This window comes from Chitinophaga sp. W2I13 (assembly GCF_050434005.1).
Lineage (GTDB): Bacteria > Bacteroidota > Bacteroidia > Chitinophagales > Chitinophagaceae > Chitinophaga.
In genome coordinates, this window is the sequence record NZ_JBNPWD010000001.1 from 4,019,216 (window position 1) to 4,941,961 (window position 922,746).

At 47.0% G+C, this 922,746-nt stretch carries 727 protein-coding genes, 8 tRNA genes and 3 pseudogenes (2 of these 738 only partly in view); 433 read left to right on the forward strand and 305 right to left on the reverse strand.

Annotated features, from left to right (window positions below):
• Both QFZ48_RS16765 and QFZ48_RS16770 read left to right on the forward strand, forming a co-directional pair.
• Positions 1-468 carry the 3' portion of an anti-sigma factor gene (locus QFZ48_RS16765; protein WP_429063051.1) on the forward strand. 327 nt of this gene lie to the left of the window's left edge, so 468 of the gene's 795 nt are visible here — the last part of the coding sequence; its start codon lies off the left edge, out of view; its stop codon occupies positions 466-468.
• Between the two features lie 132 nt (positions 469-600).
• The gene (locus QFZ48_RS16770; RefSeq protein WP_429050930.1) at positions 601-1,551 is read left to right on the forward strand and encodes a hypothetical protein; all 951 of its coding nucleotides are present in this window, start codon (positions 601-603) and stop codon (positions 1,549-1,551) included.
• A 3-nt stretch (positions 1,552-1,554) separates the two neighbouring features.
• Here QFZ48_RS16770 and QFZ48_RS16775 read toward each other — a convergent pair whose 3' ends face one another.
• The gene (locus tag QFZ48_RS16775; RefSeq protein ID WP_429063052.1) at positions 1,555-3,183 is read right to left on the reverse strand and encodes a gliding motility-associated C-terminal domain-containing protein; all 1,629 of its coding nucleotides are present in this window, start codon (positions 3,181-3,183) and stop codon (positions 1,555-1,557) included.
• A gap of 165 nt (positions 3,184-3,348) precedes the next feature.
• On the reverse strand, positions 3,349-4,422 hold the full coding sequence (locus tag QFZ48_RS16780; protein WP_370912348.1) for an RluA family pseudouridine synthase: 1,074 nt from the start codon (positions 4,420-4,422) through the stop codon (positions 3,349-3,351).
• A gap of 58 nt (positions 4,423-4,480) precedes the next feature.
• On the opposite strand from QFZ48_RS16780, the gene lipB reads away from it, so the two are divergent.
• Entirely contained in the window at positions 4,481-5,245 is a 765-nt protein-coding gene (lipB, locus tag QFZ48_RS16785; RefSeq protein WP_429050926.1) for a lipoyl(octanoyl) transferase LipB, read from the forward strand.
• Here the strand turns inward: lipB and QFZ48_RS16790 are convergent, their stop codons facing one another.
• From QFZ48_RS16790 to QFZ48_RS16800, 3 genes are all read right to left on the reverse strand, one after another.
• A complete protein-coding gene (locus QFZ48_RS16790; RefSeq protein ID WP_429050924.1) occupies positions 5,246-5,977 on the reverse strand; it encodes a hypothetical protein in 732 nt (243 codons plus the stop codon).
• 67 nt (positions 5,978-6,044) lie between these two features.
• Positions 6,045-6,992 carry a 1-aminocyclopropane-1-carboxylate deaminase/D-cysteine desulfhydrase gene (locus QFZ48_RS16795; protein WP_429063053.1) on the reverse strand — a complete coding sequence of 316 codons (948 nt, stop codon included), beginning with the start codon at positions 6,990-6,992 and terminating at the stop codon, positions 6,045-6,047.
• Between the two features lie 29 nt (positions 6,993-7,021).
• On the reverse strand, positions 7,022-8,362 hold the full coding sequence (locus QFZ48_RS16800) for an alpha-L-fucosidase (protein WP_429050920.1): 1,341 nt from the start codon (positions 8,360-8,362) through the stop codon (positions 7,022-7,024).
• Positions 8,363-8,493: 131 nt separating this feature from the next.
• Here QFZ48_RS16800 and QFZ48_RS16805 point away from each other — a divergent pair, with 131 nt between their 5' ends.
• From QFZ48_RS16805 to ilvA, 8 genes are all read left to right on the forward strand, one after another.
• The gene (locus QFZ48_RS16805) at positions 8,494-9,396 is read left to right on the forward strand and encodes a sugar phosphate nucleotidyltransferase (protein WP_370912353.1); all 903 of its coding nucleotides are present in this window, start codon (positions 8,494-8,496) and stop codon (positions 9,394-9,396) included.
• A complete protein-coding gene (locus QFZ48_RS16810; RefSeq protein ID WP_429050918.1) occupies positions 9,387-10,484 on the forward strand; it encodes a phosphotransferase enzyme family protein in 1,098 nt (365 codons plus the stop codon). Before QFZ48_RS16805 ends, QFZ48_RS16810 begins: the two co-directional genes overlap by 10 nt.
• A gap of 710 nt (positions 10,485-11,194) precedes the next feature.
• Positions 11,195-12,097 (forward strand): branched-chain amino acid transaminase, encoded by a 903-nt coding sequence (locus tag QFZ48_RS16815; protein WP_370912355.1) that lies wholly within the window; start codon positions 11,195-11,197, stop codon positions 12,095-12,097.
• A 247-nt stretch (positions 12,098-12,344) separates the two neighbouring features.
• Entirely contained in the window at positions 12,345-14,024 is a 1,680-nt protein-coding gene (gene ilvD, locus QFZ48_RS16820; RefSeq protein ID WP_429050916.1) for a dihydroxy-acid dehydratase, read from the forward strand.
• On the forward strand, positions 13,990-15,738 hold the full coding sequence (ilvB, locus tag QFZ48_RS16825) for a biosynthetic-type acetolactate synthase large subunit (RefSeq protein WP_370912357.1): 1,749 nt from the start codon (positions 13,990-13,992) through the stop codon (positions 15,736-15,738). The genes ilvD and ilvB overlap by 35 nt, the downstream gene beginning before the upstream one ends.
• Positions 15,739-15,787: 49 nt before the next feature.
• On the forward strand, positions 15,788-16,324 hold the full coding sequence (gene ilvN, locus QFZ48_RS16830; protein WP_142686236.1) for an acetolactate synthase small subunit: 537 nt from the start codon (positions 15,788-15,790) through the stop codon (positions 16,322-16,324).
• Positions 16,325-16,452: 128 nt separating this feature from the next.
• Positions 16,453-17,499, forward strand: coding sequence for a ketol-acid reductoisomerase (gene ilvC / locus QFZ48_RS16835; protein ID WP_370912358.1), 1,047 nt, complete (start codon positions 16,453-16,455; stop codon positions 17,497-17,499).
• A 160-nt stretch (positions 17,500-17,659) separates the two neighbouring features.
• Positions 17,660-18,916, forward strand: a complete 1,257-nt coding sequence (gene ilvA / locus QFZ48_RS16840) for a threonine ammonia-lyase IlvA (RefSeq protein ID WP_429050913.1) — start codon at positions 17,660-17,662, stop codon at positions 18,914-18,916.
• 28 nt (positions 18,917-18,944) lie between these two features.
• Here ilvA and QFZ48_RS16845 read toward each other — a convergent pair whose 3' ends face one another.
• Positions 18,945-19,469 (reverse strand): OB-fold protein, encoded by a 525-nt coding sequence (locus QFZ48_RS16845; RefSeq protein ID WP_429050912.1) that lies wholly within the window; start codon positions 19,467-19,469, stop codon positions 18,945-18,947.
• A 136-nt stretch (positions 19,470-19,605) separates the two neighbouring features.
• Complete coding sequence (locus QFZ48_RS16850; protein ID WP_370912361.1) at positions 19,606-20,652, reverse strand: NAD(P)-dependent alcohol dehydrogenase; 1,047 nt, start codon at positions 20,650-20,652, stop codon at positions 19,606-19,608.
• 148 nt (positions 20,653-20,800) lie between these two features.
• Between QFZ48_RS16850 and QFZ48_RS16855 the strand changes: the two genes are divergently transcribed.
• The 9 genes from QFZ48_RS16855 to QFZ48_RS16895 all read left to right on the forward strand — a co-directional run bounded on the left by QFZ48_RS16855 (position 20,801) and on the right by QFZ48_RS16895 (position 30,018).
• On the forward strand, positions 20,801-21,601 hold the full coding sequence (locus tag QFZ48_RS16855) for an SDR family NAD(P)-dependent oxidoreductase (protein ID WP_429050910.1): 801 nt from the start codon (positions 20,801-20,803) through the stop codon (positions 21,599-21,601).
• Positions 21,602-21,610: 9 nt separating this feature from the next.
• Positions 21,611-22,750: an NAD(P)/FAD-dependent oxidoreductase gene (locus QFZ48_RS16860; protein ID WP_429063054.1), complete on the forward strand. Its 1,140-nt coding sequence runs from the start codon at positions 21,611-21,613 to the stop codon at positions 22,748-22,750.
• A gap of 406 nt (positions 22,751-23,156) precedes the next feature.
• Positions 23,157-24,842 carry a sodium/sugar symporter gene (locus tag QFZ48_RS16865; protein ID WP_429050906.1) on the forward strand — a complete coding sequence of 562 codons (1,686 nt, stop codon included), beginning with the start codon at positions 23,157-23,159 and terminating at the stop codon, positions 24,840-24,842.
• Positions 24,843-24,937: 95 nt separating this feature from the next.
• Positions 24,938-26,416, forward strand: a complete 1,479-nt coding sequence (locus QFZ48_RS16870) for a xylulokinase (RefSeq protein ID WP_429063055.1) — start codon at positions 24,938-24,940, stop codon at positions 26,414-26,416.
• A gap of 46 nt (positions 26,417-26,462) precedes the next feature.
• Positions 26,463-27,791, forward strand: coding sequence for a xylose isomerase (gene xylA, locus QFZ48_RS16875; protein WP_429050904.1), 1,329 nt, complete (start codon positions 26,463-26,465; stop codon positions 27,789-27,791).
• Positions 27,792-27,901: 110 nt separating this feature from the next.
• The gene (locus tag QFZ48_RS16880) at positions 27,902-28,855 is read left to right on the forward strand and encodes an aldose 1-epimerase (RefSeq protein ID WP_429063056.1); all 954 of its coding nucleotides are present in this window, start codon (positions 27,902-27,904) and stop codon (positions 28,853-28,855) included.
• Positions 28,856-28,933: 78 nt separating this feature from the next.
• Entirely contained in the window at positions 28,934-29,119 is a 186-nt protein-coding gene (locus QFZ48_RS16885) for a CsbD family protein (protein WP_429050900.1), read from the forward strand.
• Between the two features lie 181 nt (positions 29,120-29,300).
• Positions 29,301-29,810, forward strand: coding sequence for a carboxypeptidase-like regulatory domain-containing protein (locus tag QFZ48_RS16890; RefSeq protein ID WP_429063057.1), 510 nt, complete (start codon positions 29,301-29,303; stop codon positions 29,808-29,810).
• A gap of 16 nt (positions 29,811-29,826) precedes the next feature.
• Positions 29,827-30,018, forward strand: a complete 192-nt coding sequence (locus QFZ48_RS16895) for a hypothetical protein (RefSeq protein WP_429063058.1) — start codon at positions 29,827-29,829, stop codon at positions 30,016-30,018.
• 76 nt (positions 30,019-30,094) lie between these two features.
• Here the strand turns inward: QFZ48_RS16895 and QFZ48_RS16900 are convergent, their stop codons facing one another.
• Together QFZ48_RS16900 and QFZ48_RS16905 are read right to left on the reverse strand one after the other, a co-directional pair.
• Entirely contained in the window at positions 30,095-31,228 is a 1,134-nt protein-coding gene (locus tag QFZ48_RS16900; RefSeq protein ID WP_429050896.1) for a S1C family serine protease, read from the reverse strand.
• On the reverse strand, positions 31,203-31,778 hold the full coding sequence (locus QFZ48_RS16905) for an RNA polymerase sigma factor (protein ID WP_429050894.1): 576 nt from the start codon (positions 31,776-31,778) through the stop codon (positions 31,203-31,205). The genes QFZ48_RS16900 and QFZ48_RS16905 overlap by 26 nt, the downstream gene beginning before the upstream one ends.
• Before the next feature lie 131 nt (positions 31,779-31,909).
• Between QFZ48_RS16905 and QFZ48_RS16910 the strand changes: the two genes are divergently transcribed.
• The 8 genes from QFZ48_RS16910 to QFZ48_RS16945 all read left to right on the forward strand — a co-directional run bounded on the left by QFZ48_RS16910 (position 31,910) and on the right by QFZ48_RS16945 (position 40,119).
• Positions 31,910-32,143 (forward strand): hypothetical protein, encoded by a 234-nt coding sequence (locus tag QFZ48_RS16910; RefSeq protein WP_370912372.1) that lies wholly within the window; start codon positions 31,910-31,912, stop codon positions 32,141-32,143.
• Positions 32,144-32,718: 575 nt separating this feature from the next.
• The gene (locus QFZ48_RS16915; RefSeq protein ID WP_370912373.1) at positions 32,719-33,543 is read left to right on the forward strand and encodes a prephenate dehydratase; all 825 of its coding nucleotides are present in this window, start codon (positions 32,719-32,721) and stop codon (positions 33,541-33,543) included.
• An 8-nt stretch (positions 33,544-33,551) separates the two neighbouring features.
• Entirely contained in the window at positions 33,552-34,715 is a 1,164-nt protein-coding gene (locus QFZ48_RS16920) for a pyridoxal phosphate-dependent aminotransferase (protein WP_429063059.1), read from the forward strand.
• The gene (locus QFZ48_RS16925) at positions 34,712-35,554 is read left to right on the forward strand and encodes a prephenate dehydrogenase (protein ID WP_429063060.1); all 843 of its coding nucleotides are present in this window, start codon (positions 34,712-34,714) and stop codon (positions 35,552-35,554) included. Before QFZ48_RS16920 ends, QFZ48_RS16925 begins: the two co-directional genes overlap by 4 nt.
• Positions 35,555-35,587: 33 nt before the next feature.
• Positions 35,588-36,691, forward strand: coding sequence for a chorismate mutase (locus QFZ48_RS16930; protein ID WP_227024498.1), 1,104 nt, complete (start codon positions 35,588-35,590; stop codon positions 36,689-36,691).
• Between the two features lie 75 nt (positions 36,692-36,766).
• Positions 36,767-37,792: a 3-dehydroquinate synthase gene (aroB, locus tag QFZ48_RS16935; protein WP_429050887.1), complete on the forward strand. Its 1,026-nt coding sequence runs from the start codon at positions 36,767-36,769 to the stop codon at positions 37,790-37,792.
• Between the two features lie 40 nt (positions 37,793-37,832).
• Positions 37,833-39,095: a 3-phosphoshikimate 1-carboxyvinyltransferase gene (gene aroA / locus QFZ48_RS16940; RefSeq protein WP_370912377.1), complete on the forward strand. Its 1,263-nt coding sequence runs from the start codon at positions 37,833-37,835 to the stop codon at positions 39,093-39,095.
• Between the two features lie 22 nt (positions 39,096-39,117).
• Entirely contained in the window at positions 39,118-40,119 is a 1,002-nt protein-coding gene (locus QFZ48_RS16945) for a chorismate synthase (RefSeq protein WP_429063061.1), read from the forward strand.
• A gap of 407 nt (positions 40,120-40,526) precedes the next feature.
• Here QFZ48_RS16945 and QFZ48_RS16950 read toward each other — a convergent pair whose 3' ends face one another.
• Entirely contained in the window at positions 40,527-41,246 is a 720-nt protein-coding gene (locus QFZ48_RS16950) for an FKBP-type peptidyl-prolyl cis-trans isomerase (RefSeq protein ID WP_429050883.1), read from the reverse strand.
• Positions 41,247-41,382: 136 nt separating this feature from the next.
• Between QFZ48_RS16950 and QFZ48_RS16955 the strand changes: the two genes are divergently transcribed.
• On the forward strand, positions 41,383-42,567 hold the full coding sequence (locus tag QFZ48_RS16955) for an acyloxyacyl hydrolase (protein WP_429063062.1): 1,185 nt from the start codon (positions 41,383-41,385) through the stop codon (positions 42,565-42,567).
• 41 nt (positions 42,568-42,608) lie between these two features.
• Here the strand turns inward: QFZ48_RS16955 and QFZ48_RS16960 are convergent, their stop codons facing one another.
• From QFZ48_RS16960 to QFZ48_RS16980, 5 genes are all read right to left on the reverse strand, one after another.
• Positions 42,609-44,501: a CocE/NonD family hydrolase gene (locus tag QFZ48_RS16960; protein ID WP_429050879.1), complete on the reverse strand. Its 1,893-nt coding sequence runs from the start codon at positions 44,499-44,501 to the stop codon at positions 42,609-42,611.
• 79 nt (positions 44,502-44,580) lie between these two features.
• Positions 44,581-44,931, reverse strand: coding sequence for an MmcQ/YjbR family DNA-binding protein (locus QFZ48_RS16965; protein WP_429050877.1), 351 nt, complete (start codon positions 44,929-44,931; stop codon positions 44,581-44,583).
• A gap of 47 nt (positions 44,932-44,978) precedes the next feature.
• Positions 44,979-45,899 carry a hypothetical protein gene (locus QFZ48_RS16970; protein ID WP_429063063.1) on the reverse strand — a complete coding sequence of 307 codons (921 nt, stop codon included), beginning with the start codon at positions 45,897-45,899 and terminating at the stop codon, positions 44,979-44,981.
• Between the two features lie 14 nt (positions 45,900-45,913).
• A complete protein-coding gene (locus QFZ48_RS16975; RefSeq protein ID WP_429050873.1) occupies positions 45,914-46,837 on the reverse strand; it encodes a hypothetical protein in 924 nt (307 codons plus the stop codon).
• Positions 46,838-47,038: 201 nt separating this feature from the next.
• A complete protein-coding gene (locus tag QFZ48_RS16980; RefSeq protein WP_370912384.1) occupies positions 47,039-47,551 on the reverse strand; it encodes a hypothetical protein in 513 nt (170 codons plus the stop codon).
• A 315-nt stretch (positions 47,552-47,866) separates the two neighbouring features.
• Between QFZ48_RS16980 and QFZ48_RS16985 the strand changes: the two genes are divergently transcribed.
• Positions 47,867-49,117, forward strand: a complete 1,251-nt coding sequence (locus QFZ48_RS16985; RefSeq protein WP_429050871.1) for an ectonucleotide pyrophosphatase/phosphodiesterase — start codon at positions 47,867-47,869, stop codon at positions 49,115-49,117.
• A 79-nt stretch (positions 49,118-49,196) separates the two neighbouring features.
• Here the strand turns inward: QFZ48_RS16985 and gcvP are convergent, their stop codons facing one another.
• A complete protein-coding gene (gene gcvP / locus QFZ48_RS16990) occupies positions 49,197-52,064 on the reverse strand; it encodes an aminomethyl-transferring glycine dehydrogenase (RefSeq protein ID WP_429050869.1) in 2,868 nt (955 codons plus the stop codon).
• Positions 52,065-52,228: 164 nt separating this feature from the next.
• Between gcvP and QFZ48_RS16995 the strand changes: the two genes are divergently transcribed.
• The gene (locus QFZ48_RS16995; protein ID WP_079470457.1) at positions 52,229-52,723 is read left to right on the forward strand and encodes a YkgJ family cysteine cluster protein; all 495 of its coding nucleotides are present in this window, start codon (positions 52,229-52,231) and stop codon (positions 52,721-52,723) included.
• A gap of 47 nt (positions 52,724-52,770) precedes the next feature.
• Here QFZ48_RS16995 and QFZ48_RS17000 read toward each other — a convergent pair whose 3' ends face one another.
• Positions 52,771-54,027: an MFS transporter gene (locus QFZ48_RS17000; RefSeq protein WP_429050867.1), complete on the reverse strand. Its 1,257-nt coding sequence runs from the start codon at positions 54,025-54,027 to the stop codon at positions 52,771-52,773.
• A gap of 142 nt (positions 54,028-54,169) precedes the next feature.
• Here QFZ48_RS17000 and QFZ48_RS17005 point away from each other — a divergent pair, with 142 nt between their 5' ends.
• The gene (locus QFZ48_RS17005) at positions 54,170-55,399 is read left to right on the forward strand and encodes a PQQ-dependent sugar dehydrogenase (protein ID WP_429050865.1); all 1,230 of its coding nucleotides are present in this window, start codon (positions 54,170-54,172) and stop codon (positions 55,397-55,399) included.
• Between the two features lie 302 nt (positions 55,400-55,701).
• Positions 55,702-57,822, forward strand: coding sequence for a carboxy terminal-processing peptidase (locus tag QFZ48_RS17010; protein WP_429050864.1), 2,121 nt, complete (start codon positions 55,702-55,704; stop codon positions 57,820-57,822).
• 256 nt (positions 57,823-58,078) lie between these two features.
• Here QFZ48_RS17010 and QFZ48_RS17015 read toward each other — a convergent pair whose 3' ends face one another.
• Positions 58,079-59,695, reverse strand: coding sequence for a S41 family peptidase (locus QFZ48_RS17015; RefSeq protein WP_429050862.1), 1,617 nt, complete (start codon positions 59,693-59,695; stop codon positions 58,079-58,081).
• A 216-nt stretch (positions 59,696-59,911) separates the two neighbouring features.
• On the opposite strand from QFZ48_RS17015, the gene QFZ48_RS17020 reads away from it, so the two are divergent.
• From QFZ48_RS17020 to QFZ48_RS17055, 8 genes are all read left to right on the forward strand, one after another.
• Positions 59,912-60,760, forward strand: a complete 849-nt coding sequence (locus QFZ48_RS17020; RefSeq protein WP_429050860.1) for a BadF/BadG/BcrA/BcrD ATPase family protein — start codon at positions 59,912-59,914, stop codon at positions 60,758-60,760.
• Positions 60,761-60,779: 19 nt separating this feature from the next.
• The gene (gene murQ, locus QFZ48_RS17025; RefSeq protein WP_079470451.1) at positions 60,780-61,598 is read left to right on the forward strand and encodes an N-acetylmuramic acid 6-phosphate etherase; all 819 of its coding nucleotides are present in this window, start codon (positions 60,780-60,782) and stop codon (positions 61,596-61,598) included.
• A 31-nt stretch (positions 61,599-61,629) separates the two neighbouring features.
• Entirely contained in the window at positions 61,630-62,193 is a 564-nt protein-coding gene (locus QFZ48_RS17030; protein ID WP_370912394.1) for a hypothetical protein, read from the forward strand.
• Between the two features lie 187 nt (positions 62,194-62,380).
• Positions 62,381-63,064 carry a succinate dehydrogenase cytochrome b subunit gene (locus QFZ48_RS17035; protein WP_429050858.1) on the forward strand — a complete coding sequence of 228 codons (684 nt, stop codon included), beginning with the start codon at positions 62,381-62,383 and terminating at the stop codon, positions 63,062-63,064.
• Between the two features lie 19 nt (positions 63,065-63,083).
• Entirely contained in the window at positions 63,084-65,057 is a 1,974-nt protein-coding gene (locus QFZ48_RS17040) for a fumarate reductase/succinate dehydrogenase flavoprotein subunit (protein WP_370912396.1), read from the forward strand.
• Between the two features lie 63 nt (positions 65,058-65,120).
• Positions 65,121-65,885 (forward strand): succinate dehydrogenase/fumarate reductase iron-sulfur subunit, encoded by a 765-nt coding sequence (locus QFZ48_RS17045; RefSeq protein WP_370912397.1) that lies wholly within the window; start codon positions 65,121-65,123, stop codon positions 65,883-65,885.
• A 330-nt stretch (positions 65,886-66,215) separates the two neighbouring features.
• Positions 66,216-67,601, forward strand: coding sequence for a Gfo/Idh/MocA family protein (locus QFZ48_RS17050; protein WP_429050856.1), 1,386 nt, complete (start codon positions 66,216-66,218; stop codon positions 67,599-67,601).
• Positions 67,602-67,739: 138 nt separating this feature from the next.
• Entirely contained in the window at positions 67,740-69,788 is a 2,049-nt protein-coding gene (locus QFZ48_RS17055) for a S9 family peptidase (RefSeq protein ID WP_429050855.1), read from the forward strand.
• 54 nt (positions 69,789-69,842) lie between these two features.
• On the opposite strand, the gene murI is transcribed toward QFZ48_RS17055, so the two are convergent.
• Together murI and QFZ48_RS17065 are read right to left on the reverse strand one after the other, a co-directional pair.
• Positions 69,843-70,661, reverse strand: a complete 819-nt coding sequence (gene murI / locus QFZ48_RS17060; protein WP_370912400.1) for a glutamate racemase — start codon at positions 70,659-70,661, stop codon at positions 69,843-69,845.
• 2 nt (positions 70,662-70,663) lie between these two features.
• The gene (locus tag QFZ48_RS17065; protein ID WP_429050853.1) at positions 70,664-71,326 is read right to left on the reverse strand and encodes a carbonic anhydrase; all 663 of its coding nucleotides are present in this window, start codon (positions 71,324-71,326) and stop codon (positions 70,664-70,666) included.
• A 170-nt stretch (positions 71,327-71,496) separates the two neighbouring features.
• Here QFZ48_RS17065 and QFZ48_RS17070 point away from each other — a divergent pair, with 170 nt between their 5' ends.
• Positions 71,497-73,140, forward strand: a complete 1,644-nt coding sequence (locus tag QFZ48_RS17070; protein ID WP_429050851.1) for an ABC-F family ATP-binding cassette domain-containing protein — start codon at positions 71,497-71,499, stop codon at positions 73,138-73,140.
• Between the two features lie 76 nt (positions 73,141-73,216).
• On the opposite strand, the gene QFZ48_RS17075 is transcribed toward QFZ48_RS17070, so the two are convergent.
• From QFZ48_RS17075 to QFZ48_RS17085, 3 genes are all read right to left on the reverse strand, one after another.
• On the reverse strand, positions 73,217-73,612 hold the full coding sequence (locus QFZ48_RS17075; RefSeq protein ID WP_429050849.1) for a response regulator: 396 nt from the start codon (positions 73,610-73,612) through the stop codon (positions 73,217-73,219).
• Positions 73,613-73,967: 355 nt separating this feature from the next.
• Positions 73,968-74,279 (reverse strand): hypothetical protein, encoded by a 312-nt coding sequence (locus tag QFZ48_RS17080; RefSeq protein WP_429063064.1) that lies wholly within the window; start codon positions 74,277-74,279, stop codon positions 73,968-73,970.
• Complete coding sequence (locus QFZ48_RS17085; protein ID WP_429063065.1) at positions 74,242-74,931, reverse strand: hypothetical protein; 690 nt, start codon at positions 74,929-74,931, stop codon at positions 74,242-74,244. The genes QFZ48_RS17080 and QFZ48_RS17085 overlap by 38 nt, the downstream gene beginning before the upstream one ends.
• Positions 74,932-75,069: 138 nt before the next feature.
• Here QFZ48_RS17085 and QFZ48_RS17090 point away from each other — a divergent pair, with 138 nt between their 5' ends.
• The 3 genes from QFZ48_RS17090 (at position 75,070) to QFZ48_RS17100 (ending at position 77,064) form a co-directional block, all read left to right on the forward strand.
• A complete protein-coding gene (locus QFZ48_RS17090) occupies positions 75,070-75,762 on the forward strand; it encodes a ribonuclease H-like domain-containing protein (RefSeq protein WP_370912405.1) in 693 nt (230 codons plus the stop codon).
• An 18-nt stretch (positions 75,763-75,780) separates the two neighbouring features.
• Entirely contained in the window at positions 75,781-76,776 is a 996-nt protein-coding gene (gene holA, locus QFZ48_RS17095; RefSeq protein ID WP_429050847.1) for a DNA polymerase III subunit delta, read from the forward strand.
• Positions 76,777-76,881: 105 nt separating this feature from the next.
• Complete coding sequence (locus QFZ48_RS17100; RefSeq protein ID WP_429050845.1) at positions 76,882-77,064, forward strand: hypothetical protein; 183 nt, start codon at positions 76,882-76,884, stop codon at positions 77,062-77,064.
• Here QFZ48_RS17100 and QFZ48_RS17105 read toward each other — a convergent pair.
• Entirely contained in the window at positions 77,061-77,999 is a 939-nt protein-coding gene (locus tag QFZ48_RS17105; RefSeq protein ID WP_370912408.1) for a bifunctional riboflavin kinase/FAD synthetase, read from the reverse strand. The two genes, QFZ48_RS17100 and QFZ48_RS17105, sit on opposite strands and share 4 nt — an antisense overlap.
• Before the next feature lie 137 nt (positions 78,000-78,136).
• On the opposite strand from QFZ48_RS17105, the gene QFZ48_RS17110 reads away from it, so the two are divergent.
• Positions 78,137-79,312, forward strand: coding sequence for an AIR synthase related protein (locus QFZ48_RS17110; protein ID WP_429063066.1), 1,176 nt, complete (start codon positions 78,137-78,139; stop codon positions 79,310-79,312).
• Between the two features lie 217 nt (positions 79,313-79,529).
• Here the strand turns inward: QFZ48_RS17110 and QFZ48_RS17115 are convergent, their stop codons facing one another.
• Positions 79,530-81,197 carry a TonB family protein gene (locus QFZ48_RS17115; protein WP_429050841.1) on the reverse strand — a complete coding sequence of 556 codons (1,668 nt, stop codon included), beginning with the start codon at positions 81,195-81,197 and terminating at the stop codon, positions 79,530-79,532.
• A 2-nt stretch (positions 81,198-81,199) separates the two neighbouring features.
• Positions 81,200-81,565: a BlaI/MecI/CopY family transcriptional regulator gene (locus QFZ48_RS17120; RefSeq protein ID WP_079470433.1), complete on the reverse strand. Its 366-nt coding sequence runs from the start codon at positions 81,563-81,565 to the stop codon at positions 81,200-81,202.
• Between the two features lie 153 nt (positions 81,566-81,718).
• Here QFZ48_RS17120 and QFZ48_RS17125 point away from each other — a divergent pair, with 153 nt between their 5' ends.
• The 3 genes from QFZ48_RS17125 (at position 81,719) to QFZ48_RS17135 (ending at position 85,320) form a co-directional block, all read left to right on the forward strand.
• Positions 81,719-82,414 (forward strand): cell division ATP-binding protein FtsE, encoded by a 696-nt coding sequence (locus QFZ48_RS17125; RefSeq protein WP_370912411.1) that lies wholly within the window; start codon positions 81,719-81,721, stop codon positions 82,412-82,414.
• 148 nt (positions 82,415-82,562) lie between these two features.
• Positions 82,563-82,835 carry a 30S ribosomal protein S15 gene (gene rpsO / locus QFZ48_RS17130; protein WP_079470431.1) on the forward strand — a complete coding sequence of 91 codons (273 nt, stop codon included), beginning with the start codon at positions 82,563-82,565 and terminating at the stop codon, positions 82,833-82,835.
• Positions 82,836-82,959: 124 nt separating this feature from the next.
• Positions 82,960-85,320 carry a polyribonucleotide nucleotidyltransferase gene (locus QFZ48_RS17135; RefSeq protein ID WP_429063067.1) on the forward strand — a complete coding sequence of 787 codons (2,361 nt, stop codon included), beginning with the start codon at positions 82,960-82,962 and terminating at the stop codon, positions 85,318-85,320.
• A gap of 90 nt (positions 85,321-85,410) precedes the next feature.
• On the opposite strand, the gene QFZ48_RS17140 is transcribed toward QFZ48_RS17135, so the two are convergent.
• Positions 85,411-85,980 carry a hypothetical protein gene (locus QFZ48_RS17140; RefSeq protein ID WP_370912413.1) on the reverse strand — a complete coding sequence of 190 codons (570 nt, stop codon included), beginning with the start codon at positions 85,978-85,980 and terminating at the stop codon, positions 85,411-85,413.
• 121 nt (positions 85,981-86,101) lie between these two features.
• Between QFZ48_RS17140 and prmA the strand changes: the two genes are divergently transcribed.
• The 3 genes from prmA to QFZ48_RS17155 all read left to right on the forward strand — a co-directional run bounded on the left by prmA (position 86,102) and on the right by QFZ48_RS17155 (position 88,596).
• The gene (prmA, locus tag QFZ48_RS17145) at positions 86,102-86,929 is read left to right on the forward strand and encodes a 50S ribosomal protein L11 methyltransferase (RefSeq protein WP_429063068.1); all 828 of its coding nucleotides are present in this window, start codon (positions 86,102-86,104) and stop codon (positions 86,927-86,929) included.
• 115 nt (positions 86,930-87,044) lie between these two features.
• Positions 87,045-87,686 carry a glycerol-3-phosphate 1-O-acyltransferase PlsY gene (gene plsY / locus QFZ48_RS17150; protein ID WP_429050838.1) on the forward strand — a complete coding sequence of 214 codons (642 nt, stop codon included), beginning with the start codon at positions 87,045-87,047 and terminating at the stop codon, positions 87,684-87,686.
• Between the two features lie 106 nt (positions 87,687-87,792).
• On the forward strand, positions 87,793-88,596 hold the full coding sequence (locus QFZ48_RS17155) for a M48 family metallopeptidase (protein ID WP_429050837.1): 804 nt from the start codon (positions 87,793-87,795) through the stop codon (positions 88,594-88,596).
• Between the two features lie 63 nt (positions 88,597-88,659).
• On the opposite strand, the gene QFZ48_RS17160 is transcribed toward QFZ48_RS17155, so the two are convergent.
• Both QFZ48_RS17160 and QFZ48_RS17165 read right to left on the reverse strand, forming a co-directional pair.
• Positions 88,660-89,604: a LysR substrate-binding domain-containing protein gene (locus QFZ48_RS17160; RefSeq protein WP_429050836.1), complete on the reverse strand. Its 945-nt coding sequence runs from the start codon at positions 89,602-89,604 to the stop codon at positions 88,660-88,662.
• 125 nt (positions 89,605-89,729) lie between these two features.
• On the reverse strand, positions 89,730-91,034 hold the full coding sequence (locus tag QFZ48_RS17165) for a hypothetical protein (protein WP_429050835.1): 1,305 nt from the start codon (positions 91,032-91,034) through the stop codon (positions 89,730-89,732).
• A 211-nt stretch (positions 91,035-91,245) separates the two neighbouring features.
• On the opposite strand from QFZ48_RS17165, the gene QFZ48_RS17170 reads away from it, so the two are divergent.
• The 3 genes from QFZ48_RS17170 to QFZ48_RS17180 are packed head-to-tail and all read left to right on the forward strand — an operon-like array spanning position 91,246 to position 93,630.
• Positions 91,246-91,983, forward strand: coding sequence for a glycosyltransferase family 2 protein (locus QFZ48_RS17170; protein WP_370912419.1), 738 nt, complete (start codon positions 91,246-91,248; stop codon positions 91,981-91,983).
• A 14-nt stretch (positions 91,984-91,997) separates the two neighbouring features.
• A complete protein-coding gene (locus QFZ48_RS17175; protein ID WP_429050834.1) occupies positions 91,998-92,795 on the forward strand; it encodes an O-methyltransferase in 798 nt (265 codons plus the stop codon).
• A gap of 37 nt (positions 92,796-92,832) precedes the next feature.
• Positions 92,833-93,630 carry an alpha/beta hydrolase-fold protein gene (locus QFZ48_RS17180; RefSeq protein ID WP_429050833.1) on the forward strand — a complete coding sequence of 266 codons (798 nt, stop codon included), beginning with the start codon at positions 92,833-92,835 and terminating at the stop codon, positions 93,628-93,630.
• A 49-nt stretch (positions 93,631-93,679) separates the two neighbouring features.
• On the opposite strand, the gene QFZ48_RS17185 is transcribed toward QFZ48_RS17180, so the two are convergent.
• The 11 genes from QFZ48_RS17185 to hemA form a co-directional block, all read right to left on the reverse strand.
• On the reverse strand, positions 93,680-95,110 hold the full coding sequence (locus QFZ48_RS17185) for a TolC family protein (RefSeq protein WP_429063069.1): 1,431 nt from the start codon (positions 95,108-95,110) through the stop codon (positions 93,680-93,682).
• Positions 95,103-98,243 (reverse strand): efflux RND transporter permease subunit, encoded by a 3,141-nt coding sequence (locus QFZ48_RS17190; RefSeq protein ID WP_429063070.1) that lies wholly within the window; start codon positions 98,241-98,243, stop codon positions 95,103-95,105. Before QFZ48_RS17190 ends, QFZ48_RS17185 begins: the two co-directional genes overlap by 8 nt.
• 32 nt (positions 98,244-98,275) lie before the next feature.
• Positions 98,276-99,394, reverse strand: a complete 1,119-nt coding sequence (locus QFZ48_RS17195; RefSeq protein ID WP_429050830.1) for an efflux RND transporter periplasmic adaptor subunit — start codon at positions 99,392-99,394, stop codon at positions 98,276-98,278.
• A 138-nt stretch (positions 99,395-99,532) separates the two neighbouring features.
• Positions 99,533-99,955: a hypothetical protein gene (locus QFZ48_RS17200; RefSeq protein ID WP_429063071.1), complete on the reverse strand. Its 423-nt coding sequence runs from the start codon at positions 99,953-99,955 to the stop codon at positions 99,533-99,535.
• 154 nt (positions 99,956-100,109) lie between these two features.
• Positions 100,110-101,396, reverse strand: a complete 1,287-nt coding sequence (gene hemL, locus QFZ48_RS17205) for a glutamate-1-semialdehyde 2,1-aminomutase (protein ID WP_370912426.1) — start codon at positions 101,394-101,396, stop codon at positions 100,110-100,112.
• Positions 101,397-101,433: 37 nt separating this feature from the next.
• On the reverse strand, positions 101,434-102,405 hold the full coding sequence (gene hemB / locus QFZ48_RS17210) for a porphobilinogen synthase (RefSeq protein ID WP_429063072.1): 972 nt from the start codon (positions 102,403-102,405) through the stop codon (positions 101,434-101,436).
• Between the two features lie 42 nt (positions 102,406-102,447).
• A complete protein-coding gene (hemF, locus tag QFZ48_RS17215; protein WP_429050827.1) occupies positions 102,448-103,359 on the reverse strand; it encodes an oxygen-dependent coproporphyrinogen oxidase in 912 nt (303 codons plus the stop codon).
• 6 nt (positions 103,360-103,365) lie between these two features.
• Positions 103,366-104,394, reverse strand: a complete 1,029-nt coding sequence (gene hemE, locus QFZ48_RS17220; protein WP_079470414.1) for a uroporphyrinogen decarboxylase — start codon at positions 104,392-104,394, stop codon at positions 103,366-103,368.
• A complete protein-coding gene (locus QFZ48_RS17225) occupies positions 104,391-105,131 on the reverse strand; it encodes a uroporphyrinogen-III synthase (RefSeq protein WP_429063073.1) in 741 nt (246 codons plus the stop codon). Before QFZ48_RS17225 ends, hemE begins: the two co-directional genes overlap by 4 nt.
• Positions 105,121-106,041 (reverse strand): hydroxymethylbilane synthase, encoded by a 921-nt coding sequence (hemC, locus tag QFZ48_RS17230; RefSeq protein WP_429050824.1) that lies wholly within the window; start codon positions 106,039-106,041, stop codon positions 105,121-105,123. The genes QFZ48_RS17225 and hemC overlap by 11 nt, the downstream gene beginning before the upstream one ends.
• A 4-nt stretch (positions 106,042-106,045) precedes the next feature.
• A complete protein-coding gene (gene hemA / locus QFZ48_RS17235; RefSeq protein ID WP_429063074.1) occupies positions 106,046-107,299 on the reverse strand; it encodes a glutamyl-tRNA reductase in 1,254 nt (417 codons plus the stop codon).
• 228 nt (positions 107,300-107,527) lie between these two features.
• Between hemA and hemH the strand changes: the two genes are divergently transcribed.
• The 7 genes from hemH to QFZ48_RS17270 all read left to right on the forward strand — a co-directional run bounded on the left by hemH (position 107,528) and on the right by QFZ48_RS17270 (position 115,845).
• Positions 107,528-108,571 (forward strand): ferrochelatase, encoded by a 1,044-nt coding sequence (hemH, locus tag QFZ48_RS17240; RefSeq protein ID WP_429050822.1) that lies wholly within the window; start codon positions 107,528-107,530, stop codon positions 108,569-108,571.
• Positions 108,572-108,580: 9 nt separating this feature from the next.
• Positions 108,581-109,927: a protoporphyrinogen oxidase gene (gene hemG / locus QFZ48_RS17245; protein ID WP_429050821.1), complete on the forward strand. Its 1,347-nt coding sequence runs from the start codon at positions 108,581-108,583 to the stop codon at positions 109,925-109,927.
• A gap of 60 nt (positions 109,928-109,987) precedes the next feature.
• Positions 109,988-111,118 (forward strand): Re/Si-specific NAD(P)(+) transhydrogenase subunit alpha, encoded by a 1,131-nt coding sequence (locus tag QFZ48_RS17250; RefSeq protein WP_370912434.1) that lies wholly within the window; start codon positions 109,988-109,990, stop codon positions 111,116-111,118.
• 30 nt (positions 111,119-111,148) lie between these two features.
• Positions 111,149-111,460 carry an NAD(P) transhydrogenase subunit alpha gene (locus QFZ48_RS17255; RefSeq protein WP_079470407.1) on the forward strand — a complete coding sequence of 104 codons (312 nt, stop codon included), beginning with the start codon at positions 111,149-111,151 and terminating at the stop codon, positions 111,458-111,460.
• A 24-nt stretch (positions 111,461-111,484) separates the two neighbouring features.
• Positions 111,485-112,951: an NAD(P)(+) transhydrogenase (Re/Si-specific) subunit beta gene (locus tag QFZ48_RS17260; RefSeq protein ID WP_429050820.1), complete on the forward strand. Its 1,467-nt coding sequence runs from the start codon at positions 111,485-111,487 to the stop codon at positions 112,949-112,951.
• Between the two features lie 249 nt (positions 112,952-113,200).
• On the forward strand, positions 113,201-114,604 hold the full coding sequence (locus QFZ48_RS17265) for a methyltransferase RsmF C-terminal domain-like protein (RefSeq protein WP_429050819.1): 1,404 nt from the start codon (positions 113,201-113,203) through the stop codon (positions 114,602-114,604).
• A gap of 281 nt (positions 114,605-114,885) precedes the next feature.
• A complete protein-coding gene (locus tag QFZ48_RS17270; protein ID WP_429063075.1) occupies positions 114,886-115,845 on the forward strand; it encodes a LysM peptidoglycan-binding domain-containing protein in 960 nt (319 codons plus the stop codon).
• 229 nt (positions 115,846-116,074) lie between these two features.
• Here the strand turns inward: QFZ48_RS17270 and fmt are convergent, their stop codons facing one another.
• Positions 116,075-117,001: a methionyl-tRNA formyltransferase gene (gene fmt / locus QFZ48_RS17275; RefSeq protein ID WP_429063076.1), complete on the reverse strand. Its 927-nt coding sequence runs from the start codon at positions 116,999-117,001 to the stop codon at positions 116,075-116,077.
• A 69-nt stretch (positions 117,002-117,070) separates the two neighbouring features.
• Complete coding sequence (locus QFZ48_RS17280) at positions 117,071-118,237, reverse strand: exo-beta-N-acetylmuramidase NamZ family protein (protein WP_429050816.1); 1,167 nt, start codon at positions 118,235-118,237, stop codon at positions 117,071-117,073.
• A gap of 104 nt (positions 118,238-118,341) precedes the next feature.
• Between QFZ48_RS17280 and QFZ48_RS17285 the strand changes: the two genes are divergently transcribed.
• Positions 118,342-118,770 (forward strand): FKBP-type peptidyl-prolyl cis-trans isomerase, encoded by a 429-nt coding sequence (locus QFZ48_RS17285; protein WP_089904439.1) that lies wholly within the window; start codon positions 118,342-118,344, stop codon positions 118,768-118,770.
• Positions 118,771-118,906: 136 nt separating this feature from the next.
• On the opposite strand, the gene QFZ48_RS17290 is transcribed toward QFZ48_RS17285, so the two are convergent.
• A complete protein-coding gene (locus QFZ48_RS17290) occupies positions 118,907-119,113 on the reverse strand; it encodes a cysteine-rich CWC family protein (protein ID WP_429050815.1) in 207 nt (68 codons plus the stop codon).
• 80 nt (positions 119,114-119,193) lie between these two features.
• Positions 119,194-121,485 carry a 5-methyltetrahydropteroyltriglutamate--homocysteine S-methyltransferase gene (gene metE / locus QFZ48_RS17295; RefSeq protein ID WP_429063077.1) on the reverse strand — a complete coding sequence of 764 codons (2,292 nt, stop codon included), beginning with the start codon at positions 121,483-121,485 and terminating at the stop codon, positions 119,194-119,196.
• Positions 121,486-121,677: 192 nt separating this feature from the next.
• Here metE and pepT point away from each other — a divergent pair, with 192 nt between their 5' ends.
• The 3 genes from pepT to QFZ48_RS17310 all read left to right on the forward strand — a co-directional run bounded on the left by pepT (position 121,678) and on the right by QFZ48_RS17310 (position 124,135).
• Positions 121,678-122,823, forward strand: a complete 1,146-nt coding sequence (gene pepT, locus QFZ48_RS17300; RefSeq protein ID WP_429063078.1) for a peptidase T — start codon at positions 121,678-121,680, stop codon at positions 122,821-122,823.
• A 189-nt stretch (positions 122,824-123,012) separates the two neighbouring features.
• Entirely contained in the window at positions 123,013-123,729 is a 717-nt protein-coding gene (locus QFZ48_RS17305) for a MotA/TolQ/ExbB proton channel family protein (protein ID WP_079470399.1), read from the forward strand.
• 10 nt (positions 123,730-123,739) lie between these two features.
• A complete protein-coding gene (locus tag QFZ48_RS17310; protein ID WP_079470398.1) occupies positions 123,740-124,135 on the forward strand; it encodes an ExbD/TolR family protein in 396 nt (131 codons plus the stop codon).
• 57 nt (positions 124,136-124,192) lie between these two features.
• Here the strand turns inward: QFZ48_RS17310 and prmC are convergent, their stop codons facing one another.
• On the reverse strand, positions 124,193-125,047 hold the full coding sequence (prmC, locus tag QFZ48_RS17315; protein ID WP_429050812.1) for a peptide chain release factor N(5)-glutamine methyltransferase: 855 nt from the start codon (positions 125,045-125,047) through the stop codon (positions 124,193-124,195).
• Between the two features lie 108 nt (positions 125,048-125,155).
• Between prmC and ribD the strand changes: the two genes are divergently transcribed.
• From ribD to QFZ48_RS17345, 6 genes are all read left to right on the forward strand, one after another.
• Positions 125,156-126,205 (forward strand): bifunctional diaminohydroxyphosphoribosylaminopyrimidine deaminase/5-amino-6-(5-phosphoribosylamino)uracil reductase RibD, encoded by a 1,050-nt coding sequence (gene ribD / locus QFZ48_RS17320; protein WP_429063079.1) that lies wholly within the window; start codon positions 125,156-125,158, stop codon positions 126,203-126,205.
• 20 nt (positions 126,206-126,225) lie between these two features.
• Positions 126,226-126,828 (forward strand): IMPACT family protein, encoded by a 603-nt coding sequence (locus QFZ48_RS17325; protein WP_370908389.1) that lies wholly within the window; start codon positions 126,226-126,228, stop codon positions 126,826-126,828.
• A 288-nt stretch (positions 126,829-127,116) separates the two neighbouring features.
• Positions 127,117-128,925 carry a type VI secretion system Vgr family protein gene (locus QFZ48_RS17330; RefSeq protein WP_370908388.1) on the forward strand — a complete coding sequence of 603 codons (1,809 nt, stop codon included), beginning with the start codon at positions 127,117-127,119 and terminating at the stop codon, positions 128,923-128,925.
• Between the two features lie 16 nt (positions 128,926-128,941).
• Positions 128,942-130,312, forward strand: a complete 1,371-nt coding sequence (locus tag QFZ48_RS17335) for a hypothetical protein (protein ID WP_429063080.1) — start codon at positions 128,942-128,944, stop codon at positions 130,310-130,312.
• A gap of 35 nt (positions 130,313-130,347) precedes the next feature.
• On the forward strand, positions 130,348-134,679 hold the full coding sequence (locus QFZ48_RS17340) for a DUF6531 domain-containing protein (protein WP_429063081.1): 4,332 nt from the start codon (positions 130,348-130,350) through the stop codon (positions 134,677-134,679).
• Between the two features lie 15 nt (positions 134,680-134,694).
• Positions 134,695-135,306 carry an Imm25 family immunity protein gene (locus QFZ48_RS17345; RefSeq protein ID WP_429063082.1) on the forward strand — a complete coding sequence of 204 codons (612 nt, stop codon included), beginning with the start codon at positions 134,695-134,697 and terminating at the stop codon, positions 135,304-135,306.
• A gap of 97 nt (positions 135,307-135,403) precedes the next feature.
• On the opposite strand, the gene QFZ48_RS17350 is transcribed toward QFZ48_RS17345, so the two are convergent.
• Both QFZ48_RS17350 and QFZ48_RS17355 read right to left on the reverse strand, forming a co-directional pair.
• Positions 135,404-136,288: a 3-hydroxyacyl-CoA dehydrogenase family protein gene (locus tag QFZ48_RS17350; RefSeq protein WP_429063083.1), complete on the reverse strand. Its 885-nt coding sequence runs from the start codon at positions 136,286-136,288 to the stop codon at positions 135,404-135,406.
• 58 nt (positions 136,289-136,346) lie between these two features.
• Positions 136,347-136,952 carry a carboxypeptidase-like regulatory domain-containing protein gene (locus QFZ48_RS17355; RefSeq protein WP_429050806.1) on the reverse strand — a complete coding sequence of 202 codons (606 nt, stop codon included), beginning with the start codon at positions 136,950-136,952 and terminating at the stop codon, positions 136,347-136,349.
• Between the two features lie 189 nt (positions 136,953-137,141).
• Here QFZ48_RS17355 and QFZ48_RS17360 point away from each other — a divergent pair, with 189 nt between their 5' ends.
• From QFZ48_RS17360 to pyrF, 3 genes are all read left to right on the forward strand, one after another.
• Positions 137,142-138,239 carry an Mrp/NBP35 family ATP-binding protein gene (locus tag QFZ48_RS17360; RefSeq protein WP_370908382.1) on the forward strand — a complete coding sequence of 366 codons (1,098 nt, stop codon included), beginning with the start codon at positions 137,142-137,144 and terminating at the stop codon, positions 138,237-138,239.
• A gap of 70 nt (positions 138,240-138,309) precedes the next feature.
• The gene (locus tag QFZ48_RS17365; protein ID WP_429063084.1) at positions 138,310-138,936 is read left to right on the forward strand and encodes an FMN-binding negative transcriptional regulator; all 627 of its coding nucleotides are present in this window, start codon (positions 138,310-138,312) and stop codon (positions 138,934-138,936) included.
• A gap of 215 nt (positions 138,937-139,151) precedes the next feature.
• Complete coding sequence (gene pyrF, locus QFZ48_RS17370) at positions 139,152-139,973, forward strand: orotidine-5'-phosphate decarboxylase (protein WP_429050804.1); 822 nt, start codon at positions 139,152-139,154, stop codon at positions 139,971-139,973.
• Between the two features lie 73 nt (positions 139,974-140,046).
• Here pyrF and QFZ48_RS17375 read toward each other — a convergent pair whose 3' ends face one another.
• A complete protein-coding gene (locus QFZ48_RS17375) occupies positions 140,047-140,331 on the reverse strand; it encodes a YciI family protein (protein ID WP_370908379.1) in 285 nt (94 codons plus the stop codon).
• Positions 140,332-140,648: 317 nt separating this feature from the next.
• Between QFZ48_RS17375 and QFZ48_RS17380 the strand changes: the two genes are divergently transcribed.
• Both QFZ48_RS17380 and QFZ48_RS17385 read left to right on the forward strand, forming a co-directional pair.
• Positions 140,649-141,827 (forward strand): acyl-CoA dehydrogenase family protein, encoded by a 1,179-nt coding sequence (locus tag QFZ48_RS17380; RefSeq protein ID WP_429063085.1) that lies wholly within the window; start codon positions 140,649-140,651, stop codon positions 141,825-141,827.
• Positions 141,828-141,872: 45 nt separating this feature from the next.
• The gene (locus QFZ48_RS17385) at positions 141,873-142,889 is read left to right on the forward strand and encodes an FAD:protein FMN transferase (RefSeq protein ID WP_429050802.1); all 1,017 of its coding nucleotides are present in this window, start codon (positions 141,873-141,875) and stop codon (positions 142,887-142,889) included.
• Positions 142,890-142,967: 78 nt separating this feature from the next.
• Here the strand turns inward: QFZ48_RS17385 and QFZ48_RS17390 are convergent, their stop codons facing one another.
• The 9 genes from QFZ48_RS17390 to QFZ48_RS17430 form a co-directional block, all read right to left on the reverse strand.
• On the reverse strand, positions 142,968-143,588 hold the full coding sequence (locus QFZ48_RS17390; RefSeq protein WP_429050801.1) for an outer membrane beta-barrel protein: 621 nt from the start codon (positions 143,586-143,588) through the stop codon (positions 142,968-142,970).
• Positions 143,589-143,619: 31 nt separating this feature from the next.
• Complete coding sequence (locus QFZ48_RS17395; RefSeq protein WP_429050800.1) at positions 143,620-144,264, reverse strand: DUF4136 domain-containing protein; 645 nt, start codon at positions 144,262-144,264, stop codon at positions 143,620-143,622.
• A 203-nt stretch (positions 144,265-144,467) separates the two neighbouring features.
• On the reverse strand, positions 144,468-145,088 hold the full coding sequence (locus QFZ48_RS17400) for an HAD family hydrolase (RefSeq protein ID WP_370908374.1): 621 nt from the start codon (positions 145,086-145,088) through the stop codon (positions 144,468-144,470).
• Between the two features lie 10 nt (positions 145,089-145,098).
• Entirely contained in the window at positions 145,099-146,391 is a 1,293-nt protein-coding gene (locus QFZ48_RS17405) for a DUF2130 domain-containing protein (RefSeq protein ID WP_429050799.1), read from the reverse strand.
• Between the two features lie 380 nt (positions 146,392-146,771).
• Complete coding sequence (locus QFZ48_RS17410) at positions 146,772-147,359, reverse strand: SHOCT domain-containing protein (protein ID WP_429050798.1); 588 nt, start codon at positions 147,357-147,359, stop codon at positions 146,772-146,774.
• 303 nt (positions 147,360-147,662) lie between these two features.
• Positions 147,663-148,868 carry a DUF4998 domain-containing protein gene (locus QFZ48_RS17415; RefSeq protein WP_429050797.1) on the reverse strand — a complete coding sequence of 402 codons (1,206 nt, stop codon included), beginning with the start codon at positions 148,866-148,868 and terminating at the stop codon, positions 147,663-147,665.
• A gap of 29 nt (positions 148,869-148,897) precedes the next feature.
• A complete protein-coding gene (locus QFZ48_RS17420; protein WP_429050796.1) occupies positions 148,898-150,109 on the reverse strand; it encodes a DUF5000 domain-containing lipoprotein in 1,212 nt (403 codons plus the stop codon).
• Between the two features lie 42 nt (positions 150,110-150,151).
• Entirely contained in the window at positions 150,152-152,134 is a 1,983-nt protein-coding gene (locus QFZ48_RS17425) for a RagB/SusD family nutrient uptake outer membrane protein (protein WP_429063086.1), read from the reverse strand.
• 24 nt (positions 152,135-152,158) lie between these two features.
• A complete protein-coding gene (locus QFZ48_RS17430) occupies positions 152,159-155,641 on the reverse strand; it encodes a SusC/RagA family TonB-linked outer membrane protein (RefSeq protein ID WP_429063087.1) in 3,483 nt (1,160 codons plus the stop codon).
• 241 nt (positions 155,642-155,882) lie between these two features.
• On the opposite strand from QFZ48_RS17430, the gene QFZ48_RS17435 reads away from it, so the two are divergent.
• From QFZ48_RS17435 to QFZ48_RS17450, 4 genes are all read left to right on the forward strand, one after another.
• Positions 155,883-156,470, forward strand: a complete 588-nt coding sequence (locus QFZ48_RS17435; RefSeq protein WP_429050793.1) for a sigma-70 family RNA polymerase sigma factor — start codon at positions 155,883-155,885, stop codon at positions 156,468-156,470.
• 43 nt (positions 156,471-156,513) lie between these two features.
• Positions 156,514-157,668, forward strand: a complete 1,155-nt coding sequence (locus QFZ48_RS17440; RefSeq protein WP_429063088.1) for a FecR domain-containing protein — start codon at positions 156,514-156,516, stop codon at positions 157,666-157,668.
• A 195-nt stretch (positions 157,669-157,863) separates the two neighbouring features.
• Positions 157,864-159,783: an alpha/beta hydrolase-fold protein gene (locus QFZ48_RS17445; protein ID WP_429063089.1), complete on the forward strand. Its 1,920-nt coding sequence runs from the start codon at positions 157,864-157,866 to the stop codon at positions 159,781-159,783.
• Between the two features lie 273 nt (positions 159,784-160,056).
• Positions 160,057-160,611, forward strand: a complete 555-nt coding sequence (locus tag QFZ48_RS17450) for an RNA polymerase sigma factor (RefSeq protein WP_429050790.1) — start codon at positions 160,057-160,059, stop codon at positions 160,609-160,611.
• Positions 160,612-160,660: 49 nt separating this feature from the next.
• On the opposite strand, the gene QFZ48_RS17455 is transcribed toward QFZ48_RS17450, so the two are convergent.
• The 5 genes from QFZ48_RS17455 to QFZ48_RS17475 all read right to left on the reverse strand — a co-directional run bounded on the left by QFZ48_RS17455 (position 160,661) and on the right by QFZ48_RS17475 (position 169,068).
• Positions 160,661-162,535 (reverse strand): RagB/SusD family nutrient uptake outer membrane protein, encoded by a 1,875-nt coding sequence (locus QFZ48_RS17455; protein ID WP_429063090.1) that lies wholly within the window; start codon positions 162,533-162,535, stop codon positions 160,661-160,663.
• 54 nt (positions 162,536-162,589) lie between these two features.
• Positions 162,590-165,949, reverse strand: a complete 3,360-nt coding sequence (locus tag QFZ48_RS17460) for a TonB-dependent receptor (RefSeq protein ID WP_429050788.1) — start codon at positions 165,947-165,949, stop codon at positions 162,590-162,592.
• 229 nt (positions 165,950-166,178) lie between these two features.
• Positions 166,179-167,363, reverse strand: a complete 1,185-nt coding sequence (locus tag QFZ48_RS17465) for a FecR family protein (protein WP_429063091.1) — start codon at positions 167,361-167,363, stop codon at positions 166,179-166,181.
• Between the two features lie 391 nt (positions 167,364-167,754).
• A tRNA-Leu gene (locus QFZ48_RS17470) sits at positions 167,755-167,838 on the reverse strand.
• A gap of 81 nt (positions 167,839-167,919) precedes the next feature.
• Entirely contained in the window at positions 167,920-169,068 is a 1,149-nt protein-coding gene (locus tag QFZ48_RS17475) for a sensor histidine kinase (protein ID WP_429050786.1), read from the reverse strand.
• A 118-nt stretch (positions 169,069-169,186) separates the two neighbouring features.
• On the opposite strand from QFZ48_RS17475, the gene QFZ48_RS17480 reads away from it, so the two are divergent.
• The 5 genes from QFZ48_RS17480 to QFZ48_RS17500 all read left to right on the forward strand — a co-directional run bounded on the left by QFZ48_RS17480 (position 169,187) and on the right by QFZ48_RS17500 (position 172,306).
• Positions 169,187-170,206 carry a glycosyltransferase family 2 protein gene (locus QFZ48_RS17480; RefSeq protein WP_429050785.1) on the forward strand — a complete coding sequence of 340 codons (1,020 nt, stop codon included), beginning with the start codon at positions 169,187-169,189 and terminating at the stop codon, positions 170,204-170,206.
• 106 nt (positions 170,207-170,312) lie between these two features.
• Positions 170,313-170,513, forward strand: a complete 201-nt coding sequence (locus tag QFZ48_RS17485) for a hypothetical protein (protein ID WP_370908358.1) — start codon at positions 170,313-170,315, stop codon at positions 170,511-170,513.
• Positions 170,514-170,676: 163 nt separating this feature from the next.
• Positions 170,677-171,903 (forward strand): PepSY-associated TM helix domain-containing protein, encoded by a 1,227-nt coding sequence (locus QFZ48_RS17490; protein WP_429063092.1) that lies wholly within the window; start codon positions 170,677-170,679, stop codon positions 171,901-171,903.
• Between the two features lie 227 nt (positions 171,904-172,130).
• Positions 172,131-172,206 (forward strand) — tRNA-Gly (locus tag QFZ48_RS17495).
• Between the two features lie 27 nt (positions 172,207-172,233).
• Positions 172,234-172,306: transfer RNA gene (locus tag QFZ48_RS17500), tRNA-Gly, on the forward strand.
• A 66-nt stretch (positions 172,307-172,372) separates the two neighbouring features.
• Here QFZ48_RS17500 and QFZ48_RS17505 read toward each other — a convergent pair.
• Positions 172,373-173,542 (reverse strand): hypothetical protein, encoded by a 1,170-nt coding sequence (locus QFZ48_RS17505; RefSeq protein WP_429063093.1) that lies wholly within the window; start codon positions 173,540-173,542, stop codon positions 172,373-172,375.
• Positions 173,529-174,509: a DUF2157 domain-containing protein gene (locus QFZ48_RS17510; RefSeq protein WP_429063094.1), complete on the reverse strand. Its 981-nt coding sequence runs from the start codon at positions 174,507-174,509 to the stop codon at positions 173,529-173,531. Before QFZ48_RS17510 ends, QFZ48_RS17505 begins: the two co-directional genes overlap by 14 nt.
• A 132-nt stretch (positions 174,510-174,641) precedes the next feature.
• Here QFZ48_RS17510 and QFZ48_RS17515 point away from each other — a divergent pair, with 132 nt between their 5' ends.
• Positions 174,642-175,514, forward strand: a complete 873-nt coding sequence (locus tag QFZ48_RS17515; RefSeq protein ID WP_429063095.1) for an SMP-30/gluconolactonase/LRE family protein — start codon at positions 174,642-174,644, stop codon at positions 175,512-175,514.
• Between the two features lie 183 nt (positions 175,515-175,697).
• Positions 175,698-175,991, forward strand: a complete 294-nt coding sequence (locus QFZ48_RS17520) for a GNAT family N-acetyltransferase (protein ID WP_159454320.1) — start codon at positions 175,698-175,700, stop codon at positions 175,989-175,991.
• 136 nt (positions 175,992-176,127) lie between these two features.
• Here the strand turns inward: QFZ48_RS17520 and QFZ48_RS17525 are convergent, their stop codons facing one another.
• On the reverse strand, positions 176,128-176,628 hold the full coding sequence (locus QFZ48_RS17525; RefSeq protein ID WP_429050778.1) for an OmpH family outer membrane protein: 501 nt from the start codon (positions 176,626-176,628) through the stop codon (positions 176,128-176,130).
• A 362-nt stretch (positions 176,629-176,990) separates the two neighbouring features.
• Here QFZ48_RS17525 and QFZ48_RS17530 point away from each other — a divergent pair, with 362 nt between their 5' ends.
• The 4 genes from QFZ48_RS17530 (at position 176,991) to QFZ48_RS17545 (ending at position 181,588) form a co-directional block, all read left to right on the forward strand.
• Entirely contained in the window at positions 176,991-177,566 is a 576-nt protein-coding gene (locus QFZ48_RS17530; protein ID WP_370908352.1) for an RNA polymerase sigma-70 factor, read from the forward strand.
• 10 nt (positions 177,567-177,576) lie between these two features.
• The gene (locus QFZ48_RS17535; RefSeq protein ID WP_429050777.1) at positions 177,577-178,554 is read left to right on the forward strand and encodes a FecR family protein; all 978 of its coding nucleotides are present in this window, start codon (positions 177,577-177,579) and stop codon (positions 178,552-178,554) included.
• A gap of 15 nt (positions 178,555-178,569) precedes the next feature.
• Positions 178,570-180,378 carry an STN and carboxypeptidase regulatory-like domain-containing protein gene (locus QFZ48_RS17540; protein ID WP_429050776.1) on the forward strand — a complete coding sequence of 603 codons (1,809 nt, stop codon included), beginning with the start codon at positions 178,570-178,572 and terminating at the stop codon, positions 180,376-180,378.
• Positions 180,379-180,448: 70 nt separating this feature from the next.
• Positions 180,449-181,588 (forward strand): hypothetical protein, encoded by a 1,140-nt coding sequence (locus tag QFZ48_RS17545; RefSeq protein WP_429063096.1) that lies wholly within the window; start codon positions 180,449-180,451, stop codon positions 181,586-181,588.
• 46 nt (positions 181,589-181,634) lie between these two features.
• Here the strand turns inward: QFZ48_RS17545 and QFZ48_RS17550 are convergent, their stop codons facing one another.
• Together QFZ48_RS17550 and QFZ48_RS17555 are read right to left on the reverse strand one after the other, a co-directional pair.
• Entirely contained in the window at positions 181,635-182,504 is an 870-nt protein-coding gene (locus QFZ48_RS17550; protein WP_429063097.1) for a hypothetical protein, read from the reverse strand.
• Positions 182,505-182,564: 60 nt separating this feature from the next.
• Complete coding sequence (locus QFZ48_RS17555; protein ID WP_429063098.1) at positions 182,565-183,431, reverse strand: helix-turn-helix domain-containing protein; 867 nt, start codon at positions 183,429-183,431, stop codon at positions 182,565-182,567.
• Positions 183,432-183,509: 78 nt separating this feature from the next.
• Between QFZ48_RS17555 and QFZ48_RS17560 the strand changes: the two genes are divergently transcribed.
• Positions 183,510-183,929 (forward strand): hypothetical protein, encoded by a 420-nt coding sequence (locus QFZ48_RS17560; RefSeq protein ID WP_429050772.1) that lies wholly within the window; start codon positions 183,510-183,512, stop codon positions 183,927-183,929.
• Between the two features lie 192 nt (positions 183,930-184,121).
• The gene (locus QFZ48_RS17565) at positions 184,122-186,659 is read left to right on the forward strand and encodes a phosphocholine-specific phospholipase C (RefSeq protein WP_429050771.1); all 2,538 of its coding nucleotides are present in this window, start codon (positions 184,122-184,124) and stop codon (positions 186,657-186,659) included.
• Positions 186,660-186,702: 43 nt separating this feature from the next.
• Here the strand turns inward: QFZ48_RS17565 and QFZ48_RS17570 are convergent, their stop codons facing one another.
• The 6 genes from QFZ48_RS17570 to QFZ48_RS17595 all read right to left on the reverse strand — a co-directional run bounded on the left by QFZ48_RS17570 (position 186,703) and on the right by QFZ48_RS17595 (position 191,871).
• Entirely contained in the window at positions 186,703-187,398 is a 696-nt protein-coding gene (locus tag QFZ48_RS17570; RefSeq protein ID WP_429050770.1) for a hypothetical protein, read from the reverse strand.
• The gene (locus QFZ48_RS17575) at positions 187,395-188,393 is read right to left on the reverse strand and encodes a glycosyltransferase (protein WP_429063099.1); all 999 of its coding nucleotides are present in this window, start codon (positions 188,391-188,393) and stop codon (positions 187,395-187,397) included. The genes QFZ48_RS17570 and QFZ48_RS17575 overlap by 4 nt, the downstream gene beginning before the upstream one ends.
• A gap of 19 nt (positions 188,394-188,412) precedes the next feature.
• Positions 188,413-189,426 carry a glycosyltransferase gene (locus QFZ48_RS17580; RefSeq protein ID WP_429050767.1) on the reverse strand — a complete coding sequence of 338 codons (1,014 nt, stop codon included), beginning with the start codon at positions 189,424-189,426 and terminating at the stop codon, positions 188,413-188,415.
• A complete protein-coding gene (locus QFZ48_RS17585; protein WP_429050766.1) occupies positions 189,405-190,016 on the reverse strand; it encodes a class I SAM-dependent methyltransferase in 612 nt (203 codons plus the stop codon). The genes QFZ48_RS17580 and QFZ48_RS17585 overlap by 22 nt, the downstream gene beginning before the upstream one ends.
• Positions 190,017-190,039: 23 nt before the next feature.
• Positions 190,040-190,990, reverse strand: a complete 951-nt coding sequence (locus QFZ48_RS17590; RefSeq protein WP_429063100.1) for a hypothetical protein — start codon at positions 190,988-190,990, stop codon at positions 190,040-190,042.
• A 62-nt stretch (positions 190,991-191,052) separates the two neighbouring features.
• On the reverse strand, positions 191,053-191,871 hold the full coding sequence (locus tag QFZ48_RS17595) for a DUF5672 family protein (RefSeq protein WP_429063101.1): 819 nt from the start codon (positions 191,869-191,871) through the stop codon (positions 191,053-191,055).
• A 238-nt stretch (positions 191,872-192,109) separates the two neighbouring features.
• Between QFZ48_RS17595 and QFZ48_RS17600 the strand changes: the two genes are divergently transcribed.
• Positions 192,110-192,697, forward strand: coding sequence for a hypothetical protein (locus QFZ48_RS17600; protein WP_429050763.1), 588 nt, complete (start codon positions 192,110-192,112; stop codon positions 192,695-192,697).
• Between the two features lie 157 nt (positions 192,698-192,854).
• Positions 192,855-194,414 (forward strand): L,D-transpeptidase family protein, encoded by a 1,560-nt coding sequence (locus tag QFZ48_RS17605; protein ID WP_429063102.1) that lies wholly within the window; start codon positions 192,855-192,857, stop codon positions 194,412-194,414.
• 2 nt (positions 194,415-194,416) lie between these two features.
• Here the strand turns inward: QFZ48_RS17605 and QFZ48_RS17610 are convergent, their stop codons facing one another.
• The gene (locus tag QFZ48_RS17610; protein WP_429051608.1) at positions 194,417-195,175 is read right to left on the reverse strand and encodes a murein L,D-transpeptidase catalytic domain family protein; all 759 of its coding nucleotides are present in this window, start codon (positions 195,173-195,175) and stop codon (positions 194,417-194,419) included.
• A 324-nt stretch (positions 195,176-195,499) separates the two neighbouring features.
• Between QFZ48_RS17610 and QFZ48_RS17615 the strand changes: the two genes are divergently transcribed.
• Positions 195,500-196,279, forward strand: coding sequence for an Fpg/Nei family DNA glycosylase (locus QFZ48_RS17615; RefSeq protein ID WP_429063103.1), 780 nt, complete (start codon positions 195,500-195,502; stop codon positions 196,277-196,279).
• Here the strand turns inward: QFZ48_RS17615 and QFZ48_RS17620 are convergent.
• The 8 genes from QFZ48_RS17620 to QFZ48_RS17655 form a co-directional block, all read right to left on the reverse strand.
• A complete protein-coding gene (locus tag QFZ48_RS17620; protein WP_429063104.1) occupies positions 196,268-197,011 on the reverse strand; it encodes a DUF72 domain-containing protein in 744 nt (247 codons plus the stop codon). The two genes, QFZ48_RS17615 and QFZ48_RS17620, sit on opposite strands and share 12 nt — an antisense overlap.
• 91 nt (positions 197,012-197,102) lie before the next feature.
• Positions 197,103-197,915 (reverse strand): SDR family NAD(P)-dependent oxidoreductase, encoded by an 813-nt coding sequence (locus QFZ48_RS17625; RefSeq protein ID WP_429050758.1) that lies wholly within the window; start codon positions 197,913-197,915, stop codon positions 197,103-197,105.
• Positions 197,916-197,927: 12 nt separating this feature from the next.
• Positions 197,928-198,821, reverse strand: coding sequence for a phytanoyl-CoA dioxygenase family protein (locus tag QFZ48_RS17630; protein ID WP_429050757.1), 894 nt, complete (start codon positions 198,819-198,821; stop codon positions 197,928-197,930).
• Between the two features lie 379 nt (positions 198,822-199,200).
• Positions 199,201-199,794 (reverse strand): nucleotidyltransferase family protein, encoded by a 594-nt coding sequence (locus tag QFZ48_RS17635; RefSeq protein ID WP_429050756.1) that lies wholly within the window; start codon positions 199,792-199,794, stop codon positions 199,201-199,203.
• Positions 199,794-200,948 carry an XdhC family protein gene (locus tag QFZ48_RS17640; protein ID WP_429050755.1) on the reverse strand — a complete coding sequence of 385 codons (1,155 nt, stop codon included), beginning with the start codon at positions 200,946-200,948 and terminating at the stop codon, positions 199,794-199,796. The genes QFZ48_RS17635 and QFZ48_RS17640 overlap by 1 nt, the downstream gene beginning before the upstream one ends.
• On the reverse strand, positions 200,945-203,179 hold the full coding sequence (locus QFZ48_RS17645) for a xanthine dehydrogenase family protein molybdopterin-binding subunit (protein WP_429050754.1): 2,235 nt from the start codon (positions 203,177-203,179) through the stop codon (positions 200,945-200,947). Before QFZ48_RS17645 ends, QFZ48_RS17640 begins: the two co-directional genes overlap by 4 nt.
• Positions 203,176-204,156: an FAD binding domain-containing protein gene (locus QFZ48_RS17650; protein ID WP_429050753.1), complete on the reverse strand. Its 981-nt coding sequence runs from the start codon at positions 204,154-204,156 to the stop codon at positions 203,176-203,178. Before QFZ48_RS17650 ends, QFZ48_RS17645 begins: the two co-directional genes overlap by 4 nt.
• The gene (locus QFZ48_RS17655; RefSeq protein WP_429050752.1) at positions 204,153-204,788 is read right to left on the reverse strand and encodes a 2Fe-2S iron-sulfur cluster-binding protein; all 636 of its coding nucleotides are present in this window, start codon (positions 204,786-204,788) and stop codon (positions 204,153-204,155) included. The genes QFZ48_RS17650 and QFZ48_RS17655 overlap by 4 nt, the downstream gene beginning before the upstream one ends.
• A 187-nt stretch (positions 204,789-204,975) precedes the next feature.
• On the opposite strand from QFZ48_RS17655, the gene QFZ48_RS17660 reads away from it, so the two are divergent.
• Positions 204,976-205,644 carry an ankyrin repeat domain-containing protein gene (locus tag QFZ48_RS17660; protein ID WP_429050751.1) on the forward strand — a complete coding sequence of 223 codons (669 nt, stop codon included), beginning with the start codon at positions 204,976-204,978 and terminating at the stop codon, positions 205,642-205,644.
• Here the strand turns inward: QFZ48_RS17660 and QFZ48_RS17665 are convergent.
• The 3 genes from QFZ48_RS17665 to QFZ48_RS17675 all read right to left on the reverse strand — a co-directional run bounded on the left by QFZ48_RS17665 (position 205,641) and on the right by QFZ48_RS17675 (position 208,448).
• Entirely contained in the window at positions 205,641-205,901 is a 261-nt protein-coding gene (locus QFZ48_RS17665; RefSeq protein WP_429063105.1) for a phosphate-starvation-inducible PsiE family protein, read from the reverse strand. The genes QFZ48_RS17660 and QFZ48_RS17665 overlap by 4 nt on opposite strands.
• Positions 205,902-205,951: 50 nt before the next feature.
• Positions 205,952-207,169: a tetratricopeptide repeat protein gene (locus QFZ48_RS17670; protein WP_429063106.1), complete on the reverse strand. Its 1,218-nt coding sequence runs from the start codon at positions 207,167-207,169 to the stop codon at positions 205,952-205,954.
• 301 nt (positions 207,170-207,470) lie between these two features.
• Positions 207,471-208,448 (reverse strand): sugar phosphate isomerase/epimerase family protein, encoded by a 978-nt coding sequence (locus tag QFZ48_RS17675; protein WP_429050748.1) that lies wholly within the window; start codon positions 208,446-208,448, stop codon positions 207,471-207,473.
• Between the two features lie 346 nt (positions 208,449-208,794).
• On the opposite strand from QFZ48_RS17675, the gene lepB reads away from it, so the two are divergent.
• On the forward strand, positions 208,795-209,982 hold the full coding sequence (gene lepB, locus QFZ48_RS17680) for a signal peptidase I (protein ID WP_429063107.1): 1,188 nt from the start codon (positions 208,795-208,797) through the stop codon (positions 209,980-209,982).
• Between the two features lie 217 nt (positions 209,983-210,199).
• Here lepB and QFZ48_RS17685 read toward each other — a convergent pair whose 3' ends face one another.
• Positions 210,200-211,624 (reverse strand): amidohydrolase family protein, encoded by a 1,425-nt coding sequence (locus tag QFZ48_RS17685; protein ID WP_429063108.1) that lies wholly within the window; start codon positions 211,622-211,624, stop codon positions 210,200-210,202.
• 80 nt (positions 211,625-211,704) lie between these two features.
• Positions 211,705-212,526: a helix-turn-helix domain-containing protein gene (locus tag QFZ48_RS17690; RefSeq protein WP_429050745.1), complete on the reverse strand. Its 822-nt coding sequence runs from the start codon at positions 212,524-212,526 to the stop codon at positions 211,705-211,707.
• A gap of 46 nt (positions 212,527-212,572) precedes the next feature.
• On the opposite strand from QFZ48_RS17690, the gene QFZ48_RS17695 reads away from it, so the two are divergent.
• From QFZ48_RS17695 to QFZ48_RS17735, 9 genes are all read left to right on the forward strand, one after another.
• Positions 212,573-213,535, forward strand: a complete 963-nt coding sequence (locus QFZ48_RS17695; RefSeq protein WP_429050744.1) for a YheT family hydrolase — start codon at positions 212,573-212,575, stop codon at positions 213,533-213,535.
• A gap of 114 nt (positions 213,536-213,649) precedes the next feature.
• On the forward strand, positions 213,650-215,065 hold the full coding sequence (locus QFZ48_RS17700; RefSeq protein WP_429063109.1) for a glycoside hydrolase family 30 protein: 1,416 nt from the start codon (positions 213,650-213,652) through the stop codon (positions 215,063-215,065).
• 501 nt (positions 215,066-215,566) lie between these two features.
• Positions 215,567-218,215 carry a GH116 family glycosyl-hydrolase gene (locus tag QFZ48_RS17705; RefSeq protein ID WP_429063110.1) on the forward strand — a complete coding sequence of 883 codons (2,649 nt, stop codon included), beginning with the start codon at positions 215,567-215,569 and terminating at the stop codon, positions 218,213-218,215.
• 3 nt (positions 218,216-218,218) lie between these two features.
• The gene (locus tag QFZ48_RS17710; protein ID WP_429050737.1) at positions 218,219-218,764 is read left to right on the forward strand and encodes a hypothetical protein; all 546 of its coding nucleotides are present in this window, start codon (positions 218,219-218,221) and stop codon (positions 218,762-218,764) included.
• Between the two features lie 36 nt (positions 218,765-218,800).
• Positions 218,801-219,358 carry a DUF1543 domain-containing protein gene (locus QFZ48_RS17715; protein ID WP_429050736.1) on the forward strand — a complete coding sequence of 186 codons (558 nt, stop codon included), beginning with the start codon at positions 218,801-218,803 and terminating at the stop codon, positions 219,356-219,358.
• Positions 219,355-219,894, forward strand: a complete 540-nt coding sequence (locus QFZ48_RS17720; RefSeq protein WP_429050735.1) for a Crp/Fnr family transcriptional regulator — start codon at positions 219,355-219,357, stop codon at positions 219,892-219,894. Before QFZ48_RS17715 ends, QFZ48_RS17720 begins: the two co-directional genes overlap by 4 nt.
• Before the next feature lie 69 nt (positions 219,895-219,963).
• Entirely contained in the window at positions 219,964-220,914 is a 951-nt protein-coding gene (locus QFZ48_RS17725; RefSeq protein ID WP_429063111.1) for a quinone oxidoreductase family protein, read from the forward strand.
• Between the two features lie 102 nt (positions 220,915-221,016).
• Complete coding sequence (locus QFZ48_RS17730; RefSeq protein ID WP_429050733.1) at positions 221,017-222,162, forward strand: redoxin domain-containing protein; 1,146 nt, start codon at positions 221,017-221,019, stop codon at positions 222,160-222,162.
• A 196-nt stretch (positions 222,163-222,358) separates the two neighbouring features.
• The gene (locus QFZ48_RS17735; protein ID WP_429063112.1) at positions 222,359-225,376 is read left to right on the forward strand and encodes a PVC-type heme-binding CxxCH protein; all 3,018 of its coding nucleotides are present in this window, start codon (positions 222,359-222,361) and stop codon (positions 225,374-225,376) included.
• A 14-nt stretch (positions 225,377-225,390) separates the two neighbouring features.
• Here QFZ48_RS17735 and QFZ48_RS17740 read toward each other — a convergent pair whose 3' ends face one another.
• The 3 genes from QFZ48_RS17740 to QFZ48_RS17750 all read right to left on the reverse strand — a co-directional run bounded on the left by QFZ48_RS17740 (position 225,391) and on the right by QFZ48_RS17750 (position 230,206).
• The gene (locus QFZ48_RS17740) at positions 225,391-226,653 is read right to left on the reverse strand and encodes an acetyl-CoA C-acetyltransferase (RefSeq protein WP_429063113.1); all 1,263 of its coding nucleotides are present in this window, start codon (positions 226,651-226,653) and stop codon (positions 225,391-225,393) included.
• A gap of 63 nt (positions 226,654-226,716) precedes the next feature.
• Positions 226,717-227,694: a 2-hydroxyacid dehydrogenase gene (locus tag QFZ48_RS17745; protein WP_429050730.1), complete on the reverse strand. Its 978-nt coding sequence runs from the start codon at positions 227,692-227,694 to the stop codon at positions 226,717-226,719.
• A 4-nt stretch (positions 227,695-227,698) separates the two neighbouring features.
• On the reverse strand, positions 227,699-230,206 hold the full coding sequence (locus QFZ48_RS17750) for a cation-translocating P-type ATPase (RefSeq protein ID WP_429063114.1): 2,508 nt from the start codon (positions 230,204-230,206) through the stop codon (positions 227,699-227,701).
• 113 nt (positions 230,207-230,319) lie between these two features.
• On the opposite strand from QFZ48_RS17750, the gene QFZ48_RS17755 reads away from it, so the two are divergent.
• The 5 genes from QFZ48_RS17755 to QFZ48_RS17775 all read left to right on the forward strand — a co-directional run bounded on the left by QFZ48_RS17755 (position 230,320) and on the right by QFZ48_RS17775 (position 237,860).
• Entirely contained in the window at positions 230,320-232,395 is a 2,076-nt protein-coding gene (locus QFZ48_RS17755) for an alpha-N-acetylglucosaminidase (RefSeq protein ID WP_429063115.1), read from the forward strand.
• A 141-nt stretch (positions 232,396-232,536) separates the two neighbouring features.
• Positions 232,537-234,927, forward strand: coding sequence for an ABC transporter permease (locus QFZ48_RS17760; protein WP_429050727.1), 2,391 nt, complete (start codon positions 232,537-232,539; stop codon positions 234,925-234,927).
• 144 nt (positions 234,928-235,071) lie between these two features.
• On the forward strand, positions 235,072-236,595 hold the full coding sequence (locus QFZ48_RS17765) for an ArnT family glycosyltransferase (RefSeq protein ID WP_429063116.1): 1,524 nt from the start codon (positions 235,072-235,074) through the stop codon (positions 236,593-236,595).
• Between the two features lie 186 nt (positions 236,596-236,781).
• Positions 236,782-237,468: a hypothetical protein gene (locus tag QFZ48_RS17770; RefSeq protein WP_429063117.1), complete on the forward strand. Its 687-nt coding sequence runs from the start codon at positions 236,782-236,784 to the stop codon at positions 237,466-237,468.
• An 11-nt stretch (positions 237,469-237,479) separates the two neighbouring features.
• Positions 237,480-237,860: a hypothetical protein gene (locus QFZ48_RS17775; RefSeq protein WP_429063118.1), complete on the forward strand. Its 381-nt coding sequence runs from the start codon at positions 237,480-237,482 to the stop codon at positions 237,858-237,860.
• A 3-nt stretch (positions 237,861-237,863) separates the two neighbouring features.
• Here the strand turns inward: QFZ48_RS17775 and QFZ48_RS17780 are convergent, their stop codons facing one another.
• The 3 genes from QFZ48_RS17780 to QFZ48_RS17790 form a co-directional block, all read right to left on the reverse strand.
• Entirely contained in the window at positions 237,864-238,922 is a 1,059-nt protein-coding gene (locus QFZ48_RS17780) for a response regulator (RefSeq protein WP_429050723.1), read from the reverse strand.
• Between the two features lie 5 nt (positions 238,923-238,927).
• A complete protein-coding gene (locus QFZ48_RS17785) occupies positions 238,928-240,442 on the reverse strand; it encodes a PAS domain-containing sensor histidine kinase (RefSeq protein WP_429050722.1) in 1,515 nt (504 codons plus the stop codon).
• A gap of 140 nt (positions 240,443-240,582) precedes the next feature.
• Positions 240,583-241,296, reverse strand: a complete 714-nt coding sequence (locus QFZ48_RS17790; protein ID WP_429050721.1) for a pirin family protein — start codon at positions 241,294-241,296, stop codon at positions 240,583-240,585.
• Positions 241,297-241,464: 168 nt separating this feature from the next.
• Here QFZ48_RS17790 and QFZ48_RS17795 point away from each other — a divergent pair, with 168 nt between their 5' ends.
• From QFZ48_RS17795 to QFZ48_RS17840, 10 genes are all read left to right on the forward strand, one after another.
• Entirely contained in the window at positions 241,465-243,549 is a 2,085-nt protein-coding gene (locus QFZ48_RS17795) for a TonB-dependent receptor plug domain-containing protein (protein ID WP_429063119.1), read from the forward strand.
• 11 nt (positions 243,550-243,560) lie between these two features.
• Positions 243,561-244,145 (forward strand): HmuY family protein, encoded by a 585-nt coding sequence (locus tag QFZ48_RS17800; RefSeq protein ID WP_429063120.1) that lies wholly within the window; start codon positions 243,561-243,563, stop codon positions 244,143-244,145.
• Positions 244,146-244,163: 18 nt separating this feature from the next.
• A complete protein-coding gene (locus QFZ48_RS17805; RefSeq protein ID WP_429063121.1) occupies positions 244,164-245,111 on the forward strand; it encodes a DUF6607 family protein in 948 nt (315 codons plus the stop codon).
• A 103-nt stretch (positions 245,112-245,214) separates the two neighbouring features.
• The gene (locus QFZ48_RS17810; protein WP_429063122.1) at positions 245,215-245,796 is read left to right on the forward strand and encodes an RNA polymerase sigma factor; all 582 of its coding nucleotides are present in this window, start codon (positions 245,215-245,217) and stop codon (positions 245,794-245,796) included.
• Positions 245,797-245,907: 111 nt separating this feature from the next.
• Positions 245,908-246,957 (forward strand): FecR family protein, encoded by a 1,050-nt coding sequence (locus QFZ48_RS17815; protein WP_429063123.1) that lies wholly within the window; start codon positions 245,908-245,910, stop codon positions 246,955-246,957.
• Positions 246,958-247,182: 225 nt separating this feature from the next.
• Entirely contained in the window at positions 247,183-250,575 is a 3,393-nt protein-coding gene (locus tag QFZ48_RS17820; RefSeq protein WP_429063124.1) for a SusC/RagA family TonB-linked outer membrane protein, read from the forward strand.
• 18 nt (positions 250,576-250,593) lie between these two features.
• Positions 250,594-252,024: a RagB/SusD family nutrient uptake outer membrane protein gene (locus QFZ48_RS17825; RefSeq protein WP_429063125.1), complete on the forward strand. Its 1,431-nt coding sequence runs from the start codon at positions 250,594-250,596 to the stop codon at positions 252,022-252,024.
• Positions 252,025-252,054: 30 nt separating this feature from the next.
• A complete protein-coding gene (locus tag QFZ48_RS17830; RefSeq protein ID WP_429050713.1) occupies positions 252,055-252,753 on the forward strand; it encodes a DUF4843 domain-containing protein in 699 nt (232 codons plus the stop codon).
• Between the two features lie 36 nt (positions 252,754-252,789).
• Entirely contained in the window at positions 252,790-254,244 is a 1,455-nt protein-coding gene (locus QFZ48_RS17835; RefSeq protein WP_429063126.1) for a PKD-like family lipoprotein, read from the forward strand.
• 21 nt (positions 254,245-254,265) lie between these two features.
• Positions 254,266-255,366, forward strand: coding sequence for a redoxin family protein (locus QFZ48_RS17840; RefSeq protein ID WP_429063127.1), 1,101 nt, complete (start codon positions 254,266-254,268; stop codon positions 255,364-255,366).
• A gap of 55 nt (positions 255,367-255,421) precedes the next feature.
• On the opposite strand, the gene QFZ48_RS17845 is transcribed toward QFZ48_RS17840, so the two are convergent.
• Positions 255,422-256,372, reverse strand: a complete 951-nt coding sequence (locus QFZ48_RS17845) for a DUF3829 domain-containing protein (RefSeq protein ID WP_429050710.1) — start codon at positions 256,370-256,372, stop codon at positions 255,422-255,424.
• Between the two features lie 171 nt (positions 256,373-256,543).
• Between QFZ48_RS17845 and QFZ48_RS17850 the strand changes: the two genes are divergently transcribed.
• The gene (locus tag QFZ48_RS17850) at positions 256,544-257,644 is read left to right on the forward strand and encodes a gliding motility-associated C-terminal domain-containing protein (protein WP_429050709.1); all 1,101 of its coding nucleotides are present in this window, start codon (positions 256,544-256,546) and stop codon (positions 257,642-257,644) included.
• Here QFZ48_RS17850 and QFZ48_RS17855 read toward each other — a convergent pair.
• Complete coding sequence (locus QFZ48_RS17855) at positions 257,641-258,357, reverse strand: sensor histidine kinase (protein ID WP_370908290.1); 717 nt, start codon at positions 258,355-258,357, stop codon at positions 257,641-257,643. The two genes, QFZ48_RS17850 and QFZ48_RS17855, sit on opposite strands and share 4 nt — an antisense overlap.
• A 335-nt stretch (positions 258,358-258,692) precedes the next feature.
• On the opposite strand from QFZ48_RS17855, the gene QFZ48_RS17860 reads away from it, so the two are divergent.
• Positions 258,693-259,358: a response regulator gene (locus QFZ48_RS17860; protein WP_429050707.1), complete on the forward strand. Its 666-nt coding sequence runs from the start codon at positions 258,693-258,695 to the stop codon at positions 259,356-259,358.
• A gap of 86 nt (positions 259,359-259,444) precedes the next feature.
• Here QFZ48_RS17860 and QFZ48_RS17865 read toward each other — a convergent pair whose 3' ends face one another.
• On the reverse strand, positions 259,445-259,624 hold the full coding sequence (locus QFZ48_RS17865; protein WP_168771290.1) for a hypothetical protein: 180 nt from the start codon (positions 259,622-259,624) through the stop codon (positions 259,445-259,447).
• Here QFZ48_RS17865 and QFZ48_RS17870 point away from each other — a divergent pair.
• The 26 genes from QFZ48_RS17870 to QFZ48_RS17995 all read left to right on the forward strand — a co-directional run bounded on the left by QFZ48_RS17870 (position 259,614) and on the right by QFZ48_RS17995 (position 288,229).
• The gene (locus tag QFZ48_RS17870) at positions 259,614-260,348 is read left to right on the forward strand and encodes a polysaccharide biosynthesis/export family protein (protein ID WP_429050706.1); all 735 of its coding nucleotides are present in this window, start codon (positions 259,614-259,616) and stop codon (positions 260,346-260,348) included. The two genes, QFZ48_RS17865 and QFZ48_RS17870, sit on opposite strands and share 11 nt — an antisense overlap.
• Positions 260,349-260,351: 3 nt before the next feature.
• Entirely contained in the window at positions 260,352-261,260 is a 909-nt protein-coding gene (locus QFZ48_RS17875; protein WP_429063128.1) for a Wzz/FepE/Etk N-terminal domain-containing protein, read from the forward strand.
• Positions 261,238-262,704: a polysaccharide biosynthesis tyrosine autokinase gene (locus QFZ48_RS17880; RefSeq protein WP_429063129.1), complete on the forward strand. Its 1,467-nt coding sequence runs from the start codon at positions 261,238-261,240 to the stop codon at positions 262,702-262,704. Before QFZ48_RS17875 ends, QFZ48_RS17880 begins: the two co-directional genes overlap by 23 nt.
• A 106-nt stretch (positions 262,705-262,810) precedes the next feature.
• Positions 262,811-263,320: a transcription termination/antitermination NusG family protein gene (locus tag QFZ48_RS17885; protein ID WP_370908286.1), complete on the forward strand. Its 510-nt coding sequence runs from the start codon at positions 262,811-262,813 to the stop codon at positions 263,318-263,320.
• Positions 263,321-263,338: 18 nt separating this feature from the next.
• Positions 263,339-264,361 (forward strand): mannose-1-phosphate guanylyltransferase, encoded by a 1,023-nt coding sequence (locus tag QFZ48_RS17890; protein WP_429050704.1) that lies wholly within the window; start codon positions 263,339-263,341, stop codon positions 264,359-264,361.
• Positions 264,362-264,386: 25 nt separating this feature from the next.
• Complete coding sequence (fcl, locus tag QFZ48_RS17895; RefSeq protein ID WP_370908284.1) at positions 264,387-265,331, forward strand: GDP-L-fucose synthase; 945 nt, start codon at positions 264,387-264,389, stop codon at positions 265,329-265,331.
• A 10-nt stretch (positions 265,332-265,341) separates the two neighbouring features.
• Positions 265,342-266,688 carry a UDP-glucose dehydrogenase family protein gene (locus tag QFZ48_RS17900; protein WP_429050703.1) on the forward strand — a complete coding sequence of 449 codons (1,347 nt, stop codon included), beginning with the start codon at positions 265,342-265,344 and terminating at the stop codon, positions 266,686-266,688.
• 35 nt (positions 266,689-266,723) lie between these two features.
• Positions 266,724-267,821, forward strand: coding sequence for a GDP-mannose 4,6-dehydratase (gene gmd, locus QFZ48_RS17905; protein WP_429050702.1), 1,098 nt, complete (start codon positions 266,724-266,726; stop codon positions 267,819-267,821).
• Between the two features lie 10 nt (positions 267,822-267,831).
• Complete coding sequence (locus QFZ48_RS17910; protein ID WP_429063130.1) at positions 267,832-269,385, forward strand: lipopolysaccharide biosynthesis protein; 1,554 nt, start codon at positions 267,832-267,834, stop codon at positions 269,383-269,385.
• A gap of 3 nt (positions 269,386-269,388) precedes the next feature.
• Positions 269,389-270,543, forward strand: coding sequence for a glycosyltransferase family 4 protein (locus QFZ48_RS17915; protein WP_429050700.1), 1,155 nt, complete (start codon positions 269,389-269,391; stop codon positions 270,541-270,543).
• Positions 270,536-271,801: a hypothetical protein gene (locus QFZ48_RS17920; RefSeq protein ID WP_429050699.1), complete on the forward strand. Its 1,266-nt coding sequence runs from the start codon at positions 270,536-270,538 to the stop codon at positions 271,799-271,801. Before QFZ48_RS17915 ends, QFZ48_RS17920 begins: the two co-directional genes overlap by 8 nt.
• Before the next feature lie 20 nt (positions 271,802-271,821).
• Positions 271,822-272,967 carry a glycosyltransferase family 4 protein gene (locus QFZ48_RS17925; protein ID WP_429050698.1) on the forward strand — a complete coding sequence of 382 codons (1,146 nt, stop codon included), beginning with the start codon at positions 271,822-271,824 and terminating at the stop codon, positions 272,965-272,967.
• 11 nt (positions 272,968-272,978) lie between these two features.
• Positions 272,979-273,905 (forward strand): polysaccharide pyruvyl transferase family protein, encoded by a 927-nt coding sequence (locus tag QFZ48_RS17930; protein ID WP_429063131.1) that lies wholly within the window; start codon positions 272,979-272,981, stop codon positions 273,903-273,905.
• Between the two features lie 3 nt (positions 273,906-273,908).
• Entirely contained in the window at positions 273,909-275,267 is a 1,359-nt protein-coding gene (locus QFZ48_RS17935; protein WP_429050696.1) for a hypothetical protein, read from the forward strand.
• Positions 275,264-276,340 (forward strand): glycosyltransferase, encoded by a 1,077-nt coding sequence (locus QFZ48_RS17940; RefSeq protein ID WP_429063132.1) that lies wholly within the window; start codon positions 275,264-275,266, stop codon positions 276,338-276,340. Before QFZ48_RS17935 ends, QFZ48_RS17940 begins: the two co-directional genes overlap by 4 nt.
• Positions 276,341-276,349: 9 nt before the next feature.
• Positions 276,350-277,480 carry an XrtY-associated glycosyltransferase XYAG1 gene (locus tag QFZ48_RS17945; protein WP_429050694.1) on the forward strand — a complete coding sequence of 377 codons (1,131 nt, stop codon included), beginning with the start codon at positions 276,350-276,352 and terminating at the stop codon, positions 277,478-277,480.
• Positions 277,481-278,386, forward strand: coding sequence for a glycosyltransferase family 2 protein (locus tag QFZ48_RS17950; RefSeq protein ID WP_370908274.1), 906 nt, complete (start codon positions 277,481-277,483; stop codon positions 278,384-278,386).
• Between the two features lie 6 nt (positions 278,387-278,392).
• Positions 278,393-278,974, forward strand: coding sequence for a WcaF family extracellular polysaccharide biosynthesis acetyltransferase (locus QFZ48_RS17955; protein WP_429050693.1), 582 nt, complete (start codon positions 278,393-278,395; stop codon positions 278,972-278,974).
• The gene (locus tag QFZ48_RS17960; protein ID WP_429063133.1) at positions 278,971-280,404 is read left to right on the forward strand and encodes a capsule assembly Wzi family protein; all 1,434 of its coding nucleotides are present in this window, start codon (positions 278,971-278,973) and stop codon (positions 280,402-280,404) included. The genes QFZ48_RS17955 and QFZ48_RS17960 overlap by 4 nt, the downstream gene beginning before the upstream one ends.
• Before the next feature lie 18 nt (positions 280,405-280,422).
• Complete coding sequence (locus QFZ48_RS17965; protein ID WP_429050691.1) at positions 280,423-281,658, forward strand: WcaI family glycosyltransferase; 1,236 nt, start codon at positions 280,423-280,425, stop codon at positions 281,656-281,658.
• Positions 281,659-281,692: 34 nt separating this feature from the next.
• Positions 281,693-283,078, forward strand: a complete 1,386-nt coding sequence (locus tag QFZ48_RS17970; protein ID WP_370908270.1) for an undecaprenyl-phosphate glucose phosphotransferase — start codon at positions 281,693-281,695, stop codon at positions 283,076-283,078.
• A gap of 58 nt (positions 283,079-283,136) precedes the next feature.
• Positions 283,137-285,278: a catalase HPII gene (gene katE / locus QFZ48_RS17975; protein WP_429063134.1), complete on the forward strand. Its 2,142-nt coding sequence runs from the start codon at positions 283,137-283,139 to the stop codon at positions 285,276-285,278.
• A gap of 61 nt (positions 285,279-285,339) precedes the next feature.
• On the forward strand, positions 285,340-286,005 hold the full coding sequence (locus QFZ48_RS17980; protein WP_429063135.1) for an epimerase: 666 nt from the start codon (positions 285,340-285,342) through the stop codon (positions 286,003-286,005).
• Positions 286,006-286,249: 244 nt separating this feature from the next.
• The gene (locus QFZ48_RS17985; RefSeq protein WP_429063136.1) at positions 286,250-286,939 is read left to right on the forward strand and encodes an NUDIX hydrolase; all 690 of its coding nucleotides are present in this window, start codon (positions 286,250-286,252) and stop codon (positions 286,937-286,939) included.
• Positions 286,940-286,943: 4 nt separating this feature from the next.
• Positions 286,944-287,489 (forward strand): 2OG-Fe(II) oxygenase, encoded by a 546-nt coding sequence (locus QFZ48_RS17990; protein ID WP_429050688.1) that lies wholly within the window; start codon positions 286,944-286,946, stop codon positions 287,487-287,489.
• 8 nt (positions 287,490-287,497) lie between these two features.
• Positions 287,498-288,229, forward strand: a complete 732-nt coding sequence (locus tag QFZ48_RS17995) for a metallophosphoesterase family protein (protein ID WP_429050687.1) — start codon at positions 287,498-287,500, stop codon at positions 288,227-288,229.
• A gap of 56 nt (positions 288,230-288,285) precedes the next feature.
• Here the strand turns inward: QFZ48_RS17995 and QFZ48_RS18000 are convergent, their stop codons facing one another.
• The 5 genes from QFZ48_RS18000 to QFZ48_RS18020 form a co-directional block, all read right to left on the reverse strand.
• Positions 288,286-290,835, reverse strand: coding sequence for an outer membrane beta-barrel protein (locus QFZ48_RS18000; RefSeq protein WP_429063137.1), 2,550 nt, complete (start codon positions 290,833-290,835; stop codon positions 288,286-288,288).
• Between the two features lie 96 nt (positions 290,836-290,931).
• Entirely contained in the window at positions 290,932-291,642 is a 711-nt protein-coding gene (locus QFZ48_RS18005) for a LytR/AlgR family response regulator transcription factor (protein WP_429050685.1), read from the reverse strand.
• Entirely contained in the window at positions 291,642-292,682 is a 1,041-nt protein-coding gene (locus QFZ48_RS18010; protein WP_429050684.1) for a sensor histidine kinase, read from the reverse strand. Before QFZ48_RS18010 ends, QFZ48_RS18005 begins: the two co-directional genes overlap by 1 nt.
• Positions 292,683-292,798: 116 nt before the next feature.
• Positions 292,799-294,130 (reverse strand): ABC1 kinase family protein, encoded by a 1,332-nt coding sequence (locus QFZ48_RS18015; RefSeq protein ID WP_429050683.1) that lies wholly within the window; start codon positions 294,128-294,130, stop codon positions 292,799-292,801.
• Positions 294,131-294,135: 5 nt separating this feature from the next.
• Positions 294,136-294,762 carry a TetR/AcrR family transcriptional regulator gene (locus QFZ48_RS18020; protein ID WP_429050682.1) on the reverse strand — a complete coding sequence of 209 codons (627 nt, stop codon included), beginning with the start codon at positions 294,760-294,762 and terminating at the stop codon, positions 294,136-294,138.
• A gap of 543 nt (positions 294,763-295,305) precedes the next feature.
• Here QFZ48_RS18020 and QFZ48_RS18025 point away from each other — a divergent pair.
• Positions 295,306-296,706: an RtcB family protein gene (locus QFZ48_RS18025; protein ID WP_429063138.1), complete on the forward strand. Its 1,401-nt coding sequence runs from the start codon at positions 295,306-295,308 to the stop codon at positions 296,704-296,706.
• Between the two features lie 4 nt (positions 296,707-296,710).
• Complete coding sequence (gene prfH, locus QFZ48_RS18030) at positions 296,711-297,325, forward strand: peptide chain release factor H (protein WP_429063139.1); 615 nt, start codon at positions 296,711-296,713, stop codon at positions 297,323-297,325.
• A 34-nt stretch (positions 297,326-297,359) separates the two neighbouring features.
• On the opposite strand, the gene QFZ48_RS18035 is transcribed toward prfH, so the two are convergent.
• A complete protein-coding gene (locus QFZ48_RS18035; RefSeq protein ID WP_429050679.1) occupies positions 297,360-299,903 on the reverse strand; it encodes a hypothetical protein in 2,544 nt (847 codons plus the stop codon).
• 297 nt (positions 299,904-300,200) lie between these two features.
• Between QFZ48_RS18035 and QFZ48_RS18040 the strand changes: the two genes are divergently transcribed.
• The 18 genes from QFZ48_RS18040 to QFZ48_RS18125 all read left to right on the forward strand — a co-directional run bounded on the left by QFZ48_RS18040 (position 300,201) and on the right by QFZ48_RS18125 (position 327,976).
• Positions 300,201-303,404 (forward strand): SusC/RagA family TonB-linked outer membrane protein, encoded by a 3,204-nt coding sequence (locus QFZ48_RS18040; RefSeq protein ID WP_429050678.1) that lies wholly within the window; start codon positions 300,201-300,203, stop codon positions 303,402-303,404.
• Positions 303,405-303,423: 19 nt separating this feature from the next.
• Positions 303,424-305,229, forward strand: coding sequence for a RagB/SusD family nutrient uptake outer membrane protein (locus QFZ48_RS18045; RefSeq protein WP_429050677.1), 1,806 nt, complete (start codon positions 303,424-303,426; stop codon positions 305,227-305,229).
• 27 nt (positions 305,230-305,256) lie between these two features.
• A complete protein-coding gene (locus tag QFZ48_RS18050; protein WP_429063140.1) occupies positions 305,257-306,183 on the forward strand; it encodes an endonuclease/exonuclease/phosphatase family protein in 927 nt (308 codons plus the stop codon).
• Between the two features lie 61 nt (positions 306,184-306,244).
• On the forward strand, positions 306,245-306,760 hold the full coding sequence (locus tag QFZ48_RS18055; protein ID WP_429063141.1) for a hypothetical protein: 516 nt from the start codon (positions 306,245-306,247) through the stop codon (positions 306,758-306,760).
• 16 nt (positions 306,761-306,776) lie between these two features.
• Positions 306,777-308,420: a glycoside hydrolase family 92 protein gene (locus tag QFZ48_RS18060; protein WP_429063142.1), complete on the forward strand. Its 1,644-nt coding sequence runs from the start codon at positions 306,777-306,779 to the stop codon at positions 308,418-308,420.
• A gap of 285 nt (positions 308,421-308,705) precedes the next feature.
• Positions 308,706-309,266 (forward strand): RNA polymerase sigma factor, encoded by a 561-nt coding sequence (locus QFZ48_RS18065; protein ID WP_429050674.1) that lies wholly within the window; start codon positions 308,706-308,708, stop codon positions 309,264-309,266.
• Positions 309,267-309,320: 54 nt separating this feature from the next.
• Positions 309,321-310,445, forward strand: coding sequence for a FecR family protein (locus QFZ48_RS18070; RefSeq protein ID WP_429050673.1), 1,125 nt, complete (start codon positions 309,321-309,323; stop codon positions 310,443-310,445).
• A 205-nt stretch (positions 310,446-310,650) separates the two neighbouring features.
• A complete protein-coding gene (locus QFZ48_RS18075) occupies positions 310,651-313,884 on the forward strand; it encodes a TonB-dependent receptor (protein WP_429063143.1) in 3,234 nt (1,077 codons plus the stop codon).
• A 10-nt stretch (positions 313,885-313,894) separates the two neighbouring features.
• Complete coding sequence (locus QFZ48_RS18080; RefSeq protein ID WP_429050671.1) at positions 313,895-315,412, forward strand: RagB/SusD family nutrient uptake outer membrane protein; 1,518 nt, start codon at positions 313,895-313,897, stop codon at positions 315,410-315,412.
• A 12-nt stretch (positions 315,413-315,424) separates the two neighbouring features.
• Positions 315,425-316,294, forward strand: a complete 870-nt coding sequence (locus QFZ48_RS18085; protein ID WP_370908249.1) for a PKD domain-containing protein — start codon at positions 315,425-315,427, stop codon at positions 316,292-316,294.
• Positions 316,295-316,323: 29 nt separating this feature from the next.
• Positions 316,324-317,433: an acyltransferase family protein gene (locus tag QFZ48_RS18090; protein ID WP_429063144.1), complete on the forward strand. Its 1,110-nt coding sequence runs from the start codon at positions 316,324-316,326 to the stop codon at positions 317,431-317,433.
• A 288-nt stretch (positions 317,434-317,721) separates the two neighbouring features.
• Positions 317,722-318,264 carry an RNA polymerase sigma factor gene (locus tag QFZ48_RS18095; RefSeq protein ID WP_429063145.1) on the forward strand — a complete coding sequence of 181 codons (543 nt, stop codon included), beginning with the start codon at positions 317,722-317,724 and terminating at the stop codon, positions 318,262-318,264.
• A gap of 17 nt (positions 318,265-318,281) precedes the next feature.
• On the forward strand, positions 318,282-319,409 hold the full coding sequence (locus tag QFZ48_RS18100; protein ID WP_429063146.1) for a FecR family protein: 1,128 nt from the start codon (positions 318,282-318,284) through the stop codon (positions 319,407-319,409).
• Positions 319,410-319,539: 130 nt separating this feature from the next.
• Entirely contained in the window at positions 319,540-322,974 is a 3,435-nt protein-coding gene (locus QFZ48_RS18105; protein ID WP_429050667.1) for a TonB-dependent receptor, read from the forward strand.
• Positions 322,975-322,997: 23 nt separating this feature from the next.
• Positions 322,998-324,833 carry a RagB/SusD family nutrient uptake outer membrane protein gene (locus tag QFZ48_RS18110; RefSeq protein ID WP_429050666.1) on the forward strand — a complete coding sequence of 612 codons (1,836 nt, stop codon included), beginning with the start codon at positions 322,998-323,000 and terminating at the stop codon, positions 324,831-324,833.
• 32 nt (positions 324,834-324,865) lie between these two features.
• Positions 324,866-326,167, forward strand: a complete 1,302-nt coding sequence (locus tag QFZ48_RS18115) for an IPT/TIG domain-containing protein (RefSeq protein ID WP_429063147.1) — start codon at positions 324,866-324,868, stop codon at positions 326,165-326,167.
• A gap of 71 nt (positions 326,168-326,238) precedes the next feature.
• Entirely contained in the window at positions 326,239-327,759 is a 1,521-nt protein-coding gene (locus QFZ48_RS18120; protein WP_429050664.1) for a hypothetical protein, read from the forward strand.
• 73 nt (positions 327,760-327,832) lie between these two features.
• Entirely contained in the window at positions 327,833-327,976 is a 144-nt protein-coding gene (locus QFZ48_RS18125) for a hypothetical protein (RefSeq protein ID WP_370908241.1), read from the forward strand.
• A 150-nt stretch (positions 327,977-328,126) separates the two neighbouring features.
• On the opposite strand, the gene QFZ48_RS18130 is transcribed toward QFZ48_RS18125, so the two are convergent.
• Together QFZ48_RS18130 and QFZ48_RS18135 are read right to left on the reverse strand one after the other, a co-directional pair.
• Positions 328,127-329,224, reverse strand: a complete 1,098-nt coding sequence (locus QFZ48_RS18130; protein WP_429050663.1) for an alkene reductase — start codon at positions 329,222-329,224, stop codon at positions 328,127-328,129.
• A complete protein-coding gene (locus tag QFZ48_RS18135) occupies positions 329,211-330,332 on the reverse strand; it encodes an alkene reductase (RefSeq protein ID WP_429063148.1) in 1,122 nt (373 codons plus the stop codon). Before QFZ48_RS18135 ends, QFZ48_RS18130 begins: the two co-directional genes overlap by 14 nt.
• A gap of 93 nt (positions 330,333-330,425) precedes the next feature.
• Between QFZ48_RS18135 and QFZ48_RS18140 the strand changes: the two genes are divergently transcribed.
• Positions 330,426-331,364 carry a LysR family transcriptional regulator gene (locus QFZ48_RS18140; RefSeq protein WP_429050661.1) on the forward strand — a complete coding sequence of 313 codons (939 nt, stop codon included), beginning with the start codon at positions 330,426-330,428 and terminating at the stop codon, positions 331,362-331,364.
• On the opposite strand, the gene QFZ48_RS18145 is transcribed toward QFZ48_RS18140, so the two are convergent.
• From QFZ48_RS18145 to QFZ48_RS18155, 3 genes are read right to left on the reverse strand one after another with little or no spacing between them, the layout of a single operon-like run.
• On the reverse strand, positions 331,329-331,718 hold the full coding sequence (locus QFZ48_RS18145; protein WP_429063149.1) for a helix-turn-helix domain-containing protein: 390 nt from the start codon (positions 331,716-331,718) through the stop codon (positions 331,329-331,331). The genes QFZ48_RS18140 and QFZ48_RS18145 overlap by 36 nt on opposite strands.
• The gene (locus QFZ48_RS18150) at positions 331,702-332,439 is read right to left on the reverse strand and encodes a hypothetical protein (RefSeq protein WP_429063150.1); all 738 of its coding nucleotides are present in this window, start codon (positions 332,437-332,439) and stop codon (positions 331,702-331,704) included. Before QFZ48_RS18150 ends, QFZ48_RS18145 begins: the two co-directional genes overlap by 17 nt.
• A gap of 45 nt (positions 332,440-332,484) precedes the next feature.
• Entirely contained in the window at positions 332,485-332,646 is a 162-nt protein-coding gene (locus QFZ48_RS18155) for a hypothetical protein (RefSeq protein WP_429063151.1), read from the reverse strand.
• Between the two features lie 22 nt (positions 332,647-332,668).
• Here QFZ48_RS18155 and QFZ48_RS18160 point away from each other — a divergent pair, with 22 nt between their 5' ends.
• Complete coding sequence (locus QFZ48_RS18160; RefSeq protein WP_429063152.1) at positions 332,669-335,545, forward strand: TonB-dependent receptor; 2,877 nt, start codon at positions 332,669-332,671, stop codon at positions 335,543-335,545.
• Positions 335,546-335,577: 32 nt separating this feature from the next.
• The gene (locus QFZ48_RS18165; RefSeq protein WP_429050657.1) at positions 335,578-336,387 is read left to right on the forward strand and encodes a tyrosine-protein phosphatase; all 810 of its coding nucleotides are present in this window, start codon (positions 335,578-335,580) and stop codon (positions 336,385-336,387) included.
• 35 nt (positions 336,388-336,422) lie between these two features.
• On the opposite strand, the gene QFZ48_RS18170 is transcribed toward QFZ48_RS18165, so the two are convergent.
• The 3 genes from QFZ48_RS18170 to QFZ48_RS18180 form a co-directional block, all read right to left on the reverse strand.
• A complete protein-coding gene (locus tag QFZ48_RS18170; protein WP_370908234.1) occupies positions 336,423-337,577 on the reverse strand; it encodes an MFS transporter in 1,155 nt (384 codons plus the stop codon).
• Positions 337,578-337,670: 93 nt separating this feature from the next.
• On the reverse strand, positions 337,671-339,107 hold the full coding sequence (locus QFZ48_RS18175) for an AAA family ATPase (protein WP_429063153.1): 1,437 nt from the start codon (positions 339,105-339,107) through the stop codon (positions 337,671-337,673).
• A gap of 253 nt (positions 339,108-339,360) precedes the next feature.
• Positions 339,361-340,089, reverse strand: a complete 729-nt coding sequence (locus tag QFZ48_RS18180) for a porin family protein (protein WP_429063154.1) — start codon at positions 340,087-340,089, stop codon at positions 339,361-339,363.
• Positions 340,090-340,609: 520 nt separating this feature from the next.
• Between QFZ48_RS18180 and QFZ48_RS18185 the strand changes: the two genes are divergently transcribed.
• The 5 genes from QFZ48_RS18185 (at position 340,610) to QFZ48_RS18205 (ending at position 349,832) form a co-directional block, all read left to right on the forward strand.
• Entirely contained in the window at positions 340,610-343,699 is a 3,090-nt protein-coding gene (locus QFZ48_RS18185; protein ID WP_429063155.1) for a SusC/RagA family TonB-linked outer membrane protein, read from the forward strand.
• Between the two features lie 21 nt (positions 343,700-343,720).
• Positions 343,721-345,349, forward strand: a complete 1,629-nt coding sequence (locus QFZ48_RS18190) for a RagB/SusD family nutrient uptake outer membrane protein (protein ID WP_429063156.1) — start codon at positions 343,721-343,723, stop codon at positions 345,347-345,349.
• A 9-nt stretch (positions 345,350-345,358) separates the two neighbouring features.
• Positions 345,359-346,543: a glycoside hydrolase family 130 protein gene (locus QFZ48_RS18195; protein ID WP_429063157.1), complete on the forward strand. Its 1,185-nt coding sequence runs from the start codon at positions 345,359-345,361 to the stop codon at positions 346,541-346,543.
• A gap of 16 nt (positions 346,544-346,559) precedes the next feature.
• Positions 346,560-347,657 carry a glycoside hydrolase family 26 protein gene (locus QFZ48_RS18200; protein WP_429063158.1) on the forward strand — a complete coding sequence of 366 codons (1,098 nt, stop codon included), beginning with the start codon at positions 346,560-346,562 and terminating at the stop codon, positions 347,655-347,657.
• 99 nt (positions 347,658-347,756) lie between these two features.
• A complete protein-coding gene (locus QFZ48_RS18205) occupies positions 347,757-349,832 on the forward strand; it encodes a hypothetical protein (RefSeq protein ID WP_429063159.1) in 2,076 nt (691 codons plus the stop codon).
• Here QFZ48_RS18205 and QFZ48_RS18210 read toward each other — a convergent pair.
• From QFZ48_RS18210 to nirB, 6 genes and pseudogenes are all read right to left on the reverse strand, one after another.
• Positions 349,807-351,279 carry a rubredoxin gene (locus QFZ48_RS18210; protein ID WP_429063160.1) on the reverse strand — a complete coding sequence of 491 codons (1,473 nt, stop codon included), beginning with the start codon at positions 351,277-351,279 and terminating at the stop codon, positions 349,807-349,809. The genes QFZ48_RS18205 and QFZ48_RS18210 overlap by 26 nt on opposite strands.
• A gap of 2 nt (positions 351,280-351,281) precedes the next feature.
• Positions 351,282-354,779, reverse strand: coding sequence for a molybdopterin-dependent oxidoreductase (locus QFZ48_RS18215; RefSeq protein WP_429063161.1), 3,498 nt, complete (start codon positions 354,777-354,779; stop codon positions 351,282-351,284).
• A 20-nt stretch (positions 354,780-354,799) separates the two neighbouring features.
• Positions 354,800-356,090 (reverse strand): annotated as a pseudogene (locus tag QFZ48_RS18220) (MFS transporter).
• A gap of 18 nt (positions 356,091-356,108) precedes the next feature.
• Positions 356,109-357,431, reverse strand: coding sequence for an alginate export family protein (locus tag QFZ48_RS18225; protein ID WP_429050647.1), 1,323 nt, complete (start codon positions 357,429-357,431; stop codon positions 356,109-356,111).
• Positions 357,432-357,516: 85 nt separating this feature from the next.
• Positions 357,517-357,894 (reverse strand): nitrite reductase small subunit NirD, encoded by a 378-nt coding sequence (gene nirD / locus QFZ48_RS18230; protein WP_370908222.1) that lies wholly within the window; start codon positions 357,892-357,894, stop codon positions 357,517-357,519.
• A gap of 26 nt (positions 357,895-357,920) precedes the next feature.
• Positions 357,921-360,419, reverse strand: coding sequence for a nitrite reductase large subunit NirB (gene nirB / locus QFZ48_RS18235; protein WP_429063162.1), 2,499 nt, complete (start codon positions 360,417-360,419; stop codon positions 357,921-357,923).
• Between the two features lie 185 nt (positions 360,420-360,604).
• On the opposite strand from nirB, the gene cobA reads away from it, so the two are divergent.
• Genes cobA through QFZ48_RS18250 form a run of 3 tightly spaced genes read left to right on the forward strand, consistent with a single transcriptional unit; the run spans position 360,605 to position 362,074 of the window.
• Entirely contained in the window at positions 360,605-361,342 is a 738-nt protein-coding gene (gene cobA, locus QFZ48_RS18240) for a uroporphyrinogen-III C-methyltransferase (protein WP_429063163.1), read from the forward strand.
• 35 nt (positions 361,343-361,377) lie between these two features.
• Positions 361,378-361,737, forward strand: coding sequence for a Crp/Fnr family transcriptional regulator (locus QFZ48_RS18245; RefSeq protein WP_429063164.1), 360 nt, complete (start codon positions 361,378-361,380; stop codon positions 361,735-361,737).
• A gap of 28 nt (positions 361,738-361,765) precedes the next feature.
• Positions 361,766-362,074 carry a Crp/Fnr family transcriptional regulator gene (locus QFZ48_RS18250; protein WP_429063165.1) on the forward strand — a complete coding sequence of 103 codons (309 nt, stop codon included), beginning with the start codon at positions 361,766-361,768 and terminating at the stop codon, positions 362,072-362,074.
• Between the two features lie 67 nt (positions 362,075-362,141).
• On the opposite strand, the gene QFZ48_RS18255 is transcribed toward QFZ48_RS18250, so the two are convergent.
• On the reverse strand, positions 362,142-362,810 hold the full coding sequence (locus QFZ48_RS18255) for a Crp/Fnr family transcriptional regulator (RefSeq protein ID WP_370908218.1): 669 nt from the start codon (positions 362,808-362,810) through the stop codon (positions 362,142-362,144).
• A 146-nt stretch (positions 362,811-362,956) separates the two neighbouring features.
• Here QFZ48_RS18255 and QFZ48_RS18260 point away from each other — a divergent pair, with 146 nt between their 5' ends.
• Together QFZ48_RS18260 and QFZ48_RS18265 are read left to right on the forward strand one after the other, a co-directional pair.
• A complete protein-coding gene (locus tag QFZ48_RS18260; protein WP_429063166.1) occupies positions 362,957-364,720 on the forward strand; it encodes a chloride channel protein in 1,764 nt (587 codons plus the stop codon).
• A gap of 119 nt (positions 364,721-364,839) precedes the next feature.
• Positions 364,840-365,850 carry an MBL fold metallo-hydrolase gene (locus QFZ48_RS18265; RefSeq protein WP_429050643.1) on the forward strand — a complete coding sequence of 337 codons (1,011 nt, stop codon included), beginning with the start codon at positions 364,840-364,842 and terminating at the stop codon, positions 365,848-365,850.
• 3 nt (positions 365,851-365,853) lie between these two features.
• Here QFZ48_RS18265 and QFZ48_RS18270 read toward each other — a convergent pair whose 3' ends face one another.
• Complete coding sequence (locus QFZ48_RS18270; protein WP_429050642.1) at positions 365,854-366,690, reverse strand: class I SAM-dependent methyltransferase; 837 nt, start codon at positions 366,688-366,690, stop codon at positions 365,854-365,856.
• Positions 366,691-366,847: 157 nt separating this feature from the next.
• Here QFZ48_RS18270 and acnA point away from each other — a divergent pair, with 157 nt between their 5' ends.
• A complete protein-coding gene (acnA, locus tag QFZ48_RS18275) occupies positions 366,848-369,574 on the forward strand; it encodes an aconitate hydratase AcnA (RefSeq protein ID WP_429063167.1) in 2,727 nt (908 codons plus the stop codon).
• 21 nt (positions 369,575-369,595) lie between these two features.
• Here acnA and QFZ48_RS18280 read toward each other — a convergent pair whose 3' ends face one another.
• The 3 genes from QFZ48_RS18280 to QFZ48_RS18290 all read right to left on the reverse strand — a co-directional run bounded on the left by QFZ48_RS18280 (position 369,596) and on the right by QFZ48_RS18290 (position 375,910).
• Positions 369,596-371,836, reverse strand: coding sequence for a cation:proton antiporter (locus tag QFZ48_RS18280; protein ID WP_429050640.1), 2,241 nt, complete (start codon positions 371,834-371,836; stop codon positions 369,596-369,598).
• A gap of 145 nt (positions 371,837-371,981) precedes the next feature.
• A complete protein-coding gene (locus QFZ48_RS18285) occupies positions 371,982-372,761 on the reverse strand; it encodes a response regulator (RefSeq protein ID WP_429050639.1) in 780 nt (259 codons plus the stop codon).
• Positions 372,743-375,910 (reverse strand): ligand-binding sensor domain-containing protein, encoded by a 3,168-nt coding sequence (locus tag QFZ48_RS18290; protein WP_429063168.1) that lies wholly within the window; start codon positions 375,908-375,910, stop codon positions 372,743-372,745. The genes QFZ48_RS18285 and QFZ48_RS18290 overlap by 19 nt, the downstream gene beginning before the upstream one ends.
• Before the next feature lie 199 nt (positions 375,911-376,109).
• Between QFZ48_RS18290 and QFZ48_RS18295 the strand changes: the two genes are divergently transcribed.
• The 6 genes from QFZ48_RS18295 to QFZ48_RS18320 all read left to right on the forward strand — a co-directional run bounded on the left by QFZ48_RS18295 (position 376,110) and on the right by QFZ48_RS18320 (position 386,982).
• The gene (locus QFZ48_RS18295; RefSeq protein ID WP_429063169.1) at positions 376,110-377,135 is read left to right on the forward strand and encodes a glycoside hydrolase family 43 protein; all 1,026 of its coding nucleotides are present in this window, start codon (positions 376,110-376,112) and stop codon (positions 377,133-377,135) included.
• Positions 377,136-377,153: 18 nt separating this feature from the next.
• Entirely contained in the window at positions 377,154-379,001 is a 1,848-nt protein-coding gene (locus QFZ48_RS18300; RefSeq protein WP_429063170.1) for a glycoside hydrolase family 2 protein, read from the forward strand.
• 2 nt (positions 379,002-379,003) lie between these two features.
• Positions 379,004-381,058 carry a beta-L-arabinofuranosidase domain-containing protein gene (locus tag QFZ48_RS18305; protein WP_429063171.1) on the forward strand — a complete coding sequence of 685 codons (2,055 nt, stop codon included), beginning with the start codon at positions 379,004-379,006 and terminating at the stop codon, positions 381,056-381,058.
• 77 nt (positions 381,059-381,135) lie between these two features.
• Positions 381,136-384,297 carry a SusC/RagA family TonB-linked outer membrane protein gene (locus tag QFZ48_RS18310; RefSeq protein WP_429063172.1) on the forward strand — a complete coding sequence of 1,054 codons (3,162 nt, stop codon included), beginning with the start codon at positions 381,136-381,138 and terminating at the stop codon, positions 384,295-384,297.
• A gap of 19 nt (positions 384,298-384,316) precedes the next feature.
• The gene (locus tag QFZ48_RS18315) at positions 384,317-386,269 is read left to right on the forward strand and encodes a RagB/SusD family nutrient uptake outer membrane protein (protein ID WP_429063173.1); all 1,953 of its coding nucleotides are present in this window, start codon (positions 384,317-384,319) and stop codon (positions 386,267-386,269) included.
• An 11-nt stretch (positions 386,270-386,280) separates the two neighbouring features.
• Complete coding sequence (locus QFZ48_RS18320) at positions 386,281-386,982, forward strand: DUF3823 domain-containing protein (RefSeq protein WP_429050632.1); 702 nt, start codon at positions 386,281-386,283, stop codon at positions 386,980-386,982.
• A 49-nt stretch (positions 386,983-387,031) separates the two neighbouring features.
• Here QFZ48_RS18320 and QFZ48_RS18325 read toward each other — a convergent pair whose 3' ends face one another.
• Positions 387,032-387,883, reverse strand: a complete 852-nt coding sequence (locus QFZ48_RS18325) for a LysR substrate-binding domain-containing protein (RefSeq protein WP_429063174.1) — start codon at positions 387,881-387,883, stop codon at positions 387,032-387,034.
• 114 nt (positions 387,884-387,997) lie between these two features.
• On the opposite strand from QFZ48_RS18325, the gene QFZ48_RS18330 reads away from it, so the two are divergent.
• The 7 genes from QFZ48_RS18330 to rpiA all read left to right on the forward strand — a co-directional run bounded on the left by QFZ48_RS18330 (position 387,998) and on the right by rpiA (position 395,761).
• Positions 387,998-388,174 carry a hypothetical protein gene (locus tag QFZ48_RS18330; RefSeq protein WP_429050630.1) on the forward strand — a complete coding sequence of 59 codons (177 nt, stop codon included), beginning with the start codon at positions 387,998-388,000 and terminating at the stop codon, positions 388,172-388,174.
• A gap of 3 nt (positions 388,175-388,177) precedes the next feature.
• Complete coding sequence (locus QFZ48_RS18335; RefSeq protein WP_429050629.1) at positions 388,178-388,564, forward strand: tautomerase family protein; 387 nt, start codon at positions 388,178-388,180, stop codon at positions 388,562-388,564.
• 73 nt (positions 388,565-388,637) lie between these two features.
• The gene (locus QFZ48_RS18340) at positions 388,638-389,564 is read left to right on the forward strand and encodes a YihY/virulence factor BrkB family protein (protein ID WP_429050628.1); all 927 of its coding nucleotides are present in this window, start codon (positions 388,638-388,640) and stop codon (positions 389,562-389,564) included.
• 115 nt (positions 389,565-389,679) lie between these two features.
• Positions 389,680-391,059: an MFS transporter gene (locus QFZ48_RS18345; protein ID WP_429063175.1), complete on the forward strand. Its 1,380-nt coding sequence runs from the start codon at positions 389,680-389,682 to the stop codon at positions 391,057-391,059.
• Positions 391,059-392,267, forward strand: a complete 1,209-nt coding sequence (locus QFZ48_RS18350; protein ID WP_429063176.1) for an AGE family epimerase/isomerase — start codon at positions 391,059-391,061, stop codon at positions 392,265-392,267. The genes QFZ48_RS18345 and QFZ48_RS18350 overlap by 1 nt, the downstream gene beginning before the upstream one ends.
• Positions 392,268-392,536: 269 nt before the next feature.
• Entirely contained in the window at positions 392,537-394,981 is a 2,445-nt protein-coding gene (locus QFZ48_RS18355; RefSeq protein ID WP_429063177.1) for a glycosyl hydrolase family 95 catalytic domain-containing protein, read from the forward strand.
• 78 nt (positions 394,982-395,059) lie between these two features.
• The gene (gene rpiA / locus QFZ48_RS18360) at positions 395,060-395,761 is read left to right on the forward strand and encodes a ribose 5-phosphate isomerase A (RefSeq protein ID WP_429050624.1); all 702 of its coding nucleotides are present in this window, start codon (positions 395,060-395,062) and stop codon (positions 395,759-395,761) included.
• On the opposite strand, the gene QFZ48_RS18365 is transcribed toward rpiA, so the two are convergent.
• Positions 395,749-398,445 (reverse strand): family 78 glycoside hydrolase catalytic domain, encoded by a 2,697-nt coding sequence (locus QFZ48_RS18365; RefSeq protein WP_429063178.1) that lies wholly within the window; start codon positions 398,443-398,445, stop codon positions 395,749-395,751. The genes rpiA and QFZ48_RS18365 overlap by 13 nt on opposite strands.
• A 116-nt stretch (positions 398,446-398,561) precedes the next feature.
• On the opposite strand from QFZ48_RS18365, the gene QFZ48_RS18370 reads away from it, so the two are divergent.
• From QFZ48_RS18370 to QFZ48_RS18385, 4 genes are all read left to right on the forward strand, one after another.
• Complete coding sequence (locus QFZ48_RS18370) at positions 398,562-399,104, forward strand: TetR/AcrR family transcriptional regulator (protein ID WP_429050622.1); 543 nt, start codon at positions 398,562-398,564, stop codon at positions 399,102-399,104.
• A 126-nt stretch (positions 399,105-399,230) separates the two neighbouring features.
• A complete protein-coding gene (locus QFZ48_RS18375; RefSeq protein ID WP_370908195.1) occupies positions 399,231-399,671 on the forward strand; it encodes a DUF1348 family protein in 441 nt (146 codons plus the stop codon).
• A 79-nt stretch (positions 399,672-399,750) separates the two neighbouring features.
• Positions 399,751-400,653, forward strand: a complete 903-nt coding sequence (locus tag QFZ48_RS18380; RefSeq protein WP_429050621.1) for a helix-turn-helix domain-containing protein — start codon at positions 399,751-399,753, stop codon at positions 400,651-400,653.
• Between the two features lie 82 nt (positions 400,654-400,735).
• Complete coding sequence (locus QFZ48_RS18385; protein WP_429063179.1) at positions 400,736-401,572, forward strand: oxidoreductase; 837 nt, start codon at positions 400,736-400,738, stop codon at positions 401,570-401,572.
• A gap of 227 nt (positions 401,573-401,799) precedes the next feature.
• On the opposite strand, the gene QFZ48_RS18390 is transcribed toward QFZ48_RS18385, so the two are convergent.
• Positions 401,800-403,917 carry a DNA topoisomerase 3 gene (locus QFZ48_RS18390; protein WP_429050619.1) on the reverse strand — a complete coding sequence of 706 codons (2,118 nt, stop codon included), beginning with the start codon at positions 403,915-403,917 and terminating at the stop codon, positions 401,800-401,802.
• 161 nt (positions 403,918-404,078) lie between these two features.
• On the opposite strand from QFZ48_RS18390, the gene QFZ48_RS18395 reads away from it, so the two are divergent.
• Entirely contained in the window at positions 404,079-406,277 is a 2,199-nt protein-coding gene (locus QFZ48_RS18395) for a S41 family peptidase (RefSeq protein ID WP_429063180.1), read from the forward strand.
• Position 406,278: 1 nt separating this feature from the next.
• Here the strand turns inward: QFZ48_RS18395 and QFZ48_RS18400 are convergent, their stop codons facing one another.
• A complete protein-coding gene (locus tag QFZ48_RS18400; protein ID WP_429063181.1) occupies positions 406,279-409,980 on the reverse strand; it encodes a hypothetical protein in 3,702 nt (1,233 codons plus the stop codon).
• Positions 409,981-410,038: 58 nt separating this feature from the next.
• Positions 410,039-410,722, reverse strand: coding sequence for a VIT1/CCC1 transporter family protein (locus QFZ48_RS18405; RefSeq protein ID WP_370908189.1), 684 nt, complete (start codon positions 410,720-410,722; stop codon positions 410,039-410,041).
• Positions 410,723-410,826: 104 nt separating this feature from the next.
• On the opposite strand from QFZ48_RS18405, the gene QFZ48_RS18410 reads away from it, so the two are divergent.
• Positions 410,827-411,711, forward strand: coding sequence for a carbohydrate kinase family protein (locus tag QFZ48_RS18410; RefSeq protein ID WP_429050615.1), 885 nt, complete (start codon positions 410,827-410,829; stop codon positions 411,709-411,711).
• Positions 411,712-411,749: 38 nt separating this feature from the next.
• On the opposite strand, the gene QFZ48_RS18415 is transcribed toward QFZ48_RS18410, so the two are convergent.
• Positions 411,750-412,322, reverse strand: a complete 573-nt coding sequence (locus tag QFZ48_RS18415; protein ID WP_429050614.1) for a DUF1579 domain-containing protein — start codon at positions 412,320-412,322, stop codon at positions 411,750-411,752.
• Between the two features lie 154 nt (positions 412,323-412,476).
• Here QFZ48_RS18415 and QFZ48_RS18420 point away from each other — a divergent pair, with 154 nt between their 5' ends.
• From QFZ48_RS18420 to QFZ48_RS18440, 5 genes are all read left to right on the forward strand, one after another.
• Positions 412,477-414,813, forward strand: coding sequence for a GAF domain-containing protein (locus QFZ48_RS18420; protein ID WP_429063182.1), 2,337 nt, complete (start codon positions 412,477-412,479; stop codon positions 414,811-414,813).
• Positions 414,814-414,921: 108 nt separating this feature from the next.
• On the forward strand, positions 414,922-416,340 hold the full coding sequence (locus QFZ48_RS18425; protein WP_429050612.1) for a phytoene desaturase family protein: 1,419 nt from the start codon (positions 414,922-414,924) through the stop codon (positions 416,338-416,340).
• A gap of 25 nt (positions 416,341-416,365) precedes the next feature.
• Complete coding sequence (locus QFZ48_RS18430; RefSeq protein ID WP_429050611.1) at positions 416,366-417,619, forward strand: YeiH family protein; 1,254 nt, start codon at positions 416,366-416,368, stop codon at positions 417,617-417,619.
• A 36-nt stretch (positions 417,620-417,655) separates the two neighbouring features.
• Complete coding sequence (locus QFZ48_RS18435; protein ID WP_429063183.1) at positions 417,656-419,320, forward strand: hypothetical protein; 1,665 nt, start codon at positions 417,656-417,658, stop codon at positions 419,318-419,320.
• A 27-nt stretch (positions 419,321-419,347) separates the two neighbouring features.
• Complete coding sequence (locus tag QFZ48_RS18440) at positions 419,348-421,000, forward strand: hypothetical protein (protein WP_429063184.1); 1,653 nt, start codon at positions 419,348-419,350, stop codon at positions 420,998-421,000.
• On the opposite strand, the gene QFZ48_RS18445 is transcribed toward QFZ48_RS18440, so the two are convergent.
• The gene (locus QFZ48_RS18445; RefSeq protein ID WP_429050607.1) at positions 420,997-423,495 is read right to left on the reverse strand and encodes an Hsp70 family protein; all 2,499 of its coding nucleotides are present in this window, start codon (positions 423,493-423,495) and stop codon (positions 420,997-420,999) included. The genes QFZ48_RS18440 and QFZ48_RS18445 overlap by 4 nt on opposite strands.
• Positions 423,496-423,499: 4 nt before the next feature.
• Positions 423,500-423,823, reverse strand: coding sequence for a hypothetical protein (locus QFZ48_RS18450; RefSeq protein ID WP_370908180.1), 324 nt, complete (start codon positions 423,821-423,823; stop codon positions 423,500-423,502).
• 147 nt (positions 423,824-423,970) lie between these two features.
• Here QFZ48_RS18450 and glgX point away from each other — a divergent pair, with 147 nt between their 5' ends.
• Positions 423,971-426,094, forward strand: a complete 2,124-nt coding sequence (glgX, locus tag QFZ48_RS18455) for a glycogen debranching protein GlgX (protein ID WP_429063185.1) — start codon at positions 423,971-423,973, stop codon at positions 426,092-426,094.
• Here the strand turns inward: glgX and treY are convergent.
• Genes treY through QFZ48_RS18475 form a run of 4 tightly spaced genes read right to left on the reverse strand, consistent with a single transcriptional unit; the run spans position 426,086 to position 432,589 of the window.
• On the reverse strand, positions 426,086-428,740 hold the full coding sequence (gene treY, locus QFZ48_RS18460; protein ID WP_429063186.1) for a malto-oligosyltrehalose synthase: 2,655 nt from the start codon (positions 428,738-428,740) through the stop codon (positions 426,086-426,088). The genes glgX and treY overlap by 9 nt on opposite strands.
• Positions 428,730-430,544 (reverse strand): malto-oligosyltrehalose trehalohydrolase, encoded by a 1,815-nt coding sequence (gene treZ / locus QFZ48_RS18465; protein ID WP_429063187.1) that lies wholly within the window; start codon positions 430,542-430,544, stop codon positions 428,730-428,732. Before treZ ends, treY begins: the two co-directional genes overlap by 11 nt.
• Before the next feature lie 4 nt (positions 430,545-430,548).
• Positions 430,549-432,057, reverse strand: a complete 1,509-nt coding sequence (malQ, locus tag QFZ48_RS18470) for a 4-alpha-glucanotransferase (RefSeq protein WP_429050603.1) — start codon at positions 432,055-432,057, stop codon at positions 430,549-430,551.
• A gap of 22 nt (positions 432,058-432,079) precedes the next feature.
• Positions 432,080-432,589, reverse strand: a complete 510-nt coding sequence (locus tag QFZ48_RS18475; protein WP_429050602.1) for a hypothetical protein — start codon at positions 432,587-432,589, stop codon at positions 432,080-432,082.
• A 266-nt stretch (positions 432,590-432,855) separates the two neighbouring features.
• On the opposite strand from QFZ48_RS18475, the gene ligD reads away from it, so the two are divergent.
• The 6 genes from ligD (at position 432,856) to QFZ48_RS18505 (ending at position 441,414) form a co-directional block, all read left to right on the forward strand.
• Positions 432,856-434,925: a DNA ligase D gene (gene ligD, locus QFZ48_RS18480; RefSeq protein WP_429063188.1), complete on the forward strand. Its 2,070-nt coding sequence runs from the start codon at positions 432,856-432,858 to the stop codon at positions 434,923-434,925.
• 57 nt (positions 434,926-434,982) lie between these two features.
• Entirely contained in the window at positions 434,983-436,698 is a 1,716-nt protein-coding gene (locus tag QFZ48_RS18485; RefSeq protein ID WP_429063189.1) for a GMC oxidoreductase, read from the forward strand.
• Positions 436,699-436,763: 65 nt separating this feature from the next.
• Entirely contained in the window at positions 436,764-437,108 is a 345-nt protein-coding gene (locus QFZ48_RS18490) for a hypothetical protein (RefSeq protein ID WP_429050599.1), read from the forward strand.
• Positions 437,109-437,581: 473 nt separating this feature from the next.
• Complete coding sequence (locus QFZ48_RS18495; RefSeq protein ID WP_429063190.1) at positions 437,582-438,439, forward strand: sugar phosphate isomerase/epimerase family protein; 858 nt, start codon at positions 437,582-437,584, stop codon at positions 438,437-438,439.
• 28 nt (positions 438,440-438,467) lie between these two features.
• Positions 438,468-439,832 (forward strand): Gfo/Idh/MocA family protein, encoded by a 1,365-nt coding sequence (locus QFZ48_RS18500; protein ID WP_429050597.1) that lies wholly within the window; start codon positions 438,468-438,470, stop codon positions 439,830-439,832.
• Positions 439,833-439,977: 145 nt separating this feature from the next.
• On the forward strand, positions 439,978-441,414 hold the full coding sequence (locus tag QFZ48_RS18505; protein ID WP_429063191.1) for an arylsulfatase: 1,437 nt from the start codon (positions 439,978-439,980) through the stop codon (positions 441,412-441,414).
• Between the two features lie 212 nt (positions 441,415-441,626).
• Here the strand turns inward: QFZ48_RS18505 and QFZ48_RS18510 are convergent, their stop codons facing one another.
• Both QFZ48_RS18510 and QFZ48_RS18515 read right to left on the reverse strand, forming a co-directional pair.
• A complete protein-coding gene (locus QFZ48_RS18510; protein ID WP_429063192.1) occupies positions 441,627-442,250 on the reverse strand; it encodes an aldo/keto reductase in 624 nt (207 codons plus the stop codon).
• Complete coding sequence (locus QFZ48_RS18515; protein WP_429063193.1) at positions 442,150-442,617, reverse strand: aldo/keto reductase; 468 nt, start codon at positions 442,615-442,617, stop codon at positions 442,150-442,152. The genes QFZ48_RS18510 and QFZ48_RS18515 overlap by 101 nt, the downstream gene beginning before the upstream one ends.
• A gap of 149 nt (positions 442,618-442,766) precedes the next feature.
• On the opposite strand from QFZ48_RS18515, the gene QFZ48_RS18520 reads away from it, so the two are divergent.
• The 5 genes from QFZ48_RS18520 (at position 442,767) to QFZ48_RS18540 (ending at position 447,819) form a co-directional block, all read left to right on the forward strand.
• Positions 442,767-443,672 (forward strand): helix-turn-helix domain-containing protein, encoded by a 906-nt coding sequence (locus tag QFZ48_RS18520; RefSeq protein WP_429050594.1) that lies wholly within the window; start codon positions 442,767-442,769, stop codon positions 443,670-443,672.
• Between the two features lie 57 nt (positions 443,673-443,729).
• Entirely contained in the window at positions 443,730-444,158 is a 429-nt protein-coding gene (locus QFZ48_RS18525; protein ID WP_429050593.1) for an SRPBCC family protein, read from the forward strand.
• 282 nt (positions 444,159-444,440) lie between these two features.
• The gene (locus tag QFZ48_RS18530; protein ID WP_429050592.1) at positions 444,441-445,487 is read left to right on the forward strand and encodes a type II asparaginase; all 1,047 of its coding nucleotides are present in this window, start codon (positions 444,441-444,443) and stop codon (positions 445,485-445,487) included.
• 17 nt (positions 445,488-445,504) lie between these two features.
• Positions 445,505-447,148: an aspartate 4-decarboxylase gene (aspD, locus tag QFZ48_RS18535; RefSeq protein ID WP_429063194.1), complete on the forward strand. Its 1,644-nt coding sequence runs from the start codon at positions 445,505-445,507 to the stop codon at positions 447,146-447,148.
• Between the two features lie 104 nt (positions 447,149-447,252).
• Entirely contained in the window at positions 447,253-447,819 is a 567-nt protein-coding gene (locus QFZ48_RS18540) for a YceI family protein (protein WP_429063195.1), read from the forward strand.
• 50 nt (positions 447,820-447,869) lie between these two features.
• On the opposite strand, the gene QFZ48_RS18545 is transcribed toward QFZ48_RS18540, so the two are convergent.
• Together QFZ48_RS18545 and QFZ48_RS18550 are read right to left on the reverse strand one after the other, a co-directional pair.
• Positions 447,870-448,301, reverse strand: a complete 432-nt coding sequence (locus QFZ48_RS18545; protein WP_429050589.1) for a GNAT family N-acetyltransferase — start codon at positions 448,299-448,301, stop codon at positions 447,870-447,872.
• Positions 448,302-448,321: 20 nt separating this feature from the next.
• Positions 448,322-448,759: a carboxymuconolactone decarboxylase family protein gene (locus tag QFZ48_RS18550; RefSeq protein WP_429063196.1), complete on the reverse strand. Its 438-nt coding sequence runs from the start codon at positions 448,757-448,759 to the stop codon at positions 448,322-448,324.
• A 90-nt stretch (positions 448,760-448,849) separates the two neighbouring features.
• Between QFZ48_RS18550 and QFZ48_RS18555 the strand changes: the two genes are divergently transcribed.
• A complete protein-coding gene (locus QFZ48_RS18555) occupies positions 448,850-450,337 on the forward strand; it encodes a PLP-dependent aminotransferase family protein (protein ID WP_429063197.1) in 1,488 nt (495 codons plus the stop codon).
• Between the two features lie 180 nt (positions 450,338-450,517).
• Here the strand turns inward: QFZ48_RS18555 and QFZ48_RS18560 are convergent, their stop codons facing one another.
• From QFZ48_RS18560 to QFZ48_RS18585, 6 genes are all read right to left on the reverse strand, one after another.
• Positions 450,518-453,136 (reverse strand): putative LPS assembly protein LptD, encoded by a 2,619-nt coding sequence (locus QFZ48_RS18560; protein ID WP_429050587.1) that lies wholly within the window; start codon positions 453,134-453,136, stop codon positions 450,518-450,520.
• A gap of 422 nt (positions 453,137-453,558) precedes the next feature.
• Entirely contained in the window at positions 453,559-453,960 is a 402-nt protein-coding gene (locus QFZ48_RS18565) for a hypothetical protein (RefSeq protein WP_429050586.1), read from the reverse strand.
• Between the two features lie 23 nt (positions 453,961-453,983).
• Entirely contained in the window at positions 453,984-455,381 is a 1,398-nt protein-coding gene (locus QFZ48_RS18570) for a DUF4302 domain-containing protein (RefSeq protein WP_370908157.1), read from the reverse strand.
• A gap of 26 nt (positions 455,382-455,407) precedes the next feature.
• Positions 455,408-456,295, reverse strand: a complete 888-nt coding sequence (locus QFZ48_RS18575; RefSeq protein WP_429050585.1) for a substrate import-associated zinc metallohydrolase lipoprotein — start codon at positions 456,293-456,295, stop codon at positions 455,408-455,410.
• A gap of 33 nt (positions 456,296-456,328) precedes the next feature.
• Complete coding sequence (locus QFZ48_RS18580) at positions 456,329-457,756, reverse strand: RagB/SusD family nutrient uptake outer membrane protein (RefSeq protein ID WP_429050584.1); 1,428 nt, start codon at positions 457,754-457,756, stop codon at positions 456,329-456,331.
• 17 nt (positions 457,757-457,773) lie between these two features.
• The gene (locus QFZ48_RS18585; protein ID WP_429063198.1) at positions 457,774-461,136 is read right to left on the reverse strand and encodes a SusC/RagA family TonB-linked outer membrane protein; all 3,363 of its coding nucleotides are present in this window, start codon (positions 461,134-461,136) and stop codon (positions 457,774-457,776) included.
• A gap of 378 nt (positions 461,137-461,514) precedes the next feature.
• Here QFZ48_RS18585 and QFZ48_RS18590 point away from each other — a divergent pair, with 378 nt between their 5' ends.
• A complete protein-coding gene (locus tag QFZ48_RS18590) occupies positions 461,515-462,096 on the forward strand; it encodes an RNA polymerase sigma factor (RefSeq protein WP_370908153.1) in 582 nt (193 codons plus the stop codon).
• 57 nt (positions 462,097-462,153) lie between these two features.
• Here the strand turns inward: QFZ48_RS18590 and QFZ48_RS18595 are convergent, their stop codons facing one another.
• Positions 462,154-463,992, reverse strand: coding sequence for a hypothetical protein (locus tag QFZ48_RS18595; protein ID WP_429063199.1), 1,839 nt, complete (start codon positions 463,990-463,992; stop codon positions 462,154-462,156).
• A gap of 272 nt (positions 463,993-464,264) precedes the next feature.
• Between QFZ48_RS18595 and QFZ48_RS18600 the strand changes: the two genes are divergently transcribed.
• The 8 genes from QFZ48_RS18600 (at position 464,265) to QFZ48_RS18635 (ending at position 478,454) form a co-directional block, all read left to right on the forward strand.
• Positions 464,265-464,837, forward strand: a complete 573-nt coding sequence (locus QFZ48_RS18600) for a sigma-70 family RNA polymerase sigma factor (protein WP_370908150.1) — start codon at positions 464,265-464,267, stop codon at positions 464,835-464,837.
• Positions 464,838-464,904: 67 nt separating this feature from the next.
• Positions 464,905-465,945, forward strand: a complete 1,041-nt coding sequence (locus tag QFZ48_RS18605) for a FecR family protein (protein WP_429063200.1) — start codon at positions 464,905-464,907, stop codon at positions 465,943-465,945.
• Positions 465,946-466,122: 177 nt separating this feature from the next.
• Positions 466,123-469,296 carry a TonB-dependent receptor gene (locus QFZ48_RS18610; RefSeq protein WP_429063201.1) on the forward strand — a complete coding sequence of 1,058 codons (3,174 nt, stop codon included), beginning with the start codon at positions 466,123-466,125 and terminating at the stop codon, positions 469,294-469,296.
• Between the two features lie 24 nt (positions 469,297-469,320).
• Positions 469,321-470,721 carry a RagB/SusD family nutrient uptake outer membrane protein gene (locus QFZ48_RS18615; RefSeq protein ID WP_429063202.1) on the forward strand — a complete coding sequence of 467 codons (1,401 nt, stop codon included), beginning with the start codon at positions 469,321-469,323 and terminating at the stop codon, positions 470,719-470,721.
• A gap of 72 nt (positions 470,722-470,793) precedes the next feature.
• Positions 470,794-472,254: a glycoside hydrolase family 30 protein gene (locus tag QFZ48_RS18620; protein ID WP_429063203.1), complete on the forward strand. Its 1,461-nt coding sequence runs from the start codon at positions 470,794-470,796 to the stop codon at positions 472,252-472,254.
• Positions 472,255-472,481: 227 nt separating this feature from the next.
• On the forward strand, positions 472,482-472,940 hold the full coding sequence (locus QFZ48_RS18625) for a DUF6934 family protein (RefSeq protein ID WP_429063204.1): 459 nt from the start codon (positions 472,482-472,484) through the stop codon (positions 472,938-472,940).
• A gap of 392 nt (positions 472,941-473,332) precedes the next feature.
• Complete coding sequence (locus QFZ48_RS18630) at positions 473,333-475,711, forward strand: ABC transporter permease (protein ID WP_429063205.1); 2,379 nt, start codon at positions 473,333-473,335, stop codon at positions 475,709-475,711.
• Positions 475,712-475,982: 271 nt separating this feature from the next.
• A complete protein-coding gene (locus tag QFZ48_RS18635) occupies positions 475,983-478,454 on the forward strand; it encodes a glycoside hydrolase family 95 protein (protein ID WP_429050576.1) in 2,472 nt (823 codons plus the stop codon).
• 206 nt (positions 478,455-478,660) lie between these two features.
• Here QFZ48_RS18635 and QFZ48_RS18640 read toward each other — a convergent pair whose 3' ends face one another.
• The 4 genes from QFZ48_RS18640 to QFZ48_RS18655 all read right to left on the reverse strand — a co-directional run bounded on the left by QFZ48_RS18640 (position 478,661) and on the right by QFZ48_RS18655 (position 481,974).
• A complete protein-coding gene (locus QFZ48_RS18640) occupies positions 478,661-479,047 on the reverse strand; it encodes a DUF3037 domain-containing protein (RefSeq protein WP_429050575.1) in 387 nt (128 codons plus the stop codon).
• Positions 479,025-479,828: a HipA family kinase gene (locus QFZ48_RS18645; protein ID WP_429050574.1), complete on the reverse strand. Its 804-nt coding sequence runs from the start codon at positions 479,826-479,828 to the stop codon at positions 479,025-479,027. The genes QFZ48_RS18640 and QFZ48_RS18645 overlap by 23 nt, the downstream gene beginning before the upstream one ends.
• A gap of 83 nt (positions 479,829-479,911) precedes the next feature.
• Positions 479,912-480,979 carry a winged helix DNA-binding domain-containing protein gene (locus QFZ48_RS18650; RefSeq protein ID WP_429050573.1) on the reverse strand — a complete coding sequence of 356 codons (1,068 nt, stop codon included), beginning with the start codon at positions 480,977-480,979 and terminating at the stop codon, positions 479,912-479,914.
• A 53-nt stretch (positions 480,980-481,032) separates the two neighbouring features.
• Positions 481,033-481,974 (reverse strand): helix-turn-helix transcriptional regulator, encoded by a 942-nt coding sequence (locus QFZ48_RS18655; RefSeq protein WP_429050572.1) that lies wholly within the window; start codon positions 481,972-481,974, stop codon positions 481,033-481,035.
• A 106-nt stretch (positions 481,975-482,080) separates the two neighbouring features.
• On the opposite strand from QFZ48_RS18655, the gene QFZ48_RS18660 reads away from it, so the two are divergent.
• The gene (locus QFZ48_RS18660) at positions 482,081-483,034 is read left to right on the forward strand and encodes a hypothetical protein (protein WP_429063206.1); all 954 of its coding nucleotides are present in this window, start codon (positions 482,081-482,083) and stop codon (positions 483,032-483,034) included.
• Here QFZ48_RS18660 and QFZ48_RS18665 read toward each other — a convergent pair.
• The 12 genes from QFZ48_RS18665 to QFZ48_RS18720 form a co-directional block, all read right to left on the reverse strand.
• A complete protein-coding gene (locus QFZ48_RS18665; RefSeq protein ID WP_429050570.1) occupies positions 483,023-483,412 on the reverse strand; it encodes a winged helix-turn-helix transcriptional regulator in 390 nt (129 codons plus the stop codon). The two genes, QFZ48_RS18660 and QFZ48_RS18665, sit on opposite strands and share 12 nt — an antisense overlap.
• 365 nt (positions 483,413-483,777) lie before the next feature.
• Entirely contained in the window at positions 483,778-484,629 is an 852-nt protein-coding gene (locus QFZ48_RS18670; RefSeq protein WP_429063207.1) for an aldo/keto reductase, read from the reverse strand.
• A 103-nt stretch (positions 484,630-484,732) separates the two neighbouring features.
• Positions 484,733-485,230: a zeta toxin family protein gene (locus tag QFZ48_RS18675; RefSeq protein ID WP_429063208.1), complete on the reverse strand. Its 498-nt coding sequence runs from the start codon at positions 485,228-485,230 to the stop codon at positions 484,733-484,735.
• Complete coding sequence (locus tag QFZ48_RS18680) at positions 485,191-485,391, reverse strand: hypothetical protein (RefSeq protein WP_429063209.1); 201 nt, start codon at positions 485,389-485,391, stop codon at positions 485,191-485,193. Before QFZ48_RS18680 ends, QFZ48_RS18675 begins: the two co-directional genes overlap by 40 nt.
• On the reverse strand, positions 485,378-485,659 hold the full coding sequence (locus QFZ48_RS18685) for a hypothetical protein (RefSeq protein WP_429050566.1): 282 nt from the start codon (positions 485,657-485,659) through the stop codon (positions 485,378-485,380). Before QFZ48_RS18685 ends, QFZ48_RS18680 begins: the two co-directional genes overlap by 14 nt.
• A gap of 100 nt (positions 485,660-485,759) precedes the next feature.
• The gene (locus QFZ48_RS18690) at positions 485,760-487,577 is read right to left on the reverse strand and encodes a cytochrome-c peroxidase (RefSeq protein WP_429063210.1); all 1,818 of its coding nucleotides are present in this window, start codon (positions 487,575-487,577) and stop codon (positions 485,760-485,762) included.
• Complete coding sequence (locus QFZ48_RS18695; protein ID WP_429063211.1) at positions 487,564-489,132, reverse strand: purple acid phosphatase family protein; 1,569 nt, start codon at positions 489,130-489,132, stop codon at positions 487,564-487,566. The genes QFZ48_RS18690 and QFZ48_RS18695 overlap by 14 nt, the downstream gene beginning before the upstream one ends.
• A 10-nt stretch (positions 489,133-489,142) precedes the next feature.
• A complete protein-coding gene (locus tag QFZ48_RS18700) occupies positions 489,143-490,228 on the reverse strand; it encodes a phytase (protein WP_429050563.1) in 1,086 nt (361 codons plus the stop codon).
• 18 nt (positions 490,229-490,246) lie between these two features.
• Positions 490,247-490,660, reverse strand: a complete 414-nt coding sequence (locus QFZ48_RS18705; RefSeq protein ID WP_429063212.1) for a hypothetical protein — start codon at positions 490,658-490,660, stop codon at positions 490,247-490,249.
• A complete protein-coding gene (locus QFZ48_RS18710; RefSeq protein WP_429063213.1) occupies positions 490,644-491,513 on the reverse strand; it encodes a hypothetical protein in 870 nt (289 codons plus the stop codon). The genes QFZ48_RS18705 and QFZ48_RS18710 overlap by 17 nt, the downstream gene beginning before the upstream one ends.
• 23 nt (positions 491,514-491,536) lie before the next feature.
• The gene (locus tag QFZ48_RS18715; protein WP_429063214.1) at positions 491,537-494,299 is read right to left on the reverse strand and encodes a TonB-dependent receptor domain-containing protein; all 2,763 of its coding nucleotides are present in this window, start codon (positions 494,297-494,299) and stop codon (positions 491,537-491,539) included.
• A 239-nt stretch (positions 494,300-494,538) separates the two neighbouring features.
• Complete coding sequence (locus tag QFZ48_RS18720; RefSeq protein ID WP_429063215.1) at positions 494,539-496,116, reverse strand: tetratricopeptide repeat protein; 1,578 nt, start codon at positions 496,114-496,116, stop codon at positions 494,539-494,541.
• 187 nt (positions 496,117-496,303) lie between these two features.
• On the opposite strand from QFZ48_RS18720, the gene QFZ48_RS18725 reads away from it, so the two are divergent.
• The 11 genes from QFZ48_RS18725 (at position 496,304) to QFZ48_RS18775 (ending at position 512,096) form a co-directional block, all read left to right on the forward strand.
• On the forward strand, positions 496,304-497,080 hold the full coding sequence (locus QFZ48_RS18725; protein ID WP_370908123.1) for a 3-keto-disaccharide hydrolase: 777 nt from the start codon (positions 496,304-496,306) through the stop codon (positions 497,078-497,080).
• A gap of 130 nt (positions 497,081-497,210) precedes the next feature.
• The gene (locus QFZ48_RS18730) at positions 497,211-497,813 is read left to right on the forward strand and encodes an RNA polymerase sigma factor (RefSeq protein WP_429063216.1); all 603 of its coding nucleotides are present in this window, start codon (positions 497,211-497,213) and stop codon (positions 497,811-497,813) included.
• A gap of 85 nt (positions 497,814-497,898) precedes the next feature.
• Entirely contained in the window at positions 497,899-499,068 is a 1,170-nt protein-coding gene (locus QFZ48_RS18735; RefSeq protein WP_429050558.1) for a FecR family protein, read from the forward strand.
• Positions 499,069-499,388: 320 nt separating this feature from the next.
• The gene (locus QFZ48_RS18740) at positions 499,389-502,718 is read left to right on the forward strand and encodes a TonB-dependent receptor (RefSeq protein WP_429050557.1); all 3,330 of its coding nucleotides are present in this window, start codon (positions 499,389-499,391) and stop codon (positions 502,716-502,718) included.
• Between the two features lie 11 nt (positions 502,719-502,729).
• Entirely contained in the window at positions 502,730-504,418 is a 1,689-nt protein-coding gene (locus QFZ48_RS18745; protein WP_429063217.1) for a RagB/SusD family nutrient uptake outer membrane protein, read from the forward strand.
• An 8-nt stretch (positions 504,419-504,426) separates the two neighbouring features.
• The gene (locus tag QFZ48_RS18750; RefSeq protein WP_429063218.1) at positions 504,427-506,901 is read left to right on the forward strand and encodes a hypothetical protein; all 2,475 of its coding nucleotides are present in this window, start codon (positions 504,427-504,429) and stop codon (positions 506,899-506,901) included.
• Positions 506,902-506,909: 8 nt separating this feature from the next.
• Positions 506,910-508,064, forward strand: coding sequence for a hypothetical protein (locus tag QFZ48_RS18755; protein ID WP_429063219.1), 1,155 nt, complete (start codon positions 506,910-506,912; stop codon positions 508,062-508,064).
• On the forward strand, positions 508,027-509,835 hold the full coding sequence (locus QFZ48_RS18760) for an FAD-dependent oxidoreductase (RefSeq protein WP_429050553.1): 1,809 nt from the start codon (positions 508,027-508,029) through the stop codon (positions 509,833-509,835). Before QFZ48_RS18755 ends, QFZ48_RS18760 begins: the two co-directional genes overlap by 38 nt.
• 2 nt (positions 509,836-509,837) lie before the next feature.
• Positions 509,838-510,797, forward strand: coding sequence for an FAD:protein FMN transferase (locus QFZ48_RS18765; RefSeq protein WP_429063220.1), 960 nt, complete (start codon positions 509,838-509,840; stop codon positions 510,795-510,797).
• A gap of 381 nt (positions 510,798-511,178) precedes the next feature.
• The gene (locus QFZ48_RS18770; RefSeq protein WP_429063221.1) at positions 511,179-511,541 is read left to right on the forward strand and encodes a hypothetical protein; all 363 of its coding nucleotides are present in this window, start codon (positions 511,179-511,181) and stop codon (positions 511,539-511,541) included.
• A 45-nt stretch (positions 511,542-511,586) separates the two neighbouring features.
• On the forward strand, positions 511,587-512,096 hold the full coding sequence (locus QFZ48_RS18775) for a hypothetical protein (RefSeq protein WP_429050550.1): 510 nt from the start codon (positions 511,587-511,589) through the stop codon (positions 512,094-512,096).
• 97 nt (positions 512,097-512,193) lie between these two features.
• On the opposite strand, the gene QFZ48_RS18780 is transcribed toward QFZ48_RS18775, so the two are convergent.
• From QFZ48_RS18780 to QFZ48_RS18800, 5 genes are all read right to left on the reverse strand, one after another.
• The gene (locus QFZ48_RS18780) at positions 512,194-513,978 is read right to left on the reverse strand and encodes a RagB/SusD family nutrient uptake outer membrane protein (protein WP_429050549.1); all 1,785 of its coding nucleotides are present in this window, start codon (positions 513,976-513,978) and stop codon (positions 512,194-512,196) included.
• A 25-nt stretch (positions 513,979-514,003) separates the two neighbouring features.
• A complete protein-coding gene (locus QFZ48_RS18785; protein WP_429063222.1) occupies positions 514,004-515,212 on the reverse strand; it encodes a hypothetical protein in 1,209 nt (402 codons plus the stop codon).
• Entirely contained in the window at positions 515,196-517,415 is a 2,220-nt protein-coding gene (locus QFZ48_RS18790) for a SusC/RagA family TonB-linked outer membrane protein (protein WP_429063223.1), read from the reverse strand. Before QFZ48_RS18790 ends, QFZ48_RS18785 begins: the two co-directional genes overlap by 17 nt.
• Positions 517,416-517,510: 95 nt before the next feature.
• Positions 517,511-518,485, reverse strand: coding sequence for a FecR family protein (locus QFZ48_RS18795; RefSeq protein WP_429050546.1), 975 nt, complete (start codon positions 518,483-518,485; stop codon positions 517,511-517,513).
• A gap of 99 nt (positions 518,486-518,584) precedes the next feature.
• Positions 518,585-519,145 (reverse strand): RNA polymerase sigma-70 factor, encoded by a 561-nt coding sequence (locus tag QFZ48_RS18800; RefSeq protein ID WP_370908109.1) that lies wholly within the window; start codon positions 519,143-519,145, stop codon positions 518,585-518,587.
• A gap of 232 nt (positions 519,146-519,377) precedes the next feature.
• Between QFZ48_RS18800 and QFZ48_RS18805 the strand changes: the two genes are divergently transcribed.
• From QFZ48_RS18805 to QFZ48_RS18820, 4 genes are all read left to right on the forward strand, one after another.
• Positions 519,378-520,397, forward strand: a complete 1,020-nt coding sequence (locus QFZ48_RS18805; protein WP_429063224.1) for a zinc-binding alcohol dehydrogenase family protein — start codon at positions 519,378-519,380, stop codon at positions 520,395-520,397.
• A gap of 30 nt (positions 520,398-520,427) precedes the next feature.
• Complete coding sequence (locus QFZ48_RS18810; protein WP_429063225.1) at positions 520,428-523,220, forward strand: family 78 glycoside hydrolase catalytic domain; 2,793 nt, start codon at positions 520,428-520,430, stop codon at positions 523,218-523,220.
• A 456-nt stretch (positions 523,221-523,676) separates the two neighbouring features.
• Positions 523,677-526,493, forward strand: coding sequence for an SIR2 family protein (locus QFZ48_RS18815; protein WP_429063226.1), 2,817 nt, complete (start codon positions 523,677-523,679; stop codon positions 526,491-526,493).
• Positions 526,494-526,582: 89 nt separating this feature from the next.
• Positions 526,583-527,968 (forward strand): tetratricopeptide repeat protein, encoded by a 1,386-nt coding sequence (locus QFZ48_RS18820; protein ID WP_429063227.1) that lies wholly within the window; start codon positions 526,583-526,585, stop codon positions 527,966-527,968.
• Positions 527,969-528,012: 44 nt separating this feature from the next.
• Here the strand turns inward: QFZ48_RS18820 and QFZ48_RS18825 are convergent, their stop codons facing one another.
• From QFZ48_RS18825 to QFZ48_RS18845, 5 genes are all read right to left on the reverse strand, one after another.
• Positions 528,013-528,831 (reverse strand): SDR family oxidoreductase, encoded by an 819-nt coding sequence (locus QFZ48_RS18825; RefSeq protein ID WP_429050541.1) that lies wholly within the window; start codon positions 528,829-528,831, stop codon positions 528,013-528,015.
• Between the two features lie 141 nt (positions 528,832-528,972).
• Positions 528,973-529,980, reverse strand: a complete 1,008-nt coding sequence (locus QFZ48_RS18830; RefSeq protein WP_429050540.1) for a hypothetical protein — start codon at positions 529,978-529,980, stop codon at positions 528,973-528,975.
• Positions 529,981-530,293: 313 nt separating this feature from the next.
• The gene (locus tag QFZ48_RS18835) at positions 530,294-532,996 is read right to left on the reverse strand and encodes a sugar-binding domain-containing protein (RefSeq protein WP_429063228.1); all 2,703 of its coding nucleotides are present in this window, start codon (positions 532,994-532,996) and stop codon (positions 530,294-530,296) included.
• A 59-nt stretch (positions 532,997-533,055) separates the two neighbouring features.
• Positions 533,056-534,492, reverse strand: coding sequence for a RagB/SusD family nutrient uptake outer membrane protein (locus QFZ48_RS18840; protein WP_429063229.1), 1,437 nt, complete (start codon positions 534,490-534,492; stop codon positions 533,056-533,058).
• 27 nt (positions 534,493-534,519) lie between these two features.
• Positions 534,520-537,861: a SusC/RagA family TonB-linked outer membrane protein gene (locus tag QFZ48_RS18845; protein ID WP_429063230.1), complete on the reverse strand. Its 3,342-nt coding sequence runs from the start codon at positions 537,859-537,861 to the stop codon at positions 534,520-534,522.
• A gap of 386 nt (positions 537,862-538,247) precedes the next feature.
• Between QFZ48_RS18845 and QFZ48_RS18850 the strand changes: the two genes are divergently transcribed.
• Positions 538,248-540,893: a prolyl oligopeptidase family serine peptidase gene (locus tag QFZ48_RS18850; protein ID WP_429063231.1), complete on the forward strand. Its 2,646-nt coding sequence runs from the start codon at positions 538,248-538,250 to the stop codon at positions 540,891-540,893.
• Positions 540,894-541,413: 520 nt separating this feature from the next.
• Here the strand turns inward: QFZ48_RS18850 and QFZ48_RS18855 are convergent.
• From QFZ48_RS18855 to QFZ48_RS18870, 4 genes are all read right to left on the reverse strand, one after another.
• Positions 541,414-541,659: a hypothetical protein gene (locus tag QFZ48_RS18855; protein ID WP_429063232.1), complete on the reverse strand. Its 246-nt coding sequence runs from the start codon at positions 541,657-541,659 to the stop codon at positions 541,414-541,416.
• A 198-nt stretch (positions 541,660-541,857) separates the two neighbouring features.
• Entirely contained in the window at positions 541,858-542,109 is a 252-nt protein-coding gene (locus tag QFZ48_RS18860) for a hypothetical protein (RefSeq protein WP_429063233.1), read from the reverse strand.
• A gap of 146 nt (positions 542,110-542,255) precedes the next feature.
• A complete protein-coding gene (locus tag QFZ48_RS18865; RefSeq protein ID WP_429063234.1) occupies positions 542,256-542,813 on the reverse strand; it encodes a TlpA family protein disulfide reductase in 558 nt (185 codons plus the stop codon).
• Between the two features lie 64 nt (positions 542,814-542,877).
• Complete coding sequence (locus QFZ48_RS18870) at positions 542,878-544,467, reverse strand: hypothetical protein (protein WP_429063235.1); 1,590 nt, start codon at positions 544,465-544,467, stop codon at positions 542,878-542,880.
• Between the two features lie 335 nt (positions 544,468-544,802).
• Here QFZ48_RS18870 and QFZ48_RS18875 point away from each other — a divergent pair, with 335 nt between their 5' ends.
• The 4 genes from QFZ48_RS18875 to QFZ48_RS18890 all read left to right on the forward strand — a co-directional run bounded on the left by QFZ48_RS18875 (position 544,803) and on the right by QFZ48_RS18890 (position 551,100).
• A complete protein-coding gene (locus tag QFZ48_RS18875; protein ID WP_429063236.1) occupies positions 544,803-547,475 on the forward strand; it encodes an outer membrane beta-barrel protein in 2,673 nt (890 codons plus the stop codon).
• A gap of 101 nt (positions 547,476-547,576) precedes the next feature.
• Positions 547,577-550,237 (forward strand): alpha/beta hydrolase family protein, encoded by a 2,661-nt coding sequence (locus tag QFZ48_RS18880; protein WP_429063237.1) that lies wholly within the window; start codon positions 547,577-547,579, stop codon positions 550,235-550,237.
• Positions 550,238-550,843: 606 nt separating this feature from the next.
• On the forward strand, positions 550,844-550,981 hold the full coding sequence (locus QFZ48_RS18885) for a hypothetical protein (RefSeq protein WP_429063238.1): 138 nt from the start codon (positions 550,844-550,846) through the stop codon (positions 550,979-550,981).
• A 29-nt stretch (positions 550,982-551,010) separates the two neighbouring features.
• Positions 551,011-551,100 (forward strand): hypothetical protein, encoded by a 90-nt coding sequence (locus QFZ48_RS18890; RefSeq protein ID WP_429065509.1) that lies wholly within the window; start codon positions 551,011-551,013, stop codon positions 551,098-551,100.
• Positions 551,101-551,272: 172 nt separating this feature from the next.
• On the opposite strand, the gene QFZ48_RS18895 is transcribed toward QFZ48_RS18890, so the two are convergent.
• Positions 551,273-551,497: a hypothetical protein gene (locus QFZ48_RS18895; protein WP_429063239.1), complete on the reverse strand. Its 225-nt coding sequence runs from the start codon at positions 551,495-551,497 to the stop codon at positions 551,273-551,275.
• Between the two features lie 10 nt (positions 551,498-551,507).
• On the reverse strand, positions 551,508-552,326 hold the full coding sequence (locus QFZ48_RS18900; RefSeq protein WP_429063240.1) for a hypothetical protein: 819 nt from the start codon (positions 552,324-552,326) through the stop codon (positions 551,508-551,510).
• A gap of 581 nt (positions 552,327-552,907) precedes the next feature.
• Between QFZ48_RS18900 and QFZ48_RS18905 the strand changes: the two genes are divergently transcribed.
• From QFZ48_RS18905 to QFZ48_RS18955, 11 genes are all read left to right on the forward strand, one after another.
• On the forward strand, positions 552,908-553,468 hold the full coding sequence (locus QFZ48_RS18905) for an RNA polymerase sigma factor (protein WP_429063241.1): 561 nt from the start codon (positions 552,908-552,910) through the stop codon (positions 553,466-553,468).
• 71 nt (positions 553,469-553,539) lie between these two features.
• On the forward strand, positions 553,540-554,448 hold the full coding sequence (locus QFZ48_RS18910) for a FecR family protein (protein WP_429050524.1): 909 nt from the start codon (positions 553,540-553,542) through the stop codon (positions 554,446-554,448).
• Between the two features lie 79 nt (positions 554,449-554,527).
• Positions 554,528-557,971 carry a TonB-dependent receptor domain-containing protein gene (locus QFZ48_RS18915; RefSeq protein WP_429063242.1) on the forward strand — a complete coding sequence of 1,148 codons (3,444 nt, stop codon included), beginning with the start codon at positions 554,528-554,530 and terminating at the stop codon, positions 557,969-557,971.
• A gap of 16 nt (positions 557,972-557,987) precedes the next feature.
• The gene (locus QFZ48_RS18920; RefSeq protein ID WP_429063243.1) at positions 557,988-559,697 is read left to right on the forward strand and encodes a hypothetical protein; all 1,710 of its coding nucleotides are present in this window, start codon (positions 557,988-557,990) and stop codon (positions 559,695-559,697) included.
• Positions 559,698-559,704: 7 nt separating this feature from the next.
• The gene (locus QFZ48_RS18925) at positions 559,705-560,883 is read left to right on the forward strand and encodes a hypothetical protein (RefSeq protein ID WP_429050521.1); all 1,179 of its coding nucleotides are present in this window, start codon (positions 559,705-559,707) and stop codon (positions 560,881-560,883) included.
• 50 nt (positions 560,884-560,933) lie between these two features.
• Complete coding sequence (locus QFZ48_RS18930) at positions 560,934-561,995, forward strand: fasciclin domain-containing protein (protein ID WP_429063244.1); 1,062 nt, start codon at positions 560,934-560,936, stop codon at positions 561,993-561,995.
• Positions 561,996-562,005: 10 nt separating this feature from the next.
• Entirely contained in the window at positions 562,006-562,206 is a 201-nt protein-coding gene (locus QFZ48_RS18935; protein ID WP_429063245.1) for a hypothetical protein, read from the forward strand.
• On the forward strand, positions 562,191-563,198 hold the full coding sequence (locus QFZ48_RS18940) for a fasciclin domain-containing protein (protein WP_429063246.1): 1,008 nt from the start codon (positions 562,191-562,193) through the stop codon (positions 563,196-563,198). Before QFZ48_RS18935 ends, QFZ48_RS18940 begins: the two co-directional genes overlap by 16 nt.
• A 12-nt stretch (positions 563,199-563,210) precedes the next feature.
• On the forward strand, positions 563,211-564,188 hold the full coding sequence (locus QFZ48_RS18945) for a fasciclin domain-containing protein (protein WP_429063247.1): 978 nt from the start codon (positions 563,211-563,213) through the stop codon (positions 564,186-564,188).
• A gap of 2 nt (positions 564,189-564,190) precedes the next feature.
• Positions 564,191-567,427: a TonB-dependent receptor gene (locus tag QFZ48_RS18950; RefSeq protein WP_429063248.1), complete on the forward strand. Its 3,237-nt coding sequence runs from the start codon at positions 564,191-564,193 to the stop codon at positions 567,425-567,427.
• 20 nt (positions 567,428-567,447) lie between these two features.
• Positions 567,448-569,601 carry an IPT/TIG domain-containing protein gene (locus QFZ48_RS18955; RefSeq protein ID WP_429063249.1) on the forward strand — a complete coding sequence of 718 codons (2,154 nt, stop codon included), beginning with the start codon at positions 567,448-567,450 and terminating at the stop codon, positions 569,599-569,601.
• 75 nt (positions 569,602-569,676) lie between these two features.
• On the opposite strand, the gene QFZ48_RS18960 is transcribed toward QFZ48_RS18955, so the two are convergent.
• The 3 genes from QFZ48_RS18960 to QFZ48_RS18970 form a co-directional block, all read right to left on the reverse strand.
• Positions 569,677-571,155: a RagB/SusD family nutrient uptake outer membrane protein gene (locus QFZ48_RS18960; protein ID WP_429063250.1), complete on the reverse strand. Its 1,479-nt coding sequence runs from the start codon at positions 571,153-571,155 to the stop codon at positions 569,677-569,679.
• 26 nt (positions 571,156-571,181) lie between these two features.
• Positions 571,182-574,334 carry a SusC/RagA family TonB-linked outer membrane protein gene (locus tag QFZ48_RS18965; protein WP_429063251.1) on the reverse strand — a complete coding sequence of 1,051 codons (3,153 nt, stop codon included), beginning with the start codon at positions 574,332-574,334 and terminating at the stop codon, positions 571,182-571,184.
• 546 nt (positions 574,335-574,880) lie between these two features.
• Positions 574,881-575,177 carry a hypothetical protein gene (locus QFZ48_RS18970; RefSeq protein ID WP_429063252.1) on the reverse strand — a complete coding sequence of 99 codons (297 nt, stop codon included), beginning with the start codon at positions 575,175-575,177 and terminating at the stop codon, positions 574,881-574,883.
• A gap of 89 nt (positions 575,178-575,266) precedes the next feature.
• On the opposite strand from QFZ48_RS18970, the gene QFZ48_RS18975 reads away from it, so the two are divergent.
• The 3 genes from QFZ48_RS18975 to QFZ48_RS18985 are packed head-to-tail and all read left to right on the forward strand — an operon-like array spanning position 575,267 to position 578,399.
• On the forward strand, positions 575,267-576,244 hold the full coding sequence (locus tag QFZ48_RS18975) for an NRAMP family divalent metal transporter (protein ID WP_429063253.1): 978 nt from the start codon (positions 575,267-575,269) through the stop codon (positions 576,242-576,244).
• Positions 576,207-576,527, forward strand: coding sequence for a divalent metal cation transporter (locus QFZ48_RS18980; protein WP_429063254.1), 321 nt, complete (start codon positions 576,207-576,209; stop codon positions 576,525-576,527). The genes QFZ48_RS18975 and QFZ48_RS18980 overlap by 38 nt, the downstream gene beginning before the upstream one ends.
• Before the next feature lie 45 nt (positions 576,528-576,572).
• A complete protein-coding gene (locus QFZ48_RS18985) occupies positions 576,573-578,399 on the forward strand; it encodes an alpha-1,3-galactosidase-related protein (RefSeq protein WP_429063255.1) in 1,827 nt (608 codons plus the stop codon).
• On the opposite strand, the gene QFZ48_RS18990 is transcribed toward QFZ48_RS18985, so the two are convergent.
• The 3 genes from QFZ48_RS18990 to QFZ48_RS19000 all read right to left on the reverse strand — a co-directional run bounded on the left by QFZ48_RS18990 (position 578,400) and on the right by QFZ48_RS19000 (position 581,046).
• Entirely contained in the window at positions 578,400-579,218 is an 819-nt protein-coding gene (locus QFZ48_RS18990; RefSeq protein ID WP_429050508.1) for an SUMF1/EgtB/PvdO family nonheme iron enzyme, read from the reverse strand.
• Positions 579,196-579,939, reverse strand: a complete 744-nt coding sequence (locus tag QFZ48_RS18995; RefSeq protein WP_429063256.1) for a hypothetical protein — start codon at positions 579,937-579,939, stop codon at positions 579,196-579,198. The genes QFZ48_RS18990 and QFZ48_RS18995 overlap by 23 nt, the downstream gene beginning before the upstream one ends.
• A 273-nt stretch (positions 579,940-580,212) precedes the next feature.
• Positions 580,213-581,046 (reverse strand): phosphatase PAP2 family protein, encoded by an 834-nt coding sequence (locus QFZ48_RS19000; protein WP_429063257.1) that lies wholly within the window; start codon positions 581,044-581,046, stop codon positions 580,213-580,215.
• A 94-nt stretch (positions 581,047-581,140) separates the two neighbouring features.
• On the opposite strand from QFZ48_RS19000, the gene QFZ48_RS19005 reads away from it, so the two are divergent.
• The 12 genes from QFZ48_RS19005 (at position 581,141) to QFZ48_RS19060 (ending at position 597,865) form a co-directional block, all read left to right on the forward strand.
• On the forward strand, positions 581,141-581,896 hold the full coding sequence (locus QFZ48_RS19005; protein WP_429050505.1) for an MBL fold metallo-hydrolase: 756 nt from the start codon (positions 581,141-581,143) through the stop codon (positions 581,894-581,896).
• Positions 581,897-581,986: 90 nt separating this feature from the next.
• A complete protein-coding gene (locus QFZ48_RS19010; protein WP_370908070.1) occupies positions 581,987-582,475 on the forward strand; it encodes a DUF5946 family protein in 489 nt (162 codons plus the stop codon).
• Between the two features lie 41 nt (positions 582,476-582,516).
• A complete protein-coding gene (locus QFZ48_RS19015) occupies positions 582,517-583,233 on the forward strand; it encodes a DUF92 domain-containing protein (RefSeq protein ID WP_429063258.1) in 717 nt (238 codons plus the stop codon).
• Positions 583,234-583,580: 347 nt separating this feature from the next.
• Positions 583,581-584,186, forward strand: a complete 606-nt coding sequence (locus QFZ48_RS19020) for an RNA polymerase sigma factor (RefSeq protein ID WP_370908066.1) — start codon at positions 583,581-583,583, stop codon at positions 584,184-584,186.
• Between the two features lie 83 nt (positions 584,187-584,269).
• The gene (locus tag QFZ48_RS19025; RefSeq protein WP_429063259.1) at positions 584,270-585,445 is read left to right on the forward strand and encodes a FecR family protein; all 1,176 of its coding nucleotides are present in this window, start codon (positions 584,270-584,272) and stop codon (positions 585,443-585,445) included.
• Between the two features lie 187 nt (positions 585,446-585,632).
• On the forward strand, positions 585,633-588,743 hold the full coding sequence (locus tag QFZ48_RS19030; protein WP_429063260.1) for a SusC/RagA family TonB-linked outer membrane protein: 3,111 nt from the start codon (positions 585,633-585,635) through the stop codon (positions 588,741-588,743).
• Positions 588,712-589,092 carry a hypothetical protein gene (locus QFZ48_RS19035; RefSeq protein WP_429063261.1) on the forward strand — a complete coding sequence of 127 codons (381 nt, stop codon included), beginning with the start codon at positions 588,712-588,714 and terminating at the stop codon, positions 589,090-589,092. Before QFZ48_RS19030 ends, QFZ48_RS19035 begins: the two co-directional genes overlap by 32 nt.
• A gap of 18 nt (positions 589,093-589,110) precedes the next feature.
• A complete protein-coding gene (locus tag QFZ48_RS19040; RefSeq protein ID WP_429063262.1) occupies positions 589,111-590,739 on the forward strand; it encodes a SusD/RagB family nutrient-binding outer membrane lipoprotein in 1,629 nt (542 codons plus the stop codon).
• A gap of 28 nt (positions 590,740-590,767) precedes the next feature.
• A complete protein-coding gene (locus QFZ48_RS19045; protein WP_429063263.1) occupies positions 590,768-593,578 on the forward strand; it encodes a M16 family metallopeptidase in 2,811 nt (936 codons plus the stop codon).
• 6 nt (positions 593,579-593,584) lie between these two features.
• A complete protein-coding gene (locus tag QFZ48_RS19050; protein ID WP_429063264.1) occupies positions 593,585-596,080 on the forward strand; it encodes an outer membrane beta-barrel protein in 2,496 nt (831 codons plus the stop codon).
• A 64-nt stretch (positions 596,081-596,144) separates the two neighbouring features.
• Positions 596,145-596,723: a Crp/Fnr family transcriptional regulator gene (locus tag QFZ48_RS19055; RefSeq protein ID WP_429050497.1), complete on the forward strand. Its 579-nt coding sequence runs from the start codon at positions 596,145-596,147 to the stop codon at positions 596,721-596,723.
• 65 nt (positions 596,724-596,788) lie between these two features.
• A complete protein-coding gene (locus QFZ48_RS19060) occupies positions 596,789-597,865 on the forward strand; it encodes an NADH:flavin oxidoreductase (protein WP_429063265.1) in 1,077 nt (358 codons plus the stop codon).
• A 59-nt stretch (positions 597,866-597,924) separates the two neighbouring features.
• Here the strand turns inward: QFZ48_RS19060 and QFZ48_RS19065 are convergent, their stop codons facing one another.
• The 4 genes from QFZ48_RS19065 to QFZ48_RS19080 form a co-directional block, all read right to left on the reverse strand.
• A complete protein-coding gene (locus tag QFZ48_RS19065) occupies positions 597,925-598,194 on the reverse strand; it encodes a hypothetical protein (protein ID WP_429050495.1) in 270 nt (89 codons plus the stop codon).
• Positions 598,195-598,273: 79 nt separating this feature from the next.
• Positions 598,274-599,173, reverse strand: a complete 900-nt coding sequence (locus QFZ48_RS19070) for a LysR substrate-binding domain-containing protein (RefSeq protein WP_370908057.1) — start codon at positions 599,171-599,173, stop codon at positions 598,274-598,276.
• A 10-nt stretch (positions 599,174-599,183) separates the two neighbouring features.
• A complete protein-coding gene (locus QFZ48_RS19075) occupies positions 599,184-599,981 on the reverse strand; it encodes a hypothetical protein (RefSeq protein WP_429050493.1) in 798 nt (265 codons plus the stop codon).
• Positions 599,982-600,153: 172 nt separating this feature from the next.
• Entirely contained in the window at positions 600,154-601,272 is a 1,119-nt protein-coding gene (locus QFZ48_RS19080; RefSeq protein ID WP_429063266.1) for a hypothetical protein, read from the reverse strand.
• 138 nt (positions 601,273-601,410) lie between these two features.
• On the opposite strand from QFZ48_RS19080, the gene QFZ48_RS19085 reads away from it, so the two are divergent.
• Together QFZ48_RS19085 and QFZ48_RS19090 are read left to right on the forward strand one after the other, a co-directional pair.
• The gene (locus QFZ48_RS19085; protein ID WP_429050491.1) at positions 601,411-602,820 is read left to right on the forward strand and encodes a hypothetical protein; all 1,410 of its coding nucleotides are present in this window, start codon (positions 601,411-601,413) and stop codon (positions 602,818-602,820) included.
• An 88-nt stretch (positions 602,821-602,908) separates the two neighbouring features.
• Positions 602,909-604,279 (forward strand): glycoside hydrolase family 140 protein, encoded by a 1,371-nt coding sequence (locus QFZ48_RS19090; RefSeq protein ID WP_429050490.1) that lies wholly within the window; start codon positions 602,909-602,911, stop codon positions 604,277-604,279.
• A 43-nt stretch (positions 604,280-604,322) separates the two neighbouring features.
• On the opposite strand, the gene QFZ48_RS19095 is transcribed toward QFZ48_RS19090, so the two are convergent.
• The gene (locus tag QFZ48_RS19095) at positions 604,323-604,736 is read right to left on the reverse strand and encodes a VOC family protein (RefSeq protein ID WP_370908052.1); all 414 of its coding nucleotides are present in this window, start codon (positions 604,734-604,736) and stop codon (positions 604,323-604,325) included.
• A 153-nt stretch (positions 604,737-604,889) separates the two neighbouring features.
• Between QFZ48_RS19095 and QFZ48_RS19100 the strand changes: the two genes are divergently transcribed.
• Both QFZ48_RS19100 and QFZ48_RS19105 read left to right on the forward strand, forming a co-directional pair.
• On the forward strand, positions 604,890-605,327 hold the full coding sequence (locus QFZ48_RS19100) for a hypothetical protein (protein WP_429050489.1): 438 nt from the start codon (positions 604,890-604,892) through the stop codon (positions 605,325-605,327).
• A gap of 23 nt (positions 605,328-605,350) precedes the next feature.
• Positions 605,351-606,535, forward strand: coding sequence for a hypothetical protein (locus QFZ48_RS19105; protein WP_429050488.1), 1,185 nt, complete (start codon positions 605,351-605,353; stop codon positions 606,533-606,535).
• Between the two features lie 31 nt (positions 606,536-606,566).
• Here the strand turns inward: QFZ48_RS19105 and hxsC are convergent, their stop codons facing one another.
• The 5 genes from hxsC to QFZ48_RS19130 form a co-directional block, all read right to left on the reverse strand.
• A complete protein-coding gene (gene hxsC / locus QFZ48_RS19110; protein ID WP_429050487.1) occupies positions 606,567-607,691 on the reverse strand; it encodes a His-Xaa-Ser system radical SAM maturase HxsC in 1,125 nt (374 codons plus the stop codon).
• Positions 607,691-609,196 (reverse strand): His-Xaa-Ser system radical SAM maturase HxsB, encoded by a 1,506-nt coding sequence (gene hxsB, locus QFZ48_RS19115; RefSeq protein ID WP_429063267.1) that lies wholly within the window; start codon positions 609,194-609,196, stop codon positions 607,691-607,693. The genes hxsC and hxsB overlap by 1 nt, the downstream gene beginning before the upstream one ends.
• On the reverse strand, positions 609,193-609,567 hold the full coding sequence (hxsD, locus tag QFZ48_RS19120) for a His-Xaa-Ser system protein HxsD (RefSeq protein ID WP_429050485.1): 375 nt from the start codon (positions 609,565-609,567) through the stop codon (positions 609,193-609,195). Before hxsD ends, hxsB begins: the two co-directional genes overlap by 4 nt.
• Positions 609,548-610,309 carry a peptidoglycan-binding domain-containing protein gene (locus tag QFZ48_RS19125; RefSeq protein ID WP_429050484.1) on the reverse strand — a complete coding sequence of 254 codons (762 nt, stop codon included), beginning with the start codon at positions 610,307-610,309 and terminating at the stop codon, positions 609,548-609,550. Before QFZ48_RS19125 ends, hxsD begins: the two co-directional genes overlap by 20 nt.
• Before the next feature lie 217 nt (positions 610,310-610,526).
• Complete coding sequence (locus QFZ48_RS19130) at positions 610,527-611,948, reverse strand: amino acid permease (protein WP_429050483.1); 1,422 nt, start codon at positions 611,946-611,948, stop codon at positions 610,527-610,529.
• A 259-nt stretch (positions 611,949-612,207) separates the two neighbouring features.
• Between QFZ48_RS19130 and QFZ48_RS19135 the strand changes: the two genes are divergently transcribed.
• Both QFZ48_RS19135 and QFZ48_RS19140 read left to right on the forward strand, forming a co-directional pair.
• Positions 612,208-613,098: a glycoside hydrolase family 43 protein gene (locus QFZ48_RS19135; RefSeq protein WP_429050482.1), complete on the forward strand. Its 891-nt coding sequence runs from the start codon at positions 612,208-612,210 to the stop codon at positions 613,096-613,098.
• Between the two features lie 17 nt (positions 613,099-613,115).
• On the forward strand, positions 613,116-613,610 hold the full coding sequence (locus tag QFZ48_RS19140; protein WP_429050481.1) for a PPC domain-containing DNA-binding protein: 495 nt from the start codon (positions 613,116-613,118) through the stop codon (positions 613,608-613,610).
• Here the strand turns inward: QFZ48_RS19140 and QFZ48_RS19145 are convergent, their stop codons facing one another.
• Entirely contained in the window at positions 613,611-614,324 is a 714-nt protein-coding gene (locus QFZ48_RS19145) for a 3-keto-5-aminohexanoate cleavage protein (RefSeq protein WP_429063268.1), read from the reverse strand.
• Between the two features lie 237 nt (positions 614,325-614,561).
• Between QFZ48_RS19145 and QFZ48_RS19150 the strand changes: the two genes are divergently transcribed.
• Both QFZ48_RS19150 and QFZ48_RS19155 read left to right on the forward strand, forming a co-directional pair.
• A complete protein-coding gene (locus QFZ48_RS19150) occupies positions 614,562-615,422 on the forward strand; it encodes a helix-turn-helix domain-containing protein (RefSeq protein WP_429063269.1) in 861 nt (286 codons plus the stop codon).
• A gap of 70 nt (positions 615,423-615,492) precedes the next feature.
• A complete protein-coding gene (locus QFZ48_RS19155; RefSeq protein ID WP_429063270.1) occupies positions 615,493-616,362 on the forward strand; it encodes an SDR family NAD(P)-dependent oxidoreductase in 870 nt (289 codons plus the stop codon).
• A 54-nt stretch (positions 616,363-616,416) separates the two neighbouring features.
• Here QFZ48_RS19155 and QFZ48_RS19160 read toward each other — a convergent pair whose 3' ends face one another.
• On the reverse strand, positions 616,417-617,151 hold the full coding sequence (locus tag QFZ48_RS19160) for a M48 family metallopeptidase (RefSeq protein WP_429050477.1): 735 nt from the start codon (positions 617,149-617,151) through the stop codon (positions 616,417-616,419).
• Between the two features lie 402 nt (positions 617,152-617,553).
• On the opposite strand from QFZ48_RS19160, the gene QFZ48_RS19165 reads away from it, so the two are divergent.
• From QFZ48_RS19165 to QFZ48_RS19290, 26 genes are all read left to right on the forward strand, one after another.
• Positions 617,554-617,838, forward strand: coding sequence for a DUF3817 domain-containing protein (locus QFZ48_RS19165; protein ID WP_429050476.1), 285 nt, complete (start codon positions 617,554-617,556; stop codon positions 617,836-617,838).
• Between the two features lie 64 nt (positions 617,839-617,902).
• On the forward strand, positions 617,903-618,760 hold the full coding sequence (locus QFZ48_RS19170) for a helix-turn-helix domain-containing protein (RefSeq protein WP_429063271.1): 858 nt from the start codon (positions 617,903-617,905) through the stop codon (positions 618,758-618,760).
• A gap of 79 nt (positions 618,761-618,839) precedes the next feature.
• Positions 618,840-619,559, forward strand: coding sequence for an FAD-binding oxidoreductase (locus tag QFZ48_RS19175; protein WP_429063272.1), 720 nt, complete (start codon positions 618,840-618,842; stop codon positions 619,557-619,559).
• 116 nt (positions 619,560-619,675) lie between these two features.
• The gene (locus tag QFZ48_RS19180; RefSeq protein WP_429063273.1) at positions 619,676-621,964 is read left to right on the forward strand and encodes a GH92 family glycosyl hydrolase; all 2,289 of its coding nucleotides are present in this window, start codon (positions 619,676-619,678) and stop codon (positions 621,962-621,964) included.
• An 85-nt stretch (positions 621,965-622,049) separates the two neighbouring features.
• Positions 622,050-622,670, forward strand: coding sequence for an RNA polymerase sigma-70 factor (locus QFZ48_RS19185; protein ID WP_370908037.1), 621 nt, complete (start codon positions 622,050-622,052; stop codon positions 622,668-622,670).
• 49 nt (positions 622,671-622,719) lie between these two features.
• Positions 622,720-623,703, forward strand: a complete 984-nt coding sequence (locus QFZ48_RS19190; RefSeq protein WP_429063274.1) for a FecR family protein — start codon at positions 622,720-622,722, stop codon at positions 623,701-623,703.
• Between the two features lie 39 nt (positions 623,704-623,742).
• Positions 623,743-627,069, forward strand: coding sequence for a TonB-dependent receptor (locus QFZ48_RS19195; RefSeq protein ID WP_429063275.1), 3,327 nt, complete (start codon positions 623,743-623,745; stop codon positions 627,067-627,069).
• A gap of 16 nt (positions 627,070-627,085) precedes the next feature.
• On the forward strand, positions 627,086-628,570 hold the full coding sequence (locus QFZ48_RS19200) for a RagB/SusD family nutrient uptake outer membrane protein (RefSeq protein WP_429050470.1): 1,485 nt from the start codon (positions 627,086-627,088) through the stop codon (positions 628,568-628,570).
• A 7-nt stretch (positions 628,571-628,577) separates the two neighbouring features.
• Positions 628,578-631,034 (forward strand): glycoside hydrolase family 38 C-terminal domain-containing protein, encoded by a 2,457-nt coding sequence (locus tag QFZ48_RS19205; protein ID WP_429063276.1) that lies wholly within the window; start codon positions 628,578-628,580, stop codon positions 631,032-631,034.
• Between the two features lie 8 nt (positions 631,035-631,042).
• Positions 631,043-632,419 carry an SGNH/GDSL hydrolase family protein gene (locus QFZ48_RS19210; RefSeq protein ID WP_429063277.1) on the forward strand — a complete coding sequence of 459 codons (1,377 nt, stop codon included), beginning with the start codon at positions 631,043-631,045 and terminating at the stop codon, positions 632,417-632,419.
• 2 nt (positions 632,420-632,421) lie between these two features.
• Entirely contained in the window at positions 632,422-633,249 is an 828-nt protein-coding gene (locus QFZ48_RS19215) for a hypothetical protein (protein ID WP_429063278.1), read from the forward strand.
• The gene (locus QFZ48_RS19220; RefSeq protein WP_429063279.1) at positions 633,149-634,735 is read left to right on the forward strand and encodes a GH92 family glycosyl hydrolase; all 1,587 of its coding nucleotides are present in this window, start codon (positions 633,149-633,151) and stop codon (positions 634,733-634,735) included. The genes QFZ48_RS19215 and QFZ48_RS19220 overlap by 101 nt, the downstream gene beginning before the upstream one ends.
• A gap of 186 nt (positions 634,736-634,921) precedes the next feature.
• A complete protein-coding gene (locus QFZ48_RS19225; RefSeq protein WP_429063280.1) occupies positions 634,922-636,631 on the forward strand; it encodes a RagB/SusD family nutrient uptake outer membrane protein in 1,710 nt (569 codons plus the stop codon).
• An 11-nt stretch (positions 636,632-636,642) separates the two neighbouring features.
• The gene (locus QFZ48_RS19230) at positions 636,643-637,080 is read left to right on the forward strand and encodes a DUF5004 domain-containing protein (RefSeq protein ID WP_429063281.1); all 438 of its coding nucleotides are present in this window, start codon (positions 636,643-636,645) and stop codon (positions 637,078-637,080) included.
• A gap of 21 nt (positions 637,081-637,101) precedes the next feature.
• Positions 637,102-638,061, forward strand: a complete 960-nt coding sequence (locus QFZ48_RS19235; protein ID WP_429063282.1) for a DUF4961 domain-containing protein — start codon at positions 637,102-637,104, stop codon at positions 638,059-638,061.
• 2 nt (positions 638,062-638,063) lie between these two features.
• Positions 638,064-641,144: a SusC/RagA family TonB-linked outer membrane protein gene (locus tag QFZ48_RS19240; RefSeq protein ID WP_429063283.1), complete on the forward strand. Its 3,081-nt coding sequence runs from the start codon at positions 638,064-638,066 to the stop codon at positions 641,142-641,144.
• Between the two features lie 22 nt (positions 641,145-641,166).
• A complete protein-coding gene (locus tag QFZ48_RS19245; protein WP_429050462.1) occupies positions 641,167-642,873 on the forward strand; it encodes a RagB/SusD family nutrient uptake outer membrane protein in 1,707 nt (568 codons plus the stop codon).
• A 36-nt stretch (positions 642,874-642,909) separates the two neighbouring features.
• Positions 642,910-645,972: a SusC/RagA family TonB-linked outer membrane protein gene (locus QFZ48_RS19250; protein ID WP_429050461.1), complete on the forward strand. Its 3,063-nt coding sequence runs from the start codon at positions 642,910-642,912 to the stop codon at positions 645,970-645,972.
• A 6-nt stretch (positions 645,973-645,978) separates the two neighbouring features.
• On the forward strand, positions 645,979-647,379 hold the full coding sequence (locus QFZ48_RS19255; RefSeq protein ID WP_429063284.1) for a DUF5005 domain-containing protein: 1,401 nt from the start codon (positions 645,979-645,981) through the stop codon (positions 647,377-647,379).
• Positions 647,380-647,388: 9 nt separating this feature from the next.
• On the forward strand, positions 647,389-650,286 hold the full coding sequence (locus QFZ48_RS19260; RefSeq protein ID WP_429063285.1) for a discoidin domain-containing protein: 2,898 nt from the start codon (positions 647,389-647,391) through the stop codon (positions 650,284-650,286).
• A gap of 140 nt (positions 650,287-650,426) precedes the next feature.
• Positions 650,427-651,017, forward strand: coding sequence for an RNA polymerase sigma-70 factor (locus tag QFZ48_RS19265; protein WP_429050458.1), 591 nt, complete (start codon positions 650,427-650,429; stop codon positions 651,015-651,017).
• An 81-nt stretch (positions 651,018-651,098) separates the two neighbouring features.
• Positions 651,099-652,232, forward strand: a complete 1,134-nt coding sequence (locus QFZ48_RS19270; protein ID WP_429050457.1) for a FecR family protein — start codon at positions 651,099-651,101, stop codon at positions 652,230-652,232.
• Positions 652,233-652,353: 121 nt separating this feature from the next.
• Positions 652,354-655,686, forward strand: coding sequence for a TonB-dependent receptor (locus tag QFZ48_RS19275; protein WP_429063286.1), 3,333 nt, complete (start codon positions 652,354-652,356; stop codon positions 655,684-655,686).
• A 12-nt stretch (positions 655,687-655,698) separates the two neighbouring features.
• Positions 655,699-657,132: a RagB/SusD family nutrient uptake outer membrane protein gene (locus QFZ48_RS19280; protein ID WP_429063287.1), complete on the forward strand. Its 1,434-nt coding sequence runs from the start codon at positions 655,699-655,701 to the stop codon at positions 657,130-657,132.
• Positions 657,133-657,154: 22 nt separating this feature from the next.
• Positions 657,155-658,621 (forward strand): redoxin domain-containing protein, encoded by a 1,467-nt coding sequence (locus QFZ48_RS19285; RefSeq protein ID WP_429050454.1) that lies wholly within the window; start codon positions 657,155-657,157, stop codon positions 658,619-658,621.
• Between the two features lie 172 nt (positions 658,622-658,793).
• Complete coding sequence (locus QFZ48_RS19290) at positions 658,794-661,997, forward strand: TonB-dependent receptor (RefSeq protein ID WP_429050453.1); 3,204 nt, start codon at positions 658,794-658,796, stop codon at positions 661,995-661,997.
• A 145-nt stretch (positions 661,998-662,142) separates the two neighbouring features.
• On the opposite strand, the gene QFZ48_RS19295 is transcribed toward QFZ48_RS19290, so the two are convergent.
• Genes QFZ48_RS19295 through QFZ48_RS19305 form a run of 3 tightly spaced genes read right to left on the reverse strand, consistent with a single transcriptional unit; the run spans position 662,143 to position 663,540 of the window.
• Positions 662,143-662,751, reverse strand: coding sequence for an SIMPL domain-containing protein (locus QFZ48_RS19295; protein WP_429050452.1), 609 nt, complete (start codon positions 662,749-662,751; stop codon positions 662,143-662,145).
• Positions 662,752-662,785: 34 nt separating this feature from the next.
• On the reverse strand, positions 662,786-663,211 hold the full coding sequence (locus QFZ48_RS19300; RefSeq protein WP_370908015.1) for a hypothetical protein: 426 nt from the start codon (positions 663,209-663,211) through the stop codon (positions 662,786-662,788).
• A 5-nt stretch (positions 663,212-663,216) separates the two neighbouring features.
• On the reverse strand, positions 663,217-663,540 hold the full coding sequence (locus tag QFZ48_RS19305) for a zinc-ribbon domain-containing protein (RefSeq protein ID WP_429051607.1): 324 nt from the start codon (positions 663,538-663,540) through the stop codon (positions 663,217-663,219).
• On the opposite strand from QFZ48_RS19305, the gene QFZ48_RS19310 reads away from it, so the two are divergent.
• Positions 663,436-663,657, forward strand: a complete 222-nt coding sequence (locus tag QFZ48_RS19310) for a hypothetical protein (protein ID WP_429051614.1) — start codon at positions 663,436-663,438, stop codon at positions 663,655-663,657. The genes QFZ48_RS19305 and QFZ48_RS19310 overlap by 105 nt on opposite strands.
• On the opposite strand, the gene QFZ48_RS19315 is transcribed toward QFZ48_RS19310, so the two are convergent.
• The 7 genes from QFZ48_RS19315 to QFZ48_RS19345 all read right to left on the reverse strand — a co-directional run bounded on the left by QFZ48_RS19315 (position 663,646) and on the right by QFZ48_RS19345 (position 675,443).
• The gene (locus QFZ48_RS19315; RefSeq protein ID WP_370908014.1) at positions 663,646-664,287 is read right to left on the reverse strand and encodes a response regulator; all 642 of its coding nucleotides are present in this window, start codon (positions 664,285-664,287) and stop codon (positions 663,646-663,648) included. The two genes, QFZ48_RS19310 and QFZ48_RS19315, sit on opposite strands and share 12 nt — an antisense overlap.
• Positions 664,277-666,043 carry a tetratricopeptide repeat-containing sensor histidine kinase gene (locus QFZ48_RS19320; protein WP_429063288.1) on the reverse strand — a complete coding sequence of 589 codons (1,767 nt, stop codon included), beginning with the start codon at positions 666,041-666,043 and terminating at the stop codon, positions 664,277-664,279. Before QFZ48_RS19320 ends, QFZ48_RS19315 begins: the two co-directional genes overlap by 11 nt.
• Positions 666,044-666,269: 226 nt before the next feature.
• Positions 666,270-668,435 carry a redoxin domain-containing protein gene (locus QFZ48_RS19325; protein ID WP_429050450.1) on the reverse strand — a complete coding sequence of 722 codons (2,166 nt, stop codon included), beginning with the start codon at positions 668,433-668,435 and terminating at the stop codon, positions 666,270-666,272.
• Positions 668,436-668,456: 21 nt separating this feature from the next.
• Positions 668,457-669,860 (reverse strand): RagB/SusD family nutrient uptake outer membrane protein, encoded by a 1,404-nt coding sequence (locus tag QFZ48_RS19330; RefSeq protein WP_429063289.1) that lies wholly within the window; start codon positions 669,858-669,860, stop codon positions 668,457-668,459.
• 11 nt (positions 669,861-669,871) lie between these two features.
• Positions 669,872-673,180 (reverse strand): SusC/RagA family TonB-linked outer membrane protein, encoded by a 3,309-nt coding sequence (locus QFZ48_RS19335; protein WP_429063290.1) that lies wholly within the window; start codon positions 673,178-673,180, stop codon positions 669,872-669,874.
• Positions 673,181-673,523: 343 nt separating this feature from the next.
• On the reverse strand, positions 673,524-674,759 hold the full coding sequence (locus QFZ48_RS19340; protein ID WP_429050447.1) for a FecR family protein: 1,236 nt from the start codon (positions 674,757-674,759) through the stop codon (positions 673,524-673,526).
• Positions 674,760-674,843: 84 nt separating this feature from the next.
• The gene (locus QFZ48_RS19345; RefSeq protein ID WP_429050446.1) at positions 674,844-675,443 is read right to left on the reverse strand and encodes an RNA polymerase sigma factor; all 600 of its coding nucleotides are present in this window, start codon (positions 675,441-675,443) and stop codon (positions 674,844-674,846) included.
• Between the two features lie 323 nt (positions 675,444-675,766).
• Between QFZ48_RS19345 and QFZ48_RS19350 the strand changes: the two genes are divergently transcribed.
• The 4 genes from QFZ48_RS19350 to QFZ48_RS19365 all read left to right on the forward strand — a co-directional run bounded on the left by QFZ48_RS19350 (position 675,767) and on the right by QFZ48_RS19365 (position 679,160).
• The gene (locus QFZ48_RS19350) at positions 675,767-676,285 is read left to right on the forward strand and encodes a hypothetical protein (protein ID WP_429050445.1); all 519 of its coding nucleotides are present in this window, start codon (positions 675,767-675,769) and stop codon (positions 676,283-676,285) included.
• Positions 676,286-676,296: 11 nt separating this feature from the next.
• Complete coding sequence (locus tag QFZ48_RS19355) at positions 676,297-677,121, forward strand: hypothetical protein (RefSeq protein WP_429063291.1); 825 nt, start codon at positions 676,297-676,299, stop codon at positions 677,119-677,121.
• Positions 677,122-677,302: 181 nt separating this feature from the next.
• The gene (locus QFZ48_RS19360) at positions 677,303-678,124 is read left to right on the forward strand and encodes a sugar phosphate isomerase/epimerase family protein (protein WP_429050443.1); all 822 of its coding nucleotides are present in this window, start codon (positions 677,303-677,305) and stop codon (positions 678,122-678,124) included.
• 151 nt (positions 678,125-678,275) lie between these two features.
• Complete coding sequence (locus tag QFZ48_RS19365) at positions 678,276-679,160, forward strand: helix-turn-helix domain-containing protein (protein ID WP_429050442.1); 885 nt, start codon at positions 678,276-678,278, stop codon at positions 679,158-679,160.
• 32 nt (positions 679,161-679,192) lie between these two features.
• On the opposite strand, the gene QFZ48_RS19370 is transcribed toward QFZ48_RS19365, so the two are convergent.
• Entirely contained in the window at positions 679,193-680,086 is an 894-nt protein-coding gene (locus tag QFZ48_RS19370) for an AraC family transcriptional regulator (RefSeq protein ID WP_429063292.1), read from the reverse strand.
• Positions 680,087-680,478: 392 nt separating this feature from the next.
• Between QFZ48_RS19370 and QFZ48_RS19375 the strand changes: the two genes are divergently transcribed.
• The 4 genes from QFZ48_RS19375 (at position 680,479) to QFZ48_RS19390 (ending at position 689,460) form a co-directional block, all read left to right on the forward strand.
• Positions 680,479-683,616, forward strand: coding sequence for a SusC/RagA family TonB-linked outer membrane protein (locus QFZ48_RS19375; RefSeq protein WP_429063293.1), 3,138 nt, complete (start codon positions 680,479-680,481; stop codon positions 683,614-683,616).
• An 11-nt stretch (positions 683,617-683,627) separates the two neighbouring features.
• Entirely contained in the window at positions 683,628-685,406 is a 1,779-nt protein-coding gene (locus QFZ48_RS19380; RefSeq protein ID WP_429063294.1) for a RagB/SusD family nutrient uptake outer membrane protein, read from the forward strand.
• Between the two features lie 186 nt (positions 685,407-685,592).
• Entirely contained in the window at positions 685,593-688,571 is a 2,979-nt protein-coding gene (locus QFZ48_RS19385) for a glycosyl hydrolase (RefSeq protein ID WP_429063295.1), read from the forward strand.
• 64 nt (positions 688,572-688,635) lie between these two features.
• Positions 688,636-689,460 carry a phytanoyl-CoA dioxygenase family protein gene (locus tag QFZ48_RS19390; RefSeq protein WP_429050437.1) on the forward strand — a complete coding sequence of 275 codons (825 nt, stop codon included), beginning with the start codon at positions 688,636-688,638 and terminating at the stop codon, positions 689,458-689,460.
• A 115-nt stretch (positions 689,461-689,575) separates the two neighbouring features.
• Here QFZ48_RS19390 and QFZ48_RS19395 read toward each other — a convergent pair whose 3' ends face one another.
• Positions 689,576-692,065 (reverse strand): hypothetical protein, encoded by a 2,490-nt coding sequence (locus tag QFZ48_RS19395; protein ID WP_429063296.1) that lies wholly within the window; start codon positions 692,063-692,065, stop codon positions 689,576-689,578.
• A gap of 211 nt (positions 692,066-692,276) precedes the next feature.
• On the opposite strand from QFZ48_RS19395, the gene QFZ48_RS19400 reads away from it, so the two are divergent.
• Positions 692,277-692,576 (forward strand): hypothetical protein, encoded by a 300-nt coding sequence (locus QFZ48_RS19400; protein ID WP_429063297.1) that lies wholly within the window; start codon positions 692,277-692,279, stop codon positions 692,574-692,576.
• A 164-nt stretch (positions 692,577-692,740) separates the two neighbouring features.
• On the opposite strand, the gene QFZ48_RS19405 is transcribed toward QFZ48_RS19400, so the two are convergent.
• The 3 genes from QFZ48_RS19405 to QFZ48_RS19415 all read right to left on the reverse strand — a co-directional run bounded on the left by QFZ48_RS19405 (position 692,741) and on the right by QFZ48_RS19415 (position 693,866).
• Positions 692,741-692,826: transfer RNA gene (locus QFZ48_RS19405), tRNA-Leu, on the reverse strand.
• Positions 692,827-692,843: 17 nt separating this feature from the next.
• Positions 692,844-692,916 (reverse strand) — tRNA-Gly (locus QFZ48_RS19410).
• Between the two features lie 116 nt (positions 692,917-693,032).
• On the reverse strand, positions 693,033-693,866 hold the full coding sequence (locus QFZ48_RS19415) for an RHS repeat domain-containing protein (RefSeq protein ID WP_429050434.1): 834 nt from the start codon (positions 693,864-693,866) through the stop codon (positions 693,033-693,035).
• 143 nt (positions 693,867-694,009) lie between these two features.
• Between QFZ48_RS19415 and QFZ48_RS19420 the strand changes: the two genes are divergently transcribed.
• The 3 genes from QFZ48_RS19420 (at position 694,010) to QFZ48_RS19430 (ending at position 696,445) form a co-directional block, all read left to right on the forward strand.
• On the forward strand, positions 694,010-694,990 hold the full coding sequence (locus tag QFZ48_RS19420) for a DUF3667 domain-containing protein (RefSeq protein ID WP_429050433.1): 981 nt from the start codon (positions 694,010-694,012) through the stop codon (positions 694,988-694,990).
• 9 nt (positions 694,991-694,999) lie between these two features.
• Positions 695,000-695,779: an enoyl-CoA hydratase-related protein gene (locus tag QFZ48_RS19425; RefSeq protein WP_429050432.1), complete on the forward strand. Its 780-nt coding sequence runs from the start codon at positions 695,000-695,002 to the stop codon at positions 695,777-695,779.
• Positions 695,780-695,920: 141 nt separating this feature from the next.
• On the forward strand, positions 695,921-696,445 hold the full coding sequence (locus QFZ48_RS19430; RefSeq protein WP_370907999.1) for a hypothetical protein: 525 nt from the start codon (positions 695,921-695,923) through the stop codon (positions 696,443-696,445).
• A gap of 41 nt (positions 696,446-696,486) precedes the next feature.
• Here QFZ48_RS19430 and QFZ48_RS19435 read toward each other — a convergent pair whose 3' ends face one another.
• Entirely contained in the window at positions 696,487-698,772 is a 2,286-nt protein-coding gene (locus QFZ48_RS19435; RefSeq protein ID WP_429050431.1) for a Tex family protein, read from the reverse strand.
• Positions 698,773-699,023: 251 nt separating this feature from the next.
• Here QFZ48_RS19435 and mazG point away from each other — a divergent pair, with 251 nt between their 5' ends.
• Both mazG and QFZ48_RS19445 read left to right on the forward strand, forming a co-directional pair.
• Positions 699,024-699,794 carry a nucleoside triphosphate pyrophosphohydrolase gene (gene mazG, locus QFZ48_RS19440; RefSeq protein WP_429050430.1) on the forward strand — a complete coding sequence of 257 codons (771 nt, stop codon included), beginning with the start codon at positions 699,024-699,026 and terminating at the stop codon, positions 699,792-699,794.
• Between the two features lie 22 nt (positions 699,795-699,816).
• Positions 699,817-703,638 carry an ATP-binding protein gene (locus tag QFZ48_RS19445; RefSeq protein WP_429050429.1) on the forward strand — a complete coding sequence of 1,274 codons (3,822 nt, stop codon included), beginning with the start codon at positions 699,817-699,819 and terminating at the stop codon, positions 703,636-703,638.
• A gap of 378 nt (positions 703,639-704,016) precedes the next feature.
• On the opposite strand, the gene plsX is transcribed toward QFZ48_RS19445, so the two are convergent.
• Genes plsX through QFZ48_RS19460 form a run of 3 tightly spaced genes read right to left on the reverse strand, consistent with a single transcriptional unit; the run spans position 704,017 to position 705,781 of the window.
• Positions 704,017-704,979 carry a phosphate acyltransferase PlsX gene (gene plsX / locus QFZ48_RS19450; RefSeq protein WP_370907995.1) on the reverse strand — a complete coding sequence of 321 codons (963 nt, stop codon included), beginning with the start codon at positions 704,977-704,979 and terminating at the stop codon, positions 704,017-704,019.
• A gap of 52 nt (positions 704,980-705,031) precedes the next feature.
• Positions 705,032-705,226, reverse strand: a complete 195-nt coding sequence (rpmF, locus tag QFZ48_RS19455) for a 50S ribosomal protein L32 (protein WP_079473289.1) — start codon at positions 705,224-705,226, stop codon at positions 705,032-705,034.
• A gap of 12 nt (positions 705,227-705,238) precedes the next feature.
• Positions 705,239-705,781 (reverse strand): YceD family protein, encoded by a 543-nt coding sequence (locus tag QFZ48_RS19460; protein WP_370907994.1) that lies wholly within the window; start codon positions 705,779-705,781, stop codon positions 705,239-705,241.
• Between the two features lie 245 nt (positions 705,782-706,026).
• On the opposite strand from QFZ48_RS19460, the gene QFZ48_RS19465 reads away from it, so the two are divergent.
• Positions 706,027-708,441, forward strand: coding sequence for a PAS domain S-box protein (locus QFZ48_RS19465; protein ID WP_429063298.1), 2,415 nt, complete (start codon positions 706,027-706,029; stop codon positions 708,439-708,441).
• On the opposite strand, the gene QFZ48_RS19470 is transcribed toward QFZ48_RS19465, so the two are convergent.
• Entirely contained in the window at positions 708,442-709,320 is an 879-nt protein-coding gene (locus tag QFZ48_RS19470; RefSeq protein WP_429063299.1) for a fructosamine kinase family protein, read from the reverse strand. It lies immediately after the preceding gene.
• 15 nt (positions 709,321-709,335) lie between these two features.
• Here QFZ48_RS19470 and QFZ48_RS19475 point away from each other — a divergent pair, with 15 nt between their 5' ends.
• Entirely contained in the window at positions 709,336-710,418 is a 1,083-nt protein-coding gene (locus tag QFZ48_RS19475) for a DUF3810 domain-containing protein (RefSeq protein ID WP_429050426.1), read from the forward strand.
• A 6-nt stretch (positions 710,419-710,424) separates the two neighbouring features.
• Here QFZ48_RS19475 and QFZ48_RS19480 read toward each other — a convergent pair whose 3' ends face one another.
• Positions 710,425-711,372: an arginase gene (locus tag QFZ48_RS19480; RefSeq protein ID WP_079473296.1), complete on the reverse strand. Its 948-nt coding sequence runs from the start codon at positions 711,370-711,372 to the stop codon at positions 710,425-710,427.
• A 237-nt stretch (positions 711,373-711,609) separates the two neighbouring features.
• On the opposite strand from QFZ48_RS19480, the gene QFZ48_RS19485 reads away from it, so the two are divergent.
• The 4 genes from QFZ48_RS19485 to QFZ48_RS19500 all read left to right on the forward strand — a co-directional run bounded on the left by QFZ48_RS19485 (position 711,610) and on the right by QFZ48_RS19500 (position 715,869).
• Complete coding sequence (locus tag QFZ48_RS19485; RefSeq protein ID WP_370907990.1) at positions 711,610-712,749, forward strand: acyl-CoA dehydrogenase; 1,140 nt, start codon at positions 711,610-711,612, stop codon at positions 712,747-712,749.
• A 219-nt stretch (positions 712,750-712,968) separates the two neighbouring features.
• Positions 712,969-713,658, forward strand: coding sequence for a YggS family pyridoxal phosphate-dependent enzyme (locus QFZ48_RS19490; protein ID WP_429050425.1), 690 nt, complete (start codon positions 712,969-712,971; stop codon positions 713,656-713,658).
• A 4-nt stretch (positions 713,659-713,662) separates the two neighbouring features.
• The gene (locus QFZ48_RS19495; protein WP_429063300.1) at positions 713,663-714,919 is read left to right on the forward strand and encodes a TlpA disulfide reductase family protein; all 1,257 of its coding nucleotides are present in this window, start codon (positions 713,663-713,665) and stop codon (positions 714,917-714,919) included.
• A 647-nt stretch (positions 714,920-715,566) separates the two neighbouring features.
• Entirely contained in the window at positions 715,567-715,869 is a 303-nt protein-coding gene (locus QFZ48_RS19500) for a YtxH domain-containing protein (RefSeq protein WP_429050423.1), read from the forward strand.
• A 72-nt stretch (positions 715,870-715,941) separates the two neighbouring features.
• Here QFZ48_RS19500 and QFZ48_RS19505 read toward each other — a convergent pair whose 3' ends face one another.
• Together QFZ48_RS19505 and QFZ48_RS19510 are read right to left on the reverse strand one after the other, a co-directional pair.
• Positions 715,942-716,673, reverse strand: coding sequence for an SRPBCC family protein (locus QFZ48_RS19505; protein WP_370907986.1), 732 nt, complete (start codon positions 716,671-716,673; stop codon positions 715,942-715,944).
• Positions 716,674-716,840: 167 nt separating this feature from the next.
• A complete protein-coding gene (locus tag QFZ48_RS19510) occupies positions 716,841-717,479 on the reverse strand; it encodes a hypothetical protein (protein WP_429063301.1) in 639 nt (212 codons plus the stop codon).
• A 100-nt stretch (positions 717,480-717,579) separates the two neighbouring features.
• Between QFZ48_RS19510 and QFZ48_RS19515 the strand changes: the two genes are divergently transcribed.
• Together QFZ48_RS19515 and QFZ48_RS19520 are read left to right on the forward strand one after the other, a co-directional pair.
• Positions 717,580-718,434, forward strand: coding sequence for a 3-keto-disaccharide hydrolase (locus QFZ48_RS19515; RefSeq protein ID WP_370907984.1), 855 nt, complete (start codon positions 717,580-717,582; stop codon positions 718,432-718,434).
• A gap of 230 nt (positions 718,435-718,664) precedes the next feature.
• The gene (locus QFZ48_RS19520) at positions 718,665-719,885 is read left to right on the forward strand and encodes a DUF4272 domain-containing protein (protein WP_429050421.1); all 1,221 of its coding nucleotides are present in this window, start codon (positions 718,665-718,667) and stop codon (positions 719,883-719,885) included.
• A gap of 211 nt (positions 719,886-720,096) precedes the next feature.
• Here the strand turns inward: QFZ48_RS19520 and QFZ48_RS19525 are convergent, their stop codons facing one another.
• Positions 720,097-721,851 (reverse strand): DUF885 domain-containing protein, encoded by a 1,755-nt coding sequence (locus tag QFZ48_RS19525; protein WP_429063302.1) that lies wholly within the window; start codon positions 721,849-721,851, stop codon positions 720,097-720,099.
• A 199-nt stretch (positions 721,852-722,050) separates the two neighbouring features.
• On the opposite strand from QFZ48_RS19525, the gene QFZ48_RS19530 reads away from it, so the two are divergent.
• From QFZ48_RS19530 to QFZ48_RS19540, 3 genes are read left to right on the forward strand one after another with little or no spacing between them, the layout of a single operon-like run.
• Positions 722,051-722,761: an RNA ligase family protein gene (locus tag QFZ48_RS19530; RefSeq protein ID WP_429050419.1), complete on the forward strand. Its 711-nt coding sequence runs from the start codon at positions 722,051-722,053 to the stop codon at positions 722,759-722,761.
• Complete coding sequence (locus QFZ48_RS19535) at positions 722,730-723,311, forward strand: HD domain-containing protein (RefSeq protein ID WP_429063303.1); 582 nt, start codon at positions 722,730-722,732, stop codon at positions 723,309-723,311. The genes QFZ48_RS19530 and QFZ48_RS19535 overlap by 32 nt, the downstream gene beginning before the upstream one ends.
• 43 nt (positions 723,312-723,354) lie before the next feature.
• The gene (locus QFZ48_RS19540) at positions 723,355-723,855 is read left to right on the forward strand and encodes an AAA family ATPase (RefSeq protein WP_429063304.1); all 501 of its coding nucleotides are present in this window, start codon (positions 723,355-723,357) and stop codon (positions 723,853-723,855) included.
• 29 nt (positions 723,856-723,884) lie between these two features.
• Here QFZ48_RS19540 and dcd read toward each other — a convergent pair whose 3' ends face one another.
• Positions 723,885-724,421 carry a dCTP deaminase gene (gene dcd, locus QFZ48_RS19545; protein WP_370907979.1) on the reverse strand — a complete coding sequence of 179 codons (537 nt, stop codon included), beginning with the start codon at positions 724,419-724,421 and terminating at the stop codon, positions 723,885-723,887.
• A 124-nt stretch (positions 724,422-724,545) separates the two neighbouring features.
• On the opposite strand from dcd, the gene QFZ48_RS19550 reads away from it, so the two are divergent.
• From QFZ48_RS19550 to lpdA, 9 genes and pseudogenes are all read left to right on the forward strand, one after another.
• Complete coding sequence (locus QFZ48_RS19550; protein WP_429050417.1) at positions 724,546-725,166, forward strand: 4'-phosphopantetheinyl transferase family protein; 621 nt, start codon at positions 724,546-724,548, stop codon at positions 725,164-725,166.
• A 33-nt stretch (positions 725,167-725,199) separates the two neighbouring features.
• Complete coding sequence (locus QFZ48_RS19555; RefSeq protein ID WP_370907977.1) at positions 725,200-725,694, forward strand: shikimate kinase; 495 nt, start codon at positions 725,200-725,202, stop codon at positions 725,692-725,694.
• Position 725,695: 1 nt separating this feature from the next.
• Entirely contained in the window at positions 725,696-726,088 is a 393-nt protein-coding gene (locus QFZ48_RS19560) for a DUF423 domain-containing protein (RefSeq protein WP_429063305.1), read from the forward strand.
• Between the two features lie 13 nt (positions 726,089-726,101).
• Complete coding sequence (locus tag QFZ48_RS19565) at positions 726,102-727,526, forward strand: alpha/beta hydrolase family protein (RefSeq protein WP_429063306.1); 1,425 nt, start codon at positions 726,102-726,104, stop codon at positions 727,524-727,526.
• 21 nt (positions 727,527-727,547) lie between these two features.
• A pseudogene (locus tag QFZ48_RS19570) lies at positions 727,548-728,120 on the forward strand (DNA translocase FtsK 4TM domain-containing protein); the annotation flags it as partial.
• Between the two features lie 207 nt (positions 728,121-728,327).
• Positions 728,328-729,860: a DNA translocase FtsK gene (locus QFZ48_RS19575; RefSeq protein ID WP_429065512.1), complete on the forward strand. Its 1,533-nt coding sequence runs from the start codon at positions 728,328-728,330 to the stop codon at positions 729,858-729,860.
• Entirely contained in the window at positions 729,781-730,182 is a 402-nt protein-coding gene (locus tag QFZ48_RS19580; protein WP_429063307.1) for a DNA translocase FtsK, read from the forward strand. Before QFZ48_RS19575 ends, QFZ48_RS19580 begins: the two co-directional genes overlap by 80 nt.
• A 132-nt stretch (positions 730,183-730,314) precedes the next feature.
• The gene (locus QFZ48_RS19585) at positions 730,315-730,974 is read left to right on the forward strand and encodes a LolA family protein (protein WP_429050413.1); all 660 of its coding nucleotides are present in this window, start codon (positions 730,315-730,317) and stop codon (positions 730,972-730,974) included.
• A 158-nt stretch (positions 730,975-731,132) separates the two neighbouring features.
• Positions 731,133-732,539 carry a dihydrolipoyl dehydrogenase gene (gene lpdA, locus QFZ48_RS19590; RefSeq protein ID WP_370907972.1) on the forward strand — a complete coding sequence of 469 codons (1,407 nt, stop codon included), beginning with the start codon at positions 731,133-731,135 and terminating at the stop codon, positions 732,537-732,539.
• Between the two features lie 98 nt (positions 732,540-732,637).
• Here lpdA and QFZ48_RS19595 read toward each other — a convergent pair whose 3' ends face one another.
• A complete protein-coding gene (locus QFZ48_RS19595; RefSeq protein ID WP_429063308.1) occupies positions 732,638-735,415 on the reverse strand; it encodes a S8 family serine peptidase in 2,778 nt (925 codons plus the stop codon).
• A gap of 619 nt (positions 735,416-736,034) precedes the next feature.
• Here QFZ48_RS19595 and QFZ48_RS19600 point away from each other — a divergent pair.
• Entirely contained in the window at positions 736,035-736,859 is an 825-nt protein-coding gene (locus QFZ48_RS19600) for a M57 family metalloprotease (RefSeq protein WP_370907970.1), read from the forward strand.
• Between the two features lie 156 nt (positions 736,860-737,015).
• Entirely contained in the window at positions 737,016-737,600 is a 585-nt protein-coding gene (locus tag QFZ48_RS19605; protein WP_429063309.1) for an intradiol ring-cleavage dioxygenase, read from the forward strand.
• Here the strand turns inward: QFZ48_RS19605 and QFZ48_RS19610 are convergent.
• Entirely contained in the window at positions 737,557-737,700 is a 144-nt protein-coding gene (locus QFZ48_RS19610; protein ID WP_429050409.1) for a hypothetical protein, read from the reverse strand. The genes QFZ48_RS19605 and QFZ48_RS19610 overlap by 44 nt on opposite strands.
• Before the next feature lie 3 nt (positions 737,701-737,703).
• The gene (locus QFZ48_RS19615) at positions 737,704-738,879 is read right to left on the reverse strand and encodes a sensor histidine kinase (RefSeq protein WP_429063310.1); all 1,176 of its coding nucleotides are present in this window, start codon (positions 738,877-738,879) and stop codon (positions 737,704-737,706) included.
• A gap of 66 nt (positions 738,880-738,945) precedes the next feature.
• On the opposite strand from QFZ48_RS19615, the gene QFZ48_RS19620 reads away from it, so the two are divergent.
• On the forward strand, positions 738,946-741,108 hold the full coding sequence (locus tag QFZ48_RS19620; RefSeq protein WP_429063311.1) for a S46 family peptidase: 2,163 nt from the start codon (positions 738,946-738,948) through the stop codon (positions 741,106-741,108).
• A gap of 196 nt (positions 741,109-741,304) precedes the next feature.
• Here QFZ48_RS19620 and QFZ48_RS19625 read toward each other — a convergent pair whose 3' ends face one another.
• Both QFZ48_RS19625 and QFZ48_RS19630 read right to left on the reverse strand, forming a co-directional pair.
• The gene (locus tag QFZ48_RS19625) at positions 741,305-742,198 is read right to left on the reverse strand and encodes a class I SAM-dependent methyltransferase (protein WP_429050406.1); all 894 of its coding nucleotides are present in this window, start codon (positions 742,196-742,198) and stop codon (positions 741,305-741,307) included.
• Between the two features lie 25 nt (positions 742,199-742,223).
• Complete coding sequence (locus QFZ48_RS19630; protein WP_429050405.1) at positions 742,224-743,771, reverse strand: acyl-CoA mutase large subunit family protein; 1,548 nt, start codon at positions 743,769-743,771, stop codon at positions 742,224-742,226.
• Between the two features lie 22 nt (positions 743,772-743,793).
• Here QFZ48_RS19630 and QFZ48_RS19635 point away from each other — a divergent pair, with 22 nt between their 5' ends.
• Entirely contained in the window at positions 743,794-744,777 is a 984-nt protein-coding gene (locus QFZ48_RS19635; RefSeq protein ID WP_429063312.1) for a M23 family metallopeptidase, read from the forward strand.
• Here QFZ48_RS19635 and QFZ48_RS19640 read toward each other — a convergent pair whose 3' ends face one another.
• The 4 genes from QFZ48_RS19640 to QFZ48_RS19655 all read right to left on the reverse strand — a co-directional run bounded on the left by QFZ48_RS19640 (position 744,778) and on the right by QFZ48_RS19655 (position 748,768).
• Positions 744,778-745,314, reverse strand: coding sequence for a hypothetical protein (locus QFZ48_RS19640; RefSeq protein WP_429063313.1), 537 nt, complete (start codon positions 745,312-745,314; stop codon positions 744,778-744,780).
• A 138-nt stretch (positions 745,315-745,452) separates the two neighbouring features.
• Positions 745,453-746,646 carry a pyridoxal phosphate-dependent aminotransferase gene (locus QFZ48_RS19645; RefSeq protein WP_429050402.1) on the reverse strand — a complete coding sequence of 398 codons (1,194 nt, stop codon included), beginning with the start codon at positions 746,644-746,646 and terminating at the stop codon, positions 745,453-745,455.
• Positions 746,647-746,800: 154 nt separating this feature from the next.
• A complete protein-coding gene (locus QFZ48_RS19650) occupies positions 746,801-747,526 on the reverse strand; it encodes a DUF4397 domain-containing protein (protein WP_429050401.1) in 726 nt (241 codons plus the stop codon).
• A gap of 24 nt (positions 747,527-747,550) precedes the next feature.
• Complete coding sequence (locus QFZ48_RS19655; RefSeq protein WP_429063314.1) at positions 747,551-748,768, reverse strand: serine hydrolase; 1,218 nt, start codon at positions 748,766-748,768, stop codon at positions 747,551-747,553.
• 213 nt (positions 748,769-748,981) lie between these two features.
• Between QFZ48_RS19655 and secDF the strand changes: the two genes are divergently transcribed.
• A complete protein-coding gene (gene secDF / locus QFZ48_RS19660) occupies positions 748,982-752,131 on the forward strand; it encodes a protein translocase subunit SecDF (protein ID WP_429050399.1) in 3,150 nt (1,049 codons plus the stop codon).
• Between the two features lie 91 nt (positions 752,132-752,222).
• On the opposite strand, the gene QFZ48_RS19665 is transcribed toward secDF, so the two are convergent.
• The 5 genes from QFZ48_RS19665 to nusB form a co-directional block, all read right to left on the reverse strand.
• On the reverse strand, positions 752,223-752,525 hold the full coding sequence (locus QFZ48_RS19665; protein ID WP_429050398.1) for a HesB/IscA family protein: 303 nt from the start codon (positions 752,523-752,525) through the stop codon (positions 752,223-752,225).
• Between the two features lie 152 nt (positions 752,526-752,677).
• Positions 752,678-753,274, reverse strand: coding sequence for a dephospho-CoA kinase (coaE, locus tag QFZ48_RS19670; RefSeq protein ID WP_370907955.1), 597 nt, complete (start codon positions 753,272-753,274; stop codon positions 752,678-752,680).
• A 131-nt stretch (positions 753,275-753,405) separates the two neighbouring features.
• The gene (yajC, locus tag QFZ48_RS19675; RefSeq protein ID WP_079473333.1) at positions 753,406-753,750 is read right to left on the reverse strand and encodes a preprotein translocase subunit YajC; all 345 of its coding nucleotides are present in this window, start codon (positions 753,748-753,750) and stop codon (positions 753,406-753,408) included.
• 31 nt (positions 753,751-753,781) lie between these two features.
• On the reverse strand, positions 753,782-754,222 hold the full coding sequence (locus QFZ48_RS19680; protein ID WP_370907954.1) for a DUF1573 domain-containing protein: 441 nt from the start codon (positions 754,220-754,222) through the stop codon (positions 753,782-753,784).
• Positions 754,223-754,259: 37 nt separating this feature from the next.
• On the reverse strand, positions 754,260-755,189 hold the full coding sequence (gene nusB, locus QFZ48_RS19685; RefSeq protein ID WP_370907953.1) for a transcription antitermination factor NusB: 930 nt from the start codon (positions 755,187-755,189) through the stop codon (positions 754,260-754,262).
• Positions 755,190-755,667: 478 nt separating this feature from the next.
• Between nusB and QFZ48_RS19690 the strand changes: the two genes are divergently transcribed.
• The 6 genes from QFZ48_RS19690 to QFZ48_RS19715 all read left to right on the forward strand — a co-directional run bounded on the left by QFZ48_RS19690 (position 755,668) and on the right by QFZ48_RS19715 (position 763,258).
• Complete coding sequence (locus tag QFZ48_RS19690) at positions 755,668-755,949, forward strand: co-chaperone GroES (protein ID WP_079473337.1); 282 nt, start codon at positions 755,668-755,670, stop codon at positions 755,947-755,949.
• A 50-nt stretch (positions 755,950-755,999) separates the two neighbouring features.
• Complete coding sequence (groL, locus tag QFZ48_RS19695) at positions 756,000-757,637, forward strand: chaperonin GroEL (protein ID WP_370907952.1); 1,638 nt, start codon at positions 756,000-756,002, stop codon at positions 757,635-757,637.
• Positions 757,638-757,763: 126 nt separating this feature from the next.
• Entirely contained in the window at positions 757,764-758,243 is a 480-nt protein-coding gene (locus QFZ48_RS19700; RefSeq protein WP_429050395.1) for an FKBP-type peptidyl-prolyl cis-trans isomerase, read from the forward strand.
• A gap of 65 nt (positions 758,244-758,308) precedes the next feature.
• A complete protein-coding gene (locus QFZ48_RS19705) occupies positions 758,309-758,785 on the forward strand; it encodes an FKBP-type peptidyl-prolyl cis-trans isomerase (protein ID WP_370907950.1) in 477 nt (158 codons plus the stop codon).
• 104 nt (positions 758,786-758,889) lie between these two features.
• Positions 758,890-760,317: an L-serine ammonia-lyase gene (locus tag QFZ48_RS19710; RefSeq protein ID WP_429050394.1), complete on the forward strand. Its 1,428-nt coding sequence runs from the start codon at positions 758,890-758,892 to the stop codon at positions 760,315-760,317.
• Positions 760,318-760,447: 130 nt separating this feature from the next.
• Positions 760,448-763,258 carry a hypothetical protein gene (locus QFZ48_RS19715; protein ID WP_429063315.1) on the forward strand — a complete coding sequence of 937 codons (2,811 nt, stop codon included), beginning with the start codon at positions 760,448-760,450 and terminating at the stop codon, positions 763,256-763,258.
• A gap of 9 nt (positions 763,259-763,267) precedes the next feature.
• Here the strand turns inward: QFZ48_RS19715 and QFZ48_RS19720 are convergent, their stop codons facing one another.
• The 3 genes from QFZ48_RS19720 to QFZ48_RS19730 all read right to left on the reverse strand — a co-directional run bounded on the left by QFZ48_RS19720 (position 763,268) and on the right by QFZ48_RS19730 (position 767,546).
• On the reverse strand, positions 763,268-763,735 hold the full coding sequence (locus QFZ48_RS19720) for a hypothetical protein (RefSeq protein ID WP_429063316.1): 468 nt from the start codon (positions 763,733-763,735) through the stop codon (positions 763,268-763,270).
• Positions 763,736-763,794: 59 nt separating this feature from the next.
• Complete coding sequence (locus tag QFZ48_RS19725) at positions 763,795-766,446, reverse strand: valine--tRNA ligase (RefSeq protein WP_429063317.1); 2,652 nt, start codon at positions 766,444-766,446, stop codon at positions 763,795-763,797.
• Between the two features lie 83 nt (positions 766,447-766,529).
• Entirely contained in the window at positions 766,530-767,546 is a 1,017-nt protein-coding gene (locus tag QFZ48_RS19730) for a threonine aldolase family protein (protein ID WP_429063318.1), read from the reverse strand.
• A gap of 328 nt (positions 767,547-767,874) precedes the next feature.
• Here QFZ48_RS19730 and QFZ48_RS19735 point away from each other — a divergent pair, with 328 nt between their 5' ends.
• The 5 genes from QFZ48_RS19735 (at position 767,875) to QFZ48_RS19755 (ending at position 771,987) form a co-directional block, all read left to right on the forward strand.
• Complete coding sequence (locus QFZ48_RS19735; protein WP_012793808.1) at positions 767,875-768,732, forward strand: sigma-70 family RNA polymerase sigma factor; 858 nt, start codon at positions 767,875-767,877, stop codon at positions 768,730-768,732.
• Between the two features lie 135 nt (positions 768,733-768,867).
• The gene (locus tag QFZ48_RS19740; protein ID WP_429063319.1) at positions 768,868-769,743 is read left to right on the forward strand and encodes a DUF4249 domain-containing protein; all 876 of its coding nucleotides are present in this window, start codon (positions 768,868-768,870) and stop codon (positions 769,741-769,743) included.
• Positions 769,744-769,763: 20 nt separating this feature from the next.
• Positions 769,764-770,714, forward strand: a complete 951-nt coding sequence (gene trxB, locus QFZ48_RS19745) for a thioredoxin-disulfide reductase (RefSeq protein WP_429063320.1) — start codon at positions 769,764-769,766, stop codon at positions 770,712-770,714.
• Positions 770,715-770,792: 78 nt separating this feature from the next.
• Positions 770,793-771,143, forward strand: a complete 351-nt coding sequence (folB, locus tag QFZ48_RS19750) for a dihydroneopterin aldolase (RefSeq protein ID WP_079473347.1) — start codon at positions 770,793-770,795, stop codon at positions 771,141-771,143.
• 88 nt (positions 771,144-771,231) lie between these two features.
• Positions 771,232-771,987: a hypothetical protein gene (locus QFZ48_RS19755; RefSeq protein WP_429063321.1), complete on the forward strand. Its 756-nt coding sequence runs from the start codon at positions 771,232-771,234 to the stop codon at positions 771,985-771,987.
• An 89-nt stretch (positions 771,988-772,076) separates the two neighbouring features.
• Here the strand turns inward: QFZ48_RS19755 and QFZ48_RS19760 are convergent, their stop codons facing one another.
• A complete protein-coding gene (locus QFZ48_RS19760) occupies positions 772,077-773,408 on the reverse strand; it encodes an MATE family efflux transporter (RefSeq protein ID WP_429063322.1) in 1,332 nt (443 codons plus the stop codon).
• Positions 773,409-773,548: 140 nt separating this feature from the next.
• On the opposite strand from QFZ48_RS19760, the gene QFZ48_RS19765 reads away from it, so the two are divergent.
• From QFZ48_RS19765 to QFZ48_RS19780, 4 genes are read left to right on the forward strand one after another with little or no spacing between them, the layout of a single operon-like run.
• Positions 773,549-774,418: a DUF3822 family protein gene (locus QFZ48_RS19765; protein ID WP_429050386.1), complete on the forward strand. Its 870-nt coding sequence runs from the start codon at positions 773,549-773,551 to the stop codon at positions 774,416-774,418.
• A complete protein-coding gene (locus tag QFZ48_RS19770) occupies positions 774,409-774,963 on the forward strand; it encodes an RsmD family RNA methyltransferase (protein WP_429063323.1) in 555 nt (184 codons plus the stop codon). The genes QFZ48_RS19765 and QFZ48_RS19770 overlap by 10 nt, the downstream gene beginning before the upstream one ends.
• 29 nt (positions 774,964-774,992) lie before the next feature.
• On the forward strand, positions 774,993-775,469 hold the full coding sequence (gene coaD / locus QFZ48_RS19775) for a pantetheine-phosphate adenylyltransferase (RefSeq protein ID WP_370907938.1): 477 nt from the start codon (positions 774,993-774,995) through the stop codon (positions 775,467-775,469).
• An 18-nt stretch (positions 775,470-775,487) separates the two neighbouring features.
• Complete coding sequence (locus QFZ48_RS19780; RefSeq protein WP_370907937.1) at positions 775,488-775,919, forward strand: hotdog fold thioesterase; 432 nt, start codon at positions 775,488-775,490, stop codon at positions 775,917-775,919.
• A gap of 33 nt (positions 775,920-775,952) precedes the next feature.
• Here QFZ48_RS19780 and QFZ48_RS19785 read toward each other — a convergent pair whose 3' ends face one another.
• Complete coding sequence (locus tag QFZ48_RS19785) at positions 775,953-776,573, reverse strand: NUDIX hydrolase (protein ID WP_429050385.1); 621 nt, start codon at positions 776,571-776,573, stop codon at positions 775,953-775,955.
• Between the two features lie 135 nt (positions 776,574-776,708).
• On the opposite strand from QFZ48_RS19785, the gene pyrE reads away from it, so the two are divergent.
• Positions 776,709-777,344 (forward strand): orotate phosphoribosyltransferase, encoded by a 636-nt coding sequence (gene pyrE, locus QFZ48_RS19790; protein ID WP_429050384.1) that lies wholly within the window; start codon positions 776,709-776,711, stop codon positions 777,342-777,344.
• Between the two features lie 52 nt (positions 777,345-777,396).
• Positions 777,397-777,771, forward strand: coding sequence for a heavy-metal-associated domain-containing protein (locus tag QFZ48_RS19795; RefSeq protein ID WP_429063324.1), 375 nt, complete (start codon positions 777,397-777,399; stop codon positions 777,769-777,771).
• Between the two features lie 328 nt (positions 777,772-778,099).
• On the opposite strand, the gene QFZ48_RS19800 is transcribed toward QFZ48_RS19795, so the two are convergent.
• Positions 778,100-778,555 carry an LEA type 2 family protein gene (locus tag QFZ48_RS19800; protein ID WP_079473358.1) on the reverse strand — a complete coding sequence of 152 codons (456 nt, stop codon included), beginning with the start codon at positions 778,553-778,555 and terminating at the stop codon, positions 778,100-778,102.
• Positions 778,556-778,971: 416 nt separating this feature from the next.
• Here QFZ48_RS19800 and QFZ48_RS19805 point away from each other — a divergent pair, with 416 nt between their 5' ends.
• Positions 778,972-779,598 carry a WbqC family protein gene (locus QFZ48_RS19805; RefSeq protein WP_429063325.1) on the forward strand — a complete coding sequence of 209 codons (627 nt, stop codon included), beginning with the start codon at positions 778,972-778,974 and terminating at the stop codon, positions 779,596-779,598.
• Positions 779,599-779,859: 261 nt separating this feature from the next.
• Complete coding sequence (locus QFZ48_RS19810) at positions 779,860-781,260, forward strand: arginine decarboxylase (RefSeq protein WP_370907932.1); 1,401 nt, start codon at positions 779,860-779,862, stop codon at positions 781,258-781,260.
• 380 nt (positions 781,261-781,640) lie between these two features.
• On the opposite strand, the gene QFZ48_RS19815 is transcribed toward QFZ48_RS19810, so the two are convergent.
• Positions 781,641-782,474, reverse strand: coding sequence for a hypothetical protein (locus tag QFZ48_RS19815; RefSeq protein ID WP_429050380.1), 834 nt, complete (start codon positions 782,472-782,474; stop codon positions 781,641-781,643).
• A gap of 158 nt (positions 782,475-782,632) precedes the next feature.
• Positions 782,633-783,085, reverse strand: coding sequence for an Hsp20/alpha crystallin family protein (locus tag QFZ48_RS19820; protein WP_370907930.1), 453 nt, complete (start codon positions 783,083-783,085; stop codon positions 782,633-782,635).
• Between the two features lie 242 nt (positions 783,086-783,327).
• Here QFZ48_RS19820 and QFZ48_RS19825 point away from each other — a divergent pair, with 242 nt between their 5' ends.
• From QFZ48_RS19825 to QFZ48_RS19895, 15 genes are all read left to right on the forward strand, one after another.
• Complete coding sequence (locus QFZ48_RS19825; protein ID WP_370907929.1) at positions 783,328-783,741, forward strand: BrxA/BrxB family bacilliredoxin; 414 nt, start codon at positions 783,328-783,330, stop codon at positions 783,739-783,741.
• Positions 783,742-783,957: 216 nt separating this feature from the next.
• Positions 783,958-785,172: a prolipoprotein diacylglyceryl transferase family protein gene (locus QFZ48_RS19830; protein WP_370907928.1), complete on the forward strand. Its 1,215-nt coding sequence runs from the start codon at positions 783,958-783,960 to the stop codon at positions 785,170-785,172.
• Between the two features lie 9 nt (positions 785,173-785,181).
• On the forward strand, positions 785,182-785,613 hold the full coding sequence (locus QFZ48_RS19835) for a hemerythrin domain-containing protein (protein WP_429050379.1): 432 nt from the start codon (positions 785,182-785,184) through the stop codon (positions 785,611-785,613).
• Between the two features lie 171 nt (positions 785,614-785,784).
• A complete protein-coding gene (locus QFZ48_RS19840; RefSeq protein WP_429063326.1) occupies positions 785,785-786,720 on the forward strand; it encodes a DUF2167 domain-containing protein in 936 nt (311 codons plus the stop codon).
• A 423-nt stretch (positions 786,721-787,143) separates the two neighbouring features.
• Positions 787,144-789,588 (forward strand): TonB-dependent receptor domain-containing protein, encoded by a 2,445-nt coding sequence (locus QFZ48_RS19845; RefSeq protein ID WP_429050377.1) that lies wholly within the window; start codon positions 787,144-787,146, stop codon positions 789,586-789,588.
• A 337-nt stretch (positions 789,589-789,925) separates the two neighbouring features.
• Entirely contained in the window at positions 789,926-790,492 is a 567-nt protein-coding gene (locus QFZ48_RS19850; RefSeq protein ID WP_429050376.1) for an RNA polymerase sigma factor, read from the forward strand.
• A complete protein-coding gene (locus QFZ48_RS19855) occupies positions 790,492-791,049 on the forward strand; it encodes a hypothetical protein (RefSeq protein WP_370907923.1) in 558 nt (185 codons plus the stop codon). Before QFZ48_RS19850 ends, QFZ48_RS19855 begins: the two co-directional genes overlap by 1 nt.
• Positions 791,033-792,115 carry a hypothetical protein gene (locus QFZ48_RS19860; protein ID WP_429050375.1) on the forward strand — a complete coding sequence of 361 codons (1,083 nt, stop codon included), beginning with the start codon at positions 791,033-791,035 and terminating at the stop codon, positions 792,113-792,115. The genes QFZ48_RS19855 and QFZ48_RS19860 overlap by 17 nt, the downstream gene beginning before the upstream one ends.
• Positions 792,116-792,162: 47 nt before the next feature.
• On the forward strand, positions 792,163-792,897 hold the full coding sequence (locus QFZ48_RS19865) for a head GIN domain-containing protein (protein WP_429050374.1): 735 nt from the start codon (positions 792,163-792,165) through the stop codon (positions 792,895-792,897).
• Between the two features lie 93 nt (positions 792,898-792,990).
• Positions 792,991-793,482 carry a YajQ family cyclic di-GMP-binding protein gene (locus QFZ48_RS19870; protein WP_370907920.1) on the forward strand — a complete coding sequence of 164 codons (492 nt, stop codon included), beginning with the start codon at positions 792,991-792,993 and terminating at the stop codon, positions 793,480-793,482.
• A 74-nt stretch (positions 793,483-793,556) separates the two neighbouring features.
• Positions 793,557-793,808, forward strand: a complete 252-nt coding sequence (locus QFZ48_RS19875) for a type B 50S ribosomal protein L31 (RefSeq protein WP_079473370.1) — start codon at positions 793,557-793,559, stop codon at positions 793,806-793,808.
• A gap of 70 nt (positions 793,809-793,878) precedes the next feature.
• Complete coding sequence (locus QFZ48_RS19880) at positions 793,879-795,057, forward strand: putative sugar nucleotidyl transferase (RefSeq protein WP_429063327.1); 1,179 nt, start codon at positions 793,879-793,881, stop codon at positions 795,055-795,057.
• Between the two features lie 9 nt (positions 795,058-795,066).
• Positions 795,067-795,828 (forward strand): triose-phosphate isomerase, encoded by a 762-nt coding sequence (gene tpiA, locus QFZ48_RS19885; RefSeq protein WP_370907918.1) that lies wholly within the window; start codon positions 795,067-795,069, stop codon positions 795,826-795,828.
• Between the two features lie 131 nt (positions 795,829-795,959).
• Entirely contained in the window at positions 795,960-796,559 is a 600-nt protein-coding gene (locus QFZ48_RS19890; RefSeq protein ID WP_079473373.1) for a 2'-5' RNA ligase family protein, read from the forward strand.
• A gap of 449 nt (positions 796,560-797,008) precedes the next feature.
• Positions 797,009-797,296 (forward strand): acylphosphatase, encoded by a 288-nt coding sequence (locus QFZ48_RS19895; protein ID WP_370907917.1) that lies wholly within the window; start codon positions 797,009-797,011, stop codon positions 797,294-797,296.
• A 157-nt stretch (positions 797,297-797,453) separates the two neighbouring features.
• Here QFZ48_RS19895 and QFZ48_RS19900 read toward each other — a convergent pair whose 3' ends face one another.
• From QFZ48_RS19900 to QFZ48_RS19930, 7 genes are all read right to left on the reverse strand, one after another.
• Positions 797,454-798,584: a C1 family peptidase gene (locus tag QFZ48_RS19900; RefSeq protein ID WP_429063328.1), complete on the reverse strand. Its 1,131-nt coding sequence runs from the start codon at positions 798,582-798,584 to the stop codon at positions 797,454-797,456.
• Between the two features lie 991 nt (positions 798,585-799,575).
• Entirely contained in the window at positions 799,576-800,940 is a 1,365-nt protein-coding gene (locus tag QFZ48_RS19905) for a M56 family metallopeptidase (protein WP_429063329.1), read from the reverse strand.
• Positions 800,941-800,950: 10 nt separating this feature from the next.
• The gene (locus QFZ48_RS19910; RefSeq protein WP_370907914.1) at positions 800,951-801,340 is read right to left on the reverse strand and encodes a BlaI/MecI/CopY family transcriptional regulator; all 390 of its coding nucleotides are present in this window, start codon (positions 801,338-801,340) and stop codon (positions 800,951-800,953) included.
• A 309-nt stretch (positions 801,341-801,649) separates the two neighbouring features.
• Positions 801,650-802,513, reverse strand: a complete 864-nt coding sequence (locus QFZ48_RS19915; protein WP_429050370.1) for a sterol desaturase family protein — start codon at positions 802,511-802,513, stop codon at positions 801,650-801,652.
• 119 nt (positions 802,514-802,632) lie between these two features.
• Complete coding sequence (locus QFZ48_RS19920) at positions 802,633-803,496, reverse strand: DUF4249 domain-containing protein (protein ID WP_429050369.1); 864 nt, start codon at positions 803,494-803,496, stop codon at positions 802,633-802,635.
• A 21-nt stretch (positions 803,497-803,517) separates the two neighbouring features.
• Positions 803,518-805,899 (reverse strand): TonB-dependent receptor, encoded by a 2,382-nt coding sequence (locus QFZ48_RS19925; protein ID WP_429063330.1) that lies wholly within the window; start codon positions 805,897-805,899, stop codon positions 803,518-803,520.
• Positions 805,900-806,082: 183 nt separating this feature from the next.
• Positions 806,083-806,295 carry a hypothetical protein gene (locus QFZ48_RS19930; RefSeq protein WP_079473379.1) on the reverse strand — a complete coding sequence of 71 codons (213 nt, stop codon included), beginning with the start codon at positions 806,293-806,295 and terminating at the stop codon, positions 806,083-806,085.
• A 109-nt stretch (positions 806,296-806,404) separates the two neighbouring features.
• Here QFZ48_RS19930 and QFZ48_RS19935 point away from each other — a divergent pair, with 109 nt between their 5' ends.
• Complete coding sequence (locus tag QFZ48_RS19935; protein WP_429063331.1) at positions 806,405-807,403, forward strand: helix-turn-helix transcriptional regulator; 999 nt, start codon at positions 806,405-806,407, stop codon at positions 807,401-807,403.
• A gap of 49 nt (positions 807,404-807,452) precedes the next feature.
• On the opposite strand, the gene QFZ48_RS19940 is transcribed toward QFZ48_RS19935, so the two are convergent.
• From QFZ48_RS19940 to QFZ48_RS19975, 8 genes are all read right to left on the reverse strand, one after another.
• Entirely contained in the window at positions 807,453-808,082 is a 630-nt protein-coding gene (locus QFZ48_RS19940; RefSeq protein WP_429050366.1) for an NAD(P)-dependent oxidoreductase, read from the reverse strand.
• A 428-nt stretch (positions 808,083-808,510) separates the two neighbouring features.
• Positions 808,511-810,724, reverse strand: coding sequence for a sodium-translocating pyrophosphatase (locus QFZ48_RS19945; protein WP_429050365.1), 2,214 nt, complete (start codon positions 810,722-810,724; stop codon positions 808,511-808,513).
• A 180-nt stretch (positions 810,725-810,904) separates the two neighbouring features.
• Entirely contained in the window at positions 810,905-812,422 is a 1,518-nt protein-coding gene (locus QFZ48_RS19950) for an NAD(P)H-hydrate dehydratase (RefSeq protein ID WP_429063332.1), read from the reverse strand.
• 99 nt (positions 812,423-812,521) lie between these two features.
• Positions 812,522-813,049: a hypothetical protein gene (locus QFZ48_RS19955; RefSeq protein WP_370907906.1), complete on the reverse strand. Its 528-nt coding sequence runs from the start codon at positions 813,047-813,049 to the stop codon at positions 812,522-812,524.
• 84 nt (positions 813,050-813,133) lie between these two features.
• Positions 813,134-814,345: a Na+/H+ antiporter NhaA gene (gene nhaA, locus QFZ48_RS19960; protein ID WP_429063333.1), complete on the reverse strand. Its 1,212-nt coding sequence runs from the start codon at positions 814,343-814,345 to the stop codon at positions 813,134-813,136.
• A gap of 96 nt (positions 814,346-814,441) precedes the next feature.
• Positions 814,442-816,325: an OstA-like protein gene (locus QFZ48_RS19965; RefSeq protein WP_370907904.1), complete on the reverse strand. Its 1,884-nt coding sequence runs from the start codon at positions 816,323-816,325 to the stop codon at positions 814,442-814,444.
• Between the two features lie 9 nt (positions 816,326-816,334).
• Positions 816,335-817,333, reverse strand: coding sequence for an MlaD family protein (locus tag QFZ48_RS19970; protein ID WP_429050361.1), 999 nt, complete (start codon positions 817,331-817,333; stop codon positions 816,335-816,337).
• A gap of 125 nt (positions 817,334-817,458) precedes the next feature.
• The gene (locus tag QFZ48_RS19975) at positions 817,459-818,691 is read right to left on the reverse strand and encodes an N-acetylmuramoyl-L-alanine amidase family protein (RefSeq protein WP_429050360.1); all 1,233 of its coding nucleotides are present in this window, start codon (positions 818,689-818,691) and stop codon (positions 817,459-817,461) included.
• A 248-nt stretch (positions 818,692-818,939) separates the two neighbouring features.
• On the opposite strand from QFZ48_RS19975, the gene QFZ48_RS19980 reads away from it, so the two are divergent.
• A complete protein-coding gene (locus tag QFZ48_RS19980) occupies positions 818,940-821,648 on the forward strand; it encodes a putative LPS assembly protein LptD (RefSeq protein ID WP_370907901.1) in 2,709 nt (902 codons plus the stop codon).
• A gap of 42 nt (positions 821,649-821,690) precedes the next feature.
• Here QFZ48_RS19980 and QFZ48_RS19985 read toward each other — a convergent pair whose 3' ends face one another.
• Entirely contained in the window at positions 821,691-822,434 is a 744-nt protein-coding gene (locus QFZ48_RS19985) for a lysophospholipid acyltransferase family protein (RefSeq protein ID WP_429063334.1), read from the reverse strand.
• 11 nt (positions 822,435-822,445) lie between these two features.
• Positions 822,446-823,117 (reverse strand): uracil-DNA glycosylase, encoded by a 672-nt coding sequence (gene ung, locus QFZ48_RS19990; protein WP_370907899.1) that lies wholly within the window; start codon positions 823,115-823,117, stop codon positions 822,446-822,448.
• Between the two features lie 135 nt (positions 823,118-823,252).
• Between ung and QFZ48_RS19995 the strand changes: the two genes are divergently transcribed.
• Positions 823,253-823,326 (forward strand) — tRNA-Arg (locus QFZ48_RS19995).
• A 56-nt stretch (positions 823,327-823,382) separates the two neighbouring features.
• On the opposite strand, the gene QFZ48_RS20000 is transcribed toward QFZ48_RS19995, so the two are convergent.
• The 3 genes from QFZ48_RS20000 to QFZ48_RS20010 are packed head-to-tail and all read right to left on the reverse strand — an operon-like array spanning position 823,383 to position 826,652.
• Complete coding sequence (locus tag QFZ48_RS20000) at positions 823,383-824,456, reverse strand: hypothetical protein (protein WP_429063335.1); 1,074 nt, start codon at positions 824,454-824,456, stop codon at positions 823,383-823,385.
• 4 nt (positions 824,457-824,460) lie between these two features.
• A complete protein-coding gene (locus QFZ48_RS20005) occupies positions 824,461-825,558 on the reverse strand; it encodes a S8 family peptidase (protein WP_429063336.1) in 1,098 nt (365 codons plus the stop codon).
• Entirely contained in the window at positions 825,555-826,652 is a 1,098-nt protein-coding gene (locus tag QFZ48_RS20010) for a hypothetical protein (protein WP_429063337.1), read from the reverse strand. The genes QFZ48_RS20005 and QFZ48_RS20010 overlap by 4 nt, the downstream gene beginning before the upstream one ends.
• Positions 826,653-826,978: 326 nt before the next feature.
• Here QFZ48_RS20010 and QFZ48_RS20015 point away from each other — a divergent pair, with 326 nt between their 5' ends.
• On the forward strand, positions 826,979-831,610 hold the full coding sequence (locus QFZ48_RS20015) for a DUF3320 domain-containing protein (protein WP_429063338.1): 4,632 nt from the start codon (positions 826,979-826,981) through the stop codon (positions 831,608-831,610).
• A gap of 155 nt (positions 831,611-831,765) precedes the next feature.
• Positions 831,766-834,159: an ABC transporter permease gene (locus tag QFZ48_RS20020; protein WP_429063339.1), complete on the forward strand. Its 2,394-nt coding sequence runs from the start codon at positions 831,766-831,768 to the stop codon at positions 834,157-834,159.
• Between the two features lie 41 nt (positions 834,160-834,200).
• On the opposite strand, the gene ygiD is transcribed toward QFZ48_RS20020, so the two are convergent.
• From ygiD to msrA, 4 genes are all read right to left on the reverse strand, one after another.
• Complete coding sequence (ygiD, locus tag QFZ48_RS20025; RefSeq protein WP_429063340.1) at positions 834,201-835,022, reverse strand: 4,5-DOPA dioxygenase extradiol; 822 nt, start codon at positions 835,020-835,022, stop codon at positions 834,201-834,203.
• A gap of 41 nt (positions 835,023-835,063) precedes the next feature.
• Positions 835,064-835,474 (reverse strand): Rrf2 family transcriptional regulator, encoded by a 411-nt coding sequence (locus tag QFZ48_RS20030; RefSeq protein ID WP_429050347.1) that lies wholly within the window; start codon positions 835,472-835,474, stop codon positions 835,064-835,066.
• Positions 835,475-835,531: 57 nt separating this feature from the next.
• A complete protein-coding gene (locus QFZ48_RS20035; protein ID WP_370907891.1) occupies positions 835,532-835,951 on the reverse strand; it encodes a hypothetical protein in 420 nt (139 codons plus the stop codon).
• Positions 835,952-836,186: 235 nt separating this feature from the next.
• Entirely contained in the window at positions 836,187-836,834 is a 648-nt protein-coding gene (gene msrA, locus QFZ48_RS20040) for a peptide-methionine (S)-S-oxide reductase MsrA (RefSeq protein WP_370907890.1), read from the reverse strand.
• Between the two features lie 431 nt (positions 836,835-837,265).
• On the opposite strand from msrA, the gene QFZ48_RS20045 reads away from it, so the two are divergent.
• The 7 genes from QFZ48_RS20045 (at position 837,266) to QFZ48_RS20075 (ending at position 847,004) form a co-directional block, all read left to right on the forward strand.
• Positions 837,266-839,386, forward strand: a complete 2,121-nt coding sequence (locus tag QFZ48_RS20045; protein WP_429050344.1) for an endonuclease MutS2 — start codon at positions 837,266-837,268, stop codon at positions 839,384-839,386.
• 125 nt (positions 839,387-839,511) lie between these two features.
• A complete protein-coding gene (locus tag QFZ48_RS20050; RefSeq protein WP_370907888.1) occupies positions 839,512-840,396 on the forward strand; it encodes a helix-turn-helix domain-containing protein in 885 nt (294 codons plus the stop codon).
• 345 nt (positions 840,397-840,741) lie between these two features.
• On the forward strand, positions 840,742-841,935 hold the full coding sequence (locus tag QFZ48_RS20055; RefSeq protein ID WP_429050340.1) for an efflux RND transporter periplasmic adaptor subunit: 1,194 nt from the start codon (positions 840,742-840,744) through the stop codon (positions 841,933-841,935).
• Between the two features lie 137 nt (positions 841,936-842,072).
• Positions 842,073-845,237 (forward strand): efflux RND transporter permease subunit, encoded by a 3,165-nt coding sequence (locus QFZ48_RS20060; protein WP_429050338.1) that lies wholly within the window; start codon positions 842,073-842,075, stop codon positions 845,235-845,237.
• A gap of 42 nt (positions 845,238-845,279) precedes the next feature.
• Positions 845,280-846,227: a TolC family protein gene (locus QFZ48_RS20065; RefSeq protein ID WP_429063341.1), complete on the forward strand. Its 948-nt coding sequence runs from the start codon at positions 845,280-845,282 to the stop codon at positions 846,225-846,227.
• 1 nt (position 846,228) lies between these two features.
• A complete protein-coding gene (locus QFZ48_RS20070; protein WP_429063342.1) occupies positions 846,229-846,702 on the forward strand; it encodes a TolC family protein in 474 nt (157 codons plus the stop codon).
• A gap of 217 nt (positions 846,703-846,919) precedes the next feature.
• Positions 846,920-847,004, forward strand: a tRNA-Ser gene (locus QFZ48_RS20075).
• A 247-nt stretch (positions 847,005-847,251) separates the two neighbouring features.
• On the opposite strand, the gene QFZ48_RS20080 is transcribed toward QFZ48_RS20075, so the two are convergent.
• The 4 genes from QFZ48_RS20080 to QFZ48_RS20095 all read right to left on the reverse strand — a co-directional run bounded on the left by QFZ48_RS20080 (position 847,252) and on the right by QFZ48_RS20095 (position 849,233).
• Complete coding sequence (locus QFZ48_RS20080; RefSeq protein ID WP_429063343.1) at positions 847,252-847,707, reverse strand: DUF5605 domain-containing protein; 456 nt, start codon at positions 847,705-847,707, stop codon at positions 847,252-847,254.
• A 202-nt stretch (positions 847,708-847,909) separates the two neighbouring features.
• Positions 847,910-848,524: a DUF4038 domain-containing protein gene (locus QFZ48_RS20085; RefSeq protein ID WP_429063344.1), complete on the reverse strand. Its 615-nt coding sequence runs from the start codon at positions 848,522-848,524 to the stop codon at positions 847,910-847,912.
• The gene (locus QFZ48_RS20090) at positions 848,428-848,634 is read right to left on the reverse strand and encodes a DUF5060 domain-containing protein (RefSeq protein WP_429063345.1); all 207 of its coding nucleotides are present in this window, start codon (positions 848,632-848,634) and stop codon (positions 848,428-848,430) included. The genes QFZ48_RS20085 and QFZ48_RS20090 overlap by 97 nt, the downstream gene beginning before the upstream one ends.
• Before the next feature lie 146 nt (positions 848,635-848,780).
• Entirely contained in the window at positions 848,781-849,233 is a 453-nt protein-coding gene (locus tag QFZ48_RS20095; RefSeq protein WP_429063346.1) for a hypothetical protein, read from the reverse strand.
• A gap of 202 nt (positions 849,234-849,435) precedes the next feature.
• Here QFZ48_RS20095 and QFZ48_RS20100 point away from each other — a divergent pair, with 202 nt between their 5' ends.
• Together QFZ48_RS20100 and QFZ48_RS20105 are read left to right on the forward strand one after the other, a co-directional pair.
• The gene (locus QFZ48_RS20100) at positions 849,436-850,206 is read left to right on the forward strand and encodes an SDR family oxidoreductase (RefSeq protein ID WP_429050332.1); all 771 of its coding nucleotides are present in this window, start codon (positions 849,436-849,438) and stop codon (positions 850,204-850,206) included.
• Between the two features lie 19 nt (positions 850,207-850,225).
• On the forward strand, positions 850,226-851,131 hold the full coding sequence (locus QFZ48_RS20105) for a helix-turn-helix domain-containing protein (RefSeq protein WP_429050331.1): 906 nt from the start codon (positions 850,226-850,228) through the stop codon (positions 851,129-851,131).
• Positions 851,132-851,179: 48 nt separating this feature from the next.
• Here the strand turns inward: QFZ48_RS20105 and QFZ48_RS20110 are convergent, their stop codons facing one another.
• Positions 851,180-851,938 (reverse strand): SDR family NAD(P)-dependent oxidoreductase, encoded by a 759-nt coding sequence (locus QFZ48_RS20110; RefSeq protein ID WP_429050330.1) that lies wholly within the window; start codon positions 851,936-851,938, stop codon positions 851,180-851,182.
• 105 nt (positions 851,939-852,043) lie between these two features.
• Here QFZ48_RS20110 and QFZ48_RS20115 point away from each other — a divergent pair, with 105 nt between their 5' ends.
• A complete protein-coding gene (locus QFZ48_RS20115) occupies positions 852,044-852,400 on the forward strand; it encodes a winged helix-turn-helix transcriptional regulator (RefSeq protein ID WP_429050329.1) in 357 nt (118 codons plus the stop codon).
• 165 nt (positions 852,401-852,565) lie between these two features.
• Here the strand turns inward: QFZ48_RS20115 and QFZ48_RS20120 are convergent, their stop codons facing one another.
• The 9 genes from QFZ48_RS20120 to QFZ48_RS20160 all read right to left on the reverse strand — a co-directional run bounded on the left by QFZ48_RS20120 (position 852,566) and on the right by QFZ48_RS20160 (position 859,478).
• Positions 852,566-853,114, reverse strand: a complete 549-nt coding sequence (locus QFZ48_RS20120; protein ID WP_429050327.1) for a hypothetical protein — start codon at positions 853,112-853,114, stop codon at positions 852,566-852,568.
• A gap of 71 nt (positions 853,115-853,185) precedes the next feature.
• A complete protein-coding gene (locus QFZ48_RS20125; RefSeq protein ID WP_429050325.1) occupies positions 853,186-854,271 on the reverse strand; it encodes a type I restriction endonuclease in 1,086 nt (361 codons plus the stop codon).
• Positions 854,272-854,301: 30 nt separating this feature from the next.
• A complete protein-coding gene (locus QFZ48_RS20130) occupies positions 854,302-855,294 on the reverse strand; it encodes a DUF4407 domain-containing protein (protein ID WP_429050323.1) in 993 nt (330 codons plus the stop codon).
• Between the two features lie 11 nt (positions 855,295-855,305).
• A complete protein-coding gene (locus tag QFZ48_RS20135) occupies positions 855,306-855,869 on the reverse strand; it encodes a hypothetical protein (RefSeq protein WP_429050321.1) in 564 nt (187 codons plus the stop codon).
• Between the two features lie 8 nt (positions 855,870-855,877).
• Positions 855,878-856,279 carry an HNH endonuclease gene (locus QFZ48_RS20140; RefSeq protein WP_429063347.1) on the reverse strand — a complete coding sequence of 134 codons (402 nt, stop codon included), beginning with the start codon at positions 856,277-856,279 and terminating at the stop codon, positions 855,878-855,880.
• Positions 856,280-856,574: 295 nt separating this feature from the next.
• On the reverse strand, positions 856,575-856,784 hold the full coding sequence (locus QFZ48_RS20145; protein ID WP_429050319.1) for a hypothetical protein: 210 nt from the start codon (positions 856,782-856,784) through the stop codon (positions 856,575-856,577).
• A 103-nt stretch (positions 856,785-856,887) separates the two neighbouring features.
• A complete protein-coding gene (locus tag QFZ48_RS20150) occupies positions 856,888-857,553 on the reverse strand; it encodes a response regulator (protein ID WP_429063348.1) in 666 nt (221 codons plus the stop codon).
• A complete protein-coding gene (locus QFZ48_RS20155) occupies positions 857,550-859,226 on the reverse strand; it encodes a tetratricopeptide repeat protein (RefSeq protein WP_429063349.1) in 1,677 nt (558 codons plus the stop codon). The genes QFZ48_RS20150 and QFZ48_RS20155 overlap by 4 nt, the downstream gene beginning before the upstream one ends.
• A gap of 108 nt (positions 859,227-859,334) precedes the next feature.
• Positions 859,335-859,478, reverse strand: coding sequence for a hypothetical protein (locus tag QFZ48_RS20160; RefSeq protein ID WP_429050316.1), 144 nt, complete (start codon positions 859,476-859,478; stop codon positions 859,335-859,337).
• A gap of 450 nt (positions 859,479-859,928) precedes the next feature.
• Here QFZ48_RS20160 and QFZ48_RS20165 point away from each other — a divergent pair, with 450 nt between their 5' ends.
• The 3 genes from QFZ48_RS20165 to QFZ48_RS20175 all read left to right on the forward strand — a co-directional run bounded on the left by QFZ48_RS20165 (position 859,929) and on the right by QFZ48_RS20175 (position 862,182).
• Complete coding sequence (locus tag QFZ48_RS20165; RefSeq protein ID WP_429063350.1) at positions 859,929-860,828, forward strand: hypothetical protein; 900 nt, start codon at positions 859,929-859,931, stop codon at positions 860,826-860,828.
• An 82-nt stretch (positions 860,829-860,910) separates the two neighbouring features.
• Complete coding sequence (locus QFZ48_RS20170; protein WP_429063351.1) at positions 860,911-861,474, forward strand: T6SS immunity protein Tdi1 domain-containing protein; 564 nt, start codon at positions 860,911-860,913, stop codon at positions 861,472-861,474.
• Positions 861,475-861,633: 159 nt separating this feature from the next.
• Entirely contained in the window at positions 861,634-862,182 is a 549-nt protein-coding gene (locus tag QFZ48_RS20175; protein WP_429063352.1) for a dihydrofolate reductase family protein, read from the forward strand.
• Positions 862,183-862,240: 58 nt separating this feature from the next.
• Here QFZ48_RS20175 and QFZ48_RS20180 read toward each other — a convergent pair whose 3' ends face one another.
• From QFZ48_RS20180 to QFZ48_RS20190, 3 genes are read right to left on the reverse strand one after another with little or no spacing between them, the layout of a single operon-like run.
• The gene (locus tag QFZ48_RS20180) at positions 862,241-863,161 is read right to left on the reverse strand and encodes a helix-turn-helix domain-containing protein (protein WP_429050308.1); all 921 of its coding nucleotides are present in this window, start codon (positions 863,159-863,161) and stop codon (positions 862,241-862,243) included.
• Positions 863,162-863,178: 17 nt separating this feature from the next.
• On the reverse strand, positions 863,179-864,105 hold the full coding sequence (locus tag QFZ48_RS20185; protein ID WP_429063353.1) for an NAD(P)H-binding protein: 927 nt from the start codon (positions 864,103-864,105) through the stop codon (positions 863,179-863,181).
• Positions 864,106-864,111: 6 nt separating this feature from the next.
• Positions 864,112-865,062 carry an SDR family oxidoreductase gene (locus QFZ48_RS20190; RefSeq protein WP_429063354.1) on the reverse strand — a complete coding sequence of 317 codons (951 nt, stop codon included), beginning with the start codon at positions 865,060-865,062 and terminating at the stop codon, positions 864,112-864,114.
• Positions 865,063-865,182: 120 nt separating this feature from the next.
• Here QFZ48_RS20190 and QFZ48_RS20195 point away from each other — a divergent pair, with 120 nt between their 5' ends.
• Positions 865,183-865,917 carry a DUF6597 domain-containing transcriptional factor gene (locus tag QFZ48_RS20195; RefSeq protein WP_429063355.1) on the forward strand — a complete coding sequence of 245 codons (735 nt, stop codon included), beginning with the start codon at positions 865,183-865,185 and terminating at the stop codon, positions 865,915-865,917.
• A 65-nt stretch (positions 865,918-865,982) separates the two neighbouring features.
• Positions 865,983-866,528, forward strand: a complete 546-nt coding sequence (locus tag QFZ48_RS20200) for a dihydrofolate reductase family protein (RefSeq protein ID WP_429050302.1) — start codon at positions 865,983-865,985, stop codon at positions 866,526-866,528.
• 74 nt (positions 866,529-866,602) lie between these two features.
• On the opposite strand, the gene QFZ48_RS20205 is transcribed toward QFZ48_RS20200, so the two are convergent.
• The 3 genes from QFZ48_RS20205 to QFZ48_RS20215 all read right to left on the reverse strand — a co-directional run bounded on the left by QFZ48_RS20205 (position 866,603) and on the right by QFZ48_RS20215 (position 869,131).
• Positions 866,603-867,346, reverse strand: a complete 744-nt coding sequence (locus tag QFZ48_RS20205; protein WP_429063356.1) for a DUF2625 domain-containing protein — start codon at positions 867,344-867,346, stop codon at positions 866,603-866,605.
• Between the two features lie 775 nt (positions 867,347-868,121).
• Positions 868,122-868,520, reverse strand: a complete 399-nt coding sequence (locus QFZ48_RS20210; RefSeq protein ID WP_429063357.1) for a hypothetical protein — start codon at positions 868,518-868,520, stop codon at positions 868,122-868,124.
• Between the two features lie 161 nt (positions 868,521-868,681).
• On the reverse strand, positions 868,682-869,131 hold the full coding sequence (locus QFZ48_RS20215; protein WP_370907851.1) for an Hsp20/alpha crystallin family protein: 450 nt from the start codon (positions 869,129-869,131) through the stop codon (positions 868,682-868,684).
• 229 nt (positions 869,132-869,360) lie between these two features.
• On the opposite strand from QFZ48_RS20215, the gene QFZ48_RS20220 reads away from it, so the two are divergent.
• Entirely contained in the window at positions 869,361-869,924 is a 564-nt protein-coding gene (locus tag QFZ48_RS20220; protein WP_429063358.1) for a Crp/Fnr family transcriptional regulator, read from the forward strand.
• A 91-nt stretch (positions 869,925-870,015) separates the two neighbouring features.
• A complete protein-coding gene (locus QFZ48_RS20225) occupies positions 870,016-870,360 on the forward strand; it encodes a nuclear transport factor 2 family protein (RefSeq protein ID WP_429063359.1) in 345 nt (114 codons plus the stop codon).
• Between the two features lie 76 nt (positions 870,361-870,436).
• Here the strand turns inward: QFZ48_RS20225 and QFZ48_RS20230 are convergent, their stop codons facing one another.
• Both QFZ48_RS20230 and QFZ48_RS20235 read right to left on the reverse strand, forming a co-directional pair.
• Positions 870,437-871,024, reverse strand: coding sequence for a DUF4142 domain-containing protein (locus QFZ48_RS20230; protein ID WP_429063360.1), 588 nt, complete (start codon positions 871,022-871,024; stop codon positions 870,437-870,439).
• A 75-nt stretch (positions 871,025-871,099) separates the two neighbouring features.
• The gene (locus QFZ48_RS20235; protein ID WP_429063361.1) at positions 871,100-872,062 is read right to left on the reverse strand and encodes an MBL fold metallo-hydrolase; all 963 of its coding nucleotides are present in this window, start codon (positions 872,060-872,062) and stop codon (positions 871,100-871,102) included.
• Between the two features lie 127 nt (positions 872,063-872,189).
• Here QFZ48_RS20235 and QFZ48_RS20240 point away from each other — a divergent pair, with 127 nt between their 5' ends.
• The 3 genes from QFZ48_RS20240 to QFZ48_RS20250 all read left to right on the forward strand — a co-directional run bounded on the left by QFZ48_RS20240 (position 872,190) and on the right by QFZ48_RS20250 (position 876,159).
• Complete coding sequence (locus QFZ48_RS20240; RefSeq protein ID WP_429063362.1) at positions 872,190-874,247, forward strand: endonuclease/exonuclease/phosphatase family protein; 2,058 nt, start codon at positions 872,190-872,192, stop codon at positions 874,245-874,247.
• A gap of 243 nt (positions 874,248-874,490) precedes the next feature.
• Complete coding sequence (locus QFZ48_RS20245) at positions 874,491-875,486, forward strand: manganese catalase family protein (protein ID WP_429050291.1); 996 nt, start codon at positions 874,491-874,493, stop codon at positions 875,484-875,486.
• Positions 875,455-876,159, forward strand: coding sequence for a DsbA family protein (locus QFZ48_RS20250; RefSeq protein WP_429063363.1), 705 nt, complete (start codon positions 875,455-875,457; stop codon positions 876,157-876,159). Before QFZ48_RS20245 ends, QFZ48_RS20250 begins: the two co-directional genes overlap by 32 nt.
• Before the next feature lie 15 nt (positions 876,160-876,174).
• Here QFZ48_RS20250 and QFZ48_RS20255 read toward each other — a convergent pair whose 3' ends face one another.
• The gene (locus QFZ48_RS20255) at positions 876,175-876,564 is read right to left on the reverse strand and encodes a DUF6766 family protein (RefSeq protein WP_429050289.1); all 390 of its coding nucleotides are present in this window, start codon (positions 876,562-876,564) and stop codon (positions 876,175-876,177) included.
• A 393-nt stretch (positions 876,565-876,957) separates the two neighbouring features.
• Here QFZ48_RS20255 and QFZ48_RS20260 point away from each other — a divergent pair, with 393 nt between their 5' ends.
• Positions 876,958-877,197 carry a hypothetical protein gene (locus QFZ48_RS20260; RefSeq protein WP_429050288.1) on the forward strand — a complete coding sequence of 80 codons (240 nt, stop codon included), beginning with the start codon at positions 876,958-876,960 and terminating at the stop codon, positions 877,195-877,197.
• Between the two features lie 61 nt (positions 877,198-877,258).
• Here QFZ48_RS20260 and QFZ48_RS20265 read toward each other — a convergent pair whose 3' ends face one another.
• From QFZ48_RS20265 to QFZ48_RS20305, 9 genes are all read right to left on the reverse strand, one after another.
• Entirely contained in the window at positions 877,259-878,032 is a 774-nt protein-coding gene (locus tag QFZ48_RS20265; protein ID WP_429063364.1) for an SDR family oxidoreductase, read from the reverse strand.
• Between the two features lie 20 nt (positions 878,033-878,052).
• Positions 878,053-880,254: a hypothetical protein gene (locus QFZ48_RS20270; protein ID WP_429063365.1), complete on the reverse strand. Its 2,202-nt coding sequence runs from the start codon at positions 880,252-880,254 to the stop codon at positions 878,053-878,055.
• Positions 880,255-880,265: 11 nt separating this feature from the next.
• Positions 880,266-880,637, reverse strand: a complete 372-nt coding sequence (locus QFZ48_RS20275) for a hypothetical protein (RefSeq protein ID WP_429063366.1) — start codon at positions 880,635-880,637, stop codon at positions 880,266-880,268.
• A gap of 177 nt (positions 880,638-880,814) precedes the next feature.
• On the reverse strand, positions 880,815-882,104 hold the full coding sequence (locus tag QFZ48_RS20280) for an MFS transporter (protein WP_429063367.1): 1,290 nt from the start codon (positions 882,102-882,104) through the stop codon (positions 880,815-880,817).
• 2 nt (positions 882,105-882,106) lie between these two features.
• Positions 882,107-883,903: a class I mannose-6-phosphate isomerase gene (locus QFZ48_RS20285; RefSeq protein ID WP_429063368.1), complete on the reverse strand. Its 1,797-nt coding sequence runs from the start codon at positions 883,901-883,903 to the stop codon at positions 882,107-882,109.
• A gap of 4 nt (positions 883,904-883,907) precedes the next feature.
• Positions 883,908-886,871: a glycoside hydrolase family 38 C-terminal domain-containing protein gene (locus QFZ48_RS20290; RefSeq protein ID WP_429063369.1), complete on the reverse strand. Its 2,964-nt coding sequence runs from the start codon at positions 886,869-886,871 to the stop codon at positions 883,908-883,910.
• 102 nt (positions 886,872-886,973) lie between these two features.
• Positions 886,974-888,476, reverse strand: a complete 1,503-nt coding sequence (locus tag QFZ48_RS20295; RefSeq protein ID WP_429063370.1) for a RagB/SusD family nutrient uptake outer membrane protein — start codon at positions 888,474-888,476, stop codon at positions 886,974-886,976.
• A 56-nt stretch (positions 888,477-888,532) separates the two neighbouring features.
• Positions 888,533-891,601 (reverse strand): SusC/RagA family TonB-linked outer membrane protein, encoded by a 3,069-nt coding sequence (locus tag QFZ48_RS20300; RefSeq protein ID WP_429063371.1) that lies wholly within the window; start codon positions 891,599-891,601, stop codon positions 888,533-888,535.
• Between the two features lie 183 nt (positions 891,602-891,784).
• Positions 891,785-893,095: a hypothetical protein gene (locus tag QFZ48_RS20305; RefSeq protein WP_429063372.1), complete on the reverse strand. Its 1,311-nt coding sequence runs from the start codon at positions 893,093-893,095 to the stop codon at positions 891,785-891,787.
• A 246-nt stretch (positions 893,096-893,341) separates the two neighbouring features.
• Between QFZ48_RS20305 and QFZ48_RS20310 the strand changes: the two genes are divergently transcribed.
• Positions 893,342-894,073 carry a GntR family transcriptional regulator gene (locus QFZ48_RS20310; protein WP_079473525.1) on the forward strand — a complete coding sequence of 244 codons (732 nt, stop codon included), beginning with the start codon at positions 893,342-893,344 and terminating at the stop codon, positions 894,071-894,073.
• An 87-nt stretch (positions 894,074-894,160) separates the two neighbouring features.
• Here QFZ48_RS20310 and QFZ48_RS20315 read toward each other — a convergent pair whose 3' ends face one another.
• Complete coding sequence (locus tag QFZ48_RS20315) at positions 894,161-895,045, reverse strand: COG4315 family predicted lipoprotein (RefSeq protein ID WP_429050270.1); 885 nt, start codon at positions 895,043-895,045, stop codon at positions 894,161-894,163.
• 158 nt (positions 895,046-895,203) lie between these two features.
• Here QFZ48_RS20315 and QFZ48_RS20320 point away from each other — a divergent pair, with 158 nt between their 5' ends.
• Positions 895,204-899,229: a DEAD/DEAH box helicase gene (locus tag QFZ48_RS20320; RefSeq protein ID WP_429063373.1), complete on the forward strand. Its 4,026-nt coding sequence runs from the start codon at positions 895,204-895,206 to the stop codon at positions 899,227-899,229.
• A gap of 1 nt (position 899,230) precedes the next feature.
• On the opposite strand, the gene QFZ48_RS20325 is transcribed toward QFZ48_RS20320, so the two are convergent.
• A complete protein-coding gene (locus QFZ48_RS20325) occupies positions 899,231-899,989 on the reverse strand; it encodes an SDR family NAD(P)-dependent oxidoreductase (protein WP_429050266.1) in 759 nt (252 codons plus the stop codon).
• Between the two features lie 10 nt (positions 899,990-899,999).
• Positions 900,000-901,718: an IlvD/Edd family dehydratase gene (locus QFZ48_RS20330; protein WP_429050264.1), complete on the reverse strand. Its 1,719-nt coding sequence runs from the start codon at positions 901,716-901,718 to the stop codon at positions 900,000-900,002.
• 228 nt (positions 901,719-901,946) lie between these two features.
• On the opposite strand from QFZ48_RS20330, the gene QFZ48_RS20335 reads away from it, so the two are divergent.
• The 6 genes from QFZ48_RS20335 (at position 901,947) to QFZ48_RS20360 (ending at position 907,989) form a co-directional block, all read left to right on the forward strand.
• Complete coding sequence (locus tag QFZ48_RS20335) at positions 901,947-904,721, forward strand: outer membrane beta-barrel protein (protein ID WP_429050262.1); 2,775 nt, start codon at positions 901,947-901,949, stop codon at positions 904,719-904,721.
• Positions 904,722-904,725: 4 nt separating this feature from the next.
• Positions 904,726-905,502, forward strand: coding sequence for a GLPGLI family protein (locus QFZ48_RS20340; RefSeq protein ID WP_429063374.1), 777 nt, complete (start codon positions 904,726-904,728; stop codon positions 905,500-905,502).
• 104 nt (positions 905,503-905,606) lie between these two features.
• Complete coding sequence (locus QFZ48_RS20345; RefSeq protein ID WP_429063375.1) at positions 905,607-906,332, forward strand: AraC family transcriptional regulator; 726 nt, start codon at positions 905,607-905,609, stop codon at positions 906,330-906,332.
• Between the two features lie 69 nt (positions 906,333-906,401).
• Positions 906,402-906,851, forward strand: a complete 450-nt coding sequence (locus QFZ48_RS20350; protein WP_429063376.1) for a VOC family protein — start codon at positions 906,402-906,404, stop codon at positions 906,849-906,851.
• Positions 906,852-906,955: 104 nt separating this feature from the next.
• Positions 906,956-907,222 carry a hypothetical protein gene (locus QFZ48_RS20355; protein WP_370907821.1) on the forward strand — a complete coding sequence of 89 codons (267 nt, stop codon included), beginning with the start codon at positions 906,956-906,958 and terminating at the stop codon, positions 907,220-907,222.
• Between the two features lie 251 nt (positions 907,223-907,473).
• On the forward strand, positions 907,474-907,989 hold the full coding sequence (locus tag QFZ48_RS20360; protein ID WP_429050254.1) for a hypothetical protein: 516 nt from the start codon (positions 907,474-907,476) through the stop codon (positions 907,987-907,989).
• Positions 907,990-908,041: 52 nt separating this feature from the next.
• On the opposite strand, the gene QFZ48_RS20365 is transcribed toward QFZ48_RS20360, so the two are convergent.
• Entirely contained in the window at positions 908,042-908,476 is a 435-nt protein-coding gene (locus QFZ48_RS20365; protein WP_111579096.1) for an acyl-CoA thioesterase, read from the reverse strand.
• A 190-nt stretch (positions 908,477-908,666) separates the two neighbouring features.
• Here QFZ48_RS20365 and QFZ48_RS20370 point away from each other — a divergent pair.
• Positions 908,667-908,751 (forward strand) — tRNA-Ser (locus QFZ48_RS20370).
• A gap of 298 nt (positions 908,752-909,049) precedes the next feature.
• Here QFZ48_RS20370 and QFZ48_RS20375 read toward each other — a convergent pair.
• Complete coding sequence (locus tag QFZ48_RS20375; RefSeq protein WP_429063377.1) at positions 909,050-910,696, reverse strand: recombinase family protein; 1,647 nt, start codon at positions 910,694-910,696, stop codon at positions 909,050-909,052.
• A 116-nt stretch (positions 910,697-910,812) separates the two neighbouring features.
• Between QFZ48_RS20375 and QFZ48_RS20380 the strand changes: the two genes are divergently transcribed.
• From QFZ48_RS20380 to QFZ48_RS20405, 6 genes are all read left to right on the forward strand, one after another.
• The gene (locus tag QFZ48_RS20380; RefSeq protein WP_429063378.1) at positions 910,813-911,364 is read left to right on the forward strand and encodes a hypothetical protein; all 552 of its coding nucleotides are present in this window, start codon (positions 910,813-910,815) and stop codon (positions 911,362-911,364) included.
• Between the two features lie 186 nt (positions 911,365-911,550).
• Positions 911,551-911,817 (forward strand): hypothetical protein, encoded by a 267-nt coding sequence (locus tag QFZ48_RS20385; RefSeq protein ID WP_429063379.1) that lies wholly within the window; start codon positions 911,551-911,553, stop codon positions 911,815-911,817.
• Positions 911,818-912,155: 338 nt separating this feature from the next.
• Positions 912,156-914,168 carry a hypothetical protein gene (locus QFZ48_RS20390; RefSeq protein WP_429063380.1) on the forward strand — a complete coding sequence of 671 codons (2,013 nt, stop codon included), beginning with the start codon at positions 912,156-912,158 and terminating at the stop codon, positions 914,166-914,168.
• Positions 914,132-914,599 carry a hypothetical protein gene (locus tag QFZ48_RS20395; protein ID WP_429063381.1) on the forward strand — a complete coding sequence of 156 codons (468 nt, stop codon included), beginning with the start codon at positions 914,132-914,134 and terminating at the stop codon, positions 914,597-914,599. The genes QFZ48_RS20390 and QFZ48_RS20395 overlap by 37 nt, the downstream gene beginning before the upstream one ends.
• A gap of 86 nt (positions 914,600-914,685) precedes the next feature.
• Positions 914,686-915,846: a hypothetical protein gene (locus tag QFZ48_RS20400; RefSeq protein ID WP_429063382.1), complete on the forward strand. Its 1,161-nt coding sequence runs from the start codon at positions 914,686-914,688 to the stop codon at positions 915,844-915,846.
• 462 nt (positions 915,847-916,308) lie between these two features.
• On the forward strand, positions 916,309-916,581 hold the full coding sequence (locus QFZ48_RS20405) for a hypothetical protein (RefSeq protein ID WP_429063383.1): 273 nt from the start codon (positions 916,309-916,311) through the stop codon (positions 916,579-916,581).
• A gap of 312 nt (positions 916,582-916,893) precedes the next feature.
• Here QFZ48_RS20405 and QFZ48_RS20410 read toward each other — a convergent pair whose 3' ends face one another.
• Positions 916,894-917,496, reverse strand: coding sequence for a fibrobacter succinogenes major paralogous domain-containing protein (locus tag QFZ48_RS20410; protein WP_429063384.1), 603 nt, complete (start codon positions 917,494-917,496; stop codon positions 916,894-916,896).
• A gap of 93 nt (positions 917,497-917,589) precedes the next feature.
• Between QFZ48_RS20410 and QFZ48_RS20415 the strand changes: the two genes are divergently transcribed.
• Positions 917,590-917,922, forward strand: coding sequence for a winged helix-turn-helix transcriptional regulator (locus tag QFZ48_RS20415; RefSeq protein ID WP_429050251.1), 333 nt, complete (start codon positions 917,590-917,592; stop codon positions 917,920-917,922).
• A 12-nt stretch (positions 917,923-917,934) separates the two neighbouring features.
• Here QFZ48_RS20415 and QFZ48_RS20420 read toward each other — a convergent pair.
• Positions 917,935-918,102, reverse strand: a pseudogene (locus tag QFZ48_RS20420) (helix-turn-helix domain-containing protein); the annotation flags it as partial.
• A gap of 58 nt (positions 918,103-918,160) precedes the next feature.
• On the opposite strand from QFZ48_RS20420, the gene QFZ48_RS20425 reads away from it, so the two are divergent.
• The 3 genes from QFZ48_RS20425 to QFZ48_RS20435 all read left to right on the forward strand — a co-directional run bounded on the left by QFZ48_RS20425 (position 918,161) and on the right by QFZ48_RS20435 (position 920,593).
• The gene (locus QFZ48_RS20425; protein ID WP_429050250.1) at positions 918,161-918,541 is read left to right on the forward strand and encodes a hypothetical protein; all 381 of its coding nucleotides are present in this window, start codon (positions 918,161-918,163) and stop codon (positions 918,539-918,541) included.
• Positions 918,542-918,629: 88 nt separating this feature from the next.
• Positions 918,630-919,199, forward strand: coding sequence for a dihydrofolate reductase family protein (locus QFZ48_RS20430; protein ID WP_429050248.1), 570 nt, complete (start codon positions 918,630-918,632; stop codon positions 919,197-919,199).
• A gap of 236 nt (positions 919,200-919,435) precedes the next feature.
• Positions 919,436-920,593, forward strand: coding sequence for a serine hydrolase domain-containing protein (locus QFZ48_RS20435; protein ID WP_429063385.1), 1,158 nt, complete (start codon positions 919,436-919,438; stop codon positions 920,591-920,593).
• Positions 920,594-920,665: 72 nt separating this feature from the next.
• Here QFZ48_RS20435 and QFZ48_RS20440 read toward each other — a convergent pair whose 3' ends face one another.
• A complete protein-coding gene (locus QFZ48_RS20440) occupies positions 920,666-921,043 on the reverse strand; it encodes a winged helix-turn-helix transcriptional regulator (protein ID WP_370907815.1) in 378 nt (125 codons plus the stop codon).
• 188 nt (positions 921,044-921,231) lie between these two features.
• On the opposite strand from QFZ48_RS20440, the gene QFZ48_RS20445 reads away from it, so the two are divergent.
• Positions 921,232-921,834, forward strand: a complete 603-nt coding sequence (locus tag QFZ48_RS20445) for an FMN-dependent NADH-azoreductase (RefSeq protein ID WP_429050246.1) — start codon at positions 921,232-921,234, stop codon at positions 921,832-921,834.
• A 151-nt stretch (positions 921,835-921,985) separates the two neighbouring features.
• A protein-coding gene (locus QFZ48_RS20450) for an LLM class flavin-dependent oxidoreductase (protein ID WP_370907813.1) crosses the window boundary here: on the forward strand, positions 921,986-922,746 show its 5' portion. Its footprint extends 262 nt past the window's final position; 761 of the gene's 1,023 nt are visible here — the first part of the coding sequence; the start codon lies at positions 921,986-921,988; the stop codon falls past the right edge of the window.

The following is a 922,746-nucleotide window of genomic DNA, read 5'->3' on the forward strand; positions in this document are numbered from 1 at the left end:
AACCGGTACAAGGAATTCAAGGAGTACAAAGATAAATACCAATCTTTGCTCGTATCCCAGAACTCCATTTTGTCAAAGAGCAATCTTTACAAAACCCGCTTAGAACAAATGCAGGAATCTATGGAAATTATCCAGGATCCTAAAGTTCTGAAAGTGCCGATGCCAGGTACCAAAGCGTTCCCTGAAGCATTAGCTACTGTATTCTGGAACCCGCAAAGTCAGGAAGTGTATCTGAAAGTTAACAAACTGCCAGAACCAACTGCCGACAAACAGTATCAACTCTGGGCTATCGTAGATGGCAAACCGGTTGATATGGGCGTGTTCGAAATGGGTGATACAGCCAGCCTCCTCCAGAAAATGAAAGTAACCGGCAAAGCACAAATGTTTGCTGTTACCCTGGAGAAAAAAGGTGGTGCGCTGCAGCCTACTATGGAACAAATGTATGTGGCCGGAAAAATCCCCGGTTGATAAAAAGAGATAGTTCTTCTCTATCTCCTTTTAAAGAAAAACAGAAAGCTGTTGTAAGTGCTACTTACAACGGCTTTCTGTTTTTAGTATTTGCCTGGCACCCACTTTGCTCTTTTTTACTAAATTGCAGCTATGTCACATTTTTGGAAAAATATAGCCGGAACCATTGCCCTCAGCCTGTTACAATGTTTACAACTCAACGCTCAGGACACAGCCCGCTATAAAGGAATGACGGTTAACCTGGATGAAGTTATTGTAGCTGCAAAGCGTATAGGCTTCGACGTTAACAGCTTTATTAAAAGGGTGGAAGATGACACCACCTTTTACCGCGCATTCAAAAACCTGCATATCGTAGGTTTTGACGCCATCAACGATATCCAGGTACTTGGCAAAAATGCGCAGGTACAGGCCTCCCTTTATAATCAAACCCACCAGGAAATGAAAGGGAAGTGCCGCACCATGCAGGTTTCTAACGAAAAAGTAACCGGCGATTTCTATACCCGCAAAGGAAATTATAATTATTATACCGCTGAATTATACGCTAACCTCTTCTTTACCAAAGGCACCGTATGTACAGATGAATCAGGTGAAGATCCCGACCGCTCCAGCGGCAGCCTCGCCCGGCACAAGGCGCAGTTGAAACAGCTGATCTTTAACCCCGGGAAGCCTATCCGCGGCGTGCCCATCGTAGGGCCCAAAGTAGCCATCTTCAACAGTGAAGTAATGCGGTATTATGATTTTTCCATCACTGCTGCAAACTATGTGGATGGGACCTCCTGCTATGTGTTTACCGCCAAAACAAAGCCCGGCCTGAGCCGCATCGACAGGGCAGATGTGGTGATAGATGAGCTGATCACCTGGTTTAACAAAGATAATTTTGAGATCGTTGGCCGTAAATATGCTCTTTCCTACAAAACGATGTTGTTTGATTTTAATGTGAAGATGGATGTACAGATGACCAAATACAATGGCCTCCTGATCCCCGCCCTGGTTACCTATAACGGCACCTGGAACGTACCCTTCAAGAAAAGGGAAACAGCCGTGTTCGCAGCCAGGTTCCTGAATTTCACAGGGGCGCAGTGATAGCTAATTCACCAAAGTAATGGTACCGGTTTTATGCACAGCAAACCTGGTGATCACTTCTTTATAATCCACAATCCATACATAGGTGGCAATATCCGCTAAAATACCGTTTACACGCCCGTTCCAGCCAACCTGCGGATCTGTGGTAAAGAAGATCCGTTCTCCCCAGCGGTTATAGATGCTGAGTGTATAATCGTATATGGGACACCGGTATACCGGCCGGAAATAATCATTTCTTCCATCTCCGTTGGGGGAAAAGGCAGTAGGAAAATACAGCTGGCATTCGCAATCGTGGTATTTTACTTCTACCGAGTCAACGGATTGCCCGCAACTATTGGTAGCCACCATCGCATAAAACCCTGGCCGCGTAACGGTATACATGGGTGTGCTGGTACTGTCCTGCCATTTATAGGTACCCCCGCCGGCGCCGGTAGCGCGCAGCTGGTACACTTCATTTCTGCAAAGCAGTGTATCCGGACCAAGGTTTACCCGCAGGGTGTCTTCAAATTTTACAGAGATACTATCCATCGATTCGCAGCGGCCTATTTGTGCATGCACATAATAGAAGCCGGGCTTGGTCACATAATACGTGGCCTGATCGGAGCTGTCCTGCCAGAGATATTGCCCGTTTCCGAAATCGGCGGTAAGCACCAGGAAGTTTCCTTTGCAGATGCTGGTGTCGTTGCCCAGGTCCAGTTTTTTTAAACGGTTATAATTAATGAAGATGGTATCTACCACACTGCAGGTGTTGTTAATTTCCACCAGCGCCCACAGGTTAGTGGTATTGCTAATAGTCACCGCCGGCGTGGTGGCGCCGGTACTCCATTCCCACCGGGTGGCCTCGGGAATGGCAGGAGCTACGCGGATCGATTCTCCGGGGCAAAGCAGGGTATCCGGACCCAGTGAAAAGGGATAAGGGGCGCCGGTGAACGTAATGGTGATATCGTCCGACACGGTAGGGCAACCTTTCGGATATACGTCTACGTGATAAGTGCCTGAGGTGTAAACATCCTGCGTGGGCTCTGTATTCCCGGTACTCCAGAGATACGTACAGTTTTGCGCGGTAGCATCCAGCGCAATATGTTCGCCGGTGCATAGCACGAGGTCTTTGCCAAGCTCTATTTCCGGGATGGGTGTATAGAAAATATTGACGGAGTCGGGACTCGGACAGCCATTTATTTTTACTTTATAGGTAGCGGAAGTATCTACAAGAATGCTGCTGCCGGTGGAACTGTCCTGCCACAGGTAAGTAGCGCCGGGAATGATGGGCGCCTGCAATGTCATGGTGCCGCCTTCACACAGGGTAATGTCCTGGTCGCCGAGATCGAAGATCACAGGCGTAACAATGGTAACAGATTGAATGGTGGTATCCGGAAGGCCATTGCGCCAGGCGATGAGGGTATCGGTATAAGTGCCAACGCTGTTATAAATATGATACGCCTGCATGCTCCTGGAAGAATCTTTATCTCCCGAAGGGGGATCGTTAAAAAACCACTTCACAGAGTCAATGCCCGCGGGATTGATGATCAGGAAAAAAGAAGTATCGTTTACACAGGTAGAGGATACAGCAAAGGGGGTGTTCTGGGCGCCGGCCTTGTTGCCAAACAGGCAGCATACCAGCAAAACCGGCATAAGGAATAAGAATCGACAGAAAACAGATATTTGGTCTCTCATGTAATGACATGGGTAATTGCTGCTAAGATAACCTAAACATGTAGAATATTTATAATAATAAATATGAATTTTAGGAGAAGATGATTTTAGCGGAGACAGTTCCCCGCTAAAACCAGTTATAAGTTATACTTCGTCGTCTTTCAGCGGTCTGGCTGCAATATATCTTTTCCACTTTTCCAGTACGGAGGTAAAGTCGGAAGGTAGGTTGCTTTCAAAGTACATCTGCTCGCGGGTGCGGGGATGTATGAAGCCCAGCTGTTGCGCGTGCAAGGCGTGGCGTGGCATAATACTGAAGCAGTTTTCCACAAACTGTTTGTATTTCGTGTATACGGTTCCTTTCACAATGCGGTTACCGCCGTAGGTTTCATCGTTAAACAGCGAGTGGCCGATATGCTGCATGTGTACACGGATCTGGTGGGTGCGGCCGGTTTCAAGACGGCATTCAACCATGGTTACATAATTAAACCGTTCCAGTACGCGGTAGTGGGTGATGGCTTCCTTGCCATATTCGCCATCCGGATATGCATCCATAATCTTACGTAAGCGTTGATGGCGGCCTACGTGGGCCACCACGGTGCCTTCGTCTTCTTCAAAGTCGCCCCATACCAGCGCAATATAGCGGCGATGCACGGTGTGATCGAAGAATTGTTTGGCCAGGTCATTCATCGCTTTTTCGGATTTGGCGATGACCAGCAATCCGCTGGTATTTTTATCGATGCGGTGTACCAGCCCGAAGCGCGGGATTTCCGGCTCGGTAGCCTGGGTTTTATCGCCCAGGTACCACGACAGGCCATTCACCAGTGTACCATCGCGGTTGCCGCAGCCGGGATGTACTACCAGGCCGGCGGGTTTGTCGATGATCATAATATCGTCGTCTTCAAATACAATATTCAGCGGTAGCTCTTGTGGAATGATGTCGGTATTTTCCGGGTTCCGGTTGGAAAACACGACAATCCTGTCCAGTGGCCTGATCTTGTAATTGGCCTTAACGGGTTTGTCGTTCACCAACACCAGTTCACCATCCAGGGCCTGTTGGATCTTATTGCGGGTGGCGCCTTCTATGCGGTTAGTAAGGAATTTATCAATACGGATAGGGTCCTGTCCTTTGTCGACCACCATATTAATCTTTTCATATAGTTCCTCACTGCCATCCCCGTTTTCCAGCTCATCTTCCAGTTCCAGCAATTCTTCAGCCATTAATATAATTTTTTGCAAAGGTAAAGCTTAGTTGGCAGTTTAGCAGCCCTGTGGGCAAATGTTCCGTATCACAGCGAATTGGCGTACCTTTGCGCAGCTGAAAAAGACCAATATGATCATGGATAAAGTAAAGCAGAAGATTGTAGTAAGAGACCTCGGCGTAATAGACTACCAGGCTGCCTGGGATTACCAGGAGCAGTTGCTGAAGGAAAATGTGCAGTTGAAAACCAGGGTAGCCGATCAGTTGCCAAAAGCCACTACCAACTACCTGTTGTTTTGCGAACATCCTCCCGTGTATACCATTGGTAAAAGCGGTCATATGGAAAACCTCCTGATCTCCCAACAGGAGCTGCAGGAGCAGGGGATAGGCTTTGTGCCTACCAACCGTGGCGGAGATATTACGTTTCATGGTCCCGGCCAGGTGGTGGGTTATCCTATCCTGGATCTCGAAAATTTCTTTACAGATATTGGTAAATACCTGCGTTGCCTTGAAGAGGTGATTATCCGCACGCTGGCGGAATATGGCGTAACCGGCGACCGTTCTTCCGGAGAAACCGGCGTATGGCTGGATCCGCACGATAAAGCGAAAGCCCGTAAAATATGCGCTATGGGGGTTCGTTGCAGCCGTTGGGTAACCATGCACGGCTTTGCCCTGAATGTGAATACCCTGATGGACTACTTCAACAACATCATTGCATGTGGTATTGCCGACAAACAGGTAGCCTCACTAGATAAAGAAGTGGGTAAGCCGGTAAGCCTGGAAGAAGTGAAAGCTAAGCTGAGTAAACATTTCGGCGAAGTGTTTAACGCTGAAATGGTATAGTTACATTTTGTAGTTGAGCGGAATGAACAGGTTCCATTTCTCCTTTAATTTTCCCTCCTCGAATATTTCGAAGTTGAACCATCCTGCATGCATAAAAATAGCTTTCTCTAAAATGAGGGAAGGGCCTTTTACCTGGTCGATATCGAAAAGGAAAGTACCGTTGGATTCATAAAACTTAATGGAGTACTTCTTTTGCGGTGCATCCGGCAGCTTTATGTTGATATTGCCATCGGCAGTAGTGTAAATATAGTTGGAGGGGTGCCAGGATGCTCTTTCCGGCTCCCTGTTTTCCTGTTCCTTGCCTCTCAGGCCCCTTGAAGCATCCATGATGTCGGCATACTGCAATTTCTGATCGGCGCGGATAGTGCTGTCGGACAGGGCCAGTACCGTTTTGCTGTACATGAAACGTCCGTTGGTGAATAAAATAAAGAGACGGTAATAGTTACTGCCCGGTAACGGTTTATTATCAAGATAGGCGTTCCTTGTTTGAGTAGGGTAGCTGGCGTAACCAATGGTATTGAAGTTCAGTACGCTGTCGAGCGAGCGCTGAATACCTATTTCCTTTACCTGTGTGAAGCCGGAGATCCAGTCCAGTTGTATCCTACCGGTTTTAATAGAAGCGGTAAAATTAGGCAGCACAGGTGGCACAAACTCCTGTGCCTGAGCCTTTCCTGCAAATCCGGTCAATAAAAAAATTCCAATAACAAATGTTATACGCACAATCTGCTTCATACTGATTATTCCGTGAGCTCTTAAAGTTGGCAAAAATACACTACCGTTCAAATATAATGAACAGTTTTTAAAAGGAAAGAACGCCGGGAGGGAGGGAAAGATTGCCCTGGAGGCCTCCGGTGTGTACCAGCAATACGTTGCTGTTCGCCGGAAAGCAGCCCTGCTGGACCAGATCACGAAAGGCCATTACCAGTTTGCCGGTGTAAATAAAATCTGTGGGAATACCTGTTTCTTGATAGACAGTATTGATAAAATCTATAAGTGCAGGCGATTTTTTGGCATAGCCGCCACCGTGGTGTTCGTATAATAGCCGCCAGCGGTTGTTATTACCGGGATGCAGCAGGTCAGTAATTTCTTTTTCAAGGTACTGAGCGCCCTTTAATACGGGAATGCCAATTACCTGCTGATGCGGTGCAGCACTGTTGATCAGGCCCGCGAGTGTGGTGCCTGTGCCTGCGGCACAAAGGATATGTGTATAATTTGTTGTGGGGAAGATAGAAAGGATCTCTTCACAGCCCCGGGCGCCCAGGGCATTGTGACCGCCCTCCGGAACAACATGATAGCCGGGATATAAGGTGTTACCTGCTTTGTGATGGCGATAATCTTCCCGGCTAATAAAAACCAGCTTCATGCCATTGTCTGCTGCGGTTTGAAGCGTATGATTCAACTGGCCCTTATGCTCTTCTCCACGGATAATTCCTGCACAGGGCAAGGCTGCTTCCTTACAGGCCAGGGCGGTGGCTGCAATATGATTGGAGTAAGCGCCGCCATAGGTAAGGATGCCGTTGCGGTTATTAGTCCTAGCCGCTTCGATGTTGTATTTCAGCTTAAACCACTTATTCCCGGATACTTCCGGGTGAATTTTATCCAAACGCAGCATGGCAGCCTGGATATGCTCCGGCAGCCAGGAAGTTTGAAAGGATTCAAGGGTGATGTTATCGTAAGAAAGCATGTAGCGATTAAGTGATAAGGCAGTAAAAAGATCGGGGAGATGAAGGCATATTGCAGCATTCATCTCCCCAAATATAAAATCAAAATCGTTTATTAATCGTTGGTCAGGAAACCACCCTGGCCTCTGTACAGCTTCACGGCCTTATCCAGCTTCACTTTCAGCACAGTGATATATTTATCCTGTACATTTTCCGGTACGTTTATGAAAACCAGTCCGGGTACAGGACTCCAGGAAATTTTGCCGACTACTTTGTGGGTCAGCTGGCTGTTGTTGCCCAGTACGGTGATGCTTTCAATTTTATTGGAAAGTCCTTTCACCATTACCTGGCCACTGGTTTTAGCCGGCAGGAACAGGTAGAGGGTGCTGGAATCTTTTGAGAGGGTGGTGGGGCCGTAGAAGTGTCCCTGCGGAATACCACCGATGGTATTGAACACTGCTTCGCCATTGCGTTTGTTCCAGGCGCCGAGTTCTTTCAGCATGTGAACTTCTTCTTCCGGGATGCTGCCATCGGCTTTGGGGCCGATATCGAGCAGGAGGTTGCCGCCATTGCTTACGGCATCCACGAAGATGGTGATAATTTCAAAAGGTGTTTTCCAGTTGTTGTCCTGTGGCTGCCATCCCCAGTTGTTGTTGATGGTCATGCATAGTTCCCACCAGTGGTATTTCGGGCGTGACACGGGGAAGTTCTGTTCCGGCGTTTCATAGTCGCCGTATCCCTGCAGGCGTCCGTTGATAATGGTGTTGGGATTATGGGAGGTGAGCATTTGTCGCATTTTGGGGGCTTCCCATTCTTCGGCGGAGTGTTCCCAGTCGCCATCGAACCACCACAGGTCCGGGTTGAACTTCGTCATTACCTCGGCCATTTGTCCTTCATAATATTTCAGGAAGCGTTGCCATCTTTCGGGCTGGGCTTTGATATCATAGCGGTTGCTGTCTTTCAGGAACTGCGGATAATCGTTGTGGCTCCAGTCGATCAGGGAGAAATAGGCACCACATTTGATATTATCGCGCCGCAAAGCCGCGTAGAGAGGGGTGAGCACGTCTCTTTTCGCCGGTGTACTGTTGGCAACATCCAGTTTACTGTATTTGCTGTCCCACAGCGCTACGCCATCGTGGTGTTTGGTGGTCATCACTGCATAGCGGGCGCCGGATTCTTTGATCAGGTCGGCCCATACCTGCGGGTTGTAATTGTTTGCAGTAAAGCCTTTCAGCTGCTGCATATAATCGGGGTAGGATATTTTTTTGTTGTGGAATGACCAGGATTCATCGATTCCTTTGACAGAGTAGATGCCCCAGTGAATGAAAATGCCCAGTTTGGCATCGGAGAACCACTGCATTTTTTCTTTAATGTCATCCGGATTTGTTTTCTGTTGCGCATTGGCAGTAGTAAGAAGCTGCATGGCAACGGCTCCCAGCACTAATAATCTCTTCATTGTTCAGTTTAATTAATCTTTAAAAAAGGGCGTTACTACAAAAAGAAAGTGTGAAAATAGTTTTAATGATTAAATTTAGCGCCGATATTTTTAGGTAAATAGTTGACACTTATAAAACTAATATCAGAAAAATGCAACCGACTTTATTGATTTTGGCGGCCGGTATGGCCAGCCGATACGGCAGTTTAAAGCAAATCCAGCAATTTGGCCCCAGCGGTGAAACTATCGTTGACTACTCTATTTACGACGCTATCAGCGCCGGTTTTGGAAAAATAGTGTTCATCATCCGCGAGAATTTTGCGGCTGAGTTCAGGGAAATCTTTGAACCAAAGCTCAAAGGCCGCGTGGCTGTTGATTTTGTATACCAGGAAATGGATGCATTTTTAGGAGATCATACGGTTCCGGCCGACAGAACCAAGCCATGGGGTACTGCCCATGCGGTTCTTTGCGCCAAAAACGCTATCAATGAGCCATTTGCAGTGATCAATGCAGATGACTTTTATGGTACAGATGCTTTCGTTAAAATGGCTGCTTTCCTGAATAACGACTGTAAGCCCAACGTATACAGCGTAGTTGGCTATGAACTGGGCAAAACTATCAGTGAGCACGGTTCTGTTTCCCGCGGCGTATGCGAAGTAAGCGCAGACGGCAACCTGGCGGCTATCAACGAAAGGACCAAGATATATGCTGAAAACGACCAGATCGTTTATGAAGAAGCAGATGGCAGCAAACATCCGTTACCTGCCAACACGCCGGTATCCATGAACTTCTGGGGATTCCACCCGAGCGTATTTGAACTGAGCCAGGGCCTTTTCAGCGAATTTCTGGAGAAAAACAGCAGCAATCCTAAATCTGAATTCTTTATTACGATTGTAGCCGATGAATTTACCCGCCGTGGTATAGGCCAGGTAAAAGTAATTCCAACCAGTGCAAAATGGTTTGGCGTTACTTACAAAGAAGATGCACCGGGAGTGCAGGCCAGCTTGTCGGCGCTGGTTAAGAATGGAGAATATCCAGACAATTTATGGAAATAAAACCCAACAGCAGGATCCTTCAGGCTTTCGGACTTGAGCCTGAAGGATTAAATGTCCGAAAATTTGGATCAGGACACATCAACAACACTTTTTTGTTAGAAAAAAAGCAGGACGGCAGTAGCTACGTTTTACAAAAGATCAATGTAAACGTATTTAAGGAACCAGGAGTTATCGCCGCCAACCAGAGAATGGCAGCGGATTACCTGGCAGTTCATCATCCCCGCTATCTGTTTATTACGCCGATCCCCACGGTTAACGGGGAAGAGCTCTTTGTAATTGACAACGAATACTGGAGATTGATCCCTTTTATTGCGGATTCCGTAACGGTAGACCAGGCCGACAACCCAAAGCAGGCGTATGAAGCAGCCAGACAATTTGGCCGCCTCGCCAGTTACCTTTCGGGAATTGACCTGAAGCCGTTTAAAGCTTCGATTCCAAACTTTCACAACCTGACCCTTCGGTACAGCGCCTTCCAGGAGGCAATCCGAACGGCAAAGGAAGACCGGAAAGTTGCAGCAGAAGAGATGATTGAAGATTTCCTCCGCTATTCTGACATCGCAGTAACGTATGAACAACTGAAAACAAATCCTGAATTCAGGGACCATCTGATGCATCACGATACCAAAATCAATAATGTATTGCTCAACAAGGATACTTATGAAGGTATTTGTGTATGTGACCTGGATACCCTGATGCCCGGAAAAATCATCTCAGACCTCGGTGACATGGTACGCACTTATGTTTGCCCCGTGTCTGAAGAAGAAAGGGATTTCAGCCAGATCGTTATCCGCGAAGAATACTACGAAGCCCTTATGCAGGGGTATCTCGCAGAGATTGGCGGTACTTTGACAAAAGTAGAAAAAGAACAACTGTTCTTTGCCGGGAAGTTTATGATCTACATGCAGGGGATACGCTTCCTCACCGATTATCTGAACGGTGACGTATATTATCCCATCAAGTACCCGACACACAATTACGACCGCGCAAAAAATCAACTGGTTTTACTGCAGCGGCTCATGGAAAAAGAAACAGTACTGCAGGATATCATCGATAAATGCCTGCACGTCAATGTAACAAGTGAACAGTAAATGAAATCATTTTTAGAACGTGAACAGTAAAATGAAATCATTTTATCCCGGTGCAGGAAGCACCGGGATTTTTTTTGAGCGGATATTGTCTTGGCTCAGGATTACGCTGATTATACTGATTACCCGGATTTTTACTTTTGGATTTTTTTTAGATTTTTTAGATTTCCTTAAAATAATAATTAAGGGAGATAAAGCGGATACATCCGCTTTATCTCCCTTAATCCTTTATAAATCCAAAAAGTAAAAATCCGGGTAATCAGTATAATCAGCGTAATCAGCGGGAAAGACAAAATCCGCGTCTTTTGTACACAAAACCAGTAGATTAATTTATAACGATCCTGTGATTTGTTTAGAAAATAAGCAACTATTGCCTTGTTTTTTTAAATATTTTCAAAAACCCTTAATGTGATTAATTTTTTACTAAATATTGCCTGTATTGTTGTTTTTTATTTTTTTCACGAATACTTTTGTAGAAACGCTAAAGAAAATAAGCACCTCCATGTGGGTAAATAAAGACAATATAAAACTTAATCACATCGTGCCTCAGCTCAACTGGGCTATCACGAAGGTCGTGATTATCGTCGTTGTCATTATTAGCCACCAGTATGGAGGATAGGTAAACGTGCATATAATCACAAAATATAACGCCTTCCTCCGCAAAGAGGGAGGCTTTTTTTTGGACTGTATATTCCTGGTATAATTTCAATTTTATGTATAGCTATTACAACGACAACACTTTTCTTTACATCAACGGTGAGTACACCAAAGCAAATGCTGCTACAACTGACCTGTATGGTCAGTCGCTCCACTACGGTTATGCTGTTTTTGAAGGCATCCGCGCCTACAAAACCGCAAACGGCGAAGTGAAGATCTTTAAAGCAAAAGAACACTTCGACCGCCTGAAGCGCTCCTGCGAACTGATCCACATCCCCTACAAATTTGATAACGAAGAGCTGATCGCCGCTTGTTATAAAGTACTGGAGATGAATAACATGGAAGAAGCTTATATCAGGCCGCTGGTGTTCTGTCCGCCGAATATGACGCTGAAAGCCGCCGCAGAGTCGCACATCCTGATCTGCGCATGGGAATGGGGAGCTTACCTGGGAGAAAAGCTGTTGCGCGTAATGACTTCCTCCTACGAACGACCAAATCCCAAAGCCTTTAAAATAGAATCCAAGTCGGCCGGCCTTTATGTAAACTCAATACTGGCCTCGCAGGAAGCAAAAGAAAAAGGTTACGATGAAGCGCTGCTGCTGGATATGAATGGTTACGTTGCAGAAGGCCCCGGTGCTAACATCTTCTTTGAAAAAGACGGCAAAATATACACTCCTCCCGCCGGTAACATCCTCCCAGGCATCACCCGCGCCACTGTTATCGAACTTTGCCAGGAACTGAATATCCCACTGGAACAAAAATTATTTACCATCCCGGAATTAAAAGAAGCCGAAGCAGCATTCTTCTGCGGTACTGCAGCAGAAATCATCGGTATCGACTCCCTGGACGGTCAGTCTTTCAGCAAGCCCTGGGCACAGTCGCTCGGAAAAATACTCCAACAGGCCTACAAAGCTAAAGTGCTGGAAAAAGCATTCCAACGCGAAGCTCAACTGGCATAACCGTTGGCTGTTAGCTGTTAGCATTCGCTAAATGCTAACAGCTGACAGTTAAAATCCTTTGAAGGTTGTAAATCGAAAAACTTATAATCCTTTACAGTAAAGGGTTTTAAAGCTTAAAAGGCAGATTTGAAGACCGGTAAATTGGAATAAGTTGGTTTGAATTTGACGACGCCACCGGGTAATTTGTGGAGAGTTTTTAAAATAGGGTACCTATAAACACCTGTAATCGGGGTAATAACAAAAAGCAATGGAATTAAATAAATACAGCAAGACGATCACGCAAGACCCTACGCAACCAGCTGCGCAGGCACAATTGTATGGAATTGGTTTAACAGAAGAAGATCTGAAAAAAGCACAGGTGGGTATCGTTAGCATGGGCTACGATGGCAACACCTGCAATATGCACCTGAACGATCTGGCTAAAGATGTCAAAAAAGGCGTCTGGGCAAATGATCTGGTCGGACTCATTTTCCATACCATTGGCGTCAGCGATGGTATGAGCAATGGTACGCCGGGGATGCGTTATTCCCTTGTTAGCCGTGATCTGATTGCAGATTCCATTGAAACCGTTGCAGGAGCACAGTATTACGACGCCCTGATCACCGTACCAGGCTGCGATAAGAATATGCCCGGCTCCCTGATGGCGATGGGTCGCCTCAACCGCCCCTCTATCATGGTTTATGGTGGTACTATCGCACCCGGAAAATATAAAGGCCAGGATCTCAACATCATCTCTGCATTTGAAGCATTAGGTCAGAAAATGGCCGGTAAACTGGATGAAGGCGATTTCAAAGGCATTGTACAGAATTCCTGCCCCGGCGCAGGCGCCTGTGGCGGTATGTACACCGCTAATACCATGTCTTCCGCTATCGAAGCACTCGGTATGAGCCTCCCATACAGCTCATCCAACCCCGCATTGAGCCAGGACAAAAAAGATGAATGTATTGCTGCCGGTAAATACATCCGCCTGCTCCTTGAAAGAGATATTAAACCTAAGGACATCATGACCAAAGAGGCATTTGAAAATGCCCTCACCATCATCATGGCCCTGGGTGGCAGCACCAACGCCGTACTGCACTTTATCGCCATCGCGAAGTCAGTAGGCATTTCCATCAGGCTGGAAGATTTTCAGCGCATCAGCGACAAAACACCGCTGATCGCCGACCTGAAACCAAGTGGTAAATACCTCATGGAAGACCTCCACAATATCGGCGGTGTTCCTTTGGTAATGAAATACCTCCTGAAAAAAGGATATATCCACGGCCATTGTATGACGGTTACCGGTAAAACAATCGCCGAAAACCTGGAAAACGTGGCAGACATAGACTTCAGCACACAGGATATCATTGTGCCGCTGGAAAAACCACTGAAACCAACCGCCCACATCCAGATCCTTTACGGTAACCTCGCCACAGAAGGCTCCGTAGCGAAGATCACCGGTAAGGAAGGCGAACGCTTCAGAGGCCCCGCCCGTGTATTCGACGGCGAATTTGAACTGATCGCAGGTATCACCTCCGGTAAAGTAAAAGAAGGAGATGTAGTGGTGATCCGCCAGGTAGGCCCGAAAGGCGCACCAGGTATGCCGGAAATGCTGAAACCTACCAGCGCCATCATGGGCGTGGGATTAGGCAAAAGCGTAGCCCTCATTACCGATGGCCGCTTCTCCGGTGGTACCCACGGATTTGTGGTAGGCCATATCACCCCGGAAGCTTTTGAAGGGGGAAATATCGCACTTGTACAAGACAACGATATCATCGAAATAGACGCAACGAAGAACTTTATCAATGTGGAAATCAGTGACGAAGAACTGGCCGCACGCCGGGCAGCGTGGATACAACCCGCATTGAGAGTGACCAATGGAATCTTATTTAAGTACGCAAAACTTGTAAAAAATGCAACAGAAGGATGTGTTACCGATGAAGCCTGAGATAGCAGATAAACAGTTAGCTGCAAAGCCTGTGATTACAGGTTCCGAAGCAGTGATCCGCTCCCTGATCGAAGAAGGAGTGGACACCATTTTCGGATATCCCGGCGGGGCGATCATGCCTATTTATGATGCCCTTTACGATTTCCAGGATCAGGTCCATCACATACTCGTCCGGCACGAACAGGGTGCCACTCATGCTGCACAAGGTTATGCACGCAGTTCCGGTAAGGTAGGTGTAGCTTTTGCTACTTCCGGTCCGGGCGCCACCAACCTGGTTACAGGTTTGGCCGACGCTTATATGGACAGTACCCCAATGGTATGCGTAACCGGCCAGGTAGCTGCCGCCCTGTTAGGAACCGATGCATTTCAGGAAACAGATGTGATCGGCATTACCATGCCTATCACCAAGTGGAATATACAGGTGACCCGTCCGGAAGATATTCCGGGCGCAATGGCCAAAGCATTTTACATTGCCCGCAGCGGCCGTCCCGGCCCTGTACTGGTGGATATCACCAAAAACGCACAGTTCGGGGAATTTGAATACGAGTACAAGAAATGTGAATATATCCGCAGTTACCGTCCTATTCCTGAATTAAACCAGGATGCGGTAACAGCAGCAGCAGCGTTGATCAACGGTGCAAAGAAGCCATTCATCCTCTGTGGCCATGGCGTACTGTTATCAGGTGCCGAAAAAGAACTGATCGCGCTGGCGGAAAAAGCCGCCATTCCTATCGGATCTACTTTACTGGGCCTGTCTGCCGTACCGGTAGATCACCCGCTGTATGTAGGTATGCTGGGAATGCATGGTAACTATGGTCCTAACATGCTCACCGGCGAAGCCGATGTGGTGATCGCAGTGGGAATGCGCTTTGATGACCGTGTAACGGGCGATGTAGGCACCTATGTTCCCAACGCCAAAGTTATACACATCGAAATCGATGCAGCAGAGATCAATAAGATCATCAAAGCTGATGTAGCCGTTCACGCAGATGCAAAGCCAGCCCTGGCAGCATTGATCAAACAGGTAAACCCTGCTGAGCATGCCGCCTGGCTGGAAGAATTCCGCGCCGCTGATAAAAAAGAATATGATAAAGTACAGCATGCTGAACTGTATCCACAGGAAGGTGAGCTGAAAATGGCAGAAGTAATCCGCCTGATCTCAGAAAAAACCAAAGGCGAAGCAGTGCTGGTAACAGATGTCGGTCAGCACCAGATGGTAGCCTCCCGCTATTACCGCTTCAAAAATCCCAATACCAATGTCACCTCAGGTGGAATGGGTACGATGGGCTTTTCGCTGCCGGCAGCAATGGGCGCTAAAACCGGTACGCCCGAAAAAGAAGTAGTTGCTATTATCGGCGATGGTTGTTTCCAGATGACCTTACAGGAACTGGCCACTATTCACCAGTCACAGATTGGTGTGAAAATAGTGATCCTGAATAACAACTTCCTGGGAATGGTAAGACAATGGCAGCAGCTGTTTTTCGACAGGCGCTATTCCTCCACTGAAATGGTCAATCCCGACTTTGTACAGGTTGCCAAAGGATTTTATATCCCCGGCAAAAAAGTAACAGCAAGGGAAGATATATCCGCCGCTATTGATGAAATGCTGGCGCACAAGGGTGCTTATCTGCTGGAAGTGGTAGTGGAAAAAGAAGATAACGTATTCCCTATGGTGCCCGCAGGTGCTCCTGTTTCCAGCATCAGGCTGGAGTAGCAGCATCCCGGAGGATTCACATTGATCATTTGTAATTCACAACAGGTATATGCAAAAAGAGTATACAGTAACGGTATATACGGAAGACCGTATAGGTATAACCAACCGTATCACCATAATATTTACCCGCAGGGGTATTAATATCACCAGCTTAACCACCGCTGAAACAGAAATTCCCGGTGTGTATAAGTTTGTAATAACGGTGATGTCTACACGTGAGAAGCTGGATAAAGTAGTTGGACAGATAGAAAGGCTGATTGAAATTCACCGCGCTTTTGTGCATGAAGAAGATGAAGTGGTATACCAGGAGCTGGCGCTGTATAAAATTTCTACCCGGTCGTTACATACAGGTGATATTGAAAGACTGATACGTGAAAATAATGCGCGTATCCTGACGATCACCGCGGATTATTTTGTGATCGAGAAAACAGGTCACCAGCAGGAGCTGACCGACTTTATCAAGAAACTGGAGCCATATGGCCTGATAGAGTACACTAAGAGCGGAAGGGTAGCCATTGTAAAATGGAGCCGCCGTTTCCACGAGCACCTGAAAGAATTACACACACAGGAAGCTCCCGGCATTTAGCCGTGTGCTTTCAGCAAATAACTGGCTGCCGGCCAGCCGCCGGCAGCTGACATCTTAATCATTATTCATTCAAATCACACCTCAGCTAACAGCTAACAGCTAGTAGCTAAAAGCTAAAAAAACAACACATGGCAACCATCAATTTTGGAGGGGTACTCGAACAAGTAGTAACCAGAGAAGAATTCCCTATGGAAAAAGCAAGGGAAGTGCTGAAGAACGAAGTGATTGCAGTTATTGGTTATGGCGTACAAGGTCCTGGCCAGGCACTGAACCTGAAAGACAATGGCTTTAATGTTATTGTAGGTCAACGTAAAAATTCCAAAACCTGGGACAAAGCAGTTGCTGATGGCTGGGTTCCTGGTGAAACTTTATTCGATATCGAAGAAGCAGCTCAGAAAGGTACTATTCTTCAGTTCCTGCTGTCTGATGCCGGACAGATCACCCTGTGGCCTACTTTAAAGCAACACCTGACTCCTGGTAAAGCACTGTACTTCTCCCACGGTTTCGGTATCACCTATAAAGAACAAACCGGTATCATTCCTCCTGCTGATGTAGACGTAATCCTGGTAGCTCCAAAAGGTTCCGGTACTTCACTGCGCCGCCTGTTCCTGGCTGGTCAGGGTCTGAACTCCAGCTACGCTATTTTCCAGGACGCTACCGGCCGCGCTAAAGAACGCGTAGTAGCACTGGGTATCGGTGTTGGTTCCGGTTACCTGTTTGAAACAGATTTCAAAAAAGAAGTTTTCTCCGATCTTACCGGCGAACGCGGCTCTCTCATGGGTTGTATCCAGGGTATCTTCGCTGCTCAATACGAAACACTGCGTAAGAATGGTCACTCACCTTCTGAAGCTTTCAATGAAACAGTAGAAGAACTCACACAGTCGCTGATGCCACTGGTAGCAGAAAATGGTATGGACTGGATGTATGCCAACTGTTCTACTACTGCTCAGCGCGGTGCGCTCGACTGGTGGAAGAAGTTCAAAACTGCTACCCAGCCTGTATTTGATGAACTGTATGCCAGCGTTGCTGCAGGTAAAGAAGCTGCCCGTTCTATCGCTTCCAACAGCACTCCGGATTACCGTGAGAAACTGAACGAAGAACTGAAAGAACTCCGTGAAAGCGAAATGTGGCAGGCTGGTGCGGCCGTACGTAAGCTGCGCCCTAACAACGCGTAATAGCAAATATTATACATTACAATGGCAAAGCATTTTCGAATTATTGAAATTATTGGCGCTCGTATTTAGTACGGAAGAATACATCTTTCTGATACTGAATACAGGTTCCATGATTTCGATAATCCCGAAAATGCTTTGCCATTTGTATTAATTACATTTTATGTCTGAAGTAATGAGTAGTGTCAATTCCCTGAATATCCTGGACGCGGCTGTGAAACTGAAACCAATCGTTACCCGCACTCCGCTGATGTATAGCGCCAATCTTTCCCGGCGTTATAACTGCGACGTATATCTGAAAAGAGAGGATATGCAGATTGTACGCTCTTATAAACTGCGCGGCGCCTATAACCTGATCAGCAGCCTGCCTGCTGAACTATTGGCTAAAGGCGTTACCTGCGCCAGCGCCGGTAACCACGCCCAGGGCTTTGCTTATGCATGTAAAGCCATGAATATTAAAGGCGTGGTGTTTATGCCGGTGATCACACCAAAACAAAAAGTTAACCAGGTAAATATGTTTGGCGGCGATCATATACAAATCCGCCTCGTAGGGGATACCTTCGACGATTGCTCTGTGGAAGCCCAGGCTTTCACAAAAGCCAATAGTATGACCTTTATCCCGCCATTCGACAACCCGAAAATAATTGAAGGACAAGGAACCGTAGCCGTTGAAATCCTGGAAGACCAGTCCGCTATCGATTTTCTTTTTGTACCCGTTGGCGGCGGCGGTCTTGCTGCCGGCCTCGGCACTTATTTCAAAACATATAGCCCTAATACCCGTATCATCGGGGTGGAACCGGAAGGCGCACCCTCTATGCTCCGCGCACTGGAAAACGGCGGTCCCGTTACCCTCGATGAAATAGAGCGCTTTGTAGATGGCGCTGCTGTTAAAAGAGTAGGTACCCTCAACTACGAAATCTGCAAAGATGTGCTGGATAAAATGCACCTCGTGCCGGAAGGAAAAGTGTGCTCCACCATCCTCCGGTTATATAACGAAGATGCAATTGTGGTAGAACCCGCGGGCGCCTTGTCCATCGCAGCACTGGACGACCATGCCGCGGAAATCAAAGGGAAAAAAGTAGTATGTGTGATCAGCGGCAGTAACAACGACATCGACCGCATGCAGGAAATAAAGGAACGTTCACTCCTGTATGAAGGATTGAAACACTATTTTATTGTACGTTTTGCACAACGCCCGGGAGCCCTGAAACAATTTGTGAACGATATACTCGGCCCGGATGATGACATCACCCGGTTTGAATATATCCAGAAACATAATAAGGAGATAGGTCCCGCGCTGGTAGGGGTGGAACTGCGAAACCGCGAGGACTATGATAAACTGATTGCCAATTGTCAGAAATATAATTTCCAGATCACCGAACTCAATAAAGACGACAGCCTGTTCGGATATCTTGTATAGAGATGAGGCGCGCCCGTAAAAGGGCGCGCTATTTTTTTTGCGATGTTACAACCGGAAGATCCAGTAATTCACACTCCTCAATTTTGAGATCCCATATCTGCCCCCGGCAATAACCCTTCAGTAAAACGCGGCTCCCCTTCGTTAAATTAATATCTTCTTTGTTCTGTAGAAAACACTTAATGGAATGAGACCTGTCGCCACTTTTAAGGATCATGTAGGCAGTACCCATCGGGTTAATACCAGTACCAATGTAAACACCGTTTATATACACCGTTTCATTTGTATACTTTTCCACGGCTACCGGATCATTCGCCAGATATAGCTTTTGAAGCTCTAATGCAGTGATGGGATACTGCGCGCATTTTCCTACACTGGTATCTTCTTCCGGCATTACTGCCTGATGCAGGTTGGCGGCGATATCCGGTAAATCAGGCGTGTGCCGCTTAACAAAAAAGTACAGTAAAACGCCGGCAATGGCTATAACAACCGTGCTAATTATAGCTAAATGCAGGTGCCGGTACCTGTTGTGGTTCTTTGAGGTAGTACTCGACATAACGGGAAATTTAGGGATAGTGACTAATATACCAACAAAATCAAAGGACAATTTCTGCTTAACAACTGCATAACAAAAAAATACCCGTTCCGGTTTACCGGAACGGGTATAAATAAAGTGGCCACTCCGGCTACACTTATTTCAAACTGGCAATATCAATTACAAACCGGTACTTCACATCACCCTTCAGCATCCGCTCATAAGCGGTATTGATATCTTTAATATTAATTACTTCCACATCACTGGTAATATTATGCTCCGCACAGTAGTCCAGCATTTCCTGCGTTTCGCGGATGCCGCCGATCAATGATCCGGCAATGCTCCTGCGTCCCATGATCAGGTTGAAGGCCGGTACCACGGACGGTTCCGGTGGCACTCCCAGGCAAATCATCACACCATCCAGGTTCAGGAGGTTCAGGTAAGTCGTGTAATCGTGGGGGGCGGAAATAGTATTGATGATAAAATCGAATTGACTGTAGAGCTGCTTTACCTGCGCTTTATCTGTCATCAGCGCGAAATGATGGGCGCCCAGCCGGCGGGCATCCGCTTCCTTGGAGGGAGAGGTGCTTAGCATCGTTACCTCAGCCCCCATAGACGCCGCAAGCTTTACCGCCATGTGGCCCAGACCGCCCAAACCCACTACCGCTACTTTATGACCTTTGCCTACTTTCCAGTGGCGAAGCGGGGAATAAGTGGTGATGCCAGCGCATAACAGCGGCGCTACTCCCTCAAGCGGCAGCTTATCAGAAACCTTCAACGTATATTTTTCGTCTGTTACAATATGGGTGGAATATCCGCCATAGGTATGCGTTTTTCTATCCATTTCGTAACCATTATAGGTACTGGCGCCACCGGTGATGCAATATTGTTCCTCTCCGGATTTGCAGGGATCGCACACCCGGCACGAATCCACAAAGCAACCTATCCCCGCCAGATCGCCTACCTTGAATTTGGTGACATGATCACCCACTTTGGTGATCCGCCCCACTATTTCATGGCCGGGAACCATCGGGTAAATTGAATTGCCCCACTCATTCCGCACCTGGTGAATATCGGAATGACATACCCCGCAATAAAGGATTTCAATCTGCACATCATGCGGTCCCGGCTCTCTGCGTTCAAAATTCCAGGGACCCAAGGGTGATGCAGCATCCTGCACAGCATAAGCTTTTGTCGCAATCATGGTGTATAATTTTAGTCCCCCGAAGCTACATAATTTGTACTATCCGGAATCCTGCGGGGGTTAAACAGCTGCTTTTACTGTTTTTTCAATAACTTATACAGTAATAAACAGATACCCGGTTTTTATTTTTGGTCTAAAATATAAGATCATGGAGCTTAATTTAAAAGGAAAGGTAGCCATCGTTACCGGTGGCAGTAAAGGTATAGGCAAAGGGATCGCGGCGTCTTTGTTGCAGGAAGGCGCTACCGTAGTGATCACCGCCCGTAATGCCGATGAACTGGAAGATACAGCCGCTATGTTCCGCCTGCAGGGACTGGACGTGCTGGCGGTAGTAGCAGATATGACAAAAGAAGCGGACCTGCAGCAATTGGTCACTACCACGGTGCAGCAGCTCGGTCACATCGATATCCTCGTAAATAACGCCGGCGGTATAGACGCATTCGGTCCGTTGGACACCATCAGCATGCCGCAGTGGCGGCAGGTGTTTGAAGTCAATTTCTTCGGCTTGGTAGCGCTCACCCAGCTGGTAATTCCTCACATGAAAAAGCAGGGTGGCGGCAGGATCATCAACATCTCCTCCGAAAATGCGGAACAGCCGGACCCCAACATGGGCCATTACAATGCTACAAAGGCCGCATTGAATAACTATTCAAAAACGCTGTCGCAGAATTACGGAAAAGATAATATCCTGGTAAACACCGTTTCGCCGGCATTTATCAAAACACCACTGGTAGATGAAATGCTGGAAGGCATCTCAAAAGGAAAAAATATTTCTATCGCCGAAGCGGCCAAAGAATTCCTGAAAGAAAACCGTCCCTACCAGGTGTTGGGCCGCCCCGGCACCCCGGAAGAAACCGGCAGCATAGTGGCGTTCCTGGCTTCTGATCACGCCTCCTTCATCACAGGCGCGGTATTCCGGGTAGACGGCGGATCTGTAGGCACTGTATAAATATCAAGTATGTTAAGTTTCTGGGAGAAGGAAAGCTTGTTGCAATACGACTATATCATTATCGGCAGCGGTATCGTTGGTCTGTCGGCTGCCATCAGCCTGAAAGAAAGAGCGCCCGGCTGCCGGGTACTGGTGCTGGAACGGGACATTTTGCCCACCGGCGCCAGTACCAAAAATGCCGGCTTCGCCTGCATCGGAAGCCTCACCGAAATACTGACCGATCTGCAAACAATGCCCGCGGATGCGGTAAGGGACCTGGTCCTGCTGCGGCTGCAAGGCTTACGCCTGCTGCGCCGCCGCCTCGGCGATACCACCATCGGCTACCAGGAAAATGGCAGCCATGAACTGATTGGCCCCCGTGAAGAATGGGCCCTGCACCAGCTCCCGGAAGTAAATCACATCCTGGGTGAGCTCTTCAACGGAGAACCCGCATTCACGCTGGCAAACGACCGTCTTCCTGCTTTCGGTTTTGCCTCAGCGTATGTAAAAGCACTTATCCGCAATAATTTTGAGGGTGAACTGCATACCGGCAAAATGATGCGGGCGCTGATCGATACAGCTGTATTAAAAGGAGTGGAAATTAAAACCGGTTGCACCGTGAAAACAATAGACGATTTTCATACAGGTGTGAACGTTATCGTGCCGCATCATACCCTGGAAGAAGATATTGCCTTTTCATCCCGTAAGGTGCTCATCTGCACCAATGCCTTTACCCGCCGGCTGCTCCCGGAGGAAGAAGTAGTGCCCGGCAGGGGACAGGTGCTGATCACCACACCGGTAAAAGACCTGCCCTTTAAAGGCGTTTTCCACATGGAAGAAGGATATTATTATTTCAGGGAACTGGAAGGACGGGTACTGCTTGGCGGTGGCCGCCAGCTCGACTTCGCCGGGGAAACTTCCACCGACTTCCGGTTCAACGACCGGATCCAGCACGAACTGGAAGTATTGCTGCGCACCGTAATACTGCCCGGCAGAGAGGTAACCATAGCCGACAAGTGGACGGGTATCATGGCTTTTGGTAAAACAAAACAACCTATCGTAAAAGCACATACGAATAATGTGATCATGGGCGTACGCATGGGAGGAATGGGAGTGGCCATCGGTTCTGTAATCGGGGATAACATCGCTGTAATGGCACTGGAGTCCTGAAGGCGCCCGCGGGATTTGCCCCGACCTGCCCATTGATTAAAATGTTTTTTCCCGACGGAGCGGAAAAACTTGCTTCCCGGTTTTCTGTGCTCTATATTTATTTTTTATTTCCACGCTACCAGGCATTCAGTTGACAATTCCCCACCCCCATAAAGGAAAGGAAATCAACCTGGAAGATATTTTATTCCGTTCACAGGTACCTTTTGTGAAAGTAAAGGGTATCAATTGTTTCTTTTTACATAAATGCACTATGATGAGCAATTTAAATGTATAGTTTTAACACCCGGTAAACCGCGGCAGCCCTCGCGTTTTTTTATTTCACGCAAAAAAAACAATTGTAAGCGTATTTTTTACATTTATTATGTATATTGATCCGCTAAATTTTTTATAACCACGTTTGAACGTTATGCAAACAAAATCCTTACACATCTTTGATTACCTGGTATTCCTGGTATATTTTTTAATAGTGGCTGGTTATGGTTACTATATCTATCAGAAAAAGAAGAAGACCACAACGGATTCCAAAGACTTTTTCCTGGCAGAAGGTTCCCTTACCTGGTGGGCTATCGGCGCATCACTCATTGCTTCCAATATTTCTGCGGAGCAGTTTATCGGGATGTCCGGAAACGGATTCAGTATGGGGCTGGCCATATCCACTTACGAATGGATGGCGGCTGCTACGCTCATCGTGGTGGCAGTATTTTTCCTGCCGATTTACCTGAAAAATAAGATCTATACCATGCCCCAGTTCCTGGAACGCAGGTATAATCAAACGGTAAGTACCATCATGGCCGTTTTCTGGCTGTTATTGTATGTGGTGGTAAACCTTACTTCTATCCTGTACCTTGGCGCCCTCGCGGTGTCCACGATCTCTGGTATTAACTTCTATGTGTGTATGGTGGCGCTGGCCTTCTTCGCCATCCTCATTACACTGGGAGGGATGAAGGTGATCGGCTACACCGATGTGATACAGGTGTTTTTCCTTATCCTCGGCGGATTAGCCACTACCTACCTGGCATTACAGCTGGTGTCTGAGCACTTCGGCGAAAAAGGCGTATTAAGAGGCTTCTCCCTGATGACGCAACATGCCAGCGATCATTTCCATATGATCCTTCATAAAGAGAATCCCAAGTACCTCGATCTGCCCGGCCTGAGCGTGCTGATAGGGGGTATGTGGATCGTAAACCTGAACTACTGGGGATGTAACCAATATATTACGCAGCGTGCATTGGGTGCGGATCTGAAAACTGCCCGTCAGGGATTACTGTTTGCAGGCTTCCTGAAACTCCTGATGCCGGTGATCGTAGTATTACCTGGTATTGCGGCTTATGTACTGTATGCCCAGAATCACGGTGACTTTGCACAATCCATGATGAAAGGTGGTTCCCTGAACCCGGATAACGCTTACCCGGTATTGCTCAATCTCCTGCCTTCCGGTTTAAAAGGACTCGCGTTTGCTGCTTTAACAGCTGCAGTGGTGGCTTCCCTGGCAGGTAAAGCCAACAGTATTTCCACCATTTATTCCCTGGATATTTATAAGAAGATATATAACAAAGATGCCGATGAAAAGAAGATCGTAGGCGTAGGCCGTGCTGTGGTAATTATCACCATGATCATTGCAATCGTGATCTCCAACTTCCTTGGCATAGATAAAAAAGGTGGTTTCCAGTTTATCCAGGAATATACCGGCTTTGTTTCTCCGGGCGTATTCGCCATGTTTGCCCTCGGGTTTTTCTGGAAACGGACAACCTCCAGCGCAGCCATGTTTGCGATGATAGGTGGTTTACTCCTTTCCTTCTTCCTGAAGTTTATGCCGGCATGGGTGAACCTGGAACCTTTGCATCAGCTTGGCTTTGCCGCATTGAACCCGGACAGCGGGTTATACGAAATGGCTTTCATCGATCGTATGGGACTGGTGTTTGTAGTGTGCGTAGTAGGTATGATCATTATCACGTTGTCGGATAAACGCAGTGTGAACAATCCGAAAGGACTGGCTATCGATGCCAGCATGTTTAAACCCAACCTGGGCTTTACGGTGGGCGCCTTACTGATTGTAGGTATCCTTATCGCCTTGTATACTGTATTCTGGTAATAAGAACATTTTATTATTTTGGTATCCGGATATTTTAGGACATTTTCCTGTCGTAAAATATCCGGTCCTTTTTCAGATTGTTAATTTCTCACGTTATGTACTTTATAGGATACGATATTGGGTCATCATCTATCAAAGCAGCATTGCTTAACGCTGACACCGGCGCCTGCGTGGCCACCGCCACCTGCCCCGAAAAAGAGATGGCCATTGATGTACCACACGCCGACTGGGCAGAACAAGACCCCGAGAGCTGGTGGAAGGAAATTGTTCACGCTACGGAACTGCTGCTGAACCGTTTTACAGTGGATCCTGCACAGATCAAAGGAATAGGTATTGCCTACCAGATGCACGGATTGGTGTGTGTGGATAAACAACAGCAGGTGCTGCGCCCGGCCATTATCTGGTGCGACAGCCGCGCTGTAAATACCGGCAATACTGCCTTTAAAGCACTTGGCGAACAGTACTGTCTGGAGCACCTGCTGAACTCACCCGGTAATTTTACCGCCTCGAAGCTTCGCTGGATCCAGGAAAATGAACCGCATATTTATGAACGCATTCATAAAGTAATGTTGCCCGGCGATTTCATTGCCATGAAATTAACCGGCGAAGCCTGCACCACCATCTCGGGCTTATCAGAAGGTACCTTCTGGGATTTTGAGGAAAATGCAGTTTCCAAATCATTACTGAAATATTATAACATAGACGAACAACTGCTGTCTGCCATCGTACCTACGTTCGGCATCCAGGGCCAGCTTACAGCGGCTGCAGCTGCTACACTGAAACTGGCGCCCGGCACACCGGTTACCTACCGCGCCGGCGATCAGCCTAACAATGCTTTTTCTCTCAATGTGCTGCAACCCGGTGAAGCCGCCACCACGGCAGGAACCTCAGGCGTAGTATATGCCGTGCACGATAAAAACAGCTTCGACCAGCAAAGTCGCGTCAACACGTTTGTGCATGTGAATAACGACCACGCCCATACGAGAAACGGTGTGCTCATGTGCCTCAATGGTACCGGCATTGCCAACAGCTGGCTCAAAAACCTGGTAGGTGATATCACGTATCCCGAAATGAATACCCTGGCGCAACAGGCGCCGATAGGCGCCAACGGCCTGCAGGTATTTCCTTTTGGCAATGGTGCGGAACGTATCCTGGAAAACAGGAGCCTCGGCGCTACCCTCCGCAACCTTGAGTTCAACCGCCACAGCCGCGCGCACATTATGCGTGCCGTACAGGAAGGCATCGTGTTTGGTCTGAACTATGGCATGGATATCATGGCTGAAATGGACCTCAGCATCCATCGCGTAAGAGCCGGACATGCCAACATGTTCCTCAGCCCCTTATTCCGGGAAGCTTTTGCCAATACCGCCAATGTTGTGATAGAACTATATAATACAGATGGAGCACAGGGCGCAGCCCGCGGCGCAGCAATAGGCGCCGGTTATGTTAGCATGGCAGATGCTTTCCGTAGCATGGAATGCCTCGCAGTAATAGAACCGGATCCCGCCCTGCAATCACAATACCGGGATGTTTATGGCAACTGGCTGAACGGTCTCCGTACCCTGATGCATTAACGGAAACATATAAGTAGATCTGGCATTTTAAAAAACCATATTAGTTATGAGTATTACATTAGGAAACAACGAGTATTTCAAAGGGATTGGTAAAATACAGTTTGAAGGTCCACAGTCAGATAACCCGCTGGCGTATAAATGGTATGATGAAAACCGCCTCATCGCGGGTAAATCTATGAAAGAACTGTTCCGTTTTGCCGTGTCCTACTGGCATACCTTCTGCGGAACAGGTGGTGATCCTTTTGGTCCTGGTACCAAACAATTCCCCTGGCTCGCTTCCCCGGATGCGAATCAGAGTGCTAAAGACAAGATGGACGCAGCTTTTGAGTTCATTACCAAAATGGGGCTTCCTTACTACTGCTTTCATGACATAGACCTGGTAGACGAAGGCGCCAACATCGCAGAATATGAAAGCCGTATGCAGCAGATCGTTGCCTATGCTAAACAGAAACAACAAGCCAGCGGTGTAAAACTGTTATGGGGCACTGCCAATGTATTCAGCAACCCGCGCTATATGAACGGCGCTGCTACCAATCCTGATTTCGCCGTATTGGCCTATGCAGGTACCCAGGTGAAAAATTCACTGGATGCCACCATCGCACTGGGCGGCGAAAACTATGTATTCTGGGGCGGTCGTGAAGGATATATGACCCTGCTCAACACCAATATGAAACGCGAACAGGAACATCTGGGCCGTTTCCTGGGCATGGCCCGCGATTACGCACGGGCACAGGGCTTTAAAGGCACCTTCTTTATAGAGCCTAAACCCTGCGAGCCTACCAAGCACCAATACGATTATGATGCCGCCACAGTGATCGGCTTCCTGCGCCAGTTTGGTCTCGATAAAGATTTCAAACTGAACCTCGAAGTAAACCACGCTACGCTCGCAGGCCATACCTTCCAGCACGAACTGCAGGTGGCAGTAGATGCGGGGATGCTGGGCAGCATCGATGCTAACCGCGGGGATGCGCAAAATGGCTGGGATACCGATCAGTTTCCCACCAACCTCAACGACCTCATTGAAAGCATGCTGGTTATTCTCGAAGCTGGCGGATTTGCCGGCGGCGGCGTAAACTTCGACGCAAAAACCCGTCGTAACTCCACCGACCTGGAAGATATCTTCCACGCACACATAGGTGGCATCGATACTTTCGCAAGAGCTGCTATTGTTGCAGAAAAAGTATTGACCGCCACACCATATAAAAAATTCCGCCAGGACCGGTACGCTTCTTTCGACAGCGGTAAAGGACAGGAATTTGAAGCGGGTAAACTTACATTGGAAGACCTCCGCAATTTTGCAGTGGCAAACGGAGAGCCTAAACAAACCAGCGGCAAACAGGAATGGCTGGAAAACCTGATCAACGCAAGCATCTAATATACTATTGGGATTTTGCTTTGGATTACCGGTAGCAACAAATGGCTGTTACCAAATAATCCCAAAGTAAAATCCCAAAATGTTTTATTTTTCTTCCAAAATAATGAACAATGAAATTTGGCATCCATTCTTTTCAAGAGGCAGGATTTGACATCATTGCGCTCCAGGATCTCGAAGCAGGTACACAGGTGGAAATAATTCCTTCTTTCGGCGCACTGCTGCATGCTTTCAAAGTAAAGCATACAACAGGACCACTGAACCTGATAGATAGTTACAAAGATATCGCCGACCTGGAAGCAAATCTCCGCACCAGCTTCAAAAGCGTAAAACTTAGTCCCTATGCATGCCGCATGAAGGATGCACAATATACCTGGGAAGGCAAACCCTACACTATCCAGAAAACATTGGCACCCGGAAATGCCATCCACGGCTTATTATATGATGCGCCCTTTACCGTAACAGCGCAACAGGCAGATGACCAGCAGGCATCGGTAACCCTTACCCATCATTTTAAACAAACCGATGATGCAGGGTACCCCTTTGCATACGACTGCATCGCTACCTTTACCCTGCGGGCCGGCAACGACCTGCAGCTGAATACCACGCTCGTGAATAAGAGTGGCGTTGCCATTCCCGTGATGGATGGCTGGCATCCATACTTCAGCACAGGTACACCGGTAGATGAGCTGGTACTTACCTTCGCTTCCAAAGAAATAGTGGAGTTCAATGAAAAACTGCTGCCTACAGGAAACGTTTTGCCATATACCGAATTTGTTGAAGGAAAGGTGTTGAAAGGCGTGGAGCTGGATAATTCCTTTGTACTGGATCTCACAAAGCCACAACCGCTGGCCACGATCCACGATCCGAAGAAAAATATCAACATTGCCTTCTATCCCGAAAATAGCTATCCCATCCTGCAGATATATATTCCACCGCACCGTACCAGCATCGCTGTAGAAAACCTCAGCGGCGCGCCGGACGCCTTTAACAACGGACTCGGACTGGTTCAGCTGGCTGCCGGCGAAAGCAGGGTTTTCAGTACCCGCATCCAGGTATCTTTATAAAATAAGGGTGATGGCATATTCTTTGGCTCTTCATGTTCATAAGCAACCCGATTATATCACCATATAAATTGAAAGATTATGGACAAGTTACAGATCAAAGGAAAGTGGAACGAAATAAAAGGTACCCTGAAACAAAAGTATGCAGACCTGACCGACGATGACCTGTTGTACGAAGAAGGACAGGAAGATAAATTGATCGGAAAACTGCAGCAGAAATTGGGTAAAAGCCGGGACGAAGTGATCGATTTACTGAAGTCTGCCTGATTGGTACAACCTGAAATTTTAAATACAGCGATCCTTCCGCCCCCGGGGTGGAAGGATTTGTTTTTAAAACACCGTGGCATTTTCTTTAATTTGTACTTCATTAGGGTAGATGAACAATGTCTATACTGATCTGTTTGTAAAGAATGGAAGGGATTCGGCTGTAAAAATTATTATATTTTATATGAAGGTTTTCATGCGCATCATAGCACTAGGCTGTATATTCAGTATGGCATTTGCTCCAAAGGTACAGGCCCAGGTAACTGTTACCGGGATGATTTCAGACAGCAACAAGCTGGTGCTGCCCTATGCCACCGTCAGCAATCTCAACTCCGGGAAGCGGTCGCTTTCTGACCAGGGAGGGTATTACAGGATATCAGCCTCCCGCAACGACCGGCTCCTGGTTACTTTCGTAGGGTACAAGCCGGATACGATCATTGTTACCCAAACTTCCGGTACTCAAACCATTAACGTGGTGATGGAATCTGTCGGTAAGTTCCTGAAAGGAGTGGAAATCACCTCCCAGTACAGTCCTTACCAGATAGATTCAATGGAAAGACGTAACCAGTACGGCTATATCCTGGATAATCCAAACAAGCCATTGGCTGGCGGTAGTACGCCTGAAGGTGCTGGTATTGTGTTTAGTCCGATTACCCGTTTCTCCCAAAAAAGAAAAACAAAAACGGCAGTTTAAAGAGAATTATGAGAAGATGGAAAAGGAGAAGTTTATAGACTCCCGCTTTACACCGGTATTGGTAAGCCGGGTAACAGGGCTTAAAGGCGACTCACTCCAGTTGTTTATGAGGGATAATTATCCTGATTATAATACCATGCGTACCATTAATAACAACGATCTGTTGTACTGGATTACTGATAAATACAAATCCTGGTTGAAGAAATAACCAGGCTGGAACATAAAAAAGCGCGGGATATAACAATTGTTATATCCCGCGCTTTTTTATGTTAATAGGTGTTGGTTCAATTATACACCTTCACCATATATACAAAGTCCTCCAGCTTCTTAATCTGATCTACCCGGTTCATTCCTTCCAGGCGGCTCTTATGATTCCAATCCTTCCTGGTTTGTTTGTCTTTTGGCATCTCATCCAGCAGGTGTTTGAGGTGGGCAGATTTTACCGCAAAGGCGATACCATCGGAGGTAGTTTGTTTGCCGGTTACTATTCCTACTACATCTCCTTTGCTATCCAGCAGAGGAGCACCGCTGTTGCCCGGGTTCACCGGGATAGATACCTGGTAGGCAGTGGTATCCCCGTTAAAACCTGTTTTGGCGCTGATATAACCTTTGCCATAAACAATTTCATCGCGGGGGAATCCCATGGTGAATACTTCTTCGCCCAGTTTTACGCTCTGTGGTTTCAAAGCATAAGGCAGGGGCTGACTTTTAAAAGTAGAATCTGCAATCTTCAGTATTGCCAGATCACTGGAAATATCTTCAAATATGCTGATGGCTTTAAAAGCCTCTCCTTTATTATTCTGAACATATACGGAGTCGGCGCCGGCTACTACATGATAGTTGGTAACGATATAGCCATTACCGGATACCGCGAAACCAGTACCTCCATAAGTGCCGGGGTTTAACGGAGCCCGGCTCTTGCTGTTCATATCGTTGATGAGTGCATTCTGGGAACGCTGAATATTATTCAGTACCCTTCTTACATCTTCGTATTGTGCAGTTGATTTACTTTTAGATACATTCTGTATGATCGCAATGGTGGATAAAGAAGTAACCAGTGCTATACAGGCGGCGGCAGCCAGGTTCGTAATGGTTCTGCGGCGGATGGTTAATCTTCTTGCAGTCTGGTTTTCTTCCTGTGCCTGTTTGCGGAGGCTTGGCATATCCAGTTGTTGATGTATCTGGTTGAGCTTTGCCTGTAACTGTTGGCGTTTGCCGTAATTGCCCAGGTGCTGAAGGAACAGTTGATGTTCTTCTACCTGTTTGTTAATCAAGGGATTGGTATGACGTAAAGTTTCGAAAGCAGTTTTTTCCTGTTCGCTCATTTCCCCTTCCAGGTAACGCTCAATTTCACGTAATAAGATCATGTCTTCTTTCATGGCTGCTTTCTGCTTATAGTGGTGTTTTGTATTGATCAAAAAATAACTTCTTCAACCGCATCAGGCACTTATACTTCTGGTTCTTGGCGTTTTCAGCATTGGTGTATCCGAACTTTTCTGCTATTTCCTGCATAGATTTTTTATGCAGATAATAATCTTCCAGGATGGTTTGGCAGGGTTGACCAATATTGCTCATCGCGCCTTCCATGATCCTGAATTCCTGATCCCTTGCATCGTGCTCTTCCAGCTCTTCCGTAGCCGGAATCACTTCTTCCAGTTCGGGCGTTAAAGCATATAATCCGTAGGTACGGTGAACTTTTTTAAGCCAGAGATGGCGGCAAACCGAATAAAGAAAGGTTTTGAGCCTGCTGCTTAAAGTAAAATCACTGGTTTGTACCTTTTCATATAATACTATAATGGCCTCCTGGAACACATCTTTTGCGTCATCTTCGGAGCCATTATGCTGAAGGATCATTCGTAATACCACCGGAAAATTCTCAGAATAGATGATTTCCAATGACTTATCCTCGCCTTTTGCCAGTCCCAGCAATAATTCCCGGTCTCTTGTTATGTCTTGATTTTGCTTCACTCTTAATACAGTTATTAGGCATTTGGTAACCCAAAGTAGCGAAAAAAAATATTTTTAAAAGTTTGGGTTACCTTTTAGGTGATCCCGGTATAAAGGTTAAATCATTCAAAAACAACTTAAATAATTGTAACATGAAGAACGTAATCAAAATTGGTTTCTTAGCTCTGTCTTTCGGTCTGTTCGCAGTTGCTTGCGGTGGTGCAAAAACTGAAAATGGTACTGACTCTACTGCTAGCGCTGCTGGTGCTTCTATCGATTCAGCTGCTCAGGTAGCTACTTCAGCTGTTGACTCTGTAGCTGACGCTGCAAAAGCAACTGTTGATTCTACTGCTAAAACTGTTGATTCAGCTGCTGCTCATCACTAATCTGACTTTAGAATTTATAATTAACCGTTCCGGCTTAGCCTGAACGGTTTTTTTATGCCCTGTTTTTGGTTACGGAAATATGTTTCTTTGAAAGTTATTCAATAAACGACCTTTATTATTAAAAAAAGCATATTTTTTGATATTAGCCCTTGGATAATTAAAATCGTGCCGTATTTTTGTCCTACGCTCAAAACGAGTAACAAATAATAATATGACACAGCAAACCTCTTTCGGCTTTTTTAGCTTTTATTATTTCTGGTACCAGAAATAGGGAGGTCGTTTGTAAAAGATAAAAGAACTACAAAAAGGCCTTCCGGAACCGGAAGGCCTTTTTTAATACCATAAACCGGCAGTGGATGCCAACAAACAAATAAGTATATGTTACAGCCAGTTTCAGGCAAATACTTTTTTTATTACTTCTCTTACTTCTTTTATGCGAAGAAGCAGGGGACTCGTTTGCAATAACATACTTACATATAAAAGTACAGCGCAAAGGGTCCCGGATCGGGACCCTTTCTGTTTTAAATAGCTAGTTGCTGTAGCAACTATAACTGAATAAAATCAATCACATACACATGAAAATTGCCATACAGGGGTTTGAAGGGTCTTTTCACCAGGTTGCTGCCCAGGGGTATTTCGGTAAACAAACTGAAATAGAATGCTGTGCCTCCTTTGCAGAACTGGTTAAAAAAGCAAAACAACAAACCGATGTGGATGCAGGTATGATGGCCATCGAAAACTCAATTGCCGGTAGCATCTTACCAAACTACAGTCTCATTAAAAACTCCGGTCTGCATATCACCGGTGAAATTTATCTCCAGATCAATCAGCACCTCATGGTGTTGCCCGGGCAAACAATGGAAGATATCAGGGAGGTGCATTCTCACCCGATGGCCCTTTTGCAGTGTATGGATTTCCTGGAAAAATACCCGCATATCAAACTGGTGGAAACAGAAGATACCGCCCTCAGTGCCAAGCACGTAAGACAGAAGAAACTGAAAAGTACGGCTGCTATTGCAGGTAAGCTGGCCGCCGAAATCTTTGAACTGGATATCATAGCGCCTAATATCCACACCAATAAAAATAACTATACCCGCTTTCTGGCTGTATCCCGTACGCCCATCGCTACGCCGGAAGATGCCAACAAAGCATCTGTATACTTTCAAACAAGCCACGACAGGGGCAGTTTGGCTAAAGTACTTACCCAGATTGCAGTGGCCGGCATCAACCTGTCGAAGCTGCAATCCTTTCCGATCCCGGCAAAAGAATGGAATTATTACTTCCACGCCGACATGGAATTTGATAACGCCGCTCACTTCGAAAAAGCATTATCGAAAATAGAGCCACTCACAGAACACCTGAAAGTGCTGGGTATTTATAAAAAAGGAAAAACACATTAATCAGTTTTATGCAGATACAGGTTGCTAAAAGATTACAAGGCACAGAAGAATACTACTTCTCCAAAAAGCTCAGGGAAATTGAGGAAATGAACCAAACCGGCACAAGGGTGATCAACCTCGGTATCGGAAGCCCCGATCTGCCTCCTCATCCTTCAGTGGTGGCTGCATTGAACGAAAATGCCGCTTTGCCGAATACGCACAACTACCAGGGATACAAAGGTATTCCCGCCCTGCGTAAAGCAATGGCAGACTGGTATCAACGCTATTACAACGTAACCCTGAACCCCGATACGGAAGTATTGCCGCTGATAGGTTCCAAAGAAGGGATTATGCATATCTGCATGACTTACCTGCAGGAAGGTGATGAGGCCCTGATCCCTAACCCCGGTTATCCTACCTACCGCTCCGCAGTGAACCTCAGTGGCGCTACTGTTGTTGATTATGAGCTGACAGAAGAAAACAGCTGGCTGCCAGACCTGGATGCCCTGGCACAAAAAGACCTGAGCCGGGTGAAACTGATGTGGGTAAACTACCCGCATATGCCTACCGGCGCAAAAGTAAACAGGGAATTTGCCGCAAAGCTCATCGCTTTCGCCAAACAGCATAATATCCTCATTTGTCACGATAATCCGTACAGCTTCATCCTGAATGAACAACCCGAAAGCCTGCTGCAGTTTGAAGGGGCAAAAGATGTGGTGCTGGAGCTGAACTCCCTCAGCAAATCATCCAATATGGCCGGATGGCGTATCGGTATGCTGGTGGGCAAGGCAGAATGGATTGCACAGGTGCTGCGCTTCAAAAGCAATATGGATTCCGGTATGTTCCAGCCTATGCAGATGGCCGCTGTAAAAGCACTGCAGCTGGGAAAAGACTGGTACGACGACTTAAATAAAATTTACCGTGCACGCAGGGAAAAAGTATTCCAGTTACTGGATCTGCTGCATTGCACCTACGATAAAAACCAGGTGGGTATGTTCGTTTGGGCGAAGATACCATCCACTAACGAGAACGGATATACGCTCACTGATGAAATACTGCAGAAGGCACGTGTATTCATTACTCCGGGAGGAATATTCGGAAGTAACGGTAACGGCTATATCAGGGTGAGTTTATGCCAGGATGAAAAGGTTTTCCAGGAAGCGATAGAACGTATCAAAACCAACGTAAAATGATTGCAACAATAATAGGAACGGGTTTAATCGGCGGCTCGCTTGCCATCACGCTGAAGGAAAAAGGCGTGGCGGAGCGGATCATCGGGGTGGATCAGAACCAGGAGCACCTGCAACGGGCACTGGAGCTGAACATCATTGATGAAGGCGCGAGCCTGGAGGATGCCATGAATCGCTCCGGCCTGGTAATACTGGCCATCCCGGTGGATGCAGTGCTGCAAGCCCTGCCCGCCATCATGGATAAAGCGCGCCCCGGCCAGGTGATTATGGATGTAGGTTCTACCAAAGAAAAAATACTGCAACTCGTTGCCGGTCATCCCAACAGAGGACGCTTTGTAGCGGCTCACCCGATGGCCGGCACCGAGTATTCCGGCCCCGATGCTGCTGTACGCAATCTCTTCGTTAACAAAACGATGGTGCTCTGCGATGTGAAAAACAGCGATGAAGATGCACTTGAAGTAGTGGAAAACATGGTAGACCGGCTGCAGATGCGCACCGTATATATGAATGCGGAAGAACACGACCTGCACACGGCTTATGTATCCCACATTTCCCATATCACTTCTTTTGCACTGGCCTTAACCGTGCTGAAAAAAGAGAAAGAGTCAGGACGCATCTTCGAACTGGCGAGCGGTGGTTTTGAATCCACCGTGCGGTTGGCGAAAAGCTCCCCTGATATGTGGGTACCTATCTTCAAACACAACCGGAACAATGTGCTCGATGTACTGGAAGAACACATCAGCCAGTTACAGCAGATGAAAACATTGCTGGAAAACGAAGACTACGGCACCTTTTATAAATTGATTCAAAAATCCAATAAAATCAGGAAGATCCTGAAATAACTAAATTCTGATAATCTACTTAACTTCAATACTATGGTACAGACAATGGAACAGATATTATCTAAAACAAAATTCTCCGATCCGTCTTCCGATAAAAAGCCGTTGATCATTTCCGGACCCTGCAGTGCAGAAACCGAAGAGCAGGTATTAGCCACCGCACTGGCCCTGCAGAAAACAGGTAAAGTGGACGTTTTACGCGCTGGTATCTGGAAACCCCGTACCCGCCCCGGTTCTTTCGAAGGCATCGGTACAAAGGGATTGGCATGGCTGCAGAAAGCCCGTGAAATCACCGGCCTGCCACTGGCGGTGGAAGTAGCTACTGCCAAACAAGTGGAAGACGCGCTGCATTTCGGTGTGGATATTCTGTGGGTAGGCGCACGTACTACCGTAAACCCTTTCTCTGTACAGGAAGTAGCCGATGCACTGAGAGGTGTGGACACTACCGTTTTAATTAAGAATCCTATCAATCCTGACCTGGAACTGTGGATTGGCGCCGTGGAAAGAATCCAGAAAGCAGGTATCAATAAAGTTGGTTTAATTCACCGTGGCTTCTCCAGCTATGGCAACACACAATACCGTAATGCACCCATGTGGCACCTGGCTATTGAGCTGAAACGCCGTATGCCTGAACTGCCAATGATCTGCGATCCTTCGCATATCTCCGGCCGCCGCGATATCCTGCAGGAAGTTTCCCAGGAAGCAATCGACCTCGACTACGATGGTCTGATGCTGGAAACTCACGTAGATCCGGATAATGCTTGGAGCGATGCTAAACAACAGATCACGCCTGAAAAATTAGCAGACCTGCTGGATGGTATCACCTGGAGAAGAGAACATTCCGATAAAAAAGATTTCAACTCCGCACTGGAAAAACTGCGCGCGCAGATCAACCAGGTAGATGATGAAATTATGCTGTTGCTCGGCAACCGTATGAAAATTGCAGAAAAGATCGGTGTGTACAAGAAAGAAAATAACATCACCATCCTGCAGACAAACCGCTGGAATGAAATCCTGGATCGTGCAGTGTCCAAGGGTGAGAAACTGGGTCTGACCAAAGACTTCATCGTGAAATATTTCGATGCAGTTCACCTGGAATCCATCAACCGCCAGAACAAAGTAATGAACGAAGATAAGTAGATCCATCAGCCGCCGGCTGTTGGACAATCACAACAGCCGGCAGTAGTTTTTCTGACAGCTAAAGCTAATCGCTCCATGCTCATACAAACCCACCAGTTTCAACAACAGGAAACGACCTATTTTTTAGGAGCAAGCCTGATGGAGTTGGGCAATCATGTAAACCGTCACAGGGCCATACTGGTAATTGATGAAAATGTAGAATACTATCACGGTCATCATCTGCACAACTGGAACAAAATTGTGGTGCCCTCTGGGGAAGAATTAAAAAATATGGCTACGGTAGATAAGATCATCGATGGTCTTATTGCTTACGAAGCCGACCGCAAAACCACGCTGGTAGGAATTGGTGGCGGAATGCTCACCGATGTGGCAGGATTTGCCGCCAGCATATACATGCGCGGCATTCCCTTTGGCTTTGTACCTACCACCTTATTAGCGCAGGTAGATGCCTCCATTGGCGGAAAGAACGGGGTGAGTCATGGTAAACAGAAAAACCTGCTGGGCATTATCCGTCAGCCGGAGTTTATCCTCTTCGATTACACCCTGCCCCTCACCATGCCGGCAGAAGAATGGCACAACGGTTTTGCTGAAATTATCAAATACGCTTGTATCATGGATGCCACGCTGTTTGATTATCTCGAAAATAACAGAGAGAAAGCACTGGCCCGTGATGTGGAAGTACTGCAATACCTGGTGGAAAAATCGGTAGCAGCAAAAACGAAAGTAGTACTGGAAGATGAGCTGGAAATCGGTCCGCGCAGATGGCTCAACTTTGGTCATACCCTCGGGCATGCCGTGGAAAAACTCGAACATATAGCGCATGGTAAAGCGGTAGCGATAGGAATGGTAGCAGCTGCCCGCTTTTCGGAAAAGCTAATGAACCTGCCGCCAGATCAAACCATCCGCCTGATAAAACTGATCAGCGATTACCAGCTGCCCGTAGCTTTTAGTTCAGATAAAGACGCGGTGTTCGACATCTTTAAACTGGATAAAAAACGGGAGAAGGATGTAATACATTTTGTGTTGCTGGAACAGATCGGGAAAGCAACCACCATGCCCGTTCCCATTGCAGAACTGAAGTTGTTACTGCAGGAATTGTAAATTTTTTTTCTAATCAATTAAAGGCAGACGAAATATACATATGCAAGTTACTGTATCACCAGCCATCATTAAAGGCACGGTTACGGCCAATCCTTCCAAAAGCGCCATGCAACGCGCTGTGGCAGCAGCTTTGCTGGCAAAAGGGAAGAGTATTATCCGTAATCCCGGCCTGAGCAATGATTGCCTGGCAGCACTGGAAGTAGCCGAAAACCTGGGTGCTAAAATCAAACGGGAATACGACTATTTCGAAATCACCAGCAACGGTGTAGCACCGTTTTATGATGAAATCAACTGCGGCGAATCCGGTTTGGGTATCCGTATGTTTACACCCATCGCAGCGTTGTCGTCACTGCCCATCACCATAGAAGGCCACGGTAGTTTAACTACCCGCCCGATGGATTTCTTTGAAGAAGTATTACCACAACTGGATGTAAAGTGTTCCACGCAGGGCGGTAAATTACCGCTGCATATCGAGGGCCCGTTACATCCGAAAGATATTACGATTGATGGTTCTCTCAGCTCTCAGTTCCTCACCGGCCTGCTCATGGCCTACGGTGCTGCCGCAGAAAATGTAACGATCACCGTAACAGATCTGAAAAGCAAACCATACATTGCGTTAACCCTCCAACTGATGGCGCATTTTGGCGTTCAGGTGGAAGAAAAGAATTTTGAAACCTTTCATTTCGGAAAGAAACAGGCATATAACGCCTGCGACTATACGGTGGAAGGCGACTGGAGCGGCGCCGCATTCCTGCTGGTTGCTGCAGCAGTAGCCGGTAAAGCGGAAGTACAGCATCTCAACACTTCCTCTGCCCAGTCGGATAAAGCCATCCTGGAAGCATTGGAGAAAGCCGGGGCACATTTAATGTCCGGCGTATTCACCGTAAACATAGAAAAAGGCGGATTGAACGCATTTGAAATAGATGCCACCGACTGCCCCGATCTGTTCCCTCCGCTGGTAGCGCTGGCGGCTAACTGTAACGGTACTACGAAAATAAAAGGCGTTAGCCGTTTAGCCCATAAAGAAAGTGACCGTGGCTTAACACTACAGGCAGAATTTGGCAAGATGGGTATCAGCATTGACCTCGAAGGCGATATCATGCTGGTACATGGCGGCACCGGCATTAAAGGCGCACACGTACATTCACATAACGACCACCGTATTGCAATGGCCTGCGCGGTAGCTGCCCTCACAGCAGATGGCCCGGTGATCATCGACAATGCAGAAGCAATCAATAAATCCTACCCGGAATTTTATGACCACCTGGAATTGCTGGGTGGTAAGGTGGCAGTAACCGTATAATTTCACTTTAAATCATCAGCGTGTGAACAGTTTTGGCAGATTATTCAGGGTAAATGTTTTTGGAGAATCACATGGCGCCAGCGTTGGCGTAAATATAGATGGTATACCTGCCGGTATCCCGTTAAAGCAGGAAGATTTCCTGGCAGACCTGGAACGCCGTAAAGGCGGCTCCAGGGGCACTACGCCCCGCAAAGAGGAAGACCTGCCCTTTATCAAGTCAGGTGTTTTCAACGATTTCACCACCGGTGCACCGGTGACTATTCTTTTTGAAAATAACAATACCCGCAGTACTGATTACGAAAAGCTGCGGGAATTCCCACGTCCGGGGCATGCCGACTTTGTAGCTACCGAAAAGTTCGGCGGCTTTGAAGACTATCGCGGCGGCGGACATTTCAGCGGTAGGCTCACTCTCAACCTGGTAGCCGCCGGTGTAATCGCTAAAAAGATCCTGGGCGAAGAAATCCAGGTAAACGCTACTATCACGGAAGTAGGGGGCAACCCCGATCCGGAAGCCGGGCTGGAAGCAGCTATTGCAGCAAAAGATTCGGTAGGTGGTATCGTAGAGTGTGTGGTAAATGGCCTCCCCATTGGATTGGGCGAACCCTTCTTCGATTCGCTGGAATCCGCACTGGCGCATGCCGTTTTCGCGATCCCTGCTATCAAAGGCATTGAGTTTGGCGCCGGCTTTGCCGCCGCTAAAATGAAAGGACTGGAACATAACGATCCCATCATCGATACAACCGGTAAAACTGCCTCCAATCATGCCGGCGGCGTAGTGGGCGGTATCACCAATGGCAACCCGCTGGTATTCCGCATCGCTGTGAAACCTACATCCAGCACACCGAAAGAACAACAAACCCTCAACATAAAAAGCGGAGAAGTGGAAACTTTCAGCGTGAAGGGGCGTCACGACCTTTGCATCGCGCTGCGCGTACCAGTGGTACTGGAAGCGGTGACCGCTATGGTACTGGCCGACTTCTTCCTGCTGGAACAGCGCCGCCCGCGGGTGTTTAGAGCGGGGTAGCGCCTTCGGCGCTTTTAAATTGTCTTGGAGCAGGATTACGCTGATTATGCTGATTGAGATGATTTTCCCACCTTTTGTTGTTTGATATTTTGAGGGGAGATAAAAGTGGGTATTTGATTTTATTGATTTTTTGACTAAATATCTCGGGGAGATAACAGCAAAAACATTTGCTGCTATCTCCCCGAATTTTGTTAATCTGGTGGTTATAATAAAATCAAATATCCGCTTTCATCTCACCAAAATATTTTATTACAAAAAGGTAAAAAAATCAATAAAATCAAATATCCGCTTTTATCTCCCCTCAAAATATCAAACAACAAAAGGTGGGAAAATCATCTCAATCAGCATAATCAGCGTAATCCTGCTTCAAGACAATTTAAAAGCGCCGAAGGCGCCCACCCGCTGCATTACTGCTCTATCGCCAGCAGCTCCACATCGAATATCAACGCCGCTCCAGGGCCGATTTTCGGACCCGCACCACGGTCGCCGTACGCCAGCTCAGAAGGAATGAAAAGACGCCATTTGGAGCCCACAGGCATTAACTGGAGCGCTTCTGTCCAGCCTTTGATCACGCCGCCCACAGGAAAGGAGATAGGTTGTCCCCTGTCTACGGAGCTATCGAACACCGTACCATCGATTAAGGTACCGTGATAATGCGTTTTTACTTTATCGGCGGCTGTAGGTTTAGGGCCATTGCCTTCTTTCAGGATCTGGTACTGCAAACCATCAGGCAGTGTTACCACGCCTGGTTTTACTTTATTCTCCGCCAGGAATTTAAGTCCTGCTTCGCGGTTTTTGGCAGCTTTGTCTGCTTTCAGCTGCTGCAGATAATTACTTATGCTCATATCACATTGATCTTTTGACAGTGTTAATGGTTTATTCTTCAACACATCCTGTACCGCTTTGGACAGGAGGGCAGGATTCACATTTTCCAGTCCCTGGGCTTTGAGGTTTTCCGCAATACTCACCCCAATTCCGTAGCTCACGGAATCCAGTTTGTTTTTCAATACCGGCGACTTAACGGCTGTTTTGGCCACTGGCTTCTTAGGTGCAGGTTTAGCCTGACTGAAACCTTGTATGGATAAGCATCCCAGGGCTCCTATGAACAGGTATTTTTTGTACATCATAAATAATAGACAGAAATGTTAGTTAAAATAAGGCTTTTTAAAGATGCTGCAAGTTAATCAATATAATATTTCACAGGCAAGCCTTTTGCAGAGATGAACATTCGATTACGTTACCTTGTTTTCATCTGTTTTTATTATGTGGAAATTTACCCTGTTTGTTTTACTGTTATTTTACGGGAGATGCCTGCCGGCACAGGATACCACGGATTTGTGGGAAAAAGCCAGGTTGAATCCAAACCTGGGAAGACATAAGTTTATTGAACTGAAACTCCACGGGGGCACGCATCTTTATACCGGCGATGAGCTGAAAAACGCGCTGAACGACGGTTATAAGTCGATGGAACTAAGAATGGGGTGGCAGTCGACCGGGGAAAAAGAGTGGCAGCGGGTATTCAACTATCCCAGTTATGGCATTGGATTCTACACCGGCGATATCGGTAACCCTACCATTCTCGGCAACCCCAGCGGGGTATACGGTTTTTTTTATGCGCCCTTCCACCGCCGGAAAAGAAATCACTTTGAAGCGGGTCTGTCGCTCGGTATCACATACGACCTGAACCCTTACGACTCCACTACCAACCCGCTCAACGACGCCATCGGGTCTAAGCTGGATGCCTATGTTAATTTCAGCATCACCGGAGTGCTGAAAGTGTCGAATTCATTCGATTTTCTTTATGGCATTGATCTTACCCATTTTTCAAACGGGCGCACCCATACGCCCAACCTGGGGCTCAATATGGCGGGATTGAATATTGGCGTGCGTTATCATTATAATACCATCCGCAGTATCGTAAAGCAACAGATTGACCCCACATACGAAGCCGCACGCCGCCCTACATTCATTACAACGCCGGTGTCACCGCTGCAACGTTATCATGAAATCAGTTTATACGGCGCTTTTGGTGTAGTGCAGGCCTCCAGCGATGAAAAGCTGGAAGCCTTTTATGGCACCGCCTCCCTGATACTGGGTTATGATTACCGCTTCAGTCATAAAAGCAGCGTTGGCATTGGCCTGGATGGTTTCTACGACGGTTCCTTGGGTTGGACTTACCAGCAGCGCTACGGCGAAGTTCGCCCCAGCGATAAAATGCTGATGGGCACACACCTGGCCTATGTATTAAATATTAAGCGTTTCCAGGTAAGGGCAGAAGTGGGTACTTACGTGTGGAAAAGAGATAATGAAAAAGGCGATTATTTTATGCGGCTGGCTATCCGTTATAACATTGCTAAATACGGCTTTTTACAACTCGGACTTAAAACCGTAAACGGAGCAGCTTCCGACTGGATCGAATGGGGAGGGGGTGGAAAAGTACGGTGGTAATAATACCGGGATGATGCCATCGGCATCATCCCGGCAATTGATTATTTCACTACCGGCAGCACCACATTGGATGGATGCTGTGCATCGTGATAGATGCGGATAGTAGCCTTTTTAAAATCTTTATCTGTGGCCCTGTAAATATCCATGAACTGCTGCGGGTTCCGGTCTGTCAGCGGAAACCAGCTGCTTTGTACCTGGATCATAATGCGGTGTCCTTTCTGGAAGGTATGGGCTACATCCGGCATCGTGAATTTCACTTCAGCAGGTTGATTGGGAACAAATGCTTCCGGCTTTTCAAAGCTATTGCGGAATTTACCACGCATGATCTCTCCACGTACCAGCATCTGGTAGCCGCCCATCGGGTAAGTGGCAGAAGGCACCCGGCGATGTTCGGTAGGTGCGTCTTCTTCATATTTGAAATCGTCGGGGAATACGTCAATCACTTTTACAATGAAATCGGCATCTGTAGTGCTGGTGCTGGCAATCAGGTCTGCCACTACCGGGCCGGCCAGGGTGATATCTTTATCCAGTACTTCACTTTCAAATACAGCCACATCTGGTCTGCGGGCGGCAAAGCGTTGGTCGTCGGTCATATAGTTAATGGTACGTCCAAAATGCACATCTTCTGTATACGGAACAGGTTTGGCAGGATCGCTTACATATTCGCTGAAACTATTAGCAGCAGCGGGCTTGGTAAAAGAGAGCTTACTATCTTCCTGCAAATAAACCGGTGCATCTTCCATGTTAGCCGGAGGCCATTTAGGGAGTTGTTTCCATTTGTTTTCGCCGGTGAAGAAAATAGTGGCTTCTGCGATATCAGGTGCAGCGCCTTTGCCTTTGAGGTAATAGTTGAAAAAAGGAATTTCAACGTTTTGCGCATAATATTCGGCGGTGTTACTGCCAAAGCGCACATTCCCTAGGTGGGTACCATCATTGGATGCCCATTGTCCGTGGTACCACGGACCCATTACAATACGGTTATTGGTAGCCGGACTTTTAGTTTCAATTGCTTTATAGGTATTCCACGCGCCGAAGCAGTCTTCCGCATCAAACACGCCCCCTACAATCAGCATAGCCGGTTTTACATTTTGCAGGAAGTTGCGCACGTTGCGGGCTTTCCACCAGCTGTCGTAAGTAGGATGTGCATACATTTCATGCCAGAAGGTTACGCTGTCGCCGATGATTTTGGCGAAGTTGGGCAACGCGCCGGTTTCCAGGTAGTATTTGTAATTGTCGTGCGTATAGTAGTCGATACCTTTTGGTCCTTCCGTAGTGGGTTTGGGATGCGGATGGTCAAACACGGTATAAAAAGAAAAGGCATCTGCAATAAAGAAAGCACCGTTGTGATGAAAATCATCTCCCAAAAACCAATCCGTAACAGGCGCCTGCGGACTCACGGCTTTCAGGGCCGGGTGACCACTCAGCGCGCCCATTGTTGAGTAGAAGCCAGGATAGGAAATACCGAATATCCCAACATTACCATTGTTGCCACCGAGGTTTTTTACGAGCCAATCGATCGTATCATAAGTATCACTGGCTTCATCAATATCCTTCTTCCCTTTTTTAGCGGGATTGAAAGGTCTTACATTTACAAATTTACCTTCACTCATCCAGGTGCCTCTTACATCCTGTATGACCATGATGTAGCCTTCTTTCAGGTATTCCTTGTAATGATTTTTATACAACGGACGGAAGACATTTTCGCCATAAGGCGCGCAGGAATAGGGGGTGCGCGTCATCAGGATGGGATGCTTCTCCGATTGATCTTTTGGCAGGTAAATAGAGGTAAACAATTTAATACCGTCCCTCATGGTGATGTATACTTCCTTTTTTGTGTAGTGCTCATACATCCAGAGTGAATCCTGGTTAACGGCCTTACATGCCACCGGAATTACAAACAGCGCGGCACAGGCCAGCAGCAGCCATTTTCTCATAAACAGTTTATTTTAGATTTAGATTTCGGGCTAATGTAATAAAAAAACGGGGGATGATTGCCAGGTATATGGGGAACGGTTATTGGCCCAGTTTCTCTCTTTCTTTCTTTGGCAAACTCGCCACTACTAAGTTGTACGAGTTCCGGATCCATTCCAGCAGCAATTTATTGGGGATACCGGAATGTACATCCACAGTATTCCAGTGTTTCTTATTCATGTGATAGCCGGGGATCACGCCTTCATAGCGCTCCCGTAGTTCAACGGCTTCTTCCGGGTCGCACTTGAGATTAATGGATTCAAAATTTGAAAGGCCGCTGAGTGCAAATACTTTTCCGCAAACTTTATATACCAGGGTTTCATCTCCAAAAGGAAACTCTTCTGTAACGCCGGGTAATGAAAGGCAATATTCCTGAAATTGTGCAAGGTTCATGAGTAGCAATTATATCTGGTTACAAAAGTCAGGAAAATTTCCGGAAATTATGGAAGAAGCCTGTAATGATACTGCCACTGGGTAGTACTGGTAACGCCATTTTGTATAGTCACCTCCGTGGTGTAAATAATATGGCCGTTGAGATCATCGCGGGTATCCTGAAAGAGATGGGTGATTTCGGTCTGACTGCCGGGAGAGATATGCTTTCCCAAGTGCTTTTTTACATTGAAGCGGCCGGCAAATAAAGGATGGTCCGGTTTCATGATTAATCGCAGATAAGGATATTTTTTGCCGAGCGCATAGAAAAAGTTAGGTGTATTATCGTATTCAAACTGAAATTCACTGGTGATTTGCAGTTTATTTTCTTCTCCGCCTGGCAAGGTGGGTGATGCATAATAACCATAACCATTGCGTGTCAGGCCGCTGAGCTGATCGCCGGAATAATTATAGGTAGTGATGGCTATAAGCTGACGCAGATAATCCGTACCCTTCTCCGTTGTTAGTGTATCCGTGAGTTGAATTAGTCTGCCATTGTCGTCAAAACCAAATCGCATGGTATCCGGTATAGTGTCCTTTATTCCTGTGAATGGAGGATAGAGGCTCCCTGTTATCTTCAATTCTTTTTCGAATGATTGTATCGTATTTTTTTCTGCCAATTTAAAATTGGCTCCGTCCTTTCGATAGAGAACCGTTCCTGTCAGCTTCCCGTCCGCATCGGTTTTAAATTCCAGGCGCATATTGCCTGCACCACCAGTAGGCTCATAATGGTGGAAGGTAACCAATTGGTTGTTGTTATAGTCCAACTGCTCATAAAGAATATTATCCCTATAAATGCTTGTAAGCAGGCGGGTAATCTGTAAAGGCGCCGGTCCTGTCGGTCCTGCCGGTCCATTTGGCTGATCTTTTTTCCGGCATCCGGTGGTACTTAGTATTATAAGGACAATGGCGGGTAGAATAATATATTTCATGGTATAATCTGTTCTTACTCTGCTTTAATCACTTTATAAGTATAATCAATCGTTTTATTGATGCCTGCAATGCTTTGCGTTTGTGGATAATGCGTGGTATCGTACATTTTATAGGTTACAGGGCATATCTTCGAAGGTACATCATCTGCTTCATAGGTAAAAGCCCCGGCCAGGTGTTCACTCAACAGGTAAGGGTAATATTCGTTGGAAGAATAGGGGAAATTATCACCACCAATGGCGCGGAACAACAGTGGATTTTTTGATACCTGTGGAAACAAAGGGTTCCCAAATGGAAGATATGCCAAATCAAATTTGTTCATGAAGGAAGTGGGTTGCCCGTTAGCTACATGATACCAGTTCCAATCCAGGAATTGCGTGATGTCTTTCCCGTTATATTGGTATTGTTTGTATAATACAGCTACTCCTACACCAATAGGAATAGTGTCTTTAGTGCCTGCCAGGGTAAGTAGCCTTTGATTGTTAATATGTAAATAACCAAGCGTATCGTATCCGGAAATTTCATTACCGAGTTCCCTGTAAAAGGTGGTGTAAACGATAATCCTGTCTGTTGTCCATGCTACAGAGTCCTTCTGGCTAAGACTTTTGATGGTATTGTCATTTTCGTTATAATATCTGGCCATCGATACATACCCTTCCTGGTTGTACTGGTAAGCCACATAATTTTGCCAGATCCGGTAAGATGTATTGTAATCCCATCTCTCTGTAACCTGGTGCTGATCGTTATAAACGAGGCTGTCTTTCGGTACGTTATTTACACGGATGGAGGTAACGAGGTAAATGTCTTTTGGTGGTTCAGGCCGGGGTGGGGGAGTAACACTATTATCCTTTTTGCATTGACAGGCGGGCGCTATGATGAATAGCAACAGCGCAGTACAATACAGCAGGATTTTTATTGGATGTAGCAAAAGTAAACGCATTAACAACCTGGTTAAAAATACTGTTTTATAGATAGTTTCCGGTGAAAAACAACATCAAATTATCAAGCGCATCCCCCACGGGTACAGGGTTTATGATACAAACGCTTTTACCGGCTAAATGTTACATTTTGCAAATAATACAGCCCTGTACGTCAGCTATTAAGCTTACGCACAGGGCCGGCATTTCAAAACGGTGGTAAATTATTTCTTGTTGATACTGATAATTACGCGGGAATAACGGGCATAGGTGATTTCCACTTCCTGTCCGGCCCTGTATCCTTCCAATGCCCCACGCATCCAGTAAAACAGGCGTTTCTTTTTATTCTCCAGCAGGATCATAATATTGGTTTGCGTATCATTGTTTTCCAGGTATACCGCTTCCATCGGCGCCTGTAAAGTGCCTTTCTGCAAGGCCGACAAATCCTTTTTAATAGCCCAGTAGCGTATATCAGTTACTTTTATCAACGCAAATATCAACGCTATCACAAAGCATAACAGCCATACCCAGAACCAAAGGTTTTTGAACGACAGGAGCGAATCATCCGCATCACCCAGGTTGTTGTGAGTGTACAAATAAATTTGGGGTATTACAGCAGCAATCAATAATAGCCCAAAACCGATAAGGGTGAATTTTGTTAACTGTTGCTTGTTCCTCTTCAGCGCATCCTGTAATAAAAAATGTTCCTCAGTTGTAATAAAGGTGTAATCAGACATAGTTGTTAGATGGTTTTTCAGTAGGCTAATATATAGATAAACAATTAATTAATTAAAATTATATATATAATTTTTTATTTAGTGATTATCATTTTGCTGATATGTAGCTGTTTTGAGAAAATATGTGTTAAAATATTATTACATGTTTATGGGGATTTTAATAGTTGTGGTAACTCACAACTGTCTTTTTTTAACGGATATATAATTGCTGATCCCGTTTTGAATGGAAATAGTTTTCTAATTTGCCCCGCATTATAACCCATCATCTGTTATTCTTCCCCAATTATTACTATGCAATCATAAACATCGTAAATAGTGAAAAGGATTTTTTTATTAGCCGCCATCCTGTTATCGATCAGCTTTGCCGGCTATGCCCAGGATACTGCCCAACTGGTGGTGGAAGGAAGGAAGAACAGCGCAACACAGCAATCGAGGCCCTATGTGATCATGATTTCCATTGATGGCTTCCGGTATGATTACGCCGAAAAATACAATGCACAAAACCTGCTGCGTCTTTCAGGAGCGGGCGTTCGCGCTACCGCCATGCAGCCGGCATTTCCATCACTTACTTTTCCCAATCATTATTCCCTGGCTACCGGGCTTTACCCGGCTCATCACGGCCTGGTGGATAATCTTTTTTACGACCGTAAACGGGATGCCGTTTATAAAGTAGGCAACCGCGATGCCGTGGAGGATGGTACCTGGTACAATGGCGTGCCATTATGGGTGCTGGCAGAGAAACAGGAAATGCTCAGCGCCAGCTATTTCTGGGTTGGATCAGAAAGCGCCATTCAAAATATACGTCCTACTTACTATTTTAAGTACCAGGAAAAAACAGGTATCGATCAGCGCATCCAAACAGTAGTAAACTGGCTCCGCCTGCCGGAAGACCAACGGCCGCACTTCATTACCTTCTACTTCCCCGAAGTGGATCACATGGGGCATTCCTGGGGACCGGACGCCGACAGCCTACGCAGCGCCGTACAATTCGTGGATGCCGCCATCGGTAAAATGGTGACAGCTGTAGCACAGCTGAACCTGCCGGTAAATTTTATCGTGGTATCCGATCACGGCATGATGCAGGCAGACACCACTCACACCATCACCCTGCCCGATGTACCCGCTCTGCAACCCCTGAAAAGTATGCCGGGGAACGAAAAGGTAATGCTATACGGTAAAACCGATGAGGAAATCAAAACCGCTTACGATTATCTCAAACAACACGAAAATCATTATACCGCTTACCTGAAAAAGGAAACACCGGAAAGATGGCACTATGGCCAGGAAGATATTTACAACCGTATTGGTGATATTGTCCTGCTGGCAGAAGCCAACTATATATTTACACCGGCAAAAGAAGCACATCCCGGTCATCATGGTTATGATAATAACCTCACCAACATGAACGCTATATTCATGGCCTGGGGCCCGGCCTTTAAACCCCATACCCGTATTGCCACTTTTGAAAACGTACATGTGTACCCGTTAGTAGCAAGAATACTTGGCCTGGATATTACACAGCCTATCGACGGGCGCCTGGAAGTACTGGAGCCTGTCTTACAATAACTGTTATATATCTGCATAAAAAAGAGAAGGGGACAGACGCCATGTCTATCCCCTTCTCTTTTAATATTAAACCAACAGCTTATACTGCTGCTTCCTCATAGGCACTTGCAGGTTCGCAGGTACAGATCAGGTTCCTGTCGCCGAATGTATTGTTGATACGGCTTACAGAAGGCCAGAATTTATTTGCCTTAACATATTCCAGTGGGAATGCTGCCTGCTGGCGGCTGTATGGACGGGTCCATTCATCAGCAGTGATCACCTGTTGGGTATGCGGTGCATTTTTCAGTACGTTGTTTTGTTTATCGCTCTGACCCTGTTCTACCGCACGGATCTCTTCACGGATAGCCAGCATTGCATCGCAGAAACGATCCAGCTCACCTTTATCCTCACTTTCGGTAGGCTCAATCATGATCGTACCCGGAACCGGGAAGCTCATGGTAGGAGCGTGGAAACCGTAATCCATCAGGCGTTTGGCCACATCTTCCGCTTCAATACCGGCAGCTGCTTTAAACGGACGGAGATCTACAATGAATTCATGCGCACAGGTGCCGTTAACACCGGTATACAGGATGTCGTATGCTTTTTCCAGTCGTGCCTTCATGTAATTGGCATTCAGGATCGCAAATTCAGACGCCAGTTTAACGCCTTTAAATCCAAGCATGCGGATGTAAGCGTAAGAGATCAGCAGGATGCTGGCAGAACCAAACGGCGCTGCAGATACTGCGTTGGATGGTTTGCCGTCGTTCAGCGTAACGTGTCCTGGCAGGAATGGCGCCAGGTGTTTGGCTACGCAGATAGGGCCCATGCCGGGACCGCCGCCACCGTGAGGGATAGCGAAAGTTTTGTGCAGGTTCAGGTGACAAACGTCTGCGCCAATCAGTCCGGGTGCGGTTAAACCTACCTGGGCATTCATATTGGCGCCATCCATATACACCTGTCCGCCGTGTTCATGTATAGTTGCGCAGATATCTTTCACACTTTCTTCATATACGCCATAGGTAGATGGATAAGTGATCATGATACCGGCGAGGTCTTTACTGTTTGCTGCTGCTTTTGCTTTCAGATCGTCCACATCGATGTAGCCGTTTTCCAGCGCTTTTACAATGACTACCTTGTAGCCCGCCATTACTGCAGATGCAGGGTTGGTGCCGTGTGCGCTGATCGGGATCAGCATTACATTACGGTGGCCTTCACCTCTGCTCTTCTGGTATTCGCGGATCACCAGCAGGCCGGCGTATTCGCCCTGTGCACCACTGTTGGGTTGCAGGCTGCATGCGTCAAAGCCGGTAATTTTGCTGAGGTATTCTCCCAGTTCGTCCGCCATCTGTAAATAGCCGCCTACCTGGTTTTTAGGGGCAAACGGATGCATTTTGCTCCAGTGTGCCCAGCTCAGAGGAATCATCTCGGTAGCTGCATTCAGCTTCATCGTGCAGGAACCCAGGGAGATCATGGAAGTGTTCAGGGAAAGATCCTTGTTTTCCAGCATCTTCAGGTAACGCATCATCAGTGATTCGCTGTGATAGCTGTTAAATACCGGGTATTGCAGGTAGGGAGAGGTACGTTGCAGATCAGCAGGAACACCGGTGGTACCGTTGGAAACGGTTGCTGCATCTGTAGTACCTGCGCCAAATACGTGCAGGATATCATTTACATCAGCAATGGTAGTGGTTTCGTCGAGAGAGATACCTACATTGCCATTGGCGAAATAACGGAAGTTAATGCCCAATGCTTCTGCAGCATCTTTAACATCAGCGGCCGCGCCTTCCACTACAATAGTGTCGAAGAAGCTGTCTGACGCCAGTTTCAGCCCTTTCGCCTTCAGCTTACCGGCCAGTGTATTGGCCAGCAGCGAAATGCGGGTGGCAATATTTTTCAGTCCCTCCGGTCCATGATATACGGCATACATAGCGGCCATATTGGCCAGCAAAGCTTGTGCAGTACAGATATTGGAAGTTGCTTTTTCACGTTTGATGTGCTGTTCACGGGTTTGCAGTGCCATACGCAGCGCACGGCCGCCGTTGGCATCGATGCTCACGCCAATGATACGACCCGGGATAGAACGTTTAAAGTCGTCTTTTACTGCAAAGAAAGCAGCGTGCGGCCCACCAAAGCCTAATGGAACACCAAAGCGCTGTGCAGAACCAAAGGCCGCATCAGCGCCCATGTCGCCGGGAGAAGTAAGCAGGGTTAGTGCCAGCAGGTCTGTTGCCACACCAACAAATGCACCCACTGCATGTACCTGGTCAATGAAACTACGGTAGTCGGCCGCAGCACCCACGTTGTCGGGATACTGGATCAACGCACCAAAATATAATTCGTCGAAGGAAGCAGTTTTGTAATCGCCTACTACCACTTCAATCTGAAGCGGGGTAGCACGGGTATAAATTACATCCAGCGTTTGCGGGTATACGTTGTTATCTACAAAAAATTTAGGCCTGGTTACATGGTCATGATCCTTGTTCAGCGCATTGAAGAACATCGTCATGGCTTCTGCCGCTGCAGTGGCTTCATCCAGCAGGGAAGCGTTGGCAATTGGCAGCCCTGTCAGGTCACATACCATCGTCTGGTAGTTCAGCAGGCTTTCCAGGCGGCCCTGGGAAATTTCTGCCTGGTAGGGAGTATACTGGGTATACCATCCTGGATTCTCAAATACATTACGCAGGATAACACTCGGCGTAATCGTATCAAAATAACCCTGGCCAATGTAATTGCGGTAAACTTTGTTTTTCAGCGATATGTCCTTCAGATGACGGAGATAATCGCTTTCACCCATCGCTGCAGGAATAGCCAGTGGCTGTTGCATACGGATGGCGCCCGGAACGGTTTTGCTGATCAGCTGGTCCAGGTTGGAGGCCCCGATGGTTTCCAGCATCTGGTTGGTCTCTCTTTCATTCGGCCCTATGTGACGGTGCACGAATTCATTTTGTTGAATATCAAAAAGATTCATGATGTAAGCAGGTAATTTGAAATAGAATGCGCAAAGCTATGCAGATTTTAAGCAACGGCCAAACAATCAATACTGGCGGGGGAAAACAGTGATAAATGATACTTCAGGGATGGGCGTATATGTCATAATTTTGTCCACAGACTAATTACCTATCTTTGCACCAAATGAGCAAAATATTAGAAGACTGGGAACAGAAGGCCCAGGACAAGCAAAAAGCGAATAAACAGTTTCTCGCAAAACTGCAAACCCGCCGTGGAAAAGGAGTAGAGAAACTTTTACCGGACCTGCATGAGGAAGCATTCAGTAAAATTGACTGCCTCCAGTGCGGTAACTGCTGCAAAACCATCAGCCCCCGCTTTAAAGGACCCGATATCAGGCGCATCTCCAAACACCTGGGCATGAAGGAAGGCGATTTCATTGAAACCTACCTGCGGCTGGATAAGGATGAGGACTATGTGGTGAAGTTCACACCGTGCCCTTTCCTGGGCGCCGACAACTACTGCGGCATCTATGATGTACGTCCCGGCGATTGCGCCAACTATCCCTACACAGATAGTTACGACTTCTTTAAACGCCCGAAGATCACTTACGAAAACAGCACCGTTTGCCCGGCTGTTTATTATGTACTGGAAAAGTTAAAGGAAAAGATGGATTTATAAAGATAGGTGCCGGAAGCGGTTGGTGCTTCACAGCGCTGACCGCCCCACTACGGCTTCAGATCCAGCTTACGCATAGCCGGTGAAATAATATAAGTGGTGATCACCACACCCAATGTAACACACCCTCCAAATACCACCGACGGCACCAGTCCCATTGCCCTGGCCATAAAGCCGCTTTCGAACGCCCCCAGCTCATTGGAAGAACCTACAAACATCGAACTTACCGATGCCACCCGGCCACGCATGTCGTCCGGCGTTTTTAACTGCAAAATCGTTTGCCGTATGATCACGCTGATACCATCCAGCGCACCGCTGATCAGCAGCGCAAACATCGACAGGTAAAAGCTCGTGGAAAGACCAAACAATATAATGGTTAAACCAAAGCCGAATACCGCCGCCAGCAGCTTAATACCTGGTTTATTCACCAATGGCCGGTGCGCAAGTATAAACATGGTTACTAATGCGCCCACCGCAGGAGCAGAACGCAGCAACCCATATCCCAGGGAACCCACATGCAGCACATCCGTGGCAAATGCCGGTAACATCGCTACCGCGCCGCCAAATAATACTGCAAACATATCAAGTGCCATCGCATTTAAAACTACTTTGGTTTTCCATACAAACCGCATCCCTTCAGTAAGACCAGTCACAAAACTCTCACCCTTCGGTTTATAATAAACCGGCTTGGGCTTTATCTTCAGCAAGCTGTATAAAGGAGCCAGGAAAACGAATACCACCATCAACATCGACCAGTGCACGCCGAACCAGTGAATGAAAAGCCCGCCCAGCGCAGGCCCCAGCACACCGCCTATCTGCCAGGCGGAACTGCTCCAGGTAGAGGCATTGGCATACAACTCACGCGGTACCAGCAACGACATCAGGGTAAAGTTGGAAGGACTGGTATAGGCCCGCACAATGCCGCCCAGGAAAACCAGCAGGTAAATGAGGTTCAGCACCCAGTGCTTTGAAACACCGGCTACGGCACGGTCCCAGGTTAAGAGGAATAATCCCGAGCTGATAAACAAATAAGCAATCACACAATTGAGCAGCATGCCCCGCTTCTCCCGTTTGTCCACCATGTGACCGGCAAACGGCGCCAGCAACACGGCTGGAATTACTTCTGCCAAACCTATCAATCCCAGTGAGAAGGGATCTTTTGAAATTTCATATACTTTCCATTCTATAATGGCAAACTGCATAGCCAGCGCAAATACAAGCGCAAAGCGGATTACCAGGTAATAATTGAATTCCGGAAAGCGTAGCGAAGCGTATGGGTCGTTCTTTTTCGGTGCCGTAGTGTCCAACCTGATGAGTTTTTTGCGAAGGTACAAAAATCACAAACGGCGACAGCAGAATATCGGACAATCCGCTTTCACCGCCCACCACAATCACTTCTTCTTTTCCCATTTCTGGTTTATATTTATTCTGCATTAATACCGCAGTTCTATGGAAATACATACCCTCATTTTCCGGGCTTTATTGCCGGCGATATTCATACAGTTTGCCTGTGCCGGCAACAATTCCAACGATGATGGCCCGGAGCCTCCGGCTAATGCGCCCCGGAAAGCGAAGCTGCAGCTGGTAACAGACCAGTTCATATCTCCGGTAAATATGGCCGTGCCCGGGGATGGTACCGGCAGGTTATTTTTCTGTCAGAAAGAAGGGAAAGTATGGATCGTGCAGCAAAATAAACTCCTTCCCACCCCTTTCCTGGATGTAAGCAGCGATATGATCTCCGTAAATCCCGGGTATGATGAACGCGGCCTGCTGGGAATGGCCTTTCATCCCGATTTTAAATCGAACCATAAATTTTATGTGTATTACAGCTCGCCCACCAAAAAGTCCGGCTTCGACCACACCAGCCGCCTGGTAGAGTTTACCACTACAGCAGCAAATCCCAACCTGGCCAACCCGGCTTCCAAAAGGATTGTGCTGGAAGTGGATGAACCGGAATCCAATCATAACGGCGGCCAGCTGCAGTTTGGTCCCGATGGCTACCTGTATATAGGACTCGGCGATGGCGGTGGTGGCGGCGACAAACACGGCACTATCGGTAATGGTCAGAACCTCAATACTTTACTGGGTAAAATATTAAGAATAAATGTCAATGGAACACCCTATTCCATCCCGCCGGATAATCCTTTCGTTAACCGGCCCGACACCCGGCCTGAAATATGGGCCTACGGCCTTCGGAATCCCTGGCGCTTTTCTTTCGATAAAACCACCAGGATGCTCTTTGCGGGCGACGTTGGACAGAATAAGTATGAAGAAGTAGACATCATCACCAAGGGCGGTAACTACGGCTGGCGCATCCTGGAAGGCAACCACGATTATAATGTGCCTGCCGGTGCTGATAAGTCGGCATTGATTGCACCTATCCACGAATACAGCCACGATGTGGGGATAAGTATCACCGGCGGCTATGTATATCGCGGAAGCGCCATCCCGGCACTGAAAGGATTATATGTTTTCGGCGATTATAACGGGAAAACCTTTGTACTCAGGCCCAACGGGCAAAAATGGGACAGCGCTCCCCTGGAACTCACCGGCCGCCCTGCCGATAACCTCCAGATCCTCAGCTGGGGAGAGGATGAACAGGGCGAACTTTATATGCTTGCCAGCACTTCCGGCAGCAGTGGCTTTAAAGGAGCAGTATATAAGCTGGTAAAAGAATAAATTTTCAACATTCCGGCCACCACCTTAATCGTTTACGCTGGGTCCACCCTTCATAGGAGGATACTCCCGGGATACTCCCCGTATACTTAGGGTATACTCCGGTCATGGAGCCGTATTAAAGGACCGGCAACAACATCCTTACAGGTACTGTAGCGAGCGGGAAAAGCAACGCTTTTCAGCCATGTATCTCGCCTGGTGCCCGTTTGGCCCAATTTTTTGTTAAAAGGAAATAAATTGCACGACCGACGGGTGATTTTATTTTATATTTGATTTGACAACGTTTAAGTTCAATTGAGATACATATGAGACTGAAAGTGATTATACCGGTTGTGCTGCTTAGCATCTCCGCAGGCGTGTTGGCTTTTAATAAGCTCGGACATAATGACGATCCTCCCGGTCGTTACGAGGTGATCATGAACCTGGTAGGGCAGATGCTGAAAGAAGGGCATTATCAACCTAAAGCAATAGATGATAAATTCTCCACCGAAGTTTTTAATAAATACCTGCGTAGCCTGGATACGGAAAAGAAATTTTTCCTGAAAACAGATGTGGATAAGCTCATGCCGCTCGCCGTTCATATTGATGATGAACTGAAAGGCGCACCGATCGACTGTTTCCGCAGCATCAACACCCTGATCAAACAACGGGTGGCTGAAGCAGCAGCGATCTATCCCGAAATCCTGTCCAAACCTTTTGATTTCACCGTAGATGAAAAGGTAACACTGGATCCGGATAAAGTGGATTTCCCTGCAGACGAAAATGCCCGTAAAGAAGCCTGGCGCAAAGTACTGAAATACCGTACGCTGGAAAAATTGACGGACCTCCAGGAAATGAGGGAGAAAGATAAAGGAAAGGACAGTATTAAAACCAAAACCGATGTGGAACTGGAAGCAGAAGCCCGTGTAAAGGTAAAACAACTGTACGACCGCTATTTTGAACGTCTGAAAAACAGACAGAACGATAATGATCGCTTTAATCTTTATGTAAATGCGATCACCACTACCATGGATCCGCACACCGACTACTTCCCGCCGGATGAAAAACGCGCGTTCGAAGAACAGATGGCCGGTAAATTCTTTGGTATTGGCGCACAGCTGAAAGAAGAAGGCGACAAAATCCGCGTAATCAGCATCGTTACCGGAAGTCCAAGCTGGAAACAGGGACAACTGAAAGCCAACGATGTAATCCAGAAAGTAGCACAGGGAAATACCGAACCAGTGGATATTACCGGTTACCCCGTAGAAGATGCGGTGAAACTGATCCGTGGTAAAAAAGGTACCCCCGTTAAACTGACCGTGAGAAGCGTAGATGGTACCACCAAAGAAATAACCATCATCCGTGATGAAATTGTTACCGAAGAAACATTCGCCAAATCAGCGATCATCAACGGACAACATAAGATAGGCTATATCTACCTGCCGGAATTCTACGCCGACTTCAACGACCGTAACGGCGCCCGCAGCGCGGAAGACGTTGCCAAAGAAGTAGCTAAACTGAAAGCAGAAAACGTAGAAGGTATCATCCTCGATCTCCGCTTCAACGGCGGTGGCTCCCTCCAGGATGTAGTGCAAATGGCTGGCCTGTTTATTCCGGAAGGCCCCGTGGTACAGGTACGTTCCCGTGGTGGCGACGCGGTAGTGCTGCGCGATCGCGATAAGAATGTACAATACGAAGGACCACTGGCCATCATGGTGAATGAATACAGCGCCTCCGCCTCCGAAATTATGGCCGCAGCCATGCAGGATTACAAACGTGCCGTTATCATCGGCAGCACCCAAACATTCGGTAAAGGTACCGTACAGCGTCTCTTCAACCTGGATGATTTCTACCCCGTAAAAGACGGTGGCAGCCTCGGCGCCCTGAAACTTACGCAGCAGAAATTCTACCGTGCCGATGGCGGCTCTACCCAGCTGAAAGGTGTGGCTTCCGATATTGTACTGCCGGATCCATACTACGAAATAGCTGAACGCAAAGACTCTGACGCACTGGCATGGGATGAAATTCCGCGCGCAAGCTTCACCGCATGGTATAACCCGGTAAATGCAGAATCACTGAAAAAGAACAGCGAAAAAAGAATGGCCACCAGCCCAGCCTTTAAACTGCTCAATGAAAACCTGAACACTTTAAAGAAGCTGGAAAAACAGGAAACTTATTCCCTGAACCTGCAGACTTACAAAACAGAACAAAAAACAAACACCGCTGCACTCAAGAAATATGACGCAGTAAACGATAAAGTAAAAGAACTCAATATCGTAAACATCAAATCCGACATGGAGAAATTTGGCAGCGACTCTTCCAAGATAGCCCGTAACAAGGACTGGATCAGGATCAGAACCAAAGACATCTATCTCGATGAAGCCGTGAACGTAATGAACGACCTGATCGTTCAGTCATTGCCTAAGATGCAGCGTAAGAACCAGTAGAAGGATCGCTTTCATCGCCTTCAGCGATTTTAAATTGTCTTGGGCACTGATTATGCTGATTATACTGATTATACTGATTGGCTTGATTTTTATTCTTTTGATTTTATTAAGATTTTTTTATAAATAACTAAGGGAGATAAAAGTGAGTATTCACTTCTATCTCCCTTAAACTTTAAAATCAAATATGATCAAATCCGAACAATCAGTATAATCAGCGTAATCAGTGCCCAAGACAATTTAAAATCGCCGAAGGCGATTAGTCAGAGGCGCCTTTTTCCTTGCCCACCACTTCGAGTGCTTTCTTTACCATAGGGTCTTCGGCGTTAATGGCTTCGTAGAAACCCTCTGTTCTGTACAGTTGGCGGGCCAGCATGGCTTTGAGCCTTGTACGGATTTCTGTTTCGTCACGGGCAGTAAGATGATCCAGGCCAGGTACGCTGTCTTTTTGGGCGTACGCTTTAAAGTCACTGATCAGTTCTGGTGTGGTCTGGAAATTTTTGGTGAAAGCTTCTGCATTCTTATAGGACTTGAAGGTTTCCCGGTGCGTGGTATAATATTGATACGCAAAGTTACTGAACGTATTACGGGTATAAATGGCTGTTAAAGTAGGTGTAAAGCGGGAGGTATCAAACGGAATGAAAATATCCGGTGTAATACCGCCACCGCCGTAAACCGGGCGGCCTGCTGCTGTTTTATAAAGCACAGTATCTATTATTCTGATACTGTCTTTGTTTACCATTTCGCCATGGTGGTAACGTTCAATGATGTCGTCATCATAATCATCATGTCCTTTTCCGTAGGGTTTCTGAATACTTCTGCCGGAAGGAATGTAGTAGCGGGCTACGGTAAGACGGAGTGCGCCTCCGTTGTCCAGGTCATATTGTTCCTGCACCAGGCCTTTACCAAAGGTACGGCGGCCAATAACGGTGCCACGGTCCCAGTCCTGTATGGCGCCTGCAAGAATTTCGCTGGCGGATGCAGAGCCTTCATCAGTAAGTACCGCGAGGGCGCCTCTTTCAAAAAGGCCCGGCCGTTTCGTTTTATAATCCGTACGCGGGAAATCTTTGCCCTTCGTGTATACAATCAGCTTCTGGTCGTCGATAAGTTCATCGGCTATGCGGGTGGCTGCATCCAGGTAGCCGCCGGGGTTTTGCCTGAGGTCAATGACCAGTTTCTCCATGCCTTGTTTTTCCAGCTGACGGATAGCTTTCATAAACTCATCGTAGGTGGTAGCGGAGAATTTACTGATCTTGATATAGCCCACACCGGGAGCCGCCATGTAGCTGGCGTCTACACTATACAAAGGAATAACGCCTCTTTTGATGGGAATGGTAATTTTTTTATCCTGTCTCAATACGATGGTATTCACAGTAGAACCCGCGGGGCCTCTCAGCAGTTTGCGGATCTTTTCAGGAGTAATGCTGTTACCGGCTACGAGGCTGTCGTTCACCTTCAGGATCTTATCGCCGGTTTGCACGCCTGCGGTTTCAGACGGGCCGCCACTCAGCACACTCACCACGTTCACTGTATCTGCCGTGATATTGAATTCTACCCCGATCCCTTCAAAGTTACCTTCCATATCTTCATTCACCCGTTGCAGTTCGGAAGGAGGTATATATATGGAGTGGGGGTCCAGGTGGGTTAATAATCCTTCTATCGCTTCCTGCTGTAAATCGTCTGTATTGAGTGAATCTACATATTTCGCTTTGATCAGGTCCATTACTTCCTGTAACGGGCCCCTGTTGGGTTTGGTAAAAAATACAGTCGCCCCTCCGTTGTTCGATCCAGGCATTTTATGTCCGAGGAACATTCCCAGGGCTAATACAACTGCAAAGAGAAGAGGTAAAAAAACATTCAACTTCCTGTTAGACATAATCAGATTATTATCCCGCTAATTTATATGACCAATCTTTATATCCATGTAGCAAAAGCACCTGGCGGAAAGCAATCTGCTGCATACATGTATCATCATCATCTAAACTTAAAGGGGCCATTTGTTTTTATGAACCCCTTTTGTTTAAATTGTGACAAAAATAGCATAAATCGGGTGCAAACTTTTAGGATTCTTAAATTTCATAAATAACCGGATATGGGTGCTGGAATAAAGTTAATAGCAGACAGCGGATCTACGAAGACGGAATGGGGCTTGCTGGGCGCGGCGGAACCGCTGGTATTGAAAACGCAGGGTGTGAGCCCGTATTTTCAATCTGCGGAGCAGATCAGGGCCATCTTCGAAACGGAACTGGTTCCCCAATTACCTGCCGGCCAACCGGTAACAGAGGTATACTTTTATGGAACAGGCCTGTCGCAGCCTAAGAACCTGCAACTGGTATCCGATGCAATAAAGGCAGTATGGCCAGGTGCTGCATTTGATGTGCAGCACGACCTCATGGGCGCAGCCCGCGCACTTTGTGGCACACAGGGAGGCGTGGTAAGCATTTTAGGCACCGGCTCCAATTCCTGTTACTATGATGGTAGAGAAGTGGTGAAAAATAATCCGGGTCTGGGCTTTATCCTGGGCGATGAAGGCAGTGGCGCCTACCTCGGACGTAAGGTGCTGCAGTATTATCTCTACCATAGTTTTGATGACGACCTGCACGCCCGCTTCGAATATAAGTACCATACCAATAAAGACGAGATCCTGGAAAGCGTATACCGGAAGCCGTTAGCCAACCGTTACCTGGCAGGGTTTACAGAGTTCCTGTCGGAAAACCGTGAGCATTATATGATCCAGAACATCCTGGAAGACGGGCTGAACGACTTCTTCTTTAACCATATTTATAAATACCGGGAAAGCTGGACCACAGCACTGCATTTTACCGGTGGCGTTGCATGGCACTTCCGCGACATCATCAGCGAATTGTGTGAACTGTATGAATTGCCTATGGGCAAAGTGCTGCGCACGCCCATGGAAGGCTTGCTGGAATATCATCGTTAATCATTTTTAAGCATTCAATATGTCATTTGTAAAAGTAACGGAACAGGCCTCACACTATCGTCACCTTGAAAAGATGAGCGTGCAGGAACTGCTGACCAACATGAACAAAGAGGATCAGACCGTTCCGTTAGCCGTGGAAAAAGCCATCCCGCAAATAGAGAAACTGGTAACAGCCGTAGCCGATAAAATGCTGGCAGGCGGTCGCCTCTTTTATATGGGCGCTGGTACCAGCGGCCGTTTGGGCGTGGTAGATGCCTCTGAATGTCCGCCTACTTTTGGCGTGCCGCAAGGCCTGGTAGTAGGATTGATTGCCGGCGGCGATACGGCCATACGCAAAGCCGTGGAGTTTGCGGAAGACAGCCGCACACAGGGCTGGGAAGATCTGCAGGCATACAATATCACCGATAAAGATGTAGTAGTGGGCATCGCTGCCAGCGGTACCACGCCTTATGTAATAGGCGCGCTCAATGAATGCCGCAAGCATGGTATCGTTACGGGCAGTATCAGCTGTAACCCGGATACGCCGGTATCTGCGGCGGCCGACTTTCCCGTGGAGGTAGTGGTAGGCCCCGAGTTCGTAACGGGCAGCACACGCCTGAAAAGCGGCACTGCGCAGAAACTGGTGCTGAACATGCTGTCTACCGCCGTGATGATCCAGCTCGGCAGGGTAGAAGATAACAAAATGGTGAACATGCAGCTCAGCAACGAAAAACTGGTAGACCGCGGCGTGAAAATGCTCATGGAACAATTATCACTCACCGATTATGAACAGGCGCAACAACTGCTGTTAAAGGCCGGCAGCGTGAAAAAAGCGGTGGACGACTTCACCGGAAAATGATTTAAAAAACCTTTGCACCCATAAACCAGGTATGCACAACATAGAGCCATATTACAACTGGCGGCATTTGTACACCGCCGAAGAAGATGAGTACTCTCCCTTTTATGGAAGAGAATACAGTGAGTTTGAATATTCCAATTCGGTGTATAACTATTATATACACCCACAGTGGGATGAATTTGGCTCACGCAACCTGTACATGAAAATCCTCTTCATCGATTACCAGTTTAACTTCGCTATCATAGAATTACTGGGAGAATGGAATGATGCCATTGATAACGACATCATGACCATGAAGCGTAATATCATCGATACCCTTATCGCCCAGGGCATCACAAAATATATTCTCATCACGGAAAATGTGATGAACTTCCATTCCTCCGATGATTGTTATTATGAAGAATGGTGGGAAGATATCCGCGATGAAGGCGGCTGGATCGTAAGCCTGAACATGCCGGTACAAACCCGTGAAGAGTTTGAAAGAGCCCGCCTGCACTACTATGTTCACCTGCTCGATGATGATAAATGGCGGACATATCAACCATTACACCTGTTCAATATGGTGGATAATATCATGTTAAAACGGCTGGAATAATATTAATTTTCATTACAAAATGAAAGATATTATGCGTGTTTGTATGATTATGAATACATAGTGCATATGAATAATAATATATGCGTATAAAAACCTGATAAATATCATTTGGTTTTTATTTTTCCTGCGTTAAATTTGCCCGACATTTCAAACATCTTTTTATACTAGGAAGCTTAGAATTTTACTTATGAAGTGGTCACAGTTTTTTAATACCTCTATCGGTAAGAAGTTATTGGTAGGTGCTACCGGCTTGTTTCTTTGCAGTTTTGTTATTGTACACCTGGCAGGTAATTTCCAGCTGTTGTACAACGACGAAGGCAAGGCCTTTAACGCATATGCTGCGTTTATGGGACACAACAGCCTGATTCAGTTTATTGCCTGGGGGCTGAAAATTGTGATACTGCTGCACGCCATCATTGCGCTCCAGCTCACGTTCAGCAACAGAGCAGCCCGTCCGGTGAAATATACCATCAACCCGGGTAATCAGACATCTTCCTGGTTCAGTCGTCAGATGGCCATTATGGGAAGTATCCTTTTAATCTTCATTGTTATCCACCTGGTTAATTTCTGGGGACAATTCCACTACGCGGAAATGCCCACCCGTACTTATGAAGGCAGCATTGAACCGTTGAAAGACCTGTACGCTTTATCTTATGAAACCTTTAAGAATGGCTGGCTGGTTGCATTGTACGTGATCGGGATGATCGGTTTGTCTTTCCACCTGATCCACGGCTTTAAAAGCGCCTGTCAGACCTTTGGTTTAAATCATAAAAAATACAACGGCTTACTCAGCTTCATTGGCATATGGTTGTTTGGTATCGCAATTCCTATCGGTTTTGCCATCATCCCCGTTGTAATCTATTTCAAATAATTCTGTAAAGTAAGGATATATGTTTGACGCAAAAATTCCTGCCGGACCATTAAATTCCAAATGGGAAGACTATAAAGGACACTGTAAACTGGTGAACCCTGCCAATAAGCGCAACCTGGAAGTGATTATCATTGGTACTGGTTTGGCCGGCGCTTCAGCAGCGGCTTCATTAGGAGAGTTGGGATATAAAGTAAAAGCATTCTGCTTTCAGGATAGTCCGCGCCGCGCACACAGTATTGCTGCCCAGGGTGGTATCAATGCGGCCAAAAATTATCAGAATGACGGCGACTCTGTTTTCCGCTTGTTCTACGACACAGTAAAAGGTGGTGACTACCGCGCCCGCGAAGCTAACGTACACCGTTTGGCAGAAGTGAGCGGTAATATTATAGATCAGTGCGTGGCACAGGGTGTTCCCTTTGCACGTGAATACGGTGGCCTGTTAAGTAACCGCTCTTTCGGTGGTACACAGGTACAGCGTACTTTTTATGCCGCCGGTCAAACCGGTCAGCAGCTGCTCCTCGGCGCCTACTCCGCTCTGGAACGCCAGGTAGCACTCGGCAACGTGAAAATGTACAACCGCCACGAAATGCTCGACATCGTGAAAATCGATGGTAAAGCACGCGGTATCATTGCACGCGACCTGATCACCGGCGAACTGGAACGCCATTTCGGTCATGCCGTACTGATCTGTAGCGGTGGTTATGGCAACGTGTTCTACTTGTCTACCAACGCCATGGGCTCTAACGTAACCGCCGCCTGGAAAGCAACTAAAAACGGCGCTTACTTCGCTAACCCCTGCTTCACACAGATCCATCCTACCTGTATCCCGGTTTCCGGCGATCACCAGTCGAAACTGACCCTCATGTCAGAATCACTGCGTAATGACGGTCGTATCTGGGTGCCTAAAAAACAAAACGATACCCGCAAAGCCAGCGACATTCCTGAAGACGAAAGGGATTACTACCTGGAAAGAAGATATCCTGCATTCGGTAACCTCGTTCCCCGCGACGTGGCCTCCCGTGCAGCAAAAGAAAGATGCGATGCCGGTTATGGCGTAGGTACTTCCAAACAGGCAGTATACCTCGACTTTGCCGCAGCCATCGAACGTTATGGTAATATTGAAGTGGGTAAACGCCAGCTCTCCAATGTTTCCAAAGAAGAAGTGATTAAACTGGGTAAAGAAGTAGTAGCCGAGAAATATGGTAACCTGTTCGACATGTACGCCAAAATCACCGGTGAAAATCCTTACGAACTGCCTATGCGTATCTATCCTGCAGTACACTACACAATGGGTGGCCTCTGGGTGGATTATGAACTGGGTACCACCGTTCCGGGATTATATTCCCTGGGAGAAGCTAACTTCTCCGACCACGGCGCTAACCGCCTGGGTGCATCTGCACTGATGCAGGGCCTGGCCGACGGTTACTTCGTGATTCCTTACACAGTAGGTAACTACCTCGCAGATGAAATCCGCACAAAGGCAATCCCTACCGACCATCCCGCTTTCGTGGAAGCAGAAAATAAAGTAAGGGAAACCGTTAATAAGCTCATCAACATCAAAGGCACCAAATCAGTCGATTTCTTCCACAAGAAACTTGGTAAAATCATGTGGGACAAATGTGGTATGGCGCGTAATGAACAGGGCCTGAAAGAAGCGATCGAAGAAATCAAAGCGCTGCGCGCTGAGTTCTGGAGAGATGTGCGTGTTCCCGGTGAAGCCAATGAGTTCAACCCCGAACTGGAAAAAGCCGGTCGCGTGGCCGACTTCCTGGAACTGGGCGAATTAATGTGTATCGATGCACTGAACCGCCGCGAATCGTGTGGTGGCCACTTCCGCGAAGAATCACAAACAGAGGAAGGAGAAGCCAAACGTGACGACGAAAACTTCAGCTACGTATCTGCATGGGAATACAAAGGCGATGGCCAGTATGAACTGCACAAAGAACCGCTGGAATTCGTTGAATGTAAACCAACACAGCGTAGCTACAAATAATGGTTATTGGTAAACCGTTTAACGGTTAGCCAGGATTATAAATCAAATAATTGTCCAAGGTATATGGAACATTATAACATGAACCTCACATTAAAAGTGTGGAGGCAGAAAAACAAAAACGATCAGGGTAGATTTGAAACTTTACAGGCAAAAAACATTTCTTCTGAAATGTCTTTCCTGGAAATGTTTGACGTAGTGAATGAAGAGCTGATCAATGAAGGCAAAGAACCAATAGCATTTGACCACGATTGCCGCGAAGGTATCTGCGGTATGTGCTCCATGCATATCAACGGCCGCGCACACGGTCCGTGGGATGGTACTACTACCTGCCAGCTGCACATGCGCGCTTTCAAAGATGGCGATACCATTACGGTAGAACCCTGGAGAGCAGGCGCATTCCCGGTAATTAAAGATCTGACGGTAGACAGATCTGCTTTCGACCGCATCATCGAAGCAGGTGGTTATATTTCCGTAAACACAGGTAACGCACAGGATGCGAACTGTTTACCGGTAGATAAAAATAAAGCCGACCTGGCTTTCGCAGCTGCTGCCTGTATCGGTTGCGGCGCCTGCGTAGCCGCCTGTAAGAACTCTTCCGCCATGCTGTTCGTATCAGCCAAAGTATCCCAGCTGGCATTGCTGCCACAGGGTCAGCCTGAAAGAACAACCCGCGCCCTCAACATGGTAGCGCAAATGGATAAGGAAGGCTTTGGTAGCTGTACCAACACCGGCGCCTGCGAAGCAGAATGCCCGAAGGAAATTTCCCTCACCAATATCGCCCGCCTCAACAGGGAGTTCATTGGAGCAGGATTTTCTTCTGAGAAATAAGCGCGCGCGGAGTTTGTCTTGCTCAGGATTACACTGATTAGGCTGATTACCTTGATTTTTTTCTTTTAATATACTAAGGAGATAAGAATGGCTTGTTCATTCTTATCTCCTTTCTTTTTACATTCTTTCCCAAAAAACAAAAAATCCAAAACCCGCTGTCATCTCCTCAAATCCCTTAAAAATCCAAAAAATAAAATCCCCCAAATCAGCATAATCAGCGTAATCCTGAGAAAGACAACCTCCGCTCCCCCCGCTCATCCATCGAACTTTATCTTTCTAAATTTTTTTACTATCATGTGTTTTTTCCACGCAATGTAAAACAGAGAACATATGTCAGAACAATCACGCAGAAAGTTTATCAAACACATCGGCAGCACTGCCGCACTGCTCGGAATAGGCCAGCTGGCGGCCCTCGCAAATGAAAAGGAACATGTAGAAATCCTGCAGCCCGAAAAAAGGATCGCTCCCAGCGACAAAATCCGTATCGCATGTGTAGGAATGGGTATTATGGGATTCGGAGATGTGGAAACTGCTATCAAAGTGCCGGGAGTGGAATTTGTGGGCGCTGCCGACCTGTACACCGGTCACCTCGACAAAGTGAAGGAAGTGTTTGGCCCGCAGGTATATACTACCCGCGACTACCGCGAATTACTCAAACGAAAAGATATAGATGCCATTATTGTAGCTACACCCGATCACTGGCACGATACGATTGCCATCGCTGCAATGGAAGCCGGTAAAGCCGTGTACTGCGAAAAGCCGATGGTACAGCAGATAGAAGAAGGCCATAAAGTAATTGCCGCACAACAACGCACCAAAGCCGTTTTCCAGGTGGGTAGCCAGCGCGTTAGCAGCGTAGCGCTTGCGGAGGCGCGTAAACGTTACCAGGCCGGTGAAATAGGACGGCTGAACGTAGTGGAAGCCCGGATGGACCGCCACAGCGCACTCGGAGCCTGGCAATATTCCATCCCGCCTGATGCATCCCCTGCTACCGTGGATTTTGATACCTTCCTGAAAGATACCTCCAAGGTGCCTTTCGACCCGGTGCGTTTTTTCCGCTGGCGTAATTACCGTGCCTATGGAACCGGCATCCCCGGCGACCTGTTTGTACACCTGATTTCCGGCCTGCATTTTATTACCGGATCGCTTGGCCCCACATCTATTTATGCCAGCGGCAACCTGGTACAATGGAAAGATGGCCGCGATGTGCCGGATGTGGTAGTGGCCATTTTTGACTATCCCGAAACTAAAGAACATCCCGCCTTCCAGATGACACTCCGCGTGAATTTCGCCGACGGCAGCGGCGGTGGGGAATACACACGTTTTATTGGCACCGAAGGTGTATTGGAACTGGGCTGGAACGACTTTAAAATCAAGAAACACAAACTGCCCGAAGCGCCAGGCTACGGTGGCTGGGACACTTATAACACTTTCACCAAGGCCCAACAGGCGCAATATGTGAAAGAGTATAATGCCAAATACCCGGCAGATAAACGCAATGCCATCGAAACATCCAACTCCTACGCTCCCCCCAAAGGATACGACGACCGGCTGGAACATTTCACCAATTTCTTTGAATCCATGCGCTCCGGTAAACCCGTTGTGGAAGACGCCGTATTCGGTCTTCGCGCTGCAGGACCAGCCCTGGTTACAAATGAAAGTTACTTCAGCAAAAAACTGATCAACTGGGACCCGGTAAATATGAAAATAGTGTAGGGAGAATTCGTAATTTGTAATGCTTTTGAGTTAAAACCTTACTATTTAAATCTATCTCCTATGTTTAAAAACTTCCAGGGTAATTGTTGGTTGCTTTTGGGAACGGTGCTTTTGTCTTGTAATCAAAAGAAAAATACTATGAACGACCAGGCTGATATAAAACCTCCGGTAGCAGAAAAGATAGCTAAAGAACTCAGCATCCACGGCGACAAACGGATCGATAATTACTACTGGATGAATGATCGGGAAAATCCGAATGTACTGGCCTGGCTGAACGCAGAAAACGCTTATCTCGACACGATCTTGTCGCCCGAAAAAAAGCTCCGCGAAAAACTCTTTACCGAGATGAAATCCCGGATCAAGGAAACAGACATGAGTGTGCCCTATCTTAAAAACGGTTATTACTACTATACCCGTTACGAAGAAGGAAAGGAATACCCGGTGCATTGCCGTAAAAAAGGCAGCCTGGAAGCACCGGAAGAGGTAATGTTGAACGTGAATGAACTGGCTGCAGGTCATGCCTATTGCCACGTGGCCGGCCTGAGTGTAAGCCCCGATGCAAAATTACTCGCTTACGGGATAGATACGGTCAGCCGCAGACGTTATACCATCCGGATCAAAAACCTGGAAACAAACGAACTGCTCACAGACGAAATTCATGAAACCACCGCCGGCAGCACCTGGGCCAGTGATAACAAAACCCTGTTCTACTCCCGCAAAGATACCGTTACCCTCCGGGCCGATCGTATCATGCGACACTCACTGGGTATCGCAGCCGACAAAGAAGTGTATCACGAAGCAGATGAAACGTTTGATGTAGATGTATCTAAAACAAAATCCGGCAAGTATATTATCATCAACAGCGAAAGCACCTTATCATCTGAAAGCAGGATACTGGATGCGGCTAAACCCAACGAAGCATTCCGCATTTTCCAACCGCGTGAAAAAGATATGCTGTACCATGTGGATCACCGTGATGATAAATTCTACATCACCACCAACTGGAACGCACTCAACTTCCGCCTGATGGAAACCGCGCTGGATAAAACTTCCCGTGAAAACTGGAAAGAACTGATCCCTAACCGCAGCGATGTATTGCTGGAAGGAGTGGAGCTGTTTAAAGAGTTTACGGTATTAGAAGAAAGAAAGGGCGGTTTAACCCATATCCGGATCATCAATGATAAAACACACACGGAAAAGTATTTGCCATTTTCAGAAGCAGCGTATACTGCTTCCGTAAGCAGTAACCCGGAAATGGACAGCAAGGAACTGCGGTATAACTATACATCCATGATCACACCCAACTCGGTGTATGATTACAATATGGAAACGGGCGCCAATGAACTGAAGCGTCAGCAGGAAGTACTGGGCGGCTATGATCCGAAAGATTATGCAACAGAGCGGTTGTTTGCCACCGCCACAGACGGTACTAAAATTCCGGTGTCCATTGTATATAAGAAAACGTTTGAAAAAAATGGCAAGGGGCCGTTATTGCTGTATGGTTATGGTTCCTATGGCAACAGCATGGATGCCACTTTCAGTTCTACCCGGTTAAGTTTACTCGATCGTGGTTTTGCTTTTGCGATCGCGCATATCCGCGGTGGCCAGGAAATGGGACGGCAATGGTACGAAGATGGCAAGATGTTTAAAAAGAAAAACACCTTCACCGATTTCATTGCCTGCGCCAACTTCCTGATACAGCAACATTACACGGATACCGCGCATCTTTATGCGATGGGAGGCAGTGCAGGTGGCCTGCTGATGGGTGCTGTAGCTAATATGGAGCCTACCTTGTTCAATGGCATCGTGGCACAGGTACCTTTTGTGGACGTGGTTACCACCATGCTGGATGAAAGTATTCCGCTTACCACTGGTGAGTTTGATGAGTGGGGCAATCCAAAAAATAAAGACTCGTACGATTACATGAAATCCTATTCTCCTTACGATAACGTGGAGCATAAGGCTTATCCGAATATGCTGGTAACCACCGGGCTGCACGATTCACAGGTACAATACTGGGAGCCGGCAAAATGGGTGGCGAAATTAAGGGAAATGAAAACAGATCATCATTTACTGCTGTTGCATACCAATATGGAAGCTGGCCACGGTGGCGCCTCCGGAAGGTTTAAAGCACTGGAGGAAGTGGCGTTGGAGTATTCATTCCTGCTGAAGCTTGAAGGGAAGTAAGGAAGGAGATAAAAAATTAAAAGCCTGCCGGTACATGATGCCGGCAGGCTTTTTTTATTTGGTGAGCATCTTTGCAGATGTTACTGTTTGCCCATAAAAGATCTCCGCCATCTTATCAAAAATTCCGGGATCATCTGTTGTATAAAAACTACGCTGCTGTTGCTTACTCAGCCTGCTTTCCATTTCAGGATGACGTTTCAGGTAGTCTTTCAGGCTGTGCGCCACAATTTTACCCTGCGACAAAACAGTAATACCGCCGGGTAAAAACTGTTTGATCTTTTTCATCAGCAGGGGATAGTGGGTGCAACCGAGTACCAGGGTATCGATACCTGGTGAGCCCAATAATATCTTATCCAGGTACTCCTTTACAAAGTAGTCTGCTCCTTCGCTTTCGTGTTCGTTATTTTCAATCAGCGGTACCCACATCGGGCAGGCCAGCTGATGTGTTTTTACATGCGGGAAAAACTTATGGATTTCCAGCGGGTAAGACTCAGATGACACCGTACCATTGGTAGCCAGTATGCCTACTTCACCGGTTTGCGTGATGGTACCTACCATTTCTGAAGTAGGACGGATCACGCCCAGTACCCGGTTGTCGGGAGCTATATTGGGCAGATCTTTTTGCTGGATGGTGCGCAGCGCTTTAGCAGAGGCCGTGTTACAGGCCAGGATGACCAGCGGGCAACCCATCGCAAACAGTTTTTGTACACATTCCAGCGTATAAGCGTGAATGGTATCAAAGCCACGGTTGCCGTAAGGTGCGCGGGCGTTGTCGCCCAGGTAGATGTAATCGTACTGCGGGAGTTCCGCTACTATTTCCCTGAGTACGGTTAATCCGCCGTAGCCGGAGTCGAATATGCCGATCGGACCCATGATTATTCGGTATCTTTTTGCATCAGGCCGGAACCTGTTAAGTCATAGATCTTTTGAATTTCGTGCAGTACGCCTTCGAAATCAATTTGGAGGTCTTTCAGCAAGCCGTTTTTCAAGTCATACACCCAGCCGTGTACGGTAGGGAATCCTTTTCCTACGTACGACTTCTGTACCGCTGCGGTTTTGATTACGTTAATACATTGTTCCTGCGTATTGAGTTCAACGAGGCGGTTGTAGCGTGCATGTTCGTCGCCGATAGCGTTGAGTTCGTCCATGTGCAGCCGGTAAACATCACGGATGTTGCGTAACCATGGGTTCAGGATGCCAAGATCTTTCGCTTGCATGGCTGCCTTTACGCCGCCGCAGTTATAATGCCCGCATACGATGATGTGTTTTACTTCCAGGTGTACTACCGCATAATTGATGACGCCCATTACGTTGAGGTCGGTATTGGGAACAAGGTTGGCTATATTGCGGTGTACAAAAACTTCACCTGCTTCAAGCCCCATGATCTCGTTGGTGGGAACGCGGCTGTCGCTGCAACCAATATACAGATAGTCTGGTTTCTGGGAGTCGGCCATTTTTTCGAAAAACTCCTTGTCTGTGGCCGTTTTGGAAGCTATCCAACGTTTATTGTTCTCAAATATCTCGTTATATGCTGTCATGCGGTTCCATTTTTATGCGCTAAAGATACGCATAGAAAGATATATGCAGACAACCCTTTCATGATGAATGGGTTAACGAGTACTTTTTATTGATATGCCTGGCAGGACGCCTTCTTGGAAACCCCGCATAAAATCTGTACCTTCGCAGCTTCAAAATTTACATAGCCAGCATGATCAGTGTTAAAAACGTAACGCTCTCTTTTGGTAAGAGAGTATTGTTTGACGAAGTAAACCTCAATTTCACAAAAGGGAACTGTTATGGTGTGATTGGGGCCAATGGAGCAGGTAAGTCTACTTTTCTGAAGATATTGTCCGGTGAAATAGAACCGAATAAAGGTACTGTGGAAATCACCCCCGGTGAGCGCATGAGCGTGCTCACGCAGAACCACTTTGGGTTTGATGAGGTTACCGTACTGAATGCCGTATTGATGGGTAATAAGAAGCTTTGGGAAATAGCGCACGAAAGGGACACTATTTACGCCAAGGAAGATTTTACCGAAGAAGACGGTATGCGCGCAGGCGAATTGGAAGCTGAATATGGCGAAATGGGTGGTTATACCGCAGAAAGCGATGCAGGAGTACTGCTGAGCGATCTGGGTGTGAAGGAAGAAATGCATGGAGTGCTCATGAAAGACATTGCCGGCAGCCTTAAAGTGCGGGTACTGCTTGCACAGGCGCTGTTCGGTAATCCTGATATCCTGCTGCTGGATGAGCCTACGAATGACCTTGACGTGGAAACCATCGGCTGGCTGGAAAACTTCCTGGCCGATTATGAAAATATCGTGATCGTGGTATCCCACGATCGTCACTTCCTGGATGCCGTATGTACGCATGTGGCAGATGTGGACCGTGCAAAGATCCAGATCTTCAGTGGTAACTACACCTTCTGGTACGAATCATCCCAGCTGATGGCCCGCCAGATTGCAGATAAGAACAAGAAGATGGAAGATAAGCGTAAAGACCTCATGGACTTTATCGCCCGGTTTAGCGCCAACGCCTCCAAAAGCAAGCAGGCCACTTCCCGTAAGAAAGCCCTCGAAAAACTGGTGGTGGAAGATATCCAGCCTTCTAACCGTAAGTATCCGGGTATCATCTTCAAGCAACAGCGTGAAGTAGGTAACCAGATCCTGAACATAGAGAAACTGGAAAAACTGGTGGATGGCCGCAAACTCTTTACAGATGTTACTTTCTCCGTTAACAAGGGAGATAAGATCGCATTCCTGTCTAAAGATCACCTGGCCCTCACTACTTTCTTTGAAGTGATCAACAATGAAGCAAAAGCCGACGGTGGCAAGTTTGAATGGGGTACCACTGTTACCAGTGCCTACCTGCCAAACGACAACTCCGCGTTCTTTACCAATAAAGACCTGAACCTGATGGATTGGCTGCGTCAATACGTACCACCACATGTAACAGATGTGGATGAGCCTTTCCTGCGTGGATTCCTGGGTAAGATGTTATTCGGCGGAGATGAGATCATGAAGAAAACTTCGGTGCTGAGTGGTGGTGAAAAAGTACGTTGCATGATCAGCCGCATGATGCTGCAGGATCCCAATGTGCTGATACTTGATGAGCCTACCAACCACCTGGATCTGGAATCTATCCAGTCTTTCAACGAAAGTATGATCAACTACAAAGGCGTGGTGTTGTTCACCACCCATGACCATACCTTCATGCAATCAGTAGCCAACCGTATTATTGAGCTGACGCCTAAAGGCATTATCGACAGGCTGATGACCTTTGATGAGTACCTGGCAGATGAGCGTGTGAAAGCTCTGCGTGAAGAAATGTACGGCAGCGCGGTTTTAGCGTAAAAGTAAGATAACTGAAAATAATTGAAGCGAATGGTCTGCCGGTCATTCGCTTCTTTTTTTAATGGTGTTTTATATCTTACAGATACTCCTCTATTACCTTTAATTTATTTTTATCGAGCGGCTTTGTAATGTACGCCATCAGCTCCGGCGTATGCTGCACTTTTTGCATGTCACGTACATCCACAGAGGAAGAACACATTATAATCGGGATGGTATTTTTCAGAGAAGTTTTCAATCCTCTGTAGGCCTCAATAAAATCCCAGCCATTCATTCGCTGCATATTCATATCAAGAATGATAAGAGAGGGTAAGGTAGTTTGCGGGGTACTGGAAAGCTGCTCCAGGGCCTCTTCTGCACAGAGAAAAGAGGTAACTATCAGGTGATTGCTTTGGTGCCCCAACATTTTTTTGATGATAAAATGAAATATTTCATCATCATCTACAACGTACACTATTTTATTCATGTCTTCCATGCTTCGGTTTTAATTGGGCTTCTGATCTTATCCAATAATAACAAAAGGCGCACATAAGACGATGTTAAAGAATGAATCACGGGCTAAACCGGCATCATATGCCTGTCACATTCTTCTTCTTAAGCATTGGTCAGGGGAGTGCAGTGGCCTCCGGCTATCTTTAATTGTGCAGCAAAGAACGTTAATTTAATTTTATTTTTATATATATCTTTTTGTCAATAACTAATCATTAACAAATGAGATAAGCGAAAAAAATACCATGAATCCGCTATAAAACCGCCACAAAAGCGAATGGCCGGAGTGAAAGAATAATCTTTGCTCCGGCCATCGACTTTATCCTGAATGCTGATTGTTACTAAAACAAGCCGCCTTTTTTCAGTGTTACTTTACCTTGTCCTATTTTGAAACCGTTGTGATAGATTTCAACTGCATAATCGCCTACCTTGAAATCGGAGTTCTGTTTCCAGTCCATGCTTACGGTTTGTTTCTGACCAGTAGTATAAGCAACTGTTTTCTTGGCAGTATATAATTTTTCAGTACCATCTTCCAGTGTAAAACGGCCGGAACCCAGCGCTTCTACAGCCAGTGGCGCTCCATCCGGAGCAGTAATGGCCACAAAAATTTCTTTATCACCGGTTGGTGCAATACGGTTTGTCGTCCAGGTCAAAAGTAACCCGCATCATATCAGCGCGTTTTGCTTTGCTGGTTTCTACTTCTTTACCGTTATTCTTTACACGGATCGGTAACAGTTTAATGTTGGAAGCATGGAGTACGGAACCCAGGTCCACTTTTTTATTCAGACTGTCCTTTACCACAGACACAGAGTCGCGCTCTTTACGTGCATAATCTCTTTCACCAGCCAATACTATTTTTTCACCTTCCAGGCGTTCAATAGTTTCTGAATAACCTTCAATATTGGATTTCAGTTGCTCAATCAAACGACGGGCTTCCGCCAGTTGCGCCTGTGTAGCATTTTTGTTGTTCAGGATAGTAGAGATCCTGGCTTTCATATCCTGTATTTCCTTATCTTTTGTTTTAACCAGGCTATCCATCCGGGTGTTCTGTGAAACCAGATCATCCAGGCGGGCATTGGCCGCATTGTATTCCTGCTGCAGTGCGTCACGTGACGAAGAGATCGAATCTATCTGGGTGCTTTTTTGAACAATTTGCTCGTTGGATTTATTCTTATCATACAACATATATATCCAGGTACCGGCTAATGCTGCAATTAAAATACCGTAAATTAGACCGTTGCGGCTACGTGGTTTTTCTGGTCCGGGTGATCCCGGTGCAGGTGAATTAAAAGTGTTCTCCGTCATAGTTGTGAGTTTTATGTTTATTGTTATATGGTTAAAAATTGTTATTCAAAAGTACTTATAATATTCCTATTTTATAAATAGCTATAAAACTGTTTTTCAATCGTGCTTCCAAATATTGCGTTAGATCAATTATTACTGTTGGACATAGAAACAACACCCGCAGCTCCTGCTATAGAGCACTTATCCGAAGACATGCAACAGCTCTGGCGTGACAAAATTGCAAAAACTGCGCCAGTTTCCGGAAATGAAGATTCAGCATACGCTGACAGGGCTGGCATCTACGCCGAATTTGGGAAAATTGTGTGCATTTCGGCCGGCTTCTTTAGTCTTGAAAATAACAGGTACCAGCTAAGGCTGAAATCATTTTGTAATGATGATGAAGCAGTTGTGCTGTCAGGATTTTTAGAATTAATCAATAAATTCTATGCGAAATATCCCCGGTTCCAGTTTGCCGGGCATAACATCAAAGAATTTGATATTCCTTTTATTTGCAGGAGGTCTGTTATCCATCAATTATCTTTGCCACAGCCTTTACAGCTGCACGGATTTAAACCCTGGGAAATTCCCATGCTCGATACCCTGCATCTGTGGCGCTTCGGGGACTTTAAACATTATATTTCCCTGAAACTTCTAACGGCCGTTATGGGTATTGATACGCCCAAAGACGATATAGACGGCAGCATGGTAGGCAAGGTATACTGGGAGGAAAAAGATCTGGAACGTATTGCCGCCTATTGCCAGAAGGATGTACTGGCGGTAGCACAGCTGCTGCTGAAGTTCAAACGTTTACCGGCATTGACACAGGAAGATATTATTATCGTAAAAAAATAGACAAAAAGCATTCTAGTAATGGAGTACCAGGATATCATCAGGGATTGGAAGCAGCAAAAATTCAAATCATTATACTGGCTGGAAGGAGATGAGGACTTTTTTATTGACCAGGTGACCAGCTATGCAGAACATGAGCTGTTACCTGAATCAGAAAGAGGCTTTAACCTCACGGTCCTTTATGGAAAGGATACTGACTGGAGCCAGGTGATCAACGCCTGCCGCAGGTACCCGATGTTCGCTGAAAGACAGGTGGTACTGCTCAAAGAGGCGCAGGCCATGCGCGATCTGCTGAAACTGGAAACCTATATCGATAACCCGCTTACTTCTACGGTGTTTGTAGTGGCGCATAAACAGGGCAAAATAGATGGCAGGAGTAAAATGGCCAAGCTCATAAAGGAAAAAGGCGTACTCCTGTCTACCAAAAAATTATATGATAACCAGCTGCCCACGTGGGTTGAAAGCTATGTGAGCAGCCGCGGACTGGCCATCTCACAAAAAGCGGCTATCCTCCTGGTAGATCATATCGGTAACGACCTTTCCCGTATCTCCAATGAAATAGATAAGTTGCTGGTAAACCTTCCCGCCCAGAAAAAGATCGACGAAGCGGATATTGAAAAGTATGTGGGCATCAGTAAAGAGTACAATGTATTTGAACTACAAAACGCCCTGGGACAGAAGAATACGGCTAAAGTATTCCGGATCATCGCTTACTTTGCCGCCAATCCCAAAGCAGCGCCCATCCAGATGACATTGCCCGCACTCTATAATTTCTTCGCTAAAGTAAACCTCATTTTCAGCGTAAAAGGGGGCGAAAAAGAGGTGGCCACGGCGCTGGGTGTACATCCGTTTTTTGTAAAGGACTATATGAACGCTGCCCGTCAATACGGACCCGAAGGAACCGAGAAAGCTATTTTGCTGCTGCACCAGTATAACCTGCGGAGTATAGGCATTAACGATAGTGGCGTGGAAGACGGGGAACTGATGAAAGAACTGATGTATAAGGTGATGAATTAATTAATTATGCTGTTTTTTATGGCTATTGGGGTAAAGAAGATATTCAGATTGCTGTTTGGCCTGCTGTGTTTCGTTTTAAGTAGTTGCTGCGCTTTAATTGTGCTGATGAACATCATCACTCTTCATCGTGGAGCGATCGGGTTGGATCTTAGCATGAGCACCAACACGGCTATGATCATGTGTTTTTATGTAATCGCGTCTGCCTTTTTTCTATGGCGTGGGGTTCGTTTAATGAAGCCCCCTAAAAAGGACGAGCAAAAAACGGAACTCCTGGGAGAAGAATTCTAAATCTTCGCCAGTATCTCCTTTGCCTGCGCAGAATCCTTATCCATTTGTACTATCAGCGCATCTATATTGTCAAATTTCAGGTTGGAGCGGATGTATGCTACAAAATGAACCGTTAATTCCTGCCCGTAAATATCTTCATGAAAATCAAAGATGTGTACTTCCAGACGGAGATCGGTGCCATTAAAAGTAGGGCGGAAGCCGATGCTCATCACGGCAGGTAATAATTCGCTGCGGCCGCTGAGCTGGGCGTTTACGGCGTAAATACCTTCAGCCGGAATCAGCTTTCTTTCGTCGGTGAGGTGCAGATTAGCGGTGGGATAACCCAGTTGCCGGCCCATTTTATCGCCATGCACTACGGTGCCGGTTAAAAAATAGGTGTAATCCAGCAATTCATTGGCCAGCCGGATATCGCCTTCCTGCAGGCTTTTACGGATTTTGGTAGAACTCACCGTAAGATCATGTACTACCTGCTGCGGAATTTCGATCAGGGTAAAGCCATACTGCTGCTGCTCTGCTTCGAGCAGTTCCAGTCCGCCTTCCCGGTTGTGGCCAAACCGGTGGTCGTAGCCTATAATAATGGTGTGCGGCCTGAAGCGCGCTACCAGGAAGTCTTCCAGGTAACTGCGGGCGGGCATCTCAGAAAATTCTTTCGTAAAAGGCACTACTACCAGGTGATGAATGCCGGCACGCTCCAGCAAGGCAATTTTTTCAGGCAGGGTAGTCAGCAGCCGGATATTATTCGGTTTGGGTTGTAATACCTCCCGCGGATGCGGATCAAAGGTAATGATCACGGTTTCGCCGCCGCAGGTGTTGGCAGCCTGCTCCAATTGCTCAATAATGAAGCGGTGGCCTGCATGTACTCCGTCGAAAGTGCCTATCGTGATAACAGCATTACGGAATTCCGGTAAATGGTCTAAGTCCCTGTGAACCTGCATATAAATCAATAACTATCAAAATCGCCGTGCAAATCTAACACATTCGGCGGGCATTCTGCATGGAATCTGTTACTTTTGCAGCCTGAAGAGCATCTTTATTTAGTTTACTTTTTATTTACATATTTATTTATTTCCCGGTGGATAATAATATTTACGCCAAACGCGGTGTTTCAGCAGGCAAGGAAGATGTGCATAATGCCATTAAAAACATTGACAAGGGCCTTTTCCCGAAGGCATTCTGCAAAATTGTACCTGATATTTTAGGAGGCGATGAAGCTTATTGCAATATTATGCATGCAGACGGCGCCGGCACCAAATCTTCCCTGGCTTATATTTATTGGAAAGAAACCGGTGATCTGGGTGTATGGAAAGGCATCGCCCAGGACGCGATTATTATGAACATGGACGACCTGCTTTGCGTGGGTGCTACAGACAATATCCTTCTTTCTTCCACCATTGGCCGCAACAAACAATTGCTGCCGGGTGAAGTAATTGCTGCCATCATCAATGGCACAGAAGAAATCCTGGCAGAACTGCGGAACCACGGTATCAGCATTTACTCTACCGGTGGAGAAACCGCTGATGTAGGTGACCTTGTACGCACCATCATCGTGGATTCTACCGTTACCTGCCGCATGAAACGTGAAGACGTGATCTCCAACGACCGGATCCAGGCAGGCGATGTGGTGGTAGGGCTGGCATCCTACGGACAAGCCACTTACGAAACGGAATACAATGGCGGTATGGGCAGCAATGGCCTCACCAGCGCGCGTCATGATGTTTTCAGCAAAGCTATTGCGGAAAAATACCTCGAAAGCTTTGATCCCAATATTCCTTATGAACTGGTGTTCAGCGGTAAAAAATCGCTGACAGATAAAATAAATATTCCTGGCTTTGGCGCGGTGGATGCAGGTAAACTGGTATTATCGCCCACCCGTACCTATGCCCCTGTGATCAAGAAAGTGCTGGAGCAATTCCGGCCGCAGATTCACGGGATGGTACATTGCAGCGGCGGTGCTCAAACCAAAGTGCTGCACTTCATTGAGAAACTGCACGTGATCAAAGACAACCTGTTCCCGGTGCCTCCGTTGTTTAGTCTTATCCAGGAGCAGTCCGGTACTCCCTGGAAGGAAATGTACCAGGTGTTTAACATGGGACACAGAATGGAACTGTATGTGCCGGAAGCAATAGCAGCTGATATTATCAGCATTTCCAAAAGTTTTAATATCGATGCACAGATCATAGGCAGGGTAGAAGCCGCAGAAGAGAAGAAAGTAACCGTGAAAGCGCCGGCTGGAACCTTTGAATATTAGGTCATAGTGTATAGGGAGTGTATGGAGAGTGCATTGATAGTGCATGAGGAGTCCATCAGAAGTGCATGGAGAGTCCATGGATGATCCATGGTATACCCAGGTATGAGGCATTGGCGAAGTACCCCTGAAGTAATTCCAAGCTGAGGATGATGAATAGAATAAGGGCAGGCCACAGTGTAAAACCGTGGCCTGCCCTTATTGATCATTTATAGTTGTGTTAGTTTTGCAGACTAAACCTGATAGGAAGATTAAACTGCACCGCCACCTGGCGTTCATTTTGCACACCTGGTTCCCATTTCGGCATGGCTTTCACTACCCTTATCGCTTCATCTTCCAGGCCGTAACCTTTCTTTGCGCCTATTGTTCTCACATCATGGATGCTGCCATCTGCATCTACAATAAACTGCACAAAGGTGGTACCGCTTATATTCGCTGTTTGTGCCTGTTTGGGGTAACGGATATTTTTACTAAGATATAATCCAAGGGCATTTTCGCCGCCGGGGAATTTCGGTGGATGTTCCACAAAGGTGAATACTTCTTTATCGTTAGGTGGCGGGAAATTGACGGTATGATCACCGGTTTTCGGTGTCTGTTTGCCAGCATCCAGCATAAAGCGGATAGGCAGGTTAAACTGTACGGAAACAGCCCGGCCCTGATGCCTGCCGGGTATCCATTGCGGCATTCCTTTTACTACGCGCATCGCTTCTTCAGCAAGACCAAAGCCTGGGTTTTTTCCCACTGTACGAACGTCTGTAATATTACCTTCCTCATCCACCACATAACTTACAAACACAGTGCCTGTAATGTTTTTTTCCTGTGCAGCTTTAGGATACCGGGTGTTTTTGGAAAGATATTTTGCAAGCGCTTCTTCTCCGCCCTGGAAAGTGGGAGGCTGGTCTACCGAAGTATAAACGTTGTCTTTCCTGGTGGTTACCTTTTTAACCGGTGTGGTATCCACTGCGATGGTGGCCGAAGGAATAGCAGCAGCAGTGGTGGTAAGCGCCGGAATGGCGGACGGACGCTTATCGGCCACAAATGCAAGGGAGCAAAAAATGAAGGTAGCCAGCGGCAATACCATGATGCGTCGCAGGTAACTGAATCTGGGAGTGTGGAATTGTGTCAGCATAAGGATTCTTCTTTTTATTGGCGGATGAAAAAAGTCGTTTGTAATACTGAATTGTTTGCTTTGAAAGGCCATCTGGAGGATGGTTTGCGCGTAGCCGGCTATTTCTTCCCCGGCTGCTTTTTTGTCGGCCAGGAATTCATGTACCAGTGCCAGTTCCCTTTTTATCAGGTGAAAGAAGGGGTTGATCCAGCATACCGCGGTAACCAGTTCCATGAATAGTTTATCCGTACTGTGTTTCTCCTGCAGGTGTACCAGTTCATGTTTAAATATCTGTTGCCCTTCGGGAGAATTCAATGATGTTTGTTGATCCCAGAAAATATAGCGGAAGAAAGAAAAAGGCGCTTTGATGTCCTTGTTCTTTACAAACCGGTAGGGAGGAATTTCCTGCACCTGGCTGCGGCGGATGAGGTTCTTAATCCTGAAAAGACTGATCAGTGTTCGTGTCAGCAGCAACGCTATCACCGCGATGTACAGGGTGTTGAGCACCATGCCGGAACTGATCCCGGGGTTGGCCGGTATCACGGTTTCGCGGATATTAACAATGCGTGTTGTATAAGACAGCACCGTGGAAGTTTCGGCCGCCTGGCCTGGCAGTGGAATTTTCAGGAGGGGGGTGAGCAGGGAAACCAGGGTGATGAGCACCAGGTAGTACCGGTTCCATTGGTGGAAACGGTTATTACGCAGGGCGATATAGTAGTAGCCGTATAAAACGGCTGAACAGATGATCACTTTGGAGAGATAGGTGAGCAGAACTGTCATGGTTAAGGTTTTTGGGCTGCTTTAATTTTTTGTACCAGTTTCTCCAGTTCAGCGATGCTCAGTTCTTTTTCTTTCACAAAAAAAGAAACCATGTTGCTGAAGGAGCCGTCGAAATAGCCTTTCACGATATTGTTGACTGTTTTGTGGCTGTAAGCATCTTTGGTTACAAGGGCAAAATACTGGTGTGATTTACCGTAAGCTTTAAAGTCGACGAACCCTTTTTCAATCAGTATTTTCACAAGGGTGGACACCGTATTGTAATGCGGTTTGGGTTCGGGCATTACTTCTATGATATCTTTCACGAAGGCCGGGCCGGTTTCCCAGAGTGCCTGCATGATCTGTTCTTCTGCTTTGGTGAGTTGTTTCATATTTCTCGTTTGTAAAACCAAGTTATAACTAATAGTTTAGTTTGACAACTATTTTTTTAGTTTCAGAGAGATGGATATTTGACATATTATCACAACGAGTTATTTTTTAATTAGTTATTTTTGTCCGCACAGACCGTAAAAAACAGAAAGGACATGACGCCTGAACAACCTATCATACAATTAACAAACGCCAGTATATACCAGGGCCATTCATTGATATTAGCTGATGTGAATATCACGGTGAACAAGGGTGAATTTGTGTATCTCATTGGTAAAACCGGTACCGGGAAATCCAGTTTGTTAAAGACATTGTATGGAGATTTACCTTTAAATGATGGCACGGGACAGGTAGTTGGTTTTGATCTTAAGAAGATGGATTGGAAAAAAGTGCCGTATCTTCGCCGGAATCTGGGTGTGGTATTCCAGGATTTTCAGTTATTAACCGACCGCAACGTGCATGATAACCTGAAATTTGCGCTCCGGGCTACCGGTTGGCAGGATCCTAAGGAAATGGAGAATAAGATCAACGATGTACTGGAAAAGGTGGGATTGGGTACCAAAGGCTTTAAGATGCCGTACGAGTTATCGGGAGGGGAGCAGCAGCGTGTGGATATTGCCCGTGCTATGCTGAATTCGCCAAAACTAATCCTGGCGGATGAGCCCACTGGTAACCTGGATCCGGAAACTTCCGATGGTATTATGCAGCTGTTGTTCCGTATTTGCCGTGAAGGAACTGCCATAGTGATGGCCACACACGATTACATAGTATTACAGAAATTCCCGTCGAGAGTACTGCGTACAGAAAACGGGCACGTAACGGATAATGCAGCTGTGAATTTTTCTTCTTAGGAGTTGTTGAGAAAGAAAATATTACGGATGTACATTATCCTTCATTTATTATTAATTTCCCGTTAATTGGTAATTCCTATTTTTTAAATTACCTTTGCACCGGAAAAATAGCGACAAAAAACATTATTATTACTTATTATTTTTAAAGATGTCTTACTTAACTGTTGAAAAGAAAGCCAATATTTTTAAGGAATTTGGTGGAAGCGAAAAAAATACAGGCTCTGTGGAAGCACAAATCGCACTGCTGACTGAGCGTATCAACAGCATTTCCGGTCACCTGAAACAAAACAAAAAAGATTTTTCTACCCACCGTGGTTTGATGAAGATGGTTGGCCAGAGAAAGCGTTTGCTTTCCTATTTATCTAAAACCAACCTCACAGGCTACCGTGCCCTCATTGAGAAGTTAGGTATCAGGAAATAACCATGACTTAATTATAGCGCTATTCCCAACTTATATGGTTGGGAATAGTTTTTTTGTATGTATACCTTTTGTTATTCTTTAGCGATCAAAAAAGAATAATTTTATTTTTAATCCTCACTTTATTATGAATCTGACACCTATTTCAGTGAAATTCGATATAGGAGACGGTCGTATGGTGACCATCGAAACCGGCAAGTTGGCCCGTCAGGCTGACGGTGCCGTTACGGTGCGTTTAGGGAATTCAATATTGCTGGCCACCGTGGTAGCAAATAAAGAACCCAAACCAGGCCAGTCTTTCTTCCCCCTTACAGTTGATTACCAGGAAAAGTTTGCATCCGCCGGCCGTATCCCTGGTTCTTTTTTCAAGCGTGAAGGCCGGTTGTCTGATTCCGAGGTACTTATTTCCCGTTTGATTGACCGCGCTCTGCGTCCCCTGTTCCCCGATAATTATTTATGTGAAGTACAGGTACTGGTGTCCCTGATTTCATCTGATCCCGAAGTAATGCCCGATGCACTGGCCTGTCTGGCTGCATCTGCTGCATTGGCTGTATCCGACGTTCCCATCCAGGAAATTATTTCTGAATGCCGCGTAGCGCGCATCGATGGTAAATTCGTGATCAACCCTAACCGTACTGAACTGGCTAAAGCCGACATGGACTTCATCATCGGTGCTACCGATAAGAACATCATGATGGTGGAAGGTGAAAGTAAAGAGTGCCAGGAAGAAGACCTGATCCTCGCTATTGAAGCAGCACATGCTGCGATCAAAGTGCAGGTTAAAGCACAGGAAGAACTGCGTGACCTGAAAGGTGTAACCGGCAAACGTGAATACGCACAACCTCATCAGAACGAAGAACTGAAAGCAAAAATAGCAACTTTTGCAAAAGATAAAATTTACCAGGTAGCTAAGTCAGCTTCAGCCAAGCACGATCGCAGCGATGCGTTTGCTGCCATCGGTACCGAACTGAAAGAACGCCTGGGTGAATTACCGGAAGAAGACCAGCCACTGGTAAAAGAATATCTGCATGACCTGGAAAAAGAAGTGATCCGCAACATGATCCTGGATGAATCCGTTCGTCTGGATGGCCGTGCACTGGATCAGGTTCGTCCGCTGGCAATGGAAACAGATATCCTGCCTTCTCCTCACGGTTCCGCCCTGTTTACCCGTGGTGAAACACAGTCGCTGACTACCGTTACACTGGGTACTCCGGAAGATGAACTGCTGATCGAAAGCGCAGCCGTTTCCAACTATTCCAAATTTATCCTGCACTACAATTTCCCTCCATTCTCTACAGGTGAAGTGAAAATGATGCGCGGTCCCGGCCGCCGTGAAGTAGGACATGGTAACCTGGCCATGCGCTCCCTGAAGCAAATGATGCCAGGCAGCGACTACGCTTACACTGTAAGGGTGGTTTCTGATATCCTGGAATCAAATGGTTCTTCCTCCATGGCTACCGTATGTGCTGGTTCGCTGGCACTGATGGACGCTGGTGTGCCCCTGCCTAAACACGTTTCAGGTGTGGCAATGGGTCTTATCTCCCGCGCTTCCGATGGTAAATGGGCAGTATTAACCGACATCCTCGGTGATGAAGATCACCTGGGTGACATGGACTTTAAAGTAACCGGTACCCGCGATGGTATTGTGGGTATACAGATGGATATCAAAGTAGATGGTTTAAGCATGGATGTAATGCGCTCTGCACTGGCCCAGGCCAGGAAAGGCCGCCTGCATATCGTGGAAGCCATGTACGAAGTAATGCCGGCTGCACGTCCTGAACCAAAACCACATGCACCACGCATGGAGAAGATCATCATCGACCGTGAATTTATCGGCGCTGTTATCGGACCCGGTGGTAAAATTATACAGGAGATCCAACGCGAAACCGGTACTACCATCAACATCGAAGAAGTTGGTGAAACCGGTGAAGTAAGTATCTTCTCCGCTCAGAAAGAAAGTCTCGATAAAGCAGTTGCATGGGTGAAAGGAATCATTGCAATACCTGAAGTAGGTGAAGTATATGAATCCGTTGTAAAATCCATCATGCCTTACGGTGCTTTCGTGGAGTTCATGCCTGGTAAACAAGGCTTGCTCCACATCTCCGAAGTTTCCTGGAAACGCCTGGAAACAATGGAAGGTGTGCTGACAGAAGGCGAAAAAGTAAAAGTAAAACTGACTGGTACCGATCCTAAAACCGGTAAGTTTAAGCTGAGCCGCAAAGTGCTCATGCCTAAACCGGAAGGTTACGTAGAAAGACCAGAACGTGAAGAGCGTGGCGACAGAGGCGACTTCCGTGATCGTGGAGATCGTGGAGACCGCGGCGGTGATCGTGGCGACAGACGTGGTCCCCGTGACGACAGACGTGGCGGTGATGACAGACGCGGTGGCGGCGAGAGACGTGATTTCAACCGCGACGGTAACCGTGGTGGCGGAAATTACAACGCCGGTCCTGATAAACCTCAGGAGCCTACCTTTGATGCCGAATAGGCGCTGTTATAGCTAGCAGATAACTGGAATTAAATACAAAAGAAAGCAGTCACCCTGGTGGCTGCTTTCTTATTTTTATGACAAGGTGGTTTATCTCCTGGTCAGTTGCTCTACACGGAAAGTGCTTTCCCTGAAAATTTCGCGGCCGCTGTTCAGGCGAAACACCCGGTAATTATTGCCATCCACCGGTTCGGCAATCATCTTATAAGCAGGTTGCAGCGCTTTGGTACTCCTGTCTATCACCCGTACTTCCCCGCCAGCCAGCAGGTCCGGCATAATTTCTTCCACGTAGGGGAGCATAATACCGCCATCTTCTGCCCACAACATATTCATTTTACCGGTACTGTAGCTGAAGTCCTTGTTGGCAGTGTCTTCCAGGTAGCAATAAGCCTTGCGGAAATGATTGCCCATATCTATGGCATTCAGGTGTGCAAACTGCACGCTGTTAAATACCTTGTTACTGTATTTACTGTTGCGCAGGGTGGAATCCATACCCGTCATATATTCCGTGAGATGCTTCCGGTCAAAGATCAATGTTACATTTTCAGTCTGGTAAATGATGGAATCTGTGATAGGTTCAGGAGGCCGTACTTTAATTACCTGGGCCATTCCCGACAGGGACAACGCCACGCCGGTGAGCAGGAGGAACAATGCTTTCATAGGATATATGATATGATTTATTAATCAAATATAACAATTTTTAATATTGAGTGATGATTTTAGCTGCGGATGGGGTGTCAAAACGCTGAAAGCTAGCAGCTAATGGCTATATTTGCTGCCTATGTCTTACATTGCTATTACCATGCGGGCCGGCGCCGCACAAACAGACCTGCTGATTGCCCAATTATCTGAGCTGAAATATGAAGGGTTTGAGGAGCAGCCGGATACGCTGATTGCTTATATTCCTGCCACTGACTTTGACGAGGCCGTATTGCAGCAGCAATTGGCAGCCTACGGGGTAACCTATACAAAAGAAACGATTTTACCGGTGAACTGGAATGCCCTGTGGGAAAGCAATTTCCAACCGGTGCAGGTAGATAATTTTTGTGGTATCCGGGCGGAGTTTCATCCGCCATTTGATCCGCAGCCCGCATATGAAATTATTATTACGCCTAAGATGGCTTTTGGTACGGGGCATCATGCTACCACGGCCTCTATGATAAAGCTCATGGAGCCGCTGGATTTTAAGGGCAAAAAGGTATTTGATTTTGGCACCGGAACCGGTATCCTCGCCATCCTGGCGGAGATGATGGGGGCTGATACAGCGGATGCAATTGACTACGACGAATGGTCCGTAAATAATACGTTGGAGAACATTGCTGCCAACGGGATGAACAAGGTAAAAGTATGGCATGCGGACAACCTTGAGGCAATTACCGGAAAATATGATATATTGCTGGCAAATATCAACTATAACATTTTACTGAAATTTATGGGAGATATGGGGCATTTGTTAATGCCGGGGGGCAAATTACTATTGAGCGGCATCTTACCTACGGATGAAGAAAACATTGCAGCGGCCGCGGTTTCAAAAGGATTTATCATGGAGAAACGGATCGAAAAAGACAACTGGCTGGCGCTCCAATTTTCTGTACCGGACTCAAAATAGATTAAAACTTACATATAAACAGCGTTGATAATCCAACTTTTGTGTTATAATCTTTTCTAATATTCTCTCTATTTTAACACAGAATTTGTTATCTTAGCATTCCTAACTTGTAGTGATGATAGAAATTTTATTGCTTTTTTGTGCTTATCTGATAGGATCTGTTCCTACAGCTGTTTGGGTGAGTAAAGGCGTTTTTGGTATGGATATCCGGGAGTATGGCAGCGGCAATGCCGGCGCCACCAATACATTCCGGGTGCTGGGGCCTAAAGCGGGTACTTTTGTAATGGTAGTAGACATGCTGAAAGGTGTGTTAGCAGTACGTTTAGCTTATCTGGCTCCTTATTATCTTGATCCTGAACATCTTACTCAATTGGTGAACCTCCAGATCGGCCTGGGGCTCGCTGCAGTGGTAGGTCATATATTCCCTATCTGGGCAAACTTCAAGGGCGGTAAAGGAATTGCTACCCTGTTCGGGCTGGTGCTTGCCATACAGCCGTTGGTAGCTTTATGCTGTGTGGGTGTATTTTTAATGATCCTTTTTTTAACGAGATACGTTTCTCTCAGTTCTATTATTGCCAGTATCGCTTTCCCGATCCTGATCCTCTATATCTTCAATGAACCTGAAATCTTTTATCGCATATTTGCTATTGCTGTAGCTTTAATGGTGGTGTTAACCCATCAGAAGAATATCACGCGGCTGTTGAAAGGTGTAGAAAGTAAAGTGCCGTTATTCAAGAACAGAAAAGACAAGAACTAGTTACAGTTATATATTAAAGCAGGAAGCAAAAAGCGACAGCCATAAAAATGTGCATGCTTTTTGCTTTTTGCTTTTTGCGTTTTCGCATATTTAAATTGATGCTCCCATGAAAAAGTATGTTTTATTCTTTACTGCAAGCCTCGCATTGGCGGCCTGTTCTCGTGTACCCATCACCGGCCGTAGTCAGCTGAACCTCGTTCCTGAAAGCACGATGCAATCAATGGCTGTGCAACAATACCAATCATTTTTGTCTGAAAACAAAGTAGTGGCGCAAACTGCCAGTAAAGACGCTGAGATGGTGAAAAGAGTGGGGCAGCGCATTGCGTCGGCTGTTACCAGGTACATGAACCAGAATAATATGGGGGGTGAAATATCCAGCTATAAATGGGAATTTAACCTGGTAGATAACAAAGAAGTAAATGCCTGGTGTATGCCCGGCGGTAAAGTAGTGGTGTATACAGGTTTGCTGCCCGTAACCCAGAATGAAACTGCCCTGGCCTGTGTAATGGGACATGAAATAGCACATGCCATTGCACGTCATGGTAACGAACGTATGAGCCAGGGACTGGTAATGCAGGGTATCCAGGTAGCCGGCGCTGTAGCGCTGAACAAGAACCCTACCGCGGTAAACCTTTTTAACCAGGCATTTGGCGTAGGCGGCAACTTAGGTACACTCGCCTTCTCCCGTGGTAATGAGCTGGAAGCCGATCACCTGGGAGTAATATTCATGGCGATGGCCGGTTACAATCCGCAGGAATCAATTCCTTTCTGGCAACGCATGGCCAGTATGAGTAAAGGTCAGAAACCACCTGAACTCCTGAGCACACACCCCAGCGACGCTACCCGCGTACAAAAATTACAACAGCTGATGCCGGAAGCAATGAAGTATTATACACCGGCGAAAGCATAGGGTCTTTAAAAAGCAACGGGCTGGTAATGTAGTATTACCAGCCCGTTTTCTTTATATCTTCCCTTATTCCGTTATAATCTCAATTACCTTCTTATTTTTCTGCACCTTCATCTTCTCGGGCACATGTGCCAGGATTTCTTTTTTAAAGGCTTCTATCAGCGCCTGTTTAATAAAGTGACGATGGGTTACCAGGCTGATTTCCCTTACCGGTTCCGGCGCCTTGAAATAGCGGACCATGTTCAGTTGCCGGGAGGAGAGATCCTGTAACGACAGCTCCGGTAAAATTGTATAGCCTTCGTTGAGATCTACCATTCTTTTCAGCGTTTCCACACTGCCGGTATTGTATTCCAGGTTCTTGTTATCGCCCATGGTAAATTTATCCTTACAGATATTCAACACCTGGTTACGCATGCAATGCCCTTCATTGAGCAGCCACACATCTTTGATATCCAGCTCGTCTGTTTTTACGATTTTTTTCTCGTATAAAGGATTGCTTTTAGCAGTGTACACCACAAAGGACTCATAAAATAAAGGATGTTCTTCCAGGTGCGGGTTATGCAGGGGAGTGGCCAGCAAACCACAATCCAGCAGTTCCTGTTTCAGTTGCTGCATAATTTGCTCGGTAGGATATTCCCATATTTCCAGGCGCACCTTCGGATATTTTTTCATAAACCCGGTTAGGATACGGGGAAGCAGGTAAGGCGCCAATGTAGGAATGATGCCTACTTTCAGATTGCCTTGTACTTCCTTTTTCTGGTCTGCTATAATTTCACGGATGCGTGCATTTTCCTTAATGATGATCCTGGCCTGGGCAACCACGGATATACCTATTTCAGTAGGGACTACCGGTAATTTGCTGCGATCAAACAGTTTAATGCCTAACTCATCTTCCAGCTTCTGAATCTGCATGCTCAGCGTTGGCTGGGTTACAAAGCACTTCTCTGCTGCTACTACAAAACTTCTGTATGTATCTACCGCAACAATGTACTCCAATTGAACTGTCGTCATTTCCTGTAAGATTGTGCAGCAAAGGTATAAATAAAATCTATAGGAAGACGTTAAAACCTATAAAAGCAACAGGGGGTAGTGAAATCCTTCACTACCCCCTGTTGCTTTTATAGTAATATGTTTAACTAGAATATCCTGTAACGGTATTTGATTTTTTCTGTATTGCTATACAGTTCCCTGATATTGATAGACGCCTGGATTTCTCCTACTGCTTCTGTTTTCAGGTTCCTGAACTCCGCCTGTTTGGCATCGATGATGCTTTTATCAGCCAAGCCGTTGTCCTGGGCTATTTTCAGCGAGTTGTTTACTTTAGTATAGTAAGAATCCAACAGCGTGAAATATTCGTTATAAAGATTTTCAAATCGCTTGGTTTGTAAAACCAGGTCTTCCAGCTGGTTGTTTACTTCTTTCAGGGAAGAGTTTTCGCGCAGCAGGGATTCATAATCGATCCGTTTGCCTTTGGTATATTTCTCTTCCAGTTTCGCGAAGTAATCAACTACCTTTTCTTTCTTAAAATCAAAAAAGTATTCATTCATTGTTTGGCTCAAACCCTGATTCCCTTTCTGTGGAGCAGGGAATTTAAGGGAAGTGGCAGTAAACGAAAGATGATCAAACAGGTTATCCTGTAACAGGCTTAGCTGATCTTTATTAAAGTTCAGGCCATATTCAAATTTCTGGTTGGCATCATTCAATGCGGTGTAATACACTACATATTTGTTCAGCTCTTTTTCGAAATCCTGTAATGACTTCTGGTTAATCTGTTTGTTGTTCACACTCACACTGTGCAGAAAGTTCATTACTGAGTTGGCAATCGCCAGCGGAGGAGTGAGGGAGGTAAAGCTCTGGAAAATAGGACTGTTGATGATGGATTTGGTAGACTCTACAATTTTAGAATTCTTCTCTCCTTTATCTCCTTTATTTTTCAGGATGATCTTTTCCACCAGCTCTACAATACGGTCGCTCAAAGAAAAGCCCAGCGCTTTACTTTCCGGGTTATTCAGGGAGGTGATGAAAACATCGAGGTTATTGGTCGTAGTACGCGACTTCAGATCGATAATTTTCTTATTCAGCAGATAATACGTTTCACTGGCATTAATGATATTATTTTTTATCAGGTCGTACTTCGTGATATTATCTATTTCCTTTCCCTGTAACAGGGCCTGTATAGCGGTAGAGTTTTGTTTGTCATTGTCGGTGATCCGTTGTACATCTTCCAGCAGTTTGCGGATAGTGGTATCCTGGGTTTTGATAACAGGAGACGTGGTGCTTTTCAGTTCCGGGTCCTGTGCATAAGCTGTCTGGAAAGTAAAAAGTAAAACAAGAGGGGCTGGTAGCACTTTAATCCATCTGGTCGTCAGGAATTTTTGAGCCAGGTGTACTAACGGTAATGACTCATCGGGCTTGCTGGTCAAGCGTTTATCGTGCCTCATTTCCGTTGGTAGGTGTTTTAACATATTGTTTTTGCTTTTTGTTAACAAAAATTTAAGAAAATATGATGCCAAAAACATCATCAGGCAAAGATAAATAATTAATAACAGTTAAAATTAAATCATGATAGGTGGTGTCCGGAATGCATTTTCCGGATATATTTTGAATTATCAGCAGGTGAGTTACCTTTGCTGCCAAATTTGATCCACTTTCATGCTTAATAACAAAAAGATAGTGGTTGTATTACCGGCCTACAACGCAGCACTTACGCTGGAAAAAACATTCCGGGAAATCCCTTTTGACATAGTTGATGATGTAGTGCTGGTAGATGATGCCAGCAGAGACGATACCCTTGAAGTCGGCAAGCGGCTGGGGATTCAGCACCTGATACGCCACGACAACAACAAGGGTTATGGCGGTAATCAGAAGTCATGTTACAATAAAGCACTGGACCTGGGAGCTGATATTGTGGTGATGCTGCATCCCGATTATCAGTATACACCAAAGCTCATTACAGCGATGTGCAGTATTATTGCCAATGAGGTGTACCCGGTGGTTTTTGGGTCCAGGATTCTTGGAAAAGGCGCCCTGAAAGGGGGAATGCCGATGTACAAATACATATTTAATCGTTTCTTAACATTGACACAAAACATCCTGATTGGTCAGAAGCTGAGTGAATATCATACCGGCTACCGTACTTTTTCATCGGAAGTATTGCGTAATATCAACTACATGGCTGATAACGACGATTTTGTATTTGATAATGAAATGGTTTCGCAGATATTTATGAAAGGATACGATATTGCAGAAATTACCTGTCCTACCAAATACTTCGACGAGGCCTCCAGTATCAATTTCAAACGCAGCGCCATTTACGGGTTGGGTGTTTTGAGAGTATCACTGCAGCATCGTTTGCATATGTGGGGCATCGTAAAAGGAAAAATCTATTAAAAAATAATTTAGCAGTGGGGTTAGCGCAACAGTATAATTTAGCCGGAAAATACCTGAAGTATTATTTTACCTCAGGCAATCGTCACGACGTACATTCTCCCTTTGTATTTTCACTGATCGAGGATGTATTGCTGGATAAGAAACAGCAGCCGGCTTTCCGGGAAATAGAACAGTTGCGCAAACAGTTGCTGCAAAGTAATGAAACGCTCCAGGTAACCGACCTGGGCGCCGGGTCGCTGATATCGGCCGGCAATGAACGCCGCGTAAAGGATATTACCCGCTACGCAGCAAAACAGCCTAAATTCGGGCAATTCTTCTACCGGTTGATACAATACCTCCAGCCGGCCCGTATTCTTGAACTGGGTACTTCTATGGGGCTTTCTACAGCGTATATGGCAAAGGCCGCCCCCCATGCCCGCATTTATACCATTGAAGGCTGCCCGAATATAGCAGCCAGGGCCGCCAAGAATTTCGAAGCGCTTCATATCAAAAACATCACGCAGGTAACCGGAAATTTTGATACCGTGTTACCGGATGTGTTAAAACAAATGCAGTTGCCTGATTGGGTGTATATCGATGGCAACCACCGCAAGGAACCCACGCTGGCTTATTTTGAGCAATGCCTGCAGTTTGCAGATGAATACTCTGTTTTTATCTTCGACGATATCCACTGGACGCCTGATATGGAAGCCGCCTGGCATACGATACAGGAACATCCGCAGGTAACCATGACCATCGACCTCTTTTTTATCGGGTTGGTATTTTTCCGGAAAGATTTTAAAGTCAAGCAGCATTTCACCCTGAAATACTGACTTTGCCGTAGTATATTGGGAATAAAAATACCCCGTTATGCGTTACCTTAAATTATTCTTTCTGGCCTGCGCGCTCACCGGCAGCCTGGTGGCGGCTGCACAGGACGATCTTTCCCAGTACAGCAGGGAATCGTTTATCCGTAAGGGTGATACCCTCCGCTACCGTCTGCTGCTGCCCGCCAACTATAACCGTCACAAAAAATATCCGCTGATCGTTTTCCTGCATGGGTCCGGTGAAAGAGGCAGTGACAATAACGCGCAGCTGCTGCATGGCGGCGCCATGTTCCTGCGTGATACCATCCGCGCCAATTACCCGGCATTCGTTGTTTTCCCGCAATGCCCTGCCAATCAAACCTGGGCGCCCATGAAATTTGTGCGCGACAGCACCGGTAAGGTAATCCAGGCAGATTTTCCGCTGGAGGGCGATCCTACACCGCCCACCGCCTTACTCAACCAATTACTGGATAGTTTACTCGCCGGCGGAAAAGTGGATACCAAACGGGTGTACATCGGCGGTTTATCACTGGGTGGAATGGGCACCTTCTACGAAATCACCAAACGCCCCGATATATTTGCAGCTGCATTTCCTATCTGTGGCGCCGGCAACGTAGAGGCGGCGGACAGGTTTGCTAAAAAAGTGCCGGTGTGGATCTTTCATGGCGGCGATGATAAAGTAGTACCGGTAGAAGCCTCCAGGGCGTATGACGCCAAACTGAAAACGCTTGGTGCAGAAGAAAAATATACAGAATACCCCGGCGTGGGTCACAATAGCTGGGATAATATGTTTGTGGAACCAGGCGTAATGCCGTGGTTGTTTCAGCACCGTAAAAAATAAAATATACAGCGGATCGCCTCGTAAAGCGATCCGCTGTGTTTAAAAACAATTAGTTGCCTCCCAGCGCACGATATAGCGATACCATTCCCTGGTACACATTCCGGCGCGTAGTAACCAGCGCCAGCTCCGCTTCCAGTACACTCTTCTGTGCAGTAATCACTTCCAGGTAATTGGCATATCCGGTGGTAAAAAGAATGTTAGCGGTAGACACAGCCTCCTGCAATACCAGTACTTCCTTGCTTTTCAGCGCATAGGCTTCCTGCTGGTTTTCCACTTTATTTAAGGCGGAAGCTACTTCCTGGTAGCCATTTACAATTGCCTGCTGGTATTCGTAGAATGCCGTCCAGGCATTGGCGGTACTGATATTGTATTGTGCCTGTATCTGTTTTTTATTGAAGATGGGGGCGGTTAAATTGCCTACAGCGCCCCATGCGATAGACGCGGGTGACTGGAACAACAGTCCTGCTTTGAAAGCGTTAAAGCCCGCATACGGTGTGATGGTAAGTCCGGGTAAGAAGGCAGCACGCGCAGCTTTTACATCTGCTTTTGTAGCAGCCAGCTCCAGCTCTGCACGCTGTATATCCGGGCGTTGCAATAACAGGCTGGCGGGTATCCCTTTTTTAATCGCTTCCGGCAACGCCTGCGCGTCTTTTACCGTGCTGCGTACAATTGGCTGTGGCAGCCTCCCCAGCAGGGCGTTGAGCTGGTTTTCCAGGGAAGCGATTTCCTGTTTTACGCCATATTCCAATGCCTGTGTACTCAGCAACTGGGCGGTGAATTGTTGCACTGCCAGCTCGGTGGCGCGTCCGCCGGCTTTTTGAATATGCACGGTAGCTACCGCCGTTTCCTGCAATTTGATATTGCGTTGTATAATAGCCAGCTCGTTGTCCATCGCAGTGAGCTCGTAATACAGCCCGGTAACGCCTGCCACTATTTGCGTGGTGAGCAGGCGGCGTCCCTGTTCACTGCTGAGAAAGCGTGCATAAGTGGCCTGGCGCTGACTTTTCAGTTTCCCCCAGAGATCTATTTCCCAGCTGCTTCTCAGGCCGGCAAAATATTCAGGTGTGGGGCTGGGAATGCGTTGGTCTTTACTGATATTGGGCGACAGGTTGGTATCGAAATTACCAACGCCATTGAGCGTATAATCCGCATACTTATCCACACCGGCTGACAAGGCAAGGTTCAGCGATGGCAGCCAGGCATTTTTAGCCATCATCAGGTTAGCCTGTGCCGTAGCTACACGCTGTGCGGCGGAGAGCAGGTCGTAGTTGTTACGCAATGCGGTATCAATAAGGCTTCGCAAGTTCGGATCATTGAACACCTGTGCAAAATTGTGCAGCGAAATGGTATCACTGTTATTGCCTGATACAACGGGAACGCTTATACGTTCTGGCAGCGACAGTTCTTTTTGTGTGCTGCAGGCCACTGTTGCAGTGGCCATCGCCGCATATAAGGTGTATTGATATATTCGTTTATTCATTGGTGTAATCTTTTAGTTCAACGGTTTTTTTCCTGATCATGGAAGCAAACAGCACATATAATCCGGGTATGATCAGTACACCGAAAATGGTTCCGATGAGCATGCCACCGGCTGCGGCGGTACCAATGGAACGGTTACCCATGGCGCCTGCACCGGAGGCAATACACAAGGGTATTAACCCGGCAATGAAAGCGAAAGACGTCATGAGAATAGGGCGCAGCCTGGATACGGCGCCTTCTTTAGCTGCGGCCAGGATGGTAGCCCCGTGTTTGTTTTTCAGGATCGCAAATTCCACGATGAGGATGGCGTTTTTACCAAGTAACCCTATCAGCATTACCAATGCTACCTGTGCGTAGATATTGTTTTCCAGGCCCAGTAACTTCAGGGAAAGGAACGCGCCGAAAATACCGGCAGGTAATGATAGCAATACTGGCAGCGGCAGCAGGAAACTTTCGTATTGGGCGGCGAGCAAGAGGTATACAAACACCAGCACGATGATGAAAATGTAGAAGGCCTGGTTACCGGAAAGGATATGCTCTCTCGTCATACCACTCCATTCATAGCTGTATCCCCTGGGCAGCTCTTTGGCGGCTACTTCCTGTACGGCGGCAATGGCCTGGCTGCTGCTGAATCCTGGTTTGGCGTCGCCATTGATCATAGCGGCAGTGTACATGTTATAGCGTGTCAGTTGTTCCGGTCCGTATACACGTTCCAGTTTTACGAAGTCGGAGTAAGATACCATTTCGCCGCGGTCATTTTTTACATAGAGGCGCAGCAGGTCATCGGGTTTGGTGCGGTAGGAAGGATCCGCCTGCACCATTACCTTATACATTTGCCCGAAGCGGATGAAGTTGGATGCATAGAAACTGCCCATTAGTGTTTGAAGGTTGCTCATGGCATTTTCAATACTCACGCCTTTTTTCGCCGCCATCGCCTGGTCTACGTGGATCAGGTACTGGGGGAATTCCGCATCAAAACTGGTGAAGGCGCTGCCTATTTCCGGGCGTTTTTTCAGCGCGTCGATGAACTGGTTGGTGACCTGCGCCGTTTGCCGGAGATCGCCGGTGCCGCTGCGATCGAGCAGCCGCAGTTCAAACCCGCTGGAGTTACCGAATCCCGGAACGGTAGGCGGCGGGAAAAATTCTATGCTGGCATCTGCAATACCGGCTGTTTTCTTTTGTAATATTTCAATGATATCCTGAACAGATGCTTTGCGGTCGTCCCAGGGTTTCAGGTTCACCATGCCCATACCATAAGAGGCGCCGGCTACTTCGTTTACCAGGCTATATCCCGCAAGTGTGGATACAGATTCCACTTCTCCCAGTTCAGCGGCAATGGCCTGCACCTGGTCCAGTATGGCTTCGGTACGTTCCACGGTTGCGCCCGGGGGAGTAGTCACGTTTACATAGATCATGCCCTGGTCTTCCGTAGGAATAAACCCGGAAGGCAGGATGGCGCTAACACCCCAGGTAGCGGTGAAGAAAAACACCAGGCAGGCCAGCGTGATCAATCTCCTGCCGGCGATGAAGCTGATAAGCTTCGCATATTTATTTTCGGTAGCATTATAGCCTTTGTTGAAACCGTTAAAGAAGCGCTGCAGCAGGCTCTTTTTGCGGGGTTTGCCATGTGTATCTCTGAGCATGATGGCACAGAGTGCAGGCGTTAACGTTACTGCGTTGATACCTGAAATCACAATGGAAATGGCCAGTGTGAGAGAGAACTGCCGGTAGAATACACCCACCGGGCCGGACAAAAATGCTACCGGTATAAACACAGCGGACATAACGAGGGTAATTGCCACCAGCGCTCCGCTGATCTCTTTCATAGCGGCCAGCGTGGCTTCCATCGGAGGCAGGTGTTCCTCGCTCATTTTCACGTGAACGGCTTCCACCACCACAATGGCATTGTCTACCACGATACCGATAGCCAGCACCAATGCAAACAGCGTAAGCAGGTTAATGGAGAAGCCCATCATCTGCATAAACGCCAGCGTACCAATCAGCGCTACCGGTACTGCAAGCGCCGGGATGAGGGTGGAGCGGAAGTCCTGTAGGAAAATAAATACCACGATAAATACCAGCAGGAATGCTTCAAATAAAGTTCTCACCACTTCGTGGATAGAGGCGTCGAGGAAGCGGGATACATCGTAGTTGAAATTGAAGGTCATGCCCGGAGGAAAGGAGGAATTCTTCATTTCTTCCATTTTTGCCTTCACATTGTTAATTACTTCGCGCGCATTGGAGCCGGGGCGTTGTTTGAGCATGATGGAAGCAGAAGGCTTGCCATCTGTTTTGGAAACCATGCTGTAGGTAAGCGAGCCGAATTCCACATCGGCTACATCTTTGAGATGCAGCACGGAACCATCCTGGCCTGCCCGCAGCACAATTTGCTGGTACTGTTCCGGCTCAAAAAATTTACCGGTATAGCGTAATACATATTGCAGCATCATCGCGTTTTTATCAGAGCTTTCGCCGGTTTTACCGGGCGCCGCTTCAATATTCTGTTTGCGGATCGCCTGGATCACTTCATCCGCAGATACGTTGTAAGCCAGCATGCGATCGGGTTTCAGCCATACGCGCATGGCGTATTCCTTGGCGCCCATGATTTCCGCACGGCCTACACCGTCGATACGTTTTAATTCCTGTAGTACGTTGATGTCGGCAAAGTTGTAGATAAACTGTTCATCCAGGGTAGTGTCCTCGCTCATTACGTTGAGGTATAACAGCATGCTGTTCACTTCTTTTTCCGTGGTAACGCCGGCCTTGATTACTTCTTCCGGTAGTTCATCAATAATAGTGGCCACGCGGTTTTGCACGTTAACAGCGGCCTGATCGGGGTCGGTACCTACCTGGAAGAATACCTGTATCACGGTGATCCCGTCGTTACTGGATACAGACGACATATACGTCATACCCGGTACCCCGTTGATGGCCCTTTCCAGCGGTGTAGACACTGCCTTGGCAGATACTTCGGCGTTGGCACCGGTATATTTAGCCGTTACCGTTACCGAAGGCGGTACAATATCGGGGAACTGGGTGACCGGCAAGGTGAATAGCGCAAGCAGGCCTACCAGTGTGATAATAAGCGATATGACCAGTGATAGCACTGGTCTTTTTATAAAAGTTTCAAACATTGTTCCGTGATTTCAGCTCAAAAGCTGTGTGATTATAAACTGAGTAAACTATCCATGGCAACGCCGCGTGGTGAAATCCGGATACCATCGCGGATGTTGCGTACACCTTCGCACACAATACGTTCTCCGGGCTGAAGTCCGGACTGAACAATATAAAAATGTGCAAAGCGGGCCTGTGGAGTAAAGTTTCTCATTTTCACTTTGTTGCTGCCGTCTACCACGAACACATAGTTTTTGTCCTGCATTTCGAATACTGCTTTTTGCGGGATGATTACGGCGCTGTCTATTTCAGTGGTAAGACGAACTTTACCGCTGGCGCCATGTTTCAGCAGCTTGGAAGGATTGGGGAACCGGGCACGGAAGGCAATGGAGCCGGTATTTTCTTCAAATTCACCTTCTATGGTTTCTATTTTACCGGTATGGTGATAATCGGTGCCATCAGCCAGTACCAGCGCTACCTGGCGGTAGCTGTTGTCGCCTTTGGCCAGCGCTTTATTATACTGAAGGTATTCTGTTTCCGATACGTTGAAGTAAGCATAAATTTCGCGTGTATCCGATACCGTAGTAAGCAGGGTGCCTTCACTGATGAGGCTTCCTTTCTTTAAAGGGATACGGTCGATGATACCATCAAAAGGTGCGCGGATGCTGGTGTAAGACAGCCGCATTTCCGCATTGGCGGCGGCAGAGCGGGCTTCTTCTATTTTTGCCTGGGCTGCGGCGAGCTTTGCACTGGCTACTTCCAGTTCGGAGGGCGCTACTACTTTTTTCTCCACCAGTAATTTTACGCGGTCCAGTTCCAGTGCGGCGGCCTTGCTTTCTGCAACCACGCTGCTGAGAACGGCTTTTGCTTTGGCCAGTTCAGCCCGGTATTCCGCGTCATTGATCCCGAAAAGCAGTTGTCCTTTTTTTACTTCCTGTCCTTCGTCAATAAATATTTTATCAAGAAAGCCGTTGACACGAGCGCGTATTTCCACATTTTGTACTGCCTGAATATCTGTTACATAAGAACGGTGCAGTACTGTATCTTTTGTTACCAGTGTGGTAACCGGCAAAACTTTCAGATCCTCTTTGTTGGTGCTTTCTCCTTTGGTGGCGCAACCAGCCATGAAAAGAGCGATCAGCGATGTTAAAATCCCTGTATATTGACGCATAGCAATAAGATATTGATCCCGGCATAACCGGAATAGGTGAATACAACACATCAGGAGGCCATCCGCTATGATAGCAGAAAAGACAGGCATCTCCCTAAGAAAAATTAAAAATGATTACAATAGAAACTGTGTTGCTATTCAAAAGGGCGTGAACCGGAAGAGAAAGGAATAGTAGGCGGGCCGGAAAGATTTCTGGCTGCCATACTCACCGGTTTTATTTTCAGGAATAAGACTGTATGCAGTATTGTCCGCATCAAGATATACAATGCGGGTGGCAGTACTTACCTGTGGAGCCGCAGCAGAAAGGTACCACCGTGTTTTACGTCGATGCTTGGTGACGTGCCATATTTCAGCACTATCATCATCCGCTTCGAGGTGTACCGGGATTTTATTAACAAGACTTAATAACCGGTCCTGCTCTACCTGTTGTTTGTGAAGATCAGGCAACAGGAAATAATGACGATGTGCCGCAAACGAAGGCAGGACGGCTGTTGCCAGCTGTAAGCACAGCAGGAAGCAGACGAGGGTCCAACGTTTTAATATGTACGTACGATCATTCATTAAACCGCAAAATTAATAGTTTTTAGTTTATTTGAAGATTAGTTTATTGTAAAGGGATTATTTTTTGATAGATGGTAAGGTTGTTTTAAAAATAAAGGGCCGTCTCGTTTTATAGAGACAGCCCTTTCCACTCTGCACAGGATTGAATTGTTAACTATTTTATTGCCTGCATGGCAGATTTAGCGGCAGCAATGGTTTCATCCAGGTCTTCGGTAGTGAGTGCATTACTCATAAACCAGCTTTCGAAAGCGGAAGGCGGCAAATAAATACCACGTTCCAGCATGGCATGGAAGAAACGTTTGAATAATTCGTTGTTGGCGGCAGAGGCGGCGGTGAAATCCACAATTGGATACTCCGTGAAATGTGCACTCAGCATTGATCCCATCTGGTTGATGCTATGCACAATGCCGGCAGCGCCAAATGCTTCTTTTAATCCATTCACCAGGTAGCTGGCTTTATCTTCCAGTTGCTGGTAAATAACAGGATTATCGTTCAGCGTTTGCAATAAAGTATAACCGGCAATCATTGCAATCGGATTACCGCTTAATGTGCCTGCCTGGTATACTTTTCCGGCGGGGGCAAGATGTTCCATGATTTCTTTCGGACCGGCCACTGCACCTACCGGCATACCGGCGCCAATGATCTTACCAAAAGTTACGAGGTCGGCCCTGATGCCCAGTAATTCCTGTGCACCGCCACGGGCCAAACGGAAGCCTGTCATTACTTCATCAAAGATGAGCAGGATATTGTTGGCATCGCAAAGCTGGCGGAGCCCTTCCAGGAAGCCCGGCTGCGGAAGGATACAGCCCATGTTGCCGGCTACCGGTTCAATGATAACAGCGGCAATCTGGTTGATGTTATCGGCAATCAGTTGTTCTACTGCAGGTAAATTATTATACGGGGCAGTAAGCGTGTCTTCTGCTACTGCAGTGGTAACGCCTGGCACAGATTGAATGCCCAGGGTGGCTACGCCACTGCCGGCGCTTACCAGGAAGGCATCTGCGTGACCATGGTAGCAACCTTCAAACTTGATAAACTTATTACGGCCGGTATAACCCCTTGCCAGCCTGATGGCTGTCATGCAGGCTTCCGTACCGGAGTTTACCATGCGTATCATATCGATATTAGGCACCATGCCTGTAATCAGTTCTGCGATCTTTGTTTCCAGTTCTGTAGGCGCGCCGAAAGATGTGGAGTAGGTGGCATATTCCTGTATAGCCTTTACTACCGGCTCATATGCGTGGCCGAGGATCATTGGGCCCCAGGAATTGATGTAGTCGATATAACGGTTGCCATCTACATCGTACATATAGGCGCCCTTGGCACGTTCCATAAATACGGGCGTGCCGCCTACACTTTTAAATGCACGTACGGGAGAGTTAACACCGCCGGGAATTACCTGCTTTGCTTTCCCGAATAACATTTCACTTTTACTGTACATCTGTTTCGTGGTTTATTATTTTACGCAAGATAGGGAATTATGCATTCAGCAGTTTTACCGCATCCTTTGCAAAGTAGGTAGCGATCAGATCCGCGCCTGCGCGTTTCATACTGGTCATAGATTCCATGATGGCCTTGTTTTCATCCAGCCAGCCTCTTTCTGCAGCTGCTTTGATCATGGCGTATTCGCCGCTTACATGATAAGCACTAACTGGTACGGTTACACGATCTTTAATAATGCGCATAATGTCGAGGTAAGCCATAGCAGGTTTTACCATTACTATGTCGGCGCCTTCTTCAATATCCATCAGTGTTTCCCGGATCGCTTCGCGGGAATTAGCATAGTCCATCTGGTAGGTTTTCTTATCGCCGAAGCCCGGAGCAGAGTCGAGTGCATCACGGAAAGGACCGTAAAAGCAGGAAGCGTATTTAGCGCTGTAAGCCATGATGCCTGTTTTATCGAAGCCATTTTCTTCGAGGATGTTGCGGATGGCCAGGATGCGGCCGTCCATCATATCGCTGGGCGCTACAAAGTCGGCGCCTGCCTGTGCGTGGCTCAGGCTCATGCGTGCCAGTACTTCTACAGTAGGATCATTTACAATTTCTGTTCCTTCCACAATACCATCGTGGCCGTAGGAAGAATAGGGATCCAGGGCAACGTCGGTCATCACCACCATTTCGGGGATGGCGTTTTTAATGCCTCGGATGGCGCGCTGCATCAACCCGTTGGGGTTTACTGCTTCGGTGCCTTTATTATCTTTTACGCTGTCGGGCGCCTTTACAAACAGCAGTACACTTTTAATACCCAGGCCCCAGAGCTCCCTGGCTTCTTTAATAGTAAGGTCCAGGGAGTACCTGAAATAACCTGGCATAGAGCTGATCGCGTCCTTCACATTTTCTCCTTCGGTAACAAATAACGGCGCTATAAAATCGCTGGGTGTTAAAATTGTTTCCGCCACCATTGCACGAATAGCGGGAGATACTCTTAAAATTCTGTTTCTTCTGATCATCTTTATAAAAATTTTATTGTTTTTATATCGTCGCCTGCCTTGTTATTTTACCCATTCCCTGGGCTTCAGGAACTCTTCCAGCTGCGCTTCCGGGCTGCCGGGTGCAGGATGAAAGTCGTACTCCCAGCGGGCTACCGGTGGTAAGCTCATCAGGATGGATTCTGTGCGGCCGTTTGTTTTCAACCCAAACAAAGTTCCCCGGTCGTGAACAAGATTAAACTCTACATAACGTCCGCGCCTATACGCCTGCCAGTTTTTATGTGCATCGGTATAAGGCAGGTTTTTTGTTTTCTCTACCAGCGGAAGATATGCTTCGAGGAAGGCATTTCCATTTGCTTTTGAGAAATTCAGGAGTTCTTCTGCGGTTCTTTCCGCGTTGGGACGGAGGTAATCATAAAAGATACCGCCTATTCCACGCGCTTCGTTGTTACGGTGTTTATTGATAAAATATTCGTCGCAGTGTTTTTTATATGCCGGATACAATTCCTTTCCAAAGGGATCACAGGCATCTTTAAAGGTACGGTGGAAATGAATACCGTCTTCTTCCTCGAGGTAATAAGGCGTAAGATCTGCACCACCACCAAACCAGCTGTCTTTCAGTGTTCCATCCTGGTCATACAATTCAAAATAGCGGAAGTTCGCATGCACGGTGGGTACAAAAGGGTTCACCGGGTGAAGCACCAGCGAAATACCACATGCCATGAACTGGCTGTTGGTAACGCCGAACTGTTGTGCCATCGCTTCCGGCAATTCGCCATGCACGACCGAAGTATTTACACCGCCTTTTTCAAATACATTCCCGTTGGCAATTACCCGTGTTTTGCCACCGCCGCCGCCGGGACGCTCCCAGCGGTCTTCCAGAAAAGTAGCTTTGCCGTCTGTTTTTTCCAGCGCGGCACAGATTTCATCCTGCAAGCCGTGTATGAATGATATGAAATTATTTTTGATGCTCATGGTTAATTATCCGTGTGCTTTAACTGTTTCCACAAATGCTTTGGCATGATCAACCGGAACATTTGGTAAGATTCCATGCCCCAGGTTGGCAATGTAACGCTGTCTGCCAAAACCTTTCAGCATTTCCTTTACGGCCTTTTCAATTTCAGGGATGGGCGCCAGCAATTTAGCCGGGTCAAAATTTCCCTGCAGGGTGATGTTGCTGCCGGCAAACTGGCGGGCCAGTTCCGGTTTAATACACCAGTCGATGCCCAGTCCATGCGCGCCGGTAGCGGCCATATCTTCCAGGGCAAACCAGGCGCCTTTTGCAAATACGATAGTCGGACAAACATCCTTCATCGCGGCTACTATCTGGCGGATATATTGTAAAGAGAATACTTCGAAGTCCTGCGGGCTGAGTAATCCACCCCAGGAGTCAAATACCTGTACGGTATCGGCGCCTGCGGCCACCTGTGCTTTCAGGTAAGCGATGGTGGTATCGGTGATCATCTGCAACAGCTGGTGTGCTACAGCCGGTTGCTGATAACAGAATGCTTTTGCTTCATCAAACGTTTTGGACCCTTTGCCTTGCACCATGTAGCAGAGTAAGGTCCAGGGAGCGCCACCAAAGCCGATCAGCGGCACCCTGCCATCCAGTGTTTTTTTAGTGAGCTTCAGGGCATCAAATACATAGTGCAATCTTTCCTGTACATCGGGAACGCATAAACGCTGCAGGTCCTGCGCGGTTTTAATGGGAGCGGGCAGGAGTGGTCCTACTTTTTCCACCAGCTGTACTTCCATGCCCATTGCCTGTGGAACTACCAGGATATCGGAAAAGATAATAGCAGCATCAACGCCTACCTGGTCTACCGGCATCACCGTTATTTCCGTTGCCAGCTCCGGGTTTTCGCAGCGTTCAAAGAACGTATATTTATCACGCAGTTTGATATAATCCGGTAAATAGCGACCAGCCTGACGCATCATCCATACCGGTGTGCGGGAAACAGTTTCGCCTTTAAGGGCCTTCAGCAATAAGTCGTTCTTCAATGCGCTCATTCGTAGCAGTTAATGTTGTTAAAATAAAATATAGCAGTTTGCACCATGCTTTCTTCGCTGATATCGGTGCTGATAATAATTTTGTTATCGGTATGTTCCCGCAGTTCGGTGGCAGTTGTTCTGCCAATGGCGAAGCAAACGGTTTTACTGTTTAGCCGGTTGGCCGACAGGTAACTTTTTACCGCACTGGGACTGAAAAATAATATGCCGTCGTAATGGTCCGCTATTACGGCCGGACCGGGAATATTCTCGTAGATCACGAATTCTTTTACTTCAATACCGGCTTCCTGTAAGGTATCCGGTAATTCGTTTCTCCGGATACTGCCGCAGAAGAAGTTAACGGAAGTTATATCAAGTTGTATAATTATCCTGGCAAGTTCGCTGCCATAGGGCGATTCCGCTAAGATTTTACAATCAGTGAACACGTTTTCCACTGCTTTCCTCGTGCTGCCGGAGATACAGCAGATATTTGGCTCGCTGATCACATAAAACGTATCATCCTGGTGGAGATAGTATTTATCCAGTATTCTTGCTGCATTGGCACTGGTGAACACATGTACTGCTTCCGGCCGGAACACCTGCAGCAAACGCTCTTCGCCCAGCAGCATTTCATTTTTAAGCGGCTTTATCTGTATAAAATCCTGTACATCTATGTGAATACCACTTTCACCAGCAACAGCCACAGAGCTGTCTGTTAAATGCCTGGTGCTTAATATGCGGTATTTATCATTTTGCATTTCTGATCTGTGCTACAATTTCAGCGCCGCCCTGGGCCATAATATCTTCCGCAGCTTCCTGTCCGAGGTGTTTGGCTTGTTCCAGTGGCACTTCGCGTGAAACAGAGAAGAACCGGGCGCCATCCAGGCTACACAGTTCGCCGTTGAAATGTATGTGATTGTTTTGTATATATGCGTAAGCGCTGATAGGGGTGGTGCATCCGCCCATCAGCGTGCGTAAAAATTCGCGTTCAATATGTGTAGTGAGTGCGGTTTCTGCGTGGTTAAAAGCTGCGCAGGCATCCAGGCAAAATTGATCATCTTCCCTGCAAACTGCTACTACAGCACCTTGTGCAGGCGCCGGTAACATCCAGTCGAGATCAATGGAATTGGCAGGACGGACGTTAATTCTTTCCAGTCCGGCTACCGCGAAAATGGCGCCGTCCCAGTTTTCCTCCGCCAGTTTCTTCAGGCGGGTATTTACATTACCCCGCAGGTTATGCAGCTGGTGTTGTGGATATTTTCGCAGCCACTGGGCTTTACGGCGTACACTGCTGGTAGCGATGTTCGCTATATAACCGGGTTGTGAAAGGAAATTTGTATCGTTTTTGTATACCAGCAAATCTTTTACCGGCCCGCGTTGTAGGATAGCGGCATGCACAATTTGTTTCGGCAGTTGTGTGGGAACGTCTTTGAAGGAGTGAACGGCAATGTCTATACGGTTATTGAGCAATGCCAGATCGAGGCTTTTAGTGAAGATACCCTGTACGCCTATTTCATACAGGGGTGTTACCAGGTCTATATCTCCTTCGCTTTTGATAGGTACCAGTTCTGTACGGTAACCTTGTGCGGTGAGCAGATCATTTACCTGGTTTGCCTGCCACAAGGCCAGCTGACTTTCTCTTGTGCCTATCCTGATAACTTTATCCATTTGTTTATTCCTGGTTAACTCCGGTCTCAAAAATATCGTTGATCATGGCGATGTACTGGTCGCTTTTGTCTGTTTCCTTGCGTACTTTACCAGCCATGAGATTAATCATTTTTTGTATGATACGGGAAGATACGAGTTCGATATCCTCCATGTTGTAGTGTCCTCCGTTTTTCTGTTGCTGTATTTCGCGGGTATGTATTTCCTGCAGTTTATCTTTTACGGCTTTCAACACTACCGCGTGTTTGCGCATTTTATACCAGTAAAGGAATTCCTCCATATGTTCATCGATGATGGAGATCGCCTTTGGTACTTCTCCCAGCCTGTTTTGCAGGGTTTCGTCCTGTACTTTGGAGAGTTCATCCACATTCACCAGGGTGATATGCGGGAGTTCACCTACTGCAGCTTCTACATTGAAAGGAATGGATAAGTCGACGATGAGTTTGGGAGAAGTGTTGCCGAGGTGTTTTGCCAATACCGTTGGATGCGGGGCATTGGAAGCAACGAGGATCACATCTGCCTGCTGCATTTCGCTGACCATATCTTCGATAGGAGCGTATTTCAGCCCGTGCTGACCGGCGAATTCGGCGGCCACCTGCAGGGTGCGGTTAATAAGGGTTACTTCTTTTACGCCGAGGTATTCGATCATGTTCTTGCAGGTATTGCGGCCAATTTTGCCTACACCCAGCAATACAATCTTTTTATCTTTTATATCAGGACAAATGCGTTCCAGCATCCTTACGGTGGCAAAAGCCACTGATACCGTGCCTTTGCTGAGTCCTGTTTCAGTTTTGATGAGTTTGGAAACCTGTAAAACGCTGTTAACAAGCCTTTCCAGGAAGCTGCCGAGGCTGTGATGCGCTTTGGCAAATTTAGTGGCGTTACGTATCTGACCTATGATTTCGTAGTCGCCGAGGATCTGGGAGTCGAGGCCTGTACCTACCTGGTACAAATGCCTGATAGCTTCTTCTCCCGATTTGGTATAAGCTAATTCTTCCAACTGGCTTCTGTCGCCGTTTGATTCCCTGCAAAGCAAATCCAACAACTGCCCCGGGTTCGCTGCAAATCCGTATACTTCCGTTCTGTTGCATGTAGAGAGCACAAAAAGATCGTCTAATTGCACTACCCTGGCATGCTCCAGGAGTTGTTGATACTGAGCCGGATTGATGGCGTATAATCCCCTGATAGCAGCGTCTGTTTTCTTATAGTTGATGCCAACGATATGAAAATTTGCTATTTCTTTTGAATGACTGACCTGCATGATTTTGTATAAGCTTCCGGTTGCAAAAGTACTTTCATACGTCCCAAACAAAAGGGGTTAGCTGTCATTAGTGTGTCATTTCTACTACTGGTAATCATTACGACGAAAAAATGATTTTTATCAGGTTTTGCCTTTACAAAAGAATGACACTAATCGTGCAGGCTGCATGGCGACTATAATGCTTTTCGCTTTCGGCTTTTTGCTTACTTTTGCACCAATTTAAAAGAAATGGTATCTAAATCTGATGTTGGAATAGTATTAATGAACCTCGGATCGCCTGATTCTACCGCCGTGCCGGATGTTAAGCGTTATCTGAATGAGTTCCTGATGGACAAGCGTGTAATTGACTATCCGTGGTTGTTCCGCAAGATCTTAATTGAAGGTATCATTGTGCCTAAGCGTGCGGAGCAATCTGCCCGGGCTTATGAATCTATCTGGTGGGAAGAAGGATCACCATTGGTGGCTTTAACAAAGCAGCTGCAGATGGCGGTGCAGAACGACATGGAGATTCCGGTGGAAATAGCTATGCGCTATGGTAATCCGCATCCGCAGGTAGCCTACGACAACCTGCTCAAACAAAATCCTGACCTGAAAGAAGTAGTGCTGTTGCCGTTGTATCCGCATTATGCCATGTCTTCTTATGAAACAGCAGTGGAATACGCACAGGAAATCTACAAAAAGAAAAAATACAAATTCAAGCTATCGGTAGTGCCGCCGTTTTATGATGAACCGGACTATATCCATGCACTTACAGAAAGCATGCGCCCATATCTTCAGCAGGACTATGATTACGTATTATTCAGTTATCATGGGTTACCGGAAAGGCATATGCGCAAAGCTGATCCTACCGGCGCTCATTGCATGAAGGTAAACGACTGCTGTCATGTAAAATCGCCCGCACATGACTACTGCTACCGTCACCAGATTACAGTGACCACTGAGCTGGTAGCGGAAAAGCTGGGACTGCCGCGGGAAAAATGGGGCATCTCTTTCCAGTCGAGGCTGGGCCGTGAAGAGTGGCTGAAGCCCTACACCGCAGGTTTGCTGGAAACATTGCCCGCCGAAGGGAAAAAAAGACTGTTGATCGTGTGTCCTGCTTTTGTATCAGATTGCCTGGAAACACTGGAGGAGATTGCAGTAGAAGGGAAGCATTCTTTCCTGAACAGCGGTGGTGAATCCTTCACCATGATTCCGTGTTTGAATATTCACCCGTTGTGGGTAAAAGCAGTGGTTAAATATTGCACGCAGATAATCGCAACCGAAGCCGTTTAAATTTAACATATGTCCGATCAACCCGTATTGATTGTCGGCGCCGGCCTGTCCGGGCTGAGCATTGCATATGAATTGCAGAAACTGCAGGTGCCTTACCAGGTACTGGAGGTTTCCGATCATAGCGGGGGTGTAATCAAATCTATACGGGAAGATGGTTTTGAGCTGGATGCAGGCGCCAATACCATTGCAGCCTCTCCTGAATTGCTACAATACTTTACAGAACTGGGGCTTGACAAGGAAATCCTGACCGCTGCTGCCGCCAGCAAGAACCGCTTCCTGGTAAGAAGAAAACAACTGCATGCAGTTTCTCCCCACCCTTTTAAGATCATGGCTTCCCCGTATCTCAGCCGGAGCAGCAAGTGGCGGCTGTTTACAGAGCGCTTCCGTAAACCGGCAACCGTATCTGGAGAAGAAACAGTAAGTGATTTTGTAACAAGAAGATTTAATAAAGAGATTGCTGAATATGTTTTTGATCCGGTATTATCAGGCATTTATGCCGGTAATCCCGATCTGATGAGCGTAGCGGAAGTATTACCTGCACTTCCGCGATGGGAGCGGGAATACGGCAGCGTAACCAAAGGACTGATGAAAGACAAAGGGGCTATGGGCGGCCGGAAAATCATCAGCTTTAAAGGCGGAAACCAGCTGCTCACAAACCGTTTACAACAGTTACTCACTACTCCTGTACGCTTTAATTGCAACGTAACCGGCATCACAGCTGCCAATGGTGGGTACATTGTGAGTGCGGTAGAAAACGGTGTTTCGGAAAGTTATACTGCTTCAAAAGTTGTACTGACCACTCCCGCTTACAGCACCGCGGAAACCATCACCCAACTTGATGCGGCCACCGCAGCCTTATTAAACAACATTCATTATCCCCGCATGGGCGTGCTGCACCTGGGCTTCGACGCTGCTGCGCTGCCACAGCCGCTGGAAGGCTTCGGTTTCCTGGTGCCGAATGCAGAAAATATGCATTTCCTCGGTGCTATCTGCAACTCTGCTATCTTCCCGGATAAGGCGCCTGCAGGGAAAATCCTGTTTACGGTATTCCTGGGAGGAGCGAGGCAGGAACGCCTGTTTGACCAGATGGATCCGGAAACCCTGCAGCAGCAGGTAGTTTCGGAAGTACAGTCTTTACTGCACCTGTCGGCCCCGCCGGTGATGCAGCGGTTCAGTACCTGGAATAAGGCTATTCCACAGTTGAATGTTGGTCATGTTAAGTTGCGGAATGCTGTAACAGACTTTGAAAAAAAATATCCAGGTATTCACATTGCAGGAAACTACCTGCAAGGCGTAGCCATCCCGGCTTTACTGCAACATGCGGCTGCTTTGGCCGCTTCGCTGAAGAAAAATTAAACAGGAAAATAGTTCGTTGTTGCCGTTTTTTCTTTAAATTCCATTATAAATTTCCACCAGATGATTGCAGGAATTTTAAAAGAAAAAAACGGCGAAACCAGGGTGTCTCTTGTCCCTGAAGTAGTAAAGCAACTGCAGCAAATGTCGGTAACCGTGTGGGTGGAGCAGGGAGCCGGCGACAATGCCTTTTATAACGACGACGCCTATATGCAGGCGGGCGCGGAAATAAAAACAGCTGCGGACATCCTCACCGGGGCAGATATCATCTTTACCCTGCAGCCTCCGTCAAAAGAAATAACAGACCAGATCCCTTCCGGGAAAATTATCGCGGGTATTCTGCAACCGCTGTACCGGGTGAACGAGGTGGAGCACTGGGCGTCCCGTAATATCACCGCATTCAGCCTGGATACCATCCCGCGCACCACCCGTGCGCAGGTAATGGATGTGCTTAGTTCCCAGGCCAATATAGCCGGTTATAAGGCGGTATTGCTGGCTGCGTATAGCTATTCCCGTTACTTTCCTATGTTTATGACTGCAGCAGGCAGTATTGCTCCCGCCAAAGTATTGATATTAGGCGCCGGGGTAGCTGGTTTGCAGGCTATTGCCACTGCCCGCCGTTTGGGTGCTGTGGTGGAAGTATTTGACACCAGGCCTGCGGTAAAAGAAGAAGTGATGAGCCTGGGTGCCAAGTTTGTGGAAGTGGAAGGAGCGGCAGATGCTTCCTCCGCCGGCGGCTATGCGGTAGAACAAAGCGAAACCTATAAGCAGCAGCAACAACAACGTATTGCGGAGAGCATTGCGAAAGCAGATATTGTGATCACCACCGCGCAAATCCCGGGTAAAGCCGCACCGGTACTGGTAAGCAGCGATATGCTGGACCGCATGCGCGCCGGTTCCGTGATTGTAGATCTTGCCGCCGCTACGGGCGGTAACACCAGCGTTACAAAGAACAATGAAACCGTGCAGTACAAAGGAGTTACCATCATCGGGAATTCCAACCTGCCTGCCACTATGCCGGCGGATGCCAGCAAGTTATATGCAAAGAATCTATTCAATTTCCTGAAACTGATATTAACAAAAGAGGGAGCGCTGCACCTGAATTTTGAAGATGATATTGTGAAAGGCGCCTGTATTACGCACAACGGTGAAATTGTGAATGACCGTGTGAAAAACCTGATGCAGCCAGCTTAGTAGTCGAGATCGTAAAAATACCCGTCTGATATGGAATATATTTTAACTTTTCTTCACCAGCATATCGATCTTATCTACATCGTTATCCTGTCTGTTTTTTTAGGAATAGAAGTGATTTCGAGGGTGCCGTCTGTATTGCATACACCATTGATGAGCGGCGCCAACGCTATTCACGGCGTTGTAATTATCGGGGCCATCATTGTGATGGGGAAGGCCGAAGCGGATAATTATCCCGCGCTGATCATCGGCTTCCTGGCGGTGATCCTGGGTACGATCAATGTGGTAGGTGGTTTTGTAGTCACCGACCGTATGCTGGAAATGTTCAAAGGCAAAAAGAAATAGCTAACGGCTAAAAGCATAATACTTATGGGATCCAGCATTTTATCAATTATTTACCTGATCGGCTCTGTTACTTTTATCCTCGGACTGAAAATGTTAAGTAAACCGGATACTGCCCGAAAAGGCAATCTGGTGGCTGCCGCAGGAATGTCGCTGGCTATTCTCGGCACTATCTTTCTCTACCGGGTAAATGATGCCCCCCTGCATAATTATGGCTGGATATTCACCGGGCTGGTCATCGGTGGTGTAATAGGCGTGTTGTCCGCAAAGAAAGTGAAGATGACGGCGATGCCGGAAATGGTAAGTATGTTCAATGGGATGGGCGGTGCATGTGCGGCGCTTATTTCTATCGTGGAATTTGACCACCTGATCAAGTTGATAAAGAATTTATATGCACCTGTTTCTGACGATCATCTGGCACTTCAGTTACTGGAGTCGTCTGCATCCAAAGGCATGGTGATCATCATTTTGCTGAGCCTGATCATTGGCGCGGTATCCTGTGCAGGCAGTATTGTTGCCTGGGGAAAGCTCACCGGAAAGGTGAAGGATTTTTCTTTCAATGGACAGCACTTCCTCAACATGGGCGTATTGGCGCTGATAGTAGGGCTGTCTGTTTGGCTGGTGTGTATTTTTGGATTGTCGCCTGGAACAGGCATGGTTGTATTTTATGTTATTTTCCTGCTGGCATTGTTCTATGGGGTATTATTCGTGCTGCCGATTGGCGGGGCGGATATGCCGGTGGTGATTTCCCTGTTGAATTCATTTACAGGCGTAGCAGCGGCCTGTGGCGGGTTCCTGTACAGTAATCCAGTGATGCTCACCGGTGGTATCCTGGTAGGTTCAGCCGGAACTATCCTCACCATCCTCATGTGTAAGGCCATGAACCGTTCCTTGAAAAACGTGCTGATAGGCTCTTTCGGCGGTGGTGCGACCGGCGCTGCTGCCTCCGGAAAGGAGCAGGGCAACTATAAAGAAATTAGTTTGAATGATGCCGCCGTAGTACTGGCATATGCCAATAAAGTGATCATTGTACCGGGTTATGGTTTGGCGGTGGCGCAGGCCCAGCATGCTTGTCACGAGCTGGAGAAGCAGCTGGAGGAGAAAGGTGTGGAAGTAAAATATGCGATCCACCCGGTAGCAGGCCGTATGCCCGGGCATATGAATGTGCTGTTGGCCGAAGCAGATGTGCCCTATGAAAAGTTGTTGGAAATGGAGGATGCCAATGCCGAATTCCCCACAACAGATGCGGTATTAATCTTAGGCGCCAATGATGTGGTAAACCCGGCAGCGAAGAGCGATCCGGCCAGCCCTATTTATGGCATGCCTATCCTGGAAGTTGAAAACGCCAAAGTGGTAATCGTTAATAAACGCAGTATGAAACCTGGCTATGCCGGTATCGAAAACGACCTCTTTTTCCAACCCAAAACCTCCATGCTTTTCGGCGACGCCAAGAAGGTGTTGCAGGAGCTGCTTTCCGCTATCAAGGAGGTATAACGCGAATTTTGTCTTTCTCGCTGATTACGCTGATTATACTGATTTAGGGATTTGATCACTTTGGATTTTAAAGGATTTGAGTAGATATAAGCGGACATATTCGCTTTTATCTACCCAAATCTTTTTAAATCCTTTATAAAATCCAAAAAGTAAAAATCAAACTAATCAGTATAATCAGCGTAATCAGCGAGAAAGACAACCTACGCTCATATCTCCGCATTTTTGCTAAATTTGCGGAAAAAATTTCCTTTGTCCAGTCAATTACCAGCAGCGCTATTAGATTCGTTAGCGGGACTTCCGGGTTATAACCGGGAAACATTTGAGCAGGTGCATGCCGCCGCCGAAAAGATTACTTCACTGAGATTGAATCCCAATAAAATAAAAACGCCGGAACGGGCGGCAGCCGTGCTGCAATCCTTGTCTGTCACCGGTGCCACCCCAGTCCCCTGGAGCAGGGAGGGGTATTATTTACCGGAGCGGCCTTCCTTTACTTTTGATCCTTATTTTCATGCGGGCGCCTATTATGTGCAGGAGGCATCTTCTATGTTCCTGGAACAAATGGTGCGGGCAACAGTAGATCTTTCGCAACCACTGAAGGTGTTGGATCTTTGCGCTGCTCCGGGCGGAAAATCCACTTTACTGCAATCCCTGATCAGCCAGGATAGCCTGTTGGTGGCCAATGAGGTAATTAAGCCACGCGCTGCGCTGCTGTCAGACAATCTCACAAAATGGGGGGCTGCGAATGTAGTGGTGAGTAATAATGATCCGCGTGACTTTTCACGATTGCCTGGTTATTTCGACCTGGCAGTAGTGGATGCGCCTTGCTCCGGCTCCGGTTTATTCCGTCGCGATCCGGAACTGGTGGAGGAATGGTCGCCGGAAAATGTAACGCTGTGCAGCCAGCGGCAGCAAAGGATTATGGCAGATATGCTGCCAAGTGTAAAAGAAGGCGGCGTTGTCATTTATTCCACCTGTTCTTTTTCTGCAGAAGAAGATGAAGCGATCCTGGATTGGCTGGCGGATCATTTTGAACTGGAAAATATCCCGGTTACCCTGAACCCGGAATGGAGTATTGTTACAACGGTAACGCACAAACGAAATTGTGCCGGTTACCGGTTTTACCCGGACAAACTGAAGGGAGAAGGGTTTTTTATAGCTGCCTTCCGTAAGCGCAGCAGCGAAACTCCGCGTAAACCGAAGCAGCATAAATCAACAGCATTAACTGCCCGCCAGCAGGAAGTGATTACCCCCTGGATAAATATACCCGACAATTACCAGTATTTCATGCACCAGGAAGAAGTATTGATTTTACCACCTTTGGTGGCAACAGAAATACCATTGTTGCGGCAACAATTGTATATTCGCAAGGCGGGTGTAAAAGCGGGACATCCCAGTGCGAAGGAATTGATTCCCGATCATCAGCTGGCAGCCAGTACATTGGTATCTGATGAGCTGCCGGTGGTATCCCTGGATTTGCGCCAGGCATTACAATACCTGAGAAAGGAGGATCCGGGAGTGAATACAAGGGTGCGTGGCTGGGCACTGGTAAGATATGAGGACATGAACCTCGGCTGGGCGAAAATTTTACCCAACCGCATGAACAATTACTACCCCAAAGAATTGCGCATCCTGAAAGAAATTACCGGGGTGTAAAAACAGCCGGGCGCTATTTATCCGGGAATGATACCAACTTTGAAATACAGTGCCAACGGGGCGCCGTTTATACCGGTGGCCACAACAAAAAGGGATTTTCTCCGTTTGGTTTATTAAATAATTTTGTCAATTTTAACGCATATATTCGTTGCCCGAAATAGCAGATAAAAATTCAGGATCTGCTGCTGCTGTGATACCGGATTAATATGCTTTGCGGAACAGATGTTTCCGTAAAATGAAAGAGAGCAGTAGTCAGCATATCCATCATAAACAGAGTTAGTATGATAAAATCGATTCTATCAATCGTCTTGTTTGGTTTTAGTGCAGCGGCGGCGCAGGCGCAGGACACGCTGGAAGTACAAGGTACTTCCCCCGCTCTCTATATATCCCATGTTGTTAAAAAAGGAGAAAATTTTTATAGCCTTAGCCGCGCTTACGGATTACCACCGAAGGAAATTGCTGCGGCCAATAAAGTGAATATGGAACAGGGATTACAGCTTGGCCACAAGCTTCACATCCCGCTCACTACCGCCAATTTTTCACAAAAGGCGGATGCATCCGGCAAACCCGTATATCATAAAGTATCCGAAAAAGAAACTTTATACCGTGTAAGCGTAAACTACAATAAAGTGCCGCTGGATAATATCCGTCAATGGAATAATTTTTCCGGAGATGGACTCAAAAAAAACAGCTACATAGTTGTGGGCTTTATGAAAGCCGGCGGAGCTGCCGCAGAAGCAACTCCCCGTCCTGAAAAAGTAAAGGAGAAAGCCACACCGGCGCCTGAACCAGTGGTTACACAGGCACCACCACCCCCACCTCCGGTAGAAAAGGAAACAGCTAAGAAAGAACCTGAAACACGCCCCGTAGCAGAAGTAACAGAAACTCCTGCGCCTGCCCCGGTTAAAGCTGCACCTGTTAGCAGCAGCACTGATTTTGAACAATTGTATGAGCAGCAAACCAATAACGGCAAGAAAACTACTTCCGAAAAGGGCCCTGGTACCTGGTTTAAGAGCAATGCAGTAGGCAAATACTATGCGCTGCACAACACTGCACCACGCGGCACCATCATCAAAGTAACCAACCCTCTCAACGGCAAAGCGGTATACGCCAAAGTACTGGATGTAATACCACAGATGAAAGCCAATGCAGGCCTCATCATCAAGTTGAGCGACAGCGCCATGCAGGCACTCGGCAGCAACGAAACGAAGTTCTACTGCGAACTGAGCTACGAGGATTGATGATCGCGGATTTTGTCTTTCCCGCTGATTACGCTGATTATACTGATTAGTTTGATTTTTACATTTTGATTTTATAAAGGATAAGGGAGATAGAAGCGGATAGATTCGCTTTTATCTCCCTTAATTATTATTGTAAGAAAATCTAGAAATCTAAAAAAAAATCCAAAAGTAAAAATCCAGCTAATCAGTATAATCAGCGTAATCAGCGGGAAAGACAAGATCCGCGCGATTAGAAGCGATAACCCCGGAGGAAAGACTCCACATCCATTTTCTTCTTGCCTTCCAGCTGGATTTCATCCAGGTAGAGATAACCGTCCGGCGCTGCTATTTTTATATAGGTTTTTTGATCGGTGTCGAAGTCGCCCGGTGCTTTTGCGGGTGTAGTAAGTTCCTTATGGGCTTTGTATATCTTCAGCGTTTTGCCCTGGAAGGTAGTCCAGGCAGCGGGGTAGGGACTAAGGCCGCGTACCAGGTTGTAGATGTTATTTAATGGCTCCTGCCAGTTGATCTGGCAGGTTTCCTTGAAAATTTTTGGCGCATGTTTTATTGCTGCCGCAGGAATATTGGCCTGCGGTGTTTCCTTGATATCGCCGGCAGCAATGGCTTGTACAGTTCTCAGCAGTAAGCGGGCGCCTGTTTGCATGAGGGCATCATGCAGTTCACCGGCGGTTTCATCTTCACGGATGGCTACTTTGTCGCTAAACAGGATGTCGCCGGTATCTATTTCATGCTGTAGTTTGAAGGTGGTAACGCCGGACTCTTTTTCGCCGTTAATGATAGCCCAGTTGATAGGCGCGGCGCCGCGGTAGTTGGGCAGCAGCGAGGCGTGTACATTGATAGTGCCTTCCGGCGGCATATTCCATACTATTTCAGGCAACATGCGGAAGGCCACTACTACCTGCAGGTCAGCTTTCAGGTCTTTTAAGGCTGCAATAAAATCGGGATTTTTCAGTTTCTCCGGTTGTAAAACAGTAAGTCCTTTACTTACTGCGTATTGTTTCACTGCGCTTTCCTGCAGCTGTAAACCACGACCGGCGGGTTTATCGGGCGCTGTGATCACACCCACTACGTTAAATCCGTTCTCTACTAATATATCGAGGGAGGCCACTGCAAAATCAGGGGTACCCATAAAAACAATGCGAAGATCTTTACTCATAGGATGCAAAAATAACGACCTTTCGCGGATTTTAGCGAAGGGATAGCGGAAAGCTATCCCTTCTGCTTTTTAATACAACAGGTATTTTGCTCTTATAACCTTAAACTTCGCCAGTCCGGGTTCCCAGCTTTTGCGGATCTCTGCTTCAGACATCCCTTTCACGATCTGTTGCTGCAGTATGTTGTTACCGGCAAGTTTGCTGAAGAAAGGAATGAAAAATTTAGATTTATCAGGGAACATGCGATAGGCCTCCAGCAGCCATTTTAATTCAATTTTACGGCCGGTATGCGGCGTGGCTTCAGGCGCATTGCTCAGGTCGAAGCCGTAGCACAGCTGGTCTTTCAGCACAGGCGTTGGATTGATAGCGCTGGCGCGGGGCGTAAATGAGTAACCCTTTTTAGGAAAATCCGGTGAGCCATACACCTGGAAAGGCTTGTCGGTACCACGTCCCAGGCTAAGTGCGGTGCCTTCAAAAAAGCAGAGGGAGGAATACAGGTTGATAGCGGCCATATTGGGCAGGTTGGGTGAAGGTTTGATAGGTACCCGGTAAAATGTTTTATGGCTGTAGTTTTCGCAGGGAATAACTTTGATATCGCACTGCACGCTGTTGCGAAGCATGCGTTCGCCGTTCAGCATCCGGGCGTATTCGCCAACCGTCATGCCATGCACAATAGGAATGGGTTGCATGCCAATAAAGGAACGGTAGGCGGTATCGAGGATGGGACCGTCTACATAGTCGCCGTTGGGATTAGGGCGGTCCAGTATGATGAGTGTTTTTTTATTTTCCGCTGCGGACTCCATCAGTTCCTGCAGGGACGAAATGTAGGTGAAAAAGCGGGTACCCACATCCTGGATATCGAACAACAGGATATCCACATCTTTCAGATCAGCAGCGGTAGCTTTACGGTGTTGCCCGTAGAGCGATACAATGGGAATGCCGGTAGCGGAATCGATACTGTTGGCCACTTTTTCGCCATGACCGGCATTGCCGCGGAAGCCGTGCTCAGGACTAAAGATCTTCTGGATTTTTACATTCAGTTTCAACAGGGAATCTACCAGGTGCATTTTATCGATGGTGGCGGTTTGATTCACCATCATCGCTACCCGCTTGTTTTTCAGCAGCGGAAGGTAACGCGCTGTTTGCGTGGCGCCTGGCAATACATGGTCCGCATATTGCGCGGAGGTTTCATAAATACATCCTGCCAGGAAGATGCAAAGAAGGAGAATACGGTTCATACCGTTAAGATAATGCAAAGCTTTATTGACTGTATCAAAAAGCTCGGATTATGGCTGCTTTTTGTATCTTGCGCGTAATTATTAACACTAAACAATTAATTTTTATGCAAACTGTTAAAAACGGGGATACAGTGAAGGTGCATTACCATGGCCGTTTAACGAACGGAACTACTTTTGATTCTTCCGAAGGTAGAGCTCCGCTCGAATTCAAGGTAGGTGCCGGTATGGTTATCAAAGGTTTTGAGAATGGTGTGCTGGACATGAAAGTTGGCGACAAGAAAACCATTCATATCCCTGTTGATCAGGCATATGGTCCCAAAAGTGATGAAATGATCATGGATTTTCCAAAAGAAAATATCCCGGCTGATCTGAATCCTGAAGTAGGTATGGAATTGCAGATGAGCAATCCCCAGGGACAGGTTTTCCAGGTAAAAGTAGCCGCTATCGGCGACGAATTTATTACCCTGGATGCTAACCACGCGCTGGCTGGCGAAGACCTGGTATTTGACCTCGAACTGGTTGAAATCGCATAATATTCAGTTATTTTTTTGATTTACGGATGCAGGAACCGGTGGATAACACTACCCTTGCATCCGTAAATTTTTTTATGCTGCTGCCTGATTTTCAGGGAGATGGAACAACGGCGGAAACCCATTAAGGGAAACAGTTTCAGGACGATGTTTCCGGTTGCTGGTAAATCGTTTTCATATCACGTAAACAGTCTGCACAAAGACAACCACTGTATTTTTGCTGGATGAAATATCGCTCTTCTTCACTCAACACCACATCCTGGCACTGACAGCGCAGAATAGTGCCTACGCGGCATTCAAAGGTGCGTTCGCACCGCGGACAGGTTACGGTTTCATGACATGCCATCCCTAAAATTACGGATTTTACACAGCATTCAGTAAATGCAGCGCGGATGATTTTCGCTGCATTTACCAAAGCCACCGGCGCTAATTGCTCACCGCCTGCCGCACATTCTTTGCAGCAGTCACCATATTACGCAACGCCATCTCTGTTTCCGGCCACTTCCGCGTTTTCAATCCGCAGTCGGGGTTTACCCATATATTGCGCAGCGGCAGTAATGCGGCCGCCTTGTGCAGTAATGCCTCTATCTCCGCCACCGCCGGTACTCTTGGCGAGTGGATATCGTATACACCCGGACCTGTTTCATTCGGATATTTAAATCCTGCAAATGCTTCAAGCAGCTCCATCTGTGAGCGCGATGTTTCAATGGTAATCACATCGGCATCCATTGCGGCGATGTGCTCAATAATATCATTGAATTCCGCATAGCACATATGCGTGTGGATCTGCGTGGAATCATCCACCGTGCTTACGGCCAGGCGGAAAGCTTTCACAGCCTGTTCCAGATAGGCGGCGCGCTGTGCTTTACGCAGCGGCAGGCCCTCGCGCAGGGCTGGTTCATCTACCTGTATAATCGTAATGCCGGCGTCTTCCAGGTCTTTCACTTCATCACGGATAGCGAGTGCAATCTGCATAACGGTTTGCATGCGGGGCTGGTCATTTCTTACAAACGACCATTGCAGAATGGTGACGGGGCCGGTCAACATACCTTTCAGCGGCTTATTGGTCAGCGACTGCGCAAAACGGCTCCAGGCAACGGTCATGGGTTCCGGCCGTTGTACATCTCCAAAAATGACCGGTGGTTTTACACACCGCGTTCCGTAACTCTGTACCCAGCCGTTTTGGGTAAATACAAATCCGTCCAGCTGCTCGCCAAAATATTCCACCATATCATTCCGCTCAAACTCGCCATGCACCAGCACATCCAGTCCGAGGCTTTCCTGGCGGTAAATGGTTTCCGTAATGGCATGGCGGATATCGGCGTTATAAGTTTCCGGTGTGATGATCCCTTTTTTAAGATCGGCACGGAGTTGCCTTATTTCCGTGGTTTGCGGGAAAGAGCCGATCGTAGTGGTGGGGAACAGGGGAAGTTGTAATACCGATTGCTGTAATTTCTGGCGGTGCGGGAAGATGCTGTGCCGCTGTGTATCCGCTGTGGTAATACTTTCCAGCCTGGCTTTCACTTCCGGCCGGTGTATCCGGGAGGAAGTTTTGCGGCTGTTCATCACCGCTTCATTGTCCATGAGCAGGGAAGTATCGCCGGCTATAATGTGTTTCAGCGCTATTACCTCGGCTACTTTCTGTTTGGCAAAAGCCATCCATTGTTTTATTTCCGGGTCTAATGCGGTTTCATCTTCCAGATTATAGGGAACATGCAGGAGGGAGCAGGAAGTTCCCAGCAGTACCCGGTCTTCACCGATTTGTTGTATTGCTTTTTCAATCAGCGTAACGGAAGCGGCGTAATCATTTTTCCAGATATTGCGTCCGTCCACTACACCGAGTGACAACATTTTATCTGCAGGCAGGGCCGCCAGTACGGCGTCCAGCTGCTCCGGAGCCCTTACCAGGTCGATATGCACCGCCTGCACCGGCAGCTGCAAAGCCAGGGTGGTATTGTCTTCCAGCGCCCCAAAATAGGTGGTGAGCAGTATTTTGAGCGCAGGTAATGCCTGGCTGATAGCAGTATATGCGGCCTGGTAAAGGTCTCTGGTGGCGGGGTCCAGGTCGGTCACCAGGAAAGGCTCATCCAGCTGGATCCATGTAGCGCCCGCCTGTTGAAGGGATCTTAGCAATTCGATATAAACGGGCAGCAGTTTTTCCAGCAGCCGGGTGTGCGTAAGGTCATCTCCCTTAATTTTTCCGCATAAGAGAAAAGTAACAGGCCCGATGAGTACGGGTTTGGTGGTGATACCATGACTAAGCGCTTCTTTGAATTCTTCCACACACTTGGGCTGGTGAAGGGTATATTGCTGAGCGGATTCAAATTCAGGTACCAGGTAATGGTAGTTGGTATCAAACCATTTGGTCATTTCCAGGGCGGTGATATCGAAGTTATTTTTCTGGTAACCCCTTGCCATCGCGAAATACAGCTCGGGGCAACCGGGATTGGCAAATGTTTGCTGCAATGCTTTGAAACGCGAAGGAATTACGCCCAGGGTCATGCACATATCCAGTACCTGGTCGTACCAGGAGAAATCATTGGAAGGGATCAGGTCAACACCGGCTTCCTGTAACCCGCTCCAGTTTTCTTTTCGTAGCTGCCTTGACGTTAGCTCAAGACGTTCCAGTGAAATTTTTCCGGCCCAGTAATTTTCGCAGGCTTTTTTCAGCTCACGCTGGCTACCTATTCTCGGATAGCCTGGAATGTTGGTTAGCATATAGGATGTATTTTATTCTATACAAACCTATTATTATTAGGTGTTTGTCCGATCATTCCGGATAATTTTGGTTTTTTGTCTTAAAAAAGTAGCATTTTGAAGAATAATTTACTGTTGATGATATTGTGAGAGATGGTAAAACAGAATAATCTACGGCAGGAGTGTGAAGATGATTTTCCTTACGTTTGCAATATGTTTACAAATTACTCATATACAGTAGATAAACGCTTCATGCGTTACGCACAGATAGATACACAGTCGGACCCGATGAGCAACACTTTTCCTACCACGGAAAAACAGAAGGATCTTTCCCGGTTGCTGGTAAAGGAATTACAGGAAATGGGTATTACCGATGCAGCACTGGACGAACATGGTTATGTATACGCCACCATTCCGGCCAACACCGACAAAAAAGTGCCGGTGATCTGCTTTTGTTCACATGTGGATACTTCTTCAGACAGCAGCGGCACCGGCGTGAAGCCAATTGTGCATCGCCAGTACAATGGGGGCGATATTGTGTTGCCCGACGATGAAACAGTGGTGATCAGTGCAAAAGAACATCCTTACCTGGCCAGCAAAAAAGGCGACGATATTATTACTGCCAGTGGCACCACGCTCCTGGGAGCAGACGATAAGGCCGGCGTGGCCGAAATCATGGACGCCGCCAACTTCCTGATGACGCATCCGGAAGTGAAGCATGGCGCTATCCGCATCCTGTTTACGCCGGATGAGGAAGTGGGCCGCGGTGTGGAAAAAGTGGATATGAGGAAGTTGGCCGCAGATTTTGGTTATACCATGGACGGCGGTGAACTGGGCTCCCTGGAAGATGAAAACTTTTCGGCTGACGGCGCCAGGATCACAGTGTATGGCATCAGCGCCCACCCGGGTGCTGCAAAAGATAAACTGGTAAGCGCGATCAAAATAGCCGGTGAAATCGTAGATGCGTTACCGAAAGACGGTCTTTCCCCTGAAACCACCGACGACCGGGAGGGCTTTATTCACCCGGTTCGCATACAGGGCACTGTGGAAAAAACGGAGATCGATTTTATTATACGTGATTTTGAAACTGACCACCTTGAAGCACATGAAACTTTCCTGCGCCGGATCATGGATAAGGTGCTGGCAAAGCACCATGGCGCAAAGGCTACGCTGAAAGTAACAGAGCAATACCGCAATATGAAAGAGGTGCTGGTAAATCACCCCGAGGTAACGGCCAATGCGGCAGAAGCCATTCGCCGTGCAGGGTGTGCAGCCCCTGAGAATGAGCATCCGCGGTGGTACCGACGGTTCCCGCTTGTCGTTTATGGGCCTGCCGTGCCCCAATATTTTTACCGGTGAAATGGCGCTTCACAGCAAACATGAATACGTGAGCATACAGGATATGCAGAAAGCCGTGCAAACAATTGTGTATCTGGCACAGGTTTGGGAAGAGAAGGCGTAAAATATTGCCACGCACATTCGCAAATATTTTATTACTTTAACCGTTTATAGTAGTGTTCTACTTATGCACCCGTTAAAATATAGTTCATGTTGTTAGGTTTTATTACATTATTACAGGATTCTTTATCGTCTCTTCCGGCTGATTCAGCAGCCCTGGCAGCTGGTGCTGCCGGAGCCCCGGCGCCGGAAATCCATCTGATAGATATGCTGATGAAAGGCGGTGTGCTGATGATCCCCCTGGGAATACTTTCGCTGATAGCGGTATATGTATTCGTGGAAAGGGCCATCACCATCAGTAAAGCCGGCCGGTTGCCTGATAACTTTATGCCCATGATCCGTGATCAGATCACCACGGGTAACATGCAATCTGCCAGATCACTGGCAAAAAATACCTACGGACCAATCGCCCGTATGATCGAGAAAGGGATTCAGCGCATAGGCAAGCCTATTGAGAATATTGAAAAATCCATGGAGAATGTGGGTAAGCTGGAAATTTACCGGATGGAAAAGAACCTGGTGATCCTGTCTATCATTGCAGGCATTGCCCCTATGTTCGGCTTCCTCGGTACAATTGCAGGGATGATCCAAACCTTTTTTAATATCTCCATCACCTCTGATATCACACTGGGCACCATTGCCGGCGGTATCTATGTAAAAATGATTACTTCCGCCTCCGGTTTAATTATCGGTATCGTGGCCTTTATCGGCTACAGTTACCTGAACGCCCAGATAGACAAGGTAGTAAACAAGATGGAAGGCGCTTCTGCTGAATTCATCGATATTTTGCAGGAACCAACCCGCTAAAACCACCCTCATGAATTTACGCAGACGAAATAAGAGACAGGTGGAAATGCACAACTCAGCACTGAATGACATCCTGTTCATTCTGTTGTTGTTCTTCCTTATTGTTTCCACCCTGGCTAATCCGAATGTGATCAAACTGCTGCTGCCGAAAGCAAAGAGCAATACCAAGTCGAAACAAACGGTAGTAGTGAGTATTAACGATAAACGCGAGTTTTTTGTAGGCACCAATAAAGTAACCTTTGATCACCTGAAACAGGCGCTGGCGCCTTCTATCGGCAATGAAAAGATTGATCCCACCATTGTTATCAATGCGGAAAAATCTGTACCGGTGGAAGATGTAGTGAGCGTGATGGAAGTGGCCAGGGAGATGGGAGCCAAAGTAGTATTGGCCACCGCACATAAGTAATAATGCCTTTAATGTATAGCAGACCTGGTGGTGCGATACCACCAGGTCTTTTTTATTTTATGCCTTCTTTCCTTTTACCATCCTGTCTTTCCCGAACATATCCTGTTTCAGCGTTACTGCGGTAAACCCGATACTTTCCATCAGTGCCACTACTTCTTTTCCCAGCGCCTCGTTGATCTCAAAATAGAGGGCGCCGCCGGGAACCAGCCTGGAATGTGCCATTTCGGAGATATGTCGATAAAACAGCAGGGCATCATTATCGGGAACAAACAGGGCCAGTGATGGCTCGAAGCCCCAAACCAGCTGTTGCATGGAGGTTTGCTCACTCTGCGTGATATACGGGGGATTGCTCACAATCATGTCAAACTCCGGTAAACCGGCCATCTGTTCAGGGTTCAATGCATCAAGGTGCAGGAACTCTACTTCCAGCCGTTGGCGTGCTGCATTGCTGCGCGCTACTTCCAGCGCGCCTTCACTTACATCAATGGCAGATACCTGCGCATCCGGCAGTGATTTTTTCAGTGCCAGCGGAATACATCCGCTGCCGGTGCCTACGTCCAGCAAGTGAAGCCGGTGGCGGTGTGCCGCATCCTGCACCATCCATTCTACCAGTTCTTCTGTTTCGGGGCGGGGAATAAGTACATTTTTATTAACTATGAGTTCCATGCCGTAAAACCAGCTGGTGCCGGTGATATATTGTACCGGTTCATGGCGTTGCAGCGCTTCTATGGCTGCCTGGAGACGTTGCTTCTGATCGGGGGAAAGGATTTTTGTTTTGTGGACAATCCTGTCCAGTTTACTCATACCCGTTAGATATTCCATTATGATATGTGCGATGTTGGCGGCTTCCCGCTCATCATATAGTTCACTGATGGCGCCTGTAATATAGGTAAAGGCCGTTTGTATAGTCAATATAATCAGTTTAAGGCATGTGACAGGAAAAGTGCAAACCTGGGGGAGCGGCATTTTCCATTCGTTAAAAACGATACTTTTGCAAAAATATTACTTCGCGCGGTGATTATGAATAGCACGTTCAATGAATTTTATATGCAGCGTTGCCTTGAACTGGCTGCTATGGGAGCCGGTCAGGTGGCGCCTAATCCAATGGTGGGCGCCGTACTGGTACACCAGGGGCGTATCATCGGGGAGGGCTATCACCGGCAGTACGGGCAGGCCCACGCGGAAGTGAACTGTGTGAACAGTGTGGCCCCGGAAGAACGTTCGCTCATTCCGCTGGCTACCATGTATGTAAGCCTGGAACCCTGCGCGCATCACGGTAAAACGCCGCCCTGCGCAGATCTTATCGTATCACAGGGCATCCGGCAGGTGGTGATTGGCTGCGTGGATACCTTTTCAGCAGTAGCCGGAAAGGGTATTGAAAAACTGGAGACAGCCGGTGTACAGGTGCAAACAGGCGTGCTGGAAGCAGCCTGCCGGCAAATCAACCGCCGCTTTTTTACTTTTCATGAACAACAACGGCCTTATATTGTACTGAAGTGGGCGCAAACCAGCAATGGCCTGATCGCCGGCGCAGGCGGGGCGCCCGTGCGGATATCCAATCAATACAGCGACCGCCTGGTGCATAAATGGCGTAGCGAAGAAATGGGCATCCTGGCAGGTACCCGCACTGCCATAAATGATAACCCCCGGCTCAACAACCGGCTGTGGACCGGTAAAGACCCGGTACGCCTGATTATTGACCGGGATCTGAAAGTGCCGCGGTCCCATCATGTGTGGGATGGCAGCATTCCTACCATCTTTATCACTGCCGCATTGGCGGAAACCCACGGTCTTACCGAAACCCTGCCACTGGATTTCAATACCGCCCTGTTGCCGCAACTGATGCAGCAATTACACCGGCGGCAGATCCAGAGCATCCTGGTGGAAGGCGGCCAGGCGGTGCTGCAGCAATTCATTGCGGCCGGTTTGTGGGATGAGGCGCGTGTTATAACCGGTACGGGTACACTACCGGAAGGACTGGCAGCGCCGGTACTCACCAACGCATTGCTCACGCATACCCTGCAGGTAGCGGGCGATCGTATCGATTTTTATCATCCCGCGCAGCTTTAAGCGCGTATTAAATTATTTTGATGGAGGTTTATTTTACAATTGATAAAACAGCAGTCGCAGAGTTCAAAGACAGGGGCAGCAAATTTCTCGCATACGCATTTCCTGTTAAATCGCCGGAAGAAGTAAAAGAATGCCTTGCAGAGGTGAAAAAAGAACACCCAAAGGCCACCCATCACTGTTATGCTTACCGCCTTGGCACCGCGGGGCTCCAGTTCCGCGCCAGCGACGATGGAGAGCCTTCCGGCTCAGCAGGCAAGCCCATCCTGGGGCAAATAGACAGTAAACAGATTACGGATGTGCTCATTGTAGTAGTGCGTTATTTCGGCGGCAGCCTGCTCGGTGTACCGGGGCTTATCAACGCTTATAAGATGAGCGCCGCTATGGTGCTGCAACTGATCCCCGTGATCCAGAAAAACATAGAAGCAAAATACCACCTCAGCTTCGACTATACCATCATGAACGACGTGATGATGGTGGTAAAGCAAAATAACTGCACCGTTATCTCACAGGAACTTCAGTTGTTCTGCGAAATGGTGATAGGCGTTCCGAAATCAGGTGAAGAACTTTGTCTGCTGCGCTTAAAAGATATTTACGGATTGCAGGTGCAACCGCAAAAAAATTAATAAGAAGAATGGATGATCCTGGTAAGCGGGCGGATGTTACAACATGTAGATAGGAATCCGTACTTCAGGATCATCTTCCCCCAAAAAATAACCCTGAAAATATTTTCCCCATTTCCATAAAATGAGGGGGTTGTAATATAAATTTCCTTAAATTTAATTTTGTTAACTAGGATTTCCTTAACCCGTTTTTCAGGTATTTTTTGAGATGAGAGTTGCTTATACAGCAGCACCCATCCAGCTTTTTCAGATCAGATATAGGACCATATTAATTTAAAAGCCCCCCTGTATATGTTACATACCATAACAACCGTATCTATTGCTGACAAACAGTTTAAACAATTTCATTCCCTGCGCCTGGAACAACAGTTACAGGGACATCATCATTTTGAGCTAAAAATAGGCTACGACTGGCTGCAGGAACTGGGCCCCGGTATAGTGTCGGCTACCAAAGCATTTCTGGGAAAAGAAGTGAGCATTACCATACAGGCCTTTGAACAATTACAAACCTATGAACCGCTTATTTTCAATGGTATTGTGATGTCTGTGAGCTCGGGCAAAGAAAGTGACGGCACCCACGGCTTTTGCGTGATCCGCGGATACAGCCCCACTATTCTGCTGAGTAACGACCTGCATGTACAGACCTTTGAAAACCAGGACCTGGGCGCTATTGTAAACACAACGCTGAAAGCCTGCGGCCCATATGTGGCACGCCCGATGGTAGACCCCAATACCACATCGCCGCTGAAGTATATAGTACAATACAAAGAAACATCATTCGACTTCCTCCACCGGCTCTCCGAGCGGTTCGGGGAATGGTTTTTTTATAACGGGCAACAATTGGTTTTTGGAAAATATCAACCCCGCGAAGTATCGTTGGTTCACCTGGTTGACCTCATGAGCTTCGACCTCGAAATGAAGGTGCAACCCAACAATCAGCAGTTGAACGGATTTGACTACCGGAACAATAAAGTAGTGGAAAATACCACGGTGGCACAGCCCGCCGGAAAAGTCAATGACTATACCTCGCATGTACAGGGACTAAGCGAAAAATTATACAGCAATACATCCACCTATAAAATGACCCACGCCTTTACCAGCAATGCCAAAGCAGAACTGGATACGCTGGTAACCCGGCAGAAAAAAGGACGTATGGCCGCTATGGTGCAACTGAAAGGCAGCAGCAGGCATACTGCGCTCCGCGTAGGAGATCATATCTCTATCCAGGAGAACGTATATGCAAAAGATGATCATGGGAAATTCATGATCTGGGGCCTCACCCATCACGTAACCGGCAACGGCGACTATTACAACGAGTTTGAAGGTATCCCTGCAGATGCGGCCGCTCCGCCGGTGAACCTGGAAAATATGCCTTTCTGTGAGGCGCAGAGCGCCATTGTAGTAGACAATCATGATCCGAAGGACCTGGGAAGGGTAAGGGCCCGTTTCAAATGGCAGCAACAAGGCATGACCCCCTGGATGAGGGTGGTTGGCCCGCACGCTGGTGGCAGCAAAGGCATGTACATGGTACCGGAAAAAGGGGAAGAAGTGGTAGTGGATTTTGAAGGAGGGAACCCCGAACTTCCCTTCGTGCTGGGAACCACTTATAACGGGGAAGGTAAGTCGGGATTTGGTACTGCCAACAACGACATGAAAGCCATCCGTACCCGCACCGGCATCTCCATTTTGCTGAATGATGCCGATGGCAGCGTTACCGTTTCAGATAAAGCCGGTAACACCATCTTCATTGATGGCACAGATAAAATGTCCCTCTTCTCCAAAACAAAAATGTCCATATCTTCCAAAGAAGTTGAAATAACCTCAGAGAAATTCAGCATCGCAGCCTCCGAGCAGGGCTCTATCACAGCCAAGAAAGGAATCTACCTGGAAGGCACCGAAACGGTAACCGTAAACAGTAAAGACGCTATCGTGAAAGGAGGAGAGTCACTCACCTTGTTATCGAAAGACCTGCTGGCGTCCGGAAGCAAAAATGCCAACGTTACCGGCGCCTCCGTTTCGGTAAATGGTACAAAAGATGTTACCGTGACCGGGCATGGCGACGTAGTAGTTTCCGGCGGGCTGGTGAAAATAAATTCCTGATCCTTAAAGCTCACTTATGACAACCTCACCAACTATCGGGCAGGAGTTTTATAAAGTAAGGGAAACATGGGCTGCCGCCGACCGTGATCACCAATGGAAACTGGCTATCTGGCTGATACAGTATGCGGATGTGGAAATTATCGATAAATTCCTGGAAACCGAACGTACCGCCATTGGTGTTTTTAAAGAGATATTTTTCAGATTCGATTCCCCTTACCAGGAAGATCACGAGGCATATGAACAGTCGCTGTGGAATGAATTCCTGGAATGGTTTGAGCCCGTACCCCGCGAAGAATATGATGTTTACGGTGCCCTGAAAAAAGACGGGCTGCTGAAAACAGATTATCAGCCCGACCGCCACCTCGCACCAACAGTACAAAGCATCTGGAAAGAACTGCGGCGTTTTATGGGCTGTGTGCACGGACTGGAAGAAACCGGGTGCTGTATTTATTTTCCTCCCTTAAGACCCGAGCAGCCCGATGCAGGCGCCTGGTATGCTGATGTACTGAAAAAAGGACTGCCGGACGGTATCCGGCTTGTTACGATAGATATAGCGGCTAATTCCCGTATAACCATACCGAGAACATTTGCCCACCAGGTAAAGATATTACAGCCATCACTGCAAATGGTGGCCGCTATTAACCATGAAATGGATAAAGGCGGTGGCAATTCCGACACCATCAGTGTAGATGCACGTTTCCGTAAACAGATCCGTAAAGTGATGGATTGTACCACACAACCCGATTCACCCACGCTCGACCAGGAAATATCGGTGCTGCTTTCACTGAGCAAAAAAATGGGGGGCGAGCCTCATGAAGTAGCTGGTATGATGATAGCCGCACAGGCTTATTTCATGGCGCGTGAATCCGATAAGAGCGCAGGCTACGCCGATAAAGCCATCCGGTTGTCGAGGCAGCTGATGGACAGGAATGATCCCGCAGGGTATCCCACCTGGAAATCCTGTGTGATGATCCGCGCCGCCATACTGGCCGGTAAGAAGAAAAGAAAACAGGCCATTGCACTCTATGAAGCGCTGGCGCTGGAGGCCGTGAATAAAGGCGATGCTTTTATGATCATGGAAGGATACCGGCTTTGCGGTCACCTGCATTATGAACTGGGGCAAATGAATACGGCTTTTGAAAACCTGTTGCTGTCAATGACCGGCGGCAGTTACCTGGAACGGGAAGTAAGAAGACAATCCACTTTCCTGCATGCCGCAGCAATGGCTGTACACCTCTGTGAAAAGATCCGCGGGCCGGAAGATCTGGCAATACTGGAAAGCAACTTACAGGAATTATTGGGCGACGACTGGCATACATTGTTACAGGCAGATGGTATGGATAAAGCCACTGTAAGACGTAAATCAACCTTGTTTGAGTTTAACTAAGATCCTATCCCAAGAGGGAGTAAAGTAATCATATCATGGCTGTAGAAAACAAAGGCTTTGGGGCATTATTTGCAGAAAAGAAAAACTCACTGGACCATATCCAGAAAGGAATGGCCAGTATCCTACCTGCTTTCCCGGGAATGCCCGCTGCAAAATATTTTGACCTCGGCATAGGCATCGACTTTCACGATTCCGTATTTCCTCCTTCGCCGTTATTGCCGGTGCCGCACATCGGTATGGTGTTCGATATCATAGGCGCTATTATGGCTGCTATTGCCAGTGTAGTGCCACCACCGCCACCTCCTCCGCCAGTGGAGGAAGGGAAAGAACCCGCACCGGAACCATTCTCGCTGGCTGCCACCGCACAAATGCTGGTACATGCGCTCAGCCCTTCGGTAAAAGTTCATAACCAATGGGTAGCCAATGCAGGTACACCTATCCTGCATTTACCCGCCATCATTGCACACTTGCCCTTCCCGATCGTGAAGCCCAAAGCAGCTTCTGAAATGTGGATGGGTAGTTCTACCGTGCTGGCAGATGGCGGCCCTTTTTCTACGCAGTTCCATCCGGCATTGTCGTGTAACCTGGTAGGACTTCCTTCGCCGCCAAGGCTGAATAAAAAAAGTACGGCTATGGCGCTGATGGCGCCCACGTCCATGTTGCTGATCATGACATCCTCCGGAAAACCGGTATTGGTAGGCGGTCCGCCGACCATCGACCTGTTTCAGCTGATGTTTAAGCTGGGCCTGAAAGGAATGTCCAAAGCAGCAGGCGCGGTTTTGCAGAAAACCGTCAATAAAATGGAAAGCCGGTTTCCCAAACTGGCTGGTATGCTGCAGGACTTTAAATGTAAAAGATTTGGAGAACCAGTGGATGCCGTAACCGGCAGGGTGGTTTCCAACAATATAGATTTTGAATTGCCCGGACCTATCCCACTGGTATGGGAACGCACGTATTACAGCGACGCAGAAGTGCCAGGGCCATTAGGGTACAACTGGCACCATAGCTACAATCTCAGCCTGTATGACCTGCGTAACGGTTACTTCAGCATCCGCCTGGCAGACGGCCGCGAAACCGTGATGCCGGCAATACCGCCAAACAGCAGCTATTTCAACAGGGGAGAGCAGTTATGGTGGCGCCGTGACAGCAGTGGCTATTACCTGGAAGATAAAGAACAACTTCAATATCGCTTCAGCGCCCGGCCCGGGCCCGATGGCAGTTGTATGTTATCTGAAATCCGCAACCCCGCCGGGTTCCATATCCAGTTCCGGTATAACGGGCAAGGCTATCTGCAACGGATCGTGGATAGCAGCAACCGGCTGTTACAGGTAACCACCGATGACTATGGCCGCATTGAAGATATTTACACCCACAAAGGAGCAGAAGTTATTCACCTGGTACGTTATTCCTTTGATGAAGGCGGTAATCTTAGCAGCACTACCAATGCGCGGGATGTCAGCAAATACTTTTTTTATAAAGGACACTTATTGGTGCGGCTAACGAACCAGAGCGGAATGAATTTTTACTGGGAATATGAAGGTAAGGGAGATGATGCACGCTGTGTGCATACGTGGGGAGACGAAGGCGTACTGGAATACCATGCACGATATGAAAAAGGGAAAACCATTGTTACTAACGGTCTTGGGCACACGACAACTTACTATTACGACGAACGTCAGCTTATTTATAAATTCATTGATGGCAATGGCGGCGTTACCCTGCAGCATTACAACAGGTATGACGAACTGGAAGTAGTGGTAGATCCTGCCGGCAACACTGAGAAATACGAATACGACGCCTTTGGAAATAAAGTGAAAGAAACCAATGGTAACGGGGAATCCACCTTGTTTTATTTTGATGAAGAGCAGCGCTTAACAGGGCTTAAAACGCCCGGTGGCAAACGAATGGAATGGATGTTCAACGACGAAGGGCTGATAGTGAGGAAAAAGAACATGGAGGGAGTGGTAACGAAATACAGGTATACAGGCCCTTATCTTACCCATGTAACCTATAAAAATGGCCGCACCTTTGAGCTGGAATATGATGAGCAACATAACCTCAGCAAAATTACGTCACCTGAAAATGCACAGCGCCACTGGAAGTATGATGAATTGGGGCAGTTGATAAAAGAAACCACTGAAACGGGTTACTGGTACGCATATGAGTATGATGTTGCCGGTAATGTTATTCGCGTGGAAGAAGCCGATGGCAGTATTCATCTGTTTAGCTACGACGCCGCTGACAACATGATAAAGGCAGGAGACGGCCATCGGGAAGTAAGTTTTACTTATGGACCACTGGGCGTGTTAACGGGAAGAAGTCAGCATGGCGTAAATGTCCGGTTTAATTATGACAAGGAGTTGCAGTTACGCAGTATTGCCAATGAAGGAGGAGAGCTGTACCGGCAGGAGCCGGATGCAAACGGGAATATCATTAATGAATGGGGCTTCGATGGTGTGCATTACCACTACGAGCGGGATGCCGCAGGCCGTGTGAAAAAGATATTCCGGCCAGACAATCGCTGGACTGCCTGCGAATATGATGGTACCGGTTTACTGGTGCGGGAGGAGTACAGTGACGGCAGCGTAACGGCATATGGATATAACAAAGACGGGCAGCTGACAGGCGCCTTCAATGAAGACGGTGCAGTTACCATTCAACGCGATGCGTATGGCCACACTATCGGTGAAATACAAGGCGCTTACGCAGTAACCCGCGAATATAATGAATGGGGAGAATCGGTTTTTGTAGGAAGTACGTTGGGCGCGGCTATTCACCTGGAACACCATGCCGCAGGATATGTAGATGGAATGCAGGCAACTGATGGAACCGATAATTCCTGGCAGGCGCAGTGGAAACATAATGAAAGTGGATTGGAAGTATTGCGGATGTTATCCGGTGGAGTAACCGTGCAAACGCAGCGTGATAAGCAGGGAAAGGTGGTGAGGCAATCTATCGGGGTACATAAGGCAGAACAGAGCCGCATTCGTTATGAATGGGGAAGAAATACAAAGCTGCGGCGGATGGTGAATGAACTGAATGGTGCGCAGGCGCAGTTTTCCTACGATGAATTTGATAACCTGGTAAGTGCCACCTACGGTCAATCAAACGGTAACGCGGTCGACACCGTTTATCGCATACCCGATAAGCTGGGGCATCTTTTCAGAACTCCTGCACGAACTGATCGCGTGTATGGCAAAGGCGGACGCCTGCTGGAATGCCCGGATTACTTCTATTACTATGATGGAGAAGGAAATCTTATCTGCAAGGAATTCCGTCACAACCACCAGGTAGCGGAAGATAAGCAGGTATGGGCCAAAGCAAACAAAATAGTGTTGAAGGGAAGCCGTACCGGCTGGGTATATGAGTGGAAAGCAAACGGATGGCTGTGGAAAGTGATCACACCGGCGGGAGGAGAAATTGTATTCAGTTATGATCCGCTGGGAAGGCGTATTGCGAAGGTAAATAAGCGGAAGCAGGAGGTAACCCGCTGGTTATGGGATGGCAATGTGCCATTGCATGAATGGCAGTATACAGGTGATTATCCACCACACCTGGAAGCAGTAGCCGATGGGGCGTTGCAGATTGAACAGGAGCCGGTAGACAACCTGGTAACCTGGGTATTTGAAGAAAGTTCCCTGGTACCCTGCGCGAAGCTCACCGCAGCAGGATCTTACAGTATTGTTGCAGATCACCTTGGTACGCCGGTGCACGCATTTGATACATCAGGAAATAAAGTTTGGGAGCGCGAACTTGATTGCTACGGAAAAGTGAGACGCCTGCATGGTGATAAAACATTTTGTAATTATCTTTATCAGGGACAATATGAAGACGCCGAAACAGGGTTAAGTTATAACAGGTTCCGGTATTACGACTCCGGAAGCGGCATGTATATTTCCCAGGATCCAATTGGATTGCTGGGAGGTATGAAGTTTTACAGCTATGTGCATGATCCGAATAGCTGGGTAGATGTGTATGGATTGGCTGGTGGTGCAGGAGCGGGATCAGGCAGGGGCTGGCTCAACTGGGCCAAACAATGGCATGATAAACGTGCCGATGAGATATTTGGAACAGGTAATAAGGGACGGTCTATCAGCGGTCGTAATTATGATAAATATTATGACGGCAAGGATATTGAGTTCAAATCTGATAACTTCTCCAAAGGCCCGAGATCAAAAGAATCTTTAGCCAGGATGGATAAACAGATAGATAAAGATATTGCCAACAAAGTTGCCGGAAGAGCAGATCCGCACTGGCATTTTGATCATGATCCAGGTGTAGCGACAGAAATGAAGGCTTTACTGAAGAAAATGGATGATGCCGGCATAACGCGTACACATGGTAAAACATACCCTGGTCACCACTAAAATAAGAGATATAGTATGTCTGAATTTTTTAGCGTAGTCAATGAATTTGAAGATCTGATTAAGCAATTTGATTTTAAACAGCCGAAGAAATTATGGTATTCCCATTTGGTGGCATTGAGCAAGCATATCGAAGATATTTTCTATTGTTATGTCATCGCCAGGGTGTATAAGGAGGATGGTTCCCTGCAAACCACTTTGTGGGTTGGACCTATTGACAGGCCTGATGATGGGCTTAGTAGCCTTTCGGCTCACATTAAGGTGGATATTGGCTACACCCAAGTCCTTGATGAGAATTTTTTCCGGAATTGTGAAAAGAAGATCATCCGCCTGATCGAAGAAGGAGCTTTAACGTCATTATTGGCTACCTCAAAAAAAGAGTTGGCAGATCCGTCTGTCAATAACAGAAGACATGAGGTATATACCGCTTATCTGTTACCTTTTTTCAGGAAGATTTTAGCCGTAACAGACAGTGATGTAAAAGTGCTGAAGAGCAAAACGAAATGTGAAGCAGTGATTGAAAAAGAGTTTTCAAATCTGGAAGGTGAGATGAAAGCATTCTTTGATAAATTTGGACTGAAGGCTACTAAAGACAGCATTTGGGAGTTATGCTACATTTATTCTCTGTAGCATGCAGTATGATAGCTGATAAATTTCAACCTTTTATATAATCTCATTATACAAGGCCTTTAGCAATTGACAAAGTCAATCGCTAAAGGCCTTTTTATTAAAACCGCCCGCTTACAACAAGGTCTTTACTACCGGGCGTATATTTATAAAATCCTTCACCGCTTTTAACACCAAGATAACCCGCTGTAACCATGTTTACCAGCAGCGGGCAGGGTGCGTATTTTGGATTGCCAAAGCCGTCGTGCAGCACCTGCAGGATAGAGAGGCAAACATCCAGCCCGATGAAATCGGCCAGCTGCAGTGGTCCCATCGGATGGGCCATTCCCAGTTTCATGACCGTATCAATTTCCGCTACACCGGCTACACCTTCAAAGAGGGAGCAGATAGCTTCGTTGATCATGGGCATCAGGATGCGGTTGGCGATAAAGCCGGGATAATCATTTACTACGCAGGGAACTTTTTCCAGTTTTTCGGAAAGTGCCACGATCGTGTTGGTTACTTCTTTATCAGTTGCATAGCCATTGATGATTTCGACCAGTTTCATCACCGGTACGGGATTCATGAAGTGCATGCCTATTACTTTTGCCGGGCGTTTGGTAACTGCGGCAATTTTTGTAATAGAGATAGAAGAGGTGTTGGTAGCGAGAATGGCGTCAGCAGGAGCATGGAGGTCGAGGTCCTGGAATATTTTCAGTTTCAGCGCAATATTTTCTGTAGCGGCTTCCACTACCAGGGATACTTCTTTTACGCCGGTTGCCAGGTCGGTTTGCAGGGAAATATTACTGAGGGTATCAGTTTTTACGGCTTCGGTAATAGTGCCTTTTGCCACCTGGCGGTCCAGGTTTTTGGTAATGGTTTGCAGCGCCTTATCCAGTGCGGGGGCCGAAACATCTATCAGGTTTACGGCGTAGCCGTGTTGGGCAAATACATGCGCAATACCATTTCCCATAGTACCAGCGCCTATAACCGCAATTTTTTGCATGGTGTAGTGATTTGTCGGAATTGAATAAGGCGCTAATTTAAGGTATTACGCGTTACAGTTAGTAACTGCCATAACTATCGTCTTTCCTTTTAAAGTCGCCCTGTTTCCAGGCCTGGATAAACTGGGCCCATGCCAGTGGATTAAAGATATTTTGCGGAGGTGGCTGACCGGCATAATAAAGGCTTTGCGCCTGTTTCTTGAGGTATTGACTGGTGCCTTCCGTGCCGTCCATAGGTGTATAACGGGCCATGGCGCGAAGCCTGGCATTACTGGTATTTTTTCGTGCTACCTCATAGGCATCATCGGGAATGTCCATATTGGCAAAGGCCCTTTCAAATTCTTCCCTGGAAAGATAAGGTTTGATAATAGTTACAGGGAGATAGGTGGTATCTTCCACCATCAGTTGTATCAGAGAAAAGCTATTGCCTTTGATATCCGGAGGTATGCGGTAATTTTTATGCTTGAAACCTACTGCGGTGAACGACAGGGTATCGCCTTTGAATACAACGATAGAGAATATACCGGATCTGTTGGAGATAGTACCCCTGTTTTGCCCCTTTACCAGGATGCTCACCGCGGGGATGGCCCGCAGGCTGTCTGCCGTCATGGTAATACCCGAAATTTGTATAACGCTGTCTCTGAATTCCGCGATCTGAGCTTTCAAAAGGAAAGGAGATAAAACGAAAACAATTATGAGTGACAGTATGTAGGATCTTTTCTGATGCATGCCGGCCCTAAGATATAAAAATTTAATTACGTGTTTCCATGCAGTTGATCACCTGCTCAGAGAAATTGTAAATTAAATCCCAATTGGGTTAACTTTGCTGTCTGGATTCAAAATTAACAACAATTTATGATCACGAAAGAGCAGGTTTTAAAGGCCCTGAGCAACGTAGAAGAGCCGGATCTGGGCAAGGATCTCGTTACGCTGAACATGGTAAAAGATATAGAGATTGATGGCAATAAAGTGAAATTTACGGTCATTCTTACCACGCCCGCCTGTCCGTTAAAGGACCTGATCCGCAATGCCTGTGTGAACGCTATTCACATGCTGGTAAGCAAGGATGCCGAAGTGGAAGTTGTCATGACGGCCAATGTAAATACCAAAAGAGCAAACGGGCAGGGTGTCCTGTCTAATGTAAAAAATATCATTGTGGTGGCCTCCGGAAAGGGAGGAGTGGGTAAATCCACTGTGGCAGCCAACCTGGCGCTGGCTTTGGGCCGTGATGGCGCCAAAGTAGGGCTGATGGATGCGGATATCTATGGTCCTTCCGTTCCCATTATGTTCGGATTACGCGGCGAAAGGCCCCTGATGGTGAATGTAGATGGCAAAGGCATGATCCAGCCGATTGAAAAGTTTGGTATCAAGGTGATGTCCATCGGTTTGCTGATAGATGAAAGACAGGCGGTGGTATGGCGCGGACCTATGGCCAGCAGTGCTTTGAAGCAATTTATTACGGATGTATACTGGGATGAACTGGATTACCTCATTATCGATATGCCGCCCGGCACCGGTGATATTCACCTCACCCTGGTACAAACAGTGCCTGTTACCGGCGCTGTGATTGTAACCACGCCGCAGGATGTAGCCCTGGCAGATGCCAAAAAAGGCATTTCCATGTTCATGGGACAGCAGATTAATGTGCCAATTCTCGGATTAGTGGAAAATATGGCCTATTTCACCCCTGCTGAACTGCCGGAAAATAAATATTACATTTTTGGAAAAGAAGGTGGAAAACAACTGGCAGAAGAAATGGATATTCCGTTCCTTGGCCAGATTCCGCTGGTACAAAGCATCCGCGAAGGCGGTGATGCCGGTGTGCCCGCTATGGCCGGCGACGATAAAATAACCCGCAAGGCTTTCCTGGATGTTGCCGGCGCAGCTGCACGCAGCATCGCTATGCGCAACGCCAATGTTGCTCCTACCAGGATTGTAGAAATTATTGTATAAAAGAATCATCCGTTACGGATTACAGATAGGAATATCTGTGATCCGTAATTTTTTTCTCTAACAACTCCGTATGTATACACCAAAACTCACCCGGGAAACCAACTGGGATACTATTGCCAATTTTATCAGGGAGAATGGTTTTGGATTGCTGATCAATACAGATAATGCCGGAACCCCGCATGCTACGCATATTCCCATGACCTTGGTGGAAAAAACACCGGGAGAATTTGTTTTACACGGACATATCGCAAGGATCAATCCCCAGTGGGAATGGTTTGAGAAAAATGAAACGCTGGCGGTGTTTTCAGGACATCATGCGTATATTTCTTCCTCGTGGTATGAAAAGGAAAAGATACCTACCTGGAATTACATGGCCGTGCATATTCACGGTACCATCCGTATCCAGGAAGAAGCAGAAGTAGTACAGGCGCTGGGCGCGCTGGTGGATCACTACGAGGCGGCATCTGCCTGCCCGGTGCATATCAGCGATATTGATGATAAAACACTCAGCAACAATGTAAAAGCTATTGTGGGATTTGAAATGAGCATCCGCGAGGTAAATGCCAATTATAAGCTCAGCCAGAATAAAAAAGATGCGGATTATTTCAGCGTAATCGTTCATCTGCGGGCATTGGGCGATGAAAATTCATTACGTGTGGCTGCAGAAATGGAAGCCCGCCGGTCAACCCAAAAATAGACGGAAACATTTTATTTTTGTTGATGGTCGTAATCCCAAAAAGGAATATCTTTATTTTAATCTTCCGCGTTAAAAAAATATCCAACATTGTCGGTAAACCACAACTACCACAGTGAATAAATAGCGTTGTTTTTCAATTACAGGTAATCATAATATGTTTAAAGAAGCGTCAATGCTTAAGTTTTTCTTAACTTTGCGCCCCAAATTAACCGACTATGAATCGACAGGAATTGGTGAATCTGATTAAGGAAAAGCAGTCTTACCTGTGTGTAGGACTGGATACGGACATTCAAAAGATTCCAAAACACCTGCTTTCTCATGCAGATCCGGTGTTTGCCTTTAACAAGGCGATTATTGACGCTACCAAAGATCTTTGTGTGGCGTATAAAATTAATACAGCCTTTTACGAAAGTATGGGCATGCGCGGCTGGGAAAGTTTACAACGGACCATTGAGTATATCCCGGACGGGATATTTACTATTGCAGACGCCAAACGTGGTGATATCGGCAATACTTCCACCCAGTACGCCAAAACATTTTTCGAAACCTATAAGTTCGATTCAGTGACTGTTGCGCCTTACATGGGTAAAGACAGTGTAACGCCTTTTCTCCAGTTCTCTGAAAAATGGGCGATCCTGCTGGGATTAACCTCCAATGAAGGCAGCCAGGATTTCCAGATGCAACAGATCGGAGATGAGTTCCTTTTTGAAAAAGTGCTGAAAGCCGGCATGGAATGGGGCACTCCGGACAACCTCATGTTCGTGATTGGGGCTACCCAGTCTTCACAGCTGGGATATATCCGTAAACTGGTACCTGACCATTTCTTCCTGGTACCAGGTGTGGGCGCTCAGGGCGGAAGCCTCGAGGAAATTTCCACACAAGCCATGAATAAGGATTGCGGACTGCTGGTAAACGCCAGTCGCGCTATCATTTATGCAGGTAATGGAGACGATTTTGCTACAGACGCCCGTCGCATAGCAAAACAATACCAGGTGGAAATGGCCGGGTATCTCAACAAGATTGTAGCTACTGTGTAAATAACTTTTTAATACCGGTACCTGGCAGCTGCGGTTTGCAGCAGGCGCCAGGTACCGGCATCTCCCTGATCTTTTACTTGAAAATACAGTTCTTTACGGTCCACCACGGCTTTACCTCGAAATTCAGCCGGCCCGCTATTACAGCAGCATCCTTGTTCACCAGCGACACTACCTCCAGGCTGTCTTTACAATCCATAATTAAAATACCACGCAGTTCTTCATCATTTTCAAAAGGACCCGCTACCAGCAATTTGCCGGCAGTTGCCATTTTATTGATATTGTCCATGTGAGCCTGTTGGATTTTTGCCGCAAGGGCAGTATCCTGGTTCCGGACGGGACCTTTCTTTAGCAGAACCATCCAATACCTTTTTAATTCAGGTGGTGCGCCTGATTTGACTTTTGGGGGGAGCACTTTGCTTAGTGCAACAGATTGTAATGGTGTGGGGTGAAATGATAACATCACAATGACTAAAAATCCCAATAGCAAAAGCGCAGGTATAACTTTGCTTGCCATAGTTGTCGAATTTGATGGAAAGGTACAAACTTGTCATGAAAAAACGTGATTGTTGTGCAGGTATTTTGCAGAAAAAAAATATAGGTTCCATGGCTGAAATCTCCCCGTGGACGTGGTTCCTAACAGGTAATTTCTTATATTGGGTATTAAACCCGTAGTTAATGCAACAAGATCTGTTTCAGTCGCCTGATTATTTTGCCATTGATGATTTGCTGAAAGAAGAACACCTTTTGATCCGCGACGCCGTACGCCAATGGGTAAAGAAAGAAGTATCCCCCATTATTGAAGACTACTGCCAGCGCGCCGCTTTCCCATCACAGATTTTAGCAGGACTCGGAGAACTGGGTTGCTTCGGCCCTACCATCCCGGTGGAATACGGAGGTGGCGGAATGGATCATATTGCTTACGGACTGATGATGCAGGAACTGGAGCGGGGCGACAGCGGCATACGGTCTACTGCTTCGGTACAGGGTTCGCTGGTGATGTTCCCGATCTATACTTTTGGCAGCGAAGCACAGAAAAAGAAATACCTGCCTAAACTGGCTACGGGAGAAATGATGGGCTGTTTTGGCCTTACTGAACCGGACCACGGCTCCAACCCCGCCGGAATGCTTACCAATTTCCGGGAAGAAGGAGATCATGTGATCCTGAACGGCGCAAAAATGTGGATCTCCAATGCGCCATTTGCGGATATCGCTGTAGTGTGGGCGAAGGATGAAGGTAGTGTGATCCGTGGTATCATTGTGGAGCGAGGAATGGAAGGTTTTACCACGCCGGAAACAAAAGGGAAGTGGAGTTTGCGGGCCAGTGCTACAGGGGAACTGGTATTTGATAATGTAAAAGTACCTAAAGAAAATATTTTGCCGGAAGCCCGCGGGTTAAAAGGCCCGTTAACCTGCCTTTCTTCTGCGCGTTATGGTATTGCCTGGGGAGTGATGGGCGCGGCGATGGATTGCTACGATACGGCCCTCAGATACGCGAAAGAACGGATCCAGTTTGATCGCCCTATAGGCGGATTTCAGCTTACGCAGAAGAAACTGGCGGAGATGATCACTGAAATCACCAAAGCGCAGTTGCTCAACTGGCGGCTTGGCGTATTAAAAAATGAAGGGAAAGCCACGGCTGCCCAGATTTCAATGGCCAAGCGCAATTCCTGTGAAGTGGCTGCCAATATTGCCCGCAACGCCCGCAGTATTCTCGGCGGAATGGGCATTACCGGCGAATTCCCGGTAATGCGGCATATGATGAACCTGGAAAGCGTAATGACTTACGAAGGAACACACGAAATACATTTACTCATTACCGGTATGGATGTTACCGGGTTAGACGCATTTAAATAGCAGTATAAGTGTTTAGCCGCTTATACTCACTGCCAACAGCTGTACATGAAACGATTTTTTTTTCTGGCCATTCTCGGGTGGTCTGCCAACACCCGGGCGCAGCAGGCGCCTGCCCTGAAGCTGATCACCTGCGAAGGGAAAGCACAGGGCACTTATTATCTCGTGAAATATTTATCGGCCGATACTACGTCAATGGATAAACGCATTGATTCTTTATTTGGAGTAATCGATCAGTCGTTGTCCCTGTATAAACCCGGATCAGCCATCAACCGGTTTAATGAAACCGGCCATATCACGATGGATGAGCACATGAAAGCGGTTATCCGGAAAGCCTTGTTTACGAGTAAAGCCACCAATGGCCTCTTTGATATTACGGTAAAGCCGCTGGTATACCTCTGGGGATTTGGCGTTACCAAACCTTCTTTTAAAGGCGTGCCGCCACCGGACAGTATCAAGGCCGCTATGTCGTATATTGGTTACCGTTATCTCCGTGTAAAAGGCAACCAGCTGTATGCTGCAAAGAAAGGCGTGCAGATCGATTGCAATGGTATTGCCCAGGGATATACGGTAGATGTGATCGGGCATTTTTTATCGCAACAGGGAATCGATAATTACCTGGTGGATGTAGGAGGGGAGTTGTGTGCAAAAGGGCATAACCATCAGCATAAAGTATGGAGTGTAGGGATAGAAAGGCCATCGCCCGGCGATACTACCTATGAGCCGGTACAGGGGCTGGTACGGCTTCCTGGTAAAGGCATCGCTACCAGCGGGAATTACCGCCGCTTTTTTGACCAGGGGCGTACACGTTTTGCGCATACAATCCATCCGGGAACAGGGATAGCGCTGCATAATAATATTATCAGCGTAACGGTGATTGCAAAGGATTGTTTTACTGCCGATGCTTTTGATAACCCGCTTATCCTGATGGGTGTGGAAAAGGGGCTCGCCTATATTGCACAGCATCCGGAGTATGGACTGGAAGCTATTTATATTTATAAAGGCACAGATGGCGCCATTAAGGAAGCCTTTAGTAAAGGCTTTAAGGCGTATATGGAGTTCTGAAAAAAAATGTCCCGTTCGCTGGTTCACGGACGGGACTCACACTCACACTTTCTTCCTAGAATATGGACTCAAAAGGATTTAGTTCAATGAGAACTTCAATCCAATATTTCCCTGAACGGTATTGTAATTAGTGATATCGCCATACTTATAAGGCGCGTAGTTATACCGTACATTGGCATTGAACATCAACGGTGAAGCCTTGCCAAAAGGCACATTGATGCCTATTTCCGGGCTCACGAGGAATTGCCAGCTGTTATCTTTCTCTACAAATTCACCCCAGTATTTTTCATAATTCATATTAGCGGTACCTACACCTACGGTAGCATATGGAATAACGGCTGCAGCAGGTTTTGTGAATGCATAACTCACCGTTGCCTGGATCGGGATTACCTGCAATGTGCGTGACTGAACAGCAGATACATCGCCTTGTTTATCGGGATATACTGCACGCGGAAGCCGTTCGTAAAAGTCCTGGAACCCGGAACGTATTCCTACGGACCACTGGTTGTTCAATTGATATTGGAGCCCTGCACTCCAGCCACGGAAGCTGGTTTTATCGGAATAATCCTTTAATGAGCCAAGGGGCTGTGCAATGGAATAATTCACATCTACGGATAAAGGCGGACGAACCTGTGCGGATACTGCCTGGGCAGCAAAACATCCGGCAAAAATCAATATCCAGTTTCTTATCTTTTTCATTTCCTGTCAGTTTAAAAGTTCTCAATCAACATTAATTAGCGGTTTTACTCAGGTAAGGTGATTGGGCAAAAGATGCCTGCACCATTGAATCGATGTTACCGATACTCCATACGCCTGAGCCTCGCCATAATGAATTCCATACAGCTGTCAGCTTATTGTTCTTGGGGTTTTTGAGGTCAAACACATCGATGGCTACCTGTCTTTCGTTCACCTGGTAAACCGTGTAATAGGAAGGCCAGTACCAGCCGCCACCCGGATATCCCCAGTAACCAGGATCCCAGTAGCCGCCGCCGCCCCACCATCCCGGGTTCCAGGAGATGTTGGTATAGGAGTTGTCGATACGTGTGAGGTTGACAGCCAGATCAGGTTTGGCGGCTTTGCTCACAAGGGTGTAACCCCGTTGCTGCATAGCAGTGCTTACGGAGGCAATCAGTTTTTTGTCGTAGTCGGTCAGCTCTTTTTTAGCTGAATCGCTGCTACGTGTCAGCACGGCCACTGAATCTACTATGCTAAAAGTGGAATAAGAGGTGAAATTAGCGGTGCTGTCGTGGTTAGTGATGTAGATCCTCGACTCTTCATTAGTCATATCTTTCAGGGGATCTTTACGGCAGCTACTGAATGAAACCATCGCTACCAACGCGGCAGCGGCACTGAATAAAAACAAAGTTCTTTTCATGTCCTAGCGTATTAATTTAAAAAAATAAAATATACAGGCTAACGGTCATGAACCAAGCAGATTGGTATCCTGACATTCCGGTTTCCGTGTATGCTTCTTGAACGGATTAGATGGTTGATTGTTACAGAAAGTTTATCTGTGGAGTGTTAATGAAATCTTAAAGTGGACGAGGGGTTAACAAATACAATAAGTAATGTAGTGGATTAAATTAATATAGATCTGTTTTCTAATGCTGTTTTTAACTGTTCGGGATTTTCGAACAGGATGGTATCTATACCAAACTCACGCGCAGCTTTTACATTACGTAAATTATCATCGATAAACAATGACGTATATGCATCTGCGTTATAGCGGTCCAGCAGCAGCTGGAAGAAGGCGTGGTCGGGTTTGCGCATTTTTTCTTTGCCAGACACTACGATACCGTCGAACCAGTGGAGGGACGGATACATGGCCCAGGCAATGGGAAAAGTTTCATCCGACCAGTTGGTGAGCGCGTATAATTTGTATTGTCCGCTTTCCTTCAGTTGATGCAATATATTTTTTGTGCCTTCAATTTCCCCGCCAAGCATTTCACTCCATCTGCCGTAATAGGCGCGGATGTTTTCTTCATGGTGCGGAAAGGTTTTCACCAACAGCTCAGTGCCTTCCGCGAGGGTTCTGCCTTCGTCCTGTGTTTCGTTCCAGTCGGAGCTGCATACATCGCGGAGGAAGGTTTCCATTTCTTCTTCTGAAGAAAAAATTTTACGGTACAAATGACGGGGATTCCAGTCGATCAATACAGCTCCAAGGTCAAATATAATTGTGTTGATCTTTTTGTGTTGCATAGGTTAGTATTTATTCAGGAAGTTCATCGGCTGCATCTTCAAGTAGCTGCAGGTCTACCGAGTCGCTGCCGGCAATGCCTTCAATAGAGCCTTTGATATGCGCTGCGTTGAGCAATACTTTTTCGAGTTGTTTTTCGCGTGCTTTCCAGAGTTTTTCCATGGCATCGCGCTCGCGTTGGATGGATAATTTCATAGACATAAACCCTTCCCGGATAGCCTTCCATTGTTCTGCAAATTCGCCACCGGTAAGGTATTCGTAGAGCATATGCATTTTATCCCCTTTGTTTTCCTGTGAGCGGAGCTTACCCGAAATTTTGATGATACCATCTCTCAGCACATAAGCCAGCGCTTTCACTTCTGCGAAGGTGCAGATCCAGATGCCTTCTTTTTCGCCAAACCGTTCCATGTCTTTCGGCATGGTTTGGGTAACAAGGATAGCTACATCCACTCCCTGGCTGCGCATGTCGGCTTTCAGTTTTTCTACCCAGTCTTTGATGAATTCTTTCGTGCGTTTGCTTTCATAGATGATGCGCCCGCATTCCTGTCCGTATTGATTGCGGATCAGCTGTATACAATCTGCTCCGCGGATGCCTTTGCCCACCGATGTTATTTCATCAAACGGGAAATGAAGACGCAGCATTTCTTCCAGTACCAGTTCCTGTGCCTCCCCCTGCAGTTGCGTGGAGCCTTGTTCTGCCCGGCGTTTCATTTCTTCCGCCAGTTTGCGTTGGTCTTCCAGTTGCTTTTCCAGTTCACGGAGGCGCATCTGGTGTTCTGTATCTCTCAGGGAGTTACGTTCAGATTCTTCTTTTCGTATCTGGTCGGCCAGTTCCGACCGGGCTTCCAGTAATTTTTTCTGCAGATCAATTTCCAGTTCCTGTTCTTTGGTTTTCAGGTCCTGCTCCTTGCGGAGGAACTCCAGTTCCTGTTTGCGGGCTTCCCGGAGCTTTTCCTCCTGTTCCTGGTTGGCTTCCTTTAGTGCTGCCAGCTGGCTGCCGAAATCGGCGGTGATGGATTTACGCAGTTCCTGCTCCATGGCCTCCTGGAGCTGTTTTTTTTCTGCAAGTACGCGGCGGGTCACTTCTTCTTCCTGCTGCTGCTTTAACGTTTCTATCTGCCGGCGTTCGAGTGCCATCTTATTCCTTTCAGAAAGAAGTGTATCTTTTTCCTCCTGGAGAGATTTCAGGCGGCGGCGCCATTCATCTTCCATTTTTCCCCGCATTTCTTTTTCTATATCCGCTGCAAAAGCATCCTCCATGACAAACTGGTGCTTGCAACTGGGACAGGTAATTGATGTTCCCATAGTATCTCAGTAAAAAATTACGTAAAGATAGGGGTTTGGTGGCCGGAATAAAAAAAGGAAGGCGCTTGCTCTTCCTTCCTTCTGCATCAATAATGGCTAAAACAAACAACGTTAGTCGGGTTTTTCAATTGGATAGCATTTCCTGGCGGGGGTAACAGCGGCAAGATGGGAAATGATTGTTAGACGGAAGTTAAGTGTGGGTTAGGGAATTGTTAAGGATGTGTTCCGGATATATTCGCAATTACCGATATGTGAACCCTTCTATGGCTTATTTATGGCTTATCCGGTTTTGGAGGGTGCCTGTAGCGGAGATTGCCAATAGCGAAAAAAGCCTGTTCCGGTAAGGAACAGGCTTTTTTATATACATTTAGCCAATGTTGTTATTGTGCCAGTAGCTTTTTCTTTTGCGCGTTATATTCTTCCTGGGTAAGGGCGCCCGAATCTAAAAGTTCTTTTAGCTTTTTTAATTCATCGGCAATAGAGCCTCCTGTTGAAGTACCACCCTGCTCTTTTTTGGCATATGCAGCAGGTGGAATGAGTTCTCCGCCGTCAACGGCATTATCTATTTCGATCCAATAGTTAACCAGCTCTCCAAAGCCAACCCTTGCAACAATGGTGTACCCTGTTTTCTTATTTCCATAAGCAATCAATGATTTTACCTTTGTTGATTTACCGGCCATATTTGTACCCGCATATCGCTTATTGCTATAATTGTCTCCGGAAGTTTCTGTTGCAAATCCTGCGGGCGACTGATAAATGAACGAAAAAGTTTTATTGGGCATGGATCCCTTTCCTATCTTAAGTTCATCGCCCGGTTTAACAGTCCATCCGGAAGGAGTAGTATATCCTTTTTCCACCAGGGCCTGCGCAGCCATTTGTTTTGTTCCGGGTTCTATTACTGTTGGTGCGTTCTGGGAGAAAGCCGCTACGGGGAATAATGCTGCTAATGCAAATAGAAATCTTTTCATGGTGTTAATTTCAGAGGTTATTATTTTGTATTGTTTTGTACACTTGTTTTAAAACAGGCCGGGCATCAATAAGTTATGTCCTGGGGTTATGAAGTAAAGTATGGGTGAATTACTCTTTTCATCTGCTACAAATAATAGGTATATAAACCTAATTTACAAAAATCTTTATATAACTATCCTTATCAGGTAATTTTTACGGACGAATCAGGTCAAGACAAACCCTGCCGTGGATTGCCGCTGTAGTAAGTCTTAAAAAAAGCCTGTCCGTTACCGGAACAGGCTTTTAGGCATAGGTAAAAAGGATCAGTTTTTTATCAGTTTAACCGAAGGCACGCGCCAGTATTGGTTGCCGGAAGTCATAGTGGCCAGAAAGCCTAACGAAACGGTTTGTGGCTGGGCGAGGGTAAACTGGCACTGTGCGGTTCCGTTCACGAACCTGGTGGTGGTAAATGCGGTGTATCCTGCTGTAGTGGAGAGGTCACTGATGTCCGGCAGCGTATTGCCGGCGGCGGCTACCACGTATACCGGGTCAAGCGCTTCTGTGTAGTAGTTCACCAGGAAAATATAGTTGCCGGCAGGTAAAGTAACCGTTTGATAAATTTTACCATTGATGATATTAGCAGTTCCGCTCCATCCGGATTCCATTACCAGGCAACCGCCGGCATCTGCTGCGTAGCCACCAAAACCGGAGTGGTTCATTACGTTGGCGCTGGTGATCCAGGGCGCAGCCAGGGTGCCCCATCTGCCGCCGTCGTAGGTGGCCCTTGCAAAAGGACCGGTATTCTGAAGGTATTGGGCGGTTACATCGGCTTTTACGCTATGGTCCTGGAAGGCGACATAAAAGGTGTCAAACGCCGTTGTATTGGGCAGGTATGCCGTTTGGTAACTGATTGCATTGCCTGATTTAAAAGCGGGCAACGAAGTGGTGAAGGCGGTACTGCCGGACACGATCACGGTATCGTGCAGGTTACCGGCGTTATCTTCATACTTTATCCGCATGTTCACCACGCCGGCATCTGCATTCACATCTGCCCAGCTGATCAGGGCGGAGCCATCGGGCTGCATTTCCGCATTGGCGATACCCCGGTTAATGAGCGCGCTTTCGTATAGCTGTCCGTATACGTTAGCAGCAGTATTTACCGGGATAGAAACGTGACCGGCGGCATCGTAAGTCCGGATCTCGAAGTTCATCAGTCCTTCCGGCAAATTGGGGATAATTACCTTTGCGGTGTCCACACCGGCGGTTCTTTTAACGGCTACTTCAATAGAATCCTGGCGGCTGTTCCAGAATACTTTGTAACTGGCAATCTTGGGATCTGAGGTAAAAAGACCGGTAATCATCACCCTGCTTTTACCGGAAAACGCCACTACGGAGTCCATTTTTCCGGGATAGGTGATGGCTCCGCCGGTCATATATTTATCCCTGTAGTCGTCCATTTTAGAGCAGGCGCTTATAATTAACACCAGTGCCAGAATGATACAGGAAGCTGTAAGTTGATGCTGTTTCATTTGTTTTAAATTTCGTTGATTGATCATAACTAGTTACCCCACAATGTAAACTCCGCGATATTGATAAAGTAAGATCCCTGCCAGTTCGACAAGCTCCTTATCCTGATGTAGCGGTAAGGGGTTTGTCCTGCAGGAAAATCAAACTGCCAGCCGTTGTAAGCCAGTGTTTGGTCCGATGCGGTTTCAGTGGCATAAGGAGATCCGGATGGTTTTACAACATGACAGGTAGTTAGTTTGGTCCAGCTTTCATCCAGGTCGCCGCTCAGGCTGGGGGCGTTGGAAGCCCATATTTCAAAGTCTTTCACATTGCCTCTTACATAGTAGTTGTCGCCAACCTCTTTGTAGGGATTTACCTGCATACGGCTGAAGATGTGCGCCTTGCCAAGGTCCAGCGTTACTGTTTGCGGACTGCCGGCCTGTTCCACGGTAAACAGGCAACGTGGCCATCCCGGGTGTAAGTCGCCATCGAAGATGTACCGTACATCTGTTCTGCCACCGTTATTCAGGATCTCTGCATCTTTTGGCAATACGTAGTTGCTCCAATCTGATTTTGGTAACAGTTGTTCAAAAAATGGGGTGAGTGATACAAACAAGGTATCTGAAAAATTCATCCACCGGTCTCTTACCACAAAGGCGTAATTTCTTTTAACGGCAGGTTGTTCCCTCACTGCGCTTTTGATCACCGGGTCATTGCTGTATACATTGTCCATTCCCGATGTTTGTACCCATTTTCCGGTACCGGACGTATCCACCAGGGGAATGATCGCTAAATTTTCCAGCGTTGGATTATTACAGGTAAGATTGAATCCGCCGAACGTGGCCTCTATATCCAGAGATCTGTAAGCCAGGTTAATAGCAGGTGTCAGGGGATTCACCGTAACAGTTACGGCCGGGGAGGATATCTCGCTGGAGTTTACGCAATACAGTTTAATAGTGTGCGCCAGCGTATCACCGAAACCATCCACCGTCAGGTTATTTTCATAGTGCGAAGCTTTCACCTCTGCCGGATGACCGGGAGAAGTTTCATACACGGCTTTTACATAGGAAAGATCTGCATCGGGCGGCAGGGAATACGTGATCACTGACTTACCATTTGTGTTCGCTACTGTTATTCCAGTTACCACGCCGGGAGGATTGGTATTGGTAATAATGGCTTTATTGAGCTCATCTCTTTTACAACCTGATATCAGCATCAGGAAAAAGGCTGTATATAAGATTGTACCTGGTTTTATTGTTTTCACTTCTTAATGATTTAATGTTAATACATCCGCACGGTGTGCAGGTTACCAGTTAGGATTTTGCACCAGGTTGGGATTCGCCAGCAGGTCGCTTTCTTTTATCGGCCACAGGTAATCGCGGGGGGCTACGAAATGCCTGGAGAGAAAAGAAATTTCGCGGTAATACAGTTCTGCCGTTTGACCGCTTACTACCCAGCCGGTGATATTGCCGCTGAGTTCCTGTGCAGCAGTTTTCCAGCGTAGCAGATCCCAGTAGCGATGTCCTTCAAAACAAAGTTCAATAGCTCTTTCCCGTTGGATGATGGAGCGCATTCCTTCTTTAGTAGTGTATTTGGATGGGTTCCGGCTGTAACTTGCCCATGAGCTTTGCACGGTTTGCAAGCCAGCCCTGGCCCTTATCTTATTAACATAATCATATACATCTTCGGTAGGTCCCTGTGCTTCATTCAGCGCTTCCGCGTAGAGCAGATACAGATCTGCCAGGCGTATTTCGGGATAGGGATAAGATGGGTAGGTGACCGTGTTCCAGTCCATATGCCAGTTCACTACTTTCTTCATATAAAATCCTGCTATGGGCACCGGCGACGATTGGCTCAGTTCACTGCCGCGGGCCATCAGCCAGAAGGTATTCTCATCGCTTTTCGACGGGCTGTTGGCCATGTACCAGATGCCTCTGTCAAATCCCAGGTCGGCATAATATCTTGGTTCCCGGTCGAAATTTAAACGGGCAGTAGTTTCACCTTCCTTGATGTTAAATCTTTCGGCATGTGAACCTACCCGCAGTGCAGCGATATTTGAAAAGTCGAGTGTTTTATCTTCATCGATCGGAACGCCGTTTCGCGTGTAAAACATTTTAGCCATCTTGATAGTGGGCCCCAGTAAGGGATGTCCTCCCGTTTTTGATGCCACGGCATTTACAAAATCAAACTGCCCTATACCACAGCGTTGCAGGAAGGTGCAACCCCAGGTAACGCCGCTGGTAGAACCCCATACCAGTTCGCTGTTCCAGGGTTCGCTCATAGAGTTGCGGATGCTCATTTGCGTCATAGTGGTGTCGCTCAGCGGTATCGTTTGCGCGGGGAAAGTATACAAACGGATGCCTTGTGCAGTGCAGAGGTCTACTGCTTCTTTACAGGCGTCTGCCGCGCGTTGCCATTTTGAGGCGTTGAAAACAGTATTAAAAAGTTGTACCCCGTCTTTATTTTTAAAAGACCCGTAGTCGGAGTTGCCGTTGAATAACGGGCTGGCGGCAGTTACTAACAATTTGGCCTTTAAGCTTAATGCGGCGGGCTTTGTAACACGCCCTAATTCTGAAGAGACATTGGCGATACTTACCGGCAGGTTCACTGCTGCGGCGTCGAGCAAACCAGCGATATAATCTACTACCGAATCTACCGGCTGGCGTTTAACAAACATCTGCTCAAGAGAAGCGCTGATGGGTAAATTTTTGTCTATCAGCGGTATAGGACCATAAGCCCTGAACATAAGAAAATGATAGTAGGCTTTCAGGAAGGTGACTTCCGCCACCCACCTGTTCCTGGTGTCGATGTCGAGATCTACTACTTTACTTACATCGCTTACATTCTCCAGGAAAATATTACAATCCCTGATAGCCTTGTAGCAGCTCACTCCATCCCTGTCGCCGGTCATGTAGTTGGCGATAGGATTTGATGTATTCTGGTCCCCATAATCCAGCCTTAATACATTGGTCGACCTGATAGCATTGGTTGGATCCAGCACAAACACCTCATCACTGGCCGAAAGCCCTACGTTGTAAGTAGGATCGTAGTTTACAGGAATGTATGCATAACAGGAGAACAAATATTTTTCTGCTTCCGTTTTGGAAGTAAAAGCATTATCGATGGTGGCTACATTATCCGGCACTACATCCAGGAAAGGTTTTTTACAGGCCATTCCGGAAATGATCATAATGAGCAGGCAGATGATGGAAGCGGCAATACGATGCCCGGTGTTACTGTAAGCGGGTGTGCTTACCAGGCTGTTGCTATTAAACTTATTATCGTTCATATGATTAAATGCTTTATTTGAATGTTAGAAACCTACAACTACCCCAACGTTATATACCTTTTGAACAGGGTATCCCAATCCTGATGCGCCCATTTCCGGGTCCCATAGCTTAAAGGCGCTGATGCTGAATAAATTCAGGCCATTGGCATAAACGCGTCCACTGCTCAGGTGTAGTTTCTTCAAAAGCTGACCGGTAAGGTTATACCCGATTTCTGCTGATTTCATGCGTAAAAAGGAGCCATCCCTTAACCACCAGGTAGATGGTTGCGTATTATTTTCGGAGATGGTATTACTTAACCGCGGCCAGAAAGCATAGGAGTTGCGGTTATCTTCCGACCAGTGGCTGTCGGCAATAACTTGCAGCAAACCATTCTGGTAGCCGCCGTTCAGATAGAACGGAGTGGTATTGGCGGCGTTAATGATGAAAGACGACCTGGCGGAACCCTGGAAGAAAGTGCTCAGATCAAAATTTTTGTATCCAACAGAGAAACCGAAACCGTATATAATTTCCGGCGTGGTAGGATAGCCGATCGGTACATAGTCGGCATCGGTAATTTTTCCATCTCCGTTAATATCCCGGTATTTAATGTCCCCGCCCATAATACTGCCATATTGCAGAGGAGAGTTATTTACTTCCGCCTGGTCAATAAACAGTTTTTCTGCAATCAGGCCATAGATCTGGCCAAGCGAGTTGCCTACTTTCGACAGGTTCCGGTTATTTTCTGCGTACTGTGGTTCTTCATTTACCAGCAACTTACTTTTAGCATAGGTAAAGGTACCGCGTGCCTGTATCCAGAGGGAATTATTAAATGTTTTACGGTAATCGGCTGCCAGGTCTATTCCCCTGCTGTATGCCTTTCCTGCATTGGATGAAATATTTGCCTGTAATCCCATGGAACTGGGCACCGTGCCTCTTACCATGAGGATATTGGAACGGTTTTGTTCATAAGCATCTACTGTAATAGTGAAATCTTTGAACAGGGTGAGGTCCATCCCGATATTGGTTTGTTTCGACAACTCCCAGGTGATATCGCGGTTCTCGTAACGGTTGATGGCTACGGTAGGCCGGTTGTAGGTGAAGTTGGTACCGAAGTATCCTGTTGAAGCGCCGTTTAAATTAACATCCGAGAGATAAAAGAAACGGTCGGTGGCGCTGCCTATCTGGTCGTTACCCACCAGTCCGTACGTGAACCGGAACTTCAGCTGGTTAACGGTATTCGCCAGCGGCTGAAAGAATTTTTCGTTAGATACGATCCAGCCTCCTCCCACAGAAGGGAAAAATCCAAACCGGTGGTTGGCGGCAAATCTTTCAGAGCCGTTGTATCCGAAGTTAAATTCAAAGAGATAACGGCTGTCGTAGCCATAGGTGAACCTGCCGGATATACCCTGGTTGCGGGCCGGCAAAGAAAGCTGCAGGGTGGAGGCATTGCCGGTCAGGTAATTGCGGATGGTACCAATCACCATACCTCCTACGTTGTGTACCTTATCGAAGATCCTGGAATAGTTTACGGCTGCTTCGGCGTAGGTCGTAGTGTTTACATTTTTATCGCCTGGTGTATAGGTGAGGTACTCGGTGGGAGTTGTTCCAACGCTTCCCACGCTACCATCGTTGATCAGGTTTAAGCCGGTAAATTTTCCGTCCAGTGACCCTGCCTGGTAATAATAGGGGCTATACTGGCGGGAAACGGCAAAATTTGCGTACCGGCCGGTATATGCCATCATCCTAGCGGAAAGGCCGGGCGTAATGGCTGCGAGGTCCTGGCGCAAACTGAGCTGGGCTGTCAGTGTGCTGGTATTGGTGGCCTGGAATCCGGAAAGCGATTGGGCATAAGGGTTTACATATAACCCGCCGCCACCCGGTACCAGGGCATTTCCAAACAGGGGGTGTTTGGCATAGGGCATGAGGTCCGATGGGTATACTGCCGGAAATGCCACCGGGTTGCTCCAGATGGCATTATTAAAGGTAGCGGCGCCGCCGCCGATAGGGCCGTTATAGTCATCGAACTGCCCTTTCAGGCTCACCAGTGCTTCTGTTGTTTTGGTGAGATTTAAAGTAACGTTTGATAAGATGGAATAGGATCGGAGCTTGATGTTATTGTTGAAATTATTCAGTGCGTTTTCCTTGAGGATACCATTATCAATATTATAGGTCATGGCCAGGTAGTACTTTGCCTTGTCTGATCCCCCGCTGGCATTGATGTTAAAACGCTGGTTGGTGGTGCGGTCCTTGATCAGCTGTTGAATCCAGTTGTTGTTAGGATATAATAGCGGGTCGTCTCCTGCAGCGGTATGATCGATCTTATTTTGTGAGTATGGCAATACGCCCAACGGGTTCCTGGTTAGCACTGCCTCGTTGGCGAGCTTCATATAGGTGATATTATCGGACAGTTTAAAATTTTGTGTGTTGGCAGAGGTAGAATTTTCCATGCGGAAATTGAAACGCATTTTTCCCAGGTTCCCTGTTTTCGTAGTAACCAGTATCACGCCGTTGGCGCCCCTGGCTCCGTACAGCGAGGAAGCCGTCGCGTCTTTCAACACAGAAAAGCCGGCGATATCATCTGGTTGCAGCCGGGCAAGATCCCTGGAGGAGGATTCTATGTTGTCAATTAAAATAAGCGGGTCCACTTTTCCTGCACCAAAGGTACCCACGCCTCTTACAAAGAACTGTGCATTGTCGGCTCCGGGTTCGCCACTGCGCTGGTAGGAAATGACGCCCGGAATTCTGCCGGCGAGCATCGTGGTGAGGTTCCCGGTAGGTCCTTTCAGTTCTTTTGGGTCAATGGCGGTAATGGAACTGACCATACTGGATTTCTTCTGGGTGCCGTAAGCTACTACCACCACATCTTTAATGGTGTTGTCTTTCGGCGAGAGTAATATCTCGTAATCGCCCACGATATTTTTAACGGGTACCTCTCTCGGTACGTAGCCTACGTATTGCACCACCAGTATTCTGTTATCACCGGTGATTTTTAGTTTAAAACGGCCGTCCTGGTCTGTTTTAGCGCCGGTGGTGGTTCCTTTCAGCATCACTGTCGCCATGGGCAAAGGCGTCCGCGTATCTTCGGCAAGTACCAGGCCTGCTACCTGGCGGTCCTGCGCAGCGCCGGGATTCTTTTTTTCGGCCGGACTGGCATCGTCGGCAGCGGGTTTGGGTCCCCGTTTAATCAGCACCACGTTTTTCTTCAGCTCGTACAACAAACTGCGGCCTCTCAATATTTCGTTCAGCACGGTGGCCACTCTGGCATTCGTGTAGTCGATGGGACCACTGATTACCTCGTTTTTCAGCAGGTCGTCGCTGTAAAAAAAGGTAAGGTCTGTTTGTTTTTCAATCACCTGGAAAATGCCTTCCAGCGTCATATTACTTCCTTTGATAGTTACCGTGGAGGCAGGAATTTGCTGACTTCGTGCATTTAAGTGTAGAAAAAAGAGCAAAAAAATGGTGATACACACCCTGGACCCGGCAAAAAAACGCCGGCCAGTATTCAATAACGGGATACTTCTTTTCATTTTCCTTGTTTGGTTGACAATGACTGTAACGTGGTAACGATGGGTGCCTGCTTTTTGTGGTGCACTATACTAAGACGACGCATTTTAAAAACGGGTGAATGAAAAACGTTATCCCGCTTGCTTAAAAAAATTAATAATTGTCAAACTAACATTTTATCAGACAAACGACTTATATTTAATTTCTATGTCCCAAATGAATATTATCCGCGTTATCTGATCAACCAGCCTAAAAAGTATTTTTATGCCTGAATATCCGGGAGATGAAGTCATACTTGCGTTATTACAAACTGGAAATGCCGGTGATGCTTTTGAGTTTATTTTTAAGAAATATTACCGGTTAATGTGGGCAAAAGCCTATGTCGGCACCAGCGATCCGGTGGCGGCAGACGATCTTGTGCAGTTGGTATTAAGCGGTATGTGGGAAAAGAAATTGTACCGGAATATAAAAGGTTGTCTTAAAAATTACCTGCTCACAGCAGTCCGTAACCAGGTGAATGATTATCATAAGGTGAAGCAAAGGGCATTGAAGAAGATTGAGAAATATGCGGAAACGGTTGACCAGTCTTACCAGCACGAATCGAATATACTTAAAGAAAGGGATATGGAAGACCGTTGGAGCGCGCAGGAGCAGCTTCACCGGCAGTTGCATGAATTGCTGAGCGAGCTTCCGGCTCAACGTCAGCGGGCATTTACCCTGGTGTACATGCAACAAAAGAAGTATCATGAAGTGGCCGACAATATGGGCATCAGCATCAATTCACTGAAAACCCATCTTAAAATGGCTGTTAAAACACTGCGCACCAAACTGCATCCACCAGTGTCGGAATGAAATGTACTGCAAGCGTTCACCTATCTTCTTAAGTTTACTATCAATGACCTCTGATAAACAACATATTGATCAATTAATGCTGGAAAAGCTAACCGGGAGTATTTCCGGGGAAGATGACCATGCGCTGCAGCAGCTCATGGCAGCCGATCCGGCATTGAAAGATGCGTTCAGTTGTTTGCAACAGCAATTCAATGAGCCTGCTGCAAAACAATACCTCGATCAATTGGATGAATCGCAGTTGTGGGAAGAAAGAAAACACCTGTTTAAGAAGAATAATGCCCGCAACATGCGGGTACTGTATTGGGCTGCTGCCGGCATATTGTTGCTGCTTGTAAGTGCTTTGTACTTTCTTTTTCCCAGGGAACAGCCGCGGCAACCGGTTGCTGCTATAAAAAGCGCCGCGCCGGCTAACAGTGTTATCCTGCAGATGGCCAACGGACAAACCATTGTGCTTTCCGATACCACGCAGTCATCGTTGCTCAATATCGGCTCTGCGCAGATGCGGGTGTCGTCCAAAAGCCTGCAATACGAGGCCGCAGGTACCGACGCACCTACTGCGATGAACCTGTTGCAGGTGCCGGCAGGGAAAGACTATAAGCTTACGTTGCCAGACAGTACAGAAATATGGTTAAATGCGATGTCTGAAATCAGGTTCCCGGTATCGTTCAATGGCCGCACACGTGAAGTGTTTGTAAGCGGTGAAGCCTATTTTTCTGTCCGCAAAGATATTAACCGCCCTTTTATTGTACATACCGGGCAGTTTTCTGTTAACGTACTTGGTACTGCTTTTAATATCAACACCTACAGCAGCAACAGCCCCCGACTTTCGCTTTCTTCGGGTAAGGTTTCCCTGAAAAGTAAAACCGGTAATCAAAGCGTACAGTTGTCGCCGGGATATGAAGCCATTTACAATCCTCAACAAGGCAATGGTTTCAGGGTGGATGAATTCAATGCAAGGAATACGCTTGCCTGGATGGAAGGAAAATATTACTTCAGGAATACCAGCCTGAAAGAAATTGCAGTGGTGATCAGGCGTCTGTTTGACGTGAAGGTACAATTCACTGCGCCGGGTGCGGAAAACATCACGGTGAGTGGGGTGCTTACCAAAAAAGAAGGGCTGCCGGAATTTATGGATAACCTGTCGAAAACTACGGATATCAAATACCAGTTGACGGGCAGCGTGCTTCAGATCCTATGAGACGCCGCCCGCTTATGATGTACGCCGCACTAACCCTTTAATTGTTTCCTATGATGGAAATTATTGTCCATAAGACAATTATACTATCAATTTCAACAAATAAGCCATCGGTTAAAAGCGGGTCCCTGTATTTTTGTTTTATTAACAGGTGCTTTAACCCACTACGCGCATTTGTAACAGGAAAAATCATTCAACATGAAAAAGAAAGTATTTAATCTTGTCATTCTGCTATTGTTTACCCTCACTGCTTTTACGCAAGGCACTATTGAGCATGCACCGCCTGGTTTTGATACCCTGCATGCAGCTATACCGCATGGCCGGATCGATACCATCAGCTATAGCTCCGTAACCGTAGGCAATCCGCGCAAAGCGCTGATATACCTGCCGCCGGGATTTTCGAGGAAGCATAAATACCCTGTGTTATACCTGTTGCATGGCATTGGCGGCGACGAAAAAGAATGGCTGAACGGCGGCACGCCCCATGTAATACTCGATAACCTGTATGCCGAAGGGAAAATTGAGCCTATGATCGTTGTTATGCCTAACGGAAGGGCCATGAAAGATGACCGGGCTACGGGTAATATAATGGCTCCCGATAAGGTGCAGGCGTTTGCCACTTTTGAAAAAGATTTATTGAACGATCTTATTCCCTATATACAAAAGAAGTATCCTGTTTATACCGACAAGGATCACCGGGCCATCGCCGGGTTGTCGATGGGAGGAGGCCAGTCACTGAATTTCGGACTGGGTAACCTGGATACATTTGCATGGATCGGCGGTTTTTCGTCTGCTCCAAACACGAAAGCACCGGAGCAACTGGTACCGGATCCTGCCAGTGCCAGGCAGAAAATAAAACTACTCTGGATCTCCTGCGGCGCCAGCGACGGATTAATTTCTTTCAGCAAGCGTACACATGATTACCTGAAAAAAAACGATGTGCCGCATATCTATTACATTGAACCGGGAGTACATGACTTTAAAGTGTGGAAGAACGGGCTGTTTATGTTTTCGCAGCTGATCTTTAAACAGGTGGATACTACCACCTTCTCAAAGTACCCGGTGGTAGGCGCCCCTGCAGCAACCAATGTGCGCAATGCAAAGTATCCACAGGTAATGGCAGACCATCGCGTTGTTTTCCGCGTCAAAGCGCCGGAAGCCCGGAGAGTCCGGGTTGACCTGGGTCGCAAATATGACATGGTGAAAGACACCGGTGGTGTATGGACCGTAACAACAGATTCCATCGGCGAAGGATTTCATTACTATTCGCTGCTGATAGATGAAGTAGCCGTTGCGGACCCCGCCAGTGAAACCTTTTACGGCATGGGAAGAATGGCAAGCGGTATTGAAATACCGTTTGCCGGCGGTAACTATTATGCGTTAAGAGATGTGCCGCATGGAGATATCCGTATCAAAAAATATTTCTCAAAGGTTACCGGTTCATGGCGGCAGTTGTATATCTACGTTCCCCCTGGTTATGATGCAAATACAAACGGAAAATATCCCGTGCTCTATATTTTGCATGGCGGTGGCGAAGACGAAACCGGGTGGGCTACGCAGGGTAAAACGGATCTGATCCTGGATAACCTGATTGCTGCAAAGAAAGCCGAACCTATGCTGGTGGTGATGCCTGATGCCAATGTAGGTGGCACTGCTTTCGACGAATCCGCCTTGAAGACATTTGAATCGGAACTGAAGGAGGTAATTATTCCCCTGGTAGAAAAAAATTATCGTGTGGAAGCGACGGCAAAGAAAAGGGCATTAGCCGGATTGTCGATGGGCGGCATCCATACGCTCTATACAGGTATTAAAAACACGGATCTGTTTTCTTCCCTGGGTGTATTCAGTTCTGGCTGGATACAGTCGCGGCAGGCCGGTATTGCGGATGCGCAGTACGATTTTATGAAAGCCAATACCGCCACGATTAACAATAATTTGAAAACGCTGTGGATTGCAATGGGAGGAAAGGAAGATATCGCCTACAAGAATTGTCAATTGATGCTGGCAAAATTGGATGAGCTGAATATAAAGCATACCTATAGCGAATATCCAGGCGGCCACACCTGGCCGGTATGGCGGAATAACCTGTTCAACTTTGCGCAAGTGCTTTTTAAGTAGCGGGCCGGTTTTTGCCCAAAAACAAGAGGCAAAAAATGGTTACTTACCCAGGCGTATGGGAGCACCACCTATCTTACCGGCGTTTCACATGCAACAACGGGAATGGACAAGTAAGTATACCGGATTTTATTTATCTCCCCCAAATCCGCATTACCAAAAAACGCATGATGGAGCCATAATGCTCCCGGAATATACTATATTTGTGCTATAGCGAAGATCTCTTTAAAATCCAGATCAGTATATCTATTCGTGATTAAATAGGTTATTATATTTATGTCCACGTCTGAAGAATCACCTACTTTTTTAGCCAACGGTGATAGAGATTCATTTAACGACTTATACAAACGGTATTGGGAAAAATTATTCATTGTTGCCAATAAGCACCTGAAAGATGCAGTGGCAGCAGAAGACGTGGTACATGATGTATTCTTAAGTTTGTGGAACAACAGGAAGAAGGTGGAAATAGGCCAGTTCGAAAACTACCTGGTAACGGCAGTCAAATACCAGGTGCTCACCCAGATCAGGAAGAAGGCTTACGCCCGGAAATATACCAGGGATGCTGCTATGGACAACCATCCTGAATTAGTACCCGAAATCAGTGATGCCGTACATAACAGGAGGATACTGGAACTTGTATATAAGGAAATAGACCAGTTACCGGAAAAATGCAAGCTCATCTTTCAATACAGCCGGGAAGAAGGAATGAGCTCAAGGGAGATTGCCCAAACACTGAACATCAGCAAAAAAACAGTGGATAACCAGATCCATAAAGCTCTGGAACGTTTAAAGTTCCGGCTCAGGCATATGCTTTTTTCATTTTTAGGATAATAAAAAGCGCCGGTACCTTTGCAAAGGTACCGGCGCTTTTTATTTGTTTTTACCAGCCAAAATTTTGTACCAGTTTACCACCTCCCTTATCTATTTCTGTTTGAGGAATTGGCATAAGATAGTGCCGCTTTGTAAACACGCGTCGCTGTATGGTGGTGAGCTTGTAAAACACGGCGAGGCCTGCTTCCTCGCTACCCGGATCAAATCCGGTAGCCTGTAGTTCGCCTGAGGAGGGCCGGGCATTCATACCATGCACATCCCCGTTATCTACATTTTCAGCGATCAGCCAGCGGCGCACATCCCAAAAACGTTTTCCTTCAAAGGCAAACTCCACGCGCCATTCATTCTGGATTCGTTTTCGCATTCCCGCTTTTGTATTATCATTTGTGCCGCTCACCGGTAATGCCGGCATCGATACGCGGGCTCTTACTTTATTGATGGCGTCGTACATATCCTGGCTGGGAGCATCCAGGTATTCATTCATTGCTTCGGCATAAATAAGATAAATTTCGGCCAGTCGTATCACCGGGAAATTCCTGTTGCCATTTCCCCCTCCCCTCAGGTTTACACCAGGGTCACACCATTTTCTCCAGTTATACCCGCTCTCGCAATTGGTGCCTGATTTTGGCCATCCATCAGAAGCCCCGCCATTGTTGCCAAAGTAGGCATATTTTAACGGGCGCCTGTGGTTGGCGGAATCCCAGAAGGCATATTGAAAATTGATGCTGGCATAGAAACGCGGGTCCCTGTTTTTGTACATGTTGGAAATATTTTTTGCCTGCCGGTATGCTTTCCCGTCCCAGAGAGGGCCATCCCAGAAACCATCTTTAGTATAACCCGAATGGACGTCGGTAATTGGCAGCCCGTTGTTCATTTCGTAGGCATCTACCATTTCCTGGAATACGCTGAATTTACCATTTCCGCCGGCCGACTGTGCATCCTGCCCATTCGGCTGCATCGTCTGGTCCAAATCCCTGGTGGAGCCTATCAAATAGGGTAAAATGGTTTCCTTATACTCACGGGAGTAGAACAGGCGTGCATAGTTATCTATCGGGTTCGATGGATTGGGATTGTTCAACGCATATACATTCATATCCAATACTGCCTTTGCTGCATCGGCTGCCTTTTTCCATTTTTCCTTATCATAAGTTTGTGGAAAGAGTTGTGCACCGTCTGTATTTTTTATGCCGGCGTACATGGTATTCCCGTTAAACAAGGGGCTGGCAGCATATGCGAGCGTAATAGCTTTTAATGACATCGCGGCGCCACGGGTTATGCGCCCGGTTTCCCCTGGGTTATCGGTATAATCGATGGGCAACACCGGCGCTAACTGGTCCAGTTCTGTTACTATATAGTTTACCACCTCATCTACCGGCTTCCTGGTATTCAGTACATCAGGAATACCTTCGCTTACATCCGTAACATCGTCTCCCAGCAGCGGCACTGCACCATAGGATCTGAGCAGCTCAAAATATAATTTGGCCCTGAGAAAACGTACCTCTGCCTTATACTGGGGTATGCGGATGCTGTAGTAATCTGCCCGGTCTTGAGGAATCGGGGTGTTATCTATATTTTTCAGGAAAATATTGGCTCTTCTTATAAACTGGTAAGACCATCCCCAATTATCCAGCGAATTATCCGTAGGCCCCCAGGCGCCAGCGTTAAATTTCAACTCCGGCACATTTTCCCAGTGATTTTTGCATTCATCCGTACAGGCGCCCAACACTGTATTATAGTAGATGTTCGTGGTACTTGTATTTAACGACGTGTACATATTGGCCCAGGCCCGTTCCGCCGTATTTATATTATCGTAAATATCTTTTTCTGTAACAATTTCCTTGGGAACAACATCCAGATACTTCTTACAGGATATGGCTGTTACCCAGAGAAGCAGGAGTCCGTGGAATAATATTTTACGTGTCATTTGTTGTTGATTTTAATTTTATTCAGATAACAGGTGCCTGATCGCATTGATTTACTAAAATGAGAAGGTCAATCCTGTATTGATGACCCGCTGTTGCGGATAAGTGCCGGTACCGTCGCTGGCTATCTCCGGATCAAAAATTTTCAATTTATCCCAGGTAATGAGATTAATACCATTTACAAAAATCCTCGCATTACTGAATCCTATTTTATTAAGCCAGTAACGGGGAATATTATAGCCTATCTCTACTGTTTTTAAGCGCAGGTAATTGCTGGAGTAAATCCAGAACGTGGAATTTTGCTGGTTGTTGGTATTGTCCTGCGAAGAGAGGCGTGGATATTTATAATCGCCGTCAGGATTGGAAGCTACCCAGTGGTTGTCTTTCACATCTTCCAGCACACCTGCAAATCTTGAGAAAGGAAAGATACCAGACCCGTTCACCAGCAGGGAGCCGCCATAACCACCCTGGAATAATACACTTACATCAAAACCGGCGTAGTGGTAAGAAAAGCTTACGCCTAAAATAGAAGTGGGCTGGTTACGTTTACCCGGCAGGAAACCGGCATCGAGAGAGTTAATAATACCATCTCCATTAATATCCTTGTACTTGATATCGCCGGGCTGCACGGTTCCAAACACGGATTGTGAAGGGCTTTTCGCTATATCATCATTATTCTTAAAGAAACCGATGGCGGTATATCCATATATGGATCCCACTTCGCTGCCAGCCCTGGCCTGCCATTCCCTGCCTTTATAGTCCGGTTGCGCATAATAGGCTATCCTGTTTGTTGCGTACGAATAGTTAACACGAACGGCATAGCCCTGTTTCCTGAATTCGTGCCGGTGCTCAACAGACAGGTCGATTCCCTGTTTATTCACAATGGCGGCATTCAAAGCGGGTTGATTCAAAAGTCCCACGGTGGCCGGCACCAGTTCGGAGTTAATAAGAATGTCTTTACGTTTCTCCCTGAAATATTCTACGGTCATATTCAATCCTCCTTTCCATAATCCCACATCCAGTCCTACATCGGTTTTATAACCCTTTTCCCAGGTAAGGTTGGGGTTAGGAATCCGTTGCTCATAAGCACCGCCATAACCGGTACCATCACGGTTTACGCCAAACTGGTAGCCTGCATCATCAGGGTTCCACTGGCTTAGGTAAGAGAACCTTCCGGATGGTAAAGCATAAGTTCCGGTGATCCCGTAAGAGCCTCTTATCTTTACCTGGTCTACAAATGATAACCCCGGAGCGGAGCGGACAAATGATTCTTTGGCTATATCCCAGCCTGCAGAAACAGCAGGGAAAAACCCGAAGCGTTTACCGGACGGAAAGTTTTCCGCACCATTGTAAGCGCCGGAAAATTGCACTGTGTAGCGGTCATCATAGTTATACATCACCCTTCCTACAACGCCCTGGTTTTTATAGGGAAGCCCGGGAATAGCATTACTCACTCCGCCGCCAACGCCGTCAAAAAAGGAAGATTGGGTATAAAGCACCATGGCCTGTATGGTATGCCTGCCGAAAGTATTATCATAGTTCAGGTATGTTTCCAACGTGGTGCGCCTGGTGCCGTTGGCATTTACGTCATAGCCCAGGGTGCCATCCCCGTTTTCAATCACCTGGTAGGTGCCGCTTTTTGCGAGGTCGGTCACCGTATCGGCTACTACGCCTGGCAGTAACTTGTAGAGGAAAGTGCGCCTGGAAAGGCCCCGTTTCACGTTACGATAGCTGGTGTTGTCGAATGAGAGTCTTACTCTTGAGCTGAGTCCTTTCAGGAAATAATGCATATCCCATTTAAAGCCTGCGGTCGACTGAAGATTCGTTTCAAAGTTCCGTTGGTAGCCCGATTGGGTTAACTGCACATATGGAGAGGCCGGCACGGTATTAAATGCAGCGGGGCTGCCATCCGGGTTGGTAACCGGGTACCACCAGGCAGGCGCTGATTTAATGGCGTTAAAAATATCGCTTGCATTGGCGCCCGGGTAGTTCCTGTCGCGCACAATAGCGCCCAATCCCAGTTCCATGCTGAGATCTTTCGAGATCTGCAGATCAATATTGGAGCGGAAATTATACTTGTTGGTAATGGCCTGCATGTTGTATCCCTCGATCTGGTCTTCATACCGGTATAACCCGTTTTGTCTTAAATACCCCATGGATACAAAGTATTTGGCAAATTCATTACCTCCTGTAACGTTGATATTTCCCTGTTGCATGAGGGAGTAGGGCTTCAGCATGGCATCCATCCAATTTACATTGGGGTAGATATACTGGTAAGCGGGTTTGCTCCTGTTGCGGTAGTATTGCAATACGGAATCCGTGTACTGTATGGCCACCGGCAGCCCGTCATTGATTAGCCCTTCGCGGTACATGGTAAGCCCGTCGTAAGAGTCGGCATACTCCGGTAACCTGGTAGGGCTTTGCCATCCGTTTTGCAGCGTCACATTTATACGTGGCTTGGAAGTAGTACCTCTTTTGGTAGTAACCAGTATTACGCCGTTGGCGCCGTTGATACCATAAATGGCAGTAGAACCTGCATCTTTCAGGATACTGATGTCTGACACTTCGTTTGGATCGATATCACTGAAGGAGCGCTGAATACCGTCGACCAGGATAATGGGGCTATTGTTACCGGTGGTACTTAATCCCCTGATGAAGAGGTTGGATCCGTCAGCTCCAGGCTCTCCGCTGTTTTGCACCGTGATGAGGCCAGGTAACCTGCCGGCCAGCGCGTTGCTAATATTGGCTACGGGGCTTTGCCTTAGCTCCCTGGGTCCAATAGAAGCAATAGAGCCGGTAAGGTATTTCCGTTTTTGCGTACCGTATCCTACTACTACCACTTCTTCAATACTTTTTGCATTCAATTGCAGTACCACATCAATAGGAAAACGGGTAGTACTGAGCACACTGATCTCCTGGGAAATGTAAGTGGCATAGCTGATCACCAAAGTGGCCCCCGTATCGGGCACCTTTATAGTAAACTTGCCGGCATTGTTGGTGATGGTGGAGGTTTGTGTTCCTTTGATCACTACAGTAGCCCCCACCAGTGGTTCCCCTATGTTATTATAAGCGGTTCCCGTTGCTTCAATATACCGGCCCTGCCTGTATACAGGCTGAAGAGCAGGCTTTCCCCTGATCACAATTGTTTTGTATTTTAACTCATAACTAAATGGCTGGCTTTTGAAGATCTGCACCAGTATTTCTTCCAGCGGTTTATTCACCTCGTTAATAGTAACTGGTACCGCTTTTTTAAGCAGGTCGTCCTGGTATACAAAAGCATAACCGGTTTGTGTTTTGATCTTTTCAAAGATGGCTGGCAGCGACATGTTCGCTCCCTTTATTGTTACTGTTTGGGCCATAGTGGTGGCATTCACCTGGAAAGTGGCAACAAGAATAAAACAAGCAATTAACTTCATGGCTAGAAAGAACGAGGCATGGAAGGGCCGCAGACGTTTAAATCTGCCCCAAATGGAAATAAGATTCATTATCTTTATAATGTTTGGGTGATAAATGGTTGTAAAGTGATATTGTTACAGGCTGTTTGGACCCAAATGTTATCGTCCGGAAGTGTGACCGCACTTCCGGATTTATTTTTGGATCTGCATGTACGCGGAATTTTATGTACTATTCATTGGCATTAGATTCTTATTTGGTTGATACAATAACTTTATTTCCTTCCAGTTGATAATGCACTGTACCAGTAGCCTCCAAAATATCCAGCATCTGTTTTACGTCACTTTTCCTGGAAAAAACACCGGACAGGTTAATATTATCCATATTGCCCCTGTACTCTATTGAAACATCATACCAGCGTGCAATTTGCCGCATGATGCCTTTAATATCCATCCGGGTAAACCGGAATTCCCCGTTTTTCCAGGCAACCGCCCGCTCTATATCGGCTTTAGAAACTTTAAATTTCAGGTTGGTTTTTTCCAGTGTCGACTGTAAACCCGGCAATAGTGAGGCAGTGCCTGTGGAATAAGCGGTTTCCACTTTTCCCTCCAGTAATGTTGTTTCAATGGATGCTTCATCGTCGTAAGCCATCACGTTAAACTTTGTGCCGAGCACTTTTATCTTCATGGCATTGGGCAGCCCGGTGTTACGAACGGATACAATAAACGGAATTTTCCTGCCCTCTTCTGAAAGCACAGTGGCTACTTCAAAATATCCTTCTCCCGACAATTCCACTTCCCTGCTGTCTGCATTAAATGCTACCGGGTACCTGAGTGACGATGCCGCATTAAGCCAGGCTTTTGTTCCATCGGACAAGGTAACACAGTATTGTCCGCTTTTAGGGGTAATAATAGTGTTATAAGCCACCGATGACAACTGCACGTGTTCACGTGTTGGCACATAGGCTACCTTCCCATCTTCGGATTTAATGATCTGTATTCCGCTTTTGTTGTCGATAGGTCCATCTGCAGTACTATCCAGCTCAATTTGCCTCCCGTTTGCCAGGATCAGCGTTGCTTTGTTATTTCCGGCATCTCCCTTTTTTACTGTTGTTTTAGCGGCAAGCAGCGGTTTGTTGGAGAACACTCCCCTCTGGACCAGGAAATATGTTCCGATGCCCAGTATAACAGCCGCTGCTGCTGCGATTTTAAGCACTCCTGCGCGCTGTTTCTTCCGTTGCCTTATAGTGAGGTCTATACTTTTATCCAGGCGGTCATGTATCCTTTTTCCTATCTGCATTCTTAATGCTGCCAGTGCTTCATCTGCGGGAGCCTCTGCTGCGTCTGCCGAATAGAACCAATCGTTTACCAGCCGGGTTTCCTCCTCGTTGGCTTCCCCACGCAGGTATTTTTCTATAACGTGAATCGGTAAGTTCATAATAATAGAAGTATACTGAACGGGAGATGATACCCATGCGGAATAAAAAAAAGTGGGAAATATCCTGATTGTTTTAATTACGCCCGCTCCTGTTCCCTGTCTCAACAGGAGAAAAAATACTGGGTTTGATCATCAAGGGGTGCTCAATCAAAGACATCAGGAAGTGAACTGTATATTTCCGGGGATACGGTGAAAACACATCGCCGGAATAATATCCGGTTTTCAAAATGCAAATGCTCTACCATAAAGTATTTTAGTTAAAATCTATTGGAATTGCCATAAAGTGAGTAAGGAGTAGAGCTTTCAAGAAAATACGATGTTCCGGTGTGGGCTTAGGTTTCAGACAACAAAAATAAAAAAGGGTAATGCTTTAAAACATTACCCTTTCGTGTGCGAAGGAGGAGATTCGAACTCCCAAGCCCTTTCAGGCACTACCACCTCAAAGTAGCGCGTCTACCAATTTCGCCACCTTCGCATCTGGTAGAATGGGGTGCAAAAATAATGGCTTTTTTAAAATAAGCAAATTTATTTATTCATATTTTACTGAAAAGGGTCATTATTTCCGCAATAAGATCCGGAAAGTGGTGCCTTTATTTATTTCGGACGACTTCACATACAGCCGGCCGCGGTGATATTCTTCAATGATCCGTTTGGCCAGCGACAGCCCCAGGCCCCATCCCCGCTTTTTAGTGCTGAATCCGGGTTTGAACACTTTTTCGAAGCTCAGTTTAGGAATGCCTTTACCGGTATCGGCCACATCGATGGTGATAAAAGTAGGGTGGTTTTCTATGGTGATATCTATCTTTCCTTTTCCTTCCATCGCATCCAGGGCATTTTTTAATAAATTTTCCACTACCCAGTCGAAAAGCGGGGGTGAGAACATGGCGGGCAGCTCATCTTCTGCGCTGTGAACGGTGAGTATTACCTTCTGGGGCGCGCGTTTGCGGATGTAATTGGTCATATTTTCTATCTGTGCCACGATGTCTTTCTCTTCCAGTTTCGGTACGCTGCCTATTTTAGAAAAACGGTCGGTGATGAGTTTCAGCCGGTCTACATCTTTGGAAAGTTCTGTTACGATAGTGGCATTGGCTTCATTGTCGCGCAGGATTTCCAGCCAGGCTTCCATAGAGGAAAGGGGGGTACCCAGCTGATGGGCCGTTTCCTTGGCCAGTCCTACCCACACCTGGTTTTGGGTGGCGCGGTTGGTACTGGACAGGGCAAAGAGCACAATGGCAATGAAAAGGGTTACCACAATCAGCTGAATGTACGGGTAATAGCGGATCTGCCGGAGTATCAGCGAATCGCCGTAGTAGATGTAGTTATACAGTTTCTGTTTGGAATCCACTTCCATGATAAACGGCGGGTGTTGCTTTTTAAACGCCTGTAGTTCGTTGCTCAGGAAGTTGGGGTCCTGCATGATCCGCATGGAGTCGAGGTTACGGCTGTCCAGGATCTTACCGGTTTCATCGGTCAGTATCAGCGGGATGGTAGTGTTGTTGGTAACGATATCTACTGCCAGGTTAAGGTTGGCTTCGGAACTTGCCCGCAGGAGTTCGCGGTTGGCTTCCACCCAGGTAGCAACTTTTTTTCTTTCTTCTTCCTGAATGTTCCGGGATAAATTACTTACAAACCAGATAGTAGTGCCTATGATAAGCACTGCTATGGAGGCCAGTACAAACTTCCAACCGATATACTGTTTAAACATACTTCTAATTTAAGCCTTATTCGACTTACCTGAATCTGTAATGATTCGCAAATATTAGAATCCTTTGTTGCATATTTGCATCTCAAAAATAATTGTTCACGCATAAACGTAATTGCCGTTGTCCGTATTGCCATCAGTAGCAGTTGTTATTTTAAATTGGAATGGGAGATCTTTTCTGGAAAAGTTCCTGCCATCAGTTTGCCGTTCTACCTACGGCAATCTGCAGCTGGTGCTGGCCGATAATGCCTCTACGGACGACAGCGTGGCTTTTGTGGCGGAGCATTACCCGCAGATCCGGATTATTCAGAATCCCCGGAATGATGGGTTTGCCGGCGGGTACAATGATGCTTTGCAGCATGTGCAGGCCGACATTTACGTGCTGCTCAACCAGGATGTGGAGGTAGAACCAGGCTGGATAGAGCCCGTAGTGGCACTGATGCAGCAGGATACGAAGATTGCTGCCTGTCAGCCTAAAATGCGGGCTTACAAAGATCCCGATGAATTTGAATATGCAGGAGCAGCCGGTGGCTGGATGGATATCCTGGGCTATACGTTTTGCCGGGGACGCATCCTGTACACCACAGAGAAAGACAACGGACAGTATGATGATGTGAAGGATATTTTCTGGGCAACCGGGGCGGCATTGTTTATTCGTTCGGCCTGTTATCACCAGGTAGGAGGCTTCGACCGCGATTTTTTTGCACATATGGAAGAAGTAGACCTTTGCTGGCGGCTGCAAAGAGCGGGGTACCGCATTTGTTACTGCCCCGATTCCAGGGTGTTTCACGTAGGAGGAGGGAGCCTGCCCCAGGGCAATCCCCGCAAGCTGTACCTGAACTTCAGGAACAACCTCATGATGCTGTGGAAAAACCTGCATAGCGAAGACCGCTGGATAGTACTGGTACAACGTTTTTTCCTGGATATACTGGCAGGCGTTAAAAGCCTGGTAGCGGGAAAGCCAAAGGATATGGCGGCTATTTACCGGGCCTATAGGGATTATTATCGCTGGCGCAGGAACTATGTGAAGAAAGATAACCTGCCGGAAATGAAGCTGATGAAAATGAGTGGTGTGTTTCATGGTATTATGATCTGGCGCTATTATTTTCTTGGACACAAACATTTTTCTGAATTGATTTAGGCAGCGGCAGGCTTCGGGAAAAGTTGCTTATCTTACAAAATAACCCGGTATGAAAATTCGAAAATTTCAAAATATTATGTAGGTTTGCACCGGAAATAAACTGATTATGGAACAGAATACAATAGAAAATAAGTACGATATCACTATAGACAAGGTTTCCCGTTCCCGCTGGCTTTTCTACGTACAATTGTTTTGTATGGTAGCCTTTATCGTGGGAGTTAGCTACGGGCTTTACGCACACAGATACAAGGGCAAGCCAGAAGTAAAGGTGCAGGAAAGTTCGCTGTACAATCCGAAATATAAATAAGCTTCGGCTTCAACATAATTATCCAGCCTCCACCGGTTTTCCGGTGGAGGCTTTTTTATGCCTTTCCGTTTTGCGTAAATAAAATTCCCGATCCGATCCGTTTTTCTGACCATTTGAATCGACTTTTGTATCTCCGGAATGATATCTACCGGAGGGTGTTAGTATGTTTAAACGGACGGACAAGTTAAAGAAGAAGCAGCACAAGTCGCTGTTCAGGGTAGTTGTGGATAAGTTGCATCTCTGGCTGGGGCTGGGGGCTGGCATTATCGTGCTTATTGTAAGCATCACCGGCTGTTTATTCGTTTTTCAGAAAGAAATAAACGATTATTATTATCGTGAAATATTATATGTAACCCCGCAAAATACACCCTTCCGCCCGGTAAGCGAGCTGAAAAAGACGGCGCAGGTTGTCCTAGGGCCTGATAAACCGGCAATGACGATCACCACCTACACCAGGCCGGATATGGCCTGGGAGTTTATGTCCTATAAAGGCAACGATACGGCATTGACCTATTTTGGCACCCTGGAGCACTATGAATCGGTGCTGGTGAACCCTTACACGGGAAAGGTGACCGGGAAGATCGACTATAAATACAATTTCTTTTCGATTGTAAAAGGGATCCACTGGAGCCTGTTGCTGAACGATAAGTACGGACAAACCATTGTAGGCTGGAGCACTCTCATTTTTGTGGTCCTGATGATCACGGGGTTGATCATGTGGTGGCCAAAGAAGTGGAACAAAGCTAACCGTGATAAGAGTTTTAAAATAAAATGGAAAGCAGGCTTCAAAAGAGTGAACTACGACCTGCATAATGTACTGGGTTTTTATGCCATGCTCATTGCATTGGTGGTAGCTTTTACCGGCATGGTATGGGCGTTTACCTGGTTCCAGACAACAGTATATGTAGTGGCTTCCCGCAGCACTACGCCGCCTGATATAAAACAGTATCAATCTGCCAAAACGGCTGCACAGCTGAGCCAGGACCCGCTGGATATCGCTTACAGCAAAGCTCTGCCCATACTGAAAGATGCAAAGCGCCTGTTCATTTACCCGGCAGCAGGTGAAACCGGCGTGAACATCATCAGCGGAAATAAAAGAGCCGAAACCTACTACGGCTCGGATAACCTTACCTTCGACCAATACAGCGGTGCATTGCTTGGAAGAAGGAACGACTCGCATAAAAATGCCGGAGAGCGGTTAATAGATATGAATTACGATATCCATGTAGGCGCTATTGCAGGGCTGCCCGGTAAGATCCTGGCCTTCATTATCAGCCTGATCTGTGCATCGTTACCGGTAACGGGTTTTTATGTATGGTGGGGTAAGCGGAAGAAATCGAAAAAGAAGCCTGTGGTGATCCGTGCATCTGCGGTACCGAGCACAATGTAAATAAAAAGTATTACTTATTTTTCTGTTGAAATGCTTTTCCCTGTTGTGTTACAGGAAGTTGCTCTATACAGCGGCGTAAAAAATATTCGAAAAAGTTTCAAAAAAAATTTTGTGTTTTCAGTCCGTTTCCTATCTTTGCAATCCCAACGAAAACGCCACGGGGCAAAGCAAACGAAAGAATGCGGTTCAATGGGAGAGTTCTTAAAATAACAAAGTTTTTAATACCTGCGAAAGTAGCTCATTTGGTAGAGCACGACCTTGCCAAGGTCGGGGTGGCCGGTTCGAGCCCGGTCTTTCGCTCCAGTTTTTTATAAAGTTCTTAATACATCTGCGAAAGTAGCTCATTTGGTAGAGCACGACCTTGCCAAGGTCGGGGTGGCCGGTTCGAGCCCGGTCTTTCGCTCTAAAGCCTGACTGATCATTTCAGTCAGGCTTTTTTTATGCCCGGAGGGGAAAGACTGTTCCACTTTTAATATCCTCCGCTTGCCCCGCCACCACCACCGGTACCACCGCCAAACTGTACATCATTACCAGCAGGTTGCGCACCCGGCGCATAAGTTTGCGCAATGATCAGCGACTCCAGTCTTAGTTTATCTGCCAGCGAAGGATCTTCAGGTTCTGCATAGGTGAAGCCATGCTTCGGTTCTTTCAGGTAACGGATCAGCGCCCAGGCGCCCACCGTGAGTACAAGGCCGCCTATCACCATTGCAGTTTCCAGCGGAAGCACGCTATAATAATAACGGATGGTAAATACAATAGCCGCCAGCAATATCATACCCGTGCGCAGCAGCACGGCATCTTTTTTACGGATGCCCAGGTAAAGATATACTACCGGGATAACGGCTGTGTAGATCCAGAAGAAGATAGCGCCCGGAATACTTTCTCCGTCCTGCAGCTGCAGATCAAACATCGCATTACTCAGCTCCCTTACCACGAAATAGTTACCAGCCAGGTAAAGCGTGAGTAAAGACAATACAGATACCACCGTCAGGCAATGTTTATAATGCCTGCTACTATGATAGGCGGATATTTTCTTTGCTGCCACGTACGCCGTAATAGAGACGAACATGATAAGGAACGGCACAATGGTTTTGGCAACAGGCCCCAGTTTGATCGCCACGGCGAATATAAATCCTAAAAAAGCCAAATAAGCCACACCTGCCATCAGCATATCTGCAAAGCGTAAGACAGCCAGCACGGTAACAAAGCCAACCACGAAACAGATAGTAGAAGCAGAGATCCGGTCTACGATGACCATGCTGCTGCAAATAAGCATTACAGCGCCCCATAACAGGGCATCATCAACTCCCGCGCGGAATAACTTCTTCTCACGGATAAACATTTCCAGGATACCGTAACATACCAATCCGGCGAAAATACAAAGACCGGCAAACCCGTCTTCGTTACGCAGCAGATCCATTGCCATCAGCGATAGCAAGCCAAGCGAAAAAGAAATGATCACCACCGTAAGAATAAACAAACCGATTTTAATCACAGGGTTTGGTGTATAAAAATTTACCGGGTGCGCTGCTTCAATAGCCTGATAAGCAGGCACGGTGATACAGTTTTTCCGAAGCGCTTTTTCTGCTTCTTCTTTTATTTCAAGGTTGTCGAGTGTTTGGGAATTATACGCTAGCATGTTTAATTTTTTTGTTGAGACTGATCAATAATACAATGACCCCGATGGCAGAACCAATGAAGTACAATAACCCGAGATACAGGCCGCCGATATCGTTTGTTAATATAAGTAAACGCACCACGGCAATACTCACTGCGATATAGCCATATAAAACGGTGATCAGCACAAAGTAGAACGACCGCTCTTTGAATGCTTCTTTAAAAAGAAAGAAACCAATAACTGCCATGAATGCAAGCCAGGCGAGCCAGCTGGCGTCAAACACGCACATGCCAGCAATACAGGCAATGAAAATGATGTGCGCCCCGAAGTTCTGGTAGGTAAAGGCAAAGTGTTTTTTCAGATTTTTCCAGGCAGACAGGAATGCCAGCCCTAACAGGAGTCCGCCCAGTATCACGCCCGTATAAATAAGCTGTACACTGCCAAAGTCGTTGGCGGATAATAGCTGGAAGGGCGTTACTGCAATGCCCATCCAGGCGGCGAGGTTGGTGATCGCCATCGACAGCACTCCCAGGTGATCGAAGTAATAGGCACTCACGGTGAGCACGGCCAGTGGTATAAAAGTGGCCAGTCCATAGGCAGTACCAAATGCGGTGTATTGAAACTGGAGATAACCCACAAAGGTGACAAACGTGAGGCAACCTAACAGTAACGCATAATCGAAAAAAGCATTAGGCGAATTTACTTTACTCCATGAAAAAGGCGCTTTTTTCCGGATGCAGTAACTAAAGCAACCGGCGCAGATTACACCAATGATCATCAATATTACCTGGTGACCAATAGTGTCGATATTTTTATAGATCAGGATGCCAAGGCCACCGCTCAACAGCAGTACGCCCAGGTACAGTAGTGTTTTGATTTCCCAGTGGAGGGAGAATAGCTGCTGATCTTCCGCAGTTTTAACTGCTGTAAGCTCCGCATCATTTATCAGTTCTGCTGCGCGGAGTTTTTCAAATACTTTAATGTTCATAGATGGAGTTAAGGTAGTTGGAATTAACACTCGTTAACTCCTGCAATATACAATATCAGCGCACAAAACGATATATTGTGGTGTACGGAAATGAATAGCAATACTGCTTTTATTTAAATCAACAGCGCGAACATGAAAACATTCCAGGCCTCCATATTATCTGCATTAACTTGTGAACTAGGCGAAGGCGCTTGCTGGTGGCCGGAAAGGAATAGCTGGTGCTGGGTGGATATCCTTGGGTTTACAATTTATATACAGGACGTAAACGGTTACCAGCAGCAATTTTATGTTGGCGACTATGTAACCACGCTGGTGCCGGTTGCCGGCAGGAATGAGCTGGTGGTGGGTTTGAAAGATGGCATTGCCTTTTTTTCTCCGGAGCAGGGATTGGGTAAACGTATCGCTGTGCTGGAGGAACGCAGCCAGGTGCGCTGTAATGATGGTAAATGTGACCCTGCGGGCAGGTTGTGGATTGGCACCATGCAGATGCCGGCAGAAGAAGGAACGGGTAACCTGTATTGCATCAGCGGATCAGCAGCGCCTGTATTAAAATTGGGCGGTGTAACCATTTCCAATGGGTTGGTGTGGCAAGGAAATAAAATGTATTACAACGATACGCATACCCGTACGGTACAGGAATTTAGTTATGATGTTTCCACTGGTGCGATTGCCTTTACAAGAGTGGCCTTGCATATTCCGCCGGAAATGGGCTGGCCGGATGGCATGGCAACAGACAGTGAAGGGATGTTGTGGATAGCCCATTGGGGCGGTTACGGTGTATACTGCTGGAATCCTGAAACCGGTGAGTTGCTGGGAAAAGTGGAGGTACCGGCGCCACATGTGTCTTCTTGTGCTTTTGGCGGCCCGGATATGAATGAACTGTTGATTACAACCGCACGGGAGCACATGACAACCGGGCAGGTGGCTGAATTCCCCCTTAGTGGCAGTGTGTTTCACGTAAGGCTACCTGTTAAAGGCTTACCTGCCAACTACTTTAGGTATTAATTATTTTTACATATTATTGTTTCACGGTTTTCTGCTATATTATTAGTATATTTGCAGACGGAATCAGCTTTTTCAGGGTATTTTAATACCATTCGTACTATCTTATTTCAACTTCCCTTTGCATAAGATACTTCCCTTTAGTATGCTACCGCTAGAAACATCATGTAAAAAATAATTATGATCATGAAGGATTTTAAAATTATTGACAACAAAGAGGCCAGGCAGTTTGAGGCGCATATCGCCGGACAAATGGCTAAAGTTATTTACGAAAGAAACGGAAGCCGTATTTTCCTGACTGGTGCAGAAGTGCCTCCGGTATTGGAAAAGCAGGGTGTATTGCCAATGATGCTGGGAAAAGTTATGGAGGAAATTTCTGCACAGAATATCCGTATGGTGCCTTCCAGCAAAAAAGTGGCTGAATTCGTACGCAGCAATCCTCAGTGGAAAACGCTGCTGGCACATGGCTTACACATATAGCTCTTTATTTTACATTTGACATTTAGTTATTTAATTATTTGCGGGCCATCCACATTATCAGTATCAGAATGGCGGAAGATTCATCAGGCATTGAGACCAGTCAAATAACTAAATAACTAAATATTCAAATGCCCTTCTACCTGATTCCCATCTTCACCTTGACTGCTGACATCAGGTCATCGGCTTCTGCGGATACCAACACCGCGTCTCTGGAGTTATCAATCACCAGCGTATAGCCCTTTTCATTAGCTACCGCTTTTAAAATCTTTTTTGCTTTATCAAGAATAGGTGTCAGCAATTGCTGCTCCCTGGTATTCATTGCCTGTTCGGACATCTCTTTATATTTCTGGATATTGGCCTGCAGCGCTTTGATCTCAGATACTTTCACTTCCTTTATAGCCGGACTTAACGTATGCTGGGTACTGTCAAAATCAGTCACCTTCTTCGTGTACTCGGCCACCAGCTGCTGCCCGTCGGCATTCAGCTTTTCCTGTAAGATATTTAATGAATCTCCTGCCAGCTTACTTTCCGGCATCATACCAATCATTTGTTGAAAATTGATGTAGCCCGTTTTGGACTGGGCAAACAGAACAGTACTTCCTAACAGTAACAGGCAAAGTGTACAGATAAATTTCATCGGGATAATTTCCACAATAATAATCGTCCAGTTGTGAAATATTCTTTAACACGAATATAAAGTAATGTTAAAGTGACGCGCGAAGGTTGTCTTTCTCAGGATTTAACTGATTATGCGGATTACCTTGATTTTGTTTTTGCATGATTTTCAGATTACTTAATAACATGTTATAAAACATTGGTTTATATATTATATAATCATTATAAAATCAAAAAAATAAAATCAAGATAATCCGCATAATCAGTTAAATCCTGAGAAAGACAAACTCCGCGTAGGGGTAAGTGCTTAGAAAGGTGTCGTATAATAAATCAGTTCAATTGGCAGAAGGAATTATATTTGACGTTAGATATCAAACCCTAGGCATGGAATTTATAAATCCGGGTAACACTGCAGCACCGGTAATAGAAAACTCATTAACATTTGAACAGGTTTTTAAAACTCATTTTAAAGGCTTGCATGCTTATGCATGTACCTTATTAAAAGACGAAGTGATGGCGGAAGAGATGGTACAGAATGTCTTTTGTAAGCTGTGGGAAAAATCAGGTGATATAAAAATAAAGCAATCTGTTTCGGGGTACCTATACCGGGCAGTGTATCACGAGTGCATTAATTATCTGCGGCACCAGAAAGTGAAGGCTACCCACCAGGCACATACCAAATACCAGATGAGCAATGACCATGATACCGGTAACGCATCCGGCAAAGTAATGCTGCGGGAGCTGGAAGAGAAGCTGGACGCAGCTTTAATGGCACTACCTGAAAAATGTCGCACCGTTTTTCAGCTCAGCCGCTTCGAAGAACTGAAATACCAGGAAATAGCAGATCGCCTGGATATCTCTATAAAAACTGTGGAAAATCAGATGGGCAAAGCGTTGCGCTTATTACGACTCAACCTGGTAGATTTTCTGCCCTTGTTATTAATTTTGCTCCACCTGTAAAAGTGCATCCGTGAAAAAGACATCTACACATATAAACGACGACCTGCTGGTAAAACACCTGCTGGACATTACCACACCATCCGAAAAAGCAGCCGTAAACGCATGGCTGGCAGAGGATACGGAGCACCAGCGCTATTTTGAACACTTCCGCCTGATATGGGAGGAGAGCCGTAAACTGGCCGCAGTAAGCACTGTGAGTGAAAGTGATGCATGGTCGCGCTTCCAGCAACGGGTAGGCACCAACGAAAATACCACCCGCATCGTAAAACTGGATACCGGCATTGCCTGGCGACCTATACTCCGCATTGCCGCCATATTCATTGTCATGATAGGCGCTGCCGGCGCCTGGTTTATTTCGCAAAACCGGAATACCCCGCTGATCGTGAGCTCCGGGGAACAAATCAAACAGGACGTTTTGCCGGATGGCTCCCAGGTAACACTGAATAAAAAGTCTACTATTACCTATGCCGGCAACAGGAAACAACGCTCGGTAAAACTGGAAGGCGAAGCTTTTTTTAACGTGGCACAGGACCCCGGAAAACCATTCGTGATAAAGGTGAATGATGTAACAGTGACGGTATTAGGTACTTCTTTCAATGTTAAAAGTATACACGGTAAAACAGAAGTAATTGTGGAAAGCGGCGCCGTGGAAGTAACAAAAAACAATAACAGCGTACAACTGAAGCAACATGAAAAAGCGGTGGTAACAGACCAGGAGACCGCTCCCAGCAAACAAAGTAATACAGATGAATTGTATAACTACTACCGCACCCAAACATTTGTATGCAATAACACTCCTTTATGGAAACTGGTGGAGATCCTGAATGAAGCATATGGCGTAAACATTGTTATTGCAAATAACGATAAACGCAATCTGCAGATTAACTCTACCTTTACCAACAGTTCGCTGGATAGCACTTTAAAAGTAATCGGGCTTACTTACGAGATCACCGTGGAGAAACAGGGATCACAAATCACACTGAAATAATAGCCTTCGTACTGTATGTTACTACCTAAGCAATTGCTGACATTATTATTTGTTTGTTGTTTTTCACTTCCACTGGCGGCCCAGCAGCTACTGAACAAAACGGTTAGCATCGATGCGAAGCAGCGGCCACTTTCGGAAGTGCTTACCACCATCAGCAAGCAGGGCAACTTTTATTTCTCGTATCTCAGTACCATCCTCCCACAGGATAGCCTGGTAAGCATCTCCGAAAAAAATAAAACGGTAAAACAGGTACTCGATATTTTATTCAACGGTGATTATTTATATAAAGAATCGGGGAACTATATCATCCTGCTGAAAAAATCGTCGGGACAAGTATACTACCTGATCAGCGGGGTCGTCACGGACCGGAAAACAGGACAACGGCTACCCAATGCGAGTGTGTATGAACGACAGCAACTCATTTCTACGCTAACAAACAACGACGGTTTCTTCAGGCTGCGGTTAAAGGATAAATATCCTACCGCAGCCATTAGTGTTAGTAAGGACCTCTATGCAGATACTTCTCTTTTGCTTACTACTGGCTACGACCAGGAAATTACTGTAAGTATTGCTCCTGCTACTTATCAGCTGAAAGTGGTGGATATAACCGGGCACTCGCACGTGGAAAAAACCTGGTTCGGTAACATGTTTTTATCTTCCCGTCAGAAGCTGACCAGCTTGAATATTGGTGGCTTCCTGGCTGACAAGCCATACCAGGTGTCTCTCACGCCGGGTTTGGGAACCCATGGCAAAATGAGCGGACAGGTAGTGAATAAGTTTTCCATGAACATGCTTGGTGGCTATGCTGCCGGGGTAGATGGCGTGGAAATAGGTACTGTTTTCAATATTGTGAAAAACGATATGCAGCATGTGCAAATCGCCGGCATGGTGAATGTAGTTGGAGGAAAAACCAAAGGCGTGCAACTGGCAGGCTTTCACAATAATGTACTGGACTCCATGAAGGGCGTACAGGTGGCTGGTATCAGCAATATCACGGAAGGCAACATGGAAGGTGTGCAAATCACCGGCGGTATTGGCCAGGTATACGGAAATATGAATGGGGCATCTATACAAGGGATCGCGGGTGTGATACGAGGTAATACACGAGGCTGGCAGGTAGCCGGTGGAATTACTTATAACGGTAAAAATCTCGACGGGCTGCAACTGAGCGGCCTGGCCAATTATAACGCAAAAGACGTTTATGGTGCGCAGATTACAGGTGGCGGCAATATTAACCGTGGGGTGATGAAAGGCGTGCAGATTGCCGCTATTTTTAACTATGCGCGGCAAATGGATGGTGTGCAGATTGGGCTGGTAAATATTGCAGATACGGTAACGGGGTATAGTATCGGCATCATCAATATTGTGCGTAAAGGGTACAAAAAAGTGGTGTTATTCAGTACAGATGTGCTGCCTTTTAATATCGCCTGGAAAGCCGGTCGCAGTGAGCTATACAGCATCCTGCTGGGTGGCGGGGATTTTGGCGAAAACAATAAGGCATGGTCGCTGGGATATGGTATCGGTAAAATTATCCCGTTTAATAAAACGTTGTCGTTATCTACAGAAATTACCGCGCAGAATATTTTCCTGGGCAGCTGGGAGCGTAATACACAGATCTTCCGTTTACAGCCTTCTCTCCAGGTGAAACTATCCAAACGCATCAGCTTATTTGCAGGGCCCGCGATGGCGATTTATTTTGACGATAAAATAAGACCCATGCCCGGTTATAAGTCGGTCGATTTTGGTGCGCACTATCCCTCTTTTAATATAGGCAACTCAGTTACTTCCTGGCTGGGATGGCAGGCTGGTATCAGTCTTTTTTAAATTTCATTTTCCGCATAGGGGTATAAGTTCTTCAACGTGTCGTTATACAGTACGAAATAACTAACACACCATGAGAACATTTTACTTCAGCAGCCGGATCATTTGTTTTTTTGTTTCCGTTTTATTCTTTGTCACAGCGGCTTACGCGCAAACGCCGCTTACCAGTCCTGCGCATATTGGTTTTGTATACCCGTTGAGCAGCAATGGAAAAAATGCAGCAGCCTATACCAATCATTTTTCATTACATATTATTGCCGGCATGTCCAAAGCTGAAACAGGCGCGGCTATCGCGGGTATTTCCAATATCATCAAAGACAGCGCTACCGGTGTACAGGTAGCGGGGTTTTCCAATCACATTGGTAAAACGTTTCGCGCAGTTACGGTAGCAGGTTTTATGAACCAGGTGAAAACCAGCGCCAACGGCGTTATGGTGGCAAGTTTCCTGAACCTGTCCGGCAGTTTGCAAGGTTTCCAGATGGCAGGTTTCGCCAACCTCGTGCGCCAGGATGTAAAAGGTACGCAGATAGCAGGTTTTATGAATATGGGCGCTAATAATTCACAGGCGCAGGTAGCAGGATTTACAAATATTGTAAAGAAAGATGCCAACGTACAGATAGCCGGCTTTATGAATAAAGCGGAGAATGTGCATACACAGATAACCGGTTTCCTGAATATTGCCAAAAAGGTGAAAGGCGTGCAGATAGGTTTTATTAACATCGCGGACAGCAGCGAATGCCCGATTGGTGTGATCAACATCGTGAAAGGCGGGGAAAAGCAGGTGAGTGTAAGCATCGATGAAACTGCCACCACCATTGCCTCTTTCAAATCAGGCGGAAGAATATTGTACGGTATTCTCGGAGTGGGATATAACTTTAAAGATAATCCCAATCCGCTGTACGCCCTGCAGGCGGGTATTGGTGCGCATCTTCCATTGTTGTCACATTTCAGGATCAATGCAGAAGCCACCACGCTGGTGCTTTCCGATTTCAAAAAAGGATATTATCACCGTCAAACACTGGGCATATTTCCCGCCTACCGCTTCGGCAGCAGGGTAGAAGTATTTGCCGGGCCTACGCTTAATTTCGTGCAAACGGAACATGCTGTGGGAGCGGAGTTGAGCAACCATTATGTATGGTCCGAGCATAGGAACAACGACAAATTTCATGGTGGATATATTGGCGGAACCGCCGGTGTACAGGTAAGATTGTAAGCATTATTTTCAGTGGAGGAAGCGCACTTCCTCCACTGAAATATTTTTATTTTGAGATATTGTACCGTAACACGTTTCCCTCCAGCATAGCAGGTACAATCGCCGCACCGGTGGCATCCAGTGTAAAATCAGCCGGGCCGGCAATCAGTTCCTCATTCAGCGTGGTGATAAGGCCACTGGCCAGGTCCAGTTTAAGCAGTATTCCTTTCTTCTCAAAAGCTACCCAGTCGGATACGATCAGCTGTGTATTATGTGTTGCAAGTGCAATGCCATCATAATAACCCGGCCGGCTGGTGAGGGGTTTGAATACTTTCTCCGTTGCTGTCATATCTATATAACCAATTTGTCCATCTGGTTTATTATTGCCGCCAAAGCCGCACACATACAGCTTTTTACTGCGGGCGTCATATGTCACACCATTGGTACCTTTTATGGGCGTGGTGTATACCAGTTCCTCAACGCGCGGATTTTTACCGGGATACACCAGGAAGAGCTTATTTACATCAGTTGCAGAAACCACCAGGGTAGTGTCGTTGATGGCGGTGATATCATTCACGAAAACGGTGGCGGGTGCTAAGCTGATATTGTATAACTGTTTACCGGTGCTCAGGTCGTATCCCTTTACTTTATCGATATCTGCTACAAAGAGCGTGTGATGCAGGATAAAAGCGCCTTTAGGTGCATCCAGTCCTTTTGCGAAGACGGTGCCGTTGCCTTTTTTGTCCATACGGAAAATGATCCCGTTACCATCTTTTTTGGTGGGGTTGCCGCCTTCGCCAATGTCCGCAATATAATAGCTGTTGTTGTCTGTTGCTACGCTTTCCGGCGCGTGCATAAATGCGGAATTATTGAGTTTTTGTTGTGCAAAAGTATGACCGGCCATCAGGATGAAAGCCAATACGGATATACGTTTCATAGTTGATAATATTTTTATCAAAGGTATATCCGACGGAGATGGAGCAGTAGCAGGAATCGTTCAGAAAATAGCATTTTTAGCCCGTTGTGCATTTTTGGGTGTAGTGCCGTATAGCTGCCGGTATTGTTTTATAAAGTAAGATACATTTTCAAAGCCGCACTCGTAGGCGATTTCATTGACATTGTTGCGGGAATGCAGGAGGAGTTCACGGGCATGTTTCAGCCGTTCTTCATTGATCCATTTTTTTGGAGGAGCATCGTACAGGCGGGCAAATTCCCTTTTAAAGCTGCTAAGACTTAGCCCGCACATTTTCGCATATTCTTCCAGGGTAAAAGGTTGAAAAAGGTTATTGCGGATGATCAGGGAAATATTTTCCGCACTGTTGTCGAAAAGATGGGAAAGGAATGCCCGGACAGATTGCCGGTGTTCGCCGCAAAGCAACAGCAGCAGTACTTCCTGTATTTTCAGTTCCAGCAACCGGGTGGTATGGGTGTTGGGATGCTCCAGGTAATCCAGGATGCTGTTCCGCACTTGCAGCAGGTTATTTTTACAGGAGATGACTACCGGGGATCCCGCTTGTGTGGTAGGAGCGGATATGCCATCTTCACTGATAAAGGAACGGAGCAAGGTATCATCTACGCAGAGTAAAAGCGACTGGTAATCGGTGCCATCCGTAATAAAATCGGTCATCAGATACACGCCTCTTTTCAGCAGCACCAGGTCGCCGGCATGTGCAATAATATCACCTTCCGGGAAGTGCATATGCTTGGTGCCCCGTAGAATGAACACAAGGGAGTTTTCTGTAAGAAACCCCTGTTCTTCACCGGGTTCACTAGATTGCCTGAACCACGCCACCAGTGACTTCCCGGCATGTTGTTGCCGGACGGCCGGTATATGTTCAAAGGCCTTTGGGTATCGCAGTAACATACCATAAAAATACGGATTAGCGCGGAATTATATGTTTATGGCATTGTATTTGGTAAAATAAATTAAAAGCAACTCAATATGAAAACATGGTTTTACCTGCCGCTGCTGTTACTGGGTTTTATATTGCCCGGTTGCACAAAAACAACCAATGAAGTAGTCATCCCTAACCAAACGATTTTGTTTGAAATAAACCCGAACGACTGGGGATTTGATGCTGCTACCGGCGTTTACTTTTACTCCATTCCTGTATCGGAATTAAATAATGTAAACCAGTTGGATGGTGTGATCGTTTCTATGGCCAGATATGATGCCAGCAACCCAACAGTGGTACCACAGTCATTTGAATTATTGCCGCAGGTGTATAACAATCAGTCTTATTTCATTATTCACGATGATCAGGCAGTAGAAGTAGATATCAAAGGTGTAAACGGTGTTAACTCACAAAAACCGGCTACCAAAGTGAGAGTGAAAATTGTGTTGATACCTTCTGCGCAGTAAACCGGCTTTACCATTTCTCAACATATATAAAGGCTTCCGTGGAAACGGGCGCCTTTTTTATTTCCGTTAAACCGGAACCATAATAATAAAATAACAGCCATTCTTCATAGTAAGTTGCGTATAGCACAGGATTTTTACTATTTTCCATCTTTCGTAATCCCTTTACAGTGTACATGAAAAATTCAACGAATAATGGATAACAGAAGAGATTTTATTAAGAAGGCGGCGTTGCTATCCGGAGCTGCCGGCGTTTTCAGTGCCCTGCCGGCGTCTATCCAGCGGGCAATGGCCATTGATCCCAAGCCGGGTACCACGTTCCTGGATGCAGAACACATTGTAGTGCTGATGCAGGAAAACCGCTCCTTTGACCACTGTTATGGAACGCTCCGCGGAGTACGGGGCTACAATGATCCACGTGCTATCCAGCTGCCCAATAAAAACCTGGTGTGGTTGCAGAGCAATGCCAACAATGAAACGTATGCCCCTTTCCGGCTTAACCTGAAAGAAACAAAGGCTACGTGGATGAGCAGCCTGCCGCATTCATGGGGTAACCAGGTAGATGCCCGTAACAACGGCAAATACGATAAGTGGCTGCTGGTAAAAAAATCAGGCAATAAAGACTGGGCCCCGATGCCCCTCACACTGGGTTATTATAACCGGGAAGATATCCCGTTTTATTATTCCCTGGCAGATGCGTTTACCGTATGTGACCAGAATTTCTGCTCCTCATTAACCGGTACCACGCCCAACAGGCTTTATTTGTGGACGGGTACCCTGCGAGATGAGCAGAAGGCTGATTCCAAAGCTAACGTATGGAACGAAGATGTGGACTATGGCCGGGAAGCGCATTGGACCAGCTTCCCCGAACGCCTGGAAGACAACGGCGTTTCCTGGAAAATTTACCAGAATGAAATCAGCGCCGCGGGCCTGGAAGGGGAAAAGGACGGCATGCTGGCCAACTTTACCGATAACCCTATAGAGTGGTTCGCTGCCTATAATGTTCGTTTCGCAGCGGGGCATATCCAGTACCTGCAACGCAAAATCAAAGAACTGCCCGCTGAAATAAAAACACTGGCATCCAAACTGGCTGGCACTTCCGGGGAGGAAGCCACCAAGCTGCAAAAGCAACTGGATCAGCGTAAAGCGGAACTGGAAAGAGCAAAGTCTGATGCAGAAAAGTTTACAGCGGCTAATTTTGCAAAATTGCCGCAGCGCGCGCAAAATCTTCATAAAAAAGCATTTACCACCAATATTGGCGATCCTGATTACCATGAGCTGGAAACTCTCACCTACAAAGACGGAGACACGGAAAGAACTGTGCAGGTGCCAAAAGGAGATATCCTCCACCAGTTCAGAACAGATGTAAATGAGGGCAGGCTGCCAACTATTTCCTGGCTGGTGGCACCGGGCGAATTCTCCGATCACCCTGGATCGCCATGGTATGGCGCCTGGTACGTATCTGAGGTACTGGATATCCTTACCCGCCAGGAAGAGGTATGGAAAAAGACCATCTTCATTTTATGTTATGATGAGAATGATGGCTATTTCGACCACGTACCTCCGTTTACCGCACCGCATAAACCCGGTACCGGCAAAGTGTCTGCAGGAATTGATACCGGTATTGAATATGTAACACGTGCGGAAGAAGAAGCAAAGAAATATCTCAGCGCAGATGAAATCAGGGAAAGCCCTATCGGGCTTGGATACCGCGTACCATTGGTAATTGCATCACCCTGGAGCCGTGGTGGCTATGTAAATTCACAGGTATGCGACCATACTTCCATCCTGCAGTTAATGGAGCATTTCCTGGAGCATAAAACCGGTAAGCCAGTTAAAGAAACGAACATCTCTGCTTGGCGCCGTACGGTGTGCAGTGATCTTACTTCCGTATTCCGTCCTTTTAATGGGGAAAAAATATCAGTGCCATTTCCTGAAAGGAACGAGTTCATTGAAACGATCTACAATGCGAAGTTCAAGAAGCTGCCGGATGAATTTAAGTTGCTCACTGCGGAGGAAATTGCGAAGATCAACGCCAATCCCGCCACAGCAGAATGGATGCCACAACAGGAGAAAGGTATCCGTGTTGCCAACGCATTGCCTTATGAATTATACGTAGGCGGAAAACTGGGAGCGGATAGGCAATCGTTTGAGATCAGTTTTGAAGCGGCCAGCAAGGTATTTGGCGACCGGGCTGCCGGCGCTCCCTTCAATGTATATGCGCCCGGCAAATACCTGCAGGAAACCACGCAAACAATGGAACCGGTACGCACCTGGTCGTACGCTGTGAAGGCAGGAGACCAACTGAAAGATACCTGGCCGCTATCGTCTTTTGAAGACGCGCATTATCACCTGAGAGTATATGGCCCCAACGGGTTTTATCGCGAGTTTACCGGCGATGCCGGCGACCCGCAGGTGGAAATCCAGTGCAGCTATCAACGGACCCTTACCAACAGTAAGAAGCTGACCGGGAACGTAGAATTGAAACTGGTAAACCGCGGCACACAGCCGGCTACCTTTACCATCAGCGACCTGGGGTATAACAAAGGCGTGCTGAAGAAAACAGTAGCCGCACGAACAACCGCCACCTTAGTAATAGATCTGGCTAAAAGCCACGGCTGGTACGATTTCTCTGTAAAGACCACCGGCAGTGACGTGTTTGCACAGCGCTATGCCGGCAGGGTGGAAACCGGGAAAGAAAGCATGAGCGACCCGGTAATGGGAAGAGTATAATAATATTTACCTGAAGGCGTCTCTTTAACAGGAGACGCTTTTTTTATTGTCCTATGGGAGGAGATTGTTTTTTATCCGTGAGCTTCAAACGGAGTTTGGTAAATAACGGTAATATTGATTTACACTTCTTTATAAAGCGTTGCGATAAATCGTGACGCGACAGGAACGCATGATAAATGCGATCGTTGTAAGTAGTGCCGTATCCGAATTTATTATGTTCCGGATGATGCAGATACCATTGCTCGTCTTCGATATGGGTGGGCCACCAGTATTTTACATGGCCGCCCTGCCGGATAATTTCTTCTGTCAGGTTTTGCCCTGCATCCATATCTTCTGTCATATTCATATCCGGGTATCCCAGCTCTTTCAGATAAGCCGTGGAAATACCGAAGAAGAATGGCGAAACGTACAGGTTTTTTGCATCGCGCAGGTGATTAGCCGTTTGCGCGGCGCCGGCAATGGTACGGGGTTCGCGAAGATCTTCCAAAAGATCAGATAGCCACTCTTTACGCGTGGGCACGCAATCAATATCAAAAAAAATCAGGTAGTCGGTATCAGTAACGGTTCTGCATATATGATTCAGAAAATCGCCATGACTGAATTGTTCATCAATAATATGATGTACCGGTACTCCGAATTTACCAAACACCGCTTTTTGGTACCGGGGTACGCGGGGATTTACTTTATGATTATAAAAAGAGAATACCTTAAACTGCTTTCTTCTTTCTCTTGCCATCATTTATTATTTAAGAATTTTTTAATTGAGCTGGTTACTTCGTCCTGTTCGCGTGCAAATGGCGACAGGTAAAAGAGTACCTGTCTTTCTGTTGTCAGATCCCTTTTAGATAAACCTATTCTTGCCAGCAGTATCCGGAAGGGAGTTATTGCGAGTAAGCGCCACCTGTTTTTATGTTTGTTTTTGTTGTGCAAGAAGAGCGCCCTGTCGTACACGCTCAGCACTTTTGTGGCTTCGCGGATGCCGTCCATCAGGCGGTCCCTGTAATCTATTGTTAATCTTTCTGCCGGTATAAAATGTTTCAGCTTCAGATCTTTATCATAATATAAAGTAAACCCCCACAGGAGCAGGCGTTTGCAGTATTCGAAATCGTCGCCGGTGGTGAGTTTTTCCCCATTCCTGCCGTTCAGGAGGGAAGGGTACCTGTCGTCAAATACCTGCAGGAACAGCGCCCGGCGGGTAATCAGCCCGGCGCCGAGCACAAACCCGCGATGTGTTACATCGCCCGATTCTTCCGCGGGAATGCCAATGGCATATTTATCTTTATATTCTTCAAACCAGTCGGGATAAGCTGCCGAATTTGTTACCGGAACATTTTGTCCGCCTGCAGCTCCTATCTTTTTATCTTTCAACATCACCTGCCATGAAAGATAAACGTAGTTTTTATCCAGCAGGTTATCATCATCACAAAATATGAGGCATTCATAATTAGCTTCCCTGGCGCCTCTTTTCCGGGCATACATTTGCCCGCGTGTAAGCTCCTCCACTACCCGGCAGGTGGCGTTCGCCGGTTTATTTTCCTTCCACACCGTGCTGGTGTATTCAACGGTGTTATCTGTTGAGGCGTTGTTAACTAATATAATCTCCCAGGAAAAATCTTCCGGAACTACCTGTTCATTCAGATGCGCTAATGTTTGCGGCAGCCGGGAAGCGCTGTTATAGCAGCAAATAATAACTGAAACGCCTTTCATATTACTTTCCGGAATCTTCCACTTCATATTGATAATTATTTTTAAGCTACTCCACTTTTAGTATCCTTACTATCTGGTTTACCGGCAACGGTATTGGTTTATCCAGTGCGGTATAGGTGCCCGCATTGGTGGCAATGAATTCCACGAGGTCAAACAACTTGTGCGGATCTTTACTCCACCGGGCCCTGATGAATTTCTTCAGGGATTTCCGGGAGAATTTCCATCGCGGCATTATTTTTTGTTCGAGCGATCTTTTTTGTTCAGGGAATACCTGTAACAGGCAGGTTTCATAACAGATAAATGTGCCATACAGCAAGCGTTGAAGGTATTGGCTGTTGGCCCGGCTGCGGGGTATGATATGCGTAAGTTTCAGGGCGGGGGATACGCCTGCCTCGTATCCTTTGCTGATGCAGTGTAGTACCATTTGGGTATCTTCTCCGCTGCTGAGTTTATTCCCTTTTCTTCCCGAGGCGGTAAAGCGTCCCTGGCGGGCCAGCTGCACAAATTCTTTTAACAGGGAAGCGGTGGTGCAAAGACCGGTACCAAAAGGATAACAGGATTGCCATGAAGTTTCGCGTGCGGTTCTTACCGTTTGTTCTTCCCGTTGCTGAAAGGCCATGCTGGCAAAATGCATAATGGCAGCATCTACGCCGTCAATGAAATCCACCTTCACCTTGCCAGGGCCCCAGGCTGCCACGTTAGGGAATTGTTCGTTTAGTTTTTTTAGTTCCCGGAGGTAATCCCTTTCCGGTTCATTGTCGTAATCAAAGTATACGATAAAGTTGCCAGCGGCTTTTTCTATGGCCGCCATCCGTGCATAATTTACGCCCTGTTCAGGTACCAGGAGGAGGTGCATGCCGGGGATCTTTTCTTCAAACTCCTTTACATATGATTGCTGGTGGAGTGGGAGATCGCTGTTATTATCCACTAAAATAACTTCGGTGGAAATGCCGGTAGTGTCCAGGCGGTATACTGCTTCCAGGCAACGTTGCAGGATGCGTTCGTCCGGGTTAAAGGTGCATATGACCAGCGAATAATCTATCGTTTTTTTCCAATCCATAACGAGTCATATTGCCTGGAAAAATTAAAATGGTCGCCTGCCAGGTTCTGGATTACATAAGTAGGTCCCAGTTCATCCCGGTCCGGGTAGTAATCGTGGAAAGCGATGTAGCCGCCTCTTACCACTTTAGAGGCGTATAATTCAAAATCCGATCTGCATCCTGCGATGGAGTGGTCGCCATCGATAAAGAGGAAGTCGATCTTTTGAAAATCGTTGTGCATTTCATATGAGTAGCCTTTCTTCACGATGATTTTATCATGAACAGACAGGCGTTCCATATTTTCCGTAAAGCGGATCAAAAGATCGGTAGTGGCGCCTTTTTCTGCATATTCTTTCCGGCTTCCCTGGTCGAACCCTGCGTCTGCATTAAATGGATCAATCGCATAGATTTTTCCTGACCGGAGTCCTCTTGAAATGCAGTAAGTGCTTTTGCCCTGCCAGCTGCCAATTTCCACCACTACCGCATCGCGACGCAATTTGCGTGCGGTAAGGAACAGCCCCAGTGCTTCCCGTTCGGTTAGCCATCCATCTATTTCGTAATAGGGGTGGATCTTTTTCAGGGCAGATTTTTCTATCATTTTTTTAAACATACTGCTGGACGTTTGAGGATGATTTATTTAAAAAGACTTCTTACCCACCGTTTAAACCGTCTTCTCAGCAGTTGCTCTTTTTTTACTTTTTGCCATTTCTCTTCGAGCCTAAAGTCTTTGCTTAAAAAATAATAATCGGCGCGTTTTTCCGGCGTAAAATGCAAAGGATGCACCAAAGGTTTTTCCAGTTGTTCCGCCGGTAAATTGGCGTGATCTTCCGGGACATTATAAGTGTGGGTGGCATCCGGCCTGAACCCTAAGTTGCTGATCAGATTTACATTTGGTGTAATACATAGTCCATTCCGGAAAAAGTTAATCAGGTTAAACTGGTAGTCCCAGGAATCTATTTCTTTTCTTTTTAATTTTTGAAAGATTTCGATCCATCCATCGATCAGGAACTGATCACTAAAGATATTTTCCAGTACAGCAACGGCGTCTTTTTCGTTATAGTGTTCCAGGTCGATGTCGTATGCTTCCCATGCCCGCCGCCAGCTTGCCCATCCCCAGATGTGGCTGTATTGTGAGAAATAATAGCTGCCGTTTCCCCACTTTTTTCCCATCTGCAAATTGGTACCGGTGATATTTACCATACGGGTATCGTGCCGGTACCGGGGAAGCAGCTGATCGCAAAAGTAGAAGAAGTCGTTGGTGGGCAGGCAATCATCTTCCAGGATAATACCTTCCTCTTCCTGTTGAAAAAACCAGGTCACAGCTTCCGCTACAGCAACCTTGCAACCTTTATTTTCTTCACTGAATAGTTTGTGCACGCTGCAGTCCCAATCTACCTGGTCATAAATCATTCTTGTTTCCCGGCATAGCTGTGTATCTTTTTCTACACCGGCTCGTGGTCCGTCTGCAGCGATATACAACTTAGCGGGCCGGGCTTCTCTTACCCGTTCAAATATTTTTAAGGCAGTATCAGGTCGGTTGAAGGATAATAATAGGACAGGTGATTGCACATGATAATTGGCCATACCTGATAAATAGATGTATAGTAAATTTAATAAAATGATGCATGGTAAACAAGGATAACTGATCAGTGCACAGTTATCTTCTTTATATGTTCTTTCCAGAAAGGAAATCTGAACCAGGCATGGCATCCGAGTGGTAACCTGCCGTTATTTAATTCATACAGCCGTTCTGGATTTACTTCAAAACTGAATGCAGCGGCGGTTTCCGGCGGAGCTGTTTTGAATGAGGGATCCAGGAGTGGAACTACCTGCGTCCAGATCATATCTTCATTAAAATTTTTCCCGGTATAATATTTTTTAAGATGGATATTAAAAAAGATAGCGTCCTGATCCTGTTTTATTCTTTTCCGTAAAGCGGCGCAGTTGGCATAAATAAAATGGTAGAACTTCCATCTTAGCCTATATCTTCTAAGTAATTTCAGCACGCTAAGACATGACTGTATATTCCGGATAGAAAAACCGGAATTAAGCGCACCATGGAATGGTGCATCCGGTGTTGCATTCAGGTATCCCTCAAAAACAGGCGCTCCTATAAAATCGAAATCGAATCCATGATGCTCGTGTACTTTGGAACTGAAGATATAAGCATCCAGTTCGTAGGTCATCATAAATTCGTAGTCAGCAAATTGCTGGTAAAACGGAACAGATAATTTCATCCGGTTATAGTTTGCCAGAGAAGAAAGCCATGACGGAGCTACCGGTTTTGGGATGAGCCCGGGATGAATTGCGAGAAAGAGGTCGACGGGCAAGCCTTCCGGGAAAACAAGAAAACAGTCGAATGCTTTTAAATGCCTGTAGCAAGCGTGTAGCGATAACGTTTCCTCCTCGGACAACACGGACTTATGTACAGGTATTATTACACAGAGTTTGCGGTGCACGGTCATATTTTAACTATAGGTTATTAAAGAAATGGTTCAGATGATAAAAAGGGTCTATTGTATTTAAACCAACAAAGAGCGATTTTGTTTTAGCCAGGGGCAGGAAGTTATGGAGGGCTACCTGAACTAAATTATCGCATTTTTGTTGTTTGTTTTTTTGTATATTGACTAACGTGTTAAAGATCCCGTTGCCTTGCATCTCCACATATCATTAATTATATTAAATCATCCAAAATCTTCCTTTATGAAATTTTCTTCCCGTCACCTGCCCCTGATGTGCTTATTTGCTGTAATTCTGGCTTTTGCTGCCTGCTCCAAAGACGGAGCCCAGGGCCCTGCCGGAAATCCTGGCCCTGCTGGTCCAGGGGGCCCCGCCGGTCCTGCCGGCCCCGGTGGCCCCAAAGGTGATACCGGTGTGGCCAATGTGATCTACTCGGACTGGCTCAACGTTGCTTTTGATAGTATCCGGGATGAAAATGGCGTGCCAACCGGCGATGGCTTTATTGGCGCCATAGAAATTCCCAAACTGACCAAGGAGATACTATCCAAAGGCGTCATAAATGTTTATTTCAACATTGATTCGGCCGATGCACCTTATATCGTGCCTTTGCCTTACGTGGACCCCTACCTGTTTGTAAGTTTCCGCGCCTCCGAAGGAGGAATCGTTATCCTGGCCAGTCATGATCTCAGCTCGGGCAATTACCCCGGCGAAAAAGTGATCCAGCAGTTCCGTTATGTGCTGGTTCCTGGCGGCGTTGCTGCCCGTAGCGCCAGTGGAGTGGACTGGAAGAATTATAAGTCAGTACAGCAATACCTGGGACTAAAAAATTAACACAGATATTTTCGTGAGAAAGCCCTCCTGGTATCCTCGGGAGGGCTTTTTGTTGAGCTATATGCACAGTTTGTTCCGTCGCGGCTACGTCCGCTCTTCCTTTTGCCGCTGTAGCATGGCATCTGGCAACCGGCTTCTAATTTGATAGTAGACCAGTATGAAAAGGCTACTACTGATTACATTGTTTGCATACATACTCAATGGCTGTAACTCCCCGTCTGCGCCAGCCACGTCTGCTGAACACATTAGTCCCCGCAACGCCGGGATTACCCCTGAAAATGCCTATAACGACCTGTTCCTGGACAGTTCGGCGATAGCCGCATTCATCACTGCAGAAAAACTGAACGATACCATTGCTGACCGGTTACGCAGCTTTTATAATGCACGTAATTTCGAGTTTGCCTGGTTCGACAGTAAAGGGCCTGTAGAACAAGCCGCCGCCTTCCGGAGCCTGTACAATTACAGTAACGATAGTACCAGCAACCGGGCGCTTGATAAGCGGCTGAACGCCCTTATGGATGAAGACAGCCTGGTGGTGAGCGCCACAGACAAAGAATTCATTAAAACGGAATTGCAGCTTACCTGGCGGCTCATCAATTATTTCAGGGAAACCGGCGGCAGTATTGGTCAGCTTGAACATATGATACCAGCGCAGCGCTACACCGTGATGGAACTGGCTGACTCCATGCTTAAAACCAATGATAAAATGTTTCCGGCAGTTGCCCCCATGAAGGAACCGCTCAAAGCCTACCGGGAGTATGTAAAAAATGGTGGCTGGCAACCATTGCCCGTGATAAAGAAGGGGTTAAAAAAGGGGCAATCATCTCCCGAAATTATAGCCGTAAAAAAACGGTTGCAGATAACCGGGGAGCTGAAGCAAAATGACAGCACCGATGTATTTAATGATGAACTGGAAACTGCCATCAATACGTTCCGTAACAGCAATGGATATACGCAAAACGGTGTATTGAATGATACAGTGATCAATGCACTGAACGTTTCTGCGGAAGAGCGGATGCAGGCGCTGCTGCTGAATATGGAACGCATGAAATGGATGCCTGTTAAGCCGCAGGGGAAGCTGATCCTGGTGAATATACCGGCTTTCATGCTACATGTAACGGAGGGGGATAAACGTTTGTTCGATATGGATATTGTGGTGGGAAAAGAAGGACACAGTACGACTATGTTTTCAGGAATGTTGAACCAGGTGGTATTCAGCCCTTACTGGAATATACCCCGCAGCATTGTGCGAAAGGAAATTCTGCCAGCCATTCAGCGTAACAGGGGCTACCTGGCCTCGAAAGATATGGAAGTAACAGGGCAGGCGAACGGGTTGCCGGTGATCCGCCAGCGCCCCGGGCAACGTAATGCCCTTGGCCGCGTGAAGTTCCTGTTTCCGAACAGTTATAATATTTACTTTCATGATACGCCTGAGAAAAGTCTTTTTGACCGTGATAACCGGGCATATAGTCATGGTTGTATTCGACTGAAAGATCCGGTAAAAATGGCGCAGTTTGTTTTGGAGGACTCACCCCAATGGACCAACGAAAAAATTGACAGTGCAATGAACAGCGGAAAGGAAAAGTTTGTGGCGGTGAAAGATCCGGTGCCGGTGATTATTACCTATTTCACGGCATGGACAGAAGGAGGCAAATTATATTTTGCCTCCGATGTATATGGGCATGACGCCGTTTTTAAGGAAAAGCTGTTTAAATGAATTTAAGACGCGGTGCTGTCTTTTACAAGAATGCGGGTATGTGCAGAATAATATTTATCCGGGCTGTAAAGAAACAGGCAGGTACCATTCCTGATGCTGCTGATCACTTTACGGTGCACATTTTCGGGGATGGCGGGACATCCCAGGCTGCGCCCAATATAACCCTGTAATTTACCGAGGTTATCGTTCACATAATTTGCGCTATGCATCACAATACCCCTGCTGAGGGCATTATCGTTGATGCCGGCTTCTTCTCCCTCCAAACGGAGAGAATAACCATGTTCGCCGTTATAGGTATCGCCGGTAACATAAAAACCAAGACTGCTTTTAAAGCTGTTCATCTTGTTGGAAAAAGCATTGGCAATATCCTTACCGGAGTTCCGGCCATGAGAAACGAGCGTATTAAAAAGTAACAGCTTATTCTTCAAGTCTATCACAAACAAACGCTTTTTGGTGCTGGGCAGGGAGAAGTCGATAATAGACAACACATCCGGATTTTTGATCCTTCCGTTTTCCTGCAGATGCTCGTATCCTACCAGGGCATTGTCAAACGCCTCCCTGGAAAGACCGGTGGTATCCAGTCGCATCATGTCGTATAAACTTTCCCGTTGAACCGAGTCCGTTTTTACAGCGGTAGCTGGTTTAATAGCCGCGGTGGATGTTCCGGCAGTAGTAAGGTTTGTAAAATTTGTAAATAGGAATACGAAAAGACAAATGGTAATAATAAAAATCAACGGTTTAATCACTTTCTTCAATTTCATGTTCACACTCCGTGTTTTATTGGTTTAGAGAAAAGGCATAGACTGCAAATATACCGATTTTTAGGTTTAAAAAGTCCTGAAATCCGCGCCTGAGGCCGCTGAGCGGATATTTTAACAGGCCGTTCACATACATGAAAATTATGTATAAGTGGTTAATATTGGTTAAATGATGGACAATATCAGCAAAAGCTGATCTGCTATGATCCTTATCTTTAGTTTGTTGTTTCGTAAAAGGAAAAAACTGCCATAAAAATGGGCCGGTTATTGCTGCCGGCCCTTTATTATTTCCTCCATATTCGTTAACTTATCTTAAAAATATTCATTATGCCTGAGTTACCTGATCTGCAAGCCTTCCGGCATAACCTGGAAAAGGCGCTACTTCATAAAAAACTGAAGTCAATTACGCTAAAGAACGCGAAGAAATTACATACCAAAGAGGCAGACCTGCAGGCGGCCCTGGAAGGGCAGGTACTGGAACATATACAGCGGGTAGGAAAGGAGTTGCATTTTGTATTTAAAAACGGGCATGTGCTGGGGATGCATTTAATGCTGCACGGGAAATTGTATTTATTTGAAAAGAAGAATGAGCAGAAGCATACTATTGTAGAATTATTGTTTGCCGATGGCACCGGGCTGGCTTTGACGGATTTCCAGGCGGCTGCCAATATCACCCTCGATCCGGAAGAAAAAACGGCGCCGGATGCGATGTCGAAAGACTTCAATGAAAGTTACCTGACCGCCCAGCTGGCAAAGAAGAAAATAACCATCAAAAAATACTTGCTGGATCAGCACAATGTACTGGGCATTGGAAACGCCTATGCAGATGATATTTTATGGGATGCAAAGATCTCTCCTTTTTCTGTTGCCAATAAAATACCGGCGGCAAAGATCAAAGCGTTGTTGAAATCAGTTAAAAAAATACTCGAAGGAGCCGAAAAGAAAATCCTGAAAAGTAACCCTGATATTATTAATGGCGAGGTCCGCGATTTTATGCTGGTACATAACGCTAAATTAACGGAGAGTCCCGGTGGTGCTCCTATTAAGAAGGATACCGGCGGCGGCCGGAAAACTTATTATACGGATGAGCAGGAACTATTTGAGTAGTGCCATCACCTGTTCCGCATTTTGCAAAGCGTAGCCGTGCCCGTCGTTGTTAAAGAATGCCCAGACTGTATGTTTGTCCTGTTGCCATTCTTTGAATTTACCGGCATAGGTATCCATTGTTTTTTCAGGATATAGTTTATCGTATTTGCCGTCGGGTCCGTGGAAGCGGACGTAGATATGTTTTGCTGTTATGGCTTCTGCAAACGGCCACCGGCGCCCGGATAGTGCAATTACCCAGGCAATTTTGTATTGCCGCAATAACGTCATTGCTTCCTCAGAAAGCCAGCTTTCGTGTCGCGCTTCCAGTGCGAAATGATAATCGGGATAGTTTTCAGTCAGCACATTAAAGAAATGATCAGCTCTTTCTGCATCAAAAGCAGCCGTTGCGGGCAACTGGATGAGTACGGGTCCGAGGTGTTTGATGAAGGGATCGAAGATATCAAAGAACCTGGGCAGTGATTCTTCCGGATCCAGTAATCTTTTCACGTGAGTGATATATCTGCTGATCTTTGGGCAGAAGCGGAAACGCGCCGGCACTTTCTCTATCCAGGCGGCTACCGTTGCAGGTTTTGGGAGATGATAGAAGCTGGTATTTATTTCTGTTACCTTAAATTGTTTTGCATACCAGGGAAGATAGTCAACGGGTTTTAATCCTGTTGGATAGAATATTTCGCGCCAATGCTTATAGCTCCAGCCGGATGTGCCGATATGAATGCCTGCAGTTGCCATCATTTTTTAATAAGAGCGCTGCAAATGTTGTTCCCATATACATCAGAAAGCGGCACCAGGCGTGATGCCGCTTTCTGATGTATATGGGGTTGTATTATGCGGTGAGGGCTACTGTGCCGGCTTCTTTCTCTTTTGGTTCATAGATACCTGCTGCAATTTTCTCTACAAATAATTTCGGGAAGAATTTTGGCAGCCATGCGTTCAATTTATTGGTGAAGCCGGGAATGATCTCCGCTTTGCCTTTGAAGAGGCCGTCTATCGCAATTTTGGCGACTTTTTCCGGCGCCATATTGAAGCGGTTGGCAATGTTGCGGGTGTAGTCACCCATGCGTGCCCGGTTCACAAAGTCCGTGTCGGTGCTCCCGGGGCTCAGGGCACTCACTGATATGGGGGAATGCCTGAGTTCATACCGGAGCCCGCGTGTAAAAGAAAGCGCGAAGGCTTTTGTAGACGCATAAATATTGAGATAAGGCACCGTTTGATAGGCGGTAGTGCTGGCAAGATTGAGCAGGTATGCTTTAGAAAATTGCCGCAGTACCGGTATATAGGCGTACGATAAGCCTACCTGTGCCCTGATATTTACATCAATGATGTTGAACTGTTCCTGCAGCGTGAGTTGCTCAAACTGTCCGTTGATGCCATAGCCGGCGTTATTCACTACTACGGTCAGCGAATGATGCCAGGTGCAGCTCCAGTCTGTAACATTTGATAAAGCATCGGGGGCGGACAGATCCTGGTGTAACGTATGTACGTTCACGTGATATTGCGCCGCGAGTGTTTCCGCTGTTGCTGCCAGGCTTTTTTCATCTATATCTACCAGCAACAGGTGATAATTTCTTTCCGCGAGTTGTGCAGCAATGGCTTTTCCTATTCCTTTTGCTGCGCCGGTTATTAATGCGTATGACATCGGAATATATTTTTAAAGAGATGGCGTGTTTACTTCTGCGAGGCTTTCGGACCGGGCTTTTATATGTGCCCATTGTGGTTTGCCACCATACAGATGTTGTTTGAGATGTGCCAGTTTGTGATAAAACGGAGTAGGACTGCTGGCTGTTTTAGGCTGATAGGCGCCGGTGATGATAGGAATATACATCACTCTCCGGCGGCTTTTTTCGCCGGTGTAGGGCGACTGCTGTACGCGGTGCCAGAGGCGCCCATCGTGAACCGTGAGGTCACCCGCTTCAATTTCAAGGCCTACTTCTTTTTGATCAGGGTTATTATCGATGAAGTATTTCTTTCTGAATAATAACTTCAGTATTCCCTGTTCATGTGTGCCGGGTAATACTCTCAGGCCGCCATTGTCCAGCGGGCAATCGTCGAGATGAATGCCTACATTGAGCATTGGCAGGATGCGTGAGCCCAGGAACAGATCGCGCGGACTGTCGGTGTGCCAGCCCAGTTGTTTAAACTGGCTCTCCGTAGTGTTGACGTAGTGGTTTACCACCAGTCCGTCTTTTTCGTTTTCACCGATCCTGCCAGAGTAAGGACCCAGCAAAGCTGTGAGTGTTTGCAGTCTTTTATCTTTTAATAGCTCCCGCAGCACGTTGCTGTAGTGCGATGCGAAGGCGATGCGCTGGATCAGCGGGCTGCCGTCCACGTCTGTGCCAAATTTGAGCGGAATACCGTTTACTTTCTGGATGTTATTCCTGATCAATAATTCCTGTACACGTTCCACTTCTTCATGCACGGTTGCCAATGCACTTTTGTCGAGAAAGTTTTTGAACTGTATGATGCCATAGGTGCGGAACCAGGCAAGATGCGCTGCAGTGACTCCTCCGGCAAGGGAGAATACGGGTTGGTTGGTCGTTTTCATGACGAATTTTTTGTTAACAGTGTTAAATCAGTTGTTGAAATAGAAAATGGTGTCGCGGCAATTGGTGGGGTGGCCGCAGGGGGGAGTGGGAATTAACAACAACAATAAGACGCCGCTATTGCGGGGTGGTTGGTTGATGCGCTTATCTGGCGCAGCTTTAGATAATACTGATCTGTGTTCATGGCGGTATGTTTTTATTAGTCTACCAATCTTGTGGACAAATATAAGTATGTCATTTTATTTACCAAAAAATATTTTTTCAGAAAGGAGAAAGCGATACCCGGTCAGGCACCTGTAATACAGTACCATAAAGGTTCCTTCGGTTGGGTAACAGATAGAAGGGTGTATTCATACTGGAGTTGTACCCTGAAACAGCGGTTTATTTTGTACTGGTAAGCAGTTGTTCATAGTCGCCATTGGTATCTATATCTACTGCTCCCTGTGGAAAATCGACGGTAGCTACCTGCTCCCTGTGTTGGAGCAATATTTTTTTGGCGCCTTCCTGGCCATTGAGAGCCAGCAGTTGTGGAAAGAATGATTTGCCAAAAAGCGCCGGTGTGCCGGTAGCATCGCCATAGGTGCAAGCTACCATGGGTTTGCCGGTAGCATCTTTCAGTGCAAACATTTCTTCCAGCAGCGCAGTGGTAATGAAAGGCTGGTCGCACAGCAGCAGCAAAGCATTACTTACGTGAGGGGCTATACGTAGCAGGTGCTGCAATCCCGTATGGATAGAGCCGCCCATGCCGGCGGGCCAGTTGGGGTTTACCACGGTGTGTACTTTTTCTGACACAAGCTGTTCCCTGATCTGGGTGGCAAAGGCGCCAAGCACCACCACCGTGGGCATATCACACTGGCGGGCAACATGCACTACATTTTGCAACAGGCTTTTGTTCTGGAAGGGAAGTTGTTGTTTGGGTGTTCCCAGTCGTTTTGAGGCTCCGGCGGCCAGGATGATGATACCAGTTGTTTCCATTATAGTTGTTGTTGAAGGATGATCTGTTGTTCGCGGGAATGGATAGCAGTGCTTTTTTCCCGGAGTGATGTAGCGGCAGCGGCAGAGAGTACAGACTTTATTTCACTGATAACAGACAAGGCTATTTCTTCCGCTGTTTCTGCACCCAGGTCCAGTCCTGCTGGTCCGTATATACGTGCCCGTTGTTCCGCGGAAACGCAGATGCCGTTTTCAGCCAGTTCGTCGAACATGCGCTGCAGCTTTTTGGCGGGACCCAGTACTCCGGTGTAAGGCAGTTGCAGCGGAAGCAGTTGCGCCAGCAGGGCGAGATCATAGTTGTAGTTATGCGTCATCAGCACTGCCACGGTATAGTGATCTGTTTGTACCTGGGAGAGCACTTGTGCAGGCTTGGCGGTGATCAGCTGTGTGGCTTCCGGAAAACGCATAGTGGTAGCGTAACCGGGGCGGCCATCCACAACGATGGTGTGCCATCCGAGCAGCGCAGCTATTTTTACCAGCGGGATAACGTCGTTGCCGGCGCCGGCGATCAATAGTTGTGGCGCTGGCGGGATGTAAGCTATATGTGCCGTATAGTCGTTGCCGGTAGAGAGGTATGTTTTTGTAAAAGGCGTATGTGTTTGCAATGCGTGATGTGCATCTGCGGTGACGGCGTTTTGCAGGTCGCCGTCTGTTATGCAGTGCTGCATCTGGCCATTGGCGGTGAGTACCAGGCAGGTACCGGGTTGTGGCGCTTTGCGCTGGCGCAGGGTGAACAGGGTCACCAATACTGCCGATGCGCGATGGGATATTATTTCCTGCAACATGGCCACGGGATTGGTGGGATCTTCCGCGTTCACCGGTTCCAGCAATATATGAATGATACCGTTGCATCCGAGTCCTACGCCCAGTTTGGCATCATCTTCATCATTGGTATCATAGGTTACCAGCATGGGCTGTTGCTGCATCATTACCAGTTGCGCTTTCCGGAGGGCGTCTCCTTCGAGGCAGCCGCCGCTGATGGCGCCGGTGAGCACACCGGTTTCTGTAACCAGCATCCTTGCGCCGGGTTGCCGGTAAGCAGAGCCTTCTACGTGTACCACGGTGGCCAGCGCGGTTTTTATGCCCTGGCTGCAGGCAGCATAATATGATTTTACGATATCTTCCAGTTCTTTCATGAATTCATTTTATTTCTCGTTTCCAACTGGTATACTTTCTCATCAAGCACTTTATCGGGAGTGATAGGCAGGTCACGTATCCGCTTGCCGGTAGCGTGGTACACTGCATTGGAAACTGCGGCAGCAAAGCCTATCAGCGCTATTTCTCCCATGCCCTTTGAACCCATCGGATTAATGTAAGGATCTTTCTTGTTAATAAAATATACATCGGTGGGTGGTGTATCTGCATTTACAGGAACGTGGTAGTCTGCATAGTTATTGTTTACAAAACGTCCGAAACGGTGATCCATGACCGCTTCTTCGGTGAGCGCCATGCCTATGCCGCCTACCACGCCGCCAATCATCTGGCTGCGGGCTGTTTTAGCGTTTACAATAGTACCTGCATCTGCCACACTTACAATATGTTTTATACGAACCACGCCGGTAGCCGGGTGTACATGTACTTTGGTAAAGTGAACGGAGAAAGAATACATGGAATATTTTTTTCTTTCTTCCCCGCTTTGCGAAGTGGCGACTACATTTACTTCCGGCAGCAGTTGTTGTTGTAAGATCGTTTCGTAAGAAATTTTTTCAGATTGCCCGGCTCTCTGCAGTTGTCCATCTTCAAAAGTAATTGTTTCGGGGGCAGCATTTTTAAACGCCGGCACATGGTTGATGGCAAGGTCCGCCAGCTTTTGCTGCAGCGCCTTACAGGCATCTGTTACCGCGCTGCCTAAAGTAGATACGGTAGAAGAACCGCCCTGCTGTGGTGCGAATGGATAGGCAGATTCACCGAGCATGAACTTTATTTTCGCAGGGGCAATGCCGGTTACATCTGCTGCTATCTGTACCATTGCGGTAGCAGTACCCGGACCAATATCGGCAGCGGCGCTCTGGAGAATAAGCGCACCATCTGCTTTCAGTGTAGCCGACACCGTAGCTTTGCCGCGGAATGCACCAAAGGTACCGCTGCTCATGCCATAGCCAACCAGCATACCGTCTTCCTGCATGCTGCGGGGAGCGGCTTTGCGGTTCGACCAGCCAATTTTTTCAGCTCCCAGCTGATAAGCTTCCCGGAGATATTTACTGGAGAAAGGCAGGTTCTTTTCAGGATCGGTATCCGCGTGGTTCAGTATTCTGAGCTCCAGCGGATCCATATTGAGTTTATACGACAGTTCATCGATCGCCGATTCCAGCGCAAATGCGCCGGTAGCTTCGCCGGGGCCGCGCATCCAGATAGGCGTGCTGATATTAAGCGGTACCAGTTTATAGCGGGTATTTACGTTTGGGCAGGCGTACATGAATTTACTCATGGCTACAATGCCTTCGGTAAAATCCTCGTAAGGAGAGGTAACTGCCACCGCTTCATGGGTGATACCGGTGAGTTTACCATCCGCTGTGGCGCCCAGGCTTAATTGCTGTACGGCGGCGGGGCGGTAACCTACCAGTGTAAACATCTGATCACGCGTTATCACCAGCTTCACCGGTTTGCGCACTTTTTTTGCGGCCAGTATAGTGGCTATTTCAAGTGGCCAAACGCGGAGTGCCATACCAAAACCGCCGCCCACAAACTGTGAATGCACGGTGATATTCTGTTCGGGTAATTGGAATAATCTTTTGATGGTGTCCTGTACATTTTTTACTCCCTGGGTTTTGGCATACACTACCAGTGAATCCGGCGTATCCCAGTGGGCAATAATACCAGCCAGTTCCATGGGATTATGCACTTCCAGCGGAAGACTGTAGGTGGCATCAATGGTTACCGGCGCTTTTTTCCAGGCGTCTGCTTCCCCGCGTGTATAGTCTTTCATCCGGTTGTTCTGAAAGGCTTTGCCCATATTGGCATTCATATCGGTATAATGCGTTTCCTGGTTGTATTGTACTTCCACCAGGGAGGCGGCATATACGGCGCGTTCCATTGTATTGGCCATCACTATGGCTACGGGTTGCCCGTTGGAGTAGATGCGGTTGTCTTTGAATATTTTGAGACCGTCTTTCGCGTTGGGATCGGAATTCTTGTATCCCGGCACCGGCGGCGCGTTGAGGTGAGACACCACATCCTGCACGCCGGGGGCCTTGAGAGCTTTGGTAGTATTGATGCTCTTAATGGTGCCATTGCTGATAGGGCTGCATACCAGCGCGGCATACAGCAGATCCGGCAAGTGATGGTCGGCAAAATACTTTGCCCCGCCGGTTACTTTCAGGCGGCCATCTACACGGTCCATCGACTGTCCTGTTTGTTGCTTTTTCATACGCTGGCAGCTTTAAGTAAGGCGGTTTGGATACTGTTGACAGATAAACCGGTTTTAAACCGGTTATGCTGGTATGCTTTGGCAGATTGCAGGGCGATGTTGGCGGCATCGCGGAAATTTTCTTCCGTGGGCGCTTTACCGGCCAGTGCTTTCTCTGCCTCATATAGCCGCCAGGGCTTATGCGCTACGCCACCCATTGCCAGCCGGGCGCTCCTGATTACATTATTGCTGATATCCAGCGCTGCAGCTACCGATACCAAGGCAAATGCGTAAGAGGCGCGGTCACGAACTTTCAGGTAGTATACATTTTTCGTGTAGGCGTTAGCAGGAATTTCCACCGCTGTGATCAGTTCTCCCTTTGCCAGGTTATTGTCCAGCTGCGGGGTATTACCCGGCAGGCGGTGAAAATCTGTGAAAGGAATACGGCGGTTACCTTTTGGGCCGCTTACCAGTACGGTAGCATCCAGTGCGGCGAGGGCCACGCACATATCGCTGGGGTGTACGGCAATACAGCTTTCGCTGGCACCAAAGATGGCGTGCATACGGTTGATACCACCAATGGCGCCACAGCCGCTGTTGGGGCTGCGTTTATTACAAGGCATGGTAGTATCATAAAAGTAAGTGCAGCGGGTACGTTGCATCATATTGCCGCCTACGGTAGCCATATTACGGAGTTGCTGTGACGCACCTGCCAGTAATGCCTGCGACAGCAGCGGATGATGCGTGGTAACCAGCTCATGTGCGGCCAGTTCACTGTTAAGTGCCAGTGCGCCTATATGCAGGGTATTACCATTTAGCTGGATATCTTTTAACGGCAAACGGTTAATGTCTACCAGTTTTTCCGGGATCATTACACCGCTTTTCATCAGGTCCAGCAGGTTGGTACCACCGGCAATGAAGCGGGCCGTGTTATCTTTTGCCACCGCATCTATGGCTGCTTTCAGAGTGGCGGGGCGTACATAGGAGAACTGGTTCATACTGTTTTCCCTCCCTGTTTTACATCCATGATGGCATGAACGATATTGTCGTATGCGCCGCAGCGGCAAATATTCCCACTCATAAATTCTCTTATCTCTTCCGGGGAACCGGCATGGCCTTCGCGGATACAGGCTACCGCCGACATGATTTGCCCGGGCGTGCAATAGCCGCACTGGAAGCCATCGTGCTTAATAAAGGCTTCCTGTACCGGGTGGAGTTGTTCCCCGTTGGCGAGGCCTTCAATAGTAGTAATCTTTTTGCCTTCCTGCATAACGGCGAGCGTGAGACAGGAATTGATACGGTGGCCGTTTACATGCACCGTACAGGCGCCGCACTGACCGTGATCGCAGCCTTTTTTGGTACCGGTCAGATCCAGTTGTTCCCGGAGCAGGTCCAGCAATGTAACACGCGGCTCTACAGTAACCTGTACTTTTTTTCCGTTTATTTCCATGCTAACCGGCATCTTCTCAAAGATGCCGGCAATGGCTTCATCGTGTTGCGCTGCTTTCATTACCAGCGGCGGTGTGAGGGCCAGTGCCATCATCGCGGAGGATTGTTTCAGGAAGTCGCGGCGGGCTTCATGTTTTTCCTTTTTATGCGGATGGTTTTGTTGGTCGTTTTCCTGTGGCATTTTCTACCGGATTTAATCACTAATAAGTTAGCAAATAAATCCGGATTTTGGCTTTAAAATAGATGAACGGATATATCTTTTTAATGGACGGAAGAAGAACAGTAGTTTTAATTAGTCCTGTTTTATGCATGAATAGCACCAGTTATCAACACAGCATTGATTTATTTTCGTGTAACAATCCTCGACAATGCGACTAACCTTATTACTGGGCCTGCTCTGGGTTATGCATCCGGCCTGTGCACAAAAAGAAAAGGAGATGACTATGCGTGATATGATCATTTTTAAAGCGGCTGCGGCCAATGATACCGATGCTATCAAAACGGCGGTTGCCAGGGGCGAACAGGTGGAAGCAAAAGATGCGGAAGGGCGTACGCCGTTAATGGTGGCGACTTATCATCATCATACTGCTGCCGCAAAATTACTGCTCGCTGCCGGCGCTAATGTAAATACGCAGGATCACCTGCAGAACTCCCCTTTCCTGTATGCCGGTGCGGAGGGCTATACCGATCTGGTAAAACTATACCTGCCCGGTGCGGATTATAAAGTGTATAACCGCTATGGCGGCTCTGCGTTGATCCCTGCCTGCGAGCGCGCACATCTTGAAGTGATAGCCATTTTGCTGGCAGATAAAAATTTCCCGGTAGATCATATCAACCGCCTGGGCTGGACTGCCCTCCTGGAGGCAGTGATACTAGGCCAGGGTGGCGCCGCGCATCAGCAGGTGGTGAAGATGCTGATTGCCGCCGGCGCCCATGTGAATATAGCGGACAAAGACGGTGTAACGGCTTTGCAACATGCACAAAAAAGAGGCTATAAAAAGATCGTACAGCTGTTGCAACAGGCCGGGGCCCACTAGTTTTGTTCTTCAGATCTGACAGATGGCTTTTTATTGATCAGGTAATATCCACCGGAGAGCCCGACCATGAGCGCTGCCAGCACTATCTCCGACATAGGATTCCCTTCAAAAATATCGAGCATCAGGATCTTCCGGCTTACAGCAATCATACATATCATCAGGATAATCCTGATTTTTACTTCATGGCTTTTTTCAAACACCTTTACCGTTTCCAGTATCTCCAGGGCCAGCAGTATATTGAAGAACAGGAGGGTCATGCTCCGGCTGTATTCAGGTGCATATGTAAACCCAACATCCTGGAATCGTTTTATAAGCTTTTCAGATGTGAAAGCCACTGTTGTGCGAATTCATTGCCCGGTTCCAGTTGCAGCAGTTGTTCAAAAGAGGCAATGGCTTCAGGGATCTGTTCCATATGGTAAAAGAGTACCGCACGGTTCAGGTGCACATATGGATTTTCGGGTGCAATGGCGAGTGCTTCGTTGTAAACGGTGAGTGCCTGATCGTATTGTTCCAGCAGCATCAGTATGGAGCCTTTGTTCATGAGCAGTGGCGGCTGACCGGGTGATAGCTCCAGTCCTTTATTGGCGTACACTAATCCTTGTTGCAGGCGCTCATACACGCTTTGCTGTGTGGCTTCATTGGGGCCGCTGTCTTCCATGTGCGTGATGGCAGCATTGGCGTCCTGGAGGATCTGTACCACCTGTTGTTCGTACCAGGCAGCACTTTTATCTACCTGTTCTGTAAATGGTACGGCTTCGAGGTCTATTTCTTCTTCCACATCTTCCGGCGCGGTGGCGGGCATTTTATCTGCTGCGGGAGCGTACCACCACTTACAGAATTTCCCCAACTCACCGCCTACGGGCAGTTCATCTGCCGGCGGCAATCCTTCATCAGGAATGGCGTCGTTGGCTATTACCAGTTCCAGTATGGCTTCCAGTGCTTTGTAGTGAATGGGCTCACCTTCCTGTTCTGCCTCCATTACCATGTAAGGAAGGAGCTGGTACCAGAGGCCCAGCACATCTTTATCTTTTTGTTCGCCGGCTGCTTCCGCCACTTCATGCGCCAGCGGGAAGGTATCTATCTTTTCCGGCGCTGCGGCATCGTCGCCGGTAAGAGCGCCATGGGCTACCATAGCGGCCCAGAGAGAAGATCCCGCATCGCAATATAAAATATAGGATTGGGTGGCAAAATCGAAATTGGCGTAACCCGCTACAGGATTGGTTTCCTGATCCCATTCAGCAGTAGGCTCTTCATAAATAAAGCTGAATTTCTGACTGGCAGCCAGTGCATCAAACCAGGCCGCATGCGTGGCATAGGCCGGATGCGCAGTAACGGGAAAGGTATAAACGAAATGATGTTTGATTAATACATCCATTACCCGGAAATGGGTAAAGCCGGTGTCGTATTGCTGTTGTAATTTGTACAGATTAAAAAAGAGGCTCCTGCGATCAAGTCCTTCTTCCTGGCTTTTATCCAGGCAAAGAACAGACAGTTCCACCAATGTTTCAATTTCATGCATCGCCATAGGTTACTTGCTTTGGTGCAAAACTACGCGAATTTTGTCTTTCTCGCTGATTACGCTGATTATACTGATTAACCGGATTTTTACTTTGGGATTTTAAAAGATTTTGGGAGATATAAACAGATATTTGCTTATGTCTCCCCAATCCTTTATAAAATTAACAAAATCAGTATAAATACCGGTAAGTATAAGGGAGATAAGAGCGATGTATCCGCTTATATCTCCCCAAATCTTTTAAAATCAAAAGTGTTCAAATCCGGCTAATCAGTATAATCAGCGTAATCAGCGAGTAAGACAAAATTCGCTATTTCAACAAAACGTTCTTCACATATTTATAACTCTGCGTTACGCTGTCGAATGGTTCGATGGTGATTTTGTCCTGTTCTACAAAGAGGTGTTTTACACCGGCAAGTTTTGCCTGGGCAAATATTTTGGAGAAGTCGATGCTGCCGGTTCCTACTTCTGCAAAGGTAACGCCGGAGAGCAGTTCCATCGAGGTTTTGTTTTCTGTGCCTGCAGCGGTAAGACTGGCAGTATTGGCTTTGTCCATGTCTTTCACGTGCCAGGCGACAAATCTGCCTGGTGCTTCTTTAAACAGCGTAATGGGATCGTGCCCGGATTTTACGACCCAGAAAAGATCCAGTTCAAAGGCAACGAGTGCAGGATCTGTTTCTTTCAGCATAATCTCATAACCGGTGCCGGGGTTGTCTGCCAGTGGTTTGAACTCCCAATAATGGTTATGATAACCGATTTTCAGGTTGGCTTTTTTACATTGTTCGCCGGCTTTATTCAATTGTTCGGCCATGAACTTATAATCATCTACGCCCAGCTTTTTATCCCAGAGGGAGAGGGGCAGTACAGGAACGATAAAATATTGTTGTCCGAGCGCGGCGGCCAGGTCAATTTGTGGCTGCAGTGCATCTGCGTTGCCATTGCCTTTGGTGAGGTAGTCGTTAAGCTGGTAATGGCCACTGGGCGTACTGAGCTGGTGTTGTTTCAGCACGGCATTTAGTTCGGCGGGTTTCAGTCCCCAGAACTCAGCTTTGTCGCCCGCTCCCTGGTAGCCGTAAAACGTTTCCACTTCTTTGTAGCCGATGCCTGCTACTTTGGCCAGCGTGCCTTTGGGGTCTTTGGCCAGCTGGTCGCGGAGGGTATACAGCTGTAAACCTATTTTCTTTGGCAGCGCTTTGTTGCCGTTCATGGCGGCCAGCGCACCGGGTAACATCATACCTGCGGCTATCAGCCCGGTTTGTTGTATGAAAGAACGTCTCGACGTATGCATGGTAATTATGTTTGGAACGTGGGTAAATGTGCAACTACTGAAGTGGTTACGCAGAGCAATTTAATAAAACGATTTTATCTTGTTGAAATTTTTTAAAAAGGATAACGGGAGGTAATACTTTTTTGCGGAAACGGGTAGAATAGTACAACAGGATGTACTGGCTTCAATAACACAGATACCTCGCTGCAGCAACCCTTGTTTTCAGCTGTATGATACTGCTGTAAAGGTTTGTACGCCTTGCTTGCTGCGTCATTGCAGCAGCCTTTTTTGTTCCTGTAAATTTTGAAAAGATGTGGGTATAATTAATTAAATTGTTAGTAGTTACTTATCCAAAACCACGTGTAAAATGAATTTTTCTTTCAGCGATGTAAAGCAGCCGGAGGAAGGTACCCGGAAGAAATCGAAGGTGAGAGAATGGATAGAAGCTGCTCTTTTTGCTGTGGTTGCCGCTACCCTTATCCGTACCTTTATCTTTGAAGCTTTTGTTATCCCCAGCGCTTCTATGGAAAAAACGTTGCTGATCAACGATTTTATTTTTGTCAGCAAAATCAGTTACGGTCCGCGTATCCCCATCACACCACTGGCCTGGCCTTTTACCCATCACACCCTTCCGTTTACCAGAAACACCCCACCCTTTTCCACAGCTGTTCAATGGCCTTATACACGGTTACCGGGTTTCAGCAGTATTCAACGAAACGACGTGGTAGTATTTAATTATCCCTGCGGGGATACCGTACTGAAAACCATTACCGGCGATGATGAGGATTACTACACGAATATGCGGTCGCTTGGTGCGGAATACGTTCATAAAAATTATCCTCCTGCTATAACCCGGCCGGTCGACAAAAGAGAAAACTGGATCAAGCGATGCATTGCCATTCCCGGTGATACGCTGCAGATCATCGATGGCATCGTGTATATCAATCATATACCTACCGCTTCACCGGAACATTTTGAAGCGAGGTATTATGTTACCATGCCGGATAAGAAAGAACTCAGCGACTCTATGCGGGATGTGCTGGGAACAGACCATATCCAACGGGCTACCCGCGATTCAGGTATGTTTATTTACAACCTCACCACCGCCAATATAGATACCCTGAAGTCGATGGCCGCTACCGTAAAACGTTATGTATATGACGCCTTCGCGGATTCCAGGGTGTTTCCCTTTGCTACAAAACACTACGAGTGGAATGAAGATTGCTTTGGCCCTTTATATATCCCGCGGAAAGGTTCCACCGTAACGCTGGACACGCTTACACTGCCCTTTTACAGCCGCATTATAGATACCTATGAACATAACACGCTACGCGTAGTAAACGGAAAAATTTATATCAACAACCAGGAAACCAATACCTATACCTTCAAAATGGATTATTACTGGATGATGGGGGATAACCGCCGCGAGTCGATGGATTCGCGCTTCTGGGGCTATGTTCCCGAAGACCATGTAGTGGGCAAAGCCTGGATCATCTGGATGAGCATTCATCATAACCGTATTCGTTGGGGGCGGCTGTTCTCGGCGATAGAGTAGGGCGCCTTCGGCGCTTTTAAATTGTCTTGGCTCAGGATTACGCTGATTATACTGATTAGTTTGATTTTTACTTTTGGATTTTTAGATTTATAATTAAGGGAGATAAGAGCGAATATATTCGCTTCTATCTCCCTTAATCCTTTATAAAATCCAAAAGAATAAAATCCAGGTAATCAGTATAATCAGCGTAATCCTGAGCCAAGACAAAATCCGCGCTCTACTTCGTACGCGCGACGTTGGCTTTTACCTGCTCCAGCAGGCCGTCGAGCGCGGATCTGTTGAGGAATTTGCCTTTTACTACGAGGGCGTGGATTTTCTGTGTGTTGTGGATATCAGCTAACGGGTTGGCATCCAGCAGCAGGATGTCTGCTTTTTTGCCGGGAGCGATAGCGCCATAATTGGTTTTATGCAGGTAAGCGGGTGAGTTGATCACGGAGGCCTGTAGTGCCTGTAACGGAGTTAATCCGAACTTTACCATTAGTGCCAGTTCCTGGTGAAGACCGTTGCCCGGATAATCAAATGAGTTCAGGTAGCCAGCATCGGTGCCGGCCATAATGGTAACGCCGGCTTTCTGCAGCAGCGGCAGGATAGAAGATGATTTTTCATAGATCATCTTGCGCCAGGCAATGGCAGCGCTATCATCTGCTATTACGCGCTTCACGCGCATTTCATAAGTGCGTTGAATACCTTTGCCAATATATTGCAGGTAGGGATCGTGTGCGTGGTTATCCTGGTCAAAGTACGCCATTACATTTCCCAGTGTAAGCGTTGGCGTTATGAAGGTACCTTTTTCTGCCATGTGACGGTAGGTGCTCATAGCAGCGGCGGTATCAAAGTTGTTGAGGATATATTTATTGATATCTTTTCCTTTGATTTCACCATTGGCGATGGCACGCGCAAAAGCCGCATCATCTTTTACGCCGGCTTTCCAGGCATAGGTCAGGTGTTCTACGGAGCTGAGTCCTGCGTCTGTTACCTGTTGCATGGTGAGTACATAAGGTACGTGTCCGGAAATGAACATCCCTCTCTTCCTGGCTTCTTTTAATGCTTCGAGGTAGATCTCCGGCTTAATGGTATTCTCTGTAATTTTTACAAAGTCGACTTTCAGTTTCTGCAGGGAATCCAGCGCCTGTTGTAGTTCTGCGGAAGTACCTATTTCCAGGTCGCCGAGCCAAACGGATTTGTAACCTTCCAGCTTTGGACCGGAGGTGAAAATGGTAGGACCCTGTAACTGGCCGTTGTTGATGGCATCGCGCCATTTTAAAACGTCTGTGCTGATATCTGCGGCACAATCGCGGATGGTAGTAATACCGTGGGCGAGATATAGCGGCAGGAAGTTTTTATTTTCTTCGGCCAGTGTGTCGCCGCCACCAAAGTGCATATGCATATCCCATAAGCCGGGCATGGCATATTTACCCTGCCCATCTACCATTTGCGTGGCCTGGTATTGCGTGGCCTGTTTGTTATTTATCACAGCAATGATACTGTCGTTGCGCACCGCGATGGCCTGGTTGGCAGTGATTTTACCGGTTTTTACATCAATGATGCGTACAGACCTGATCAGCAGGTCGGCTTTTTTTTGCTGGCTGAATGCGGATATCCCGCAAAACAGTATCAGCGAAGAGAACAGTATTTTTTTCATACGAATGTTATGCTATAGCAGCAAAGGTATCCCCGTATGGAGGTGGAAAATGGTACTGGTTATAATATCACGGGTACATTTTATAACTGGCGCCGAAAATCCATGGGGGTAAGGAGCGTATATTTTCTGAAGAACCGGGAGAAGTAAGAAGTATCATTAAAGCCCAGCGTAAAGGCGATTTCTTTTATATCCATATCGGTGAGTGTGAGCATGCGTTTGGATTCCAGCAGCAGCCGTTCCCGGATGTAGGCGCCGGCGGTTTTGCCGGTTTCCTTCTTACATACCTGGTTCAGGTAACTGGCTGTAACATGCAGTTTGGCAGCATAGTAGGCCACTTCATGATATTGCGCATAATGTTTCTCCAGCAGCAGCAGGAAGCGGTTGACCAGGTGATTCCCCGCGGCAGCCACTTCTTCCGGGTGGATGGCGGCGTACCAGCGCTGCAGCAACAGCAGCACAATCTGCAGCCGGTGTTGCGTAATAATGGCGGCGGTTTCCTGCTCCATCAGCTGCAGTTCCCGGAAAAGCTGGTCGTACGGTGCGTTGTCCAGCTTTAATACCGGTTTGGACGATGGTGTGAAAAAAGGCCACAGGGGCCCTTTTTGTAACATGAACTCCGCAGAAAACATCACCTGGTAGCCGCTGGTATTCTTCGACAGCTGCCAGTGGTGCGCCTGGCCCGGTGCCAGGAAAAAAACGCTGCGGGCGCTCACTTTGTAGTCGTTGAAGTCGATGGTATGAACACCGCTTCCCTGGCTAATCACCAGCAGCATGAAAAAGTCATGTTTATGCGCTTCCGGTATCACCGTCATATTGATCGGTGCATGATATACTATTTTAAAATCTTCCTTTTTGTAAGGGAGATTAAATATTTTCTCTATACCAAAAACGGGAAGTGACATGCCGCGAAAATACGGATTAAGGTGTTTGAATCCGTAAATTTGCAGGATGCCCGTATTACATAACTCAGATTACCAGGCGCCTTTTTTATTGCAGAATCGCCATATGCTTACCATTTATCCCTCTTTATTCCGCAGCATCCGGCCGGCGGTTTACAGGAGGGAGAGGATTGCTACGCCAGATGCCGATTTCCTGGACCTGGATTTTAGTGAAAAGGGGAATGAGCGTATTGTAGTGATCCTGCATGGACTGGAAGGTAACGCCACCCGCAAGTATGTGCTGGGAATGGTGCATATCTTCAATGGTGCAGGGTTTGACACGGTATCCATGAATTTCAGGGGGTGTAGTGGCGAACCGAATAAAAATCTGCGTTTTTATCATAGCGGTGAAACGGAGGACCTGCATACCGTGATCCAATACCTGGTATCGCTGGAAAAATATAAGGCCATCCACCTTGTAGGCTTTTCCCTGGGAGGGAATGTAACATTAAAGTATCTGGGAGAAAGGGGCGCATCGCTGGACAGTGCTATAAAGTCGGCCGTGGCTATTTCTGTGCCGTGTGACCTGAAAAGCGGCTCTGCGGAGTTAGAGAAAAGACACAATATCATCTATATGCAGCGGTTCATCCGCGACCTGGGGGAAAAGCTGCGGTTGAAAGAGCTGCAGTTTCCGGGAAGCATCAGCCTCGACCGGTATGCGGACATCCGTTCTTTCCGGCAGTTCGACGACCGCTATACGGCGCCCATGCATGGGTTTAAAGACGCCCTTACCTATTGGGAACAATGCAGTTCCCGGCCGTTGCTGTCCTCTATCCGGATACCGGTATTGGTGATCAACGCCAAAGATGATCCGTTCCTGGGAAAGGAGTGTTACCCTTATGAGATAGCGGCCGATAGTCCCTACCTTTTCCTGGAAACTCCGCACCAGGGAGGCCATGTAGGCTTTGTGAAGTTTGGAGAAGATTTTTACTGGTCAGAAAAAAGGGCGCTGGCATTTATACTGGAAGTATAGACCGTACGCCTGAGCAATAAAATTCAGGTTGATATTTTCTAACGAAACAATTGCTCCAAATAAGAAAATCCGGAATTTCCTGAATACTTTTACCGATTAATAATTTGTTTTGCTATGATGAAGAGAACCGGACAACTCCTATGTTGCCTCGCCTTGCTGACAGGAAGTATACAGCCAGTAAAAAGTCAGCAGAAAAAAAATAAAGAGATCAGTTACTGGTTAACATCTCCCGACAAATCCATCGCGCTGCAGCAACAAACAACTACATTGCCTTTTACCGCGCAGGATAAAGGTATCGCCACCATTGAGGTAGATGCCGCAAAGAAATTCCAGTCGATAGACGGCTTCGGATTTACCCTCACCGGTGGTAGCGCCACGCTGATCAACCAGCTGCCTGCTGCGCAACAGGATGCGTTGTTGAAAGAACTGTTCCTCACAAAGGGAAATGGCATTGGCATCAGCTACCTGCGTCTCAGCATCGGCGCCTCCGACCTGAGCGCCTCTGTATTTACCTATGACGATATGCCCGAAGGACAAACAGACCCGGAACTGAAGCATTTCAATATCAACGAAGAGAAAAAAGACCTGATCCCTGTGCTGAAAAAAATTACCGCACTAAATCCGGGTATTAAAATCTTAGGCTCTCCCTGGACGCCGCCAGCCTGGATGAAAACAAACAACTCGTTTATTGGAGGCAGCCTGAAACCGCAATACTACGGCGCTTATGCCCAATATTTTGTAAAATATGTAAAGGCGATGAAAGCCGCTGGCATCACCATCGATGCCATCACCATCCAGAATGAACCTTTACATCCTAAAAATAATCCGAGCATGCTGATGCTGGCGGAAGACCAGGCCATCTTTATTAAAGATCACCTGGGCCCCGCTTTTAAAAAGGCCGGCGTCAAAACAAAAATTATCCTGTATGATCACAACTGTGATAAACCGGAATACCCGCTCACTATTCTGAGAGACAAAGCCGCTTATCCTTACGTGGATGGCTCTGCATTTCACCTGTATGGCGGCACTATTGATGCACTGAGTAAAGTACATGATGAGTTCCCGGAAAAGCACCTTTACTTCACAGAGCAATGGTCTGATGGAAAAGGCAGTTTTTCCGGCGAGTTGAAAAATAATGTCAGCAAACTGATTGTAGGCGCCACCCGTAACTGGAGCCGCAATGTATTGCAATGGAATCTCGCCGCTGATGCGCATTGGAATCCGCATACCGATCAGGGTGGATGCTCCCAATGCCTCGGTGGCATTACCATTGATGGACAGGCTATTTCACGCAACTCCTCCTACTACGTAATAGGCCATGCATCTAAATTTGTTCCTGCCGGTTCCATAAGAATCGCTTCCAATATTGCCGGTCCGCTTGATAACGTCGCCTTTTTAACGCCTGGCAGCAAAACCGTACTGATTGTGGTAAACACCGATGCGGCGGCGCAGGACTTCCAGATCAAAGCAAAAGGCAAAGTGGCGGCTGCATCCCTTCGCGGGGGAGAAGTGGCTACGTTTGTATGGTAGCGCGGATTTTGTCTTACTCAGGATTACGCTGATTTTGTTGATTACCAGGATTAGATTTTGTTCACGGGATTTATAAGGATTAGAGAAGATAGTAGCGAATATATCCGCTGTTATCTTCCCTGATATTTTACAAAAATCAAGATTAAAATCAGCAACAAAATCTAATCCTGGTAATCAACAAAATCAGTGTAATCCTGAGAAAGACAAAATTCGCGAAAGCGATCCCTGATGATTTCTTCACATTTCCTGACGCTACCTTAACATACGGTAGGATCCCTCCAGAAGGTTGTATATATTGCTTTACCACCGTTATGATTAATACCAGGCAGGAAGATATGACATTGAACAATGATAGTAATGCCCTTAGGGCGTTATGCCTGCGCGTGATGACCGGTCTTTCCAAAATTGCCAATTTCTGTAATGCCGGTATAGGTGACAATCGGCCCTCGATAAAAATAAAAACCTGGTACAAACAGCTGCCTGGAAATAAAACACTTTTTTATGGGTATTGAACGCAGGAAATTTCTAAGAAATATTGGTTTAACAATGGCTGGCGCATTAACGGTGCGCCTGCCGGTGTTAGGCAGCGCTATGGCAGAAAGTGGCCGCTTATTGTTCACCCGGCAACCGGATGCCGCCTGGATCGCTTCCCTGTATGAACGTGGCAACGCTACCACTTATCTTAAAAGCAAAAATGAACTGCAATACATCGGTATGCCGGTGGGAGGTATTATGTGTGGCACGGTGTACCTCGGCGGTGATGGCCGCCTGTGGCTCTGGGACATTTTTAATAAAAACCAGGAAGGAATAGAACCCAAAGTGGTTAACTATAGCGCCAATGTGTTGGATGGTGGCAAAAAAGTACGCTCCAGGGATGGCGCCTGCTATATTGAGCCATCGAAAAATATCCGGCCGCTCGACCAGGGATTTGCGTTGCAGCTTACCTGGGGCAAACAAACCATTATCCGCCGGTTCGATGAAGAAAGCTGGCCTGAAATCAGTTTTGAAGCCACTTACCCGATGGCCACTATCCGTTATACAGATCCCGCGCTGCCGGTTGTTGTAACGCTGGAAGCATTTTCACCTTTTATTCCTTTGAATGAAGATGATTCCGGGTTGCCTGTAACCATTCTATCTTATAAAATAGAGAACAAAGATACCGTACCTGTTACTGCAACCGTTCTCGGATGGCTGGAAAATAAGACGGCTATTTATTCTGTCGGGGATGCCCATGAACGCGTAAATACTACTGTGAAAGGAAAGAACTGGCAGGGCATTTATGAAACAGTACGTACTAAAAGCGGCAATGAGGAGGATTTTCAAAAACAGTACGACTATGGAAATTTTTGTATTGCTGCAGCAGGTAGTAAAGTAATGGTAAACCCGGCGATGCCCCCTGGTGAATTAACGGCCGCACATTTTTCCCTGATGTCTGCAAAGCAGGCAGTAAAAGGAGTTGGGGAGAAGCTGACCGGCACCGTTGCCACCAGGCATACGATACTACCGGGCAAGAGTATACGTACTGATTTTGCGATCTCCTGGTATGCGGCCAATCTGCATTTTAAAGATATCCAGGGTGAGGGACGTTATTATGCCAATAAATTTACCGATGCATCGGCAGTAATGAAATACGTACAGGAAAATTATACGCGCCTGGCCGGTGAAAGCCGCTTGTGGAAAGATACCTGGTACGATGCATCACTGCCATGGTGGTTTATGGAACGTACTTTTCTCAACATATCAACATTGGCAACCACCACGGCACACCGTTTCCGTTCCGGACGTTTTTATGCCTGGGAAGGCGTTGGCGCCTGCGAAGGTACCTGCACGCACGTATGGCAGTATGCGCAGGCTGTTGGACGTATCTTCCCGGCGCTGGAGCGCGACACGCGGCAACGGGTAGACCTCGGCATCGGCCAAATGCCTGATGGCGGCATCCTGTTCCGTGGAGAAGCAGAAAAGCGCCCGGCTATCGACGGACAAGCAGGCACCATATTGCGTATTTACCGCGAGCACCAGATGAGCAGGGATCATTCTTTCCTGAAACAAAACTGGCCGAATATAAAGAAGGCCACCCTGTTCCTGATCCGCCAGGACCGTAATAACGACGGCATGGAAGACACACCGATGGAGAATACACTGGATGCCGTTTGGGACGGGGAAATTGCCTGGATAGTAGGCCTGTGTATCGCCGCTGTTAAAGCCGCCGCACTCATGGCCGCAGAAGTAAATGACACCACCTTCGCTGCTATCTGCAACGACTATACGGAGAAAGGGAAACGGAACATGGAAACGCAGTTATTCAACGGCGAATATTTTATTCATCAGCCGGATAAGGTAAAGGGGAGGTCGGTGATCGGCTCTTACAATACCTGTCATATCGACCAGGTATATGGCCAGAGCTGGGCTTTCCAGGTAGGCATGGACCGGGTAATTGACCGTGAAAAAACATTGTCGGCTTTAAAGGCGCTGTATAAATATAATTTTAAGACAGACGTGGGACCTTATATCGCCGCTCATCCCGGAGGCCGGCCCTATGCCCTCGCAGGCGAAGGAGGTATGATCCTGAATACGAATCCCCGCAATGAAGAATTTCCATTCGGCGTAAAGAATGCCTGGCAGCTCGGTTACTTTAATGAATGCATGAGCGGCTTTGAACACCAGGTAGCGGCGCATATGATGGCGGAAGGGATGACAGATGAAGCGCTTACACTTACCCGCGCCGTACACGACCGGTACCATGCAGCAAAGCGTAATCCGTTTAACGAAATTGAATGCAGTGATCACTATGCGCGGGCGATGGCCAGCTATGGTACTTTTATTACTGCCAGCGGATTCCGCTATCATGGTCCTAAAGGTTTTATCGCCTTTGCACCTGCTATGAACAAGGAGCATTTCAAAGCGCCTTTTGTCACCGCCGAAGGCTGGGGAACTTATACACAACAGGGGAGCAGGCATACACTGCAGTTGAAGTATGGTCAACTGCAAATAAATACACTGTGCTTGCAGCATACCGGCGCGAAGCAGGTATTGCTGGGAGATAAGAAAATACCCGCCACTTTCAAAGAAGAAAACGGCGCTGTAACTATTCAACTGTCCGCACCACTGCAATTGAAGGCCGGCCAGCATTTTCATCTTACTATCGTATAATTTATGAAATCATATTTTCGTTTGGCCATAGCAGTTATATTGCTGTTTTCCTGTAAGATGGAAAACGGACCAGTAGCTGCTGTGGCAAAGCCATCGTGGCAACTGCAGCTGGATAGCCTGTTGCCGCTGCTGGGGCACCGTAACTGGATTATTATTGCCGATGAGGCGTTCCCGCTGCAGTCGTCGCCCGGAATGGTGTATATCAATACCGGTGCAGCGATGCCGGAAGTGGCACGTTATACGGTTCAAGGGCTGGATCGCAGTACTCATGTTCAGCCAACCCTTTACATGGATAAAGAGTTGTTATATGTACCGGGCGCCGCTGCTTACCGCGATACGCTGCAACAGATTTTTAAAGGACAGTCCGTACAAACCTTACTGCATGATTCCGTTTTTTCTAAGATGGATAAAACAGCGGGACTGTTTAAAGTGGTGGTGCTGAAAACAAACAGCACACTGGCCTATTCTTCCGTTTTTATGAGCCTTGATTGCAAATACTGGAGCGCAGACAAAGAAAAACAGCTCCGGGAAGCCATGAACAGGAACTAAAAATGCTGTACCTTTCTTACTGCAAACTGTAAAAAAATGGCAGAGTTAAAATTGTTCATGGTGGTGTTGGGATGTTCGCTGGAAGGGCGTCATACCGAACAACACGATGTTTTTTTTGGAATCGGTCATCACCTGCGTGACCTGATTCCTGATATGAAGGCCTTCTGGCCGGAGGCCAAAGATAAACTTCACATTGATGGGTACCGGGAAGTGAATATGGTGGATAACCACCGGATCAGGGTAGTGGAGAAAAAGGAGCCTCTGCGCCAGGAGATGCAATTATTTTTCCTGAACCTGGGCGGTTACAAGCCTGATGAAATGGAAGAATTTCATTACAAGATCCTCAGCGTGCAGAAAGACATCGGTGCATCAATACGGGCATCCAAACAAACGGCCTTTTACAAGCATACTTCATTTGGAGAAGCCACTTCACATGTGGATGATAAGTATGGCGTAGATGTGGATGATGTGCATACCGTAAAAGATATTTTACCGGCGCATCTCAAAGAAAGGTATACACTGGAGATCAGCCCGGCAAATGGTGTGGCAGCAGATCCCATTTATCTCGGATATTTTCAGCTGCAACACTTATGAATGGATCTGAATACATTGATTGGTCGCGGTACCAGCACCTCTATGAAGATATCCGCGTACCTGCTAAGTCTGTTTTGCTGGAGGAAGGCAAAATATCCCGGTATGCTTATTTCATCATAGAAGGAGCGGTGCGCGTGTGGTTTAACAATAAAGGGAAAGATACCACCTTCCAGTTTTTCTTTGAGGGAGAAGGGGTGTCTTCTATTGAAAGTTTTCGTACCGGCCAGCCAAGTATGTGTACAATAGAAACTATTACTGCCGCCCGGCTCTATAAGATCTCGAAAGAAAACATGGACCTGGTAATTGATAGTATGCCGGGTTTCAGGTCGAAGATGGAAGAAATTACTTTCCAGCGTTTGCTGCGTTACGCTAAAATGTTCATATCCCAGATCCGTGACACGCCACAGGAGCGCTATGAGGCGCTGATACGTGAGCAACCGCACATCCTGCAAAGGGTCCCCCTGCAATACATAGCTTCCTATCTTGGCATTACCCCTGTATCCCTTAGCCGGATCAGGAATAAACTCCAGCGGTAATTTCTTAACAAATGTAAAGTGATCCTGTTTTTTCGTCGTGCACCTTTGTAACATAAAAACGCAAAGAAGATGAATGCAGCAATTGTAACACCCGGTCAGGCTCCTCAATATGGATATTTCGCCGATCCTGCCGCCGGAGAAAAAGAACAAATCATACAGGTAAAGGCCGCGGCCATACATCATGTAGTAAAGTCTATTGCAGCGGGAAAGCATTATTCTGCGGGTGGCGATCAGCCCTTTATTCCTGGTGTGGATGGTATAGGGCTGCTGGCAGACGGCTCCCGGGTATATTTCGGCGCCGTACGTAAGCCTTATGGCACTTTCGCAGAATTAAGCATTACCACTCCCGGCTGGCATATCCCGGTGCCGGACAACCTTACTGATGCCACTGCCGCCGCTATTTTTAATCCCGCTATGTCGTCGTGGATGGCATTAACCTACCGGGCCCAGTTGCAACAAGGGGAAACGGTGTTGGTGCTAGGCGCTACCGGCACATCCGGTCAACTGGCAGTACAGGTGGCAAAATTGCTTGGGGCAGGCAAAGTAATTGCCGCCGGTCGCAATAAAGCCGTACTGGAAAAATTGCGCGGGCTTGGAGCAGATGAGTGCATCGCGTTGGATCAATCTCCCGAAAACCTGGTAAAAGCTTTTGCCACCCAGCCTTATGATGTGGTATTGGATTACCTGTGGGGCGAGCCGGTAATGGCGCTTATCACGGCACTAATGACTAAAAGTATGGCGAAGGAAACACCGCGTACACGCCTCATACAGGTGGGTGCTATGGCAGGAGATCCTATTTCGCTCCCTTCCGGCGCATTGCGCAGTTCGCGGCTGGAGATCCTGGGAAGTGGTATTGGCAGCGTATCTATAGAAGCCATCTTTAAAATGCTTCCCGAAATTATGAAGAATACCGCCGAAGGGAAACTGCAGATTAATACTATAGAGATGCCTCTCAGTGAAATATCCGCTGCCTGGACGCGGGAAGTACCCGGCGGCAGCAGGCTGGTACTCATTCCCTGAGTCACGCCGGTAAACATGGTTCATCGACCGCCTGTCATTAAGCATTTGAAGGGGCTGCCGCATTTTTATACTTTCGGGCAAAACCAACCAATCATTCATCGTATGAAAAAAATGATTCTCGGCTGCCTGGCAACAGTAGCCGTTTCAGGTGCATTTGCACAAAAGAAGTCTGTCATTACCGGTAAAATACCCGCGGCTTTTGACAAGGAGTACATCTACCTCTTCAATGTATCCGGTAACGGCTACAAAAAGCTGGATTCTGCCCTGATAGAAAAAGGCGCTTTCAAACTGCAGTATGAAGTAACCGATACTTTAGCGGCGATGTTAAGCGTAGCGACCAAAGCGGCAGATAAACCACTGCGTGGCAACCAGGCCCTGTACATTACGCCGAACGACAAGATGACCTTCACACTCAAAACGCTTGGTGAGACCAACGCATTGTCCGGTGCAGTGATCAAAGGTTCCGCCATTACCAAACAACAGCAGGAAATGGAGGCGGCGCTGGCGCCTGTTACAAAAGGTATGGATTCCCTTCGCGCTATCGGTCAGAAAATGATGACGCAGGCCGAGAGAGATACTACCGGTTATTATGCGCTGAGCATGGCTTTCAGAAAACTGGCAACAGAGAAAGATGCATTGCAGGAAAAGTTTATGCTCGCACACACCGATTATTATGTGAGCCTGGCGACCCTTTATGAAAACATGGGTGGCCGCGTGGAAGACGTGGAAGGTACGCAGCAACTGTTTAATAAATTTCCAGCGGCATTGCGGCAGTCAAGCCTCGGGCAAAAAGCAGCCGAACTGCTGAAAGCTTCTGCATTACTGGGAAAGAACCAGGTAGCTCCTGATTTTTCTGCTGCTACTCCTGATGGTAAAACGCTGAAGTTATCTGACCTGAGAGGTAAATATGTATTGCTTGATTTCTGGGCGAGCTGGTGTGGCCCCTGCCGCGCTGAAAATCCTAACGTGGTAAAAGCATACAATAAATTTAAAGATAAGAACTTTGATATCCTGGGCGTTTCACTCGACAGAACTGGTGATGAAGCAAAATGGACTGCTGCTATTGAAAAGGATGGTCTTGTATGGCATCATGTGAGCGATCTGAAATGGTGGAAAAGTGATATCGCGAAATTGTATATGATTCATTCCATTCCGCAGAATTTCCTGCTCGATCCGCAGGGGCGCATTATTGCTACTAATCTGAGGGGGGAAGCATTGGAAAAAGAACTGGAAAAAATACTGCACTAAGTTTTTAATCCTCATCTGTTTATTCATTTCCGGCATGGTATCTGCACTATACCTACAACGAATTATTTATTCGGTGAAATGGATGACAATGGACCACCCGTCCCGGTTTCCCGGGACGGGTTTTTTTATGAAAAAATGTGAATTATTTTATTACTTTTAATACGTGTTATATTGACATTTAATTATTTCCACGTATATGAAATACATTCACCGATTGTTATTTATGGTATCCGTTGCTATCAGCGCATGCCAATCCAATAAACCTGCGGCTATCCCGCCTGTACTAACGGAAGCGCAGCAACGCTTGCCTGAAAATGCCGTACACGGGCTGAAAACACTTTCCGGCCTGGAAACAACCCTGTTTGCCAGTGAACCCAACATCATGAATCCCACCAACATGGATATTGATGAAAAGGGGCGGGTATGGATCACCGAGGCCTATAATTACCGCAATGAATTAAATCCCGGTCATCCCTACAAGGCTGCCGGTGACCGTATTATGATCCTGGAAGATCTTAACGGCGATGGTAAGGCAGACACTGCCAAAGTGTTTTACCAGGATACCTGCATTAATGCAGCATTAGGTATTTGCGTGCTGGGAAATAAAGTGATTGTGTCTTGCAGCCCGAACGTTTTTATTTTTACAGATACCAACGGAGATGATAAAGCGGATAAGAAGGAATTGCTTTTCCGCGGTATTGGCGGCATACAGCATGATCATGCCATCCACTCATTTACTTTTGGTCCTGATGGAAAACTGTATTTTAATTTCGGTAATGCCGGCGACAGCATACTTGATAAAAATGGAAACGTTATCCGTGATGCAGAGGGTAACCTTATCGCCAACAAGGGAAAGCCTTACCGGCAGGGAATGATTTTCCGCTGTAATGAAGATGGCAGCAACCTGGAAGTAATGGCACATAATTTCCGCAACAACTACGAAGTGGCGGTGGATGCTTTTGGTAACATGTGGCAGAGTGATAACGACGACGATGGTAACAGGGGTGTTCGCATCAATTATATTCTTGAATACGGCAACTATGGTTATACGGATGAGATGACCGGCGCTGGCTGGTCATCCCGCCGTATGAATATGGAAGATTCTATTCCTTACCGGCACTGGCATCTCAATGATCCCGGTGTAGTGCCTAACCTGCTGCAAACCGGTTCAGGTTCACCTACCGGTATGGTGATCTATGAAGGCGACCTGTTGCCCGCTCCTTTCCGTAACCAGATGATCCACGGAGAGCCCGGCCATAATGTGGTAAGATCCTATCCTGTAAAAAAATACGGTGCCGGCTATACGGCCACCATTGAAAATATCCTGGAAAGCGGTTCCGATCAGTGGTTCCGGCCATCAGATGTATGTGTGGCACCGGATGGTTCCCTGTTTGTAGCCGATTGGTATGATCCCGGTGTTGGTGGTCACCAGGTAGGCGACCTGAACAGGGGACGGGTATTTCGTATAGCCCCTCCCGGTAGCCAGTATAAAGTAAAGCCACCGGTGCTCAACACCGCGGCCGATGCCATTACTGCATTGAAGAACCCTAATCTCAGTACCCGTTATCTTGCCTGGACGAAACTGTCCGGCATGGGTGCAGCCGCAGAAAAGGAGTTGCAGCAACTATATGCCAGTGATAACTCCCGCTACCGCGCCCGCGCCCTGTGGCTGCTCAGCAGGCTGCCTAACGGCAACGGGTATGTGCAAACAGCGCTGAAAGATAAAGATGAAGATATCCGCATTACCGCCATCCGCGCTGCCAAAGAAACCGGTGTATCCTATGGCAATCTGCTGGTGGCAGATACTTCTGCCGCTGTGCGCCGCCAGTTATTGCTGGCCATGCATCATAGCCGCGAAAAAGACATGCCGGCCAACTGGGCACTGCTCGCTGCACAATACAACGGGAAAGACCGGTGGTACCTGGAAGCACTGGGCATCGCGGCAGATGGCAACTGGGACGCCTGCTTCAACGAGTGGCGGAAATTGCCACCCAATACAAAAAATCCCGCAGCAGACCACGATATTATCTGGCGCGCCAGAACACCGGCAGCACTACCGTTGTTAGCGGTGCTGATCCTGGAACCGGGTACAGATCCCCTGCAAAACAAACGTTATTTCCGCGCATTCGATTTCTATCCCGCCGCAGAAAGCACACCGGTGCTGCTGGGATTACTGAAAGGCCAGCACCCGCAACAAGCCTATATCAATGCACTGGCATTTATACAACTGGATGCGAAAGCAGTGCCCAAAACACGGGATATTGAAGTCCTGCTCCGCAACAGCCTGAGTGCATTTAAAGGACATATGGAGTTCATCGACCTCGTGTTAAAGTATCATGTCCGTGATCAGAATGAAGCGCTTTTGCAGATGGTGCTGGAGTCAAAACGCGACGACATTCAAGGATACGCCATGAAAACCCTCCTGCAATGCGGCGGCCAGCCGCTGGTAATCAAAGCCATTTCAAAAAAGGATTCAGTATCCGGCGTTATATTGATAAACGCCATTGGCAAAGCGCAGGATCGCACTAACCGTGCGTTACTTGCTTCACTGATGCGTAACAACGTATACCCTTTAACGTTACGGCAGCAGGCGACCCGCAATCTCGGTCATGGATGGGACGGATTTGCAGATCTGTGGAATATGGTAGAAGGCAAATCACTTCCTGCCGACCTGGATACGGTGGCGAGGGCAGTACTCACCAACGCATGGCGGCAAGACATCAAGGCCAAAGCTGTAGCCTATTATGAGCCTGCAGCCGTACACCACGTGCTGCCGCCTGTAGATAAGCTGGTAGCCTTGCCGGGCAACATCTCCGGAGGAAAAAAAGTATTTAATAATTATTGTGCTACCTGTCACCTGGATGGAAACTCCGGTGTGAACTTTGGTCCTGCTTTAACAGAAATTGGCAGCAAGCTTACCAAAAGCGCTATCTACGACGCCATCATTGAACCGGATGCCGGCATCAGCTTTGGCTTTGAAGGCTATTTCTTTAAACTGAAAGATGGCTCACAGGTGTTGGGCTATGTTGCAGGGGAAACAAAAGACGAAGTGGATGTGCGTACGGCGGGTGGCCAGGGTGTAAAACTGCAGAAGAGCAGCATCGTATCGCGGAAAGCATATGAACACTCCCTGATGCCTACCGGCCTTGCTACGGCCATGCCGCAGCAGGAACTGGTGGACCTGGTTACCTACCTGGCATCGTTAAAAAAGTAAGGAGGAATTGATGCTTATCTTTCCAGGATAGCCGTTACGCCCATGCCGCCGGCGGTGCAGATAGAAATCAATGCCCGGCCACTGCCCCGTTGTTGCAATATCTTAGCGGTTTGGGCAACTATGCGGGCGCCGGTGGCTGCAAAGGGATGGCCAATAGCTACGCTGCCGCCTTTGGTATTTAATTTGTTTCGATCGATGCTTCCGAGCGGCGTATCCCATCCGAGTTTTTTGCAATAGGCGGCATCTTCCCATGCCTTCAGCGTGCAAAGTACCTGCCCGCTGAAGGCTTCATGGATTTCATAAACATCAAAATCCTGGAGCTTCAGGTGATTGCGTTTCAGCATGCGTGCCACAGCATAGGTGGGCGCCATTAGCAGGCCTTCACCGTTCACATAATCCACGGCGGCAGTTTCTGCATCCACGAGGTGCGCCAGTACCGGCCAGTTCTGCTGCTGGGCAAACTCTTCGGAGGCCATCAATAAAGCAGCCGCGCCATCGGTGTATAAAGTGCTGTTACCCGCTGTTAAGGAACCTTTGCCGCTGAAGTCGAAAGCCGGCTTCAGTGCAGCCAGTTTCTCCGGCGTGGTATCTGCCCGTACAATAGTGTCTCTCTTCACGCCTTTGTAAGGAATAATGAGGTCATTGAAGAAGCCTTCCTCATACGCCTTTGCGACATTCATATGGCTTTGGTAGGCCAACGCGTCCTGTTCTTCCCGTGTAATTCCCCATTCTTTCACCATCTTTTCAGTATGTTGGCCCATCGATAATCCCGTTCTGGGTTCTACGATGGAAGGGTATAATGGTTTCAGATCCTTGAAGCGGATGGAGGCGAATATTTTTAACCGTTGGGAAAAGGTTTTGGCAGCGCGCAGGTCAGCCAGCTTCCATGCGAGCTGTTGTTGAAACAGCAATGGGATATCACTGTTGGTATCGCTGCCGCCGCTGATGGCGGTATCTATTTGTCCGCAGCCAATACGGAGTCCCAGCTGTATAGTGGTATCCAGGCTGGTGCCACAGGCTCTTAGTACGCCATAGGCGGGCGTATGCGGGTCCAGGGAAGTGCCCAGTACACATTCCCTGGCGAAGTTCCAATCTGTGGAGCGGTTCAGTAATGCGCCCAGCGCCACTTCTCCAAGCCGTTTCCCGGAAAGCTGATATTTGTCCACCAATGCACTCAGTACCGTGGTCAACATTTCCTGGTTGCTGATATGGTTATACTCTTTAAAGGATCTTACGAAAGGGACACGTAATCCGCCAATGATAGCGACCTTTTTCATGCTGCTGTGCTTTAACTAAAGTTACTGAATTGTACCAGCCCAACAATCAACCGCGGTATTTGTTTACAGGTCATAAATATGATTCACCGGGTTCGGCACCGGCTGGCCGGTTAACGCAGCAATTACATTCTGTGCAGCGATCCTGGACATGGCGTTCCGGGTTTCCAGTGTGGCGGAGCCGATGTGCGGCAGTACTGCTACGGTAGGCATTTCCAGCAGTGGATTATCCGGTTGCATGGGTTCGGGATTGGTAACATCCAGTCCGGCGCCCCATATTTCTCCTTCGCGTAAAGCGGCAATGAGGTCTGTTTCATTGTGGATGCCTCCACGCGCCGCATTAATGAAAATGGCAGTGGACTTCATTTTGCGGAAGGCTTCCCGGTTAAATTTCTCTTTTGTTTCCGGTGTAAGAGAGGTATGTATGCTGATAACATCGCTTTGTTGCAACAGCTCATCAAAAGTTACAAAGGTGGCATCCAGTTCTTTTTCGGCGGCTTCATTGCGGTGCCGGTTACAGTAAATTATTTTCATGCCAAAAGCAGCCTTGCAGCGTTTAGCCATTACCGTGCCTATATTGCCCAGGCCCCATATGCCCAGTGTTTTCCCTTCTATGTCGGTACCGAGGTTGGCGGTAGGAGTAGAAAATCCCCATTCGCCTTTTAAAATTCTTTTATGCTGATAAAACGCTTTACGAGCCACGGAGAGCATCAGTAAAAAAGCGGTGTCGGCGGTGGCATTACTTAATACGCCGGGTGTGTTGGTGATCTGTAAGCCTAGCTCTGTAGCGGCTTTCAGATCTACGTTGTCGTACCCTACGGATAAAAGACTGATCACTTTCAGGTGCCGGCATTGTTCTAAAAATGCCCGGTCCAGTTTTTCGCCACCAGCGAAAAGCAAGGCGTCACTGTTTTTGCAATACTGCACTCTTTGCGCAGCTGTCATCTCCTTTTCTTCCGACCACTGTGTAACGGTAAAGCCCGCACGTTGCAGGAGTGATAATCCTTCTTCCGGAATAATCCTTGTTGTGAATACCTTCATCATATCATCAGTTTAAATTGCGCTGAAATTTTCTCTTCCCCAGTTTCCATATTTCAAACCATAGTACCGATGCTGCGCTGATAGCGGTGCATAGCAGCAGTTCATACAGTGAAAGACCGGTAATACTGAAGAACCTTGCCACCGGCGGAATATATAGCATTGCTGCCAGCAGCAGCAGGGTGATACCAATTACGGCAACCATCAGTTTGTTCCGGTTGCGCATGCTGTGTATAAAAGAATAATAGAACGAACGGTTAACTAAGGTAAGAAAAATATTTGCGAGCACCAGTGTGGTAAACACCATGCTGCGGGTGAGCAGTTCTCCCGCATCCTGCGCCACGCTCCACTGGTAGGCTGATAACACGCCTGCGGTAATGATCAGGCCCTGCAGGATGCTGATATTCATTTCCCGGAAAGAGAGAAAAGTTTGGGTAATGGGCCGGGGTGGTTGCAACATCGCGTTTTCCTCTATCGGTTCATTTTCATACACAATAGAACAGGTGGGGCCCATAATTACTTCCAGGAAGATGACATGCACAGGTGTAAATATATTGGGATAAATCCAGCCGAGGAACAGCGGGAGCGATACCGTGAGTATGATAGGAATATGAATAGAGATGATATACTGCACCGCCTTTTTTATATTGGTATAAATTCTCCGTCCCATTGCGATAGCATCCACCATGTTGCTGAGGTCGTCATTTACCAGGATGAGCGCTGCTGCCTGTTTGGCAATTTCTGTTCCCTTTTTGCCCATGGCAATACCGATGTGAGCGGCCTTCAGCGCAGGGCCGTCGTTTACGCCGTCGCCGGTCATGGCCACCACTTCATTATCTGCCTTTAAGGCATTGATAGCCGCCAGTTTTGCTTCCGGGAACATGCGGGTGAAAATGTTGACGGACTGCAATGTTTGCTGCATCTTTTTTTCATTCATCTGCATCAGGGTATCACCGTTCACGGCTTCATCTGACTGCTGCAGGCCGGCTTGCCTTGCAATGGCGCGGGTGGTAACGGCGTTATCACCGGTAATAATCTTCACCTTAATACCGGCCTGGTAAAACTGGCGGAACACCTCACTGATATTGCTTTTGGGAGGATCGTAGAAAGCCAGCAAACCGGTAAAAACAAACGGCAGCTCCTGTTGAGTGGCGGGGTAATTGTTGCCGGTAAAATCAGAAGTGGCTACTCCCAATACCCGGTAGCCTTTTGCCGCCAATATATTTACCTGGTCGAGGATCATTTGTTTTTCTTTTTCCGGGAGATGGGAAACCTGCAATATTGCTTCCGGCGCTCCTTTTGCTGCCACGAGGCGTTTGCCGGCAGCATTCTCAAAAATATGCGTCATCATAGGCGGCTTGCCTTCCAGCGGGTATTCATGTACCATGGTGTAATTGGTACGCTCATCCAGCGGCGTCATTTCTTCGTATAGCCGGTGCAGTGTTTTCTCCATCGGGTCAAAAGGTACGGGCTCACTGGCCCACATCGCCGTGCTGATCAGCACTGACGGAAAATGGCCTTTTTCATATAGCGTATAGTCGGCGCCGTTATATACCGCCTGCAAACTCATTTTGTTTTCAGTAATGGTACCTGTTTTATCGGTGCAGATAACGGTAGCACTGCCCAGCGCTTCTACCGTACGGATCTTTTTTACAATGATTCCCATCTGCATGAGTCGCCTGGAACCCAGTGCCATAAAGGTGGTGAATGCTACTGGTATTTCTTCCGGTAAAACCGACATAGCCAGGGTTAATCCTTTCAGCAAGCTGTCGGTAAGACTGCCACTGCGGATATAATTAAACAACCATACCGCCAGGAAAACGATGGCGCCGGCCACGGCCATCCATTTTACAAACTGCCGGATTTGTAATTGCAGTGGTGTTGTTTCTTCTTTGATATTAAGGATGGCTTCCCCCAGCTGGCCGATTTTTGTTTGCGCGCCTACTTCCTGTACTTCACAGATGGCCAGTCCGGATGCCACTACCGTGCCGCTGTACACTTTGTTATCTTCACTGTCGCTTTGCTTGAATACGGCGTAAGCCTCGCCGGTGAGCGCGGATTCGTTGACGGAAAAGTCATTGCTGTGTACAATCATACCATCGGCATTGATCGTATTACCTTCAGATACCAGCATCATATCTCCCTTTACAATTTCGCTGGTGGGTAAACTTTTCAATTCTCCGTTGCGGATAACCTTGCTGAGGGGCTCATTCATTTTCTCCAGCGCCTCCAGCGCTTTGCGGCTGCGGCTATCCTGGTAAAATGAAATGCCTGATACCAGCGCAATGGCCGCCAGCATAAAATAGGCTTCGCCAAGTTCACCCATCACAAAGTAGATAGCCGTTACTGCTATCAGCAATACCAGCATGGGTTCTTCCATGATTTCTTTTAATACGGCTTTCAACGGACTGGTAACAGGTTCCGGAGGATTATTACTGCCATATTGTTGTCTTGAAGCGGTAACGGCTGCTTCATCTAAACCTTTGATATGCTCCGGCAAATTGATCTGTCCAGCCATGCAGGGTTGTTTTGGTGAAAAGAGGTCTGTTAAATTTACGAATTATGAATTAAGGATCAGGAATTCATAATTTTTTACCATCTTTAAAGATTGATTGATCTAACAGTGAACCAATGAAAAATAAGCAACTGCTGGCAGCGCTGCTGCTATGCTTGTCTGCGTCTGTTTTTGCGCAGGATTATCCCGCTGTGAAACAACTGGCACAACGCCGAGTACCGTGGCTGGCTGATAAGCTGGTATTGAAAAGTATCCCCGCAGAAAACGGCAAAGATGTATTTGAAATCACCACCCCCGGCAAAGAAGTAAGAATCATGGCTTCCAGCCCCAGCGCCGCTGCAGCAGGCCTCAACTGGTACCTGAAGTATTATTGTCACCGTTCCATGTCGCACATGGGCGATAACCTGGCGCCGGTATCCCCGTTGCCCTCCATAAAGGACAAAGTACACATCAATACCTCCTACGATTACCGTTATGCGCTCAATTATTGCACCATCAGCTATACGATGAGCTTCTACAGCTGGAAGGACTGGGAACATGAACTGGACTGGATGGCGCTTAATGGCGTAAACGTAATGCTCGCTACCATGGGTACGGAAGCGGTGTGGCAGCATACGCTGGAGCGGCTAGGATACAGCAGCGACGAGGCCCGTAAGTTTGTGGCAGGTCCTGGATTCACTGCGTGGTGGCTCATGGGCAACCTCGAAGGATGGGGCGGGCCGGTTACCCAGCAAATGATCGATCAGCAAACAACATTGGAGAAGCAGGTGCTTGCCCATATGCAGGGACTCGGTATTGCCCCTGTGATGCAGGGCTTTTATGGAATGATCCCTGTAAGCCTGAAGGAGAAAATGAAGATCAGGGTAGTGGAACAAGGCAAATGGGCGGGTGGCTTCCAACGCCCGGATTTCCTGGTGCCCGGAGATAGTGCCTTTACCAAAATAGCCGGTATTTATTATGAAGAGATGAAAAAGCTCTACGGCAGCAATATCCGCTTCTTTGCCGGTGATCCCTTTCATGAAGGAGGGATCAGTAAAGGGGTAGATGTAACCGCCGCCGCCCGTACTATTCAGCAAACCATGTTACAGCATTTCCCGGGTAGCACCTGGGTGTTGCAGGGATGGCAGGCCAATCCCTCGGGCGCACTGCTAGCGGGACTTGATAAATCGAAAGTGCTGGTGCAGGAACTTTTTGGAGAAAATACGGCCAACTGGGAAACCCGCAAAGGATATGAAGGCACGCCCTTTATCTGGTGCAGTGTCACCAACTTTGGGGAAAAGTCCGGGCTCTATGGTAAGCTGCAGCGCTTTGCAGATGAAACATGGCGCGCGGCGCACAGTCCGTATGCTGCCAAGTTCAAAGGCATAGGTATTATGCCGGAAGGAATCCACAACAACCCGGTGATCTACGACCTAATGCTCGAACTGGCCTGGCATTCGGAGAAAACAGACATAAAGGAATGGATAAAATCATATGTACGTTACCGTTATGGCAGCGATAATGCGCAGTTGCAGGCTGCGTGGCAGGGATTGATTGCTACCGCTTACAGCAGCTTTCCGCAATACCAGGAAGGCCCCAATGAGTCGGTATTCTGTGCAAGGCCCACACTGGAAGATAAACCCGTGTCATCCTGGGGAACGCGCAAGCGGAACTATGATATCCGGCAATTTGCCGAAGCGGTAGCGGAGTTCATGAAGGCAGCGCCCAAAATGAAGGATAACGCTACCTATGAAATTGACGCCATTGATTTCCAGCGCCAGGTAACCGCCAACCAGGGCGAAGAGGTATTTGCCGGTATGGTGGCTGCCTACCGGAAAAAAGACCTGGCAGCATTTAAACAAACATCCAACGCTTTCTTCGCGCTCATAAAGCAGCAAGACCTGTTGCTGAGTGGCAGCCGTCATTTCAGGCTGGATACCTGGATAACCGCAGCGCAGAGTATGGGACAAACACCCGCTGAAAAAGCCCTGCTGGTAAAGAATGCCAAAACACAGATTACTTATTGGGGGCCGGACAACCCGGAAACAGATCTGCATGATTATGCCAACAAGGAATGGGGTGGTTTGATGCGGAATTTTTATCTCCCCCGCTGGAAAATGTATATTACTTATCTCACTGCGCAGTTAGAAGGGAAGCCGGCCACCGCGCCTGATTTCTTCCAGTGGGAAAAACAATGGACGATGCAGCCATAGCGTATTTGCCGGCGTTCGAAAATGAACATATTCCATACGAAAGTGAACATTGTCTATCGAGTGCTTAATTATAAGGAACTGATAACCAAAGGTGCCGGATTCCGGCACCTTTTTTATAAGTATGTTTCAAATCTCACCGCAATGTTCCGCAACTATTGTAAGATCGCTTTCAGAAGCCTGATGAAAAGCAAATTCACCTCATTTGTTAACATCGGTGGTTTGGCAATAAGCCTGGCAAGTTTTCTCATTATCTTACTATATCTTAACTATGAACTCAGTTATGATCGCTGGGATCCTTCCCTGAAACAGGTATACCGTGTGTCACGGCAAACGGAAAGTAATTTCGCCAACAATCCTGTGCCGGCTCCCCTGGCGCCTTTGCTGCAGGAACATATGAAGGAAGTGGAGGCATACACCCGTATAATACCCTCGGGTAAACATGAAATACTGATCAGTGTAGATGATCGCAAAATATATCAGCAAAACGTGGTGATGGCTGACAGCGGATTTTTGCAGGTATTTCCTTTGCAGCTACTGGCAGGAAATGCAGCTACGGCTTTCAATGCACCTGCTTCTGCATTGATTACAAAAGCGGTCAGCGAAAAATTGTTTGGTAAAGAAGATCCCATGGGGAAAGTGATAAAGGTGTATAACCGGATGGCTTTCACTGTATCCGGGGTTATTGCGGAACCGGCCACGCCTTCGCATATAAACGCTTCCATTATATTGAGAGACCCATATATGGCTGCTAATAGTGGCTGGGGTAATATTTCCTATATTTCGTATATCCGTTTAAGAGAGCCATTAACACCGGGAATATTGGAAGATAAAGTGAACCGTATTTTTTATGAGCATCGCCTGAAAACAGGTAATGAATCTTACGCAGCCTATATTAAAGCGGGACATGCGCCTTCGCTGTTTACGGAAGCCGTACCGGATATTCATAATTTCCCACGTTTGGGAAGCAGCCCTTTTAAAACAACCATGATTCTGTTCCTGCTGGCAGGTTTACTATTGCTGAGCGGCGCGCTGAATTCCAGCAACCTGTCACTGGTAAAAACGTTGAAACGCTCACGGGAAGTGGGAGTACGAAAAGTGATGGGTTCCAGCCGCTCCCAGATACTTGGACAGTTTATGATGGAAGTAACCATTCAATGCGGTATCAGCCTGTTACTGGCCATGTGCCTGTGTATTATCATGCTGCCTTTGTTTAACCAAACGTTTGGGTTGTCGTTGTCTTTCTCCGGTCAGCTGTATTCCTATAAAATGATCCTCCAGGGCGGTGCTGCTTTGTTGGCTATTATACTTATTTCGGGCTTGTACCCGGCGCTGGTATTTGCGCGCAGGAGCGTAGTACATGTGATGAAGGGTAATTTCAGCATGGGCAATACCGGCAAGCGTTTCAGCCATTCGCTGATCGTGGTGCAGTTTGCCGTATCTGTATTTTTTATGGTGAGTGTGTTGGTGATGGCGCACCAGATGAATTTTATGAAACACCGGGATATTGGTTTTAATCCTGAGCAGGTAGTACAGATAGAAGCGATGCAGCCAACCCGTGAAAAGAATTTTGAGCAAACAAGAGCAAAGCTGCTACGTATTCCCGGGGTGCAACTGGTATCCAAAACCACGGCGGTTCCCGGCGGCGATATAGATACTTCTTTCAGCACTTTCAATTATGCAGGCAGCAGCAGGGCACTCTCTTCCGTGCGGGTAAGTACCGATTTTTTTGCCACGCTCGGTATTGCAGTCCTGGCTGGCAGGATGTTTTCGGATGCACACCCGGAGGACCAGGACAACACGGCCATCATCAACGAATCGGCGGCCAAATCGCTTGGCGTGGTTGATCCTGTGGGTACACAGATCCGCTATGCCTCCTGCGACAGTGTGCCCTACCAGATAGTGGGGGTAGTGAAAGATTTCCAGGTGCAGGGTTTTGATAGTTATGTACGTCCCACCCTGTACAGTATTTCCAATGCACATTGCACTTATCAGTCGGGAGGAGCGCTCCTGGTGAAGGTGAATACGGCCAACCTGGATAAAACGCTGGCAGGTATCAGTGCCCTATGGGAAACGATAGAGCCGGGATTTCCGCTGCGCTATTCATTCCTGGATGATAATTTTCAACAGGTATTCAGCAGCTACACGCGGGTACAATATATCATTCATGTGTTCACCTTCATCTCCGTTTTCATTTCTGTAATGGGCTTGCTGGCGCTGACGGTATACATGACGGAGCAACGTACCCGGGAAATAGGCATCCGGAAAGTATTGGGAGCCAGTGTAGGTGGGATTGTAGCGTTGTTGTCAAAAGATTTCCTCAAACTGGTGATCTTTTCTGTATTGATTGCCACACCTGTAGCCTGGTATCTACTGGAACGCTGGCTGAGGGATTTTGCCTACCGGACAGGCATCAGCTGGTACCTGTTTGCGATAGCAGCAGCCGGCGCATTACTCATTGCTTTTGCTACCGTGGGACTGCAGTCGCTACGGGCAGCAAGGGCTAATCCTGTAAATAGTCTGAAGGCGGAATAATCCCTTATTGAAGCTGAACGAAGGGGTACAGTAATGTTAATTATAGTTAAGCAGCAGGTATGAAATTACCAAGCGGCACAGAGATTGTGGAAGGAGGGCATCTGACCACATCATCTGTTATAATTACAACTGTCAGCCTATCATATGCAGGATCTACCGGGGAGTAATCGTTTCATTGCTTATATCACAGCGCATAAATGGATGGCTATCGCCATCGGAATGATTGTGCTGCTAAGATTTTCGTTTATAGGTGTTATGGGTGCCATGCCCCAGGACGCCTATTATTATTTCTACGGACAACACTTCGCCCTGTCATATTTCGATCACCCACCGGCTATTGCCTGGATCCTGCGTGCTTTTACAGACTTATTTGGCCGGCATGTATTTGTGATCAAGCTGGCAGATACCCTGGTTACCATTGGTACGCTGCTGGCCTTTTACAGTTTATCGAGGTGCTTCCTGCCACTGGAGCGTGCCTGGAATAGCTTGTTGCTGCTGAGCGCTACGCTGATGGTCACTATCTTATCACTGGTATCCACACCCGATGTGCCGTTGCTATTGTTCTGGACTTTATCGCTGATAGCGGTGTACCGGGCGGTATTTGAGCAGCGTAAAGCCTATTGGATATGGGCAGGGATTGCCATGGGGCTGGCATTCGACAGCAAATACACGGCTGTTTTCCTGCCGGCGGGAGCGGTGCTTTATTTATTACTGTCGAAAGAACACCGGCGGTATTTGTGGTCCCCCTGGTTCCTGGCCAGTGTCGTGTTTTTCTGCATCACCATTTTGCCCGTGGTGATCTGGAATGTGGATAACGACTTTGCGTCTTTCCGGTTCCAGTCGTCCGACCGGGTAGAGGGCGTGGAGTTCCGTCCGCTGGACTTTTTCGGTGTCGTTGGTCACCAGGCGGCTATTCTGCTGCCGGTATTATTTTTTGCATTGCTATATTATGTGTATAAACTGGTTCGTAAATACAGATGGCATATTACGCGGATCTCTGCCCGTCAGCTTTTCCTCTTATGTTTTTTTATTCCTGTTTTTGGTATTTTCCTGGTGATTTCTCCCATTTACTGGGTAAAGATAAACTGGATGATGCCTGCTTATATAACGGGCACTATATGGATAAGCACCTGGATCACCTTTAAGTATGTACGCTGGCAATGGATCTGTTCATTGGTGATACACCTGGCGCTGGCAGTGGAAATCATTTTTTATCCTGTACCCATTCATTCAGATGATACCATGATCGGCTGGAAAGGACTGGGCGATGGTGTGAAGGCATTGTCGAAAGAATACCCCGATGATTTTATTTTTTCTGCCGATGATTATAAAACCAGTGCGATGCTCAATCTTTACCTGGGGCGCATGGTATACTCCCGTAATATTATTGGTGAGAATGCACTGCAGTTCGATTTTATCGGAACCAATATAAACGCATTAAAAGGAAAAAATGCCCTGTTTATCAATTCACTGACCGATGTAAATGATGATGTGGATGAACAGGAATTTGTAACAGAAGAACTGGCGCCGTTCTTTAGCTCCGTGCGGTCGCTGCCTCCTATTGTTGTTACCCAGCAAGGCCGCGTAGTAAGGAAATTCCTCGTTTTCCGCTGTATAAATTACCAGCCTCATCAGTCCGCTAATGATCCCGGTCATCTAAAAAAATGATGACTGTCAACAGAAGGAGTAATGCCCGTCATTGTTCAGCAACGAATTCCGGTTTAGTTTTACGGCAGCATTTGGACATCCACCTGGATTCCTTGGCGTAAACAAAAAGCGAAGATGTGCTGTTGAGAAGGTATCACCGTTCTATCAGCGGTGGTACTTTTACCTACTGTTAAAAAAATGCAAATCATGTTCAGCGGATTAACTCCTACATCCCGTCAGCGGAAATTTTGTGAAGGTTTTCTTTTTTTTCCCATCAGGCATTTACGTAAATATGGGAATCATATTTTCAGACAATACGGACGTCATGCCGGTGTGAAAACATTGCTGGATATGCAACTGGGTATGCCGGGTAACAACGACCGGTACGCAGAAGAAATACAACGCTGTATCGCAGATAAAGCGGCGCCTGAAACGGCAAAGGTGATGCTGAAACTGGAAGAATTTTATACACAGGTACAGGCATCAGCCGGTAGTTTACCGGGGCTTTACCTGGATTTCAGTGATCTCATCATTCATTTCTACCGGGAGGTATCTATTTACCACAATGTAATCCTGCGTAATATGAAGCAGGAATTGCAGCCGGCCGGAAGGTCTAAAAAACGGGAACCGGAAGGGGAGCCCGCACAGGAACACATCAATAAACTTTATAAGGTAGTGAAGGAATTTGTTTTGCAAAGCAAAACGATGTTGTCTGTATTGGAAGACGTGGCAAGAAAGGAAAACTATTTACCGGGCGAACAATATCTCCGTCATATTATGGAGTTAATGTCAGGTATCCGGCAAATGAATCATCACCAGCAACATCTATGTCAGCTATTAAAGAAATGGGGTGCAGATAAAAATCTGCACATGCAGCAAACCTATTATAATTAGCAACTATCAATATGCCGTATGATCCTAGCACTGAAACAGATATTGCGGCCTACCGGGAGGCATGTAACAACTGGATCAGAACCCTGAAAGCTTTAAGAGAAGATAATGCTTCGCTGATTAACCGGCTGGCGGCTGCGTTGAAAGAAACTACGCGGCGGTCGTTTATTGAGGAGGCAGAAGAATTTCAGCTCACGATGCTGGACCGGGAAGAGTCGCTGATCCTGTTACGGCATGAAATAAGGGAGCAGCTTGACTGGCTGAATAAGCAGCCGGCTGGCGTGCCTTCGCCGCATCTTTATGCGGTGCTGAAAAATGATATGGAGGGAATGATGCAGGAGTACGAGCGTTTAAAGTTGGCATTCCTCATTTTTATAGCGGCAGAAAAAGTATAGGCATCAGTTTACCAGCGCCGCCAGTTTTTTGAGAGATAAAAATGCGATCTGCCCCTCTTTCAGGGCAATCAGCTGTTCATCCCTGAAATCGCCCAACGTGCGTATCAATGATTCTTTTGCGACTCCCGCTACCGCGGCAAGGTTTTCCCGGCTGATATCGATCGTAAAATGTTTACTGCCGGCTGTATTGTATTTTTTGTCGAGCATCAGCAATGCTTCCGCTACTTTCTTACGGAGCGAGTTATACGCCAACCCGATCAGTTGTTGTTCTTTTTCCGCCATTTCTTTTGATAACAGCTGGATAAATTTCCCCAGCACTTCCGGGTTACTGCTGATCAGCTGTTCAAAATCTTTTTGCGGGATCACTGCTACCAGCGTGTCTTCCATCGCTTCCGCATATTCCTGGTAGTTGCCGCCTTCGAGCAGGGCATTATATCCAAGAAAATCCCCTTCGTTATATAAACCTATGATCAGTTCTTTTCCTTCATCGTTACGTTTATAGGTTTTTACTTTTCCCTGGAGCAGGTAATATAAATGATCCGGGCGGTTGCCGGCAGCGTAAATGCGTTGTTTCTTCTTATAGTGATTGGTATTGCGGTTTTCTTTGAGTAGGGTGAGCTGATCTTTGCCGGTACTGGCCGACAGCAGTACCTGGAGCCCGTGCAAGCCGGTAACCGTGTCCTGTTTGATCTCAGCGCATCTTTTCAGCCGGCTTTCTATTGCGCTGAGCAACTCTGTGCCTTCAAAGGGCTTGGTAATATAATCATCTGCACCCAGCTCCATTCCTTTCCGTATATCTGTTCTTTCTGCTTTGGCTGTCAGGAAGATAAAAGGCGTTTTCTGGAGGGCCTTGTTTTTATGCAGCATGTGTAAAACGCCATAGCCATCCAGCACGGGCATCATGATATCGCATACAATAAGGTCGGGCAGGTGTTCGAGCGCCATGGCCACGCCTTCTTTGCCATTGGTGGCAGTGAGCACCTGGTAATTGGCCAGTTCAAGGATTTCCGCCACGTTTTCACAGATGGCAACATTATCTTCAATCAGCAGTATTTTTTCCATGAGCCTCAGTTTTGGGGGAAGGGAACCGTAACAAGGAACTCTGTGCCTTTTTCCGGACCGCTGTTACAGGAAACTGTACCATTCATCAATTCCGCATATTTGGCTACAATGTGCAGTCCAAGTCCAGTGCCCTGAATATTGGACACATGCTGGCTGCGGAAAAACCGCTCAAAAAGATGCTGCCTGTCTTCTTCTGAAATACCTATTCCCTTGTCTTTTACGGATAGCTGGAAGCTGTTGTCGCTACATTGTGACCGGATGGAAATAATGGCTCCCTCCGGAGAAAACTTGATGGCATTGGATACAAGATTCATAACAATGTGTTTTAATAGTGTAGGGTCCATGCAGGCATGGGCGGCGCCGTGGTGCGCATAGTAAATATTCTGTTTGGTTTTTTTGAGTCCGTCCATTTCGCCCAGGATGTTGCTGATGTGTTTACCGGCGTCGAAGGTGCTGTGGCGTACCTGGATCTTTCCTTCTTCTATTTTTCCTACCGAGAGGAAGTCGTTTAGTATATCCGTCAGCATATTTACCGCGGAAATAATACGTTGAATGTGTTTGCTCCGTTTGGCTACGTCATCATCTGCTTCATATTTGGACACCAGGTAGATGGAAGAAAGGATGGCGCTGAGGGGCGTCCTGAATTCATGGGAAGCGAGGGATACAAACCTTGATTTAAGTTCATTAAGCTCCCGTTCTTTTTCCAGGGAAGTTCTCAGCTCAGATTCCGCCTGTTTAATGCGGGAGAGGTCGATGGCAATACCAATGTACCCGGTAATATCGGCCGCATCCCGTATGGCGGATACCGTCAGGGAAACCGGCAGCGTGCTACCATCTTTCCGGATGTACTGCCATTCATATTCGTTATAGAGGTTTAGCCTGGCTTTAATGGTGAGCGTTTCCATACCGGGAGCCACCGGCTGGTTCAGCTGCTGTGAAAATTCTTCTGCCCGCAGGGCTACTTCCTCCGGATCGTGCAGCAGCATCGGGGTATATACATCCACCACTTCACTGGCTTTATAGCCTAGAATCCTCTCTGCTGCAGGGTTGAACCACCGGATGAAACCATCGTTATTGATTACGATGATCATGGCGCCGGTACTGGTCCATAAGCTGTTAAGGAAGCTGTTCATGCGCTGGAGCGAGCCGTCTTTCACAGCTGCTTCTTTGCGTTGCTGCGAAAGTTCCCGCAGGGTCATCTCCGCATTCCGGCGATCGGTGGTGTCGGTGATGTAAATAATGGTTAGTATTCCTTCCGGGGTGGAGTGGTTAGCCTGGCTGATCTCTGCCGGGAACTGGCTGCCGTTTTTCCTTACCGCATACTGTTCTTTATGATCGCTGACAAGCAGCAGGCTCACCAGCTGACCTGTCACTTCTTCTTTCGTATAGCCAAACTGGTTAAGCAGAAAGGGATTGGCCATCACGATCCGCTGCTGATTGTCGGCAACCAGTATGCTGATGGTGGCATGGTTAAAGAGTACCTCGAAACCTATGTAATTATTTTGGGAGGTATTAATCATACAGGTAATTGAGCCTTTGAAGCGGTGCAATATAAATTTAATGATTCCCGGTGGAATAAATTACCTGTATGAATAAATTGGATGTTATTATTTTAGAAAAGTAATAACATGTCTGTATTTAATATGTATTAAGAAGGGATTTACTTCTGATTGACAGGCGTTTCGATAACCAGGAATGTTGTTTTTTCGCCGCACTGCAATGTCACCTCACCGGTTTCCCATATCCCTATCGCATCACGTGGCTGTAATACCTGGTCCTGCAACCTGAGGCTGCCGTCAATAGAAAAGATAAACAGGCACTTATTCAAGGGGTTGAAGGTATAGGTAACACTGGCCGGTTGCTCATAGTATCCGAGCGACAGCTTCGCATTCTGATTGATCCAGCAGTGTTCCATCCCTTCTTCGCCGGATACGATCGTCACCAGTTTATTCTTTCTTTTTTCCTGCGGGAAACTCCGTTGCTGATACCTCGGTGAAATGTTTTGTTGTTTGGGAAGAATCCAGATCTGTAAGAAGTTAACTTCTTCCGTACCTATATTATACTCTTCATGCCTTAACCCGCTGCCGGCACTCATGATTTGCACCGCAGGTGCTTCTATCTCGGTACTGTATCCCATGGAATCTTTATGGTTCATCTTTCCTTTCAGTAAAACGGAAATGATTTCCATATTCACATGCGGATGTGTACCAAAGCCTTTGCCGGCTGCTACATAGTCGTCGTTGAACGCAATCAGCGTACCGAAAGCGCTGCGCATGGGATGATAAAAATCGCTGAAGCTGAAAAAGAAATTACTTTTCAGCCAGCCTATGTCTTTAACGCCTCTGTCGGCCGCCGGGAAGTATTGTGTTTTCATATATTAATGAACAGGTAATGATTTAAAATTGTTCCGGTAACGGTTAGTTTTCCGGACTAACTAAGTTAACAGCAAATTTCCGGATCTCGTAAATAACTTTCCCAAACTCGTAAAGGTGCTGTTGTTTATGCCCGTACTTTTGCTTCACAATTTCAGATAAACCTTAAGATGTATAAATATTTATTCCTGCTCACCTGCATCATGCGGGTAGGGACCCTTTTTGCCCAAACCGACACTACTTCCGGCAGTAAAGTGTTACAGGAAGTAGTGGTTACCGCTACCAGGAATGAACAACTGCTAAGCAAAGTGCCGGTACCGGTTACCGTCATCCATAAACAACAGATACAGGCCATGGGAGCGGTATTGCTGCAACAGGTGCTGGCAGAACAAACCGGCCTGTTCATCACCTCCAATCATGGAACAGGTGTGCAGATGCAGGGACTGGAGGCAGAGTACACACTGATACTGCTGGATGGAGAACCGCTCATAGGCAGAACTGCCGGCACGTTCGACCTGTCGAGGATTGTGGTGAGTAATATAGAAAGAATTGAAATCATTAAAGGGCCTGTTTCTTCACTCTACGGGAGTGATGCATTGGCCGGCGTTATTAACATCATTACCAGCAACAACAGCAAGGAGGGAATAAGCAGTATCAGCGCGCGGTATGGTTCCAATAATACCTATGCCCTCGATGGCAGTACACGTATTCCTTATAAGAAAGGCTCTTTCTCCGCCAGTGTAAATGCTTATAACAGTGACGGCTACACGCTTGGTAACCAAAGCACTGCGCCTACTGTATCGCCATTTAAAGCATATACGGCACAGTCGCGCTGGCAGCACAACTGGTCCGGCAAATGGAGCACCATCCTCTCCGGGCGCTACTATGAACAAAAGTATAACAGTTATTTCCCGGATGCCAAAGGAATGGTGGATGATATCGGAAAGGAGAAGGACATGAACGGATCGTTACAGCTGATTCATACGCCGGTACAGCGTTTCAAACAAACGTGGCGGGTGTATTATTCGCGGTATTCCACCAATGAAGCTATGCATTACCGGGAGGACAAAAGTTTGTATGATGCATCATTTTTTACCCAGCAATATCTGAAACCGGAATATCAGGCCGACTGGCAGCTGCATCCGAAACATCAGCTCACCGCGGGTGTGGGATATGTGCATGAATCGCTCGAAGCCACCCGCTATGAGGAACGGATGGCCTTTAATACCGGGTATGTATTTATACAGGAAAACTGGAAACCGGCAAATGCATGGAATGTATTACTCGGCGGCCGCTTTGATACGCATAACCAATACCCATCTCAGTTCAGTCCGAAGTTATCGGTGTCGTATCAGCTAACGCCCAACTGGCGCCTGCTGGGCACCATCGGCCGCGGCTACCGTGCGCCTGATTTCAGGCAGCTATACCTGCATTTTAATAACGCAGCAGTTGGTTACACCGTAGTAGGTACCAAACTGGCAGCGGATATCCTGAAAGAAATGGAGCAACAGGGGCAGATCAAACAGGTGAACATCGATCCGGAACAATTGAAAAACCTGGATGCCGAAAGCTCCTGGTCCTATAACCTGGGAGTGGAAGGGAAACCATTTTCCCATACCACCACCAAAGTAAATGTCTTTTATAACAGTGTAAAAAACCTGATAGACACCCGCGCTATTGCCGTAAAAACAAACGACCTGGCAGTATATAGCTACGTAAACATCAACAGCATTACTACTGCCGGCGCAGAAGCGGAGCTGGGACAGGCTGTAGGCAGGCATTTGCAGCTGTCCGCCGGCTACCAATACCTTCGCTCAAAAGATAATGATCTTTTCAAAAAGGTGAAAAACGGGGAAGTATATACGAAAGATGAAACCACCGGAGAAACACGCGCACTTACCCGCCGCGAATACTTCGGATTATTTAACCGCTCACATCATTCAGCCAACCTGAAAATAGCGTATAGCCTGTACCGTTTGGGTATCGATGCAAATGCACGAATGCTGTACCGAAGTAAATACGGCTTCACCGACGAGAACGGGAATAACACACCGGATAAGGACAGTGAGTTTGTACCCGGTTATGCTACGGTAAATCTTGCGGCAGCTAAATACCTGTTCAAACGGCAGCTGCGTATGCAGGCCACGCTGGAAAACGTGTTTAACTACACGGATGCACAGCATATCAGCACCATGCCAGGCAGGATCTATTCCGTTAGCGCCACCTGGAATTTTTATCATCACGTAAACCATTAACCAAATACTATATGAAACAAATACTCACAGCTGGTATGCTGTCACTGTCGCTTTTTACACTGGGATCCTGCAGCAAGGATGATGATGCCGTTACACCGCCGGTAGTTGCAGTGGAAACCAAAACGGTAACAAACATTGATGCAGATGCAGCCAATAAAGGCAGCTTTACTTTATACAGCCTCGCAGATAATAAAGTAATTCCGAACAGCGATTCCGCCACCACCAAATGGGACATTGGTTTCAAAGCCACTACCATTATCATCAATGGCGGCACCAGCGGACCTGGTAAAGCCGAAGCCCAGGTGATTACCGGTGTATTCAGTCAATTGGCAACAGCGCCGGAAACAGGCTATACTACCGATGCTGCTGCAAAGAAAGCCATCACCGGCTGGTATGCTTACAACATGACCACACACGTAATTTCACCGGTAACAGGCGCTGTGATTGTACTGAAAACCGCGAATGGTAATTATGCCAAACTGGAAGTGACCAGCTATTATAAGGATGCGCCGGCTGCACCGGACCAGAATTCAGTAAGCCGTTATTATAATTTCCGGTTTGCTTATCAGCCAAATGGCACACGCCAATTCAACTAACCACTCATTATTATTTTTATGAAACATATTTCCATTTTAGCCATCAGCGCATTCATAACGCTGGCAGCAACCGCCCAGCAAAAGGGCGGCGATAAATTATCGCAGGATAAAGCAGCGATCAAAAGTATGTGTGGCTGCCAGGACGTGACCTTTGAATACACAGAAACATTCCCGGCAGATAGCAGCTATAAGCCTAAAGGATATCATAAGATTATTGACGCTATTGAATATGTAACGGTGGCCTCAGAAGATCCGCACCGCATTGTATTGCAACATCTGCTGATTGCAGATAGCAACGTGATTAAACACTGGACAGAGGACTGGCAGTATGAAAACCAACAGTTGCTGACCTATACGCAGGATAACCAGTGGAAGAAGGTCACGCTGCCCGCCGCACAGGTAAAAGGTCAGTGGTCACAGAAAGTATATGGCGTGGACGATGAACCGCGCTATGAAGGTTCCGCTACCTGGGTACATGCAGACGGCCGCCACTACTGGGAAGCCGCCTCAGATGCGCCGTTACCCCGCAGGGAATACACAACCCGTAAGGACTATAACGTATTGCACCGGGTAAATCATCATGAAATCACCGCTACCGGCTCTGTGCACGAGCAGGATAACCAGAAGGTGATCCGCGCAAATGGCATGGATAAGGTGATTGTGGGAGAAAAGGGATTAAATACCTATAACCGCACCAGTGAAAGTAAATGTCAGCAGGCTAAGGAATGGTGGGAGCAGCATAAAGCTTTCTGGGCGGTAGTCCGTAAAAGCTGGGATAAGATCTATGGAGAGAGCAGCGAAATTAACCTGCAGAAGAAAGTAAATGATGAACCGCTATACAAGGTGATGTCCGCACTGGAGGATAAAGCTTTCCGCAAAGAGCTGGCCGGCGCCGAACTGGAAAGGACTGTAACGGCTACATTACAACAGTTTTCGCATAATACAGCGTTGAGTTTACAACGATAAACGAGTGGATAAGAAAAGTACCGCAGTCATTCCTGGCTGCGGTTTTTTTGTTTTGCTAAAATATTTTGAACTATTTTGTCGGGCAATCATATATTACGTGGATATGCCTTCCCCGAGTAATTACGATGAGAACACAATGCTGGAACTGTTATCACAGGGCAGTGAGTATGCTTTTACGGAGCTGTTTAGCCGCTACCGTACGAAGGTGTATTCTGTGGCGTTCCGGTTTCTCCGGTCGCAGGCAGCCGCTGAAGAAGTGGTGCAGGATGTGTTCCTGAAGTGTTGGCTGAAGCGTGAAACCCTGCCGGAAGTAAAAAATCTGGATGCCTATCTGAAAGTTGTGACCAGGAACCTGGTCCTGAACCGTTTCCGCAAACGGGCCAATGAGGCCGCCGCCCAGGAAGAGCTTGGCCGCCGGGAGGTAATGGTAAACGATACTGACCACCGGATCCAGGAACACCAATACCGGGAAATTATCCAGACCGCCCTCGGACAGTTGCCGCCCCAGCAACGGGAAGTATACCGCCTTGCCAAAGAAGAAGGACTAAGCCATGAAGCCATCGCCAGCCGCATGCATATCTCCGCCGTTACCGTGAAATCCCATATGGCCAGGGCGTTACAGTCGATCCGCCGTTACCTGAACGGCAGCATCAGTATCCTCCTGATGATCACTCTTGTTAAATAACAATAAAAAATATATTTATTCACCCTCCACCATCGGAATTTGCCAGGTGTCTGTTATTATATAAGTTTTGAAAAACTACCTGTAAGTTCCTGTAAAGTTATTGTAATCGTTATGACGAACGACCCTGGATTCAATGGATTAATGGATAAATACCTTGCCGGGAAAGCCAGCGAGGCAGAGTGGAATGAATTGAGGGGATTGATCAACAAAGGCAACTTTGATGAAGAAATAAAGAACCGGATAGATGCGGAATGGGATAGCGGCATCATGGAACCAGATGTTTCATTTGAGCGCTATCATGAGATGATCGGCAATATCATGTCGGCCGAATCACACATTGCCAGCATTATCCCGCTTAAACGGAACCGTCGCCGCGGCATGCGGAGGCTGGCGCTGGCTGCCATTGTAACTGGCTTGCTGGTGCTGCCTTTCGCCGGCTGGTGGTGGTGGCATGCAGTCGAAAAACAGCCGCTGGTAGCCATTAGCCTACCCGCAGCTACACCTGCCGTGGAAGAAATAGTGGAAGTACAAACGAAGTTTGTACGCCTGCCCGATGGAAGTACAGTGTTACTCGCGGATAACAGCCGCCTGGAATACAATCGCGACTTCAAAGGGAATAAAAGAGAAGTGCGGTTATGGGGAGAAGGATATTTTGATATTAAAGAAGTGCCGGATAAACCCTTTATCGTGAAAACCGGTAAGCTCAGCACGCAGGTACTTGGGACCGCTTTTAATGTAAAAGCATCAACCGATCAGCAGCGTGTAGTGGTTACCGTAACCAGGGGTAAGGTAAAGGTAAATGATGAGAAAAGCAGCTATGGCGTACTGGTAGCAGATCAGCAGCTATCAGTAAATATGCTTACCAGCACAGTAGTAAGGGCGCAGGTGAAAAGTATGGAAGTGGTAAAATGGAAAGACGAATTCCTGGTGCTGGACGATGTAAGTATGGAGGAAGCAGCTGTTATGATAGGAGATAAGTACCATGTGAAAATATTATTTGCCAATGAGGCATTAAAAAATTGCCGTATTGCAGGAACATTTTTTCATAACCAGCCTTTGGAGAAAGTGCTGACCATTATTTGCAGTGTGGCAAATGCCGGGTATACCATTTATCCCAACGATAAAGTAGTACTGAACGGTGAAGGATGTGCCAATCAATAAATAAACGCTTATAAACGGTAGTCAATCAATAAACGGAATATAATATCGGTGAAGATCTTCATCCGGTAAAGCGCGTTGTGCACCGCGTGTAGCTGCTAATTTTTTTAATTGTAATTATCTAAATCAACCATCAGAATTATGGATCTAATCTCCATGAGGGATCGCTATGTCCCTATGCGAATCAACCAACCATACATTAGGGAAAAGGGCAAAACAGGTTTTATTATGAAGATAATTTTCTTGTATTCTTTTCTGCTGGCATTGTCCGTTCAGCTACTGATAGCCTCACCGGTGTGGGGCCAGGAATTGGGAAAGAAAACAATTACACTCGGCCTCAGAGATGAAACGCTCCACAGCGCTATTAAGAAAATTGAGCAGGCCAGCGGATTTCTTTTTGCTTATCCCCCTACAGCAGTAGCGAAGTACAAACATATCACGCTCCCCACTGCCAGCCGTTCCGTAAGCGCTACGCTGAATGCAGTACTGGAGAATACTAATCTCGCCTACCGGGAGGTCGACAGCAGCGTGGTATTGTATGTAAAACCTATTGCCAATCCCGGCATTTCGGACAATGAAGCAGCAGAACTATTCCAACAACAGGCAGTTATTACCGGCCGTATCCTCGATGAAAAAAGCGGCGACCACATTGTGGGCGCCACTGTTATTGAGAAAGGAACTAAAGTACTGAACGGCACCACCTCAAACGAAGTAGGCGCCTTTAAAATACCGGTGGATGTATCAGCCGGTAAAGCCACCCTGCTTATCAGTTATGTTGGCTATGAAACAAAGGAAGTGGAAGTACGCAGATCCGCTAACCTCACGGTTAAACTCAGTACCAGTTCCAAGTCACTGAACGCAGTAGTGGTAACCGGACTGTTTTCCAGGCCGGCGGAAAACTTCACCGGTGCAGCATCTTCCTATACAAAAGAAGAGCTGAACAAGGTATCGGGTAACAGCGTATTAAGCGCACTGCGCGCACTCGATCCCTCTTTCCAGATGCCGGAAAATATCGCTGCCGGCTCCAACCCCAACGCAGTGCCCGGTGTAGTGGTGAGAGGCGGCAACAGCCTCGGTAATCTGAATGGCACTAATCAAAACAACGTATACGACTTTACCACCAGCCCCAATACACCACTCTTTATTATGGATGGCTTTGAAGTATCACTACAACGGGTAAACGATTTTGACATGAACCGCATCGCAAAGGTCACTATCCTGAAAGATGCGGCAGCTACCTCTATTTATGGTTCCCGTGCAGCTAACGGCGTAATTGTTATTGAAACCGTAAGACCCCGTGAAGGCAGTTTACGTGTAACCTATACCGGTAGTGTGGTGGCAGAACTGCCCGACCTCAAAGGCTATGACCTGGTAAACTCCAAAGAGAAACTCCAGCTGGAAAAAGAAGCAGGTCTTTATAACGGCTATCCCATCCCCGTTTGGCAGGAAGAAAAAGATTTCCAGTATAACTACCGCCTGGCGGAAGTAGCCAAAGGTATCAATACCGATTGGCTCAATGTACCCCTGCGCAACGGCATTGGCAGTACCCATAACCTCTACCTGGAAGGTGGCTCGGAATCGGTGATGTACGGCCTCAATGGTACCTACAACACTACAGAGGGAGTCATGAAAGGCTCCAGCCGGCAGAATATCTCCGGTAACACGTATTTGTCCTATCGATATAAAAACTTTTTATTCAGAAATGATCTTACCCTCAATTTCAACAAGGCAGTTAACTCACCCTATGGCTCATTTTATACTTATACTAAATTAAATCCTTACTGGTCGCCTTACGATGCAAACGGAAATCCCAAATACTACCTGGAAGATATCCGCTTCTTTGATGACACCCGGCTGGCTTCACAACTGAACCCGGTTTATAATGTATCCCTGCACACAGTAGATCAGTATACACAGCAAAATATCACTAACAACTTTTTTGCGCAATGGCAGGCAAAAGAATGGCTGCGCTTTACCGGCCGCTTTGCCTATCAGCGTACCACCAACGGCGGAGATCAGTTCCTGCCGGCGCAACACACTGCCTTCGACAGTATCCCTGTGGAACGATATTATGAAAAAGGATCTTACACGAAAGGTTACGGTTTAAGGAATACAATCGATGGGGCTTTCACCATCGACTTAAACAAATCGTTCGGATCACACATGTTTTTTGGTTCACTCGGTACCACCCTGCGCCAGGAAAAACTGACTTCAGAATCCTATACCATCAACGGGTTCCCAAATGATAAACTGGACCAGGTGACACTGGGAAACGGATACAAAACAGGTGCACGGCCATTCGGCACAGAAGGGCTTACCCGTTTGCTGGGATACTTCGCCAATGTGAGTTACGCATACGATAACCGTTACCTGCTGGATGTTTCATACCGGTTGGATGGATCTTCCCAGTTTGGCGCCAATAAACGGTTTGCCTCTTTCTGGAGCGTAGGCGGCGGATGGAATATTCATAAAGAAAAATTCCTGGAAAACAGTACCGCTATCAACCGGCTAAAACTCCGCTATTCATACGGATATACCGGCTCTTCCAATTTTGCCAGCTACCTCGGTCTTACCACCAGCAGGTACTATACCGACCAGGATTATTTATATCACCTCGGCACCTCCCTGCTTGGCTTTGGTAACCCCAATCTTGCCTGGCAGCAGACCGCCAAAAGCAACTTTGGTATTGACGGTACTTTTTTCAGACGACTGGATATTACCGCCAACTATTTTGAAGAGAAGACAAAAGGTTCTGTTGTGTCTATCACCACCGCCCCATCTACCGGCTTTTCCATGTATATGGATAACATGGGCGACGTAGTAAGCAAAGGGTATGAAGTAAATTTACGCTACACCATTTTCTCTAATTCGCGGAACCGCGACAGCTGGTCCGTTTTTGCCAACGGATTTCATGTGCAGAATAAAATTGAGAAAATCTCCAATACCCTCGAACAACTAAACAAAAGAAATACTGATTCACTCAGCACCACACCGCTGGCCCGCTTTGCTGAAGGCCGTAGTACCACCGCTATCTGGGCAGTGCCTTCGCTGGGCATCGACCCTTCTACCGGGAGAGAAATTTTTCGTACCCGCAACGGTACTACTACTACTGTGTATGATCCGCTGGACCAGGTAATAGTAGGAGATGCCCGCTCTACACTGGAAGGAACCTTCGGAACCAATTTTGAAAAAAGAGGTATCGGGGTGAACCTCTACTTCCGGTACCGGTTTGGTGGCTATACCTATAACCAAACACTGGTTGACAGGGTAGAAAGCGCTGACATGAGATTTAATGTGGACCGCCGTGTATTTGAAGAGCGCTGGAAAAAGCCAGGTGACATAACTTTTTATAAGGGAATTGTGGATAATAACGGGTACACCATTAACACCATCACCTACGCCACTTCCCGCTTTGTACAGAAAGACGACTGGCTGAGCCTCGAAAGCGCCTCGCTGTATTACCGCTTAAGTGACGCGCAGAACGTACGGTTACGCCTGCACGATACCAAGCTCACCCTCTTCACCAACCAGCTGTTCTGGTGGTCCAGCATTAAGCGGGAAAGAGGCCTGGATTATCCTTTCAGCCGCAGCTTCACTTTACAGTTACAAACCACTTTTTAATTTTAAGAGGATCTGAACATGAAACATCTACGCAATATACTTTTCCTGGTAGCTTCCATCACCTCACTCACACTTACCTCCTGCAAGAAATGGCTGGATGTAAGACCCAAGACAGAAATCAAGGAATCAGAACAGTTTTCTACTGAACAGGGTTTCAAAGATGCACTGTATGGCAGCTATCAGAAAGCGGCCGACGGGCAACTATACGGTGGCTACCTGACTTTCAGTTTCCTGGAAGTCTTATCGCAGGGATACGACAACACCACGAAAATAGATCACGACTTTTTTTATGCCGCCACCTACCAGTATAGCAATGCCGGTATAACAGGCATCATCAATAGTATCTGGGGTAATATGTATGCCACCATCGCGCAAACAAATTATATCCTGAAAAATATCGACAACAAAAAATCAATCTTTACAGCGGATAACTATAATATTATCAAAGGCGAAGCGCTGGCACTGCGGGCTTTTATACACTTCGATCTGCTGCGTTTATATGCACCTTCTCCTAAATCAGATGCTACTGCTACCGCCATTCCTTATATGACTTCCTTTACGGTAACACCACAGGCGCGCTTAAAAGTAAGCGAGGTGATTACCTTATGTGAGAAAGATCTGAAAGAAGCAGAAGCATTACTGAAAGTATATCCGCAAATGAACAACCCCGGTAGCAACGACGACTTCCTCGCCTTTCGCAACAACCGGATGAACTATTGGGCGGTAAAAGCATTACTGGCAAGACTGTATCTCTATAATAACGATAAAGTACAGGCACTCGCCTATGCAAAAGAAGTAATTGCCAGCAATAATTTCCGCTTTATTACTTCCGGTGAATTAACTACCAATGCCGTTGATCTCAACAGGACCTTTACACCGGAACACATTTTCTCCATTTATGTATCCAAGCTGAAAGATCCCGTGAGCAGCTATTTTATGATGGCTACCGGTGATAAGATGTATAAGAAATTTACCATCACTGAAGAACGCAGAAAGGCAGTGTTTGAAACGGCAGCAGGCGGCAGTACCGACATCCGCTTTGTAAGTAACAGCTTGTGGGGCGTAAGCAATGGTATTATCTTCCCCAGTAAGCTCTGGCAGGTAGATGAAAACAGGGAATCACTAAAGAAGAGAATACCGGTGCTTTCTCTCTCAGAGATGTATTACATCGCCGCAGAAAGTGAACCGGCTCCTGCTGAAGGGCTTAAGTGGCTGAACAAAGTCCGCGCTGCCAGGAATATTATAGAACTGCCTGCAGGACTGGACGCAACTACTTTACAGAATGAAATATTTAAAGAGTATCGCAGGGACTTTATCTGCGTGGGACAACTCTTCTATTATTACAAACGGTTAAACCTGGCTAAAATTGAGGGCGCCCTTAATGGCACCATCAATAATACGCAGTACGTACTGCCATTGCCAAACCAGGAAATCGAGTTTGGAAAGTAATCATCTCTGCATCTCTTTAAATTATCAAACATGAAGAATATTAACAGGCTGATAGCAACAGCCATATTATACCTGCTGGTAAGTGCATGTGGCAAGGAAGAGCGGCTGATGTACAAAGAATTGCCTGCGATCTACTTTTCCAGGGATTTTGTACTACCCGACAGTATCAATTATACATTTGTGGTAAAACCGGATACCGTATTGAAAGATACCGTGTACCTTAATATGCGGATCACCGGGCTGGCTACTGCTACCGACAGGAAGTTCAACCTCGTAATAACAGACAGCTCCACCGCTGTAAAAGGAACACATTTTGATATAGGCCCTGCCGTTATAAAGGCAGGTGAATATGCCATAAAGTTTCCGGTATACCTGTTCCGCACCCCGGACATGAAGAATAAAGTGTTCTCTGTTTATTTTCGTATAGCCTCCTCCGATGACTTTGCCGCAGGATTCGCTAATAGCCTTAATTACCAGATAAGGATAACGGATATGTTGCTGAAACCCGCTGATTGGAGCGACTTCTTCTATGGCGCATATTCACTTACCAAGCATCAGTTCATGGTATCACGGTTAGGTACCACCGCTATCACAATGGGAACAGGCGCACAATTTTCGGAGATCATGTCTATCCTGCAAAAGATGCGGGTAGAACTGATCCGTTACGAAAATACAAACGGGCCGCTGATAGATGAAAATGGCAACCGGGTCACTTTCCCTGCTATTTAACCTGCACTCTTATTTCTTTATCCTAAAAGTTGCAATATGAAATTGTCAGTATATAATTGGTTGTGTGTTTCAATGCTGGTGATGCTCACGCTGTCCGGTTGCCTGAAAGACAACAGCAATAAAGATATTATCCCTATTAACGTGCTCAGTATCTCCGATACTACGGCAGTTGACGCCGTGCTGCAGTTTGACACATTAACTGTGAAGCCCGATATTAAAGAAGTCGTGCCTGCAGGCGATAATGGCCTGGTATATGAATGGAGCATCCACCAGAATGATTCTGAAGATGCTTATCCGGTATATATCCTCGACAGCACCCGTTACCTTCACCAGGCTATCCGTGTGAAACCTGGCATTTACAGGCTCATTTATAAAGTAACCGTGAAAGCTTCCGGCGTTTCTTACTTTAAGTTCTTCAATCTGAAGGTAATCAACCGCTTCAGCGAAGGATGGCTCGTGATGGAAGATGTGGCTGGCAAAACAGATATGACCATCATCCTGAAAACAGATACCTTCTTCCATCATATTTTCACAGAGCTGAATAAGGACTATGTACTGAATGAACCGCTGCAGGTAGCTACCACTAACTATTACGGTGCTAAATCGGTATGGATGTTTGGCACTGACAACGCCATAGAACTGGAGTATACAGAAATGACGAAGCTAACAGACTACACCAGCTGGTTCTGGGAAACACCGGCCGTGTTCCATCCGCAGAAGTTCGGGCAAATCAATACCGGCATGAATATCCTGATTAACGACGGTCATCTGCAGGTACGTGTTGCCGGAGGTTTTCCGGGAGATGTAAAATATCTCAATACCCTTCCTTTTCCGGGAGGTAAGGGCGATGACTATTATTTTTCTTCTTATACAGGAGTCGGTCCGCAACCCTATACTGGTGAGAAAACACCCTATACCGCTTTCTTTTTTGATACAAAAACCAAAGGCTTTGTGTACCTGTCAGGCGCTTCCCTGATCCCTTCCCTGGTGGCTTTCAGCGCACCCGAGCCGGGCAGTTACTTTGATATGCGTAACATCGGGATGGATCTTCTTGCTATGGACCAGGGAAATGCGCCTTTCCTGAACAACGCTATCTTCAAGGATAATGGTAATTATTATTTGTACCAGATAGATGGCAACCGCTCGGACCCCGCCGTCGCAAAAAAACTGATCACAGGCGATGCTCCTGAATTGGCGGCCTTCACTAAAATGACCAGCTCCAAAAAACTGCAACAGATCTATTTTCTCGTTAACGGCAACATCTACCTGTATGATATCCCCTCCGGTAAAGCAAGGACCATTAAGACTATTGCAGCAGGAGAGCAGGTAACTTACTTCCAGTGTACGGGCGACGACGTAATGGTAGGTACCTGGAACGGTACAGCAGGAAAATTGTACCGCTATAAGATCAGTCCTTTGGGCGATTTCCAGGATGTAAAGGTGTTCACCGGTTTCGGCAAAATTGTAAGTATGACCTATAAAGCAGCATAACCATCAAAACCCACTATTAATATGAAGAAATCAATCGTCCTGTTGGCAGCCACTGTTGGTATGCTGTCGGCACAGGCACAAAACGGTAAGGGCTATGCGATTAATGGCGTTATCCACGGCGAGGATACCGGTAAGGTATACCTGAATACTTTCATGTTGCCAGACCATAAGCCGGATTCCACCATGCTGAAGAATGGAAAGTTTACGTTTAAAGGAAAAGTAGGCTCACCGCAACTGTATTCGATATGGACTGCCGCTGATAAATATAACGGGATATCATTTTTCCTGGAAAATAGCACTATTACCATTACCGCTCATAAGGATTCCATGGGAGCCGCAAAAATAGCAGGCTCGGGAAATCAGCCTTTATATGCCGGGTGGGCGGAAACATGGGAAGCGATACGCCAGAAAGCCGGTAAATTATATCAGCGTGCAGATGCAGCAGAAAAAAACAAAGACAGCGTGGAGCGAAAGGTGGTAGCAGCCGGTTTTGCCGATCTGGATAAAGAACTGGATAGCTCCATTACCGCTTTTGTAAAGCGTTCACCCGGTTCCGCGGTAGCCGCATTTGTGATCCTGGACAGGTATATCAATTATTCCTACCCGGAAAAAGCGGCGGCCGCCTATCAGCTACTCGCAGATCCCGCAAGGAAAACGGACTACGGACTGGCTATCAAAGCCTCGATGGATAAACATGCTAAAATGAGCGTGGGCGCCCGGCCGGCAATGTCGCTGCCTGATAGCACCGGCAAACTGGTGAAATTGACCGACTACAAAGGAAAAGTTGTACTGGTAGATTTCTGGGCCAGCTGGTGTGGTCCCTGCCGTGCAGAAAATCCTAACGTGGTAAAAGCATATCAGCGCTTCCATGATCAGGGTTTTGATATCCTCGGTGTATCACTGGATACCGATAAAAAAGCATGGCTGAAAGCTGTAGGAAAAGATGGACTCACCTGGACGCATGTATCTGATCTGAAGGGTTGGAAAAGTAATCCTGTATTGGAGTTTGGAATTTCAGGCATTCCTGCCAACTTTATCATAGATGGCAGCGGAAAAATAATAGCGCAGAATTTACGCGGAGAAGAATTAGAGAAGAAGCTGGAAGAAGTATTTAAGAAATAGTTACGGCTAAGATAAATGGGTAGATATCCGCGATGGATATCTACCCATTGTTAATTTATTTTGTGAAGCTGTTGTATCTGCCGATCATGGTATCCAGCGCGTTATCGAGGGTTTCGAGTTGGCTGTCGGTCATTTCGCCTTTTTCTTTGGCGTCACGCATGATCCTTTTGGCTGTCAGCAGGAACTGGTGAAAGCTGTCATAGAAGCTCTTATAATATGAATCTTTGTTTTCTTTCGCGGCATTGGCCATATCCATGCCCGCATGTGCCGCCTGGTTTTTTTCCAGGGCGTCGTAAGCTGCCTGTGCTTTGTCACTGATCTTCGCGAAATCGGCGCCGCCTTCTCCCAGCAGGGTAATGTAATCACGTACCGACTGCATATCGGCTTTCATGGCCAATACGTAATCTTTTATGGGGCTGTCTTTCAGGATGATGGCCTCACTTGCATCTGCTACTTCGTTCACTCTTTTCATCAGGATAGCTTTCTGCTCAAAAAATACCTGGGCGCTGCTGCGGATAGAATCTGCCAGTGCCAGGCCTTTTGCGCCTTTGTCGTCTTTGTAGTCCTGTGCTTTCAGGTAATCATCCAGTTGCGTGTAAGTAGTTTTCAACTTGTCGAACGAGCCTTTAAAGCTGGTTACCTTTTCTTTAAAAAACTGCTGGTCTGCCTTATTTAAGGCATCTACCGGTTCTTCCACTTTCACCTTACCATGACTGATCATATTAATCATAATAGGTTTGATGATACTGCTGAGGAAGGCGGGATTACCTTTGCCAGACAGTAATTCGGTTACACGGTCGGCATTATTAACCAGCCGTACTACGTAGTCGGAGTTCTTGTTAGAAAGGTCTACAATCAGGTTGGTGTACTCAATTACATCATTTGCGGAAGATGCAGATTTATCTTCGTACGCAGCGTTGCTGTCTTTTTTACCAGTTTCATTACATGACGTAAACGTGGTGAGAAGGGCGGTTCCCAGGGCTAAGTACAGTACGGATCTTTTCATGATAAGTTTTTTTCGGATTAAGCTATGGCACAATCGCGTGCCGGGGTATTTTGTGGGCAAAGATATTTTTTCAGGCAAACAAAACAAAAGAAAAGTAAGACGACAAACTACTGGTATGAGTATATGTCATCATTTATATAACCGGTAATTTTAATCCGGTAAATGAGCGGCATGTTTTCAGATCTCACAGTTATATACGGAATACTATGCTGCTGGCTGTTTTTGGCGTTGTGTGTGCCTGCGGAGGCACAGCAGATACCCTTAAGTAACCCTTCGCTGGAAGGCCGTACCGGGAAAGGTTTGGTTCCTTCTGGCTGGCTGGTGGCTAATGGTACGCCGGACACACAGCCCGGTGTTTTTGAAATCCTGCTGGCTCCTTCAGCAGGTAAGAGTTATGTAGGGGTGCATAGTGGTAAAGGATTCCTGGAAGGCATTGCCCAAAAGTTGCCTGCCTCGTTGAAACAGGACAGCACTTATGTATTGAGTTTGGATCTGGCGTTTACACTTTATTATTTGTATCCCGCCTGTTATGGCAACCTGGCGATCTTCGGGGGTAATGCCCCGGGAGATACCGCCGAGTTGTTATGGACATCCGGTAATTTTACCCATGAAAACTGGCAAAGGTATCATGCCATATTCAGGCCGCATCGCAGCTATGCTTATATTTCCTGCTGGGCTTATCCAACAGCGGCCTGTAATAAAAGTATGTATGGAATAGCGCTGCTGATGGACAATCTTTCGGCTATTGACCCATTAATACCGCCTGCTGTGCAGGCTAGTGTAAAGCCCTGCAGTTGCGGGGAAGTAGCCGACGGCAGGATTATGCTGCATGTAACCGGTGGTGCGCCGCCTTACCGTTACCGGCTGGACAATGGGCAATGGCAAACCGATAGCGTGTTTCCCGGGCTTGCAGCGGGTAGCCATGTAGCGGAAATTATGGATGCACATGACTACAGCGCCGGTGTAACCGTTAAGGTGGAATCTCCCTGGAAAAACTGCCTGGTGGTGATGCCCGGTGCTTTCAGTCCTAATAACGACGGCCTAAATGATTTGTTCCGTCCGAAAGTATATGATGTGATTCATGACTACCGGTTACGGGTATACGACCGGTGGGGGGCCTTGGTATTTATGAGTAATGCATCCGAGGTGGGGTGGGACGGGAATTTTAAAGGCACGCCGGCGGGTGTGCAGGCCTATGTATATATATGTACGTTTACAGACAGCCGCAATGAGCAGCATTTATTGAAGGGAACGGTGATGTTGGTTCGTTAGTAGTTAAAGGTAACCGAGAAAACAGAACCATTTTTGCCGCTGGTAACGCTGATATGCCCGTTGTTGGCGGCAACATAGGATTTTACAATGGCCAGGCCCAGGCCGGTGCCCTCTTTACCGTGAGCGTTTGTTGCCCGGAAAAAAGGCGTGAATAAAAAACGTATATCCGCCTCCGGTATACCGATGCCATTGTCTTTTACTTTAATGCAGAGGTGATTTTTCCGGAAATGCAGGCCGAGTAGCGGATCGCCGGAAGAGTATTTAAACGCATTGCTGATGAGATTAGTGAATATCCCGGCCAGGTGGCTCCTGTCGATGTAGATATTCCGCGGGCGCCCGGATACTTTGATGCGGAGTTGGCGCTGGTCGGCACGGTTGCTGAAATACTGTTGCCGGATCATACTGGCAAAAATAGGTAGCTCCGTTTCTTCCGGTTGTGTTACAGGATTGCCGGCTACCATGCTGCCAGTGGTGAGGATGTCGTCTACCATGCTACTCAAAATGTCTATTTCTTCCTTAATGCGGGATAAATTGCGTTCGTAAAACGGCAACATCAATTCATCTCTCTGCATTTTGGTTTCCAGCAATTCTATGGAAGACGAGATGGCACTGATCGGTGTTTTAAATTCATGGGTAGCCATGGCAATGAAATCCGATCGCATTTCCAGTATTGATTTTTGGCCAACTGCATGCCTTTTGATATGGTTCAGCATACTTCTTTTTTTGGTTGATTCTTAAAAAGGTTTTCTATTTCGAAGGATACCGGGTTAGGAGCGTAAATGGTTCTGTACACAATATACGAAACTTATTCATATTATTAAAAAAGTAGCATTTGGTTACATTTATTTAACATGTAGTGAGAATTTGTTTACATAGAATTTATTATAATATAACTATTTGAGCGGACTGATTTTTCTTTCATCTGTATATAAGCCTTTAACATATTCATAAAAAATTATACTAGATAACTATCATTTTTCCGGCTATATTTACTATCAGATTATTTTAATAAACCATATCATTTCGAGTACCATACCCCCGTTTAGCCATGATCAACATTGGAATCATTGAAGACAACCATTTTCTGCTAAGTAATTACCGCGAGTTCCTGGAGGACTTCCAGGAGTGTAAGGTCATGTTTGCCTGCAAATCGATAGAGGAATTTATGGACTTGCCGGTTACTTACCCGGATGTAAAAGTAATCCTGTTGGATATCACCTTGCCAGGTATATCCGGTATTGAAGGGCTCCGCGAAGTAAAGCGGGTGTATCCCGATACAAAGGTGATTGTATTATCCGGTCATGAGGAGCAGCAATATATTATTGAGGCCATTAAAAATGGTGCGAGTGGATATGTGATTAAATCCAGCCGCCTTAGTGATATCTATCAGTCGGTGATGGACACCGTGCAAAGCGGCGCTTCTTTATCTCCCCGTGCTGCCCATCTGCTCATTACTCATATCAATAAAGATCCGCTGGAAAGTATTAAAGACAAACTTACCCGCAGGGAGTATGAACTGGTGGCCTTGCTCAAGGAAGGCTACTCATATAAGGAAATGGCAGCAAAGTTGTTTGTAACCGTGTTCACTGTAAACCAACATCTGAAAAAAGTATATTTTAAATTGAATGTTTCAACCAAATCTGAGTTAATCTCAAAAATTTTATCAAATAATTTATTCATTGCCCTGTTTTTTGCCCTTCTTCAGATAAAATAATCAAATTTTCGTTTTTGGTAATATGTCAGTGGCTGTGAACGGTAAGTTACTTTAATAAGTAAGGACCCCAAACTAATCGTCTCAATTTATACTGTAGTGAGTAATTGAATCCCACCCCGTTCTGAAGTAATATTGTATTGAGAGGAACGGTCAGTGTAAGTGATGATGTTAAATGCCATATCGATGATATTGAAAGCCTGCTTAACCTGGATAGGATTGGGATTGCTATGCTTGAGTTGTTTGTTTACTTCGTGCGTGTCAACCAAAAATGCTGTTTATTTCAATGATGTAAGGGATACGGTGCTAATGCCGTCAGATAGCAGTTTCGACCCCCGTATCCAAAAGAACGACATATTACAGATCAACGTAAGCAGTCTTAATCCAGAGGATGTGATCATTTATAATGTATCAAACATGACCTCCGCTTCCGGCGCAGGAGGCGCCAATGCAGGAGCCGGTGCCATGCTGGGAGGCTTCCTGGTAGATGAACAGGGATTTATACAGTACCCCGTACTGGGTCCCGTAAAAGTAACAGGCCTCACCAAAAAAGCACTCACCGTATACCTGCATGATCAGCTCATTGAACGAAAGCTCCTGGTAGATCCGGTAGTGAGCATACGGTTCCTCAACTACCGTGTAACCATACTGGGAGAGGTAAGTAAACCAACCGTAGTAAACGTAACCAACGAAAAGATATCGGTCCTTGAAGCATTGGGAATGGCGGGAGATATAACGGTGTTCGGTAAACGGAATAATATTCTGTTGATCCGGGAGATAGACGGGCAGCGGATTATACGACGCATCGATCTGAACGACAAGAGCATTCTGAACTCACCCTACTATTTTCTGCAACCCAATGATATCCTATATGTAGAACCCAATAAGTCAAAAGTGGCGACGGCTGATCGTTCGCGGCAAATCCTGCCAATTATTCTCAGCAGTCTTTCACTACTTGTTATTATCCTGGACCGGTTAGTTATAAATAATTAGGTTATGCAAAAAGTTAACGGACATAAAACCCAGCACACGGAAGCGCCTCAGAGTTTGCTTACTATCATTCGCTCCCGCTATCTGCCATACTGGCCTTTCTTTGCAGGAGCCGTAGTAGCCGCACTGATAGCTGCTTTCCTTTATCTCCGTTATGCCACTCCGCTGTATAAAATATCCGGCGTGCTCCTGGTACAGGAAGCCACCAACGGGCTCGGCGCCAGCGATATGTTGCAATCGCTCGACCTGATGAGTGGCAGCAAAACCGTGATGGAAAATGAAATAGAAATCCTGAAATCACGCACGCTCACAAAAGAAGTGGTAAGGAACCTGAATCTTTATGGAGAAGTAATAGAAAAAGGAAAAATAAGAGACGTTGTACTTTATAAAGATAGCCCGGTGAAATTTACCTTCCTGGAACCGGAGTCTATCCAGATGGCTTCTACCGGCAACTGGCCTTTCACTTATGATCCCGTGCAAAAGCGTATAACCATCGACGGTAAAAAATATCCGCTGAATGATACGGTACAAACCCGTTGGGGAAAAATGCTCATCCAGGCAAAAGCCCGGCATACAGATACCACCGCTGGTTATGTACTGCATATCATGAACGAAAAAACATGGATGCAGATCATCCTCGGTACCATGAAAATTATGCCTGCCGCGAAAGCCGGCAGTGTAGTGGATCTTGAATATACAGACGAAGCGCCGGAACGTGGGGAAGATATTGTGAATGAACTCATCCGGGTATATAGCCAGGCTGCCGTGGAAGATAAGAACAGGACTTCCGCAAACACCATGCGCTTCGTGGAAGAACGCCTGCGCATCGTGAGCACAGAACTGGGCCAGGCTGAAACAGAAGTGGAACACTTCAAAAACCTCCCAGGGCATTGTGGATATCAGCGAACAAAGTAAAATATTCCTGGCAGGCGTGCAGGAAAATGACCGGAAGATCAGTGAAGCCAATATGCAGATCTCCGTATTGGATGCCATTGAAAGATATGTTACCAGCCAGAATCCGGGAGGTAACATTGTACCCGGTACATTAGGACTTTCTGATCCGGTGCTGCTGGAGTTGGTGAGCAAGTTGTCTGAAACAGAATTACAACTGGAAAGACTCCGCAAAACCACCGGCGAAAACAGCCCGCTGCTGGCAAGCCTCACACGGCAGGTAGAACGCCTGAAACCTGCTATCATGGAGAACATCGGGAGCCTGCGCGCCAATCTGCAGGCTGGCTTAGCACGCCTTCAGGCGGAGAACAGCCGCAACATGGGTATCATCCGCAGTGTACCTGGAAAAGAAAAAGCATTGCTGGAAGTAAGCCGGCAGCAGGTGATCAAAAATAATATTTACACCTTCCTGCTGGAGAAAAGAGAAGAAACCGCACTGGCATACGCGGCCGCCGTATCCGACAGCCGCGTGGTAGATGCGGGGGAAGCAGCAGCCTATGCTTTCAGTCCGCAGAAACCAATGGTGTACGGTATCTCCGTACTGGCGGCACTTGCACTGGTAGCAGGATTTGTATCGCTGAAAGATATGATGAACCGTGAGGTGATGTTCCGGGCAGATATTGAAAAAATAACGACGGCGCCGATTGCAGCAGAAATTATGTACCACGACAGCAAAGAGGCGATCGTGATGTCTAATAACAGCAGAACAGCCGTGGCAGAACAGTTCAGGGCGTTGAGAACATCTTTGTCTTATATAGGATTAAACGGCGATCGCAAAACATTGTTGATAACCTCTTCCATATCTGGCGAAGGAAAGAGCTTTATATCCGTTAACCTGGCCATGAGTTTGTCACTTGCCAAAAAGAAAGTAGCCCTGCTGGAGTTTGACCTGAGAAAGCCAATGGTCAGCAAGATGCTGAACATGCGCGCGGATCCGGGTATTACGAACTACCTCGTTGGAAAAGCATCACTGCAGCAGATATTGCAACCTGTTGGAGACAACGAGTACCTGTATTTACTGTCTGCCGGTATTATGCCGCCAAACCCGAGTGAACTTATTCTGAATGGTGAACTGGAAAGGTTGCTGAGTGAACTGAAAGAACGTTTCGATTATATCATCATTGATTCTGCCCCTGTTGGACTGGTAACAGACGCCCGCCTGATAGCGCCCTATTGCGATGCTACCCTGTATGTGGTGCGTCACCAGCGTACCCCGAAAAATTATCTTAAACTGATTGAAGAGTTGTATCAGAATAAAGAATTAGGAAAGCTGAACATTGTGTTTAACGGTATCAAGCGGCAAGGTGTGGCAGGATACGGATACGGATCCGGATATGGTGATATTAACGGATACGGTTACACGGAAATAACAAAGAAACCCGGATTATTCAGGCGCACCGTAAAGTAAATGCAGCCCGCTATAGTCGAATTAAATAACAAAGGGCGAAGTCATGCCCGTTCCTGCCTTTATAAATTCTACACAAAACTATCCGATCACCTAAAAACCGGCTACTATGTTTAATGAACAGCCTCCGGTCTGGTATGCGGTATATACCCGGCCCAAATGCGAAAAAAAAGTGGCAGACCTTTTCACCCGTAAAAAGGTGGAACACTACGTCCCCGCTAAACCATTGGTGCGTGCCCGTAAGATCATCCAGGAACCTCTTTTTCCATCCTACGTATTCGTACACATTCCTGAAAGCAGGAGTTGGGTGGTAAAGGAAACAGACAACGTGGTCAACTTCGTATACTGGCTGGGGCAACCGGCCGTGATACCAGACCACGAAATAGCGCTCATCCGCCATTTTCTCCGTGATTATGAAGATGTATCTGTAGAAAAATTTCCTATCCGGGCAGAGGAAGAAGAAAACCGTTCTCCTTCCACGGCCAGGATCTTACAGATCAGCCGTAACCGCGTGAAAGTGGAACTGAATAGCCTGGGCTGCATGCTCGTAGCAACAGTGCCATCCAGGGAAATAACGGTGGTCACCGGCCATAAAACGGTGAACGGACATCATTACTGACCATAAACCAATCATCCTATGATGCAGCATATTCTCCTTTGCGGTGGCTCCGGCACCCGGTTATGGCCTTTGTCCAACCAACAAACGCCCAAGCAGTTACTCACCCTGTTCGACGGCTATAGTCTTTTACAACTCGCTTTCCGGCGAAACCGTTTTGCCTGTAATAAAGTAATGGCGATTGTTAATGAACAACAGTCCGAAATTGTTCAGGAGCAACTGATGCAGGCAGGCGCAGCTGCCCCGGTATGCCTGGCCGAACCGGTAGGCCGTAATACTGCTGCTGCCATTGCCCTAGCTGCCTTTACAGCGGAGCCGGAAACCATACTACTCATCACTCCGGCCGATCACCTGATTGGTACGCCCGACCGCTATGCCATGGCCATTGAAACGGCCGGCCTGCTGGCTGCGGGAAATCATATCGTTACCATCGGCCTGGTGCCCACACGCCCGGACACCGGATTCGGCTACATCAGCTACTCCGGTCATGATGTGCTCCGCTTCGTGGAAAAACCCGACCGCGCCGTAGCAGAAGCCATGCTGGCCGCCGGCGGCTTCCTCTGGAACAGCGGCATTTTCTGCTGTAAAGCACGCATCATGCTGCAGGAGCTGCAAAAACATGCACCTGCTATCTATGAAGCTGCTGCCATCGCCGCGGAAGAATGGAAACAAACCGGTGTGTTATCGAAAGAAAGTATGGAAGCCATTCCTTCAGATAGCATCGACTATGCCGTGCTGGAAAAAAGTGACATCGTAAAAGTAGTGCCCAGCAAAATGGACTGGAGCGATGTAGGCAGCTACGAAGCACTGGCAGACGCATTGTCGCAACACTACCAGTACAGGAATCACCAGGCGGTTTTTATTCAAAGCGATCCGCATAAAAGTATGGTAATCGGAAAAGATAAATTGGTCGCATTGGTGGGCGTGGAAAACATGGTGGTGGTTAATACAGAAAGCGCACTGCTGATCATGCAGAAAGGAAGTGGACAGGATATTAAGCAACTGCATCAATGGGTAAGGGAAAACCGCCCGGAGCTGCTCTAAACATAAACACAATCAATCAACACGTATGGAGGCAAACGATCTTATATATGTAGCCGGCCACCGCGGAATGGTAGGAAGTGCTATTAAAAGGAGACTGGAAACTTTAGGTTACCAGAACATTATTACCCGCACATCCGGCAGCCTGGATTTACGCAATGCCGCCGCAGTGGATGAATTCTTTGCAAAAGAAAAGCCGGCATATGTATTCCTGGCAGCCGCCAAAGTAGGCGGTATACACGCTAATAATACCTACCGCGCAGAGTTCCTGTACGATAACCTCATGATTGCCGCCAACGTTATTCATTCGGCGTGGAAGCATAACGTTACCAAGTTGCAGTTCCTGGGAAGTTCCTGTATCTACCCGCGCATGGCGCCGCAGCCAATTAAAGAAAGCTTTCTGCTGACAGGCACGCTGGAACAAACCAATGAACCCTACGCAATTGCAAAAATTGCCGGCATCAAATTATGCGAGGCTTACCGCGATCAGTATGGCTGCAACTTTACCAGCGTAATGCCTACTAACCTGTTCGGCATTGGCGATAACTATCACCCGGAAAATGCACATGTTTTACCGGCGCTGATCCGCCGGTTTCATGAAGCGAAAGTAAATCAGAAACCATCCGTAACAGTATGGGGCACGGGCATGCCTAAACGGGAGTTTTTATTTGCAGATGACCTGGCAGATGCCTGCGTATATCTCATGCAGCATTACAATGATAAAGAACCGGTGAACATCGGGATAGGAGAAGATCTCACCATTAAGCAACTGGCAGAGTACATCCGGGAAGTGGTTTGTTATGAAGGGGAAATCATTTTTGACGCTACCAAACCCGATGGTACGCCGCGCAAGCTGATGGATGTATCCAAACTGCATCGCCTGGGATGGAAACATAGCATCAGCCTGAAAGAAGGACTGGTAATGGCTTACAGGGATTTTCTACAACAGGATCAGTTCAAATTACAACCTTAAAACCAGTGGTATGAAAGTAGTCATTGTAGGAACAGGATATGTTGGACTGGTTACCGGCGCCTGCCTGGCTGAAGTGGGAACCAGTGTTACCTGCGTGGATGTGGACGCAGCAAAGATAGCACGGCTTCAGAAAGGGGTATTACCCATTTATGAACCTGGTTTGCCTGAAATGGTGATGCGTAATCAGGCAAGCGGCCGTCTTTCTTTCACTACCTCGCTGGCCAGCGCATTGCCCGGAGCTGAAGTGGTATTTATTGCCGTAGGCACACCACCGGGAGAAGATGGCAGTGCAGACCTGAAGTATGTATTACAGGTAGCGCATGAGGTAGGACAATACATGGAGCATTACCTGCTGCTGGTAACCAAAAGCACCGTGCCCGTTGGCACCGCCGCCCGCGTGAACCGCGCAGTAAAGGAGAGCCTGTCGGCCCGCCAGCTGATCATCGATTATGATGTGGCTTCCAACCCGGAGTTCCTGAAAGAGGGCGCCGCCGTAAATGATTTCCTGAAACCTGATCGTATTGTCGCGGGCGTGAGTACTACCCACGCCCGCGAAGTGCTGGAACAATTATACCGCCCATTTGTGTTAAACGGACACCCGCTGCTTTTTATGGATATCGCCTCTGCGGAGATGACTAAGTACGCAGCCAATGCCATGCTGGCTACCAGGATTTCCTATATGAACGATATCGCCAACGTATGCACGCTCGTGGGTGCAGATATCAACCAGGTGCGTAAAGGTATCGGCAGCGATCCCCGCATCGGGAAACACTTCCTGTATCCCGGCATCGGCTACGGTGGTTCCTGTTTCCCAAAAGATGTAAAGGCCCTGATCCAAACCGGCCGCGAATATGGCTATCAGCTTCGTATCCTGGAAGCAGTGGAAGCCGTGAATGAAGATCAGAAGAAAATATTATCCGATAAAGTGCTCCGTCACTTCGACGGCGACATCAAAGGTCGCACGTTCGCCGTATGGGGACTGTCTTTCAAACCCAACACCGACGACATGCGCGAAGCGCCTTCGCTGGTGCTGATCAGCAGCCTGCTGGAAGCCGGCGCACAAGTGCGTGTATACGATCCCGTTGCCATGGAAGAAGCGCTTCACCTGCTGGGCGACAGCGTCACCTTTGCGGATGATATGTATGCCGCCGCTGCAAATGCAGACGCCGTATTGCTGGTAACGGAATGGAATGCCTTCCGGATGCCCGACTGGCCACGCCTGCGCAGCCTGCTGCAAACGCCACTGCTGTTCGATGGGAGGAACATCTATGATGACGTACAACTGGTAAAACATGGGTTCACTTACTATGGTATCGGCAATACAGCTGCTACCCCGGTAAATGCCCTTATGCAATAACTTATTTCTTTTTATCACTAAAAAATAACGATCGTATGAAAGTAGCCCTGATAACAGGTATTACCGGCCAGGATGGCGCTTATCTGGCAGAACTGCTGCTGGGAAAGGGATATATGGTGCATGGTGTAAAACGCCGCGCTTCGCTGATCAACACCGAAAGAATTGATCACCTCTACCAGGATATGCACAGTGAAAATGTGCGCTTCCGTTTGCATTACGGCGATATGACCGACAGCACCAACCTCATACGCATTATACAGGAAACCCAACCGGATGAAATTTATAACCTGGCTGCCATGAGCCATGTACGGGTAAGTTTTGATACCCCGGAATATACTGCCAACGCAGATGGTATAGGCACGCTGCGCCTGCTGGAAGCACTGCGCATCCTGAAAATGGAAAAGAAAACACGCATCTACCAGGCCAGCACCTCCGAGTTGTACGGACTGGTACAGGAAGTACCACAACGTGAAACAACGCCTTTCTACCCGCGCAGCCCATATGCTGTGGCGAAGTTATACGCCTACTGGATTACGGTAAACTACCGCGAGGCTTATGGAATGTATGCCTGCAACGGTATCCTCTTTAACCACGAAAGCCCGCTGCGCGGAGAGACTTTCGTAACCCGGAAGATCACCAGGGGCGCTGCTGCGATCGCACTCGGACTGCAGGATAAACTGTACCTCGGTAACCTGGATGCACAACGCGACTGGGGCCACGCAAAAGATTATGTAGAAGCCATGTGGCGCATCCTTCAACAGGAAACACCAGATGACTACGTAATTGCTACCGGTATTACCACTACCGTGAGAGAGTTTGTACGCATGTCCTTTGCAGAACTGGGTATCGAAATCGCCTTCACCGGCACCGGTGCTGAGGAAGTGGGTACCGTAGCCGCCTGCACAAACGAAGTATATGCGTTGCCGTTAGGAAAGCAGGTAGTCGCTATTGATCCGCGTTATTTCCGCCCTACGGAAGTAGAGCTGCTGATAGGCGACCCTACCAAATCCAAAACAGTACTCGGATGGGAACCAGCCTACGACCTGGCTGCACTGGTAAAGGAAATGATGGCCAGCGACGTGGCATTGTTTGCAAAGAAAGAAGTGACACAACTGGAACACTTAATCGGATAATTAAATCAACATGCAGGTAGCGAACAGGGTGATATTAAATACAGGCGCGCTTTACGGACGGATGCTGATCACCGTTTTTATTTCCTTATATGCCACCCGGCTGGTACTCAACCTGTTGGGCGCGGCAGACTACGGATTGTTTAACCTGATCAGCGGGGTCATTGCCATGTTGTCTTTCCTGAACATGGCAATGACCATCAGCACGCAACGGTATATGTCTTTTCACCTTGGCACCAAAGACGCACACAAACTGAAAGTGGTGTTTAACTCCAGCGTATTGCTGCATTTTGTACTGGGCCTGGCATTGGTGCTGCTGTTTGAAGTGATAGGCAGCTATCTTTTTGATCATGTGCTCAATTATCCTGCATCCCGCACCATGGCTGCCAAACTTATTTTTCAGTTCATGGTGGTCAGCGCGTTCTTTACGATCATCTCTGTGCCTTACGATGCTACATTGATTGCACAGGAAAATATGGTGATGGTAGCTATAATGGGAATAGTGGAATCCGTAGGCAAACTGCTGATAGCACTCAGCCTGCAATACACTTCATACGACCGGCTCATTGTGTATGGCGGTCTTATGGCATTGCTCACCGTATTACTGCTGGTGTTTAAGCAGGTGTATTGCGCGGTGAAGTATGAAGAAAGCCGCATCAGCATCCGGCAGTATTTCGACAAAAGCCTTTTGAAAGAAATGTTTGCCTACGCAGGGTGGAATATGTTTGGCGCCGGCAGTTTTGTGGCACGTAACCAGGGCATCGCTCTTCTGCTGAATGTTTTCTTTGGCACCATCGTTAATGCAGCTTATGGCATCGCTAACCAGGTGAATGCACAGCTCAGCTACTTTTCTGTTACCATGCTGCGGGCATTAAATCCGCAGATCATTAAAAGTGAAGGCAGCGGCGACCGTCCGAGGATGCTGCGGCTGGCCATGATTGCCAGCAAGTTTTCCTTTTTCCTGCTGAGTTTTTTCGCCATCCCCATGATGATAGAAATGCCATTTGTATTGCAATGCTGGCTGAAACAAGTACCTGATTTTACCGTCATGATGTGCCGCCTGATTATCATCACTACATTAATTAACCAGCTGTCGTCAGGCATACAGGTAGCGGTACAGTCGGTAGGGAAAATAAGAAAGTACCAGGTGGTAGTCAGCACAATGGTACTGTTCAATTTACCCATTGCCTGGTTGCTGCTGAAGGCAGGATATCCCGCGGCTACGGTATTGATCAGTGCCATCGCCATAGAAGTAGTAAGCGGCATTTACCGCATGATGGCGGCGAAAACTATTACGGGCTTATCGCCGGCAGTGTTTACCCGGCAGGTGATCATCAAATCAATAGTGCCGGCATTGCTGGCAGCCGGACTGGCCTGCATCCCGCAACTATTCATGGGAGAAGGATTTATGCGGCTGGGCGTTACCACAACAATAAGTATCATCAGCATCGTATTCCTCATCCGGCTCATCGGGCTAACCACCGATGAAACCGCGAAAGTGGAACAATTACTCAACAGGATTTTCACAAAACTACAGGCACGGCTAGTGGTATTAAAAGCGAATTAAGATATGAACATTCTTTTCTTCACAGACATATCTCCCTTCCCGCAAAACGGGGGAGAACGCATCAGGAGCTACTATCTGATCAAAGCTTTGTCGCAGCTCGGTTATGAGGTGATTGCCGTGGTACAGAATGTGGAGAAGGTGGACCTGCAAAAATACCATCTCCCTAACGTCACTTTTTATACTTATGAAACAAAACCTTTCGATCTGCTGACCCGTATTACGGGTAAACAATACTTCCAGCGCTCTGCCACCGTTATGAGCATTTTTGAAGAGGTTTGCCGCGAATATCCGCTGGCAGCAGCTATCCTGGACTATGGCTATGTAGGTCATTATATTTCTTATTTCAGGCAGAAGCAGATCCCCGTTATCCTGGGCACACACAACGCACAGCCCATGATCACCTGGCAGCTGCCCTCAAAAAATATTGTGGATAAGCTGCGCAAGTGGCAGCTGTTTAGTATGGAAAAACTGCATGAGCGCATGTACTTTAACAAAGCTGCTGCGGTACTGGTAGTTAGTGAAGATGATAATGCCTATCACACACGCTTCCTGCCTAAACAGAAAGTTTTTACGGTTCCCAACTTCCTGGATGCGAAGGATTATCACTTCACCGGGAAGAAGCAGCAGCGTGTGCTGGTGATGACGGCTAACTTCGGCGTATATATGAATTTCGCCGGCCTCAAATGGTTTATCGAAAACGTGTGGGATGATGATCTGGCCGGAAAGTACGACCTGTGGCTCGTAGGCAGAGGTTCTAAAGAAGCGTTGAAACAAATTACCGGCAAAGAAGAATATCGCAATATTGTAGCCTTTGGAAAGGTGGATGATGTGAAGTGGTATATCTCCGTGGCCAGCGCAGTGATCATTCCGTTGGTGCATGGCAGCGGTACACGCCTGAAATGCCTGGAAGCAATGGCACTCAGTACACCGATTATCAGTACCCGGAAGGGAGTGGAAGGCGTGAAGAGTCATCACTTTATTGTGTCTGATGAACCTGAAGCGTTTAAGCAATCCCTGCTGGCTTTTGATCCGGAAACGGATAAGGGTGCGCGGTTACGGGAAGATTTTTTACAGGAATACAGCCTGGACGTAAACCGGGAACGGCTACAGCAAATTGTTCACTACGCGGTTCGCGGTAAAATGCCTGCCTATGTTTAACCGGATCAAAATAGCCATGTACACTTTGTTGAGTGGCGTGAATGTAGCACTGGTGGGGCAGTTGAAGCTCAATGAGATCATGGTGCTGCTGTCTACCCCCTTTGTATTTGACCTGCGGGACTTTAAAGCATACCCCATGTTCCGCAAGATCATCTTTGCATTGGTAGCGCTCTTCGTGTTCCAGGCTATTACTGATCTGTTTATTGTACACAGCTCTTCAGAGAATTTCATGCGGGGCTGGGCGGCCATCATTATGTCTATCCTCTCTTTTATTTTCCTGTTTAAAACTTTGGAAGATGATCAGGCCATCTTCTTCTTCCTTTGCATGACCCTTATCAAAAATATTATCTGGACAGATGATAATGCCGATACGGATATGTCGTACTTCAAGTTTAAGATGGTACCTATCCTGTCGTACGCTGTTTATATCTGTTCTTTCCTTTTATATCGCAGAGGACAATGGAAGGCAGTGCTGGCGCTGCTATTAGGCTACAGCCTGTTATGTTTTGCCCGCGACTCGCGCTCAACAGGCATGGTCTTTTTCCTGGGCGCCATTATCATTTACTGCTTTAACAGTGGTATGTACCTCACCCGCGACCGGTTGCTGGTGTTTGGGATTGCAGGCGCTATCCTGTTCCAGTTTGCCTATGTATGTTATGTAAATGCAGTGATGAATCATGAAATAGGAGGAGATCATGCTTCCGAGCAAATCGACCGGCTCGATAATCCTTATAATCCGTTGTCATTACTGATGACAGGCAGGGGCGAAACCTTTGCTGCAATGGCAGCCATTGCCGATGCACCGCTGTTCGGTCATGGTTCCTGGGCAAAAGACGACAACCTGCAATATTACCGGATCCTGTTGCTGTACCAGAATGAAGAAATGAATGAACAACTGGCTACCTCAACAGACCACCTGATCCCCAGTCACTCGATCCTGTTGGGGGCCTGGGTAAACTGCGGGCTGGGTGGATTTATTGCGGTACTGCTGATATTCATATTCCTGCTGAGAATGGGATTTTATCTCATTCGCAACGCTGCGGATACAGCATTGTACCCGGTACTGGTACTGATGACGATTGGGGTAATATGGACTTTTCTTTTTTCCCCCATCCAACAACTAAGATTTAACATACCTGCCATCGGTGCAGTGCTGTTGCGTGCCTACTATGATTTTATGGAAGAATCTGCCACGGAGGAAGTACCCGTACAAATAAATGAAACGATCGATATGCTATCTCCCGAAGGGAAAATATAAACGGTAAAAAAACATCAGCTATGAAAATATGCTTCATTACACTAGGGGATATTAAATTCATTGCCACCATGAAACGGGCGATAGGCATGGCCGGACCGCTGCTGTCGCTAGGCTGGGAAGTGTCTATCATTGCGCAGGACAGTGAAGAGAACCGGAAACGTATAGCCATGGAGTGTAGTGAGGCAGTGAAGGTATACTACTATCAGCCTGGCTCCGCAGGAGAAGAAGTCAGGGTTAAAACAGAGCTGGTAAACCAGATTGCACCAGACTATGTGTTATTCTGTTCTTTCAGTTTCCGTAACCGTATTTCCAAAGGTAAGCTCAACGTAAAACCCAAAATACTTATCGAACATTCGGAGCTGCCTTCCGGTATCCCGGATAATAAAGGCATCCGCAAACTGGCGATGTTGGCGCTGGAGTATTGGTCGGTGTTGTATGCGGACGGATTGCTGTGCGCCAGCAAGTATCTCTGTAACGTATATACGAAAAGGGCAGCGCAGCTGTTCCGTAAACAACTTCCGGTGTTGTACTCGCCTTACGCCTTCAATAATGATGTGATAGCGTCGCCGCGGATCCGCCTGGATGAATTGCAGGATGCTTATAAAGGCAAAACGATACTGATCTATATGGGCACACTTACCCGCAACTATGGCCTCTTTACGATGTTGCAGGCAATGGAAATGGTAAGCAAGGAAAGAAGTGATGTGGTATTAATGTTATTGGGACAGGGCCGGCATATGGTGGAAGCAAAAGCTTTTGTCAAGGAAAAGCAGCTGGATGCACAGGTTGAATTCCTGGGCTATGCACCCGAAGAAGATCTCAGTTCCTGGTTCACCGCGGCCGATGCATTTATTTCCCCGCTGAATGATACTGTGCAGGACTGGGCGCGTTGTCCCAGTAAGATTTACATGTACCTGCCATTTGGCAAGCCGGTGTTTACCTGTGCTATTGGCGAGCCATTGGAAATATTCGGGCACGAGGGATATTATTTCAACAACAATGCACCGGCATCACTGGCGGTATTGATCAGCAAACTGGCCAATGGCAAGCTGGCGCTGGCAACGGTGAATAGCGAAGCCCACAGCTGGGAACGACGGGCAGTTGACTTTACAGCATGGATCAACAGTAACGATGCAGTAAAAGTACTACGTATTGCTAACCTGTAAATGACTACAACGTGAATTATGTTTATTATAAAGATCCCAAAGGGAATTTTGGTGATGACCTGAACGGGTGGCTCTGGCCCAAGTTGTTTGGCGAAGGCAATATCGATGATCCCGAAGCATTCCTGGGCATTGGTTCTATCCTGTTCGACGGCTCTCCGCTATTCAGGGATATACCGGACAAATGCAAGATTGTTTTCGGCACAGGCGTGAGGCCTTCTCATCAAACCTTCAGTCTCGACAGCAGTTGGGATATCCGTTTCCTGCGGGGGCCATTGTCGGCCTATGCGTTTAATAACCAGTTCCCGTACATCGCAGATGCTGCCTACGCCATTCGCCAGCTGCCGGAGTTTGATAAATTCCTGAAGATGAAGAAAAAGCACAAGGTGAGCGTGATTCCTTATTTTAAATCAGTCCCGTTTTTCGATTGGGAAGCACTTTGTAATAAACTGGGTTATAATTATATCTCACCACGTTCGGAGCAAGGCGTAGAACATACGTTGCAGGAAATCGCCGCATCGGAGTATGTGATTGCGGAAGCCATGCACGGCGCCATCCTCGCCGATGCGCTACGCGTGCCCTGGCACCGCTTTATATTATCTACACCGCACACAGAGGGCAGTGGTGTGGCTGAGTTTAAATGGATGGACTGGCAGGCTGCGATTCAACTATATAATATCAATGCTACACCGGTAAAACTTTACCGCAAATCATTTCTTCACCAGAAAATTAAAACCCTCTCCGGCAATCGCATCAGCGCAGAATTTATGGCCAGGGATATTGTAAAAACGGACCTGTTAAAAACACTGCAGGGTGTGAACGGTTTCTATTTATCTGAAGAAGATGTTATCAGACGTATTGATAATAAGATTCATGATCAGACTTTTTTATTGAGAAAAGAAAAGTGCATGGATAAATCATCTTTCATCACAACACATTAATATATGCAGCAGGAATTTATTTTATCAGCAGGAACAGGACATTTCTTTTTTGGTTTTCATGACCTGGTAGCTTGGAATGCTGCAGGTGATAAATTGCTTGCATTACAAACACCCGACATTACTGTTCCCCCGGATCCGCGCATTCCCTGCGGCATTGGCTATTTCGATGCAGCGCAGCAATTCCGCCGGATGGGAGACACCTACGCTTATAATTATCCACAGGGAGCCCGCCAGCAATGGATCGGCGATACAGATACTTTTATCGTGAATGACCGGGTTGATGATGTATGGGGTTCCCGGATATATGATACAAATGCCGGCAAATGTGTGAGTGTGTTGCATCAGCCCGCCCATGTGATCACAGATGAAGGCGTTGCCTTTGGTATCGACTACGCAAGGCTGTATCGTGTAGGAGGATATGGATACACCGGTATTGCTGATAAGTATGCGCACGTTCACGTACCTGATAACTCCGGTATTGTAAAACACAATGTATATACCGGTGAGCAAACATTATTGCTGTCTATTGCTGCTGCCGCTAATTATAAAATGAATCCCGCTTTGGGACAACATCATTATATCACGCACCTGCTGCTGAATCCCTCGCAGCAACGGCTGGCCTTCCTGCACCGCTATAAGTTAAAAGACGGAGGTGAAACCACGCGGCTCATGACGATCGGTGTGGATGGCAGCGACCTGAAATGCCTGGCTACAGGCTTTCTCAGTCATTTCGACTGGAAAGATGATTCACACATCGCTATCTGGGGCAGAACAGGCAGTAACATCGAAAAACTGCGTGGTTCCCTGTTGTATAAAATGATGCCTTCCGGATTGATTTCCGGGGGAAAGAAAGTGCTGAAGAAATTATTGTATACAAAAGAGAAAGGTGCAAAAGCGGTAGCGCCCTTCAACTGGTTGTTACTGGAGGATGTGGATAACGGGGCTCCGGCTATGTTAGCGAAAGATATTATTACGGAAGACGGGCACCCGATGTTTTGCCCGGCTGACCGCGACTGGATGATTTGTGATACTTATCCCAATCAACAGGGAATCCGGACGCTGTTCCTTTTCCAGTACAGCACGCAAAAGAAAGTGACGTTGGGTACTTACCGTATGATTGACGATAAACCTGATCTGAAGCAGGCGCACCCTTTACTGGCCGGCGTGGAAGAAGGAGTGTTAAAAGCGTTTTCGCTGGAACAGATGGCCTTTACACGCAGCGGTCTCCACTGCGATTTACACCCACGCTGGAAGCGTGATGGTAACGTGGTGGCGTTCGACTCCATCCACGAAGGCCGCCGCATGATCTATGGTTATGATGTGAGCAGTATTATTCATGCACATAAAAATGTACTGGTATGATTGCCATTCTGCAGCCACTGGTGCCGCATTACCGCGAACATTTTTTTAACCGGCTCAATGAGCAGGCGCCTTTCGATCTGTATTGTTATGATCAGGCAGATGCTATCAAACAGCAAAACCTGTCTGCCGGCAACACCGCAGTGAAGCAATTGCCTGCCTGGAGCGTAGGCCCGTTTGTGTTATATAACCCGTTACGTTTTTTTAATAAAGACTATAAGGTACTGGTGTTGATGCTCAATTTCGCGCATCTGTCTACCTGGATGATCCTGTTGCTGAAACCCTTGCTGAAACAAAAAGTTATCCTTTGGGGACATGGTATTTCGGTGAAGAGATATGTGCAGGAAGAACAACGACCCAGCCGCCTGTTGAAATGGATGATACAACTGGCCGATGCTACCTGGTTTTACACACCAAAAGAGATGGCGCTCTGGCAACAGGAAATGCCGGGGTTAAAGGCAGTGGCTTTGAACAATACGATTTCTGAAGTGGAAAAGATTATGCAACGGGAGGCGCCCGATAAAGCAGCGCTCCGTGAAAAGTATAATATCCGCTCAAAACGGATACTGATCTATTGCGCCCGCTTTAATGAAACCGGCCGTCGTATTGATTTGCTGGAGAAGCTGATGCAGGAAACTGATCCGGAGCAGTATGGATTTATCATCATTGGGGCAGGTAAATACAAGCCCGATTTCAGCAGTTATCCACATGTACATGACTTTGGGGCGGTGTATGATCCGATTATAAAACAGGAGCTGTTTGGTATCGCCGACCTGTATTTTCAGCCGGGATGGGTGGGATTGTCGGCGGTGGAAGCAATGGCTTATGGCAAGCCGGTATGCACTTTTAGGCGCAGTGAGGAAGTGCTGCAGTGCGTGGAGTATAGTTATGTCCGCGATGGCTACAACGGGCTGATCTTCGATAGCATGGACGAGTGTTTGTATGTGCTGGATCAGTTGTCAGATGAAGAGATCACCAGGCTGGGGCAACATGCCAAACAATTTGTGGGAGAAAATCTGACCATGACGGCTATGGTGGATAATGCTTTTCACTCGCTGGATTCAATGAATAAATAACCCTTGTTTATGAAGATACTTTTTATTGTTCCTTCCTACAAACCGGCCTACGTGTACGGAGGCCCTATTGTAGTGATAGCGCGGCTGGCGGAGCAACTGGTGTTAATGGGGCACCAGGTGGAAGTATATACTACCACGGCCAACGGCGCCAGGGAACTGGATATAGCGGCTAACACCACGGTGATCATGGATGGGGTGAAGGTAACCTATTTCAAAAGGATCACCGGTGATCACACGCATGTGTCGCCGGCATTGTGGAAAGCAGTTTGGTCTAATGCAAAACAGTTTGATAAAGTACATATTCACTCCTGGTGGAATTTCCTGGTGATGGGCGCTTCCTTTATCTGTAAATGGAGAAAGCTAAAACCACTGTTGTCTCCGCATGGCATGTTTTGTGACTATGTGCTGACGGCGCGGAACAACCGTAAGAAGAAACTGCTGCACACGGTAATGGGTAAACGTTTGCTAAAAAATACTTACCTGCATGTATCATCGGAACTGGAGTGGAAGGAATGCCGGCAGGTGAATACTCACTGGGAGGGCGGACAGGTGTTTAACCTCGTGGATTTACCGGAGGGGAGTTTTGTGCGGAAAGAGAACGAGGTATTTACCATCAGCTTTCTTTCCCGGGTAGATCCCAAGAAGGGATTGGATCTGCTGATCCGTGCATTAGCGAAGGTAACATTTCCCTACCGGCTGCAGATCGCCGGCAGTGGTGATGCGCAGTATGTAGCAATATTAAAGGATTTAATTGCGTCGCTCGATATGGATAATAGCGTCGAATGGGTAGGTTGGAAAGGCAGTGAGGATAAATTTCATTTCCTCGCTGCCACCGACCTTTTTGCGCTAACCTCCCGTAATGAAAACTTTGCCATTGTAGTAATTGAATCGCTGTATGCCGGTACCCCGGTGCTGATCAGCGATCAGGTGGGACTGGCAACCTATGTGCAGCAGCATGATCTGGGCTGGATTACCGGAATCGATAGCGTGGAGATGATTACAGCGCAGCTCACTGCTGCTTACCAGGAAAAGGGGCAACGGCAAAGGATTACACGGTCTGCCCCTTTACAGATCCGTAATGATTTCAATGATGCCACGCTGGCATCGTCTTATGTAGAACTGTATGAAAAATGTAGCTAGATGAAGATCGCGGTAGTTATACTCACATTTAATGAATCGTTGCACCTGGCACGCTGCCTGGAGAATCTCCGGCAAATAACGGATGAGCTGTACGTAATAGATGCTTTTTCAACAGATGATACTGTAGCGATAGCGGAAAGATATGGCGCAAAGGTTTTTCAGCGTAAATGGGTGAACTATGCCAACCAGTTTCAGTGGGCATTGGACCATTGCGGCATTGAAACACCCTGGATCATGCGCATGGATGCAGATGAATACCTGGAACCCGGACTGGTAAAAGAAATCCGGCAACGGATGGATAAAGTGCCGGACGGTATAACAGGCATATATATACGCCGCAAGGTGTTATTCAAAGGTAAATGGATCCGCTTCGGTGGTTTCTACCCGCATACCCTGTTGCGGATATGGCGCAACGGGGTAGGCAGCATCGAACAGCGCTGGATGGATGAACATATTGTATTGTCCGACGGCGCTACGATGCTGTTTAAAGAACATATTGTAGACGATAACCTGAACTCCATTCACTGGTGGGTAAACAAACATAACAACTACGCCATCCGTGAAATGGTAGATCTGCTGAACATCCGCTATGGTTTCTGGCAAACCGATGAAAGGCTGCTGCGGGAGAGTGGAACACAAGCCAAACGCAAGCGGTTCCTGAAAGAGAAGGTATACGCTTCTATGTCGCCTGGAATGCGGGCCTCGCTGTACTTCCTGTTCCGCTATGTGCTACGTTACGGTTTCCTTGATGGCTACAAAGGCTTTCTGTTCCATTTCATGCAGGGGTACTGGTATCGTTTGCTCGTAGACGTTAATGTGCAGGAATTTCAGCAAAAGCTCGATGGAAACGAAAGCCGGGAAGATATTATGGCGTTGCTAAAACAGGATTATAACATTCATATCTGATATCACATGACCACTAATCTTGCTGCATTTAATACAGGCAGTTATTATGCCGGCCCTAAGTGGAAAGTGCTGTTATGGTACTTCTGTAACTACTATATTTTCAACAGTGCTTTCCCCTGGCCTTATGGGTTCAAAAGTAAGCTGCTGAAGCTGTTTGGCGCCCGTGTAGGGAAGGGACTTGTCATAAAAACAAAAGTGCGTATCAAGTATCCATGGTTGCTGACCATCGGCGATCATTGCTGGATAGGGGAATCGGTGTGGATCGACAACCTGGCTGCGGTAACGCTGGGAGATCATGTTTGTCTCTCGCAGGGCGCCTTGTTGCTTACCGGCAACCACGACTACAAACAACCGGATTTTCCTTACCGGCTTGGTCCTATTCATATTGAAAATGGCGCCTGGATAGGCGCTATGGCGGTGGTCTGTGCAGGTGTTACCTGTGGCAGCCATGCGGTACTTACGGTGAATAGTGTGGCATCAAAAGAGATGGAACCCTGGCTGATTTATTCCGGGAATCCTGCAGTGGCAGTTCGCAAACGGGAAATGAAGGGACATACAGTAACCCTGCTAAATACAGCGGCTATATGAAGAAATGGTGCTTACATATCGCGTTAATAATGGGCCCTGCCATGGCAGTGGCGCAGGTTCACTTTACGGATTCGTTGGAGGTGCATGCCGGTGCAGTAGGAACTGTTGCTTCGAAAGACTACCAGCCGCTCTGGCTCATGGCGAATCATTTTGGCACTATCAGCGATCGTAAAGGAGATGTATCTACCCATGTAGGCTTCAGCAACGGGCATGTATGGAAGGAGGATTATTACGTCAGGTATGGGCTGGATGTATACAATAACGACCAGTTTCATCAAACATTTATAGAGCAGGGATATGTGAAAGCCGGTTACAAGCACTGGGAAATCAGGGCTGGACGGTATGAGGAAATCGTCGGGGAAACAGACAAGGACCTCAGCAGCGGCTCTATGGGAATCAGCGGCAATGCGCTTCCCATCCCAAAAGTAGGCATCGCGGTAACACAGTATACCGATATTCCCTATACGAATGGTTGGCTGCAGTTCAAAGGACTCATCAGCCATGGCTGGATGGGAAACGACCAGTACATCAAGGATGCCTGGCTGCATGAGAAAAATTTCTATCTCCGCATAGGGAAAAGAAAACTAAAGGTATTTGGCGGCATACAGCATTATGCGGTATGGGGTGGTAACCGGAAAGACCTGCCAAAGATCACTGCCGACTGGCAGGGATTTATGGATGTGCTGCTTGTAAAAACGAAGGATGATGGAACCGTTGGCACCACCGATATACAGCCTAACCGTCCCGGCGATCACCGCGGTATTATAGAAGGGGGGATTGAGTGGGAAAATGACCAGTTGTCGCTTCGCCTGTATAATCAAACTCCTTTTGAATCCGGGCAGGGCATTGATATCCGGAACATCGACCGGCTCCTGGGCGTTGTGTATACCAATAAGCAAGCCGGCAGCTGGCTGGAGAAGATTACAGCAGAGTTTCTTTATACGAAACAGATGAATGATTTCTTCCCGTTGCACCAGCGCGAAAGCTACTACAACAACGGCGTATACCTTACCGGCTGGGATTATCATGAGCGCGTGATCGGCACGCCGTTGTTCATCGACCGGGATCGCGGACAGCATTACTTCCCCAGCATGAAACCGTTCAATTGGAATGATCCCAAGGATTCGCTGAGAGCAAAAGGAGGGAATATTATTAACAATCGTGTAATGGGAGTGCATATTGGCGCACTTTATCATCTCCCGAAAAAAATTACCGGCAGAACATTAATTACCTACACACAGAATTATGGTACCTACACCAATACCGCCCTTTTCAAACCAATGAAACGGCAATGGTATACACTACAGGAGTTCCAGTACCAGGTGTCGTCGAAAGGACTTGCCCTGAAAGCATCCATAGCAGTGGACCAGGGACAGCTCTCCGATAACGTGGGATTTATGTTAGGGGTATTGTGGAGTTGGCGGAAATAATATTTAAATATAACGTATATGGGCAAACGGATATTACTGATAGGCGGCAATTTTTCACCAGAGCCAACGGGAATAGGAAAGTACAACGGAGAAATGATCAGTTGGCTGGCAGATAACGGGTACGACTGCACGGTAATAACTACTTATCCCTATTATCCGCAATGGCAGGTGCAACCGCCCTATGAGCGCTCCAAGAACTGGTTTAAAAAAGAAGTACATCCGCAGGGGAAAGGAAAACTGACGGTATACCGTTGTCCGCAATATGTGCCTGCAGAGCCTTCCGGTAAGAAAAGAATGTTGCAGGATTTTTCTTTTGCAGCCGCTGCATTCGTAAAAGTGATGCAGCTGGTATGGAAAAAGAAATATGATATAGTAATTACAGTGGCGCCGCCGTTTCACCTGGGATTGCTGGCGGTCCTCTATAAAAAACTGCGGGGCGCCAGCTTCGTGTATCATGTGCAGGATCTGCAAATAGAGGCCGCGCGCGATTTACAGATGATCCGCTCCCCGCGGCTGATTAACACGCTGCTGAAACTGGAAAAGATGATTCTCCGGCAGGCGGATCATGTAAGCAGCATAGCAGACGGGATGATCCGTAAAATAAGTGACAAGGCGGGCAGGGAAGTATTTTATTTTCCAAACTGGGTGGATGTAACACAATTTCATCCGCTAACGGATAAGGCTATATTAAAGCAGTCGTTCGGTTTTTTGCCCACTGATAAAATTATATTGTACTCCGGCGCCATCGGTGAAAAACAAGGGCTGGAAGCCCTGCTGCATGCTGCTGCGTCCTGGCAGCACCGGGAAGAAATGAAATTCCTGATCTGTGGTTCCGGCCCATATAAAGCCAAGCTGGAACAGGTGGCATCGCAACTGCAGTTAAAGAACACGATCTTTTTTCCATTGCAACCGCTTGCACAGTTTAATAACTTTTTGAACATGGCAGACGTACACCTGGTCATACAAAAATCACACGCCAGCGATCTCGTGATGCCATCCAAACTAACGACCATACTTGCAGTGGGCGGTATTGCACTGATTACGGCCAATGAGGGTACCGGCCTGCATGAGCTGGTAAGCCGGCATCAGATGGGCATCCTCGTAGAGGCGGAAAACCAGGAAGCCCTTCAAACAGGAATAGGCAGGGCCGTATGGGAAAATACTGCCGACATTGCAAGGAATGCCCGTGAATTTGCAGCCAGCCATCTTTCTATTTCGGGTGTGATGACGCGCTTTAAAGAACAGGTGGCGTAGCGCTTTCTTTTATTGATCAACCATATTCTATTTTATGCTGAACCGGTATCTCAAAATTTGCAGTATCCAGTTGATTGTGCTGGATTTTATCTGGCTGAATGTATTGTTTTTTTTAACCAGCTCCTGGTTGCAGCGGTACGACCGCATGCAGGATATTAATGTGGATATTTTCCTCGTGGTATCAAATCTCTCCTGGCTGGTTGCTTTATACACTACCGGTATTTATTTCCTCAGTCAGCAGTTGTCGTTTGACCGAATCGCCCGCAAAACCATACAGAGCATATTGTTGTACCTGTTGCTGTTGTTGTTGTCCTTGTTTCTGACCAAGCAGTTATATTCCCGGTTGTTTATCCTGAGCTATTGCTCCAGCTTCCTGTGCATGGTATTGCTGGGCCGGTGGCTTTTTTACAAGGTTACCCGGCATATCCTGCATCGCAGCGGCGTGGAAAAGAAAGTGGTGATCCTCGGGTATAATGATCTTTCCAAGCAACTGGCGGATCAGTTGATAGGGGATAACAGCAATCTCAAGTTCGAAGGTTATTTTGAGGAATACAGCAATGTGCATGAATTGTCTTATTACCCGGTGATAGGCAACCTGGAGGCTTGCGTGCCTTATGCACAGTCTAACAACATCCGTGAAATATATTCTACATTATCTCCCGAAAAATTTCCTTACCTGTATACTTTGGCAAGGGAAGCAGAATTAAACCTGATTCATTTCCGCTTTGTGCCCGATTTCAAGTTGTTTGTAAACAGGCAGATCTTTGTGGATTACTTTAATAACATTCCCATTATTTCATTGCGTTCTGAACCGTTGGATGATATTGCCAACCGCATCCGTAAGCGGGTGTTTGATATTATCTTCAGCAGTCTTGTGATTGTTTTTATTCTTACCTGGCTGATCCCTTTGTTGGCGCTGCTGATCAAGCTGGAGTCGCGGGGACCGGTGTTTTTTATTCAATATCGTACAGGCCGTAATAACCTGAACTTCCCCTGTTTGAAACTGCGGAGCATGTATGTGAATAACGAGGCGAACGCGAAGCAGGCCACGCGGCACGATAGCCGGTTTACGCGGATCGGGCGTATCCTGCGTAAAACAAATCTGGATGAAATGCCGCAGTTCCTCAATGTTTTTATGGGGGATATGTCTATTGTAGGTCCCCGTCCACATATGCTTCGTCATACCGAAGAATTTTCCCGGGTGATCCAGCAATACATGATCCGTCATTTTCTGAAGCCCGGTATTACAGGATGGGCGCAGGTTTGCGGTCTGCGTGGGGAAATTACAGAAGAATCGCATCTGCGCAAAAGGATTGAACATGATATCTGGTACATGGAAAACTGGTCTGTATATCTCGATCTCCGTATTATATTTTTAACGATCAGGAATACGATTAAGGGAGATGAAAATGCGTTTTGAATAGGTATGGTTTGTGTGAATGATAGGGTCCTGCCTCATCATTAAAATCACCAAAACCATGGCAAAGAAAAAAAATCCTATTATCGGAACGTCAAACAGGAAAGTGGATAGTCTTACCCCGCATACAGAAGAAGGGGTGGACCAATTCCTGACAACTAACCAGGGAGTGCGCATTAATGATAACCAGAACTCGCTGAAAGCGGGCGAACGTGGTGCGTCGTTACTGGAAGATTTTATTTTAAGGGAGAAAATTACACACTTTGACCACGAACGCATCCCCGAAAGAATTGTGCATGCACGGGGAGAGGCCGCTCACGGCTATTTCCAGGTGTATGAGTCTATGGCGAAGTATACAAAGGCCGGTTTCCTGCAGGATCCGTCGAAACAAACGCCGGTATTTGTCCGCTTTTCCACAGTAGCGGGCTCACGCGGCTCTACTGATCTGGCCCGTGATGTGCGCGGCTTTGCGGTGAAATTTTATACAGATGAAGGGAATTATGATCTTGTAGGTAATAATATGCCGGTGTTTTTTATACAGGATGCCATGAAGTTCCCGGATTTTGTGCACGCCGTTAAACCGGAACCACACAACGAAATGCCCCAGGCTGCTTCCGCGCATGATACTTTCTGGGATTTTATATCCCTTGCGCCGGAAAGCATGCATATGATCATGTGGGCAATGAGTGATCGCGCTATTCCCCGCAGTTTGCGCATGATGGAAGGATTTGGGGTGCATACTTTCCGTTTTATCAACGCGGCAGGCGAGGGCAGCTTTGTGAAATTCCACTGGAAGCCTTTGCTGGGCGTTCATTCCGTGGCATGGGATGAAGCGCAGAAGATCTCCGGGAAGGACCCTGACTTTCATCGCCGCGACCTGTGGAATGCCATTGAATCAGGCGCCTTTCCCGAATGGGAGTTTGGTGTGCAGATAGTTGCAGAAAAAGATGAACATAAATTTCCGTTCGATCTCCTCGATCCCACTAAAATAATTCCTGAAGAAGTAGTACCGGTAATGCGTATCGGAAAAATGGTATTGAACCGTAACCCGGATAATTTTTTTGCAGAAACAGAACAGGTGGCCTTTCACCCCGGGCACCTCGTGCCAGGTATAGATTTCACTAATGATCCGCTGTTGCAGGGAAGATTATTTTCCTATACGGATACGCAGTTATCAAGACTGGGCAGTCCCAATTTCCACGAAATCCCCATCAACCGCCCGATAGCGCCTGTGCATAATAATCAGCGCGATGGTCACATGCGGCAAACCATCAACCGGGGTGAAACTGCTTATGAGCCTAATACGATCAGCAATGGATGTCCTTTCCAGGCAAAAATGAAAGACGGCGGTTTTACTTCTTATGAAGAAAGGATAGATGCTAAGAAGATCCGTGGCCGCAGCGAAAGTTTCTTTGATCATTTCAGCCAGGCTACTTTATTTTATAACAGTCAGTCGGAACCCGAGAAAAGGCATTTGATCAACGCCCTGCGTTTTGAACTTGGCAAAGTAACCCGTACGGATATACGCGAGCGGATGGTCGGGGTCTTGACACAGGTCGACCGGTCACTTGCCGCGCAGGTGGCTGAAGGCCTGGGATTACCAGTCCCGGAGAAACCAGAGTATCCTGTTAACCACATACGGCCTGCGGATGCGGATGTGGAAAGTTATGAGCCGAGAACCGTAAAACAGCAGGTAGATACTTCTCCGGCGTTGAGCATGGCCAATACCGTGAAAAATACGGTGAAGTCGAGGCAGGTGGCTTTCCTGGTAGCAGACGGCGTTTCCGGCAAAGACATCGCTCAGATGAAAGCAGATCTGGAGGCCGCAGAAGCGCAGGTGCAGTTGATAGCGCCAAAGCTGGGTATCATAAAGGTAGATGGCGGCGCAGACCTCGAAGCCGATCAGAGTTTTCTTATGGCAGCATCTGTATTGTTTGATGCGGTATATGTACCAGGAGGCAAGGCTAGTGCATCCGTGTTAGCCAAAGAGCCGGCAGCGCTGCATTTTATCAACGAAGCCTATAAACATTGCAAGGCGATTGCGGTAAGTGGTGAAGGCGTAGAAGTGCTGAAGAAAACCTATCTGCAAACAGAAAATAATGAACCTGGTCTGTTGCTGAACAAAAGTAGTAATGACTTTATAAACGCCATTGCACAGCATCGTTTCTGGGAAAGAGAAGTCAATGACAGCATCCCGGCATAGATATTTTATTAAGTTAAATGAAAGGTTTAAATTCAGGGATATCTGAAATTAAAATATTCCTATGGAGATAAGAGCCATTATTACAGGAAGTACCGGGATGGTAGGAGAAGGGGTGCTGCACGAATGTTTACTTCATCCGGATGTAAAGGAGGTGTTGGTGATTAACCGCAGGCCCTGCGGCGTGCAGCATCCCAAGCTAAAGGAAATCATTCATGAAAATTTTTATGACATGCTGCCTATCGCCACAAAGCTGCATGGATATAATGCCTGCTACTTCTGCCTGGGTGTTTCTTCTGTGGGAATGAAGGAGGACCGGTATAAGCGGGTCACCTATGATCTTACCATGGAAGTGGCTAAAACACTGGCCGCGCTTAATTCAGATATGATCTTTTGCTATGTTTCCGGTGCGGGCACCGACAGCTCGGGGAAAGGGCGCAGCATGTGGGCGCGGGTAAAGGGCAAAACCGAGAATGACCTGCTGAAGCAACCGTTCAAGGCGGCGTATATGTTCAGGCCGGGGTTCATGCTGCCTACCGATGGACTGAGGTATACCCAGAAATACTATAAGTATATGACCTGGGCTTACCCGTTCTTCCGGCGGGTTTTTCCACAGTGGGTGTCCACGCTGGCAGAAGTAGGGCAGGCAATGATCAATGTTACCCGTTTTGGCTACAAGAAACCGGTGCTGGAAGTAAAAGATATCCTGACTTTGGCCCATCATCCATAAATACTGGTAACCTTCGGGATAGCGGTCTACTTTATATAGATACCGGGGTGTATATTTGCATCTTGTTACTTTAACAGTGTAACAGTTGTAGGTTATGAGATGACTGGAATAATCCTATCCCGGGTCCAAATAAAAAAAGGCGGTGCTTCGGCGCCGCCTTTTTGTTTACAGATAAAATCCCCTCATTTTTAGGTTATCTCCCTAAAAAATCCTTAACTTCACGTTAAAATGACGCAAACAGAGTATGAAGTCTTTCCACGAGTATAAGAACCCCTCCCTGGCGGTAGACCTGGTGGTATTTGGTTACCACAACAATACCTTGTCGGTATTGCTGCTGAACCGTAAGGAGGAGCCGTTCAAAGACTGCTGGACCTTACCGGGCGGCTTCCTGCAAATGGAAGAGACCTTCCTGGACACCTGTTCCCGCATCCTGCAAACGAAGCTGGGCATGAAGGAAGTATTTCTCGAACAGCTTTATTCCTTTGACGCACCCGACAGGGATCCGCGTGGCCGGGTAATAGCTGTGGGATATTACGCACTCATTAACCCCGCTAAATTCGATGTGGTGGCTGGTAGTATGGCCAACGATGTAAAATGGTTCAATGTCAGGAAAATGCCTGCCCTGGGCTTCGACCATAAACATATTTTTAAACAGGCGCAGCAAAGGCTCCGGTCAAAGATCCAGTATTACCCCGTAGGATTTGAATTGCTGGATGAACTGTTTACCATTACGGAGTTGCATGAACTGTATGAGTGTATCCTGCAAACAACCATCGACCGGCGCAACTTCCGCCGCAAAATATTGGACGCCGCCTACGTGATCAACACCGGCCTGAAACGTGAAGGGTTGAAGAACAGGCATCCTGAACTGTACAAGTTCAATAAACAACTGAAGAAAAATAGTTTCCAGATCAATATTCCCACTGAAACCTGATGTTATGGAAAAAATCACTTACACCTCCGAAATTTTGACCGTCAAAAATTTCCTCAGCACGGAAGAATGCGCCCAGCTCATAGAAAAAAGTGAAGCAATGGGCTACGAGGAAGCCACCGTAGACGTAGGCGGCGGTGTACAACGGATGATAAAAGGTGTACGAAATAATGAACGGGTCTTGTATAAAGACCTGGCTTATGCTACCTTTATCTGGGAACGGCTGAAAAATTTTGCTCCAGAAGGAAAAGAAAACAGAACGGCCTCCGGTGTGAATGAGTTGTTCCGGTTCTATAAATACAGCCCGGGACAACGCTTCAAAATGCACAAGGACGGCAGCTTTGAGCGGAACAGGTTTGAAGCCAGCCAGTATACTTTTATGATCTATCTGAACGAAGCATATACCGGCGGGGAAACCATTTTTGCTTCCGGCGAAATTATCCGCCCGGAAACAGGTACCGCCCTGATATTTCATCACCCGCTGCGGCATGAAGGTGCATTGCTTACCGCCGGTGTGAAATATGTGCTGCGAACAGACATTATGTACAAATAAAACAAAACATGCCCGCAACCTACGTAATAGGTGATATACACGGTGCGCTGAAAGCCCTCAAACAGCTGGTAGAGCGTATCGCGCCGAAAACAACCGATACACTGATTTTTTTAGGTGATTATGTAGATGGATGGTCTGAGTCTGCCGAAACCATCACCTGGCTCATGGAACTGGCATCACAACACACCTGTATTTTTATAAAAGGAAACCACGACGCCTGGTGCGAATCCTGGCTGAATGGCATAATGCCCGAAGCCTCATGGCAACGCAACGGTGGCAAAGCTACGGTAGACAGCTTCAATAAATTATCGCCCGCAGCGCTGGAAGGCCACAAGGAATTTCTGAACCGCATGCGCATGTATTACATCGATGACCAAAACAGGTTGTATATACACGCCGGGTTCACTTCCACCCACGGCCCCGCCCATGAAAGGTTTGAACCCATGCTCTATTGGGACCGAAGCCTGTGGGAACTCGCCCTGGCAATGGACCGCAGCATTCCGAAGAACTCTATGTTTTATCCAAAACGACTGCTGCAGTTCAAAGAAATCTATATCGGTCATACCCCTAGTCTTAATTACGGTGAGGAACTCCCCATGATCGCCTGCAACGTGCATAACATCGACACCGGCGCGGCCTTCAAAGGCAAAATATCCGCCATGAATGTGGATACGAAGGAAGTGTGGCAAAGTGATGCCGTGTATTTGCTATATCCGGGGGAGAACGGCCGGAATCCATAAAAAAAAAGCACCGGAATGCCCTCGCATTCCGGTGCTTTAAACTTTAAAGCAACTTCTTACTGAATCACTTCCTGCATTCCCTGCATGCCTGCACCCATGTTCTTTCTCTTAAACAGGCTGGCGTCAATTTTACCAAACCGGTAAGCAAATGTCAGGCGCATCATCTGCGGGTCGCGGAGGCGGCTGTAATACTGCGTGAAATAATCGCTTTGTGAATATTGGTCAGACCAGCGTGTCCTGAAGATATCATTTATACTAAAGGTCACCGAAGCCGCATTGTTTTTCAGGAAGCTTTTTTTGATGGCGGCATCTACACCATAAAAAGAGGCGATGTAGCCCTGTGAAGCATTCTGCGACTGCTGCATAGGCGGACCGGCCTGCACGTTCTTGTTGTCATTCACCGGCAGATTGGTTTTCGACTGGTAAGTGCCTGTGAGCTGCACTTCAAAATTTGCCGGCAGCTTAAAGGTGCTGTTGAGCTTACCAAACCAGCTCCAGAGCGCATCCTGCGATTGCGTTACATTATCTGTATTGATCTTCGAATTGTAGAGATTCACATTCGCGGTAGCACTCCACCATTTGGTGAAATTATACATGGCAGTCACTTCCGCACCGGCAGAATAGCTGGAATTCGCATTGATATAAGTGTTCACCAGCAGTTCCTGGCCATTTACCGGATCGGTTTCCTTTGTGAGGTAACGGGTGATCAGGTTGTTGGTATGCCTGTAGTAGAGAGATGCCAATATGGTATTGTTTCCTTTCAGCGTTTTCAGGTACGACATTTCCAGTGAAGTGGTGAACTCCGGCACCAGCCCGGGGTTACCTTTGGTAATGTTCAGCTTATCGGTAGAGTCGGTGAACGGAATCAGCTGGAAGAAGTTAGGCCGGTTAATACGACGGGTGTAGCTCACCTGCAGTTCCTGGTCGTGTTTCAGCTTCTGGCTTAAAAACAGGGATGGGAACAGGCTTACCGGGTAGTTGTTGGAGAAATGCTGTCCGTTGTTGAGCAAATCACCCGTGTAGTTGGAACTTTCTGCACGTACACCTACTTTATAACCAAAATTACCAATGGTGTTGGATATGCTTACATAAGCGGCGTATACATTATCACTGTTTTTATAATTATTGGAGGCGGCCGGTATCAGTACATATTCCTTTGTTTCCGGGTCCAGCATATAGTTGTTGAAGTTGCTCTTAATTTTACGGACAGAGGCTCTTAACCCGGTTTCCAGCTTTAATTTACCATTGAAGGGCTTTACATAATCCGTTTGGATGGTCATAAAGCTCATGGCGCCATTACCCAGGATCTGTTGTATATCGCTGCCGCTGATGTTGCTGCCGGCATAACGGTCGGTCCGGTAGTCGGAGTTATTATCGCTCTTTCCGCCAAAATAGTTGAAGTCGGCGGTCAGTTCTTCCCCTTCTTTAGGGAACAGGTGTTTCATGCCCAATACCACGCCGTTAGCGTTGAACTTGTTATGGGAACTGGAGTTACGCTGACTGAAGGACCTTATATCACCGGCTTTATTCAGGGTGTCGGTATTAATATCGATCCTTTCAGAAGGGTTCATGGAGCCATGCACCTTGATCCCGGCCACAGACAAGGTGATACGGTTGGTAACAAACCAGTCCAGTCCAAGTTTACCAAAAACGAAACCGCCATCTGTTTTGTTGGCGTTGTATTGGTTGATGTTGGTAGCCGGTTCATCTGCAAAGTTGTTACGCTCGGTGGTACCATTGGTACGTCCTTTCATCTGGTTGCCCATTACGCTGGCGGAAATATTTACCTTATCCTGGCGCAGGTTAAAGTCCGCGCCGCCGTTTACAGCGCCGCGTTTATCGACACCGGCGCGCAGGTTACCGTTGTAACCCGTTTTGCGATTCTTTTTCAGCACAATGTTCAGGATACCGGCGCTACCACCGGACGCATCGTATTTGGCGGAAGGATTGGTGATCACCTCTACGTTTTCAATCGCATCTGCCGGAATCTGTTCCAGGGTAAGGGTGGTCGGGCGCCCGTCGATATACAGCTGCGGGGCGCTGTTACGCAGGGTTACATTTCCGTCGATGTCCACATTTACAGAAGGCACGTTTTTCATCACATCCAGCGCGGTACCACCGGCGCTGACGATGTTTTTCTCCACGTTAAATACCTTTTTATCGATATCCATCTGCATCAGCGGTTTGGTGCCGGCTACAGTAACGCCTTGCAGCTGGGTGGTGCTTACTGCCAGCTTAATATTGCCGAGATCCTTTTCAAAAGGAGGAAAGGTCACCGGTTGTTCCACAGTTTTGTACCCGGTGGCAGTGATCCGCAGTTTCAGCGGGCCTCTGGCGGGAAGGTCCTCCAGGCTGAACTCACCATTACCTTTGGTCAGCACGCCTTTCAGCAGTTTTTCCTTCATTTTTTTTGTGGCGCTATCCATACGGTTCTGCAGGATAATTACGGAAGCATAAGGAACGGCTTTACCATCGGGGTCAATAATTTTGCCATATACATGGCCGCTCATGCCCATACCCATCGGCATTTTGGCGCCTGCGGGAGGCTGAGCTACAGCACTCATTGAAAGCAAAAACAGGGTGATAAACAAATAAATCTTTTGCATTTTATATAAATTCAGATCATGCAAAAGTATACCCACCAGATGGATAAAATAAATTAAATGAGATGAGTGGGGAAAAAACTGCTACGAACTGTCGGATCACTGACCGGCCTTTCCGGCAATAGCATATACCGCATCACGATAGGTGTCGCCCACCGGGAATTCCAGCGTATCGAGGAATACACTGTTTTTCCGGATAGCAGTGATGGCGGCAATGGAAACGATATACGACTTGTGCACACGCACAAACCTGGAGTTGGGCAACTGCTCCTCTAATCCCTTGATACTCATGCGTGTAATGATCGGTTTGGGATTGCTGTTCAGGTGGATTTTTACATAGTCTTTTAGTCCTTCTATCCACCGGATATCGGAGTATACTACTTTCAGCAGGCTGTAATCTACATTTACAAAAAAGAAATCAGCCTCTTCCCGGGCTGTTTTTCCACCTGTTTTGAGCAGGAAAAGCTCCTGTGCTTTATTACAGGCTTTGATAAAACGCTCCAGGGACACCGGTTTTACAAGATAATCCGTTACTGCGAGATTGAAGCCTTGCAAGGCATATTTTTCATAGGCCGTAATCAGTATCACCAGTGGTTTATTGGGCAGTGATTCCAGGAACTGTAACCCCGTAAGTCCCGGCATCTGGATGTCCAGGAAGATGAGGTCCACCGGCTGATGCCGCAAAATCTCCATCGCCTCAAATGCGTTGTTGCATTTGCCGGTGAGCTGCAGGTATGGAACCATGCTGATATTGTCTTCCAGCAGGTCCAGCGCTAACGGTTCATCGTCTATGGCGATACATTTCATCATCAGTGGAGATTTAATTGCAAGGATACTATAAACCAGTCATCTTTTTTATCTATATGCAAAACATAATTATCTCCATATAACAAATTCAAACGTCTTTTTACATTGGTAAGACCTATGCCACTGGTTTTATCTTTTATTTCGGAAGAATCTTTATTGAAACGGTTCTGCACAGAGAAAAATAATTTGTCATCCCGCGTATATAGCCGGATATCTATCGTAGCATCGGTGATCATGCCGGTACCATGCTTAAAAGCGTTTTCCACAAAGGGAATCAGCAGCATCGGCTCTATTTCATAACAAGTGTTGCCCGTTTCCAACGATACCTGGATAGTTACATTTTTCCCGAAACGTTGCTGCTGCAGGTCGATGTAACTTTGCAGGTATTCGGTTTCTTTTTGCAACGGAACTTTGTCCTCATCCGCTTCGTACAGCATATAACGCATCAGCGACGAAAGCTTGATGAGGGAAGGTTCCAGCACATCCGACTTTTTACGCGCCAGCGACACCATGTTGTTGAGCACATTAAACATAAAATGCGGACTTACCTGCGAACGGAGCAGCGACAATTCCGTTTTCAGCAACTCATTTTCCCTTGCACTGCTTTGTCTTTCCAGCTTCATTTTATCTACAATCATCTGAAAGGCGGTACTAGCCGATAGTACAAAGAAAAAAGTGAAGAAAGTGAACAGGATGGCGGGTTTAATATCTATATGATGCGGTTTCAGGAATATCTTTTCAAAACCATACCGCATGGTGCACATGAAAATAAATACCCCTATTATGTAAAGGGTATAATCGAAAATTTTCTTTTTATAAACCAGTTTCGGAATAAATACCCAGGCGTTCAGGTAAAAAAACACGACCAATACCAGGTAGGTAAAATACATATACAGGGTCCACGCCTGTTTTTCATTCATGAGATCCCTGTCATATTTTTCGTTGGTAGGATGTAACAAATAGGGAAGAGAGAAGAATATCAGCCATGCGAGTATATGCCTGGCTACTATTGCCCATTTCTGCTGGTACCATTCCTGTTTCATGGCGGCAAATTAGGGGATTTGTATAATTATCAAGGCAGAGTTGCGACCAATTGTAATAATTCTACGACTAACACGGAAAAGAACAAAGCTTTCCAGGATTTTTCCCGGAAAGCTTGTTAAGCAGTTTTCCTGGCGGTCATCAGTTCCTGTATCCTGGCGGGGCCGGTGACTACATTCGCCTTCAGGTCGCTCAGAATGGAGTATAACCCAAAATAGGTACGGTTAATATAAAGACTATGCCTGGAGCCACGCGCTACCTTTGAATCACGGATCTCTTTCATATTGTAGAGTTCATCCATGTAGGCATATATTTCATTAAAATAAACTTCGTTGCCGAAATCAAAGTTGTCCAGCGTAAAGGGAAGGGTCAGCAAATCGATCATATGCTGGAAAAGGCCGGAGAAGAATTCCACCTCTTTGGGGCTGTCCGACGGATGAATCATTTCCAGGTTGGTATAGATCTGGTGCCGGCGTTTCTCGTCTTTTAACACCTCTTTGTCAACCAGCAGGAAGTAATTCTCATAGAAATCTTCCGGTATTTCCTTTACACAACCAAAATCAAAAATGCCGACAGTGCCATCCGGGCGCATCAGGAAGTTGCCGGGATGCGGGTCTGCATGCACCTGTTTCAGGCTGTGTACCTGGAACTGGTAAAAGTCCCAGAGGGCCTGGCCAATTTTATCCCGCACTTCCTGCGAGGGGTTGGTCAGCAGGAATTCTTTCAGATGCTGACCATCCAGCCAGTCCATGGTAATGATCCGGTCCGACGACATTTCAGGGTAGTAATCGGGAAATTTCAGGTTAGGAATATGCGCGCATTCCCTGGAAAGGTCCATAGAACGGCGGAGTTCCAGTTTGTAGTCGGTTTCCTCCAGCAGCTTACTTTCTATTTCGTCAAAATATTTGTCCATGTCTACCTCGTTCATGCCCACAATGCGGATGGCAAAGGGTTTCACAATACGGAGGTCTGACTTTACGCTATTGGCTACGCCGGGATACTGGATCTTAACGGCCAGCTTTTTACCATCTTTGGTGGCTTTATGCACCTGCCCTATGGAGGCAGCGTTAGAAGCCTGCAGGTCAAACTGGTCGTACAGCTGTGAAGGCGATTTCCCCAATGTCTTTACAAAAGTATTTACTACCAGCGGGCCGCTCAGCGGGGGAGCGCTGTATTGCGACATGGCGAATTTTTCGGTATAGGCTTTCGGCAGCATGCCTTTATCCATACTCAGCATCTGCGCCACTTTCAGTGCGCTGCCTTTCAGGTTACTCAGCGTATCGTAAATATCCGCGGCATTGTCCTGGTGAAGCTCTTCTTTGGTGGTAGAAGGATCCATCAGTTTGCGGGTGTAGTGTTTGATATAGTTGGTACCTACCTTAAGTCCTGTCGTAACGAATTTGCCTGCCCTTTCCACTTTGGAAGTGGGAATATTGGATTGTTCTTTCATGATGCTTATTTCCGCGTAAAAATAAATTTCCCGAAGTCCAGCAAACTATCCAGTGTATTGGATTTGATCAGCTGGAAGCTCAGGTTAACCGCTTTTTCAATGGCGGCATCGGTCATTTCAAACTGGTTGCTGGTATCATCCAGCCAGTATTTCAGCACAAACAGGGCCTGTAACCAGAAACCATGTACATACTGGTCGGAGATATATTTCCTTTCCTTGATTTCGCTGGATTGATAACCTTCTTTCACCAGGTCGCTTACATACTTGCTAAACGCGTGACGGAAAGTTTCCAGTTTGTTGCGGTACAGGTCCGGTAACCGGAAGTGTTTGCGCTGTAATAACAGGTAACTCCGGTCTTCCTTTAGCTTCTGTACCCAGAGAAAATAAAAGGCCAGCAATTTTTCCTGCGCATTATATTGCTGATAAATTTCATCTGCATGCAGTTGATCCAATGTTTGTTGGAAGATAGCTAACCAGATGTCTTTTTCTACCGCTTCCAGTGAACTGTATTGTTCATAGAATTCGGTTTCAGAAACGTCTACAAGTTTGCAGAGCGCATAAACAGAAACGGGCGCTTTGCCGTTTTCCAGCCAGTACACTTTATAGGCGTTGCGGATGAGCTGTTTGTCCATAAGAAAAAGTTTTATAATGTTGATGTAGCCCGTCCGGAGCGGGTTCCGGAGGTTAAAAATGCGGGTACATACAAATTTACGTCATGCACAGTTATAAACCCTTTTTTATAGGCTGGAGAAATGTTAAAATCTGCGACTATCTGCGCTAAAATTATTATGTGAAAAAAATGCGGCTGTATTTATAAAATAGCTATATCTTTGCACCCGAATTCCTTATTCTTCATCTTTTTAAATACAAGGAATCATGACAGAACGTACCCACATATCGCTCCTTTCGCTCCTTGCCTGATCAGGCAAACGTTGCTGCTTACCTTTTACATAAGCCGGAATAATACTTGCATGGATCTTATACTTTTTGTATAAATACATTTCGTATATACGGATACGTTAGTGCCCCCGTTTGCTTTATCTTTCCTTTCAACGGAAGGTGTGTTCCTGCACGGAACAACATTTACATTCATTTATATTTAATACCGCACCGGGTTACCGGCGCCGCTGTGGTGTGCCTTTAAAGGCCGCATCACCGCACATACATCACCTTTTATGGGCAGTATAAAAACAAAAGAACTTAGTAAAATAGGTTATACAAACGACCAGGCCAGAAGCCTCGTCATTAATATTATATCAAAGCATTTCAAACACGAAGCGAAGGCAGATCTTATGGCGCTGTTAACCGCCATCAAAGCAGATCCGGCCAGCTATCGCTCTCACGGGATACTGGGAAAAATAGCGGACACCTTTATGGATGAACCGGTGGAATGCAATTTTCAGTCGTACGACCTGCTGGAAAAAACAGGCCAGCTGAAAGTATACGGCGCCAAAGAAATAGAACGCTCCGCCAAACAGCAAATGGAAACGGCGATGTCTTTGCCTGTTACCATACAGGGCGCCCTCATGCCGGATGCACATACGGGCTACGGCTTGCCTATCGGTGGCGTATTGGCTACCGATAATGCCGTGCTGCCGTTTGCAGTAGGCGTGGATATTGGCTGCCGCATGGCGCTCACCATCTCTGATGAAGGCGAAAGCTTTTTAAAACGCTTCTCTCACCAGGTAAAAGTGGCGTTGAAAGAATACACGCACTTTGGGATGGAAGGCGGACTGGAATTTCCACAGGAACATGAAGTGCTCGACAGCACAGCGTTCCAGTCGACAGAACTGTTGCGGAAATTACAGGCCAAAGCTGCGCGGCAGTTAGGTTCTTCCGGCAGCGGCAACCATTTTGTGGAATTCGGTTTAATAGAACTGAAGGAAGACAATGCCTTGCAGCTACCACCCAAAAAGTACCTGGCATTGTTGTCGCATTCCGGCAGCCGTGGCCTGGGCGCTAACATCGCGCAGCATTATACCCGCATCGCTATGGATACCTGCAAGCTGCCAAAGTCGGCGCAACAGCTGGCCTGGCTGGATCTCAACAGTGAAGCGGGTCAGGAATACTGGCTGGCCATGAACCTGGCAGGTGATTATGCCAAAGCGTGTCACGACCGCATTCACCTCAACCTCATGAAGGCACTAGGTTTGCAGTCGCTCGCAAAAGTGGAAAATCACCACAACTTTGCCTGGAAAGATACCCTGGCAAACGGTCAGTCCGTGATTATTCACCGCAAAGGCGCTACCCCGGCTCATGCCGGCGAAATGGGCATCATTCCCGGCAGTATGTGCACTGCGGCCTACCTCGTAATAGGAAAGGGCGTGGACAATGCTTTATACTCTGCCTCCCACGGCGCAGGAAGAGCTATGAGCCGCAAAAGAGCCAAAGAAAGCATGACCGTATCCGGTTTGAAAAAAATGCTGGCCGCTGCAGGTGTTACCCTCATCGGCGGCAGCGTGGAAGAAAACCCGCTGGCGTATAAAGACATTGAAGATGTTATCAGCGCACAGCAGGAATTAGTAGACATACAGGGCCGGTTTATGCCCGCCATTGTAAGAATGAATAAAGACTAACAACATGGAACAACTGATTATACAGATCACCTCGGGCCGCGGCCCTGCAGAATGTTGCAGGGTAGTGGCAAAGGTGCAGGAAATAATGATAAAGGAAGGCCGCGCAGCAGGCATCAGCATACAGGTATTGGAAAATATCAAAGGAGATATTAACGGTACCCTGCTTTCTGCTACGCTGCTGCTCAAGGGGAAAAATATAACGGCTTTTTGCGGATCGTGGGAAGGTACGGTGCAGTGGATTGCACAAAGTCCCTACCGTAAATTTCACAAACGTAAAAACTGGTTCGTGGGCGTATCTGTATTCGATATCAAAAAACAGGTGCAGTGGAATCCGAAAGACGTAACGCTGGAAACCTGCCGGGCCGCGGGTCCGGGCGGTCAGCATGTGAATAAAGTGGAAACCGCCGTTCGTGGTATTCACCGCCCCAGCGGATTACAGGTGCTGGCAATGGACAGCCGCTCACAACTGCAGAATAAACAGCTATGCCTGGAACGACTGGAAGCAAAGTTCCTCGCCTGGCAAACGGACGAGCTGGTAAAACAGCAGCAGGACCGCTGGCAGGAGCATAATGAACTGGAAAGAGGGGATGCGGTGAAAGTGATCCGCCAACGGTTGTAAGAAGAAGGTGTATCGGATGGTACACCTTCTTAATTTAATATTGCTCTATCGCCTTCGTATATTCTATCTCAAACGTTTCTCCGTAAATCCTTTCATACTCGGCAATAAATGAAGTGTATATTTTCTTCGCAGACGCATGCTGCCGCAGCGTTACCAATGCCTTGCATTTTAGCATCACCGCTTCTTCACACAGCGAATCAAAGGTGAGAATACAATCACAGATACTGATCACCTCTTCCGGCTCCGCTGCATGTTCCTCCAGGTGGTGGATCAGCAGCGGAATTGCCTGCGCGGAAATATCCGCTTTGAATTTGTCCAGCCACGGGTATTCTGTTTCCTGCAAAAAAGCGCCTCTTTTTACAATGTCTGCAACCCGGTGAATATTGCTTCCATCGATTGTAATAACGGACAATAAGTGCAGGTACTCGGCCAGATCAACCTTTATCTGCGGATCGTCAAAATGAAAGATCCATTTATCGTTTTCTTTCGCGAGTGTATAGATGCCGGTTTTATCAAGGATACTTTTCAGCTTTACAATATTTACAGAGCGGTTATTTTTGGCATCTTTCACAGAGCGCCCCGGCCATAGTATTTCATTGATTTTTTCGGAAGATATACCCGTTTTACCCGGTAAGGAATGCAGGAATAATAACAGGAACAGTTCTTTTAGCAGCGGGCTGAATAACCGGGTGATATCGTTGCCTTCTTTGTCGAGTACCGTGAAATGCCCGAATAAATAAACAGCCGTTGCTGGTTGCGCAGGAAGGATAGTTGTTGCCGGTACCGGCGGCGCTGGCGCTTCCTGCCGTGGCTCAGTGGGCATTACCGGCTCATCATCTTCCTTTACTGTTTTATTAATTTTTACAGCAGAAATTCCAGCCGCCAGCAAAAACAGGGAAAACCCAATGGCTATTGCCAGCAGCAGCCTCATAACGTATTCGGGTATACGCTCATTGGCGGGGGCTTTTACAGCAAGGCCGTAAGGTGAAAAACTAAGCGTATATATTTTTGCCTTTGTAATGTTATTTTTTGGGGAGAAGAAGGTAACGGCTACCAGCTTATCATTTTGTGGGCAATAGAACAGGTAGGCAGCTGATTTGGTATCGTAGAAATTGTACGGCAAACTGGCCGCCATTTTAACATATGTAGGGTTTTTCAGCGAACCCCGGATCAGCTGCAGGGAAGAATTCATGCGGTCGTTGGGAAATGTCAGTGCAAAATATTCCTGGTGCGCGCTGTTGATGATCATGTTACCGGCCAAAGCAAAAGGTTCTTCCGGTTCCTTCAGCTTATAAATAGTTTTGAAGGTCCTGCGCTTTACATCAAACAGCATGAGGTCGTACAGCGCATGTGGATTCAGCAGCTGGTCACCGGTAATACTGCCGTAGCCACCCAGTATATAAACAGAATCCCCCGCGTTGTTGGCGCCGGCAGCGGCTAAGTAGCGTGGCGTGAAAAAGTCGCCGGTTACATGTACGGTATCCCAGTTCTGATGACCGGGATCATACCGGTGTACCTCATTTTTATAGCGGAAGTCGCCATATCCGCCCAGTGAATAAATGGCGCTGTCGTATAAGGAGAAGAAAATATTGGAATGCCAGTAGTTGGTTACTGCATCCGCATCAATAGACTGACTCCAGCTGGCGGTACCCGAATCAAACCGGGCCACCTGTTGCCTGTCGGGAAATAAATTGTACAGTTGATGCCGCGCAATGTCGTATGCCGACCGGATCCCGGCGGGAGTGCCTTGTGGCTGCCCGAGCGTACTGGCAGCCAATGTGTGCGAACTGCAACTGTATTGATATATGGAATCCCTCCCCGTGATATACACATTTTCAGTAGCGGGGTTCATCGCTACACTGGCATTGCTGTTAATAGAAAAGGAATCGGCCAGCTGCCATCCGGTGAATTGTGGCCGCAGCCAAATGGGGTTTTTAATGGTGGCAGTTTGCCCGGTGAACCCATCTTTTGTAACCGTACCGCTTACCTGGTCTAGCGGCCAGTGGTGCAGCAACTCCTGCCCGGCGGAAATTTTCACATCCTTGAGCCGCATGGGCGCTACATCAAAGGTTTTGAATGTTTTGCGGTAATTGGCGCCGAAGCAAATATTCAGCTGGTGTCCGGAAATAACCGGGTGACGGATACTCTTTACTGCTTTCCCGTTTACAGTAACGAGCAGCGTATGCGCACGGGTGTTAATGTCCAGCCGGATGTTATTCCATTGATGGTACAGGGAATCCCGGTCTATCTTAAAAGAAATCCCGGAAAATTCATTACCGGTAACCACATTAAACGCATACGTATGTACATTATATATCAGGTCAATATTTTGTTTCTTTTCATCGGTTATCCGGAAAATATACCCGAAATAAGAAGAAGAAAAAGGAAGGAAAGACAGGTCAAACGAAAGGGCATATTTATCTTTCACAACCAAAGGTTGCCCGGGGAAAAGATCAAGGGAAGTGCGCGATTCCTGCGGGATATTCTTGCACGCAAACTCCAGTCCGTAAGCTTCCTGGGCTTTGCTGATGATAGTAATAGTCAGTAACGTTAATAACAAAAGAGTAGATCTGTACATTGGCGGCCTTACAATTATTGCTGTAAGAATTTTTCAATTATCCTATGGTAAAAGCGGGTCACCGGCTTTCAATAACGTGGCAAATTACTCGCTAAATAAGTATTATCTCCGATCTGAAAGTTAACTTTAGTTTAAGAAACTTTTCTAGTGTTAATTTAGGCGATTATACACGCATTTCATAATTTATTTTGGGTTAATTCACGCCGTTAATCACCAGTTAACCCGCCCGTTAACCCGCACTTCCTTATTTGCAGCAGACATTTTATTATTCCTGATCTACAAAATCAAAGAATCACCATGAAGAGATGGTTATGCATTCTACTGCTGCTAGGCTACGCATTCAGAAGCACTGCGCAATCGCACCCGGTAAAGGGCAGGGTGGTCGACGACGCCGGCCAGCCGTTGCTGGGGGTGTCTATTAAACTGTCGGGCACGGGCACCGGCACCAACACCGATACCAAGGGTAATTTCAGTATCAATGCTACTGCCGGCGACCGCCTGATATTCAGTTTTGTCGGATACAAACCGGATACCCTCGCCGTAGGTAATCAAACTAATATCCAGGTAGTATTAAAAGATAATATATCCAACCTCAACGACGTGGTAGTGGTAGGATATGGTACGCAGAAGAAAGCAAATCTTACCGGGGCCGTTGCACAGGTATCCGGTAAAGTACTGGAAAACCGCCCGCTTCCAAACCTCAGTCAGGGGTTACAGGGCATGATCCCCAACCTCAACCTGGTACCCGGCGATGGAAAACCGATCCAGTCGCCCGCCTATAATATCCGCGGTACAACATCTATCGGACAGGGAGGAAGTGCCCTTATCCTTATCGATGGGGTAGAAGGGGATCCGGCTATGCTCAACCCCGCCGACGTGGCCAGCGTCACTGTATTAAAAGATGCATCTTCTGCCGCCATCTATGGCGCAAGAGCCGCATTCGGCGTAGTACTCATCACCACAAAAACACCGGTGAAAGACAGGCTGAGTGTAAGCTACTCCTCTAATTACTCTATTAAAAAGCCTACTACCGTTCCCGATATGGTGACTAACGGTTACGAATATGCCAAAAACTTCAATGAAGCCTGGAGCGCCTGGAATGATTATTCCCAGTCGCCGCAAAACATTAATAAAACACAACCCTTCTCTAAAGCATACCTGGATGCCCTGAAAGCGCATGAGGATGATCCCTCCCTGCCAAAAACAATCGTGAATGCCGCAGGTAACTATGAGTATTATGGCAATACCGACTGGTACGGCCTGCTATATAAAAACCATACCACCGCTACAGACCAGAACCTCACCGTTTCCGGCAGCAGCGGTAAAGCCAGCTACTACCTCACGGGTCGTTATTATGGCCAGGATGGGTTGTTCCGCTTTAACACCGACGATTATAAAATGTATAACCTGCGCGCAAAAGGAAACATCCAGCTGTTCCCCTTTTTACAGGTGTATAACAATACAGAATTTTCCAACAGGGATTATCATAACCCGCTCAACGTAGGCGAAGGGGGTGGTATCTGGCGCAATATGGCCGATGAAGCGCATCCTTCTTCCATGCTGCTCAACCCGGATGGTACCCTCACCGCCTCTGCCGCTTACACGGTAGGGGATATGTATTATGGTAAAAACGGACTCGACTGGAACAAACAGGTATTCAGGAACACCACCGGCTTTGTAGCAAATATTTATAAAGATAAATTCAGGCTGAAAGGCGACTTTACCTTCCAGAATACCGCCGATAACCAGAAACGTTTACGCGTACCCGTACCTTACAGCGCAGCGCCAGGTGTAATTGCTTATGTGGGCAACGCCTACAACGATCTTATGATGAGCAATTACAATACCCTCTACCTCGCCTCTAATCTGTATGGTGAATATGAAAACCGTTTTGGGGGAGATGTGCATTACTTTAAAGCCCTCGTTGGGTTCAACTATGAGCAGTCGACCTACAAAGGATTCGCTACCACCCGCAACGGCCTGGTGTACAGCGATGCCAAAGATCTCAGTCTCGCGCTCGGCACCAATGTAAACACCACCGGCGGCTACGACCGCTGGGCCATCATGGGTGAATTCTTCCGGTTGAACTATGCATATAAAGACCGCTACCTCGTGGAAGTGAACGGCCGCTACGACGGTTCGTCGAAATTTCCTTCCGATCAGCGCTATGCTTTCTTCCCCTCCGTATCCGCAGGCTGGCGGGTAGCACAGGAACCTTTCTGGAAAGTATCGCCAAAAATTATTTCCGATCTGAAAATAAGAGGATCCTATGGTTCCCTGGGTAATGGTAATGTGGCATCCTACGCCTACCAGGAAAAACTGGCCATCACACAATCATCCCGCGTGATCAACGGCGTAAAGCAGCAACAAACATCACAACCTGTGGTGCTGCCGGATGGCCTTACCTGGGAAACCTCCACTACCCGCGATCTCGGACTGGACCTCTCTGCTATCAATGACCATCTCACCATTAGCGGGGACGCCTATACGAGAATCACCAAAAATATGTTCACCGTAGGACAAACACTTCCCGCTGTATTTGGTACAGATGTACCCAAAGGAAACTATGCCGACCTGAAAACAGTAGGATGGGAAGTTACTGTGGGGTGGAAAGACCAGTTTAATGTAGCAGCAAAGTCACTGCACTACGCAGTAAGCGTTTCTATGGCCGATTATAAAGCCACCATCACCAAATACAACAACACCAATAATAAACTCACGGATTATTATGTAGGGCAGCGCTTCGGTGAAATATGGGGTTATACCAACGATGGCTACTGGACAAAAGATAACGTATCCCAGGCCGCCAAAACACAGGCGCTCTTTAAAGCCTCCAACAGCGGACAATGGCTGCCAGGCGATATACGGTTTAAAAACCTGGACGGCGATCCTAATATTAATAATGGTGCAAATACACTTAGCCAGCATGGAGATCTTACCATCATCGGTGACACCCTGCCGCGGTATACCTATGGAATCAACCTGAGCGCCGACTGGAATAACTTCTTTATCGGCGCCTTCTTCCAGGGTGTATTACAACAGGATTGGTGGCCGGGATCAGAGTCAGATGTATTCTGGGGACAGTATAACAGGCCCTATAACTTTATGCCTAAATCACAGCAGGGAAAGATCTGGTCGGAAGACAACCCGGATGCATACTTCCCACGCTATCGCGGGTATGTGGCGCAAAACGGCGCGGGTGAATTAAACCCGCCGCAATCAAAATACCTGCAAAATGTGGCATACATACGGCTCAAAAACCTGCAGCTGGGTTATAACCTCCCACACTCGCTGGTATCGCGTGCCAGGATGACGTCCGCACGCGTTTATCTCTCCGCGGAAAACCTCTGGTCGTGGTCGCCGCTGTATAAAGTTACCCGCGACCTTGATGTGGAAAGTATCCGCCGTTCCGATGCTGTAACGGATCAGAACAGTTCCGGTAATGGTAATAACTATCCCATTCTGAAAAGCTATACGATCGGGATCAACATCACACTCTGATAAATAAAAAGGAAAAGCTATGCAACAATATATAACTGCATTACTCCGGAAAAGGGCGGCATTGATACTGGCAGCAGGGATGTTTATGACCGGTTGTGCAAAGAACCTGGATCAATCACCGGTATCCACCGCCACTAAAGACGCCGTGTTTGGAAGTGCCGATGGTCTGAAACTCTATGCTAACTCTTTCTACGACGTACTGCCCGGTATCAATGATATCTATAAAGCAGACGGAATGGCCGATTACAGCGCCGTGAATTCCGTTCCCGATTTTTTAAGACAGGGCGGATATACTTCCAGGACTGCCACGGGATGGGACTGGAAAAATTTGCGCAACATCAATTATTTTATCGCCAACTGTACTGATCAGCGCGTACCGGAAGCAATAAGAAATAACTACCTCGGACTGGCCCGTTTTTTCAGGGCATACTTTTACTTCGATAAAGTAAAACGTTTCGGCAATGTACCCTGGATTGGTAAACCCTTTGAAGTAGATGATCCCGCGTTATATGCAGGCCGTGATCCGCGTACAAAGATCATGGACTCCGTGATCGCCGACCTGGACTACGCCGCTGCCAATATTACGCTCACCAATGATCCTACCTGCAGCCAGATCACTAAAAATGTGGTGTACGGATTTAAATCGCGCGTATGCCTGTTTGAAGGCACCTTCCGCAAATACCAGACGCAGCTGGGCCTGGCGGGTGGGGCCGACAGTCTCCTGACCGCCGCTGCCGCCGCCGCTAAAACGGTGATCGATAGTAAGGCGTTTAGTTTGAACCAGATCGGTGGCGCCACGGCGTCATACCGGCAATTATTTACCAGCACGGCGCCGGTTACCGCCGAAGTGATGCTGGCCAATATTGCTAATGCCAGTCTCGGCGCCTTTAACGACGCCAACTGGTGGTATACCAGCGCAACCTATGGCTCCCGGCTTAGCTTCACCCGCAAATTTGTGAACACTTATCTCAATGTGGATGGTACGCCTTTTACCAGCACACCGGGATATGATACGCTGCCGTTTAATAAAGAAACACTGGGCCGCGATAACCGCCTCCAGCAAACCATCCGCACGCCGGGATACAAGCGCACCAGCAACGGAACTGTGGTGTCTGCACCGCCGGTATTTTCGTATACCTATACAGGTTATATGCCTATTAAATGGTGCCTGGACGACACTTATTACGATAATGGTACCAACAACATCAACGCTATTACCCTCATGCGCTATGCGGAAATCCTGCTGAACTATGCGGAGGCCCGCGCAGAACTGAAGCTGCTCAGCGACGATGACTGGAAAATAACCGTAGGCGCACTGCGTGCCCGTGCCGGTATTACCGGTGGTATTGCCAGTAAACCGGTGGTCATTGATAGCTATTTAAAAAGCAATTATTTTAACGATATTACCGATCCTTCCCTGCTGGAAATCAGGCGGGAAAGAGGCATAGAGCTGGTACTGGAAGGCTTCCGTTTTTATGACCTGGTAAGATGGAGACAGGCGCCGTTGCTCACTGGATCCTGGAACGGTATGTACGTGCCGGCGCTGAATGTGCCGATGGATCTCGACAGCGATGGCGTATTGGATGTTTGCTTCTATCAAACGATGCCGGCCAATCCTGTAAAGGGAGTTACCTATATCAACGTATCTCCTCAGCTGGGTAGCGGAGTAAATCCGCAGCAGTTGTCGCATGGCACTTACGGCGAACTGCATTGGCTGGATAACGTGCCAAAAGAATGGCTGGAACGCAAGTACCTGTATCCCATTCCTTACAACGACCTTCAGCTCAATCCAAACCTGCTGCAGAATCCAGGCTGGGAAGAGTAGTATTGATAACCGTATAAATAACAACAGATGAAGAAAAGCGTAATGCTGGTAATGGCCTGTGTAGTCATTTTCTCCTATGGAGTAAAAGCGCAAAAGTTTAATGTAGCCACCTACAATATGCGCAATGATAACAACAAAGATGATTCCATTGCAGGCAATGGCTGGAAACAGCGGTTCCCGGTGATCGCCTCGCTGATTGCGTTCCACGACTTTGACATTTTTGGTACCCAGGAATGTTTATACCACCAGCTGGAAGATGTGAAAAACAGCCTGCCCGGTTACGATTATATCGGCATAGGCCGCGACGATGGCAAAATAAAAGGAGAATACTCAGCTATCTTCTATAAAACATCGAAATTCAAACTGCTGAAAAAAGGTGATTTCTGGATGTCCACCATTACCGACCGGCCCAATAAAGGATGGGATGCTGTGCTGCCCAGGATTTGCTCCTGGGGCGAGTTTAAAGAAATTAAAACAGGATTTACCTTTTATTTCTTTAACCTCCACATGGATCATGTGGGTGTGGTTGCCCGCTCAGAAAGTGCAAAACTGATCCTTGCAAAAATAAAAGAGATGACCGGTAACAAACCGGTGATCCTTACCGGCGATTTCAACGTAGACCAAACCAGTGATTCGTATGCAGTACTGCACACCTCCGGTGTTTTGGAAGACGCATATGAAACCACCGCCATCCGCTACGCGCTGAACGGTACCTTCAACAGCTTTAAAACCGACAGCAAAACGGACAGCCGTATCGATCATATTTTTCTGACCAAACAGTTTAAAGTGAGCCGTTATGGTATCCTTACCGATACCTATCGCAGCAAACGCCCGGAGGGCGCCACTCCTGAGGCAAACGCCAACTTCCCCAAAGAAGTGCGTATGTCAAAATATATTGCCAGGGAGCCGTCAGATCACTTCCCCGTAATGGCTACGGTGGAATACCGTAAATAATCACCTCTTTTTTATCAACACGGGCCTGCTGATGCGGGCCCGTGTTATGAACAGGCATTCTATGCAGTCACCTTTCTGTTACCTGCCGGTAATCGCCTTACTGTTTCTATATGGTTGCAGCACCAACCCGCAAATTAGTACAGAACAGTATATCGACCCTACTATCGGCAATATTTCCACGTTATTGCAGCCGACCAGGCCTGTGATGCAGCTGCCCAATCAAATGATCCGCGTATACCCGTTGAGGAAAGATCACACCGATGATCAGGTCAGCGGGTTTCCGTTGCAGGTGGCCGCACACAACAGCGGGCCTTTGTTTGTTGTGCAACCTGCCACCGGTAAACTTACACCCGCCGCCTGGCAACAAAAACAAACCTACGACCGGGAAATTATTCACCCCTGGTATTATCACGCCGATTTGCTGGAAAGCAATACCACCGTGGAGTTTACGCCAGGAAGTAAAACAGGGATCTATCGTTTTACCTATCCTGCCGGCATGCGGAAATATTTATTGCTCGACAGCGCCGGGTATCACACACAACGGAACCTCCCTTACTGCACAAACATTTTATCATGATGATGTACCGGTATACTTGTATGGAGAATTTAATACGCCCGTTAACGTTATAACGCTCACGGATACACTGCAATACCTTTCATTCCCCGATACCACCACTAACATCATTACCCTGAAGTACGCCATTTCTTATGTTAGCATGGCGAGTGCGGAAAATAGTTTTAAACGGGAGATAGGTAACAGGAATTTCACCGCAGTACAAAATAATGCTCAGCAGCGATGGAAGGAAATAACCGATCAGATCAGGGTAGAAGGGGGCACCACAGCGCAGCGCCGCTCTTTTTATACAGCCCTTTACCGCTGCTACGAGCGGATGGTGGATATCGCAGAAGATACGCTTTACTACAGCGGGTATAATAAAAAAGTAAATCATACTACCCGCCCGTTTTATGTAGATGACGCCACCTGGGATACCTACCAGGCGCTGCATCCCCTTCGCATGATCCTCCACCCGCAGCAGGAAGCCGACATGCTGCAGTCCTATACGGAAATGTACCGGCAAAGTGGCTGGATGCCGACCTTTCCCCGGTTGTATGGCGATCATCCCTGTATGAACGGGTTTCACAGCACCATTGTTTTCCTCGATGCCCTGCGCAAAGGCATTCCGTTAACAGACCCGGATACAGCATACGCCGGGATGAAGAAGAACGCATTGATGGCTACCATGCTGCCCTGGCGCAATGGACCCAATGGTCCGCTCGATTCTTTTTATTACACCCACGGATATTATCCTGCTTTATCACCCGGCGACACTGAAACCGTCAGCACCGTACATCCTTTTGAAAAACGGCAGGCGGTAGCCGTTACGTTAGGGCATAGTTACGATGACTGGGCCTTGTCGCAATTCGCAGCGGCATTAAAGCAGGATGCCGATGCCCGGCTGTTTGCTGCGCGCGGCGAAAATTACCGCCACCTCTGGAACCCAGGCAATGGCTTTTTTATGCCAAAAGATACTGCCGGCAACTGGATCAATATAGATCCCGCTTTCGACGGCGGGCCTGGTGGCCGCGACTATTACGATGAAAACAACGGCTGGACCTATCTCTGGCAGGTGCAACATAACCTCCCTGCGCTCATCAGTTTAATGGGCGGCGAAAAACGTTTTGAAGCCAGGTTGGATGAACTGTTCCGCAAAGATCCCGGCATGCCCCGTTATGAACTATGGCACAAGTTCCCAGATGCCACTGGCCTCGTGGGACAATTTTCTATGGGCAACGAACCCGGCTTTCACATTCCCTGGCTGTATAATTATGCCGGCGCCCCCTGGAAAACGCAGAAGCGCGTCCGCTTTTTACTGGACCTCTGGTTTAAAGACAATGTATTCGGCATCCCCGGCGACGAAGATGGCGGCGGCATGAGCGCCTTTGTAGTGTTTGCCTCTATGGGCTTTTACCCCGTTACGCCCGGTATCCCCATCTATACCATCGGCAGCCCCATATTCAGCAGGATCACCATTACCCTTCCGGAAAACCGCCGCTTCACCATTATTGCCAACCACTGTTCGGATACCAATAAATATATCCAAAGCGCCCGCCTGAACGGAGAAGTACTTACCTCTCCCTTTTTCACCCACCAGCAACTCACGCAAGGCGGTACACTGGAGCTGGAAATGGGCCCCTCGCCCGATCGCCGCTGGGGAGCGAGCGTACACGCCCTCTAGCGAGGATCGCCTTCGGCGATCACGCGGAGGTTGTCTTTCTCAGGATTACGCTGATTATACTGATTAGTTTGATTTTTACTTTTGTGATTTTATAAAGGATTAAGGGAGATATAAGCGGATATATTCGCTTTTATCTCCCTTAATGTTATTAATCTAAAAATCTAAAAAAAATCCAAAAGTAAAAATCAAACTAATCAGTATAATCAGCGTAATCCTGAGAAAGACAAAATCCGCCGCATTTTACTTATTTTTATAGCGCACCCGGATATCAACCAATTACCACACGTGGAGGAACAAAGTGACATAGCGCTATTACAAAGACTACGGCAATCCGATGAATCGGCGTATACCGAAATATTTCATCGTTATTGGGAGAAACTGTATGCTATTGCATACAACCGCCTGCGTACCCGCGCTGCAGCGGAAGATGTAGTGCAGGAAGTACTGGCCAGCCTGTGGGTACGAAAAGGGGAGCTGGATATCCGCCATCTTTCCGGGTACCTGGCTACAGCTACCCGGTATGCCGTGTTCCGGCAGATCAGCCGTTTATTGCCGGATCATCCGCTGGATACGGCTGATATGGCGCAGCAACTGGTGCAAAACCCCGATATGGACCACCTGGATTATTGCCGCCTCCAGGAGCGGCTGGGACAGGAAATCGCCCACCTCCCCGAAAAATGCCGCCTCGTATTTTTATACAGCCGCCGCGATCAGTACAGCAATAAAGAAATCGCCGCCGCGCTGCAACTGTCGGAAAAAACGGTGGAAGCCCATCTGACAAAGGCCCTGAAACACCTGCGCGTTCGCCTGAAAGACGTGTATCCCTATCTTTCTTTCTTCTTCTGAAAAAAAATCTAAAAACAACTAAGGGTAACAGCAGAATTTCTGTACTCTGTTATTATGCAGCACCTAAAAGACCTGATCCAACGTTACCTGAAAGGCAATGCTTCACCCGAAGAAGTGGAAGCGCTTCACGAGTGGTATGATAGCTTCGACGATAGCGAAGTGCAGCTGCCAGTGGAGCCAGGGGAAGACCGACGGATGCTGGAACAGCGGCTGCTGAACAGGTTGAAGCCAGTGATGCAGGCGCCCAAAGTGAAAAAGATCCCCTTCTGGCGTTATGCCGCTGCCGCGGCCCTGCTGGCGCTGGTAGCAGTAGCCGGGAAAATAGGGTGGCAGCACCGGTATCCATCTCCACAAAAAAATATTATGGCGGATAACGCCACCGCAACAGATAAAGCGCCGGCCAACCAAAAAGCCATGCTTACCCTGGCCGATGGCAGCACTATCACGCTCGATGACGCAGCCAATGGCGCCCTCGGTAAACAAGGCGGCGCAAACATCATTAAAAAAGAAAAAGGACAACTGTCCTACCAGGCAGGTGATGCCACCGGCGAAGTGGTGTATAATACCCTCACCGTGCCCCGTGGTGGCCAATTCCAGCTGGTATTGCCGGACGGTACCAGGGTATGGCTCAACTCCGCCACTTCCCTGCGTTACCCTACAAGTTTCCAGGGAGCAGAACGGAAAGTGATCCTGCAAGGACAAGCCTACTTTGAAATTGCCGCCGACGCCGCACAACCCTTTAAAGTACAGGCCAATGAAATGGAAGTGCTGGTGCTGGGCACCCGCTTCGATATGATGGCCTACCCCGATGAACCTACGATCAACGCTACCCTGGTGGATGGAAAAATAAAAGTACAGGATAAGATCCTGCATCCCGGTCAGCAGGCCGTGCTGGCCCTGTCAGGCCACCAGCTCACCGTTCGCGATGCCGACGTCAATAAAATTATGGCCTGGAAAAACGGACTCTTTGTATTTAATAATATGGACCTGCCAACCATACTGCGGGAAATTGCCCGCTGGTATGATGTGGAAATTGTGTATCAGTCCCCACCCGGTAAAGAACTGTATGGTGGCGGAATCAGCCGGAATCTTAATTTGTCAGCCGTATTGCGCGTGTTAGAAGAAAACGGAACTAATCACTTTAAAACAGATGGAAATAAAGTAGTGGTATTACCGTAAAACCTGTAAAAAAAGCATATGAAGTAACACATTGAACAATGAAAAAAGCCGGAGGTGGTGACACACCCCCGGCAGCAGCTCAGCATCCTGTAAGATCAGCGACGATCATTTAAGAATTCTAAACCTTATTAAAAGTATGCATTTAAAATTTAAGGAGATACCATTTCTCCCAAAGGGACTTTTATTAACCAAAATTTTGCGGGTTATGAAAATGACCACCTGGCTTATCCTGATCGCCTGCCTACATGTAAGCGCCAGGAGTTTTTCACAACAGGTTACCCTCTCTGTGAAAAATATGCCGTTACAGAAAGTATTTGCAGAAATAATCCTGCAATCGGGGGCTACCATCGTATACAATGAATCCGCCCTCAAAAATACCACCCCGGTTACCTTACAGGTAAGCAGCGCCTCCGTGCAATCGGTATTGGAGCAATGCCTGCAACACCAGCCGGTAACGTTTTCTATCAACAACGGCGTATTCGTTATCCGCCCAAAGTCCGATCCCCCGCCACCGCCAGTGGATACCACTGGCCGTATTACCGGTATAGTACGTGGCCCTGACGGCACACTGCTCCCCGGCGCTACCGTAATCGTAAAAGGCACCAGCAGGGGCAACGCCACTAATGCAGGCGGGCAATTCACCGTAGCCGCCAACGCCGGCGAAATATTGGTATTCACTTTCACCGGCTATGATAAACAGGAACTGCCCGCCCGCAACGGCATGCAGGTAACCCTGCGAACCGCCAACAGTCAGCTGGACCAGGTAGTGGTAGTAGGCTACTCCGATAAAAAGAAAAGCGAATTAACCAGCGCCGTTACCGTTGTAGACGCCGCAAAACTGAAAGACGTTACCACCAACGACGTAGGTACTATGCTGCAAGGTAAAGTAGCTGGTCTCCAGGTGGTAAGCAGTTCCGGAGTGCCCGGCGCCGCGGCAGAAATTCGCATGCGCGGCATTTCTTCGGTCAACGCGTCGCAAAGCCCGCTCGTAGTAGTGGATGGTATCATTGGCGGCAACTACGACCCCAACGATATTGAAAGCGTAACGGTGCTTAAAGATGCCGGCGCCACTGCCATGTATGGCTCGCAGGCCAACGCAGGTGTGATCATCATCACCACCAAAAGAGCCGCCTCGGGTAAAATACAGTTCCAGGCAAAAGTAACCACCGGCTTCCGCACGCCCGACTTTGGCACCATGGACATGATGAACGGCAGTGAATTGTATGAACGCCAGAAAGAATATTACCGCGACTATATTCCCGGCGCTTCCAACAACTCCTATAAAATAGACCTGCTGAAATTTTACAATGAGCGGCCGCTCGACCTGCGCAACCAGAACTACAACTGGTTAACCGATATGTTCCAACGTGCACCCATGCAGAACATATATCTCTCTGCCAGTGGCAAGTCGGAAAAATCAGACTACTACCTGGGCCTCTCTTACTACAACGAGAAAGGAACTTTTATGAATACCAACTACCAGCGCGTAAACCTGAGAGCCAATTCTACCTACCACTTCACTAAACGTATCAGCTTAACCAACAACATCAACCTCAGCGGCTCCTTTGGTAAAACATACGACTACAACGATATGTATTATGCTTATCTCAACATGCCCTGGGATAACCCGTACGACAGCTCCGGTAAAGCATTGTATGTAGATGGTAACTCGCCCTTCAAATGGTGGTCACGCGATAAGGTAAATCCTATTCACACCATTAATAATTCAGAGCATCCCTACAAAAATTTTGATGTGAATTATGACATGGGGCTTAACATCGGTATCACCGACTGGCTCACCTTTACCAGTACTAACCGGCTTTCGCTGGGATACAATAAAAATAAAACCTGGTATTCGCCGGATGTGGCCGGGCAATACCATAGTACCGGTTACCTCAGTGAATTCAGTACACTTAACTATGGATACATCTCCAACAACCTGCTGAAAGTAGATTTCCGTATGGGCGATCACCGCATCAGCGGCCTCGCGGGCGTGGCGTTTGAAGGCAGCAATACCGACGTGCTGGGCGCCTCCGGGAAAGGACTGCCCGCCGGGTTAAAAGTGCTGAACGTAGTAGCCAACAGCCAGATCGTAAATGGTAGTATCAATGAAGCCATTATACAGTCGTTCATCTCACAGGTAAACTACAGTTACCTGGATAAATATTTCCTCACAGGATCATTCCGTGTGGATGGCTCTTCCAATTTCCCATCCGGTAACCGCTGGGCATCTTTCCCATCTGTTTCTGCCGCATGGTTAATGAGTAATGAAGATTTTCTGAAAGATAATGCGGTGTTCACTAATCTGAAACTCCGCGCCAGTTACGGCGTTACCGGTACACAGGACATAGGGTCATCGCGCTACCTGGCGTTGTTTTCACTGGCTAGTCAGTACAACGGACAAATAGCGGCAACACCATCACAGCTGCCCAGCCCGGATCTCACGTGGGAAAGCAAATACCAGTGGAACGGCGGTATCGATATCGGGTTGTTTAAGCGCATTGACCTGAGTGTGGATGTGTATAACAACATCACCAAAAACCTGCTGCTGCAGGTATCACAACCACTGTCGGTTGGCTTTGAAACACGGTGGCAGAACGTAGGGGAACTGGTGAATAACGGTGTGGAACTGGGCATCAGCTCGGTGAATATCCGCGGCCGGAAATTCCAATGGAGCACCGATTTTAATATCAACTTCAACACCAACAAGCTGCAAAAATTCCCGGCCAGTATCATTAACACACAATCTACCTGGAGTATTTCACAGATCTACCGCAATGGCGGTAACCTGTATGAATTTTATATGCCCAAGTGGTTAGGGGTAGATAAACAAACCGGTGCACCTTTATGGGAAGTGGTGGATAAAGATGGCAGCAGGTCATCTACCTCAGATTATGCCAGCGCCACCTACCAGGAAGTAGGCTCCGCACTGCCAAGGTTCCAGGGAGGTATGACCAACACCTTTACCTATAGCGGTATCTCTTTAAGCGCAAATATCTATTTCCTTTCCGGCAACAAAGTATACAGTAATAACCTTCGCTTTGTGGAAAATGATGGCAACGAACCTTACTATAACCAGGTGAACCTGCCCAAAGGCAGCAGTACCTGGGCAAAGCCCGGCGACAATGCCACGGAGCCCAGTCCGCAGAATTCTGCCAACAGCACGCAAACGTCTACACGCTTTTTGAAAGACGGCAGTTTCTGGGCATTGCGTAACATCAGTCTGAGTTATGAACTGCCAAAAGCATTGGTAAACAGGTGGCGCCTCGATGGTGTAACCGTTGGCTTCACCGCCGATAATGTGCATACGTTCACCAATTTCCTGGGACAGGATCCGCAAACTACCATCACACCCGGATCACAGGTGATGCCGGGCGTTTCGGATTTCAAGTATCCCAACAACCGCCAGTACCTGTTCAACATTAATTTCAGATTCTAAAATGCCTGTCATGAGATCAGCGATTATAATATTAATACTACTGCCTGTGTTGTTATGGCAAACAGGTTGTATGAAAGATGTGAATCCAAGCGATGCCCTCACCACAGAAACCATTACAGGTTCTCCCGAAGGGCTGAAAAATGCCGTGAACGGAGCATATTCACTGCTGAAAGATCACGTGCCGTTTAATGGTACCACCGATGATAACAACATGTACCTGCGGCAGTATTTCCAGTTGTCGGATTTTGCCAGCGATGATATTGTATGCGGACAAACAACAGAAGATCCCCTGTTTTATAGTTTCTCACTTGGCCACTCGCCAACGCAAACGAATACACGCTATTTCTGGTATATCTCCTATAAAATTATCAACGACGCCAACACCGTTATTGAAGCGGTGGAAAAGCAGGCCAATCCTGATGCTACCACGCAACAGATGTTGGGTGAATGCTACTTTCTGCGAGCTTTCAGTCATTTTAACCTGGTGAAATTATTCGCCATGCCATACGCACAGAACCCCGGCGCTCCCGGTGTAATCCTGCGTACTTCTACCAGCGATCCTGCACAAAAGGCACGGGCCAGCGTAGGAGAAGTATATGCACAGATCATTGCAGACGCCAGGAAAGGAGCGGAACTGATGTCGCAAAGCAGGGGATCACAGTACGCTTCCCGCGAAGCGGCATGGGCACTGCTTTCCAGGGCATACCTGTATGAAGGGAACAATGACAGCACCACTTACTTCGCATCGCAGGTAATTTCATCCGGCCGCTATTCACTGGCTACCTCCGCTACTTATCCCGATCTGTTTGCCAACGCAGCCGCCGGTACTGAAACCATTTTCTGTGTGGCCTTTACGCAACTGGACGACTACGGTAAGTTTGGTTCTATCGCCTCTATGATCTATTCCAACGGTAACTCCGGCTGGGGAGAAGAATTTGCGTCCGCGTCGCTGAGGGATACCATGTCCGCTAACCCGGAAGATGTACGCTGGAAATATATTATACCCCTGAAAGATGACAATGGCGTATTGCAGCAAAAGAATGGCATCGATATCTACTATATCTCCAAATTCTCTGGTCAGGGGGGAAGTCCTACGCTGAGCTCACCCATTCTTTTCCGCCTTGCGGAAATGTACCTGAACAGGGCGGAAGCCGAAGCCAAAGCGGGCAAAACAGCCGCGGCGCTCGACGACCTGGATATGATCCGCACCAACCGCGGCTTGTCGGGTGCATTGTATCATCAACAGTTGCCTGCCGGGAAAACCGCACTGGATGTGGTGCTAAAGGAAAGGAGACTGGAACTCGCCTTTGAAGGTCACCGCGCCTATGATGTGTACCGCAATAAGAAGCCCATGAACAGAACCTACTGGGGTTATCATTTACCGGGCCTGAAAGAATCGGATATCAACCCGGCAGTAAATCCTTCCGGTTATGCCGGCATGGTAGTGCAGCCTGATAATCCGAAGATCATCTATTACATCCCCATCGATGAAATAGAAACCAATAAACTGTGCGTACAGAATCCTTAAAACCACCTGATTATGCAAAAGCAACTGCTCTATATATTTATGCTGCTGTGCGCAGCTTCCGCCTGTAAAAAAGACGATACCAACCCGGCGCCGCTGGTAGTATATACCATTGAAGTAGAAGGGAACCAGGTATCTTTTAATAACACTACTACCGGTGCTACCTCCTGGAAATGGGACTTCGGCGATGGTACTAATTCCACCGAGCAAAGCCCGGTGCATACCTACCAGGGTAAGGGTAAATATGTGCCAACCCTGTACGCCACTTCCGCTGCAGGGGTTACTGCGGAAGGGTCTACCGTGATCCGGATCTCCAAAACCTCACCGGTGAAACTCACTGATAACAGCCTGGCCGACTGGGATACCATCAGCCAGAATGTGATCACTGCCGGTCCGGCAGGCGGCGTTTTCAAAAAGCTGAAATTCGATTACGACGGACAGTTTATGTATTTCTATGGAGAGATGAGCGGTAAACTGGCCGATGGCGCTATTTTCGACGTGTATATCGACAGCGACAACAGCGACGCCACGGGCCTGATCACTTCCCTGTTTACCGGCGCGGCTTACGATGTATTGCTGGAGGGGCAGCTGCTGCTCAATCAGAACACGGCGCCTATCCCGATGGCGATGTATTATCATAACGGACCGCAAACCAGCTTCAGTTTCGATGTGCAATCAGGAACGGATTTCTTTACGATGGGCACCATTAAAGAAGAAGGGGGGACCATCCGTTTTGAAGGAAAACTGGACCGCTCAAAAATAAAGGGCTTTACGGGAACGGCTATACGGCTGGGCATGGTGGCCACTTCCAGCGATTGGTCCACACAGCTGGGCACCATCCCCGATGAAGGCGCTGCCGCTTTTTTATTAAATATGCCGGAATAAATTATTAATTTAAGCCTACAAACAGGACAATGAGCCAAACAACCAATGTCAGTCAACGATTGATTTCCCTGGATGTGATGCGTGGCCTTATTATGATTCTCCTGGCCGGAGAAAGCGCCCGCATCTATGAGTCGATAGCACATTTACACCCCACGGGGGTAGCCGGCAGTCTAATAACGCAGTTTTTTCACCACCCCTGGAACGGGCTACGGGCCTGGGACCTGGTGCAACCTGCTTTTATGACAATGGCCGGTGCTGCGATGTTCATCTCTTACTATTATAAAACGCAAAAGGGTATTACCTGGTCACAAAATTTCCGGCATATTGCCCTGCGTTGTTTAAAGTTGTTTATATTTGGTACTGCCCTCCATTGCGTATATGCAGGAAGGTTAGTATGGGAGTTATGGAATGTGCTCACGCAGTTATCTGTAACCACCCTGATCGCTTACCTTATCATACGCCGTTCCTTTGGTTTCCAGCTGGCCATAAGCCTTTTACTGTTGCTGGCAACTGATTTAATGTACCGGTTTGTTTTATTGCCCGGTTTCGAAGAGCCATTTATACAAGGTCATAACTTCGGAGCTTTTATGGATACTGTGCTGATGGGTAAGATCAACCCTGACGGATGGGTGACCATTAACTTTATCCCCACCGCCGCGCATACCATCTGGGGCGCGCTGGCCGGGAAGTTACTGATCAGCGACCGGCCGCGGGCGCAGAAAATAAAGATCCTGGTGATCGCAGGGCTGATAGGGCTTGTCACCGGGTTCGGACTGGACCTGGCAGGCATCACGCCGATCATCAAACGGATTGCCACTGCCTCTTTTACACTGGCTTCCGGGGGATGGGTAATGCTGGTAATGGCCGTGCTGTATTGGATTATAGATGTAAAACAAAACGTGCGTTACGCCTGGATAGCCACCGTAGTGGGTATGAACGCTATTTTTATTTACCTCTTCTTTGAAACGGTAGGCGCTCAATGGGTAAATCCCACCACCGGCATCTTTGTAAAAGGATTTACCGCGCTGGCCGGAATCCCGGAAAGCATCCGGGAAATATTATCCGCCTTTGCAGTACTGGCGCTGGAATGGGGCCTGTGCTACTGGCTGTTTAAAAAGAAGATCTTCTTTAAATTATAGGCTATCTACTGAAACCCCCATGAAAACAAAGCTCCGGTATCCTTTACCGGGGCTTTTAATTTTTTTACCGCGCCCGTATAATTTTCCGATTTTATTATTTACCTTGATTCCAGTTTAATAGTCAATTAGCCAAAATCTTTAGTATCAACGTGAACAATGGAAGAATTAAATTTCTTCCGGATCATTTAATCAAAGTCACTGTAATAAGGTTGCCAATTGGCAGCGTTACAGATATGTTATGTGTTTAAGCTACCTGTAATGAATAATTACCAATAAGGTTCCGGTTACATGAGTCATTCTTCAGACATAGTATTGGTGCAGCGGTTAAAGGAAGGCGATGCTTCAGCATATGATGCTTTATTTATGAAGTATCACAAGCTGCTTTGCCTGAATGCCTATTGGTTCCTGCGGAATGAGGCAGAAGCCAATGATCTTGTACAGACTTTCTTCCTGGACATTTGGGACAAAAAATTATACCTTCATTTTTCAGGTGATATCAAGGGATACCTGCATCAGGCCGTCAAAAACCGTTGCCTCACGTATCTTAAAAAGCAAAAGGCGGAACTGGAAAATAAGGTGGCATTCACCCAGTTACAGGATGAAACCTGTATGGTAAACACCGAAGTTTCACCGGATTATTATAAACAGGTATTAACGGTCATCAACGATATGACGGTACAAAAAAGATCGGCTATACAAATGGTGTATATCCAGGGAAAACGGTACCAGGAAGCAGCGGATGAAATGGGCATCAGTATCAATTCTTTCAAAACCCACCTGAAAAGAGGGCTGAAAGTATTACGTCATGCAATTACTAATAAGGGGTATTAGCCCGCGTTTTGTTAACAATGGAGCAGGCACAGGAAAAAATATTTGAATTATATCTACAACGTTTGTCGGGAACACTCTCCGCAGAAGAGGAGGAGTATGTCCAGGAAATGCTGCAGCATGATGCCGGCTTCAAAGCGCAGTGGGATCAGCTGGAACAGGAGAGCATGACCCTTCATACAGACAGGTATCTTCAGCAGATTGACTCTGATGCGGCCCTGCACCGCATTAAGGAAGAAAGAACAACACGCCGCCCGGTTATACACCTGAAAAAGTGGCTGGCCGCAGCCGCTATACTGCTATTGGCAGGCAGCGGTACGTACTATTTCTTTACCCGCACAGCACCGGTAATTTCGCCATCGGTGGCCATGCAGCAGCAAAAGCAACCGGTTCGCCTGTTGCTGAGTAACGGCGAAAAAGTAGAGCTGAGCAAAGACAGCAGCGCCAAAACCATCGCACTTAGCAACGCCACGCTGAACACCAGCAACGGCGCCCTGCAATATACTTCTGCCGACACCGTATTAAATACCCTCGACGTTCCTGCCGGCGAAAGCTACAAGCTTACCTTGTCGGACGGTACGGAAGTGTGGCTGAATGCCGCCACCAGGCTGCGTTTTCCTTTTCATTTCGGCAGGGCGGCAAGAGAAATATATGTAGAAGGGGAAGCCTATTTTAAGGTGGCCGCCAATGCGGAAAAGCCTTTTATTGTACACACAGCACTTACCAGCGTACAAGTACTGGGAACAGCTTTTAATATTAACACCTATCAGCCGGGAACAGTAAAAACGGCCCTCGTACAGGGCAGCGTTATCACCAAAGGGAAAACGGGCGAACGCCAAACCCTGCAACCGGGTATCCAGGCCGACTACAACGCCGGACAGGGATTTGTTACCAGCCACTTTGATGAAGAAGAAGTGTTATCCTGGCGCAACGGGGTTTACTATTACCACCGCATGCCGCTTACAACCCTGATCGCCGCCGCTTCCCGCTTCTACGGGATGCGCTTTGTATTAGACAAAAATAAAGAAGCCGGACAGGTGGTAACGGGCCTGATGGACCGTAACCGGCTGGAGGATTTCTTATCCGATCTTAAAACAACTGCCCATATCGAATACCATTTATCAGGTAATGAAATTACCCTGAGATAGATTTTTCTTCTCTCAAAAAATATTTTTACTACTCCTTGTCACCCGTTTTCTGAAAAACGATGTAGTTGTGATGAAAGCATTTGCTACGGTGATTTGCTGTACCATCATTTTAACTTGTAAACATTCCCGAATGAGAAAAAGTATACGCCACTGCCAGCTGGCTATGCGAAACGTAGTGCGCATGTTGGTGCTCTGTACCCTTATATGCACTTCCTTTTCGAGCGTGAAGGCGCAAACACCGCCGCCTTCACTGCAGTCAATCGTCACGGTTACCGGTAATGAGGTAACCCTCCTGCAGATCTTCCGGGCCATCAAAAAACAAACAGGGCTTACCCTGGTGTACAGCAATCAACTGCTGAACGATGGGGAAAAAATGTCGCTCAACTTCCAGCAGGCAAAACTGGAGGAAGTACTGGCTTTTATTTTTAAAGATAAAAATATCAGCTACGTATTGCAGCGTAACCGCATTGTACTCGACAAGAAAGCAGCGGTGCCGGAAACCACGGTCACCGCGGCGGCAGAGAAACAATCGGAGTGGCTGGTGCGCGGGCAGGTAATGGATGTAGATGGAAATCCCCTGCCTGGCGCCACTATTACGGTAAAAGACAGTAAGAAAGGAACTGTTACCGATGTAATGGGCGTATTTTCCATTGCGGCCAACAAAGATGATATCATCAAAGTGGCGATGATGGGCATGAATCCCGAAGAAGTAAAAGTGGTGAATCAGAAAACACTCAAAGTGAGCTTAACCGCAAAGGTGGATAAGCTGAACGAAGTGGTGGTAGTAGGTTTTGGCAGCCAGAAAAAAGTAACGGTAACGGGCGCCGTATCCACCGTAAATATGGCCGATATGCAAACGCCGGTGCGCTCCTTAACTAACGCATTGGTGGGCAAGGTAGCTGGCATAATATCCATGCAGAGCGCCGGAGGGGAACCGGGTTATGACAATCCCAACTTCACCATCCGCGGTATCGGTACTTTCCAGGGAAGCGTTTCCCCGCTCATCATTGTTGATGGCGTGCAAAGGGAAGATGTAAACAGCACCTACGGCGGCGCTTTTAATAACATTGATCCGGAAGATATCCAGAGTATTTCGCTGCTGAAAGATGCTTCCGCTACCGCAGTGTATGGCGCGAAAGGCGCCAACGGCGTACTGATCATCACCACCCGCAGAGGGGTGGCCGGTAAACCAAAGGTATCCGCTAAAGCAGAAACGGGTTTCAGCGGGCTAACCCAGATGCCGAAAATGCTGGACGGCGTGAATTATATGAAGTTGTATAACGAAGCCCGTACCAATGCCGGCGATGAACCGGTATACTCTGATGAATTGATCCGTAAAACAGCCAGCGGACTCGATCCATATATCTATCCAAATGTAAACTGGATCAAAACTATTTATAAGGACTGGGCCACTATGGCAAACGCCAATGTGAATGTAAGCGGCGGCGGAGAAGCCATGCGCTACTATGTGTCTATGTCGTTTTACAACCAGGACGGACAATACAAAGTGAATAACATCGGCTACAATCCCAACCTCAATTTCAAAAGATATGATTTCAGGAGCAACGTGGACCTGAACGTCACCAAAACAACACTGCTTTCCCTCAACCTGGCTTCCATGCTGGTAAACACCCGCTACCCGGGTAACTCCGCCGGTTCTATCTGGTATTCCACTTACGCTACCAATCCCATCTCTTTCCCGGTATCCTACCCGGATGGTAAATGGGCAGGCCCGGTTAACAACGGTGGTGCCAACCCGTTTAACCTGGTGCAAAACGCTGGCTACTCCACAGAATTCAGACCTTCCATCCAATCCGTGTTATCCCTTAATCAGAAACTGGATGTAATTACAGAAGGACTGAGCGCCAATGCCCGGTTTTCTTTTGATACTTACAGCGAATTTGATAACAGCAGAACCGGTGTAAATGACCTGTTTTATGCGCCCGGCAGAAACGAAGATGGTAGTCTCTTTTATAATCAAACCAGGATAGGCAGTACTTACCTGGGCTATGGAGCCTCTTCCACCGGCGAACGCATGATGTACCTGGAAGGTAACCTCACCTATGATCATAGCTTTGGTAAACATAATTTCGGTGGATTACTGGTAGGTAGTATCCGTAACAGGTTGGTGGGTTCTGCCGGAGATGTAAAAGGAGCCATTCCTTACCGTAACCAGAGCGCTGCAGCCAGGGTCACTTATTCCTATATGGATAAATACTTGGCAGAAATGAATATGGGCGCCACCGGATCTGAAAACTTTGAACAGGGAAAAAGATGGGGTTACTTCCCGGCGGGTTCCGTTGGCTGGGTGATTTCCAAAGAAAACTTTTTCCTGCCTTATACCAAAGTGATCAATCTCCTGAAGATCCGCGGGTCTTACGGGATGACAGGTAATGACCAGATCGACGGGAACCGTTTTGGTTATCTCACTTATTATAATAGCGGTGCGCCTGGAGTGTCTTTCGGCAGCTCCGGTACGCCTTCCTATAATGGAGGCGTTAATGCAGATGTAATAGGTACAGAAAACCTCACCTGGGAGAAATCTGCCAAAACCGATATCGGCCTGGAAGTGGGTTTGTGGAATAAACTGAATATTATCATAGATGGATTCCAGGATAAAAGAAGTGCGATCCTGGTTGCCCGCAAATCCATTTCACCCATTGCAGGATACGGCTCCAGCAGTATCTATGGTAACATCGGTGAAATGGTGAATAAAGGAATAGATGGCAGCATGGAGTATACCGGTCATATCGGAAAAGATATTTCGATTCGTTTATTCGGCAATATTACCTACGCCAAAAACAAGATCATCTACGCAGATAATCCCATAGCCCTGTATGCATATGCACAACAGGAAGGACATAAGTTTGGCGAATTCAAAGGCTACCAGAGCCTCGGGTTATTCACCAGTCAGGATGATGTGGAGAAAAGCCCGCAACAGTTCAGGGTAGTGCATCCCGGTGATATAAAGTATGCAGATCTCAATAACGATGGCAGGATCGATGGTAACGACCAAACCTATCTAGGTAAATCCAGTTTCCCTACCTGGTCATACGGTTACGGCTTTAATTTTGGCTATAAGAAATTTGAACTCTCTGCCGTTTTTGCAGGCGTGGCAGATGTAGGCATTATGGCCAATGGCATAGATGTACGCGGCAATGGCGCCGGGGCCGATGGCGTAGGTGTTATTCCTTTCGCCGGCATGGGGCAATATTCCGCCAGTGTACTGGAAGATATGATGAACAGGTGGACACCGGAAAATCCCAGTCAGAATGTGCGCTATCCACGTCTTACCGTAGCTAATACCAACGACAATAACTATTTAAGTAGCAGCTGGTGGATTAAAGACGGTAGTTTCATGCGTCTGAAACAGGCCACTTTCAGCTACTCCTTTATCACACCGGATATGAAACGCAAAGGCATCAGCAGTCTGCAGGTATACACCACTGCTACCAACATGCTCACGTTCACGAAGTTCAAATTATGGGATCCGGAACTGGGCAATTTCGCGGCAAGGTATCCTTATCCGAAAACCGTTACCCTGGGTGTAAGAGCACAGTTTTAATCAAGATCAAAAAGATTATTGTTATGACCAGATATAAATACCTGTTACTTTTTTTCATCGGTATCATTGCCATCACACTGGTATCCTGCAGCAAGTACCTGGACAAAAAGCCGGATAACCTTCTCACTGAAGATCAGATCTGGCAAACCAGGGCTAACGCGGAAGCATACCTGAGTAATATCTACAGCGCCCGCCAGGCCGGCGGCGACTATGCCGGCATCGGCGCCGCGGATGAACTCTCTGTTTCCATTCCCGGTACTACGGTAAGGTACATGGTGGGTGGCAACTGGAGCGCGTCCGATTGGTACTTCTATAATTGGGGCGGCTACTATACTGCCATCCGGAAATCTTTCATCTTCGAGCAAAATATCGATAAAGTACCTGCCGATCAGTTGAGCAACGAACTGAAAGCGCAATACAAGTCGGAAAACCTTTTCCTGCGCGGTTACTTTTATTGGATGCTGCTAAGACAATACGGACCATTCGTGAAGCTCACCGGTACTGTTAGCCAGGATGAAGACATGAACAAATACCCGAGAGCGCCTTTCGACACCTGCGTAAAGTTCATCAATGAAATGATGGACGGCGCGGCAGCCGGACTTCCTTTCGTATGGAGCTCCTCAGGTAATAATGGCCGTGCTACCCGTGGCGCTTGTCTCGCTGTAAAAGCAAAAGTTGCACAGTGGGCGGCAAGCCCCTTGTGGAACGGTAATCCCGCTCTTGCTGCGTTCAAAAACCAGGATGGTACACCACTGGCGCCCGCCGGCTTCGATGTAAATAAATGGCGCATCGCCGCACAGGCAGCAAAAGCGATCATCGATTCCAACAAGTATAAACTGTTTACCAACCTCGATAACGGCGGTACTACCTTCGATCCGTTTCTTTCTGTAAGAGATGTATTCCTTACTTCCTGGAATGATGAAATTATCCTTGCTTCCATGAACTGGCAACGCTGGGGATATACCATCTGTTCCTCTCCCGGCCCTGCAGGGTACAACCTGTACAACGCTACACAAAACGTGGTGGATGCCTTTTATATGAACAATGGTAAAACCATTACGGACCCTACTTCCAACTATGTAGAAACAGGCTTTGCTGCACAGGATGGTGAGCATTACTGGGAAAATAAGGAAGGCGACTGGAACATGTACGCAAAGCGTGAACCAAGGTTCTATGCTTACATCGCTTACAACCGCCGCCCGGTGATTGCAGCGGTATCAGTAGATGATAAAAACTATTTCTCTTCTGAAAAAAATAAAGATGGTACCGGCCGCCAGGAGTTTTACTACAGTGGTAAATCAGGCATGCAGGGAATGGGCAGCAACATCATCACCGGCTACCTTCCCGCTAAATTACTGAGCCCGAACGATAACCTCCGCAGCATGTCTACCGACGCCTACCGTTCTCCGTATATCCTTATCCGTTACTCAGAAATTTTACTCGACTATGTAGAGGCATTAAATGAGTATGATCCGGTTAATCCGGATATCGTGAAATACCTTAACCAGGTAAGAACACGCGCAGGCCTGCCGGGCATTGAAACCGTATATCCGGGTGCCATAGGTAACCAGGAAGAAATGAGGAAATATATTTTGAGAGAAAGACAAGTAGAATTTTGCTTTGAAGGCGATCGTTATTACACGCTCATCCGCCGGTTGCTGATGAGTAAACCGGAAAACCAGGCGATTTACGGCATGAATATAAATGCGAAAGATAATGACCAGGGATTTTCTTTCACCGGTTTTTATACCCGCACACTTTTCCAGAAAAGATACTGGGATAATAAGATGTATATGTTCCCTATCCAGCAACAGGACCTGGAAAGGGACCGCGCATTAGTGCAAAACCCGGGCTGGTAATTTTTTCTTTATTTAATTCTTAACTAACTGCTATGATCAGGCCACTGAATTCATATATACTGAAAGGTTGTTTACTGATGTCTGCCCTGTTGGCGGGATGTTCAAAAGACGACGATCTGAAACACGCGGAAGGGCAACCGGTGCTGCTTACCGACTTCATTCCCGCTACCGGCGGCAGTACCACGGAAGTACTGATTACAGGTGATAATTTCTCTGCTGATACATCCGATATCACTGTTACGATCAATGGTAAACGTTGTGCTATCGTGAACGCCAATACGAAACAGATTATGGTAATAGTGCCAAAGAAATGCGGCACCGGCAACCTCGTGGTGAAAGTTGGAAAAGACAGTGTGGTGAGCAGTACGCCGTTTACCTACGTGTTTTCCAGAACAGTCACCACACTTGCCGGCAACGGTACCGCCGGATTTGCCAACGGAAAAGGCGCTGACGCACTGTTTAGTTTTAACGGGCAAAGCTGGTACCGGATGATGGGGATTGGTGCGGATGATAACGGGAACGTATATGTGGCAGATCCGGGCAACGCCTGTATCCGTAAAATAGACAGCGAAGGAAATGCGACTGTATTGGCCGGCAGTCCCGGTAACAGCGGAAGCGATGATGGCAAAGGTGCTGCGGCGCGTTTCCAGATTCCATACGGCCTGGCACTGGATGCACAGGGAAATGTGTATACCGCGGATCCGGGCACCTGGAGCATCCGCAAAATTACACCGGATGGTACTACCACTACCCTGGGAGGTACAGTACAGGAACCCTGGAATGTTGCAGTAGATAAAACATCCGGCAAAATATATTATTGCAGTACCGGCGGCGGCGGCGTTTTTGAAATGAAGCCGGATGGCAGCAGTGTGGCTATTATTAATGGCGTTACGGCGCCAGGTGGTATGGACTTCGACAAAGCCGGCAATCTTTACATATCCAGTAACACGGGCAATACTATTATCCAGTTTAAAGCGGGTACGTGGCAGCCTACTGTTATTGCCGGCGCTACCGGCGTGGCAGGTTATGAAAACGGCACGGGTACGGCTGCACGATTTGCAAATCCATGGGGACTAGCAGTAGACATTACCGGCAATATATATGTGGCTGGTAATGGCAGTTACGGCGCTAATGCCGATGAAAGTATCCGCGCTATTTCCGCTAACACCTGGAACGTGACTACCTATGCCGGTAGCAACAGCGCTGGTTTTAAAGATGGTATCGGCGCTGCCGCCTCGTTTAATGCACCAATGGGCGTAGCAGTGGACAAAGATGGGATCGTATATGTGTTGGATAAGAATAATAACAGGGTCAGGAAAATAATTTCAGAATAAACTATATGCAAACCCACGGCGGCGGTCACTTACTGCCGCCGTTTATTTTTAAAAAGATGTTAAACAGGAACATGTATTTTTTTCTATTCGCTATGCTGGCCGGCGCCTGTAGTAAAGGATCTACCGCTGTTACTACCGTTGATGCCGCACAAACCCACACTTACTACGTTGCCGCTAATGGCGATAACTCGGCTGCAGGAACTATCAGCAAACCGGTACGCAGCATCAACATCGCTTTGGCAAAGGCGCTTCCCGGCGATACCGTGATGGTGAGAGCCGGTACTTACGGGGAAAGGGTGGTTTTTCCACGCGCCGGCCGGCTGGAAAAACTCATCACACTCAAAGCCTATCCCGGTGAAAAGGCGGTGATTGATGGCACCGGCATGATCGTTACCGGGAGGGAAGCGCTGGTTACTATCAGTAATACAAGCTATGTGGTGCTGGAGGGATTTGATATCTGCAATTTAAAAAGTACTGCAGCATGGGCAAATGTGAATGGGATTACAGCAGACGCAGGTGCCAGTAATATCATCATCCGGAAAAATAAAATTTATAACATAGAACATAACGTGGAACCATCGCAGGGCAGGAGCGGTCATGGCATCGAAATTATCGGCAACACCGCCGATGTGATGAAGAACATCCTCGTGGAAGATAATATCATTCATGACACTAAAACCGGGTACAGCGAAAACCTCACCATCAATGGTTATGTAGATGGATTTACGATCAGGAGAAACACGATCTACAACACCGAAAACATTGGTATCGATGCAGCCGGTGGCTACGCGGCCAATACCAACCCTGCATTGAACTATGCAAGAAATGGCCTTATCACCGAAAATGAATTGTATAACATTGACATGACACGCGGCCCCGTTGGCGGAACGCATGGTCACGGCGCTATCGCTATTTATGTAGACGGCGCCCGGAATATTACCGTGGAAAGAAACCGCATCCATGAAGCCGACCGCGGCATCGGTATCGTAAGTGAAAATGATGCATATCCCACCAGCAATTGCATCGTCAGGAATAATTTTGTGTCTAACTGCTGGCGCACCGGCATCTATCTCGGCGGCTACCTCGGTTATACATCCGGCGGTACACGCAATTGCTACGTGGTAAACAATACCCTGTTGTTCAACGACCGCGAGCCGGGCGCTTTTGGCGAAATAGAAGGAGAGATCCGTCTCACGGAACAATGCTTTGATAACGTGATCCGTAATAATATCGTATATGCGAGGCCGGTAGATATCTTTGTGCATAAATATACCGGTACCGGCTCCGGTAATGTCATCGATAACAACCTTTACTTCACTACCGGTACGCCGCAATGGATCTGGAATGGTACCAATACAAATATCATTACGGATTTCAATACCTGGAAAAGCACTTCCGGCACCGATGCCAGCTCCGTGTATGGTACAGATCCTTTGCTTATCAGTACAACAATACCGGACCTGCACATTGCTCCCAATTCACCCGCCCGCAATACCGGTGCAGTGATCTCTGAAGCAGTGAATGGTAGTCTGGATATCGACGGCAACGCCCGTATCGTTAATAACAAGATCAGCAAAGGAGCACAGCAGTGATAAATCCCCTTTTTACGTGATTGATGGTAACAGATTCTTATCGTAGATTGAAGTAACCTAAATCTGTATCAATATGAAAAAGAAAATCACTTCAAAGCTGAAGCTCACAAAAATTACCGTTGCCAGCCTTAGTAAAGCGCCACAGGAGAAAAGCAAAGAACGTACTTTGCCCACCACACAGTTTATCTCCTGCGGGGAAACTTTTTGGGTATGCTAATAGCCGGATGCCCAATGGCTAAAGTTTGTTTTAGTTGACTTGAACCCGCTGTCACAGGCGGGTTCAGTATTTTACAACGGTTTTATCTTCAGCTAAGAAAAATCAATTCCATAAAAAAAGCATTACGGTATGAATCGTAATGCTTTCTTTTTATCGTGTTGCTTCGTACACCGGGTAGTCTGTATACCCGTGTGCGGCCCCTCCATAGTGTAAATTCCGTTCGGGTTTATTTAATGGCCAGTCGTTTTTTAGTCGGTCAGCGAGATCAGGGTTGGCAATAAAAGGTTCTCCCCATGCAGCCAGGTCGATGATGCCGTCAGTTAAGTACTGCTCCGCTTTTTCCCGGTTCATACCACCTGCCAGTATGATCACGCCGTTGTATTGTTGTCTGAACCGTTCCAGGAAGCCGTCGGGTAAAGCAAAGCTGCCTCTCGACTGCTGGTCCATGATATGGATATAGGCAATGTTCCGCTTGCCAAGTTCCGCAGCGAGATAATTATAGGTAGTCTCCAATTCATCATAGTGCGGCATTTCATGCAGGCCTCCATACGGCGTAAGACGGATCGCTACTTTTGCCGCACTAATATTGGCAATGCAGGCATCGATGGCTTCCAGCAAAAAGCGGCTGCGGTTAACGATGCTGCCGCCATATTCATCCGTGCGGTTATTCACAAAAGGATTCAGGAACTGCTCAATCAGGTAACCGTTGGCGCCATGGAGTTCTACTCCGTCGAAGCCCGCTTTTACTGCATTGGCAGCGGCATTGGCAAAATCCTGTACCACTGCTTTTACACCTTCGGTAGTTAAGGCTACCGGAACAGCGCAGGGAACAAAAGCTTCCTGGCCGTTTTCATTGTAGCCCCATGCATGCGAGTTGGCGGCCTGGATATTGGAAGCGCCTACCGGTGCAGCGCCGCCAGGTTGATTGGTGGTATGCGATACGCGGCCCACATGCCACAACTGCGTGAATATTTTACTGCCTGCTGCGTGAACAGCGCTGGTAACCAGTTTCCAGCCTTCCACCTGCGCCGGTGTAAACAAACCGGGAATATGCAATACGCCCGATGCTGTAGGGGAGATGGAAGTGCCCTCCGTGATGATGAGTCCTGCGTTGGTACGTTGCCGGTAGTACAACGCATTCATTTCATTGGGTATTCCGTTAGGATTCCGTGCGCGTGTCATGGGCGCCATCACGATCCTGTTCTTTAATGTCAGGCCTTTGCCGGTATATGGTTCAAATAATAGCATTGGTTGTTTTTTTAATAATCGGATAATCGGTATAACCTGCCGCACTGCCACCAAAAAATTTCGACCTGTCAGGCTCATTCAGCGGCAACTGGTGTTGCAGGCGGTAAGGGAGATCGGGATTGGCAATAAAAGGGCGGCCAAAAGCGATGAGGTCTGCCCATCCTTTCTGCAGCGCTTCTTCCGCCCTGGCAACAGTATACTTGCCGGCGTAAATAAGGGTACCGGAGAAGGCTTCCCTGTAAGCTTCCTTAAAAGCCACCGGCATCACGGGTGCATTGTCCCAGTCGGCTTCCGCGATGTGGATATAGGCAATGCCTATGTCGTTCAATACCTTGGCTGCCGCGATATAAGTTTCTTCCGGATGATCGTCCATAGCGCCCATCAACGTGGTCAACGGGGCCTGGCGCACGCCTACACGGTGCTTTCCGATGGCATCTGCTACTGCGGTTACCACTTCTTTCAGGAAGCGCAAGCGGTTTTCCAGCGAACCGCCGTATTCATCTGTTCTGTGATTGGTTTGTGAATCGATGAACTGCTCAATCAGGTAGCCATTGGCGCCATGCAATTCCACGCCGTCGAAGCCAGCTGCCACCGCATTTTTAGCGGCTTGCGCAAAATCACTGATAATAGCCTGTATTTCGGCTTTGGTAAGCTCGCGGGGCATAGAGTGCTGGATCATTTCCCCGGCGCCGTTTTCGGCTCCTTTTCCTGTGGGATCGGCAAATACTTTCACGCCTTCTGCCAGGATAGGGGAAGGCGCTACCGGCGCGGCGCCGTTTTCCTGTATGGAGATATGCGAAACCCGCCCCACATGCCACAACTGGGCGAAGATGAGGCCATTATTGGCATGCACGGCGTCTGTTACCTGTTTCCAGCCCGCTATTTGCTCCGGGCTGTAAATACCCGGGGTCCAGGCGTAGCCCTGGCCCTGGCGGCTGATTTGTGTGCCTTCTGATATCAGCAGGCCCGCCCCGGTACGCTGACTGTAATATTCTGCCATCAATGCGGTGGCTACATCGCCGCGGGCCGCTCTGGATCTGGTCATTGGCGGCATTACAATCCTGTTTTTCAGGTGAAGTCCGCCTAGCGTATATTCTTTAAAAAGCATCGTCTTCGTATTTTGATAAGGCAAAATTCTTCCAAAATTTATTATTATCATAATTATTTAACTTATACCTTTGTATCAGAAAAATGATATTATATGGGACTCAACCTGGAATGGCTCCGTACCTTCAAATCCATCTATGAACAGGGCACCCTCACCGGGGCGGCACAGGAGCTTTTTATTTCGCAACCAGGCGTAAGCCTGCACCTCAATTCCCTCGAGGCATATACCGGCTATAAATTATTTGATCGCTCGGCCAAAAAACTGGTGCCTACCGAAAGAGGAAAAGTGATCTATAATTTTATCGAGGAACCTTTACTCAAACTGGAAAATGCAGAACAGCTTTTTCATAAAAGTACCAGGGCCGACAGAGCCACCATCAGCATTGGTATGTGCTTTGAAACATTTCAATATACACTGGAGAAATATATTGCCACCCTGCCCTTTAACGTCATCATCAAATTCGGCGACTACCCGCAAATGATCAACGACCTCGATAAAGGATTGCTGGATCTTATTATCACACCGCAAAAAGGGGATCAGAAAAACCTGGAGTTTAAACCTTTTTCAAAAGAAAGAATTGTACTGGTGGCCGGTGGCAAAACAGATATCAAACCACTGAACGCTTTACTGAAGAAAAAAGATCTCAAAGCAGCGGAGAACTGGCTGAAAGAACAGCTGTGGTACAGCACCGCGGCGGACATGGAGCACCTGAAACGATTCTGGCAGTTCAACTTCCATCATCAAATGGATTTTAAACCCAACTACATTGTTCCAAATATCTGCTCTATTGTGCGCTGTCTCAGTGGAGAAACCGGTTTTTCAGTAGTACCCGACTTTTTGTGCGCCCGCGAAATTGAAACAGGCAGCATGAAACTGGCGTGGGAAGGAGAATCGATCATGGAAAATACCCTGTATTTCGGTACACGGAAGAAAACAATGTATGCGGCGGAAATAGATAAAGTACAACGGATATTTTCTACAGAACTATATAGTCCTTCAGTCGTGAATAGTTACGCTGGCAGCCACCAGTGATTTAATATATTCAGTAGGTGTAAGGCCGGTTATCTTTTTAAAATACTGGTTGAAAGATGACTTGGCTTTAAAGCCGCAATCATACGCCAGTGTTAACACGTTCACCGGCAACGCTTTTTCATTCATGAAACGGATCTGTTCCATCGCCCGCCGGATACGCCATTCATTGATATACTGGTAAAACGACTTGCCGGCATAACTGTTCAGCGTTTCTGAAATATGATACTTGCTGATCCCGGCGCCCTGCGCGAGTTTATCGAGGTTCAGCTCCGCATCCGTAAATATTTTTGTTTTATGAAGATAAGCTTCCAGCGATTGTAACAGCAGCCGCTGCTCATCAGTACTGAGATGCATTTTTGCGGGAAGGCAATACCTCCGCTGCTGGTCCGGCTATTACTTTCACCGGCTGCGTGCCCATGATCCCCACATACTTGTACCTGATAATCACCAGGCACACCACTAACAGTAAGGAATATACGATATCTCTGCAGATAATATTATACGAGCCATCCAGCATATGCGCCGATTGCGCGGTTTTAAATCCCAATGAAATAATACTGATAATGCCCAGCAGGTAACTGATACTGTTGATCAGCTTCTTCTCCTGCGGCATATCAGGTAATTGTTTCGCAATGCGGAGTGATAATACCGGAAACAGGAAACCCAACACCATCATCAGCCATGTGGTGGTTTCATTGTAGTAATACAATACAGCATGACCGGCATCCGCGGACCACATCAACACGCATACCACCGTAAGATAGCCCACTGCGCCAAGCATAAACGGCAGGAAAACATACCACCGCGAAGCAGGAATAAACGCGGTATCCCGCCGCTGACAGGCATATAAATACAGCAACGGACCGTAGCAAAAACCGATAAATGTATTCATCTGCGTACGCACTTCGGGGTCGTTCACAAATGAATAAATGCAAAACTTGATAGCGAGATGCGCAGCAATACTACACAGCAACAGGATCAGCAGAAAATCTGCTTTACTGCGCAACTTACTGCTGCCTAGTAAAGCAACTGCGGTAAGTGCCTGAAATGCTCCGATGGCAATAACATATATCATAGTGCGGATATGCACCGAAAGTATAAAACCAATATTACCGGAATGTTAAACCTGCTGCATCGGATGGCTGGTGATCCATTTGGTAATGATTTCGTAACACATGTTAATGTATTGGTTTTCAATAAAAGTGAGTACGTTTAAAACAGAAAATACGCCTGCGCGTAGCAGTAGTTGGATGCGGTCGTAGTCATCATCAGCAAACCTCACTTTTGTTGAAAAATACCTTCATATGGATCGCATTTTTATACCATTAAAACGCTCCCGTTACTGCACATTACTGGTTTTACTGGTAATGGCCGGCACGGCAAAGGCACAAACCATCAAGGGAATTATTAACGGCAGGGAAGGACACCTGCCCGGCGCTTCTGTACAAACCGCCGGAACCAGACAAGGCACCTCCACCGATCTGAATGGCGCCTTCACCATCAACCTACACACCACCGGTAAAGTAACATTGCTGGTATCTTATATAGGACACGAAACGCAACGACTGGAACTAACCGTAAAACCCGGTATCAACGACGCCGGTAATATCACGTTGTCGCCCACCGGCGGTAAACTGGGAGAAGTACTGGTAAAGGGAACCATGGCGCCTTCCACGGTGAAGGCCCTCAGCATTAAAAAGAATTCCCTCGCCATCATGGATGTAATCGCGGCCGATGCCATTGGTAAATTACCGGACCGCAATGCCGCCGAAGCGGTACAACGTGTACAGGGTGTGGCGGTAGCCCGCTATCACGGAGAAGCCGATGCCGCCACCGTGAGAGGTACGCCCTTCGCATGGACATCCACCCTTTTCAATGGCAGCCGCCTGCCAAGCGCCAACGTACTCGGTAACCGTAACTCGGTGCTGGACGCGGTACCCTCAGAAATTATCCAGTATGTACAGGTGGCCAAAGCCATCACACCAGACATGGAAGGCGACGCCATTGGCGGTTCCATTAATTTCATCACCCGCACCGCCCCCGCTAAAAGAACACTCAATGTTAGCGCGGCAGGCGGTTACAATACTTTTTCAAAAGACGCTACCTACAACGCATCCCTGGTATACGGAGATCGCTTTTTTAAAGATAAACTGGGCGTCATGATTGCCGGCGCCATCTGGGACCGCCAGTGGGGAACAGATGCGTATGAAGTGGCCTACAATACCGGCCTGACCAATCCCGCACAACAAAAATCTATCAGCACCGTCATGCTGAAACGATATATGGGTAAGCGCCAGACCTATGGCGCCAACGTCGGACTTGAATATAAATTCAATTCCTCCAATAAAATATTCTTTCGTGGCCTGATGGATAAATTCAACGATATCCGCCCGGTATATGAATCCTATGTGGATTACAATAACAGCCGCTACCAGTACAACTACCGCTACTCTTACTACCAGACCGTACTCAACGGCGGTGAACTGGGGGGCGAACATCAGCTGTCTTCCAAAGTGAAAATGGACTGGACGGTCAGCGACTACTACACAAAATATTTCCTGGAAACACCACCTACCAACAATAATAAAGGATTACCCATCGCTACTTTCCGTCAGAAAATAACCGGCGGGTTTAATAATCTTTCTGCAGATGGGAAACGGTACTGGGGTTTCGATTCACCGGAAGGTGTGGGCGGTGATCCGCTGCACTTTGATGCCGGCATCAAAAACAGCGGGGAAGTAATGGACCCGTCGAAACTCACTTTGCAGCAGTTAGTAATTGCGCAACTGGATACAAAAGAAGAAGATAAAACAGCACAGCTGAACTTCAAAGTGAGCGCCTCTTCGCGGGTAAACCTGAAGTTCGGCGCCAAATACAGGCATAAAGACCGCGCCGGTATGTATGGCTCCAACATCGTATACCTCCCCGGCGCCGCACTGGGCATCCCCAAATCGCCGGACCTGCTGCCGCTGAACACACTCCAGCGCACCGATTTCCCGGTACGTGGCGGCTTCTTCCAGGGACTGAAAGGTAACTATGATCAGTTCATGATAGATCCCATCACCAAACAACAGCTGTTTGATTTGTATGATACTGCCACCCTGCGCAAGAACGGCTTTGCCGACTACACATCTAAAACCAATGCCACCAACATTTATACGGGTACGGAAAATGTAGCAGCCGCTTATGCCATGGCAGAAATCGATCTCACAGATAAATTGAAAATGATTGCCGGTGTCAGAAATGAATACACGGCATTTACATTGCATGGCTCCAAAGCCACTGCTGAAGGCACTCCAAAAGTAACCACCATTACACCAGCCACCGTCAAAAACAATTACAACGCGCTGCTGCCCATGATGCACCTGAAATACAGTATCAACGACCAGGCAAACCTGCGCGCCGCTTATACCCGTACTTTCATCCGTCCGAATTTCACGGATCTCACACCCGGCGAATCTGTGGACAACACCGGCTCCAACGTGACCATCACCAAAGGAAATCCTGATCTGAAGCCAACCTTCTCCAATAACTTCGACCTGATGGGCGAATACTATTTCAAAAATATTGGTCTCATTTCCGGTGGTGTTTTTTATAAACAGATCAGCAATGTAATTTTTGCCAATAAAAATTATTACACGGAGAATGGCGTGAACTATGTGGTGGCACAGGCAAAGAACCTGAACAATGCAACGCTCACCGGGCTGGAAGCAGGGATCAACAAACGCTTCGATTTTTTACCAGGCATCCTCGGTGGATTGGGCGCTGAGCTGAACTACACGTTTATCAGTTCTTCGGTAGAAGTACCCAGAACCGTGAGCGGAAATAAGATCACCGATAAAACCAGTTTGCCCAACCAATCGCGTCACCTTTTTAACAGCATCCTCTTTTATGAACGCAATGGTCTTATGATCCGTATTGCAGGCAATTACCGCGGCGCATCTGTGGAAACGATCAACCAGCAGCTGGGTAAGGATTTTTATATCTGGACAGATAAGAACTTTACCGTAGATGCTTCCGCTATTGTAAACATCACCTCCAAAATACGGGTGTTTGCAGAGCTGAACAATATCACCAACGAACCACTGAAAACCTATATGGGTGACAAGCGCCGTGTTGCCGCCGAAGAATGGTATGGCAGTCGTGGTCAGGCTGGTATCCGGTGGGACATCATCAAATAACATCATCTCTCAAAAAAAATAACAAATACAATATGAAAAGAATAATGCTGGTACTGGCTATAGCCTTACCCATGGCAACCTTTGCCCAATTGACCGATAGTGCGCAAAGAGTTGTGCGCATGCAGGGAGCGGTTAACTTCCGCGATGTAGGCGGATATAAAACAACAGATGGTAAAGAAGTAGTGTGGGGTAAAGTATTCCGCTCTGCTGATGTAAGCCACCTGACAGACCAGGACCTCACCGTACTGGAGCAGAAACATATTCATACCGTCATAGATTTCCGTGGGGTAAAAGAAGCCGCTGCGGCGCCGGATCATTTGCTGCCAAAAACGGATTACCTGTTATGTCCCGCTGGCAGCGATAGTTTGCCAGGTGCTGCACAAATGGGCGAAATTATTAAGAAGGGTAATTTCCTGGAGAAGTTTTATGGCAACACCCAATACCTGGGCGATCGTTATAAACCACTGTTCCAGAAACTGCTGGTGTTACCGGCCAATGAATCCATCATGTACCATTGCACCGGTGGCCGCGACAGAACCGGTATGGCTACCGCTTTGTTCCTTTATGCATTAGGTGTACCGCAACAAACAATTGAAGCCGACTTCACCGCCAGTAACGTATACCTATTGCCCATGAATAAGCGGATGTTCCAGGGTATGCAGCAAAGTACAGGTATGGATGAAGAAACCATCCGTAAAGCATTGGAACTGAAACCGGAGCTGCTGCACAGCCTTTTTAATGCTATTAAAGGCAAGTACGGCACAGTGGAAAATTTCTTTGAGAAAGAATTAGGTATCGGGGAAAAGGAGCGGGCGATCCTGAAAGAGAAGTATACTATTTAGCAGTAAAAGCGGAGGGGAATTCTCTCCGCTTTTACTTATTCCTTCATTCCTTTTACAAGGGCCACAATCGCTAAACCGCACATCGCCATAATGGCAAACGACCAGCGTAAACTGGTCGCCTGGGCCACTAATCCCACCAGTGGCGGCACTATCATGAATCCAAGATAGCCGATGGTGGAAATAGAGGCCAGCGTTTGCCCGCTGTTGGTGCTCTTCGAGCGTCCAGCCAAACTAAATACGAGTGGCACTACACATGCCACGCCCAGTCCGGCAAAAATAAACCCGATACCGGCAGTAACCGGATAAGGCAGCAAAATAGCCAGCAATAGCCCGCTGAGGATGAACCAGCCACTATACAGCAGCATTGATTTAATACCCAGCCTGTTGACGAGTCTGTCGCCGATAAAACGCCCGGTGGTCATGGCTACCATGTATATACCAAATGCAGCCACGGCAGTGGATTTAGTGCTGCCAACAATTTTTTCAAAGTATAGCCCGCTCCAGTCATACATGGTGTTTTCCGTAGCCATACACGCGAAGCAGATCAAAGAATATTTCAGCAATGATTTATCAGGAAGCGCAAAGGCCGCTCTTTTTACTGTTTCCCTCACCGGTTGGTCCGGTAATGTTTTTGGATAGTAATAGATGGTGAATACCAGTAATAAAACACTGATCATCAGCAAATGATAGGAAGGCGCCACGTTCATGGTAACCATCAGGTATCCAATAGCCGCCCCTGCGAAGCCCGCCACGCTCCAGATGCCGTGAAAGGTGGTCATAATAGATTGCGGGAACAGGTGCTGTACCTGTACCGCCTGCGAGTTCATGGAAAGGTTCAGCAGGTTACGGGCAGAGCCAAAACAAAATAATACCAGCGCCAGCTGCCAGATACTGGTGGTGAAACCCGGCAGGCTTAGTATCAGGTTAAACACCATCGCGCCAAATACCATGATCTTCCTGGCGCTGAATAGCCCCAGCAGCCTGCCGGTAATGGGCATTGTAAGCATCAGCCCGATAGGGAGGGCTAATAATACCAATCCGAACTGCGCCTCGTTTAAATGCAATTGTTGTTTGATAGAGGGTATCCTGGAAGCCCAGGAGGAATAACCTAATCCGGAGATGAAAAAGAAGACGGAGATAGCGATGCGGTATTGCCTGGCATCGGTTTCATTTTGAATATTTGCTAACATGATCTGCGCTCACACACCTGTTTGTGGCATTTGACGACGCAAAATTAGGCAAATCCGGGGAGAAATCGCCTTGGAAATGCAGGGGATTGTATTTTACCGTTTAAACAAGTCTTCCATCGTTACTTCGTTCTGAATGATTCCTGTTTTATATACATTGTCTTTGGTACCGTAAGTAGTCACCATTGTAAGGAACAAAGTCTTTTTTGTACCCGTCTTTTCCTTAAAAACGTGCAATTTGTTTTCTAATTCAGTAGCATAGGATTTATCAATAGAAAATGTGGCATTTGAAAATTTCATTTCACAGACATTGATACAGCCGTCTTGCCTGTCAAGCAGCAAATCTATTTGGGCACCTTTTTCTTTTTTTTCAGGTGTTGATCTCCAGGCAGATTCTTCTGTATAGACACCGGAGATCCCCAAAGCATGTTTAATCTGGTTGGTGTGCTTCAGGCAAATACCTTCAAAGGCGCTACCGCTCCAGCTCTTCCATGATTGAGAAATCGACAGTTTCATCCAGGTCCCCTTTCCTGTTGCCCTGGTATGCTCAATGAATTTGAGGTAGAATAAGCTGTATTCATCAATTAATTTATAAACCCCATCCCGTGTATTTTTTTGAAATGGCATATACATATTCACAAAAGCGGACTGGATCAGCTCATCAAGCAGCCTCGTTGTGGTACCACCAGTGTGCAGGTTACAGGCTTTAATGATCTCTTTTCTTGTTAAACCTGACGGCTTTGCCGCCAGTGCCTTTACAACTGTGATATGGCGGTCAGCCATTTCAAATAATGAGTGATACAGATTATTGAATTCACCTATAAGCAGTCCGTCCTTTGTGAAACACAGGCGGTCTATGGCCTGCGTGGCACTTTCCCCTCTTGTGATCTCCTTGAGGTAATGCGGTACTCCGCCAAAAGCCATATATATCTGCAATATTTGGTATGTATCCAGATTCACCGATTTACTGTGGAGATAAACCGATGTTTCATAAAGGGTAAAAGGTAGTAAACGGATTTTTTTTGTAATCCGGTTATGCAGTCCTCTTTTGTTATTAACAATTTTCTGAATCATCCATGATGCTGCGGAGCCACAGATAGCGACTATCAGTTGAGGTTGCTTTGATCCCCATGAATTCCAGAAATATTCAAATGCGGATAAAAAACCAGATTTGTGAGAACTTAGCCAGGGAAATTCATCAAAAAATATCACCTTCTTTTCCTTTCCCAGTAACGGTGTCGAAAATTTTATGAGCAGAAGAAATGCTTCCGTCCAGGTTTTCGGAACCGCAGGCGGTATGGGTGAATTTAATGCAATGGCAATACTGTTTCTGAAATTCTCCAGCTGTTGTTGAACAGAGGCATTATGTACGCCTGAGAATTCGCAAATGAGCTGTTTATGATAAAACTGCCGGATCAGGAAGGTTTTTCCTACCCTTCTTCTTCCATATACAGCAACAAGTTCTGCTTCTTTAGAAACTAACGTCTGCTGTAGTGTCTTTTTTTCGCTCTCCCTCCCGATCAGTTTTTCCATATTGAAATAGTTTAATGTTTTGATAGTTATGGCTGCAGATATATCTTTATCCGCAGCCATAACTATACAAATATACATACTTATGGCTGCGGATCAAAATATATCCGCAGCCATAACTGCTAAGATGCTGTTTTTTCCGCCAGGATGTGGGAGTGGCCGGGAGTCGCTGTTGCCTGTTCCTCCATGGCGGCTTTGAATGAAGCATTATCTCGGCAACAGGTACTTAAATATTGTTATCTTCATTGATAAGAGATCACAACCTATACCCCACAGTAACAGATAAATTCCTGTTTTTATAATCCCGTTCGGAATAAGTACCCTCTTCCTTAATCTCCCCGATATTTATCAAACCCGGCTCATAGTTTACCCCCAGAGAAAACCTTTTATATTCCACCCCCACACCGGAGCTTATCCCGAAATCCGTTCTTGATAAAGGGTGTCGTGTATCCCCGAATGTATCCGTTGAGGTTTTTTCATAATCGGTTTTCCCGGACGAGTGAACTGTTTTGTTCTTTGTTACCTCTTTTCCCCCGATACCATAAGCAATATAAGGTCCTGCATTTATAAACAGCCGGGTACTGGAAGTAAGCGGGAGTTTATACCCGATAAGAAGAGGCAACTGAAGATAAGTTTGATTGGTTATTATTTTGCTATAGGTGATCGGCGCATTGCTGCCGCCAATCCACCTTTCAGCACTTTCGTGTATGGTCCCTTTGACGGTGAGTGAAACACCGGATCGTAAATAAACCGCATCCGACAGGTTGTAGTCTGTAATAAATCCCACCTGGAATCCGGGCTTACTCTTTTTGTCTCCAATAATATAGTTCACTGTTTCATGGGCATTCGACAGGTTAAACCCGGCGTTTACTCCAAACGTGAAGGGTTTGTGTTGTGCAGTCACCTGAAGAACTGATAGTAGTATTACGCAGGTTGAAATAAGTAATTTTTGGACACTCATGCTACAGTATAAATTTATCTTCATCCGGAAATAGGTTTAAATCCAGCGCATTGTAAGCGCTGCGGAATAAAAGTAAATATTAAAAGTTCTTTTCCTAGAGAAAAAAAGGCGCTTCTTATCAAGGATGTTTTTCTTCCGCGTATGCTTAACATCATTATTTGATTGAAATAGTACAACATTTGGAAAAGAAAGTGTCATTAAAGTATTTTATACGTCCGTACTTTTAGTGTCCTGATAACACTCGTACGAACGTTATGAACAAAACTACTTTTACAAGCAGTACTTACGGGACTTCCAGCCTTCTTTGCCAAAGAAAAAAGCAATCCGGATCAGCACTGCATCATTTGATATTATATCAGCCGGGCTTAACAGGTATTACAGGTAAGCATAAGCTGCGGATTAAAAAAGTACCGGTTTAAATATCTCCTGAAGTCAGCCGGCAACCAAGCCATTATTCACATATAAAAACAGTTCACCGGAAACACCCGTTTCCGGAAAGGGAATCTTTTTGCCTATCTGTACTACACAATTTAATATGACCGTTATGAAACGATGCCTTCTTTTTATTTTCTTTCTCACGCTGATAGTACCACTGGGTACTTATGCACAACAGCAAACAGTAACAGGAGTGGTACGGGATGCCACCACCGGCATAGCTTTGCCGGGCGTAAGCGTACAGGTGACCGGCACTACTGCCGGCGCGGTAACAGATGCCACTGGTAAATACCAGCTGAATATCCCCGCTAATGGCACGCAACTCAGCTTTACTTTCATGGGATACCTGGCCAAACAGGAACCCTTTGCTGGTCGCCATACGATCGACATTCAACTGCAACCGGATACCAAAGCGCTTGGTGAAGTTATCGTGGTAGGATATGGTACGCAACGCAAATCCGATCTTACTTCTTCTATTACCAAAGTAGATCTTGCCGGTGTAAAAAGCGCACCGGTAACAGGCGTGGAACAGGCATTACAGGGCCGCGCCGCCGGCGTAACTGTTACGTCTGCATCCGGCGTCCCCGGCTCACCGGTAATGGTCCGCATTCGTGGAATAGGAACGGTAAATAATAACGACCCTCTCTACGTGGTAGACGGTGTGCCGGTAAGTGGTATGAACTATCTCAACCCTGCTGACATAGAAAGCATGGAAATCCTGAAAGATGCTTCTGCTACCGCCATCTATGGCTCCCGCGCTGCCAACGGCGTTGTGCTCATCACCACCCGGAAAGGTAAAGCCGGTAAATCACAGATCACGCTGGATGCATATTATGGTCTCAACAGTCCGTGGAAAGATTATAAACCAGCCGGCCGCGATGAATACCTCTACATGGTAAAAAATGTGTACGGCGAAACTACCGATCAGTATAAAGATGCACTGACACAGTATAACAAAGGATATAATACTAACTGGTGGAAAGAAACGGTGAAGAAGAACGCTCCTGTGCAAAGCTATAACCTCGGTGTATACGGTGGCACCGACAAAGTAACCTATGCCATCAGCGGCGGTTACTTCGATCAGAAAGGTATTATCGATCCCTCTGATTTTAACCGCATCTCTTTCCGCGCCAACACTTCTGCGAAAGCAAAAGAATGGCTTACTATCGGTCAAAACCTCAGCATCTCCAACGAACAAACAAATGTAATCGGTGATGAAATCCCCGGTATCATGGGCAACATCATTCCCTACGATCCGCTGATCCCCGTGCTGGACCCATCAAAAGACCAGAGCGATCCATACAGCAAATGGGCTACCTCTGCCACCGTATTCGGCAGCAGCCCTAAAGCGATCCTGGCAAGGGAAGTAGGCAAACGAAATACATTGCGGATGGTAGGAGATGTTTTCGCCAACGTAAACATCCTCAAAAGCCTCGTGTTTACTACCCGCTTCGGATTGAACATTTCCCGCGCAGATGAATGGACTTTCAGCCCTACTTATTATATGAAGCCGAGCGACCTGCTGGAAACGCCGCAGGCCAATTCTTCAAAGGCATCTAATAATTATTACAACTGGACAAACACGTTGAACTGGACGGAGACATTCGGCCAGCATCGCCTGAATGTACTGGCCGGTATCAGCGCGGAACGCAGCCGTGACACCTATCTTAATGGCAGCAAACAAGGCCAGCTGGGCAACGAAGAAAACTACTGGTTCCTCGATGCCGGTAACATGAACGACAAAAGCGGCGGCGGCGCAGCGCGCTGGTCGCTGATATCACAGTTTGCACGTGCCAACTACAGCTACGCCGATAAATATTTGTTCTCCGCAAGTGTGCGCCGCGATGGCTCCTCTAACTTCAGTACAGATAAACAGTTTGGTGTTTTCCCTGCCGTTTCCGGTGGTTGGGTGATCAGCAGGGAACAGTTTTTTAAGGACATCGACCTTGCCTGGCTGACCAATGTAAAGTTGCGCGCAGGATGGGGACAAGTAGGTAACCAGAACATTCCCAACGGCGCCTACACCACGTTTGTAGCCAACAGCCTGGGTCGTAACTACCTGCTTGGTAACGGTACATCCGTGGTAATGCCGGGCTACTCTATGGATAATCTTGGCAACGGGAATATCAAATGGGAAACAGCGGAGCAGTCGAACGTAGGACTGGAACTCGGATTATTTAAAAACAGCCTGAAAATTGAAGCGGAATATTTTAACCGCAAAACAAGGGATATGCTCATCGCTATGCCAACTGCCTCCATGTTTGGCGTGCCTTATCCCTGGGTGAATGCCGGTAACGTAAGCAACAAAGGCTTTGAGCTTTCCGCGAATTATGAAGGCGATGCTGGTGCAATACACTATGCTGTTGGTGGTAATATTTCTACCTATAAAAATGAAGTGCTGAGCCTCGGCGGTGGTCAGCCATATGTGGAAGACGTAGGCTGGCAACTGCGTGTACTCAGTTTCTCCAGAACAGCAGAAGGCCATCCCATCGGTGAATTCTATGGCTGGAAAACAGATGGTGTCTTCCAGTCGCAGGCTGATGTGGACAACTACAAGAGCAGCAAAGGCGAAGTAATCCAGCCCAATGCAGGCCCCGGCGATTTCCGCTTCAAAGACCTGAACGGCGACGGCGTGATCAACGATGCAGATAAAACCGCCATCGGCAGCCCGCACCCCAAATTTACATACGGTGCCAATATCAACCTGTCGTACAAAGCATTTGACTTTTCGCTTTTCCTGCAGGGCGTTTCCGGAAATAAACTGTTCAATGCCACCAAATATTTAACAAAGCATCCGCTTGGCTTTAACAACGTGGAGGCCGGCGCTGCCTACAATGCCTGGACACCGGAAAATCACTCCAACGAATATCCGAAAATGTCGGTGAACGATCCGAACGATAACTACCGCGCATCCGACTGGTATGTGGAAAACGGCAGCTACCTGCGCATCAAAAATATCCAGCTGGGATACACTTTGCCGGAAGCATTGATCAAACGCATGGGACTACAACAGTTACGGATATACGTAGCTGCACAAAACCTGTTCACCTTCACAAAGTATACCGGTCTGGATCCTGAAGTAGGCGCTTACCAGTTAAACAGCAGCGACCAGAATAAAATGTCGCGTTTGATTGGGGTGGATAACTACACTTATCCACAGGTGCGCACGATGCAGGTAGGTGCAAGTTTGAAATTCTAATAACTTTTTAACTGACAAGAAATGAAAAGGCTGATATGTATAGCATTACCGGCAGCACTCTTACTGGGCAGCTGTTCAAAAGATTTTATCAAAGGCGACGTGCCTGCCAAAACAGACGTCAACCAGTTCTATAGCAATGCAAAGGAAGTAAACATGGCCCTGATGGACGCCTATGATGCTTTCCAGGAAGAAGAATCACAACTGGCCCGCTTCGTATATGGCGATATGGCCAGCGACGACGCCCTGAAAGGCGGTGAAACCATTGGCGACGGCCCGGATATGGAAGCCCTGGTGGAATGCCGGCCACTGTCTACCAACGACTGGTCCTATAAGCTGTGGACACAATGTTACAAAGCCGTCACGAAAGCAAATATCCTGGTGGAGAGTATTGATACCAAAGCGGATTTTAAAGGAGATGAAACCACGAAGAACCGCTACCGCGCAGAAGCACAGTTCCTCCGCGCCCTGGGCTACTATTACCTGGCAATGGCCTACGGCGATGTGCCCCTGTTCACCAACGGCGTTACCAACTACACACAGGTAGATCCGAAAATGATGATCAGGAAACCGGTGGCAGATGTATGGGCGCAAGTGGAAAAAGACCTGACGGAAGCTATTCCCGCACTTTATACAAAACAAACCATTCCTTCTTCGGAGTTAGGGCGTGCTACGAAAGGCGCCGCACAGGCTATTCTCGCAAAGTCACTGATGTTTCAGAAGAAGTATGATGCAGCCGTGCCTGTATTATCAGACCTGGTAAAGAACGGAGGCTACCAGCTGTCGCCAACTTTCAATTCGCTGTGGCGTCCGGGTACGGGCGATTTCAACGCCGAAAATATTTTTGAAATCAACTATACCAATACCTGGAACTGGTCCAGCGATGGAGAAGGCGCTATCCGCAATGTATACGAATCATCCCGCAACACCTGGGGCTGGGGCTTTAACCAGCCAACACAAGACCTGGCCAATGAGTTTGAAGCAGGCGACCCACGTATCATTTATACGCTTACCTATTCCAAAGATATTTTCCAGGCAAAAACACCGGCGGAACAGGTGGAAGAAAAGAATTCCATCAACAACGTATATCAGTACCACTCCTATAAAGTGATGATGTTGCAGGCCGAACGCGACGGCATGACCACCGGCGGCGCCGGCATGAACGAAAAAATTGTCCGCCTGGCAGATATGTACCTGTTGTATGCAGAAGCACTCGTGCGGTCAACTGCCGCTAAAGATGTAAATACCGCCGTATTTTATCTCAACGAAGTACGCAAACGTGCCAACAACACACCTAAAACAGACCCGGTGCGTGTAAAGCAACAGTTTACCGTTGCTGCCAACCTCTTGCCAATGCGTGTGTATACCAACGATGTACAACTGCTGAAAGATATTGCACATGAACGTCGCGTAGAACTGGGCATGGAAGGCGTTCGTCTCTGGGATCTTATCCGTACGGATAATACCGTTGCACTGGATGCTTACTACAAAAAATGGGGCGCCAACGGATATGAAGCAAGGGGCGATCTGAAAGGAAAATTCTATGGTACCTGGATCAGCAAATTTGCCGGTGGTAAATATCCCACCTTCCCCATTCCTCAAAAAGAAATTGACCTGTCGCAGGGCAACCTGAAACAGACCAGTGGATATTAAATCATGTTTATGGAGTATACAATGAAAAACACGACCCTGCAGGTAGAACAGCTGCAGGCGCAATATGAGCAACTGGTACAACGCACCAATGAACCTTCAGGAACATACAATGGTATCTATAACCGGTATAAGTACCCCGTACTAACGGCAGCGCATATACCTTATTTCTGGAAATTTGACCTGAATCCGGATACCAATCCATTCCTGCAGGAACGTATCGGCATCAACGCGGTGTTCAATGCCGGCGCTATCCGGCTGAATGATAAGTTTTACCTCGTGGCCAGGGTGGAAGGCAGCGACCGTAAATCTTTCTTTGCCGTAGCTGAAAGTCCAAACGGTATCGATCAATTCCGCTTCTGGGATTATCCCGTTGCGCTGCCACAGGTGGCCGACCAGGAAACCAACGTATACGATATGCGTTTAACACAGCATGAAGACGGATGGATCTACGGACTGTTTTGCGTGGAACGCAGGGATCCGGCTGCAGCACCGGGCGATCAATCTGCTGCGGTGGCGCAATGCGGCATTGTCCGCACCAAAGATCTCCGCTCCTGGCAGCGGTTGCCGGATCTGCAAACACCTTCCCCGCAACAACGGAATGTAGTACTGCATCCGGAATTTGTAAACGGTAGATACGCTTTTTATACCCGTCCGCAGGATGGATTTATTGAAGCCGGAAATGGCGGTGGCATCGGCTTCGGACTGGCAGACGATATTACCAACGCTGTTATTCACGAAGAACAACTGCTGGATAAAAAAGTATACCACACCGTATATGAAGCAAAGAACGGTTTGGGACCAGCGCCTATTAAAACAAGTAAAGGCTGGTTACATTTAGCCCATGGCGTTCGCAACACCGCCGCAGGCCTGCGTTACACACTCTATGTATTTATCACCTCGCTGGAAAAACCCACCGAGGTAATACATAAACCTGCCGGCTATTTCATGGCGCCGGAAGGCGAGGAGCGTGTGGGAGACGTATCCAACGTTTTATTTTCCAACGGTTGGGTAACAGACGAAGAAGGAAATATCTTTGTATATTATGCTTCGTCAGATACGCGTATGCACGTTGCCGTTACCACGGTGGATAAAATGCTGGACTACGCCATCAATACACCGGTAGATGGTTTTACGTCCGATAGTACCGTACAACGTATATGCGACCAGGTGAGTAAGAACCAGTCATTTCTGTAATGTTTAAATGAACAACATGAAGTTAAGAACCATCATCACTGCTGCATTGATGGGCGCCATACCGGCGCTCGCCCAGCAGCAGCCTGTCGATAAAAAGGCGACGCCGGAAACCAGGCAGCTGCTGCATAACATGTCGGCGCTGCTGGATAAGGGCGTCATCCTCGGCCACCAGGACGACCTGGCCTACGGCATGCAATGGGCCTACAAAACAGGCGAGTCTGATGTGAAAAGGTTAACGGGGCAGTACCCCGGCGTGTTCGGTTGGGAACTGGGTCGTCTGGAGAAAGACAGCACCCATAACCTGGACGGTGTTCCTTTCGATTCTATTGTGGTATATATGAAATGGGTATACGAAAACGGCGGCATCAATACTTTCAGCTGGCATTTCAACGACCCGGTTACAAAAGCCACCGCCTGGAGTACTGATCCGAACACGGTGAAAAGTATTATCCCCGGTGGTGCGCATCACGCGGCTTACAAAGCTTACCTGGATAAACTGGCCGTTTATCTTCATAAAGTAAAAAATAATAAGGGAGAAGAAATTCCTTTATTGTTCCGTCCGTTTCATGAACATACCGGTAACTGGTTCTGGTGGGGCAAATCGTCCTGCACACCGGAAGAGTTTAAAGCCATCTGGCAGTTCACCGTCAACTACCTGCGCGATGTGAAACAATTGCATAACCTGCTGTATGCTTATTCCGCCGCGGATTTTGCTACAGAAAAAGAATACCTGGAACGCTATCCCGGTGATGCCTATGTGGATGTGCTGGGCTTTGATGCTTATTGTAATAAAGACGTAGCCTATTTTGTAAAAGATCTTAACAACCGGTTAAGTATCCTTCAGCAAATAGCCGCAAAACACCACAAAGTACCGGCACTCACGGAAGTGGGCAACATCAATACGCCACAGGCGGAGTGGTGGACAAAAACATTCCTGCCCGTACTGCAAAAGTATCAGATGTCTTATGCGCTCTTCTGGCGCAACGGGCCAAAGGAAGGCGCTTTCATACCTTACGAAGGTCAGGTGAGCGCAGCAGATTTTATTAAGTTTGCCACACAACCACCGGTCATTTTACTGAACCAGTTACAAGCAACCGCTGTTTATAAAAAATAGCAGGTTGTTTTCAGGACAATTATATATTTTGTAGGGGAGAGATGATTACCGTCGAGGTAATGATTTCTCCCTTTTTCTGTATTTAAACGTCCACGTGTTATGTCCTTCTTTAAATATATTGCCTGCTGTTGTTTTTTTTACCTGCCTGTAGCGGCGCAGGTGCCGGTTGACCTCCATGCGTTCAAGCCCTCCGAAGAAGTAAAGGTAAGCGTAGCAGATCAACAGCTCACCGCCGTGTGGAATGCAGGTGCTAATACACAAGCGCGTATTGTACTGAACATGGAACAGCAAAATCCGCTTATCCGCAGCCTCAGCTGGAACGCCGGCAAAAAAGAATGGCAGCAGGTGGCGTCAGGGTTACAGCCTGTATTTTTCCTTACTACCGGTAAGCGCGACCTGATTTCACAAAACGGATGGAATATCTTCTTTGATAAAACGGATAAATTACCACGTACCACTTATCCGGTACAATTGCAGAAAGACAGTATAGCCGTTATTACAGATGGCTCCCGCACGGTATTACGGGTGGCAGGTGCTACGGCCGGTCCCTTTAACGGCGTGGTAGAAATAACCCTTTACAATGGCAGCGGACTAATGAATATAGCCGCCGTGATGACCACCCAAAAAGATTCCACTGCAATATTATACGATGCCGGACTAACGGCTACAGATATACCCTGGCAGCAAATTCACTGGTCCGATCCCAAAGGCATGATGAAGTCAGTGCCGGCAGTAGCGGGCACACAAAGCACCAACGTCGCCGTTAAATACCGCACCATCATCGGTGAAAGCAAAGCCGGCAGCCTGGCATTATTCCCCGCGCCGCACCAGTTCTTTTACCCGCTGGATAATTGTTTCAACCAGTCCTTCACCTGGTACGGAAATAATTATAATAAAGATGCACCCGGCTATGGTATCGGTATCCGGCAGGAACCGGGAGGAGATAAAAGATGGGTGCCCTGGTTTAACGCGCCTCCAGGCACGGCGCAGCGCCTTCATTTCTTTTGTTTGCTCAGTAACACCCCAGCAGGGCAAACGCTGCAGTATGTTCGCCGCTATACTCACAGTGACGTCTATGCGCCGCTTCCCGGATACTATACGATGAGCAGCCATTTTCACCAGGAGCATACCGCCGATGTGTTAAATAAGCTGCCGATGCCCGAAATTCCGGCTTTCATAAAAGCTTTTCGTGAAACGGGCGTGAATATTGTCCACCTGGGCGAATTCCACGGCCCCGGCCATCCGCGTGGTCCGGAAGGTGAACGCTTCCTGGAACAGCAAACACTATTCAAAGAGTGCGAGCGATTGTCTGCAGGAAATTTTTTATTGCTCCCAGGCGAAGAACCTAACAACTTCTTCGGTGGCCATTGGATGAACATCTTTCCCAAACCGGTTTATTGGGTGATGGATCGTAAACCGGCACAGCCTTTTGTAACCAATGATCCAACTTACGGGAAGGTATACCGTGTAGGCAATAAAGAAGAAATGCTGCAACTGCTGCAAACGGAAAAAGGCATGGCCTGGACTGCCCACGCACGCACCAAAGGATCAACCGGGTTCCCTGATAAATATAAGGAGGAAGCATTTTTTACCTCGTCCAAATTTATGGGCGCCGCCTGGAAGGCTTTGCCTGGCGATCTTTCACAGCCTTATCTCGGCAAGCGGGCACTGGATCTGTTGGATGATATGGCCAACTGGGGCCTGCACAAAACAATGATTGCGGAAGCAGATCTTTTCCGTATCACGCCGGAAGATGAACTGTACGGACACCTCAACGTAAACTATCTTCAACTGGATCGCCTGCCTGCTTTTAAAGAGGGTTGGCAGCCTGTGCTGGATGCCATGCAGCAGGGAAAGTTTTTTGTAACCACCGGTGAAATACTGTTACCCGCTTTTACGGTAAATGGGAAATCTTCCGGCAATACGATCACCGCTGCAGAGAAGGGAACTGTGAAAGTAACTGCCAGCTGGACTTTCCCGCTTAACTATGCGGTAATCATCTCAGGTGATGGAAAAGAGGTTTACCGGGAAAAAATCTCACTGCATCAGACACAATCTTTCGGGTCCACCACATTTACATTTAATACCAATCTGGAAAACCGTAAATGGGTGCGGTTTGAATTATGGGACGTTGCCGCCAACGGCGCATTTACACAGTGTGTGTGGATAAAGTAGCGGGATGTAAATCCGCTTCGTTGATCGCTTTAAATTCGTCTAACGGGGATGAACATACGGAACAGCAATAATCTTCCGGTAACTCACTGAAGGCAGTACCCTCAGGGATTTGCTGTTCCGGATCACCGGCATCATCATCATACACCGTTAAGCACACCTGGCATTGATGTACTACCCGTTCAACAGCGGCAACAGGCGCCAGCGATTGCTGCTCGGTTACATAATGCTGTAATACATCCGCCTCGCTTTCCCGTTCGTAAAAAGTTCTGCACAGCGCTACAATGTAAGGCCCCAGGTGCTCTTTGGAAACACCTTCGCGGTATAACAACAACTGCGCGGAGTTGGCGTTGTAACCGGCCGTATACAGAATGTCGTAACGCTGCATATACTTCAGCTTGCTGCCATGCTTGTTTTCCTGCTTACGGATCACCACCGTTCCAAAAAGACTTGCCGGCCGGTTAATCCTTACACTGAAGCACAAACCATAGGTACGTACATCGGCCGTATCAAAGTAACGGATGATATGACGTTTCAGCACAAGGCCGTCTTCACAGTTGTCTTCGACCTGCCAGTTTAATTCATTCGCCGCATGGCGCACATTGATGCCATATTTCCCTAACACATAATCCCATAGCTTGCGGTGGGCCGGTTCAATATTTTTTATGATCAGCGACTTCCACGGTGTGGCATACAATTGCCCGATGCGTGTTTCCAGGCAAATGGTACATACTTCTTTCAAAAAAGCTATCGGGAAATCTTCATCCCGCCGGTAAATACCTAACCAGTAACTATTTTCGAACTTATTAAAACCTTCGTAGTATGGTAAATGGAAAGCCGGCAGATCAGGTTCCTTCTCCTTCGGGCGGCCAATATAGCTCGCTACTTGTTTCACCTGCTGGTATACTTCCTCGGGGGTATCGCCTTCGTTGATACTCTGCTCCAGTTGCTTGCTCATGGCAGCAATGTTATTGGTATAGATTAGCTCCGGCCAGGCGTACAGCTGCTGGCTTCCCGGCATGCGGATATACAGGTACCAGTAATGCAGGCTGCCTGAAGAGATCCAGTTGATATGCCCGGTGAACAACGGTACAAATGTTTGCTGACTATCGCAGATATTGATTTTCAGTGTGGGCGTATAGTCGAAGCCGTTAAATACATCTTTATAAATTCCTTCACTCAGCCAGCTGTCGTGGATAAAGATACCGGCAGCAGGATAGGAGCTCATGATATTAGGCTGGTCTGCTATGGGCAACTGTTTATCTGCGCAGTTCTTTTTAAAGGCCGCTAAATTTTTATCCGGTATATCCACCAGTAATTGTTGCCGTAAGCCAAAGCGCACATGTGTAGCCTGCGCTGCTGCAGCTGTTTCCAGCAGTTCCAGCAGGTATCCCGGTGAAATAATGCCACCGGTGAAATTAACGGGTAAAGTATGCGTGTGTTTAGCCATAATTATACAAGTGCTGCCACGGTTTTCTGAATCGATTTTTCCAGCAAGGTCTTTATTTCTGATTTGCAGCTGCCACAGCCCAAACCGGCGCCGGAGGCCTGGCAAAGCTGTTGCAGGCTATCGCAACCTCCTGCTATCTTCTCCGTAATATTTCCTTCGCCCACATTGCCGCAGGAACATACCAGCCTGCCAATTACCGGTGTTCCTTTCTTACCTGAACGAAGTAACTCCAGCCGCTTATCTGATAACTCGATCTTTTGCTGGATCAGATCCCTGAATTCTGCAAACTCCGATTTGTCGCCAATCAGGATGGCGCCCACCAGCCGGTCCTGGTGAATAATACATTTCTTATAATAACGTTTCGCCTTGTCAATAAAAACAACCTCTTCATAAGCCGGGTCTTTCGGTGTTTCTACCATACCAAGCGAACAAAGATCAGTGCCATGCATCTTCAGGATGTTCATAAACAGGGAACCCTGGTAATAATTGCTGATGTCGCCGTTAAGATAACGGGCCACTACTTCCGCCTGCTGCTCTGCAGCGGCAGTGATGCCGTACAAGGTGCCATTGAAAGCAGCAATCTCGCCAATAGCATAAATTTCCGGATCACTGGTCTGAAGATATTCATTCACCACTACACCGCGGTTGCACTCCAGTTGCGCCGCCTGGGCCAGTTCTATATTAGGCACCGTTCCTATGGACATTACCACCGCCTGGCAGGGAATGTACAAACCACTTTTCAGCTGGATGCCTTCCAGTTGATCCTGCCCGGAGAAACGGTTAATTTCATCATTGTAATAAATCTCAATACCCCTGTCGGTAAGTTCTTCATAAAGAAGCTGCCCGCCCAGTGTATCCAGTTGGCGGTCCATTAACCGGGAAGTGCGTTGTATAACGCCAACGTCTATATTAATTTCTTTGAGAGATGCTGCCAGCTCTATCCCCAATAATCCACCTCCTGCTATCATTACTTTCCCTTTGGAAGGATCTATATGTTGTTTGAAGGCATCTGCATCCATCCGCGTGCGCATGGTGAAAATGCCGGGTATAGGCGGAGTATCACGCAGCGTGGCTGCCCGGCTGCCGGTGGCCATCAGCAGGATATCATACGTATGCACGTTCCCGTTACTGTCAGTGAGCAACTTATTGGTACGGTCGATATGCGTAATGCTGACGCCTCTGTGCAAGGCTATATTATAGGCTTTTTCTTCCGCACGGGTCATTTTTACCAGTTGTTTCCATTGCTGCGTGCCGCTGATGTAATCCGGAAGCATTACCCGGTTGTAAAACGGCAGGTCCTCTTTACTGAACACCACTATTTCATCCGAGGTGTTTAATTCCCGGTACGACTTTACAAATCCGCAGGCGCCGGCTCCGGCGCCTATTAGCACAATTTTTTGCACCGGCTTCCGGTAGCGTGCTACCTGTACCGCTGCGTATTTAAAATCCGGCTGTTTGGAAATCGGATCAAGCAGCGGACTAGTCAGGTTATTGGCGCGGTGAAGATCGTTTTGAAGGATTTTTCCCCAGTGCATCGGGAGGAAGACAACTCCTTTTTTGATGGTGGTGCTAAGCTGGGCTTTCACCCGTACCGTACCGCGTCCATTGGTAACGGTAACAATATCGTCTGCCGAAATGCCACGTTGCCGCGCATCTTCGGGATGTATTTCAAGGAAGGAGGAGGAAATATGCTGCTTCAGCTTACTTACCTTACCTGTTTTACTCATGGTATGCCACTGGTCGCGTATGCGGCCGGTAGTCAGTATCAGCGGCAGCTCATGGCTGAGCGGCTCTGACCTGTTGTCATCGTCAAAACTATGTATCACCGCCTTTTCATCAGGGGTGTAAAACCGGTGGTCGCGGAACAGGCGCGGCGTGCCGTTGCCCGATTGATAGGGCCACTGCACGCTGCGCTGCGCCTTTATAATATCATAGTTCAGTTCACTTACATCAATATTGGTACCGGCAGTAAGCCGGCAATGTTCGTCGTATATTTCTGATACATTCGTATAGTCGAACCCGTGATACCCCATTTTTTGCGCAAAGCGGCAAATAATTTCGGCATCCGGCAACGCTTCGCCAGGTGCATCATTTACTTTGGAGAGATAACTGATGCGGCGTTCTGCATTGGTCATGGTGCCTTCTTTTTCCGTCCAGGCTGCGGCGGGCAATACGACATCTGCATAGCGCAATGTTTCCGGTTTGCTGGAAATTTCCTGCACCACTACGTACTTTGCCTTTTGCAGTGCTGCTTCGGCAAAGCGGGCGTCGGGTAAGCTCACCAGCGGATTGGTACACATGATCCATATGGCTTTCAGCCGTCCGTCGTTCAGTGCGGTGAACATCTCGGTGGCAGTAAGGCCCGGCTTATCAGAAAGCTCTGTGCCTCCCCAGAAAGCCTGTACCTCTTTGCGGTGCGCCGGGTTGTTCAGCACCCGGTGCGCAGGCAGAAGATTGGATAAACCGCCAACTTCACGGCCGCCCATTGCGTTGGGCTGACCGGTCAGGGAAAAAGGACCGCTGCCGGGCTTGCCGATATGCCCGGTGATCAGGTGCAGGTTAATAAGACTAAGATTTTTATGCACACCCACCGAGCTTTGATTCAGCCCCATTGTCCAGAACGTCATGAAACCAGTGGCATTGCCAATGTAATCTGCTGCCCGGTGAATATCTTCTGCTACAACACCGCAAATGGCCGCCGCTTCTTCTATGGTGCGTTCCATCACGGTATCCTTGTACTTATCAAAACCATTGGTATGCGCTTCTACAAAGGAGCTGTCGGTAAAGCCGGCAGTGATGAGCGCCCTGCCTATGGCATGATGCAATACAATATCGGTACCCGGGTTCACCTGCAGGTGCAGATCGGCCAGCGCGCAGCTCTGTGTAACCCTTGGATCACTTACAATGATCTTCATGGCGGGGTTGGCTGCCTTTGCGGCTTCTACCCTGCGCCATAAAATGGGATGGCACCAGGCTGGATTAGCACCCGCCACAAAGATGCAGTCGGCCTGCTCTATATCATCATAGGTGCCAGGCACTGCATCTTCTCCCAAAGCCATTTTATAAGCAGCTACTGCACTGCTCATACACAACCGCGAATTGGTATCTATATTGTTGCTGCCAATAAATCCTTTGATCAGCTTATTTACTACGTAGTATTCTTCTGTAAGGCATTGCCCGGATGCGTAGAAGGCTACGGCATCCGGACCATGTTTTTTGATGATGGCTGCAAATACAGCAGCAGTTCTTTCCAATGCCTGGTCCCAGGTAACCCTTTGCCGTGGAAGATTACGGTGATACCGCATTTCAGGATACAGCAACCTGTCTGATGTATCCATCACGGTATAATGCAGGTTCATACCTTTGGAACAAAGCATACCCTTGTTAACCGGGTGTGTTTTATCGCCTTCCACATGCAGCTTGCCCTGCCGGTCTTTATGTACCACTATTCCACAGCCTACGCCGCAGTAACAACAGGTGGTTTTGAATGATGCTTGCATGCTAAAGGTTTTACAATGATTTATGATACCGCTACCGGTGTTCTTACCGGTGCTTCCTCGCTGGCAGGCTGCCGGGTAAAGCGTGTGAGCATTACAATACAGGAAATGCCAATCACCACATAACCGATATACGTGAACGCCTGTACGTAGCTGATGCTGTCTGATTTAAACAGGAAGCCGAACATCATACCGCCCAGGTTTCCCCCGGCGCCAACAATACCGCTTACCAGCCCGGCATTTTTTTCGTTAATAAAAGGCACAATCCCATAAGTGGCGCCATTGGCCATTTTCAGGAACAGTGCAAAGCTCAGCATCGCTATGATAGCTACTACCAGTGATCCTGCCTGCGCAAATAACAATAATCCGATTCCTTCCGCCAGCAGCATCAGAGCCAATAACCATCCTTTCCCTTTCATGCCAAATCTGGCGCCTGCCTTGTCTGAAATAATGCCTCCCAATGCGCGCGCAAACAGGTTCATAAAACCAAAGATGCCGGCCCAGAACCCTGCGCTGCCCTGCGAAAGTTGAAATGTATCCACAAAATGTAAAGAGGCAACGTTATCAAAAGTGATCTCCATGCCAAAACACATTCCGTATGCCATTGTCAGCGCCCAGATGCGCCAGTCGGCCAACACCGACCAATCCGTTTTATTATCTTTTTTATTATAACCAATCTCATCAAAATTTCCGTTAGGCGTATCTTTTGTATAACGGTAATACAGATACGCTACACCGAGCATCATCACTCCCGGCAGTATCATCGCATAGCGCCACGCTTCGGGCTTTGTATAACCAAAACCAACAATTGCGGCAAATATCACCGGCATCACCATGTTGGTAACGCCCCCGCCCAGGTTGCCCCAGCCGCCGGTAATAGCATTGGCGGTGCCTTTGATGGCAGGGGCGAACATAAGGGAGGTGTGAAACTGCGTAATAACAAAAAGAACCGCCTATAACGCTGATGGCTAAACGGAACAGCATAAACGAAGTATAGTCTTTTGATAACCCTACCAGGAATACCGGCAACGAACCTATCAGCAGCAGCCGGATGGCGGTTTTGCGTGGCCCCCAGGTATCACAGAGCCGGCCAATGATCAGCCGCGCTATGATAGTGCCGGATACGGAAGCAATGATGATATTACCTACCTGCGATTTGGTTAAACCAAGATCCGTGCGGATGGTAGGCATCAGCGGCGCCAACCCGAACCAGCCAAAGAAGCAAACGAAAAACATGAGCCACGTAATATGGAACGTGCGCATCTGTATGGTATCAAGACTGAATATTTTTAATTTTTCTAAAGGAGCAGCCATGTGTTGTGTTTTTACAGGTTATTTAATCAGGAATTCGGGCCGGATATTCACCGATATGTATGCCCAGTTACTGTTTGGAGCAGCGTTTTTTACATTTTTAACAGTAGGAGAAGACAGGGTAGCAGTACTCCAGAAGTGACTGTAACCTGCTTCCAGGCCTATCATTTTGGTAAGTGTGTAATTTGCTGTTACATCTGCTTCTGTTCCAAACTGTTTATTCATGCCCGTTACATCGGCTGCACTGAAAAACTCGTGTACGTCGCCGGTCAATGCCCAACGCGGTCCCGGCTTTAGTTTTGTTTTTACGTAATAGTCCTGTAATCCCTTATTCCCAAATCCGCTGGCCACATAGAAATAATCCATATTACCCCAGAACTTATGCGGGGTGCCATACAGCGGATCAAAATCAGGACTGGTATAATCTGCCCCGGCGCCGGCGCTGAAAGTTTTATTTACACTATAAAAGAAAGAACCGGAAAGTAAACTGCCGCTCACCGTTTGTCCGTTCCCGTTGGTACCAAACTGATGATACGCGGCAGCTGTATAGGTAAATTTGTTAAATGCCTGTGTGTAAAACAACCCGGTGGTCATACGGGTATTTACCGCGCCTTCATATACTTTTACGGCCACATGCTCTACACTGTCGATGTGGTATTTTGAAAACTGATCCGTCAGGAAAAGAAAAGATAAGTTGCCTTTGTTCAGCTTCCTGGATACATAAGCAAACTCCAGGCTTTTGTACATGTTGCCGCCATTGGTATTTGCGGTATAATTACCGGGAGGCGTGGCATTGTACACACTGCCGCTGGCATTTTCTTTATTCTGGTTAAACGCGGCGCCCACATGCAGGGTCCACGCATTACTTTCATACTTTAATACCGCTGCATCGTGCCGGCGGCCCTGCTGCAGCCAGTCGAGATTACCCAGCAAACGGCTGTCGTCATACACCAGTTCCTGGCGGCCGATTTTCAGAGAAAGGCTCTTATTCTTCACCACAGTATCTGTCAGCAATATTTCTGCCCAGGCTTCATGCAGCATAAACCCGTTATTATCCGGGGTGGTAGTACGGTTAATGGTGGATCCGTCTTGTCCCCATACGCGTACATCCTGTACTGTTAGTCCCAGCTTGATCCGGTAAGCGCTGAATCCGGCCATTAACCGGGTGCGCTGGGAAGTAAAAAAAGCTGGTGCGGCGCCTTCAGGCTGCGGAGCGCCTTGTCCGTTACGTAGTTCGGTGCGGGTCCTGAGTTGCGCACCGAGTGAGAGCTGGGCATAGCCGTACTGCGATAACAGCAGTCCGGGAAGTATCAATGATACCTTGCCTGGAAACCATTTTTTCATGTAACTTTGGTTGATTTTGAATGAGCCAATCATTTCCGGATCAGAAACCCGGTTAGCCTGCCAGCTACCGGGTTTCGTTTTTTTATTATACACCTGCCATCTCCATCTCAGCTTCTACGCCTATATACACCATGTCGTCCACGATCTTTACAGGGTAGGTAGTGAGGGAACATTCGTGTTCATCAGACAGGCAACGGCCATCTTTCAGGGAGAATGTTTTTTTATGAAAAGGACAGGCTACTTTAGGCTCATCTTGTACAGTGCCGGTCATGCCGCGGCTGAGCGCCATCTGCTGGCGGTGGGGGCAAAGGTTCTGAGTGGCGTACCATTCATTTCTGCGGGCAAAAAAGAACAGCGCTATCTGCTCCTCCTTATACTTTACGCAAACGCCGCCATTGGTAGGTACATCTGATGTTTTGCAGGCGAGGAACCAGCTGGTAGTAGTTGTGTGAGTAGTAGACATAGCAGTATATTTTTTGTGTAAAGAGATTATTTCCATTCTGCGGCTTTCTTCTGGGCGCGCATCGTTTCAAATTTTACAGTAGGGTCTTTATCAGCCGGTGCATTTACGAAGTGCGAGAAACGTTTACGCAACTCAGGATTTTCCACCACTTCGCGCCACTCGCATTTGTAGTTGTCGACCAGCAACTGCATTTCTGATTCGAGCTGGGCGGCAATACCAAGACTGTCATTCAACACCACATTGCGTAAATAATCCATGCCACCATCCAGCTTGTTGAACCAGGTAGCTGTACGGGTCAGCGGATCGGCAGTTTTGATGTAAAACATCAGGAAGCGATCGATGTATTGGATACAGGTTTCACTGTCGATATCTGATACGAGTAATTGCGCATGCTGCGGTTTGGAGCCGCCATTACCGCATACATACAGGTTCCAGCCTCTTTCTGTGGCGATGATGCCAAAGTCTTTCGACTGCGCCTCTGCACATTCCCGGATACAACCGGAAACCGCCGATTTAATTTTATGCGGCGCCCGCAATCCGCGGTAGCGTTCTTCTATCCGGATAGCGAAACTCACGCTGTCGTGCAGTCCGAAGCGGCACCAGGTAGAGCCTACACAGCTTTTTACCGTGCGGAGTGCTTTACCGTAAGCATGACCGCTTTCAAAACCCGCCGCAATCAATTCTTCCCAGATATTGGGCAGATCGCTGAGATGCGCGCCAAACAAATCGATACGCTGTCCTCCGGTGATTTTCGTATAGAGGTTATATTTAGTACCAATCTGACCAATCACTACCAGCTTTTCCGGCGTAATTTCTCCGCCGGGAATTCTCGGTACCACGGAGTAAGTACCACCTTTCTGGATATTGGCGAGGTAGCGGTCGTTGGAATCCTGCGCAGTGTCGTTGCCTTTGTCAAGGATCATGTCGTTCCACAAACTGGCGAGGATGGAGGCAACTACCGGTTTACATACTTCGCAGCCTTCGCCGTTGCCGTAGTGATCCAGTACTTCATCAAAGGAACGGAGTGATTTTACTTTGATCAGATCCAGCATTTCCTGGCGGGAGTACTGGAAGTGTTCGCAAACCACGTTGCGGATATATTTGCCCTGTGACTTCATGGTGGCGGTGATCAGGTCTTTTACCATCGGCGTACAGCCACCACAGCAGGTACCGGCTTTAGTACATTTCTTTACTTCGTCCAGCGTTTCAAAACCATCGGTTACCACCTGGCAGATGGCGCCTTTGCTGACGCTTTCACAGCTGCAGATAATCGCTTCATCCGGAAGGGCCGTAACGCCGGCGCCGGTATCGGCACTGCCGCTTCTGTTGCCCAGCAATAGATCTTCCGGGTTAGCCGGCAGGGCCAGCTTGTTTTTGGTGGTTTGCAGCAGCATGTTATAGGCAGCTGCATCTCCTATTAATATACCTCCCAGCAGGAACTGGCCATCATGCGTAATGTTGATCCTTTTGTAGGTGCCTTTAAATTTATCTTCAAACACTATACTGTGACAGCTTTCCGGAGCCGGGAACGGATCGCCGAAGCTGGCTACATCCACCCCGATGAGTTTTAGTTTGGTACTCATATCGAAACCGGTGAAGGCTTTGGCTTCACCGGTGATATGAGAGGCGGCCACTTCTGCCATTTCATAACCCGGGGCCACCAGGCCATAGATCATGTTGTTGTAAAGTGCGCACTCACCGATGGAATATATAAAGGAGTCACTTGTCTGCATCTGTTCGTTTACCACAATCCCCCCGCGCGGACCAACGGTGATGCCGGCAGCGCGTGCCAGCTCATCCCGGGGTTTAATGCCCGCAGACACTACCAGAATGTCTGCTTCCAGGATGGTATCATCGGAAAACTGTAATCCTGTTATGGCCTCTTCACCCAGTATTTCACGGGTGTTTTTGCCGGTAAGCACTTTCAGTCCCAGACTGGCCAGCTTGTTCTGCAGGATAGAGGAGCCTTGTTCATCTATCTGGCGTGGCATGAGGCGGGAGGAAAACTCCACCACATGCGTATTGTTAATACCGAGGTCCAGGAGGGCTTTGGCGGCTTCCAGTCCCAGCAACCCACCGCCTATTACGGCGCCGCTGCTGGCTCCCGGGGCATAAGCCTTCATCATTTCCAGGTCTTCTATCGTGCGGTAAATGAATACGCCTTTTTTATCCATGCCGGGTACCGGCGGTACAAATGCGGCCGAGCCGGTGGCCATTACGAGGTAATCGTAGGTTTCCACGATACCTTTATATGACTGCACTGTTTTATTAATACGGTCAATCTGCAATACCGGGTCGCCCAGGTGCAGGCGGATGCCTTGCTCTACGTACCAGTCGGCTGTAGCAAGTAGCAGGTCGTCGGCTGTTTTGCCGTCAAACCAGGAGGTGAGATGTACGCGATCGTAGGCGGGACGGGGCTCTTCTCCAAATACAACCAGTTCAATCGGGGTGTCGGCAGATTTGGAAATGATCTTCTCACAAAATTTGTATCCCACCATACCGTTTCCTATTACTACTATTTTCATTCGATTATATTTAAGGATCAGAAATCTTGAGTTATATTATAAATTAATTAATATAATAGTATTTTTTGCTTTGGAGATGATTTTTAAGGTAGGTGTATGATGTTAATTATAAAATTAAGCGTTTTTGTTTTAATTTTAGGCATGCATAGCTGTTAAATAATCACATAATTTTAAATATCATATGTATGCAGGTGTCAAATCCATTTCTATCTTTAGTAGGAGCAGGGCCCGGAGATCCTGAAATGATCACGCTGAAAGCGATTAATACCATCCGCCAGGCCAACGTTATATTATATGATGCATTGGTAAACGAATCGCTGCTCACTTATGCTTCGCCAGGCGCGGTAATAAAGTTTGTAGGTAAAAGATATGGCTGCCATGCGCTCTCCCAACAGGAAATAAACCACCTGATCGTGGAAATGGCATTGGCCCATGGCCATGTGGTCCGGCTCAAAGGTGGCGATCCGTTCATATTCGGCAGGGCGGTGGAGGAAATTGAAACCGCTAGGAAACATGGGATCAAAGTGGCTATTATACCAGGGATTTCCAGTGCAGTAGCAGTACCGGCATCTCAAATGATACCGCTTACCTGCAGGGGCACGGCGGAAAGCTTCTGGGTAACCACCGGCACTACCCAAAGCGGCGATATTTCGAAAGACATTGCCCTGGCGGCACAGTCCACCGCCACCGTAGTGATATTAATGGCCATGAGCAAACTGGAAGCGATCATGGATATTTTCCAGGCACATGGCAAAGCAACCACGCCGGTAGCCATTATCCAGGATGGCACCACGCCGCGGCCAAAAAATGGTGACCGGCACCGTAAAGGATATCACCTGGCGTGCACAGGCGGCTGGTATGGGAAATCCTGCTATTATAGTAGTAGGAGAGGTAGTAAAGCTGCAATCCCTGCTGGCAGATGAAACATTACAACAATTACAAAACAGTAATACGATACATGAAGAAAGATAAACAGGGCTGTGATGGTAAAACTTGTCTCCTTTGCCGGTTATCCCTGAAAGAGTGGGCTCCGGCAACAGCGTTGTACCGGAAAAATTTTTCGTTGAACAAAGGAGAAACTCTGTTTAAAGAAGGTGATAAAGTAGAAGGTATCTACTTTATTTATGAAGGCCGCATGAAAGTGCATAAACACTGGGGCTCTGAAAAAGAACTTATTGTCCGCTTTGCACAAAAAGGCGATATCGTTGGTCACCGCGGCATAGGCGGTACGGAACACCATTATCCCATATCTGCCACTGCCCTGGAACCGGTAAAAGTTTGTTTTATAGAGATGGACTTTTTTTCAGGCATCTCTTAAAATCAATCACGACCTGCTGTATGAACTGATGCTGTTTTATGCGCAGGAACTGCAAACGTCCGAAAAGCAGATGCGCAACCTCGCACATATGTCCGTTAAAGGCCGCATGGCCAATGCACTGATACTGTTACAACAAAAGTTTGGCTTTAACAAAGATGGGTTTATTGATCTTGCATTGAGTAAGCAAGACCTGGCCTCCTACATCGGGGCTACTTATGAAACCACTTTCCGGGTGTTGAATGAATTAATAGAGGAGCGGTTGGTAGCAGTTTCAGGAAAAAGTATCACCATCCTGAATGAAAACAAGTTGCTCAGGCTCACAGAAACCAGTGCCTGAGGGCATTCCCGGATCAAGTCCACCTCATCGTCGTATCAACGCCGGGCTTACTTCCCCTCAATCCCCATTAAACAATATACTTCCGCAGTTTCTTCTCATTTAATATCGTAATCGCCCTTCCCTCCGCGGTAATCAGTTTCTCTGCCATAAATTCCTGCAAATTGCGGTAAATCGTTTCATAGGTGGTTCCTGCAAAAGCGGCGAGATCCTGGCGGCTGATCGTAAAATGAAGCGCCTTATGCAACCGGCTGAGTTCCAGCAAAGCATCCGCCAGCCTGCCTTTTACATCCATATGCACCAGGTTGCGCATCTTCCGTTCTGCCTCCTGTAATTCATCGGCATAAAATTGCATCAGCTTCAATGCCAGGTTGGGGTTCACTTTCAGCGATGCCTCAAAAAACGACAGCTCCGTATAACATACCGTGGTATCTTCCAGCGCAGTGGCGGAAACCGTATACAGCCGCTCACCGCTGCCTAACCCCCGGTGCCCGAGGATATCCCCCTTTTGTGCAAAGCGGACAATGAGTTCTTTTTCAGAGCCCCATTGCTTGTGCACCTTTACGTTGCCGTCATACAAAAAAAAGATCCCTTTTACCGGGCTGCCCTCCTGGAAAATTGTTTCATTCTTCTTATAAAAAAGATGCTGCCTGTGATCCGATACCGCCGCAATCCATTCGGGAATGCTGTACTGGCATAAAAAACAGGTGTTCAGATCGCAGGTTCCGGCTTTTTTCATGACTGCAATACTAGTGTTTTTTTGTGTTTTTGGAAGAAAAAATAGGTTTTAATATGATTTGAATCATATTTTTGCATTGTTTTAAAGATATAATTGTCATTTTGTATAGTATGAATCATAAAAAAGAGCAAAAGTTTGCCGGAAATATGTCAAGGAGGGTATTTTACCTGAGCCTGCAGGCATGTATCAACGCCCTGGTTATAGGCGTAGTGGCAAAAGCACTGGTGTTGCTGATCAGTCTTATTACCAACCTGTCGTTTTACGGTAAATTTTCATTTGAAGAAGCAGGGCCCGCCGGAAACCACCTGGGTATGATCGTAATAATAGTTCCTATCATAGGTAGCCTGATAGTAGGCGTGATGGCGCGTTTTGGCAGTAAAGCCATCCGCGGTCATGGTATCCCGGAAGCCATGGAGAACATCATCGGCAATGAAAGCAAGATCCCGCCGGTGATTACCTTGCTGAAACCCATATCCGCTGCTATTTCTATCGGTACGGGTGGTCCCTTTGGTGCCGAAGGCCCTATCATCGCCACCGGTGGCGCCATTGGCTCCTTCACCGGCCAGGTGATTCACATTTCTTCTGCAGAAAGAAAAGTATTACTGGCAGCCGGCGCTTGTGCCGGTATGGCCGCTATTTTCGGCAGCCCGCTGGCCGCTATCCTGCTGGCCATTGAATTATTATTGTTCGAATTCTCTCCCCGCTCAGTGATTCCCGTGGCCATAGGCTGTATCGCCGGCGCCGGTATGCACATCCTGTTGTTCGACAGCAACCCGGTTTTTGCCATGCCCCCCATCCCTGCCGTAACCGATATTGCCCTGGTCACCTATGTGCTAATGGGTGCCGTAATAGGTGTAGTCGCCGCTTACGTGTCAAAATCTGTTTATTTCGTGGAGGACCTGTTCGAGAAATTACCCATCCACTGGATGTGGTGGCCGGCACTCGGCGCCATCGCGGTGGGCGTGATCGGCTACTTCGCCCCGCACACCATGGGAGTGGGCTACGATAACATCAAAACATTGCTAACCGGCACCGCACCGCTGGCACTGCTCGTATCACTTTGTATCCTTAAATATCTTTCATGGGTGATTTCCCTGGGTAGCGGCACTTCCGGTGGAACGCTGGCGCCCCTGTTTACCATTGGTGGCGCCTTTGGCGCCTTACTGGGCGTGGCCGTAATACAATTATTCCCCGGCAGCGGCATCAATATCGCCACGGCGGCACTGATCGGTATGGCCGCTATGTTTGCCGGCGCTTCCCGCGCATTGCTCACCGCCATCGTATTTTCACTGGAAACAACCGGGCAAACACATGGCCTCCTGCCGCTGATAGCTGCCTGCACAGCCGCTTATTTCGTATCGTTCTTCCTCATGAAAGGCAGCATCATGACGGAAAAGATCCGCCGCAGAGGTGTTGCCACCCCGGAAGAATATACCCCTGATATGATGCAGCTGATTAATGTGGCGGCCGTTGCTACACAACCTCCTGTTACATTGCAGGAGCAAATGACGCAAGCGCAGGCAGACCAGTTATTGCAAACCGTCTTTTATCACTACCGCTACCTGCCGGTAACAGATAGCGCCGGGCAGTTTAAAGGCTATGTTAACAGGCAGCAGTTGTCGGCCGGAAGCAATACGCCTGTCCGCGAGCTCCTGGAGTCATCTGCACCATACCTGTATCCCGCCGATAATATCAATCTCGTTACAGAACTCTTCGATAGCTACCCGCCGGATATCCTGGCGGTACTCGACAAAGGAAAGAAATTGACAGGCATCGTTACTGCCGATGGCGTGCTGAGAACCTATGGTGAACGCCGCAAGGCCACCGCAAAGTATCACTCTGCTTTCTATGGCAATACCCGCCTGCTGCGGTTAATGGCCCGGGGAAAACGACTGCTGGCACGATCTTAACCTGCCGGCATTAAAGGTTGAAATACGGGTCCGCTCTTTTGAGCGGACCTTTTTTTATACCGGGTAAAATATTCCTCCGCACTGTCCGTCTTCGTATAAAAGCTTCTTAACTTTAATACATGCAGCGGAAATTACCTTCCATAGAAGAAAGAATACAACACTCGCAGAACTTCCGGAACGGGGCGTTTCAAAACCTGTCCGTTACGCCGATGAAACCTGACGATGTTACCTATTTCACCATGCTCCGCAAAGTGCTGCGACGCCCGGCAGATGTTCGCCCCCCGGGAGCGATGCCTTCCGTACACACCAACCTGAAAACATTATACTCGGAGAAACCGGTGGTCATCTGGTTTGGTCATTCGTCGTACCTCATCCATGTAAAGGGCTTTAATATATTGGTAGACCCGGTTTTCAGCGGCAGCGCATCCCCCATGTCATTTATGGTAAAAGCTTTCCCGGGAGCAGATGCCTATACGCCCGCTGATATGCCGGAAATAGATCTTTTGATCGTCACTCACAATCACTATGATCATCTTGATAAAAAAACATTAGCGCAGCTGAAGCCACATACAAAGCGCATCTATACCAGCCTGGGTGTTGGTCACGATTTGCAGCGCTGCGTGGCAACAGGCAACAACGTTACGGAAATGGACTGGTGGGAAACCCGTGAAATTGCTACAGACATCACCCTAACGGCTACGCCTGCACGGCATTTCTCCGGCCGCGGCTTTAAAAGAGGTGGCAGCCTGTGGTCTTCTTTTGTACTGGAAATTTTTGGGTATAAGATTTTTATCGGGGGAGACTCAGGATACGACACGCATTTCAAAGCCATCGGTGATAAATTCGGTCCCTTCGATCTCGTGATACTGGAATGCGGACAATACAATGATTACTGGCCTTTCATCCATATGAAACCGGAAGAAACCGTGCAGGCGGCTGTCGACCTGCAGGCAAAAGCCCTGCTGCCGGTGCACTGGGGCAAATTTGTGCTGGCCATGCACGCCTGGAATGATTCCCCGAAAAGAGTGACCGCTGCCGGTGCACAAAGAGGATTGCTGGTTACTACTCCCCGCATAGGAGAGCCGGTAGTCGTAGGCGCACATTATCCGCAGGAGCACTGGTGGGAGTAATACCTATATCCGGAAACTCACCATTTCCACAATGCCTTCACCGGGTGCATGAAACAGCTGATTGCCCCCGGTGAGTCTTTTTTCCGTTTCGCACAAAGGCTCCACTGTTTCAAGTATGCCATCCAGCTGATACAGCAATCCTGCTATGTCTGCACGATTATTCACATTGATGGGCCGGCCAATATAGCTTTCCAGCACCTCTTTTACCGCTTTGTGATGAGACAAAAAATTTACAGGCACCTCTTCCTCAGATAAAGAATAATCCAGCATTACCTGGTTGTGCCGAAACTGCGTTTTAAATAGTTGCATCACCTGCACAAACGCCTGGTTGGGGATGTAGTGAAGCACACCCTCAAAAATGATGATGGCCGGAATCTCCTCCCGGTAGCCATTTTTCAATAATTTATTCCATAGCAGCGCCGTATCTGTTATATCACATTTGATGAAAGCGATCAGCGGATTGCCAGGAATAATTTCTTCGTATAGCCGTTGCTTTTCTTCAATATATCCATTGTCTACTTCTATGATCCGGCTGATCTGCTGCGGGTAGTTTTCCAGGAGATATAAAGATAAAGGGTCCAGTCCGGCGCCGAGCATAATCACCTGTTGTCCTGCAAATTCAGGGATGCGCCTGTGCAACATCCTGCGGATGCTCTGTTTGCGCAGGCAGATCATATCTGTAACAAATGGATATTGTCGTTTCAGCTCATCATATAAACCACTGGTTTCACTGAAATCGATCGCTTCCATATATTGTTGCTGCAGTGGAGAGGTGTACAATTGCATGGCTGCTTCCAGCACCAGGCGCGAAGTGGAGGGTACTTTTAGTTTTCCGGTCATTTTGAGGTGCATTTACAATAAAGCTAATATAGCGCAATGCATAGGTACGGCAGGGTTATTTTAATATGAACCGTTTATAAACGATTCATAATAAGGTATCTTTAATAAACAAAATGGTAGCATCATTGTTTCATTAAAAATGTCAACAACTCAGCTTATGCAGCCACGTATCGCATCACTCAGCAAACTGGAACAGGACGGAAGAAAAATCTCCCGGTTGCCTTTCTCGATCAGGATCTTACTGGAAAATGTATTGCGGAACCACGACAACTTCGCCATCACTGATGAACACGTGGAAACACTGGTGAACTGGGATCCTGCGGGAACAGACAACGAAATACCTTTTAAACCGGCCCGCGTACTGATGCAGGACTTTACAGGCGTTGCCGCTGTGGTGGATATCGCTTCCATCCGTGCGGAAGTGATCCGCAAAGGGAAAGACGGCGCTAAAATTAACCCGGCCATACCGGTTGACCTGGTGGTAGATCACTCCGTGCAGGTAGATTTTTTCGGAACAGACTACTCCTACACAAAAAATGTGGCCTATGAATATGAACGTAATAAAGAGCGTTACCAGTTGCTCAAATGGGCGCAACAGGCCTTCGATAATTTTACAGTAGTGCCTCCGGGCATGGGTATTTGTCACCAGGTAAACCTGGAATACCTCGCCAAAGGCGTTATTAACCGTGATGGTTGGCTGTTTCCCGATACATTGGTGGGCACAGACTCTCATACTCCCATGGTTAACGGTATCGGCGTATTGGGCTGGGGCGTAGGTGGTATTGAAGCCGAAGCAGCTATCTTAGGCCAGCCTATCTATTTCTCCTGCCCCCAGGTGATTGGGCTGCGGCTCACCGGCCGGTTGACGGAAGGCGTTACTGCTACGGATATGGTGCTTGCCATCACGCAGTTGCTGCGTAAATATGGGGTGGTCGACAAATTCGTGGAAGTATTCGGCGACGGTCTGGACTTCCTCTCCGTGCCTGATCGCGCTACTATCTCCAATATGTCGCCGGAGTTTGGCTGCACCGTTACCTATTTCCCGATAGATGCACAAACGTTGCAATATATGCATCGTACCAACCGCTCCAAAGAGGATATTGCGCAGGTAGAAAACTATTGCAAAGAAAATATGCTCTGGCGCCATGGCAGCGAAGAAATCACCTATACGGATATCATTGAAGTGGACCTCGGGCAAATACAATCCGCTGTGGCCGGTCCTAAGCGCCCGCAGGACCGTATCCTGGTCCGTGATCTGCACAATGAGTTTGAAACCCTGCTCAGCAAGGAATTCAAGCGCATGTACACGCCTGAAGGCAAACGGCGTGATACCGCCTGGCTGGCGGAAGGCGGTTCCGGCACCACCTTTACCTACGAAATACAGAAGCATGTGGAAGAAGTAGCGGTGGAACTCGACTATCTTAAATCCGTACGTATTAAACTGAAAAATGAAGAATATGTGCTGAGCGACGGCGCCATCACCATCGCCGCCATCACCAGTTGCACCAATACTTCCAATCCAAGTGTAATGATAGGGGCGGGGCTGGTAGCAAAGAAAGCGATCAGTCGCGGGTTATATGTGAAACCCTGGGTGAAAACCAGCCTGGCGCCGGGTTCACGGGTGGTAACCGAATACCTGATGCGCTCGGGTTTACTGGCTGAACTTGAAGCATTGCGTTTTCATATTGTTGGCTATGGTTGTACTTCGTGTATTGGTAACAGTGGTCCGCTGCCTCCTGCCATTGCGGAAGCGGTGGAAAAAGGTAACCTGGTGGTGGCATCGGTACTTTCCGGTAACCGTAATTTTGAGGCAAGGGTACATCCTCAGGTAAAGATGAATTTCCTTGCTTCGCCGTTGCTGGTAGTAGCTTACGCCATTGCCGGCCGCATCGATGTAGATATACTTACCGCCCCGCTGGGCTATGACCCTAACGGCGAACCGGTATACCTCCGCGACATCTGGCCTACACAACAGGAAATCAATGATACCGTAGCGGCCGCAGTAAAGCAGGAAGACTTTGAAAACATCTATAAGGTAATATTCGACGGCGACGAACAATGGCGCGGTTTACTGGCGCCCTCGGGCAAAGATTATCACTGGAGTAACGACTCCACCTACATCCGGGAAGCGCCGTTCTTTAAAGGGCTCTCTGAATTTCCGTCTTCCGTGGAAGATGTAAAAGACGCACGCGTGTTACTGAAGCTGGGAGACTCTGTTACTACAGACCATATCTCCCCTGCAGGCTCGTTTAAACAAGACACGCCAGCCGGTAAATACCTGCTGGACCGGGGCATTGATCCGCGTCTCTTTAATTCTTATGGCTCCCGGAGGGGAAATCACGAAGTGATGATCCGCGGCACCTTTGCCAATGTGCGTATTAAAAATGAGTTGTCGCCCAAAGAAGGTGGCTTTACCACTATCATTCCATCCGGAATGGTGTTGCCCATTTATGATGCGGCACAGCAATATGCGGCCACAAAAGTGCCGCTGATCATACTGGCCGGAAAGGAGTATGGCAGCGGTTCTTCGCGCGACTGGGCAGCAAAGGGCACCAATCTCCTCGGCGTAAAAGCAGTAATTGCGGAAAGCTATGAACGTATTCACCGCAGCAACCTGGTAGGCATGGGTATCCTCCCGCTCGAGTACCTGGAAGGAGAAAATGCAGCCATTTTAAATCTAACCGGAACAGAATCATATACCATCAGCGATATCTCCACCGGTCTTGTTCCCAACAAAATACTAACGGTAACGGCCATCCCGGCTGAAGGGCCGCCCATTATTTTCAAAGTAAAATCAAAGCTGAACTCCCTGATAGAAATCGAGTATTATCGCCACGGAGGCATTTTACAGTATGTGCTGCGGGCGTTTCTTGAGAAGGCTTAAGCGCGAAAGACAAAACTCGCGCTACCTGCCCCGCGAAAATTCCAGGATCTTCCGGCGGTTGCCTACCAGCCACACTACATCTTCCCATTCAAATGCGGTTTCGGAAGCGGGGTTGAGGATTTTCTCGCCGCCGCGGGCAATGCCTACTACGAGTGCCTGCGTTTTTTCCCGGATGCCGGAACCGCGGATGGTCTGACCTTTGAGGCCATTGTGTTCATCCACTACGATGCTGGTCAGGCCGATGTTTTCGTCCGCTACATCGTCGCTTCTTTCTACGTTGAGGGTGTTAACCACGCGGTTAAATTCCTCCAGCTGCGCTTCCGTACCAATGGCGGTAAGGATGTCGTGCGGAAATAATTTCTCATCGCGGGTGGGTGCGTAGATCGTCACATTGCCTCTTTTAATGGCGCCTACGTTAATGCCGTACTTTTCCCGCAGCTGCAGATCTATCAGCGGTTTATCCACCAGGGTAGACCAGGGATCAATTTCTACTTCAGATACCTGCGCATCCCAGGGCAGTAAATCTGCTGCCGTAGCCTTATTATTGGCTGCATCGGCAGTTTCACGGGCATTCAGATTGGTCAGGAAACGGCTTTCAATACGGTTATAATATTTCTGTAGTTGTGAACGCAACACCAGTAGCACGCATGCCAATATAACGGCAGTACCCATTAACGCCTGCCAGAACGGAAAGTACTGGTTTACCAGGAAACCTACCAGCAGTACGGCCACCACATTACGCACTACTTCCACCACTACCAGCGGACCGTGATTGTATTTGGAATCCAGCCATAACGCCTTATAGGAATTGCTCGAAATTTTCTGCACCATCAAGGCCCAGATAAATGGCGACATCATGGCAATACCGATGATCACGCTCAGTAATTCCGCCAGGAACAGGTTCTTCACATATTTAATCACAAACGGACCGATATAATAGGTGTTGAGTAAGATCACGGCGAACATGATCACTGCATTCAGTACAATCACTTTTACATAACTGCGCAATACAATACGCCAGTCGCTTTCCGCCTGTAAGGTTTGTGAACTGGCACTGTACCGGTTAAGAGTAGTTAGCCAGCGACCAGGGATGATCTTCTCCAACCAGTTATAAAATGGCACGGAAAACTTGATCATGTAAGGTGTAGTGAAGGTGGTAATGGCCGAAACGCCCACTGCTACCGGGAAAAGGAACTCGCTGGTTACTCCGAGGGAAAGCCCCAGTGTTGCAATAATAAAGGCAAATTCACCTACCTGCGCCATACTCATACCCACCTGGACAGCCTGTTTCAGCGGCTGACCGGATAACAACGCTCCCATTGTGGTGGTGAAAAATTTCCCGGTGATGGTTAACAACGTTATCCACAGTACCGGCCACCGGTATTCTACAATCATCTCCGGGTTGATAAGCATACCTACCGATACGAAAAAGATAGCGCCAAAAAGATCTTTTACCGGTTGTATGAGGTGTTCCACTTTTTCAGAGGAGGTGGTTTCCGCTATGATGGAACCCATGATAAAGGCGCCCAGTTCCGCGGAGAAGCCCACTTTGGTGGCCAGGATCACCATGCCCAAACAGAGCGCTATACTCAGTATCAGCAGGGTTTCTCCATTGAGGTAGCGTTCTATTTTCTTCAGTGCGGTGGGTAAAAGAAAAATCCCGGCCAGGAACCAAACCGCCAGGAAGAACATCAGCTTGGCAATGGTAAACAGCATCTCCGTTCCTTCAAATTTCCGGCTCACCGCCATCGTAGATAATAATACCATCATGAGGATCACCACAATATCCTCTATCACCAACACGCCGAAAACTATTTTGGTAAATGACTTTTTCTTGATACCTAATTCTTCAAAGGCACGGATAATGATAGTGGTAGAGGAACTGGCCAGCAAACCTCCGAGGAACAGGCTGTCCATAAAACCCCAGCCCATCAGTTTACCGGTAAAATAACCGGCAACGGTGATCAGCGCTATTTCTACAAATGCGGTAATGGTGGCGGTACCCCCCACCCGCATTAGCTTTTTAAAACTAAATTCCAGTCCCAGTGAAAATAAAAGGAAGATAACACCGATTTCAGACCAGGTTTTTATCCCTTCTGCATCCCCGATAGTAGGAAACAGTTTGAAATTGGGCCCCACTATAAATCCAGCGATGATATACCCCAGCACCATCGGCTGTTTCAGCCGTTTAAATAGTAATGTAATAACTCCCGCCGCTCCTAATATTAATGCCAGGTCAATGATCAATGATGGTAGATGCATACAGTAATAATCGATTTAATGTTTCGTGTGATGTACTTTTATGGCGCTGAGAAATCAGCGCACATATGTGTCAGATGCCAGTTTCCGGACCTTTGAATATTGCTAATATATTATTTTTCCGGCGGGGAAGCAAGATTAAGTTTGGCTACCGCTCCTTCTCTGCCTGTATCTGCGCTACATATCTCGACGGTAGTATCCCGAACTGTTTCTGAAAATTCTTTCCAAAATTGGTCAGGGAAGCAAAGCCGCAAAGCTCCGCTACTTCATTCACTTTGTATGATCCGGTGGATAATAAAGACGCTGCTTTTTTCAAACGTGCGATATTGATCAGCTCATGAGGCGTAAGATCGGATATCGCTTTTATTTTACGATAGAAAGTAGGGCGGCTCATGTTCATAAAATCTGCCAGCTGTTCCACATCGAGATCAATGTTATTGAGATGCTGGTTGATCAGGTCATTCAGCTTTTCCAGGAATTGTTCATCGGCGCTGGTATAGGCCATGCTGCGCAGATGCACCAGCGGAGTACTGGCATAATAGGATTTTATTTTATGACGGTTGCTGAGCAGGCTCGCAATTTGCGCCTGCAGGAATTCAGGTGAGAATGGTTTTTCAATATAAGCATCGGCGCCGAGTTCAAGCCCTTCTATTTTCGATTGCATTGTATTGCGTGCCGTAAGCAGGATCACCGGAATATGACTGGATACAAAATCCGACTTAATAATACGGCAAAGTTCAAAGCCATCCATTACCGGCATCATCACATCACTGATCACCAGCTGCACGGGCTGCTCCTGCAATAATAGCAAGGCGGCCTGCCCGTCGCGCGCAGTGATTACTTTATATTTATCTTCCAGGTCGTCTGCAATGAAAGAAAGTATTTCTTCATTATCATCTACTAACAGTATCAGCGGCTTGTTTTCCATTTGCTCAGGTTAAATTCTATTTCCTGGTGAACAGGCAAAGTAAGTGAAAAAACATTTAGTGTCCCATCGGTCGGCAGCAACTCGAGGCTACCTTTGTGCAGCAGCGTTAATGATCTTGAAAGGGATAACCCGATACCTGTACCGGATTTATCGGCCGTGGCCTTCGCACGGAAGAATGGCTCAAATATTTTGTCCTTCATTTCAGCAGGAATAATGTATCCGTCGTTCTTCACCAGGATAGTAAAAGTTGCATCGTTTTCATCCACCGGCTGCAGGTGTATGGATGCTTTGGTAGCGGCATACCGGATAGCATTGTTGATCAGATTGCCCAGTATCTTATGTAGAGCTTCCGCATCTACATAAGCAAAAAAATGAAGGCTTGATAACTCTATTTTAAACCGGATATCCTGCTGCTCCGCTGCTGGCGTAAATCGCAGATGGTTTTCTTTCAGCAGCTCAGAAATATCAGTACGCACAAAATTCAGGCTGAAACCATTGATCTCTGTTTTGCGGAAGTCGAGCAACTGGTTGGTTAACTCCAGCAGCCGGTCGGTATTGCGTTCCATGATGCGCAGGTTTTTCTGGATCAGTGGTACCTCATCGGATTTGCGGATCACCTTTTCCATCGGCCCCTTGATCAGCGTAAGTGGTGTCCGGATCTCATGCGCGAGATGTGTAAAGAATTCAATTTTCGCCTGGTATAACTCTTTTTCTTTTTCATGCTCCAGCAATTCAAGCTGCCGTTTTTGCTTTTGCTGCGCACGCTGATGATACCACCGGATAATAAAATAAGCCAGGCTGCATAGCAGGACGATGTAGGCGGCATATGCCCAATAGCTGGCCCAGAAGGGTGGGAGGATAACAATAGTAAGCACACGCGGCGTAATGCTCCAGCTGCCGCCACTGCTGGCCGACTTCACCATAAACCGGTAAGTACCGGGTGGTAATTTGGTAAAGAACGCCTTCCGGTTAGTTTCCAGGTAAGTCCAGTCACGGTCAAGCCCTTCCATTTTATATGTGTAAGCCGTCATCTCCGGGGAAGTGTAGCTCAGCGCCGCAAAGTTGATGCTAAAAGAAGATTGGTCGTGCGATAAGACAATCGTATCCGTCAGGAAAATAGATTGTTTAAGGATGTCACCCACCTGGGCTTCTTTATTATACACCTGGAAGCCGGTAATATATACGGGTGGCAGATAACTGTTACGCACAAACGACTCGGGGTTGAAACGGATCAATCCTTTTACACTGCCAAAATACATATTGCCACAACTATCTTTATAAGCGGAATTATAATTAAACTGATCATTTAATAAACCACTGGCTTTAGTATATACCACTGCATTTTCAGTGGCGGGTGTAAAACACGCCAGCCCTTTGGAAGTAGTTACCCACAGGCGGTCGCTCTTGTCTTCCAGGATAGAAAACATCATATTACTAAGGAAACCATGCCGGGTGTTGTAAGTCGTAAAATTATTACGCTGCCGGTTGTACAAACAAAGGCCATCATCTGTGGCCAGCCATAAACGCTGCTGGCTGTCTTCAAAAATTCTGTTCACGCGGTTGTTGCTCAAACTGGTGCTGTCATGTGCATCATGCAGGTAAAGCCCTTTCTTCCCCGTGCGGCGGTTATAGAAATATAATCCGTCCCTCACCGTGCCTAACCAGATAGTGCCCTCCCTGTCTTCAAAAACAGCGGTATAAAAAATATAATGAGGTGCTTCTTTTACGGTATTAAATTCATCACGGGAACGGCTATACTCATATAATCCCCAGGTAGTACATATCAGTATATTATCGTTGCTGGTACGCAGCAAGCTATAGATAAAACCACTGTGCAGCTGATGTGGCCCGTCACCCGGTGCATAGTGCCGGATAAATTTTCCGCTGGGGATATCCATGACATCCAGGCCATGCTCGAAAGTGCCTATCCAGAGGGAATCCCCGGTAACCAGTAAACCATGAAGATTGGTATGCGATAAACCAGGTGCATGTTTATCCAAAGGCCGGATGGCCGAAAAACTGCCATCCGATGGGATGAACTTATTCAGCCCCCCATCTTCGGTACCTATCCACAAATGACCATATTTATCGGGATGAATCTCTCTCACTGCGTTACCGCTGAGAGAAGAAGAACCTGTTTTCGGAAATAGCTTTTCGAAATACGTATAAGGTTGTGGAAAATAATTGGTGCCGCCAAAGTAAGTGCCTACCCATATGCCGCCTTCTTTATCTTTACAAATATTATAAATGGCATTATCAGAAACAGAGTAAGGATCATCATAATTTTTTTTCAGGTTGATGATCTTACTGCTTTTAATATTATAGATATAGATACCGGATTCCGATGCAATCCAGTATTCATCATCGTTCCGGCGGATAATGTCCCTCACATACAATTCAATACCGGCTGTATCCCTGGAAAGGAAATCTTCGTAGGCACGTGTCCGTGTATTAAACAGTTTTAAGCCCTGCCCTGCGGTACATGCCCAGATGGTATCCCTGCCCATTGGTACAATTTTCTGGATAGCATAGGAGTTGGGTTTGGCAGAATGTGTGAAGAGGGAATAAGTGGTAAAATTGTTTTTGTCGTAATGATAGACCGCCATATTGCCCGCCGAAGAGCACAACCAGAGGCGCCCTTCGCCATCCAGGCAAACAGAGGAGGCGTCCCGGAAGCCGGGGACTTCTGTCAGACGGTCGGTAGCTGCCCGGTAGCGAAACAGGCGGCCTGCAGATATAATCCAGATATTTCCCTGCCTGTCTTTTGTGATGGACCGTACTTCTCCCTCCGTTTTTTTACTCAGCTCGCGGAACTGTTCATTACACGGATTATATATAAATACCCCTTTGTCCGATCCTACATATAACAGGCCGTCATCGTCCTGGAACAGGCAGAGGATGTAGTTGCCACCAATACTTCCCGGCTGCTCTGTTCGCCTGAATACCCGGAAGGTGTAACCATCGAACCGGTTCAAGCCATACATCGTTCCAAACCACATAAACCCCTGTTTGTCCTGCAGCGTGCAGATAACGGCGTTGTGCGACAAACCGTTCTCTACCTGGTAATGTACAAAACCGGGCGACTGGCTATATAGCGCCCCGCTTAGCAGCAGCAACATGAACAGGATATAATAGCGGATTTTTGGCATGTGTTCGTTTAGTGGAAAGCTTAAAACTAATGGTTTTTCCGCTAAAACCCACCACCATCCGGCTAAAAGCTAAAATGATACAAAAGAGATAAAAATTGAGATAAATGGGCAAACAAGTATTCAGCGGATAGTCTTTCTTTGGAGAAGTGTGTTAAGCGTGAAATATACACTTAAATAAGCCATCTTCTAAATCCATGTTATGAAAAGTAGCCAACTACTTTCACTGGTATTTTTACTGTTTATCAGCGGTATATGCCGCGCCACTTCTGAGGATACCACCGGTATGTTCAAAAATCCTTTGCTGACCTCCGGCCCCGATCCCTGGGTTGTAAAACACAACGGTATGTACTATTATATGCATACCACAGGTCATAACCTGGTGATGCGGAAAACAAAAAGCATGTCGGCGTTGGCGCAATCCACTCAAAAAGTTATATGGACACCACCAGCCAAAGGACCTAATGCGAGGGATATCTGGGCGCCCGAACTGCACCGTTTAAATGGGAAATGGTATGTGTATTATACCGCCGGATCGTCTGATAGCATTCATCCGCAACACACATTTGTGCTGGAAAATACGGCCGCCGATCCAACCACCGGCAGCTGGACTGATAAGGGACAGATCACCGATCCCGCCCATCCGGAGCACTTCGCCATTGATGGCACCCTCTTACAATATAACGGCAATAACTATTTTATCTGGAGCGGGCATAACGGAAAAGATGCGGTGCAACGCCTGTATATCGCCCGCATGAAAGATCCCTGGACACTGGCCTCTTCAAAAATAGAAATAGCTGCGCCTCAATATCCATGGGAACAAAACGGGATAAATGAAGGCCCCGAAATCCTCCGGAATGCCAAAGGAGAAATCTTCCTGGTTTTCTCCGCATGCGGGTGTTGGACAGAAAATTATATACTCGGTATCATGAAATTAAAGCCTGGCGCAGATCCGCTGCTGCCGGCCAGTTGGACTAAATCGCCTGATCCCGTATTGCAAAGCAAGCCGGAGAACGGCGCTTATGCACCAGGACATAACGGTTTCTTTAAATCGCCGGACGGAAAAGAAGACTGGATCATTTATCACGCCAACTCAAAAGCCGGACAGGGATGTGGCAACCAACGTAATCCCCGCATACAAAAGATCACCTGGAATACAGACGGCACGCCATTTTTTGGTGAACCGGTGAAAATAAATACATGGGTCACTAAGCCTTCAGGAGAGTAAATCACTTTAAGAAAATATATGAAAAAGAAGTACCTATTTTTTGCACTGGCACTTGGATTGGGCAGCAGTACAGCAATAGCACAACAACAGGATTGGAAAATAGTGGGAGGTAAGATCGCTACTTCCTGGAGCGAACAGGTATCGCCGGCAGCTACATTGCCGGAATATCCGCGCCCGCAGCTGGTTCGCGGCAACTGGAAAAATCTGAACGGATTGTGGAATTATGCCATCAAAGCAAAAGAGGAAAGTCAACCTACCACCTGGGACGGCAAAATACTGGTACCCTTTGCTGTTGAATCAGCACTTTCCGGCGTAGGCCGTACTGTGGGGAAAGACAGCATACTGTGGTATAACACCACGCTCACGCTGCCTTCCGGTATGCAGGGTAAAAAGATATTGCTGCACTTTGGTGCATCCGACTGGCGTACTACCGTATACGTTAATGGCAAAGAAGCCGGCAGCCATGAAGGCGGCTTTGATCCATTTACCTTCGATATCACGTCATTAGTAAAAAAGGGTAAACAGGAAATTGCAGTAAAAGTATGGGACCCCACCGACGATGGCGATCAGCCAAGAGGTAAGCAGGTGAAGCGTCCGGAAGGAATCTGGTATACCCCGGTAACCGGTATCTGGCAAACAGTATGGGTGGAAGCCGTAGCAGATACTTACATCACTTCTACCAAACAAACACCCGATATCGACCAGGAAACACTTACGGTAGCAGCTAATGTGGAAAACCTAAAAGCAGGTGATCTAGTAAAAGTAACCGCATTCGATGATGGTACCAAAGTAGCAGAAAGCACCATCAACGGAGAAAATGCTGTATTGAGAATAGCTTCGCCAAAGTTATGGTCGCCGGAATCCCCTTTCCTCTACAACCTCACCCTCACGGTTACACGAAAAGGCAAGGTAGTAGACGAAGTGAAAAGCTATTTCGCCATGCGTAAATCTTCCATTGGAAAAGATGCCAATGGCGTAGAACGCATGCTGCTGAACAATAAATTCGTATTCCAATATGGCCCGCTGGATCAGGGCTGGTGGCCCGACGGATTATATACCGCCCCCACAGATGAGGCCCTGAAGTTTGATATCGCACAAACCAAAGCAATGGGCTTTAATATGATCAGGAAACATATTAAAGTTGAACCTGCACGCTGGTACTATTACTGTGATCAGCTGGGTATGCTGGTATGGCAGGACATGCCGAGCGGCGATCTCGGAAACGGCTGGGAGCCACGCCCCGGTATTATCGGACGCGGCACCGATCAGCATCGCTCAGCTGAATCAGAAAGCTACTACCGGAAAGAGTGGAACACCATCATTGATGAATTATATAACTATCCCTCTATTGTAGTATGGACGCCATTCAACGAAGCATGGGGACAATTCAAAACAGTAGAGATTGCAGAATGGACTATGAAGAAAGATCCGTCCCGCCTCGTGAATACTGCCAGCGGCGGTAACTTTTACCCGGTAGGACATATCATCGACCTGCATAACTACCCCGAGCCAGCAATGCCGGATCCGGCCATATATGGCGATAAACGTGCCATCGTGCTGGGTGAATTCGGCGGACTGGGATTGCCGGTGAACGGACATGTATGGCAGCAAAAAGATAACTGGGGATACCAGAGCTTTAAAAACGAGGAAGATCTTTTTAAACGCTACAGCGGGTTCACCGACAGATTGGAAGCACTGATCAAACAAGGACTATCAGCCGCCGTATACACACAAACCACCGATGTGGAAGTGGAGACAAACGGCCTGATGACCTACGACCGGAAAGTGCAGAAGATGCCACTGGACAAACTGAAACTGATTCATCAGAAATTGTATAACCCGGCCTTGGTAACTATAAAACCATAATGATGGAAAAGCGAAAGTTGTTTGGCTTATTGATGCTTTCTGCTTTTTTTGTTGGTCTTATCCCGGCGGATGCAGCGCATCCGCCGGGTGCCAGGGCTGACACCAATGCCTTTGTGGCCCCCGTTTACCAGGCCCTTCCACTCGGCGCAGTAAAGCCACAGGGCTGGCTGCTGCACCAGTTGCAAATCATGCGCAACGGAACCAGCGGCCATCTCGATGAAGTATATGGTAAAGTGAAGAACGACAACGGCTGGCTGGGCGGAAAAGGCGACGGCTGGGAGGAAACACCCTACTGGCTGGATGGCGCAGTACCCCTGGCCTGGCTGCTCAACGACAAAGAACTGAAAAGTAAAGTACTCCGCTATATCAACTGGACCCTCGATCACCAGCGGCCTTCCGGTTATTTTGGTCCGCTCACCAAAACCGAGCGGGAAAAGAATATAGCCATTGGCGTTAGTAATGCCGCTGATGGCGACGACTGGTGGCCAAAGATGGTGATGTTGAAAGTACTGCAACAATATTATACGGCCACAAATGATCCCCGTGTTTTACCTTTTATGACGCGGTATTTTCACTACCAGTTGCAGGTATTGAAATCCTGCCCGCTGGGCAAATGGACAGAATGGGCCACCTCCCGTGGCGCTGAAAACGTAATGGTAGCACAATGGCTGTACAGTATCAATAAAGACAAACAACTGCTGGAACTGGCAGCACTGCTGCAATCACAGGCATTTACCTGGAGCAGCTGGCTCGGCAACCGCAGCTGGGTAATAGATGCTGCTGCACAGCAAAATGACCAGCACTGGATGCGCCGCCACGGTGTAAATGTAGGTATGGGACTGAAAGATCCCGTGATGAACTACCAGCGCACCGGCGACAAAAAATACCTGCAGGACCTGCACACCGGCTTTACCGACCTCATGAGCCTCCACGGCTTGCCGATGGGCATCTTTTCCGCCGATGAAGACCTTCACGGTAACGCACCTACGCAGGGAACTGAACTGTGCGCCATTGTGGAAGCCATGTTTTCCCTGGAGGAAATTATCGGTATCACAGGCGATCCGTTGTACATGGAAGCATTGGAGCGCATGACCTTTAACGCACTGCCTACACAAACAACCGACGATTATAACAACAAACAATATTTCCAGGTAGCCAACCAGGTGAATATCAAAAGAGGCGTTTTCAATTTCTCCCTGCCATTCGACCGGGAAATGAATAATGTTCTGGGCATGCGCAGCGGCTATACCTGTTGCCTGGCCAATATGCACCAGGGCTGGACGAAGTTCGCCTCGCACCTGTGGTATGGCGCTGCCGGTAACGGCCTCGCGGCACTTACTTACAGCCCCAATGAAGTAACTGCTGAAGTAGGAAAGAATCATACCCCTGTTACCATTCACGAAGAAACCGGCTACCCGTTTGAAGATCAGATCCGTTTCCGGATGAACATGCGGGAGGCAGTTGCCTTTCCCCTCCAACTGCGTATCCCCGCCTGGTGCGATGAAGCAACAATACTGCTCAACGGCCGGAAACTACGTTCTGAAAAAGGCGGCCAGATCATTACTGTGAACCGCAGCTGGAATAACGATGATCAGCTGGTACTGCAACTGCCCATGCAGATACGCACTTCCAACTGGGGCCGTAATTCACGCACCGTGGAAAGAGGACCACTCGTATATGCGTTAAAGTTAGAAGAGCAGTGGGAGAAAGGACATGATGAAGTGGAAGGCGATTATTTCAGTGTTTACCCCAAAGGTGAATGGAACTACGGCCTGCCTGAAAAGATCATCCGCGAGCCGGCAAAGTACCTGAAGGTGAGCACCGTGAAACCGGTAACAGACACATTCGTATGGAACCTGGCACATGCGCCGGTAACGATCACCACCACCGGTAAACAACTCCCTGAGTGGAAACTGGTGGATGATGTGGCGCCCCAACCCGTAACAGACCGGAACGGTATTTATAAAGGTAAAGTAAATGACAAAGAAACCAGTATTACACTGGTGCCCTATGGTTGCACCAAAGTGAGAATTGTAGCATTCCCGGTAGTGAAATAAACAATAGCGTAGCATATTTCAACCAAAAAGACAGCATGTAAGACTGATAATTTAATAAGACCACACAAACATTTGTTATGAAAAAACGATTACGTTTCCGCAATTTAATCCGGAAGGTGATACCGGGCGGCTATTGCCGGCTATTCACGGTATTGTTGCTTTCCTTGGGCCTGATGGCCCATGCTGCGCCTGCAGACATGGTGATTACCGGTAAGGTAACAGACGATAAAGGAATACCACTGGTAGGAGTAACAGTGAATATAAAAGGCACCAATAAAGGAACCGCCACAGATGGCGGCGGAAATTACTCGCTCTCTGTTCCGGAAAACAACGCCGTACTGGTATTTTCCTATGTGGGATTTCTGAAACAGGAAGTACCATTATCGGGCAAAAAAGTAGTAAACGTACAACTGGAAACGGATAGCAAAGGATTGGGAGAAGTGGTAGTGGTAGGGTATGGTACACAAAAAAAGGAATCCCTGACAGGCGCTATCTCCGGCGTAACCAGCAAAGACCTGGAAAGGGTACACGCTTCTACCGTGAGCGCCACGCTGGCGGGTAAAATACCGGGCGTGTCTTTCCGTATGCCCGACGGCAGACCCGGCGCAGGCGCCAACATCCAGATCCGTAATTTCGGAAATGCCCTGTATGTAATTGACGGTATTCAGAAAGATGCCGGCCAGTTCAACAACATTTCCCCCAACGACATTGAAAGCATCACTGTACTCAAAGATGCTTCCGCCGCTATTTATGGCGTAAGGGCCGCAAATGGGGTGGTAGTGGTAACCACCAAAAGAGGTAAAATGGGCGCGGGAAATACCATTAACGTAGATGCCTATACGGGATGGCAGAACTGGTCGAGATTCCCCAAAACGGTAAATGCCTATGAGTGGATGCTCGGTAAAGCCGATGCCGAAATGAATGACGAAAACCCGCATACAGATATCACAAGAGAGGAACTGGAGAAGTGGAAAGCGGGAACAGAAAAGGGATACAGGAGTTTCGACTGGTACGATTTTATTATCAAGAAAAATGCCCCGCAGAATTCTATTAATGTGAATGCTACGGGCGGTTCTGAAAATATCAACTACTATCTTTCCCTCACACGCCTGGATCAAAAATCGGTGCTGGGAAGAGAATTTGATTTTAACCGTACCAATATCCAGAGTAACGTGGATGCCAAAGTGGCGAAGCGTGTAAAAGTAGGCGTACAGATCAACGGTCGTATTGAGCAACGCGATAACCCCGGCGTTCCCGGCGGCGACGACTATTGGGCGCCCCGCTTCGCACTGTTCCGCAACAGGCCTACAGAAAGAGCATACGCCAATGATAACCCGTTGTACCCGAATGATATCGGCCACAACACGGAGAACTGGGCGGTACAGTCAAAAGCCATCTCCGGCTATTGGACGGAAGACTGGCGCGTGCTGCAAACCAACTTCAACGCTACTTACGAAACACCTATCAAAGGGCTCACACTGAAAGGAATGTATTCCTACTATTTCGCTGACAAGCTGATGAACGGTCACGAATATACGTACGATACCTACACCTACCAGGAGGCTACGGATACTTACCTGCGTACCGGCGGAAGCTCCAATCCCTGGAGGGAACGCGGCACGCATAAAGTGCTGGAAAACGTATTGCAGGGCCAGATCAACTATAACAACACTTTTGGTAAACATACCATCGGCGCTACATTGGTGTCTGAGCGCATCAAACGCCGGGAGCTGGATGTGTGGGTGCATGCAGTGCCTAAAAGCAACCTGCTGCCACTGATCCAGTTTTCCGATATGGATACTTACAATGACAACGACTGGACAGAAGCCCGTGTGGGTTATATAGGTCGTTTAAACTATAGTTTCAGTGACAAATATTTCCTGGAAGTAGCCGGCCGTTACGATGGCTCCTGGAAGTTTACACCAGATAAAAGATGGGGCTTCTTTCCATCTATCTCCGGAGGATGGAGGTTAACAGAGGAACCTTTTGTTAAAAACCTGCTGGGAGGGAATTCTATTCTCACAGAATTGAAATTAAGGGCTTCCTATGGAGAACTGGGTGACGATGATATTGGTATCGGTGCCTACGACTACCTGCCCGGCTATACGTACGGCACGTCTACTGTAATCCTGGATGGCACCATTATCAGGGGCTCCCGCGATAAAGGTGTTCCAAACGACCGTCTCTCCTGGTTTACCAGTAAAATTGCTGACGTAGGGCTGGATTACCAGTTGTGGAATGGAAAAATATCCGGCTCGCTCGATTTCTTCAACCGTAAACGTTCCGGGTTACGTGGCCGCAAGTACGATGTACTGGTGCCAAGTGAAATTGGCTACAACCTGCCGGATGAAAACGTGAACAGCGATTCACAGCGGGGCGGCGAATTCTCTGCTGCCTATAACGGCCAGGCAGGTAAAGTGAGCTTTATGATTGGCGGTAACGTATCTTATTCCAGAAGCAGGCTGCTCGAAACCTATAAGCCGATATGGGGCAACTCCTGGGATCATTACCGGAATTCCATTGAAGACCGCTGGAATGGGATCTACTGGGGATATGAAGCCATCGGCCAATTCCAGTCGCAGGATGAAATCAATAAATACCCTGTGAATGTGGACGGACAAGGCAACAAAACTTTGTTACCGGGAGATATCATCTATAAAGACATGAACGGTGATAACGTGATCAATAACCTGGATGAAAGGCCTATTGGCTATCAAACAACAGGTAACCCTACCGTTAACTTTGGTTTAAACTTCGGCGTAAGATGGAATGGTTTTGATTTTGCAGCCGACTTCTCCGGTGGTTCCATGTATTCCTACAATCAGAACTGGGAAATGAGATGGCCCTATCAGAATGGCGGCAACCTGCTTAAACAATTCTACGACGATCGCTGGCACCGTGAAGATCCTTTTGACCTGAACAGCAAATGGATTCCCGGTAAAAACCCACCACTGCGATTCAACAAGGGCGGTCATAGTAACTATAACAAGGCATCTACTTTCTGGTTGCATAATGTACGTTACCTGCGCTTGAGAACAATGGAAATTGGCTATTCTATTCCTCAGCAAATACTGGACAGAATTAGGTTTAAGAAGGTAAGGGTATACGTAAATACCTACAACCTATTCTCCTTCGATAACGTAAAAGACCTTGGAATAGAACCGGAAATAGCAGACGAGAACGGGTTGCAATATCCGCAGAATAAGCTGGTAAACATTGGTTTGAACTTTACTTTCTAAGTAATTAATAAGATTCGTTATGAAAAAAAGTTTGTTATATATAGGTCTTTGTGTACTCGCTTTGAATACGGGTTGCAACAGGGACAAAGACTTCCTGGACGTGCCACCGTCCAACATCCTGCAGAATGAGCAGTTATGGAATGATGAAGGGCTCATCCTTTCTGTACTCGCCGATCTGTACGACCGTTACCCGGACAGGCAAACGGATGTTGAGAATTCGCCGATACCTTCAATGGTGGTACAAACCATAGATAACTGGGGCGAGTTTGCCCGCTTTGATGAGGCCTTCGCATCTGAAAGCGGCCAGTACTGGCGGCATAGCGCCAGCGACTATCCTTATGTATTTCCCGGTATGATTGTAAAAGGTGGACGCGAAGTGACCTATTGGGATTATGCGTATATCAGGGAGTTGAATATATTCATCGAAAAGTGTGGAGCCTCCACAAAACTGAAACAGGAGGTAAAAGACAGGTTTGTTGCCGAAGCCCGTTACCTGAGAGCGGTGGTATATTTTGAAGAAGTAAAAAGGGTGGGCGGTGTGCCGTTGATATTGCAGGCAATGGAGTATGACTACAAAAACGATCCTGCTTATCTGCAACATCCGCGTGCGAAAGAATCAGAGATCTATGATTTTGTGATCAGCGAAATGGATACAGTAAAGAAATATGTGCCTGCAAGCCCCGTGAGTAAAACCCGTGTAACTGTAGGGCTGGCTCTGGCTACCAAAGTCAGGGCGGCATTGTATGCCGGTTCTATCGCAAAACACGGCGCAGAAACACCGCAGGTGTCATTGCCCGGTGGAGAAGTAGGTATCCCCGTTTCAAAAGCAAATGCTTATTATACTACTGCCCTGCAGGCAGCACAGGAACTGATTGCCACCGGCAGTTATTCTTTGTACAAAAAGAATTCGGATAACATCACGCAGAATTTTGTCAGTCTGTTTATCGACAAAGGTTCCAATCCGGAAGTGATTTTTGCAAAGGATTACAAATTGCAGAGCGGACGTGTGCAACCCTGGACCTTGTGGAGCCAGCCACGTTCCAATGCAGAAGAGCAGCAGGGCGGCCGTTTAAACCCGTCGCTGAATCTCGTACAGTCGTTCGAGTTACTGGATAATACTTTTGCCCCGCTTCCCATCAATGCGGCAGGTGGCGGTTATATGTACTATAGTGATCCGATGGATTTGTTTGCCAACAGAGACCCTCGTTTAGCCGCTACTGTTATGTTACCCGGATCTGAATTTAAGGACAAGAAAGTAGATATATGGGCCGGTTATATTAAGAAGGATGGCAGCATTGTTACGGGTGACAACTTCGGGGCAAAAGCCAAGCTGGAGCCGAATGGACCGGATGTGCAGGTAGTTGGATTTGACGGGCCGGTAAATAACCTGGAGTTCAGCGCCCAATCCGGTTTTATTATCCGCAAGTATATGGATCCCACCGTCGGATCGGGTCGTATAGGCACTCAAAGCGAAGTATGGTGGATCCGTTACCGTTATGCAGAAGTGTTGCTCAATGCTGCGGAAGCAGCGTTTGAACTGGGGCAGGCAGGTGTGGCAGCCGGTTATATCAACGAAGTACGTGAAAGGGCTGGGTTCAAAACCCCGCTGACGGCTGGGCAAATCACCTTCGACCGGATTGTGCATGAAAGGAAAGTGGAACTGGCATTTGAAGGCCACGAATTCTGGGATATGAAACGCTGGCGCCTGGCACATAAGGTATGGAATGGTGTGAAAACACCATTGACTACTACACCTGGCACTGCAACTGCGGTAAGTAACCGGGTATTTGCCCTGTGGCCTTACAAGGTATACGATCCGGGAAGCGCCAATAATGGTAAGTATATATTTAAACAGGTATTGCCGGGAGCGGTTACTTCCGCGCATCTGTTCCGGATGGGAAATTATTATGGGTATATCGATGACGATATCCGGAATAATAATCCTAAAATAGTAAAGAATCCTAACCAGTAAAGCGAATTATTATGAGAACTAAAATTCAGTATATCATACTCATTGCATTAGGTATATTTTCTGCCTCCTGTAAGAAAGATAACTACAAGGCGCCCTCCAGTACTTTTAATGGAAGACTGGTATACCAGGGAGAGCCGGTAAATGTTAGTTACAACGATGTATATTTTGAACTCTGGGAACCTGGTTGGGGAAAAAGTATACCCATCAACGTTAATGTAAGCCAGGATGGTTCATTTTCCGCACTGTTGTTCAATGCTGCCTATAAGCTGGTGATTCCCGCGTCACAGGGCCCTTTCAGGTCCATTCCGGACAAAACAACCAATACAGACACCATTCCGTTGACGATCTCCGGCAGCCTGCAACAGGATATCGAGGTAATGCCGTATTACATGATCCGCTCTCCGAAATTTACAGCAGTGGCGAAAAAGCTCACGGCTACCTTTAGTGCGGAAAAGATCATTAAGGATGTTAATGCGCGGGATATTGAGCGGGTATTCCTGTATGTGTGTAAAACGCAGTTTGTGGATGGTCGCAATAGCATTCAAACAGCCGATATGGCCGGTGGCGATATCGTTAATCCTGCGAATATCAGTCTGCAGCTGGATATACCGGACGTGGTGCCGGCACAGCCTTCCGTATTTGCGCGGATTGGTTTAAAGATAGCAGGCGTAGAAGATATGCTTTTCTCCCCCGTACAGGAGATTGCACTGTAGAGAATGATGAACAAACATTCACATGCCCTCCGGTTTTCCGGAGGGCTTTTTATTTTTTCTTCGCTCGTTTCCGAAGCTCATTCACCTGTGCAGTGATGGTTTCAAAGAGGATATCGGTAAGCCGTTTTACAGCTGGGGAGGGCGTTTTTTTACGGATGAGCATAAACACGGCAACATCAGGTAGTGCTGGCAAACCACTGGTCTTTGTGAGTGCTACACAGCCTGCAGGCAGTCCCATTTCTGTGCGGATGGTGATACCCAATCCGGCCTGGGCTGCAGCCCACATCCCTGCTACGCTGCTGCTGGTGAGCGCCGGCCGCCATGTACGTTTAGCTTTTTCCAGCGCTGCCAGCCCCGCACTGCGGAACAGGCATGGCGCTTCAAACAGCAGCAGCGGCAACGGCCGCAGCTGCGCGATGTGCTTTTGCGTGTTACCAATCCATCGTATAGGTACATGCCCTATCAGGATGGCATCATCTGGTATATCTTTTCCAAAGGAAAGTACCACATCCAGTTTACCGCGTTGCAGCTGCTGTTGCAGCACCGCCTGCCGGTCGATCGTCACCTCCACTTCCATGTGCGGATGTACAGCGGCAAACCGTGCCAGCACCACCGGAAGACCACTTTCCGCAAAGTCTGCCGGCAATCCCAGTTTTACCTTCCCTGCTATATGCGTGGCCGTTAGGGCATTGATCGCCTGCTGGTTAACATCCAGCAGTTGCCGGGCATATCCCAGCAATATTTCGCCGGCAGGAGTGAGCTGCCAGCCTCGTCCCTGCCTGATAAATAACTGTTGGCCGGTAATTTCCTCCAGCCGCTGCATCTGCAAACTTACAGCCGATTGCGACCTCGCTACCTGGTCGGCCGCCCGCGCAAAACTATCCAGATCCACTGCCAGCACAAAAGTACGGAGGGTCCATCTCCAGGAGGTCTGTTATCATAGTTTAGTTTTATTAAAGTATAATGTTAAATGTTTCAATATTGCAAATGTATGAAACCATAGTAAATTTGATTCATGAAAAACATATTACTGATCATGAGCATGCTAACTACCGGGGCAGCGGCCGCACAAATGCCAACTGCCCGGAAAACATTGTTGCAGCAGGACCTGACTGGCCTGACTGTAGAAACAGTAAAGATGGACCAGGCCACTTTGGCGTCGGAGCAGCCTACTATCATCATAAATAAATAAGCCATGCCTTTTGTACAGATCTACCTGGGAAAACATCTTTCCCAACAAAATAAAAAAGACATTTCCCTCGCTGTTCATCAGAGTCTCGTGGATATCTTCAGTATTCCTGTAACGGATTATTTCCAAGTGATCCATGCCATGGAACCCGGCGATATTCTTTACCCGGAAAGCTACTTTGAGGTACCGCACACCGAAAACCTGCTCTTTATCCGTATCACCGCCAGGGCCGGCAGAACACCGGATATGAAACAGGCGCTGTATGAAAAGATAGCCAGCCGTATAGCAGCCGCTACACCAGTGAGTGCAGATGACGTTATCATCATCTTCGTGGAAAATGACCTGGCGGATTGGTCTTTCGGCCGCGGTATTGCGCAGATGGTGAAGAAATAGCAATATCGCCGGTTTTAATTTCCTGCAACCATTTAACCGGCAAAGCAAATTTATCGGTAAATTGGGCGCAGGTATGGACACTGTTACAACAGAAAAACAATTGCCGCGCTGGCAGCTTTTCCTGCTTTCCTTCAAAGAAGCATACAAGGCACTGCAGGCCAGCGATCCGCTGCGGATGGCGGGCGCCACTGCCTTTTTCACCACTTTTGCCTTACCAGCTATCCTGATCATTATTATCCAGTTGTTACGTATTATTTTCCGGATACAACATGCCGGTCAGCGTCTTATGATCCAGCTGGAAGGAATGTTTGGAAAGGAAACAACCGAAGCCATCCTGGGAACACTGAGAGCCTTCCGGAGCATTGCGCAGAACTGGATCATCGCCATCGCCGGCTTTATTTTCCTGTTGTTTGTGGCCACTACGCTCTTCAAAATTATTAAAGGCTCGCTGAATGAACTGTGGAAAATAAGATTGATCCATAAAAGCAGTTTTGGAGAAATTATGGTATCCCGGCTGAAAGCAGTATTGGTGATCGTTTTCGCAGGAGTTTTGTTTATCATCGACCTGGTGGCAGAAACTGCGCGCATCTTTCTTGGAAAGTATATAGACCTGTATCTGCCTGCCCTGGGCAGTTATTATAACAGCACGCTCAACTATGTTATTTCTGTGATCATTGTTACCATCTGGTTTTTCCTGGTGTTCCATTTCCTGCCGGACGGCCGCCCGCGATGGAGGGTAGGGATTACCGGCGCACTGGTAACCAGCATCCTGTTTAACATCGGGAAAATGGTGTTGAAAGTAATGCTCACCTACAGCAGTATTAACAGCATTTATGGGGCTTCTGCGTCTACTGTGCTGGTGCTGTTGTTTATGTTTTATTCTTCCCTGATCTTTTATTTCGGCGCCTGCTTTACCTATGCCTGGGGCGCTCTTACCGGCAGACCCGTGGAACCATTGCATTACGCCGGCAGGTTTGAAATTACTCCTGCGGAAGACTAATCTCCTCAATGGATAACAAAGCACCCTGAATAGATAAATAAGTATTACAAAAATGATCTTTTATAGAGATAGATTTGCTGATTGTATAAAGTAATTTTTAAGCAGAATTCCACCTATGGGCAACACAATTTCTTTAAAGGAAAAAATAGGGTATGGCTTTGGAGATATGGCTTCTTCCATGTTCTGGAAGTTGTTTGGTATGTACCTGTTGTTTTTTTATACAGATGTGATGGGCATCGCTGCTGCTGCTGTAGGCACTATGTTCCTGATTACCCGTATATGGGATACTTTCTTTGACCCGGTAGTAGGTACTTTGTCTGACAGAACCCATTCCAGGTGGGGGAAGTTCAGACCCTACATTTTATATATGGGAGTGCCTTTTGGCGTTATAGGCGTACTTACTTTCACTACGCCGGATTACGGCGCCACCGGAAAACTGGTATACGCTTACATTACCTATTCCGCCATGATGATGATCTATTCCCTGATTAACGTGCCTTATGCATCGTTACTGGGCGTGATCTCTGCCGACGGAAAGGAAAGGAATACGCTGGCCTCTTTCAGGATGGCCTTTGCTTTTGGTGGCAGTCTTATTGCGCTGGCGTTGATAGAGCCGCTGGTAAATTTTTTTAGTAAAGCCGGAGGAGAAAATAGCCTGCAAATGGGCTGGCAGCTGGGCGTAGCAGTGATCGCCGTAATTTGTGTGATCTTATTTCTGCTATGCTTTGCCTGGGTAAAAGAAAGAGTGCAGCCTATAAAAGAGGAGCAGTCGTCACTGAAAGAAGACGTAAAGGATCTCTGGAAAAATAAGCCCTGGTGGATATTGCTGGGAGCGGGTATTGCCGCACTGATCTTCAACTCTATCCGCGACGGCGCCACCCTGTACTATTTCAAATATTATATACAGAATGCGCAGGCCTTTAAACTGGGCAGTGTCAGCATTACCTATTCCACGCTGTACCTGGTACTTGGCCAGGCGGCAAATATAGCAGGCGTAATCCTGGCTTCTCCCATTGGTAATAAAATAGGTAAGAAGAATACTTACCTGGGCGCTATGCTGATAGCTTCTATCCTGAGTATCGGGTTTTACTGGCTGGGCCGCGGACAACTCACCCTGATCTTTATATTCCAGTTCCTGATTAGTATTTGTGCAGGTATTATTTTCCCATTGTTATGGTCGATGTACGCAGATATCGCGGACTATTCCGAGTGGAAAAACGGTCGCCGTGCCACTGGCCTGATCTTCTCTTCCTCGTCGATGTCGCAGAAGTTTGGCTGGACGATCGGCGGAGCGCTCACCGGCTGGCTGCTGGGCGCCTTTGGTTTTAAAGCCAACGAAGTACAGGCCGATGCTGCACAAAACGGCATCCTGTTAATGCTTAGTTTTTTACCGGCCATCGGGTCGGTATTGTCTATCATATTTATCGCCATGTACCCGCTCTCTGAAGAGCGCATCGCTACTATCTCTGCTGAACTGGAACAAAGAAGGAAATAATGCAACAGGAATTAAAGACATCACTGGAAAAAGAACTTACCGCCATCCTGGACTACTGGATGAAATATACGCCGGACGAAACATATGGCGGCTTCTTTGGCAAGCTGGGAAATGATAATGTTCCCGTACCCGGAGCGGCAAAGGGTGCGGTATTAAATGCCCGCATCCTGTGGACATTTGCAGCCGCCTACAACACTACCCCCAACCCGGCCTACCTGGCAATAGCAGATCGTGCATACCGGTATTTTAATACACACTTTATTGATCCTGCTTACGGGGGCGTATACTGGACGGTAGACTATACCGGCCAGCCGGCCGAAACAAAGAAACAGGTATATGCCATTGCATTTGCCCTTTACGCATACAGTGAATACTACAAAGCGGCGCCACACCCGGAGGTGCTGTCTACCGCCATTTCCCTGTACAACAACATAGAACAGCACAGTTATGATCCGGTTCATGACGGTTACTTTGAAGCATTCACACGGGAGTGGCAGGAAATAGCGGATCTGCGTCTCAGTGCAAAAGATGCCAATGAAAAGAAAACCATGAATACCCACCTGCATGTAGTGGAAGCGTATGCAAATCTATACACCGTTTGGCCGGACGAGAAACTACGTATACAAATACAACGGTTATTGCAGGTATTTCACGATAAGATCATCGATAAGAAAAGCGGGCATCTGCATTTGTTTTTTGATGAACAATGGCAGGTAAAGGGTAATCATGTATCATACGGACATGACATTGAAGCCAGCTGGCTCCTGCTGGAAGCCGCTGAAATAATCGGCGATCCCACACTCACTGAACAATACCGCAAACTGGCGCTGTTGATCACCAATGCCACCCTGCAGGGCGGCATAGATAAGGATGGTGGCCTCTGGTACGAATATGAAACCTCCCGGCGCCACATGAATACAGAGAAACACTGGTGGCCACAAGCCGAAGCGCTGGTGGGCTTTATCAACGCCTGGCAACTGCAACCACATGGCCGTTACCTGCAACACGCACAAAACACCTGGAACTTTATAACGCAACACATCATCGACAAAACCAACGGCGAATGGTTCTGGGGCGTGTACGCGGATTACAGCATCATCCCGGAAGACAAAGCCGGACTATGGAAGTGTCCTTACCACAATGCGCGGGCGTGCATGGAAGGAATAAAGCGATTATGCGAAGGTTGTCTTGGCTCAGGATTACGCTGATTATACTGATTACCTTGATTTTTACTTTTTTGATTTTAAAAGGATTTTAGATGATTTTAGGGAGATATAAGCGAAAATATCCGCTTATATCTCTCAAAATCCTTTACAAAATCCAAAAAGTAAAATCAAGGTAATCAGTATAATCAGCGTAATCCTGAGCCAAGACAACCTTCGCGGCACCAATACAGAATTCGCATTTTTTAATTTGTAATTAGCAATTACCCCTCACCCGCTTCCGCCGCATAACTATTTTATATATCTTGAAGCATATGAACTGCAAGATATATTCCACGCTGCAAGCTGCATTTTTATTGGGCGCCCTTACGTTATCGGCGCAATCTGATGTAACGGTACGGTTCAGTGAACCAGCCCGGCATTTCACGGCATCTGCCCCGTTGGGAAACGGGCGTATGGGAGCTATGGTATTTGGCAACACCAACAGGGAACGGATTGTATTAAACGAAATATCGATGTGGGCTGGCGGTGTGCAGGATGCCGACAGCAAAGAAGCAGGCAATTACCTGCCACAGATAAGGACATTACTGCTGGAAGGGAAAAATATTGAAGCACAGAAAATGCTGCAGCAATATTTTGTGTGCAAAGGCCCCGGAAGCAGTGGTGGCGCCAATGTGAAGTTTGGTTGCTATCAAACCCTGGGCGACCTTTTTATCCAGTGGAAAGATACCACGTCGGCGGTAAGCAACTACCAGCGGCAACTACGGCTGGATAGCGCCATCAGCGCCGTAAGCTGGGAAAAGAACGGGGTTACTTTTAAAGAAGAAGTACTGGTATCAGCTCCAGGGCAGGTGGCCGTAGTACGCCTCAGCGCCAGCAAACCTGGCAGTCTTTCTTTCAGTACCGGCTTATACCGGAAGGAACGCGCCGCCCTGAAAGTGGTAAACGGCAACCTGGAAATGAGCGGTACGCTCAATGGCGGCAACAACGACCCCGGTGTTCAGTATGCAGCCGTACTGAAAGTAATACTCAAAGGCGGTACCCGTACACAAAGCAATGACCAGATCATCATTACCGGCGCTACTGAATGTTTATTACTGGTAGCCGCCCGTACCAATATGAACTGGCCGGAGGTGGAAACACCAGGTCCGGCCCCGCTGCCGAAAACACTGGCAGATATCAACAAAGCCACCACATCTTCCTGGCAAGCGTTATTACAGTCGCACGTAAAGGACTATACGTCGTTCTTTAACCGTTGTCGTATATCCTTTACCGATAACAGCAATGATGAGGTGAAGACCCTCGCTACCATCGACCGGCTGCAACGCCTGCACGATGGTAAAAAGGACGCTTCCCTGGCCTCCCTGTATTTTAATTTCGGACGGTACCTGCTGATCAGCTCCTCCCGCAATGGCGGCATGCCGGCCAACTTACAGGGGCTTTGGGCAGAAGAATACCAGACACCATGGAACGCCGATTATCATCTCAACATTAATGTACAGATGAACTATTGGCCAGCAGAAGTAACAAACCTGTCGGATTGCCACCAGCCACTGTTTACACTGGCCAGGCAAATGGCGAAATACGGTCAGCGCACCGCCCGCACCTACTATAAAGCAGATGGCTGGGTGGCGCATGTGATCAACAACCCATGGGGCTTTACTTCTCCCGGTGAAGGGGCCGACTGGGGTTCTACGTTAACCGGTGGCGCCTGGGTAGCTACCCATCTCTGGAAACATTACCAGTATACCAACGATAAAAAGTTCCTGAAAGAAATATACCCGGTACTGAAAGGCGCCGCTGTTTTTTATAAAGATATCCTGATCACGGAACCATCGCATCAGTGGCTGGTGACTGCGCCATCCAACTCGCCGGAAAATGCGTACATCCTGCCCAACGGGCAGCAGGGACAAACCTGCATGGGACCAACCATGGATATGCAGATCGGAAGGGATTTACTCAAAGCCAACCAGGAAGCGGCCCGCATCCTGCAAACGGATAAAGGCTGGGCAGATACGCTGCAGGGAGTACTGGCCAAACTGGCGCCAAACCAGGTGAGCCCCAGTACCGGCGGTGTGCAGGAATGGCTGGAAGATTATAAAGAAGCAGATCCGCATCACCGGCACGTATCACCATTATATGGTTTGTATCCGTATGACGAAATTACACCGTGGGATACACCGGAATTAGCTGCGGCAGCAGAAAAAACACTGCTCAGAAGAGGCGATGGTGGCACCGGCTGGTCGCGCGCCTGGAAAATTGCTTTCTGGGCCCGCTTAGGCAACGGTAATCACGCCTATACCATGTTGCAGGAATTATTGGCGCCTGCCGCCGCTACCAGCGAAATCAGTATGCACTCCGGGGCAGGTACTTACGCCAACCTGTTCTGCTCACATCCGCCGTTCCAGATTGATGGTAACTTAGGCGCCGTGGCCGGTATCGCGGAAATGCTGCTGCAAAGCCATGGGGGCGATAACGTAATCCGCCTGCTACCCGCCCTGCCGGACAAGGAGGAATTTGCTGCCGGCCAGGTAAAGGGACTTTGCGCTATCAATGGTTTTGTAGTGGATTTCAGCTGGAAAAATAAAACAGTGCAGGAACTCAACCTGCTCTCCAATACCGGTGCGGAGTGCCGCCTGTTGCTGCCGGAAAGCGCTGTGGTAAAGGATCGAAGCGGAGCAGTGATACCGCATCAGTATAGTGACGGCGTATTGCGCTTCGCTACAAAGAAAGGAATGAAGTATCATATAGCAGTATAAAGTGGCGGAGTTTTGTCTTACTCAGTCTAACCTGAGTAAGACAAAAAAATCGCATCTTTACCTTTCATAACAACCCATATGGAAGATCTGAAACAAGTGGCTGCAAAGGCAGCGTTGGATTATATAAAACCCGGCCATACCATCGGGCTGGGTGCAGGCAGTACCATTGCACATCTGGTGAACTACCTGAAAACGGAGGAAACGTTATTTAAAAGCATTACCACGGTTACCTCTTCCTTTAACACACAGCAACTACTGCAGGAACACGGATTCAACACTAAACAACCAGGAGACGTATCCCGGCTGGATATTTATTTTGACGGATGCGATCAGTTTGATCATCAGCTGAATGCCCTGAAGAGCGGTGGTGGTATTCATACACGGGAAAAATTGCTGGCCGCAATGGCAGATAAATTCATCCTTATCGGCGATGGCTCCAAGTATGTAGCGCAGTTGTACACTACTTTTCCCGTAGTGATAGAAGTGATCCCGGAAGCAGTTCCCTTTGTGCTGAAGCAGCTGAAGAAAATATTTTCACTGGCTAACCCGGTGATCCGGCTTAGTAATAAAAAAGATGGAGCCGTGATTACCGAGAATGGCAACCTGCTTGTTGATATCTGGTTCCGTTCCTTCCCGCCATTAGACAGCCTCAATTATCGTTTAAAGGACATTCCGGGTATTCTCGAAACATCGCTTTTCTATAATATGGCGCATGCTGCCATCATAGCGGGAAAGAAGGGAGTAGAAATTATTCAGAAAGATCCTGCTTACCTGATCTGAAACTCTTTCGTACCTGCGGTTACATGATAACGTAACCCTTTACCAGTGTTTTCTGTAATTACCGGTTTATCGTTTTCATATATTTTTTGTGTGGGTGAGATGTGAAAAAAGATGTCTGCACCGGCATTTGCGGGCACTGTCACACGGTAGGTGATGACCGTACCGTTTCTTTTCCAGGAAGAAACCACGGTTCCGTAAGGGCTGTCATGACTTCCTTCAAAATGATCCAGTCCTTCTACGAAATTAGGAGATAACAGGATGTTTTTAAACCCGGGCGCATTTTCATCCGGCTTAATACCAGCGAGTCCCTTGTACAGCCAGGCGCCTATTTCACCAAACATGATGTGATTGCGCGAAAGATCTGAAGAGGCATTGATATCCCAGTTTTCGAAGAGGGTAGTAGCGCCGTTCATGATCCACCAGCCCCACGATGGAAAAGTGCGTTGCGCGGCCAGTTTCCAGGCTACATCTGCATAGCCGTTTTCGCTCAGCGCATTCAGGATACTTTTGGTGCCCAGCAAACCCACGTCGAGGTGAAAGTTATCTGCGGCTACTCTCTTTGCGAGATTGGCGGCTACCTTGCTTTTCATGGCATCGGGCACTAATCCCCAGTACAGGGCAACGCTTTGCTCTGTTTGTACGCCTTCTCCATAGATACCGGTTTCACGGTTCAGGTATTTGGCATTAAAAGCGGTTTTGATCTTCTCTGCCAGTGCGCTGTATTTACTATGGTCTGATGTTCTGCCAAACAATTTCGCCGCTTTGGCCAGGATCAGCGCGTCGGCATAGTAGTAAGCCGAGGATGTGAATTCCACGGGTGATTTTGATTTTACCGGCACCCAGTCGCCGAGGCCCCAGGTGGTTAGTCCGGACGGACTGATCGCCGTGATCCGGTCCACATAACGGCGCATGTTATCATAGGAGGCCGAGAGCAGTGTAGTATCTCCGTAAAACAGGTAGATGTTCCACGGAATGATGGCGATGGTGCTGGTCCAGTCCGGGCCATTGCCCCATTCATATCCCCAGCCGCTGGTGGGAATGATAGAGGGCAGCACCCCGTTGGGCTGCTGCTCGTCGCGGTGGTCTGCCAGCCATTTTTCATAGATGGTGATGCCATCGTAACTATACAACCCGGTTTCAATGGCAATCTGTGCATCTCCTGTCCAGCCGTTCTTTTCGCGCTGCGGGCAATCCGTTGGATAACCGAACAGGTTGGAGAGATAGGCATTATTGGTGGCCGTGAATAATTTATTGATCATGGTATCGGAGCCATGAATGTGGCCTGCCGGAGGTACATTGCTGTGCATGAAATAGCCGGTGAGACTTTCCTTATTGAGCTGTACCGGTTTACTGCTGGTCACTTCCACATATTGAAAGCCTTTATAGTTGAAGCGGGGCATAAAGGTTTCTTCTCCTTTGCCGCCGAGGATAAAAATATCTGTCTGGAAAGGATCGGTGTCATCTGTGGGGCGGTAATGCACTATAATATTGGAGAGGTCTACAAATCCTTTTTTATCCAGTTGCTCGCCGTGCTTCAGCTTAATGATAGTACCGGCTGCACCGCTTACGCGGATCTTACTTACGCCGGCAATATTTCTGCCCAGGTCATATATCCAGGTGCTGTCGTTGGGATGGGTAACGGCGGTAGCAGGAATTTCCTCCACATTTTCGATGGGATATAATTGTTGCGATACAATGTTTTGGGAAGGCGCGGCACGGTAAATAACCTCTTTCCATTTGTTGTCGTCGAAATTAACGGTGTTCCATCCTGGTTGTTCTTTGCGGGCGTCATAATGTTCTGCGGTATAAATGCTGTTAAATACGATAGGTCCCAATGCCGTTTTCCAGTCTTTCCCAGAGGTAACAGTTTCCACGGTGCCATCGGTATAGGTTACCCGCAGATCGAGGCAGAATGCCGGCCGGCCGCGCCACGGCGCTTCATGAAAGTTCCATACGGCGGTGGACTGGTGATTATACCAGCCATTACCAAGCATTACGCCGATGGCGTTTTTACCGGATTGCAGCAGGGAGGTAACATCGTAGGTAACGTATAACGTGCGGCGGTCGAAGCGGGTGTACATGGGATCGAGGCGATGGTCGCCTGCTTTTTCCCCGTTGATATACAGTTCATACAGGCCCGCTACGGCGATATAGGCGCGGGCAGACTTTATAGATTTCGTAGCGGTGAAAATTTTTCTGAAGTTGGCGGCGGGTTTCAGGCGGGTGTCCTCACCGTCGCTGATCCAGGCGCCTTTCCAGTTGCTTTGCTGCAACATGCCTGTTTCAAACCAGGAGCGGCGTGGAGTGGATTTTACGCCGTCTTTATCCCATACTTCCACGCTCCAGTAGTAGCGGGTAAATGGTTGCAGTGGTTTCCCGGAGTAGCTGGTAAGTATATCTGCGCGGTTAATTTTGCCGGAAGTCCACAACGGGTGGGTGTCCAGGGTCAGTGAATCGGTGGATATGCGGATCTGGTAGGCCGTTTGGCGCGCGCCCGGGCGCGCATCTTCCAGTTGCCACGACAGCCGCGGATGAGCAGCGTCTACACCGAGCGGCATTACCAGGTGTTCGCATTTCAGGTGGGAAGCTTCACAGGGAGTGGCTTTTGCACCGGCGTACACCGTTGATACTGCACACCATAAAATTAAAAGATACAGAAATAGTTTCCGGAATGTTGAATACATGCTAAATGCTTGATTATTTTGCCAACAAGATAAAGTAAGCCGTACTTTTTTTTAATTGTTTTATGTAAATGGAAAAAAGATAGATCGATCTGTCTATTTTGTACTATCTTTGTTCCATGAAGAAGAAAACAGGAGATCCAAAGCAGCGTTTGCTGGATACTGCCACAGCACTTTTCTATAACCAGGGATATCACGCCACGGGCATTAACCAGGTGATTGAGGAAGCTGGTGTGGCGAGAGCCAGTTTATACCTGCATTATGAATCGAAGGAATCTTTGCTCCTGGCGTTTTTACATCAGCGTCATATCGACTGGATGGCCGGGCTGAAAAGCTTTACAGACGAGGCCGGCAAGCCGAAGGATAAAATTGCGGCAGCGTTTGACTTCCTGTTTGATAATAATGAAAGGGAGCATTTCAGGGGCTGCGCCTTTTTGAATATCCTGTCGGAAACTACGGAGAAGGACACAGTGGTGTTGACGGTCATACAGGATCATAAAAAAGACCTGCGCGCTTTTTTAGGTGAGATCCTCACCAATGAGAAGCAATTGGTAAAGGATCATGTATACCTGTTGTTTGAATCCGCGATCGTGGAAAGTCAGCTTTACCGGAACCAGTGGCCGGTGCAGGAAGCGAGAAAAATGGCATTGGGATTGTTGTAATGCGGACCAGGTGCATATTTCATCTCTATAAATTTAAAGATGCCCGGCATCTTTTTTTTAATCTTTTAAAATAGACAGATCGATCTATCTGTAATATTATACTGATCACTTTTAAACAATTATCTCATGGAACAGAAATTCCCCCTTCCTCCATTTACGCATGAAACCGCCCTGCAAAAAGTGCAGATGGCAGAAGACGCCTGGAACAGCCGTGATCCGCAAAAGGTATCATTGGTATATACGCCCGACACCGTATGGCGCAACCGCGACCAGTTTATCAACGGCCGGGAAGAAGTAGTGGCCTTTCTTACAAAGAAATGGCAGCGGGAGCTGGACTACCGCCTGAAAAAAGAACTCTGGAGCTTTACCGACAACCACATCGCCGTATGCTTTGAGTATGAATGGCATGATCATGCCGGTAACTGGTTCCGGTCGTACGGCAATGAACTGTGGGAGTTTAATGCCGATGGATTCATGCAACGCAGGCTGGCCGCCATCAACGATGTGCCTATTAAAAGCAGTGAACGGAAATTCCGCGAACCGGAAGATTTAATACTGGCCTGTTAAAGAGATGTGATTATTATGGTTACCCGGGAAATCATAATAATCACTACTAATCATAGTGTGAATTTTGTAACTTCGCTGAATGAACAAAACAGAAACACTCCAGGAGTTTTACGAACATAAGTTCCAGGCAGTTCCTGATAAGTTACAGCAGGATATAGGTCACTTTAATGTATTCCGGCTGGAGGACTGCATTGTAGACGGCGCTTCAACGGTGAAATACAGTCGCCGTGACTTTTACAAAGTAAGCCTGCTAAGGGGAGCCAACCTTTATCACTATGCAGATAAAACCATTGAAGTAAAAGGCAGCACCCTGATTTTCTTTAACCCGCAGGTTCCTTACGGATGGGAGCCCCTGACGAACGACATCAGCGGCTATTTCTGCATATTCCGGGAGTCCTTTTTTACAGGCGCCACCCGTGGCAACATCCACGACCTGCCCATGATGATGCCGGGGGGTATTCCTTCTTATATACTGACAAAGGCCCAGGACAAAGAAGTATCACAGCTCTTTAAAAAGATGCTCACAGAAATCAATACGGACTACGTTTATAAATACGACCTGCTGCGTAGCTACCTTACAGAAATCATCCATTATGCCTTAAAGATGCAGCCCTCTGAAACCCTGTACCAGCATGCAGATGCGAAGTCGCGTATCACGGCGGTATTTACGGACCTGCTGGAGCGGCAATTCCCCATTGAATCGCCGGCACAGCGGTTTGCATTGCGTTCTGCCAACGATTTCGCAAAGCAGTTGTCTGTGCACGTGAATCACCTGAACCGGGCCATCCGCGAAACCACAGGAAAAACCACCACGGCACACATTGCGGAGCGCGTAACGGCAGAAGCAAAGGCTTTATTAAAGCATACTAACTGGAATGTGGCAGAAATCAGCTATGCCCTTGGATTTGAGGAACCTGCTCACTTCAGCAACTTTTTCAAAAAACAAACCAGTATCCCTCCCGGCGCTTTCCGCGTTGTTTGATTTTTGCAATTATTGGTTTGAATAGCGTAACACGCAGCAGCATTCCCTGTTCTACTTTTGTGTTAACAAAAAACACAAGATCATGGACAACAAAAAAGTATGGTTTGTAACCGGCGCCTCCAAAGGATTAGGCCGCTCCCTCGTAAAACAATTATTAAACAAAGGATATAACGTAGCCGCCACCTCACGTAGTATCGACGACCTGCGCAAAATTGCAACGGACGCGGATTTCCTGCCCCTGGCCGTTGACCTTAATAATGAAAATAGCATACAGGCAGCAGTAAAGGAAACTATCAGCCGCTTCGGTCGCATCGACGTACTGGTGAACAACGCCGGGTACGGACAATTAGGCAGCATTGAAGAACTGTCGGATGCAGAATCACGAAGCAATTTTGATGTGAATGTATTTGGCCTCCTGAATGTAACCCGCAGTATCCTGCCGCAAATGAGAACGCAGCAGTCCGGACACATCATCAACATTTCCTCTATCGCTGGTCTTACCGGTAGCTTCCCCGGCTTCGGTATCTATTGCGCTACCAAGTTCGCGGTAAACGGTTTATCTGAATCGTTGGCGGTTGAAGTGAAACCTTTTGGCATCTCTGTAACCATCGTTTCCCCTGGTTATTTCAGAACCGATTTCCTCTCTTCCGGCTCCCTGGGCCTGCCTGTGAACCAACTGGCCGCATACGAGTCGGTTCGTGCTGCCCAGCACGCGCATCAGGAGGAGATTAACGGCAACCAGCCAGGTGATCCCGAAAAAGCAGTAGCCGCCATTATCGACGTAGCCGCTGCAGACAATGCACCGCTGCATCTCTTCCTCGGAGAAGACGCCTACAATCTCGCGAATCAAAAAATAGCCACGTTGGAAGCTGACCTGGAGCAGTGGAAGGATGTAACAGTGGGAACGGCGATTGTGTAGGATGGATCACAGCGTATTTTGTCTTTCTCGCTGATTACGCTGATTATACTGATTACCCGGATTTTTACTTTTTTGATTTTATAAAGGATTAAGGGAGATAGCAGCGGATATTCGCTTTTATCTCCCTTAATTATGTTAATCAAATAAAATCCAAAAGTAAAAATCCGGGTAATCAGTATAATCAGCGTAATCAGCGAGAAAGACAAAATACGCGCCGGTCCCCTGCACTAAGTCAACGTGACATTAAAGTCCGCCCCCAGCTCGAGCCTCCCTTCGCGCTCCTCCGTGCTGCCAGGAACCTGGAGCCCTTTTATTTTAGCGGTTTTGCCTTTGGTCAGCAGGTCCGCAATGTGTTTGTCGGTTAATTTTTTGCCCAGTATTTCGAACGGAAGTTTGAAGCCGCATTCTTTAAAATTGGCGCAGCCATAGGCGGTGTTGCCTTTTTTGAGCGGATGCGTTTTGCATTTCGGGCATTGCATTTCCGCTATCACTACGGCCTTTTTGGGCTTAGGTTCCTTTTTGGGTTTCTCTTTTTCTTCCGGTACAGGCGGGGGATCAGGGGCAATGGTGATGAACTTGTAGCTGGATGTTTTTACTTCTTTGGTAAGGTCAACTACCATCTGGATCAGTTCATCTTTGAAGGTGTCCATCGCGTACTCGCCTTTTTCTATGAGGCGTAGTTTACGTTCCCACTGACCGGTTAGTTCGGCGCTTTTCAGCAGCTCTGTTTGGATGGTGTCAATGAGATCCATGCCGGTTTGGGTGGCATAGATATTTTTCTTTTTCTTCTCGATATATTTTCTGCGGAACAGGGTTTCGATGATATTGGCGCGGGTGGAAGGCCGGCCGATGCCATTGTCTTTCAGCAGTTCCCTCATTTCCTCATCATCTACCTGCTTGCCGGCAGTTTCCATTGCTCTCAGCAAGGTCGCTTCTGTAAAGGCTTTGGGCGGAGAGGTTTTGCCCTGGTGGATGCGTGGGGTATGTGGTCCGCTTTCACCCACTTCAAAGTGAGGGAGTATTTTCTCTTCTTCTTCCCCTTCCTTTTTCTCTTTTACATCGTTGGCATATACTTCTTTCCATCCCGGTTCTATAATCTGTTTACCGGTTACTTTGAAAGGTACCTGTCCTACTTTACCGAGTACGGTGGTATTGGAGATCTTACATTCCGGGTAGAAAGCGGCAATAAAGCGGCGGGCTACCAGATCGTAGATCCTTTTTTCTTCCAGGGGAAGACCACCGGGATGCTGACCGGTCGGTATGATGGCATGGTGATCTGTTACTTTTTTATCGTCGAAAACAGTCTTTAGCTTTGGGATAGGAGCAGCCAGCAGTGGTGCAGTGAGCGCGTTGTAGGGCGTCATATCCTGCAGGATACCGGCAATTTTCGGATGCAGGTCTTCCGAGAGATAAGTGGTATCCACCCTGGGGTAGGTAGTCAGCTTTTTCTCGTAAAGGTTCTGAATATATTTGAGCGTATCATCTGCAGAGAAGCCGAATTTTTTATTGGCTTCCACCTGCAGGGCGGTGAGGTCAAACAGGCGCGGATTGCCTTCTTTTCCGTCTTTCTTTTCGAAGGAAGTCACCTCAAACGGGTGTTCTTTGAGATAGGCGAGCCCTTTGGCGGCTTTATCCGGTGTTTTCAGGCGGTCGATGGCCGCGGTGAATTCTGTTTCCCGGTAAATGGTTTTCAGTTCCCAGTAGTCTTCCGACACAAAGGCATTGATTTCCTTTTGCCGCTGCACAATCATGGCCAGGGTAGGTGTTTGCACCCTTCCGATGGACAGTACTACCTTACCCTGTGCAAATTTTTTAGTGAACAGCCGGGTGGCGTTCATGCCCAGCAGCCAGTCGCCGATAGCGCGTGCGCTGCCTGCGGCGTACAGGTTGTTATATTGCTCGGATGCTTTCAGGTTTTGAAAGCCATCGCGGATAGCCTCCACTGTCAGAGATGAAATCCAGAGCCTTTTAATGGGGGCGGCGCATTTCGCTTTCAGCAGCACCCAGCGCTGGATTAGTTCTCCTTCCTGCCCGGCATCCCCGCAATTTATCACTTCTTCACAGGCCTGCACCAGGCTTTCTATAATTTTAAACTGTTTTTGTACACCTGAATTTTCAATTAGTTTGATACCGAAGCTGGGAGGGATCATGGGCAGATCTTCCAGTCGCCAGAACTTCCATTGTTCGTAATAATCGTGCGGCTCCTTTAGAGTACAGAAATGTCCGAAAGTCCAGGTTACCTGGTAGCCATTGCCCTCATAGTAGCCATCTTTGCGTTGTTTCGCACCGATCACTTCTGCAATATCCCTTGCCACGCTTGGTTTTTCAGCAATGCAAACTTTCATATTCGTTTAAAATTGGGTAACAAATGTCGGATAAAAAGTTGTAAATGAAAGAAGGTTAAAATACGCCAAAAATCTTAAAATAATCAAGTACACACTTTAACTTTTAGTCTCCAAAAATACCTGTTATTTTAAGGAAGATTTGAAACTAACATCTTTTCCTTATGCGCTTTCCTGCCCTTGTATTATCGTGTGCCTTATCGCTTCCCGCTGTAGCACAATACCCTGCATCTTTTGACGGAAGCTTCGAAAGTAAAAAACCGGGAGGCGCGTTGCCTGACGGGTGGGTCGACTGGGGCGGTAAATACCGCCTGGCCGTCGACGACAGCACCTATTACGAAGGACATGGAGCATTGCGCATTACACCATTTGAAAAAAGAGGAATGAATGATTATGGTTGTACCGTGATACGTATACCCGTTACTTTTGCCGGGAAAACCATTTCGCTCAAAGGCTACCTGAAGCTGGATGCAGTTACCGATGGTTATGCCGGCCTGTTTATGCGGGTAGACGATAAATCGGGTGCCGTATACAAAATGGATAATATGCAGAAGCGGCGGCTGCAGGGAACTACCGGCTGGCAGCAATACAACATTACCCTTTCCCTCCCGTCCGGTGGCGGCACAGTATACGCCGGCGCCATTAATCACAGCAATGGTAACGTATGGGCGGATAACCTGGAAGTATTGATTGATGGCAAATCATTGAAGGACGCACCACCGCTCCACGTGTATAAAGCCGACAGTGATCATGCGTTTGACAAAGGCTCGGGTATCAGTATTTCCAGTCTTACCCCGCTGCAGGCAACACACCTGGAAGTACTTGGAAAGGTTTGGGGCTTCCTGAAATATTATCATCCTGCAATAATGGCCGGGGAGTACAACTGGGACTATGAATTATTCCGGATCTTACCGGAGGTATTGAGCAGTACCAGCGAAACGGCCAGGAATGAGGTCCTGCTTCGGTGGACCAACCAGCTTACGGCGCCGCAGGAGTTCCGGCGTATGCACACCGGTAAAATGGTGATTAAATTCACCCCTGATCTCGACTGGATTTCAGATGAGAAAACATTAGGTACGGCATTATCGGCAGCCCTGAAGACAGTGGCCGCCATGAACCGCGATGATGCCAGTTATTACCTCGGACTGGAGCCTGCTGGTAATCCGGCATTTAAAAATGAGCAGGCCTATAACACCATGGCCTATCCTGACGCCGGTTTCCGCCTGCTGGCATTATACCGCTACTGGAATATCATACAGTATTGTTTTCCTTATAAGCACCTGATCACCGAAGGCTGGAATAATAAACTGGCGGAGTATATACCGGCAATGATTAACGCGGCAGATACTGCGGCATACCAAACTGCGCTGCTGCGGCTGATTGCAGGTATCCACGATTCGCATGCAGGTATATATGGCGCCAATGTGGTGATTCGCAATACAGACAGGTTTAGAACGTTGCCACTGCGGGCACGGTTTGTGGAAAACAAGGCGGTGCTGGTGAAAGTGGGTGATGAAAAATACGGATTGCAGGTTGGTGATGTGATTACCGCTGTTAATAAAGAGCCGGTGACGGCTATGGTACAACGATTATTGCCGCTTGCTTCTGCTTCCAACTATGCCACGCAACTGAACAGGATTGAACGGATCCTGTTTCAAACGCAGGACAGTACCCTGCAGCTGGAATACGAAAGAGAGGGTAAGATCAGCAGTGTAACGCTGGCTACCACTACTTATAAACAGGCCATCATAGCGGGCGACCGCCCATCTGTTTCCTGGAAGATGATCGGGGAAGACGTAGGATATGTATATCCCGGTTATTTTAAGAATACACAAATGGATTCGGTAGGGGAAGCCTTTAAAAACACCAAAGGAATGGTGATAGATATGCGTTCTTATCCCGCAGACAACCTCCTGGCTTCACTTGTGAAGTATGTGCTGCCGTCGCCTGTACCTTTTGCTAAGTTTACTGTTGGCAGTGTACAGCAGCCAGGGTTGTTTGGCGTGACAGGTGAAATGAAGGCCGGCGCAAAGAACAAAGATTATTACAGAGGCAAGATAGTTATCCTGGTGGATGCCACCACGCAAAGCAACGCCGAGTTTGTAACCATGGCGCTCCGGCTGGCGCCGCGTGCTGTGGTGCTGGGCAGTACTACCGCCGGTGCAGATGGAAATGTTTCTTATTTCGCACTTCCCGGTGGCGTGCAAACGCTCATCACCGGCATTGGCGTGTACTATCCTGATGGACGGGAAACGCAACGGGTGGGGATTGTGCCGGATATTGTAATGGAGCCAACGGTGAAGGGTATACGTGAAAACAGGGACGAGCTGCTGGACAAGGCCCTGGCTATTATCAGGGAATAAGTTACTTTTTTGGTAAAGAATATTTCTTTGCTGCTTTATTATATTTCTTCAGGTACTTCCGGTCTTTTTTAACGCCTACGGCTGTTATGATACCGGAAGTTTCTGCTTTTACCCAATAGTTGAAGATGAACTTTTCCCGGTCGCGGATAAAGAACATCCGGGTGGGCCGTTGATTGCGGTTTTTCAGGAAGAGGTTGGCCAGGAACGTTTCCAGGTTAGCCATGAAACCCTGCCGCGTGGAATCCTTTTTATTCAGCACCTGTACGTTCAGGTTGTGATAATAAAAATTCATGGCGCCAAGTGTAGCGTATTTATTTCCGGACCATTGTGAGAAGATCGTATCCGCATAACCGCGTCTTACCTTTACAGCTGCCATCGGGATGGCTACGGCATTAAAATCTTTCAGGTCCATTGGAGCAAGATAGCTTTCTGCTGTAAAGCCGGAAAGGGAATCTCCATAGGATTCATGATAGGAAAAGTAACGGATAGGATTTCCCAGGAGCCTGCCGGTAGCCTGTACCAGGAGGCTGTCGGCGTTGCTGTAGGTGTTGCCGAAATGGGTAATCAGGGCGTTGATATCCGTAATGGGTACGGCTGACCATTTGTTCGTGGACTTCGACGATTCATTGACCGTTACCGCAGATTGTTGTACCACAATGGAATCTACCCGGAGCGCAAATGGAATGGTATGAATTAATTTTGTGGGCATCCATTTTTCAATGCCGTGTTCAAACGGAATTCGTTTATCCCTCGCCGTTGTCAGCTGTGTATTGTCCACCGTAATTTTACGGATAGCAATGGTGGTGTCGCCGGGTTGGTGATGCATATTGATACCGCTGATCTGCAATGCATCTCCTTTCACTGTAATGTAATCGCGTTGCCAGCGGGCAGTGCGGAAAGTTTCCTCTGCCGAAAGGTTGGGCGTCACTTCAAAGTTACGCACCTGAAATGTTTGGGTGGCCGGATCCAGTTTAAAGTTCTCCGCGTTGACATGAACCTGTTTATTGCGATAGTGCAATCCGCCTTCACTGAGCGTGGTATTGTTGATGAATGAGGGCCACTTTATTTTATGACCCTGGCTCCAGGAGAAGGATGCATCTTTAAACATGCCCGATAATTTTTGTAATACCAGTTCAAGCGTATCGGCCTGGTGCAGGGAGAACTGTGCCTCCTGCCAGGTGAGGTCCACACCTGAGCGGAGCGACAGGTGACCGGACTTCTCCTTATGCAACGAACCTTTACTGAGTTGCAGGGATAGCTGCGGAACGGAAGCAATTGTACCGGTATGACTGTAGGAGAGCGCCGATAACTGCATGTTCATATCGCCATATTGCAACAACTGTTGACTGCCGGTATTTACTTCCAGTTGGTTCCCCGTTAGCCGGGCCTGTGTTTCCAGGTGGGTGGTGTCGTGTTCTTTGATGCTGGTATGCGAAACAGCGGCATTGCCCGTAGCCAGTTTACTAATGGCTATCCTGCTGAAGTCAGTGTTATGGATGTTGGTTTGTATATCGAGAGAAGGGGTGGTTATTTTAGTATGCCCGTTACTGTTATGCAGTGTGGCTGCGGCATCGGTAATGTACGTATAACCGTTGCTGTTAAACCGTACGCTGCCAATGGTAGCATCCATTTTTTTACTGTGATGGCTGATGTGGTTAAGCTGGCCTGTGGCGGATGCCCAGGTAAAGAAGTGCTGCCGAGTGCGCATATCTTTCAAAGCTATTTTATCCGCATTAAAACTACTGTGCTCACCGGCGCCTTCGCTGTTGAACTGCACCTTGCCTATATCCAGCCGGGCAACCCGTATTACCGGCAAATCCTTTGCAGGACCTTCTTTTTTAGCGCCATTGTGATGTGCCTGTATATCGATGGCCCCGATCCTTAACACATCTACCTGTATGTCCTTTGATTGCTGAAATACGTCCCAGTCGAATACTTCCCAGTAAAGATCCCGTGCCGCTATGCGGGTGCCGTTTTCCAGTGCCACGGCTACTTTCGTGGCTTTATTATGCCGGTGCGTACCATCGAAGCTGTAGTTATCCATGGTGATATTAGCTTTATCGGAGATCACATTCACCTGCAAAATATGCAGGTTGGGCATGGAATGTTTGATATCTACCAGCGAATCGCTGAGCAGGAAGTTATGCAGCAGGATATCGGTGTTCAGGTTTTTTACCATCAGCGTTACCTTTGATTTGCCGTTGGAAGTAAAATTGATATTGCCATCTACTATCCGGAAGGTGTTCACCTGTATCAGTTCACTGAGACCATGCAGCGTTTGGTAGAAGGCCGGCATTTTAATAGCGGTGCTGTCTATAGGAACTTTGCCTTTAACCCGTTTCTTTGCTTTGGTAAGAAAGGTAATACCCGGTTGATAGAGCACTGCGCTGGTGGCTTTTAAACGCTTTCTCAGCAGGTGTTCCAGGCTTACGTTGTTGAGCCGCAGGGAAGGAGCGCGGAATGTTAATCCTTTGCCGGAATGGTTCATCGGCGTGGGGCTGTATTCCACGTTGTTAAAGATCACATCGTTCCGTTGCAGGATAAATTCGTCCACACTGAGCTGGAACATGCTGTCGAGCGAATAGAACTTTATTTTATCGAGGTTGAGTGCGATGCTGTCGGCGGTGATGGCTGGTGTGGAATCATGTGCAATATTGAGGTTATAAATATTCAGGTTGGTACGTTTGGTGGTGCCGGTAGACACGTTTCCACGAAGCAGCAGTTCGCCGTCTTTTACTTCGATGTACCGGAAGTTCATTCGTTTGAACAGGGTATTGGGCAGGCTGTCCAGCGCTATCTTTTTATCTTTGGTGCTCACCTTCTTGCCAGGGAGTTTTAATACAGGACGGATACATACGAGCGTATCAATCAGTAATTCTTCCCGCATATAAATAGCGGGAAGATGCCGGGCGTTAAAGTAGAACTTATCTGCCTGCAGCGACATTTCCCCTTTTGTGGCAGTGGCGGCACTGAAGATGGTGGCCGAGTCGAGTTCAAAAATCTGTTTTTTACCGGAGAAGTGCAGCCGCCTGAAGCTGATGGTATTCCTGCCATCCGGGAGGATCCAGTGTTGGCGGTCGAATGAGAAGTCCACATCATCAGATCCAAGAATATGATTATCGGAGTTGGTAACCTTGGAGAAGTTGAGGATAGAGAAATTAAAATGATCGACGCGCAGGGGCGGCGGCCCATTTACCTTGCTGTATACCAGGGAACCGTTTTGCAGGTGAACGATGCGGGCATTTACATATTGCAGGGTTTGTTCCAGGTGCTGTACTAAAGATGAAAGCTGGAATCCTTCCTGGCGGGAGCCGCGCGCCACATGTTCATGGATAATGAGCGCAGGGCTGATCACGGAGAGGCTGTCGACCAGCAGTTTTTTATGCAATATCAGCGCGCGCCAGGATTGTATGGAAAGATACACCCTGGGAATGGACACATCGAAATGAGCGGCCACGTTAACGGTGTCTTTCCCGGTGAGCCGTGCGCCGCTGATCACAATATTTCTTTTGAAAAGGGAGAAGTCAATATCATCCGCGTCGAACCTATAGGCATTCCCGGATTCTTTGCTGACGATGTATTGTATGATGTTTACGAACTTATGTTCTACAAGATAATATAACAGCACACCAATGGCTATCCTGAGGATGAGCAGGACCACCAATACTTTCAGCCATATTTTTGCTTTGGGCGATATCTTCATATTCCTGGTATGCGAATGATCTGATTACAAACAGCCGGGCCTTGTATATGTTCATTTTTCAGGAAACCAATTTTGCGATGGCAAAAGCGGCTGCTGCAGCAAGCACGCCTATCATGGTTACTTTCAGGGCTCCCTGCACGGGAGGTTGACCGGTTACTTTACTTTTAAAATAGCCGAATACAAACAGGCAGATGATGGTGAGCGCGGTAGAACCTATCAAACCGCGTTGAGGCGTGTCCGTGAAAAGATAAGCCGATAGTGGCAGCAGTCCTCCTACAAAATAGGAGGCGCCGATGGTGAGCGCGCTTTGCCGCGCCCTGTTTGGGTTGGGTGCTTCCAGTCCCAGTTCAAATTTCATCATGAAGTTCACCCATTTGGTTTTGTCTTTCGACAGTTCAGTGGCAATCAGGTGTTGTACTTCGGGACTGAGGCCATATTCCGCAAACACTTCCTTCACTTCTTCCATTTCTTTGTCGGGTACGGTTTCCACTTCTGTATATTCTCTTCTTAATTCGCTTTCATAGTGTTCCAGTTCTGTTTTCCCGGCGAGGTATCCGCCGAGGCCCATGGCGATACAGCCGGCTACAATTTCGGCGATACCGGCGGTGAGGATGATGTTGTTGCTGCTCACGGCGCCGCTGAGTCCTGCGGCCAGGGCAAAGGGCACGGTTAATCCGTCGCTCATGCCAATGACCATGTCTGTAATAAAATCTGAGCTTTTTAAGTGTTCTTCCTGGTGCATCTTTTTCCGGGTTTAGAGGGCTTCACGTTATAAATATAAGTGCTTTATCGTATTTTGTCTGAACAATGTAAGCGATCATCACCTTTAATCAAAATTGGAAAGTTATGGCAAACGGGATTGTATGTTTTGGTGAAATGCTCTGGGATATTTTACCAGAGAAAGAATTACCCGGTGGCGCGGTGATGAATGTAGCTTACCACCTGCAGAAGCTGGGAGAGCAGGTGTCGCTGGTATCCCGTGTGGGACGGGATGCCCGCGGGCAGGGGTTGCTGGACATGCTGCACCGGTATGGGCTGGATACCAGCCTGGTTCAGACCGATGAACAGCAGGAAACGGGGAAAGTATATGCGGATATGACTGATCCGCATAATGTGCATTATGATATCGTATACCCGGCGGCATGGGATTTTATTGATTACACACCGGCATTGGCGGCGCGGCTAAAGGATACGGCTACACGTTATTTTGTATTCGGAAGTCTTTGTTCGCGCGACAAGGTATCGTTGCATACGTTGCAGCAGGCATTGAAGGAGGAAGTGGTGAAGGTGCTGGATATTAATTTAAGGGAGCCGCATTATACGCAGGCGCATGTGGAATGGTTACTGGCGGAGTGTGATATCCTGAAGCTGAATACGGATGAACTGGCGCTGATCAGCGGATGGTATCATCCTTATGTGGATAAGGAGCAGGCCGTGCGTATGTTATCGGAGCGTTTTGGGATTGCGACTATCGTGGTAACGATGGGCGGTGAGGGTGCGTTGTTGTTTATGAACGATATTTTTTATGTGGAACCTGGTATTGTGGTGAAGGTGGCAGATACCATCGGAAGCGGGGATGCGTTCCTGGCGGGGTTCCTGCATAGTGTGATCCGTGGGCGTGCGGCGCGGGAGTGCCTGGTGTTTGCCAATGCCCTCGGAGCGCTGGTGGCATCTTATGCGGGAGGTGCACCGGACTATGAGGTGAATGATATTTTAAAGCAGAGGAAATAGCTTCCACCCGGAAGTTAATTCCCCTGCCAGATCTGGTGTTATTTGCGGGTGTATTTGATTTCCATGTCTTTTGTTTCTTTCCCGTCGGTTAACCGGTACATTTCCATGGTGTGATGGTCTTTATCCTGCCATTTTAATACCTGGCGTACGTTGTGTTCTTTGCCGGTGGCAGGGTCCAGGCCTTTGCCGGTAAATTCAAGTCCATCGCCGGATTTGAGGGGTTCACCTTCCATCACCATGATGCCGGTGCCCATGTTATCCACCCAGGTGGAGAAGTATTTTTTCTTTGCATTGTCGTACGCCATGGTACTAATGCCTTCGAAGTTCATGCCCATCATGTTGGCAGTGTAACGGCCTTCACAATAGCGGCCGCCAAGGATCATCTTGTAAGTGGCGGTGCCGGTTGATTTGCTGGGCGGTGCATCCGGTTTTTCCCAGAAGGTCATGTCGGCTGTCCATTCGCCATCGGTTTCTGCCATTTTCTGGTGTGCGGGGCCTGGTGTCATGTAGTCTGCCCACGCTTTCATCATGGCGGCAGAGTCTTGCTGGGCAAAGGTTGCGGAGTTAATTAACAGGCATAACGCAGCTGTTAACAGGTAAATTGTTTTCATGATTTGCAGCTGTTTAAGAGATGTTCGTAATGGGGTGAAATTACAGTCCAACAAGGTAAGATATTTATTGCTTTCCGCGATCGCATGCGTGTTACACCTCGTAAATAGCCAGGATTTCCCCTACCTTTGATCCTGAAAAAGAATTTTCCCCTTTATGCAAACAACCATCTTGGATGTGTCAGGAAATAAGGCGCAGCCACTGGCCATAGATGCAGCCATTTCCTTTGAACCATTTATCGCCTATCTCAGGCAGCGGATCCACGAAGAACCCACCGTGAAAGCCCGGTTGTATAAAGAAGCGCTGGCCGCGTTTGAAGCATCGGATATTGGCCGGCGGGATATTCCCCTGGAAGAAACCCCTCAGTATTCCGGCCTGCTGGAATATGTATATGCCTGCCTTTCTCCGGCCATGAGCCCGGAATATCAGCTGGCCTGGGGACTTAGCTTCCCGTTCCTTCCCACTACTTTTTATGGTACAGACCTGATCTATCAACTGCTGGCAAATAATTCGCCGGAGTATAATTACGAAGTAACCCGCACACCGGCAGATTACCACCGGGAGCGCCTGCAGCTGGTGTATTCACTGATCCTGCAACGGCTGTATAATTTCCAGGCGCCGGTAAAAACGGAGCAACACCATGCAGGAGTAAATACAGCTACCGGTTTGCTGCAATATTATGCGGTGGCCATCAGCACCGACTTTGTTGACGTGACGGCGAAGGGTGAGCTGCCGGACATTGATTTTGTGCAGCTGTACACGCATTTCAGTGAAGGCGGTGGTGAAGAGATACTGGAAGATATGTTGCCGCTGGACCTGTTCAGCTTCCGTGGATTTTGTGTGATCACCGTAACAGATGTAACGGCGGAGAAAGCGGTGGAGAATATTGCCGGTATGCGGTTATCGCGTACTACATTGATTGATGAACAGAATTACGAACGGGTGATCTTATCGCTTAAATCGCTGGTGCGTGACAGCAGGATTGAATTCGACCTGTTTCCTTTCCTGCGCGTAAATGATAATCCCGTATATAGTTTTGAAAAAGGTGGAACGGGTGTATTGTTTGTCGTGTGGGGTGAAAGCCGCCTGTCGCCGGAAGAATTCAGCAGGAATGCGAAGGCCTTTATGTCGAAACCACTTTTCTTTTTTTCCGGGGATATCGTAAAAGAAACGCGGGAAGAATATTCCTTCCTGGAACATTTCCGTCAGCAGGGAGTAAAGTCGCTGGCTATTATGCCCATTTTCCATATGGGTGAACCGGTAGGGGCATTTGCGGCACATACCTGGAGCGATCATAGTTTTGACGAGAAAACGTTGTCGCTGCTGGAACCTGCCATAGGCGCAATAGGCCAGCTACTACAGATCTATATAGACGAATTTAACGGGGAGATAGAGCAGGTGATCAAAGAGAAATTTACTTCCATACAACCGGCCGTGCAGTGGAAATTTAATGAGGCCGCCTGGCATTACCTGTACAGGCTGAAAAAGAACCGGCCGGCTGTCATCACCAATATATTGTTTAAAGAAGTATACCCTTTGTATGGCGCTATTGATATCCGGAATTCTACTATAGAAAGAAATAAGGCCATCATCGCTGACCTGGACAGTCATTTAAGCATCCTTGCCAATACCCTGGACTTGCTGCGCAAGTACCAGCAGAATGACCTGCTGCAGGAAATGATCTATCATAGCCAGCGGTGGCAGCAGGCCCTGTTGCATCAACAGCTGAGCCCTTCCGATGAAAACGCGCTGAACAGGTTCCTGGAAGAGGAATCGGTGAATTACCTGCAACATATTGCGGCGCAATATCCTGATACCCGCGAAACGATTAACACCTGCCTGCAAAGCATGGCGGGTAATGTGAATAAAGATGCGCTGGAAACATCTATGCAGCTGATTACCCAGGCGGCGAACAACTACCTGGAGTCAGAGAAAGCCAAGTTGCAGGATTCTTATCCCTGTTATTTTGAAAAGTTCAGAACGGATGGCGTGGAGTATGATATTTACATTGGTCAGTCTATTGCACCGGCGCGACCGTTCAATCATTTTCATCTCAAAAACCTCCGGTTATGGCAGTTATCTTCCATGGTAGCCATCACCAAACTAACCCACTCGCTGATCGCGCAAATGGAGAAGGAGTTGTTTACCACCCAGCTTATTTTTGTGCATAACCATCCTATCGATATCAGCTTCCGGGCAGATGAACGGAAGTTTGATGTGGAGGGTGCATATAACATCCGTTACCAGATGATCAAGAAGCGGATCGATAAAGTACATATCCGGAATACCGAAGAACGGTTAACCCAGCCTGATAAAATTGCGTTGATCTATTCCGACAAAGACGACGTAGATGATTACCTGCCGTTTATCCGCTATTTACAGGAAACCGGTGTACTGGAGCCGGAGCTGGAGGAACTGGAATTGGAAGACCTGCAGGGCCTCAGCGGTTTGAAAGCCCTGCGCCTGGGCGTGGTGGTGGAAGACGCGAAATAAAATATTATCTTTCTCAAAAATAATTTGCATTCCCGTTAATAGTATACTAAGTTTGTAGACTAATAAATCAGCGCGGGGGTAGTACCTCTCAACCGCGGCAAGCAGCTCATGGAGAAAAAAGATTACGATGTAATAGTGGTAGGGTCCGGACCCAATGGCTTATCTGCCGCCATCAGGCTGCAACAGCAAGGGGTATCGGTATTACTGCTGGAAGCAAAGGACATCATTGGCGGGGGCATGCGTACTGCCGAGCTTACGTTGCCGGGGTTTTACCACGACGTATGTTCTGCGGTGCACCCGATGGCGATGGGGTCTCCTTTTTTTTCCAAATTGCCGCTGGCAGATTACGGTTTGGAGTTCGCCTATTCCCCGCTGGAAGCGGCCCACCCGTTTGACGACGGCACGGCGGCCTTCCTGGCGCGCTCGCTGGACGATACCGCCCGTGCGCTGGGAGCAGATAAAAAAGTGTACCGGGAACTGATAAAACCGGTGGCCGACAATTGGGAGGCAGTAGCGGAAGATAGCCTGGGACCCTTTTCGTTTCCGCGGCATCCTTTGATCATGGCCCGTTTTGGGTTGAATGCGCTGCGCTCAGCATCGGCTGTTGCCAACAGGTTTTCCACTACGGCAGCCAGGGGTTTATGGGCCGGCATGACAGCACACTCCATACAGCCCTTGACCAATGTAGCTTCTGCGGCCATCGGCATCGTATTGTCGGCGGTAGGCCATCGTTACGGATGGCCGGTTCCCAAAGGCGGTTCACAAGCCATTGGCAATGCCCTGGCCCAATACTTTGTTTCGTTAGGCGGGGAAATTCAAACAGGCGTGCACGTTAGTTCACTGTCGCAATTGCCATCGCATCATGCAGTGGTGTTTGATCTCACGCCAAAACAACTGCTTACCATTGCCGGTGATCACTTTTCACCATTCTATAAACGGCAACTGTCGCGCTATCGTTACGGTCCGGGCGTGTTTAAAATGGACTGGGCGCTCAGCGGCCCCATTCCTTTTACAGCGCCCGAATGCAGGCAGGCCATCACGGTACACCTGGGAGGCACCTTTGAGGAAATTGCGTTCTCGGAGCAACAGGCATACGATGGTAAGATCTGTAAGGCCCCTTTTGTATTGTTATCGCAGCAAAGCCTGTTTGATGAAAGGGCGCCCGCCGGAAAGCATACAGCATGGGCGTATTGTCACGTGCCCAACGGCAGCGATGCGGATATGACCCAGATCATTGAGCAGCAGATAGAACGCTTTGCACCGGGGTTCCGCGACCTGATCCTGGCAAAACATACTATGAATGCACAACAGATGGAAATATATAATCCAAACTATGTAGGCGGTGATATCAACGGCGGCATCATCGACATCAGGCAGTTGTACACGCGCCCTGCCTGCCGCATTTCACCCTATCGGACTTCTGCCAAAGGAATCTATATCTGTTCCTCTGCCACACCGCCGGGGGGCGGCGTTCATGGCATGTGTGGCTACCATGCTGCCAACACTGTGCTGAAAGATTTTTTTTAAACCGTCACTATCTTAATGAATAAATATGCCTGGAGTTAAGTCTTATTTACAGGAAGATTGGGCCATTGTTGTATTGGGGTTCCTGATCATCCTGCTTTCGCTGGCCGGAGTACATGTTGCTTTACCGGATTACAAATGGAGCACCGCCGGTGACCTTACCATGAAGGTGCTGACCGGCGCCAACTTTTTAAAGATCGGCGCACAGTTTATTTACGTGTTGCTGGTGGCCCTGCTGGGATCCTTTCTTACCGGCAGATCATTAAAAAATACCCTGCTGGTATTCCCGGCAGTGTTTATATTAACCACATTGGCGCTGATTGTAGCGGGTAATGCCGCGTTGAATGAACTGGGACTGGAAGCGGTAATTTTCAGCCTCATCATCGGGTTGCTGATCGGTAACCTGTTTAAACTGCCTGCCTGGTTCCGGGAATCCCTTACGTCGGAGTTTTTTGTGAAGATAGGCCTGGTATTGCTCGGTACCACCGTTATTTTTTCAGATGTGCTGAAAGCCGGTTCCCTTGGACTGATACAGGCATTGGTGGTCGTTATTTCTGTTTGGTATTTTTCCTATTGGGTATGTAAACAACTGAAAATAGATAAAGAGCTGACCATGATGTTGTCCAGCGCGGTGTCTATTTGCGGGGTGTCTGCCGCCATCGCTACTTCCGGCGCTATTAAAGGCGATTCAAAGAAGTTATCGCTGGTGATTTCACTGGTATTGATCACGGCCATCCCGATGATGATCTTTATGCCGATGATAGCCCACCATTTCCAGTTCCCCGAAGAAGTAACAGGGGCCTGGCTGGGCGGCAGTATAGATACTACCGGGGCAGTGGTAGCATCCGGATCACTGGTAGGTGAAACTGCACTGAAGATCAGCACTATCGTGAAATTTTCGCAGAATGTGTTACTGGGTATTGCCGCTTTTGCGATTTCCGTATACTGGACATATACCAAACATCCGAATGCGGCCGACAAGGAGCAAAAGCCCACGCTGAAGGTGATTTGGGACAGGTTTCCAAAATTTGTGATCGGCTTTATCATTGCGTCGCTGGTGTTCTCCTTTTTGTTGTCGCCCGCTGCTATTGCGCCGGTGAAAGGATCGCTGAAAAGTTTACAGGGACTGTGGTTTGCGCTGGCATTTACCAGTATCGGGCTGGAAACAAATTTCAAGGACCTGATCGGCACAGAAAGCAGGAAACCGGTATATGCGTTCCTGATAGCCCAAACGTTTAATGTAATTGTTACACTGATATTGGCTTACCTGCTGTTTTCCTGAACCGGCTGATTACTTTTTTTAGTATTTTGCCGGTATATGAAATACCTGAATCCCTTTGCTTTCCTGGAGAAGATGAATGGCGGACCCGTATCAACAGAGGATACTGCTGCGATATCCCTTCTCCGGAAAAAAATGATGGCAGAGCTGGAATTATCGGAAGAAAAGGTATTACGGGAAGGAGCGCAATGGTTCAGCAAAAACGACCTGCTGCTTTTTTTTGATGAACTGCAGTCGCCCGGCAAATTACACTTACATCAACAGATCAGGGATGATAACGTCCTGTTGGTTTTCCTGGAAACAGGTAAGCTGACAGGATTTTTTAATCATAACCCGCTTTACAATACGCCTGCCTTCCTCACTTTTATAGCTCCGTTTTATGAGCCGGTGTTTACCACTGCGGTACTCGATAGCCTGAAACAACAGCAGGCGCCGGCAGTACAGCAACTGTATGCGAACCCGCTGCTAATGGACGGCGAACACCAGCACCGGAGTTATGATAAAATATTCCGGGCATTACAGGAATCCTATAAAATACTGGAAGCAGCAGAACAACGCAGGAGGGCGGATCCCCGCTCGGGGTGGAAGGACGCAGCGCCGTATGTGAATTTGCAACAGGTACAGGTGTTGAATGCATTGCCGGAAATTTTCCAGGAGTTCAGAAACGACTCTGGTATCCTCATGATCAACTTCGCACTGGCGCTGGATGGTACCCGTGAAAATAAAAAAGCGCTGGAAATCCTGTATGCCGTAAAAGCGTTGAAATGCGGCGCGTATGTGAGAGAAGAAACAGCCAAATATTTACAGCAACTGGAAGAAAAAGCTGCCAGCCGCAAATCATTGCTGGGCAGGTTTTTCGGGAGAGAGTATAAAACGAAACAACAACGCCGGAAACTGCTCCGCGATACCTTGCTGAAGGGAGGAGTTGCGCTGGCCATTATCGTGGCCATCATTATCGGCGCACGCTTTGAACAGGAACAGGTACCCCGTATAAAGGTCAGGGAAAGCGCGAACAGCATTTTTACCGGCGCCCGTACATCGCTGACCATGCAGTATCTTTTATCACAGTTACTGATGGACAATGAAAAGCGTGCGAAGAAGCTATTGGAAGGTACCAGGCTGCCAGTTCCTGCCACAGGCGCAGATGTGTATGGCGCCGATTTTATGAAAGCCGTACGGATGCAGGGAGATTACGGCGCCGGCTTTGTGCGTCCGCCTTTTGGCCGGTCGAGGAAGTGGGCGCCGGAAGACAGCTCCGGGAACGATGCCGCGCACCGGCAAAGCATGCAAGTGGTTAACCGCCAGGATGGAGCGCTGATTACGATGGTGCAAACGCCCGACTCTTTTTACTCGTGTTACATAGCGCCGTTCGACAGCGCCTTTGTGCCCCTGCCGCTTTCCATAAGCAGGGTATACTTTTACGCCGGCACAGGCTGGGACCCGGAATGGAAGGCGGAGTATGCAATGGACTACGTAGCATCTTATCGTGCTAAAGGTTTTTTTCTTATGCCTGTTTATGATGCGCTTTCGTTCCTGAAAACGTCGTGCCTGCAGCTCAACCTGGATAGCAGCTACTGGCAGCACTCCAACCGTTATATCCCGGTAGAAGTTTTCTTATCCGAAAAGAACCAACTGCAACAGCAACTGCAACTCCGGCAGCTGACCAATAATTTCAACGGCGTAGACCTGATTCCGATGGAGTAGCCGCTTTTTTATTTATTTTGCTTTCTTATGAAATATGTGAATCCCCTTAGTTTCCTGGAAGCCGTTCATGGTGGACCCGTAGATACCGGGAACAGTGCTGCGTTATCCCTTCTCCGGAAAAAAATGCTGGCAGAACTGGAACTTTCCGATGATAAGCAACTTAAAGTAAATGATTGGGTATTCAATAAGCACCAGCTCCTGCAGTTTTTTGACCAGCTGTCGGCAGGCAATGAGCTGCGCTATCATGCGCAAATCGCCGCCGACCCCGTACTGCTGCATTTCCTGGAAACGGGTGACATCACCGGCCGGTTTGCCAATAACCCGCTTTACGAAGAGCATGCGTTCCTGAAATTTATCTCTCCTTATTATGAACCGCTGTTTACAAATGCGGTACTGGATAGTTTGAAACATCAGCGGCTGCAAAATACCTCCCATCTTTTTGCCAATCCCTGGCTGCTGGATGCGGAACATACTACTACCAGTTATGGGCGGATATTCCGTTATTTGAGAGTACTGGAAGAACAGGCGAAAATTGTTATAACGAAACTCCGGGCCGGCGAAGTGATGCCATGGAAAGAGCTGTGGGGCTTCGCCAATATTCTCCTGGTGAAACAACTGAATCAGCTGCCGCAAGTGTTTCATGAGTGGAGAAGTGATTACGGTATCTGCATGATTAACCTGGGCCTGGCTATTTACCGGAATGATTTTACAAATGGCATGGCTACACTTGGACTGGTAGGGAAATTACTGACCTCGGAATATGTGCAGGAGGAAATGCAACGATGGAAAGCGAAGATGAAAGGGTACTGGAAGGAGCAGGAGAAAAAGATGTCGCTTACACAGCGGATTGGGCGTTGGGTAGCGCCTATCCGGCCGAAATGGTTAAGTGAACAGGGTGCAGGTTCCCTGATCATTGGTATTGCGCTGATACTTTTTTTTGTTATCAACGTAAGACCGATGTTTACCAGGCACAACCCCACGTTACCTGCATCTACAAATTATTTTGCCGGCAGCCGCACGGAAGCGGCGGTGAAATACCTGCTAGACAATATGCAGGTTGCCGCATTTGATTCCGGCAGAAGCGATATGGCCATAATGCCGAAAACGGGCGCAGATGTATATGGCCCCGATTTTATGGCTGCGCTGGATAAATACCTGTTCAAAAATACCAATGATCCGGCTGGATTGAAAAAGGAGGAAGATCGTTTTATAAACCGGGAGCCTGGAATTACTATACCAACCACAAAAGCAAACACTATTTTCCGTCAAAGCCTGCACCTTTATAACCGTTTAACAGTTCCTTTCATCGCCATGATCCAGACGCCGGATACTTTTTATTCCTGTTATATTGCGCCGGCCGACAGTGCCTTTGTACCATTACAGCTCTCGGTTAACCAGCTGTATATTTATGCAGGGCAATACTGGGATGGAACAAAGGAGGCTAAATACCCGATGAGCGATGTACATGCATACCGCACAAAAGGCTTTTTCCTCCTGCCTTATAAAAATTCCAAAGGCTTCCTCAAAGAAAGCAGCCTTATTTTCAAACTGGATCCCAATTACTGGGCCACTTCCAACCGGAATATCCCTATTGAAATCGGGCTCACAGACAGTACCAGTCTCCACTTCAACCTGCTGGAAAATAATGCCGCAGGCATAGAGCTGGAAATCGCCAATTAGCCGATCCCGGTTCCTTTCAGCTGATCGGCTTCTTTTTTGGTATCCGGCATGAGGTTGTACAGTTGATTCACGGCTACTTTCAGTTCTTCATAATTTTTCCGTTCCAGCGCTCTTTCTCCGATTTCCTTGAAACGGGCAGCTGTTTGCGGGTCAGTATAATCTTCTGTACTTACATTGGCATAGTAATAATACGCATTGATCCAGGTTTCGGGTTTATTGCGTCTTATTTCCCAGGTGAGGTCATTCAGCTCATCAATTTTTGCTTTGATTGCATAGTAGCTTTGTGAAGAAAGACAGGCGCTTTCATCGGCAATGACCTTTTCAAAACGGATCATGCGGGCGCTGTCTTCTTCTTCCCGGATATTATACAAACAATATTCTTTCCGTTTAAAATAGAGTTCGGTAATTTCTACGATCAGCTGGTCTTTCCCGGTGCTGTCGAGGTGTTGCGCGAGTTTACGTTTCTTTTCTTCCAGCTGATATTTTTCATCGGTCACATCGTCTGTGCTGAGCAGTTCCAGGCGGTTGCTGATATGATCAAGATCCACCATGATATCTTGTACCGTGGCAGCCAGTTCATATTGCTGGCTTCTCCTGAATGATTTTATTTTTTCAGATGCACTCAGGCGCAGCTGCCGGATATCGTCGAGCAGTTTACCAGTGTTTATTTTCCTGACCATAGGGTTAAATACTTCGGAGAATTCCTGTTCGTTCATGAGCAATACTGCTTTCACGGACAGGTCCCTGCTTTCGCTGATCTGCAAAGTAATTTCCACATCGGAGCCTTTTACAAGGTCGGTGATGAGGTCTGTGCTTTTTATTTCAATCATGCCGAGAGGGATACAACTGCCCGGGATGGCATAGCGACTTCCTTCCAGTACGTTGATCAGCAGGCTGTCCTGGCCGGTGCGCAGGATGGTTTTCATCACTTCTTTGATGATCGTTTTCCTCAGCGGGAGGATGGCGTTCTTTTCAAAGATAAGTTCCAGCTTGGTCGTATTATTTTCCAGGTCATCTATTTCAATGCAGATATCGTTGGGCAGTGGCTGACCATGAATGTTGAACTTGCCCTGGGAAATAGCGATCACCGGTGCCTGTACCGGCAGTTCGTTGTGGGCGGCATCGAATACCAGGATATTAAATGCGTTGCTGGTATTTTCGGCGAGCAGCAACATTTCGGATATGCGTTCCTGCAGCGGTTTGATGCCGCTGTCGTAGCCGCCGTCGGTACGCACAATGCGATAGCTTAGTCCGGCTACAGGACCGGTTACGATGGCAGTGAAATATTCTTCTTTATCGGCAGTGTTTTTCTGGTAGGCAGTTTTAAACCGGATGTCCGGTATGCCTGCCGCCAAAGGTTTGCTGGCCGCGGATTTGGACGGAGTAATTGTTTTGGTGCCGGCATACCATGCTGCGCCTGCGGCCACCGCGGTGGTAGGATCTACGCTGCAGTTAACCGGGATGCCCAGTTGCGCAGTAACCAGGTTTTTTACCAGCGGGATGTAGGTACTGCCGCCGATCATCACTACTTCTTTGATATCGGCAGCGGTGAGGTGGTTACGGCTGATAATCCTTTTTACCAGATCAACGGAATATTGTATGCGGTCGTATATAACGGTTTCAAATTGTTCGCGGGTGATGGTGAGATAAATATCCTGTGTCTGTCCGCCGGCATCAGTGATCTCGAATTCTATTTCTGCAGAAGAACTGGCGGTGAGCTGCACTTTTACTTCTTCTGCCTTTTTTAGCAGGATATGATACAGGGTATTGTATTTACCGCGTGCGCTGCGCATCTCGTTGAGCAGGTCGGGGAAGGCGTGTTGTTGTTGCAGGGCAGGGATCACCAGTTGCTCTATGATGGCGATGTCGAAGTCAACGCCGCCAAGATAGTTATCTCCTTCATGATCGGTAACACGCATTTCACCGTCCACAATTTTCACGAGGGCCACGTCGAAAGTGCCACCGCCAAGATCATACACCAGCCATTGGCCCTGCAGGGAGGTAGCGTTGGCCTGTTTGTTGGCAAAAGCCAGGCTGGCGGCAATGGGCTCCTGCAACAGCAGTACTTCACTGAAGCCTGCATCGTTACCTGCTTTCTTGGTAGCGTTCGACTGGATCGTATCAAAAGAAGCGGGGATCGTGATGATCACTGCTTCCGGTTTTTCACCGGTATAGATAAAGTTTTTGAGTTCGCGGAGTACAAGGGCAGAGAGTTCTACCGGTGTTTTAAAGTCGCTGGTATTGGGCACAAAAAAAGATTCCGATGTTCCCATTTTTCTTTTGAAAGAAGAGAATACATTTTCCGGATCTTTCTCTATCAGTTCACGGGCTTTGTCGCCAACAATGATCCTGTCTTTCCGGAAGGCCACCACCGAAGGCAGTGTTTCTTTCTGGCCAAACGGGTTTTTGAAGATTTCCACGGCGCCGTTCTGGAACCTGGCGATCAGGGAGTTGGTGGTGCCCAGGTCGATACCGAAATTAATTTGGTTGTTCATAGGTTTATTTTGCGGCGGCAATGACTACCCCTTTTTGTAAAATGGACTTTTGTCCCCCGGCAGTATAATATACAACAGGTTTGATCACATTTACTATTTCCATGTCCGGCGACATATCACCGGTGATACTGGCTTCGTAATCCACCCGTGTTTCCCGGTACGGTTCACCCAATGGATTAAGAATGGTATATCCGGCTTCTTCAAAATGCTGTTTGATCCGGTCTATATTACGTTGCAGGGATAGCAGCTCCGGTTTGGTACTTGTTTTCTTGTCCAGTTCAAAAACCTGGTTAATGATCCGGATATGCAGGGTAGATAGTGGGTCCATTATTCAAATGCTGGTCTAAGCAAATATATGGATAATTTAATCTGTTTACAGGGGCGGTCAAGGAAAACGTTTCCTATGTATGGCATCGGCTTTGATGAGAGGTAGGTCCTTTTGAATAACCATATGCTAAAAGTAGTAACCTGATATATGGAAACAACAACATATCCCGGAAGCCCGTTCCCATTGGGCGCCACCTGGGACGGCCAGGGGGTAAACTTTGCGTTGTATGCAGAAAATGCTACCCGGGTGGAGCTGTGCCTGTTTAATGATCCTGCAGGAAGCGCATACGATACTGTCCGTCTTTCGGACCGCAGCAGTAATGTATGGCATGTCTATCTCCCTGGCGCGAAGCCTGGCCTTTTATATGGCTACCGGGTACATGGCCCGTATGAACCGGCGGAAGGACACCGTTTTAACCCCAATAAACTGCTGATAGATCCTTATGCGAAAGCGGTGAGCGGAACTATCAACTGGCATAATTCGCTGTTCGGATATGAACCGGGGCATCCGGATCAAGACCTGAGTTACAGTGAAACAGACAGCGCTCCTTTTATTCCCAAAAGTGTGGTGATAGATCAACAGTTCAACTGGGGTGATGATAAGCCGCCTAAAACACCTTATCAGCAAAGCATTATTTATGAAACGCATGTAAAGGGTTTCACCAAACTGCATCCCGGTATTCCGGATGAAATACGCGGCACTTACAGGGGCATGGCGCATCCGGCCACTATTGAATATATAAAACAGCTAGGTGTTACCGCGGTGGAGTTGATGCCGGTACATCATTTTGTGGCCGACCGTTACCTGGTAGATAAAGGATTAACGAATTACTGGGGATATAACAGCATTGGTTTTTTTGCGCCGGATGCACGATATGCCGCTTCCGGCTGTTGTGGTGAACAGGTCACGGAATTTAAGGAGATGGTAAAAGCGCTGCATGCCGCCGGTATTGAGGTAATACTGGATGTAGTATACAACCACACCGCCGAAGGCAATCACCTGGGCCCCACCCTTTCCTTCAAAGGCGTGGACAACGCGGTGTATTACCGCCTTACAGAGGATAAAAGGTATTACATGGATTATACCGGTACCGGCAATACGCTGAATGCAAGATTACCGAATGTACTGCGCCTGATCATGGACAGCCTGCGTTACTGGATTACAGACATGCATGTGGATGGTTTTCGCTTCGACCTGGCGGCTACGCTGGCGCGTGAGCTGCATGAAGTAGACCGGCTCAGCGCCTTCTTCGACATCATCCACCAGGACCCGGTTATTTCACAGGTAAAACTTATTGCAGAACCCTGGGATGTGGGCGAAGGCGGCTACCAGGTAGGTAAGTTTCCGCCCGGCTGGGCAGAGTGGAACGGCAAATACCGCGACAGTATCCGTGATTACTGGCGGGGAGCCGACAGCACGCTCGCGGAATTTGCTTCCCGGATCACCGGCAGTGCGGATCTTTATAAAGAAGATTATCGCCGCCCCACTGCCAGCGTTAATTTCATTACCGCGCATGATGGATTCACCTTGCACGACCTGGTATCTTATAATGAGAAACATAATGAAGCCAACGGGGAAGACAATAAAGACGGAGAAAGTCATAACCGCTCCTGGAACTGCGGCAATGAAGGACCCTCGCATGATCCGCTGGTGAATACATTACGACTCCGGCAGAAGAGAAACTTCATCGCCACCCTGTTCTTATCACAAGGCGTTCCGATGTTGCTGGCCGGCGACGAAGCAGGAAGAACACAGCAGGGAAACAATAATGCCTATTGCCAGGATAATGAAGTGAGCTGGCTGAACTGGGCAGGCATAGATGAAGAACTACTTGCCTTTACAAAAAAGATGATTGCGCTTCGCCGGCAGCACCCGGTATTCTGCCGCAAGCGCTGGTTCCGGGGCGAGCCGGTGGAGAGTGTGGGCGTAGAGGATATCGCCTGGTTCCTGCCGGAAGGTACGCCTATGTCTGAAGAGCACTGGGATACCGACTTTGCCCGTTCCCTGGGTGTTTATCTCAATGGACTCAGTTTACGCACCCGCGATGAAAAAGGAAACAAAATCCTGGACGACAGCTTTTATATCATCTTTAACGCACATCATGATGAACTGGGTTTTCAGCTGCCTCCCGCAGCATATGGCGACCGTTGGAAGATGGTGGTGAACACTGCCACCAATGAGGAAGGCGATGAATATACCGCCGGCAGCCAGTTGATGGCAGCGGGCAGATCGCTTATTTTATTAATGAAGGAAGAAGATAAATCAGCCTGATACCATTTCCAGCAGGGCAACCGGGAAGCGATCCAATAATGCCAGCGGAAGCTTCCCGTTTTCCGTTGTTATCCTTTCTCCCGTAAATATATTACGCCATTGCTGTGGCATATTGTTATCCAGCACCAACCACCGCTGGCCAATATTATTATCCGCATTTAATAGCGGCGCTATTACCAGGCAGATATTCTGTTCATGTTGCCGGGCATAGGCTATCAGCGGATCCTGGTCGCCGCTGAGCGGGAGATAGTCGCCTTGCTGAAAAAGTGCAGCATGTGCTTTCCTGAATTGTAAAGCTTTGGCAGCAACAAATAATTTCTCCCAGGCAAAGTGGCGGTTTTCCTTCAGCAGTTTTATTAACGCGGCCGGATCATCTTCTTCCAGCTGCTGTATCAGTGACAGCATATTGGTGCGGCTGAGATAATTTACCGGGCGGCGGTTATCGGGATCTACAAAGCTGAAGTCCCACAGTTCGCAGCCCTGGTAGATATCCGGTATGCCCGGCGCCGTAATTTTCAGCAGCAGCTGGCTGAGTGAATATATAGGCGCATGCTGGTTGATCTTTTCCATAAAAATGCGGAGGCTTTCCAGGAAGCCATGATCCGGGGAAAACAACTGTTGGATAAAACGCAGGCAGCTGTTTTCATAAGCTTCGTCCGGCGCAGTCCAGTTGCTGTGTTCTTTTGATTCGCGCAGCGCTTTGATGAGATAATCGGAAAGCCGTGTGATAAAATCTTCTCCGGGATCATTATTTTCAGGAAAGCCTGCGATGATGGATTGGTAGATGAAGTATTCATCATTTTGCGCCGGTGCGGTTTCTTCGCGGAAAATGCTGTTCATGGCATGCCATTGCTGTACCTGCTGAATCCAAAGGTCGGGAAGCAGGGTGAGTACATTTAAGCGGATGCGCGCATCTTCGCCACGTTTGGTGTCGTGCGTGGCTGTAGCATTCAGTGATCCCGGAAATAATTCCTGCCGTTTGATACTGCGTTCGTGAAAAGTCGCCGGTGTGCATTTATAACCTGCGGGTGAATCTCCTACTTCGTTGTGCGAAAGCAGGGCATTATACACATAAAATACGGTGTCTTCCACGCCCTTTGCGGTGAGCGGGCCGGTGAACTGCATCAGTCTTTTTAAAAACTTTAAAGCAACAGCAGGTTTTTCGAAATCTTCCTCCCACCAGGAGCGGATCAGGGTAAACTCCTCTGTTAATGCAGGCACACGTTGTGTGGCAGCGGTAAGCGCTTCTTCAAGAATATGTATGTCGTTTTCAGGCAGTGGCCATATTTCAGGATAAACACGGTATACAGGCATGCATACCATCCATAATCCCAGCGCCGCTTTCAGCTTCTGGCGGTCGGTGTTTTTTGGCGCCAGCTGGTATTGGAACAACAGGTGCACCAGGTTATCCCATTCGGCGCTGAGTTGTGTTTGGAGGATCATTGTTTTTTTATTCTGCACCAGCTGACGGTATTTGGCGAGTCCGGGGAACAGGGCCCGGTAAAAGCGGCTGATCTTTTCATCGCCCCAGTGATTGGTGAGCAGATGGTTTACATCCGACAAAAATTCATAGCCGGTGGTGCCATCCAGGTGCCAGTTCTCCGGCAATGACTCTCCTTCTGCCAGGATCTTTTCTGCTATAATGTAACAGTTGTCCCCAAAGCGTTCGCGGAGCCTGCGTACATACATAGCCGGTTCCATCAGGCCGTCGATATGATCGATGCGTAGTCCCTGGATAAGACCTTCCTGGTATAGCTCGTGCAGGAATTTGTGCCAGGTGTCAAATACCTGTTTGTCTTCCATCCGCAGGGTGAGGAGTCCATTTACGGTAAAGAAGCGGCGGTAGTTGATCCGTTGCTCCACTTCGCGCCAGTAGGTAAAAAGATAGTATTGTTGTTCCAACAACAGGGTGAGCAGCGCTTCGTGGTTGTTCACCTGTTCCAGGAATGTGTTGAGTATGGTTGTTTGCAGCAAACCGGTAAACAGCCGTTGCTTCTGTGCAGACCAATCTTCCGGCGATAATGGCAGCCGGCTGTTTTGTTTGAGGGTAAGCAGGCATTCGTATATCTGCGGATGTAAATCGTCGAAGGCATCGAGGAGAATATCATAGGCGGTAGCCGACAGCGGGAATTGCAGTCCGCCGGTATCGAATTTAAAGCCTTCCGTATCAGCTGTAAAGGCGATCTGTTTTTCAGTGATGGCCTGCGGCAATGGCCGGTCGAGGAAAGGAACCATCAGCCGGCCGTGGAGTTGCGGATCGCGGTACTCCCAATCGATATCAAAGAAATGATACCAGGGAGAGGAAGGGCCTCTTTCCAATGTGTCCATCAGCCAGGCATTGCCGGGATGCAGCGCCATGTGATTGGGTACAATGTCCTGTATCCAGGTCATGCCGCGTTGTTTGAGTGCAGCGCTGATCCTGCGGAGGTCGTCCAGTGTGCCAATGGCAGGGTTGATGCGATGGGGATGAATGCCATCGTATCCGTGTAAACTGCCGGGTACTGCATCGAATATGGGAGATGCATAAATGGTGGTGATGCCCAGTTGCTGCAGGTAGTCGAGTATTTCTTCCAGGTGTGCAAAGGTGAATGCATCATTGAACTGTATGCGGTACGTGGAAAGAGGGTAAGTAGTATCAGTTTTCATAAGCAATTATTTCATAAACAACAGCAGATAAAGGTGGTATTACCAGTTGGTTTTCGTTTTCAGCTGGAGGTAATGTACCTGGTCCGTTGAACCGCGTACTGGCAGAATCAAATATCTGCCGCAGTTTGCCGTGGGTGGTGTAGGGTACTGTTTGCGTATTGGAATCGAAATTAAATATGATCAGCAGCGTATCAGCGTTCATGCGGCGCTCCAGTATCAGCAGGCGTTCATTTTCTGCACGGTGCACACGGGTGCCTTCCCGGGCGGTGTTGTAAAGAGCCGGTTGTTGTTTACGCAGCGCCAGCAATGCTTTATAGCAGTTGAGCAGGGCCGTGTTATTATCACCAGTGGTATTCCAGCTTAATTTACTTCGCTGAAAAGTAGCAGCATCCTGTGGATCGGGCGCTTCGCCGGCGTGTGCAAATTCCCGCTGCCGTCCTTCCTTTACTGCCTTCATGAGTGCGGGGTCTGTATGAGAGGTGAAAAACAGGAACGGATTTTTTTCTCCATATTCTTCTCCCATAAATAATAAGGGAATAAAGGGAGATAATATGACGGTGGCAGCAGCCAGTTTGAGCGCTTCAAACGGAACCAGTGACGACAGCCGTTCACCCAGCATCCTGTTGCCGGTTTGGTCGTGGTTTTGTGAAAAAACAACGAACTGGTGGAACGGGTTACCGGAAGGTTCCCTGCCGAATTTTCTTTTGCGGTGAACGGAATACTGGCCGGTATAAACGTAGGCGTTTTCAAAGGAGCGGGCGAGATGTGACACGGCGCCAAAGTCTTCGTAATATCCTTGCTGCTCACCGGTTAGGAGGCTATGCAAGGCATGATGGAATTCATCCACCCACTGCGCATCAAGGCCGTAACCTCCTGATGATGCGGAGTTGATAAAGCGTGGATCGTTGAGGTCTATTTCACCGATCAACAGTTTCCGCTTGCCGGTGCGCTCCTGCAGGTCTTTTACGGCTGCCGACAGCTCTTCTGTGAAATGCACAGCGCTGTTGTCGGAGAACGCGTGCACCGCATCGAGACGGAGGCCATCGATATGAAACTCCTCCAGCCACATTAAGGCGTTTTGTATATAAAAGTTACGGACGCCATCGCACCAGGGGCCGTCGAAGTTAACGGCATCGCCCCAGGGTGTTTTATACTTATCGGTGAACCAGGGCGCGAAGTCGGAGAAGTAGTTGCCTTCCGGGCCCTGGTGATTATATACCACATCCAGGATCACAGCGATGTCCAATGCATGGGCTGCATTAACAAGCGTTTTCAGTTCATCCGGTGTGCCATAGCTGTTGTGTACCGCGAACGGATATACGCCATCGTATCCCCAGTTGCGGTTACCCGGAAATTGCGCGATGGGCATTATTTCAATGGCTGTAATGCCAAGTTCTTTGAGATAATGCAGGTGTTGGATGATGCCCCGGAAGTTGCCTCCGGCAGAGAATGTGCCTGTATGTATTTCATAGATGATCATTTTTTCGGGGTCAATACCGGTCCAGTGATCATCTGTAAATGTGAACGACGTTTCAGGAACAGCGGATGGGCCGTGTACGCCTTCCGGCTGCCAGCGGGAAGCCGGGTCGGGGCGTTGCAGGTGGCTATCCAGCAGGTAGGTGTACCGTGTTCCGGGGCGTATGTCCGTTAGCGTTAGTTCCCAATATCCTTCCGCTGAACGTTCCATTGGTAAGAGGCGGTCGTGCAGTTGCAACGCCACTTCCTTACGGAAAGGCGCCCACAGCCGGAAGGTGGTAGCTCCATCTGCGTTGGTGAATATTCCTGCCAAATCGTATCTGCTCATAAAATTACCGGTTATATAGCTGTGTCCATTTTTTTAATCTCGTGATCGTCTTTTTGTCGAACTGCCCCGGCAGCATTCGCCATGCCCAATGTTGCCCTTCTGCTGCGGGTTTGTTCATCCTGGCGGCAGCGCCGAGCCCAAGTACATCCTGCATGGGCAGTATGGCATTGGCCGCAACAGAAGCATATATCATGCGGGCAGGCAGGAGGTGTTTTTTCTTTTTACCGGGCGTAATGCCGGCGTATTGTTTCAGGCGATTGCATGCTGCCGGCGATGCCTCTTCCTCCAGCCATCCGGCAATGGTATTGTTATCGTGTGTGCCGGTATATGCGTAGCAGTTTTGCGGATAGTGATGGGGGATATGCACACTTACGGGCATATCATCGCCGAAGGCGAACTGTAATACTTTCATACCTGGTAACCGGAACTGGTCCCGGAGGTCTGTCACCGCTTTATCGATGTCGCCGAGGTCTTCTGCTACGAAGGGATTGCCGGGAAAAGCGCTGATCATCGCTTTCAGCAGGTCGCCACCCGGACCTGGTTGCCATTCGCCGGTCTTTGCAGTGGGGGCCGTGGCGGGCACCTGCCAGAAAGCGGCAAAGGCCCTGAAGTGGTCGAGCCGGAGAAGGTCGAACCAATGCATGTTCCGTTTAATCCTTTGCATCCACCACTCGTAGCCGGTACTTTTAAGTTGTGGCCAGTGATAGATGGGCATATTCCACCGTTGACCGTTTTCGTTAAAATAATCCGGCGGTACGCCTGCTACGCTGGTCATGTTACCTTTATCGTCCAGCAGGAAAAGTTCGCGGTGGCTCCATACATCTGCTGCCGCGTGGCTGATATAAAAAGGCAGGTCTCCGAACAATTGAATGTTCCGCTGGTGGCAATATGTTTTTAGTTGCTGCCACTGCCGGTCGAAGATGAACTGCCACCATTGTTCCTTTAAACTGATGGCGGCGTATTCAGTGCTGAGACGGGCATCTTTCTTACGGTCGGGCGCATCCCATTCCTGCCAGGGTTTGCCGCCGTATTTGACAGACAGCGCTTTGTGCGTGGCATAGCTTTTCAGCCATGTTGCCTCACGATTGCAGAAGGCGTCAAAGTCGGCCGCTATTGCAGGATAAACGCCGTTGCTGTAATTTAACCAGGCCGATTCCAGGATGGCCATTTTATACCGCGCGGCCACATTGAAATCCACCGTATCTGCCGAAGGCAAAGTAAATTTTACCAACATCTCTTTATCCAGCAATCCGTCTTCCATCAGCAATTCCGGGCTGATCAGCAAAATGTTTCCCGCCATAGCGGATAACGCACTGTACGGGGATGCATTGGAAATATCAACAGGATTTACAGGCAGCACCTGCCATATCTGCTGGCCACTGTTGTGCAGCTGGTCAGCAAACTTCCGTGCAGCAGGCCCCATATCTCCTATTCCAAAAGGGCCGGGCAATGAAGTAATATGCAGGAGTATCCCTGCCTTCCTTGCTATATTGCCGGAAGGTTGTAACGCCATATGTTGTATTTAAAATAACGGATCAGGCAGATAATCGACGGGGCGCTTCCTGTGTTGTTTGATTTCCGTGCATCATTTCCTTTATCAGTGAAGCCACGTTGCTCAGCACCGGAACAGGTTCTGCGATAACTGTCCTGCTGTAATCTTTTTCAAAGATGATTTTCAGTGCATCTCTTAAACAATAAATATCAGGCTGCTTGGGCAAACAGTCCGAGAAGCCATGCGTGCTGAGGTTATCAAGGGGTAGCTGCTCTGCGGCCGCTGCAAAATGTATCACAGGTACAGTGGCCAGCCTTTTTAACCTGCGGATTTGCTGAATAAACAAGGCAGCATGTGCAACTGGTACCCCCGAACTAATAAATATATAATCGGGGACGAAACCGGGTTGTAGTTTCAGATAGGCAAGCGCCTCAAAGGTGTTGTCCTGGCAAATACAGGCCTGGTTAACTTTCAGCAGGTCTAAGGACAGGTAAAACTGGATGCGTTGATCTGCTTTTTCTTCAATGAGAAGGCTGGTAATTTTCTTTTTCATACGACACAATATTGGGATCTGGTTACATTTTAATCCGGAAACAAATCAGGTGCCGGATGATGATATGATTATAAAATGGCTGTGGTGGCCGTTCAGCGGGATCTGTCTTTTTTTATAAGTGGGGATAATATCACTCAATTGTGTAATAATGCCGCAGTGGGTAAACAGCCTGAGGGATTTGTTACAGGCTCATCTGGCGCGGTTATCACGCAGGCTTCGCTTTTATTAACGGTTACTTTTGGCATAAGAATTACTATTAAGAAAGTATGCGAACATCAACGGTTAAAAAGAAAAGATCTTCTCCCCCGGCAAAGGCCGGCAAGGTGTCCGGAAAACTGCAAACACTACTCCGGAAGTATGGTTTTACAGATGCACCGGAGAAGCCTTTCCCCAAAACAGTGAAGCCCATGCTGGCAACGCTGGTAGACCAGCCCCCCGGTGGAGAAGGCTGGCTGTACGAAGTGAAGTGGGATGGTTATCGTGCTGTTGCCTTATGTAAAAATGGTGACGTAAACCTGATATCAAGGAATAACAAATCTTTTAATGATAAATTTTATCCTGTTCACCAGGCATTGCTGCAGTTGAATAAAAATGCAGTGATTGATGGTGAAATTTGTGTACTCAATGAAAAGGGAATCGCTCATTTTGGCGCGCTGCAAAACTGGCGGAGCGAGGCGGATGGGGAACTGATCTATTATATTTTTGACCTGTTATGGTACGACGGAAAGGATCTTACCGGCTTGCCGCTTACCAGCAGAAGGGGGCTGCTGGAGGCCCTTATCCCCGGAACAGACATCATCCGTTACAGCGAATCTTTTAATACGTCCGCCACTGATCTCCTGGCAGCTACAAAGAAAATGGGAATGGAAGGGATTATGGCGAAGAAAGCAGACAGTTTTTATATCCAGGACAGGAGCAGGGACTGGCTAAAAATAAAATCCAATAAAAGGCACGAAGTAGTGATCGGCGGGTTTACTAATAACGAAGGTTCTCCCAAGGCATTCAGCTCCCTGCTGGTAGGCGTGTATGAAAACGGGAAGCTGCGGTATACCGGTAAAATCGGCACCGGGTTTAATACCAGGCAGCAGCAAGAATTGATGCAGCGCTTTCAGCCATTGAAAATAAAGAAATGTCCTTTTATAGAAACGCCTGATGTAAACCAGCCTTCCCGCTTCCGGCCAAACCCGCCGGTGGCAACCGCTACCTGGTTGAAGCCCGAATTGGTTTGTGAAGTGAGCTATGCAGAAATCACGGGCGACGGCGTCATGCGGCATCCAAGCTTTGAAGGCATGCGGACCGACAAGCCAGCCAAAGCTGTTACCGCCGAAGAATCCGCTGAATTAGTGGATATACTCCCTCAAAAAGAAAAGACGAAAACCGTGCGGTTAACCAAACCGGTTGGTACGCGCAGCCGCAAATCGTTGTTGAATCCAACAGAGGCAACACAGGTAAAACAGGTGAGCCAGCATCAGTTGAAGTTCAGTAACCTTGGAAAAAAATTCTGGCCTAAAGAAGGATACACTAAACGGGATATGCTGAATTACTATTACCAGATGGCGCCTTACATCCTTCCTTATCTTCAACACCGCCCCCAGTCGCTTAACCGTTTTCCCAATGGGATAGAAGGTAAAAGTTTTTACCAGAAAGATGTGACCGCTGTAGCGCCTGAATGGGTCAAACAGTTTCCCTACCGCACCAGCGAAGGGGAAGACAAAAATTTCCTGGTAGTAGAAGATGAAGCGAGTTTACTCTGGATGGCTAACCTGGGAGCCATTGAAATGAATCCCTGGAACAGCACCATTCATAACCCGGATAATCCCGACTGGTGTCTGATTGACCTGGATCCCGATAAGGGTAATACTTTCGCGCAGGTGATTCAAACTGCGCAGGTGGTGCATGAGGTACTGGAGGGATTAGGAATTAAAAGTTATCCTAAAACTTCCGGCTCTACGGGCATTCACATTTATATTCCCCTGAACGCAAAATATTCCTATGATCAGTGCCAGCTTTTCGGAAAGCTGGTTGCCACCAAAGCACAGGAGCAGTTACCAACATTTACCAGTATTGAGCGGATGACCCGCAACCGAAAGGGAAAGATCTACATCGATTATTTGCAGAACCGGCCCAAAGCTACGCTTGCCGCACCTTATTCATTGCGGCCCAAGCCAGGAGCCACGGTTTCCATGCCCCTGTATTGGGAGGAAGTGAGGAAAGGATTAAAGATGACCGATTTTACCATTGAGAACGCATTGGCACGTGTCAAATCGGAAGGGGATCTTTTTAAACCGGTATTGGGAAGGGGGATTAATCTGGAACGGTTGCTGAAAAAATTTTAGGTGACGCGGATAGCCCGTGTTTCCCTATTTTAGCAATTCATTTCCACAATCCATGTTATGAAAGAGCGTTCCTTCTTCATCAATGCAACAGGCATTCAGCAAAATACATTTGACGCTATTGTGATCGGCTCGGGGATCAGCGGCGGGTGGGCTGCGAAAGAGTTATGTGAACAGGGATTAAAAACGCTGGTGCTGGAGCGGGGAAAAAATGTGGAGCATGTAAAAGATTATCCGACTGCGACTAAAGCGCCGTGGGAATTTAAGCATCGCGGGCAAATGACGAAGGAGTTTTTACAGGAGAATCCTTTGATCTCCAAGGCTGCGGGGTTTGGAGAAGATACTGCACATTTTTTTATCAAAGATAAAGATCATCCTTACATACAGGAAAAGCCGTTTGATTGGATACGCGGCTACCAGGTAGGAGGGAAGTCGCTCACCTGGGGGCGTGCCTGCCAGCGTTGGAGTGATTTTGAATTTACGGCCCCCGAGCGGTATGGATATGGCCCCGGCTGGCCCGTTAATTATGAAACGGTTGCGCCCTGGTATTCGCATGTTGAAAAGTTCATTGGCGTATGCGGTACCCGAGATGGCATTGAAGCCATGCCGGATGGCGAATTTCTGCCGCCATTTGATCTTAACTGCGCAGAAGCAGCGATACAGCAAAAGATCCATGCAAATTACAAAGACCGTCACCTTGTACATGCGAGGTGGGCGCATCTTACCGAGCCAAAAGAAATACATTTCCAGCAGGGCCGTGTAAAATGCCAGGCCAGGAATTTATGTATGCGGGGATGTCCTTTCGGCGGCTACTTCAGCTCCGTTTCTTCTACGCTGCCGTGGGCAAAGAAAACCGGGAACCTTACGATACGGCCTTTTTCTGTTGTGCATTCCATCATTTACGACGAACAAAAAGGCAAAGCTACGGGTGTGCGGGTAATTGATACCAACACAAAACAGGTCACCGATTTTTTTGCACGGATCATTTTTGTAAATGCCTCGGCGCTGAACAGCAACCTGGTGTTGCTCAACTCTACCAGCCGTCGTTTCCCTGACGGTCTTGGTAATGACAGCGGGTTGCTGGGTAAGTATGTAGCGTTTCATAATTACAGGGCGTCGGTGAGTGGCGGTATAGAAGGAATGGAAGATCAATACTACTATGGGCGTAATCCTACGGAGCCTATCATTGCCAACTACCGGAACCTGCACCGCCAGGACACTGATTATGTAGGTGGGTTCACCACTTTTATGGGCGCGCATCGCGGGCGGGGAAACGGGGAGGGCATAGGCGCTGCGTGTAAGGAAGCGTTATCCGAACCGGGCGCCTGGAGCACTTATATGTATATGCAGGGAGAAACTATTCAGAAAGAAACCAACCAGGTGAGATTAAGTACCGACCAAAAGGATCAGTGGGGCATACCACTGTTGGTGATGTCTGTTGATTATGATGATAACGACGAAAAGATGATCCGTGACTTCCTGACGCAAAGTGCAGAGATGCTGGAGAAGGCAGGGTGTAAAAATATTCAGCAGCATGATAACAAGCAGGCCCCGGGTCTGGACATACACGAAATGGGAGGTTGCCGCATGGGGAAGGATGCCCGTACTTCGTTGCTGAACGAATGGAACCAGCTGCATCATTGTAAAAATGTATTTGTAACAGATGGCGCTGCCATGGCGAGTACCGGCAATCAAAGCCCTTCGCTTTTATATATGGCGCTCACGGCAAGGGCTGCGAGCTATGCGGTGAGTGAAATGAAGAAGGGAAATTTGTAACAACAGTTTTTTTATTGAGGGTTTGTCGGAATTTATAGTTATATTAATATAGAAAATATAAAAAGATGAAAATTGCCGCCTCAAAAATACTTCCTTCCATTAACGAATTAGCGGAGACTTTAAAGCAAAAGTTTTCCGACAGGTATTCATATGAACTATTTGATTTCGGTAACAAGCAAAGTATTTTTGTGGAGAAGTCTGCTTTTGTATCGATCCAGGTAACAAGAGAAGAAAATGAAATTATGATAGAGAGAATTGCAAAACCATCTATTTTCACGGCGGTTTTCTTTTTAGTGGATCTTATTGTTACGGGTAGCGGCAATGTATTGTACCGGCTTTCGCCATTCCATTCAGAACAGCAAAAACTCGAACAGGAATTAAGTGCCTTTTTAAAAAAGGAATATAATTAGTCAGCACTTCTTTCTGCTTTTCCTTCCCATATAAATTCAAAAATTACCTTTTATTTCGTCAGGCTATCCCGATGAACGCAGAATACAGGCTATGATTTGTCAATCGCTGGGTACCTACCAGTGTTTTACCAATCATAGCCTGTGTTGTTTTTCGGCGGGTAAAAAGGGGAGATAGTGCATGGGGAGTGCATGCTTAGTGCATGAGGAGTGCATGGGGAGTGCATGCGAACAGTATTAGTACTGTATGGAAGATCCATGGTATACCCATGGATGAGGCAACTCAGAAGTATCGGTGAAGTAGTCACGGCACGACCGGGAAGCGTGTTTTTAGCTACGGTGTCCCCGGTTCACGGCCAGGTCCAGGCGAACCATATAGCCCTCCATTTTCCCGCCCCCGTCTTTTTGTTTTGTTTTTCCGGAATTAGATATTATCTTAAAGCTGTTCCTTTTTCCACATAAACTTACCAGACGTTATGAAAACTTGGTTGCTACTCCTTTTAGCCGTTGTCTTCTCCCCGTTTTTGCAATCGAATGCACAGTCGTTGCCTGCCATCGGCATCTGTTCTTCTTTTTCCAACGACAGTCTCGCTGCTGCCAACGGGTTTACTTTCATGGAAGAAACCGTGCGGAAGATCCTTTCACCTGCACTGAGCGAGGCCCAGTTCAGGGAACAGCTGCATGCCATCCGCAGCAGTAAATGCAAGATCCAGAGTTGTAACGTATTTATTCCCGGAACCATGAAACTAACCGGCAACGAAGTAGACGAAGCTAAAGTGCTGGGGTATGTGGACTCCGTGATGCAACGGGCAAAAATCGCCGGAATAAAGATCATTGTACTGGGCAGCGGGGAAGCCAGGAAAATACCGGAGGGCGCGGACCGGGCCAAATGTAAACAACAATTCATTCAACTGTGCCGTAAAATGGCAGTGGTGGCGGCAAAATATAACGTGACCATTGCTATGGAAAACCTCAATTCCACCGAGACTAATTTTGTGAATACCCTGTCAGAAGGCTATGAGATCGTTACCGCCATACAACATCCTAACTTCCGGCTTACGGCAGATATCTATCATATGCTTAAAGAGCATGAATCTCCTGCCAGCATCGAAAATGCCAAAGCAGTACTGGTACATTGCCATATCGCGGAAAGGGATAAACGTACACCTCCCGGTGTAGCCGGCGACGATTTCCGGCCCTATTTTGCCGCCCTGCATAAAATCGGATATACCGGTCATATTATGATGGAATGCCGCTGGGACGACCCTGCTACGCAGTACAAACCAGCCTTCGACTACCTCGAAGGACAACTGAAAGAAGCTTACGCCAAATAAACAACACACTATAAAAAAACGCCTTTATATGTCTGAATCAAAAAAAACAAGACGGGAATTCCTGCAACAGTCGTTACTGGCAGGAGCCGGCCTCACGATCAGTGCTATGGGAATGCCCGCCAGCAGCTACGCCCGCATCATGGGCGCCAACGACCGTGTAAATGTGGGACTGGTAGGATTCTCCGATCGCGCACGCCAGGCCCTGTTGCCATCTTTCTTTAATAACAACAAGGAACTGAACTTCGACCTGGTGGCTGTATCTGATATATGGAACCGCCGCAGGGACGAAGGAAAGGCTTTCCTGCAGCAGAAAACCGGGCATAATGTACAGGCCTGTATGAATAACGATGAGCTGTACAATATCAAAGGACTGGATGCGGTATTCATCGCCTCCGCCGATTTTCAGCATGCTTATCATACCATTGAAGCAGTAAAAAACAAGTGCGACGTATACAGTGAAAAACCTTTCGCGGAAACAATGGAAGATGCCCGCAGTGCTCTCAAAGCCGTGAAAGACTCGGGCCGCATTATGCAGGTGGGTACACAGCGCCGCAGTGGTCCAAGCTATCATGCAGCCGCCAACTTTATCCAGCAGGGAAAATTTGGTCCCATTACGATGGTGGAAATGACCTGGAACGTTAACCAGCCAGGCCGCTGGCGCCGCCCGGACCTGGTAAATTCCATTAAAGAATCAGATACCGACTGGAAACGCTTCCTGGCAGGTCGCCCGCAGGATAGCTGGGACCCGCGTAAATATCTCGAATACCGCCTCTTCTGGCCCTACTCTTCCGGTATCTTCGGACAGTGGATGACACACCAGATAGACACCGTGCATTGGTTCAGCGGATTGAAACATCCACGCAGCGCGGTCGCCAACGGCGGCATTTATATGTGGAAAGACGGTCGTAAAAATCCGGATACCCTCACCGCAGTTTTCGACTACGGTCCGGAGAATGATCCTACCAACGGTTTCCAGGTAATGTACAGCAGCCGTTTCCACAACTCCGCCGGCGGTACCAAAGAAATTTATTACTCCAATGGTGGCACTATTGATATGTCTACCAACAAAATAAGCGCTACCGGTGGTCTCACAGAAAGAGAAGCCCAGGAAATGGGGATGCACGCCAACCTGCTGACGCCTCAAACGCTCAGCAATGACGAAGCTGCCACCACCAGCGCCAACACCGGCGGCGACCCGCTCACCAACGCGCATGTACGCAACTGGATGACATCGGTACGTGAACGTAAGCAACCCAATGCGCCGATCGAAGCGGCCTACTCACATTCTATTGCACTCATCATGGGTAATGCGGCCTACCGCACCGGTATGAAAGCCACCTTTGATGAAGCCACCCAGGAAGTAATGGTGGGAGGTAAAGTATTTAAAATGTAAAACACGAGGCGGAGGGAAGACATTCCCTCCGCTTTAATAATCAGTTTGTCCCCATTAGTCTGCGCGTTACCCCATTGTTGAAAAAAGACGGGAATACTTTGTATTTTGGATCAGCGAAGTAATTGCAAGGTATAGCAACATGAACATGAAAATTTTTAACACATTGCTGCCCATTGCAGCAGGATTTACCCTGTTAACCGCACCCGTAGCGGCACAGCAAAAGAAAACACCCCCTCCCAATATTGTTTTTATTCTGGCCGACGACCTGGGTTATGGCGACCTGAGTGCATATGGTCAACGAAAATTCAATACGCCCCATATCGATCAGCTGGCAAAGCAGGGCATGCGGTTTACACAATTCTATGCCGGCACGTCGGTATGCGCACCCTCCCGTGCGTCGCTGGTTACCGGCCTGCATACAGGTCATACTTTTATCCGCGGCAATAAAGAAATACAACCCGAAGGACAACAGCCTATAGCCGACACTGTTATCACGCTAATGGAAGTACTGAAAAAAGCCGGGTATACTTCCGGCATCTTTGGTAAGTGGGGACTGGGCCCGGTAGGCTCGGAAGGTGATCCGATGAAGCAAGGGACAGACCGGTTTTATGGCTATAACTGCCAGCGCGAATCGCACCGCTTTTTCCCAACACACCTGTGGGACAACGATACCAAAGTGGTACTGGAACAAAACGGCCGGCTGGAGCACATGAACACTTATGCGCCGGATCTCATCCAGCAGCAGGCGCTCCGCTTCCTGGATGATAATAAAAACAAACCTTTCTTTTTATACCTCACCTACACCCTGCCACATGCAGAGCTGCAGGTGCCGGATGATAGCCTCTTCCGGCATTTTAAAGGCAAGTTTGAAGAGAAGCCCTATAAAGGCAACGACTACGGTCCTAACGCCACCGTGCCCGGTTACGCTTCACAGCAATATCCGCATGCTGCCTTTGCCACCATGGTTACGAGGCTGGATAATTATGTAGGAGAGGTGATGGCGCGCTTAAAAGAACTGGGCCTGGATAAAAATACCCTGGTAATTTTTACGAGCGACAACGGTCCGCATAAAGAAGGCGGCGCCGATCCGGCATTCTTCAACAGCAGCGGAGGTTTCCGCGGCGTTAAACGCGACCTGTACGAAGGCGGTATCCGTGAACCATTTATTGCACGCTGGCCCGGCAACATCAAAGCCGGCAGTACCAACAGCTTCCAGGGCGCTTTCTGGGACATCATGCCCACACTGGCGCAACTCACCAACGCACCCGCAGTACCCTATACAGATGGCGTGTCACTACTACCCACCCTCACCGGTAAAAAAGGACAGCAACCACATAACTATCTCTACTGGGAATTCCACGAAGACGGCGGCCGCCAGGCCGTGCGGCAGGGAAATTGGAAAGCCGTGCGCCTCCACGCCGCTCAACACCCCGATGGAGCATTGGAATTATACGACCTTTCCACCGACCCCGGAGAAACAAAGAACATAGCCGCCGCCCATCCCGATATTACGCGCAAACTGACCGCCTACATGCGCGAAGCACACGTGGAGACGGCGTTGTATCCTTTCCAGGAGAAGTAAGCGGATTTTGTCTTTCTCGCTGATTACGCTGATTTTGCTGATTACTCGAATTTTTACTTTTTGATTTTTTTGATTTTCTTAGGATATAAAAAAAGGGAGATAAAAGCGATACATCCGCTTTTATCTCCTTAATCCTTTACAAAATCCAAAAGTAAAAATCCGAGTAATCAGCAAAATCAGCGTAATCAGCGAGAAAGACAAAATTCGCGCTACTAGCTCCGATCCACCAGTTTGTTCATTGCTTCACTATACCTTTCCCCGGTGTTGGGATACTTCCGCAGTAAGTCTTCCAGGTTTTGCAGATCAGCAGGTGTTAAACTCACGTCTACAGCGCCGGCGTTATCGAGGAGGTATTTTCTTCTTTTGGTGCCCGGAATCGGGATGATATTTTCGCCCTGTGCTAATACCCATGCCAGTGCCAGTTGAGCAGGGGTACAGTTTTTACCGGCAGCCAGTTCCGCAAATCCGGCGGCCAGCAGGCGGTTGTTTTCCGCATGTTCGCCCTGGTAGCGGGGGAGAGATTTCCGGAAGTCGTTGTCAGCAAGATTGGATATATCGAGGTCGTTGGTAACAAGGCCCCGCGCAAGCGGACTGAATGGCACAAAGCTGATGCCCATCTCTTTACAGGCAGGCAGGATCTCTTTCTCCACATCCCTTGTTAACAAAGAGTATTCACTCTGTAATGCGCTGATGGGATGTACGGCATGCGCTTTACGCAGGCTGGTAACAGAAGCTTCAGAGAGGCCGAGGTAGCGTACCTTTCCTTCCTTCACCAGGTCTGCCATGGCGCCTACCATTTCTTCCACGCGGCACATTCGGATCGATGCGGTGGGCATAATATAAATCAATCACATCCGTTTGTAATCTTTTTAAGCTGGCTTCCACGGCTTTCTTCATGTACGCGGGTGAACCATCGAACTGCACGGCGCCGGGCGAAGCAGGCGAAGAAGTGAATCCAAATTTGGTGGCCAGGAATATTTTGCTGCGGTTAGGCTTCAATACTTTCGCAATCAGCTCTTCATTTTTACCGGCAGCATACACATCCGCGGTGTCCCAGAAATTGATCCCGATTTCCAGGGCTTTTTCCAGCGTGGCAATGGATTCCACGTCGTCCGGTGTGCCATAGGCATGGCTCATTCCCATGCAGCCCAGTCCAATGGCTGACAATTGTACGTCTGTTGTTCCGAGTGTTCTGTACTTCATATAATGTAATTTCGGGTTGCTGTAATACAATGAGGCAAAGATAGGCGGCGTAATACTTGTATAGTTGTAATTATGACAGTATTAATTGTGCAAATCAAAGATACCCCCTGTACGAAAGGTACCGAATATTCGTATTTTTAAGGCCCATTATGAACCACGATAAACAACATCAGTTAGTTACCGCATTCAGCGTTACCGATATCACCGACTGGTTTTGCGATGATATCCGGTTAACGCATACCGTTTCCCGTTACACAAAGCCCGATAAAATCCGTGCCAGCAACGATACCGATGTGGTACGCCTCCATTTTGGTATGAAAGGCGATTATGCTTTTTCGTATAAACAACTGGACCGTTCTTTTGACCTCATCGGCGGGCATCATAATATTATGTATTCAAATGGCTTTGAGATCGAAATAATGCCCAAAGCCACTGAGATAGAAACATTCGGGATCCAGTTCTCCAAAAAACAATTCCTGGAATTTACCGAAAACGGGAATGAACACCTGCAACGGTTTTGTGAAGCCGTGCTGAGTGGAAAAAGCGTATTGCTGTCTGAAAACTGGGGCCCTATTGACGCGGGTATTCAACAGGTAATCAGCCAGATACTGAACTGCCGTTTTACGGGTCAGCTGAAAAAATTATTCCTCCTGTCAAAGAGTATTGAATTGCTGGTACTATCGGCCGAAGCATATAATTACACCGCGAAGAAAGACATCTTTATAAAAAATAAAACAGATAAAGAAAAGATCATTGCTGTCAGAGACCTGATCAACGACCGGCTTAGTAACCCGCCTGGCCTCAGTGAAATAGCGCAACTCGTAGGACTGAACGAATATAAACTCAAACGCGGTTTTAAAGAAACATTTAATTCCACGGTGTTCGATTATCTCACCGGGCAACGCCTGGAGCTGGCTAACCAGTACCTGCAGGGAACACAGAAAACATCCGCTGAAATAGCCTATGAGCTGGGCTATTCCACGCCCCAGCATTTTAATAATGCTTTTAAAAAGAAGTTCGGGGTCACTCCCAATTCCGTTAGAATTAATCCGTAAAATGCAATCGGGCGGAACAGCCGTTGCTTAATATTGTACTATCAAAAACAATGTATTATGGACAAGCAGTTAAAACTTTCGGAAAGTACCAGTATCAACGCCCCCGTTTCAAAAGTATGGGCCGCCATCACTGATAAGACCCTGATCAAACAATATTTTTTTGGAACAGATGTTACCAGCGACTGGAAAGTGGGCAGTCCTGTGATCTGGTCCGGTGAATGGGAAGGACAACACTACGAAGAAAAAGGCGAAGTACTGGCGATGGAGCCGGACAAAAAACTATCTTTCACCTACCTGAGTTCCGGCAAAGAAGATAAACCGGAAAACTATTCCGTCATCGTTTATACCCTGAACAGCAACGGTAACGGCGCTACCGGCTTTACCATCACCCAGGAAAATTTTGAAAACCAGGAAGCCTGTGATCATTCGCGCGACAACTGGCGGCAGGTGCTGGCCGGCCTGAAGAAGGTCGCAGAGAGCGTGTGATGCGGATTTTGTCTTTCTCGCTGATTACGCTGATTATACTGATTACTCGGATTTTTACTTTTGGATTTTTAGATTTCTTTAAATAATAATTAAGGGAGATAGAAGCGGATATATCCACTTCTATCTCCCTTAATCCTTTATAAAGTCCAGAAAGTAAAAATCAAGCAAATCAGTATAATCAGCGTAATCAGTGTTCCAAGACAAAATCCGCATGAACAATCCGCGGACTTCCGTTGTTCTAATATCCTGACAACTCCGCCAAACAATCTAAAGGTATTACGTATGAAAATCTTAAGTACTTTAATCATTGTATTATTTGTTTGCATATCCTCCATTGCCCAGAAACCACGTGTGATCATCCTGGCTACCGGCGGCACTATTGCCGGGGAAGGCGCTTCGGCGGACAGGGCGGCTTACACGGCAGGTAAGGTGCCCATTGCATCTTTACTGAAAGCGGTGCCGGGCATTGAGAAAATTGCAGACATTACCGGTGAACAGGTAGCGAATGTAGGCAGCCAGGATATGACCATTGATATCTGGATGAAGCTGAATAAACGGATCAACGAAATATATGCGAACAACGAAGCCGATGGTATTGTGATCACGCACGGTACCGATACGCAGGAAGAAACGGCGTATTTTCTGAACCTCACCGAACGTTCGGATAAGCCGGTGGTGCTCACCGGCTCCATGCGCCCCTCTACCGCTATCAGCGCGGATGGCCCCAAAAATTTATTTGATGCCGTTACCGTGGCTGCCAGCCCCAAATCTGCCGGTCGGGGTGTACTGCTGGTATTTAATGAAAGCATTTTTGACGGCCGTGATGTATCAAAAGGAAATACGACCAAAGTAGATGCCTTCTATGCCCCCAACCTCGGGCCATTGGGCCAGGTGTACGATGGCAGGGTGGCCTATTACCAGAACGCCATGCGGAAAGCAAATAAAGCAACACCTTTTGATATTGCCGGCGTTACCTCACTACCCAAAGTAGGCATCGCCTATATGTATGCCGATGCGGATCCGGTAGCCATTAATAATTTTGTAAAAGACGGTTACAAGGGAATTGTTATTGCAGGTGTGGGCAACGGTAATTTCAACAAAGCCTTTTACAACGCTATCGACGAAGCCATAAAGAAAGGCGTGGTGGTAGTGCGTTCCAGTCATGTTGGCTCCGGACGCGTTACGCAATATGATGAAGTAGACGACAAAGCGCTGGGTACCATTGTGAGTGATGACCTCAACCCGCAGAAAGCCAGGATCCTCCTGATGCTCGGACTTACCAAAACAAGCAATAAGGATATGTTGCAGAGTTACTTTTTCACCTATTGACCCGAAAATATCATTTTATGGGACTGTCTTATATCAAAACTACCGTTGCAGAACAACGTGCCTTGCAGAAATTAAGCCCTTTTGAACTGAAGGACACGCTGATTTCACTGGCACAGAACACCGCACAAAAAAGTATTGAAGTAATGCTGAATGCAGGGCGTGGTAATCCCAACTGGACGGCCGCCACACCACGGGAAGCCTTCTTCCTGCTGGGGCAATTCGGTATTGCAGAATGCCGTCGTAATATGCCCGAAGAGCATGGATTTACCGGTGTGCCGGAGAAAAGCGGTATTGCCGATCGTTTCAAGAGTTTTCTGGCCCTGCATAAAAATGCGCCTGGCGCAGCGCTGCTGCAACAGGCCTATTTATACGGACAAAACGCACACCAGTTTAACGACGATGCCTTTGTATTTGAACTGGCGGAAAGCGTGATCGGCAATGAATACCCGGTGCCCGGCCGCATGCTGGCGCACATGGAACCAATTGTGCATGATTATATTGTTCAGGAGATGTGCGAGGGGGAAAAGCAGAAAGGCAAATTCGACCTGTTTGCCGTAGAAGGCGGCACCGCGGCGATGTGTTATATTTTCGATTCACTGATGCAGAATAAACTGCTGAAACAGGGATCAAAGATTGCATTGATGGTGCCTGTTTTTACGCCTTACCTGGAAATACCGGAACTGGACCGGTACCAGTTTGAAGTGGTGTATATAAACGCAAAGGGCGAAACCAAAGAAGGCCGGCATACCTGGCAGTACCCGGATGAAGAACTGGAAAAATTAAAGGATCCCGGCATCAAAGTATTGTTTTGCGTAAACCCCAGCAATCCGCCATCAAGGGCGCTGGCGCCTGATGCGCTGGATAAGCTGTCAAAGATTGTAAAGAAAGATAACCCCCATTTGATGATTGTAACGGATGATGTATATGGCACGTTTGTGAACGGGTTCCAGTCGTTGCTGGCAAAAATTCCCTACAACACCATTTGCGTATACTCCTTCTCCAAATATTTTGGTTGTACCGGCTGGCGTTTAGGCGTGATCGCTATTCATGAAGATAATATCTTTGATGAACAGATCGCCGCTTTACCGGCTACTGCAAAAAAAGATCTGGCAAAGCGGTATAGTACCACTACATTGCACCCGGAAAAAATGAAGTTCATTGACCGCATGGTGGCCGACAGCCGCCAGGTGGCGCTGAACCATACGGCAGGATTGTCGTTGCCGCAGCAAACGCAAATGACTTTATTCAGCCTGTTTGCGTTGCTCGACAAAGAAAACAATTATAAACAGGTAGCGCAAACGCTGGTGCATAAACGGCTGAAGCTATTGTGGGATAAGCTGGAACAACAGCAGCTGGAAGATCCGCTTAATACCGGTTATTATTCTGAAATAGATATTGCATCCTGGGCATCGAAAATTTATGGAGATGATTTCCTGAAATGGTTGCAGAAAAAAATGCAGCCCACCGACATTCTTTTCCGGCTGGCAGAAAAAACAGCGATCGTATTACTGAATGGCGGCGGTTTTGCGGGCCCCGAATGGTCGGTAAGGGTATCACTGGCCAATTTACCTACCGATGCTTATACATTGATAGGAGAGAGCCTCACTGAAATTATGCACGAATATGTGAGCGCATATAAAGAAGAAACCGGTAAAAAGTAGCTTTTTTTCATAATGATAGATGTACGGCAGGTGGCATTGCAAGGGCTGCCTGCTGTTTTTTTTATGATTTGGTAATAAGCGGGGAATTGGCCAACTTAGCAGGTATGAAAGCACCCAAAAACGCATGGCGTATACGGCTGTTATGCCTCCTGGCATTTTGCAGTGTATCTGCACACGCGCAGCATTATGTTCCCACAGACGCTGGTTCCAAAGTACAGTTTACCATTATCAATCACCTGGTTTTTACGTCTACGGTGAATGGCTATTTCAAAGGATTAAAAGGGAGTATCCGTTTTGATCCGCGTGATCTGAAGTCGTCATCAATAAACGCTACCGTGGATGTAAATACCATCAGCACTGGTATTGGTAAGCGCGACAGGGACCTGCTGGAGGAGAAATATTTTAATGCGGCAAAATACCCGGTGATGAAGATCGTTTCTTCCGCCATTGCAGCTACAGACAAGCCCTCTACGTACCAGCTCACTGCGGCGCTTACCATCAAGGGAATTACTCGGACCATCACCTTTCCGTTTACAGCAGTAGTATCTGCGGAAGCGGTGCAGCTGACCGGTAAGTTTACTATTAACCGGAAGGACTTCCAGGTGGGGCCGGATAATGCCATCGATGATAAGCTCACAGTAACGCTGAACGTACAGGCAAAAAAACAGTAACGGTGATACGCCGTGTGCCCGTACACGGGTATCATCGTTACCGGCAGCCATTACAACGGTTGCGAAAAATGGTGGGCGGAGATACGGAATCCCTGCCGGTGATACAGCCGGTGCGCAGGATACAGCCCGTGTCCGGAGTCCAGCTGTACAGAACGCAATCCTTCACTTTTCGCCAGCGCTTTTATATGATCCAGCAACAGGGCAGCATAACCCCGGCCCTGGTATTCAGGAAGGCAGGCCAGATCATCTATATAAATTGTTTTCCCGGTAAATAGCTTGTTCATATGACGGAAGCCTGCAAAGGCCGCCACTTTGGAAGGATCTTCTTCTGCCGTGATATACACAATTTCATATTTTTCAGATTGCATTTCTTTCAGCTGGGGTAACAGCTGTTCCCGTTCCAGAAAGGGACGGAGAAAAAGAATGACTTCACTGCAGGCCTGCAGGTCGGCTTCACTGCGGGCAGTTTTTACAGACACCATATCGCTTGGTTTAAATGGGCTTATTGAGGAATGCGCCGGGTGGTAATCCCGATACGGTCCCACGCGTTAATAATATTCACCGCCATGATCAGCTGGGCAGTACCATTCAGGCCAAATGCGGCCAGCGCTTTTTCATAGGTTTCATCAGTAAGACCTTGCTCACTGATGAGCGTAATTTCTTCCGTCATAGCCAGGATAATCCTTTCTTCTTCGGTGAATTGCGGTGATTCACGCCATACGGGGAGCAGCAGCAACCGCTGCATGGTTTCACCTAAATTAAGCGCATCCTTGCTATGTTTATTTACACAAAAGGCGCAGCCATTAATCTGAGAGGCACGTATTCTTATCAGCTCATGATGGAGCGGGGCAATGCCGGTAGTAGCGAGATATTTTTCCAGTCCGAGCATAGCGGCGTAGGCGCCTGGTTCCGTTTCGTTCATCAAAAATCTGGTTGTCATCGTCAATTGTTTTGTATTAAAAATGATCCACAAATTTACCATCAACTGGAGTATCTTAGTAGTCCACTTTGTAATTGTTAAGTAGTCCAGATGCTGCCATTTAAAACGCTCATACAAACAGATAAAACGCTGAAATTGCCGGTGTACCAGCAAATTGCCAACCGGCTCATCGGGCTTATCCAGGAAGGGATACTGAAACCCGGGCTGTTCCTGCCGGGCAGCCGGGTATTGGCGTTGCAGCTGGAGGTGCACCGGAAAACGGTGATTGCGGCTTATGATGAGCTGGTGAGCCAGGACTGGCTGGTGGCAATGCCGCGCAAGGGTGTGATGGTGGCGGCCAATTTGCCGGTGATGAAGCCCAGGACCTACCGGGACGCTGCCTCTCCCTATGAGGATGCAGCAGCCTTTCCATTTCACGAGGTTCCTACCATCACATTGGCAGGTGTGCCGCCGGCTGCCGGTACGCTGATCATCAACGATGGTTTTCCGGATGCGCGGTTGGCGCCGCTGGCCGACTGGGTAAAGGAATGCCGCTCGGTGATTGAAAGTCCCCGGTATGCCAAGCTGCTGATGTATGGTGGCGCTACCGGGCTGGAATCGCTGCGGAAGCAGATGCTGGAGTACCTTTCTGATACACGCGGATTAAACATCAGTATGCCGCACATCATGATTACCCGTGGTGCGCAAATGGCTATCTACCTGGCTGCCGCGTTGCTCATTAAAAAAGATGACCTGGTAATTGTTGGTAGTCCGAACTATTTTTTTGCAGACCTCTGTTTCGAACAGCTCGGCGCAAAGCTGCTGCGGGTGCCGGTAGATGAAGAAGGTATTGATGTGGATATGATTGAACAACTTTGCGGCAAGCGGAAAATAAAGATGCTGTACCTGGTTACGCATCATCACCATCCTACCACGGTTACGCTGAGCGCAGCGCGGCGAATGAAGCTGCTGGCTGTGATCCGGAAATACAAACTGCCTGTGATAGAAGACGATTACGACTATGATTTCCACTACAGCTCGGCGCCCATTTTACCGCTAGCCAGTGCAGATCATGGAGGTAACGTCATTTACATCGGGTCGTTTACCAAATCGCTGGGACTATCAATCCGAATCGGGTTTATGATTGCTCCTGCGGATTTCATTGAAGCCGCTGCCAACCTGCGTCGGCTGATGGACCTGCGCGGGGATAATCTTTCTGAGCAGGCATTAGCCAACCTGCTTGCGGATGGTACCATAGAGCGGCATCTTAAAAAATCAAATAAAATTTATAAAGAAAGACGGGACCTGCTTTGTCATTTACTGAGCACCAAACTCGGCGACGCAGTAAAGTTTACGGTTCCTTCCGGCGGAATGGCTATCTGGTTGCGCTTCTCCAAAAAATACCCGCTCAAAAAAATCGCTGCAAAGGCAGCGGAACTCGGCCTGCACATGACAAGCGGGGGGCAATACCACTATGGCGCTGCATCGCAGAATGCGCTACGCTTCGGCTTCGCTTCCCTCAACAATAAAGAAATTGCTGCGGTGGTGGGGGTGCTCGAAGAGGTGTGCGAATTTTGTCTTGGCTCAGGATTACGCTGATTATACTGATTAATTTGATTTTATCTTTTGGATTTTTTTTCTGATTTCTAGATTTATAATAAAGGGAGATATAAGCGAATATTTCCGCTTATATCTCCCTTAATCCTTTATAAAATCAAAAAAGTTAAAATCAAATTAATCAGTATAATCAGCGTAATCAGCGAGAAAGACAAAATTCGCTTACTGGTCGAAGAACTGCCTGGTGCGGTTAAGCCGGAGATCTTTCAGCAGGCTGGCTTTGGCGCTGATCGTAAAGCTGAACTGCCGGTAGGTACCGAAGGGAATGAGGTTGATGGAGAGATTGAAGTCGTGCAGATCCCGCGAGATATACATGTTGGTGTAGGCGATTTCCATGTTGGTAAAATCGAAGCCGCTGTTCAGGCCAATCTTCCATTTGGGCGTGAGACTGAAGTCGCCGTTAAAACTTACATATTGCGTGATACGTTTTACTACGCCGCCGGAGTCGGGGATGATGGTGTTGGTATACGATAGACTATAAGAAAGATCTATGCGCCAGGGGATATCGAAGTCCACGTATTCACCGGGATTGTTGCGTATTTGCGCCAGCTGGCGTTGTTGCGCGGCAAAGGCGGCGTCGCCACCCTGGACGTTTTGGAGGGAATCCATTGTTTGTTCTTTGGCGGCGCCCTTTTTATCTTTCGATTGGAAGGAGGTGCTCATGGAAATGCTGGCGTTGGTTAAACGACCCAGGCTGATTTTTCCCTGCTGCCACACGTATTTATCGATGCGGCGGCCGCGGGCATCTACCTGGTAGGGGTCGAGATTGCCGCTGGCGGAGATGTTCAGTTTATCGAACAGGTTGGTACGGGCGTATAAGCTGAAAGTCGACAACTTAAAGGAGTCGGCCACCAGGTTGTAGCTGCCGTTGATGCCAAAACCATCCAGTAGTTTTATTTTCTTTTCATGGTGCCCGGTGGTATCTTTTTTAGAGAATACTTTCATCTCCAGGTTATTATCCAGCCCGAAGTTAATACCTCCAAAAGCACCAGGGGAAGGTACCCCGATGATGGCTCCGTCGAAGTCGGATACCATTTGTTTATCGCCTTCCTTGTTGTATTGCAGCTCATGGTAATATTGACTGGAAAGGTCCGGGCGGTAGCTCACACTCATGGTGGGCCGCATCACATGGCGGATGGCTTTGATCTTCGAGTTTTTGTTAAAGGTGTACATACCGTACATGGCAGTAGACAGTGACATGCTGGCGCTGATGTCGCGGGCACTGTAAAATCCGGGAATGTAGGTGGTATCGATAGCGCCACCCGCGGTATCCGATCCAGGGTTCTTTTTATTGGGATCCCATTTGCGGACGAATTTCTTGGTATACCAGTATTCTGTATAGTTAATCCCTGGTGATAACGTAAAGGTTTTTTTAAACACCGGGATAGAGAATGAGATCGGGATACTGTGCTGCATGCCGGTTTGCATGGCGTCAAACATGGCTTGTTTACCAAACAGGGAATCCTTGAAGTTAGCCTGGTTGCGCAGGATAGTATTATAGGAGATCCCGATCTTTTCGTACCACTTTGGTGCGCCCACCATTTCCTTTGGCTGGAAAGGATAGATCGTGTTCACCGTGAAAGTGGCGTCCGGGAAGGAGATAGACACATCACGGGTGCTCAGGTTCTGCGAGTGGTTCAACCCCATGGTGAGGTTGTAGGGCTTCCCCTGCCAGGTTTTGGAGAACGTGATAGACGACCCGATGTTATTATTTACACGTGTGTTGTAATCATACACGTTGTACTTGTTATAGGAAGAGGTGCCAAAGTTCACGGCAGCGCCGAAGTTTACACCGGGACGTGCTTTGCTGTCCATGCTATGGTTCCAGGTGACCCGGAAATCTTTGGAGGTACTGAACTCTGATTTCACTTCCGGATCGCCGAAGCGGGTGTTGGCAAAGTCGAAGTTAAAGCCGCCGTTGTATTTATAGCGTTTCCGGTAAGTGGGACTGGCTTTGATGCCCCAGCTGCCGTACGAGTAGAGGTCTATGCGCGTGGTGAGGTCGAAGTTGTCGCCCAGGCCGAGATAGTACCCGCCGTTTTCCAGGCCAATTCCCTTTTGCTGGTTCACCACGTACTGCGGCGGCAGTATCCCGGAGCGCTGACCGTGGGTGATGGGGAAAATGGCGAAGGGTATATACAACGGTGTGGGTATGCCTTCAATTTCCAGGTTAGCCGGGCCGGAGATCACCAGCTTATCGGGGATCACTTTTATTTTGCGGGCGCGGAATTGGAAGTGTGGGGTATCGAGATCGCAGGTGGTAAAAGTATTTTTAAAACCGAAGATGGTATTGTCCGGCATCCGTTTGGATTGCTGGCTGGTGATAAATCCTTCTCCGTATACCGACCTGGTATTATAAATTTTTGCTTTCCGGGAGGTAATATTAAACTGCATGGTATCAGATTCGAAGCTCTGGCCGTTGTCTGTCATTACGGGGCGGCCAATGGCTTTGCCGGCGGTATCGGTCATTTTGGTGGCTTCCACCATCCCGTTTTCCTGGTCGAAGCTGATACGCTCCGCGGTGATGTTGGTTTCTTTATATTTGGTATCGCCGCTACCGTACAGGAGTATACGTTTTTTGGGTATCTGCATTACGATAGAGTCTTTCGCCTTGTAATGGATAGGGGCATCCATGCTATCGGGTGAGGCAATGGGCAAAGTATCGGCAGGGAGGCTGTCCAATGCATCCGGTGAAACAATGAGGGCCGTATGAGGTACGCCTGCGGCAATAAGAATAAGGGCAATCAGTAAAACCGAAAGTAGCTGGCAAAGTATTTTCATGTATGCAATTGGATGGCATCCGTGGAGCGAAAATAGTACCGGAATGGTTACGTTTGCTTCGTGTAACTGGTTACAAAAAGGATAGTGACGGGGAACATTTAAGCAAAAGGGAATGCAGATCAGCCGGGATGGCTGTGAGAGACATTTTGGAAGCTGTTGGTGGAAAGTGGAAGGGGTTGATACTTTAACATTTTATTTTGTAAAGGATTGCGCGGATTTTGTCTTTCTCACCTGATTACGCTGATTATACTGATTAGTTTGATTTTTACTTTTGGATTTTATTTGATTAAGATAAATAAGGGAGATAAAAGCGAATATCCGCTTCTATCTCCCTTAATCCTTTATAAAATCAAAAGTAAAAATCCGGGTAATCAGTATAATCAGCGTAATCAGTGAGAAAGACAAAATCCGCTGCGATCACGCTAATAAAATAATCCTCGTAATAAATTTTTCTTGTCGTCCAGTGGTGGCTTTGACGCCAGGAACGCAGACATTTGCTGGCTGCTCAGCACTGTGGCAAGTTTTGTTTTAAAGTCGTTGAACAGGGCGGGCTGCTGCTGCCTGTAAACGCTGAGGTCTTGTTTGTTTGCCAGCGCCAATGTTCTTTTGGCGTCGAGGTAGTTCAGGATTATTTTATTTACCTGTGGTTTTTGTGTATCGGTTACTGAAATGTTTTTCAGGTAGATCATGCTATAATCGGTATTGGCCCTTGTTTGATTATAGCCTTGTTTTACCTGGTTCACCGGCGACAGGTTACTCTGTTGGGCCTGCGCTAATTTGCCGCCCAGTAGAGTTATAACAGCTATGAAGAATATCTTTTTCATCTGATAAAATTTAAATAATAAAATTACTGGTGGTTCCATGTTATCCATCCCAGGGCATCGCCGGCAGTTACCATATCCATGGTAGTTCCATCTGCTTTACGAACAATGTAAAAACCTGCGGAGTTAGCGAAATAAGGGGGTGCTGTTTTCCCGGTATTAAAAACATTGTTGGTAGCGATAATGCTTGGCGGATTCACGATCGGATCGCCGCCGTCGAGCATTTCGAAAGTGAGGCGGCCGCCGCTCTGTAAATAGGGGTATGCCACTCCGCCTGCAAACAGGTAAGGATAACCGTTGGTGGCTCCTACGAAGAAGGGCGACAACACATCATAGAAATCGCCACCACCTGCGTCTACCAGGCCGGGGTAGTATACATACCGGTAATAGGTACGGCCGGGAAAGGTTAGTCCCCGGATATTGTAAGCATCATCCACTCCGCTGATATGGAAGCCCGGAACGGTGAGCCAGGGGTTATCGAGGCCTTCGTTGTAGAAAGCCAGTGCAACGCCTGGTTCCGGCGATATGGGCGCCAGTGCCGGCGAAATGGTAGCCGGCGTACCGTTGACGCTCGCGCTGATAGTACGCGTACCAGGGTTCCAGACGAGGTTGTCGAGGGATTTGACCGTGAGTCCGCCGATGGTAACGGGTTCCTGCAGTATGATGCTGTGCGGTGCAAACTGGCAGCCCACATTGGTAATGTTTTGACTGCCGGCTGTTTTAATATCAAATGATCTGCCGCCAACACCGGGAGTTATTTCGAAGACAACGCCACCGGCATTCACCCGCTTGAAATATTCGAGGATTTTATTGAAGGTGCTGTAAGAACCGAATCCATTGGTATTAAACAAGGTTTGCTCGGCTTGTGTGGCTTTTACCATCACCGCTTCCGCCTGGTTCAGGTTACCTTTCAAACGGATGGTGTCGCCCAGTTCCGCTGCGGCAACGTTATCTGCAAAAGCAAATTCAAAATCGGTTCCCCATCCGAACCCTGATCCAAAGGGACTGTTAGATATAGCGGCATCCGGATCGCAGGGCAGATGAACATAGCTGTAGGTATCAAAGATCAGCGTAGGACGCTGGTTAGCTTTGATGCGGTAGCCGGTATTGTTAAAAACGGTGGCAGCTCCCATGTTAAAATCCGACAACATCGATACCTGGCTGTTTTTGTCGAATTTCATATAGTAGGAGAATACCGCTTTAGGCCCGTTGCGGGTAACGCCGCCATTGGTGGAGGTACCGTTGGTGAATTGGGTAACCACCCATCCATAGGGAGCGTCTGTAAGTTTTTGCTGATAGGTGGCCAGGGCCTGTGCTATCCTTACATCTGTTGGTATCCCGTCAATATTAAGGTCAGATTTCCTGTCGCACGCAGAGAGCATCACTGCCAGGCCGAGGAAATAATATATCCATATCTTTTTCATAAATAATAATTCAGGGTGATCAACAATTATTGATAATAGGCGGCCAGTGCTCTGCGGCATTTGCGTTGCAGGGCGTAAAAGTCGATGGACCACGACCGGGCGAAATAATCCACTACCGCTGCTTCTTTTGCTTTGATGGCCTCATACCCGGGTGTTCCCGGACCATCTGTCTGATCGGCCAGTATTTTTTCATAGTCATCATACCCATCGTTGCCATTGTCGGCGCCTATCAGCAGGGAAGCGACCATTTCCACGAAGTCTTCGTTGGGGTCCGACTCTGCATAAGCGGTAATAAATCCGTCCATCCGCGCTTCCTGATCGGCGATATTATACCAGTTGCCGGTGTATCGTGGTGTGATCTGTTTAAATGAAGGAGGAACCACGATATTCTGATTCAGGATGTGTCCAAACTCGTGGTGCATGGTATGTCCCATCCGTTTCAGCGTATTGGAGTCTTTTGCCTGGGCCGTGAAGTTATTAAACTCGAACAGCACCATGGAAGTGCCGCCTTCCGCCTGGCCGAGAATGATGGAACCGTTGCTCAGGTATTGTGCGGACCCTGCCACTTTAAATGTTTTAGGCAGGTATCTTCTCAGGAAAACGTTGCTGCCGGTTTGTTCGTTGTAAGGTCTGAAAGTAACGGCCAGCAAAGCTTTTAATGCCGGGATCATTTTCTCTGCCTTGGGTGGTACAATTTCGTAAGGAAAGTCCAGCTGGCCGGGCAGCCATTTATAATAAACGGCGATGTTATAAGGTACCGTGAGGCTATCATGTATAAAAATATCTTCCGGTGTGTTGGCGGTAGAGTCGCCGCCAAGTCCAACCGGGGGAGTGGTGAGGCTCACCTTCTCTTTCTTACAGGCGCTTCCCATTAGTAGTAGCAGGAAGATGCCGGTGATTATCTGTAGTTTCATTGGTTTCATTTTAAAAGGTTTACAACAGATGAATTATCTCGGGTTCAATGCCATACCGTCGTTAACTGCTTCCGGCGGTAGTTGTAACAATCTTCGTTTATCGCCGGGCGCCAGTGTCGTGTTAAAATTAGGCGAGCCGGTATGTACTACCGGGATATCAAGCCGGAGGATATCGAACCAGCGTAGACCTTCCTGCATGTAAGTAACCCTTTTCATATAGAGTGTAGTTTCAATCATGGATGCGTCCTGAGGCAGGCCATAGAACGACATCATTTTTGCGATGGTGACGTTGTGCCGGGATGGACTGTAGCCAGAAATATTTTTGCTCACCCAGGTATTCATATCCGTAACAGCGGCGGTGTAATTCTTTAAGCGGATATTCGCTTCAATCCTGTTCAGCAGTACTTCATCCATGCTGAGGAGCGACATCACAGTAACATCCGACTTAAATTTCGGGAAGTTAAAATACTGCGGGCCGGAGCCATATATAGACATCGCCAGGTTGCCGCCGGTCACATTGTCCGACAGGAAATATTCCTGGTTAATTTCGGTGCCTATGCCATAGCGGTAGCTGTAGTAGTTATCAGGATATTTTGTGCCGGGCGCTTCCTGCAGTAAAATATTAGCAGGATTGGATGCGTGGTTGTAGTATACCACCATGTCATCGTACGACATGCCATAGAATGCATCCTGGTCACGGATCAGGTTAGCCGGGTTGACGCTGCCAAAAACAGCGGTGGCATGTGCAACCACTTTGGCATAATCCCTTTTGAATAGATAAAACCTTGCGGCGAAAGCATTTGCAGCCTGGCGGGTGAAATGGTATTTAGGCGCATTGGCATACAGCTCATCTTTCAGCAGGGGTAAACCAGTGGTGAGGTCACTTTCAATTTTCTGGTATACCGCCGCTACATTGCTCCTGTCGTATTTATTGAAAACGGAGGTGCTGATGGTGGTCATGTAGGGCACACCCGGATCGTTGGCGGCAGTAGCCGGGTTATATGCTTTGGCAAACAGGGTTACCAGCATAAAGTGTGCATAGGCCCTGCATACCAGGGCTTCTCCTTTTTGCGCGGAATAATTCGCTGAGTCCGGACCGTTGCAGTAAGACAATGCCTGGTTAGCCACCGCAATAGCGGCATAGCAGGAATCCCAGTAGGCAATGGGGCCATCGGCAGAAATATCATCTGCATCCTGGTATTTAAAAGTTTGCGTATTGATCTGGAAAGTTTGCGGATCAATACCTACGCCGGTGTTGCCTTTGTCTTCCACATTATCGCTCAGCGCTTCACAAAACAACATGTAACTCGCATGCGGATAGGCGGTCGTGAGCAGCTGGGTTACCTGCTCCGGTGAGGTGATCACCGTCCTGTTATCGGGCAGTGTTTCGAGGTACTTCTTACAGCCGGGTAATGTTAGTACGGCGGCAAATAAGCCTATATAGATCAGTAGTTTTTTCATAATGAATACTTTTTGGATTAGAGGCTTACTTTCAGTGAAACGGTTACCTGTTTGTTGACAGGCATTGCTACCCCGCCGGTATTATAAAATTCCGGGTCCTGCCCATGCAGGCGTTCGTCGGCGTAGATAAGCCATAAGTTGTTTCCTGTAGCCGTGAGTGATCCGCCTTTTAATCCTATGCGGCCCAGCAATGGCGCGGGGATCTGGTAACTGAGGGTCACTGATTTTAATCTTACAAATCCACCATCTGCTATGCGGTCGCTGGAAAAATTATAGTTGTTATACGGATAGGCTGTATTTGACAGCAGATCTGTTTGTGTATAGATGTCTGCCACCGAGGGGATATTTGTTTTCTTCTCATCTCCGGGTAAACTCCATCTTCCTTTAAATTCATTTGGCAGCGAGTTAAAATCGGTGTAATCGGTAGTGTATACCGGTGTAAGCCTGATCTTATTTCCTGCCTGGTAAGTAATGAGTGCGCTGAGGGAGAAATCCTTATACCGGAAGGTGTTGCTCCAGCCGCCGGTAATGGTCGGATCGGCGGGGCCTTCGTACTTCAGGTATTTCACATTATGGCTTTGCAGGTACACGCCGGACGATACCGTGCCGGTGTCGTTGATAAAGCGTGCCACGCCGGTGTATGGGTCCAGTCCTGCGTTTTGCAGGGAGAACAGTCCACGTACAGGGTAGCCTTCCAGTGCGCCGCCACCTTCACCCACCAGGTCGAAGATGACCGGGTTGTTTCTGGCATTGGTGATAAGGGTATTATTATAACTGAAGATGAACGTACTCGTAAGGCCTACATTTTTTTGCGCGATGATTTTGCCGGTAAGGGCTACATCCACGCCATGTGATTTCATATCGGCATAGTTGGCGAATTGATTTACCTGTCCGCCTACGCCGGAAGTTTTAATAAGACCGATCAGGTCAAAACTTTTTCTCCGGTAGTAGTCGAAGGTAAGTCCGAGTCTTTCATCAAAAAATCCCATATCCGCTCCGAGGTCCAGTTCATATTTTTTCTCCCAGGTAAGATCCGAGTTTTCGAGCGCCTGTATGAGGATAGCGGTTTGCTGATCTACGAGATATGGCCGGGCGGTAACAAACGACCGCAGGATAGCGGTGGTATTGGTAGCGGCGCCGGTGCTGGCGTTCAGGCCATAGCTGGCTTTGAGCATCAGGTGACTGACCGCGGAAGAGTTTTTAAGGAATGCTTCCTGGTCCACATTCCAGTTACCGGCAACGGTCCAGGTAGGCAGCCAGCGTGCACTGGGAGAGCTGCCAAGCCTGTTGGAACCATCTTCACGGACGGTGGCCTGCAGGGTGTATTTACTTTTATAGGTATAACTGGCATTGGCGTAAAAGGCGATGAACCGGTCGAAGTCGTTGCTCACACCATAGTAGGTTTGGTTTTTCTCTGTCATTTTTTTGATGAAGAGATAATCTACAAACGGTGTTCCGCCGCTGTTGTATTGATAACCCACGCCTACGTTGTTGGACGTCTGGCGGTCGGCATATTTTACTTCCTGGCCAACCAGTGCGGATACCTGGTGTTCATCGTCGTTGAACGACTGGTTATAGTTGAACTGGTTACGGAAGGTATAGTTTTTCAGTTCCACATCATTTCTCCGGTAAAATCCTCCGTAGGGCAGTACTACTACAGCCGGGTCGTTGGGGAAGTCGGGGTTTTTGTAGAGAAATGGATTCCGCTGATTGATGATGCTGTTGCCATTGGCGCGGTAGGAATTGGCTTCATTGGAGTTTTCATTTGATTTATGCTCCGCACTTGTCCGTGCATAACGGATGGCGCCGGTAAAATCATAATTAAAGTGGGGACTGAATTTATAATTCAGGTTACCCTGTAATCTGAAATCGATGACGTTAAGGTCTGTAAAATTATTCCTGGTTTCTTCAATGATGTTGAAGGGGGCAAAGTTTCGCGTAAAGTATTCGAGCTGACCGTTTTCATCGTACGCCCTGAGTGCCCTGCTGGTGCTGAGTGCGTAGGAGAAAGGATTGATATCGAAGTCCCTGGTATAGGTGCCCTGTACTTTGTCAGATACGCGGTCTTCTGTGCCTGGTGCGCGTTGCTGGCGTACGTTACCGTTGATCTGGAGGCCGTAGCTTAGCTTATTATTAGGTGTATAGTTGGCGCGCATATTCACCGTATATCGCTTCACATTATCTGCAATGGTCCATCCGGCGTCGTTATAGAAGCTGGTGGAAAGATACAGTTGTGATTTTTCGTTGCCGGTGGACAGGCTCAGTGAGTGTTCCTGGGTGAGGGAATTACGGAACAGGATATCGAACCAGTCGGTGTTTGCGTTGGCATATTGCATGAGCCATTGCTGCCGTGCTTCCGGGGTGTTCAGTACCGAAAATTTATCGCTGCCATCGGGATATTGGAGCAGGCGCCCCAGTTTTCCGTAGATGCCCGACGTACGTTCGTTGATCTGTTCTGAATACTGGAGCAGTTGTTTACGTTCCAGTTCAGCATATACCGACATCTGGTCGGCGGAGTTCATGATATCGTAGTTTTCGTAGGAGGGTTTCAGTTGTACGCCGAAGTTGCCGGTATACGCCACTGCCGCCCTGCCTGCCTTACCTTTTTTGGTGGTGATAACGATTACGCCGTTCATGGCGCGGGCGCCATAGAGCGCGGTAGCCGCCGCATCTTTCAGGATATCGAACGTTTCAATATCGTTAGCATTCAATCCGGCTACGGCAGACCCCAGGAGCGTATTGATATTACCGCTGGTGAGCTGTTCGTTGGAAACGTTTACGATATCTTCCAGTACCACGCCGTCCACCACCCACAGTGGCTTGTTTTCACCGGAGATAGAAGTAGCGCCGCGGATACGCACTTTAGGCGCAGAACCGAATGTACCGGAAACGTTTTGCACGCTTACCCCGGCAGCACGGCCCTCCAGCATACGGCTTACGTCCTGTACGCCGTCTATTTTCACATTATCCCCTTTGAGGGTAACGGCAGCGCCGGCAAATTTCTTACGGTCGATATTCTGGAAACCGGTTACTACTACGCCTCCCAGTTCTGTTACATCTTCTTCGAGGGAAATTACCAGGTTGTTGGTGGCTCTTACTTCGCGGGTTTTATAGCCCACGGCAGATATCACGAGCGTGGCGCCATCCGGTACTTCGAGGTCAAATGCACCTGCGGTGTTGGTAATAGCGCCTCTCGTAGTGCCTTTTACTTTTACCGAGGCGCCAGGTAATGGTTCTCCTTTGTTGTTGCGGATAATGCCGTGCACAGGTGCCGCAGCTTTGACGGTTTGCCGCAGTACGCCGGGAGGGAGTTTTTCCAGGGAATCCCTGGCGCTTGCCTGCAAAGAAAGCGCGAGCAGAAAAAGGGACAGTAGCTTCATAGTTAACAGCGATTTAATTGAATATAATCCGGGCAATGTAGGGTAGGGAAACGCACCCAGCTTTCTACATCTTTTGGTTGAATGCATATGAGGCAATAAGGGTTTAATATTACATTCTGGTTGATATCACTATCGCTTCCCGGCAGTATTGATGATGGCTCCGACTTGATAAATAAAGCAAAAACTTACCGGGTATCTTATCTTCTTCAGTACTTTATCATAGTGTATAAGGCTAATTTAACTAAAATTATTATACCATCAGGAGCAAAAAAACAGGAACGGTTAATTTCGTCCCGGCAACGGTTGCGCATTTTGCCGTAAACGATTTTTGCTGTATTTTGCCCCTTCTTATGAAACTAATCCCATTATTCCAACGTCATGCATGATAATGAATTATGGTACTCCTATAAAGAAGGAGATGTAAAAGCCCTGGAAGGATTATATGAATTGTATTATTCCCCGCTCACGAACTACGGATTTAAATTTACGCCCGATAATGTATGCATAGAAGAAAGCATGCAGGATCTTTTCCTGAAGCTATGGCAAAACAGGGAGCGTATTGAAAGTCCGGCAGTGGTGAAACAGTACATGTATCTTTCTTTCCGGCGTATCCTGCTTCGGAAGCTGGATTATAATCCTTCGCGGCATGAGGAAGAGCTGAGTGGAGAACATATTCCTTTTCAACTGGAACTTATCGGCGGACATCCGATGGTGAGGAAAGAGCGTATGGAGGAACTTACCGCCAAAGTAGATATGTTGCTCTCTATTCTTACTAACCGGCAACGGGAGGCGGTATTCCTGAAATACTATGAGGATCTTTCTTACGAAGAGATCGCTGACATTATGCACATGAATGTAGTGGGCGCCTACAAGCTGATATATAGTGCGCTCGAAAGTTTGCGCGAACAGTTTGGCGACTTCACTTTACTCCTGATCCTTTACGTTTTAAAACGGGCCTGAAAGCTGGAATTAATGGATAAAAAAAGCAGCGAAGATTTCCTTCGCTGCTTTTTTATGTTAAGCTGTTTTGCAGAAAGCAATATGATCATGTACCTGTGGTATTTTCTGGTAGCCGTTGGTAAGACCTAATTGCAGATCCAGCCAGAGAATATACGCGCAGGGTTCCATTCCGGCGGTAGAGAATACCAGGCTGTTGTTATGGTATTCCGCCGCTGCCGGTGGTGGTCCGCCGTGGAAGGACGCCGGGAGTACCGGGTTGCCTTCAAAGCGGATGGTGAATGCCTCGATGTGCGGGTGGGCAATGGTGTATTGCGCGGTAACGGTGGTGGTGATGCCTCCGCAACCATGGCCGCTGCCGGTAGTTTCCCCGATTTCCAGCATGGCTGCCGCGAGAATATTTTCATCGCCGGTGTAGCCCCATCCGGGGTGTCTTCTTTGTTTATAATTCACATTGGACACGACTATTTTCTCCAAGGTGTTGATAGCGGTGAGTGTAGTGGTGCCAACCTTTCTTGCTTCGAAGATAATTTTGAAAGTATGGATGCCTGCCCTTTGCGTAGGTGGTACGGCGTTGCCGGCTACGAGCACAGCGGGGGCGGTGAGATCGAAATTATCCCTTGCGAAGGTGGTGCCGGTGGCATTGAGTGCCAGCTGGGAAGTGTTGAGGATAGCCAGTACACCATTAGTAGGGGTGAAGATACCAGTGGTTAAGTTATTGCCGCGTGGTACCGGGATCCACACTTCTCCGGCGCCGTTGATGGCCGGGGTAACAATGACCGCGTCGTGCGTCCAGGTGGTGGGGCCGGTTTGTTTCAGCAGTTCACCGATCTTGAATGGCAGCAGGGCGCTGAGTACCTGTGTGGCGCTGAGTTCGTAGCTGGTGTCGGCGTTGATGATGCGGAAGCGGTATTCCATTTCATTGGAGTTGGTGCCGCTGGGCAGGGTGCCGTTAAGATCAAGCGCACCGTAGAAAGAAAGACGCGGCACATCGGTAGTATAACCCTGTGCATCAAACTGGGCGCCGGTGGGGCCTATGTCGTAGGCGCCTACTCTTTCAAAGAGGGCGGGTACTTCATTATTAGGTGTGATATCATCCGGTACGCAGAGTTCTATGCAGAAGCAGGGGCCGCGGTTGGTACGGTCGGCGCGATGGCCCACGCTGCGGTCTTCTTTCAGCAATACCGCGCCCGATACGGGTTCGGTGATGCTGAAATAGAGATCGGGACCTGCCGGCCATTCCACGTTGAGCCAGGGCGACAACAGCGTTTGGCTGAAGTCGGCCATCGTATAATCTATCCGGAAATGCCCGGTGGCATCGGTGAGCTGACTGCCAAGCGGATCATCCTGGAGCCAGTCTACATCAAAAGCGGCTACGCGCAGGCCTTCAAGGGGTTTCTGGGTTTTACAGTTGATCACGCGGCCGCAGATGACCCATGCATCGTATTTAGCGCGGATAAGACACCACCAGCGGTTGGGGATTACATATTCCCAGGAGGCGAAGAAATCATTTTCCTGTCCGCGCCACCGTGGCTGGAGGGTAGTGATGTGAAACTGCAGGGTAGGCAGTTTGCCCGGGTAAGGTTTGGGCCGTGGCACATTGCCGCATTCGAAGTCGATTTCGAAGGCTTCGCCTTCATATTTACTTTCCCTTCCAAGAGAAAAGGCGAAGTTGCCTTCCGCATCGGTGAGGGCTTCTGCCAGCAGGTTGCCGGCTTTCTTTTTGGCTTCTTCTGCAGATACTTCATGGAAGGTTTCCTTCTCTGCAGCAGTAGCCTGCAGGACAACTTCCCGGGAAACGGCGGCCCGGTAAAGCCGGATCTTAACATTGGCAATGGCTTCTATGCAATATTTATCGCACAGGAGGCCCTTTAAATTGCCTTTGAACTGGTAGCTCATGACATTATTTTTTGGGGTTATTTTAAATCGGAAGCAGGTGCTTTTGGGGTGTTCTTCACTAGAATTTTTTGGGGACTGTTTGTGCTGTTATAATGGCCCCTGCCTCTTTAACAAATCTCCACCTAAATTCCTTCGTTATCAAGAGGATAAGTGCGGGAAATGCCAAATGCGTATATATCGCGCGGTGGCGGGAATGCGCTGATAAATGGAAAGGTATTTTGGGCATCCGGGATAAAAGCGCTTATTTTGCCGGTTAGGTTTGGTAGAGCAACATGAAAGAAGATAGCAGCAATTATTCCCTGTATGATGAGGAGGATTTGGTGACAGCTTTCCAGGTGAGTGAGGATATGCGTGCGTTTGAAGAAATCTATAAAAGATTTTGGTTCAAACTATACAGCGCTGCTGTGAAGCGCACAAGTTCCCAGCACGAGGCGGAGGAGCTGATCCAGACCATTTTTGAGCGGTTGTGGACCAACCGGCGCAAGGTGGTGATCCATAATATAGGCGCTTACCTGGCTGTTTCGCTCAGAAATAGCCTGCACGATTCCCAGCGCAGGAAGATGACGGCAGAAAAATACATGGAAACACTGGACACCGATCCATTGGTAAATACAACAGAAGAAGATGTAAACAGGGAGCTTCTCCTGAAAGACATCGAAAAAACGTTGCGGGAGCTGCCGGAGAAAACCCAGGCCGTTTTCCGGTTGAGCCGTTTTGAAAATAAGTCGGTCCGCGAAATAGCAGGCAACCTCGATCTCACCGAAAAGGCCGTGGAATATCATATCACAAAGGCTATAAAACTGCTGCGGCAGCGGCTCCGCGGCTATATGTCTTCCTTCCTGTAAAATTCTTTAAATTTTTTTTAGGGGTTTAATTCAGTTATGCGTCAATGTAATCAGATAAACTGATTCCATGAGCCAATATGAATTCGACGACCTGCTTGAAAAATATCTTTCGGGGCAATGCACCCCGCAGGAGGAAAAACTGGTATTGGCCTGGTACCGTTCATTTATCAACGAAAGTGAAATAGAGATATCTGCAGAAGAAAAGCAGCGCATTGAAAGCCGGATCTGGTCCAATGTAACTGCCACTGTTGGCAGTGGGGAACCGGAAACACCGGTAGTGCGGATGTGGCCCCGGCAGGTAGCGCGGTTAGCTATTGCGGGCTGCCTCGTACTGGCCGTTACAGGCGCCTGGTATTGGTGGTCGCAGCAACGGACCATTACGCCAAGGAACATATTTACGCAGGAGCCTATCCCGGGAGGATACGTATCCGTTTTCAATGAAACGGACAACAACCGGAAAGTGGCACTGAGTGACGGATCGGAGGTGAGGCTGGAACCGGGAAGCATAGTGTATTATCCGCCTGCATTCAGTGGTCATACAAGAGATGTGTACCTCAGCGGAAACGCATTTTTCCGGATAGCGCACGATGCCAGCAGGCATTTTATCGTACACACCAGCGAAGGAGTGCTGGCAGAGGTATTGGGAACCAGTTTTTATGTGAGCCACGACAAAGTAAGTCATAAAGTAGAAGTAGCCGTGGTAACCGGGAAAGTATCTGTTTATGAACGGAAGAAAAAGAATGATACTTTATTTACAGCATCTGCCAACAGCATTATTATTACACCCAACCAGAAGGTTACATATAAAACAGAAAATAACCAGTTCACCACCTCGTTAGTAGACGATCCAAAGCCGGTAACAGCACCGGAAAAGCAGCCCACGTTCAGTTATGAAGATGCTTCGCTGGAAGAGGTATTAAAGGCTTTGGAAGATACTTATGCCATTACCATTGAAACAGATAACGGGCAATTCAGCCGTTGTCATTTTACAGGAGATATCACGAAACAACATCTATACGAGAAGCTGGACATTATTTGCCAATCTGTTCAGGCTTCATATGAAGTAAAGGGTACCACCATTTATATAAAAGGGAAAGGATGTAATTAATGAACATACTATAAAAGTCACCAAAAGAAAAAACTGGTAATGTGGGGCATTACCAGTTTAGTAAAATTAACCGTTTGCCGCGGTTAAAATGCGCTATGTCCGCAAACTTTCAATTAACGAAACAAAGCCACACAAGTTATGAAAAAAAAGCGATTCGCTGCCGTAATCTACTACGTTATGAGATTAACTGCTGTTCAACTTATTCTTGCTTCCGTTTTTTCACTGTCGCTGTACGCCAATAAGGTGAACTCACAGTCTGTGCTGGAAAAACCGATCTCCATTTCGGCAGAGCAAACTTCCGTGAGGAAGCTGCTGAACCAGATCCGGACCCAGACGGGCGTGAATTTCACCTATAGCAGCGATATGGTGGATGTAAACCGGAAGGTATCCGTAGAGCTGAAATCCAGACAGCTGAAGGAGTTTTTTGATGATATTTTAAAGCCTATGGGCATCGACTTTAAGGTGATAGACAACCAGCAGGTCCTGCTGTTCCTCACACCTGCCGATGGCCGTCAGAATATAGTGGTAACCGGTGTGGTAACCGGTGAAGACGGTTTACCGGTGCCCGGCGCTACCGTGAGAGTAAAAGGCAGCACCACAGGTACCACCACCTCCCAGGATGGTAAATTCACCCTGCCGGTTCCCGACAAACAGGCGGTACTGGTGATTTCGTTTATTGGTTACCAGCCGCAGGAAGTGGTGGTAGGAGAACAAACGCACATCACCGTAAAGCTGACCGCAGAAAACAGTAAGCTGAATGAAGTGGTGGTAGTGGGTTATGGTACCCAGCGGAAGAAAGATATTACTGGTGCAGTATCTGTTGTGAAAGCAGACGCTTTTGAAAGCAGACCGATTGTAAGCGCCGCAGCAGGCTTACAGGGCCAGGCCGCAGGTGTAACCGTTACCGCACCTTCCGGCAAACCCGGTGCAGGACTGAACGTGAGTATCCGTGGTAATACCTCCCTGAATGCCAGCAATAACCCACTGTTTGTAGTAGACGGGGTGATTGTACCAAACATTGACTTCCTGAATCCGAGCGATATTGAAAGTTTCTCTGTGCTGAAAGATGCGTCTTCCGCCGCTATCTATGGCGCCAGCGGAGCGAATGGCGTGGTGCTCGTTACCACTAAAAAAGGAACCAGCCAGTCGAAAGTATTTGTAAACGCCTATACCGGCATGTCCAATTTCGCTAAGAAAATGGATGTACTAAATACAGCTCAATATCAAACGCTGATGGGCGAACTGGGCATCACCGATCCCAATAACCTGAACACCGACTGGCAGAAAGAAACATTTAAAACCGGCCGTGAGCAGAATATCCAGGTAGGTGTTTCCGGTGGTACCGAGAAAGGACATTACTATGTGTCCGGCGGTTACCAGAAACAAAAAGGAGTGGTGGCGCCGGCAGATTATGACCGTTATTCTGTAAGGGCCAACATCGATAATAAAGTGAAAGACTGGCTGACACTGGCCTCTAACCTGTCGTTCAACAGATCCGTTTACGTAGATGTGCCGGATAACAGCGGCGTAGCGAGAGGAGGCACCATCCTGTCGGCCTTAACATCACCGCCAACCATCGGTATTTATAACGCAGATGGCACCTATACATCTAACCCAAATAACAAAAGCTGGCAGAATCCTATCGCCTATGCTTTTGCACCACAGCAAAAAGCCATCAACAACCGTTTCCTGGGAAATGTAAGTGCAGACTTCACCATCCTGCCGGAACTGCATTTCCGTTCTAACCTCGGTGCGGAATCGGAAGGCTACCGGTATGATTATTTCCTGGACCCTTATTCTACTGATTACGGCGCGAAGGAAAAAATTGGTTATGGTAAATCCCAGTCGATCGAACGTTTTGTATGGTTATGGGAAAACACCGTGAGCTATAGCAAACAGTTTGGCAAACACAATGTGGGCGCTATGGTTGGTCATACCATGCAGGAATCTGATTATAATTTCACCGATGATATTGCCAAAGGATATACCAGTGATAAGATACCTACGCTGACAGGTTCCACTATCCGTGAAAAACAGGAAGTAACGAAAAGTCAATGGGGCAAACGTTCTTACCTGGGCCGCCTGAATTATGGCTATGCCGATAAATACCTGTTCACCGCTACCATGCGTTATGATGGCTCGTCGAGGTTTGCACCGGATGCACGTTACGGATGGTTTCCGTCTGTATCAGCAGCATGGCGTATTTCCAATGAAGACTTCTTCAGCAAAGACGGTATCGTAAATGACCTGAAAATCCGTGCAGGCTGGGGTAAAACCGGAAACGACGGTATCGGCGATTACGACTGGCGCCGGCTGTTCAGCAGCAATGGCACCGGTGGTTTAAACTTCACCAACCTGCCAAAGAACGACCTGACCTGGGAAAAAACTACGCAGAGCAACGTGGGTGTGGACCTGAGTATCCTGAACAGCCGCATCAATATTACCGCTGATGCCTATATCAAGAAAACGAATGACCTGCTGGTGGATATCCAGCCACCTGCCAGTTCCGGCTTTGGTACTCAACGTTACAATGTGGGCAGCATAGAAAATAAAGGAGTAGAACTGAGTGTGAATGCACTGATCATCGATAAAGAAGTGAAATGGAATGCCAATGGTAATATTTCCATGAACCGCAATAAGGTCTTGAACCTCGGTCCTACACCAAGTTTAGGTTATGGAGATGTATATGAAAGAGGTAACGCTATCCGTGTAGAACCGGGTCATCCCCTCGGTGCATTTTATGGTTACGTGGCACAGGGCGTTGATCCTGCTACCGGTAACATGATTTACGCAGACCTGGATGGCGACAAGAAGTTATCTGATGGTGACCGCACCTGGATCGGCAATGCGCAACCCGACTTTATCTATGGTTTCACAAATAGCATCAGTTACAAAGGCTTTGACCTGAATCTTTTCTTCCAGGGTATCCAGGGCAACGAGATATTCAACGCCACCCGTATGGAGCTGGAAGGTTTGTACGACTCCAAGAACCAGAGTACCGCAGTATTGCGCCGCTGGAAACAGGCAGGGGATGTTACAGATATCCCAAAAGCTGAAAAAGGAAATACCATCAACAGTGCATCGTCTTCCCGCTTCGTGGAAAACGGTTCTTACCTGCGCCTGAAATCAGCTACGCTGAGCTATAAATTTTCAAATGATCTGTTGAAACATATCGGCGTTGGCCGTTTGAATGTGTACGTGACAGGACAAAACCTGCTGACATTTACCAGGTACAAAGGACTGGATCCGGAGGTGAGCAAGGATGCAGCCAACGGTCCGGCTATGGGTATCGATTATGGAACCTATCCACAATCACGCGCCTTTATCTTTGGTTTGAATGCTGAGTTTTAGTCTTAACAATTAATTATTCCAAGTATGAAACAATTCACTTCTTATATAGCTACCGGTTTTCTCAGCGTGTCTTTGTTGTCATCCTGCACAAAGGATCTGCTGGACAAGAAGCCAATTTCCCAGTCGGAAACTGCCACTGCAGAGTCGCTGCTGCTGGGCGCCTACGATAATATGTATGACGAGTACTACACCTCCGATTTCCTGACCAACGGAGATGTATCTGCAGATAATGGTTATGCAGGTGGTGACAACGCGGCAAACTTTTCCATTGATAAGTTCACCGTTAATTCCATCAACGGTAACGTAAAAAGAGACTGGAAATACCTGTACACCGATATAAAAAACTGTAACCTGATCCTCAGCATCACGCCCACCACGGATGATAAAGGATTAACGCCCGAACGCCGCGAGGAGATCATGGGAGAGGCATCCTTCCTGCGCGCATGGCATTACTTCAACCTGATCAGAAGCTGGAAGGAAATCCCGATCATCACTGCTATTCCAACAGACCTGCAAAGTATGTACGTGGCTAAAAAGCCTGCGGAAGAAGTATATGCGCTGATCATACAGGACCTGGAATATGCGTTGACCCGTGTACGTGATAATCCACCTGCAGGTAACAAAGGGATTGTGGCGAAAGGAGCCGTAAATGCTTTGCTGGCAAAAGTATATGCACAGAAACCCAACCCCGACTGGAACAAAGTAGTTGCCTACTGTGATGCAGTAACCGCCAGTGGTTACGACCTGGTGCCGGATTTTGCTACCCTGTTTACCGTAGCAGGAAAGAATAATATTGAGTCCATCTGGGAAACACAATTTGATGGTGTTTTGCACCAGAACTGGGTAACGGGTATGAATACACCGTTTATGTGGGGCGACTGGAAAAAATTCAATATTCCTTCGCATACAATCGTAGCTGCTTTTGATGCAGAAGGCGATGCGGTGCGGAAAGCGGCCAGCATTAAATTTGTGAATGTTTCCTGGACGGACGACTATTGGAAACAACCGGTCCCGGTGATCTATAAATACAACGACGCCGATGGTAAAAGCAATACTTACCGCCTGCGATATGCCGACATCCTGTTGCTGAAAGCGGAAGCGTTAACAGAGCTGAACAAGCTGGATAACACTGCCAACGGCGCGCAATACTACATCAATAAAATCAGGCATCGTGCAAAGCTGGGCGACACCCCGGCCAAAACACAGGCAGCACTGCGCCTGGCAGTGGAAAAGGAAAGACAGCTGGAACTGGCGTTTGAAGGCCATCGCTGGTATGATTTGCTCCGCACTAACCGCGCCATCCCGGTAATGAATGCACAGAAAGATGGCAATGGCAACAACCTGAACTACAACGTAACTACGGATAAATTATACTTCCCTATTTCGCAGGACGAAATAGACAGCAATCCTAACATTAATAAGTAAGTGCAATTATAAGAATGAAAACGGAACAGGAGCCTGGATAACACCAGGCTCTTTGTTTAAATACCCTTTCATATGCAAAAAATATTTCGCCCTATATTATTTGCCGGCGGCCTTGCGCTGGCACTCTTCGCCTGCTCCGGCAGTAAAGGCATTACACAACCCTTAACACCGGTAGACACCAGTGGTGCTAACGGCGCCACAGTTAACTGGTGGGTTACCACCGGGGATCAGCAAAGCCTGTTGAAACCTGGAAACGGGCAGCCGGTATTCAGTAGCTCCAACGCCAACGGTTATACGACTATTGAAGTGGACAGCAGCACAGCTTTCCAGGAAGTAGATGGCTTTGGCTATACTCTTACCGGCGGCAGCGCGCAGCTGATCAATGCCATGAATGCCACCGCGAAGCAGCAACTGTTGCAGGAGCTGTTTGGTAATACCGCTAACAGCATTGGCATCAGTTACCTGCGCATCAGCATAGGCGCCTCTGATCTGAATGCCACGCCTTTTACCTATAATGATGTACCGGCAGGACAAACCGATTTATCATTGACGCATTTTTCACTGGAGGCAGATATGTCCGCAGGCACAGGTTTGATCCCTTTGCTGAAAGAAATACTGCTGATCAATCCGCAGCTGAAAATACTCGCAACGCCATGGAGCCCACCGGTATGGATGAAGGACAATGCTTCTTTTAAAGGAGGCGTCCTGCAAACAAAGTACTACGAAGTGTATGCACAATACCTGGTGAAATACCTGCAGCAGATGAAAGCAGCCGGTATTACTATTGATGCCATCACACCACAAAATGAACCATTGAATCCCGACAATAATCCCAGTCTGAAAATGGTGGCGGAAGCGCAGCGCGACTTTATCAAAAACAACCTGGGGCCGGCCTTTGCGGCGGCGGGAATCGCCACCAAAATTATTATATACGATCACAACTGCGATCACCCGGATTATCCGCTGACCATCCTCGCCGACGCAGCGGCCGCGAAGTTTGTGCATGGCAGTGCCTTTCACCTCTATGCAGGCGACATCAGCGCGTTATCTACTGTTCATGCTGCGGCGCCTGATAAGGCCTTGTATTTTACCGAGCAATGGACCAGTGCTACCGGCGGTTTCGACGGCGACCTGAAATGGCATATAAAAAATGTGATCATCGGGAGTATGCGTAATTACAGTCGTACTGCGCTGGAATGGAACCTGGCCAACGATCCTAATTACGGTCCGCATACCCCCGGCGGCTGCACCGAATGCAAAGGTGCGCTTACCGTCAGCGGCAGCAATGTTACGCGGAATGTGGCCTACTATATCATTGCACATGCATCCAAATTTGTACCTGCGGGTTCCGTACGGATTAGCAGCAACAATGGCGGGAATTTATACAGTGTGGCCTTTAAACGCCCAGATGGAAAAAAGGCGCTGATTGTATTGAATGATAATAATGCAGCTGCTTCTTTTAACCTGAAGTACCAGGGGAAGCAGGTGGTACCTGTTTTGCCTGCCGGTAGTGTGGCTACTTTTGTGTGGTAATTTTTTTTTCGGAGTTATGAAAGATGATCAGTTTTTACTGGTCATCTTTTTTTTGTTAATCATTTTCTTTTAACCTGTTCTTTACGGATGTTTTGTATTGGAAAGATACATTTGTTGGCATATTGTTTAACCCATAAGAACCTGTGAAAGGTGGGAGCTATTGGATCTGCGCCGGGCGGCGGTCGAACTGTTTGAAATTTACTAAGGGATGTCACTAAATTGAATGAATGAATTTGGAGAGGTATGAATGTACTGCTGATTCTCAATTCAGTAGTTTTACGTTTGATAGCATAGGTCCGAACGGAACCATTAGAAAGGTTGTAAATTATGAGCAGATTCCTGGTATTTTTTTACCCGATGGTTCTGCTGTAAGGAATTTGGCATTTGGTGACTGGAACGAAGTGGAGGAAAGAATTGATGACGGCATTGTTTCTAGTAATAATGACAGGGATAAAGTGCTTGCAACCGTTGCCTCCACAATTATTTCGTTTACAGAAAAGCATGGAAAAATACCTGTCTATGCAGAGGGCAGTTCTCCGGCGAAAACGAGACTGTATCAAATGGGGATCAATGCCCATCTGGATACAATTAAATCATTGTTTTGGATTTATGGCCGCATTGAAGGAGAATGGGAAGTATTTGAATCAGGGGTTAATTTTGAGGCATTTCTGGTAATTCGGAAATAGTCTTATTTTTGTTGATAACAAATGTTTGATTATGTTTTTAAAGTATGTAAGAAAGAAGAAAAATATATCTTCAAATATCAGGGTTTGTAATGCTATGAGGGATTACAGCAAAGAAGACTTTTTTATCAAAAAATTGGAAGCCGCAAGAATTGCCATTATTAAATGGGGGCTTCCCAAAGAATTATACGTTAAATAATGCAACTTTCTTCAGATTAGAGCATATTCCTACCTGTGTCCATTTCCGAACACCCCCTGTCTTAAATCCGGACAAATTATATTTTTAATACATTCAATTCCGCCTGATTCTAATACCCCTCGTCACTGGCATTTTCTTCGCAGTCAAGTCCGCGGTCCCGTGAGATAGATATCTTTCAAAATCCAATTTCCTGCTGATGTTTAAAAACTATCTCAAAATTGCCTGGCGCAATCTCTGGAGAAATAAAGTTTTTTCTTTTATCAATGTAATGGGCCTCACTATTGGTCTTACTGCCTGCTTCTTCATTTTCCTGTATGTACATTTTGAACTTAGCTATGATAAGTTTCATAGTAAGGGAGACCGTATCTACCGCGTTATCTGTGACATAAAAACGCCCAGCGAAATGATAAAAAGCGGAAGTACGCCATGGACGTTTGGGCCGAACATGCAGCACGACTTTCCGGAGGTAGAAGCATTTACGCGGCTAAACCGCGCTAATTTGCTGGTGAAGAAAGGTAACCTGAGTTTCCAGGAAGAGCATTCCATGTTTGCGGATTCGTCGATCTTCCGGGTATTTGATTTCAAACTTATTTATGGTAACCCGGCTACAGCGCTGAGAGATGTGAACGCTGTGGTACTTAGTAAAACAGCTGCTAAGAAATATTTCGGGAATACAGATCCGGTAGGACAAACCGTGCAGCTCACCGGCGAGCTGGTACCGGTCACAGTCACCGGCGTGATGGAAGACATGCCACAGAATTCGCTGATCAAAGCAGATATGCTGGTGTCGATGTCTTTTTTGGTGAGTAGAAATCCGCGCCTCGATGACTCGTGGGGCAATTTCGGCGCAACTACTTTCCTGCTGCTGAAACCTAATACAGACGCTGCTGCGCTTGCGGCAAAGTTCCCGGATTTTATAGAGCGGCATAATGGCGACGAGAGAAGAAAGGCCAAAATGCTCTATACCGTTTTACTGCAACCGCTGGAGCAGATCTACCTGCATTCCGACCGGTCCTCTTTTGAGAATGGCAGTATAACCAATGTGTACATTTTTTCCGTTATTGCCATTTTTATATTGTTTATTGCCTGTATTAACTTCATCAATCTTACCACTGCGAGGTCGGTAGAGCGGGCGAAAGAGATTGGTGTACGTAAAGTAGTAGGCGCCACCCGTGCGGAGCTAATCCGGCAGTTTATCGGCGAATGCGTGTTGTTGTGTTTAATGGCATTTGTATTCACTATTATATTGTTTGCAGTATTGCTGCCATCCTTTAACCTGCTGGCGGGTAAAACGATCAGCACCGGTTTGTTTGCCAATGCCTGGTACATCGGGGCATTGCTGGCGGCAGCCATAGGGATAGGTTTGCTGGCGGGTGTATACCCGGCGCTGGTGCTGTCGTCCTTTAAACCAGTAACGGTATTGAAGGGCCGGTTCTCTACCGGTACCAGAGGCATTTTCCTCCGCAAAGGACTGGTGGTAACACAATTTGCTATTTCCATTGCACTGATCACAGGCACTATTGTGGTGTACCTGCAAATGCATTATATACACAGTAAAGACCTGGGCTTTAACAAAGACCAGGTGCTGGTGATCGATACACATGGCGACCCGGCGAAACACACTTTCAGGACATCTATTGAAGATATTCCAAAAGTAAATTCCGTTACCATTTCATCAGGTATCCCCGGCGGGGAAACCAATGGCGCTTACTCAGAAATTCAGAACAAACAAGGCGATATGCAGGTGGCCAACCTGGACCTGTATTCCGTGGATTATAATTTTTTGCAGCAATATAAAATGAAGATAGTTGCCGGACGCGGATTTTCCCGCGACTATGGCAGCGACTCTGCCCATGCCCTGGTGATCAATGAAGCGGCCGCAAAGCTGTTTGGCTACGCCACTCCCGATGAAGCTATTGGCAGGGGCTACCGGCAATGGGGCCATGAAGGCACTATTATAGGTGTGGTAAAGGATTTTCATTTCCGCTCACTGCAGCAGGATATTAAGCCGCTTACCATCCGGATGGAGCCGCAGGATTGCGAAGTGGTGTCTGTGAATGTAGCCCCCGGTGATCTGTCAGGTACCATCGCCGCTATTGAACGGAAGTGGAAAACGCTGATCCCTAACCGGCCTTTCAGTTATTATTTCCTGGACGAATTCTTCGACAGGCAATACCGCGCCGAAGAACGTTTTGGTAAACTCTTTTTCGACTTCGCCCTGCTGGCGATTATTATTTCTTGTCTTGGTTTACTAGGACTGACTTCTTACAGCGCCATACAACGTACCCGCGAAATGGGTATCCGCAAAGTAATGGGAGCATCTGTTACAGATATCGTGAACCTGTTATCAAAAGAATTTCTTAAACTGGTATTAATCTCCTTTGTTATAGCCACACCGGTAGCCTGGTATTTTATGCACAAATGGCTGCAGGAGTTTGCCTACCGGATCAGTATTGGTTGGTGGGTATTCGCCGTATCGGGCATCATTGCAGGTATCATTGCCATTGGCACAATCAGCTACCAGGCGCTGAAAGCCGCGTTGGCAGATCCGGTGAAAAGCATGCGGGCAGAATAGCATCCCCATACCGGCAGTTCCGGAAAATTTTTATCATCTTATCATGAGCGCCCTGCTCCTGGGAAATTAACGCGTTTGGAAATGCCCCCTGAAGGCAAAACAAAGGCGAAGAAAATTGCCATTATTTTCGATGGTGCACAGCCAATTATAATTTGTATTTTGTTCCTTGCCGCCGCATTTTTCAAAAAATGCGTCTGCCCCAATGATCAGTCCGGCGTTTTGAAAGAAAACAGTCCGGAGTAGCTAAAATTCCACTTAATTACAAAAACTCATGCGAAGGAACAAACACACTATAGCCGTTTGCGTTATAGCATTGCTAACATCGCTGCCTGCATTGGCGCAGCGCACAGAACTGAAACTCAGGTACGACAAGCCTTCGGGCAAAATATGGGAAGCCGCATTACCAGTGGGCAATGGTCGCCTGGCCGCTATGGTGTATGGCAATCCCGGAAGCGAACTGATACGGCTAAACGAAAATACGGTTTGGAGCGGAAGTCCCAACCGCAATGATAACCCCCATGCACTGGCTGCACTGCCGGAAATCAGGCAACTGATCTTCGATGGTAAAATGAAAGAGGCCAGCGAGATGGCGGCAAAAAATATCCAGTCAGAAAAAATCAACGGCATGTGTTATCAGCCGGTGGGAGACCTGGAACTGGTTTTTCCCGGTCATGAGCAATACACCGGTTATGCGCGGGAACTGGATCTGCAAACAGCGGTAACCGCTACCAGCTACACGGTAAACGGCGTAAAGTATACCAGGCAGGTATTTGCTTCTATACCGGATCAGGCGATAATTATTCAGCTTACTGCCAGTAAGCCCGGCAGCATTACTTTTAACGCCGGCATGAAGAGCCAGCAAAAATCGAATGTAGTTACCAGCGGGAATAATGAACTGGTGTTATCCGGTATCAGCGGAGACAGAGAAGGTGTACCGGGAAAAGTGAAATTCCAGTCGCAGGTAAGGTTTAAAACCAGCGGTGGTAAAGCCTCCGCCAATGGTAGCGCCATTAGTGTTGCCAGCGCTGATGCGGTAACCATCTATGTGTCTGTTGCCACCAACTTTGTAAACTACGCCGACATTAGCGGCGATGAAGTAAAGCGCACCACGGCGTATATGTCGAAGGTATGGCCAAAGAATTTCGCAGGTCTGCTGAAAGATCATATAGCGGCTTACCAGCACTTTTTTAACCGCGTACAACTGGATTTAGGAACTACCGATTCTATCAAAAATACAACAGATATCCGGTTAAGGGATTTCAGGAACGGCAACGATCCGCAGCTGGTAACATTGTATTTCCAGTTTGGCAGGTACCTGCTGATAGCTGCTTCTCAACCGGGTGGCCAGCCGGCAAACCTGCAGGGCATCTGGAACCCGCTCATGAATCCACCCTGGGGAAGTAAGTATACGATCAACATCAATACAGAAATGAATTACTGGCCTGCGGAAGAAACAAACCTTTCTGAAATGCATGAGCCACTGATAGAAATGGTGAAGGACCTATCTGTTACCGGGCGGGAAACGGCAAAAGTGATGTATGGCGCCGGCGGATGGGTGGCTCATCATAACACTGACCTGTGGCGTATTACAGGCCCGGTAGACGGGATTTATTCTGCTATGTGGCCAATGGGAGGCGCCTGGTTAAGCCGGCACACATGGGAAAGGTATTTGTTTAACGGGGACAAGAAATATCTGCAAACAGTATATCCCGCATTGAAAGGCGCGGCGCAGTTTTACCTGGACTTTCTGGTAGAAGAGCCGGTGCATAAGTGGCTGGTGGTATCGCCTTCCATGTCGCCGGAAAATAGCCCAAAAGCCTACCCCGGCATATCCATTGCGGCAGGCGCCACCATGGATAATCAACTGGTATTTGATCTGTTTACCAATACCATCCATGCTGCTGAAATCTTACAAACTGATAAAGTGCTGGTGGAAAAAATGAAAGCCGCCCGGAAACGCTTACCGCCTATGCAGGTGGGCCAGCATAACCAGTTGCAGGAATGGTTGCAGGACCTGGATAATCCGGACGACAAGCACCGTCACGTGTCGCATTTATTTGGCTTGTATCCTGCCAACCAGATCTCTCCCTACCGCACGCCTGTTTTGTTCAGCGCTGCACGTACTTCGCTGCTGCAACGTGGTGATGTGTCCACGGGTTGGTCGATGGGCTGGAAGGTAAACCTCTGGGCGCGTTTGCTGGATGGCAATCATGCCTGGAAGCTGATCAAAGACCAGCTTACCCCGGTGGACGTAAGTAATGTAAAGTATGGTGGCGGCGGTACTTACCCCAATCTTTTTGATGCGCATCCTCCTTTCCAGATCGACGGGAACTATGGCTGCACCGCAGGGATCTGTGAAATGCTGCTGCAAAGCCAGGATGGCTCCATCCACTTGTTGCCGGCGCTTCCGGACGATTGGAAGAACGGGCGTGTGAGCGGCCTGCGTGCCCGGGGCGGTTTTGAAATCCGGGAGATGGTATGGGAAAATGGTCAGCTCAGTAAAATCACCATCCGTTCCACGCTGGGTGGCAATTGCCGTCTCCGCGTACCCAATGCGCTCCGGGAAAACGGACAGTTGAAAGCAGCCGGTGGTGATCAAACCAATCCTTTCTTTGAAGTAACACCAACAGCTCCGGCCCTGGTGAGTGAAAAAGCTAAGGTAGAAGAACTGCCGTTGCCCCAGACAATATTATACGACCTGGATACACAGGCAGGAAAGACGTATACTTTTGTAAGGCAATAAGCGCGTATGTTGTCTTTCTCGCTGATTACGCTGATTATACTGATTTGCTTGATTTTACTTTTTGGATTTTATAAAGGATTTTAAAAGATTTGGGGAGATATAAGCGAATATATCCACTTATATCTCCCCAAATCTTTTAAATCAAAAGTGATCAAATCCCCTGAATCAGTATAATCAGTGTAATCAGCGGGAAAGACAAAATCCGCTCAAAGCACCAGCTGCCGGTGCAACCGCATCAGCGTATCTTCCGCATTGGCGCTGCAAAAACCGGGATGTACCCTCGATGTTTGCACCACGCTGCTGCGCGTGGCAGTTAGCCAGCGGAAGCGGCTGGCAATATCCAGTGCCCCGATCGGGCCGCCTGCTTTGCTGCCGTTGGAAATTTCCACAAAGGCATCCAGGTAGGGGCGGATGGTGTTGACATCTGTTTCAGGAGAAAGTGCGTGTAATTTTTCTTCGTTTAATGCATATACCGCCCGTAAAAATTTTTGTTGCCTGCAATAGAGGATAACACCAACATTCAGAAACTCTTCCCGCTCTACGCTTGGCACCACCCGTATTACGGCGTATTCATATAAGTGATTGTCTTGCATGTTGTGCTTCTTTTACAAAAATGCCGGAGTGGCTGATCCGGTTTGTTAAAAATTCAAAATATACCTGGCGTCTTTCTTCCGGTGTAACATCATTGCTGTCGTCGCTGCGCAGCCATTCTTCGGGAATGATGTTTACAACGGCGCGTATCCGTTCCGGTGTGAGGATCAGGTTGAAGGCAGCATCTACTTGTTCCAGTTCACTTGCCTGTGGCAACAGCACATGATCCTTTACCTGTACAAAGGGACGGAGGGACTGTTCCTGCCAGTTTTGCCAGGAGTGATGAAAATAGAGCGAGGCCCCGTGATCAATAAGCCATAGTTCATTGCGCCACATGAGCATGTTGGTGTTGCGGGCAGTACGGTCTACATTGGTCAGGAGGCAGTCGAGCCACACGATCTTCGATGCAGTTAAAGCATCGATGGTATTTACCGTAGGGTCGTATGTGGTGGCGCCGGATAAATAGTGCAGGGCAAGATTGAGGCCCACGCTTTTTTTCAGGAGGTCCTGTATTTCCTCGTCGGGTTCTGTACGGCCAAAGGCGGCGTCGAGATGGGCAAATACAAGTTCCGGTATTTTCAGTTTGAGTATCCTGGCCAGTTCACCGCCTATTAGTTCAGCGATGAGCGCTTTTACGCCTTGTCCGGCGCCTCTGAACTTCAGGGCATACAGGAATCCGTCGTCTGCTTCGGCGATGGCCGGCAGCGAACCCCCTTCACGTAACGGCGTTACGTAGCGGGTTACATTCACCGTTCTTAGCTGAAGTTGAATATCGTCTATCATCTGATAATCTGGTTATCGTTTTCTAATATGAGTCTATAGTCAAACAAAGTAACCAAATATCAGGCACTTTTGCCACAGGGCTTTTATATAGCGGTTACGCTTTGCAGCTCCTTTCCCATAAAAGCCGCATAGGCAGCCGCTGCGGTGTCTACTGTTGTTTTCTTGCCGGGAGAAACCAGTTGTGTGGTAAGTGCAATATGCCGGTTCCCTTCTTTCCGGTTCCAGATACCACCAATTTTTCCATTGATCACTACTACGGGCTTAAAGATGCCATAACCGGCGGTGGATTGATGTTCGGCCGGGAGGATATCGCTGCGGTCTTTGTAGGCCACGGCGTATTCATCGTACCAGGGCAGGAGCAAGGTAGAGGGAGTGGTGCGTTTAGTCAGTGGCGTGCCGCCGGTAAACCAATAGGCCTGGCCGTTGACGACCGTATGAGTGAGCTGTGCTTTGTTGAGCTGCAGTCCTGTTTTGATATCGGATATATTTAACCCGCTCCACCACTGGAAGTCCTGGATAGTAGCAGGTCCCCTGCTGCTGAAGTAGCACAGGGTGAGGCGGGCGATGGCTTCTTCCCGGCCGGGCGCCGCGGTGGCGGGTACACGGTCGGCAAGCAAGGCATAGGTGAATTGTTTTCCCTGCCTTGGGCCGCTGCAGATAAGTCCATCCAGCTCCGCATCCATCAGGAGAAATCCGAGCCGGATATCATCGGTGTTGATCTTTGCTTTGGCGAGCAGCGGAAGAAGGGCTGTGCGGGGAAGGTAGGTATGATCGCTGAGCGCTTTGGTAATAATGGCGCTGCTGCGTTTCAGGTCTTTGTCGGAGATGCCCAGTTTTACATGCAGCCGTTTATTAAAGGCTTTTATTTTAGGCGCTGTCAGTTGCAGCATCCAGCGGATGTCTTCCGGCGCCACAAAGTGCCAGGTAGGGCGCAGTACATGAGTGCGCAGGATCTTTCCTTCGTTAAAGTCCTTTTCAATGGAGGCGTCGGTGCTGCCTTTAATACGGTTCCCGATGGCCCATTTGGCGCCTGCATAATCCTGCGCCTGGATGCAGCCCATCCAGCGTACTAGGTCGGCGGGCCGGGTAAACCGGGAATGGAGGAGCTGCTGCTGATGCAGCCGGTGTTGTATGATCTGCAAGCTGTTCATATCCCAAAATTACCGGTGGGGTGTGACAACGGTATGTCAGTTGAGAAAACGGGTCAGGAAACTTTTTTCAGCATCTCCCGCAAACGGTCTTTTACCAGGGTTTTAAGGGAAGCTGGTGAAATAATATCTGCCTGGTCAGCGAAGGTGATATACCAGCGGGAAAATGCTTGTATACAGGGCGCTTCAAACTCCATGCGGGTGTGGGTTTTGCCTGCTTTCTCGCTGTTAAAGCCATAATTATATTTCTGTTCCGTAAGATACCTGGCCATATCGTTATGCACGTTGATCACTACCGGGAACGACTGCCCGTTATTTTTAGGTTTGTTTGCCAGGTATTCCGTCAGGGAGATGTGTTCCTGGTGAAATGGCCGGCCGGTATCTTTTACCGAAAGCATCCGCTCTGTTCTGAAAGGATGATATTTTTTGGAGGTGGTACAAAAGGCGATGGCATTCCAGCTGCCGTTTTCCCGGAAAATACCAATGGGCTCTATGTCCCTTTCGTTAACACCGGTTTCGGTGGCATACCGGATATGCAGCACTTTCTTTTCACCTATTGCCCTGATGAGCAGGGGAAGGGTGTCGTTGAGCAGGTGATTATGTTCAGATACCTTATGTTTAACGGCAATGTTTTCTTCCAGGTCTTCCAGCAATTTTTTCTGTGCATTACGCAGTACAGCTTTTACTTTGAACATCGCGCCTTTAAAGCGTTCGCTGTTTTGCAGGTCGGCATGGTGTTCCAGCATTTTTTCCGCCATCAGGAAGGCAATCACTTCTTCTTCGGTAAACATTACCGGCGGCAGGCGATAGCCTTCCATAATGGAATATCCCAGTCCTTTTTCGCCGATAACAGGCACCCCGGCCTGTTCCAGCGATCGTACATCGCGGTACACCGTACGCAGGCTCACATCAAAGCGGTCGGCAATTTCCTGGGCCAGCACCAGTTTTTTGGATTGCAGGTGAATGAGAATAGCGGTTAATCGGTCGAAGCGGTTCATTGTTGGAATCAGTTGTAGGTTGAAGTAACTAAATTACTGATTTCCCGGGATATCGTTTTTGCGCCGTGAATACTACCTTTGCCGGCACAGATAATAGCTTAAAGTTATGATGAAACGTTTGTTTGTTGTGGTATGCCTCCTGGCCGGATGGGTAGCCGCCTGTTTTGCACAGTCGGATGAGTACCTGAAAAAGAAGAATGTCCCCGATACCATTTTACAGAACCGCACCCTGTTACTGGCAGGTACTTTTAATGCACAGAAAGCGCTGCTGCAACTGTTCCCCGGAAAATATTACAATCTCACCAAAGATAGTTACCGGAATGAGCTGATCAACTGGGAATGCAAAACCTGTAAACCCAAACCTTACCCGGATGTAAATGAAGACGGCAACCCTGTATTTCCTTACCCCGAAGGCGTGGCCACCCGCCTGATCAATGAAATGGATTTTAAAGATGCCACAGGCTTACAGTATAAGGTGATCAGTTTTAACCATTCGGTATTTGATGAAGAAGGTTTCCAGACTTCGCGTTTCACCGGCGGACTCCTCGGCCTTGCCAAGTTTGTACTCACCGACGAGGGCTGGAAACTAAGGATGTTTCAACCGGCTATCCAGGCGTACGGCGCTTTTTCTAAGTGCCCCACGCCAAAGCCACTGCTGATAGGCGATGATCAGTATGCGTTTATGATTAAACATAGCAACGGACCTGCAGGTGGTCCATACTATGGCGATTATTTCCTGGTTGCCGGAATCAATGGCGGCTATCAGCAGGTAATGGCTGCTCACAACGCAGAACGAACAGAAGTCGGAGCGGAGGAAGGGTTATCCAGCTGGAGCAGTGAGTATACGGTGCCGGCGGGCGATAAAAAGTACTTCCGCGATATTGTAATCACCCTTAAGGGAACCGCTACTGCCACGGATACCGACGGGCTTCCGGATGAAGTGAAAAGCCTGCTGAAAGGCAAAAAGAAAATACGGTTTACGGCCGTGAAAAGATATGTATACATGGGCAGCAAAGGCTACCAGCTGCAGCTGCCGGTGAAAGCTACGTTAATCAACTGATGCCGTTTCCAGGGCAGGCAATTTCAGGCTGCGCCCTGTGATTTTTTTCCGGTGCATGGCGCCCCATACCGTTAATGAATGGAGCACATCTCCCAGGGTGTCACTGTAATCGGTCAGCTCATACTCCATAAGTTGACTGCCGGCTACCGGTATTTTTTTCACAAAACCATTCAGCTCCAGCTCTTTCAGTTCATTCGACAATACCTTTGCCGAAATACCTTCCACTAAACGCTGCAGTTCATTAAACCGCCTGCGGTGATCTATCATAGCCACAATGATCTTCAGTTTCCACTTGCCGCCAATGGCATACATGGCGTCTCCCACTGCTGCGAGCGAGGCAGCACATACTTCTGCTGAAGGATGATGTCTTTTATCCATTTGCATATATTTTAACTTCCCTGGGTTAGCAGTAACCAAAGGTAAGTAGTTTTCGAAATAAATTCGCGGGGGTTGTCTTGAGCGCTGATTACGCTGATTATGCTGATTTTAAGGATTGGATCAGGTTGGATTTTAAAAAGATTCGGGGAGAAGTAAGCGAAGATCGCGGCGAATTTTGTCTTTCTCAGGATTACGCTGATTTTACTGATTTTACTTTTTTGATTTTAAAGGATCAGGGAGATATAAGCGGATATATTCGCTCGTATCTCCCTGAATATTTTAATAAAATCCAGAAAATCAAAAAAGTAAAAATCCGGGTAATCAGTAAAATCAGCGTAATCAGTGCTCAAGACAACCTCCGCGTTTTATTTACTCAGCGCATCGAAGTCCTCGTCAGAGAGCGTGATCGATCCTGCCTTAAGGTTTTCTTCCAGGTGGGCAATGCTTTTGGTGCCAGGTATCAGCAGGATGTTGCTGGCGCGTTTCAGCAGCCAGGCCAGTGCAATCTGCGCCGTGGTGGCATGGTGGCGGGCAGCAATTTTGCTGATCTTTTCTTCCAGGGTATGCGGACCGGAAGCCAGTGGGTACCAGGGAATAAACGCAATGCCTCTTTCAGTGGTATAATCCAGTACGGATTCCCATTGGCGGTTACCGAGGTTGTACAGGTTTTGTACAGACGCAACAGGCACTACCTTTTCTGCTTGCTCGATCTGTTCAATAGTTACTTCAGACAGCCCCACATGTTTAATTTTACCGGCTTTTACTGCTGCTACTACCGGCGCCAGGGTTTCTTCTACCGGGATGTTAGGATCAATGCGGTGCAACTGCCAGAGATCTATTATGTCCGTCTTCAGATTTTTGAGGCTGTTGTCGATGTCTTTGGCAATCCATTCCGGGCGGCCATCAGGTACCCACTGGTTGGGGCCGGGGCGCTGAAAGCCACCTTTGGTAGCGATAATAAGGCCTTTTTGATAGGGATGCAGCGCATCCGCAATGAGGCGTTCATTGGTCCCTGGACCATAAGCCGCCGCAGTGTCAATAAAGTTCACACCGGAAGCCACCGCTTGTTGTAATACCTTAATGGCATTGGGACGGTCGGCTGCATCGCCAAATACGCCGTTGCCGGTTAATTGCATAGCGCCGTAACCCACACGGTTAATATTGAATTCGCCTCCTAAAAGAAAGGTGGCGGCGGGAGATATTTGTGTTTTTTCCATTTTTTTATGATTTGCTGGATCAAAGGTAGGGGTAACGGCTGATCCGGAAATTGTGAAAATAACAGGAAGAGTTGTATAAATCAAAGAATGAGGGGACAGGATATTAATTTTTTTTCACAGTTTTAAGCTGGGCATGCAGATAATCTGCCACCATCTTAGCAATTGAAGGTAGTCCTTTCTTTAACCAGGTCTTTTTCAATGAAGATTCTTTAGCCATTACTACTTCGTTATCTTCCAGTTTAACAAGTAAAGTAGGTTTAATCATTCCGTCATACCGGCAAATAACCTTAAATGTATTGCTATAGTTGTTGATGTGTTCCAGATTTTTCTCATAAACGCCCTTAATGGTCCTTGCATCTACAGCATGTCCACCTTCTTTCACTCTTTGCTCACAATCTTTTATTTTATCGAGACATAGGTAGTTAAGTTGAATTTGATAGCCTTTGTTTTCAAAACGGTCTATGTACTTCCAGTAATCAGGATGGGATAAGGGCGTTTCCAAAACAAAGTGGTGATTTGCAAGAATGGCTTCGTCCATTTTAGAAATCAAAAAATCTTCCATCATTTGTGCGGAGCGGTTTTTGATCTGGTCTGGTGACATTCCATCTTTCTCCAGTTGTTTTCAATATTTGTCCGCGTTAAGTCCCTGTCGAAAGGTAAAACGCCTTCAAATAGTGAAGGTAACATCGATTCAATGTGTGTGGACTTACCTGCTCCGTTTGGCCCGGAAATGACTAGTAGTGTTGGCTTAGAGTAATCCATTTTCTCTCCGGTACTGTTGCCTGATGGTATTAGATTCCAGATCTGATAAACGACGCACAAGCCGCGTTTCTATTTCAGCACCAATAGTATAAACTTCTTGAATTTCAATATGACCATCTGCATATTCATAAAAACCTTGTCCCTCCGGTAGTTTATCAGAGAGCATCAGGAACGGCAGGTTATTGCTAAAATTTCTTTTTCTTATTTTTTCAATAGTAGCAGTAAATTTTCTATCCTGCAAAGCAATTTCAGATTCAATATTTGTCATATGGATAATGCTAAATTACTGTGCCAATTTTGAATGCCGTTTATAAAGTGTTGATAATTAGTTGTTTGCAAGGGAATGTTATTCGCCTTTTTTGTCTATATTATCTTCGGGTTTCCATCTTATCCGTCAACGCATGAATAAACGCTATCAGGTCCTTAATCTCCGCTTCCCGGAGATTCAGCGGCGTGGAAGAAAGCGTTTGATAAGGATCAGTCATTCCCACTCCATTGCCGCCGCCGGCATTATAAAATTCCATTACTTTTTCAAGATCCCGGAATGCGCCATTATGCATGTAGGGAGCGGTCATAGCGCTGTTGCGTACGGTGGGCGTTTTGAAGGCGCGCTGATAATAAGCAATCGGGAAAAATTCAAACCTGCCGGCATCCGTATCGCGTCGCGGATGCTGGAGATCATCGTTGGCAGGCATGCCGAGGTTTTCAAATTCCGTGAACTGGTATAAGGGCGGCGTTAGACCGTTGAACAGCGGGGCAAAGTGACAGGTAGCGCATTGCGCTTTCCCGGTGAATAAGTTGAAACCCCGGATCTGCGCGGGTGTCATGGCGTTTTTGTTGCCGGCAAAATATTCATCCATTGCGCTGTTCATAGGAGCGAGGGTGCTGAGGTAAGCAGCAATGGCGGTGGCCAGGTGGGGCATGGTAACAGCGGTACTGTCTTCCGGGAAGGCGGCCGCAAAGGCTTCGCGGTAATGCACGCTGTCTTTTAACCGGCTGACGATCACGGCAGGATGGCCGTTCATTTCCTGCGGGTTGCTGATCACGGTGAGTATTTGTTTTGATAAGGTACCCGCTCTTCCATCCCAGAACTGCGCATATTGGAATGCGGTATAGGTGAGGCCCGGCGCATTTCTTCTTACCACGGCTTTATCATCCAGCGTCCTGCTGGTGCGAAGTCCGTCGCTGAAGTATAATTCCGGGCGGTGACAGGTACCACAATGGCGGGTGTTGTTCCCGGAGAGTGCCTTTTCGAAGAATAGTCGTTTTCCCAGTGCCTTTTCATTTTCCGTATATACTGCGCCGTTAGTAAAAGCTTTGAGGTCTATGGCGTTTTTACTGAAAAGGTTTGGAGCGTTATAGTTCAGCGCGCTGCGGGTGTGCTGGTCCAGCTGTAAAGCGCGTATCAGTGCGCCGGTGCTCTCCTGCAGGGGCAAACCGCAGGTGGTGAGGAATTCCAGCCGGTTAAAGTCATCGAAACCCGGATGCGTTTCCAGGTATTGTATACAAAGGGTGAGGTAATGGGCTACGGATTTTGTTTCGGGAGAAGAGCTGCTGAGCCAGGGTTCCATCACTGCCTGGATAGTTCGCATCGATTGCGCGGTTTCTGCAATGCCTGTTTTTAATTCCGGTGCATCGTAACCGGTGATGCCTCCTGCGTATAGGCGTACCAGTTCGAGCCGTATGCTTTCCATAATGGCTTTGTCGCTGGTAGTAAACTGGTAGAGCAGCGATGTAAGATCGGTGGCGGCAGTGCGGATTACCAGCGCTTCTGTTACCAGTTCTTTTTTCCGGGAGAAAGGATCGTTCTCAAACAACAGTACTGCTATCTGCTGTAACCCTGATGGCGCCTGGTATTCCATGTACGGTTCATCTATTTCCGTTTTGGCCGGGCGGTTATACACCATGGAAGAAGAGAAGAAAAAGTAATCAAGAAAAAACTCGATCCTTTTGTATTGTAAGCGGCATTTTTTCAGCGCTTCTTTGGCAGCCATAAGGCTGGCCGGATCATCTTTATCAATTGCCTGTATGGCCTGTTCCAGTTCCAGGGAAGCCGCCGAAAATCCGTTGGCGCCCTCCCTGAAAATGGCAATGGTATGGGTAACACCGCGGTCATCCGTGGATGGTGTAAAGCTATAAGCTACCAGCAGGCTGAATAACAGCCAGATGACCTTATTTCGATACATATACGGTGAAAGTATCTTTTACATTATTGTATGCATCCACTACGGTATATTTTGTGGTGGAAGCCGTGGGAGTTACGGTAATACTCCGCGTAGTGTCTTTACGGTTATTCCATTTATAAGTACCAATGAACGACGCGGTTAATGTTGCTGCTTCGCCTTTTTTGATACGGATATTGGTATTCCGGTTTACATTTTTCATCATGGAAAACTGGTCGCGGATGGTGCCATCTGCGCAGATCCATTTCAGGTCGAGGCGGTTGTCCTGTATTTCAAGAATGCTGGAGCCGCCGTGTTCTGCATCTGCAAAATACATGGCATTATGCGGGTAAACGGTTTGTTTGCCGCCCAGCTTACCGGCGGAGCCGCTCACTACGTATACAGTACCGGTGGTATGGATGCTGTCCTTGATGTATGGTGCGGAATTGCTGCCGCCATCGTACCGGCCGGAAGAGTTGCTCACGTTATGTTTGGCAGGATCAAAGCTGTTAGCCGGGCCGTAGTGCCCCTTGATCATCCTGGATCTTTCGTAATCATGACTATGCCCGTTCAGCACCAGGTCTACCCCGTTGCGCTCCAGTATCCGGATAAAGTTTTCCCGGATGTGTACCAGTTCATCTTCTTCATCGGAATTATGGGAGCCCATAGTATACGGCGGATGGTGCCAGTAGGCAATAACCCAGCCTTTATTTTTATTTCCGGCGAGGTCTTTCTTTATCCAGGTAACCTGCGGACCGGTGGTGTCGTACAGGCGGTAGGCGCTGTCTTCTTTGCCGTAGCTGTCCAGCGACAGGAAGTGAATGTTCCCGATATCAAAGGAATAGAACGAAGCCGAGTGGGAAGGTGATCCGCCGGATTCTCCTTCAGATGGCATGGAGAAGTTCTGGTAGTAGTTTGTTTGGTGCGACTGCTGCGCGGCAGCGGCAGAGATATCGGTATCATGGTAGTCATGATTGCCGGGCGCCGGGAACAGGGGATATTTCTTCAGCAGGTCATCTTTATAAACATTAAAAAACTTGCTTTGATATTCCGCATCGGTGCCGTTGGGATAAGCATTATCGCCTAATAATATCCATGCATTCAGGTAATTGCTGCCGATGTATTTTACCAGTTGTTCCTTTACCAGTTGCTGGTTGGGAGAGCCGTCGCCGCAATCGCCCAATGCTGCAATGCGGTACAGGTCTGTTTTACCGGCTTCGGGCAGGGTCATAAAGTAATTGTCTGTGTTGCCCTGCAATACCTCCTTATAGCCGCCAATGGAATAATAGTAGCGGGTGTTGGGCTGCAGGTGGGTAAGCAATACTTTATGTTCTGTTACCAGGTTGGCATCGTCTGCCTGCTGATCCAGCTTATCCGGAGCGGTGCCGTATTTCACACGGCTGCGGGCAGATGCATCGGTGCGCCAGCGGATCAGCATCTGCTGTGTACCTGCTGCCTGCAGGTAAGGACCACGGATCAGCTTTGCAGCGATGGGGTCTTTTTTAACAGCAGCATCCTGTGCCTGCACCGGGCCTAAACCGGCCAACAGGCACAGGGAAGCGAGAAAGATAGATTTCATATATGGGACACTATTTTTTTGTTGGCGCTGATTCCAGCTCTTTACCGGCGATATCTTCCCAGCGATAATAATGGAAGGTCCGGTCGTCGCTCATCACTACAAATAATCCATGTTTGAAAGTATTGTTCAGTGGCACATTTACCATATCAGAGCCATCGCTGTGGCTGGCGCTTACTTTCACTGTTTTCAGCAACATATGTGTTGTTCCTGCTCTGTTGAAGATATGAAATTTGTTGGCACCCTGGTCAGATACCAGGATATATCCTTTGGTGGAAGACGTTTTATAAATGGAGATGCCTTCATGATCTTCTGTAAAACCGGTGGTACCGAAAACTGTTAATTCTTCATTACCTTTTTCGGGATCAGCGTAATATTGCCGTACGCCGTACTGTTCATCCGAATAATAAACATAACCGGCTTGGTTATCTACCGCAATAGCTTCTATTTCCTTTTTGCCACTGTAGTGGCCAAACTTACGTACCAGCGTGGCTTTTATTTTTCCTGCACCGTTATCAGAGATACGGTATTGCCATAAATAGGTCCCATCCTGCGGGCCGGTTTTACGGCCTGCTATAACATAGTGTTCGTTCTTTTTATTAGTGTAAACAGCCACCCCCATAAGATCACGGAACTGTGTGCCGGTTTCGCCTTCAAATGCCGGGATGCCGCCATCATCGATGGGCTGCATGTCTGGTAATGAATAGAAGCGGAGTTTATGCGTGATGCGTTCCGTGGTAACGGCATAGTCTATACGTTTTCCGTTGAGGAGCAACCCATATGCGATGTCCACATTATTGGGGCGTTGCAGGTTGGGTACTATCTGTTTGATCTTCCCTTCGAGGTCAAACACATACAGGGCGCCCTGGGCCGATTTATCAGTGCCTATCACCAGGCTCTGCGCGGGATTTTGCGGGTTTACCCAGATCGCCGGATCATCTGAATCAAACTTTACAGGTTCGGTGATTATCGCCGGCTGAATAATGGCAGTATCCGTATATACCTGCCCGTTAGCCCGGCTCGCCGGTCTTGCGCAGGCAAGAAAACACAGCAGTCCGGGTAGAACTGCTGCGGAAAATAATATATTGCGTGTAGTCATTACTGTGAGATCGCTGTTTTAGTTTTTAGTGCTAAATGCACCAATAAAAGAGGAAGGAGCGGGAGAAGCGTAGTTATTCCCATTCAGCTCCAGACCATTCGGGAAGTTACGGGTAAAAGCAGTGGTACCCTTGCCCAGCGCGGGCGAACCGGCCTGTAAATGAAAGTCCCAGCTGGTGTTAAAGTTTGGGCTATCCATTGGTGTGCTTAGCGGGTAATTTACAAATTTCGGGTCATTCTCACCGGCTTTGGTACCAATAACGTCGTTGGCGCCGCTAACAATATCTTTCGCGGGCTGGAACTGATCTACCGTAGTTTGATTAAATCCGTAATAAAGATTGTTGCTGATCACCGAGCGACTGTCCTCTACTTTTTTAGTATCTCTCTTAATACCAAAACGTGTGTTGGCAAACAGGTTATTGTGCAGTTCCACGAATACTGTGGCCTCTACCCAAACGGAGCCGCCTTTTACAGTAGGCCTTCTCCAGCCGGTGTTTGAGCATGGTGTTGTTATAGGCAATCACGTGCGCCTGTGGCGTGCGCTCACCGGAATTGGATAACTTAAGGGCGTTGGTATTGGTAGAGTAGAAGAGATTATAACTTACATCCGCGATGCAGCCGGATTTGATGTTAATACCCTCTCCGCCGGTAATACCGGTAGTATAGAATTTATTATTGGAGAAGATGATCTTACCGCCTTCAATGTAGGTGCAGTCTTCATTAAAATTGCGGAAGATACAGTTATTAACAACCAGCTTGCCATTCACATTACTGTACCATAGCGCGGGCAGCGCTTCGCCGCTCACAGCTTTATACAAACCCAGTTTTACAGAGGTAGATGATTCGGTGGTGACAGCACCGCCGTATTCAAGGATAGTATTGTCTAACAATAGCTCTGCACAGGATTTCGCCGCGAGGATACCGCCCCATTGTTTACCAAACTTGCGGCTGTCGGTGCGGTAGTTTTCTTCAATGGTAAACCGCACTGGTTGTTCAGGTGTTCCCATGGAATACAGGTTTCCTTTTACAATTACTTCGGGTTTCACAAGCGTATCCATAATTACCAGCACGCCTTCTTCAATCACCAGCGTTTTGCCTTCAGGAACGGTGATATCGCCGGAAACACGTTGAATACTGCCTTTGGGCCAGATGCCCCATACATCGCCGTGAACAGTGCCGGAGCCAATGATGCCTTCGCTGAGGTCTACATCGCTGTTTGCTTTTTTACAGCCGGCGACAATAGTCAGTATCAATGCAGCGTAAAAGAGAATATTTTTATATTTCATGAGATGAATATTTTAGAATGAGTTTATAACTTGTAACGTACGCCGAGCAGGTAGGTTTGTTTATAATATTCTTTCCTGATCAGGGTTTCATTGGCCTTTCCCTGTCCGGGCATATTGGTATTGGCAGGATCTGTTCCTTTGATAAATATTTCTGTTGGAGTGTTCAGCAGGTTACCTGCTTTAACGAAGATGCTGAAGTTGTTTCTGAACCTTTTTTCTACAGAAAGATCCATTTGTATAAATCCTTTCTGCCACAGATCATTATCGATGTACTGGGAAACAGTGTTGATACGCGGACCGGTGTAAGCGCCGGCCAGCTGTGCATCCCATCCATACTGAATGTCTTTGTACAGCACGGAAAGGTTACCGATGTGTTCCGACTGTCCGTATAAAGGGCGGGTCTGATCCACAGCGATGGTCTCAACATCGCCTTTGTCATCCCGGATCCTCACGCTTTTAGAAGTGGTGATAGAAGAATGTGTATAAGTGTAGTTCGCTTTGAATCCTATCTTACTGAAAAATTTGATATAATCTATTTCCAGGCCGTAGTTACGGGCGGTACCAAAGTTGCCGGCAGAATAATACTGATCCTGCGGGCGGGTGGCATCTGCGCGGATGGTATTTTCAATCGGGTCCTGGATCCTTTTGTAGAATACACTTACCAGCAATTGGTCGGAGCGTTTCGGGAACAGTTCATAACGCAGGTCGAAGTTGTCCGCGATAGCGCGCTTCAGGTCCGGGTTACCGCGTTCCTGGTAGTCTTCCAGTATAATTTTGGAAGGAACAATTTCAAAGAAACCGGGACGGTTCAGTGAGCGGAAGTAGGAACCGCGTAAGTTCTGGTGTTTAGATAACTCGTATTTCAGGTTCAGGCTTGGCAATACATCGGTATATACCTGGTTGCCCGTGGGGCGGTCTTCTCCCTGTGGAAAAAACATATGATAACCCTGGTCGGTATGCTCTATGCGTGCACCAAAGGTTATTTCCAGTTCAGCTACTTCGAATTTAAACATACCATATACTGACGTCGTTTTTTCGGATGCGTCGTAAGTAAGCGGGTTGCCTACTGCGCCTCCGGGATTCTGGATCTCCCATACAATGTCTGTATAGCTGGTAAAATCTTTGCCATATACTGCATTGATATTCGCAGGTCGGAAGGTATAGTTGTTAAAGAAGCTGCTGCGTTGTTTGTCGCGGTACAGGCCACCTGCGGAGAAATCTACTTTGGTCCCGGCTATCCTGGCAGTGTACGTAAGATCGAGGTAGCCCGCGAGATCATTGTCTGTATTACGTTCCCAGCGACGGGAGGTACCGTTGTTTTCAATAGTGGTGCGTGTGTCCTGGAAGTTGTTCCTTACCCCGTTTAATGCGATGGTAGTATTGTCCGGCACTTCATTTTTGGCAGAAGAAAACACGGCAGACCACTGCAACTTTAATTTACCCGGAATGATATGGTGATCGCCATGCAAGGTGGAATTGTAGATCTGCTGGGTGGTTTTCCTGGAGCGGTTTTCAAACGTCAGCTGTGCATTGCCGGCTGCAGGATCAAATACGCCATCAGAGAAGTTGGTGGTAATACCTTCCCTTGTCTGGAAACTTTGCAGGTTCATATAGGCGTTGTAAAGCGACAGCTTATTATTTTCATTGAACACATAGTCGATCTTCCCGTGAATACCACTGCGCTGCTGTTGTTCGCTGTACTGCCTGTTTTGCATACTGGTAAGCACAGAGTAATGCCCCGTATCCATATCATTCTTATAGAATGTGCTGGTAGTACCGCGATAGGTGTTCTGGAAACTGCCGGCGAGGATCACACCCAGTTTATTGTGCAGGAAACGCTGGCCAACAGATAATCCTGCTACCAGGTTGGGGGCGAAGCTTTTGTTTTTATAATCAAGTGTGCCGGTGGCAAAATCTGCGGGAGTGGCATTGTAGCTTTTACCGTGCGCTTCGTAAGGTGATTTGGATTGTATGTTGCCGGCGTCAAAGGAAGTAAAGCCTTTATCCAGCACCATCTGGCTGTAGCCGGTGGCTACGTTGGCGTTGAGCGACAGTTTCCCGGGGGCGTCTTTCATTACCATGTTCACTACGCCGCCTACGGCGTCAGCCTCCATGTTGGGGGTTAAGGATTTATATACCTCGAGGCGGTCCAGCAATTCCGACGGGAAGATGTCCAGCGGCACGTAGCGGTATTTATTATCCGGGCTTGGTATTTTCACCCCGTTGATAAGTGTGTAGTTATATCTTTTGTCCATACCACGGAGAATGGCGTATTGCCCGTCGCCGTTGCTGCTGCGTTCTATGGAGATACCCGAAACGCGCTGGATCACGTTGGCCACAGTGAGGTCGGGCGATACTTCTATTGCCTGACCGGATACTACGTTCATCACCTGGACGGATTTCTGTTCCAGTTTGCGGGCGGTGTTTTCAGAGGAGGCTTTGGTGCCGCCGGCAATTACTACTTCACTCAGGTTTTTGCTGCTGCGTTCACTGAGGTAGATGTTGAGCGCGGGGTTGTCACTTTCCTGTACGGTAACTTCTTTTGTTAATGTTTTGTAGGTAAGATGGGAAATGTGCAGGGTGAATTTTCCTGCGGTGATCTTTTTAAATTCAAAGGAACCATCAAGCCCCGTGAGGGCTACCAGTTTGGTTTGGTCCATTACAACGGTGACGCCTACCAGCGGTTCGCCCGTTTTCTGATCGTACACATGTCCTTTCAGACTGCCGGCGCTGGCAAATGTGACGCTCAGCAGCAGACATAAAAGCGTTGTTAAAAGTGTCTTCATCTTTTTGGTGAATTTGATGCCGTTCGTGTTAGTGGCGAATGGCATCGCAAATGTGGGCTGCTCCAAAAAAAAATGCAAGAAAGCAGCGTAAGCAAAACGTAAACAGCGTTAACAACACCGTAAACAAAGCGTGATCAGCGTATACAAACAAGATGTAAGTTGTTGGTAGTTAGGTGTTTATTTGTAACAGGAGTCGCCATTACCATTATGTTACCGCAACGTTACCGGAAGGTTATGCTTCACAGGCTTTGCACAAAAGTGTTGAGCGTATCGCCTTCCGGAATGTTTAATTTTTTCCGGAGACGGTATCTTGCCACCCGTAAACTGTCGGATGAAATACCAAGAATGGTAGCCATATCTTTTGAGTCCATATTCATTTTATGGAGCGCCAGTAATTTGATATCGTTGTTGGTAAGATCGCTGTGCAACGCATTGAGTTTATCAAAAAACACCTGGTGTACCTGTTCAAAGATGCCGGTGAATTCTTTCCATTGTTTCTCGTGATTGACGGTCTGGTTAATTTTCAGCACCAGTTGCTGCAGTTGTTTTTTCTGGTCGCGTTTATCTTCCTGTACCATCTCTGAGAGGGTATTCCGCAGTTCATCTAGGAACTGGTTCCGTTGGATCACGTCCAGCGTATGGGTGGCTAGCTGCCTGCTTTTCAGTTCCAGCTGGTCTTTCTGCACGCGGTTTATTTCGGCATTCCGTTCAGATACGGTCTGGGCCTGGCTGATCTTCAGCTTCTGGCGGGAAATGGTAAGCAGGCAAAGGAGGATGAGTAATGCCACTACAATGACTACCGCCGTATAAATGATGCGGTTTATTTTATGGCTGTTTTCCAGCTGGAGGATTTCGTCGTTCTTTTTATTGGTATCGTACAGGATCTGGAGGAAATTCATCTGCTGGTTGTTTTGGGCAGAGTAGATGTCGAGCAAGCATTTGCGGCTGTACTCCATATAATAAAAGGCGCTGTCGTTCCGTCCGAGGAGATTAAACGCTTTGGCAATGTCTTTACAGGCCGCGGCTTCCTGGTACTTGTTATTGGTTTGCTGTGCCAGGGCGAGTGCTGCTCTGGAATAAGGCAGGCTGTTTTTTACATCGCCGGTTTTCCGGAGCACATCACCTATATTATTTAATACTTCTATGCCGGCTATCCGTTCATGGCTTGCCTCAAAGAGTTGCAGGGCCATGCGGAAGGAGGAGAGGGCGGTATCGTATTTTTCGAGGTCTTCATAAATGGTGCCCAGGTTTTCGTAGATGCCGGCCATGCCGAACGTGTCGCGTGCGCGCTGGTATTGTGTCAGCGCCAGTTCCTGGAAATACCGGGCGCTGTCGTATTGTTGCTGTTTTTCGTAGTAGTGACCAATGTGGCCATAGGTGGCGGCAATGCCGGCGGGATCATTTACCTGCCGGTACAGCTGAAGGGCTTTATCGTACTGCTTTTTGGCGCCTGGCTTATTAATATTGCGATAATAGAGCTGGCCCATATCATTGAGTACAGCCGCTTCGGCGGCTTTATGGCCGGTGACGGTAAAAAGAGTGGCCGCCTGCTGGTAGTATTCCAGCGATTTGGCGTAGTGCCCCAGGGTAAAGCAGATTTTTCCCATCTGGCGGAGGCATTTGCCGGCAGTGGCTTCATCTTTGTTACTGATAGCTGCATCGTGCATTTTGCGCAGGGCAAGAAAGGCGGCATCCGGTGATTCCTGGCTCAGCTTTCCTGCGGCTGCCAGCTGCATTTGCAGGGTGTCCTGTGCAGCGGTGGCGGTTACCGGGAAGACAGATAAGCATACTACGATAAACTGAAGAAAACGTTTCATTTGTAATGACAGCACGTATTAATTAAGTGTAATCAATCCGCAAAGAATGTTTTTTAGTGTTAACTGTATGTTACCAAACGGGCTGCCGCTGACATAAAAATGCTTGCTTACCGATACTATTTTATATATTATTGTGCCGCCGGTTACATTTTTTGACCCATAAATTAGTTCCAGTTAAATATTGATTATGAAAAAGAGAATCTTAGTTACCATGCTGCTGGCCGGAGGAATTGGCGCCGCCAATGCCCAGGAGAAAGCAAAACCTGAAGATACAGAAGTATATACCCCGGTGCCGCCGGAGGTAAAACCCGGAAAAAAATGTGGTGAAGCGCCTTCGGATGCGATCATCCTGTTCGATGGCAGCAACCTGGATCAGTGGGTAATGACCGACGACCGGGAGAAACCTGCAGAATGGCTGGTGAACAAAGGCATTCTGACGGTGAACAAAAAGTCAGGAAATATTGAAACAAAGAAGTCCTTTAAGAACTACCAGTTACATATCGAGTGGCGCGTTCCCGCCAATATCACCGGTACTGGTCAGGGCAGGGGCAACAGCGGCGTTTTCCTCGCCTCCATTGGTAAAGGGGATGCCGGTTATGAATTGCAGGTGCTGGACTCCTATAACAATAAAACGTATACCAATGGCCAGGCCGGCAGCATTTACAAGCAGTCCGTGCCACTGGCTAACCCTACCCTGAAGCCAGGGGAGTGGAATACGTATGATGTAATCTGGACAGCGCCCGTATTTGGTGCAGATGGCGCGTTGGTATCTCCCGCAAAAGTAACCGTAACTTTTAACGGCGTAGTGGTACAGAATGGCTATGAGCTGAAAGGCCCTACCCAATACATTGGTCAGGCATCTTACCGCCAGGCGCATGGCGCCAGCCCAATCAAGCTGCAGGCACATGGCGATAAGAGTGAGCCGCTCAGCTTCCGGAATATCTGGGTAAGAGAATTACAGTAACAAAAACGAATTTACAGGAGAGGGCTGCCGGAAACGACAGCCCTTTTTTATTTTTTTCTCCCCGTTCCATCATTTTCTTTACTTTTAATACAACGACGTTATGTAAAACTATTCCACTTTATCCGGTTCCATGGAGCACGTAAACATTGAAAAGAAATTGTTGCAAAGGGCTGCCGAAGGCCATGAGGAGGCGTTTACCCAACTCTTTTTCCTGTACAGGCATAAGTTGTACAGCTTCCTGCTGCGCTTAACGGAATCTCCCGAAATGACGGAAGACGTAATACAGGACGTATTCCTGAAATTGTGGAAGGACCGTGAAAACCTGGTGAACATTGAACAGTTTGGCGGGTATGTTTACCGGATGGCCCAACACCAGGTACTGAATGCGTTCCGCCGGATGGCGAAAGAAACACTGATCCTGGCTGAACTCACCAGGACGATCAAGGATGCCGCCCCCGCCGATGCCGCGGATAACCTGAGTGTCCGCGAGGTGAGGGAAAAGTTACAATACGCGCTGGATCATCTTCCCCCAAAACAAAAACTGGTGTATACCCTGAGCCGGGAACAGGGACTGAAACATGAAGAAATTGCCCGTCAGCTTAATATTTCCCCGTCTACCGTTAATAATCATATGATTGCCGCCCTGCGCACCATCCGCCAGCAGCTGGGCCCGCACCTGCATTCCATTACCGGCGCTTCCTGCCTCCTGATGATCATCGATGGCTTCTGCTGAAAAAATATTTTCAGGGACACTAGTTATATCCTTCCGCCCGGGTGTCTATAATACGACAGATTCCGCATTAATGTAAAAACACCGCATGACTTCAGCAAGGATCAGCTACCTGGCAACACGCTATTTTGATAATACCTGTACACCGGCAGAAAAGCTGGAGCTGGCGGCATGGATCGACCGGCAAACGGATGATACCGTGCTGGAAGCCGTATTGGGAGAAGCCTGGGCATCACATGTGCCGCTGATCATGATGCCGGATGAAATGTCGGACCGCATTGTGTCAGCCATGTTTGGCCGTGCGCCGGAGGTACCCGTGATGCAGGCGCGTACCCGGTATTATAAAATATGGTGGGCAGCTGCCAGTATCCTTCTACTGGGTGGCATAGGCGTATGGGCATGGCAGCATCAGCGGTCGCCATCGCCGGTAGCAGAAAGCAAACAACAACGATATAAAAATGAAGTGATGCCGGGCAGCAACCGCGCCATGCTCACCCTGGCCGATGGCAGCGTGATTGCGCTGGACAGCGCCGGCAACGGATTACTTGGCCGGCAGGGCGCCGTAAAGATCATCAAACAGGCCAACGGCGAACTGGCTTATGTGGGCAACGGCAACGGCGAGGCCATGTATAATACCATGACCACCCCGCGGGGCGGTCAATACCACCTTACCTTACCGGATGGCACACAGGTTTGGTTGAACGCCGCTTCTGCGATTACTTATCCTGCCGCATTTACCGGTAAGGAAAGAAAAGTAACCGTGAAAGGGGAAGCCTATTTCGAGGTAACCGCCAATGCCAATATGCCTTTCCGGGTGGCAGCCGGCAATACCGCTATAACGGTACTGGGTACACGATTTAACGTAAATGCCTATACGGAGGAACCGGCTGTCCGCACCACGCTGGTAGATGGCGCCGTAAGCGTAACTGCCGGCAGCAACAGCACCGTACTCCACCCGCGCATGCAGGCGAGGGTAGGCAAAGATGAAGTATTACACGTTACTGAAAATATAGATACCGATGAAATCATCGCCTGGAAAAACGGGTTCTTCCAGTTTACCGACGCAGATATGCCTGCCGTAATGCGGCAAATAGAGAAGTGGTACGACGTTAAAGTGACTTATGAAGGACCTGTTCCTGAAAAGAGCTTTGGCGGCGGTATGCAACGCTCTTTGCCCTTAACGGAAGTGTTGGGAATACTGGAAGAAAATGGGGTGAAATTTAAGATAGAGGGGAAAAATATTATTGTATTGAAATAAAAAACCACGTTACTGATTCACTATTAAACTAAGAAACACAAATTCCACTGCATAAGCTCCTGTAGTTTATGTATCCTCACCTGTTATGCATAATAAAGCCGGAAACGCTGATAACATTTCCGGCGGCGTCTGGATAACAGAAACAAAAAAGTCGGCGAAGACTCCTTATTCATTCAACCAAACAATGCAAATGTATGCAAATTAATTGTATCGCTCTTTGCAGCCGGACAGCTGTTGCTATTACCCGGAGCGTTATTTCCCGGACAGGCAGCAGGGTTTCCTGGCATCGCACGCTATGCTCAACCAAAATGCTGTTAGCTATGAAGTTAACGATTGTGTTCACATTACTGCTCCTGAACGTAAGTGCCGCCGGCCTTTCGCAAACGGTCAGTTTTTCCGGTAAGTCGGTATCACTCAAAGCAGTTTTTGCCGCCATCAAAAAACAAACGGGATACGTGGTGTTCTACGACAACCAGCTGCTGCAAAACAGCAAGCCGGTGACCCTCTCCGTGGAAAACGCGCCGCTGGCGGTAGTGCTGAATGCTGCCCTGAAAGACCAGGGGATGACTTTTACCATCCTGGACAGAACTATTTCAGTAAGGAAGCAGCGGCCGCCGCTCACACTTCCGCCCCTCCTGAAATTGATGATCCCGCAAATGACCATCACCGGCCGGGTTACCGACGATTCCAATACACCGCTGCCCGGCGTTACGGTATTGCAGAAAGGAACCAGCAACGCCGTTGTGACCAGCGAAACGGGCGAATACCGGCTTTCCAATATCAGCGATGGCGCCGTGATCGTTTTTTCCTACATCGGGTTTAATAAAGAAGAGATCACCGTGAATGGGCAGTATAAGCTGGACGTTCGCCTTACCAAAGCCGCCAACACCGCACTCGACGAACTGGTGGTAATCGGCTATGGCACCATGAAGAAAAGTGACCTCACCGGCGCTGTGTCTACCGTGAAAGGCGATGCCATCGCTTCCCGCAAAACCACGCAGGTATCGCAGGCACTCCAGGGCGCTGTGCCGGGCGTAATGGTTACCCGTACCAACAACGCACCAGGCGCCGTGGCGCAGATCCGCGTAAGAGGGATCACCACCATTTCTGATGCCGGCGCCACACCGCTCATCATCCTCGATGGCGTACCCATAGATGATATCAACTCCATCAACCCAAATGATATCGATAATATTTCGGTATTGAAAGACGCCGCCTCTGCTTCTATTTATGGCTCCAGGGCCGCCGCCGGCGTGATCCTGGTCACCACCAAACGCGCAAAGAGCGGGCAGCTGGACCTGAACTACAGCTATGAATACGGGGTGGAAAAGCCTACCAAATTGCCGGATTATGCCAATGCCGTACGCTATATGCAACTTACCAATGAGCTGCGGTGGAACGATAATGGTAATAACGCCAACGAATATCCTACCTATACCAAAGATATTGTGGATAACTACGCCACATTGCATGCACAAAATCCGGATCAATATCCGGATACTGATTTTAGAGGCATGATCCTCAACAACAGCGCACCCCGCGAAACCCATGCACTCAGCATTGCCGGCGCCGGGAAGGCACTGCGCTCCAGGGTTTCACTGGTATATGATAAAATCGGCGCACTGTACGACGACCGCTCGTACGACCGCCTCACCACACGTATCAATAACGACATCGTCATCAATAAATACCTCACCGCCAGCGTGGACGTGAATTACAAACGCACTATCGTTAAACAACCCGTCGTTGACCCAATGTACAAGATGGGTATCATGCCGCCTATTTACGCGGCCATGTGGTCCGACGGCCGCATCGGCGCGGGAAAAGACGGCGCGAATATATACGTGCAAACAAAGTATGGCGGCTTTAACAACAACTGGTATAACCAGCTTGGCGGAAAGGTGGGCATCGATTTTACGCCCATAGAAGGATTGAAAATTTCCGGTGTCGTATCGCCTTTTATTAACTTCGATAAAGGAAAGAAATTTACCCGCAAAGTGCCGTATACGTCTTTCAACAATCCCAACATCATTTCGGGATATATTGAAGGCGCTACGGAAACCAAACTGGAAGAAGTCCGCAACGATAACTACCGCTATACCACCCAGTTTATTGCCAATTATAGTAAACAGATCAAAGACCACAGCTTCAGCCTGATGGGCGGATATGAATTTTATAAGGCATTCAATGAAGATCTGGGCGCTTCCCGTGGCCAATATATCCTCAGCAACTATCCCTACCTCAACCTGGGACCACTGGAGTTCCGCGACAACAGCGGCGGCGCATATGAAAATGCTTACCGCTCCTGGTTTGGAAGGGTTACTTATAGCTATAAAGACAAATACCTGTTCCAGGGTAATATCCGCTATGATGCGTCTTCCCGTTTTGCTGCAGGCTACCGCTGGGGTTCTTTCCCCTCTTTTTCTGCCGGCTGGGTAATATCAGAAGAGAAATTTATGAAATCCACCGCGCCCTGGTTATCCTTTGCAAAGCTCCGTGCTTCCTGGGGTTCGCTGGGTAACGAACGTATCGGTAACTACCCTTACCAGGCATTGCTGCGCTTTGAAAATAACTCCCTGTTCTATAAAGGCAACAACGCCGTATCCGCGCAATCTGCCGCACAGTGGCAATATGCGATCCGTGATATTTCCTGGGAAACCACCCACTCATGGGATCTCGGCGCTGATGTAAACTTCCTCAATAACAGGTTACGTTTCACCGGTGATTATTTTAAGAAGACAACAGACGATATCCTGCTGGAGCTGGAAATCCCTGATTACATTGGTTTCGACAATCCTTACCAGAATACCGGTAAAATGTTTACAACCGGCTGGGAAGCGCAACTGGGCTGGAACGATCGCATCGGTGATTTCACTTATAGTGTATCCGTGAACGTAGCAGACTTTGTATCAAAAATGGGCGACCTGGGTGGTACACAGTTCCTCGGAGATTCTATAAAAAGACAAGGCAGTGAATTTAACGAATGGTATGGTTATTTATCTGATGGAATTTACCAGACACAAGATGAAGTAGATAAATCGGCCAAGCTCAATGCCAATGTGAGGCCCGGCGATATCCGCTACCGCGATGTGAGCGGTCCGAATGGCGTACCCGATGGCAAAATATCCCCCGAATACGACCGCGTATTACTGGGTGGTTCGTTGCCCCGCTACCAATATGGCATCAATTTGCAGGGTGGGTTCCGCAACTGGGATCTGGGTATCGTATTCCAGGGCGTAGGCAAACAAAACTCCAGGCTTACTGTGGATATGGTACGGCCCCTCATGGAAAATTTCGGCAATTTCCCGGCTATCCTCGATGGCAATTCCTGGAGCAAATATAATACGCCGGAACAGAACAAAGCAGTCCGGTATCCGCGTTACAGCAATACTTCCGCAGGCAATAACTACGCCATGTCCGATTTCTGGCTGATCAACGGCGCCTATTTCCGCCTGAAAAATATCAGTGTGGGGTATTCCATGCCTAACGACTGGGTAAAGAAGATCCGCATACAAGGTGTTCGTATATACGGCAGCGTTAGCGATCTTTTATCGGTGCATAATTTCCCTAAAGGCTGGGATCCTGAACAACCTTCGCTGGGCTATCCTATTACCACCAGTTATGTTATTGGCGCATCTGTTAAATTCTAAATTCCACGAACATGAAGCAACTTATTCTCATAGCCGGCATCACTTGTTTTTTCTTCAGCGCCTGCGGCAGCCTGGATCTGAACCCGCTGTCCGACGGCTCCAGTGAAACCTGGAATTCCAATGCGGAAGAAATTGAAATGTCGCTCAACGGATTGTATAAAATCAATTTCTGGATGAAGGACGACGATGAGTGGACCGACGACTGGATCTACCGCGACGTTACTACCGCTATTACCGGCGCTACCATCAATGGGCAAACTGATTTTGTAAAGAAGTGGTGGACAGATACCTACAAAGCCGTTGCCCGCGCCAACAACATCCTGCAAAGCATTTCCCGCGCCGATAAGGTGTTGTCGGCCGACCAGATCAACAACTACACCGCAGAGGCCCGCTTTGTAAGAGCGTGTATGTATTCCCGTTTGTTATCGCATTACGGCAATATTATTTACACCGATTCCATGCTCGATATCGACCAGGCATTGCAGCTGAAGCAAACAGACAAAGCCACGGTGCTGAAAAAGATCTATGAAGATTTTGATGCCGCTGCCGCTACCTTGAAAACCACTTACGGTACATCGGAATTGAAACGTGCCACCAAAGGCGCTGCCCTGGCCATGAAAGCGCGTATTGCCCTGTATATGGGCGACTGGGCCGTTGCACGCGACGCCGCTAAAGCATGTATCGATCTCGATGTATATAAATTGCACGATAATTTTGGTAACTTGTTCCTGTCGAAGACAAAAAACTCCACCGAAACAGTTTTTGGCCTGCCAAGATCCGTGACCTTAAAAGTTACTTTCGACGATTGCCAGAATTATGTATCGCGTAACGCCGGTGGCTGGGCTGCCAAAGATCCGTCATGGGATCTCTTTTGCAGTTTTTTATGTAAAGATGGATTACCGGTAGATGAATCCCCTTTATTTAATCCCCGCCGCCCGTTTGATAACCGTGATCCGCGCTGTGCCGCCACCATCGTGGAGTTTCAGACACCGCACCTGGGATATATTTTCCAGCCGCACCCGGACTCCGTGAAAGTAAGATCCGTATCAGACAATAAATACGTAGAAAATAAAGATACCCGCACCATTGCACAGTACGCATCGTTCAACGGGTTGTTATGGAAAAAAGGAATTGACGGCGACTGGCTCCTCAACTCCTGGAAATCAGAACCGGATAATATCGTGATCCGTTTTGCAGATGTATTGCTGATATATGCAGAAGCCAAAACAGAGCTGGGAGAAACAGATCAGCTGGTGCGCGATGCTATTAACAAAGTAAGGGCACGCGCCTATGGTACCGTGTACACCAATACCAGCGGGTATCCTGCGGTGACTACGGCAGATCAGTCTGCCCTGCGTAAAATTATCCGTACGGAAAGAAGAATGGAGTTTGCGCTGGAAGGCATCCGCTACATGGATATCATCCGCTGGAAGCTGGCAGAAAAAGTGCTGAACAAAGCAAACTATGGTTTGCTGGAACCCGCGGACCTGCGCACAAAAATAGTGCAGCCTGGATTATGGTTCTTCCCGCAAACGCCGGCTATCGATGAAGATGGTATAGCAGATTTTACCGCGATGTATAATGCCGGTCTGGTAAAACAGATCACCGTGCGAAAGTTTGATGCCACGCGCCAATACCTGTGGCCTATTCCATCTACAGAAGTATTGACCAGTCACCTCACCCAGAACCCAAATTATTAAGCCAGCACATGACACAAAGAAATAGATTGGCAGCAGTATTAATAACCATCGGTATATTGGGAGCTGCCTGTAAAAGTGAAAAAGCCGCGGCGCCGCGATCGTTCAGCGGTATTTACCCGCAACTGGCGATGTATAACAAGGAAGGAGAATGCGGTACCGGTGCAGTAGTGCCGTGGGCGGGGAAACTGTGGGTAATTACTTATGGCCCGCACCTGCCTTTTGGTTCATCTGATAAACTGTATGAAATAACCCCCGACCTGAAACAGGTGGTACGCAGCGAAAGCATTGGCGGCACACCAGCCAACCGCATGATCCACCCGGAAAGCCACCAGTTGTTCATAGGGCCATATGCGATTGGAGAAAACGGCCAGGTGCGCGTCATCCCTTACACTGCAATGCCCGGACGGCATACCGGTAACGCCAGGCATCTTACAGATCCCGCCGGCAAAATTTACTATGGCACTATGGAAGAAGGTTTTTATGAAGTAGATGTAAAAACCCTTCAGCCTACTTTATTATATGAAGATGGAAATGTAAAAAACAAAAAAGGCGCAGACACTACCGCCAACTCACCTTCCGCCTTGTTGCCGGGAGCGCATGGTAAAGGCCTGTATTCGGGGCAGGGCGTAATGATCTATTCCAACAACGGGGAACCCGGGCCCAAAGCATTGACCCAGTTTGATATTGAAGCCGGGTCGTTATCGGAATGGAATGGGAAGGACTGGAAAGTGGTGCGCCGGAACCAGTTCACGGAAATCACCGGCCCGGGCGGTATCTCCGGAAATAAAAATCCGGCCACAGATCCCATATGGGCAACGAGCTGGGATCATAAATCGGTGTTACTCGGATTGCGCGACCAGGGCAAATGGAGCTTTTTCCGGTTGCCAAAGGCCAGTCACAGCTACGACGGCGCACATGGCTGGAACACCGAATGGCCGCGTATCCGCGATATCGGCGCCAACAATAAACCGGATTACCTCATGACCATGCACGGCCTGTTCTGGCATTTCCCCGGACAGTTTTCTACCGGGCATACTGCGGGTATCCGTCCCCGTAGTGCCTACCTGAAAGTGATCGGCGACTTCACCCGCTGGCACGATCAACTGGTGTTTGGTTGTGACGATGCCGCACAAAAAGAATTTCTCAACAAGCGTACCGCCAAAGGAAGTATTGAAGGACCCGGACAATCAAATTCCAATCTCTGGTTTACCTCCCTGCAACAACCCGATGCGCTGGGACCCAACACCGCCGAAGGCGCCGTATGGCTGAATGAAGCCGTAACACCCTCACAGCCTTCCGAGCCTTTCCTTTTTGCCGGCTGGCCTCACCGCAGCGCGCGCATCACCCACAACGACAAATGTGCCGTGGAGTTCACGCTGGAAACAGATAAAGGCGACGGCAACTGGAGTGTTGCGCAAAAAGTAACCGTAGCGCCCGGGCAAACCGGTGACATTATTTTCCCGGAAGATATGCCGGGAGAATGGATCCGCATCACTGCCGCACAACCGGTAGTTGCCACCGCGCATTTCTTTTATGCTGCCATTGATGCCCGCAAAACAGCCCCGGCGGCTATTTTTAGCGGACTAAGCAAAGTAACCGATGCCGTTTCCAACGGCGGATTATTATATGGTTTAGGTAACGATCGCCGCGCACTTGGCATACTGGCACAGTCGTATAAAAATGGCGACGCTACAGTGGAAGGCTATTACGAGCTGGATGCTAATATGGACCTGATAAAAAAAGACGATCCTAAAACGGCGGACTTTATCCGGCAGAAATTCGCCATCCCGCAACAGGCGGTGACAGTGGAAGCCGGCGCTGTATTGATTGTAGACGACAAAGGCCGCAGATGGCGGTTGCCATTAGGCGACGAAGCCTTCGCCGGGCTTACCGGGAAAGCCGCTCTGCGCATTTGCCGCGAGGTGTCAACAGAAAGGGACCTGTTTAATTGTATGGGCACCTTCTATGAATTGCCTGCGGAAAACGCCGACGGCTACGCGAAAATACGACCGGTAGCATCGCATCCTTTCCGGATCAACGACTACGCCGCTTACCGCGGTATGCTGGTAATGACAGGCATTGCTCCCGGTACCAAAGCCGGCGAACATATCATTGTATCGGAAGATAAAAAAGCGATGGTATGGGCAGGCGCTATCGATGATCTCTGGCAGCTGGGCCGGCCGGTGGGCCGCGGCGGTCCGTGGAAAGATGAGGCGGTGGAAGCAGGCAAGGCATCAGATCCTTACCTGATTGGTTTTTATTCACAGCGGCAACTGCAATTATCGCATGATGCTGCCGCGCCGGTTGAATTTACCCTGGACATCGACCCGGTGGGCAACGGCGCCTGGATGAAGTATAAAACCGTTACCGTTGCCCCGGGAGAAACGCTGAACTGGCAGTTCCCCGATGGCTTCGAAGCACGATGGATCCGTTTTACCAGCAATAAAAACTGCCACGCTACTGCATGGCTGGAATATAAATAAGGAGCGGCATGAAATATACAGTGGTCTGTTTACTGATGTGGTGTTGCCAGGCAGCCAACGGGAAAAATCCCGTTGATACCGGCGCCGTGAAAGACGTGCTGGGTAACCGTTCGTTGTTACCGGTGGCTGCCTCGTATAAAACATACCGTATCCGCGACACTGCTGCCTATGAGCTGCAACTGGCGCTGGACCGGGATAACAGGCCACTGTACTATTACCGGCATATTTTTACGCCGGTTTGTTATACGGGAGAATGTAAACCGGTATACATCAACCTTTACTGGGACCTGCTGGGCAATTATATCCGTTATGATCTGCCCGGAAAGGAAGTATTAACAAAGCTGGATCACAAAGAATTTAAACGCGACGATTATGAAAAGCTGCAGGACATACTGGCCCGGCCCAATTCGTTGCTGGCTGATCTGGCTATCACCGACCTCATTGTACCGGGAACGGAAAGTCTCAGCGATTCGGTGGATGCCCGCACCGGCGCTACGCTGAAAACCATTAAAAATGAAGTGATTTCCGGCGCCGTGTACACCTGTTATACCTTGTGGCATATCGCGCACGGTACCGTGACAGATGAAATCGCCCGTATTACAGATACCTATATCAATCCCGCACTGCTGCATCGTTTTCTGTCTTCCTCCAATCACGCTTATCAGTATAAAGCACTTGAAAAGGTGATGGATAAAAACGGGAGGATAATGCCGGGTTTTGAAAATGATATCCGTACTTTGATTAATGGCAAAAATATTTTTATTGCCAGGTATACTTTGCAACAGGTACATCCCGGTTTTATCAGCGGCGTCAAGGCACAGTCGTGGTTGTGGGATACTTACACTAAAAGCGTGTACCCGTTACAGTTAACCATGCTGCGTAAACTGGCCACCGTGCCACTGAGCAACGCAATGGCAAAGCAACTCGCCAATGCAGCCGGCAGCGCCAACGAGGAACAGTTCCGTTTAATACTGGCCGCATTGCAGGCTACACCCGGCTTGCCGGATGCGGCGATACAGCAGCTGGCCAACCAGTTGAAAAACACCGATGCCACACGGGCAGCCGCTATCCATGCGTTGCTGTTACAACAGCAGCCGGTGAATCATTCCGTAAAAATTAAGATGCATGAATATGAACAAACGCTTCATCCAACTGAAAAATAGCTGGCTCACCATCCTGTTGTTGTGTATATGTACACCCTGGCTGCAGGCGCAACAGCGGGTATTTGTGGAAACAGAATCCTTTACAGAAAAAGGCGGCTGGGTCATCGACCAGCAGTCGTTTCCCGTAATGGGTTCCTCCTACCTGATGGCGCACGGCATGGGCCGCCCGGTAAAAGATGCGGTGACTACCGTCAATTTTCCGGAGAAAGGTACTTATCATTTATGGGTGCGCACAAAAGATTGGGCGCCCTTCCCGAAGGGACCAGGAAAATTCCAGGTGGTAGTGAATGATGCACCGGTGAAAACGGTGTTTGGGGAAAGCGGCAACGACAAATGGAAATGGTACGACGGCGGCGAGATCACCGTGGCTGCCGGCGCCACAAAAATAGCCTTGCGCGACCTCACCGGTTTTAATGGCCGTTGTGATGCCCTGATGTTTACCACCGGGAAATTTACCCCGCCGGATGACGCGGCCGCACTGAGCGCATTACGGCGTAACCTTTTGCATTTAACGGCCGCGCCAAAAGAGGCCGGCCCGTTTGATCTCGTGGTAGTAGGTGGCGGCATTGCCGGCACCTGTGCCGCTATATCCGCTTCCCGCATGGGTTTGAAAGTAGCGTTGATACAAGACAGACCCGTACTCGGCGGTAACAACAGCTCGGAAATACGGGTGCACCTGATGGGCGATATCGACAAAAATTACTATCCCAAGCTGGGTCGCATTGTAAGGGAAATGGATAACGGCGATCCCGGTAACGGTAACCCCGATGCAAAAGAATATGGCGATGCCCGTAAAATAGCCATCGTTAAAGCAGAAAAAAATCTTACCCTGTTCCTCAATACCTATGTATTCAAAGTAGAAAAAGAGAAAGATCATATTGTAGCGGTTACCGGCCGTGATATTGCGAGCAACCAGGAAACACGTTTTACCGGCACTTATTTCTCTGATTGTACCGGCGATGGCACGATAGGTTATCTTGCCGGCGCCGCCTTCAGGATGGGCCGAGAAAGCAAAGAAGAAACAGGCGAATCGCTCGCCGCAGAGAAGCCAGATAGCTTTACACTTGGCACTTCTAACTTGTGGGCCTCCCTGCCAACAGACAGCGTTACTGCTTTCCCTGCCACGCCCTGGGCATTGCAGTTTTCAGACGAATATCATATTGATGCGTCTAAGGCCGACTGGGAATGGGAAACCGGTTTTGGTAATTTCAATACCATCACGGAAGCCGAACAAATCCGCGATCATAACCTGCGCGCGATTTATGGTAACTGGTCCTATCTTAAAAACAGCAAGCCCGAAAAATATGGCAAACAGCAACTGGCCTGGGTAGCCTATATCGGCGGTAAGCGCGAATCCCGGAGGATCATCGGTGATCATGTGCTCACCCAGATGGATATACAGGAAGGTAAAATGTACCCGGATGGCGCTGTCACCGCCACCTGGACCATCGACCTGCATTTCCCGGATCCTGTCAACAAAAAGTATTTTGAAGGACAGGAATTTTTTGCCGGCACCAAACATATCAGGGTGGCCCCGTATACCATTCCGTACCGTTGTTTATATTCTAAAAATATCAACAACCTGTTTATGGCAGGACGGAATATCAGCACCACGCATGTAGCCTTTGGCAGTACCCGCGTAATGCGCACCTGTGGTATGATGGGAGAAGTAGTAGGCTTTGCCGCCTATGTGGCCAATAAATACCACGGCAGCCCGAGAAGTGTATACACCGATCATCTCCCCGAACTGATGGACCTGCTTAAAAATTAAACATGTACGCCGTTTATATCCTGCTGCTGTTGCATACCGCCGTTGCCCCTTCCATGATACACCTGGAAGGCAGCGCGCAGGGCACTACCTGGCATATTCAATATGCGGATGTGCAGCAGCGGGATTTCACGCCGCAGATAACACAAATTTTAGCAGACATCGACCAGTGCCTGTCTGTTTACCGGAAAGACTCCGAGATCTCTTTATTTAACCGCGCTACCTCCCTTGAATTCCAGCTGCCTTATTTTTACCCGGTATTAAAAAAATCCGCCGAGATATACGCCGCTACCGGAGGCGCTTTCGACCCTACTGTCATGCCGCTCACAACCGCTTACCGGCAGGGCAAAAGAACACATACCCCGTGGTGGGAAAAGGCCGATTCCCTGTTGCAATATGTAGGCTTTTCCAATATCCGTTTTGATGAAACCGGCGTGCGCAAATTAAAGGAAGGCGTAAGCCTCGATTTCGACGGCATTGCGCAAGGCTATAGTGTGGATGTTTTAGCCGTATTACTGGACCGCAACGGCATCAGCGATTACATGGTAGAGATAGGCGGAGAAGTGCGCTGTAAAGGGCTTAAAAACGGCAAGTCGTGGACCGTTGGCATCGATAACCCATTGCATCCCGATCAGCAACTGGCTACCATACGGCTGTATAACAGGTCTGCTACCACGGCAGGTGATTACCGCGATCACTATGAGCAAAACGGTACTGTATCCGGGCATATCATTCATCCCAAAACCGGCTACTCCACACCCGATTCGCTGTTGAGCGTTACGGTGTTTTCTGAAGATGCTATTACCGCAGACGGATATGATACCGCTTTTATGGTAATGGGAGTAGAGGCAACGAAACAGTTCCTGGCGCAACGGAAAGATCTGGATGCATACCTGGTGTATGTGGATGCGCAGGGCGGGGTGAAGGTGTGGATGACGGAAGGGGTGAGGAGAATGGTAGAGTGAGAGAGAGACTGTTCCGAAGATTAACCCCAAAAGCTGTCGTTATTGATGGCTTTTTGTTTTGAATTTAATTAATTGCATAGTACTGATTTGCGATATCTGTGTATATTTAATTAAACTAAATATTCAGCTGTTTTATACTTTGTATAACCCCGGGGAATTTCCTCTTATCAGTTAATTAACTACGCATATTGCTTCCCATTTTGTAATAATTAATGATGCTTCAGCCGCAATACAGTTGCTTTTAAGTTGGGTCATTTATTCTTTTAATTGATGATTTTTATCAATTAATTGACAAATAGAATAAATTTACATAACTTTATAAGAGTTCTACATACTGCATCGGGCAAATATAAAGAGGCTCGTATAACTTTACTACGAAAAGTGGAGTTAACAGGCGCCACAAAGAAGAGATTTGATTTTGATTGGGAAAGGGAAGTAGAAATTGAAACCTATAAAATCACATTTATCAATGATGATTATATTCTTGGACTGATGTCTGTTCAAATTAATTCTTCAGAGCGTAGATGTGAAATAAGATTGTTGGAATTGTCACGGGAGAATAGAGGTGATTTTAAGGTGTATGATAGGCTGGCAGGTTGTTTGATTGCTTTTGCATGTAAACTGTCATTTAAAGAAGGGTTTAATGGTTTTGTTTTTTTGATACCTAAGACGGTATTAATATCTCATTATATGAGGAAATATTTTTTTTCTCCAATGGGAGCACAGCTCTATGCTAGACGGTGAAATTTCTATTACTCTCATTACAGATTATTTGGAAAACGATTAATTATGAAGAAGAATAAGAAAATAAGTGAAGAACTATCTGTGGATAACATTTATCCTCACGGCCTTTCCAAAGAAGAAAAAACTGCTGCAGATAGAGAAATGGCAGCGTTTCGTATGCAGCAGTGGAATAAAATGACCCCAGCCGATCACCTCAGAGCAGACTTATTGCAAGTTAAGTACCAGATGGAAAGCGTAATTGAATCACTGGAATACCAGGGCTCATTGCACTTCGGCTATTTCCTTTCTGCCTATATCCGGGCCGTGCAAAAGAAGCAAAAGGAATTCGCCGCGGAGATCAGTATCGATGAAACCCGTTTAAGCCGTATTATTCATAATAAAGAATTTCCTAATGATGAGTTGTTTATCAGGCTGGAGCTGCACTCAAACAATACAATACCCGCACTCAGCTGGTTTTTGCTGGCGGAGAAAGGCAAGGCGTATAATATCAGTACAAATAAAGAATTAAGGAAAAAAGAGAAGAAAAATGTGCATAAGACGATTGCAAAAATATAAGTTACAAATACTTCCTAATCACCTCATTCTTACACACAGCCATATAAAATAAAAAAGTTGCAGGACCTGCCTGCAACTTTTTTTTAATAGATATCTCTTAATATCCTGGGTTCTGCACAATCTTCGGGTTACGGTCTATCACATCCTGCGGTACCGGGTTCAGGTACATTTTTGAGGTAAACACATGCGGGTGGTTCAACGGCACAATTTCGTATTTCCATACCCCTGAGTTGTTATTGGGCACCGTATTCGTGATCTTCATGGCATGTTTATCCACATTCATCACCGTGCTCACGGTTTTCCAGCGAATGATGTCATAAAAGCGTTTGTTCTCAAAACAGAGCTCCACGCGTCTTTCATGATAAATAGCAGCCCGCATCTCTGCCTGAGATAATCCCGGCGCCAGGTTGGGCAACCCAGCTCTTTTGCGGATCTGGTTAATGGCATTGTATACGGTGGCATCGGGGCCTGCGGATTCATTTTGCGCTTCGGCATATCCCAGTAATACTTCGGCATAGCGGTAGTAGATAAAGTTGGCGCCGCTTACTGCGCCACCGCCGGGCCGCACCAGTGGGTTGAGCCGCTTTTTAAAATAATAGCCGGTATTGCTTACGTCATCGGTGCCAAAATCAATCTGGTTTTTGGAAGGACGTACTTTATCAATGCGGGTGTATATGGTGTCGCCTTTATCCATCCAGTTCATTTTATAAGGCGCGCCGTCATATACGATCCAGTCGTAAAAACGCTTCTCGCGGCCTATGTAAGGGTGTTGCGGATCATAGCCGGAAGTGGGATCGGTGATGGGTTTGCCATTGGCCATATTGAACTGGTCTACCAGTTCCTGGGTAGGGTTGTAGTTGCCCCAGGTATAATAAGCGCCATTGATCCACACCGGGCCGCCATATTGTTCAAAGGAAGACCCCATAGTGTTGGCTACTACCTGGCGATCCCACACTACTTCCGAATGGTACTCATTGGCTTCGTACCAGATAGCGGAAGGTTCGGGAAACAGTTCGTATGATTTACCGTTGCCATAAAGGTCGATGAACTGTTTGAAAGTAGCGGCGGCCTTACTCCAGCGCTGCGCATCGAAGTTATTGTAACCGGCTACTTTGTGCGGGTCGTTGCCTGCGGCAGGTTGTGCGGCGTTGAAAGCAGGACTGGCGGCATATAATTCCACCCATCCTTTTAAGGCCAGCGCAGCGCCCAGTGTAGCACGGCCAGCATCTGCGTCGCCCTTGTTGTATTTAGCCGGCAGGTAACCATCTTTGGCAATGGAATCCAGTTGCGTGGTGATGAAGTCTGTTGTTTCCGCAAAAGTATTCCGGGGCGTGTAAATGGCGGCGCTGTCCATGGTGCGCCTGTCGGCGGGCACGGTAATAATAGGCAATCCGCCGATGTGCATCCACAATTCGCTATAAAAAAAGGCGCGGATAAAACGGGCTTCATCGAGCCGTTTGTTCAGCCACTCGGGCGAGAAGTTAGCAGCGTTATTACGCACCTCTGTAATGAAGGTGTTGCATTTGCGGATATTAGTGAAGATGGTTGTCCAGTTGGTGAGATCGCCGGAACCCGTGATGCCTCCCCAAATAGTATAGTCGTTGGAGGAAGGTTCCACAATGCCCTGTTTCCAGTTGTAGGAAGTGTAATAAAAGCCGGCGTCGTTGTCGTCGGTGAAGTTATCCAGGTTTTCCGGCTGGTTCCAGTAGTTCGGTAATGCGCTGTAAATATCGTTCAGGAAAAGATCGGCATTCCCTTCTGTACTCCATTGGGTTTCGTCGGTGAGCTTCGACTTGTCGGTATTTTCCAGGAATTCTTTTTTGCACGACAGGATACTGAGCAGCAGTATAACGGCGGGCAACAGATGTATGAAGCGGATCATAATATTTTTATTTAACAGGATGAATCTAAAAGGTGACATTGAGTCCAAACACAAATACTTTCTGGTTAGGATACGCTGTTTCCAGGTCGGTGTAGCCTACTTCCGGATCCATGAATTTCATTTTGCTGAAGGTGAGCAGGTTTTGCCCGGAGAAATAACAACGGACACTCTGCATCTTCATAGCTTTTGAAATATTGGGAGGAAGGGTGTATCCCAGCACGGCAGTTTTTAAGCGGAGATAACCCGTTTTCATCATCCAGAAATCGGAGTTCTGTGTATTATTAGCGTAGGGCGACTGGTTCGCACGCGGATACTTTGCATTGGGCGTGGCCGGTGTCCAGTGGTCGTTGTAGTATTCATAAGCTGAATTACTGTTGTTGTTGTTAAACGGCACCGTCTGGAAACCACGGATGTTCAGGCTGGCCAGCGCAGATCCCTGGAAAAACAGGCTGAGGTCAAATCCTTTCCAGGAGGCGCTGGGCGTGAAACCGTAGGTGATGAAAGGATACACGGGGTTGCCGATTACTGTTTCATCATAGGAATCTATTTTACCATCGGGTTTACCACCGGGACCGCCTATATCTGCATAGCGGATGTCGCCGGGATGTAGCACGCCAAACTGGGTAACGTTGTAGCCATCGTCACTGTTGATGATACCATCGCTGTTTTTATCATCTCCCTGGGAAAACAATCCCAGCGCATGATAGCCGAACTGCGTGCCGGTGGGCCGGCCTGTTCTGCTGCGATTGGGATTATCACGTGTGGCAGCAGTTTCAAACACCTGGATCATTTTATTCTTCGCATAGCTGAAATTGCCGTTCAGGTTTACCTGCAGGCCATTGGTGAAACGGTGGCTGGTACCCGCGGAAATATCAATACCACGGTTTTCCATAATACCCTGGTTTTCGTCGGACAGCCCCAGGCCGTATTCTACCGGTACCGTTACTGCCGGCGGCAGCAGCATACCTGTTCTTCTTTCATGAAAATAATCTACTTCCAGTGTAAGTAAACCTTTCCATAAAGTAGCATCTATACCAATATCTGTTTTAGTAGATATTTCCCAGGTGATATTGGGATTGGCTTCCCTGCTGATGTTGGAACCCTGTACCATATTGCCGTTGCCATAAGCATAGGCGTTACCGTATAAATTATAACCGTTCAGGTACTGGAACGCAGATCCGGCCAGGTTACCCGATTTTCCCCAGGAACCCCTGAGTTTAAGATAGTTCAGCACAGAGGGACGATTCCTTCATAAATTTTTCTTCGGAGATAATCCATCCTGCGGAGAAAGCAGGGAAATAACCCCAGCGTTTGCCAGGCGCAAAATAATAGTGACCATCGTACCGGCCGGCTGCTTCAAAAAGATATTTTTGATCGTAGATGTAACCTACGCGGTATACAAAACCAAGTTGACTACCGGTAATAGTAGAGCCATTGTTATCAAAATCATTTTTGTTGGAACTGCCCATTCCCAGCTCGTCGATGTTTACCGCAAAATTATTCCGCCGGGCAGAGAAGCCAGTAGAGTCATTCTTGCGGGCTTCTGCTACCAGCAGTCCTGTGAAGTCGTGCTTGCCAAAGCTGTTATGATAGTTCAGGAATCCCTGGTAGGTATAGAACTGGTTCTTTGAATACTCCTGGTTCAGCCAGGTGTAGGGTGCAGCGCTTCCTTCCGAAGTGGATATTTGTTTCGTATATGAGTAGGGGTTAGTGGAGGTATTCTGCGAATAAAAGTAAAACGGCGTATGCCATCCTTTCACGGTGAAGTCGTTAGGATCATAGCTGAAAGTACCTTTAATACTAAGCCCTTTAATGAAAGGCAGTTGCTGTTCCACGGCGAGGGTAGTGAGCAGCGAAGTGGCATTGCGGTGGGAGTAACCTGCTTTCAGGATACCTACCGGCGTATTGCCTGCAAACTCGCCCCACAGGCCATTACTGTAATACATGTTGGTGATGGGGATCAGTTTATATGCACTACGGAACAGTTGCCCGGGTGTAGTGGCAGCATCTACACTGTTGGTATTTTCAATGGCGCCAATAAGCGACAGTGATACCGTGGTGGTGGACGTGGCGCTCACTTCCATGTTTACATTATAATCGTAACGTTTGTAGTTGATCGGGTCAAACATACCATCCTGTTTAAGGAAACCAATACCGGCATAGTACCGCACCACTTTGGTGCCGCCACTGAGTTGCAGGTTATAGTTTTGAATCGGCGCGCGCATGCGCACCAGGTCTTTGGTATTGCTGATGGGATATTTATCGGGATCTTTGGCGTTCAGGTCTGCATACGTGTTGATCAGCTCTTCGGAGAATGGCTGCTGTGCGCCACCGGGGTTTTCATTCATATAGGCTTCATTACGCAGGCGCATATAGTCCTGTGCATTCAGCATTTTAGGATAATAAGTGGGCGTTTGCCAACCGTAATAAGCGTTAAGCGATAACGACGGCATACCTGTTTGTCCGCGTTTGGTGGTGATGAGGATTACACCATTAGCGCCACCCAATCCGTAAGGGGCTACTGCGGCGGCATCTTTCAATACCGTCACGGAGGCGATGGAGCTGGGCGCAATCTCGTTGATGTTATTGCGGATGATACCATCCACTACTATCAGTGGTGAATTGTTACCAGTGGTGGCAATACCCCTGATGTGAATATCAGGATTATCCCTGCCAGGCTGGCCGCCATTGGGACGCATGCTGATACCGGAAACATTTCCTGCCAGCGAATTGGAGATATTGGTTACCGGCGATTTTGCCAGCTCCTTACCCTGTACTGCTGCCACGGAGGCGGTGGAGGAAGTTTTCTTCTGTGTGCCGTAACCCACCACCACTACTTCATTTAATCCGCTGGCACTTTCTTTCAGGATGATGTTGATGGGATCGGCGGTGCTTACCACTTCGGTTTGTTCATAACCTACATAGCTGAATACCAGCGTAACGCCGGCGGCAGCCTGCAGTTCAAAACGACCGTGTTCATTGGTCATGGTACCAATATTGGTACCTTTTACTTTTACGGAAACACCAATCAGCGGATCGCCGTGTTCATTTTTTACAATGCCGCTTAATTTGGCGGCGATGATATTTCTGGATGCAATTACAATAGCGTTGTCGTTCAGTACAGTGTAACGAAGCGTAGTACCGGAAAGGGTTTCAGTGAGCAGTTGCTCTACGGTAGCATTTTCTGCGTGAATGGATACCGGCGGTTTCTCCGGTAAAATATCGTCGTTGTAGATCAGCCGGTAGCGGCTTTTTTGTTGAATAGCCTTCAGCACTGTTTTAATGCTGACTTTCTCCAGGGAGATACTGATCTTTTCCTGGGTGGCGGAGGTGGCGTATACCGGCGTGATACCGGTTAGCAGCAAGGCCAGGATGAGTATACCAGGCAGCCTGCCATGCAGACTTTTAATAAAAGTCCATAGGAACATTATCTTCATAACATGGAATGTAAGAGGGTGAACGAAAGTTAAAAGAACGGGTTTGTAATGTTTTTATGTCATAGCATTTATTTTTGAAGATGATAAATACGGTATCAATTATTGATGCGGACGTCCTTCCCGTTGATCCGGAAATTGAAGGGCCGCGATAGCTGCAGCATTTTCAACGTCTCGTCTATTGATTCTGTATCGATGATGCCGGAAAACCGGAGTTGTTGCAGTTGGGCAGATTCAAAGTGTATAGTAACCCCGTACCACTGGTGCATTTTCACCGCCAGTTCACCAAAGGTTTCGTTGTCAAATACCAGTTTATTATTCAGCCAGGATATTTCGCGGAGCTGTCCGCTGCTGTCTTTCTCCAGGTGTTTTTGCTGCAAGACAGGCGCCAGCCGGGTTGCCGGAACCATTAGTTTTTCTTCAGGTTGCATTACCACAGTTTTTCCGCCAAACGATACCGCAATTTTTCCACGGACCAGCGTAGTGGACACGGCGCTGTCGCCCGTATAGGCTTTCACGTTAAACGCGGTGCCTAGTACGCGGATGTTTACTTTCCCCGCATGAATAATAAAAGGAACGCCTTCGCTTTTGGCGATATCAAAAAAGGCTTCACCGGTAAGTGTAATTTCCCGCTGTTGCTGGCCAAAGCTGTTTTTTTCGTAAGAAAGCTGCGTGTTGCTGTTGAGCCATACGATGGAACCATCGGGAAGTATCACCTTCGATTTTCCGCCGGGAGCGGAGCTGAGTTGTTGTACCGCAGGGGCCGTGGTGCGCGTAAAATGCCACAGCGTCCAGGCTGCTGTCAGCACTGTTGCTGCCGCTGCCATCGCTACCAGTTTGCGTATATTGTTGCGGGGAAGTTGCGGGTTCACAGTTTCCCATATACGTTCTTTACTGTGCTGCATATCAGTCACTTCCTGCATAGGCGACTGCCAGATGGTGGCAGCAAGTTCCTGCGAAGCGGCAGCCTCCGGATCATCTTTCAGCAATGTTTCCAGTTCTGACAGTTCTTCACGTGAAATATCGCCGCTGAACTGTTTACCGAGTAATATCCATATACGGTCGTTGCTCATAGTACTATTGAAAATGGTTGACGAAGGGCACTTCGGGGTATAAGACAACCGGAAGGAGATAATACCCCCAAGAGGGCAGGAATTTTTTTTTGAGAAAGATTACTGGTCGCCCGGAAGCGGCGTAGTGAGGAAGGACTTTATTTTAGTGAGTTTTTTCAACGCGATGCCTACCTGGTTTTCTACCGTTTTTATGGAGATGTTAAGCAGCATGGCTACTTCCCTGTATTTGAGCTCATCTTCTTTTACTAGTTTAAAGATGAGGCGGCACTGTGGGGGAAGCTCGCTGATGGCCGTATTAATATGCCGCATCATTTCATTGCTGATCAGTTGCGCTTCGGGATTTATTTCATATTCCAATAAATAGGCTTCATCAAGATGCAGCGTTTTTTTATGGGCATATTTGCGGAGATAGTTAAGCGCAATGTTACGGGTGGCTGCATAGAGATACCACTTCAGGTTGCTTACCTGGTGAAGGCTTTTCCTTTTTTTCCATACGGCAATAAACACATCTGCAACTATTTCTTCCGCCATTTCCCTGGAATGAACAATCGCCAGGGCTAATTGGAGTAATGGCGCGCAAAAGTCATCGTACAATTCTTTAAATGCCTGTGTATCACCGGTGTATATTTTGTTTTGCAATTCGGGGATATCTTCGCGCATGATAGTAAAAATACCCAAATTATGTAAAAATGCAAGTGTATAATATTAAGTGTCCGGATGACATATAGCTTACCCTTGAAGGGTTTTTCACCGGGAATAATCAATATATATCACAGACAGGATAATATACTATAAGAAATATCTTCTTTAATCCTGTTTCTTTGAATATCATGCTGTTATCCACCGGTGAAAATAAAACGTCCGGGTACGGATTTTTTTTTCTAAATTAATTATGGTGAAGACACTCATTTGTACTACTCCCGGTAATTTTGAATATGGTTTGCAGGCAATGCCCCAGGTGCAGGCTGGGCATGCTATTATCCGCATCCGCAAAATAGGGATCTGCGGCACCGATCTGCACGCTTTTGAAGGTACCCAGCCTTATTTTAATTATCCCCGCATCCTCGGGCATGAGCTGGCTGGTGAAATTGTAGATCTGGACGGCATAACATCTACCAGCTTTCACATAGGGGAGCTGGTAACGGTTATTCCATATGAAAACTGCGGCGTTTGTATTGCCTGCCGCAACGGCAAACCCAATTGCTGCGAAAATATCGCGGTATTGGGCGTGCATAAAGACGGCGGCATGGCAGAGTACCTGTCGGTGCCGGAACGCCTGCTGGTGCATGGCAATGGTCTCACTGCCGAACAGCTGGCACTGGTGGAACCGCTGTCGGTAAGCGCACATGGCATCCGCCGGGCAGCCGTCCAACCCGGTGAGTTCGTACTGGTAATGGGTGCTGGCCCCATCGGCCTGGCCGCCATGGAATTTGCCCGCATTGCCGGCGCACAGGTAATTGCCACCGACATCCAGGATAAACGGCTGCAGTTTGCACAGCAAATGCTGGGCATTCCTTTTACGATTAATGCCGCTGCAGACGTAGCCACGCAGCTGCGCAATATTACCGGCGGCGATATGCCGGTAGTAGTAATAGACGCCACCGGTAACCAGAAAGCCATTAACAACGGCATTTATTACCTGGCACATGGCGGCCGGTATGTACTCATCGGGTTGCAGAAAGACCTGCTCCAGTTTTCCCATCCGGAATTTCATAAAAGGGAAACCACCCTGATGAGCAGCCGCAACGCTACCCGCGAAGATTTTGAACAGGTGATCCGCTGTATCAGAGAAGGACAGGTGCATCCGGATAAATACATTACCCACCGGGTGAAATTTGGCGACGTAAAAACCGCCTTTCCCACCTGGCTGGATCCCCGTAACGGAGTGATAAAGGCGATCATAGATATCTGATCCCTTAACCGATATCAAAAACAGTTGACGATGATGAAATCATGGCTCTTGTTGCTGCTCCTGGGTATTACCCATACCATTGTTGCGCAACCTGTTTCATTACAACACCTGCTATGTGAATACCAGGATAATCCCATGGGCATAGATGCCCCGCACCCCGCGCTTAGCTGGCAACTGCGAAGTAAAGGCACCAACATCCGGCAAACCGCCTACCGCGTACTGGTAGCGGATAATCCCACTGCACTGGATAAAAACCGCGGACGCATCTGGGATTCAAAAAAGGTGCCGTCGGATCAGTCGGTGCAGGTACTTTACAACGGCAAACCACTGCTGCCCGCTACTACCTACTACTGGAAAGTAATGGTATGGGATCAGCAGGGAAAGCCGTCGGCATGGAGTGAAACGGCGCAGTGGCATACGGGCCTGTTTTCGCCGCACGACTGGCAGCAGGCGCAATGGATCGGTTATGAGAAAATGCCGGATACTGCACGCATCGTTCCCGCTATTACCAACGACAACGCCCCAAAATACCGGTACCGGAAAGACATACTACCCCTGCTGAGAAAGGAATTCAATATCGCCAAACCACTGCAAAAGGCCACTGTTTATATCAGCGGACTGGGTCAGTTTGATCTTCATCTCAATGGAAAAAAAACAGGCGATCATTTCCTCGATCCCGGCTGGACAAAATATGATCAACATGCCCTCTATGTTACCTTTGATGTAACGGAACAACTACACACCGGTACCAATGCACTCGGTGTAATGCTGGGCAACGGCTTCTTTTATGTGCCCGGTGAAAGATACCGTAAACTCACCGGCGCGTTCGGCTACCCGCAACTCATTTGCCGGCTGCATCTGCAATACAATGATGGCACCACGGAAAATATTATCAGCGATACTACCTGGAAAGCAGCACCCGGTCCTGTAACTTTTTCCAGCATCTACGGCGGAGAAGATTATAACGCCACCCTGGAACAACCAGGATGGGACACTCCTTCCTTCGACGATGCTTCCTGGCGGCCCGCCGTAACGGTAACCGGGCCGCCGCAGCTGGAAGCGCAAAACGCAGCTCCCCTGAAAATATTCGACCGCTTTACGCCGCTTAAAATAACACAAACCGGTACTAACACCTGGGTATACGATATGGGGCAAAATGCGTCCGCCATTCCTGCCATCTCCCTGAAAGGAAAAAAAGGAATGGTGGTACGTATCACGCCTGCTGAACTGATCACGGAAAAGGGCCTGGCAGATCAATCCGCCGTAGGCAGCCCGGTATTTTTTAATTATACTTTAAAGGGAACAGGTACAGAATCCTGGCAGCCGCAGTTTATGTACTATGGTTTCCGCTATATCCAAATCGACGGCGCCGTGCCTGCCGGCAAAAGCAATCCTGCAGGATTGCCGGAAATACAAACACTGTATAGCCTGCATACCCGCAACGCAGCGCCCACCATCGGGCAATTCAGCTGCTCCAATGAATTGTTTAATAAAACTTTTAAGCTGATCGACTGGGCCATCCGCAGTAACACAGCAAGCGTGTTTACCGATTGCCCGCACCGCGAAAAACTGGGATGGCTGGAAGAAGCACACCTGGTAGGCAGTTCTATCCGTTATAATTACGACATTGCCGCACTTTGCCGCAAAGTAGTGCGTGATATGATCCATGCACAAACCGCAGATGGCCTGATCCCCGACATCGCCCCGGAGTATGTGCAATTCGATGACGGCTTCCGCGACTCACCGGAATGGGGCAGCAACGGCATCATCCTCCCCTGGTACATGTATCAATGGTACGGCGATAAATCGGTACTGGAAGAAAGTTACCCGATGATGACCCGCTACGTAAGCTATCTCTCGCAAAAATCAAATCATCATATTCTGTCACACGGCCTGGGCGACTGGTACGACATTGGCCCCAAGTTCCCCGGCGAATCACAGCTCACGCCAAAGGGTATAACGGCTACGGCTATATACTATTACGATCTCAGCATCCTGTCGAAAGTAGCCACCGTACTAGGAAAAACAGCAGACGCACAAAAGTACGAATCGCAAAGCGAAGCTGTAAGGCAGGCCTATAACCGCGCCTTTTTCAACGACAGCACTAAACAATATGCTACGGGCAGTCAAACCGCCAACGCCATGTCGGTATACATGCAGCTAACAGATTCCCGTTATAAAGCCGGCGTAGTGGAAAACATCGTGGCGGATATCCGTCAGCACAACAACAGTATCACTGCCGGCGACATTGGTTACCGCTACCTGCTCCGCGTGCTCGACGACGAAGGCCGCTCAGATGTAATCTTTGATATGAACAGTCGCAGCGATGTTCCCGGTTACGGGCTGCAACTCGCCAAAGGCGCCACTGCGCTCACCGAATCGTGGCAGGCCTATCGCGATGCTTCCAACAATCATTTTATGCTGGGCCACCTGATGGAATGGTTTTACAGCGGCCTTGCCGGCATCCGCCAGGCGCCCGGCAGCGTTGCCTTCCGCGATATCGTGATCCGCCCGGAACCTGTGGGGGATGTTACCTCCGCCAAAGCCAGCTACCTTTCTCCTTACGGGGAAATTGTGAGCGACTGGAAGAAGGAAGACAACACGTTTACCCTGCGGGTGCGGATACCTGCCAATTGCCGCGCTACTATTTATGCACCCGCAGAATCCACTTCAGATGTTACCGTAAACGGAGTAGCCGTAGCGATAGAGAAGGGGTATAAAGAAGGCCGGTATATCATGGAAACCGGTTCCGGTGAATACCTGCTGCATGTGGTGAACCGGCGGCCGGTGACCTCGTCGGCGGGGAGTTATGCGGGGAGGTGATGTATGTTAAAAAGATGTGTAACTGTTACACATATACGAAGTAATACATGGCGTGTACGACAAAGTGCCTATATGTATACACATTTTCTGCAAAGGCAGCCATACTATTCAATTTCAGTCATTTTTAATATGACTTTTTCATTTAAAAAGTACCACTTCCGGAATTAATTTGAAATACTCTTCACTCTAATTGGTACTTTTTTATCTATTTGTGTGTAATAATTATGTTTCCGATGCATTGTTTTTACTTCGCGTTGCAGTAACAAGCATAATTAAAAGAGCTTATGCTATTCTTAGCAGGAGGATGAATATTGGCTGAATGTTATAATAGTTAACCAGCTTTAGTAAACCCACTATTAGATATTGGTGGCCGCTATCCGATTCATACCTGCCTTCCTTAGTTCTATGTGTTGACCCGTTAACCACATAGAACATTAACAGTAGAAAAACACTCATATGGATAAAAGACTATTAAAAGCCATTCGTAGCAATAAAGCTATTGTTTTGGCAGGCGCAGGGGTTTCAATAGCCACCACTAATGACCCATTATCGAGTTGGAATGGGTTGCTACGTCATGGTGTTATGACCTGTAAGAACCATTTTTCTGATAAGCCGGATGAAAAATGGATAGAAAGAAGGTACCGCGATCTGGAAGAAGGAGATGTGTATGACAAGTTAAATGTAGCCACACAGGTGATGGATAGGTTCGGAAAGTTAGGGAAAGAACTTTTTGAAGCCTGGCTGGAGAGGACTATCGGGAAACTCACAGTTAAGGACAGGAAGCTGATTGACGCGATTGGAGGATTAAAATTACCTATTCTAACTACCAACTTTGATACCCTGATAGAAAAAGTACTGGGTAGAGATTCGGTAATATGGGAAAATCCAGAGCTTTGTTCACAGATCATAAAAGGTAAAAGTCCAGCAGTGCTGCATGTACACGGTTGCTGGAAGCATCCGGAAACAATTGTGTTGGATTTAAAATCTTATGGCCGAATTGGAGCAGATGACTTTATACAAACTTTTCTGAAAAGTATAGAATATCATCATTCCATTATTTTTATGGGTTTTGGTGCAGGTATTGACGATCCTAATTTTCAAGGATTTTTAAACTGGGCAAAAGGGAAGTTCCTGAACTCTCAAACGCAGCATTTTATTCTTGTAAGAGCTGGTGAGGAGCCGAAAGACCTACCGGATAATATTATACCTATAGTATATGGAGAAAGTTATGAGGATCTGCCGGGGTTTCTGCAACAGTTGGTGGCTAAAAACAGAAGACCTGGAAGGCCCCGCAAAAATGCAAAGTATTTTAATTTTAGTCCTGTGCCCGTAGCGAATAACGTGGAAGAGCCTGTAAAGAATGCCTGGGCTCACAAGCTGGTTTCAGGCGGAGCCGGGAACAAAATACCGGCATCAGAAGGCAATGTGCGCCCGGTAATGCAATCGGCAGAAGGGTTTCTTGAGTATGCCAGTAGTAACATGGAACTCGTAAAGGACGTGATGTTTTTAAGCATGCTGTTACAAATAGATGAGAAGGTACTAGCTCTTTACTGGCCTGGTATTGATGTTACCCAGAAGTTAAATGAATTGTCTTCACAGCATCCTTTTATTAGCAATGGACGTGTTGGCGCATCCGACAGAAAGCTGTTTCGTCACAACTGGGAGAAAGGCCATAATCCTATCGCGCAGGAAGTACTCACCCGGCTTGACAAGATTATTGAAACACTGCGGGTTGATGTCAACTTTAAAACCAACGATTATTTTAATTGGTACCTTCAGTTTCTGAATGTAAAGTGCTGGACCAGTGGTGTTGCTGTTATACCACACCTGGTAAAGGGACTTTTAGCCGGTGTATTAACCGGAAAAAATTGCCAGGTGATAATGGAACTGGCAATGGAGGTCGTTGAATTTCATCCTGATGAGAAATCATTTGCCGGGTTTTTGGAGAATAGATCTTTTACAGACCTGGAATCGCTTCAGCTGAAATGGGTGGACCTATGTTTCCTGGAAAGCCTGTATATCGCCGAGTGGTATCCTATGGAGCGGGCTATTTTATATTTCGTATTGGCTTATGGCTATTATGTAATTAAAGATAGTCGTATGGCGTTGTATTACTTTGATATGGCTTTTGCGGTGTCTGATAATTTTTTGCCCGAAGTAGAACTGTTAGCTAAAGCTTATCTGGATGTAGTGCTGGCAGTTCTTCCTATTGCCGATTCCTTAATGATGTTAAACAACTGTTTGCAGTGGATTGATAAATTTAACCTTTCCTCTTCCGGATTGTACCGGGAGTTAGCAATGGTATATCACCACGCAAAAGAATATGAAAAGGCAGTGAGTTTATGGAAGAAGTATCTGGAATTAGAACCTACGCATGTTACTACTTATGAGGAACTGATAACAACTTTGACTTTCCGGATGGGAGAGCATGAAGCAGCTATCACCGTTTTTAAAGAGGCTCCGGTAAGTATCCGGGACCGACCTCTGCTAAAATTGCTTATAAGTGGCTGTTATCAAAGGCTGAAGAACTACACGCAGGCGGTAAAATATTACCGGATGGTTATTGACCATGATTACGACGCAAAAGGTGCTGTTTATTGCTTGCTGGCAGAATTATATGTTAATAACCTGAATGATCCTGATCTTGCTGAAGATTGCTTTGTGATGGCTATTCGGGAGAAAGGAAGTAATTATGAAACACTATGTTGTAAATTATCATATCTGCAATTCCTGATGGATACAGATCAACCTGAGAAAGCAACCTCACTGGTGTTATTGATGGAGCAGTTGTTGAATGAGGGTTACCATAGATTGTCTGCTGATGTACTGAATAATGCTGCCTGGCACCTTTACCTATTGAATTTAAAATTAGATCTGGCAGAAAAAATATCATCTCGTGCTGTTGAACTGGAAGACAATCCGGAGCTTTATGTACATACACTATCCTGCATATTGGTCCGCAGAAATAAATGGATTGAAGCGAAACGGCACATACTAAAATGGGTGGCCTATACAAACGATGATGTTGTGAAAGATCGTTGGGACGACTATCTCCCATTGTTCCGCGATGCTGTTATAGCGAATAAACAAACGATGGTAGAGCGATTATTAAAGGAAGAAAATTCCAGACTTTGGATAATTATCAGATATGCGTTGCTAAAAACTACTATTAAAGGGCGGGCATCGGTGATTCCTGAAAGTATAATAAGCCAGGTGGAAGTTGTATATCAACAGTTAATCAGTAAGGAGTCCCCCGGCGAATTCCCCTCATAGGTGGTGAAAGTTATGGTACCTTCTGCCTGATGGGAGTGTATTATTATTTGCACGTGTGACATGCGGCAAGGATACTAACCCCAATCGTTATGAATGAAGCATCACTCCAGGTAATCCTCAGGAATTTACCGGCATTTCTGCAGCGGCTGAATAAAAAGCATAAGGCTCCCCGGCCAGCGGGCATGCTGGGAAAAACGGACATTGCCTATCTTGAAGCCATGCAGGGCAACCAGCGGCAACAGCAGGAACAAATTTCCTTCTACTTAATACTGGCATACAGCCATCATGCGCTGGGCGAACAACGGATGGTTGTTCATTATTTTGAGCGGGCTTTTACCTTATCTGATGACTATTTTCCTCAGGGCGACATATTGGCAAAAGTTTACCTGGATGCATTGCACGCCGTGGCAGCGCAAACGGGCGATCTTTCTTTGTTGAATAATGGCTTGGAGTGGGCGGGAAAATTTGAGTTCATTACGTTTAATGTGCATAAGGAGCTGGCAGCAATTTACTACCTGGCAAAAGACTATCACACTGCTGCCGCTCTCTGGAGCCAACACCTGCAAAATGTCCCCGACTGTGTAACTACCTGTCACCACCTGGTCAAATTATTATCGGACCAGCGTCGATATGAAGCGGCGATAGCGGTGTTTAAACATGCGCCGGCATCTGTGCAGCAGGTATCTTTCTTACAACTCCTGATAGGACATTGCTATAAAGAAACCGGAGAGTATGCCGAGGCGGAAAAGCTGTATAAAGCCGCCATGTCGGCTCGCGGCAGCGACCAATGCCAGCCTATGCGCGCACTGGCGGAGTTGTATGCGGAAAGTCTTACGGATTACCAGCTGGCGCATACCTGGTACCAGCAGGCGGTAGATCAGAAGGGGAGCAGCTACGATTTGCTGCAGGCAAAAATTTCTTACCTGCGTTTCCTGGTAGATCAGGGAGAAACGTCCATCGCGGTTTCCCTGCTGTTGTTTATGGAGCAACAGCTCAATTACAATTATCTCCGCCTGCCGGCCCGCGATTTGAACCGGGTAGCCTGGTGCCTGTATATACTGAATACCCGGATGGATCTGGCGGCGAAGTTCGCCCGCCGGGCTGTTGAGCTGGACCCGCATGTGATGGATCATGTACACAGCCTGGTAGCTATACTAATCCGTTTAAGGGAGTGGGAGAAGGTAACGCCGCATGTGCGTCACTGGCTCAAGTTCTCCGATGATGAAGCCGTGAAAGCTTCCTGGAAAGATTACAGCCTGGTGTTCCAGGATACTATTATGCAGGATCAACAGGCTACTATGGAGACACTGTTATATGATAAAACTTCTCATTGCTGGCGCGCTATCCGGTGCGCATTGTATAAAACGTCGGACTATGGGGAAACGGTGGCTATTCCCGATGATATTTATCCTGTTGCAGATCAGTTATACAAACAATTTATTTTCAGGGATATGCCGCGCATATTCCCAGAGTAGGGAGGGGGAAAAGCCCGGTAAAGTTGTTTTACCGGGCCATTTTTTTAAGACAGGAACAAATCCCGCTGTAGCTTGCCGCCCGGCACTACTGCATATTTATCGAAGTTGGTGATACCCATCGCTTTCAACACATCTTCATCAATCAATGTATTTCCTGTGTATGACGAGGGCTGTTGTAATATATATTCTACGGCGTCGGCAATAATTTCCGGGGTACGGCTTTTGTTGATCAGCGAATCGCCGCCCAGCAGGTTTTTTACTGCTGCTGTAGCGATGGTAGTGGCGGGCCATAGTGCGTTGGAGGCAATGTTGTATTTCTCCAGTTCATTGGCCCAGCCCATGGCCAGCATGCTCATATTGTATTTGCTGATGGTATAGGCTACGTGTGGTCCAAACCATCTTGGGTCGAGGTTCACCGGTGGCGACAGCGTAAGGATATGCGGATTATTTCCTTTTTTCAGGTAGGGGAGACAATGTTGTGTAACGAGGAAGGTGCCGCGTACGTTGATATTGTACATGAGGTCGAAGCGTTTGGCAGGTGTTTCTTCTGTATTGGTGAGCTGGATGGCGGATGCGTTGTTGATCACTACATCAATTCCGCCGAATTTCTCTACACCTTGTTGTACGGCGGCGGCTATCTGTGCTTCTTCCCGGATATCTACCTGTACGGCGAGTGCTTTACCGCCGGCAGCTTCTACTTCTGCAGCGGCGGAGTAGATGGTACCTCCCAGTCTTGGATCTTCTTCCACGCTTTTGGCGGCAATGATAATATTAGCTCCCCGGCTGGCGAGTCGCAGCGCAATGGCTTTGCCTATGCCGCGGCTTGCGCCGGTAATAAAGATGGTACGTTGCTGAAATGACATAACCCTTGCTTTTAGCGGTGAGAAAAGAAAAAGGAATTTAAGGAATCTTTCTCTGACGGCAAAAAGCAAGGGTTATTTTGAGGGACAAGTGATTGCCGGATCAGGATTGATCCGGCATACTAATGGGGATATTCAATCTCTTCATTGACTACTTCGAATGATAGCGATGGAACAGTTAAAATAGGATTCAAACAGGGTAGTGAATTCGTCTGCATTGTTCATTGCTATAGAAGTACAAATTTTTTCAGGGGGATCGGGAGAGGTGATAACGGTGCCATATGCCTGGATCATCTGGCGTTGGAAGTGGAAGTGCTCAGGCGTCATAAAGAAGCTGTTGATGAAGGCTTCTCTCAGTTCCTGTGTGCCGAGGTCCAGCAGTACTGCCATTTTAGCCATGGAAAACTTTTCGTTGGTGACGTTCACCAGGTATTTAATGGATTCCTCTAATTTTTCAGATACATATAACGGGAACACCCGCATGGGCTCATCCTCCAGTTTATCCTGCGCCGCAAAATTGAAGTACAGCTCCAGGCAGCACCTGTGCATGAATATTTCTGCCTGTTTGCCTACAAACTTACAGTTGCAGATGGCATCAATAAGGTCTGTACACGCCAGGTTGATATGATACGGCTCTGCGTTGATGGGCGCACTGCCTTTTTTGGATGTTTTCTTAACTATTGCCGCCAGTTCCGGGTATTCCAGTGCCAGCTCCTTCAAATCTTCTGGTGTGATATTAATATGGAAGCTGAACATATTATCCCAGGGGTTCATGGGTGCTTTATGTGCGCTGGGTTCCAGCTTGAATAAGGTCATTTCCCTTTTGGCCATCATATACGGCCCCTGGTCGGTGAGCTCTGCTACTATTTCACCACCAGCCATAAAGTGCAGGGCCAGCAGCTCTATTTTTGTATAAGGAACCAGCATAATGGGATGTTCCTTATTGAATACTTCATGCGTACGGAGTGTGAACCGGCCAAACTTTATCGTTTGGCTGATGATATCCACATAGTCATCACTTCTGAAAGAGATTTTAGCAGCCGGCATGGCCAGGTGCTGATATTCCGGGGGTAAACTTTCAATAGAGATGAAATCCTGGTCATCTTCATCGATTCTTAAAGGTATACGTGGGAGATTACTGGGCGCTTTCATAACATTATTTTTTTTGTGAAAGTGGTGTAAAAATGTCTGTTATTGTTTTGCCTGCTGACCGGGCTGATTGAAGTGTTTTTATAGGATAGCAACAAACTATTTCAATCTGGCCTATTCAGTTTTGTATCTTAATATTTTGCTTTCGTCTTTTTTAAGGTTAATCATATATAGTACACATGCGAATTCCTCTACGTACTATGAATATGAAAAAATATTATTTTGAGAAAAAATGGGTCACTAATAGGAATACTAGCGACCGACACATGAGTGCGTAAGGGGTGTAAACCATCCACCCACTTACACCGCGTAGAGTTTAATTATTTTGTGGCCAGGTAGGGAGGCCGGCTTTCATTTTTTGAAGGGTTTCAGCAAATACTTTTTCCTCTGCCTCATTCCTTTTTAATTGTATAGCTTTTTCCTCCCATTTAATAGCCTCGCTGGATTTATTTAGTTTATGGAGTAGATTTGCATAGGTGTCATAAGCCTGAGGCTCATTTTGATCCCAGGTTTCTAGATCATATTTCATCACTTTCAATGCGAATTCAAGCACATCTGAATCATCAACATGTTGAAACACCTTCCAGCTTAAATTATTTGTTATGTAATCAGGGTGTTTCATCGCCTTTTGAAAGTAAAGTACATAGTATTTACCGTAAGCCTTCCAATCCTGTGTAGCCTCGGCGCAGTACATCATTCTCTTTCCTAGAATAACTTCTTCACCTAATACTCCGTATTTGCTGTTCATTTGGCTCTGTAAAGAATCCCATGCAGGGATTGAATTATGAGAAAAATAAGGAGCTAATTCTTCATGTTCAATAATCATTTTAACAGTGTATTCAGCGGAAACTTGACCAAGTATAGAATTGATTCTTTCAGGATACGCATTGAAGAGTTCAAATCCTCTATCTTTCGTTGTTCTGGTAATCTTCCCTATGAAAATCAAATTTTCTTTTGAGAAAGGTTCCAATAATGTATTTATGTAATCGTTTCCTATTTGAGTAGCTCTTAACTGATCTTTTTGACGAATAGCCATTAAAGTCAACCTTCTCAAGAAGGTTGAATCTTTTAGACCATTTTCATATTGTTTTAGTAATTCTTGATACCGGCTATCATTATCGTTTATATTGCTATTCATTGCTATTTTAAAGCTCGGATCAATCATAAAACCTCTAGTTTGAGGAACTAAATTCATATTTATTTTTCGCAGCTCATTTATAGGTATTTTTATGACCTCTCTATCATAAGTAAGTATTCCATTCTCCTCCCCTTCAACATCAAAGGGTTGGGTGTATATTGAAGCGCTGAGTCCAGCGAGTTCAAACTTCTTCACGGAGTAACTCATGCTCTCATATTTACCTTTTAATTCAGCTGGGGTTACTTGTGTGTATCCCCAACCTTCCACGTCATCCCATTGATGAAACGGTACTGGTACTCCTATTCCACCAAATTCTCCGATCACTTTGGCCTTTCCTGGTTGACCTGGGGTATTTCTAGGTTCTGAATAAGAGTGAACATCTGTTACATCGCTGCCTATCCAAGGTGAGTCTGATGGTGCTCGTAATTGATCATTTACATATAAAAGCTCTCCTGAATGTCCATTTACAATCCGACTAGGATCATTTTTTTTTACCCATTCAGTGATCCTTTGTTGATCATATGCGCCCCATCTTTCATTAAAGATTACCCAAGTAATAATGCAAGGGTGGTTATGTAACTGAGCCATTGTTTCTCTTACTTCCTTTTCGAAGATCGCTTTTGATCCACTTGGTAAATGTTGTGGGGGATTCACAAAATCTTGCCATACCAATACGCCAATTTTGTCTGCATGGTAATACCATCTTTCAGGTTCAATTTTAATATGTTTCCTTATTGTATTAAAGCCCATGGATTTGATCGCCTTAATATCGAAAGCTAATGCCTCATCCGTTGGTGCCGTATATCCTCCTTCGGGCCAATAACCTTGATCAAGTACACCTAAATTAAATGTATATTTATTATTTAGGAAAATCCTATCTGCTCCTTTCTCATCTTTTTGTATATCAATTTTCCTCATGCCAAAGTAACTTTTTACTTGGTCTATTGTCTTGTCGTTATTTATTAATTTAATAGATAAGTCATACAAAAATGGATCATCAGGCGACCAAAGATGTTCATCAGGTATTGTTAAATGTGTAATGATTTGCTTACTGTTATTTGCATATTGTAATCGTTTTTCGCTTATTGCCCTTCCATTTGCAGTTGCAACAACTTCAATATTTCCGCCTGAATGATTATTGGCTATGTTTATTGCAATCTCTAATCGCTTGTTGTCAATATCGGGAGTAGTTTTTATTCGACTGATATAGGAATGAGGTACTTTTTCTAACCAAACGGTTTGCCAGATCCCGCTTGATGGCGTATAGTATATATTCATTGGATTTAATACTTGCTTACCATGTGGATTAGGACCTTGGTCGGTTGGGTCATATACTTTTATCAAAAGTTCGTTTTCTCCAGACTTAATGTAATCTGTAATATCAACTGAGAATTGTTGGTATCCTCCACTGTGTTCAGCGACTTTATTTCTATTTATAAAGATTTGCGCCTGCCAATCTATAGCTCCAAAATTTAATATTAATCGACTATCTCCGTCGGGATGGGTTATATTAATAGTTCGTCGATACCATAATCTCTGCGTCGGAAGTAGCATTTTTTTTACACCTGAAAGTGCGGACTCAATAGGATACGGAACTAAGATCTGGCCATCATAAGTCACAGGAATCTCTGTAATGGAATCCGTAATGGTATATTCCCATAATCCATTGAGATTCTCCCAATTGTTTCTTTGCATTTGAGGCCGTGGATATTCTTTTAATGCATTTTTTGGATTTACATCTTTGGCCCACCTTGATAGGAGATGGATGGGGCTTATTTTGTAATCTGATTTGTTATTTATCAAAGTGTCATGCTGATTCTTGCATAATGCATGACCGCTCACTAACAAAAATAGAATGAGGAGCTTGTGTTTTATTTTCATTTTTCTATTTTTTACAATGCCAATGTTTTATTCGGAAATCCATTTTTTATACTGTCGGATTAATATCCGATGTTCTGTTTTATATTTATATTTGTTTGAATGTCATATAGCGGAATGGGGAATAGTTGCCAATTAGCACTCCAAATCCCTCCTTTTAGCGGAGTTACTAAACTCATTGTTTTATTTATTGTATTAGTTCTTTTGAGATCAAACCATCTATGACCAAATTCTGTGAATAATTCTACCTGTCGTTCATGTAGTATAGCCTCCAGTAATTCATCCTTATTAATTGCAGTAGTGTTTGGCAAGCCAGCTCGTTGCCGTATTATTTTTAAATCCTCGCGTGCTCCTTGAATATTATTTTCCATAGTTCTTGCTTCTGCACGAATTAAGTATTGTTCGCTTAAGCGAAGAATTGTATTATATTCATCAATAATATCGCCATATGTATTACGCGTGTACTTGTAGGCATATGAATAAATTATTCCAGAATAGCTAATCGTGTTGATCCATTTTCGCTTTCGCAGATCATTTACCTCGAAACTATTAAGTAGTTGACCGCTTAAGTAGACCCCACTTGCGCCATTAGGTCCGTAGTCAGCAGGTATAATATATGCTTTTGCATCCTCAGTATTCCATCCTGTTAAAACGGGTTGGAGTTGCCATATAGCCTCCCTGCTAGCATTTTTAAAAACGTCATTTAGAGAGTCACTTAGGCCATACCGTGCAGTTTGGGCAATTATATTGCTTGATTGGAGCTCGGCATTTTTCCAATCTTCGGTATAAAGGTAGGCTCTTGCTAGAAGAGCTGTAGCTGCCCATTTTGTTGGCCTCAATCTTTCTGTTGTAGTTTTCAATAGAGTTCCATCAAGATAGTCTTCGCTTAAAATAGATTGTGCATCTTTCAGATCGGATATTAGTTGATCCCATACTTGTTTTTTTGAAGCTCTTGAGAGATTTGCGTTTACTGCATAATCAGAGCTGATGACTAATGGAACGTCTCCATATAAATTTAGGAGGTAGAAATAACTCAGAGCCCTCAGAAATTTGGCTTCGCCAAGTAGTTGAATTCTCACTTTATTGGTAAGTGCATTTTGCTGAGTAAGTTGCTCGATTGCAAAATTGATTATATACAATCTTGTATAGATACTATTCCACGAATCAGTTCCAGATAAATTTGCTGATAACATATTTTTATAGTATGCAGCAAGTCCGATATCCATGTTGCCATCAAATAAGGTAAGTTCATCCGAAGTTAAGCCTGTTAAAAAACCAATGCTAGTTAGATCTCCACCCATTATTGACGCCTGACTCATTGTTGTATATATTCCCGTCAATACAGCTATTGCCGTTCCATCATTTGAGTATACATTTCGGCCACTTATACTTGTAACTGGACTATTGATGTCTACTAGTTTATTGCAGCCAGAGAAGAGTAATATCAATGCCGGAAAAAGCAATAAACCCCATCTGTTAATAAAGTTATGGGAACGCATATTAGATAATTTACTGAAGTTGAAGTATTAGAATGTAATTTGAGCTCCAAATGTAATTACTCTTAGAGGAGGGAGTCCAAGTCCCTGACTCTCTGGGTTAAGACCAAAATAATTGGTTAGAGTAAATATGTTTTGCCCTAGAATGTATATTCTTGCATTTTGGATTTGAGTTTTTTGTATGATCGTTTGTGGTAATTGCCAGGAAATAGAAATGTTTTTTAGTCTTATATACGAGGCATCTGAGTACGCAGCATCACTTGAGCGTGCATATAACAGTGGCAGAATCGCACTTGAGGTATTATTAAATTTAGGTTGTGTAGTTTGGTCTCCAACTTTTTGCCAACGTGATAGGACGGTTATGGGTTGATTTGCCGCTCCGTTACTAAATGCTCCTGCTGATCCTGAACTATATCCCAGTGATAGATCTTTTCCTGTTTTTTTGACAAATTGAAATAGAAAATCCAGAGAAAACCCTTTGTATACAAAACTGTTTTGTATACCTCCATAAAATTTCGGATCGATATTTACATATGAGGATGTTGCAGATGGTAATCCCACTAAGTTCCCTTTACCGTCTTTAAATTGAAAAGCACCTGTACTGTCATTTACTCCGGCTAGTTCATATACGGGGATCGAGGTAATTGACTGACCAACTTTGAATAAAGTATTAGTCGTGCTCTCATAAGAGATGAGCTTATTTTGTGGTATTGTTAAGTTTATAAATGTATTCCAACTAAATTTTTTTGTTTTAATATTAGTGGAATTGAAAGTAAATTCCCATCCCTTGTTTTGAACTACCGCATTGAAGTTTTTTGTTATATCAGGTGCTCCTGTTATGTATGGAATTGGAACGCCTATTAATTGATTTGAAGATCTGTTTCTGTTATAGTTGAGAGTGAATAAAATTTTATTTTTTATAAAGCCTAATTCTATACCTGCTTGCAGTTTTTTTGTTTCTTCCCATTGTAAATCAGGAGTGAATAGGCGGTTTGGCGCAAGACCCAAAACTCCTTGATAGGGAACTTGGGCTGCATTCGTTTGGTATAAATCAAGAAATTGATAGTCGGGAATTTGATCACTGCCGGTAGTTCCATAGCTTCCTCGCAATTTGCCGAAACTTAAGAATGGGAGAAGCTTTTGAATAAAAAGGTCTTGTGAGAATATCCATGCAGCTCCAATCGCGCCAAAATTATGGAATTGATTTCTAGGCCCAAACCTCGAGCTACCATCTCTGCGTATGGTTAAGTTTACGATGTATTTGTCCATCCAGTTATAATTTAGGCGACCATATACTGCGCTATATTTATACGTTTCATTTACTGATTGATTGACTTGAAGAGTGGTTGCTGATTTTAAATCCTTCATCAAGAGGTCATTATTAAAGCCTGATGCAGAGATTTCTTGTCTGCTATTATAGTTATTCTGAAGTGTTGCTCCTAATAATGCATTTAGTTTGCCATTAAAAATTGATTTATCGAATGTTAATTGAGGTTCGATTACCCAAGACTCCATTTTTGAAGCGCTGAATGTTGTTTGACGCAATGTGTATGGTCTGTTTTCTGGGAATATTAACGAAAGAGGCCGTGGTGTTAATTCGTCGGAATATAAATTATTAAATCCAAAGTTTGTTTTGAATGTCAATCCAGAATATATATCGTAGCTCAACATTGCCTGACTTGTCAAATTGGAGGTTTTGTTTGAGTATTCTACCCTAGAAAATACTAATGGATTGTTATAATATGTTGTAGCACCATCTGGTGTTGGTGACCAATTCAGGCTACCATCTGTATTCAGTGGTGATGGTGCAATCGGCGAAAGCTTAATAGCATTTGCAGTTAAATCAGTCTGAGGAAGTCTATTGTTATCTTTCATATAGGACCCTGAGAGCTGAATACTAAACTTTTGGTTAACTGAGGAGTTTTTAATAAAAAAATGTAAGCTTCCTTTAACATCTGAATAGTCTCCCGGAAAAACAGTTGTTTCCTTATGATATCCTCCACTAATTAAATACTGTGTCAGCTGCGAGCCTCCTGAGACACTTAATTGTATGTCGCTGTAATTGGCTGGCCCTCCTATTAATTCCTTTTGCCAGTCTTTAATCTGTGTTGTATCCCATTGTCCATTTAGATCATAGTCGTATTGAGAAGGAGATGTGATATTGTTATTTTTTAGAGCTTCGTGTCTCATCGCGAGATAATCTTGTGCATTCAGCACATTTAGTTTATGGGCAACTTTTCCCCATCCACTTTGGGCGTTAAGATCCACTTTCATAGAGCCGATCTTTCCTTTCTTTGTCGTAATAAGCACAGCACCATTAGCGGCTCGTGATCCATAAATTGCGGTTGCATCCGCATCTTTTAGTATTTCTATACTTTCAATAATGGCAGGGTTAATAAAATTTAATGGATTCCCAGTTAATCCAGTTGAACCGGCCGTTATTCCTGATATTGATGGCTGGATTAACTGGGAAATATATGGGACTCCGTCGATTACATAGAAAGGATCATTCCCATTACGAAGACTGTTTGTTCCTTGTATATTAATCTTAACACCTGTTCCTGAAAGCCCTGATGCTTGTTCTATGAAGACTCCAGCTACTCTGCCTTGAACTGCGAGTATGGGATTATTTACCGGTTGTTTCTCAATATCAACGGCTTTAATGCTTCCGATATTTCCAGTATTTAATCGTCTTGTTGTGCTTCCGTATGCGATCACGACTCTTTCATCAAGTTTATTTGCATGTGATTTGAGAGGAGCTATAATTTTTTTTCCCTTAACTTCTAATTCGCTTGATTCGTATCCGATAGAGCTTATAATAATAACATCGCCGTTGTTGACGTTGGGCAATTGAAATGTACCGTCTTCATTTGATATAGTACCTCGGGTTGTATTCTTTATCTTAATTGTGGCGCCGGGTAATGAATTTCCAGTATTATCCGTAACCTTCCCTGATATGGGAAACCTACTAATACTTGTATCAACCTTCGACATATTTAATGCGGTAGTGCTGGAGAGGGAATTTAGTGAAATGACGATTTTTTTTTCTTCCACTTTGAATCCTAATGCTTTATTATCGCTCAGTATAAATTTCATTACATCATTAATGTTTGTCTGCCTAAAATTCACGGCTATTGTTTTATTTTCACTCAGATGTGTTTCCTTGAAATTGTTTGAAATCAACAGCCCAGTTTGTTTAGTTATTGTATCAAAGACATCTTTGAGTGGTATCTTCAAGGCTACTAAAGTAATTTTATGAGATTGCAGCGGCATTAAATTGGCAAATATGAAATTGGGGAAACTTATCAATAATATGATTAAAATTAAAACTGGACATTTGAATACTGGTCTATGTAGAAGTAGTTTTATCATATGAAATAAGTTATTAGCTAATGATTAATTAGTATGAAAATTCTCAGCCATACCTATAATACACTTTCTTCCATATATAGGTACTATCAGATAATTCTCATAGCATGATTTGTACGTTATTAACCTGGATTTATCGTCGAAATGTGAATTCCCATGGTACGATAGGTCATGATTTGGGTATTCGAATTATATACGTATATAAAGTAGGCCTGAATTCGTCGTCTGATTTTTGTTTCTGCAGGGCGGCAGCAGTTGAGTTGCTTACATTTCAATCTGTTAGTTTATCTAATGAATGTTCTAGCTAATAATACTTTATTCTATTTATTAATATAATTATTTATTAAATGTATTGTAGACTTGTCACAGTATTAATTTTAAACGCGATTGTGCATTTACTTTCTTTAAAGGGATTTGCGCAAGATGATATTGGTCCTAAATTACCGAGGGGGAAGTTACTAATTGATTCCTCCGCTTATAGATCTTGGCAATCCGTTAGCAATCCCATAATAAGTGACAATGGGCAGTATGTTTCCTATATTATAACTAATTTGCCAGTAGGTAGTTGGACATTGGTAATAAAGTCTTGTAGTGGTCATTGGGAAAACAGAGTACTTGGAGCAAAAGATCTAATTTTTACAAACGATAGTCGTTTAGCTATCTATAAAATGTCGAATGACAGTATGTTTATAGTTGAACTTGGTAAGTCCATCATTGCTCGATATTCAAGCGTAGAATTTGTACAGGTTCCCAAAAAAGCAAAACACGATCTTATTGCAATATTCAGGAGAAATGGGAAATCGAATGAGCTTATATTATATGACTGTAAAAGTAGACGTGATGACTTGATTCCAAATGTTAGTGAGTTCATTTTGAGTGAGAGCGGAAAATCTTTGGCATTAATTCAAGAAGGAAAGGAAGATTCAGGAAGGACAAAGTATTTGAAATGGATAAAAGTTGAAGAGAATAAGATATATAATATTTGGAAAGGAGAAGGCTTTAATTGTATGAGAATGGATGATAGCGGTGTACAGTTGGCATTTATGGTGTCAGATACTATTGAAAATAAGCCGAATACAAAATGCTTGTATTATAAGATTGGATCAAACAGTTGTCGCCTTTTATTTGATAATAACTCGTTTGCGGGGGATACGATAATTGAGATCAATTATTTAACGGGATTTAATAATGATGGGTCATTGCTGTTGTTTAATGCGAGTAGAAAAGGACAGCCCGTACCTGATACATTTAGACAAAAAGTTGATGTTAAAATATGGAGTTATTTAGATAAAAAATTACAGTCTCTTCAAGAGAAATCTTCGGTTGGTGATTTTCTTATATTGTATAGCTTCGATTTGGAAAGTCAGCGACTTAATTGTCTAAGTCAAAGAGGCGATATCTTTTATAAACAAATTGAACATGATAAGGGTTTGATATTACATATAGATCCTGAATCGGATATGGCGGAACAGCTTTGGAACAAAGTTGCGAAACCAAGATCGTACTTGGTGTCAGCTGGAACAGGGGAAAGAGTGCCTTTGGATAATCTAGGATCAAATACGGGGACTTTATCTCCAGGAGAGAAGTTCGTGATTTATACTGACAGGAAGGATTATTTTATTTATGATGTTGCATCAGGTGAGTACCGGAATATTACAAAGAATGTTAAGACGGATTGGTCAATGTATTCTTCTGGAGATCGGGATTCGATTCCAAGAGGAGTAGCAGGATGGATTCAGAATGATGAAGCTGTTCTTATTTACGATCGATATGATATTTGGTTATTAGATCCGAAGGAGAAAAAGAGGCCTATTAATTTGACAGATGGATACGGCAAGGAGCAGAATATTGTATTTTATATAGCTCTGCAGAAGTTTCGTGAGGCACCTATTTTGAAGGATGAAAAAATAATTCTAAATGCTACGAATCTTGTCACGAAGGACAACGGTTTTTTTTTCAAAGATCTTGGAGATGATAAAAAACCGGAGCCACTGATATTTGGCCCTTATGTTTTTCATCTATATAATAACATTTACGCAAACAGGCTGGGTATTTCGCCAATTAAGGCATTAAATGTGAACAAGTATATTGTTAGTCGAATGAATGCAGATGAGTCCTTGAATTTTTTTTTAACTTCTGACTTTAAAACTTTTCTTCCATTAAGCTCTATCTTCCCTGAAAAAGCATATAATTGGTATAAAACTGAATTACATTCATGGTCAACAGATGATGGAAGAGTACTGCAAGGAATCCTCTATAAACCTGAGAACTTTGATTCCTCTAGAAAGTATCCTCTTATTTTCAATTATTATGAAAAGAAGACGTTCAACCTTAACGTATGCTTAATTCCAAACTTTTCTACAGGAACCATTGATATACCTACTTACGTGAGTAATGGCTATCTAGTCTTTACACCAGATTTTGAATACGAAATTGGTGATCCAATGAAGGGCGTGTATAGTTCAGTAGTATCAGCTGTCCACTATTTGTCGCATTTTCCTTACATTGATATTTCAAAATTAGGCGCTCAAGGATTTAGTATGGGAGGGGTTGAAACTTATTATCTTACAGCTAATACGAATATATTTGCAGCTGCATGCGCAGCATCAGGGCAATCCGATTTTATAAGTAGCTATGGAAGTATTTCAAAGAATGGATACAGCTTGCAAGGTATTTATGAGGGGGGACAGAGTAGAATGGGTGGAGCTCCATGGGAACTTACTGAAATGTATATTAAGAACTCTCCTATATTTAATGTCGATAAAGTGACAACTCCTTTGCTAATAATGCATACCACAAATGATGAGGTATGCCCTTTTTCGCAAGCAATAGAATTTTTTACAGCAATGCGGAGGTTACGGAAGAGAGTATGGATGCTTGAATATACCGATGGGTATCATTCAGTTAGTGGACGATCTGCTAAGGATTTTACGACTCGAATGGCTCAGTTTTTTGATCATTTTTTAAAAGGAGATCCCGCACCTGAATGGATTAATCGAAGTGTTTCTGCCAATATGCAAGGAAAAAATGATTGACTGGATTATTGTACTAAAGTTTTAGTCGCTGATAGTATATAATGGACCGTGTCTAGCTGACACGGGTCCATTATATTTTACAATGATTGATAGTAATTCTAAAATCTTGTATGGAAACCTTACTAGGATTGTGATACTCTTTATGAGAATTAGTATGTAGCGATTACTGATGAACTTTGATTCATTACTATTTGCGTAATGCGCTCGCGCAATTTATGGTTGTAGTAATACTTGCAGTATGTGCAGCGATTCAATACCTAATGGAATTTAGGGCTCTATTATCTAAGTAGTCAAATTTGGAAGTATCATAATGGTAAACTGTAGTGCCATCTCTTTATATCCTAGATGAGTCATGTAATATTTTATCTTAAAGTGTTTTGGGCCACATATTGGTTAAAAATACAAGTGTTAATGTACAGATGATATTTTTTCCTTTCATATTGGATTGTTTTAGTGGGTGGCTTTATTGATAATAGTATGGTGATAGCTCAAACTTGTGGATATTGTTGCGATTAGCATTTTAGAGATCAGTCGTTATTTGAATTGTTGGACAAGCAGTGTATGTTGGACTTGTTGAAAGAAGTGTTGACCTTCCAAAATCTGTAATAACAGAGTGTATGGCCGTTGGAACTGTACAAAGGCGTTGTCCTCCCGAAATCGTTTCCATATAGAAAATAGAAAGATTATTTCTCGCTTTAAAAGCTAGCGCTCCGCCAGCGATGCTGGATGCTATACTTATTAGTAACAATAACTGTGCTTTTTTCATATGAGTTATTTTAATTGTTTTTCATTTTACATACTTCTTAAAAGGCAGTATTATCAGATATTCAGATATATAGAACGAGCGAATAAGGGCTATCTGTTGTGATAGCCCTTATTATAAGGAGATCATCGTAAGATGATTAAGCCTTTACTGATGTATATTACTATTCAGAAAGGTCTTAGAGCTTCCTAGTACCGGAAATTACTGCAGTACATAAGTATTAACAACTGGGCAAGGTTTAGTGGTTGAAATTACACTAAACAGAGTAGTAACGCCAGCACCATTAGGTTGCAATGTACGATTAGCTATTGCTGTTGGAATAGTACACTGAGCAGTTGCTGTAGTTGCATAAAAACCAACTAAAGTTTCTCCTCTTGAGGCTTTAAAAGCCAATGCTCCACCTACTACTGCCAGAACGGCTACAGCTGTTAATGCGAATTTTGCTTGTTTCATAATGATAGATGCTTTTTTTAAATAAAAAGCTAAACTTTGTTTTGTATAAATGTGCCTACTCTTTTATGATGGTTTTCGGCTTCTCCATTGCGGCTAATTATTCTTGCAAGATCCCATTAGCCAGTGTTGCGCAACAAGGTCAGATATTATTTTTTTAGAACAGTCAAAAGTTGATCGACGGAGATTTTTTCCGCGAAAGCAGCCTTTAACTTGCTGTTTTCTCCGTAAATAGCCAGGAAAGGAACTGCGCCTATTTTGAAATAGGAGCTAAGGAAATAGTTTATATCAATACCGGTTTTGATGTTGGCATATTTTTGCAGTTCATTTTCATTATAAAAGCTTTTCATCTCATTAAAACTAAAGGGGGTAAGTACAAAAAATTGAATATCCTTAAGCTGGTTCATGTTATTCGTTATTTCTTTTATTTCTGCCTGACAAAACGGACAGTAAGGACTAAAATAGAAAAGAACAATTGGCTTGTCCGAATTATGCTCCCTAATATTAGTGAGGAGACTACTATCGCTAAGTAGAATTTGGAAGGAGGGGATTAGCATGCCTTCCTTGCCTGTAATTTTAGGAGCTAAAATATTTTTTTCTCCGTTGGTTTTAAATATGGGATAGCCTATTACACTACCTAACCCAATATATAGAAGGAACCCCGCAGAGATAATTATTGAGAACACTATAAGATCTTTCTTATTCATGCTAGGTGTTTGTGTTTTCAATGTTTTCAAGATCTTCAACATCATTGTCTTATTAAATGTAGAATCATGCTGCAGGCTCCAATGAGTTATTTTGAATGTCAACCGAGTTTAGTGTTGTTTCAATACCTGATGCAGATTTTATTAGATATTCGACTAAGAAAAAAGTGAATGAGAATGATACAAGTATTGGGAAAAGCTGAAATCTTAGTGCTATAGGAGATGCTAATACACTAAAGCCAAAATTCACCAGCCATAATGTGATCACAAGTAGCATACCATTTTTCAACCGAGGATATTTTTTATATCCTTGTAGAATTATGAAACTAATCAGACTAAATAATAGTACTATATTCATCGTACCTGTCAGTATAGGGAAAAAGGATAATGATCGGACTTTGTAATCTTTAAAGTGACTTTTAAGTTTAGTTGTTTTGTAGTTAAACCAAACTTGCGCAACCATAGATACTGAATCGACTCCCGTACTATACCATTCTAGAAATTCTATTGGGGGAGCGTAATACTTAATAATATTCGGCATCAAGTAATAATTGACATACTCTCTTGGATATTCCTTAATCAAGAAGGATCCATAGTCTCCCATTAAAGGAGCCACTGTCGCCCATTTTTTTAACTGTGTGGCTGTAGAGTCCTTTTTAAATTGATTCTCAGTGTAAATACACAAGGGAGACGAAGGATCCCACATGTATACGGTACTTGCAACTAGTCCTTCTTTGGGATATTTTCTTATGTCCCTAGTTGTGTCAAAGTAAGTTCGGACCATTTTATCTAATTCTTGGAATCGTTTTGGCACTTTTTTTATGTGGTTTGTATCAGCATATCTATATGCATATAGAGCATTATTGGCAGTCTGCCAACCCGTGAAAGGAGTAAATTGCCTGTGTCCAGTTAGATTATAATATTTGGAACTAGTGAATGTTATGAAAGAAAATATTAATATTGTGCTTAGCGCTAATCCTCCCAGTTTGTGCCATGTTTTAAGTCTGCCTTGGAATAGAGAAACTACTGCAATTATAGGATAGAATAACGCATTGTATCGTACTGTAAATGCCAGGAATAAAACAAGAGAATTTATTAGAATTAGTTTGTTATTGGGCTGATTTATTATCCAGAATAACTGTGTGAACCAAATCATGCTGAGTGAAATGAAGAATGAATCACTAGAAATGTAATTTGCTAAATACAGGAAAACCGGATTGAATAGCATAAAGCTGAAAAGCAATATTTTAGTTAGACGTGCTGGCTTGTAGAAATAGAATAGAGTAAAAATGAAAGCTAATACACTAAGTTGTAGCAGCAGATACTGGATTACTACCAGTATCGTATCTGACTTAGTGAAAACGCTAAGTATTCTAAGTAACATTGAGTATCCTATAGGATAAGTATTGATGGAGAGGTTATGATATGCGGTTTCAATATAGGCATATGAATCTCCATTAATGAAACCAGCATATGGATAGAAGTATTTAAAAATTGTAAGTTGTAAGATTATAGAGACAATACCAATTATAACGTACCATTTATGTGTTTGGTTTTTGAATATGAAGTTCCAAAGTATCCTTCCTGAGTTGGAGGTACCTTTTTTTTCTAATTCAGCTTCGGGATTATTTGTTAGTGGTTTTTCTGTTGTATTCATCTCTAAATGGTTAATTAGTTCATGCTTAATCAAAACTATATCATACCCCTGAATTATAGAACCCTTATCTTTTATGTATTCTGAAAGTAGTATTTGTCATAAGTAGCACATTATAGGCGGTACTTTTTTCCTAGACTGAAGCATGTTCATTATCATATGTGGTGGCATTTTGAGGGTTTACATCTCTTATCAGTTCAAAATTAATTTTATCCACTGCAACTACCATACAGCGAATATTTTTTCTTTGGTTAACGTGCTATTTAATTTATGGATCTCCTACTGCGGTTCCGTTGCAATTATATTTCAGAAATTTCCACTTCCGGTAATTAATATGTATGAAGCATTGGCTATTTTTGTTTGTTACTGCCTTTTTAGGTCTTAGCGCCTTGGCCCAAGTCGACACTAAGATTGAATTGAAAGGTCAGGTATATTCCATGCAAGGTAGAGAGGGCTTGCCTGGAGCTTCTGTCTCACTTTTCTTATCCAAGGATTCTTCATTGATCTACCGTACATATTCAGATAAGAACGGACTGTTTAAATTTGATAGTATAAGAAATTTGGAGTACTACTTATTATTAAGTTATATGGGTTACAACCCAGTTTTTTATCAAATCAGAAGAAGTTTCAGATCTTCTGTGGTGAACTTAGGCATTATTACACTGGCGAGTAAACAGGTCACCCTTGCAGAAGTTAGAATAATTGGAAACACTCCGCCAATTAGAGTAATTAAGGATACTATAGAGTTTAACGCAAAATATTACAAGGTAAGAGAGAATTCTGTGGTAGAAGATTTATTAAGAAGGTTGCCTGGTATACATATTGAACCAGATGGGACAATAAAAATGAACGGCGAAACTATAAAGACAATATTAATAGATGGCCGTCCTTTTCTTTCTGATGACCCTAGTTTGGTATCGAGGAATTTGCAAGCAGACTTAATTGACAAGATACAGTTAATTGATAGAAGGGTTAAGGAGCGTGATCCTTCTGTTTTGGATGACATGCAAACAGAGAAGGTTCTGAATATTTCTATTAAGAAAGATAGGATAGGACTATGGTCTGGATCATTTATGATTGGATATGGTTCGAATAATAGATTCGCGGTAAAATCTAGTGTAAACCGTTTTGAAGCTAATGAACAGTTGGTTTTTATGGCTGATGGGGATAACGTCAATGGCTTTCAGAATATTGCAAATGGCGGTGGTATATTGAGAAAGTGGACTCCTAATTTTAATTATACAAAAGATATAAGTAGGCGAGTGACTTTAAATGTAAGGTATGAAATTGAGGATTCCCGGCGATCAAATATGCAGTCGATTGACAGGGAGAATAATATCGGGGCTACATATTATTATAATCAGGAATGGAATCAGCGGCTGGATAATATTTCTCACGCAATTAGCACTAGGTTAACCTATAAAATCGATTCTATGTCTTCCCTCATTTATTCTAGCTATTTTGCATATGGTCGAAGTTTAGAGAAAACAACTAGTGACAACTTCATATATGGTGATCAAAATCAGCTATTGGATAGCGGAATGTTAGACAATAAAGATAAGCGGGATGCATTTAGCCTATCTAATGGTGTTTCATTTGAGAGAAGATTTGGTGGAAATCGTCAAAAATTGAATGTTGAATTTAGTTATTCTGACACTAAGAGAGTTGAGAATGGTTTTAATTTTTCTAATACTCTATATGCACAGGTAAACGGAGAGAATAGATGGGACACGATCAATCAGTTTAATAGAATAAACTCCAAGTACGGACTCCTTCAGTTTATGATCACTCACACTCTGACAATTTTTTCTAACAGTTCGTTGATTACATCTTATGGGATGCTAAGATATAATAATCCTTTTCAAAGAACGACATTTAATTATAATCAACTTAGTCATAATTACGATATTTTAAACGATAGTTTAACGAGTAGTATTCGCAGCTATATTGTCAATCAGTTTGGTAGTGTCGGCTTGCAAATGAATAGAAGATATTTTGACCTTAGTTTTTCTTTTATGGTTATGGTTCCACGTTTGTATGTAAAGAATCCTTCTTTAAATGATGGTTCACATTTAAGTAGTATAACAGTGTTGCCTAGGGGATACTTTAGCTATTCTTTTTCTGATTCTAAGCGAATTAAAGTTTTTCTTACTGGAAATCAGATATTACCTACAGTAGATCAACTCCAGCCGATTACGGATAATAGTAATCCCCTATTCGTTAAGGTAGGCAACACGAATCTAAAACCTGGAAGAACGCACGGAGTGACCTTATCTTATAACTCAATTGATCCTTTAAAAATGCGATACTTTAACGTGGTTTTTAATGGAAGAGTTATTCGAAATCAAATAATTAATGGCATATGGCTTGATTCACTAAAGAAACAAACGAGTATGCCCATTAATATTGACGGTGCTTACGAATTAGGAGTTAATGTTGATAATAGTTTTCCTTTAAAAAGGATAGAGACAGCTATAAATGTTAGTTCCTTTTTAAGTTTTAGACGAGATATGAATTTTGTGAATGAGGTAAAGGGGAATAATAATATCATGTCCATTGGACAATCAATTGCGTTTAGTTATAGATATAAGCAGATTCTTTCTGTTTTTATAACTGGAAGTATTAACTATTATCGTGCTTCATACTCGAATCAGCAATTAGATGCTACAGACTATTTGAATTCCAGTTTTTCTTTCGATGGAAATGTTGACCTCCCATTCGGTTTTGTTGCTGGTAGTAATTTGAGTTATATTATAAATGCAGGGAGTAAAACTGGATTTGATACACATTCAATTAGCTTAAATGCATATGTTTCCAGAGCATTCCTTAATAATAAGAAGGCACTTATTAAGCTACAAGCGTTTGATTTGCTTAACCAGAATTTAAGTGTTAGTCGCTCAATCGGACCTAATTATATTGAGGATATGAGAACTAACGTCTTACAACGTTATTTTCTTATTGGATTTACTTATTTTATTAAGCAAAAGAAGGAAGCTAATTCATCGAATTAGCGAATTAATAGCACCTTGATTTTTATTGAATTGATGCGAATGAGATTTTAAGTTTAACGATGGGGTTAAGAATTAATATCATTTTTGTTTAATGGGATGTTATGAGGTATTTTCTTTTTGTTCTTATTATTAATACTTGTTCCGCTCAACGCAGTGAGGTCGGACATAGCAAACTATTGATCTCACCTTCAGTTTATAGTGAATGGAGAACAGCTAAATTGATTGATTTTAGCTTGGATGCGAGTTATGTTAGCTTCACTAAAGGAAGTTTGGGAACTCATTGGAAGTCCTTCTATATAATTGATACTCGTAATGATCGTACTATTGAGCTTCGGTGTGCTGGTCGATCGTGGTTCACTCCTGATAGTCGTTTCGCAATTTGGATGTTATCCCCTGATAGTTTATGTATTATGTCATTGGCTGACTTTAAGTTGTCATGCATTCCCAATGTGGGAGGATTTTGGTTGTATAATAATTGTTTGATCTATAAGTTGAGAAACCCTAAGGACGTTTTAGTTCTAAAAAATATGGCTACAAGAAATACAATGTTTTACTCTTCTGTCTCTAGATTTTGGCTAAGTGAGGGACTAAAGAGCCTGGTTCTGCTACGTAAACATCTAGTTGGGGGACAGCCTTACGAATCGATTGAATTGGTGGATATGATTGATGGTAAAGAGACTAGCATCTGGAGTGGTTCGTTTGTCGGGGATTTGGTTGTTGATTCTAGTGGTAGCCAAATTTGTTTTATGGCGAACGATACGTTGTGGCATTATAAATCATCTAAGGGAACAGTCCCTTTGAAAACTAGAAAGGGAGATGATTCTATTATTATTAATAGGCTAATTGGCTTTAGTAGAGATGGGGATCGTTTATTTATGTCACTTGGAGGTAGAGATGATTCTCCCGTCGCAGATAGTTGTTTGAATTTATGGGACTATTCTGATTTTGAAATGACTCTACAGCAAATCGGACAGCGTAAATTAGTCAATATTTTGGCAGTTGTTTCTTTTTCGGATCAGGTAATTCATTCTTTACAATCTTCGAATGAAGTAGTTTATTTTCCCGGCCCTGAGAAGGCGGTCGATACTATCTGCTTGATTAGTCGCAAGAGAGATTTCAGTAAGGATACGTCAAGTCGGTTAAGAGAGTATAATCAAGATTGGGAATTACTATACACAAAAAATGGGAATAGAAGGAAATTGGATTTTATAAATGGCGCTACTGTTGTACTAATGTCTCCTTCGGGTAAGTATGTTGTTTATTATGATCGACTTTTAAAGAATTATTTTACCTACGAAATCGCGACAGAGAAGATTAGGTCGATAACTTCAGGACTTAAGGAGAATTGGGAGAAGTATCCCGATGACGGAATTTATGGTTATAAGTATATCTGCGGTTGGGTTGAGGGTGATAGAAAACTGTTGATATATGGAAAAAATGATATATGGGAGATTGATCCTATCGGGGTAAAAGCTCCCATAAGATTGACTAATGGCTACGGCTCACGGCATAATCTTAGATTTTTTCTGGCTCTGGAGGAATATAGCTACAGATTTCTAGGAGAAAGAGAAAAGCTAATACTCACTGCTTTTAATCCGCTGACTAAGGATAATGGATTCTATAGAATAGAGTTGGGTAAAAGCCAGGACCCCGATTCGTTGACTATTGGACCATATTTATACTGTATTTCGGAGAATCCCTGGTTGCCTGCGCAATTTAATTTTCCACCTGTTAAATCAAAATTTGGTGACAAGTATTTAGTTCGACGCATGAGTGTAATAGAGGCTCCAAATTATTATCTTACGTCTGATTTTAAGACCTTCAAGGTAATAACTAATATTCAGCCTCAAAAGGAATACAATTGGTACTCCTCGGAACTTCATTCTTGGAGATCATTAGATGGGAGTACACTTCAAGGGATATTATATAAACCTGAGAATTTCGATTCTTCTATTAGCTATCCAGTTATTTTTTCTTTTTATGAAAGAATGTCAGATAGATTGTATAGCTACATGGAGCCTGAGGCATTGACAGGGGGAAGTTCATTGAACATTCCATACTATGTTAGTAACGGATATCTAGTATTTTGTCCTGACATTTATTATAGGATCGGAGACCCTATGAAAGGTACGTACGACGCCATTATATCAGCTGTTGACTACCTATCCGGATTATCGTATGTAAATTCAAAGAAGATTGGTATTCAGGGGAGTAGTTGGGGCGCGATCCAGACTAACTACTTGATTACACATACTAACCTTTTTGCAGCAGCGTGCTCTGTATCTGGATTGTCAGATTGGATAAGCGGTTATGGAAGTCTAATGTTAGGTGGAGAATCTTCGCAAGATATGTATGAAAAAGGACAGTTAAGAGTTGGTGCTTCCCTATGGGGAAAGCCCAATATTTATATTAAGAATTCTGCCGTTCTGAATGCTGACAAGGTGACTACCCCATTACTAATGATGCATACCACCAATGATGAACTTTGTGCATTTTCCAATGCATTGGAGTTATTTACAGCACTAAGGCGCCTAGGTCAACGATGCTGGCTGTTGGAATATGGAGGCAATCATACGCTCTTGGGAGATGAGGCAGAAGACTTCAGTGTTCGCATGAAACAGTTTTTTGATCACTATTTGATGAGTAAACCTGCCCGCAAATGGATGACACAGCCTACTCCCATATATATGAAATCTGGTGATGTTAGCTTGGAATTAGACGACAATGTTAGAACTCCTGGGAGTGGATTAAACGTCAAATAAATTTTGTAATTGTTTACTGTGAGAAGAGAGATACCTTGTCGCTCGTATACCTAGAGCATTATTTATATGAGTAATATTGAGCGATTATGACCTATTTGAGTCTTCTACGGCGATTGCTTGATTGAAGAGACCCGTTGGTATGCTTGTATTATTGCAGAGAACACGGTACTTTTAAGAACAGAAGGACAAGATTTTTGCGAAATACAGCGACAACACTTGCCAGTTCTAACCCTGTACGAATATGTGCTGTATCTCTACGATGTGAATGTAGAGCGAAAAGCAAAGTGTTAGAGTAGTTAGCTCTTTGAGCGAGGTTAGTTACCTTGTTGGTCTGCAATACAGTTGAGTCATATCAACGACTTAATAAATGAGAAGATACTGGCACATAGAAAATAGTAAGAACCCTTTTTTGAAACAATAGTTCATATTCCACGATAATTTCCTATTTTAGTAAAATACTTTATCAGAGTATCTCATTCTTTCCCAAATTCATGTCATTGAACCTAGTTTGTTAATACCATATCTGTGTATACATGATTATATCCACAGTTCAGAGTTTGGTAAATTGTTTAACTCTGTAATCAGAATGCAAAAATGAAAAATGACATGACCCAGCAAGATTTGGAGATTCTCAAATATGAGATATTAAAAGAAATCGGGGAATTGAGAAAATTATTGGAGCAGATCGCTGCCACGTTTAACCCTCCCCGCCAATGGCTTAAGTCCTACGAAGTAGTGATATGATGGGCATCTCAGGTGGTACCCTTCAAAACATGCGTAATAATGGTACGCTTGCCCACAAAAAAGTGGGCGGTTTAATGTACTATAAGTATAGTGACATCCTCAAACTAATGGAAGGATAGAAATCCAATCATATCCGTCCTTAGCTTTGGTAACACCTGTTCCTTAAAGAACAGGTGCGGAACTGACACGTGTACTGAGCAAGAGGAATCATGGTCGGTAGCTAAAAATCGACTACAGCATAAAAAAGGCTCTCGTATTTGCGAGAGCCTTTGCAACAACCGGATCGTTTGTCTATTCAGATTCCTCCGGCGAGGTTTCCTCATATACTGCCGCTTGGCTTATTCCCGACAGTACAGTTCCTGCTACCGCCAGATAGGTGGCTATTTTAGCGATAATAACAGGTACTGCCGGAAGTCCGATCAGAGCGGTGCTGATGGCCGTTAATACCAGGCCTATATTACGGGCTTTGGTAAAGAAGGGCGGTGTTTCAGCTATTAAACGTGCAGCGAGTTTCATTTGCATTGTTTTAATTGTTGAAGAATACCGGGATCAATTTGATCCCGGTTTGATGGTTATGGAGCTGGTGTGGTTGCGGCATGCCGGAAACGTTAACCAGTGACAGCGTATTAATACCATTTTTAAGGGCATACAATGTTCCGTTTCCCTGTTGAAAAAACGCAACTCCCAGGGATAGAAACAGTGGTCTCGTACTGTTGGAAGTAACATTGGTTACCAGATTCATCTCCGTGGTAGCGGAGCCGTCAATAGGTAGCTCCGTACCGGAGGCATCGCCATTTACAACAGTTTCCGCTTCAAAGTCCACTTCTGCACCGCCGGCCAGGATCTTAAAATGCGTGGCGCCACCAGGAGTAGCCAGCATGTTAATAGGGCTGAATGCTGGTATATTCACAGTAAGAGTACCTGTGGCACGGTCAATTGTGGCGGTGTAAGGAGCAAACAAGGTCGCCCCTAATCTCGCATTGTTGTTAAACTCAAAACCTTTCAGAAGCTCTGCTTCACCATCAATTACATTCCGTTGACCTCGTGCATTGGTTACATCAGCCTTGATAACCTTTACCATTTCACGGAACAGCCGGGAATTGGAGTAGGTATCCTTAATGTTCGTAAGCAGCGTGCGGAACGCACTTCGCAATATTTTGCCGGCTTTACCTGCACGACCAAATTCTGCTGAGTTTTCACGGGTATGGGCATATGCCGGGTCCGTTGCAATGCGACTGGCGCTAACACCACCTTTCTCACGGGCAAGAAAACCCGCCTTTGTTTTATAGAAAGTGATATTGCCAATCGTTCCTTGAAGGGGAATGATCCCATTTTGTTTTGCCATTGTTTTAAATTTAGTAGATAATTAATAAGGGACTTTCTGGTAGTTAGTCCCATTAAACTTACACCTGCGCATGGTGTAGTAAATTGCAATCACTTCCACTAAACTAGGGTTGTATTTTGAGCGGAAAAATTTCCGTTCAAATTGATATGAATTGTACAATATTGATACTCTCAATTGCAGTGTTGAACGTAAAATTGATAGAAATTAAGGAGTGAATTGGAGTATACGCGGTACGATTTTGATAGGGGAGTTTCTCTTTTTGCTGCTGCTTCTACTCGTAGTTTACTCGTGGTTAAAGCGCGGATTATACATGGAAAGGGGATATTGTCCAAGTTGCTTTGTCCGTTATAATATATAAAATCAATGAGCGACCCATGTCTATAGATTAAAAGCATGACATAATTTTCAAACTGGCCACAAAAGAATGTAGGTCACAAAAAAGCTATAACTGATAGCTGATAAATGGAAAAGAAAAATATACCACGGCGCCGCAATTTATCACCAACAAAAAACATAACACAACCTTAAACCACCTCCCCAACAAAATCCCCTATTTTCGCCCCGTTGCTCAAACCACTGCCATGCTGCATGCTCATGATGATATAGCGCTTATCCGTACCGGTGACCCAAAAGCATTCGAAAGGTGTTTCAATCAGCACTGGCCTGCCCTCTATGCCTTCGCCCTGAAAATCCTCGGCAATAAAGACGATGCAAAAGACGTAGTACAGGGGGTATACATCTCCCTGTGGTCACGGAAAGAGAAACTAAACCTGAGTGGCCCGCTGGAAAATTATCTCCACCAGGCCGTCCGCTTCCAGTCTATTAAAAAGTTAAAGGAAATCATGAACCGGCCGGAGGAGCTGGACCGCGTACAGGAGTATATCATGCCGGTGTTAAACGATATCTGGGAGAAGATGGAAACGGCCGATGTATTTAAAGAAATCGATAACCGGTTAACCACCTTACCGGAAAAAACGCGGGAAATCTTCCTGCTGAGTCGCCGGCATCATTTATCTGTTACGGAAATCGCCGGCAAATTAAATCTCTCCGAAAAAACAGTCCGGAACCAGCTGCACATGGCGCTGAAGGCGCTCCGGCATCATATTGCGGCGGCGCTGATCCTCGCGGAAATAATGAGTTAATAATTCCTTAACGTACTTCTTCGGGACAAGCACCCCTGCTGAAGGAACATATCTATAGAAGAATGTTCCGGATGAATATCACACAGTTTAAAAGATTGGTCAGTAATTACCTGTCGGGCAATGCCACTCGCAGGGAAGCGGCGTTGTTGAACAACTACCTCGATAAGGCCTGGAAAGAAAAGCAGGTGCCTGGCGATGTGGAAGAGCAGCGCCTGGAGGTATGGAATAACCTGAAAAGGGAAATCGCGCCGCCACGCATCAGGGTATGGCGGTATGCGGCTACGGTCCTTATCATTATAGCTGGCGGGGCCACCTACACCTATCGCCTCGCGTTGCAGGACTGGCTAGATCCCATCCCCATGCAAAGTATTACGGCGCTGAAATACCAGGTAAAAAAGATCGTCCTGCCGGATAGCTCTGTGGCTATTTTGAATGGCGGTACTACGGTCACTTATCCCAAATATTTCCGCGGTAAACAAAGAAGTATTACAGTAAATGGGGAAGCATTCTTCGAGGTCACACCGCAAACGGCGCCTTTTGTCATCACCGGTCCGCATGTAAGCGTAAAGGTATTGGGCACCAGCTTCGTGGTGGCGGACAGCAGCAGCATCGAAAAACCAAAGGTAAGTGTGAAAACGGGCAGGGTAGCGGTTACTGCGGGTACGGCGGTGCAACAGCTCACGGAAAACGAGGAGCTGGTATACGACAAGGAAACCATCTATATCTACAAACAAGCAGAAGTGAACACCAGTTGGACCAGCAAAAAGCTGCTGTTCAATGAGTCGGCGCTGAACGATGTTTTCAGGGAGATAGAATTGCTGTACGGCGTAAAAATAAAAACCACGCCAGGTGTCAGCAACCTGAAATTCACCGGCGCATTCGAGGATACAGATACGATGAACGATATCCTCAAAGTGATATCCCTGTCGTACCGGCTAACGATTCACAAAAACAAACAGGGCGTCATCGTCATAAAATAACACCACACATAGAACAAATGCTAACAACCATCGGCGTACCGCTGCTGGTAACGGATCTTCTTTTTTAAATCACAAACGAATGAAGGAAAAAATTTTACACGGATGTATGTGGGTCCTGCTCTGCTTTACGTTGCCGGCAATGGCACAGGAAAGCTTCCTGCAGAAAAAGATCAGCATCAGTTTCAGGAATGAACCCATCGCAAAGTGTTTCATAGGATTACAACAGAAGGGCGGCATTACTTTCTTCTACAATCCTGCCGATATGAAGGCGGTAGATAGAAAATACACGGCCGATCTCAATAATAAAACCGTGGCAGAAGTGATCACCTGGTTATTACAGAATACCGGGTTGGAATTTGAAGCGGTAGATGGGAGGAAGGTAGTGGTGCGAAAAATCATTATCAAACAATCAACAGCGCCCCGGAAACGTACCATCAGCGGGATGGTTACAGACGCAACTAAAAACAGCCCCATTGCCCGCGCGGAAATCATGGCGCAAAGTACCGGTAGTGTGGTGATGGCAGATGAATCCGGTCGTTTCTCCGTGGAAGTAAAGGACACGTCGGATGTACTGGTGATCTATTATGTAGGCTACGCCACTAAAATGATCAAAGCCGGCAGCGCGCCGGTGTTGTCAGTACAACTGAAACCCGACAGCAAAACGCTGAGCGGCGTAACGGTAGATGCCCGGCGGCGCTCCAATACGGAAGTAATGCTGCTGAACGACCGTAAAAACTCCGCCATGATCTCCGACGGGATCTCTGCCCAGAACATCGAAAAAACTGCCAGCATTACCACCACCCAGGCCCTGCAAAGGGTATCGGGCGTAACGGTTACAGATGATAAATATGTAGCTATCCGTGGCCTGGGTGACCGCTCGGTGATCGGGCAGCTGAACGGTATCCGCCTGGCATCTTCCGATCCCGACAGGAGCGCCATCCCGCTGGACCTGGTGCCCGCCGGCCTGCTGGATAATATCACCATCTACAAAACCACTACCTCCGATAAACCTGCCGATGCCGCTGCCGGTATCGTGGAGCTCAAAACAAAGTCGGTGCCGGACAGAGAAATGCTCACCATCACCGTGCAAACCGGCATGAACTCACAAACCGGCAGCAAAGTGAACAGCTTCTATAACAGCGACATGGGCTTTCTCGGGCAAAAGGTAAAATCAAAGGGATTGTCGCCGGAATTCAGGGAACTGTCCAAACAGTACCCAAACGGCTTAGGCGATATCCAGCACAAAATCGCCAACAGCCGCAACGATCCGGCCCTGCTGGCAGAAGCCAACCGCATCAGCGGTATCATGCACGGCTTCGATCCCGTGCTCACTACAAAGTATAAATCGGCGCCGCTGAACCAGATCTATGCGGTTACTTACGGTAACAGCTATACGGTATTTAAGAAACACCAGGTAGGATTAATAGCCGGCGCCAATTATTATAACCGCACCAACGATATCTACGACGGACAACTGACCCAGTACAGCGTATACCAGGGCGTGTTAACCGGCAACAGCGCATTGTACAGTCCCCGGGTGATCCCTAACTACATTACACCCAACAACATCAATCTTGGGAAGTATTTAAATTATAAGGAAAACACCGGCACACAGACACTCAACTATGGATTTTTGGGTGGACTTACCTATCGCTTCAGCCCTCAGCACGAAATAAGTATGCAGTACCTGGGCAGCCGTGGTGCGGAAACACGCGCCAGTAACCTGCACGGCGCCTATGAATATACCGGCCTGCCGGGAAAGGTGTATAACCTCGTGTATTCCTTACGCCAAAGCTATCGCACACTCAACACCTTCAACCTGCAGGGCGAGCATAAGTTCACAAAAAAGGAATATGCGCCAAAGCTGAGCTACAACCTCGCTACCTCTTCCTCTGCACAGGACGACCCGGATTATCGTTTTGTAAACCTGGCCGACTATCGCATTAACGGCGGTACCAGCTACCCCGGGGTACCGGATAAACCAGGCGGTACGCCGCCGGACATGTTCTCGCCCAGCCTGTATTCACTGGTGTCGGGGTATGTAAATGGGTATGGCCCCTATGGTATCATCCAGGCCGATCCAAACGGCCGCCGCTTCCGTCATCTCAACGAAAATAATTATAACTATAAAGCAGATCTCACCCTGCCTTTTAAAGTGCTCAACAAAAAACAGGAATTTAAAACCGGGGTCAACTACCTGCACCGCAGGAGAAGCTTTAATGAAAATGTACTTTATCTTCCGGGATCAAATTACTCGGCCAACGGCGCGCTGCCTTTATATGAAGTAAGCGGCAATCTCGATCAGCTCATCGGCTACGACCGTATCGGTATCCTCCCGCAGTCGTCGTATAACGGGGAAGGCGCTCCCCGCAATGGTGGCTATCTGTATAATATCCAGAAGTCGCCCAACAACTACAAAGGCTACTACGAAACACGCGCCTTCTATGGTATGCTCGATCTGCATCTCACGGAACAGCTGCGCCTCACCGGCGGCGTGCGTTTTGAAATGACCGACATCCAGGCGTCTGTAGATACATCCAATGTTTTCCTCGATCCCAGTATTACCACTACCGATGCTGCCGGCAATAAAGTGAACCTGGTGTATACAGAGCCTAATTCTGTCTACAAAACCGATTACGAACCTTACTACTCTGCTAACCTTACCTATACACTGAATAAGAACATGAACTTCCGCCTGGGCTACAACACTACGCTGGCCCGACCGGAGCTGAGGGAACTCACTAACGTATTTGATTTTGATCCTTTCCAGTTTGCACTGGTGGTAGGTAATCCCAACCTGAAAAACCAACAAACCACCAACTACGATTTCCGCTGGGAATGGTTCCCCGCGCCAGGTGAGGTATTGTCTGCGTCGGTTTTTTATAAGGAGATAGATAACCAGTTAACAAAGGTGTTTAAACAAAATTCATCCGGACTGGAAGCACGGTTCCCCGAATTTCCCGCGATAGAATTTCAGAACGATCCCAACAAAGGACGGGTGTACGGAATAGAACTGGAAGTAGTAAAAAATCTCGGCCTGCTGTGGGCACCCATGAAAAATTTCTTCCTGGGATCCAACCTGCTGCTGGCGCAAAGTGAAATTAAGAAAACAAAGGAACGGCTGGAATCTTCCCGCGCCATCGATCGCCGCGCACCGGCCAACAGCCCGCTGTTTGAACAGGCGCCGTATTCCGTGAACGTATTCATTAACTACAACAATACTAAATCAGGTACCGACTTCACGGCCACTTTTAATATGGTAGGAGAGCGGCTTATCCAGGTAAACCTCGATGGCACGCCGGATCTCTACTCCCGGCCAAATCCTGTACTGGATTTTGTGGGCTCGCAAAAATTGCTGAAACGCCTCACGTTAAAAGGCTTCGCCAAAAATATCCTGGACAGGCCCGTGGAGGAAGTATACGCGAACCCCGGCACCGGTGGTAAGTTCTACGGCAAAAAGTATGTACGGAGAAGTTTTTACCGGGGAACAGAATTTATGCTGGGCCTGACTTACAACCTGTAAAACCTGAATGATGAAAATGAAAATTACATATATAGGGATGGCTGCTGCGCTCTTGTTCAGCGCCTGCAGCAAGAAACTGGACTACACCTACGATAACCGATTTATTCAACAGCCGGTTACTGCGTCCACCGTTCGCCTGGTAAACCTCGTAGGCGCCACAGAATTAACTATTGCCGGGCAACCGCTCACCAGCTTTATAGCCCCGGATGATGAAGGCTATTATGGCCCCAATGAAACCCGCGCTACCCGCTGGTTCCCGGAAAATGGCCGCCTCGGTACCACATTCACCATTCCGGCGGAATTACTGAAAAATGGCCGCGCAGATAGTATCCTGTTCAGCAGCCTGTCTCCAAAGTTATCGGTGCCACCACCGCGTCCTTTTAGTGTGCAGGAAGAAGTGAACAACCCTTCGGATTATTACTTCGTGCGCTTCCGGCCCAACGCCGCCGGCTTCACGGATTCGCTGTTCCGCATTCCCCGGGCTGTTTCGCCGGCATCAGATCCGGCCGGGTTTAAGGTGCGGCTGCTTAATCTGAGTTCCATGCCGGCCGGCAATTCCATGCCGGGCCTTTTCCGCCACGGACCAATGACGCTCACGCTGGCAGATGGCACTGCTGTACCCGGCCTGACCAACATCATGCCCGGCGCTTATTCCGGTTATGTGGAACTGCCCTACGGTACCTATCAGTTTAAAGTACTCAGCAGCGAAGGAAAAGAAGTGCCGGCAAGCGGGGAATATAATTTACTCAACCCCGTAACCGGCACGTTAATGGACCAGCAGGGAACACCCGGCATCGGTGGCAATAAGGATACCTGGCTTACCTATGCACCGCTGAAAACATTCCAGCCCGGCGGTATCTATACCATCGTGGTGGCATATAACTACGATACCAAAGTGCCTACCGGTAACCCCAACGGGGAAACTACCATCACAGAAAATAATTCTTTTCGCATCATCGCAGATATATCCGAGCCGGTGAATATGACCTACGCCCGCATGCAGGGCATCAATGTAGCCGCCGGCAGGAAAATATCCTGGCAGGTAGATGGTCAACCGATGGGAGCCACACTGGACTACACCCAACAAACCACCTATAGCCGGTATATAACGGGCACGCATATAGTAAAAGCAATAGACGAAAAAGGACAGGTGCTGGCAGAACGCTCCCTGCCGCTGCAGCCAGGCGATAACCTTACGCTATGGTACTACCAGCATAAAGATGGCGCCCCTGCGATCACTTTCTCTGCCAATAACCTGAGCGGGAAATTCTATGGCGGTACAGCTACCGACAACGGTACTTACGGCATGTTCAAAGACAGCTACCCCTGCTGGATCCGTTTTATGAACTTCTGTCCCGACCTGGAGGAAATGACTTTCACCACGGACAATGGTCTTCCATTTCCCAACCCGGTGAATATCCCTAACGCAGCGGCACAGCATATCGAATTGGGAACTCCGGTAACAGACAACCCGTACGTGATGATGTTTGTCAATTTTCCGCAAAGGATCCTGGCATACGCATCGGCACCCGGCATCCTTCCTGGCAACTGGATCCGCACCATCACCCCGCTGAAGAGCCGCCAGTTTATTGCCCGTCCTGAACTTTATAAAACACCGGAGCTGCCGCAAAGTGAGCCCGGTATCTATACGGTAGCGCTCATTGGCAGCACATCCGCCAATGCCACGGAAAAAGCCCGGATGATTATTGTGAAACACAACAACTGAGTTAAGTATGAAGTCGAAATATTTTTTGCTGCTTTTATGTGCCATCGCCCTGCTCTTTAACAGCTGCCGCAAAACGGATTATGCCACCCTGAACAGCCCGGCGTATCTCCGCGTGTTCAACTGCCTGGAGTACAACGCCACGCTCGATAATAAAGATGTGCCGGTGCCTTTCCTCGTGTTCCTGGTAGATCCTGTAATGGATGATGCAGGCGTACCGGTAAACGCCGCTATCACCGGCGATTTCCTGGATCGCCGCAGCGAATGGGCTATGCCTTACCCCGATGCCGCCAGCAATGTGATCTGGCAAAAGGAATATCCCGGTACCAAAAGAGTACTGGCCGGTCCAATATTAAATGGATATGATCTGTCCAGCTGGGCGCAGGTGCCGTCAGGAAAACATCACATTGTTTTCCGTACCCGGCCGCTGAACAACACGCCTTACTTCGAACTGGATAAACTGGAAAGAGGTGTTACCCTGATCGATACAACTATCGATCTCACCGCCGGTGAAGTATATACCATGCATGCACTCATTGCGGAATATACAAGCCAGCAGCCGTTTATGTACCTGCGCCAGGAAACGTTTACCAAACAGCCTTTTGCGGATTCTATGGTGTATGTAAATTTTTACAACCTCAGCTCGAAAAACTGGTACCGGCTGGCGCCCAATGAAATCACCAACCAATACCTGGTGAGCACGAAGCTGCAGGATACCATGCAGGTGTATTATTCACTGAATAAAAGAAAGGATGCCATTCTCACCCCTTTACCAGGTTACAGGGGCGTACCTATGGGGCAAATCATACATTCCCTGGAACCCCGTGTGGCGCCATATTACAGCTTCCCGCTGTTTGCAGATACCAGCGGCAATAAAATCTTTACAGGTAACATGAGCCAGCAGTTCGGATTTTTTGGAGCAGGGTTTTCCCCGGAAAACCTCGGCTATCCCGACTTCCTGCCGGTAGGCGCCTACTCAGCGCTTATCCTCGGCGATTACGGGGATGCTAACAAAACTTCTCACCTGCCTTTCAAAATAAGAACAGACCTGCGCACAGGACTCATCGTCAGTATTCATTCCGGTACTGCCAACCCACGCTCTTTTGCTACGGTAAATACCATTGAATACATCAACCGCAAGTTTTATGTAACCACCATCCAGCGGAAGTTTGCGCCGCCTGTTTATTAACATCTTATTGTATGAATATGCTGAATATAACTTTTAAAAGATTTAGGGAGATGATGGGACTGCTGTTAGTGTTGCTGATGGCAGGGTGCAGTAAAGATGACCTCATCCCCCCGGTAGATAGAACCACGATCCCCCGTAACATAGGGGTGTTCATTGAAAATAACTACGACCTGAGCCTGTTAAGCGCCGCCCTCAAAAAAACCGGTTTGCTGGATTCATTAAACCAGCCGGGAGCCACCACGCTCTTCGCACCGGATAACGCGGCCTTTAACAGGATAGGTATCAGCACACCCGCAGAGATAGACCGTATGGACGTGGACAGCCTGCGGTTTATGCTGCGGTATCACATGATCCGCAACCGGTATTTTATTACCACTTTCCCCAAACAGATGGATAATAAGTATCTCTCCCTCACCGGTGACGCACTCTATGTGTCTGTAGATAAACAGGAGCAATTTATCAAAGACGACATCTTCACATTTGTGAATGGCGCCTACATCATGACCGGCGCCAAACGCAATATCGCACTGGCCAACGGGGTAATCCACATCCTCGCCAAACCATTGCAGTATAAAAAGGAAACAGTACAGGACTATATCTCTAAAGATACCAGTCTTGCCCTCTTCGCCGCTGTCTTGAAACAGTTCAATCTCTGGGATGATCTGAAAATAAAAGATCCGCTTACCTTATTCGCACCGGATAACAACGCTTTCCTGAAGTACGGCTTAACAGCAGGGAAAATTGCCACCCTGAAGCCAGCAGATTACAAACCACTCACCTTCGGCATCTATACCCTCATGATGCGGCCTATGCATATTTTTTCTACCGATGGCTACATCCTGTCTGGCACAAACGTATACGGCGCCAATGTGATTTACTTCAACGATACTTACAGTATCACCCCCAATTATATACGGAATAACTACAACGGTACAGAACAATCGGCGGTCTACATCGGCAAAAGAATGGGCATAAACTGGGGCTCAAACGAAGAAGGACCTGCCACAGTACAATATAAAGGTGGACTCACAAATGCTGATCACCTCTGCAGCAACGGTATTGTACATGTGATAGACGACCTGGTGTTTAACCCGGATTTAATGAAGCAATAAAATGAATCAGATGAAATTACAGATACACGTACTCTTATTACTGTTGCTGGTGGCGGCCGGTTGCCGCAAACAGGATATCGAACCGGAGCCGGTGGGCAACCCGGTGCCGCATGAAGCCGGCCCGGATAAAACCTGGCAACAACTGCTGGCTGCTCTCCGTATACCCGTTTCCGTGAGGCATGGCAATTGTCCGGCATGGATGAAAAAGTAAAGCAATCCGGGTCAGGTTTCTACACGGTGCTGGTACCCTCAGATAAAGCTTTTGATGAAGCCGGATGGACCACCGCAAAAATAAAAGCCGCCACCAAAGAAGAACTGGATGAACTGCTCACCATATATGTGATGCCTGCCCGCCTCACACCGGAAAACATTGCAGCAGTACCCGGCAACACGCCCGGCGCTACCCTGTCAGAGCGCTCAATGGCGGGCCGGGACAACTGGTACAGCAAAAACTATATCGATTTCCTGTTCCTCGGCAAACATGGCGACAGCCTCCTGGTAAACGGCATTGCCCAGGCTAGATGGGGCCAATACCAGGAAGCTGTCAACGGCCTCATTTACCCGGTAGAACATTGCATCACCAAACCACAGCAAACAATGTGGGAGTACATCAGCACAGAACCCCGCTTCAGCCTCTACCGCGATGCACTGCTCATATGCGATAGCCTCTACAACTCGGTATGGATGAATATGGGTATCATGACCCTGCTGCAATCGTCAGAATCGCTTGCGCAATTCACCTTGTACGCACCCAACAACAACGCATTTATAAAGAATGGATTTCATAATGCAGATGATATCCTGAATTATTGCCTGCGCTCCTGGCCATTGCCGCCCGGCGACTATGATGAAAATATGTACTACCAGCAGCCGGTGACAGCGATCGACTCCATTCTTTTTGCACACGGTGTGGAAGTATACATCGCCTCGCAGCTCAACGGCGATGCAAGAATAGGACCGGTATACTTCTCCAACGATCTCGCCGATAATGCACAGCAGCTTAGCGGGTTGATGCTCCTGAAAGGACAGCTATATGGCAGTCCGCCGGTATACATCAGTCTTGATTTTATCAGCAACAACGGGCAACCCGGCGTAAAAAGACACGCTGCAAACACTCCATATACCGGTCTCAAAAACAAGGATATCCGTGTGCTCAACGGCGTGATCCATGAAGTAGATGATCTTTTCAAATGGCCTAACTAAACAAATGTACCCATGAAAATATTGAAGTATACCGGCGTGCTGTTAATGCTGCTGTCGGCCTGTACAAAAGACAATGATAAGGTGGCCGGTACGGACGAAAACAACCGCCTCACCTACGTCATCGATGATAATAAATTCAACTTCTCCGCTTTCAGCACTGCCCTGAGCAGAACCCGTTACCGCACCACACTGGCCGGCCCCGGCCCATATACAGTGATGATACCGGATAACAACGCCTTTTCAAAAGCAGGCTATAGCACCGATCAGTCAGTGCTGGTAGAAGATGGTACCATCCTCGGTAACCTGGTCTCTTATCATGTTGTGAACGGCGTCTGGGAACTGAACAAACTACCGTTTAAATTCAACCAGGAAATTGCCGCTATCACGGGCGCGAAGATGTTCGTTACCCGCTGGGTGAAAGGAACAGATACACTGCTCACCATCAACGGCACGCCATTACTCGCTTACAACCTGCCCGCCAGCAACGGCGTAATACAGGTGCTGGATAATGTGCTGCAGCCATTGGTACATAAAACATTGTCGGACGCTATATCTTCAGACACCACGCTCACCTTCCTGAACGTAGCGCTTCAACAGGCGGGAATGAAACAGCTGCTCACTACCGGTAACACCTACACGTTTTTTGCACCCTCCAACACAGCCTTCCGCAGCGCAGGTTTTTCTTCTGCAGATAGTATCAACGCAACAGATCCTGCCGTGCTGCGGGAGTTATTGCAATACCATTTGTTCTCCGGCAGGAAATTCATATACGATTATATCCTCACCACCGGTGACTCCAATCAAACAGAACAGGCCATGCTTAACGGTAACAACGTGAAGATCGGCCTGCTGAAATCCGGTGTGAAATACACGGGTATCAGCATCACCGGACCCGGTAATACCGCGGCCGCACAGGTGAAGAAAGCCAACGTTATGGCCGGCAACGGCGTACTCCACATCATAGACCAGGTACTAAAAGAAAATCAGTAGTGATGAAGAAAATTTTATACATAGCTTACTTGTTCACCGTACTGCTGGCTACCAGCCCCTTGGCATACGCACAGGAAACAAACGGCACACTAAGCGGGAAGATCACCAGCGATAAAAACGAACCGCTCATCGGCGTTACGGTACTGGCCATCCACGAGCCTTCGGGTACAAAGTACGGCGCAATCACCACCGCCGATGGCCGCTACTATTTACCCGGCCTGCGTATCGGCGGTCCTTACTCGGTAAGCATCACCATGATGGGAATGCAACCGCAGAAAAGAGAACAGCTCAACGTCCGCCTCGGCGAACCCGTACAACTCAATGTGGTAATGGCTGTTGCCGGTAAAGATCTTGCTGCTGTAACTATCAAAGGCACAAAGAAAACCGCTTCCGCCAATACTACCGGCGCAGGGCAAAACATCAGCCGCACACAACTGGCAAACATGCCTACCATTTCGCGCAGCCTTCAGGATATGACAAAGATGGTTCCGCAGGGCAGCCGTGATAACTCCTTTGCAGGTACCAATTTCCGCTATAACAACGTAACCATCGATGGTGCTATCAACAACGATGCTATTGGCTTCAGCCCCTCTGCAGGAGGCATTACCGGCAGCTCCGGCATGCCCGGCTCCAGTACCCGCACCAACGCCGTGTCGCTGGATGCCATAGAAGACATGCAGGTATACCTCGCCCCCTTTGATGTGAAGATCGGCAACTTCACCGGCGGCAGCATCAACGCCGTTACACGCAGCGGTACCAATACGGTAACAGGCTCGGTGTATGGCTTTGGCCGCAACGCTGCGCTCACCGGTAAAGGTCCCAATGGCAAAATGAACAGCGACTTCCACGACTATCAGGCCGGCGTCCGGATAGGATTCCCCATCATAAAAAATAAACTGTTCTTTTTTACCAACGAAGAAATAACTTCCCGCCAGGACCCTGCACAGCTGCTGGCCGGTCAACCGGAAACGGCGCAGATCCTCAGCGTCAAAGATGCAGACGATATCCGCAACGCTACGCTGAGCCGTTATGGTAAAGGATTTGATCCCGGTACTGCCGGTAATTACACGGCATACTCCCGCTCGCAGAAATTCTTTAACCGCATCGATTGGAACATCAACGATAAACACCAGCTCTCCTTTCGCAATAATACCATTCTGTCTAAAGCCATGAACATGGACCGGGATCAACAGGATTTCCGGTTCAGCAGCATGGCCTATCAACAGGTGAATAACCAGAGCTCCACCGTGATGGAAGTGAAGTCACGGTTCAATAACCGCTGGTCCAACAGTTTCATCGCAGGATTCAGCGTAGTACACGATAAGCGCAACCCCGGTTCAGATCCGTCACTGCCACAGGTGCAGATCACCGGCCGCACACCCGGTACTACCATCTACCTCGGTACTGACCGCGAGGCGAGCATCTTTGATATGAAACAACGTACCATCGAAATCTCTGATAACCTTACCTTCAGAAAAGGAAAACATACCATATTACTCGGCACCCACAATGAACTGTATCATATCGATTATGGCTTTGTGAATAGCTGGAATGGGAGAGTGGATTACCTGAGTATTGAAGATTATCTTAACAACAATCCTTACCGTGTTCGTGGCAGTTACAACTATACCAATAACAGCCGCGAATACATCCTCGCGCACCCGGAAGCGCAGTTTAATATAAACATGCACAGCGTATACGCACAGGATGAAATACAGGTAACAGACAAGTTGAAGGTGATCCCCGGTATACGTGCCGATTATACCTGGCTGCCAGAGAAACCCGCCTTGAGTGATAAAACACAGAACGCCTATACCGATGGTTCTTTTGGTAACACCTACGCCTATACGCCGCTGAACCGCATCAATAATGGCTACCTGGGCAAAGTGCAGTTGTCGCCCCGCCTCGGCTTCCGCTACGATTGGAAAAACGATCAAAGCCTTATCCTCCGCGGTGGTACCGGCCTGTTCACCGGCCGCATCCCTTTTGCCTGGATCGCCTATGCCTATTATAACAACGGCGTCAACTACGGCTCCTTTGATCAGAAAGCAGATACAAAAGTATTTGTGCCCGGCAGCGATCCGCTGCAACCCAATCCTAACGGTATCGCGCAGTTTATTGAGCAAAACGGCGCACAGATGAACAACCGGAATGCAGGTAAAACACAGGTGGATGTAATTGATAATAACTTCGTGATGCCGCAGGTATGGCGCAGCAGCCTGGGACTGGATTATGTGAGCCCGGCAGGATTTAAATACACCGTGGAAGCGATGTACACCAAAACGCTGAAGGACGTATTATTTCAGCAGGTGAATATCAAAGATGATCCAAAGTATTATGCTTATGATAAAGACCGGCAGCAACCGATTTACAGCGGTACTACAGATCCGCATTTCTCTAACGCCTACCTGTTGAGCAATACAAAAAAGGGTTACCGCTACAGCTTCACCGGTAGCGTCAACCGTAGCTTCCCTTCAGGTATCCAGGCGTCGCTGGCATATACCTACGGCGGTTCCAAAGATATCTCCAACGGTATCCGTAACTCTATGGAAAGCAACTGGCAGCTGAACCAGGCGCTCAGTCCCAATAATCCCGGACTGGCATGGTCCAACTTTGACGTGCGTCACCGTATAGTCGGTAACGTTACTTACCACAAAGCCTGGAGCAACAACTGGGTAACCACCGTTACTATATTCGCCACCGCGCAATCCGGCAGTCCGTTTACCTACGGTGTGGTTAACAACAGCATCCAGGGATTACCACAACAGGTAAGCTTGTTATATATTCCTTATGCAGATGAAGCTATTAATTACTTCCGCGGGAAAGGCATTTCTGCCGAACAGCAGGCAGCTGCTTTTAACGCTTATATAGATGGCGATAAATACCTGCGCGGCCGTCGCGGGCAGTTCACAGAGCGTAATGCCGGCCGCACGCCGTGGAATGTGCAGGCAGATCTGCACTTTGCACAGGAGTATCATTTTGGCGGAAAGCAGTTCATCACTTTTACTGCGGATGTAGTGAATCTGACGCACCTGATCAACAGCAACTGGGGCACGGTATATTTCTCTCCCAATACATTTAACTCCACTGCCAGCACCGGCTTAACACCGGTATTCCCGGCAGGGCAAAACCCCGGCGGATACCCGGTGTATACTTTCGAAAATCCGGGTAAGCCTTACTCCGTTGATTTCCTCAACTCCAGGGCGCAGGTGCAGCTGGGATTAAGATATTCTTTTTAATCAATGTTAATCATCCAACAATGAAATATGCTTTATACCTGCTGCCGGTAATTTTGTTACTGGTGGCAGGCTGCAAAAAAGACCGGGATAATAGCACGGTGGCCATGAATGTAAAAACGTTCTGGCCAAATAGTGGAAATGCGGGTACCATTGTTACCCTGCAGGGACAGGGACTCACCAAAGATGTACAGGTAAGCTTTAACGGCACGGAAGCCAGGGTACTGGATGCGCGCGATTCCGTGCTGATAGTGCTGGCGCCGGACAATGGCAGCACCGGTTCACTTGCTGTAAAGTCCGGCGACCGTAAAATGGAACTTGGCACCTACACTTACCAGGCACTGAGCCTGCATGGTATCAGTCCGGCTAACGGTCCCGCAGGTACGAATATTTCTATCCGCGGCGCGGGCTTCAGCAGCATGGAAGCGCCGGCAAAGGTAGCCATCAATGGAAAGGACGCACTGATCACCGGTGCATCCGATACGTTACTGGTAGCGGCTGTGCCGGAAGGTGCAGGCAGCGGCAAGGTAGTGGTAATGGTAGATGGAAAAGAAGTAAGCGGACCTGATTTCTCTTTCCAGGTCATCAGCAGCATTAAACCGCTGAAGGGTGGTAGCGGCACGGCGGTAACCATTAACGGGGAAGGGTTTAATACCCTGGCCGCCGGCAACAGCGTTACGTTCAATGGTAAAGCGGCGGCGGTTATAAGCGCTGCTGCCGGCAAACTGGTGGTGACAGCGCCGGAAGGCGTAGCTACAGGACCGGTAGTCGTAAGCATCAACGGGCAGAAAACTATTGGCCAGGTGTTTACCGTAGTTCCTAAACCGGTAATCAGAACGGTTACGCCCCTGAGCGCACCGGCAGGTGCTGCTGTGGATATTGCAGGCGATTACTTCAGCACGTTACCCGATGAAGTAACGGTGTCCTTTAACGGGCATGCCGCTATTGTTACTGCCACAACTGATAGGAGCATAAGCGTAAAGGTACCTGCCGGAGCAGGCACCGGGAAAATACAACTCATCGTGAACGGGCAGCAATCGGAAGGACCGCTGTTTAAAGAACAGTCGCTGGGCATTTTACAATTATTACCGGATAACGGTCTCGCAGGTACGGAAGTAACCATAAAAGGGATTGGCTTCAGTACCAACGCGGCAGAGAACATCGTTACCTTCAATGGGGTAGTGGTGCCGGTAACCGCAGCCACCGACAGTACGCTGCGTGTAGTCGCTCCCGTTGGCGTTAGCACCGGCGCGCTGAAAGTAAAAGTAGGCACGCTGGATGCCACAGGCCCGGTATTCCGCAGGGCAGGAGTGATCACGGTTGCAGGCGGCCCGTCACAAACCCTTTTCGATGATCCGAAAGGCGTAGCAGTAGATTCCCGCGGGAATATATTCGTGCTGGATCTGAACGTGATAAAGAAAGTAACGGCCAGCGGGGCGGTGAGCATTTTTGCAGGAAAAACAGATGGCTCCACAGGGAATGTGGATGGCAACGGAACAGCCGCGGCATTCAATTACCCGGTGGCTTGCGTAATAGATGCGCAGGATAATCTCTATGTATGTGATCAGAATAACAGATGCATCCGCAAAATTACGCCGGCCGGCAGTGTAACTACGTTTGCCCGTGTGGCATTTACGCCTATTGGTGTGGGTATTGATAAAAACGGAACAGTGTACATAGGCGCACAATACGCAGGTGTATACCGCCTTGATGGCGCCGGCAATGCCAGCCCGCTGGCGCCGAATGTATATCAGAGCGCACCGGGTACACTGGTAATAGATAATAGTGGAACCCTGTTTTTTGGCGGCGATTCGGATAACCCGTTTGTTTCAAAAATTACAGGTGGCGTTAAAACGCTGTATGCCGGCGGCCAGTATGGCTACGGCGATGGATCGCTTACCGGCGCACAATTCAGCATTATCTCCGGCATGGCCCGCAACGCGGTAACCGGCGAAATGTACGTGGCAGATAATAATGCCATCCGGTTAATCGCCAACGACCAGGTAACACGGATCACAGGCTGGAAAGGCGGTAGTAACCCGGTATCAGGAAACGATGACGGAACGTTGAACCAGGCCACCTTTAACAGCATTAATGGTATTTGTACAGATAAGGAAGGGAATATTTATGTAGTAGAGCGGTTTGGAAAAGCGGTAAGAAAAATTATCCTGCAATAATTTTTTTAGAAAGAAGAACGAAGGGGCTGGCCAGATTACTGGCCAGCCCCTTCGTTATGAATAAGTGTTATGGCTTTAGTAGCCAGGATTCTGTTTCATGTTTGGATTACGTTCTACTTCCGCGTTTGGCAGCGGGAATACCACTGCATCATCATTCCACTCCTGTGCATCTACGCCGCCGTGGGCAGGAATTGCACGGTGTGTTCTCAGGAAGTCGAATTCGCCATGTCCTTCGAAAGCCAGTTCTATTCTGCGTTCGGTGAGGATATCGTTGATCAGTGCCGCCTGTGTTAACGGGGCCAGTACCTTAGCCTTGGCCCTTGTCCTGATGGCATTCAGCAGGGTGATAGCTTCGGGATTAGCTACGCCGGGAGTTAGCCTGGCCAATGCTTCTGTTTTGGTGAGCATCACTTCTGCCAGGCGTACAACGGGCACCCAGGCATCTACGGTGCTGGCGCCAAAAAATTTCTTGGTATAAAATGCGGTGGTATCGCCACCACTGATGGTATAAGTAAACAGTGGTTTCGCCCGCAGATCGGTGAAACGATCGAAATTGGGGAGCGTCAGGTAGGTCTGGCTGATGGTGATATCACCCCTGCCTGAACTGCCATAATGCTGGCCGATGGCGTTATTGGTATTCGGGTTATCACCGGAGCTCATGGCTACAGAGAAAATGCGTTCCAGGGAAGTCTGGTAGTTTGTGGAAGACCATACATCGGCTGGCGTGGCGTCGAGGTCGTAACCAAAGGACGACAGCAGTACGCTGTCTGCATAGTCACGGGCTTTGGCCCAGTTGCCTTCATACAGGTAGATGCGGGAAAGCAGTGCATGGGCGGCGCCTTTGGTGGCACGGCTGCGGTCATTGTAATCATCACCGGTGGTAACAGGAAGTACGGCTGCTGCTTCAGTGAGATCTTTGATCATCTGGTCATAAACTTCCTTCACCGTGTTGCGGGGAACTTTATTCTTCGGATCAATGGCTTCGCCACCATCCTTTGCAGCGGTGAGTATCAACGGCACGCCCATATGTCCGGCATCAGCCTGGTAAGTATAGGTTTGTGCATAGGTATTTACCAGGAAGAAGTACGTGAGGGCACGGATAAATTTTGCCTCTGCGTAATAGCCTGCTGCTACCTCTGCGCCAACTACACTTTCATGATCTTTCAGGTTCTGCGAGAAATAATTGCTTTCAAAAATGGTCCTGTATCCGCCCGACCAGCAGTTGAACGCATACACATTGTTGGAAAGCATATTAAAAGTAGGTACATTACCAAAATAAGAGGAGATATTTACATCCACTGATCTCACGTCCGAGTAGATCAGTACACGGCCCCCCAGGAATTCTCCGTTCTGCAGGGCATCGTACATACCGATCGCGGACTTTTCAATTCTTTCCGGTGTGCTGAAGGCTTCCTCCGGCGTCAGTTTGGAAAAGGGGATCTGGTCATTTACCTTGGAGCAGGAAAACAGCATCGAAGATGCTATCGCTACTGCGCCAATGGCCAAACCTATGCTTGTTTTTTTCCGGGAGTTCGGTTTATATTTTAATTCCATAATTCAGTTTTTTTAATCGCTAACAATTAGAATCCAACATTTAAGCCCAGCATGAATATTCTTGGTAAAGGCATACCCCTGTTATCTGTTCCGTAGTTGATATTGCTATCACGGTTGGTATTGATTTCAGGATCAGCGCCTGTATATTTGGTAATGATAAAGGCATTTTGAACGAGGGCGTAAACGCGCAGGCTGTTCAAACCGATTTTATCTTTGATGCCAGGGAAAGTATAACCGAGGCTGATTTCACGACCTCTCAGGAAATCGCCTTTTTCCATCCAGCGGGTGGATGCCTGGTTGGTTGGCGCGTCAGAGAGTACCAGCTTGGGAACATCCGTGTTTTTATTTTCGGGAGTCCATCTGTTTTTGATTTCCTGCAGGTTGTTCTGGAAATAGTTGCTCATCAGGGCAGCCCTGGTGGAATTGTATACATAGTTACCGCCACTGTACTGAAGCAGGATACTCAGGTCAATGCCTTTATAGTTGAAAGTGTTATTGAAACCACCATACCAGGTTGGGTAACCGGATTTATCCTGGTACTGAGCGTCAGAGCCTGTAACAGCGCTCATTGGCTTGGTACCGTCCGGAGAAGTCCATTTCCTGGCAGTAGGTACGTTAGGGTCTAAGTTGTACATCACCAGTTCGCCTTTGGCGTTGTAGTACATTGGATTACCATTATCCGGGTTTACGCCGCCCCATTCGATCAGCTTGAACACGCCCAGGGTTTTGCCAACGCTGACACGGTTGTTTCCTTTGATGATATCAGATCCATCAGCAGTGGCCGTCACCCTGTTTTTAATAATGGTGAAGTTAATGCTGGAATTCCAGCTAAAGTCCCTGGTAGTAATGTTCTGGGTATTTAATGTCAGTTCCAGTCCCTTATTCCACATGGTGCCGATGTTGGTAGTGAGGATAGAACCCACCGCACCGGTAACAGGGTCCCAGGGCGTACCCACGGTAGCCAGGATAGGCGCATCCAGGATCAGGTGGTCGATATTACTGTGGAAGTAGTCGGCCACAAAAGTGATCTTGTTTTTCAGCAGGGTAACGTCCACGCCTATATCCAGTTTCTTTGATTTTTCCCATTGCAGGTTAGGATCACCGATCTGTGCAACACCAAATCCATTGATATCGCCATACTGTCCGCCGCCATACAAGGAACGGAAGGCGTATGCACGGATGTTGGAGTTACCCACCATACCATAACTGGCTCTGAGTTTCAGGTCGCTGATCAGGGAGATATTATCTTTAAAGAAGCCTTCTTCAGAAATTCTCCATCCCACAGATACGCCGGGGAAGTAACCACGGCGGTTATTGGAACCGAAGTCAGAATAAGCATCTGCTCTCAGGGTTGCATCAAAGTAGTATTTTGATCCGTAGTTATAACCTATCTTACCGAAGTAAGACTCGAATGAGGTGGCAACGCGGCCACCACCGGTATAGCTGTTTTCAGAGCCGGCAAATAAACCGTCATAGATTTCTTTAAAATAAGAATCTGCCAGGTTACCCTGTCCGGTGTATAACTGTTTCTGTTCAGTATGTTGGGATTCCTGACCTATTGTAGCGCTGATGAAATGAAGGTTGTTGATGGATTTCGTATAGGTGGCGAAGTTAGACCAGTTCCACAGGTTCTGGCGGAAGAGGTTTTCCTGCACCAGGCCATTGTTGCCTAATCCCAAACCTGCCTGTAACGGTCCGCTGTACTGGTCTTCAAAGTTCTGCACCAGGTCAACACCAAACCGGGAAGTTATTTTCAAACCGGTGATAGGCTCAATTTCTATATAAGCGCTGGATAATACGCGGGTGGCGGTATTATCATTCCTTCCAAACTGTAAGTTGGACAGCGGGTGGAAGAAACGGTTCAGTTTATTGGTCGTAATGTTATTACCATCTGCCAGATCTCCGTTGCTGGATTTGATATACAGGTTGCCGTTTTTGTCATACACCGGTACGTTCGGCATCGCGTTGTATGCAGAGAAGGTGGAACCTGCGAGGTATCCGTCGGACAATACGCCGTTATTCAAAGACTTGGAGCTGTATAAAGAGATACCTGATTTCAACCATTTTTTAGGGGTTACATCCAGGTTCATACGGATGCTACCTCTGCGTAAACGGTTAACAAGCACCATACCCTGCTGATCGGCATATTCACCGGATGCATAAAATTTCGCTTTCTCCGTGCCGCCGGCGAGTGATAACTGGTGATTCTGGATAACGCCGGTGCGGAACACTTCATCCAGCCAGTCCGTTCTGTCTGGTTTGCCATCGCCGTTTATGTCAACGTCTTTTGCCAGGATGGGAGTAACGCCGCCTGTTTTAGTAGCGTTCTTTGCTTTTTCATTCTGGATAATAGTGAAGTCATCGCCGTTCAGCAGTTTTGGTAATCTCACGGCTTTGCTCATACCCACGTATCCGTTGTAGTTTACATTGATAGTGCCGTTTTTACCTCTTTTAGTGGTAATGATAATTACACCGGCAGCAGCGCGGGAACCGTACAATGCACTGGCAGCGGCATCTTTCAGCACATCCACCGATTCAATGTCGTTGGGGTTGATGTCTGCAAGCGGGTTGTAACGGGTACCGTTACCACTGTTGAAAACGTTCAGGTTAGTGAGGGAGTTTACCGGGATACCATCCACTATTACCAGTGGCTGCGAGCTGTTGGTAATGGAGTTAATGCCCCTGATGCGGATGTTTACGTTGTCGCCCAGTACACCGGAGTTGGTACTGATGTTCACACCGGCAGCGCGGCCAGTTAACGCCTGGTCAAAGCTGGTGGCAGGGCGGTTATTGACAAGTCCGGCTGATACATGACTCACAGAAGAAGTCACATCTTTTCTTTTCAGCTCTCCATAACCGGTTACAAGTATTTCATTCAGTACTTTATTGCTGCCGGATAAGGCAACATTAATGTTTTGGCGATTGCCGGGTTTTTCTTCTTTCGTTTCATAGCCAACAAAAGAAAACAGTAAGATGGTATTGGCATCTGCCTGGATGGTAAATTTACCGTCGGGGCCTGATACAACGCCTGTTTTGGTACCCTTGATGATTACAGATACGCCGGGCAGGTCTTGTCCGTCCTGGGCATCTGTTACCTTACCAGTAATCGTTCGGGTCTGGGCATAGGAATGCACCACACCGATGGCTAGTAAAAGCCATAGTAGTAAACCTTTTTTCATACGGTTTCAATTTGGTTTAGATATATAAGAAAATGTTGCGGGCGGGCGGCCTTGTGTCAGATTTTGGTTCAATTCATCGGGTTATTGCCAATCGCAGTCGCCTGCCTTGTTCATAGTTATACAGATTTTGGTTTAAAGATGAAGTCAATTTATTCTGATGGATCAACTATTATTTTCTATAGGAATCTAAAGCCTGGTAAGGCTTATAGCATTGTGCTAATTTTGTTGTTTACAGATCATGCTTCCCCGGACGGACTAAATCCGGCGCACAAATTTGCTATATAAAAGGCTAAATGCAGCATCCGCTTGTAGTTGGCAACACTACAACCAATGATACCTATGCTTCCAGAACCAGTTGGAATTAAAATACGTCCTCAATAAGCAAATAGTAATAACAAAAAACAATCAGTACAGCATGTTCAAATTTTGGTTATAGGGTCCATGTCAGGTTACAGCGGGTCAAGGCTGAAAACAAAACAGGATGATTCTCATTAGCGGCATAAAAATATACTGTTTTTTGCATAAAAACAATATTCTCCGGGATGTTTATTTTGAAATATAATTACTTACCTCCAGCAGGTTGCCGTCGGGGTCCCTGAAATAGATAGATCGGATCTTGCCTGTAGTGCCGGTCCTTTCTACAATTCCGCCTTCCAGGATGTTTATTTTCAGCGTCATTAATTCCACCAGGATTTCTTCCACCGGCGTATCTGCAATAAAGCACAGATCCGCCGATCCCATAGTGGGTGCAAGCGCTTTGGGATCTATTTCCCTGCCTTTTTCATGCAGGTTGATCTTCTGGTGCCCGAAACGCAGCGCCCTGCGGTCAAAGAATACTATCACATACCTTATCCGGATGAAGGGTTGCAAAGGTAACCCGATATATCCCGGATTTCCACTAACTTACCATATACCCATTAATGAACAGGTTCATGGATAAGCAACGCTCTCCCAATAAACTCGCCACTTTTTTTAAAAAACTGGGCCCGGGATTAATTACCGGCGCCAGCGATGATGATCCATCCGGTATTGCCACGTATTCGCAGGCAGGTGCGCAGTTCGGGTTGGCAACTTTATGGACCTCCCTGCTCACTTTCCCGCTGATGGCGGCTGTCCAGGGTATGTGTGCCCGCATTGGGCTGGTCACCAGCCAGGGCCTGACGGTTACTTTAAAGAAGAACTACCCCAGGCCGGTGCTTTACCTCATGTTATTATTTAGTTTTCCGGCCATCACACTGAATATAGGTGCAGATATCCAGGGCATGGGAGCGGTGTGCCATATGATCTTCCCCGCAGTACCGGTATCCGTTTTTTGTGTGGGCGTCACCGCGATAATGATGTTCGTAATCATCCGCTTCTCTTATGAAAAAATTGCCATGATCCTGAAGTGGCTCTGCATGTCGTTGCTGCTGTATATTTTAGTGCCCTTTATGATAAAGCAAAACTGGGGCGATATCGCAAGGCATACTTTTATTCCCACCATTCAATACAATAAAGATTTCTTCTCTATCATTGTCGCCATACTGGGTACCACTATTTCACCTTACCTTTTTTTCTGGCAAACCACGATGGAGGCGGAAGACCAGGCACATAACGGCAAAGGAATTGTGGTGGACAAAAGAGTGTTGAGTGAAATGAAAACAGATGTAAACACGGGCATGTTGTTTTCAAATATTGTGATGTTCTTTATTATCCTCACGGCGGGCAGCGTGCTGTTTCCCGCCGGCGTGAAACAGATAGATACCGTAGACCAGGCAGCTAAAGCGCTGGAGCCGCTGGCAGGAAAACTGACCTACCTGATTTTTGCTACGGGCGTATTGGGAACCGGGTTGCTGGCCATCCCCGTACTGGCAGGTTCACAGTCGTATATGCTTGCGGAAACGCTCGGGTTGGGAGGCAGGACTGGATAAGAAATTCTCCCAGGCCAAGCCGTTTTATATCTCTATCATCATTTCGCTGATCGTAGGCTTATCGCTCGACTTCCTCGGCGTGAGTCCTATTAAAGCGCTGCTGTACACGGCCATTGCCTATGGCCTTACTGCGCCGGTAATGATTGTGATGATCATACATATCGGTAACAATAAGAAGATCATGAAAGAGTATACCAATTCAAAGTTGTCCAATATCCTCGGAGGGCTTACACTATTGCTGATGACTGCCGCCGCAGTGGCTATGATCTGGTTCCTGTTCTGAGTTTATCATTTTTCCACGTAAAGAATTTTTAAGCATCATCAACAAATGAATATTTTCAGGAAGATACTTACCGGCACCGGCATCGTTTTTTCTTTCACTGTTGCCGCACAGGAACGCGTACACGTAAATAGTTTCGGACTTAAACCTAATACCTTCACAGATGCCACTACCAGGGTACAGCAGGCCATTGCCGCCTGTAAGGATAAGCCCGGCGCGGTATTGGAATTTGCTCCCGGCCGTTATGACTTTTACCCGGATAGCGCCGTGAAGAAAGTATATTTTATTTCCAACACCTCCAGTGAAACAGAAGTGCCGGACAAAACAAAAACCATCGGATTGTTTTTTGAAAACTTTAAAGACCTTGTTATCGAAGGTAATGGAGCGGAATTTGTTTTTCATGGAAAGATGACTACCTGGGTTTTTGACCGGTGCGAGAACATTACCATGCGTCATGTGGTCATAGATACGGAACGGCCTTCCATGTCGGAAATGACGCTGAAAACGGTGACGCCGGAAATGGTGGTCGCCGCCATACATCCCGATTCCAAATACACCATCATTGATGGACGCCTCGAATGGCATGGTCCCAGGTGGGGCATGAACATATTCCATGCAGTGCTGGCGGATACCGCCAAGGGTATATACACTTATTCCTCCTGGACGCCGTTCCTGAAAAGCAGGGCCGTCACCATTGCGCCTAACACGGTACAGTTTACCGGCGATTTTTCCGGCTTCAAAGGTGAGCCGGGAAACGTGTTTACCGTGAGGGATGGCATCCGCGACCAGGCAGGCGCCTTTATCCGGCATTGCCGCAATGTGCAGCTGGATCATATCAACATGCGTTACATGCACGGCCTCGGCATTGTATCGCAGTTCTCTGAAGAGCTTCACTACAGCCATATACAGATCATGCCGGATGAAAAAAGCGGCCGTGTAATGGCCACTTTTGCAGATGGCATGCATTTCTCCGGCTGCAAAGGAAACATCACTATTACGGATTCGCATTTTAAAGGCCTGCACGACGATCCGGTGAATATACACGGCACGCACCTGGTGATCACGGAAAAAGTGGCGCCACGGGTAGTGAAATTGCGGTTCATGCATCATCAAACGTATGGGTTTCAGGCTTTCTTTGCCGGGGACAGTATCACTTTCGTACATGCGGCTACGTTACAGGGGTATGCAAACGGCCGCATCACCGCCGCCCGCATGATCAGTGAAAGGGAGATGGAAGTAACGCTCAGCGGCGATGTACCCGAAGGGATCATTGCCGGCGACTGCCTCGAAAATATCACGTGGGTACCGTCGCTCACCGTACGTAACTGCGTGTTTGAAGCTGTGAATACAAGAGGGCTGCTGGTAACCACCCGTAAGAAAGTGGTGATAGAACATAACCGGTTCTACAGAACAGGTATGCATGCCATCCTCATTGCCGATGATGCCGCCAGCTGGTTTGAATCCGGGCCGGTACAGGATGTGCTGATCAGCGGTAACACCTTTGAAGGTTGCGGGTATAACCTGGCGCCTGATAACAATTATGTGATTGCAATAGCACCGGAAAATCATCAGCTGCTGAAAGGTTTTATGGTGCATCATAACATCCGGATAACCGATAATGAATTTCGTATCTACGACTACCCGGTGTTAACAGCCCGCAGCACGGGCAACTTATCGTTTATGCGTAACCGTATTTCCTGGACGAAGGACTATTTGCCACAGGGCGCAGAACGGCCAGCTTTCCGGCTTACTGGTTGCGAGGGCGTAAAGGTAACTGGAAATGAATGGCAAGTGCCTTTTAAGCCACTTGTGTTGCTGCAAAGCATGACGGCCAAAGCCATCAAAACAGATCTGCCGGTAACAGTAAAGCCATAGTTATTTTACGGTCCGGAAACCCTGGTTGCTGAAGGAAGCACGCTGGTGAACGCGGCCAATATCTACCGAGTTAAAGAAGGAGCAGGATCGCTGGCTGCACCACCACGATCCACCGCGGGCATGTGCCAGGGTAGGGCTTTCGCCGGGCTTTATGTGGCCGGAACAGAATTCAAAAACGTTGCCATACATATCATATAGGCCCCAGGCATTGGGTTGAAAGCTGCCAACAGGGGCACTATACATGAATCCGTCTGAACTATCAGCCTGCAGGTGATCCTTTCCGTGCCAGATATTGGCATAGCGGCCAATGAGCGTTTTCTTATCTCCAAAAAAATAAGTGGTGCGGGCGCCTGCACGGGAAGCAATTTCCCATTCTTCCAGCGTAGGAAGCCGTACACCTGCCCAGTTGCAGTATGCCTGCGCATCCTTATAACTGATACAGGTAACCGGGTGCTCCATTTTGTTTTCAATACCGCCGGCACGCACGCCGTTGGGGAAACGCCAGCAGGCAGTGGAATCGTTGCTCCATTCAAACTCGCGTAACCCTGGTGCAAATACCAGCGCATCGTGCCGTTGTTCTGCATCAGTTATATAACCGGTGGCTGCTACAAATGCAGCAAACTGCCGGTTAGTAGTTTCATATATTGCAATGTTAAAACTATCGACGCTTACTTGTCTTTCGGGGTTAAGTGTATGTAGATGCCCACCTATATGGTAGCTGCCGGCGGGTACCAATACGTACCCACCGGGCGTTTGTGCAGAGCCGGCATAGCCACTCAGCAACAGCAACGCGGTACTAACCTTTTTTAGGAAGCCCATTGTAAAATGCAGTAGCCCGTTCAATGATCAATGCTTCATTGGCACTATTGAAATTCAGGTAAGCCTGGTAACTGGTTCCTTCATCGGCATACAGCTTTTTGTAGGAAGCAGAAGATAAAAAAGGTGCGTATTCATTATTCTTCATCAATATCATCAGCAGGGTGAGTATATCATGATCTTTATGATCGCGGTTATAAGTGCTGATCAGCAAAGGGATCATTTCCCGGCCATTAATATCGATGATGGCTTTTTTATAGTTAACGCCGATGCGGTTACTGCGCTGGATGGAAGCGCTCATTAACGCGATAGCGGAGTCGCGGTTAGCGGTCATGAAATTCGACTGCCGCTGGCTCCAGCTGTATTCACCGAATGCATCCGGCAACTGCGCAAAGATCTTTTTATGTTCGTCCGGCACCGGCGGCATGGCATCACAGTTCTGGCTATACGATTCTGCATGAATGAGGTGATAAGTAAGCTTTTCGCGCATGGATAAGGCCATGTATTCCTTCTGGGGCAACGGGGTGTTCTCGTCTTCATCATGACCGGCTTTCGCAATCAGCGCCAGCACTTTCTCCAATCCATCCGGCGGCCGGCTTATTTTCAGGCGGTACTCGTGATAAGCCTGGCTTTCTTTGCTGGGCTCCACCCATGTTTCATCTTCCTGGGCAAAACAAACGCTGTAAGCAAATACAGATAAAAGAACTGCTACCATCTTTTTCATGCAAATTCAAAATTTACGGGAAGATAAAGCAGGCGGGGGTATTTGCCAAATGCGGATTTTGTCTTGGCTCAGGATTACGCTGATTTTGCTGATTAGTTTGATTTTTACTTTTGGATTTTTTTAGATTTTTTGATTTTCTTAATAATAATTAAGGGAGATAAAAGCAAATATATCCGCTTCTATCTCCCGTAATCCTTTATAAAATCCAAAAGTAAAAATCAAACTAATCAGCAAAATCAGCGTAATCCTGAGCCAAGACAAAATCCGCTGCATTCACGGCGCCATCATCAGCCGCATGGCCTTCTTGTGCTCCAGTTCCCGGTGATGCCGGAAAACGCTTTTGGTTACAAAATGGCCCAGGGCCAGCCCCACCCATACATCGCTGCTCCAATGCCGGTTTTCATACAGGCGGGTGGCGCCGGTAAGGCCGGCAATGCCATAGGATACCCATGGCACCCACGGATGATCTTTTCCGTAGAGTTCCGCAATCGCGGTGGCTACTGTCATAACGGTGAGACTATGCCCCGACGGGAAAGAGGTATGCTGTTTATCTTTGCTGAAGGGAGCATTAAAGCTGAACGGGGAATCGTAATAGGTAGGGCGTCCGCGTCTCACAATACTTTTAAGGGTGGCGTAAATGGCGGTGGAAATGATCAGCGATTTGGCAGCCATCAATCCGCCGTGTTCCAGGTTGCGGTCCTTTGCAATCACTCCCACTACATACATACCGGCTACAATGTACGGGGAATAGGCATTGCCAAAGGGTTCTATCTGGTCGGTTACGCTGGTAACAAAATTCGACTGGTGACGTACAAAGAATTGTTTTACGCCGTAATCCCCTCCCAGCAGGATGCCGGTCACACCGGTAATTACGCCCAGCCGGATGTAATCCTTTTTCTCCCAATGGGCGGGCCGCGCTACCGTATATTTCAGGTCCTGCCAGATACTGCCCAGGTAGGCGCCGTTTATGCGGTACCGTATTAAGGTATCGCTGGCGTTGATCACCGGGCGGATGCTGTCAGCCACCACGGGCAGGCTGCTGTCCGATTGCGCCTGTATACGGGGAGAAAAAATAACCAGTAAAAGAAATGTAAGCCTGAATCCCATCTGTTTAAATACTTTGGAGCGAGCACGAAAGTAGTATTTTTAGGGAGAAGCAGCGCGGGAATTGTTAACTTTACGATCACATTAATCAGCAATTATGAGAAACTGTTTCCTCGCACTTTTCCTGCTTTTTGCCACCCGCAGTGCCATTGCACAACGGGTTGCACCAGATGAGATTTCTACCTCCAAGGGAAATCTTACTATCCAGCCCATTAACCATGCCGACCTTCTATTGTCGGTGGCAGGCAAAACCATTTATGTGGACCCTGCTGGTGGTGCCGAACCGCATAAAGGATTGGCAGCGCCGGATATCATTTTGGTAACGGATATTCATGGTGACCATTTTGACCCCGCTACCATCAACGCGGTTAAAACGGCGCATACTATCATTGTTGCCCCGGAAGTAGTAACAGCTAAACTGGAAGGGATACCAGCCGCGCAGATCGTGACCCTGAAAAACGGGGAGTCCAAAACAGTAGCCGGAATTTCCATCCATGCCATCCCCATGTACAACCTGCCCGAAAGCGCTACCGCTATGCACACCAAAGGCAGGGGCAACGGTTATGTGTTGAAGGTAGGAGGCAAGTCGGTTTATATCTCCGGCGACACCCAGGGTATTCCGGAAATGAGGGCGCTGAAAAATATTGATGTGGCTTTCGTTTGCATGAACCTGCCATATACGATGGATGTAACCGAAGCCGCAGATGCAGTGCTGGCCTTTGCGCCAAAAATAGTGTACCCTTATCACTACCGTGGTAAAGGCGGACTGGCGGATGTGAATAAGTTCAAAAGCCTGGTAGATGCAGGTAATAAAGGGATTGAAGTAAGGTTGCGCGACTGGTACGCGAAATAACAACGCAATTTATTGCTGGAAGAATAGCCCGAATGCTGGTGTAAAATCCTTAAATTTAGTATTTACACCAGCATTTAATTTCAGCAGCACATGACAGAAAACAATATCATTTGCCCGGGCTGTAAACTACATCTTGCGTACCAGCAATTTGCCCCTTCAGAAAGATATAATGCATCCGGTGAATGCCTGGATCTCTTCAATCAGCTCGCCGACCGCACCTTTGCTTTTCAGCACCCGGATTTTCATCATCAGTTGTCTGTAGATGCCTACGGCGCCCAACATGCCGGTGGCGTGAGCCGGAACATCATCACCGCCTACGCGTTGATAGGGCTGTATCTGGCGCTGGAAAAAAATTACACCGGGCGGCAGGTACAACATGTGCACAGCATTATCCCGCAGCAATCATGGGAGAAGCTGGAACCTCCCGCTACCACCGGCGCCCTCACCGTTAAGGATGTACTCAAAGCAACCACCGAGGAGGAACTATACGCCGCCATGAAAAAATGGGCACAGGCAGTATGGGATAGCTGGAGCGCACACCATTCCTTTATTAAAGAAAAGACCGCCCATTACATTTAAAAGACCAGGAACGGGATATTTGTATAGTTTTGCGGCTTGTTATGCAACTATCTTCTTTTCCCGAACTGATTATTGTACCGGTGGCGGTCATCGCCATTGCGGTGCTATGTGTAATAAAACGTAAGCTTACCCCGGGCGGTGGCGTAATGGCAGCGGCAGTAGCGCTGCTGGTAGCAGCAGGCGCCGGCTACGGCGGACTGTTATTGCTCGGTGCATTTTTTATCATGGGCGTAATCGCCACCTCACATAAAAAGGATCTGAAAATTTTTCCCGGAGAAAATCACCCGGGGCAACGCACGGCCGGCCAGGTATTTGCCAATGGCGGAGTAGCTGCTTTCATGGCATTGCTGGCACTCATGCATCCCGACATCGACGATATGTACCAGATGATGCTGGCCGCCAGCCTGGCTGCTGCCACTGCCGATACACTGTCGTCCGAACTGGGAATGGTATACGGCCGCAACTTTTATAATATCCTCACCTTTAAAAAAGATACCCGGGGACTGGATGGCGTAATCAGCCTGGAAGGTACCCTGCTGGGCGCCGCAGGCGCAGCTATCCTCGCTTTGCTGTACGGTATCAGCTTTGGTATGGACGAAACCGTATGGTTTGTAGCCATCGCGGGTATCGCCGGTAACCTGGCAGACTCCCTGCTGGGCGCCACCCTGGAGCGAAAACATATTATTGGTAATGATGCGGTGAACTTCAGCAATACGTTGTTTGGCGCAATTACGGCGATGGTGCTGTACCTGTTGTAACGTTATCCCCCTGTCTTGTAGGTGGAATTCCTATGTTGTCACATTATGGGATGTACTCTTGCCGCACCGGCGTGAAAATCTGGAGTAAACCCGCAATGACGGGAATATCGGCGAAGCCGGCCGGGAAATTAATCTGACACTGGAAAAAGATACCGACTATGAAATCCGCCTCTATTACCCCGTGGCAGAACCGTGGAAACTATTGAGTTTAATACACGCGGCATGAAGGACGGAGAAGTGCTGAGAAAAGATATCTGTAAATAAAAAGAAGCACGAATGACAGCTTTTTTTCTATTTTTACGACATCAATCAAAATACCGATCTCTCCGCGCCTAGATTTTTATGGAATGCACCAGTTAGAAGATGAGAAGGAATTGCTCCGGAAGGTAGCCGACGCCGATCAGGAGGCATTCAGTATACTTTATGAACATTATGCCAGGCATGTGTATGGACTCGCCCTGCGCCTGATGAAATCACCGGAGATCGCACAGGATCTTACCCAGGAAGTTTTTGTAAGAATATGGGTAAAAAGGTCACAACTGTTCACTGTACAGCAATTCAGACCCTGGCTCAATACCATCACCCGCAACATGGCGATGGATTACCTGCGAAAAAAAGTAGCGGCTCCGGAGCAGGAAGAATACCTGACCAGTTTTTTTACCGATACAACACCTTCTGTAGAAGAACAACTGGCGCTGAAACAGCTGGAAGGAGCCATTTTACAGGCCGTAGACCAACTTTCCCCTCAACTAAAAACCGCTTTTATGCTAAGCCGTTTTCAGGGTTTAACCCATACGGAAATCGCACAACGCATGAATATTTCACCCATTACCTCTAAAAGTCACCTGGTACGGGCACTGGCCATTATCCGCAAATACCTGGAGGAAAACTTCCCGGAAATAGCACTGGTAGCCCTTTTATACCTGACGCCATTATTTTCTGCTTTTTTTTAAAAAAGTATGCATTACCCCCGGGATGTATTTACGTCTATAGTAGCAAGGGGTAATAACAACATCAACCATTATTATTTTAATGCATGCAACCTGCCGATAACGAATTTGATGAATTGTTCCGCAAGTATACGGAAGATACCATGACACCGGAAGAGTTCCGGCGATGGCGGTTGATGCTGCTGGATGAACGTAACACCGCCAGGCTGGAAAGTTTGCTGGCAGCACTGGCAGAAACCGATCATTCGGCATTCGGGCAGGATGCCCCCCTGAAGGAAATGTATGCCAATATTAGACCGGTCACTCCACTAAAAGCAACCGGTAACCCCCCCCGCCGCTTAAATTACAGGCAGTATGCATGGTGGGCAGCGGCAGCATCGCTGCTGTTACTCGTGGCGACCGGCATTTTGCGCTGGCAGCAACCATCCGGTAAACAACAGCTGGCAACGAAATACGATGTGGCGCCTGGTGGCAGTAAAGCCGTATTAAAACTGGCCGATGGCTCTGTGATAGCACTCGACAGCGTAGCCAAACGGCAAATACAGCTGGGCAATGCCACTGCCCAGCAGGTAAACGGCCAGCTGAATTATGCGCCTTCCTCCGGTGGAGAAGCGGCCGGCATAAATGTACTCACAACGCCCCGTGGAGGCCAGTTCCAGGTAGTACTGCCCGATGGCACCAGAGTATGGCTGAACGCCGCATCTTCACTTAGTTATCCCACTGCCTTTACCGGCAAAGAACGGCTGGTGGAAGTGAGCGGGGAAGCCTACTTTGAAGTGGCAAAGGACGCACACAAACCCTTCCGGGTAAAGATCAGCAACCAGGAAAACTATATTGATGTACTGGGAACCCACTTTAATGTAAATGCCTACCCCGATGAAGCAGCCATCCGTTCCACCTTGCTGGAAGGGCGTATCCGCTTCAGCGCTGCGCAGGCGGTGGTATTATCGCCGGGCCAGCAGGCTGTTTTAACGGCCGGCACACAAACGCCGCAAGTGGTGAATGGAGTAGATACCAGCGCCGTAATGGCGTGGCGCAGCGGCCTGTTTAATTTTGAAGGACAACACCTCCGCGAGGTAATGCGGCAACTGGCCAGATGGTATAACATCGAGGTGGTGTACGACCAGGAAGTGCCGGATGTGGTGTTCGGCGGCAAAATAGTGCGGAATGTAAGCCTCACACAATTACTGAAAATATTGACCGATGCCGGCATTCACTTCAGACTGGAGCCGGGAGGAAAATTGATCATACAACCTAAATAAACCAATCATTAAAAAAACGAAAACCGAAAGTGCTTGGACCCACTTCCGGTTAGTAGTTCAGTCGTTTTAAATTTTCCGTAAGAGAATCTATTATCAACCAAACCAAATGCAATTTATGCAAAAAAATGCTTATTGTGGCCACCTGTCATGGTGGAGGCATCGTTACATTACCAAAATCTTGTTCGTAATGAGGCTTACCTTTTTACTGCTGACTATTACTTTTCTAAGTGTGCATGCGTCAACTTTTTCACAAAGTGTTACACTTTCAGGGAAAGATCTTTCCCTGAAGAAAATTTTTACTGCTATTGAACAGCAAACAGGCTATGTAGTTTTCTACAACAGTGAATTGCTGAAAACAGCGAAACCAGTCACGGTAACAGCGGAAGATATGCCATTGACGGCCTTCCTGGAAGCGGCTTTTAAAGATCAGCCGTTGAATTATACGATCACCGGAAAAGTGATTACGTTCGCGGAAAAGCCACCACCACTGGAAGGAAAGCTGCCTTTCATCACAAGCACTTTTATTGAAGTGAACGGTAAAGTACTGAATGCTGCCACGAAAGAACCAATCATATCGGCATCTGTAAAAATAAAAGGAAAGAACAGGGGAGCGATTACCGATGGAGAAGGCAACTTCCGCCTGAACGCCGAGCCCGGCAATGTGCTGATCATCACCTCCCTGCAATATGAAACACAGGAAGTGAAGATCATTCCCAACCAACCCTTCCTCACGGTAATGATGAACCCCGGTGTATCTAAACTGGATGAAACGGTAGTAACGGCTTTTGGTATAGAAAAAAGTTCGAAAGAAGTAGGCTATAGCGTAGCCAAAGTGAGCGGGGCAGATATCAACCGCGCCAATTCCGGCAACCTGCTACAGGGGCTGGCTGGTAAAGTATCCGGTTTAAATATCGCTATACAAAGCGCCGACATGAACCCGCAGATGCGGGTGCTGATCCGCGGTATCCGCTCTTTCAGTACCACCAGCAACAACCAGCCGTTGTTCATCCTCAATGGCACGCCGTTATCTTTTGGGTCGGACATTAACTCCGCCGCCATGATCATGGACTTTATCAATAACATCAACCCTGCGGATATTGAAAATGTAACCGTGCTGAAAGGCGCCAACGGTACGGCTTTATACGGACCGGAAGGTGTGAATGGCGTGATCATCATCACCACAAAAAAAGGACAAAAAGGCAAACCTACTATCAATTTCCGCAACAGCGTAAATTTTTCCCGCCTCGATTTCCGGAATGACAACAGTAAGCAAAGACGCTTCGGTACCGGTAGCGGCCTGGTAGACGACAAAGGAAACGGTATTTACAGCAGCCTGGATAAAAGCGGCTGGGGCCCCGCCTACGACGGCCGGCTGGTACCCATCGGAAGAGCCGATGAAAACGGCGACTACCAGATGGTAACCTACTCCGATAAAAAGGATGCAAGGCGCTTCTTCAACGTAGGTCGCACCATCCAGAATAATTTATCCATCTCCCAGTCAGATGCTATCTCCGATTTCTATCTCGGCCTCAACGCTGTCAATCAAACAGGCATGATACCGGGCGATAAACAAGACGGCGTAAACCTCTTCTTCAGCGCGGGGCGTAAACTGGGCAAACTGAATGTGCAACTGAACCTCAATTACTCCCGTACCACCGCTGATAAAGGTCCTACGTTCGACGATATGCTGAGCACACCTACCTATATCCCTATCCTCAGTTACAAAAATTATGAGAACAATAAGTGGGCAGATATAAACCACTACTGGAATGATAACGACGTGATGAGTCCGTATCAGCAGGCGGCAGACCGGAGAAAGAAAAGTACCGATAACGCATTGGTGACGGGTTTGATACTAACCGCAAAGGTACTGCCGTGGCTAACGGTAACAGACAAACCCAGCGTGGTGTATGATGGATTCTACGAAAAAACCGTTTCACAGCCAATGAATTTTTCTGATTTTGCCAAACAATATGGCGGCTATAACCGCTTCCGCGACAGGCTTACCCAGTTGGGAGAGGAATCCCGATCCAATACGACGCTTAACAACGACCTGCTGATCACAGCATTAAACCATGCAGGCAACTTTAATTTCCGCACTACGTTAGGGAGCTCTGTAAAAGAAAATTATTATAAGAAAGTTTCCGGTAGTGGTAATCCCATCATCCCGGTATTCAACCTCGCGTTTTCCCGCGATCTGCCATATGGCGCCGAGGAATCATTGCTCACCCGCAACTATTCCTTTTTTGGTACGTCAGGCATTGGCTACAAAGATAAAGTGTTTGTGGAACTGATGGCACGCAACGACTGGGATTCCAAGCGCGCAAAAGCCGGCAGGGGAAAAGATCTCTACGTGGGCGGTAATACTTCCGTGATCCTGAATGAAGTTATTTCTTCCCTGAAAAATTATACCTGGTTATCCCGCCTGCAGTTACGAGCCGCGGTAAACACCACGGCCAATATGAACATTGAACCTTACCAGTCTGAACGGACCCTTTCAATGGCCTATTCTAACGGCTTCCCTTATCCCGGCACATCCGATGAAGGCGTAATTGCTTATAACTATATGCAGGGTAATCCCAACCCTTTTCTGAAACCGGAAAAGATCCTCAGCCAGGAATACGGCGTCAGCGCAGGCTTTTGGAAGAACAGAGTCGCGTTGGACTTCACCTGGTATACCCAACGGAATAATGGTGTGATCATGAAAGTAAAGATCCCGTGGCTGAGCGGTGGCAGCACCATCGATAACCTGGGCATCATGCGCAACTATGGCTGGGAAGCCGATCTGAAACTGGACCCCATCATTAAAACCAGGAGCGGATTTACTTTCAGTGCAGATATACGTGTAGCCATGAACGATAATAAAGTGATCTCTATCAGCGATGCCTATGATGGATTGTTCCCGCTGAGAACTCCTTATTACGGAAGCATGTACGGAGTAGTGGCCCGCACCGGGCAGCGTGCATTTGAATACCAGGTGTATGATTTGAAAAAAGATGCCGAAGGGAGGGTGATCGTAAATAAAGAAACCGGTATGCCGGACGCGGACATTAATAACCCGATCTACGGCGGACGCACCTTACCCAAATATTCCGGTGGAATGAACCTGAACTTCGCCTTTAAAGGATTTACGCTGGCCGTACTGGGAGAATTCAATACCGGCGCCATGCACTACTCTGACCTTATGCAATATGATGTGCAGTACGGGTTCAGCGTGCTCACTGTGTACAACGACCGTAAACCATTTATCTATCCGAATTCCGTGTATGACGATGGTACCCGGGAAACTGGTCCCTAACGCAGATGTATATACGAAAAGTGCTAACCAGGAATTATACAGTCACTTCCAGAACGCTTCTGCCAGCTATCTGACCAAAGCCGACTTCTTCAAAATACGCGAAGTGGTGATAGGATACGAAAGGTTCTTCAAAACAAAAACAATTAAGAAACTCAATTTAAGTGTATACGGTAGAAACGTGTTTAACTTCTACACAAAGAAAAATAAAACAGGGGATCCGCAATTGATCAAAGGCCCTGGCGACAGAGGGTACCGTACTATTCCCGACAACCTTTCCGGATCTGCGTCCGGTGTTTCTACCGTTCCGGGTGTGGCGCAATACGGCGTAATCACTACCGTGAGTTTTTAACAACAAAAAATTAAACTGATGCGCAAAAGATATCACATTTTAGCGGGAGCCTTACTAACTGCCGCCACCTTTATGGCAGGTTGTAAAAAAGGCTGGATAGACATTAACTACAATCCGCTGCAGCTTACAGAAAACAATGCCACACCGGATCTCATGTTACCCGATATGTTGTTCAACAGCATATCCGGCGTGGAGAATCAAATGGAAGCACAATGGATGGGTTATTGGACATATGCTGAATATGCGTCCGGCTCCGCAGAGCTTACCTACTACCAGTTAAATGACGGTTCTTTCGGAACCAGTTCCCCCGATCCGGCCATTCTCCTTTGGGAAGCCAATGCCAGGTTGCATGACCAGCCCTATTACATAGGAATTGCGAAAGCGATCCGGGCGCTGCAATGGAGCCGCGCGGTAGATAACAATAACAACATGCCCTATAGCGAGGCCAATAATACCAGTATCCGGAAACCTAAGTATGATACCGGGGAGTTCATTTATGAAGACCTGATGACGCAGCTGGATTCGGCCATCATCCTCATCCGCGATGCTCCGCAGGACAAAGCGCTCCGTATCTCCATTGCAGATATTATGTTCCATGGCGAAAAACAAAAGTGGTTCCGGTTTATCAATACCCTCAAACTGCGCATGCTGATACATCAGGCGAATAAGCCCGGCAGGGAAAATTATATCAAAGGTGAAATAGCAAAGATTACCGCACAAGGCTCCGGTTTCCTGAACAGTGGAGAAGATGCCAGTGTAAATCCAGGCTTTACCGATGTGAAACCTTCCAAGTACTACGCTAAATATTCGCAGTATGATGTGTATGTCCGCTATTATGGGTTAGCGGGTAATAAATCTATTCCCAACTGGCAGATTGCATCCGCAAATGTAACCGCCATGAATATGCTGAAAGAGAACCGCGATCCCCGTCTTGGTTTCTTTTACTCGCCTGCCCGTGTTCCACTGCCTGCCAATGCGCCGGAACCATTCGCACAACCCGGTCTGCAGGAATACAGGGGCAATAAATTTGGCCTGCCGGTAGATGAACAGCAGTTTCCTTATAACCGCACGGAGTATGTATCGCAGGTGGGCGGTGTACGAACTTTCCGTACGGCCGTATCGCCTTTGTCAACCGGCATTATAAAAGGCTATGACATGCCCTGCTGGATCATCACCAGTATAGAAAGTGCGTTCCTCCAGGCAGAAGCCATTCAGCGCGGCTGGTTGCCCGGTGATCCGGAAACGGCCTATAAGAATGCGGTAAAGGAATCCTTCCGGTGGCTTAATGTAGGTGGTAACACCACGGTGCCTTCCCTGTCGGACGATGCTTTCAATACCTGGTACAATGCGGAAACAGCTGCCGCCAATCCAAAGGTGAGCTGGGCCGCCGCGCCGGATAAATACAAACTGCTGATGTTCCAGAAATACATGGCCTTTAATGGTATTGAACCTTTTGAAGCATGGGTGGACTATCGCCGCAACGGCGCGTTCCCGGAAATCCCATTGTCGTACGACCCCGCCAGGGTGGGCAATACCATGCCGATCCGGTGCCCTTACCCGCTATCAGAAATGGTGCAGAATAAGGAAAACCTCCTGGCGCAGGGACCTATCGACATCTTCACCAGCAAAATCTGGTGGATGCCATAATCATCTTTTTAAAAAAATAACAGTTATCATGATAAAATTTTGTTGCAGCATTGCAGCATGGGGGATGCTATTGTCTGTATTTACCGGCAGCATAGCTCATGCACAACAAACCGGTGAGGCAGTGCCCATGGACCCGGAAGTAACAATAGGTAAACTCCCTAACGGGTTTACCTATTATATCCGGAAAAATATCACACCGGAAAAAAGAGCGGTAATGTACCTGGTAAACAAAGCCGGGTCTATCCTGGAAACAGACGAACAACGCGGGCTGGCGCATTTCCTGGAGCACATGGCGTTTAACGGCACTACCCATTATCCCAAAAATGAACTGGTAAATTATCTTCAGAAGTCGGGTGTGCGATTTGGCGCTGACCTCAATGCTTACACGGGTTTCGATGAAACTGTATACCAATTGCCGGTATCTACGGAAGATAAAACCGTTTTCCGTAATGCCATGCAGATCATGCGCGACTGGGCACAAGAACTCACGCTCAGCGATGAGGAAATAGATAATGAAAGAGGCGTGATCCTGGAAGAAAAAAGACAACATCTGGGCTCCGCACAACGCATACAGGATAAAGTGATGCCACTGTCGGTGAATCAATCGCTGTACGCCTCCCGTCTCCCGATAGGCACGGAAGAAGTACTGAAAAATTTCGGACATGAACAGATCCGTGCTTTTTATAAAGACTGGTACCGGCCCGACCTGCAGGCGCTGATAATAGTGGGAGATGTAAATGTGGCGCAGATAGAGAAGTCGATCCGCGCTATGTTCTCCGATTTGCGCTCACCCGCGCAGCCGAAAGAACGTAAGTACACCACCATCCCGCTCACCGGGAAAAACCAGTTCCTGGTGGTAACAGATCCGGAAGTGGCTACCACGCGGCTGGAACTCTCCATCAAACAACAGGGTAACGTCATTAAAACAAAAACAGATTTCAGCAATACCCTCATCCAATCGTTGTTCAATAGCATGGTCAGCGATCGTTTAAATGAGGTGGCACGGCAAAAAAATGCGCCATTCCTCAGTGGCAGCGCAGGATTCAGCAAAATGATGGCCAATATCAGCGGGCTTAGCGGCAGGGTAGTACTCAAACCCGGTGAAACGGAAAAAGGCGTCAAAGCATGGTGGACAGAATTGCAACGGATAAAGCAATATGGCTTCACCGCGGGTGAATTGCAACGGGCAAAAACATCGTTCCTCAGCAGTATTTCCCTGAGCTACAAGGAACGGGACAAAACCCCGTCGGAATCATATGTAAAAGAATATGTAAGGCACTTCCTGGAAGGCGAAGCAAGTCCGGGTAACGCATATGAAACAGCCCTGTATAAAGCCAGCGCCGATACACTTACGCTGCCGGGCTTTAATGCTGCTATACAATCTTACTTTAAGGATACCGACCGCGATCTTATCCTCGTTGCCAACGATAAACAGAAAGACTCCCTTCCTTCGGAAACCATGGTACTGCAATGGATGAACGAAGCCGCCTCAGCGCCTATCGCGGCTTATGAGGATAAAAAAGTATTGCGCACCACGTTGCTGGACAACGCGCCGCAACCCGGCGTGATTACCAGCGAGGAAGTGATCAAAGACCTGGGCATTACTTCACTGGAATTCAGTAACGGGATAAAAGTATTGCTGAAACCAACCACCTTTAAAAAAGATGAAATCTTATTTAATGGTTTCAACCCTGGAGGCTTATCACAGGTAAGCGACGCTGATTTTTATAACGCCAGCATCGCCGCTTCACTCATAAGCGCCAGCGGCGTATCGGATATGACCCAGGCGGAATTACGCAAATTGCTCACCGGGAAAAATGTATCAGTGGCGCCATTCATCAGCGAAACATCAGAAGGCATTTCCGGCGGTTCCGCGGATGAAGACCTGGAAACTGCGCTGCAACTGGTATACCTGTATTTTACCAGTCCGCGTAAAGACCCCGTGATGTTCAGCAATATGACAGAACAGGCGCGGTTGTCGTACGCCAATGCAAACAAAGCGCCGCGGCAACTTTACAGCGATACCCTCAGCGCTGTAATGGCCAATTACCACTTCCGTAAGATGCAGATGCCGGAGCAACAACTGAACCTGCTTGATGCAGATCAGGCACTGGCTATCTATAAAAACCGTTTTGCAGATGCCGCCGGCTTTACCTTTACCTTCGTAGGGAATTTTAATACGGATAGCATCAAACCGTTGCTGGCCAGGTACCTGGGATCGTTGCCTGCTTTACATCGCCGGGAGGAAGTGAAGGATCTTCAGCTGAATTATCCGCAGGGCAGGGTAGTGAAAAAAGTGATAGCCGGTAAAGAACCGCAGGCAATTGTTACCCTTGCTTTCAGTGGTTCATTTCCGTATGATGTTAGCACCAGCGACCAGATGAAAGCATTGGCAGGCGTACTCAATATTCGTCTTACAGAACGGCTCCGCGAACAGGAAGCCGGCGTATACAGCGTTAACGTAAATGCCAATACCCGCAAGGTCCCTTCCGGGGAATATATGTTTGGCATTAATTTTATTTGCGATCCACGCAACGTGGAATCCCTGATCCTCAGCGTTAACAGTGAAATCATGAAACTGAAAACAACGGGAGTGGCAGACGACGATGTGATAAAATATAAGGCAGGCTATAAAAGCAGTGTGGAGAGAGCGTTTAAAGAAAACGGCTTCTGGCTGAATTATATTACTTCCGCCCTGTTTAACGGTGATCCTTTACAACAACCGGATATAAAAGACCGGCTCCAGAAAATCACCCCGGAAACTTTACAGCAAACGGCTGTAAAATATTTTAACAATGCTAACTATATCCGCGCCATACTGGTGCCGGAAAGTAATTAAATAAACGTGAAAGCACTATACGCCGGGATCGCATTTTTCCTTGCCGGATATTTCGTAACCGTCTCCTGCGCTACGGCGCAGGGGCGGACTACGGACAGCCTGCCGGCAACCAAAGCCGATACTGCCCATCCCAAAATCATTGGACTTAAAGCGGTGGAGATAACCGTTGCCAAACCGCCTTTTACACTTCGTAACGATACCCTGGAATTTGATGCTTCGGCCATCAGGCTGGCTGCAAATGCCAGCGTATTGCAGCTGCTGAAAAAGCTGCCCGGTGTGGTGATAGGCAGTGATGGCAGCATTACTGTAAACGGAAAACCCGTGACAAAGATCAAAGTAGATGGCAGGGAATTTTTTGGAGATAATAAAGAGGCCGCTACCAAATACCTGCCTGCAGACATCATTGATAAGATAGAAGTAACCGACACCAAAGACCTTGCCGCCCAACGTTCCCTTGCAGTGAAAGCCCCGGCGGAAGATGTTACCGTTAACCTCGTCCTTAAAAAAGATAAAAATACCGGCATCATGGGAAACATCACTGCCGGTGCGGGTAGCCATCGCCGTTATCTTGCAGATGGAATGATCAGCTCCATGCGCAATCCTACGCGCATCAGTGTGATGGCGGCGGCAAAGAATGTTACAGATGAAACGGGCGGCGCTATAATGATGTCGCCATCCGGTATGGTCGGTGGCGGAGGAGGATTACCGGAATACAACAACGGCAGTATCAACATCAACACAAAACCAGGTAAAAAGCTCACACTGGATGTGAACTATAATTATAACAATACCAAAAATAGCCAGACCACCATCACCGACCGGCTCAATTTATTACCGGATAACAGCTTCCATAATCAAACCAATAGTGATGCTGTAGCCGGGAACAGTCAGCATCAGCTGTATACGAATCTTGTTTATGAAAAAGATTCACTCACCACCTGGACCTTCAGGAGTAACGCGGGTATAGGGAAAAGCAGCAATAATTTACAAATGTATTCCCTGTCGGAAACCTCCGGCGGAACTTTACTGAACACACTCTCTTCCCGGAGTAACGGGGAAGCACATACGCGTAATGGCGGCAGCGAAATCAATTTCAATAAAACCAGCCGAAACCGCAGGCTCAACCTTAATACCACCTGGAAGTTTGACGCCGGCAGTAAAAAGGAAAACGAATACAATAATTCAGTTAATAACTTTTATACAGATGATAGTGTTAGTCACCGTGATTCTGTAAATCAGTATATCAGCTCTGCTGAAAACAGTTTTAATAATAATTTTACATTTAATTTATCGGCGTCCTTAGGACATGGTTTTGTGGTGGCGTTGGACTATACGCTGGGTACCATGTACAACGGGCAGCTCCGGGAAGTATTTAAAGAAGATCCCGTGTCCGGCAAATACGGCATGCGGGACAGCGCTTTGTCCGGCAGTAGTAGAAATACCAGTTTTACCCATACACCATCTGTGCAGCTGGCCTGGAAAAATGATCGCCTGAGCATAGCGCTGAACACCGGTATGCGGATCCTGCAACAGGAAAACCGCCTGTTGTGGCTGGATTCCGTGATTAAGATCCATCAGCAGCAATTTGCGCCTAACCTGCAACTGAATTATTCCCTCAGCAAATACGGGCGATTGTTCACCAACTATTCCATTTCTTCTTCCGCTCCTTCGGCAGAGCAGTTGTCGCCCGTAGTGGATAACACCAACCCGTTGTTCATGAAGGTCGGCAACCCTTTGCTGAAAGGCGCCTTTACCCAAAACGTTGCGCTGATGTTTTACATTTATCAGCCGGTGAAAGGGTTTAGTTTCAATCTCGGCGCCAACGGGGCAGTAGTCCGTAATGAAATTGTGGCGGATCAGCGGTATGATTCCCTGGGCCGACAAATCAGTACCTTTCAGAACGTGAATGGTACGTGGAGAATGATGGTACATGGAAATATCAATCTTCAGAAAAAAAAGAACAGCTGGACATTTAACAATGGCCTTAACGTGAGTATGAACCGGAACAGGAGTATTGGCCTGGTAGCGGGTGAGGAAAATATCTCCAACGGGTGGACCGTCGGCGCGGGTGTTTATTTTTCCGTTATTTACAAAGAGTGGCTGACAATATCGCCAGCTGTAAACATAGATGTGAATAATACCGTTTATTCGCTGCCTGGTATTGACAATGTTAACTATACCACACAACGTTTTAACCTGCAATGGCAGCTGATTCCTGTTAAGCGCCTGGAGTTGTCGGGCGATATGGCGTACAATTATAATTCGCAGGTAACGGCGCCGGATCAACGCCGTTATTTTATTTGTAACAGTGCCGTAGCTTACAGTTTTGGAAAGAAGGAGCAGCTGAAACTAAAATGCAGGATAAACGATCTTTTTAATAACAACACCAATATTTCTAACATAACAACAGCTACCTATACCGAAACAAAGCAGGTAAATGCTTTACAACGTTATGTCATGATCACTTTCCAGTATTTTTTTGGCAAGATGGGGCCGCAGTAAGAATATTCTTTGAAGGGTTCCTGCACAGGGCTATCTTTGAAAAATAACTATTATTTTCAGGAGCATGAAATTGCTGACAGATAGTATCCTTCAACATGTACCGCTGCGCGATGCCGATATTAAACGTATTCCCGGCTATTTTGAATCGCTACGTACCCGCCGCCGGCAGTTCCTGTTGCGGGAAGGCGACGTTTGCCGCTACGAATTTTTTGTGCTGAAAGGTTGTTGCCGCCAGTATGAAAAAGATGCCACCGGCAAAGAAAATGTGTTGCAGTTCAGCGTGGAAGGCTGGTGGATCACGGACCTCGACAGCATGCTATCCGGTCAGCCATCCCGGTTTAACATTGATGTGCTGGAAGGAGGCGAGGTGCTGCGCATCACCCGGCAGCAACTGGAACAACTATTTAACGATATCCCGGCGGTGGAGCGGTATTACCGCATTATTTCCCAGCGAGGCTACATCGCGTTGCAACGTCGTATCCTGTCGCTGCAGAAGCCTGCCATAGAGCGGTACCGTGGGTTTGTAAGCTGCTACCCTTTCCTCGAAACACGGCTGCCCCAGCACCAGGTAGCGGCTTACCTGGGCATTACGCCCGAATCGTTGAGCCGTTTACGTCGAAAAATAGCAAAGGAGCCATTTTAAATTTCTTATCATTTGTCATTGTTTTGGCGCACCGAAGTGTACAACTTTGTGCTAAAGTTTTATATATGACCACACACCCGGTATTGACGCCTGTTACACTGGCGCAGCAATTTGTTAAGAACAGGGTGGTGCTGGCGCCTATGAGTCGCGCCAGCGCTACATTGCAGGGCATTCCCACAGCAGCCATGCACGCTTACTACGAACGTTTTGCCCTCGGCGGTTTTGGGATCATTATCACCGAGGGATTATATACCGATGCAGTAGCCAGCCAGGCGTATCCGCATCAGCCAGGACTGGTTACATCACAGCAGGTGGCCGGTTGGCAGGAGCTGGCGGTCAAAGTAAAAACACCTGGCAGCTTATTTATTGCACAGCTGATGCATGCCGGCGCTTTATCGCAGCATTTGCCGAACACGCTGGCGCCTTCCGTGGTAACGCCGCTGGGCCGCAAGCTGCGCTCCTATGGTGGCGGCGACGGTCCCTTCCCGGTTCCGGCTGCCATGACGCGCAATGATATTGCCATCGCAGTGGCAGGATATGCCGCCGCGGCGGTTAATGCCGTAGCCGCCGGTTTCGATGGAATAGAAGTGCATGCCGCCAATGGTTACCTGCCGGATCAGTTTTTAACGGAGTATACCAATCTGCGGAATGATGAGTATGGCGGGTCTGTTGAGAACCGCTTCCGTATTATCGCGGAAATCATTACCGCTATCAGGCAGGCAGTGCCCCCGCATTTCATTATCGGGTTGCGCCTGTCGGAAGGAAAAGTGAACAACTTCACCTATCGCTGGCCCGATGGCGCTATTACAGCAGCAGCACTACTTGAAGAAGTAAGAAAGGTATCTCCGGATTATATCCATATTTCAGGGGAAGGCAGCACCTGGGAAAAACTGGGCGCTTATGAACATGGGGAAACGCTCACGGGTATGGCTAAACGCATTGTGCAGCGGCCGGTAATTGCCAACGGCGGTATGGAAGAACTGGCCGTGGCCGGAAGGGCCTTAACGGAAGGGCATGCGGATCTTATTTCGCTGGGAAAGGCGGCACTCGCCAATCCAAACTGGCCGGCACGTGTGGCCGCAGGAGAGCCGTTCACTCCTTTTGAGCGGGGAATGGCGGAGCCTTTTCCGCCGGTACAGTAAAATCCGGGAGCAGCGGGGTTATTCACCTCTCCATAAAAATTTATTTAGGAAGCGGCCCGTTATTCGCCATTATTGAGCATCTCCATTTCGAGGAGCTTACTGCCGCCTGCAAAATCTGCAGCAGCATCCGGGCATAATACCATTCCCAGGGAATTCATCATCCTTTGGGCAACCAGGTCGATATCTTCGGTAGTGGTGGCGATAAACGGCGCCTGGCTTTTCAGCCGCTGGATTAACGCATTTTTCTGGGTAACAGAAATGTCTACCAGCTTGTTAATTCTTTCTACAGCCGCTTTATATAGTTCGTCGTAATAAAAAAGCATGTTCATGTCAACAGGTTATTTTGTATGGCTCAAATGTAGCCCATCGCCTATAATCCTGGCTATATGAAAATATTATGACCTATAATTAATAATTATAAATGGATCTGGCCATTTTGATGAAGCGTTTGTTGAGGTCGCTGGTTTCGCCTTTACGTTGAATGAAGTAAAAACTGCGTTCTATCCGCAGGCCTTCAAAGGAAAGGATCGTTAATTCGCCGTGTTGCAGCTCTTTAGCAATGGAGCGGGTAGAGAGGAATCCTACGCAACCGGATTCCAGGAGGAAATTCTTCAGCGCCTCGGTGCCTCCCAGCCTGACCTTTATTTTCAGGTCGTTGAGCCGGATCCTGCTTTTCTGTAGCCCCTTCTTGAGCGCTTCCAGGGTGCCGCTGCCACGTTCGCGGATAGCTACAGGCATCTGCAGGATATCTTTCAGCGCGTAGTTCTTTTTACGGGCAAGAGGATTGTCGCGGCTGCATACCGCTACGATCTGGTCTTTCAGAAATGACTGGTAGGTAATATTGCTGAGTTGTCCTTTTTCTTCGGTAACGCCTATATTAATTTCTTTGTCGAGCAGTGCCTGCAATACAATTTCACTGTTCCGGTTGAGCAGGGAAATATCCACCAGGGGGTATTCGCGGTGAAAGGCCGACATTACTTTGGGTAGTATATACAGCGCAGCAGTGGTACTGGCGCCCAGGTTAAGCATGCCGGTGGCCTGCTGCTGGTCGTGGATCACGGAAATGTCGAACTCAGTTTCCTGTTGTATATGACGTACGGTAAGCAGGCGGTTGTACAGCAGCTGACCGGCTTCTGTCAACTCTATCTGCAAACCTTTTCTTTCAAATAATTTGGTTTTATACTGTTCTTCCAACCCTTTGATATGTGTGCTTACTGCCGGCTGGGAAATAAACAATGCCTGGCTGGCCTTTGAAAAGCTTTTCTGATGGGCCACTTCCATAAAGATCTGGTGTCGGTTAGATAGCATGTGCGCAAATTTATGGAGCGTATAAAATTTCTCTCCGGCGGATAAAACGGACCTTGTCTTTATAATCCGTTACCCTGTTATTCATGATTTCCACTTTTTCTATCCAGTTATGATGAAGGTCGTAGGTAAATTCATACCGGTACACGGTTCTTTCCACAGCATCGGTGGTGGTAACCCTGTCGGATATTTTCGCGGTAAGATGTCCCTGCTCATTGTACTGGCAAATAATGGTTTCCACTGCCTGGTTGCTGTCAAAACCATCAGCGTCCTCGAATTTGTATTCTTCCAGTAGCTGCTGCCGGCTGTTGTACTTACTTTTGGTGATTTCCTGCAAGGCACCAAAAGAGTAGTAGCGGGTAATTTCTATCCGGCAGCCGTCGTCATCAGTGCTGGTGTTGGTTTCCCATTGCTCGTTGTACGGATCTTCTTCTACAGGCAGTGGGTCGTTGTTTTCCAGTTGTTCAAGTACGTTGCCTGCTTCATCGTACCGGGTGTAAAAGGTATCTTCCCCATAGTATTCGGTACATTCTTTCAGCGCCCCGTTTTCAAAGTAGCGGTTTTTGTAGATGGGCCCCTTTGCTGCAGAAGTCAGCGCTTTTTCCAGCAGGTTTCCCTGTTCATCGAAAGTATAGGTAAGGGTTTTATCCAGTTGGTGGGTGGAGGTATAATCCTCCCATCTGAGCAATAATCCTTTTTCATCGAAAAAAGAGAGTTCATACCCGTAATATTTGCCATCGGGGTCTGTGGTAGCATATTTCATTTGCTGTACCGGCCCGGTCAGCTCAGTATCTGCCAATGTTTGTTTCATGGTACCTAAAGTTATTGGAAACAAAATAAACTTCCACTATTTAAGTACTTATTTCTGCATGATATTTTTTGGAGTGGTGTTTTCCGGGTATTTTTTTCCGGGAGAGATGGAAGTGCGGTAATCCCCGTAAAGCCAGGCAGCCCTCACGGGAGCTGCCTGGCGGAAGGAGGGGTTATTTGTCGAACGTCATGTTTTCAAACTTATCCAGTTTTGCCATGATTCCCCATCCATAAAAGTCGTTGGCCAGGGCGATCAGTATTTCATTGTCGCCAGCTACCAGCGGAAGGGAGAAAGACGCATTATCCACGGTGCAGCGGCCATCCGGTTGTTTCATCAGCGGGTAGGAGTAGAGGTTTTTGTCTACGTACACAAATTTATCGTTCACAAATACCCATACTTCGTCGCTGAAGCCGAGGTGCAGTTGTCGTGTTTGCGCTACAGCAGAACGGATATTTGTTTTCAGCCACACGATGCGCCGGGCGCGGTTTTCAGCGCCGCCAAATTTGCGGGTTACGTTGATCAGTCCCCGCCTTTCGGCGCGGATGGTTTCCCATGGTGTTTCTTTTCCGGGTATCCATGCTTTGCTGAAATCAATTTGATCAGGGGTAGCCATTGGCTGGGTGATTTGCCAGGTGCGGAGGTAGGCGGCGTCATTGTTGGTAATGTCGATGCCTTCACCGGGAGGCAGTCCTTCCGTTTGATCCGGTTTCACCACCAGGTTGGCAATGACCGCCTGCCCGTCGAATGCAAGGCCGCCATGCCAGGTATTGCTTTCCAGTCGCGGCACTTCCATTACCGGCCGGGAGGTATCGTTCACGTACACCCGCATTTGCCTGCCGGAAATAACCAGCTTCACATGGTTCCAGTCGTCTTTGGAAATCCAGGCGGCAGCCTGGTACTGGTCCAGCATATCCCAGAGGTTAACGCCATCGATATGCGGTGCATACTGTACCGCATCGCCTTTACCGGAAGAAGGCGTACGGAAATAAAAGCATTCATTCTCTTTCCGGCTGGCGCGCCTGAAATAAAACGATGTGAAAGTAGAAACAGGTTGCACGTCGTATTCGATGGTGCCGTTTGTAAAGTCAAGGTTTTTCAGCACTACGGTGTCGTTCCGGTTCAACAGCTTCATGGCCGGTACCGATTTATACGTGATAAATTCCACCGTGCCGGGTTGAAACGACCAGTGTCCGGCTTCCAGCGGGACCTTGATAATATCCTGACTGCCGGGATGGCCGGTTTTCTTTTTTTTTGTGCTGCTGCGCATAATGGGAGCAATAGGAATAAGCATGCGGTGCGGATTTTTGTCATGACCAGTGTTTTAAATTTAAATGCTGCAGCAAATCTGAATAATAACTAATTTCAGGGCGAATCATTGGCGCATCAAGTGTGTGCAAATCCGTGCAAGCTTGTAATAGACTACCAGGAAATGAATAATAGTTTTGAGATTAATTACATACGAAAGTGCCTCGAGCTGGCAGAAGCCCGGTTGAACCGTGGTGACGCCAGCGAGTGGACAAGCTATGATTTTGAAAAACTAAGTGCCGCCATAGAAGAAGCTACGGGGGTGATATTGAGCGTTACTACCCTGAAACGGCTGTGGGGAAAACTGAAGTACACCAATATGCCCGCCACCACTACGCTGAATACCCTGGCACAATTTGCCGGGTATGCCGACTGGCGGGAGTTTAAACGTCTTGCCACCTTGCTGCCTGGGGATATTACGACTGCGGCAACCAGCCATAAAGCGATGGTTGAGTCGTTGCCAGTTGATGATGCCACATCTTTAAATATGGCCACGGGGGAAACTCCTGTCAGTCAGACAGTATCCGGTTATGCAACAGGCAATGGTGTGACCACTGCCACTCATTCACCCGCAGCAACGCCACCAAAACGCAGTAAATGGACTTACTGGCTGCTCGCCCTGGTACCAATAGGAATTCTCGTATATGCCTTACTGTTATCCAATACCAAACCAGGCAAACCAATTGATACAACTGCATTTTCGTTCAGCTCCAATAAAGTAGTTATGGATGGCGTGCCTAATTCTGTTATTTTCAGCTATAATGCTGCCGCAGCAGGGAAGGATTCTGTGTTCATTGCGCAAACCTGGGATATCAGGCGGAAAATGCCGGTATCTGCCAAAGAAAAAACATACACTGCTATTTATTATGAGCCAGGTTATTTCAAGGCGAAACTGATGGTGGGTAAACAGATCGTAAAAGAACACGAACTGATGATCAGCTCCGGTGGCTGGCTGGCCATGGTAGAACAGGAGCCTGGCACACCACTGTATTTCCGGAAGAATGAAGTCATAAAAGGAAACGGCCTGGAAGTGAATGAAGCGTTGTTGTCGGCATATCACGTTCCGCTGCAACCTGTTCCTCCCGCCTTACGCTTTTATAATGTACAGCCCCTTGGCGACCTGCAAACGGATCACTTTACTTTTGAAACCACGCTGAAGAGCGGTTTTCAACTGGGCACCGCTGCCTGTCAGCGGGTGGAGGTGTTGCTCCTGTGTAAAAATGATTTGATCTCCATCCCGTTGTGCGCGCCCGGATGTGTGGGAGACCTGTCGCTGTTTGCCGCCGGCGTTGCCCTCAGCAGCCGGAACACTGACCTCTCGAAATTTGGCGCCGACCTGGCAAAATGGGTAAAACTCCGTGTAGTGGCGAAAGACCGGCACCTGCAGTTTTTTGTGAACGACAGCGCTGCTGCGGAGCTCACGTTTTCCAATCCGCCTTCCGGCATCGTCGGTGTGCAATACCGGTTCAATGGCACTGGCGCAGTAAAAGATACCCGCTTTACGAAAGATAGCACCGTGATTGAATTACAATAATAGCTGCTGCCTATCCATCTCTCTGAAAACAATTACTGCTGCTTTTATTCCTAAAAAGCTTTATTTTTCTCTGGAACATATTCCCGTTATGAAAAGTAAGTTATGGTTTCTCAGCAGCCTCCTTTACTGTTTATGCACCAAGGCGCAGTTGCCGGAGCGTTTACAGGTTACCCCGGATGGTCATTATCTTCAATATGCCAACGGGCAACCCTTTTTCTGGTTGGGCGATACCGGCTGGGAATTGTTTCACCGGCTGGATACCGCAGAAATTAAATACTACCTCGATAACCGTGCCCGCAAAGGCTTTACCGTAATCCAGGCAGTAGTGCTGGCGGAATTTGATGGTCTTCGCAAACCCAACCGCTATGGACAACTGCCGTTGCTGAATGAAAACCCTGCCACTCCCAACAACGCTTATTTCACGTTAATAGACAGCACCATCAGCTGGGCAATGCAGCGAGGAATGTACATAGGGCTGCTGCCTGCCTGGGGCGATAAGGTGACAAAGTTATGGGGCGAAGGCCCTGTGGTGTTTGATACCACTAACGCTTACGGATATGGGAAATGGATAGGGAACAGGTATCGTAATCATAAAAACATCATCTGGATACTTGGTGGTGATCGCCCGGCGGTTAACGACAGCGGCGACTGGCGACCCATCTGGCGGGCAATGGCAAGAGGTATAAAGGAAGGCACTGCCGGGCAATGCATCATTGCTTATCATCCTTCCGGAGGAGCTAACTCCACGTCGCAATGGCTGCAGCAGGAAAACTGGCTGGATATCAACATGTTCCAGAGCGGTCATGGCAGCGGCCATGATGTACCATGTTGGGAGCTGGTGCGGAGGGACCGGCAATCTTTACCGGCCAAACCTACCCTTGACGCCGAACCTAATTATGAAGACCATCCCGTGAATCCCTGGCCTAAATGGAATCCCGACAATGGTTATTTCAGGGACTACGATGTGCGTAAGCAATTGTACCGTTCTGTATTTGCCGGCGCATGCGGCGTCACCTACGGTCATCATGCGGTGTGGCAATTTATGAGTGCGCGGGAGGAAGCCGTTAACTATCCTGATCGGGGCTGGATGAATGCACTGGACCGGCCCGGTGCTTTCCAGGCGGGTTATCTTCGCAGGCTCATAGCCATACATGGCGCACTAAACCGCGTACCGGACCGCTCCCTGATCTTGTCGGGTCAGGGGGAAGGAGGAGGCCATATGGAAGCTTTCCAGGATGCGGCGGGTACTTACCTGATGGTATATCTGCCCATAGGAAAATCGCTGCAGGTGAACACTGCTGTGATAAAATCCGCGCGGTTAAATTGTTGGTGGTTTAATCCGCGGAATGCGGAAAGAACAAGCATCGGAGTTGTGAAACAAAGCTCCGCTGTTACATTTGTGCCTCCGGCTACCGGCGTGGGCAATGATTGGGTGTTGGTGGTAGAGGCGCACCCGTAACAAAAAGCCGGTTGGCAAAAGCATGCTCCAACCGGTGGTGTTATTACTTTTCATTGGCTTTCAGCACTTCCACATAATGAGGATTGTACATAATGCCCAGTACGTTGCCGAAAGGATCAATTACGGAGGCGGTAACAAATCCATGTCCCCGTTCTGTAACGGGTTCTAAAACAGTAGCTCCCAGTTGCAGCAATTTTTCCAACCCCGCCTGTATATCGTCTACATGCCAATAAATAATAGCACCGCCGGGTCCGCTGCCCAGCGATTTTGGCGCATACTTACTGTCGATAATACCCAGTTCATGCTGGTAGTCGCCCAGGCGGAACTCTGCATAGCCGGGCCTTTCAAAGTAAGGAGGAATACCGGTTAACTCCGTATACCATTTTTTTGCCGCCTCGTGATCTGCTGCATAAAAGCTCAGCGTGGCAAATCCTCTTAAAATGTTTGTGTTGCTCATTTGGTTTGTTTTAGGATGAAATTTTTATTGTCTGATGTAAAAGTAGCAGGCGGGTATGACAACCCTATGTCAACAGCAAAAAAGAAAGGCAGAATATTTCTGAATATAGTTATAAATTTTAAATATCTATTTTTATGTCCTAATCTGTATATTATGAAAAAGGTGGCCTATGACCCTAATGGTGGAAAACTGTGGATAAGGATAGATATGACCGGCATTTACTTTATTACTTACATCTACCAGATGTGGGCGGCTACCGCCGATGAACATCCTATACTAACAAAGCCCCTCCGGCAAAACAGCAATGAGCTGCCCCAACCGGATTACTATCTTATTCAAAACGATTATAAACCCGGTGAACCATTAATCAATTTCGACAAAAGAGTACTGGATATTTCTTTCAGGGTAAGAAAGTACGAGGACGACAATGGTTATAAATTAAGGGTAAGCGTATTGCAGGGCGATGATTTTAATACAGCCAAAGTAATAGGCAGCAGCCAGATTGGCTATGGCACTACTGCTACTTTAGGTACCGATGTTACCGGCAAACAGGAAGATATTTTACTGCAGTTGATCGTAAAACAGGATTGATTACCCCTATTTAAAATATATGTATGTCAGCACGGAAAATAATTTTCATTCTGTTATCTCTTATTTCTTTCCGGACATCTGCGCAGTTTAAAACAGACAGTACCGAGCATTACCTGTTAAACTTTTCTGTGCCGGATATGCCGGCGTTTAAAGCGCTGGGAGCAGATCCTTCCAACCTGCTGCGTCCTTCGGATATTCAAAAGTTTGCGCTCAGCTTATCGCCGTTTTATTCAAACGGCCAGGGCGTTATCCCGCGTAATTTCGCCGTGGAATTTTCCCCGGGGAAACTGGCCAGCAAAAACTGGACGCTGGAAGATTATGGCAAAAGGAAGTTCTGGTATAACTCCTCCTTCAGCATCGGGGCAATCGTTGATTCAGGAAATGTATCCTCCAAACTGGCTGTAGGCTACCGGTTTTCTATTGTGAGAAAGAAAGATGACCTGTTACTGAATGCCGCAAAAAGAAGGGCGGTTTTTCTTGCACAACAGCAGGCGCAGTTGGCGCTCCGGGAATTTAAAAATAACTGGATCATTATTGTGCATAAGGAAGTGCCACCTGCAGAGCGCGCGCAATATGGAGCCGAGCATGACAAAGAATTCTGGGATTTCGCGGAAAACAAAGCAGAAGAATATCTCAGGGAAAACCCAGATACAACCTTGCAGGCCAGCTACGACGCCTTTAAAAAAGGATACGACACTGATAAAAAGAAATATTATGCGGCAGTAGACGACCTGATAGAGCAATTTAAAAGCGAACATTGGAACGCTACCCGCCTGGATGGCGCCATTGCGTGGGTAGGGCAATCCCGCGATTCATTGATTAAAAACGCCGGCTTCGCCTCCTTCAATACCTGGGTCACCTGGGCCCTTGGCATCGGGAAAAGCAGCCAGCTGCTGCTGGGGGGTAGTTTCAGCTTACCCCGCTCTGAATTTAAAGACAGTACATTCGTCAACGCAACAGTGAATGTCCGCTATTACCTGGGGACCTCCGGTTTCAGGGGATTTGCGGAAACACAGTTTAAATATCAGAACTATGATAACCTGGACAAATCCCTGCTGTTCAATTTTGGAACTGAATTCAGGGTTGCTAAAAGTATATGGATTGTGGCCGAAGCAGGCATTGATAACTACCTGAAAGAGAAAGACCCTTTCAGCGCTTTTATAGCGAGCATCAATTTGCGGTATGGATTTAACCAGGTGATGAAGTAGGGGGGAATCAACTAACTCCTTCGGGGTGGGATTAAGAGAAGGCTTTTATCCCTTTACTGTGCTTGAATACACTAGACGCAAAAAAACCACCACAATCATTTTTCATTGAACATTGATTACATTCTTCGTGAAAGATATTTTTCCAGTCGGAAATAGATTTTTTCGAGAACTGCCAGATCTCACGGGGTGTAGTGCAAAGTTGTGAGTTATAAAGGGAGGTGGTCATACCAAAATCCGATAAATAAGTCATCGCTTCTGTAAGTTCTTTTCCATATTCAATCGGATCAATCCAAAGTTTATCCAGGTTATACGGCGTGTATCCCTGATGCTCCAATCCCATAAAGGCCACATGTTCTGCGAACGGCAGATTTTTATAAATAAACTTCGCCAATTTAAGAAGCCGGGGTAACGTCTGTTTATGTAGAACAATTCTTAATTCTATTCTGACATTTCTTCTTGCCAGGTTATATAACCCTTGAATGGTCTGATCAAATGCACCTTTGGCTTGAACAATATAATCATGTTGCGCATGGTAATCCGAGTATATAGGTATGCCAAGCATAAGTCTCTTAAAAGACATATCTCCAAGTTTGTCGGCCATGTTAGGCCACGCAAATGACCTCCCATTGGTTAAGCAGTGTACTTCGGTATCCGGCAGCTGCGTTTGTATTTGTGCCAGGAGCTTAAAAAACTTATCACCGGAGAGGGTTGGTTCACCTCCCGTAATGCCTAATTCCATGCAATCTTTCGGGATTAATGGAATTGTTTGAGTATGGATATTGTATAAGTAATCTGTATCGTCCTTATCCCGGGGAGGCTGAGAACACATTAAACAGTTGCTGTTGCATCTTTCCGTAAACAATAGGAAATTGTGTGGGGAATTTATTCTATATAAAGTAGAAATCACGCCATCAGTATTGACGACGACGATATCTCCTTCGCATAAGTGAGAAACATCAGGGATTGAATATACACTTGGTTTATCAAATAAACTGACTTTTTGATTGCTTGAGAGGATTACTTTATAATGTTGGAGATGCATTGGGATGTTCTCATTTGCAATCAAAACTTCCCCCTTTGTGTCAGAGCCAAAAGTTACTCTGCCCACTATTGGCGCATTAATTTCAGATGGAATACCTTTTGTTTTTAATAGCATTAGCTTCTACCTGTTATCCAGTTTCTGAATATTTTTTCTATTTCCTTATTATCATCCATTAACTCAATCAAATACCGCATTATTTCCATATTTCTCTGGCAAAAAGAACTTGTCGGTCTGTGGCCGTATAAATCGCCCTGTGTAGTGTGATTGAAAACAGGATCAGCTCCACAATAGGTCTGGAAGGCGCACTCAGAACAACCTGGCAGTGATTCATTGGTCATTACATCACTAAGTGCCAGGGCTTTTTCTCCGTAAAAGATTTCTTCGTATGTATTTTCTCCTAACTGCCCAAGTTGGAATGTAAAATCATTCATTTCCGCGAGCATTCTGGACTCGTCCGAGGCATACACTGCCCCATCATAATTAAACACAATAACGCTATTAATAAGTCCGGCGGGAGATTGAAGATCGACATATCCGACGGGAAATGGAGTTAGCATTTTCTTTAAAATGATACTTGCATAGTCTTCTCTGATAAAATAGCCGTCTATATTATATTGAATAATTCTGGTCAGCGCTTTTTTGTAAAATTCCAGGAATTTTCCTGTCTCATATTTATTCTTGTCCTTGCTTCTGGTCGCAAAACCATATGGGCTTATAGGCCTCAGGAAAATGTTTTTAAATCCTAATCTGACATATTCATCCACTATTTCATGCGGATATTCCAACGACAGCTTAGTAGTGGTAACTAATGCTGAAATATGTTCTGCCCCTATAATCTGCCTGCATTTTTCAATGCCATCAACTGCAAGCTGATGGCTGTTGGCATTTGGCTTGTGTCTGTTTTTGTTGTGTATAAATGCAGGGCCATCAAGCGAAGTCGATATTAAAATTCCGTTTTCATGGCAGTATTGAAGCATTTCATCTGTCAGTGGAGCAAGATTAGTGCAGATTACATAAGTAACCTCTTTATGATGCTTCTCTGCCTCGACTTTTGTTTTTTCAACAGCATATATTATGCTTTCAAAGGCTAATAATGCCTCACCACCTTGAAACTCCATTGTCACGTGTGGGTTAGGTGATTTCATCATCATAGCTATACCAGCGTCAATATGAGGGATACTCATATCATATTTGCTTTTATCGGAAGTAACTCTTGATACCTGGCAGTAGTGACAGGTATGTTCGCATCTCAGGCTGATTACAAAAATATGTAGTGATGTAAAAAAATCAAGAAATGACTTTTTTGTACGGTAGCGGGTCGCAAGAACATCAATGAGATTTGGAACGGAATTCCCCGAAATAAAGAAATTGGCTGTTAAATCGGCGTATAGCTCCTGGTCCTCACTATTTCCGGCTTTTATTTCCCGCGCCACGATCCTGGCTGTTGTACCTGCGGGTACTACCAGAAAGTCTCCAATTTCATTTACAATCACTTCTTTTTTATTGGAAATACGGTGGAATCTGAATGGAAGTAAAGTATATTCTGGTATTGACGTGGTATAAGCTTCAAATTCTTTAAATTTCCTGCTTACCCTTGTTGTTACCGGTGTTGATTTCATGGTTGTATGGATTGGGGGCTGAAGCCTACGGGGTCACTTATCTCCGACATGGGTATTGTCTCATTTTCATAATATGCGAAAGCTTTAGCGATAATAAGCTCCCTGATCGTTTTTGTTTCATCTGTTATACACTGCCGTAGCTTGAAATCTATGAGATCCTGCTTTAGTTTTACTATTATGGTTTTCCAGTCAACAGGTTCCGCGTTATAGAGACGAGTTAGTATTATTTTATACTGGAGAGGATCTGTCTTTATAATATCTACTTCAAAGGCATTAGTATACCAGTAGAGACATTTAAACAAAACAACTTCAGGGTATAGCTCGGTAGCAACCGTAAAAGAGAGCGTGTTATTATCTTGTAGAAATTTCATTCGCTTTATTTCTTAGTACATTAAGTGTTTTAGCGTCTACTTTACCATCAGGCCTTAATTCATTTTCTTGCTGAAAATGAATAATAATTGCTTCTGTTTGTAGTCCAAAATATCCGGTTATAAACATGTCTTTTTTTAAGGTCATTAATATCCTTTGCAGCACTTCCACATCCTTTCCTTCGCATCCTTTGAATAGTACCCGATCTCCCAATTTTAGACTGGAGGAATCTGCTACATGTACAGCATCTGTAGTTCTATTTGAAGGTGAAATACGTGCCGCACCCGGGTTATAGAAAGGAGTCGCACCAGAACTTTTTCCGGTAGAGTTTGTTCCGGGAGTACTTTTCACAGTACCTCCTGAGGTTGAATGCCCTGAAGAGGAGGACGACGCAGGAACATATACAGGTGTAGGGGATGGCGTATAGCTACTGCCAGAGCTATAAGACGAGGAATAATGCGAACTGTGAGAGCTATGCGAAGAATGAGAACGATGAGAGCTATGCGAACTATGCATGGAAACAAGGCTATTCGATGGATCCATTATATTGAGTTTCAGCACTAGTTTAGGTTTCAATACATTTTTATGAGTGTTCTCAACAGGGATGTTTTTATCATTTTCAATTTCGTGGTTAGTGTTATTGGGAACCTCGGCTTTGGTATGGGAAAATACACTTAACGCGGCTGTTACCACAGCAAGACTTTTCTTAGCCAGATTTTGGAAGCCAAATTTATTGTTGATCATTAGGATGTTTTTTGTGGTCTAATTATCTGGAATTATAGGGATGTTAGATATAGGTTCAAACACGCAGAATGGTCAAATTTTTTGAGGATAAGCTTTAAAGCAGAATACTAAGTTATATAAATTTGTTCAAAATTGGTTAGTTGAATTATTTATTATGTTTTTTAATATATGATTGCTGGAGATTATCCTTTGTAAGGTGTTCTATGGAAGATAACTATTAACTTCTCCGCTTATTCCTCTTCACCAGTAAAAAGCACACATACAAAAACACCACCCATGCCGGGATCAGTTCTACCGGCAGTTTCATTCCCGTTATCCACATCAGGATCAGGATGCCCACCAGGAAGACCAGGCAAATGTAATTGGACACCGGGTAAATAAAGGAAGGGAACTTTGTCAGGATCTGCGCTTCCCGTTTGCTCTTTTTGAATTTAAGATGCACTACGGTGATCATCAGCCAGTTAATGATCAATGAAGATACCACCAGCGACATCAGTACTTCCAGCGCTTTTTCAGGGATCACCTTATTTACCACAATACAAATAGCAGCAAATAAACCGGATACCAGGATTGCTTTTACAGGTACATGGTTTTTATTTAGCTGAGATAAGAAAGCGGGTGCATTGCCTTGCTTCGACAAGCCATACAACATCCTGCTGTTACTGTATACGCAACTGTTGTAAACGGAAAGTGCCGCTGTTAAAACAATCAGATTTAACACATTTGCAATCAGGCTGGTGAAATAGATGGTTTTACCCAAAAAGGAAAACCGGAATCCTTTTAAGCTTTGAAATACCATTACAAACGGGCTGCTGTCTGTAGTAATACTTTTCCATGGCGATAAAGAAAACAGGATCACAAGTGCGCCAACATAAAAGATCAGGATACGGTAGATCACCTGGTTGGTAGCCTTGGGGATTGTTTTTTCCGGCTGGTCTGCTTCTGCAGCAGTGATACCAATCAGTTCAAGCCCGCCAAAGGAAAACATGATCAGGGCAATGGCTGCAAACAATCCCTGGAAACCACCTTTACCATCGGCATGCAATAATCCACGCGGGAAAAATCCGCCATCGTTCCAGAGATTCCGGATGCTGGCCTGTGAGCCGCCACTTCCGCTTATCAGCAAATAAATTCCAAAAACGATCATGGCAATGATAGCCACTACTTTTATGATGGAAAACCAAAACTCTGCTTCTCCGTATACTTTTACAGAGCTCAGGTTTAACGCATTAATAGCAATGAAGAAAAAAAGACTGGAAGACCATAACGGGATCTCCGGCCACCAGAAATGTACATACACGCCAATAGCAGTCAGCTCCGACATGCTCACCAGGATATAAAGGATCCAGTAATTCCACCCGGAAGAAAAGCCGGCAAATGAGCCCCAGTATTTATAGGCAAAATGACTAAAACTACCTGATACCGGTTCTTCCACTACCATTTCGCCCAGCTGGCGCATAATAAAGAAAGCAATAATACCGGCCAGGGCATAGCCCAAAATAACAGAAGGTCCCGCCAGCACCGCCGCCGGGCCTATGCCCAGGAATAAACCTGTTCCGATGGCGCCGCCCAGCGCAATCAGCTGGATATGCCTGTTCTGTAATCCCCTTTTAAGGTTTTTTTCGTTTGCTGAGTCCAATGTTTATAGTGCTGGATAAGGCTGCAAGTTGAGGTAATTTCGGCAAAATTGAAACTTTGATTTATTTGCTCCGCAGATGCCTGTTTCAGCAGTACGGATCATACTTTGAGTGTTCTGTCTGATATAACAGGTACAATGGGGTAGATGTACTCCATGGGTTTTACGTCAGGCTTTTCCGGCGACGAACTTTGTGTTCGAGTAAGATTCCCCATGGCACAGTTATCGATATCAAATCTGCTGAAAAATAAACCCGCAGATCATGCTACCTCATCAAAACCCAATAATCCGGCATAAATTCACTGCCGATCCTACCGCACTGGTCCACAATGATACTATATACCTGTACACCGGCCACGACGAAGCGCCGGTAGGCACGGAAGCCTATGTAATGAATGAGTGGCTCTGCTTCTCATCCAACAACCTCACGGAATGGACGGAACATCCTGTACCATTAAAAGCAACCGATTTTTCATGGGGCAGCGGCAATGCTTACGCCTCAAAAGTAATAGCGCACAATAATAAATTTTATTGGTATGTAGCCACCGCCCACGCTACTATTAAGGGATCAGCCATTGGTGTGGCAGAGGCCACACATCCGGAGGGTCCGTTTAAAGATGCCCGCGGATCAGCGCTGGTTACCCTTGATATGCTGCCAGCGGGTGTGCACGAAAAAGCCAATCTCGATCCAACGGTGATGATAGACGACAACGGGCAGGCATATATTTTCTGGGGTAATGGGAAATGCTTTTATGCAAAGCTGAAATCCAATCTCACGGAACTGGACGGACCGATTAAAACACTGGACCTGCCGGGATTTGAGGAAGGCGCGCACCTGCATAAACGCAATGGTTGGTACTACCTGTCCTATGGTTACGGGATGCCGGAGAGAGTGGCATATGCGATGAGCCGCAGCATGGAAGGTCCGTGGGAATTTAAGGGGATACTAAATGAGCTGGCAGGGAATTGCGAAACTAACCGACCGGCGATATTGGATTTTAACGGCAGGTCTTATTTTATTTATCACAACGGGGGACTGAAAAACGGGGGCAGCCACCGGCGCTCAGTGTGCATCGACTACCTCTACTACAATCCGGATGATACCATGAAGCGGGTGGTGATGACCTCCGAGGGCGTACAGATGGCATATTAAATGCAATGCCTGTTATTATGAAAACAATATGCACCTTACTCATCATCAACTTATTCGTCATGGCTACAGCTACTGCGCAGGATACCGCCCGCTATATCAAAACCAATACCGGCTACCTCATGGTATTACGGCAGGGAGATGATATTTTTAAGCAACTGGAGGCCTTTGCAGAAAAGGAAAAGATTCCCTCCGCCAGTTTCACCGGCTTCGGATTTGTGAACGCCACCTTTGGGTATTTTAACAGGGAAACGAAAAAGTACGAGCCCAAAGAATTCAGTAATATGGAACTGTCCGGCATGAACGGGTCTATTGCATGGCAGAAAGGGAAAGTGTCACTGCATACGCATGGCACGGTTACGGATAAAGATTTTAACGCCTTCGGCGGACATATGTTAGGTGGCACCGTTGGCACCGGATCGCTGGAGATCACTGTTATAGTGCATCCGCAGCAACTGGAACGCGTGTTTGAAGAACCACTGGGCGCCAACGTGCTGAGCCTGGAAAAGAAATAATCAACTATAGTGAAATGCTGCCTTTACCAGAGCTTCATTGCTTTCTGCAATAGCGCCGGATGGGTCGAGTAAGGTATCTTCAAATCCTATTCTCAGGTCGTAACCTTTATACTTGGCTACTTTCAGGAGTTCCCAGCAGGTACTGTCGAAACCATGCAATACCACCGTTTGATGCGGTTGCCTGCCGGTCAGGTTGTCTTCAATGGCCTTCACCGTTGCCAGCGCTGCGTTGAGGTCCTGCTCCTGCGGTTCAATTAACAGGCGGAAACATTCGTTCAATAATCCGCTGCCGCTGAAATCCGCTGCTGCCTGCGCGGAATTAAGTCCCGCTTCCACCCCGATCTTCTTGTCCAGTATGGCCTGTACAATACGTTCAAAACCGGTTTCATGCCCATTCACAGATACAAAGTTGGGTAGTTCTTCCCACTCACGGATATACGCGAGCCGCTGATCGATATCCGGTACTATCCAGGCGCCGGTACTGATGCCCACAGGAGTTTCCGGCACGGCGGCCTTTACTGCTTTTACCTGCTCATTTACAAAGAGTGGCTCCAGGGTTTCTTTACCGTTGCGGTCACGTACATGGAAATGGATGGCGTCTGCGCCGGCGAGAACGGCGCTTTTAGCGGCTTCCACCAATTCATCTGTCGTAACCGGAACATTCGGATGGTCTGCTTTCGACCTGGAACCATTTAATGCTGCTTTTATAAACATACTTCCTGGCTTTTTTCAGGTCACTGCATAAATGATACCTGTATCGTAATCACCAGCTTTTCCGGCATTAACGGCCAAAAGCATGGGATGCTGTGTTGTGGAACAGGTTGAGCAGATTGCAGGATTTTTTCCCTGAAGTGGGTATTGGGCTGTGGCAGGGTTCGTCTTCTTTCGTCATTATTTTTACCCTGCCGGTTGCGTTTTTTTATTATAGCTTTAGCCGGAAAAAAGCCTCCAATGACCGGGAACATTCTGATACAATCGCTGAAAGATATTACAGACCAGGAGATTAGCATCAACAAGTTTATCGGAACGCAGAATAAGGAGGACTTTTACAAGAAAGCCGCACACCGCCGGGATGACCATTACCTGTTTATCTTTCAAAAAAAAGGCAGAAGTACGGTCATGATAGATTTTAAGGAAGTAGCGTTAATCGAAAGCGCGGTATTATGCGTACTGCCAGGACAAATTCATTATGGCGTTACGGCAAACAATGACACGGAAGCCTGGCTGATTACGTTGGATACTAATTTTGTAGAAGAAGATTACCGGAGAATTTTTGATGATTACTATTTTCAGAATGCCCCCATCACCATATCCACTTTAGAAAGTACTCCGCTGGATGATAGCATTGAATTGCTGGCATCCATAGTGCGCAACCGCCATCCGTTGGATTTTATGCCACAGGTAATACATTCGTTGATCAGCGCTTGTGTTGGGATGTTCGCTTCTGCCTATCGCAGGCAGGAAAATAGGGAGGTCCCTTTATCACGCACACATCTTTTAACACAGCAATTTAAACGGTTGCTTTTGCAACAGTTTAAAACACATAAAACTACTTCCGCTTACGCTACCTCATTAAATATAACCCCTGCATACCTGAATGATGCCGTAAAACAAACAACAGGACTTACCGTAAGTTTCTGGATACAACAAACTATCATCATGGAAGCAAAAAGACTATTGTACGCTACCAATGCATCCGTTAAAGAAATAGCCAGCCAGTTGGGGTTTACTGACCATGCTTACTTTACCCGCTATTTTTCCCATGCAGAAGGGCAGTCGCCATCGCGATTCCGCCGCAACAGCCGCAAATAATCCAATGGTTCCCTCTATCTATCCATTTTACCAGGGCATAGCTGTGACTAACTTTGCAGGAAAATAACGGATGGGCAATCATATCATTTTTACGGTTGGAATAATATGCCTCTTATGGCTTTTATACAGGACGATAAAATTCATTTATCCTTATATCCGCCGTTCGGATCTTAGAAAATATCAGAAGCCGGGCGCCTTTGCGGTGGTCACCGGCGCAACTGATGGGATCGGGAAAGCAATCGCCGTGGCACTGGCAGGGAAAGGCTTTAATATCGTTTTACACGGCAGAAACGAAGCAAAATTACAGGCGGTGAAAATGGGCATTGAAAGGGATCACCCGCAGTGCAAGATAGTGTTGCTGTTACATGATGGTAGCAGGGAAAGCCGGGTAAATGTGGAAGAAATTGAGCATTTGCCCGTAACAGTACTGGTGAATAATGTAGGAATAGGACCGATGAATGCACTGGCTGATTTTTCCGCCGGGGAAATTGATGAAACAATTACGCTCAACATGGCCTTCCCTTCACAGCTAACCCGTAGCTTGCTGCCACAACTGGGAAAACCCGGGCTTATATTAAATGTTTCTTCGTATGCGGGCTTGTTTCCACCACCTTATTTAGCGGTTTATGCAGGCTCAAAGGCATATAACAATGCCTTTTCCATTTCGCTGGCGCGTGAATTAGAAAATGTGGAAGTGATTTCATTGATAACAGGTAGTGTAAACACCGGGACAAATAAAAAGCCCGTCACCTTTATGCGGCCGGCCGCGGCCACCTATGCAAAGCACGTGCTGGCCATTGTGGGTTGTGGCAGAAAAAGTATTATGCCTTATTGGCCTCATGCCATACAAACTTTTCTGATATCACTGCTGCCTGAAAAGCTGATCGACAGTGCAACTAAGAACGCCATGCAGCGGGAACTGCAACATCCTGAACTTTAATATAGCCGGAAGGGATTCACTAATCCCATCCGGCTATATCTTCTTAAAAAATAATTACTTCGCTGCTACAACAGGTTTTTCAAACCCGTCTTTCTTCGCTTTCTCCGCCATCGTATTCATTCTTTTTTCTGTATCAGGGTGAGAAGAGAATAATTGTGAGCCTTTCTTTTTATCACCACTGCTTTCCTGTGATGCCTTCCACAATTTTTCGAAAGCCATAGACATGCCCCAGGGATTGAGCTTGGCCGCTTTCAGAAATTCGTAACCATAGTTATCAGCCTGGCTTTCCTGGTTGCGGGAATAGGCAGAATTAGCAACCGCTTCTCCCAACTCGCCGAGCTGTGAATCGCTCAGGGTGCCGGCAGCGCCGCCTTGTGAAGAAACACCGTCTTTCAGCGCGGAGGTCATCAGCGCTGTTTTGAACGCATCTTTGGAATCCTTGTTTTTTACATGCCCGATTTCATGGCCTATTACGCCCATTACTTCGTCGTCTGTCATGGTTTGTAATAACCCGGCGCATACACGCACACTGCCATCTGCACAGGCAAAGGCGTTGATATCCCTTACCAGGTACACTTTGAAGTTAAGATTCATGCCTTCGTAGCCGGTAACATGATCGGTTAGCTTTTTCAGGCGCTGTGCCATCGGATCATCTGCAGGAGCAACGGGGTTGTGCTCATCCATCCACTGGATATACTCTTTGGTATACCTGATCACATCGTCATCTGTGAGGGTGGCTGCTTTCACTGCTTTGGCGCCGGCGCCCAGTGTTTTTGTGTTTAATTTCAATTGAGCATTTGAGGCTAACGCAAATGACATCGTCAAAGCGCATACGAAACCGAATCGTGCGTAAACAGACATAATAAAGGTTTTTATTGTTGAAAAGGGTTAAATACTAATGATTGCATTCAAGGCTACGGCGCGAAGATAAATATTGTTATGATCTCTTACAAACAATTTTGCCCCGTAAAAGGAGTGTTTTTAAAATATATTAATATTAGGGAGACGAGGTGAGTGCATGAGGAGTGCATGGATAGTCCATGACATACGCAGGGCTGAGGCATTGATGAAGCATCAGGGAAATAACCGGGATATTGGCCCCCAATACATCCGAATCGATAATAACATTAACCGGATCTGATCTTCACTTATCTTTGCCCTCACTTTAATTGATCTTTTGAAATTTTTAAGATGATAAACATATATCGTAAAACAGCATTAATCGAAGCAGTATCTTACCTGATATTATTATTTGTGGCCATGCCCATGAAATACCTCTTCTCTGTGCCTGAACCGGTAAAGTACTTCGGGTGGCTGCATGGCGTATTATTTATCCTGTTTATTGTACTCCTGCTTTCCTGCTGGATTAAGTACAGATGGAGCATCATGAGGGTGGCCGGCTTTTTCGTGGGATCGTTCCTGCCGTTTGTGCCGTTTATATTTGAAAAGAAGCTGAAGGAAGAATATGGCGCCTGATGGAGGCCCGGTTCCGGTGGATCCAAACCGGCATAATCATCTTTACCCGGTAAATTTAAAAACAATGGGTAAGAAAGTAAAATCAATTCCTGTAAATCCGTTTGCAGCCGCATTGGACCCCGGAGTTGTCGTGGGAAAGATATCGTCCGGCAATTTGCTGTCCTACCATGCAGCCCACAGGCCGCACAGGCACGATGGACATTTTTTCCTGTTGGTGGAAAAAGGAACGGCGCATATCGAAATTGACCTGGAAAAGTATCATATCAAGGCATTTCATGTGTTATATGTCCATCCTAACCAGGTGCACCGGGTTGTAAAATCCGGGAAAACAGACCTTTACCTGCTGGGGATCACTAACGAAAATCTGACTTCCCAAAACCTGGAATTGCTGGAGCAAATTGTTCCTGCACAGCCTTTGTCACTAACCAAAAGTAGCTTTTCAATTGTAAGCCAGGCAATATGGCTATGTATAAATATTTTTGAAAGAAAACAGGATAAGTTATACCCATCTTTGCTTAAAGGCGCCTGCAATACACTGGTAGCCCTGATTGTTTCGCAATACCTGGAGCAGTCGGCTTCAGCCGGCAAACTTTCACGCTTCGATACTATTACAAAAGCATTTAAATTATTACTGGAACGCGATTTCGCCAGGGTCAAACGGCCTTCCGACTATGCGACCGCATTGAATATTTCCACCCCTTACCTGAATGAATGTGTCCGGAATGCCACCGGCTTTCCCGTTTCATACCATATTCAGCAACGCATTATACTGGAGGCGAAACGCCTGATCTGCCATTCCGGCAAGTCTGTTAAAGAAATTGCCACCGAACTGGGATACAACGACTATGCCTACTTTTCACGGTTTTTTACAAAAGTAACGGGAATGACGGCGATAGCTTTCCGGAAAAAAAACCTCGAATAGTCCAGCAACTACACTTCTATTGCCATTGTTCCCGGCAGAAATATAGCCTTGCTTTGCAGGCTATAATAAACTGTGTAAAATGCCAAGAACAGCAAAATGGTTAGGCGACGCAATGGAAGGCTTGCTGGGATCCAGGTTTCCATTAATGAAGGTAATGGAAACAAATTATATCAATCCGAACATAAAAAAGATACGGTTTAAAGGGAATCTTTCAGGGATGAATTTCCAGTTAGGCTATGCCGTTATAATCAGGGTAAGTGATACGGAATACAGAAATTACTCGGTATCATTCAGCGATGTTGAAAATGGTATCCTGGAAATTATTTTTCACCTGCACGGTGCTGCATCAGGATGTCTTTTTATGGATCGCCTAACCGTTGGTGACCAGGTAAGGGTCAGCATGCCAAGAGGGCAAAAGCAATATGATCCGGCGGTGAAAAAGCAGTTGTTGTTTGGCGATGAAACATCGTTGGGCGTGGCGGTGTCTTTTCAACCGTACCTGAAAAAGAACAATCACGAGTTTCAGTTTTATTTTGAACTGGATGAAGCAAACGAACAGGTACCCCGGCTGTTGGGGTTGGAGAACTACACAGTATTTCCTAAAAACAATCACTTCAGGAATGAGCAGTGGATAAACGACCTGGCGATTTTTAGGGCTGGCGATTGGCTCACGGCTAACTACATTCTTACCGGAAATGTAAAGTCAGTTCAAACCTTTAGAAGAGTACTGAAGAATAATAATATCAGCGGCAGAATATTTACGGCCGGTTTCTGGCTGGAAGGGAAAACGGGTTTGTAATTCCAGTACATGAAGGCTGTTTCCCGCTGCTCTTTAAAAATATTTCTTCAAAAAACAAGTACTAAATGGCGGTAACTGTTCCATTGCGTGTCTAATCTAAAAGCCGTTACCACGCAATGCAGCTACCACGTATAAAAAACACACGCCGGTTTTTTACCGGTTTATTTTGCAGTTTCTCCCTCGCCACTGCAGCGCAGCAAAAAGAACTGGTGGCCTACGCCAATACTCTACAGGGCACCAATTCGGAGTTCTCACTCAGTAATGGCAATACCCATCCTTCCACGGCGCTGCCTTTTGGTATGCATGCCTGGTCTGCCCAAACAGGTAAAAACGGCGACGGCTGGAAGTACCAGTACAAAGCCACCACCATCCGCGGCTTCCAGCAAACGCACCAGTGCAGCCCCTGGGTGGGCGACTACGCTGTATTCAGCCTGATGCCGGTAACAGGTAAACTGGCAGTAGGAGAAGAGGAGCGCGCCACAGCTTTCAGTCATGCGGATGAAGTAGCCCGCCCCGACTACTACAAGGTAACTTTCGTCAATAACATCACCACGGAATTATCACCTACTGAAAGAGGCGCACATCTGCGCTTTTCGTTCCCGGCAAAGAAACCCGCCTACATTGTGCTGGATGGCTATGATGCGCTGAGTGGCGTACAAATATTTCCGGCAGAAAGAAAAATTACCGGGTACGTCACCAACGGGCGCTTCATCCCCAAAGGCTTCCGTAACTATTTTGTGATCGTGTTCGACCAGCCTTTCGAAGCCAGCGGCACCTGGGAAAATACCAACAACAGGATCTTCGCAGATACGCTGTCGGCCGAAGGGAAAGGCGCAGGTGCATTTATCCGTTTTAAGAATGGTGCGGTGGTACAGGCCAGGGTAGCTTCTTCCTATATCAGCGCCGCGCAGGCGGAACTCACCTGGCAACAGGAACTGAAACCCTTCACCAGGCTGGAACAAACAAGAGCGGCGGCCGCCAAAATATGGAACACGCTCTTTGCCAGGGTACGGGTGGAAGGCGGAACGGAAAAAGACAAAGCCACTTTTTATTCCTGCCTTTTCCGCGCCAATCTTTTTTCACATATCTTTTTTGAATACAACAGCAAAGGAACCCCTTATTATTTCAGTCCGTACGATGGAAAGATACATAACGGGTACATGTACACTGACAACGGCTTCTGGGATACCTTTCGTGCGCAGTTCCCGCTAAACACCATCCTGCACCCCACCATGGAAGGCCGCTACATGCAGGCGCTGCTGGATGCGCAGCAACAATGCGGCTGGCTCCCTGCCTGGTCGTTCCCCGGCGAAACAGGCGGCATGCTCGGCAATCACGCCATCTCCCTGCTGGCAGATGCATGGGTGAAAGGGATCCGCACCTTCGATCCCAAACAAGCGCTGGACGCCTATTATCATGAAGCCATGAACAAAGGCCCCTGGGGCGGCGCCAACGGCCGCGCCGGTTGGAAAGAATACTATCAGCTGGGATATGTCAGCTTCCCCGAATCACAGGGCAGCACCTCGCAAACATTGGAATATGCATACGACGATTTCTGCGGGTATCAACTAGCCAAGCTGACTGGCAACAATTTTTATCAGTACGTTTTTGGCCGCACCATGTATAATTATAAAAATCAGTACGACAGCCTCTCCGGGTTTATGCGCGGCCGTAAACTGGATGGCAACTGGCAGGAAAACTTTGATCCGTATGAATGGGGCGGCCCCTATACAGAAGGGAATGCCTGGCACTGGCAGTGGTCCGTATTTCATGATGTACAAGGCCTGATTAACCTGATGGGAGGAAATACGCCCTTCATCACAAAACTGGACTCCGTTTTCAGCGCCCCCAATAAAGTGAACGTGGGCGCTTACAAACAAACGATCCACGAAATGACGGAAATGGTAAACGCCAACATGGGCCAGTATGCACACGGTAATCAGCCGGTGCAACATATGATCTATCTCTATAACTATGCCGGCCAGCCCTGGAAAACACAGGCGCATGTGCGGAAAGTAATGGACCAACTTTACAATGCAGGAGAAAACGGGTATCCCGGGGATGAAGACCAGGGGCAGATGTCCTCCTGGTACGTAATGAGCGCTATGGGCTTTTACAGCGTGTGCCCAGGCACGGATCAATACGTGATCGGAAGTCCGCTGTTCCCGAAAGTGACAATAACACTTGAAAACGGGAAGCAGTTTGTGGTGCAAGCCCATAACAACAGCCCGGAGAATGTATATATCCAGTCGGCGGTTCTCAACGGTAAACCGTGGCCGCACAACTGGCTCCGGCATGCAGATATCGTTAATGGCGGTGTGCTGCTGCTGGAAATGGGTAATAAACCGGCTGTCAACCGGGGCATCGCCGATGCCGACAAACCTTTCTCGCTGAGCGACCGGTGAAAATACGGCTGCCGATATTTTCGTACCGACATGAAGAATTTCGTACTGAAACGATTAAATTAGCCCGTAGTTCGAATTCATGTCGATGCGAAAAGATTTTTCCACGTATACAGATGAAGAGTTGTTCCTGTTTGTAAAACAGGGACACAAGGAAGCGTTTGAGGATGTGTACAGGCGCTTCTGGCAGGAGTTACTGGATGCCGCCTACCGGCGTGTAAAAGTACAGGAAGCGGCCATGGAGCTGGTGCAAAGCCTGCTGGTAGACCTCTACCTGAAAAGGGAAACCATTTCTCTTAACACATCGCTCCGCAATTACCTGCATACATCACTGAAAAACCGGATACTGAATACCATCCGTTCACAATTGGTGCGCAACACCTATCAGCAGCATGTACTGAATGATAGCGGTCTTTATCAGTCAGACGCCGCCAGCACGCTGCAATTAAAAGAACTGCAGCGGCATATAGATGAATCCTGCGCCAGCATGCCCGAAAAATGCAGGGAAGTATTTTACCTGAGCAGGAGAGAGCAGTTGTCGTACCAGCACATCGCCCGGCAAATGAATATTTCGGTGAACACCGTAGAGAAACATATGGTGAAAGCCCTGAAAATATTACGCGCTCACCTGAAACAATATCATTACATCCTGTTCTGGTGCCTGGTATCGCTGTTGCTGCTGTGGAGTGCAAATGTCAAACTATTTTGAATCGTGATGGCGGTAAGCCATTTTTCAGGTGTCTAATGTTAGAGAGACTATGGATATGAACAACACCCGGTTAAAAGAATTATTGGATAAATACCTGGACGGTACAGCCACTGATGTTGAAATCAGTGAGGTGGACAATTGGTACAGGTCTTTCGAAAATGATCCGGCCTTCACTGCGCAATTCAGCCCGGAGCAACGCACCGCGCTGGAGCAGCTGATCTTCCTGCGCATCAGCCGCCAGGTGGAAGCTGCGGAGCCACGGGTTAGCTACCGGTCTGTTCGTTGGTGGGCCGCAGCCGCCGCGGTGGCTTTGCTCATTACCGCAGGCGCCTTCTTCCTGACCCGGAAACAACCGGTTCAGCAGGGAATGCCCATTGCAAGTGTGACAGCACAAACCGGTAAAAAAGGCATCAAGAAGGTCAGCCTGCCGGATAGCAGCATTGTATGGCTGAATATAGATAGTAAACTCCGGTATGAAGAAACAAAAGGCCGGGAGATCTGGCTGGAAGGAGAAGGCTACTTTGAAGTAGCGCCCAAACAAGGCGCTCCCTTCCTGGTGCATGCCGGCACGCTTCATATCAATGTACTTGGTACCAGCTTTAACATCGACGCCTACACGCCGGATGCAAAAGTAACGGTAACAGTAGCCAGCGGAAAGGTCGCCATTGGAAACAATCAGCGCAACCATGCCACGCTGGGGGCCAATCAGCAGGTCATATACCATGCTGCGGAAGATCAGCTGGAAACAAGCAACATCGCTGCGGCAGACGTCAGCGCCTGGACACAGGGTCAGCTGATATTTAAGAAAGCGCTGTTCCGCGATATTGCACAAAAACTGGAACGCCGTTACGACGTACGTATCCGGTTTGCCAGCGAACAAATTGCCAGCTCATTGCTCACCGCCCGGTTCGATGCCAACGTACCGTTTAAAAACGTACTGGGCATGTTGTGTGATATTTATGGGTTTAGCTACCGGCAAACGCCGGGCAAAAACGAATACCTGGTTTACAAAAAAAGTCAACCAACTAAATAATCCGGAAGGATCAGCCATGTGGCGTGATAATTTCAAGTTATGAAAGTGAAAACAGCGGAGTGCGTGCACATGACGCCCAGGTGGCTTGCCTGCCTGGTGCTGGCATTGTTTTGCCTGTACCCGCCGCGGATGATGGCCCAATCCGGAACAACAACAGAGCTGAAACAAACCACGGTAGATATACATGTTGTGAATGAAACACTCGATAAAGTGTTTGAACAGGTGGAAGCCTCCACCACATTCCGGTTTGTATATAACCCGTCGGAAATTGCAAAAAGTGGAAAAGTAACGATCAATAAAAAGAATATTCCGGTGGAACAGGTGCTGAAATTATTGCCATCCGTATTGCAATATGAACTGCGTGGAAGGAACCTCCTCATCACCCGGAAGGAAGCGCCGCCACTGAACCAGGCTTCGGTATTAACAGGAAAGGTGACGGATACCAACGGCAACCCCTTGCCGGGTGTATATGTCATGAAGAAAGGTTCGCCGCCACGTATCGTAACAGAGCCGGATGGCTCCTTCAGCATACATGCCGATCCGGGGGATACCCTGCGCTTCAGCCTTCCCGGCTTCGGCGAACAGGAAGTTCCCGTGGAACGCGCCAATATGCTCTATGTTTCCATGCTGGCGAAATATTCATCACTCAAAGAAGTAGTGGTGATCGGTTACGGCACTTCCAGCAAGGAGAAACTTACCACAGCGGTAGGCACCGTGAGCGGCGATGTATTAAAGGAACGTGCTACCACCATGAACCTCATGCAGGGACTGGCAGGAAAGGTAGCCGGTGTCAGCGTGATGATGAACTCCGGAAAACCCGGCGGTAATCCTATCGTAAAAATCAGGGGGACCGGTTCCATCAACGCGTACAACGGTCCGCTGTATGTGGTAGACGGCATTGTGGGCGCAGATCCCCTGATCCTTGATCCGAATATTGTGGCTTCGGTGGATGTGCTCAAAGATGCCGCTGCCTCCGCCATTTACGGTGCAAGAGGATCTAACGGCGTGATCGTGATCACCACCCGGAAAGGCACAAAAAGCAGCCCGGCTATTTCATTCCGCAACACCCTCAGCTTTGGCGCACTGGCCCGCAAAGTACAGCTGATGAATGCAGAAGAAGCACTGGAGATGTTTAAGCGGGAATATGAATACCTGCCTGGCCGCACCGCGCCGCATCTCGATCCTACCCGCCAGTTTCCGCGGAAGGATGAACTTTTTAATACAGACGGTTCGCCTAAATATCATACAGACTGGCAGGAGGAAGCAAGCCGCCTGGCAGTGTCCCACGAACATTCATTGTCACTGTCTGCCGGAAAGGATGGCTTCTCCGCCCTGGTCAACCTGTCTTACAACGACCAGCAGGGAATCCTGATCAACAGCTACTCCCGGCAGATCAATGGCTTTATCAACCTCGGCTGGGACGTCACAAAATGGTTGCACGTACAGGCGGTCATCAACAGCGGGGCAGCCAAACAGAATAATGTCGACATCAATACATTCGGATTAAATGCCGTACGCCAGATATATGAATTTCTGCCCTTCCTGCCGGTACGCTATGCAGATGGCACGTATTCGCGCAAAGGAGATTATCCCGGTGCAGAGGATTCTGAAAACCCGGTGAGACTTATGCAGGAAGTAAAATCGGTGGCCGGCCGCACGTATACCATGGGCAACCTGATCACTACCATCCGCCTGAACAGCAAACTGCATATCACAGCGGGTTTGAGCGGACAAACAGGCGCCACCTACAACCTGTATTATTCCGGCCGGGATATCCGCGGATATTCGGATACGCAACAGGGAGTAGCCACACGGGCAAATGGTAATTCCGGCTCCTGGACTTCGGAAGATTACCTGACCTGGAACAACCAGTTTGGCAAACATAAAGTCACTGCCGTGGCAGGCGCCAGCTGGTACTATTTCGGGAACATGAACACGCAGGCAGGAAGCGAAGGCTTCTTCGATGATTTCTTTTCGTATAACAGCCTGCAAACAGGACTGGTACCGCAACGGCCGCAGTCGGGAACAAGCAATACAGCAATGAACTCGTATTATATGCGGTTCAACTACGACTACGACAGCCGTTACCTGCTGGGATTTTCTTTCCGTGCAGATGGATCTTCGCGCTTCGGAGCCAATAATGTGTATGGATACTTCCCAAGTTTCTCGGGCGCGTGGCGGTTGTCGTCGGAGCCTTTCCTCCGGGATGTGCGCAGCATCAACGACCTGAAGATACGTGGCAGCTACGGCATCGTAGGCAATGCGGATATCGGCGATTATGTAACGCAGGACAGGCTGCGGAGCGGCCAGGTGGCATTCAATGGCCAGGCGGCGCCCGCAGTTATGCTGGAAGCATTGGGTAACAAAAATCTTAAATGGGAAAAAGCCCATCAGCTGAATATCGGGGTCGATGTTTCACTGCTGGACAACAGGATACAATTTACCGGCGACGTTTATAACCGCGTAACAAAAGATCTGCTGTATTACCGGCTGATGCCGGCTACCACCGGCTATGAGGGCGTGTTTGACAATATCGGTTCTATCCGTAACAGGGGTGTTGAACTGTCGCTTGTTACCAACAATATCCGGCGCAAACAATTCTCCTGGAACACTTCCCTGATCTATTCCATGAACCGCTCCCTCGTACTGGAACTGAATGGCGATATCATGTATCCCTGGGGTGGCCGCATCATGGAAGGACGGCCGTTGAATGAATTTTATGGCTACCGCCGCCTGGGTACCTGGGGTACAGAGGAAGCAACGGAAGCTGCTGCCTATGGCAAAAAGCCTGGTGATCTGAAATACGCAGACGGGAATAATAATAAAGTGAAAGATGCCAACGACCGGACGGTACTTGGTAACGGTATGCCCGATTTTGAAGCAAGCCTGAGTAACACGGTTACCTATAAAAATTTTTCGCTGTTGGTAGATGTGCAAACGATCTATGGTCACAGCCTGGCAAACTTTACCAGGATGCTCATGGAAAATGCAGCACCCACCATCAACAGCTACCGCAGCCTGCTCAATGCCTGGACGCCGGAACAACAGGGCGGCATGAACCCGGCGCTGCGGCTGCCGCAGGATGGACTCGATAATGAAATGGATAGTTATTACATAGAAAAAGGAACATTCCTGCGCATTCGCAATATCGCACTGGCCTATAGGCTAAAGGAAGACTGGCTCGCACGGTATCATATAAAGTCAGCCGCCATCAGCGTCAGCGCAGAAAACTATTTCCTGTTCACAAAGTATAAAGGATATGATCCGGAAGCATCTTCATTCGATGGCGACTTTAACCAGGGAGTGGATATGTATCAATACCCGAAAGCAAAAACGCTGGCGTTCACATTAAATGTTACATTCTGAATAAAGGAATTGAAATATGAAACAACTGGTGCTGTTGGGGATGATCATATTGATTACTTCCTGCAACAAATTCCTGGAAGAGGAACCCTCGGGTTCTCTCAGCCTCACACACTACTACAAAACACCTGAACAGGTGAGCGCTGCGGTAAACGGTACCTACGACGGCCTCGCTACTCCCTTCGTGGCTAATATAGGCGTAGCCGTTAGCCCGGTGTATTCACTGGAATATATCACAGGGTATAGCCGCCGGCCACGGCCATCAGGTTTTGAAGATGACCAGTTCCTGCGGTTAGACCGGCTCGATAATGCAAACTCAAAATTACAGGGATGGTGGAACGCTACTTATTACCCGGTGGAAAACTGTAACAGCGTGATTGAAAACGTAAGCGTAACACTGGTGGTAGATGAATTAACCAAGCAGCGTTACCTCGGTGAAGCGCATTTCCTGCGGGCATGGTATTACTTCCAGGCAGTACGGCTTTTTGGCGACATTCCCCTGAAACTCACCACCACAAAAGATATTAATGATGTAAGAATCCGCCGCTCGCCGAAAGCAGCCGTATATGAACAGATTGTGAAGGACCTTACCGTAGCAGAAAATGCCGGTCTCCCCTGGACGGATCAGAGCGGGCATGTAAGCCTGGGCGCCGTAAAATCTTTGCTGGCAAAAGTATACATCACCATGGCCGGTTATCCGTTGCAGAAAGGAATGCCTTATTACCAGAAGGCCTATGACAAGGCGATGGAAGTAATCGACAGCCACCAGTTTTCCCTGTTTGAGCAATACAGCGATCTGCGTAACCCCGCGGTGCAAAATACCCGGGAGCATATTTTTATGCTGCAGCGCCATCCTACGGTGGCGGTGAGCAACATTCACTGGGCCTATCTTCCATATCCCGGTCAGCCGGTTTCTATACAACCCGCCTATGGTGGGGCCATGGCGCCAGCGCCCGCGTTTTATGATTCGTATGCAGCAGACGACGGACGCAAACAGGAAAAGGCTTTCTTCTATACGAAATACCCGCGTTATGGCAACCCGGCCGAAACCATCTTTTTCTCCGAACCTTATATCTTCAAATTCTGGGATGAGGAAGCAGAAAAAACCGGCCGCTCAGGAGCTAACTTTCCCCTGATACGTTACGCGGATATTTTGCTTTTATGTGCAGAAGCAAAAAGTGTAATCGACGGTGGCACTACATCCGATGCCGCGGCTATCGACGCCTGGTATTCGGTACGCCACCGGGCATTTCCGGCAGCGCCTAAGCCTGCGGCTTTAACAACAGATGATATTCTCAGGGAAAGATATTGGGAACTGTGTTTTGAATTCCAGACCTGGTACGATATGCTGCGTACCCGCAAAGCCTTTGATGTGGCACGCGGCCGCATGACTAACCTCGTCGGATACAAAGCCCCCAACCACCTGCGGAGCTTCGAAGAAACTGATTTTCAATTTCCATTACCATTAGCTGAAGTTCAGAAAAACCCGGACTTGGCCCTTTAACAACAGCATGAAACGAATGACTATTTGCCTGGCGGTTTTACTCACCGCTGCGGCACAGGAATCTTTTGCCCAGCAGCCTTACTTTATTGATGGCTATCATGGCGGCGTTTACGGGCACTATCCCGTAGGATACACCCGGTTTATAAACAGCCAGCTGCAGGCAAACCCTAACTGGAAAATTAACCTGGAAATAGAACCGGAAACCTGGGATATGGTGAAGACCAGTGAACCGGAAGCATATACGGTTTTCCAACAATTATTTGCCGATCAATCCAACAACGGCCGCATAGAATATGTGAACCCGGCATATGGTCAGAGTTATCTCTACACCAGCTCCGGTGAAAGTATGATCCGCCAGTTCAGCTATGGCATACAAAAAGTAAGGGAACATTTTCCCGGCGCCCGGTTCACTACTTATTCAAGTGAAGAACCCTGCTTTACCAGCGCTCTGCCACAGGTACTCCGCTCGTTCGGATTTAAATATGCATCCCTGAAAAATCCGAATACCTGCTGGGGAGGCTACACCCGCGCATTTGGCGGAGAGTTGGTTAACTGGCAGGGCCCCGATGGCAGCCGGCTGCTAACCGTGCCGCGATATAGTTCGGAAGCCTTATTACCCAATTCTACCTGGCAAACTACCGCCTGGAACAACAGCAAAGAATATTTAGCATCCGCACGGGCCGCCGGCATCGCCAATCCCGTGGGCATGTGCCTGCAGGATGCCGGCTGGCGCAACGGCCCCTGGCTGAAAGATAATGCACAGTATGAAACGTGGCGGAATTATATCGGCAGCGTGGCCGGCAAAACAAATGTGCCCTCATGGCGCTTTAGCCAGGAAGACATCCAGGTAAGCCTGGTATGGGGTGCGCAGGTATTACAGCGTATTGCACAGCAGGTGAGAGCAGCAGAAAATAAACTGATAGCAGCAGAAAAATATGCCGCCATTGCCACGCTATGTGATCATGTTGCATGGCCGCAGCAACAACTGGATACCGCCTGGAAATCACTGCTGCTGGCCCAGCATCACGACTGCTGGATCGTGCCTTACAATGGCAGCAAGGATGATACCTGGATCGATAAAGTACAACACTGGACAGATAACACCATCGCTGTAAGTGACAGTATCTTGCAACAAAATAATAACGGCGCTGCTTTTATACGCGTGTTGAATACCACTGCACGCCGCCGCGAAGAATGGATTGATTTACCGGGTGGCAATTGGAAAGTAACAGACAGTAAAGGAAGACAGGTGCAAACAGCGCAGGGATCCGTTAAAGTTTCCGTGCCGCCAATGGGATTCAGCGTTTACAGGTTGCAGCAAATAACAGGTACAGAAAAAGATACCCGTTCGGAAACAGGACGCTATCTGCTGGAAACAGACTTATACCGCGTAGAAATAGACCCCGCCAAAGGCGGCGTTATCACCAGCCTGGTAGTTAAAGCCACCGGCAAAGAAATGGTAGACACAAAAAGCAATCGCGGGTTCAATGAACTCAGGGGATACTTTTACCAGGAAGGCGCCTGGCGCTCCAGCATGGATACGGTAGCGGTTATCCGCATTACTGAAAATAACAAAGCCCGCGTGTCGGCGGAAATCAACGGTTTTATTGCCGGTCACCCATTTACACAACAGCTTACACTTACCAATGGTCAGCGAAGAATAGATATGAAAGTAACCATAAACTGGAAGGGCAATCCCGGCATAGGCGCCTATTCTCAGGCTAACAACTATAGTACGGAAGCATATCACAAAGCATTTTATAACGATAGCTGCAAACTGCAGGTGCTGTTCCCGCTTTCTCTCTCTTCACAAAAACTCAGTAAAGATGCACCGTTTGATGTAACGAATAGCCGGTTGGAAAATACTTTCTTCAGCAGCTGGGACAGCATTAAAAATAATGTCATCCTCCACTGGGTGGATGTAACCGATGGCAACGCAGGACTGGCCCTGTTTACCGATCATACTACCAGTTATGTGCATGGAAAGGATTATCCGCTGGGTCTTACGTTGCAATATGCAGGCAGGGCGCTCTGGGGACGTAATTATGATATTACCGGCCCTACAGAAGTGAATTATGCCATCGTTCCGCATAAAGGCAATTGGGAAACGGGCGCCATCCCCAATGAGGAAGCACGCTGGTGCGAACCACTGCAGATATTGCCTGCCACCGGTGGAAAAGATTTTTCCCTGCTGGCAGTAGCGGATGATCATTGGCAGGTATCCGCCCTGCAGATTGATGGAAAAGATTTGCTCATCAGGTTGTACAATGCGGGTGGAAATAACGGTCAGCAGCAACTGTCTTTCAACGGTAAAGCGGCGCAGGCTGTTATAGAACAACTGGATGGACAGGCAGTGGAAACCCTGCAACAACGGCAGACTGCAGGCAAAACAATCATCCGCCTGGCGATACCACGTTTCGGTATCCGCACCATCCGGCTGAAAAATGTAATTGTAAATAACTAAACCACAATATGAAAAAGTTCGTGTATTCCATCGGGTTATGCCTCGCCACCTTGTTCACGCAGGCGCAGGTAAAACCCTTTCAACAAAATGACCGCGTGATTTTTGTAGGCAACAGTATCACCGAAGCAGGAGCCTATGTCTCGTATATTTATCTCTACTACATGACCCATTTCCCCGGCAAAAAACTGGTGATCCTCAACGGTGGCATTGGCGGCGACAAAGCATCGGATATATACCGCCGCCTGGATTATGATATCCTGGCTAAAAAGCCTACGGTACTGGTGCTCACATTCGGTATGAACGACACCGGCTACTTTGAATTTAACAGCAGCGATGCTGCTAAAACCGCCGCTGAACGGATTGCCGCGTCCCGCAGCAGTTATCAGCAAATAGAACAACGGCTGCTCAAACTGCCGGCTATACAAAAAGTAATGATGTCGTCGCCGCCATACGATGAAACCGCGAAGATACCAGGGAATTATTTTCCCGGTAAACAACAGGCCATGCTGGAAATAATAAAGTTCCAGGAGCAGGCGGCACAGAAAAATAACTGGCCTTTTACAGACCTGTTCCGGCCCATGAAAGCGCTGAATGAACAACTGCAGCAAAAGGATTCCACTTTTACCATGATTGGCCCCGACAGGATCCATCCCGGTAATGCAGGACACCTGGTAATGGCTTCCCTCTTCCTGAAAAGCCAGGGACTGAAAGGCAAACCTGTGGCAGCAGTAAGGATTAACGCGAGCGCTGGTAAATTGCAGCAGGCGGTGAATTGTAATATCAGCCAGCTGACAGCTTCCGGTAATAAAGTAAGTTTCGGCTACCTGGCCGCGTCATTGCCCTTCCCCATAGATACGGTGTCCCGCATCTGGGGTAATGACCAGAAACAATCTGATGCATTGAACTGGATACCTTTTACAGAAGATTTTAACCGGGAAATGTTACAGGTAGATGGATTGTCGTCCGGAGATTATACACTGCTGATAGACGGCCACGCCCTGGGCAAATGGTCGGCTACCGCATTGGCAGAAGGTATTAACCTCGCCACACTGCCGGAAACGCCGCAATACAAACAGGCGTATTCCATCATGCAGCTCAATCTCCGCCGTGCAGAGCTGGAAGGCCATTTACGCAGCTACTATTGGGTACAGGGTAACTTTTTTGATAAAAGAAATTCATTATTGCAGGATGATGCCGCAGCACTGGACAGTGTACGCACCGCCGCAAAAACAGATGGTATGCTGCGCTTCCACGAAGGAAATTATGAAACAGCCATGTACAAAGAACTGCGTACGGCCTGGCTGAATGAGATCGATACCATCGTTAAACTGATCTATACGATCAACAAACCGGTGCTTCATAAAATTGAGATCGTTAAAATTTAAAGATGAAAATCACTGCTTCTATATTCGTTTCCGCACTCTTCCTGGTTGCAACGGTTGGTAAGGCCCAGGGGCCCGCTGCTTACGTAAACCCTTTCATCGGCGCCAGTACCAGTGAAGATGCCGCCGGCAGCTACCACGGCCTCGGCAAAACTTTTCCCGGTGCCGCCACGCCGTTTGGCATGGTGCAGCTCAGCCCCAATACCATTACCGGTGGCGACAACGGCTCAGGATACAGTTATGAACATACCACCATAGAAGGCTTTGCCTTTACGCAAATGAGCGGCATCGGCTGGTATGGAGATCTTGGCAACTTCCTGGTGATGCCCGCCACCGGCCCCCTGCAAACTGCCGCCGGCAGCCGGCAACATCCGGAAGAAGGGTATCGTTCTACCTACTCAAAAAAAGAAGAAAAGGCTACCGCAGGGTACTACTCCGTCCTGCTCACAGAAAATAATATCAAAGCAGAAATGACCGCCGCTCCGCACAGCGGCATCATGCGCTTTACCTTTCCCGCCAATCAGCAATCACGCCTACAAATCGACCTGGCCCGCCGGGTAGGCGGTACCTCCACCTGGCAGGAAGTGAAAGTGATCAACGACAGCACCATCGCAGGGTACATGCAGTGCACACCGGAAGGCGGCGGCTGGGGAAACGGCGATGGTAAAGGTAATTACACGGTATACTTTTATGCACAATTCAGTAAACCACTTTCAAAATGCGGCGTCTGGAGTGCAGACATCCCCGACGGATGGTCGCGTAAACGGGAAGACATTGAAAGCGCCCGCTACCAGCAACAGATCGCAAAAAGCAACGGTGATACCCGGCACTAAAGAAAAAGCAGGTAAACATCTCGGCTTCTATACAGAATTTGCCACAACAGAAAAGGAAGCTGTACTGATGAAAGCAGGCATTTCCTTCGTTAGCATCGATGGCGCCAGGAATAACCTGGAAACAGAGATCAAAGACTGGAATTTTGATGGTATCAGGCAGCAAACCTTCAACTCCTGGAACAAAGCGCTGGGAAAAATAACGGTAACAGGAGGCTCGGAAGAGGAGAAGAAAATATTCTATACAGCCCTGTATCATACCATGATAGACCCGCGCAATTTTTCTGATGCGGATGGAAAATATATCGGGGGAGATGGAAAAGTTCACGCCGTGAAAAACTTCACCAAACGCACCATCTTCAGCGGCTGGGACGTATTCCGCAGCCAGATGCCCCTCCAAAGCATCATCAATCCCCGCGTAGTAAACGACATGGTGAATTCACTGGTCACCCTGGCAGATGAAAGCGGCAACCAATACCTGGAACGCTGGGAATTCCTGAACGCCTACAGCGGTTGCATGATCGGCAACCCCGCCGTATCGGTGATGGCAGATGCTTGGGCAAAAGGAATACGTGGCTTTGATATCAGTAAAGGCTATGCCTTCGCCAAAAATTCCGTAGAGAAATTTGGGAACGGCAGCAAAGGATATTCCACCGGCGGACTAAGCGTATCGCTCACGCTGGAATACGCGTACTTCGACTGGTGCCTCGGCAAACTGGCCGGCGCACTCGGCAAAAAGGACGATGCGAAAAAATACCTGGTCCGAGGCGCCAATTATAAAAATGTATTTGACACCGCCAAAGCATGGTTCCGCCCGCGCAACGACGATGGCAGCTGGCAACCCTGGCCGGAACAGGGCCGCATGCAACAGGGATATGGCACTATTGAAAGCAGCCCTTATCAGCAGGGCTGGTTTGTTCCGCACGATGTGCCCGGCATGGTAGCCCTCATGGGTGGAAAAGAAAAGGTATTGGAAGATCTGACCGTATTCTTTGATAAAGTTCCGCAAAACATGATGTGGAACGATTATTACAACCATGCCAACGAACCGGTTCATCACGTTCCGTTTTTATTCAACCGCCTGGGCGCCCCCTGGCTTACCCAGAAATGGACCCGCGAAATCTGCGCCCGCGCTTATCATAATTCGGTGGAAGGACTGGTAGGTAATGAAGATGTAGGGCAGATGTCTGCCTGGTATGTACTGGCCGCCAGCGGACTGCATCCGGTATGCCCCGGAAGTACCCGGTATGAGATCACCAGCCCGGTGTTTGATAACATTAGCATCGCCCTGGATCCGGCTTACGCCAAAGGCAAACAGTTTACTATCAGCGCCCGCAATAATTCGTCTGCCAACCGCTACATCCAGCGCGCCTGGTTAAACGGCAAACCATACGCCCACTGTTATATCAACCACGCAGATATCACTGCCGGCGGCACACTGGTACTGGAAATGGGTAACCAGCCGGCAAAAAACTGGGGAATTAAATAAAAATTAATGGAAGAATGGCGGTAGGGTCTTTTTAAGGTGTCATACCATAGGGACAAACCGTAACCAATCAAAAAAGATCCCGCATCATAGGCCACTGTAGAAGACCGCTTTTACAGAACAGGCGATGTCATGCCACGTATGTAAATTTTTATCACCAAAAGCTGGATGCTAACACGTATTAACGTTATGAAAATGAAATTTGCGTTCACTGCTCCTGTATGCCTGTGCATAGGAATTTTTACCCTCGCTTCCTGCGGTAAAAAGAACTTCCTGGATCAGACGGAAACGACTAACCTGAACGAGCAAACGGTATTTGCCGACAGCGCCCGCACCGTCGCTTTCCTCTCCAACATTTATGTCGACATTGGCTTTGCGGAAAACGCTACCCGCTTTGGCAACGGCGGCCTCGATGCCTCCTGCGATGAAGCGGAACCACAGAAATCTGCCACGGTGACCACCTCCATTCAATTTGCCACCGGTACCGTCAATCCTTCTATCATCAGCGCCGACGCCTGGAACCTGCCCTATACCAATATCCGCAGGGTAAACCAGCTGCTGAAGCACCTGCCCGGCTCACCCATCCCGTCGTTTATCCGCAACGTGATGGCCGCGGAAGCACGCTTCCTGAGAGCATGGTATTATGCCGATCTGCTGAAACATTATGGAGGTGTTCCGCTGCTGGGCGACTCTGTGTATAAGGTGGAAGATAAGATCCCCGCGGTGCGCAACTCCTATAAAGAGTGCGTGGACTACATCATATCTGAATGCGATGCAGCCGCCGCTGTATTACCACTCGTGCGGATTCGCGAAGATTACGGCCGCGCCAGCGGAGGCGCTGCTATGGCGCTGAAAGCAAGGGTGCTGCTGTATGCCGCCAGCCCGCTCTTCAATGGTGGCGGTATCAATCCGCAGGAGGCGCCTACAGGGTACCCCGACAATGTTCCGGGACGCTGGAAGCTCGCCGCCGATGCCGCTGCTGCCGTAATGAACACCGCTGCTTATTCTTTGAATGAAGATAATACCACTGCTCCAGGTTATGGCTTTTATAAATTATTTACCCTTCGGGTGAACCCGGAGTATATCTTCGCCAGGATGCAGGGCGGCAACCGTGAACTCGAAAGCGCCTGGCAACCGCCATCGCGGAACGGCGCCCAGGGAGGCTTCCCTTACCAGGGATTTGTAGACGCCTTCGGCATGGCAAACGGTAAACCTATTACCGATCCTTCATCAGGCTACAACGCAGCCGATCCATACAGCAATCGTGATCCACGACTGGCCTATTCCGTCATCCGCGACCAAACGCCGCTGATACAAAACACCGGCCTGAAAGAACCGGTCAATATTTTTCTCGGCCCCGATGGCAAAGGCGTAAGCCAGGATGCGGTACATGCCGGAACACCCACAGGTTACTACACCAATAAAATGCTCGATGAAAATATTGCCGCCAACTTTATACACGGCTCGCAACGCTGTTTTCCGCTGATGCGCTATGCAGAAGTTCTGCTAAACTTCGCGGAAGCACAAAACGAATATGCAGGCCCGGTGCAGGAAGTATACAATGCGGTGGAACTGGTACGTAAACGCGCAGGACTATCGCCGTATGAATTGCCGGCAGCACTTACAAAAGAACAAATGAGAGAGGTCATCCACGCGGAAAGGAGAGTGGAACTGGCATTTGAAGGCCACCGCTTCTGGGATGTAAGAAGATGGAAGATCGCCCCGCAAACAGAAAATAAACAAATGACCGGCATGGAAGTGAAACGCAACGGCGCGAACGTTACCTATACCATCTTCCCCGTACGCAAACACAATTTCCGCGAAGCCATGTACCTGTGGGCCATCCCGCAGGGAGAAACCGCGAAATCGCCTGAGTTAAAACAAAATCCATCCTGGTAAAAAGCAACATTATGAAATCAAGATTCCAGATATGTTTACTGATGCCAATACTGGTACTCATCATCAACTCCTGTCACCGCAGTGAAATACTGGTGCCCGAGCCGGTGAAAGATATTGCAGGCGAATGGCGCATCGTTAAAGCAGTGCGCAATGGCGTGGATATCACTACACTAACGGACTTCACAAAGTTCAGGATACGCTTCACCGCCGATCTTCAATATACCATTGAAAATCCATTGCCTTTCGTGGTCAGTAAAAACGGCAGCTACGCACTGGATGATCCCAAATATCCTTTCCGGATCAGCTTCAGTCAAACGGGCGTCAGCAGCCCGGTCAGCACCACCTTCACTTACCCGGTGGTAAACGGAAAACGGAACATCAACTTTTCGTTCAGTCCTGGCTGCACCGCTAACACATACGACTACACACTCGAAAGATTGCATCCCTGATCCAACACAACATAACACGTTATGAAAAAATATACATACGGTATCATCCTGTTCCTCTTACTGCTGGCTGGTTGCGTATTCCTCGACGGGGTGGACGAGCCCTCTGCTGCTAAAGCAGGAGAGAACATCACCATCACCATGCATAACCGGATCGATGTAGCCGACGGCGGCCGCACCGGCGTAAGACTGATCATTGGTTTCCTGGCGCCTAAAAACTGGGCGGCAGCAGCCAATTCAACGATTACCTATACCACCACTTCCTATGGCAACGGTAAAATGGTGCCGGTGCCTTCGTCTGTTCTCGTCGGCGGCCTGTCATGGCCGGCGGCACTGAAAAACAGGTTCGGCATGGGCGGCAACTATATGACAGACAACCTCGAATGGGTAGTGTTCTGGACAGATCAGGCCTATAATGTACCACAAGGCGTTAAAGATAAGATCGATGTTACCATGGTGATCAAACCAGGTCCGGAAAATGTACAGTTTAAAACCGGCTACTTCCTTGGCACCAGCAGCGATGGACTCAGCGATGTATTTGGTTCCAACAATGTATACAAAAGCATGTTCAAAGATTGCTTCTCCATCACGGATGGTCAGGGCGATCTCATCGACTTCTGCAATCCGCAGATAGCGGCGGTAAGCCCCGGCATGGCCACCGACAATGACTTCCTCACCCTGAGCTTCGACCCGGATGTAGTGTCTACAGCGCTCAATGGCGTAAGCAACATTTATCTCTGCGCAAAAGGATATACCAGCGATGGACATATCCTCGAAGCCTGCACGCAAACGGAAAGCTCAAAACTGAAAAGCTATACCGGTAATAAATCTGCTATCACCATCTGGCCCCGCGCATATTTTAACATGCAGGAAGGACAAACGCTGGAGAAGATCGAATACTTTTTTACAGATGCTACCGGCACGGTGAAAGTAGGATTTAGCAATACCACTGCCCCTTTTGTGTACACCTTCAAATGTCAATAACAATGGCTCACAGCTACATCAATAAATATATTTCAGCCCTTGCCTGTTGTGTACTTGCGGTTTGCGCGAATGCACAGGCACAGCAAACCGGTATCATCTCCGGCCGGCTGATAGATAACTATGGCCAGCCACTTGCAGGGGCGGCCATCTCTGTAAAAAATACCGGCGACACTGCCAGCAGCAATACCAACGGCGCATTCAGTATCCATGCGGCCCTGAACAGCACGCTGGTTATCCAATATCCCGGTTACAAGGCAATAGAACAAAAAATACACGATACCACCGCGCTCACACTGCGCATGGACGAACTATTTATCCCTTTACCCCAACGTATTCCCGTACTCTATGGAGAAGCCTCCCCGAAAAGTTCGGTAGGCGCCATCGGTACGGTATACACCAATCAATTGTCTACCACACCGGCCACCTTGTTTGCCTACGCATTACCAGGCCGCTTGGCAGGATTGTATACCCAGCAGGTAAGCGGCTTCCGGAACCCGGGCACAGGTAACAACTTCGATGTAGATATCTTTATCGGGAACATTCCCCGGCCAGGCGCATCGGAACCCAATGATAATACAGAAATGAATCTGTCGTTGCGCGGGCAGGTACCGGTAACAATCGTAGACGGAATACAGCGGGATGTGTTTTCCATCGATCCTGAAAATATAGAATCGATTTCAGTGCTGAAAGATGGATTGTCTACCATCATGCTCGGTCAGCGCAGCTCCCGCGGGGTATTACTGGTCACCACCAAACGCGCCCGCGCCGGCAAACCACGCGTATCCTTTACTGCACAAACAGGCATCCAGCAATCTCTCAGCCAGCCAAAGCCTTTGCCGGCATGGCAGTATGCTTACCTGCTGAACGAAGCCCTGCAGAACGATGGCAAAGCGCCGCTGTACAAGGAATCCGACTTTATCGCCTTCCGCGATCATACAAAACCTTACACCAGCCCGGACGTAAATTGGTATAACACCATCCTGCGCGATAACGCTCCTATGTCCCGCTACAACCTCAACATCAACGGCGGCGGTAATGTAGCCCGGTATTCCGTGTCACTGAATTATACCGGTCAACAGGGTATATTCAAAACTTCTTCTGATAATAACTATAACACCAACGCAGGATTAAAGCGTTACCTGATCAATACCGACGTAGACATTGACGTTACACGTAACTTCAATGTAGGCATGCAGCTCTTTGGCCGCCTGCAGGAAGGAACGCAACCGGGCGCCGGAACTAACAACATATTGGGAAACCTCCTCGGAACACCGAACGGCGCTTATCCCGTTTACAATCCCAACGGCAGCTGGGGCGGTACCAGTAACCTCACCAGCAACCTCCTGTCGCAAACCATTAACAGCGGCTATATACAGGATAACAGCAAAGATGTGATGGCAAATGTAAATTTGCAGTATAATCTTGGCGACTGGCTGCCCGGCCTGTCCTTAAAAGGAAAAGGCAACCTGTCTATACAATCAGCCAATGCAATAGACCGCAGTAAAAGTGACCTGGTATACCGCGTATCGATAACAGATGAAGACACGCTGTATACCAAAGCAGGTAACGCAGTGGCGCAGCAGAATAATTTCATTTCCGTTTTTAATGCGCAGTATTTCTTTGGACAGGCATCACTGAACTACGACCGACAGTTTGGTCCGCATGGCGTGAATGCCGTAGTGCTGGCCGATACGAGGCAAACCATCTTTAACTATGATCTGCCTGGTAAATCTACCAACATATCAGGTAAAGTAGCTTACAACTACGCAGGTAAATATTTCATAGAGGGCGCCCTCAACAGGAGCGGCTATAACCGCTATCTGCCGGGTAAACAATATGGCACTTTCTTCGCCGGCGGCATCGGCTGGGACCTCGCACAGGAAAACTTTCTCAAAGAAAACAACGATTGGTTAAACCAGCTGAAACTAAGAGGTACCTATGCACACACCGGCAACGGTATCGATAATTCCGGCTATTATATCTGGCGCCAGGACTTTAGCGAAGATAATGGCATTGGCGGCGGCATATACTCCCAGGGGACAGCGAGATCCGCAGGTTCCGGCTTTAAGGAGAATGGCCTGGCCAATGTGAATATCTCCTGGGAAACCGCGCGGAAAATGGATGTAGGAATGGACCTGTCGTTATTTAATAACAAATTGCAGGTAACGGCCGATTATTATCACGACCGCTACGAAAATCTCCTGCAGATACGCGGAAAAAGTATCGCCCTCTCCGGCGCCGCCTATCCCCCGGAAAATATCGGTATTAACCTCTACCAGGGTGGAGAACTTACGGTAACCTACCAGGGCAGGATAAAGGATTTTAACTATTTCGTTACTGCCAATGGAAGTATCGAAGGCACCAAAGTGGTGTTTATGGATGAACAGCGCCGCGACTACGACTGGAACAAAAGAACAGGACAGCCGGTAGGCATGCGCTTCGGTTATATAGCAGATGGCTTTTTTGCATCAGCGGAAGAAGCGGCCGGCAGCGCTACCATCGCCGGTTATAAACCACTGGCAGGCGACATACGTTACAAAGACCTGAACGGCGACGGCGTCATTAACCAGTTTGATGAAGCGCCTATCGGTACGCATAAGCCTCGTATTTATTATGGCGTTAACATCGGTTTTTCCTGGAAAGGAATAGAAGCCAGCGCATTGTTACAGGGTGTGGGTAACAGAATTAACTATGTAGATAATTTTGCCACCGAAGCAGGTTTCCAGTTTCAGAACTTCACCTACGGTCAGGCTTATGAACAGATCACCGGCCGCTGGACACCGGAAACAGCGGGTACCGCTACCTATCCGCGTTTGACTGCCGACGCGAACAACAACTACAATAAATTCAGCTCCTCTTTTTGGGTACGTAATGGTAATTACTTCCGGCTGAAAAATATAAATGTTGCTTACAATCTCCCTTACCGCTGGACAAGCCGCGTGAGGCTGGGCAGCGTAAAGGTATTTGCCAATGCACAGAATCTGTTTACACATGCTGCATACGATTTCGTTGACCCCGAAGTAGGAGTGGGAGCTTATCCCATCCAGCGGGTACTGAACACCGGTATCAACATAAAATTCTAGTCAGCCATCTAAACAACGCACCATGAAACATTTCCGCATATTGATCTTCCTGGCCGGCTGTATGACAGTCATCATCAGCTGCAGAAAAGATTACGAAGTTATTCCACTCGAAAAAGTAACCATCGAGTATGTATTTGACCAGGATGATTCACTGGGTACCTATGCTAACAAATTTCTCAACAGCATCTATTCCAAACTTCCCGGTGGCTACAACCGTGTAGGCGGCGATTTGCTCGATGCAGCCTCAGATGATGCCATCTCCGGCCTGGTAGGTACCTCCGCGGTATCACAACTTGCCACAGGTGCATTCACCTCTTATGCACCCATCACAGACGAATCGCCCTGGAACAATTGCTACGCCGCTATCCGCGCTGCCAGTCTTTTTGTTTCCAACATCGACGTGTCGCCCGTAAAGGAAAAATTACCCAACGGCGCCTCTATCCGCTACGCATGGAAAGCAGAAGCCCGTTTTATCAGGGCGCTGTTTTATTTTGAACTGCTGAAACGCTATGGCGGTATACCACTTATGGGAGATAAAGTAAGAGAGCTGGGAGATGATGTGCAGATACCGCGCAGTTCTTTCGCAGATTGCGTAAACTATATTGTAAACGAATGCAACGCCATCAAAGACAGCCTGCGTCCTAATCCCATTGTAGCGCCGGAGTTGAACAGCCACCGTGCCACCAGGGGCGCTGCACTGGCTTTAAAAGCAAGGGTGTTGCTGTATGCAGCCAGTCCCTTGTTCAACGGGCAAAATATCGAGGCCAGTAATCCGCTGACAGGTTACAGCAGTTATGATAAAGCACGCTGGAAGCTGGCAGCAGATGCCGCCCGGGAACTGATCAATGAAAAGACTTTCGCGCTAGTACCCAATTTCAAAGATGTATTCATCACCCAAAACAACAGTGAGGTTATCTTCTTCCGCCAGGGGGGAAACACTACGGAAATTGAAAGTACCAACGGACCGGTAGGTTTTGCCGCGGTAGCAAGAGGGCGCACCAATCCCACCCAGGAACTGGTGGATGCCTTCCCTACCAATGCCGGGCTGGCGATCACCGATCCCGCATCAGGCTACAACTCCAATGAACCCTATGCCCGCCGCGATCCACGCCTGGCCATGAGTATCCTGTACAATGGCGCCCGCTGGCTGAATACCGAACTGCAAACATTTCAGGGCGGTCAGCACCGGCCCGGCGGCGCAGAACCCGGTACGAAAACATCTTACTATATGCGCAAGTTCATGGGCAACTTTGAAAATGCCACGCAGTACAGCAATACAAGCCACGACTGGATCATCCTGCGCTACACGGAAGTATTGCTCAATTTTGCCGAAGCAGAAAATGAATCCAACGGCCCCACTGCGGAAGTATACCAGGTGCTGAAAGATCTGCGCGCCCGTGCTGGGATTGCAGCCGGCGATAACGGCATGTATGGTCTGAAGGAAAATATGACAGCAGATGAAATGCGCAATGTAGTGCGTAACGAAAGAAGGATAGAACTGGCCTTTGAAGAACACCGCTTCTGGGATATCCGCCGCTGGAAAATTGCGCAGCAGGTATATGGAAAGGCACTGCATGGTATGAACATCATCAAGGAAGGACCTGCCTTTAGCTACAACCTGGCGGAAGTATTTAAACCGGTGTTTATTGCGCCCAAAATGTATTTGTATCCCATTCCATACGATGAAGTGGTGAAGAACGATAACATGCGCCAAAATCCGGGCTGGTAAAGTCATATTCCTTACAAGAAATTTAACTGACTGAAGATGAAAAATATTATACTGTTTCTCCTGCTGCTGGTTGCTGCACCATTTGTGGCAACAGCCCAGCAAAAAAATATAAGTGGTACGGTAAAAGACGTAAATGGGGTACTGCCCGGCGCTTCCATTTCGGAAAAAGGCGTGCCCACCAACGGCGTGATAGCTGATGCCAACGGCCGGTTCAAACTCGCCCTGAAAGGCAGTTCCCATACACTGATCGTAAAACTGATCGGGTTTTCCGCGCAGGAAGTTGACATAGCCGGTCGCGATGCGATTGACGTAGTGCTGCAATCTTCCACCCAGGGCATCGACGAAGTAGTGGTGGTAGGCTTTAACACCGCCAAACGTATCACCAGCACCGGCGCTGTAAGTGCCATTACCGGCGCTGAAATCAGGAACGTACCTACCGCTAATGTGCAGAATGCCTTGATGGGGAAACTGCCGGGATTCGTTTCACAGCAACGCTCCGGACAGCCGGGAAAGGATGCTTCCGATTTCTTTATCCGTGGCGTTAGCTCGCTCAACAGCGATGGAAATAAACCGCTGATCATTGTAGATGACATCGAATATTCCTATGATCAGCTGCAACAGATCAACGTGAATGAAATCGAAAGTATCTCTATCCTGAAAGATGCGTCCACCACGGCAATATATGGTATCAAAGGCGCCAACGGCGTACTGGTGGTGGCCACCCGCCGTGGTAAGGTGGGACTTCCGCAGGTAAACCTCCGCGTGGAATCAGGCCAGCAGTCGCCGGTGAAAACACCAAAGTTTTTGAACTCCTATGATGCGGCGACCCTTGTAAATGAAGCGTACAAAAACGATGGACTGGCGCCGAAATTTACCTCCCAGGACCTGGAACTTTTCCGCAGCGGCGCCGATCCTTACGGACACCCGGATATCAACTGGTATGATGCGGTATTCAAAAAACACGCTTACCAGGCCAATACCAACGTGGATATTTCCGGCGGTACAGAAGCCGTGAAATATTTTATCTCCGGCGGATTCCTCACCCAGAACGGCCTGGTAAAAGACTTCTCTGATCCCAGGAATGAAGTGAATACCAACTACTTCTTCCGCAGGTATAATTTCCGCTCCAACCTCGATATGCGCGCTACCAAAACGTTAACCATGCGGCTCAATCTCACCACCCGTTTCGGTGATATTAACCAGCCTCGGTCGGCCAACGTGGTATCAGAAGTATACAACTTTGAAAAAATACATCCCTACTCCGCACCTTTAATGAACCCCAACGGCAGCTACGCCTATGCCGTGGATACAAAAGATGCCTTGCCTACGCTCAATGCACGGCTGGCCAACGGTGGCTACAGCCGCACTAAAAGAACAGACTTCGATGTGCTGTACGACATCACGCAACAGCTGGATTTCCTGACGAAGGGGCTGTCGCTCACAGGCCGCATTGCATATGGAGGTATCGAACAGTATGCCAGGAATTTATTTCGCGAAGCCGAACCGCCATCGTATTATTATAACCCGGCGGATCAGTCGTACACCCTCGATCCCCGCGGCAACTACCGCCTGCAGAAATACCGGGTAACAGGTAACACAGACCTCTACAGCCGGAATGTAAATACACAGGCTTTCCTTAGCTATAACCGTATTTTCGGTGATCATACATTCAATGGCTTGGCGCTGTATAACAGGCAAAGCTATACGTCGAAGGCAGATATTCCTGCCAACTTCAGGGGCTTTTCCTTCAAGGCAGGCTACAACTATAAACAGAAATACCTGCTCGATTTCAATGGCGCCTACAATGGCTCCGACAGGTTCCAGGCGAAGAAACGCAACGGCTTCTTTCCTGCCGTGGGCGTAGGCTGGAGTATTTCGGAAGAACCATTCTTCAAACGTAACAACAGCTTTGTAAGCCTTCTGAAAGTGCGTGGATCATACGGTGTAGTAGGTTCTGATGTTACGTCAGGTAACCGTTACCTGTACCGCCAGGAATATCTCAATGGCGGCGGTTATTCTTTTGGGGAGAATGATACGCAATCCGGCTCCATCTACGAAGGCGATCTTGGCAACATGGACGTAAGCTGGGAAAAAGCAAAAAAAGCAGACGTAGGGGTCGATGTAAATCTCTTTAAAGACAAACTATCTTTTACGGTAGATTATTTCCACGATATCCGCTTCGATCAGCTGGTACGGAAAGGCTCTGTGCCCAACATGATTGGAATTGGTTACAGTCCTACCAACGTGGCCAGAACCAGTAACCAGGGCTTCGACGGGCAGATCAACTACCGGGGGAATATCCGCCAGGTAAATTTTAATACCAGCCTTGTATTCCAGTATTTCAAAAATAAAGTACTGTTTAAAGACGAAGCGCAACCCGCCTATCCCTGGCTGCGGGAAACGGGACTGCCAATCGATCAGCCATTCGGATACACCTTTATCGGTTTCTACACACCGGAAGATATCCAGAAGATCCAGGCCAATACACACGATAAACCCGCTGCACCACTCAGCGAATATCCTATACAGGCAGGCGACCTCAAATACAAAGATATCAACGGCGATGGCGTGATCGATAACAACGACCAGGGTCCCATTGGAAAACCCAACCTGGCCAGCACGGTATTGGGACTTACCCTCGGCGCCAATTACAAAGGCTTCAGTATTAACCTGCTGTTCCAGGGCTCCTTCGGATACAGCTTCAGCGTAGTGGGCACCGGTATTGAAACTTTCCAGAGCCAGTTCCAGCCTATTCACCAGCAGAGATGGACGCTGGAAAATGCTGATAAGGCGCAGTTCCCGCGGCTCACGAGCAATCCTACCACGGTAAACAGTGCGCGTACGTATATGTCGGATTTCTGGTTGATAGATGCGCGCTATGTGCGGCTGAAAACAGTGGACCTGGGCTATCAGCTGCCCAGCCGCTGGCTGCCGGGCCGGTTGAATAATACACGTGTGTACCTGAGCGCGTATAACCTGCTTACGTGGACCAACTACGATAAGTACCAGCAGGATCCCGAAGTAGCCAGCAACTCCGCCGGGGATGCCTACATCAATCAGCGCGTGATCAACCTGGGTCTCCAAATCAGCTTTAAATAATATCTTATGAACAAAATGCTATTGCTATTGATTACCGGCGGCATTTTTACTTCCTGTGTGAAGAACCCGCTGAGTGATTATCAAAGCCAGGAACGCGCCATCATTTCCTTCCGGTTACCCGAAGGCCAGGTGGGTACTTCAGAGATCATAAACGGAACAGATTCCGCCACCGTTACGGTATGGGTAGAAGACGATGTGGACCTGAGTGCCGTGAGCCCTTTGGTGATGGTATCCAAAAACGCGACTGTGCTGCCCGCGCCGGGAGTGAAGGTGGATTTTGCTGCCAATAACAATCGTTATGCTTACCGCGTCACTTCCGAATCCGGGGAGCAGAAGTACTGGTACGTACGCATCATGAAAAAGACAACAGCTGCCGGTCCGCGTTTGCAACTGCTGCCAAACAATGGCCAGTGGAACCCGGCAGTAAGAGTATACAGCGATCTTGATTACAACGATTATCTTACCCGCTACCAGGGCTGGAACGGCGGCGATGGCTGCTATTCGGTGTTACTGCCGGATGGCCGCCTGCTATGGTCATTCCAGGATAGTTTCTTCGGGCAGGTAAGCGCGGACCGTAACCGCACCAATAACGTAATGCTGCGCAACGCTGCACACCTGCAACTGGATACTTCTTTGCAAAGCTTTGTGCAACTTAACCCTGGTTCAGGGAGTGCCAGTCAAACCTGGATCAAATACGGCAATGCGCCCGAAGACCAGGACTGGTACTGGCCCGGCGCCGGACAGGTATATAATAACAAAGTACAGATGCTGCTAAGTCATGTGAAGAAAACCGGCAGCGGCACCTGGGATTTTGCACACGTAAGCACAGACCTCGCCATCTTCGATTTGCCCTCCATGCAGCTGAACCAGCTGATCCAGGATAAGGATACGCTCAGCAACTACAGCGCCGGCAGCATGAAAGCGCCGGATGGCTATACATACATGTACAGTACGGAGAATGGTTTTCTCACTTCCTCTATGTACGTGGCCCGCGCAGCCAACCATGATCTCACCGGCGCCTGGGAATATTACAACGGAACCGGATGGAGTACCACACCGGTGAAATACAATGTTTGTAATGACATCAGCCAGCCGAACGTGTTTTATAAGAATGGTAAATATTACCTCGTATCGCAGCAAATTATTTTCGGACTGGATATCTATATTCTGGAATCAAATACGCCGGTAGGACCGTGGACGAATAAACGGACACTGTACCATATCCCGGATCAATACAGCGTAGGTTTCATCAGTTATAATTCATTTGTGCACCATGCACTAAGCAGGGAAGGGGAGCTGGTGATTTCTTACAATATCAACCCCACTGATTTTTCCACCAACTTCAACAGTCCCGGTAGTGCCGACAGGTACAGGCCGTATTTTGTACGGATATTCAATTGGCAATAGCAAATAATCATGTTCAACAAAGGAAAAAAAATGCTGGCCCTGTTAATGATCTCAGGGCTGGCAATGAAAGCGCAGGAAAAGACGTTCAGCTTAAACAGCAGTAATAAAGCCGTACACTGGAAAATAAAAGCAGCGGAAGCAGGCCAGGAGCCTGGTCTCCATGCCCCGGACTATAACGACCATAATTGGCTGAACGGCGTGGTGCCGGGTACGGTATTCGGCGCATTTGTAGCAGCAGGATTGGAGAAAGATCCCAACTTCGGAGATAATATTTACCAGGTAGATAAAACAAAATATGACCACGATTTCTGGTACAGGGCCACGTTTACGCCTATACGTAATACTGCTGAAAAGCAGTGGCTGAATTTCGAAGGCGTGAACCGTAAAGCGGAAGTATACCTGAATGGTCAGCGTATTGGCGCTCTGGATGGTTTTATGGATCGCGGCAAATTTGATGTAACGGACATATTGAGATATGACCGGCCAAATGTACTCCTGTTATTAGTGCATTGGCCAGGTACCCCCATCGTGAATTATTCCAGTCCTACCTACATTTCAAGCGCCAGCTGGGATTGGATGCCTTATGTGCCCGGCCTTAACATGGGCATTACGGACGATGTATATCTTGGCAGTTCCGGCCAGGTGACAATTACAGATCCCTGGATCCGCACTGCTTTGCCGGATTCATCGCGCGCAAAGCTCAGCATCAGTATGGACCTGGATAATCATTCGGCCGGCATACAGGAAGGAGAAGTATCCGGTATTATCCAGCCGGGCAATATCCGTTTTTCTAAAAAAATAAAACTACCCGCAGGACAATCGGAGCAGGTAATGTTTCATCCTGAAATAGAACACCCGCAGTTGTGGTGGCCCAATGGCTATGGCAGTCAGCCACTGTACACCTGCCAGTTGCAGTTTGTATCCGGTGGGAAATCATCCGACAGCAAACAGGTAACCTTTGGGGTAAAGCAATACAGCTATGATACCCTCGGCGGTGTGCTGCACATCAGCGTGAACGGCAAACGTATCTTTATAAAAGGCGGCAACTGGGGCATGTCTGAATACATGCTGCGCTGTCGCGGTGAAGAATACAACACGAAGGTGCGGTTGCATAAGGAAATGAACTTTAACATGATCCGCAACTGGATAGGCAGTGTTACTGATGAAGAGTTTTATGATGCCTGCGATAAGTATGGAATGCTTGTATGGGACGACTTCTGGCTGAACTCACATCCTAACCTGCCAAAAGATGTTTTTGCCTTTAACAGGAACGCCGTGGAGAAAATCAAACGCCTCCGTAATCATCCCAGCATCGCGGTTTGGTGCGGCGATAACGAAGGTTATCCTTTACCGCCGCTGAATGGCTGGTTAAAGGAAGATGTGAGCGCCTACGATGGCAACGACCGCCTTTACCAGGCAAATTCCCACTCGGATGGATTAACCGGCAGCGGCCCCTGGGCCAATTTCATGCCCGCCTGGTACTTCACAAAATATCCCGGTGGCTTTGGAGGAACACCCGGATGGGGAATGCGCACAGAAATAGGTACCGCCGTTTTCACCTCTTTCGAAAGCTTTAAAAAATTTATGCCCGACAGCAGCTGGTGGCCCCGCAATAAAATGTGGGATCTGCACTTCTTCGGTCCCTCTGCCGCAAACGCAGGCCCCGACCGGTACGACGACGCCATTAATAAAAGTTATGGTAAAGCCACCGGTATTGAAGATTATTGCCGCAAAGCGCAGCTGTTAAATATAGAAACCAACAAGGCATTATACGAAGGCTGGTTGCACCATATGTGGAACGATGCCTCCGGTGTAATGACCTGGATGAGCCAAAGCGCCTATCCAAGCCTGGTGTGGCAAACCTACGATTATTACTACGACCTCACCGGTGCATACTGGGGCGTTAAAAAAGCCTGTGAGCCATTGCATATTCAATGGAGTGCGGCAGATAATTCCGTGAAAGTGATCAACACTACATTGGATCAATACAATGGTTTACAGGCGGAAGCCATCGTTTACAATATGGATGGAACGCCGGCGCCAACCTTCGGCCGGAAAGCAACCGTAGATGCAGCTTCCAATACAGCCACACCATGTTTCGATCTTAACTTCAATATCGATAACCTTGCTTTTAAAAAATCAGCAGTAGCATCTTCGTCATCACCGGAAAGCGCCGGCGCCGGGGCCGTAGCGGATGGCAGCACCGGTTCAAGATGGAGCAGCAACTACACCGACAATGAATGGGTTTATGTGGACCTGGATGCAGTACAGGAAATCAGCAGCGTGATGCTGCATTGGGAAAGCGCTCATGCCCGTGCCTATAACCTCCAGGTGTCCGCCGATGCAAAATCCTGGCAGGATGTGTACGCCACAGATACTGGCAGCGGGGGAATTGAAACCATCCCTATTAAACCCGTAAAAGCGCGTTACGTACGTATGCTTGGCCGTAAACGCGCCACAGAATGGGGCTATTCGCTGTATGACATGGAGGTGTACGGCAAACGCAGCAAAGCATTGACGGATGTACAGTTCATCCGCTTGTTGCTGAAAGATGGACGGGGCAGATTACAGTCTGAAAATTTCTACTGGAGAAGCAGTCGAATGGCAGATTATACCGCGCTGGATCAACTGCCCCGGGTGCAATTGAAAACTTCCTCCAAACTGGAACAGCATGGCGACAGTACCCGCATTATTGCTACCATCACAAATCCCTCATCTGCCCCCGCCTTTGCAGTACATGTGCAGCTGTTAAGGGCAGACAATAACGAACGCGTGTTGCCCGCCATCATGAATGATAATTATTTTACGTTGTTAAAAGGAGAGCAGAAGCGGGTGGAGATAATGTTTGAAAAAGAATTATTGAAAGATGGAAAATATAAACTCCTGGTGACTCCCTATAATCATTAATACGCTGGTATTATTGGATAGAAAAGCCTTTGCCTGGTCAGGTAAAGGCTTTTTTTATGGGGGTATTTATATATCGATTATAGCATATGTATGCTGAATCTACCTTGCTTTCTTTAATTTAGGGCAGAAAATGAGCGAATTTGATAAGGGATAACTCCTATAGTGACCTGGAACTGATAACTATGCTGAAGAGAGGCGATGTGACAGCGTTCGATCTGCTTTATGCCCGTCATTGGTCCGGTATGTACCAGGCGGCATATTACCTGTTGCGCGACCAGGGCGCCTGTATGGACATCATACAGGACATTTTTGCATGGTTGTGGGAGAAGCGGGAGCAACTGGATATACAGGCGGTGCCATCCTATCTCCGGAGCGCTGTCAGGTTTAAGGTGGCTAATTATATCCGCTCCAGTAAGGTGAGGGAGGAATTTTATACAGAACTGGCGGGGTTGTCTTTACCCGAAACACCGGGTCCGCAGGATTTTATGGAGCTGAGCGACCTGAAGTCGATTATCGGGCAGGTGATCCGCAGTTTGCCGGAAAAGTGCCGCGAGATATTTCTCCTGAGCAGGGACGGGCAACTGACGAATCAACAGATTGCAGACTTATTGAATATTTCCATAAAAACAGTCGAGGCACAGAAAACAATAGCTCTGAAACGTATCCGCGCAGCAGTAGATCCTCACCTGCTCGCCTTGTTATTACTCCCGGTGATGACCCATTACCATTAAGATGCCCGGCTCAAAAAAAAATTTGAGACTCTTTTAAGGGTATGTCCTTTTACAATTGCCTATGTATATGACAGGTTACGCATGACACGAGAAGAGGCAATATTATTAACAGAAAAAGTTATATCCGGCACAGCTACGGATGAAGAGCTGCTGCAATACAACCAGCTGTTCAATGCTTTTCAGCAACAGGAAGGCTGGGATGAACACCTGCTGGGCAATAAACAGCTGCTGGAGGATGCGATCCGCCTGCGTTTACAGCCTGTACTCGACCGCAGGCCCAAAGGGAAAGTGGTCCGGTGGTACAGGTGGGCCGCAGCAGCAACGGTAACACTGGTGCTAGGTACCGGCTATTATTTCTATCAGCAACAGCGGCAACAACCGCTGGCGCCCCAGGCGGTCCGTTTTAAGAATGATATTGTGGCGCCGGCCGGTAATCACGCCGTACTTACATTGGGTAATGGTCAACAGATCCTGCTGGATACAGCGGGCAATGGCACGCTTGCCATGCAGGGACAAACCAGCGTTTCCAAAAACGCGAATGGCCAGATCGTTTATAACAGCGCTGGTAACGACGTTAGTTTTAATACTATCCAGGTTCCAAATGGAAGCAAGGCGCTCGCGATTGTACTGGGCGACGGCACCCAAGTCTGGATAGATGCAGGTTCTACACTTACCTATCCGGCTGCATTCAGTGGCGGTAAACGCGAAGTATCCGCAACGGGACAGGTTTATTTTGAAGTTGCACAAAACAGCAACCAGCCTTTCATTGTAAAATCCAGCATCAATAAAACCACCATTGAAGTATTGGGAACCGCTTTCAATCTCCGTTCCTTCCGGGACGAAGAAAAAATGAAGGTCACCCTTGTTAGCGGTACCGTAAAAGTAAATACCGCCGCCGCTTCACAGCTGCTGCATCCGGGCGAACAGGCGGCAACAGCAGGGAGTGCTATACAACTGCTCACCAACGCCGATCTGCAGCAGGTAACTGCCTGGAAGGAAGGATTATTTGTTTTTAATGGCGCTGACATCGCCACCATAATGTCAGAGCTGCAACGATATTATAATGTAGACGTCGACTTTCAGACCGATGTTAAAGATGCTTTTGTCGCGAGAATTCCGAGGGATGTCCCCGTATCTCAGTTGCTGAACTTGTTGGAGATGACCGATCTCGTTCATTTCAAAATTGAAGGACGGAAAATTACTGTGATAAAATAGTACATACACCAGCTCAATCGTCCGATCCGGTAAGGCAGGCCACCTTACCGGCGGGAGAAATGTTGCCAGATTTTAGTTTATCCGCAAAGCGGTATTGTTCATCAAAAATCAACCAGAAGCTATGCTTGTAAAAAAGCTGATGAGCGCTTTATGCCTTTCGAAATCAGGAGAGAAAAAGCCAGGTGCCAACTACCTCAGGACTTATTTACTCATGGGATGCCTGCTATTGGCCACCCAGACTTTCGCACAGAAAGTATCTATGAACATGAAATCAGGTTCCCTGGAAAAAGCGTTCCGGGAAATCGAGAAACAAACGGGGTATAGCTTTATTTATGGGAAGAACCAACTCAGCCAGGCAGCGCCCGTAAACATTGATGTAAAAAATCAGGAGCTGGCAGATGTGCTGAAATTACTTTTCGATAACCAACCCTTCACTTATTCCCTGGTAAGGAAATTTATTGTAATCAGGGTAAAAAAAGCCCCGGGCACTGAAGCGAAACCGGCAAATGACGGGATTACTATCCGCGGGAAAATAACAGATGAGAAAGGAAACCCGATTCCTGCGGTATCCGTGGTGATTCCAGGTACTCCCTTCGGCGCAATGACGAATGAAAATGGAGAGTATGTCCTCAACAGGGCGCCGGCAGATGCAGTACTCGTAGTATCCTATCTTTCCTATGAAACACAACGAATCGTTGTTAAAGACCGTACTACTGTTAACGTTGTTTTAAAGGAGCAGGTAAATGCATTAACTGAAACAGTAGTGATCGGGTATGGAACTACTACTAAAAGATTGAATACCGGTTCGGTGAGCAGCATTACGGCAAAGGATATCGAAACGCAACCTGTCTCCAATCCACTGGCTGCCTTGCCAGGACGTATCCCGGGTGTACAGATCACCCAGCAGAATGGTTTGCCGGGTAGCGCTGCAGTGGTACAGATCAGGGGCCAGGGTTCCCTGAACTCAGGCACCCTTCCTTTATATGTGATTGATGGCGTACCCTTTACCAATTACAACGGATCTTTTCCTCCTACGGATAACCTCAACTCCTTTGGTACCAGTGGCGCCAACGGCGGGATTAGCCCTTTCAGTATGATCAACCCGGATGATATTGAACGGATGGATATCCTGAAAGATGCCGACGCAACGGCCATCTACGGCGCCAGGGGCGCTAACGGCGTGATCCTCATCACTACAAAGAAAGGTAAATCCGGCAAAACAAGGGTGAACCTCAATGCCTATACAGGATCGGGAAAAGTAAACCACTTCATCCCTATGATGAATACTCAGCAATACCTGGACCTGAGAAAAGAGGCCTTTAAAAATGATGGCCTCACACCAAATACAGCAAATGCTCCGGAACTCACCGTATGGGACCAGCATGCTTACACCGACTGGCAGAAACTCCTGGTAGGAGGAACGGCCAGATCCACCGATGCACAGGCGTCTGTTTCAGGAGGGGATACCAAAACGCATTTTATGTTCAGCGGCGGATATCATAAGGAAACTACTGTGTACCCCGGTAACTTCAACAGCCAGCGCCTCACTGGCCGTTTATCTGTTGACCATACCTCTGCCAACAATAAATTTTATGCGGCTTTCACAACCAACTATTCCAACGATAAAACCGTTCTGCCGGCATCAGATGTTATTTCCCTGTACAACCTGCCACCTAACATGCCTTTGTACGACAGCACCGGCAAACTTGCATGGACTGGTCGTTACGATAACCCGCTTGCGCTCCTGCAACGCCGCTATACCAATACAACAACTAACCTGATGACAAACGCCAATCTGCGTTATACCATCATTAAAAATCTCAACTTCAAAGTAAATCTTGGTTATACCAATACCACCCTGGATCAGGTGAATCCACTGCCGGCATCTACGCAGAATCCGGTCAACAATCCGCAGTCGTCCGCCACTTTTGCGAACACACGGTCGCAGAACTACATCGTGGAGCCAACACTCGACTATGGTATCGATCTGAAACAAGGCAGACTGAACTTTTTGGTAGGAGGTACCTACCAGCGAACGCTCAGCACCGGTCAAAATATACTCGGCCAGAATTACAGCAACGAAGCCTTGTTAGGCTCTCTGGTTGGTGCAGGTACTATTGTGCTGAATTCCAGCAACTACTTCGATTACCGTTACGCATCTTTGTTTGGCCGTATCAACTACGATTACCAACAAAAATACCTGCTGAATGTAACCTTCCGCCGCGACGCTTCCTCCAGGTTTGGACCGGATAATATCCTGGCTAATTTCGGCGCAGTGGGCGCTGCCTGGTTGTTCTCTGAAGAAGATTTTATTAAAGACGCACTTCCCTGGCTTAGTCTCGGTAAGCTGAGAGCTAGCTATGGTACCACTGGTAATGACCAGATCAATAACTACATCTACCTGCCTTTGTTGTCATCCGCAGGTACTTACCAGGGGGCTTCCGCACTGCTCCGGGGAACGCTGCCGAACCCAGGTGTGAAATGGGAAACTACCCGCAAGCTGGAGTTTGGCCTGGAGCTGGGCGCCCTGAACGACAGGATCGCATTTACCGGTAGTTACTACCGTAACCGCTCCGCCGATCAACTCCTGTCAGCCGCACTGGCTACACAGTCGGGATACAACAGCTATACTGTAAATGTACCAGCCCTGGTACAAAACAGTGGGGTGGAACTGGAGCTGAATACCCTCAATCTTAAAACATGGAATTTCGGCTGGAGGTCATCTGTCAACGTAACCTTCTACCAAAATAAACTGGTGAAATTTCCAGGGATTGAGAAATCCTTTTATGCCAGCAGCTATCTTGTAGGGCAGCCTATTGACCTTGTCAGAAAATATATTTACACCGGGTATGATCCTAATACAGGAATCCCGCAGTATGTGGATGTGAACAAAGATGGAAGTGTTGATTTTAACAATGACCGTCAGATCATCAAACCAGGTACGCCTTTCTTCGGAGGATTGAACAATAGTTTCAGCTATAAGAACTGGGACCTGAGCTTTTTCCTGCAATATAACCACAGGAAGGGAGCTACCAATACTTTCGATATACCCATTGGCAGCAGCACAAATAATCAGAACACATCTCTGCTCGACAGGTGGCGTCAACCAGGCGATAAAGCAGCCTACCCGGCAGCTACCTCTACTTCCGGCACGCCTATCTATCTCGGCTATACGCCGTATTACAGTTCTACCGCATGGTGGGGAGATGCAAGCTATCTGAAACTGAGATCTGCTTCTCTTTCCTATTCATTCCCGAGGGCATGGATTACAAAAGCAAAGATCAGTAACCTGAAAGTATATGCAGAAGGACAGAACCTGTTTACCTGGGCGAAGAATAAATACATCTACGATCCCGAAACGAGTGTTTCAGGAGGTCCTCCGGGATTGGGTACCGGTATGATTGCCATGCCGCCGTTGAGGACCATTGTATTTGGTATTAACTGTTCATTCTAAAATCTGAATTCGATGTCTTGCTTCAAAATAAATAAAAAGGTAACCGCAGCAATATTACTGACAGGAATTGCTTTTTCTTCCTGCAAAAAACTGGTGGAAATTGGTCCGCCTACAACGCAGGTGGGCCTTGACCAGGCCTTTGCATCCGATGCAACTGCCACCAGCGCAGTGCTGGGGGTTTATAATGCCAGCTTTACACGGGATGTACTTTTCCCTTTGAGTGAAATGCCGGGACTTTCTGCCAATGAACTGCAGAACAATATTTCCAGTCCCGCTTTCGATGAGTTTAAAACAAACAGCATCACCATCACCAACAGCGTGATTAACTTCGTACTCTGGGGATATTCTTACTCCACCATTGCACAGGCCAATGCCATGATGGATGGTATTTCCCGCAGCACTACCTTGTCTGCTCCCGTGAAGAACCAGTTACTGGGAGAAACCAAAGTATGGAGAGCCTTCGTCAATATGTACCAGGTAAATATGTTTGGCGACGTGCCAATGCCGGTTACAGACGATCCGCTGGCAAATGCCACACTGGCGCGTACTCCGGCAGCGCAGGTATGGGAGCAGATCATAAAGGATCTTACAGAAGCACAAAGTATACTCACAGATGCATACCCCGCCACACTGAGAACCAGGATTAACCGGCAAACGGCGAACGCCCTGCTGGCAAGGGCTTACCTGTACCAGAAGCAATGGGCCAATGCAGAATCTGCCGCCAGCACCGTGATCAACTCCGGTATTTACAGTCTGAATAAAGACCTGAACACTACCTTCAGTAATACCAGCAATGAAGTGATATGGCAACTGGCTACGCTTACCGGCTTATCCACCTATACTACCAACAGGAGTGCCAATGGAGGCAGCTATGCAGCAGCAACAGGTTCCGTTCCGGCAGTAACGCTAACGGATACACTTTATAATTCACTGGAAGCAGGCGATAAACGGAAAACCAGCTGGGTAGCAGCAACCGATATCGGGGGCACCAATTATAAAGTGATCACAAAATATAAATTGCGGGTGCTCGCCGCTGGTACCACCACCGGCAATGAGTTTAACGTGATGCTGCGCCTGGCTGAACAGTACCTGATAAGAGCAGAAGCGCGCGCCCAACAGGGCAACCTCACCGGCGCCATTGCCGACGTGGATACCATCCGCGCTAAAGCAGGGCTCCCAATGCTGGATAATAACATCACCCAGCCCAGCCTGCTGCTGGCCATCGAAAATGAAAGAAAAGCGGAATTATTCGGAGAATGGGGACACCGGTGGTTTGACCTTAAACGTACACCTGGAATTTCCAGCGGAGGTAAAACCCGTGCAGATGAGGTGATAGGCGGCATGCGTCCTGCCACCTGGACAAACGCCGACATACTCTATCCAATTCCCGATGCACAGCGTGTTGCTAACCCGGCATTAACTCAAAACCCGGGATATACAAACTAATCATAAACCAACCATGCACAATATGAAAAAAGTACTCCCGATTTTGCTGAGTGGTAGTCTCCTTACCGCCGCCCTGCAATCAAACGGACAGGCAAAAGTTAGCCAGGACTCCCTGATGAGATATTATACGCAGCTCGCTAAAGGCAGTGATGCCGATAAGGCACTGCTGGTGACTAAACTATATGCGCTCACCAAAAGTAAAAAGGAATCCGACTGGCTTACGGCATCCGGTTTCTTTTACCAGCTGAAGCAGGTAAATGTCTCTGACTCTATCCGGCAGGCAGCTGAAAAAAAATTCCCTGCTGGTATCACCGTCCGCGATAAGCAGGTACAACCTATCTACGACGAAAATGACCCGGTGAAAAAAGAAGCGCTCTATAAAGCATGGATGAAGAAATTCCCGCAGGGCAAACTGGACAACGATGTGATCGTTTATGACTATGCCCGCAATAGTGTGGGCACTGCCTATGCGAACGCCGATAATTTGCCAAAAGCACTGGAATATGCCAACAGTATAGAATCCCCTTTCTGGAAAGGGCAGGGGTGGGCAGGAACTGCTGAACGCATTATTAAAAAAGGACACACCGCGGAAGCAAAAGTGTTGCTGAAAAAAGCCGTTGATGATGCCTGGGAATTCAGAACGACCCGTAAGAATGAAATGGCAGCCGGCTTTGCAGCGATGGGCTATCCAGGCTATCTGAGTACCTATGCACAGCTGCTTTACAACGATAAAGAATATGACTCCGCACTGGTGTACCTTAAACGCGCAGAAGAGGCAGAAACACCTGTAAGACCACAGGTAAACGAGATGTATGCAAAAGTGTTCCTGGCAAAAGGAGAATATAAAGAAGTACTCAAACGCATGACTGAAATTGCGGCACAGGGCAAACTGAACGACAACAATAAAGAACTGTTGGCTACCGCCTATGCCAAAGTACGTGGTGATAACAACCTGCAGGGATATATAGACTCACTGAAAAGCGGGCTGGATAAAAAAATGCAGGAAGAATTCGCCAAACAGATCATCACAGAACCGGCTCCTGGCTTCACCCTGAAAGATGTAGATGGGAATACCGTGTCACTGGCAGATTACAAAGGAAAAACCATTGTACTGGACTTCTGGGCCACCTGGTGCGGCCCCTGTAAGGCCTCATTTCCTGCAATGAAAAAGGCAATGGACAAGTACAAAAACGATCCGAATGTGAAATTCCTGTTCGTGCATACCTGGGAAAAAGAAGCAGATGCAACCGCGAACGCGAAGAAATATGTTACCGGCAATAACTTTCCTTTTGAAGTATTGATGGACCTCAAAGATCCTGCAACCGGTGTAAACAAAGTAGTAGAGAGCTATAAAGTGAATGGCATTCCTACCAAGTTTGTTATCGATGGCAAAGGTAACATCCGTTTCCGTTTCACGGGCTTCAGCGGCGGCGACGATGCCGCGGTGGCAGAAGTATCAGCCATGATCACCCTGGCGAATCAACAATAACAGAACAGTTACTTTAAATAAAATAAAACAGCGGAGTGGCATCACTTCGCTGTTTTTATTTTATTACTGAAATGAGTATTGATGAAAACACATAATATCCTTGTGTAAAATTTGTTAACAAAAGGTTACGGAAAATTGATATATTCATAGTCAACCAAAATCAACTGCTGCTATGAGAAATCCAGTTCTTACCGGATGCCTTATCCTGTTATGCCTGTTCACCAGTCTAATAACCTATGCACAGGTAACCACTGCCACCCTGAGCGGCACCATCCAAAGTAAGGAAGGCAAACCATTAGCCGGTGCCACCGTGAAAATCGAATACCGGGAAGCCGGTATCAGTAAAGTAATCATCACCCAGAATAATGGCTCCTTCCAGGTGCCTAATCTGAGGGTAGGGGGCCCTTACAAAGTGACGGCTACTTTCGTGGGCTATTCAGAAAAATCGGAAGAGAACATCTTCCTGGAACTGGGACAAAACACTGCCCTGGACTTACAGCTGGAACTCAGCTCTGCTAACCTGTCGGGCATCACCGTTACCGGCCGCTCCAAAATTTTCGATAACCAGCGTACCGGCGCCTCTTCTAATATCAGTTCGCGTCAGTTGCGTCAATTGCCAACCATCTCCCGCTCTGCGGATGATTTTACCCGGCTGACGCCCTCCGCGTCCGCAACGATCAACGGTACCTCTTTCGCCGGCCGCAATGGGCAATACAATAACTATTCGCTCGATGGCGCCGTATTCAATAACCCATTTGGCCTGGATGCACCTACACCCGGCGGACAAACAGGCGCTCAACCCATTTCCCTGGATGCCATCGACCAGATCCAGGTGAACCTGGCGCCCTACGATGTAACCCAGGCGGGCTTCACCGGCGCCGGCGTTAATACTGTTACCAAATCAGGTACCAATACTTTCGGCGGCACCGTGTACGGTTTTTACCGCAACCAGGGCATGACCGGCAAAAAAGTGGACGGCAACAAAATCGCCGTACCGGATCTCACACAGCTGCAGGCCGGCTTTGCAGTAGGAGGCGCCATCGTCAAAAACAAACTTTTCTATTTCGCCAACTTTGAAACAGAACAAAGAGACGACGCTGCCAGCAGCTACGTGGCCCGAACCGCCGGCAATGGCGACAACAATAACACTTCCCGCGTGCTGGAATCGGACCTGATAGCTGTAAGCGATATCCTGCGGGACAAGTTCAACTATGAAACCGGTCCCTGGCAAGGTTTTAATCTCAAGCAAAAAAATTATAAATGGTTAGCAAAACTCGATTGGGTGATCAACGAAAATCATAGCCTGTCTTTTACCTACAATGGCCTGCAGGCAACTAAAGAAAAACCTGCGCACCCCAACGCCATCCGCGATCGTGGTCCTGATTACCAGACTTTACAATTCAGGAATTCCGGCTATGAGATCGAAAACAGATTGCAATCTTTCGGCGCGGAATTGAAATCCAGTTTCGGCAACCATTACGCCAATAAGCTGAGGGCTGTGTATACCACTTTCAAGGATAAACGGACGCCTTTCTCTGAGCCTTTCCCTGTACTGAATATCACCAAATACGGTACCATGTACATCGTGGCAGGGCATGAGCCATTTTCTATCAACAACCGGCTGAACCAGGATGCCTTCCAGGTAACAGACAATTTCAACATCATCCTTCCCAAACATACTATTACCGTTGGAGGGTCGTATGAGTCCTTTAAATTCGGAAATTCGTTTAACCTTACCGGTTATGGCGCCACCCTTTTCAGTGACGCAGATATCCAGGTTTTCAAGGACAGTGTTCCTGTGAGCGGCAAATATGTTTTTGGTGCATACCCGCTGGATGTGGATGTAGCGGCAGCAAGAGCCGCAGGCGCCGCCGATAAATGGAACTGGTATTATATCACCGTGGCACAGTTATCAACATATCTGCAGGATGAGTGGAAAGCCACCGAAAACCTGCGCGTTACCTTCGGCCTCCGCATGGATATTCCGCTTTATATGAATTCCTCCTTTCAATCGCCGGATGGCAAAAAAACGTCTCCCACCATCCCCAATAACGATGACCTGACCCTCTTCGATGAACACGGAGAACGGGTTACAAACGGCCAGGGAAAACAACTGGACAATACCCGGCTCCCTTCGTCCAAACCGCTGTTCTCTCCAAGGATTGGTTTCAACTGGGATGTGAAAGCCGACAAGAGCCTGCAGCTGAGAGGCGGTTCGGGTCTCTTTACCGGCCGTTTCCCATTTGTTTGGATCGGTAACCAGATTGGCAACCCCACTTCCGGTTTTTATTGCGCCACCGACCGCGATTTTAAATGGCCACAGATCTGGCGCACCAATATCGGCGCGGATATCAGGGCCGGACTGGGAACCATTTTCAGCGTAGATGTAGCCTACTCTAAAGATGTAAATGCCATGATGGTGAGGAACTATAAGCTGGGCACGCCTACGGGCTCCCTGAACAGCGGCATCGGTGATACACGAAGCGTATACAAAGACACCGACAAAGGAGCCGTGAATGCGTATATTTTCACCAATACAAAAACAGGCGATCAGTTCAACACCAGCTTCACCGTTCAAAAAACGTTCGCCAATAACCTGTTTTTATACGGCGCCTATAACTACCTCGTATCGCGCGATGCAAGCTCCATTTCCGCAGAAATCAGCGGCGACGCATTCGACCGGAATCCTATTCTCAATAATGCCAACGAAGCCAGGAATACACCTTCCCTTTATGGAAATACCCACCGCTTCGTAGTGGCCGCCAGCAAAAAGTTCAACTACGGAAAAGGTAAATATGCAACAACCGTTTCCCTCTTCGGTAACTGGAGCAGCGGTAACCGCTTTGCCTATATTTATGGAGGAGACATCAACAACGATGGCACTACCAGCAACGACCTGCTCTACGTTCCCAAGAACAGCGAAATCGACTTAATGCAGTTCGCACCGCTTACTGACGTAAACGGGGTAGTGCAGAATGCAGCCGCCCAGAAGGCGGCGTATAAAGCATTCATCGAGCAAGATCATTACCTCCGGAGCCGGAGAGGTATGTACACAGAAAAATATGCAGGAGTAAGCCCCTGGTTCAGCCAGGTGGATATGCGCGTATTACAGGACTTTTATTTTAAGAGCGGAGAAAAAATCCGGACTGTTCAAATCAGCCTGGATGTAGTTAACCTCGGTAACCTGATCAGCAGCAAATGGGGCGTCCGGAAGTATGCCAGCAACTCAGGTTATTTCCAGCCAATATCTGTAACCGGCGTAACCAATGGCGTGCCTACTTACCAGTTCGATCCTTCTTTGAAAGAAACGTTTATTGCCAGTCCGGATTTGTTAAGCCGCTGGCAAACCCAGCTGGGATTGCGGTTTATATTTTAGCGAAGTAAAATTGGCGTGAATCATCAAATAGCATTTTCAAGTATTTAAGCAAAAAGAAGCTGCCTCATTTATGAGGCAGCTTCTTTTTTATTCGCTTAATTATTGGGGTAATAACAATGAATGGCAGGCCGGTAGCAAATCACTATTACTCTATCAGAAATTTAACAGACAGATAGTAATATTGATCTGTTACCGGCTTATAGTAGAAGTTTTCTTCAGATACTGATTCAGGTGAGGTAAGATCTGTCACGGTAATGGCCGCACCTAATTTTTTATTGATGGCCTTTGCAATGGTGGCAGCCTTTTCTTTGCCGTCGCTGAATGCAGTAGCATATAGTTTTTCGCTGTCTTTAACAGGTTTATATTTTAACCGGGTGCTTACGATAGTCACCACCACTCCATTTGCCAGTTTAACAACTTTTAAAAGTTCTTCTTTGTTACGGGTTTCAAATGTGTATAAGCTGCCTTCCCTGTAATATTGCAACGCCTGATATCCCATTTTATCTTCTTTAAACCGGCTTTCTTCAAAGCCTGCCGCTTTCGCTTTGGCAAAAAAGGTATTCTTAAGATCTTCAAAAGCTTTTTTCCCTTCCCCTTCTCCATATTCGGCTGCTATAGCAAAATCTACCAGGTAGGATTCAATCTCCCTGTCTATTTTAGCAACGCCCCTGACTTCAATGGAACTCTCTTTTCCCTGTGAATGGCTGTTCAATGCTGCAAACAGCATCATTGCGGCCAATAATATTTTTTTCATTGGTTTTATTTTTGAATTGCTGAAGAATAACTTCCTACGCTATCGTAAAGATCAAAGAGGCAGCAATCATCCATACGCCTACGATAATGCCCAATATGCCGAGCTTACCTTGTTTGGGGGCAATTTTCGCCCGGATCTGTACCGCCTTTTCCATAGCCTTTTCGCTTTTGGAGAGGAATAATTTGGTGATGAGCGGGTATCCGAGTAAAAAACCCAGGCAGGCTTCTACCAGGCTGCCAGCTGTTAATGTGGTCCACCAAATCGGAGCGGCGGTAAGCCAGCCCATATGGAGCACGGCAGTTACTACACCCCAGATCCCCCAGAAGCAGAAAATAATGCCTATCCATCCCTGATAAGGTTCTACTTTTTCCAACAATTCCTTTGCGTTGGGTTTTCTGGATAGTATTAGAGAAGGGACAGCAATGATGCTTAATAAGATCAGAGAGATTCCGTAAATCATGGTGATTAATTTTTAGTATTAGAAATGAAAATTGCAAAAATGAGGAACAGCATTACAAGGCCCGAACCGGTAAACAGGTACCAGGGAACTTTCGCTTGTTTTTTTAGTTCGCGGGCTTTTGTATGTAAGTCCGGAGGCATGGCGTTGCTGGCTAATGCCTGCCGGCAACTGCTGCAAATGCTGTAAGCTTTTTTATAAATGGGAAAGACAGGGATCCAGAACACATGAAGGTAAACGCAGTTCGTTTGTATGTGCAGACTTTTCCGCTGCGAACAATGATTGCAGGAGTGCTGATACACTGGCTGCAGGCCGATCTTTTTTTCCCTCATTCCAAAAAAAACTATCATCCCGTTTTATTTGAAACAAAGGTATACCGCCGCATGCCGGGCAACAACATGGTTTTCAGTGAAAATCAATACCCTGTTTTCAGGGGGTTAGCTGAGTAGTCCCAGCTTTACAGCATACCTGGTGAGGCCTGCCAGGTTGCGTACTTTTAATTTCAGGATAAGTGTTTTGCGGTAGCTTTCAATGGTATGCTTGCTTAAAAAGAGTTTATCGGCAATTTCCTGGGTGGTGTATTCTTCTGCAATTAATTTCAGCACATCCTTTTCCCGCGAGGTCAGCATTTCAAGGGTTTCTTTTTCCTTGTAAAAAGCACTGTTAAGGTAACCCTGTTTTACAGCGTCTGAAAAGTACTTTTCACCTTTCAGGATCATCTTTATCGCTTTAAGAAATTCATCGGAATCTGCATTTTTTGATAGGAAACCATCCACATGATGCTGAATAAGGGCATCAATCATATTATTGTCGGTGTGCATGCTCACCACCAGCGTGCAGATTTCCGGCCGTGTTTCTTTAATGTGGTTATTCAGCGTGATGCCATCCACATCCGGCATGCTGATATCTGTGATTACCAGGTCTACCTGCTCATCCGGATGCTGGTCCAGGTAATTCATCACCAGCTTGCCATTATGCGCATAATACAGGATATGCAGGTTTTCGTCCTTTTCTATCAGCCTGATAAGACCTTCCAGGAATAATTTGTGATCATCTGCTAGAATAATATTATGCTTCATACCATTCTGGTTTTAAGGATATTTCAATATCTATTACGGTGCCCTTCGACGGAAAGGAGTCAATAGAAAGCACCCCATCAAATAATTTTAACCGCTCCCGTATATTCTGAAACCCAATACCATATTTGGTGGTTTCTACAGGAAAACCTTTGCCATTGTCTTCAAACAACAGCTTTAGCAAACCATCGATCTTTGTCAGTTGTATTTCAACTTTCGATGCCTGGCTATGCTTTTGGGTATTGGTGATCAGCTCCTGCATGATCTTATAGATTTCCACTTTCAGCGTGGTGCCAATAAGATCTATTTCTTCCCTGGGATAAGCCTGGAAAGATATTTTGGCGTTCCCCGGAACATCAAATTGCCTGAGATAACCGGCAATCAGTTCTGTAAACCCGGTATTATTGAACTTCTGTGGAATGAGATCATGTGAAAGATCACGCACCTGGTGATAGGTGTCATCAATCTGTTTTATCACCTCTTTTATTCCAGTCACATTATTTTGATGGGCAAGGCGAAGCTTAATGGCGGCAAGGTTACCGCCAATGCTGTCATGCAGTTCTTCTGCAATTCGTTTCCGTTCTTTTTCCTGCCCGCTCACAGAGGCTTTCAGCAATGCCAGTTCCTTATCTTTTAACAGCACGGCTATCTTTTGCTGATTCACTTCATCCATGGTGGCATTCAGCTTGCTTTGCGCCTGCAACTTCTGGTAATACATATACAGCAGGCCGATAACAGGTAACAGGATCACCAGGAATCCTATTAACAGGCTATATTTTATTGTTTTTTGATGTTGCAGTTCGTTTTCTTTATTTAAAATCTCTTTTTCTTTCTGAACGGTCTGATATTTTATTTCCAGCTCATTGATCTCTTTTTTATTTTGCAGATCCAGTATTTCCCTGGAAATACCCATGTACTGCGTCATGATGGCATAGGCATTTTTATAGTCGCCAGTGGCTGCGTGCACGGCTCGCAGGCTATTCAACACTTTTAGCTGCGCCTTCATGTCGTTCCATTGGATGGCATTTGCATATACCATGGAAAGTAACCGTTTGGCATCTTCATATTCTTTCTCAGCAATAAGAAGATCACCCAATCTTTGACCTGCGTTAATATATAAGTCGAAAAACTGGTTGGCGGCTGCGTGGTTTTTTACTTCGTTGTATATAGAAAATGCTTCTTCTGTATGCTGACTAAGTTCAGCAACAATACCCAGGATTAATTTTGTTTGAAGCTCGTTTTTTAACTGGTGTTCCTGCCGGAAGAATACGATCGCTTTCTCCGCATAGGCTTTTGCCTTCACGAGATCTTTTCTCTCCAGGTAGATAATGCCCAGTTGTTGATACGCAATATGTATCAGTTGCTCATCATGGGAGGTATTCAGCAGATCGTTATATGCCTCAATGGCTTTGTTGTGTTCATTCCGGGCAAAATATACATTTGCGATACCCAGTTTATTTTCGTTGACAGCAGCACCATTGTTCAGCGCTTCTGCATACCGGATGCCTTCGAGGTAATAGCGCAGCGCCTCATCATACAACCCTTTTTCGCTATAAGCTTTCGCTAAAGTGTGGTACAGGGTGGATTGATAGGGGAGCTTGTCACGGGCCTTTATATCACTATTGTTTAGCGCGTCGATCATCTGTTGGGAGTAAAAGATAACCGAATCTGTTGTGCCGTGAGCAGCATGAAATGCCATTAAAGGCTCCGTGGCAAGCATTTTTGCTTTAATATCACCCGCCTGCCTTAGTCGCTGCAATAGCGAATCCGGAGTTTTTACGGGAAGTTGACCAAACCCCACAAAGCCTCCCTGGCTTTGCGCCACGCAGGAAAAAGAAATTATAAGAAGACATATAAAAAGCAGCTCCCGTTTATTCATTCGCTTCATGCTGATATAATACCGTTGGGTTTTGTTTCATACATGAAGGTAATAATATAATTAAATAATTCATTTTTTGAAGACATAAGGCAATAAAACCGGTCATCTACCTGATCAACTCCAGCAGTTTCTCCTCCAAGGCAAAGCCTCTTAAATCCTTAGCAACGATCTTACCATCCTTGTCAACCAGGATATTCCAGGGTATGCCCCGCACGTTGTAATACTTTGCAATGGCATTTTCCCTGCCTTTCAGATCAGACAACTGTGTCCAGGGCAGTTGATCATCTTTGATGGCCTTCTTCCACTTGCTGGCATCGGTATCCAGGGAGATGCCCACGATTGTAAACCCTTTGGATTGGTAACTATTGTATGCTTTCAGCAAATTCGGATTCTCGGCACGGCAAGGCCCGCACCAGCTCGCCCAGAAATCTATCAGTACATACTTCCCTTTAAAGCTGGAAAGGGAAATTTCCTGTCCGCTGCTATCGGCTTGAGACAAATCTGCAATCATTGCGCCTTCGGCGCTTCTTTTCATCAACGGTAACATTCCTGCTATCCTTTTGCCAGTGGGCGTTCCACGGATTATTTCCGGCAGCGATGCATAAAGCGGGTAAACAGTGTTATATCGGGGCCCCGACATATCTTCCGCCATATCCTTTACCAGTTGCAAGGAAAATAAACTGAGGGGATGTTTCTCTACATAGTCCTTAACACTAGCCGTATACCGGCTTCTTGTCAGGGTAAGCAAGTGTTCTCCTATTTTGGACCTTTCCTCTTGTGAGGCATCCGTGAGTTGTTGCAGCAATTCCTTTTGCTGCGGACTAAGTTCCCTGGTAGTTGCATAAAAGGCATTGGCTTCATCCTGGATATCGGAGCCCTCTAATGTGAAATTTGGCAACGAATCGATATTAGCTGATAACTGCAGGTACCCGATATCGGAGAAGAAGCTAAGCTGTTCGCCTTTTGGAAGGATGGTGGCGTTTACCCGCTGTGGCTCCGGCATTTCAGCAAGCCAGGTGAATTTGCCGTTATGGATAGACACCGTATCGTTTCGGTAACTATTGCGGTTGTAATATTTAAAAACAATGATGCTGTCGTTCTCGCCTTTTATCTCTCCATCCATACGCATATTATGCCCCCGGTCAAAGATTTCCATCAGGGTGTTCATCAGGTCCCTGTTGCGTTTGTTTTTGGCGATTATCCTGCCTTCAGGATCTATGAGTACATTCTGCGGGATTCCCTTGATACCATATTGGATGGCAGCCTCATTATTTCTTCCTTTCAGGTCAGATACCTGTTGCCAGGGCATATTATCATCCCGGATGGCCTGTATCCATTGAGGCCGGTGCAGCGAATCGTCCATCGATACGCCCAGTACGGTGAAGCCTTTGTCTTTGTAAGCATTGTAGGCACGCAGTACGTTGGGATTTTCCGCGCGGCAGATACCGCACCAGCTGGCCCAGAAGTCAACCAACAGATATTTACCCCGGAAGGAGGACAGTTTGATGGCATTGCCATCTGTATCTGCCTGCGTAAAATCCGGAGCGGGCGAACCCACCATTATTTTCCTGACATTAGCGATCTGTTTTGCCAAAGCTTTTCCATCTGCCGAATTTTTAAACCCCGGGCTAAGCGCTTCGAATAAAGGGGCAACCGTTTCAGGATCTAAAGCTATACGGTAACTATAAACCATGTCCCAGGAGGCATAGGCGTTCGGGTGCTGCCTGATGATACCGGCTACTTCCTCATCAAATTTCTTTTTTACCTGTTCCTGCTCCGCATTAATAGCCAGCAGGGAATCTTTCAGTCCGCGGTTGAAATAAGCTCTTGTATTCAGAGAGGTAAAAGTATTTGCGTACTTATTTCCATGTTGAACAAATTCATCCAGGACAGCCGTATTGGGGCTGCCTTTCACAGTAGCTGAATCCAGGGAATTGGTTGTGTGGATGTCTACTTTTCCAGGTTGCAGGTAGAAATTTCGTGAAACATACTTACCACCCGGTGGCATCATGTACAGCTTTGCAGATACCGGTCTGCCCAGCTTGCCGCTGAAGGTGAAATGTCCATCCATTTGCAGCGTAGCGGAATCAGTTGCCCGCTCTTTATCATTCAACTCGTATTGAAGATAAAGTTTGACAGGGTACTGCGGGGCAGTTATCTGCCCCTTTAGTATGAACGGCTTTGCTTGTCTGGATTGTGCCTTTGCTACGACCGTTCCGGTCATGAGCAGGGCAGCAGGCAGCCATTGCCTGAATAATTGATAACGCATCATATGTTTGGTTTTTACCTGGCGCTAGAAATATCCTTTGTTTTGATCCAGGTTTCGATTAGAATTAATGGCAGATTGCGGAATGGGATAAAGAACATCTGTCGACTGCCACTGGCCTCCTTTGAGCTGCGATAAAACTTCGTCGGCCCTGGAGATAGCAGGGTTATTGATGCCGGGTAATCTTTTCAGATCTAACCAGCGATGTCCCCATTCGCAGAAGAATTCAATGCGGCGCTCATGTTCAATGGCAGCCATCAGCGTGGCTTTGTCGTTGGCCTTCGTGTTGGATAAACCTGCTCTTAACCGGACGCTATTAAGGTCAGCTGCTGCCTGTATGTAGTTGGATTGTTGTGTACGGGCTTCAGCGCGGATTAAAAACTGCTCTGTCAAACGCAATACCTGGTTATATTCCACTGCGCCCACACCTGCCATATACCTGTATTTTGCGGGGTAGGGATAGTTAATACCTCCATAGCTTTTATAGCCAACCCAGCTGGTTTTTCGCCTGTCTCCGGGTTCAAAATTATTATAGAGGCTGTCGTTGATTACAAATTTAGGCGTTGTACTGAATGAAGAAGGAACGAAGTTGTTGGCGATCCATGAACTGCTGATACCATTTACAAATTGAAGGATGCCTTCTTTGTTGTTGGCTAAGAATACCTGGTTGAGGGAGTCGTTCATACTAAACATCCCCGGATTGTTAATGACGGCAGTAGCCATGCTTTCAGCCAGTTGCCATTTTCCCCTGTAAAGATATACCCTGGCCAGGAAGGCATCGGCAGCCCAGGTGGTAGCGCGTATACGCATGCCGCCATAGATGTCTAAGGTGGCAGGCAATACTTTTTGCGCATCTGTAAGATCTCTTTCTATCTGGTCATAAACGGCATCCACGTTATCACGGGGTTGCGTGGTAGTGCTGTTTACATCAGTAGACAACACTAATGGCACGGCGCCATATTCATTCACCAGGTAAAAGTAGCATAATGCCCGCAGGAACCTGGCTTCCCCGGCAGCCCTTTGTTTGTATGATTCAGATAAGGGAGATTCAGCCATCCCGGTGATAACGGAATTGGCGATGTACACATTTTTATACATGGTGCTCCATAAACCATCTACGTAGTAGATCATGGGAGTTAAGGAGTTATTCGTAAAATCATCGTAATAATTCATGGCATATGCGTACGTTTCATCGGCCGACATACTATTGAACATGGTAACGGAAGTGCCCAAATCATTGCCCGGATTCGGGTTCGCCACACTGGCATATAACCCTATCATAGCTGCTTCCGCCGTAGTTGAATCCAGGAATACACTGTTGGAAGCCAGCTGGTCTTTTGGTGGCCCTATCTCGATCAGTTTCTTACAACCATTCAGGAGCGAGGCGGCCAATAACACGATACAAGTATATAAAAAGCATTGTTTTTTCATTTCCCTATTATTTAAAGTGAGCAATGGATACCAGCGGCAATTTGTCTTAACGGTGGTAATACTGCACCGGCGGTTTCAGGATCAAATCCCAGGTAACGGGTGATGGTAAACAGGTTTTGCGCCCTGATAAATGCCCCGGCTGATTTTAACCGGATCGCCTTTGTCCAGGAACCTGGAAGCTCGTAAGAGAGGTTCAGGTTTTTAAGTCTTATAAAACTGGCGTCTGAATAGTTTCCATCGGAAAACAGGTAGTAATTTTTATAGGCATAAGTAGCGTCACTGCCGGACAACGTAGATGGCTTGAAGCCATCAGTAATGATTTTGTCGTCCTGATTGGACAATCCACCTGGTTGCATTCCTACTGCGGAGCGAACGGAGGATTTGATTTGTTTCACGAACTGTAACAGGATATCCAACTGAAACCTGCCGAGTTTGAGCGAGTTACTGAACCCGCCATAGAAATCGGGAATACTGGAGGATATAATCTGGTAATCTCCGTTTGCTGTTTCTAACAAGCCGGTTGTAAATTTCCCATCCTTGTTGAGATCCGCGATGGTAGCAATTCCATCTTTCAGGCCTGTATAATGATAGCCGTTATAAGTGTTGATAGGTTGTCCCTCAATAAATACATAAGCATAGGCGGTTGTTTTTAAACCAGGGAAGGAAATGAGCTTATTACGGGGGATGGTAATATTAAAAGAACTGCTCCAGGAGAATTTTTTATGGTTGATATTCTTTGTTTTCAACTCAAATTCCCATCCGGAGCTTTGCAGCAATGCCGGCATATTACCGATAAAGGAAGAAAATCCCGATTGGGAAGACAGGGGAGCAGTCACCAACTGGTTATCAGTACGGCTGGAAAACCAGGAAGCCGAAAGGAAGAGCTGATCTTCTATAAATCCGGTTTCTAAGCCGATGTCCAATTTGCGGTTGGACTCCCATCCATAATTGGGATTGGCGCTTCGCAAAGGATAAATCCCAGCGCTGCCATATTGATAGAAAAGATTGCCATAGGACGAAAGGTATCCGTAGTCCGGGATCTGGTCATTCCCCGTTGTTCCGTAGCTGGCCCTGAGTTTACCGTAGCTTAACCATGGAATGGCTGTTTTTACCCACTGCTCACTGCTGAAAATCCACCCTGCACCAACGGAGCCGAAATTACCAAATTGACGGTTCGGACCAAAACGGGAGGAGCCATCCCTGCGGCCGGTAAGGTTGAACAGATAGCGATCTTTCAGTACATAGTTGATGCGTCCAAATGCGGAAACGTATTTGTATTCTTTAAAGCTGCTGCTTTTGAAAGTGATATCAGACGCTGCTGTCCAGGAGCTCATCAGCTTATCGTTGGAGAAGCCGGTGGCTCTTACAAAGTATGGTTCTGCAAAGCTGGATTGTTGCCAGGTACCACCCACCAGCACGTTCAGTGTACCCTCACCCAGAGATCTGTTGTAAGTTAGTTGTGGCTCCACGATATAGGTTTCAATATAGTCGGATGTATACGTAGCCGCTGATTCACCTGAGCCACTATTCGGGTCAAGGGAGGTTTTAGGAAGATATGTTTCGTTGGTTTGAGCTATTTTATTATACCCAAGACTCACCTTTGCGTCTAATCCTGCCAGTATCGTATATCGTAAAGTGGCATTCGCTAAAAGGTTATCCGACTTGAACCTGGCCGATTGCAACAGGTAGGAATCAGGATTGGTGAATCCGCCTGTCCAGTTTAAACTGCCATCCTGGTTATGCACGGGATAGTTGGGTGGTAATATGTACACCGACCGGGTAATGTCGCTGGCCACCTGGTTATTGGATTCTTTGGTATACATGGCCGAAGCACCCAGCGTGAATTTACCATTGCGCGACGTATTGTCTATACTCAGGTGAGATGAGTAGCGGTTGTATCCCCAGTCGCCGGGAAATACCGTCGTTTCACGCCGGAAGGTATTGGAAAAGCGGTAACGCAAATATTGACTGCCACCCGAAAATGCGCCGGTAACCTCTGTTTGATTGGCGGTATTGCCGATATAATCTTTCTGGAAATTCCTGGATTTTGTTGTATCCCAGATAGTGAGATCCGGAGCGTTTGAAAAACCGGGTGTTATTTTATCATTAGCGAAAGCAGTTCTCCGCATAGCCAGGTAATCGGAAAGATTCAGCATCGGTAAATAGTTGGTTACTTTACCGGCGCCTGTATAAATATTGAAATCGAAATGTGGTTCGGAGGTTTTGCCTTTCTTTGTGGTCACCAGGATAACACCATTAGCGCCCCTGGAGCCATAAATAGCAGTTGCATCGGCGTCTTTCAATACAGATATCTCAGCGATATCGGCAGGGTTGATGGAGTTCATGGGATCTATCTCACCGGAGGCTCCTGCACTGGCAAATGGCGTTTCCACGAATGGCACCCCATCGATAATGAATAGCGGCATACTTTTGTTGCCGGTGGGTAGCGGGATGGATTGCTGTTGACGGATGGAAATATTCATCTGGCTGCCAGCGTTACCACTGGAACGCGTGATGAAAAGTCCTGGTACATTCCCCTGCAATGCTTCGAGCACGTTACTTACAGGCTGCCGCTCGATGTCTTCCGCTTTCACACTGCTAACACTGCCTGTATTAAAACGTTGTGTGGTGGTGCCGTAAGCAATAACCTGCACTTCATCAAGTTTAGAAACAGACGGAGGGAGTATTAAATTAAAACCGCCTAAGCCGGAAGAGATAGATTGACCGGTTTTAAGAGCTGCCCCGTCACCTTTGCCAGCCGGGTAAGACACTACAACAGCATTGGTGGCGGAGGTCATTTTTAATTCTATGCTTCCATATCCAATCCTGCTGATCACTAAAACATCGCCTGCATTAACGTTGATGGTAAACGAGCCATCAGTCTTTGTTGCAGTACCCGTTCTGGTGCCTTTGATAACGATGCTGGCGCCGGGGAGCGCTTCCCCGTCGCGGTTAAGAATAACGCCGCTGAAAGGAAATGTCGCAAGCTCACCAACCGTTGTAACCTTATTTCCGGTGGGCTGCGCTGCAACCGGATATATGCTGATGGTTTTGCTGCTAATCAGGTACTTTAAAGGCTGGTTCCGGAACACCTCTTCAAGGAACTGTAATAGGGGCTCGTTGGTGGCCGTAACGGTAACAGGTTTGGCTGCTGATAGATCAGTTTCCTGGTATAAAAACAGGTAGCCGGTCTGTTGCTTTACAACAGAGAAAATTTTTTCGAGCGATACATTTTTGCCCGAGAAATTTACATTTTGAGAAAATCCAATGGCCGATACGTTGAGAAAAGCGGCTGTAAGAAAAAATGCAGTTAGTTTCATTACTAACAAGATTTTGGTGACTTGACGGATACCCCCACGGGAGGGCCATCCACAAAAAGCAGTTTTTGTCATACCTTTGGAACTGTTTTAGGTGCTTAATAAGCAGTCTGTGCAGACTTTGTTTTGAATGTTACCTAAACTACCCGGCCAATGATGTTTCCCCATCATTGGCTTTTCGTTTTGAGTAAGGAATTGTATATGCTGGCCCTTTTAAGAGGGAATTGCCGGGATAATTATTCAGTATATTCATCGTCCGGAACAGGTGATCCACGTATACACGGATCTGTTCCGGTGGTTGGCTGCCGGCAAAGTATATATCATATTTCGGCTGACAGGGATTTATTTACTTTTCTCCTATGACCAATGTTCTGTTCTTCAGTTCCACATGCAGGCCGAATCCCTGCAGAAAGCGAATCAAATCAGTTAATTGAACGCCCCTGTCCATTTCTCCTTTCAATTTCCTTGTTGGAATAGCTCCTTCATATTTAACCTCAATATCGTACCATCGTTCAATATCTTTCATGATGGATTGAAACGGCCTGCCCGTGAAGTTGAAAATGCCCTTCTTCCAGGCTAGCACCTGTTCCAGGTCGGCGCCGGAATTAATGGTGATGGTGGTGGTGTTATCCGGCTGTAAGGCTTGCTGACCAGGACGCAGCGTTACCGCCTGGTACGTAAGCTGCCGGTCGGATGATGCAGCAGCTATATTACCCGCCAACACCCTGACCTTACCCTCCAGCAGTGTGGTGGCAATGGTACCTTCGTTGGTATAGGCATTGATGTTGAAACTGGTGCCTAACACTTCAACGGTGGTTTGCCCGTCAACATCCACGATGAAAGGCATTTTGGCGTTTTTCGCCACTTCCATATACACTTCACCTTTTACTTTTACTTTTCGCTCATTCCCTGTAAATGCAGCCGGGAAGGTAATAGCACTTGCAGCGTTAAGCCATACGGTTGTACCGTCAGGAAGCGTGAGGCGGTATTGCCCGCCGCGGGGCGTGGACATGGTATTCATCATCACTTTGCCTTCGGAGTGCCCCTTCACATCGTAAATAATTTCACCGTTGGCTGTTTTAACAACTGAAGAATTACCCTGTTGGGCAATGGCGCCTTTGGCAGCGCTGTCTAATGTGATAGCTCTTCCATCTGACAAAGTCAGCAACGCCTTATTTGATCCGGGTAGAATATCATGATTGGGCATTACTTTTCCTTTTACGAAATCCCCTGCCGTCTTTTTGGAGGTCGTATAAAGATAAGTACCGGCGCCAAACAGCATCAATACCGCAGCGGCCCAGCCCCATTTCTTCAGGGAATGTATACGAGGTACAGGACGCGCATCTGGGAGGGATTGGTCAGCATAAATCCTGGCGGTCACCCCCTGTTCAATACGGGCAATTTCCTGCGAAAAATCCTGTTGATTGTTTTCCCATAGTGGCCAATCCTGGTCCAGCATCCGCGCTACCATGTCCTTATTAGCCGGATCTTTGAGCAGGTCAGCGAACACAATACGCTCCTCTTTGCTCAGGTTTCCCTGGGCGTATCTGTCAAAATAATATGTCAGTTGCTCTTCAGTCATTGTAATCAGTAATAAAGACCCGGTTTAAAGAGGGGTAGGACGGGTCGGGAATAAAAAAAATCTGGTAATTATTTAATCGTCTCTTCACAACAGGTTAATTAACGCCCATAACAGGGTGATAATGATCCCGGCATTTCTTTTTAAATAAGTTCGCAGGAAGACTAATGCCTCCACCATATGCTCTCTCACCGTACTTCTCGAAATCCCCAACCGAGCGGCAATTTCCTCGTACGTTAACTGTTCGTTGCGACTTAACAGGAATACTTCTTTGCGTCGTGGTGGCAGGGATTCAATGGCCTGCCCCATAATGGTGGCCAGTTCTTTAGTCTCCAGGTCTGTTTGAGGATTGGTCAGCGCCAGATCGATTTGAGCCACATCCGGAGCAGCTGTTTCTAATAATCCGCGTTCAAACTGGGAGTTGACGCAGTTCCGGGAAACCACATATACATAGCCTGAGAAATTGCTGATATCCGGTAATTTGTGCCTGTTTTTCCAGAGGCGCAGGAAAACATCCTGGGCCACTTCCTCGGCCAGTTGAGGCGATTTAAGCCAATAAAGCAGGTAGGGATAGATTACCTGGGAGTACTTTCTGACGATGCGACTAAATGCCCGTTCATCCCCCAGTGCAACCAGTTTCAGTGTCTCCCGCTCATCCGGTTCCGTATTTAAATTGTTGTTGCTCAATCCTATACCGTTAACAGTTCGTCTTAAAAAATAATTTTGAAAATATGAGCTTTCGCAGGAGGGTATATCAAAAATGTCTGAACAGTTGCTGTGACGCAATAATTTAGATGCCGGTTTCTTCCGGGTAATGCGCCGGACTATAATTTTTCCTATCGCTCAATATGCGAGCACACGACTTAGTGAACGAAAATAGTTAATAATTTTTAGATTGGTCATTATCTTCTATCGGGGAAATGAGGCTGGGGATGGGGATGTTTGGTAAAAACTTTTAAATGCTTAAATAAAATTTTAATGTTAAAATAGAGTTTATTTTTCAAAAAGCTATGAACAGAATTACATTAAAACCATTAGAAGGAATTATCATAAATGAAAGTAAAATAAGCTTTGGTCAAACAAAGAACGATCTTATAAATTTACTTGGCAGCCCGGACTACGAGGATGAAAATCAGGTTTTTTATGAAAATCTGGATGTTAGGTTTGATCTTGATAAGAATGGCTTATTGGAATTTATCGAATGTCAGGGACCCTATTCCGGAAATTCCGAATTCAATATTTATGGTATCAGCCCTTTCAAACTTCCGGCTAATGAGCTTGTAACTTTGCTAACAAATGAAAATAACGGAGAAATTGATGACTTTGAAGTACCGTATAGTTATTCTTTTTTAGAAATCTCTGTTGGAGTTTGGAGAGCAGCTGTTCCCACTGATATAGCGGCTGCTATTGCTGAAATGAAAGCAGATGGCTCATATGAAGCAGCAAAGGAGGTAATGGATCAGGATCTGGAAAAATCAGGACATTTTTGGACGATGGCTGTTGGAAAGATTGATTATTATAGAATATAAGGTCTAAGCATATGGAGCAGAAAAAAATAATAAGCAGTTTTAAAAAACAGATAGATAAGACGAAAAAAAAAGGCGTAAGTCAGGAAGAAATCCATCAATATTATGATCTGATAAAGCAAAGCATCCAGGACGATATCAAAGACGGTTTTAAGGAAACAATTGCACGGAATCTCACAATAGGAATTGGAGTGCATTCCGGCGAATATCCTAAACATTTGATCTTGAATGATAAAAAAGAAGGATGGATGTTCATCACCCGTTATCTGTTGTGGCAGCAGCATATTTTACAAACCCTTTTTTCTTATAAAGAAGTAACGTCAAGATCAGTAGGGCCAATTATCGGCTTAGCAGTTCTTTGGGGTATGAACGATCTTGCGAAGCGCTCGAGAGACTATTTCCAATGGCTGTTTGAGGAGGATAAGGGAAAATATGAGCAAAAGGAAACGCATCATTTATTCATGGCGATCTTGTATGATTTAAACAAAACAAAAGAAATCAATCAGCAGCTGTATGCAGCTTTGCCGGAAGGGAATATTTATAAAAAGTTTTTGGATAATTGGTCAACAACAGATGAAAAGCTATTAAGCGAATTGTTGTTGGAGCTTTGTGATTTTCATATCTACAGCTCATTGGATTTAAAAGATAAATTCTCCGAGATCCTTTCGTTAAATTATATTCCATATGAAATCAGATTGATTGAAAAAATCAGGGATGGGCAGGGACTGATGAATGTTGAGATCGATCACCCGTTATTGAAAACGCAATTAGCGGATATCCCTGTAGCTGCTTATGAATGGGATCTGTCAAAAGACGAGGTGTATCAGTTTACCGTTTAATAAGGTCGATCCACAACAATCATGCTGCCTATCGTCACAGTTGTTCCCCAAAAATGTCAGAAAACACAAAAAAAATCTCATTTATGTTTCTTCACCGCTGACTCCACCACCTATTTTTGTAAGCTAAAGCTCTACCCTATAGAAGCAATTTCTTATAAATACAAAGCCTTTAGTTGATAACATGCAGATAAAAATCCTTTGTACGCGATGGGGCCACGAAAACATCCCCGTAGAAGCTTTTCTCGAAAAGGTAATATCCGCAGGATATGACGGCGTGGATTCCTGGCTACCCGAGAATAAAAATGACAGGAAGGTATTTATCAAACGTAGCAAAGAACTGGGATTACCAATAGTTGTGCAACAGCATCAGGCGGAAGGTGCGGATATACAAGCCTTTTGCAGGAGCTTTGAATATCATCTGAATGCGGCAATGGAATGTGAACCGGTAATTATTAATTCGCATTCAGGAAGAGATTTCTTTACGATCAATGAACAACTTGCCGTTATTGATGCGGCGGAAAATTTTTCAGCGGGGAATAATATTGTTATCGCGCATGAAACGCACCGGGGAAGAATTGGATTCAGCCCGGGCAATGCGAAAGAACTGTTTAAGCTAAGACCTTCCATGAAAGTAACCGCCGATTTCTCACACTGGGTTTGTGTTACAGAAAGCTATCTTGAAGGATTCAAAGAAACGGTTGACGAAGCAATCAGGCGCACCGTACATATACATGCCCGTGTGGGGTTTCCTGAAGGACCGCAGATACCTGATCTGCGACTGCCGGAATGGGCCGAGCCGCTGAACTACTTTACCGGCCTGTGGTCCGGGATCATCCGGGAAAAGGAAGCCGAAGGCATATCCCTACTTACCATTACAACGGAGTTTGGGCCACCGCCTTATATGTGGACTACTTCGCCGGGTAATACCCCGGTAGCTTCACAATGGGAAGTGAATTTATTTATGATGCATCTGCTGAGAGATATAATTGCTCCACAACAATAACCCTCATGTATTCAGCTCCACATTATTTTACCTGCTAACGTATTTTTGCTAACTTTATCTCTTAACACGTTATGCTGTGTTGATCGGCGGCAGTATTTCCCGCCTTTAATAACGCCGGTTGCCACCAATACTTAAGAGAAAAGATAATTCAATGGGCAATAACTTTTTTAAATATCTGAGTACAAGTCCAGTCGAGGAGAAATGGGGAATTTATGTAACTACGGTGGGGTATTCAAAAGTAACACCGAATGAACGTTATCCTAAAGAAGAACATCCCCAAAGCCATCAGCTTACATGGAACAGGGGAAGGATTCTGACGGACTATTACATGATATTTATTTCAAAAGGAAAAGGAACATTCTGTTCGGCATTAACGGAGCCGGTGGAAATTGAGGAGGGAACCTGTTTTTTTCTTTTCCCGGGAGTATGGCATCGTTACAGGCCGGATATCCGCTCGGGATGGGAAGAATATTGGATTGGCTTTCACGGGTACTATGTTGATCAACTGATGAAACAAGGCTTTTTTGATCCCAATCAGCCATGTATCAAAACAGGGCTGGATAGAGATATGCTGGTATTATTTAAAAAGATGATTGATGTTGTAAATGCCTCGCTTGTAGGTTACTCACAACAGATTGCGGGTTTAACACTTCAGATACTCGGTTTGGTCAATACCATATCGCTAAGTAAACAATATGATCATAGTCCGCTGGAAAAGGCAATAACGAAAGCAAAGTTCCTGTTACAGGAATCACTGGAGCACCCTGTAGATATCCCGGAACTTGCCCGGCAATTGCCTATGGGATATTCTGCATTCAGGAAGAATTTTAAGGCAGTAACGGGGTTGTCACCTAATCAATACCATTTAAATTTACGCATAGATAGGGCAAAAGAACTGCTTGAATCAACATTGCTTAACGTGGAGGAAATCGCAGATCAAACAGGGTTCGACAGCATTTATTATTTCTCCAGGATCTTTAAGAAGAAAGTTGGCCTTTCTCCTAATACTTATCGTAAAACATTTGCCGTTGAATGAAACGCCGTTGCAGGTAATTATGTTTCATCGCTTTATTTGCCTTTTATCTTATCGCGGTATTCACCGGGCGGTAATCCCGTTTTTGATTTAAAGAACGTTACAAAATAACTGGCAGACTCAAAGTTCAGGTGAAAGGCAATTTCCTTTACCGGTAATATCGTACTGGCCAGCAATTCTTTTGATTTCTGCAATTTTATTTCAAGTTGATATTGTGCGGGTGAAAATCCTGTATACTGTTTAAATACTCTTCTGAACCAGGAATAGCCTATGTTTAGCGTTTTAGCGATGGATTCGGGAGTAACATTATCACCGGTTTTTTCGCGCATCATCATTCTTGCTTTATCAATCTGAGCGATGATGGCTTTATCTCTGAAAGAGTTGTTTTTCTCAGCGTAAAAGATGAAGCCCAACAGCAGGCTGGTAATGCCGGAAAGTACCTGCTGGTAGGCCATTTTCTGGTAATTGGCTGTTTCAATACCCTGGTTGAACAAAGCCACAATCTGTTCATTAAACCCCACATTATAGACCGGGCTTTTCCTGCAAAAGAAAAGATTACCGGTTAACTGTTTCATATAACTACCATTAAAACCCACCCAGTATTCATTCCATCCTTTGCCTTTAAGCGGCCGGTAGGTATGCCATTCGCCGGGAAATAACAACAGGATAGTACCGGCAACGACTTTAGTTAGCTTGCAGCTTGCCGATTCAAATGAACCTTCTCCTTCTGTAATGTACAGCAGGATGTATTCCTGCAATACCCTTCCGGTATTGGGACTGAACCAATATGCCGAAGGATGGCTTTTAGGAGGGTAGTCACTATTGGGCGATATAACCTGGAAACCAATAGTAGTGGTGTATAATCCCCACAGTTCGTCTGTTTCATTTACTGTCAGGTAATTGACGTTTTGATTCCTTTTATTTTTCATTGGTGTGTCAAAAAGTTAAATGATTCCATCAGAATTTATCACTGCACCTTTTAGATTCAGGTTACTTTGCATTACCAACTTAATTGAAAAACAGGATAGATGATTACTGAAATATTAAAGTTCCGACTGACTTTAATCCGACTGACTTTAAATTGTTTTATGGCGGAAATTTTTGATAGAAAGTTTTCATATAAAAGTAGCACTTTTTGTGATGATATCAACGTTTCATTCCGGCTGTAGATCAGCAACCGGGGGTTAAATTCACGTTTGAAAAATTAATCTTTATGAATGCATCAACCACCTGTCGGCCTGCCGCCGCACAGCAGTAACCGTCATTTCTAAATTGTAAATAATTCCACTACCAGCGATGTTTAAAACCAAAATCTCATGTTATGTTAAACAAGCAATTTGATTCTCTATTGCCTATCAAAGCATCATTTTTATTGCTATTCCTTTTGGGCATCTCACAAATTTCCTTTGCTCAGCAAAAAATAGTGGTAAGCGGTAATGTTGTGTCAGACAGCAGTCAACCCGTTTCCAATGTATCTATAAGAATAAAAGGCGGGACTGCCGGTGGAACCACTGATGAAAACGGCTCCTTTAAGATTAGCGTTGCTAAGGGTGCAGTCCTGCTTTTTTCTTCTATAGGATATGAAGTGAAACAGGTAACAGCCATGAAAGATGGAGAGGTACTAACGGTGATGCTTACCCCAAGCAATGCCAGGTTAAATGACATTGTGGTGGTTGGATACGGAACCCGCAAAAAAGAAACACTGACAGGCTCCATTGCTTCTGTTAAAGGAAGCGACCTGGTTAAATCACCGGCGGGTAATTTCTCCAATTCCTTAGCAGGCCGGTTACCTGGTTTGGTGGCTATTACCAGAACAGGCGAGCCTGGAAATGACGGATCCACCTTAAGAATACGTGGGGCCAATACACTTGGCGATAATTCCCCGCTGGTGGTTGTTGACGGCATTGCCGGCAGAAGCCTGGAACGGCTGGACCCCGCCACCATTGAATCTGTTACGATCTTAAAAGATGCGTCTGCAGCGATATACGGATCACAGGCGGCCAATGGCGTTATCCTTGTCACCACCAAACGCGGCGCATCCGGTAAGCCCACCATTCAATTCTCCCTGAACCAGGGATGGAATACACCTACCGTTCTTCCCAAAATGGCGGATGCGCCCCTTTATGCACAGTTACAGAATGAAATTTCCGCTGCTTATCATCCCGGCGACCCATTGCCTTATTCGGCAGAAGATATCCAGAAGTATAAGGATGGCTCTGATCCCTGGGGGCATCCCAATACGGATTGGTTTAAAGAAACAATCAGGAAAAATTCCCCGCAACGCTATGGCAACTTAACATTGTCAGGCGGCGCTGAGGCCATAAAGTATTTCATTTCACTTGGATCGAATTTTACCGACGGGATTTTCAGGGACGGAGCTACCAACTATTCGCAGACTAATTTTCAAAGTAATATTGACGCAAAAGTTACTAACAACATCCGTTTGAGTTTTGATGTGGTTGGGCGGCAGGAAAACAGGAACTATTCAGGCGGTGGCGCCAATGGGGGAAGCGCCGATCAGGCACAAAATGTTTTCTGGGCATTAAACAGGTCTTTTCCTACCTGGCCCGCGAGATGGCCTAATGGCTTGCCCGGACCGGATATTGAATATGGCGCTAACCCGGTAGTGCTGGTTACAGATGCCACGGGGTACACCAAATCAAGAAGTTATATTTTTCAGAGTAATGTAAGGCTCGTGGTTACTATTCCATGGGTAAAAGGACTGTCGTTAACCGGTAATGCAGCAATGGACAGAACTATTGTCAGTACCAAACAATTCAGAAAGCCATGGTTCCTCTATACCTGGGATAAAACAAGTTTAGATGCCAATGGAACTCCGCTGCTGGTAGCATCCAAGAAAGGAAACACTGATCCGCGACTGCAACAGTGGATGGATAACAATTCTAATGTAACCCTCAATGCGCTGTTAAATTATGACAGGGTTTTTGATAAGCATGATATTAAAGTTCTTTTTGCGGCGGAACGTATTGCCGGTGATAACATGAATTTCTGGGCTTTCAGGAGAAACTATACCAGCGATATTCTTGACGAACTGGATTTAGGAAGTAATGAATTAAAAGATAATGGAGGATCATCCGGTGTGGCCCGCAGGTTAGATTATTTCGGACGACTAAGCTATGCCTATGACGCAAAGTACCTCGCTGAATTTGTGTGGAGGTACGATGGCTCTTATATTTTTGATCCGGCCGGCAAGCAATTTGGTTTTTTTCCAGGGATATCCCTGGGATACAGGATCTCTAATGAAAAATTCTGGAAAGATAATATCGCTTTTATCAATGAAATGAAAATAAGAGGCTCCTGGGGAAAAACAGGTAACGACCGGATAGGGCCCTATCAATACCTTACAACCTATGGCTACAATGGTGGTTATGTATTTAATGAAAATGTTCCGCAACAGGCGTTGAAAGCATTACGTATTCCAAACGCCGGGGTTACCTGGGAAGTAGCCAATCAATCCAATATCGGTGCTGATGTGGAACTGCTCAATAATAAATTAGCGGTAAGCGCCGATTATTTCTACAACCTGCGTACCAATATCCTGGCCTACCGAAACGCTTCTGTGCCAGGTTCTGCCGGATTAAGCCTGCCGCAGGAAAATATCGGGGAAGTGGTTAACAAAGGCTTTGAATTACAGGCATCATATCGCGGTAGTGCTGGCGATTTCAAATACCAGGTGTCTGCCAACGGCGCCTGGGCAAAGAATCATATCAGGTTCTGGGATGAAACACCCGGCGTGCCCGACTATCAGAAGTCTACCGGCAACCAGATGAACGCAAGATTGTATTACCAGGCAATAGGTGTATTCGCAGACCAGGCAGCGATTGATAAATACCCTCATTGGACAGGCGCCCGCCCCGGAGATATTATATTCAAAGATGTAAATAACGATGGACAGATTGATGGACAGGACCAGGTTAGAAGCAACAAAACTACCATACCAACATTTACCGGCGGGCTCAGTATCGATTTACAGTATAGGAACTTCTACGCAAATGTATTATTCCAGGGAGCGGCCGGTGCGGAAAGATCCTACCGGACTTTTTCCGGCGGGCCAGGTGTCGGGAATTTTATGTACAACCTTGTAAAAGACCGCTGGACACCGGAACATCCAAGTGCTGTTAACCCGAGAGTATGGGAGCGTGGCGGCGCATATTGGATGACAGATGGGGAACCTAATAATACCTACTTCGTTAGAAGCAGTGATTATTTAAGATTGAAAAACTTTGAGGTTGGTTATAACCTGTCATCCGGCATTGCGCAAAAAATAGGCATACAATCGCTGAGGATCTATGTCAGCGCCCTAAACTTTTTAACGTTTACAAAGATGAAGGATTTTGATCCTGAATCTCCTGACGACGCTCCAGGCTCCATATGGGTGAACAGTGAAGTATATCCATTGAACAAAACCACTAACGTAGGATTAACGGCAACATTCTAAAATCAAAGTGTATGAATTACAGAAACTCAAACTTAATATATATCACTATCGGGTTTATGTCACTGCTGCTAACATCATGTGGCAAAAGTTTCCTTGACACAAAACCTTCCACGCAATTTACAGAAGCGGATGTTTGGTCTGATCCCAACCTCATACAACTGAACATGAACAGCATTTATAACCAGAACCCCTGGTCGTTCTTCATGACTTCGCTGGCTGTAGATGAGGCCCGATGCTATGATGCAGGAAATGATTATAATATGAGCAACATGCTGATGTCGCCTGATAATGCAGGCTGGGGCGACTGGAACGGCAGGTACAGCGCTATCCGGGACTGCAATATATTCCTGGAAAATATAGACAAATTGCCGGATGATCCGGCGCTGATTGATGGCGTTACACTAAAAGACAGGTTGAAGGGCGAAGCCACTTTTTTCAGGGCCTGGTATTATCAGTTGCTCATCAGTTATTTTGGCGGTGTACCCCTGGTTACGAAATCCTATAAATTAACAGACAACTTTTCCGCCGCCCGGAACAGCTATGCAGAGTGCGTGCAATTTATTTCCGGTGAATGTGATAAGGCGGCTGCATTATTACCCCTGGTGAATACAGGTGTCAACAAAGGAAGAGTAACAAAAGGCGCCGCTTTGGCGCTTAAATCAAGAGTATTGCTTTATGCGGCCAGCGATCTTCATAATACAACATTTTCCGGGTTTTCCAACCCTGAGCTCCTGGGATATGTAGATGGCGACAGGAAGCAACGCTGGCAGGCAGCCAAAGCGGCCGCTAAGGCTGTAATAGACCTGGGCATATATGGTTTGTATCAGCCCGGTCCTGCATCAACAGAGGAGGCTGTTCAGAATTATGAGGACCTGTTTATCTCAAAAAATAGTATAGAAGACATCTTTATTCGTTATTACAATGCCTCCGTAAGCCAGGGAGTTGACTACTGGCAGGTTTTCCCAAATGGATATGGCGGTATTGAAACAAACGGCGCCCCCAGCGAATTGGTAGACGCTTATGAAATGAGTGATGGCACTAAATTCTCCAGAACCAACCCTGCACAGAATCTCGAACCATATAAAAACAGGGACCCGCGTTTTTATGCTTCCATTTTATACGAAGGGGCAAGGTTCAGGTCAAGGCCATCCAGCTTACTGGCAGCCGATCCCGTAGGAGTTTTGCAGGTAGGTACCTGGGAAAAGTGGGATGCCGCCGCTAATAAAATCGTGTATACATATGGGTTAGATAGCAGGAACAGCGTGGTTTATGGAGGCGGTTATAATAATACCGGTACCTGTATGCTTAAATTTATAAACCGCAAAACCGATATGTATGTAAATCACCAGGATGACCTCACCTGGCGCTTCATCCGTTACAGTGAAATCATACTCAATTATGCAGAGGCCTGTATTGGATTGGGAGAGGAGGCGGAAGCACGCACCTACATTAATATGATCAGGAAAAAAGCGGCCATGCCTGATGTAATGGATGCCGGCGCAGCCTTGTCAGCAAGATACCGGAATGAAAGGCGTATTGAACTGGTGTACGAAAACCACCGCTTTTTTGACGTGCGCCGCTGGATGATCGGGCCGGAAGCCTATCACCCAATGCATGGGGTTAAGGTGGTGTACAAACTGAATCCCGATCATACAACTGCCACCATTCCTACTATTACCCCCGTGGAGATCACAAGTGGAAAGTGGGATAATAAGGCCTACTTTTTACCAATCGCAAGGAGTGAAATGAATAAGAACGATAAGTTAGTGCAAAACCCCGGCTATAATTAATATCGCGTGTAGCATTGATGGATTTCTATTGAAAATAATATTCATACCAGTTATTAACTCAAAACAGTAATGAAATATACATATCTGAACATCTTTTTTACCGGTTGGTTGCTGACAATTACTTTGAATATATCCGGGCAATCTGAATGGCAAAAAAAATATAGCGACCCCAAAACGGTTCAACAAATGTTTGTTAGCCCCCCAATGTTCTATGCTCCGCATACTTTCTGGTTCTGGGATGATACCATCAGGGATGATCATTTTACAGCTACTATGGCAGAGGAAATGATGAAGCAGGGACTGAACCCCGGATATGCACATCCCCGGGGTTCAATGGATCGCTTAAACCCGGCATTTTCTTCATTGCCATATAAGCAATACCTGGAAAAACCCTGGTTCAGCAGTTTCGGGAATGCTATGCAGGCAGCAAAGAACAAAGGATTTACCCTGGGTTATTGTGATGAATACGACTGGCCAAGTGGGCAGGCTGCAGGACGGGTATTAGCGCAGCATCCTGAGCTGGAGGCAAAATACCTGGATTGGAAACGGTATAAGGTAACGGGGAAATCGACCGTTTATTATGATTCAACAGATTTTGCCGTGGCAGGTAAAATAGCCGGCAATGCCATTGATGCCTCATCGCTGCGGATCATTGGAGAAGGAAGCCATTTCAAATGGACGGCGCCACCGGGCCAATGGGTGGTGTATACTTACACAAAAAAATTCCATCCCGGAATTGACGGTGGGAAAGTTAACTATCTCGATCCCGGATTAATGAAAGTTTTTATCCCGCTTGTTCACGCGCAGTACGCCAAACATTTTGCAAATGATATGGGGAAAACAATTCCTGGCGTTTTTGTTGACAATGAAGGCGACTATGGCTGGCGGATGGCGTGGTCAGAATATCTTGCCAAACGGTATAAGGAAATGAAAAACCAGGATATCCGTTTATGGCTTCCCCTTTTGACAGAAAAAGACAACAACGGTTTGTTTGCAAAAGCCCGTTGTGATTGGTTTGATGTTGTTTCAGACGTATATAACAAATGTTACTTTGAGCCTTTGGTGAACTGGCTCAAACAATACAACATGTATTACATCTCCAATCTGTGGGAAGAATCATTGTTGTTACAAACTGCCGCCATGGGCGATTTTATGCGCATTACAAGAACAGCAACTATGCCCGGAACAGATTGTCTTTTAATGAAATCGCAGGATGTTCATGATTTTAAGGAAGTGCAAACAGTAGCCGAATTGGAAGATCGTCCTTTTATGAGTGAAATTATGGGCGTTGCAGGATGGGAGCAAACACCCGCTATGATGAAAATGACTATTAATTCTATTACATCATTTGGTATTAACCACGTGGTGCCACATGGAATTAACGTTAACCGGAAAATTGTCCAGGATCCGTATCCGCCGGATTGGTTTACCGAAAATCCATATTGGCCTTATTTGCATAACTGGACGGACTTTTCCAGGCGAGCTGCTTTTGTGAACAGGCAAAGTAAGCTTGTGGCGGATGTTCTCCTGGTAAACCCGCTTGAAAGTATCTGGGCAAATGCTGAAGGCTTTTTTACGCATGAGGAAAATTTTGGCTTGCTGGAAGGCAAAGAAGTCTGGGATACGCTTTCACTCGAGATCAACCAGGTGTATTCCGATGCTATGAGAGAATTAAATAAAAATAACATCGACTTTTTAATCGCTGATAAATATTACCTGGATAAAGGAAAAACAGGAGCCATTAATAGCGGTGCAAAGATCACTATTAATGACCACAACTTTTCGGCGATCGTTCTTCCACCGGCTTGTGTTATTTCTCATGCCGTATCAGGTAAGATACTTGAATTTGCTAAAAAAGGAGGCGCTGTGCTGCTCCTGGGTACAACACCAGAAGGATCGCCGGAGAAAGGCATGAAAGATGCGTTGATCATTAGCCAGATGAATGCATTAAAGCGGTTGCCCAATGTTATTGATCTGTCGGGAGATAAAGACAGGCTGAGTAAAATGGTTACTGCTTTGAATGAAAGGGTCCGGCCACAGATCCGGTTGGAGAACTCAGGCCGGCTCTACACTGCTCACAGAACTATTTCCAATAACCACTTTTACTGGCTTGCCAATAACTCCGATACCGTGAGAAATTTTTCAGCCTGGTTCAGGGATGGCGATGGCATGGCGCAGATATGGAATTGCGAAACCGGGGAACGTACACCCGTTGCATACATGAAGGAGAAGGGATATAACAAAGTAAAAATGACTTTACAACCTTACGAAGGTTATTGGCTTGTATTTGAGCCCGGAACAAGCGATATGAATCCATTGGTACAGCATGAATCTGATTTAAAAGAAATTAAGCTCGATGATAAATGGACCATCAGTTATCCGGGGAAAGACACTGTTTATAAAACCACGGCCACTTCATTCACGTTAGCCGACAACGGGTTAAGTGAAGATCTTATGTTGTTGGCATATAATGATTCAAAATGGAAGTATACCAGTTTTATGACAGCGAAAAAGCGGAACGGGGATGGGCAGAAGGATGAAATAAAGGATAATGATGCCACCGGTTACCGCTACTGGAGGGTCAATATACCAGTCGGTGCAAAAACAGTAGTGTTCCCTGATAATATGATTGGCACAACGGTTTGGATGGATGGCGTAAAAACAAACGTAGCGGCGGCGTCAATTGACTTGCCTGCTGATGCACGGTTGCTGTCGTTTGCAAGGTCCGTCAAAAGTGAGCAGACGCTGACTGCCCCGTTGAAATTTATTGTTGGCAGTAAAGCAAACTGCACCCTGCAATCCTGGTATGCCTATGGACTTCAGCAGTATTCAGGATATATTGATTATGAAATGCCTGTTGTGTTGAAAGATGTAAATACCAGGACTTCTATAGATCTTGGTGATGTAAAATATATGGCGGAAGTGTTTGTAAATGATAAACCCGTTGGAGACCGGCTATGGGCGCCCTTTGTATTTGATATATCCAAGTACCTGCAGGAGGGAGAAAATAAAATAAGAATACGGGTCGGGAACCTGATGGTTAATGAAATGTGGGTGAAATCGGATCTGGGCAAGCTCCGCACCTGGGGCTGGGTAGGTGTGCCCGATTTTAGTAAATATGACGCTGGTTTGTTAGGCCCCGTTAAGTTAATACAGGTAAAATAATAATACTATGGGCTTACAGGCATTTGCCTGGTATGCCTGATATTTTTCAAAAAGTTGCAGCTATATGAACACGTTACTCACGCAAAAGCAGATTCAATCTTATCGGGAAGATGGATTTTTATTAATTGAGAACTTTCTTAACCAGGAAGAACTTTCCCATTGGCGGCAGGTTATTACGGAGGCCGTTGAACAGAGGGATGGCAGGAAAATGCCCGGCAGTGATAAAAAAATGGGGGAAGACGACGGGATCAATAAGGAAAGTGAATATTTTGGAAAGGTGTTTGACCAGATGATTAATATCTGGCAAACAAACGATGCGGCAAGGCAGATTATGCTTGATGAGAGATTGGGCAAAATGGCCGCAGAATTAGCAGGGTGGGATGGTACCCGGATCTGGCATGACCAGGTGCTCATAAAACGTCCCTGGGCCAATCCTACTTCGTGGCACCTGGATACGCCTTTCTGGTCGTTCACCGATAAGCGGGCACTATCAATATGGGTAGCTTTAGACGACGCTACAAATGAAAACGGTTGTCTGTATTTTATTCCCGGGTCTTATCATGAAACCGGTTTTGAAAACCAGGGTATCGGGAAAAATATGGATGCAATATTCCAGGTTTACCCGCAACTTGTAACTAGAAGCGCTGTTGCTGCACCCATGAAGGCGGGTAGCTGTTCTTTTCATAATGGTTTAACAATACACGGCGCCGGGGCCAATATGACCAATGGCTTCCGCAGAGCGATGACTTGCGCTTATATGCCTGATGGCGCTAGATTTAACGGCATAAAGAATATATTAAGTGATGCGCAGGTAACCAGGTTGAAAGTCGGGGATCTGCTGGATGATGATGCACAGAACCCGCTGATTTATACAGCCGGGGTTCAATAGGCCCATCAGGTAATGCTGATTCAAAGTACATTCCATAAACTGTGTAAAACATATAAAACCGGGGTTCTTTCAGGGCCCCGGTTTTATATGTTTATGTTGGATTGAAAAGAGGAGTTTAATGAGATGTTTTCCTGATGGAAAAGTTAACAGGCGTACTACAATGTTTATTCAGGGAAATGCTGCCATTGTTATTCGCCTGAAGCCGGGTAATATCTTTGTTTGTTACTACTTCATATTTTGAGCCTGGTTGCAATCCATTAATGGTGAATTGATAGTTGCCGTGTGATGAAATAGTCCATGCAAATACATCATTCTTCCACGAAGTAATTTTCATGTCAATACGGTTGCCCGGATCTGCACGAACCAGGAGTTGCGCAGTATCTTTATTACCAGGGTAGAACTTAAGCGTGTTCCCGCTTTTATCCGCACCAAAAGGTTCGCTGCTTTTTACAGAAAAGCTACCGGTGCTCATTAAATAATCATTAACGCTCAATTCAAGGTGATAAACGGTATGCCTGTGGATATATGAAAACTTCGTTCCGTTCAGGGTTTCAAGCATATTGGGTTCCAGCCCCATCCTGTTCCATTTTGGACGAAGGCCGTAAATATCCTTGTATAACGCTGTAATGCTGGTACAGATGCCAGCCAGGATATCATCCCCCAGTCCAAGTTGGGTTGTTCTGCTGTAGCGCTGGGAAGAGAGTCCGTCTTTTTTATACTGATCAAGGAGATGATTAATGAATTTAAGCGCAATGTGCTTATCATATTTCACATAGGCGTTGATACCAAGATATCCCCATGTTGGGAATATATCCCCGTTTTCATATTTAGGGAAAGGCCAGTTGCCATCGCTTACCTCTTCTCTTTTAAAGGAATCGAAGCAAAGCGGCCAGTGAAACAGGTGTTCTGCCGTTGTTCTTTGTTCTATCTGATCAAGAATAAGTTTTATTCGTTCCTTGTCGTCACACAATCCAAAGGCAATGGCAGCGAAATTTACAGGAGTAACCAGGTTATCGCCATGAATGGTGTTGTCTTTATCACGCCAGTACACATACTGCTGTTTGTCCGGCGACCAGAAGCCGCCTTCATCAACCGGCCTATTAAATGCACTTTTAAGACGGGCGGCTATCGCTGAATAATGGCCGGCCATTTTATGATTGCTTAAAATCGTTTCACATTTGGCCCATAGCGTTAATGCTTCGTATAATTGCGCATTTACAAAAGCGTTTTCAAAGCTTGCCCAAACAATGTCTAACCAGTCGCTTGCCTTTTTTTCCGCTACGCCGTTATTCATCATTTCATAGATCCCGTTGTTGTTGGAATCCCGTTTTATCAGCCAGTCCAGCGCCTTTTCACAGCTTGCTTGATGTGCACGCAGCCATTGCAGGTCACCATTCAATTCAAACAGTTCGCTAGTATTGATCACATAGCCCGTTTGTGAGTCAATGGTATATCCCCACATGGCTTCATAATAGCCTGTTTGCGGGTTATATGTGCCGGGAATTTCATCACCGGGTACATTATGCCAGCGGGATAACACACGACCATCGTTGAACATCGCCTGATCTCTTTCCTGGTCCAATGTTGCGGCCAGGTTTTTTATATAGTGTGGATCATTCAATGCCATCCCGATCTGCGCAAAAAATGGCTCATGGAGACATTTCCAGTTGGTGAGCCAGCCATTTGCGCCTACTATATTGTTGTCTACCACGCCATACCGCCCGGTTGTATTTAAAAGCTCGCGTACTGCTGTTGCATCAATACCGGGAAGCGTTCCTCTTGCATATTCCTTATTGTAATCAATGTATTGTAGTTCCAGGCTTAACTTTACGCGTCCTTTTTTTACCTGGAAGGGAGCAAATACATCGTACTTTTGTGATACGAAGCGGCTCAGGTGATGGCGTTGCTGCAATTTGGAGTCAGTTAGCAATTGTGTAAAAGTGAATTCGCCATTTTCGCTGTGGGAATATTTTGAAGCCATTTTATTTGCGCTTCCTGGTTGAGGCGATATCCTTAACGCATCTCCCGAATCAGCATTCCAGAATGTTACGCCACCGGTATGAACGCCATAGGTATCGTTAATTTGTTTTAGGTATTTGCACCAAACCATCCCGCCGTTATCAATAATTCCTCCTTTCCAAACGGATAGATCTGTAAAATTCCATTTTGGAAAGGCCATGTCTTCCAGGTCGGTTGTTGTGCTATAGTTGCGGGTAATATCCCAGGTTATTTTATCTCCTTTGCTGGTAAAGTCCCATGTTTCTTTAATTTGAAGCGCCCCGGTTCCATAGGTGATACCACTTAGCGATATGCCTTTCGGGGTATTTGTTATTTTAATATCGCCTGTTTGATCAGCAGATGAGGCGGTCCCACTTCCTGCAGTGATACTGGTGTATACGCCCGAAGATGATATCGTATTTTTATTTTTCAGGTTTACCTGTTTAATAATGCATCCCTTTGAATAGTCGATCCTGATGGAAAGCTTTTGATCAGGAGTGGTAATTGTAATTATTTTGGAAGCCCGGTTGTGTAGGATACCATTTTGTGAAAAACATAGATCGGGGATCAATATGAAACTGATAATAATTGCTAATATTCGCGTCATAAACGGGATAGAATTGAACACCGGGAGCCCACTGGCATAACAGTGCTGGTAAAGATTGTTTGTAAAATTAATAATATCCTTCGGTTGGCCTGCCTGCACCAGCTAATTTACGTCCGAATATTAAGAGCGTTTTTATATGAAAGCGTTTTTTATTTGCACTTTTTGCCAGTTGCCGGCTGCCTGTATTTTGAGGTGTTGATGTGGTACTCCTATGACAGCAGCCTATTCAAAAGGTAGAAATAAATATTATCTGTATTACAGATGCCAGCATCATAAGAGCGATAATTTTCCAGGTGAGAAATTGCATACTATGATGGAGCTTTTAAGTTTTTCTGAAAAACAGGTGGACCATATAGTTACTGAATGCAAGGACGGGCTAAAGGACCATTTCAAGAAAAGTTTAAAAATACTGCCAGAAGGAGAAAAACAACGAGAGAGAGTCGAACAGAAAATTCACAACCAGGAAGAGAAATGGATGAATGAACCTGAAAATGATTTATCAGAAAAGTAATCTTTAATTAAGAAGGTGTTCAAACATAATCTGGTGTTTAAAGCGAGGCTATATCGAACCGCTACTATCGAAGGAGTCTTCAGGTATAACGCATTGATTTTAAAAGAAAAAGGTCTCATCGATTTCGATGAGACCTCTCTTTCAGAAGTGTCACTCCTGAGAAGTACCCCGGAACGGAGTTGAACCGTCACTCGCATTGCTGCGAACGGGATTTTAAGTCCCGCGTGTCTACCAATTCCACCACCAGGGTCTGTAGGGAATAATCAGAGCGAAAGACCGGGCTCGAACCGGCCACCCCGACCTTGGCAAGGTCGTGCTCTACCAAATGAGCTACTTTCGCGTTATTAATAAGAACTTTTTTTGTTGGGATTGCAAAGATAGGAATCTTTTCGAAGCTGCAAAATTTTTTTAACGTTGAATTAAAATATTTTACGAATGCCTTTTTTTTAAACTGCATCAGGGATTCAGCTCATAGCCGTATTTCACCATCCCTAACAACTCTTTCCCTTTGCCATAGCACGTTTCACTCAAAGGTAATCCATTCGGCTGATATTCATACTGCCAGATTGTATACGACGACGTTTGTGCGTTAACGGTAGTCATCTTCACCAGCTTTCCCTGCGCATTATACTCAAAAATATAGTCCGGCAACATACGCTTCTTCGCAGGCTGATAACGGTACACATCTGTGAGCCGCCCCGCCTTGTCGTAGTTATAATAGATCTTCGTCCCACGACGCGTATCCAGCTCTTCAATCACATTCCCCGCACTGTCGGTTTTAAACGCTACCACCGTGGAGTCGCCGCCCTTACGCTGTATCAACTGCTGTAACCGTCCCGCCGTATCATAACGGTACGTCCGGCTTTCATCAAAACGAAGCTTACTATCTCGCGCAATGGAAGTGCTGCTGATATATTGCAGCCGCCCCCCTTCGTCGTAACGGTACTGCGTGGTAGTCACACTTGCACCGGAACTGTCTACTGTTCTGGTCAACTGCCCCTTCGCAGAAAACGTAGAAGTCATAGCCGAATAACCGGTGGAGCTGGACTGTGTCTGCGCCCTCATCTGCCGGTATGTGGGATTCAGGTTGCGTTCACAACGGAAGTCCCGGTCCGGCTGCATATCTGCATCCAGCGTCAGCACCTGCTGCGTTTTTACCTTGTTTTCCTTTAGCAGCGCCATAGTCGCTACGGTTTGCTGCGTGTTGTAAATGTCCTGGAAGTAATATTGACTAAAACCCCTGGCCGCAAATGCCAGTATACTCAGTGCCAGTAGGATCGTTTTCTTCATGCCCGTAAAATCGCTGATTTTTGAATGTTCAAAGGTAAAACGCAAAAATCATATTAAAATTTTTTAACCGGACTTTAACCGGCTATAATTCATCATTTCTTTTTTATCTTGCCTGCTGTTACAACCAAAAATATCTAAATCTCTTGAAATCACAACCTTTACGTAAGGAGAAAAATTGCCTGAACTGCGGCACAGAAGTCCCTGAACGGTATTGCACACACTGCGGACAGGAAAATACCGTACCACATGAAACATTCACCCACCTGGTTAAACACTTCGTGGCAGATATCTTTCATTACGATTCCCAGTTCCTCACTACCCTCAAATACCTGCTTTTCAGACCAGGATTCCTTTCCAGGGAATATATGGCTGGCAAAAGAGTACGCTACGTCAACCCGATAAAATTATACGTCTTTATATCCTTCGTTTTCTTTTTTGGCCTGTTTACATTGCAACACGGCAACGAAAAGGAATCCGGCGAATTCGTTACGGAACGCTCCCTGACCCAGGCAAACAATGGCGATACCGTGAAAACAGGCATTGAAACCCTGGACCAGGCGCTCTCTGATTCTTCTCCCACCAGTATAAAGAAGAATATGAACCGCTATCATACAGTGGAAGAATTTGATGCGGCGCAACGGCAATTGCCTGACTCGGAACGCCTTCACGGCGCAGAAAAGTCGGTATACCGGCGGATTATCGGCGTGCGCCAGAAATATGGAGAAGACTCCAAAAAGGCCATTATTGAAATGTTCAACCATAATGTGCCCAAGTTGATGTTTGTCCTGCTGCCGCTTTTTGCCCTGTTCATGACGTGGATGTACCGCAAGCAGAAAAAATGGCTGTATGCCGACCACGCCATTTTTGCCATCCACCTGCATTCCTTTAGCTTTATTATCGGCCTCACCGGGCTTCTCCTGGAATTTATTTTCCATAACGATATCTTTATGACCATAGGCTGGTGGATCATCTTCATTTACCTGGTGCTGGCGCTCTGGAACAATTACCAGCAAAGCTTCAGGAAATCCCTGCTGAAAGGCATTGTGCTGAGCATAGCTTATGGGATGTCAACAGGCATCGTATTCCTCATCTACATTTTACTGATGTTTATGATATTTCTTTAACTTTAAAAGATGCAACCGGAATTTATTATCATACACCAGCAAGTGGCGCCCTATGTTGCCCACATCCAATTAAACCGCCCAAAAGAACTGAATGCATTAAACCTGCAACTCATGGGCGAACTGAGAGATGCCCTCAAAGCCCTGGATGCGGACGATGAAGTACGGGTAATCGTTCTCAGCGGCAACGAAAAAGCCTTCGCCGCAGGCGCTGATATTAAACAAATGGCCGGGAAATCGGCCATAGACATGTATAATATCGATCAGTTCAGCACCTGGGACACTATAAAAAAAATAAAGAAACCCATTATAGCCGCCGTTAGCGGCTTCGCCCTGGGCGGCGGCTGCGAACTCATGATGCTCTGCGATATGATTGTAGCCAGCGAAACAGCCCGCTTCGGACAACCGGAAATAAAACTCGGCGTGATGCCCGGCGCCGGCGGTACACAGCGCCTTACCCGCGCGGTAGGAAAAGCCCTCGCCATGGAAATGGTGCTGACCGGCCGCTTTATTACGGCGGAAGAAGCACTCCGGGCCGGACTTATTAACCGTATCGTGCCCGTGGAACTGTTCCTGCAGGAAGCCATAAAACTTGCTGCGGAAACAGCCGCCATGAGTCCGGTAGCCCTTAAAATGGCCAAAGAAGCCGTTTTAAAAACTTTTGACACCAGCCTGGAAGAAGGATTACATTTTGAACGTAAAAATTTTTATCTTCTCTTTGCATCTGAAGATCAGAAGGAAGGCATGCAGGCGTTTATTGAAAAAAGACCTCCTGTATTTAAGGGCAAATAGCCCGGAACTTTATTGAAAACCATTATTTTTAATATGTGACTTGTTAACCTTCCACTGATAAATAATGCTGTTAACTGCCGGGAAAAGTGGTACCCGATAGTTGTTGTTCGCCCCCTTTAGTATCACAAAAAAAATTTAACCATGAGTGCGAGAAGGATTCCTGTTGCATCACTTTTATCGCTCACTATCTGCGCGTTTGCATGTAATAGCCCCGCCCAGAAAGTAAGGGCGATTGTACTGGCCGACCAGTCTAACCTGCCACCTACCGATACCATGATCGCTGGTGGCGATACTATTCAGACAGACATGGTCGCTTCCTGGAACAGTTTCCTGCAATTCGATGGCAAATATGCCATGGAAAGCGGTCTTTTTGAAGCCGAGCCACTGAAAAGCAGGCTTAACGCATTGATAGGTAAAGCCCGCAAATCTTTTTTTGAAAGATTAAAAGTAACACCACCCATAGAAGTGGAAAATAAAATACTTTTTAACGAAGGATATATGCCCGGAAAATCAGGCTATGATGAAGCTGTTATTGCCATAGATATGGATCGGGACATCATTTACATCGGCTTCACCGTGAACAGGAGTCTCATGCTCTTCAGCGAAAAAGGAGATACCGACTACCCGGAAAAATTCCTGCAGTGGATGCAGAAATATGAACGCTGAAAGAAAGAAGGAAGACCACCGGCCTTCCTTCTTTCTTTATCTTAATTATCAAACTTATTCTTCAACGCGGCCAGCTTAGCCTGGAAGTCGTTCAGCGGCGCCTCTTTAGCCGCCGGCTTATTCACTTTCTTCTGCTGATGCGGCTGCTCGCCGCGGGGCTCCCTTCTGGCTCCCTGCTGCTGGGAACCGCCGCCACCGCCTTTCTCGTTGTCTTTCATCGATAAGGAAATACGCTTACGCGCCACATCAATTTCCAGTACCGTCACCTGCACCTTCTGATTCAGTTTAACCGCTTCATTAGGATTGCTGATAAATTTATTGGAGAGATGGGAAATATGCACCAGCCCATCCTGCTTTACACCAATATCCACAAATGCACCAAAAGCAGTAATGTTGGTCACCACGCCCGGCAACACCATCCCCGGCTTCACATCTTCCATCTTATGAATGCCTTCGGCATATTCAAAAATAGAGATCTCGTCGCGCGGATCACGGCTAGGCTTAGCCAGCTCCTTCAGGATATCTTCCAAAGTCAGTAAACCTACTTCGGCACTCACATAATCCTTCGGGTTAATTTGCTTGCGCAGCTCTTCTTTGCCCATCAGATCCTGTACAGTGCTGTGTTGTTTGGCCGCCATTTCCTTGATCAGGTCATACCGCTCCGGATGCACCGCTGAATTATCCAACGGGTTATCGCCATTCTCAATACGCAAAAAGCCCGCGCATTGCTCAAACGCTTTATCCCCTAAACGGTGCACTTTCTTCAGCTGCATACGGTTGCTGAATGCGCCGTTTTCTTTACGGTACTTTACAATGTTCTCCGCAAGGGAAGGGCCCAAACCGGAAATATACGCCAGCAGGTGCTTGGATGCCGTGTTCAGGTTCACACCCACATTGTTCACACAGCTCACCACCACACGGTCCAGGCTCTGTTTCAACGACGACTGGTTCACATCATGCTGGTACTGTCCCACACCAATAGCTTTCGGATCTATCTTCACCAGTTCGGCCAGCGGATCTATCAGCCTGCGGCCAATGGAAATAGCGCCACGCACTGTTACATCATGCTCCGGGAACTCCTCACGGGCCACCTCTGAAGCAGAATATACAGATGCGCCACTTTCATTCACCATAAACACATTGATCTTTTTGCCAAAATCAATCTTCTTCACAAACTCTTCTGTTTCACGGCCCGCAGTACCATTGCCCACAGCAATAGCTTCGGTATCATATTTAGCTGCCCACTTCTTCAGCAGGGCTTCTGCATCATCTCTTTTGTAATTTTTTTCCAGCGGGAAAATAACATCGTTGTCCAGCATATTGCCCTGGTTATCCAGCGCTACTATTTTACAACCTGTTCTGTAACCCGGGTCAATGGCAATAACGCCCTTTGGTCCCAGTGGCGCTGCCAGCAACAGCTGCCGCAGGTTTTCCGCAAATACTTCGATTGCTTCCTGGTCCGCTTTTTCTTTTGCAGCTGTCCGGAACTCATTCTCCAGGGAAGGACGCAGCAAACGCTTGTAAGCATCTGCCGCCGCTTTGGTTACCTGTTCTGCGGCCTTGCCTTTACCTGTCACAAATTGTTTGCTGATCAATGCATTGGCATCTTCCTCTACCGGCGCAATAGAGCTGAACAGGATACCCTCGTGCTCCGCACGCAATATTGCCAGCACCCGGTGAGAAGGCATCTCCCGCAGATCTTCTGAAAACTCGAAATAGTCTTTATATTTATCGCCTTCGGCTTCTTTTCCTTCTACTACTTTAGACGTTAGCTTGCCGGTATTGGCAAATAACTTACGCAGCTTATCACGGCACTCCGCGTTTTCATTGATCCACTCCGCAATAATATCACGCGCACCTTTCAACGCCTCTTCAGACGTAGCTACCTGCTCATTGATAAATGTTTCCGCCGCTGAAATATCACCGTCCTGCTGCTCAAACAACAGGGTAGCCAACGGTTCCAGGCCTTTCTCAATGGCCACTGTGGCACGGGTTTTACGCTTAGGCTTGTAAGGCAGGTAAATGTCTTCCAGCTCTGCCAGTACCCAGGTGTTTTCTATTTTGGATAATAACTCAGGCGTCATTTTTTCCTGCTCAGTGATCGTTTTGATAATAAAATCACGACGGTCATCCACCTCCTTATAACGCTTCTGCAGGTCTTCAATACGGCCTATCTGCACCTCATCCAGACTTCCCGTTACCTCTTTACGGTAACGACTGATGAATGGAACCGTTGAACCTTCAGATAACAGGGCCATGGTGTTTTCTGCCTGTTTACCGGAAATACCCAACTCCGATGAAATAAGCGCAATGTGTTTCGGATTCATAAATCAATACATTTTGGGATTTTTTGATTGCCAGATGCCGGTTTTGTAACCACAATAATTACAAAAATTACCATCTCCAAACCATGAAATCGCTACCATTTAATAGCTCGCAAATGTAACTAAAATGGCCTTTTTACCAAGAAAAAGTATTCCCCATTTTTACACGTCCGCATTTGGTTCTCCGGACCCGTTCCTGCCCGGAATCATCTATGAATATTAAAATCCCCAAATGATCCCTATTTTTACAAAATATGGAAAAGACAGCTACATTTGATCGCCTCCTGCAGATCATGGACGATTTAAGGGAAAAGTGCCCCTGGGACCGCAAGCAAACCATTCAAACGCTTCGTCAGCTCACCATCGAGGAAACCTATGAGCTGGCAGATGCCATCACCGATGAAGACTGGAAGTCCATCAAAGAAGAACTAGGGGATATCCTCCTCCATATCGTGTTCTACGCCAAAATAGGCTCGGAACAGCAAAAATTTGATATAAACGACGTGATAAACGGCGTATGCGATAAACTCATCCACCGCCATCCGCACATTTATGGCGATGTAAAAGCCGATACGGAAGACCAGGTAAAACAAAACTGGGAAAAACTTAAACTGAAAGAAGGTAAGAAATCCGTGCTCAGTGGCGTTCCCTTGTCGCTCCCCGCGCTTGTAAAGGCCATGCGCCTCCAGGAAAAAGCCAAACAAACCGGCTTCGAATGGGATAATACCGCACAGGTGTGGGATAAGGTAAAAGAAGAAGTAAATGAACTGGAAGCAGCAGTGAGCAGCGGGAATATAAATGATATGGAAGATGAATTCGGCGACGTGATGTTCTCTTTGGTGAACTATTCCAGGTTCCTTAATATCGACGCGGAAAATGCCCTCGAACGCACCAATAAAAAGTTCCAGCGCCGCTTCCAGGCAATGGAAGTACTGGCACTGGAACAGGGCCGTACCCTCAACGATATGACCTTAACGGAAATGGATACACTCTGGAATAAGGTGAAAGCCACAGAGCAATTATAAATCGTTCCTTAATACACCCGCATTGATCGATACTAAAGAAATACGGCTTTTTTTCCTGCGACATGGCTATCTCCTGATCATTGCAGCCTGGTTGTTTACCTTCGCTTTCCTGTTCAGTAACTACTGGTCGTACTACTCGTCCCCGCAAGGCGTGAAGCGCAGCATGGAAAAGAGTATCCACCAACGCGAAAAAACATTCGAAAAACTCGTTAAAGATACCGGCCTCACCGCCTCGCTCCTCCGGCGCAGCTACGACCAGAAAACACTGGACAAACTTACCGGCATGGAGTACTACCTCTTTGCCTACGATTCCAATAACACCGGCATCTGGCTTACGTTCTGGAATACCAGCCAGGTACAGCCGGAAGAACTGCAAACGTCACTGGAAAACGGCGAGCGGTTCATGAAGCTGAAAAATGGCTATTACGAAGTCATCACCCGGAGGGTGAAATCAGCCCCGGGCCACGCCCAATACCTGGTGGCAGCCATTCCGGTCCGCATGGAATATGCCATTAAGAACAACTACCTCGTCAATCACTTTTATGACAAGGAAGAACTGGGAGAGGAGTACAGCATCCTGCGGGAACAACCCGCCCTGGTGGTGCCGGAACATATTATCCTGCCGGTAAATAACGGGCAGGAACAAACGCTGTTCTTCCTCGATTACAACACCGGCATGCACGTACATCCCTCCAACAACCTGAGCATATTGCTGCGGGTGCTGGGCTGTATCTGCGTACTGATATTCCTCAACCTCTTTGCCACCCTGCTGGCAAAAAGCACCAACCCGCTGTATGGCTTCCTGTTCCTGTTCCTTATCGTGTTCGGTATGCGGGTGCTCAGCTACGTATACCCGTTTCCGTTTAACCTGAAGGAACTCAATATCTTCGATCCCAGGATCTATGCAAAAGATGAAATCTTTTACTCACTCGGCGATCTGCTGATCAACGTATTACTCACCTTCTGGATGGTCCTCTTCTTCCGGGAACACGTAAAAACCATCAACCCGCCGGTGCTCAAAAAAAGATGGGCGCAAAGCGTGGTGATCATCATCGCCAGCCTGATCCTCTATATCGTGGAGCAATTCCTGGCAGACCTCATCCAGAGCCTTGTAATAGATTCCAAGATCTCTTTCGATGTTACCAACCCCTTCAGTCTTACAGAATACAGTATCATCTACAGCATTATCGGCTTCATGGTACTGGGCTTTATATCTTTCAGCTTTTTGTTCTTCTCCCAGATCATCAACTACCTGCTGAATGAACTCACCAATTTCCAGTACCGCACCAAATACATTTGGCTGGCGGCTGTAGGGATCATCTGGCTGCTGTTCCGTATCCATAACCCCGAACTGCCGTTTTCGGTTACAATGGTGATCTGGCTGCTGATTTACATCGTGCTGCTCGATTTTCTCGCAGATCGCTTTGAAAGCAGTATGGCCACCGTACCCTTTCTCTTCTGGCTCTTCCTGCTCACCATCACCACCTCCGGCGCACTGGTACATTATAACAATCATAAGGAGCTGTATGCCCGTCAGAAGCTCGCAGAAGACCTGTCCAAGCAAAAGGACCCTTACCTGGAAATGCTGCTGAATGATATCGGTAAAAAGATAGAACATGATGAGGCCATCCAGTTTTTTTTCCAGGACCGCAGCAGCAGGATCCACCGTAAGTCGGCGTTCGACACCCTGCTCCTGCCCAAATACTTCCAGGGCTACCTGAGCCGCTTCCGGGTGAACATTTATGCATATGACGAAAACGGCGCCTCCCTGTTTTCTTCGGATACCGTTAGCTTGTTAACTTTTAACCGGCAGATATTTACCGAATCGGAAGCCTCTCCTGCACTGGTGCCCGGCAACGACCTGTATTATTATGAACGCAGCTTCAACGACTACAGCTATATCGCAAAAAAAGAGTTTCACAACGCCAACGGGGAAGTTACCGGCTGGCTGGTATACACCCTGGCGCCAAAGCCGGTAAGCAGCGAACGGCTTTATCCGGAACTGCTGGTGGAAGGGGATATGAGCGATCCGGGCCGCGAATACGCAGGCGCTTATTCATTTGCCGTATACGATAAAGGCATTCTCGTAAGCAATAACAATGACTTCCCGTTCCCGGTCCGTTTATATGCGCATGAACTGCCAGCCGCAGATGTTACCGTAAAATCCATCAAAGGTTATTCAGAACTGATCTACCGCGCTACCCCCGAAAAAGTAGTGATAGTGGTAAAGGAAAACAGGATGTTCGTGGAATTCATCACCCTGTTCGCCTACATGTTCTGCCTGTTCCTGCTCATCATCGCCGTATATAAAGCATTCGACCTGCTCATCAAAGCAAGAATGCGGATCAGCAACCTCCGGGCACTGATCAATATCAGCATCCGCAAAAAAGTACATGGCACCATCATCTTTGTTGTTATTTTCTCCTTCCTGATATTGGGTATCACCACCATCAAATTCTTTATCTACCGCTCGGAAATGCAGAACCGGGAAAGGCTCAGCAAAACCATGAGGGAGGTATCGAAAGATGTGGAAAAGGTATTGGAAAACCAACGCGACCTGGACCAGGTAGGGGATATGTATGATTCAGAACTGATGAAAAAGCTGTCGGCCTCCCTCTCGGATATTGCCAATGAAAGGGCCCTGGATATTAATATCTACGACCGTGATGGCAACCTGCAGCAAACCACGCAGCCGATGATGACCGATAAAGGTTTAATCTCCACGAAGATAGATCCGCAGGCCTTCTACAGCTTATACCGGTTGGAACAGATCCAGTTTATCCATACAGAATACATTGGGGTGATGCCGTTCCTGTCGGGTTACATGCCGTTGCGCAATCATGATACACATGAAGTGATCGCTTACCTGAACGTTCCTTATTTCGCCACACAAACGGAATTGAACCAGCAGATCTCGAACTTCCTCGTGGCCCTCATCAATTTCAACGCTTTCATTTTCCTCATTGCGGGAATGGTGGCGTTGCTGATCACCAATTCCATCACCCGCTCGTTCTCGCTGGTAACAGAAAAGCTCCGGCACGTAAACCTGGGTCAGCGCAACGATGAAATAGAATGGGATAAAGATGATGAGATCGGCGCGCTGGTAAAAGAATACAATAAAATGGTGCGCAAGCTGGAAGTAAGTGCGGTACGCCTGGCTAAAAGCGAAAGGGAAGGGGCCTGGCGTGAAATGGCGCGGCAGGTAGCCCATGAAATCAAGAACCCGCTCACGCCCATGAAGCTGAGCATTCAATACCTGCAACGCGCTATCGCCGGCGATTCTCCCAATGTAAAGGAGTTGTCGCGCAAAGTAGCCGGCACACTGGTGGAACAGATTGAACACCTGTCTAATATTGCGTCCGACTTCTCTGCCTTTGCCCGCATCGGTGAACCCAACAACGAAGAATTCCTGCTCAATGAAGTATTGTATTCCCTCACCTCCTTGTACCAGGGGCATGAAGATTGTGAAGTTACCTACATACAACCCGCACACGATTTTTATGTATTTGCAGATAAAACCCAGATGAACAGGCTGTTCACCAACCTGTTGCTGAATGCCATCCAGGCCATCCCCGACGACCGTAAAGGACAGATCGTGGTACGGCTGCAAATGACGTCCGACAATCACGTGATCGTGAGCGTATCCGACAATGGCGAAGGCATTTCCACAGAGATTCAATCCCGCATTTTCGTTCCCAACTTCACCACCAAGTCGTCCGGCACCGGCCTCGGACTGGCCATGTGTAAAAACATCGCTGAACAGGCAAGAGGGGAGATCTGGTTCGAAACGAAGCTGAACGAAGGCACTACGTTCTACGTAAAGCTGCCACTGCAAGGGCGCTAATGCAGCGGGTTTTGTCTTTCTCGCTGATTACGCTGATTATACTGATTTTACTTTTGGATTTTATAAATGATTTTAAAAGATCGGGGAGATATAGGCGGATCTATTCGCTCATCTCTCCCCGGATATTTAAATCAGTTATAAAATCAAAAAAAATCCAAAAAGTAAATCAGTATAATCAGCGTAATCAGCGAGAAAGACAAAACCCGCTTCTATCCACAAACTCAAAGTAAAATCAAAACATAATCAAATCAGTGCAATCAGTATAATCAGCGTAATCCTGCTCCAAGACAATTTACATCGCCGAAGGCGATCGGCGATCCCCGCAAAAAAAAAGACGCCCTGGAATACCAGAGCGTCTTCAAAATAATTTCTTGCTGTTTACTGCTGTTGTGCGTCGTCTTTCGCTACAAAGCTTTCTTTAATTTTTTCCAGCAGTTTACTTTCGATCATTTGCTGCGACAGTTGTATCATGTTTTTAAAGGCAGTTTCCTGGGAAATACCATGACCAATAATTACTGGTTTGGAAACGCCTAAAACGGGAGTACCGCCATATGATTCAGAGTCAAATTTCTTCATGTAGTCATCCTGGATATTACGTCTCAGCGCAATTTCATGGAATGATTCGGCCATCTTAAGTACGATGTTTCCGGTAAAGCCTTCGCATACAATTACATCTGCTTTTTCGGAGAGGATATCCCTTCCTTCAATGTTGCCGACGAAATTAATTTGTTTGCTTTCTTTTAACAGCGGGTAAGTTGCCTGCGCAAGCAGGTTGCCTTTGCCTTCTTCTTCGCCGATATTCAGTAAACCAACTTTAGGATTGGGTACCTGAAGAATATGTTTGGAATATAGGGATCCGAGAAGGGCAAATTGTGCCAGGTTTTCAGGTTTGCAGTCGGCGTTGATACCTACGTCAAGCAAGAGGCCGTACGTGCCGTTTTCACGGGGTACCAGAGTAGATATAGTAGGACGTTGCACTCCCTCTATGGCTTTAATGGAATAATAGGTGCCCACCATCATGGCGCCGGTATTACCTGCGCTGATGAAAGCATCTATTTTTTCATTCTTCAATAAATGAAAACCGATAGAGATGGAGGATTGTGGCTTCTCTTTCAGCGCCTTGGTAGGGTGTTCATCCATCCCGATTACCTGGGATGAATGAACAACTGAATATTTTGATTGGTCCAGCTGTGCGGCTGCAATTAAAGGAGCTAACTGTTGTTCGTCTCCAATTAAAACCAGATGCACCTCAGATGCAACAGTGTCTAAATATAATTTTACTCCTTTTACTGCTTCTGTGGGAGCGAAATCGCCACCCATCATATCAAGCCCGATTCTCATGTAACTCAAGGTTTGTTCTTGTTAGCTCGGGTAAAAATAGTAAAATAATTTATTATTTAGCTGCGCTCTGTTTTTCCAACACTACTTTTCCTCTGTAGTACAGTTTGTTTTCCACCCAATGAGCACGGTGTCTCAGGTGCACTTCACCGGTTGCGCTGTCTGTGCTTAATGTATCCGCTACCGCCTTATAATGCGTTCTTCTCTTTGCTGATCTTTGCTGAGAATGTCTGCGTTTAGGATTTGGCATTTTATTTAATTTTTAATTGTCCTTAAATTTATCCAATCCTTTCCAGATTGGGTTATCGTTTTCTTTTGCCTGCTGGTTCATTTGCTCCAGCATTTCAATCACTTTCGGATTACACCCGCTTTTGCCGTCCGCATTGTCGGGATGTATACGTTGCATTGGAATGCTCAGATGGATGAACTCGTATATAAATTCTGCCACGTTCAAATGGCTCTCTGTCTTCAGTATATACGATACATCCGGATCTTCTTCTCCACTTGCCAGCTCTTCCGGATTCTCCACCAGCTTTACTATCTGGTTAAAATCATCCCATAGCTGCATCTCAAAGGGCTCTCCACACCGGTCGCAGGTAACGGTTACCTTACCACCTATCGCAAATTTCAGTAAGAAGAAGTTACTCTTCTTGTCTAAAGTGAGATTTACACTCACCTCACAATCACTGAAATCCCTCGGCTCCTCGAAATTATCAAAGAAACGCTCCCCGATAGCATAGTGAAATGAATGTTCCCCTGGGTTTAATCCAACAAAGGCTATATCAAATTCGCGGAGTGGTTTCATATCAATATCCTCACTTTTAGAGGGATGCAAAGGTAATTAAATATTTGCAATTGCAAAAATTTCATAAATTTGTTCACCAACGATATCTTATTTATATATATATTTATATCATAAAATATCAGCCATATTGATGTTGTGGCATCCAGGCGTGAGGCGCAAAGGTACGTAATTAGCTTTTATCTTATACCTGATTTTCACAATTCAACGAATTTATTGAAAACCCGTATCCCCATTCCATCAAAACGATGAAGGCCACAGGAAAATACAGTAAGAAAATAACTGGTAGTACCGGCGTGCCATTAAATGGCGCACCGGACCTCTTTTCCCTGCCCATAACCGCCTGGCTCAACAGCACAAACGCCGGCCTGCTCGTGACCAACGAAAAGCACCGCTGCATATGGGTAAATGACATATTCAGCCGGTATATGGATGGAAATATCCCCCTGAACTGCTCATACCCTGAACTGATCCGCTACCTCAAACCAATGGTGGCCGATTATGTGCCGCTTGAAGCCAAAATGAAATCCCTCCGCCGGGAAAAAAAGCCCTGGTTCGGCTGGGAAGTGCCCTTCCGCAACGGCCACATCTGGGAAATTAACTACCTCCCCGTATTTAACGGCGAAATTTTCAGTGGCAGCATCTGGCAGGCCATCGATATCACCCGCCGCCACAATGTCCAGGAAGAAATAAAACGCAATGAGGAAAAATTCAGGGTCATCCTCAATAATCTCAACGCCGCTATGTGCGAAACCGACGTAAAAGGTAATATCACCCGCGTATACGAAAGCTTTTGCCGCCTCTCCGGCTATAACGAACAGGAACTCATCGGCAGGAACATCACCGACGTTTTTGTACCGGAAAACAACCGCGCCTTCGCCCGCGCCCTCCGCAAAAAACGCCTCGATGAAAATGTACCCCTCGTATACGACATGGAAATAAAGCTGAAAGATGGCTCCAATCGCTGGATTCTCGCCAGTTCCACCAATATTTACGACCGCCACGGCAACATCACCGGCGGAGCAGGCATCCACATGGATATCACGGATCAGAAAAAACTGCAGCAGGAACTGGAAACAGCCCGCCGCCAGGCAGAAGAAGCCCAGCGCGCCCAGAAAGATTTTCTCGCCAGCATGAGCCACGAAATCCGCACACCGCTCAATGCCATCATCGGCATGGCACACCTGCTGGAAGAAACCCACCTGGACCCGCAACAACAGGAATACGTCAATATCCTCAAAAATTCCTCCGGCATACTGCTGGGCATTGTCAGCGATATTCTCGATATTTCACGCATAGAAGCCCGCGAAATACAGGTTAACCAACGCGAATTCAACCTCCGTGAACTGATCCAGTCATTACGCAACACTTTTGAACTAAAACTGGGACGACGCCCGGTTAAAATAACCGCCGAACTGGACGCGGCGCTCGATACCTGGCTTATTGGCGACGATGTACTACTGAACCAAATACTAATCAATTTGTTAGGTAATGCAGAGAAGTTCACCAACGAAGGTATCATCGCCATTACCGCTACCCAGGAAAGCTGGCAGGAGAATAAACTCTGGATACGCTTCCGGGTATCCGATACCGGCATCGGCATCAAAAAGGATAAACTGGAACTCATCTTCCGGAACTACAAACAGGCAGAAGGCGATATCCGCGAGAAATACGGCGGCACAGGCCTGGGACTCGCCATCGTTAAACAACTGGTTGAAATTCAGGGCGGTACCATCACCGTGGAAGAACTCCCCGGCTTTAATACCTGCTTTAGCTTCAATATCCCCTTCCTGGATAGCCGCCGGCCACTCACGGCAAATGCCGGTAAACTGAGCAGGAAATTATTGCAACGCTCATTTGAAGACGCAAGGGTACTGATAGTGGAAGATAACCAGATGAACCTGCGCTATATCATGAGCCTGCTGGAAAAATATAAGATCAACTACCAGCTCGCCACCAATGGCCCGGACGCTACCTGGTTCCTCGAATCAAGGCAATACGACCTTATCCTCATGGATATCCGTATCCCCGGCATGAATGGCATGGAACTGGCACAAAAAATAAGAGGAGATGAGGAACAACCGAATGTGGCCACGCCGGTAATCGCCACCACCGCCGTAGCAATGGAAAGCACCGCCATCATGGCAAGGGCCGCCGGAATAACAGATATACTCACCAAACCTTATACACCGGATCAGCTATTACAGATTTTTAATAAATATCTCAACGAAGACGAAACAGAACTAATAATGGAAGAAGTGCAGAACTTAAGCGGATTTGAGTTTAACAACGATTTGGACGTCAAATATCTCACAGATCTCTATGAGAGCAATATTTCCTATGCCGCAGACCTCTTTGAAATTTTTATCAGAACCATCCGGGATGAAATCTCCAAACTGCAGGTAATGGTGGACAACCACGAATGGGAAGCCATGAAATTCCAGGTACATAAACTAAAACCGAATTTCGCCATGGTAGGCCTCACCTGGATCAGCGCCAAAATGCAGGAACTGGAAAATTACCTGCGTATCAACCAGGAACTGCACAGCACAGAAATCTGCCGGCTTTTTGATGAAATACGGGAAGATGTAAACCGCTACTATCCGCTCGTGGAAGAAGAATATGGCAAAATGCGCGATTTTATCGATTCCCCCGGCGAATAATCAATACGATTGCAGCACCTCTTTCATGCTGTTGTAATAACTGCCGCCAAATAAGATGAAATGTACCATCAACGGGTATAACTGGCAAATGCCTATCCGCTGCTGCCACCCCGGCTGCAATGGATAAGCGGCCTGGTATGCATAATAAAACCGCGTGTCAAAACCACCGAAAAGCCGCGCCATCGCCAGGTCTATTTCCCGGTGACCATAATACACCGCCGGATCAAAAACACTGGCCCGCCCCTTACTCCCCACCATAAAATTACCGGACCACAAATCACCATGCAGCAACGCCGGCGCCTCTGCCGGGAATATCTGCGGCAACCGGCGGCACAACCGCTCTACCTGCTGCACGAGCTGCCGGTCTACCAGCTGCTGGTCATAAGCCATCCGGATCAGCGGCAATAAACGGTTGAACGCATAAAACACCGGCCAGCTGCTGTACGGCGTATTATACTGTTTCAAACTTCCTACATAGTTGGTACCCGCATACCCGTAATGAGGCTGCGTTACATGATGCTGCTTCGCCAGCGAAACAGCAAAGTCGTCCCAGAAATCAGCTACAGCCTGCCCCTTCGTCAAAAACTCCTGCAACAGGTAAGCCCGTCCGTTCACACTCCCGTAACCCAGCGGCCTGGGCGTATGCAATGCTTTGGCAGCCTGCAACTCCAGCAGCCCCGCATACTCCTGCTTAAACATATCCGGGTACTTCCCCGCATCGTTCATCTTAATAAAAAAATACCCCTCGTTGGTGCCTATACGAAAAGATTCGTTAATATCGCCACCATGCACGCTTTTTGCATCATTAATATGTATTTTTACTTTCAAATGTTCGGAAAGTGCTGCGCTTAACTGTTTTTGTAGAATTTCATCTATCATGTTCCGCCACATTATATGGAGACAAAAGTCCGGATTAAAAAGAAAATCGTCCGTATTGTACTAACACTTACGGCTATACTATTGTTAAAAGGATTATTCGCCTGGAGTAACCGCTTCAGCGATTTCTACTTCCATAGGTGGTACGATTGGAGTAGTTTGGCGTTCAGACAAGTAACAGGTATAGTTCCATTCAGTATTGGCGATGTAATATATACTGCCTGGATTATCGGAGGAATACTCTATTTGTTAAAACTATGTTATAAACTCATCCGCGCACGCTGGGAAGCCCTGGGTTTTCAACTGCTCCGCGGTGTTCAGTTCCTGCTGAGTGTGTATCTCGCCTTCCTCGTGCTATGGGGTTTTAACTACGAACGCAACTCACTCACCCGCGATACACACCTTGTTACCGGCACTTATAATACGCAACAGCTTTATCAATTATCGGATACATTACTGCAACTCGTCAACCTGGAAAAAACCAATACCGGCGATACCACCGGCACTATGAAAACAGATACCACCGGCAAACCTGTTTTTGAAAGAGCCGTCGCCGCTTACGACGCAGCCGCCAAAACCTGGCCAGCCCTGCGTTATAAAGCACCCAGCATAAAACCGGCTATGTTCGGGCACTGGCTTAATTACCCCGGTGTTACCGGCTACCTTAACCCGTTTACCAACGAAGCACAGGTCAATACCACCGTTCCGGATGTATTGCTGCCATTTGTTTCCTGTCATGAAATTGCACACCAGATTGGTTATGCACCGGAAGAAGAAGCGAACTTTGTAGGTTACCTGGCGGCAACCAGCATTCCGGATAGCCATTTCCGTTATGCCGCCAATTTTGATATGTTCCTTTATAGCGTCCGTCAGCTCGCCCTCCGCGATACCACCCTCGCCCGCAACATCTGGAAAAGGGCGCTTCCCGGCGTAAAAGCCGACTATAAAGCGATCATCGATTTTTATGAACCCTATACGGGAAAAGTAGATGCGTATTCCTCCCTGCTGTACGACCGCTACCTCAAAGCTAATAAGCAAGAGAAAGGGATCCGCAGCTACAGCGAAGTCACCGGCTGGCTTATCGCCTACTTTAAATTATAACAAACATCAGTTCATCATCAGCACATTCACGCTGCGCTGTAAAATATTAAAGGCAATTTCTGCCATCAGGTTTTCACGGTCAAGTGTAGGGTTTACTTCAGTGATCTCAAAACAACAGATCTTACGGTGCTGCATGAACTTGGCAATCAGATCCTCCGCTTCCCGCTCCCTCAGTCCATTACTTACCGGCGTGCCGGTGCCCTTGGAAATGGAAGCATCCAGACTGTCCACATCAAAAGAAACATAGATGTACTCACAATCACTCAGGTAACGGAACACGGAACGGGAAATATTTTCCGGCCCTTTCCGGCGTACTTCACTGGTAGTGATCACCTTCATACCATATTGCTTGATCAGGTAATCTTCTTCTTTCTCATAATCCCGCAGGGAAATAAATACAATATCTTCCGGAAGTACCTTCGGCGCTATTTTGCCAATGTTTTTTAAGGCATTCCACATTTTGGCAGTATTCTCATCCAGGTCATGCACCTTGCAATCCATATTATCTTCCGCAATAGCCGTAGCCAGCGGCATACCATGCATATTACCGGAAGGGGTGGTATAAGGCGTATGCAGATCAGCATGCGCATCTATCCAGATCACGCCCAGCTTGGCTTTGGGATGTGCCATCTTCAGGCCTGCAATCGTTGCGCCGGCAGTACTGTGGTCGCCGGAAAGCAATACCGGGAACCAGTTGGCTTTCACCGTTTCACATACACTCTTGCTGATACGCTCGTACATGTTAAAAGTACCTTTGATCCTTTTGGCATAGGGCGATTCAATAGGTTCAAACAATAGCTTATTTTCCGTTTCAATGGCCTCGGTGGGAAAGTGTACAAAAAAGTTGCTCATAAAGTCCAGCGCAGCGATCTTAATAGCATCCACACCCAAACTGGCGCCACGCGTACCTGCTCCTATTTCCGATTTTACTTCTATTATTTTAATATTCTTCATAAAAATAGCATTACAGGCAAGCTACAGGATTTTATGTGAACGCCCAAAGCAGCAGAACGTGTAATGGTGAAAAACTTGTATATAATATCTGAATCAAATCCAATACAGTAGCGTTATTGTAGCGATTTGTTCAATATTTCGCCTGTTCTGGTTGACAACGTTGAATTTTAATCGGGCTATTTTTTTAGCTGATGATTTATAAATAATTTGAGTGGATTACCACATAAAATTAAAACCATGGACTTTCAATTGACGGAAGAGCATCTGATGATACAAAAGGCAGCGCGCGACTTTGCTGTCGCGGAATTACTGCCGGGTGTGATAGAAAGGGATGAACACCAGAAGTTCCCTGCTGAACAGATCAAAAAACTGGGGGAACTCGGCTTCCTGGGAATGATGGTGAGCCCGAAATATGGTGGGGCAGGACTGGACGCAATCTCATATGTACTGGCAATGGAAGAAATTTCTAAGATAGATGCCTCTGCCTCCGTGGTGATGAGTGTGAATAACTCCCTTGTTTGCTGGGGTCTCGAAGCTTTTGGTACAGAAGAACAAAAACAGAAATACCTGGTACCCCTGGCTTCCGGGCAGATAATAGGCGCATTTATGCTGAGTGAGCCTGAAGCCGGTTCTGATGCTACCTCCCAGCGTACCATCGCAGAAGATAAAGGAGATCATTACCTGCTCAACGGTACCAAAAACTGGATCACCAACGGTAACTCGGCCAGCGTATACCTGGTAATGGCGCAAACCCATCCTGAAAAAGGAAGTAAAGGTATCAACGCCCTCATCGTGGAAAAAGAAATGCCCGGTATCACTATCGGCGCCAAAGAAAATAAACTCGGCATCCGCGGCAGCGATACCCACAGCGTGATGTTCCAGGACGTAAAAGTGCCAAAGGAAAACAGGATAGGAGAGGACGGCTTCGGGTTTAAATTTGCCATGAAAACCCTCGCCGGCGGTCGTATCGGCATCGCCTCCCAGGCGCTCGGCATCGCCAGCGGCGCATATGAACTGGCCCTGAAATATTCCAAAGAAAGAAAAGCATTCGGTAAAGAAATATCCCAGCACCAGGCCATCCAGTTTAAGCTGGCAGACATGGCCACCCGCATAGAAGGCGCCCGCCTGTTATGCCTCAAAGCCGCCTGGGATAAAGACCAGGACCAGGACTATACCCTTAGCAGCTCTATGGCCAAAGTTTTTGCCTCTGAAACCGCCATGTGGGTAACCACCGAAGCCGTACAGGTTCACGGCGGTTACGGCTACGTGAAGGAATACCACGTAGAACGCCTCATGCGCGACGCCAAGATCACCCAGATCTATGAAGGCACCTCAGAAGTACAACGCATCGTTATCAGCCGGAGCATCTTAGCGTAGATTTTCGCGGAGGTTGTCTTTCTCAGGATTACGCTGATTTTACTGATTTTACTTTTTGGATTTTTTGGATTTTAAAAAGATCAGGGAGATATAAGCGGATATATTCGCTCATATCTCCCTAATATTTTAATCAGTTATAAAATCCAAAAAATCCAAAAAGTAAAATCAGTAAAATCAGCGTAATCCTGAGAAAGACAAAATTCGCACTATCTTTGCGCGATGGCAATCAATTTAGCAGCATACCACGAAGTACTCGACCGGCTCCATCCTCATCACGCCCGGCTGGTAGCCGTTTCCAAAACGAAGCCAGTGGAAGATATCGCTGCGTTTTATGCAGCAGGACAAAGGATCTTTGGCGAAAATTACGTACAGGAACTAACAGAAAAACAAACACTTTTACCGGCAGATATAGAATGGCATTTTATTGGTCACCTGCAATCCAATAAAGTGAAATTCATTGCGCCATTTGTGCATACGATTCATGCAGTGGATAGTCTTAAACTATTGCAGGAAATCAATAAACAGGCCGCTAAACATCAGCGTATCATACATTGCCTGTTACAGGTTCACATTGCAGCAGAAGAAACGAAATTTGGTATGGATACGCAGGAATTACAGCAACTGCTGCAAACATACCAGGCCAGTCCATCCGCTTTTTCACAGGTACGCATTGCCGGCATGATGGGCATGGCTACCAACACTTCCAATGAAACACAGATCCGGGAAGAGTTCCACCAGCTCCGCGAGTTATTCGGATCCGTTAAAACCACTTACTTTAACAACGAAGCGTCCTTTAAAGAATTGTCCATTGGCATGAGCGCCGACTATCACCTCGCCCTGCAGGAAGGGAGTACCCTGGTGCGTATTGGCAGCCTGCTCTTTGGCGAAAGGAACTATTCACAAACGTAGTCTTATGAAAAAATTAAGCATCTTCCTGGCAGGTATAAGCCTGGCTTTCACCGCCTGCAATACCGGTCAGTCTACTAAAAACCCCGCCAATGGTGTGTGGCAGGCAAAACTGCACCGCACCGACGGGGCAGACATCGTTTTCAACTTTGAAGTAAAAGATACTACCGCTGGTAAAAAGGTGCTGTACGTGCTGAATGCGACAGATAAATTACTGGTAGATGAAGTGTCTGTAACCGGCGACTCCCTGCTGATTAAAATGCCCTTCTTCGACTCGGAATTCAAAGCAAAGCTCACCTCCGACAGCGCAGCAGAAGGACTTTGGATCAGGCACCTCGCCGATAAGGACGTAAGCATTCCTTTCTCTGCCGTCGCAGGCAAAGCAGAACGCTTCGCCGTAAATACACCGGCCACCGCCAATGTATCCGGCCGCTGGGTAACACAGTTCGTATCTGCAAAAGATAAGGACAAAGCCCCTTCCACCGCCATCGGTGAGTTTAAACAATCCGGTAACACCGTGCATGGCACGTTCCTCACCACCACCGGCGACTACCGCTTCCTGGACGGCGTGGTGGATGGCGATACCCTGCGCCTTTCTACCTTCGACGGCTCCCACGCCTACCTGTTTACCGCCCGCGTGGGGAAAGACAGCATCACAAACGGCCGCTTCTTCGCTGGTATCGGCGACGGGCTCGAGTACTGGTCGGCCGTGAAAAATGATACCGCCAAACTCCCCGACGAAAGAACCATCGCCACCATGAAACCTGGTCAGCAACAACTGGATTTCACCTTCCCCGATCTCAACGGCAACAAGATGAGTATCAAAGACGACCGCTTCAAAAATAAAGTGGTGATCATCACCCTGATGGGTTCCTGGTGCCCTAATTGCATGGACGAAACCGGCTTCCTCAGCAAATGGTATGAGAAAAACAAAGACCGCGGCGTGGAAGTGATCGGGTTGGCCTACGAACGCACCACCGACTTCGAAAAGTCGAAACATGCGCTGGAAGGCTTCCTGAAACGTTTTGATGTGCACTACCCGGTACTGATCACCGGCGTAACGCCCGCTGATCCTGAGAAAGGAGAGAAAACGCTCCCGCAGCTCACTGGCATCAAAGGCTTCCCTACCACTATCTTTATCGATAAAAAAGGGAACGTGCAGGAGGTTCATACCGGCTTTTCCGGCCCCGGAACAGGTGAGCATTATGAACAATTCCAGGCCGACTTTAACCGCCTGGTTTCCAATATGCTGGATGCAAAGTAGACCGGATCAAGTCCACCTCACCTCCGCATCAAGTCCACATCAAGTCCACATCAAGGGCGTGGATGAAGCATGGATAAAGCGTAGTCAAAGCATGATGGAGGTATTCTTAAGGTATACGCAAGGGTTATTTTCCCGTTAACATTCCGTTTTCATACCTGGTGCTTTTCAGATATTCAGGCTAAAAAGGTATTATACCGAAGATATAAGACTATTGTATAATATTGTGCCGGAACACACAAATCCTCTCTGGTATTTACTTTCCGGGAGGATTTACTTTTTAATAAAATTTATTATTTCATTTCTTTCAAAAAGGTTTGAAAAATACCAGAATGTAATTATTTTACTGCTCCGTTTGACTTTTATAAATTCCATTATCTAATACGCTTATCTTATCCACCTGCCGGGACAATGTCAACTCTGATGTTGTCCTGGATAGCGTTCCCTTCGAATTTTCACGATATTGATACTGGTACATTTACTCTCTCTTAGCAGGTGGTTTTTCTTCCCTTTATTTTACACAATAACATTTCTTTAAGATCGGATCTTCGCTCATTACTTTTACTGGCCTGATATTTGAAAATTTCTGGTTACCGTGTGAATGAACCATGCACACAAATCATTTGTTAAACCATAAAAATCCAGAAATTATGTCTACAACGAAATTTCTTGCAGGTGCTATAGCCGGCCTAACTACCGGTTTAGTAATTGGATTATTAACAGCCCCTGATAGCGGCGATAAAACCCGCAAAAAAATCAAAACAACAGCAGATGATTGGCGCCATAAGATCAATGGCCTGGTAGGAAAAGGCGGAGAAGATCTGTCGGATCTGAAAGAAGTATTCGAACACGAAATAAGCGGCCTGCAGGACGACGCCCGCCAAAGAGTGCTGAAACTGATTAATAAAAGCCAGGGCGTTTACAACAGGTTCAGAAGAGAAGCATTGTCGTAATGATAGTTCACATAAAAAAAGCGGAGATAACAAACAGATGGTTCATTATCTCCGCTTTTTTATTGGGTAAAACTACTTCAGTATCTCGCCGGTTTCCATATAATTTTTGAAACGTTTGATATCTTTTACCAGCATATTTTCAAACGCCGGATTCAGCAACCAGGCCAGCCCGGAGCCTACATATCCGGCCGGTGGCCGGTAGGTGATCATCACATCAATTTCGGTTCCCCCGTTAAAGGTTTCCCGGAAGGTAACCCTGCCCGCAGTAGCAATAGAGGACCCCGGCAAAGATCTCCAGCCAATCAGTTCTCCCGGTACCTCTTTCACAATTTCAGCATCCCACTCCAGCGTACCAATGCCACCAGGCCCCTTTACCACCCAATGCGAGTGGAATGGATCCGTTTCTTCTACCGACTGCAAATGCTTCATAAACACCGGAAGATTGTTCAGCTGCCGCCAGAAATAATACACCTCCTCCTTCGGATTATCAATAGAGATGGTAGTCCTGATATTTACAGACGCAGTATGCTTATCCGGTTTCCGTTTACCCAGAAATCCATTTACCAGGTCATTACCGCTGATACCTCTGTATAACAGGTAACCGGCTCCCAGGAGTTTTAAAAGACTGGATACAGGCGATTTATCTACTTTACTGATGGCGCTGCCGAGCAGCCATGCACCGGAAAAAATAGAGACAATCCGGCCTTCGGGTGTAACATTGATGATATTGGAGCTATCATATATGGACCCTGCTTTTGGTTGTTGTGGATCTTGAAAACTAAGTTGTTGTGTTAAGGAACTCATATATACAGTTTGGGGAACTTACAGCTAAAACCCTGCACTTTTGTGGTAAATGATCTAATTTGTTGATATTTAGCAAGATAAATATGATGGCTTCTCTTATGTTCCTGTGGCACATCCGATACGGTGCGTAATTTCTTACACACTACGCTCACAAGGGGAAAACATGCTTACTGGTAGGAAGCCATCAGCGCATCAAAGATCTGCTGACCCCAGTTAGGCGCCAGCGCATTATCCGGTCTGAATGCGGCGAACTTGGCCGCCACAATATCTACTGTCGGCTTAGCCCGCTGTTTACCGCCGCCAAAAATAGCGGGTGTATAGTAAATATTCAACGCTTTTACCAGCCATGCCCGCGGATTCGAAGAATCAGCCGCAATAGCCTTTTCTGCATAACTCCTGCTCTGGCCGCCCAGGGAAACCCCGCGGGAAGGAGTAGCATTGATCCTGGCAGACAGCCAATACCCCATCAATGTCAGCGTTTCCGTATTACCCGGTTGCATGGAAAGCGCCTTCTTCACAAAAGGTCCTGCCCTTTCACACAACGCGTCGGCAGCCGCTTTATCCGACTTAAACGATAACTGTGTAGCCGACCACCCCGCATAATACTGCAGCAACCATTCCTCCGGATGCGCCTCCGCCAATGCGGTAAGCGTGTCTATCCGCGGTGGCCAGTCCTCCGGCGCCGCAGTAGCCAATACCTGTAATTGCTGCTCCAGCACGTTTTGCCAGTTGCCGTTTTCCTGTCCGTAAGCAACGGAACTAATCAGTACTCCCAAAGGAAGAAGTATACGTAACAGTGTTTTCATAAGAAAGTAAATATGATTGTGGCAGCACGAATTATATGCCAACCACATCTTGCATTTCTCTTAGCGATAGGCTATCTTAACCCGGTAAATAAAAGAACACATGAAAAAAGCACTCACCGCGCTATTACTGCTGGCCGGCCTCCATAGCTCAGCGCAGAAGGAAATTGCACCCAATAAATGGTTAAAACTCTTTAATGGCAAGGACCTGAAAGACTGGGACGTTAAAATAACCGGGCATGACCTGAACGATAATTTCGGGAATACCTTCCGGGTAGACAGCGGCATGCTGAAAGTGAGCTACGAAAATTATGACGAGTTCAGGGAACAATATGGACACATCTTCTATAAAAAGAACTTTTCTGCTTACCTGGTGGTAGTAGAATATAAATTTACCGGCGACCAGGTAAAAGGCGGCCCCGGATGGGCTTTCCGTAACAGTGGTATCATGCTGCACGGACAAACTGCCGCCAGCATGACCAAAGACCAGGACTTCCCCATTTCGCTGGAAGAACAATTACTGGGCGGTAATGGCACCGATCCCCGCTCTACGGCCAACCTGTGTACGCCGGGCACCAATGTGGTAATGAATGGAAAACTTATCAAAGACCATTGCATCAGTTCCACCTCCAAAACATACCAGGGCGATGTTTGGGTGCGCGCGGAAGCGCTGGTGCTGCGCGACTCCGTTATTAAACACATTGTAGAAGGCGATACTGTTATTGTATACAATAAACCGCAAATGGGCGGGGGCAATGTTTCCCATCCGCAACCAGGACTGTTAAAAGATGGTAAACTGTTATCCGAAGGCTCTATCTCCCTGCAAAGCGAAAGTCACCCGGTGGCATTCCGGAAAGTAGAACTGTTCGACCTGTCGCCTTACATCAACGACCCGGTTAAGCTGAATAAAATCCTCCACCTGCTGCAGAACCGGCCGGGAGCGAAAAAGGCAAAATAACCTGAACACGGGGGCGGGGTGGTTTAGGCGGCCGGGGACGTCTCGGCGGCACGCAGCTCGCAGCTATAAACAACAGGAAGGCAGCCAGTACAGGCAATGATCGCTTACTCATATGAAAATGTTTATGCTTGGAATAAATATGTGTATGTCGTCCGTTTTCCTGTAACAAGGCAAATCCGGTACCATCTTTAACCGCTTTAAGCTACCTTTGCCCCCTCGAAAGAAATAGCATGGAAAATTGTACGCTCTATACGCATGAGGTGGAAATGGAGAAAGTGTTGACCCGTATGAGGGCGCATTTTGGAGATCAGGCAGTGAAAGTAAACGGACCGGCGAACCGTTGGGAACAACTGACCATCACATCAGGGAAAAAACTGCTGCGAAAAGGTCATACCCTCACCATCAACTACCGGCAACGCGCCACGCCCGGTTACCAGCTGGTACGGAACGACGACCCGGTAACCACCAACCTGCTCGGCATGTACGGCTTTGTACAGCAGCTGCCGGCAGAAAACCCGGCCCTGAAAGAACTGCTGCTCGCAAAAGTAGCGACGCTCAATACGGAAATCGTTATCCTCGCCACACCTTCATTCAACGGCGACCTCCGGGCCGCCATCATGGACCTGGCCGACGAACTGGATGGCATCTTCTTCTGCGAAAATAACTTCATCTTCAACACCGAAGTACAAGGCTTCTGGGATAAAACCGGCGCACTGCTGCTCGATGTAAATGGTCATTCTACCGCTACCAATCTCACCGTAAATATCAACGCACGGTATTTCGATAACCAGGACACACCTTCCTCCTCCGCAACAGAAAGAAAACAACGGAACATACAGCTCCTGCAGGAAATGCAGGTGAAAACAACCGTCAACCTTCCTGTTATCCGCGATGAGCAGGAAGTCGTGCTGCGCTCCGCCGCAGAAACAGCCCAACGGGTAGCCGTACTCGCCGCCGTAAACACCGTGGCCTTCGGATACCTCGAAAGCCCCACCGTTATCAGCTACCTGCAACAACATCAACTCTGGGATAAAACCACACCCGCCGAAAGAGCCTTCCTGGAAGATCCGCAGGAAGACGCCAAAACACGGGAAACCTGGAAGTGTGAAGACATCTGGGTATTGCTCTGGGCATTGAAAAAAGTACCGTCTCTCGGCGAAATGGACGCCCTCTGCAACCTCGATATGGTGCCGGAAGAAGCCTTTCCCTTCCGCGGCCCTGCCTCCGATCCCGCAGCATTCCTGGCCGGCGCCACAGAATTGCGCAGCGCCACAGAAATTCTCGACGCCAACGACCTCTACTACCGCGCCAACTGGGCCTGTGTAGACGCCCGCTTGAAAGGCGAAAAAGAACCGCTGCATCCCGGCATCGTATACGAACGGCACTACGCCCTCAACTGGCTCACCAACTACAGGAACCAGTTCTGGGACGATGTTACGTGCGACACCTGACGCGGAGGTTGTCTTTCTCACTGATTACGCTGATTATATTGATTTTCTGGATTTTAACTCTTGGGTTTTATAAAGGATTAAGGGAGATAAAAGCGGATATATTCGCTCTTATCTCCCTTAGTTATTATTAATCTAAAAATCAAAAAAAATCCAAAAGTAAAATCAAAGAAATCAGTATAATCAGCGTAATCAGTGAGAAAGACAAAATCCGCTAATGAGCCAGCATCAACTGGCGAATATACTTCACCGGCGCACTGCCATAGCTCAGGAATTTCTCATTAAATGCTTTCAGGCTGTAATCCTTGCCCTGCTGCTGTTTGTAAGCTTCGCGGAGATCAATGATTTCTTTGTAACCGGTGAAATAGCTGGTCAGCTGCACGCTGGATACACTCACCCGCTTCCATTTACCTGCTGCTTCTGCGGCCTGCTGGAACGCTTCTTTGGTCAGCAAATGAATTGCATCTTCCTTGCTCATATCTTTTACATGCACACTGTAATCCAAAATGGTATTACATACGGTGCGCAGGTTCCACTTATACCACATCAGCCACATTTCGGGTTCGTTATTACCATAGCCGTTTTCCAGCATCATCTGCTCAGTATATACGGCCCATCCTTCAATCATGGCGCCATTGCTCATGAGCGATTTAATGAGGCTGGGGGATTGGTTGGCATACACCAGCTGGGTATAATGCCCCGGTATAGCTTCATGAATATCCAGTATCTGGAGGATGTATTGATTGTATTCACGCAAATAACTTTCTGCTTTATCTTTTGGCCATCCTTCCAGGCTGCCAACATTGTAGTAGGTGTTGCCGCCTTTGTCGTAGGGACCGGGCGCACTGATGGAGGCGCCTGCCACGCCTGCCATGTAAGCCGGTTCTTTACGTACCACCAATGGTTTGGACGGATCAATATACAACAGGTCCTTTTCTTTGATAAACGCAATCAGCGAAGGGAGCTGCTTTTCTATGGCCGATTGGAACTCTTCCGGCTTCACATGCTTCACAGAAAGCGTATCGATCATACGGCCGATAAGTTCCAGCGAGTCGGATGGCATTGGTGTATTGCCAAAATATTTCGGCCACAACTGGCGGCTGATCTTTGTCATTTCACCATGCACAAAAGCTTTGCGTGCTATCGCGGAATCATAGATCTGCGCGGCAGTAAAGGACGACTGGATGTCAAATTTAAACTTCTGATCGTACAGCGTTTTGCCTAAACGGAAGCTGCGCGGATGCTCCGGCTTCAATGCCTTCAGCCACGCGGCGTAATCACGGATCGCTTTGGTGGCAGTTTGGGCACTGGCCAGCATGGCGGTCTGCTCTGCTGCCGGGATACCCGTTTTCTTCAGCGAATCTGCAAAGTCTTTTTCAAATACCGATATGCCCCCGTTGTTCTGGTCTATTGCCAGCGAAGTAAGTTCCGGTACGGGATCTTTGATCTGTTTTTTAGCGGCTTCGTAATAAGCCGGGATATTTTTCAACCTGCTGCCAAAGCTGCGTAGCCTGGTTTCCAGCGGCGCGTAGTTTTCATTTAAGATAAAGGCAAACGTGTTACTAACGTTATAGGAAGATGGGTCCCATTCGTTGCTTTTCTGCTCTTTAATACCCCATTGTACCGATTCCAGGTAGTTCTGTATCAGCTGGTAATCAATTTTATTGGCGTCATTCAACGCAGCGGGATCGTAGGATTTCAGGGAATCCAGTTGTTGCTGCGCAAATGCGAGTCGCGCTGCGGCAGCCGTGCTATCCGGCACTACCAGCACCGAGTCGTATTTATGATAGCCCACACTGGTAGCCCAGTCGGGGTTTTCTTTCCAGAGGGCATCAATAAAATGTGCCTGGTAGGCGCTGAAAGCATTATTCAGCGTACTGTCGGTACCCTTGGTTTGATTGCTGCTGTTGCCGTTATTACAGGCTGCCAGGGCAGCTGCGGCGGTTGCGCAAAGAAGGAATTTTTTCATTTGCAGAAGATGATTGTTGTTGTTTTCAAAAGCCTGTGTAATATACTATTTAATTATTTTCTTTACTTTTGCGGCGTACTAGATTAAAAACTGCAAACACTTGAGCCATGTAATTTCACAGGCATATTAAATCATTCCTTTCGCCGTTCCATTCCGGAACCGGCCTGTGAAACTATTGTTTAACTTAAACCCTGATGACATGGCAATTTCTCAGAAATATGGCCGTACCTGGCATTATCCGTTTTCGCCCGGCACTACGAGCGACGACCGTATCCAATATGAATACTGGCAATCGTTGCAGCAGATACCGGTGCTGATCCATACGGAAAAACTGGACGGAGAAAATAACTGCTTATCCCGGTACGGGGTATTTGCGCGCTCACATGCGGCGCCCACTACTTCGCCGTGGACGGAAAGCATCCGCCGCTACTGGCAAAGCATAAAGAACGACCTGGGTGACCTGGAGATCTTCCTCGAAAATCTTTACGCGGTACATTCTATTGAATACCGCAACCTGGATCATCACTTTTATATATTCGGCATCCGGGAAGGCCAGCAGTGGCTCAGTTGGGAGGAAACCCAATTCTACGCGGCAATGCTCGGCCTGCCGGTGGTGCCGGAAGTAAATCGTATAACGCCGCCGGCTACACGCCAGGAGTTTGAGCGTGATATACTAGGGCTGGTAAACGGTTCCGGCGCCTTTGATCCGCACGACGTGCATACCGGTAAACCCGTTACCATGGAAGGCATTGTATCCCGCAACGCCAACGGATATGCGGTGAGCGATTTTGCAGACAACGTGTTTAAGTATGTCCGCAAAGGACATGTAAAAACAGACCAGCACTGGACCCGCCATTGGCGCCGTGCCAGGTTAAATAATGAAGGAGGTAACTATGTGGCAGCTCAGTGAAAATAAAAACTGGTCGCACCTGGAACATACATTTGAATGGGTGCGCGTGATGCAGGAAGTTCCGCAGGACGCGCGGCACCACGCAGAAGGTAACGTGGCCGTACATACGCAGATGGTACTGGCAGCCTTGCAACAGTTGCCGGGCTACCGGCAATTGCCGGCGGCAGACCAGGAACTGCTGTGGGCAGCCGCACTGCTGCACGACGTGGAAAAATACAGCACTACGGTTATTGAACCGGATGGTCGCATCACTTCTGCGGGTCATGCCCGCAAAGGGGAAGCGCGGGCCCGGCAAATCCTTTACAGGGATGTGCCGGCGCCCTTCCTTGTCCGCGAGCAAATCGCCAAACTGGTGAGGTACCACGGCCTGCCGCTCTGGATCTTTGAAAAGCCGGATCCGCAGAAAGCGCTGATCACCGCCAGCCTGGAAGTGAATACACAGCTGCTGGCATTGCTGGCCGCGCGCCGATGCGCTTGGGCGCAACTGTGCCGATCAGGCAGACCTGCTCTACCGGCTGGATTGCTTCGAAGAGTTGTGCCGGGAAAATAACTGCTGGGGACAACCACGCCCGTTCGCCACACCGCAGGCGCGCATGGAATACCTGTTAAAAACCGGCAACTCACCGGACTATGTGCCCTTTGAAACGCTGCAAACACCGGTCATACTGATGAGCGGATTACCTGGCGCGGGGAAAGACACGTACATACAGCGGCATTATAAACACCTGCCGGTCATCTCCCTGGATCATATCCGGCAAACCATGAAAATAAGTCCTACTGATAAAAGCGGCAATGGTGTAGTGATCCAGGCTGCGAAGGAACAAGCCAGGATCTATCTCCGGGAAAAAAAATCCTTCGTATGGAACGCCACCAACATTACACGGCAGATGAGGGAACAGGTGATCAGTCTTTTTACAACGTATGAAGCAGCAGTAACAATTGTGTATGTGGAAGTGCCGGCAGCGAAGCTGTTACAGCAAAACCGGCAGCGGGAGGAAGTAGTGCCGGCGGCAGCAATGGAACGGTTGGTCAGGAAGCTGGAAGTGCCCACCATTACAGAAGCACATGAGTTGAAAATAGCAGTCAGCAGTTAGCCATTGGCGGCTGCTGACTGCTTCCTTATTTAAAATTCATTCCGCCACATCATGCTCTCCACCGGTTTTATGGTGCGACCATTATATTTGGCATTTCCTTTTTTGTTATAGAGCGTTTCTACTTCGCCTTCTACCATAAAGTAGATCAGCTGGCCAATGGGCATTCCTGCGTATATGCGTACAGGTTGTGCACAGGAAATTTCCAGGGTCCAGGTGTTGCAGAATCCTACATCGCCTTTACCGGCGGTGGCATGGATATCGATCCCGAGGCGGCCGGTGCTGGATTTGCCCTCCAGGAACGGCACATGTGCATGCGTTTCGGTATACTCTTCTGTTACGCCGAGGTAAAGGGTGCCGGGTTGTAACACAAACCCTTCCTCCGGAATTTCAAAATGATCAATTTCATTGTGTTTGCGCGCATCCAGTACACGGTCTTTGTAGGTAGCCAGGTATTTCCCCAGGTGCACGTCATAAGAATTGGTACCCAGAAATTTCCGGTCATAGGGTGCAATAACGATAGTGCCTTTTTCAATTTCCTCCAATATCCGTTTGTCTGACAGAATCATGCTTAGGTTCGTTTAGTTTTAGTGAGCTGTATTGTTAGCTTTTATTTTTCAGCTATTGGCATTTAGTGAAAGACCTGCTGCCAAAAGCTGTTTTTTCTGCTTTTTTGCTTTAATTTGGCAAGATATGCCATTAATACGAACGATACAAATTGATCCGGAAACGAAGCTGGGTGTATGGAAGATAACAGAAACGGAAAATTTTTTCCAGGAAAAGGTAAGCATCAGCCGGGCTATTCACCATCCGCATAAACGCTTACAGCATTTTGCGGGCAGGTATTTACTGGTAACGCTTTTCCCGGAATTCCCCATTCAGGAAATTATGTTTACACATACCCGTAAACCGGTGCTGGCAGGTGATAGCCACCACTTCTCCATTTCACATTGCGGCGATTATGCTGCCGCTATCGTTAGTACCAAAGCAGCGGTGGGCATAGACATTGAAGAGGTAAAACCTAAAATAGAACTGGTGTCTCACAAGTTCCTGTCGCCTTCAGAACGGTCGTTTATCGATCCCAAACAGGAGCTGTCGCATAAAACAATCTGCTGGAGCGCCAAAGAAGCGATGTTTAAATGGTATGGCCGGGGAAGCGTTGATTTTAAGGAGAATATGAAATTGCATCCCTTTGTTTTTCAACAGGCCGGTTTCATCACCGCCGATTTTAACAAACAGGATACAAATACCCGGTTATATTTGCAATATATTATGGAAAATGACCTATGCCTGGCATGGACTCATCCTGCGTGAGGAACGAATTTATTAAGCACTGTCGCGTTATTTATGAAGATTTATTTACTCGGTTTTATGGGTGCCGGAAAATCCTATTGGGGTAAACAACTGGCGGATCACTGGCAACTGCCTTACTACGATCTGGATGAAGTGATTGTGGAAGCGGAGGAGATGACCATTGCTGATATTTTTTCCAGCAAGGGCGAAGATTATTTCCGCGAAAAGGAAAGTCAGCTGCTCCGGGAGTTATCCCAACAGGAAAACTTCCTGATCTCCTGCGGCGGGGGCACGCCCTGTTTCCAGGAGAACATGGATTTTATGAACGAACATGGCACTACCATCTGGATCAACCCTTCTGTAGATGTAATGGTGGAACGCCTGCAACGTAAAAAATTCAAACGGCCGTTGATTGCCGGTCTGGAAGATGAAGACCTGACCGGGTTTGTAGAGAAGAAAATGGCAGAGCGTCTTCCTTTTTACCAGCAATCGAAGCATATAATTACATCTGATAATATTTCATTGGATACCTTTACGCAAAATTTCTAATATGCATAAGAGTTTTTTAGTTTGGGCGGCGGTATTAGGTGCATTGGCAGTAATTTTAGGCGCATTCGGCGCACATAAACTAAAAGAGCTGGTGCCTCCCGAAACCGTATCTACTTTTCAGACAGGGGTTACTTATCAGTTCTATCACGTATTTGCATTAATCGCTACCGGCATCTTATTTGCTCATGTGCCCGGTAACCAGTTAATCTGGGCTGGCAGATGCTTCATTATCGGCATCATCCTGTTCTCCGGTTCACTGTATCTGATGACGCTGCTCAAAACTACCGGCAACGTAGGCCTGAAAGGCATCGGCATCATTACGCCTGTTGGCGGCGTGTTTTTTATTGCCGGCTGGATCTGCCTGCTGGCAGGAGTCTTAAAATTAAAAGCATAAAGCATTCTCGTATATGTACAGAGGTTTTTGGGTGTTGATCGTGAGTTTACTGACAGGGTCAGTGGGAATGGCGCAGGATAATGCAAATATTGCCGGTAAATGGTACGGCACCTTTAAACTATATTACGGGGATAAATACCGTATGATCGTAGACCTGGCAAAAGACGGCGAGGGCTATAAAGGAACACTCCAGCTGCTCGAAATGTCGGACGACGACCGGTTTGAGATTGAAACAGTCGTGTATCGCAAGGATACCCTGTTGCTGCGTATAGACGGGATGCGGTTTTCCTTTACCGGTGTATGGGACCCGGCTGCAAAGCAGTTCAGGGGCATTACCGGGTTGGGCGATGATCAAAGTCATGCCGACCTTGGCCGGAAAGAAATTACGGCCGCCGAGATGTACAAAAGACCACAGGAACCAAAGCCGCCTTTCCCGTATTACACGGAACAGGTGAGGTTTAATAACATAAAAGACAGTGTAACACTCGCCGGAACGTTCACCCGCCCGGCAGCTCAGGGCAAGTATCCTGTAGTGTTATTGCTCTCCGGCTCCGGTCCGCAGGACAGGAACGAGGAAATAGCAGGGCATAAACTTTTCCTGGTGCTGGCCGACTATTTTGCCCGTAACGGTATCGCTACCCTGCGATACGACGACAGGGGATTTGGCGCCTCCACCGGCGATTTTTATACATCCGATATCTACGATTTTTCGCACGATGCGCTCACCGCGCTGAAATACCTGAAAGCCAGGAAGGATGTGGATATTTCGCGGATGGGGGTACTCGGACACAGCGAAGGCGCTATTGTGGCGCAAATAGTGGCAGCAAACAATCCGGGAGTGGCCTTTGTAATATCCATGGCAGGAGTGGGCGTAAGCGGCCGGGAACTGATCGACCAGCAAGCTTTCGCCAAAGGGAAAGTGGCCGGCAAACCGGATAGCCTGATCCTGGCAGAACAGGCACGCATGAAGCCATACTGGGACCTCCTGGCAAGCGACAGCGACATCGTAGCCATAACGCCAAGGGCACAGGAAATTCTCCGGGATATATACCGTAATTCAAGCGAAGACGTTAAGAAGGTACAAACAGAGGATGAATTAATACGGAGAGCCAATATGAGTCCGGAAACTATTTCGTTATTAAGATATAAGCCGCTGACCTACCTGAAACAGATCAAATGTCCGTTTATGGCAATCAACGGCACCGCAGATATACAGGTGGATGCTACCGCCAATCTGAAAGAAATTGAACGCGCATTGAACGAAAATGGTAATCTGCTCACAACAATCCGTAAGTTTGATGGATTAAACCATTTGTTTCAGCGCTGCAAAACATGTGAAGTGAACGAATACGGAGAGCTGGAGCAAACCATTGATCCCCTGGTTCCCGAGTTTATGGCACACTGGATCTTACAGTTGCCGCCGTCGGAGGACAGGTAGTCCCAAATCTGAAATTATAATATGTCCAAGAATAAACTGAAAACCGAAAAACCGGAAAGCAAGAAACCACCGAAAGGCCCCGCACCGAACCCGGATGTATTGAAGAAAGACAAGGAGCCCGAGGTGAAGGTAAAAGAGCTGGTAAAAGATGAGCGCACCCACAAGGTACTGGGCGTGTTCTTTCTTTTATTGTCTGTTTATTGCTTTATTGCTTTCACTTCCTATCTTTTTACCTGGGAAGATGACCAGGATAAAATTTTCCATTATTCTACCCGGGAATTATTTTTTGGAGATGTAAAAGTAGATAACCTGCTCGGCCGCCTGGGTGCTTATGTATCGCATAACTTCTTCTTTTATGGCGTAGGTATTGCCGCTTACCTGTTCTGCTACTTCTTTTTTATCATCGGTGTAAATTTCATCGTTGGCCGCCGGGTATTCCGTATCTGGCGCAGTATAAAATATATCCTGTTTGGTGTGCTCTTTATCAGCATGACAATGGCCTTTGCCATCGGCGGCGGCGATTTCCCCTGGGGCGGCGCCCTGGGCGATGCCCTGAATAAATGGACCACCGGCTTCGTAGGCAAAACAGGAACCGCCCTGCTGTTGCTGGTTGTTGGCTTCTCCTGGCTTATCTGGAAATTCAACTTCGACTTCAAATGGCCGGAGAAAAAAATAAAAGCACCTAAACCCATACCTGCCACAGCACCGGTGGCCCCTGTAATGCAAACCACTGCGGCAACATCCGCCGCCTCGGCGAAAGAAGACGCACGTAAAAACGGTCTCCGCGACGACGGTGGCGTAATGGTAATCCCGCCGCATGCGGAACCGGAAGAAGACGAGGAAGACCTGCCACCTATGCAGTTGGTGGAAAGGGAAGACATCACCGTGATCCCTTCTGCCCATGCAGCTTACCTGCCTGCCGAACCAGCTTACGAAAACGGGCAGCCTGCAGAGGAGGAGGAAGAAGAGGAAGAAGAAGATCCGGGACCATTATTGTATATAGAAGAAACGCCCGAACAACCGCTTGCCCCTGTCAGCAAAAAGAAAGGGGAACCGGTAGAAGTGGCCTTCGAAATAAAACCCACTTACCAGGACGAGGAAGACGAAGTGGAAGAGATTGCGCCTACACGGCCTGTGGAACCGGTAGATCCTTACGATCCGTCCCTGGATCTGAGAGATTATAAGTTCCCGACCCTGGACCTGCTGGAAAATCATAATGCGGATAAAGTGATTGTACAGGATACCGCTGAACTGGAAAAGAATAAGAACCAGATCATTGATACCCTCAAGAACTATGATATTTCCATTCAGAAGATCAGTGCCACAGTAGGACCCACCGTTACCCTGTACGAAATTGTGCCGGCTGCCGGCGTTCGTATCTCCCGTATTAAAAACCTGGAAGATGACATTGCGTTAAGCCTGTCGGCGCTCGGTATCCGTATCATTGCGCCTATTCCGGGAAAGGGTACCATTGGTATTGAAGTACCCAATGTGAAGAAAACCATTGTATCTCTTAAAAATATGCTGGCCTCGGAAAAATTCCAGACCAGCACCATGGATCTGCCCATTGCCATTGGTAAAAAGATCGACAACGAAAACTTTATTGCCGATCTGGCCAAGATGCCCCACCTGCTGATGGCAGGTGCTACGGGTCAGGGTAAATCCGTTGGTATCAACACTTTGCTGGTATCATTGCTGTATAAAAAGCATCCTTCCCAGCTGAAGTTCGTATTGGTAGATCCGAAAAAAGTGGAGTTGTCGTTATACAAGCTCATTGAGAAACACTTCCTGGCCAAATTACCCGGTGAAGATGATGCGATCATTACCGATACCAAAAAGGTGATCCACACGCTCAATGCCCTGTGTATTGAAATGGACCTGCGGTACGACCTGCTGAAAGAAGCCGGTACCCGCAATATCCGTGAGTACAATGGTAAATTTACGCAACGCCGTCTCAATCCGCTGAAAGGCCACCGCTACCTGCCGTTCATCGTGCTGGTGGTAGATGAGTTTGCGGATCTGATCATGACAGCCGGTAAGGAAGTGGAAATGCCGATTGCCCGTTTGGCCCAGCTGGCCCGTGCAGTAGGTATTCACCTGATCATTGCCACCCAGCGCCCTTCTGTAAACATCATTACCGGTACTATTAAAGCTAACTTCCCGGCCCGCGTGGCCTTTAAGGTATCTTCAAAAATAAGATTCCCGTACCATCCTGGATATCGGCGGCGCCGAACAGCTGATAGGGCAGGGAGACATGCTGGTTTCCTTCAACGGGGAACTGGTACGCCTGCAATGTGCCTTCGTGGATACGCCGGAAGTGGAAAACGTGGCTGAATTCATTGGTAACCAGAAAGGCTACCCCGATGCTTTCCTGCTGCCTGAGTATGTGGATGACAAGGACCCGGATGGCCGCGAACTGAGTATCGCCGACCGGGATCCGCTGTTTGAAGAGGCCGCCCAGGTGATTGTTACCACCCAACAGGGATCCACCTCCCTCCTGCAACGCAGGATGAAGCTGGGCTACAACCGTGCAGGGCGCTTGATGGACCAGCTGGAAGCTGCCAACATCGTAGGCCCCAATATGGGAAGCAAAGCCAGGGATGTGCTGGTGAAAACAGAAAGCGAGCTGAATGAAATCCTTAATAATTTGTTATAATATGTTAAGGCGGTCGGAATTTATTACCCTTTTTCAGGAAATATAATGAATTTTGCACCCTGTAAAAACCTACACGGCTATACCGGCATGGCATTTGTCTTTGTTGGATAGCACAAACTAAAAAAAACTACGATGAAGAAATTTGTATTAACCGGAATGTTGTTGAGTGGTATCATTTTCAGCGGCATGGCACAATCTAAGGGCGCTTCCGACCCAAAGGCAAAAACCGTTCTGGATGGTGTTAGTAATAAATTTAAGTCATTAAAAACAGTAGTCGCTAATTTTATATTAAAAGTAGAAGGCGCTAATAACAGCGTGTCAGATTCTAAAAAAGGTACTGTTTATCTGAAGGGAGCTAAATATAAAGTAACGCTGCCAGGACAGGAAATCATCAGCGATAACAAAACTTCCTGGACATACGCGAAAGATGTGAATGAAGTAACTATTAATAACGTGGATCAGAGCAGTGGCGCCATGACACCGGCCAAACTGTTCACCAACTTCTACGATAAAGATTACCTGTACAAACTGGAAGCAGAAACGCAGGAAAAAGGTAAGGTGTTCCAGAATGTAGAACTGACGCCTACAGATAAATCTAAGACTATATTTAAGGTGATTGTTTCTGTAGATAAGAAAAACCAGAGCATTGCCAGGATGAAGGTGTTTGAGAAGAATGGTAACCATTATACTTACGAAATCACCAATTTTACACCAAATACCAACCTGAGCGATGCTACCTTTACTTTCGATGCCAAAAATTACCCTGGCGTGGAAGTAGTAGATCTGCGATAGTATAGGATTTTAGTATAACAGCCACCGGAGCGCGGATTACAGCGGTAAATGTTGCAAAACATCCCCGTAATCTCCGCTCCGGTGGCTTTTTGCAATAGGCTTTGTGCTTTCTGCTTATTTATTTACCTTTGGCAAGTTCAATTTAAAAATTAAACAATATGGCATACGACGTAATCGTAATTGGTAGTGGGCCCGGCGGATATGTGGCTGCTATCCGTGCTTCTCAGCTGGGATTTAAAACTGCAGTAGTGGAAAGAGAGAGTCTGGGTGGTATCTGTTTAAACTGGGGCTGTATTCCAACGAAGGCTTTGTTAAAAACTGCACAGGTTTTTGAATATACACAGCATTCAAAAGACTATGGTATCACGATCGGTGATGCAAAAGTGGATTTCGAGGCGGTGATCAAACGTAGTCGCGGTGTTGCTGATAAAATGAGCAGGGGCGTTCAGTTCCTCATGAAGAAAAATAAGATCGACGTGTTAATGGGTAATGGAAAGGTAAAATCCAAAGGCCAGGTGGAAGTAACCGATAAAGACGGTAAAGCCACTGTACACGACGCAAAACATATCATCCTGGCTACCGGCGCACGTGCACGTGAGCTGCCAAACCTGAAGATTGATGGTAAGAATGTAATCGGCTACCGTGAAGCAATGACCCTTCCTCAGCAGCCTAAATCCATGATTGTTGTGGGTTCCGGCGCTATCGGTGTTGAATTTGCCTACTTCTACGCAACCCTGGGTACTAAAGTAACCATCGTTGAGTTCCTCCCGCGCATTGTACCAGTGGAAGATGAAGATATCTCCAAAGAACTGGAAAAAATATACAAAAAGAAAGGCATCGAAATCATGACCAACGCTTCTGTAGAAGCTGTTGAAGCAAGTGGTAACGGTGTGAAAGCAAAAGTGAAAACCCAAACCGGCGAAATCACCCTGGAAGCAGATGTGGTACTGAGCGCGGTAGGTATCGCTGCTAATATCGAAAATCTCGGCCTGGAAGGAATGGGTATCAAAACCGATAAAGGCCGTGTACTGGTTGATAAATATTACCAGACAAATATCCCGGGCGTTTACGCTATCGGCGATATGGTGCCTGGTCAAGCCCTCGCACACGTTGCCTCTAAAGAAGGTATCATCTGCGTGGAAGCTATCGCATACAATGAAAAGAAATATGCGCACAAACCAGAACCAATTGACTACATGAACATTCCGGGCTGTACTTATTGCGCACCTGAAATTGCTTCTGTAGGTTATACTGAAAAGGCAGCAAAAGAAGCCGGTTACGAAGTGAAAGTGGGTAAATTCCCATTCTCTGCGTCCGGTAAAGCTTCTGCAGCCGGTGCCACTGAAGGTTTCGTAAAAGTGATCTTCGACGCCAAGTACGGCGAATGGTTAGGTACCCACATGATCGGCGCCAACGTTACTGAAATCATCGCAGAAACAGTGGTAGCACGTAAACTGGAAACTACTTACCAGGAAGTGCTGGATTCCATCCACCCGCATCCAACTATGAGCGAATCTGTAAAAGACGCCATAGAAGTAGCTTACGGCGAAGCAATTCACCTGTAGTCTTATCTTATTGTAAGTATAATAACAGCTGTTCCGGTTTACCGGAGCAGCTGTTTTGTTTAGCAGGAAGCTCATCATAACTCGGCATTGCGCAGCAATTATTGCTGCTTTACAAACTGTGCGGAGTAGATCCGTTTATTATCTGCATAAATACTACAGTTATAAATCCCATTTGCCAGTCGCTGCACTTCCACCGTTTCCTGGATATCTTCAAGATTCCGCTGCAATACTATCCGTCCGCTCATATCCGTAATTACCAGTTGGCGGCTGCGTGGGGTGCCATCCAAAACGGTGAACTGGCTGCTTACGGGGTTGGGGAAAAGTAAGATATGATTACCTGCAATGATGGTAACGGTAACCGGTTCGGCATAAATATATTGCCCGTTAGAGGTGAGCAACTTCACCCGGTAACGCAGCAGTCCTTCCGGTGCGCTGTCGTCGAGGTAGTTAAAGTTCATGGCATCGCCTACGGGTTGCTGTTGCAGCGTTATCCAGCCTTCCCGTGTAAACCGCTCCCAGTAAACCGTTTGGAGTTGCCAGGTGCTGCCCAGTGTGAGCGACAGTGCTACTTTATTATCGGTAGTAGGATCGGCCAGCAGGTTTTGTACATAGCAGCCTACACCCTGTTGCGTGTAATTAACGGCATAGCTGCGGATGCCCGTCCAGCCACCGGCAGCGACGGGGCTTACTGCAAAATACAACGACGACGCCGTTGCCTTGGGGATAAAAACAAAAGTATCATGGACCTGGCTATACGGAATCAGCGCCGTATTGCTCATGGTGTACAACTGGTATGCAGTGGCGCCCGGTTGTCCGTTCCAGTACAGCAATACCGTATCCGTGCAGTTGAATCCTGCGCGCATGGTGAGTGCCGGCGAAATGTAAAAAGGGTTGCTAATAAACGAGGTATCCGTTAACGTTAGTTTCAGGATCACCGGGCTGAAAATATCCGGTGCGTTCCAGTTATACAGCCTGTTTTCCACCGGGATGTTTTGTGCAATGGGCAGCCAGGTGCGGCCGCTGTCGCTGCTGTAGGAAAGCTCACTGTTACCACTATACGTAGTTTCCCATTGCAGCGGTAATGCCTGTCCTGCGGCTGCCGTAGTGCCTGTGGCGGGGTTTTGCCACTGGAAGGTTTTTACCGGCACCAGTTCATAAGCCAGGTAGAAAGGCTGTGTGCCGGCAGTAACCTGTGCGCCGGATACCTGCACCCGCATATTGCCGGGCACCGGATTTTCAATACTGATCTGTTCTGTATTGTTGAGGCTATCCCTGCCACGTTTTGCGGGTAGCAATAATGAATCAATTAACGGATAGGTGCTCAGCGTCCACGGCAGCCAGTTTTTGCCGTCGGCGGTGGTAGCTGTTATGTCGAGGTCGTTTATAAGCGCTTTAACGGCATTAACAGTGGCCGGTGGATCATTCCAGCACAGGGTTACTTTCACCTCCTGTATGCCCTCCGGAACAGCGATGTTGAAGGACGTAGCCGTATGGTTGCCGGCACTGCCCTGGAGGAGGCGGTTGTCCTGTATGGTTTTGATAGCGCCATATGCGTGCAGGTTGCCATATCCGCTGCCAAATGATGGGTGTACGCCTGGGGGCCGGAAGGCGCTGTTAATGATAACGGCTTTGATGAGGGCGGCGGAAACGGGCGTGTTGTGCAGCATACGCCAGGCGTCCTGGAGTAATGCCACCACACCGCTGGTAAGCGCTGCTGCGCCGGAGGTGCCGTCTTCGCCATAAGCGGTTACATGTGGCATAATGCGGCCATCGTAGGCTGGGCCTTTGGAACTGAGTGCGATCAGTTGCGCGGCGCCATCTGTACCACCGCTGACAATAATATTTTTAGCCTGTTTAAAATTGCCGGATAAATTAGCGTACCCTGTAATGCCCTGGTAACGCCCGCCGGAGGCTGGTGATGTACCAATGTTCCCGGAAGAATATACATGCACTAAAGTATCTGCTTCATAAATCTGCTGATCATAGGCCACGGCTTCGGCGCCATAATAATTTTCGATGCCGGTACCATAGGAGTGATTTTGTACCGTGATGCCGGATTGATGATAATAGGCATCATCATCCGGAAGGAGACTGCTGTTGTAGTCTGCAGAACTCAGCTTTACTTCAGGCGCCACGCCTTTGCCACCTGCACCACTGTTGCCCGCGCCGCCAATCAGCGTAGCCATTATTAAAGCATGCGCGGTTTGGAGAGAGGAATTATAGGAAGAAGGAATATATCGTCCCTGTAAATCGATATCAGTGGTATCAAATAAATCTTCTTTAACGGAAACGGTTATACGTTTTCCTGTGATAAGTGGAAATTGCTGTTGTGCGAAAGGGATCCGGTTCACTGCCAGGTTGCCGGTATTGATAATAATTTCAGGGACCGGTCGCCGGATAAGGTCTGCGAACTGTATGGCCGCCTGACTGATAAACAGGGGCCAGTCCTGCTTTTTAACCTTTGCCCTGGCTACGTGGTACTGCGTGGAGTACGACTGCACGCGGGCATACATTAATTGCTTTTCTGCCGGGTGGCATGACACCTGTATAGTGATGCTATCCCGCGCGGATGTTTGTTCCAGTTGTTGCAGCAGCGGAATGCTTGCTTTAAAATTATAACCTGCACTGTAACAATATACGAGCGTACTATCTTCCGGTACGTGTTGTAATATGTAATGATAGCGGGAGAGAGGCTGTACAAGTCCCCATTGCTGCAGCTTTGACTCATTTGGCAGTTTTGCAAACTTCACCAGGAAAGGACCACTTTTCCGTTGCAGTGAAAACGTATCGGTAGCATACCGTTGCACCAGGCTGTCGGGATAGTGTGATTGCTGTGCAGCAGCATAGTAAAAATAACAAAGCTGCAAAAACAGCAAGGGCCATATTTTAGAGGGTATTATCCGCATGCAGGTGTCGGCAACGGGTGAGTGATTTTGGTTTAGTGTTGCTACCTAAAGCTACTGTATTTAGATTTTCAACACAATTTTTTATCAATACTAAAACAAAATATTTTTTTTAAATTAAACGAATGTTGTAATATTGAAAGAGGAAAACCTAATATAAAATTCAACTAAATCTGAACAACGATCTGAATCTGTTACACAGTTTCTTAATTGATAGAGCAAATCTTAGTCACCGGAAATAACCGGCATTACTGAATCACTACCAACCCATTAAAAACTGATGCTATGCCATAGCAGGGCATATTAGCTGTTGTATGTATCCGAAAACGAGAGCACAGTATCACAACTGCAGTTTCCGGAAGATAATCAAAGCTGGGCGATCGCGTTTGCGGCAATAAGAAGAAAAAAAACAATGTGCTTTTAGTACGAAATTGTTTTTATTCCACGTCTTATTCAGCCACAGATCAGCGCGGGCATTTAGTGTTGTTAACAGTGGCCTGTTTGAAAAAACAGGCGACAGGGATATCTTTTTTTAAACTCTAAACCAAAAATCTGAACTTTTTTTTCTAAACCAAAACCAAAAATCTGAATTATGAGAACACAATCAATTCCTGTGCTCTGCTGCATGGCAGCGGCTTTCCTCTTTGCGTCCTGTCAGAAGAACGGCGCACAAAAAGAAGCGCAGCCCGATCCCGTGTCAGCAGAAGTGTTAGCCCAGATTAAAGCAAATGGCTTTAGCACAGAGAACGTGGTAAAAACCGAAGATGGCTACCTTGTGGAAGGTGACATCCTGCTTACAGCTGCACAGTTGAAAGAAACCGTTACGAGCCCTGTTTTACGGGTGGCCAAAACAGAACAGTACCGCACTAATTACCTGGTTACAGCATTACCCCGCGTTATCAGAATTAAGGTGACCAGTTTAGGTACTGCCTTTATCGCTGGCACTGATACTGCCATTGCACGTTACAACAGGCTGGGGCTGCGCATGACCTTTCAGCGTGTAACCAGCGGCGCCGCTGACATTACCATCAGAGGATTTAACCAGGGACCAAGCGGTGGTTACATCACACTCGGTTCTTCCGGATTTCCTACCAGCGGTGGTAATCCGTATGGCACCATTAAGATGAACACCAACCAGTACGCCTACGGATCTAATCCCAACGTATTGTATGTAGGTTCTGTTATCCAGCATGAAATTGGTCACTGCATTGGTATGCGTCATACCGATTACATGGACCGTTCCTACAGCTGCGGCGGTACTGCCACCAACGAAGGCGCAAGCAATGTAGGCGCAGTATATATTCCGGGCACTCCTTCTGCACCGGATGCCAACTCCTGGATGCTGGCCTGCTCCAATGGCGGCAACCGTACATTTAATGCCAATGATATCATTGCGCTTAATTATCTGTATCACTAATCGTTGCATGAGCTAATCTGTTAAAACATTTCCGGAGCCGGGATTTTATTTCCGCTCCGGAAATGCTATTCTCCGGTACATAGGGCCGGTTCATCTATCTTTTTTTGTAAATCTGTTACATAATCAAAACCTTTATAGCAGATCAAAAATGATGAGATGGAAAACTCCCGTAAACAATTCCTGAAACAACTGTTTATCAGCGCTACCGCTGTGCCGGTGCTGATTGAAGGCTGTAAGAAAAGTGATGCTGCCGATCCCGGAACAGATAGCAGCAGCGGCGCCTGTACCGTTTCCCCGGAAGAAACAGATGGTCCCTATCCACTCTACAACAGCAGGGGCTCCTCCATTCAGCGCGTGGATATCACCGATGGCAAAACAGGTACCCCGTTGCACATTACCATTAACATTCTGAACACCAACAACAGCTGCAAGCCGCTTGCCAACGCGAGGGTAGATATCTGGCATTGCGATAAGGATGGTTATTATTCCGGCTACAGCAACCGGGGATACCTCGGTACGCAGGATAATACCGCGCTGGTTTTCTGCAGGGAATTGCAGTATTCGGATACAGCCGGGCAGGTTAAATTTACTTCCATTTATCCGGGCTGGTATGAAGGCCGGGTAACGCATATTCATGCACAGGTATACGTGAATGATAAACTGAAAGGAACTACGCAGATGGCATTCCCCGACGATATTAATACTGCCGCAGGTATTCCGCTGCGGAAATGGCATCTGTAAAAGTATGCTGTAATTTCAGCCAGGGAAATTCCTGTGCATAGGTTTTGGTCACCTGTAAGGCGGGCGGTTCGTCGTCTATCACAATAAATTTAATCTCCATCGCTTATACCTGTAATTGTAAGGAAATAGAATATGCGCCGTTATCTTCACTGATTTGCAGTTCGTATTTATCGGGATAGAGGTGTTCCAGTCTTTGCCGTGTGTTGGAAATGCCAATGCCCGTGCGGCTTGTGTCCGGCGCCATTCTGAATAATTTATTACTGCAGTAAAAGTGGATCCTGTTTTCGGACGTTTGCAGCAGGATGGTAATTTCAGACGGTTCGTGATTGCTGACGCCATACTTAAACGCGTTTTCAAGGAAGGGTAGCAGTACCAGCGGGGCAATGCACTTAATGCCCGGGCTGCCGGTAACTGCGAAATTGACTTTCGTTTTAGTGGTGAGCCGGAGTTTCTGGAGATCAATATAATCCCGGAGGCAATCAATTTCGCTTTCCAGCAGTACATAATCATCTCTCGTATCCTCGGTTACATAGCGCAGCATGTTAGAAAGCTTCATGATGCTCATGGCGGTGTTATCGCTGCGTGTGATAGCGAGGGAGTAAATATTGTTAAGGGTATTAAACAGGAAGTGCGGATTGATCTGGGCTTTCAGAAAGGACAATTCTGCCTGGGTTTTGCGGGTTTCTGCGTACAGTGCTCTTTTTTCGGTTTGCCGCCAGCGGCGTGTGGTTTCGATGGCCATACTCAGTGCAATGGTGAGCAGGAAAAGGAAGTCGCTCACAATATCGATGGGCCGGTGTGGTCTGCCGGGTGGCCGCGGGCCTGGTGCTGCCCCGGGCGGCATTTGCTGGCGCCATGGCATTTCTCCACGCGGATGCGACAATGAGAACAGGTGATCATAGGGCCGCATATAGTTGACCATGATCAGCAACAGTAAAACAGACAGGAAGTAAAGAACATATTGTTTCCGGAAGTACAGCCTGGGAAACAGGAAGGTGGTATGAAAATAGAACAGTGCTACATACGTTACCAGGAATACCAGGTAATCTGTTGAGAATAAGATAGAGAGCGCTTTGCGGTCGCCCGTTTGCCCACTGACAAACAGCAGGGGTAAACTCAGGCATATCAGCCACCCTGTAATGTGTGCTATTACTACCGAAGATTTTAACCGGAACATTTGCGACAGATAGATATAGGGCTGAAATTCTGACTTTCCAGCCGGATAATAGCTGTCTTCTCTGTAAATCGTGGGTTTATGTCGATGAATGATCGGAAACATGGGGTTATCTTTTCGCTGCTCCCCGAATTATAGTAAATTGCCTCTTTTATAAAAAGAATATCAGATATGTTGCAACGAATCGTGAAACCGGTGCTGTTATTGGTACTCCTGGTACTTGGCGGGCACACTTATGCCACCGAGGGAATGTGGCTGCCACAGCTGCTTTCCGGTCTTAATGAAAAAGAGATGAAGGGAATGGGCATGAAAATCACTGCCGCGGATATTTACAATATTAACAAAGGCAGCCTGAAAGATGCCATCGTGAGCTTTGGCGGTTTTTGTACGGCAGAAGTGATCTCTGAGCAGGGATTGCTGCTCACCAATCATCACTGCGGTTATGACGCCATTCAGAAGCACTCTTCCTTACAAAATAACTTCCTGGAAAACGGGTTCTGGGCAAAGTCGGCGGCAGAAGAACTGCCTAACCCCGGTTTGTTTGCCACCTTCATTGTACGCATTGATGACGTGACCAAAGCCGCCCTGCAGGATGTAACGCCCGGTATGAGCGAAAGAGAGCGGCAGTCGGCTATCGACAAACGTTTGAACGAAATCCGCCAGAATGCCCGCAGGGAAAGCTGGCAGGAAACCATGATAAAGCCTTTTTATGAGGGCAACCAGTATTTCCTGTTCGTAACGGAAACTTACCGCGACGTACGCCTGGTAGGCGCGCCGCCTTCTTCCATTGGTAAGTTCGGATCAGACACCGACAACTGGGTTTGGCCGCGTCATACAGGCGATTTTTCGATGTTTCGCATCTACGCTGGTAAGGATGGCCGCCCGGCGCCTTACTCAAAGGATAACGTGCCTTTAAAGCCTAAATATGCCCTTACCATTTCCCTGAAGGGAGTGAAACAAAATGATTTCACTATGGTGATGGGTTTTCCCGGCCGCACCACCGAATATCTGCCCTCCGAAGGAGTAAAGCAAACCGTAGAGGTGCTCGATGCCGCAAAAGTGGAAATGCGCGATGCCGCCCTCAAAATTATGGATAGCTACATGCGGAAAGACCCGCAGATAAAAATCCAGTATGCAGCTAAATTCGCCGGCACCGCCAACTACTGGAAGAAATGGATGGGAGAAATGCAGGGCGTAAAGCAAACCAACGGCGTAGGTAAAAAACTACAGTATGAAGATGTTTACCGGCAGCAGCTGGAAAGCAACCCGGTATGGAAGCAAAAGTACAACGGCGTACTGGATTCGCTCAACGGGTACTATCAGCAGGTGCAACCTTATGCACAGGCCCGCGACTATTACAGTGAGCTGGTAAAAAATGTGGAGCTGTTCACTGTCGGCGACCGCCTCATCACCTTCCTCAACGATGTGCATGAAAGGGGAGAAGCGCAGTATGAAACCATGCGGCAGCAGTTCCTCGCATCTATGCAGGGATTTTATCAGAATTACAATGCAAAGGTAGATCATGATGTGGCTGTGAGCCTGATTGCCTTGTATGCCAAAGGCGTTCCGGCGCAATTTGCAGGGGCGGAGTTTGCACAGATCTGGCAGGAAAACAACAAAGACAGCCGCGCATTGACTGACAAACTATATGCGATATCCGGCTTAACCTCTATCGATAAACTAACCGCTTTTGTACAACAACCCTATAATACGGTGGTGGCGCAGATGTGGAAAGATCCGGCTACCCGGCTGGTAATGGCTATGCGCAAAGGTTATGTGGATAATGTAAGCCGCCCGCTGGCGGATCTGCAGTTGAACATCAACAACCTGCAACGCACTTATATGCAGGCGCAAATGGATGTAATGGGCAGTAAAAAAAGCTTCTATCCCGACGCCAACAGCACGCTGCGGGTTACTTACGGAAAAGTAGATGGCTATAATCCCCGCGATGCTATCCACTACGATTTCTATACTTACCTGGATGGCGTGATGGAAAAATATGTTCCCGGAGATTATGAATTTGATGTGCCTGCCCGGTTAATAGAGCTTTATAAGAAGAAAGACTATGGCCGTTACGGCGCCAATGGCAAGATGCCGGTGTGTTTCATTGCCTCCAATCATACCACCGGTGGTAATTCTGGCAGTCCTGCGCTGGATGCGTACGGCCACCTGGTGGGGCTGAACTTCGACCGCACCTGGGAAGGTACGATGAGCGATATTAACTTCGACCCTTCCATTTGCCGGAATATCATGGTGGATATCCGCTATGTGCTGTTTATCGTGGACAAATACGCGGGCTGTACGCGGTTGATCGACGAGATGAAATTATTGTAGCGGATTTTGTCTTTCTCGCTGATTACGCTGATTATACTGATTTTGCAGATTTGATCACTTTTGATTTAAATGATTTTGGGGAGATATAAGTGGATGTATCCGCTTATATCTCCCCAAATCTTTTTAAAATCAAAATAAAATCCCAAAAGTAAAATCTGCAAAATCAGCGTAATCAGCGAGAAAGACAAAATCCGCTCTAAACCTTGCATTCGTAAACAATAGAGCTGCACCGGTCCACGGTTTTCAGGCCTTTGCGATAGGAGCGGAAGCCATGGAAGAAGCCTTGCAGGAGCCGGCTTTTGCCGGTTTTGTATTTTTCGCTGAGCAGGCTTACGTAGAAGCCGTCGAATACCATCGGGTGTTTTTTGGCCAGTTTGATATGATGCTGTGCAAGTAGTTTTTCCATGGAGCCCGGCGAGAAATGATAGAGATGCCGGGGCACATCGTAGGCGGCCCAGTATTCTTTATAATAGTCGGCGTCGGAGGAGGTGTAGTTGGGAACGGCGATCAGCAGTGCGCCTCCGGGTTTCAGCAGGGTGCGGATGTGATCCAGGTAGCCGTGCAGGTCGTGTACGTGTTCCAGTACATGCCACATGGTAATGGCATCAAATTGCTGCGCAGGTAAAGCATACAGCTGTTCAATGGGCAGTGCCTCCACTTTGTAAATTTCTTTGGCGTTGCGGCGTGCATTTTCATCGGGTTCGAGGCCGGTGACAGTCCAGCCGCCGGTTTGCATATAATGCAGGAATGCCCCGGTGCCGCTGCCTATATCCAGCAGGGTGCCTGTTTTTATACCGCAGGCATTGCGCACCCAGTTTTGTTTGGAGCGCAGCGTAATTTTCCTGACACTGTGATATAAACGGTTAATGAGTCCCTGCTTTGTTTCAGAGTGGGAAATATATTCCTGCGACTGATAGTAGCGGCCTATGTGGGCGCTATCGGGCACATTTTGTGTAAAGCGGCCGCCACAGCCTCCGCAATGGAAGATGTTGAATGTTTCTTTCGATACGGTGTAATCTTTGGCGGTAAGCGCTTCATGTATCTGTGACGAACCACAAAGCGGACAGTTGTTGTAATAGATTAAACTCATTGGACTATTGAATACGCTTATATAATTATTTATACTCTCCCCAAACTTCCCGCAGTACATCTGCAATTTCTCCGAGGGTACATAAGTGTTCCACTGCGGTTACTACAAGGGGCATCAGGTTTTCATCGGTGCCGGCAGCCAGCCGGATCTGTGCCAGCGCGTTTTGCACGGCTGCATTATCGCGGCGTTCCCGTAAGGATTTCAGGCGTTCCGACTGTAAGGTACGGATGCTGTCGTCGATGCGGAATACTTCCGGTGTTACCTGGTCTGATGCTGTAAATTTATTGACACCGATGATTATTTTCTCATTATTTTCAATTTCCTGTTGGTACCTGTATGCGCTCTTTGCTATTTCATCCTGGATGAAACCCTGTTCTATGGCGCTTACAGCTCCACCCATTGCATCAATTTTATGAATCAGTTCCCAGGCTTTGGCTTCTACTTCGTTGGTAAGTGCTTCCACATAAAAAGAACCTGCCAGCGGATCTACGGTATCTGCCACGCCGCTTTCGTAGCCAACAATCTGTTGGGTGCGGAGCGCGATGCGTGCCGCTGCTTCGGTGGGTAACGACAAGGCCTCGTCGTAGCCGTTGGTGTGCAGTGACTGTGTACCGCCCATTGTTGCGGCCAGCGTTTGAATGGCTACACGTACAATATTATTCTGTGGCTGTTGTGCGGTGAGGGTGCTGCCGCCTGTTTGCGTATGGAACCGCAGCATCTGTGCTTTCGGATCGGTAGCGCCCAGCGATTGGGTGATATGCGCCCACATGCGGCGTGCTGCGCGGAATTTGGCTACTTCTTCAAAGAGGTGATTATGTGCATTAAAAAAGAAAGACAACCGCTTGGCAAATACATTGATATCCAGTCCCGTGTCCAGTGCTGCTTTCAGATAGGCCTTCCCGTTAGCCAGCGTGAAAGCCAGTTCCTGCACAGCGTTGGCGCCGGCTTCCCGGATATGATAACCGGAAATAGAAATGGTATTCCACTTGGGCACTTCTTTGCTGCAATAGGCAAAAATATCGGTAATGAGCCGCATGGAGGGCTTTGGCGGATAAATGAAAGTGCCCCTGGCAGCGTATTCTTTCAGGATATCGTTCTGGATGGTGCCGGAAATCTTTTTCAGGTCGGCGCCCTGCCGCTTGGCGAGCGCGATATAAAAAGCCAGCAGGATAAATCCGGTGGCGTTGATGGTCATAGAGGTGGAGATCTGCTCCAGTGAAATATCTTTGAACAGTATTTCCATATCTTCCAGGGAATCTATGGCTACGCCTACTTTTCCCACTTCACCTTCCGACATCGGATGATCCGAATCGTAACCAATTTGTGTAGGCAGGTCGAAGGCCACGCTCAGTCCCATAACGCCCTGTCCCAGCAGGTAATGATACCTTTTATTCGATTCTTCCGCCGTGCTGAAGCCCGCGTATTGCCGCATGGTCCACAGTTTATCGCGGTACATGGTGGCGTGTATGCCACGGGTGTAAGGAAAATCGCCGGGCTGCTCGTCCATAGGCACCGGCTGTGTGTATACCGGTGCTATTACAATGCCTGAATCGGTTTGAATGGTTTTTTCCATAGTATCTAAAACTAGCGTTGCAATGTTACATAATTATTATGGTACTTCGCCGCTGAGAAAAATATTGATATTTTGTGTGAAAGTTTGGCAGGATACTATGATCATTTACTGTTTATTAGGCGCAACGATCGCGCTGGCGTTGTATAGTTTATATCTTGTCTGGAAAGCAGGAAGCCGCCGGCTGACAGCCACCTACAGCTATTTGCTGCTGGGGCTTTCGCTGGGCTGGTTCCTGTATTTATATGGTACCTGGGTGTACCTTTCTATTTATGCCAAGTATATTTTTGGCGGACTTTTATTGCTGAACATGGCCGCTTATGCAGTGCGTAAGCACGATCATGCGGCTAAACCTACGCCGCGGTGGAAACAGGTCAGCAATGGCATTCTTACCTTTATTTTTGTCGTAATGTCTGTGCTGTACTTTACCGGTACTACCGGTAAACCAGCGCGGGTAGCGCTGGCATTTCCGTTTAAGCCGGGTAAATACTTTGTGTTGCAGGGCGGTAAAGGGTTACCTACCAACGTGTTCCACTTTAGTCTGCGGGGGGCTGTTTATGCGATGGATATCGTGAAACTGAACAACTATGGCGGGCGCGCAGGGAAAATATTTTCCCGTAAGCTGGAAGACTATGTGATTTTCGGCGACACGGTGTATGCGCCTTGCGACGGGCTGGTGATGAGGGCGTACAGCAATAACCCGGATAATATACCACCCGCCATGAACCGCGGGCCTAAAAACACCAACCAGGTATTACTGGAAACGCCCGGGTATTACGTGTTTATGGCGCACCTGAAAATGGGAAGCGTGGTGGTACGGGAAGGGCAGTATGTAAAGCGGGGCGACCCGCTTGGCTGCGTCGGCAATTCAGGCTTTAGCTCAGAACCTCACCTGCATATCCAGGTGCATGCTAAAAAGGCCGGCATTCCCTGGTATCAGGGAATGCCGTTGTATATCTTATTTAATGGAAAAAGTTACCTGTTGAATGAGGTGATTAACGCGAAGTGATTACCGCATCAATCTTTTTGCTTCCGCATTAATGATCTGGGAAGTGAGTTCGGCAGGAGATTCGCCGGCCTGTAAAAATACCTCCAATATCTGTTTGTTCAGTTCCATAGCGGGTGCATCCGGTGGCAGTTGCACGGCTACCTGGTTGATCACGGAGATGGTTTGTTCCTTTAATGTTTTCACCGCTTCCCATGTCATGGCCGACACATAGATCTGCTGGGTAACGTTATGTTCGTATTCTGCCTTGATTTGCTGTACCATCGCAATCTGCATATCCACGGCGGTTAAGCCCGGCTGATAAGTGCGTCCTATCAGGCTTTGCGGCGTGATGCGGTCTACATAAAGCGCCATTCTCTCGTAGGCCTGCAGCTGTAAGGGAAGCACGGCAGCATTTACCGGCTGTTCTTTGCTGTCAGTTGTGGTATCTGCTGTTTTATTCTTCTTAAAAAGATCTCTTACCGTTGGGTATACGATTGCCACTGCTCCAACTGCGAGTGCGATGTATAATAGTGTATTCAAGTCAAGACTGCCCATCATATTACTTTATGTGCACAAATATATATAAAGATATTTATATATTGTAGGGTACCGGTTTAAAATAAAAAGGATTACCGGGAGATGTGTACTTTATAACATCCGCCGGTAATCATATTCATCACAAAGATGATCGTTTTGTTAAGCGAGTTTCCCCAGCCAGGTTTTCATTCTTTCCACTCCTTTCTCCAGTTTGTCCATTCCGGTGGCATAAGACAGGCGGATGCAGTTGGGTTGCTGGAAAGCGCCACCGGTAACAGTAGACACGTGGGCTTTATGCAGGAGGTACATGCAAAGGTCGTCTGCGTTTTTAATGTGCGAGTCTTCAAATGATTTGTTGAAGAATGCGCTTACATCCGGGAACATATAAAATGCGCCTTCCGGGTCATTTACCTTTAAACCGGGGATGGTTTTCAGGGCTTCATGAATGTAGGCGCGGCGTTTTTTGAATTCAGCAACCATTTCCACGGCGGTGGTCAGTTCACCGGTGAGGGCTGTGATGGCGGCGCGCTGGGTGATAGAGCAGGTAGCCGAAGTGAACTGGCTCTGGATCTTATCACAGGCTTTGGCAATATCCAGCGGTGCGGCGAGGTAGCCCAAACGCCAGCCGGTCATGGCAAAGCCTTTACTCAGGCCGTTGATGATGACCGTGCGGTTGATCAGATCTCCGAACTGCGCGATGCTTTCATGTTTGCCTTCGTAGTTGATGTATTCATATATTTCATCGGAGATGATGAAGATCTGCGGGTGTTTGGCGAATACGGCAGCCAGTCCTTCCAGTTCTTTTTTGGAATATACGGAACCGGTAGGATTACAGGGAGAGGAGAACATGAACAGCTTTGTTTTTGGTGTGATAGCTGCTTCGAGTTGCTCCGGTGTAATTTTATAATTGCTTTCGATACTGCAGGGAACAAATACCACTTCACCCTGGCAAAGGCTCACCTGTTCTGAATAGGTAACCCAGTAAGGGGTGGGGATGATCACTTCATCGCCGGGGTTTACAATGCTGAGCACTGCATTGGCCAGGCATTGCTTGGCGCCTGTGGATACTACAATTTGCTCCGGCGTATAGTCAAGACCGTTATCTCTCTTTAATTTGTGTACTACTGCCTGTCTTACGTCTGCATAGCCAGCCACGGGTGTATAGTGTGTAAACCCTTCATCAATTGCTTTTTTGGCGGCTTCGCGGATGTGTGCCGGGGTGTCAAAGTCCGGTTCTCCGATGCTGAGGTCCACAATATCTATCCCCTGGGCTTTCAACTCGCGGCCGAGTTTAGCCATTTTAATTGTTTGCGGCTCGGAAATCCGTGACAGCCTGTCTGCTAGTTGATTCATATCATTACATTGAATTGACCGGAACAAACGTACAGAAAAAAACCAGATAATACATGGAAAGATCATTCCCGGCTGCTGTACAAACGCAGAACGGGCCGGATAACCGGCCCGTTCTGCGTTTTATGTTACTGCTTTTTACAGCAATGTAATATTGTTAGTATAAACTGAACATAGCGTTGGTAACCAGTTTGTCGGTACCGGTACTGCCTTTAACGCCTACGATGTAAATGGTATAGAAGTTACCTGCGTTGAAACTGCCGACACGAAGATCAGTGCTGCTTGCCGTGGCAAGTACGGTACCAGTGCCAGCTTCCTTAATGGTGATGGCATTGTTTACGCTGAAGCTGTTGAACAGTTTGAAAGCGCTGGCAGAAGATACATCGCCGTTAAAGTAAACGCGGTTGCTGTCGATTTTTTCAGTACCGATGAATACATCTACCGGGCCTGCGTTTGCGCTCAGGTTCAGGAAACGGATACCGATTTTATCGCGACTGTAGTTGGATTGATCTGTTTTGATAATAGCAGATCTCATGGGGCTTTTATCCCAGATCAGGTAAGTATAGTACTGTGTGGAGTCGAAATTGTAAGTAGTGGTGACCAGCAAGCTGTCGCCTCCTTTCTTCTTCAGGTCAAATTTGTGCAGGCCTCCGTAAACGGCATACCGGGCGTAGAAATTATAAGTGAAATCAGTTTCAGTTACTTTCTGATCATTATCGAAGAAAGTACCTGCGATCATACTGGTGGAACTGTTCAGAATTGAAATCTGTGCCTGTGGTCTTGGTGGTGTGTAATTGTTATCGTTCTTCAGGCAGGAAGATAATCCGATGATTCCTGTCAACAGGGCCACAACTGCCCATACGCGATTTTTCTTGGTTAGCATTTTGCTCTCAGTTTTTAAATTGTGTTATTGATCGGTTGTTTTTTTATCGTTTGGTTCAAAACGGGACAGGTCCGGTAAAATGCTCTTTTTACGTTGGACTTCCGATTCATAAATTATTTCTCCCAGTGCTTTGAGAAAAGGTTTGCCTGTTTTTTCAAAAGCCGGTTGATCATCTCCCAATACACCAGTGGTATTTACAAAAACACTGGCAGACAGCAGAAATTCTGTTTTACTGGTAAAATCAACAATATATGCTGTATCGGTCAGAAATCCGTATGCCCATCCTGGTTTGTTGAAAATCCTGATGTGTTCAGGTATCCGGCTGTTCCGGTCACCTCCAAAAAGCAAAAACCTGGTATATGCCTGATAGTATTGTTCCGGATCATACACCGGATCTGTTGATTCTTCCGGGTGCTGGGACATACATCTGTACAAAAAAAGGTAATCTTTCCCTGTTAAACGGAAACGTTGACGATTTGTTACAGCTTCCGGAAAAATTATGCTGCGCAGGATATTATGCAGGTCGGAGAGGGGCAGTTTATTCCGGTGGGAGAAGTTCATGGGTTGGTGCTCGAGGTGGTCGAGGTGATTGTACCAGGCGTTCCCGGCAAAGTCTTCCCGCGGGGAAAACTCCAGGCTGCTGCAGCATGCGGGTTGCTGGTAAAGGATCCTGTTCCCTTCGCGGAAGCTGACGGCGTTGGTATGCCGGTTGGCTTCCTCGTAGAGGGGAAGTCCCACCCGGTGGCGGATCTGGGCCTGGGAATATCCCATTTCCCATAACCGGCGGTTAAAAGGTTCCTGCCCTATAAACTCGTAAAGGCGGTTATAGGCGTCGTTGTCGCTGATAAGGAATATTTTTTTTATATAATGGGCTACAGACGGGAGGCCGGAAGCCGCGGAATGGTCGTGGCGCACGCCGGTATTCACATCCGGGAGCGGCGCTGTAAAAAAAGGCGTATCGCGATCGAGGCCGGGGACCTGCAGATCGTTCAGCTTTTCCAGTGCCAGTGCCACTGCCGGCAGTTTTACCGTGGAGGCGGGATAGAAGTAGGTATCCGGCGACACACCATAATAATAGTCTGTGAAGTGAGGCCGCTGCTGCCCGTCCCGGTCTATGCGGGTAAAAATCACCTGTAAACGGTAAGTGGAAGGATCGCTGAACACAGCGCCTAACCGGCTTTTTTGACTTTTCAGCAAAGCTTCCAGAAAATTATCTGTTGCCGGATAATGTTGGGTTTGCATATATTTGTCGTTGTTATGGATTGTAAAGCAAAGGAATATATTTAAAAAGACCAGAATCCGGGAGCTGCAGATTTAAAAAAAGTGTGCCAACCAACCTGCAAAGGCAAGCGCATATTGATTTTGCGTGTCTTTTAACAAGGACTTTAATATATCGATTTAAATTCTATCTTTGCAACTCTTAAAATTTTTTTTTATAAACCCGAAACAAACAGTATGCAACTTAAAGGACTGGTAAGATTTTTTGCCATCGCACTGATCCTTATCTCTTTGTACCAATTGTCCTTCACGTTTTTGGTGCGGAACTATGAGAAGAAGATAGAGCAGCAGGCCGAGAACGATGTGGCCAAGCAATACCCTACACCTGAAAAGAAATATCCAGGCAGTTCGGAACTGCAGGGCTTCTACTCAGATACCCTCAAAGGGTTTATTAAACAGAGGAGACAAGAGATTGTGGACAGTACCAGCAGCACAAAAATTGCAGGCTTTCCATGGAATGTCACCTATACCAAGGCCAAAGAGAAAGAACTGAATCTCGGTCTGGACCTGGTAGGTGGTATGAACGTAGTACTGGAAGTAAGCGTGGAAGATGTTATCCGCGCATTATCCGGTCAATCCAAGGATGCTGCTTTTAACAAAGCGCTGGAAAGGGCAAATGAGCTGAAGAAAACTAACCAGGCCGATTTTGTTACTTTATTCGGACAAGCATACGCCGAGGTAGCACCACAGGGTAAACTGGCTTCTATTTTTGCAAATGCCTACCAGAAGGACATCACCTTCAATTCCTCCAATCAGCAGGTGCTGGACATGATCCGCAAGGAATCACGTGTTGCCATTAAGAATACCTATATCGTACTGCAAAAACGTATTGATAAATTTGGTGTGGCACAACCTAATATCAGCCTGGATGAAAATAAAGGACTGATCTCCGTGGAACTCGCCGGTGTTGATAACGCCGCCCGTGTACACAAATACCTGCAGGCAACTGCCAACCTGGAATTCAGGGAAGTATACAAGAACTCTCCGGAGTTTATCCAGAATGTATTATCCCCGGTGAACGATGCTGTAAGAAATGCTAAGGCCGCAGTTACCGCTGCTCCTGCCGCTACACCGGATTCAGCTGCTGCTGCTACCACCGCTGCTGCGAAGGATACCGGTAAAGATGCCAGCCTGACAGATTATCTGTCTAAAAAAGATACCAGCAAAAATGCCAGCAAAGAACTGCAGCTGAAAGAACAACAGGCGCAGAACCCGCTGTTCATGGTATTATTCCCTAACGTAGATCCACAATCCGGCTCAGTTTATCCGGGTCCGTCTATTGGAAGGATTTTACCAAAAGATACCGCTACTTTCAACCGTTACATGGAACTGCCGGCTGTAAAGTCGATCCTGCCGAAAGACCTGGTATTTGCGTTTGGTGCTGAAAATAAAGAAGATAAACACGGACCTTTAGCGGTATATGCGCTGAAAGTGAACCCGGCCAGCCCTGAACCCCGTGTTGGTGGCGCAAGCATCGTTGATGCCCGTCAGGACATGGACCAGAACAACCAGCCGGAAATCAGCATGACCATGGATAATGAAGGCGCCCACCAGTGGAAAAAACTGACCGGTGAACTGGCTCCTACTAATCCAAAAGATCCCGCTACCTTTAATTATGTAGCAGTAGTGCTCGATAACATCGTTTACTCTGCCCCTTCTATACAGGGTGAAATTGCCGGTGGCCGTTCCTCTATCAGTGGTAGCTTTACCATTGAAGAAGCGAATGACCTCGCCAACATCCTGAAATCCGGTAAGATGCCGGCTCCTGCACAAATTGTACAGGAACAGATCGTAGGACCAACCCTCGGCGCTGAATCTATTGCCGCCGGTGCGAAATCCTTTATGATCTCCTTCGGAATCATCTTCGTACTCATGCTGGTGTACTACAACTCAGCCGGCTGGGTAGCTAACATTGCACTGGTACTGAACCTGCTGTTTACCTTTGGTATCCTGGCTTCTATGGGTGCTACGTTAACAATGGCCGGTATTGCCGGTATGGTACTCACCATCGGTATGGCGGTAGATACCAACGTAATCATCTTTGAAAGGATCAAGGACGAGCTGACGCATGGTAAATCTTACCACGATGCCGTGGCGGAGGGCTACAAACGCTCTTATGCACCTGTACTCGATGGTCACGTTACCTCCCTGCTCACCGCCTTCATCCTGTTCTACTTCGGTTTAGGTCCGGTACTGGGCTTCGCCACCACACAGATCATAGGTTTGTTCCTGTCCCTGTTCTGCGGTATCCTGGTTTCCCGTATGGTAACTGATTTCTGGATGAAGAGAAAAAGACATTTTGAATACTTCACACCTATTTCCCGTAAGGTATTCAAACATGCCGCTTTTGATTTCGTAGGCAAACGTAAATATGCTTATATCATCTCCGCCTTTGTAATGGTGGCAGGTGTTTCTTCCTTCTTCCATGGCTTCGACCACGGTATCGATTTCTCCGGCGGCCGCAGTTATACTGTTCGCTTTGAGCACCCGATGAACCGCGAAGAAGTGGCAGATGTGCTGAAGAAAGAATTTGACTCAGAAGTATTCGTTAAAACTATCGGCAGCACCAACCAGCTGAGCATCACTACTGCTTACAAAATTGAGCAGCAGAGCCTGGCGGTTGATAAAGAAGTGGCTGATAAGTTATATAATGGCCTGAAGAAGTTCTATGACGCTTCCGTAACGCCTGACGTATTTACCTCCCGTTACATTGTAGGTTCGCAAACAGTATCGCCTACCATTTCCGATGACCTGCGTGCAGGTGCGGTGAAGGCAACGATCCTGTCTATTGTAGTGATCTTCCTGTACATCCTGTTACGTTTCAGCAAGTGGCAGTACTCTATCGGTACTATCTTCTCTTTGCTGCACGACGTACTGGTTACGCTGGCAGTATTCTCCTGGTGCAGATCCTTTGTACCGTTTACACTGGAAATTGACCAGCACTTTATTGCTGCGATCCTGACGGTGATTGGTTTCTCCATGAACGATACCGTGATTGTGTTTGACCGTATCCGTGAGTACTTCAGGACCGGCGCTCATGGCCGCGACAGGGATACCGTGATCAATAAAGCGATCAACGATACCCTGAGCCGTACCATTATGACGTCGCTGACCGTATTCCTGACCATCCTGATCCTGTTTGTATTTGGTGGTGAAGTTACCCGTGGTTTCGCTTTCGCGATGCTGATTGGTGTGATCACCGGTACTTACTCTTCTATCTTCGTTGCGGCACCAGTACTGGTTGACTTCGACAAGAAGAATCAGCTGGCCAATGAAGGTGAGTCAGTGGAAGTGGTGGCCAAGAAAACGGCTCCTGCTGCCAAATAAGTAAGATCTAACTGAAATAATGTTTGATAAATAAAAACCTCCTGGCTTGCCAGGAGGTTTTTTTATGCAGTATCTTTTTGGGAGATATTTATCAGCTGGCCGGCTGCCTGAATACAAACCCGGCGGCTTCGCTTCCCTGCTGGTAGTCTATTTCCATGCCCATGAGGTACATGCCATGTGCTTTTTTCATGATCACAGGGATGCCGGATATCTCAAAGAGGTCGTCGTCTTCCATGCGGGCATCGAAGCCGAGCATATAGGCAACACCGGAACAACCTCCGCCTTTTACGCCTACCCGCAGGTAGGGGGCTTCTGTATTCCCCTGTAACAATTGTTTCACTACTTCAGCAGCACTGGCCGTAAGTTGAATGGGAGACCTGTTCACGTTATCCATTATCCGTATTTTTTTCAAAGTTAGGGAAAACCAGGGGCGGTTTTGCCTGCTGGTATACCCGAGGTAAGTGGTGGGTGTAGTTAACGCAAAGACGCTTTAAACATGGTATAAACCGGGGGTATGTACGCCTTTGAGGTGGACTTGAAGCGCAATTACTTTGCTGTGGCCAGTTCCAGGAACTTTTTATGGAGGTCGAGTACCTGCGGAATCACCATATGCTGCTCATCGTTATAGATCACGTGGTCGCTGAGGCGCATTTTGATGGTTTCGTCAATTTGCTTGTACATACGTGCCAGTACTTCATTGCGGGTTACGTTGTCGCGTTTCATGACGCGGTGTATGCGCAGTGGCTGGGGGGCGAAAACGGCGATTACCTGATCGAGGTGGTGAAAGGATTCTGTTTCAAAGAGGAGAGCGGCCTCTTTCAGTACGTAGGGGGTGTGTTGTTGTTGGGCCCAGTTGTCGGAATCCCGTATGGTGGCCGGGTGTACGAGGGAGTTGAGGAGAGCGAGCTTGTCTTTGTCGTTGAAAACGATATTTCCGAGGAGTTTGCGGTTTAAGGCGCCGTGGGCATCGTACATTTCTTCGCCGAAGTGGTGTTTTACCTGTGCAGCCAGTTCGGGGTCGCGGACCATAATATCTTTGGCCCGGTCGTCCGCGTAGTACACGGGAACGCCCAATAATTCGAATATTCTACTAACGGTGCTTTTGCCGGAGCCAATGCCTCCGGTGATTCCAATCTTTAACATAGCCCCCAATTTATAAAAAAATACGAATTACCCATATGAATTACGGAGTTACGGGCAGATGCCGTGGAATAGATCCGCGAAAATCATCTGCCTGTAACTCCGTAAACAGTAATTACTCTGATTCGTAATGCTTATTTAGTTTCAGCTGCTTTTTGCTGAGCAGTGGTGTATTCCATGCTGATAGCAGAGCGTTCGATAGTGAAGCTGGTGCCTGGGCTAACTTCCATCAGAACGGTGTTGTTGTCGTTCATTTTCTTCACTTTACCGTGGATACCGGCGATAGTGACGATTTTATCACCTTCTTTCAGGTTATCGATAAATTGTTTCTGCAGTTTTGCTTTTTTAGTTTGAGGCCTAATCATGAAAAGCCACATAACGACAATCATACCGCCAAAAAACAGGAAAGAAACCCAGGAGTTACCACCGCCTTGGGCACCGCCCTGAGGCGCCATTAATAAAATGTTCAGGATGTTCATCTCTATAATTGATTTAATAGTTTTGTCCGGACTACTTGGTAATGATATTGCATTGGATCTTAGGTCCTACCACATAACCGTCTTTATTGTTGATTTTAACAGAAATTTCTTTCTCGGTATAGCCTGATTTTCCGTGGCTGTCGAAAATAACCTTCATGTAACCGGACTGACCGGGTTTGATGGGTTCTTTTGGCCATTCCGGTACGGTACAACCGCAGCTGGAGATGGCATCTTCGATGAGCAGCGGGCTGGTGCCTGTATTGGTGAATTTAAAGGAGTACTCTACTTTTTCACCTGCTACAATTTCTCCAAAGTTATGCACCTTTTCTTCAAAGGTGAGTGCGGAGGATTGACCAGTTTCGATTTTTTGTCCGTTACCGGCTGCCTCAGCAGCGGTATTATTTTTTGCACTATTGTTACAAGCCGCCATCAGCAGGCTTCCACAGGCGAGTAAACAGAACAGTTTTTTCATGGCATTGCTATTTTACGGTAAAAATAACTTTTCCCACTTACTTTTTCGGACGGTCCTGTTTCTGTACCAGCTGTTCTTTTTCCAGGTCTTTCAGAATGTTATCCAGGATACCGTTGATAAACTGGCCGCTCTGAGGTGTGCTATAGGCTTTCGCCAGGTCTATATATTCGTTGATAGTTACTTTGGTAGGAATGGTGGGGAAGTAGAGAAACTCGCATACACCCATTTCCATCAGTAACATATCTACTGCAGCGATACGTTCAGAATCCCAGTTTTGTAATTTGGGCTTGATCAGTTCGAGGCAGTATTCCTTTTTGTCGATTACTGTGAGCAGAAGTTCCTTTGCATAATCCAGTTTTTCTTTACTGATCAGCTGCAGGAAATTGAAGAGATGCGGCTTATTGAAATAGTTATTGATCAGAATGCCCATCATTTCTTCGTCGTCGCCCCAGTGGAGGAAGGTATCTTCCATATGTTGAAGGAACGGCTCGCTTTTCGCCAGTATTTCTTTATAGATGAATTCCAGTATTTCCTTTTCACCGGCTTTAGTGCGGCTACCTTCCGCCGCGTAGGCTTTGTAGGTATCTGTGGCTACCAATTGATTATAAAGCTTTCTGAGCAGATCATCATCTGTTTGCAGCTTCATTTTCCATTGGTCCAGGTTTACCTGGAAGCCTTTGTCGCTGGTTATCTGGTAAATAAACTCATTTCCTGCAATTTTGGTGTTCACCTGCAGGTCCTCGGCAGAGGGTAAGTGTTTGGAAGCACGGGCGTGCGCATCAATTTCGGCGTATTGTGCTACCTGTACCACTGAGTTAAGTAAGTAGGTAAAGATCTGACAGGTTTGGTCCAGCTTTTCGTTTAAAAGTCTGGTGGCCGTGCCTGGCTTAATACTGCTTTGCTCCATCGTTTCCAGGGCATAAAGTGTTTGCATTACTTTTACCCGGATATTTCTTCTACTGATCATCTTATAAAAAAGAACTGGTATAAGGGCGCAAAAGTAGAGAAAAATTTCCATATTCGAAGCGGAGTTTGTCGCGGAGCTTGTAGCGGAGGTTGTCTTTCTCACTGATTCCCCTGATTATACTGATTAATTGTTTTTTTGATTTTTTTTAATGATTTTTAGAAAGATGTATTTATGTGCCTTATTATTCCTGGAAAAATACCCTGGTTGGTTAATAATAAATCAAGAGAATCAGGGCAAAAGACAATCTTCGCAAAAAAATAATATCCTTTTAATCAGCATAATCAGGGGAATCAGTGAGAAAGACAAAATCCGCGAAATCCGCCTAGCTGTCATTTTTTCGGGTTGTTTGTCATGATTTGTCAGTATGGAAGCAAGTCGATACCTTCGTGACCTGTAAATTTGACCCGAAAACCGCCTTGGCACAATTCTCGTGGACGGAAGGAACAATCACAAACATCTTTTTTAAATAAAAACTACTATGGCTAAACAATTAAGTATTAAACCTTTAGCTGACAGGGTAATCGTGAAACCTGCAGCAGCAGAAGAGAAGACAGCTGGTGGTATCATTATCCCCGATACTGCAAAAGAAAAACCTGTGAGAGGCACCGTGGTGGCTGCCGGTCCTGGTAAAAAAGATGAACCGATCACTGTAAAGGTAGGTGATACTGTACTCTATGGTAAATACTCTGGTCAGGAACTCCCTATCGAAGGCGAAGATTACTTAATCATGCGTGAATCTGATATCCTGGCGATCGTTTAAGAGCTGTCTGCGATATGAATTAATTCCTAAAAGAAAAATCTCAAAGTATTATGGCAAAACAAATTTTCTTCAATATAGACGCCCGCAACAAGATGAAGAAAGGCGTTGACACCCTGGCTGATGCTGTTAAAGTAACCCTGGGCCCTAAAGGCCGTAACGTAGTGATCGAGAAAAAATTCGGCGCTCCGGGTGTAACTAAAGATGGTGTTACCGTTGCAAAAGAAATTGAACTCGAAGACGCAATCGAAAATATGGGTGCGCAGATGGTGAAGGAAGTAGCTTCCAAAACTGCTGATCTGGCAGGTGATGGTACTACTACTGCTACCGTTCTGGCACAGGCTATCATCGGCGACGGTTTGAAAAACGTAGCTGCCGGTGCTAACCCAATGGATCTGAAACGTGGTATCGACAAAGCTGTGAAAGCGGTTGTTGAAAACCTGAAAAAACAGTCCGAAAAAGTTGGTAACGATACACAGAAGATCGAGCAGGTTGCTTCCATCTCTGCCAACAACGACAGCGAAATTGGTAAACTGATTGCCCAGGCAATGCAGAAAGTAACCAAAGACGGTGTTATCACTGTAGAAGAAGCAAAAGGTACCGACACTACTGTTGAAGTAGTAGAAGGTATGCAGTTCGACCGTGGTTACCTGTCTCCTTACTTCATTACCAACAGCGAAAAAATGCAGGCTGAACTGGCTAACCCTTATATCCTGATCTACGATAAAAAGATCAGCACTATGAAGGATATCCTGCACATCCTGGAAAAAGTTGCTCAGCAGGGCGCTCCGCTGGTAATCATTTCCGAAGATCTGGAAGGTGAAGCACTGGCTACCCTGGTGGTAAACAAACTGCGTGGTACCCTGAAAGTTGCTGCTGTTAAAGCTCCTGGCTTTGGCGACAGAAGAAAGGATATGCTGCAGGACATCGCTACCCTCACCGGTGGTATCGTTATCAGCGAAGAACAAGGTTACAAACTGGAAAATGCTGACCTGACTTACCTCGGTAAAGCAGAATCTATCACTATCGATAAAGACAATACTACTGTTGTAGGTGGTAAAGGCGAAAAAGAAGCGATCCAGTCCCGTATCGGACAGATCAAAGCGCAGATCGAAGTAACTACTTCTGACTACGACCGCGAAAAATTACAGGAACGCCTGGCTAAATTAAGTGGTGGTGTGGCTGTACTGTACGTTGGTGCTGCTACTGAAGTAGAAATGAAAGAAAAGAAAGATCGCGTAGACGACGCATTACACGCTACCCGCGCTGCCGTTGAAGAAGGTATCGTTCCTGGTGGTGGTGTTGCTTACATCCGCGCTATCGAAGCCCTGGATTCACTGAAAGGTGCTAACAACGACGAGCAGACCGGTATTGCCATCGTTAAACGCGCTATCGAAGAACCATTACGTCAGATCACTGCCAACGCAGGTATCGAAGGTTCTATCGTAGTACAGAAAGTGAAAGAAGGTAAAGCTGATTTCGGTTTCAACGCACGTACAGAAGTTTTCGAAAACTTACTGGCTGCCGGTGTTATCGATCCAACTAAAGTTACCCGTATTGCACTGGAAAATGCTGCGTCTATCGCTTCTATGCTGCTGACTACCGAATGTGTAATCGCAGACAAACCGGAACCTAAATCTGCTGCTCCTGCTATGGGCGGTGGTGGCCACGGTATGGGCATGGACTACTAATATCAAGAATAATCATAAAAACTCCTGCAGGCAAGGTCTTGCAGGAGTTTTTTTATGCGGATCACCTTTCCGCTGTAACTTTATCATAAGATTTCCGTTTAATAACGAGATAGTAAACAGCAGCGGATGAATACAGTTGTAAAAATAATTTGCGCAAGCCTGCTTTTGATACTGGGCGCCTGTTCAAAGAACAGCAGCTCGGAGGAACTCAGGATGGGTGGAGTCACAGAAAATGCCATCCAGCAATACCTGCACGAGCATAATGAAACCGCGATCCGGGACGTTTCGGGACTTTATTACCGGGTAGACGCTCCGGGAGACAGTACCCATTTCGTGAAAGCAACCTCCATCCCCACCGTTATTTATACCAATTATTTAATTACGGGCGAAGTAGTAGGTACCTCCGTAGGGCCCACCGATTTCGATCACAGGATGCTTAAGAACCATATTCCTGGCTGGCAGATAGGGCTGCAGAAGATTTCCCAGGGAGGAAAGATCAGGTTGTATATCCCATCCGCCCTCGCCTATGGCTCTGTGGGCGTTAACGGTGTTATCCCGCCCAACGCCATTCTTATTTCTGACCTGGAACTGGTAAGTATCCGGTAGATGTATTATCTTATACCAATTGTATTTTCACCTTTTAATTATACTAAAACTGAAACCGTAACTGTATGAAGAAAGTTTTTCTGTTGGGAGGATTATTCCTGTTAGTGCTTGCCGCCTGTTCAAAAAAAGATGATGCACCTGCCTATAACGCTATTGCACAATATGATGCTGACTCCGCAAAAATTGTAGCGTATATCGCCGCCAATAATCTCACCAATGTGCAACATGATCCCCGTGGCCTTTTTTACCAGATTATAACAAAAGGAACCGGCGATTCTGTTAATGCCGCTGCAAATGTATGGGTATCCTACAAAGGCCAGTTGCTGGATAAAACGGTTTTTGACAGCAGCGACAGCGCCAGGTTTGACCTTGATAAAGTGATCACCGGATGGACGATCGGGATTCCTAAAATCCGGAAGGGTGGAGAAATCAACCTGATTATTCCTTCTATTTATGCTTACGGCCCGACGGCCTATTCTAAAATCCCGGCGAATTCAGTACTGGTATTCAACGTGAAGCTGAAAGATTATGTGAATAAATAATGGAGAAAGAAATAACGTGAAGCGGTACCGGTTCTGCCGGTACCGCTTTTCCATTTGTATTATTCCCCCGCTTTCCGTTAATTTTACAGATAAATAAAAAATTAGTGGCACACGAATGTATTTCCGTATTTGACATTTTTAAGATAGGCGTTGGCCCTTCCAGTTCCCATACCTTAGGCCCGTGGCGCGCAGCATTGCGTTTCCTGGATCAGTTGGAGCAGGCTGGCAAACTGGCGGCCGTTAATAAAGTACAGGTATTATTATATGGCTCTCTTGCCAAAACAGGTCACGGGCATGGCACCGACATTGCGGTACAACTGGGCCTCTGCGGGGATGATCCGGTAACTTTTGACGTGAACCAGATCAATCCTAAAATGGATGATATCCGCCGCAGCCGCCGGATGAAGATAGCGGGTAAGTATGAAATAGATTTTGATCCCGTTGAAGATATTGACTTCCTCTTTGAAGAATCCCTGCCGTTTCACCCCAATGCCCTTACTTTCCTGGTTACCCTGATGGATGGTGAACAGCTGGCTTCCACCTGGTATTCCATTGGTGGTGGTTTTGTAGTGCAGGAGGGGGATGCAGGCGGTGGCGCCCAGCAGGTGGATCTGCCCTTCCCGATAGATACTGCCCGCCAGCTGCTGCAGTGGTGCATTAAAACCGGGTACAGCATTTCTGAACTGGTGATGGAAAATGAACACGCCTGGCGTTCGGAAGAACAAACCCGGCAAGGGCTGTTGAACATCTGGCGCGTGATGCAGGAATGTACCTTCCGTGGCTGTCATACCGGTGGGGAGTTACCCGGCGGACTGAAAGTTGGCCGCCGTGCGGCAGTACTCAACAAAAAATTATTAAAGGGCCGTACCTATACTGACTATGCCTCCTGGATTGACGCCATCAGGGCGGGTGGAGAGCATTTCAGCTATACGCTCGATTGGGTTAGCTGTTTTGCGCTGGCCGTAAACGAAGAAAATGCATCGTTCGGAAGAGTAGTAACGGCGCCTACCAATGGCGCTGCAGGCGTTATTCCGGCAGTTTTACAATATTTCATTGCTTTCTGTGATGGTTTCCAGGAAGAAAAGATCCAGCAGTTCCTGCTTACGGCTTCTGAAATAGGCAGCATCTTTAAAAAGCGCTCCACCATTTCGGCAGCCATGGGCGGATGCCAGGCAGAGATAGGTGTATCTTCTGCCATGGCGGCGGCAGCGCTTACCGAGTGCATGGGAGGTTCCCAGCGCCAGGTACTGATGGCGGCGGAGATAGCGATGGAACATCACCTGGGCCTCACCTGCGATCCTATTGGCGGATTGGTACAGATACCTTGTATAGAACGGAATACAATGGGCGCCATCAAAGCGATTACGGCATCTCAACTGGCGCTGCAAAGCAATCCTGAGCTGGCAAAGGTTTCCCTTGACGCGGTAGTAAAAACCATGTGGGAAACAGCACAGGATATGAATTCAAAATATAAGGAAACTTCCGACGGAGGACTGGCTGTAAATATTCCTATCAGCCTGCCGGAGTGTTAAAAGATACCAGGTAACGAATTACAGATTTAAAAGCAGATTACGGCGAATATCGGTTATAATATAAGGAAAGAACCATATATTCGTTTATACGTTATCATCATCTGCTTAGATCCGTAATTCGTTATTTTTTATGCGTGTTATCCTTGCCATTACTCTTCTTTCCTTTTCCCTTTCTTTATCGGCGCAGCAATTCGGAGGTAATCCGCCTTCGCTGAAATGGCAACAGATCAACACAGATACAGTGCGGGTGATTTTCCCTCATGGGATGACCGGGCAGGGTGAGCGGGTCGCCAACCTGGTTCACTATCTTAACCGTTATACCCGGTCTTCTATTGGCAGTCTTCAAAAAAAAGTAAGTATTGTATTGCAGAATCAAACGCTGCAATCTAACGGATATGTACAACTCGGCCCTTTTCGCTCTGAATTTTACCTGACACCACCTCCTAGCTCGCTCGATCTGGGCTCTCTTAACTGGGTAGACCAGCTGGCTGTGCACGAGTACCGGCACGTATTGCAGAACATGAACTTCCGGCAGGGGGTATCCAAAGTGTTTTCTATTCTTGGCGGGCAGCTGGGGCAAGCAGCGGTAACCAATATCGCAGTACCCAACTGGTTCTGGGAAGGTGATGCCGTGGTAATGGAAACTGCGTTAACGCCGCAGGGCAGGGGACGGCTCCCGGGTTTCTTTGACGGCTTCCGTGGCCTTTCGCTGGCGGGTAAACATTACGCCTATATGAAAATCCGTAATGGTTCCTATGTAGATTATGTACCGGATCATTACCCGCTGGGATATATGATGACCAGTTATGGCCGGGAGCATTACGGACACACGTTCTGGAGAAACGTGACCAGTGATGCCGTTCGTTTCCGCGGTGTGTTTTACCCATTGTCGCACAGCCTGAAGAAGAGAACAGGTATGAATGTAACCGGCTTTTATAATGCCGTGCTGAAAGAATACCAGCCGCTGTGGAATAATTATGCCGCCCGGCCGGATACCACGCCGGCGCAGCCTTTGCTGCCGGTTGCCAAACCAGTTACCAACTATAACTATGTATACAGTGCAGGTAATAATGAATGGGTGATATTAAAAAATGCCTGGAATAGAGTGCCCGGTATTTACCGGTTGAATGCTTCCGGCGAAGAACGTTTGCTGGTACGTCCCGGTATTTTATACGATGACTTTTTCAGTTACCGCAATGGCCGCGTGGTATGGGCTGCTGCCCGTTTCGATGCGCGGTGGGGCTGGAAGGATTTTTCCGTGATCCGGGTGTGGGATAACGCTACCGGGCATACGAAAACTGTTTCCCCGAAGGGGAAATTCTTCTCCCCGGATATCAGTGAAAATGGAGAAAAGGTAATAGCAGTGGCTACCACCACTGAAATGAAATACAGCCTGCAGTTGATCAATGCGCGTACAGCATTGGTGGAGAAGCAGTTGCCCAACCCGGAAAACTGGTATTATACCTATCCGCGTTTTGCTGCCGGTGAACAGGCCGTGATCAGTGCGGTAAGAAATAATAAGGGAGAGATGGCGTTGGTTGAGCAGTCGCTCGCTACGGGCGAAAGCACCATGCTTACGCCGTTCAGTTATACTGTAATGGGTATACCGGTTGTGAGCGGGGATACGGTTTATTTCACCAGTGGCCTGAAAGATGTGAACAACGTATATGCGATTACGTTAGCAGATAGAAAAACGTATGAAGTCACCGACAGGGGGAACAGTGCGCTGCATATGGCAGTAGATCCGGCAGGCGACAGTCTCGTTTTCAGTGAATTCACCGTGAAAGGATACAAGCTGTATCACGCTGCGTTGAACAAAGCCGCCTGGGAACCCGCCGACGTAAGTAAAGACGGGCGCAGCGCCTGGCTGCAGCCTCATTTTAAAGAAGGTGGTAATATCCTGGAGCTGGCGCCGCATGATTCCCTGCCGGTGAAGAAGTATCCGCAGTTCACCCGTCCATTTAACTTCCACAGCTGGGTACCATCTTTTAATGACCCGGATTACAGTATTTCACTGATCGGTGAAAATATATTGAGCACTACGTCTACCAGTATCGGCTATACGTACAACCGGAATGAGGGTAGCTCGGATTTCGCGGCAGGCTTTACTTTCGGGGGCTGGTTCCCGGTATTATCAGTAGGAGCCGACTATACCATTAACCGTAATGGGCTGGATCAGAACCGGCAACGGGTGTACTGGAATGAGGCCACTGCGCATGTGGGCTTCAGTATCCCGTTGAACCTGTCGTCGGGACTTTACAGCCGCAGTGTATCTTTCGGTAGTAATTACAATATCCGTCACCGTTACCTGGACAGCAAGTACAAAGGACACGATCTGCAGTTCCTGACCAACACCATCATCTTTAACAACCAACGGATCAAGGCAGTACAAAACATTTACACACATTTCGGGCAGTATCTCGCGGTGCAGTATAACAGTTCTGTGTCGGGCTTGTATGCCGAACAGCTGTATGCGCGGCTGGATCAGTATTTGCCGGGATTATGGCAGAATCATAACCTGGTATTGCAGGCCGCTTATCAGCAACGCGATAATGCGTTCAATTATACTTTCACGGATAATTTCGTATATGCGAGAGGGTATAATACGCCGTCGTATACGCGTATTTATAAACTGGGAGCAAACTATCATCTGCCGTTGGTATATCCCGACTGGGGCTTTGCGCAGATCCTGTATTTCAACCGTATCCGGGCTAATTTGTTTTACGATTACAGCATGGCTAATTTTTCCCGTAACAATGTGGATATCAATACCCGTTATACTTCTGCCGGTACCGAGTTATTCTTTGATACACGCATAGGTAATGCGCTGCCTTTTACGTTTGGCGTGCGTTTCAGTCACCTGTTTGACCAGGACCCCGTAGACAATGCGCAGAACCGGTTTGATTTTATTATACCGATCCAGCAGTTGTTTAATTATTAGGGAGATGGACTACTTAACGTTGATCTGAAGGGAAGGAGCTTTGTAGAATTTTTCTTCTGCATATTTGATGATGATGTCGTCGAAGTACAAGACATCACCGGTTTGCAGGGTTTCCTTCAGGTTTTTGCTCCACGCGGCGGGGAGGGAAGCTGCTTTGAAATTATCTCCTGTAAAATCTTTGTATATAGCGGGTTGCCCGGTAGTATCGTTCAGATAAGGCTCATGTTTTTCAAAAGTAAAAGCAAATGAGAGCACCGGGTATTTGATATTCTTTTCGTCCCGCACAATTAACGCGGAGTCCAGTAATTTAATGACTTCACTTTTTGGTAGCGTGTCGCTCAGGTAGATGCCCCAGCTGCTGCGGAGTTTCATGGGTCTTTTGCTGGTTACGGCAGTCGCCGGTTTTTTTGCGGATTGTGCAATGACCGGTGTAACAGCAGTGGCTAATAAGAAACTAAGTAACAGATGTTTTTGCATGATAGTACCGGGATATAAAAAAATCGCCCGGTATAGTAACGACCGGGCGATCCTAAAAATTATAAGGACTTTAAACTTTCCTCTATGACTGCAATTTTTGCTTCGGCATCTGCTTTCTTCTGACGTTCTGCGTCTACGGCTTCTGCTTTTGCGTTTTGTACGAAGCGCTCATTGCTGAGTTTCTTTTCAACAGATACCAGGAATCCTTTCAGGTATTCGAGATCTTTTGTGAGCGCTGCTTTTTGTGCGGCGGTATCCAGTGCAGTTTCTGTACCGAGGTAGAATTTATCTTTCTGGATCACGAGGGTAATGCAGCCTGGCACGGGTTCCTGTACATAGTGAATGGCTTTTGCGTTCACCTGTTTGGCGAGCATGCCTTCAATTTGTTTGAATGCGTTATCGTGTTTGGTTTCTATGTGCAGTACGATCGGATCTTTTGGTTTTATCTGATGTTTGTTACGTGCATCGCGGATGCTGCTGATCACTTCTTTTGCCAGCGAACCTTCCAGCAGGGTAGCGTGTACCGGCGCCTGCGGGGTGATAAACTGTTTTATCATCAGGGAATCATCCGCTGCACGTGCCGCGAGTTGCTGGTATATTTCTTCTGTAATAAAAGGCATATACGGGTGCAGCAGTTGCATCAGTTGTTCGAAGAAGTAAACTGTTTTATGGTAGATGGAAGCAGGGATCGGTTGTTCGAAACCCGGTTTTGCCCATTCGAGGTACCAGCTGCAGAAATCGTCCCATACCAGGCTGTAGATGGCTTTGAGGCCTTCGCTGAGGCGGAAGTCCTTATGCAGGGCGGCTACTTCCAGTTGTACTTCATTCAGCCTGCTTTCAAACCATTTCACGGCGAAGTTAGCTGCTGCGGCGTTGGTGGCGCTGTCATTTTCCTGGCGTTGTTCCCACATTTTCACCAGTTTAAGGGCATTCCATATTTTATTACAGAAGTTACGGCCCTGTTCACAGCTGGAGTCATCGTACAGGAGATCGTTACCAGCGGGTGAAGAAATCATGATACCAAAGCGAACGGCATCGGCGCCAAAGGCATGGATGAGTTCCAGCAGATCGGGGGAGTTGCCCAGTTGCTTACTCATTTTACGGCCTTGTTTGTCGCGTACCATTCCGGTGAAGTATACGTCGCTGAAGGGTTTCACTTCTTTGAACTCCAGTCCGGCCATGATCATACGGGCTACCCAGAAGAAGATGATATCCTGTCCGGTTACCAATACCGAAGTAGGGTAATAGTAATTGATATCCTCGTTATCCGGTTGGGAGATGCCGTTGAATACTTCCATGGGCCAGAGCCAGGAGCTGAACCAGGTATCCAGGCAATCCTGGTCCTGTGTGAGTTCGGCTGCTTTGACGGTGATACTGCGGGCGGCAAACTGCTGCACTGCTTCAGCAGCGGTGGCGGCTACCTCAAAGGAACCGTCCGGCGCGTACCAGGCAGGGATTTGCTGTCCCCACCAGAGTTGGCGGGAGATGCACCAGTCCTTAACATTTTCCATCCAGTATTTGTAAGTCGCCAGGAACCGGTCGCCGGGATGGATTTTTACATCACCGTTCACTACCGCGTCCAGGGCGGGTTTGGCCATTTCTGCCATTTTCACAAACCACTGGGTGGAGATGCGGGGTTCCACTACCGTATCGGGGTTACGCTGACTGTAACCGAGGCGGGTGGTATATTCCTGCTCTTTTACGAGCAGGCCTTCTTCTGCGAGGGCGGCTACTACTTTTTTACGGGCAACGAAGCGGTCTTCTCCTACAAAAACAACGGCGGCGGCGCTGAGCGTGCCATCGTCGTTGAGGGTATCAACGATTTCGAGGTTATGTTTCAGGCCCAGGTTATAGTCGTTGATATCGTGTGCGGGCGTTACTTTCAGGGCGCCGGTACCGAATTCTTTATCTACGTAGGTATCAAATATTACCGGAACACGACGGTTGACCAGTGGTACGGTAGCGAAGTGACCTTTCAGGTGGGCGTATCTTTCATCTTCCGGGTTTACGCAGATGGCGGTATCGCCCATGATGGTTTCCGGGCGCTGTGTGGCGATGGTGATATATTCGCCGGTTGGCGTGCCGGTGGCGTCCGTGATGGCGTATTTCACATGATAGAGCTTACCCTGGAGGTCTTTATATTCAACTTCCTCGTCGCTCAGTGCTGTTTTAGCTTTTGGATCCCAGTTGATCATGCGGGCGCCGCGATAGATCACTCCTTTTTTATAGAGGTCAATGAAAACGGTGATCACTGCTTTGTAGTAGTGGTCGTCCATTGTAAAGGTTACGCGATCCCAGTCGCAGCTGCAGCCGAGTTTTTTTATCTGGTGGTAGATGATATCTCCATATTTATCTTTCCATTCGAATGCATATTTGAGAAATTCTTCGCGGGTGAGCTGGGATTTTTCGATGCCTTTCTCCTGTTTGAGCATATTTACCACTTTTGCTTCCGTGGCGATGGAGGCGTGGTCGGAGCCTGGAACCCAGCAGGCGTTGAAGCCGCTCATACGAGCCCGGCGTACCAGGATATCCTGTACGGTTTCGTTGAGGGTATGGCCAAGATGGAGGACCCCGGTGACGTTTGGAGGGGGGATGACGACAGTAAAGGGTTGGCGGCCATCCGGTTTAGAGCGGAAGTAGCCTTTATCCATCCATTGTTGGTACCATTTTTCTTCAACCGTTGCAGGCAGGTAATTTTTCGAAAGTTCCATGCTATTCATAATATAAGGTTGCAAAAATAACGGAGATTAAGGAGAGATGGAAATTTAAAGGGCAGTAATAGTTGCCCTTTCCGTTATGCCATCTCTGCGATGATTTCGCAGGTTTGTGCAATCATTTCCGGTGTAACATCGAGGTGGGTGACTATTCTTACCTGCGTTGGTGAGATGGGCATTACGAGGATACCCTGTTTTTTGAGGTAATCGGCGAAGAGCTGCGGAGTCCAGTCGCCTGTTACTTCAAAGATGAGGATATTGGTTTCCACGGGGAGCATGTGACCGGTGAAGGATTTTTCCAGCAGGGCCTGCGCCAGTTGTTTGGCGTGGTGGTGGTCTTCTGCCAGCCGGGCGATATTATTTTCCATGGCATAGATGCCGGTAGCTGCCATAAATCCGGCTTGCCGGAGGCCGCCACCGAGTTTTTTGCGGATACGCCTGGCGGCTTTGATAAATGTTTCGCTGCCGAGCAGTACGGAGCCCATGGGGCATCCCATTCCTTTATTAAGACAAACGGAGATGCTGTCGAATAGTTGACCGTATGTTTTTGGGTCCTGGCCGGTGGCCACGAGTGCGTTGAAGAGACGGGCGCCGTCGAGGTGCAGTGCGAGGCCATGTTTTTTACACACGTCGCCTATTTTCACCATTTCTTCCCAGTCGTAGCAGCATCCGCCGCCGCGGTTGGAGGTGTTTTCGAGGCAAACGAGGCTGGTGCGGGCTTTATGCACATCGTCGGGGTTGATGGCTGCTTCCACCTGGGTAGCGCGGATCATGCCACGGTCGCCGATGAGGGCATGTACCTGGGCGCCGGAGTTGAAGGCGATGCCGCCTCCTTCATAAATATATACGTGAGCAAGATTACTGCAAACCACTTCATCCCCGGGCAACGTATGTACTTTAATGGCGACCTGGTTACTCATAGTGCCGGAAGGGCAGTACAAGGCTGCCGGTTTGCCAAAATATTCTGCCATCATGGCTTCCAGTTTGTTGATGCTGGGATCTTCACCGAAAACGTCATCACCGGTTTCTGCCTGCAGCATAGCCTGTAACATGCCAGGGCCGGGACGTGTAAAAGTGTCGCTTCTAAAGTCAATCATTTTATTGAAAAATTTGCAACGGCTTAACGAATAAATTAGTTAAGATGTTAATTTAAATATGATTCTTTATCAATTGTTAAAATTTGTATAAACCAACGCTGTACAGGGACTAAAGCACTATAAAATTCCGTTATAAAACTGTACTTTGTTATATGGCTGGCAAATATAAGAAGGATTTGGTAGAGTGGTTGGTTAGCACGATCTTTGCAGACTTATTTTGAAACAAAACAATAAAGCGCGGGAAACTTTGTAAGTTAATAATTTTAAAAGTTTCGAACAAAAAATTTCTTTCGCTGTTATTTATTTATAAACCAATACAATTTTTCATATGAGGCAACTTAAAATTGCCACCCAGATCACCAATCGTGATTCGCAGGCGGTAGAAAAGTACCTGCAGGAAATCTCGAAGATCCCTTTGTTAACACCTGAGGAAGAGACCGTTTTGGCGCAACGCATTAAAATGGGCGATCAAAAGGCTCTTGAAAGATTGACTACAGGAAACTTACGTTTCGTTGTTTCTGTTGCGAAGCAGTATCAGCACCAGGGCCTTAGCCTGAGTGACCTGATTAATGAAGGTAATCTCGGCTTGATCAAGGCGGCACAACGTTTCGATGAAACGAAAGGTTTCAAATTCATCTCTTATGCAGTATGGTGGATTCGCCAATCCATTCTGCAGGCGCTGGCTGAACAGGGTCGTCTTGTTCGTCTTCCGCAAAACAAAATTGGCACCTATAATAAAGCTAACAAAGCTTACATGGCATTTGAGCAGGAAAACGAGCGTGAGCCTTCTACCGAGGAGCTCGCAGAAATCCTGGAGATGTCTGAATCAGAAATTAACAATATCTTCCAAAGCAACACCCGTCACATGTCTCTGGATGCACCCGTGCACGAAGCAGAAGACGTAGCAATGGGCGACCTGCTGGAAGGTGGAGATATTACTGATGATGACGTGATGAGAGATTCACTCCGCGAGGAAATACGCCGGGTATTAAAATCCCTGAGCCCACGCGAAGCTGAAATTGTGAATGCTTATTTTGGTCTGGATGGTGAAAATGGCGCAACAATCGAACAAATCGGTCAGAAATACGATCTGACTAAAGAAAGAATCAGGCAGATTAAAGAACGTGCTATCAAAAGGCTGCAGAAAGCCCGCTATAGTGGCGCCCTGAAATCATACCTGGGATAAAATACCTTTATTCATTAGTTAGTTAACATTAACGAAAGGATAAATCTACTAATCCTCTTTATTCTATAAGAACACCGGCCTTGTAAATACATGGCCGGTGTTCTTATTTAGTGAACACCCCTTATTTTTGCACTCATGCGTATGCCGCTTTTCTTACTCCTGGTTATACTGATCTTTGCCGCCTGCGAGAAAGATATCAGCGTTAACCTGCCACAACAGGAACCACAACTGGTGGTGGAAGGCAGATTTGAAAGCGGCTCCTACCCGTTGGTAATTCTCACACACAGCCTTAACTATTTTTCACAGATAGATCCGGCAGTATTAACGAATGCATTTGTTCATAACGCCACTGTCACCGTTTCCAATGGCAGCAAAACCATGACACTAAAGGAGCGGACAATAGATACCGGCAACATGAAGTTCTTTGTATACCTGCCGGATCTTACGCAGCCTGCAAACAACTTCACTGGAAATGTGCCGGGCACCTATACTTTACGTATTAACGCTGACAATAAGGCATATGAATCTGTGACAACTATACCGCAGCGCGGCATGAAACTGGACTCGGTCTGGTGGACATTAGTGACGGTGGATGACTCCACGAAAGCCCGCCTTTGGGTGAAGATCACGGATGCTCCTGCGTTTGGGAACTATGCAAGGTACTTTACCAGGCGAAACAGTGAGCCCTATTTACCCGGACTGAATTCTGTGCTGGATGACCAGCTGGTGAACGGCACAACATTTGAAATTCCTGTGGACGCCGGCGTTAATAAGAACCTGGATCCTGATGACAGGCCCGATGAGTTCTTTGAGCCGGGGGATACTGTTACCCTGAAGTTTTGTAATATTGACAAAGCAACCTGGGATTTCTGGCGAACGCTTGATTTTGCCTATAACAGTAATGGCAATCCATTTTCATCGCCCACGAAGATACTTGGAAATGTACACGGCGCATTAGGCTACTGGGGCGGTTATACAGTAACCTATAAAACAATTATTATTAGCAGGTAATTATACATACAGCAAACAAAATGGAAAACAAGCAACAAGAGCATGTACACTTATTGATCATCGGTTCCGGCCCTGCCGGTTATACCGCTGCAATTTATGCTGCAAGAGCCAACCTTAAACCAGTATTATACCAGGGCATTCAGCCCGGCGGACAATTAACCATCACCACTGAAGTTGAAAACTATCCTGGTTATCCGGAAGGTATTCAGGGACCCGAAATGATGGTGGATTTTGAAAAACAGGCAGCCCGCATGGGTGCCGACATCCGTTATGGTTTGGCTACTTCCGTGGATTTCAGTAAACAACCTTATAAAGTAGCGATCGACGAAGAGAAGGAAATCACTGCCGATGCGATCATTATCGCCACCGGCGCCTCTGCCAAATGGCTGGGGCTTCCTTCCGAGCAACGTTTGAACGGCAGCGGCGTAAGCGCCTGCGCTGTTTGCGACGGATTCTTCTTCCGTGGTAAAGAAGTGGCTATTGTAGGCGCCGGTGATACCGCTGCTGAAGAAGCGCTTTATCTTTCTAAAATGTGCAGTACCGTGCATATGCTGGTGCGCCGTCATGAAATGCGCGCTTCCAAAGTAATGCAGGACCGCGTACTGAAAACTTCCAATATCATTGTATACTGGAATTCTGAAACAGACGAAGTACTGGGAGATAAGAAAGTAGAAGGACTGCGCATCCTGAATAACAAAACCGGCGAAAAGAAAGAAATACCGGTAAGCGCATTCTTCGTAGCTATTGGTCACCAGCCCAACTCCGGTATCTTCAAAGACTACCTGACACTGGACGACCAGGAATATATTGTTACAGAACCAGGCACCAGCCGTACCAGCGTGGAAGGGGTGTTTGCCTGCGGTGATGTACAGGATAAAATTTACCGCCAGGCGGTAACTGCCGCCGGCAGCGGATGTGTGGCCGCCCTGGATGCAGAAAGATATTTATCAGCAAAAGAACACCACCAATAATAAACAGGATAATGAATAATGGATTTACAGGGAGAACATTCCTGTAAATCCGTTATTTGTTGTCCGTAATTTCGGCTTATGCTTACCATCGCCCTCGAACAGGCTACTTTCTACGCTTACCACGGCTTATACCCGGAAGAAACCATCATCGGTAATCATTTTGTACTGGATGTGGCAGTTCGTATACCCGGCACCGTGCCCGTAGATGATTTGTCTGAAACGGTTAACTACCAGGGCATCTATGAAATAGCAAAGGCTGTGATGGCCGTTCCACGGCCATTACTGGAAGAAGTGGTGTATGAATTAACCGATGCACTCAAGCAACGGTATCCCGGTATCCAGCACAGCACCGTTACCCTCCGCAAAATGAATCCGCCCATGGGCGCTACTGTCCGCAACTCCCTGGTTTCCCTGGAGAAGGATTACTAGTTACTATTTTTTGGGATATATATGATGTTTCCGTAAATTTATAGCTATAAGTTAATCAACAAATTCTTACGCTGTAAAAACCTGTCCTATGTTGAAACGGATCATGGCAGTTTGCTTTTTATTATCAGCGGTACTGTTTGTACAGGCCCAGAGTGTCAGTGAAATGGTAGAAGAAGCCAGGCAGCTGGAGAAACAGATGAAAGAAAGCGAAGCATTTGAAAAAGATAAGGACATCCTCAAAATACAACCGTCGGAACTGGACGCATTGAACCAGGCCAGCCAGTTATGTTCCCGCATTGGCAACCGGCAGAAAAGCAAAGACGATAAGATCAGTTATTTTAATCTCGCTAAAAGCTATGCCGAGCAAGCGCTTAAGGTAAATCCCAATAGTCCCGAATCCAATTTATCGATGGCTATTGCAATGGGACGTATGTCGCTGATCTCCGGTGCAAAAGATAAAGTAGCCGCCTCCAAAGAAGTAAAGAAATATGCGGAACTGTCGGTTAAGTTTAACCCTTCACTGGCGCAGGGCTATCACGTTTTAGGTAAATGGAATTATGAAGTAGCCAACCTGAATGCCTTTGAAAGAGGCGCAGCAAAAATGCTTTTTGGCGGATTGCCGGATGGCTCACTGGCCAACGCCATTAGCAACTATGAAAAGTGCCGGCAGCTGGACCCCGCTTTTATCCTCAACTATTATGAACTGGCCCGCGCCTATAAAGCAGATGACCAGCAGGAAAAAGCCATTGAAGTGCTGAAGAAAGCGCTGACCCTGCGCAATATCACCCAGGATGATGCCGGGATCAAAGCGGATTGCAGGAAAATGCTGGATGATTTGCAGTAAGCGAAGGTTGTCTTTCCCAGGATTAATAGTGATTTTATTGATTTTGTTGATTGGATGTTGTAATGATGTTATGATTTTTGAATTATCTTTTAGATTTCTTTTCCTTTCCATTTGCCACTGCGCAGATACCAGTAACTTATTCCGAAGATAATGATCCAGTAGATAAAGTCTGCTCCCCAGGCCCAGTGCAGCTCGCTGCGCATTCTTTCAATTACAATATTGCAGTACACCAGGTAGCCGATAACGGCGATAATTTCCGTTACGAGATTAATTCTTGTATTGCCGGTACCCACCACGCCGCTCATTACCACCGCTGCTATCGCCATCAGGATGGTGCTCAGCGTGATAATCCGGATGGAAGGGATGGCCATGGTGATCAGGTCGGCACTGTTGGTATAAATGTGCAGCAACGTATAGGGGAAGAGGTTAACCACCACGCACATGGCAATAGCGCATCCTGCGCTGAGCGCCACAATTTTCCGGATGATGGGGAAAACCTGTTCTGGCCGTCCCTGCCCGATGATGTTGCTTACCATTGTATTACAGGCCGCCGCCAACGCCCAGGTGAAGATGCCAAAGAAGCCAAAAATGCTGCGGAGCATATTGGATACGGCAAGCGGGCGTTCGCCCAGGTGCTCAATGAAAATAAAGAATACGAACCATCCGCCGATGCTGAAAAGGAACTGCACAATCAGGGGGGCGGATACGTTGAGGATGTTGCGGACAATGCTCCAGTTGAGCCGCAAGTAGCTGAACAGGCTGTATTGCAGGTGATAACGCCTCAGGAAGAGGATGCTGAAAGCAACTCCGCAACCGGTAACTTCCGCAATCACGGAAGCCGTGGCGGCGCCATTGAGCCCCATTGCCGGGAATCCCAGCTTACCGAAGATGAGCGTATAATCGAAGAAAATGTTCATCATTTCCTGGAAAAGCGAGGTAACTGCCAGCACCCTGGAGTGGCCGCTGCCAATATAAAATGCGTTGGCCATATTCAGCAGCATGAGAAAAGGAAGGCCCCATATACGGATACGGATAAACGAAACGGCTGCAGCGATGATATGGTGATCGTGCAGGCTTTTGGAAAAGAACCAGGGCGCCGCCAGCAGGGTGAGTAAAATAGCGATTCCAGAGAAAAAGAGTCCAACCTGTATGCCATTGGAGAACAGTTGCCCGATGCCGGAAAACTGCTGCTGGCCCGCTCTGCGGGCAATGAGTACCTGCATGCCGTTGTTAAGGCCATAGGCAATCATGTACATCACCAGGTAGTAGATACCGGCGATCCCGTTGGCCGCCAGTTCAAATTCGCCCAGGCGCCCTACGAAGGCGGTATTAGTGATGTGATTGATCTGCGGAATAATGAGCGCCAGGCAGATGGGTCCTGCTATTTTGATAATTTGCCGGGTGGTGACTTCCAGTTGCATGAATCTTTAGCCGATTATGGGTATAGCAACAAAGATATGGCTATCTGTTGATCATCTCCCTTATATAAAACAACAAAACGCCCTCACCAATTAACTAAAAAGAGTATTATTGTAATTCATTTGAAAGGTTAAATATGCCCGTGGCTTATAACATCCATCCTGCATTTACAGTAGACGATGAAACCCTGCTGGAAACTGATCTCACTGCCTGTAATTTACTGGTACTGGTAGGAAGCGGAACATTCAGCTATGTAGTGTTTGATCCGGTTGCAAAGAAATTCCTGGCGTTGAAGTCCTATCATTTTACTCCCCGGAAGCTGGCCCTGGCCGATCTGGAGATGATAGAACAGGTGTTTGATACCGACAAACTGTTGTTTACTGCCTTTAAATCTATTTTGCTGGCTTTTAATACCGGAGGAGGTGTGCTGGTACCGCATACGTACTATTCGCCCTCGCTGAAGAAGGATTTTCTGCACCTGGGCGCGCCGGAGAAAATACAGGAAGCCATCCTGTCGGATTTGCTGCCGGCCCTGCCAATGGTAAATGTTTACAGCGTGGATAAAGACCTGCTTGGGTTTTTACGCAAGGAGTTTTCTACAGACCTGGTGATACATGCCCATTCGGCACTGCTGCAATCTTACCCGACGGACCTGGATTTCCAGGCAAAGGACGGCGTGGCTTTTATCGAGGTGGATCAGCACCGCTTTACGATGACTGTTTATGCCGGCGGTAAGCTCCTGATTCAACAGGAAAGCGATTACCAAACCGGGTTGGATGTGGTGTATAGTCTGGTGAACGTGCTTCGTCAGCTGGAGCTGAATGAGCAGCTGGTGAAAGTAAAGCTGGGAGGAGTGGTGGCTACGGATGCCGGCGTATACCAGGAGATGTATAAGTTTATACCACACCTGGAATGGATACAACGAATCCCGGGTTTCAGTTACATTACAAAAATGCAGGAAATCCCGGGCTATTATTTTCATAACTTATATGCGTTAGCGTTATGCGTATAATCGGAGGAACGAGGGGGGGACGAAAGATACAACCGCCTGCAAAAATGCCGCATACCCGGCCAACTACAGACATTGCAAAAGGCGGATTGTTTAATATTATCGAAAACAACCTGGACATTCCATCTTTAAAAACACTGGATATTTTTGGCGGCACCGGCAGTATCAGCTTTGAGCTGGCTTCCAGGGGAGCCACTGATATGACTGTGGTGGAGAAAGACCCGGCAATGGCTGCTTTTATCAGTAAAACAGCTTTGTCGTTGGGGATTGAAAACCTGAAAACGGTAAAAATGGACGTTTTCAAATACCTGCAGCAATGCACGGAGAAATTTGATTTCATTTTTGCTGATCCGCCGTATATGATGGCAACACTGGATCAGTTACCGGGACTGATATTTGAAAAGGAGTTACTGAACCCGGAAGGCTGGCTGGTGGTGGAACATACCCAGCATAAGAAGTTCCAGGATTATTCCTGGTACCGTTCTGAAAGGAACTATGGCGCAACGGTGTTCTCCATTTTTATTAACCGGGAGGAATTAAAACGCTGACCGTTTATCTATCAATCAATCGCACCCTTATGAGAACTTGTTTATTCCCAGGTACATTTGACCCTATAACGCTGGGACATACGGACGTCATTAACCGCGGGCTTGATCTGTTTGACCGCCTCGTGATCGGGATCGGGGTAAACAGCAGTAAAACCCCTATGTTTGCACTGGAAGAGCGGATGAGCTGGATCAGGGAGATCTATAAAGATGATCCGCGGGTGGAAGTGGCTTCGTATTCGGGACTCACCATCGACTTCTGTAAGCAACTGGACGCCCGTTTTATTTTGCGCGGTATCCGTTACGTAAGTGATTTTGAATATGAAAAGGCGATCGCTGATGTAAACCGTACTGTGGCGCCGGGTATTGAAACGATCTTTTTAACGACTGTTCCGCAGTACTCCAGTATTGCATCTACCCTGGTGAGGGATATTTACAAATACGGTGGAGATGTGTCACCTTTCCTGCCTCCCGCTGTGCTGGAAGGCATCAAACGCACGAAGAAATAATTTTATAAAGCAGATAATATGAAAACGATCTGGCATAATACTAAGATCTCACTGGACCAGTTGAACGAGATGGGTGGCACTACCATGGCTACCTGTTTAGGGATGGAGTTTACGGAAATAGGTCCGGATTATCTTAAAATGATGATGCCGGTAGATCACAGAACCATACAACCCTATGGGTTACTGCATGGCGGCGCATCTGCGGCGCTGGCAGAAACGGTGGGCAGTATGGCGTCCGGATTGATCATAGACCCGGAGAAGCAGATCTGTGTGGGCATGGAAATCAATGCCAACCATATAAGAGGAGTGAAAGAAGGTTATGTGCATGCCTGCGCCCGGCCCTTGCATATCGGGAGCACCAGCCATGTATGGGACATCCGTATTACCGACGATCATCACAAGCTGGTATGCGTAAGCCGCCTTACGGTGGCGATACTGGCAAAAAGATAGTTCCGCTTAACCGGGATGCGGAACTAAACGTTATCAGATATTCGCGGCCCTGAATACTTCCCGGATATTTTCGTAGGAGTATTTCAGGTATTTTTCCACGTTGCCAGGTTTGATCCATTGCAGGTCCTGGATGTCTTCTTCTATTTGTGGTACCGTTAATTCTGTGCCGGTAAACAACATCCGGTACCAGTAGGTATGTTTTAATACTTTTTTATTTTTCATGGGATAGTAGTGAAACGTTTCTGTGATTTTATGTTCCAGTGAAACGTTGTGCAGGCCGGTTTCTTCCGCTACTTCCCGTAGCGCGCAGGTTTCGAGGTCTTCCCCCGGGTCCTGTTTGCCTTTAGGCAGGTCCCATTTGCCGCGGCGGAACATCATGAGCACTTCACCGTCGGGATTGGTGATTAATCCCCCGGCAGCTACGAGGGTAGTAAAATGCAGCGATACTTTCTTGAAAAGTTGTTTTACATCCGGTGCAATAAACACTGCTGCGTCTTTTTTCCCATCTTCCAGTTTCTGCAATACATTTTCCATCTTTTTTGTATCCGGGTTATCGTATACTTTGGCGCCGTTAAAGTGGGCCGGGATGGTAGTGGTATCGGCACTCAGCAGGAGTGGACGCTCGTTGAGATAGATCGTAATATTTGCTTGCATGCCGCAAATGTAATTATCAATTATGAAATACAAATTGAGAATTTAGGAAGATGGAAACCTATTCCCGGCGCTCTCTGCAAATTCGTTTATTGTAATTCGTAAATTGAATAAAATGATAGTACTTTTGGCGATTGTATGAATAAAGTAAGCGAAAAACAAGTTGCAGAAAAGTTACTGCAGGTGCAGGCCGTGAAGTTAAGCCCTGCACAGCCTTTTACATGGGCTTCCGGCTGGAAATCGCCGATCTATTGCGATAACAGGAAGATCTTATCTTTCCCTTATGTGCGTGACTATATTAAATCAGAGTTGTGCAACCTGGTGTTTGAAACCTTCCCTGATGCAGCCGTGATTGCGGGAGTGGCTACTGCTGGTATTCCACATGGCGCGCTGGTAGCGGATCAGCTGAAGCTGCCGTTTATTTATGTAAGATCCAAGCCGAAAGAGCATGGTATGGGGAACCAGATTGAAGGGGTATTGCAACCCGGACAGCCGGTGGTGGTTATTGAAGACCTGATTTCTACGGGCAAAAGCAGCCTGGAAGCCGTGCAGGCCATTCGTGCAGCTGGTGGGGAAGTGATCGGGATGGTATCTATCTTCAACTATGGTTTTGATATAGCAGTGAAAGCTTTTGAAGCAGCGGGTGTGCCGTTTTATTCATTGAGCAATTATTCCGCTATGATTGCCCTGGCCGAGGAAAAAGGCATTGTATCTGCTGACGAAATAGCTACACTGCAGGCCTGGAGAAGTGCGCCGGACCAGTGGGGTAAGTAGCTGAAAATTGTATATCACTTATTTTGTATATTCGGGTATTAATATTACAACTATGCGTATCCTAAAATTAGTAGTGTTGTTCCTGTTTGCCGGCGTTGGCGTGGCAATGGCACAGCAAAAGCAGAAAGCTGTGGAAACAGCGAAGATCAGCACGCCAACCGTACAGTGTGAGTCGTGTAAAAACCGTATTGAGCGGTATATGTCACATGAAGAGGGCGTACAATCCGTAAAAGTGGATTTCAAAAAACATATTACAACGGTAAAGTACTATACCGACCGTACCAACATTGAGAATATCAAAACGGGTATTGCCAATGTGGGGTATGATGCTGATAACGTAACAGCGAACCCGGAATCTTACGCCAAATTGCCTACCTGCTGCAAGAAGCCGGAAGATGGCGGTGGTATGGACCCGAAAAAACATTAATCAACCTGTTTCAGCCTTTGGTGTCCGGTGGTTGCCGGTTTACTGAAGGCTGAGCTGTTTTCTGGCGTGGCTTTCTGTCAGCCGTATCCGCATTACCTGAAATGCTCCATCCTTTAAAGCTTACCGTTATTCCGATACTGTTTAATCCGCTGAAGCATCATTTTTCTGCATTCCAGCAAACGCTTTCCAATCTGATCCTGCTGAAATAAATATGCGCCTGCTTTCCCTGGGAGGTTCACAACTTACGGCTGTTTCCGCTCAGAAGCACTGCTGAAAGCGGGCATATTCTGGAAATTATTGCCTTATTGGAACTCCGTTTATAGCCGGGTTAAAAGAAATTCAGCGCTTGTTTGGTTTCGCATTTTATCGGGAAAGGAAGAAAAATACCCGCCTTGCCTACTTTACAATTTCCGGTGGCTTTGATGGTTACTTCTTTATTGGCGAAAGCGCTTAATGCATTTTTGAATACGTTGGCCATGTTCACTTCCAATTTCACGGGGAAGTAAAAAGTGTCCCTTGCCGGAATAGAAATGGTGGTATCCTGGAGGGAGTGACCTACCTGGGTGTCATCAAAAAACAGGTCGAAGTTGGCATCTTTTAACTGGAGGCGATAGTTGTTCGGATTGTAATATGCCAAGGTCATCCGTACAATACTCTTGGACATACCTAGCTCATCCATACTGATACCGGCTACTCTCACAAATTGAATATCCTTGTTTTTTTCGCAGGAGCTTGCTACTCCCCAGATCAGAAAAACAGCGGCTAATAATCGGAACACTTTCATCAGTTGACCAGGTATTTGAATTTATGTAAACCTACTGCAAAGCTTTTAGTTATCAAAAAATCGGGTGGGATTTGGGAAACTTTTAACGGGGGAGTTTTTGAAAACGGGGGAGACTGCTTAGATAATTAATGCATAAAACACATATAAATAAAAGGTTGTCTTAAAGAAATATGCTATCTTCGCAATCCTTCCTGAGTTCGCTAAAATTGAACAAAAAAGCCACTAATTTCTTTAGTATTTTTGCATTTCAGTAATCATTTGCTGAAAGTAGGCTATGCTAATTTATTTAGCATATGATTAATAATTCTATGAATTGTTTATCATCCACTTAAAGTTAATTGTTAAGTATTTAGGTATAAGTGATTGTCAGGTGAAACGAACGGAATTCCAACATCTGCATGCAAAATTTTGACATTATGACAGAGAATGCAAAAGAAAAGGTATTGTTAATTGAATCTCAATATTTTCCACCAATTGATTCATATAAGACTTTAATAAAGCACGACATATTAAAGATTGAGAAATATGAGCACTATCAAAAGCTCAGTTACAGGAACCGTTGTTACGTTGCCGGGCCAAATGGCCGGATGATTTTAAGTGTGCCGTTGGCGCGGGGGAAGAATCAGCGGACCGTGATGAAGGATGTAAGGATCAGTAATGAGGAAAAATGGCAGGGTTTGCATTGGAAAACGCTCGTGTCTGCTTACAGGCGGTCTCCCTGGTTTGAATATTACGAAGCGGACCTGCAGGTTTTATTTGAAAAGCCTTTTCAATTTTTAATGGATTGGAACCTGGCATGTTTTGAATGGGTGAATAGCAAGCTCGGCATTGAGGTGCCCATCACCTATACCGAAAGTTATGAAAAGGAAGTGTCCGGTGTAACAGATGCGCGGGAACGCATATTGCCGGGACCGGTTACAGAAAGCGAGCCCGGCTATACGCAGGTGTTCCAGGAGCGTACCGGCTTCATATCGGGACTGAGTATCCTGGACCTTCTTTTTTGTGAGGGAAAGCAATCATTGGAGATTCTGAAAAAGGGCTGAATGGAATAGCAAATAATATTATTTAACTTGTTGGCTTGTAATTGTTTGTATATTTGCCCGGGTATTTGGGCTTTTCCGAGGAATACCTCCCGAAAAAAATTAAGGTGGCAATCAACAAAATCTTTAGATTTGCAACCTATTTTGCTGGGGTTCGAACTGACGTAGGTGTGTAAACCAGGAGTTTCCCAGTGAGGGAAAAAAGGATTGTTATCCTGTTATTTTTTTCTATTACTAATTCCTAAAATTCATTTGCAGTACTAAATGAACAACACCTACACAGACCTGGTAAAACAGACCTTTGAATTTCCCCAGGAGGGCTTTGAAGTAAAAGATAACTACCTGGAATTTAATGGTTTGGATATAAAGGCATTGATAGACAAATATGGAACACCCTTTAAACTGACCTTCCTGCCTAAAATCGGGATGCAGATTAATAAGGCGAAGAAAATGTTCCATGACGCCATTAAGAAGAACAGGTACGAAGGTGAGTATTTTTACTGCTATTGTACTAAAAGTTCGCATTTCTCCTTTATTATGGAGGAGACCCTGAAGCATGGGGTACATATTGAAACTTCTTTTGCATATGATATTGATATCGTCAATAAATTATATGAGCGCAAGAAGATAAATAAGGAGACCTATGTGATTTGTAATGGTTTTAAGACCAAAGCATATACCAGGGCCATAGCGCGACTGATCAACAGCGGGTTTAAAAATGTGCTGCCAATCCTGGATAATAAGGAAGAGCTGGAAGATTATAAGCGAAATATCAGGAGTAAGGATAAGGTGAAACTGGGATTGAGGGTAGCGGCAGAAGAGGAGCCAAGTTTCGACTTTTATACCTCCAGGCTGGGCATTCCTCCGCGTGATATCCTTGAATATTATGTAGATAAAATAAAAGGTAATGAGAAGTTTGAGCTGAAAATGCTGCACTTCTTCATGAATAAAGGGATTAAAGACGATATTTATTACTGGAGCCAGTTTAACCGTGTAATAAATCTCTATTGCCAGCTGAAGAAGATCTGCCCTGAACTGGACAGTATCAATATTGGAGGCGGATTCCCGATCAAGCACTCTTTGGGCTTCGATTATGATTACAACTATATTGTAAACGAGATTGTGGCCAACATTAAGAGTATGTGTAAAAAGAATAAGGTGCCTGTACCGAATATTTACACAGAGTTTGGTTCCTTTACCGTAGGCGAAAGCGGTGCGGTAATCTATAGTGTGATAGGTGAAAAAATGCAGAATGACAGGGAATCCTGGTACATGATCGATAGTTCTTTCATTACTACGTTACCTGATACATGGGGCATTGGAGAAAAGTTCCTGATGTTACCTATTAATAAATGGGACCAGGAATACCAGGAGGTACATCTCGGTGGACTTACCTGTGACGGCTACGATTTTTATACATCTGAAGAACATATTAACGCCGTATTCCTGCCAAAGCAACAGGCATCCGGAGAGCCGCTGTACATTGGATTTTTCCATACAGGGGCCTACCAGGACCAGCTGAGCGGATACGGAGGCATCAAGCATTGTCTTATTCCTTCACCCAAACATGTGATTGTAGGATATGACAAGAACGGGCAGTTGAAAGATTGGTTATATGCCAAGGAGCAAACCGCCCAGAGCATGCTGAAGATTTTGGGTTATTAAAAAAATGGGTTAGTAATCCTACTGAAAGCCCCCCGATTATTCGGGGGGCTTATTTTTTTCATTTTTTTTCTCTCAGTTTGATAAAAAAAGGCTTTCATTTTACTGAAAGCCCTATCATGGCATAGGTTAGATGATATTCATCCGGCATAAGGAAAATAGGAGATGAATATTTGATCTTACAAAGATAGCGTTATCGGCAGGTATCAGTAAGCCCTAAAAGTTGTAATTTTTTCTAATCTGTTTTTACCCCGAATACAGTAAGAATGATGAATTTATTATCATAATGTTCGAAAACGCTGCAAACGGTAATATTTACATATTAGTATAGCAGGAATAATATTAATATGGAAGCATTCTTTTATAACACAGATGTGTAGGTATCATTTCGCCTGAGAATCATTGAGGTAGTCGACAGCGGAGCCGCAATGTTTTTCAATTTCTTCAAAACAACTTTCCAGTAACTCTGTTTCCCCCTTCAAAACGGCTGTTTTCCCTGAGGCCGAAAATCCTTTTACCAGTAAAAACTGCTTGGTCAGGTGTTGATTGATCAGCGATAAATGTTGTTTTTGCTTTTCGGCGGTTCTCATTTGTTCCATGGAAATCAGGTTGCGGTAGTATTGCCCCAGTGCCCTGATGAAGAACAATACATACATGCCTACCGTAAACGGGTTAGCCAGGTATTGGAAAGCGGATGAATAACCAGGTGAAACGAATATCATCACGTTATTGATCTTGATCCAGGCAACGGCTATCAGGTAGGTGCAAAGGATCAGGCTCCAGATGAGGGCGGTGAACAGGTTGACGGTAATATAGCAAACGAGGATACTCATTACCCATATCAGCGTGTATTTGGGGCCGAGGTCCTGGTTGTTCAGCAGGGACGAAAAAATAGGAAGGATGAGTGTGGATAAAGAGGCAAACAGGCCAACTGTTTTAGCGCTTATTCCTTTTTTCAACAGTAAAAGGCAAATGGCCAGATCGAGAATGATTACAGGAATGATGATGATATTCACGGTGTTCTGGCTGAGCATATTTACGAAGAGGAAGCTCAGGAGCAGCATAATATAGAAGAAAGCATAATCAAAGATCAGTTTGATCTTCGCTTGTTCGTATGAATTTTCTGTATGAAGAAGCATGCTGCCTATCACTGCTTTTTCAGTGTTCAGGTAAATGCTTTTTATGAGTAACCAGCCTTTCGGGAAGAGCTTTGCCATGAGTGCGTGCTTAGAGAGGCAAATTATTGCATAATAAACAATAGCAGATTCAACGTTCGTGTGAATTATACACAAAAAAGGGACGCCTTTACAGGCATCCCTTTTAAACCCTCATGTTACTACAGCGGGCCTCCTTTTTACAGGAAGCCCTGCTTCCCTTATTCCACTACTATTTCTTTAGGGGCATCCTGTTTGTTTTCCTTTTTGCCCAAGGTTACTTTCAGGACTCCGTTATCATATTTCGCATTAATCTTACCTGCATCTACCAGTTCGCTGATGGTGAAGGACCGTTTGAAAGATTTGAAGGTGAACTCACGGCGTACCTGTTTGTCGCCTTCGTTCTTTGTTTCTGCTTTCTTTTCCGCGCTGATGGTAATTGCTTTATCATCTGCACTGATTTTGAAATCTTCTTTGGAGAAACCGGGAGCTACTACGTCGAGCAGGAAGGCTTCCGGCGTTTCCACGATGTTTACCGGAGGATGGGTGGTAAAGTAATCGTTGGTCAGAAAATCATCTTTTACATACTTATTTAATCCTCCATTGAGAATGTCTTCTACTAATCCACCAAATGATTTGGGAAGCGGGCTGTGGTTAAATTTAATGTGTGTCATAGTTCCTATAAATTTTTTTAGTGTGAAATCAATTTTTATTGTTTGACAGCTAGTACAGATCAAATGGGATACCATGCCATAAAAACTGCTATTTTGTTAGTAAAAAGATTACAGATTATGACATTGTGTCATTATGATTGTATGTTTTGTGTCAAAAAGTCTATATCGCTATCCATTTTTTTACTTTCTGGGTACATATAACTAACTTTGTAAAAAATATAAACAGAAAAAACTCTTATTATATGTATCCAGCGGAACTAGTAATGCCCATGAAGGCGGAATTAACAGATAACGGATTTGAAGAATTGCTGACACCAGAGAGCGTGGATAATACTTTACAGAAAGAAGGAACTACCCTGGTGGTAATCAATTCTGTATGTGGTTGCTCTGCAGGTACCGCCCGTCCGGGTGTATTGCTGGCAGTAGCGCACAGCGAAAAGAAGCCAGACAGGCTGACTACCAGCTTTGCGGGTTTTGATGGTGAAGCGGTAAGACAAATCCGTTCGCACCTGATGCCTTATCCTCCTTCTTCCCCGGCGATAGCGCTGTTTAAAAATGGTGAGTTGGTGCACTTTATTGAGCGCCACATGATCGAAGGCCGTTCCGCGCAAATGATTGCTGCGAACCTGGCTGACGCATTTGAACAGTATTGCTAAATATTCGATTTTTTCTAAATTCCAATTTAGAAATTCGAAATTGCATCGTACTTTGGTGGTTTGATTTTCCTTTTGATTAAATTCGGCTTTGTTCATAGGAAGATTCAGATCACCAATTTTTTTACGGCTATGTATCCTAATTTATATTACGCGTTCAGAGATCTGCTTGGCTTAGAGATTCCGTTTTTAAAGATTTTTCAGACGTTTGGTTTTTTTGTGGCAATAGCCTTTCTGGCCGGCGCCTATATCTTAACACGTGAACTGAAACGCTATGAAGCACTGGGGTTGCTGAAAGGTATTCCTGAAAAAGTAGTAACCGGGCTTCCGGCTTCGCAGGGTGAATTGATTGGAAATGCCGTAGTAGGATTTATTATAGGATACAAGATCCTGGGGATCTTTTTTCAGTGGGACACCGCTTCACAGGATTTACAGTCGTTTGTATTTTCGGGACAAGGCAGTCTTTTTGCCGGTATCCTGGTAGCCGCAGCCATGGCGGGATATAAATATTACACCAAAAAGAAACAGGCACTCCCTAAGCCAAAAGAAGAAACGGTGCTGGTGATGCCACACCACCGCGTACCGGATATTATTGTAATGGCGGCTATTGCCGGATTACTCGGCGCTAAAATATTTCACAATCTTGAAAACTGGAACGACTTTGTGCAGGACCCCATCGGGGCGCTGTTGTCTTTCAGCGGACTTACCTTTTACGGCGGCCTGATTGTAGCTGCGATTGTGATCATCAGTTATGCCCGTAAAAAACAATTCAATATCCGTGCGTTAATCGACAGCGCTGCACCTGCGTTGATGCTGGCCTATGCTATCGGGAGAATGGGTTGCCATTTTTCCGGAGATGGCGACTGGGGTATTTACAACAGCGCTTATGGAGTGGATACCAATACCGGTCACGCTGTAAAAATGGCGCCTGCCACATTCCAGGACATTGTTCAGAAAAATGCAGGTTTCTTTCAGCAGCAATATTCATCAGTAGAAAAAATACCGCATGCTGCTTTTGAAAAACCGGCGGCACTGGGCTTTTTACCGGATTGGTTGTTTGCCTACGGTTACCCGCACAACGTTATTAAAGAAGGAGTACAGATCGCTGGTTGTGATGGTCCTTATTGTAAAGTATTACCTATTGCCGTATATCCCACACCGTTATATGAAATTATTGTTTGCCTGGTTTTGTTCGGCATCCTCTGGGCGATCCGCAAAAGAATAAAGATCCCAGGTGTAATTTTCGGCATCTACCTGATATTAAATGGGGTGGAAAGATTTTTTATAGAGAAGATCAGGGTAGATACGAGATATGATATTTTTGGCTTTCATCCCACCCAGGCAGAAATCATTTCCACGCTCCTGGTAATTGGTGGTATTATACTGATTGGCATCTATCGTAAAAATAATACTGCTGCAAATAAGCTTTCCTGATTATAGTATATGCAACGTCACTCTTCATTAGTGCCCTTGTCGCACGAGCACAAGCGCCTTTTATTTGTATGCCGCTACCTGAAAAAAGATGCCGCGCCGTACGAGGGTTTCCCATTGGAAACACAGGCAAGATTTGAGTATATCATAAAAATATTCCAGGAGCTGATGGTACCGCATATTCAAAAGGAAGAATATCTTTTTGAGAAATGTGCAGGCCAGCATGAAGCGATTGACAAAATGATCCGGGAGTTGCAGGAAGAACACCTGATCATTTCCCGTATGTATAGCACTCTCACAGACAGCAATGATATGGATGCCGCAATGGATGTGCTGGCGTGCAGCCTGGAAGCGCATATCCGCAGGGAAGAGCGGGAATTCTTTGAGCTGCTGCAACTGGAACTTCCACATATCCTCGATAACCTCAAACTGGAAAATCCATAAATGTATTTAACGTGTTATTGTCAGGTTTTGATTTAAATATTAATTTTTCACTGGAGTTATAGCAGCATTATGTATCTGTAATATTGCCTCAATAATTATCTGTATACCTTATTGCAATTTATCCTTGTTTGTTAGGCTGGTAAATTTTACCCGGGCTATTCAATTAGAGTTATGCGTGCGTTTTTTTACAGTGTAGTTGTGTTTAGTTGCTTAACTGTCAGCCTCAATGTCCTTGGCCTATCCAGGGAAGACAGTCTTAGCAGGTACGACAAGCTGGATTCTTCTGAAATGGTGGCTGCTTCCTTTTATTATAAAGCAGGTGAACAATCGTTGGGTGAGGGTACAATATTAAATGTACCGGAAGGGTACCGCCTGCTCGATGGTGCGCAGAGCCGTGTGCTGGTGGAGCATTTATGGGGCAACCCGGAAAATCCGAATACACTGGGCCTGCTGTTGCCGGCGAGGATGGGACCTATGGATAAAGATTTCCATGGTTTTGTGATTTCTTTTGAGCCTTCGGGTTATATGGAGGAATCAGCGATCCGCCAGATTGATTACACGAAGTTGCTGACGGAGATGAAAGAGGAGTTGAAAAACGATAACCTGCTACGCAGCGGCAAAGGGGTGGGGCAGATCTCCGGTATGGACTGGGCCTTTACTCCTTATTATAATAAAAACAATCATTCCCTGCATTGGGCCCGCGTTTTACATTTTGGTAAAAATGAGCCTTCGATGCTGAATTACGAGTTAAGATTATTAGGAAGAAAGGGGGCACTCTGTTTTACGGCTATCGGTAAAGTAACGGAACTGGAGCAGATTAAGCAGCAATTAGCCATTGTAGCTGCTGCTGCGCGTTTTGCTCCGGGAAACGGTTACGCCGATTATAATCCGCGTACAGATCAATCTTCCCGTTGGGTGCCTGCCTCCGAATCCGTAGCTGGCAGAATGCTATCGATTGATAATCTTTTACTCGGAATCAGAAGCACGCTTTCCATGTTGCTGATAATACTTTGTATGGTATTGTTTGTTTATGGTATGAATTATTATCACCACCGCCGCAAGTCCGGTTACCGGAAAATCATGAAGGTGGATGAGCGCCTGAATTGAGAAGGGACCATGCCGTTTTTCCATCTCCCTAACATATAACTAGTTACTGTAACCCTGGTTACAAGGCCATGGCCTTATTCCCTGTTTGTAAAAACCAGCCACCGTCCTTATATAATACCGGTCATCCTCCATTAACACCGCTATTTTAAATAGCTGTAACCTACCTGCAACTTTCCTTTGCGCCAGTCGTCTTTTTAATCGTTCTCTGTTTTTTTACCATTCGTCACTGTCTATATGCCGTTTGTGTAATGCTATGTACTGTGTAATACATAATACCTACTTTTACATCGTAGTAGTTAATCTACTGTAGTGGTTTAACTACTGTAGTATACAAACCAAGGAACTAAAAGAAATCTAAATCGACAACGTTTAAACTCTAAATCACCTCATATGAAAGCAAGTTTTAAAGCTATAACATTAACAATGAGTATGTTAGTGACTGCTTTGACCTCGTTTGCGCAGAATGCCCCTAAAGTAGCCGGACAAGTAATCCAGGCAGGTAACCAGCCTGTAGCGTTCGCTACTGTAACCTTATTAAAAGCAAAAGACTCCTCTTTGGTGAAAGGAGCCATTGCAGATATAGATGGTAAATATGAATTTGAGCAGGTAAAACAGGGTAAATACCTGGTTGCCGCGGTTTCAGTTGGCATGACCAAACGTTACAGCCCCGCTTTTGAAGTAGCCGCCAGCTCCATAAAAGCGCCGGCTGTAGCACTGGAAGCCGCCTCCAAAACCTTAAAGGGTGTAGACGTAACTGCCCGCCGGCCATTTGTAGAGCAGAAAGCTGATAAGATGATAGTGAATGTGGAAAGCAGCATCACTGCATCGGGTGGTTCTGCTATGGAAGTATTGGAAAAATCGCCTACGGTAACCGTAGACAAAGACGGTAATATTTCCATGAAAGGCAAGAGCGGTGTACAAATCATGATAGATGGCAAACCAACCAATATGACTTCCCAGGATGTTGCCGAGCTGCTGAAAAGCATGCCAGCCACCAATGTAGATCAGATTGAGCTGATCGCTAATCCTTCCGCCAAATATGACGCAGCCGGCAACGCGGGAATCATTAACCTTAAACTGAAGAAGAACACCAGCTATGGTACGAATGGTAATATAACCGTGGGTGGTGGCTATGGCTTCTGGCCCCGCTGGAACGGCGCACTAAACCTTAACCACCGCAATGAAAAATTCAATATATATGGTTCCGGTAATTACAGTCACCGTGAACAACAGCAGGACCTGGGTTTATACCGCTCCCTCACAGAAAATAATCAGCTGAGTGTGTATGACCAGGTAAACAACATGCACACAAAATCCAATTACAAAGCTGGTAAAATAGGAGCAGACTATTTTATCAGTAAAGGACATACAATTGGTGTAATGGCAGATTTATCCGGCGGCGACCGCAAAATCCCCAGCTATGCCACCACCCGTATTGGCAATGGCAGACAGGTGGACTCTATCCTGAAAACCAATACCAACGACGCTAAAACCTGGACCCGGAATGCATTTAATTTAAACTACCGCGGCATCCTGGATACTACCGGTAAGGAATTGAATATTGACCTGGATTACGCAAAAAACAAAGATGCGCAGCATGCTACTATATATGCAGTATCCCGCGATGGGGCTGAAAAAGGTTTCCTGGGCAGCGATACTTCCCGGAACAATCAGCCTTCCAGCATCGATATCAAAACTGCCAAAATTGATTACATACATCCGCTGAAGAACCAGGCAAAATTTGAAGCCGGCGTAAAGGTGAGCTTTGTGAAAACCGATAATGATGCGCGTTTCGACTCCCTGAGAATGGGCAACTGGGTGCTGGATGAAAACCGTTCCAACCACTTTATCTACAAGGAAAATGTGAACGCGGCGTATATCAATTTCAACAAACAATTTAAGAAGGTGAATGTGCAGGTAGGATTACGCGGTGAGCAAACGCATATCACCGGTACATCAGTGTCGATGAAGAACCAGCAGCAGATGGAAGTGAAGAATGATTCTACTTACTTTAACCTGTTTCCCAGCATGGCATTGACATATAAACTGAATAAGGATAATACGCTTGGACTGACCTATAGCCGCCGTATTCAGCGTCCGAGCTATGAAGATCTGAATCCGTTTGAATTTTACCTGGACAGGTATACAAAGGAGTCTGGTAATCCTAACCTGAAGCCACAGTATTCCAACAATTTTGAGATCACGCATACCTTTAAGGATTTCCTGATCACCTCCGTAGGATACGCGCATACAAAAGACCTGATGACCCAGATACTGGAGTCTGATGTGGATAAGGCGACCGGGGATACTTCCATTCTGCGGTACAAATACCTGAACGTGGCTAAGGCCGACAACTTTAACCTGAACGTAACGGTACCGATGCCCATTACCAAGTGGTGGATGAGCCTTACCACGGTGTCAGTATCTTATGCGATGTTTGAAACCGTGGTAAACGATCACCAGGTGAAACTGTCGTCTGCCGGATTCTTCGGACGCACCCAGCAAACATTCACCCTGAGCAAGGACTTGTCTGCAGAAGCAGTGTTCTTTTACGTATCTCCGCAGGTGACCGAAGATGGGCTGTTCAAGATGAAATCTATGTGTTCCCTGGATCTGGGTGTTTCCCAGAAAGTACTGAAAGGGAAAGGATCTGTGAAACTCAATGTAACGGATGTGTTTAAAACTAATTATTTCCGCGGGGACTTTGATAATGCAGGCAGATATACTGCTGTTTCCAGCAAATGGGATGCACAACAGTTTCGCCTGACCTTCAACTACCGTTTTGGGAATACTAATGTAAAAGCAGCCCGCAGCCGTCAAACCGGACTGGAAGCGGAACAAAATCGTGTAAAACAGGGTGGTAACTAGGCCAGCCTGTTGGGAAGATGGTTTTTTAGGTATATAAGGATGGAAAAACGTGGCCCTTTACCGGGCTGCGTTTTCCTTACCAATTTCGCCGGTATACAGATGTGCCGGTTTCATCACAGGAAACGGCAGTTTGGTATAATTTGACATAGAAGCGAGGGTGTTTACAATAATTTTGAAGAAATTTTTTACCGGATATCACTTTCATCCATTCTCTATAAATAATTAATAATTAATCAGATAACAAATTTTTGCTGGTAATTAAACGGACAAAGTCTCACCAAACCGGAAATTTCCCCGTCAGCATCATGCAACCTTTTTTACAATTACTGTCTTTATAATGAAAGCATCAGCCACTAACTTGAATCAGACGCCACTCGCAGCATATATAGTAGAACGCTGCAAAAAAGGAGATGTCCGTGCATTTCGTGAATTGTACGAAGCCTATTCGGCTGCGATGTACAACATTTGCCTGCGTATGACCAATAACGTGAGTGATGCGGAAGACACTTTGCAGGAGGCTTTCATCCAGGTGCATAAAAGTATTCATAAGCTGGAGCGTGAGGCCAGTATCAGTGCCTGGATCAAGCGGATTGTGGTAAATCATTGTTTGAATACACTACGTAAAAAGAAGGTGTATTTTGAAGACGTGGATGAAGTGGAAGTATTGGCTGAAGAGGGGATTGATGAGGCCCAGTTTACCTGGACCGTAGCCGCAGTAAAGTCTGCCATTCATAGTTTACCGCAGGGATACCGTACCGTATTGAATCTCTATCTTTTTGAAGAGTATTCGCACCGGGAAATAGCAGAGATGCTGGGTATCACCGAATCCACTGTGAAAACGCAGTATATGCGTGCAAAGGAGAAAGTAAGACAAATTGTAAAACAGCAAAATGTAACTCGTTAATGCCAGACAATTTTGAAGGTTTTATCCGCCAGCACCGGGACGAATTTGAGGAACAGGGCCCTTCACCGAGGGTTTGGAGCGCACTGGAGCAGGAGCTGACGGGCAGGCGCAAAGGAAAGGTGATTTCCCTTTTACAGAAAAACTGGTTTAAAGCAGCCGTGATCGCAGTTTTGCTGGCCAATGCCGGCGCGCTGTTTTACTTCACCAAAAACCGTCAGCCGCAGCAGCAGGAACTTGCCGTGTTAGCGCCTGACATCCAGGAAGCAGGCGTTTACTATACGTCGCGTATAAACGAAAAATTGCAGTTGATTGATGCTTATCCCGATTCAGCGCTGGGGCTGGATAGCGCTGCCCGTAAGGAACTGGAACTTCGCAATGATACTTATAAAGCACTGGAGAAAGAATTAAAAAATAATCCGGGCAATGAAAGAATCCGCGCTGCTATGGTCCGCTATTACCAGCTGAAGCTGGATCTGTTGGATAAAATTTTGGAAGAGTTGCACAATAAACATGTAGCTCCCGGTCAAACAAAAAAACATTATGAAGCTGAAATTTAAATGCTTGTTATTTCTGCTGCTGCCATTAATGGCGCAGGCCCACAATGGAGCTACGGCTTATAAAAGAACTATTGTAAAGGAGTTTACTGTAAATGATAACGCCACGTTGAACCTTTCCAATAAGTATGGCAAAATCATTTTTCACACATCGAACAAAAATGAAATCAAAGCCACCATCACCGTTACAGGTTTTGGTAAGAATGATGAACAGGCCAAAGCCATTGCAGAAATGGTGGAAGTGAACACCAACCAGAGTAATAATGGGGTATCGCTGAGCACTTATTACAGCCCGTCGAAAAACAATTCCGGTTGGTTTTCATGGGGAGGAAAAATGGATTCCAAAGACTACGTGAACATTGACTACGATATTTATATTCCGCAAAGCCTGCAGAATTTACTGGTGAAGAACCAGTTTGGCGATGTGATTGCGGATAAATTTAGTTTTCCTGTGACGCTGGAAATGAACTATTGCACCTTTGATATCCGCGAGGCGCAGGACCTTCTCTTCAAAATAAATTATTGTGATAAGGGGAAGGTGGGCAAAGCAGGTAATGTAACGGTGAAGGGGAATTATTCCGCCATCCGGGGCGGGCAACTGGAATCACTGAATGCCAATTCCAATTACAGTGAGTATGTGTTCGGCCGGGTGGGCAACCTGAAAATTTCTTCCAACTACGATGATTATAAAATAGATGCAGTGGGTACAGTGTCTGGCCGGGGTACTTATTCAGATGTGCGGTTAAAGGAATTGCAGCAGTCTGTTGATTTAAACATGACTTATGGAGATGTGAAGATAGAAAAAGTGAGCAGTGGATTCAAGCAGGCAGATTTTCAACTCACCTATTCGGATCTGGATATCCGATTCGGAGCGAGGCAACCATTGTCGATAGAAGCAAACCTGGTAAACGGGGATCTGGATACCGGCGGGCTGGAGCTGAAGAATGTGGTGTCCAATAAAACGAATTCGACCCTGCGTTATTCTGCACATGCGGGGGGAGGAAGTGATTCATCTCCCTATATAAAAATACGCGGTGTAAACACCGATGTAAACCTGGGTACGTATTAAACAGATCAGAACGCCATTCTAAAATCTTTTTAAAATAATACTACACTATGAAACGAATTGCTGCTTACTTCCTGGTTGCTTTGCCATTGTTGCTCACTGCCAGTGTACTTGTTTCCTTTTCGCATCAGAGCGATCAAAGAATAACGGGAAACGGGAATGTGAAAGAAGAATCCCGGAATGCGTCTGCGTTTACAGATATCAGCACTTCCGGTGTGTATAAGGTGATTATAGAACAGGGGAATACCCACAGTATCCGGGTAGAGGCAGAAGATAACCTGCTGCCTTATATCCAGACAGATATCGCCGGCGACGAGTTAACGATCCATACCAAGAAGGGGTATAACATTCAGCCTACCAAAGAAATCAAAGTATACATCACGCTGCAGAAGGTAGATAAGTTGTCGGCCAGCGGCGCCGGTGGTTTTACGAGCAAGGGAAAGCTTACCAGCGACCGCATCCAGCTGAGGTTTAGTGGCGCAGCTGGTGCCGATCTGGACATCCGTACCCATGAACTGAAGGTAGGTGTTTCCGGGGCCAGTAATATTGTCCTGAAAGGCAATACAGACAAGGCTGATTATGGTATTTCAGGGTCCGCTGATATTTCAGCGCTGGATCTGGCTACTGATGATGCAAAGATTGGTATTTCCGGTACCGGTAAGGCAGATGTATTTGTGCAGAAGAAACTGGAGATAGGTATTTCCGGGATGGGAAAGGTAAAATATAAAGGAGAACCGAATGTTACCCAGTCTGTATCCGGAATGGGTAAGATCAGCAAGATATAATAACAAGTTAGATTTAGAGTATATAACGAGCAGGTAGTTCTCTACCTGCTTTTTCTTTTTTATATTTGTTGTTCGAATATAAAATTTTAAGTTATGCCATCCTTTGATATTGTTAGCAAAGTAGATTTACAGACACTGGATAATGCTATTAACACGGTGAAGAAAGAGATCACCAACAGGTTTGATTTCAAGGGTTCACATGTGGAGATTGAGCTGAATAAGAAAGAACTGGTGCTGAATATAGAGGTAGAAAGCGATATGAAGCTGGGCCAGGTACTGGATGTGCTGGTAAGCAGGACCATGCGCCAGGGGCTGGACGCCAGTATTTACGACCTGAGCAAGGAGCCTTACCAGAGCGGGAAGGTATTTAAGAAAGAAATACCTGTACGCAATGGTATTAAGCAGGAAGATGCCAAGAAGATAGTGAAGATGATCAAGGACGCCGGTTTAAAGGTGCAGGCAGCCATTATGGATGATATTATACGGGTAACCGGGAAGAAGATTGATGACTTACAGGAGGTTATACAAAAGGCGAAGGAATCCAACCTGGGTATACCTTTGCAGTATATTAACATGAAATCCTGATTTTTTTACGAATAATCTTTGGGTGTTAAAGAAATTTAGTTAACTTTGCACCCTGTATTTACAATAATTTTGATATGAAACAGGGAATCCATCCAGAAAGTTACAGATTTGTGATATTTAAAGATATGTCAAACGGCGAGAGCTTTTTAAGCCGCTCTACCGCTCCTTCCAAAGAAACTGCAAAGTGGGAAGATGGTAATGAGTATCCGTTGATTAAGTTGGAAATTTCCAATACTTCTCACCCTTTTTATACTGGTAAGAATGTGTTGGTGGATACTGCAGGACGTATTGACAAATTCAACAAGCGCTACGCTAAGAAAGCATAGTTTCTAAGTAAAATATTTTTTTAGAAGAATCCCATCGATAAGCCGATGGGATTTTCTATTTTAGCCCCCTATGGAGCGTAACTATATTCTTTTTGACACGCCCGTACGTGAACTGTTATACCCCTTTACGCATACAAGACCCATTGCAGCCTGCAGAGTAGGGATACTCACTATACAGGAGAAGTGGGAGCACTGGCTGGGTACGGGTACTAGTCATTTCACTGTACCGCACCTGCAGGACAAATTCCCCCTGTTGTACAAAGACAACCAAACCGTTAACATCTTACTGAGTGGACATATACTGCCGGACGCCGGGCTGGTAGCTGCTATTCTTGAGTTACAGCCGGAAGAGGAGTTGTATAAAGACAACCAGTTACTGGCTAAAGTGGTACAGGGGGATGGCGCCTCCCTGCTGGCTCCGGGCGCCAGGAAAAATTATCCGGGGGAAGTACTGGGAATTTATAAGCCTTGGGATATCTTTGCGCTCAACGATAAAGCAATCAGGGCAGATTATCAACTGCTTACAGCAGGCAGGAAATCTGTCATCTTATCACACACCAATCAACAGATCAATCATACGGACATTTTCGTGGAGCCAGGCGCGAAGGTAGAGTACAGTATACTGAACGCTGCTACCGGCCCGATTTATATAGGGAAGGATGCGGAAGTGATGGAAGGCTGTATGATCAGGGGACCCTTTGCAATGGGAGAGGGAGCTGTATTGAAAATGGGAAGTAAAATATATGGCGCTACAACATTAGGGCCGTACTGTACGGGTGGAGGCGAGATCAAGAACAGTGTGATGTTTGGTTATTCCAACAAAGGCCATGACGGTTACCTGGGCGATGCGGTGATAGGGGAATGGTGTAACCTGGGAGCCAATACATCCGGTTCCAACCTGAAGAATAATGTATCTGAGGTGAAAGTATGGATGGAGGCGCAGGGTGAGGCGGTGTCTGCAGGTATAAAATGTGGATTGCTGATGGGTGATTACAGCAGGTGCGGTATTAATACCATGCTGAATACCGGTACTGTGATCGGCGTGTCGTGCAACGTGTTTGGCGGGCATTTTCCGCCCAAATTTGTGGGTTCATACAGTTGGGGAGACCAGGGCGCCTACCGTTTGGCAGAAGCCCTGAAGGATGCCGGTAACTGGATGGCTTTGAAGGGGAAGGAGCTTACGGAAAAGGATAAGCAGGTATTGGAAGCATTATATGCACAAATAAATCAGAAAGACCTTAAAACTTAATATCATAGTATGAGAAAGAAAATTGTTGCAGGTAACTGGAAAATGAACCTTACGCTGGCACAGGGTGAGCAGCTGATCAACGATATCCTGCAGGCAGGACTGAAGCTGAAAGAGGGACAGGAAGTAATTGTGGCTACACCGTTTCCTTATTTGCAGAAAGCGAAATCGTTACTGAAAAGCTATCCTGGTTTTTATGTGGCGGCACAGAACTGTTACAGTGAAAAATCCGGTGCTTATACCGGTGAGGTATCTGCGGAAATGCTGCAATCAATAGGTGTTGATTATGTTATTCTGGGTCACTCTGAAAGAAGGGAATATTTCCAGGAAAGCAATGCTATGCTGGCAAAGAAGATAGACCAGGTGCTAGCTAACGGTTTGAAGCCTATTTTCTGCTGTGGCGAACCGCTGGAAATAAGACAGGCAGAAACGCAGAATGCCTATGTGGCCAAGCAGCTGGAAGAAAGTTTGTTTCATCTTACAGAAGAGCAGCTGAAGAATGTGGTGATTGCTTACGAGCCTATCTGGGCCATCGGTACCGGTTTAACAGCCAGTTCTGCACAGGCGCAGGACATGCATGCTTTTATCCGTTCGCAGATTGCTAATAAATTTGGCCGTGAGGCAGCCTTGCATACTTCTATTTTATATGGTGGTAGCGCGAAGCCGGGAAATGCGGCAGAACTGTTTGCCAGCCCGGATGTAGACGGTGGTTTGATTGGCGGCGCTTCCCTGGTGGCAGCCGACTTTGTGGCGATTATTGAAAAGTTATCTTAAGTAATTGAGAAATACGCAGTTATAAAGGCTGCGTATTTTTTTAGTAAATAATGCTAAAAATATTAGTATTTCTGAAAAAAGGTTGTATATTCGTATTGTCATTCTAACAGGGAGAATTAAAATATCAGGTTATGAATACGAATTATGAAATTTCGGAAGAGGTATTTGATTATTTAGTGGTAGTGAATCCGGATGCATTGGTTGCGAAAGATGTGACCCGTATCCGTCAGTTTGTAGCAACTGAGTTAAGCGATACGATGATGTCTGCCGCACCGGTTCATGTGGCCTTGTTCAGGTCTGCTTTTCCTGAACGTTTCCAGGACGACTTTGTCGATATGCTGGAAGAGGTAGCGCGTAAACAGGCTGGTTTTGCCATCTATACGGCAAAGATTGATGCCTTGAGGCATGCGGACGGGCACAACAGTGTTTTCATTAATGTCGCTAACCCCAAGCCATTGATCGATTTGCACCGCAGTATTATGCAAACTTTTGAGTTGAAGCCACAAACATTCAAGCCGCATATTATGTTGGCGAGAGGCTTGCAGGATGCGGAGGTAAATATGATTATGCCATTGCTGGCGCAGCAGATTTTTGTACGCAGCTTTAACTGTCATTGTTTTAGCCTGCTGAAAAGGCCAGCGTCCGGTGGTAAGTATGAGCGGGTGAAAGACTTTGTCTTTGGAGATATTGAGCACATGGTAGGTTCATTGTTTAATTATGCTGCTGCGTAAGCAGTACACTATAATCTGATGCAGGAATTACCGGATGGTAGATTCGCAGGATTGGTGAAGATGTTACGGATAAAATAATTTGTTATCCCCTATATCAATTTTCATCAATGTTTGTTACCCTCAAGTTAACCATCCTTTCGTACTGTTGCTATTGCAGTTTTTCGCCTGCTGTCACAGGTTGGCTGTGGAATTGCGGTAGTTATTTGATCCGTAGGCACACATTTTCATAGGTTGCTGCGTATCCATAAATCCGGTAAATCCTGGTTCAGATAGTTGTTTGTATAACCAATTCTTCTTTTTCTGGTATGCCCTGAAGGTCCCTGGCTGTAATTAGTTTTCCGGTTGTTTGTATCTTTGACGAATATTTAGTATGTTTTGAGTGGGAGCTGTATTCATGTGATATAACCCCATCCGAAGAAGACCATTACAGGGTAAATCGTTATAAATTTATGGCAACCAGAACAGTTGTACACAAAGAAATTATTGTGAAGGGCCGTGTGCAGGGAGTAGGATTCAGAGCTAATGCAAAGCGTGTAGCCGATTCAATGCATATACATGGGCAAGTCAAAAATCTGCTGGACGGAAGTGTGTGGATACTGGCAGAGGGAACGGCGGAAGAAATGGAAGACTTTATTGCATGGTGCAGGTCTGGGCCTGCTATGGCTGCAGTGAAGGAACTGGAAATCACCGATGGTGATGTACAACATATCAAAGGGTTTACTATCCTTTATTCATAAATCCCTGGTCCGGTAACAGCAGGTGCTTCGTTACCTATGCCAATCAATCGCAGATAAAGCTATCCGTGACCGGCAGACAACAGGCGCAAAGAAATTTTACGTGGCAACGCAACTGAATACAACCGTGAAAATTTCTTTGCGCTTTTGTCATGCATATTTAGTTGGTACTGGTGTATTTCTTTTGGAAAGATTTATCCAGTGCGGCTTTTGGAACAACGATGGTGATGGTATTTACAGCGAAGTAAGCCTCGGATACATTTACATAGCCACCAAACGGACTGGAGTTTTTACCCCATGAATTTTTTACCAGGAAGAACGTTTTACCCTTTGGCGATTTTTCGATCCCCGTAATGTGCATCAGGTGATCATCCTGTGTAATCAGCTCTTCATATAGCTTTTGACGTGAGTCCTGTGTATAAGCGGGTTCAGTCATATCCGGATCGATACTATCTTTTTTCAGCGTGATTTCCGGTGAGGTGAGCAGCGCAAAGCCTTTGCTACTGGCGAACCCGCGGTTACTTACATCTGCATCCCATAACACGGTGTAGCCTTTTTGAAGGGCAGCCTCGGTAATACCGGTCAGTTCTTTTACGGGCACATTATAATAAGCTCCATTGGAGAAGTTGTCTGGTACTTCAATGATGAAAGGTTTGTAAAAAGGGTGGTGCGTAAAGGAAGTCAGGAAAACATAGTCGTCTTCATTGAATTTTACCACTTCCTTCGCAAAACTCTGCGGGGTATATGTTTTACCATTATAGTCAAAGGTGGCCGGCGGCGCTCCCATATACTGATCGAGGATACCGGTGAATTGAGCTACCCAGTTATCCGGCACAGGGGATACTTTGATGATACTGTCGAGGTATTTTTTCATGGTTACCACCATTTCTGAGTGGTTGTGAACGGTGGCATTGCTTTTTAAACCGCTGTAAACGCTTTCCGGTTCTATGCCATAAGCGGCAATGGAATGGATTACATCGTGGGCCAGTCCGCCTTCATCGAAACGGGCAAAGCCCTGTCGGCGCACATAGTTTTTGGCTTTTTCGATATAAATATTGCGGGCGGTAAACATTTCAGAGAGATCCAGTTCAGGCAGTCCTTTGCGTAAACACTCCGATTCTACCATGGAAGTAGAAGAGAATGACCAGCAGGTGCCAGTCATGCCCTGATTTTTAACCGGGGTGGCTGCATTGATTTTACCATTTTCCAGATTGCTGATTACAACGCCCTTTTCCTGTGCACCCGCTGCGAAGGCGGTGAACAGGGCAAGGGTTAAACAAAATGCTTTCATATACGATCTCATTAAATTATTAACCTAAAGATAAGTGAACCCGTATAATAAAAAATACCATTACCGTATGAACGGTAATGGTACGGATGCAATCTGCAATAGAATGGCAGTAAATCAGTTTTGTATATCGGAATGATATGAGTTTGCAGAACCTTTTATGGTAAGCCGTTTTGTTTGCAGGTATTTCTGGTATTTGGCGGCCACATTGTCCGGTTGTTTAACATCATTGATGAATAGCCCGTTTTCATTTTTTTCAATCTTGTAGCCTTTTTGGGCATCGAGCAGCTTGTCAGCCTCCATTTGGGAGATCATTTCTTTATAAAAGGCGGCTCTTTTTTCTCCTTCCTTCGCTCTTTCTGCACCTTCTTTTGCTCTTCTTTCACCTTCTCTGGCTCTTTCAGCGCCTTCTTTCGCTCTCATTTCCCCTTCCAGGGTTCTTTTGGCATTTTCTCTGTCACGGGCGATATTTTCCCGCACCCTGGCAGCATTAGCGAGCGCTTCTGCCCTGTTTCTGCGGACTTCTTCCAGAGAGGAGGTAGCATTTTGTGTTGCCAGGCTGGCTGCTTTAAGACCAGCCTTTGTTTCCTTGCTTATCTTATCATAAAATTCCTTTGTGTTTACGCTGGCGTATGCAGCTTGCAGATTTTTGTTGAGTGCTGCAAAATCAATGCTGTTCAGGGCTTCAGCGGCTTCTTTCTGGGCCGCGCTGATTTTGCTCCAATCGATATTTTTCAGGGCTTTTACGCTTTCTTCCTGGGCTTTACGGGCTTCAGCAGATACTTCGTCCCATTTGATATTTTTGGTGGCTTCGGCTATATCTGCCTGTACTTTTTTCATATCCACCTGGTTCAGCTGCTGCATGGCCTGCTGGACGCTTTTTTGCGCTTCTTTAATTTGCTGGCGCACTTCGTCTTTGTTGAACTGGTAGTCGAATTTATAATTGTAATTAAATGCCTGCGCTTTGTTGGTTGTTGCAGTGTGTTTATTATTCTTATTTACGTTTACCTGTGTATTTACATTGGTGGAAACGTTGCTCTGGTCTGTTACCTGAATATCTGAAACATCTACCGACAGATCGCCTTTTAATGGCGCCAGTGGTGCTACAGGTGGTAGTGGCGCCGGCACAGGAGCAGTTAGCTGGTTCAGGGGCCGGAGCAGGTGTTGGTGGTGGGGGCGCCGGCAGAACGGTGTCGGTCGTAGCAGATTCCAGTTGTTCACGGAATTTGCGGGTCGTTTCATCCGGTTCAAGGGCAGCCAGTTTTTTCTGCGGGGTGCTGTCTTTTACGGTCTTTACTTTTGCCGGTTGTTGCTGGTCGTTCTGATCTTTTCCTTTAGCAGGGTTGAGCCATGCGATGGATATAAGACCGGTAGCGATGATGAGTACGGCTAAAAATTTCTGGCTATAATTAAGATGTTTAGTTTTCATTTCCATGATGCGTTTAATGCGGTGAAACAGATGTTGTTTACTGTCTGCAGCAGCCATGGTAAGCCGGTTGGCGGTAAGGCGGTATTCCTCCAACGCTACCAGTGCGTGCGCATATTGCAGTGGTTGGGCGGTGCTGGCTATTACCAGGTCATCGCAGCAATGTTCCCTTTCCATACGGATGATTTTTGAAATCAGCCATACAAAAGGATTAAAGAAAAGAATTGTTTCAACAATTGATTGGAAGATATTCAACAGATAATCATTGCGTTTGATATGGGCCAGCTCGTGCAGCAGCACTGCTTCCAGCTGGGCTTCCGTAAGGTTATTCACCATTGCCACCGGTAAGAGGATGAGCGGCTTTATAAATCCCAGCATCACAGGCACCTGTACATGCCTGGAGATAAGCAGTTTCACCTTACGGGGAATCTGCAATCTTGCGGCGAGTTTATCCAGGTGTTTGTCCCACGCATCGCCCATTGGCTCTATGCGGGTTGTGCGGATTTTACGGAGTTGAAACAGATCGGACAGCAGTTTAATGATCATGCCGGTCATGCCCGCAATATATAGTGTTACCACAAAAGGAAAACAAAGCTCAAGGTTGGGAAACAGCCATATCAGCGGGTCCTGGCTGGGATATACGGCGGTAAGATGAACCGGCTCGTGTAAGGTAAGGGTGCCACTGAAGTGTTGTACTGCTTCTCTTGCTTCCTGCAGCCGTTGTACATGCATATACAGCGTTGCGAGAAACCAGGTAAAAATGCCCGAGAGGGAGAGCAGTGACAGGTTGTATTTTATCCGTGCGCCGGCCTGGGGCCAGAGTTTTAATACTATCCGTAAACATGCGTAAATGAAGAACGCCTGCCACATGGAATGAAGGATTGTCCAACCCAGGGCGCGTACAAAGTCGCCCGTAATAGGTAATACATTCATAGTACTAGATTTACCTGTTTTCCTTTTGTTGTTTTTCTATTGTAGTAAGATATTGCCGGATCTTTTCCAGTTCTTCTCCAGACGACTGATGGTGGCCGAGGGCCTGCATTACCAGTTGTGAAGCGGAACCGCCAAAAACGGTATCTATCATTTTGTCCAGTAATTGTTGCTGTGTTTTCTGCTGTGAAATGGCGGCAGTGTATACATGAGTTTTGCTGCTGGTATCGCGCTGCAACAGCTCTTTTTCATGCATGATCTGCATCAGTTTGAGGGTAGTGGTGTAGCCGGCATCTTTCGTTTGAGATAAGATCTCATGTATCTCACGAACGGTGCTGGGGCCTTTCTCCCAAAGAACGCCCAAAATTTCCAATTCACTTTCTGTAGGCCGGATCTGTTTCAAAGCAATGATTTATGGATGATGATGATTGTTGTACGAATGTCTTCGTAAACAAATGTACGATAGTTTTCGTAATTGCAAAATATCGGGCGGAATTTTTTTTCGCGGAGGTTGTCGCTGAGGTTGTCTTTTTCGCTGATTACGCTGATTATACTGATTTTAAGGATTTGATCACTTTTTGATTTTAAAGGATTTGGGAAGAGATCAGCGAATATATCCGCTTTTATCTCCCTAAATCCTTTAAAAAATCCTAAAAGTAAAATCAAGCAAATCAGTGTAATCAGCGTAATCAGCGAGAAAGACAACCTCCGCTCAGGTCTCCCCGCGTCGTAGCTGCCGCGTGGTTTTCCGGCTGCCATCCGCGCTCCAGCCAGGTGCGTCAAAAATATAATGCACTGCTTCGCGTAAGGAGCGGGCATGCCGCACATCCCGCCAGATATCCAGCCATTCATGGGTGGCAATACGGAAGGGATTATAGGTGTGTATATTTTTGGTGAGGCCATATACCGGTCGCCGCTTTTCCGGGGTGAAGGTGCCAAACATGCGATCCCAGATAATGAGGATGCCTGCATGGTTCCGGTCCAGGTAATCGATGTCGGAGCCATGATGCACGCGGTGATGAGAGGGGGTATTGAATATATACTCTATAGGCGCCGGTAATTTATGGATCACCTCTGTATGAATCCAGAACTGGTAGATCAGGCTGATCGCCTGCATACTCATTATCATTACCGGATGGAACCCAAGGAGCGGCATCCAGAGCCAGAAAGTAAAGGTGCCGGTTAAGTTGCCGGTCCATGTTTGGCGCACGGCCGTGGCGAGGTTGTATTTTTCAGACGAATGATGGATGACATGTGAGGCCCAGAAAAAACGGATATTATGACTGCTCCGATGAAACCAGTAGTAACTAAAATCATCTGCAAAAAAACATAATACCCATGCCCACCAGGTAAAGCCCAGGGTAAACAGCCGGAACTGGTAAAGAAAAAGATAGATGCCGAAAATAACGGCTTTGGTGAAGATCCCGATAAACACATTACCGAGGCCCATCGCAATGCTGCTGAGTGCATCTTTCGGTTCGTACATGTTCTTTTTGTCGATCGCTGTGAAAATGATTTCCAGCAGTATCAGCAGCACAAATCCGGGAATGGCATATGTTATCAGGTCGGGAGGCATATGTGGTAACTTTCTGTTACGGAAGTTAACGAATTTTTGCGGGGCTTCCCGGTAACTAAAGCAAAAATGCAGCGGAGAAAAAGCTTCCCCGCTGCATTATAATATTTAAAAAACAGGCACTATTTAAATGTTCTCTCTGCGCGGCTTACAGCAGATGTACCAAACCAACCCAGGATCCTCGTTTTACCGGAAGGGGTGGTGTTATGTACATTGCTTTTTACGTTTTCCAATACTTTGGCAAACAATCCGCCGGAATTTACCTGGTTATTTACCTGGGTAAGGAAATCGTAGCTGGGGTGGGTAAGGGAAAGCATTCTTACAATGGCCTTTTCATTTGCCTGGAAAGGTTTATCGTAATCTGTAATACCTTCTCTTATCGGTAAAATGAAAGTGTTGCCATCGGAAACGCCTTCATCATAGGAACCATCAATGGAGAAGTTATCCTCCAGGCGCTTCAGTGTATCATTGCGGTAAGAGCGGATCCAGTAATAGTCTGTTGCACCAGACAGGTCCCTGGCGTGGAACTTGGCATAGTAGCCTTCTTTGCCGCTGATAGATTCTTCTTTTGTTTTGAATTCATAAGAGATGGAATCTACCGTGGTAACTCTTTTGATACTGTCGAACGCTTCAAATATTTCACCTTTCAGCTCCACATGCAGCTTGTATCCATGGCCTATAATGCCGATAGCTTTGGTAGAGGCATCGTAGGTGTATTTGTTGTCTTTGAACAGGAATGGATAAGACTCGCCGCTGGTCAGGTCAAACAGGGTGATCTTTGCATCGTCGATGATGGGCGCCGGGCTGTTATCTGTATAAGGTACCGACATGGTGAACTTAATGGTTTGTATACCGGTTTCATTGGTAATCCACGCATCCAGTACCGGATAGGATTTTCCTTTCGCAATGTCCAGGTCGATCTTGTCTTCGCAGGCCGTAAAACCCGCAGCAACAGCAAACAATATGAGGAATAATGACTTTTTCATCTGATCTTGAATTTTGGACAATTAGAACTTGAAGTTATATGTGATACCAGGAATGATAGAGCCTATGATAGACATGCGTACTGCTTCCCGTTTGGTAGGATCATCGTCGTTTTGCTTAAAGTAAATGGTGTAAGCATTTCTGCGGGCATATACATTATACAGTGAGAACACCCATTCTCCTTTCCAGCGTTTCAGCTGTTTGCCTTTCAGTGTCATAGACAAATCCAGTCTGTGATACGCTGGCAGGCGGTAGTTATTGCGTTTCTCTGTACTGTTGTAAGGAATGTCCCAGTCCTGGAATTCCAGCCTGTTGTCTGCGAAGGTGCCTGGTGTGCCGGAGGCGAACACCCAGTTGGCCGACAGGGAAGTACGTTTGGTGAAAGTATGCGTTAACACCAGGTTAAGGTTGTGGGTGCGGTCGTAGCGGTTCAGGAACCATTCATCCATACTGATGCCGATGGTTTTCCTTTCTGTGCGTGACAGGGTGTAGCTTACCCAACCGGTAGTTTTGCCGATATCTTTTTTCACGTAAAGTTCCAGTCCGTATGCGCGTCCCTGCGAAGGCAACAGATCTGCTTCGATGAGCGGGTTCAGCTGCAGGTTAGCATTGTCGATATAATCCAGCTGGTTGTCTGTTGTCTTATAAAACACTTCGGCAGACAGTTCGTAGGCGTCGTTAGGCGCATTGTAGAAGTAGCCCGCAGTGTACTGGTCAGACACCATTGGTTTAATATTGTTGGTGCTGGGCGTCCAGATATCCAGGGGAGTAGGGGATGCGGTATTAGACAGTTGGTGCATGAACTGTGTAGTTCTGCTATAGGCCAGCTTCACAGCGTGTTGGTCTGTGAACGCGTACCGGGCGCTGATCCTGGGTTCAAAGTAATAGTAGCCTTTGATCCGGTCATTGGCGTCGAAGTCTTTGCTGCTGATCAATCTTTTGCGTATGCCAGGTGTTGTATCTGCAAAATAATAAGCAGTTCCTTTACCGATGAATTGATAGGCTGATAAGCGGCCACCGTACTGGATACCAAATTTTTTTGTGGGTTTAAACTCGTGATCCAGGTATACGGCTGATTCCAGTGCGTGCTGATCGTTAATTTGTTTAACGTGTTGCAGTGCACCTTCTGTGCTGGTACCTGTGCCTGGTTTAAAGGTATAATAGATCCCCTGTGCCCCGAAGTGCAGGCTGTTAGCGGCATTGATGTAGTAGGTAAAGGAAGGTTTTACGCCGTAGTTAATGATGTTGGATGTCCAGTCGTAACCCTGTGATTCTTCCCCGTTTGCTTTCTTTGAGTCGTTGCTGAACTTCAGACTATAGTCATACTTACTATAATAAGTAGTAAAGTTCATGAACAGGCGGTTGGTGAATACATGGTTCCATCTTACGGTGGCGGTACTGTTGCCCCAGTTCATGTTGATGTCTTTTCCAAAACCAAAAACGTCCCTGCCGAAATAACCGCTTACAAACAGGGAGTTATTTTTATTGAACTTGTAGTTGGCTTTAGCGGTGAGATCGTAGAAATTGAGCTTGGTATCTTTCATATCACCTTTTACAAAAGGCTTCATCAGGATATCTATATAAGATCTTCTGGCAGCCACTATAAAGGAAGATTTATCCTTTACCAGCGGGCCTTCTACCGACAAACGGCTGAAAATGTTACCAATACCGCCGTTTACGTTGAAGTCCTGGTTGTTACCGTCTTTCATACGGATATCCAGTACAGAAGAGGTTCTGCCACCGTATTCAGCGGGAAAACCGCCTTTGATCAGGTTGAGACTTTTAACGGCGTCGGGGTTAAATACAGAGAAGAAGCCGAGCATGTGGGTGGAGTTGTATACAGGTGCTTCATCCAGGAGAATGAGGTTTTCGTCGCTATTACCACCGCGTACGTTAAAGCCGGAAGCGCCTTCACCCACGGTGTTCACACCGGGGAGGGTTTGAATGGCCCGCAGTACATCTACCTCACCCATGAAGGTGGGCATCTTTTTCATTTGCTGTATATCCAGTTTATTGATGCTGGTATTCAGGGTATTGACGGTCCTTTCCTGTTTCTGGCCGTTAACGGTAACTACGTTCAGCTGGCTGCTGGTGGCTTCCATGCTTACGTCGAGCGTTACGTTCTTTTTCAGGTTAACAGTAGTTTTATAGGTACCGTAGCCCATGTAGGAGAACTGCAGTTCATGTTCTCCGGCCGGAAGCGTGAGGGAGTAAAATCCGTATTGGTTGCTCACCGTACCCAGACTGGTGCCGCTTTTACCAATAGAGATGCCTACCAGGCTTTCCCCGTTCTTCTTATCTTTTACATAGCCGCTCACGGTATATCGTTGCTGCTGTGCGGTTGTTGATTGTCCTGCGAGGATTAAAATGAGCAGAGACAGCAACATGGTTACCTTAGTTTTCATAAAAGTCAGATGCAGTTTTATATAATGTCTGTTGCATTTTTGTAGCATGCATATAAGACGTCGCAAAAATATGATACCCCTACGGCGATAAATTATTTTTTTAAATCATAATTGTGTTACAACATGATTTAACGAAAAAAGGAAGGCCCCGGCCTTCCTTTTTCAATAAAATACGAAGCCCTGTCAGTCCAGGATGGCACAGTTAAACCCGAGCCGGGTTACAAAATCTATAATTGTTTGTTCTGCCAGTGATTGAGGGCTTACAATACGTAATACTTTGTCACAGTCTTCCAGGTCTACGCTACAGGCATTTACGGTAAATTGTGCTGAAATGGCGTCAATAACATTGTTTCTATCCTGAACAGTTGTAATATTGGTACGGAATATTCCCAACATAGATGATAATTTTTTTTTGATTCGGAATATTTTTATGCAAATTTGCTACTGTTATCCCATATAGCTGTTACACGAGACGGATTATCAATTATACGAAACGGATTTTTTTATGGGCGTAGTTATTACAGATGATGCCAACCAGGTATTGCTAGTGGAAGAAATTCCTTACGATTACCATAAGATCCGTTCCAGGGGAATGATTGAAGAAACCCAGGAACTGCATAAGGATTTTGGCTCCGCAACTGTGCACGAATATAATTTCGAGGGCACCAGTATTGCCTGTTGCAAGGCGGAGGTGTATGAAAATATCCATGTTTCTTCAGATTTTATGGAGCCCCGTGTCATGATGTTATTCATGGAGCAGGGAGACATTACTACTACCCTTGGGGGGATTTCGGACAATTTCAGGTTTTCCACACAGGAACATAATCTCATGTTTAGTCCCGAGCAACTGGAGACTGTGGGCGTAAAGAAGCAGCGGGACATTCTCTTTTTGGGTATGAGCTTTACGCCGGCGCGGTTCCTGGAGCTGGCGGAGAATAATGGGCGCGTGCTGGATCAGCTGGCCAATAATGTGGCCGGGAATAAATCCGTGACGCTAGCCGATAAGTATAATCCCCGGATTACCCCGCGTATGCGCATGGCAATGGAGGAAGTGCGGCAGTGTAAGTTCCAGGGAGGTTTGAAAAAGCTGTTCTTGCAGTCGAAAGCCATGGAGCTGCTTGCCCTGCAATGTGAGCAGATGGAAGTGGCGCAATCGTCCGGTACGCCTTTGCGTAATAAAATCACTCCACAGGATGTAGAGAAGCTGTATTATACGAGGGACCTGGTATTGCAGCATATCCAGGAGCCGTTGAGCCTGGAGGAGTTATCGCGCAAAGCAGGGTTGAATGAGTTTAAGTTGAAATCAGGCTTTAAAGCCATTTTTGATAATACGGTATTTGGTTATTTGAACGACCACCGCCTGGAGTTGGCCAGGAAGCTGATATTGGGCGGAGATTTGCCCATGGCGCTCATCGCAGAGCAGACCGGATATTCGTCTCCTCAGCACTTCAGTACTGCTTTCCGTAAGAAATTCGGGGTGAGTCCCGGGAAAGTCAGGGGTTAACTAAAAAAGAACAGGAGCAACCAACGGTTGCTCCTGTCCTTTTTTAGTATTAATACGCCAGTGTAAAGCGTTGTTTGATATGTTTTGGTTGTTCCAGTTCATCCAGCAAGGCTACTGCGTAGTCGGCTGAAGAAATTTTACTCTCTCCTTTGTCGTTGAACACTACCTGGTTGGTACCCAAACGGAATTTACCGGTACGTTCACCTGGTTCTATCATCATAGCCGGGCTTATTACGGTCCAGTCGAGGTCTGTGGACTGTTTAATCACATTGAATGCGTCGCGGGTGGCAGTGGCGCCGCCTTTCCACTCTGCGGGGAATTCGGGGGTATCCAGCAATTGTACACCAGGGGCTATTTCCAGGCTGCCTGCACCACTAACAGCGATCAGTCTTTTGATACCCGATTCTTTGGTAGCATTAATAATGGCATTGATAGCCTTTACGTAAGTAGCGGAGTCGTGGGCGCTGTAAGCGCTGATCACAGCTTCATTGCCGGCCAGCAGCGGAGTGATTTCTGCTTCGTTGGTGGCGTCTCCTTTCTTTACAGTAAGATGTGCGTTGGTAACGGTTATCTTTTCCGGGTGACGAACGATGGCCGTTACTTCATGTCCTCTGTTCAGCGCTTCATTTAAAATGGCTGATCCTATAAATCCGGATGCTCCGATGATGGCAACTTTCATGATGTTAATTTTTTGTAGTGACTAAATAATACAGCCTGCCCGTGCTGATTGTTCTAATTGTTAGAAAAAATATTACAGTTTAGAGGATAAAAAAACAGATCCTCTGATCTGTAATAAAAATAATTACAGTACAAAGATAGGGAAGATATTTTAATTACCAAGCGGATTTTGTCTTTCTCACTGATTACACTGATTATATTGATTTAGGGGATTTGACCGTGTTGGATTTTAAAGGATTTGGGGAGATGTAAGCGGATGTTGTCTTTCCCGCTGATTATACTGATTTCTTTGATTTTATTTTCAGATAGTTTTATAAATAATTTGGGGAGATACAAGCGAAAATATCCGCTTAGATCTCCCCAAATCCTTTAAAATCCAAAAAGTAAAATCCTTTAAATCAGTATAATCAGCGGGAAAGACAACATCCGCTATTTCTTTTCCAAGAGGTAGGCCGTCGCTTTACTGCTCACCTTTTTTGCTGCCGGCTGCACGGTTTCTGTTTTAACAGTAGGGGGAACCGGTGGTTGCTTGGTATGAAACATTTCGGCCAGCGTGGGCGCAATCACCAATGATACGATAGACATCAGTTTGATGAGGATGTTCATACTTGGGCCGGAAGTATCTTTGAACGGATCACCTACGGTATCACCGGTTACGGATGCTTTATGTGGCTCAGACTTTTTGTAATAGGTTTCGCCATTGATTTCAACGCCTTTCTCGAAAGATTTTTTTGCATTGTCCCAGGCGCCACCGGCGTTGTTCTGGAAAATTCCCATCAGCACGCCGCTAACTGTAGCGCCGGCGAGGAATCCGCCCAATACTTCCGGACCGGCTATAAAGCCTACCAGTAAAGGTGAAATCAGAGCGATCGCGCCAGGCAGCATCATTTCACGGATGGATGCCTGCGTGGAAATAGCCACACATTTATCGTATTCCGGTTTGCCGGTGCCTTCCATGATGCCGGGGATTTCGCGGAACTGGCGGCGTACTTCTTCCACCATCGCCATAGCTGCACGACCTACCGCCGCAATAGCCAGGGAGGAGAAGATGAACGGGATCATCCCACCCACAAACAAACCTGCCAATACATTCGCTTTATAAATGTCGATACCCTGGATACCGGCTACACCAACAAAGGCTGCAAACAGCGCCAGTGCGGTTAAGGCAGCAGAGGCGATGGCAAAACCCTTACCGGTAGCGGCGGTGGTGTTACCTACTGCATCGAGGATATCTGTTTTTTCTCTTACTTCTTTTGGAAGCTCGCTCATTTCAGCAATACCACCGGCATTATCAGCAATAGGGCCGAAAGCGTCGATAGCCAGCTGCATGGCCGTTGTAGCCATCATACCGGCTGCGGCAATGGCCACACCGTATAATCCCGCCAGGTGGAAGGAACCGGCAATACCGGCAGCCAGCACCAGGATGGGCAGGGTAGTGGATTCCATGCCAACAGACAAACCACCGATAATATTGGTGGCGGCGCCGGTAGCAGATTGACGGATAATTGATTTTACCGGACGTTTACCCATCGCGGTATAATATTCTGTGATGATGCTGATCAGTGTACCTACGGCCAGTCCTACCATGATGGCGCCAAATACCTGTCCGCGGGTGAATTCATGACCGCGTAAGGTCATGGCACTTTCCGGAAGGATCCAGTTTACCAGGAAGTAGGAAACAATGGCTGTTAATATAATAGAACCCCAGTTTCCCATGTTCAGCGCTTTTTGCACCACGCCGGTATTCAGGCCGGAGCCTTCGCCGATGCGTACAAACAGGGTACCGATCATGGAGAAAATGATACCTGCACCGGCTATGATCATTGGCAGCAGGATAGGAGCGATGCCGCCGAATGCATCATGGGAAACGGTTTCAGAACCCAGTACCATGGTGGCTAATACGGTGGCTACATAAGAACCGAACAGGTCGGCGCCCATACCGGCTACGTCGCCTACGTTGTCGCCTACGTTATCCGCAATGGTGGCAGGGTTTCGAGGATCGTCTTCCGGGATGCCGGCTTCCACTTTACCTACCAGGTCGGCGCCCACATCGGCCGCTTTAGTGTAAATACCGCCACCCACACGGGCAAACAGGGCAATACTTTCTGCGCCTAATGAAAAACCAGTGAGCACTTCAATGGTTTTGATCATTTCAGCAGTATTCGCTTCCGCCCCGAAATATGATTTCAGTATAATAAATAAGGAGCCCAATCCGAGAACAGCCAAACCGGCAACACCCATTCCCATTACCGAACCGCCGGTAAAAGACACCTGCAGCGCTTTAGCAAGACTGGTACGTGCCGCATGCGCAGTGCGCACATTGGCTTTGGTGGCTATCTTCATACCTATGAACCCTGCGGTAGCAGAGAACACTGCGCCAATCACGAAAGCCAGCGCGATGGACCAGTGGGAGTTTTCATGTGTTGCTCCCATGTATCCCAATAGCAGGGCGGCAATAATCACAAAATAAATAAGGACTTTATACTCAGCTTTCAGAAATGCCATAGCGCCTTCAGCGATATGCTGGGCTATCTCTTTCATTTTGTCGTTTCCTGCATCCTGGCGTGTCACCCAGGAGCTTTTAACAGCCGTATACAACAAAGCCAATAATCCAAAACATGGAACGAGGTAAACTATATTCATGTAAGCGAAATTTACAAATACGTGGTTGACAAAAAAAGTTTAGTAATTAAAAAAATAGGATTCCAAAAAAAAATATTCAAATGAATATAAAACATAAATTATTAATTGTGTACCCGGTAAATAAAATTATTGTACACATGGGCCATGGGTAAGTATTTCAGGCGAAAAAAAATAAAGCGCTCAGATGCCTTCCCGGAAGGCATTGCCCAGTGAGGCGATAATATCGGAGGCGGTCATGGCTTCCTGCGAGAGCTGCGCCGCTGCCAGATCGCCGGCATAACCGTGCAGCCACACGCCCAGCAGCATAGCGGCTTTGGGGGTATAGTCCTGCGCCAGCAAACCGGTTAAGATCCCCGTGAGCACATCCCCGCTGCCACCGGTAGCCATACCGGGGTTGCCGGTGTGGTTAAAATATACCGCGCCATCAGGACAGGCAATCGCGGTATACCGTCCTTTCAATAAAATATACAGCTGCAGGTCCACCGCTTTTTTTGATAATAATTCCAGCCGCGCCACATCATTGGCAGTTTTGCCGAATAACCGCTCAAATTCTTTCGGATGTGGGGTGAGCAGGGATCCTTTGGGCACTTTGTATAACAGGTAGGAATATACGGAAAGCAGGTTGAGGGCGTCAGCGTCTATCACCATCGGGCGTTGCCAGGCATCCATCAGCGCTTCGAGCGATTTGGCGGTTCCGGGCTGTTTATCGATACCGGGACCAATACCGATGGCTTTGTAACCGGCGGAACTGATTCCTTTATGAAAATGGGTGCTGTAGTGGGCGTCTTCATCAGTGATGCACATAGCCGCCGGTTCGCTGATCTGCATGATCTGGGTGCCGCACTGGGGAACATGACAGGTAAGCAGTCCCACTCCGGCGCGTAAACAGGCGCGGGCACTTAATACTGCTGCGCCCATTTTCCCATAGCTGCCGGCAATGAGTAATGCGTGGCCGTAGGTGCCTTTATGTGCGAAGGGATCACGCGGCCGGTAAATAGTGCGCATCATTTCGCGATCGGACAGGTGATATCGTGCAGGCGTTTGCGTTATATACTCCGGGTGCAGCCCGATCGGCAGAATATGTACATCTCCTGCGTAGGGTGCATTTTCGGGTAACAGGAAAGCCAGTTTATAAAATTCGAAGCTCAGGGTGGTATGCGCCTGTACAACGGGATTATGCACACTGCTTTCGTCGGCCATCAGCCCAGAGGGCATATCTATGGCTATAATGGGATGTTTGTGGCGCTGGTCGTTGATAAGGTGTATAATACCTGCTACCCATCCGTCAACCGGCCGGCTCATACCGGTACCAAAAATAGCGTCAATGATAATAGCGTTGGGAGGAAGTTCCGGGAAGTCGGATATATCGCCGATGGTATAAGTTCCGGCAGGGTATTGTTGTTGCAGGATATGCAGCTGATGTTCGTGGTCGGGGCTTGCCTTGCTGCTATGCTGCAATATGCCGGTATGTACTTCGTAGCCATGCCCGAGCATTAAACGGGCAATGACCAGTCCATCTCCCCCGTTATTTCCTTTTCCGCAAAAAATATAAACAGGATGGGAGGGAGAATAATGATCTTCCAACCAGGCTGCACATTGTCCGGCCGCCCTTTCCATCAGGTGTGTACTGCTGATGGGTTCATGAGCGATGGTGAAGGCATCTGCCTCCCTGATCTGTGCAGCGGAGAAGATTTTCATGTCGGAAAGTTGAACATTAAAATTACTCCAAAATAAGGAACATAAAAAAACGGACCATGCTTGCCTCATGATCCGTTTGTAATGAAGTGGTCGCCGGGATTAAAAAGTATATCTGGCAGACACACCGCCGATCTCCTCACCAAGATAGTTGGTGGGTCCAACAAACTGTACGTAAGGTTTCAGATCAGCACTGATGTTCAAAGGAATTTTCTTGAAAGTATATTCGATACCAATGATGGCATCCAGACCGGGAGACACATAAGTACCCTTGCCTTTTTCCACATAACGGTCCCAGTCGTAATCGCGACGGTCGTAGAAACCTACGTGCGCGCCACCACCGGCATACATGTTCAGTTCAGGCATACCTATGTTCCAGTTGTATTCATACAATCCGGTAAAAGTAACATTTGTTTTGTGTGAGTGATTGGTGGTTACCAGTCCTTCGATGGCATGCGGACCTGTAATAAAGTGCTTAATGGTAAAGCCCACTACCCACGGATTGAGGCGGATACCCAGTGCAGTTTCGTAGTTGGATGGATCGCTGCTCTGATAGCTTTTTTTCTTCTGCGCGTTTGCCTGGATCGCAATTACAGCAATAAGGCTGAAAAGTAACACGACTTTTTTCATAGATGTGTTGTTTGAATGAAACTTAAAAATATACGTTCAGAAACGTTGGCTTGTTCTCTAAAGTATATACACGACGAAATTAATTCACGGTTGCTTTGCAAGAACAGTGCCAACCGGTTTGATCAGGCGTAGAAAAATGAATCCTGCGATACCTGCTGCAAGAGAGGCAACAATCACTGACATGATGGCTATAATCTGCATTTCCCTCTCTTGATAAGCCAGTGAAGAAATGAAAATAGACATGGTAAAACCAATACCGGCAATAAGTCCGACGCCGGCAAGCTGTAACCAGCCCGATTTTGAAGGCAGGGTAGCCAGTTTGAGTTTTACGGCAGTAAAGGAAAGTGTAAATATACCCAGTGGTTTTCCCAATACCAGCCCGGCAATGATGCCGTAACTGATGTTATTATGCAGCGCACCGCTGATATCTGCCGGTAAAAGGATAGCGGTATTGGCAAGCGCAAATACGGGCATGATAATAAAATTCACCGGATCATGTAAACTATGTACCAGTGCGGCTATACGGTCCTGTGGAATACAAAATGCCAGCAATACGCCTGCAATAGTGGCATGCACGCCTGAATTGAAAAGGCAATACCAGAGCACAATACCAGGAATGTAATAAAAGATCAGGCGTTGTACTTTCAGGAAGTTCAGCAACAGTGGTATGAGTAAAACGCCGCCACCGATCAGTAAATATTTTACATCGAGGTGTGGAGTGTAGAAGATGGCAATGGTTAATATGGCGCCCAGGTCATCGATGATGGCCAGCGCCATCAGGAAGATCTTGAGTGCTACCGGTACGCGTCTGCCCAGCAGGGATAAAATGCCCAGTGAAAAAGCAATGTCGGTGGCCATCGGAATACCCCAGCCATGCGCATAGGCGGTATTTTTATTAAAGAGGACGAAGATCAGTGCGGGAAACAGCATTCCGCCGATGGCAGCCAGTACGGGCAAAATGGATTTGCGTACAGAAGATAATTCTCCTACGGTGAGTTCTCTTTTTATTTCCATGCCTACCAGGAAAAAGAACAGCACCATCATGCCGTCGTTTATCCATAACAGCCAGGAATTGGGCAGGTGCAACGACCCGTATTGATAATGGTGGCCGCCTGCGGGATCAAATAATGTATTCCAGAATCCTATATAATCTTCATGGGCGCCAGTGTTAGCCAGTACCATTGATATGATGGTGCATACAATGAGTACAATTCCTACCGCGCGACTATCTTTCAGGAAAGTGTGGATAGGGGATATCAATGTTTTCCGGATGATGTTAATAGAGTTCTTAATCACAGCATTCTTTTTAGTGAAAAATATTTCCGGGAGATGTGATAATGGAAATGGCTACGGTGAAGCAGCCATTTCCAGGTATTGTTCTAACGAAAATTATTATTGCATTAGCTCGTACTTCGTTTTCGGCTGCCGTTTGATATCCCACTTAAAGTTTTCCAGCAGGAGCTGTTCTTTAGGACGTTGTGTAAACGGATACACAGTTCCTTCCGGATCTTTGATCAGTACCACTTTATCTACTTCTCCTTTCTTGAAAAAGATATTGATAATGGCGCACTGGGCTTTGTTGACGCTCATATAGGCGCCGGCCTTGTCTTTAATATAATTGATCGTTTCCGCATTCCCCTCCACATGCATCCAGTCGAGGGTTTCACCCAGTACATAACCGGTAATCACATTGCCTTTAATCTGGTTAAACATGCCCGGTCCGGCTTCATTAATAATAAAGCCGTTGTTTTTGAGCAGCATTTTATCTGCTGTCTGGTTTTTGGTGAACATGAGGATGGTATCGCCGCTCAGCTGGGTGGTATTATTAGACCAGAGCACCGGGGTGCCATAGAAGCGGAAGATAGAATCCTTCGAGGAATAGTATACGCTGTCTGCTACGCCCTGGAGGGAGTCGGAGAATATTTTCACGTGATGGTAGGCGAGGATATAACGTTGCTCGCTGGTGTCTTTAGGTGCGGTGAGCGCCATACTGTCTGCATGGTGCTTGATACCCGGCAGGGAATCGTGCAGGACCACGTCCGGTATGGGCGCCACCTTGATGTTTGTCACGGCCGAATCCAGTTTCTGCCTGGTTTTGGCGAGGGTACTGTCGGCGATGAACATCATAACGTTTGCGGCTACACTATCCTGTTGTCGCCGGGCGATGGAATCACCCCGGGTGATGGGGGATATGGTAGCGGTAAATTTCTCCGGCGGTCGAATATTCCGGATGCTTTTCAGGTTTTTGGTGGGAGAATCCGGGATGCGTTTCAGGCCGGCTACAGAGGGAATAGATAAGCTGTCGTCTGGTCTGATCACGCCTGAAAACAGGGTATCAGCGGCCATATACAGGGTATCTTTATTTTTTTCCATGATGAGCAGCGGCTTCTGGGTGGCGAGGATTGTTTTTTCGCGTTGGTTTACGATGCCCCTGTTGGCCAGCAGCGACATTTTGCGGGCGGTATCCTTATATACCATGTTACCGGTGGCATAGGCCATACCGGAAAGTTTATCCATTTCTATGTTATCGGCGGTGATGGTGCCGGTACTGTCTTCGATGGTAGGCCGGTTCCCAAAATTACCATAGCCTTTTTCCGTGTCATAATAACCGCTGGTGGCGTACATCACGCTTTTGTCGTTATTGTTGATGGTGGTAGGCGCAACGATGGTGGCTATTTTGGTACCGGTATTATACAGCAGTTCATCTGTGCTGAGGGTGTATTCCGGATCTACCAGTAATACATTCCGCATGAAGTGCATTTCTTTGGTGTCGGTGTAATAGTATCCTTCATCGCTGGTGAGTACGCTTTTACCATTTACGAGTTTACCGGTTTTGACATAGGAGCCTATTTTGGCGTTCATGTCATATTGTAGTTCGGGGCCGGTGATGGTTACTTTACCGTCTGTCAGTTTTGCATCTTCCCTGAGGAGAGCAAGGCGGGTATTGGCATCGTAGTTCAGGTAATTACCGTAGATATGAACGCTGTCGGCCTGGTTAATATGTATATGGCCGTATGCGTCGATGATATTGGTTTTATTATCTTTCACGGCACTGTCGCAGTTAAACAGGGTGGTACCTTGTTTAAAGAGGGCGTTGCCGATGAAGCGGGTAACGCTGACAGAATCTTTGTCATTCATGATCAGTGAGTCCGCGTGAATAATTTCAATTACCGACCCGGCTTTCGGCGCTTGTTGGGCCGGAAACTGGGCGTTGGCCGTAGCTGCCAGCAGGCAGATGACGGCCAGAAAAATCCCTGATTTTATGTATCGATGCATTGATTCTTTTTATTGTACCGCTATTGTGTCAGAAGGTAACGGTTTCGTTTTATCTTTTTTGCCAAACAGGGAGAAGTGTACATAGCGTTTTGGATTGACGCGGAGGTCTTCCAGCAGCTTATTCAGGTTACCCAATGAGTACTGAAGGTTGTTGTACACTTTTTTATCGTTCAGCAGCATGCCTGCAGTGCCATCGGTGGTATTCAGTTTATTGATGGTCTGGTTAAGGCTGGTCACGGTTTGTTGTAATTGCGCCAGTGTTTTATCGATGTTGCCGTTAGCCAGTGCACCGGTGGCTTTCTGGGCATTATCGAGGATACCGGTAATTTTACTGTTATTCTCTTTCAGGTTACCGGTAACGGCGGCCAGGTTATCGAATGTTTTCTGGATGTTACCGTTGTTGGGATCCAGCATACTGTTGAGGGATGCGGAGGTATGCGTAAAGTTACGCATGGTGGTATTGAGGTTGCGGATGGCGTCCTGGAGGTTACCTTTTGCGGTGGTATCGAGAATGGCATTTACCGACATCAGTACGGAATCGATATTAGACAGGGTGCCTTCCAGTTTTTTTACCAGCGGGTTAAGCTGTTCTTTCAGGGCGTCTGTCATGGAGCCGTCTACGGCTGCGTAGATGGTATCGCCGCTTTTCAGATATTCGCCGGCGTTACCCAGGTCGAGCTGTACTGTTTTGGTACCCAGCAGGTCGCTGCTGATACGGGCCACAGAGTTACGGGGGATTTCAATTTTTTTGGTAATGGTGATGGCTACCAGGATACGGGAGGCATCTTTATCCATTACTTCCAGGTTAGCTACATTACCGACTACCAGGCCATTTACCTGTACCGCGTTGGCTGGTTGTAAACCGTTTACCTGGTGGTACACGGCATAAATGGTTTTATTATGAGAAAACAGGCTTTTTCCTTTCAGCAGATTAAAGCCCAGCACAAGTAAGGTTATACCCAGCACAGTTAATACACCTACTTTGGTTTCGTTAGATAATTTGAGCATGAGATTCGTATACGTTCACGCAAAAATAATCAAAAAGCATGCACGGAAGTGGTCGTACGAAAATGTTAGTAATAAAAAAGAGGAAAGCGGGGTAATAAGAAGGGGGGAGGGAGGAGGCAGTGTGATTAGCAGGAAGTTACGAAAGCATCTTTGAAACCCAGTTTGCGGGCTTTGCGCATCTCGCCGGAGGCTTGTTCATCGGTCCTGAACCGGCCCAGGATATATTTGTTCAGTTTTTTTTTATTCATCACGATGCGTTGGCGGTTCACGTCACCGTGGAGCTTCCTGAAAATGGAAGCTCCCGGTTTATAAAATTTGTCGGTGATCATGAGTTGTACGCAGTAGCTGTCGCCGGGTGCGGGGGCAGACTTATTGTTGCTGCTCCTGTTGCTGGTGTTTAGCGATGCGGTAGTGTTATTGCTTTTAGCCGATACTTTGGTGGTAGCTGGCTGGGTGTTGCGGTTATTGGTAAACCTGTCGAGTTCCTCACGGTAACGCTTAATGGCTTTATAAATGCAATTGGCCAGTTCCTGTTGTCCGTTGTTGGAGTTGAGATAGTCTTCTTCTTCCGGGTTGCTGATAAAGCCCAGTTCCACGAGCACGCTTGGCATGGCGGTGGCAGACAGTACCCAGATACCTTTTTCATTTCTTTGCCTGGCGCCGCGGCTGATACGTCCTACCCGGGTAAATTCATCCTCGATGAGGGTAGAGAGGCGGAGGCTCTGGTCGAAATAGGCATTTCTCAGGGTGTTGAGCAGGATGAAGGTTTCAGGATCGTCGCTCATCAGCTGCTGGGTTTCTTCTGAGTTGGCATCGAGTACGATAACGGAGTTTTGTTTCAGGGACTCCATTTTAGCGTTGTTTTTGCTGGTCGCCCATATATACGTTTCTGTGCCCTTGGCATTGCTCGGGTAGTAAGCGTATACGGGTTGTTTAACGGCAATTTTCTTTTTCCCTTTTTTACGGTAAACGGTTTTATAGTCCACCACCTTGCGGATTTTGCCGGTAGAATTGCAGTGGATGGATACAAAAAGTTCCCCTTTATTGTCGTTGGCAATCTGGGCTTTTTTGCGGGGATCGTCGAAGCGGTCACTTTTTCGTGTATACACTACCTTTACATCGGGCATGTTTTCTTCCAGGATCTTTCCCAGTTTCAGTGCCACTTCCAGAGTTACCTGTTTCTCCGTGGAATAGCTGCCTTTTGCGCCGGGATCTTCACCGCCGTGGCCGGCATCAATAACAATAGTTCGTATAGGCTTGTCCTGTTTATCGGAAACGGGATTTGTTTTGGCCTGAATAAATAGGGTACAGGTGAGTAGTGTTCCCAGTCCTAAAATCCAAAATCGGTTCCAGCGCATGATTCTCATTTTAATGGGTGCTGTTTTTCACAAAAAATAAAAAAATAAGTTTATCTGTTAAATTAATAATCCGCTTGTTCCACGCGAGTTTCCGCTACCTTTCGTTATATTACCTTACAAACATTACAAGTTACCATTTGTAATAAATTGTATAAAATCTTGTAGGTTTGCCGCCATAACACATGAACGCTAGCTACAAAAATAATTATAAAAAGTTTTTTCGGCATACATACCTGGTTTTTGCCGGTATGTTCGTCGCCATTCCCTTTATTATAGATGCAGTTGCGGGTGAAAGGCCACAAGTTGTTACTTATTTTAACAAAAGTTTGGCAGATACCACTCCGCTGATACGGAAAGATACCGGCAAATTACCAAAACCGGTACCTGTTTCCCCTGTCACAGCCGATTCCACCCAATTAACCAAGGGTGTGGACACCAGCGGTGAAACGACCGTAGATACCTTGTTCGTACCAAAGATATCAAAAGACACGCTGGATGCGCCGGTAAATTATAAAGCAAAGGATTCAATCATCCTGATGGTACCCGATAAACGCTTCTATTTATATGGTACCGCCAACACAAAGTACAAAACGATTGACCTTTCTGCCGAAAAAATGAATTTCGACCAGGAAACCGGCATCCTCGAGGCTACCAACGCCAAAGATACAGCCGGTAAGCTGTTTGGCGGCCCGGTGATGAACGACGGCGGACAAAGCTTTGAATCGGATACCCTCAAATATAACTTTACCTCCCAGAAAGCGAAGATTTATAATACCCGCTCCCAGTACGGGGAAGGCTACATTCACAGCCAGCAAACCAAAAAGGCGGCGGATAATACCATTTTCGGCTTTAAAAACGGGTACACTACCTGTAACCTGGATACACCGCACTTTAGCTTCCGGGCCCGTAAAATAAAGGTGATCCCCGATAAACTGGTGATCTCCGGCCCGGCTAACCTGGAAATAGAAGGCATTCCCACACCACTGTATATACCTTTTGCCATTTTCCCCATCACCCAGGGCCAGCGCTCCGGGATACTGCCGCCACAGTACGTGGTGAACCAGCAGAAAGGGATAGGCCTGGAAAACGGCGGGTACTATATCGGTTTAGGCGACCATTTCGACCTGACCATGCGGGGGGATGTGTATTCCTATGGCAGCTGGAGCCTCACAGCCAGTCCCACTTACCGGAAACGCTATAAGTACAACGGCGGGCTTAACCTGAGCTTTGCCAATACCCGCTTCGGGGATCCGGCTGTAAAATCAGAGTTCAGCACCTCAAAGGATTTCAGGGTCACCTGGAACCATAGCATGGACAGCAAGGCGCGCCCCGGCGTGAACTTTGGCGCTGCCGTGAACTTTGGAACCTCTTCCTATAACAAGTACAACGTGTATGACTACAATACACGTGTAAATAATAACATCGGATCGTCTATCACGTTCTCCAAAACCTGGCAGGGGAAGCCCTACAACCTCACCATGGGGTTGAACCACTCGCAGAACCTGAGCACCCGTGATGTGTCTATCTCCTTCCCGGACGCCACTTTCACGGTAAATACGATCTATCCTTTCCAGCCAAAGGAAATGGTGGGCACGCCAAAATGGTACGAAAAGATTGGGGTTTCCTACAATACTATCCTGCGCAACCAGGCTAACTTCAAGGATTCCCTGTTTGGTAAACAGGCGATGTTTGACGCCATGCAAACCGGCATGCAGCATAATATCCCGATCTCGTTTTCTATCCCGGTGTTTAAAACCTTTACGTTATCCCCAGGGATCAACTATACCGAATACTGGTATACGAAGAAATTTGCCCGTAAATGGGATCCGAACAAATGGAACCCGGGGCTGGATACGCTTGGTGCCATCGATACCACCTACATTCCCGGATTTTACAGTGCCCGCGATATCAGCGCCAGCATGTCGTTGTCTACCGCCATATACGGTATGTACACGTTTAAAAAAGATTCAAAGATCAAAGCCATCCGCCATGTGATGCGCCCCACGCTGAGTGCCAGTTACCGCCCCGATCTGTCCAGCAAATATTATCATGAGCTGCAATACAACAAGGAGGGCGATAAACAAATGGTATCCGACTTTGACGGAGCCATCATCGGCGTGCCTTCCCCTGGCGCGTTTGGAGGCCTGAACTTCGGGCTGGACAATAACCTGGAGATGAAGGTGTTTTCTAAGAAGGATACCACAGGCAATCACGAAAAGAAAATAAAGCTGCTGGATGGTTTTGGGATCAACGGCAGCTACAACCTGGTGGCCGACTCCTTTAAGTTGTCTACTTTCAGCTTATACGCCCGTACCAACCTGTTCGATAAACTGAACATCTCCGCCAGTGGTAACATCGATCCCTACCAGGTAGATGCCCGCGGCCACCGCCTTGATAAATACGTATGGCAGCAGGGAAAAATCAGCCTGGGTCGTTTAACCAACGCCAGCATTTCCATGAGTACCTCGTTCCAGTCGAAGGATAAAAAGAGCCAGGAGAAAGAACAGAAGATCGATTCCATGGAGAATGTACAGGGCGCTGACGCCGCTTTTGCCGCGCAGCAGCGGCAGCTGCAGATGGTGCGTAATAATCCTGGTGAGTACGTGGATTTCGATATTCCGTGGCGTGTGGATCTTTCCTATAGCTTATCTTATACCAATACCGTTATTCCCGATTCCGGGGGCGTAGTGAAACGTATTACCCAATATGTAAGTTTTAACGGCGACTTCAGCCTCACGCCAAAATGGAAGATTGGTTTGAACAGTGGTTTCGACTTTACCAATATGCAGGTGGCCTATACGAATATGTATATCTCGCGCGACCTGCACTGCTGGCAGATGTCGATCAACCTGATTCCGTTTGGTACGTTCCGGCAGTTTAGTATTACCATTAATCCGAAAGCCGGTATTTTGCGTGATCTGCGGATAAACCGATCGAGACAGTTCCAGGATTTATAACGAAAGCGGGGATTGCCATTGGCAATCCCCGCTTTCGTTATATTACTTTGTGTTGTTGGCCAGGTAATAATCCCACATCAGGCGGAATACTTTTTCTTTAAAAGCGGGGAGGTCATCTCTTGTTAGTCCTGTAGTAGGCAGGGGAGGCAGGAAATGATAATCGATGCGATGCGGCCATGCGAAGAATTTCTTTCCTACCGGTAATATTTTTTTGGTGTGAAACAGTAACGACGGCATCAATGGCACCTGGGTGTCTATCGCTAATGCAAAGGCGCCGTCATAAAAATCCTTTAAAGGCTGATCTGTGCGGTTGCGTGTGCCTTCTGGGTAAAGCAGGATGTGTATGCCTAAACTGAGGGCATGTTTCATTTCAACGATGCTTTGTTTGCGGCTCGCTTCACTGCTGCGGTCTACCAGGATACCACCTATACGGTACAGCACACCAAACAGCGGCACTTTGCCGAGAGATGCTTTTGCGAGTGTTTTATTGATGCCGGGAATTTCTGCAGATGTTACCGGCACATCGATCAGCGAGTTGTGATTACATACTACGACATAGGTTTGTCCGGGTGCAAAATATTCCAGTCCTTTTTTGCGTACAGGGCAGCCGATCAGTGGCTGATACACTTTCATCCATATCCTGCCAAAGAACAGAAATCCTTTTGTTCTACGTGGTTCCGGCAGGTAAGAAATGATCCATACCGGGATGAATATTACCAGCATTGTTAGTGCGAACATCACTAACATCCATGCCGCGAATATTCTGCCGAAGATATTTTTAAACATAAGGTTGTTTTTTACAGTCTCCAGTCTACCGGTGCTATTCCTGCCTTTCCGAGTATTTCATTTGTTCTTGAAAAGTGCCTGCATCCAAAAAATCCTTTATCAGCGCTGAAAGGAGAGGGGTGTGCGGCCTGCAATATATGATGTCTGGTAGCGTCTATCAGGTATTGTTTATCCTGTGCAAAGCGGCCCCAGAGCAGGAATACCACATCGCTCCGCTGATCGGAAATTTTTCGGATCACGGCATCAGTAAAATCGCCCCAACCTATTTTACTATGGGACGCGGGTTCACCGGCCCTTACAGTAAGAAAGGCGTTTAATAACAGTACACCGTGTTCCGCCCATTTGGTAAGATTGCCGCTGGTAGGTATTTCCAGCCCGAGATCTGTTTTCATTTCCTTGTAAATATTCACAAGCGAAGGAGGAGGTTTTACGCCATCCGGTACGGAGAAGCTGAGTCCATGCGCCTGTCCTGCACCGTGATAAGGATCCTGACCAAGAATCACTACTTTTACTTTATCTATCGGTGTTTTATCAAAGGCATTAAAGATCAGGTTTCCGGCAGGATAAATTACTTTACCCAATGCCTTTTCATGTTTAAGAAACATGACGATCTGATCGAAATAAGACTTATGAAATTCATCTTTCAGCGCTTCCTTCCAGCTTGATTCTATTTGTACATCCATAGTGTTCACGTCAATATTTAAAGAAAAATAAATTAAATTTGATTTATTGGGAGAAATTTACATAAATTTGCACTCCCAAAATGCGAGTTAAATATAGTAATTTATTTCACATTTCAAGGGAAAACAAACACATAAGTCTTGGTAGCTCAGCTGGATAGAGCAACTGCCTTCTAAGCAGTAGGCCATTGGTTCGAATCCAATCCAGGACACAGAAAAGGACAAACCGGTTTATATCGATTTGTCCTTTTTTATTTCTTTCCCGAAATTATTTGCCTCCTATTTTTTCTACCGCCTTCGAGAGTTCATCTTTAGAGAGACGGAAGCTAAAGGACAACAGTATATTTGGACGGATACCTCTGTCGTGTAACTGATCAAAGTCGAGACTTTGCATTAAGCCCTGCCCTTCTTCATACTCACCTTTCAACTTATAAGCATAGCTTACGCCACCGGCCAGGCTCACCGCAAAAAAATCGGACACCAACAGGGTCGGACCTGTAAACACCGTAAAACGGGCATCTCCCCCTACACCAAAACCGGCAGACCAGGCGAAGTTGAACATATTAGGCTGCTCCTGTTTACGATTGAATTTTACCGGCATAATAAAGTTAGCGGTGATGGATAAGTCCTTCCAGAAATCAGTGCCATTATTACTTTTCCTTTTAATGGTGAAGGAATCGGTGGTTGGACTTAATATACTTTTACCGGATGCTTTGCTAAAGAACTGATCAGGCCCTTTAATGAGATTAGGAGAAAACGTGAAACCGAAATGAGTGAGATAGCTTACGCTGCGTGGCGTGCGGAGGATGAACTGCCAGGCTTTATCTGCCTTGGTACCATCAGCGCTGTATGCTTCTATTGTAACAATGATATCCTGGTTATTCTTTAATGTAAAGTTAGCCGTCAATGATTCAAAGGAATATTCACGTTTTGTTTTTTCAATTACCGCATCAGCCTCTTTCTGTAATGTATTTTTACAATCACTTGTTTTAAGATCTTTCAGTACCTTATTTACTGAATCAATCAGGTCTTTTACTTTTGCCTCATCTTTTTCATTTTGCAAAGATACCAGGAAGCCAACGAACTTCGGATTAGCCTCATGGCAGGCGTCGCTGCCCATTTCACCACCGTTCTGCGAAGCATTATCTGCTTCTTCTCTTACGGTAATTTTGATTTTGTAATTGTATTGCAACGACATGTTCAAGAGCTTGATGCCGGTGGTTTTCAGTCCTATGGTTTTATCACTTCCTATTTTATTGCTTAAGTCAAGTTCAACCGGCTTTTGTCCATAGGTAAGGCAGCCTGCAAGCAGCAGGGAGATAAACAGTACTAAATGTTTCATAATGCTATTTTAAGAGTGAGAAAAACATTTCTTTATTAATCGTATTTGACTGGAATGGGCTATCCGGCCGATCAGGTCTGTGTACCGATGTTTGTGTTAAGTATTTATCCTGCAAATCTTTATTGGTAAAGGGCAGGTTTCTTTGGTTATGATAAGATTTGATCAACGCAATAATGCCAGCGGTAAATGCAGTTGCGGAGGAGGTTCCATTGATTTTGTTAGTATTAAAATATTTGCCGAACCTGTCGGCATCTACCTTGTCGAAATAGCCGCGATAAGGTGCAACTAATTGTACACCTGGCCAGATATTACTTAAACCGGCCAAAATATTATCCGTAGCATCTGTGCCGGCGACGGCGTTTACCTGGTTATAGGCCGCGGGATAATATTTGATGGCGGTAAGTGCTTCGTTGCCGGCGGCAGCAATACAAATGGTTTTGCCATTAGTCACCAGTTCATTGGTAATGCTATTGAACCTGGTAATGGTATTCGCAGTGTCGTTTAAACCGCCGGTAAAGGCAAAGCTCATAGAGATGACATCAAAATCATGTAGCGTTTCCAGCAGGTCCATCAGTGCAGACATGCGAAATGAATTACTGGTGATGTTTAATTCTTTTATAACGATCTCCGCCTCCGGAGCAATGCCGAGGAAACCATTTTTGGCATCATTACCACCAATGATGGATGACATATAAGTACCATGGCCTGTATCCGGGAATTGCATTTGTGTGCTGTTATGTTGCCCAAAGAGATGCGCGACGGCATTATTCTTTGGATTAAAGCCCATATCGATGATAGCTACTTTTGTATTCTTGCCTGTTATCCCTTTTTTCCAGAAGTCTGTTATCCGCCATTCATCAAACAATGTGGATTGCTGTGTAACAGGTAACGCTAATGCTTCCGGTGTTGTATGAAAACCACCGCTCCAATAGTATTCATCGATGATGGTCTGATACCACTCATTGTTGCCTTCAAGGGTTTCGCCATATACTTTCGCAACGATATCGAGCTCATGGCCGTCTTCGATATAAGTTGGATTGGTGGCGGAAGTATGCGGAAATCCCAGGCGTGTATTAACGGCTTTATTGGCGATGACTATCATCCTACACGCAATTTTTTATTTTCAACAATAGTGGATGCTGTTGATTTGCCGTCGTTCTTAGCTTGCTTCTCTTCCGGTTTTACACCTGCCTGCCGGATACTGATTAATCTTTGTAATAAATCAAACCAGAAAGTAGCGCCCAGCGAGATAGCGAAAGCCGTGATGAGCCAGCCGATGATGGACAGATAATTGGGCAAAGTGATGCCCCAACCGAAAATATGTATGTTAACCAGGTTTTCTTCCGCCATCTTCTTTGAGCCTAGTATGTTGTTGAGTGAAGTGATCTGACCGGATATATTTTTCAGATCATCCTGGGTATAGGGCGAAGAAGTGTCTTTTCCGACCAGTTGCTTAACTTTATCAAAGTTCGCTACTGTAGTATTTACCACGTTATCACGCACCTGCTTATTGTCGATTAAAACTTTTGTAATCTGAATGGTATCTACATTAAAAGAGGCCGCCAATACAAAGCCAATGATAGATAACAGCAGCCTGGTCTGCTTTTTATACCAGCCTTCCGCGCGTTCCATCATCTCGTTAAATGAAACCACCAGCTTGGATTTGAACTTATCAATATCGTTACTGCTCTCGTACATCATTTGTACGAACATGGTATGTGTTTCTGTATCTATTTTAAGGTGCTTGTTGCTATTATCGTTATCCTTGACAGGCACCCCTGTGTCTGCAGCCAGGTTGTCTTTAATCAGTTGCATCTGGTTTTCAAGCCCGGTATAGTTGGCTCCACGGAGTATGCGGACCAGCACCTCCGCATATGTTTCGGGTTTGATATAGGCGGGCCTTCGAAAGAAGGAGCCTTCTCCCAGGTATTTGATGGTAGGATATTCCAGGAAATGATGTACGAAATCTTCTTTCTCTTTTAATGTTTTTTTGCCGGCCAGCAGGCGCATGGCGAGGTTCCGCTTATCCGTAAACTCACTATCCTGCAAGAGCCGCCGGAGCGCCTTTCGGAGCATTAATGCACGCAGTTGTAAGTATTTTGCTATTATTTCCTGTAAAATGGAGGCGAACAAGCTGTATAACAGGAATACAAATGTTAGTCCAATGACTACGTCAAGGGCAATACTATTAAACATAGCACGGGGGTTATAGGGATTACAAAAAAAGCATAACAATTCCTTTAGAAAAATATCTTCTGTGACTGAGGTTATATCTATAAAATATCCAGAAAACTATTGGGGCATTTACACAATCCGGGGTACTTCTGATTACTATTTATTACAAATAATAGCTAGGTGAACCGAAGTTATAAAACTTTCGGGATAAAAAAATTATTTTTTTCGGTGAGATCGTTGAGGCTGAAGGCATTTAGGTGATAGCGCAGGATTTTCTCTTTTTGTATACTTCTTCTCCTTCTTCACCGTTTATTAAAATTATATTTGTAGCGTTTTATTTTGCCATTATGATCGCATCCATATTAACCAGGCTTGAATCTTCCAGGAAAGAGTTACTGGATTTAGGTCTCAGAAATCCATTGTTGAATTACAAGTTGCCAGCCGGCAAAGGTTTACATATTGTAGAAGAACAATCTGCTGCCATTTATGATATATTGGTGCGGGAAGGTAAAACCATGTCGTTCCTCGGCCGGCCCGAAAAAAAGCAGGAAGAAGAAGCCGTGCAGTATAATGAACCGGTATCGAAAGATGCGTTAACCGATACCCGTTTACAAACCAATGAAAACCAGGTAACCCTGCATTCCCGGCTGCTCAACACCTACTATGCCGCCCGGATGAGCATGGAAGAGCAGGGGGTGAACATTCTTTATATTTCCCTGGGGATGTTGCAGTGGTATGAGGCCGCCGGCAGCGAAGAAGCGCGGTTTGCACCGCTGATCATGGTGCCGGTGCTGCTGGACAGGTCCAGCGCGCGAGAACGTTTCCGGTTGAAATACTCCCTTGAGGAAGTAGGCGCCAACATTTCCCTGCAGGCAAAAATGAAGGCCGACTTTAATATACATATCCCTGATTTGCCGGATGCGGAAGACTTTGATGTAAATGCCTACCTGGCGGAAGTGGCTGCCGCAGTGGAGCCCATGCAGGGATGGAAAGTGGCGGCCGATACAGTGGAACTGGGCTTTTTCTCCTTTGGCAAATTCCTGATCTATAACGACCTGGATGCTTCCAAATGGCAGCAGGAGGATGATATTATAACGCATCCGGTGATTCAAAGTCTTTTTGGCGGCGGATTTTCAGATACTGCTCCACAACTGCCGGATGATGTGTTTATCGACAACGATACCAATGCGCATGAACTGTTCCAGGTAGTGGATGCCGACAGTTCCCAGATCATGGCCATGCTGAGCGTGCAGGAAGGCCGTAACCTGGTGATACAGGGCCCGCCGGGAACGGGTAAATCACAAACGATTACCAACATCATTGCAGACGCTATTGGCCGCGGTAAAAAAGTGTTATTTGTGGCAGAGAAAATGGCAGCGCTGGAAGTGGTGAAACGCCGGTTGGATAATATCCAGCTGGGAGAAGCCTGCCTGGAATTGCACAGTCATAAAGCCAATAAAAAAGAACTGCACCAGGAACTGAGAAAGGTGCTGGAACTGGGGCGCCCGTCTATCCAGAAGTTACAGGAAGAAGTGTTGCTCCTGGATAATTACAAGAAAGAATTGAATGATTACTGTCTTGCAGTGAATGGCGCTATCGAAAGAAGCGGTTTAACTGCCCACCAGGTAATAGGTTACCTATTACGGCTAAACGAAGAAACTGCAGGTATCACATTACCGCATATACAATTGCCGGATATCGCCCGCTGGGATGCTGCTGCAATGAACAAGGCTACCGCAATGGCGTTGCGGATACAGGCCTGTTTGCAGGAAACAGGTGTGCCGGCCAATCTCGCTTTCCGCGGCAGCCGGCTCACGGTATTGCTGCCGCATGAACAAACCGCTTTTGCCCGGCTATTGGCGGATGCATTGGCCGCCCAGGAAGCACTGGTGCAAACGACTTCCGCGATCGCAGGAAAAATGAGTATCCCATCTCCCAAAGATATTAACGCGGTACATACGCTTATTGATATTTGCGCGCTGCTGGCGCGTCAACCGGATCTACAGGAATTAGACGTCGCCAATAAAGCGTGGGTATTGCAAAAGCAGGATATCGCGGAATGGCTGACCGCAGGTGTAGCTGCTACTGCCGTTCAGCAGCAGTACCAGGAAATCTTTATTCCCGAGGCATGGGAGCAAAACGCAATGGAGATCCGGGAAAACCTGCTGGCACATGGCCACAAATGGTACAAGTTCCTGATTGGCGCGTACAAAAAAAGTAACCGGCAACTGGCGGCTTTATGCAAACACGCGTTGCCGGACGACAAGGAAGAAAAATTGCAGTATGTGGATGCGATCATGGAATTCCGCCGGCAGGATACACTGCTGAAAGAACATGCTGCATTAGCCGGCACCTTGTTCGGCAGCCGCTGGCAGAAATCACATACCGATTGGCCAGCGCTGGAAGAAGCAACGGCCTATCTAACGGAATTGCATACACGTATTTCAGCGGGCAGCTGTCCTGCGCAGGTAGCTCAATGGTTACACACTCACCGCAACGCCGCCGATGCCCTTGCAGATCAGCAGCAGCTTGCGCAATTGCTGGCAGAGCAGCAGCAACGCAACACTGCCGTGCTGGAGAAGCTGGAAATTCCGCCGGGACAATTTCCTGTGCTGCTGGATGTACAGCAATGGCAGTTACAAACATGGACAGATAAACTACCCGAAATACACCACCTCATTGCGTGGAACAATATAACGGAAACGGCTATACAGGAACAGCTGGGATGCCTGCTCACTCCGGTGCAGGAATGGGAAGGCGGTGCCAGATTACTGAGAACAGCGCTGGAAAAAACATGGTATGAATACCTGGTGGAAACAGCCGTAAAATCGCAGCCTGCATTGCGTAAATTTGAGCGTGCAGGTCATGAAGAAATGGTGCAGCAGTTTCGTAAACTGGACGTATTGAATCTTCAGTATAACCGCGCCCGTGCTGCGTTACAGCACTGGGAGCAAATGCCTCGCGCAGATGCCGGCGGACAGGTAAACATCCTCCGCACGGAGTTTAACAAAAAGGCGCGGCATATGCCTATCCGGAAACTGATGCAGGAAGCGGGTTTGGCGATACAGGCTATTAAGCCGGTATTTATGATGAGCCCATTGTCTATCGCTAATTTTTTACCGCCGGCCACATTGGAATTTGACCTCGTTATTTTCGATGAAGCCAGCCAGGTGAAGCCGGTAGAAGCGCTGGGCGCTATTTTGCGCGGTAAACAACTGGTGGTAGTAGGAGATAATAAACAATTGCCACCTACCAGCTTCTTTGATTCCCTTACCCGGGAAACCGATGATGAAGAAAATGTTACCGCAGATATGCAGAGCATCCTCGGTTTGTGCGATGCACAGGGTGCGCCACAACGTATGTTGCGCTGGCATTACAGGAGCCGCCATGAATCGCTGATCACGTTGTCGAATCATGAATTTTATGAGAATAAACTGGTGATATTTCCGAGTCCCGGTGATAAAGAAAGAAAAGGACTGGTATTTCATCACCTGAAAGATACGGCATACGACCGTGGTAAAACCCGCACCAACCCTAAGGAAGCGGAAATTGTAGCAGATGCGGTAATGGAACATGCCCGTAAAAATCCCGGAATGAGTTTAGGAGTGGTAGCGTTTAGTACCTCGCAGCGACAGGCGATCAGTGATGCGCTGGAATTGCGGCGCCGTAAATCACCTGAGCTGGAATCATATTTCATGGCGCACCAGGACGAACCTTTCTTTGTGAAGAACCTGGAAAACGTGCAGGGAGATGAAAGGGATGTAATATTTATTTCTATCGGTTACGGACGTACGGAGGAAGGATATGTGGCCATGTCTTTTGGGCCGCTGAATAACGAAGGCGGGGAAAGAAGACTCAATGTACTGATCACGCGGGCGAAAACGCGTTGCGAAGTATTTACCAATATTACCGCTGATGATATTGATGTGAACAGGACCAAGAGCTATGGTATACAATCGCTGAAAAATTTCCTGTATTTCGCACAGCATGGTAAGCTGTACATGACCGCCGAAACAGGGCTTCCGGCAGATAGTCCGTTTGAAGAAAATGTGGCGTCTAAACTGGAATCGCTGGGATATATTGTACGCAAGCAGGTAGGGTCAAAAGGATTTTATATTGACCTGGCTATTGTAGATGCAGAAAATCCGGGCCGTTATATATTGGGGATCGAGTGCGACGGTGCCGCTTATCATTCTGCCCGTTCCGCCCGTGACCGTGACCGCTTGCGGCAGCAGGTGCTGGAAGCTGTTGGCTGGAAGATCCACCGGGTGTGGAGCACCGATTGGTTCCGTAATCCGGAGCGGGAGCTGAACCGCCTGGTGGCTGCTATTGAAAAAGCAAAAGCCGCTGTTGCGATCGACGACCAGGTAGCCGAAGATGCAAAGAAAGAATCCCCACAGGTACTGACCCGGGAAGCAGTGGAAGCAACCGAAGAAGAAGTGCCGGCATATGAAACCGCAGTATTACCGGATGAAATCCGGGCGCAGGAATTTCATCTGTCTCCCATTGGTAAACTATGTAACTGGATAGAACAGGTAGTAACAGTGGAAAGCCCGGTTCATTTTGATGAGTTAGCCCGGCGGATGGTAGAAGCAGCAGGTATTACCAGGGTGGGACCCCGTATCCGGGAAATACTGCGTCATGCGGTACGCCATTCCGATGCCGGCAAACGCATAAAAATTAAAGGACAATTCCTTTGGCATACTTCATTGCCTACGCCCGTGGTGCGCAACCGCAGCCAACTGCCGGCCGCCGCCAGGAAAATCAACTACATAGCAGCAGAAGAAATAGGCGTAGCCCTGGAAAAAGTGGTGAAGGATGCGGTGGCCATACAACGCGAAGATGCCGTACCTTTCATTGCCAGGATGTTCGGCTACAGTCGTGTAACCGAAGAAATGAAAGAAGAGATCCTGAAAGCCATTGATCTCAGCATTGAAAATAACCAGGTACAACGGGAGGGCGAACTGCTGAAGGCATGATACCGTACAGGCGCTGTACTGAAACCGGACAAATTTAAATTAATAATATCTGTTTAGCGTTGGTATTTAGGATACATCCGGGATGGCATGTTTTTGCTTTTCAGGTGTGGAGAAGAGAATAATGTGAGATAGTTATCAACTTTAAATTTCTCCCGATGTTTCAAAATCATCTCCTGATAGCATGGCGTAACCTGGTCCGGTTTAAATATTATTCCCTGATCAATATTGCCGGGTTGTCTATTGGCCTGGCCGCCTGCTGGTTATTGTTGCTGTATGTACACCGGGAAACCAGTTATGATAATTTTTATCCGCAGGCGGATCGTATTTACCGGGCTGTTAATCATGCTACGTGGACAGGCGGTAATTTGCACCTGGCTACTACTTCCGCCCCATTTGCCGCGGTATTGAAGAAAGACTACCCCGAAATAGAACAGATAACAAGAGTAGAAGCCGATGGCGGCGCCGCATTGAAATATGGCGAAAAGAAACTGGAAGTAGGGGATATGTTTTTTGTGGACAGCACCTTTTTTAGCGTGTTCAATTTCCCGATAGCCGCAGGGGATGCTTCTTCTGCCCTGGCCCAACCCAATTCGCTGGTGCTGACCCGGAGTCTTGCTCAAAAACTCATCGGCAGCCCTGAGGAGGCGATAGGAAAAACCATCCTCACAGATGACAGCACTGCTTATACTGTGAGCGCAGTAATGGAAGATGTGCCCTCCAATTCCCATCTCTCTTTCAGCGCATTGCGCGTAATGCCGCCGGACTATAACGCTAACGGCTGGCAGAACTTCGACGTATATACTTACCTGTTATTGCAGAAAGATGCGGATGCAAAATCGCTGGAAAGTAAGCTGCCGGCGTTTTTTGAGCGGTATTTAAAACCGCGTATGGGAGAAGTAACGTATAAAATGGAACTGCAGCCGGTGACAGATATCCACCTGCATTCCCACCTCGATTATGAAATATCGCCAAACGGCAACATGCTGTACATCTATATTTTTCTTTGTATTGGTTTGCTGACGTTGCTGATTGCCTGTATTAACTATATGAACCTGGCTACGGCCCGCGCCAGCGCGCGTATAAAAGAAGTAGGGGTGCGTAAAAGTATGGGATCGGGCAGGGAAGAAATTGCGCGCCTGTTCCTGACAGAATCCATGCTGCTTACTTTCTTTGCCGCCCTGGTTGCTGTGGGAATGGTAGCGGTATTGCTGCCCTGGTTTAATGCTTTCACCGGTTCGCAGGTACAGTTATGGCAGTTCGGACTGGCAAAAACCATCGTTGTTATTATAATGCTGGCTTTACTCACCGGTCTGTTGGCAGGTATTTACCCGGCGGTGTTTATGTCTGGTTTTAAAGTGATCAATTCGCTGAAAGGGAAGCTGGGAAACAGCGGCCACGCTGGTTTCCGGAAGGGGCTTGTTACCTTCCAGTTTATCATTGCGATTATTTTAACAGGAAGCACCATGGTGGCGTATGACCAGCTGCAGTATATGATGCATAAGAACCTGGGTTTCGACAAAGACCAGGTGTTGTCTTTTCATATACCTGACCAGCAGATGCGGAGTAAAATGGCGGTGCTGAAAGACCAGTTGTTGCGGAATCCGCTGGTGCAGCATGTAGCTGCGGCCAGTAATCCGATAGGCAGGAATAATATTGGTGGTCACGGCTTTTTCTTTGAGCAGAACGGCAGTATTTCCGAGGCGTCTGTAGTTGCGCAGAATTATATGGTGGACGCGGATTACCTGAAAACAATGGGCATCAAGCTGCAAAGCGGGCGTAATTTTTCAGATACCGGTGAATCGGATATGCATCATTCGGTGCTGATCAATGAAACGCTTGTGAAAATGCTCAACTGGGATCAGCCACTGGGCAAGCGGGTGCAGTTTAAGATTGACGCCGAAGGGAATCGTACCGAGCGTGTAGTGGTGGGCGTGGTAAAAGATTTTCACATCTATTCCCTGCAGCATAAAATAGCGCCGCTGGTGCTGGAGATGCCGCCGTTCCCCGGTGCGCAGGACAATGTGTACGTGAAGGTGAGCAGGTCCAATGTGCCGGCTGCAGTTGCCTATATTGAAAAAGTGTTTCATTCCTTTGATCCCGGGCATCAGTTCGATTATAGTTTTATAGATCAGAATTTCGCCAGGCAGTATGCCGGTGAGCAGAAGCAGGAAACGATATTTATGTTGTTTGCAATGCTGGCATTATTTATTGCCTGTCTGGGACTCTTTGGGCTGGCGGCTTTCACGGCGGTACAGCGAACAAAGGAAATAGGCGTACGCAAAACGCTGGGGGCTTCCACCGCGAATATTGTAAAATTATTATCGAAAGATTTCCTGCAATTGTTACTTATTGCCGCTGCGGTAGCATTCCCGGTTACCTGGTGGATTATGGACCGGTGGCTGAATAATTTCGCCTATCATGCGGGCATCAGCATCTGGGTGTTTGTGATTACAGGCAGCGCGGTGGTAGTGATTGCGTTGGCGACGGTGAGTTTTCATGCGGTGAAAGCTGCGATGGCCAATCCTGTTAAGAGTTTGCGGGCTGATTAAAAGAAGGCGCCGGGTAAGTAATTGCCCGGCGCTGCATTATATTAAGCGGTTTTAAAACACCGCATACTGATACTTCCGTTCTGTATTTCTTCGTACGTGAATTTTATTTCCTCATTTTTATTTACCAGTCCCAGTGTATAGATCATTGGGAGATAGTGATCGTTGGTTGGGATGGACAATTGCGCTTCCCGGCCGAGGGTATGATAATTTACCAGGTCGGTGAAGGCGCCCTGTTCCAGTTTCTGTTTCACCGTTTCATCGAAGGAAAGGGCCCAGTCGAACGGTTTGGCATTGTCTGTAAACACTACCTGCCGGAGATTGTGCACAATGTTGCCGCTGCCGATGATGAGTACTCCTTTATCCCGTAGTGCTTTCAGTTCTGCCGCCAGTTTGAAGTGGTATTCCGGTGGCTGGTGATAATCGATGCTCAGCTGGAATACAGGGATATCGGCCATAGGATACATATGTTTCAGTACCGTCCATGAGCCGTGATCGAGGCCCCAGTGGTCATCTTCTATAACATTAGTGGAAGTGATGAGCTGTTTGGTTTCCCGGGCCAGTTCCGGTGCGCCGGGTGCAGGGTATTGTACCGCGTAAAGTGCTTCCGGGAATCCGCCGAAATCGTGGATGGTTTCCGGTTGCGGGGCTACCAGCACGTGGGTGCCTTTGGTGAGCCAGTGGGCGGATATTACCAGGATGGCGTTAGGTTTTTGAGGCAAGTCCTTTCCCATGCTGCTGAGGGCGCGTGTAAAGGGATTGTCCATGATACCGTTCATGGGGTTTCCGTGCCCGATAAACATAACGGGCATGCGGGCGCTGTTTTTAAATTCGCCGGTAATATTCCTGAGATCGTTGAGTTGCATGCTATTCCTCCTGATGGCAGCAATGCCGTTGATGATAAAATTTATGCGAACTGGCGTAAGAAGTCCGCCAGGCTTGTTTTGTCCAGTTTAAGCAGCAGTGCGCCTTCAATTTCCTGGTAAAGGTTGTCCAGATGCTGGTTGATCTGTTTCCCTACGAGGCAGTCGGGGTTGGGCTTATTTTTGCTATTTCCCAGCAGGGAAGCCTGTTGTACGGCGTGGTATACTTCTGAGAGCCGGATCTTATCGGCTGGTTTTGCCAGGGTGGCGCCTCCGTTTTTACCTTCCTTACTTTCTATGAGCCCGTGGTTGCGGAGGTTGCTGATTTCCTTTCGAACCAGTACCGGGTTGATGTTAATGCTGCCGGCAATATAGTCGGACGACAACAGTTCCCCTTCCGCGCTGGCCATCAGCGTGAGTATATGCAGTGATATGGGAAATCTTCCGTTGTTCATTCTGTAATCGACTTTATTACAGTACAAAAGTACGATAATAGGGGAGAATGGAAAAATTTATCTGTGGGTATAGAAGTAAACCACGCTGGCAATGATGAGAACCAGTACGATAAGGGCAATCACGCAGCCATTCCGGCTGGGTTGCTTCACTGCACTGGCTACCCCACGGGCGCCAATAAGCGCCTCCACGGCCTCTTTAGCTTCCAGCAGGCCAATATTGGTGCCGGGGAGCTTGTTCATTTCTGTCAGGTAGTATTTAACGGCATGCAATTTTCCGGAATGCAGGCTCAGTTGTATCGCTTTTTCCTCGATGGTACGTTTAGAAATGATGTTTTTCCGGTTTTCCGGGGTTGTTTGGTCGTTCACTACCTTTTGACAGCTTTGGCAGATAAACAGTACGTGAAATGGGTCTTTTTCCGGTATGGTACGGATAAGATCCGTGCTCCCACACCAGGGACATACTTGTACAGTGCTCATTAATGGTGGAACTTTTTATTAACTGCTGCATAAGTTAATAAAAGTTTTTTAGGATTCAGCAATAAATGCGGTAGAGGGGAGGTCGACGATGTTTGTCTGTTACTTCACCAATACTTCTCAGATGCCTGATGCATGGGTAAGCATTGCCTAACCCATGCACTATGAATACTGTTCTCATGCACTTCTGATGCACTTCCAATGCACTATCAATGCACTCCCCATGCACTATCTCCCCTTAGGGTTGTTTTTTCAGGTGTCCGGCAAATGCTTTTTTGAACTTCTCCAGTTTGGGTTTGATCACAAAAGTGCAATATGGCTGTGATCCGTTCTGGTTATAATAGTTCTGGTGATAATCTTCCGCCTCATAAAAGGTAGTAAGCGGCGCAATTTCCGTTACAATAGGTTTGTCGTACGCGCCGGATTCCTGCAGTTTCTTCTTATAAAACGCTGCTTTCTCTTTCTGGTCCTCGTTATTGTAGAAGATCACGCTGCGGTACTGGGTACCTACGTCGTTGCCCTGCCTGTTCAGCTGGGTGGGGTCGTGACTCAGCCAGAAAGCCTGCAGCAGTTCTTCGTAGCTTATCTTTGACGTATCGTAGGTAACGCGGATCACTTCCGCATGGCCGGTAGTACCGGTACATACCTGCTCGTAGGTAGGGTTGGGTACATCACCGCCGGCATAGCCGGATTCTACTTTAGTTACACCGTCCAGGTATTGAAACTGAGCTTCTGTACACCAGAAGCAGCCGCCTCCGAAGGTAGCGGTAGCCGTTTTTCCATTGTTGGTTACTTCCATATCTCCGGGCACTTTGTCTTTTTTTTGCTGGGCACAGGCAGAAAACGCCATTGCAATCAGGCAAATGAATATTGAATATTTTCTCATAAAAATAAAAATTTCAAAGATGCAGCTTTTTTTATATGTCCGGAATGTAATGCTGTTAAGGGATTGCAGCTATTCCTGGCATCTTTAAAGAGCCTTTCCTTTTTATAATTTACGTAATATATGATGGAGGAGAGCGACAAGTTAAGTAACTTTAACATTCTTTTGCAGTTTCCAGGAACCCAGGAGCGCCCTGAAAACCGCCCAAAAGCATACGTCAGCAGCAGCAGGAACCGATAGTATAAGCCGGAATTGCCGGATAACGTTTGATAGCATAATGACAACAAAGATGAACAAGAATTAATAATTTTCCCGGATCAGCTTTCTCCGCCACCATGTTGGCAGCGCTTTTACGCGCACATGAACGTAAACCTTTTACGCAGACACGAACAATACCTGATTGTTGGTGCCTTCTTACTTTAAATAAATAACACTTGAAATATTTTCCTGAATCTGCGTTGATGCAGTTGGAATTCGACAAAGTACAGGCATTGCTGCAAGAGCATTGCAAAACAGAGCTCGGCAAGGAAATGGCCGCAGCGCTCCGCCTGCACACGCATATAGATTACGTAAAAACCGCCCTGCAACAGGCACATGAATATAAACAACTCACCCTGTTACAGGAAAATTTTCCGAACGATTTCATCCTGAACCTTAAAAGAGAACTCCGCCTGCTTTCTATTGAAGGGGCTGTACTAACCGGGGAACAGGCCATGCTGCTGCGTAAACTGGCAGAAAGCATGCATAGCATTGTCCGTTTCTTTGATCACGACCGCCGTACCCAGTACTCCGCGTTGTATGAAGTGATCAAAGAAACCCATTATGAGAAAAAGATCACCGCTACCATTGATGAAGTGCTGGATGAACTGGGACAGGTAAGGGATAACGCTTCCCCGGAACTGGCCCGCATCCGTATTTCGCTGTACCGCAAACGTACAGAGCTGCGCCGCGTGTTTGACCGTATCCTGCAGAAGCTGCAAAAGCTCAATTACCTGGCCGACCAGGAAGAGGCTTTCCTCAACGGACGCAGGGTTGTGGCTATTTACGCCGAAAATAAGCGCATGGTAAAGGGTATTATTCATGGCGAATCCGATACGCGGAAGACTTCCTTCCTGGAACCGGAAGAAACCATTGAGCTGAATAATGATATCCAGTCGCTCGAAAGGGAAGAAGGACGCGAGGTGTACCGCATTCTCAAAGCGATGACGGCCGCATTAAGTGGTTTTTCGTTTTTGCTGAACGGCTACCATGAAATCCTGGGTACTTTCGATTTTATCCGGGCAAAAGCCAGGCTGGCGCTGGATATGGACGCAAACTATCCCATGCTGCTGCCGCATGCACAGCTTAATCTTATACAGGCTTATCACCCGTTGCTGCTGCTTTATAACAGGAAAAACCAGAAGCCTACCATCCCGGTAAGCATCAACCTGGATAAAGATGCGCATATCCTGGTGATCAGCGGACCCAATGCCGGTGGTAAAACGGTGACCCTGAAAACCATCGGGCTTATTCAGCTGATGCTGCAATCGGGACTGCTGGTGCCGGTACATCCATCGTCCCAGATCGGGATCTTTAAACAACTGATGATCCATATCGGGGATACCCAGTCGCTGGAGTTTGAGCTGAGCACGTACAGTTCCCATCTCAAAAACATGAAATATTTCATGGAAAACGCCAACGGCAGAACGCTTTTCTTTATAGATGAACTGGGAAGCGGGTCGGATCCCAACTTGGGCGGCGCTTTTGCAGAAGTGATCATGGAGGAACTGGCCAAGAAACATGCGTATGGTATAGTTACCACGCACTATCTGAACCTGAAAGTGATGGCCAACAAGGTAAAGGGGATCGTTAACGGGGCCATGGGCTTCGATGAACAAACGCTGATGCCTATGTATAAGCTGATGGTGGGGAAGCCCGGCAGCTCGTATACCTTCTCTATTGCTGAAAGGATAGGGTTGCATCCGTCGCTGATTGCGCGCGCCAAGAAACTCGTGGATGAGGGGCATTTCCAGCTGGATAAGCTGCTGAACAAAGCCGAACAGGATCTGCAGAAAGTAGAAAGCAAAGAAAAGGAACTGCAGAAGTTATTGAAGGAAAACGAGCGCCTGAAGAAGGAATATGAAGTGCTGGCCGACAAAGAGCGTAAGCAGCAGCAATATGCTTTACTGAAATTACAGAACCAGATCAAGGAAGATGACCTGCAATACCTGAAAGATATGGAGCGGAAGCTGAAGCAGATCGTGATAGAGTGGAAACGTGCCGATGATAAGGAGAAAGTAATGAAGCAGGCAGAAATCCTGTTGTTCCGCCGGCGTGAAAAGCAGCATACTGAACAACTCAACAAAAAAGTACAGGACAAATTTGAGGAGATCAAAGGCCAGATAGAGGTAGGCACCCAGGTGAAAATTGTTACCAACAGGCAGGTGGGCAAGGTATTGGAGATCCGTGATAAGCGTGCCATCGTAAAAATTGGTAATATTCCTATCAATGTGAAGCTGAGCGATCTTGTGCTGGTGCAGGAAAAACCTGCTGAAAAGGTAGAGGAAGGGAAATGATATAACGGATACCCTGAGGTGGTATAGAGATTATCTATAGGCCGTATAGTTGGAGCAAGGTTATTTAATAACCTATCTTTACCGCGTCAAAATTTAAATGGTGGTTACCGTAAAATATTAAACCAATGGAAGTATTAGAACGTGTTGTAACACGCAATTCGGATGTACAGGTTTATAACTGTGATTACGCAGAAGGGGCCAACTTTTTCATGGGGGAGTGGAATGGTTATGAGTGCGCAGGTGATCTGAACATTCCGCATCGTCACAATGGATATAGTATAGATATATTGATCAAGGGCCGCATAACGCAGGTGATTGATTTTAAAAAATACGAGATGGAAGCGCCGGCGCTCATGCTGATGGAACCTAACCAGGTGCATCAGCATGAGATGGATCCTGATGCGGAGCTCATTAATCTTTATTTCACCAACGACTTCCTGGTGCCCGAAATGCAGGGAGTGGTGAGCTGCTGGCGCTGTGTATTCAGCTCCGGTATGGTTCCGCTGAACGAAGAGCAGCTGGAGGAAGTATTGTCTTATGCAGATTTGATCAGGAAAGAGTATAACAGCAACAAATTACGCAAGGATGCCATCATCCGTAACCTGTTGAACGCTTTTATTATAGCGTGCGGGCGTATTTCTGAACCTTCCGGTAACTGGATGAATGCAGAGAGTTCGCAATATAATATGGCGCGGCAGTTTAAGATGCTGGTAGATCAGCATTTTCATGAGAAAGCGCAGGTATCGGATTATGCAGAAATGTTGTACGTTTCACCGGGACATTTAAATGACACGGTGAAGGCGTTGCTGGGAAGGAATGCTAAATTCATCATTGACGAGAAACGGATCATGGAGGCAAAACGCCTGCTGTACTGGGGTGAGCACTCTATCAAGCAGATTGCTGCGCAGTTGAATTTTGAAGATGATGCCTATTTTAACCGTTTCTTTAAGAAGCATTCCGGATTCACCCCTGCATCGTTTCAAAAGAGTATCCGTGAAAAGTACAATTAAACCCGTAATAATTTAAACGTGCGTTAACTTTAAATATCTATTTTTGCATTGTGTTTAAAATAATGATGTCGCCCGTGCATCATTCTAAATTTTGAAAACCGATGAGAATTTTTTAGCGGCCGACCGCAAACCTTCAATTTTCTTTTTTACAGTAGTAACAAATTGCTGTGCTCAAACGTATAATGTGCTGTAACATTATAGGTGTCTGAGTGTTGCGGGGCTACCTACCTGTATTTCACAACCCGATTGCTGTCACTGATATTGATTGCTGCGAAGCAAGGCTGCCTTTTATTGGCCTTGATCGTACCGGGGAATTTTATTGTTAGTCGTTTAAAACAAAGTAGTATGAAACCATTTAAATCAACGTTTACAAATTTGCCGGCAGGCTTACTTTATAGTTTTTTTGTTCTTTCCGTATTGTCTGCCTGCAGCACATCGCAGGCAAAGAATGAGGCTCCGCCACCAGCATCTTTACCTGTAATTAAAGCAGTTACATTACCTGCTACAACCTTTCAGGACTTCCCTGCTTCGGTAGAAGGAACCCGTGATGTGGAAATAAGACCACAGGTAGATGGCTATCTAACGAATATTTCAGTAGATGAAGGTGCTTACGTTAGAAAAGGTCAAACACTTTTCACGATCGATAGCAGACCTTATGTAGAGCAACTCAACAATGCCACTGCAAATTTACAAGCTGCAAAAGCGGCATTAGAGAATGCACAAATCAATGTTGATAAATTGAAACCGCTACTTAGTAATAATGTGGTATCGGATGTTCAATTAAAATCGGCCGAAGCAAGTTACAATTCAGCGAAAGCTAATGTTGCCCAGGCACAGGCCCAGGTAGAAGCCGCCCGTATCAATCTTGGGTTCACAAATATCAGCGCACCCAGCGATGGTTATGTAGGTAGTATTCCCTTTAAAACGGGAAGCCTTATTAGCAGGGGAATGACAGGCGCGTTGACTACTATTTCTGAAGTAAAGGATATGCGTGTTTATTTTTCTTTGAGTGAAACCGATTTCCTCAAATTCAAGGAAAAATATCCAGGTAATAGTGTTGCTGAAAAAGTAAAAGGAATGCCAGCGGTAGAATTAATCCTGGCAGATGGAAGTGTTTATCCTGAAAAAGGAAAAGTTGAAATAGTGGAAGGGCAGTTTGACAAAACTATTGGTGCAATTAGTTTACGTGCCAGCTTTCCTAATGCACAGGGAGTACTTAGAAGTGGTAGTACCGGTAAAGTCAGAGTACCTACTTTACATGCTTCTGCATTGGTAATTCCTCAGGAAGCTACGTTTGAATTGCAGGACAAAGTGTTTGTTTATACAGTGGCCGATAGTAATAAAATCGTTACAAAACCACTAACCATTTCTGGCAAAACGTCTAATTATTATTTTGTTACTGATGGCGTTAAGGTGGGAGATAAGATTGTATTATCTTCTCAATCTACCATGATGATGGGTGGTTTAAAAGATGGTGTTGTTATTCAGCCACAGATGGTATCTATAGATAGCCTGTTGAAAGCAAAGCCGCTGCTTTAAAATAGTTAAGCGTGAAAGCACGCCAGTGTTAAGAACGTTTACACAAAACATTATTCAAATTGTGACGCAGGCAGTGTTGTTACACACATGCACTGTTTGTGTTCGTGCGGACATACCGCAACCCATAATTGTTATTTATGTTAAAACGATTTATTGAAAGGCCGGTGTTATCAACGGTTATTTCTATCATATTGGTTATACTGGGAGCGTTGTCTTTATTCTCCCTGCCTACGGCCTTATTCCCTGAGATTGCGCCGCCATCTGTACAGGTTATCGCTAATTACCCTGGCGCCAACGGGGAGGTGATAGCCCGTACAGTTGCTACCCCCATAGAAGAATCGGTAAATGGTGTGGAGAACATGACGTACATGACCTCCAATTCCAACAACGATGGTAGCTACACCTTGACAGTTTATTTTAAACAAGGAACGGATCCTGATATTGCGGCGGTAAACGTACAAAACCGCGTATCTAAAGCTAATAGCCAGTTGCCTCCCGAAGTATTACAGGCTGGGCTTTCTACACAGAAAGTGCAGAGCAGCTTCCTGATGTTTGTGGCGATATATAGCGAGGATAGCGTTAAGTATAACGAACTGTTCTTAAATAACTATGCAAGAATTAATATCATCCCTCAGTTACAACGTATACCAGGGGTGGCACAGGTACAGCCATTTGGGTCGAAAGATTATTCGATGCGTGTTTGGTTGAAACCCGACAGGCTTGTTGCTAATAATCTTTCTACAACGGAAGTGATGAATGCGATCAAAGATCAGAACGTAGAAGCTGCACCAGGGCGTTTGGGACAAAGTAGTAAAGAATCTTTCGAGTATATTATTAAGTACAAGGGAAAGTTGAACAAGCCTGAAGAGTATGAAAACATGGTGATTAAGGCAAATAACGATGGTTCTGTTCTTCGCCTTAAAGATTTGGCCCGGGTTGAACTTGGTGGTTATACTTATACTGCCTCGAATTTGCTCGATGGCAAACCGGCTACTGGTTTTGGTATTTTGCAAACACCGGGTTCCAATGCCAATGAAATTCTTACCGAACTGGAACGCCAGATTGGAGAATTTGATAAGGCGTTACCCGATGGTATGAAGTTTAAGATCATGTACAACTCGAAGGAGTTTTTGGATGCATCAATCGACCAGGTAAAAGAAACACTGATCATTGCATTCATCCTGGTGGCCATCGTGGTTTTCGTTTTCCTGCAAGATCTGCGCTCTACATTGATCCCGGTAATTGCTGTTCCTGTTTCGATTATAGGTACCTTCTTCTTCTTACAATTATTCGGCTTTAGTATTAACCTGCTTACATTGTTCGCACTGGTACTGGCTATTGGTATTGTGGTGGATGATGCAATTGTGGTTGTAGAAGCCGTACACTCAACGATGGAACGAGAGCATTTACCGGCAAGAGAGGCAACAGTTAAAACGATGAGTGAGATATCCGGTGCGATTATTTCGATCACATTGGTAATGGCAGCAGTGTTTGTACCAGTGAGCTTTGTACAAGGTCCTGCAGGCGTATTCTATAAACAATTCGCCTTTACGCTGGCCATTGCTATCGTTATTTCTGCGGTGAATGCGTTAACGCTAAGTCCGGCGTTGTGTGCTTTATTCTTAAAGAACCAGCATATAGGCGAAGGTGGAGAGAAAAAAGGTTTTGGTGCCCGCTTCTTCGATGCGTTTAATACCGCTTTTAATGCAATGACGGCAAGATATATACGGAGCATCAAATTCCTGCTGAAGAACAGATGGGTGGCCGTTACCGGATTATTGCTTGTGGTGGTTGCTACAGTTTTGCTGATCAAAACAACACCTACCGGGTTTATTCCGGATGAGGATCAGGGGTTTGTTGTTGGTATTACCCAAACACCTCCCGGTAGTTCACTTAGCAGAACGGAGAATGCAACGAGCCAGATCAGTAAAATTACGATGAAAGATGAGGGTGTGAGCGATGTATGGGCTGCAAATGGAATGAACTTCGTAACAAATGCGAACGCTTCCCCTAACGCTGCGATATTTGTACGGTTAAAAGATCGTAAGGAGAGAGGTGCTGTAAAAGACCCCACTGCTATTGCAGGCGGTTTGTTAGGCAAGTCAATGCAAGTACATGATGCCCTGACTTTCTTTGTTGGTTTCCCAACAATACAGGGTTTCGGTAATGTGAGCGGGGTAGAAATGATGTTGCAGGACAGAACAAACGGATCGCTGGAGAAATTAGCGGGAACGGCATGGGGTTTTGTTGGTGCATTAAGTCAGCGGCCGGAAGTGGCGAGTGCGTTCACTACTTTTAATACGGGGAATCCACAATACACCATTGATATAGATGATATAAAAGTGAAACAATTGGGTGTATCTGTTGGTGATTTGTTGAATACGCTGCAAACGTATTATGGTAGTAGTTTTGTTTCAGACTTTAACCGTTTCGGGAAGTATAGCCGCGTAATGGCGCAGGCCGATGTTTCCTACCGGATGGATAAAAGTTCATTGGATGCTATTTATGTAAAGAACAACCTGGGTACGATGGTGCCGGTAAGTACAGTGGCCAAATTCACACGTGTATATGGTCCGGAAACAGTTACACGAAACAACCTGTATAGTGCTGTTACCATTAATGCCACGCCCAAACCAGGTTATAGTACCGGTGATGTAATTAAAGCCATTGGAGAAGTATCGAAAAAGGCATTGCCACAGGGATATGCCTATGAGTTTACGGGTATTACGAGGGAAGAGATAAGAGCAGGGAACCAAACTGCATTTGTGTTTTTATTGAGTGTGTTGTTCGTATTCTTCCTGCTGGCTGCACAGTATGAAAGCTATATCCTGCCACTGGCAGTAATCCTTACTGTACCTACGGGTATATTAGGTGTATATAGTTTCATTGGCTTCAGCGGCATAGAGGGCAATATCTACGTACAAATAGGTATGATCATGCTGATAGGATTATTGGCTAAAAATGCGATCCTGATTGTGGAGTTTGCCCTACAACGGCGAAGGGCGGGCTATGAGCTTGTTGAGGCGGCTTTGGAAGCAGCACAGCTTCGTCTTCGTCCAATATTGATGACTTCCTTTGCCTTTATTGTTGGTATGTTGCCATTAATCTTTACGCAAGGTGCATCTGCCAAAGGCAATCACTCGATCGGTTGGAGTACTGTAGGTGGCATGTTTACCGGGGTGGTCCTGGGGGTATTCATCATACCTGTGCTGTTTGTAATTTTCCAGTTCCTGCAAGAGAAAATCAGCCGTAAACCGATAGTGGCAGTGGAAGCAGAACATCAGGCAAAGCTGGTTCATTAATAGCGGCAGAAAAATATATTATCAGATTCAGAAAAAAGACAAATGAAAACAAGATATAGCTCATTTTACTTTTTGTTGTTCTCCTTAGTTGTAGGGTTAGCAGCATGCCGGGTAGGCCGCAATTACGAGCGGCCCCCGGTGGCGTTGCCGCAGCAGTTCAATAATGACACTGCGCCTTCAGACACCAGCAGCATAGCAGAAATAGAATGGAAGAAGTTTTTTACAGATGCCACCTTACAGCAGTTGATCAGCCAGGCCCTCACCGGCAACTACGATCTGCAGCTGGCGGTGAAAAGAGTGGAAACGGCGCAGGCTTACCTGAAACAGGCTAAAGTGGCCTGGTTGCCGGCTTTTACAGCTACCGCATCGGGCAGTACCAACTTCCCTTCCAAGAATAGTTTTAATGGATTGAACCTTGCTGTTAATAACCTCGGCGACCATATCGAAGATTTTAATATCGGTGTGGGCATGTCGTGGGAAATTGATATCTGGGGTAAGATAAAACGTCAGAAAGAAGCCGCACTGGCTACCTATCTGCAATCGTACGAAGGCGAGCACGCCGTGCAAACCGGGTTGGTGGCAGCTATTGCCAACAGTTACTTCAACCTGCTGATGCTGGACAACCAGCTCAGTGTGGCCCGCAGAAACCTGGCGCTCAGCGACACCATCGTAAAGATGATCCGCCTGCAGAAAGCCGCCGGTGATGTAACAGAGCTGGGGGTGCAACAGGCTATTTCGCAGCAACAAACTGCGGAACTGCTGATCCCACAACTGGAACAAGGTATTGCCATCCAGGAAAATGCGTTACGCATTTTAACCGGTGAGCTACCGTCAACGATTACACGTAGCAGCAAACTGAGCGACTTCCAGGTATTGGACTCATTGCCGGCAGGTATTCCTGCGGCCATGATCAGCCGCCGCCCGGATGTACGCGCCAGCGAAATGGGACTGGTAGCTGCTAATGCACAGGTAGGCGTGGCGCAGGGGTAGTATGTATCCTACGCTCACTATTACCGGCAGTGGCGGATTAAATGCCTTCAAAGCCAGCACCTGGTTTAATCTTCCTGCTTCCCTGTTTGGTACAGTGGCCGGAAGTGTGGCACAGCCTATCTTCCAGCGCCGCCAGTTAAAAACACAACTGGAAGTAGCTAAAATTCAACGTGAACAAGCGGTGATCCAGTTTAAGCAGTCTGCTCTTACAGCAGTAGGAGAGGTTAGTGATGCGTTGGTAAAGCTGGACAAAGTAAAGGTGCAGCAGGAAATTGCTGTCCGCCAGGTAAATACTGCGCAACTGGCAGTACAACAGGCTCAGCTGCTGTTCCGCAGCGGTATGGCTAATTACCTCGAAGTAATTACTGCCCAATCACGTTCCCTGCAGGCTGAACTGGCCCAGGCCGATATAGACCGCCAGCGCCTCAATGCGATGGTAGACCTGTACCGTTCTTTGGGTGGCGGTTGGAAATAGCCACTGCAAATGACGGATCAAAGCGAAAGACCATCAGCAGAGTTTTTGAATCACTACCCGAAACAGATCGCTTAGGTCCGTCATTTTTATCATACCATCCCGGTTTACGCGTTGTAAACCGGGATTTTTATTTCCGGAAGGCTTGCTGCTGGCGGGTTTAAAAAATAATAGCCGAATTTTTTTTTATTTTCAATTTCTTTTATACTTTTGCGTCCCTGGAGAGTTGGCAGAGCGGTCGATTGCGGCAGTCTTGAAAACTGTTGACTGTAACAGGTCCCGGGGTTCGAATCCCTGACTCTCCGCAACCACATTGTTAAAATGGTTAAAGCCTGTAGATGCAAAATCTACAGGCTTTTTGTATTTAGAAAAATGCCGGATAAATGCCACTGATTTCGGTTAAATGAAAGCCTGAAGGAAAACAAAAATGTTACAGCTACTATTCTGCAAACCGTTGGTATTAAAGAACATGATGGGATGGTAATTGCAGTTGTTAACAGGTAAATGAATAAATAGAGATATCCGTTAGTTATGATGAGGTACATTGCTATCCTACTTATTTCTTACAATTCTCACAGCAATATATGGTTTTCCCGGTAACCCGATTAAGCTGTGTCCTGAAAATTTCTTTTCCAATGGTGTGATGGTCATATTCCATGTGTCAATCACTTCAACATTGTAGGATGCGTCTGTAGGAAGATCAATAACAATGCTCCGCGGTTGTGCATCATTCAAATACCCCAAATAGTATTCATGTTCAATGCCGACGCATGAAAATGGTGCCCACGTAAATAAAGGAATAGGTTTTAATTCCCCGGGTGCCGCTTCAATAATCTGGCGGAGGAACTTGATCCGATCGGGGCTTTTTCCTATCATCACACCGCCTTTCGACCACCATAAAATATCGGATGACTCACCAGGAAGCCGGATAGGATCTTCAGTAACATAAGTTTCTCCATGTCCTACAAATCCTCCATTGGTAAAACCTCTCCAAAACTTTTCAGTCATGGATTGAGCAGTTAAATTACCCCACGACCACGGTATGTTTCCTTCATATCTGCATTCATCAAAAATAACAGGCTTTTTATACTTCGTCCTGTACTCTTTTGCCTCATAAGTGTTTTCTTCCTGAATGCTTACATGCGTAATGTAGGGATTGGTATGATCATAGAACCGAACACCATTATGAATACTAAGGAGGTGGTGAAACTTATTTAGTAGCGAATTGCTCAATATAATAGTCCCAGTCACTCATTTTCTTATTCTGCATAAAATCATACTCGTTGGCCATGCTCCACCAAACATTCTTGAAAGCTGCGAATCGTGCAATGATGTAATTGATATAAAGGTCTTCGGTAGCTCTGTCGAGCGAACTAAATCCCCAACGGTCGTAAGGATGGAAAACAATAAGGTCTGCTTGAATGCCTAGTGAGTCGAGCTGCTTTATTCTTTCTTCGATGTTCCTGAAAAAGGCAGGGTTTAATTTGTTATAGTTCCAGTTTTTTAGCGGTGATCCCTCAAAAGGATAATACACAGGTTCATTATTGTTCCAGTCATAGCTCTTTGGAAAAATGCACATGCGCATTTTATTAAAATAACCCTTCGATAATGTTTGGAGCGTTACTTCGGCCAAACTATCACCCTGGTGTACCCAGCCGTAGCAGGTGGTTCCAAACGAATAATGCGGGGTACCGTCGGCATATGCAAAATAGAAACTGTCTTTTACTGCTACAGGACCATGATTATCTTTTTGCGCGGGGGTACATACAAAGCTTCCTTTTTTATTAGTAAGGTTTTGACATTGCTTAAAGTTACATAGTTCCATTTTCCTTCGTTTGGAGGCATAAACCTGATTTTATAAATGCCATTGCCGTCGTAAAAACCAGGAACAGAAATAGTATCCTTGTTCTTAATAAATCTGCCTGTTAGGTTCACCGGATAAAATATGAATTGATTGAGCAAATGTGGATATTGATGATTGAAAACGGCATAGCAAAAAGGAACGACAGTTTCAATATAACGGCGATTAAGCAGGCCATTAACCGTTACGATCTTTTATGGTCGGAATGGAGGGCTTTAAATTATTCGAGTGTAATGGGTTTGTCTTTCCTTTTAAAATCAAACCACATTACCTTATCCTGCGCAGCTGATTTCAGGTATAAAATATTCTTATAAAAGGCAACCCCGCTGCCAGAGTATATTCCAGCATCGAAATCCTTATCTTTCTTTAAACGGTTGTGAACCGCATTAAAGAAGGACTTAATCGTGGGCATTGGATTTTTACTAATTAAACGCAGCGCAAGCAATTCTACATCCGTATCTGTTTGGCGGCCCCCTTTGCCTTCAATGCAATAATCAAATACGTCATCTGCATAAAAATTCGTGTCATCATTCAGTGTAACTTCCTGAGCGCTGAAGAAAAACTGACTATAGTCCATATCCAGCTGGTCAGCAAAAACATCCAATTTAACATACTCCGCCTGCAATGCTGCATCTCTTTTTTCCAGATAAAGATGCACCTGGTATTTCTCCATCAAATCTTTCACCCTATCCACAAATACATCAAACGGAACAATCACATTTATTAAAGAAGCCATAAATTCTATAAAAATTTATATTTAAAATATCTTACACCTTAACTAAAGTTAAATATTTCTATTGTTAATCATCCTACGGATAGCAGAAGTAAACTCAATTAGGGATTCAGGCTACACATTTGACGGTTTAGGCTAAGCTATGACCAATGCCTTTGTCGACCTTTGTAAAATGGAAAACAAAATTAAAGGAAAAGTAGTCGCTATAACAGGGGCCAGCAGTGGAATTGGTGAGGCTACGGCAATTATGCTGGCAGCGCAGGGTGCAAAAGTAGTTTTGGGCGCCCGTCGTAAAGATCGATTAGAAGATTTGGTTGGCCGGATCAAAGCGGCAGGTGGCGAAGCAGTTTATTTAGTGACGGATATCAAAAACCGCGGTGATTTAGTGCAATTGGTTCATTTAGCCTGTGAAACTTTCGGGCGTTTGGATGTGATAGTAAATAACGCTGGAATTGCCCGTTTGTCGAGGGTCGACGCTGTTCAGGTCAGCGATTGGGAAGAGATGATTGATGTCAATCTCAAAGGAACCCTGTATGGTATCGCAGCTGCCTTACCAATTTTTTTGAAACAAGGTTTTGGTCACATCATCAATATCATATCAACTTCCGGTATAAAAATTGTGCCCCTGCAGGGTGTGTACGCCGGTACCAAGAATGCAGTGCGTACCATCACCGAGGCCATGCGCCAGGAGTCAGGCGGGCTATACCGTGTAACCGGAATCTCACCTGGTTTGGTTAATACAGAACTGATAGATCATATCAAAGACGAAGCAGCCAGAATAGCTGTTAAGGAAAAGGCAGCACAAATCGCGATCACTCCTGATGCAATAGCAGCTGCGGTGATCTATGCTATTAGCCAGCCGGATCATGTGGAAGTGGGAGATATTGTTGTCCGGCCAAGTGTACAGGATTAAACTTAATTTAGCATGAATCATGAAACCTGCACAGCAACCCATTATATTTAAAACCATTTCTGAATTGATGAGGGGAATGGGTATGCCCAAACCCCTGCATCCTTTGGTGGCTGTAGTAAATTACGATGCTACCAGGATCAGCCGGGAAAACGCAGGAAGAAGTTTTTTGATCGACTTTTATAAGATTTCCTTTAAACAAAATTTCAGGGGTCAGGTTAAATACGGGCAGGGCTATTATGACTTTGAAGAAGGGGGCCTGGCTTTTTTAGCGCCCAATCAACTGGTTACTATGACGGGTGATGAAAGCAGCTACGAGGGCTATACGCTGTATTTTCATGCCGATCTTATCCGCAATTATCCATTAGGCAAAAACATGGATCAATATGGTTTCTTCGCCTACGCAGTAAATGAAGCCTTGTTTCTTTCTGACAAAGAGAAGAAAGTAATTGGTGCCCTGTTTGAAAGTATTGCTGCCGAACTGGATAATAATACTGACGCTTTTAGCCAGGACGTGTTGGTTTCGCAGATTGAATTGCTGCTTAATTACAGTAACCGGTTTTATAACCGTCAGTTCCTTACCCGGAAAGCTGTCAATAATGACCTGATCAGTCAAATGAATAGCTTCCTGGCTATTCGCTTCACAGATCACGTAGATGGAATACCTACTGTTCAGGAGGTTGCCCGGCATCTCAATGTTTCGCCCAGATATCTGACGGATATGCTCAAAACACTAACTGGGCAAAGCACACAGCAGCATATTCATGACCGGTTAATAGAAAGGGCTAAGGTGATGCTGACAACTACCCGTATGAATATTGCCGAAATCGCCTACCAATTGGGTTTTGAACACCCACAATCCTTCAATAAATTATTTAAACGAAATACTGCTCTTTCACCAAGCAAATTCAGGCAATCTTTCAATTAGCGGAAGAAAATCCCTGCTTCATCCGGAAACAGGGATTTGAAAGCAAATTTAAAAACCATACATACCACCCGAAACGGAAATCTGCTCTCCCGTAATCCAGGCTGCATCATCGGACGCAAGAAATACGGCGGCTTTCGCAATATCTTCGGGCTGGCCTCTGCGGCCAAGCGGCGTATTGGCAATAAACATTGTTTCATACTCACTGCCAGCAGTGACGCCGGCACTACGTGCTCCTTCTGTTTCCGTAGCGCCCGGCAAAATGGAATTGATACGGATGTTTTTTGCACCCAGTTCTTTCGACAAGGAAATCGTTATGGCGTCTAAGGCTGCTTTAGTTGCAGAGTACAACGAGGCTGCAGGAAGTGGCATTTTGCTTGCGCCAGAACTGATGTTGATAATATTGCCGCCCTTACCGCTGAACAGTTTCAAAGATGCCTGGATAGTAAGTATAGCCCCCAAAACGTTGGTGTTGAAATGCTGGTGAAAGCTTTCTGCTGATACCAGTTCAATAGGCGTGTATCCCTGAAAGGCCGCGTTGTTTACCAAAATATCCAACGTGCCGAAAGCCTTTTTTGTTTCTTCAAACAGCCTGGTTACATCCGCTTCCTTCGATACATCGCCCTGTACCGGAATGGCGATGCCTCCATTGTCAGTTATCTCCTTAACCACGCTATCTGCGCCTTCTTTACTTTTGGCATAATTCACAACTACCTTTGCGCCTTCCGCCGCAAAATATTTGGCGATAGATGCGCCTATTCCTTTTGATGCACCTGTAACCACCGCTACTTTGTTCTTTAATCTACTCATTGTTTCTTTTTTTGATGCTTGAGCGACAAAGGTAGGATTGGTAAGTTATTATTAGTAACTTCGTGCTGAAAAGTAACAGTAACATAGGTGTAACAAAGTAACATTATGGGGTGTAAAATAGAAGAGTTCCAACAGGAACAAAAGAAAAGAATGAAAGCTGTTCAGGATTCAATGGACGTGCTGAATGGGAAATGGAAGATTTCTATCATCTCATCTATTTGCTGTTACGGCAAAAGGCGGTTTTCAGATATTTTGAATGATGTAGAAGGAATTTCCAACAGGATGTTGAGTAAAGAATTAAAGGAATTAGAAATAAACCAGTTGGTAAAGCGAACCGTTTTAGATACACAACCCATAACGGTTCAATATGAGCTTACGGAACACGGTGATACACTACAAACCATCATCAGCAATCTGACAGATTGGGGCATTGTACATCGGAAGAAAATTGTCGGGAAATAATATAAGCTTCATGAACCGCCGTCGGGAATGGAGGTAAATGATGGCGTGCGTGAAAGAACTAAAAAGGAGAACAGGGAAAGAAGGAAAAACAGCAGCATAGGTTGTATGCAGCTGTTTGTGGACTGATCTTAAATCCCTGTCCTTTAAGGCACATTATTCTGCCAATCAGAGTTTGGCCTTCGCATCATTCAATAGTGACAGCAATTGAATTACATCCCCATCCTTCATAAACACATAGGACTTCTCATCAAATCGCTCTATTTTTAAAAAGGTGGACCATTGCTTTTTTGAATAAAAGCAGCCTGCCTGCAAGCCGCCGCGGCTTTTATATTCAACTTCAGTATATACTTCTGGTGTGGTCGGCATTATCTTGTCTTTTATTATGTTTAAAGATTTAATAAGCGCATCAACCTCATCTATATCAAGCAATCCTATTTTTGTATCGGATGAATATGCTCCGGAATACGCATATTCAAAACGTACTGCCTTGGCGGTTTCTCCGCCAATCAGGTCTGTAAATTGGGCAACTTGAATCTGGCAGCCCCTCAGCGATCCAACGTCCGTAAATTGTCTTTGTATTAGAGACCCGGATTTGTTTGAGAAAAGCTCTGCCTTGCTTTTTTGTTCTTTTAGATCTGTATTGGGTTTCGCCGTTTGAGAAAAAGCCGAATAGAATGGGGTTATAATTGCCAAAATTAAGATTACTTTTTTCATAGTTGATGGAGGTTTATTTAAAAGATTTTTTGAACGACATCATAACAGTTGCTGCTATATACTTAGCACGTTTAAGCCTGAACTTTTTCTGAATCATACCAATCAACCGTCTTATGCAGTATTTCTTCGAACTTAAAAAGGTCATCGATAGTTAAAATCTCCGTCCTCGTTTCTTTTTTTTGCTCGTCAAAAGTGCCAATGTATTTCCGTACACCGTTAAAATACAGTCTGCATATCGTTTTTCGATTATTATCATCCAGCAGTATAGCGAAATAGGATTGAGCATCGCGATATGCTATCCTGGCCGGTTTTATCTTTTGACGGAGCATCGTCTTTACAATCATGTAACCTTCCTTTTCCTCTTCGGTGGTTTCAATCACCGGGGCCTTTTCTTCTACATTTGTTGTTGCTAATTCTTTTTCAGCATCAGATGGCGCAGCCTCATTTTCCTTTTTCAACGCAGATTTAAGCCTTTCAGTTATCAGGTCATTAATGTATTGTTGTATTGACCTTTTGGTAAGCGTACCCAGCTGCTCAACAATTTTTGACGTTAACATCCCCTTATATATCTGTTTGGCAAAGAGCTTGATCAACCCCTCAGAAGGATTTTGAAATTCAATATTTATCAGCGTTTTGAGCTCATTCATATATTTTAGCTCGCTTGCAGTAGTTTGAATGCTTTCTATGTTGAAATATGACTTGTGGAATTTCTTTAGTTCTTCAATCTGGTTATCTTTTATATCTGTAACATTAAATTCAAAGAATGGCTTTTCATCCATTTTATTCTGCTCTGCAAGATCTGTATAAAACCGGTAAATTATTCCATTGGACAATAGTCCGAACTTAGCGGCTGTAGTGTGAAAGTACCGGAAAAGCTGGGAGTTGTGCGGATCCAGGCTTTCTCCCCAATGCTTACATTCGATAAGTATGGAAGGCTTGCCTTCTTTCAGGATTGCATAATCGACTTTTTCGCCTTTCTTGATCCCGATATCTGCAATGAATTCCGGCATTACTTCAAATGGGTCAAATACATCGTAGCCCAGTACTTTAATGAAAGGCATAATAAAAGCATTTTTAGTAGCCTCTTCTGTTTGAATCTGGTTTTTAAGCTTTTCGACTTTGTCGCCGAAGAGTTTAATTTCATCTTTGAAATCCATCTTTTTTATATTAATGTTGTTGGAAATCTATTACTGAACTGCTTTTCCGAGGGCGTCGAGCCGTCGTATCTGTAAGTTCATGTGGTGCAGCACCACCTTTTCGTAATCATTGGATTTGTCGCTCGCCTTACTGAAAAGCACCAGCATCTCTATAAACAGGAAAAACAGGATCCACAGGCACCAGAAAGCTAATGCAACGGACGATGCGGATAACATATGCATCATGATCGTTAACTCATCCAGGAATCCTGTATTCGCTTTCATTTCTTTTTCAAGTGCAGGCTTAATGTGGAGTAAATCGTTTTCCTTTTGGGCTCTTTGTTGCCGCATGGCGCCAATGGTGGAGTCAAGGGACGGTAGCAATGCTATTTTGGGATTTGGCACCAGCGTAGTTCCAACAGTAATGTCACTTATCGTTTTCCAGGTGGTGGTATCCCTGCCAGAAGATGTAACTGTTGCCACGGGTACCCGTCTTGTTGCTGTTTGCGTAGTTGTGGCAGTTGTGGTGGTATGTTTACTGATATCTGCGATGTAATTATCTTTTTCCTGTTCTTTTTTATTAATCGTCGTGTCCAGCGCTGCAATCTGCTTTCTTAATTCTTCGGTTTTCGAGGGTAGTATACTGTCAACCTTGTTCGAAACGTAGGAAATCTTCTCTATCTCAATATCTTTTTCGAATATTATCTGATCGATGATCACCGCGCCCAGAACAGACATAATTAGCGCCAGGCAGCATCTGAAAAATCGTAGTAGCCAGCTCGGATGGATGGATAAGATGATTTGCTTTTCAACCTGTACAATGATGACGATGGAGAGAAGCCCGGCCAGTATGCAACCCGGCAAACTGAGTGACAGGTAACGGTGGGCAAAAGTAAAACCAATGAAGAACCAGAGAATGCAAACGATCAGCATGGCTGCGGTGTACTTTTTCACGGATTTGAATGCGGCTTCGCTGCAGTTCCGCAGGATATTATAATTGTATCCGGTGAGGAAGCAGCCGAAACGGATCCAGAGATGTTTCATAGCGCAGGGTTTTAAAGGTTTTTGTTCAGAATCATGTGACTGGAAATTGCCGCAAGGCCATTCCTGAATCCGCGGGTATAGCTGATAATGATGCCATGCCCGACTCCCTCGTTGAGCTTTGCCTGTTCTTCGATTTCTTTGACCTGCCTGATGTGGCTTTCGGCAATTTCCTTTTTTACGGTAAGCTCTTCCACCGTATCTATCATTCCGCTTCTGCTCCTGCTGGAGATGTGGAAGTTTATTTGCCGGATAAAGTCGTCGTAAAACGTTTTTACCTTCCGGATTGATCTTTCCAGGTCATTCTTCAACGCGATCACATTTTGATCCAAATGAGTGATATCCGGATTTATCAGAGCATCATTATACCCTTTAGACTCATAATTCTTGTCGAGGAAATCGTATAGAAGATGTAGTCCACCATTGAGCGGTGTAGCAGCTTTCCCGTCAGGCTGGTCTCCCGGTGCATCCTTCTCAATGAAAGTAGTTTCCGGGATATCGGGTATTGCGTTTTCAATTGCCAGATGGTGGTTATGACCATTTTGACGTTGCCGGTTGAAAATATTGAAGAGGCTCATATGTTTTATTAAATAGTGATTGTCGGCACCTTATATTTATTATGCCCTTTATTATGACAGGATTCGCAAAGCGTGATGAGCAAGCGATCGGGGTACTCCCAGGGAAGGCGGAACTTCTGCTCGCTTGCTATAAACTGGTATTGCCGGTGATGTACCTGCAAGTCTTTGTCGCTACGGCAATGCACACAACGATGCATATCTCGGTGTAGTATTTCTTTTCGTCTTGCCTTCCAGTTGGGGTGAAATAGAAGGGCGCCATAACTGCCATGCGATTTAACCTTCAGGAGGTCCTGCTTTTTAGGTGTTACCGGAGGCGACTTGGCAGGAATATCTTCCTCGATATATCTGCGATAACATTGGTCTCCCTTAAACTGCAAATATTTATACGGCGCGTCGTTTGGAGTTGTCATAATAGTACAGGTTGGAGTTTATTGAAATATAGTTCCGATCGGGTCAATTTATTGCTCCCACTTACAAAGGGTTCTGGTTGTCATTGCTTTTTCAAGGGAAATGCTGATGATTCGGTGCTTACAATTACTTAGCCCACGGCAATCCGATTTATAATGATACTTTGTAGCACTTTTGCTGTCGCAGACATACACCGTTATTGGGTTGCAGTGAGTATAGCTTATAAGCAGCCAGGTATACAGGAGTTTCATGGTTCGATCGGTTCTGAAAAGGGGCACATAGAACTGGCATTATTGGTTAAGTCGTATGACAAAGCCTGCAACAATGAATACAGCCATTCGCTTTTTTGTAGCGTTTTGTTGCTTCGCGAACCGCTTCCTGGCAGGTTTCAAATCCTCCCAGATAGGTCCGGTTATACATCATGGGAAAGTATTCGCAGGTACTGACGTGAACTTCATGATCGCCGTTGAGCTGGGGGTTATTGTTTACATAATAGTTCTGTTTCATAGTGTTGTTTTTAATTTATGAAACAAAAGTATATTTCATCAACCTCCTTTTTTTATGGGAAACCGTAATCAGTTATTTTCTTTTGAAATTTCTTTTGAGATGCTTATATAGCACCTAAATCCTTGCAGTGGGCCACCAGTTGTTCATTTTTGGTAAAGCCAAGTGCATCTTTCATCTGATTGAGTTTCTTTTCTACGCTGCTTAGGCCGGATGGTTTTATCCCGTTGCGTTGAAGGTGCGCGGGTATGTCTTTCTGAAGCATTCCCTGCGCAAGCAACGTTATGATCAGGATATCAAATTCTGAAAATGAGTAGGCGTTCTTTTTGTCGATCGACTGCCTGATATGATATGGCAAATAACGCCGGTGCTGGGCTATTTCATTGATGGCTTCTTTAAGCGACCGGATGTCGTTTCGGCCTTTGGCGACAAAACCGTCTATGTCGTACTTGTTGTAAAGTTGTTCAATAACAGCCGGCTTGTTTTCCAATGAGAAGACCAGGATATTCAGATCGGGCTGTACTTCCCGGGCAGCGGCAATCAGCTCTATACCACCAGATAATACCTGCTTACGATCATCCTGAATGAATGATAAATCTGTAATCAGGAGATCGAAGGAGTTTCCGGCTTTAACTGCCTGTGTGATCTTATACAAAGCATCATCGCAATAATAGGCATGTGCTATATCTGTGATAGCCAAATCTTCCAGTGTTTTCTGCAGAGAAATATTGGCGCTTTCGATATCTTCAGCAATAAGTACCTTTTTAATCATAAGGATTGAGCTATTGGAATGGAAATGTGAATTTTTAATCCTTTAGCAGGATGCTCAAATGTATATTGCCCGTCAATTCTTTTAATACGGTTTCCCGTATTCTGCAGTCCGTTTCCATACTTAACTTGCGGAGAAATACCGATGCCATCATCGGTATAGAGAATCTGAAGCTGGTTGTTTTGACATTCGAATTTTATCATCACGGAGTTGGCCTGGCTATGTTTTTTCATATTGATCATTAATTCCTGGAGAATATATTCAACTTCATGCTGAGCCTGCACACTGATCCGGCTCCAGAGCATAGGACCGTTGCCGAAGATCAGGACCTTGATTTGTTCAGATCCAAAAGATTCCAGCAGGTTGTCAATTTTAACGTGAAAAGGGATCTTTGAGATAGTGGGATTTTCGTAGGAGATATCGCGGGACTGCTCATACAGCACCTCGATCTTATCTATTAATTCCTCCTGATCTACAGACGCTTTATGCTCAAGTTCTGTCATGATGCGGTACAAGCCATTTGCTACCACGTCATGCACTTTCTGGGAGGTTTTAAGCTGATATTCCTGTATTGCCTGCCGGGATGCAAATTCAATTTGTTGCCGGCGCCGGCGGTACCGAAGGATTAAAGCGATTCCGGCGATAATGAAGAGCAGGATGGTTAGCGCCAGTATGAACCGCTGTACTACCAGCTGGGTTTTCTTTTGTGCATTATCTTTTTGCAGCTGAAGATTGTCGGCTTTGTTTTTTGCGGCTTCGTACCGGATTAATGCAAATTGGTTCTTCGCGGCGTTCTGGGCCGTTTGGATACTATCCGTCAGGTGTTGGTAGCGGATGAAATAAGGTTTCAGCAGGTTAGTGGGGCTGAGGGTAATAAGTTTTGAAAGTGCTTCGACTTCGTCGTCCGGACTGTTCATTTCCCTGGCAATTTCGTACCTTCTTACCGCATAATGAAGCGCCGAATCGGGCAGGGAGAGCGAATAATAGTCTGACAGATGCGCGTAACTGGCATTGAGTCCCCTGATATCGTTTGAATCCTTACGGATTTGCAATGCAAGTTGCAGCTCAGGGCCGGCGGAGTATGCAGCGTTTTTCAGCCATTTAGTTTTGGCATAGTTGGAAAGTACCCGGGCATATTCTTTTTTGTTTTTACTCTCAGCCAGCAAGGATCTGTATAAATCGATAGCCTGGTCATAGTCGCCTTTTTTCTGATAAGTAAGGGCTATGCTGTTAAGGGCAATGGTCCTGGCCTTTGGATGTTTTATATATTTGAGTGCCTTGCGATAGTAGTCGATAGCTGCGTCATAGTTTTTAAGGTTAAGGCAGATATTGCCCAACTCATGGTAAATTGAGCTGAGGCATTCCTGGTCTTCTTTTTTGTGTTCATCAAGATAAGTAAGGGATTTCAACAGGCTTTCCTGTCCTCCGTAATGGTCTCCCTCATATGCCTGGATGATACCCATATAAGTATAGGCCATTGCAATTTCCAAACTGTCTGTGGCCCCGGTGGCAACGAGATTAAAATAATAAAAGGCAGAATCGTTGTTGTTGTTATTGAAAAATGATTCCCCTTTTTCCAGCGTGGGTGCAGAAATCGGTTGCGGGGGTTCCTGGTTGGAAGTACAGGCTAAAAAACCGCTGAGGAGTAGGGGCAGGATAATGTTTGAGGGGCGCACTAAGAATTATTTCTCTTAAAAGTATCGAATTTCTCAATTTTGAGGAATTATTATTGGTTGGCGCTAAAAAAGTGAGGCAAGAACTTCTTGCCTCACGGAGATGATACATCAGGGTTTCCTTGGAGGAATTGTTCCGGTTTCGCCGCCGGTATCGTCCAAAGTAGTGACCTGTTCGCCATTGTTATGGTTGCTGTTATTGGGATGGCATGGGCTCAGGAATGCCAGGAAGAAGCCTAATATGATGTGAAACATTGTTTTAGTTTTTAAAATGTTTAAGCAATAGGCTGCCGGTTGCCGGGCATCCGGCAGCGGAGTTTCGAGTGGTTGAAGAAGCGCTTCTTCTTTTTTTGGGAAGTGTGGGCGTGGATCACGGAAGCTGATTGTCGCTTCCCAAGCCGGTAACCGGCCTCCGCTTTCTTTGCCCGGGGTGTGAATAGGTTCTGTACAGAGTACCTCGTAGCTAAGGAGGCATTTACCCGATTGCAAAACGAAGATATGTCGAGGTAAAAGGTTGATTTACAAACAATTCCAATAATTCCGCTAATTCCTGGTATTCCATTTATAGTTCCGGGAATGCGGGTTTAATTCCGATTATTCAGTTCTATAATTTTATTTATGGCGACACATTATCCTGATTACCGGCAACTCGTCATGCGGGCGTTTGAACGAAAGAAGAAAAACAGTACGCTACCTCACGGCTTGATGCACCTGAAGCCGGCGAAGGTCAAAGAGGAATGTGTGAAGAAATGCACAAAAGAGGTAAATAGGCGGGATGAAAAAATCATCAGGGATTTCTGTGGAGATTTGAATGAAGAGAGAAGCTGCCATGATATTATGCAGCGATGCGACAGGGATAAGTTCCGGCCGTTGATAAATTACCTGAATGGGAGGTCTGAAAGTACAGATGAGAAGAATATCGAGCTCCTTGCCTGGCTGATTGACTTTCCTGGCAGGCCCTGGGAATTGGGGAAAACGTACTCCGGTGATGATGATGAAAATGGAGATCCTGTGTTAAATGAGGCTACCCCGGCAACAGTAGATCAGGAAACGGCACCGGGTTCCCCAGCCACCCCGCTCGTAGCTGGAAGGGATGAATTAACCGGAAATCCGATAATTCCGGAAAATCCGGCAATTCCATTCCTGATGTATAGCTCAAAGGAAAAGGAAGGCGCGGGTGTTAAAGTCGCAGAAACCAGTAATCAAAAAAAATTAAGAGGGAGATCCACGAGAACATTGGCCGCCGCGGTTATATTATCGCTGGCACTGGGAACAGGTGGTATGTGGTGGTGGAAAGATAATCCGCGGCCCGGCGGTAACTGCATGTATTGGCAGGAAGATCATTACGAGCCTGTAGCCTGTAACCAGAAAATAGCTAATGGGAGGGTCATAGCGGCAGATACAATGAAGTTGAAAAATTTCAGGAAGATAACCAGGCCGGACACCATCACCTACCAGGCTATAGGAAAGGTTTGGTATTCTAAAATTAACGACAAGATAGAATACTATACAGCGGGAGGAGAGCACCCGGTGGTCTTTGGCCGTCAGCTGAAGCCAATTACTGTCTATATTATCGATAAGTATATCCGTGGAATGAATGAGTGAAAGGTTGCCCTTCTTCAAATCCCCAAAAATGCTTATCTTAATTTCTACTACTTAGCAATTAACACTAAAGAACCCTAAAGCCGTGTTTGATACATTTTTTGAAAAATATCCAGACTATCGTATTATCCAAAAACCGAAGAGCGATAACGTGGATGAGTATATTGGCAAGCTGCCGGTTCAGCTCATCCAATTTTTGAACGCTTACGGATTTGGAACGTTTATGAATGGTTACCTGAAATTGGTTGACCCATCGGAGTATCAATCGGTTTTTGATGAAGCCTATAATAATAAGGACAAGGAAATTGTTTTTGCGGTTACCGGTCTTGGCGATTTCCTGACCTGGACGGGAGATGCGATACGCGCAGTTTACTTCAAAAATGGTGGCGATTCCATTATCGAAAGCGGGGATGACATGGAATGGTTTTTTAATATGGATTTAGCGGACAAGGGTTTCTTAAGAGATAACTTAAATGATACCAATTATCTCATCGCAAAGGAAAGGTTGGGTGAACCGGAATATGATGAATGCTATGGATTTGTCCCACTGTTAGGATTAGGAGGGAAAGAAAAAGTGGATAATCTTCAGAAAGTAAAAATAAAGGAACATATTTCCTTAATTGCCCAAATAATGGGTAAGATTGAATAGTGAAAACAGTGGGTGAGGCAAAATTGCTTTTTCCCTTTCCCCGAATGGCCTGAATGCCCCTTCTTTTGTCGCAGATGGCCTTTACGGTGATAACTATAGTATTTATTTTTGGACTGTATCTGAAACCAGCATAAAAAATTAAATACTAAAACCGATCAGATGAGAAAGATAATCTACGGAATCAATCTGACTGCAGATGGTTGCTGTGATCATACCCAGTTAAGTGGCGGCCCGGAAATCCATGAGTATTTCACGGACCTCATGCGGGATGCTGACCTGATCATCTACGGACGTAAAACCTACGAGTTGATGGTTCCTTACTGGCCTGACGTCGCAAAAAAACAATCCGGGACGAAATCGGAGATCGAATTTGCGAAAACATTTGACGCCATTGATAAAATTGTTTGTTCCCGGTCGTTAGACAAGGTTGAAGGTAATACGAGAATTATTCGTGAGAACCTCGCAGAAGAAATCTTAAAACTGAAACAGGAATCCGGCAAAAATATTTCAATCGGAGGTATAAGCCTGCCTGGGGAATTAATCAGACTTGGCCTGGTGGATGAATATTATTTTCTCGTTCATCCCATCATTGCGGGTGAGGGAAGAAGGTTGCTGGATGGTACAGGTCCGGCTCAGCGGGATTTAAAACTGGCAGACTCGAGAATGCTTCCATCAGGAGCTATAGCGCTTCATTACGTGAAACAATGATAATGCGGGTATTCAGGTGAAAGTACTGGTACAGGTCTCAAACCATTTAACCAATAATTTAATTAAAAGACTGACGGAACGCCATCGGCGACAGGTTGGTTTTGGTCTTGAACAATTTACTGAAGGATTGCAGGTGTTCAAAACCCAACTCGTAGGCGATCTCGCTGACGGAGAGATTGGTGGTTGATAGTTTTTCTTTAGCCACTTCTATGAGCTTATTGTGCAGATGCTGCTGGGTATTCTGGCCGGTAAGGGATTTCAGTAACCCGCTCAGGTAACCCGGTGAGATATTTAAGTTTTCGGCAATGTAGGCAACGGTGGGCAGGCCTTTTTGAGCAAGCATGCCGCTGTTAAAATAATTGGTGAGCAGATCTTCCAGTTTGGTGAGTATCTCATGGCTGGCGATCTTGCGGGTTATGAACTGGCGCTGGTAGAACCGCTCTGAATAAGTCAGTAATAGTTCCAGTTGGGCAATGATCACGCTTTGACTGAACCGGTCGATATTAGCATTGTACTCCTGCTCGATATTTTGCGCAATAGATGCGAGCATTGTTTCTTCTTTGTCTGATAAATAAAGCGCCTCGTATACGGAGTAGTTGAAGAATTCGTATTGCTTGATGGTTTTAGCCAGCGGCGTGTTCCATAAAAAATCCGGATGGATCAGGATCATCCAGCCCTCCGGACGGTGCATCATACCACCATTTTCAATTTCCACTCCAAAGACCTGGCCGGGTGCCATAAAGAAGAGTACACCTTCATCAAAATCGCTGGCCTGCTGGCCGTATTTGAATTTAGCATTCTTTACCCTTTTCATGGATATTGTATAAAAATCATAGATCAAACTGAACTTGCCTTCGGCAAGGGGCCTGGTCAGGTCGTCCATCCGCACCAGGCTGATCAGCGGGTGCGCGGGCTTGGGCAGGCCCGCAGCCCGGTGATATTCGGTAATTGTGTGAAAATGAAAAATCTGCTTATTCATAGCTTTGATAAAGTTCGTTATTTTTTATGGTAAGCCCGGGCAAACTCCTGAGCGAAATCGGCAAGTTTAACCTTCCCCATTTTCGGCTGGTTCCGGTGAAAGTTCTCCAGGGTTTTGCCACTGTGCATAACCGCCTGCATTTCCACGAGGGTCTCCGCCAACTTTTCCGGCACTTTAGCCATCTTCAATCCCTGCAGCATTTGCTTTTCAGAGAGCAGCACCCATTTTAACCAGGGCTTGCCTACTGCGCTTCCAATGATCTTTGCCGCTTCATTGCAGGTCATTTCCTCGCTGCCTACATAACGGATGGTTTTTTCTTTGGGTAATAATAGCAGTTCCTCCGCAATGGCATCCGCAATATCTTTTGGCGATACAAAAACGATCCGGTCGTCTCCTCCATAGTTCCCCATGAGCAGGCCGGTTTTGCCGGTTAACAACGCCCCAGGGCCGTAATAACGTAGTGCCAGCAATTTGCCCATAAGGCCCTTGCCTCTGATCAGGTCGATGGACTGATAGAAGTTGGTATAAAAGGCCGCAGGCCGCATGATGGTAATGGAGGCGTTAAGTCCGTCGAATACATGCTCTGCGTTTTCGGCTTTCACCAGGTCTGCTGCCCAACCGCTCAAAAGTACAACCCGTTTGGTGCCGGCTTCTTTGAGTGCCTGAACATAGTTTTGCGATATCCGGCGCAGGTAAGCTCCCATATCAGGTTCCGTAAAGCTCAGGGGAATCATTGCATAAACGGCATCTGCACCGGTGAATGTATCGGTCAGAAACCGGGCATCGGAGATCGAGCCAATAGCAGGGGTAGCGCCTGTTTTTTCGATAGCTGCCCGCTTTTGGATGTCGCTGCTGATAACGGTTACCGCATGTCCCTGGGCGATCAATATTTCTGTCAGCGGCAGGCTGATGTTCCCTAAGGAACCTGTAACAATAATTTTCATCGCTGGTTATTTGGTATAAATACTGTTCTCAATATCGGTAAGCAAGGTAGCGTGCGTTGGGCGCCATTTTAAATTCTCCTGTGTCCAAACGCTCGATGCGGGACAGTCGATGGCGGCCATCTGTGAGAACCAGCCAAAATGTTCAGCGGCTGCTTCCGGCATTACCGGAACTACCGGGAAATTCAGTTGTTTACCTATGGCTTCCGCTATCGTTTTAACTGTAATCGCTTCTTCGGCTGAAGCATGATAACGGGCTCCCGGTTCGGCGTTTTCCAAAGCCAATCTGTACAAATGGGCAGCATCCAGCCGGTGTACGGCGTTCCAGCGATTTTGTCCGTCGCCGATATAAGCAGATATTCCTTTTTCTCTGGCGATATTGACCAGAATGGGTACGAAACCATGTTTATCATCATCGCCATGTACCGATGGAGATAAACGGATCACTGCTGTACGCACACCCAGCGCGGCTACTTTATCTGCGGCTTGTTCAGAAGCCCTGGGCCAGGCCGGGTTGAACGGAGGAATGATATCTTCGGTAGCCGGCTTGCCGGGACTGACCAGGGCTGTGCCGGAAGTAACGATCAAAGGACGGTCAGAACCGGCCAGCACATCGCCGATGGTTCCAATGGCTGTTTTATCCACTTCGCATACTTCCTTAAACCGGGTAAAGTCGTGGATGAAGCCGGCATGGATCACGCCATCTGACTGAGCGGCGCCGCTGCGAAGGCTTTCCAGGTCTTCGAGGTCGCCACGATGAACTTCTGCACCTGCTTCGATAAGCTTTTGGGCTGAGGCATCTGAACGGGCCAGCCCTAATACCTGGTGGCCGGCAGCTAATAATTCCTGCACAATGGCAGTACCGACGAAGCCTGTAGCTCCTGTAACGAATACACGCATGATTGTTTTTTCTTTTGTTGACACAAAGATGAGTTGCTTTAGTGAGGTTGATTTATCCAAAACTGCGTTTGATTTAGCTAAAACAGGGAAAGAATTGTGTAATTAACTAATTTTGATATCCGGTTGTGAAATCCCGGGTTTTGTACGCACAGATTACAAACAACCAATTTAGTTTTAGCAATGAAACATAACGAGGTTAAACCTTGCTTAGCATTAGCCACCTATATTCATTCTTTCTGGGAATTGAAAGGAGATGACAGCGACCACCAATGGGAACGGATATTTCCTGATGGCTGCCCCGGGATCGTTATAAATTTAGGAGGATCCTGCAAAACCGACAACGGCCTGGCTACCATGGATCACGGGAAAACATACGTGGTAGGAGCAATGACTTCCTTTAAAGATAGTTTTATCGACAGCAACACCCATCTAATGGGAGTGTGCCTGAAACCAGCCATGTTTTCGTCTTTTTATAACTATGCGCCACAAAATGAGTTGACGGATCATACTATTGAGTTTGACTTAGCCCATTCATTTGATGTTGATAAGATAAATAATGATCCCCATGTTTATCTCAACAGATATTTTTTGGACAGGAAAAGAAATATCAACCAGTTGCTTCAGCCTGTTTTAAACGATATCCATATTTCTAAAGGAATGTTAAGCATCTCTGAAATGGCAAAAAATAATTTTATAACTGTCAGGCAATTGGAGCGGATTTTTAAAGCCCATATTGGATTAACCCCCAAGGAGTATGTAAAGATCATTCGCTTCCAGTCGGCTTTTTCTATGATGAGTGACAACAGCCCAAAGAAAAGCTTGTCAGATATAGCGTTTGAATGCGGCTTCTATGATCACGCACATCTTACCAATGAAATAAAGCAACACACGGGACTCACGCCTTCCCAATTTTAATTTTGTCGCTTTTTTCCAAAAGATAAACCAGGCCAGGTACTTAATTTTGCGTAAAAGGATTTTAAATGAAAAAAGTAATTTTGAATTTAGCGGTCAGCTTAGACGGGTTTATTGAAGGGCCAAATGGTGAAATTGATTGGTGCATTATGGACGACGATATGGACTTTGGAAGTTTTATTGCAAGCGTCGACACCATATTTTACGGAAGAGTGAGCTATGATGCCTGGGGGAATTTCCAACCTGATGCAACTACCAGTCCTGCAGAAAAAGAGATGTGGGAGGGAATACACTCAAAAAATAAATTTGTTTTCTCAAGCCAGAGCAGACAAGACAGCAAAGCTACCTTCATAGGCTCCGACATAGCAAACCGGGTTGCTGAAATCAAGCGACAAGATGGTAAAGATATCTGGCTATACGGTGGGGCAAGTCTTATTAAAACATTTATAAATACAGGTCTTATTGACGTCTATAAAGTATCAGTGCACCCGGTAGTTTTGGGAGCTGGCAAACCATTGTTTGAAGATTTGAAAGAACGAATAGGTTTAAGGTTGATTGAAACCAATGTTTTCAAGTCGGGTGTAGTGCAACTTACCTATGAGCCGGGGAAATAGATACCGGAGGATTTACTTGTTACAAAAGACAGTATAAATTGAAACGCCTTCAAGTTATCGAAGGCGTTTTTTTATCAGTTGTCTAACCCAAGTTGTTTTCTCATGTCGAGGTTAAAATCATATTGTTCCTCAATCGAAATGGCTCTCCGGGAGTTTTCATTAATGTCTTTTCCTTCCTTTGTCCAAAGAAAAGGATAAAAGTTAAAGACTTTATCGCCGTTTAACTTTGAAACTTCGTCCCGCCAATTTGTCCACCTGCTGCCCTCATAAAATTTATCCAAGTCATTGTTGAAACAGAAGTCCAGGAATTGGGTATAAGTAAGGTCCATTTGTTCATACTCCAAATTATCTGGCGAAAAATAATAGACGTTTCCTAAGTCCTTGCCAAGCCCTCCGCCATTTAGAAGATAAAAGCCTCCAATAGCATCATCGGCAATTAACAGAAATGATGGACTTTCACCAAATTCTTTAAAAGATTTCCCTTTATTCCAATCAGGAAGTGTCCGATTAATTTTTGAGCTACCTGAACCAAGAATCCTAATCCAGCCATCATCAATTAAAAGTCCGCCTGTCATATAAATAATTGCACCCATTGGGGAACGGGTTGTCACCTGGGTTTTGTACAACGCATCTTTTGCTTTTGAGGTGTCAACCGGTAAGATCTCAACTTTGTTTTTTGCGGATTTAATCCACTCATCTACAAATATCCATCCCGGATCAGTTTTGTTGATTAGTTCTTCAACTTGTCTCATTTTATTTTGGGCTGTCATTGGTAAGGCATACAAGGTCAGCAAGACTATTATTAGATATCGTATCATAACCTTTGTGTAGTTTTCGCAAGCTATTATTTTTTCGGCTATCTAACAAAAAAGCGCAGTGACTGGCCGGATAACGCAAATATAACTCATGATTGGTTTAGATTATCCAGCTGACCTATATAACAACCCATATCAGCCTTCCTCAACGATGTAGAATAGTTCATCGGTTACGTGTTCGGTAAAAATATTGGAGTATACCTGAGGTATGTCATCACAGCAACCTAATGTCAGGCGACAGCGTACAGCATGTTTTCCGCTAAAATGGCTAATTTTCGACACGATTAACTCACCAGGCATTAAATATATATTAGGCTGCCCGGTGCCGCAAAACCAATCCTTACACAATTTTTCACTTGTCTTTACCCATTGTCCCCGGCTGTTCAGCATTTCCCGGTGCATCTGGAAAACACTGAAGGTAATCCCTAATGATACCGCCGTATCTGACTTATTACGTATAATGATCATTGAGGCGTGATAGTAACGGTTTGAATCACAGTAATGGTTAATTGAACCGTCCTTCTTAAGGTATTCCATGTGCTTCACATACGGGGGACGAGGTATCTACCTGTACCGCTATATGAGATTTTGAATACCTAAATATGCAAAGTTTTGGATACTCTTTGAACCGCCCTTCTTGTCGTAACCAGTATCGGCTTCCTGTAAATTATTCCATAACTGATATCGGGAAAACTTGCCTATCCGTAAAATATTAAAATGAGCTAAAAATATCCGACCAGATATCTTTTAGCTCATTTTAATAATTGAACCAATCAACTCAAGGTTCTGTGTGATCGTGTTCCAATGCCTTCTTGAATTTATTATACAGTGTCCAATCGGGATCCGGCTGGTTATCCATCCAGCCATAGGTAAGGCCCTCAAACCTTGCGCGGTAGAAAGTGTCATTTTCCGGGTACATTCTTATTCCGTCGTAATATCTTCTGAGGAAATATTCAAAATTAGCACGGTCCTTTCTGCCTGCAAATTTTTCACCTTCGGCGTAACCATAATTGTATTCCCGCTCGTACTCAGAAAGTACAGGCCCTGATGGATTAGACCGGGGAGGAGGAAGCGTTTGGGCATGAACCGATAATGATCCTACCAGTGCAATTAAAAGTACCGCAACTGTTTTAGCCGCTACATTCCATTTTAAACATCGTTTTCTTTTATTTTCCATAAAATAGTATTTAGGCAATGAAATTAGCCTTCCTTACTATTAAAGGATAGTATAAAGACGACAAGTTTGGTTCCCGGTAAAAAGTCGCGGGTACTTGATAAAAAAAAAGCTGCTGGCCCGTATCAGCAGCTTCCGCAGATCCATTTTCTATACGGAGGATCTTATCCAATTTCAATTGTCCTGGGTGCTTTTTGCTTTGCTTCTTCTTTCTTTGGGATAGTAAGCAACAGCAGGCCGTTTTCGTAACGGGCATTTATTTTTTCTTCATCCACTACATCCTTTTGAAGTTCGAAGCTGCGCTGAAATGATTGATAGCTGAACTCCCTGCGGCTATAATTTTTTTCCTTGGTTTCTTCTGTATGTTGTTTGGCAGAAGAAATAGTGAGCAGGTTGCCATCAAGTGTGATCTTAAAATCTTTTTTATCCATGCCGGGAGCGGCTACTTCAACTTCAAAGTTATCGTCCGTTTCCCGGATATTTACAGCCGGAACCGTAGTGCTGGTGGATGAATAGTTATTGTTTCCCCAATTAAAAAGTTCGCGGCCAAAAAAGTCATCGAACAAAGCCGGGAATGCGGGGAACTGATTCCCGTTCCTCTTAATAAGTGACATATTAACCTCCATTTTTAAATAGTGAGCAATAAATAATGATTTCGTTAGTTGGCTGGCCAGCCTCAAAAAAAAATTTACAATCGATATGCCATCGTCAAAAAACTGATTTTTTTTCAGGAAAACTGACATTATTTACCCTCTTAATAGGAGGGGAAAGGTTATCCTGTCAGCCCACCCTTTAACTTCATGAAGAAGGCTGATATCTTAAAGAATCATGTTAAGTTTGAGTATGGAAAATTTATTGAAGTATATCCATTCTCTCACCAACTTTACGCCAGACAACTGGTGTGCGCTTGCCCCGGCATTAACAACGGTGGTGTTCTCCAAAGATGAATACCTGTTACAGGCCGGTAAAGTTTGTGACGCCTTGTTTTTTGTGAGCAGCGGATACTGCAGGGCCTTCTATAACAAGGATGGGCAGGATATTAATACCGCTTTCTTTTTTGAGAATGATATCGCTACCAATATCAACAGCCTGGCTACCGGTGAAAAGTCGGCTTTCTCCATCCAGGCATTGGGGCCGGTAACGGCTATCCGCTTTGACGTAAAGAAGCTGCGCGAAGTATCCCTGCTGGACCCTGCTATAGAAGCGTTGGGCCGGAAATGCCTTCAGCAGATTGCGGCAAAACAGGAAAAGCATGCCGCCATGTTTAAATTAATGAGTCCGCAGGAACGTTACGAATTCCTGGAGGAGCATGACCCCGGCTTGTTGCAACGGGTGTCGCTTACCCTGCTGTCGTCCTACCTTGGCGTAGCCAGGGAAACATTAAGCCGCATCCGCAGCAGGAGATAGGCACCTTGTTTGTGACGATTGTCACAGGTTAAAATGGTTGGATCTGTGGATCTTTACACCATTAATTTTAAACCATTTAACAACAGAAAGTATGAATGCAACACAATCAACAGAAACCGTACTTCGCTTCATTAATTCATTGAATGAAGAAGATTTTACCACGGCACGCAACTGTGTGACCGATGATCTTACGTTTAACGGTGTAATGGGAACCCGTAATGGCGCTGATGCCTACTTCAAGGATATGGAGCGGATGAAGCTGAAATATAACATCCGGAAGGTGTTTGCTGACGACAGCGATGTGTGCCTCTGGTACGATGTAATTATGGATGACAAACCCATACTAAGCTGCGGCTGGTATCAGTTGCAGGACAACCGTATCCGTTCGTTCCAGGTGGTATTTGACCCGCGGCCATTATTGGAAACGGCGAAATAGTTTCGTCACGACAGCAGCCCATGTTTAAAAAAAGCCATTCCTTTACGAATGGCTTTTACTTTTTCAAACATTCACACTAGTTATGGGAAATATCTCTTTTGTTGATTAGTTTACGCATATTTTCCAGGATGGTATTTGCTTCTTCGAAATGCGTATTTAACTTCGGTACCATATCCCTGGCATAGGTACTGATGGCGGTATCCTTAGAGGCTACTGCATTATTAAATTCAAACAGCGTTTTTTTATGATCCTCGATCATCTGTTTAATATAGGCCCTGTCAAAATCTTCTTTCTTAATATCTGTCAGCGTTTGTTCTGTCGCTTTTGCATCGTCTGTAAGATCTGCAGGCATGGTAACGCCTGTTTTATTGGCAATGGCCTGTAATTGTTCATTGGCGGCAGTGTGATCTTTTTCCATCATCGCACCATACTGCCTCACCCGTTCATCCCGGGCTTTACTTTTTGCAAGTTGTCCAAGCCTTATTTCTTTAAGGTTAGCGGCAGCCGCGGTGGTGATAAAATTAACGGTAGCCTTTGGCAGATGATCCATACTTTCTTTCATCGCCACCGTACTGTCTTTTTCCGTTTGCTGGTCCGGTTTCTTTTGCTGCCCGCAGGAGAGAAGGGCAGCCACAGCCAATGTTAGAACAGGATATGTTTTCATCATTCCAGTTTTTGAAAGGATATCAAAAAAAGCGCCATGCCTCGAACCGGGGATTTTATCAATAAGATATGACACTTAAACATTAAACCTAGCCTTAGTCCGCTTGCGGGTATACCAGATACCAGCGGCAGCTAATGCCACAGCGCCTGCCAGCAGCCACCAACGGGTATTCCCGGCAGGCGGAATGTATTCCACGCCGTTCACCCCGGCAACAGCCGCTTCATTTACATACCTGCCGGAATGGGGCCTGGCGGATGCTTTGAAATTATCTGCCAGTGATTGCAGCTGTTGCTGCATTTCCTGGCCGGTTAACGGCTTCCCATGGCCGGTAGCCACCGTTTGGGGTTGCAGGGCCGCCAGTTTTTTCACACTGCTCTCTGCAGAGATCCAGTCAGGTGTGAAATATTTGGGAGGACCGGATACTTTTTTCGATTGGGTGATCACGTGAGACAGCGACTCCGCCTGGGTGGTTACAAACGCATCTCCCGCCAGCAGTACACCGTCGTATTCGCGGTAAAGACTGATATGTCCCGGTGTATGCCCGGGCGTATGAATATATCGCCATCCCTCCAGCCCGGGTACGGATCCGTCTTCCGGGAGCATAAGCAAATGGCCGTTCAGATTAATCCCCTGTTTGGGGAATGTCCACGACAGTAATGTCATCATACCGCCGCCGGCATATGGATCGGGAGGTGGATAGGCAGACCTGCCGGTAAGATAAGGGGCTTCCAGGTAGTGCGCATACACCGGCACATCCCATTCCGACAGCAGCGCCGGAAGCGCGCCGGTATGATCAAAGTGACCGTGGGTAAGAATGATAGCCGATGGTGTTGCCTGTGGCCAGAAGAGATGTTTGGCCACCTGCATAATTTTATGGGCGGAGGTTTGCAATCCCGCGTCTACCAGTACCCAGGAATTATTGGCTGGCTCATGAATGAGGTACATATTCACAAATACGTCGTGTATACCCCAAACGCCGGGCGCCACTGCAAACCACTTCTTATAAAGTTTCTCCTCGATTAACGTAATGTTTTCCATACCGGTTGTTTTCCTTCCATACAGCAATTACTGTTCCCTCCGAATGCCCCTGTCTCCCGAAAAATAAAAACAGTTATCTCAAACGGGTTATTTATTTTGCGGCAGAAGTGGACAAAAATAGCGAACAATGAAAATCAACCTGCTCTTCCGCCGCGGGAGAAAAGCATACCTGACAGGCATCTTCCTGCTTGCAGGTAGCCTTACCTCATATGCACAAAAGACTAACCAGGCGCTCCTGCTGGATGGCAATGATAACAACCCCTGTATTGGTATGGGTATCATCCGGAAGCATTGGACCGTGGAAGCCTGGATCAAAGGAAACGATAAAGTTTGGAAAGAACGCGAGGCGGTTATAGGCGGCGGTGAATATGCAGCCTATCCCAACATCGACAATCTCCCTTTGATGGTTAAAAACGGTCATTTACACAGCAAAAAAGCGAATATAACCGCACGCGGGATACTGGATAGCAACTGGCATCACGTAGCCGCCACCTGCAATGGCCTGGAAACCAAACTTTACCTGGATGGAAAAGAAGTGGGCCGCGCAAAAGGCGCGGTGGATATTTTGCCCGGCGCCATAGGCACCAACGATATGGACTCCAGCACCTTTGGCGGTTGTATCGATGAAGTACGGATATGGACTACCGCACTGGCTCCCGCCACCCTCCGCCGGTGGATGTATCAGCCGTTGGGCCCTTCGCACCCTGACTTCCAGGCACTCAAGGGCTATTATACCTTCGATGATATGCAGGACGATGTATGTCTTAACATGGTGGGGAAAGGTCACCAGGCATATCATATGCGGAATACACGGAAAAAGTATAAAGAAACATCGCCGTTGGCGGCGCTGGTGAAAAATAACAATCCTTTATTTGTAACACCGCACCCGAAGCAACAACTGTTTAATGCGGTAACTATCCAAAGCGAATGGGATGCGGATCCGGGCAGCGCTAACGACGCGGTACTTAAACTACGTATAGTGGCTAACGGTAGTAAGGAGCCGCTGAAACTGACTGCTTTGCAGCTGGATTTATCGCGCAATACCCGGCTATCCGATATTACGGCAGTGCATGTATATGCTGCCGGTCAGACGCCGCGCTCCAACAGCAGGAAGGAGTTGTTTGGAACAGGTAATACCCCGGGGAAAGAAATGAAATTAGTTTTGCCTCCGGCAGATAGATATGCCTTGCAAGACGGGGTAAATTATTTCCTGGTAACCTTCGATGTAAAAAAGAACGCGGTGCCAGGAGATACTTTGTATGCAGATGTTGCTTCATTTGCTTTAAACGGCACCGCCTATACGCCGGAAGCAGCACCCACCAACATTATGAAAACAGTAGTACCCTCTTCTGCTACCAATGCACATATGGTGAAGCTGCTGCAATGGAATATCTGGCATGGTGGCGTGCACCTAGGAAATAATGGTCCCGGCCGGGTAAAGGAGTTACTGCTGCGGACCAATGCCGATATTATCAGTATGCAGGAAGCCTATGGTACACAACAGTTCCTGAATGACACGCTGGGGTTTCACCTGCAAACACCCGCCCCGGGTGCCAACCTCGCACTGTTCAGCCGTTACCCTTTGGAGCAGCATGCATCCGGTGATAATTTTAAATCCAATACCGCAACGGTGCTGCTGCCGGGCCGCCGGAAAGTATTGGTCGGCAACTGGTGGCTGAGGTATGCCAGTAAACATGAGTACACCGATTTTTATCCTATTCCGGGTTTGGATACTAACGACTGGATCAGGGAAGACAGTGAACTGGCGGTAACAGATGCCCGGAAAAACCTGGAGCAGAATATTAACCCGGTTGCATCTGCAGATACCTCGCTGCCGGTGATTTTGGCAGGGGATTTTAATTCGGGGAGCCACCTCGACTGGACCGCCAGGGCGGCGTTTTTACATTATGGATATGGTCCGGTGTTATTACCGGCTTCCAGGTTTATGCTGGAACGGGGTTACCGTGATAGTTACCGCGAGCTGCAACCCAATGAAGTAACGCATCCGGCAGGCACATTTGCGGTGATTTACGGGCACCTGCAAACATCGCGGATCGACTTTATATATTACAAAGGGCCGGGCATTAAAGCAATCGCTTCTAAAATTATCCGGACATCACCGGAGATAGATGACGTGTGGCCCTCCGATCATGCTGCGGTACTTACTACATTTGATATACGATAACAAGGCGAAATCGGTCACTGCCACACGTTTGAGGAGATCCGTCTCAGTAATGTGTAATCATTTTCTCATAGTAACCCCATCCTGGGAAACTTACATGAATGACTGCGACCAGTCATGTTGACAGAAAACAACACAGGAGCGAGGTTCGCTGTATCAGGCTGCTTTACGTGTAAGATGTCATTGGTATGGATTCACATTTGCGAATGAAATACGAAAGTATTGTTCACTCAAAAATGATGAAGTATGTTCTATCATGTAAAAGACCTGCAGTTTAATGCCCGGGTATCAAAACCGGATCCTGCATTTGCTACTTTATTACTGGAGCAGTTCGGCGGTGCAAACGGCGAATTGGCCGCTGCGCTCAGGTACTTCGGACAGGCATTTGGCGCCAGGAATCCATTTCCGGACAAGTACGACCTGCTGATGGATATAGCCACAGAAGAATTCAGCCACCTCGAAATAGTGGGCGCCACTATCCAGATGCTGTTGCAAGGCATCAACGGAGATTTGAAAAAGGCGGCAGAAGAGTCGGAGATCATGCAGTTACTGGATGGGAAAAAGGCGAAAGAAGAATTTATTCACAAAGCAATTGTAGCGCCGCAGCTGCTGGTGTCTTCCGGAGGCGGCCCTGCATACACCAACAGCCAGGGTGTTCCATGGTCGGCTTCCTATATCAATGGCGATTGTAACGGTGATCTTACAGTAGATCTCCGCTCTGATATGGCAGCGGAATCACGCGCAAAAATCACGTACGAATACCTGCTCCAATTTACTGACGATCCATATGTAAAGGAAACCCTTAACTTCCTGATGACCCGTGAAGTGGCGCACTTCCAGATGTTTGAAGCAGCGCTGGATTCCATACAGCCCAATTTTCCTCCGGGCGTATTGCAGTCTGATCCGCGGTACAGTAACCTCTATTTTAATATGTCCAGCGGCGCTGATATCCGCGGGGCATGGAATGAAGGCGAATCTTCCCAACTCGGCGAAACCTGGCAGTTTATTGAAGATCCTGTTAGTTATGTATTGCAAACAAACGGACTGCTGGATGTGGAACCAACCGGCACCAGCAGAACCCTGCAGGGTGTGGATGAAATAGACAAGAGTTTAAGCCTGCAGCGAAGCGAGGAAATAAACATGGCCGTACCGATTGGAGAACAGTCATGGAGTGAACATAACAATACCGACGGCGTACAAAAAAAGAGCAATGGAAAGGCAAGCCACGCTAAAAAGAAATAAAAAAAATAAGGCAGCAGATGCCGGGTATCATCTTGAAGTGGTTTATTATACTGATCCGCTTTGTTGCTGGAGCTGGGCGTTTGAGCCGGTTATTCAGCGGCTTGTTAATGAGTACGGAAAACGGTTGTCGGTACGCTATTGCATGGGCGGCATGCTATCGGGATGGAACAACTATCACGATACACTGCATGCGGTTAGCCGGCCTATACAAATGGGGCCAGTGTGGATGCAGGCAAAACAACTGACGGGTGTAGCGTTGAACGATACCATCTGGTTCACAGATCCGCCGGCATCTTCTTACCCGGCCTGTGTAGCAGTAAAGTGTGCTGCCCTGCAATCGGAGCAATTAGCTGCGCAATATCTTTTTAAGTTGCGGACTGCGGTGATGCTCAAAGCAAAAAATATTGCGCGGAAGGACGTGTTGATCTCCACGGCGGAGGAACTGGCGAAAGAGAATCCCTTGTTTGATGCGGGGAAATTTGCAGCGCAGTTAACAAGCCAGCAGGCTATTGATGCCTTCCGGGCGGATATGCAGGAAACAAAATACCGGGGCATCCATCGTTTCCCTTCATTATTATTACAGGTAAGAGATATCAGGAAAAGTTTACTGCTCACGGGAAACAGGCCCTTTGAGGCTATTACATCGTGTATTGACCAATTAGTTGCTGAATAAAATAAAATATCCGGATTATTTATCCGGATATTTTATTTTCCATTGTTCCAGTAATTCTTCAGCTTTGCCGGGTTCCAGGTGTTTAATAATAAAATCCAGTTTTTCTTCCCGCCGGTCGTCACCTTCTTTTGATTGAGGGGATCCGCAGTACCACAGGAAGGATAATCCCACTACCTGCCAGATAAGCTGGAGAAATTCTGACTGCCAGTTTTCCATTGTTTCCCGCATCATCTGTACGGCATATTCCGGTACTTCCGCGGGTTGCGAATGCGCCATCTGCTCATTCAGATAATCTTTCCATCCAAAGTACCAATGTAATGCTACGGAAGCAAAGAACAGGAATAGCGTTACCCAGAAGTAGGCTTTTCGCTTCAGGTAGGAGGGCTTTTTCTGATTTGTTTTCATAACCTGTAATATAACAGTGAATAAAAATTATACAGGTAAATGACTAACAAAATCAAGCCAGACCTAATACCGGTTATATATTAGCTTCCGGCGCCATTACTGAGGAAATAGTGAAACAGTTTGTCTGAATGATGTGGTTACTTATTACCGGTGTCTTTTTGTTTTACGGCTGGATTGCATTCCCAGGTAAACGGCAACGGCAATAATAACTACAATCAATGCGATCAGTGGTACTAACATAGTAAATGGTTTCTGGTATTCCTTCATTAATTATGCCATGTGTGTCGCCTGGAATGCTTGTTGTTGCTGCGTTTGCTGATGTGGATGGCACGATTTTGTAAGTGTATTTCAGGAAGAAATAAACCATATTACTCATTCTTAAATCAGGTTATTATGGAAAACATACTGAACCAGCAACGTGATGAAGGAAAAGTAGCAAAGGCGATAGAAAATCAAACGGCAAAACTGCCGTCCGATACTTTTTTGTGGGCATCTATAGGTGCCATGGGATTGTCGCTGGCCCTGCAATGTTTAGGCAAGAAACATGTGAGCCTTTTCATTGGTCAGTGGGCAGCGCCCTTCCTGCTTTTCGGTATTTACAATAAGATAGTTAAGGTAGAAGGTAACGATTAGTTACATGGTGAATGAAGAGGTGAAAACAGCAGGCGTCTTTTTTGGCGCCTGCTGTTTTTTGTCAGATGGATTGCTGAGTGGGAAGTAAACTGCTGGTCATTAAGTTGCAACGCCAGGGTTGACGCAGCAGGAACAGTACCAGTGAGGCGATATCTTCGGGAATCAGCATTTCTTCTTTCTGCTGCATTTCCAGTTTTTTTTCTGCCGGCATATCCAGCAGGTCAGTGCCCACCAATCCGGGTTCAATAAGCGATACCTTGATATTCGATGACTGTACCTCTTTTCGCAGCGCTTCTGAAAAGGCCTGGATGCCGGCTTTGGTGGCGGTATACACGGAGCTGTTGGCCGTTCTTACATCCGCGCTGAGGGAGCCGATAAACACAATCTGCCCCCCACCTTTGTCTTTCATACGCTTCACTGCCTCATGTGAGCAGGCCAGGTAGGATAGCAGATTGGTGTTGAGTACATATTGCCAATCATCGTAGGTGCCTTCCTGTATGCCCTTGAATGGCACCGCGGCATTATTGATTAGTATGTCGAGGCCTTCAAAATGTTCATCTACCTGTTTAAATGTTTCTTCAATCCCTTTTTTCTCTGCAATATCTGCTGTAAACCCATGCACCTTTCCCTCCATGCCAGCGTCTTTAAACGCCTGAATAGTATCGTTCAGCTCTGGCTCATGTCTGCCGAAAACCATCACCTTTGCGCCGTACGAGGCCAGCAGGAGGGCGGTAGATCTGCCAATTCCGGTGGTGCCGCCAGTAATCAGGATTTTTTTTCCTGTCAGTTCTTCCGGTTCATATTTACCGATTGATGAAAAATTTGTTTGCTCCATAAGAATACTTTTTAAATGGTTTACTTCCAGGAGATGGTAATCTGCTGGTTTCCTTTGAGTTTAAATTCAAGATGTCCGTTGTCACACGGCGTGCCGTTTATTTCCGTTTTCTCATCTGTTACTTTGATCCGGGGCAGGGCAGTACGTTTCTGGATGGCTATCATACGCATATGACAGACTCCCTTTTTATGTCCCAATACCCGGAAGGTCACCGTTTTGCCTTTTATGGTAAAGCTGCTGGTGGGATAGTCGATGAAAATGAGGAGCGATTCGCCGGGAACCACGTAATAGTGGCGGGGAATCAAAGCAAAGGCAAGGCCGGAACCGTATACTTCCTGGCCTACGGTCCCCGACTTGTTCCAGCCCTCCTGTAGATCTTCCACAGGTATCCACAACTGTTTCGCTACTTCCCCGGTTTTGGTGTCTTCTGACAGGCAATCTTCCGGTAACATGGGCGGATAATAATAGGCTGCCCGATAAATATAGTAGCGTGTAAATTCACTGAGCAGTAACCTGACTGATTCAGGTATGGGGATGTTTTCCGACATCAAAAGATAATCCCCGAAGGAAGAAAAACATTCGGTTTCCTCGTAAACGGCTGTATATGGCGCTTCCGGCAGGGGAAAAAGCGCGAAAAAAGTAGGGTAATTTTTTGCATAACCATAATTGCAGTCCCACAGCCATACATTTTTAAACATATTAGCGAGACAGAGAAAGCTGATATCCAGGAATACCTCTTCCTTTGTAAGGAGGTATAACTTCAATGCCGTAAAAGCAGAAAAAGCTGTATTGTTGGCCTGGTAAAAAATCTGAAATCCTTCTCCCTGCAACGAAAGACATGCTGCCTTCGCTTCCTGCAGATATATTTCTTCCTGCGTAAGCTCCCATGCCAGCAACATCACTTTTGCATAAATACCGGCTACATCTTTTTCTCCGCCTTTGCCTGGCGCAGTTTCCGCTTTTATTACTTCCAATGTTTCCATGTTATAGAACACCGGCCATTTATAATTAAAATGATGGGCTACTTTTATCGCGAAATCAAGGGATGAGAAAAGCATTTCCCTGATACTTTCATGTCCCTGTTTCATCAGCCTTACCAGGTTCATTAACGGGTGGTGAAGGTACCAGCTGTCCATTAACAAAGGAGTTTTATGTTCTTCCGATTTATCCAGCCTGTCCTGGGCTGCGGGAAGCCACCGGACCAATGTTTTATGTTTTTTATCATAGAAATCCGGTATCACCGCTACAAGATCCTTTATCGTCTGCATTTCGCGCCGGCTCCATTGCTGGTAATCTATCAGGGGGAGCAAAACACTCAGCTGCACCATCAGTTCCGGGGGTGTTTTATAATCACACACATAAGCGTTCAGAAAAGCATGGCCATTTACCTGGCACCAGCTGCCGGCGCTGTGTTCCAGATCGTGCCATGTTTTATCCAGTATTTCCGGCCAGTGGTGATATTGTGTTGCCGGTTTGGGAAGATGGAGATATATTTCTGCCAACAGGTCCATAAATTGTTTCGACATGGCTATTTCGTCAGCGGGTGCTTTGTCGTCCATTACCACAAATGCGTCGCTAATGGTGTAGGTTTTGCCCGCCTTTAAGGACTGTCCATCTGAAACAGGCAGCATAAAGCCTATATCAGGCCATGTGCCCCCCACTGAATTACTGGCGGATGTTTTCGTTTGCTCACAGTATTTATCAAGGGATGTTAGGTTTTGAAGATATAGTACGGACCCCGAGCCAGGTTCCTTTATGCTGAAATAGATCATTCCTGTACGCGGACCGTTTTGGGAAAGATGTATATCACCTTCCGGGATACCCTTGTAACCGGTTCGTTTCAGGGGCATAATATCACGTGGCCAGTAGTGAAAGATGAGCGGAACAACTGGTGTAACGGTTGTTTTACAACGGATAGAGGAGTATCCGTTATTATAGAGGTCCAGCGTTACCATATAGGAAGCTGCCAGTGTTTGCAGATGAAAAACAGCCTGGTTTTTTTTCTTGATGGTTTGCTTTATCACAATTTTGTCGTGCGGGGCGTATACCGCCCTGAAAGTAACACGGGGGCCTTCGGGCCATTCGGCCAACACCCATAAGGCATCTCCTGCGCAGTATACATAGTAATGACAGGCGCCGGATGGCTGGTAAAAGATCTCTTTTAATTCGGGATTATTGAATATTTCATTAATGGCCGTTGCATGAGGTGAAACTCCTTCCATAAATCATATATTTAAGCATGCTCCAGGGTTAAAATATGCAGGCACCACAAGGTGATCAGCAAGAGTTGTATACCGGCATCCAGCAGGTATATTTTTGATATCACTGCTTTGGATACATATATCACATCTACCAGTAGTAATACAAGCGCTGTGCCTGCGCCAATAATCAATGTTCCCGTTGTTGCAGCCCCTGGATGCAAGGCCGTGTTTAATAAGGTACATCCTGTTACCGCCAGGAGTGCACCTACTGTTTTTACGAGCCATACATCCGTTTTGTGGCCGGTGATTGTTTCAAAGCTGGTATAATACACCAGCGGCCAGATGCCTGTAACCAGGAAATAGATTCCCTGTATCCATAACACTGTTTCAAGTATTTGCGTCATGCACTTTGGCGTTAATTATTAAACACCGCATAAAAATCCGTACCAGTCGGGAGGTCAGGCCAGAAGACAACAAAAAGCCTGTTACATAGCACACGCAGGCATTATAAACGTGGATGAAAAGCCACGGACTGATATTTAGGAGAGGACAGATTGTACAATGTTTTACAGGGCTTTCTATTAATGCAGCCAGTGGTGCTGGATGGCTTCCATCGATTGGCCTTTGGTTTCCGGCACCAGCTTATATACCGTTATAAAAGCGAATACACAGCATAATGCAAAGCACCAGAATGTTTGGGGCGTTCCTACAGATGCCAGCATAACGGGCGTTAACTGCCCCATGATCGCATCGGCGGTCCACATTACCATGATGCTGAGCGACAGTGCCTTCGCGCGTATGCTGTCAGGGAATATTTCGGCTGCAATCACAAACTTCAACGGGCCGATAGAAAAGGCGAAGCAAGCAAGGAAAGCCAATACACAAAGCAAGAGATAGATGCCATTAACGGCGCCTGCATAAAAACAGATGCCGGTCAGCAACAGGCTCACCGCCGCGCCGGCTGTTCCCCACAGATATAAAGGGCGCCTGCCAAGATTGTCTACTTTCCAGATCGCAATAAACGTAAAGAGCACGTTTGCTGCGCCAAAAAACAGCTGGCTGATGAGGGAGCTGTCCAGCGTAAGCCCGGATTGGTGCAGTATAGTAGGGCCATAGTAAATAATGGCGTTGATCCCGCTGAACTGTGAGAATAACGGTAGCAGGATGGCAATCAACAAGGCGCGGCGGTAGCGCGGCGCCAGCAATTGCGTATAACCGGTGGCGTTATCTTCCGTTAAAGTATGCCTGTGCTTCAGCCAGCGGGGGCTTTCCGGAATAAACGCGATACCCAGTAAAAAAAGCAGTGCGGGGAAAATGCCCACGCCAAACATTTTGCGCCATACCTCCAGGCCGGTGATCAGCAGCCATCCGCTTTGGGCGGGCGTGGCTGCATATTTCAGGAGCAGCGCATTGCTGCCATAGGCGCTGAAAATACCGATGGTCACAGCCAGCTGGTAATAGGTAACCAGCCGGCCACGTAGGTGGTCGGGGGCAATTTCAGAGAGATAAAGGGGTACCACACTGGAGGCGATACCTACCGCCATGCCGCCAAGTATGCGCGCTGCAATGAGCCAGGAAAATACCGGGATAAAGGTGCAGCCCAGCGCGGTGAGTACAAACAGGGCTGCTGAAAGGAATAACAACTTTTTTCTGCCAAGCCGGTCGCTGATGTCGCCGGCAAAAATGACCCCGGCAATACAGCCTGCCAGCGCCGACGAAACAAACCAGCCCAGTTGTGCGGGCGACAAAGAAAACCGGCGCTCCACAAAAGGAAGGATACCGGATACTACGGCCATGTCAAAACCAAAAAGGAAGCCGCCCAGGGAGGCTACCAGCGTAATAAAGGTGAGATGTTGACCGTGTTGCTGCATGTTCAGGTGGATGCTATTTGTTGATAAACCGGATGCGATGATTTTAAAAAAGCTTTGATCAGTTTCACCGGTTCCCCGTTATTGCTGGTAATCCGGCAGGCTGTCGCCGCCGCCGGTATCACGAAAGTTTCCGCATAGTGATACATATTCGTATGCCCGTTGGCGGTAGTAACCGTTATTGTACTGCCTTCTACGAGCATCATCACCAGGCAGTTGCCGTTGGTAGTTATATTAACGCTGTTGCTGAATTCCAGCCGGTGCACATCATAAAAATGTGCCGCATGTGTAGGCAGGTGTACCAGCCGGTAGTCTGCCTCTTGTTCTATTATCACAGGGGCAGCAATGAGTTGCTCTTTTACTGCCTTGCCCTGCCTGCTGAAATCCAGGTTGTGAAATGCATGCGCTATATTGATGGCCCTTGGTTTTCCATCCAGGCCGGGCCGCAGCCAGTCGTACATTTTAAATGTAAAAATGTACGGGGTGGCGCTGATTTCCAGTACCAGGTTATTGGCGCCGGCGCTATGTACAGTTCCGTTAGGCACCAGGAACAAGGTATGTTTATCTGCTGTATGTTGTTGTACAAAATCTGTTATTTCTACCGGAATACCAAGATCCCGGCTGTTTTCCAGTTTGGTTCTGAACACTCCGGGATCAATTCCATCCTGGAAACCCAGGTATACAGCGGCGCCGGCTTTACAATCCAGGATGTAGTAAGTTTCATCCTGCGTAAATGTTTCACCGAAATGTGTGCGGATATAATCCATGGTAGGATGGCATTGAATGGAAAGATTGCCGCCGTCGAAGGTATCTAGGAAGTCGAACCGGATAGGGAATTCATATTTGAAGATCGGGGCATGATTGCCGAGGATAGCCCTGTGCTGCGCATACATCAGCCATTCGAAGGGAATTTCCATCAGGTAGCCATCGCTTTCAAAGAGCACCCCGTTTTCCGGAACAATCATCTCAAATGACCATGCATAATTTACTTCTTCGGTGTTGATACCATTGATATGTGTTTTTAGCCACTGCCCGCCCCAGGCGCCGGCTTCAAACCAGGGCCGCACCCGGAACGTGGAATGAACAAGGTGGTCAATGCCCGCCTGCAGATCTTCATTAAATGCCCAGGCAATATGATCCGGCCATTGCGTATCTGCCATGATGTGGATACGTGGCAGCAGGGTTTGCTTATAACGATTGAGCACTACCCAATCCACGAAGTAAAACCGTTTATACATTTCCGTACTGCCGCCGGCGGTATGGCAGCCCAGGTTAGTAATAGTGCCTGCGCGCATACGGTACTGTAATTCATTCTTGGGCAGGTCCAGGTACACCAGCGGGGCAGCGGTATGGGTGAGCCCGGCGCCGACGCCCCATACAATGTGAAGGTCATAGGGGCCATCGAATGACAATGCCCCCAGTTTCTCCTCATCAAAGAAATCGGTGATCTGTAAAGATGTCTTTCTACCCCACAGCTCACCTTCGTTGCCAATAAAGGGATCGACCAGCTCCTGAATGTTATCACTGTTTTTTAGCAGGCAATGCGTATCATGCCATTTAACGTTTACGCCTATACGTGTAAATTCCGCTTGCAGGGCAGCGCTGATCTTATCCCAGAAAATACCAGCATAGCCGTCTATCAGCACCACCGGGTGCTGTACCATCCATTTGGCCAGTGATTCGTATCCTGTCTGTATCTTCCCATTGCCCAGCGGATGGGCCGGGTACCTGTTATAGGTACCTGGCGGTGGGGTGGCTGCATGTTCCGGCAGCAAGGGCTGTGCTGATTCTCGCCAGATCATAATCTTATTTTTTTTCCACACGGATCATTATTACTCCCTTGCCGGGAATGGAGAAACTTTCGGGAACTGTGTGCTTGTTTGTTTCCAGTATATCGCTTTCTGAAATATTTAAAGCAGTGGTTTTATTTTTTGATGTTAGTGTAGCCGTGGCCGTATGAGCGGATGTATTTACCAGTTGCAGCAATACGCCATTGCCGTTGGCCGCAGGATAAAGGTTTTCCACAAATACATTTTCCCCGCTGATGTTAAAGAACAGGCTTTCCGAAGGAGCGCCGTTTGCGGCGGCAACAACCGGTGGCTGGTGATTTTCCAAGCCGGTTTTGTTAGCCGCGGCGACATCAAACGGGCCATGCACCTGCAGGTAGTAATGAAAGGTAGTGATCCCTTCCTGGTCCCTCCGGAAATTGGTATGCCACAGGTTATTCATTACCCAGGAAGAAATGAGCGGCTGTTGCTCTATAAAGGAAATCCAGCGGGGAGAGTTGTGCAGGCCGCCGAGTAGTCCTGCAGTAGGGTATTGACCTATTTCAAACAGGGGCGCATCGGGAGCGGACCAGGTAACGCCTGTATTTTTCCCGGATACATCTACCCAACGTTGCTGCGTATACCAGTTCCTGTTAGTATGGGGCAACTGATCAGCCTCAGCGGTTATATTTCCCCAGGGGATGCTGTAACGTACCTGTGCACCGGGGATACGGAACGGAAATACAAAGTGTACGCTTTCCTTGCTGCCAATGGCAGTTTTATCAATCGTGTTAGTCAGCATCACCTGGTCTGTACCTGCAGCGAGTTGTATTTCACGGGTGAGGGAGCGGGCGCCGGGCGCAGGTGTGGTGATTAACAGGCTCACCACCAGCGGGCCATTTTCTTTTATCTGGATGTTTGCCTGTCCGCTGTATTGAATTCTTTCAGCAGCGTCACCAGGCATATAGCTGTATTGGTTCAATCCTGCGGAGTCAGCAAAGTTGCCGTTATAGCCTTTTTTCAGCAGTTGAATGATGTTGCCTGTCTTTGGGTCCACCCCCACGGAATAAATGCCGTTCTCGAGGTTGTAGGCTGTAACTGTTGCTTTTTTATATGGTGCTCCGCCTCCGGGATGAATGGTAAAGCGTTGTTTAGAGAAAGGAGGCAGCGCGGTTGCCAGGAAGGCAAGTTCGCCGGTGCTGAGCCGCTGGGCGGGCAATTTCCTGCCGTTAAGATCTTTTACAACGTCGCCGGAGGTGCTGAGGGTGGCGGGTATGCGCACCAATGCGGTGCGGGAATGTCCCAGGGTATTGTAAACGTCTACCGCGGATGTGATGGTATTGCCGGTATACCCGTTGCCGTTAGTGCTGCTGTGCAGCAATGCTTCGGACCGGCCCCGGGCATTCAACGCAAAGCGCTGTTTAAACTGCCATTGGGCAACGGCTTTAGGATCCTTTGGATCAGACACGCTGTTGAAAGCGCCCCAGGTATGTTCGTTGAACATGATGAGGTCCGTCCAGGTGTTGCGGAAGGAGTCGGCCGGATAACCGGTTTTTCCCCTGATAGCCCAGATAGCGCCGGCCTGTTGCAGCCGGTCAGATGCGTTCCTGTTGATGGCGGTTTCTTTTGCAGCAGAAGCGATGCCATCCGTCCAGTATTCAGTATAGTCGCCGGTGAACACAGGAATTTTGTCTTTCCATCCGGCTTCAAAGTCGTGGAAAAATTGCTTTACCGAGGTAATAATCAGTTTGGGAGATGTATACCGCTCGTTCCATGCTTTTACTGCGTCCGGCAGCTCAGGGTCTATGGGGGCATTGTCGCTCATAGCCCAGGTGAGGAGCGTCATATTATAGGGAAAGTGGTTGTGCTCCAGCTGGGAGAGATAATCAAAAAGATAGGGATTGAGGAAATTATCGGTGGGTTTGCCGGTGTAATAAGGCTTGGGGTCTTCTACGGTAAAGAAGTTGGGTATTTTGCTTCCTTTCAGCGTATAGCCGATAGAGTAGGGCGACGACTGCCAGAAGAGCACCTGTTGTTTCCCGGAGGCATCCCGCCAGTAGAAGGGTTTATCGCGCCATTGCCCGGAACTGCCGATGCGGTCGTTGGCATTGGGTGCGCTGAGGAAGTACTTCATGCCGGTAATGGCCGATTGACTGATGAGTCCCCAGGAGGCGCCTGGAACATCCCCCTGAAACATGGTGTTGATGTTAATGTCGTAGTCTTTTGCGAGCCGGGCCCCCAAAGAAAACAGTTGCAGCAACTGCGCGGATGAAGTGGCGCTGGTATTGGTGTTGGCGTAAGTCCCGTCGAGGTTGATCCAGCCTTTTTTTACGGCTTCGCGGAAAGTTTGTTTCTTTTCATCGTTGGCGGCGGCGAGGTATTTATCTACCACCCAAAGCGCTTCCGTGTTCCATTTGAAGCGAGCTTCCGGCGGATAGCCGGCCGTACGGGCGGCTATTTTAATTGCTTCATCGATGTTGTTCATATGAATGGCCAGCACCTTTGCCTGTACGTTGGTATATCCTACATCTACATGCGAGTGGGGCATGAGGTATACGTTCCATTGCCGGGTGGGTGAAACAATGCAGCGGGCGGTATAGGTTTGCCCGGCACTGAGCAGGCGAACAAACAACTCGGTGTCTTTGTCTATTGCTTCACCGGGCAGCGGCAGCTCATAGTCCGCGATGCCATCGGGGCTGGCGGCCAGCGAGAGACTGTCTTCATGGCCATTGAAGTACATATACACCATTGCGGGCTGATAGCTTTTTCCCCCATGAAAGCGCATTCTTACCATCCGGGCGGGAGTGCCGTGATGGTTCAGGTAAGCGATAGTGGGTTGCAGTTCAATGCTGGTAAAGGATGCTGCCTGCTGTGATATTTCAGCGCCGGCAGGAGAAAGGGCTAAATCCCCGCTATGTGAACCGGGAAATTCCAGACCCAGTGCACTAGCATGGGCGGCCGGAAAGCAGCTACATAACAGGAGTTTTGCTACTATATGCTTCATATGTACAAACATACGGACATATTTCAATATTCGGAAAGGATACAGGGTTAAAAAAGGGCTGACCAAAAGTATGGTCAGCCCCTGAAAACGTAATGTGATATGTTAGAAACCCGGGTTATTTGGCAATAACTTCGGGTTTACATCGCTTTCCTGTTTAGGAACAGGGAATAGCAGTTGTTTCGCGGCGAACGTAGCGCCGAATACAGTTTTATGTCCTACGAAGTCGTCCCAGTTGCCGGTTACATCGTTGTGAACTTTCCGGGTCCGTATCATATCGAACCACATTTTATTTTCGAAGCACAGTTCAAAATACCGTTGAAGCCATACTTCGCGCTCAAAAGCAACTTGTGATAGCGCGCCCAGCGGCGCCAGCTTAGCACGGGCACGGATGGCGTTTACATAACGAAGAGCATCTGCATTCGGTCCGCCTTCTGCGCGGTTGGAGGCTTCTGCATACATCAGGTACACATCTGCCAGGCGGTAAAGCGTATAGTTAAGATCTGATTTAGCCGTGCTTACCACCGCTAAAGAATCAAACCATTTGTAGATATACCGGCCTTTAAAAGTAATGGTATCGGAGCTGGGAGATTTCTTCTTGTACTTGGTGTAGAAGAATTGTCTTTCTTGCACTCTTTTATCACCCGCAGGGAATGATGCAATAAACTGTGGAGTAGGGTATACGGATCCATACTCATCAGAATATTGTGAAATACCCGCGTAGTTTGGAATGGTAAGCGGCGTAAGCGGATTAATGCTTGGTACGGAAGCGGCGTACTGCACCTGGAAAATGAATTCCCCCAGATTTTTATTGGCGGGGTTGATCATATTCGTGTATTCCGGGAACAGGGAATAACCACCGTTCGCAATCACCGACTTGGAGGCAGCTGCCGACAATGCGTAGTATTGATTACCACCATTGATGGCTGCGCCGGCATAAGTCAGGTATACATCTGCGAGCAGTGATTGAACAAGCCCCATTGATACTTTGCCCGTTTTATCTGACCAGGGCAGTGTGGATTTTGCGGCAGTGAGCAGATCCGGAATAATGATCTCATCATAAATCGCCTTCGCTTCTGTGCGGGGCAGGTTCAGGTTGAGATCTTTAGGCACCTCGGTCACTTTGGGAACGGCGCCGTATAGTCTTACCAGGTGAAAATAATAAAGTGCGCGCAGCGTATGCGCTTCTGCCAGCATGTTGGTTTTATCTGCATCCGGCACAGCGGCCTGTGGCAGTTTTTCAATGGCCAGGTTACAGGCGCCTACGCCCATGTATAAACGTTGCCACCAGGTATCCACGTAAAAAGAGGTAGCGTTATAACTGAGGTTCTGAAAGGAGGCAAACCCGGTTTGCCCGAGATCACTGTTGGCCTTACCTGTCATGAACTCCATCAGGTTGTAAGTATTACCGCCATAGGAAGATGGTTGTCCCTGTAAGAACCCCTGCAGGTATTGGTAAGATCCGTTTGCCAGCGCGCGTGCCACTTTAGGATCGGAAAGGTCAGCATCCGGCGGAAGAAAATTCGTGGGCTTTTGTTCCAGGAATTTTTTGCAGGAGCAACTGAGCAACACCAGCAACGCGAGTATGATATGTTTAGTCGTTTTCATTTTCATATTTTTTTAATCACAAAAAAGGTTATCACATCAACGGGTATACGATTTCATCAGAAATCAAGATTCACACCCAGGTTCCACACGCGCGGGCGGGGATAAGGGAAGAAGTCGATATTCTGGGAGAAGCCGGTGTTGGCGCCATAACCAAAATTAAAGGTGTCTACTTCAGGGTCATAACCGGTGTATTTGGTAATGAGGAAAAGATTTTGCACGCTACCATAAATACGGAACCTGCGGATATGGCTTCTTTGCATCCAGGATTCAGGGAAGGTGTAACCAAGGGTGAAGTTCTGTCCCCGGATATAGGAACCATCTTCTACCCACCAGGTATCAAAGTGGGAATCCTGTGTAAATTTATAACTGCGCACCTGGGCAATATGCGTGTTCTGATTTTCCGGCGTCCATGCATTCAATACGGTAGCCAGGCTGTTGGCCAATGTCTGACGGTCTTCCACAGAGTGTTTGAATGCGGCTGCTGTATTCACGCCCTGAACAAAACGGATGTCAAAAGTAAAATCCCATCCTTTGTATTTGATGGTGCTGCTGAAGGTGCCGGTCCATCTTGGGTAGGCGCGGCCTATGATATCATACACGGCATTGCCGGCAGCATCGTATTCATATTTCCTGTCGCCCGGCAACAGGGAGTGCTTGGCTGCTTCTGCCGCTTCATCAGTACCATAGGTGCCTAACCTTTTCATTCCGTAAAAGGAACCGATAGGCTCACCTACACGCAGGATATTGGTTTGTCCCAGGAAATTAGGGCCAGGGAAGATATCTGCGTTACCATCGTTGAGGGTGAGAATTCTGTTTTTATTGGTAGCAAAAACGAAAGTGGTGGACCATGTAAAGTTTGGTTTCTGGATATTTACCGTGTTCAGGTTTACTTCCAGACCGGTGTTTCTTACTTCACCTATATTTTTATACACATTGGGCGTGTACATACCGGCAGACCACGGAATAGGTGTTGCCAGGAGGAGGTCCGATGTTTTACGGTTATAGTAATCCACGTTCAGGTTAATGCGGTTATCCAGCATCCCCAGTTCCACGCCGGCATCTATCTGGTTGGAACGTTCCCATTTGAGATCGGAGTTACCTATATACCCGGGTACAAGCGTTGGCTGGTTGGCGCCGCCTATCACGGTTTGATCCGGACGGTACTGTGGAGAGTATTGGAACTGACCTATTTCCTGGTTACCAGAGGTACCATAACTGGCGCGGATCTTCAGGTTGTTGATGGTTTTATTGCCTTTCAGGAAGTCTTCCTCAGAAACGCGCCATGCGGCCGCTACGGAAGGGAAGAAGGCGAACTGGTTGTCTTTACTGAATTTGGAAGATCCGTCATACCTCGCAGTAGCGGTAAAAAGATACTTATTCTTCAGGTTGTAGTTAACACGGCCATAGTATGAATTCATTGACCACGGCTGCGTTTCTGAAGTGATGTTGTTACGTACGGATCCTGCCGCCAGTGAATTCCACTGGAAGTAATCCGACAGGAAATTTTGTGTTTCCGCCAGGGCATTTTCATTACTGAATTGCAGGAAGGAAATACCCACTACTGCGTTTAAGCTGTTATTATTTTTGAACTGTTTGTTATAAGTAAGATAGTTTTCTGACTGCCAGTATTTGTTGTAGTTAGTAGTGATCCTGGCTATACCGCCCTGATCCTGCGACAGGTGAGGAAGATTGCCGGCGGAATAGAAATTGGCTTTATTGCTGATCTGATCGTAACCAAAGTCGGTTTTAAAATTCAGGTCTTTAGTGATCTGGAACTGCATGTAAAAATTGCCGAGGGTATGTACCTGGTTATTGAGGGTATACCTGTTCTGCGCAATCTGTACAGGATTCGGACCACCTTCCAGCCCGGGAATATCGTAGTTACCCGCCCATTTACCGTCGGGGTATCTTACCGGTACAATAGGTACTTCTTCTGTTACCATTCTCGGTACGTTTAAGGAACCGTTACCATCAGATACGACTCTCTGCGTACTGGATACGATGTTCAGGCTACCGCCAATTTTCAACCAGTCTTTTACCTGGTCATCGAAAGTGGCCCTGGCGGAGTATCTTCTGAACCATGATTCTATCATTAAACCATTCTGATCCAGGTAACCAAGGGACGCACTGTAGAGCAGTTTGTCATTACCTCCCTGGAAGTTCACCTGGTGGCTGGTAGACATGGCCGGTTTATAGGTTTCTTTTTCCCAGTTGGTGTTGTACAGCGGTTTGTCGTTCTCGTCAAACAGCAGCGGGAAATGCTCATGATCCAGGATAGCGGTGGGTGCCCAGGTGCCATGGTCCGGATCGAACTTGGTGGCATTGGCAAATGATTCGTTATATACTTTTACAAATTGCTCTGAATTTAAGGTGGGAAGATGACTGGCCAGTGTACTTACGTTTACGTCGCCCTGGTAGCTTACCTGGGTGGGGCCGGCCTTACCACGTTTGGTAGTGATCATAATTACACCGTTGGCGCCTCTCGCACCATAAATAGCAGTGGAGGAGGCATCTTTCAATACTTCAATGGAAGCGATATCATTCGGGTTGAGCGCATTTGCATCAACACCCGCCACTCCATCTACTACATACAAAGGATCCACAAAAGAGTTGATAGAACCGATACCGCGGATACGCACCTTAGCTGCCTGGCCGGGGGCGCTGCTGTTGATGTTTACGTCCACGCCGGCTACCTTGCCCTGCAGTGCCTGTGAAATGTTGGGAACAGGCTTATCCATTACCTGTTCGCCTTTAAGGGACGCCACCGCGCCGGTGAGGTCAGATTTTTTTACGGATCCGTAACCAATTACCACAAGGTCGCTTAAGGTACTTACCTGTACTTCCAATGCTACATTGATGGTGGTTTGATTACCAACCCTGACCTCCTTGGTGCCGAATCCGGTGAAGGAGAACACCAGCACGGCGTTTTCGTTAGGCACCGACAGGGAGTATACGCCGTCTACATTGGCGATGGTTCCGCTGGAAGTGCCTTTAATGGCCACCGTAGTGTTTGGAATGACGGTCCCGTCAGCGGCGCTGGTAACTTTACCGCTTATTTTGATCTGGGCCATTGCATGCATGGAAAATAGGAGGCATGCAAGCACATAAAATAGTTTTGCTTTCATAACAAGTCTTTAGTGATGAGGTAATATTAGCCGGTGTTTCAGTTGATAGTAGTCACAGGAGCTATACGTGGAAGTCCCTGTGATAACAAGTGAGATTAGGTTTTAAGATTATGGTAATACTATGTTTTTTAATAAGATCCGGTTGACGAATAAATAATAACTGAGCAGGCCCAATTGTTTATTCTACTGCTGATTAATTGCCCACTTTTTTAAAAGTGTAATGGCATCTGATAAAACACCTGCTTCTCCACGAAAATTTCCCGATCCTTTTGGCGTGCCAGTCTGAACGTCGTACCATTCAAAGAAGCCATTCTGAGCAATGACGCGATCGGTCATGGGTTTAAGCTCTGCTACGGCTTCCTGTATAAATCCGTTTATGATAAGCGCCTGGATCATGCGTCCGCCGAACCAGGTCCAGTCGCCGGCATTCTGATACACATAAGGATGCATATTCGGGAACTCCTTTGCCGGGTAAGGAGGATACACCGTGATCCCTATGGTTGCGAACTTTTCTTTAGCGGCGGCCTGAGTCATTTGCCGGTTAATGGCCACTATTTCTTTTGGTGTATGAAATCCTGCCAGTATTGCGCAGGCAGTGCCCCCGGTGTAGAGGATCTCTTTTTCGTTGAATGAGGGGGAAAACGGGCTTCCGTTCAAATAAAGATGTGGTATGTATTTCTGTGCCCTGTTATCCCATAAATGTTTGCGTACATTTTTCCGGATATCTGTTGCTATTTTGCTCCAATCCTTTTGTGCCCGGTAGTTTGCTGGTTTGATTGCCAGGAAATCCTGTATCGCCATCACAAACATGGCATTATCATAAATATCGACCGCCCATTTTGTTTTTTCATTGATCGCCACGCCCCAGCCGGTTTCGGGTTGCACGTCGCCCCAGTCGATGGTCGTAGCGCCTTTAATCAATCCGTATTTTTCCGACCAGCGCTCTTTCAGCAGATAGGCCATAGAGGCTTCCATCCGTTGCAAAATCGTTTTATCATTTATGGCCAAAAAAAGGAAGGCTTTATCGCCGGTAACAGCCACATATTTTCTAACCGCCTGTATCAGGGAAGATTCCTGGTCGGTTTCCACGGTATTCTTATGAGCGGCCCATTGGGGAGCCAGATCGGAGTACCGGTACTGGTAGCCCACAGTTGCCTTTTCGCGTGGAATAACGCCGTCGGGTATATTTCCATCTGTGCCTTGCATACGGAAAAACAGCAACAGCATTTCTTTTACCTGATCATGAGGTAATACCTGCATCGAGCCATTAATGAAAGTATTGAAATCCCTGATCCATACTTCGCCGTAGGAAGTGCCGGCAGAGAAACCGGTGAGTAGTCTTAATGCGCGGGCCTGTACAGTATCCAGCCGGCTATCTGCTAATACAGCTGCCGCCAGGGTCCTGGTGTTATCCTGGGCAGTCGCGTTTCCCGAAAGGAATACAGGAGCAGTGATGCCAGCAATAAACGGAATTATAGAAAAGACTTTTTTCATAATGTGGCCCCGGATATTATGTACAAACATATAAACATAATTTAATTATTGCAAGAAAAGTTTTTAACATAGCTATAACAGGCAACTTGCTTTATAAGCCGTTGATTATCTGGATGCTATATGATGATGGACGGCAGGACAACAATCCTCTGCAGAGATCCTGTTTTTTTCTCCGGAACATACATACGTTCAAAATAAGGGGGGCTAAAATTGTTTTTCTTGTTTATTTCCAGTTGCTTTGCAGGCATGAATTTGAGTATAGATCATAAAAATCCTTTACCACTTCATATACAGGCGGAAAACCTGTTGAGGAATATGATAAAAGATCCACAGTACGCAGGTGGAAAGTTTTTACCCAACGAAGTCCAGTTAGCAAAACAGCTGGCTATCTCCCGATCTACTTTACGTCATGCTTTAAACAAACTTGTATACGAAGGATTGCTGACCCGGAAAAAAGGAGTAGGCACCAAAGTGGCGGAAGCTGCCATCAGCTCTAAATCCAAGAACTGGCTGAGCTTTACACAGGAAATGACCGCGCGCGGCATCATCATCAAAAATTTTGAGCTGCATGTCACCTGGGTATTACCGGATGAAACCATCGCCAATTTTTTTGAGATCAGTCCAACTAAGAAAGTACTTAAACTGGAACGCCTGAGAGGGAAGGCAGAAGGCCCTTTCGTATATTTCATTTCCTATTTCCATCCACGGGTAGGGTTAACCGGAGAAGAGGATTTCAAACGTCCTTTGTATGACATCCTGGAGAAGGATTACATGACAGTAGCTACTTTATCCAAAGAGGAAATCAGCGCCAGATCAGCGGACAAATTTATTGCGGCTAAACTGGAACTGGAACCTGGCCACCCCATCCTTGTAAGGAAACGGTTTGTATACGACCAGGGCGAACGTCCGATTGAATATAACCTGGGTTATTACCGGGCAGACAGCTTCGTGTATACCGTGGAAAGCAGAAGAGAATAGTTTAATCTTTCATCAAAATACAACGGCTCAGCATTAATACACAGGTATTAATACTGAGCCGTTCTGTTTTACGGTTACGGGCACTGTTTATAGCTTAGGAGCGGCTGCCACGTTTTTTGTAACTACCGGCCATACACCTGGTGCAGGGAAGCTTACGCCTTTGTTAGCGCCTCTTACGCCCGCATCCTGTCCGAAGTAATACAGCGGCCAGCCTTTGTAGGTTAATTGTTTTTTGCCAGCAACGGTAATGCTGCCAAATAGTGTTTTATCGAGAGTAGACGGTACTACGATCTGGTCTGTTTCATAAATAGGCCATACCGCATTGTTGGAAAAATCAGGTTTGGTGAACTTGTTGATATTAAAACTGTCTTTAACGAAAGAGTAAAGTGTAAGACCCTTACCATCACTGAAATACAACGTTTTACCGGTACCCTCGGTGTGGTTTTCCAGGTAGTTTTTACCATCGGCGCCTACCAGCTGGGCATTGATCAACTGTATGGTATAGTCAGGTTTGGCTACATACCAGATATTGCCAACGCCTTCCCCATCTGTTTTACCGGGCGCTTCACGCACGTTTACGCCACCCACAGCAGGCGCAAAGTAATACAGGGGCCATCCTTTGTAAGCAGTTTGTTTTTTGCCATCGATAGTAGTGATGGTGGTGAAGTCTTTGATGTCCAGACCAGTGCCAAGTGCAGTCTGGGAAAGGTTATCGCCGGCATAATAAAGAGGCCATACTGCTGCGCATCCACCGGCGCAGTTATTTTTGCCATCAAAGTCGTTGGAGAAATAATAAAGGGAATTACCGTCCACATCTGTCAGGTGATTTCCTAAAGTGGCGCTGGCACTGAGTTGTACCAAGGGCTTAGGCGCAGGAGTGTCGGGATTGTCATCGTTTCCGCCGCAGGCGCTGAAGAAAACGATACCAGACAAGGCTATCAATGAAAGCAGGGTGTTTTTTACGGAGTTCATGCTGTTAAAATTTTTTTTGAAATTTGAAATAATCAATACGCTATTGCGGGTTGTTGGTCAGTAACAACCTGTTTCGGTAATCCGTACCTATGCGTATTCGATAAAAACAGTAAAAAGGTTGTCTCCCCCGCAAAATATTTTCAGCTATTTTTGTTGCTATGGTCAATGAGCGTTTCTATTCAGAGCAATATGAATCACAGGAAAGGAATACCCGGCTTGTAATGGACGTCATGTCTGTGTACCTGTATCCCCTGGAAACATTTACCATTACAGACGCTGTGAACCGTGTGGGAGAAATGAAAGGCACCAGGGTCAGCGAAATATTGAAGCACCTGGTTGCAGCCGGACTGGCCATTAAAAATGTAACGGGCAATTATTCCCTGGTACCGGAAATGAATTTCCTGCTGTTCCCGGTAAATATAAAGCAACCTGCTTATTCGGTGCTGCTCCAAAGAACGCAACACGCAGTGCATGCGTTTTACAGCATGAGCGCCCGGTTGCAGGACCTGCAGCAATTGCTTACCGCTTATTTTACAGGCGACCGCTTTTTATTATCACCTCCTGTAAGGAAACTGGAAATGGAGCTGGATGAGTATCAACCTTATTTATCCTACCTGCTGTACTTCCCGGCCTATGCAGAACTGTTACCTTTTTTCAGCCAGGAAAGCCTTGACCGGATGGTATCTTTTGCCTTAAAATATAACCTGCTGAAAATGCCGCCGGTGGAAGAACTGGAGCGTTTTCGCCGGCAGTATGGTGCGGATTTTCCTGAGTTGTCACTATTACAGGGGCATCTTAATTTGCCTCCGGCAGATAAAACAGCAGATGACCTTTATGCACAGGCGGTGACATTACTGTACAGCGGGCAACCGGCAAAAGCACTGACATCCTTTGAAAAAGGAATCAAACGTCAACGGCAGTACGATAAAAAGAACAGCCTGCCGCTATCGCCGTTGTTTGCTTTTTATTATGCATTCACACTGGCGGTGTTGCCCGGTGAGCAAACGAATCCACTGATCGCTAAAATTGTAGCGGCTTATGAACGCAAGCTGTTCCCGGCTATTACCCCGGCCGTTTGTTTGCTGCATTTTCATGCAGGCCGGAAGGAGAAAGGCGAGCAGTTGTTATTGCTGATACTGGAAGGAGGGGAGGGCAACCTGCTCAGCTACCTGTCTGTATTGTGTTTGCAGCTGCTGCATCCCAAAAGTAAATTGTTGCGCACTTTTAGTACTACCGTTGCAAGATTGCTGGCATTAGGCATGGAGCGTCACTACCGGTTACTGACCTACGAATATTTATATTTATTTAAGGGAGATGATTACCAGGGATATGAAAGTATGTTCATGGAAGCCGGCGCCATTGCCGTGCACCCACCGGTATTTTCCCAGATGGAACAAACGCCCGACTGGGAGCGGCTATTAAATACGCTGCTGGGCGCAGATACACATCTTACAAAAAAAGAAAAAAATGTAGTGACCTCCCGGTTAATTTACCTGATAGATTTTGACCGGTACAAAATCCAGCCGGTGCTGCAAACTTCCCAGGGCAATAATACCTGGAGCAGCGGCCGTAATGTGGCATTAAAGAAGCTGAAGGAAGGGAAGGCGGAAGCCATGACAGAACAGGACTTCAGGATAGGCGCCACCGTACAGAAAGATCATTATTATAACTACGACGGGGAATCTTATTCCTTTGCTGAAACGGTATGGGAAGAAATTGCCGGCCATCCGTTATTATTTTCTGCAGATGATATCACTGTTTCCGTGGAAATAGTAAAAGCCCAACCGGAGCTGAGCGTTAACAGGTCCGGGCAAGGCTATACTTTCAGCGCCAACGTGGATGATTATATCAGTGAAACGGTGTTTGTAAAGGAAACCAACACCCGCCTGAAGATCATCCATCTCACCGCGCAGCAGAGGCGGCTGCTGCAAACATTGCAGCAGATCCCCGTGGTGCCGGCAGCCGGGAAAGACAAGCTGATCCAGGTGCTGAAGAGCATTGGCGCGCACCTGACCATCCATGCGGATGTGGGCGATATGGCCGCTAATATCAGCCGGCGGCCCGGCGACAGCCGCATTGTAATACAGCTGCTGCCTCTGGGCGATGGATTGAAAGCCGGTATTTATGTAAAACCATTTACCAGTGACCCGCCGTATTGCAAGCCGGGCATTGGTGCGCATAATATTATCGGTATCAGCAACGGGGAACGCTGGCAGGCGATCCGGGACCTGGCAAAAGAAAAGAGTAATGTAACTGCCCTGCTGAACCTCATCCAGGGAGCAATAGAACAGGACCTTTCTGATGATACCATCATTTTTGAAGATCCGCTCGACTGTCTGCAATTGCTGGAAATTATCCACCAGCATCCCGAACTGGTGAGGGCAGAGTGGCCGGAAGGGGAGCGTTACAAAGTGAAGCAACAGGCAGGCTTTGCGCACCTGAGCATTTCATTGAAGGAAAAGGACCATTGGTTTATGTGTACCGGCGAATTAAAAGTGGATGAAACCACGGTACTCGCATTAAAGGACTTGCTTGATACTACGCGTACTGTAAAGAAGCGGTTTATTGCCTTACAGAATGGAGAGTACCTGGCACTGACAAGCGACTTACGCCGCCGGCTAAACGAAATGGCCAGCGTAGCAAATATTGACCGTAACAATGTAAGCATTCAGCCCTATGCCGCGCCGGTACTGGACGAATTATTGGAACAGGCGGGCAGCGTTACTACTGATGCAGCGTGGAAAGCTTTCTCACGTAAACGTACCAACGCGATGGAACTGGCAGTAACGGTGCCGGTTACACTCCAAACCACCTTACGCCCGTACCAGGAAGAAGGTTTCCGCTGGATGACGCACCTGGCGGCCTGGGGAGCTGGCGCCTGCCTCGCAGATGACATGGGCCTGGGTAAAACCATCCAGGCGATTGCCTTGTTGCTGCATCGCGCCCCGGATGGCCCTGCGCTGGTTATTTGCCCGGCTTCCGTGGTAAATAACTGGAGCAATGAAATCAGCCGCTTTGCGCCTTCCCTGAACGTGGTGTTCCTGCATAACGGTCACCGTGCCAGCCTGATAAAAGCCGCCGGCGCTTTTGACGTGGTAGTGACCACTTATGGTTTACTCCAATCAGAAGAAACACTGCTGGCCGCCGTGAAATGGCCTACGCTGGTACTCGACGAGGCGCATACAATCAAAAATTTCCAGACAAAAACTTCCAAAGCGGCCATGTCGCTGCAGGCCGGATTTAAACTTATGCTAACGGGAACGCCTATACAAAATCACATGGGCGAGATCTGGAACCTGTTTAACTTCCTTAATCCGGGATTGCTGGGTACACTGGATCATTTCAATAAACAATTTGTTTTCCCGTCTCTAAGGAACCCGGAGAGCACGGTGAAGCAACACCTGAAAAAACTGATCACGCCTTTTATATTGCGGCGTACCAAAACAGGCGTGCTGGATGAATTGCCGCCCAAAACCGAGATTGTAAAGCTGGTGAGCTTATCACAGGAGGAAGCGTCGTTTTATGAAGCATTGCGAAGAAAAGCGCTGGAAAATATCAGGGCGCAGGAAGGTAGTATGGCACAGCAACACATCCGGGCACTGGCGGAAATCAGCCGGCTGAGGATGGCGGCTTGTAACCCGCAGCTGGTGGATGCTGAAGCCGATATCCCATCTTCCAAATTAATGGTATTCCGGGAAATAGTGGAGGAACTGGTGTCCAACAACCACCGGGCATTGGTGTTCAGCCAGTTTGTAAAGCATCTCGACCTGGTAAGGGAAGCCCTGCATCAACTGGGAATTACCTATCTCTATCTCGATGGAAGTACGCCGATATCGCAACGGGATAAGCTGGTAAAAGATTTCCAGGCAGGCACAGGGCAATTATTCCTCATCAGCCTGAAAGCGGGTGGATTGGGACTTAATTTAACCGCTGCTGATTATGTGATCCATATGGATCCGTGGTGGAATCCGGCGATTGAAGAACAGGCGTCCGACCGGGCGCACCGGATCGGGCAAACCAGGCCGGTAACTATTTACCGGCTGGTAGCGCAACATACTATTGAAGAAAAGATTATTGCATTGCATAACAGCAAGCGGGATCTGGCCGATCAGCTGCTTGAAGGCAGTGACCAGGCCGGTAAACTCAATGCCCGGGAATTACTGGACCTGATCGCAGAAAGGTAGCTCAGAACGGCGAGGGACTGATACTGGTCCATCCGCCATCGATGATAAGGCTTTGGCCTGTAATATGCCTCGCCTGATCGGAAACCAGGAACAGCGCAGCATCGGCGATATCCTGCGTATAAGCGGGTCGTCCCATCGGCGTGAGGCTGGACCAGATCTGTTCATAGGAAGGATCGTCCAGCGTACGTTCCGTGAGGGTGGCGCCGGGAGCAATGGTGTTGACTGTAATTTTAAAAGGAGATAATTCAATCACTAAATTTTTTGCCAGCATTTCCAGCGCTGCTTTACTCATGCCGTAGGCCGCAAGATCTTTATGCGCCTGGTGGCCGGTTACAGAAGAGGTGAACAGGATAGCGCCGCCCTGCGGCTGTTGCTTCATTTGATTGGCGGCGGTTTGCGCCAGGAAAAAGGTACCGCCCAGATTCACCTGCATAACGCGGTTAAATGCTTCCGGTGTGTAAGTGAAGAAGTTGCCAAACAAAGTAATACCGGCGTTGGCAATCACAATGTCCAGCCGGCCAAATTGTGTCACCGCCGTGTTCACCATTTGCTGAATAAAGGCAATATCGCCCGAGTCGCCGGGCAGGGCTATGCATTGCCCCTTTGCCGCAGTGATAGCGCCGGCAGCCTGTTGCGCCAGCTGTGCATCAATATCATTCAGTATAACCGTAGCGCCTTTCAGCGCCAGTTGTTTGCTTATCTCAAAACCGATGCCCTGGCCGGCGCCGGTAACAATCGCTACTTTCTTTTCAAATGTCATGAGCCGTTTTTTAGTGTGAGTCCCTGGTTACTTCGCTGCCGGAGCTGCCTTTCAGAAAGCCGAGGTCCGCGCCAAGATGGGCCTGCTCCACGTGTTGCTGGTAGAGTTGTACATATCCCCGTGTGGACTGTGGATACACCGGTTTCCACGCCGCTTTTCTGCGCGCAATTTCTTCAGGGGAAATAGCTGCCTCCAGCCGGCGCTGGTGTACATCCAGTGTAATCACATCGCCATCGCGGAGAATGGCGAGATTGCCGCCGGCAGCGGCTTCGGGCGATATATGCAGTACTACGGTACCAAAGCCGGTACCGCTCATCCGGCCGTCGGAAATACGTACCATATCTGTAATTCCTTTGGCCAGCAGTTTTGCGGGCAAGCCGAGATTCCCTACTTCAGGCATCCCCGGATAGCCTTTAGGTCCTACATTTTTAAGCACCAGCACACTGTTTTCATCCACATCAAGCGCAGGGTCATCAATCCGTTTTTTATAATCGTCGATATCCTCAAACACCACTGCCTTGCCTGTATGCTGCATCAGGTGAGCGCTTGCGGCAGATGGTTTGATCACCGCGCCCTCCTCGCAAATATTTCCTTTTAATACCACGATGCCTGATACCGTATTAAAGGGAGCTGCTATTGATGAAATTACGTCTTTATTGTAGCTGACAGCGTTAGCGTAATTGGCGCCGATCGTTTTGCCATTGGCCGTAATACAATCGGTGTGAAGATGCTCCAGCAGGGCGTTGATCACAGCTGGCAATCCGCCGGCATAATAAAGATCTTCCATGAAATAACTGCCGGAGGGCTGCAGATTGGCAATCAGCGGGATATTGGCAGAAAAGGTATCCATGTCCTGCAGGTTCAGTTCTACGCCTATGCGGCCTGCAATGGCCAGCAAATGGATGACAAAATTGGTGGAGCCGCCAATGGCAGCGTTCACCCGGATGGCATTTTCAAAAGCTTCTCTTGTCAGGATATCCGTTAAGCGCCTGTTTTCCCGGACCATTTTCACGATCTCGTTGCCAGACAATTGTGCCAGTATTTTGCGGGCGGCATCCGGTGCGGGAATAGCGGCATTCTGCGGAAGGGAAAGTCCGAGGGATTCCACCATACAGGCCATGGTAGAGGCGGTGCCCATTACGGCGCAGTGGCCATCACTGCGGCACATGCCTGCTTCTGCCATAGCGAGTTCTTCGTTGGTCATCCTGCCGGCCCTTACATCTTCACTAAACCGCCAGATATCACTGGTGCCGATACTGTTGCCCCGGTGCCTGCCGGTGAGCATAGCGCCGCCCGATACCACAATGGTGGGAATGTTTACACTGCAGGCGCCCATTACCAATGCCGGGGTGGTTTTATCACAACCGCATAGCAGCACTACCCCGTCGATAGGGTTGGCGCGGATAGATTCTTCCACATCCATGCTGACCAGGTTGCGGTATAACATAGCAGTAGGCTTGATAAGTGTTTCGCCCAACGACATTACCGGGAATTCCAACGGGTAACCACCGGCTTCCAGTACCCCGCGTTTCACGGCTTCTGCCAGTTCCCGGAAATGGGAGTTGCACGGTGTGAGCTCCGACCAGGTGTTGCAAATACCTATTATTGGCTTGCCTTCCAGCTCATGTGAGGGGATACCCTGCTTCTTTAGCCAGGCACGGTAAATAAAACCATCTTTGCCTCCGCGGGCAAACCAATTAGCGCTTCTCAGTGAATTTTCTTGCTTCATAACGGGAGTGGATATTTTAAAAGATACAATAAATTATGGATTTCAAAAATGAACAGGGACAGATTTTGTTATCATATGGCCGGTTATCTTTTTATTAATCTTCTTTCTCTACATGATAAGTAGGTTATCCATTTAACAGATGTTTATCACTCATGGCAACAAAAGTTCAATTTTTATTATGGAATTTTAATTTCACAGCATCTGTACGATAACCTGTATAATCCACAAATGAAGAAACTATCCGGATTGATCCTCGGCATGGTCCTTACCCACTGCTGCCTGGCACAACAAGCCACGGTGAAGGGTATTGTATCAGACACACTTAATCATGTACAGTTATCCAATACCGTAGTGGCACTGCTTCAGGCGAAAGATTCTATCTTATATAAATTCACGCGGAGTGATGAAAAAGGACACTTTGAATTAAAGCACCTGCAATCGGGGAAGTACCTCTTGCTGATAAGTTATCCTGCCTTTGCAGATTACGTAGAGCCTTTAACGTTATCAGATACTTCTGCTGTGCAACTCGATAATATTATGCTGACACTTAAATCGCGATTGCTGCAGGAAGTCGTGATACAGCAAAAAGTAGCTGCTATAAAGATGAAAGGAGATACCACGGAATTCAATGCCGGCAGCTATGAAACCGCGGCAAATGCTTCTGTGGAAGAGTTGTTGAAAAAGCTACCGGGTATACAGGTAAACGGCAAAGGACAGATTACCGCGCAGGGCGAAACAGTAAAGAAAGTGTTGGTAGATGGCGAAGAGTTTTTTGGAGATGATCCCACCCTGGTCACTAAAAATCTGCGTGCAGATATGGTGGATAAAGTACAGTTATACGATAAGAAAAGTGATCAGGCGGCCTTTACGGGTATCGATGATGGAGAAAGATCAAAAACGATTAACATACAGCTGAAGGAAGATAAGAAACGCGGTTACTTTGGCAAAGTGGCTGTAGGCGCCGGCGACAACGGTTTTCACGATAGCCAGGCTATGTTGAATGTATTCCGCGGAAAGAAGAAACTGGCTGCCTTTGGCATTGTGTCCAATACCGGCAAGGTAGGCCTCGACTGGGGCGAACGGGAGAAGTTCGGCTCCGGCAGCGGTGAACTCTCTTTTAACGATGATGGCGATATGGAGTTTAGTTTCCGGGGTGATGATCTTGACAGCTGGGATGGCCGCTACGGCGGCGATGGTTATCCACTGGTACAAACCGGGGGATTACATTATTCAGATAAATGGGACCGGGACCGGCAGAACCTGAATGCCAACTATAAACTGATGAAATTATATATCGACGGGAACAGTGAAAGCATGTCGCAGAATATCTTACCAGATACTATTTATTATAATCATTCTAAAGAGCATTTCAATAACAATATTCTCCGGAACCGTGTTAGTGGCAGCTATGAGCGGCAGCTCGACTCTAGTTCATCCGTCAAATTACAAATAGATGGCGGTCTCGATCATAAAATAGCCAATCGGCTCAGCAGCAGCGGAATGGAACTGAATGATATAACCGTGAACCAGGGAGAGCGTAAAACCTCCAATGTATCGGACATTGGCAGTATGAATGCAAACTTCTTATGGCGTAAAAAATTGAAGAAAAAAGGGCGTACCATATCACTGAACCTCGCGGAGAATTATTCCCGCACTAACGGCGAAGGAATGCTGGATGCCTATACGGAGTACTACAAGCAGGGTAAGCTGGATTCGGTACAAAATACGGATCAGCTTAAAACCACCAATAATGAAAGCATTAGTATCGTAAGTAATTTTACTTACACAGAACCATTGTCTGTGGCCTCTTCGCTGCTGTTTAACTATGGCATTAATATCGATAACAATCATTCCAACAGGAATTCCTATAATCAGCAGACCGATGGTAAGTATACTGCCCTGGATTCTTTATACAGTAATGACTATGCGTTTAATGTACTAACGCATAAGGGTGGTATCCGGTACGGATATACGAAAAACAAAATCCGCATTAACATAGGCGGCAATGTAGGTCTTACCAGCTTCAGCCAGAAAGATATGTTCCGGAACACTAAAGTAGAACGTGATTTTGTTAACTGGTATCCGCGCGCGATGTTCCGGTATAGTTTTTCGCAGCAACGTCGACTTACTGTTGAGTATAACGGATACACCAGTCAGCCTGGCATCGACGACCTGCAGCCTATCCGCGTGAATGATGACCCGCTCCACCTGCAGGTTGGAAACCCTGCACTGAAGCCATCTTTTAATAATAACTTCAGTATTAATTTTAATGATTTCAAAGTAATGACCAATCGAAGCATCTGGGCGTCTTTGAGGTATGGATCCACTACGAATGCCATCAGCGACCGGACCGTGATAGATACTTCAGGAGTAAGTACCAGCCAGGCTGTAAATGTAAATGGAAACCGGAGCGCACAGTTCAATTTATATATAGGCTGGAAGATCAATCCATGGGACCTGAGAGTGGGAGGAAGGGCAAATGGTGGCTTGAACAGGAATGTAAATTATGTGAATGGTTTATTGAATACTACGAATTCTTCCAATACGGGGCTGGGAATCAACCTGGGTAAGTACAAAGACAAAAAGTATGAATATTCCCTGGAGGGAGAGGCGAATTTTAACAACAGCGTATCTTCTGTGGATAAATCTTTACGGACGCAATACTGGACGTATAATATTTCACCTAACGTGAGTTTTTTCCTGCCGCTTAAATTTGTATTGCATGCGGATCTGAACTATAATATCCGGCAGAAAACAGCGGTGTTTGCTACCAACAACAATGCTGCTATCCTGAATGCTTATGTGGCAAAGAAGTTTGGTAAGAAAGAGCTGGTACAGATCAATTTGTCCATGAGTGATATCCTGAATCAGAATATTGGCTTCAACAGGTCGGTGTCTACCAATACGATCAGTCAGCGGACTTACAGTACCATTGGGCGTTATGGCTTGTTGTCTTTTATCTGGAACTTTAACAAACTGGGTGCGGCGGCTCCAAAAGAATAGTGTTATGAAAAGTATCATTACAAGAATCCGTATAATCCTGACCGTTATATTGGTGGTGATGGCTGTTTTCCCGGCACGGGCGCAGCACACTGCTTTTTTGCAGCAAGGAAGGATAGAATTTGAGAAGCGGGTGAACCTGTTTGCCCGCATGGATGAACTGAGTAAGGGGCAGGATAATTCATGGACGGATATGTTGAAAAAAGGGATGTCGCAATACCAGGTCACTTATTTCGATTATTCATTCTCCCGTCAAACGTCCCTGTATAAACCGGGAAGGGATAATCCTGATAATAAAAAGCCCATATGGGAATCCGCACCGGCCGAGGTGAATGTGGTATATTCCCGGCTCGATAGTTTGCAAAGTATTTCGCAGAAACAGGTATTTGAGCAGATGTACCTGGTGAAGGACACGGTGCGCCGGATCCGCTGGAAAATCACGGATGAAACCCGTAAGATCGCCGGGTTTGATTGCCGGCGGGCGAATGCTATTATTATGGACTCCATTTACGTGGTGGCTTTTTATACTGATGCCATTGTTACTCCTGGCGGGCCCGAGTCGTTTAGCGGTTTGCCTGGTATGATTCTCGGTGTGGCCCTGCCGCACGAGCATGTTACCTGGTTTGCCACTAAAGTGTTGATAGATGATATAAAAGAAGATGCGCTGAAGCCTCCTGTAAAAGGAAAACCGGTAGACAATAAAGGCATCTTCGAATCCGTTTCAAAAATACTAGGTAAGTGGGGGAATTATGGGAGTGCCTATATCAGGGCAATTATGTTATAATTGCAGAACGATCCGGACGTATGATGAAAAGTAATTCTCACATATACACGCCTGTACAGCCGTTTGTAAAGCAGCCGGAGGGGGCGGTGGTATACCGAGAGTTTTTGCCGGACCTACCCTTACAGGAATACATTTATTGTTACTGGCAGCTTAAAACCACCCGCCCGCTTACCGCGCCTTTTCATTACCGGGTGGTGGCCGATGGCTGCATGGATATTTTTTTTGAGCTGCATGATCCCAGGCAGAGTTTTGTCATGGGATTCAGCGATGCCTATACCTGTTTTCCGCTGGAAGGAAGCTTTAATTATGTGGGCATCCGTTTTTTGCCGGGCATGTTTCCCCGGTTGTTCCGGTTAAATGCTGCGGAAATAAGTAAGCAGGTGATCTCATTAGAGGATGTGGCGCCGGCGATTACCCGTTTTTTGCGGGATTGCTTTCATGCAGAAATGAGCGAACAGCAGTTGAAATCCCTGCTGGATGGTTTTTTACGCGATCGCATTGCCCAAAAGATGTCACCGGCAGATAACCGCCTGCTTGAAGCGGTGGATCTGATTGTCCGGCATTCGGGCATCATCAGTATTGAAAAGGAGCTCCCTCCAGGGATCAGTTCCCGCCAGTTGAGGCGCCTGTTTGAATTTTATATTGGTGACACGCCCAAGGCATTCAGTAAAGTGGTGCGTTTCCAGAGGATATTACAATTTACCCATTCTCCGGAATACATCCGCAGGAACAGATCTTACCTCGGCGCCGGGTACTACGACCAGGCCCATTTTATCAGGGAGTTTAAAACGCTTTATGGCCTTACCCCGGCTAAAGTGTTTGGCAAATAAGTTGTCCGTTTTTTACAATTTTTCTTCTCCCCGCTATCTTAGTTTTGCTGTTATAAAACTTAGCAGGATATGAAAAGATGGTTATTACTGTTTATTTTCTTTTTTTCTGTATCTAATATTTATTCACAGGTAAAACCCGGTAAAATGAAACTGAACGCAGGAATTATTACGGCTAAATTAGCGGAGAGTAAAAAATTCTATACAGATATATTAGGATTCGGAGTGTCTTTTGAAAACGAATTTTACCTGTTGCTGCATACACCGGATAAGCAGGCGGAGATTAGTTTTTTGTTACCGGAGCATGCATCGCAGCAGCCATTGTTTAAAACCGCTTTTAATGGAAAGGGCGTGTATTTGACCATTGAGGTCGCCGATGTGGACAAGGTATATGAGGCTATTAAAGCGAAGGGGGTGGACATTAAAATAGCGATCCGCAATGAGCCGTGGGGCGACCGGCATTTCGCCATACAAGACCCCAATGGCCTGGGTATTGACCTGGTGACTTATTCCCAGCCCTGATGCCATTAACATAATTTTAAGTTAATATAATCTTAAAAGGGCGCTGATTGGTATCATACAGGAACCATTTTTGTTTTACAGGGGTTAACCAAAAAATTTTAACCATGGCAAAGCAAAGCAAGGACACAGTAAAACAAGAAATCCAGGTATTGGCAATTGGCAACTACAAAAGTTATCCTGATGATTACGAAGTAGCACCTGCCACGGTTTCCCAGAATATTCAGTCATTGGCGAAAGGTTATTGGGACAGCCGGGAATATAAAGAAGTAGAACGGGATGAGCGACTGGGCATCAACCTGGAAGATTATCAGCATTGGACAAAAGAAGCATATGACGCCTTTATGAAATCTAATCAGCAATCCATGAACTAGTCCCATTTCACCATTTTTCGATAAAGACAGCCTGAAAGTAATCGCTTTCAGGCTGTTTTGTTATTATTTGATACTGTTTGCAACCATTTCTCCCCGACTATTGTTTTAATAAGACGGTGGATTCACTGCCATAATGTAGTGGGCACTACACCTGCTTCTTATTTTACTACACCATACCAAGCTGGTGTTCGTTACCCCCTGAATACATAGGCTTGTGGCTGAACCTGCCATTAATCCTAAATTTTCAGTGCATGAAAAAGCTTATCTGTCTGTTCATGATCCTGGGCGCCGGCTGGCAATTAACTGCTCAAATTACGCCAGCTGCAGTCGTTTTGCCAACTGAGGATCTTGTAACGCAAATCTTTGGCAAAAACAAAGAGTCATTGTTGAATGATTTTCTAAGAATTTCGCCTTTGGAAGAAAGGGCATTTCAATCTGCATTTCTTGAGTACGAAACGGAGAAGAGTCCGTGGTTAACGGAGCGTATTGCCTTATTGAAGATGTACAACGAGGAGTTTTCTTCTATTGATGAAAAGAAGATGAATTCTCTCACCAGGCAGTTCATTAACAACGATCTGGAGTTCGGACGTTTGCAGATGCGTTATTTCCGGAAGTTTAACAAGCTGCTGGGCGCTACCAGGGCGGCCAAGTTCTTTCAGCTGGACAATTACCTGGAACAATCGACGAGGGTGTACCTTCAGAACCAGTTGCCTTTTATAAAAGAGCTGGAATCTGATAAACTGGCGAAACCGCTGACGGCGAGATAGATGCGGATTTTGTCTTACTCAGCATAATCAGCGTAATCCTGAGTAAGACAACCTACGCTTCTTCCACGAAATCCTCACTCCGTGGTATGGCTTTGAACTTCTCCATGAGTTCAGGGGGAAGTCCTGTGAGTTTGCGTTTACGGGTATCTATCCAGGCGCCGTCTACTAATACGGTGGCGGATTTGGTGCCATCGCCCCGGAAAATTTCGTGCTTAATGGACCAGCGGGAGCCATCTGCCCGGCATTTGGTCATTTCACAGCTTACGCGCACTTTGTCGTTAGGGCTGATTTCCCGGTGGTAGAACAGCTCTTCCCGGAAAAGGATGGGGCCTAGCTGTTGCTGTATAAAATGAACTGCGGTAAGCCCTACCTGTTCAAGGAGACTAAGCCTGGCCTGTGCGGCAAAGTCGGCATAGGCCGAGTGGCGCAGGTGCATATTAGCGTCTATCTGTGACCATAATACTGGTCCTTCAAAAAATATGTTCATACTTAAATTTACGGAAAAGTGGTGTAAAAAGCCTGGGTCAAACGGGCGGATATTATATCTGTGATGGCTATACGTAAATCAGAACGGCAGCCTGATGTCTGCCAGGGGATTGCTTATTAACGAAATTTTTCTAATAAAAAAAGTAAAACAAATTTTTTTAGAATGAATTCCTTTTATACTTTCGCAGCCTGGAGAGTTGGCAGAGCGGTCGATTGCGGCAGTCTTGAAAACTGTTGACTGTAACAGGTCCCGGGGTTCGAATCCCTGACTCTCCGCTAAATGTGATACAAAAGTTCATTATTGGATTTTGTATCACATTTTTATTTTTAAGATGGTGTTTATCAGATGTTTTCGATTTGAAAAGTGTGTTCGATAGTGATATTTTGCATAGAGATTTTTTCGAGTCATCATTTCTGACATTCTTCTCTTTTTTAGCTATCTATATGACTACTAGTGATTTAGGATTAATAGAAGTAATTCATTAATCTGTTGCGGATTGACCCAAAAGCAATAGGTGTAAGGGATTCGAACCCCGATTAATTAATTTATTTCTTATCAATAATCTAATGGGGATTAAAGATTTGCAGTTGCAAAACGAGCGAATTCTAATAGGAAGCTAAGGAGGTTGCGTGCTGATGTTTTTGTAGTCTTATGGCCTTTTTTGTTTTCAATTTCGGCTACTCGAGCTATGATCCCGGCTGCATAAGCATCATCAGTATTTATACTTTTTTGAGAATCTGCATTATGTTTTATATCCGTAGTCGCTTTTAAATTGTACACAGACAATACTGATTGGTTGACAATATTGCCTATCCACATGTCAGCAGTTAATATCGGGTTGTTACTAAGTATTAGCTTTAGTAATTTCCTCTTATCAGGAAGGCTTGATTTTTCCATTAATTTGCTCAACTGGGAGAGCTGAAGAACAAGCTCATATTGATTCTTTATATGGATTTCATGCTTTTTAGCGGCGTTTTGTAATTCAATTCCCATCATACTAATTCTCTTCTCACAATCTTTTTTTATCAAGAGAAAATCATCGCTTTCAATTTCCCCTTGGAGTAATAGTTCTTTTGCTTTAAGAATTCTTTCTATTAGCCGTTCAATACTTTGGCTTATTGTTTTTTGAATGATCGATTGTTCAATGAATATATCACGCCTGGTATGTTTTAATATATCTTTATATAAATCCAGATAGGGTTTATCTGCATGAAGCATCACTAATTGCTCATTAAACAACTGATGCACTTTATCTGCCCTTATTCGGAAACCACAAGGGGATACACAATGGTAGTAATAATACAGTCTGGTTTTACCCTTCGATGCACTGCCGGTTAGTCTTTTGTTGCAATTAGGACAGTAAAAGAAGCCCCTTAAGATCAATTTTTCGTTACTATTATTATTGGTGGTGGTTTTTTGTCCTCTCGTATTCAATACCTGCTGAACCTTAAGAAATAACACTTCAGGAATAAGCGGTTCATGTATACCCTCTGCCCAATATTCCTTTTCGTTCTCGAAGGCTGGCACTATGACTTTGCCACAATAGGCGGGATTTCTAAGCATTCTCCAGAAATGGCTGTTACTGCATTTTAAACCTTCAGACTTCATTTGGCGAAATACAGAACACGTAGGTTGTTCTCCTTGAGCAATTAGCGAAAAAGCGTTTCTTACGAACGTTGCCTCTGGCTCCTTTGGGCCAATATATTTTTGGCCGTTGGCAAATAGCCTGTAACTGTAACCCATAGGGGGATGAGTGATCCAACGGCCTTCTTGCTTAGCTTTATGGATACCCTGTTTGACATTTAAAGACCGTCTATCGTTTTCGGCTTCTGATGTTGCCAGGTAAACGGCAAGGATTATTTTATTTTCAGGAATTGACAAATCCAGCTCCTGGTCAATTGCCTGAGGATAAATACGGAAACTTTGTAGTTGAGCGATCATGTAATAAGCATCACCAGCATTTCTGCTGAATCGGTCCCATTTGGTAAATAGAATTAGGTTTGGTCGGAGAGCCTTGTGCTTTTTTATGGTAGATAGTAGTAATGTCCAGGCTGGTCTATTAAAGGTTTTGGCAGAATAGTCTTCAAAAATAACTTCCAACACTTCGATATTGTTTGATAGGCAGTATTTCATCAGACGATCCTCCTGGCTACGTTGGGAGAAACCTTTAATGGCTTGTTCATCGGTGCTGACTCTGATATAGAGGAAGGCAGTAGGCATATCCTTTCCTTTATAGGATATACAAACTGAGTGAAGGATTGTTTAAATTTAAAGTTACCGTAACAAGACCCAAAAAAGTAAAGATTTTTTTGTATCTTAAATAAAAACCCCTTTTCATGAAAAGGAAATTTTTGCCCGCCTTCTATGTGATTTCGTTAATATGCGCTTTGACGGTATTGAAATGTTCTGCGCAGGAGATTAGCAAGCCTGAAATCATTGCACCGTTTGACTCACTTCGGTTATCAGATGTACATGCCAGTGGTAATATTAAAACAGGCACTGTTGAAATTATCATGAATTTCAAAAATGATTATTCACAAGTAGCTAGGGTATATTTAGCACTAGGCGGATTCGAGGATTTCGGGATAACCGATTCTAAAGGCCGTAAATACAAACTGCATACAGACGTAAACGCAGTTAATACAAATAAAGGATATATCAATATTCCTTTCATACAATTTGGGGACAAGAAGTTTAGTTGGGTGGCCCATGTTATCCAGGAGATTCCCTATACTGAAATGCGAAAACTTACGATTAGGATTAATAAATTGGATAAAGGAACTCAGTTATTAACAAATTTTCATATCAGGTGTATTCTTTCACTTGATTATGGGAATGTGGGAGATAAAATGTATAGTGTAGAAAATATCAGGATTAATTGGAAGTAGTGATAATCCATTTTAACGAATTCGTAGCGTAATACACTGAAAATTAAATCTTTCCAACTAGATAGAGAGCGAGGCAAAAAATTAATGAATAAACTAGTCAGTATGTGAGATAATTTATTTTCAGCATCACAATACAAAACATGAGTAGGAGAATGTGCCTTATTATGATCATGATAAAAATATGTAATGGAAACAAATCGATTTGACTCCTTTGTAGAAGACTTCCTGGGTGAACGTAAAGAACGCTCAATTGTTATTGTAGGCTCTTCTAAAATCGATGATTTACTAGGAATGATTTTGAAAAAATTTCTTATTGATTCTATTAACCCGAAAGAAGAAGATATGATACACGGGGATAATCCTCTTTCAACATTTTCTGCAATAATTAAATTATGCTATCGCTTGGGATTGATTGATAGGGATCTTTTTAGCATTCCCCATGTCAGTTATTAACTCAATATTTTTATTTAGAATCTTCCATGCCTTATTTGGATCTTGGCTGTATCGTTCGATAGCGGCATTTATATTTCTAATATTGGTATTTATCGTAGCGTACCATCTATCATAGGTATCACGGCTAACCTCATTGGTTATCCATTTACCTTCAAGTGATCCACATGGGCTGTAGTTGCCATCTTCAAACATGCTGAAAAGCAATAAATTGCGTATTTTAGTTGTATGGTTAAATGGTAACGCCATCTAACACTTTAGAAGATCCTGCCACCGCAGTTTCCTTGAGATTACTTATTCTTAAAGAGGTTTTTTAAATGAAAATCCCCGATTTTAGTGCCGTGCAGCTGGAAAATATCTATAACGGTGACGGCCCGGTTGCCACCGAATTAAAAAGGTTTTTAAGTGATGCCGTGAGCCAGAAAGCGATCAGGTTAAGTGAAAAGGACGCCCAGACTCAGTTCCCACTGCTGTTACAGGAGGGATTGATAGCCCCTGATGGAAGAGGGCCTGCCGATGCTACTCACAGTATTGCAAACCACCCTTTACTCTACTATGGTTTTTATCAGGAATTTAACAAGCGAAAGGGGTTTAAATATGCCCCTGATATTGAGAAGTTACTTTCCTTCCATAAAAGTGTGGCTGATTATTTCCTGATAGATGGCCGCTGCATGTCCGGATATTTAGAACATGGATTTTCCGCTTTTTTGCTACTGATGGGAGATAAGCCAGCACTTGGCCTTATTTTTGAACAGGGCAAAGCGCTATTAAAAGAAAGCCCCTATTTCCTTACTTTTTATAGGGCCATCTTTGATAATCCTACCCATTGGAACCAGACATTTACCGCTGTATGGGATATGATATTGGCGTTTGGAACCATGCAGGGAAAGCTGGATCAGTCTGCCCCCGGAAACCTATGGCCTAAAATCCTACCAATATTCCATCAATACTTTTTATCACAGCAGGCTAACCTCCATCAATACAGGGACATTGTGATCAGTAAGTTTGGAGGTGACCCTATCGAGGACTACCTGGCAGGAATATCTTTACAAATTATCCACCAGCTGGTGGTGACCCCGACAGAAGAAGTAATCACTATGATGGAAACGCCTGCGCTATTTACCATCTCCATTGTACTGCTCACTCGGTGCCCAACATTAGAAAATAGCCAGATCGAAACCATCTGTGGATACCTTAAAAACATCCAAGTAGATTCCAGGACCTTTCCAGAGGCAGTGAAATTAGTCATCACCATCCTTTCGTCTGGTGCCACACTTATCACTGACCAAAAACTATTCTTTGAAGGCTTTATAGCCCGTGGCGTAGAAAGCACAGATAAAAATGTGGTCATACAAACCATCCAAATATTCAGTTTCGGCATCCAGCTCACCGAACTTTTAAGTGGCCTATTACTCAACCTTTTTAACGGTGGAAAGTATAAGGACGATTACACGGAACACATCAGCGGGTTTTACAATTTTCATAAAAGCATCCCTGATTTTTTTGAGTTTTTGTATAAATATTCCATTTATAAGGGACTTTCCTTTGATCCATACAGGTTTAAGGACGCGATTTATCTGCTACATGAAGATGATAAATCAGGGTTTGAGTATCACATCATCAAAATGATGACAGATGACCAGGGACAGGTACGGTACGCTGGTCTTAGACTGCTGCTTTCCCTGAAGGATTATTGTAGGCAGGGGGATATCACCTTTGACCTGCATAGCTTAAATCCACTGGAACAGTATAAATTTATAATAACCCTTGTCAATGACCGCCTGCATGGAAAGGAACAGTTAACGTTTATAATACCCCTGCTATCTTCCAGCTCACCCATCGTCAGAGAGCTGGCAATATGTAAAATAGAAGAAGCCTTTTTAGGATATAACCAACGGGTTTTTGAGTATCTCAGCGGGTTAATTTCAGGCCTGGCAGGTAAACAGGAAATAGAAGATAGAATAAAAGAGGTATTGCGGCAGGTAGATGAGCGATTTAAACTTAAAAAGGATATCCGGGAGTTCCTGCCAGAGGTGCAATATCCCAGGCTGGCAAGAGCCTATAAGCAACATTCAAAGAAGATGTTTCAAGATTCATCCCAGAAGCAGAAGCATAAAGCAGATGGTTTACTGGGACTTATAAAGCCAGTTGCCGTTGGGAGAAGGGGAGGTAGCTTGCATCCTGATGGTAACATTTCTGGCTACCATACTTCAAGCGTCACTTTCACCTTACCCAGTACCATTTTCTTAAAGCCGGAAACTGAGGAGTTTGAACTGAGCGTATTTTTTAACTCAAACTGGAGCGAAGATTTTAAACCATGGGAACGAACAATATTATCGTCAGGGACTATCTGAATACGTTAAGCGAGGATGAAGAACTCGACAAATTATTACCCCTGCTACTGGTACTAAAGGGACTCAAAATTGTCCGTACTGCTAAAGAGGCAAAAGGCATGAGCCAGCAAGGCAAGGATATTATAGCCTTTGGTAAGGATGCGGATGGGATCAAAAAGCGGTTTTACATTGAAGTAAAGGGTCATAGCGATAAAAACATTACAGAACTATCCATTTCAAAATCCGATGGTATCAGAGACTCTCTTATCTCTGCTAAACTTGCTAAGTACGAAGATTCCGGTATTAAAGGGTTTAACGAGGCGCCCATTAAAATCGTGCTTGTCCACAACGGGGTGGTCGTTCCCAACGCCAAACATCTACTCGACGGGCTTATTGAGGATCTGTTTGGCGACGGCAAAATGGAATTTGAAAGTGGGATATCTATAACCTAACAGACCAGTTCAGTAACTATTTATTCGGTGAATACCTGCTCACGGAGGAAGAAAATGTCCGTTTATTTAAGCGTACGCTCGTTTTAATGGACTCAGACGACTATGAAATGGAGGATTTTTTTATCCTAGTCGATAACCTGCTTGCCCAGACCCTGAAGCCAGCCAGTAGAGCATTTACAAAGCTCTTTACTACCCTAAACCTTTTAAGCACCATCCTTTGGACGTATTCCAAGGAGAATAATAACCTACTTCCTGCCATTACAGGCACCTCCTTTATCCTATTAAGAACCTGGGCATGGATTCTCAAAGGAAATATGACAGCAAAAGCCGCTGTCATAAAGCAATACAACAAGCTACTACAATCTCACTGCCAGATACTGGAACAGTATTTTGATAAAACCCTGCCGGCGGCTGTAACAGATAGTGGCCTGTATGTAGAGCAAGGAGGAATGTTCGAAAATATTGGCTTCCCCCTTCGGGTCATGGATTACATTTCACAACTAATTTTCTATTATCAACTAGTTCAAGCCGGCGTGCCCACCGGTATTAAGCCCTCTGAAAGGCAGCTTGAGGGAATCTACAGCTCCCAGCTTAAAACGCTTTTTACTATTATTAAAAATAATGAAGGCAGCAGACGCCCCTTGCTGGACAGGCATTCTGCACCTATTTTACTGGTAAGCCTGTTCGTGCTTAACAGCAAATATCACACCCACCGGGACCTTGCATTATTAAACACCTACCTGGTTGGTGTACTCGAGGGTATTGAAATGGTTTCCTTCATGCGACATAGACTGCCGGAGTTTAATGATAACATTGACGCACTGGTGGAAACAGCAGCATCAGGAAAAAAAGCATTTGAGTACCAGGATAAAAGCTCGATGTTAATTCTGATCATTACTGAACTGATGGCTGTGCTTAATAAGCCAGATAGTTATAACGCTTTACGGCAGGAATATAACGGCACAGTGAATCTTCAGACCTCCTACCCAAACTGGAATAGAGATCCCCTACAAACTGAAATTTCCTATTTCCAGGGAAACATCCATGATGATATGATTTCTGAATCCAGTGTAACCCTTCCAGAGAATATGGAGGACTTTATAAAGCAGATTCAAGCTAAACCAAAGGGTGAAATCCCTTTTATTACTGATACCATGGGGTTTTCCTTCCTGCGTACGCTATCAGTACACTTCTATCACAATGATATATTTCCACACCAGTGGCGAATTTTTTTTAAATTGGATTAATTATTAATGCTCCTTTACCGGGTGGCATACATAACCCACAAAATTGCTTAACCGCTGCGTAGCATTGCGGGTATGGATCAGAATTGATCTTATAATCAATATATCTCCTCCCAATTAGCACCGTTGCAACTGCCATGTTTTTTTTTGAAACTGCCCGTTATCCTCTAATATCCGGATTGCTCACTTCTCCGCGAGTACGATAATCTCTATCTCCAAAGTTTTCCCTTAAGCCCCATTCAGCCTTTAACACCTGCTTTATATAATTGATACTTTAAGCATTATTCCTTCGTCATATCTTATATATAACATTATTCGGGCAACCAGACGTTTTGTAAGGTAATATTTGTGCATATTGTATACAACGGCAAGAGGTACGGTAGTCCCTGTTTAAGCAATATAAGTCTGCAAGTTGAATTTAAAATTAACAAAATACCGAAACTTTCTGACCAGCTTCATAAACAGATGAATTTTCAATTTGAAAGAATAAATTTGAATCAAAGATTATCAAAAGAAATTAATACATTTTTAAGCAACCTATCTTTTATGCTGCATGAAGCGTATGAACAATCAGGAAATAATAAATATATGGTGAGTTATTACCTAAATGGCACAGCAAAAAACCTAAGAAATAGATTGGGGACAAATTATTGGAGGCCGGTACTAATTCAAGCACTCGCAGATCATGACGGATTTTGCGATGGAGGGTTTTACGAACCTTTGGCATTGACAAGATAATATAGCTTAGGGAATCTCGTTTTTCAAGAAAAGGTTATTTCTGGCAAATAATCTTCTCTAACTTTCAAGATAATTTCAATTCATTAAAGAAAGTTAAAAGGGGTATGAGGGGTTCGACTGTGATCCCTGACTCTCCGCATAACCCAAAAAGCACTGATTTCAGTGCTTTTTGGGTTATAGATATATACGTTCGAATACCATTACATAATGTGTGCATAAATCATATCCTCTGATTGCTTCTAATGTATTCCTTCAATGCTGTTTCATTGTCATTTAATCCTGCTTGAAAAGCATTTTGTACTTTACTGTTTACTAATCTTTCAAGCATCGTACGGAAAAGCCGTGATACTTTCCACCGTGGTTTCTACCTAAAGCTTCACTGTCGAATCGCAAATACCAAGCCCAGGCATCTATATCGTCAAAGGCTGTGCTGCTCCAAAATAATAGCGTGCCATTGCTTGAAGGAATAAATCCGCTTTTACCACGAAAACTGCTGTATAAAGCGACGAATCCACTTGAATTTGTTGCACCAGTGTTTGGGCCGGACCAAAATTCCGTACCGGTTGCTTTCATTTTTCCACCCGCTACCGTTTCGCCACCAAGAAATTCTGCCAATATCGACCATTCTTTATCTGTTGGTATGTGCCAACCTTTAGGGGATAGTTTACCGGTATTTATTACGTGCCAATTATACAAAGCGCCTGTAGTTTCCTTATTAAACTTATCATCATTATACCAGCAATATCCTGGTGAATTTAGCTCATGCCAAGCCTCAGCCGTATCAACTATAAATGGAATTTCAGTCCCATCGTTGTATTTGGTGGTTTTTAAGTTTTCCACCATCCATACTTGTGTTCCAATGGATATTGTGTGATAAATATTGCCATCAATATCAGTAACTATTTCTGTGTTCATGTCTATTATTTTTTGATTGCTGTATGCAAATGTATCTCTAAAAACGGTGTACTTTTGATACCAATATCCTAAAGGATACCAAAACGGTTTGTTATGAAAGGAATGACAGAAGAACAGGCATTGAAATATTTACAAGACACCTTGTTTGTCGTAGGCGGAAAGTGGAAGCTCCCAATACTCAGAGCAATACACAGTGGGAGTTATCGCTTTCGGGATATACAGCGAAGTTTGCCTTTAATTACAACCAGGGTTTTGTCAAAAGAATTAAAACATCTTGAAGAGAACAAGTTAGTAGTCAGGACGGTTTATCAAGCACCGCTTGCGGTAGAGTATAAAGTGCCCCACTATATGCATTCCCTATTGCCTGTTATTAAAGAAATGATTTTATGGGGTAAAAACCACAGAAAGAAAGTTAGTGAGCAATGATCCCCGGTTGCATCAATTAAATGACGCCCTGAATTTCAACGGTGAAAGCCTGGTCTTTGTCTTAAACAACTTGCTGAACGACTGCGAATGTTCAAAGCCCAATTCATAGGCAATTTGACTAACCGACAAATCCGTAGTCGATAATTTTTCCTTGGCCTTTTCAATGAATTTGTCATGAATTCAACGGTCGGTAAGCCTTTGTAAACAAGATCATCACTATTAAAGTCTTGCTGAGGCCATGCAAAAATTTGTTGCGCTGGCGGGTCTCAATTTTAAAGACAAGGAGCCCGATGCGGAGTTCCCGAAGCCAACACCTCAACGAACTGCCGATCTTGCTTTCTTTCTTCAACACGATGCACCTGCCGTCCGGAAATACCGGCTTAACCCCGTTGAATTACAACAAGTGGCAGATAAGATTTTTTTAGCGGCCGGTGCTACGTCCGGAGAAAACTTAGCCCATCAATGTACTATAAGTACTGCTGAATTTTTAAGGAAAGAAATAACAATATTTCCCGGAGGACACAACGGCTTCATAACACATCCAAAGGCTTTTGCGATGTTGCTGGCAACCTTTCTCCTGTCCAAACCACAAGGTATTGATACAAATGCAAATGGTTAAAAAACACCCTCATATTGTCGCAATTGCACCTCACCTGTATACCTTGTCCTCGTTAACTTTGAACAATAATCAAACAAAAACAAATAAAATGAGAAAGATCAGAATTTTCGAACACATCTCGCTGGATGGCGTGATAGAACATGATGGAGACTACACCTATGGCGCCTGGACTACACCCTATCGAAGCCCTGCCGGGGCGGCGATGCTCTTTGAGGCATACGGGCCGAATTTTGACCTGATACTTGGCCGCCACACCTATGATATATTTAGTGGCTTTTGGCCTAATGCCGGAGATTTCCCTATGGCAAATGCTATAAACGCTGCAACGAAATACATCGCCACGCACAGGCCCGATAGCCTGGAATGGGGACCGGTGCAGCATTTGGGTGAGGACATTACAGCGGCGATTCGCGATCTCAAGTCAACGGAAGGCCGCGACCTGATCGTTGTGGGAAGTTCGACGTTAACCTCTTTGCTGCTCGACCAGGGACTGGCTGACGAAGTTGTGCTCATTACCTACCCGGTTTTGCTCGGCCGGGGTAAACGCTTATTGGCTGACAGTATTGACGCCCGGGAACTTGCTTTTGTTGACTCGAAAGCTACACCCACCGGTTTGCTTGTCAACACTTATAAGCACGTTGGATCGCTGAAGAAATAATCTTTGCCGGGATGGCACGGCTAATTCATTCATATCCGTATGATGGGTGAGTATATGAGGCCATTAAGATCGCCTTATCTCATACTTATTCTTTGATCACTGTCTGCCAGCGCACATACGCCGTTCGATATTGAACAATAATTTATATAAGAATTTACAGGTATTGCTCACAATCAATAGTTTATAAATTTGGCGCACAAATAGCAATTGTTGATCAACCAGTTAGCAATAATCTAATGAGATATCTTATCGTCCTGACATTTTGCGCTATCATATTTGCCGGCAAGGCCTCAGGTCAGGCCACTGAAGTTTCGCCGGTGAATGCTGCCATTACCAATAGCATCGACAGTCTCGTACAAACGCTGATCACCAATAAACAAGCAGCGGGCTTTATGCTGGGCATAGAAAATGATCACCAGCAGCCTTTTGTAAAAGCATACGGCATTGCGGATCTTACCACCGGAAAACCAGTGAACGTGGCAAGTGAATTCCGCATTGCATCGATCACTAAACCGTTTACGGCCGTTGCATTGATGACCCTTGTCGAGCAAGGTAAAGTAGGTTTGTACGATAAGCTCTCAAAGTATTTCAAAGATTACCCGAAAGGTGATAGTATCACCATTTACCAGCTACTGTCGCATACATCCGGTATTCCGAACTGGTGGGAAGGCGAAACGCCCGCCAATACGCCAGGTAACTTTCCTATGTGTAAAAATCCGCACTTGTACCTGCAGGCTATGAAGAAACCATTTCTTTTCGAGCCTGGCACAAAACATTCCTATTCCAATTCAGGATATGTGCTACTTGGAGAAATCATTGAGCAGGTGAGCGGACTTCCCTATATGGACTATCTAAAGGCACATGTATTAAGCAAAGCAGGAATGCACCAGACCTTATGGGACGAGGGCCATGACCTGGACGATACCTGGGCAAAGGGTTATCAGAAAATAAATGATACCACCTTTAAGGAACCGACCAACTATACAATGCCATATACGGCAGGCTCGCTTCGAAGTACTGCTGCAGATCTGATCAAATTCCTGGATGCGCTTTATGGCGGCAAGATCATCAAAAAGAGCAGCCTTCAGAAAATGACAACGTATGCCCTTACAAGTAGTGGCAAACCTGTTGATGAGGCCATGTTCTTTCCCAATAACTTTGTGCCGCCGCCACCACCTGCTTACCTGAAACGATATGGTTACGGCCTTGGGTTTACATTGACTGAGATATATGGTACGCCTATAGTTTGGCATACCGGCGGTATTGCAGGTTTTAATTCGATTATGTTGTACATCCCGAAAAGCAAAACGAAAATCATCCTGCTGGCAAATACTGAAAATGGCGTAATCCCGATATGGGAACAGTTGCAGCAATTGATGGTAAGGTATCAGTAAATAAGCGACGGTATCGTTTTATCGAATGGAGCCGGTCTTTTCAATCATACTAACCTCTTCGTGGGCACATACTCATGACTGTTTCCGCATGCTTTGCCTGATCTTTTCCCTGTGTTGTCCTCCCCAGGCACTTAGTTCGCCTATCAGGTTTTTTAAAGTCCGGCTATAGTCAGTCGCTTCATAAACAATGCTAACCGGCGTGGTCGGATATACATTGCGCCTGACAAAGTCGTTCAATTCCAGATCTTTTAGCTCTTTAGCCAGTATCCTGGAAGAAATACCAGGGATTTCATGCTGAATTTCATTAAAGCGCTTTGATGATTGCACCAGGCAAAGAATCAAAGCCAGCTTCCATTTCCCATTAATAACAGACAGTGCATCAAGGACGTTTTTGAGCGATCCTGCACATGCGTCGTTGTCTGGAAGGGGCTCATTTATAATCATCTCCATGGATACAAATGTAATTACATTACCTAAATGTAACCGCTTCCCTTTGGGTAAGTAGTGCCATTTGACCACCTGGTAAACATAATTTTGCCTTTGATAATTCGAACGAAAGAATTGTTTCACCATTGACACAAAAAGATATCGGTGATTAATGAATTTAAAGTTGATAATTATTAAACAGGTAAATTTTTATGAAACGTATCCTTCATTTAATATCAAGTCTGCAAGAGAACGGATCGCACAGCATTCAGCTGGGTCGCGCTATCGTCGAAAAAATTCAGGAAAAGTATCCGGGCAGTGTAGCTGAAGAATTAAACCTGGTCAATATCGAAATTCCACATCTTACTCCTGCTGTCCTTCGTACATTCTTTATTCCAGGAGAGCAGCTAACGGAAGAAGAAAAAGAATCCGTCCGTTTTTCTGATGAGATGGTTAAACAATTATTGGCTGCAGACATCATTGTGATAGGTGCACCGCTTTATAACTTCACTATTCATACCGCGTTAAAAGCCTGGATTGATCATATAACCAGGGCCGGGATCACTTTTGGGTATGGTGAAAATGGTCCTGTTGGAATGGTAGCAGGAAAAAAAGTGTATGTCGCAATGTCTTCCGGAGGCATTTACTCAGAGGGGCCAGGCAAAGCCAACGACTTTGTAGCTCCTTATCTGAATGCTTTCCTTGGTTTTTTAGGCATGACAGATCTGACGATATTCCGGGCTGAAGGGCTAAAAGTACCGGGAGTGAAGGAGTTTGCTATGCAGAAAGCAATTAACAGTATAGCAATTGATTAAAATCTTCTTTTAATAACAGGTAGTTAGTTTATTGTCCTCTGGAAAAATAAGCCAAATCACATCTTCCAAAATGATATTTGCATTTGAAAAGAATAACAGGAAAGAAATTGTTTGATAATAATGGCTTATTTTTCAGGACGAAAAAGAATTTATGAAGAAGATAGGATTTTTATCGTTTGGGCATTGGTCTAACCACCCAGCCTATAAGACCCGTACGGCGAGTGACACGTTGCTTCAATCTATTGATTTGGCTGTTGCCGCAGAGGAAATTGGTTTAGATGGCGCCTATTTTCGTGTGCATCATTTTGCAGCGCAGCTGGCATCCCCATTTCCATTGCTTTCGGCTATCGGCGCCAAAACAAGCAAGATAGAGATTGGAACGGGTGTAATTGACATGCGGTATGAAAATCCACTGTATATGGTGGAAGATGCCGGCGCGGCCGATTTGATCTCGGAGGGTCGATTGCAATTGGGTATCAGCAGAGGTTCGCCGGAACAGGTAATAGATGGGTGGCGCTATTTTGGATATGAACTGGCCGAAGGAGAAACTGACGCAGATATGGGACGCCGCAAAGCGTTGGAATTCCTGGATAAGCTGAAAGGTGTTGGATTTGCCCGGCCTAATCCGAACCCGATGTTTCCGAATCCGCCGGGCCTGTTGCGCCTGGAGCCACACTCGGAAGGGTTGCGGGAACGCATTTGGTGGGGAGCCGCTTCTAATGCTACTGCTGTTTGGGCAGCCGAGAATGGCATGTACCTTCAAAGTTCTACCTTGAAGTACGATGAAAGCGGCAAGCCTTTCCACATACAACAGGCCGAGCAGATCAGGCTGTACAAAGATGCCTGGAAAAAAGCCGGGCACCAGCGCGAACCGAGGGTTTCGGTGAGCCGGTCTATTTTCGCATTGGTGAA

Excerpts from the sequence above, each read along its gene's own strand:
- QFZ48_RS16770 (WP_429050930.1), top strand. The coding sequence starts at position 601 with ATGTCACATTTTTGGAAAAATATAGCCGGAACCATTGCCCTCAGCCTG.
- QFZ48_RS16775 (WP_429063052.1), bottom strand. The coding sequence starts at position 3,183 with ATGCCGGTTTTGCTGGTATGCTGCCTGTTTGGCAACAAGGCCGGCGCC.
- QFZ48_RS16780 (WP_370912348.1), bottom strand. The coding sequence starts at position 4,422 with ATGGCTGAAGAATTGCTGGAACTGGAAGATGAGCTGGAAAACGGGGAT.
- lipB (WP_429050926.1), top strand. The coding sequence starts at position 4,481 with ATGTTCCGTATCACAGCGAATTGGCGTACCTTTGCGCAGCTGAAAAAG.
- QFZ48_RS16790 (WP_429050924.1), bottom strand. The coding sequence starts at position 5,977 with ATGAAGCAGATTGTGCGTATAACATTTGTTATTGGAATTTTTTTATTG.
- QFZ48_RS16795 (WP_429063053.1), bottom strand. The coding sequence starts at position 6,992 with ATGAATGCTGCAATATGCCTTCATCTCCCCGATCTTTTTACTGCCTTA.
- QFZ48_RS16800 (WP_429050920.1), bottom strand. The coding sequence starts at position 8,362 with ATGAAGAGATTATTAGTGCTGGGAGCCGTTGCCATGCAGCTTCTTACT.
- QFZ48_RS16805 (WP_370912353.1), top strand. The coding sequence starts at position 8,494 with ATGCAACCGACTTTATTGATTTTGGCGGCCGGTATGGCCAGCCGATAC.
- QFZ48_RS16810 (WP_429050918.1), top strand. The coding sequence starts at position 9,387 with ATGGAAATAAAACCCAACAGCAGGATCCTTCAGGCTTTCGGACTTGAG.
- QFZ48_RS16815 (WP_370912355.1), top strand. The coding sequence starts at position 11,195 with ATGTATAGCTATTACAACGACAACACTTTTCTTTACATCAACGGTGAG.
- ilvD (WP_429050916.1), top strand. The coding sequence starts at position 12,345 with ATGGAATTAAATAAATACAGCAAGACGATCACGCAAGACCCTACGCAA.
- ilvB (WP_370912357.1), top strand. The coding sequence starts at position 13,990 with ATGCAACAGAAGGATGTGTTACCGATGAAGCCTGAGATAGCAGATAAA.
- ilvN (WP_142686236.1), top strand. The coding sequence starts at position 15,788 with ATGCAAAAAGAGTATACAGTAACGGTATATACGGAAGACCGTATAGGT.
- ilvC (WP_370912358.1), top strand. The coding sequence starts at position 16,453 with ATGGCAACCATCAATTTTGGAGGGGTACTCGAACAAGTAGTAACCAGA.
- ilvA (WP_429050913.1), top strand. The coding sequence starts at position 17,660 with ATGTCTGAAGTAATGAGTAGTGTCAATTCCCTGAATATCCTGGACGCG.
- QFZ48_RS16845 (WP_429050912.1), bottom strand. The coding sequence starts at position 19,469 with ATGTCGAGTACTACCTCAAAGAACCACAACAGGTACCGGCACCTGCAT.
- QFZ48_RS16850 (WP_370912361.1), bottom strand. The coding sequence starts at position 20,652 with ATGATTGCGACAAAAGCTTATGCTGTGCAGGATGCTGCATCACCCTTG.
- QFZ48_RS16855 (WP_429050910.1), top strand. The coding sequence starts at position 20,801 with ATGGAGCTTAATTTAAAAGGAAAGGTAGCCATCGTTACCGGTGGCAGT.
- QFZ48_RS16860 (WP_429063054.1), top strand. The coding sequence starts at position 21,611 with ATGTTAAGTTTCTGGGAGAAGGAAAGCTTGTTGCAATACGACTATATC.
- QFZ48_RS16865 (WP_429050906.1), top strand. The coding sequence starts at position 23,157 with ATGCAAACAAAATCCTTACACATCTTTGATTACCTGGTATTCCTGGTA.
- QFZ48_RS16870 (WP_429063055.1), top strand. The coding sequence starts at position 24,938 with ATGTACTTTATAGGATACGATATTGGGTCATCATCTATCAAAGCAGCA.
- xylA (WP_429050904.1), top strand. The coding sequence starts at position 26,463 with ATGAGTATTACATTAGGAAACAACGAGTATTTCAAAGGGATTGGTAAA.
- QFZ48_RS16880 (WP_429063056.1), top strand. The coding sequence starts at position 27,902 with ATGAAATTTGGCATCCATTCTTTTCAAGAGGCAGGATTTGACATCATT.
- QFZ48_RS16885 (WP_429050900.1), top strand. The coding sequence starts at position 28,934 with ATGGACAAGTTACAGATCAAAGGAAAGTGGAACGAAATAAAAGGTACC.
- QFZ48_RS16890 (WP_429063057.1), top strand. The coding sequence starts at position 29,301 with ATGAAGGTTTTCATGCGCATCATAGCACTAGGCTGTATATTCAGTATG.
- QFZ48_RS16895 (WP_429063058.1), top strand. The coding sequence starts at position 29,827 with ATGGAAAAGGAGAAGTTTATAGACTCCCGCTTTACACCGGTATTGGTA.
- QFZ48_RS16910 (WP_370912372.1), top strand. The coding sequence starts at position 31,910 with ATGAAGAACGTAATCAAAATTGGTTTCTTAGCTCTGTCTTTCGGTCTG.
- QFZ48_RS16915 (WP_370912373.1), top strand. The coding sequence starts at position 32,719 with ATGAAAATTGCCATACAGGGGTTTGAAGGGTCTTTTCACCAGGTTGCT.
- QFZ48_RS16920 (WP_429063059.1), top strand. The coding sequence starts at position 33,552 with ATGCAGATACAGGTTGCTAAAAGATTACAAGGCACAGAAGAATACTAC.
- QFZ48_RS16925 (WP_429063060.1), top strand. The coding sequence starts at position 34,712 with ATGATTGCAACAATAATAGGAACGGGTTTAATCGGCGGCTCGCTTGCC.
- QFZ48_RS16930 (WP_227024498.1), top strand. The coding sequence starts at position 35,588 with ATGGTACAGACAATGGAACAGATATTATCTAAAACAAAATTCTCCGAT.
- aroB (WP_429050887.1), top strand. The coding sequence starts at position 36,767 with ATGCTCATACAAACCCACCAGTTTCAACAACAGGAAACGACCTATTTT.
- aroA (WP_370912377.1), top strand. The coding sequence starts at position 37,833 with ATGCAAGTTACTGTATCACCAGCCATCATTAAAGGCACGGTTACGGCC.
- QFZ48_RS16950 (WP_429050883.1), bottom strand. The coding sequence starts at position 41,246 with ATGATGTACAAAAAATACCTGTTCATAGGAGCCCTGGGATGCTTATCC.
- QFZ48_RS16955 (WP_429063062.1), top strand. The coding sequence starts at position 41,383 with ATGTGGAAATTTACCCTGTTTGTTTTACTGTTATTTTACGGGAGATGC.
- QFZ48_RS16960 (WP_429050879.1), bottom strand. The coding sequence starts at position 44,501 with ATGAGAAAATGGCTGCTGCTGGCCTGTGCCGCGCTGTTTGTAATTCCG.
- QFZ48_RS16965 (WP_429050877.1), bottom strand. The coding sequence starts at position 44,931 with ATGAACCTTGCACAATTTCAGGAATATTGCCTTTCATTACCCGGCGTT.
- QFZ48_RS16970 (WP_429063063.1), bottom strand. The coding sequence starts at position 45,899 with ATGAAATATATTATTCTACCCGCCATTGTCCTTATAATACTAAGTACC.
- QFZ48_RS16975 (WP_429050873.1), bottom strand. The coding sequence starts at position 46,837 with ATGCGTTTACTTTTGCTACATCCAATAAAAATCCTGCTGTATTGTACT.
- QFZ48_RS16980 (WP_370912384.1), bottom strand. The coding sequence starts at position 47,551 with ATGTCTGATTACACCTTTATTACAACTGAGGAACATTTTTTATTACAG.
- gcvP (WP_429050869.1), bottom strand. The coding sequence starts at position 52,064 with ATGAATCTTTTTGATATTCAACAAAATGAATTCGTGCACCGTCACATA.
- QFZ48_RS16995 (WP_079470457.1), top strand. The coding sequence starts at position 52,229 with ATGAGCAAAATATTAGAAGACTGGGAACAGAAGGCCCAGGACAAGCAA.
- QFZ48_RS17005 (WP_429050865.1), top strand. The coding sequence starts at position 54,170 with ATGGAAATACATACCCTCATTTTCCGGGCTTTATTGCCGGCGATATTC.
- QFZ48_RS17010 (WP_429050864.1), top strand. The coding sequence starts at position 55,702 with ATGAGACTGAAAGTGATTATACCGGTTGTGCTGCTTAGCATCTCCGCA.
- QFZ48_RS17015 (WP_429050862.1), bottom strand. The coding sequence starts at position 59,695 with ATGTCTAACAGGAAGTTGAATGTTTTTTTACCTCTTCTCTTTGCAGTT.
- QFZ48_RS17020 (WP_429050860.1), top strand. The coding sequence starts at position 59,912 with ATGGGTGCTGGAATAAAGTTAATAGCAGACAGCGGATCTACGAAGACG.
- murQ (WP_079470451.1), top strand. The coding sequence starts at position 60,780 with ATGTCATTTGTAAAAGTAACGGAACAGGCCTCACACTATCGTCACCTT.
- QFZ48_RS17030 (WP_370912394.1), top strand. The coding sequence starts at position 61,630 with ATGCACAACATAGAGCCATATTACAACTGGCGGCATTTGTACACCGCC.
- QFZ48_RS17035 (WP_429050858.1), top strand. The coding sequence starts at position 62,381 with ATGAAGTGGTCACAGTTTTTTAATACCTCTATCGGTAAGAAGTTATTG.
- QFZ48_RS17040 (WP_370912396.1), top strand. The coding sequence starts at position 63,084 with ATGTTTGACGCAAAAATTCCTGCCGGACCATTAAATTCCAAATGGGAA.
- QFZ48_RS17045 (WP_370912397.1), top strand. The coding sequence starts at position 65,121 with ATGGAACATTATAACATGAACCTCACATTAAAAGTGTGGAGGCAGAAA.
- QFZ48_RS17050 (WP_429050856.1), top strand. The coding sequence starts at position 66,216 with ATGTCAGAACAATCACGCAGAAAGTTTATCAAACACATCGGCAGCACT.
- QFZ48_RS17055 (WP_429050855.1), top strand. The coding sequence starts at position 67,740 with ATGAACGACCAGGCTGATATAAAACCTCCGGTAGCAGAAAAGATAGCT.
- murI (WP_370912400.1), bottom strand. The coding sequence starts at position 70,661 with ATGGGTCCGATCGGCATATTCGACTCCGGCTACGGCGGATTAACCGTA.
- QFZ48_RS17065 (WP_429050853.1), bottom strand. The coding sequence starts at position 71,326 with ATGACAGCATATAACGAGATATTTGAGAACAATAAACGTTGGATAGCT.
- QFZ48_RS17070 (WP_429050851.1), top strand. The coding sequence starts at position 71,497 with ATGATCAGTGTTAAAAACGTAACGCTCTCTTTTGGTAAGAGAGTATTG.
- QFZ48_RS17075 (WP_429050849.1), bottom strand. The coding sequence starts at position 73,612 with ATGGAAGACATGAATAAAATAGTGTACGTTGTAGATGATGATGAAATA.
- QFZ48_RS17085 (WP_429063065.1), bottom strand. The coding sequence starts at position 74,931 with ATGACGGAGAACACTTTTAATTCACCTGCACCGGGATCACCCGGACCA.
- holA (WP_429050847.1), top strand. The coding sequence starts at position 75,781 with ATGGAGTACCAGGATATCATCAGGGATTGGAAGCAGCAAAAATTCAAA.
- QFZ48_RS17100 (WP_429050845.1), top strand. The coding sequence starts at position 76,882 with ATGAACATCATCACTCTTCATCGTGGAGCGATCGGGTTGGATCTTAGC.
- QFZ48_RS17105 (WP_370912408.1), bottom strand. The coding sequence starts at position 77,999 with ATGCAGGTTCACAGGGACTTAGACCATTTACCGGAATTCCGTAATGCT.
- QFZ48_RS17115 (WP_429050841.1), bottom strand. The coding sequence starts at position 81,197 with ATGACAGTTCTGCTCACCTATCTCTCCAAAGTGATCATCTGTTCAGCC.
- QFZ48_RS17120 (WP_079470433.1), bottom strand. The coding sequence starts at position 81,565 with ATGAAACAACTCACCAAAGCAGAAGAACAGATCATGCAGGCACTCTGG.
- QFZ48_RS17125 (WP_370912411.1), top strand. The coding sequence starts at position 81,719 with ATGACGCCTGAACAACCTATCATACAATTAACAAACGCCAGTATATAC.
- rpsO (WP_079470431.1), top strand. The coding sequence starts at position 82,563 with ATGTCTTACTTAACTGTTGAAAAGAAAGCCAATATTTTTAAGGAATTT.
- QFZ48_RS17135 (WP_429063067.1), top strand. The coding sequence starts at position 82,960 with ATGAATCTGACACCTATTTCAGTGAAATTCGATATAGGAGACGGTCGT.
- QFZ48_RS17140 (WP_370912413.1), bottom strand. The coding sequence starts at position 85,980 with ATGAAAGCATTGTTCCTCCTGCTCACCGGCGTGGCGTTGTCCCTGTCG.
- prmA (WP_429063068.1), top strand. The coding sequence starts at position 86,102 with ATGTCTTACATTGCTATTACCATGCGGGCCGGCGCCGCACAAACAGAC.
- plsY (WP_429050838.1), top strand. The coding sequence starts at position 87,045 with ATGATAGAAATTTTATTGCTTTTTTGTGCTTATCTGATAGGATCTGTT.
- QFZ48_RS17155 (WP_429050837.1), top strand. The coding sequence starts at position 87,793 with ATGAAAAAGTATGTTTTATTCTTTACTGCAAGCCTCGCATTGGCGGCC.
- QFZ48_RS17160 (WP_429050836.1), bottom strand. The coding sequence starts at position 89,604 with ATGACGACAGTTCAATTGGAGTACATTGTTGCGGTAGATACATACAGA.
- QFZ48_RS17165 (WP_429050835.1), bottom strand. The coding sequence starts at position 91,034 with ATGAGGCACGATAAACGCTTGACCAGCAAGCCCGATGAGTCATTACCG.
- QFZ48_RS17170 (WP_370912419.1), top strand. The coding sequence starts at position 91,246 with ATGCTTAATAACAAAAAGATAGTGGTTGTATTACCGGCCTACAACGCA.
- QFZ48_RS17180 (WP_429050833.1), top strand. The coding sequence starts at position 92,833 with ATGCGTTACCTTAAATTATTCTTTCTGGCCTGCGCGCTCACCGGCAGC.
- QFZ48_RS17185 (WP_429063069.1), bottom strand. The coding sequence starts at position 95,110 with ATGAATAAACGAATATATCAATACACCTTATATGCGGCGATGGCCACT.
- QFZ48_RS17190 (WP_429063070.1), bottom strand. The coding sequence starts at position 98,243 with ATGTTTGAAACTTTTATAAAAAGACCAGTGCTATCACTGGTCATATCG.
- QFZ48_RS17195 (WP_429050830.1), bottom strand. The coding sequence starts at position 99,394 with ATGCGTCAATATACAGGGATTTTAACATCGCTGATCGCTCTTTTCATG.
- QFZ48_RS17200 (WP_429063071.1), bottom strand. The coding sequence starts at position 99,955 with ATGAATGATCGTACGTACATATTAAAACGTTGGACCCTCGTCTGCTTC.
- hemL (WP_370912426.1), bottom strand. The coding sequence starts at position 101,396 with ATGTACAGTAAAAGTGAAATGTTATTCGGGAAAGCAAAGCAGGTAATT.
- hemB (WP_429063072.1), bottom strand. The coding sequence starts at position 102,405 with ATGATCAGAAGAAACAGAATTTTAAGAGTATCTCCCGCTATTCGTGCA.
- hemF (WP_429050827.1), bottom strand. The coding sequence starts at position 103,359 with ATGAGCATCAAAAATAATTTCATATCATTCATACACGGCTTGCAGGAT.
- hemE (WP_079470414.1), bottom strand. The coding sequence starts at position 104,394 with ATGAGCGCATTGAAGAACGACTTATTGCTGAAGGCCCTTAAAGGCGAA.
- QFZ48_RS17225 (WP_429063073.1), bottom strand. The coding sequence starts at position 105,131 with ATGCAAAATGATAAATACCGCATATTAAGCACCAGGCATTTAACAGAC.
- hemC (WP_429050824.1), bottom strand. The coding sequence starts at position 106,041 with ATGGATAAAGTTATCAGGATAGGCACAAGAGAAAGTCAGCTGGCCTTG.
- hemA (WP_429063074.1), bottom strand. The coding sequence starts at position 107,299 with ATGCAGGTCAGTCATTCAAAAGAAATAGCAAATTTTCATATCGTTGGC.
- hemH (WP_429050822.1), top strand. The coding sequence starts at position 107,528 with ATGGTATCTAAATCTGATGTTGGAATAGTATTAATGAACCTCGGATCG.
- hemG (WP_429050821.1), top strand. The coding sequence starts at position 108,581 with ATGTCCGATCAACCCGTATTGATTGTCGGCGCCGGCCTGTCCGGGCTG.
- QFZ48_RS17250 (WP_370912434.1), top strand. The coding sequence starts at position 109,988 with ATGATTGCAGGAATTTTAAAAGAAAAAAACGGCGAAACCAGGGTGTCT.
- QFZ48_RS17255 (WP_079470407.1), top strand. The coding sequence starts at position 111,149 with ATGGAATATATTTTAACTTTTCTTCACCAGCATATCGATCTTATCTAC.
- QFZ48_RS17260 (WP_429050820.1), top strand. The coding sequence starts at position 111,485 with ATGGGATCCAGCATTTTATCAATTATTTACCTGATCGGCTCTGTTACT.
- QFZ48_RS17270 (WP_429063075.1), top strand. The coding sequence starts at position 114,886 with ATGATAAAATCGATTCTATCAATCGTCTTGTTTGGTTTTAGTGCAGCG.
- fmt (WP_429063076.1), bottom strand. The coding sequence starts at position 117,001 with ATGAGTAAAGATCTTCGCATTGTTTTTATGGGTACCCCTGATTTTGCA.
- QFZ48_RS17280 (WP_429050816.1), bottom strand. The coding sequence starts at position 118,237 with ATGAACCGTATTCTCCTTCTTTGCATCTTCCTGGCAGGATGTATTTAT.
- QFZ48_RS17285 (WP_089904439.1), top strand. The coding sequence starts at position 118,342 with ATGCAAACTGTTAAAAACGGGGATACAGTGAAGGTGCATTACCATGGC.
- QFZ48_RS17290 (WP_429050815.1), bottom strand. The coding sequence starts at position 119,113 with ATGGCATGTCATGAAACCGTAACCTGTCCGCGGTGCGAACGCACCTTT.
- metE (WP_429063077.1), bottom strand. The coding sequence starts at position 121,485 with ATGCTAACCAACATTCCAGGCTATCCGAGAATAGGTAGCCAGCGTGAG.
- pepT (WP_429063078.1), top strand. The coding sequence starts at position 121,678 with ATGTTTACAAATTACTCATATACAGTAGATAAACGCTTCATGCGTTAC.
- QFZ48_RS17305 (WP_079470399.1), top strand. The coding sequence starts at position 123,013 with ATGTTGTTAGGTTTTATTACATTATTACAGGATTCTTTATCGTCTCTT.
- QFZ48_RS17310 (WP_079470398.1), top strand. The coding sequence starts at position 123,740 with ATGAATTTACGCAGACGAAATAAGAGACAGGTGGAAATGCACAACTCA.
- ribD (WP_429063079.1), top strand. The coding sequence starts at position 125,156 with ATGAATAGCACGTTCAATGAATTTTATATGCAGCGTTGCCTTGAACTG.
- QFZ48_RS17325 (WP_370908389.1), top strand. The coding sequence starts at position 126,226 with ATGGAGGTTTATTTTACAATTGATAAAACAGCAGTCGCAGAGTTCAAA.
- QFZ48_RS17330 (WP_370908388.1), top strand. The coding sequence starts at position 127,117 with ATGTTACATACCATAACAACCGTATCTATTGCTGACAAACAGTTTAAA.
- QFZ48_RS17335 (WP_429063080.1), top strand. The coding sequence starts at position 128,942 with ATGACAACCTCACCAACTATCGGGCAGGAGTTTTATAAAGTAAGGGAA.
- QFZ48_RS17340 (WP_429063081.1), top strand. The coding sequence starts at position 130,348 with ATGGCTGTAGAAAACAAAGGCTTTGGGGCATTATTTGCAGAAAAGAAA.
- QFZ48_RS17345 (WP_429063082.1), top strand. The coding sequence starts at position 134,695 with ATGTCTGAATTTTTTAGCGTAGTCAATGAATTTGAAGATCTGATTAAG.
- QFZ48_RS17350 (WP_429063083.1), bottom strand. The coding sequence starts at position 136,288 with ATGCAAAAAATTGCGGTTATAGGCGCTGGTACTATGGGAAATGGTATT.
- QFZ48_RS17360 (WP_370908382.1), top strand. The coding sequence starts at position 137,142 with ATGATCACGAAAGAGCAGGTTTTAAAGGCCCTGAGCAACGTAGAAGAG.
- QFZ48_RS17365 (WP_429063084.1), top strand. The coding sequence starts at position 138,310 with ATGTATACACCAAAACTCACCCGGGAAACCAACTGGGATACTATTGCC.
- pyrF (WP_429050804.1), top strand. The coding sequence starts at position 139,152 with ATGAATCGACAGGAATTGGTGAATCTGATTAAGGAAAAGCAGTCTTAC.
- QFZ48_RS17375 (WP_370908379.1), bottom strand. The coding sequence starts at position 140,331 with ATGGTTCTGCTAAAGAAAGGTCCCGTCCGGAACCAGGATACTGCCCTT.
- QFZ48_RS17380 (WP_429063085.1), top strand. The coding sequence starts at position 140,649 with ATGCAACAAGATCTGTTTCAGTCGCCTGATTATTTTGCCATTGATGAT.
- QFZ48_RS17385 (WP_429050802.1), top strand. The coding sequence starts at position 141,873 with ATGAAACGATTTTTTTTTCTGGCCATTCTCGGGTGGTCTGCCAACACC.
- QFZ48_RS17390 (WP_429050801.1), bottom strand. The coding sequence starts at position 143,588 with ATGAAAAAGATAAGAAACTGGATATTGATTTTTGCCGGATGTTTTGCT.
- QFZ48_RS17395 (WP_429050800.1), bottom strand. The coding sequence starts at position 144,264 with ATGAAAAGAACTTTGTTTTTATTCAGTGCCGCTGCCGCGTTGGTAGCG.
- QFZ48_RS17400 (WP_370908374.1), bottom strand. The coding sequence starts at position 145,088 with ATGCAACACAAAAAGATCAACACAATTATATTTGACCTTGGAGCTGTA.
- QFZ48_RS17405 (WP_429050799.1), bottom strand. The coding sequence starts at position 146,391 with ATGGGAACATCAATTACCTGTCCCAGTTGCAAGCACCAGTTTGTCATG.
- QFZ48_RS17410 (WP_429050798.1), bottom strand. The coding sequence starts at position 147,359 with ATGAAAAGATTTCTATTTGCATTAGCAGCATTATTCCCCGTAGCGGCT.
- QFZ48_RS17415 (WP_429050797.1), bottom strand. The coding sequence starts at position 148,868 with ATGAAACAGCATCAACTTACAGCTTCCTGTATCATTCTGGCACTGGTG.
- QFZ48_RS17425 (WP_429063086.1), bottom strand. The coding sequence starts at position 152,134 with ATGAACGATAATAAGTTTAATAGCAACAGCCTGGTAAGCACACCCGCT.
- QFZ48_RS17430 (WP_429063087.1), bottom strand. The coding sequence starts at position 155,641 with ATGAAAAGAAGTATCCCGTTATTGAATACTGGCCGGCGTTTTTTTGCC.
- QFZ48_RS17435 (WP_429050793.1), top strand. The coding sequence starts at position 155,883 with ATGCCTGAATATCCGGGAGATGAAGTCATACTTGCGTTATTACAAACT.
- QFZ48_RS17440 (WP_429063088.1), top strand. The coding sequence starts at position 156,514 with ATGACCTCTGATAAACAACATATTGATCAATTAATGCTGGAAAAGCTA.
- QFZ48_RS17445 (WP_429063089.1), top strand. The coding sequence starts at position 157,864 with ATGAAAAAGAAAGTATTTAATCTTGTCATTCTGCTATTGTTTACCCTC.
- QFZ48_RS17450 (WP_429050790.1), top strand. The coding sequence starts at position 160,057 with ATGTCCACGTCTGAAGAATCACCTACTTTTTTAGCCAACGGTGATAGA.
- QFZ48_RS17455 (WP_429063090.1), bottom strand. The coding sequence starts at position 162,535 with ATGACACGTAAAATATTATTCCACGGACTCCTGCTTCTCTGGGTAACA.
- QFZ48_RS17460 (WP_429050788.1), bottom strand. The coding sequence starts at position 165,949 with ATGAAGTTAATTGCTTGTTTTATTCTTGTTGCCACTTTCCAGGTGAAT.
- QFZ48_RS17465 (WP_429063091.1), bottom strand. The coding sequence starts at position 167,363 with ATGAACTTACCGATTCACGTTATAGAAAAATACCTGCGTGGGGAAGCC.
- QFZ48_RS17475 (WP_429050786.1), bottom strand. The coding sequence starts at position 169,068 with ATGTTTAAACAGTATATCGGTTGGAAGTTTGTACTGGCCTCCATAGCA.
- QFZ48_RS17485 (WP_370908358.1), top strand. The coding sequence starts at position 170,313 with ATGGAACAGAATACAATAGAAAATAAGTACGATATCACTATAGACAAG.
- QFZ48_RS17490 (WP_429063092.1), top strand. The coding sequence starts at position 170,677 with ATGTTTAAACGGACGGACAAGTTAAAGAAGAAGCAGCACAAGTCGCTG.
- QFZ48_RS17505 (WP_429063093.1), bottom strand. The coding sequence starts at position 173,542 with ATGCTAGCGTATAATTCCCAAACACTCGACAACCTTGAAATAAAAGAA.
- QFZ48_RS17510 (WP_429063094.1), bottom strand. The coding sequence starts at position 174,509 with ATGAACATTAAAGTATTTGAAAAACTCCGCGCAGCAGAACTGATAAAT.
- QFZ48_RS17515 (WP_429063095.1), top strand. The coding sequence starts at position 174,642 with ATGAAAACATTCCAGGCCTCCATATTATCTGCATTAACTTGTGAACTA.
- QFZ48_RS17520 (WP_159454320.1), top strand. The coding sequence starts at position 175,698 with ATGAAGGATTTTAAAATTATTGACAACAAAGAGGCCAGGCAGTTTGAG.
- QFZ48_RS17525 (WP_429050778.1), bottom strand. The coding sequence starts at position 176,628 with ATGAAATTTATCTGTACACTTTGCCTGTTACTGTTAGGAAGTACTGTT.
- QFZ48_RS17530 (WP_370908352.1), top strand. The coding sequence starts at position 176,991 with ATGGAATTTATAAATCCGGGTAACACTGCAGCACCGGTAATAGAAAAC.
- QFZ48_RS17540 (WP_429050776.1), top strand. The coding sequence starts at position 178,570 with ATGTTACTACCTAAGCAATTGCTGACATTATTATTTGTTTGTTGTTTT.
- QFZ48_RS17545 (WP_429063096.1), top strand. The coding sequence starts at position 180,449 with ATGAGAACATTTTACTTCAGCAGCCGGATCATTTGTTTTTTTGTTTCC.
- QFZ48_RS17550 (WP_429063097.1), bottom strand. The coding sequence starts at position 182,504 with ATGAAACGTATATCCGTATTGGCTTTCATCCTGATGGCCGGTCATACT.
- QFZ48_RS17555 (WP_429063098.1), bottom strand. The coding sequence starts at position 183,431 with ATGTTACTGCGATACCCAAAGGCCTTTGAACATATACCGGCCGTCCGG.
- QFZ48_RS17560 (WP_429050772.1), top strand. The coding sequence starts at position 183,510 with ATGAAAACATGGTTTTACCTGCCGCTGCTGTTACTGGGTTTTATATTG.
- QFZ48_RS17565 (WP_429050771.1), top strand. The coding sequence starts at position 184,122 with ATGGATAACAGAAGAGATTTTATTAAGAAGGCGGCGTTGCTATCCGGA.
- QFZ48_RS17570 (WP_429050770.1), bottom strand. The coding sequence starts at position 187,398 with ATGATGGCAAGAGAAAGAAGAAAGCAGTTTAAGGTATTCTCTTTTTAT.
- QFZ48_RS17575 (WP_429063099.1), bottom strand. The coding sequence starts at position 188,393 with ATGAAGTGGAAGATTCCGGAAAGTAATATGAAAGGCGTTTCAGTTATT.
- QFZ48_RS17580 (WP_429050767.1), bottom strand. The coding sequence starts at position 189,426 with ATGGATTGGAAAAAAACGATAGATTATTCGCTGGTCATATGCACCTTT.
- QFZ48_RS17585 (WP_429050766.1), bottom strand. The coding sequence starts at position 190,016 with ATGTTTAAAAAAATGATAGAAAAATCTGCCCTGAAAAAGATCCACCCC.
- QFZ48_RS17590 (WP_429063100.1), bottom strand. The coding sequence starts at position 190,990 with ATGGCCAATTATCATGTGCAATCACCTGTCCTATTATTATCCTTCAAC.
- QFZ48_RS17595 (WP_429063101.1), bottom strand. The coding sequence starts at position 191,871 with ATGACCGTGCACCGCAAACTCTGTGTAATAATACCTGTACATAAGTCC.
- QFZ48_RS17600 (WP_429050763.1), top strand. The coding sequence starts at position 192,110 with ATGAAATTTTCTTCCCGTCACCTGCCCCTGATGTGCTTATTTGCTGTA.
- QFZ48_RS17605 (WP_429063102.1), top strand. The coding sequence starts at position 192,855 with ATGAAAAGGCTACTACTGATTACATTGTTTGCATACATACTCAATGGC.
- QFZ48_RS17610 (WP_429051608.1), bottom strand. The coding sequence starts at position 195,175 with ATGAAATTGAAGAAAGTGATTAAACCGTTGATTTTTATTATTACCATT.
- QFZ48_RS17615 (WP_429063103.1), top strand. The coding sequence starts at position 195,500 with ATGCCTGAGTTACCTGATCTGCAAGCCTTCCGGCATAACCTGGAAAAG.
- QFZ48_RS17620 (WP_429063104.1), bottom strand. The coding sequence starts at position 197,011 with ATGATGGCAACTGCAGGCATTCATATCGGCACATCCGGCTGGAGCTAT.
- QFZ48_RS17625 (WP_429050758.1), bottom strand. The coding sequence starts at position 197,915 with ATGTCATACGCATTAATAACCGGCGCAGCAAAAGGAATAGGAAAAGCC.
- QFZ48_RS17630 (WP_429050757.1), bottom strand. The coding sequence starts at position 198,821 with ATGAAAACGACCAACCAACCCGTATTCTCCCTTGCCGGAGGAGTCACT.
- QFZ48_RS17635 (WP_429050756.1), bottom strand. The coding sequence starts at position 199,794 with ATGGAAACAACTGGTATCATCATCCTGGCCGCCGGAGCCTCAAAACGA.
- QFZ48_RS17640 (WP_429050755.1), bottom strand. The coding sequence starts at position 200,948 with ATGAAAGAACTGGAAGATATCGTAAAATCATATTATGCTGCCTGCAGC.
- QFZ48_RS17645 (WP_429050754.1), bottom strand. The coding sequence starts at position 203,179 with ATGAAAAAGCAACAAACAGGACAGTCGATGGACCGTGTAGATGGCCGC.
- QFZ48_RS17650 (WP_429050753.1), bottom strand. The coding sequence starts at position 204,156 with ATGAACCAGTTCTCCTATGTACGCCCCGCCACTCTGAAAGCAGCCATA.
- QFZ48_RS17655 (WP_429050752.1), bottom strand. The coding sequence starts at position 204,788 with ATGCCACAGGAAAACGACCAACAAAACCATCCGCATAAAAAGGAAAAA.
- QFZ48_RS17660 (WP_429050751.1), top strand. The coding sequence starts at position 204,976 with ATGCGACTAACCTTATTACTGGGCCTGCTCTGGGTTATGCATCCGGCC.
- QFZ48_RS17665 (WP_429063105.1), bottom strand. The coding sequence starts at position 205,901 with ATGACCCTCCTGTTCTTCAATATACTGCTGGCCCTGGAGATACTGGAA.
- QFZ48_RS17670 (WP_429063106.1), bottom strand. The coding sequence starts at position 207,169 with ATGGCGATGCATGAAATTGAAACATTGGTGGAACTGTCTGTTCTTTGC.
- QFZ48_RS17675 (WP_429050748.1), bottom strand. The coding sequence starts at position 208,448 with ATGCATACGTCGAGACGTTCTTTCATACAACAAACCGGGCTGATAGCC.
- lepB (WP_429063107.1), top strand. The coding sequence starts at position 208,795 with ATGAATTTTTCTTTCAGCGATGTAAAGCAGCCGGAGGAAGGTACCCGG.
- QFZ48_RS17685 (WP_429063108.1), bottom strand. The coding sequence starts at position 211,624 with ATGAAAAAAATACTGTTCTCTTCGCTGATACTGTTTTGCGGGATATCC.
- QFZ48_RS17690 (WP_429050745.1), bottom strand. The coding sequence starts at position 212,526 with ATGTCACTTCCCGTTTTTGGTATAGAGAAAATATTTAATCTCCCTTAC.
- QFZ48_RS17695 (WP_429050744.1), top strand. The coding sequence starts at position 212,573 with ATGCCCGTATTACATAACTCAGATTACCAGGCGCCTTTTTTATTGCAG.
- QFZ48_RS17700 (WP_429063109.1), top strand. The coding sequence starts at position 213,650 with ATGATGAAGAGAACCGGACAACTCCTATGTTGCCTCGCCTTGCTGACA.
- QFZ48_RS17705 (WP_429063110.1), top strand. The coding sequence starts at position 215,567 with ATGGGTATTGAACGCAGGAAATTTCTAAGAAATATTGGTTTAACAATG.
- QFZ48_RS17710 (WP_429050737.1), top strand. The coding sequence starts at position 218,219 with ATGAAATCATATTTTCGTTTGGCCATAGCAGTTATATTGCTGTTTTCC.
- QFZ48_RS17715 (WP_429050736.1), top strand. The coding sequence starts at position 218,801 with ATGGCAGAGTTAAAATTGTTCATGGTGGTGTTGGGATGTTCGCTGGAA.
- QFZ48_RS17720 (WP_429050735.1), top strand. The coding sequence starts at position 219,355 with ATGAATGGATCTGAATACATTGATTGGTCGCGGTACCAGCACCTCTAT.
- QFZ48_RS17725 (WP_429063111.1), top strand. The coding sequence starts at position 219,964 with ATGAATGCAGCAATTGTAACACCCGGTCAGGCTCCTCAATATGGATAT.
- QFZ48_RS17730 (WP_429050733.1), top strand. The coding sequence starts at position 221,017 with ATGAAAAAAATGATTCTCGGCTGCCTGGCAACAGTAGCCGTTTCAGGT.
- QFZ48_RS17735 (WP_429063112.1), top strand. The coding sequence starts at position 222,359 with ATGAAATACATTCACCGATTGTTATTTATGGTATCCGTTGCTATCAGC.
- QFZ48_RS17740 (WP_429063113.1), bottom strand. The coding sequence starts at position 226,653 with ATGAAAAAGGTCGCTATCATTGGCGGATTACGTGTCCCTTTCGTAAGA.
- QFZ48_RS17745 (WP_429050730.1), bottom strand. The coding sequence starts at position 227,694 with ATGATGAAGGTATTCACAACAAGGATTATTCCGGAAGAAGGATTATCA.
- QFZ48_RS17750 (WP_429063114.1), bottom strand. The coding sequence starts at position 230,206 with ATGGCTGGACAGATCAATTTGCCGGAGCATATCAAAGGTTTAGATGAA.
- QFZ48_RS17755 (WP_429063115.1), top strand. The coding sequence starts at position 230,320 with ATGAAAAATAAGCAACTGCTGGCAGCGCTGCTGCTATGCTTGTCTGCG.
- QFZ48_RS17760 (WP_429050727.1), top strand. The coding sequence starts at position 232,537 with ATGTTCCGCAACTATTGTAAGATCGCTTTCAGAAGCCTGATGAAAAGC.
- QFZ48_RS17765 (WP_429063116.1), top strand. The coding sequence starts at position 235,072 with ATGCAGGATCTACCGGGGAGTAATCGTTTCATTGCTTATATCACAGCG.
- QFZ48_RS17770 (WP_429063117.1), top strand. The coding sequence starts at position 236,782 with ATGTTCAGCGGATTAACTCCTACATCCCGTCAGCGGAAATTTTGTGAA.
- QFZ48_RS17775 (WP_429063118.1), top strand. The coding sequence starts at position 237,480 with ATGCCGTATGATCCTAGCACTGAAACAGATATTGCGGCCTACCGGGAG.
- QFZ48_RS17780 (WP_429050723.1), bottom strand. The coding sequence starts at position 238,922 with ATGGAAAAAATACTGCTGATTGAAGATAATGTTGCCATCTGTGAAAAC.
- QFZ48_RS17785 (WP_429050722.1), bottom strand. The coding sequence starts at position 240,442 with ATGATTAATACCTCCCAAAATAATTACATAGGTTTCGAGGTACTCTTT.
- QFZ48_RS17790 (WP_429050721.1), bottom strand. The coding sequence starts at position 241,296 with ATGAAAACACAATACTTCCCGGCGGCCGACAGAGGCGTTAAAGACATA.
- QFZ48_RS17795 (WP_429063119.1), top strand. The coding sequence starts at position 241,465 with ATGTATAAATATTTATTCCTGCTCACCTGCATCATGCGGGTAGGGACC.
- QFZ48_RS17800 (WP_429063120.1), top strand. The coding sequence starts at position 243,561 with ATGAAACAAATACTCACAGCTGGTATGCTGTCACTGTCGCTTTTTACA.
- QFZ48_RS17805 (WP_429063121.1), top strand. The coding sequence starts at position 244,164 with ATGAAACATATTTCCATTTTAGCCATCAGCGCATTCATAACGCTGGCA.
- QFZ48_RS17810 (WP_429063122.1), top strand. The coding sequence starts at position 245,215 with ATGCCTTCCCCGAGTAATTACGATGAGAACACAATGCTGGAACTGTTA.
- QFZ48_RS17815 (WP_429063123.1), top strand. The coding sequence starts at position 245,908 with ATGACGAACGACCCTGGATTCAATGGATTAATGGATAAATACCTTGCC.
- QFZ48_RS17820 (WP_429063124.1), top strand. The coding sequence starts at position 247,183 with ATGAAGATAATTTTCTTGTATTCTTTTCTGCTGGCATTGTCCGTTCAG.
- QFZ48_RS17825 (WP_429063125.1), top strand. The coding sequence starts at position 250,594 with ATGAAACATCTACGCAATATACTTTTCCTGGTAGCTTCCATCACCTCA.
- QFZ48_RS17830 (WP_429050713.1), top strand. The coding sequence starts at position 252,055 with ATGAAGAATATTAACAGGCTGATAGCAACAGCCATATTATACCTGCTG.
- QFZ48_RS17835 (WP_429063126.1), top strand. The coding sequence starts at position 252,790 with ATGAAATTGTCAGTATATAATTGGTTGTGTGTTTCAATGCTGGTGATG.
- QFZ48_RS17840 (WP_429063127.1), top strand. The coding sequence starts at position 254,266 with ATGAAGAAATCAATCGTCCTGTTGGCAGCCACTGTTGGTATGCTGTCG.
- QFZ48_RS17845 (WP_429050710.1), bottom strand. The coding sequence starts at position 256,372 with ATGAAAAGATCCGTACTGTACTTAGCCCTGGGAACCGCCCTTCTCACC.
- QFZ48_RS17850 (WP_429050709.1), top strand. The coding sequence starts at position 256,544 with ATGTTTTCAGATCTCACAGTTATATACGGAATACTATGCTGCTGGCTG.
- QFZ48_RS17855 (WP_370908290.1), bottom strand. The coding sequence starts at position 258,357 with ATGCTGAACCATATCAAAAGGCATGCAGTTGGCCAAAAATCAATACTG.
- QFZ48_RS17860 (WP_429050707.1), top strand. The coding sequence starts at position 258,693 with ATGATCAACATTGGAATCATTGAAGACAACCATTTTCTGCTAAGTAAT.
- QFZ48_RS17875 (WP_429063128.1), top strand. The coding sequence starts at position 260,352 with ATGCAAAAAGTTAACGGACATAAAACCCAGCACACGGAAGCGCCTCAG.
- QFZ48_RS17885 (WP_370908286.1), top strand. The coding sequence starts at position 262,811 with ATGTTTAATGAACAGCCTCCGGTCTGGTATGCGGTATATACCCGGCCC.
- QFZ48_RS17890 (WP_429050704.1), top strand. The coding sequence starts at position 263,339 with ATGATGCAGCATATTCTCCTTTGCGGTGGCTCCGGCACCCGGTTATGG.
- fcl (WP_370908284.1), top strand. The coding sequence starts at position 264,387 with ATGGAGGCAAACGATCTTATATATGTAGCCGGCCACCGCGGAATGGTA.
- QFZ48_RS17900 (WP_429050703.1), top strand. The coding sequence starts at position 265,342 with ATGAAAGTAGTCATTGTAGGAACAGGATATGTTGGACTGGTTACCGGC.
- gmd (WP_429050702.1), top strand. The coding sequence starts at position 266,724 with ATGAAAGTAGCCCTGATAACAGGTATTACCGGCCAGGATGGCGCTTAT.
- QFZ48_RS17910 (WP_429063130.1), top strand. The coding sequence starts at position 267,832 with ATGCAGGTAGCGAACAGGGTGATATTAAATACAGGCGCGCTTTACGGA.
- QFZ48_RS17915 (WP_429050700.1), top strand. The coding sequence starts at position 269,389 with ATGAACATTCTTTTCTTCACAGACATATCTCCCTTCCCGCAAAACGGG.
- QFZ48_RS17920 (WP_429050699.1), top strand. The coding sequence starts at position 270,536 with ATGTTTAACCGGATCAAAATAGCCATGTACACTTTGTTGAGTGGCGTG.
- QFZ48_RS17925 (WP_429050698.1), top strand. The coding sequence starts at position 271,822 with ATGAAAATATGCTTCATTACACTAGGGGATATTAAATTCATTGCCACC.
- QFZ48_RS17935 (WP_429050696.1), top strand. The coding sequence starts at position 273,909 with ATGCAGCAGGAATTTATTTTATCAGCAGGAACAGGACATTTCTTTTTT.
- QFZ48_RS17940 (WP_429063132.1), top strand. The coding sequence starts at position 275,264 with ATGATTGCCATTCTGCAGCCACTGGTGCCGCATTACCGCGAACATTTT.
- QFZ48_RS17945 (WP_429050694.1), top strand. The coding sequence starts at position 276,350 with ATGAAGATACTTTTTATTGTTCCTTCCTACAAACCGGCCTACGTGTAC.
- QFZ48_RS17950 (WP_370908274.1), top strand. The coding sequence starts at position 277,481 with ATGAAGATCGCGGTAGTTATACTCACATTTAATGAATCGTTGCACCTG.
- QFZ48_RS17955 (WP_429050693.1), top strand. The coding sequence starts at position 278,393 with ATGACCACTAATCTTGCTGCATTTAATACAGGCAGTTATTATGCCGGC.
- QFZ48_RS17960 (WP_429063133.1), top strand. The coding sequence starts at position 278,971 with ATGAAGAAATGGTGCTTACATATCGCGTTAATAATGGGCCCTGCCATG.
- QFZ48_RS17965 (WP_429050691.1), top strand. The coding sequence starts at position 280,423 with ATGGGCAAACGGATATTACTGATAGGCGGCAATTTTTCACCAGAGCCA.
- QFZ48_RS17970 (WP_370908270.1), top strand. The coding sequence starts at position 281,693 with ATGCTGAACCGGTATCTCAAAATTTGCAGTATCCAGTTGATTGTGCTG.
- katE (WP_429063134.1), top strand. The coding sequence starts at position 283,137 with ATGGCAAAGAAAAAAAATCCTATTATCGGAACGTCAAACAGGAAAGTG.
- QFZ48_RS17980 (WP_429063135.1), top strand. The coding sequence starts at position 285,340 with ATGGAGATAAGAGCCATTATTACAGGAAGTACCGGGATGGTAGGAGAA.
- QFZ48_RS17985 (WP_429063136.1), top strand. The coding sequence starts at position 286,250 with ATGAAGTCTTTCCACGAGTATAAGAACCCCTCCCTGGCGGTAGACCTG.
- QFZ48_RS17990 (WP_429050688.1), top strand. The coding sequence starts at position 286,944 with ATGGAAAAAATCACTTACACCTCCGAAATTTTGACCGTCAAAAATTTC.
- QFZ48_RS17995 (WP_429050687.1), top strand. The coding sequence starts at position 287,498 with ATGCCCGCAACCTACGTAATAGGTGATATACACGGTGCGCTGAAAGCC.
- QFZ48_RS18000 (WP_429063137.1), bottom strand. The coding sequence starts at position 290,835 with ATGCAAAAGATTTATTTGTTTATCACCCTGTTTTTGCTTTCAATGAGT.
- QFZ48_RS18005 (WP_429050685.1), bottom strand. The coding sequence starts at position 291,642 with ATGATGAAATGTATCGCCATAGACGATGAACCGTTAGCGCTGGACCTG.
- QFZ48_RS18010 (WP_429050684.1), bottom strand. The coding sequence starts at position 292,682 with ATGAAACAGGAATGGTACCAGCAGAAATGGGCAATAGTAGCCAGGCAT.
- QFZ48_RS18015 (WP_429050683.1), bottom strand. The coding sequence starts at position 294,130 with ATGAAAGAACAATCCAATATTCCCACTTCCAAAGTGGAAAGGGCAGGC.
- QFZ48_RS18020 (WP_429050682.1), bottom strand. The coding sequence starts at position 294,762 with ATGGACAAACAGCTCATCCGCAACGCCTATAAAGTGTACTGGCTGGAA.
- QFZ48_RS18025 (WP_429063138.1), top strand. The coding sequence starts at position 295,306 with ATGGGCAGTATAAAAACAAAAGAACTTAGTAAAATAGGTTATACAAAC.
- prfH (WP_429063139.1), top strand. The coding sequence starts at position 296,711 with ATGGAACAACTGATTATACAGATCACCTCGGGCCGCGGCCCTGCAGAA.
- QFZ48_RS18035 (WP_429050679.1), bottom strand. The coding sequence starts at position 299,903 with ATGTACAGATCTACTCTTTTGTTATTAACGTTACTGACTATTACTATC.
- QFZ48_RS18040 (WP_429050678.1), top strand. The coding sequence starts at position 300,201 with ATGAAGAGATGGTTATGCATTCTACTGCTGCTAGGCTACGCATTCAGA.
- QFZ48_RS18045 (WP_429050677.1), top strand. The coding sequence starts at position 303,424 with ATGCAACAATATATAACTGCATTACTCCGGAAAAGGGCGGCATTGATA.
- QFZ48_RS18050 (WP_429063140.1), top strand. The coding sequence starts at position 305,257 with ATGAAGAAAAGCGTAATGCTGGTAATGGCCTGTGTAGTCATTTTCTCC.
- QFZ48_RS18055 (WP_429063141.1), top strand. The coding sequence starts at position 306,245 with ATGCAGTCACCTTTCTGTTACCTGCCGGTAATCGCCTTACTGTTTCTA.
- QFZ48_RS18070 (WP_429050673.1), top strand. The coding sequence starts at position 309,321 with ATGCAGCACCTAAAAGACCTGATCCAACGTTACCTGAAAGGCAATGCT.
- QFZ48_RS18075 (WP_429063143.1), top strand. The coding sequence starts at position 310,651 with ATGAAAATGACCACCTGGCTTATCCTGATCGCCTGCCTACATGTAAGC.
- QFZ48_RS18080 (WP_429050671.1), top strand. The coding sequence starts at position 313,895 with ATGAGATCAGCGATTATAATATTAATACTACTGCCTGTGTTGTTATGG.
- QFZ48_RS18085 (WP_370908249.1), top strand. The coding sequence starts at position 315,425 with ATGCAAAAGCAACTGCTCTATATATTTATGCTGCTGTGCGCAGCTTCC.
- QFZ48_RS18090 (WP_429063144.1), top strand. The coding sequence starts at position 316,324 with ATGAGCCAAACAACCAATGTCAGTCAACGATTGATTTCCCTGGATGTG.
- QFZ48_RS18095 (WP_429063145.1), top strand. The coding sequence starts at position 317,722 with ATGAGTCATTCTTCAGACATAGTATTGGTGCAGCGGTTAAAGGAAGGC.
- QFZ48_RS18100 (WP_429063146.1), top strand. The coding sequence starts at position 318,282 with ATGGAGCAGGCACAGGAAAAAATATTTGAATTATATCTACAACGTTTG.
- QFZ48_RS18105 (WP_429050667.1), top strand. The coding sequence starts at position 319,540 with ATGAGAAAAAGTATACGCCACTGCCAGCTGGCTATGCGAAACGTAGTG.
- QFZ48_RS18110 (WP_429050666.1), top strand. The coding sequence starts at position 322,998 with ATGACCAGATATAAATACCTGTTACTTTTTTTCATCGGTATCATTGCC.
- QFZ48_RS18115 (WP_429063147.1), top strand. The coding sequence starts at position 324,866 with ATGATCAGGCCACTGAATTCATATATACTGAAAGGTTGTTTACTGATG.
- QFZ48_RS18120 (WP_429050664.1), top strand. The coding sequence starts at position 326,239 with ATGTATTTTTTTCTATTCGCTATGCTGGCCGGCGCCTGTAGTAAAGGA.
- QFZ48_RS18125 (WP_370908241.1), top strand. The coding sequence starts at position 327,833 with ATGAAAAAGAAAATCACTTCAAAGCTGAAGCTCACAAAAATTACCGTT.
- QFZ48_RS18130 (WP_429050663.1), bottom strand. The coding sequence starts at position 329,224 with ATGCTATTATTTGAACCATATACCGGCAAAGGCCTGACATTAAAGAAC.
- QFZ48_RS18135 (WP_429063148.1), bottom strand. The coding sequence starts at position 330,332 with ATGCTTTTTAAAGAATATACGCTAGGCGGACTTCACCTGAAAAACAGG.
- QFZ48_RS18140 (WP_429050661.1), top strand. The coding sequence starts at position 330,426 with ATGGGACTCAACCTGGAATGGCTCCGTACCTTCAAATCCATCTATGAA.
- QFZ48_RS18145 (WP_429063149.1), bottom strand. The coding sequence starts at position 331,718 with ATGCATCTCAGTACTGATGAGCAGCGGCTGCTGTTACAATCGCTGGAA.
- QFZ48_RS18150 (WP_429063150.1), bottom strand. The coding sequence starts at position 332,439 with ATGATATATGTTATTGCCATCGGAGCATTTCAGGCACTTACCGCAGTT.
- QFZ48_RS18160 (WP_429063152.1), top strand. The coding sequence starts at position 332,669 with ATGGATCGCATTTTTATACCATTAAAACGCTCCCGTTACTGCACATTA.
- QFZ48_RS18165 (WP_429050657.1), top strand. The coding sequence starts at position 335,578 with ATGAAAAGAATAATGCTGGTACTGGCTATAGCCTTACCCATGGCAACC.
- QFZ48_RS18170 (WP_370908234.1), bottom strand. The coding sequence starts at position 337,577 with ATGTTAGCAAATATTCAAAATGAAACCGATGCCAGGCAATACCGCATC.
- QFZ48_RS18175 (WP_429063153.1), bottom strand. The coding sequence starts at position 339,107 with ATGGAAAAACTGATCGGGAGGGAGAGCGAAAAAAAGACACTACAGCAG.
- QFZ48_RS18180 (WP_429063154.1), bottom strand. The coding sequence starts at position 340,089 with ATGAAGATAAATTTATACTGTAGCATGAGTGTCCAAAAATTACTTATT.
- QFZ48_RS18185 (WP_429063155.1), top strand. The coding sequence starts at position 340,610 with ATGAAACGATGCCTTCTTTTTATTTTCTTTCTCACGCTGATAGTACCA.
- QFZ48_RS18190 (WP_429063156.1), top strand. The coding sequence starts at position 343,721 with ATGAAAAGGCTGATATGTATAGCATTACCGGCAGCACTCTTACTGGGC.
- QFZ48_RS18195 (WP_429063157.1), top strand. The coding sequence starts at position 345,359 with ATGGAGTATACAATGAAAAACACGACCCTGCAGGTAGAACAGCTGCAG.
- QFZ48_RS18200 (WP_429063158.1), top strand. The coding sequence starts at position 346,560 with ATGAAGTTAAGAACCATCATCACTGCTGCATTGATGGGCGCCATACCG.
- QFZ48_RS18205 (WP_429063159.1), top strand. The coding sequence starts at position 347,757 with ATGTCCTTCTTTAAATATATTGCCTGCTGTTGTTTTTTTTACCTGCCT.
- QFZ48_RS18210 (WP_429063160.1), bottom strand. The coding sequence starts at position 351,279 with ATGGCTAAACACACGCATACTTTACCCGTTAATTTCACCGGTGGCATT.
- QFZ48_RS18215 (WP_429063161.1), bottom strand. The coding sequence starts at position 354,779 with ATGCAAGCATCATTCAAAACCACCTGTTGTTACTGCGGCGTAGGCTGT.
- QFZ48_RS18225 (WP_429050647.1), bottom strand. The coding sequence starts at position 357,431 with ATGAAAAAATGGTTTCCAGGCAAGGTATCATTGATACTTCCCGGACTG.
- nirD (WP_370908222.1), bottom strand. The coding sequence starts at position 357,894 with ATGTCTACTACTCACACAACTACTACCAGCTGGTTCCTCGCCTGCAAA.
- nirB (WP_429063162.1), bottom strand. The coding sequence starts at position 360,419 with ATGAAAATAGTAGTAATAGGAAACGGTATGGTGGGATACAAATTTTGT.
- cobA (WP_429063163.1), top strand. The coding sequence starts at position 360,605 with ATGCAGGTGTCAAATCCATTTCTATCTTTAGTAGGAGCAGGGCCCGGA.
- QFZ48_RS18245 (WP_429063164.1), top strand. The coding sequence starts at position 361,378 with ATGAAGAAAGATAAACAGGGCTGTGATGGTAAAACTTGTCTCCTTTGC.
- QFZ48_RS18250 (WP_429063165.1), top strand. The coding sequence starts at position 361,766 with ATGCTGTTTTATGCGCAGGAACTGCAAACGTCCGAAAAGCAGATGCGC.
- QFZ48_RS18255 (WP_370908218.1), bottom strand. The coding sequence starts at position 362,810 with ATGAAAAAAGCCGGAACCTGCGATCTGAACACCTGTTTTTTATGCCAG.
- QFZ48_RS18260 (WP_429063166.1), top strand. The coding sequence starts at position 362,957 with ATGTCAAGGAGGGTATTTTACCTGAGCCTGCAGGCATGTATCAACGCC.
- QFZ48_RS18265 (WP_429050643.1), top strand. The coding sequence starts at position 364,840 with ATGCAGCGGAAATTACCTTCCATAGAAGAAAGAATACAACACTCGCAG.
- QFZ48_RS18270 (WP_429050642.1), bottom strand. The coding sequence starts at position 366,690 with ATGACCGGAAAACTAAAAGTACCCTCCACTTCGCGCCTGGTGCTGGAA.
- acnA (WP_429063167.1), top strand. The coding sequence starts at position 366,848 with ATGCAGCCACGTATCGCATCACTCAGCAAACTGGAACAGGACGGAAGA.
- QFZ48_RS18280 (WP_429050640.1), bottom strand. The coding sequence starts at position 371,836 with ATGCATCTACCATCATTGATCATTGACCTGGCATTAATATTAGGAGCG.
- QFZ48_RS18285 (WP_429050639.1), bottom strand. The coding sequence starts at position 372,761 with ATGGAAAACAAGCCGCTGATACTGTTAGTAGATGATAATGAAGAAATA.
- QFZ48_RS18290 (WP_429063168.1), bottom strand. The coding sequence starts at position 375,910 with ATGCCAAAAATCCGCTATTATATCCTGTTCATGTTGCTGCTGCTAAGC.
- QFZ48_RS18295 (WP_429063169.1), top strand. The coding sequence starts at position 376,110 with ATGAAAAGTAGCCAACTACTTTCACTGGTATTTTTACTGTTTATCAGC.
- QFZ48_RS18300 (WP_429063170.1), top strand. The coding sequence starts at position 377,154 with ATGAAAAAGAAGTACCTATTTTTTGCACTGGCACTTGGATTGGGCAGC.
- QFZ48_RS18305 (WP_429063171.1), top strand. The coding sequence starts at position 379,004 with ATGGAAAAGCGAAAGTTGTTTGGCTTATTGATGCTTTCTGCTTTTTTT.
- QFZ48_RS18310 (WP_429063172.1), top strand. The coding sequence starts at position 381,136 with ATGAAAAAACGATTACGTTTCCGCAATTTAATCCGGAAGGTGATACCG.
- QFZ48_RS18315 (WP_429063173.1), top strand. The coding sequence starts at position 384,317 with ATGAAAAAAAGTTTGTTATATATAGGTCTTTGTGTACTCGCTTTGAAT.
- QFZ48_RS18320 (WP_429050632.1), top strand. The coding sequence starts at position 386,281 with ATGAGAACTAAAATTCAGTATATCATACTCATTGCATTAGGTATATTT.
- QFZ48_RS18330 (WP_429050630.1), top strand. The coding sequence starts at position 387,998 with ATGAAAAACATATTACTGATCATGAGCATGCTAACTACCGGGGCAGCG.
- QFZ48_RS18335 (WP_429050629.1), top strand. The coding sequence starts at position 388,178 with ATGCCTTTTGTACAGATCTACCTGGGAAAACATCTTTCCCAACAAAAT.
- QFZ48_RS18340 (WP_429050628.1), top strand. The coding sequence starts at position 388,638 with ATGGACACTGTTACAACAGAAAAACAATTGCCGCGCTGGCAGCTTTTC.
- QFZ48_RS18345 (WP_429063175.1), top strand. The coding sequence starts at position 389,680 with ATGGGCAACACAATTTCTTTAAAGGAAAAAATAGGGTATGGCTTTGGA.
- QFZ48_RS18350 (WP_429063176.1), top strand. The coding sequence starts at position 391,059 with ATGCAACAGGAATTAAAGACATCACTGGAAAAAGAACTTACCGCCATC.
- QFZ48_RS18355 (WP_429063177.1), top strand. The coding sequence starts at position 392,537 with ATGAACTGCAAGATATATTCCACGCTGCAAGCTGCATTTTTATTGGGC.
- rpiA (WP_429050624.1), top strand. The coding sequence starts at position 395,060 with ATGGAAGATCTGAAACAAGTGGCTGCAAAGGCAGCGTTGGATTATATA.
- QFZ48_RS18365 (WP_429063178.1), bottom strand. The coding sequence starts at position 398,445 with ATGTATTCAACATTCCGGAAACTATTTCTGTATCTTTTAATTTTATGG.
- QFZ48_RS18370 (WP_429050622.1), top strand. The coding sequence starts at position 398,562 with ATGAAGAAGAAAACAGGAGATCCAAAGCAGCGTTTGCTGGATACTGCC.
- QFZ48_RS18375 (WP_370908195.1), top strand. The coding sequence starts at position 399,231 with ATGGAACAGAAATTCCCCCTTCCTCCATTTACGCATGAAACCGCCCTG.
- QFZ48_RS18380 (WP_429050621.1), top strand. The coding sequence starts at position 399,751 with ATGAACAAAACAGAAACACTCCAGGAGTTTTACGAACATAAGTTCCAG.
- QFZ48_RS18385 (WP_429063179.1), top strand. The coding sequence starts at position 400,736 with ATGGACAACAAAAAAGTATGGTTTGTAACCGGCGCCTCCAAAGGATTA.
- QFZ48_RS18390 (WP_429050619.1), bottom strand. The coding sequence starts at position 403,917 with ATGAAAGTTTGCATTGCTGAAAAACCAAGCGTGGCAAGGGATATTGCA.
- QFZ48_RS18395 (WP_429063180.1), top strand. The coding sequence starts at position 404,079 with ATGCGCTTTCCTGCCCTTGTATTATCGTGTGCCTTATCGCTTCCCGCT.
- QFZ48_RS18400 (WP_429063181.1), bottom strand. The coding sequence starts at position 409,980 with ATGAAGATATCGCCCAAAGCAAAAATATGGCTGAAAGTATTGGTGGTC.
- QFZ48_RS18405 (WP_370908189.1), bottom strand. The coding sequence starts at position 410,722 with ATGCACCAGGAAGAACACTTAAAAAGCTCAGATTTTATTACAGACATG.
- QFZ48_RS18410 (WP_429050615.1), top strand. The coding sequence starts at position 410,827 with ATGGCAAACGGGATTGTATGTTTTGGTGAAATGCTCTGGGATATTTTA.
- QFZ48_RS18415 (WP_429050614.1), bottom strand. The coding sequence starts at position 412,322 with ATGAAAACAATTTACCTGTTAACAGCTGCGTTATGCCTGTTAATTAAC.
- QFZ48_RS18420 (WP_429063182.1), top strand. The coding sequence starts at position 412,477 with ATGCAAACAACCATCTTGGATGTGTCAGGAAATAAGGCGCAGCCACTG.
- QFZ48_RS18425 (WP_429050612.1), top strand. The coding sequence starts at position 414,922 with ATGGAGAAAAAAGATTACGATGTAATAGTGGTAGGGTCCGGACCCAAT.
- QFZ48_RS18430 (WP_429050611.1), top strand. The coding sequence starts at position 416,366 with ATGCCTGGAGTTAAGTCTTATTTACAGGAAGATTGGGCCATTGTTGTA.
- QFZ48_RS18435 (WP_429063183.1), top strand. The coding sequence starts at position 417,656 with ATGAAATACCTGAATCCCTTTGCTTTCCTGGAGAAGATGAATGGCGGA.
- QFZ48_RS18440 (WP_429063184.1), top strand. The coding sequence starts at position 419,348 with ATGAAATATGTGAATCCCCTTAGTTTCCTGGAAGCCGTTCATGGTGGA.
- QFZ48_RS18445 (WP_429050607.1), bottom strand. The coding sequence starts at position 423,495 with ATGAACAACCAAATTAATTTCGGTATCGACCTGGGCACCACCAACTCC.
- QFZ48_RS18450 (WP_370908180.1), bottom strand. The coding sequence starts at position 423,823 with ATGGACCCACTATCTACCCTGCATATCCGGATCATTAACCAGGTTTTT.
- glgX (WP_429063185.1), top strand. The coding sequence starts at position 423,971 with ATGGAAACAACAACATATCCCGGAAGCCCGTTCCCATTGGGCGCCACC.
- treY (WP_429063186.1), bottom strand. The coding sequence starts at position 428,740 with ATGAAAACTGATACTACTTACCCTCTTTCCACGTACCGCATACAGTTC.
- treZ (WP_429063187.1), bottom strand. The coding sequence starts at position 430,544 with ATGAGCAGATACGATTTGGCAGGAATATTCACCAACGCAGATGGAGCT.
- malQ (WP_429050603.1), bottom strand. The coding sequence starts at position 432,057 with ATGGCGTTACAACCTTCCGGCAATATAGCAAGGAAGGCAGGGATACTC.
- QFZ48_RS18475 (WP_429050602.1), bottom strand. The coding sequence starts at position 432,589 with ATGAAAAAGAAAATTACCAGCCTTCTCATTGAAGAAAAAGCAGATCAA.
- ligD (WP_429063188.1), top strand. The coding sequence starts at position 432,856 with ATGCGAACATCAACGGTTAAAAAGAAAAGATCTTCTCCCCCGGCAAAG.
- QFZ48_RS18485 (WP_429063189.1), top strand. The coding sequence starts at position 434,983 with ATGAAAGAGCGTTCCTTCTTCATCAATGCAACAGGCATTCAGCAAAAT.
- QFZ48_RS18490 (WP_429050599.1), top strand. The coding sequence starts at position 436,764 with ATGAAAATTGCCGCCTCAAAAATACTTCCTTCCATTAACGAATTAGCG.
- QFZ48_RS18495 (WP_429063190.1), top strand. The coding sequence starts at position 437,582 with ATGAAAACTTGGTTGCTACTCCTTTTAGCCGTTGTCTTCTCCCCGTTT.
- QFZ48_RS18500 (WP_429050597.1), top strand. The coding sequence starts at position 438,468 with ATGTCTGAATCAAAAAAAACAAGACGGGAATTCCTGCAACAGTCGTTA.
- QFZ48_RS18505 (WP_429063191.1), top strand. The coding sequence starts at position 439,978 with ATGAAAATTTTTAACACATTGCTGCCCATTGCAGCAGGATTTACCCTG.
- QFZ48_RS18510 (WP_429063192.1), bottom strand. The coding sequence starts at position 442,250 with ATGCCCACCGCATCGATCCGAATGTGCCGCGTGGAAGAAATGGTAGGC.
- QFZ48_RS18515 (WP_429063193.1), bottom strand. The coding sequence starts at position 442,617 with ATGAAGTACAGAACACTCGGAACAACAGACGTACAATTGTCAGCCATT.
- QFZ48_RS18520 (WP_429050594.1), top strand. The coding sequence starts at position 442,767 with ATGAACCACGATAAACAACATCAGTTAGTTACCGCATTCAGCGTTACC.
- QFZ48_RS18525 (WP_429050593.1), top strand. The coding sequence starts at position 443,730 with ATGGACAAGCAGTTAAAACTTTCGGAAAGTACCAGTATCAACGCCCCC.
- QFZ48_RS18530 (WP_429050592.1), top strand. The coding sequence starts at position 444,441 with ATGAAAATCTTAAGTACTTTAATCATTGTATTATTTGTTTGCATATCC.
- aspD (WP_429063194.1), top strand. The coding sequence starts at position 445,505 with ATGGGACTGTCTTATATCAAAACTACCGTTGCAGAACAACGTGCCTTG.
- QFZ48_RS18540 (WP_429063195.1), top strand. The coding sequence starts at position 447,253 with ATGAAAGCACCCAAAAACGCATGGCGTATACGGCTGTTATGCCTCCTG.
- QFZ48_RS18545 (WP_429050589.1), bottom strand. The coding sequence starts at position 448,301 with ATGGTGTCTGTAAAAACTGCCCGCAGTGAAGCCGACCTGCAGGCCTGC.
- QFZ48_RS18550 (WP_429063196.1), bottom strand. The coding sequence starts at position 448,759 with ATGACAACCAGATTTTTGATGAACGAAACGGAACCAGGCGCCTACGCC.
- QFZ48_RS18555 (WP_429063197.1), top strand. The coding sequence starts at position 448,850 with ATGCTGCCATTTAAAACGCTCATACAAACAGATAAAACGCTGAAATTG.
- QFZ48_RS18560 (WP_429050587.1), bottom strand. The coding sequence starts at position 453,136 with ATGAAAATACTTTGCCAGCTACTTTCGGTTTTACTGATTGCCCTTATT.
- QFZ48_RS18565 (WP_429050586.1), bottom strand. The coding sequence starts at position 453,960 with ATGAAAAAGATATTCTTCATAGCTGTTATAACTCTACTGGGCGGCAAA.
- QFZ48_RS18570 (WP_370908157.1), bottom strand. The coding sequence starts at position 455,381 with ATGAAAAAGATATGGATATATTATTTCCTCGGCCTGGCAGTGATGCTC.
- QFZ48_RS18575 (WP_429050585.1), bottom strand. The coding sequence starts at position 456,295 with ATGAAACTACAGATAATCACCGGCATCTTCCTGCTACTACTAATGGGA.
- QFZ48_RS18580 (WP_429050584.1), bottom strand. The coding sequence starts at position 457,756 with ATGAAAAAACTACTGATCTATATAGGCTTATTTGCCGCCGTACTAACA.
- QFZ48_RS18585 (WP_429063198.1), bottom strand. The coding sequence starts at position 461,136 with ATGAAGCTACTGTCCCTTTTTCTGCTCGCGCTTTCTTTGCAGGCAAGC.
- QFZ48_RS18590 (WP_370908153.1), top strand. The coding sequence starts at position 461,515 with ATGCATGATAATGAATTATGGTACTCCTATAAAGAAGGAGATGTAAAA.
- QFZ48_RS18595 (WP_429063199.1), bottom strand. The coding sequence starts at position 463,992 with ATGAGCTACCAGTTCAAAGGCAATTTAAAGGGCCTCCTGTGCGATAAA.
- QFZ48_RS18600 (WP_370908150.1), top strand. The coding sequence starts at position 464,265 with ATGAAAGAAGATAGCAGCAATTATTCCCTGTATGATGAGGAGGATTTG.
- QFZ48_RS18605 (WP_429063200.1), top strand. The coding sequence starts at position 464,905 with ATGAGCCAATATGAATTCGACGACCTGCTTGAAAAATATCTTTCGGGG.
- QFZ48_RS18610 (WP_429063201.1), top strand. The coding sequence starts at position 466,123 with ATGAGATTAACTGCTGTTCAACTTATTCTTGCTTCCGTTTTTTCACTG.
- QFZ48_RS18615 (WP_429063202.1), top strand. The coding sequence starts at position 469,321 with ATGAAACAATTCACTTCTTATATAGCTACCGGTTTTCTCAGCGTGTCT.
- QFZ48_RS18620 (WP_429063203.1), top strand. The coding sequence starts at position 470,794 with ATGCAAAAAATATTTCGCCCTATATTATTTGCCGGCGGCCTTGCGCTG.
- QFZ48_RS18625 (WP_429063204.1), top strand. The coding sequence starts at position 472,482 with ATGAATTTGGAGAGGTATGAATGTACTGCTGATTCTCAATTCAGTAGT.
- QFZ48_RS18630 (WP_429063205.1), top strand. The coding sequence starts at position 473,333 with ATGTTTAAAAACTATCTCAAAATTGCCTGGCGCAATCTCTGGAGAAAT.
- QFZ48_RS18635 (WP_429050576.1), top strand. The coding sequence starts at position 475,983 with ATGCGAAGGAACAAACACACTATAGCCGTTTGCGTTATAGCATTGCTA.
- QFZ48_RS18640 (WP_429050575.1), bottom strand. The coding sequence starts at position 479,047 with ATGCAAGACAATCACTTATATGAATACGCCGTAATACGGGTGGTGCCA.
- QFZ48_RS18645 (WP_429050574.1), bottom strand. The coding sequence starts at position 479,828 with ATGATAGACGATATTCAACTTCAGCTAAGAACGGTGAATGTAACCCGC.
- QFZ48_RS18650 (WP_429050573.1), bottom strand. The coding sequence starts at position 480,979 with ATGAACAGCTTGCAGATCATACAACACCGGCTGCATCAGCAGCAGCTC.
- QFZ48_RS18655 (WP_429050572.1), bottom strand. The coding sequence starts at position 481,974 with ATGAACCGCTTCGACCGATTAACCGCTATTCTCATTCACCTGCAATCC.
- QFZ48_RS18660 (WP_429063206.1), top strand. The coding sequence starts at position 482,081 with ATGATGAAACGTTTGTTTGTTGTGGTATGCCTCCTGGCCGGATGGGTA.
- QFZ48_RS18665 (WP_429050570.1), bottom strand. The coding sequence starts at position 483,412 with ATGGATAAAAGACATCATCCTTCAGCAGAAGTATGTGCTGCCTCGCTC.
- QFZ48_RS18670 (WP_429063207.1), bottom strand. The coding sequence starts at position 484,629 with ATGGAAAAAACACAAATATCTCCCGCCGCCACCTTTCTTTTAGGAGGC.
- QFZ48_RS18675 (WP_429063208.1), bottom strand. The coding sequence starts at position 485,230 with ATGTCACCAGACCAGATCAAAAACCGCTCCGCACAAATGATGGAAGAT.
- QFZ48_RS18680 (WP_429063209.1), bottom strand. The coding sequence starts at position 485,391 with ATGGATTACTCTAAGCCAACACTACTAGTCATTTCCGGGCCAAACGGA.
- QFZ48_RS18685 (WP_429050566.1), bottom strand. The coding sequence starts at position 485,659 with ATGACAAATATTGAATCTGAAATTGCTTTGCAGGATAGAAAATTTACT.
- QFZ48_RS18690 (WP_429063210.1), bottom strand. The coding sequence starts at position 487,577 with ATGTATCGAAATAAGGTCATCTGGCTGTTATTCAGCCTGCTGGTAGCT.
- QFZ48_RS18695 (WP_429063211.1), bottom strand. The coding sequence starts at position 489,132 with ATGAAATCTATCTTTCTCGCTTCCCTGTGCCTGTTGGCCGGTTTAGGC.
- QFZ48_RS18700 (WP_429050563.1), bottom strand. The coding sequence starts at position 490,228 with ATGACTACACGCAATATATTATTTTCCGCAGCAGTTCTACCCGGACTG.
- QFZ48_RS18710 (WP_429063213.1), bottom strand. The coding sequence starts at position 491,513 with ATGAAATATAAAAATATTCTCTTTTACGCTGCATTGATACTGACTATT.
- QFZ48_RS18715 (WP_429063214.1), bottom strand. The coding sequence starts at position 494,299 with ATGAAGACACTTTTAACAACGCTTTTATGTCTGCTGCTGAGCGTCACA.
- QFZ48_RS18720 (WP_429063215.1), bottom strand. The coding sequence starts at position 496,116 with ATGAAACGTTTTCTTCAGTTTATCGTAGTATGCTTATCTGTCTTCCCG.
- QFZ48_RS18725 (WP_370908123.1), top strand. The coding sequence starts at position 496,304 with ATGAAAAAGAGAATCTTAGTTACCATGCTGCTGGCCGGAGGAATTGGC.
- QFZ48_RS18730 (WP_429063216.1), top strand. The coding sequence starts at position 497,211 with ATGGAGCACGTAAACATTGAAAAGAAATTGTTGCAAAGGGCTGCCGAA.
- QFZ48_RS18735 (WP_429050558.1), top strand. The coding sequence starts at position 497,899 with ATGACTTCAGCAAGGATCAGCTACCTGGCAACACGCTATTTTGATAAT.
- QFZ48_RS18740 (WP_429050557.1), top strand. The coding sequence starts at position 499,389 with ATGAAGTTAACGATTGTGTTCACATTACTGCTCCTGAACGTAAGTGCC.
- QFZ48_RS18745 (WP_429063217.1), top strand. The coding sequence starts at position 502,730 with ATGAAGCAACTTATTCTCATAGCCGGCATCACTTGTTTTTTCTTCAGC.
- QFZ48_RS18750 (WP_429063218.1), top strand. The coding sequence starts at position 504,427 with ATGACACAAAGAAATAGATTGGCAGCAGTATTAATAACCATCGGTATA.
- QFZ48_RS18755 (WP_429063219.1), top strand. The coding sequence starts at position 506,910 with ATGAAATATACAGTGGTCTGTTTACTGATGTGGTGTTGCCAGGCAGCC.
- QFZ48_RS18760 (WP_429050553.1), top strand. The coding sequence starts at position 508,027 with ATGAATATGAACAAACGCTTCATCCAACTGAAAAATAGCTGGCTCACC.
- QFZ48_RS18765 (WP_429063220.1), top strand. The coding sequence starts at position 509,838 with ATGTACGCCGTTTATATCCTGCTGCTGTTGCATACCGCCGTTGCCCCT.
- QFZ48_RS18775 (WP_429050550.1), top strand. The coding sequence starts at position 511,587 with ATGAAGAAGAATAAGAAAATAAGTGAAGAACTATCTGTGGATAACATT.
- QFZ48_RS18780 (WP_429050549.1), bottom strand. The coding sequence starts at position 513,978 with ATGATCCGCTTCATACATCTGTTGCCCGCCGTTATACTGCTGCTCAGT.
- QFZ48_RS18790 (WP_429063223.1), bottom strand. The coding sequence starts at position 517,415 with ATGAAGATAATGTTCCTATGGACTTTTATTAAAAGTCTGCATGGCAGG.
- QFZ48_RS18795 (WP_429050546.1), bottom strand. The coding sequence starts at position 518,485 with ATGAGCAACGACCGTATATGGATATTACTCGGTAAACAGTTCAGCGGC.
- QFZ48_RS18800 (WP_370908109.1), bottom strand. The coding sequence starts at position 519,145 with ATGCGCGAAGATATCCCCGAATTGCAAAACAAAATATACACCGGTGAT.
- QFZ48_RS18805 (WP_429063224.1), top strand. The coding sequence starts at position 519,378 with ATGGTGAAGACACTCATTTGTACTACTCCCGGTAATTTTGAATATGGT.
- QFZ48_RS18810 (WP_429063225.1), top strand. The coding sequence starts at position 520,428 with ATGATGAAATCATGGCTCTTGTTGCTGCTCCTGGGTATTACCCATACC.
- QFZ48_RS18815 (WP_429063226.1), top strand. The coding sequence starts at position 523,677 with ATGGATAAAAGACTATTAAAAGCCATTCGTAGCAATAAAGCTATTGTT.
- QFZ48_RS18820 (WP_429063227.1), top strand. The coding sequence starts at position 526,583 with ATGAATGAAGCATCACTCCAGGTAATCCTCAGGAATTTACCGGCATTT.
- QFZ48_RS18825 (WP_429050541.1), bottom strand. The coding sequence starts at position 528,831 with ATGTCATTTCAGCAACGTACCATCTTTATTACCGGCGCAAGCCGCGGC.
- QFZ48_RS18830 (WP_429050540.1), bottom strand. The coding sequence starts at position 529,980 with ATGAAAGCGCCCAGTAATCTCCCACGTATACCTTTAAGAATCGATGAA.
- QFZ48_RS18835 (WP_429063228.1), bottom strand. The coding sequence starts at position 532,996 with ATGAAAATAAAACACAAGCTCCTCATTCTATTTTTGTTAGTGAGCGGT.
- QFZ48_RS18840 (WP_429063229.1), bottom strand. The coding sequence starts at position 534,492 with ATGCGTTCCCATAACTTTATTAACAGATGGGGTTTATTGCTTTTTCCG.
- QFZ48_RS18845 (WP_429063230.1), bottom strand. The coding sequence starts at position 537,861 with ATGATAAAACTACTTCTACATAGACCAGTATTCAAATGTCCAGTTTTA.
- QFZ48_RS18855 (WP_429063232.1), bottom strand. The coding sequence starts at position 541,659 with ATGAAAAAAGCACAGTTATTGTTACTAATAAGTATAGCATCCAGCATC.
- QFZ48_RS18860 (WP_429063233.1), bottom strand. The coding sequence starts at position 542,109 with ATGAAACAAGCAAAATTCGCATTAACAGCTGTAGCCGTTCTGGCAGTA.
- QFZ48_RS18865 (WP_429063234.1), bottom strand. The coding sequence starts at position 542,813 with ATGAATAAGAAAGATCTTATAGTGTTCTCAATAATTATCTCTGCGGGG.
- QFZ48_RS18870 (WP_429063235.1), bottom strand. The coding sequence starts at position 544,467 with ATGAATACAACAGAAAAACCACTAACAAATAATCCCGAAGCTGAATTA.
- QFZ48_RS18875 (WP_429063236.1), top strand. The coding sequence starts at position 544,803 with ATGAAGCATTGGCTATTTTTGTTTGTTACTGCCTTTTTAGGTCTTAGC.
- QFZ48_RS18880 (WP_429063237.1), top strand. The coding sequence starts at position 547,577 with ATGAGGTATTTTCTTTTTGTTCTTATTATTAATACTTGTTCCGCTCAA.
- QFZ48_RS18885 (WP_429063238.1), top strand. The coding sequence starts at position 550,844 with ATGACCCAGCAAGATTTGGAGATTCTCAAATATGAGATATTAAAAGAA.
- QFZ48_RS18890 (WP_429065509.1), top strand. The coding sequence starts at position 551,011 with ATGCGTAATAATGGTACGCTTGCCCACAAAAAAGTGGGCGGTTTAATG.
- QFZ48_RS18895 (WP_429063239.1), bottom strand. The coding sequence starts at position 551,497 with ATGAAACTCGCTGCACGTTTAATAGCTGAAACACCGCCCTTCTTTACC.
- QFZ48_RS18900 (WP_429063240.1), bottom strand. The coding sequence starts at position 552,326 with ATGGCAAAACAAAATGGGATCATTCCCCTTCAAGGAACGATTGGCAAT.
- QFZ48_RS18905 (WP_429063241.1), top strand. The coding sequence starts at position 552,908 with ATGCTGCATGCTCATGATGATATAGCGCTTATCCGTACCGGTGACCCA.
- QFZ48_RS18910 (WP_429050524.1), top strand. The coding sequence starts at position 553,540 with ATGAATATCACACAGTTTAAAAGATTGGTCAGTAATTACCTGTCGGGC.
- QFZ48_RS18915 (WP_429063242.1), top strand. The coding sequence starts at position 554,528 with ATGAAGGAAAAAATTTTACACGGATGTATGTGGGTCCTGCTCTGCTTT.
- QFZ48_RS18920 (WP_429063243.1), top strand. The coding sequence starts at position 557,988 with ATGAAAATTACATATATAGGGATGGCTGCTGCGCTCTTGTTCAGCGCC.
- QFZ48_RS18925 (WP_429050521.1), top strand. The coding sequence starts at position 559,705 with ATGAAGTCGAAATATTTTTTGCTGCTTTTATGTGCCATCGCCCTGCTC.
- QFZ48_RS18930 (WP_429063244.1), top strand. The coding sequence starts at position 560,934 with ATGATGGGACTGCTGTTAGTGTTGCTGATGGCAGGGTGCAGTAAAGAT.
- QFZ48_RS18935 (WP_429063245.1), top strand. The coding sequence starts at position 562,006 with ATGAAATTACAGATACACGTACTCTTATTACTGTTGCTGGTGGCGGCC.
- QFZ48_RS18940 (WP_429063246.1), top strand. The coding sequence starts at position 562,191 with ATGGATGAAAAAGTAAAGCAATCCGGGTCAGGTTTCTACACGGTGCTG.
- QFZ48_RS18945 (WP_429063247.1), top strand. The coding sequence starts at position 563,211 with ATGAAAATATTGAAGTATACCGGCGTGCTGTTAATGCTGCTGTCGGCC.
- QFZ48_RS18950 (WP_429063248.1), top strand. The coding sequence starts at position 564,191 with ATGAAGAAAATTTTATACATAGCTTACTTGTTCACCGTACTGCTGGCT.
- QFZ48_RS18955 (WP_429063249.1), top strand. The coding sequence starts at position 567,448 with ATGAAATATGCTTTATACCTGCTGCCGGTAATTTTGTTACTGGTGGCA.
- QFZ48_RS18960 (WP_429063250.1), bottom strand. The coding sequence starts at position 571,155 with ATGGAATTAAAATATAAACCGAACTCCCGGAAAAAAACAAGCATAGGT.
- QFZ48_RS18965 (WP_429063251.1), bottom strand. The coding sequence starts at position 574,334 with ATGAAAAAAGGTTTACTACTATGGCTTTTACTAGCCATCGGTGTGGTG.
- QFZ48_RS18975 (WP_429063253.1), top strand. The coding sequence starts at position 575,267 with ATGGATAAGCAACGCTCTCCCAATAAACTCGCCACTTTTTTTAAAAAA.
- QFZ48_RS18985 (WP_429063255.1), top strand. The coding sequence starts at position 576,573 with ATGAATATTTTCAGGAAGATACTTACCGGCACCGGCATCGTTTTTTCT.
- QFZ48_RS18990 (WP_429050508.1), bottom strand. The coding sequence starts at position 579,218 with ATGGGCTTCCTAAAAAAGGTTAGTACCGCGTTGCTGTTGCTGAGTGGC.
- QFZ48_RS18995 (WP_429063256.1), bottom strand. The coding sequence starts at position 579,939 with ATGAAAAAGATGGTAGCAGTTCTTTTATCTGTATTTGCTTACAGCGTT.
- QFZ48_RS19000 (WP_429063257.1), bottom strand. The coding sequence starts at position 581,046 with ATGGGATTCAGGCTTACATTTCTTTTACTGGTTATTTTTTCTCCCCGT.
- QFZ48_RS19005 (WP_429050505.1), top strand. The coding sequence starts at position 581,141 with ATGAGAAACTGTTTCCTCGCACTTTTCCTGCTTTTTGCCACCCGCAGT.
- QFZ48_RS19010 (WP_370908070.1), top strand. The coding sequence starts at position 581,987 with ATGACAGAAAACAATATCATTTGCCCGGGCTGTAAACTACATCTTGCG.
- QFZ48_RS19015 (WP_429063258.1), top strand. The coding sequence starts at position 582,517 with ATGCAACTATCTTCTTTTCCCGAACTGATTATTGTACCGGTGGCGGTC.
- QFZ48_RS19020 (WP_370908066.1), top strand. The coding sequence starts at position 583,581 with ATGCACCAGTTAGAAGATGAGAAGGAATTGCTCCGGAAGGTAGCCGAC.
- QFZ48_RS19025 (WP_429063259.1), top strand. The coding sequence starts at position 584,270 with ATGCAACCTGCCGATAACGAATTTGATGAATTGTTCCGCAAGTATACG.
- QFZ48_RS19030 (WP_429063260.1), top strand. The coding sequence starts at position 585,633 with ATGAGGCTTACCTTTTTACTGCTGACTATTACTTTTCTAAGTGTGCAT.
- QFZ48_RS19035 (WP_429063261.1), top strand. The coding sequence starts at position 588,712 with ATGACGATGGTACCCGGGAAACTGGTCCCTAACGCAGATGTATATACG.
- QFZ48_RS19040 (WP_429063262.1), top strand. The coding sequence starts at position 589,111 with ATGCGCAAAAGATATCACATTTTAGCGGGAGCCTTACTAACTGCCGCC.
- QFZ48_RS19045 (WP_429063263.1), top strand. The coding sequence starts at position 590,768 with ATGATAAAATTTTGTTGCAGCATTGCAGCATGGGGGATGCTATTGTCT.
- QFZ48_RS19055 (WP_429050497.1), top strand. The coding sequence starts at position 596,145 with ATGAAATTGCTGACAGATAGTATCCTTCAACATGTACCGCTGCGCGAT.
- QFZ48_RS19060 (WP_429063265.1), top strand. The coding sequence starts at position 596,789 with ATGACCACACACCCGGTATTGACGCCTGTTACACTGGCGCAGCAATTT.
- QFZ48_RS19065 (WP_429050495.1), bottom strand. The coding sequence starts at position 598,194 with ATGAACATGCTTTTTTATTACGACGAACTATATAAAGCGGCTGTAGAA.
- QFZ48_RS19070 (WP_370908057.1), bottom strand. The coding sequence starts at position 599,173 with ATGCTATCTAACCGACACCAGATCTTTATGGAAGTGGCCCATCAGAAA.
- QFZ48_RS19075 (WP_429050493.1), bottom strand. The coding sequence starts at position 599,981 with ATGAAACAAACATTGGCAGATACTGAGCTGACCGGGCCGGTACAGCAA.
- QFZ48_RS19080 (WP_429063266.1), bottom strand. The coding sequence starts at position 601,272 with ATGCTTATTCCTATTGCTCCCATTATGCGCAGCAGCACAAAAAAAAAG.
- QFZ48_RS19085 (WP_429050491.1), top strand. The coding sequence starts at position 601,411 with ATGAATAATAGTTTTGAGATTAATTACATACGAAAGTGCCTCGAGCTG.
- QFZ48_RS19090 (WP_429050490.1), top strand. The coding sequence starts at position 602,909 with ATGAAAAGTAAGTTATGGTTTCTCAGCAGCCTCCTTTACTGTTTATGC.
- QFZ48_RS19095 (WP_370908052.1), bottom strand. The coding sequence starts at position 604,736 with ATGAGCAACACAAACATTTTAAGAGGATTTGCCACGCTGAGCTTTTAT.
- QFZ48_RS19100 (WP_429050489.1), top strand. The coding sequence starts at position 604,890 with ATGAAAAAGGTGGCCTATGACCCTAATGGTGGAAAACTGTGGATAAGG.
- QFZ48_RS19105 (WP_429050488.1), top strand. The coding sequence starts at position 605,351 with ATGTCAGCACGGAAAATAATTTTCATTCTGTTATCTCTTATTTCTTTC.
- hxsC (WP_429050487.1), bottom strand. The coding sequence starts at position 607,691 with ATGCTATTAAAAACAAAAGGTATTCCATCTGAAATTAATGCGCCAATA.
- hxsB (WP_429063267.1), bottom strand. The coding sequence starts at position 609,196 with ATGAAATCAACACCGGTAACAACAAGGGTAAGCAGGAAATTTAAAGAA.
- hxsD (WP_429050485.1), bottom strand. The coding sequence starts at position 609,567 with ATGAAATTTCTACAAGATAATAACACGCTCTCTTTTACGGTTGCTACC.
- QFZ48_RS19125 (WP_429050484.1), bottom strand. The coding sequence starts at position 610,309 with ATGATCAACAATAAATTTGGCTTCCAAAATCTGGCTAAGAAAAGTCTT.
- QFZ48_RS19135 (WP_429050482.1), top strand. The coding sequence starts at position 612,208 with ATGCTACCTCATCAAAACCCAATAATCCGGCATAAATTCACTGCCGAT.
- QFZ48_RS19140 (WP_429050481.1), top strand. The coding sequence starts at position 613,116 with ATGAAAACAATATGCACCTTACTCATCATCAACTTATTCGTCATGGCT.
- QFZ48_RS19145 (WP_429063268.1), bottom strand. The coding sequence starts at position 614,324 with ATGTTTATAAAAGCAGCATTAAATGGTTCCAGGTCGAAAGCAGACCAT.
- QFZ48_RS19150 (WP_429063269.1), top strand. The coding sequence starts at position 614,562 with ATGACCGGGAACATTCTGATACAATCGCTGAAAGATATTACAGACCAG.
- QFZ48_RS19155 (WP_429063270.1), top strand. The coding sequence starts at position 615,493 with ATGGGCAATCATATCATTTTTACGGTTGGAATAATATGCCTCTTATGG.
- QFZ48_RS19165 (WP_429050476.1), top strand. The coding sequence starts at position 617,554 with ATGATAAACATATATCGTAAAACAGCATTAATCGAAGCAGTATCTTAC.
- QFZ48_RS19170 (WP_429063271.1), top strand. The coding sequence starts at position 617,903 with ATGGGTAAGAAAGTAAAATCAATTCCTGTAAATCCGTTTGCAGCCGCA.
- QFZ48_RS19175 (WP_429063272.1), top strand. The coding sequence starts at position 618,840 with ATGCCAAGAACAGCAAAATGGTTAGGCGACGCAATGGAAGGCTTGCTG.
- QFZ48_RS19180 (WP_429063273.1), top strand. The coding sequence starts at position 619,676 with ATGCAGCTACCACGTATAAAAAACACACGCCGGTTTTTTACCGGTTTA.
- QFZ48_RS19185 (WP_370908037.1), top strand. The coding sequence starts at position 622,050 with ATGCGAAAAGATTTTTCCACGTATACAGATGAAGAGTTGTTCCTGTTT.
- QFZ48_RS19190 (WP_429063274.1), top strand. The coding sequence starts at position 622,720 with ATGGATATGAACAACACCCGGTTAAAAGAATTATTGGATAAATACCTG.
- QFZ48_RS19195 (WP_429063275.1), top strand. The coding sequence starts at position 623,743 with ATGAAAGTGAAAACAGCGGAGTGCGTGCACATGACGCCCAGGTGGCTT.
- QFZ48_RS19200 (WP_429050470.1), top strand. The coding sequence starts at position 627,086 with ATGAAACAACTGGTGCTGTTGGGGATGATCATATTGATTACTTCCTGC.
- QFZ48_RS19205 (WP_429063276.1), top strand. The coding sequence starts at position 628,578 with ATGAAACGAATGACTATTTGCCTGGCGGTTTTACTCACCGCTGCGGCA.
- QFZ48_RS19210 (WP_429063277.1), top strand. The coding sequence starts at position 631,043 with ATGAAAAAGTTCGTGTATTCCATCGGGTTATGCCTCGCCACCTTGTTC.
- QFZ48_RS19215 (WP_429063278.1), top strand. The coding sequence starts at position 632,422 with ATGAAAATCACTGCTTCTATATTCGTTTCCGCACTCTTCCTGGTTGCA.
- QFZ48_RS19225 (WP_429063280.1), top strand. The coding sequence starts at position 634,922 with ATGAAAATGAAATTTGCGTTCACTGCTCCTGTATGCCTGTGCATAGGA.
- QFZ48_RS19230 (WP_429063281.1), top strand. The coding sequence starts at position 636,643 with ATGAAATCAAGATTCCAGATATGTTTACTGATGCCAATACTGGTACTC.
- QFZ48_RS19235 (WP_429063282.1), top strand. The coding sequence starts at position 637,102 with ATGAAAAAATATACATACGGTATCATCCTGTTCCTCTTACTGCTGGCT.
- QFZ48_RS19240 (WP_429063283.1), top strand. The coding sequence starts at position 638,064 with ATGGCTCACAGCTACATCAATAAATATATTTCAGCCCTTGCCTGTTGT.
- QFZ48_RS19245 (WP_429050462.1), top strand. The coding sequence starts at position 641,167 with ATGAAACATTTCCGCATATTGATCTTCCTGGCCGGCTGTATGACAGTC.
- QFZ48_RS19250 (WP_429050461.1), top strand. The coding sequence starts at position 642,910 with ATGAAAAATATTATACTGTTTCTCCTGCTGCTGGTTGCTGCACCATTT.
- QFZ48_RS19255 (WP_429063284.1), top strand. The coding sequence starts at position 645,979 with ATGAACAAAATGCTATTGCTATTGATTACCGGCGGCATTTTTACTTCC.
- QFZ48_RS19260 (WP_429063285.1), top strand. The coding sequence starts at position 647,389 with ATGTTCAACAAAGGAAAAAAAATGCTGGCCCTGTTAATGATCTCAGGG.
- QFZ48_RS19270 (WP_429050457.1), top strand. The coding sequence starts at position 651,099 with ATGACACGAGAAGAGGCAATATTATTAACAGAAAAAGTTATATCCGGC.
- QFZ48_RS19275 (WP_429063286.1), top strand. The coding sequence starts at position 652,354 with ATGCTTGTAAAAAAGCTGATGAGCGCTTTATGCCTTTCGAAATCAGGA.
- QFZ48_RS19280 (WP_429063287.1), top strand. The coding sequence starts at position 655,699 with ATGTCTTGCTTCAAAATAAATAAAAAGGTAACCGCAGCAATATTACTG.
- QFZ48_RS19285 (WP_429050454.1), top strand. The coding sequence starts at position 657,155 with ATGAAAAAAGTACTCCCGATTTTGCTGAGTGGTAGTCTCCTTACCGCC.
- QFZ48_RS19290 (WP_429050453.1), top strand. The coding sequence starts at position 658,794 with ATGAGAAATCCAGTTCTTACCGGATGCCTTATCCTGTTATGCCTGTTC.
- QFZ48_RS19295 (WP_429050452.1), bottom strand. The coding sequence starts at position 662,751 with ATGAAAAAAATATTATTGGCCGCAATGATGCTGTTTGCAGCATTGAAC.
- QFZ48_RS19300 (WP_370908015.1), bottom strand. The coding sequence starts at position 663,211 with ATGATTTACGGAATCTCTCTGATCTTATTAAGCATCATTGCTGTCCCT.
- QFZ48_RS19310 (WP_429051614.1), top strand. The coding sequence starts at position 663,436 with ATGAAGGTAAACGCAGTTCGTTTGTATGTGCAGACTTTTCCGCTGCGA.
- QFZ48_RS19305 (WP_429051607.1), bottom strand. The coding sequence starts at position 663,540 with ATGAGGGAAAAAAAGATCGGCCTGCAGCCAGTGTATCAGCACTCCTGC.
- QFZ48_RS19315 (WP_370908014.1), bottom strand. The coding sequence starts at position 664,287 with ATGAAGCATAATATTATTCTAGCAGATGATCACAAATTATTCCTGGAA.
- QFZ48_RS19325 (WP_429050450.1), bottom strand. The coding sequence starts at position 668,435 with ATGATGCGTTATCAATTATTCAGGCAATGGCTGCCTGCTGCCCTGCTC.
- QFZ48_RS19330 (WP_429063289.1), bottom strand. The coding sequence starts at position 669,860 with ATGAAAAAACAATGCTTTTTATATACTTGTATCGTGTTATTGGCCGCC.
- QFZ48_RS19335 (WP_429063290.1), bottom strand. The coding sequence starts at position 673,180 with ATGAAACTAACTGCATTTTTTCTTACAGCCGCTTTTCTCAACGTATCG.
- QFZ48_RS19340 (WP_429050447.1), bottom strand. The coding sequence starts at position 674,759 with ATGACTGAAGAGCAACTGACATATTATTTTGACAGATACGCCCAGGGA.
- QFZ48_RS19350 (WP_429050445.1), top strand. The coding sequence starts at position 675,767 with ATGAACAGAATTACATTAAAACCATTAGAAGGAATTATCATAAATGAA.
- QFZ48_RS19355 (WP_429063291.1), top strand. The coding sequence starts at position 676,297 with ATGGAGCAGAAAAAAATAATAAGCAGTTTTAAAAAACAGATAGATAAG.
- QFZ48_RS19360 (WP_429050443.1), top strand. The coding sequence starts at position 677,303 with ATGCAGATAAAAATCCTTTGTACGCGATGGGGCCACGAAAACATCCCC.
- QFZ48_RS19365 (WP_429050442.1), top strand. The coding sequence starts at position 678,276 with ATGGGCAATAACTTTTTTAAATATCTGAGTACAAGTCCAGTCGAGGAG.
- QFZ48_RS19370 (WP_429063292.1), bottom strand. The coding sequence starts at position 680,086 with ATGAAAAATAAAAGGAATCAAAACGTCAATTACCTGACAGTAAATGAA.
- QFZ48_RS19375 (WP_429063293.1), top strand. The coding sequence starts at position 680,479 with ATGTTAAACAAGCAATTTGATTCTCTATTGCCTATCAAAGCATCATTT.
- QFZ48_RS19380 (WP_429063294.1), top strand. The coding sequence starts at position 683,628 with ATGAATTACAGAAACTCAAACTTAATATATATCACTATCGGGTTTATG.
- QFZ48_RS19385 (WP_429063295.1), top strand. The coding sequence starts at position 685,593 with ATGTTTGTTAGCCCCCCAATGTTCTATGCTCCGCATACTTTCTGGTTC.
- QFZ48_RS19390 (WP_429050437.1), top strand. The coding sequence starts at position 688,636 with ATGAACACGTTACTCACGCAAAAGCAGATTCAATCTTATCGGGAAGAT.
- QFZ48_RS19395 (WP_429063296.1), bottom strand. The coding sequence starts at position 692,065 with ATGACGCGAATATTAGCAATTATTATCAGTTTCATATTGATCCCCGAT.
- QFZ48_RS19400 (WP_429063297.1), top strand. The coding sequence starts at position 692,277 with ATGACAGCAGCCTATTCAAAAGGTAGAAATAAATATTATCTGTATTAC.
- QFZ48_RS19415 (WP_429050434.1), bottom strand. The coding sequence starts at position 693,866 with ATGAAGAAAACGATCCTACTGGCACTGAGTATACTGGCATTTGCGGCC.
- QFZ48_RS19425 (WP_429050432.1), top strand. The coding sequence starts at position 695,000 with ATGCAACCGGAATTTATTATCATACACCAGCAAGTGGCGCCCTATGTT.
- QFZ48_RS19430 (WP_370907999.1), top strand. The coding sequence starts at position 695,921 with ATGAGTGCGAGAAGGATTCCTGTTGCATCACTTTTATCGCTCACTATC.
- QFZ48_RS19435 (WP_429050431.1), bottom strand. The coding sequence starts at position 698,772 with ATGAATCCGAAACACATTGCGCTTATTTCATCGGAGTTGGGTATTTCC.
- mazG (WP_429050430.1), top strand. The coding sequence starts at position 699,024 with ATGGAAAAGACAGCTACATTTGATCGCCTCCTGCAGATCATGGACGAT.
- plsX (WP_370907995.1), bottom strand. The coding sequence starts at position 704,979 with ATGAGAATCGGGCTTGATATGATGGGTGGCGATTTCGCTCCCACAGAA.
- rpmF (WP_079473289.1), bottom strand. The coding sequence starts at position 705,226 with ATGCCAAATCCTAAACGCAGACATTCTCAGCAAAGATCAGCAAAGAGA.
- QFZ48_RS19460 (WP_370907994.1), bottom strand. The coding sequence starts at position 705,781 with ATGAAACCACTCCGCGAATTTGATATAGCCTTTGTTGGATTAAACCCA.
- QFZ48_RS19465 (WP_429063298.1), top strand. The coding sequence starts at position 706,027 with ATGAAGGCCACAGGAAAATACAGTAAGAAAATAACTGGTAGTACCGGC.
- QFZ48_RS19470 (WP_429063299.1), bottom strand. The coding sequence starts at position 709,320 with ATGATAGATGAAATTCTACAAAAACAGTTAAGCGCAGCACTTTCCGAA.
- QFZ48_RS19475 (WP_429050426.1), top strand. The coding sequence starts at position 709,336 with ATGGAGACAAAAGTCCGGATTAAAAAGAAAATCGTCCGTATTGTACTA.
- QFZ48_RS19480 (WP_079473296.1), bottom strand. The coding sequence starts at position 711,372 with ATGAAGAATATTAAAATAATAGAAGTAAAATCGGAAATAGGAGCAGGT.
- QFZ48_RS19485 (WP_370907990.1), top strand. The coding sequence starts at position 711,610 with ATGGACTTTCAATTGACGGAAGAGCATCTGATGATACAAAAGGCAGCG.
- QFZ48_RS19490 (WP_429050425.1), top strand. The coding sequence starts at position 712,969 with ATGGCAATCAATTTAGCAGCATACCACGAAGTACTCGACCGGCTCCAT.
- QFZ48_RS19495 (WP_429063300.1), top strand. The coding sequence starts at position 713,663 with ATGAAAAAATTAAGCATCTTCCTGGCAGGTATAAGCCTGGCTTTCACC.
- QFZ48_RS19500 (WP_429050423.1), top strand. The coding sequence starts at position 715,567 with ATGTCTACAACGAAATTTCTTGCAGGTGCTATAGCCGGCCTAACTACC.
- QFZ48_RS19505 (WP_370907986.1), bottom strand. The coding sequence starts at position 716,673 with ATGAGTTCCTTAACACAACAACTTAGTTTTCAAGATCCACAACAACCA.
- QFZ48_RS19510 (WP_429063301.1), bottom strand. The coding sequence starts at position 717,479 with ATGAAAACACTGTTACGTATACTTCTTCCTTTGGGAGTACTGATTAGT.
- QFZ48_RS19515 (WP_370907984.1), top strand. The coding sequence starts at position 717,580 with ATGAAAAAAGCACTCACCGCGCTATTACTGCTGGCCGGCCTCCATAGC.
- QFZ48_RS19520 (WP_429050421.1), top strand. The coding sequence starts at position 718,665 with ATGGAAAATTGTACGCTCTATACGCATGAGGTGGAAATGGAGAAAGTG.
- QFZ48_RS19525 (WP_429063302.1), bottom strand. The coding sequence starts at position 721,851 with ATGAAAAAATTCCTTCTTTGCGCAACCGCCGCAGCTGCCCTGGCAGCC.
- QFZ48_RS19530 (WP_429050419.1), top strand. The coding sequence starts at position 722,051 with ATGGCAATTTCTCAGAAATATGGCCGTACCTGGCATTATCCGTTTTCG.
- QFZ48_RS19535 (WP_429063303.1), top strand. The coding sequence starts at position 722,730 with ATGAAGGAGGTAACTATGTGGCAGCTCAGTGAAAATAAAAACTGGTCG.
- QFZ48_RS19540 (WP_429063304.1), top strand. The coding sequence starts at position 723,355 with ATGGAATACCTGTTAAAAACCGGCAACTCACCGGACTATGTGCCCTTT.
- dcd (WP_370907979.1), bottom strand. The coding sequence starts at position 724,421 with ATGATTCTGTCAGACAAACGGATATTGGAGGAAATTGAAAAAGGCACT.
- QFZ48_RS19550 (WP_429050417.1), top strand. The coding sequence starts at position 724,546 with ATGCCATTAATACGAACGATACAAATTGATCCGGAAACGAAGCTGGGT.
- QFZ48_RS19555 (WP_370907977.1), top strand. The coding sequence starts at position 725,200 with ATGAAGATTTATTTACTCGGTTTTATGGGTGCCGGAAAATCCTATTGG.
- QFZ48_RS19560 (WP_429063305.1), top strand. The coding sequence starts at position 725,696 with ATGCATAAGAGTTTTTTAGTTTGGGCGGCGGTATTAGGTGCATTGGCA.
- QFZ48_RS19565 (WP_429063306.1), top strand. The coding sequence starts at position 726,102 with ATGTACAGAGGTTTTTGGGTGTTGATCGTGAGTTTACTGACAGGGTCA.
- QFZ48_RS19575 (WP_429065512.1), top strand. The coding sequence starts at position 728,328 with ATGGTAATCCCGCCGCATGCGGAACCGGAAGAAGACGAGGAAGACCTG.
- QFZ48_RS19580 (WP_429063307.1), top strand. The coding sequence starts at position 729,781 with ATGCTGGTTTCCTTCAACGGGGAACTGGTACGCCTGCAATGTGCCTTC.
- QFZ48_RS19585 (WP_429050413.1), top strand. The coding sequence starts at position 730,315 with ATGAAGAAATTTGTATTAACCGGAATGTTGTTGAGTGGTATCATTTTC.
- lpdA (WP_370907972.1), top strand. The coding sequence starts at position 731,133 with ATGGCATACGACGTAATCGTAATTGGTAGTGGGCCCGGCGGATATGTG.
- QFZ48_RS19600 (WP_370907970.1), top strand. The coding sequence starts at position 736,035 with ATGAGAACACAATCAATTCCTGTGCTCTGCTGCATGGCAGCGGCTTTC.
- QFZ48_RS19605 (WP_429063309.1), top strand. The coding sequence starts at position 737,016 with ATGGAAAACTCCCGTAAACAATTCCTGAAACAACTGTTTATCAGCGCT.
- QFZ48_RS19610 (WP_429050409.1), bottom strand. The coding sequence starts at position 737,700 with ATGGAGATTAAATTTATTGTGATAGACGACGAACCGCCCGCCTTACAG.
- QFZ48_RS19615 (WP_429063310.1), bottom strand. The coding sequence starts at position 738,879 with ATGTTTCCGATCATTCATCGACATAAACCCACGATTTACAGAGAAGAC.
- QFZ48_RS19620 (WP_429063311.1), top strand. The coding sequence starts at position 738,946 with ATGTTGCAACGAATCGTGAAACCGGTGCTGTTATTGGTACTCCTGGTA.
- QFZ48_RS19625 (WP_429050406.1), bottom strand. The coding sequence starts at position 742,198 with ATGAGTTTAATCTATTACAACAACTGTCCGCTTTGTGGTTCGTCACAG.
- QFZ48_RS19630 (WP_429050405.1), bottom strand. The coding sequence starts at position 743,771 with ATGGAAAAAACCATTCAAACCGATTCAGGCATTGTAATAGCACCGGTA.
- QFZ48_RS19635 (WP_429063312.1), top strand. The coding sequence starts at position 743,794 with ATGTTACATAATTATTATGGTACTTCGCCGCTGAGAAAAATATTGATA.
- QFZ48_RS19640 (WP_429063313.1), bottom strand. The coding sequence starts at position 745,314 with ATGATGGGCAGTCTTGACTTGAATACACTATTATACATCGCACTCGCA.
- QFZ48_RS19645 (WP_429050402.1), bottom strand. The coding sequence starts at position 746,646 with ATGAATCAACTAGCAGACAGGCTGTCACGGATTTCCGAGCCGCAAACA.
- QFZ48_RS19650 (WP_429050401.1), bottom strand. The coding sequence starts at position 747,526 with ATGCTAACCAAGAAAAATCGCGTATGGGCAGTTGTGGCCCTGTTGACA.
- QFZ48_RS19655 (WP_429063314.1), bottom strand. The coding sequence starts at position 748,768 with ATGCAAACCCAACATTATCCGGCAACAGATAATTTTCTGGAAGCTTTG.
- secDF (WP_429050399.1), top strand. The coding sequence starts at position 748,982 with ATGCAACTTAAAGGACTGGTAAGATTTTTTGCCATCGCACTGATCCTT.
- QFZ48_RS19665 (WP_429050398.1), bottom strand. The coding sequence starts at position 752,525 with ATGGATAACGTGAACAGGTCTCCCATTCAACTTACGGCCAGTGCTGCT.
- coaE (WP_370907955.1), bottom strand. The coding sequence starts at position 753,274 with ATGTTAAAGATTGGAATCACCGGAGGCATTGGCTCCGGCAAAAGCACC.
- yajC (WP_079473333.1), bottom strand. The coding sequence starts at position 753,750 with ATGAACATCCTGAACATTTTATTAATGGCGCCTCAGGGCGGTGCCCAA.
- QFZ48_RS19680 (WP_370907954.1), bottom strand. The coding sequence starts at position 754,222 with ATGAAAAAACTGTTCTGTTTACTCGCCTGTGGAAGCCTGCTGATGGCG.
- nusB (WP_370907953.1), bottom strand. The coding sequence starts at position 755,189 with ATGATCAGTAGAAGAAATATCCGGGTAAAAGTAATGCAAACACTTTAT.
- QFZ48_RS19690 (WP_079473337.1), top strand. The coding sequence starts at position 755,668 with ATGGCTAAACAATTAAGTATTAAACCTTTAGCTGACAGGGTAATCGTG.
- groL (WP_370907952.1), top strand. The coding sequence starts at position 756,000 with ATGGCAAAACAAATTTTCTTCAATATAGACGCCCGCAACAAGATGAAG.
- QFZ48_RS19700 (WP_429050395.1), top strand. The coding sequence starts at position 757,764 with ATGAATACAGTTGTAAAAATAATTTGCGCAAGCCTGCTTTTGATACTG.
- QFZ48_RS19705 (WP_370907950.1), top strand. The coding sequence starts at position 758,309 with ATGAAGAAAGTTTTTCTGTTGGGAGGATTATTCCTGTTAGTGCTTGCC.
- QFZ48_RS19715 (WP_429063315.1), top strand. The coding sequence starts at position 760,448 with ATGCGTGTTATCCTTGCCATTACTCTTCTTTCCTTTTCCCTTTCTTTA.
- QFZ48_RS19720 (WP_429063316.1), bottom strand. The coding sequence starts at position 763,735 with ATGCAAAAACATCTGTTACTTAGTTTCTTATTAGCCACTGCTGTTACA.
- QFZ48_RS19725 (WP_429063317.1), bottom strand. The coding sequence starts at position 766,446 with ATGGAACTTTCGAAAAATTACCTGCCTGCAACGGTTGAAGAAAAATGG.
- QFZ48_RS19730 (WP_429063318.1), bottom strand. The coding sequence starts at position 767,546 with ATGATTGACTTTAGAAGCGACACTTTTACACGTCCCGGCCCTGGCATG.
- QFZ48_RS19735 (WP_012793808.1), top strand. The coding sequence starts at position 767,875 with ATGAGGCAACTTAAAATTGCCACCCAGATCACCAATCGTGATTCGCAG.
- QFZ48_RS19740 (WP_429063319.1), top strand. The coding sequence starts at position 768,868 with ATGCGTATGCCGCTTTTCTTACTCCTGGTTATACTGATCTTTGCCGCC.
- trxB (WP_429063320.1), top strand. The coding sequence starts at position 769,764 with ATGGAAAACAAGCAACAAGAGCATGTACACTTATTGATCATCGGTTCC.
- folB (WP_079473347.1), top strand. The coding sequence starts at position 770,793 with ATGCTTACCATCGCCCTCGAACAGGCTACTTTCTACGCTTACCACGGC.
- QFZ48_RS19755 (WP_429063321.1), top strand. The coding sequence starts at position 771,232 with ATGTTGAAACGGATCATGGCAGTTTGCTTTTTATTATCAGCGGTACTG.
- QFZ48_RS19760 (WP_429063322.1), bottom strand. The coding sequence starts at position 773,408 with ATGCAACTGGAAGTCACCACCCGGCAAATTATCAAAATAGCAGGACCC.
- QFZ48_RS19770 (WP_429063323.1), top strand. The coding sequence starts at position 774,409 with ATGCGTATAATCGGAGGAACGAGGGGGGGACGAAAGATACAACCGCCT.
- coaD (WP_370907938.1), top strand. The coding sequence starts at position 774,993 with ATGAGAACTTGTTTATTCCCAGGTACATTTGACCCTATAACGCTGGGA.
- QFZ48_RS19780 (WP_370907937.1), top strand. The coding sequence starts at position 775,488 with ATGAAAACGATCTGGCATAATACTAAGATCTCACTGGACCAGTTGAAC.
- QFZ48_RS19785 (WP_429050385.1), bottom strand. The coding sequence starts at position 776,573 with ATGCAAGCAAATATTACGATCTATCTCAACGAGCGTCCACTCCTGCTG.
- pyrE (WP_429050384.1), top strand. The coding sequence starts at position 776,709 with ATGAATAAAGTAAGCGAAAAACAAGTTGCAGAAAAGTTACTGCAGGTG.
- QFZ48_RS19795 (WP_429063324.1), top strand. The coding sequence starts at position 777,397 with ATGCGTATCCTAAAATTAGTAGTGTTGTTCCTGTTTGCCGGCGTTGGC.
- QFZ48_RS19800 (WP_079473358.1), bottom strand. The coding sequence starts at position 778,555 with ATGAAAGTGTTCCGATTATTAGCCGCTGTTTTTCTGATCTGGGGAGTA.
- QFZ48_RS19805 (WP_429063325.1), top strand. The coding sequence starts at position 778,972 with ATGACAGAGAATGCAAAAGAAAAGGTATTGTTAATTGAATCTCAATAT.
- QFZ48_RS19810 (WP_370907932.1), top strand. The coding sequence starts at position 779,860 with ATGAACAACACCTACACAGACCTGGTAAAACAGACCTTTGAATTTCCC.
- QFZ48_RS19815 (WP_429050380.1), bottom strand. The coding sequence starts at position 782,474 with ATGGCAAAGCTCTTCCCGAAAGGCTGGTTACTCATAAAAAGCATTTAC.
- QFZ48_RS19820 (WP_370907930.1), bottom strand. The coding sequence starts at position 783,085 with ATGACACACATTAAATTTAACCACAGCCCGCTTCCCAAATCATTTGGT.
- QFZ48_RS19825 (WP_370907929.1), top strand. The coding sequence starts at position 783,328 with ATGTATCCAGCGGAACTAGTAATGCCCATGAAGGCGGAATTAACAGAT.
- QFZ48_RS19835 (WP_429050379.1), top strand. The coding sequence starts at position 785,182 with ATGCAACGTCACTCTTCATTAGTGCCCTTGTCGCACGAGCACAAGCGC.
- QFZ48_RS19840 (WP_429063326.1), top strand. The coding sequence starts at position 785,785 with ATGCGTGCGTTTTTTTACAGTGTAGTTGTGTTTAGTTGCTTAACTGTC.
- QFZ48_RS19845 (WP_429050377.1), top strand. The coding sequence starts at position 787,144 with ATGAGTATGTTAGTGACTGCTTTGACCTCGTTTGCGCAGAATGCCCCT.
- QFZ48_RS19850 (WP_429050376.1), top strand. The coding sequence starts at position 789,926 with ATGAAAGCATCAGCCACTAACTTGAATCAGACGCCACTCGCAGCATAT.
- QFZ48_RS19855 (WP_370907923.1), top strand. The coding sequence starts at position 790,492 with ATGCCAGACAATTTTGAAGGTTTTATCCGCCAGCACCGGGACGAATTT.
- QFZ48_RS19860 (WP_429050375.1), top strand. The coding sequence starts at position 791,033 with ATGAAGCTGAAATTTAAATGCTTGTTATTTCTGCTGCTGCCATTAATG.
- QFZ48_RS19865 (WP_429050374.1), top strand. The coding sequence starts at position 792,163 with ATGAAACGAATTGCTGCTTACTTCCTGGTTGCTTTGCCATTGTTGCTC.
- QFZ48_RS19870 (WP_370907920.1), top strand. The coding sequence starts at position 792,991 with ATGCCATCCTTTGATATTGTTAGCAAAGTAGATTTACAGACACTGGAT.
- QFZ48_RS19875 (WP_079473370.1), top strand. The coding sequence starts at position 793,557 with ATGAAACAGGGAATCCATCCAGAAAGTTACAGATTTGTGATATTTAAA.
- QFZ48_RS19880 (WP_429063327.1), top strand. The coding sequence starts at position 793,879 with ATGGAGCGTAACTATATTCTTTTTGACACGCCCGTACGTGAACTGTTA.
- tpiA (WP_370907918.1), top strand. The coding sequence starts at position 795,067 with ATGAGAAAGAAAATTGTTGCAGGTAACTGGAAAATGAACCTTACGCTG.
- QFZ48_RS19890 (WP_079473373.1), top strand. The coding sequence starts at position 795,960 with ATGAATACGAATTATGAAATTTCGGAAGAGGTATTTGATTATTTAGTG.
- QFZ48_RS19895 (WP_370907917.1), top strand. The coding sequence starts at position 797,009 with ATGGCAACCAGAACAGTTGTACACAAAGAAATTATTGTGAAGGGCCGT.
- QFZ48_RS19900 (WP_429063328.1), bottom strand. The coding sequence starts at position 798,584 with ATGAAAGCATTTTGTTTAACCCTTGCCCTGTTCACCGCCTTCGCAGCG.
- QFZ48_RS19905 (WP_429063329.1), bottom strand. The coding sequence starts at position 800,940 with ATGAATGTATTACCTATTACGGGCGACTTTGTACGCGCCCTGGGTTGG.
- QFZ48_RS19915 (WP_429050370.1), bottom strand. The coding sequence starts at position 802,513 with ATGCCTCCCGACCTGATAACATATGCCATTCCCGGATTTGTGCTGCTG.
- QFZ48_RS19920 (WP_429050369.1), bottom strand. The coding sequence starts at position 803,496 with ATGAAAAAGTCATTATTCCTCATATTGTTTGCTGTTGCTGCGGGTTTT.
- QFZ48_RS19925 (WP_429063330.1), bottom strand. The coding sequence starts at position 805,899 with ATGAAAACTAAGGTAACCATGTTGCTGTCTCTGCTCATTTTAATCCTC.
- QFZ48_RS19930 (WP_079473379.1), bottom strand. The coding sequence starts at position 806,295 with ATGTTGGGAATATTCCGTACCAATATTACAACTGTTCAGGATAGAAAC.
- QFZ48_RS19935 (WP_429063331.1), top strand. The coding sequence starts at position 806,405 with ATGGGCGTAGTTATTACAGATGATGCCAACCAGGTATTGCTAGTGGAA.
- QFZ48_RS19940 (WP_429050366.1), bottom strand. The coding sequence starts at position 808,082 with ATGAAAGTTGCCATCATCGGAGCATCCGGATTTATAGGATCAGCCATT.
- QFZ48_RS19945 (WP_429050365.1), bottom strand. The coding sequence starts at position 810,724 with ATGAATATAGTTTACCTCGTTCCATGTTTTGGATTATTGGCTTTGTTG.
- QFZ48_RS19950 (WP_429063332.1), bottom strand. The coding sequence starts at position 812,422 with ATGAAAATCTTCTCCGCTGCACAGATCAGGGAGGCAGATGCCTTCACC.
- QFZ48_RS19955 (WP_370907906.1), bottom strand. The coding sequence starts at position 813,049 with ATGAAAAAAGTCGTGTTACTTTTCAGCCTTATTGCTGTAATTGCGATC.
- QFZ48_RS19965 (WP_370907904.1), bottom strand. The coding sequence starts at position 816,325 with ATGCATCGATACATAAAATCAGGGATTTTTCTGGCCGTCATCTGCCTG.
- QFZ48_RS19970 (WP_429050361.1), bottom strand. The coding sequence starts at position 817,333 with ATGCTCAAATTATCTAACGAAACCAAAGTAGGTGTATTAACTGTGCTG.
- QFZ48_RS19975 (WP_429050360.1), bottom strand. The coding sequence starts at position 818,691 with ATGCGCTGGAACCGATTTTGGATTTTAGGACTGGGAACACTACTCACC.
- QFZ48_RS19980 (WP_370907901.1), top strand. The coding sequence starts at position 818,940 with ATGTTCGTCGCCATTCCCTTTATTATAGATGCAGTTGCGGGTGAAAGG.
- QFZ48_RS19985 (WP_429063334.1), bottom strand. The coding sequence starts at position 822,434 with ATGTTTAAAAATATCTTCGGCAGAATATTCGCGGCATGGATGTTAGTG.
- ung (WP_370907899.1), bottom strand. The coding sequence starts at position 823,117 with ATGGATGTACAAATAGAATCAAGCTGGAAGGAAGCGCTGAAAGATGAA.
- QFZ48_RS20000 (WP_429063335.1), bottom strand. The coding sequence starts at position 824,456 with ATGAAACATTTAGTACTGTTTATCTCCCTGCTGCTTGCAGGCTGCCTT.
- QFZ48_RS20005 (WP_429063336.1), bottom strand. The coding sequence starts at position 825,558 with ATGATAGTCATCGCCAATAAAGCCGTTAATACACGCCTGGGATTTCCG.
- QFZ48_RS20010 (WP_429063337.1), bottom strand. The coding sequence starts at position 826,652 with ATGTTTAATAGTATTGCCCTTGACGTAGTCATTGGACTAACATTTGTA.
- QFZ48_RS20015 (WP_429063338.1), top strand. The coding sequence starts at position 826,979 with ATGATCGCATCCATATTAACCAGGCTTGAATCTTCCAGGAAAGAGTTA.
- QFZ48_RS20020 (WP_429063339.1), top strand. The coding sequence starts at position 831,766 with ATGTTTCAAAATCATCTCCTGATAGCATGGCGTAACCTGGTCCGGTTT.
- ygiD (WP_429063340.1), bottom strand. The coding sequence starts at position 835,022 with ATGCAACTCAACGATCTCAGGAATATTACCGGCGAATTTAAAAACAGC.
- QFZ48_RS20030 (WP_429050347.1), bottom strand. The coding sequence starts at position 835,474 with ATGAACAACGGAAGATTTCCCATATCACTGCATATACTCACGCTGATG.
- QFZ48_RS20035 (WP_370907891.1), bottom strand. The coding sequence starts at position 835,951 with ATGAGCACTGTACAAGTATGTCCCTGGTGTGGGAGCACGGATCTTATC.
- msrA (WP_370907890.1), bottom strand. The coding sequence starts at position 836,834 with ATGAGAAAATATTCAATATTCATTTGCCTGATTGCAATGGCGTTTTCT.
- QFZ48_RS20050 (WP_370907888.1), top strand. The coding sequence starts at position 839,512 with ATGGAAGTATTAGAACGTGTTGTAACACGCAATTCGGATGTACAGGTT.
- QFZ48_RS20055 (WP_429050340.1), top strand. The coding sequence starts at position 840,742 with ATGAAACCATTTAAATCAACGTTTACAAATTTGCCGGCAGGCTTACTT.
- QFZ48_RS20060 (WP_429050338.1), top strand. The coding sequence starts at position 842,073 with ATGTTAAAACGATTTATTGAAAGGCCGGTGTTATCAACGGTTATTTCT.
- QFZ48_RS20065 (WP_429063341.1), top strand. The coding sequence starts at position 845,280 with ATGAAAACAAGATATAGCTCATTTTACTTTTTGTTGTTCTCCTTAGTT.
- QFZ48_RS20070 (WP_429063342.1), top strand. The coding sequence starts at position 846,229 with ATGTATCCTACGCTCACTATTACCGGCAGTGGCGGATTAAATGCCTTC.
- QFZ48_RS20080 (WP_429063343.1), bottom strand. The coding sequence starts at position 847,707 with ATGACTGAAAAGTTTTGGAGAGGTTTTACCAATGGAGGATTTGTAGGA.
- QFZ48_RS20085 (WP_429063344.1), bottom strand. The coding sequence starts at position 848,524 with ATGGAACTATGTAACTTTAAGCAATGTCAAAACCTTACTAATAAAAAA.
- QFZ48_RS20095 (WP_429063346.1), bottom strand. The coding sequence starts at position 849,233 with ATGGAGAAATACCAGGTGCATCTTTATCTGGAAAAAAGAGATGCAGCA.
- QFZ48_RS20100 (WP_429050332.1), top strand. The coding sequence starts at position 849,436 with ATGACCAATGCCTTTGTCGACCTTTGTAAAATGGAAAACAAAATTAAA.
- QFZ48_RS20105 (WP_429050331.1), top strand. The coding sequence starts at position 850,226 with ATGAAACCTGCACAGCAACCCATTATATTTAAAACCATTTCTGAATTG.
- QFZ48_RS20110 (WP_429050330.1), bottom strand. The coding sequence starts at position 851,938 with ATGAGTAGATTAAAGAACAAAGTAGCGGTGGTTACAGGTGCATCAAAA.
- QFZ48_RS20115 (WP_429050329.1), top strand. The coding sequence starts at position 852,044 with ATGGGGTGTAAAATAGAAGAGTTCCAACAGGAACAAAAGAAAAGAATG.
- QFZ48_RS20120 (WP_429050327.1), bottom strand. The coding sequence starts at position 853,114 with ATGAAAAAAGTAATCTTAATTTTGGCAATTATAACCCCATTCTATTCG.
- QFZ48_RS20125 (WP_429050325.1), bottom strand. The coding sequence starts at position 854,271 with ATGGATTTCAAAGATGAAATTAAACTCTTCGGCGACAAAGTCGAAAAG.
- QFZ48_RS20130 (WP_429050323.1), bottom strand. The coding sequence starts at position 855,294 with ATGAAACATCTCTGGATCCGTTTCGGCTGCTTCCTCACCGGATACAAT.
- QFZ48_RS20135 (WP_429050321.1), bottom strand. The coding sequence starts at position 855,869 with ATGAGCCTCTTCAATATTTTCAACCGGCAACGTCAAAATGGTCATAAC.
- QFZ48_RS20140 (WP_429063347.1), bottom strand. The coding sequence starts at position 856,279 with ATGACAACTCCAAACGACGCGCCGTATAAATATTTGCAGTTTAAGGGA.
- QFZ48_RS20145 (WP_429050319.1), bottom strand. The coding sequence starts at position 856,784 with ATGAAACAGAACTATTATGTAAACAATAACCCCCAGCTCAACGGCGAT.
- QFZ48_RS20150 (WP_429063348.1), bottom strand. The coding sequence starts at position 857,553 with ATGATTAAAAAGGTACTTATTGCTGAAGATATCGAAAGCGCCAATATT.
- QFZ48_RS20160 (WP_429050316.1), bottom strand. The coding sequence starts at position 859,478 with ATGTTTCACATCATATTAGGCTTCTTCCTGGCATTCCTGAGCCCATGC.
- QFZ48_RS20165 (WP_429063350.1), top strand. The coding sequence starts at position 859,929 with ATGCACCTGAAGCCGGCGAAGGTCAAAGAGGAATGTGTGAAGAAATGC.
- QFZ48_RS20175 (WP_429063352.1), top strand. The coding sequence starts at position 861,634 with ATGAGAAAGATAATCTACGGAATCAATCTGACTGCAGATGGTTGCTGT.
- QFZ48_RS20180 (WP_429050308.1), bottom strand. The coding sequence starts at position 863,161 with ATGAATAAGCAGATTTTTCATTTTCACACAATTACCGAATATCACCGG.
- QFZ48_RS20185 (WP_429063353.1), bottom strand. The coding sequence starts at position 864,105 with ATGAAAATTATTGTTACAGGTTCCTTAGGGAACATCAGCCTGCCGCTG.
- QFZ48_RS20195 (WP_429063355.1), top strand. The coding sequence starts at position 865,183 with ATGAAACATAACGAGGTTAAACCTTGCTTAGCATTAGCCACCTATATT.
- QFZ48_RS20200 (WP_429050302.1), top strand. The coding sequence starts at position 865,983 with ATGAAAAAAGTAATTTTGAATTTAGCGGTCAGCTTAGACGGGTTTATT.
- QFZ48_RS20205 (WP_429063356.1), bottom strand. The coding sequence starts at position 867,346 with ATGATACGATATCTAATAATAGTCTTGCTGACCTTGTATGCCTTACCA.
- QFZ48_RS20210 (WP_429063357.1), bottom strand. The coding sequence starts at position 868,520 with ATGGAAAATAAAAGAAAACGATGTTTAAAATGGAATGTAGCGGCTAAA.
- QFZ48_RS20215 (WP_370907851.1), bottom strand. The coding sequence starts at position 869,131 with ATGTCACTTATTAAGAGGAACGGGAATCAGTTCCCCGCATTCCCGGCT.
- QFZ48_RS20220 (WP_429063358.1), top strand. The coding sequence starts at position 869,361 with ATGGAAAATTTATTGAAGTATATCCATTCTCTCACCAACTTTACGCCA.
- QFZ48_RS20225 (WP_429063359.1), top strand. The coding sequence starts at position 870,016 with ATGAATGCAACACAATCAACAGAAACCGTACTTCGCTTCATTAATTCA.
- QFZ48_RS20230 (WP_429063360.1), bottom strand. The coding sequence starts at position 871,024 with ATGAAAACATATCCTGTTCTAACATTGGCTGTGGCTGCCCTTCTCTCC.
- QFZ48_RS20235 (WP_429063361.1), bottom strand. The coding sequence starts at position 872,062 with ATGGAAAACATTACGTTAATCGAGGAGAAACTTTATAAGAAGTGGTTT.
- QFZ48_RS20240 (WP_429063362.1), top strand. The coding sequence starts at position 872,190 with ATGAAAATCAACCTGCTCTTCCGCCGCGGGAGAAAAGCATACCTGACA.
- QFZ48_RS20245 (WP_429050291.1), top strand. The coding sequence starts at position 874,491 with ATGTTCTATCATGTAAAAGACCTGCAGTTTAATGCCCGGGTATCAAAA.
- QFZ48_RS20250 (WP_429063363.1), top strand. The coding sequence starts at position 875,455 with ATGGAAAGGCAAGCCACGCTAAAAAGAAATAAAAAAAATAAGGCAGCA.
- QFZ48_RS20255 (WP_429050289.1), bottom strand. The coding sequence starts at position 876,564 with ATGAAAACAAATCAGAAAAAGCCCTCCTACCTGAAGCGAAAAGCCTAC.
- QFZ48_RS20260 (WP_429050288.1), top strand. The coding sequence starts at position 876,958 with ATGGAAAACATACTGAACCAGCAACGTGATGAAGGAAAAGTAGCAAAG.
- QFZ48_RS20265 (WP_429063364.1), bottom strand. The coding sequence starts at position 878,032 with ATGGAGCAAACAAATTTTTCATCAATCGGTAAATATGAACCGGAAGAA.
- QFZ48_RS20270 (WP_429063365.1), bottom strand. The coding sequence starts at position 880,254 with ATGGAAGGAGTTTCACCTCATGCAACGGCCATTAATGAAATATTCAAT.
- QFZ48_RS20275 (WP_429063366.1), bottom strand. The coding sequence starts at position 880,637 with ATGACGCAAATACTTGAAACAGTGTTATGGATACAGGGAATCTATTTC.
- QFZ48_RS20280 (WP_429063367.1), bottom strand. The coding sequence starts at position 882,104 with ATGCAGCAACACGGTCAACATCTCACCTTTATTACGCTGGTAGCCTCC.
- QFZ48_RS20285 (WP_429063368.1), bottom strand. The coding sequence starts at position 883,903 with ATGATCTGGCGAGAATCAGCACAGCCCTTGCTGCCGGAACATGCAGCC.
- QFZ48_RS20290 (WP_429063369.1), bottom strand. The coding sequence starts at position 886,871 with ATGAAGCATATAGTAGCAAAACTCCTGTTATGTAGCTGCTTTCCGGCC.
- QFZ48_RS20295 (WP_429063370.1), bottom strand. The coding sequence starts at position 888,476 with ATGAAAACGACTAAACATATCATACTCGCGTTGCTGGTGTTGCTCAGT.
- QFZ48_RS20300 (WP_429063371.1), bottom strand. The coding sequence starts at position 891,601 with ATGAAAGCAAAACTATTTTATGTGCTTGCATGCCTCCTATTTTCCATG.
- QFZ48_RS20305 (WP_429063372.1), bottom strand. The coding sequence starts at position 893,095 with ATGAAAAAAGTCTTTTCTATAATTCCGTTTATTGCTGGCATCACTGCT.
- QFZ48_RS20310 (WP_079473525.1), top strand. The coding sequence starts at position 893,342 with ATGAATTTGAGTATAGATCATAAAAATCCTTTACCACTTCATATACAG.
- QFZ48_RS20315 (WP_429050270.1), bottom strand. The coding sequence starts at position 895,045 with ATGAACTCCGTAAAAAACACCCTGCTTTCATTGATAGCCTTGTCTGGT.
- QFZ48_RS20320 (WP_429063373.1), top strand. The coding sequence starts at position 895,204 with ATGGTCAATGAGCGTTTCTATTCAGAGCAATATGAATCACAGGAAAGG.
- QFZ48_RS20325 (WP_429050266.1), bottom strand. The coding sequence starts at position 899,989 with ATGACATTTGAAAAGAAAGTAGCGATTGTTACCGGCGCCGGCCAGGGC.
- QFZ48_RS20330 (WP_429050264.1), bottom strand. The coding sequence starts at position 901,718 with ATGAAGCAAGAAAATTCACTGAGAAGCGCTAATTGGTTTGCCCGCGGA.
- QFZ48_RS20335 (WP_429050262.1), top strand. The coding sequence starts at position 901,947 with ATGAAGAAACTATCCGGATTGATCCTCGGCATGGTCCTTACCCACTGC.
- QFZ48_RS20340 (WP_429063374.1), top strand. The coding sequence starts at position 904,726 with ATGAAAAGTATCATTACAAGAATCCGTATAATCCTGACCGTTATATTG.
- QFZ48_RS20350 (WP_429063376.1), top strand. The coding sequence starts at position 906,402 with ATGAAAAGATGGTTATTACTGTTTATTTTCTTTTTTTCTGTATCTAAT.
- QFZ48_RS20355 (WP_370907821.1), top strand. The coding sequence starts at position 906,956 with ATGGCAAAGCAAAGCAAGGACACAGTAAAACAAGAAATCCAGGTATTG.
- QFZ48_RS20360 (WP_429050254.1), top strand. The coding sequence starts at position 907,474 with ATGAAAAAGCTTATCTGTCTGTTCATGATCCTGGGCGCCGGCTGGCAA.
- QFZ48_RS20365 (WP_111579096.1), bottom strand. The coding sequence starts at position 908,476 with ATGAACATATTTTTTGAAGGACCAGTATTATGGTCACAGATAGACGCT.
- QFZ48_RS20375 (WP_429063377.1), bottom strand. The coding sequence starts at position 910,696 with ATGCCTACTGCCTTCCTCTATATCAGAGTCAGCACCGATGAACAAGCC.
- QFZ48_RS20380 (WP_429063378.1), top strand. The coding sequence starts at position 910,813 with ATGAAAAGGAAATTTTTGCCCGCCTTCTATGTGATTTCGTTAATATGC.
- QFZ48_RS20385 (WP_429063379.1), top strand. The coding sequence starts at position 911,551 with ATGGAAACAAATCGATTTGACTCCTTTGTAGAAGACTTCCTGGGTGAA.
- QFZ48_RS20395 (WP_429063381.1), top strand. The coding sequence starts at position 914,132 with ATGGGAACGAACAATATTATCGTCAGGGACTATCTGAATACGTTAAGC.
- QFZ48_RS20400 (WP_429063382.1), top strand. The coding sequence starts at position 914,686 with ATGGACTCAGACGACTATGAAATGGAGGATTTTTTTATCCTAGTCGAT.
- QFZ48_RS20405 (WP_429063383.1), top strand. The coding sequence starts at position 916,309 with ATGAATTTTCAATTTGAAAGAATAAATTTGAATCAAAGATTATCAAAA.
- QFZ48_RS20410 (WP_429063384.1), bottom strand. The coding sequence starts at position 917,496 with ATGAACACAGAAATAGTTACTGATATTGATGGCAATATTTATCACACA.
- QFZ48_RS20415 (WP_429050251.1), top strand. The coding sequence starts at position 917,590 with ATGAAAGGAATGACAGAAGAACAGGCATTGAAATATTTACAAGACACC.
- QFZ48_RS20425 (WP_429050250.1), top strand. The coding sequence starts at position 918,161 with ATGCAAAAATTTGTTGCGCTGGCGGGTCTCAATTTTAAAGACAAGGAG.
- QFZ48_RS20430 (WP_429050248.1), top strand. The coding sequence starts at position 918,630 with ATGAGAAAGATCAGAATTTTCGAACACATCTCGCTGGATGGCGTGATA.
- QFZ48_RS20435 (WP_429063385.1), top strand. The coding sequence starts at position 919,436 with ATGAGATATCTTATCGTCCTGACATTTTGCGCTATCATATTTGCCGGC.
- QFZ48_RS20440 (WP_370907815.1), bottom strand. The coding sequence starts at position 921,043 with ATGGAGATGATTATAAATGAGCCCCTTCCAGACAACGACGCATGTGCA.
- QFZ48_RS20445 (WP_429050246.1), top strand. The coding sequence starts at position 921,232 with ATGAAACGTATCCTTCATTTAATATCAAGTCTGCAAGAGAACGGATCG.